The sequence below is a fragment of the Microbacterium sp. Soil_N32 genome, assembly GCF_057655505.1.
Map to the genome: position 1 here is coordinate 112475 of NZ_JBDGME010000019.1, position 898399 is coordinate 1010873.

Here is an 898399-nt window from a genome sequence, read left to right on the forward strand (position 1 = left end):
GGCGAACCAGCTGGAGGCGATGATCGAGGACCTCTCGAACCAGATGCTCGCCGCCGCGTCCGAGTTGAAGTTCGAGTTGGCCGGACGGCTGCGCGACGAGGTGCAGGATCTCAAGAAGGAGCTGCGAGCGATCGAGCGCGCCGGTCACGCCTGACGGTCCCGGCATCGAGGACGAGACACGTCGTCGCATTTCGGCACCGCGCCCCGGGCTTCGCGGTGCTCTGCCGCGGCGTCTCGGTTCGCGGTGCTCCTCCGCGTCTTCTCGGGTGCACTGTCGTCAGGGGCAGTGGATCAGCGGCTTCGGACCCGATCGGTCGATCTCGTGCGCGGTCATGGGCGCGCCGCACAGCGGGCAGGCGCGCTCTGCCCGCTCGGCCGCGGTGGGCGCGGGCGTCTTCTCGTAGGGACCGACGGAGGCCGGCCCCGCGAACCTGATGAGGTTCGTGTTGACCCAGGCGTAGAGTCCGCCGGCTTCACGGATGCGTGTACGGAGCGGGGGGCGCTCCCGATCGTGTGCCATGTTCGTTAGTGTACTAACTATTAGTGTCTGTGTATAGTGAGCGCGTGTCCACCGCCGACGACCTCCTCCGCCTCGAGAATCAGCTCTGCTTCGCCGTGGTGACAGCCGCGCGCAACATCGTCGCCGTCTACCGGCCGATCCTGGAGCCGCTCGGACTCACGCATCCGCAGTACCTTGTCATGCTCGCGCTGTGGGAGCGATCGCCCCGTGCGCTCGCGGATCTCGCGGCTGACCTCGCCCTCGAGCCTGCCACCGCCTCACCCCTCGTCAAGCGTCTCGAGGCCGACGGGCTCGTCGTGCGGGCGCGCGCCGCAGAGGACGAGCGGCGGCTGGAGATTGCGTTGACCGACAAGGGGCGGGCACTGCGGGAACGCGCGCTCGAGGTGCCGGCACGAGTGATGGCCGCGGTGGGGATGGGCGTCGACGAGGTCGCGGCGCTGCGAGACGGACTGGGGGCGTTCGCGGGTCGTCGGCTCGGAGACGGCTGAGCGTCCAGCCCCCTCGGAGCCAATGTCCGTGGCCCCTCGTAGACTTGTTCGGTGCCCATCGTCCCCGTTGCCTCCGCCGGAAAACTCAGTGTTCGCGGCTCTCGCGTCCACAACCTCAAGAACGTCGACATCGACATCCCCCGCGACTCTCTCGTCGTATTCACGGGTCTGTCGGGGTCCGGCAAGTCGAGCCTCGCGTTCGACACGATCTTCGCCGAGGGACAGCGCCGCTACGTCGAGTCGCTGAGCGCGTACGCGCGCCAGTTCCTCGGTCAGGTCGACCGGCCGGACGTCGACTTCATCGAGGGGCTCAGCCCCGCGGTCTCGATCGACCAGAAGTCGACGAACCGCAACCCGCGGTCGACGGTCGGCACGATCACCGAGATCTACGACTACATGCGTCTGCTGTGGGCGCGTATCGGTGTTCCCCACTGCCCCGAGTGCGGTGAGAAGATCCAGCGCCAGACCGTGCAGCAGATCGCCGATCAGCTGATCGAACTCCCCGAGCGCACCCGCTACCAGATCGTCGCGCCCATCGTCTCGCAGAAGAAGGGGGAGTTCGTCGACCTCTTCCGCGAACTGGGCGCGAAGGGCTACTCGCGAGCCATCGTCGACGGCGACCTGATCCAGCTCGCCGAGCCGCCCACGCTCAAGAAGAGCTACAAGCACGACATCAGCGTGGTGGTCGACCGGCTCGTCGCATCCGGTGACATCCTCGGTCGGGTGACCGACTCCGTCGAGACGGCCCTCGGGCTCGCCGGCGGCGTGATGCAGGTGAACTTCGTCGACGAAGAGGGCGACGCCGCGTGGCAGTCGTTCTCCGAGAAGCTCGCCTGCCCGAACGGTCACGCGCTCACGCTCACGGAGATCGAGCCGCGGACCTTCTCGTTCAACGCGCCGTTCGGAGCCTGCCCGGCGTGTTCGGGTCTCGGCACGCGCATGTCCGTGGACGTCGACCTGATGCTGGGCGACGAGGACCTCTCGATCCGCGAGGGCGTGATCATCCCGTGGACCACGCAGGGCAAGGGGCTCTTCCAGTACTACGAGCGACTTCTCGAGGGCCTTTCGCGCGACCTCGACTTCTCGCTCGACACGCCATGGCGCAAGCTGCACTCCGACGTGCAGAACGCGGTGCTCCGCGGCGAGAACTACAAGGTGACGGTCAAGTGGAAGAACCGCTACGGACGTGAGATGCGGTACGCCTCGGGCTTCGAGGGTGTCGTGCCGTACATCGAGCGTCAGTATCTGCAGGCCGAGTCCGACACGCAGCGGGCACGCTGGGGCGAGTATCTCCGCGAGGTGCCGTGCCCGGTTTGCAATGGCGACCGGCTCAAGCCCGAGGTGCTGGCCGTGCAGGTGCACGGACGGTCCATCGCCGAGGTCTCGCACCTGAGCCTCAGCGATGCGCGGGCGTTCATGGAGACGCTCACCCTGACCGACCGTGAAGCCAAGATCGCGGCGCAGGTCCTCCGTGAGATCCGCCTGCGTCTCGACTTCCTGCTGCAGGTGGGACTGTCGTACCTCAACCTGAGCCGGTCGGCCGGCTCGCTCTCCGGAGGAGAGGCGCAGCGGATCCGTCTCGCCACCCAGATCGGCTCCGGACTGACCGGTGTGCTCTACGTGCTCGACGAGCCGTCGATCGGTCTTCACCAGCGCGACAACCGACGCCTCATCAACACGCTCATCAAGCTGCGCGACCTCGGCAACACCCTGATCGTCGTCGAGCACGACGAAGAGACGATCGAGGCGGCCGACTGGGTCGTCGACATCGGACCGGGGGCCGGCGTGAACGGCGGCGAGGTCGTGCACTCCGGGCCGTACGAGTCGCTGCTCGCCGACCGCTCGTCGATGACGGGGGAGTACCTCTCCGGTCGACGCGAGATCGCTACCCCCGCGAAGCGTCGCAAGCTCGACCGCAAGCGCATGCTCAACGTCATCGGGGCGCGCGAGAACAACCTCAAGAACGTCGACGCCAGCTTCCCGCTCGGCGTGCTGACCGCCGTCACCGGCGTGAGCGGGTCGGGGAAGTCGTCGCTCGTCAACGACATCCTGTACCAGGTGCTCGCTTCGCGTCTCAACGGCGCCCGGACGGTTCCCGGCAAGCACACCCGGGTCACCGGACTCGACAACCTCGACAAGGTGGTGCACGTCGACCAGGCGCCGATCGGGCGCACGCCGCGATCGAACCCCGCGACCTACACGGGGGTCTTCGACCGCATCCGCACGCTCTTCAGCGAGACCCCCGAGGCCAAGGTCCGCGGCTACCAGCCCGGCCGGTTCAGCTTCAACGTCAAGGGCGGGCGCTGCGAGGCATGCTCGGGTGACGGCACGATCAAGATCGAGATGAACTTCCTGCCCGACGTCTACGTCGACTGCGAGGTGTGCCACGGCAAGCGGTACAACCGCGACACCCTCGCGGTGCACTACAAGGGCAAGAACATCGCCGAGGTGCTCGAGATGCCGATCGAGGAGGCCGCCGAGTTCTTCGAGCCGATCCAGGCGATCCACCGTTACATGAAGACTCTGGTCGACGTCGGTCTCGGGTACGTGCGGCTCGGTCAGTCCGCAACGACGCTGTCGGGCGGCGAGGCGCAGCGCGTGAAGCTCGCGACCGAACTCCAGCGCCGCAGCAACGGCCGCAGCATCTACGTGCTCGACGAGCCGACGACCGGTCTGCACTTCGAAGACGTGCGCAAGCTGCTCGAGGTCCTCAACGGGCTCGTCGACAAGGGCAACACGGTCATCGTCATCGAGCACAACCTCGACGTGATCAAGTCGGCCGACTGGGTCATCGACCTCGGCCCCGAGGGCGGTTCCGGCGGCGGCGAGATCCTCGCCACCGGCACTCCCGAGCAGATCGCTCAGGTCGAGGAGAGTCACACCGGACAGTTCCTCGCCGAGATCCTCGGGAGCGGCCGCACGGCGCGCAAGGCGAGCTGATGGCCGACGTCCTTCCGTACCGGCCGCGGACGGGGGAGATCCCGACCGACCCGGGCGTCTACCGATTCCGCGACGCGGACGGGCGTGTGCTGTACGTCGGCAAGGCGAAGAACCTCCGGCAGCGACTGTCGAACTACTTCGCCCCGCTGCGCACGCTGCACGAACGCACGCGCCGCATGGTGACGACTGCGGCGTCGGTCGAGTGGACCGTCGTGCCGACCGACATCGACTCGCTGCAGCTCGAGTACATGTGGATCAAGGAGTTCGATCCGCCCTTCAACGTGCGCTACAAGGACGACAAGTCTTACCCCTTCATGGCGGTCACGCTGGGCGACGAGGCGCCTCGCGTGATCGTCACCCGCAACCGCAGGATCCCGGGTGCGCGCTACTTCGGGCCGTACCCGAAGGTGTGGGCGGTGCACGAGACCATCGATCTGATGATCAAGGCGTTCCCGATCCGCACCTGCAGCGATGCCAGCTACAAGCGGGCGATGCAGACGGGACGCCCGTGCTTCCCGGGGCAGATCGGCAAGTGCGGCGGGCCGTGCTCGATGACGGTCACCATCGAGGAGCACCGGGCGATGGTGAACGACTTCGTCGCCTTCATGGCCGGCGGGGACGAACGCTTCACGAGAGAACTGCGTCGTCGGATGCTCGACGCCTCGGCGGCCATGGACTACGAGGCCGCAGCGAAGTATCGCGACAAGCTCGGCGCGATCGATGCCGTGCTCGGCAAGAGCGCTCTCGTGCTCCCCTCCGACGAAGACGCCGACCTGTTCGGCATCGCCGAGGACGAGCTCGCCGCCTCGGTGCAGCATTTCGTGGTGCGCGGCGGTCGGGTGCGCGCGGTGCGCGCGACCATGATCGAGAAGGAGCTCGACATCTCGGGCGCCGAACTGGTCGACCAGGTGCTGCAGCGGGCCTACGGCGACGCGCCGGACATCCCCCGCCGCATCCTCGTGCCCGTGCTGCCCGAAGACGCCGCGGCGCTCGAGGAGTGGCTGCGCGAGCGACGCGGTCGGAAGGTGGAGATCGCGGTCGCTCAGCGCGGCCAGCGCGCCGACCTCATGCGCACGGCGACCGTCAATGCCCAGCAGGCTCTGATCCGCCACAAGACGCGTCGCACCAGCGACTACGTCGCCCGCACGCAGGCCCTGACGGACCTGCAGGAGGCGATCGGCATGGACGAGGCGCCGCTGCGGATCGAGTGCTTCGACATCTCGCATCTGGGCGGCACGAACGTCGTCGCCTCGATGGTCGTCTTCGAAGACGGCCTCCCGCGCAAAGACCAGTACCGGTCGTTCAACATCGCGGAGACGACCGACGACACCGATTCGATGTACCAGGTGCTGCGCCGTCGTCTCGCATACCTCGATCGTCCGGACGCCGACGATGAGGCGGATTCCGCCGGCAGTGCCGCCCGGGGCGACCAGGTCGACGGTGCACTGGCCGACCCGACGACCGGGATCGTCGCCGTCGCCGAGGCCCTGGCGGCGGGCGTCTCGGACGAGGTCGTGGAGACCCCCGCACGGAAGAAACCGCGGTTCGCCTACCGCCCGCAGCTGCTGCTCGTCGACGGCGGACAGCCGCAGGTCGAGGCTGCGGCACGGGCCCTGCGCGACGCGGGGCATCCCGAGATCGCCGTCTGCGGCATCGCGAAACGGCTCGAGGAGGTGTGGCTCCCCGGCGACGACTTCCCGGTGATCCTCCCGCGCACGAGCGAGGCGCTCTACCTGCTCCAGCGTCTGCGTGACGAGGCGCACCGGTTCGCGATCACCCACCAGCGCAAACGACGGCGCAACGACATCACGACGGTCCTGGCCGAGGTGCCGGGGCTCGGGGCGTCGCGCATCAAGGTGCTCCTCAAGCATTTCGGCTCGGTGACCGCCCTCCGGGCCGCCGCCCCGGAGCAGATCGAGGAGGTGCCGGGCATCGGACCGGTGCTCGCGCGCAACATCCACACGCACCTCGGCAGTCGATAGGCTGGAGTTCCACGCGAGAAGGAGCATGCTGCGATGACCGAGTCCGAGCAGGGCGAATTCCTCATCGTCACGGGAATGTCCGGTGCCGGGCGGACGACCGTCGCGAACGCCCTGGAGGACCTCGGCTGGTACGTGGTCGACAACCTCCCCCCGCAGATCCTGCGACCGCTGATCGACCTGACCGACATGGGCGGCGATGCTCTGCCGAAGGTCGCCGCCGTGGTCGACGTGCGAGGTGGCAGTCTGTTCGACGACTTCCCCGAGGTCGCGCGGCTGCTGCGTTCCCGCGGATCGGTGCGGGTGCTGTTCCTCGAGGCATCCGACGACGTGCTCGTGCGCCGCTTCGAGGCCGTCCGACGCCCGCACCCACTGCAGGGCGACGGCACGCTCCTCGACGGCATTCGCAAGGAACGGGCCCGCCTCGCGCCGATCCACGAGTCCGCCGACATGGTGATCGACACCTCCAGCTCGAACATCCACCAACTCGCCACGCAGGTCTCGGAACTGTTCTCCGCCGAGGGGCAGGCGCGGCACCGCGTCACACTGCTCAGTTTCGGGTTCAAGTACGGTCTGCCGACCGACGTCGACCTCGTGGCGGACATGCGGTTCCTGCCCAACCCGTTTTGGAACGAGGAGCTCCGCGGACTCACCGGTCAGGACGAGGCGGTGCGCGACTACGTGCTGTCGCGCGAGGGAGCGGGCGACTTCCTCGAGGCGTACGCGACGGCGCTCGTTCCCGTGCTGGAGGGCTACCAGCGCGAGAACAAGAGCCACTCGACCATCGCCATCGGATGCACGGGCGGGAAGCACCGCTCCGTGGCCATGTCCGAGGAGCTGGCACGGCGCCTCGCGGCGATCCCCGGCGTCGCCGTCAGCGTGCGCCACCGCGACCTCGGGCGCGAGTAGGAGAGCGACCAGACGGTAAGCTGGACGTTTGCGTCGCGACCCGGCGCGTGAACGGAAAAGGAGTCTCGTGGCACTCACCACCGACGTCAAAGCAGAGCTCGTCAGCATTCGGAACGCACCCCCGACGGTGCGCGTCTCCGAGGTGACCGCCATCCTCCGATTCGCCGGGGGGCTCCACTCCATCGCCGGGCGTGTCGCTGTCGAGGCCGAGGTCGACGCCGAAACGCTCGCGCGTCGCGTCGCCCGCGATCTCGCCGAGATCTACGGCGTCCGCCCCGAGATCGCGCAGGTGCAGTCGAGCACCGCCAACGACGGCGCGCGGTGGGCGGTCCGCGTGATCGAATCGGGGGAGACCCTCGCTCGTCAGACCGGACTGCTCGACCAGCGTCGCCGTCCCGTTCGCGGCCTCCCGAACCGTCTCACCACCGGCTCCCGCTCCGAGCTCGCCGGCCTCTGGCGCGGCGCCTTCCTCGCCGCCGGCACGCTGAGCGAGCCGGGCCGCTCCGCGATGCTCGAGGTCGTCTGCCCCACGTCCGAAGCGGCGATGGCGCTCGTCGGCGCCGCCCATCGCCTCGGTGTCGCCGCGAAGGCGCGCGAAGTGCGGGGCATGCCGCGCGTCGTCGTGCGCGAGGGCGAGGCCATTCGCGGCATCCTCAACGAAATGGGTGCGCGCCGTACGGCCGTCGCCTGGGAGGAATTGCGGCAGCGCCGCGAGGTGCGGGCCGGCGTGAACCGGCTGGTGAACTTCGACGACGCGAACCTCCGCCGCTCGGCGCAGGCCGCCGTCGCCGCCTGCGCGCGCGTCGAGCGCGCCCTCGAGATCCTCGGCGACGAGGTCCCGGCGCACCTGAAGGTCGCGGGCGAGCTCCGTCTCGCGCACCGCGACGCCAGCCTCGACGAACTCGGTCACCACGCGGAGCCGCCCATGACGAAGGACGCCGTCGCCGGACGCATCCGCCGCCTCCTCGCCATGGCCGACAAGAAGGCCCAGAGCGACGGCGTGCCCGGCACCGAAGCGGCGGTCCCCGCCGGTTTGGACGTCTGAGACGATCGGTCCCACACGAGAGCCGACCCTGTCAAGGGGTCGGCTCTCTTCGTCATCCGACGGAAGGATCGGAGGCCGCCGGGCGTTGTCGTCACTAGGATGAGAGACGTCCGCTCCACGCCGCACTTCGGTGGCGCGGAGGATCGGCAAGCGCCGCGGCGCGGCGCGGATTGGATGAAAGCGATATGGCGACCTACACGCTCCCCGACCTCCCGTACGACTTCGCAGCCCTCGAGCCGCACATCAGCGGCAAGATCATGGAACTGCACCACGACAAGCACCACCAGACCTATGTCACCGGTGCCAACACGGCGCTCGAGCAGCTCGCCGAGGCGCGCGAGACCGGAAACCTCGCCAACGTGAACAAGCTCGAGAAGGACCTCGCGTTCAACCTCGGCGGTCACGTCAACCACTCCATCTTCTGGACCAACCTCTCGCCGAACGGCGGCGGCCAGCCCGAGGGCGAGCTGCGCGCGGCGATCGACGAGTTCTTCGGTTCGTTCGAGAAGTTCCAGGCGCACTTCACCGCTGCGGCGACCGGCATCCAGGGGTCCGGCTGGGCCGTTCTGAGCTGGGACCCGATCGGGGCCCGCCTCATCATCCAGCAGCTCTTCGACCAGCAGGCGAACACCGCGCAGGGCACGGTGCCGCTCTTCCAGCTCGACATGTGGGAGCACGCCTTCTACCTCGACTACCTCAACGTCAAGGCCGACTACGTCAAGGCCGCGTGGAACATCGCGAACTGGGAGAACGTCGCCCAGCGCTTCGAAGTGGCCCGCGAGAAGACCTCGGGCCTGCTGGTACTGTCGTAAACAAGACGGGCGTCCCGACGGGCGCAACGCCCGTCGGGACGCCGTCGTCCATGCTTCTCTAGTAGAAACCGCGCTCACGCGCACGAGAAATCAGGAGACCTGAGTGTCTGTCAAGATCGGTATCAACGGCTTCGGCCGTATCGGACGCAACTACTTCCGCGCGGCTCTCGCGCAGGGAGCGGACATCGAAATCGTCGCGGTCAACGACCTCACCGACAACAAGACCCTGGCGCACCTGCTGAAGTACGACTCGATCACGGGCCGCCTCGACGCCGACGTCACCTACGACGAGAACAGCATCACCGTCAACGGCAACGTCATCAAGGCTTTCGCCGAGCGCGACCCCGCGAACCTCCCCTGGGGCGAGCTGGGCGTCGACATCGTCATCGAGTCGACCGGCTTCTTCACCAAGGCCGAGCTCGCCAAGAAGCACATCGAGGCCGGCGCGAAGAAGGTCCTCATCTCGGCTCCCGCCACGGGGGACGACGCGACCATCGTGATGGGCGTGAACGAGGACACCTACAACCCCGAGACCGACCACATCATCTCGAACGCCTCGTGCACGACGAACTGCCTCGCGCCCCTGGCCAAGGTCTTCAACGACGCCTTCGGCATCGAGACCGGTCTGATGACGACGGTCCACGCCTACACGGCCGACCAGAACCTCCAGGACGGCCCGCACAGCGACCTGCGTCGTGCCCGTGCTGCCGCGATCAACATCGTCCCGACCTCGACCGGTGCCGCGAAGGCGATCGGCCTGGTCCTCCCGGAGCTCAAGGGCAAGCTCGACGGCTTCGCGCTGCGCGTGCCCGTGCCCACCGGCTCGATCACCGACCTCACGATCACCACGAAGAACCCGGTGACCATCGACGAGATCAAGGCGGCGTACAAGGCTGCAGCCGAGGGCCCCCTCAAGGGAATCCTCAAGTACACCGAGGACGAGATCGTCTCGAGCGACATCACGACCGACCCGCACTCGTCGATCTTCGACGCCGGTCTGCTGCGCGTCATCGGCAACCAGGTCAAGCTCTCCAGCTGGTACGACAACGAGTGGGGCTACTCCAACCGTCTCGTCGACCTGACCGAGTACGTCGCCGAGCGTCTCTGACTCTGCGCCCATGACTCTGCGCACCCTGGACTCGTTGGGTCCGCTCGAGGGCAAGCGCGTCATCGTCCGTTGTGACCTCAATGTCCCCCTGCGGGACGGGGCCATAACGGACGATGGTCGTGTACGCGCCTCGTTGCCGACCCTCAACGCACTCATCAACGCGGGCGCCCGCGTGGTGGTGTGCTCCCACCTCGGCCGCCCCGACGGCGCGCCCGACCCCCAGTACAGCCTCGCCCCGGTCGCCCAGCGGCTGTCGGAGCTGCTCGGCAAGCCGGTCGCGTTCGCGCGCGACACCGTCGGCGAGTCGGCGCAGGAAGCCGTCGCCGCCCTCGAAGACGGCGACGTCGTCGTCGTCGAGAACCTGCGGTTCAACGCGGGGGAGACCTCGAAGGACGACGAGACCCGCGCGGCGTTCGCCCGCGAGCTCGCGACGCTGGGCGACGTGCTCGTCTCGGACGGCTTCGGCGTCGTGCATCGCAAGCAGGCGAGCGTCTACGACCTCGCCGAGCTGCTGCCGTCGGCCGCCGGTCTGTTGATCGCGGCCGAGCTCGACGTCCTCGACCGTCTGACCGAGAACCCCGAGCGCCCCTACGCGGTCGTCCTCGGCGGTTCGAAGGTCAGCGACAAGCTCGGTGTGATCTCGCACCTGCTGCCGCGCGTGGATCGCATCCTCGTCGGCGGGGGGATGCTGTTCACCTTCCTCAAGGCGCAGGGGCACGACGTGGCCTCCAGCCTGCTCGAGGAGGATCAGCTCGACACCGTCCGCGGCTACATGCGCGAGGCGGAGGAGCGCGGGGTGGAGCTCGTGCTGCCCACCGACGTCGTCGTGGCGTCGTCGTTCTCGGCGGATGCCGACCACGAGGTCGCCGCGGCCGACGCGATCGGCGCGACCGCCTTCGGTGGATCGGGCATCGGGCTCGACATCGGGCCGCAGACCGCGGCGCGGTTCGCCGAGGTCATCCGGTCGTCGCGCACCGTGTTCTGGAACGGGCCGATGGGCGTGTTCGAGTTCGAGGCGTTCGCGGCAGGCACGAAGGCCGTCGCGCAGGCGTTGACCGAGGTCGACGGCCTCAGCGTCGTCGGTGGGGGAGACTCCGCCGCGGCCGTGCGTCAGCTCGGATTCGCCGACGACCGGTTCGGGCACATCTCGACCGGTGGCGGCGCGAGCCTCGAGTTCCTCGAGGGCAAGAAACTACCCGGCCTGGAGGTGCTCGGATGGCAGTGAACACCCGGACCCCGCTCATCGCGGGCAACTGGAAGATGAACCTCGACCACCTGCAGGCGGTCGCCTTCGTGCAGAAGCTGCACTGGACCCTGAAGGATGCGAAGCACGAGGAGGGCTCGGTCGAGGTCGCGGTGTTCCCGCCCTTCACCGACATCCGCAGCGTGCAGACGCTGATCGACGCCGACAAGATCCCGTTCGCCCTCGGTGCGCAGGATGTCTCGGCGCACGATTCCGGTGCGTACACCGGCGAGGTGTCCGGTGCGTTCCTCGCCAAGCTCGACGCGAAGTACGTCATCATCGGCCACTCGGAGCGCCGCGAGTATCACGCGGAGTCGGACGACATCGTCGCGGCGAAGGTGCAGGCCTCGCTGAAGCACGGTCTCGTGCCGGTCATCTGCGTGGGCGAGACGGCCGCAGACCTCGAGGAGTTCGGCGCCAGCGCCGTGCCGGTGGGTCAGCTGGAGAAGGCGCTCGCGAACGTGCCCGCCGCGGCGGACATCGTCGTGGCGTACGAGCCGGTCTGGGCGATCGGTTCGGGCCAGGCCGCGACGCCCCAGCAGGCTCAGGACGTCTGTGCGACCCTTCGCGGGGTCGTGGCGACGGCCCTGGGCGACGAGGCGGCGGCGCGCACGCGCATCCTCTACGGCGGTTCGGTCAAGGCGGCGAACATCGCCAGCTTCATGCGCGAGCCCGACGTCGACGGCGCCCTCGTGGGCGGTGCGAGCCTGGTCGTCGACGAGTTCGCGGCGATCATCCGCTTCGAGAAGCACGTCGGAGTGTGAGTGCGGCGGGGCTGCGGCCCCGCTGCACCGTATACTTGACCGTTACCGGGGCTGTCCTGCCCCAGCGAAAGGCTCTTTCCTCGTGGCAATTCTCGAGTTCGTCCTGCAGGTCGTGCTGGGTATCACCAGCGTCCTGCTGACCCTCCTCATCCTCTTGCACAAGGGTCGCGGTGGCGGCCTCTCCGACATGTTCGGCGGAGGCATGTCCTCGGCGGTCGGTTCGTCCGGCCTCGCCGAGCGCAACCTCAACCGCTTCACGGTCGTGCTGGCGCTGACCTGGTTCGTCGCGATCGTCGCGCTGGGCCTCATCACGAAGTTCGAGGTGATCTGATGGCCACCGGTGGAAACGCCATTCGCGGCACGCGCGTGGGCTCCGGCCCGATGGGCGAGCAGGACCACGGCTACCACGCCGACCGCATCGCGGTGTCCTACTGGGACGGCCTCGGCAATGAGACCGTGCGCTACTTCGCGGCCGGGCTGCCCGAAGAGGAGATACCCGAGATCATCGATCACCCGCAGTCCGGCCTCCCCGCCGGCCGCGACAAGGAGAACCCGCCGGCGGTCGCGAAGACCGAGCCGTACAAGACGCACCTCGCCTACGTGAAGGAGCGTCGGACGGACGAAGAGGCGGTCCAGCTGCTCGAGGATGCGCTGAACCAGCTGCGCGAGCGCCGCGGCCAGTGACTTGCGCCTGAACGACACGAAGAAGCCCCCGGGAGACCGGGGGCTTCTTCGTGTCGTGTCTCCGGGGATCAGCGGCATCCGTAGGCGGCGTCGATGTAGCTCTGCGGCGGGTACCCGTAGGCCCACACGCCGTTCGCGTCATCGGTGAACCCCATGCCGATCGCCCACGCCGTCGCCCACTTCTCGATGCTGTCCTGTGTGGACGAGTCGTACATGTCCTCGCACTTCACGCTGATCGCGTGACCGACCTCGTGCGCCACCAGCGCCTTGCTGCGAGCGGCGGGCCACTGCTCGGCGACCGAGTTCGACAGGAGCATGACCGAGCGGTCGGGCTCGTCCCACCACCACGTCGTGTAACCGCCCATGCTGCCCTGGTCTCCGTAACCGTTCACGATCGGCGCCCAGTCGAACTCGAGCAGCACGCCGGGCGCGAGCGAGCGTGCGAACGCCTCGATCTCGAGCCGCGCGGCGCGCAGGGGGCCGTCCTTCTCGGCGAGCTCCGCGGCTTCCGATTCCACGACCTTCGCGGCCGCGGCCTGCAGCTGCGCGAAGCGGGTCACCGCGTCGTCGTCCAACGCGGTCGGCGCGACAGTGGAGGATGCGGCGTTGCGCAGGGCGATGACGTCGTCGTTCCGGGCGGAGATGTGGGCGGTCTCGAAGGCGGCCGCCGCCGCCGACGCGCCGCTGATCACCGCCACACCCGCATCCGAGAGCTGCGCATCCGACGTCTCGACCGCGGCGGACTGCGCCTCTGCCTCGTCCTCGACGTCCGTCGCGTCCGACTGCGCCTGCTCGAGATCGTCTGCGCCCGCGAAGAGCTCCCAGAACCATCCGGGTTTCGTGGGCACGGCCGCCAACTCGGTGCCGAGGATCTCGTCGGTCGTGGTCGACACGTCGCCCGCATCAGCGACGGCCGTGTCGATCGCGTCCAGCGGAACGGCATCCATCAGCGCCCCGGTGTTCCCCGCGAGGAGCGCATCGGCGGAGGCGGCGGTGGCGGCGAGCTGCGCATCGGCGGCCTCGAGGTCGGCGAGGGCGCTCTGCGCATCCTCGCGTGCCGCGGTGTAGGCGGCGGCGGTGTCGTCGTACCGCAGGTTGGCGCTCGTCTGCACGGCGGCGAAGGCACCCCCGACGAGCACGGCCGCCGTGGCGCCGATGATCAGCCCGCGCGGCACTCGGCGACGTCGCCGCGCGGTCTCGTGCGCCGCGCCGCCGAACTGCGGTGGGAGCAGGTGGATGCCGGGGCCGGCCGGATGGGGCTGGCCGCTCTCGGATCGGAACGCATCGCTCACGGGCTTCCCCTCGTCCTGCCATCGTGCGATATTCCCCGAGTCTAGGAGAGGGAACGACGAAGGCCCCCATCTTTCGATGAGGGCCTTCTGCAGAGGGGCTGACGGGAATCGAACCCGCGTCATTAGTTTGGAAGACTAAGGCTTTACCATTAAGCTACAGCCCCGCTTTCCCGGGCGCAGGGCGCCGGTGGGGACTCATCGATCATAGCGGACGATCGGGTGTGCTCCCGTCCGTTAGACTCGTGGGGGCCGAATCTGCGCGCGGATTCCCCGGGGCGTAGCTCAGTTTGGTAGAGCGCCCGCTTTGGGAGCGGGAGGTCGCAGGTTCAACTCCTGTCGCCCCGACACGGCCCCCGAAGTCTCGCAGCCGCGGGTGCACCGCGGAGATCACAAGGAGAACACACCAGCATGGCGAACAGCACCGTCGAGAAGCTGACCCCGACCCGGGTCAAGCTCAGCATCACGGTCACCCCGGACGACCTCAAGCCCAGCATCGCGCACGCGTACGAGCACATCGCGCAGGACGTCCAGATCCCCGGCTTCCGCAAGGGCAAGGTGCCCGCGCCGATCATCGACCAGCGCATCGGCCGCGGTGCCGTGATCGAGCACGCCGTGAACGAGGGCCTCGACAAGTTCTTCCGCGACGCGACGGTCGAGCACAAGCTGCGCATCGTCGGCCGCCCGTCGGCCGAGATCACCCAGTGGCCGAACGAGAAGGACTTCTCGGGCGACCTGCTGGTCGACGTCGAGGTCGACGTCCGCCCCGAGATCGAGCTGCCCTCGTACGACGGCATCACCGTGACCGTCGACGCGGTCGAGGCCGACGACGCGGCGCTCGACGCCGAGCTCGAGAACATGCGCGCCCGCTTCGGCACCCTGGTGCCCGTCGACCGTCCCGCTGCGAAGGGCGACTTCGTCGAGCTCGACCTCGTCGCCACCATCGACGGCGCGGAGATCGACCGCGCCGAGGGCGTCTCCTACGAGGTCGGCTCCGGCGAGCTGCTCGAGGGCATCGACGACGCCATCGAGTCGCTGACGGCCGGTGAGGACACCACGTTCCGCTCGAAGCTGGTCGGCGGCGACCACGCCGGCTCTGAGGCCGAGGTGTCGGTGTCGGTCAAGGCCGTCAAGGAGCGCGAGCTCCCCGAGGCGGACGACGACTTCGCGCAGATCGCCAGCGAGTTCGACACGATCGCCGAGCTGCGGGCCAGCCTCGCCGAGCGCGTCGCACAGCAGGGCGTCTTCACGCAGGGCTCCGCGGCGCGCGACAAGCTCGTCGAGACGCTGCTCGAGCAGATCGAGATCCCCGTGCCGCCGCAGCTCATCGAGGACGAGGTGCACAACCACCTCGAGGGCGAGGGCCGTCTCGAGGACGAGGTGCACCGCGCCGAGGTGACCGAGGCGAGCGAGAAGCAGTTCCGCACGCAGGTGCTGCTCGACACGATCGCCGAGCAGGCCGACGTGCAGGTGTCGCAGGAGGAGCTGAGCCAGTACCTCGTCCAGGCCGCCGCGCAGTACGGAATGGCGCCGCAGGAGTTCGTCGAGGCGCTGCAGTCGTCGAACCAGCTGCCCGCCCTCGTCGGCGAGGTCGCACGCAACAAGGCGCTCGCCATCGCGCTCGGCAAGGTGAAGGTCGTCGACACCAACGGCAAGGCCGTCGATCTGTCCGACTTCATCGTGACCGACGACGAGGCCGAGCAGGGCGCCGAGTCCGAGGCTGCGGCCGAGGAGAAGCCCGCCAAGAAGCCGGCCGCGAAGAAGGCCCCGGCCAAGAAGGCAGCGGCCAAGAAGGACGACGCCGAGAAGGCGGACGCCGAGAAGCCCGCTGACGAGAAGCCGGCTGCCAAGAAGGCTCCGGCCAAGAAGCCGGCCGCCAAGAAGCCGGCCGCCAAGAAGGCTCCGGCCAAGAAGGATGCCGACACGGCGGAGTGATCATCGCGGTCAGCACGTGATCGTGTGGAGGGGCGGATGCTGCGGCATCCGCCCCTTTCCGTACCGACCGAAGGACGAGGATGAAGAGCTGGGAAGAACGGATCGACGAGGTCTGGGCGGATGCCTCCGGTGAGGAGGTCGGCGCCGAGACCATCGCGCGCATCGACGCCCTGGCGGCCGAGCGCGGGACGGACGACGGGCGGGCGGAGTTCGAGCGCGCCGGGGCCCGCGACTCCGCCGGCCTCCCGGCCGAGGCGGTCGCCCTGTATCGACGCGCTCTCGCGCTCGGTCTCGACGACGAGCATCGCCCGCAGTGCGTGGTGCAGCTGGCGAGTTCGCTGCGCAACCTCGGGGAGTACTCCGCGGCGCTCGAGGTGCTGGACGACGAACAGGATCGTGCGCCGGGCGGGCGCTACAGCGACGCCATCGCGACCGTGCGCGCCCTCGTGCTGGCCAGCGCCGGGCGGCCCGCGGCGGGCCTGTCCGTCGCGCTCCTCGCTCTCGTGCCGCACCTGCCGCGCTATCACCGCTCGATGACCGCCTACGCGCTCGAGATCGCCGACCGCGACACCTGATATGCCGACGGCGAACACGGGCGGAGGGTTCCGTCCGCGCCGGTAGATTCGAATCACCGAAACACGGAAACAGGAGCTGACATGGCTGCAGAACCCCTTGTCGCGACGAGCGTCTTCGACAGGCTGCTCAAAGATCGCATCATCTGGCTGGGCTCGGAGGTGCGTGACGAGAACGCCAACGAGATCTGCGCGAAGATCCTTCTTCTCGCCGCAGAGGACTCGGAAAAGGACATCTACCTCTACATCAACTCGCCCGGTGGATCGATCACCGCAGGTATGGCGATCTACGACACGATGCAGTTCGTCCCGAACGACATCGTGACCGTCGGCATCGGCATGGCCGCCTCGATGGGCCAGCTGCTCCTCACGAGCGGCACCAAGGGCAAGCGTTACATCACCCCGAACGCGCGCGTGCTGCTCCACCAGCCGCACGGCGGCTTCGGCGGAACCGCGAGCGACATCCAGACGCAGGCTCAGCTGATCCTGTCGATGAAGAGCCGTCTCGCTGAGATCACCGCCGGTCAGACGGGCAAGAGCGTCGAGCAGATCAACGCCGACGGCGACCGCGACCGCTGGTTCACCGCCGAGGAGGCGCTCGAGTACGGCTTCGTCGACCACATCCGCGAGCACGCCACCGACGTGACCGGTGGCGGCGGCACGGGCGCCGAGTGACGGATTCGAGGAGACAACGCATGTACACACCCACGTTCCAGTCCGCCGGTAACCTGCCCTCCAGCCGCTACGTGCTCCCGCAGTTCGAAGAGCGCACCGCATACGGCTTCAAGCGCCAGGACCCGTACAACAAGCTGTTCGAAGACCGGGTCATCTTCCTCGGCGTCCAGGTCGACGACGCGTCAGCCGACGACGTCATGGCGCAGCTGCTGGTGCTCGAGAGCCAGGACTCCGAGCGCGACATCACCATGTACATCAACTCGCCCGGCGGCTCGTTCACCGCGATGACGGCGATCTACGACACGATGCAGTACGTCGCGCCGCAGATCCAGACCGTCGTTCTCGGTCAGGCGGCCTCCGCTGCGGCGGTGCTGCTGGCAGCCGGTGCCCCCGGAAAGCGCCTGGCGCTGCCGAACGCCCGCGTGCTGATCCACCAGCCCGCGATGGGCGAGGCCGGTCATGGTCAGGCGTCGGACATCGAGATCCAGGCGGCGGAGATCCTCCGCATGCGCACCTGGCTCGAGGAGACCCTCGCCGGTCACACCAAGAAGTCGGTCGAAGAGGTGAACCGCGACATCGATCGCGACAACATCCTCTCGGCCACCCAGGCTCTCGAGTACGGCATCGTCGACCAGGTGCTCACCACGCGCAAGCGCGCCTGAGTCTGCGCCACGAACGGGGCGTCGGTCTTCGGACCGGCGCCCCGTCGTCGTCTCCACCAGATGTGCGACAGCATCCGAGAATCTGCTCATATGAGCACTCATGTGCGCCGAAGCGGCTGACACCGTACCCTGGGGGAGGAGAGGAGGATGCCGTGGAAGACGAACTGCTGATGGTCCGGGTCGCCGAGCTGTACTACGACGAGGACAAGACGCAGGACGAGATCGGCGGTCTCCTCAAGATCTCGCGCTGGAAGGTCGGGCGTCTGCTCACCCAGGCGCGGGAACGCGGCATCGTCCGCATCGAGATCGTGCACCCGCGGGCCCGACGCCTGGGACTCGAGCGCGAGCTCGTCGAACGCTTCGGCCTCTCCGACGCCGTGGTCGTGCCCTCGCCGGACGGCGACGACGGCACTCTCGAGCGCGTGGCGCAGGCCGCCGCCGACTTCCTCGCCGCGCTCCGGCCGGTTCCGCGCACGCTCGGTGTGAGCTGGGGTCGCACGCTCCGCGCGGTCGCCGAGGCCCTGCCCGTGGACTGGGCGCACGGCGTCTCGGTGGTGCAGCTCAACGGCGGCGTGAGCCTGAACCGCCGCTCCGGCGGTGCCGCCGGTCTCGCGGTGACCATCGCGCAGCGCGGCAACGGCCAGGTGTCGCTCCTGCCGAGCCCGGCGATCCTCGAACGTGTCGAGACGAAGCGCGCGATCGAGGCGGACCGCACCGTGGCCGCCGTTCTCGAACAGGCGGCCGATGCGCAGGCCTTCCTGTTCACCGCCGGCCCCTGCGACGCCACGTCCGCCCACGTCGAGAACGGCTATCTGAGCGCCGCCGACGTCGAGGAGCTCGCCCGTCGAGGCGCGGTCGGCGATGTGCTCGGCCGCTACGTCGACGCCGAGGGGAACATCGTCGACGCGCAGCTCGACGAACGCACGGTCGGGGTCGACCTCGACCGACTGCGCGGCGCCCCGCGCGCGATCTTCGTCACCGCCGGCGCCGCCAAGCACGACGTCGCCCGCACCGTGGTGGCCAATGGCCTCTGCGGGGTCGTGGTGACCGATGAGACCACAGCACGAGCATTGTTGGAGGAACGATGACGACCAAAGAACTCGCTCGCCGGACGGCGGTGGACGTGCTCGGCGGAGACCCCGACGACGCGACGCTCCGCCGCTTCCTGCACGGACTGCCGGGCGTCGATGCCGTCGGGCTCGAACAGCGCGCCGCCGGCTTGGGCACGCGGTCGATCAAGACCACGTCCAAAGCCTGGGCCCTCGACACGATCATCCGCCTGATCGACCTGACCACGCTGGAGGGCGCCGACACTCCCGGCAAGGTGCGCTCGCTGGTCGCCAAGGCGAAGAACCCGGATGCCGCCGACCCGAGCACCCCGAAGGTCGCCGCTGTCTGCGTGTACGGCGACATGGTCGCGGACGCCGTCGACGCGCTGGGCGCTCAGCACGGCGACCCCGACGACGGGCTCATCTCGGTGGCCGCGGTGGCGACGGCCTTCCCCAGCGGTCGTTCATCGCTCGCGATCAAGCTCGCCGACACGGCGGAGGCGGTCGCCGCGGGGGCGGACGAGATCGACATGGTCATCGACCGCGGGGCGTTCCTGTCGGGTCGGTACGGGCTCGTCTTCGACCAGATCGCCCAGGTCAAGGAGGCGTGCCGCCGTGAGGACGGGACGTACGCCTCGCTCAAGGTGATCCTCGAGACCGGCGAGCTCAACACCTACGACAACATCAAGCGCGCGTCGTGGCTCGGCATCCTCGCGGGCGGCGACTTCATCAAGACGTCGACGGGCAAGGTGCAGCCCGCAGCCACCCTGCCGACGACGCTGCTCATGCTCGAGACGGTGCGCGACTGGCACCGAGGCACCGGGCAGCGCATCGGCGTGAAGCCCGCCGGCGGCATCCGCTCCTCGAAGGACGCGATCAAGTACCTCGTCACCGTCGCCGAGACCGTGGGGGAGGAGTGGCTGCAGCCGCACCTGTTCCGCTTCGGCGCATCGAGCCTGCTCAACGACGTGCTCCTGCAGCGGCAGAAGCTCACCACCGGCCACTACTCCGGCTCCGACTACGTCACGATCGACTGACGGGAAGAACGCACATGTCATTTCTGGAATACGCTCCCGCGCCGGAATCCACGGCGCTGCTGAACCTCAAGGACAGCTACGGCCTGTTCATCGACGGTCAGTTCGTCGACGGCTCTGGCGACGGCTTCACCACCATCTCGCCGGCCACGGAGCAGCGCATCGCCGAGATCGCGAGCGCGTCGGAGGCGGACGTCGACCGTGCCGTCGCCGCCGCGCGACGGGCCTATGAGAAGACCTGGTCGCGCATGAGCGGTCGCGATCGCGGGAAGTACCTCTTCCGCATCGCGCGGCTCGTGCAGGAGCGCGCCCGCGAGCTCGCGGTCGCCGAGAGCCTCGACAACGGCAAGCCCATCAAGGAGAGCCGCGATGTCGACGTGCCGCTGGTCGCCGCCTGGTTCTTCTACTACGCGGGGTGGGCCGACAAGCTCGACCACGCGGGCCTCGGCGCGAACCCGCAGTCGCTCGGGGTCGCGGGCCAGGTCATTCCGTGGAACTTCCCGCTGCTCATGCTGGCGTGGAAGGTCGCCCCGGCCCTCGCCGCCGGCAACACCGTGGTGCTGAAGCCCGCCGAGACGACACCGCTCACGGCGCTGATCTTCGCGGAGATCCTGCAGCAGGCCGATCTGCCGGCGGGTGTCGTCAACATCGTCACCGGTGCCGGCGCGACCGGCGCCGCGCTCGTCCGCCACCCCGACGTCGACAAGGTCGCCTTCACCGGGTCGACCGGCGTGGGCCGCGACATCGCACGAGCGGTCGCGGGGACCGACAAGAAGCTGACGCTCGAACTCGGCGGCAAGGCCGCGAACATCGTCTTCGACGACGCGCCGATCGACCAGGCCGTCGAGGGCATCGTGAACGGCATCTTCTTCAATCAGGGGCACGTGTGCTGCGCCGGCAGCCGGCTGCTCGTGCAGGAATCGATCCACGACGAGGTCATCGATCGGCTGAAGTCGCGGCTCACGACGCTGCGCCTCGGCGACCCGCTCGACAAGAACACCGATATCGGCGCCATCAACTCGGCTGCGCAGCTGGCCCGCATCCGCGAGCTCAGCGACATCGGCGAGGCCGAGGGTGCCGAGCGGTGGACCGCCGACTGCGCCATCCCCGAGAAGGGCTTCTGGTTCGCCCCGACCATCTTCACCGGCGTCGAGGCCTCGCACCGCATCGCCCGCGACGAGGTGTTCGGCCCGGTGCTGTCGGTCCTGACCTTCCGTACCCCGGCCGAGGCGATCGCCAAGGCCAACAACACCCCCTACGGCCTCTCGGCGGGCATCTGGTCCGACAAGGGGTCGCGCATCCTCGCCGTGGCCGACCGGCTGCGCGCCGGAGTGGTATGGGCGAACACGTTCAACCGCTTCGACCCGTCGAGCCCGTTCGGCGGATACAAGGAGTCCGGATACGGCCGTGAGGGCGGCCGTCAGGGTCTCACCGCCTACCTGAAGGGAGCGTCAGCATGAGCAAGCGTCTGACCGTGCCGAAGACCTACAAGCTCGCCATCGGCGGCGCGTTCCCCCGGAGCGAATCGGGGCGCACCTACGAGGTGGTCTCGCCAAAGGGCGGGTTCCTGGCGAACGCCGCGAAGGCGTCGCGCAAGGACGCGAGGGATGCGGTCGTCGCCGCTCGCGCCGCGGTGAAGGGGTGGTCGGGGGCGACCGCCTACAACCGAGGGCAGGTGCTCTATCGCGTCGCCGAGGTGCTCGAGGGGCGCCGCGCGCAGTTCATCGACGAGATCATGGCGCAGGAGGGCCTGTCGGATCGGGCCGCCGCGGCGCAGGTCGACGAAGCGATCGATCTGTGGGTCTGGTATGCCGGCTGGTGTGATAAGTACGCGCAGGTGGCCGGAAACGCGAACCCGGTGGCGGGACCCTACTTCAACATCACGGTGCCCGAGCCGACGGGTGTCGTCGCGATCGTCGCCCCGCAGGACTCGTCGCTGCTGGGGCTGGTCTCCGTCGTCGCCCCCGCGCTCGTCGCGGGCAACGCGGTCGTGGTCGTGGCGAGCGAGCGGTACCCCCTGTCGGCCATCAGCCTCGCCGAGGTGCTCGCCACGAGCGACGTGCCCGGCGGCGTGGTGAACGTGCTGACCGGGTCGCCGGCCGAGATCGCGCCGTGGCTCGCATCCCACCAGGACGTGAACGCTCTCGACCTCGCGGGTGCCGGTGCGCTCGACTGGGTCGACCTGCAGATCGCCGCCGCCGACACCCTCAAGCGGGTGCTGTCGCCCGGCGCGGTCGTCGCATCGCCCGAGCGCATCGCCGCGTTCACCGAGGTCAAGACCGTCTGGCACACGAAGAGCATGGTCTGATCTCCGCATCCGCCAGGAGGGCCGGCCCGCCGCACTGCGCGGGCCGGCCCTTCGGCCGTGCGGCGTGACACGGACGGCCGCCAATGCGTCCCGCTGTCGGATGCAGAGGTTAGGCTCGGAGGACGATCTCTGATCTCCCCACTAGGAGGACGCGCATGGCCCGTATCGGTGAAAGCGCTGACCTGTTCAAGTGCTCGTTCTGCGGAAAGAGCCAGAAGCAGGTGCAGCAGCTCATCGCCGGCCCCGGCGTATACATCTGCGACGAGTGCGTCGAGCTCTGCAACGAGATCATCGAGGAGCGGATGGCCGAGTCGTCCGCCGAGGGCGTCGCGGAGTTCGATCTGCCCAAGCCGCGAGAGATCTTCTCGTTCCTCGAGGAGTACGTCGTCGGGCAGGAGCCCGCGAAGAAGGCCCTCGCCGTCGCGGTCTACAACCACTACAAGCGCGTCCGCGCCCACGGCACGCTGCAGCCCGCCGAGCAGAAGGCGGACGAGATCGAGATCGCGAAGAGCAACATCATGCTCATCGGGCCGACCGGTTGCGGCAAGACCTACCTCGCGCAGACCCTGGCCAAGCGGCTCAACGTGCCGTTCGCCGTCGCCGATGCCACCGCGCTGACCGAGGCCGGGTACGTGGGCGAAGACGTCGAGAACATCCTGCTCAAGCTCATCCAGGCTGCGGACTACGACGTGAAGCGCGCCGAGCAGGGCATCATCTACATCGACGAGATCGACAAGGTCGCGCGCAAGGCCGAGAATCCGTCGATCACCCGCGACGTGTCGGGAGAGGGCGTCCAGCAGGCCCTGCTCAAGATCCTCGAGGGCACGGTCGCCTCGGTCCCGCCGCAGGGCGGCCGCAAGCATCCGCACCAGGAGTTCCTGCAGATCGACACGACGAACGTGCTGTTCATCGTCGCCGGCGCGTTCGCCGGACTCGAGGACATCGTGTCGGCCCGGGTCGGCAAGCACGGCATCGGATTCGGTGCGCCTCTGCACGACAAGGGCAAGGACATCGACCTCTTCAGCGAGGTGCTGCCGGACGATCTGCACAAGTTCGGTCTCATCCCCGAGTTCATCGGTCGTCTTCCCGTGATCGCCTCGGTCTCGCCGCTCGACCAGGAGGCGCTCATCGACATCCTCACCGGGCCGCGCAACGCCCTGGTGAAGCAGTATCAGCGCATGTTCCAGCTCGACGGTGTGGAGCTGGAGTTCGATGACGACGCGCTGCGTTCGATCGCCGACCTCGCAGTCGAGCGGAAGACCGGTGCCCGCGGTCTCCGCGCGATCCTCGAGGACGTGCTCGGTCCGATCATGTTCGAGATCCCGTCGGCCGAAGACGTCGCGAAGGTCATCGTCACCCGCGCGTCCGTCGATGAGGGCGCCCCGCCCACCATCGTCATGGAGCGCAAGCGCAAGAGCGCCTGAGTTCCCTCCCCGCACGCAGAGGCCCCGACATCGACGATGCCGGGGCCTCTGCGTTCTCGGTGTCAGTCCTCGAAGGGACGGGCGACGACCTCGCCGGTCCGGGTCTGAAGAACCTCCCACCCGGCGTCGAGCTCGGCGATCGCGCGCCCCTCGAGCCAGGTGAGGGTCCAGTGGCCGGTCAGCCCGCGCCCCTCCACCTCGGCGATCGCCGGGCGGAGGGCGGCGGGGACCGACGCCGGAGCTTCGGTGCCGGTGGCCCAGCGCGTGCCCAGCTGCATCACGGCGCCTCCACCGGGGCCAGCTCGATCGCGGAGACCGCGAACTGCTCGCCCTCGACGAAGGACAGGTCGGCGATGCGGCCGACGGCGCGCAGATCGTCCGCGGCGGCACGCAGCGCGTCGAGCTTCGCGGTCGGCGCCACGATCTCGGCACGGCTCACCGGCGTCTTCTGCGAGGCCTTCGCCTCGGTCTTCGCGCGGCGGATGCCGATGAGCGCCTCGCTGGCCGCGGCGAGCACAGCGGTGTCGCCGTCGATGCCCCGCGGCTCCGGCCAGACAGCGGTGTGGATCGAGCCCTCCTCGAACCACGACCACGCCTCCTCGGTGGCGAACGAGAGCACCGGCGCGAGCAGACGGAGCAGGGTCGAGAGGGCGAGGCGCAGCGCCAGGGCAGCGGATGCCTGTCCCACGTCGTTCTGGTTGTAGGCGCGCTCCTTGACGAGCTCGAGGTAGTCGTCGCAGAAGGTCCAGAAGAACGCCTCCGTGACCTCCAGTGCGCGCGCCTGGTCGTAGTTCTCGAACGCGGTGGTCGCCTCGGCGACGACGCCGTCGAGCGCGGTGAGCATGGACGCGTCCAGCGCGTGCGTCACCTGGGCGCCCTCGGGAACGGGGAACGACAGCACGAACTTCGCGGCGTTGAGCACCTTGATCGCGAGGCGCCGGCCGATCTTGACCTGGGTCGGGTTCTGCGGGTCGAATGCGGCGTCCGCTCCGAGACGGCTCGAGGCGGACCAGTAGCGCACGGCATCCGATCCGTGCGTGTCGAGGATGTCGGCCGGGGTGACGACGTTGCCCTTCGACTTCGACATCTTCTTGCGGTCGGGGTCCACGATGAAGCCGCTGATCGCGGCGTTGCGCCACGGCGAGCGGCCGTCTTCGAGGACCGAGCGCAGCATGGTCGAGAAGAGCCAGGTCCGGATGATGTCCTGCCCCTGGGGCCGCAGGTCGAAGGGGGCCGTGAGGTTCCACAGCTCCTCGTCGCGCTGCCAGCCACCCGCGAGCTGCGGGGTGAGCGACGAGGTCGCCCACGTGTCGAAGATGTCGGCCTCCGCGTCGAAGCCGCCGGCCGCGCCGCGCTGCTCTTCGGTGTACCCCGGGGGCACGTCCGTCGTCGGGTCGATGGGCAGCGAAGCGGCGTCGGGCACGATGACGCGGTCGTAGTCGCGCTCGCCGTTCTCGTCGAGGCCGTACCAGAGGGGGATCGGCACGCCGAAGAACCGCTGTCGCGAGACCAGCCAGTCGCCGGTCAGGCCGCCGACCCAGTTCTCGTAGCGCACGCGCATGAACTCCGGATGCCAGTTCAGCTCGGCGCCGTGGGAGAGCAGCTGGTCGCGCAGCTCGCCGTCGCGCGCACCGTTGCGGACGTACCACTGGCGCGTCGACACGATCTCGAGCGGCCGGTCGCCCTTCTCGAAGAACTTCACGGCGTGAGAGAACGGCTTGCCGACGGCCGTCATGTCGCCCGTCTCCTGCAGCTTCTCGACGATCGCCTTGCGGGCGCTGAACACGGTCTTGCCGCCGACCTCTGCGGCGTACCAGGCGCGGGCATCGCCTTCGGCGACCGTCGTCGGAGCCTCCGGCAGGAATCGGCCGTCGAGGCCGATCGTCGTCATGTTCGGCAGCGACTCGCCGTCGCTCGTGCGCAGCTCGCGCCACCAGATGATGTCGGTCACGTCACCGAAGGTGCAGACCATCGCCGCGCCGGTGCCCTTGTCGGGCTGCGCGAGGTGGTGCCCGTGGATCTCGATCTCGGCGCCGAAGAAGGGCGTGCGCACCTTCGTGCCGATGAGGTGCTTGTGAGGGCCCTCGGGGTGGGTGACGATCGCGATGCACGCGGGCAGCAGCTCGGGGCGGGTGGTGTCGATGGCGATCGAGCCCGAGCCGTCCGCGAAGGGGAACTCGATGGTGTGGTACGCGGCCTGCTGGTCGCGGTCCTCGAGCTCGGCCTGCGCGATGGCCGAGCGGAAGTCGATGTCCCACAGCGTCGGCGCGAGAGCCTGGTACGCCTCGCCGCGCTCGAGGTTGCGCAGGAAGGCGAGCTGGCTCTGCCGGATCGTGTCGTCGGAGATCGTGCGATAGGTCTGCGTCCAGTCGACGCTCAGCCCGAGCTGGCGGAACAGAGCCTCGAACTGCTTCTCGTCCTCGATGGTGAGCCGTTCGCAGAGTTCGATGAAGTTGCGACGACTGATGGGCTTCTGGTCGGCCGCGCGGCTCGACTTGTTGTCGCCGCCCTCGAACGGGGGCGTGAAGTCGGCCTCGTACGGGAGAGACGGGTCGCACCGGACGCCGTAGTAGTTCTGCACGCGACGCTCGGTCGGGAGCCCGTTGTCGTCCCAGCCCATCGGGTAGAAGACGGTCTTGCCGCGCATGCGCTCGAACCGCGCCTTGACGTCGGTGTGCGTGTACGAGAAGACGTGCCCGATGTGCAGGCTGCCGGATGCCGTCGGCGGAGGGGTGTCGATCGAGTAGACGCCCTCGCGTCCGGCCTGCGCGGCACGCAGACGGTCGAACAGGTAGGTGCCCTGTTCCGCCCAGGCGGCGTCCCACTTCGCTTCGAGGCCTTCGAGTGCGGGCTTGTCGGGAATCGGGTTCTGCGACGTGTCTGACACGGACATGAGGTCTCCTCGAGCGATGTATGCGGCACTGTGTGAGCGTGCCTGAGTGTGGGTGTGCGCACCAGTCTATCGAGCGGGCCCGGCGGGGGTGGGATCGTCGGATCGACGGACAGATCGACTGCGTCCAAGAATCGGCCGTAGACTGGGGGAACCCCCGCCCGATCGTCTCGAGGAACCCTCATGCCTGCTGCATCCGTGCGCCGTCTCCTGCCCGCGGCGGCCCTCTTCGCCGCCACCGCTCTGGCGCTCAGCGCCTGCTCCGCATCGGGCGGCGACAGCGGCGACGGGGGCGAGCTGGTCTGGTTGATCGAGGGCGCGAACCTTTCGGCCGGGCACATGGACCCTCAGGTCAGCCAGCTCGACGTCTCGGGCATGGTGCAGCGGGCGGTGCTGGACTCGCTGGTCTTCCAGGAGGAGGACGGGACGTTCTCGCCCTGGCTCGCCACCGAGTGGAGCGTGTCGGACGACAGCACCGCGTACACCTTCACCCTGCGCGACGACGTGGCGTTCACCGACGGAGAGCCGTTCGACGCCGCCGCCGTCAAGGCGAACTTCGACCGCATCGTCGACCCCGAGACGGCGTCGGCGCAGGCCGCGAGCATGATGGGCGCCGACTTCTATGCGGGCACGGAGGTCGTCGACGACCACACGGTGACGGTGCGTTTCACCCAGCCCTATGCTCCGTTCCTGCAGGCGGCCAGCACCCCGCAGCTCGGCTTCTACTCGCCGAAGGTGCTGGAGGAGTCGGCCGACCAGCTCAAGGCCGGTGGTCCCGGCATCACGGTCGGCACGGGCCCGTACGAGCTGACCGAGTACACTCCCGACCAGGAGATCGTGTACACGCGCAACGACGACTACGCCTGGGGGCCGCACGGCGAGGATGCTCCCGCCGTCGAGACGCTGCGCGTCGAGATCCAGCCCGAGGCGTCGGTGCGCGCCGGCGTCGTGAAGAGCGGCGAAGCCGACCTCGCGAGCAACATCCCGCCGAACCTCGCCGGTGACCTCGGCGACGGCATCACCGTCGACTCGATCGAGTACCCGGGTCTGCCGTACTCGCTGTACCTCAACGAGAAGTACGGCGTGTTCGCCGACGAGAAGGTGCGCCAGGCCTTCGCACGCGGCATCGATGTCGACGCCGCCGTTGAGGAGATCTTCTTCGGACAGTTCCCCCGTGCGTGGAGCGTGCTCAGCTCCACCACCCCCGGCTACGACGCCGACGTGGAGGGCACCTGGGCCTTCGACCCCGACGAGGCGAACCGACTCCTCGACGAGGCCGGCTGGACTCAGCGCGACGCCGACGGCATCCGCATGAAGGACGGCGAGCGGCTCTCCGTGCGCTGGATCGCGTGGACCCCTGTGCCGGACGACCGGGCCGCTCTCGCGAACGCGATCCAGTCCGATCTGAAGAAGGTCGGTTTCGAGGTCGAGCGAGAGGTTCTCGAGCCGGGTGCGTACAACGAGCAGTACGAGCCGAAGACCTTCGACCTCACGGACTGGGGCTTCTCGGGAGTCGACCCCGACTTCCTGCGCTCGCACCTGCACACCGACGGATTCCAGAACGCCTCGCAGGTGACCGACCCCGCGATCGACGATCTGCTCGAGACGGCCGTCGCGACCAGCGACCAGACCCAGCGCGACGACATCTACACGCAGCTGCAGGAGTGGAACGCGACCTACACCGCGATCGTGCCCCTGTACAGCCCGTCGGCGATCACCGCGGTGGGCGAGCGCGTCGATGGGCTTCAGTACGACCTGTACGGACGACCGCTGTTCTACGATGTGACGGTCGGCTGACCCGGAGGTCGACACGGCGTGGAGGGAGAGCGGTGAAGGCTGCGCTCGTGCGGATCGCCGGTCTCGCCGCCTCCGTGGTCGTCGTGCTGTGGGGCGCCGCGACCGTGGCGTTCCTCGCATTCCGGGTGATCCCCGGCGACCCCGTGTCGGTCATGCTCGGCCCGCAGGCCCAGGTGAGCGACGCGGTCAAGGACAACATCCGCGCCGAGCTCGGTCTCGATCGCCCGCCGCTGCAGCAGTACCTCGACTACCTCGCCGGGTTGCTGCGCGGAGACCTCGGCGAGTCGTATCAATTGCGGATGCCGGTGACCGAGGTGATCGGGCGCCAGCTCGGCGCGACCCTGCAACTCTCGGCCCTGGCCCTCGTCATAGCGATTCTGCTCGCCCTGGCGGTCGCGCTGCTCGTGCGCGGCGACACGGGACGCGGCATCGCCGCCGGCGTCGAGCTCGTCGTGCTCTCGTCACCGGTGTTCTGGATCGGTCTCGTGCTGCTGAGCGTCTTCGCGTTCGGGCTGGGGTGGTTCCCCGTGTCGGGGGCGCGCAACCCGGCCACCCTCGTCCTTCCTGCGGTCACCCTCGCCCTGCCGGTGGCCGCTCTGCTCGGACAGGTGCTGCGGGACGGCCTCGTGCAGGCCGAACGACTGCCCTTCGCCGAGACGGTCCGCGCCCGCGGTGCCGGACCCGGCTGGTTCACGCTGCGGCACGGACTCCGACACGGCGCGTCGAGCGCCATCACCCTGACCGCGTATCTCACCGGCTCGGTGCTCGGCGGGGCGGTGCTCGTCGAGCAGGTGTTCGCGCGGCCCGGTCTCGGCCGGGTCACCCTTGCCGCGATCAGCGACCGCGACCTCCCCGTCATCACGGGGATCATCCTGCTCAGCGCCCTCGTGTTCGTGGTCGTCAACGTGGCGGTGGAACTCGTGCATCCGCTCCTCGATCCCCGTCTGCGCACCGCATCGACGCGGAGGGCGCGGTGACCGCCGGGCGGCGAGCGCTGCTCGGAGCCGCCGTCGCGGTGCTCGCGCTCGTGCTGCTGGCCGCGACGTTCCCCGCGCTCCTCGCGACCCACGACCCCGTGCTCACCGATGTGCGCGGCGCTTTGCTTCCGCCCAGCGCCGAGCATTGGTTCGGCACCGATCAGAGCGGCCGAGACGTGTACTCGAGGGTCGTGTTCGGCGCCGGTCGCTCGGTGGGCATCGGTCTGCTCGCCACGGCGATCGCGCTCGTGATCGGTCTGGCCGTGGGCGCGCTCGCCGGGATCGCGCCGCGGTGGATCGACGTCGCGCTGATGAGGGTCAACGACGTGCTCATGGCCTTCCCCGAGTTCCTCGTGGCCCTCGTCGTGATCGCCGTCCTCGGCCCCGGGCCCGTGAATGTCGCGGTCGCCGTCACCCTGGCCGCCGCGCCCGTGTACGTCCGCCTCGCACGTGTGCAGACACGGACGCTGCGTCTCGCCGAGCATGTCGAGGCCGCGCGCATCCTCGGCGTCCCCCGCGGCGCGGCGTTCCGACGCCACGTGCTGCCGGGCGTCGTCGGAGCGCTGAGCGTGCTCGCGACCATCGGCATCGGATCGAGCATCCTCGCGGCGTCCGGTCTGAGCTTCCTCGGACTGGGACCGAGCGAACCGACCCCCGAATGGGGCCTCATGCTGGCCGGGGGCCGCAACGTGCTCGGACAGGCGTGGTGGATCTCGGTGTTCCCGGGTGTCGCCATCACGCTCACCGTCGTGGCGGCGACCGTCGTGGGGCGCCTGCTGCGCGCCCGAGCGGAGGGGAGAGAGCGATGACCGCCGCTATCGAGGTCGAGAACGTCCGCATCGGCATCCGCGGCACCGAAGTGGTGCGGGGGCTCTCGCTCACCGTCTCGCCGGGGGAGTGCGTCGCCATCGTCGGGGAGTCGGGTGCGGGCAAGTCGCTCACGGCGCGGGCGCTGCTCGGACTCCACCCGCCGGGCGCGATCGTCACCGCCGATGTGCTGCGCGTCGACGGGGTCGACGTCCGCGGCGCGACCGAGCGCTCCTGGCGCCGCCTGCGCGGAGACGCGGTGGCGCTCGTCGCGCAGGACGCCCTGGTCGCCCTCGATCCGCTGCAGCGGATCGGCTCCGAGGTCGCGGAACCCCTCCGGGTGCACGGACGCGGGGGCGCCGGATTGCGCGACCGCGTGCGCGACCTGCTGCGGCGCGTCTGGATGCCGGAGCCGGAGCGGCGCGCGCGGCAGTTCCCGCACGAACTCTCGGGCGGCCTGCGCCAGCGCGCCCTCATCGCCTCGGCGCTCGCTGCCGACCCCGCCGCGCTGGTCGCCGACGAGCCCACCACCGCGCTCGACGCCACCGTGCAGGCGCGCATCCTCGACCTGCTGCGCGACATCGCCGACGAGGGGACCGCGGTGCTGTTCATCAGCCACGACTTCGCGGCGGTGCGCCGCATCGCCGACCGGGTGCTGGTGATGCGCGCGGGCGAGGTCGTCGAGCAGGGACCCGTCGACACGGTGCTCGGCGACCCGCAGCATCCCTACACCCGTCAGCTCATCGCGGCCACCCTCCACGCGCCGCGCGACACCCGTCCCGTGCTCTCGGAGCCCGTCCTCACGGTGCAGGGAGTGGCGAAGGCGTTCGACGGGGTGCCGGCGGTCGTCGACGCGCACGTCGAGGTGCGCGCGGGGCGCACGCTCGGGATCGTCGGCGAGTCCGGATCGGGCAAGACGACCCTGGCGCGGATCATCCTCGGAGTGGAACGGCCGGATGCCGGCGAGGTGCGCTGGCACGGCGCGCATCGCGTGCAGTTCGTGCACCAGAACCCGCTCGGGGCGTTCGACCCGCGGTGGACGGTCGGACGCTCACTGCGGGAGGCTCTGGCCGCCGGGGGAGTGCCGCGCGCTCTCCGTTCCGCCCGGGTGCGCGAGCTGCTCGCCGAGGTCGACCTCGATGCGGGCCTCGCCGACCGTCTGCCCGCGGCACTCTCCGGCGGACAGCGCCAGCGGGCGGCGATCGCGCGGGCGCTCGCCGCCGAGCCGGACGTTCTCGTACTCGATGAGCCGGTGTCCGCGCTCGACCCCTCGGTGCGTGAACGGGTCCTCCAGCTGCTGCTCCGGCTTCAACGCGATCGGAACCTCACCATGCTGTTCGTCTCGCACGACCTCGATGTCGTGGGTGCGGTGGCCGACGACGTCATCGTCCTGCAGGACGGGCGGATCGTCGAGCACGGCGTCGTGGCCGACGTCTTCGCCGCGCCGCAGCATCCGTTCACCCGCGAGCTCCTCGCGGCCTCCCGCCCCTGACCCGACCTGCAGGATCCGGCGCGGGGTGCGGGCGCGTACACTGGGAACACGAGCATCGATCCGGCCATCACCGGGGAGCTCTCGGAAGAACGGCCCCCGGGCCCAGTAGAACCGAGCGGGGCAGGCCCGTCACAGCCGCAGTGAGAGTGGCGCGACCACCCAGAACGGGTGGCAGCGCACGCGGGGTGGTACCGCGGTCCGCACGGATCGTCCTCGCAGCAACCCACGACGACCACTGCGAGACACGATGACCTACCCGCGTTCCTCCTTCGGACCCGCCGCCGATCAGGCCGCCTCTGTGGCGCCGAGCCCCCGCTTCCCGCAGATCGAGGAGGAGATCCTCGAGTTCTGGAAGACCGACGACACCTTCCGCGCCTCCGTCGAGCAGCGCGAGGGCGCGCCCGAGTGGGTGTTCTACGACGGCCCGCCGTTCGCGAACGGACTGCCGCACTACGGCCACCTGCTCACCGGCTACGCCAAGGACGTGTTCCCGCGCTTCCAGACGATGACCGGCCACAAGGTCGACCGGGTCTTCGGCTGGGACACGCACGGTCTGCCCGCCGAACTCGAGGCGATGAAGCAGCTCGGCATCACCGAGAAGAGCGAGATCGAAGCCATGGGCATCGACGTCTTCAACGCGAAGGCCCGCAGCTCGGTGCTCGCGTACACGCGCGAGTGGGAGGACTACGTCACCCGGCAGGCCCGCTGGGTCGACTTCGAGCGCGGATACAAGACGCTCGACCTCGGGTACATGGAGAGCGTGCTCTGGGCGTTCAAGACGCTCTACGACAAGGGCCTGGCCTACGAGGGCTACCGCGTGCTGCCGTACTGCTGGCGCGACGAGACCCCGCTCAGCGCCCACGAGCTGCGCATGGACGACGACGTCTACCAGATGCGTCAGGACCCGTCGGTGACGGTGACCTTCCCCCTCACCGGCGCCAAGGCCGAGGCGCTCGGACTCACCGCGGTGCGGGCCCTCGCCTGGACCACGACGCCGTGGACCCTCCCCACGAACCTCGCGCTCGCCGTGGGGCCCGACATCGACTACGTCGTCGTTCCCGCGGGGCCGAACGGCGCGGCCGACGTGCATCAGGCCGCCGGCAGCGAGGACGCCGCCGTCGAGGCGTCCGCGCACCGCTACCTGCTCGCCCGCGAACTGCTCGGCGGCTACGCCAAGGACCTCGGATACGACAGTGCCGAGGAGGCGCTCGCCGCCGTGCAGGCCACCGTGCGCGGCTCGGAGCTGCAGGACGTCACCTACGACCGTCTGTTCGACTACTACGCGGATGCCGAGACCTGGGGCACCGAGAACGCCTGGCGCATCCTCGTCGACGACTACGTCACGGTCGGCGACGGCACCGGAATCGTGCATCAGGCCCCGGCCTACGGTGAGGACGACCAGCGCGTCGCCGGCGCCGCGGGCATCCCCACGATCCTGTCGCTCGACGACGGCGGGCGCTTCCTCCCGACCGTGACCGACGTCGCCGGCGAGCTGTGGATGGAGGCGAACACGCCGCTCGTGCGGATCATCCGCGACGGGGGCCGCCTCGTGCGGCTGCAGAGCTACGAGCACTCCTACCCGCACTGCTGGCGGTGCCGGAACCCCCTCATCTACAAGGCCGTGTCGAGCTGGTTCATCCGGGTGACCGATATCAAGGACGACCTGCTCGCGAACAACGAGCAGATCACCTGGGTCCCGGAGAACGTCAAGCACGGCCAGTTCGGCAAGTGGCTGGAGGGCGCGCGCGACTGGTCGATCAGCCGCAACCGCTACTGGGGTTCCCCCATCCCGATCTGGAAGAGCGACGACCCCGAGTACCCGCGCGTCGACGCCTACGGCTCGCTGGAGGAGCTGGAGCGCGACTTCGGCACGCTGCCGCGCAACCCGGAGGGCGAGGTCGATCTGCACCGCCCGTACATCGACGACCTCACCCGCCCGAACCCCGACGACCCCACCGGCAAGAGCACGATGCGCCGCATCGAGGACGTGTTCGACGTCTGGTTTGACTCGGGGTCGATGCCCTACGCGCAGGTGCACTACCCGTTCGAGAACCAGGAGTGGTTCGACTCGCACGCCCCCGCCGACTTCATCGTCGAGTACATCGGGCAGACGCGCGGCTGGTTCTACGTCATGCACGTGCTGTCGACGGCGCTGTTCGACCGCCCCGCCTTCACCGGGGTGAGCTGCCACGGCATCGTGCTCGGCAGCGACGGTTACAAGATGTCGAAGTCGCTGCGCAACTACCCCGACGTCTCGGAGGTGCTCGACCGCGACGGGTCCGACGCGATGCGCTGGTTCCTCATGTCGAGCTCGGTCCTCCGCGGCGGCAACCTCGCCGTCACCGAGGAGGGCATCCGCTCCGGCGTGCGCGAGTTCCTGCTGCCGCTCTGGAACTCCTGGTACTTCTTCGCGACGTACGCGAACGCGTCGGGGTCGGACGGGTACGAGGCGTCATGGCGCACGGACTCGACCGATGTGCTCGACCGCTACATCCTCGCCCGTCTCGGTGACCTCGTGCGCGAGGTGCGCGCCGACCTCGAGGGGCTCGACTCGACCACGGCATCGTCCCGTCTGCGCGACTTCGCCGAGGTGCTCACCAACTGGTACATCCGTCGTTCGCGGGACCGGTTCTGGGTGGGCGTCACCGACGATCCGAAGAGCCGCGAGGCGTTCGACACGCTCTACACGGTGCTCGAGACGCTCACCCGCGTCGCGGCTCCGCTTGTACCGCTCGTCAGCGAGCGCGTCTGGCAGGGGCTGACGGGCGGCCGCAGCGTGCACCTGCAGGACTGGCCGGACGACGCCGCGTTCCCGCACGCCGACGAGATCCGCGACGCGATGGATGCGGTGCGCGAGCTGTCGAGCGTGGGCAACGCGCTGCGCAAGAAGGAGAAGCTGCGCGTGCGTCTGCCTCTGGCGAGGCTCACCGTGGTGTCGCCGATGGCCGCGTCACTGGGACAGTTCGAGGACATCCTGCGCGAGGAGCTGAACGTGAAGGCGGTCGAGCTCGTGGCCGTCACCGACACGACGGCCGCCGACTACGGCATCGACCACCGACTCAGTGTCAACGCTCGCGCCGCTGGTCCCCGCCTGGGCAAGGACGTGCAGAAGGCGATTCAGGCGGCGCGCAACGGCGACTGGAGCGAGAGTGACGGGGTCGTGACGGCGGGCGGCATCGCGCTCGAGCCGGCCGAGTACGAGCTGGTCCTCGAGACGACGGGCCGGCCGGAGGGCGAGGCGCTCGCGATCGTGCCGACGGGCGGCTTCGTGCTGCTCGACACCCGGACGACACCGGAGCTGGAGGCCGAGGGCCTGGCCCGCGACGTCATCCGCGCCGTGCAGGAGACGCGCAAGAACGCCGGCTTCGACGTGAGCGACCGGATCCGCCTGTGGCTCAAGTTCGAGAGCGTCGACGATGCGGCCGCCGTGGCATCCGCCTTCGACACCGCCGACGTCGCGGGGGAGACCCTCGCCGTCGAGCACGCCCTGCTGCGCGGCGACGCGGCGCTGCAGGACGCGGAGTTCACCGCCGAGATCGCGAAGGGCACGTACGCGAATCGCGACGCCTTCACGATCGCGGTCAGCCGGATCGGAGGAGCCGAATGAGCGCGCGCGACAGGGCTGATGCCGTCTACGAGACCTTGCTCGCACGGGCGGGGGAGCGGTGGGTCCAGCCTCGCAAGGAGCGCACCGCGCGCATCCTCGCGTTCCTCGACGACCCGCAGCGCACCTACCGTGTCGTGCACATCACCGGCACGAACGGCAAGACCTCCACGGCGCGGATGATCGAGAGTCTGCTGCGCGCCCACGGGCTGCGCACCGGACTGTTCACGAGCCCCCACCTGGAGCGTTTCACGGAGCGCATCATGATCGACGGCGAGCCGATCGCCGACGAGGCCGTGGCGGACGCCTGGGACGAGATCGAGCCGTTCGTCGGGATCGTCGATGCCGAGCTGGAGGCCGCAGGGGAGGAGCCGCTCACGTTCTTCGAGCTGCTCACGGTGCTGGCCTTCGTGGCGGTCGCCGATGCGCCGGTCGACGTGCTCGTGCTCGAGGTGGGCATGGGGGGCGAGTGGGACTCGACGAACACCGCCGACGGTGACGTGGCGGTCTTCGCCCCCATTGACATCGACCACGCCGACCGCCTGGGTAGCACGATCGCCGAGATCGCGCGCGTGAAGGCCGGGATCATCAAGGACGGCGCGGCCGTGGTGTCGGCCCAGCAGCCGGCCGAGGCGGTGGAGGTGCTGCGCGCGGCCGTGGCCGAGCGCGGTGCCACGATCGCCTTCGACGGCGAGGACTTCGGTCTCGCCGAGCAGAAGCTCGCGGTCGGCGGGCAGCTGCTGACGATCCGCGGACTCGCCGGGAACTACGTCGAGGAGTACCTGCCGCTCTACGGTGCGCACCAGGGGCACAACGCCGCCCTCGCCGTCGCGGCCGTGGAGTCGCTCATCGGCGGCGGCGGCCAGCGCATCGCGGACGACATCATGTCGGAGGGCCTGCAGGGCGCGACCTCGCCCGGTCGGCTGCAGCTCGTGGGCATCGCCCCGACCGTCGTCGTGGATGCCGCGCACAACCCGCACGGCGCCGCCGCCCTCGCCCAGGCGCTCGACGACAGCTTCGACTTCGACGAGTGGGGCCTCGTGCTCGGCATCCTCGCCGACAAGGACGCCGCCGGCATCGTCGAGCGGCTCGCGCCGGCCGCCGCGCACGTCTTCGCCACCGCACCGGACTCGGACCGCGCCAGCGATGCCGACGCGATCGCCGACCTCGTCGAGCAGGCGGGACAGCGAGCGACCGTGCATCCCTCGCTCGCGGATGCCGCCGACGCGGCCCGCGAATGGGCGGCCTCGAACGATCGCCGCGCCGTCGTGATCGCGGGCTCCGTCGTGCTCGCCGGTGAGGCGATCGCGCTCGCGGAGGACGAGGACTGGAAGTCGGGATGGCGCGCGTGAGTGCCGCGGGCGGCGCGCCGCGCCGTGCCCGCGCCCCGCGCACCCTGACGCAGAAACTCGCGCCGGTCGTGCTGGGCTTCGAGGCGATCGTCGTCTTCCTCGCCGGCCTGACGATCTTCGGACTGCGTTCGCTTCCCGAGGAGGTGCCGCAGTGGTGGGGGATCGTCGGCGGGAGCGTCGTGGGACTCGCCTGCATCGTGGTGGCCGGTCTGATCACCCGCCCCTGGGCGATCAACGCCGGATGGACCATCCAGGCCATCGTGGCGCTGTCGGCGTTCTTCGTTCCCGCCATCCTGCTCGTCGCCCTGATTTTCGGCGGCATGTGGGCGTATGCGACCATCATGGGGGCCCGGTTGGATGCACGACGCCCCGCCGAGCCCTCGACCGAGACTCAGACAGAGAGTGAATGACATGGCCACCGAAGAAACCCTCGTCCTCGTCAAGCCCGACGGTGTGGCACGCGGCCTCACCGGCGCGATCCTCGCCCGCATCGAGGCGAAGGGCTACGCGCTCGTCGACATCCGCCTCGTCGACCCCGACCGCGACCTGCTCGCCGCGCATTACGCCGAGCACGCCGGCAAGCCGTTCTACGAGCCCCTGATCGAGTTCATGCTCTCGGGGCCCTCCGTGGCGATCCGTCTCGCGGGCAACCGCGTGATCGAGGGTTTCCGCTCGCTCGCCGGCACGACCGACCCGACCACCGCTGCCCCGGGCACCATCCGCGGCGACTTCGGTCGCGACTGGGGTCTCAAGGTGCAGCAGAACCTGGTGCACGGCTCGGACAGCCCCGAGTCGGCCGCGCGCGAGCTCGGCATCTGGTTCGGCTGAGCTCCTCTGACGACGAGAGCCCGCCCCTTCCTCCTGGGGGCGGGCTCTCGTCGTGTCGGCGCTCCGCCGACCTAGCCGAAGACGATGCGGGCCATCTCGCCCAGGAAGTCGATGCCCTTCGTCTGTGCCATGACGACGATGATCGCGTAGGCGACGATCGTGGCGAGCGGGACCCAGACCATGAGCTTGTCTGCACGCGCCTGCGCCTTCTCCGACGACGTGAACGTGCCGTTGCGCGTGAGGTGGAGCATCGTGGCGAAGAACGTCGGGATGGTCACCGCCCAGGTCACCATGCACCACGGGCACAGCACGATCAGGTCGTAGATGCTCTGCGAGATGAGCCAGCAGACGAAGCCGAACGCGAACGTGATGCCGACGCCGAAGAGTGCCCAGAACCAGCGCGCGAAGCGGGCCCCGGCGAGGAGCGCGACGCCGACCACCAGAGGGGCCATCCAGCCGGTGAGGCCGAGCAGGGGGTTCGGGAAGCCGAAGACCTCGCCCTGCCACGACCCGAGGTTCTTGCCGCACTGGATGAACGCGCTGAGGTCGCAGGAGAGCGCCGCGTCGGGGTCTTGCAGCAGGGCGAACTTCTCGACCGTGAGCTGGAAGGCGGCGAACCATCCGATCACGCTCGCGATGATCAACCAGACGGCGTAGACGACGGGGCGGGGGCGCTGCTCGCTCATCTGGGGATTATCTCAGTGACGGCTATGGATGCGACGAGAACGGGCCGGAGAAAAGCGCGCGAGCAATGCGGATGCCGCAATCAGGGCCCTTTGGTGCGATAATGACCTGTGATGCGGTGCCCGGCCCAGCCGGGACGCGCATCGACGCAGACTTCGGGGCCCATGCCCCTCGCGACCAGAGCCACGAGCCGGCCGCACTTCGAATGAGTTCGCGGCACCCGCGGGTGCTGCACGAGATTTCACGGAGCACCCTCGGTGCACGTGCAGGGAGTACGCCAGAGATGGCCGATGAGAACAATGACAACAACGCCCCTACTCTCGACTTCCCGGCGGACGCCGCGGAAGAGCTGACGGAGCACACGGCTCCCGAGGCCGGGTCGGACGAATCCGAAGGGACGACCGACGCCGCCGTGCCGGAGGCCCTGCCGCAGGACGACGGCGCGTCGGCGGGGGAGCCTGCATCGGCGGAGGAGCCCGTGTCGGCAGAGGAGTCTGTACCGGCCGAGGATCCTGCGTCGGCCGGGGAGCCCGTGTCGGCGGAGGAGCCCGCGTCGGCGGAGGAGCCCGCCCCGGCCGAGGAGCAGTCCGCGAAGGCTGAGAAGGCCGCCAAGACCGAGAAGCCCGCGGCGGAGTCCGAGCCGGCGAAGCCCGCACCGGTCACCGCCGTCTCGCTGGGTCTGCTGCCCGAGGTCTTCGTGTCGCAGGTGTCGACCAGGCTGCACTTCTACGCACCCGAGATCGTGCCGCTGCCGGCGCGACCGGGACGCGACTCCGCCCCCGCGGATCGCGAATTCGACGACAGCGAAGGCGGCCGTCGCGGTCGTCGTCGTCGCGGCGGTCAGGACGCCGATGAGCCGCGCGAGCAGCGCGAGCCCCGTCAGCGCCAGCGCGTGGTCGAGTACATCACCGAGCCCAAGGCCATCAAGGGGTCGACCCGCCTCGAGGCCAAGAAGCAGCGCCGCCGCGATGGCCGCGATGCCGGTCGCCGTCGCCCCGTCGTCACCGAGGCAGAGTTCCTCGCGCGCCGCGAGTCGGTCGACCGCAAGATGGTCGTGCGCTCGAAGAACGGCCGCACGCAGATCGGCGTCCTCGAGGACGGCGTGCTCGTAGAGCACTACGTCGCCCGCAACCAGGACGCGTCGCTCATCGGCAACGTGTACCTCGGCCGCGTGCAGAACGTGCTGCCCAGCATGGAGGCCGCCTTCGTCGACATCGGACGAGGCCGCAACGCCGTGCTCTACTCGGGCGAGGTCGATTGGGACGGCGTCGAGACCGGCAACCAGCCGCGCCGCATCGAGCTGGCGCTCAAGCCCGGCGACCGTGTTCTCGTGCAGGTCACGAAGGACCCCGTCGGCCACAAGGGTGCCCGTCTGACGAGCCAGATCTCGCTCCCCGGCCGTTACCTCGTCTACGTGCCCGGCGGGTCGATGAACGGCATCAGCCGCAAGCTCCCCGACAACGAGCGGGCCCGACTGAAGCGCATCCTCAAGGAGGTGCTGCCGGAGTCGTCCGGTGTCATCGTGCGCACGGCCGCAGAGGGCGCCACCGAGGATCAGCTCACCCGCGACGTGCAGCGCCTCACCGCGCAATGGGAGCACATCCGCACGCAGGTCGAGACGCAGCAGGCGCCGGCGCTGCTGCACGCGGAGCCCGATCTGCTGGTGAAGATCGTCCGCGACGTCTTCAACGAGGACTTCACGAAGATGCTCATCCAGGGCGAGGACTCGCAGCGGACGATCCGCGCGTACCTCGAGGGCGTTGCGCCGGACCTGCTGGAGCGCGTCGAGGCCTACGAGGACGAGACCGATCCCTTCGACGCGTTCCGCATCACCGAGCAGATCGAGAAGGCTCTGGACCGCAAGGTGTGGCTGCCCTCGGGCGGCTCGCTGGTCATCGACCGCACCGAGGCCATGACCGTGGTCGACGTCAACACCGGCAAGTTCGTCGGCTCGGGCGGCAACCTCGAAGAGACCGTCACGAAGAACAACCTCGAAGCAGCCGAGGAGATCGTCCGTCAGCTGCGCCTGCGCGACATCGGCGGCATCATCGTCGTCGACTTCATCGACATGGTGCTCGAGTCGAACCGCGACCTCGTGCTGCGCCGCCTGATCGAGTGCCTCAGCCGCGACCGCACCAAGCACCAGGTCGCCGAGGTCACCTCGCTCGGACTCGTGCAGATGACCCGCAAGAAGCTCGGCCTCGGCCTGCTCGAGACGTTCAGCGAAGCGTGCGAGGTCTGCGCCGGTCGGGGTGTGATCGTGCACCACGATCCGGTCGTCAAGCACCGCTCCAACGGGAACGGGAACGGCAACGGGAACGGCAACGGAGGACGTCGCCAGCGCGGCGGGAACCAGAACCAGAACCAGAGCAGTGCGCCTGCGGCGCCCGTGACGCACAGCATCCCCGAGGGGGCGAAGTCCGCGCTCGCGCAGATCGCCGCCTCCACCCGTGGCCAGACGGAGGATGCGCCGGCCGAGGCACCCGTCGTCGACACCGCCGCTCCGGCCGACGCGCCCGAGCGCGCCAAGAAACCGCGCAAGAAGCGCGGGGGAGAGCGCAAGAGCGCGCCGCGCAGCCCCGCCGAGCAACTGCTGGACTCCGTCCTCGACGCGCTGCCCGAGCCGAAAGCGCCCGGTCAGGGCCGCGGGCGGCGTCGGGTGAGCACGGCGGCCCTCACCGGGACTCCGGTGTCGGTGAACGGCGAGTCGTCAGCGCCGGTCGCGCCCGCGAACCCGGAGTCCTGAGGCGATTAGCCGCCGCGTGAGCTCTTTGCCGCCCACGCGGCGGGCGCCGTCGGCCACGAGCCGGTCGATGCTCTCTTCGGGGACGTCGTAGTGATCGCGGTCGAAGGCGCGGGCCGGCAGGTCGTTGCGGCGGGCGAACGCGTGCAGCTCCTCGAGGCTCTCGTCGCTCACGAGGTGCGCCCACAGCCGTCCGTGGGCGGGCCAGACGGGGTCGTCGACGAGAACGGTCACCCCGCCAGCCTAGAACGCGGCGCGCCGCCCGGCTCGCTTTGCGAGGAGCGGCGGCATCCGGTAAAGTAGTCCCTTGGTGCGTAAGCCGCGTCGACCTCGTCGGCCGAAGCGGAAAGTCTTGCCTTCGCACCCGCCGCCCCGCGGTGCATGCAAGCAACAGTCTTCCCGTGAGATTCTCGGAGCCTCGAGCTCCCCAACGAAACAGGTATGAAGTGGTTTACGCAGTAGTGCGCGCCGGTGGGCGGCAGGAGAAGGTCGAGGTCGGCACGATCGTTCAGCTCGACCGTGTTCAGGCTGCCTCGGGCGAGAAGATCGAGCTGCCCGCCGTGCTGCTCGTCGACGGCACCTCAGTGACCACCGACGCCGACGCTCTGGCGAAGGTCAAGGTCACGGCTGAGGTCATCGGCAACCTCCGCGGCCCGAAGATCGTCATCCAGAAGTACAAGAACAAGACCGGCTACAAGAAGCGTCAGGGCCACCGCCAGGAGCTCACGCGCGTCAAGATCACCGGCATCAAGTAAGACCGAGGAGACCAGGACATGGCACACAAAAAGGGCGCGAGCTCGACCCGTAACGGTCGTGACTCCAACGCACAGCGACTGGGCGTCAAGCGCTTCGGCGGCCAGCAGGTCAACGCTGGCGAGATCATCGTCCGTCAGCGCGGCACGCACTTCCACCCCGGTGTGAACGTCGGCCGTGGCGGCGACGACACGCTGTTCGCCCTCGCTGCCGGCGCCGTGCAGTTCGGTGCGAAGGGCGGCCGCAAGGTCGTCAACATCGTCGCTGCGGGCGAGTAACACTCGCACAGCACACGACTTCCGGACGGGGCGGGCTTCGGCTCGCCCCGTCCGTGTATCTGCCCTCCGGCACCGGAGGGCGGGAAGCTTCAATCAAGGAGACCGAGACATGGTCACGTTCGTCGACACCGTGACGCTGCATCTGCGTGCAGGTAAGGGCGGCAACGGATGCGTCTCGGTGCACCGCGAGAAGTTCAAGCCCCTCGGCGGCCCCGACGGCGGTAACGGCGGAGACGGCGGAGACATCGTGCTCGTCGCCGACACGCAGACCGGCACGCTGCTGTCGTACCACCACTCGCCGCACCGGTCATCGCCGAACGGCGGCTTCGGCATGGGCGACCACCGTTCGGGATACGCGGGCGAGACGCTCGAGCTCCCCGTGCCCGTGGGCACGGTCGTGAAGACGCCCGAGGGCGAGGTGCTCGTCGACATGATCGAGCCCGGCCAGCGATTCGTCGTCGCGCAGGGCGGGCAGGGCGGTCTCGGCAACGCGGCTCTCGCGACGCCCAAGCGCAAAGCCCCGGGCTTCGCGCTGCTCGGCACCCCCGGGTTCGAGGGCGACGTGGTGCTCGAGCTCAAGACCGTGGCCGACGTCGCGCTCGTGGGGTACCCCTCCGCCGGCAAGTCGAGCCTCATCGGTGCGATCTCGGCGGCGCGGCCGAAGATCGCCGATTACCCCTTCACGACCCTGCATCCGAACCTCGGCGTCGTACAGGCCGGCGATGCGCGCTACACCGTCGCCGACGTCCCCGGCCTCATCGAGGGTGCGAGCGAGGGTCGCGGTCTCGGGCTCGAGTTCCTGCGGCACGTCGAGCGATGCTCGGCGCTGCTGCACGTGCTCGACTGCGCCACGCTGGAGCCGGGACGCGACCCGATCTCCGACCTCGATGTCATCCTCGCCGAGCTGGCGGCCTACGAAGTGCCGGAGGGCCAGACGCCCTTGCTGGAGCGCCCGCAGCTCGTCGCTCTGAACAAGGTCGACGTGCCCGAGGCGCGCGACCTCGCCGAGCTGGTGCGCCCCGAGCTCGAGGAGCGCGGGTTCCGGGTGTTCGAGATCTCCACCGTCTCGCACGAGGGACTGCGCCCGCTGACCTTCGCGCTCGGGGAGATCGTCGAGAAGCATCGGGCCGAGCAGGCCGCCGACGAGACGCCGCGCGAGCGTGTCGTCATCCGCCCCCGCGGGTCGAAGAAGGAGTTCACGATCCGCGTCGAGGGCGGCACGTACGGCAACGTGTACCGCATCATCGGGGAGAAGCCCGTGCGCTGGGTGCAGCAGACCGACTTCCAGAACGAGGAGGCCGTCGGGTATCTGGCGGACCGGCTCGAGAAGCTTGGCGTCGAGGACGAGTTGTTCCGTCTCGGAGCCGTCCAGGGTTCCACGGTCGTCATCGGCGAGGGTGACAGCATCGTCTTCGACTGGGAGCCGACCATGACCTCCGCCGCGGAGCTCATGACGGCGCCGCGAGGCACCGACCCGCGTCTCGCCCCGAACTCGCGACGGACCACGTCCGAGCGCCGCGAGCACTACTACGAGCGCATGGATGCCAAGGCAGCGGCTCGGGCCGAAGCAGAGGAGCGCCGTCTCGCCACCCGCGAGGACGACGAGTGACCACGCGCTCGCGCGCCGATCTCGCGACCGCGTCCCGCATCGTCGTGAAGGTGGGTTCGTCGTCGATCAGCGGCGATGCGGCATGGCGCATCCCGGTGATCGTCGAGGCGCTCGCACAAGCGCACGCCCGCGGCGCCGAGGTGGTGCTCGTCTCCTCCGGAGCGATCGCCTCCGGCATCCCGTTCCTGCGCCTCGATCAGCGACCGACCGACCTCGCAACGCAGCAGGCCGCGGCCGCGGTGGGGCAGAACATCCTCGTCTACCGGTATCAGGAGGCGCTGCGCCCCTTCGACATCGTGGCGGGACAGGTGCTGCTCACGACGGGCGACCTCGAGAATCCGACCTCGCGCAGCAACGCCCGCCGTGCGATGGAGCGTCTGCTCGGACTGCGCGTGCTGCCGATCGTGAACGAGAACGACACAGTCGCGACGCAGGAGATCCGCTTCGGCGACAACGACCGGCTCGGGGCTCTCGTCGCCCAGCTCATCGAGGCCGACGCCCTCGTGCTGCTCAGCGACATCGAATCGCTCTACACCAAGCCGCCGTCCGATCCCTCGGCGCAGCCGCTCGACGTGATCGCCGCGGACGCCGACCTCGGCGGTCTGGAGTTCGGGGCCACGGTCGTCAACGGCGTCGGCACCGGCGGTGCCGCCACGAAGGTCTCGGCCGCGCGTCTGGCCGCCGCATCCGGTATCGGCGTGCTCGTGACGAGCGCCGATCTGGTGGGTCGGGCACTGGCCGGCGAGAGCATCGGAACGTGGTTCGAACCCGCACTCTGAGGGCGCGCACGCGCCTCTAGACTGGGCGGATGACCGACCAGACCCCGCAGGCGCGCCTGGAGCGCGCGAAGGACGCCTCCCGTGCGACGGCGGCCCTCACGAGCGCCGACAAGGCCCGCGTGCTCGAGGCGATCGCCGCCGGTCTCGAGCGCGGCGCTGAACGCGTCATCGCGGCCAACGCGGTGGACATCGAGCGCGGACGGGAGAACGCGATCGGCGAGTCGCTGATCGACCGGCTGCGTCTCGACGAGAAGCGCGTGGCCGCCCTCGCCGCCGCCGTGCGCGAGGTGGCGGCGCTTCCCGACCCGGTCGGGCGCGTGGTCGGCGGGCATCGCATGCCCAACGGCGTTGTGCTCGAGCAGGTCAGGGTTCCCTTCGGCGTCGTCGGCGCGATCTACGAGGCCCGGCCCAACGTGACCGTCGACATCGCGGCCCTGGCGCTCCGTTCCGGCAACGCCGCGGTGCTGCGCGGCGGCAGCGCGGCCCGGGAGTCCAACACGGTGCTGGTCGAGGTCATGCGCGAGGCCCTCGTCGCGGCGGGGGTGACCCCGGAGGCGATCCAGACCGTCGACGACTTCGGCCGCGAGGGGGCCACGGCGCTCATGCAGGGCCGCGGCTACATCGACGTGCTCGTGCCGCGGGGGAGCGCCGGCCTCATCGAGACCGTGGTGACGCAGTCGACCGTGCCCGTGATCGAGACCGGCGCCGGCAACGTGCACATCTTCCTCGACGAGTCGGCTCCCGACGATTGGGCGACGAACATCGTCATGAACGCGAAGGTGCAGCGGCCGAGCGTGTGCAACGCGGTCGAGACGGTGCTCGTGCACCGCCAGGCCGCGCCGCGCCTGGTGCCCTTGATCGCCAGCGAGCTGCAGAGCGAAGGCGTTGCGATCCACGGCGACGACATGGTGGTCGGCCTCGTCGCGAGCGTCATCCCCGCCACCGAAGAGGATTGGAAGACGGAGTACCTCGGTCTGGAGATCGCGATCAAGGTGGTCGACTCGCTCGACGACGCCCTCGACCACATCCGCCGCTACAGCACGGGGCACACCGAATCGATCGTCTCGACGGATGCCCGCAGCATCGAGCGCTTCCTCGCCGAGGTCGACTCCGCGGTGGTGATGGCCAACGCCTCGACCCGCTTCACCGACGGGGCCGAGTTCGGATTCGGAGCCGAGGTCGGCATCTCGACGCAGAAGCTGCACGCCCGCGGCCCGATGGGCCTCTCGGAGCTCACCAGCACGAAGTGGCTGGCGCGTGGGTCGGGGCAGACGCGCGGCTGAGGGCTAGACTGGGAAGCGCTGCACCGAGTCAGGTCACGAAACGGAGAAACGATGAATCTCATCGCACAGGTCGCGATGGCTGCCGCCGAAACCGAGCACCACGGCAACGTGGCCCTCGAAACGCTGATCTTCGGCGTGATCGCGGCGATCGTCTTCGCGTTCCTCGGCTTCGTGACGCTGTCGTACCGCCACGTCGCCAACCGTCACTCCGCCAAGGCGGATGCCTGGGCCGCGAAGCACGGCAAGGACGGCCACGAGGCGGCAGGGCACGGCCACTAAGGCACCATGGAGACCGCGACCTCGCGCGCTCCGCGCATCGGCGTGATGGGCGGGACCTTCGACCCGATCCACCACGGGCACCTGGTCGCGGCGAGCGAGGTGGCGCACTCCTTCGATCTCGACGAGGTCGTCTTCGTCCCCACGGGGCGGCCGTGGCAGAAGTCCGACGTCACCCCCAGCGAGCATCGCTACCTGATGACGGTGATCGCGACCGCCTCCAACCCCCGGTTCACCGTGAGCCGCGTGGACGTCGACCGGGCCGGACCCACCTACACGATCGACACGCTGCGCGATCTGAAACGCGAGCGGCCCGACGCCGAGCTCTTCTTCATCTCGGGCGCCGATGCCGTGGCGCAGATTCTCAGTTGGAGAGACCATGATGAACTGTGGGAGTTGGCCCACTTCGTCGCGGTCTCGCGGCCAGGACACGTCCTGAGCACCGACGGCCTCCCGAGCGACAACGTGAGCCAGCTCGAGGTGCCGGCCCTGTCGATCTCGTCGACCGCATGCCGGGAGAGGGTCCGGGAGGATCAACCGGTGTGGTACCTCGTCCCCGACGGGGTCGTCCAGTACATCGCGAAGCATCATCTGTATCGGAGCAAGGCATGAGTACATCGGATCAGCAGGGGAACGGTCCGCTGACGCGCAAGCAGTTGCGAGAGGCGCGGCAGACCGGCGCAACCCCGGTGATCACCGACGAGATGGCCGCCGCTGCGCAGGAGCCCGTCGCGGAACCGGCAGCGGTCGAGACGACCGACGCATTCTCGCCCGGTGACGAGAATGCCCGCGCTGCCGACATCGACCGCGCGTCCTCCGACGACGACGGCGCCGCCGCCGAAGACGAAGCCGCCGCGGCGAAGACCCCGGCGGGCCATGACGCGCCCGGGGTGGCACCGCTGACCCGCCGCCAGGCGCGCGAGCAGGAGCGCATCCGCACGGCGTCGGTCCCGGTCGTCGACGCGACCGAGCAGGAGCAGCCCGCGGTCGTCTCCGAGGTGCCCACCTTCGCGGCGCCGACGTCGACGAACGGCGCGACCGGCGGCGCCGAGGCGGCCGATGACATCGACCACGACATCGACGACGACACCGACGACGACGCCGACGAGCAGCTGATCGCGACCCCGGTCAGTGCCTCGGACGCCGCGACGGCGTCGCGCGAGACGCCGGTCGAGGCGGTCCTCGTCGAGGGATCCGCATCGACCGCCGACGACGCGGTCGCCGAGGACGCCGGTGCCGCCGACACGGACGAAGACACCGCGGACGTGGTCGAGGAGCTCGGCTTCGAGACGGCCGAGACCGACGATCTGGTCGAGGCGGGGGATGACGACGACGAGCCCCTCGCCGAGGGCGAGACGCCGGTCGTCAACCCGGCATTCGGCGAGGCGGTCCTCGAGCAGGAGCGTCCCTCCTTCACGCCGTCGTTCGACGACCTGATCGCCTCGGGCGACTCGACCGGTTCGCACACCGCGCCCAACGCGCTGATCTTCACCCCGTCGCCCGGCGAGGGCTCGCTCTCGGGCCCCGTGGCATCCACGGGCGAGATCCTCGTCACCGGATCGTACGAACTTCCCCGTGGCCTCGGATCGCAGGGTCATGCCCACGGCGTCGCCGACGGCAAGGACGTCGATGCCGTGCTCATCGACGGCGAACTGGCAGCGGCGTCGTCGCCCACGCCGATCGCCGCCAGCTCCGCGGTGAGCACCATCAAGCCCGCCGGAGAGATCATCCGGCCCCCCGCGCCCGAGAAGGGCAACCGACTCATGCTGGTCCTGGCGATCGTCGCCGGCGGCCTGGCGCTCGCTCTCGCCGTCGCCCTCGGGGTGGCCTTCACCACGAATGTGTTCTGATGCAATCACCTGAAACCGCCGACCGCATGCTCCAGATCGCGGCGGCCGCAGCCGTCTCCAAGGGCGGTGAGGACCTCGTCGCCCTGAACGTGTCGGAGCCGCTGCCGCTCGTCGACATCTTCCTGCTCGTCACCGGAAACAGCGAGCGCAACGTCGCCGCGATCGCCGACGAGGTCGAGGACCGCCTGATCGAGGCCGGGCACAAGCGCGTCCGCCGCGAGGGCCGCGCCGAGGCCCGCTGGGTGCTGCTCGACTTCGGCGACCTGATCGTGCACGTCTTCCACCAGGAGGAGCGGGTGTACTACGGCCTGGAGCGCCTCTGGAAGGACTGCCCCGTCGTGCCGATCGATGTGCCGGAGACCGTCGCGGGGGAGTGAGCCGCGCGGGCGGTCCCCGTCCGGTCACGCCGTGAGGCGGGTGCGTCGTTGCAGCATCCCGCGCTCGGCGCGCGTCTGCGGAGGGATCGCCGACAGCAGCGACCGCGTGTACTCATGCTGCGGGTCGCGGTAGACCGCCTCCGTCTCGCCGACCTCGACCATGTCGCCGTGGTACATGACGGCGACCCGGTCGGCGATGTGCCGCACGAGCGACAGATCGTGCGCGATGAAGACGATCGACATGCCCAGACGTGCGCGCAGGTCGCACAGCAGGTCGATGATCTGGGCTCGGATCGACACGTCGAGCGCCGACACCGGCTCGTCGCAGACCAGCACGTCGGGGTCGAGCGCGAGCGCACGTGCGATGCCGATGCGCTGACGCTGCCCGCCGGAGAACTGGTGGGGGAAGCGCGATCCCATCTCCGGGGTCAGCCCGACCAGTTCGAGCAGCTCGGCGACGCGCGCGCGCCGGCTCGCGGGGGTGCCCGAGCGGGTGGCGGCGAGCGGTTCGGCGATGATCTGCTGCACCGTCATCCGGGGGTTCAGCGACATATACGGGTCTTGGAAGACCATCTGCACACCGCGTCGAAGAACCCTGCGGTCCTTCAGCCGCCCGCGCGTGACGTCCTGGTCGCGGTAACGGAGCGTCCCGGCGTCGGGGGAGTCCAGCCCGACGAGCATCCGGGCCAGCGTCGACTTGCCGCTGCCGGACTCGCCGACGACGGCGAGGATCTCGCCGCGTCGGAGCGCGAGGTCGACGCCGGCCACGGCCGCGACGCGATGCGCGCGACGGCCGGAACCCGAACGGAACGTGCGCTCCAGGCCCCGACCCTCGAGGATGGGTGCTTCGCCCTCGGCCTCGACGGCGGCGCTGACATCGCGAGGGAGGGAGTTCAGCAGCTGCAGGGTGTACGGATGCTGGGGGTCGGTGAGCACCGCATCGGCGCTTCCCGCCTCGACGATCCGCCCGGCGCGCATGACGGCGACCTGGTCGGCGACCTCCATGACCACGCCCAGGTCGTGCGTGATGAGCAGCACGCCCATGCCGAGGCGATCGCGCAGCGAGAGCAGCAGGTCGAGGATCTGGGCCTGCACGGTGACGTCGAGGGCGGTCGTCGGCTCGTCCGCGATGACGAGGTCGGGTTCGAGCGCGATCGCCATCGCGATGAGGATGCGCTGGCGCTGCCCGCCCGAGAACTGATGCGGGTAGTCGTGCACGCGTTTCTCGGGGCTGGGGATGCCCACCAGCGTCAGCAGCTCGACCGCCCGCGCCTCGGCGGCGCGCCTCGTCGACGAACGATGCGCGCGGATGAGGTCGATGATCTGATCGCCGATGCTCAACACCGGGTTGAGGGCGGAGAGGGCGTCCTGCATCACGAGGCTCACCTGCACGCCGCGCAGACGACGGTGCTCCTCGGCGGAGAGTTCGAGAAGGTCCACGCCGTTGAGCGACAGCCGTGCCGCGTCGACATCGTCTTTCGCCAGCAGCCCCATGACGGCGCGGGCGGTCATCGACTTGCCCGACCCGGACTCGCCGAGCAGGGCGAAGACCTCGCCGCGGTGGACCGCGAGGTCGATGCCGTCGACCACGCGGTTGCGGCGGCCGTCGGACGAGAGCGTCACGGTGAGGCCCTGCACGTCGAGGACGGGAGCGGGATCGGTGGCGGGCGTGTTCTCCATAGACGCCATCATGCCAGCAAATCTCTCTGAATTGTTTCGAACAAGAAACATCTCAGCCGAAAATCATCACAACAGTTGACGTTCGCGCCGAAATCTGTGAGATTCGAGGAACTCTCCCGCCGACGGCCGGCGGAGTCACCTCACCACCGAGACGAAGGAGCGCATCCGTGCTCGAACCAGCAGACCGTTACACCGGGTACACCGCCTACGAGTACCTGGAGGCAGGCAAGGACTACCGCGAGTTCCGCTACGCGGCGCAGATCGGTCGCGTGCCGGCCTACCAGGGCCTCGAGCTCAGCGACGCGCAGAAGGAGCGCACCGAGCGCCTGCTGCGGGAGGAGACCGTGATCTCCCTCCACGAGCACGTCCAGGTCTTCCCCGAGGACATGGGCGAGCTGCGCGACCACATCCGCCAGGGTCGCGAACCCACCGGCTACCAGGGACTCTCGCGCTCGGGTCTGACGGCGGTCTTCGACAACGGCATGGACGGCACCTGCTGCATCTCGAGCGACGCGGGCTGGAAATACCAGGACGTGCTGTTCGACCTGGGCGTGCGAATGGCCGACCTCGCACATCAGGACTTCGTCATCAAGGCCGAGTCGATCAAGGACATCCGTCACGCGGCCGAGACGGGGCGCGTCGCGCACATCTTCGCGCTCGAGGCGGCGACGATGATCGAGAACGAGGTCGACCGGCTGGACGTGCTCTACGGGTTCGGCGTGCGGCAGATGGGTATCGCCTACTCCGAGGCGAACATGCTCGGCGGCGGGCTCAAGGAGCGCGGCGACGGCGGTCTGACCTACTTCGGCGAGCGCGCCGTCGAGCGCATGAACAAGCTCGGCATCGCGATCGACATCTCGCACTCGGGGGACCAGACCTGTCTGGACGTGATCCGGCACTCGAAGGTCCCGGTGTTCATCACGCACGCCGGCGCGCGCGGCCTGTGGCCGACGAACCGCATGAAGACCGACGAGACCATCATCGAGTGCGCGAAGCGCGGCGGCGTGATCGGCATCGAGGCCGCGCCGCACACGACCATCTCGCCGCAGCACCCGAAGCACTCCCTCGATTCGGTCATGGACCACTTCCAGTACTGCGTCGACCTCGTCGGCCTGGAGCACGTGAGCTTCGGACCCGACACCCTGTTCGGCGATCACGTCGGTCTGCACGACGCGTTCTCGTCGAACCTCTCGCTCGGCCAGGCCCACGCCAACGTCGAGTACGAGAAGCAGCCGTACGTCGACGGGATCGAGAACCCCGCCGAGGCCTTCTACAACATCATCGGCTGGCTCGTGAAGCACGACTACTCCGACGACGAGATCCGCGCGGTCGTCGGCGGCAACACCATGCGCGTCCTCGAGGAGGTCTGGGTCTGATGAAGAACAGCAGGTATCTCGCACTCGGCGCCGCCGCTGCGCTCGCGGTCGGTCTCGTCGCGTGCGCTCCCACGGCGCCCGAGCCGGGGGAGTCGGGCGGCAGCGCCGGTCCGAGCGACGAGACGCTCAGCATCGGCACGACGACCGACGTGGTGAACTTCAACCCGGTGCTGGGCAACAGCCGCACCGACTCGTGGATCACCAACCTCATGTATCCGCATCTCCTCAGCATCGGAGACGACGGCACGAAGGAGGAGCACGTCGCCACCGACTGGGGCTACGTCGACGACACCACCGGGTTCTACGAGATCCGCGACGACCTCACCTGGAGCGACGGCGAGCCGCTGACCGCCGAGGACGTGGCCTGGACCCTGAACGCGGTCAAGCGCGACCAGGCGCCCGGCACGTTCTACGGCCAGCTCGGCAACCTCGACACCGCCACCGCGGTCTCCGACACCCGTGTGGAGCTCACGCTGACCCAGCCCGACTCGTCGATCGTCGAGGAGATCGGATTCTGGGGCGTGGTGGTGCCGCAGCACGTGTTCGAGCCCCAGGGGTCGATCGCCGAGTTCGCGAACGACGGCAGCGACGGCGGATGGGTCGGGATGGGGCCGTTCATCCTCAGCGATTTCCAGGTCGGTCAGCACTACACGCTCGAGCGCGTCGAGGACTATCCGCTCGTCGAGGGCGGCGTGCCCGGTCCCGCCGAAGTCGTGTACCGGGTGTACCCCGACGTGAACACCGAGATCCTCGCGCTGCAGAGCGGTGAGATCGACGTGATCGCGAACGCCCTGCCGCCCGCGCAGGTCGAGCAGCTGCGCAGCAGCGACGGTCTGCAGGTGATCGAGGCCGCTGGGCTGGGCTACGCCCACCTGGTGTACAACATGGAGAAGCCGGATCTCGCGAAGACCGAGGTGCGTCAGGCGCTGGCCCACGCGGTGGACTACGAGGCGATCCGCACGGTCGTGCTGCAGGGCCAGGCCGTGTCGACCGGCTCCAGCGCTCTCATGCCGGTGCTCGCGAAGTACTACGACGACTCCGTCACCGAGTACGAGTTCGACCCCGAGAAGTCGCGCGAGCTCATGGAGGAGGCCGGGTACACGGCGAATGCCGACGGGATGTTCCCCGTGTCGTTCCGCCTCATCTACTCGCTGCAGGACAGCGTGACGAGCCAGTGGGCGCAGATGGTGAAGGACAGCGCGGCCGAGGCCGGCATCTCCATCGAGCTGCAGGGCACCGAGCGCAACACGTACCTGTCGATGACGAGCGAGGGCGACTACGACATCTACGCCGGCAACTTCGCCATCATGGACGACCCGGTGACGAACTTCGCCCTGTCGTACCTGCCCGGCGGGGCGATCAACTACACGCACGTCGACGACCCCGAGCTGAACGCCCTGATCGAGGAGGGCATGGTCACCTTCGACGAGGACGACAAGATCGAGATCATGCGCGAGGCGAACAAGATCGTGCACGAGCAGGTCTACGACAACATCATGTACACGCAGAACCTGTTCTTCGCCGCCAGCGACGAATGGGCCGGCTTCATCTCGAAGCCGAGCGAGCTGCTCTCGATCGTGAACCCGCTCTCCCTGGCGAGCGCGTACCCGGCCGAGTAAACCGCCCACTCTCGAGGAAGGTCGCCCGGGTGTCCCGAGCATCGTTCATTCTCCGTCGCGCAGGTCGAGGTCTGCTCACGATCTGGTTCGCCGTGACCGTGACGTTCCTGCTGCTGCGGCTCCTGCCCGGCGATCCGGCGCTCGCGCTCGCGAGCCCGAACATGACGGATGCCATCCGGGCGACCATCCTCGAGCAGTACGGCCTCGACCAGCCGCTGATCGTCCAGTACGGGCTGTACATGTGGCAGCTCGTGCAGGGCAACCTGGGCATCTCCTTCACCCAGTCCATCCCGGTCCTCGACGTCCTGCTGCAGCGGCTGCCCTGGACGCTGCTGCTGACCCTCACGGCCCTGGCGCTCACGATCGTCATCGGCATCCCCCTCGGCGTCGCCGCAGCGTCGCATAAGGGCCGATTCGTCGACCGGGCCGTGCAGGTGCTCGGGGTGACGGGTCAGTCGCTGTTCGTGCCGAGCGTCGCGATCCTCCTGCTGTTCGTCTTCGGGCTCAACCTGGGCTGGTTCCCGATCGGCGGCGCATATGCGACGAACACCTACGGGATGGACTGGTACCTCAGCGTCGCCCGTCACCTCGTGCTCCCGGCCGTCTCGCTCATGCTCATCCAGGTCGGCTCCTACGTACTCACCATGCGCTCCACGCTTATCGAGACGCTCGGCGAGGACTACATCCTCCTCGCCAGGGCGAACGGGCTCCGCGGCCGCCGCATCCTCTGGAAGCACGCCCTGCGCAACGCCCTGCTGCCGACCACGACGCTGATCGGCCTGCAGTTGGGCTTCCTCGTCGGCGGAGCGGTGCTGACCGAGACCGTCTTCGCCTACCCGGGCATCGGACGCGGCATCTACGAGGCCGTCACACAGCTCGACTTCCCGGTGCTGCAGGGAGCGTTCCTCCTCCTCGCCGCGACGGTGGTGGTGGCGAACACGCTCACCGACATCATCTACGGCTACCTCGACCCGAGAGTGAAGACGTCATGACCGCTCCGCTGCCGCTGTCCGAGAACCTGCAGCCCACCGAGCCCGCCGCCGTCGGCAGCGAGCGCGCGAGCGCCCACACCTGGCGCGCATTCCGCCGCGACCCCCTGGGCATGATCTCCCTCGCCCTGCTGCTGCTCCTCGTCGTGATCGCGCTCGCCGCGCCGCTCATCGCCCCCTACCCGGCGAGCTACGGGCCCGACGTGCTGCGTCCCCCGGGCGGCGACCACTGGTTCGGCACCGACGCGCTCGGCCGCGACGTGTTCTCGGAGGTCATCTGGGGAACGCAGCAGAGTGTGCTCGTGGCCGTCGCGGCCTCGGTGATCGCCATCGTCTTCGGCACCGTCATCGCCGTGATCGGCGCGTACTTCCGGCGATTCGACAGCATCCTCAGCGTCATCGTCGACATGACGCTCTCGCTGCCGGTGCTCCCGCTGATGATCCTCATCGCGGCCCTCGTCGGGCCGAGCACGACGACGATCATCCTGGTGGTCGCCGCCTTCTCCTGGCCGGAGGTCACGCGTCTCGTGCGTTCGCAGGCCCTCACGGTGGTCGGGCTGCCGTACGTCGACGCGTCCCGGCTCATGACCACCTCGCCGTTCTGGATCATCACCCGCCACGTTCTCCCCGCCGTCACCCCCGTGGTCGTCGTCTCGGTCGTGGTCACCGCCTCCCGGGCGGTGCTGTCGGCGGCCGGACTCGCCTTCCTCGGTCTCGGAGACCCGACCACCTGGTCGTGGGGACGCATCCTGTACGAGGCGCAGCAGGCCGGCGCGATGGTCAGCGCCTGGTGGCTGACCCTGTTCCCGTCCATCGCGATCCTCATCCTCGTGCTCTCCGCCACGCTGCTGTCGATCGCCTACAACGACGCCCGCAACCCCCGCCACCTGGCCCGCTAGGAGGAGCACCGTGACCGGTCTCTCGCAACGGCTCGATCCTGCCTTCTACGATCGCGTGCAGCAGCGCGTCATCGCCGCGATGGCGGAGGAGGGCCTCGACGGCTTCCTCACCGACGACCCCGAGGACATCGCGTACCTCACCGGGTTCTTCCACCACCCTTCCGAACGCCCCGTCGCCGTCTGGCTATCGGGCGACGGGCGCGTCGTGATGCTCCTTCCCGAACTGGAACGCGAGTACGCGGCGGCGCAGAGCGCTCGCGCGGAGCCGGTGACGTTCTTCGAATACCCCGGCGTGGTCGCGCCGTTCGCCGCGCTCGCCGCGGCAGTGTCGCCGCGTGGTCGCATCGGATTCGCCCCCGGTATGTCGTACCGGCGGCTGACGACGGCGCGCTCGGCGATGTCGCAGGCGGAACTGCACGCCTCAGATCTGATCACGCGCGCGCGCTTCGTGAAGTTCGATGAGGAGATCGTGCTGCATCGCGAAGCCGCGCGGATCACCGACCGGATGCTCGACGCGGGCGTCGCGCTCGTCACCGAGGCGATCGCAGCCGCAGGCGATCTCCCCACCGAGGCGGAGCTCGAGCGCCACGTGACGGCCACCGGAACACGGATCATGTACGACGAGCACAGGGACGTGGTCGTGGCCTCGCTCCTCGCGGGCGGCCTGGTCTACTCCGGAGCGAACTCCGCCTTCCCTCACGGCCTGCCGACGGTGAATCGGCTGCGCAACGGCGACACGTTCATGCTCTCGCTCGGGTGCGCCGTCGGCGGGCGCTTCATCGAGGGGGAGCGCACGTTCGTGCTGGGCGAGCCCACCGCGGAGCAACGCCGCTACCACGACACCATCCACGAGGCGCAGCGCGTGGGCCGGGAGACGCTCCGCGCCGGCCTGGAGTGCCGGGAGGCGAACAGACTGTGCCTCGACGTGATCCGCGACGCGGGCCTCGGCGAGTACATCCGCCATCGGCAGGGCCATGGCATCGGCCTGGGGATGCACGAGGCCCCGTGGCTCGAGGACGGGGACGACACCGTTCTCACGGCGGGCATGGTCGTCTCGAACGAGCCCGGCATCTACGTGCCCGGCCACGCCGGCTACCGCATCAGCGACAGCATGCTCATCGCCGACGACGGCGCCGAGGCACTGACCACCTTCCCGCGCGATCTCGACGCGTGCACGATCGCGCTCTGACCCCATGACCAGCCAGAAAGAGGACGACATGACATCCACCCCCGAGGTCTCGCCGGAGTTCGCCGCGGCCACGAGCGACCACCAGTGGGTCGAGATCAACGGCAACCACCTCGCGGTGGAGGTGCTCGGCCCCGAGGACGCACCCGTGATCATCACCCATCACGGCGCGCCGGGGCTGGGCTCGCGCGCAGAGCCGCGGGCGAGTTTCGGGCGTCTGGCCGACGAATACCGCGTCGTCGTGTTCGACGCGCGAGGCAGCGGCCAGAGCGAAGGCGAGGGCGAGTACAGCCACGAGCAGTGGGCGGCGGACATCGACGGGCTGCGCGAGTGGATCGGCGCGGACCGCATCGTGATGGCCGGAGGCTCCTACGGCGGGTTCATGACCATGGAGTACGCCCTGCGGCACCCCGACCGCGTGGCGGCGCTCGTGCTGCGCGACACCTCGCCCGACAACTCGAACGCCCACCTCGCGCGCGAGAACGCGCTGGCCTCCGACCGGGTCACGATCGACATGGAGAAGTTCGATCGCATCGACGTCGGGCAGGTGCGCGACGACGAGGACCTGAAGGACTGCTGGCGGGAGATCCTGCCGCTCTACGACTTCACGTACGACCCCGAGGCGGTCGAGCGGAAGGTGCAGGCGACCCCGTACCGCTACCGCGCGCACAACTACGCGTTCTCGGTGAACCTCCCGAACTACGACCTGAAGCCGCGCCTTCACGAGATCGCCGTCCCGACACTCATCACCGTGGGGCGGACCGACTGGATCACGCCAGTATCGTGTAGCGAGACCATCGCCGAGCTCATCCCCGACTCCGAGATGGTGGTGTTCGAGAAGTCGGGGCATTCGCCCCAGATCGAGGAGGCAGAGGCGTGGACGGACGCGGTGCGCAGCTTCCTGCACCGGGTGTACCCGCCGACGGCATGAGCGCGGTTCAGGGGGGACGCGAGGTCAGCGACCTCGATCGTCGCATCGTCGTCGCGCTTCAACAGGACGGGCGGGCGAGCTGGACGTCGATCGCCGAGTTCGCCGGAGCATCCGTGTCGACGGTCACACGTCGCGGACAGCAGCTGCTCGCCGAGGGCGTCGTGCGCGTCGGGATCGTGCCGACGCTCGGCAGCGAAGGGCATGTCGAGACGTTCTTCGTGCGGATCAACTGCACCCCCGGGCGCCAGCTCGGAGTGGCGGAAGCGCTGATCGGGTCGCCGTTCGTGCGCTTCGTGACGCTCGTGACCGGCAAGTTCGACGTGTTCGCCGAGGTCGTCATCCCGGGCGACTCCGCGACCTACGCCCACGTGCTCACCGACCTCCAGGGCATCCCGGGGGTCGAGCGGTGGCGCAGCGACCTCGTGGTGCACACCTACAAGGTCAGCTTCGACTGGGGACGCCAGCTGTACGACACGCATGCCGAGGTGGCGAGCGACCCGCAGGCCTTCATGCCGGCGCCGAATACGTGCGATCCGACCCACTTCGACGATGCGGACCGGGCCATCGTCCGCGAGCTGAGCGAGAACGGACGCGCGTCGTTCCTGTCGATCGCGGCGAAGCTCGACATGAACGAGAGCAGTGTGCGGCGCCGTTACGACCGGATGCGGGCCGCGGGATGCCTCACCACGGTCACCATGGTGCCGGCATCCGCGCTCGGCATGAGCGCCGAGACGCTGTTGATGCTGCGCGTCGAGCCCTCGCGTCTCGCGGCGGTCGCGCGCACGCTGTCGCAGCACGTGTCCGTCCGCTTCCTCGCCGCGGCGCTGGAGGAGAACTCGCTGTACTGCGAGATCATCCTGCCGAGCACCGAGACGCTGCACGACTTCCTCACCGGCACCATCGCGCACCTGAAGGGCGTGCGCGGATGGACCGCCGCGATGGAGCTGGTCTTCATGAAGCGCGGCTTCATCGAGACCCCATGGTGGCGCGCGCAGGTCGCTTCCGCGGGCGGCAACGAGGCCTGACGCCGATATTCCAGATCGGCATGCTTCTGCAGATCTGTCAAGCCCCTCGCCGTCGTGCGGCTTCTCGCCGAGACTCACTGAGTACGGGGGAAGAGTCTTGGAGGGCCGTCATGTCAGGAGATCCAGAGCCGCGTTACGTGCTGCGTCGCATCACGCCCACCGAGTGGGTGATCAACGACCAGCGATTCCCTGCGAACGACCCGCGCCACATCGTGGCGTGCGTGTACGAGTTCGCCGAGACCGAGGTCGAGGTGGTGTGGGTGCGCGACCTGCCCCTCGCGATGCGCTACTCCAACGCCTTTGAGGTGCTCGCCGATGTCGAGCGCATGCATGCGCCGAACCGCACGAACCGGGCCACTCGGCCCGTGCCGATCCCCTCGCTGCCGCCGTTGCTGGCGAACTGACGACGCGAACCGAAGGGGCGGGCCCGGAAGATCCGGGCCCGCCCCTTCGTCGTGCCGTGGATGACGCGTCGCTTCGATCAGTCGCCTTCCGCGGCGATGCGGTCGGCGTCGGCGCTGTCGATCAGGTCGGGGTTCGCGTCCTCATCGAGTTCACGCTCGCCGTCGACCTCGCGGGTGGGGACGTCCGTGCCCTCGTCGTCGCCGCCCAACGGCGGGACCGGCGGGATCGGGGGCGGGGGATTGGTGGTCATCGGATGCTCCTCTCGTCGGTGAGTGGTCTCGACGCTACGACGATGGGAGCCGGCCGGGGAGTCGGTTGACGCGCCCCGGGCGGGCCGCTAGGACGCGTCCTCCCTGCCGTCGACGGTCTCGGGCCGCTTCTGCCGGAACGGGCGTGCGGGAGTGTGCGGGCCGTCCCACACGGTGATGACACCCCACGCAGCGGCGGCCAGCGGCACGGAGAGGACCGCCCCCACGATGCCGCCGAGGATCGTGCCCGCGGTCAGGGCGAGCAGGATCACCAGCGCGTGCAGCTTGAGCGAACGCGCCATCACGACCGGCTGGAGGAAGTTGCCTTCGAGCTGGTTGACGAGCACGACGATGCCGACCACGATGAGCGCGGCGACCGGTCCGTGGGTCACCAGAGCGACGAGCGCCGCGAGGATGCCGGCAGCCGTGGCCCCGACGAGGGGGATGAACGCCGTGAGGAACACGATCACGGCGAGCGGGATGGCGAGGGGGATCTGCAGGATCGCCAGACCGATCCCGATACCGAGGGCATCCGCTGCGGCCACGATCGACGTACCGCGGACGTACCCGCCGAACGTCGCGACCGTCTTGTCGCCGATGCGGCGCGCACGCTCGTAGCTGCGGCCGGTGAACGGGCGCAGGAGGAACTCCCAGATGCGCGGCCCGTCCTTGAGGAAGAAGAAGAGTACGACGATCATGAGCGCGAGGCCCGTGAAGAAGCTGGCCGTCGCCGAGACTCCCGCGAGCGCACCGCGCCCGAACGACGCGCTGGTCAGGAAGTCCTGCGCGCTGGCCCACAGATCGTCGAGGTCGAGGGACTGGATATCGAAGGGGAGGGTGTCGAGCCACGCGGTCACCTGGGAGATGCCGTCGCTGGCGGAGTCGACGAGGTCGTCCCACTGCGACCGCACCGTGAGCACGATGACCCAGACGACCGCACCGAGCACGAGGATGATGCCGATCAGGGCGATCCACGTGGCGAGGATCGAGGGCACGCCGTGGCGACGCATCAGGGCGACGAGAGGATGGATCGCGCAGGCCAGGATGAGCGCGATCGTGACCGGGATGAACACCAGCGACAGCTGCGTGATGACCAGCACGGCGACGGCGACCACGGCGAGGACGGCCAGCGTCTGCAGGCTCCGGGTGGCGACGAGGCCCCAGCCCTGCGACCACAGGCGGGGCTCGTCGTCCTCCACGATCGGCAACTCGGGTCGTCGGAACAGTCCCATCACGCGCGCCTCCCGGCCATCGGCTCGATCGCCCCGGTGGAGATCGCCAGCTCGGCCTTTCTATCCGGGCGTCCCGATGATCGCAAGCCCCTGGCGCACGTCGCGAGAACGCCCCACGCTGGTCGCGAGGCCGCCGCTCCCGGCGGCTCGGAAGGGACCGCACCCATGACCGATCAGACGCCCACCCAGCGAGTCGCCGAGCTCATCAAGGATTTCCGGTTCGCGATGCTCACCACCCGCAACGCCGAGGACCGCCTCGTCGCCCACCCGCTCACCGTGCAGGAGGCGGAGTTCGACGGCGACCTGTGGTTCCTCGTCGCGAAGAGCGCCACTTTCGTCACCGATCTTCGCGCCGACGACCGTGTGGGCGTCTCGCTCAGCTCGAACGACTCGTGGGTCTCGCTCTCGGGCCACGCATCGTTGGTCGAGGACCGCGCGAAGATCGACGAACTGTGGAACCCGGTCGTGGAGGCCTGGTTCCCGAACGGCCCGAACGACCCCGACGTGGGTCTGCTGAAGTTCTCGGCGGAAACGGCCGAGTACTGGGACAGCCCCGGCGGTCGCATCGCGTCGCTGTTCAGTTTCGTCAAGTCGAAGATCACGGGCGAGCAGTACGACGCCGAGAACGAGGTCGTCAGCCTGCCGAAGTCTGAGAGCTGAGCAGGGGCCCGGCGGGGTCGGTCGGCTGTGGCAGGGTGAGGGGATGAACGCATCCCCGAGCCCGCGCGACGCCGGCCGCACCCTGCTCGTCGGCTACGGCAAACTCGGCGCCGCTCTGGCGCCGTTGCTCCGATCTGAGGGCGCCGAGGCGATCGCGCTGCGGCGCACGGATGCTCCGCTCCCGTCGGGTGTGCGGGGGATCGTCGCCGACGTCTCCCGGCTGCTCGACGCGCGGCTGCCCCGCGTGGATTCGATGATCGTCACGCTGCCGCCGGGGGAGGACGTCGACGGCTACCGGCGGGCACTCCAGCACCTCGAGCGCGCTCTGCCCGACGCTCCCGAGCGCACCGTCTTCGTGTCCTCGACCGGAGTCTTCGCGGGCGTCGGGCCCGAGGCGCCGATCACCGAGGACGACGAACCACCGCTCTCGAGCGATCGGGCCCGCGCGTTGCGCGACGGGGAGCGCGCGGCCGTCGAGCTGTTCGGGGCATCAGTCGTCCGACCCTCCGGCATCTACGGTCCCGGACGCGACTTCCTCCTCCGCACCGTGCGCGAAGGACGCACGGTGGATCGACAGCGCTGGACCAACCGCATCCACGAAGCCGACCTCGTCCGCACGCTGCACATCCTTCTCCGTCTGGCGGAGTCGCCTGCGCTGCTGCACGCGACCGACGAGCAGCCCGTGCAGCTCGGCGAAGTGGTGGACTTCCTGGCGGAGCGGCTCGGCGTGCCCGCACCGCCCGCCGCTCCCGCTGACGGGGCCACGGGGCACATCCTGGACGGCGCGCTCCTGCGTCGCACGCTGGGCGACCTCGAGCACCCGACGTACGTCTCGGGCTACACCGAGATGCTCGCCGCTCTCGACAGGTCCTAGTTCGCCACGTCGCTCACGCGGGGACTGCGCACTCGGAACCACAGCGTGAGCTCCGCCAGTGCCCGTCGCGCCGCCTCACGGTCGACGCCGGACTCGAGGTCGGCGAAGGAGTCGCGATAGCCCGACGGGGCCCCGGTGGGGTCGGCACGGAACGCGTGATAGCCCATCGTCCATTCGACGAAGCGGCGCTCCGAGATCGGTTCTTCGATCAGCATCCGCACGTCGTGGTGGCGCGGGTCGCGGCTGATCTTGGCGAACAGCTCGTCGACAGTGTCGCGGGGGCCCTCGAGGATCTGAATGAAGCGTCCACCCCGATAGAGAAGCATGCCGGTGACGTCGCGCGCGGCGTTCAAGCGGCGGCAGGTGGCGAGGAGTTCTTCGAGCGCGGTCTCGCGGAACGGCTGCGAGGCCGTGCTGGCGTAGACGAGGGAAACGAGGCCGGCGGTCATTCGGCCGTGCCGATCCGGGAGTCGCCGGCGTTGGCGAGCGGGACGGTCGGGGAGGAGGCGGTGCCGACGGCGTGCGTCGCCTCGCTCAGGGTCGAGAAGTCGCCGAGTGCCGTGCTGCGCGCATCGAAGGCGCGGAAACGCCCGTCGGACTGCCGGTCGACGTAGCCGAGGAAGTCGCCGCCACGGCTGCCGACATGGAAGCCGTCTTCGACGCACGCCCACAGGACGTCGGAGGTGTACTCGGGAGAAGGTGTATGCGCAGGGTCGTTCACCCTTGCAGACTACGGGCGGGCTCCGACATCCGTCTTCCCCCTTGCGCGCAGGGGCACCAGCATGGCACGTCGCGCAGTGTGGACAGTGCGGCGCGCGCGGTCAACCCCGTCCGTGCGCTCCGCGGATCGAGGTACGGTCGCCGTTCCGAACGAGGAGGACACGATGAGCGATCACGCGCACGATGCCGGGACGACTGCCGCAAGCGAGCAGAACGCCGACGGCGGAGACAAGCCGGAGCAGGCCGACGAGGCCACGACGGCGCACACCCTCGATGACGACGGCACACCCGTCGACAACCCGTCGGGCGGTTAGTCCGCCTCGCGGTCCGACGGCTCGTCGTCGTCGGACCGCGTCGGGGATGCGGCGAAGTCGGCGTCGGTGATGTTGCCCGACGCGATGTCGGAATCGGGGCCGTCGTAGTCGCGGGGCTCGGCGGTGTCGTCGTGGGGCGTGCTCATGGGGACTCCAATCCTGGGGGACCCTCTTCCTAGCGGGCGCGCGGGCGCCCGAGAAGACGGTTGACACCGAGGTCAGTCCACCCCGCGGACCGCCAGCGCATCTCCCAGCTCGTCGGCACTCCTCAGCGCGCACACGAGGAAGGGGACGACGAAGGTGCGCAGCCCCGCGCGCTTTCCTCGCGCCCGCTGTGCGTCGAGCACCTCGTGCCCGAGCCGCACGAGGGTCGGCACCATGCCCACCGTCACCACCAGGAGCAGTGCCACCTTCTCCGCCACGCCTCGGCGGAGGGGCAGGCGGCGCAGCACACGCTCGCACGCGCCGAGCAGCGTTGCGAGCGGCGTGGTCCGCACGAGGAGTCCCGCGATCAGCACGGCTGCCACCAGCCGCACGGTGGTCGCGCACGCGATCTCGACGCCCAGGAAGAGCGTCTGGCTCACGAGCAGGAACACGATCATGGCCCGCATCGCCCACACCTGCCGCGGGATGTCGGCCAGCAGGCCGCCGCTGCCGATCGCGGCGGCGAGCGAGGTGGCGAGCGCCACTCCACCGGCGAGGATCGCCCCCAGCCACGTGCTGGGAGCGAGCAGCACGACCGTGCTCAACGCGCCGAGCACCAGCACCTTCGGTCCCACCGGGAGGCGGTGCAGCAGGCCCGTGCCGGGGCGGTAGACGGTCAGCACCCCAGGCTCGTCTCGTAGGCGTCCACGACGGCCGCGGGATCACCGGTCCGTACGACCCGTCCGCCCGCGCACAGCACCGCGACCTCGCACCGTCGAGCGAGCACGAGGTCGTGCGTGACGAGGAGCGTGCGGTGGCCGCGATCGGCGAGGAGGTGGTCGGCAACGGTGCGCGCGTGGCGGGCGTCGAGGAAGCTCGTCGGCTCATCGGCGATCACCAGATCGGGGTCGCGGACGAAGGCACCCGCCACCGCCAGCAGCTGCTTCTGACCGCTGGACAGCTCGTGGGCGGCGGCATCCCGCACGGACGAGAGCCCGAACCGGGTGAGAGCAGCATCGACGCGGGCGTCCGCCTCAGCGCGCGGCAGCCGAAGGGCGCGCAGCGAGAAGGCGACGTCTTCGGCGACCGTGGGCATGACGATCTGCGTGTCCGGGTTGCTGAAGACCGTCGCCACGCGGCGCCGCAGCGTCGCGGCGTCGCGACGGGAGTCGATGCCGAGCACGCGCACCGTGCCGCGCGTGGCGGGGACAAGGCCGCTGAGCATCCGGGCCAGAGTGGACTTCCCCGAGCCGTTCTCGCCGATGACGGCGACGGTGCGAGCGTCGGATCGCAGCGTGACCCCCGACAGGACGGGGATGCCGCCGCGGACGACGTCCACATCGACGAGCTCGAGGGTCGGCGGGCCGCTCACCTCACGACCTCGAAGAGCATCGCGACGCCGAGTCCGCCGCCGGCGGAGACCGCCGCGACGCCGAGCGTGCCGGCAGGAGCACCGCCCCGCACCAGCCGCGCGAACAGACGCACGACGGAGGCGGCACCGCTCGCACCCCAGGGGTGGCCGAGAGCGAGAGCGCCGCCATCGGCGCAGAGACGCGGGTCGTCCTCTGCGATCCCGAGCTGATCGCAGATCGCCAGCACCTGCGCCGCGAACGCCTCGACGATCTCGATCGCACCGATGCCCCTGAGTTCGACACCCTGGCGCTGCAGCAGCTCGTCGATCGCGAACGCCGCGCCGAGCCCGGGGAGGGCCGGATCGCAGCCGATGACGGCGGCATCCCGTACACGCAGCCCCGGACGGCTTCCGCGCGCGCCGGCCGAGGCCACGAGGACGGCGGCGGCACCATCGCTCACCCGTGTCGACGTGCCCGCGGTCACGGTGCCGCCCGGGTGGAGCGGGCGCAGTCGAGGCAAGACGGGGAGGACGGCGCCGATGGCGTCATCGGCGCGCAGCGATCCGACGGCGACGATCTCGGCGTCGAACCGTCCGGCGTCGCGGGCGGCGATCGCCCGGCGGTGGCTGCGTTCCGCCTGAGCCTCCTGCCGACGGCGGCCGATGCCGAACCGGGCGGCGAGGTCGTCGGCCGCGACGGTCATGTCGGGGTCGTCGAAGCCGGCCGGTGCGAACGGTGCCCGGTCGTGCGCGCGGCCCGCGGTGCTGCGCAGGGGAGCGGTGGACGCGCTCTCCGCTCCGCCGGCGAGCTGCACCCGGTCGCCGCCCGCGCGGATGCTCGCCGCGGCGGTCGCGATGGCGGCGAGCCCGCTGGCGCATTGCCGGTCGATCGTCGCGCCGGGGATCCGCGTGTTCAATCCGGCGGCGAGCGCGGCGACGCGCGCGGGGTTGCCGCCCGGCCCGCGGCAGTTGCCGAGGGTGACGTCGGCGATCGGCGCGTCCATACAGGCATCCGCAAGGACCGCTCGCAGCACGGGCGCAGCGAGGTGTTCGACGGGAACGTCGGCCAGTCTCCGCCCGCGCGTGGCGAACGGCGTGCGGCGGGCCGCGAGGACGACCGCTTCAGGCATAGCGCTCGACCTCGCCCGCCAGCGCGCGACGCCGGGCTTCGGCGCGCGCAGGCTTGCCGGATGCCGTGCGGGGGAGCGCGCCCCTGAACCACCGCCGCGGACGGTGCGCGGGGGCGAGCTGTCGCCGCATCGTCGCATGGAGAACGGACCGGTTCCAACCGGACAGGTCGGGTTCGAGAAGCGCCCCGACGAGGGAACCCACCCGGCCGCGGGGTACGCCGAACACCACGGCGTCACGCACCCCGGGCACGGTCCGGAGCACCGCCTCGACCTCGTCCGGTCGGATCGTCGCCGAGGCACTGAGGATCGCCTCGTCGGCGCGCCCGAGCAGGTCGAGGCATCCGTCGACCCACCGCGCGCGGTCGCCGACCGTCGCCCACGAACCGTTCCACCGGAGCGGGCCCGGCGAACCTCCGCCGGCGTACCCCGAGGAGAGGAAGGGCGAGAGCACCCAGAGTTCGTCGTCGACGATGGCGATCTCGACACCGGGGAACGGTCGCCATCCGGTGCCGTCGTCGATCGCGACGAACGAGAGCTCCGCCGCGCCGTAGTAGGACGCGACACGGATGCCTCGACTCTCCGCTTCCTGCCGCAGCGATGCATCGAGGGCCGAACCGCCGATGAGCGCCGCGCGAAGACGCGGCGTCGCCGCCGGGCCCCGCTCGAGAACGGCACGCAGACCCTGGGGGGTGGCATGCACGCAGACGGCATCGGGGTCGGTCGTGACTCCCGGCCCGCACGGTCGAGGGCCGCCATCGAGCGCATGGGCCAGTGAGAAGAGCGTCAGCGACGAGCTCGCGGGAGCGGGGAGCAGGATGCGGTCGTCTCGCCCGGCGCCCAGGAGGTGCGCCACCGCGGCGAACGACGCCGACCACGACGCGGCCGACCGCAGGACGATGCGCGGCGCTCCGCTGGAGCCGGAGGTGAGGGTCGCCCATCCGGTGTCGGCGGGGATCGATGCGCGCAGAGCGGTGGCGGCGACCGCGTCGAGCTGCGCTCGCGGCCAGCGCGGATCCGTGACGAGGGGCGCACGGCCGGAACGGCGTTCCTCGGCCACCCGCGACAGCAGGTCGGGGGCGTCGCCGGGGACGAGTGCGATCACGGACGCGACGCCCCGTCGGTGCTCTCGGTGCGCGTCTTCCGACGGGGTGCGTCGCTCCATTCGACCGGGAATGCGCGCCGGTAACCCGTGACGAGGGCCATCACGACGATGGTGGCGAGCACGGCCTTGGTCAGGTCGCCGGGCACGTAGATGAGGCTGGTGAGCGCCGTCTCGCCCAGCGGCATCCGGGTCAGCAGGCTCTGCACGGGGATGCCGATCGCGTACACGACGAGGATGCCGCCCACGACGTTCGCGGTGAAGGTGCGGAGCACGGTCGGACGGCGCCGGCCGGCGTGCACGAGGGCGCCGATGACGAATGCGGCCGGGAGCCATCCGAGGAGGTAGCCCGCGGAGGGCGCCAGGAACACGCCGATCCCCCCGCGGCCGCCCGCGAGCAGCGGCGCTCCGATCGCGGTGAGGAGGAGGAAGACACCCACGGAGGCTGCGCCGCGCCACGGGCCGAGGATCGCGCCGGCGAGCATGACACCGAGCGTCTGCGCCGTGATGGGCACGGGGCCGAGGACGGTGAACGACCCCGGCAACCCCAGCACGGCGATGACGGCGGCGAAGATCGCGATGCGCGCCAGGTCGGCGGCGCCGGAGCGCGCGGTGGAGCGAGCGAGGGGAGTGGCTTCGGACATGTCGACCTTCCTGAACGGTGTTCACCTGAACAATGTTCAAGAGTAGCCGCAGTTCGCCCGAGGGACATCCGACGAACACGGCCTCGGAGGGTGGTTGTGTCCGCGGCACAGTCGACGCCGTGATGCATGTGTCGATGCCATGCAGACCTCGGGGGCATCCGCGTCTAGCGTGGAGAGATGGATGTCCGCGAGTTCCGCCCCGTCGACCTCAGCGGCATGCGCGCAACCCTGGGAGCCGTCGAGGCGCCGACGGTGCAGAAGATCATCGAACACCTCGACGACAACTGCCTGGCGTTCCTCGCGCACTCGCCGTTCTGCTGCCTGTCGACGTCGGATTCCGCCGGTAACTGCGACTGCTCGCCGCGGGGCGACTATCCCGGCTTCGTGCGGGCCCTCGACCGTCGGACGCTGGTGATCCCTGACCGACTGGGGAACAAGCTCGCCGATTCGATGACGAACATCCTCGACAACGGCCATGTGGGGCTGTTGTGCTTCGTTCCGGGGATGACCGAGACCCTGCGCATCAACGGCACCGCCACGGTGACCGACGATCCGTCCCTGCTGGCGATGCTCGAGCAGGACCACTCGGTTCCCGACCTCGCCATCGTCGTGCGCACGGAGCAGGTCTACCTGCATTGCGGACGCGCCCTACTGCGGGCGGGCCTCTGGGATCCCGAGACGCAGGACCTCGCCGAGGAGGTGCCGACGTCCGGGCAGATCTGGGCGAGCACGTCCGGCTACGACCCCTCGGTCGGGGATGCGATCGACGGCGCGATGGCCGGTGCGTACAAGGTGCTGTACTGAATGCGCTCGCGCGAAGGAATGATGCCGCTCGTCGTCAGCGAGATCGTGCGGGAGACCCCCTCCATCGTGAGCGTGCGCCTGGAAGCACCGGATGGTTCGCCGCTGCCCCCGTGGGCGCCGGGTTCGCACGTCGACGTGCAGCTGATCACGCGGCACGAGCGCCAGTACTCGCTGTGCGGAGACCCCGCCGACGTGGCGGGCTATCGGATCGCCGTGCTGCGTGAGCCGTCGTCGCGCGGCAGCTCGCACTACATCCACTCGTTCCTGCGCGTAGGGAGCAGGGTCTGGGTGCGACCGCCCCGCAACCTGTTCGCCCTCGCGGACGCCCCGTCATACCTGCTCGTCGCCGCCGGGATCGGCATCACTCCGATCCTCGCCATGGCCCGGCACCTCGCGGCCGAGGGTGCCGACTGGCGGATGGTGTACCTGGTGAGGCACCCCGACGACGTCGCCTTCGCCGCAGATCTCGACGCGCTCGGCGACCGGATCACCGTGCACGTCAGCGGTGCAGACGGCCGCCTCGACCTCGCCCGCCTCGTCTCGGGCACCGCACCGGGTACCGCGATCCACGCGTGCGGACCCCAGACCTTCATCGATGCGCTCGGTGCGCTCGATGGCGAGCTCCCCCGTGGCGGCAGCATCCATGTCGAGCGGTTCCAACCCGTACCGCGGGCGCACCGGCCGAACGAGGAGTTCACGGTCGTGTGCAGCAGGTCGGACGTCACGGTGACGGTGCCGGCGCAACGGTCCATGCTCGACGCCATGAGAGACTCCGGGGTCGGGGTGCGCGGTTCCTGCCTGCGCGGCGTCTGCGGTTCGTGCGCGGTGAGCGTGCTCGACGGAAAGCCGGAGCACCGCGATTCCCTGATCGTCGACGAAGATTCGCCGACGATGTACCCGTGCGTCTCGCGGTCGCGCAGCCCGCAGCTCGTCGTCGACGCGTGAGGTGATCTGCGGAGAGGTGCCCGGATGCGCAGCACGCAGCATCCCGGTTCTAAGCTGAGCCACGATGATCGATCACATCTCGAGGCGAGGAGTCGGAGTGGCACGCATGCTGCTCGCGACGGCACTGCTGATCTCTCTCGGGATGCTCAGCGCATGTGCGACGACGGACAACTCGGTGCACATTCCACCGGGCTCCGAGGAGTTGGAACAGTGCCCGCCGACAATCCTCGACGCCGAAAAACTCTCAGCGTTGGGGGAGCCTGGCTGCGATCTGGTGGAGTCGACGGTACTGCTCCCGAATGGCACGTCGATGGAGATCGACGATGTGGGCGTCAGCCTTGTGAAGGAGCGTACATCCGAGCCCGGCACGGAATACGTCATCATGAACTGGGGAATCCCTGGAGTTGCCGTCAGTGTGATGGAGGCGGACGAGGTAGTTGGCCAATGGCACACCTCCGCGGATGCGGCGGAGCTTCAGCGTCAACTCCTCGTCATTTCCGGCTACAAAGACTGAGCAGGCGTCGGATCAACCTGTGGGGCCGCCCCCGGGCTGCGGGCAAGATCAGAGCGGTGAAGTTCGGGTTGGGTTGTACCGCTGTACGCGGTGATACCGCCCGGAGAACAAGAAAACCCGCGATCTCTCGCGGGTTTTGTTGTGGACCTGAGGGGACTCGAACCCCTGACCCCCTGCATGCCATGCAGGTGCGCTACCAGCTGCGCCACAGGCCCAGAATCGCTCCCGATCACTCGGGGCAACTCGAAAAGCGTACTACACCGGGCGACGCGAGCACCAATCCGCGGCCGCATCCCGGGCGCGTCGTGCGGAACAACCGATTCGCCGCCGGCGTTGTCTTCAGCGTGAGCATCCTCGACAGCATCGTGATCGGCGCGGGCCAGGCCGGCCTGTCGGCGTCGTACCACCTGCAGCGGCTCGGTATCGACCATCTCGTGCTCGACGCCGACGAAGCACCGGGCGGCGCGTGGCAGCATCGATGGGATGCACTGACGATGCGCGACGTGCACGGCGTGGCCGAATTGCCCGACGACGCGGCTCCCGCGCGCGATGGGCGCCGCGCGAACCTCGTCGTACCCGCGTCCTTCGCGGCCTACGAGCAGAAGCACGGCCTCCCGATCGTCCGCCCGGTGACGGTCGACCGCGTCGACGACGTCGACGGCGTGCTGCGGGTGCGCGCGGGAGAGCGCGAGTGGCGGGCGCGCACGCTCGTCAACGCGACGGGCACCTGGACGCATCCGTTCCTGCCGCACTACCCCGGCATGGAGACGTTCCTCGGCGAGCAGCTGCACACCGTCGACTACCCCGGCCCAGAGCACTTCCGTGGACGACGCGTGCTCGTGGTCGGCGGTGGCGCGTCGGCGGTGCAGTTCCTCGGCGCGCTCGCGCCCGTCACCGACGTGCTCTGGGCCACGCGGCGCGAACCGGTCTGGCGCACCGACGACTTCACCCCCGAGGCCGGGGCGGCCGCCGTCGCGCTCGTCGAACAGCGCGTGGCGCGCGGACTCCCGCCCGAGAGCGTCGTAAGCGTGACGGGTCTGATGCTGCGGGAGCAGGAGCGCGAGGCGGAGCGCCGGGGGGTCTATGCGGCGCGTCTGCCCATGTTCGCGCGCATCGAGCCCGACGGCGTGCGGTGGGCGGACGGTGCGTTCGAACGGGTCGACGTGATCCTCTGGGCGACCGGATTCCGGCCGGCCATCGCGCACCTCGCACCGCTCCATTTGCGCAGCCCCGAGGGAGGCATCCGGCTCGACCGCAACGGACGGGGAACGACCGCCGTGGCCGATCGGCGCATCCAGCTCGTCGGATACGGTCCCTCGGCGAGCACGATCGGTGCGAATCGCGCCGGCCGCTCGGCGGCGAAGGGCGTGCGCGACGCGTTGGCCGCGGTTCCCTCGATACGCTGAAGTAATGCTCCGCGTCATCCTGCTGATCGTCTGGCTGCTCCTGACCGCGTGGTTGGGGATCTGGGTGGGAGAGGGGCTGTTCGGCATCGACCAGCGCGACTCGATCCTCCCGTTCGCAGGCGGCGACTCGCCCGGCGCGACGATCATGATCGGCGTCGCCTGGGGCATCCTGCTGACCTTCGGAGGAGCGCGGAGCGGACCGCGTCGGCGGCGCTTCGGCGCCGGATCGCCCGAGATCGGTGTCGGCCGCATCGTCGAGACCGCGCCGACGGGCACTTCGATCAACGACGTCCCGCAATACGACCTGTTCATCCGGGTGGCGCCGAAAGAGGGCGACGACTTCATCGGGCAGGTGCGGATGCTCGTGCCGCCGACCGAACTCGGCAATCTGCGCGAGGGACTCGCGCTCCCGGTGCGCTACCGCCCGGGCGACCCGGACGCCGTCGAGCTCGCCGATCTCGAGGACCCCGCGGTGCGTGAGGCGATGCTGCAGTGGCGGATCGACCGCGGCCTGATCGACCCCGCTCTGGTGCGGGCGCGGACCACCGGCCTCCAGGCGCCGGCATCCGTGCTCGCCGTGCGGCCCACCGGGCGTCGGCGCGAAGGGCAGGTCGAGCTCGAGCTGCGAGTGCTCGTGGCGCCGGAGGGCGCATCGACGTGGGAGGCCGATACGACCGTCTTCGCCTTCCCCGAAGCCGTCGGGCGGCTGCAGGTCGGATCGCCGATCTGGGCGTACTACCGGCGGGAGGACCCCGCCACCGTTGCCGTCACCATCGAGAAGGAGGCCGTGCGATGAATCCTCTCGACACCGTCATGTGGATCGCGAACTTCGTCGCCTCGCATGCCTACGCGGTCGTGTTCATCGCCGCCTTCTCGCTGTTCGGCCTCCTGGCGCTCTCGTCGAAGGCCGCGGTGCCCGGAGAGGCGCTGCGTCGGGTGCGCGAGCGCGAGGGTCTGCTGCCCGACGGCGACCGTGCGCGGGGGGCCGTGCTCGTCGGCATCCGCGTCGTCGTGGCCCGCGTCGCGGCCGCCGTGATGCTCGTCTCGCTCGTCGTGGGCATCCTCAGCCTGACCGGCGTCCCGATGACGCGCGCGTACATCCACGACAACGGCCGGCCGACCACAGGCACGGTCGACGGCGACTGGGTGACGTTCTCGGTCGCGGACGGCACCGAGTACACGCTCCCCAACGACTTCTTCAGCCCCGCGGTCTACCCTGATCGCGACGCGTACCTGCCGACCGGGCAACCGGTCGTGGTGCGCTACCTCCCCGGCCATCCGCAGGCCTTCGTGATCGACAGCTCCCAGCTGCCGGAGTAAGGAGAACCGCATGTCCCGCATCATCGTCCTCGGAGGGCACGGCCGCGTCGCCCTGCTCCTCGCGCCCCTCCTGGTCTCCCGTGGCGACGAGGTGACCTCGGTCGTCCGCAACCCCGATCACGTCGCCGACGTCGAGAAGACCGGCGCCCGCGCCGTGGTCGCCGACATCGAGAAGCTCGGGACGGAGGAGATCGCCGACCTCGTGCGCGGACACGACGCGGTCGTCTGGTCGGCCGGTGCGGGCGGCGGAGACGCCCAGCGCACCTACGCGGTCGACCGCGACGCCGCGATCCGTTCGATGGACGCGGCGCAGTCCGCGGACGTGCAGCGGTACGTGATGGTCTCGTGGCTCGGATCGAAGGCCGACCACGGCGTGCCCCAGGACGACCCCTTCTTCGCCTACGCCGATGCCAAGTGGGCAGCAGACGAGCACCTGCGCGGCACCGAGCTCGACGGCACGATCCTCGCCCCCGGTGGTCTCACGCTCGACGAGCCGACGGGCCGCATCCGGCTCGACCCCGAGGACCGGGGCGAGGTCTCGCGCGCGGACGTCGCCGCCGTCATCGCCGCCGCTCTCGGCGAGCCGTCGACGATCGGGCGCACGATCCGTTTCGGCAACGGCACGGCCGGCGACTCGCTTCCCATCGCTGAGGCGCTGCAGAGTTGAGTGCGGGGTGCCGACCGCGGATCGCGGTCGGCACCCCTCTCACGCGGCGACTGTGGCGGAATCCCCGCCGAGCCAGGCGTCGAGCAGCCGACGGCGCAGCGCCGCCCCGCGGTCGGCGAACGCGCGCTGCCGCCGCACATACTCGCCCTTGCCCTCCGGCGTCTCGATGCGCACGGGCTCGACGCCCCACGCAGCGAGGTCGTACGGCGCTGCCTGCATGTCGAGCAGTCGGATGTCGCGGGCGAGCTCGAACGCGTCGAGCAGCAGCTCGCCGGGCACGAGGGGGCCGAGCTTCGTCGCCCACTTGTACACGTCCATGCCGGCGTGCAGACAGCCGGGCTGCTCGATCAGCGGCTGATCGTCGCGGGTCAGAGGCGCGCGGTTGAGGGGAACGGCCTCGGGGGTGAAGAAGCGGAAGGCGTCGAAGTGCGTGCAGCGCAGCTCGTGCGTCTCGACCACGGCATCCGTGCCGTCCCGCCCGAGGCGGAGCGGAACCGGGTGGCGGTGCTCGTCGGCCCGGTACACCATCGCCCACTCGTGCAGCCCGAAGCATCCGAACTGGCCGGGGCGTGACGCCGTGCGGCGCAGCATGATCTCGACGAGTCGTGCGAGTGCCGGCTTCTGCCGTGCGAAGGCCGCGGCATCCGGCACGACCGATCCCGGCTCGCGTCCGGCGGCGTACCAACGCCAGTCGGCGCGCTCCCGCGCGTCGGTCAGCTCGACACCGGCGCCCGGATGCCATCGCCGCAGCTGCGCGGGTTTGTACGAGTAGTAAGTGAAGAGGAAGTCCCACACCGGATGCTTTTCGCCCGTCGCCGCCCGTGCGCGGTGATCGGCGGTGAGGGCGTCGGCGCGGTCGCGATGCGCGTCCGCGCGCGCCGTCCAGTCGTCGCGCGTGAGGAACATGTCAGTCGAGGATGCCGACCTCGCCGAGCAGGTCGCGGAGCCCGGCGCCGTCCTCGGCGCTCACCCACGGCACGAGCGTGTCGGAGTGGGGCTGCTCGCCGGCGCGGCCACCGGCCAGCACTGCTTCGGCGGGGAGCAGGCGGCGGATCGCCACGCCCGCGACCGCCTCGGGATGCTCATCGAGGAACTGCGTGTAGATCGCCTCGTCGTGCTGCCCGTCGTCGCCGATCAGCAACCACTTCACGTGCGGGAACTCGGTGGCGAGGCGGCGCAGATTCGTGAGCTTGTGATCACGACCGCTGCGGAACCAGCGGTCGTGCGTGGGCCCCCAGTCGGTCAGGAGCATGGAGCCCGCGGGGAAGAGATGGCGGCCGAGGAAACGGCGCAGGGTGGGCGCGATGTTCCAGGCGCCGGTCGACAGATAGATCATCGGAGCACCCGGATGCTGCCGCAGCAGCTGGTCGAGCAGCACCCCCATGCCGGGCACCGGGATGCGCGCGTGCTCGTCGAGCACGAACGAGTTCCAGAAGGCGATGAACGGCCGGGGGAGGGCGGTCACCATGACCGTGTCGTCGACATCGGAGAGCACGCCGAACGTGGTCGACTCGGCGACGACGAACGCCGTGCCGTCGACCGGCTCCTGATCCTCGGTCGAGATGCGGAAGGTCTGCCATCCCGGCTCGAGGTCGGCGTGCAGCACCGCGTCGACGACGCCGCCGCGGTCGGCGACGACCTCGTGCACCGTGTCGCCGAGCTGCACCCGCACCTTGGCGAAGCTCACCGGGATGCCCACGAAGCTGCGCCAGCCGCGGATGCTGGCGAGCTCGCCGTCCTTGCCCTTGCGCTGGGGCGGGACGATCAGCACGCGTCCGACGACGCGCACCCATCCGGGGCCGCCGTAGCCGGGGAACGGCACGACGACGGCGGTGCGGCCGCGTTTGCGCGCACGCCCCTCGCGCCAGACGTGGAAGCGGTGCTCGAGTCTGGCGAACCAGTGGATGCGCGGGGCCGAGGGTGCGGAGGCCATTGCCTCAGTCTTTCACGTCGGTCCCGGGCTCCGCCTCCCGAGCGTCGAGATGACGAGCTTCGGAGCGCTCGAGCACCTTCTTGCCGATGAACACGAGCACGAGGAACAGCACGATGATGCCGACGAAGACGTATCCTGCGTAGTGCACCCGGTCGACCATCTCGTCGAACGTGAGGGCGGCGAGCGAGGTCACGCTCACGTACGCCACCGACCAGATGACGCAGGCCGGGGCCGTCCACGCGAGGAACCGCCGGTAGGAGTAGTGGCTCATGCCGACGGTGAGCGGCACGAGAGAGTGCAGCACGGGGAGGAATCGCGACAGGAAGATGGCGATGCCGCCGCGCCGTTGCAGGTACCGCTCGGCGCGGAGCCAGTTCTTCTCGCCGATGCGGCGTCCGAGCCACGAGGTGCGGATGCGTGGACCCAGCCACCGGCCGAGCGCGAAGCCGATGCTCTCTCCGATGAGCGCGCCGACGACGACGGCGATCACCATCAGGGTGGCCTGCACCGGGCCCTGCACGCCGATCGAGGCCATGATGACCACGGTGTCGCCCGGCACGATCAGACCGATGAGAACGCTCGTCTCGAGCATCACGGCGAGGCCGGCCACCAGGGTGCGGGTGACGGGATCGATCGACCGGATGAACTCGAACAGCCAGGTCAACACGTCGTCCACAGCTCGACAATACGCCGCAGCGCGGGTCGTAGGCTGGGAAACGTGCCCGACCGTCTGCGCGTCCGCCTGCTGGACGACTGGCACGACCCCATCGTCCTGTTCCGCGCGCTCGAGGCGCAGGCGTCCGAGCTGTTCTGGCTCGACGCCGGACCGGAGTCGCGCGACGGCTGGAGCTTCGTCGGGGTCGGAGACATCGACGCGCTGCCTGCGTCGCTCCCGCTCAGCGCCGCCGCCCCCGTCGAGGACGTCGAGGACGACGAGGACGCGGAGCACGGCCACGACCTGCCGCCGTTCCGCGGGGGCTGGGTCGGATGGCTCGACTACGAGTCGGGCGCGGCGGCGGCCGGCGCGCCGGTGGCCGCGCCCGGCGAGCCGCGATCGTGGCTGCGCGCGCGGCGCATCGCGGCCTACGACCACTCACGGCAGCGCGTCTGGCTCTGCGCAGCCCGCGACGACCTCGCGGACTGGGCCGCACAGGTGCAGGCGGCGGATGCCCGGGTCGCGCGTGTCCGGATCGCGGATGCTCCGGCCGCGGGGTCGACGGCGGAGGCCGGCGCCTCTCCGCGCGCGGTCGCTCCCGCCAACGCGTCCCCGCTCGTCGCACAGGGGCGGCACGAGCCCGATGCGTACGCCGACCTGATCGAGCAGTGCCGGGCGCTCATCCGCGCCGGGATCGCATATCAGCTGTGCCTGACGACGCGTTTCACCGTGCCGGGCATCCGCGATGCGGCCGGGGCGTACCTGCGCCTGCGGGCCGCCACCCCCGCGCACCACGGCGGATTCGTGCGCATCGGCGGGCGCGCTCTGCTCAGCGCGAGTCCCGAGCAGTTCCTGCGCGTCGAGGGCGGCGTCATCCGCACCCGCCCGATCAAGGGCACCCGACCGCGCGGCGCGACGCCCGCGGAGGATGCGGCTCTGGCGGCCGAGCTCGCGGCCAGCCCCAAGGAGCGCGCCGAGAACGTCATGATCGTCGATCTCATGCGCAACGACCTCTCGCGCGTGAGCGTCGCGGGCAGCATCCGCGTCGACCGGCTGTGGGCCGTGGAGAGCTACCCGGCGGTGCACCAGCTCGTCAGCAGCGTGAGCGGCGCGGCCGCCCCCGGCGCGACACTCGGCGATCTGCTCGCCGCGACCTTCCCCGCAGGCTCCATGACGGGTGCTCCCAAGCTGTCGGCGATGACGCGGCTGCACGCGCTCGAAGGCGGCCCGCGCGGGGTCTACGCCGGGTGCTTCGGGTACGTCGGAGACGACGGCGACCTCGACCTCGCGATGGTGATCCGCAGCATCCTGGTCGAGCCCGACGGCACGGCGATGGTCGGCGCCGGCGGCGGCATCACCTGGGGATCGGATGCCCGCGCCGAGGTCGACGAGGTCGGGGTCAAGGCGCGCGGCCCGCTCGCCGCCCTCGGCGCCGTCCTCCCCGCGGGCTGGGCTTCGGATATCCTGAACTGATCCCGATTTTCCTTTCAGATTGGTCGTGCGTTCGTTGTCTGAGAACCTGTCCACCGCTCCTGCCGAGGACGAGACGTCGTCGGCGCACGCCATCCAGGCCAAGTGGCAGGAGTACTGGGCGGAGAACGAGACGTTCCTCACCGGCGGCGACGACGACACGCGTCCCCGTCGCTACGTGCTCGCGATGTTCCCGTACCCCTCCGGCGACCTGCACATGGGGCACGCCGAGAACTACCTGTACTCCGACATCGTGGCGCGCTTCTGGCGGCACCGCGGGCACAACGTGCTCAACCCCATCGGGTGGGACTCGTTCGGGCTGCCGGCCGAGAACGCCGCGATCCGCCGCGGCGCCGACCCGCGCGAGTGGACCTACCAGAACATCGCCCAGCAGAAGACGGCCTTCCAGAAGTACGGCGTCTCGTTCGACTGGTCGCGGGTGCTGCACACGTCCGACCCCGAGTACTACCGCTGGAACCAGTGGCTGTTCCTGAAGCTGCACGAGCGCGGCCTTGCCTACCGCAAGAAGAGCGCCGTGAACTGGTGCCCGAACGACCAGACTGTGCTCGCCAACGAGCAGGTCGTCGACGGTCGCTGCGAGCGCTGCGGACACGAGGTCGTCAAGAAGAAGCTGACCCAGTGGTACTTCCGCATCACGGAATACGCCGATCGTCTGCTCGACGACCTGAACCAGCTCGAGGGCTTTTGGCCGCACAAGGTGCTGCAGATGCAGCGCAACTGGATCGGTCGCTCCGTGGGCGCCGACGTCGACTTCCGCATCGAGGGCCGGGACGAACCGGTCACCGTGTTCTCGACGCGCCCCGACACGCTGCACGGCGCGACGTTCTTCGTCGTGGCCCCCGACTCCGACCTCGCGGCGGAGCTGGTGGCGGATGCCCCGGCCGAGGTGCAGGAGCGCTTCCGGACGTACCTGGAGCAGGTGCAGAAGGAGACCGACATCTCCCGCCAGGCCACCGACCGCCCCAAGACCGGCATCTTCCTCGAGAAGTACGCGATCAACCCGGTCAACGGTGAGAAGCTGCCGATCTGGGCGGCCGACTACGTGCTGGCCGACTACGGTCACGGCGCGGTCATGGCGGTTCCCGCGCACGACCAGCGCGACCTCGACTTCGCCCGGGCGTTCGACCTCCCGGTGAAGGTCGTCGTCGACACCAGTGCCCCGGTCACGGGAGCGATGCCGGTGATCGAGGTCGACGACGAGGGCGTGCCCATCGACACCGCCGCCGCCCTCGACGAGCAGCACCCCGCCACGACGGGCATCGCGCTCACCGGCGAGGGACGCATAATCAACTCCGGCGAACTCAACGGACTCTCCAAGCGCAACGCGATCGCCCGGGCGATCGAACGACTCGAGGCATCCGGCACCGGGCGTGCGGCGAAGAACTACCGCCTGCGCGACTGGCTCATCTCTCGTCAGCGCTTCTGGGGCACGCCGATCCCGATGCTGCACACCGACGACGGCCGCATCGTGCCGGTCCCCGAGGAGCAGCTCCCCGTTCGGCTCCCCAGCGTCGAGGGCCTCGACCTGTCGCCGAAGGGCACCTCGCCGCTCGGTGGAGCCGAGGGCTGGGTGCGCACCGTCGACCCCGAGACGGGCGACCCGGTGCTGCGCGACCCCGACACGATGGACACCTTCGTCGACAGCTCGTGGTACTTCCTGCGCTTCCTGTCGCCGAACAGCGACACGATGGCGTTCGACCCGACGCAGGCATCGCGTTGGGCGCCCGTCGACTCGTACATCGGCGGCGTCGAGCACGCCATCCTGCACCTGCTGTACGCGCGGTTCATCACCAAGGTGCTGTTCGACATGGGGCTCATCGACTTCACCGAGCCGTTCTCCAACCTGATCAACCAGGGAATGGTCATCCTCAACGGCGCGAAGATGTCGAAGAGCAAGGGCAACCTGGTCCTGTTCGAGCAGGAACTGCAGGCGCACGGCGCCGACGCGCTGCGGGTGGGTCTCGCCTTCGCGGGCCCGGTCGAAGACGACAAGGACTGGGCCGACGTGTCGACGACCGGCGCCCAGAAGTTCCTGGCCCGCGCGCTGCGCATCGCCCGCGAGGTGTCGAGCCCGGTCGACGTGGTGTTCGACGGGGGAGACGCCGCCCTTCGCCGCGCCACCCACAAGCTCCTCGCCGAGGCGCCGTCGCTCGTCGAGCAGACGAAGTTCAACGTGCTCGTCGCCCGGTTGATGGAGCTGGTCAACACGATCCGCAAGACGATCGACAGCGGAGCGGGAGCGGCGGATCCCGCCGTGCGCGAGGCCGCCGAGACCGTCGCCGTGATGCTCGACCTCGTCGCCCCGCACACCGCAGAGGAGATGTGGGAGGCCCTCGGCCACGAGCCGTCCGTCGGTCTCGTGACGTGGCGGTCGGCGGACCCGGCGCTGCTCGTGGAGGACGCGGTCACTGCCGTCGTGCAGATCAACGGCAAGGTGCGCGCGCAGCTCGACGTGCCGGCGCGGATCGGCGAGGCCGAGCTGGAAGCCCTCGCGCGCTCCGACGAGCGGGTCCTCCGCGCGGTCGGCGACAAGGAGATCGTCAAGGTCATCGTCCGGGCTCCGAAGATCGTCAGCCTGGTCGTCAAGGGCTGAGAGTCCGACGACGAACCCCGGCCCCCCTGCGGGGCCGGGGTTCGTCGTTCCTCCGTGCCGCGAGGTGCGCCGCGTGCATCCTGCACAGAGCGTTCGGTGTCGGGCTTGCGCACATCGCCCGGCTCAGACGAGCGGTGCCGTGTAGCGGGCTGCCTAGCGTGGTCGGATGCCGCAGCCCGACTCGTCGACCTCCTCGCCGGAGCCATCCGTCATTCCCGACGCGTACGCGCCCGGCCCCGCCACGCCCTTCTCCCGACGTCGGCGGCTCAGCGTCGGAGCCGGGGTGATCCTCGCGTTGGTCGTCCTCTCCGGGGCCGTCGGCCTGGGCATCCTGCGCGGTCAGGCGGCACCCGTCGACACCGTCGCCGTCGGAACGTCTTCGCCTGCTCATCCGCCGACGGGCGAGCCAGAGGGGGCGCCCGGGGGAGAGCTCTACGTGCACGTGCTCGGCGCTGTCGAGCGGCCCGGCCTCTACGTGCTCGCCCTCGACGCCCGTGTCGTCGATGCGGTGGCTGCGGCGGGCGGCTCCACCGATCAGGCTGATCTCGCGGGAGTCAATCTCGCGCGCGTCGTCACCGACGGCGAGCAGATCGTCGTGCCCGTGATCGGTGCGACGCCGCCGGTCGCGCCGTCGGGGAGCGCGGGACCGGGCGGCGGGGGCACGGGCGACGCGACGTCCGACGGTGTGATCGATCTGAACACCGCCGACCAGGCGGCGCTCGAGACCCTGCCGCGGATCGGACCCGCCCTCGCCGAGCGCATCGTCGCGTGGCGGGAGGAGAACGGCAGGTTCCGCTCGGTCGACGATCTGCTGGCCGTCCCCGGCATCGGCGAGAAACTGCTCGAGGGCATCCGCGACGGCGTGCGCGTGTGAAGGCGCGCGATCTGCGGTTGCTGCCCCTCGCCGGCGCCGCGTGGGGCTCGGCGCTCGTGAGCATCTCGCTACCGGGCTCTGCGTGGCCGATCGTCATCGGGTGCATCATCGCGGCCGTCGCGTGGCTGGCGGTGGGACTCGTCCGCTCGCGATCAGTTCCCGCGGTGGTCGAGGTGGGTGCCGCCGAGTCGCGGTCGATTCCCGCGGGGATTCGAGGCGGTGCGGCTGGGGGAGTCGTGCACGTGCTTCTCGCGGCGTGCGCGGCCGTGGCGCTCACCGCCGCCCTCGCCGCGCCGGCGCGCGACGTCGCAGCGGACGACGACGGGCGTGTGATCGAGGTCGTGGCGGAGGTGACCTCGTCGGCGTCGCGCGGGGCCGACGGTCGGTGGTGGTTCGATGCGCGCACGGTCTCGATCGGGAGCGGCGAGAGCCGCGTCTCGACCGCAGTCCCGATCCGGGTGGGCATCGAGCCGACGGACGGAACCGACCTCGGGGCGATGATCCGCGTGCGCGGGCAGGCGCGTGCGACGACCGCGGGCGAGAGCGCCGTGCTCGTGCTCTTCGCCACCGAGGTCGAGGTGGTGCGTCCGGCCGCTGGAGTGTTCGGGGTCGCGGCGTCGATGCGCGCGCAGTTCCTGAACAGGGCGACCGCACTGCCCGACCCCGGGGCCGGTCTGCTGCCGGGACTCGCGGTGGGCGACACGCGAGCGGTGTCGGATGCCCTGGGGGCGGACATGCGCGCGACGGGGTTGAGCCACCTCACCGCGGTCTCGGGAGCGAACTGCGCGCTGGTTGTCGGTGCGGTCTTCTGGGGCGTCGCATTCTGCGGAGGCGGGCGCCGTGCGCGGGTGGGGGCGGCGGCAGTGGCGCTCGGCGCCTTCGTGGTGCTGGTCACGCCCGAGCCGAGTGTCATCCGCGCCGCGGTGATGGCGGGTGCCGCCATGCTCTCCCTCCTCCTCGGTCGTCCGAGCGCCGGCGCGGGAATCCTCGCGCTCAGCGCGACCGCCATTCTCATCGTCGATCCCTGGCTCGCCGCGACGCCGGGGTTCGCCCTCTCCGTCGCGGCGTCCGGAGCGCTGATCCTGCTCGCCCCGGTTCTCGCCGTCGGCCTGGGCCGCTGGATGCCACGCTCCCTCGCCGTCGTCATATCGGTGCCGCTCTCGGCGCAGCTGGTGTGCGGGCCGATCGTTGCGCTGTTCGCCGAGCAGCAGTCGCTCGCGGGGGTCGCGACGAACCTCGTGGCGGCGCCCGCCGCGCCGATCGCCACGGTGATCGGGCTGCTCGCCTGTCTGACGGGCGCCCTGCCCGGTCTTGCGGATGCGTTGGCGGCGTGCGCCTGGCTGCCCGCCGCCTGGGTCGCGAGGACCGCCGAGGTCGCGGCGGACCTCCCGGTCGGGCAACTGGTGCTCGTCCCTGGCCCCGTGAGCGCGTTGCTCGTCGCGGTGCTCGCTGCGGCGCTCGGCGTGGTGATCTGCGGACCGAAGCGCGGGCCCGGCGAGCGGTATCGCGCCAGGAGAGAGGGCGCGGCGGGCGGCTCGTCCGGGTGGCGAGCACGAGTCGTCCCGGGTGCGGTGCGACTCGTGCACCCCCTCTCCGTGGTCGTGCTGATCGTCGCGACGTCGCTGGGCGGGGCGCACCTCGCGCTCAGCGGCCCGCTGGCTCCGATGGTGGCGCCGGACGGCTGGTCGATCGCCGCCTGCGATGTCGGACAGGGCGATGCGGTGCTCGTGCGCTCAGGCGGTCGTATCGCCCTCGTCGACACAGGACCCGACCCCGAGTCGCTCGCGAAGTGCCTCAAAGAGCTCGCGGTCGATCACGTCGATCTGCTGGTGCTCACGCATTTCGATCTCGATCACGTCGGAGGGGTCGCGGCCGTACAGGGGCGCGTCTCGCGGGTCGTGCACGGGCCGCCGGGCGAGGAGGCCGACGAGCGGATGCTCGAAACGCTGCGACGCGGGGGTGCCGACCTGGTCGCGGGGGTGGCGGGTCTCCGCGGCGAACTGGGGGAGGCGCAGTGGAGCGTGCTCTGGCCGCAGCGGGAGTCGCGCGTCTTCCCGGCGGGCAACGACGCGAGCGTGGTGATGCAGTTCGAGCACGGCGGCGTGCCCCGGTCGATCTTCCTCGGCGATCTGGGCGCCGAAGCGCAGCGAATGCTCGTGCGTGCCGCGCGCCCGTCCGGTCCGTTCGCCGTCGTGAAGGTCGCGCACCACGGCAGCGCCGATCAGGACCCGGGGCTGTACGAGGCGCTACGGCCGACCATCGGCCTGGTCAGCTGCGGAATCGACAACGACTACGGTCACCCGCGCCGAGAGACGCTCGACCTGCTCACCGCCGTGGGCGCGCACGTCGTGCGCACCGACCGTCAGGGGCGCATCCTGCTCGGTCTCGACGGGAAGGCGATCACGATCCGCGCCGAGTCGGATGTCGGCCACCCCCAGTAGGCTGGGAGCATGGCAGCCCCGCGATCGTCGTCTCGTTCCGCGGCGAAGCCTCAGATCCCCCAGGTGTCGTGGCGAGAGCCGCGCCCCGCCCCGATCGTGCTGGTCTCAGGGCCCGAGGAGATCTGCGCCGAACGCGCGATCGCCGGGGTGCGCGAGTACCTCCGGGCCGAGGATCCTGCCCTCGAGGTCAGCGACGTTCGCGCCGACGATTACGCCCCCGGCACCCTGCTGTCGCTCACCTCGCCTTCGCTCTTCGGCGAACCCCGCCTCGTGCGCGTGTCCGGTGTCGAGCGCTGTTCCGACGCGTTCCTGCAGGAAGCCGTCTCCTACATCGAACAGCCGCAAGACGGAGCCACCGTCGTCCTCCGCCACACGGGCGCGAGCGTGCGCGGCAAGAAGCTTCTCGACGCCCTGCGCGCGGGCACCGGCGGCGGCATCGAGATCCCGTGCGCCGCGATCAAGCGCGACGGCGACCGGGTCGACTTCGCGGCCGGTGAGTTCAAGGCCGCGAAGAAGCGCATCCAGCCGTCAGCCCTCCGCGCCCTGGTCTCGGCCTTCTCTGACGACCTCACCGAGCTCGCCGCCGCCTGTCAGCAGCTGATCGGCGATGTCGAGGGCGACATCACCGACGACGTCGTGACGAAGTACTACGGCGGACGGGTCGAGGTCTCGGCTTTCGTCGTGGCCGACACCGCCATCGCCGGACGCTACGGCGAGGCGCTGGTCTCGCTCCGGCATGCGCTGGCGTCGGGGGCCGACCCCGTGCCCATGGTCGCCGCCTTCGCGATGAAGCTCCGCACGATGGCACGCGTCGCCGGCAATCGCGAACCGAGCCGCCAGCTCGCGCAGCGCCTCGGCATGAAGGACTGGCAGGTCGACCGTGCGCGTCGCGATCTGTCCGGCTGGAACGAGCGCTCGCTCGGCATGGCGATCCAGGCGACCGCGCGTGCCGACGCCGAGGTCAAGGGCGCCGCGCGTGACCCGATCTTCGCTCTGGAGCGCATGGTCACGGTCATCGCGACGCGTCAGCCCTTCGGGGAGTGACGCGCTGCGGGGCCGTCTGACGCGCTCGCGAGGACGACCCCCGGGAACGACGAATGCCCGCCCCGCGAACGGGACGGGCATTCCGTGAGTCGTGGCTCAGAGAGCGGAGACCTGCTTGGCGATGGCCGACTTGCGGTTCGACGCCTGGTTCTTGTGCAGGACACCCTTGCTGACGGCCTTGTCGAGCTTGGCGGCAGCCTTCTTCAGCGACGCCTCGGCAGCGCTCTTGTCGCCGGCCGCGACGGCGGCGCGGGTCTGGCGGACGAGGGTCTTCAGCTCGCTCTTCACGGCCTTGTTGCGCTCGTGAGCCTTCTCGTTGGTCTTGTTGCGCTTGATCTGCGACTTGATGTTTGCCACGTGTGGACGCTTTCTGTACGGAGTTTTCTCGGAGTGCCGGCAGCAGAAGAGGGCTGCTGCACGGCGGTCGTGAGGGAAGAACCCACACGCAAGCCAAGAACCGAGTCTACCAGTTGTCGGCCCGATCGCGCGAAACGGCCCGGCCCGTCTCCACGGAGGCGATCGCGACGCCGAGCACGGCGTTGAAGACCCGGGGGCGCATCGCCGTCACGAGGTGGGTGGTGCGCGGCACGACGATCAGCTCGGCATGCGGGGCGAGGCGCTGGAAGAGCCGTTCGTTCACACGCAGCTGGTCCCACTGGCCGTTCACGAACCACAGCGGTACGTCGATGCGCGCGACGGCCGTGGCGAGATCGAGCGCGGTCAGGCTGCGGAGCACGGCATCCTGCGCATCCAGCGCATAGCCGCCGGCCCCGAAGTCGAACCGCGTCTCCACGGGCACCGTGGCCGCGAGCATCCGGCGTGAGATCCACAGCCCCTGGTCGGGGAGCGCGTTCGTCATGCGGGTCACCGCGCGATACCCCCACAGACCCGCGCCGAGCGGGAGAGCGGTGCAGGAGGCCGCGACAAGACCCGCGAGAGGTGCGGGCTCGGCGCCTCCGGCGTACGCGAGGCACAGCAGGCCGCCCAGCGAATGGCCCACGAGCACGACCGGTCCGTGCTCACCGGCCGCACGCACCGCGGCGTCGATGGTGCTCAGCGCCTCGTGCAGGGTGAAGTCCTCGTCCATGCGACTGCCGTGCGCGGGCAGGTCGACGGCCGTATGAGGGATGCCGCGTTCGTCGAGCCAGGCGAGCTGCGAACGCCACATCGTCGCGGACGTGCGGATGCCGTGCACGAAGACGATCTGGACGGTCACGTCTTCCACCCTACGAGAGGCCGCGGAGACGACGAAGCGGGGCCGGTGGAAGACCACCGACCCCGCTCCCTGTGCCGTGCGACGGGTTACTTCTCCCAGCCGACGTTCTCGACGGGCTGCACACCGAAGAGGTCGAGGCCCACGTAGGGCTCCGGCGTCAGGTTGGCGAGGCCTTCCTTGACGGTGTAGATCGAAGGACCGTTGTAGAGCGGGATGACGCCCCAGGTCTCCTTGATGATCTCCGGCTCGAGCTTCATCGTGGCGGCGGTCCAGTCCTCGGCCGTCGTCTGCGACTCGACCTCGTCGGCGATCTTCTTGTCGATCTCCGGCGTGCCGGTGGCCGACAGGTTCAGGCCGCTGTCCGAGCAGTACAGCTGGCAGAACCACAGCGGGCCGAACGGGTCGGAGTCGGTGAAGCGCAGCGAGAAGGCGTCCCAGTTCTTCGTGCTGAAGTCGGTCGAGAAGTCCGCCGCGGCGCGCTTCTCGATCTTCAGGTCGATGCCGATCGCCTTCTCCTGCTGCTGCAGGGCCTTGGCGAGGGCCTCGATCGTGGGGTCGTCGCTGTGGATCGGGTACACGACCTCCAGCTTGACGCCGTCCTTCTCACGGATGCCGTCTTTGCCCTCGGTCCAGCCGGCGTCGTCGAGCAGCTTCTTGGCGCCGTCGACGTCGAACTTCAGGCCGGCCTCGGCGAACGAGTCGTTGTAGCCGTCCTGGAAGTCGTACAGGTTGAGCGAGCCCGCGGCGGGCTCCTCGTAGCCGAGGCCGTTCCAGGCGATCTGCTTCTGCTGGTCGATGTCGATCGCCATGAAGAAGGCCTCACGAACGTCGAGGTCCTGCAGCTGCGGCTTCTCGGCGTCGAGGATGACGATCGTCTTGGCGGTCTGCTGCGAGCGGTAGGTGACGACGTCTTCCATGTCGGCGACCTGCGCGAGGCGGTCCTTCGTGTTGGTGCCGACCATGTCGATCTCACCGTTCTTGAAGGCGTTGATCGACGCCGAGGCGTCGAGGCCCGTGAAGGTGACCTTGTCGAGCAGCGGCTTGTCGCCCCACCACTTCTCGTTCGGCTCGAACGTGGCGGTCTGGCCGTTCACGTCGTAGTCGGTGAGCTTGTAGGGACCGGCGCCCCACTCGGGGTGCGGGTTCTCGATGAAGCCCTCGTTGAAGATCTCCGGCGTGTTGACGGCCGGGTGCATGATGCCCGTGAGGAACGGCATCTTCGGCCAGGCGAACTCGCCCTTGAACGTCACGATGACGTCCTTCGGGGTCGCGCCGGCCGTGACCGACTCGATCTCCTTGTAGCCGTCGGTGGCGTTGGCCTCGTAAGCCTCGTCCTGACCGCTGTTGGCCTTCCAGGTCGCCTCGAAGGCGGTGTAGTCGATGGGCGTGCCGTCGTTCCAGGTCGCGTCCTCGTTGACCTTCATCGTGACGACGGTCTTGCCGTCCTCCGTGCCGATCTCCCACTCGTCGAGGTATGCGGGGTTGGCCGACACCTCGCCCTCGGCGGACATGAGGAACACCTGCGGCGTGTACCACGACGCGAGACGCTGCGTGTCGGCGCTGCCGTTGCCGTTGAAGGCGTTCATCTGGGGCGTGATCTCGTTGATGCCGAAGTTGACCTCGCCCCCTTCCTTGAGGTTCTCGCGGGGCTGCGGGTTGTAGTCCGCGGCCTTGGTCTCCTGGGGCTCGTTGCCACCATCGGATCCGCCGTTGCCCGACGCGCACCCGCTGATCGCGAGTGCCAGGGCTCCGCTGAGGGCGACGATTGCCGTCAGCTTCCTGGTGCCTTTCATGGTGCTCCTTTCGCCTTGCGGCGTGTCATAAAGGGGAGGTTAGTTCGCCGTCGTCACAAACGCGCCGGATCCGGTCGAATAATGGAATACCGTTATCGGACCTTAACCGGGGTGAAACGTCAGGACGCCAGCGGCTGCGTGGTCATCGTCTTCGCATCGAAGATGACGCGCTGCCGGGTGCGCTCGATGTCGGGGTCCGGGACGGGGATCGCCGACAGCAGCGCCTGGGTGTACGGATGCTTCGGAGCATCGAACACCTCGTCGACGTCGCCGTGCTCGACGAACTCGCCGAGGTACATCACGGCGACGCGATCCGCGATGTGGCGGACGACCGAGAGGTCGTGCGCCACGAAGAGGAACGACAGCCCGAGCTTGACCTTCAGCTCGTCGAGCAGGTTGATCACGCCCGCCTGGATCGACACGTCGAGCGCCGAGACCGGCTCGTCGAGCACGACGATCTTCGGGTTCGTCGACAGCGCGCGGGCGATGCCGATGCGCTGCCGCTGTCCGCCCGAGAAGGCGCCGGGGAAGCGATCGAGGTGGGCGGGATTGAGGCCGACCAGATCCATGAGCTCCTGCACGCGCTGATGCGCGTCGGCGCGCGAGACTCCGATCGCGATCATCGGCTCGGCGATGATGTCGGCCACCGTCATCCGGGGATCCAGTGCACCCATCGGGTCCTGGAAGACGATCTGGATGTCGCGGCGCAACGCGCGCTCCTCGCGGCCGTTGCGGATGTCGCCGACGCTCGTGCCGGCGATCACGATGTCGCCGTCGGTCTGCTTGGCGAAGTCCATGATCTGCAGCAGCGTGGTGGTCTTGCCCGAGCCGGACTCGCCGACGATGGCCATCGTCTCGCCCTCGCGCACGTCGAAGCTGATGCCCTTGACCGCGTGCACCTCGCCGACCTTGCGCTTGAAGACCGCGCCCTTCAGGAGCGGGAACGTCTTGGTCATGTTGCGCACCTCGAGCGTGACCGGCCGCTCCTCGCGGGGCGTGCGGGTCAGGTCGCTCTCGGGGATGACCGGCAGCGGGTAGACCGGTGCGCCCTGGATGAGCCCGCCGTCCTCGATCTCGTCGGCGCGGATGCACGCGGCCGTGTGGGACTGCCCACCGCCGGTCGAGACCGGCAGCAGCTCGGGCTCCTTCTCGCGGCAGGCCGCGACCGCGATCGGGCAGCGGTCGGCGAACGGGCACGCATCCGGCAGATCGATCAGCAGCGGCGGGTTGCCCTTGATCGGGATCAACGGCTCCTTCTCGCTCTTGTCGATGCGGGGGATCGCTCCGAGCAGGCCGATGGAGTACGGCATCCGCGTGCGGTGGAAGAGCTCACGGGCCTCGGCGTGCTCGACCGGCTTGCCGGCGTACATCACGATGACGTCGTCGGCCGTGCGGGCGACCACGCCCATGTCGTGCGTGATCATGATGACCGCGGCGCCGGTCTCGTTCTGGGCCTTCTCGATCAGGTCGAGGATCTGCGCCTGGATGGTGACGTCGAGAGCGGTCGTCGGCTCGTCGCAGATGATGAGCTTCGGGTTGTTCGCCATGGCGATGGCGATGACGACGCGCTGCCGCATGCCGCCCGAGAACTCGTGCGGGAAGGCCTTCATGCGCTTCTCGGGCTCGGGGATGCCGACGAGGCTCAGCAGCTCGACCGAGCGGTCCCACGCGTCCTTCTTCGACAGGCTGCGGTGCACCGTCAACGCCTCGATGAGCTGGTCGCCGATCGTGAACACCGGCGTGAGCGACGTGAGCGGGTCCTGGAAGACCATGGTCATGCCGTTGCCGCGGATCATCGACATCTGCTTGTCGGACTTGCCCAGCAGCTCCTGGCCGTCGAACACGATCGAGCCGGTCACCTTGGCGTTGTCGTCGAGCAGCCCCATGATCGCGAGCGACGTGACGGATTTGCCCGACCCGGACTCGCCGACGATGCCGAGGGTCTTCCCGGCCTCGAGGTCGAACGACACACCGCGCACGGCGTCGACGCGGCCGGCCTCCGAGGGGAAGCTGACGCGCAGATCGCGGACGGAGAGGACGGGGTTCGAGGAAGTGGGGGTCATGCGCGGCCTCCTGCCGCCGAGGTGGGATCGAGCGCGTCGCGCAGCCCGTCGGCGACGAGCGCCATCGAGACGGTGAGCAGCGTCAGCGCGGCGGCGGGGAAGTAGAAGACCCACGGGGCGCTCGTGATGGTGTTGGCGCCGCTGCCGATGAGCGAGCCGAGCGACACATCGGGGATCTTCACGCCGAAGCCGATGAACGACAGGCCGGTCTCGGTGATGACGGCCGCCACGACGCCGAGGGTGAAGTTGATCACGAGCAACGAGCCGATGTTCGGCAGCAGGTGGCGGATGACGATGCGCATGCCCCGAACGCCCATGTAGCGCGCGGCGTGCACGTACTCCCGTTCGCGCAGCGACAGAGCCATGGTCCAGATCACCCGCGCCTGGAAGAACCAGCCGATGAAGATCAGCGCGAGCGAGATCACGCGCCAGTCGCCGCCGGCGCTGTTCGAGATCAGCGCGAGCACGAGGAAGGTGGGCACGACCATGAGGAAGTGGATGATGAGCAGCGTGGTGCGCTCCACCAGTCCGCCGAAGTAGGCCGCCGCCGTGCCGACGAGGGCGGAGATGACGGTCGTGCCGATCGACACCGTGAGAGCGATCATGAGCGAGCGCTGGAGGCCGATCGACACCTGGGCGAAGAGGTCGTTGCCCGCGGGCGTCGTGCCGAACCAGTGCTCGGAAGACGGCGGCGTGCCGAGGTTGAGGAAGTCGAGCTCGATGTGGTCCCAGCGCGCGACCAGCGGCCCCACGATGGAGAAGACCACGAGCGCGAGGAAGATGAACACCCCGAACACGGCCGGCTTGTTGCGCATGAACCGGCGGTAGTAGAGGGAGAACACCGAGAGACGCTTGCGCGGCACGGTGGTGGCGGCAGGGCTGTCGGTCTGCGGGACGGCCGGATCGATCATTTCGGTGCTCATGTCAGCTCACTCTCACGCGCGGATCCAGCACGACCACGGCGATGTCGGCGAGGATCGCGCCGATCGCCGTGAGGACCGCCCCGAAGGCGGCGATCGCCACGACGCCGTGGACGTCGTTCTTGCCGATCGTGTCGACGAAGTACTTGCCCATGCCGTTCCAGCCGAAGATCGTCTCGGTGAGGATCGCGCCGGTGAAGACGGTGGGGATGGTGAAGGCCAGCTGCGTCGCGACCGGGATGAGCGACGGACGCAGGGCGTGCTTGCGGATCGCCTGCTGCTTGGTCAGGCCCTTCGCCCGCGCAGTGCGGACGTAGTCGGCCTTGATGTTGTCGAGCAGCAGAGAGCGCTGGAGGAGGTGGTAGTTCGCGTAGCCGGTGATCACCAGCGCGATGGTCGGCAGCGTGAGGTGCTGCAGCTTGTCGATGATGTACGGGAAGAACCCGTCGACGTCCTTGCCACCGGCCCCGGTGACGTAGAAGACCCGCACCCCGACCCACTCGTTGAAGGCGATCGCGAGCAGCACGATGCCGAGGGCCGCGACGACGATCGGCACGTTCATGGTGATGATCGAGGTCGCCTGGCCGATGCGGTCGCCGAGCTTGTACTGCCGCGAGGCCGTGTACACGCCGAGGCCGATGCCGAGCACGGCGCCGAGGATGGTCGCGCCGATCACGAGTTCCCCCGAGATCCACATGCGATAGGCGATCTGGTCGTTGACCGACTGCCCGACCGGGCTCTGGCCCCAGTCCCAGTGGAACAGGATGTTGCTGAACCAGGTCCACCACCGCTCCAGCAGCGGCACGGTATCGCTCAGGTTGCGCGGCTCGAGCATCCGCGTGATCTCCTCGGGGGAGAGCGGCGGGCGGCGCCCGACGTAGTTGCTCCGCGGGTCCAGGAACGCCCAGGCGAGGAAGTAGGTGACGTTCGTCGCGACCACGATCATGAGCACCCAGCCCAGACCTCGTCGCAGCAGATACTTGATCAAGGGCGGTCGTCTCTCTCCTCACAGCCGCAGCGGGATCGCCGGAGCGGCTCTGATCAATCGTGCTTCTACGCATCGCGGCGCCTCGTCGCGCCTATCAACGTATTGGTATACCAAACAGCGTACGTGCAATCGGGTCAGAGTACGCGTGATACTGAGTGCCATCGGCCAGGCCGAAGACCTGGGCGACATTACCACCGCGTCGACGGAATCGGGCATTAGGCCTCCCTCACCGTAGAATCGACGGAACATGTCCCCACGCGCTCTCACCCCGCTTCAGCCCGCCGCGACCCCGGCGACGCAGATCCGGAACTTCTGCATCATCGCCCACATCGATCACGGCAAGTCGACCCTCGCCGACCGCATGCTCCAGATCACGGGCGTGGTCGCCGACCGCGACATGCGCGCCCAGTATCTGGACCGCATGGACATCGAGCGCGAGCGCGGCATCACGATCAAGAGCCAGGCCGTGCGGATGCCGTGGGAGCTCGACGGCGAGACCTTCGCCCTGAACATGATCGACACGCCGGGCCACGTCGACTTCACCTACGAGGTCTCCCGATCGCTGGCCGCCTGCGAGGGCGCCATCCTGCTCGTCGACGCGGCCCAGGGCATCGAGGCCCAGACGCTCGCGAACCTCTATCTCGCGCTCGAGAACGACCTGCACATCATCCCGGTGCTCAACAAGATCGACCTCCCGGCGGCCGACCCCGAGAAGTACGCCAAGGAGCTCGCGTCGCTCATCGGCGGCGACCCGGCCGACGTGCTGCGCGTGTCGGGCAAGACCGGCGTCGGCGTCGAGGACCTCCTCGACCGGCTGGTGAAGGAGATCCCCGAGCCGAAGGGCGATGCGGATGCTCCGGCCCGCGCCATGATCTTCGACTCGGTCTACGACGCCTACCGCGGTGTGGTGACGTACGTGCGCATGGTCGACGGCAGCCTCTCGCCCCGCGAGCGCATCCAGATGATGTCGACCGGCGCGAACCACGAGGCGCTCGAGATCGGCGTGTCGAGCCCCGAGCCCATCCCGACCAAGGGTCTCGGCGTGGGCGAGGTCGGCTACCTCATCACCGGCGTGAAGGACGTGCGTCTGTCGAAGGTCGGCGACACCGTCACGAGCGCCCGCAAGCCGGCCTCGGACGCCCTCCCGGGCTACACCGACCCGAAGCCCATGGTGTTCTCGGGTCTGTACCCGATCGACGGCAGCGACTACGCCGAACTGCGCGAGGCGCTCGACAAGCTCAAGCTCTCCGACGCGTCGCTCGTGTACGAGCCCGAGACGTCGGTGGCCCTCGGGTTCGGCTTCCGCTGCGGATTCCTCGGCCTCCTCCACCTCGAGATCATCACCGAGCGGCTCGCCCGCGAGTTCGGTCTCGACCTCATCACCACCGCGCCCAGCGTCATCTACGAGGTGCTGACCTCCGACACGGGCGAGACCGTCACGGTCACGAACCCGAGCGAGTACCCCGACGGGCGCATCGGCTCGGTGTCGGAACCGATGGTGAAGGCCGCGATCCTGCTGCCGAAGGACTACGTCGGCACCGTCATGGAACTCTGCCAGTCACGCCGCGGATCGCTGCTCGGTATGGAGTACTTCTCCGAGGAGCGCGTCGAGCTGCGCTACAACATCCCGCTCGGCGAGATCGTGTTCGACTTCTTCGACCAGCTGAAGTCGAAGACCCAGGGCTACGCTTCGCTCGACTACGAGCCCTCGGGTCAGCAGGAGGCCGACCTCGTCAAGGTCGACATCCTGCTGCAGGGCGAGAAGGTCGACGCGTTCAGCTCGATCGTGCACCGCGACAAGGCGTACAGCTACGGCACGATGATGGCCGAGCGGCTGCGCAAGCTCATCCCGCGGCAGCAGTTCGAGGTGCCCATCCAGGCGGCGATCGGCGCGCGCATCATCGCCCGCGAGACCATCCGCGCGATCCGCAAGGACGTGCTCGCCAAGTGCTACGGCGGCGACATCACCCGCAAGCGCAAGCTGCTCGAGAAGCAGAAGGAGGGCAAGAAGCGCATGAAGATGGTCGGTCGCGTCGAGGTGCCCCAGGAGGCGTTCATCGCCGCGCTGTCGGGTGACGTCGAGGGCAAGGACAAGAAGTAGCGATGGCGTTCCCGCCCTACGAGCGCGGGATGACCCGGCGTCGGATCGCCCAGGTTCCGGCCGGGATGCGGCTGTCGGAGCGCACCATCGCGGTCGCGCCGGAGGCGGAGGAGGCCGTGCGCGCGCTGATCCGCTCCTGGGAGTTCAAGCGCCGCGCGGGTTTCGACGGCCCGACGACCGCTCCCGCCTCCGGTGCCGAGGGTGTGCTCGCGAAGCGCGTGCTCGGCATCCGTTTCTCCGAGCCGATCCGGGTCGTGTGGGCCGATGAGCGGGGCTTCGGCTACGAGACGCGCCCCGGGCATCCGATCTACGGAGAGGAGTCGTTCGTGCTGGAGGACGGCGTCTTCACCGCCCGTTCGATCTCGCGTCCCTCGACGCTCGTGTGGCGCATGCTGTCGCCTGCGCTGCGCCTGATGCAGCGCCGCACCCACGCGCGATACACGCGTATCGTCGCGGCCGAGGCGAACGCCGCGAACTGACCCGGTGCGACACCGAACTCGGCGCGAGGCACCACGTCTCGTGCGGTGTCCCGCGGCGAACGTGGTGCCTCGCGATCAACGCGGACCGCGCGGGGGTGGAGTGTTCGCCCAGGCAACGCGAAGTAGGCTGGAGACATGCGGCGCGGGAACTTCCGAGACGACACGGTGGACTATGCGGCCGTGGGAGCCTCCCACGCGCCCGATCTCATGCAGTACCCGCCGGAGCGCAGCATCCCGGCCGAGGAGTCGTGGCGGATCGGCTCGGGAGCCGAGCGCTTCCAGACCGCCGGCGAAGCCCTCCTGTCATGGACCGCGCAGCGCGCGGCGGGACTGACGATCGACGACGTGCGCCCCGCGTCCGGCGCCGGCTACGCCGGGGTGAGCTTCGACGCCGAGGGAAACCCGATCGCACCGAGCAAGCGCGATGTCGAGCCCCGGTACGACAGCGAGGGCACCCCGCTGGTCGGGCCGGGGATGACGCTGCGCGTGCGCGGCCGTCTCTCGGGCATGCGGGCGGATGCCGAGCTGCGCGTGATCTCCGTCACCGAGGAGGCCCGCCGCATCGGATTCGTTCTCGGCACCGTCGGCGGCTCGGTCGTGAGTGGCGAAGAGGCGTTCGACGTCGACTGGCGCGAGGACAACGACGAGGTGTGGTTCACGGTGCGCGCCTTCGACACCCCCAATTCGCTGCTGTACCGCACCCTGCCGCCGCTGGTGAAGCGCCGCCGCAAGGAACTCTTCGCCCGCTACCTCCGCGCGATCTCGCCGCTGTACGCGACCCCCGTCTGATGGCGGGACCCCTTCCGCTCGGCGACCCCGCGCCGATCGACGGCCGCCTGCCGGCGGATCTGCCGATCGACCCGTCCACACCGTTCTCCGCGTACCTCCACATCCCGTTCTGCCGGGTGCGCTGCGGCTACTGCGACTTCAACACCTACACGTCCGGTGAGTTGCGGGGCGCCCGGCAGGAGGACTACGCGTCGACCCTGCTGGCCGAAATCGACCTCGCACGGGAGGTGCTCGGCGTCGCCGGTGCGCTCCGCCCGATGGACACCGTCTTCTTCGGCGGCGGCACCCCGACCCTCCTGCCGGCCGGCGACCTGGCGCGGATGCTCGGTGCCGCGGTGTCGGCCTTCGGGCTCGCCGAGGGGGCCGAGGTCACGGTCGAAGCGAACCCCGACACGGTCACCCCCGAGGTCGCCCGGACCCTCGCCGATGCCGGTGTGACGCGCCTGTCGATCGGCATGCAGTCGGCCGTACCCCACGTGCTCGCCGCACTGGACCGCACCCACGACCCCGACAACGTGCGCACCGCCGTCGCCGCGGCGAAGGACGCCGGGTTGGCGGTCAGCGTCGACCTGATCTACGGTGCGCCGGGGGAGACGCTGGCCGATTGGGAGGCCTCGATCGATGCGGCCCTCGCGCTCGACTCCGACCACATCTCGGCCTACGCGCTCATCATCGAGGACGGCACGAAGCTCGCCAGGCAGATCCGTCGCGGCGAGGTGCCTACACCGGACGACGACCTGCAGGCCGACATGTACGAGCTCGCCGACGCCCGGCTCGGTGCGGCCGGATTCGAGTGGTACGAGGTGAGCAACTGGGCCCGGAGCGACGCGCAGCGCTCGCGCCACAACCTCGCGTACTGGCGGGGGAGCGACTGGTGGGGGTTCGGCCCCGGCGCGCACAGCCACGTCGCCGGGCTGCGGTGGTGGAACGTGAAGCACCCTGCCGCCTACGCGCAGCGCCTGGCGGCCGCGGGGTCGCCCGCCGCGGGCACCGAGCGCCCGGACGCCGCATCGCGGATGCTCGAACGCGTGCTCCTGCAGAGCCGTCTGGCCGAGGGCATCGCGGTCGCCGATCTGCCCGCGTCGAACCGCACGCGCGTCGCCGGACTCATCGCCGACGGGCTCGTCGACCCGGCGGCGGCGGTGCGCGGTCGGGTGCGTCTCACGCTGCGCGGCCGGCTGCTCGCCGACGCGGTCGTGCGCGAGCTCACCGACTGACGCCGATCAACCGCGCCTCCGGCACAGCGCGAGGTAGGATTGGCACTCGAACGCATCGAGTGCCAGCGGAAGGAGAGGCGATGGTCAGCGAAAGAGGCCTGCAGGTCCTCCGCGCGATCGTGCAGGACTACGTCGAGACCCGCGAGCCCGTCGGCAGCAGGGCCATCGTCGACCGCCATGCGTTCGGGGTCTCGGCGGCGACGATCCGCAACGACATGGCTCTCCTCGAGGACGAGGAGCTCATCACCGCTCCGCACACGTCGTCGGGGCGCGTGCCCACCGACAAGGGCTATCGCGTCTTCGTGAACCACCTGGCCCAGCTGCGCCCGCTCTCCTCGGCGCAGCGCACGGCGATCGAGTCGTTCCTCGCGACCCCGGCCGATCTCGACGACCTCATGGCCCGCACCGTGCGCGTGCTCACCCAGCTCACCGGCCAGGTCGCCCTGGCGCAGTACCCGTCGTTCGCCCGCGCGCACCTCACCCATATCGAGCTCGTCGCCCTCGCGCCGCGCCGCATGCTCGTGGTGCTCGTCACCGACGCAGGAGGCGTGTCGCAGCGCGTGATGCCCCTGCCGCTCGACGTCGACGACGCCGAGGTCGCCCTGCTGCGGGCCCGGCTGTCGACCCTGCTCACCGGTCAGGCGGTGAGCGACGCCGCCGAGCGCATCCAGGGGCTGCTCGCCGGCCCCGAGAAGCCCGGCGAGACCGTGCTCCGGGCGCTGGCCGCGGTCATCGTCGACGAGCTCGGCACGTTCCGGCAGGAGCGGCTGGTCATGGCGGGAGCAGCCACGCTCGCCCGACGGGAGCAGGACTTCCGCGGCAGCATCCATCCGCTCCTCGAGGCGATCGAGGAACAGGTCACCCTGCTGCGCTTGATGAGCGAGATGGTGAGCGACGAGCACGGCCTCGCCGCGAGCATCGGCACCGAGAACGCCCCCTTCGGCCTCGGCGAGGCGTCGATCGTGGCGAGCAACTACGCCGCCCCCAGCGGCACGGCGCGCGTCGGCGTGATGGGCCCGACGCGCATGGACTACCCGAGCAATCTCGCGGCGGCACGGGCGGTCGCCCGCTACCTGTCGCGGATGCTCGACGACGACGAGGCGAGCCGCTGACGCGGACGCCGACGAAGACCACGCAGAAAGGCGATTGTGGCGGACCACTACGAGGTTCTCGGGGTGTCCCGGGACGCTTCCACCGATGAGATCAAGAAGGCGTATCGGCGTCTGGCGCGCCAGCTCCACCCGGATGTGAATCCGGGCGAGGATGCGGCCGAGCAGTTCAAGCTCGTCACCCACGCCTACGACGTACTGAGCGACGACGACTCGCGGCGGCGGTACGACATGGGCGGCGGCGACGGCGCGGCGAACGGATTCGGCGGAGGGTTCGGCGGCTTCGGCGACATCTTCGAGACGTTCTTCGGTGGCGCGCAGGCAGGCGGCCGCGGTCGTCCTCGATCTCGTCGGGAGCGCGGACAGGATGCTCTGGTGCGCGTGACGCTCGACCTCGGCGACGTGGTCTTCGGCGCGCATCGCGACATCGAGGTCGACACGGCGGTGCTGTGCGAGACCTGCCAGGGTTCGTGCTGCCAGGAGGGCACGTCCCCCGTCACGTGCGACATCTGCGGCGGATCGGGACACGTCCAGCGCCAGGTGCGCAGCCTGCTCGGCAACGTCGTCACGTCGCAGCCCTGCGGCACCTGCGAGGGCTACGGCACGACCATCCCGTACCCCTGCGCCACGTGCGGCGGTCAGGGGCGCGTGCGGTCGCGCCGCACCGTCTCGCTCGACATCCCGGCCGGCGTCGAGACCGGTCTGCGCCTGCAGCTGCCGGGCTCCGGCGAGGTGGGCAAGGCCGGCGGCCCGCACGGCGACCTGTACGTCGAGGTGACGGTGAATCCGCACCCCGCGTTCAGCCGCGACGGCGACGACCTGCTCGCGACACTCGAGGTGTCGATGACCGACGCGATCCTCGGCACCGAGACCTCCATCCAGGCTCTCGACGGCGAGGTCGACCTCGAGATTCGTGCCGGCGTCCAGTCGGGTGACGTGTTGACGATCAAGGGCCGCGGGATCACCCCGCTTCGTGGGACGCAGCGGGGCGACCTGCGCGTGGGCGTGCAGGTGGTGACGCCCACGAAGCTCGACTCGTCTCAGCGGGCGCTCATCGAGAATTTCGCGAAGAAGGCGAAGAGCCCCGCGCCGCAGCTGGCGCAGTTCCAGCAGGGTCTGTTCTCGAAGCTCCGCGACCGCTTCCGTTCGCACTGACCCATGGCGCTGCACTTCCTCGTTCCCGAGGCCGCCGCGGCGACGGTCGGCGACCTCGTCACACTCACCGGTGCCGAGGCGAAGCATGCCGCGGTGGTGCGTCGGCTCCGGGTGGGCGAGTCCGTCACGCTCGGCGACGGGGCCGGCGTCTGGTTGACCGGTGCGGCCGAGTCGGTGGCTCCGACGCGGGTCGAGGTGCGCGTCGACGGCCGCACCGATGTTGCGGCGCCGACTCCGCGCATCGTCCTCGCGCAGGCCCTGGCCAAGGGCGACCGCGACGAGCTCGCCGTGCAGGCGGCCTGCGAGCTGGGGGTCGATGAGATCGTGCCGTGGCAGGCGTCGCGCAGCGTGTCGCGCTGGGAGGGTCCGAAGGCTGCGAAGGGCCGGGAACGCTGGGCCACCATCGTCCGCGAGGCCGCCAAGCAGGCGCACCGCGCCTGGGTGCCCGAGGTCGCCGCCGTCGCGTCGACGGCGGATCTCGTGACGCGCGCGGCCGCCGCGCGGATGCTCGTGCTCGACCCCCGCGCCGAGACCCGTCTGACGCAGGTGCGTCCGGACGGCCGCGACGTCGTCCTCGTGGTCGGCCCGGAGGGCGGCGTCTCCGACGCCGAGATCGACCGGCTCGTCGACGCCGGGGCGGAGCGCGTGCTGCTGGGAGACACCGTGCTGCGCACCTCGACCGCGGGGCCCGCGGCGATCGCCGTTCTCTCCGGCGCGCTGGGGCGCTGGTGACCGCGCGCGTTCCCGCCGTGGCCCCGGAGGCCGCCGCTAGACTGGGTGCATGACCGAGCCCTCGATCTTCACGCGCATCCTCGACGGCGAGATTCCGGCCGAGATCGTCGGCGAGACCGATCGCGTCTTCGCGATCCGCGACATCGCGCCGCAGGCGCCGGTGCACCTGCTGGTGATCCCGAAGACCGCGGAGTACCGTGACGTCGCCGAGCTCGCTGCGGGCGATCCCGCGCTCCTCGCCGAGATGGTCGCCCTCGCGACCCGGCTTGCGGGCTCGCACACCGACGACGGCGACTTCCGCCTCGTCTTCAACACCGGTGAGAACGCCGGGCAGACCGTCTTCCACGTCCACGCGCATGTGCTGGCCGGGGGACTGACCGAGAAGAGCGTCGGTGCCTGATAACCACGAACGACCCGAGGTCCCGGAGCGTCGCAGCGGAACATCCGCCCCGGAGGCCGTCGAGAAGATCTACGCCGACGGCGTCGCGATGGTGCAGCTGCTCGGCCCGCAGGACCGGCTTCTGCGCATGCTCGAGCGCGAGCACCGCGACGTGCAGGTGCTCGTGCGGGGCAATGAGATCACGCTCAGCGGCCAGGCGGACGCGGTGGCCAAGGCGCGCACCCTCGTCGAAGAGCTGCTCGAGATGACCCGGGGAGGTGCAGACCTCGCCCCGAGCGACGTCGCGAGCTCGGCGCGGATGCTGCGCGACGGCGGTCCGCGCCCCAGCGAGGTGCTCGGGGAGGCGATCCTCTCGACGCGCGGCAAGGTGATCCGACCCAAGACTCTGGGGCAGAAGGAGTACGTCGACGCGATCGAGGAGAACACGATCGTGTTCGGCATCGGTCCGGCCGGAACCGGAAAGACCTACCTCGCGATGGCCAAGGCGGTGCAGGCGCTGCAGCGCAAGGAGGTCACCCGGATCATCCTGACCCGCCCCGCCGTCGAGGCGGGGGAGCGGCTCGGCTTCCTGCCCGGAACCCTGACCGACAAGATCGACCCGTATCTGCGCCCGCTCTACGACGCGCTCAACGAGATGATGGACCCCGAGATCGTGCCCCGGCTGATGGCGACGGGCACCATCGAGGTCGCCCCGCTCGCCTACATGCGCGGGCGCACGCTGAACGACTCGTTCGTGGTTCTCGACGAGGCGCAGAACACCACACCCGAGCAGATGAAGATGTTCCTCACCCGTCTCGGTTTCGGCACCAAGATGGTCGTGACCGGTGACATCACCCAGGTCGACCTGCCGCAGGGGGCATCCGGTCTGCGGCTCGTCACTCGAGTGCTCGACGGCATCGACGACATCCACTTCTCCCGCCTGACCAGCGACGACGTCGTGCGGCACTCCCTCGTGGGCCGCATCGTCGATGCCTACAGCGAGTACGACGAGCGCCGCACGGCCCAGCGCGTGGAGCGCGAGCAGGCCGCGGAGTTCGCGAACCGTGCCGATCGCCGAGGTGCGCAGCGACCGGGGCCGCGCGACCGTATGCCGAAACGAGGACTCTCATGATCGAGATCAACAACGAGTCGGCGATCGACGTCGACGAGACGGTGCTGCAGCGGCTCACCGACTTCAATCTGGAACAGCTGCACGTCAGCCCCGACGCCGAGGTGGCGATCGTACTCGTCGACGAAGGTGCGATGGAGGCCCTCCACGTGCAGTGGATGGACGAGCCAGGCCCCACCGACGTGCTCAGCTTCCCGATGGACGAGCTGCGCCCGGGCAGCGAGGACCGCCCGACACCCCCGGGGCTCCTCGGCGACATCGTGCTCTGCCCCCAGGTCGCCGAGACCCAGGCGCAGGCCGCGGGCCACACCCTCATGGACGAGCTGATCCTGCTGACGACCCACGGTCTGCTGCACCTGCTCGGCTTCGACCACGCCGAGCCCGACGAGGAGCGCGAGATGTTCGGGCTGCAGAAGGAGCTCATCCAGGGCTTCGCCGCAGCCGAGCGCCGGCGATGACCGTCGCCGCCGGGTTCCTTCTCGCCGGCGCCGTGCTGCTGGTCGCCTTCGGCGGCCTCATGGCGGCGATCGACGCCGCATTCGGCGTTCGCTCCCGCGCCGACCTCGAGGAGATGGGTTCCGAGGGGCGCAACGCGGCGCAGCTGGCGAGGATCGCGGCCGATCCGGATGCGCACGTCAACGCCGTCGCCTTCATCCGCGTGCTCGCCGAGACCACCGCGGCTGTGCTCGTGACCGTCGCCCTCACCTCGCTGCTCGACAACGTGTGGTGGGCCATGCTCGCCGCCGCCGTGCTGATGACGGGGATCACCTTCGTGCTGGTCGGCGCGAGTCCGCGGTCGTTCGGCCGGCATCACGCCGACGGACTGCTGCGGGGGACCGCGCCGATCGTGCGCGGCCTCCGCATTCTGCTCGGACCGATCGCCCAGGGGCTCGTCGTACTGGGGAACCGCGTCACCCCGGGCGCCGGTCGCAGCTCGTTCACCTCGGAGGAGCAGCTGCTCAGCATGGTCGACGAGGCGGCGTCGAACGACCTCATCGAGGCCGACGACCGCGACCTCATCCACTCGGTGTTCGATTTCACCGACCAGTTCGTGCGCGCCGTCATGGTTCCGCGCACCGAGATGGTCACGGTCGACGCGACCGCCTCGACCAGCGAGGCGATGGCCCTGTTCCTGCAGCGGGGCGTCTCGCGCATGCCGGTCGTCGACGACGAGGCCGACGACGTCGTAGGCGTGCTCTACCTCAAGGACCTCGTGCAGTTCGCCTACCGCGACGAGGGTGCCTGGCGCGGCGCGTCGATCCGCCCGATCGCGCGGCCGGCGACGTTCGTCCCCGAGTCGATGCGCGCCGAGACCCTGCTGCAGCAGATGAAGCGCGACGCCGTCCACGTCTGCCTCGTGATCGACGAGCACGGCGGGATCTCCGGACTCGTCACCCTCGAGGACCTCATCGAGGAGCTCGTGGGCGAGATCTCGGACGAGTACGATCGGGTTTCGGCGGAGTTCTTCGATCTCGGCGACGGTCGCTACCGGGTCAGCTCCCGGCTGTCGCTCGAGGACGTCGGCGATCTCTTCGGTCTCGAGCTCGAAGACGAGGACGTGGACTCGATCGGCGGACTGCTGGGCAAGGCTCTGGGTCAGGTTCCGCAGCCCGGGGCCACGGCGGTCGTCGACGGCCTCGTGCTCACCGGCGGGGCATCCCGCGGACGCGGCCGAGGCATCGCGACGGTGTTCGTGGAGAGGGCGGCGTCGAACGACGGGGCCGGACAGGAAGAAGGAGAGCAGCGCGATGACTGAGCAGAACCGGAGCGGGTTCGTGACGTTCGTCGGGCGCCCCAACGTGGGCAAGTCCACGCTCACGAATGCTCTCGTCGGCGAGAAGATCGCGATCACGAGCGAGAAGCCGCAGACGACGCGTCGCGCCATCCGCGGCATCGTCAACCGCCCGGACGGCCAGCTGGTGATCGTCGACACCCCCGGCATCCACAAGCCGCGCACTCTGCTCGGAGAACGCCTCAACGACCTCGTGGAGCAGGTGCTCGGAGACGTCGACGTGATCGGCTTCTGCGTGCCGGCGACCGAGAAGGTCGGCCCCGGCGACCGCCGCATCGCCGCCTCGCTCGACGGCTACCCCCGTGCGAAGAAGGTCGCGATCGTCACCAAGACGGATGCCGCGGCCCGCGACGACATCACGGAACGGTTGATCGAGGTCGACGCCCTGCGCGAGGACTGGGCCGCCGTGGTGCCGCTGTCGGCACTCACCCGGGAGCAGCTCGACGTGCTCTCGGACGAGATCCTCCGGCTCATGCCGGCGGGGCCGGCCCTCTACCCGGAGGGGATCACGACGGACGAGTCCGACGAGGACCGCATCGCCGAGATCATCCGGGAGTCGGCGCTCGACGGCGTCCGCGACGAGCTGCCGCACTCGATCGCAGTCGTCGTCGACGAGGTGGCCGCGCGGGAGGGGAGCGATCTGACCGACGTGCACGCGTCGATCGTGGTCGAGCGCGACAGTCAGAAGGCGATCATCATCGGGCACAAGGGCAAACGCCTGCGCGACGTCGGCGCCCGTGCCCGCGGCGGGATCGAGGAGCTGCTCGGCACCCGGGTCTTCCTCGGACTGCACGTCAAGGTCGCCCGCGAATGGCAGCGCGACCCCAAGCAGCTCGGCCGGCTCGGGTTCTGATGACCGCGTCGTCCGTGCGGATTCCGGCGCCTCGGCCCCCGGATCTCCGCGGATGAGCGCCCGTGGCGAGAACCCGAGACCGCCACGGGACGAGGCATTCCGGCAGCTGTTCGACCAGAACTGGGCTGCCGTCCGCCGGCATGTCGAGGGCGTCGTCTTCGACGATGCGCAGGTGTCGGAGATCGTGTCCGAGGTGTTCCTGCACGCGTGGACGCGTCTGGATGCCCGCATCCCGCCCGGACGCATCTGGCTGCTCCGCACCGCCGACGCCGTGCTCGGTGCTCGGGCCGAGGATGCGGGGACTCTGCGCGCCGCGGCCGACGCGGTCGAGCACGGGGTGCTCGGGGATGCAAGCGACCCGGAGTCGGGTGAGAGCGACCCGACTCGACGGGCGCGCGTGATGCGTGCGCTCGCTGTTCTCGGGGCGAAGGAACGGCGTATCATCATGCTCACGTACTGGGACGGGCTGTCGGTGGGGGAGATCGCCGAACTGTGGCGACGGCCGCAGGGCTCCGTCCGCAGACTGCTCGGCCGTGCGCGGGACCGTCTGCGCGCCGCCCTGAGATCGGAGGGGGTGATCGTCGATGACTGAGAGCGACACGCTGGAGCGTGTGCTGGTCGACGCCGACCCCGCGCGCACGCCCCGCGGATCCACGCCCGATGCGCATGCGCTGCAGGACCGCGAGCGCATCCTGCGCCGTGCCCGCACCCGTGCCCCCCGCCGGCGCGGAGCGTCGATCGCCGGCTGGGCCCTCGGGACCACGGCCGTCGCCGCGTCGGCCGCCCTCGCGGTGGCGGTGTTCGTGCCGCAGACGGCCGCGGTGGCGGGTGCGCCAGCGCCCCTCGACTTCGACGACGCCGGATCCGTCGGCGAGATCGTCGACGACGCGCGCACCGCGCTGTCGACCGGCGGTCCCGTCGAGGCTCAGCGCACGGTGCGATCGGCATCGTGGTCCTTCTCTGTCGACCTCGGCCGGGAGGAGAGCGAGATCGTCCCGCAGCTGGTCGCACTCGACTGGCGACCCGACCTCTCGGCCACGGCTGTCGCCTACGAAGGCGTGCCCTACTCTCCCGACGATGCCGAGGCGAACATCGGGGCCGAGGTGTCGAGTAGCGGCGAGATCTCCTGGCAGGTCGACACGCCCCCCGGCGCATTCGAGGTGCCGCTCCGCGATCTCGTCGGCTCCAGCCGCGAGGAAGTGCTCGACCTGCTGCACGCCTACTGGTTGCCGCAGGACTACACGGCCTCCGACGTGATCACCGCTGTCTCCTCCGTTCTCGGTCAGTGGACGCCGACCAACGCGCAGGAGGCCGAGATGCTCGCGATCCTGGCGGAATCCGACGGGGTGGACGCGCTGGGGTCGACCACCGATCGTCTCGGGCGAGCGGCCACCGCGTTGCGCGTGCCGACCCCCGACGGCTCCGCAAGCGATGTCGTGCTCATCTCGGTCGACACCGGACGCGTGATCGGCATCGAGCGCACGTGGCTGGGCAAGGACGACGTCTTTCCGACCGGTGCCGTGATCTCGTATCAGCTGTGGGACGTCGACGAAGGGATCCTCCGATGAAGAGAACCGGTGTGGTGGGGCTTCTGGTGGCGGCACTCCTCCTGAGTGGTGCGCCGGTCGCGGCATCCGCATCGACGCCCGACGACGTCGATCCGCAGATCGAGCAGCTCCTCGAAGACAATCCGGGAGGCATCCTGATCGACGGTACGCACGCGGTGTGGCCCGAGCTCGGCATGGAGGCCAGCGTCACGCGGTCGCGTGGCCCCGCCGCCCGCTCCGTCGGACCGTGCGCCACCGGCAGGATCTGCGTCTTCACCGGTCAGCTGGTCGGACTGACCGTCAGCTGGAGCATCTGCGGGACGATCCCGGTGCCGTCGGGGTTCGCTCCGCGATCGCTGGTGAACGCCCGATCCAGCGGGTACGCGCAGGCGCGCAGCAGCAGCGGCGGCGTGCTCGCCACCGCCTACGCCGGATCGTGGGTCCCGGTGGGCGGAACGGCGACCACCGTGCACTGCGTCTTCTGAATGCGTCCCGGTGGGGCCTCCTGCTAGCATGACGACATGCCTTTCGGCGGTCTGCTTCTTCTTAGCTGCCGCGACGAGTCCTGAGAGCTAGGGCCTTCCTCGTCGCGGCGCTTGTGTTGGCCCGATAACCGTGACGAAGAGAAGAAGCCCCATCATGCAGAACACTCAGCGGCCCTCCGGCCTGCCAACCCACAAGTATCGCCCGTTCCACGAGCAGATCCGCGTCGATCTGCCCGACCGCACCTGGCCGGACGCCCGCATCACCGAGGCGCCCCGATGGTGCGCCGTCGACCTGCGCGACGGCAACCAGGCGCTCATCGACCCGATGTCGCCCGAGCGCAAGCGGGTGATGTTCGAGCTGCTCGTGAACATGGGCTACAAGGAGATCGAAGTCGGCTTCCCGTCCGCCAGCCAGACGGACTTCGACTTCGTGCGACAGCTCATCGACGACGGCCTGATCCCAGACGACGTGACTATCCAGGTGCTGACCCAGGCCAGGGAGCACCTCATCGAGCGCACCTACGAGGCGATCGCGGGCGCCAAGCAGGCGATCGTGCACCTGTACAACTCGACGAGCGTGCTGCAGCGCGAGGTCGTGTTCCGCACCGACAAGCAGGGCATCATCGACATCGCCCTGGAGGGCGCGCGCCTGTGCCGCGAGTTCGAGAAGCGCATCCCCGAGACCCAGGTGTTCTACGAGTACTCGCCCGAGAGCTACACGGGCACCGAGCTCGAGTTCGCGGTCGACATCTGCAATCAGGTGATCGAGGTCTTCGAGCCGACGCCCGAGCGCAAGGTGATCGTCAACCTGCCTGCCACCGTCGAGATGGCCACGCCCAACGTCTACGCCGACTCGATCGAGTGGATGAGCCGCCACCTGGCCCACCGAGAGAACGTCATCCTGTCGTTGCACCCGCACAACGATCGCGGCACCGCCATCGCTGCGGCCGAGCTCGGCTACATGGCCGGAGCCGACCGGATCGAGGGCTGCCTGTTCGGCAACGGCGAGCGCACCGGCAATGTCGACCTGGTCGCGTTGGGCATCAACATGTTCACGCAGGGCATCGACCCGCAGATCGACTTCAGCGACATCGATCAGGTCAAGCGCACGGTCGAGTACTGCAACCAGCTGCCCGTGCCCGAGCGCAGCCCGTGGGCGGGTGACCTGGTGTTCACGGCATTCAGCGGATCGCATCAGGACGCCATCAAGAAGGGCTTCGAAGCGATGGCGACCCGGGCGGAGGCGGAGGGCGTCTCGGTCGACGACATCGAGTGGGCGGTTCCCTACCTGCCGGTCGACCCGAAGGATCTGGGGCGTTCGTACGAGGCGGTCATCCGCGTCAACTCCCAGTCCGGCAAGGGCGGTGTGGCCTACCTGCTGAAGGCCGACCACGCGATCGACCTCCCGCGCAAGCTGCAGATCGAGTTCTCCGGCGTCGTGCAGGCGAAGACGGATGCCGAGGGTGGCGAGGTCACGAGCGAGCAGATCTGGTCGATCTTCACCGACGAGTACCTGCCCGCCGCCGCGAGCGCCGACAAGTGGGGGCGCTTCGAGCTGCTGGCGACGCAGACCCGCAGCGACATGTCGGGCGACGTCGTGCTCGACGTCACCCTGCGCGACGACGAGCAGCAGCTGGCCGTCGTCGGCAACGGCAACGGACCGGTGGCGGCGTTCATCGAGGTGCTGCGTGCACAGGGCTTCGACATCACCCTCTACGACTACGTCGAGCACGCCCTCAGCGCCGGCGGCGACGCGCAGGCGGCCGCATACGTCGAGCTGCAGATCGGCGACCAGCGCCTGTGGGGCGTCGGCATCGACGGCGACATCTCGACCGCATCGCTCAAGGCCATCGTGTCGGGTGTGAATCGCTCGATCCGGGCGCGTCAGTCGGAGCTCGCCAGCGTCTGAGAGCGATGACGACGGCCCCCTGTCCGCGCGGCGATGCCCTCGCGGACAGGGGGCCGTCGCATGCCGATCGCGGCACGGTGCAGCCGTGGGTTGTCGCGCTGCTTCAGGGCTTGACGATCGGGATCGTGCCGGTCTCCGCCGCGACCTTGCGTCGGTAGAGGCGGCGCTGTTCGGGGAGCGAGACGTCGAAGCTCACGGCGAGCACCCGGATGACGGCGGTCACCGCGATGCCGATCACCGCGGCGAGCGGGATCGGCATGCCGAGGGCGTTCGCGACGACGATGAAGGTGCAGCCGCCCCCGGCGGCGACGGCGTAGAGCGAGCCGACGTGCATGATCGCCGTGGGCAGGCCCATGAGCATGTCGCGCAGCACGCTGCCGCCGACGGCGGCGCACACGCCGATGAACACCGCGGGCACCTCGGGCACGCCCAAGGCGAGCGCCTTGCTCGTGCCGAACGCCCCGAACATCCCGATGACGACGGCGTCGAGCACCACGATGACGGTGTTGAGGCGTGTGAAGAGGCCGGCGAGCAGCATGCCGAACAGGGCCGCGCCGCCCGCCGTCACGAGGTACCACTGGTTCTGCAGCGTCGCCGGGGTCTGACCGAGGAGGATGTCGCGGATCAGACCGCCGCCCATCCCGATCATGATGCCGATGATCGCGACGCCGAGCCAGTCGAGCCGTCGCTGCCCCTGGAAACCCGACGCGAAGAGCGCGCCTTGCACGCCGCCGAGGCCGACGCCGAGCAGATCCGCCCAGAAGGGGATGGTGAAGAGCGGTTCGGTCACCCGTCCATTCTCCCGCACGGAGGATAATCGACGTATGCCCACCTATCGAGACGAAGCGGTGATCCTCCGCACCCACAAGCTGGGTGAGGCCGACCGCATCGTCACGATGCTGTCGCGACGCCACGGCAAGATCCGCGCCGTGGCCAAGGGGGTGCGGCGCACGTCGTCGAAGTTCGGGTCGCGGTTGGAGCCGTTCATGGTGGCGGATGTGCAGCTCTATGCCGGGCGGTCGCTCGACATCGTGCAGCAGGCCGAGTCGCTCGGGGCGTACGGCGCGGACATCGTCGCCCATTACGACCGTTTCACGGCGGCGAATGCGATGGTCGAGACGGCCGACCGTCTGAACGACGCCGAGACCACGCCCGAGCAGTACCTGCTTCTGGTCGGCGGTCTCCGTGCCCTCTCCCGCGGCGAGCATGCCCCCCGCAGCATCCTCGACTCGTACCTGCTGCGCGTGATGGCGCTGTCGGGCTGGGCGCCGTCGCTCACCGACTGCGCCCGGTGCGGTGCCCCCGGGCCGCATCCGGTGTTCGTGGCGCAGCTCGGCGGTGTCGTGTGCTCGGTCGATGCCCCGGCCGGCAGCCCCCGGGTGGGGGAGAAGGCCCTCGCGCTGCTGCGTTCCCTGCTCGCGGGCGAATGGGATGCGGTCGACGCCGCGGCTCCGGCCGACAGCGCTGCCGCCTCCGGCCTCGTGTCGGCGTACGCGCAGTGGCATCTCGAGCGCGGCATCCGCTCGCTCGCGCACGTCTCGCACGATCCCGGAGGAGCCCGGTGACACCGAAGCCCTACACGCACAAAGACGCGGTCGCGTATCGGCCGCTCGACTGGACCGGCGTGTATCCGCCGGAGTTCCCCGCGGTGCCCGAGCACGTCGCGATCGTGATGGACGGCAACGGCCGCTGGGCCAACCGTCGCGGTCTCAACCGCATCGAGGGGCACAAGGCGGGGGAGGAGGTGCTGCTCGACGTCGTCGCCGGCGCCATCCAGGCCGGCGTAAAGCACCTCTCGGTCTACGCGTTCTCGACCGAGAACTGGGCCCGGTCCCCCGAGGAGGTGCGCTTCCTCATGGGGTACAACCGCGACGTCCTGCACCGTCGTCGCGATCAGCTCAACGAATGGGGCGTGCGGGTGCGGTGGGCGGGCCGCAAGCCGCGGCTCTGGGGGAGCGTCATCAAGGAGCTGCAGTACGCCGAGCAGCTGACGCGCGACAACGACGTGCTCACGCTCACGATGTGCGTCAACTACGGCGGTCGTATCGAGATCGTCGATGCGATGCGCCGGATCGCGGACGACGTGGCCGCGGGGCGCGTCAAGCCGAACGCGATCTCCGAGAAGATGATCCGTCGGCACCTCTACGTGCCCGACATGCCCGATGTCGATCTGTTCCTGCGCAGCTCGGGCGAGCAGCGCACCTCGAACTTCCTGCTGTGGGAGTCGGCGTACGCCGAGATGGTGTTCCTCGACACGCTGTGGCCCGACTTCTCGCGGGAAGAGCTGTGGCGGGCGATCGGCGTCTACCTGTCGCGCGACCGCCGCTTCGGCGGTGCCGTCGACACCCCCGACGCCTCGGCCTGAGTGCGGAGCCAGCGCTCCGTCTCCCCCGGATGCCGCAGACGCACGATCACGAGGTGCGGGAACTCGGCTGCGGCGAGCGGCATCCGCTCCGTCCATTTGTCGAGCGTCGCGGTCTGCCACGCGAGGATGTTCTCCTCCGGCGTCCCCCGGAACATGCGCCAGATCGGCTTCTCGACGTTGCCGTTCCACATCTTCGTGCGCAGGATGCTGCGGCTGATCGTGCGGCGCAATAGACGCGAGCGGACCACCCGGTAGGGGTAGTCGAGCCAGATCACGAGCTCGGTGCGCGGGGTGAGGATGCGGTCGGTGCCCTTGCTCGTGTACTGCCACTCGGTGACCCAGCGATCCTCGGCCGCGAATGCGCGCACATCGTCGAGGAACTGGGGCCGAGGGGTCCAGTCCGGCCCGTGGAACAGGGCGTCCATCTCGACGCGACGCAGCCCCCACAGCCGCGAGATCCGATCGCAGAGCGTGGTCTTGCCCGAGCCCGTGACGCCGGCGATCAGCACGCGTCGCGGCACCAGGGGGAGAGGATCGTCGGCGCCGAGCATCCGGAAATCCTATCGGCGGAATACGCCTCCGCCGATAGCGGTTGGATCGTTGTGTGAGCGAACCCATCTCGATCGACATCTGGTCCGACATCGCCTGCCCCTGGTGCTACATCGGCAAGCGCAATCTGGAGAAGGGGCTGGAGGCGGTCGCGGGCGACGACGACGCGCCCCAGGTGAACGTCACCTTCCATTCGTTCGAGCTCTCACCCGACACCCCCGTCGACTTCGACGGCGATGAGATCGACTTCCTCTCGGGTCACAAGGGCATGCCCCGCGACCAGGTCGAGCAGATGCTGTCGCACGTGACGGGCGTGGCCGAGAACGCGGGACTGCAGTACCGGTTCGACCTGCTGCAGCACACCAACACCGTCAAGGCGCACGAGCTGCTGCACTTCGCCAAGGAGCACGGGCGTCAGCACGAGATGGAGGAGCGCCTGATGTCGGCGTACTTCACCGAGGGCAAGCACGTCGGCCGCATCGACGACCTCGTGGAGCTGGCCGCCGAGATCGGCCTCGACGCAGATGCCGCGCGCGAAGCGCTCGACAGCGAGAAGTACCTGCCGGCGGTGCGGCAGGATCAGGCGCAGGCGCGGGCCTACGGCATCCAGGGCGTGCCGTTCTTCGTCATCGACGGGCAGTACGGCATCAGCGGCGCCCAGCCGCCCGCGGCGTTCGAGAACGTGCTGCGCGACCTGTGGTCGCAGCGCGGCGCGTCGGAGGACGACGCCGAGCCCGAGACCGCCGGGGTCTAGCGGGTCAGCGCGGCCTCGATCGCGCCCACGATCGCGGGGTCGTCCGGCTTCTGCTTCGGGCGGAAGCGGAGGACCTCTCCGTCCGGGAGCACGAGGAACTTCTCGAAGTTCCATTCCACGCGGCCCGCCTTGCCGTTCGCGTCCGGGGTCTCTTTGAGCGCCTTGTAGAGCTCGGCGGCGTTGCGGCCGTTGACCTTCACCTTGTCGTTCACCGGGAACGTGACGCCGTAGGTCGTCGAGCAGAACTCCGTGATCTGCTCGACGGAGCCGGGCTCCTGCAGGAACTGATTGCTCGGGAAGCCGACGACGCTGAACCCGCGGTCTCCGTAGAGGCGCTGCAGCTCCTCGAGCTGTGCATATTGCGGGGTGAGTCCGCACTTCGATGCGACGTTGACGACCAGCACGACATCGGCTCCGAGGTCGTCGAGCGTCTTCTCCTGCCCCTGAGCATCGGTGAACGGGATGGAACGGAGCGCGCGGTCGGTCATAGTGCACAGCTTAGATCGGTGCGGCGCCACCGGCCCCGCGTCTGGGAGAATGGACAGGTCATGACTCTCGCCCCCGCCTCCGCCCGCACGCTCCGCATCGGTCCGATCGACCTCGACGTGCCGGTGGTCCTCGCACCCATGGCCGGGATCACCAATACCGCCTTCCGCCGACTGTGCCGCGAGTACGGTGCCGGTCTCTACGTCAGCGAGATGATCACCTCGCGCGCGCTCGTCGAGCGCAACGAGACGACGATGCGTCTCATCCGCCATCACGAGAGCGAGACGCCGCGGTCGATCCAGCTGTACGGCGTCGACCCGAAGACCATCGCCGAGGCCGTGCGCATCATCGTCGCCGAGGACCACGCCGACCACATCGACCTGAATTTCGGATGCCCGGTGCCCAAGGTCACGCGCAAGGGCGGAGGAGCCGCGCTCCCGTGGAAGTCCTCCCTCTTCTCGCAGATCGTGAACCAGGCCGTCGAGGCCGCCGGTGACGTGCCGCTGACCATCAAGATGCGCAAGGGCATCGATCCCGACCACCTCACCTTCCTCGACGCCGGACGCGCCGCGGAGGACGCCGGGGTCGCGGCCATCGCGCTGCACGCGCGCACGGCGAGCGAGTTCTACTCGGGTCATGCGGACTGGAACGCGATCGGCGAACTCAAGCAGGCGGTCACGAGCGTGCCGGTGCTCGGCAACGGCGACATCTGGTCGGCTGACGACGCGGTTCGCATGATGGACGAGACCGGTTGCGACGGCGTCGTGGTCGGACGCGGATGCCTCGGCCGCCCCTGGCTGTTCGGCGATCTGGCGCGCGCCTTCGGCGCGGACGCCCCCGCCGTCGACGCGACGCTGGGGTTCGTGGCCGACGCGTTCCGCCGTCACGCCGAACTGCTCGTGGAGTTCTTCGAGGACGAGGATCACGGCTGCCGCGACGTGCGCAAGCACGTGGCCTGGTACTTCAAGGGCTACCCGGTCGGAGGGGACATCCGCACCGGCCTCGCGACGGCGTCGAGCCTGGCCGAGATCGACGATCTGCTCGGTCAGCTCGACCGCGACGCCCCCTATCCCGGCGCCGACGCCGAGGGTCAGCGCGGCCGCGCCGGCCGCCCGAAGCGCCCCGCACTGCCGGACAAGTGGCTCGAGTCGCGCGAGCTCGCCGACACGGCGTCCGAGATGATGCGCGGAGCGGAGATCGAGAACAGTGGCGGCTGATCCCTCGGGCGTCGCGCGCGCCCCCCGGTCCGACGGCTACGACCTCCGCGACGCCGAGCGCTTCTTCTCGGAGACCCATCGCTCGGAGCGCGACGATTTCGCCCGCGACCGCGCCCGCGTGCTGCACTCCGCCGCGCTGCGCCGTCTCGCCGCCAAGACGCAGGTGCTCAGTCCCGCCAGCACCGCCGACTTCGCGCGCAACCGTCTCACGCACTCGCTCGAGGTCGCGCAGGTCGGACGCGAACTCGCGTCGGCCCTCGGCGTCTCGGCCGACGTCGTCGACACGGCGTGCCTGAGCCACGACCTCGGCCACCCGCCCTTCGGCCACAATGGCGAACGCGCGCTCAACGAGTGGGCATCCGACATCGGCGGCTTCGAGGGCAACGCCCAGTCGCTGCGCATCCTCACCCGGCTCGAGGCGAAGGTGCTCGACGCCGACGGCGGCTCGGTGGGGCTCAACCTCACGCGGGCGAGCCTCGATGCGACGTGCAAGTACCCGTGGACCGTCGACAGTCCGGTTCCCGATCCGGGCGGCCGCCTGAAGTTCGGCGTGTACCCCGAGGATGAGGCCGTCTTCCGCTGGATGCGCGAGGGCGCCCCGGGGCGTCTGCGCTGCATCGAGGCCGAGATCATGGACCTCTCCGACGACATCGGCTACTCGGTCCACGATTTCGAGGATGCGATCGTCAACGGTTACGTCGACGTCGCCCAGCTCGCCGACCCGGCGCAGCACGATGCTCTCGTCGGGCGTATCCAGCAGTGGGTGGGGTACGACTTCACGCGGGAGGAGCTGGCCGATGCGCTCTACCGGCTCTCGTCGCAGTCGATGTGGCTGTCGTCGTTCGATCGCAGTCGCCAGGATCTCGCTCGGCTCAAGAACCTGACCAGCGACCTCATCGGGCGCTTCGCCCGGGCCGCCGTGTCCGCCACGCGCGAGGCGTACGGCAGCACGGCGCTCGTGCGGTACAACGCGCACGTCGTGGTGCCCCGCGTCGTCGAGGTCGAGATCGCCGTGCTCAAGGGCATCATGGGGCAGGCGATCGTCACGATCGACGCACGCAAGGGTGTGTACAAGGAGCAGCGGCGCGTGCTGACCCGACTCGCCGACGCTCTGTGGCAGACCGACACCCTCTGGTCGGCCGGCGCCGACGTGCTCGAACCCGCCTTCGCCGCCGACTTCCTGGGCGCCGACAGCGACGCGTCCAGGGCGCGGGTGATCGTCGACCAGATCGCGAGCCTGACCGACCAGAGCGCGATCGACTGGCACAACCGGCTGGTGGGCGAGATCGACCCGGCGGAGGTCGGCATCTGGACTCCCCGCCACGCGCGGCCGGGGGCGCGACCGGCGGTCCAGAGACGGGCCGTCGCCGAAGGGGTGGGCTGATGCCCCGCATCCGCCAGGCCGACGTCGACGAGGTCAAGGCGCGCACGAACATCGCCGACATCGTGGGGGAGCGCGTCGCGCTGAAATCGGCCGGTGTGGGGTCGCTCAAGGGACTGTGCCCGTTCCACGACGAGAAGAGCCCCAGCTTCCACGTGCGCCCGCAGGTCGGGTACTACCACTGCTTCGGCTGCGGGGAGTCGGGCGACGTCTACTCGTTCCTGCGCGAGATGGATCACGTCAGCTTCACCGAGGCCGTCGAGCGGCTCGCCGGTCGCATCGGCTACACCCTGCACTACGAAGACGGCGGGGCTGCGCCGGAGACGAGCGGGCGCAGCCGTCTCTACGCCGCCAACACGGCTGCTGCGGAGTTCTTCCGCTCGCAACTGCTGTCGCCCGACGCCGAGGCGGCCCGGCGCTTCCTGGGCGAACGCGGTTTCGACGCGGGAGCGGCGGCGCATTTCGGTGTCGGCTTCGCGCCGCGCGGATGGGACGGGATGCTCAAGGCCCTCAGTGCGCAGGGATTCACGCGCGAGGAGCTGAGCACGGCGGGGCTGGTCTCGACGGGGCAGCGGGGGGTCTACGACCGCTTCCGCGGGCGCCTCGTGTGGCCGATCCGCGACGTCTCCGGACAGACGATCGGTTTCGGCGCGCGCAAGCTCTTCGACGACGATCAGGGGCCCAAGTACCTCAACACCCCCGAGACGCCGATCTACAAGAAGGCGCAGGTGCTCTACGGCCTCGACCTGGCCAAGCGCGACATCGCGCGCGGCGACCCGCGACGCGTCGTGGTGGTCGAGGGATACACCGACGTCATGGCGTGCCACCTCGCGGGGCTCACGACCGCGGTCGCCACGTGTGGCACGGCCTTCGGGGCCGAACACATCAAGGTGCTGCGTCGGGTCATGGGCGACGACAACGCCTCGGGTGAGGTCGTCTTCACGTTCGACGGCGATGAGGCCGGGCAGAAGGCTGCGCTGCGCGCGTTCACCGAGGACGATCGATTCAACGCGCAGACCTTCGTGGCGGTCGCCCCGGACGGGCTCGATCCCTGCGATCTGCGTCTGCAGCGCGGGGATGCGGCGGTGCGTGGCCTCATGGACGCGAAGCTGCCGATGTTCGAGTTCGCGATCGATCGCAAGCTCGCCGGCTTCGCCCTCTCGACGGTCGAGGGGCGGGTCGGCGCGCTCCGCGCGGCGGCTCCGATCGTCGCCGAGATCCGCGACCGGCTGCTCCGCCCGGGGTACGAACGGGTGCTCGCGCGACGACTCGGCATGGACCCGACCGAGGTGCACACCGAAGTCGAGCGATCGGCGCGCGGCGGAGGGTCTCGTCCCGCGGCGACACGTGAGGACGATGCCGCGAGCAGGTCGCCCGAGGGACCCGGCGGTATCGCCCCGGTCACCCTCGCGAGCCTGCCGCGCTCCCCGGACGTCGCGGTCGAGCGCGACGCCCTCATGGGGGTGCTCCAGTACGGACATCAGCTCGATCAGGACCTGCTGTCGCGGGCGCTGTCCGGCGCCTTCCGCACGCCGGGTCTCGACGCCGTGCGCGAGGCCGTCGCCGCCGCGCCCGACCGCACACGCCCCGGGTGGGCGACCGAAGCGGTCAACGGCGTGCGCGAGCCGTATCGCTCGTTGGCCGGGCAGCTGCTGATGATGCCGTTCCCCGCGCGCGACGAAGAGGGAGCGGTCGTCTCGGCGACCGACCTCGCCCGACGGCTGATCCTCCGTCAGCTCGAACGTGAGAAGCAGGAACTCCTCGGCGCGGTGCAGCGCGTGCCCGCCGACTCCGACGGAGGCCGCGCGCTGCGGGTGCGGCTGCGCGACATCGACATCGAGCGCCAGCGGTTCTCCGAGTCGTAACGCCCGCGCGGGTGCCGCGCACGGCAGGATGGACTCATGTCCCGTCGGCACGTCTCCTCCTTCGCCATCGACTGCTCCGATGTGGTGATCGATCGCATCGGCCACGGCCTACCGACGCGCGCCGTCGACGGCGTGAGCTTCACGGTGGCGCCCGGCCAGCTGCTGTGCGTGGCAGGACCGACCGGTTCGGGCAAGTCGAGTCTCGTGGCCGCGTTGGCGGGTTCGACCGATCCGTCGGTCAAGGTCGTCGGCGGACGAGCGGAGGTCTGCGGCGTCGACGTCCGCCGTCCGGGGCGCAAGCACCGCATCCTCACCTATCGCACCGGCTTCGTGCCCCAGGGCGCCGGCGCCGACCTGCCGCCGCGGCTCACGGTCGCCGAGGTGATCGCCGAGCCGATCCTGCAGCGCGAGCGGCGTGTGAACACGCGGGCGCTGTCGATCCGCGTCGCCACGCTGCTCGACGAGCTGCACCTGCCGCTCGGCACGGCCGATCGCTTCCCGTACGAGCTCAGCGCCGGCATGCGCCAGCGCGTCGCGATCGCGCGATCGTTCGTGCTGGAGCCGAAGGTGCTCATCGCCGATGAGATCCTCGCGAACCTCGACCTCGAGGTCCGGCCGGTCGTGTTCGACGCCATCACCCGGCGTCGTAAGGAGGCGTCCATGGCGGCGCTCCTGGTCACGAACGACGCGGCCTTCATCCGCGAGTTGAACGCCGAGACGCTCATGCTGCGGCAGGGGCACGTCGTCGCGCGGGGTGTGGGCAAGGACCTGCTGTGGGCTCCGAACGCGGAGACCCCGGCGCGTCCGTGATCGCGACACGCCCGGGACCCCGATCCTGGCGCCCGATGTCACGAGCAGGGTGCGGAGTTTGCTAAGCTTGTCGAGTTGCCCGCACAGCGGCGCACATTCCTCGGTAGCTCAATTGGCAGAGCAGCCGGCTGTTAACCGGCAGGTTCTTGGTTCGAGTCCAAGCCGGGGAGCCAAGAAGGCCCGGATCCTCCGGGGTCGAGAAATCGACTCCCGGAAGGTCCGGGCCTTTCCCTTTCCCCGCGGGGATGCTGCTGCCCTGATCGCCGTCTCGCTTCGCGACGGATCGGGGGTGCGCCGCGGGAATAGTCGGAGTACAGTGGCGTTGCACCTGATACCCCCCTGGGGTATCTATTTTGAACGAAGGAGCAGCCATGGGCAGCCAGACCATCGAGTACACCGTCACCGGAATGACCTGCGCGCACTGCGAGATGTCGGTCCGCGAAGAGGTCGAGCAGGTGCCGGGCGTGGAGGCGATCGAGGTCAGCGCGCAGACCGGCGTGCTGAGGGTGACGTGCACGGCGCCGCTCGACGACGCTCAGGTCGTCGCCGCGGTCTCGGAGGCCGGTTACACGGCCGCTCGCGCCTGATGGACACGGCGACCGAGCCGGTCGACCTCGAGATCGGCGGCATGACCTGCGCCTCCTGCGCGAACCGCATCGAGCGGACTCTCAACCGGCTCGACGGCGTGACGGCGACGGTGAACTACGCGACCGAGAAGGCCACCGTCAGGGCACCGCTCGGATACGACCCGGCGACCCTCGTCGCCGCGATCGAGAAGGCGGGCTACACCGCGTCCGCTCCCGCTCGCGCCGACGACGACGAGCGCTCCGGGTCCGACGGCGTCGAGCTGCGGATGCTCCGCAGGCGGCTGATCGTGTCGGCCGTCCTCACCCTCCCGGTGATCGCGATGGCGATGATCCCGCCTCTCCAGTTCGCGTTCTGGCAGTGGGCGTCCCTGGTCCTCGCGGCGCCGGTCGTGCTGTGGGGCGGATGGCCCTTCCACCGCGCCGCGTGGGTCAATCTGCGACACGGTGCCGCGACGATGGACACGCTCGTCTCGCTCGGCACCGGAGCGGCGTTCCTGTGGTCGCTGTATGCGCTGTTCTTCGGCACGGCCGGGATGCCGGGCATGCGCCACGAGTTCTCGCTGGCCCTGACGCCGTCGGACGGGGCATCCGCGATCTACTTCGAGGTCGCCGCCGGGGTGACGACCTTCCTGCTCGCCGGCCGCTACTTCGAGAAGCGCGCCAAGCGCCGCGCCGGCGCCGCCCTCCGCACGCTGCTCGAGCTGGGGGCGAAGGACGTGGCCGTGCTGCGAGACGGGTCCGAGGTCCGCATCCCCGTCGGCCGGCTGCGCGTCGGCGACGAGTTCGTCGTGCGGCCGGGTGAGAAGATCGCCACCGACGGGATCGTCGTGTCGGGGGAGTCCGCCGTCGACGCATCGCTGATGACGGGGGAGTCGGTTCCGGTGGACGTGCGCCCTGGCGACGGGGTGACCGGGGCCACGCTCAACTCCGGCGGACGCCTGGTCGTGCGCGCCACCCGCATCGGGGGCGACACGCAGCTCGCGCGCATGGCCCGGCTCGTCGAAGAGGCGCAGACGGGCAAGGCCGAGGTGCAGCGGCTCGCCGACCGGGTGTCGGCGATCTTCGTGCCGATCGTGCTCGCCGTCGCCGTCGTCGTGCTCGCCTCCTGGCTGCTTCTCGGGCTGCCGGTGGTGAGTGCGGTCACGGCCGCCGTCGCGGTGCTCGTCATCGCGTGCCCGTGCGCGCTCGGACTGGCGACGCCGACCGCTCTCCTGGTCGGCACGGGGCGCGGCGCCCAGCTCGGCATCCTCATTTCGGGCCCCGAGGTCCTGGAGTCGGCACGGCACATCGACACCGTCGTCCTCGACAAGACCGGAACGGTCACGACGGGACGCATGGAGCTCGTCGACGTCGTCACCGAGGAGGGGACCACCCGCTCGGAGCTGCTGGAGGTCGCCGGCGCCCTCGAGGATGCGTCCGAGCACCCCATCGCCCGCGCCATCGCCGACGCGGCGCGCGCGGAAGGGCACGCCCTGCCGATCGTCCACGACTTCGTCGCGCTGGTCGGGCGGGGCGTGGAGGGGCGTGTCGAGGACCGCACCGCTGTCGTCGGCCGGGCGTCGCTGCTCGATGAGCGACGGCTGCACCGCAGTCCCGCCCTGACCGCCGCTCAGCATGATGCCGAGACGCGGGGCCACACGGTCGTCGTGGTGGCGTGGGACGGCCGTGTGCGCGGCCTGCTCGCCGTGGCGGACGGGGTGAAGGCGACCAGTGCCGAGGCGGTCGCCGGTCTGCGCCGGGAAGGCCTCACCCCGATCCTCCTCACCGGCGACAACGCGCAGGTCGCGGCCGAGATCGCTCGTCAGGTGGGCATCGACGAGGTGATCGCCGAGGTGCTCCCCGATGAGAAGGTCGACGTCGTCTCCCGCCTCCAAAGGCAGGGACGCACAGTGGCGATGGTCGGAGACGGGGTCAATGACGCGCCGGCGCTGGCGCAGGCCGATCTCGGGCTCGCGATGGGCACGGGAACGGATGCGGCGATCGAGGCATCCGACATCACCCTCGTCCGCGGAGATCTGCGCGCTGCCGTCGACGCGGTGCGCCTCTCGCGGCGCACGCTGGGGACGATCCGTGTGAACCTCTTCTGGGCGTTCGCGTACAACGTCGCGGCGATCCCCATCGCGGCCGTCGGCCTGCTGAACCCGATGCTCGCCGGCGCAGCCATGGCGTTGTCGAGCGTGTTCGTCGTGGGCAACAGTCTGCGCCTGCGCGGGTTCCGAAGCATCGTCGAGCGAGAGGAGCGGTCATGAGCGGCCATCAGGCGCACGTCGGCCACGTGGCGCACGGGAACCACGCCGATCACACCGGTCACGGCGGTCACGCCGATCACAGTGGGGACTCGGGCCAAGGCGGTCACGCGGGTCACGGCGGGAACGCGGGTCACGGCGGTCACGCGGGTCACGGCGACCACGCCGGGCAGTTCCGACGGCTCTTCTGGATCAACCTCGCCCTGGCCGTGCCGGTGGTGCTGCTGTCGCCGATGTTTGCGATGATCATCGGCTACGAGGTCCCCGCGGGATGGCCGCGGCTCGTCGCGCCCGTGCTCGGTTCGGTCATGTACGTCTGGGGCGGGTGGCCGTTCCTGCAGGGCGCGGTCCACGAGGTCCGCGCACGCCGCCCGGGCATGATGCTGCTGATCGGACTCGCGATCACGGTCGCCTTCCTCGCGTCGTGGGGCGCGACGCTCGGAACCCTCCACCATGAGCTGGAGTTCTGGTGGGAGCTCGCCCTGCTCATCGTGATCATGCTGCTCGGGCACTGGATCGAGATGCGGTCCCTGGCCCAGACCACCTCGGCGCTCGACTCGCTCGCCGCTCTGCTGCCCGATGAGGCCGAACGCGTCGAGGGCGAGGCCACCGTCGTCGTCGCTCCGTCGGCGCTGCGCATCGGCGACGTCGTGGTCGTACGCCCGGGTGGGAGCATCCCTGCGGACGGTCAGGTCGTCGAGGGCGAAGCCGCGATCGACGAATCGATGATCACCGGGGAGTCGCGCCCCGTGACCCGCACCGTGGGCGACGCGGTGACCGCGGGGACGGTGGCCACGGACAGCGGTGTGCGTGTCGAGGTCACGGCGGTCGGCGACGACACGGCGCTGGCCGGCATCCGTCGGCTCGTGGCGGATGCGCAGGCATCGACATCACGTGCGCAGCGCATCGCCGATCGCGCCGCGGCCCTGTTGTTCTGGTTCGCGCTCGTCGCGGCGGTCGTCACGGCGATCGTGTGGACCGCGATCGGCGATGTCGATTCGGCAGTCGTGCGCAGCATCACGGTGCTCGTGATCGCCTGTCCCCATGCGCTGGGTCTCGCGATCCCGCTCGTGGTCTCGATCGCGACCGAGCGGGCGGCGCGGGCCGGGATCCTCGTGACCGATCGTCTCGCTCTCGAGAGCATGCGCACCGTCGACACCGTGCTCTTCGACAAGACCGGGACGTTGACAGCGGGCGAGCCGGTCGTCGTCGACGTCGCGCCGCTGGCCCCGGCCGACGAGCGCAGTGTGCTGCGGCTCGCGGCCGCCGCCGAGGCCGACAGCGAGCATCCGCTGGCACGCGCCATCGTGCGCGCTGCGGCAGACCGCGGCATCGCGGTGCCCGTGTCGTCGGGGTTCGTCTCCGCACCCGCCGTCGGCGTGACGGCGCACGTCGAGGGGCGCTCGGTGCGCGTGGGCGGGCCTGCCCTGCTCGACGAACTCGGCGCCGAAGAGGTGCCCGAGGCTGCGGGGTGGCGAGAGCGCGGAGCGATCATTCTGCACGTCGCCGTCGACGGGCGCGTGGTCGGGGGTCTCGCGCTGGCCGATGCCGTGCGGCCCGAGGCCGGCGACGCGGTCGCCGCGCTGCGCGCCCGCGGCATCGACGTGGTCATGATCACGGGGGATGCGCCCGCGGTTGCTCAGACCGTTGCCGCCGAGGTCGGCATCGACCGGGTGTTCGCCGGAGTCCGCCCCGAGCACAAGGCCGCACGGGTCGCTGCGCTGCAACAGGAGGGCCGGCGGGTCGCCATGGTCGGGGACGGCGTCAACGACGCCCCCGCGCTCGCGCAGGCCGACGTGGGCATCGCGATCGGGGCCGGCACCGACGTCGCGATCGCGTCGGCCGGGGTGGTGCTGGCCAGCTCCGACCCGCGTGCCGTGCTCGCGATCATCGACCTGTCGAGCGCGGCGTATCGGAAGATGCGACAGAACCTGTGGTGGGCGGCGGGGTACAACCTGATCTCGGTTCCGCTGGCCGCCGGCGTGCTGGCACCGGTGGGGTTCGTGCTGCCCATGTCGGTGGGGGCCGTGCTCATGTCGTTGTCGACCGTGATCGTCGCGCTCAACGCCCAGCTGCTGCGTCGGATCGACCTGCGGGCGGATACCCGGCGGTAGCGCAGATGCACAGATGCACGAAGGGCCCCGTCGAGGACGGGGCCCTTCGTGCATGCGGGGGGAGGGTCAGCGCGCGGCGCCCTTCAGCGATCCCTCGACCTGACCCGCAGGGTCGACGATCACGCACTGCACGAGGCGGTCGTCGAGCTGCTCCCAGGTGTCCTTGGTCGGGGTGATCGGGTAGACCTCGAGGGTCGACTGGTCGTAGCTCACGCCCACGAACTGCGTGTATGCATCGCCGATGCACTCCTCGCTCGCGGTGTTGATCGCGTCTTCGGAGTACTCGCCGTCGTCCATCGTGATCTCGTGGTAGACCTCTTCGTCGTGCGGCTCGGCACACGGCACAACGTCGGCGTCCTGGATGAGGCCGCTCGGGCTCTCCATCTTGCAGTCGCCGACCTTGAGGGCGAAGATGTCGATGTTCGCGCTCTCGGTGACCTGCCCCGACTCCTCGTCGCGGTTCGCGTCGCCCGAACCGCTGCCCAGGATGCCGTTCAGGGCGCTGCAGCCGGTCAGGGCGATGGACAGAGCCACGGCCGAGCCGGCCAGGGCGAGTGCGCGTCGCGTGCGCATCTTCATGGTGAGGTCCCCTCTGGAAGTCGTCGATGAGCCGGAGATACGAATACCGGCTAACAAAACGCTATAGGGGCACGAAGCTGTGACGCAACTCCACGAAGCCTATGTCGGGGCTGGGAATTCAGCCTTCGAGATCGTCGACGCCCGGCATCCAGCTCGCGCCCGGCCGGCCCCACCCGCGTTTCCGGGCGATCTTCTGCACGGTCTTCCAGTCGCCGTCGTCGAGGCGGTCGACGTACAGGATGCCGTCGAGGTGGTCGAACTCGTGCTGCATGATGCGCGCGCGCCAGCCGTCGACTTCGATCTCCACGGTCCGTCCGTCGAGGTCGAGACCCGTCACCCGCACCCGCTCGGAGCGGCGCAGCGCGAAGCGCTCCCCGGGGAACGACAGGCACCCCTCGGCCTCCAGATCGGGATCGGGGGCTCCGGGCTCGAGCGGAGTCATCCACAATTCGGGGTTGATCAGCACGCCCCGCCACGGCTGGTCGTCGTCGTCGACGTACGTGTACGTGTAGATGCGCAGCGGCACGCCCACCTGAGGTGCGGCCAGGCCGACCCCCGGCGCGGTGTCCATGGTCTCGAACATGTCGGCGACGAGGGCGCGGATGTCGTCCGTGATCTCGTCGACGGGGGAGGCGGGGGAGTGCAGGACGGGATCGCCCATGATGCGAATCGGGAGTACGGCCACGTCACAACCCTACTCGGCGCGGTGCTGCGGGTAGGGTCGTAGGGTGATCGCAGGGGCATGCACGTGAACGGTGTCGAGGACGTCGGCGAACAGCTCGTCGGCGTGTTCCAGAACCCCGGGCTGCTGCTCGGCATCCCGCTGGCCCTCGCGGGCGCGGTGTTCATGTCGCTCGGCGCGCAGTACCAGCACCGCGGCGTCGAGAAGGTCGAGCGCCTGAGCGGTAATGCCAGCACGTCCGGACTCAGTTTCGATCAGATCAAGCGGCTGCTCACCCGGCCGTCCTGGATCGCGGGCACTCTCATGCTCGGCCTCGCCATCGTGTGCCAGCTCGCCGCGCTCGTGCAGGCGCCCCTGATCGTCGTGCAGCCGCTCGGCGCGATCGCTCTCGTCATCACCACGCTGCTGAACGCACGCATCTCCGGGCACGCACCGACCCGGCAATCGATCACCGCGATCATCTGCTGCGTGGGCGGGATCTTCCTCTTCGTCTTCTTCGCGGCGCTCTTCGCCACGGAGCAGGGCATCACCGAGCGCGAGCTCTTCGTGATCCTCGTCATCCTGCTCGTCGTCATCATCGTGCTCGGCGCGTGCTGGCTCATCCTGCGCCACCGTATGCGCGCCCTGTTCTACGTGATCGGCGCGGGCATCCTCTACGGCTTCGTCGCGACGCTCGCGAAGGCCGTCATCAAGCGGATCGAGGCCGGACAGTTCGAGTGGATCACCGCGGTCTGCGTGATCGCGCTCATCGCCGCGGCGGCGGTGGGAGCGTACTTCGTGCAGACGGCGTACAGCTCCGGCCCGCCGGACCTCGTCATCGCCGGGCTCACGGTCGTCGACCCGCTCGTCGCCGTGCTGATCGGGATGGTCATCCTGGGGGAGGCCGCAGCGGCTCCGCCGTGGGTGCTCGTGATCTTCGGTGTCGCGGGCGCGGTGGCGGTCTGGGGCGTCATCGGTCTCGCGCGCTACCACCCGCAGGTCCTCAGTGACAGCCAAGACCTCGGCATCCCGCGCGGCAGCGGGGGCGGAACGACGAACCCCGGCACCGAAGAGGCACCGGGGTCCGAGGGTCCGTATCGCGCGTAGGCCGTCGCGTCAGTACGCCTGATCGATGAGGTCGGGCGAGACCTCGGAGGCCGCGGCCTCGTCGACGAAGAAGACGGTCCGCTTGCGTCCGCGGGCGCCGGCCACCGGGACGCTGGTATACGCCGCCCCCGCGAGAGCGAGGCCGAGGGCCGAGGCCTTGTCGGCGCCGGTCAGCACCATCCACACGCGCTTGGCGGAGTTGATCACCGGGCGGGTGAGCGTCACGCGCTCCGTCGGGGGCTTGGGCGAGTTCCGCACGGGCAGGGCTGCCGCATCCGTCACCGTGACCTCCTCGCGGTCGGGGAAGAGCGATGCGATGTGCCCGTCGGGGCCGACGCCCAGGAAGCACACGGCGAACGACGGCCAGGGGTGCTCGTCGGTACCGAAGCGCGCGAGCTCGGCGGCGTATGCCGCGGCCGCATCGTCGAGCGTCAGCCCGCTGTCGGACGCGGCCACCTCGTGGATGTTCTCGGCGGGTACCGGCACGTGGTCGAGGAGCGCGTGGCGGGATTGCAGCGCGTTGCGATCGGGATCGTCGTGCGCGACGAAGCGCTCGTCGCCCCACCAGAAGTGCACGAGAGACCAGTCGATCTCCGCCGCGCGCGGGTCGGAGCGGACGGCCGACAGCACGGCGCCGCCCATCGATCCGCCGGTCAGGGCGATGTGCGCGAGACGCCCGTCCACCGTGCGCGCGCGGAGGCGGGTGAGGAAGCGATCCGCCACCCGCTTCGCGACATCGTCGGCGGTCTCCTCGATGACGACGCGCTTCTCTGCGGACTGCGTGTGCGACACGGCGGTCACTCTCCTGTCTCGGGCGGGCCCAGCTTCTCCCAGCCCTCGGTGATCACTCGACCGTACAGGAGGTCGGGATCCAGCCGGCGCAGCTCCTCGGCGAGGCACTCGCGCAACGTACGGCGCGGAAGGTGCAGATCGTGCTTGGGCTGCTCGGGCTGCGTGAGCACCGCGACACCGGGCGACGGGCGCTCCAGCAGGATGTCGCCGGACTCCCGGGTCAGGCGCACGGAACGGATGCCGTCGTGCCACGTCTCGGGGGTCTCGGAGTGCCACCGCACGGGAACGTCGAGGGCCAACTGCAGCCACGCGGCGAGCAGTGCGGTCGACGGGGAGGCGGCGGCACCGCGCACCTCGACGGCGGTGATCGGCTCGAACGGCGGCTGGTCGAGCACGGCGGCGAGCTGCTCGCGCCAGTGCGTCAGCCGTGTCCACGCGAGATCGGTGTCGCCGGGGGCGTGGGTGCGACCGAGCAGGGCGAGGCGGTCGCGCACGTCGTGCGCCGTCGCGGCGTCGGTGATGCGTCGCTGCGCGATGCGCCCGAGGGGCGATGACGACGGCGCGGTCGGCGCCTCCTCGGGCCACCAGGCCACGACCGGAGCATCCGGCAGGAGCAGTCCCGTGATGAGGCTCTCCTCGTTGCTCGCAGCCGCGCCGAAGGCGTGCAGCACGACGACCTCGCTCGCGCCGGCGTCGCCGCCCACGCGGATCTGCGCGTCGAGGCGCGACTCGCCCTCGCCGGTGGTCAGGACGATCACCCGCATCGGATGCTCGCGCGACGCGTCGTTCGCGGCGTCGATCGCGGCCTCGGCCACGCCGTTGCGCGCAGAGATGACGAGGGTCAGCACGCGTCCGAGGGCGACGGCGCCGCCCTCCTCGCGTACCTTCACCAGCTGCTTGGCGACCTGGCTGACGGTCGTGTCGGGAAGGTCGATGATCACGGTCGTCTCCAGACTCGTCCGTCGCGGGCCAGCAGGTCGTCGGCGGATGCCGGGCCCCACGATCCGGGCGCATACTGCTCGAGGGGGCCGTTCTGGGCCGCCCAGTACTTCTCCACCGGGTCGAGGATCTTCCACGAGAGCTCGACCTCCTCGTGCCGCGGGAACAGCGGCGGGTCGCCCAGAAGGACGTCGAGGATGAGGCGCTCGTAGGCTTCCGGGCTCGCCTCGGTGAAGGCGTGGCCGTACCCGAAGTCCATCGTCACGTCGCGTACGTTGGTGCCGTTGCCCGGGACCTTCGACCCGAAGCGGATGGTGACGCCCTCGTCGGGCTGCACGCGGATGACCAGGGCGTTCTGTCCGAGCTCCGATGCGTTGCCCCGCCCGAAGAGGTGCTGGGGCGCGCGGTTGAAGACGACGGCGATCTCGGTGACCCGGCGGCCGAGGCGCTTGCCGGTGCGCAGGTAGAACGGCACTCCGGACCACCGTCGCGTGTCGATCTCGAGCTTGATGGCGGCGTAGGTCTCGGTCGTCGACTCGGGGTTCATGCCCTCCTCGTCGAGGAAGCCGGTGACCTCCTCGCCGCCCTGCCATCCGCCGGCGTACTGCCCGCGCGCCGTCGCCTGCGCGAGGTCGTCCGGCACGTGCACCGCGGCGAGCACCTTCTCCTTCTCGGCACGCAGGTGCTCGGCCGAGAGGCTGATCGGCTCTTCCATGGCGGTGAGCGCGAGCAGCTGGAGGAGGTGGTTCTGGATGACGTCGCGCGCCGCGCCGATGCCGTCGTAGTAGCCCGCCCGACCTCCGACGCCGATGTCCTCGGCCATGGTGATCTGCACGTGGTCGACGTAGTTGCGGTTCCAGATCGGCTCGTAGAGCTCGTTCGCGAAACGCAGGGCCAGGATGTTCTGGACCGTCTCCTTGCCGAGGTAGTGGTCGATCCGGAAGATCGAGTCGGCGGGGAACGCGACCTCGAGGGCCTGGTTCAGCGCGCGGGCCGACTCGAGGTCGTGCCCGAACGGCTTCTCGATGACGACGCGTCGCCAACGGGAGTCCTCATCCGCATCCTCCCCGACGAGCCCCGAATCCTTGAGCTGCTTCGCGACCAGCGGGAACGCCTTCGGCGGGATCGACAGGTAGTAGGCGTGATTGCCCATCGTGCCGCGCTCCACGTCGAGCTGGTCGACCGTGGCCTTCAGCTTCTGGAACGACTCGGGGTTGTCGAACTCGCCCGGCACGAAGCGGATGCCCTGCAGCAGCTGCGCCCACGTCTCCTCGCGGAACGGGGTACGGGCGTGCTCCTTGACCGCCTCGTACACGACCTGCGCGAAGTCCTGGTCCTCCCAATCGCGGCGTGCGAAGCCCACGAGGGCGAACCCGGGGGGCAGCAGGCCGCGGTTGGCGAGGTCGTACACCGCGGGCATGAGCTTCTTGCGGGACAGATCTCCGGTGACGCCGAAGATCACCAGGGCGCTGGGCCCGGCGATCCTGTTGAGACGGCGGTCGTCGGGATCGCGCAGCGGGTTGTGCCCGCGCGAGAGGGGAACAGACATCGGTGGGGATCTCTCCTGCTGACTACTTCTGCGCTGCTTCGAACAGGGTGAGCACGTCGGCCGACGAGTCGGTGATCGTCAGCGACACGACGGGACGCCCGTGCTCGGCGAGCACGCCGGCGTCGCCGGCGGCCTGCGCCTCGATGAGCTGCCCGAATGTGAACGGACGCTCCGGGATCTCGAGGTCGACGTCGGTGCGCTCCAGGATCTGCAGGAACACGCCCTGCGCCGGTCCGCCCTTGTGGTACTGGCCGGTGGAGTGCAGGAAGCGCGGACCCCAGCCGAAGGTGGTCGGTCGACCGGAGTCGGCGGCGACGAGCTCGCGCAGGCCCTGCAGCTGCGGGATGTCGAGGCGGTTCACGTACGCCTGGATCGAGACGTACCCGTCGGCGGGGAGCTGGGCCCAGAGCGCGTCGAGGACGCCCTCGACCGTGCCGGCGGCGGCGAGCTGCGGGTCGGAGACGCGCACCTCGACGCCGTTCTCGACGAAGGCCGGAGCGGTGGGCTCCGGGCGCGCGTCGAGCAGCCCGCGGGCTGCGACCTTCGCCGACTCGACGTCGGGCTGGTCGAACGGGTTGATCCCCAGCAGACGACCGGCGATCGCCGTGGCGTACTCCCACACGATCAGCTGCGCGCCGAGCGAACCGCTCACGAGCACCTCGCCCGCGTGGCGCTCGTGCAGGTGGAACTCGTTCGCGTCATCGACCAGGCGCACGATCTGCAGGTCGGCCGGAGTCTGCTCCACCTCGGGGGAGACGGGCAGCAGCACGACGGGGAGGATGCCCGTGCCGTCCTTGCCGGTGGACTCGGCGATCAGCTGCTCGATCCAGTCGGGCAGACCCTTGATGTGGGTGCCGTCCTCGACGAGGCCGAGCTTGTCGCGGCGGGGGCTGGTCGCCGCGATCGCGGCGGCGAGACGGAGCGCGGGGTTCTCGGCCGAGTCGACGGCGACCTCGAGCAGCGTGGCCTCGGCCTCGTCGAGCAGCTCGGAGATGTCGACGCCGGCCAGACCCGAGGGCACCAGACCGAAAGCGGTGAGCGCGGAGTAGCGTCCGCCGACGTTCGGGTCGGCGTTGAAGACGCGGTAGCCGCTCTCCCGGGCCGAGACGTCGAGCGGCGAGCCCGGGTCGGTGACGACGACGATCCGCTCGAGGGGGTCGATGCCGAGGTCGCGGAAGGCGGCCTCGAACGTCCGGCGCTGAGAGTCGGTCTCGACCGTCGACCCCGACTTCGACGAGACCACCAGGACGGTCTCGGCGAGGCCCTGGTCGAGCGCCGCGAGCACCTGGCCGGGAGCGGTCGAGTCGAGGATGGTGAGCGGAACGCCGGAAGTCTGCGAGATGACCTCGGGCGCGAGCGACGAGCCGCCCATTCCGGCGAGCACCACGCGCGTGACACCCTTCGCGGCGAGCTCCTCGCGCAGGGCGACGATCTCGGCGACCAGGGGGCGCGAGACGGACACGGCCTGGATCCAGCCGAGACGGATCGCGGCCTCGGACTCGGCAGCCGGGCCCCACAGGGTGGAGTCGCCGGAGGTCAGGCGCGAGGCGATCAGGTCGCGCACGAGTGCGGGAACGACCTCGTCGATCGCGACGCGGGCATCGCCGGTGGCGTGGATCGAGAACGTCATCGCTGCGCCTCCAGAGCCTCGGTGACCTGAGCGAGCAGGTCGTGCCACGAGTCGATGAACTTCGCGACGCCCTCCTTCTCGAGCAGCTCGGTGACGTCGTCGAAGTCGATGCCGACCTCGGCCAGCCCGGCGAAGACCTCGCGGGCCTCGTCGTAGCCGCCGGTGATCGTGTCACCGCTGACGACCGCGTGGTCGAAGGTCGCCTCGAGCGTCTTCTCGGGCATGGTGTTCACCACGCCGTCCGCCACCAGCTCGGTCACGTAGAGAGTGTCGGGCAGAGCGGGGTCCTTGACGCCGGTGGAGGCCCAGAGCGGGCGCTGGAGGTTCGCGCCGGCGGCGAGCAGATCCTGAGCGCGCTTCTCGGCGAACGACTTCTCGAACAACTCGTAGGCGAGGCGCGCGTTCGCGAGACCGGCCTTGCTCTTCAGGGCGGTCGCCTGCTCGGTGCCGATGGCGTCGAGGCGCTTGTCGGTCTCGCTGTCGACGCGGGAGACGAAGAACGACGCGACGGAGTGGATCGTCGACAGGTCGATACCCGCGTCCTTCGCCCGCTCGAGACCGGTGAGGTACGCGTCGATGACGGCCGCGTACCGCTCGAGGCTGAAGATCAGGGTGACGTTGACGCTGATGCCGTTCGCGATCGCTTCGGTGATGGCCGGAAGACCCGCCTTCGTCGCGGGGATCTTGACGAGCAGGTTCGGGCGGTCGATCTTCTGCCACAGCTCCTTGGCGGAGGCCACGGTGCCCTCGGTGTCGTGAGCGAGGTCGGGGGAGACCTCGATGGACACCCGGCCGTCGACGTGGTTCGACGCCTCCCAGACCGGACGGAACACGTCGAGCGCGGCGGCCACGTCCTGGGTGGTGGCGGCGAAGACCGCATCCTCCGCCGACGTTCCGGCCGCGGCGAGCTCGCTGACCTGTGCGTCGTACGACGTGTCGTTCTTGTCGGTGATGGCGTTCGCGAAGATCGTGGGGTTCGTGGTGACCCCCACGACGTTGCGCGACTCGATCAGCTCGGCCAGGTTGCCGGAGGAGATGCGGGTGCGCGAGAGGTCGTCGAGCCAGATGCTGACTCCGGCGGCGGCGAGCTGTGCGGTGGGGGTGCTCATGCGTTCTCCTTGGTGCCGTGTGCGGCGATGGTCTCGTGAACGGCCGCGATGACGGCCTCCGTGGTGATGCCGAACTTCTCGAACAGGGTCTTGTAGTCGGCCGAGGCGCCGAAGTGGTCGATGCCCACCGAGCGGCCGCGGTCGCCGACGATGCCGCGCCACGTCAGCGGCGAACCGGCCTCGACCGAGACGCGCGCGGTGACGGAAGCGGGGAGCACGCTCTCGCGGTACGCCTCGTCCTGCTCGGCGAACCACTCCAGCGACGGCGCCGAGACGACGCGCACCTGCACGCCCTCGTCGGCGAGGAGGCGACGGGCCTCGATGCCCAGCTGGACCTCGGAACCGGTGGCGATGATGATGACGTCCGGCGTTCCGTTCGGCGCCTCGGCGAGCACGTACGCGCCGCGGGCGGCGTTCGACGCCGCGGCGAAGGTCTCGCCCTCGGCCGCGCCCTCGCCGCGCTCGAACACCGGGATGTTCTGGCGGGTGAGTGCCAGGCCGGCGGGGCCCTCCTGGCGGCGGAGGATCTCGAGCCAGACCGCTGAGGTCTCGTTCGCATCTGCCGGGCGGACGACCGCGAGGTTCGGGATGGCGCGCAGGGTCGCGAGCTGCTCGATCGGCTGGTGGGTCGGACCGTCCTCGCCGAGTGCGACGGAGTCGTGGGTCCAGACGAAGACGCTGGGCACGTTCATGAGCGCCGCCAGACGCACGGCAGGACGCATGTAGTCGCTGAAGATGAGGAAGGTGCCGCCGAAGGCGCGGGTCTTGCCGTGCAGCACGATGCCGTTCACGATCGCGCCCATGGCGTGCTCGCGGATGCCGAAGTGCAGTACGCGGCCGTACGGGGTGCCCGACCATTCGTGCGTCGACCACTCGGCGGGGATGAACGACGGCGCGTCCTTGATCGTGGTGAGGTTCGATTCGGCGAGATCGGCCGACCCGCCCCACAGCTCGGGGAGCTGCGCGGCGAGGGCGTTGATGACCTGGCCCGATGCCGAGCGGGTGGAGGTGTCCTTGCCCGCCTCGAAGACCGGCACGGTGTTGTCGAGGCCCTCGGGGAGGTCGCCGGCCTCGAGACGGTCGAGCAGCGCCTTGCGCTCGGGGTTCGCGGCGGCCCACGTGTCGAACGACTTCTGCCAGGCGGCGCGCTCCTCGGCCGCGCGGTCGGCGAGGCCGCGGGTGTGGGCGATCACGTCGTCGGCGACCACGAACGACTGCTCGGGGTCGAAGCCGAGGACCTTCTTCGTGGCGGCCAGCTCGTCGGCGCCGAGCGCGGAGCCGTGGATCTTGCCGGAGTTCTGCTTGCCGGGCGAGGGCCAGCCGATGATGGTGCGGAGGATGATGAGCGACGGCTTGTCGGTCTCGCCCTTCGCGGCCTCGATCGCGGCGTACAGCTCGGCGACGTCCTCGACGTACTCGCCGGTCTTCTTCCAGTCCACGACCTGCACCTGCCAGCCGTAGGCCTCGTACCGCTTCGCGACGTCCTCGGTGAAGGCGACGTTGGTGTCGTCCTCGATCGAGATCTGGTTCGAGTCGTAGATGGCGATGAGGTTGCCGAGCTGCTGGTGGCCGGCGAGGGACGACGCCTCGCTGGTGACGCCCTCCTGCAGGTCGCCGTCGCCCGCGATGACGTAGACGAAGTGGTCGAACGGGCTCGTGCCCGCCTCTGCCTCGGGGTCGAACAGGCCGCGCTCGTAGCGGGCGGCGTAGGCGAAGCCTACGGCGGAGGCGAGTCCCTGGCCCAGCGGGCCGGTGGTGATCTCCACGCCCTTGGTGTGGCCGTACTCGGGGTGGCCGGGGGTGAGCGAGCCCCAGGTGCGGAGCGCCTTGAGGTCGTCGAGCTCGAGGCCGAAGCCGCCGAGGTAGAGCTGCACGTACTGCGTGAGCGACGAGTGTCCGACGGAGAGGATGAAGCGGTCGCGGCCGAGCCAGTCGGTGTCGGTCGGATCGTGGCGCAGCACGCGCTGGTAGAGGAGGTAGGCGACGGGCGCGAGGCTCATCGCCGTGCCGGGGTGGCCGTTACCGACCTTCTCCACGGCATCCGCTGCCAGAAGGCGGGCGGTGTCCACCGCGCGTCGATCGATCTCATCCCACTGCAATTCCGACACGTTCATGCCCTTTCCGACAGTTTCGAGGGCGCCCGTATTCCCTGCGCGTCCGCATCGTCACGGAGGGGTGCACAGCGCTGGGCGCGAGTGTTTTCAGCATAGCGGTGAGGCCTCCGCCCCGGTCCCCGTCTTACGCTCCGAGTCCCGTCGCCGGGTGCCGTAGACTGGTAAGGCTGTCAGCACGCGCGCGGAGGAGGCGATCGAGATCTCGACCATGTCTGATCAGGCGGTGGCGAAGCGGTCCATCGGTCGCACCGTCAAGGCCTACGTCGCCCTCACCAAACCCCGCGTCCTCGAGCTCCTGCTGGTGTCGACGGTGCCGGTGATGTTCCTGGCGCAGGGCGGTATGCCCGACCTCTGGCTCGTGCTCGCCACGGTGATCGGCGGGTCGATGAGCGCGGGTTCGGCGGCGGCGTTCAACATGTACCTCGATCGCGACATCGATGCGCACATGCACCGCACCGAGAACCGCCCGCTCGTGACGGGCGAGATCACCCCGCGCGGCGCACTGATCTTCTCCTGGACGCTGGCCGTCGTGTCGACGGTCTGGCTCGCGGTCACCACCAACTGGCTCGCGGCGACGCTCTCGGCATCCGCGATCTTCTTCTACGTCGTGATCTACACGATGATCCTCAAGCGGCGCACCGAGCAGAACATCGTCTGGGGCGGTATCGCGGGCTGCTTCCCGGTGCTCATCGGCTGGGCGGCCGTCACGGGATCGCTGGACTGGCCCGCATTCATCCTCTTCCTGCTGATCTTCCTCTGGACGCCGCCGCACTACTGGCCGCTGTCGATGAAGTACCGCGACGACTACGACGACGTCGACGTCCCCATGCTCGGGGTCACGCGCAACGCGTCGCAGGTCGGCCTCCAGGTGATCCTGTACGCCTGGGCCACCGTGGCCTGCTCGCTGCTGCTCGTGCCCATCGCGGGCATGGGGGTCGTCTACACCGTGTCGGCGCTGGTGTTCGGCGGATGGTTCGTCTACGAGTCGCACCGCCTGTACAACCGTGCGGTGCGGGGGACCGAGGCGCGGCCGATGCGCGTCTTCCACGCCTCGATCACCTACTTGACGTTGATCTTCGTCGCCGTCGCGGTCGATCCGCTGCTGCCGTTCTGATCCTCGTCGTTCTCGGCGGCATCGGCGACTGACGGCTCCTCGTCGACTGCAGCCTCGTCGACCGCAGCCTCGTCGACCACCCGCCGTTCCTGGACGACCGCGGTCTCGTCGGCGTCCGCCACCTCGGCGATCGGACGGGCCTCGACGACCGGTGAGGCGGGCGCGGGGACCAGTGCCTGCGCGGCGAGCAGGGCGACCGCGATCAGGATGCCGAGCACCCCCGCTCCGAGCACGGAGGCTCCGACGACGATCAGCGACTGCCCGACGTACACCTCGACACCGGTCGCCGTCCCGTCGAGCAGGGTGGCGGTCATCGTGGACACCTGGCCGGAGATCAGCCATCCGCCGATGGCGGCCGCCGCGAGCGAGAGGGTGAGGAGCAGCCAGAACCAGACGGTGCGGGAGACGGTGCGGGGGAGCGAAGTGTTCATGACGACCACCCTCACCGCCGCGCCGATGAGCCCGGTATGCGGCGGCTATGGATCGGCTGGCCGTCGAAGCGGCCCCCTCACCGAGAGGTCGAGACCGCCTGCTGTTCGCCGACGGGGCGCTTCAGGTGCAGGACGACCACCGTGTACGCGGCGGCCGAGAGCGACGCGAGCACCATGTGGATGCCCACCAGCAGCGGCGGCAGGCCCTCGCGCGCCTGCCAGACGCCGACGCCCACCTGCACGACGATCGCGATGACGAGCACGAGCAGCCACCGACGCGGGGGCAGCTTCAGCATCCACGCCGAGATCGTCAGGGCCAGCACGAGTGCTGCGAGGATGTAGCCCGGCCACGAGTGGACGTGAGCCAGCACCGTGGCGTCGAAGCCGTGGCGCGCGACGTCCTGATCGCCGGAGTGGGGCCCCGACCCGGTCGTCAGCACGCCGAACAGGATGGTCACCGCGAGGGCGAGTCCGGTGACGTGGGTGAGGATCGCGAACCAGCTCGGCACCGAGCGCTCGCGTCGGCCCGGCGCGGCATAGAGCCGCACGAGGAAGGCGGCGGTCACGCACACCAGCAGCAGCGACGACGTGTAGTGGAATCCGACGATGAACGGGTTGAGGCCGGTGAGCACGGTGATGCCGCCCACGAGCGCCTGCGCGAGCACACCGGCGAAGACGATCCAGGCGAGCACGACGAGGTCGCGGTGGGTGGTGGTCCGACGCGAGGTGTGCACGGCGGCGGCGATCACCGCGGCGAGCAGCACGGCGACCGCGAGCGGGAACGCGGCTTTGCCGAACGGCGTCGCGGCCGCGTAGACGATGGCGGCGGCGACGATTCCGCCGAGCGCGTAACGGAGGGTGAGCATCAGCGCCGGGCGTCCGGTGGTGCGCACGAGTACGAGCAGCACCACGACGAGGGCCACCACGCCCACGACGCCGGTCATGAGCCGGTTGCCGAACTCGATGAAGCCGTGGATGCCGTCGACCTCGTAATGCGGCACGAGCGACGCGGGGGTGCACAGCGGCCACTCCGAGCATCCGAGCCCGGAACCGGTCAGCCGCACCGCACCGCCGGTGCCGATGATGATGGTCTCGGTCACGAAGGACAGCCAGGCGAAGATGCGCAGGGCCCGACCCCAGAGACCGCTGCGCGGGTTCGCCGCGTCCGTCGGATCGGTCGCGGCGGCGGTCGGGGATGTGGCGCTGACGTGCATGGTGCCTCCGGCGCCGCGCAGGGCGGACCGGGCGGCCCGTCCGCGAAGCGGAGCCTGTAGAATCGGATTGTTGCGATGGGCGCCCGCGGGCGCTGGAGCATCGGTAACAGTTTAGGCGCGATGGATGCGCCGGAGATGAGGGCCCACCAGCGGCACCCGCTCCCCGCATACTCGACGGGGATCAGGTGTGTCGGGGCGGATGACACCGTTGAGGTCCAAAAGGAGAGTGTGATGTCGGATGTGCTGATCGACCGCCCGGAGCTCGATGGGCTGGGGGTGTACGAGTTCGGCTGGCACGACGCCGATGCCGCGGGCGCCAGTGCGCGTCGCGGACTCTCGGAGGCCGTCGTGCGCGACATCTCCGCGCTCAAGTCCGAACCGGAGTGGATGCTCAAGACCCGCCTCAAGGGTCTCTCGTTGTTCGACCGCAAGCCGATGCCCACCTGGGGCGCCGACCTCAGCGACATCGACTTCGACAACATCAAGTACTTCGTGCGCTCCACCGAGAAGCAGGCGCAGTCGTGGGAGGACCTTCCCGAGGACATCCGCGAGACGTACGAGCGCCTCGGCATTCCCGAGGCTGAGCGTCAGCGCCTGGTCGCCGGCGTCGCCGCGCAGTACGAGTCCGAGGTCGTCTACCACCAGATCCGCGAGGACCTGGAGCAGCAGGGTGTCATCTTCATGGACACCGACACCGCGCTCCGTGAGCACCCCGAGTTCTTCGAGGAGTACTTCGGCACCGTCATCCCCGCGGGCGACAACAAGTTCGCCGCCCTGAACACGGCCGTCTGGTCGGGCGGGTCGTTCGTGTACGTGCCCAAGGGCGTGCACGTCGAGATCCCGCTGCAGGCCTACTTCCGCATCAACACCGAGAACATGGGCCAGTTCGAGCGCACGCTGATCATCGCCGACGAAGACAGCTACGTGCACTACATCGAGGGCTGCACGGCGCCGATCTACAAGTCCGACTCGCTGCATTCGGCGGTCGTCGAGATCATCGTCAAGAAGAACGCCCGCGTGCGGTACACGACCATCCAGAACTGGTCGAACAACGTCTACAACCTCGTCACCAAGCGGGCCGTGGCCCACGAGGGCGCGACGATGGAGTGGGTCGACGGCAACATCGGCTCGAAGGTGACGATGAAGTACCCGTCGATCTACCTCATGGGCGAGCACGCCAAGGGCGAGACGCTCTCGGTCGCGTTCGCGGGCCCCGGCCAGCATCAGGACGCCGGCGCGAAGATGATCCACATGGCGCCGTACACCCAGTCGTCGATCGTCTCGAAGTCGATCGCCCGTGGCGGCGGACGCGCGGGCTACCGCGGCGAGGTGCGGGTGGATGCCGCCGCGCACCACTCGGCGAACACCGTGCGCTGCGACGCGCTGCTGGTCGACACGAAGTCGCGCTCCGACACCTACCCGGCGATCGACATCCGCGTCGACGACGTGCAGCTCGGTCACGAGGCCACGGTCTCGAAGGTGAGCGAGGAGCAGCTCTTCTACCTGCAGTCGCGCGGCATGCCCGAGGACGAGGCGATGGCCATGATCGTGCGCGGCTTCATCGAGCCGATCGCGCGCGAACTGCCGATGGAGTACGCCATGGAGTTGAACAAGCTCATCGAGATGGGCATGGAAGGATCGGTCGGCTGAGATGACCTCCCCGACGACGACGCCCACGGCGTCGCATTCTACGAACGCGCACGTGGACCCCGCCGCCCAGGTGGCCGACGCCGGCTTCGTGCCGGTCCAGACCCGATCCGAACGTCCGCACTCGTTCGACCCGGCCGACTTCGGTGCGCCGACCGGCCGCGAGGTCAACTGGAAGCACACGCCCGTCTCCGCTCTCACGGAGCTGTTCCAGCCCGCGGCGTCGAACGACGGCGTGTCGGTCTCGGTCGGCGCAGGAGAGCAGTACGTCTCCGCTCCGCTCGCGGCCGGAACCGCGCCGCGCGGCGAGTTCTTCCGCCCGGAGGACGTGACCGCCGCCGTGGCATGGCAGGGCGCAGCAGAGGCCATGCACGTCCGCATCCCGCGCGAGGAGGAGGTCGCCGAGCCCATCCTCGTCACCCTTCGCGGTGAGGGCGCGGGGCGCCGCGCCGACGGTCACATCGTCATCGAGGCGCTCGAGCACAGCTCCGCGACCGTCGTCCTCGACCACGTCGGTGCTGCGGCCTATGCCCAGAACGTCGAGATCATCGCGCGGGCCGGCTCCAAGCTCACGGTCGTCAGCCTGCAGCGCTGGGAGGACGAGGCGGTGCACGCCGCCGCACACCAGGCGCGTGTCGACGCGGACGCGGTGCTGAAGCACTTCGTCATCAGCTTCGGCGGCGGGGTCGTCCGGGTGAACCCGAACGTCGAGCTCGCAGGGGCCGGGTCGGAGGGCTACCTCTACGGGCTCTCCTACGCCGACGCCGGTCAGCACCTCGAGAGCCAGGTCTACCTGCACCACAAGGGCGCGCACACCACCGGCGACGTGCTCTACAAGGGTGCGCTGCAGGGCGAGAGCGCGCACAGCGTGTGGATCGGCGATGTGCTGATCGGCCCGGACGCCACGGGCACCGACTCGTACGAGGCGAACCGCAACCTCGTGCTCACCGAGGGCGCGCGTGCCGATTCGATCCCGAACCTCGAGATCGAGACCGGCGACATCCTCGGCGCCGGTCACGCGAGCGCCACGGGCCGCTTCGACGACGAGCAGCTGTTCTACCTCCAGGCCCGCGGTATCACCGAAGAGGAAGCGCGCCGCCTGGTGGTGCTCGGCTTCCTCAGCGACATCGTGCAGCGTCTGGGCATCCCCGCGCTGGAGGACGAGCTCCTCGCCGCGATCGAGGCCGAGCTGGCGGAGGTCGCCCGATGACCGCGCAGCGCGTCTGCGGCGTCGCGGACCTCGAGCAGGACACCCCGCTCCGCGTCGAGCCCGACGGTGTCGCGATCACCGTCATCAAGGACGGCGACGGTGTGATCCACGCGATCGGCGACACCTGCACCCACGGCGACATCTCGCTCTCCGAGGGCTTCGTCGAGGGTGACACGGTGGAGTGCTGGGCGCACGGCTCGGCGTTCTCGCTGCTCACCGGCAAGCCCCAGAATCTCCCCGCTTACGAGCCCGTCCCCGTCTACGTCGTCGAGATCGACGGCGACGACGTGCTCATCGACCCGACTGTGACAAAGGAAATCTGAATGTCTGTTCTCGAGATCCGCGACCTCCACGTGACGGTCGAGACCGAGGCGGGGACCACCCCGATCCTCAACGGAATCACCCTGACCATGAAGACCGGTGAGACGCACGCGATCATGGGCCCCAACGGCTCGGGCAAGTCGACTCTCGCCTACACGATCGCGGGGCACCCGAAGTACACCGTGACCAGCGGCTCGATCACCTTCGACGGGGCGGACGTGCTGGAGATGAGCGTCGACGAGCGTGCGCGCGCCGGCCTGTTCCTCGCGATGCAGTACCCGGTCGAGATCCCCGGGGTGACGGTCACCAACTTCCTGCGCACGGCGAAGACCGCCCTCGACGGCGAGGCGCCGTCGATCCGCGCGTGGACCAAGGACGTCAAGTCGGCCATGGCCAATCTGCGCATGGACCCGAAGTTCGCGCAGCGCAACGTCAACGAGGGCTTCTCGGGCGGCGAGAAGAAGCGCCACGAGATCCTCCAGCTCGAGGTGCTGCAGCCGAAGTTCGCCGTGCTCGACGAGACCGACTCCGGACTCGACGTCGACGCGCTGAAGATCGTGTCCGAGGGCGTGAACCGCGCGAAGGAGGCCACCGGCCTCGGCGTGCTTCTCATCACGCACTACACGCGCATCCTGCGGTACATCCGCCCGGACTACGTGCACGTCGTCGTGGCGGGCAAGATCGTCGAGCAGGGCGGTCCCGAGCTCGCCGACCGCCTCGAGGATGAGGGCTACGACCGCTTCCTCGACCCCGCGGCCCCTCTCGAAGCGTAGGCTGGCGGAATGACCGCGACGCTGACCGACGAGAAGTACGACGAGGTCACCGAGGCTCTAAAGGACGTCATGGATCCCGAGCTCGGGATCAACGTCGTCGACCTCGGACTCATCTACGACCTCGCCTGGGACGACGAGAACGACGCCCTGGTGATCCATATGACGCTGACCAGCGCCGGCTGCCCGCTCACGGATGTGCTCGAGGAGCAGACGGCGCAGGCGCTGGACAACGTGGTCGACCGATTCCGGATCAACTGGGTGTGGATGCCGCCGTGGGGTCCTGAGCGGATCACCGACGACGGCCGCGACATGATGCGGGCACTCGGCTTCGCGATCTGAGGTGTGCGCCGACCCCGGGATGGCGGGGTCGCATCCGCGCGCCCGCTGACGGACGCGTACGAGAACGAGGAGCGGGGATGCTCGAGGTGAAGGCGCTGCCGTTGGCGGAGCTGCGGCAGCGGACGAGCGAGAAGTGGCGCGAGTACCCGGAGGACGTCCTGCCGCTCTTCGTCGCCGAGACGGACTTCCCCCTGGCACCCGCGATCACCACCGCACTGCAGCACGCACTCGACGCGGGTGACACCGGTTACGTCGCGTCGCGTACTCCGCTCGCGGAGGCGTACGCGGCATTCGCGCGGCGCCGCTTCGGCTGGCACGTCGACCCGGCGCGCATGCGCAGCACGGCCGACGTCAGCATGGGGATCGTCGAGATCCTCCGCCGCGTGACCCAGCCGGGCGAAGGCGTGATCGTCATGCCTCCGGTCTACCCGCCGTTCTACGACCTCGTCGAGGAGGCGGGCGCCGACGCCGTCCGGGTCCCGCTCCGCGACACCGGGATCGACTGGGAACTCGATCTTCCCGGCATCCGCGCCGCGCTGGAAGACGGAGCGCGCGCCGTGCTGCTGTGCAGCCCGCACAATCCCACCGGGACGGTGCATCCCCGCGCGGCGCTGGAGCAGCTGGCAGACCTCGTCGAAGAGTTCGACGCGGTCGTCGTCTCGGACGAGATCCACGCTCCCCTCGCGCAACCGGATGCCGGCTTCACGCCGTTCCTGGCGGTGAGCGACGCGGCGCGTCGCGTGGGCTTCGCCGTGGTGAGCGCGAGCAAGGCGTTCAACCTCGCCGGACTCAAGTGCGCGCTGATGGTGGCGGACGACGACCGCACGCACGCGGTTCTCCGGGAGCTCCCGATCGAGGTCGTGTGGCGCACGGGCCAGTTCGGACTTCTCGCGGCGGTGGCCGCTTTCTCGGAGGAGAGCGACGCGTGGCTCGACGGCTTGCTGCGCACGCTCGACGAGAATCGCGTGCTCGTGGAGGATCTGCTCGCACGCCACCTCCCCGACGCTCGGTATCGGATGCCGGACGCCGGGTACCTCGCCTGGATCGACGTGCGAGCGCTCGAATGGGGGGACAACCCCGCTCGTCGCATCCTCCGCGAGGCGCGGGTGGCCCTGCACGACGGCGCCGCGTTCGGCGCGGAGGGCACGGGCTACGTGCGCCTGAACTTCGGCACGAGTCCGGAGATCCTCATCGAGGCCGTCGAGCGCATCGCGGCGCTCGTGCGCCGATGACCGCCGCCGAGCCCGTCGCCTCGATCTGGGACCGCACCCGCGTCTGGGTGACGGGCGGGGCCGTCGCCCTCATCTTCCTCGCCGCGATCGAAGCGCTGGCGGTCACGACCGTGATGCCGATCGTGAGCGACGCGCTCGACGGCGCCTCGCTCTATGCGGTCGCCTTCGCTGGCACGCTCGCGACGAGCGTCATCGGCATGGTCGCCGCCGGCGCCTGGTCGGACGCCCGCGGACCACGTGGTGCGCTCTACCTCGCGGTGGCGCTGTTCCTGGCGGGGCTGCTGATCTCGGGGCTCGCGTTCACCATGCACCAGTTCCTCGTCGGACGTCTGGTGCAGGGATTGGGAGCCGGCGGGCAGACCGTGGCCCTGTACGTCGTCGTCGCACGGCTGTATCCGCCCCACCTGCACGGGCGCATCTTCGCGGCCTTCGCGGCAGCCTGGGTCGTGCCGTCGATGATCGGACCGTTCCTCGCGGGAGCGGTGGCCGAGTACCTGGATTGGCGATGGGCGTTCCTCGGGGTGGCGGTGCTCACCGCGATCGCGTTCGTCATCATCGCTCTGCGGCTGCACGGCGTCGATCTCGGCCACGGCGAGCCGCAGGACCGCCGTGTCGTCGCCGTCCGGCTCATGCTCGCCGTGGTGGTCGCGGTCCTGGCCGTCGTGATCGGCTTCACCGCCGACATGGCAGGCGGGCTCGGGTGGGTCGTCGCCGCCGCCGCGCTGGTGTCGATCGGCCTCGCGATCCTGCCGCTGCTGCCCCGACGCACGCTCCGCGCCGGCCCGGGCCTGCCGAGCGTGGTGCTGATGCGCGGCATCGTCGCCGGCGCGTTCTTCGCGACCGAGGCATACATCCCGTACCTCCTCATGGAGAAGTTCGGGTGGAGCGCGACATGGGCCGGAGTGGCGCTCATGTTCGCCGCGCTGGCCTGGGCGAGCGCATCCGCTCTGCAGGGGCGCTACGGTGAGCGGCTCGGCAACCATCGGATCACCCTCATCAGTCTCTCGCTGCTGACGACCGCGCTCGTCGGCGTGCTCCTGACCGCGGTGCTTACGCTCTCGCCGGCGATCGTCGTGATCGGGTGGGGCCTGGCCGGCGGGGCGATGGGCCTGCTCTACCCGAGGCTGACCGTGCTCACGCTCGCGTACTCGAACGAGGCCGACCAGGGCTTCAACTCGTCTGCCCTCTCCATCTCGGACGCCACCGGGTCGGCCGTGACGATCGCGGTGGCCGGTCTCGCCGTTGCGACCCTCGGTGGCGGCACCGGAGTCTTCTGGGTCGTCTTCGCGCTCTGCCTCGCGCTCGTGTCGCTCGCCGTCGTGCCGGGCTTCCGCCTCGGTCACGCGGCGGAGGATGCGCGCGACTGATCGCCCGCGTGAGCCGCGCCGACCCGCCCCGGTGCGCGGGCGAGTCGGAGCGCCCCGCCCAGGAGACCCACGGCGATGGCGGCGGTCGCCGGCGTCGTGCCGCAGACCAGCAGCAGGACGACGGCGGTGAGGCCGGCGGTCACGGCGGCGGCCGCGCGCGACCGTGACGGAACGGCCGCGGGGGCCGGTCGGTTCTCTATGCGTGCGAGCGGCACGGCGAGCAGAGCAGTCAGCGCAAGGGCCGCGAGCAGCCAGAGCGGGCGCTCGGCCATCCAGGCAGCGCTGCCGACCGGGGCGAGGACGGCGCCGCCGACGAGAGCAGTCAGTGCCGTCACCCCGGCCATCGCCAACAGCACCGGCATGTGCCACAGGTAGATCGTCATCGTCCGACGATTGACGAACGCGCTGAACGCCGTGGCGACCGGATGGCGGCTCGCCCGCGTCAGGCGCGAGCGATTCACGGACACGAGCGCGGTGTGCGCCGCCCCGACGAGCAGCAGGGCGGTGGTCGGCGGGTTGATGTTCTCGATCAGGTCGGGGGAGTGGATGCCGGTGACGACGGTCAGGAGCAGCAGTCCGACCGCGACGACGGCGGCTGCGCCCCTGGTGCGGCGACCGAGGGCATCGATGCTCCCGTCGGCGAGGAAGAATCCGAGCTGCTGCAGGGCGAGCCAGACGAAGGCGAGGTTGAGGAACCCGAGCGCGGGGACGCCGGTCGTCAGGCGGACAGCGTCGACGGCGACGGAAGCAGCGACGAGAGACAGCATGGCGATGACGGGACGTCGGCGGTGCGCGGCGACCATGGCGGGCAGCAGAGCCTGGCAGAGCAGGAACACCCCGAGGAACCACAGCGGTTGACCGTAGCGGTAACCCGCGACGGCGACGAGTTCGGCGGGGACACCCGTGACGAGGAGCAGCGCGAGGAGGGTGCCGACGGCGCCGATCACCACGAGGGCGGGCCCGAGGAGGCGGTGCACTCGTGCGGTGACGAACGAGGCTGAGGTGTCTCCGCGCCGCCGCGACGCCGTGTACGCGAGGAACCCCGAGAATCCCCCGATCACGAAGAACAACGGCATCACCTGCAGGAGCCAGCTCACCGGCACGATCCACCAGGTGCCCGTGCTGGCGTTGTCGAAGACGGGCGTGCCGTCGCTCACCGCGACGCCGACCATGAGGGCGTGGAGCACGACGACCCCGACCACGCACAGGGCGCGCAGCAGGTCGATGCCGGTGTCCCTCCCGTTCGACGGACGAGTCGCCGCGGGTGGGAGCGCGGACGGCGCGGACGAGAGGGCGACGGGGGCCGCGATGACGGTCATGGATCCTCCTGGAACGGGTGTTCCTGGAGGTTATGGAGCGGGTGGTGCGGCGGGCATCACCCCGTGGTGCCGTTCGGCACCCCTACCGCGGGGGCAGTCAGGCGGGCTCGACGAGGCCGGTGTCGTAGGCGACGATCACCGCGTGCACGCGGTCGCGCGCCCCGAGTTTGGCGAGGATCTTGCCCACATGGGTCTTGACGGTCTGCTCGGCGATGAAGAGCTCGGCGGCGATCTCGCCGTTCGAGCGACCACGACCGATGAGCACGAGCACCTCGCGCTCGCGGTCCGTGAGGTCGGCGAGAACCGTCGTCGCGCGCGGGGCCCGGGGACGTCGGCTGGCGAACTGCGCAATCACGCGCCGTGTGACGCTCGGTGCGAGGAGCGCCTCACCGGCCGCGATCACGCGCACCGCGTGCACGAGTTCCTCCGGGAGCGCGTCCTTCAGCAGGAATCCGGAGGCCCCGGCCTCCAGGGCGTCGTACACGTAGTCGTCGATGTCGAACGTCGTCAGCATCAGAATGCGCGGCACTCGAGCGGCGGGATAGGTCGGACCGAGGATTCGGCGCGTCGCCTCGATGCCGTCGAGGTCCGGCATCCGCACGTCCATGAGGATGACGTCGGGGTCGAGGCGCGCCGCCATCGCCACCGCCTCGGCACCCGTAGCCGCCTGTCCGGCGACCCGGATGCCGTCGTGCGCGTCGAGCAGGGCGGCGAAGCCCGCCCGCACCATGGCCTGGTCGTCGGCGATGAGGACGCTGATCGTCACGGGATCTCCTGAGGTGCGGACGCGGTCGCGCCAGCGGCGCCGTCGTCGGGGTCGAGGGGGAGGAGGGCATCGACGGTCCACACACCGTCGGGTGCGAGCCCGGCGGTGAGCGTGCCGTCGAGCAGTCCGGCGCGCTCGCTCATGCCGCGCAGACCGTGACCGGCGTTGCGGCCGACCGCGGCCGTCGCAGACGCTGCGGCCACCTCGTTGCGCACCCGGATGTGCACCGCCGACTCCTGCACCGCCACGTGAACGGTGATGCGGGAGCCGGGTGCGTGGCGCACGGCGTTGCTCAGGCTCTCCTGCACGATGCGATACGCCGCGATCTGCACCGCCTGGGGGGTGCGGGCCGTGGCGCGGGAGTCGGACGACAGGTCGATCTCGGCTCCGGCCCGGCGCATCGTGTCGACGAGGGCCGGGATGTCGTCGATGCCGCTCTGCGGAGCGAGTTCGGCGGTCTGATCCTCGGTGCGCAGCACCCCGAGCATCCGCCGCATCTCGGTCAGCGACGATCGGGCCGTCGCCGCGATATCGTCGAACTCCGTCGCGGCCGCATCGTCGAGTGCAGGCAGACGGTATCTCGCGGTCGACGCCTGCACCTGGATGACCGACATGCTGTGGGCGATCACGTCGTGCAGCTCACGCGCGATACGGGTGCGCTCCTCGACGAGGGTGCGCCGCGACTCCTCGAGGGCCGCGTGCTCGCGTTCCCGCTCCAGCTCGGCACCGACGCGCACGCGGCTCGCGATCAGCAGCGCGACGAGCAGAGCAGCGAGCGCCAGCGACGACGTGACGATGAGGTCGGCGGTGGCGGATGCCCCGACGCCGGGGCGCGCGAGCACATCGGGTCGCAGGAGGAGAGCCGCGAGCGCGCCGGCGGAGCCGACGACGAGCGGCACGGTGCCGCGGCGCACGCCGTGCACGCCGCTCATGACCCCGACGAACACGATGAACGTCAGCAGCGCGGGAACCGACCACGGCCACGGCGCGGACTCGCCGCCCCAGGTCTGCACGACGAGCGGCGACGCGAACGCGCCGAGGCAGAACACCACCACGGACGTCCACGGTCGCACGAGCGCGAGCACCGGGGCACCGCACACGGCCACGCCGAGCAGGAACGCCAGGGGGAGGGGCGTGCCGTAGAGCGCGGCGTGTACGGGCACGAAGACGGCATACAGCGTCCCCACGACGACGACGAGCGCGACGAGCGCGATCGCTCGACCGCTCATGCGGGCGCGAGGCCGACGGGTGGGCATGATCCTCATCCTGCCAGGACGGTGGGGGCGGCGCGGCGGCGGCGCACCGCGGTGCACCGGTCGATCACCACGCCGAGTGTCACGGCGATCGCCACCCCGATCGCGGCTCCCACGATCGGCTGATCCTCCACCCACTTCCCGGCCAGCAGGCCGATCGCGAGGCTGAGCACGCTCCACCCGAGTCCGGCGAGCACGCTGAGGGGGAGGAAGCGCCGCCAGGGGTATCGGAATGCGCCGGCCGACATGTTGACCGCGACCCGTCCGACCGGGATGTACCGGGCACCGAGGATCAGCGCCGCACCGCGTTCATCGAGCGCGTGCTCCGCGTGGGCGAAGGCTGCGGAGACGCGCGGGCGGCGCATCCACTGCCATCTCGCGGTCCCGATGCGCCGGCCCAGCAGGAAGGCGATGTTGTCGCCGAGGGTGGCTCCGAGTGCGGCGACCAGACCGAGCGCCGCCAGGTCCGATCCCCCGGCGCTCACCGACACCGCCGCCGCGGCCACGAGCACCGTCTCACTCGGGACGGGCGGGAAGAACCCGTCGATCACCGTGACGACGAACAGCACCACGAGCAGCCAGGGCGAGGCCACGGCCTGCAGAATCAGATCATTGAGGAGGTCCACTCCGTCACCGTAGGGAGAGGGACGGGCACGGGGCATCCCTCCGCGGTATCGACCACATCCCTCTGCGGGGTGATCTCGGGGCGTGGGGCGGACTCACGAACGGGCCGCATATACTGGGGGGCTGGCCGCTCGGCCTCCCTCCACTTGAACGAACGGACGTTAGCTGTGCTCGCCGTGCACGAACTCGAGATCCGCGTGGGCGCACGCCTGCTCATGCAGGACGTGTCGTTCCGCGTCGCCGATGGCGACAAGATCGGTCTCGTCGGCCGCAACGGCGCGGGCAAGACCACCCTCACCAAGGTGCTCGCCGGCGATGGGCTGCCCTCGGGCGGCAAGGTCACGCGGTCCGGCGAGCTGGGCTACCTTCCCCAGGACCCGCGTTCGGGGAACCCCGAGGACCTCGCGCGCACCCGCATCCTCGACGCGCGCGGGCTCGGCCAGCTCAACCTCGGCATGACCGAGGCGTCGCTCGCGATGGGATCCGACGACCCTGCGGTCGCGGCGAAGGCCATGAAGCGCTATGCCGCGCTCACCGAGAAATTCGAGGCCCAGGGCGGGTACGCGGCCGAGGCCGAGGCGGCGTCCATCGCGCACAACCTCTCGCTGCCCGACCGCATCCTCGACCAGCCGCTGTCGACCCTCTCGGGCGGTCAGCGTCGTCGCATCGAGCTCGCACGCATCCTGTTCTCCGATGCGCAGACGATGATCCTCGACGAGCCGACCAACCATCTCGACGCCGACAGCGTCGTGTGGCTGCGGGAGTTCCTCAAGAACTACAAGGGCGGGCTGATCGTGATCAGCCACGATGTCGAGCTGGTGGGCGAGACGGTGAACCGCGTGTTCTACCTCGATGCCAACCGCCAGGCCATCGACATCTACAACATGAACTGGAAGAACTACCTGCGTCAGCGTGCCGCCGACGAGGAGCGCCGCAAGAAGGAGCGGGCGAACGCCGAGAAGAAGGCGACGACGCTGCAGCAGCAGGCCGCCCGCTTCGGTGCCAAGGCCTCGAAGGCCGCCGCGGCGCACCAGATGATCGCGCGCGCCGAGAAGCTGCTCGCAGGTCTCGACGATGTGCGGCAGGAGGACCGCGTGGCCAAGCTCCGGTTCCCGAAGCCGGCGCCGTGCGGCAAGACCCCGCTCATGGCCTCCGGACTGTCGAAATCCTACGGCTCGCTCGAGATCTTCACCGACGTCGACCTCGCGATCGACCGCGGATCGAAGGTCGTCGTGCTCGGCCTCAACGGTGCAGGCAAGACGACGCTGCTGCGGATGCTCGCCGGAGTCGACCAGCCGGACACCGGGCAGCTCGAGCCGGGCCACGGCCTGAAGGTCGGGTACTACGCCCAGGAGCACGAGAACCTCGACGTGCACCGCTCGGTGCTCGAGAACATGGTCTCGGCGGCGCCGCACATCACCGAGACCGAGGCGCGCAAGGTGCTCGGATCGTTCCTGTTCACCGGCGACGACGTGCTGAAGCCGGCCGGTGTGCTCTCGGGCGGCGAGAAGACGCGACTGTCACTGGCCACCCTGGTGGTGTCGTCGGCGAACCTGCTGCTGCTCGATGAACCGACGAACAACCTCGACCCGGCCTCCCGTGAGGAGATCCTCGGAGCCCTCGCGCACTACGAGGGCGCCGTCGTGCTCGTGTCGCACGATCCGGGGGCGGTGCAGTCGCTCAACCCCGAGCGTGTGCTGATCCTGCCCGACGGTGTCGAGGACATCTGGAACCAGGAGTACCAGGACCTCATCGAGCTCGCCTGAGTCGCGACCGACCCGGGTCGGGCGATGGCATAGTCGAGGGGTGAGTGTCCCTTCCACATCCCCCGAGCTGACCGCCTGGCTGCGCGCCCTGCCCGCCCAGCGCGGAGTCGCCCCCACCCTCGACACATCCGCGCTTCCGGATGGCCCCGAACCGCTGTTCGAGCAGTGGATCCGGGCTGCCGTCGCTGACGGGGTCGCCGAGGCGCACGCCGCGACGCTCGCGACCGTCGACGAGCGGGGCCTGCCGGATGCGCGCACGCTCATCCTCAAGAGCGTCGACGAGCGCGGCTGGGCCTTCGCGAGCACGCGGGAGTCTCGGAAGGGCGCGCAGCTCGCCGCCCGCTCGGCGGCGGCGCTCAACTTCTGGTGGCAGCCGGTCGTGCGCGCCGTGCGCGTGCGCGGGCGGGTCGAGGAGGCCTCGCGCGAGGAGAGCGCGGCCGACCTGGCGGCCCGGTCGCCGGCGGCGCGGGAGGCGGTCGGGGCGGACGAATGGGTGCTGTGGCGGGTCGTTCCCGAGCGCATCGAGTTCTGGCAGGGGGCGCGCGACCGGCATCACACGCGCATCGTCTACACGCGCGACGGGGGAGCCTGGTCGCACACGGTCGCGCAGGACTGACAGCGCGCGACCGCGGCGGCCGCGGCTCAGCGCGCGTCGAGCAACTCGTCCTCGACATCGGCATCGCGGTCGCGGCGGCGCGAGGCTCGGACCGGCTGCGGAACGCCCTCGGTTTCCTCGCGGTGCTTCACGATCTCGGTGCGGATGATGTACACGATGAAGATGAAGCCCATCAGCGCGAACAGGATCCACTGGATGGCGTACGACAGGTGGGGCCCGGGGTCGTCGGTGGGCGACTCGAACCCGCCGAGGGGCGCTCCCGCCGGGTCTTCCGAGACGAGTTGGCCGTAGGCGGCGGTGAGTACGTCACCGCCCACGAGGTCGGCGATGGTCGGCAGGTTGATCGTCGGCACCTGCCCCTCGGGGGCACCGCGACCGGACGCCGGCACCTGTTCGCCGGTGCGCAGCCGGACGGTCACCTCGACCTCGCCCTGCGGCGGAGCGGGGACGGCATCCGGCGCCTCGCCCTCGCCGGGCGGCACCCAGCCGCGGTCGACGATGAACACCCGGCCGTCGACGTCGCGGAACGGAACCAGCACCTCGAACGCGCTCGTTCCGCCGTGCGGGCGGTTGCGCACGAGCAGCTGCTCGTCGGCGAGATACTCGCCGCGCAGCACGACGGGGTGCCACTCGTCCTGCGGGTCGAGCACGTCATCCGGGCCGACGAGGTCGCCGAGCGGAACGGCCGGCGCATCATAGTTGCGCTCGACCAGCTCGATCTGGGCGACGCGCGACTCGTTCCGCTCGAACTGCCAGTGGGACAGGAAAGCGCAGGCGATCGCGAAGCCGATCGCGATCAGCACGTAGACGCTCCACCGGACCGCACGATTGCTCATGACGGCACCCCGTCGCGGACGGCGACCGGGAAGTCGCGGGCGGCGAGGTAGTCGCGCAGGAACCCGACGTGCTCCTCGCAGGCGAGCCAGATCTTCTCGCGGTCGGCAGCGTGGATGCGCGGGTTGCGCCAGACGACCTGCTTCGTGGCCGCGCTCCGACAGCCGGCGCGCGAGCAGACGAGGTCGGTCACGACCGGTCCTGCGGCTTCTCGTGGATGGTGAAGATCTGCGGGTCGGAGGCGGGGGCGCTCGGCCGCGGACGCTCGGGCGCCGGCGCCGGGGCCTCAATCTGCTGCAGGGGCGACTCCGCCGCCGTCTCGGTGCTGTCGCTGCCGGCGTTCGCGAAGACCACCGCGATGTAGGGGAGGACGGCGGCGGCGATCGCGAAGACCCAGGTGTACCAGCCGTAGGGCTGCACGAGCGCCATGAGCGCGAAGCAGACGATACGGATGGTCATCGTGATGGCGTAGCGGCGCACACGATGGTCGCCTTCCTCGCGCGGGGACTGCGGGAGGGAGGTGACGGCGGGGACGTCGCGCTTGCGGTTCACGGTACCTCCAGCCTACGCCGGTGGGAGCCCGGGAGAGCCCGCGCGACGGATTCAGCTGGCGTAGATCCAGGGGAGGGTGAAAGCGCCGACAGCGAGGAAGCTCGCGACGATGATGCCGATCGTCAACACCCCGATGCCGATCACCACGTAGCCGATGATGAGGCCGGCGAACGCCATGCCGCGGCCGCCGAGCGAGGGGTCCTCCTTCGTGCGCTTCAGTGCCATGTGCCCGGTGATCACCGCGACGATCGAGGCGAGCGCCGGGATGAAGAGCCAGCTCAGCAGGAAGCTCGCGAGGCCGCACACGAGCGACGTCACGGCGAGTCCGCTCGTCGGGCGCGGTGCGGCATAGAGCGGGTAGGCGCCGGGCGCGTACGTCTGCGGTGCGGCGTACCCGGGGGTCGCGCCGTAACCGGGTCCGGCGGCGGAGCCGTAGGGCTGCACGGGGCCGGGCGCCGGCGGAACGGGGCCCGGCGCCGCCGGAACGGGGCCCGGCGCCGCCGGGGGATACGCCGGTGCGGCACCCGGATACGCCTGGTACGGCTGTGCCGATGGGGCGGGAGGGGGAGTGTACGCGGGGCCGCCCGAAGACGGAGGGGTGCTGTAATCGCTCACGCGGATAGGCCTTTCGTCGAAGCCAGGGTGGCAGGGCGTCGATGGCCTGTCAAACGTCCGGCGCTCGATGAGCGGATGCGGTGATCGATAGGATCGGAGCGGTCCGGATGCCCCGGCCCGAGATCTTCAGGAGCGAATGAACATGAGTGAGCAGCGCGTCGTCCTCGTCACCGGAGGCAACCGCGGTATCGGACGCGCGATCGCCGAGCGCTTCGTGCGCGAGGGGTACCGGGTCGCCGTGACGGCTCGCAGCGGTGAGGGCCCCGAGGGCACCCTCACCGTCCGGGCCGATGTCACCGACGCGGCGGCCGTCGATGCCGCGTTCACCCAGGTGGAGCAGGAGCTCGGACCGGTCGAGATCGTCGTGGCCAACGCCGGCATCACGAAGGACACGCTCCTGCTGCGCATGAGCGAGGACGACTTCGACAGCGTCGTCGCCACGAACCTCGGCGGAGCCTTCCGCGTCGTCAAGCGGGCGTCCAAGGGCATGCTGCGTGCACGGTTCGGACGCGTCATCCTCATCTCCAGCGTGGTGGGCCTGTACGGGTCGGCCGGTCAGATCAACTACTCGGCCTCGAAGAGCGCGCTCGTCGGTTTCGCCCGGTCGCTCACCCGCGAGCTCGGTGGACGCGGCATCACCGCGAACGTCGTCGCCCCCGGCTTCATCGAGACCGACATGACGGCAGAGCTGCCCGAGGAGACCCAGAAGCAGTACAAGGCGAACATCCCCGCCGGCCGGTTCGCGAGCTCCGACGAGGTCGCCGGGGTCGTGACCTGGCTGGCCGGCGACGATGCCGCCTACATCTCGGGCGCCGTCATCCCCGTCGACGGAGGACTCGGCATGGGTCACTGACCCTCGCCGTCGGAGGGCGCTCGTCACCGTCTCGACGGGCGCCGCGACCGACGTCCGACCGCTGCTCAGGGGAGCAGGGGGATGACCTGAGCCAGGTCCTGCGGGCCGACGACGAGGCTCGCCGCCCGCCGAACGGCCGGCTTGGCGTTGAAGGCGATGCCGAGACCGGCGACGTCCATCATCCGCAGGTCGTTCGCGCCGTCGCCGATCGCGATCGTCGCGCGCGCGGCGACACCGAGCTCGCGCGCCCACTCCTGCAGGGAGGCCGCCTTCGCCTCGGCATCGACGATCGCGCCGTCGACCTCGCCGGTCAGGGAGCCGTCGGCCACGGCGAGGCGGTTCGCGCGCCAACGGTCGACACCGAGCGTCGGCGCGACCTGGTCGAGGATCTCGTGGAAGCCGCCCGAGACGACGCCCACCACGCCGCCCCGATCGTGTACGGCGGCGGTCAGTTCGCGCACGCCCGGCGTAGGCTCGATGCGGGCGCGCACGCGTTCGAACGCGCCGACCGACACGCCGCGCAGGGCCGCCACGCGTGAGCGCAGGCTCGTCGAGAAGTCGATCTCGCCGCGCATCGCCGCCTCGGTCGCCGCCTGCACTTCCGGTCCGCGCCCCGCCTCATCGGCGAGGAGTTCGATCACCTCGTTGCGGATGAGCGTGGAATCGGCATCGAGGACGACGAGGAAGCGCGCAGCAGTCACTCCACGAGCCTAGCGAGCGCAGCACGCGCGCCCGACCGCGTGACGCCTCACCGCTCGATGAACATGCCCTTGCCCACGACGGTGATGCCCGTCTCGGTGACGGTGAAGCCGCGGGCGAGGTCGCGCTCGCGGTCGACCCCCACGGTCGCACCGTCGGCCAGCACCACGTTCTTGTCGAGGATCGCGCGGTGCACGCGCGATCCGGCGCCGACGTGCACGTGATCGAAGACGACCGAGTCGGTGATCGTCGACCCGCCGCCGGCGAGGGTCCATGGACCGACGACGCTGCGCTCCAGATGCGTGCCGGAGAGCACGGACCCGAGCGAGACGATCGAGTCGATCGCATTGCCGATGCGACCGACCGAGTCGCGCACGAACTTCGCGGGCGGCGAGTTGACGGTCTGCGAGTGGATCGGCCAGGCGGTGTTGTACAGGTTGAAGATGGGCAGCGTCGAGATGAGGTCCATGTGGGCGTCGAAGAACGACTCGATCGTGCCCACGTCGCGCCAGTAGGACCGGTCGCGCGGAGACGACCCCGGCACCTCGTTGCGCTTCATGTCGTAGAAGCCGGCCTCCCCGCGATCGACGAAGTACGGCACGATGTCGCCGCCCATGTCGTGGCCGGAAGTGGGCGACTCGCCGTCCGCCTCGACCGCGGCGATCAGGGCGTCGGCGTCGAAGACGTAGTTGCCCATCGATGCGAGCACCTCGTGCGGAGCATCCGCCAGACCCTGCGCGTCGGTCGGCTTCTCGAGGAAGGCGCGGATGCGGGTCGGGTCGTCCGGGTCGGCGTCGATCACCCCGAACTGCGACGCGAGCGCGAGCGGCTGGCGGATGCCGGCGACCGTCGCCTTGGCACCCGACTCGATGTGCGCGTCGATCATCTGCTGGAAGTCCATGCGATAGACGTGGTCGGCGCCGATGACGACGACGATGTCGGGCTTCTCGTCGGTGAGCAGGTTCAGGCTCTGCAGGATCGCGTCGGCCGAACCCGAGAACCACCGCTTGCCGAGACGCTGCTGCGCCGGAACCGACGTGACGTACGAATCGAGCAGCGCGGACATGCGCCACGTCTGCGAGATGTGACGGTCGAGGCTGTGCGACTTGTACTGGGTCAGCACGACGACCTGCCGCAGCCCCGAGTTGATGAGGTTCGAGATCGCGAAGTCGATCAATCGGTACTGTCCGCCGAATGGAACCGCGGGCTTGGCGCGGTCGGCCGTGAGGGGCATGAGGCGCTTGCCCTCACCGCCGGCGAGGATGATGCCGAAGATCTTCTTGGGTGCGGACATGAATCCACATTAGAGGCGATCCGCCCGCCTGTACTAGCGTTCTGGCATGCGAGTCGAAATGATCACCAAGGAGTATCCGCCGGAGATCTACGGCGGTGCGGGGGTGCATGTCGCCGAACTCGTCGCCGCGCTGCGGCGCACCACCGACGTCAGCGTCCGCGCCTTCGGCTCGCCGCGCGACGAGGAGGGGACGTCGTCGTACCGGGCGCCGGCCGAGCTGAGCTCCGCCAACGCCGCTTTGCAGACCCTCGGCACCGACCTCGAGATCGTCGCCGCTATCGAGAACGCCGACATCGTGCACAGCCACACGTGGTACGCGAACTTCGCCGGGCACCTGGCGTCGCAGCTGCACGGCATCCCGCACGTGCTCACCGCGCACAGCCTCGAACCGCTCCGCCCCTGGAAGGCCGAGCAGCTCGGTGGCGGCTATGCGGTCTCCAGCGGGATCGAGAAGCTGGCCTACGAGAACGCCGCCGCGATCATCGCGGTGAGCGCGGGCATGCGCGCCGACATCCTCCGCAGCTATCCGCAGGTCGACCCGGAGCGGGTCCGCGTGATCCACAACGGCATCGACGTCGAGCGCTGGCGTCCGACGCGCGACCCCGAGTTCCTCGCATCCGTCGGCATGGACCCCGACCGCCCGTCTGTCGTGTTCGTCGGGCGCATCACCCGCCAGAAGGGGCTGCCGTACCTGCTGCAGGCGGCGCGACTGCTCCCGCCCGAGGTGCAGCTCATCCTCTGCGCCGGCGCACCGGACACCCCCGAGATCATGGCGGAGGTGCAGGAGGGCGTGCGCCTGCTCCAGCAGACCAGGGAGGGTGTCGTCTGGATCGAGCGGATGCTTCCGCGCGAGCAGCTGTCGGCGATCCTGACCGCCGCGACGACCTTCGTGTGCCCGTCGGTGTACGAGCCGCTCGGCATCGTCAACCTCGAAGCGATGGCGTGCGGGGCGGCGGTCGTCGGGACGGCGACCGGGGGCATCCCCGAGGTCGTCGACGACGGAGTGACCGGCCGTCTCGTGCCGATCGAGCAGGTGCAGGATGGAACGGGCACTCCGGTCGACCCGGAGCGGTTCGTCGCGGGCCTCGCGGCGGTGCTCACCGAGGTCACGGGCGATCCCGACCGTGCGCGGGCCTACGGTGAGGCGGGTCGTGAGCGTGCGACGCGCGAGTTCAGCTGGGCGTCGATCGCCGACACCACGCGGGCGCTCTACGCGGAGCTGACGGCGTGAGCCGATAGGCTGGGGCCATGCCGATCGCTCTGGACTTCACCGATGTCGTCGTGCGCCGCGACGGGCGCAACATCATCGACCACGTGACCTGGCAGGTCGCCGACGACGAGCGCTGGGTGGTCCTCGGCCCGAACGGGGCGGGGAAGACCACGCTCCTGCAGCTCGCCGACACGCTGCTGCATCCGACCTCCGGCACGGTGACCGTGCTCGGCGAGACGCTCGGCCGCACCGACGTGTTCGAGGTGCGTCCGCGCATCGGCTTCGCCTCGTCGGCGATGGCCCGGCGCATCCCGCGCGACGAGACGGTGCTGAACACCGTGCTCACTGCCGCGTTCTCGGTCCTCGGTCGCTGGAACGAGGAGTACGAGGGCATCGACGAGCGCCGAGCCCTGCGCGTGCTCGCGGACTGGAAGCTCGACCACCTGGCCGATCGCACGTTCGGAACGCTCAGCGACGGCGAGCAGAAGCGGGTGCAGATCGCCCGTGCAGTGATGACCGACCCCGAGCTGCTGCTGCTCGACGAGCCGACCGCGTCGCTCGACCTCGGTTCGCGCGAAGAGCTGCTCGGCCTGCTGAGCGGATACGCCTCGTCGCCCACGACGCCGGCGATGCTGATGGTGACGCACCACGTCGAGGAGATCCCCGTCGGGTTCACGCATGTCATGCTCATCCGCGACGGCGGCGTCGTCGCGGCGGGCCCGCTGGCCGACACGCTGACGGCGGAGAACCTCACCGACGCGTTCGCGATGCCGATCACCCTCACATCGGACGGCGGGCGGTACGCCGCCCGCGCCGCATCCGGACACGGCGTCTGATAGAATCGACCCTCGGTGCTCTCTGCACCGCAGACTTCCCTCGTCCCTGGCACAATCCAGGGCAGCAACTAAGGAATCCCATGAAGACTGACATCCACCCCGAGTACAAGGCCGTCGTGTTCCGCGACCTCGGTTCGGGCGAGACCTTCCTCACCCGTTCGACCGTCTCGAGCGACAAGACCATCGAGCTGGACGGCGTGGAGTACCCCGTCATCGACGTCGAGATCTCCTCGGCCTCGCACCCGTTCTACACGGGCAAGCAGCGCATCATGGACTCGGCCGGTCGTGTCGAGAAGTTCAACCAGCGCTTCAAGGGCTTCGGCGGCTCCTCCAAGTAAGGACCCGTCCACGACGAAGGCCCCGCACTCCTCGGAGTACGGGGCCTTCGTCGTCTCCGCCCCCATTGCGCGGCTCCGGTCGCGCGAACGGCTCGTCTCGGAGCTGAGAAGAGCCGTTCGTGCGACCGGAACGGCGGGCGGCGCGCGGAGAGGGGTCAGCGGATGCGGCGGCCGTGCGCGAGGTCGATGAGGCGCGTGAGCACCCCGCCGCTGCGGAGGCCGTTGTGCTCGTGCTCGCTCGTCTGCCAGAGGTGCACCCCGGGCAGGAGGCGTGAGGTCTCGAGTGAGAACTCGTAGGGCACGTACACGTCGTTGACGTAGACGGCGGCGGCGCCGCTCGCCCCGGAGGATGAAATGGCCGCGGCGTCGTAGACGCGTGGCCATGCGAACTCCGCGAGCTCGAGCGTCACCTCGCGCCACGGCCGGAACGCCGGCACGGTCTCGGTCCATTCGCGGCGGACGTGCTCTCCGGTGAACAGCGTCACGTCGTCGCGGAAGTCGTCGGGCTCGACGCGCTCCGCCGACCACCTCGTCGCGTGGCCGTCGGCGTAGCTCGACTCGTGGAAGGCGAAGTACAGCGGGTTGCGGCCGCCGTAGGGCATCGCCGCTGCGAGGTCATGGCGGAAGGCGTTGGTGGTGGGATCCAGTTCGAGCAGCGACCACACGGTTTGCCATCCCGCATCGGTGCCGAGCGCCGAGCCGAACGAGCGCAGCCGCGACGGAGATACCACCTCGCCGTCTGGAAGCACGATGTCTCCCGCCACCGCGCGGTCGACGAGCCGCCGCATCGCGTCGCGATGGGCGGGGAAGCGGTGGTAGTAGCGTTCCGAGGCGTCGCGCATCTTGTCGTAGCAGAGCGCGTACACGTCGTCGGGGTGGCGCCCGATCGCGCTGAGTCCACCCGTGATGAAGACGTCGGTGAGGGAGTCCGCGTGCGTCGACAGGTAGGCCAGCGTGGTGAAACCGCCGAAGGACTGCCCCAAGACGCTCCACCGCTCCGCGCCGAGGTGGGCGCGCACCGCTTCGCAGTCGCGCACGATCGCGTCGGCCCGCAGATGCGTCAGGTGCTCGGCGACGGCGGATGCTCCGCGCGCGAGATCGCCGTCGGACACGGGCGTCGAGCGCCCCGTACCGCGCTGGTCGAGCAGCACGACGCGGTAGTGGGCGAGGGCCTCGTCGAGCCACGCCGGCCCCGAGGGGGAGTGGAAGGGGCGGGGGGCTTCGTGGCCGGGGCCGCCCTGGAGGAACACGAGGTAGGGGAGCGTCTCGCCCCCCTCGCGCGTCACCACGGCGGCGAATACGTCGATCGTGCGGGTGTCGCGGGGGTCGTCCCAGACCAGCGGCAGGGTGAGCGTGTGCTCGTCGACGGTCAGATCCAGAAGGCGGCGGCGCGTGGTGGTGGTGGTGCTCACCGTCCGAGTCTAACGAGGGGGGACTCGGCCCCGCGGGTCACATCACGTTGCCGATGTAGGAGTACTTGACGAACACTTCCGACGCGATGCCGGCCTCGTCGAGCACGCCCTGAACCGCGCTCATCATGTAGTTGGAATCCCAGCCCATGTAGAGGTGATGCCCCTCGCTGAGCTCGTCCCACTGGCCCTTCCAGGCGGTCTCGGCGTAGATCGGTCCGCCGTGGGCCGCCGAGTACGACAGGGCCGCGGCGCGGGTGTCGGTCCAGGCGCGTCGCATGACGCGGTTGAACAGCGCCCGCACATCGGCGACCTCCCACCGCTCGCCGCGGTACTCGACGTAGTCGAACTCGCGTTCCCAGCCGGCCGGCCAGCCGCGCCGCCGCACCGCATCGAGGATCGGCGTGAGGCCGTCGTCGTCGATCTCCGGCAGTGCCGGACGCGCCCAGATGCGTAGCAGATCGGCGGTGAGCCGCACGGTACGACGGGTGATCTCCGCCGTCGTCCACGCTTCGACCTCCTGCAGTGCCCGCGTCTCGGCCACGGCGCTGCGGGCATAGGCATCCGTCGCCTTCCTCGGGAACGACTCGCCGAACACCCGCTCGGCCAGGTGCTGCTCCAGCAGGGTGAGGTTGCCCAGGGTCGGGGCGAGCGCGCGGTGGCTGTTCTGCTCGTCGTCGCTGTACTCGCTCCACGGGCGTACGCCGTCGCCCGACCAGGTGTCGCCCGGCACGGCGGGGACGATGTGCTCGACGTCGAAGTCGTCCGTGTCGGCGACGCCCTCGAGCCGCCCGAGCACGTAAGCGGCGTAGGGCAGCTCGCTGTACTTGAGCACGGCGCTGACGCGCTCGTCGGACGGGGTGATCCGTGCGAACGCCCGGGCGAGCGCGTCGCGTCCCTCGGTCCGCGCGCGGCAGAGGCGCGCGACGAGCCGCTCGTTCGGAAGATTCACGAGCGTCCGGCGCAGATAGAGGGCCTGCAGCCATTCCAGGGTCTCGATGAGCTCGTCGCGGGCGATGAGCCCTCGCGCATGATCGCTGTAGGCGGCGAGCACGAGAGGGTAGGAGCCGCGACCGAAGGTGTTGACGAAACGCAGCTGCCGGGCGATCTCGGCGTCGGGCTCGCGGGAGGGGTCGAGCAGGATGCCGTAGATCTCGGCGTAGTGCCGCCACACCGCCGCATCCGCCTGCAGGTGGTCGACGTCGACGTGCGGGAAGGAACGGCGGAACGCGCTGTAGACGCCGTGCTCGCCGTTCGCCGCGAGCTCTCGACCCGTCGTCATGACGAGGTAGTGCCGCCAGAACGCTCCGATCGTCTCGCCCGTGTGCTGCTCGATGGGGAGCCAGAAGCGGGCTTCCACGTCGAGCTGCTCGGTGTGGGTGAGCCCCATGAGGATGTAGTTGTGGATGAGTTCGTGGTCGCGCAGCGGCTCGCCCGTGGAGTTCAGACTCTCGAAGATCTGCTGGGCGTTCGCCTCCGGCCCGAGAGTGATCGAGACGTGTTCGAGGCGGCGCAGGCCGCGCCAGATGCGCGGCACCTCGTCTGGGTGCACCTGGCTGCGGAAGAAGGCGTAGTTGTCGTCGAACCGGGATTCGCGGTCGGCGTCGTCGCGGAGGTCCCGCACCACGGACTCGTAGAGCGAGGCCCAGGCATCGTGCGGACGGAGCTTGGTGCGCGTGGGATCGTCGGTGCGCAGCAGCACCCGGGCGAGCTCGGCGGCGAGAGCGGGGTCGTCGTCGCGGATGCTGTGGTGCAGGGCGGCCACGAGGAGCATGAGCGTTGTGATGCGCTGCTGGCCGTCGATCAGGATGAGATCGTCGTCGTCGCCGTCCTGCGCCGAGAGGATCGAGCCGAGGAAGTGCCGGTGGGTCTCATCGGCGTCGGCGGCGGCGCGGATGTCGGAGAGCAACCGCTCGCAGCCGCCGATGTCCCAGCGGTACTGCCGCTGATAGACGGGTACGACGATGGTGGTGGAGCCCGCCGCGAGCCACTCGATCGTGTTGACGGCCGTCGCCTCGACGTTCGTGGCGGTGCTCATATCGGTGTCTGTCCTCCTGTACCGCGTGCCGCCCGGGACCCGGCCCGGCACCCTGTCGAGTCTATTCGGTTATTCACGGCGGCCTCCGGGGCGCGTGACGGGGGCGCTGTTAGGCTTGCCTTATCAGGGCCTGTTAAAACGTGCTGGCCCCCGATGAAAGGAACATGACTCGATCATGGGATACATCAAGTCCAAGGCGCTGGAGGAAAAGGGCTTCGTCGTCCTCGACAGCTACAACCAGGAGCTCGACCCGAAGGAATGGCTCGACATCGAGTACAACGACTGGAAGTCGTCGGGTGACACGCGCTTCGCGCCGCTCGCCAGCGCTTTCGGCGACATCGAGTGCAACGGCTTCTGGAACCACAAGCCGCCGCGCACCGACAAGGACGGCGTCTGGATCGAATCCCAGACCGCCAAGGCGCCCAACCTCACGCGCCGCGCGCAGGAGCCCGGCGCCAACGTCGGCCGCTGCCGCGTCATCGAACTGCAGCCGACCCCGTACGGCGACTGCCTGTACAACCTCCACCAGGATGACAACAACCGGCTGAACCCCGACGGGACCGGATGGGTCGTCCGCGGCTTCTTCAACCTCACCGACGACAAGGACAGCTACTTCGTCCTGCGCGAGAACCGTACCGACCCGAGCATCGAGTACCGCATCGCTCTGCCGGCCGGCGCGCAGCTGATCGTCGACACGCAGCGCCTGTGGCACGCCGCCACGCACAACGGCACCGAGCCGCGCTACTGCCTCATCACCTCGTGGACCTCGGGCCCCGAGCTCGACGCCTACATCGAGAAGTACCACGGCACCGACGACGTCCCGAACGTCGAGGTCCCGCAGGACGTGCTGGAGCACGGGTACGCCGAGCAGGCCCGCAAGGACGCCGCCCGTGCCGCCTACTACGCGGCCAAGGGCCAGCAGGTGAAGCAGGCGATGAGCGAGGCGTGACGGCACGCCGGAGCTGATGCTCACGACGACGGCCCCGGTCCCTCTCGGACCGGGGCCATCGTCGTGGAATCACATGCTTGTGATTCCACGTGTCGTCAGGGAGAATGAGGGCACAACCGCATATCAGCCGCCGCTTTTCGTCGGTTCAGGTCGTAGGGGAAGACGCACCTGATGAAACGGAGAGATCATGGCGACGCCTTACGCACGCGGAGTGGTGTTCATCCACTCCGCCCCTCGCGCGCTCTGCCCGCACCTCGAATGGGCGGTGGGACGCGCTATCGGTCGTGCGGTGAACTTCGAGTGGACCGACCAGCCGGTGCTCGACGGCGCCCGCCGTGCCGAGTTCTACTGGGACGGTCCGGCCGGTACGGGCGCTGCTCTCGCGACGGCGATCCGCGGGTGGGAGCATCTGCGGTTCGAGGTGACCGAAGACCCGACGCCCCGGAGCGACGGCGGCCGATGGTTGCACACGCCGGACCTCGGCATCCACTACGCGCAGACCGACGCGGCGGGCAATATCGTCATCGGCGAGGATCGCATCCGATACGCCATGGAGATCGCGGCGGGCAACGTCGCAGAGCTGCAGCGCGAGCTGGACGTCGCGCTGGGTACCGCGTGGGACGACGAGCTCGAACCCTTCCGCCACGCCAGCGACGACGCGCGCGTCGTCTGGCTCCACAAGGTCGGCTGAACCGCCCGCCGGGGTCCGCCGAGCGGCCCGCCGCAGTCCGTCAGATCACCGCGGCGTGCGCGAGCTCGCGGAAGCGGGTGGGGAGTCCGCCCTGCACGGCGACCCACGCCCGGCGCATGCGCTCCAGCGCCTCCGCCGTGCGGTCGGGTGGGAGCGTGATCGGGATGCGCAGCCGCCGCTCCAACACACCGCCGGTCGTGAAGCGCGGGCCGGGCGGGAGGATGAGATGCTGCTCGCGAGCGGCGAGCGAGAGGCGGGTCGACACGGGGGCGCCGAGATCGACCCAGGCCGAGAGGCCGCCCGGCGTGGTCGGCATGTGCACGCCGTCGAGTTGCGCAAGGCCGCGCTGCACGGCGTCTCGACCCGCGCGCAGGCGTTCGCGCACATGCGAGAGCAGTGCGGGCATGTCGTCGAGAAGCTCGACCGCGATGCACTGCTCGAGCAGGGCGGTGCCGAGTTCGAAGGACGGCCGCACGGCGAGCAGACGGTCGATGAGGTCGCGCTCGGCGCGGATCCAGCCGATCCGCATCCCGCCCCACGCGATCTTCGACATCGAGCCCACCGTGATCACCCGCGGGTCGAAGGCGGCGACCGGCGTGTAGGAGCCCTCGCGGTCGATGTCGAGTTCGGCGGTGGTCTCGTCGACGACGAGGTGCGTGCCCGCACTGCGTGCCGTGGCGGCGATGCGCGCCCGCTGATCGTCGGGGAGGGATGCACCGGTCGGGTTGTGGAAGTCGGGGATGAGGTAGGCGAGGTGCGGACGCGCCTCGAGCAGCGATGCGGACAGGTGATGGCGATCCCAGCCGTCGACGTCGACCGGGGTGGGCAGCAGGCGGTACCCGTGCCGCTGCAGGGCTTCGAGGGCGTGCGGGAAGGTCGGCTGCTCGACCAGCGCCCGTTCACCGCGACGCCCGATCGTCGAGAGCACGAGGTTGAAGGCGTTCAGGGCACCCGAGGTGATCATGATCTGGTCGGCCGAGGTCACAACGCCCCGGCGGGTGAATCGAGCCGCGACCGCGTCGCGCAGCTCCGGCATTCCCTGCAGGGAGTAGCCGCTCGTGCCGCGGAGAGCGGCGAGGCGGGGGAGCGAGCGCACGGTGGCGTCGTACAGGCCAGGGGTGGAGTCCATGGAGGCGATCGAGAGATCGATCGCATTCGCATCGTCGCGGACGGCCGGCCCGAGGGTGGTGTGCGGGAGGGTGATCCGGGTGCTGCCGCCGTGCAGGCGCGACACGAAGCCGTCGCGCTCGAGCAGGCCGTACGCCCGTGTGATCGTCGAACGCGATCGCCCGAGCTCGAGGGCGAGCGCGCGTTCGCTCGGCAGGCGCTCTCCGACGGTCAGACGGCCGTCGAGAATCAGGGCGCGGATGTGACCGGACAGGGCCGAGGCCGACACTCCGGCGACGTTCTCCGCACCGAGCTGGGCGACGAGACGGGAGGTCATGAATCCAGAATGCCGCAAAGTGGACTGTGATAGCGAAGCCAGTTTGCGAGGAGTGGCACCGCCCGGTCGCCACCCGCCGGGTCCACGATGGAGGGATGCACCTCCGCTCGATCCTGCTCCCCGTGACGGCTGTCAGCCGGCGCGACTTCGTGGAACGCCTGCTGCAGCTGCTCGTGGGCCTCGGCCTGTACGGCGTCGCACTCGGCTTCATGGTGCGCGGCGGAATCGGCGTCTCGCCGTGGGACGTGCTCGCGCTCGGCGTCGCCGGCACCTCCGGCCTCGGCTACGGAACCGTCACGGTGCTGGTCTCGATCGCCGTGCTGCTGCTGTGGATCCCGCTGCGGCAGCGCGCGGGCCTCGGCACCCTGCTCAACGCTCTGCTGGTCGGTCTCACGGCGGACCTGGCGCTCCTGATCATCCCGGAGCCGCCGTCGGTGTGGGTCGGAGCACCGATGTTCGTCTTCGGCATGGTCTTGCTCGCCTTCGCCACGGGCCTGTACATCGCGGCCGATTTCGGCCCGGGGCCCCGCGACGGTCTGATGACGGGACTGGTGCGGGTCACCGGCTGGCCGGTATGGATCGCGCGCACGGTGCTCGAGGGCGGCGTGCTGCTCATCGGATTCCTGCTCGGCGGGCCGGTCGGCGTCGGCACGGTGCTCTTCGCCTTCGGCGTCGGGCCGCTCATCGGGATCTTCCTGCCGTGGATCACGCGTCTGCGTACCGCGCGCTCCGCGAAGCTCGCGGCGGAGGTCGCGGTGACGCGCTGATCCGCCGCCGACGAGAACGGCCCCCGGAATGCTCCGGGGGCCGTTCTCGTGCTGTCGACGTCAGGCGCTCGCGAACACCGCGACCGCGTTGTGGCCGCCGAATCCGAAGGAGTTGCTGATGGCGATCTGCGGGCCGTCGCCGAGCGGGGTGGGCTCGGTCGAGAGACGGAAGGGCACCGCGGAATCCTGCTCGGTCATGTTGATGGTCGGGGGAGCGACACGATCGCGCAGGGCGAGGAGGGCGAAGATCGCCTCCAGTGCGCCGGTGCCGCCGAGGAGGTGACCGGTCGACGCCTTCGTGGCCGACACGGGGATCTCGTCGAGACGCTCGCCGAACACCTTCTTCAGTGCCACGTACTCGTTCGGGTCTCCCACGGGGGTCGAGGTGGCGTGGGCGTTGATGTGGGTGACCTGGTCGGCGGTGATGCCCGCCTCGGTCAGCGCCTGGGTCACGGCGCGCGCGGCGCCGTTGCCCTCGGGGTCGTTGCCGGTGATGTGGTACGCGTCGGCGGTGACGCCGCCGCCCAGCACGTAGCCGTAGATCTTCGCGCCACGTGCCTTGGCGTGCTCCTCGGTCTCGAGGATGAGCGCGGCGGCGCCCTCGCCCATGACGAAGCCGTCACGGTCGATCGCGCCGGGGCGCGACGCGTGCGCCGGGTCGTCGTTGCGACGGGACAGGGCCTGGGCCGAGGCGAACGCCGCCATGGTGATCGGGTGGATGGCCGACTCGGTGCCGCCGGCGATGACGACGTCGGCGAGGCCCTCCCGCAGGTGGTGGAAGGCGTGGATGATCGACTCGGTGCTCGAGGCGCACGCGCTGACGACGGTCTGCGCGTACGCGCGGGCGCCGAACTGCAGCGAGAGGTTCCCGGCGGCCGCGTTCGGCATCAGCATGGGAACGGTCAGCGGCATGACGCGGCGGGGTCCCTTCTCGCGCAGGGTGTCCCAGGCGTCGAGCAGGGTCCAGAGGCCGCCGATACCGGTGGCGAAGTCGACGCCGAGGCGTTCGGGGGCGACCTCGGGCGAACCCGCATCCTCCCACGCCTCGCGCGCGGCGATCAGCGCGAACTGGGACGACGGGTCGAGACGCTTGGCCTCGTGGCGCGGCAGCACCTCTTCGGGGCGGACCATGGCCTCGGCCGCGAAGGTGACGGGGAGGTCGTACTCCTGCACCCAGTCGTGCTCGAGGGTGCGGGTGCCGGACATGCCGGCGAGCAGGTTGGTCCAGTTGTCAGGAGCAGTCCCGCCGATGGCGGACGTGGCGCCGATGCCGGTGACGACGATGCGCTGGGTCATGGGTGTGGTTCCTTGTCGAGCGGGATGCGGGATGCGGGATGGGGAGGGCAGGACGGAGGATGCCACGCCCCGGCGAACGGGGGTGGCATCCTGCGCGTCTTACTCCTGGCCTGCGACGATGAAGTCGACGGCGTCGCCGACGGTCTTCAGGTTCTTCACCTCGTCGTCGGGGATCGTGACGCCGAACTTCTCCTCGGCGTTGACGACGATCGTCATCATCGAGATCGAGTCGATGTCGAGGTCGTCGGTGAACGACTTCTCGAGCGCGACCTCGGAGGCGTTGATGCCCGTCTCGTCGGTGATGAGCTCTGCGAGGCCGGCGAGGACCTCATCCTTGGTGAAAGCCATGTGGTCTTCCTCTTTCTTGCGGGTTGTTTTCGGAACCGTGGAACAGTCTAGGGAACGTCCGTGCCCGCTCAGGGGAGCACGACCACCTGAGCCGCGAACACGAGCCCGGCACCGAAGCCGATCTGCAGGGCGAGACCGCCCGACAGCTCGGGGTGCTCGGCCATGAGGCGGTGGCTGGCGAGCGGGATCGACGCGGCGGAGGTGTTGCCGGTGGTCTCGATGTCGCGCGCGATCACGGTGGTCTCGGGCAGTCCGAGCTGCTTCGCGAATTCGTCGATGATGCGCATGTTGGCCTGGTGCGGAATGAAGGCGGCGATGTCGTTCGCCTCCACGCCGGCGCGCTCCAGTGCCTGCCGCGCGACCTTCGCCATCTCCCAGACGGCCCAGCGGAACACGGTCTGCCCCTCCTGGCGCAGCGTCGGCCACGGCGTCTCGCCGTCACGGAACTGCGTGAGAGTGCTGTTCATGCCGACGGCATCCGCCTTCGATCCGTCCGAACCCCAGACAGCGGGTGCGATCCCCGGGGTCTCGCTCGGGCCGATCACCGCGGCACCCGCACCGTCGCCCAGCAGGAACGAGATGCTGCGGTCGGTCGGGTCGACGATGTCGGAGAGCTTCTCGCTGCCGATCACGAGGGCGTAGCGCGCAGCACCGGCGCGGATGAGCGCGTCGGCCTGGGTGACGGCGTACGCGTACCCGGCGCAGGCGGCGTTCACGTCATAGGCGGCGGCGGGGTTGGCGCCGACGCGGTCGGCGACGATGGCCGAGACCGACGGGCTCTGCTTGGGGTTGCTGATGGTCGCCACGATGACCAGGTCGATCTGATCGGCGGGGATGCCGGCCTTCTCGATCGCCTCTGCGCCCGCCTCGGCGGCGAGGTCGATGGCGTCGGTCTCCTTGTCGGCGCGCACGCGAGTGATGATGCCGGTGCGCTGGCGGATCCACTCGTCGCTCGAGTCGATGGGGCCGACGAGGTCGTCGTTCGGCACGGCGTTCTCACCGCGCGCCGCACCGTAGGAGTAGATGCGGGTGTAGGCGGGGCCGGACGCCTGCGACAGGGTGGCGCTCATGCGGCTTCTCCGTTCAGCAGCGCGACGGCCGCGTCGAGGTCTTCGGGGGTCTTGACGGCGACGGTGGGCACGCCGCGCAGACCGCGCTTGGCGAGGCCCGTCAGCGCGCCGGCGGGCGCGAGTTCGATCAGGCCCGTGATGCCCCGATCGGCGAACGACGACATGCACAGGTCCCAGCGCACGGGGGAGGATACCTGGTCGACGAGGTACGAGAGGGCCTGAGAACCGCTCTCCACGACCGATCCGTCGCGGTTCGTCCAGAGGGTGAGCGCGGGGTCGCGCGGTGCGACGTCGGCGACGGCGTCGCGGAGGGCGGCGACAGCCGGGGCCATGAAGTCGGTGTGGAAGGCGCCGGCGACCTGCAGCGGGATGACACGGGTTCCCTTGAGCGGTTCGGCGGCGAGGGCGTCGAGGCCCGCGAGCTCGCCGGCGACGACGAGCTGGCCGCCGCCGTTGTAGTTGGCGGGGGAGAGCCCCAGCTCGGTGAGGCGCGCGAGGATCGCGTTCTCATCTCCGCCGAGAACGGCGCTCATGCCCGTCGGGGTCTGCGCGGCGGCGTCCGCCATGGCGCGCCCGCGGATGCCCACGAGCCGCATTCCCGTCACGTCGTCGATCACGTCGCTGCCCACCAGCGCCGCGATCTCGCCGACGGAGTGCCCGGCGATGCCGTCGGCGCGGCGGCCGGCGCGGGCGACCAGTGCGGAGCCGGCGACGAGCGAGGCGGCGACGATGAGCGGCTGAGCGATGCGCGTGTCGCGGATGGTGTCGGCATCCGACACGGTCCCGTGCTCACGCAGGTCGACGCCGGCGGCGTCGGAGTACGCGGCGATGCGCTCGGCCACACCGTCCAGCTCGAGCCAGGGGGCGAGAAAACCAGGGGTCTGCGAGCCCTGACCAGGGCATACGACGACAATCACCAGACCAGTCTGCCAACGATCGCGGTCGGACGGTGGATGATCCGTCACAAGATTCCGGCGAACCCTTGTGTGTGGCGTACAGCCGATGGTGCCCGTTTCAGCGGGGGGCGCGCCGTGACGCGGGGCGACGTCTGGTCGGATCCGCGGTGCCGATCGACCCGAGGATGAGCGCGGTCTGCAGGATCAGCGCCTCGCGCGGGCCCGTCGCATCCCACCCGATGACTTCACTGACGCGCTTGAGGCGGTAACGCACGGTGTTGGGATGCACGAAGAGCTCGCGCGCCGTCGCCTCCAGCGACCGGCCGTTGTCGAGGTAGCTCCACAGCGTGGTCACGAGATCGGTGGAGTGCGCCTGCAGCGGGCGGTGGATGCGCTCGATCAGCGTCTGCTTCGCCAGGGGGTCGCCCGCGAGAGCGCGCTCGGGCAGCAGATCGTCTGCCTCGACGGGGCGAGGAGCGCCGCGCCAGGCGCGTGCGACGGCGAAACCGGCGAGGGCGGCACGCGCGCTCTGGCTGGCATCGACGAGGGCGGCGACAGGCGGACCGAGCACGACGAAGCCGGGGCCGAACGACGGCTCGAGCCGGGTCGCGATCTCGAGGAAGCTCAGCTCGTCGTCGTCGGTGTCCTTCTCCTGCTCCTCGTCGCGCGCACGGCCCAGCACGAGCACGAGCCTCGACCCCTGCACGCCGATCAGCACGTCGACCGACAGCTTGCGCGCCGTGCGTCGCACCTGATCGACGTCGAACTGCGGCGGCGTCGTTCCGACGAGCACCGCGACCTCGCCGTGCCCGTGCCAGCCGAGGGCGGCGATCCGGCTCGGGAGCTCCTCGTCGGCCTCTCCGGTGAGGATCGAGTCGACCACGAGCGCCTCGAGACGCGCATCCCAGAGCCCGCGGGCCTCGGCGGCGCGTGCGTACACGTCGGCGGCAGCGAACGCGACGTCGCGCGAGTACAGCAGGATCGCCTCGCGCAGATCCTCGCCGCGCCCCGCCACGCGCTCCTCGGTCACCTCGACCGTGACCCGGATGAGCTGCAGCGTCTGCTGCAGGCTCACGCTGCGCAGCAGCTCACGCGGCGCGGCCGCGAAGATGTCGGCCGCGATCCACGGAGTGGAGGTGGGGTCGTCGTACCACTGGATGAACGACGTGATGCCCGCCTGTGCCACCAGCCCGACCGCAGAGCGGCGGGCTGGTGGCATGTCGGCGTACCAGGGGAGGGTGTCCTCCAGCCGCTTGATGGTCACCGAGGCGATGTCGCCGGAGATCCGGCGCAGCCAGGTGAGCGTCGCGGCCTTGTCCATGCCGACGGGCGTGGGGCCTGTCACGGAAGGGCTCAGCTCTCGCCGCCCGCGTTGCCGCTGGTGCCGGCGTTGACGTCGTGCAGCGAGTACTTCTGGATCGCCTGCGCGGCCAGCGAGCGGTCGACGACGCCATCCTCGGCCAGAGCCTGCAGCGTGCGCACCACGATCGACGGGCCGTCGATCTTGAAGAACCGTCGCGCCGCGGCACGGGTGTCGGAGAAGCCGAAGCCGTCGGCGCCGAGCGTCGCGAAACGCTGCGGAACCCACGGGCGGATCTGGTCCTGCACCGCGTGCATGAAGTCGCTGACGGCGACGACCGGACCCTCGGCGCCCTGCAGCTTCTGCGTGAGGTAGGCCGTGCGGGGCTCTTCCTCGGGGTGCAGGAAGTTGTGCTCGTCGGCGGCGAGGCCGTCGCGGCGCAGCTCGGTCCACGAGGTGACAGACCACACGTCGGCGATCACGCCCCAGTCGTTCTTGAGCAGCTCCTGCGCCTCGAGGGCCCAGGGGAGTCCGACGCCCGAGGCGAACAGCTGGGCGCGGGGGCCGTCGCCCTCGCCGACCGAGACGCGGTGGATGCCGCGCACGATGCCGTCGACGTCGACACCCTCCGGCTCGGCGGGCTGCACGAGGGGCTCGTTGTAGACGGTGATGTAGTACATCACGTTCGGGTCCTCGTGCTCGCCGCCGTACATGCGCTCCAGGCCCGAACGCATGATGTGCGCGATCTCGTACCCGTATGCCGGGTCGTACGACACCGTCGCCGGGTTGGTCGCGGCGAGCAGGTGCGAGTGGCCGTCGGCGTGCTGCAGTCCCTCACCCGTGAGGGTGGTGCGACCGGCGGTGGCGCCGATGATGAAGCCGCGCGCCATCTGGTCGCCCGCCGCCCACTGGGCGTCACCCGTGCGCTGGAAACCGAACATCGAGTAGAAGAGGTAGATCGGGATGAGCGGCTCGCCGTGCGTGGCGTACGACGTGCCGGCCGCGGTGAAGGCCGCGAGGGCACCCGCCTCGTTGATGCCGACGTGCACGATCTGGCCCTGCGGGCTCTCCTTGTAGGCCAAGAGCAGTTCGCGGTCGACCGAGGTGTAGTGCTGGCCGTTCGGGTTGTAGATCTTCGCCGTCGGGAAGTACGCGTCCATCCCGAACGTGCGCGCCTCGTCGGGGATGATCGGCACGATGCGGTGACCGAAGTCCTTCGACCGCAGCAGATCCTTCAGCAGACGCACGAACGCCATGGTGGTGGCGATCTCCTGCGTGCCGGAACCCTTCTTCGGCAGCGCGTACGCCTTGTCGTCCGGCAGGTCGAGACCGACGTGCGTCGAGCGGCGCTCCGGAAGGAAGCCGCCGAGCGCGCGACGCCGCTCGAGCATGTACTGGATCGTCTCGTCCTGGGCGCCGGGGTTGTAGTACGGCGGCAGGTACGGGTTCTCCTCGAGCTGCGCATCCGTGATCGGGATGTGCATGGCGTCGCGGAACGTCTTGAGGTTGTCCAGCGTCATCTTCTTCATCTGGTGGGTCGCGTTGCGGCCCTCGAAGTGCGGACCGAGGCCGTAGCCCTTGACGGTCTTCGCGAGGATGACGGTGGGCTTGCCCTTGTGCTCGGTCGCGGCCTTGAACGCGGCGTACACCTTGCGGTAGTCGTGACCGCCGCGCTTGAGGTTCCAGATGTCGTCGTCGGAGTAGTCCTTGACGAGGGCGGCAGCGCGCTCGTCGCGGCCGAAGAAGTGCTCGCGGATGTACGCGCCCGACTCGGCCTTGTAGGTCTGGTAGTCGCCGTCGGGGGTGACGTTCATGAGGTTGAGCAGCGCGCCCTCGGTGTCGCGGGCGAGCAGGTCGTCCCATTCGCGGCCCCAGACGACCTTGATGACGTTCCAGCCGGCGCCGCGGAAGAACGACTCGAGCTCCTGCACGATCTTGCCGTTGCCGCGCACCGGGCCGTCGAGGCGCTGCAGGTTGCAGTTGACGACGAAGGTGAGGTTGTCGAGGCCCTCGTTCGCCGCGACCTGCAGCTGTCCGCGGCTCTCGACCTCGTCCATCTCGCCGTCGCCCAGGAAGGCCCAGACGTGCGACTGCGACGTGTCTTTGATGCCGCGGTTCTCGAGGTACTTGTTCGACATCGCCTGGTAGATGGCGTTGATCGGGCCGAGACCCATCGACACCGTCGGGAACTGCCAGTAGTCGGGCATGAGGCGCGGGTGCGGGTAGGAGGGCAGGCCGTTGGGGCCGTGCGACTTCTCCTGGCGGAAGCCGTCGAGCTGCTGCTCGGTCAGGCGTCCCTCGAGGAAGGAACGGGCGTAGGTGCCGGGGGAGGCGTGGCCCTGGATGAAGATCTGGTCGGCGCCGCCGGGGTTGTCCGCACCCTTGAAGAAGTGGTTGAAGCCCACCTCGTACAGGGCGGCCGACGAGGCGTAGGTCGAGATGTGGCCGCCGACGCTGATGCCGGGGCGCTGCGCGCGATGCACCGTGATCGCCGCGTTCCAGCGGATCCAGGCGCGGTAACGGCGCTCGACCTCTTCGTCGCCCGGGAACTCGGGCTCGTTCTCGGGCGCGATGGTGTTGATGTAGTCCGTGGTGGGGACCATCGGGACGCCGAGGTGCAGCTCCTTCGAGCGCTTGAGCAGGCTCAGCATGATCTCGCGACCACGGCCGTGCCCCTTCGCGTCGACGAGCTCGTCGAGCGACTGCTGCCACTCACCCGTCTCTTCCGGGTCGCTGTCGAGAGAGTCCTGAGAGTACGGATCCTGATCGTGGACGGTCACGGGGAGCCTTTCGTCAAGCTGGCAGGTCATGCCGAGGAAACGGGAAGCGACGCGGGCAGCCTTGTCGACTGTGCACAACGCGCGCCGACCTCAGCCTAGCCCTCTTGGACGATCCGGGCGCGCATCCGAGGATCGCCGGGCGCCTGCCCACCGCCCGCCGGCTCTGAGGGGCGACCGAGTAGTATTGCCCTACCACTGGGGAGTGGTCGGGACCGAGCAGAACGCTGTACGTGAGGCGACAAGCATCCGGAGCACCCGATGAATGACGAACACCATGATGATGTCCGCGCGCGCGACGACGCGAACCGCGACTACTTCCTGACGCTCGCTTACGGAAGATTCTCGCTCGACGGTTTGCCGGGAATGGCCTTCGTCACAGCCCTGCTTCTGGGCGTGGACGTCATACCGCTCGCCTCGATGGTCCTGGCTCATGGCGAGCGCATATTCGAGCCGTGGTTCGGGAGCCACCTCGTCCTCCTCGGACTCAGCCTGCTCCTCTGCCTCCTCGGCGCCGCCAAATCATGGGTCTTCCGATTCCAGGTTCTGTCCACCGCACTGATGGCGTGCCTGGCCGCCGTGGGTTGGGTCTACGCGTTGAGTCTCATGATGCTGTCGATCGCCTCGACGGTGGAGGATCCGGCGGGTGGGGCGATGTTCTCGGTGCCGCTTCTCACTGCCCTGGGAGCGGGCGGAACGGTGGTCGTGCTCGGCGCACTGGTCGCGCACATGTGGCTGCTTCGCAGGCGCTTACGCCACGGCCATTCGCCTGAACGGACGCTCGCCAATCTCGGTAAGGCGATGCGCGCAAGGGGTCCGAAGGCCGCTCTGGCAGTGGTCGGTGCAGCATTCGTGGTCGTGAATGTGGCCACGAGGGGCGAGTACCTCGTGCTGATATCGGGGACGTTCGGGTTCTTCGTCGTTGCGGCGGTCGCCCCGTCATTGCTCGTGGAGCTCGTGTACCTCACGTATCTGAAGTCCCGAAACCACGAGTTCTGGGAAGAGGCTTCGCCTCCGCGAATGATCGACCGAGGTGCCATCGCCGCGGTCTTGAAGCAGGTCGGCAAGTGGACCCTGATCGTTCTCGCGGTCTGCTTCGTCCTGGTGCTGTTGAGTAAACCGTCCGACTAGGTGCCGCCACAGACAGGGGGGGCGCGGCCCGCATGCCCATAGACTGGAGGCACCAGGGCCTTTAGCTCAGCTGGTAGAGCGCCACGTTTACACCGTGGATGTCGTCGGTTCGATCCCGGCAGGGCCCACTTCCGGAGCATCCGCGGCATCCACCGCCCAGTCGAGGCGGGTGAGCGCGCCCAGCGAGAGCGTCGCCCGTCCGCCAGTGACGAGGTGGGTCATCAGCGTGTGGCCGCATCCGCGACAGAGCAGGATGACGCACGCGTCGTCGATCTCGGCGACCGCGTCGGCGAGCTCCGCCACACGGTCGCACCGCCCGCAGGTGGCATGCGCGGTCGTCATGTCGGTACCGAAGAGGGCGAGCAGGCGTCCACCGGCGACGTTGCCGTCGACCCGCTCGACGCGACCGGGGTGATGAGCATCCATCAGGTGCCTCCGAAACGCTCGGTGCGGACGCGCTCGGGCGGATGCCCGGCGCTCACGAGGAGGTCTGCGACGGCCTCGACGAACGGGGTCGGGCCGCAGACGTAGACGGTCGGATGCGCGGACGGCGGCAGGGTCGCCGCGGCGATGGTCGCCTCGTCGACGCGCCCGACGGGACGCTCCGACGACGGAGGAGCCGACCGGGTGTAGGCCCAGTCGATGGCGAACGTGTCGTTCACCAGTTCCTGCAGTTCGTCGGCGTAGAAGGCGTCGGCGGGGGACCGCACCGAATACAGCAGCCGCATCGCGGGAGCGTCGCGCGATTCGGCATGCGCCCGGGCGATCGCGAGGAGGGGCACGATGCCCGAGCCGCCGGCGATCAGCTGGACGGGACCCGGATGCGTGGGCGTCCAGACGAAGTAACCCCCGATCGGCCCGCGGACCTCGAGCTCATCGCCGGGCCGCACGTCTTCCACGAGGTACGGGGAGACCTCACCGTTGGCCACCTCGTCGACGGCCAGCTCGATGACGGCGCCGGGCACCGCGGAGGCGAGCGAGTAGGAGCGCACCGCCTGGTACCCGTCCTCGGCCGTGAGGCGCACGTCGACGTGCTGGCCGGCGAGGTTCCCCGTCCAGCCGTCCACCCGCAGCTGCAGCACTCGACCATGGCTGCCCGCCGGGCGCACAGCCACGACCTCGGCGCGGCGCCACGATGAGGCGCCGGTCACCAATACCGCTCCTCTTTCCACGGATCGCCGTGCATGTTGTAGCCGTTCTGCTCCCAGAATCCCGGCGCGTCATGCGTGCGCAGGTTCAGGCCGTGCACCCACTTCGCCGACTTCCAGAAGTACAGGTGAGGGATCAGCAGCCGGGCGGGTCCGCCGTGCGCGGGCGCCAGCGGCTCGCCGTCGAACTCGGTGGCGATCCACGCTCGGCCCGCCGCCAGGTCGGTGCGGGCGACGTTGGTGGTGTACCCGCCGTAGGAGAACACCTCGGCGTAGGCGGCGTCGTCGTCGACCTGCTCGAGCAGGTGCGACACCGCGACGCCCCGCCATCGCGTGTCGAGCTTCGACCAGCGGGTGACGCAGTGGATGTCGGTGGTGACGGTCTCGACCGGGAGTGCGTGCAGCTCGTCCCACGACCACGTGTATCGCAGCCCGTCGCGCGCGACGATCACGAATTCCCACGAGTCCGTCGGGATCCTCGGAGTCGGCCCGGCGGAGAGGACGGGGAAGTCCTGGGTCAGGTACTGGCCGGGCGGGAGCCGGTCATCGGACTCCCGGCGACGTGCGCCGAACCCGCGGGAGATCACACTCATGCGCGCCTGCCTTTCGTTCGTGAGGTCATTCAACCGGATGGCGGCGTCCCCGCGCCATGGCATCCGTCCGGGCGGCGGGCGGTGAGCCGCAGCGAGGGAAACCGACACGCACCGTTTACATAAGAATTTGCTTGTGTACGAGTGTAACCTGCTAGCTTCACACGTAAATCAGTTGATAACTCAAGGAGACACGTTGCCGCGGGAATCTGCCTTCTCTGCTGTCTCTGGTTCCCGTGCATCCTCCCCGGCGGAGGCCGAACGGCTCGCGCGCGACAACATGCCTCTCGCGACCTTCCTCGCTCTCGAGAAGGCCCGAACCGCGCAACACGTCGACATCGACGACCTGCTCTCGGCCGCGCGCTGGGGGCTGGCCAGGGCCGCGCTGACGTACGAGCCCGAACGCGGCATCCCGTTCGGCGCGTTCGCCCGCTCGCAGATCACCTGGGCGATGCTGTCGGACATGCGCCGCGCGGACCCCGCGGGCGAACGCGCTCGCGACAAGATCGAACTCATCCGCACCGCCGCCGACGCCGTGCGCACTCGGACCGGACGCGATGCGACGCCCGCCGAGCTCTCCCGGGAGTCGGGCCTCGACGCATCGGTCGTCGCCGAGATGCTGCAGATCGACGACATGGTGCGCACCGCGACCAGCTTCGAGGAGCACTTCGACCCGGCCTCGGGCCGACAGGCGACCGACCTCACCGACAGCGTCATCCTGCCCGAGCACGCCGCGGAGCAGACCGAGACGCGCGGCATGCTCGTGCGCATCCTCGACGCGCTGCCCGAGGCGACCCGCCGGGTGATCCGCGGCATCTACCTCGATGACCGCATGGTGAAGGACATCGCCGAGGAGATGGGTGTGAGCCACGCCTACGTCTCGAAGCTGCGCTCGCGCGGCCTCGCCCTCATGCGCGAGGCGATGGAGGCCTGGGAGAGCGGCGAGGCGGGCGATCGCTCGAACGCCGCACGCGCCGACTTCTTCGCCGCGGTTCTCGGCCCCGTGCCGACCGCGGCCCCGAAGGCGCCCCGCGCGCAGCCCGAACTCGCTCCTCTCTGAACCTCGTCGCACCGCGGGTTACGCGGCGGCCCACCCGTCGCGAATGTGGGGTGTGCGGGTCCACGGACGGACCCGCTTCGAAATCCCATCAACCACGGAGGATGAACATGGGTCTTCAGATCGCCACCAACGTCAGTGCGCTCAACGCGTACCGCAACCTGTCGGCAAACCAGAACGACGTCTCGAAGTCGCTCGAGAAGCTCTCGAGCGGCCTGCGCATCAACCGCGCAGCCGACGACGCCGCCGGCCTCGCCATCTCTGAGGGCCTGCGTTCGCAGGTCAACGGCCTGAACGTCGCAGCCCGCAACGCGCAGGACGGCATCTCGGTCATCCAGACCGCAGAAGGCCAGCTCACCGAGGTCCACTCCATCCTGCAGCGCGTGCGCGACCTCGCGGTGCAGGCCGGTAACGACTCGAACAACCCGGACTCGCGCAAGGCGATCACCACCGAGGTGACGCAGCTCGTGGACGAGCTCGACCGCATCGCCGAGAGCGCCAACTTCAACGGCATCCAGCTGCTCGACGGCACGGCCGGCGCGGCAGGCAACGGTGTGCTGAGCTTCCAGGTCGGCGCCGACGGCTCCGCCTCGAGCCAGATCACCGTGAACCTGGGCAGCGCGGACATCGCCACGCTGGCGTCGGACCTGCGTGAAGACATCCTCACCACGGCGGACGGCTTCGCGAACCCGACCGTCGCCGCGGCGACGATCGACACGGTCGACGCGGCCATCAAGAGCGTCTCGTCGGCCCGCGCCGACCTCGGTGCGGTGCAGAACCGCTTCGAGTCGACGATCAACTCCCTGCAGGTCTCGGCCGAGAACCTGTCGGCGGCGAAGAGCCGTATCGCGGACACCGACATGGCGTCCGAGATGGTGAAGTACACCGCTGCGAACATCCTGCAGCAGGCCGGCACCGCCATGCTCGCGCAGGCGAACCAGTCGGGCCAGGGCGTCCTGCAGCTGCTCCGTTGAGCCGCTGCGCCTGAGGCGCACGGGGCGCTCGGGCGGGGACACCTCCGCCCGAGCGCCCTCCTATAGCCAGCCCCACCCGCACCGCCCCACCCCACGGAGAGCACCCGAGCATGAAACTCGACGGACTCGTATCGGGCCTGAAGACCGATGAGCTCATCACCGCGCTCATGGATGTCGCTGCGATCCCGAAGAAGCTGATCACCAACAAGATCACCGATCGCACCACGATCATCCAGAATCTCCAGTCGCTCAACACCTCGCTGCAGGCGCTCGTGGAGAAGGCGAAGACCGCCGCAGGCGCGACCTCGCTCGCTGCTTTTACGGCATCCTCGTCGTCGGAGAACGTTACGGTCGCGGCCGGGGCCACGGCGAACGCCTTCTCGACCTCGGTCGTGGTCGACGCCGTCGCCACCGCGCACTCGGTCGTGACCGCGGCGGCCGGATCGTCGGCCTGGGGCGGTACCTTCACCCTCGTCGGCGCGGACGGCGATCCGGTCGAGATCACCCCGACCGGCACGGGCCCGCAGGACCTGGCGAAGGCCATCAACGGGGCCAAGGCCGACGTGATGGCCACCGTCGTGCCCGCCGGAACCGCCGCAGACGGCACGCCGCTCTCGCGTATCCAGATCACCGCCGTCGAGACGGGGGAGGAGCACCGCTTCGCGCTGCACCGCGGGACCGCGGCCGACGTCGCCGCCGGAGGGTCTGTCGACGTGGCCGCCGAGGACGGCGCAGCGATCCTCACCGCGGGCGCGGATGCGCGGGTGCGCCTCTTCGCCGGCACCGCCGCCGAGCAGACGCTGCGCAGCGCGAGCAACACGCTGAGCGTGGCGGCGGGGGTCGACATCACCGTCCGCGCGGCGAGCGCCGACCCCGTCGTCGTGACGGTGGCCCTCGACCCGAAGGCGCAGACCGCCAAGGCCGAAGCCTTCGTGAAGGAGATCGCCGCTCTGCTCACCCGTATCGACAATGGCTCCAAGGCCACCGTCGGCGGCGTGGGCGAGACCACGACGCTCGGGGTCTTCACGGGAGACAGCACGGTTCGCAACCTCCGCGGCGCGATCGCGAAGGCCATGCAGCATCCCGTCGACGGCGTGTCGCCCTCGACGATCGGCATCTCGACCGACAGGAACGGCGTGCTGTCGTTCGACGCCGAGAAGTTCGCGGCCGCCCTGGCCGACGACCCCGACGCGGTCCAAGCCGTGTTCTCGGGCGTCGCCGCCCGCGTGCAGGACGTGACCGGACAGTACTCCGACAAATACGACGGCATGCTGACGCAGCGCATCACCGGACAGCAGGACGAGGTCAAGAGCCTCAAGACGCAGTCCGAGCGCTGGGACGTGCGCCTCGAACAGCGCCGGGCCACTCTCGAGCGCACCTACTCGCAGCTCGAGGTGCAGTTGTCGAACCTGCAGGCGCAGTCGACCTGGCTCACCTCCCAGCTCGCCGGGCTCACGCCCTCGAAAGACTCCTGACCCGTTCCCCCCGTCTACTAGGAGAGCCGCATGCCCCTCACCTCCCTGGAGCGCGCCAAGCAGCAGTACCTCGAGCAGCAGGTCGCCTCCGCCTCGCCCGAACGACTGCTGACGATGCTCTACGACCGCCTGCTGGTCGACATCGATCGCGCTGCCGCCGCGCAGCAGGCGTCCGACTGGTCGGCCGCCGCCCCTCACCTCACGCACGCGCAGAGCATCGTCGCCGAACTCAGCGCCTCGCTGACCGATGTCTGGGACGGTGCCGACGACCTCCGCGCGCTCTACACGTACCTGACGGGACGGCTCATCATCGCCAATGTGTCGCGCGACGCCGCCGCGACGGCCGAGAGCCGGGCGCTCGTCGCGCCCCTGCGCGACGCGTGGCACCAGGCGGCCGCGCTCACCGGCGACGCGCCCGCGATCGCCAGCACCGCGACGGCCTGAGTCGGGTGGCGGACAATCTCGCGGCCTGGCTCGCGGTGCTCGACCGCTTCGAGCGTGCCCTCGACGCGGCCGACGCGCCGGACGAGACCTTCGACCCGCCTGCCGGCCCCGTGCCGGACGAGCTGCGGGAACGGGCCGAGGCGGTGCTCGCGCGGCAGCAGCTGATGATCAACGGATTGCTCGCTTCTCGCGCGGGCGTCGCCCGCGAGCTCGCCGCCCTCCGGCGCGTGCCGGGACACCCCGGCGGAGACGCTCCGGTCTATCTCGACGTCGAGGGCTGAACCGACGGGTTACGCCGATCCCGCCGCGTCGCGATAGTAGGGGCCGAGCACGGATCGCTCGACGCTGGGCCACGGATCGGCCTCTCCCCTCAACGTCCGGAGTACCCCCGTGCTCGAATCCGTCACCTCCACCGCGCTGCTCAGCGCTCTCGACGGGCTGGCCCTGCGTCAGCGCGCGATCGCCGAGAACATCGCGAACGTCAACACCCCCGACTACCACGCGAAGCGCGTGACCTTCGAGGACGAGTTGCGCGCCGCCGTCGCCCACGGCTCCGGTGCGGTCTCGCCGACCGTCGAGCGCTCGCTGGAGCCCACGCGCCTCAACGGCAACAACGTCAACCTCGACACCGAGACGCTGTCGAACTTCGACACGGTGCTGCGCTTCCAGTTCGCCAGCCAGGCGATCGGCGGTCAGGCGGCATCGATCACCAAGGCGATCGGACAGGCGTCATGACCTTCGACGCGATCGGCATCGCCGGCACCGGCTTGACCGCGCACCGCAAGTGGCTCGACGCGCTGAGCGACAACATCGCCAACGTCAACACGGCCACGCCCGCCGGGCAGGAGCCGTTCCGCGAGCGCCTCGTCGAGGTGCAGGCGGGCACGCAGAGCCCCGGTGTCTACGTCGCCGGCGTCGTCGAGTCGGAGGCCGCGGCGAAGCTCGTCTACGACCCCGAGCATCCGTACGCGAACGAGGACGGCTACGTGCAGTATCCGAACGTCGACCTCGGCGATCAGATGAGCATGCTCATCCTCGCGCAGCGCGGGTACGAGGCGAGCGCCGCCGTCGTCGATCGTGCGAAGTCGACGTACGAGGCCGCACTGCAGATCGGACGCGGCTGATGAGTACCCCGATCGACGGCGTCGTCTCGACACCGGTGTCCCCGCTGTCGGCACTGAGCTTCGAACAGGGCGCGGACCCCGCGGGTTCCGCGTCGGCGGGGGCCTTCGCGACGTCGCTGTCCGGCGCGGTCGAGAACCTCCAGCAGCTGCAGTCGACTTCGAACGAGCTCGCGGTGCAGGCCGTCACGGGCGACCTGCAGGACATCCACCAGGCGATGATCGCGTCGACGCGGGCCTCGGTCACGCTCGACCTCATCGTGGCGGTGCGCGACCGCAGCGTGTCGGCGTTCAACGAGATCATGCGGATGCAGGCCTAACCGATGCCCAAGATGCTCTCCACGTCGTTCGACCGCGTCAAGCAGGTCGTCTCGGGCTTCTCGATCGCTCAGCGCACGATCGCCCTGATCGGGATCGCGCTGCTCGTCATGGGCGCGATCGCCCTCGGGTCGTGGCTCACGCGCCCGCAGATGAGTCCGCTGTTCACGGGGCTCAGCGCCGGCGACGCCTCGGCGGTCGTCGAGCAGCTCAAGTCGGCCGGTGTGCCCTACGAGCTGGCCGAGGGAGGGGCGACGGTCCTGGTACCGGACGACCAGGTGTACCCCCAGCGGCTGGCCGCGGCGTCGGCGGGACTGCCCGGCGACACGAGCGAGGGGTACACGCTCCTCGACCAGATGGGCGTCACGGCGAGCGAGTTCCAGCAGTCGGTCACATACAAGCGTGCGATCGAAGGCGAACTCGCCGGAACGATCGGGGCGATGGACGGCATCACCACCGCGTCGGTGCAGCTCGCGATCCCCGAGGAGAGCGTGTTCGTGTCGGAGCGTCAGAGCCCCACCGCCTCGGTGTTCATCAAGACCCGCAACGGCTCGGAGCTCGGAGACGAGAAGATCGAGGCCATCGTGCACCTCACCAGCGCCGCGGTGCCGGGGATGACGCCGGAGGACGTGGCCGTGACCGACCAGAACGGCCGGGTGCTCTCGGCCGTCGGAGCGGGCGTCACCGGCAATTCCTCGACCCAGGCCACCGAGCACGAGGCGAAGGTCGCGGCGAGCGTCAGCCGGATGCTCGACACGATCGTCGGTCCGGGGAACGCCACGGTGTCGGTCTCGGCGGATGTCGCCTCGTCGACGTCGGAGCGCATGGACGAGACGTATTCGGCGCCGGAGGGCGACGCGCTGAGCGCCTCCGAGCAGACGAAGACCGAGACCTACACGGGTGGCCAGGGGAACGGCACGGGCGTGCTCGGACCCGACAACATCGCGGTGCCGAACGGCGGCGACGGGGACGGGTCGTACGAGTTCGAAGAGACGTCGCGCAGCAACGCGGTGAACAAGACCACCGAGAAGACCATCACTCCGGCCGGCGAGGTGACGCGGCAGACCGTGAGCATCGCGCTCAACCGCGGGGCGGTGAGCGGGGTGACGGCCGCGCAGGTCGAGGCGCTCGTGGCATCGGCCGCCGGCATCGACGTCGAGCGCGGCGACGAGATCGCGGTCGAGTTCGTGGAGTTCAGCGAGTCGGCGGCTGCCACGGCGCAGACGGCGCTGCAGGCCGCGGAAGAGGAGCGCGCGGCGCAGACGCAGCAGGAGATCATCCGCGCCGCGATCATCGGCGGGTCGGTGCTGCTCGCGGTCATCGTGCTCGTGGTGTTCCTCGCGCTGCGCCGACGCATGAAGCGCCGGGTGCTGTACACCGACGACGGTCCGATCGAGTACCTCGCGACCCTCTCGGAGGACGAGGAGCAGAAGCTGAAGTCGCTCAAGGGCCTCGCCGACCCGATGGCGGTCGCCGCGGCGGCGCCGACGAAGGTGCTTCCGACGGCGGTGCTCGACCTCGACGACGAGCCGGAGCCGCACGCGGTGCTGGTCGAGCGTCGGCGTCGCGAGATCGACGACCTCGCGACGCGCGAGCCGCAGGCCACCGCGAACGCGCTCGCCAGTCTGATGGACGAGGCCCGGGTATGAGTCTGCTCGGAGGGCTCGTCGATGAGCAGGACGACACGGTCGAGATCTCGACCGCTCCGGTCGGCGCGACGGGCGAGACCGGGCCGGAGATGAGCGGTCTGCGCAAGGCCGCGATCGTGCTGATGAACATGGACCGTGCGGCGAGCGCCGAGGTGCTCCGCCATCTGGGGGAGGAGCGTGCGGAACTGCTCGCCGCCGAGCTCACCCAGCTGGGCGGGGTGGACATCGCGGCGACCGCACGCGCCCTCGCCGAGTTCCGACGCATCGCGCAGGGCGGCTCGGTCCCCTCGCGCGGGGGACAGGACCTGGCGACCGGTCTGCTCGAGACCGCCTTCGGGCGGGAGAAGGCCGTCGGCATGGTGGGGCGCGTGATGTCGCAGGGAACGGTGTCGTTCGACTTCCTCAACGCCGCCGATCCGGCGCAGCTCGCCGCCGTGCTCGAGGGAGAGCTGCCGACCACGGTCGCCGTGGTGCTCGCCAACCTGCGGGCCGATCGCGCCGCCGCCGTGCTCGCGGCGCTGCAGGACCCGCTGCGTACCGACGTCGCGCAGGCCATCGCCACGATGGGCACCGCGACGCAGGAGGCGATCTCGATCGTGGCCGACTCGCTGCGGGCGCGCACCGGGGTCTTTGCGATGCGCGACAACCACGAAACCATCGGCGGTGTCCAGCCGCTCGTCGAGATCATCAACCGCTCGGACACCGCGCTCGAGAAGTCGCTGCTGGCGAGCCTGGAGGGTCGTGACCTCGCACTGGTCGAGGACATCCGCAGCCGCATGGTCACGTTCGCCGACATCGCGCGCCTCGAGGACCGCGACACGCAGCGCGTGCTGCGGGGGATCGATCTGCGGATGCTCGCGCTCGCGCTCAAGGGCGCGGACGAGCAGATCCTCGACAAAGTGCGATCGAACATGACCGAACGCAATCAGGAGAACCTCGCGGAGGAGACCCGCGTGCTCGGGCCCGTGCGCATGCGCCAGGTCGATGAGGCGCGCGCGGAGGTGGTGCGCATCATCCGGGAGCTGGAGGCCGCCGAGGAGATCACGATCTCGCGCGAGGACGAGGACGAGCTGATCGAATGAGCCTCGAGCCCGCCTTCCTGCCCCTCGTGGCGCCCCGCATCGGGGAGCCGCGCGCCGACGTGCGCGCGGAGACCGAGCGGGCGAGGGTCCGCGGGTACGCGGACGGGTATGCCGAGGGACGGCGTGTCGCCCGCGAGGAGGCGCATCTCGCCTCGATCGCCGCCGAGCAGCAGGCCCGGCGCGATCGCGAGGAATTCGCCGCGGGGGCCGGTCGCGCCCTCGAGGCCCTTCGCGCGGCACGCATGTCGGTCGACGCGCGCGCCGCCGCCCTCGAAGGCATGGCGGTCGCACGCATGGAGGAACTCGCGCTCGAACTTGCGGCCCTGATCGTGGGCGTCGAACTCTCCGACCCGGCGCGCTCCGCCGCGCACGCCCTGCGCCGGGCCACTGCACAGGCGCCGACCGCGGAGTGGGTGCGGATCGCGCTGGACGAGCGCGATCTCGCGGTGCTGCGCGAGGACGCGACGTCGGCCGCTCTGCTCGACGGCATCGCCGTGGAGCCATCGGCTGCCGTCGGCCCGGGCGGGGCGATGGTCGAGCTGACGCACGGCTCTGTCGACACACGGGTCGACGCGGCTTTCGCGCGCGCGGCAGCGGTGCTCCGCGGCGAGGACGACGAGGGGGGCGCATGAGCGACGCGACGCCGACGTGGACCCGGGTGCGCGAGGCCGTGCGGCCGGAGCGGTCCGGCGTCGTGACCGGCGTGCGTGGTCTGAGCGTCGAAGTGCGGGGCATCGACGCGGCGGTCGGAGACCGGGTGCGCATCGACACCCCCCGCGGCGCTGCGGTCGATGCCGAGGTCGTGGCGGTCGACGGCGTATCGGCCCGGTGCATGCCGCTCGCCCCTCCGACCGGCATCACGTCCCGTGCGCGGGTGCGCCACTCGGGAGTCCCCTTGCGAATCCCCGCGGGACGCGGTCTGCTCGGTCGCGTGCTCGACGGGCTCGGGCGTCCCATCGACGGAAAGGGACCGCTTCCGGCGGATGTTCCCCGGGTCTCGCTCGACCACGCGACCCCGAGCATCATGCACCGCCAGCGCATCGACCGGCAGCTGCCGCTCGGCGTTCGGGTGCTCGACACGATGACGCCCGTGGGCTCTGGGCAGCGTCTCGGGCTGTTCGCCGGATCCGGTGTCGGCAAGTCGTCGCTGATGTCGATGATCGCGCGCGGTACGAGTGCCGACGTCACGGTGATCGCCCTCGTGGGCGAGCGCGGGCGCGAGGTGCGGGAGTTCCTCGAGGACGACCTCGGCCCCGACGGGCTCGCGCGGTCGGTCGTGGTCGTCGCGACCTCGGATCAACCCGCGATGGCGCGCCTGCGGTCGGCCTTCGTCGCCACGCGCATCGCTGAGGCGTTCCGCGACGAGGGGATGCACGCGGTGCTCATGATGGACTCGCTGACCCGCGTTGCGATGGCCCAGCGCGAGATCGGTCTGAGCGCAGGCGAACCGCCGGCGACCCGGGGCTACCCGCCGTCGACCTTCTCGGTGCTCGCGGGCCTGCTCGAGCGCGCCGGGGCGGGGGAGACGGGCTCGATCACCGGGCTCTACACGGTGCTCGTCGACGGCGACGACCACAACGAGCCGATCGCCGATGCCGCCCGCGGCATTCTCGACGGGCATGTCGTGCTCGACCGGGCACTCGCCATCCGTGGTCATTTTCCGGCGGTCGACGTGCTCGGGTCGGTGTCGCGCGTGGTCTCGAAGATCACCAACCCGACGCAGCGCGCGGATGCCGTCGCGCTGCGCAGCGTGCTGGCCGCGCGGCGTGCGGCGAGCGACCTGATCGACATCGGGGCGTATCGCGCGGGTGCCAACCCGCTGGTCGACGCGGCCCTGGCGCAGGAAGCGGCGATCGCCGGATTCCTCACCCAGCCGATGGACGAACCGGCCGCGACGGCGGAATCTTGGCGGCGTCTCGCCGCTCTGGCCCACGACCTCGGAGGAGCAGCAGCATGACCTTCCCCCTGGCAGGACTCCTGCGGGTGCGCGGTGCGCAGGAGCGCATGGCCGCCGAGGAGCTGTCGCGCGCCGGTGCCGCGCGGGCGGCGGCGGAGGCCGCGGAACAGGATGCGGTGACCGGTCTCGCCCAGATCGGCGACCGGATCGACGATGCGGCGACCCTGCTCGCGATGGCCGCAGCGCGGGCCTCCGGCCGGAGCGCTCTCGCGGATCTGCAGACGCTTACGGCACTGCGACGCGCCGAGGAGATCGAGGCGCGGGCCGCGCACGTCGAGGCGCGACGCGAGCTGAAGGGCCTCGAACGACTGGAAGACGCGCATCGCACGGAGACCGCGGCCGTGGAGCAGCGGAACGAGCAGATGACGCTGGACGAGATCGCCGTGGTGCGCAGCCACGGCGACGGGAGTGCGGCATGAGCGCGGCGCCGCCTGCGTCCACCGCCCCCGGCGCGGTGCTGCTCGGCGCCATGGGCGGGCGAGGCGGCGCACCCGCGTCCGCCGCAGCGCGCGACCGTGCCGCGGCTTTCGACGCAGCGCTCACGACCGCCGATCGGATGCTCGGGTCTGACAGCACCGGCGCCGGCGACGCGAGGGGTGCCGACGAAGAGGGCACCACGATCGCAGGCTGCGGCGATGCATCGGAGGCCGTCGTCTCGACGCCCGCCGACGCGGTCCCAGCGCTCACCGACACGCGACCGGGGGAGGAGCGAGCGAAGCCCTCCGCGATCTCCTCGCCACCCGCGGCCGTGGCGAGCATCCTCGCGGTCCCGATCGAGGCCTCGACAGTCGTGGTTACGGATGCGGTGTCGACGACCGCATCCGGGGGGACATCGGCAGGCGGGAAGGCGGCGGCTGCGGGCGCGGCGAGCGCGACGGCGGCGGGCCGGACGATGGCGGAGGGGACGCCGGCGGATGGGACGCTGGAGAGTGATGCCGAGACGCCGGCGCTGCTGCTCGCGGCGCAGGAGGACGCAGCGGCAGGGTCCGCGGCTGCTGCCCCGCGCACCGGGACGGATGCCACCCACGGGTCACCCTCCGTCGCGGGCGGATCCGTCGCGATGCCTGCCAGCGGCGAGCCGACTGCTGCTCCTGCCTCCTCCGCATCCGGTGCGGCGCCCATGAGCGCGGCGTCCCGGCAGGACCTCCGCACCGTCTCGCTTCCCACGGCGCCCGGCGTCGTTGGCGGCGCGGGGGACGACGCAGCGCCCGCGCCGTCCGCGCCGTCGGCGAACGTCGAGGTGCCGGCCGAGGTCGCACCGGGGTTCTCGCCCCGATCGGAGTTCCCCGCCCGCGCTGCCGCAGAGCCCGGGGGCGCGTCGGTCCCTGCTGCCCCCACCGCGTCCGCGACATCCGCGGCACCCGTGTTGCCGCCGGGCATCCCGTCGACGGCATCCGTCTCGGCTCCGGCCGCGCCGAACGCGACCACGACCGCACCGCAGCCTCTGGCCGCGCAGATCGCACCCGCGGTGCTGCACCTCGCGCAACGACCGGCCGGAAGCCACCAGCTCACCATGACGATCGAGCCCGAGAGTCTCGGTCCCGTCACCGTACGCGCACACATCTCGGCCGACGGAGAGGTGCAGGTGCACCTCCTCGGCGCCACCGATGCCGGACGCGAGGCGCTCCGCACCCTCCTCGGAGACCTGCGGCGCGACCTCGCCGCGATCTCGCCCCACGCGAGCGTCGCCCTGGGCGCGGGGGCGGACGCCGGCGGAGGCGCCGAGCGCGGGCCGTCAGGCAACACCGAGCAGGCACCGCGCGATCACGACCGCGGCCGCGGAGCCCCCCGTTCCGACACCGGTACCGAGAGCGGGGCGTCCCTGCCCGCAGGCCTCGAATCCACCCCCTCCCGCCCCACCGCCGGTGCGGGCCTCGACATCTTCGCCTGAGAGGACACCCGCATGACCGTCGACGCCGTGAGCGCCCCGACCTCGATCCACACCGGCAGCACGACCGACCCGGCGAGCCGCAAGCAGACCCTCGACGGCGAGGTGTTCCTGCGCCTGCTCGTGACGCAGCTCACCCACCAGGACCCGTCCAATCCCATGGACACCAACGAGATGATCGCGCAGACCACCCAGCTGGCGATGATGGAGAAGCTGACCGTCCTCGCCGACAACGGCACCGAGGCGTTCGCCCTCCACATGCGCCAGGCCGCGACCGCGCTGATCGGTCAGGAGGCGCGCTACGAGGACGCCGACGGCAAGACGGTGACGGGCATCGTCACGAAGGTCTCGTTCGACGGCCCCGTGCCGCAGGTGACGATCGGCGGCAAGGACATCGCCCTCGACGCCATCACCGGCATCTCCACCGCACCCACGACCACCCCCGCCGCGGACGCGTCCGCCGCCGCCTGACCTCCCCACAGAAGAGAGAACATCATGCTCCGCTCGCTCTACTCCGGCATCTCCGGCCTCCGCTCCCACCAGACCATGCTCGACGTCACGGGCAACAACATCGCGAACGTGAACACGGCCGGCTACAAGGCGTCGTCCGTGCTCTTCCAGGACTCGCTGTCGCAGCTCGTCGGCAACCCCGGCATCCCCGACGACCAGGTCGGCGGCCGCAACCCCGCGCAGGTCGGTCTCGGCGTGCAGGTCGCCGGCATCCGCACCAACTTCGCCCAGGGATCGGCGCAGGCGACCGGCCGCGGAGGCGACCTGATGATCTCGGGTGACGGGTTCTTCGCCGTGCGCGCCGGGGGAGAGACGCTCTACACCCGCGCCGGCGGCTTCTCGTTCGACCCGACGGGCAAGATGGTCACCGCCGACGGCGCCATCGTCCAGGGATGGGCGGCGCAGAACGGCGTGGTGAACACCGGCCAGGCGGTCGGCAACATCGTGCTCCCGCTCGACGCCGTCTCGCCGGCGCGCGAGACGACCACCGCGACCGTCACCGGCAACCTGCCGGCCACCGCCGCCGTGGGCGACGAGATCGTGCGCGACGTGACCGTCTACGACCCGCAGGGCGCGCCCTCGACCCTCAGCCTCACCTTCACCCGCACGGCCACCGGGTGGAACGTCGTCGAACCGACGAGCGGCGCGAGCGGCACGCTCGAGTTCGACGAGGGCGTGCAGACCGGCGGCGGTCTCGTTCTGAACGCCGGCGTGAGCATCGACCTCACGGCCGTGACCGGGTACGCGACGCTCTCGACCGTCGCGGTGACCGGTCAGAACGGCTCGGCCGCCGGCACCTTGAAGTCGTACAGCATCACCGGCGACGGCTCGATCGTCGGTACGTTCAGCAACGGCGCCACGCAGACGCTGGGCAAGATCGCGATGGCGACCTTCGCGAACCCGGAGGGTCTCGAGAAGGCGGGCGGGTCGTCGTACCGCGTGTCGGTGAACTCGGGCGCCGCACAGATGGGCGAGGCGGGGCAGGCCGGCTTCGGGAACCTCGTCTCGGGCACGCTGGAGATGAGCAACGTCGATCTCTCCCAGGAGTTCACGAACCTCATCGTGGCGCAGCGCGGCTTCCAGGCGAACGCGCGCATCATCACGACGAGCGACGAGGTGCTGCAGGAGCTCACGCAGCTCAAGCGCTGATCCGACGTCGACGGGGCTCGTCCGGGTTACCCCGGGCGGGCCCCGTCGCGATAGTCGGGGACGACCTGCCGCCCGCCTGCTCCCGGAGACTCCGATGATCACCGTCACCCGCCTCGACCGCACGCGGTTCGCGGTGAATCCTGACCTGATCGAACGGGTGCAGGCCTCGCCCGACACCACGCTGCACATGGTGGACGGGGGCGTCTACGTCGTCGCCGAGGCACTCGACGAGGTGGTCGACCTCGTCGTCGCCTACCGCGCGCGCGTGCTCGGTGCGGCGCAGGCGCTGACGCGCAGAGCGGGGGAGTGACGCCGTGGATCCCGCATTCCTGATCGGCGTCGTCCTCGCCTTCGGTGCCCTCGTCGCGATGATCACGATGGAGGGCGCGAGCTTCCAGGCGCTCTTCATCCCCGCCCCGATGATCCTCGTGCTCGGGTCGACGATCGGTGTCGGTATCGCGAGCCACACGCTGCGAGACACCCGCCTGGCCCTGTCGAGCCTCGGGCGGATGGTGCGCGGTCCGAAGATGACGCCCGAGGCGGTGATCCCGTTCCTCGTGGGCTACGCCGACAAGGCGCGCACCGAGGGACTGCTGGCCCTGGAGCAGGAGCTCGAGACCGCCCCGGATGCCTTCACGCGTCAGGCGCTGCAGGCCCTCGCCGACGGCACGGACGCCGAGGATCTGCGCTTGATGATGGACGACGAGATCACCGCCACGTCGTCACGCAACCGTGTCGCGTCGAAGTTCTTCGCCTCGCTCGGGGGCTATGCGCCGACCATCGGCATCGTCGGCACCGTCGTCTCGCTCACCCACGTGCTCGAGAAGCTCGACGAGCCCGACCACCTCGGTCCGATGATCGCCGCCGCCTTCGTCGCCACGCTCTGGGGCCTGTTGTCGGCGAACTTCATCTGGAATCCGATCGCCGGACGGCTGGGGCGCATCGGGGCCGTCGAATTGGAGCGCATGACGCTCGTCAGCGAGGGGATGCTCGCGATCCAGGCGGGCAGCGCGCCGCACCTGCTGCAGGAGCGCCTCGAGGCGATGTCGACCGTGAAGCCGGCGCAGCGACGGCAGAAGCGGGAGCAGGCCGTCGAGGAGACGCTGTGAGCACCGCCCGGCGCGGTCGCGGCCGCGCCCACCACGACGACGAGCACGACGAGCCGGATGAGCGCTGGGCCGTCTCGTACGCCGACATGGTGACGGTGCTGATGTGCCTGTTCATCGTGCTCTTCGCCGTGTCGAACGTCGACAAGACCAAGTTCCAGATGCTGGCCAACAGCCTCGCCACCGGGTTCGGGCAGGAGGAGGACAAGGGCGGCGCCGACACCTCCGAGGGCATGGTGATCCCGCCCGAGATGGAGACCGACGACGGCATCGAGGACCTCACGATGCGGGCGACCGCAGAGTACGAGTCGCTGGAGGAGCTGCAGGAGCGGATGCGTTCGGCCCTCGCGGTGCACGGTCTCGAGGGCACGGTGGAGTTCGTGATCGACGACCGCGGCCTGCAGGTCGGACTCATCGGCGCCGAGACGTTCTTCGCCGACAACAGCACCGATCTCTCCGGTACCGCGGACACGGTGCTCGACGTGATCGGCGACGTGCTGATCACGGTCGACAACCAGGTCAGCGTCGAAGGGCACGCCGACCATCGCCTGTCGGCGTTCCCGTTCCCGACGAACTGGGAGCTCTCGGGCGGAAGGGCGACCCAGGTCGCCCGGTTCCTCGTCGAGCACGAGGGCGTGGTGGGCGCGAGGGTGCGGGCGACCGCCTTCTCGGACACGCGTCCGATCGCACCCGGAGACACCCCCGAGGCGCTCGCGAGCAACCGTCGAGTCGACATCGTCGTCGAATCCGACGAGGAGGATCAGGTGCGGGCCCTCATCCCGGCCATCGCCGCGGGGACCGGAGAGGGTTGAGACGCATGACAGACACGATGGAGGAGCGCGCGATGTCCGCCACGACGGTGCGGGACGACCCCGCAGGTCGCTACCCCGCCTACGACTTCGGCCGGCCCGCGCAGCTCGGACGCGAGAGCATCCGCCAGCTGGAGGCGGCGTTCGAGTCGTTCGCGCGTCTCTGGTCGTCGCAGCTCACCGCGAAGATCCGCGTGCGCGCTCACCTCTCGTTGGAAGCCGTGGAGCTGGTGTCGTACCAGGAGTACGCCGACACCCTCCCGGCGACGACCGCGATGGTGGTGGGCTCGTTCGCGGAACGCGAGGAGCCCTGCGTGCTGCAGTTCGGTCTCGACAGCGCCCTGCTCTGGGTCGTGCAGATGATGGGCGGTCGCAGCACGATCGCCCCCGAGTCGCGCACCTTCACCCCGATCGAGCTGGCGCTCGTGCGCAATCTCACCGAGGGGACGTTGGAGCACCTCGCCGCGAGCCTCGGTGCGCTGCTGCCCGGAGAGCCCGTGTTCGCGGGCGTGCACTACAACCCGCAGTACCTGCAGGTCATCTCCGGGTCGGCGGCGGTCGTGGTCGCGCGCTACGCCATGCGCCTCGGCGACGCGGTGAGCGCGGCCACCGTGATGCTCCCCGCGTCGGCCGTGGTCGATCGGCTCGCCGCCGCGGTCCCCGATACGGGGGCCGTCTCGACCGGAGCCCAGGCGCTCGATCAGCTGCGCAGCACGCCGCTGGAGGTCGCGCTGCGTCTCACGCCGCTCACCATCGACGCCGGCGAGATCCTCGATCTGGCGCCCGGCGACCTGCTGCGGCTCCCGCACCCCGAGACCGCGCCGTTCGAGCTCGTCGCGGGGAGCACCCCCATCGCCCGTGCCACCCCCGGGAGCAGTGGCTCCCGGCTCACCTGCATGATCACCGCCCTCCCCGAGGAGACCCCCTGATGAGCACGTTCCACGCGACCGCTGTCGCCGCCGCCGTCGCCGGACGCCTGCCGTTCGGCTACCCCGTCATCCCCGCACCCTCGACCGACCCGGGCGCCACGGGCGAGGCCGTCGTGGTCGCCTTCGCGGGCGCCCCCGGGGCGCGCATCGCCCTGCAGGTGCTCGACCCGTCGCAGCTCGAGGACGGCTCGCCGTCCGCGCCGCTCGGCGATCGACTGCATCCCGTGTTCGAGTCCGCGGTGGCGGTGCTCGGCGCGGGAACCCTCGGAGACGGCGAACTGGTCGACGCCGCGGGGGCGTTCACGGCTCCCGGCGCCCAGGTGTTCGACATCGTCGACGCCGAGGGCGCCGTCGTGGCGCGCGTCGCGGTACGCATCGACGGAGCGCCCGGCGGCACCGCCGCCTCGGGATCGCAGCGGCTGAGTCGGATCGCGGGCGTGCAGATGGAGCTGGCGGTCGAGATCGGCCGCACGCGGATGCCCGTGCGCGATGTGCTGACCCTCGAGCCCGGGCGTGTGGTCGAACTCGACCGGGCGGCCGGGTCTCCTGCCGACATCCGCTTGAACGGCCGGTTGATCGGCCACGGCACGGTCGTCGTCGCCGACGGGGACTTCGCGATCAGGGTCGAGCGCATCCTCGATACGGCCGAGAGCGTCTGACCGTGGACGACATCCTCATCGCCCTGCGCATGGTCGTCGCCCTCGCCGCCGTCCTCGGGCTGCTGCTGTTCCTCAGCAGGCGTATGCAGAAGGCGGGGGCGAAGGGGGCGCATCCGCTCTCGGGCCTCGTCCCCGGCCGCCCCCGCGCCCTGCGCGGTCTCACGAACCCCCGCACGCTGCGCGGGCGCGCGACGGCGAAGGCGCGCCCCGAGAAGATCACGGTGGTGGCGCGGTCGGGGCTCGCCGGCAAGGCGCAGCTGGTCGTCGCCGAGTTCGGCGGTATCCGCTATGTGCTCGGGGTGACCGAGCAGGGGGTCAGCGTGGTCGACACGCAGGAGGCGCCGGCGCCGATCGACGACGAGGACGACGCCGCACCGCCCGCCGATCCGGACGGACGCGCGCTCAAGCCGGTCGCCTGATCCGCAGCGTCCGCGGCATCCGGCGCGAGCCGTCGGGTTACGGCGCGGCCGTCGCGCCGCGATAGTCGTCGACGAGCACGGATCGCTCTCCCCCTCGGCTACGGATCGGCCACCTCCTCGTCTCCGGAGCGCCGTCGTGCCCGCACCCGCCCCCGCCCTGCTGCCTGCGTGCGCCGTGCGCCGTACCGTGCGCGTCGGCGTCGTGGTGGCCGTCGCGCTCGGCGTCGCGGCCATCGCCGTGCTCGCGGGCGTCGGCGAGGGGGCCGCGCACGCCGCGATGCTGCCGACGCAGACGGGCGACGGCGAGGGCGTGACGATCAACGGCATCAACGGCACGCCCTCCGACAGCATCGTCACCCTGTTGGGCATCACGGTCCTGAGCGTCGCACCCGCGCTGCTGCTGATGATGTCGAGCTTCACCAAGATCTTCGTCGTGCTCGCCCTCACCCGGAACGCGCTGTCGCTGCCGTCGATCCCGCCCAACCAGGTGCTCGCCGGTCTGAGCCTGTTCCTGACGCTGTTCATCATGTGGCCCGTGCTCACCGACATCAACACGGTGGCCGTGAGTCCCTTCACGGCCGGCGAGGTGGACTTCGGGAGGGCGTTCGAGCTGGCGCAGGAGCCGCTGCGGCAGTGGATGCTGTCGTACACCCGCGAGGAGGACATCGCGCTGATGTACCGCGCGGCGCAGATGGACAACCCCGACGATCCCGCCGCCGTGCCGTTGCAGACCCTGATCCCGGCGTTCATGCTGAGCGAGCTGCGTGCGGCGTTCCTCATCGGGTTCATCATCTTCCTGCCCTTCCTCGTGATCGACCTCGTCGTCGCGAGCGCGCTGATGTCGATGGGCATGATGATGCTCCCGCCGGTGATGATCTCGCTGCCGTTCAAGATCCTGCTCTTCCTGCTCATCGACGGGTGGGGGATGGTCGTCACTGCGCTCGTCCAGTCGTACAGCGGAGGTGGCTGATGAGCCCGGAGGCGGTCATCGACATCGGTCAGGCAGCGCTCATCGTCGGGGCCAAACTCTGCGCACCGCTGCTCATCACGGCGCTCGTCGTCGGCTTCGCGATCTCGCTGCTGCAGTCGATCACGCAGGTGCAGGAGATGACGATCTCGTTCGTGCCCAAGCTCATCGCCGTCGGCATCGCTCTGCTCGTCAGCGGGCACTGGATGATCGCCGAGCTCATCGCCTTCTCGAACGAGATGTTCGCGCGCATCCCCGCGCTGTTGAACGGCGGCTGATGAACATCCCCATCGACTTCACGTGGCTCGAGGCGACCTCGTTGGCGGCCGTGCGCATCACCGCGTTCCTCGTGCTGGCCCCGCCGTTCAGCCACGGCACGATCCCCATGCGCATCCGCGCCATGCTGGGGGTGGGCCTCGCTCTCGCCGTCTCGCCCGTCGTCGCGGTCGGGTACGAACGCCTCGACACACCCGCTTTCCTGTTCGCCCTGGCCGGTCAGGCGCTCACGGGGGCGCTGCTCGGCTTCCTCGTGATGGCGCTGTTCAGTGCGATCCAGGGAGCCGGCCATCTCGTCGACACCTTCGGCGGGTTCCAGTTGGCGCAGGCCTTCGATCCGGGCATGGCGGTCAACGGCGCCCAGTTCACGCGCCTCTTCCAGGTGACGGCGATCCTGCTGCTCTTCGCCTCCGACGGCTATCAACTCGTCCTGGGCGGACTGTTCCGTTCGTTCGACGCGGTGCCCGTCGACGGGGTGATCGATCTCGCGCGTCCCGCCGATGCGCTGATCGGGGCCGCGGGCCAGATGATGCTCAGCGCGGTGCAGATCGCCGGACCGCTGCTCATCGTCCTGTTCCTCGCCGACGTCGGGCTGGGCCTCGTGAGCCGTGTGGCGCCGGCCCTCAACGCCTTCGCATTGAGCTTCCCCGTGAAGATCGGGCTCACCCTGCTGCTGGTCGCCTTCGTGTACGCGGTGCTCCCGGGTGTGGTGGCGGCCCTCGCCGACGATGCCGCGCGCCTGCTCCTGGGGGTGAGCGGATGAGCGACACCGACAGCGGCGAACGCACCGAGAAAGCCACCGAACGTCGCCTCAGGGAGGCGCGGCGCAAGGGGCAGATCGGTCGCAGCCAGGACTTCACGGCGTGGGTGTGCATCGCGGCGGCCGCGGTGATGGCGGTACCGACGATCGTCGCGTCGACGCAGCCTCTCACCGAGCTCTCGCTCGGCATCTCGCAGGTGGCGGCGCACCCGGCGGACGGCGCCGCGCTGGAGGCGCTCGGGGCGGCCTTCGGGTCGATGGGCGGCATCCTGCTGCCGATGATGCTCGTGGTGCTGCTCGCGACGGCGGCGACGGCCGTCGCCCAGGGCGGGGTGCACCTGCGCGGATTCACGATGCGGGCGGAGCAGTTCAACCTCGTGGCCGGCCTGAAGCGCGTGTTCGGGCGTCAGGCGTTGTGGGAGGGGGCCAAGGCGCTATTGAAGACCGCGGCGATCGGGCTCGCGCTCTGGATCGTCGTCGCCGGTCTCGTGCCCGTTCTCATGGCGAGCGGGAGCCACAACATCGCCTGGCTGCTCGAGCAGGCGGCGGGCGGCACGCTCGCGCTGTTGCAGGTCGCCGTCGTCGTGGGCATCCTGCTCGCCGCGATCGACGTCTTCGTGGTGCTGCGACGCAATCGCAAGCACACGCACATGACGAAGAAAGAGGCGAAGGACGAGCACAAGAAGACCGAGGGCGATCCGCTGATCCGTTCGCAGCGCCGGTCGCGGCAGATCGCCCTGAGCCGCAACCGGATGATCGCCGCCGTCGGCGACAGCGACGTGGTGCTGGTCAACCCGACGCACGTGGCCGTCGCCCTGCGCTACGAGCCCGGCAAGGCCGCTCCGCGCGTCGTCGCGAAGGGAGCCGGCGTGGTGGCGCAGAAGATCCGCGAGAAGGCCGAGCAGAGCGGGGTGCCGCTCGTGCGCGACGTGCCGCTGGCGCGAGCCCTGCACGCGGCGTGCGACGTCGGGCGCGAGATCCCCGAGGGGCTGTACACCGCCGTCGCGCAGGTGCTCGCGTTCATCGAGCACCTGCGGCGTCGCGGGTCGGCGCGGGGCACGCACACCATGCCGTTCGCGAGCACGAGGGACCGCGGGCTCTGAACCGCGGACGACGAGAGGAAGAGGCCATGTTCGGACAGCTGATCACGAAGGCGGGGGTACCCGTCGGGGTGGTGGGCATCATCCTGCTGCTGATCGTGCCGATCCCCACCGGGCTGCTCGACGTGCTGATCGTGCTCAACATCTCGTTCGCGCTGCTCATCCTGCTGACGGCGATGTTCGTGAAGAAGCCTCTGGACTTCTCCGTGTTCCCCAGCCTGCTGCTGGTGGCCACGCTCTTCCGGCTCGGACTCAACGTCGCCTCCACGCGCCTGGTGCTCAGCGAGGCGCATGCCGGGCAGGTCATCCAGGCGTTCGGCGAGATCACGATCAGCGGGTCGCTGGTGATCGGCGCGGTCATCTTCCTCATCCTCACGGTCATCCAGTTCGTCGTGGTCACGAAGGGCGCCGAGCGCGTCGCCGAGGTGGGGGCGCGCTTCACCCTCGATGCGATGCCGGGCAAGCAGATGGCGATCGACGCCGATCTCAATGCCGGACTCATCACCGAGCAGGAGGCGCGTGAGCGCCGGGCCGCTGTGGCCGCCGAGGCCGACTTCTACGGGGCGATGGACGGCGCGTCGAAGTTCGTCAAGGGCGACGCGATCGCGGGCATCGTGATCGTGATCATCAACTTCGTCGGCGGCATCATCATCGGCATGGTGCAGCACGGGATGGAGGTCGGCGATGCCCTGCAGACCTACAGCATCCTGACCATCGGCGACGGCCTGGTCACGCAGATCCCCGCCCTGCTGATGGCCGTCTCGACGGGCATGATCGTCACCCGCGAGAACGTCGAGTCGGAGATGGGGCAGGCGGCGGGGCGCCAGCTGCTGCAGTCCCGCGCCGCGCTGGTCATCACCGGGCTCGCCGCCGTCGCGATGGGGTTCATCCCCGGCATGCCGCTGCTCGTCTTCGGGGCGATCGGTGCGGTGCTGCTGTTCGCCGCGTCACGCGTCAAGGCGAACGAGGAGCGGGCGGCCGCGCACGCCGCCGAGGAGCAGGAGCAGACCGCCGCCGATGCCGCCGCCGAGTCGTCCGACGAGCTGATGGAGCGCATGCGCGTGCACGCGCTCGAGATCTCGCTGTCGCCCGATATCGTCGACCTCGCCGCCGGGGGAGCGGGCGACCTGCTCGGCCGCGTGAAGGCGCTGCGTCGCAAGCTCGCGATGGAGATCGGGATGCTCATGCCGCCCGTCCGCACCCGCGACAACATCGAGCTGCCGGCCGAGACGTACGCCCTCCTCATCGCGGGCGTCGAGGTCGGCCGCGGAGAAGTGCCCCGCGGCCACGTCCTGGCCATCGGCGCGGGCCTCGAACAGCTGCCGGGCACGGCGGTCGTCGATCCGGTCTTCGGATTGGAGGGCAAGTGGGTGCCGGCCGAGATGTCGCACGCGGCCGACATGGCCGGGGCGACGGTGATCGATCGGGCGAGCGTGATCATCACCCATCTGTCCGACGTGGTGCAGGCCAACGCCGAACGGCTGCTTTCGCTCGAGGACGTCCGCCAGCTCACCGAGCATCTGCGCCAGTCGAGTCCGACGACCGTCGAGGAGCTCACCCCCGCCGTGCTCTCGCTCGCGGCGATCCAACGGGTGCTCGCGGGTCTGCTCGCGGAGCGGGTGCCGATCAACGATCTCACCCGCATCTTCGAGGCGCTCGCCCTGCGCGGGAAGGTCTCGACCGACACCGCCGGACTGGTCGACGCGGCACGAAGCGCACTCGGGCCCGCCATCGCGGCCCGCTTCGCCCAGGACGGGCGGCTGCGCGTGGTGATGTTCGAGCCGGTGCTCGAGCAGCAGATGCTCGAGGGCATGCGGGTCGTCGACGGCGCGCCGCAGATCGTCCTGCCGCCCGACGCCACGATGCAGGTCATCGACAGCGTCCGGTGCACGATGACCGAGCTCGACCCGTCGGGTCCCGAGCCGGTGCTGGTGTGCGCGCCGACGCTGCGGGCGGCCGTGCGGCGCCTGGTCGCTCCGCAGGTGCGCGGTATCGTCGTGCTGTCGTACGACGAGGCCGCCGCCGGAGGGCTCGCCACGGACGTCGTCGGCGTTGTGCGGTTGGCGCCTTCGGCGCTGCCGAGCGCCTAACGGGTGCATCCGCTCGTTTACGAGGGAATGCAGTACCGTGGTCACGACTGCGCGTGAGCGCGCCGGCCACGGAAGGCGGATGGGTTGCTGGTACTGACGAGACGCGCCGACGAGAGCATCGTGATCGGCGACGACATCACCATCACCATCCTCGCCGTGACGCCGGGCGGCGTGCGGGTCGGGATCGATGCGCCGCGCGACATGCGCATCCATCGCGCCGAGATCGTCCTCGCCGTGCAGGATGCGAACAAGGATGCCGTCGCGGCGGCGTCCGACGGCTCAGCCGAGGATGCCCTGCGGAAGGCCCTCGGAGGCGCATCTCACGTCGACTGAAATCGGTCGATGGGTAGTTCTGCCCATGCTCCCCGAGTTACTGCGGTTACCGGTGTCGCGATAGTCGTGGGGGATGGCGGGTGAACCGTCGTCCCGACCCGATCCGACGAGGTGATTGACGTGGCCGCCGCCCACGACCTGAGCATGCAGCTGATGCGCGAGCGCGAGTTGCTCGAACTGCTGCTCTTCAAGCTCGACGTGCAGCAGACGCTCCTGGCCACCGGCCGCAACCGGTGGATCCGGCACGCCGTGACGGAGATCGAGCGCGTGCTCGCTGCGATGCCGACGGTCGCCCTCTCGCGCGACACGCTCGTGGTCGCGGTCGCCGACGAGTGGGGTGTCCCCGAGGCATCGACGCTCAGCGAGCTGATCGATGCCGCGCCCACCGACGCCTGGCGCGAGGTGTTCTCTGAGCACCTGCGCAGCATGAGCGCCCTCGCAGAGGAGATCGAGCAGATGAAGCAGATCAACGAGCAGCGCCTGCGCACGGCGATCCGTGTGACCCAGGAGACCATCGCCGGTCTCGGCGTGCCGAGCGGCGAGTACGCCGCCGACGGTGAGGTCGTCCGCGACGCCGATGCCCGACTCCTCGACACGAGGGCGTGAGACATGTCGTCGTTCGCAGGTCTTCGCCTCGCCGAATCCGCACTCTCGGCGGCCCGCGCCGGCATGACCGTGACCGGTCAGAACATCGCCAATCAGACCACGCCGGGATACACGCGGCAGCGCGTCGAGCAGGCGCCGGCCGCCGCCCCCGGGCTCGCCGGCCTCTGGCGCACGGGCTTCGCGATCGGCGGCGGGGTCGATATCACGGGCATCGCGCGGCTCGGGGACGAGGTCCTCGACGCGCGCGTGCGGGACGCCCTCGCGACATCGGGCTTCTGGACGGCCCGGGCATCCGCCGCCGTCCAGGCCGAGAAGGCGATGGCCGAGCCCACGAAGCAGGGACTCGCGGCGAACCTCGACCGGTTCTGGGCCGGATGGTCGGATCTCGCCAACACCCCGGACGGTGCAGCGGCGCAGGTGGTCCTGACCAACGCGCAGGTGCTGGTCGGGCAGATCGGTGCCGGCTACGACGCGGTCGCCGGCCAGTGGGCCGAATTGCGCGGCGCCGTCGACAGGCAGCTCGCCGAGGTGAACTCCCTCGCGGGGCAGGTCGCGACCCTCAACGGTCAGATCCGCGAGGCACTGCAGTCGGGGCGCAGCGCGAACGAACTCATCGATCAGCGTTCCACCCTCGCCCAGCAGCTCTCCTCGATCGTCGGAGCGACGGGCGTCCCCGAAGCCGACGGCACCCTCACTCTGCGGGTCGACGGTAACGCCCTCGTGTCGGGCGATTCCGCGCGCGCGCTGGTCGCGAGCGGCCCACGGGACATCGCGGATGCGGGACGCGTCACCGTGGCCTGGGCCGATCGCCCCGGCGTGCCGGTGCCGGTGGTCGGCGGCACGATCGGCGGATCCCTCAGCGCCCTCGCCCCGGCGAATGACGGGGGCTCCCTCGCCGCGGTCGCCCGCGCCTACAACGAGACAGCGACCGCCCTCGCTGCGGCCGTGAACGACGTGCACCGATCGGGCGTCACCGCAGCGGGCACCGCGGGCGGCGACTTCTTCGCTCTCGACCCGTCGGCGCCGCCGGCGCGCGGTCTGCGCGTCGTGCCGACGTCTCTCGCCGACCTCGCGCTGTCGGCTCCGGGCGCCGGGCCGAAGGACACCACGATCGCCGATCGCCTCGGCGCGCTGGCCACCTCGGCGACGGGACCGAGCGCGACCTGGGGCGCCTTCGTCACCGGGTTCGCGGTGTCGGTGGCCGGCGATCTGCAGCGCGCCGACATCGCCGAGTCGGGGGCGGTCGCCGCCGTGACGGCGCAGCAGTCGAATGCATCGGTCGACGGCGACGAGGAGACCATCAACCTCCTCACCTACCAGACCGCCTATCAGGCCGCTGCCCGCGTGCTGACCACCATGGACGAGGCGCTGGACCTCCTCATCAACCGCACCGGCCTCGTCGGCCGCTGAGCAGGGAGACGACATGATCGGCCGAGTGACGAGCACCACCATGACCCAGCAGTCGCTGCGCACCCTGCAGGGCACCCTCGCCGACCGCGAGCTGCTGCAGTACCAGGCCTCGTCCCAGCGGGCGTTCCGCTCGCCCAGCGACGACCCGGCCGCTGCGGCGACGACTCTCGGGGTGCACGGCGAGCAGTCGCGCGTCGCCCAGTTCGCGCGCAACACCAGCGACGGCATGGCCTGGGTGACGACGGTCGACACGGCGCTCGGAGCGAGCGCCGACCTGCTCAACCGGGCGCGCGACCTCACCGCTCAGGGCGCGAACTCCGGTGCGCTCAGCCCGACCGCTCGCGAGTCGATCGCGCAGGAGCTCGAGACGATCAGCGCCGAGCTGCTCGCGCAGGCGAACACCACCGTGCTCGGCCGCAACGTGTTCGCCGGCACGAGCGACGCGGGCGCGGCCTTCGCCCCGGGGACCTTCGCCTATCAGGGCACTCCGGGGAGCAGCGTGCAGCGCCGCATCAGCGACAACGAGACGGTGCGGGTCGACTTCGACGGTTCGCAGGCGTTCGGCGAGGGGGCGGGGAGCGCCTTCGCGCTGCTGAACGACATCGCGACGGAACTGCGCAGCGGTGCCGACGTGAGCGCCCGTCTCGACGACATCGACGCCCGCCTCACTGCGGTCGTCGCCGCGCGGGGTGCGACCGGTGCGCGGCAGGTGCAGCTGGAACGCGCGTCGTCGCTCCATCTGGCATCGTCGACCGACCTCGAGGCGCGACGGGCCGAGGTCGAGAACGTCGACAGTCTCGAGGTGCTCGTGCGGTTGCAGTCCGCCGAGCTCGTCTTCCAATCCGCCCTGCAGGTGACGGCACGGTCGCTGCAGACCAACCTCCTGGAGTTCCTGCGATGAGCGTCGACGGCACCACCCCCGCGAGCGTGACCTTCGCGGCCCCGATGCCGGGCCTGCATCCCTACACGGATTTCTCGCTGCAGGCGGTCGACGGCGCCGCCGGACTCTTCGCGTTGCGCTCTCTCGAGGCCGACGTGCGGCTGTTCCTCCTCGACACGTCCGACGGTCCCGGCGAGTATCGGCCGCGTCTGCCCCCTGTCGCCCTCGACGAGATCGGGGCCGCCGGGGTGGACGATGTGCGCGTGCTCGTCGTCGCCAACCCCGCCGACGACGGCATCCACCTCAATCTCCGTGCACCGCTGGTCGTGCATCGACAGACCGGTCGCGCCCTGCAGGTGATCCTCGACGATCAGGACTATCCGCTGCGCGCCCGGCTCGGCGGCTGAGCACTCGAAGATCAGGTGAACTCTCGGTTCACCGCAGATATCAAGAAAGAACGACTATCCTCGGGGGACCGGGCTGGGGACCCGCCCGTGGAGCGAACGACTTACTGGGGGTAAGTGAATGAGCACATCCAAGACGTTCGATGCGAATCGCGTCAGCAAGAGGGAGTTCGTGCAGCGCTTCGCGCGGCGCGGGGGCATCTCCGTCCAGGCCGCGCAGACGGCGTACACCGCGATGATCGATGAGCTTCTCGATCTGGTGGGCCAGGGGCACACGGTGACCCTGACGAACTTCGGCAAGTTCTACCCGCAAGCCCACAAGGGGCACCGCGTGCAGTTCGCGAAGGACGACGGCTCCGCAGAAGTGAACGACTACACGGTGCTGAAGTTCTCGGCCACGCGCGAGGTCAATCGCCGCGTGCAGGTGAACGACTGACGACACGCCGCGGCACGCGGCGCCGCGTGTGGTTCAATGAGGATTCCGGCCACCGCGCGGTGGCTGCGCTGTGGGCTGCTGGGGAGGGCTTGCACCGACAGTGAAAGGCGCCGCTCCATGTCGTTGGGTGCTCGGAATCAGCTCGTCGTCGAACACCTGCACATCGTGCGGGCGGCGGCGGCGAGCCTCGCGTCGCGGCTCACGCAGGTGGCGCGCGACGATCTGCTCTCCGCGGGGTCGTACGCGCTCGTGCGCGCGGCGGATCGATTCGACGACACGCTCGGTGTGCCGTTCGGCGCCTTCGCACGCGGCCGCGTCGACTGGGCGCTGAAAGACGAGCTGCGCGCGATGGACTGGGCGCCGCGCGAGGTCCGGTCCCGCGCGAAGGACGCCGCCGCCGCGCGCGAGCGTCTCACCGGGTCTCTGCGACGCCAGCCGACCGTGGCGGAGGTCTCGCAAGAGCTCGGCCTCCCAACGAAGACCGTGCGCGATGCTCTCGCCGTCGCCGACCTGCGGATGCTGAGCATCGATGCCGACGAGGTCCGCGAGACCGCGTGGTCGGGCCACCTGCCCGACGAACTCGTGGCGGCGGAGGAACGCGACGCCTTCCTCCGCCGGGCCGTCGAGGCGCTGCCTGAGCGCAAGCGCTGGATCATCCGCGCCGTCTACTTCGACGAGCGCACGGTGGGCGAGATCGCGAGGGAGCTCGGCGTCTCGCACGCGGCCGTGTCGCAGCAGCGCGCCGAGGCGGTGCGGATGCTGCGCCAGACGTTGCAGCGGCACGACATAGCCGCCGCCGGATAGTCGTCAGAGCGGGTAGCCGAACGTCGCCTGTCCGACGAGCGTGAGCGTGACGGAGGTCGGGTAGATCTCCGGCTCGTCGTCGTGGTCGTCGAGCAGTTCGAGGCGATCCACGGGTACGAGGATCGTCCCGTCGTTCTCGAACACGAGGTCCTGCGGCACGAACGAGGCGAACATCGAGCGCATGCCGTGACGCAGTTCGAAGGTGCGGCCCACATCGCCGCGTTCGAACAGGTTCACCTCGGTCTCGTCGGCCCAGACGCGGCCGTCGGGGAAGCGCGCCTCGATGCGGTAGATGCTCGGCTCGACCGACTTGATGTTCAGATCGTCCACGATCTCCGAGAAGACCGACCCGGCGTGGTCGAGTTCGAACGCGATCGCCCGCAGGTGGTCGTAGTTCAGCCGTGCCCGGCGCGAGAACAGGGCGACGTTCTCGATCTCGACGGGGTCGGCGTGCGGCGCCTGGTCGCGCAGGTACTGGCGCACGTCGTCGGGCCCCGGGTACGCGAATCGCATGTGGTAGTGGAAGCGTCCAGGGCGGTTGACGAGGTAGGTGCTCACCTCCGACACGTCGTTCACGGTGAGGCAGTAGATGCGCTTGACGGCCGAGAGGCCGTCGAACAGCGTGAGGAACTGGTTCTGCCGGTTGGCGCCGTCGCCGAGGCTGCGTCTGCCGAGCGGGAACGTCTTCTCGAACTCGTCGAAGACGACCAGGCACTCGTCGAGGCTGTCGAGGAACTCCACGATGCCGTCGTGGTCCTCGGCGACGACGACGACGGGCAGGTCGTGCTGACGAGCACGCTCGGCGAGCATGCGAACGAACATCGTTTTGCCGATGCCCTTGTCTCCCGAGAGCATCACTCCCAGGCTGCGCTCGGCCCGGGCGTACGCGGCGAAGATCTTCTCGACCTTCGACTCTCGACCGCCGTAGACGCGTTCGCTTCCGACCGCGAGGTCGTCGATGCGAACGAGACTGAACCCCTCCTTCGCGGTGAAGTGCACGCGATAGGTGCCGTGGGGGAACATCTCGTGGGTGCGCACGGCGTCGTCGTAGACGCGGACGTGCCCGCCCGTCTCGATGTAGGTGCTCGTCACGTCAACGTCCTCCTGGCCGATCTTCTCCCCGATATTGATATATCGGCCCGGTTCCTCGCGCCGTAAGGGTGGGCTCGAAAGATCTCGACCGGGCAGGGGAGAGGCCCCTGCAGACAGGGGGAGGTGCGCAGGGGCCTCGAGAAGACGGCGGGGGGCCGTCTGGTATACCATTCCACGTCCGTGCGGGACGCGCCAAGCGGGGCTGGCGACCGGGCGCGTCGGGTGGCGACCGCCGTACGGACGCCCCGTCGAGCTTCGGGTGGTCGCCCGGCGGAGAGGTCACGCGCGAACGGCGAGCACGACCTTCCCCACGTGACCGCCGCGGGCGAGCACGGCATGGGCCACGGCAGCGTCCTCCAGCGGATGCACCGCCTCCACGGGAACGCGGATCGTTCCGTCCTCCACGAGGGGCCACACCAGCTCTCGTGTGCGGCGCAGGATGCGCGCCTTGTCGTCTACGCCGCGCGAGCGCAGGGTCGTGCCGATGACCCGCGCCCTCCGGGCCATGAGCGCGCCCACGTCGAGCGTCCCCGTGCTCCCGCCGAGCGTGCCGATCACGATGAGACGGCCGAACTCCGCCAGCATCCGCACGTTCGCGTCCAACGTCGGCCCCCCGACGACGTCCAGGATGACGTCGACTCCGCCGAGGGCCGCGACAGCGGTGCCGACGTCGTCGGTGTGGCGGTTCCACGCCCGCTCCGCGCCGAGCTCCTCCGCGCGACGCACCGCCTCGTCCGAGCCGACGGTGGTGAAGACCCGCGCGCCCGTCGAGCGTGCGAACTGGAGGGCGAACGAACCGATGCCGCCGGTGCCGCCATGCACCAGCACGCGCGCGGGCGGGATGCCCTCGGCGGGAGAGAGCGGCAGACCGGCCTCCAGCACGAGGTTCGAGACGACGGTCGCCGCGACCTCCACCAGGCCCGCCGCTTCGATCGGGGACACCCCGCGGGGCATCGGCAGGAGCTGCGCTTCGGGAACGGCGACGGTCTCGGCATAGCCGCCGCCGGCCAGCAGCGCGATGACGTCCTCTCCGGTGTCCCGCCGCCGACCGGACACCTCTAGGCCCAGAATCGGCGACGCTCCGGGCGGCGGCGGATAGTTCCCGGCCGCCTGGGCGAGGTCGGCGCGATTGACACCGGCGGCGATGACGTCGACGAGCACCTCGCCCGCGGCGGGTCGCGGCTCCGGGATGTCCTGGATCTCGAGACGATGATCGGTGGTGACGACGACGCTGCGCATCCCTCCACGGTAGTCCCGCGCACCGGCGGCGGCGCTGGAGGCCGTCGCCGCCGTGCTGCCACACTGGGCGCATGGAGATCATCGAGAACTCGAAGCTCACGGTCGTCGGCGCGGGCAGTGTGGGGTCGAGCGTCGCGTACGCCGCGCTCATCCGCGGCTCGGCGCGTCACGTCGCGCTGTACGACATCGCGCAGGAGAAGGTCGAAGCCGAGGTGCTCGACCTCGCTCACGGCACGCAGTTCACCGGCAGCAGCGACATCACGGGCGGCAGCGACGTCTCGGTCGCCGCCGGATCGCACGTCGTGGTCATCACGGCCGGCGCCAAGCAGAAGCCCGGTCAGACGCGCATCGAGCTCGCCGAGGTCAACGCGGGGATCATCCGCGGGATGATGCCGCAGCTTCTCGAGGTCGCGCCGAACGCGGTCTACGTGATCGTGACCAATCCCTGCGACGTCCTGACGGTGATCGCCCGGGAGGAGACGGGCCTGCCGCCCGCGCGCATCTTCGCCTCCGGTACGGTGCTCGACACCTCTCGCCTGCGATGGAAGCTGGCGCAGCGCGCCGGGGTCTCGACCGCGAGCGTGCACGCGCACATCGTGGGCGAGCACGGCGACACCGAGTTCCCGCTGTGGTCGAGAGCGACGATCGGCACCGTGCCGCTCCTGGAGTGGGAGACGCCCGAGCATCCGCCCATCACTCTCGACGAACTCCGCGAGATCGCCGTCGACGTGCGCGATGCCGCCTACAAGGTGATCCGGGGCAAGGGGGCGACGAACTACGCGATCGGTCTGTCGAGCGCGCGCATCGTCGAGGCGATCCTCGGCGACGAGCATGCGGTGATGCCGGTCAGCACCGTGCTGCACGACTTCCACGGTATCGACGGAGTGGCGCTGTCGGTGCCGTCGATCGTCAGCGCCTCCGGCGCCGTCCCGATCCGCACCACCTCGTTCTCCGACGAGGAGCTCTCGCTGCTACGGCAGTCGGCCGACGCCCTCTCGGCGGCCGCCAGGTCGCTGCGTCGTTGAGCGTCGACGGGGCGTCGAGGTGGCGACGCCCCGTCCGTCTCACTTCCCGTGCGGGTCGATGCGGTTGAGCGCCGCGACGACCTCGGGATAGTCTCCCCGCGCCTCCCCGTACCGCAGGAACTTCACGCTCTCGACCTGGATCTCCGTCGCGTCCGGCTGCGCCTCGATGAGCTGCATCACCTCGTCGACGAAGGCGTCGAGGGGCATCGCCTGCTCGTTCTCGGCGTGACCGGGCATCAGATCGGTGCGCACGGCCGGCGGCTCGAGTTCCATCACCGAGACGCCCGTGCCTGCGAACTGCAGCCGCAGCGACTCGCTGAGCATGTGGATCGCCGCCTTCGTCGCGTTGTAGGTCGGCGTGACGCGGAGCGGGGCGAAGGCGAGGCCGGACGACACGGTCATGATGGTGGCGGACGGTCGCGACTGCAGATGCGCGGTGAGGGCGGCGATCAGCCGGATCGGCCCGAGCAGGTTGGTCGTCACCGTCGCTTCGGCGGTGTCGAGCAGGCCGTCGGCGGAGCGCCAGTCCTCGACGCGCATGATGCCCGCCATCGCGATCAGGGTGTCGAGGGCCGGATGTGCATCGAGCACATCGGCGACGGCCGCGCGGATGCTGTCGGCGTCGGCCGTGTCGATGCGCACGGCGTGGAGGCCCGGATGCTCCGCGACGATCGCCGCGAGGCGGTCTTCGCGACGCCCGCCGACGATCACCGTGTTGCCGCGGTCGTGCAGGGCGAGGGCGAGGGCCAGGCCGATGCCGCTGGTCGCGCCGGGGATGAAGATGGTGTTTCCGCTGATGTTCATGACCCCAGAGTGCGCGCGCGACGCCGTGCTCTCCAGAGAGCCGTGATCGGAGGACGGGCGGTCCCTGGATGCGGCGACGGATGCCGCGGCATACTGCTGAAGTGGATCGAGAAGCGCTGACCGACTTCCTGCTGCGGCGACGAGAGGGGCTGAGCCCGCAGGACGTGGGGTTGCCCTCCGGCTCCCGACGCCGCACGCCCGGCCTGCGGCGCGAGGAGGTGGCGCAGCTCGCGACGATGTCGACCGATTACTACACGCGTCTCGAGCAGCGACGCGGCCCCCAGCCGAGTGTGCAGCTCCTGGCATCGTTGGCCAGGGCGCTGCGTCTCACGGAGGACGAGCGCGACTGCCTGTACCGGTTGTGCGGCCACAGCGCTCCCGACCGCGCGCGGCTCACGGACTATGTGCGGCCGGGCATGCTGCGCGTGCTCGACCGTCTCCACGACACCCCGGCGTTCGTCGTCTCGGTACTCGACGAGGTGCTCGTGCAGAACGATGCGGCGCGCGCCGTGCTCGGCGACGCCCGCGCGCTGACGGGTCTCGATCGCAGTGGCATCTACCGCTGGTTCGCGCACCCGGAGACCGAGCGTCATCGCTACCGCGAGGTGGATCATCCACGGCAGAGCCGTGCGCTCGTCGCCTCGCTGCGTGCCGCGCTCGGGGTGATGGGCGAGCGGTCGCGTGCGGGCGAGATCGTCGCGGAGCTCTCTCGGCGCAGCGGCGAGTTCGTCGAGCTGTGGGACGCCCACGAGGTGGCCAGGCGTTTCGAGCAGCACAAGGTGATCGTGCATCCCGAGGTCGGCGAGATCGAGGTCGACTGCCAGGCCCTGTTCACCGAGGACGAGTCCCAAGCCCTCATCGTGCTCACAGCCGCGCCGGGCAGCGAAGCCGCGGGGAAGCTCGACCTCCTCCGCGTCCTCGGCACCCAGCGCGTCTGACGGTCGGGCGGTCTCAGCTCTCCTCGTGGCGGGCCGGGTCGGCGTCGAAGAGTCGGCCGTCCGGTCGCGCGAGCGCGGTGAGCGCGGCCACCTCCGCGTCGTCGAGCGTCACATCCGCCGCCTGAATGTTCGCGAGCTGATGCGCCGTCGACGACGCCTTGGGGATCGACACGACGCCGCGGGCGATGTGCCAGGCCAGCACCGTCTGGGCGGCGGTCGCGTCGTGGGCTGCTGCGATCTCACGCACCACCGGCTCGTCGAGCAGCTCCTTCGCGCGACCCAGCGGGCTCCAGGCCTCGGTGAGGATGCCGTGCTCGCGGTGGTACGCGAGCTGCTCCTCCTGCGGGAAGTACGGGTGCACCTCGATCTGGTTCACGACCGGGCGCACGCCGGTCTCGCGCTCGATCCGCTCGAGGTGCTCCGGCAGGAAGTTCGAGACACCGATCTGACGCACGATCCCGCGTTCCTGCGCCTCGACGAGCGCGGCCCAGGCTTCGACGTACTCGTCCTGGCTGGGGTTGGGCCAGTGGATGAGGTGCAGGTCGGTCGCGTCCAGGCCGAGGCGCGAGCGGCTCTCCTCGATGCTGGCGCGTGCCCGGTCGCGGCCGTGGTGTCGACCGGGGAGCTTGGTCGTGACGATGATCTCCTCACGTGCGACGGACGCCGCGGCGACCCCGCGCCCGACCGATCCCTCGTTCTCGTAGTTGAAGGCCGAGTCGACCAGGCGGTAGCCGGCGTCGAGAGCGGCGGAGACGGCCTGCGCGCCGGCGTCGCCGTTCAACGCGTAGGTGCCCAGCCCGATCGCCGGGAGGGCGAAGCCGTTGTGGGCGGTGAAGGTGGGGACGACAGGCGTGGTGCTCACGGGGTGCTCCTTCTCGGTGGGTCCTCCGAGCGTACGCTGGGACGATGACCTGCGAGGCCGAGACATCGAACGGCGGCACCGTGCTCGATCCGGCGGAGCGGTGCCCCTGTTCGTCCGGCGACGTCTTCGGATCGTGCTGCGGTCCCTTCCTCTCGGGCGCGTCGACCGCGCCGACCGCGGAACGACTCATGCGTTCGCGGTACTCGGCGTTCGCGCTCGGGCGGTCGGCGTATCTGCTCGACACCTGGCATCCGTCGACCCGTCCCTCCCGCCTCGAGCCAGACGCGGGCTTGGTGTGGCGCCGCCTGATCATCGTCGACCGCGAGGCGGGTGGGCCCTTCGACGACCGTGGGGTGGTCGAGTTCGAGGCGCACTGGCTGCACGACGGCGAGCGCGGCAGGCTGCACGAACGCAGCCGCTTCGTGCGCGAGGGTCGACGGTGGCTGTACGTCGACGGCGCGGTCCGGTGACGGGTGTCGGGGGCAGACGATAGATTTGAGAGCGTGAAAGCCACCCCCGCGGACCAGCGCGTCCTGCTCGACATCGCCGACCTCGACCGTCGGATCGCCCAGGCCGATCGCGCCAGGACCCACCCGTCCCAGGCCGGGCGCATCAACGAGCTCGTCGCGATCCGTCAGGATCAGCTCCGCGAGCTCACGACGCTGACCGGTGTTCGTGACGACGCTCGCGCCGAGCTCACGCGCATCGAGTCCGACGTGGTCATCGTCGAGCAGCGTCGTGCTCGCGACGCCGAGCGGCTCGCTGTCGCGACCGACCCGAAGCAGGCGCAGGCGCTCGAGCACGAACTCGCGAGTCTGGCGCGGCGTCAGAGCGACCTCGAAGACGCGCAGCTCGAGGTCATGTCCCGCGTCGAGGAGGCCGAGGCCGCCGTCGACGCGCAGCAGGCGCTCCTCGACATCACGACCGCCGAGGGGGCGTCGCTGACGGCGGCGGGGAAAGCCGATGTGGCGGCGGCGGCCGAGCTCGGCGTGCAGTTGGCACGCGATCGTGCGGCGGTCGCCGAGACCATCCCGGCCGATCTTCTCGCCGAGTACACCCGGCGTGCGACCAACAACACCGGCGCGGCGCTGCTGACCCGCGGCACGTGCGAGGGGTGCCGCATCGTTCTGCCGGGCAGCGACCTGGCCGAGATCCGCCGCGCGCCCGACGACGAGGTCGTGTCCTGCCCGGAGTGCGGATGCATCCTCGTCCGCACCGAGGAATCGGGGCTGTGACCGCGGCGACGCCCTCGCCGACATGAGCGCGTCGCCTGCCGCCGACCGCCGTATCGCGCTGATCGCCGACGGCTCGGCCCACCTTCTCGCCGTCGAACTGGACGCCGACGGCGTCGAGATCCGCCGTATCCGCCTGACCGCGGCCGAGGCGGCGGCGTGGATCGCGGAGGCGGAGAGCGACGGCGCTCCGCGGTGGATCCTGCGGAGCGCGCGCGACGTGTACCCGCGTCTCCTGGCCGCCGGTGCCCGACTCTCGCGCGCGCACGACCTGCTGCTGTGCCATGCGATCCTCCGCGACACGGTCGCCGTCGCCGCCCCGCTCCCGCCGTCGCAGGAGTGGCTCCCGCAGGACGCAGCCGACGACGCGCCCTCCCTGTTCGATCTGCTCGAACCGGCGGCCGCGGCGGGTGACCCGGCCGATTCCGTGCTCGATCAGTACGCCGCCCAGCAGCGGGTGCTGGCCGCCGCCCCCGACGGACGCCTCGCGCTGCTCTGTGCGGCGGAATCGGCCGGCGGGCTGATCGCCGAGGAGATGCGTGCGGCAGGGCTGCCCTGGGACCCCGCCGTGCACGACGGCATCCTGCAGGACGCGCTCGGCGCTCGCCCCCTCGCCGGCGGGACACCGAGCCGGATGGTCGAGCTCGGTGATCGGGTCCGGGCGATCCTGGGCGACGCGGGGCTGCGGCTCGACAGTCAGCCCAAGCTGCTGCGGGCGCTGCACCGCGCCGGCGTGTCGGTCGAGTCGACGAGCCGGTGGGAGCTGGCGCGGCACGAGCATCCGGTCGTCGAACCCCTGCTCGCCTACAAGAAGATGTCACGGCTGCTCACGGCGAACGGGTGGGCCTGGCTGGCGGACTGGGTGCACGACGGGCGCTTCCGTCCGGTGTACGTGCCGGGCGGCGTGGTGACGGGTCGGTGGGCGTCGTCCGGCGGGGGGGCGCTGCAGCTGCCGAGGATGCTCCGCCCCGCTGTGCGTGCAGACCCCGGGTGGACGCTCGTGGTCGCCGACGTCGCGCAACTGGAGCCCCGGATGCTCGCCGCGCTGTCGTCGGACCGGGCCATGGCTCGCGCGGCGCAGGGCGCCGATCTCTATGCGGGGGTCGTCGCATCGGGGGCCGTCGCCACCAGGGAGGAGGCGAAGTACGCGGTGCTCGGCGCCATGTACGGAGCGACGACGGGTGACAGCGGACGTCTCGTCCCGCAGCTCCGCAAAGTGTTCCCCCGCGCGATGGCACTCGTCGACGAGGCGGCTCGGACGGGCGAGGACGGCGGTCGCGTGTCGACGTGGCTCGGGCGCTCGTCGCCCCGTCCCCCGGGGGAGTGGACGGCGCTGCAGGCGGCCGCGACCTCGGCCGACGCCGAGCCCGCGGTCGTGGCCCTCGCGCGTCGCCGTGCTCGGGACTGGGGCCGCTTCACCCGCAACTTCGTCGTTCAGGGAACGGCCGCGGAGTGGTCGCTCATCTGGTTGGCGGAGATCCGGCATCGGCTGCGGGCGCTGCCGAGCGCCGAGCATTCGGCACCCGCATCCGGACCGTTCGCGCGGGAGGCGCACCTCGCCTTCTTCCTGCACGACGAGGTGGTGCTGCACGTGCCCGCCGAGCAAGGCGACGCAGCGGCGGCCGCGGTGCGGGAGGCGGCGGTCGTGGCGACGCAGCGCCTGTTCGGGTCGTTCCCCCTCGAGGTTCCCCTCGACCTGCGCATCGCCGACTCGGCGCAGAAGTGAGGGGCGCGCGCGTAGACTGACAGACGCGAATGGGTCGGCTGGACGGTCGCGTGGCGGGAGACCGCACCGAGGAACGTCCGGGCTCCACAGGGCAGGGCGGTGGGTAACACCCACCCGGAGCAATCCGCGAGACAGTGCCACAGAGAGCAGACCGCCCCCGGCCGCGAGGCCGCGGGGTAAGGGTGAAAGGGTGGTGTAAGAGACCACCGGGGGACATGGTGACATGTCCCGCCAGGTAAACCTCGTCCGGAGCAAGGTCAGACAGAGGATGTTGACGCGGCTCGCCGAGTCCTCGGGTAGACCGCTGGAGCGGCACGGCAACGTGTCGCCGAGAGAGATGGCCGTCGAAGGGGCGAAGAACCCCGGAACAGAACCCGGCGTACAGGCCGGCCCATTCGCCCCGACGAAGAAGGCCCCGCGACCGGGATGGTCACGGGGCCTCCGTCATCAGTGGGGCGCTCAGTCGCCGGCGAGCGATGCCGCGCCGATGATGCCGGAGTTGTTGCGGTGGATCGCCGGGACGATCGGGGTCTTGAGCTCGAGGAGCGGCAGGAAGTCGCCGGCGTTCTTCGACACGCCTCCGCCGACGACGAACAGGTCGGGGCTGAAGAGGAACTCGATGTGCGAGTAGAACGCCTGCAGGCGCTCCGCCCACTCCGACCAGGTCAGTCCCTCGCGCTCGCGCGCGGAGGTGGCCGCCCACTGCTCGACCGACTCGTACGTGCCGAAGTGCAGATGGCCGAGCTCGGTGTTCGGCAGCAGCACGCCGTCGTACAGGAACGCCGAGCCGATGCCGGTGCCGAGAGTCGTGAGCAGGGTGAATCCCCGCACGTCCCGCGCTGCGCCGTGCCGTGCCTCGGCGACGCCCGCGGCATCCGCGTCGTTGACGAAGACGATGTTGCGACCCAGGCCGTCGCGGAAGAAGCGTTCGGCGTCGAAGTCGACCCACTCCTTCGAGACGTTCGCGGCCGAGAGCGTCTTGCCGCGCTTCACGATCGCGGGGAACGCGACGCCCAGCGGCAGGGTCGACTCGTGCACATCCAGCGTCTTGAGGACGGTCTGCACGGCCAGCAGGACATCCTGCGGCGAGGCCCCCTCGGGGGTGGGGACGCGCACCCTGTCGGATGCCATGATGCCGTGCTCGAGGTCGACGATTCCCGCCTTGATCCCCGTGCCGCCGATGTCGACGCCGATCGCTTTTGCCATGATCCTCAGCATAGCGACAGGCTCTCGCGCCACTAGGATCGATGACATCAGACGAGGAAGGGACCGGCCATGTCCGACGGTGATGAGAAGTACTGGTACAACCTCGAGACGGGGGCGGTCGAGTTCGGCATGATCTCGCCGTCGGCGGACCGCGTGGGTCCCTTCGACACCGAGGCCGAGGCGGCCCGTGCCCCCGAGAAGCTGCAGGAGCGTGCGCGCGCCTGGGCCGACGAGGAGGCCGCCGAGTCGGGCTGGGACCAGAGGAAGGGCCAGGGCGCCGAGTGAGCATGGACAAGCAGCGGGACTTCGTCCTGCGGACGATCGAGGAGCGCGGCGTCAAGTTCGTGCGACTCTGGTTCACCGATGTCATCGGCACCCTCAAATCGGTCGCGATCGCGCCAGCCGAGGTCGAGGGCGCGTTCGCCGAGGGCATCGGATTCGACGGCTCCGCGATCGAGGGTCTGACCCGCAGCTACGAGTCCGATCTGCTCGCGCAGCCCGACCCGACGACGTTCCAGACACTGCCGTGGCGCGGCGAGATCGATCCGACCGCCCGCATGTTCTGCGACCTGACCACACCCGACGGTCAGCCGGCCGTCGCCGACCCCCGCCATGTGCTCAAGCGCACACTGGCGAAGGCCGCCGACGCGGGGTTCACCTTCTACACGCATCCCGAGATCGAGTTCTACCTGCTGAAGTCGTCGACCTACGGGCCCGAGGGGCCCGTTCCCGTCGACTCGGCGGGGTACTTCGACAACGTGCCGGGAGGCACCGCCCACGACTTCCGTCGTCGTTCGGTGCGGATGCTCGAAGACCTCGGCATCTCCGTGGAGTTCAGCCACCACGAGGGCGGCCCCGGCCAGAACGAGATCGACCTGCGCTACGCCGACGCCCTGACCACCGCCGACAACGTGATGACCTTCCGCACAGTCATCAAGGAGGTCGCGATCGAGCAGGGCGTGTACGCCACGTTCATGCCGAAGCCGCTCAGCGGTCACCCCGGCAGCGGCATGCACACGCACATGTCGCTGTTCGAGGGCGACCAGAACGCCTTCTACGAGGAGGGTGCGAAGTACCAGCTCTCCAAGACGGGTCGCCACTTCATCGCGGGTCTGCTGCGGCACGCCAACGAGATCTCGGCGGTGACCAACCAGTTCGTCAACTCCTACAAGCGGCTGTGGGGCGGAGACGAGGCCCCGAGCTTCGTCACCTGGGGGCACAACAACCGCTCGGCACTCGTGCGCGTGCCCATGTACAAGCCGAACAAGGGCCAGTCGTCGCGGGTCGAGTACCGTGCGCTGGACTCCGCCGCGAACCCGTACCTCGCGTACGCGTTGATGCTCGCTGCTGGTCTCAAGGGCATCGAGGAGGAGTACGAGCTGCCTCCCGAGGCCGAGGACAACGTCTGGTCGCTGAGCGATGCGGAGCGCCGCGCGCTGGGCTACTCGTCGCTGCCCGCCAGCCTCGACCACGCGCTGGAGTACATGGAGGAGTCCGAGCTCGTCGCCGAGACACTCGGCGAGCAGGTGTTCAACTACGTGCTGCTCAACAAGCGCAAAGAGTGGGAGGCCTACCGAGGTCAGGTCACGCCGCTCGAACTGAAGAACAACCTCGAGCTGCTCTGAACCCGCGCATGGCCCGTCCGGACGATTCCGTCTCGCTGTCCGCGCTGGCCCGGCTGGGCTTCGACGAGCTCGGTGAGGCCCGCGCGGCCCTCGCCGAGCTCGCCGAGCTGGTCGGGCGAGACCGTGCGGCTCTGCTCGACGGGGCCGACGCCGCCGATCCGGATGCGGCCGTGCGGGGCATGCTGCGCGTCGCGCGTCGAGATGCGGGGCCGCTCGCTGCGCTCCTCGACGGCGGTGCCGCTCAGCGGCGGGTGTGGCGCGTGTTCGGCGCATCCGAGGGGCTCGCCGACTTCTTCCTCCGCCATCCGTCCGAGCTGTCGGTGCTGGCGGAGGCATCCGACACCCTGCCGCGCCCCGAGTCGCTGCGCGCATCGCTCCTTGCCGCGGTCGGGGCCGTCGACGGCTTCGCGCGGTCCGGAGGCGACGACCAGGTGGTCGCACTCCGGGTCGCGTACCGCCGCGCGCTGGCGGCGATCGCGGCGTTCGATCTCACGCGTCCAGCCCCGGTCGAGGTCGTCGGAGACGTCGCGGCGGCGCTCGCGGATGCCGCGGGCGCGGCACTGGAGGCCTCGCTCGCCGTGGCGCGGGCGCGTGTCGCCGAGACGATCGATCGCGCCCAGGTGGCGGCGACGCGCCTGTCGATCATCGGGATGGGCAAGGCCGGGGCGCGCGAACTCAACTACGTGAGCGACGTCGACGTCATCTTCGTCGCCGGCACGGCCGACGACGAGGTCGTGAGCGAGGCTCGTGCCGTCGACCTCGCGACCCGGCTCGCCCGGGAGACGATGCGCGGGCTGAGCGGCATCGAGACCGAGCCGCCGCTGTGGGAGGTCGACGCGAACCTGCGCCCCGAGGGCAAGCAGGGGGCACTCGTCCGCTCCCTGGGGTCGCACCTGGCGTACTACGACCGCTGGGCGAAGAGTTGGGAGTTCCAAGCCCTGCTGAAGGCCCGGCCGTTGGCCGGCGACCCGGCGCTCGGCGCCGACTACATCGCCGCCGTGCAGCCGAAGGTCTGGTCGAGTGCGGCACGCGAGAACTTCGTCGACAGCGTGCAGCGCATGCGCGAGCGCGTCACCGAGCACATCGACCCGCAGGATGCCGATCACCAGTTGAAGCTCGGCCGCGGCGGACTGCGCGATATCGAGTTCACCGTGCAGCTGCTGCAGCTCGTCCACGGCCTCACCGACCCCACGCTGCGCACGCGGGGCACACTCGACAGCCTCGAGGCGCTCGTCGAGGGCGGGTACATCGGTCGGGTCGAGGCGACGGCCTTCGCCGACGACTACCGCGTGCTGCGCCTGATGGAGCACCGGCTGCAGCTGCGCGAGCTCAGCCGTACGCATCTGCTGCCCCGTACGCCGGACGGTCTGCGCGTGCTCGCGCGCGCGACGGCCCTCGCCGACGATGGCCCGGGGATCTGGGCGCGCTGGGAGGCGGTGCGCCGACAGGTGCGCGACATCCACGTTCGTCTTTTCTACCGGCCGCTGCTGAGCGCCGTGGCGGCGCTGCCCGAGGGGGAGCGGTCGTTGTCGACCGCTCAGGCTCACGACCGTCTCGCAGCCATCGGCTTCCGCGACCCGGCAGGCGCCCTGCGTCACATCGGCGCGTTGACGACGGGGCTGAGCCGCAAGGCCACCATTCAGCGCCATCTCATGCCGGTGATGGTGCGGTGGTTCGCCGACGGCAGCGACCCCGACTACGGGCTCATCGCCTTCCGGCGCATCAGCGAGCGGCTGGGCAGCACGCACTGGTTCCTGCGGATGCTCCGCGACTCGTCCGGCGCGGCCGAGAGCCTCACTCGGCTGCTGTCGTCCTCACGCTACGTGGGCGAACTCATGGAGTGGATCCCGGAGTCGGTGGCGTGGCTCGACAGCGCCGAACTGCTGCGGCCCCGGAGCGCCAGCGCCCTCGACGACGAGGCGCGTGCGATCCAGACCCGCCACGCCACGGTCGCCGACGCCCTGCGCGCGGTCCGCGCTCTGCGTCGCCGCGAACTGCTGCGCACCGCGATGGGGGGCGTGCTCGACGTGCTCACGATCGAGCAGGTCGCGACCGCCCTGACCGACATCACCGCCGTCACGATCCAAGCCGCCCTGCGGGCCGTGCGCCGCGAGGTCGTTCCGCCCGAGGATGACGCGCTCGACTTCTCGGTCATCGCCATGGGCCGCTTCGGGGGTGCTGAGCTGGGCTTCGGATCGGATGCCGACATCCTCTACGTGTACGACCCGAACGGTGTCGAGCCGGAACGCGCCCAGGCCCTCGCCGCGAAGATCGTCGCCGGTCTGCGCGAACACCTCACCGATCACCGCCTCCCGCTCGAACTCGACGCCGGTCTCCGGCCGGAGGGGCGCAGCGGCCCGCTCGTGCGGTCGCTGGCGGCGTACGCGACCTACTACCGCCGCTGGTCCCTGTCGTGGGAGGCGCAGGCTCTCCTGCGCGCACGGGGAGTGGCCGGGAGCACGAAGCTCATCACCCGCTTCATCGAGCTCGCCGACAGCATCCGCTACCCGACCGACATCGACCCGCAGGGCGTCCGTGAGATCAAGCGCATCAAGGCGCGCGTCGAGGGGGAGAGGCTGCCGCAGGGCGCCGACCCTCGTCGACACCTGAAACTCGGGCCCGGCACGCTCAGTGACGTCGAATGGCTCGTGCAGATCATCCAGTTGCAGCACGCCCACGCTGTTCCGGCTCTGCGGACGACGTCGACGCTCGGCGCCCTGGCCGCGGCCGTCGACGCCGGTCTGCTGCCGCAGGAGGCGGCGGCGCGCCTGCGGGAGGCGTGGCTGCTGTCCAGCCGCCTCCGGTCGGCCATCACGATCCTCACCGGCTCGACCAGCGACGTGCTGCCCGCCGACCGGCGCCAGCTCGACGCGATCGCGCGCATCCTCGGTTATCCCGATCGCTCGGCGACGCAGCTCGAAGAGGACTTCCTCGGTGTCACCCGGCGTGCACGGAAGGCATTCGAGCACGAGTTCTACGGCTGAGGCCGTGTCGACTTGCGGTGACCGCCCCCGCGCCCCAGGCTTGGCCTCATGAGCGTTTCGAGCATCGGCATCGTCTGGAACCCCTCGAAGATCGACGGGGAGGCGCTGCGGTCGGCCGTCGACGAGGTCTTCGGCGAGAACGCACCGATCCTGTGGTGGGAGACGACGGTCGAGGACCCGGGGCAGGGCATGGCCCGGGCGGCCATCGCCGACGGCTGCGAGGTCGTCGTCGCCGTGGGCGGAGACGGCACGGTGCGCGCGGTCGCCGAGGGGCTCGCCGGCACCGAGGTCGCGCTCGGCATCGTGCCGCAGGGCACGGGCAATCTGCTCGCCCGCAACCTCGGGGTGCCGCTGACGACGATGACCGCCGCGCTCGAGCGCGTGCGCGACGCGACCCCGCAGCACATCGACCTCGGCTGGGTCGAGCTCGACGGCGAGGAGCGCGCCTTCACGGTCATGGTCGGGTTCGGCATCGATGCGCAGATGCTCGTCGAGACCAACGACGACCTCAAGGACCGGGCGGGCTGGCTGGCGTACGTCGAGGCCATGGGTCGGGCCCTGCAGGGCACCGAGATGACCGACATGGTCATCGAGATCGACGGGGGAGAGCCCGAGGAGGTCCGCGGTCACACCATGCTGATCGGCAACTGCGGCATGCTCCAGGGCGGCATCCGGCTGCTGCCCGACGCGCAGCTCGACGACGGCCTGCTCGACATTTTGCTGGTGAGTTCCGAAGGCGCGCTGCAGTGGATGAGCACGCTCCGGACGGTCGTGTGGGACAACGGCATCCGTCGCGCCCTCACCGGCAGTGACGAGGCGGTCAGCACCGACTCCGCCCAGCACCTCGCGGTCGAGAGCATCTCGGTGCGGCTCGCTCAGCCCCTCGTGTTCGAGATCGACGGGGAGGAGATGGGCGAGGTCACCCAGTTCGCGGTGCGGGTGCAGGCGGGCGCGCTCACGGTCCGGTGAGCGCGGGCGGCGCCTTCTTGCGGTCCTGAGCGGGGAAGACGACCTTCTGCACGATGATGATGATGCTCGCCGCGACGGGGATGGCGACGAGCGCCCCGAGAATTCCCCCCAACGCACCGCCGGCGACCGCGGCGATGACCACGAGGGCCCCAGGCACGGCGACTGCCTTGTTCATGATGCGCGGCGAGAGCACGTAGGCCTCGATCTGCATGTAGACGAGGTAGTAGATGATCGCGATGAGCGCCGTCACCGGGCTCACGAACAGGCACAGCAGCGAGTTGATGATCGAGGCCGCCAGGGTTCCGACCAGCGGGATCATCGATCCGATGAACGCGATCAGTGCGAGCAGCGCGGGTACCGGAGCGCCGATCAGCGTGAGGAAGATGAGGCTGAGGATTCCGTTCACGAGAGCGAGGCTCGCCTGGCCCATGACGTAGCGGCCGACGGCGCCCGAGACGTCTTCGAGGATCTCGCGGAACGTGTCGCGCTGATAGGCGGGCACGAAGCGCGTGGCGACGTTCTTCATGCTGCGCAGCGACGCCATGAAGTACAGCGTGAGGATGAGCACGATGGTGACACCGGTCACGCCTCCTGCGATGCCGGCACCGACGGCGAACACCCCTCCGCTGATGTTGAGGATGTTCCCGGGGTCCTGCACGAACGTCAGCACACCCTGCGCGGCGTCTTCGAGGGTCGAGCCGAACTGCGCGTTCACGTCCTGGAACCAGTCGCTGGCCATGAAGTCCTGCACCATCTTCGGTCCGTCGTCGATCAGGTTGGTGACCTGCTCGACCAGCAGCGGGACGATGGAGAGGATGATGCCCACGAAGGCGAGCAGCACGACGGCCACCACGATCGCGATCGCGGCGGGACGGGGGAGCTTGCGTTCGATGAGCCGCACGATCGGGTCGAGACCGAGCGCGAGGAACACCGCGACGCCCACGTAGACGAGCACGGTGGCGAGCTGGCCCACGATGCTGCCGATCAGCAGGGCGACCAGAACGCCGAGTGCCCCGAGCAGACCGAACATGAAAGGGTTCGTGCGGGCGGCGGCCGTCACCGATTCGACCCGCCGCGAGGTCCGCGCCTCGGGGGGACCCGTCTCGATGGTGGTCGTCTGTGCGAACAGCCTCTTGCGACGCATGTGGTTCCCCTCCGTGATGCCGACCCCTCAGTGTGGCGACGCCGACCGGACGCGGTCAAGCTGGGAGCCGGGGCTTGCGCAGCGGGAGTCGAGGGGGGAGCGTCGTCGCAGCTGTTGCCACGACGATGCCGGAGGAGGACGATCGACGCATGACGAAGTACCTCCTCTCGTTCCCCGCTGCCGCGATGCAGCTCACCGCGGAGCAGTTCCCCGAGGTGGTGGCCGAGAGTCACGCGGTCATCGAGGAGGCCAAGGCGGCCGGAGTCTACGTGTTCGGCGGTGGGATCGACGCGGAGGTCGCTCCCGTGCTCGTCACGGGCCGGGGCGCGGTAAGCGACGAGACGTATCCGGATGTCCGGATCGACGGCGGCTTCCTGGTGCTCGAGGTGCCCAGCCGCGCCGAGGCGATCGCCTGGGCCGCCCGCGTCGCTGCAGCGTGCCGCTGCCCGCAGGAGGTCCGGGAGTTCGGATACGACCCGGCGAGCTGATCCCGCGGATGCATCGGCATGCAAGGCTGGGAGCATGAGTTCCCTCGCCGACCCGCGCTCGTACGATCTCGACGATGTGCGCAGGTGCCTCCTGCGCGAGAGCGGCGGAGAGGTTCACGACAGCATCCCCGAGTTGGCGGCCGCCGATCCCGATCTCGTCGCCCTCGCTCTCGTGACCGTCGACGGTGACGTCACGTCCAGCGATCAGGCCGACGTACGGGTGAGCATCCAGTCGGCGGTGAAGCCGTTCCTCTTCGCGCTCGCGCTGCAGGACACCGCAGGCGAGGCCCTCGATCGGGTGGGCATCGAACCCACGGGTGAGGCGTTCGACGCGATCAAGCTCGAGAGCGGCACCGGGCGCCCGCCGAACCCGATGGTGAACGCTGGTGCGCTCCTCACCGCTTCGCTGGTCGACGGCGTCGACGCCGCAGGCCGGGCCGCACGCATCCTCGCCGGACTCTCGGCGTTCGCCGGACGCGAGCTCGACGTCGACGAGGGGATCGCCGAGAACGAGCACCTGCTGGGCGACCGCAACCATGCGCTCGCCCACCTCATGCGTGCCGAGGGCACGCTGGTCGAGAGCGCCGACGATGCGGTCGCCGTGTACGCCCGCGCCTGCGCCGTGCGCGTCGACGCACGCGACCTGGCGCAGATGGGCGCCACCCTCGCCGCCGGCGGTCGCAACCCCGTCACCGGGGTGCAGGTGGTCGATTCCGCGGTGGCCCGCGACGTCGTCGCCGTCATGGCGACGTGCGGCGTGTACGACGGCTCCGGACGATGGATGCGGCAGGTCGGCGTACCCGCGAAGTCGAGTGTCTCGGGCGCGATCGTCCTCTCGGCGCCCGGCGCGCTCGGGGCGGCGGTCATCAGCCCGCCGCTCGACCCGCGTGGAACGAGCGTGCGCGGCCACATCGCGAGCGACATCCTCAGTGAGGAACTCGGCCTGCACGCGTTCCGGATGCCGTCCCGCGCCGCCCGCTGAACGCGGAAGCGCCCCGCCGGCCGAAGCCAGCGGGGCGCTCTCGAGCGTTCGTGATCAGACGCCGAAGTACAGCTCGTACTCGAACGGGTGCGGACGCTGCGCGATCGGCAGGATCTCGTTCTCGTACTTGTACGAGATCCACGTCTCGATGAGCTCCTCGGTGAACACGCCGCCCTCGAGGAGGAACTGGTGGTCAGCGCGGAGCGCCTCGAGCGAGTCGAGCAGCGAGTTCGGCACCTGCGGGATGCCCTTGGCCTCCTCGGGCGGCAGCTCGTAGAGGTCCTTGTCGACGGGCTCGTGCGGCTCGATGCGGTTCTTGATGCCGTCGAGGCCCGCCATGAGCTGCGCCGCGAAGGCGAGGTACGGGTTGCCCGAGGCGTCCGGTGCGCGGAACTCGATGCGCTTGGCCTTCGGGTTCGAACCGGTGATCGGGATGCGGATCGCGGCGGAACGGTTACCGGCCGAGTAGACCAGGTTGACCGGCGCCTCGAAGCCCTTGACCAGGCGGTGGTAGCTGTTCAGCGTCGGGTTGGTGAACGCGAGGATCGCCGGCGCGTGCGCCAGGATGCCGCCGATGTACCAGCGAGCGAGGTCGCTGAGCTGCCCGTAGCCCGCCTCATCGAAGAAGAGCGGCTTGCCGTCGTTCCACAGCGACTGGTGCGTGTGCATGCCCGAGCCGTTGTCGCCGTAGAGCGGCTTCGGCATGAAGGTCGCGACCTTGCCCCACTCCTCGGCGGTGTTCTTGACGATGTACTTGAACTTCAGGATGTCGTCGGCCGCGTGCACCATGGTGTCGAAGCGGTAGTTGATCTCCTGCTGACCGGCGGTGCCGACCTCGTGGTGCGAGCGCTCCAGGATGAAGCCGGCGTCGATCAGCTTGAGCGTGATGTCGTCGCGCAGGTCGGCCGTCTTGTCGACCGGGCTGACGGGGAAGTAGCCGCCCTTGTACGGGGTCTTGTTGGCGAGGTTTCCGCCCTCCTCCTCGCGACCGGTGTTCCACGCGGCCTCCTCGGAGTCGACCTTGTAGAAGCTCTCGCCCGCGGTGACGGAGTAGCGCACGTCGTCGAAGATGTAGAACTCCGCCTCGGGGGCGAAGTAGGCGGTGTCGGCGATACCGGTCGAAGAGAGGTACTTCTCGGCCTTCTTGGCGACCTGACGCGGGTCCTTCGAGTAGATCTCACCCGTGCGCGGGTTGTAGATGTCGAAGATCATCACGAGGGTGCTCGCCTCGCGGAACGGATCGATGTACGCCGTCGTCACGTCCGGGATGAGCTGCATGTCGGACTCGTGGATGCTGGCGAATCCGCGGATCGAGGAGCCGTCGAACAGCTGCCCCTCGGTGAAGAAGGCCTCGTCGACCGTCGACGCGGGGATGTTGAAGTGCTGCTGCACACCCGGGAGGTCGGTGAAGCGGATGTCGAGGAACTTGACGTCGTTCTCTTTGATGTACGCGAGAACCTCGGACGAATCTTTGAACATGTACGACTCCTGAGATGCGGATCGATGGCTTCGGGGCCACTGTGCACAGTACGGACGGGGGATTACCCCACGGTATCCGCATTGTTTCCGGCGTGTTACGGAGCCGCGCCGGTCGGGCGCATCCCGGGCGCTCGGTAGGCTGGGGGAGTGACGGATGCTGTGAACTCCTACCCCGGTGAACGACTCGGTCTCCCGGAGTCGGGTCCGGGCAGCATCGGCCGCCCAGGACGCCGCATCGGCGCCCTCGTCATCGACTACGTCGCCGCCACGATCATCGCCACGGCGTTCTTCGGGTACGACCAGTTCGCGCTCCCGACGGAGGCGGGCCTGACGCAGTTCGCTCCGATGATGGTGTTCGCCGTGCTGCAGATCCTCTTCGTCCCCACCGCCGGTGGTAGCCCCGGCCACCGCATCCTCGGAATGCGGGTCGTGCGGCTCGACGGCGGCTGGGTCGGGCTCTGGCGCCCCATCGTGCGCACGCTGCTGCTGGTCGTGGTGGTGCCCGCGGTCGTCTGGGACGCCGATCAGCGCGGCCTGCACGACAAGGTCGTCGGCACGGTGCTCATCCGCGCCTGAGCGCCGGGAATCGCGTCGCGCTCGAACGGGCGGCGCTCAGAGCCGGCCGCGGTTGCGGCGACGCGCTTCGCGAGGCGCGCGCCCTCCGAGGAACGACCGTGCAGGATCCACCGAGAACCCCTGCCGCAGCGCCTCGCGTCCGATCAGCATGCGGAAGCCCATCTCGTCGCGGTTGCTCAGCGTCACCTCGGCGAGCACCTCACGGTCGACCAGACGGATAAGCAGCTCGACGACGAGCCGCTCCTGCGCATGACCGGACGAGCTGCGCACCTCCCGCCGATCGTGGATCGGCAGCTCGACCACGACGGCATCCTCCGGGCTGTCCTGCCAGGGCTTGACTTTGAACCGCACCCACGGCTCGTCGTCCTGCGCGAACTCGAGCACGTCGAACGCATGCAGCGAAGAGGTGCGCGCACCGGTGTCGATCTTCGCTTTGATCCAGTCGACTCCCAGATCGGGCAGGCTCACCCACTCTCGCCACCCCGTAAGGGTGTTTGAATGGGATGTCGGCGTCACCCCACCATCCTGGCAGGAAATCCCCCGTGAAGATCGCAGTGCTCTCCCGTGCGCCCCAGGCGTACTCCACCCAGCGCCTCCGTGCGGCGGCTCTCCAGCGCGGACACAACGTGAAGGTGCTGAACACCTTGCGGTTCGCGATCGACCTGACCTCCGACGAGCCCGACCTGCATTACCGCGGCCGGCAGCTGAGCGACTACGACGCCATCCTCCCGCGCATCGGCAACTCGATCACGTACTTCGGAACGGCCGTCGTGCGTCAGTTCGAGCAGATGGACGTCTACACCCCGAACACAGCGAACGGCATCTCCAGCGCGCGCGACAAGCTGCGGGCGAACCAGATCCTCTCCCGGCACAACATCGCGATGCCTCCGACGGCGTTCGTGCGCAACCGCGCCGACGTGCGACCGGCGATCGAGCGCGTGGGCGGTGCGCCCGTCGTGATCAAGCTGCTCGAGGGCACCCAGGGCATCGGCGTGATCCTCGCGCCGCAGGTGAAGGTGGCCGAAGCCATCATCGAGACGCTGCACTCGACCAAGCAGAACGTGCTCATCCAGAAGTTCATCGCCGAGAGTCGCGGTCGCGACATCCGCGCGCTGGTCGTCGGAGATCGCGTGGTCGCGGCGATGCGACGCTCGGCAGCCGGTGACGAGTTCCGATCGAACGTGCACCGCGGCGGCTCCGTCGAGGCGATCGAGCTCGACCCGGTGTACGAGCGTGCCGCCGTGCGCTCCGCCCAGATCATGGGACTCCGCGTCGCGGGTGTCGACATGCTCGAAGGCGAGGACGGACCGCTCGTCATGGAGGTCAACTCCTCGCCGGGGCTCCAGGGCATCGAGACGGCCACCAAGCTCGATGTCGCCGGCGCCATCATCGACTACATCGCCGGCCAGGTGGCCTTCCCCGAGATCGACGTGCGTCAGCGTCTGACGGTGTCGACCGGGTACGGCGTCGCGGAGCTGATGGTGCACGGCGCCGCCGATCTGGTGGGGAAGACCCTGGGCGAGGCGGGTCTGTGGGAGCGCGACATCACGGTGCTGACGCTGCACCGCGGCGTCAGCGTGATCCCCAACCCCCGCAAGCACATCGTGCTCGAGGCCGACGACCGCCTGTTCTGCTTCGGCAAACTCGAGGAGATGCGCTCGATGGTCCCCGAGCGCCGTCGGCGTCGCGCGAAGGTGCGGCGCCTGCCGCGCCAGCCGCTCTCGGAGTGAGAACACGCCCGCCGTGCGGGTCTGCGGAACGAGAAGAGCGCGGCCGCCTCGTGAGAGGTCGGCCGCGCTCTTCGTCTGTGCGGCGGGGTGGATCAGCGCGGACGCTGCGCACGCACCTTCGTGGGGTCGATGCCCTTCGGGATCGGGAGCGAGGAGAGCGACTGCGAGACCGACTCGATGCGACGGATGACCGCAGCCATCGTCGCCTTGTCGATCGCCTTCGGCAGCTTCTTGATCGTCTTGGCGAGATCGGCGATCGCGACGTCGTCGTCACCGTGCCCGACGTAGAGGACGGTCACGGGCACGCCGTGGGCGACGCGCTGCGCCTTGCTGCGCTCTTCGTTGATGAGACGCGTGAGGCGCCCGCGGGCACCCTCGCCGACGACGACGATCCCGCCGCGGCCGACCGCGCGGTACACCGCCTCCTGCGTCTTCGGGTTGATGCCGACCGGGGTGTCGGAGGCCTGCCAGCTGCGCCCGAGGCTGGTGCTGATGACGTGACCGGTGGCGCCCGGCATGCCGTCGATCTTGGTGTACATCGCCGAGGTCGACAGGCGCGTCATGAGGAACATGGCGCCCAGCACGCCGGCCATCAGACCGGTGAGACCCCACAGCAGGAGCGTCCACCACTGGAGCGGCGGAATCAGGTAGCCGACCACGAGTCCGATCAGCACACCGCCGACGAGGATGGCGAGCTGCGCCCAGGGCAGCCAGGGGTAGGCCTCCTTGGTGAACCGGAAGAGGGACTTGATCTGGGAGAAGAACCCAGGACGCTTCTCGGGTTCGGGAGTCTTTGCCATGAGATCCAGCCTACCGACTCGGCGGATGCTGTACGTCGCCGTTCGCGCCGGGCGGAGAGACGCCTGCGCAGACGCACTTATCCTGCACAAGCGGTGTTTTCCGCGTATCTCACTCACATCCTGGTCGACGGCGCACGGCGGCTCTCCCGAAACGGTGTGATGGAGCCATGACAGACGTCCACCTCGGGGAGAAGGCGCTTCCGCTCCTGTCGGAAGCGCACCGGGTCGTCCGATCGCTCGATGCATCGGACGGCCCCTTCGTCGGGCTGCTCGTCACCCGTGGGGACGGTGTGGCGGTGCAGCTCGACGCGGGGCGCCTCGCGGGCTGGGACGGCTGGCGTTTCGCCGGAAGCGAGCACGTCGCTGCTCCGCTCGACCTCGTGCGTCGTCCGGACGGGCACGACGTCCTGCTGCCCTGGTGCCCGGAGACGGTCATCGCCTGGGCGGGGCGCTGCACGGTCGACGGAGCGCCGCTGACGGCCGGTCAGTGCGTCACGGTGGCAGCAAGCCTGCTGCGGGGGATCGGCGAGCTCGGCGACGCGGCAGCCGAGACGCAGGGGAACTGGTGGATCACGAGCGACGGTCGCCCGGTGTTCGTGATCGGGGACGGGGACGACCCGCGCGTGACGGGGGCTCGCGTGCTCGCGGTGGTGGCGGAGGCATGCCGGGACAAGGCGATGGGACGCCTGCTCGCGGCCGTGTCACTCGGGCTGGAGGAGGAGCTCGAGCGCCCGGGTGTTCCGTCCGCACGTATCGAGCAGTGGGAGCGGGACCTGTTCGAACTCGCGGCACCGCGTCCGCTCCGAGGGGACGCGGGCGTCGATGGGGAGGCGGGCGCGGGTAGGGCTGCGGGCGTCTCTCGGGCGGCGGGCGTCGGCGCGCAGGCCGATGCGGGAGGGAAGGTCTCGGGAGCAGCACCCGAGACCTTCCGTCGCAGGGAGACGACCACTCGGCGGGCCGGAGTCCCATCGCGAGCGGGAGCGGCGGAGCGATCGGCGGCGCGGCGATCGGCGGCGCGGCGACCGGTGGCGGGAAGAGGGAACCGCCGGGTCCGCGCGTCGCGACACGACCGGGCATCGAGACGGTCGGGCGCTCTCTCGCACATCGGACGGTCGCTGGCACGGGCGTGGTTCGAGCGCTTCGAGAGTGTCGAACAGCGAACCGGCAGGAGCGTGAAATCCGCCGTCGATAGGCGCGCGTCCGGGGGCAGTGACCTGCATGGTCGTCGTCGCCCTCGGCGATCCGTCCTCGTGCTCGCAGCGGGGGCGGCCTGCGCTGTTCTCGTGGTCGGCCTGCTTCTGCCGGACGGCGGGAACGACCCGGCGACCGCGGCGCCGGGCCGCACCGTGCAGGTGACGGATGCGTCCGCCACCGAGAGAAGCCCGTCAGAGAATGACGTCGCTGCGACGGGCGGTGACGCTGCGACGGACGGAAATGCTCCGATGGATCAGACGGCGGCGACAGAGGACTCCGCAGCGACGGAGAGCCCCGCGGCCCCTTCTGGCGAGACGGGATCCGAGGCGCGCAGGGCAGACGTCGAGGCCTCCGTTCGGGACAGGGATCCGGCGGTCGCGGTGGTCGCGATCCTCCAGGAGGCTGATGGATGCCGATCGCAGACGGGGCCGAACTGCGACGACCTGTTCGCCGACGGTGTGGCGAACCCGGCTTCTCTGCAAAAGGACCTCGCAGAGGTGGGTGAGACGCGTCCGTCCACGCAGCTGGTCGACGAGTACGGCGATATCGCGGTCATCCGCGCCACGGGTTCGGCCGGGAACGCGGTCTACGGATCGGTCACGCGTCAGAGCGAGTGGATTCTCGTGCTGGCTCGCGCCGACGAGAAATGGCTGGTCCGCGACGTGTACGACGTCGCGGACCAGCCATGAGGTGCTGCCTGTCAGGCTCCGAGCTGCGCGGCGAACTCCGCCGACTCGAGGCGCGCCTTGACGGCGCCGAGGAAGCGGGCGGCGTCTGCACCATCGATGATGCGGTGGTCGTACGACAGGGCCAGGTAGACGTACGAACGGATCGCGATGGCGTCGTTGCCGCCGACCTTGACCAGGCCGGGGCGCTTCACGACCGTTCCCGTGCCGAGGATGGCGGACTGCGGCAGGAACACGACGGGCGTGTCGAACAGCGCGCCACGCGAACCGGTGTTGGTCAGCGTGAACGTGCCGCCGGCGAGCTCGTCGGGCTTCAGCTTGTTGTCACGCGTGCGAGCGGCGAGGTCGGCGATCTCGTGGGCGATCTGAGCGATGTTCTTCGACGCGGCATCGCGCAGCACCGGAGTGAGCAGGCCGCGCTCGGTGTCCACCGCGATCGACAGGTTCTCGGTCGCCGGGTAGGTGATCTGGTCGCCGTCGACGGTCGCGTTGACGATCGGGAACGCCTGCAGCGCCTCGGCGGCTGCGAGCGCGAAGAACGGCAGGAACGACAGCTTGTCACCGGTCTTCTCGAGGAACGACGCCTTCACGCTGTCGCGGTAGTCGGCGAGAGCCGTGACGTCGACCTCGACGACCGTGGTGAGCTGCGCCGTCTGCTGCATCGACTCGACGGCCCGCGACGCCAGCACCTTGCGCAGACGCGACATCGGCTGGGTCGTGCCGCGCAGCGGCGACACCTCGAGCTTCGGTGCGGCCGGCGCTGCCTGAGCGGCGGCCGCCGGAGCGGACGCGGCGGATTCCGCGGCCTTGAGCACGTCTTCCTTGCGGATGCGGCCACCGACGCCGGTGCCCTTGACCGAGGCGAGGTCGACGCCCTGCTGCGACGCGAGACGGCGAACGAGCGGCGTGACGTAGATGCCGTCGGACGCGGCGTCCTCAGCCGGCGCGGCCTGCGCCGCGGGGGCGGCCTGCGCTGCGGGGGCGGCCTGCTGCGCGGGAGCCGGCTGCTGCGCGGGAGCCGACTGCTGCGCGGGTGCGGCCTGCGGTGCCGGGGCCGACTGCGGTGCGGGTGCGGGCTCCGGTGCGGGAGCGGGCTGCTCGGCCGGCGCGGGCTGCTCTGCTGCGGGGGCGGGAGCCGTCGCGGCACCCGAACCGATACGCGCGAGCACGGAGCCGACGGCGATCGTCTCGTCTTCGGCGGCAAGGATCTCCTGCAGCACGCCGGCGATCGGGGAGGGGATCTCGGTGTCGACCTTGTCGGTCGAGATCTCGAGGAGCGCCTCGTCGACGGCGACCTCGTCGCCGACCTGCTTCAGCCAGCGGGTGACGGTGCCCTCGGTGACGCTTTCACCGAGCTCGGGCAGGACGACGTCCTTCGCGTCGGCCTCGGGGGCCGACGTGGTGGGTGCCTGCACCGGAGCCTCGGGCTGAGCCGGGGCCTCGGCCTGCAGCGCCGGAGCGGACTCCGACGGGGCCTCTTCGGCGGCGGGGGCAGCGGCCTCGGGGGCATCCGCCGCCGGCGCTGCCGCGCTGCCGTCGCCGATCCGAGCGAGCATGGCGCCGACCTCGACGGTCTCGTCCTCGGCGACGAGGATCTCCTCGATCACCCCGGTGACGGGGGAGGGGATCTCGGTGTCGACCTTGTCGGTCGAGATCTCGAGCAGGCCCTCGTCCGCCTGCACAGTGTCACCCACCTGCTTGAGCCAGCGGGTGACCGTACCCTCGGTAACGCTCTCTCCGAGCGGGGGGAGGATGACGGATGTGCTCATGACGGAGTCTCCTTCAGAAGTTGTTCGACGCGTGTCTAGCTTAGTGACCTGCGTGGGGGTTGGTGTTCAGAGGGCGTGGAGGGGCTTGCCCGCGAGGGCCAGGAATGCTTCGCCGAGCGCTTCGCTCTGCGTCGGGTGGGCGTGGATCAGAGGTGCGATGTCCTCGGGGTGCGCTTCCCATGCGACCGCGAGCTGGCCCTCGGTGATGAGCTCGCCCACGCGATCGCCGAGCAGGTGCACGCCGACGACGGGTCCGTCCTTCAGGCGTACGACCTTGACGAGGCCGGCGGTGCCGATGATCTCGCTCTTGCCGTTGCCGGCCAGGTTGTACTCGTAGGAGACCACCGCGTCCGCGCCGTGCTGCTCGACGGCGGCGGCCTCGGTGATACCGACGGATGCGACCTCGGGGCTGGAGTAGGTGACCTTCGGGATCTGCGTCTCCGGGACCGCAGCCGGCGACAGGCCCGCGATCCGCTCCGCGACGGCGATGCCCTGCTGGAAGCTGCGGTGCGCGAGCTGCAGCCCCGGCACGATGTCGCCGACCGCCCAGACCCCGGCGGCTCCCGTGCGCAGGTTCTCATCGACGACGACGAACCCGCGGTCGAGTGCCACGCCCGCCTCTTCGAAGCCGAGGTCGGCGGTGACGGGGCCTCGGCCCACGGCGACGAGCAGGTAGTCGGCGGTGAAGGTCGTGCCGTTCTCGAGGGTCACGGTGACAGTCGACTCGTCCTGTGTCGCGGACTGGAAGCGCGTGCCGAGCGAGGAGGCGATGCCGCGACGACGGAAGGCGCGTTCGAGGCCCTTGCTCATCGCGATGTCCTCGTTCGGCACCAGGTGCGGCAGCGCTTCGATGACCGTCACCTCGACGCCGAAGGAGCGCCAGACGCTCGCGAACTCGACGCCGATGACTCCGCCCCCGAGGATGATCACCCGCGCGGGGACCTCGTCGAGCGCGAGAGCCTGCTCGCTGGTGAGGATGCGGCCGCCGATCTCGAGACCGGGGAGCGTGCGGCTGTACGACCCGGTCGCGAGGATCACGTCGGTACCGACGTAGACGTCGTCTCCGACGGCCACGCTGCGATCGGCGTTCAGCCGCCCCGCGCCGTGCACGGTCGTGATGCCGCGGGCCTTGACCAGACCTTCGAGGCCCTTGTACTTCTTCGCGACGATGCCCTCGCGGTACGCGCGCACGGCGACGGGGTCGATGCCGTCGAACGTCGCCCCGACGCCGACGGACGCGGCATCGCGCACGTGATCAGCCACCTCGGCCGCATGCAGGAGAGCCTTCGTGGGGATGCATCCGCGGTGCAGGCAGGTTCCGCCGACTTTGTCCTTCTCGATGAGCGCGACCGACTTGCCGAGCTCGCTGGCACGCAGCGCCGCCGCGTATCCGCCGCTGCCGCCGCCCAGGACCACGATGTCGAAGGTGTGCGTCGTCATGTCAGGCCCCCGTGACCGCGGACTCGGCGAAGGCGACGATCGAGCGCACGGTCGCGCCCGTCGGACCCTTGTCGGTGAAGCCGTGGGCACCGCCGCCGTTCTCGCCGGAACCGGCGATGTCGAGATGCACCCATGGGATTCGCGGAGCGTCGTCCGCGTCAGACACCCGGCCGACGAAGCGGCGCAGGAACAGCCCGGCGAACGATGCGCCGCCCGCGCGGTCTCCCATGTTGGCGTTGATGAGGTCGGCGATGGGGGACTCGAGCGTGTCCTCCATGTAGTCCGGCAGGGGCATCCGCCAGGCGGCCTCGTCGACCGACGCGGCGGCCTCGAGGTACCGCTGCACGGTCTCGTCGTCGCCCATCACGCCGGTGTGCCGGTGGCCGAGGGCCATGACGATCGCGCCCGTCAGCGTTGCGACGTCGAGGATCACGTCGGGGTTCTCGCGGCTCGCGGCGACCAGACCGTCGGCCATCACCAGGCGGCCTTCGGCGTCGGTGTTCACGACCTCGACGGTCGTGCCGTCGAGCATCCGCAGTACGTCGCCCGGGCGGGTGGCGCGGCCCGAGGGCATGTTGTCGGCGATGCACAGCCATGCGGTGACGCGCACCGGGATGCGGAGCGTCGCGATGGCGCGCAGCGCGGCGAGGCTGGTCGCGGCGCCGGCCATGTCGAACTTCATGCCGACCATCGAGGCCGCCGGCTTCAGCGACAGGCCGCCCGTATCGAACGTGATCCCCTTGCCGACGAGCGCGATGTGCGTCGACGCATCGGCGGGCGCGTAGTCGAGGCGCACGAGACGTGGCGGTCGGTCCGACCCCTGGCCGACCCCGAGGATGCCGCCGAAGCCCTGAGCCGCCAGTTCTGCTTCGTCGAGGATCTGCACCGTGACGTCGAGGTCGGCGACGCTCTCGGCGGCGCTCCGTGCGAGGTCGTCGGGGCTCTGCCACTCGGCGGGCACGTTCACGAGGTCCTTGACCAGTGCGACGGCGTCGCCGAGCGTCTGCGCGCGGCGCAGCGTGTCGTCGTCGATGTCGACGTGCAGCACCACCGACGCGGCGCGCGCGGGAGCCTTCTTCGTGCGGTACCCCTCGAAGCGGTGGCCGCCGAGCACGGCACCCTCGGCCGCCGCGGCAGCGAAGGGTTCGAGGCCCGGGGCGAGCCCGACGGCGACCGTGTCGAAACCGGTCAGACTGCGCAGTGCGGTACCGACGGCGTTGCGCACCGCGTCGGACGAGGCGTCCGAGCCGACCCCGACCACGGCGAGGGGCGCCGAGCTTACCTCGGGCGCATGCACCCGGGTGAACGCGGAGGGCGATCCGGTGAAGCCCACGGCGGCGAGGGCGGCGGCGAGACCGGGGTAGTCGTCGAGGGCGGCGGTGGAGCCGTCGAGCGAGGGGACGACGAGCACTGCGGCGTCTGCAGCGCTCCCGGGGAATGAGTCGGTGGTGTGCGACAGCACGGGAAGCGTCATGCCCTCCATCCTAGGGATGCCGGGTGCGAGCCGGCGCGGCGCGCGGGGGGCGTGTTCGCTCTCAGCAACACCCGCGCCGCCCCGCCTCGCGACCGGACTCGTAGCATGGAGGAATGCCCTTCTCCGGTGACATCCACGAACGAGTCGCGAACGGTCCGGCCGTGCCCCCCGGTCTGCCTCTGGTGATGCTGCTGACCGGATTCACCGACGCCGGCAACGCCGTGTCCGGTCTCATCGATCACCTGCGGGAGACAGCCGATCCGCAGCCGATCGCGGTGTTCGACAACGACGTTCTGCTCGACTACCGGGCGCGTCGCCCGATCGTGTCGTTCGACCAGGATCACCTGACCGACTTCCGTCCGCCCCGGCTCGAGCTGTCGGTCGCCACCGATGCGCTCGGGCAGCCGTTCCTGCTGCTGGCGGGCTACGAGCCCGACTTCGCGTGGAACGCATTCGCGCGCACGGTGCTCGACCTCGCTGCCGAGTTCGAGGTCTCGGGCATGACATGGGTGCACTCCATCGCGATGCCGGTGCCGCACACGCGTCCGATCGGCACCACCGTCAGCGGCAACCGCCGCGACCTGAGCGTCGTGCACTCGGTCTGGCGTCCGCGGACCCAGGTTCCCGCCACCGCGGGGCATCTGCTCGAGTACCGCTTCGTGGAGCAGGGCGAGCGCGCTGCCGGATTCGTGCTCCTCGTGCCCCACTACCTCGCTGAGACCGAGAACCCCGACGCCGTGATCACCGCCGCCGACAAGATCATGGCCGCCACCGGTCTCGTGCTCATGCTCGACGCGGTGCAGGAGCGACGCACCGACTACCTCGCAAAGGTCGACGAGCAGGTGCTCGGCAACGACGAGCTCCAGCAGATGCTGCACACCCTCGAGCGACGGTACGACGCCTACATGGCCGGTCGGGATCCGGAGGACGGGTCGTACGACGAGGGCGGGTTCAACGAACGCGACCTTCCGAGCGCCGACGAACTGGCGGCCGAACTGGAGCGGTACCTGGCCTCGCGCCGGTCCGGGGACGACGACAAGTCGGGTCGCTCGGGGAACTGAGCACGCCGGATCGCGCGGAATGCAGCCGTATCCCTCCACGTGTGCGATACTGGGTGTCTGACCCGTTGTCAATCCGTCTTCTCGAAGATCGGACTTGACAAGGGTCTTACTAGTGTCCGAAATGTCCCGGAGGGGCCCAGCCGCTCCGTGAAAGGCGAAACGTGACTCCTGCCACGACCAACAAATCCCGGACGAAGAAGACCGCCGACGACGCCGACCTCGAGGTCACCGCGGAGGCGGCGGAGCCCGCTGCCCCCAAGTCGGCCGCCAAGCGCGCCGCAGCCAAGCGCGCGCCGGTGAAGAAGAAGAAGGCCGACGACGTCGTCGAAGAGGACGAGGCGCCGACCGCCGCGAGCGATGAGGCGGCGACCGACGACGAGGACGAGGAGAGCAAGCCGGCGTTCACCGAGCCGCTGCCGACCGGCGCGATCGTCATCTCGTCGAACGACGACGAAGACGTTCCTGTCTACTCCACCCAGATCACCGGCGCGACCGCCGACCCTGTCAAGGACTACCTGAAGCAGATCGGCAAGGTCGCCCTCCTCAACGCGGCCGAAGAGGTCGAGCTCGCGATGCGCATCGAGGCCGGCCTGTTCGCCGAGGAGAAGCTCTCTGCGATGTCCCCGGCGGAGAAGACGAGCCAGCTCGGACTCGACCTGCAGTGGGTCGCCCGCGACGGACAGCGCGCGAAGAGCCACCTGCTCGGCGCCAACCTCCGCCTCGTCGTCTCGCTCGCCAAGCGCTACACGGGTCGCGGAATGCAGTTCCTCGACCTGATCCAGGAGGGCAACCTCGGCCTGATCCGTGCGGTCGAGAAGTTCGACTACACCAAGGGCTTCAAGTTCTCGACGTACGCGACGTGGTGGATCCGCCAGGCGATCACGCGCGCCATGGCAGACCAGGCGCGAACGATCCGCATCCCCGTGCACATGGTCGAGGTCATCAACAAGCTGGCCCGGGTGCAGCGCCAGATGCTGCAGGACCTCGGTCGCGAGCCCACCCCGGAAGAGCTGAGCCGGGAACTCGACATGACCCCCGAGAAGGTCGTCGAGGTGCAGAAGTACGGTCGCGAGCCCATCTCGTTGCACACCCCGCTCGGCGAGGACGGCGACAGCGAGTTCGGTGACCTCATCGAGGACACCGAAGCCGTCGTCCCGGCTGACGCGGTCGGGTTCACGATGCTGCAGCGCCAGCTCGAGCAGCTGCTCGACTCGCTGTCCGAGCGCGAGGCCGGCGTGATCCGCATGCGCTTCGGCCTGGGTGACGGCCAGCCGAAGACGCTCGACCAGATCGGCGACACCTTCGGCGTCACGCGCGAGCGCATCCGTCAGATCGAGTCGAAGACGATGGCGAAGCTGCGTCATCCGAGTCGTTCGCAGTCGCTCCGGGACTACCTCGAATGATGCAGGCGAACGAGGGCAAGGCGCTCGAGACGAGCGTCGACGGAAAGACGTTCGCGCGCATCCCGCTGCGGACCCGCGTGGTCATGCCGGAGGACGACCTCGACGCGGTCATCCGCGAGTACGCGGCGGATGCCGTGCGACCGGGCGACCTGCTGTTCGTGACCGAGAAGATCGTCGCGATCACCCAGGGGCGCTCGTACCGCCTCGACGAGATCCATCCGCGCAAGCTGGCGCTCTTCCTGTCGAAGTACGTCACCCGCACGCCGTACGGCATCGGCCTCGGCATGCCCGAGACCATGGAGATGGCGCTGCGCGAGTGCGGCACCCCGCGCATCCTGTTCGCGGCCGCTGTGTCTGCCGTGACCAAGGCGTTCGGGCGTCGGGGCGACTTCTACCGCATCGCCGGCGACAAGGCTCGTGCGATCGACGGCCCCACCAAGCACACCATTCCGCCGTACAACGAGGCGGTCGTGCTCGGACCGAAGGACCCGCGCGGCGTCGCAGCCCACCTCAAGTCGCTGCTCGGCGGCGGCGTCGAGGTGGCTGTCGTCGACATCAACGACCTCGGCGGGAACATCCTGGGATCGACGCTCGACAAGAGCGGCGAGCAGCGGCTCGTGCGGATCCTCGGCGACAACCCGCTCGGACAGGGCCTCGAGTCGACCCCGCTCGGCATCGTCCGCGCCCTCTGAACCGATCCTGGGGTGACAGCCCCGACGATGAAGGCCCGGATGCCAGAAGCATCCGGGCCTTCATCGTGTTCCGCGTTCAGAACCCGATGACCTCGCGGTAGCGGGGCTTGTGACCGGTGCGGATGCCCGTGACGCTGGGCTTGTTCTCGTAGACTCCGGCGCCCCAGTTGCCCTCCACGAGGACGGGGCCGTCGGGGGAGACGACGACATCCCATCCCACGTACTGCACCTGGGGGACCACGCGCGCGACCTCGTCGATGAACGCCCGCACCTCGTCCATGTAGGGCAACTGGAAGTCCGCGATGCGGAAGCCCGAGTCCGGGTGGTTCTCGTGGACGTGCCCGTGGGAGTCGTACCCGGGACCCACCGCGTGACCGTTCTCGTCGAGCATGGTGTAGAAGCCGCCGAACGTCATCTGGTCGCTCACCGCACCGCGCCCGAACTTCTGCGCCATGGCGAGGATGTGCGCCTTCTCGCCGTCGAAGAAAGCGGTGATGCGCGTGGTGTTGACCGTGCCGGGGCAGACCGCTGCGAGGTCGTCGTGCTGTCGGATGACCTCTTCGATGAGCAGTTCGCCGCGATGGAGCAGTCCACGGTGGAATTCGGCCCAATCCTCGATGTCGGCGGCGTGGTAGCGGTGCACACCCGTGCCGGCCTGACCGACCGGCTCCTTGGTGACGATCGTGCCGAGCCGCTGCGTCATCTCACGCACGGCGTCGGCGTTGCCTTCCTCGACCACCATCCACTCGCGGCGGAGGAAGGCGGAGAAGTGCTTGTCGAACTCGACCTTGTCCTGGAAGATCCAGCGGAAGTCGGGGTGGTCGTACTTCTGCGAGAGCTGGTTGGAGACCGGGTGGGTCATGTAGGTCTCGCGCTCTGCGCGGGACAGCATCGCGAAGTCGTAGTCGATGTAGTCCTGGAAGCCGACGTTGTGCCGCGCGGCCGACCAGAGCATGTCGATGACGATCCCGGGCACGGCTTTCCCGTGCTGGGCCGATGCCTCCTTGGCGCGCTCGATGACCGAGCCGACGTCGATGCGGCGGGCGCGTCCCATCAGATAGCGGATGCGGGGCGCGAGGGAAAGACGTGACATGAGGCTCCGAACGGTGTCTGGGGTTCTCCCCAGTCTACGGTGGAGGCCGGAGGGGGCCGGAGAGTCGGCGTAGGCTGGAAGACGTGTGCGAGACGACTTCGAGTGCCCGCCCGAGGGCGATGATCTCTCGTTCGGCGCTGGCCGCCGGCGCGTCGGCCGCGGTCGCGGCGGGTGGGCGGGTCGCCGATCTCCGGCGTGATGCGTGGGGTCACGGCGTGCTCGCGGTGGCCCAGGCGGTGGTCCTCGCCGGAGCCGAGCGGGTACGCGTCGACGGGCCCGGCGTGCGCGATGCCCTGGCGCTCGAGGGCATCCCGGCGTCACTCGACGACGAGCCCGACATCGAGTCTGCGCTGCTCTACGGTCTGCCTCCCCGCGACGGCGCCGGCACGCTGCGTCCGGTCATGCGCCTCCATGGTCGGGTGCTGTCGACGAAACGTCTGCACCCCGGGGACGCGGTCTCCTACGGTTACACGTTCCGCGCCGCGCGCGAGACCACCGTCGCTCTGGTGACCGGCGGATACGCCCAGGGCATCCTGCGCGCGCTCGGCAACCGGGCGTCGGTCGAGATCGACGGGATGCTGAGACCGATCATCGGTCGGGTCGCCATGGATGTCTGCGTGGTCGACCTCGAGGGTGCCTCGACCGACCTGGGTGTCGAGGCGACGTACTTCGGGGGAACGGGACCTGCGTCGTCCGCCCTCGCGCAGTGGAGTGCCGTGACCGGTCTCGAGGCCGCGGAGCTCGTCGCGGTCGCCGGGGCGCACGCGGAGCGGGGGTGGGAATCATGAGCCGTGCCGAACTGCACCTCGATGTGCGCGCCTTCCGGGCGAACGTCGCGGCGGTCCGCGAGCGGATCGCGCCCTCGGACCTCATGCTCGTCGTGAAGGACGACGCCTACGGTCACGGACTGACCTGGGTGGTCGAGACAGCCGTCGAGATGGGCGTCCACTGGATCGGCGCCTTCGACATCGCCACCGCCCTCGATGCGCGCCGGATCGGCGGCGGGAGCCCGCGCATCTTCGCGTGGGCCACATCAAGTGACGCGGAGGTCGACGATGCGCTGCTGCACGACATCGATCTCGGCGTGGGATCGGCGGAGTACCTGGAACGCGTGATCGCGCGCGCCTCGTCGATGGGTGTCCGCGCGCGCGTGCACCTGAAGATCGACACGGGCCTGCACCGCAACGGCATCCTGCCGGAGGACTGGGCGGATGCCGTCGAGCGAGCCCGTGACGCCGAACGGGCCGGCGCACTGCATCTGGCGGGCGTCTGGAGTCACATCGCCGAAGCCAGCGACGCCGAGGACGACGACGCGCAGTCGGTCTTCCTCGAGGCCGTCCGCGCGACCGGCGACTCCGGCCCGGTGCCCGAGCTCCTGCATCTCACCGCGTCCGCCGCCTCGTGGTGGCGGCCCGAACTGCGCGGATCGGTGTCGCGCATCGGCGCCTTCTGCTACGGCGTGCGGTCCGCCGACGGCCCGGAGCTCGAGGGCATCCGACCGGTCGCGGCCCTCGTCGCCCCGGTCGTCCGCATCGACGGCGACGACGCGGTGATCGCGATCGGGTCCTTCGACGGACTGCCCTCCACGTTGGCCGGCGCTCCGGTCGGCTCGCCGGCGGGGTCGCGCTCGATTCGAGCGATCGGTCCGACCGAGACGATCGTCGAGGGGTGGCCCGGCGCGGTGATCGGCGATGTCGTGCGCGTCTTCGGGCCGGGGGAGCAGGGCGAGGTCAGCGCGACCACCCTGGCCGAGCGCATCGACACCGTGGGCGAAGAGATCCTCACGCGTCTCACCGGGCACGTGCGCCGCGTCGTCGTCGACTGACCGCTCTCCGGCGATCGTCGCCGGGCCCACCCCGAGCCTGCTCGGCGCGTGCGGCGCGGAGCGTGAACAGAAGAAGGCCCCGGCGCTTTCGCGCGGGGGCCTTCCGGGGAGTCGTGGGTGAGACCGCGGCGGGTTCCGGGTCAGACCGTCTCGACGAGGCGCGAGGTCTCGTCGTGCCAGCTCGTCGCGACGGAACGGAGCTTCTCTTCGTACTTGCGTCCGTGGTGGGCGCAGAAGAGCAGTTCGGAGCCGTTCACCTCGGCGGCGATGTAGGCCTGTGCGCCGCACGAGTCGCAGCGGTCCATGGCGGTCAGTCGGAACTCGACCTCGGAGGTCTCACGTTCGGTCGTTGCGTTCATCTCGGTGCCTCCTCGTTTCGGGTTCGCTGGGGAGCGTGCTCAATACAACCACGCCGCAGCGGGGTGCATGCCCGGATCATGGCGTGTTTCGCTCAGCGCGTACGCGTGGGCCGCGGGGTGGGGACGAGCGGGGAGTGTCGGACGGGGTGCGGCCGCCTGCGCGAATAGAATCGGAGATTGTGACCGCCGAGTATTCCGCCCATCATCTCCAGGTGCTCGAGGGGCTGGAAGCCGTTCGCAAGCGCCCCGGCATGTACATCGGCTCGAACGGATCGCCGGGGCTCATGCACTGCCTCTGGGAAATCATCGACAACGCGGTCGACGAGGCCGTCGCGGGCAACGGGTCGAAGATCGACATCCTGCTGCACGCCGACGGCAGTGTCGAGGTGCACGACCGCGGACGGGGCATCCCCGTCGATGTCGAACCCCGCACCGGTCTGACCGGCGTCGAGGTCGTCTTCACCAAGCTCCACGCCGGCGGCAAGTTCGGCGGCGGGTCGTACGCGGCCTCCGGTGGTCTGCACGGTGTCGGCGCCTCCGTCGTCAACGCCCTCTCCGAGCGTCTCGACGTCGAGGTCGACCGCGGCGGCAAGACCTACGCCATGTCGTTCCACCGCGGTGAGCCCGGGCTGTTCGCCGACGACGGGGAGAAACGTCCGGACGCTCCGTTCACCCCGTTCCGCGAGAAGAGCGAACTGCGGGTCGTCGGCAAGGCACCGCGGGGAGCCAGCGGTACCCGCATCCGATACTGGGCCGATCGTCAGATCTTCACCAAGGACGCGGCCTTCCAGCTCGGAGACCTCGAGACGCGCGCGCGTCAGACCGCGTTCCTCGTGCCGGGACTGGAGATCGTCGTGCGCGACGAGCGTGCGGAGGAGCCGGTCGAGACCACGTATCACTACGAGGGAGGAATCTCCGAATTCGTCGACTTCCTCGCCTCGGATCCTCCCGTGACCGACACCTGGCGCATCCAGGGCGAGGGCACGTTCCGCGAGACCGTTCCCGTGCTGCAGGCCGACGGCCACATGGTCGCGACCGAGGTCGAGCGGGTGTGCGCGGTCGACATCGCGCTGCGATGGGGCACCGGCTACGAGACGGCGACGCGCTCGTTCGTGAACATCATCTCCACGCCGAAGGGCGGCACGCACCAGCAGGGCTTCGAGCAGGAGCTGCTGAAGGTGCTGCGCGCTCAGGTCGACCAGAACGCGCGCCGGCTCAAGGTGGGCAACGACAAGCTCGAGAAGGACGACGTGCTGGCCGGACTCACCGCGGTGCTCACGGTGAACGTGCCAGAGCCGCAGTTCGAGGGCCAGACCAAAGAGGTGCTGGGCACCCCCGCGGTCAAGCAGATCGTGGCGCAGGTCGTGCGGAAGGACCTGCAAGCGCGGTTCGCCTCGACCAAACGAGACGACAAGAGTCAGGCTACGCAGCTGCTCGACAAGATCGTCGCCGAGATGAAGGCGCGGGTCTCCGCACGCGCCCACAAGGAGACGCAGCGACGCAAGACCGCGTTGGAGTCGTCGACCCTTCCGACCAAACTCGTGGACTGCCGCACCAACGAGGTCGAGCGCAGCGAACTGTTCATCGTCGAGGGCGACTCGGCGCTCGGCACCGCGAAGAATGCGCGCAACAGCGAGTTCCAGGCTCTTCTGCCCATCCGCGGCAAGATCCTCAACGTGCAGAAGGCCTCGATCGGCGACATGCTCTCGAACACCGAGTGCGCCTCGATCATCCAGGTCATCGGTGCGGGTTCGGGGCGCAGTTTCGATATCGACGCGGCGCGCTACGGCAAGGTGATCCTGATGAGCGACGCCGACGTCGACGGCGCGCACATCCGTACGCTGCTTCTGACGCTCTTCTTCCGCTACATGCGTCCGCTGATCGAGCACGGTCGCGTGTTCGCCGCCGTTCCGCCGCTGCACCGGGTGGTCGTCATGAATCCCGGTTCCAAGCCGAACGAGACCATTTACACGTACAGCGAGCAGGAGATGCATGCGCTCCTGGCGAAGCTGCGCAAGGCCGGCAAGCGCTGGCAGGAGCCCATTCAGCGCTACAAGGGTCTCGGTGAGATGGACGCCGAGCAGCTGGCGAACACCACGATGGACCGTTCGGGGCGCCTGCTCCGCCGGGTGCGGATGGAGGATGCCGAGGCCGCCGGTCGCGTCTTCGAGCTGCTGATGGGGAACGAGGTCGCCCCGCGGCGCGAATTCATCATCGACTCCTCCGACCGCCTGTCGCGGGAGTCGATCGACGCCTGAACCGTCGTAGAGCCGGCGCATGGTTGATCTCGACCGGCGTCTGGTGCGTCCGGGGGCGGTGCTCGCCTTCGCCGACAGCGGCGGAGCTGGGCATCCTGTGCTGCTCACGCACGGAGCCGGCATGGATCACTCCATGTTCGACGTGCAGGCCGACGCCCTGATCGACTCGGGTTACCGAGTCCTGCGGTGGGATCTGCGCGGACATGGAGCGTCCCGCCTCGACGAAGGAGTGCGGTTCTCCGCCGAGGCGGCACTCGCCGACATGGCCGCGCTGCTCGCCGAGTGCATGCTCGCGCGGGTCATTCTCGTCGGTCACTCGCTCGGGGGCAACCTCGCTCAGGCGTTCGCGGCCGCGCGCTCCTCGCAGGTGAGCGGAGTCGTCGTGATGGATGCCAGCTGGAACACGGGTCCGCTCTCACGCGGCGAGCGCATCGCTCTTCATCTCGCCGCACCGGCTCTCGCGCTGGTGCCGGCTCGTCGTCTCGCCGGGATCATGGCGCGAGCGTCAGCGGTATCGGCGTGCGCTGTGGTGCGCACGGAGCGGGTGTTCGCGCGGATGTCGAAGAGGGAGTTCCTCGACGTCTGGCGTGCGACGGCATCCTTGATCGCTCCCGATCCGGCTTACCGCTCGGATGCGCCGCTCGGACTGATCCGCGGAGCCGAGGATCGCACCGGCAACATCGCGTCGGCGATGCCCCGGTGGGCACGGGCCGAGGGCGTCGGCGAACGCGTCATCGCCGGCGCCGGGCACATCGTCACCTGGGATGCGCCGGACGAAGCGTCCGCCGCTCTCCTGGCGGTTCTCGCCGAGGAGAGCTTTGTCGCAGCGACGCGGTGAGCGGCGGAGTTCAGACGAGTGTTCGACCGATGCTGCCGATGACGCCGTCCGTGGGCTGCCCCGACGCGTCGCGTCGCGCTCCCGCCTCGGGCAGCTTCCGCACGGCACCGGTCGGGTCTACGGCTTGGGCGGGGCTCGCCCCGACCCAGGCAACGGTCAGTCGGTCCTCGCCCTTCAGGAAGGCGTGCGCCCGCACGCCACCCGTCGCGCGTCCCTTCGCAGGGTACTCCGCGAACGCGGTCACCTTCGCACGCCCGGGGTCGGTGCCCGGAAGCAGGCTGTCGGATCCGGAGACGGTCGCGACGACGGCATCCGTGCCGCTCGCGACTGCACCGAAGAACAGGACGGATGCACTGCCGCCGAGCTTGATGCCGGCCATGCCGCCTGCCGCCGCACCCTGGGGTCGCACGGCGGATGCCGAGAACCGCAGGAGCTGCGCATCGGTCGTGACGAAGACGAGCTCGTGGTCGTCCGCGGCCTCCGCCGCGCCGACGACACGGTCGCCGGGTTTGAGGGAGATCACCTCGATGTCGGGGCGCACGGGCAGCGCTGACGGCACGACGCGCTTCACCGTGCCCTGTGCGGTACCGAGGGCGACGGGGGTGTCGCTGTCGAAGCGGACGAATCCGACGACGCGTTCCGACCGGTCGGTGAGACCGAGGTAATCGCGCAGCGGGGTGCCGGCGGCGAGCTGCACGGACGAGCCCGGCACGGAGGGAAGGTCGACGGGCGAGAAGCGAACGACGCGCCCCGTGCTCGTGAGTGCACCGAGCTCGGCCCTTACCGTCGTCTCGACGGTCGCGAGGATGGCATCGTGCTTGCTGCGTCGCGCCGGGGCGACGAGCTCCTGCCCCTCGGCGAGATCCACGCGCACGGCGCGGCCGGTGGTCGACAGGGCGACGACGGTGGGGGCGTCCGCGATCTGCAGATCGACTGCGCCCTTGGTCGCGCGCGGCTTCGGCGGTGCGGCGTTCATGAGCAGCGTGCGACGAGGGGTGCCATAGGCGTCGGCCGCGGCGTCGAGCTCGGTCGCGACGGCTGCGCGCAGCAGGGCATCGCTCGCCAGCAGTTCGCGCAGCGCCGCGATATCGGCGAGCAGGGTGTCGCGTTCGGACTCGAGCTCGATGCGCGAGAACTTCGTCAGCCGGCGCAGACGGAGTTCGAGGATGTACTCGGCCTGCAGCTCGCTCAGGTCGAAGACGTCGCGCAGCTTCGTGCGCGCCTGCTCCGAGTCGTCGGACGAGCGGATCACCTGAATGACCTCGTCGATGTCGACGATGGCGATGAGCAGACCCTCGACCAGGTGCAGACGCTCTTCGCGACGCGCGAGGCGGTAGCGACTGCGGCGCGTGATGACCTCGATGCGGTGCCCGACGTAGACGCTCAGCATCTCTTTGAGGCCGAGAGTGCGCGGCTGCCCGTCCACGAGGGCGACGTTGTTGATGTTGAACGAGTCCTCGAGGGGGGTGAGACGGTAGAGCTGTTCGAGGATCGCGTTCGGGTCGAAGCCGGTCTTCACGCCGATCGCCACGCGCAGACCGTGGTTGCGGTCGGTGAGGTCGGTGACGTCGCTGATGCCCTGCAGTTTCTTCGACTGCACGGCATCGCGGATCTTCTCGATCAGGCGCTCGGGGCCGACCATGTACGGCAGCTCCGAGACGATGATGCCGGTGCGGCGCGGGCCGAGCGGCTCCACCGAGACCCTGCCGCGCACCTTCAAGGCTCCGCGTCCCGTCGTATAGGCGTCTTTGACGCCGTCGAGGCCCATGAGCACGCCGCCCGAGGGGAAGTCCGGTCCCGGGACGAACTCCATGAGCTCTTCGGTGGTCGCGTCCGGGTTCTCCAGCAGGTGGGTCGCGGCGGCGACGACCTCGATGAGGTTGTGCGGGGCCATGTTGGTCGCCATACCGACCGCGATGCCGCTGGCGCCGTTGACGAGCAGGTTGGGGAACGCCGCAGGCAGGACTGCCGGCTGCTGGAACTGGCCGTCGTAGTTCGGGACGAAGTCGACGACGTCCTCGTCGAGGTTCTCGGTCAGGGCGAGGGCGGAGGCCGCCAGTCGCGCCTCGGTGTAGCGCGCTGCGGCCGGGCCGTCGTCGAGCGAGCCGAAGTTGCCGTGCCCGTCGACGAGCGGCACGCGCAGCGCGAAGTCCTGCGCGAGACGCACCAGCGCGTCGTAGATGGCGGAGTCGCCGTGCGGGTGCAGCTTTCCCATCACCTCGCCGACGACGCGGGCGCTCTTGACATGACCGCGGTCGGGGCGGAGCCCCATCTCGGCCATCTGGAAGAGGATGCGCCGTTGCACGGGCTTGAGCCCGTCGCGGGCATCCGGCAGCGCACGCGAGTAGATGACGGAGTAGGCGTACTCGAGGAACGACCCCTGCATCTCGCTGGAGAGGTCGATGTCCTGGATGCGCTCTTCGACGGGCTCGGGCGGCGGCGTTTTCGGCATGGACTTCCTGAAGGCGTGCGGGAGCCTGTGTCAGACTGGCTCGGGTGTCCCTCATGCTACCGTCCGAGTCCGCTGCAGCCCGGAGCGTCGTCGGGGTGGCGGACGACCTCTTCTCGGCGCTGACCGGGGGAGGAGCCGCCCTGCCTGCGGCATCGTCGGTCGTGCTCGTGGTGATCGACGGTCTCGGCGCGCACTCGCTGCGGGCGCATTCCGGTCATGCGCGCACGCTCTCGACGGCGATGACGCGCAAGAGCGTCGCCACCTCGGTGTTCCCGTCGACCACGGCTGCAGCGCTCACGAGCATCCTCACCGGCGCCTGGCCGGGGGAGCACGGCCTCGTGGGATATCAGGTGCGCGACCCCGAGCGCGACGTCCTCGTCAATCAGCTCTCCGGGTGGGAGTCCGCCGGCGTCGATCCCGTCGTCTGGCAGTCGACCGAGACGATCTTCGAGCGTGCGGCCGCCGACGGACGCGGCGCGTTCGCCGTGGGGCTCGCCGCCTATGCGCACAGCGGGTTCAGTCGTGCGACCCTGCGCGGCGCGACGTTCTCCTCGGCGGCTTCCGTGCGCGACCGCGTGGGCGCCGCGTACGACCTCGCGGAACGCAACCCCGGGTCCGTCGTCTACTGCTACCTCCCGGAGGTCGACAAGGCAGGACACCGCCACGGCGTGGCCTCAGCGGAGTGGGTCGCCGCCCTCGAGGACGTCGATGCCGCACTGGCGCGATCCGTGCCCTCCGGCGTCGGCGTGCTCGTGACCGCGGACCACGGGATGCTCGATGTGCCGGCCGACCGACAGCTGGTACTCGACGAGACGCACCTGCACGGCGTGCGGTGGCTGGCCGGTGAACCGCGCATGATCCACGCCTACCTCGAGCCGGACGCCGCGCCCGAGGAGGTCGTCGGCCGGTGGAGATCCGACCTCGACGGACTGGCCGACGTGGCGACGCGTCAGGAGGCCATCGACGCGGGTCTGTTCGGCCCCCGCGTGACGACGGATGCGGCAGCACGCGTCGGCGACCTCATCGCGGTGCCGAGGGGGAACCGGGCGATCTACGACGGCACGGCTGCAGACCAGAGAGCGCGCGGCATGATCGGGCAGCACGGCGGTCTGACCCCCGAGGAACGGCAGGTGCCGTCGATCGCACTCGGAGCGTTCGCACGCTGATCATCGTGTCTCGGGGCGTGTGGGTCCCACGGCCGAGGAGTCACTCGTCGGTGCGGGCTCCGAAGACGATCTCGTCCCACGAGGGCATCGCGTTGCGGCGTCGACGGCGATTCGAGGAGTCCGTCGATTCGCCGCCGGATTCGGTGCGGGCGGGACGGGTGTCCTCGGGCTCCGCGTCATCGTCTTCGAACGCCGCGTCGAAGATCGCGATGGGGTTGGTCTCCTGTCGCGCGGGAGGCGCGGAGGGTGCGGGCTGCGGTCGCTCCGCCGGGGTCTCCACCATCGGCGCGCTCTCGCGCTGCCCGCGGCGGCGACGCAGCGCCTCCAGCAGGTCGGCGGTCTCGGGTGTGGTCGTCGGCGTCTCGGGAGCGCGCTTGATCGCGGCGTGCTGGGCTGCGGCGTTCGAACGCTCCGGGAGGTCCGGTTCCTCGACCTCGGCCTCGGGCGCGGGCACGAGCCGGGGGCCGAAAGCGCCGGAGTCGAACCGGCTGTCGTCTTTGTACGGCGACGCGGAGCGCTCGGGCTCGACTGCACGCAGCCGGGGGATGAGTCCCTCCGGCAGCGAACCCTGGCGCGACAGCTGAGCGGCATCGGAGTTCAGCGGCGACAGCGCGCTCCGCCGAGGGTCGAAACTCCATCGTGCGTCGTGCTCGACCTCGTTCGCGCTGAACTCGAGCTTGATGATCCAGCCGCTCTCGTCCTTCCAGCTCGCCCACCGCTCGGCGGTGGCGGCGACATCGGCGAGCTTGGCGCGGATAGCGGTCCCGAAGGTCGGCTGGGCATCGGGTTCGACCTCGCTGCCGATGAGCACCGGCACGGCCAGCGCCTGTCCGATGACGTGTTCGCGTTCGGCGAGGACGGGTCCTTCGAAGCGTGCGACATCCTCGACGGCGATGCCGAGGAGTTCCGCCACCTCGGCGGTCGTGAGCCCGGCGCGGATCTGCGCCTGGATGTCCCGCGGGCTGGCGACGAGGCGCGCAGCCGACGGCTCCGTCTGGCGGGTGGCTCGCCGCAACTCGCGGCGCAGCACGTCGTCGATGGCCAGCGCGAACCGCTCGCCCGACTCTGTCGCGAGCACGAGGACCCCTGCCTCCGTGCCGACGATGGTGACGTTTTCCATGCGAATGCCCCTCTGATGGGTGTGCGTTCATGGTGTCACGCGAGTCCCCGTCCGAGCGGGAATAACGTGGGCGCGCCGCGAGTTTCGTCAGGCGATGCGGACGCATTTGCTAAATGTTTCCCCGTCGTGCAAACTATGGCCGCCGATTACCCGACGGCGCACCACCACTCGCACCATGAATGTGGAGATCTACCGCATGGCAACCGACTACGACGCCCCCCGTAAGAGCGAAGACGACTCCGAGTCGATCGAAGCCCTGAAGGAGCGCGTTCCCGACAAGCTCGCCGGCACCACCGGCGACGAGGACTCCGACAACCCGTCCAGCTTCGACCTGCCCGGCGCCGACCTCTCCGACCTCGAGCTCGACGTCGTCGTGCTCCCGGCTCAGCAGGATGAGTTCACGTGCATGAACTGCTTCCTCGTGAAGCACCGTTCGCAGCTCGACCACGAGGACGCCTCGGGCCCGATCTGCAAGGAATGCGCGGCCTGAGTCCGCGCGACGAATCACGCGCCCCGACCTTCGAGGTCAGGGGCGCGTTGTCGTCTCCGGGGCGGCATCGAGGGCCGCGGCCTCGGCGCGTGCGGCGCGCAGCGCGGCGGCCAGACGGTCGGGGGTGCGGCTCGAGATCGTCCACGCCGTGACGGGATCGGCCGGGTCGTCGTTCGGAACCACCACCAGGCCGTCGATGCCGCCGCGGATCAGGTGCCATCCGCGGGCGGGGAGTCCCGGCCCCCGCGCCTCCTTCGCGTCGGCGCCGGTGAGGGCGACGGGATCACCGAGGAACGAGACGTCGATGTGGGCTCGACCCGCGCGGAGTTCGCGGTCGGAGACCTCCACCACGGGAGCGAGCAGAACGATCAGGGCGACGAGGATCGCCGCGACGGTCGCGCCGACGACGAGGGCGACGGTCGATCCGACCGGGACGAACACGAGGGAAACCATCGGGCCGGCGAGGGCGACCGTGACGAGCATCCGGATGCTCGGCGAGAGCCTCTCGCGGTAGCGGGGACGGGCGTCCGTCGTGGTGTTCTGCATTAGCCTCATGGGGTGACCGATTCCGTTGATGTCCCCATTATCGCCGCTCGCGTTCCGACGTACGCGCACCCGGGCGACGCGGGCGCCGATCTCACCGCGGCGGAAGCGGTGCGCCTGGAGCCCGGGGCCCGCGCCCTCGTCGGCACCGGCGTGCGCATCGCGCTTCCCGAGGGGTACGCCGCGTTCGTGGTCCCGCGGAGCGGCCTCGCCGCGAAGCACGGCATCTCGATCGTCAACTCCCCGGGAACCGTGGACGCGGGCTACCGCGGCGAGATCAAGGTGAGCCTGATCAACACCGATACCGAGAGCGCGTACGATGTGGCCGTCGGAGACCGCATCGCGCAGCTCCTCGTCATGCCGGTGACACGCGCCGTGTTCCACCCGGTCGACGAACTCCCCGAAAGCGTGCGCGGCGAAGGCGGCTTCGGATCCACCGGCTATCAGGCAGGGAAGAGCAATGACTGACATCACCCCCACTCCCGACAAGTCCGCGCCGTCGAACCGTGCGACCGAGGGGCCGTTCGACGACTCCGAGGCGAATCCGGTACGGCCGTACATCGACCTCGGCGGCATCAAGATCCTCCCGCGCGAGGGCCTCAACCTGCGGCTCGAGGTCGAGGAGCAGTCGAAGCGCATCGTGGCCGTCGGCCTGGACTACGCCGACTCGTCGCTGCAGGTGCAGCCGTTCGCGGCGCCGCGCTCCGGCGGCCTCTGGGACGAGACCCGCGTGCAGTTGCGCGATCAGGTGAAGGCGCAGGGCGGCCGCGTCGAGGAGCGCGAGGGCGCACTCGGTAAAGAGTTGCTCGCCGAGGTGCCGACCGCGGCGGCCGAGGGGTCGTCGCTCCGGCTCGCCCGCTTCGTGGGCGTCGACGGTCCGCGGTGGTTCCTGCGCGGAGTGATCGGCGGTGCCGCTGCCTCCGACCCGGATGCCGCAGAAAAGGTCGAGGATCTGTTCCGGTCGATCGTGGTCGTGCGCGGCGGCGCGCCCATGCCTCCGCGTGACCTGATCCCGCTCAAGATGCCCGCCACGCCGGGATCCGCGTGAGCGACCCCGACCGCCGGGGCCAGGGGGAGCAGTCGGCCTCCGAGATCTTCGGCGCCGCGATCAGCGGTGCGGCGCGACGAGCAGGTGTCGATGCATCCGACGGCTCGCGCGCGCACACCGTGGTGTGGTCGGCGATCGGCGGGTGGCGGGGCATCCTCGAGTCGGTGCTGCCGAGCCTCGCTTTCGTCGTGCTCTTCACTCTGCGCCCGGAACCGCTGCTGCTGTCCCTCGGGGTGTCGGTGGGACTCGCCGCGGTGTTCACGATCATCCGACTGCTGCAGAAGTCTCCGCCGTCGGCCGCGATCGGGGGACTGGTGGCGGCGGGTGCGGCGGCCGGTCTGGCCCTGTGGACGGGTCGCGCGCAGGACAACTTCGTCCCCGGTCTCATCACCAACGCTGCCTACGGCACCGTGCTCCTGGTGACGGCCCTCGTCGGTTGGTCTCTGATCGGCGTCGCTGCGGGCTTCCTCATGGGGGAGGGCACGGCGTGGCGTCAGGACCGCCGGAAGCGGCGGGCCTTCCTCTGGCTGGGGGTGGCCTGGTCGGCGCTGTTCTTCGCCCGACTTGCCGTGCAGCTGCCGCTCTACCTCACCGAGCAGGTCACGGCGCTCGGCACGCTCAAACTCGTGATGGGGCTGCCGCTGTTCGCCCCGATGGTCGCGGTGACGTGGCTCGTCGTGCGGGCGCTCTATCCGCCGGACAAGCCGGCCGCGTCGGCGGGTACCTCGCCGCAGCCGTGATAGATTTATCTTGATATCAAGATAAATCGAAGGGCTTCTGCTCGAAGGTTCGCAGGGCGCAGACTGGTTAGGTCCGCCTTGCTAGCCGCGGCGCCTTCGAGGCGAGCAAGATGGAAGCGCCTGTCGCGCCCCTCAGATCAGAAGGAGACGGAATCGTGTCCACGGTGAACAGCTTCGGTGCCCGGAGCACCCTGACGGTCGGCAGCACCGACTACGAGATCTTCCGCATCGACACGGTGCCCGGTTTCGACAAGCTTCCCTTCAGCCTCAAGGTTCTGCTGGAGAACCTGCTCCGCACCGAGGACGGTGCGAACGTCACGAAGGCCCAGATCGAGGCACTCGGGTCGTGGGATGCGGCGGCAGAGCCCAACACCGAGATCCAGTTCACGCCGGCCCGCGTCGTGATGCAGGACTTCACCGGTGTCCCGTGCATCGTGGATCTCGCCACCATGCGCGAGGCCGTCACGGCCCTCGGCGGAGACGCCAACAAGATCAACCCGCTGTCGCCCGCCGAGATGGTCATCGACCACTCGGTGATCGCCGACCTCTTCGGCTCGGAGAACGCTCTCGAGCGCAACGTCGAGATCGAGTACGAGCGCAACGGGGAGCGCTACCAGTTCCTCCGCTGGGGACAGACGGCATTCCAGGACTTCAAGGTCGTGCCCCCCGGCACCGGCATCGTCCACCAGGTCAACATCGAGCATCTCGCCAAGGTCATCTACGACCGCACCAACGGCGGTGTGCTGCAGGCCTACCCCGACACCTGCGTCGGCACCGACTCGCACACCACGATGGTCAACGGCCTCGGAGTCCTCGGTTGGGGTGTGGGCGGTATCGAGGCCGAGGCCGCGATGCTCGGTCAGCCCGTGTCGATGCTGATCCCGCGCGTGGTGGGCTTCAAGCTCTCTGGCGACATCCCCGCAGGCGTCACCGCGACCGATGTCGTGCTCACGATCACCGAGATGCTGCGCCAGCACGGCGTGGTCGGCAAGTTCGTCGAATTCTACGGCGAGGGCGTCGCCTCGGTGCCGCTCGCGAACCGCGCCACGATCGGCAACATGAGCCCCGAGTTCGGCTCGACCGCCGCCATGTTCCCGATCGACGACGTGACGCTCGACTACCTGCGCCTCACCGGCCGCAGCGAGGACGCCGTCGCACTGGTCGAGGCGTACGCCAAGGAGCAGCAGCTCTGGCACGACCCGTCGCACGAGCCCGTCTTCAGCGAGTACCTCGAGCTCGACCTCGGCACGGTCGTGCCGTCGATCGCGGGTCCGAAGCGCCCGCAGGACCGCATCCTGCTGTCCGAGGCCAAGACGCAGTTCGAGCAGGACATCCTCAACTACGCCGGCCCGACGGAGGACACCGTCGAGGTCGAGGGCACCTTCCCCGCCTCGGACCCCGGCACCACGCCGGGCGTCGAGCACGAGCACGTCTCGGAGGAGGGCGTCTCGCACCAGCACGAGCACGCGGCCGGGACGCTCCTCGCATCGGGCGGCACCCACTCGGCGTCGAACCCGGTCAAGGTCACCACGCCGTCGGGGGAGCAGTACCTCCTCGACAACGGCGCGGTCACCCTCGCGGCGATCACGTCGTGCACCAACACCTCGAACCCGTCGGTGATGATCGCGGCCGGGCTCGTCGCCCGCAAGGCCCGTGAGAAGGGGCTGAAGCAGAAGCCGTGGGTCAAGACCACGCTCGGCCCGGGTTCGAAGGTCGTGACCGACTACTACGAGAAGTCCGGCCTCGACAAGGACCTCGAGGGCCTCGGCTTCTACACCGTGGGTTACGGGTGCACGATCTGCATCGGAAACTCCGGCCCGCTGATCGAGGAGGTCTCCGAGGCGATCAACGAGCACGACCTCGCCGTCACGGCAGTGCTCTCGGGCAACCGCAACTTCGAAGGTCGCATCAGTCCCGACGTGAAGATGAACTACCTGGCCAGCCCGCCGCTGGTGATCGCGTATGCGCTGGCCGGATCGATGCACTTCGACTTCGAGACGGATGCTCTCGGAAAGGGGTCCGACGGTCAGGACGTGTTCCTCAAGGACATCTGGCCGACGCCCGACGAGGTTCAGGAGATCGTCGACTCGTCGATCTCGCGCGAGCAGTTCATCAAGCAGTACGCCACGGTGTTCGAGGGCGACGAGCGCTGGAAGAGCCTCCCGACGCCCGATGACGCCACGTTCCAGTGGGACGAGGACTCGACGTACGTCCGCAAGGCTCCGTACTTCGACGGAATGACGATGGAGCTCACGCCGGTGAAGGACATCCAGGGCGCGCGCGTCATGGCGACCCTCGGCGACTCCGTCACCACCGACCACATCTCGCCCGCCGGCAACATCAAGCCGGGCACGCCCGCGGCGCAGTACCTCACCGAGCACGGCGTCGACCGCAAGGACTTCAACTCCTTCGGCTCGCGACGCGGCAACCACGAGGTGATGATCCGCGGCACCTTCGCGAACATCCGTCTGAAGAACCTCATGGTCTCGGCGGTCAACGACGGCCAGGTCGTCGAGGGCGGCTACACGCGCGACTTCACGAAGCCGGGCGGACCGCAGTCGTACATCTACGACGCGTGCATGAACTATCAGGAGCAGGGCACCCCGCTCGTCGTGTTCGGCGGCAAGGAGTACGGCTCCGGGTCGTCGCGCGACTGGGCGGCCAAGGGCACCAGCCTCCTGGGCGTCAAGGCGGTCATCACCGAGAGCTTCGAGCGGATCCACCGTTCCAACCTCATCGGCATGGGCGTCGTGCCGCTGCAGTTCCCCGCCGGTGAGAGCTGGGAGTCGCTCGGCCTGGACGGCACCGAGATCGTCTCCATCTCCGGACTGGAGGAGCTGAACAACGGCGTCACGCCGAAGACGGTGCACGTCACCGCTGCTCCGAGCGAGGACTCGCCCGAGGGCAAGCAGACGGTCGAGTTCGACGCGGTCGTGCGCATCGACACCCCCGGTGAGGCGGACTACTACCGCAACGGCGGCATCCTGCAGTACGTTCTGCGTTCGCTCGTCTGATCGGACATCGAACGGAGGGGGCCCGGCGGATCATAGCCGGGCCCCCTCCGTCGTTCCAAGGGGGTGTGCCTCTCGGGCCTTTCATCGGCGGGAGCGGTACGATCGATCAGGCGTCCGCGACCCGGGCGGAACGCATCCGACGAACAGGTGAGGGAGTGCCGATGCCCATTCTTCCGAGCATCTCCGGACCCAGGGACCTCGATGGTCTGACCGAGAAGCAGCTGGCCGAGCTCGCAGAGGAGATCCGCGTCTTCCTGGTCGAGAACGTCGCCCGCACCGGCGGTCACCTCGGCCCGAACCTCGGTGTCGTCGAGCTGACGATCGCCCTGCACCGCGTCTTCTCATCGCCGGACGACCCCTTCATCTTCGACACCGGTCATCAGTCGTATGTGCACAAGCTGTTGACGGGTCGTCAGGACTTCTCGAAGCTGCGCGTCCGGGGCGGGATCGCCGGCTACCCGCAGCGGGCCGAGAGCCCGCACGACGTCGTGGAGTCGTCGCACGCATCCAGCTCGCTCAGCTGGGCGGACGGGGTGTCGCGCGCGTTGACGGCGACCGGGCGCGGAGATCGCCACGTGATCGCTGTCGTGGGCGACGGTGCGCTCACCGGCGGTATGACCTGGGAGGCGCTCAACAACATCTCCGACGACAACGACCGCAACCTGGTCATCGTCGTGAACGACAACGGACGCTCCTACGCCCCGACCATCGGCGGCATGTCGCGCTATCTCAACCGCGTTCGCACCGCGGCCGCCTACAAAGACCTGCACCACAAGTCAGACCGGCTGTTCCGGGCGTTCGGGCCGATCGGCCGGGCCGTCTTCCGCGGCGTCCGCGGCGGAACGCACGGCTTCCTGTCGCGCTTCACGAACAACGAGGCGCTGTACTCGAACCTCGACATCAAGTACCTGGGCCCGGTCGACGGGCACGACCTCCCGGCGCTCATCGAGACGCTGGAGCTGGCGAAGTCGTACGGTGCTCCGGTCATCGTCCACGCGATCACCGAGAAGGGCCGCGGCTATCAGCCCGCGCGTGACGACGTCGCCGACCAGTTCCACGCGGTCGGGAAGATCGATCCGGTGACGGGCGAGACGCTCGGAGCCGGAGGTCGTGGATGGACCGATGTGTTCTCGGAATCGCTCGTCGCGGTGGGAGAGCGCAAGCCGGAGGTCATCGCGATGACCGCCGCGATGCTGCGGCCGACCGGTCTGGCTCCGTTCGCCGAGCGCTTCCCGACCCGCGTCTACGACGTCGGCATCGCCGAGCAGCACGCGGTGGCCTCTGCCGCCGGTCTGGCCTTCGGCGGACTGCATCCCGTCGTCGCGGTCTACGCCACCTTCATGGGCCGTGCGTTCGATCAGGTCCTCATGGACGTCGCCCTGCACCGCGCCGGCGTGACGTTCGTGCTCGACCGGGCGGGCGTGACGGGTCCTGACGGTCCGAGCCACCACGGCATGTGGGATCTCGCGATGCTGCAGATCGTCCCGCACATCCGTATCGCTGCGCCGCGCGACGGCATTCGTCTGACCGAGGCGCTCGACGAGGCCGTCGAGGTCGACGACGCGCCCACCGTCATCCGTTTCCCGAAGGGCGAGGTGGCCGCGGAGCTGCCCGCCCTCGAGCGGCTGCATGACGGCGTCGACGTGCTCGCGCGCGGCGAATCGGAGGACGTGCTCATCGTCGCGATCGGTCCGTTCGCCGAGCTGGCGATGGATGTCGCCGCCCGTCTGCGGGCCCAGGGGATCGGAGCAACGGTCGTCGACCCGCGCTGGGCCATTCCGGTCCAGCCCTCCGTGGTCGCCCTCGCCGCTCGTCACCGTCTCGTGATCACACTCGAGGACGGCATCCGCGTCGGCGGCATCGGCACGCGAGTGCGGCAGGTTCTGCGCGAGGCCGGGATCGATACCGCCGTCGACGAGCTCGGGCTGCCCGATGAGTTCATCGATCACGCATCCCGTGATCAGATCCTGACCGAGGCCGGCCTCACGGCGTCGAAGATTGCGCAGGATGTCGTGTCGCAGGTGCTGGGCACGCGCATCCCGGTCGCGCGCGACGCCGCCGAGACCGGCGCCGTCGACGTCCCGCTGCACGAGCGCTCCTGAGCTGAGCGCCCCGGGCGCCTGCGACGCTGCCGGGGAGCGTAGTCAGCGGACCGGAGCGTCAGCGTACGAGGCCGCGGGAGGCGCCGCCTTCGAACGGGGGATCGGTGTCTCGTGGCGAGGAGCGAGCCGCCCGTGCGGCGCGCGCGTCATCGCGCCGTGCACGTCGCATCGTCAGCCACCAGCCGAGAGGAACCGCCACTGTGGCTGTCAGAGCGGGAGAGACGGTGAGGAAACCCCACGGCGGGGAGGCGACGATCCGGAAGACGTTCCCGCCCGTGGCGACACACAGGTAGAGCGCGCCGATGAGCAGCCCGAGAGACGTGTACACGGCGAGGTGCACGGGGACCGACCGAATGCGTCGCAATGCCGTCGCGAGAGGGCGCACGCCGAGCATGCCGAATACCATCACGATGCCGGCCGGAATCCCCGCGAAGATGGCGACGACGATCGGAACGGTGAGCAGCCAGGGGTCGAGATCGGTGGGGCCTACCCCGTTCAGTACCGACGACGCGACATCTTCAATACATAGCGGACGCCGCTGGCACGCGGAAGGGGCCGCGCCCGTCGGCACGGCCCCTTCCGTCGTTCTTCGGCGTCAGCGGTGCGCGACGCCGCGGATCTGCGGGGTGTGGAACGAGCCCCCGAAGGCCCGCTCGGATGCACCCTCACGGTCGAGGTAGGGCGACGCCCCGCCGTCGATGAACGGCCAGCCCGCCCCGAGGATGAGGCACAGATCGATATCCTCGACATCGGGCACGACGCCCTCGTCCAGCATTCGCTTGATCTCGTCGGCCAGGCCGTCCTGCACGCGCTGGAGGATCGTCTCGGCCGATGCCGGGGTCGTGCCGACCGCGGGCTTCAGGGTCTTCTCCGCCTGCTTCGTCCACCCGGTGACCCGGCCGCCCTTGTCCTTCTCGACCACGGCGTCCAGCTCCGCGAGAGCATGGAAGTTGTCGTTCGCGTAGAACCGGTCGGGGAATGCCGACGCCATCGTGTCCTGCACGTGCGCCGCCACCTTCCAGCCGACGAGATCGATGAGCTGGAACGGGCCCATCGGCAGCCCGAGCGGCGCGAACGCCTTCTCGACGTCGACGATCGGCGTGCCCTCGTACACGGCGCGCGCGGCCTCGCCCATCACCTTCGCCAGCAGACGGTTGACCACGAAGCCCGGTGCGTCGGCCGTGAGCACGGCGTTCTTGCCGAGCCCGCGCGCGACCACGAATGCCGTCGAGAGCGCGGCGTCGGACGTCGCCGGCGTCTTGACGATCTCGATGAGCGGCATCACCGCGACCGGGTTGAAGAAATGGAACCCGACCAGCCTCTCCGGATGCGCCAGCTTCGCGCCGATCTCCTCGACAGACAGCGATGAGGTGTTGGTGGCGAGGATGGCGTCTTCGGCGATGATCTTCTCGATCTCGCCGAAGACCTGCTGCTTCACGCCGACCTCTTCGAACACCGCCTCGATCACGAAGTCGCAGTCCGCGTACAGCGTCTTGTCGGTCGTGCCGGTCACGAGCCCGCGCAGCTTGTTGGCGGTGTCCGCATCGAGGCGGCCCTTGCTCTCGAGCTTCCCGATCTCGTCGTGGATGTACGCCACGCCCTTATCGACGCGTGCCTGGTCGAGGTCGGTGATCAGGACCGGCACCTGCAACTTGCGCACGAACAGCAGAGCGAACTGGCTCGCCATCAGACCGGCGCCGATGATGCCGACCTTCGTGACCTTCTTGGCGAGCTGCTTGTCGGGGGCGCCCACCGGACGCTTCGCCCGCTTCTGCACGAGGTCGAAGGCGTACATGGATGCCGCGAACTGGTCGCCCGTGACGAGGTCGGCGAGCGCCTCGTCCTCCCGCGCGAAGCCTTCGGCCTTGGTACCGCTCTTCGCCTTGTCGAGCAGGTCCAGCGCGACGTACGGCGACTTCGGCACGTTGCCGATCTTCGACTCGAGCATGCCGCGGGCCATCTTGATGGCGATGGGCCACTTGGTGAGGCGCTCGATCTTGCCCGGCTGATTCTTGCGCTCGACCTTCCTGCCGCCGAGCACCTCGTCGGCCCACACCAGGGAGTCCTCGAGGTAGTTCGCGGCCGGGAAGATCGCGTCGACGATCCCCAGATCGAACGCCTGCTGCGGCTTCAGCATGCGGTTCTGCTTGAGCGGGTTCGAGATGACGACCTCGAGGGCGTTCTCGATGCCGATCAGGTTCGGCAGAAGGTACGCGCCGCCCCACCCCGGGATGATGCCGAGGAAGACCTCGGGGAGCGCGATGGCGGCCGCGGAGGCATCGACCGTGCGGTAGGTCGAGTTCAGAGCGATCTCGAGCCCGCCTCCGAGCGCGAGGCCGTTCACGAACGCGAAGGACGGCACACCCAGCTCTCCGAACCGCCCGAGCACCTTGTGCCCGAGCTGTGCGATGAGCCGCGCGTGATCGCGCGACCCGACTTTGCCGATGTCGGAGAGGTCGGCGCCGGCGGCGAGGATGTACTGCTTGCCCGTGACGCCGACGGCGTCGATCTCGCCGGCCGCGGCGCGCGCGGCGAGTCCGTCGAGCGTCTCCCCGAGCTGGGTGAGGGTCGCCGGACCGAGGGTGTTGGGACGGGTGTGGTCGCGCCCGTTGTCGAGCGTGATCAGCGCCAGCACCTTGCCCGACGGCAGGCGGATGTCGCGGACGGGGGACTGCGTGACGACCTCGCCGTCGGTCAGTGCCCGGATGGGGGAGAAGTCGACGTTCGCGTACTGCTCGGAAACCGTATTCGCCATGCTGCTCATCACTTCCGCTTCTTGCCGTCGTAGTGCGGGTTCTCCCAGATGACCGAGCCGCCCTGGCCGAGGCCGACGCACATAGCCGTCAGGCCGTAGCGCACGTCCGGTCGCTCGGCGAACTGCGCCGCGAGCTGGATCATCAGGCGCACGCCGGACGCGGCGAGCGGGTGACCCACGGCGATCGCGCCACCCCACGGGTTGACCCGGGGGTCGTCGTCGGCGATGCCGAAGTGGTCGAGCAGTGAGATGACCTGGATCGCGAAGGCCTCGTTGAGCTCGAACAGCCCGATGTCGGAGATGTCGAGTCCGGCCTTGCGCAGCGCCTTCTCTGTGGAGGGGATGGGACCGATGCCCATGATCTCGGGCTGGACGCCGGCGAAGGCGAACGAGACCATCCGCATCTTGGGTGCGAGGCCGAGTTCCTTCACGGCACGTCCACCCGCGAGCAACGACATGGTCGCGCCGTCGGTGAGCGGCGACGACGTGCCCGCGGTGACTCGTCCGTGGGGGCGGAAGGGGGTCTTCAGAGCGGCGAGGTCCTCCATCGTGGTCTGGGGGCGGCGTCCCTCGTCCTCGGTGGCGAGACCCCACGCGCCGTCTGCGCCCTTGATGGCGACGGAGACGAGGTCGGGCTGGATCTTGCCGGCGTCGTAGGCCGCCTGCACCTTGTGCTGGCTCAGCATGCCGTAGCGGTCCGAACGCTCCTTCGTGAGGTGCGGGAAGCGATCGAAGATGCGCTCAGCGGTCACGCCCATGTTGAGCGCGCCGGGGTCGACCATCTTCTCCGCGACGAACCGCGGGTTGGGGTCGGCGTTCCCGCCGATCGGGTGGTGGCCCATGTGCTCGACGCCGCCGGCGAGCGCGAGGTCGTACATGCCGACGCCGATCGATGCGCCCATCGTGGTCACGCTCGTCATCGCGCCGGCGCACATCCGCTCGACCGCCAGGCCGGGCACCGTCTGCGGGAGGCCTGCGAGGATCGCCACCGAACGACCGAGGGTCAGTCCCTGGTCTCCGGTCTGCGAGGTCGCGGCGATCGCGACATCGTCGATACGGTCGGCCGGCACGGCCTGATTCCGCTCCATGAGACCGATGGTCGCCTTCACGGCGAGGTCATCGGCTCGGGTGTTCCAGTACATGCCCTTTTCGCCGGCGCGCCCGAAGGGGGTGCGCACTCCATCGACGAAGAAGACGTCCGAGATCTCGGCCACTCTGCCTCCAAGTTTGTGCGGTGGCCTCAGTCTATGAAGGCCCGGAAACCGGGAGGAATCGGTTGGATCGAACCTACGAAGCCGTCGCGGACGCCTCGTCGGGTCGTTGCGCGGCCTCTACAAAAGCATCCGCGATCTTCTGTGCGGTCTGTTCAACCTGCCACGGGCGTGCGCCGAGCAGGGTGAGGTCGTGAGCGATGTCGTCGACGGACTCTCCCGACGGCGACCATGCCACCCGGCGCAGATATTCGGGCGTCAGGAGGTTCTCGGTCGGCATGCGCAGACCCTCCGCGATCTGCTCGACCACGGGTCGCGCCGCCTTCAGCCGGGCGTCGGCCTCGGGGTTGCGGTCGGCCCAGGCGCGTGGCGGGGGCAGGGCATCGCTGGGCACGCGTTCCCGGGGGAGTTCCTCGCTCGCGCGTCCGTCGACGATCGCCTGCCACCAGCGATCGAGCTGCGAGCGGCTCGCGCGCCCCTGGAAGTCCTTGACGCCGGCGAGCGCCTGCTTGCTCTGCGGATTCGCGAGCACCGCCGCGACGAGCGAGCGGTCCGGCACGAGACGCCCGGGGGAGACGTCCTGCTGCTGGGCGTACAGCTCGCGCGCGTGCCAGAGCGACCGGGCCACCGCGAGGTTGCGTGCACCGCGCACCTGGTGCAGTCCGCTCAGGCGGCGCCACGGATCCTCGCGCGGGGCCTTGGGAAGACGTGCCAGGGTGGCCTGGAACTCTTCGGCGGCGAAGGCGGTCTTGCCCTGCTCCTCGAGCTCGGCGACGAGGGCGTCGCGCACGTCGACGAGGTGCAGCACGTCGAGGGCGGCGTATTCGAGCCAGGCATCCGGAAGCGGTCGCGTCGACCAGTCGGCGGCCGAGTGCTCCTTCTTGAGCGTGATGCCCAGCGTCTGCTCGACGACGGCGGCGAGACCGACCCGCTCGTGCCCGAGCAGCCGGGAGGCGAGCTCCGTGTCGAAGATCGTGTGCGGATCCAATCCGAGTTCGCGCAGGGACGGGAGATCCTGGCTGGCCGCGTGGAGCACCCATTCCAGATCGCCGATGGCAGCGGCGAGCGGTGAGAAGTCGCCGAGCGCGGGCGGATCGAACAGGAACACCCCGGCGTCGCGACGGAAGACCTGCACGAGATACGCACGCTGCGAGTAGCGGAAGCCCGAAGCGCGTTCGACGTCGACCGCGACGGGCCCTTCGCCGTTCGCGAGGGTGGCGCAGGCAGCGCGGAACTCCTCGACGTCCGAGATCACGGAGTATTCAGTCACGTACAGCCTTTCGCGCGCCGATCACGGCGATGCCCTCGGAGCCGGGCGGAAGTCCCGCCAGCATCCCGACCAGTTCGGCCCATGCCTCGACGTGCGGGCGGAAGGGGCCTTCGGGAGACCAGGACGCCCGCAATTCTATCTGCGCGCCGTCGCCTTCGAGGGCGAGGCCCCCGAAGCCTTTCGAGAGAGTCTTGGTAGAGGTCCCGGAGGCCGCCGCGTAAATCGCCTCCCGGGAGTCGAGCGCGTCGATGAGCCACGACCAGGTCACATCCGCGAGCAGCGGATCGGTGCCGATCTCGGTCTCCAGCGGCGCCTGCGCGAAGATCACGATGCGCCACGCCCCGCCCCACCCGGCCGGCTCGTCCGGATCGTGCAGGAGGATGAAGCGCCCTGTGCCGTACGCCGACTCGCCGTTCGCGTCCGGGCGCACCTCGGCGGCGAGGGCGACGGCGAAGGGAGCCAGCCCGGCGGGCGCGGGGATCTCTCGGACGGCGATGTCGTCGCGGAACACCGTCGCGCGCAATTCTGCCGTGGCGCTGTCGAAGGGGCTCCCGGCATCGGGGGGTGCGGTCACGGCAACAGGCTAGAGTCAGGAGGCGATGAAGAGTCTCAGGCACGCCGTCGCGCTCGTCCTCCCGATCTTCGCGCTGCTGGGTGCGGCCGCGTCGTTCCTCGTGCTCGGCGTCGCCCGCCGGGTGGTCGTCCCGACATCGGGCCGCCCGAACACGCGCATCCTGTCGATCGACACCGGCGCGCAGACGATCGAGCTCGCCCGTACTCTCGACACTGAGCTGCCCGGGCGATACGGCCTCTACACGACCGGAACGTACGGCTACGTGAAACTCGGGGCCGTGCTCAGCGCCGATGCCACGACCGTCCGGCGGAAGCTGCTCACGCAGATCGAGCCCGGCGCACGCGTCGACGGGGACGCCGGATTCAGCGGGTGGTACTACGCCGCGCCCGCGGAACTGCACCTGCCCTGGCAGAACGTCCTGATCGGATCACCCGCCGGACCCTGCCCTGCCTGGTTCTTCCCCGCCGAGTCGCGCACCTGGGTGATCCAGGTGCACGGTCGCGGCACCACGCGCGGGGAGTGCCTGCGAGCCGTCCCCGTGCTGCATGCCGCGGGTCTGCCCACCCTCGTCGTCTCCTATCGCAACGACGGCGAGGCGCCGCGCAGTCGCTCCGGCGCCTATGCCCTCGGCGCCGCGGAGTGGCGCGATGTCGATGCCGCCGTCGCCTATGCGCTCCGTCACGGCGCCGACCAGGTCATCCTCATGGGCTGGTCGATGGGCGGCGCGATCGCGTTGCAGACGGCCGTGAACTCCGGGCACCGCGATCGGATCGCGGGACTCATCCTCGATTCGCCGGTCGTGGATTGGCGCAGCGTGCTCCGCTTCCAGGCCGGACAGATCGGCCTTCGGGCTCCGCTGCCGGCTCTTGCCATGCGTACGCTCACGCATCCGCTCGGCGCGCGATTGAGCGGTGCGGAGGAGGCGATCCCGTTCGATCGACTCGACATGGTCGCGCGCGCCGACGAACTCACCGCCCCGATGCTCATCCTCCACAGCGACGACGACGGGTACGTGCCATCGGGGCCGTCGCGCGCTCTCCAGGAGGCGCGCCCCGACATCGTGACGATGCCCCGCATCTCCGGAGCACGGCACACGAAGATCTGGAACCACGACGAAGCCGGATGGTCGTCGGCGATCACCGATTGGCTGCAGGAGCGGGGATTCAGCGCTTCTGCCTGACCTGCTTCTTCGCCCGCATGAGCATGCCCGTCATCCCGCCGATGCGGAGGGGCGAGACCGCCTTCGTCAGACCGATCGACTGCGGGTAGTCGTCCGGGATCGCCAGCACCTCGTCGGGAGTGAGACCCGTGATGCCCTGTGCGAGGATGCTCGCGAATCCGCGCGTCGTCGGAGCCTCCGGGGGAGCCGTGGCGTGCATGGCGACCCGATCGTCGACGACCTCGACGTAGATGTAGACGGGGGACTGGCACTCGGCCACGCGCTCGCACATCTCCGGATGCGCGGCCACCTCCGGCGAGACGGGCGGGAGCTCGTCGGCGAACTCGAGCAAGAGCAGCAGACGATCGGCCTCGGGCGTCTCGAGGAAGGAGTCGCGGATCTCGGCGAGGGTGTCGGGAACGTGGGTGTCGCTCATCCCCGCCATTCTCACACGCTCAGAGTGCGCCGGGCTCGGAACCGGTGGCGATCGGCACGCGCACCGCGCTGCCCCACTCGGTCCAGGATCCGTCGTAGTTGCGCACGTTCTCGAACCCGAGCAGGTGCTTGAGCACGAACCAGGTGTGGCTCGACCTCTCGCCGATGCGGCAGTACGCGACGACCTCGTCGCCGTCGACCAGTCCTGCGCCCTCGCGGTAGATCGCATCCAGTTCCGCGCGGCTCTTGAACCCGCCGTCCTCCGCCACGGCCTTGGCCCACGGAACGCTCTGCGCGGTGGGGATGTGGCCGGCGCGCAGCGCGCCCTCCTCCGGGTAGGCCGGGGCGCTCGTGCGCTCCCCGCTGTACTCCTCGGGCGAGCGCACGTCGATCAGCGGCTTGCCGATGTGGGCGAGCACGTCTTCCTTGTAGGCGCGGAGCAGGGAGTCGTCACGCTCGACGACGGGATACTCGGTCGCAGCGCGGGTCGTCTTCTCGCGCGTGATCTCGCGTCCCTCCGCGATCCAGCGGTCGCGGCCTCCGTCGAGCAGACGCACGTCCTCGTGGCCGAAGAGCGAAAACACCCACAGCGCGTACGCGGCCCACCAGTTGTTCTTGTCGCCGTAGATGACGACGGTGTCGTCGCGGGCGATGCCCTTGCGGCTCAGGAGCTCGGCGAATCCCTCGCCGTCGACGTAGTCCCGCACCACGGGGTCGTTGAGCTCGGTGTGCCAGTCCACCTTCACTGCCCCCGGGATGTGACCCGTCTCGTAGAGCAGCACGTCCTCGTCGGACTCGACGACGACGAGACCCGGCTCACCGAGGTGCTCGGCGAGCCACTGCGTGCTGACGAGACGTCCGGGCTCGGAGTACTCGGCGAACTTGGCGGACGACGTGTCGAACTCGATGGTCACGGGACGCTCCTCGGGGGTGTGCGGGCGAAGGGTGGGCCGGCGACGGCGTAGTGTTGATCCGTCGCTTCGACGATAGTTCCCCTCGGTGCCCCCGATGCCCGATTCGTAAGACTTCGACACAGGAAACGAATGACCGACACGAAGAGCACCCCGGGCGTCGTGCGCCTCAGCGATCGCCAGCCCGCCGTCACCGGCCCCGAGATGCTCGCCAGCCTCGTTCCTCCGCCGCAGTTCGACGGCGCCACCTTCGACAGCTACCGCGCCGACCCGGAGTACCCCTCGCAGGAGGAGGCCAAGCAGACGCTCCTGCAGTTCTCCGGCCGCGGTGCCCCCGTCAAGCGGGGCGGGTTGTTCAGTCGCGCGAAGAAGGAACCGGAGGTCAAGCCGGGCGTCTACCTCGACGGAGGATTCGGCGTCGGCAAGACGCACCTGCTGGCGGCGATCTATCACGCCATGCCCGCGCGACGGAAGTACTTCGGTTCGTTCATCGAGTACACCGCTCTCGTCGGCGCGCTCGGTTACAAGAACACCGTCGACCTCCTCCGCGGAGCCGACCTGCTGTGCATCGACGAGTTCGAGCTCGACGATCCGGGCGACACCATGGTCATGACCCGGCTCCTGGGCGAGCTCGTCGCCTCCGGGACGAAGCTGGCCGCGACGTCGAACACGCCGCCGAACGCCTTGGGCGAGGGACGGTTCGCCGCGCAGGACTTCCTCCGCGAGATCCACCAGATGGCCGACAGCTTCCGCACGATGCGCATCGACGGCGTCGACTTCCGACAGCGCGCGATCGACGGTCACGCCGTCGTGCTCACCGACGAGCAGTATGCGGATGCCGTCGCCACCGCATCCGCATCGTCGACGGTCTCGGACGACGCGTTCGACGACGTCATCTCGCACCTCGCCCGCGTGCATCCCTCCCGGTACATCCGTCTGATCGACGGCATCGGGATCGTCGGCCTCCGAGACGTGCGCGTCCTCACGGACCAGTCGGAGGCGCTGCGTTTCGTCGCCTTCGTCGACCGTGTCTACGACGCGCAGATCCCGATCCTCGCGACCGGGGTCGGCCTCGACCGGGTCTTCGCCGAGGAGATGCTCGGCGGCGGATACCGCAAGAAGTACCTCCGCGCGATCTCCCGGCTGAATGCACTGACGCATTCCAGCCCCGCGTAACGCGATGGTTACACGCCGACGCCGCGTGTAACGCCGGGGAAACACACCTCGCCCGTCCCTGAAACCGAGCCTCGCCACACTGAAGCTCTCAGTTACTCGGATGTGAGGTATTCCATGGATGCTCCCGGCAACATCTCCTGGGCGATCACCGCGACCGCCCTCGTGCTGCTCATGACCCCCGGCGTCGCGTTCTTCTACGGCGGGCTCGTCAAGGCCAAGAGCGTCGTCAGCATGATGATGATGAGCTTCGGCTCCATCGGACTGGTGGCGGTGCTCTGGATCCTGTTCGGCTTCTCGATGAGCGCCGTCGACAGCCCCACGCAGTTCGCCGGCAACCCGTTCGCGGACTTCGGTCTCGCCGGCCTCGCCGAAGGCCCCGACGCCAACGTCGCACTGCTCGGCGTCGCCTACGGCGCCACCTTCGCGATCATCACCGTCGCCCTGATTTCGGGTGCGATCGCTGATCGGGCCAAGTTCGGTTCCTGGCTGATCTTCGCCGGCATCTTCGCCACGGTCGGCTACTTCCCGATCGCGGCGTGGGTCTGGGGCGGCGGCTGGATCATGAACCTCGGTGAGACGCTCTTCCCCGGAGGGGACATCGCGGTCATCGACTACGCCGGCGGCACCGCCGTGCACATCAACGCCGGAGCCGCGGCGCTGGCGCTCGCGATCGTCCTCGGCAAGCGGATCGGTTTCCAGAAGGGCATCCTCAAGCCGCACAACGTGCCGCTGACGCTTCTGGGCGCCGCGCTGCTGTGGTTCGGCTGGTTCGGCTTCAACGCCGGTGCGGAGTGGCTCGCCGAGGACATGGGCGGTGTCGGCCTGATCGGCATCAACACGCTCGGCGCCACGGCAGCGGCCATCCTCGGCTGGATTCTCATCGAGAAGATCAAGGACGGCAAGCCGACCTCGGTGGGCGCCGCCTCGGGTGCGGTCGCCGGCCTCGTGGCCATCACCCCCGCCTGTGCGAACCTCACCCCCGGGTGGGCGCTGCTGCTGGGCGTCGTCGCCGGTGTGCTGTGCGCGCTGGCCGTGGAGCTCAAGTTCCGTCTCGGGTTCGACGACTCGCTCGACGTCGTCGGCATCCACCTCGTCGGCGGTCTGCTCGGCACGATCTACCTCGGATTCTTCGCGACGGGCCAGGGCCTGTTCGTCGGTGGCGACTGGCGCCTGCTGGTCGTGCAGGTCATCGCGGCCGGCGGCGTGCTGATCTACTCCTTCGTCGTGGCGTTCATCATCGGCTTCGCGATCGAGAAGACCATCGGCTTCCGGGTCACCAGCGAAGACGAGATCGCCGGTGTCGACTCCGTCGTGCACGGCGAGGAGGGCTACGCGCTCACCGAAGCCTGATCCTCGGATCGAGGAACTAGGGTGACCGTGTGAGTTCAGCCCGGAGCATCCTCGTCACGATCACCCGGAGAGTGCTCGACGCACTCTCGCCCCGAACGTCCCGGCCCCGCACGGCGCCGGGACGTTCGGCCGTGCTGCGGCCGCAACCGGCGCCGGCCCCCGCGGGGAGTAGAGCGGAGACGGCGACGAGACGGCTCGACCCCCGGGCGGTGCGCGGGCTGGTCGTCGAGTACTCCCCGAACCGCGACGGAGCTCCGGACGCCGGGGAGATCGTCTGGACGTGGGTGCCCTACGAAGAAGGGGACGGACGCGGCAAGGACCGCCCGGTGCTCGTCATCGGCCGCGCGTCGGCCGAGCGGGTCTACGCGGTGCGTCTGACCTCGCGCCCGCACGATGGCGATCGTGACTACCTCTCCATCGGATCGGGGGCGTGGGATGCCCAGGGCCGCGAGTCATGGGTCGACATCGAGCAGCTCTACAGCGTGCACGAGCGCGGTCTGCGACGGGAGGCCGCTGTGCTCGCCCGGTCGCGATTCGACCACGTCGCTGCGGCTCTGCACCAGCGGTACGGCTGGCGCGCGACACGCCCGAACTGAAGGTCGGTCGACATCGGAGCAATCCGATCGCGCACGGGTGCCGAACCTTCTGTGAGCCGCTTCCGCGGTTCCTGCACAAGGAGGCATTATGCGTTTCATCCCCACGAAGGTCCACGGCATCCTCGACTACGTCGTCGGTATCGCCCTGATCGCAGCCCCCTGGCTGTTCGGCTTCGCTGCCATGGGCGGACCCGCCGTCATCATCCCGGTCGTGCTCGGCATCGGCCTGATCGTCTACAGCCTGTTCACGAAGTACGAGTGGGGCCCCTTCGGCTTCATCCCGATGCCGGTGCACCTCGTCTTCGACATCGTCGCGAGCCTGTTCCTCGCCCTCTCGCCCTGGATCTTCGGATTCTCGACCGAAGCCCCGAACGTGTGGCTGCCGCACGTCGTCGTCGGCATCGCGGTCATCGTCGTCGTGCTGTTCTCGAAGCCGCAGCCGGCGAGCACGCCCCGGGCCGCCCGAGCCTGACGCGTGCAGAAGGCCCCCTCCTGTCCTGGCAGGAGGGGGCCTTCGTGCGTCCGGAGAGGTCACTCCCCGTCGATGTCGTCCTCGTCGAGCGGGTCGGTGGCGTCGACCTCCGCGTCGTCCAGGCGCTGGTCCTGAGCCGGCGGCAGGTCCTGCAGGAAGGCGCGGTCGCTGTTCGGGTCGCCGCTGCCGTCGCCGGCGATGCGGTCGTCCTCTGCTCCGGCGATCGGGTTCTGGTTCTCGATGTCGCTCATCGCTCACTCCTCTCGGTCGGGCTGCCCCGGGGCGGGCGGCCGCTGTCCTTCGATGCTCTCCGGTCCGCTCGCTTGGGCCGAGGGGGTGGTGCACCGACGCCGCGCGTGTTAGACGGCGCGAGCGGCGTCGCCGTCCCACAGCGCATCGATCGGAACGGGCCTGCCGAGCACCCGCTCCACGGCTCGGTGCCCGGACAGCAGAGCCGCCGTCACGGTCGCGGGATCGTCGGTCCAGGTCGCTTCGCCGGCGAGGTGCAGCCGGTCGCCGATGGGCACGGCGAGGTCATCGTGATCGGCGGTGGTCGAGCCCGGACGCATGAACGCGTACGAGCCGCGCGACCACGGGTCGTGCTGCCACGCGGTTCGATGGACCGCAGTGGGAGCGGGGACGCGGTCGCCGTACAGGCGGCGCAGCTGCGCGAGTACCGAGACGACGAGCCGCTCATCGTCCCAGTCCGCCGTCCGCTCAGCGGCGGGCCCGGCGGCGAAGGTGAGCAAAGTCGGCTCTCCGTCGAGGCGGGTGAGGTCGTACCACGAGTGCCACCACCGGCCTTCGGGGCCCTGCTGACGGATCGCGTAGACGTCCGGCTCCCAGAAGCGCTCGGGGAAGCGGAGGAAGACCTTCTCGAAGCGGTTCATCGCCAACCGCGACAGTGCGGCGGCGTGCGCTTCGGGGAGCGCGGGGGAGAACACCAGGTCGCTGGACTGCAGCACTCCGACCGGGACGGTGACGATCGCCTGCCGTGCGCTGAACGCCCCGTGGGCGGTGGTGATGAGCACGCCGTCTGGCGACCACTCGACGCGAGTCGCCGGCGTCGACAGGCGGATGTCGAGGCCCTCGGCGAGGTGCGCGGGCAGCGCGTCGTACCCGTCGGGGAACACGACCTCGTCGCCGTCGATCACGTCGTCGTCGAGGCCGTGCGCCGCGAGGTCGTCGATCCACGCGCCGTACTGCTCCTCCGCGCGGTGCTCGAGATACTCGCGCACGCGCTGCGTCCGCGCGGCATCCCACCCCTGCACGGCCAGTGCAGCCTCGGTGACGTCGCGGTACGAATCGGCGGGACCGGAGGCGTCGATGGTGGAGAGCAACGCGGTGTCGACGGCGTGGATGTCGTCGACGTAGCGTCGCGCCTCCTCGTCACTGAGGCGGTCGCCATCCGGGCCGTAATGGGCGATCGGGCGGCTGTCCGGCTGATATCCGCCGACGGTGAACTCGACCGTCCGCAGACCGAACGCCGCCGCGGCGGCGGCGACCGGGCTGTCGGTGATGCCGTGGATCCACGACGCGCCGAGGTCGGTCACGCGGCCGTCGGAGCGGTCCGTGCTCACACGACCGCCGATGCGGTCGCGCGCCTCGACGAGCACGCAGCGACGCCCGGCGATCTCGAGGAGTCGAGCAGCGGTCAGACCCGCCACGCCGGCTCCGACCACGACGACGTCTGCGTTCTCCATGTGCTCTTCCTCGTGTCGGCTTCGTTCCCGCTCTCCAATCCGACGTTAGCGAGGTCCCGGGAGCGGAAGGAAGGGGGCGGGAGGAAGGGGGAGGAGGCAGCGGGGCCGGAGCGAGGCGGCCTCGGCGCGGGCACCACACGTCTCGCGGGCTGCAGAACGTGTCGGCCTTTGTCAAGACGCTTCACGCTCAGCATGTCACCGCGCTGAATCGCCCCATGAGGACTTTCGGTGTGGAAGAGGAGCTTCTGCTGATCGATGGCGCGACCGGTCGCGCCATGGCGGTCGCCCCGCAGCTCCTGCGGCGGGCGGGGGCGGGTACGACGCTGGAAGCAGAGCTGCAGCAGGAGATGATCGAGGCGGTCGGAGCTCCCTGCCGCGAGCTCGCCGACCTCGCCGATGGAATCGCCTCGTCGCGACGGGTGGCGGATGCGGCCGCCCGCGAGGTGGGCGCCAGGGCGGTGGCTCTCGCCACCTCGCCGCTGCCGCTCATACCGCACACGACGCCCACGGCCCGGTATCGGGAGATGACGCGCCGCTACGGGGTGACAGCCCGTTCGTCGCTGACGTGCGGCTTCCACGTGCACGTCTCGATCCGGTCGGCGGACGAGGGGGTCGCTGTGCTCGACCGCGTACGGGAGTGGCTTCCGCTCGTGCTCGCCCTGTCCGCGAACTCCCCGTTCTGGAACGGTGTCGACACGGGCTATGCGAGCTATCGGAGCGACGTGTGGAACCGTTGGCCCTGCTCCGGGCCGAACCCCGTGTTCGGCGATGGAGGGTCGTATCGACGTCACGAACGAATGCTGTTGGAGTCGGGCACCCTTCTCGATGCCGGGATGCTCTATCTCGACGCACGATTGTCGCGGCACCACCCGACGGTGGAGATCCGCATCGCGGACGTCTGCTTCCGTGAGCGGGACGCCGTGACGATCGCCGGTCTCTGTCGAGCGCTGGTCGAGTCCGCCGCTGAGGAGGCGCGGCGAGGGGTGCCGCCGGCCGGCAGTGATCAACGAATGCTGCGCCTGGCCACCTGGCGGGCGGCGATGACGGGGGTGCGCGGTGATCAGGTCGACCCTCGGACGGGGGAGCGCTGGACCGCGGAGACCGCCTTCGAGACGCTGCTGCGCCACGTGGAACCCGCCCTCGATCGGGCGGGTGATCTGCAGCGGGTCGCGGAAGGCATTCGAGAGATCGTCGCTCGGGGAACGGGCGCGGACTGGCAACGCGAGCAGCTGGCTCTGCGGGGGAACCTCGCTGACGTCGCCATCGGAGCATGCCGGTCGGGTCTGGCGCAGTCGGACGCGGGCTCGGGCGCCCGCGAAGCCCCGCTTCCGGTCGCATGATGCGGATGCTCTTCCGCCTGCTCGGCCTCGCGCTGCGCGGCGGGATCGCGTTCGTCCTGCTGATGCGTCGTCCGCGGCCGATCCACTCGCGCGGTGCGGTCTTCGACGGTGAGGCGGTGCTCGATGGCGATGTCGTGCGCGCGATCCTCGTCGCGGCGGCGGGGGAGACGGGGGAGACGGGGGAGCCCGCCGGACGGATCGCGTTCCCCATCGTGGCGCGCCTGTCCCGTTCCATCGGGTTCCCCGACGGCGTGCCGGATGTCTACGGACTCGCCCTGCGCGGCGTGATCGACGGCCGAACCGTCGACCTGCAACTCTCCGCGACCGGTGTCGGGGTGCCCGGCCGCTTCGTGCTTGCTCCGCACCTCACTCCAGACCGGGCGAGCTACTCGAGCATCCTCCCGGTACGGACCGAGCGCGGGCCGATGCTGTTCTGCGCGCGCACCATTCCACCACGACGACTGCCCGCCGACTTCGCGGCGCTTCGTCGAGCGGTGTTCCGCGATACCTGGCGCCTGACGCTCTCGGCCGCGACGCCGCGAGGCAGGTGGCATCCGATCGGCGAGATCGTTCTGGATGCAGCCCGGTCCGGGGACGACCCGACGCTGCGCTTCGACGTCGACCGGCATCCGGTCCCCGGCACGCAGCCGTACGGATGGGTGGCCGCGCTGCGCCAGCCGGCTTACCGGCTCGCCCAGGGGCGGGATCCGGGGGAGCGTGCGAGGGGAGCGGATGCCGGGAACGCAGAAGGCCCGCGATGACCGCGGGCCTCCTGTCTCGATGTGGTGGGCGATACCGGACTCGAACCGATGACCTCTTCCGTGTGAAGGAAGCGCGCTACCAACTGCGCCAATCGCCCAGGGCCCCAGGGGGCCGACAACCGATACTACCGGACACCGAGCGGTGCTCGTGACCATCCGGAGAGACACGCGCGAGATTCGCGTCGGGTTTTGACACTCGTCGATCTTGGGCTAATGTTTCATGAGTGCCCGGGACAACAACCGGGAACGAAATGCGGATGTAGCGCAGTTGGTAGCGCACAACCTTGCCAAGGTTGGGGTCGCGAGTTCGAGTCTCGTCATCCGCTCGAGTGCAGGGGATCTTCGTCAGAAGGTCCACGGCACGTGGGGTCAATCCACACGGTGGCGTGGCCGAGCGGCTAGGCACCGGCCTGCAAAGCCGTTTACACGGGTTCGAATCCCGTCGCCACCTCACCGATAAATGAATAGCCTTCTAGGCGCGATTGGCGCAGCGGTAGCGCGCTTCCCTGACACGGAAGAGGTCACTGGTTCGATCCCAGTATCGCGCACCACCAGACGAAGCCCCCGGTTCACGCCGGGGGCTTCGTCGTTGATGGCGTTCAACCACGTGGCCCGCCGGGGCCTCCCGCGGGAGCGGATACCGATGCGGGAGCCGTGCGCGTGTCGATACGGACGACGAGGGTTGCGGTGTACCCGGCGTCGGCGTCGCCGCTGACCGTCGCCAGCTGCGAGGAGGCGGAGTCGTCGCCGAACACGGTGTCCTGCGCGAGGCTCACAGCGCTCAGGTTGCGCGCCGACCCTCCGTACCCGTCGAGAGCATAGACCGCGGCGCTCTCCGCCTGCGGCAGCGCCATCTGCGAGGTCGCGATCGCGTTCGCCGCGTCGGTGATCGAGGCGACGTCGGGATATACCTCGAAGTGGATGTGCGGCCATCGGCCGGCGTAGCAACCGGGGAAGATCGAGGTGAACGACACCCGGCCCTGGGCATCCGCGACCTGCACGCCCCGCAGGTACGTCACGTCCTCTAGGCCGTCGGAGTACATGGAGTAGTCACCCTCAGCGGTGCAGTGCCACGCGTACAGAGCAGCTCCCGCGAACGGCGCATCGCCGTTCGCCACGTCGACGAGCTGGAACTCGATCGTCAGCGGCACTCCCGTCGCGGTTGCGCCGCCGTCGATGGAGCGGGTGATGTCGCGACGTACGATGCCGGATCTCTCGAGGATGTCCGGACCGTTGGTGCCGTCCGCCGGATAGGGACCGGCCGTCTCCTCCGGGATCTCGCTGTCGGTTTCCGCACCGGTGTCGTCCGTGCCGCCCGCGTCGGACGGCGACGGTGAGGCGGACGACGCGGACGGGGCCGTCCCGCAGGCCGCCAGGATCATCGCCCCGATGCCGAGACCGGCGAACCCGAGCACGCCGCGACGGCTCATCACCGTACGGATGTCGAAAGGGGCGCCCTGGTCGACGACCTCCTCATCGGGCCGATCGAGCGGTCGTCCCTGGTACAGCGGGCCGTCGGGTGTGATGTCGGGATCGGGGATGCGGCTCATGGAAGGGTCCTTTCGGGGAGCGGTGCGTGTCCGCACCACGATCCCGGAGGAACCGATCAGAATTCACTGCGCCTACTATGAGCCGCCGATGAGGCACTCAGGCCGCAGACGAGGACGGTGCTCAGCGACGTCGACGCCGTAGCGTCGATACCGCGAGCAGAACCGCGGCGATCCAGGGCCCGGCCACGATGATCGGATCGAGCCAGGTGTGCCGCAGGTCGATACGTCCCCGTCCGAATCGGGAGGCGAGCGGTCGATGCCGCGCCTCGGCGAGGATTCCGGTCTGGGTGATCGGATTGTCGGGACGGGGCGTGAGGAACGAGCGCAGGTGGGCTTCGACGGACTCGACGCGGTCGCCCAGCACGAGCAGCAGCCAGCGCGTGTTCTTGGTCTCGCTCAGCCGGTCGTAGGCGATGCGCCGGATCGCGCCGGACAGGCCGTGCAGGGGCTGCGCGGTACCGAACACCGGCGGGAGCATCCCGTGCTCGATCGAGCGCTCCCTGTCTTCGCCCCCGGGCTGCCGGTCGGGTTCGATCCAGTGCGCACCGGTGTCCCCGAAATCCTCGAGCTGCTGCCACGTGCGACGGTGCTTCGGCGCGGCGTCGGTGCCCCAGCCGGGGATGCGCGCGCGGAGCTCGTCCGGCGTCGGAGCGAGGAGGGGTTTGGCGGGTTGGTAGGGCATGATCAGTCCTCTCCGACGGTGATGACGGGCTTGATGCAGCCATCGAGCTTCGACGAGAACACGTGGTAAGCCTCGGCGATGTGTTCGAGCGGGAAGCGGTGCGTCAGCAGATCGGAGGGCCTCACGTGTCCCTCGCGGATGTGCTCGAGCAGGCGGGGCCATTGCCGCTTCACCGGCGCCTGATTCGCACGCACCGTCAGCCCCTTGTTGACCGCGTCGCCGAGACGCACGGACGAGGGGAGGGGGCCGTAGGCCCCGATGACCGAGACGGTGCCGCCCTTCCGCACCGAGTCGATGGCCCAATTCACCGCGACGGGGGACCCGCCCTGGAGTTTGAGCTTCGCGCCGGTGATGTGCTGGACCAGGCCGCCGTCGGCCTCCGCGCCGACCGCGTCGATGGCGACGTCGGCGCCGAGGTGGCCGGTCGCGCGCTTCATCGCGAGGACGATGTCGCCGACCTCACGGAGGTGCATGGTCTCGGCGTACGCGAAGTCGCGGGCCTTCTCGAGCCGATAGTCGAGGTGGTCGACGACGATGACCCGCCCGGCTCCGAGGAACCACGCGGACCGAGCTGCGGCCAGCCCGACCGGGCCGGCGCCGAAGACCGCGACCGTGTCGCCCTTGGCGATCTCACCGAGCTGAGCGCCGAAGTAGCCCGTCGAGAACGCATCCGTGAGCATCAGGGCGTCCTCCGACGACAGCCAGTCGGGCACCACCGACGGGCCCACGTCGGCGAACGGCACGCGGACGAACTCCGCTTGCCCGCCGTCGTAGCCCCCGGTGGTGTGGGAGTAGCCGTAGATCCCGCCGACGGCGGTGGCGTTGGGGTTGACGTTGTGGCAGTTCGACAGCAGGCCGCGGCTGCAGAAGTAGCAGGTGCCGCAGGAGATGTTGAACGGCACCATCACTCGGTCTCCGACCGAGAGATTCTGCACCGACGGGCCGACCTCGTGCACAATGCCCACGATCTCGTGGCCGAACGTGTGACCGATCCGGGTGTCCGGCATCATGCCGTGGAAGAGGTGCAGATCGGACCCGCAGACGGCGGCGTGCGTCACACGCACGATCGCGTCGTTGGGATGCTCGATCCGCGGTTCCGGCTTCTCGGCGACCTGGATCTTGTACGGGCCACGATAGGTCATCGCGCGCATGGTCGGCTCCGTCGATGCAGATCGGTCACGCGCGGGCGGTGCGGTTGCCGTTGCCAGGGACGCGGGGCTCGCGGCTGACGAAGATGCCGAGGAGCACCATGCCGATGCCGAGGGCGAGGTGCAGCCAGTTGTCCGCGTCGTTCACCGGGATGAAGTTGAGCGAATCATTGCCGACCGCGATCAGACCGTAGAGCCAGACGACGAGGTAGGCCAGACCGCCGATGATCAGGTACAGGCGCGACGAGCGCGCACGTGCGGCGAGGGCGATACCCGCGATCGCGAAGGCCAGGTGCACGAAGTTGTGCAGCACCGAGACCTGGAACACGCCCAGGAGATGCGCCTCGGAATCGGCCCCCGCACCGTGCAGGTGCTCGGCGGAGTGGGTGAGTCCGGGAATGAAGCCGGCGATTCCGACGAGGAGGAAGACGATGCCCACGATGAGGGCGGTCTTCTGGATCGGCGTCGCGGCGTAGCCGTGGGTGCGTCGTGCGGTGTCGGTCATGAGTGCCTCCAGATGGGTGTAACAGGAGTGACCGACGTTAGGGGGGCTGTGGATCGCCTGAGAGGGCGTTGACGGGGTGAGGGAGACGCGCTATCTTCGCCCGCTATCCCGCGTTCGCGCTCGGGGCGTCATTGCCGATCCTGTCAAGCCCCCTGTCATGGAGCTCCGACGCTTCCTACCGTCCGACGCATGCACGACATCGACGCCTTGCTGAACGATCGAGCCCCCGTCGTCGACGACGACACCGACGCCCCGGATGCGGCTCTGCGCCGCGTCTCGCATCTCGCGCAGCTCGCGGCCGTGGTCCGGGCCTGGCCCGGACTGCATGTGCGGTACTCCGAGGGGCCGGATGCCGATGCCGCCCGTTCGAGCGTCGACACCGAGAGCGGGCTGGAACTGCCGGGGCTGTCGGTGAACCCGTTGGACGCCGAGCAATGGTGGACGCGCCCGTTGGAGGACTGGCTGGCGCGTCAACTGTCGCAGTATCAGCATCTCGCCGAGGACGAACCGGAACGGATCGCGTGGATCCTGCGCGGGCGGGTGTGCGGCCGTGGCCCCGACTGCGAGCCGCTGATCGACGAGGTCGAACCGGTCGCCATCCTCGACGAGGCCCTGCTCGCCGAGGCGCGGGAGCGGTACGAGCGGGAGTTCGATGCGGGCCGTGGCCCGACCGATGATGGAGGGGAGCAGTGAGCGCTGCGCGCCGCTGGTCCGAGGTGGCGGCGGGGGTGTTCCGCATCGCGGTGGCGGACGTCAACTGCTACCTGCTGCAGACGACCGAAGGCCTGACGTTGTACGACGCCGGCCTTCCCGGTTCGCGCGGCGCGCTGACCGAGGTGCTCGCGCATCTCGGGGCCACCGTTTCCGACATCGACGCGCTCGTGCTCACCCACGGGCACTTCGACCACGTCGGGATGGGGCGCATGCTCCAGAGCCGCGGCGTCGACGCGCACGTGCATCCGCGCGACGTCCACCTCGCTCGGCATCCGTACAGCTACCGACCGGAGGAGGCGCGCGTCGCCTACCTGCTCTCCCACCCGGGCGGCATCCCGCCCATCACGCGCATGGCTCTGCGAGGGGCTTTGGGTGTGCGCGGCATCGAAGTGACCGGGCGCGTGTCGCACGGGCATCCCGTCGACGCCCCCGGAATGCCGATCGCGCTCTGGACTCCGGGCCATACCGGGGGCCACTGTGCGTTCTTCTTCGAGGAGACCGGGGTTCTGATCTCCGGCGATGCGCTCGTCACCCTCGATCCGTACACGGGCGAGCGCGGCCCGCAGATCGTCGCCCGTGCCGCCACCGCGGACACCTCTGAAGCGCTGGGGTCGCTCGACGTGCTCGACGAGAGCGAGGCGTCACTGGTGCTCCCCGGGCACGGCGAGCCCTCTCGGGACGGGGTGCGCGCCGACACCGCGGCGGCCCGGAGGCGTGGGGCGCACTGACCGTTCGCGTCGGAGACGGGGCGCGATTCAACGGGAGCGGAGTGCCTCGGCCATGCGCAGGACGGCCTGCTCGATGAGCGGTCGGGGCATGGCGAAGACGAAGCGCGTGAATCCGACCGCGGCCTCGCCGCAGGCGGCGCCGTCGGTCATCGCGACGCCGGCGTGCTCGCGGAACCATGCGCCCAGGTCGCCAGTCAGCCCTGTCTCGCGGAGGTCGAGGAGGGCGATGTAGGTGCCCTCCGGCAGCACCAGTCGCACATCGGGAAGGTGCTCCGCGACAAGCTCCGCGAGCGCGCGCCGATTCCCGTCGAGGTACTGCACGACCTCGTCCAGCCAGCCGCCACCGTTCCGGTAGGCGGCGACGTTCGAGACGGCGCCGACCGTCGACGTCCCGTGGCCGGTCCACATGCCCTCTCGCTCCCAGAGCTCGACGTCCGCCTCGTTCGACAGGATCACCTGCGCGCACTTGAGGCCCGCGAGGTTCCAGGCCTTCGACGCGGAGGTCGCGGTGAGGGTGTGCGCGGCCGCCTCGTCGGAGACCGAGGCGTAGGGGATGTGCCGGGCGGGCGCGTAGACGATGGGAGCGTGGATCTCGTCGGAGAACACGCGTCCGCCTGCCGCGGAGACGGTCTTCGCCACGAGTTCCAGCTCCGTGCGGGTTGCGACCGTACCGAGCGGGTTGTGCGGGTTGCACAGCACAAGCATCTCGCCGCCGTCGGCGAAGGCCGCGGTCACGGCGTCGTGGTCGAGCACCCAGCGACCGTCGACGACGACCTGCGGCACCTCGATCACGCGTCGCCCGTGCATCGGCGGGACCATCAGGAACGGCATGTAGGCCGGAGTGGGCACGATCACGGCCGATCCGGGTGCGGTGTGATGCTCGATGGCGTATTCGAACGCGGCGATGACATCGGGGACGTGCTTCACGCGGGTCGCGGGCACCTCCCATCCGTAGTGATCGGCGTACCAGGCCGCCGTCGCCGCGGCGAGGTCGGCGGCGAGGTGCTCGGGCAGGTAGCCGGCCAGCCCGGCATCGAGCGCCTCCCCGATCGCGGTCTTGATCGCGGGCGCCACTCCGAAGTCCATCTCGGCCACGAACGCGCCGATCACGTCGGGAAAGGCGGTCCACTTGACGCTTCCGGCCGCGCGGAGGTCGCTCTCGGTCAGGGCATCGAATCCGCCGGCGAGCATAGGGGAGTCCTTTCGAAGACGAGGGGGTCGTTTCGATGGTATTGCGACCGCGACGCGTGCGGCTCGTCCCCCGCCCGGCCGGTCGACCGGATGCTCAGTCGCGGGGCGCGCGCTTGACGACGTCGTACGCGGCGAGCGCCGCCGCACGCGTCTCCTTGAGATCGATGATCGGCTCGTCCGGCGCGTCCGATGCCCACTGCGAGATGTACAGGCCGCGCGGATCGAACTTCTTCGCCTGCAGTTCCGGGTTGAAGATGCGGAAGTACGGAGCGGCATCCGCGCCCGACCCGGCGACCCACTGCCAGTTGAACGGATTGTTCGCGTCATCCGCGTCGACGAGCGTGTCCCAGAACCACTCCTCGCCCCGCCGCCAGTCGATGAGAAGGTTCTTGATGAGGAACGACGCGGTCACCATGCGCACTCGGTTGTGCATGTAGCCCGTGTGCCACAGCTCGCGCATGCCCGCGTCGACCAGGGGGATACCCGTCTCCCCGCGCTGCCAGGCATGCAGGTGCGACGGCCGCAGGCGCGGCCACGGGAAAGCGTCGAACTCCGACCGGAGGTTCTTCTTCGCGAGATCCGGGAAGTGATAGAGCGTGTGCCAGGCGAACTCCCGCCAGCCCAGTTCCGAGAGGAAGCCCGATGCCGCATCGGTCCCTGTCGCCTCGTGCCAGATGGTGAAGGGGCTCAGCTCGCCCCACCGGAGGCGCGGAGAGAGCAGCGATGTCGCGCCCGCGGAGGGTTCGTCCCGCGCGCGGTCGTACGTCGCCACGTCCTCGGAGAGGAAGGCGTGAAGGCGGCGTCGGGCCGCGGGCTCGCCGGGCTCCCAGGTCTCACGGAGACCGCCCGCCCAGTCGGGTGCCGTGGGGAGGAGCTGCCAGTCGTCCAGCCGATCGGAGGCCGGCCCGCGCTGCAGCCCGTCGAGTTCGCGGGGTTCCGGGAGCGGGGTGCGCGGAGCAGGGAGGCGGAGACAGGCACGCCAGAACGGGCTGTACACCGAGAAGTGCGTGCCCGACCCCGTCTTCACGGTCCACGGTTCGTGCAGCAGCGACCCCGCGAAGGAGGCGACCTCGACACCGTCCTCCCGCAGCGACGACTTGAGTGCGGCATCGATCTCTCGTGCGGCTCCGGCATAGCGGCGATTCCAGAACACGGCACCGGCCGAGGCATCTGCGACCGCCTCTCGGACCACGCGCTCGGCGGGCCCCCGCCGCAGCACGAGGTCCACCCCGCGCTCGGCGAGGCGCTCCTGCAGGGAGGCGAGGGAGTGGTGCAACCACCACCGCGCGGCACCTCCATAGGGGCGCAGCCCCGGGGACTCTTCATCGAGCACGAAGAGCGCGACGATCGGCTCGCCCCTGTCCATCGCGGCGCGCAGCGCCGGATTGTCGGCGAGGCGGAGGTCGTCGCGGAACCAGACGATCGAAGGGGATGCCATCGCCCCATTCTGACCTCCGACGAGGACCGGGGGAAATGTCAGCGGCGGCCTTGACTTCGGCGCGGTGAGGAGGTGGACCATAGCGCCCATGCCACCAGGACGGGCTGCAGGAACAGTCGGGCGAAGCGACGCGCATCGGTGTCGAGCCCGGGCGCCGATCGGCGGGTGCGCCACTGGTGGACGTTCCCCGGGAAGACGGCGACGAAGAAGGCCGCCGTCGCCGCGCCGATCCGCCGCTGCTCGCGCGGGAGAGCGATGAGCCCGGCCCCGAGTGCGATCTCGGCCGCACCGGAGGCAATCACGATCGCGTCGCGATCAAGGCGGGTGACGCGGGTGGCCCAGTCGGGAACGACCAGGCGGAAGCCGCGCGTCTGCACGAAATGCAGCACACCCATCGCGGCGAGGCCGAGCCCGAGCATCCACCGGGCCGCTGTTCTCATCATCCGCTCACGCTACCCGCCGCGTCGGCTGCTGGCACACTGGCACGATGACCGTGTTCCGCATCGTCGTCCTGTTCGTCCTCGCCGCGACCGCGGAGATCGGGGGCGCATGGCTCGTGTGGCAGGCGGTCAAGGAGAACCGCGGCTGGCTGTTCGCGGTGCTCGGGGTGATGGCGCTCGGCGCCTACGGGTTCATCGCCGCCCTGCAACCCGACGCGAACTTCGGCCGGGTGCTCGCGGCGTACGGCGGCATCTTCATCGCCGGCTCGCTCGCGTGGGGGATCATCGTCGACGGTTTCGCACCGACGGTGTGGGATTGGATCGGTTCCGCCGTTGCGCTGGTCGGTGCCGCGATCATCATGCTCGCTCCGGCCCTCGACAGCACCACCGCGGACGCGGGAGCCTGACGCCTCCGCCGGGCGGTCGGCGGTCGCCGGGCATGCGAGTAGCCTAGATCGAGACCCAGATGGAGTGATCAGTGCCTGAAAACGCCCAGCCGACAGACGGCTTCGCCCTGTTCTCTGACCGATCCGTCGTCGCCATGCGCGTCAACGGCATCCTCAAGGACCTCGCGACCCCCGTGACCGATGCCGACGAGGTCGAGCCGGTCACCATCGACAGCCCCGACGGACTCGGCATCCTGCGCCATTCGACGGCGCACGTGCTCGCGCAGGCGGTGCAGCGGATCAACCCGCAGGCGAACCTCGGCATCGGCCCGCCCATCACCGACGGCTTCTACTACGACTTCGGCGTCGATGCGCCGTTCACGCCCGACGACCTCAAGGCCATCACCAAAGAGATGCAGCGCATCGTCCGCGAAGGCCAGCGCTTCGTGCGCCGTGTCGTCACCGACGACGAGGCTAGGGCCGAACTGGCCGACGAGCCCTTCAAGCTCGAGCTCATCGGTCTCAAGGGCGGCAAGGAAGCCGCGGAGGGCGCGTCGGTCGAGGTCGGCGAGGGCGAACTCACCATCTACGACAACACGACGCGCGACGGCGAAGTCGTCTGGAAGGACCTCTGCCGCGGACCGCACCTGCCGAACACCCGCATGATCGGGAACGGCTGGGACCTCACGCGCATCGCCGCGGCGTACTGGCGCGGCAGTGAGAAGAACCCGCAGCTCCAGCGCATCTACGGCACGGCCTGGCCGTCGAAGGACGAACTGCGCGCGTACCAGCACCGTCTCGAAGAGGCCGCCAAGCGCGACCACCGCCGGCTCGGCAAAGAACTCGACCTCTTCTCCTTCCCCGAGGAGATCGGCTCGGGCCTCTCGGTCTGGCATCCCCGCGGCGGCATGATCCGCGGCGAGATGGAGCAGCACGCCCGCAAGCGCCACATCGAGGGCGGCTACACCTACGTGTACACGCCGCACATCTCCAAGGAAGACCTCTTCCTCACCTCGAACCACCTCGTGACGTACAAGGAGGGCATGTTCCCTCCCATCGTGATGGACGAGGAGCGCGACGCCGACGGCAACGTGACCAAGCAGGGTCAGGACTACTACCTGAAGCCCATGAACTGCCCGATGCACATCCTCATTTACAAGGAGCGCGCACGGAGCTACCGCGACCTGCCGCTGCGTTTCGCGGAGAACGGCACCGTGTACCGCAACGAGCTCTCCGGCGCGCTGCACGGCCTCACCCGCGTGCGCGGATTCACCCAGGACGACTCCCACCTGTTCGTCACTCCCGACCAGCTCGAGGGCGAGGTGGCGAAGGTCCTCGACTTCATCCTCTCGATGCTCCGCGACTTCGGGCTCACCGACTTCGAGCTCGAACTGTCGATGAAGGACGACGAGAAGTCGAAGTGGATCGGTTCGGACGAGTTCTGGGAGACGTCGACCGACGCCCTCCGTCGGGTGGCGGTCGCCTCCGGTCTCAAGCTCACCGAGGTGCCGGGAGAAGCCGCGTTCTACGGCCCCAAGATCGACCTCAAGACACGCGACGCGATCGGCCGCACGTGGCAGCTCTCGACCGTGCAGGTCGACCCGAACCTGCCGGAGCGCTTCGACCTCGAGTTCATGGACAAGGACGGCCAGAAGAAGCGTCCGATCATGATCCACCGCGCGCTGTTCGGCTCGATCGAACGCTTCTTCGCGATCCTGCTCGAGCACTACGCCGGTGACTTCCCGGTGTGGCTCTCGCCGCTTCAGGTCGCGGGAATCCCGGTCGCGGAGGACTACGCCGACTACCTCGGCGACGTCATCCGCACCCTGCGCGACCAGGGCGTGCGCGCCGAGCTCGACACATCCGACGACCGCATGCAGAAGAAGATCCGCACGCACACCACGGGCAAGGTGCCGATCCTTCTCATCGCGGGCGAGCAGGATCGTGCGGCGGGAACGGTCTCGTTCCGGTTCCGCGACGGATCCCAGGAGAACGGCATCCCGGTCGCCGACGCGGTGGAGCGCATCCGTCGTGCGATCACCGAGCACACCCTCGTGCAGAAGGCCGGGGACCTGGCATGACCGAGCAGCCGCTGGAGCCCGCCGCCGACTTCGTCGGAGTGCCCGACGAGTTCCAGCGGCTGTGGACCCCGCACCGGATGGCGTACATCCAGGCCGGGCCGGAGCCGCTGCGGGAGGACTGCCCCTTCTGCGAGGCGCCGAAGCACCCGGACGCCGAGCGGCTGATCGTCGCACGGGGGAGGACGGCCTACGTGCTCCTCAACCTGTTCCCGTACAACTCCGGCCACCTGCTGGTGTGCCCGTACCGCCACATCGCGACCTACGATCAGGCATCCGCCGAGGAGGTCGCCGAGATCGGCGCCCTCACTCAGACCGCCATGCGCGTGCTCGCGGAGGTGTCGCGCTGCGACGGCTTCAACCTCGGCATGAATCAGGGGGCGGTCGCCGGCGCAGGAGTGGATGCCCATCTGCACCAGCACGTCGTGCCGCGCTGGCGGTCCGATGCGAACTTCTTCCCCATCATCGCCAAGACCAAGGCTCTGCCGCAGTTGTTGGGAGAGGTGCGGGAAGCCGTGGCGAATGCCTGGCCGACCCCCGCGGATCCCGCCTGATCGACGGGTCCGCGAGGCCGGTGCTCAGCGCACCTGGCGGGCGGTGAACTGCATGCGCGGGTGTGCGTAGCACTCCTGCGCCTCGACGAGCTGCAGTTCCCGCTCACCCGACTCGAGCGTCGCCTTCAGCAGGTCGTACACGCTTGACGCCGTGCGCTCCAGTGCGGTCTGCGCGCTGCCCGTCTCGACGTAGTGCGCGGTGAAGAGGGCCGCGGTGACGTCTCCGGAGCCGTTGGCCTTCATCGGCAGGTGGGGCGTCTGCACGATCCATGCGCCCTCGTCGTCGACGGCGAGCATCTCGATAGTGCCCTCCTCGCGGTCGGGACGCTCGACGCTCGTCACGAGCACCGTCTTCGGCCCCATCGCCCGGGCCAGGTCGACGGACGCGAGGGTCGACTCGAGGGTGTCGGGCTCGGTATCGGTGAGGAATCCGAGTTCGAACTGGTTCGGGGTGATGATGTCGGCGACCGGCACCACCTTCTCCCGCAGCAGCACCGGGATGGCCGGCGCGACGAAGCAGCCCGACTTCGCGTTCCCCATCACGGGGTCGCACGCGTACAGCGCGCTCGGGTTCGCGGCCTTGACGCGGGCCACGGCATCGATGATCACGTCGCCGATGCCCTCGCCGCCCTGATATCCGCTCAGCACGGCGTCGATGCCGCCGAAGACGCCGCGCTCCTCGATGCCGGTGATCACGTCGCGCACATCGTCGGGGGAGATCAGCGGACCCCGCCATGACCCGTACCCGGTGTGGTTGGAGAAGTTCACCGTGTAGACGGGCAGCACCTCGACGCCGATGCGCTGCAGGGGGAAGACGGCGGCGGAGTTGCCGACGTGGCCGTATGCGACGGCGGACTGGACGGAGAGGATCTTCATCTCGGGATGCCTTCTTTCGGGGAGGGGCGGGGAGCGACGCCGGTGGTCACCGCGCGCAGGCGATGAGGTCGTCGACGAGGCGGGCGGTGTCGTCGTCGGAGAGGTCGTGGACGGTGAGGCGCAGGTGGGTGGACGGTGCCGCCTGTTCGTGAAGGGTGAATTCGTCGCCGGTGCGCGCGAGCCAGCCGCGTCGCATGAGACGCTCGGCGATCTCGCGCGCCGGGCGGGTGAAGCCCACCCACAGGCTCAGGCCGTCGGTGGAGCGCACGTCGAAGCCGCGGTCGCGCAGACGTGTCGCAACGGCGTCGTTGCGTGCCGCGTAGTGGGCCGCCGTGTCCCGGATCCGGGCGACGACCGCCTCGTCGGTGAGCTGCGCCAGCGTCAGGCGCTGCAGCAGGTGACTGACCCAGGTCGTGCCGGGACTGAGTCGCATGGCGAGGCGCTCGGCGGTGGCGGGGTCGGTCGCCGCGACGGCGAGGCACATGTCGGGCCCGAGGAACTTGGAGACCGACCGCACGAGCGCGAACCGGTGGTGGCCGGGGGCGATCAGCGACTCGTACGGCCGCTGCGAGAGCATCGAGAAGTGGTCGTCCTCGATGACGAGCACGTACGGATGCTCGGACAGGAGCGCACGGAGCGCACGGGCGCGCTCGGGAGTGAGGCTCGCTCCGGTCGGATTCTGCGCGCGCGGAGTGCAGATCACGGCGCGCACGCCGGCGTCGAGCGCGGCCTGCAAGCCGTCGACGGTCATTCCCTCCTCGTCGACCGGCACCGGCACCGGGCGGTAGCCGCCGAGGCGGACGGTGTGGATGCTCGACAGGAAGCACGGGTCTTCGAGGGCGACCGCGTCGTCGCGCGTCAGGGCCTGCGCCAAGAGGCGTTCGACGGCATCGACGGCGCCGCTCGTCACCGTGATGCGGAAGTCGGATGCCGCGAGGTCGCTGGACACCCACTCGCGTGCCCAGCGCTCGAGGTCTCGGTCGATGACGGGTTCGCCGTAGAGCACGGGACGCGATGCGATGCGGGAGAGCGCGGCGGAGGGATCGGGGATCCGCGTGGGGTCGGGGTTGCCGGTGCCCAGGTCACGCAGCACGGTGTCGGGCGCGAAACCCTCCTGCGCGACGGCGCCGGCCCCGGCCATCGTCGTGCCGGCGCGGCCTCGGGACACGACGATCCCGGCCTGCGCGAGCTGGCGATAGGCGGCCACCGCCGTGTTCCTGTTCACGCCGAGGGACGACGCGAGCTCTCGCACGGGAGGCAGGGAGTCGCCGGGACGCAGCTCACCGCGATCACGCAGCGCGCGCACGCTGTCTGCGATGTCGGCCGCGGTGGTGCCCGTGATATCGATCGTCATCATTCCTCGACTCGATTTTAGAACGCCCAGGACGATGGTACGGTTTGGCCTAGATCAATGCCGGACTTCGGTCCGGGACGAGAGGAACGACATGGACGAGAAGGCAGCCACCACCGGATCCGGACGCGTCAAGCGCGGACTCGCCGAGATGCTCAAGGGCGGCGTCATCATGGACGTCGTCACCGCGGACCAGGCGCGGATCGCCGAGGACGCCGGGGCCGTCGCGGTGATGGCCCTCGAGCGCGTTCCCGCCGACATCCGCGCTCAGGGCGGCGTGTCGCGGATGAGCGACCCCGACATGATCGACAGCATCATCGACGCGGTCTCGATCCCCGTCATGGCCAAAGCGCGCATCGGCCACTTCGTCGAGGCGCAGGTGCTGCAGGAGCTCGGGGTGGACTACATCGACGAGTCCGAGGTCCTCTCGCCCGCCGACTACGTGAACCACATCGACAAGTTCGGCTTCACCGTGCCGTTCGTCTGCGGTGCCACCAACCTGGGCGAGGCGCTGCGGCGCATCACCGAGGGGGCGGCGATGATCCGCTCGAAAGGCGAGGCCGGCACGGGTGACGTCTCGGAAGCGACCAAGCACATCCGCACGATCACCCGCGAGATCAACCGCCTGCGCTCCATGACCCGCGACGAACTCTACGTCGCCGCGAAGGAGCTGCAGGCACCGTACGAGCTCGTGGCCGAGGTGGCGGAGAGCGGACAGCTGCCGGTCGTCCTGTTCGTCGCCGGGGGAGTCGCGACTCCGGCCGACGCGGCGATGATGATGCAGCTCGGGGCCGACGGTGTCTTCGTGGGCTCGGGCATCTTCAAGTCGGGCGACCCGGCACGGCGGGCGGCCGCCATCGTCAAGGCGACCACCTTCCACGACGACCCCGCGCTGATCGCGGAGGTCTCGCGCGGACTCGGCGAGGCGATGGTCGGCATCAACGTCAGCGACCTCCCGGCGCCGCACCGGCTCTCCGAGCGTGGCTGGTAGCCCGCGGATCGGCATCCTCGCGCTGCAGGGCGACGTGCGCGAGCACGCGCTCGTGCTCGAGGAGTTGGGTGCGCGCGTGTCGCGGGTCCGTCGTCCCGCGGACCTGAGCGAGATCGACGGGTTGGTCCTGCCGGGCGGCGAATCGAGCGTGATCGACAAACTCTCCCGGGCCTTCGGTCTGCAGCATCCCATCCGGCAGGCGATCGCGAACGGGCTGCCGGTGCTCGGGACGTGCGCGGGGCTCATCCTGCTCGCCGATCGCATCCGCGACGGCATCCCCGGGCAGGAGAGCTTCGGGGGTCTCGACGTGACCGTGCGCCGCAACGCCTTCGGTCGGCAGACGGAGTCGTTCGAGGGGGAGCTGGATGTCGCACCCCTGGGCGCTCCTCGGGTCCGGGCGGCCTTCATCCGGGGGCCCGTCGTGGACGAGGTCGGACCGCGGGCCCACGTGCTCGCCGCGCTTCCGGACGGTCGCGTGGTCGGGGTCGAGCAGGGCGCCCTGACGGGGCTGAGCTTCCACCCGGAGATCACGGGCGAGACGCGTTTCCACGAGCGCTTCCTCGCGCGCGCCGCCGCCTGAGGGGTGGCGACCGCAGGTGCGGGCGATGATTCGATAGGATGGACGACGCGCTGGGCGCGATCCGGCGCGAGACGACGAGCGGAGAGTTATGTCCGGGCATTCCAAATGGGCGACCACGAAGCACAAGAAGGCCGTCATCGACGCGCGCCGTGCGAAGTCGTGGGCGAAGCTCATCAAGAACATCGAGGTCGCGGCCAAGCTCGGCGGCGCCGATCTGTCCGGTAACCCGACGCTCTACGACGCCGTCCTCAAGGCGAAGAAGACCTCCGTCCCGAAGGACAACATCGACCGCGCGATCAAGCGCGGTGCCGGCATCGGCGGCGAGGCCGTCGAGTACACCTCCATCATGTACGAAGGGTACGGCCCCAACGGCGTCGCCCTCATGATCGAGTGCCTCACCGACAACAAGAACCGCGCGGCGGCCGAGGTCAGGACCGCTCTCAGCCGCAACGGCGGCACCCTCGCCGACCCGGGCAGCGTGGCCTACAACTTCTCCCGCAAGGGCGTGATCGTCGTCGGCTCCGAGGGAACCACCGAGGACGACGTGATGATGGCGGCGCTCGAGGCGGGGGCCGAGGAGATCGAGCCGCACGCCGAGGGCTTCGAGGTCCTCACCGAGGCGTCCGACCTCGTCACCGTGCGATCGGCCCTGCAGGACGCGGGCATCGACTACGAGTCGGCCGACGTCGAGTTCGTCCCCAACCTCAAGGTCGAGATCGACGCCGACACCGCTCGGAAGGTGTTCCGCCTCATCGACGCGCTGGAAGACAGCGAGGACGTGCAGAACGTCTTCAGCAACTTCGACCTGACCGCCGAGGTGCAGGCCGAACTCGAGAACGACGACGCCTAGGCGCGCCCCCGCGTCGTAGCGACCGCGGCCGCTTAGCCTGATGACGTGACCTCCTCCTCGCTGCGCGTGCTGGGCATCGACCCCGGGCTCACGCGGTGCGGCGTGGGCATCGTCGACGTCGACCGCGCGCGGCGGGGGTCGTTGGTGCACGTCGACGTCATCCGTTCGTCGCCCGATGCCCCGATCCACGAGCGGCTCGCGGTCGTCGCGGCAGGGATCCGTCGCGTGATCGCCGACCATCGACCGGAGGCGGTCGCGGTCGAGCGCGTATTCGCGCAGCAGAACAGCCACACCGTGATGGGCACCGCCCAGGCCAGCGGCGTGGCGCTTCTGCTCGCGGCCGAGGCGGGGCTGCCGGCGGCCACGCACACCCCGAGCGAGGTCAAGGCGGCGGTCACGGGTTACGGTGCAGCCGACAAGCGCCAGGTGCAGACGATGATCGCGCGCATCCTGCGTCTCGACGCCCTGCCGCAGCCGGCGGACGCCGCGGATGCCCTCGCCATCGCCCTCTGCCATGCCTGGCGCCGCGGAGGAGCCAGCGGTGCAGGGGCGCAGACGCTCACGCCCGCGCAGAAGGCATGGGCCGATGCCGAGCGTGTCGCTCGAACATACGTACGACGCGGGGCCTAGGCTGAGGGGATGATCTCCTCGTTGCACGGTGTCGTTCTGCATGCGACCGCGGACCAGGTCGTCCTGGAGGTGGGCGGTGTGGGATTCTCGGTTGCCGTCCCCTCGGACGTCGCGCACACCGCGACGATCGGATCGCAGCTGCGGTTGCACACGAACCTCGTCGTCCGAGAGGACGCCCTCTCGCTGTACGGCTTCGCCGAACGCGAAGAGCTGGAGATCTTCGGGCTCCTGATCAGCGTCACCGGTGTCGGCCCCAAGTCGGCCCTCGGGGTGCTCTCGCACCTGACCGTCGACCAGATCGCCGAGGCCGTCACCGCCGAAGACGACGCGCCGTTCCGTCGCGTCTCTGGCATCGGCCCCAAGACCGCGAAGCTCATCGTCGTGCAGCTGGCGGGCAAGGTGCATGCCACCGCTCCGGCTGCCACGACTCCGACCGCGGCGGCGACGGTCGTCGATCAGGTCGCCGCCGCGCTCGTCGGGCTCGGGTGGTCCGAGAAGGTCGCGGCCGAGGCGGCCGCGCAGACCGCCGCCGAGGCGACGGACGCCGAGCGCGCCGCCGTCGCTCCGCTGCTGCGTCGAACGCTCGCGCTGTTGGGACCGGCGCGTGTCTGACGCCCTCGACGCCCGGGAACCCGTCGACGAGGCGGAACTCGCGATCGAGGGGGCGCTCCGGCCGACCAGCCTCGACGAGTTCGTCGGTCAGCAGAAGGTGCGCGGACAGCTGCAGCTGCTGCTGGACGCGGCGCGCATCCAGGGCCGCACGGCCGACCACATCCTGCTCGCCGGCCCCCCGGGACTCGGCAAGACCACGCTCGCCATGATCGTGGCGCACGAGAGCGAGCGTCCGCTGCGGCTCTCGAGCGGTCCGGCGATCCAGCATGCCGGCGACCTCGCCGCGCTTCTGTCGAGTCTCGTCCCCGGCGAGGTGCTCTTCATCGACGAGATCCACCGCATGGCGCGCTCCGCCGAGGAGATGCTGTACCTCGCCATGGAGGACTTCCGCATCGACATCATGGTCGGCAAGGGTGCGGGCGCCACGAGCATCCCGCTCGACCTGGCGCCGTTCACGCTCGTCGGCGCGACCACGCGCTCCGGACTGCTGCCCAATCCGCTGCGAGACCGCTTCGGCTTCACGGGGCACCTCGAGTTCTACGAGGAGATCGAGCTCGAGCAGGTCATCGCGCGCTCCGCCTCGGTGCTCGGCGTCGCTCTGCCGTCCGACTCGCTCGCCGAGATCGCTCGGCGGTCCCGCGGGACGCCCCGTATCGCGAACCGACTCCTGCGCCGGGTCCGCGACTACGCGCTCGTGCACGGTGGGGGAGAAGCGTCGCTCGACGGCGTCCGCGCCGCCCTCGATCTGTACGACGTCGACCCGATCGGGCTCGACCGTCTCGACCGTGCGGTCCTCGAGGCTCTCGTGCGCCGGTTCCGCGGCGGACCGGTCGGACTCAGCACGCTCGCGGTCGCCGTCGGCGAAGAGGCCGAGACCGTCGAAAGCGTCGTCGAGCCCTATCTGGTGCGCATCGGATTCCTCGGGCGCACGCCGCGCGGCAGGGTCGCGATGCCCGAGGCGTACGAGCATCTCGGCGTGCCGCACCCCGACGGGACGCTGCGTCTGCATGACCTATAATCACTGAAGACTTCCCCGAACTTCTGTGCGCCCAACGAATGGTGCGTGCACCTGAGAAAGGCGCTCCGCCCCATGGAACTCATCCTCTTCGGTCTTCTGGCCGTTCTGCTCGTCTTCATGATCATCAACACGCGCAAGCGTCAGAAGCAGATGAAGGCCGAGCAGGAGGAGAAGGCGACGAAGACCGTCCCCGGCGTGCGTGTGCTTCTGCAGGGCGGCATCTACGGCACCATCGTGTCGTACGACCCCGAGGATCTCGACCACCCGGCGTCGATCGAGGTCGCGCCCGGCGTGGTGATCGAGGTGCACAGCCAGGCGATCCTGCGCATCGTGGAGCCCAAGGACATCGTCGTCGCCGACGAGCAGGTCCTCGGCGAGGAGCGCGTTGTCGACGGCAGCGCCCCGGTCGTCGACGACGCACCGACGCTCGAGACCCCCGAAGAGACCCGCGCGCGCCTCGACCGCGACGCAGACGACAAGTAAGACCCCGGCGCGCAAGCGCTCCCGGACGTCCGGCCTCTCAGAAAGCGGAACACCCGTGGCAACATCCTCTCCGGTCCGCCATGCATGGCGGGTCCTCCTCGGCCTGCTCCTCGTGACGGGTGTCCTCTTCGGAATCAACGCCCTCGGCGTGTACGTGTTCCAGAAGAGCTCCTGGACGCCCGAGCTCGCGCTCGACCTCCAGGGCGGCACGCAGATCGTGCTCAGCGCCGAGACCGACGACGGCGCCGCGCCCTCGGCGGAGCAGCTCGACCAGGCCGCGTCGATCATCCGTCAGCGCGTCGATGCGTCGGGCGTCGCGGAGGCCGACATCACCACGGAGGGCGGGCAGAACATCGTCGTCCAGATCCCGGGTGAGGCCGACGCTCAGACGCGCGAGCGCATCACGAGCAGCGCACAGCTGCAGTTCCGCGCGGTCCTGCAGACCAACGCGGCGTCGAACACGTTCCTCGGCGACGACGGCAACCAGACGCCGTATCCGTCGCCCGATCCGTCGTTGGAGTCGACTCCGGCAGCCGAGCCGACCGACGGCAGCGACCCCAACTGGGTGACCCCGAAACTGCAGGCGGAGTTCCTCGCCTACGACTGCGCGAACCCGGAGAACAACGCGGCGAACGCCGACGAGAAGCAGCCCGTCATCGCGTGCGACGAGCAGGGCGGGGCGAAGTACCTTCTCGGCCCGGTCGAGCTCGACGGCACGGCGATTGACGACGCGGTGAGCGGGCGCGACCCCCGCAGCGGCGCCTGGCTCGTGCAGCTCACGATGAACGGCGACGGTGCCGATGCGTTCGGCAAGGTCAGCCAGCGCCTGAACCAGAACCGCATCGACGGCTTGTCGCCTCGCGACCAGTTCGCCTTCGTGCTCGACGGCGTCGTCATCTCGGCACCGACCATGAACGGACTGATCCTCGACGGGCGTCCGAGCATCTCGGGCAGCTTCACCCAGGAGTCGGCGACCACGCTCGCCGACCAGCTGAAGTACGGTGCCCTGCCCCTGAGCTTCACGGTGCAGAGTTCCGACACCATCTCCGCCACCCTCGGTACGCAGCAGCTGCAGATCGGTCTCATCGCCGGTCTCATCGGCCTGGTCCTCGTCGCGATCTACTCGCTGGCGTCGTACCGCGCGCTCGGGTGGGTCATCATCGCATCGATCGGCGTGATGGCGGTGCTGACGTACATCGTCATCTGCATTCTCGCGTGGCGTCTCGGGTTCCGCCTGTCGCTGGCCGGCGTCGCCGGTCTGATCGTGTCGATCGGATTCACGGCCGATTCGTTCATCGTGTACTTCGAACGCATCCGAGACGAACTGCGCGACGGCAAGTCCATCACCTCTGCGGTGGAGGACGGCTGGGGTCGTGCCAAGCGCACGATCTACATCTCGAAGTCGATCAACATCCTCGCCGCGGTGGTGCTGTACATCCTCGCCGATGCGACCGTGAAGGGCTTCGCCTTCACGCTCGGCCTGACGACGGTCATCGATGTGCTGATCTTCGTGATCTTCACGCACCCCGTGATGCAGCTGCTCGCCCGCACGAAGTTCTTCGGCGGGGGACACAAGCTCTCCGGCCTCGACCCCGAGTCGCTCGGCGCCGTCTACCGCAGTCGCTCGCAGTTCCGTGAGGTCGCCAGCGCGTCGACCGGCCGAGGTGCCCGTAACGCCCGCGCTCGAGGCGAGGCCGAGCGCCGGCAGACCATCGCCGAACGCAAGCGCGCGGAGGCGCTCGCAACCGACAGATCCCGCAGCACCGGAAGCGAGGGGGACGCCTGATGGCCTCCATGAACGAGTTCGGCAACAACCTCTACACCGGCAAGACGTCCTTCCCGTTCGTCGGCAAGCGTCGCCTGTGGTTCATCATCGCGATCGCTCTCGTGGTCGCCTCGGCGCTCGTGCCGCTGATCCGTCCCATCCAGTTCTCCATCGAGTTCACCGGCGGGTCGCAGTTTACGGTGCAGGCGCCCGACAGCCGCGACCAGGCCACCGCGACCGATGCGGTCCGCACCGTCGTGCCGGAGGCCGCGGCCAAGGTCGTGATCGTCAACAATCAGGACGTGCGCGTCCAGACCGACCAGATGAGCGCCGACGAGACGCAGCAGGTGGCGAACGCTCTTGCCGAGGCCTACGAGGTGGAGCCCGCCGAGGTCACCTCCTCGTTCATCGGTCCGGCGTGGGGCGAGAACGTGACGCGCCAGTCCCTGTGGGGCCTGGCGATCTTCCTCGCGTTGACCTTCCTCATCCTCGCGATCTACTTCCGCACGTGGAAGATGTCGGCCGCGGCCATCATCGGCCTGCTCGACGTGCTCGTGATCACCGTGGGTGTTTACGCGCTGGCCGATTTCGAGATCTCCCCGGCGGCCGTCATCGGCTTCCTCACCATCCTCGCCTACTCGCTGTACGACACCACGGTCGTCTTCGACAAGATCCGCGAGAACACGACCGAGGACGGCGAGCAATCGGCGCGCACGTTCGGCGAGTCGGTCAACCTCGCCGTCAACCAGACGCTCGTGCGCTCGATCAACACGTCGGTCGTCGCGGCCCTCCCGGTCGGCGCGATCCTCTTCATCGGTGCGTTCTGGCTCGGAGCCGAGACCCTGACCGACATCTCGCTGTCGATCTTCGTCGGCATCCTCGTGGCGACCTACTCGACGCTGTTCGTCGCGGCGCCGCTGTACTCGCTGTTCCGCGAGAACGAGCCGAAGATCCGCGAGCGCGACGCCCGCATCCTCGAAGCCCGCTCCCGCGCGGCCGCCGAGGCGTGACAACGTCGCGCGGCGGGCCCTGCTCGCCGCGCGACGCGTAGAATGTATTGATTCAGGAGGTCATGGATGGCGGAGGCGCAGTCGCAAACGCAGGGATCGAGCCTGCGGCGTCTGGTACCCCGCATCTTCTCGCGCGCGTCGAGGGTCAACGACCTCGACAGCCTGATCCGCACGGTCCGCGCCAATCATCCGCGCGGTGACATCTCCGTCATCGAACGCGCATACGCGGTCGCCAAGGAGAAGCACACCGGGCAGCTGCGCCAGAGCGGTGAGCCGTACATCACGCATCCGCTGGCGGTGGCGCAGATCCTCGCCGAGCTCGGCCTCGGTCCGCGCGCGATCGCCGCCGCCCTTCTGCACGACACCGTCGAAGACACGGGGTACGCGCTCACCGACCTCACCGCCGAGTTCGGCGACGAGGTGGCGATGCTCGTCGACGGCGTCACCAAGCTCGACAAGGTCAAGTACGGAGAGAGCGCTCAGGCCGAGACGGTCCGCAAGATGATCGTCGCGATGTCGAAGGACATCCGCGTGCTGCTCATCAAGCTCGCCGATCGCCTGCACAACGCCCGCACGTGGGGCTTCGTCCCGCCGGAGAAGGCGTCGAAGAAGGCCAAGGAGACGCTCGAGATCTACGCGCCGCTGGCGAATCGACTCGGCATCCAGGCGATCAAGTCCGAACTCGAGGACCTCTCGTTCGCGGTTCTGCATCCGAAGATCTACAACGAGATCCACAGCCTCATCGCGCAGCGCACCCCGCAGCGGGAGAAGTATCTCGGGCAGGTGGTGCGCGAGATCGATGAGGACCTGCGCGATCTGCGCATCCGCGGCAAGGTGGTCGGCCGCCCGAAGCAGCTGTACTCCGTCTACCAGAAGATGGTGGTCCGCGGGCGCGAGTTCGACGACATCTACGACCTCATCGGCATCCGCGTGCTCGTCTCCTCGGTGCGCGACTGCTACGCCGTGCTCGGTGCCATCCACGCGCGATGGACGCCGCTTCCCGGGCGCTTCAAGGACTACATCGCCACCCCAAAGTTCAACCTCTACCAGTCGCTGCACACGACTGTCATCGGCCCGGCGGGCCGCACGGTCGAGATCCAGATCCGCACGCACGAGATGCACCAGCAGGCGGAGTACGGCGTGGCCGCGCACTGGATGTACAAGGAGCGGATGAACGGCGGCAAGGTCGAGGTGCGGGCGTCCGACACCGACATGGCGTGGCTCGCGCACATCTCCGACTGGCAGGCCGAGACCGCCGACCCCGGCGAGTTCCTCGACTCCCTGCGCTTCGAGATCGGCGCGAAGGAGGTCTACGTCTTCACCCCCAAGGGGAGGGTCATCGGCCTTCCCGCCGGCGCCACGCCGGTCGACTTCGCCTATGCCGTGCACACCGAGATCGGGCACCGCACAATGGGCGCCAAGGTCAACGGACGTCTGGTCCCCCTCGAGTCCGAGTTGAAGAGCGGCGATGTCGTCGAGGTCTTCACCTCGAAGAACCCGGACGCCGGACCGAGCCAGGACTGGCTGGGCTTCGTCAAGAGCACGCGCGCGCGCAACAAGATCCGCGGCTGGTTCACCAAGGAGCGCCGCGAAGAGGCGATCGAACAGGGCAAGGAGGCCATCGCCCGGGCGATGCGTCGGCAGAACCTGCCGCTGCAGCGCCTCATGAGCCAGGATTCCTTCGCCGAGGTCGCTCAGCAGCTCCGCTACGAGGACGTGTCCGCTCTCTACGCCGCCGTCGGCGAGGGTCACGTCTCCACCCAGTCGGTTCTGGAGAAGGTGACCGCGCTCGTCGCGGCCAACGATACGACGACCGGACCCATCGATCTCGCGGGCACCGTGCAGACGCGGGAGCCGCGCGGCGGGGACTCGGGAGTGCTCGTGCGGGGTGCCGCCGACATCCTCGTGAAGCTCGCGAAGTGCTGCACCCCGGTACCGGGTGACCCGATCGTCGGCTTCGTGACGCGGGGGAGCGGCGTGTCGGTGCACCGCACCGACTGCGTCAACGTCAAGGCGCTGAGCGGCGAGCAGGACCGGTTCGTCGAGGTGTCGTGGGCGCCGACGACGAAGAGCGTGTTCCGTGTGCAGATCCAGGTCGAGGCGTTGGATCGTGCCGGTCTGCTGTCGGATGTGACCCGTGTGCTGAGCGAGCATCACGTCAACATCCTGTCCGCCACGGTGTCGACCACCGACGAGCGTCTCGCGCTCAGCCGGTTCGTGTTCGAGATGGGAGACGCGGTGCATCTCGATCGGGTGCTCAACGCCGTACGCCGGATCGAGGCGGTCTACGACGTCTACCGCGTCACCTCGTCCTGAAGGTCCCGCAGCGCGTCGAGTGCCGCCACCGCGCGGCGCGAGCCCGGGAGCCGCTTGCGCGTGGCGATGAACGCGGATGCCCGGTCGACGCCGTCGGGAGCGAGGTGCGCGAGTGACTCGAGCCAGCGCTCGAGGAGCGGATCGCGCCGCAATCCGAGCGCGAGGTCGATGATCGTGCGCTCGATGGTCGTGACGTCGATCGTGTCGATGCGCTGGACGTCTGTGCGGGCGACGGCGGAGTCATGGAACACGACGCGCGGATGCTGCACGGGGCGTATGCGCCGCGGCACGGCTCGGCTGATGTGATGTCGGGCGGGCGGATCGTCGCCGGCGCCGTGGATCCACGCGGCACTCGGTCCCGATGCCGCAGCGCCGGACTGCACGAGATGCGAGATGCTCGCGGCGCGCGTGTGCGCCCCCTCGACCAGATCGGCCGGGATGTATGCATCCCCCAGCTCGACCACGTGCCCGTCGATTCGCGCGGCCGCGAGTTCTGCGATGCTCAGGCGGGTGTCGGGCAGATACAGGAACGCGGGATGCACTCCGCCAGTGTGGCGTAGTGCATCCCGCGTTCGCAGGGAGGAGCGGATGCTGTGGAGAAGCCGTCAGCCGCCGAGGGCGCTGAGCCAGGCGCGACGCGCCTCGAGGGCTTCGGCGGCCTCCTTCGCTGCCTTCGCGTTGCCCGACTTCTCGGCAGCGGCCAGTTCGGCTTCGAGCTTCTCGATGGCTTCGAGCAGCTGCGAGCTCATGTCGTTGGCGCGCGCCTTGGTCTCCGGGTTGTTGCGCTTCCAATCGACCTCTTCGCGGGCCTTGAGCGCCTGCTCGATCGTGCGCAGCTTGTCGTCGAGCGCACGCTCCTTCTCGCGAGGGAAGATGCGTCCGATCTCGTCCCACTGCCGCTGGATCCGAGTCAGGAGCGCGCGCGCCTGCTTGATGTCGGACTCGTCGGCGACGGCCTTCGCCTCTTCGAGGAGCGCCTGACGAGCCTCGATCTTCGGGGCGGAATCGGCCTCCTCAGCGGCGGACTGCTCGGCTCGCGCGGAGTACAACGTGTCGCCGGCAGCCTTGAAGCGCGCCCACAGCGCGTCATCGGCCTTGCGGCCTGCGCGACCGGCGGCCTTCCACTCGTCGAGCAGGGCTCGGTAGGCGGGAATGCCTTCTGTGCCCCGCGCCGCGAGCGCCTCGGCGCGCTCGATCAGTCTCTGCTTCGCGTCGCGCGCGGCCTTGTGGGCGTCATCGAGCTCGGAGTAGAAGGCGCGGCGCTGCTTGTCGACGATCGACCGCGCGTCACGGAATCGCTTCCACAGCTGCTGCGACACGCCCTTCGACAGACGCGGGCCGTTCTGCTGCTGCGCCTGCCAGGCGTCGAACAGCTCGCCCAGTTCGGCGGTGACCTGCTTCCACTGCACGTTCGAGAGATCGCGTGCGGCGATCGCCTCGGCGCGCTCCACGAGCGCGGTGCGGTCGGCGATGGCCTGGTCGAGCTGCTCCTTGGCCTTCTTCGCCTCCTCGGCGGTGGCCGCGGACAGTTCGCCGGTGAGCACCGTCAGACGGTCCTTCAGGCTGACGAGGTCGCCCACAGCGGCCGCATCCGTCGTCTCCTCGACGAGGTGCGCGGCCTGCTTGGCGAGGTCGCTCGCCGACGCGCCACCGGCCTGGTGGCGCTGCTCGAGCGTCTGCACCTTGAACGCCAGGTCTTCGTATTTGCGCACGAAGTAGGCGAGCGCCTCGTCCGGGGTGCCGTCGGGGTACTGACCGACGACGCGCCAGGTCTCTCCCTCGCGCACCTCCACGGTGCCGTCGTCGGCGACGCGACCGAAGTCGGCGGCACCCTCGATGGTCGGCGCGGCCGACACAGGCGCGCTCGGCGCACTCGGTGCGGCGGAGCGCGGCGGGGTGGGCACCCGGGGCGGCGTGGGAACGCGCGGGGGAGCGGGGACAGGGGGAGTCGGCTTCGAGGGCTCGGTGGCAGACACAGTGTTCTCCTTGCGCGGTCGGCCGCGGGAGGCGGAAAGGACGGGTCTCAGCCTAGTACGAGGTGGCGCTCCGCCGCGGGGTCGCCGCAGTGGCCGAGCGCCTCAGTCGCACGGTGGCGTCACTCCGACGGCGCGGGGCTCTGCTCGGGCTCCGAGCCGTCGTCGGGAACGGATCCGTCATCGGGCGCCGGCGTCTCGTCCGGAGCGGTGGTCTCGTCGGGCAGAGGCGCGTCGGCCGGGGTCTCGAGAGGCGCGGGCTCGACGGTCGGAGTGGGCGTCGGCTCGGGAGCGGTGACCTGCGCGTGCGCCACCTGACTCGCCACCGCCGCGGCGACCACGACGATGCCGCCCAGGATCGCGATCATGTTGTCACGGCGCCGGCGGCGGATCTTCGTCGCGTGCCACTCGCTGCGTGCCGCGTGCACACGGGCGCGTTCCGCCTCGGTGCGCGCCTGCGCATTCCTCGAACCGCGTGCCGCCATGCCGACCCCTCCTTCTGCGCCGTCTGCGCGACGTCGCCAGAGAGCCTACCGGCGCGGACGTCCGAGGAGCGCATTAGCCTGGAGCGATGACCTCCGCCTCCGCGCTGCTCTCCGGGCAGACCCCGCTCGCCGTGCGGATGCGTCCGGTGTCGCTCGACGAGGTCGCGGGGCAGCGCCATCTGCTGCGCGCTGGTTCACCCATCGTCGCCCTCGCAGACCCGGATGCGGCCGCTCCCGGCGCGGTGTCGATCATCCTGTGGGGTCCCCCCGGGACCGGGAAGACCACATTGGCCCAGGCGATCGCCCGGTCGTCGGGTCGCCGATTCGTCGAGCTGTCGGCGATCACCGCCGGGGTCAAGGACGTGCGGGAGGTGATGCAGGAGGCGATCACGCAGCGCGACCTGTACGGCCAGACCACGATCCTGTTCCTCGACGAGATCCACCGGTTCACGAAGGCCCAGCAGGATGCGCTGCTGCCCGGGGTCGAGAACGGGTGGGTCATCCTCATCGCGGCGACGACCGAGAACCCCTCGTTCTCGGTGATCTCGCCGCTGCTCTCCCGGTCGTTGCTGCTCACCCTGCAGCCCCTGACCGACGACGACATCGGACTGCTCGTCGACCGGGCGGTCGACGACCCTCGCGGGTTGCGCGGGGCGGTGGCACTCGGCGACGACGCGCGAGCCGCTCTCATACGCCTCGCCTCGGGCGACGCACGTCGCGCGCTGACCGGCCTCGAAGCGGGAGCGGCCGTCGCACTGTCGCATGAGGCGGCCGACGGATCGCACTCCGACGAGGAGGACTCCGACGAGCACGCGGGAGCGGGGAGCGGAGACGAGGAGGCCGCCACCCCCGTGCCGGTGGTCACCGCGGACGACATCGCGCAGGCCGTCGACCGAGCGCTGCTGCGATACGACCGGCAGGGCGACGAGCACTACGACGTCATCAGCGCATTCATCAAGTCGATCCGCGGGTCCGACCCCGACGCGGCGCTGCACTACCTGGCTCGGATGATCGAGGCGGGCGAGGACCCCCGCTTCATCGCCCGCCGGCTCGTGATCTCGGCGTCGGAGGACGTCGGCCTCGCCGACCCCCAGGCGCTCGTCATCGCCGTCGCCGCCGCAGACGCCGTCGCCTTCATCGGCATGCCGGAGGGACGCATCCCTCTCGCCGAGGCCACGGTGTACCTCGCGACCACGGCCAAGTCGAACGCGGCGTACGCCGGGATCGACGCCGCCATCGCAGACATCCGCAAGGGCGGGTTCGGTCGGGTCCCCCTGCACCTGCGCGATGCGCACTACCCGGGAGCGAAGCGGCTGGGGCACGGTCGGGGGTATCGCTACCCGCACGACAACGATGCCGGCATCGTCCCTCAGCAGTACCTGCCGGATGAGCTGCAGGGGCGCCGCTACTACGCCCCGAAACCGCTCGGTGCCGAGCGCGATGTCTCGGCACGGCTGGAGCGCATCCGCCGCATCCTCGACGGCCGCTGAGCCGGCTGCGACCGGGCGGTGCGAACGCGGCGGCGACCCCCTACAGTGGCGGGGTGACGCGCTCCCCGCTCCGCATCCCGCCGGATCGAGACCTCTCGATCGACTTCGTACGGGCGATCTGCCTCCCGGTCGTCGTGGTGCTCCACGCGCTGCAGATGGGCATCGACGGAGATCCGCCCCTCGCGTTCAACGCCCTCGCCGAGTGGCGTCCGCTGGCGGCGATCACGTGGGTCGGCATGATCATGCCGACGTTCTTCATCGCGGGCGGGTTCGCGGGCATCACCACCTGGCGGCGGCTGTGGCAGCGCGGGGGAACGGCGGGGGAGTACATCCGCGTGCGGGCGCTGCGACTCGCCCGCCCGGTGCTGCTGGCCATGGCGGGTGTGCTGCTGGTGCTCGGCGCCATGGCCCTCTGCGGCGTGGACGACGAGTTCCTGCACTCGTTCGCCTTCCGGCTGGCGGAGCCGTTGTGGTTCATCGCGGTCTACGCGATCTGCACCTCGTTCGTTCCCCTCATGGCCTGGCTGCATCGCCGAGCGGCCTGGCCGACCTATCTCGGCCTGGCCGCCCTCGTGGTCACGGTCGATCTCGCCGTGCGATTCGGGGATGCGCCCGTCGGCGCGCTGAACTGGCTGTTCGTGTGGCTGTTCGTGCAGCAGCTGGGCTTCGGCGTCCGCGACCAGTGGTATTCCCGCCGCCCGCGATGGCTGCTCGCCCTGCTCGCCGCCCTCGCCTACGGACTCATGGCCGTCGCGGTGCTCGCGCTGGGCTACGACCCCGACATGATCGCGAACCTCAATCCACCGACGGTCGTGCTCCTCCTGCTCGGACTCGCACAGGTCTACCTCTTCACGCTCCTGCAACCGGCCATCCGCGCACTCATGCGGCGGCGCGCCGCGCTCCTGGTGGTCGGAACGCTCGGTGTCTACGGCATGACGATCTATCTGTGGCATACGGTGGCCATGGCCGTTGTCGTCGGCATCCAGCTGGCGATCGGCCTGCCGTTCCCGCCCGTACTCACGCCGACCTGGTGGGTGACGCGTGTGCCGTGGCTGATCGTGATCGTGTCGGTGATCGCGATCCTGTGCGCACTGGTGCCCCGTATCGAGCGCCGTCTCCCCCGAGAACGCATGCGGGCCATGCCGCTCTGGGCATCGGCGACAGCGACCCTCGCTCTCGTCGGATCGGTGGGCTGGGTGCTCGCGCGGGGGTATCTGAATGCCGGCACCGTCGCCGCCGTCGGTCTGCTCCTCCTCGCCATCATCTGGCTCACGAACGGCGGCCCCGGCGCGTCGGCGGCGCCGTCGGTGCGCGATGATTCATCGCGACCGGGGACCCTCCGCGACGGATCGCGTGTCTGATAGACTTGAGCGGCTCGAAACCGAGTTTTCGGGCATCACCTCGCTCACACCCCACCTCGACGGCGCCCCGGCGTGCGCCCCGAGGCAGAGCGCGGAGATACGTCCGTGAGTCGCGAGAGACGCGACCACGTCATCGGAAGGACAGCTTCGTGACCACGAAGTCCCAGGACCGCCGCAAGGTCCGCCTCAGCCGTGCCCTCGGCATCCCGCTCACCCCGAAGGCCGCCCGCTACCTGGAGAAGCGTCCCTACGCTCCCGGCGAGCACGGCCGCACCAAGCGCAAGGCCGACAGCGACTACGCCGTCCGTCTGCGTGAGAAGCAGCGTCTGCGCGAGCAGTACGGCATCCGCGAGAAGCAGATGCGCAACACCTTCAACGAGGCTCGTCGTCAGGACGGCCTGACCGGTGAGAACCTCGTCGAGCTGCTCGAGATGCGTCTCGACGCGCTCGTGCTGCGCGCCGGTTTCGCCCGCACCACGGCGCAGGCGCGCCAGCTGGTCGTGCACCGTCACATCCTCGTCGACGGCCAGCTCGTCGACCGCCCGTCGTTCCGCGTGAAGCCGGGCCAGCTCATCCACGTCAAGGCCAAGAGCGAGGGCACCGAGCCCTTCCAGGTCGCAGCCGCCGGCGGTCACGCCGAGGTCCTGCCTCCCGTTCCGGGCTACCTCGAGGTCGAGCTCGACAAGCTCCAGGCCCGCCTGGTCCGTCGTCCGAAGCGCGCCGAGGTCCCCGTGACCTGCGAAGTGCAGCTCGTCGTCGAGTACTACGCGGCTCGCTGAGCCCCCTGGGCGCCGCTGGTCGGCGTCCGCAACGAGAGGCGTCGGGGTCACCCCGACGCCTCTCGTCGTTTCCGCATACGATGGAGACGCCGCGCCCTCGCGGCCCCCAGGCAAGGATGACGTTGATGAAGAGCATGCTGTGGTTCCTGATCGGTGTGATCGGCGGCTTCGTGGCCGCGCACTTCATGAACAAGGACCCGCGCGGGCACGACATGCTCGCCGAGGTCGACGCCCGGATCAACGGGTTCACAGCCCTCATCGGTGACGCCTATCGCGCCCAGGAGGCGCGGCTCACCGAGCCGGCCGACAGCTGATCGCGCGCATCCGCACCCCCACCCCTCCGACCAAGGACACCCGCCACACATGAAATCCGCGGACATCGCGCAGCGCTACCTCGACTTCTTCGAGAAGAACGACCACGTCATCGTCCCCTCCGCTTCGCTGGTCAGCGAGGACCCGTCGCTGCTCTTCACCGTGGCAGGCATGGTGCCGTTCATCCCGTACCTGACCGGGGTCGTCCCGTCGCCGCATCCGCGCATCGCCGACGTGCAGAAGTGCATCCGCACGAACGACATCGAAGAGGTCGGCAAGACCGCGCGCCACGGGACCTTCTTCCAGATGCTCGGCAACTGGTCCTTCGGCGACTACTTCAAGGAGGGGGCGATCCGCTACGCGTGGGAGCTGCTCACCAGCTCCGAGGCCGACGGCGGTTTCGCGTTCGACGAGAAGGACCTCTGGGTCACCGTCTACGAGACCGACGACGAGGCCGAGGCGATCTGGCGCGACGTGATCGGCCTGAAGCCGGAACGCATCCAGCGTCTGGGCCGTGCCGACAACTACTGGAACACCGGGCAGCCCGGTCCGGGCGGTCCCGACTCGGAGATCTTCTTCGACCGCGGACCGGCCTACGGCAAGGACGGCGGTCCTGCCGCCGACGACTCGCGATTCCTGGAGATCTGGAACCTCGTGTTCATGCAGGACTTCATCGAGAACGTGCGCGGCAAGACCGAGTTCGACATCGTCGGCGAGCTGCCGCAGAAGAACATCGACACCGGCATGGGTCTGGAACGCGTCGCCTTCCTCAAGCAGGGCGTCGAGAACATGTACGAGATCGACCAGGTGCGTCCGGTGCTCGACCGTGCCGTCGAGCTGTCGGGACGCCCGTACGGCAAGGAGCACGACGACGACGTGCGCTTCCGCGTGATCGCCGACCACGTGCGCTCCTCGCTCATGCTGCTCTCCGACGGCGTCCGCCCGTCGAACGAGGGGCGCGGATACATCCTGCGCCGCCTCATGCGACGCACCGTGCGGGCGATGCGTCTGCTCGGCGTCGACGAGCCGGTCTTCCCCGAGCTCTTCACGACGTCGCGCGACGCCATGAAGCACTCCTATCCGGAGCTCGAGCGCGACTGGTCGACGCTCTCCGCGGCCGCCTTCGCCGAGGAGGAGACCTTCCGCCGCACGCTCGCCCAGGGGTCGACGATCCTCGACCTCGCGCTCGACGAGACGAAGAAGGAGGGCAAGCCCGCGCTCAGCGGTTCCGAGGCCTTCCTCCTGCACGACACCTACGGCTTCCCGATCGATCTGACCCTCGAGGTGGCGGAGGAGGCCGGGCTGCAGGTCGACCGCGCCGCCTTCGACACGCTCATGCGCGAGCAGCGCGATCGCGCCAAGGCCGATGCGCGCAACCGCAAGCGTCAGCTCGCCGACGTCTCGGTCTATCGGGACCTCCGCGCCCTCGGCGAGACCCGCTTCGACGGCTACACCGAGCTCGAGGTCGAGTCCCGCGTGCTCGGGCTGCTCGTCGACGGCCAGGCCGTGCAGAGCGCGGCGGAGGGCCAGATCGCCGAGATCGTTCTGTCGGAGACCACGCTCTACGCCGAGTCGGGCGGACAGGTCGCCGACAAGGGCACGATCGTGGGCCCGGGCTACGAGCTCGAGGTCATCGATGTGCAGCGTCCGGTGCCCGGACTGATCAGCCACACCGTCGAGGTGGTGCGGGGCACGGTCGCCGTCGACGATGCGGCCACCACGGTCGTCGATGCGAAGAACCGCCGCGCGGCACGGCAGGCGCACTCCGCTACGCACCTCGTGCACGCCGCCCTTCGTGACACGCTCGGCCCGACCGCGACCCAGGCGGGCTCGCTGAACCGAGCCGGCTACATGCGCTTCGACTTCTCGTGGTCGCAGGCGCTGTCGACCGACACCCGTTCGGAGATCGAGGAGATCACGAACCGCGCGGTGCAGGACGCCCTCGAGGTGACCACCCGCATCGTGTCCCTCGACGAGGCCAAGGAAGCCGGCGCCATGGCCCTGTTCGGCGAGAAGTACGGCGACGTCGTGCGCATGGTCGACATCGGAGGCCCCTGGTCGCGCGAGCTGTGCGCGGGGACGCACGTGGGATCGAGCGCCGAGATCGGACTCGTCAGCGTTGTGGGCGAGTCGTCGGTGGGATCGTCGAACCGCCGCATCGAGGCTCTCGTCGGTGCGGACGCGTTCCGCGAGCTGGCGGCGGAGCGCGCGATCGTCTCGCAGCTGACCTCGTCGCTGAAGACCCCGCGCGAGCAGCTTCCCGAACGCATCGCCGACCTCGCTGCGAGCCTCAAGGCCGCGGAGAAGCGGATCGCGCAGTTCGAGGCGAAGGAGCGCGCCGGACAGGTGCCGGCCATCGCCGACGCCGCGCAGCGCATCGGCGCGTACCGCGTCGCCACCCAGTCGCTCGGGGCTCTCGCCTCCGCCGACGATCTGCGCGACCTGGTGATCGGCGTTCGCGATCGCCTCGGCTCGGAAGCGGCCGTCGTCGCGCTCGGTGCCGAGGTGGGCGGTCGTCCGGTCGTCGTGGTCGCCACGAACGACGCTGCGCGCGGTGAGGGTGCGAAGGCCGGGGTTCTGGCGAAGCGTGCCGCGGGAATCCTCGGCGGAGGCGGTGGCGGTCGTGACGACGTCGCACAGGGCGGCGGCGCGGATGCTGCGGCGCTGCCCGCGGCGCTCGACGCCATCGCACAGGAGCTGCGCGGCGCGTGAGCGGGTTCCGCCGCGGGGTGCGTCTCGGCATCGACGTCGGGCGCGCCCGTGTGGGCGTCGCTCGGTGCGACCCGGACGGCATGCTGGCTGTTCCGGTCGAGACGGTGCCGAGGAACGACGACTCGGTCGAGCGCATCGCCCAGCTCGTATCGGAGTACGAGCCGATCGAGATCGCGGTGGGTCTGCCGGTGAACATGCAGGGCACCGACACCCCGTCGACGCAGGACGCCCGCGACTTCGCAGCCGCCGTGAGCGCCCGGACGGCGGTGCCGGTTCGCCTCGTCGACGAGCGGCTGAGCACGGTCTCGGCGCACGCCGCTCTGCGATCTTCGGGCAGAAACCAGAAGAATTCTCGTAGCATTGTGGATCAGGTCGCCGCCGTGGTGCTTCTGCAGCAGGCGATCGACGTGGAGAAGAGCACCGGAAACCCGGCCGGTGCCGCTGTCCCGCCGAACGAGGAGTCTTCCTGAGCATGTCCGAACGCGATGGCGCATCCCCGGCCCAGGGCCCCGACGAGCGCCTCGGCGATCTCTTCGCCAACTTGCCGGACCCCACTCCGCAGCACCCGACCGTCGAGGACGACACCCCCGCGCCCGGGTCCCGTCGGGCGGCGCGGGAGGCGGCGGCGCGTCGCGCGGCACGCGGAGGCGACGACACCGACCCGCGACCTGCGGCCCCCGATTCCCCCACTCCCGCCGCGGCCGAGGGACTCCCGACGTCGGATGCGGCGCCGATCGCGGCGGCCGATCCCGTCGCCGCGGCGCGGCGGCCGGATCCGTCTCTCGTCGACGCGCCCCCCGCGGAAGTGCGCTCGTCGTCGCGGAAGATGTCGACAGCGGTGGAGGATGCCCCGAACCCCGCCGACGCTCGCGACGGGGGACTCGACGATCTGTTCGCCTCCGCCGACGACCACGGTACGAGTCGGACCCGCCCGAAGCGGCGGCGCGGCTGCCTCGTCGCCCTGATCGTCGTGCTCGCCATCTTCGGCGCCATCGCGGCCGCCGGCGTCTGGGCGATGAACACGTACGGCGACCGCATCTCGGAGCTGCTCGGGACGGGGGAGCCCGCGGACTGGGAGCCCGGGCTCGCCACCGGCGAGGTGACGGTGACCATCGCCGACGGAGACACCGGCAAGCCCGTGTCGACTGCGCTGTACGAGGCGGGCGTCACCCGCACCGAGGACGTGTTCTACGACTACCTCATCGACGAAGGATTGAACCCGATCTTCTATCCGGGTGTGTACAAGCTCCAGAAGAAGATGACGGCGGAGGCCGCGCTGGAGGCGCTGTCCGACGAGGCGAACCGCATGGAGAACACCGTCTCGATGGGGGAGGGCGCCACGATCGCGTCGTCGCTCCCGGCGATGGCGGAGACTCTCGGCCTCCCGCTCGCGGACTTCGAGGCCGCCGTGGCGGATCCCGCGGCGTACGGTGTCACGGCGCAGAGCCTGGAGGGCTGGCTGTTCCCGGCGGTGTACACCTTCGACCCGGAGGTCACCGCTGCACAGGTGATCCAGCGCATGGTCGATCGCACTCGCGAGTCGCTGGCGGCGGCGGGCGTCCCCGACGATCAGGCGGAGCGGGTGCTCACGGTCGCATCGATCGTGCAGCGCGAGGGCCGCACGTCCGACTTCGACAAGGTCGCTCGGGTGATCGAGAACCGCCTGGCGATCGACATGAAGCTGCAGATGGACTCGACGGCGCAGTACGGCTACGGCTCGCTGCACGAGGGCGTCGTGTCCAGCTCGGCCGAGGCGCTGGCGGACGACAACCCGTGGAACACCTACGTGCACACCGGACTGCCGGTCACGCCGATCGCCAGCCCCAGCGAGGCGGCGATCGCGGCCGCGATGAACCCCGCGGACGGACCGTGGCTGTACTTCGTCACGATCGATCTCTCGACCGGCGAGACGCAGTTCTCCGAGACGTACGAGGAGCATCAGGCCGGCATCGAGAAGTGGCGCGAGTGGTGCCGCGCCAACCCCGATGGCGGCTGCTGAGGTGGCACGCACCCGCCTCGCGGTGTGGGGCGATCCGATCGCGCACTCGAAGTCGCCCGCGCTGCATGCAGCGGCATACGACGTGCTCGGGCTCGACTGGCGGTACGAGCGCCGCCGCGTCGACGACGTGTCGTTCGTCGACGCCCTCTCGGCCCTCGACGCGGAGTGGCGGGGCCTCTCGCTGACGATGCCGCTCAAGGAGGTCGCCTTCCGCGCGACGGCAGCCCGCGATATGCACGCCGCGCTCACGGGCGCCGTGAACACGGTACTGCTGGGCGACGGCATCCGCGGGTTCAACACGGACGTGGGCGGCATCATCGACGCCCTCGCCGAGCACGGCCTCTCGGGCGCCCCGCGGGTGCGCATCCTCGGTGCGGGCGCGACCGCGGCATCCGCCCTCGTCGCGACCGCCGAATCCGGGGCTCGCGCGGTCGAGGTACGTGCCCGCCGCCCCGAACGCGGTGTCCCGTTGATCGCTCTCGGCGAGCGGCTGGGTGTCGGGGTGTCCGTGGCGGCGTTCGACGACGCGTCCACCGACGTCGACCTCACCGTCGCGACTCTGCCGAGCGGAACGGCGCTGCCGGAGGACGCGGTCGAACGGCTGAGTGCGGCCGGCGGGGCGCTCTTCGACGCGGCTTATGCGCCGTGGCCCTCGTCTCTCGCCTGTGCATGGCAGGGCACGGCCGTCTCGGGGCTCGGGATGCTGCTGCACCAGGCGGTCCGCCAGATCCGCATCTTCCATCACGGCACGCCGACGGATGCTCTGCCGAACGAGCCGGCGGTGCTCGCTGTGATGCGGGCGGCTCTCGCCGACGCGTCGTGAAATCACCCGTCCGACGCATGGGAGACTAGAGCAATGCTCCGCGTGCTCACCGCCGGCGAATCGCACGGCCCCGAACTCATCGCCATCATCGAGGGTCTGCCGTCGGGCGTGCCCGTCGCCGCCGAGGCGATCCAGGCCGACCTGCAGCGCCGCAAGTTGGGATACGGCCGCGGTTCGCGGATGAAGTTCGAGCAGGACGAGCTGTCGATCTCGGGCGGCGTCCGCCACGGTCTTACCCTGGGCAGTCCCGTCGCGCTGCGCATCGGCAACACGGAGTGGCCGAAATGGACCGAGGTGATGAGCCCGGAGCCGATCGAACTCACGGAGAAGTCCCGCGGACGCGGCGCGCCCCTCACCCGCCCGCGCCCCGGCCACGCCGACCTGGTCGGCATGCAGAAGTACGACTTCGACGAGGCGCGACCGATCCTCGAGCGCGCGAGTGCGCGCGAGACGGCGGCCCGCGTGGCCCTCGGTGCGGTCGCACGGTCGTTCCTCGGCGAACTCGGCATCCGTCTGGTCAGCCACACGCTGTCCATCGGCCCGGTGCAGGTGCCCGCCGGCGCGGCGCTCCCGACGCCGGACGATGTCGACGCTCTCGACGCCGATCCGCTCCGCTGCTTCGATGCGGCCACCTCCGCACTGATGGTCGCCGAGGTCGACGACGCCAAGAAGGACGGCGACACGCTCGGCGGCATCGTCGAGGTGCTCGCGTACGGCCTGCCCCCGGGACTCGGATCGCACGTGCACTACGACCGCCGCCTCGACGCCCGCCTCGCGCAGGCGCTCATGAGCATCCAGGCGATCAAGGGCGTCGAAGTCGGCGACGGCTTCGAGACCACGCGCCGCCGCGGCTCCGCCGCTCACGACGAGCTGTTCGCGGCGGCCGACGGCATCACCCGCGGCTCCGACCGCGCCGGCGGTCTCGAGGGCGGCATGTCCACCGGCACCGTCCTGCGGGTACGTGCGGGGATGAAGCCGATCGCGACCGTTCCGCACGCTCTGCGCACGATCGACGTCGCCACCGGCGACACCGCCACCGCGCACCACCAGCGCTCCGACGTCTGCGCCGTCCCGGCCGCGGGCGTCGTGGCCGAGGCCATGGTCGCGATCGAGCTCGCCCGCGCGGTGCTCGAGAAGTTCGGCGGAGACAGCATCCGCGAGACGCGCCGCAACCTCGAGGGCTACCTGCAGGGCATCCCCGACGAGCTGCGCACCGCACCCGCGTCGGAGGCGGCGCTCCTCGCCCATGACGACCGAGGCTGACCAGCTCGACATCGTGCTCGTCGGCCCGATGGGCGCGGGCAAGACCAGCGTCGGCCGACGCGTGGCCCGACGACTCGGCGTGCCGTTCATCGACACCGACAAGCGGATCGTCGCGGCGCACGGCCCGATTCCGGTGATCTTCGCCGAGCACGGCGAGGAGCGTTTCCGCGAATGGGAGCGCGATGCCGTCGCCGCGGCGCTCGCGGACGGCGGCGTGGTGTCGCTCGGCGGGGGAGCGGTGACCGATGCCGGCACCCGCGACCTGCTGCGCGACCACGCGGTGGTCTTCCTCACGGTGAGCGCGGAGGCCGTCGCGGATCGCATCCGCGGCACGAACCGCCCGCTTTTGGCGGATGACGACCCCGTGGCGCGCTGGACGAGCATCTTCGACGCCCGCCGCCCGTGGTACGAGGAGGTCGCCACGGCGACGTTCGACACCTCACGACGACCGATGCAGAGGATCGCGGACGAGATCGCGACCTGGAGGAGGACACTGGCATGAGTACGACCACCATTCCCGTCACGGGCGCACAGCCCTACGACGTCAGCATCGGGCGCGGCATCCTCGACCGAGTCTCCGCCGCACTCGAACCCGGCGTACGGAAGATCCTCGTGGTGCACCCGCCCACGCTCGCGGCACGCGCCGCGGAACTGCGCGACCGACTGCTCTCCGACGGGGCGAACGGGCCGCGAGAGGTGCTGCTCGCCGAGATCCCGGATGCCGAGCAGGGCAAGCGCATCGAGGTGGCCGCCTTCTGCTGGCAGGTCATGGGGCAGGCCGACTTCACCCGCACCGACGCGGTGGTGGGCTACGGCGGTGGCGCGGTGACCGATCTCGCGGGCTTCGTGGCGGCGACCTGGCTGCGCGGTATCCAGGTCGTGCAGGTGCCGACCACGGTGCTCGGACTCGTCGACGCGTCCATCGGCGGCAAGACCGGCGTCAACACGGCCGAGGGGAAGAACCTCGTGGGCGCCTTCTGGGCACCGCGAGCGGTCGTCGGCGACCTCGACGAGCTCGCCAGCCTCAGCCCGAACGAGGCGACCGCGGGTTTCGCCGAGGTCGTCAAGGCCGGATTCATCTGGGCGCCCGAGATCCTCGACATCGTCGAGGCAGACCCGTCCCGCGCCGTCGACCCGACGACCGAGGAGTTCCGGCGCGCCGTCGAGCTCGCCGTCGGGATGAAGGCGGCCGTCGTGTCGGAGGACTTCCGCGAGGCGGGGCAGCGCGAGATCCTCAACTACGGGCACACGCTCGGGCACGCGATCGAGCACGCCGAGCGCTATCGCTGGCGCCACGGGGCGGCGATCTCGGTGGGCATGCTCTTCGCCGCCGAACTGTCTCGTCTCGCCGGCCGTCTCCCGGACGAGGCGGCGGTGCGCCACCGCACGGTGCTCGAATCGCTCGGGCTGCCGACCTCGTATCGCGCGGGCGCATGGCCGCAGCTGCTCGCGACCATGCAGCGCGACAAGAAGGCGCGCGGCGGGATGCTGCGCTTCATCCTGCTCGACGACATCGCGAAGCCCACGGTGCTGCAGGCCCCCGACGAGTCGCTGCTCTTCGCCGCGTACCAGGAGGTGGGGGAGTGAGCGCGCGTCTTCTGCTCGTCAACGGACCGAATCTGAACCTCCTCGGCACGCGCGAGCCCGACGTCTACGGCACGGCGACCCTGGCGGATGTCGAGCGCCTCGCCGCGGCCGCAGCGCTGGACGCCGGCTACGGGCTTCGAGCCATCCAGAGCAACCACGAGGGCGTGCTCATCGACGCGATCCACGAGGCGCGCGGCGACTGCGTCGGGATCGTGATCAATCCGGGCGGCCTCACCCACACGTCTGTCTCGCTGCGCGACGCACTCACCGGCGTCGGCCTTCCCTTCGCCGAGGTGCACATCTCGGACGTGCACGCGCGCGAGGAGTTCCGCCACCACTCCTACCTCGAGGACGTCGCCGCCGTGCGCGTGATCGGGCGGGGCATCGACGGCTACGCCGAGGCCGTGCGGCGGCTCACAGCGCTCATCCCTTAGAATCGACTGTCGGCTCCGCCCCCGCAGGGCGACGACGGCCGCGAAACCCCACAGGAACGGAAACCTCCCGCGCATGGCATCTACCGCAGACATCAAGAACGGCGTCGTCCTCAGCATCGACGGACAGCTCTGGAGCGTCATCGAGTTCCAGCACGTCAAGCCGGGCAAGGGCGGGGCGTTCGTCCGCACCAAGCTGAAGAACGTCGTGTCGGGCAAGGTCGTCGACCGCACCTACAACGCGGGCGCGAAGATCGAGATCGAGAACGTCGACCGCCGCGACTTCACCTACCTCTACACCGATGGTGACGGCTTCGTGTTCATGGATGCCGTCGACTACGACCAGATCACGGTCGGCGCGGCCACCGTCGGCGACGCGAAGAACTTCCTGCTGGAGAACCAGCAGGTCACGATCGCGCTCAACAACGGCAACCCCCTCTACATCGACCTGCCGGCATCCGTCATCCTCGAGGTGACCTACACCGAGCCGGGTCTGCAGGGCGACCGCTCGTCGGCCGGCACCAAGCCCGCCACGCTCGAGACCGGTTACGAGATCCAGGTCCCGCTGTTCCTCGAGACCGGCACCAAGGTCAAGGTCGACACCCGCACGGGTGAGTACCTCGGTCGCGAGAAGTAAGGCGTGAGCGCCCGGACGAAGGCGCGCAAGCGCGCACTCGACATCCTGTTCTCCGCCGACGTGCGCGGCGACGAGGTGCAGGTCGCCCTCGCCGCCGAGGCGAAGCGCGCGGCGAGCGAGCCCGCACGCGAGGCGTCGTGGCTGTACGCGCGAGAGATCGTCGACGGCATCATCGACCACCGCGACGAGATCGACGAGCACATCACGACGCACAGCCGCGATTGGAAGCTCGATCGCATGCCCGCGGTGGACCGTGCGCTGCTGCGCATCGGCGCCTGGGAGATCGTCTACAACGACGAGGTCCCGACCGCGGTCGCGATTGATGAGGCCGTCGAGCTGGCGAAGGAGTTCTCGACCGACGACTCCGGTGCCTTCGTGCACGGTGTGCTGGCCCGGGTGGCGCGCGCGGTCTGACCCGTTGCCGACCCGGTGCCGGTGTCGGTGGTACCGGAGAGGATGGCGGGCATGACCTCCGCTGACGTCCCGCGCCGCCAGACGACGGATTGGCGAGCGCTGGTCGGCTCCGACGACGAGGGCGACGCCATGCCGCTGGCCCTCGGGGTCGAGGTGCGCTATCGCGATGCCCGACATGCGAATCCCTGGGGGTCTCGACCGGCGCGGTCGGCGACGCCACGCGACGTCGCCCGCGGCGGCGGCGAGGTGCTCCTGGGCATCCGCCCGCTCGAACGCAGCGCGGCATCCGGCGACTGGGTGCAGGGGGCGGCCACCTGGGATGCCGTACGGCGCTCTCCGGCGCGCTACGGGCGCCGCCGAACCCGGTGGTTCGCCGACCTGCTCAGCATCGCTCGAGATTCGCTGCTGTCCGGCACCGCGGGCGATTGGCTGCTGCTCGATCATCTGGAGTCGCCGCTGCTCTGGACGCACCTGCACACCGCGGCCGCCCTCGGCATCCCCCTGGTGCCGACGCAGAAGAAGGTCACCGTCGAACTGCGCGACCGGATCGCGGTGGGCGCGGTCATCCGTCGTACCGACGCCGGCGACCTGACCGTCCGACCCGAGATCAGTGGGGCCCCTGACGACCCGACGCTGACCGGAGCGCTGCTGCGGCCGATCGGACGCAGCGGGCTCTACGCGGTCGCGCAGACCGGCGATCGACTGCACGTCGTCCTGGCCGAGACGACGGCGGGCGAGGCCGGGCAGTCGCTCCTGGCGCTCGGTGCCGCGGTGGACATCCCGCGCCACGACGAAGAGGACTTCCTCCGCGAGGCCTATCCGCGACTGGCGCGCGGGGTGGCACTGCGTACCCAGGGGGCCGTCGCCCTCCCGCCGCTGCCGCGCCCGCGCGCCGTGCTCTCGCTCTCGTTCCGCCGCGGCGACACCATCGAGTACTCGTTCGGGTGGGACTACGCGGGTTTCGGCCGGACGCCCATCGAGCCGGACGGCGCGGGCTTTCGCGACCCGGATGCCGAGAACGAGGTGCTGGTGCTCGTCGAGTCCGTCTGGCAGCAGGCCGTGGCAAGCGCCTTCACGGCACGCGGGGCCTTCCACGAGATCGAGGCCGCGGAGTTCGCCACGCACGTCGTGCCACGTCTGGAGGCCGAGGGCGTCCGCGTCGAGACGACAGGACGGCGGAAGACGTACACCGAGCTCACCGGAGAGCCGGAGCTGACCGTGTCGACGATGGAGACCCCCGACTCCGACTGGTTCGACCTCGGGGTCCTGGTCCGCATCGACGGACGAGTGATCCCGTTCGAGCCGTTGTTCACGGCACTCGTCACCGGGCGCAAGAAGCTCCTGCTCGTCGACGGCACCCACTTCTCGCTGCAGCACCCCGCTCTCGACCGTCTGCGCGAGCTGCTCGATGAGGCCGCGCAGCTCGACGAGTGGGAGACGGGCCCGCGTCTGCACCGCTCGCAGGTCGCCCTCTGGGAGGACTTCGAAGACCTCGCCGACCAGGCGCTCCCCGCGCTGGCGTGGCGCGAGCTCGCCGAGGGACTGCGCGACGCGGCCACCGTCCCCTCCGTGCCTCCGCCGGCCGGGCTGCGCGCCGAGCTGCGTCCGTATCAGCAGCAGGGCCTCGACTGGCTGGCGTTCCTGTGGTCGCACGGCCTCGGCGGCATCCTCGCCGACGATATGGGACTGGGCAAGACCCTGCAGATCCTCGCTCTGATCCTGCGTGCGCGGGAGGCGGGGGAGCAGCGCCCCTTCCTCGTGATCGCGCCCACCTCGGTCGTCGGCGGCTGGCGTGCGGAGGCGGCGCGCTTCGCCCCGGGGCTGCGGGTGCAACTGCGAGACGCCACCCGGGCCTCGGGATTGGCTGCGCCCCTCGATGCGGACGTCGTGGTGACCACCTACGCGGTCGCGCGCCTCGACGAATCGGTGTTCACCGGGGTCGAGTGGGCCGCGCTCGTGCTCGACGAAGCGCAGTTCGTGAAGAATCCGGCGACGAAGCTGCACCGGGCGATCGCCGGAATTCCGGCCCGCGCGGTCTATGCGGTCACCGGCACTCCGCTCGAGAACGGGCTGTCCGAGCTGTGGGCGCTGCTCTCGCTGACCGCGCCCGGGCTCTTCCCGTCGGCGCGTGCCTTCCGGGAGCGCTACATTCTGCCGATCGAGCAGGGGAAGGTCCCCGAGAACGCGGAAGGCGGGGAGTATCGGGCGCGGCGCCTCGCGCAGCTGCGCCGGCGCATGCGCCCGCTGGTCCTGCGTCGCACGAAGGAACTCGTCGCCGACGAGCTCCCGACGCGGCAGGAGCAGATCCTCGACGTCGAACTGGGTTCGGCGCACCGCGAACTCTACGAGACGGTGCTCCAGCGCGAGCGGCAGAAGATCCTCGGGCTGCTCCCGGAACTCGATCGGCACCGGTTCATCGTCTTCCGTTCTCTGACCCTCCTGCGTATGCTCGCACTGTCGCCCGCGCTGATCGACCCCGCTCACGCGCGCATCGGCTCGCGGAAGCTCGACGTGCTGCTCGAGCGCGTCGTCGAGCTGCAGCAGGAAGGGCATCGGGCACTGGTGTTCAGCCAGTTCACGTCGTTCCTCGACCTGGCGGCGGAGCGCCTGAGCGCCGCGGGTATCCCGTACTCCCGTCTCGACGGATCGACCTCCCGGCGGCAGGCCGTCGTCGACGGCTTCCGCGAGGGCGACCGGCCGGTCTTCCTGATCAGCCTCAAGGCGGGCGGGTTCGGCCTCACGCTGACCGAGGCGGACTACGTGTTCCTGCTGGACCCATGGTGGAACCCGGCGGCGGAGGCGCAGGCCGTCGACCGCGCGCATCGCATCGGGCAGACCGCGCAGGTGTTCGTCTACCGGTTGGTCGCCACCGGAACCATCGAGGAGAAGGTCGTCGAGCTGCAGCGACGCAAGGCACGCCTGTTCTCGGCGGTGATGGACGACGAGGCCTTGTTCGCCCAGTCGCTCACCGCCGACGACATCCAGGCCCTGCTCGGCTGAGCCTCGGGCCTGCCGCCCGCCGACGGGCCTCCCGCGGAATCGGCGCCGCATGGATATGCACGGCCGGTCTCCGCCGACGGTCAGCGTGCCGCGGGTAGAATCGGTGCGGTCCAGACGGGCGTCCGCGAACGGTCGCCGGGACGATGCACCAGGAGGAGACGGAATGCGGATCACGGGACTCGGCCACGCCGGGATGTTCATCGAGACGCTCGGCGGGAACATCATCTGCGACCCCGTCCTCGGGCCCTCGTTCTTCGGCTCGTGGTTCCCGTTCCCCGACAACCGCGCGCTCGACTGGGAGCGCTTCGGGCGCGAAGCGGACTTCCTCTACATCTCGCATCGTCACCGCGACCACTTCGACCCCGCCCTGCTCGAGCGGTACATCCGCAAGGACATCGAGGTGCTCCTTCCGGAGTATCCGATCGACGACCTCGAACAGGACATCCGCGCGCTCGGCTACACGAACATCACGTACGCCCCCGCGGGCGAGATCATCGAACGCGGCGACCTGAAGATCATGATCACGCCCCTGCGAGCCCCCAGCGACGGTCCGATCGGCGACTCCTCGCTCAGCGTCGACGACGGCACGGGCTCGGTGCTGAACCAGAACGACTCGCACCCCCTCGACCTCGAGAAGCTGCTGCACTTCGGTAAGCCGGACGCCTACTTCACCCAGGTGTCGGGCGCGATCTGGTGGCCGATGGTCTACGACCTCCCGATGGACGCCAAGCAGAACTTCGCGCAGCTCAAGCGCGAGGCGCAGAACAAGCGCGCGATGTACTACATCGAGAAGGTCGACGCCCCGCACGTCTTCCCGATGGCCGGCCCGCCGATGTTCCTGCGCGACGAGCTCTTCGACTTCAACGGCACCGGGCGCAACGGCGAATCGATCTTCACCGACCAGAAGCAGTTCCTCGCCCACATGAAGGAACTCGCCCCGCAGTACGAAGGGCAGCTCTTCATCCCGGGCACCGTGGTCACGGTCGAGGGCGGCGAGGTCACCACCGCCCAGACCCTCTACTCGGACGCCGAGATCGCCCACATCTTCGACGAGAAGTGGGACTACCTCGAGGAGCAGCGCGCCAGCCGACAGCAGGAGATCCGCGACGAGGAGGCGTCCCGTGCGGAGGCGCTGCCCGCCGACCAGATCCTCGCCGCGCTGAAGGAGTGGTGGGAGCCGCTGCTGAAGAAGTCGCGGACCATCCGGCTCGGGGTGGGCGGCAACGTGCGCTTCCGCATCGGCGACCTCGACATGGTCGTCGACTTCCCGCGGGCCAAGGTGCGCGAGTACGCCGGCGAGGAGTGCGTCTACTGGTACACGATCCCGGCCGACCTCGTGTCGACGAACATCCGCGACCACGAGATCGACTGGTCGAACTCGATCTTCCTGTCGATGCAGTTCCACGTCGGCCGCAGCGGCAAGTTCAACGAGTTCCTCACCACCTTCCTCAAGTGCCTGTCTGTCGACCGCATCGAGTACGTCGAGAACTGGTACCAGGAGCAGACCGACCAGACCGAGGACGCGGAGATCGGCGGTTGGACGGTGCAGCGTCGTTGCCCGCACCTGCGCGCCGACCTCACGCGCACGGGTTCGGTCGACGGCGACGGCATCCTCACGTGCAGCATGCACGACTGGAAGTGGGATCTGAAAACCGGCCGCTGCCTGTCGACGAGCGGGCACCCGATCCGGTCGTCGAAGATCGACGACGTCACAGACGACGTGTTCGCCGAGGCGAGCTGACCGGGTGACGGTTCCGGAGCACCCGCAGGGGAGGGGCAGGGATGCCCGCACCTCCCGCCTGCGGGGCGTGAACTTCCTGCGCGGAGCGCGCTGGGTGGTGGCGTCGACGCCGGATCGGCTGGTACGCATCGCGACGGACTTCCTCGTGGCGGAGGGCTTCGACGTGCGCGACGACCGCTATGCCGCGCGCCTCGCCGAGCGCGGCTCCGAGTGGACGGCGGTCGCCCTCGAGATCGGCAACGAGGAGCGCTCCCGCCGCGGCTGGTGGCAGGGACTGGTGACCGACGATCTCCCCTTCCCGCTGCCGCGCTTCCTGCAGCCCAGCATCCCGCCGACTCTCGTCGTCGTCTCGGCGCGCACGGTGTCGCGCGGGGTCGCCGAGCTCGTCGTGTTCCCGCACGCGTCGCGACGCGGCGACCCGTCGTACGCGTCCGCGGCCGGACCGCGGGTCTCCGCCGCGATCGATCGCATCACGGCCGCCGCCGGAGCGGAGGCGGCGATGCTGTCGCACGAGACCATGCGCGGCATCCCGAACGACGGCGCCCCGGCCTCGCAGCAGATGGTGCGGGAGGTCCTCGACTGGCGGTGATCGCAGGTTAGACTGGACCGCAAGCAACCTTTAACACCGTCCTGTGAGGCGGAGAAGGGAGCGGCTGATGAGTGCACGCACCATCCTGCACGAAGCCGACATCTCGCGGGCACTGACCCGCATCGCCCATGAGATCCTCGAGTCCAATCGCGGCGCCGACGACCTCGTCCTCCTCGGCATCCCGACCCGGGGCGTGGCTCTCGCCCGCCGTCTCGGTGCGTTGATCGGCGAGATCTCCGGGCACCCGGTACCCGTCGGGTCTCTCGACGTCACGCTGTTCCGCGACGACCTCGCCCAGCAGCCGACGCGCTCTCCCCGTCCGACCGAGATCCCGGCCGGAGGAATCGACGGGCGGACGATCGTGCTCGTCGACGACGTGCTGTTCTCCGGACGCAGCATCCGCGCTGCACTCGACGCTCTCCAGTCCATCGGGCGGCCCGCCGTCGTGCGCCTCGCGATCCTGGTCGACCGCGGCCACCGCGAGCTGCCGATCCGTCCCGACTTCGTCGGCAAGAACATCCCGTCGGCCCGTTCCGAGCGCGTCAACGTGCGTCTCGTCGAGCACGACGGCGTCGAGGAGGTGACGATCGGCGCATGAGGCACCTGCTCGACACCCGCACCCTCGATCGCGCCACGGCTCTGCGCATCCTCGACGTCGCCGAGGACATGTCAGACACGCAGTCCCGCGAGGTCAAGAAGCTGCCGACGCTGCGCGGCAAGACCGTCGTCAACCTGTTCTTCGAGGACTCGACCCGCACGCGCATCTCGTTCGAGGCCGCGGCGAAACGCCTGTCCGCCGATGTCATCAACTTCGCTGCGAAGGGATCGAGCGTGTCGAAGGGCGAGAGCCTGAAGGACACCGCGCAGACCCTCGAGGCGATCGGCGCCGATGCCGTGGTCATCCGCCACCCCGGCTCCGGCGCGCCGCAGACCCTCGCGACCAGCGGCTGGATCTCGGCCGGTGTCGTGAATGCCGGCGACGGCACGCACGAGCATCCGACTCAGGCGCTCCTCGACGCGTTCACGATCCGCAAGCGCCTGCGGGGCGCGGAGAGCCGGGGCAGCGATCTCGCCGGCTTCCGGGTCGTGATCGTCGGTGACGTGCTGCACTCGCGCGTGGCGCGCTCGAACGTCTGGCTGCTGACGCTGCTCGGCGCCGAGGTCACGCTGGTGGCTCCGCCCACCCTGGTGCCGCAGAACGTCTCGCAGTGGCCCGTGCGCGTCGTGTACGACCTCGATGAGGCGCTGGCGTCCGGACCGGACGCGGTGATGATGCTGCGGATCCAGCTCGAGCGCATGAACGCCGCGTATTTCCCCACCGAACGGGAGTATTCGCGACGGTGGGGGCTCGACGCACGGCGCACCGCAACGCTGCCGACCGGTAGCATTGTGTTGCACCCCGGGCCCATGAACCGCGGACTGGAGATCTCCTCCGAAGCGGCGGACTCGCCCCGCTCCACGGTGCTGGAGCAGGTGGCGAACGGGGTGTCCGTGCGCATGGCTGTGCTGTACCTGCTGCTGGCAGGAGAACGAGACGACGAACGAGGGGGAGACCTGTGAGCGAGACCCTCGTCATCACCGGCGCCGCGCTGCTCGGAAACGAGAGCGCCGACATCATCATCGAGGACGGCCGGATCGCAGAAATCGGTGCGGGGCTCAGCCGAGCCGGTGCTCGCGTCGTGGACGCGGACGGACTCGTAACGCTGCCCGGGCTCGTCGATCTGCACACCCACCTGCGCGAACCGGGGTACGAGGCATCCGAGACGATCCTCTCCGGGACGCGCGCCGCGGCGTCCGGCGGCTTCACGGCGGTCTTCGCCATGCCGAACACCTCTCCGGTCGCCGACACGGCGGGCGTCGTGGAGCAGGAGCTCGCGCTCGGCGAGGCCGCGGGCTACGCCACGGTCCAGCCGATCGGCGCCGTGACCGTCGGTCAGAAGGGGGAGCGGCTCGCCGAACTCGGCGCGATGGCGACCTCGCGCGCTCAGGTGCGGGTGTTCAGCGACGACGGCTTCTGCGTGTTCGATCCGCTGATCATGCGGCGGGCGCTGGAGTACGTGAAGTCCTTCGACGGCGTGATCGCGCAGCACGCGCAGGATCCGCGCCTCACCCAGGGCGCGCAGATGAACGAGGGCGCCGTCTCGGCCGAGCTGGGCCTGACCGGATGGCCGGCCGTGGCCGAGGAGTCGATCATCGCCCGCGACGTGCTGCTCGCCGAGCACGTCGGGTCGCGCTTGCACGTCTGCCACCTCTCGACCGCCGGCTCCGTCGACATCATCCGCTGGGCCAAGAAGCGCGGCATCAACGTGACCGCCGAGGTCACTCCGCACCATCTGCTCCTCACCGACGAGCTCGTGCGCGGATACGACGCCCGCTTCAAGGTCAACCCGCCGCTGCGACGCGAGGAGGACGTGCGCGCGGTGCGCGAGGGTCTCGCCGACGGCACGATCGACATCGTCGCCACCGATCACGCGCCTCATCCGGCCGAGGCGAAGGCCTGCGAGTGGCAGGCCGCGGCCAACGGGATGGTCGGTCTCGAGAGCGCCCTCCGCGTCGTGCACCAGTCGATGGTCGAGACGGGGATGCTCGACTGGGCCGACGTCGCGCGCGTGATGAGCGCGGCGCCCGCCCGCATCGGCCGGCTGTCGGGTCACGGCACGCCGCTCGAGGTCGGTCGGCCCGCTCACCTTGCCCTCTACGACGCCTCGATCGCTGGCGTGTTCACCGCTGACGACCTGCGCGGTCGCAGCACGAACTCGCCGTACCTCGGACGCGCCCTCCCCGGGCGTGTGGAGTACACGATCCACGACGGCCGTCTCACGGTCGACGGAGGCAGCCTGGTCGAGGGAATCGGCGCATGAGCGCACGCGACATCGCGATCGCCATCACCATCGGCGTCGCGCTGCTCATCCTGCTCGCGATGCTGCGCGCCTGGCGACGACGTCAGCGACGCGACGCCGGTCTCTCCGCCCCGCTCGGGGTGCCGGAGCACGCCGAGGTCGTGTCGCGCCACGAAGTGCTGTACGTCTCGACGACACGGCACGACCAGCCGCTCGAGCGCCTCGCGATCTCGCCGCTGGCCTACCGCGCACGCGGTGAGCTGGCGATCACGGACCGCGGTCTGGCGCTCTGCCTCGACGGAACGCCGACGGTGTTCCTCGCCTCCTCCCGCCTCGTCGCGATCGACCGCGCGACCGTCACGATCGACCGCGTGGTCGAGCCGGGCGGTCTCGTGCGCATCGTCTGGCGGGCCGACGACACCACCCTCGTCGACTCGTACCTGCGGTCCGCCGCAGGCGACCCCCACGAACTCATCTCCCACCTGCGGCAGCTCGTCCCCGCCGCCCCCGACACAGGAGCAACACGATGACCGCTCTTCCCGAACCCGCCGTGCTCGTCCTCGAAGACGGCACACGACACACGGGCCGCGCCTATGGTGCGCGCGGCACGACCCTCGGCGAGGTCGTCTTCTCGACCGGCATGTCCGGCTACCAGGAGACCATCACCGACCCGTCGTACGCCGGACAGATCGTCCTGCAGACCGCGCCCCACATCGGCAACACCGGCATGAACGACGAGGACCCCGAGTCCCGCCGCATCTGGGTGGCCGGCTACATCGTGCGCGACCCCTCGCGCGTCGTCTCGAACTGGCGCGCGAACACGTCGCTCGACGACGCTCTCGTCGAGGACGGCATCGTCGGCATCAGCGGCATCGACACCCGCGCCGTCACCCGCCACATCCGTTCGGCCGGGTCGATGCGCGGGGGGATCTTCTCGGGCGAGGCCGCGGGTCTCGACGAGGACGAGCAGCTGCGCATCGTGCGCCAGGCACCCGAGATGACGGGCCAGAACCTGTCGGCCGAGGTCTCGGTCGACGCGGTCACCATCACGACCGCGATGGGCGAGCGGGTGGGCAACCTCGCCGTGCTCGACCTGGGCGTCAAGCAGGCCACCATCGACAACCTCGCCGCTCGCGGGTTCGACGTGCACGTCATGCCCCAGTCGTCGACGATCGACGACATCCGGGCGATCGACCCGGTGGCGGTGTTCTACTCCAACGGCCCGGGCGACCCCGCCGCCTCCGGCGACCACGTCGAGCTGCTGCGCGCGGTGCTCGACGACGGACTGCCGTTCTTCGGCATCTGCTTCGGCAATCAGCTGCTCGGTCGCGCGCTCGGGCTCGGCACCTACAAGCTGCCGTTCGGTCACCGCGGCATCAACCAGCCCGTCCTCGACAAGTCGACCGGACGCGTCGAGATCACCGCGCACAACCACGGGTTCGCCGTCGACGCGCCGCTGGAGGGCGCGTTCGACAGCCCGAACGGCTACGGCAAGGTCGAGGTCAGCCACGTCGGGCTGAACGACAACGTCGTCGAAGGGCTCCGCGCCCTCGACATCCCGGCCTTCTCGGTGCAGTACCACCCCGAGGCGGCCGCCGGCCCGCACGACGCAAACTACCTCTTCGACCGGTTCCGCGACCTGGTCATCGCGAGCAAGAAGGACGCACAGTAATGCCCAAGCGCGACGACATCACCTCCGTCCTCGTCATCGGCTCCGGCCCGATCGTCATCGGTCAGGCCTGCGAGTTCGACTACTCCGGCACCCAGGCCTGCCGCGTGCTCCGCGAGGAGGGCGTGCGCGTCATCCTCGTGAACTCGAACCCCGCGACGATCATGACCGATCCGGACTTCGCCGACGCGACCTACGTCGAGCCGATCACCCCCGAGGTGATCGAGACGATCATCGCGAAGGAGAAGCCCGACGCGATCCTGCCGACGCTCGGCGGCCAGACGGCGCTCAACGCCGCCATGGCCCTCGACGAGCGCGGCGTCCTCGCGAAGTACGGGGTCGAGCTCATCGGCGCCAAGGTCGAGGCCATCAAGAAGGGCGAGGACCGCCAGGTCTTCAAGGAGCTCGTCATCGAGTCCGGCGCGGACGTCGCCGACTCCGTGATCTGCCACTCCATGGACGAACTGCTCGCCGGCGCCGAGAAGCTCGGCTACCCGCTCGTCGTTCGTCCCAGCTTCACCATGGGAGGCCTGGGCTCGGGCTTCGCCTACGACGAGGCGGACTTGCGCCGCATCGGCGGTGCGGGTCTGCACGATTCGCCGACCAACGAGGTGCTCCTCGAGGAGTCGATCCTCGGGTGGAAGGAGTACGAGCTCGAGCTCATGCGCGACACCTCCGACAACACGGTCGTCGTCTGCTCCATCGAGAACGTCGACCCGGTCGGCGTGCACACGGGAGACTCGATCACCGTGGCGCCCGCGCTGACGCTCACCGACCGCGAGTACCAGCGCATGCGCGACATCGGCATCGACATCATCCGCGCCGTGGGCGTGGACACCGGCGGCTGCAACATCCAGTTCGCGGTCAACCCCGAGAACGGCCGCATCATCGTCATCGAGATGAATCCGCGCGTGTCGCGGTCGAGCGCCCTGGCGTCGAAGGCGACCGGCTTCCCGATCGCCAAGCTCGCCGCCAAGCTCGCGCTCGGGTACCGCCTCGACGAGATCCCCAACGACATCACCGGCGTCACGCCGGCGAGCTTCGAGCCCACGCTCGACTACGTCGTCGTCAAGGTGCCCCGTTTCGCGTTCGAGAAGTTCCCCGCCGCGGACGTGACCCTCACCACCACCATGAAGTCGGTGGGCGAGGCCATGGCGATCGGGCGCAACTACGCGACCGCGCTGCAGAAGGCGCTCCGCTCGCTCGAGAAGCGCGGCTCCAGCTTCCACTGGGGACCCGAGGAGCGCTCGGTCGAGGAGCTCCTGGAGGTCGCCAAGACCCCGACCGACGGACGCATCGTGGTGCTGCAGCAGGCGCTGCGCAAGGGCGCGACCGTCGAGCAGGCGTTCGAGGCGACCGCGATGGACCCGTGGTTCCTCGACCAGATCGTGCTGATCAACGAGGTGGCCGAGATCGTGCGCACGGCGCCCGAACTGGATGCCGTCACGCTGCGCTACGCGAAGGAGCACGGGTTCTCCGACGCGCAGCTGGCGCAGATCCGCGGCGAGTCCGAGGCGGAGATCCGCGGAGTGCGCCACGGCCTCGGCATCCGCCCCGTGTACAAGACGGTGGACACCTGCGCGGGCGAGTTCCCGGCCCTGACCCCGTACCACTACTCGAGCTACGACTCCGAGACCGAGGTCGAGCCCTCCGACCGCACGAAGGTCGTCATCATCGGCTCGGGCCCCAACCGCATCGGCCAGGGAGTCGAGTTCGACTACTCGTGCGTGCACGCGTCGTTCGCGCTGTCGGATGCCGGGTACGAGACGATCATGGTCAACTGCAACCCCGAGACCGTGTCGACCGACTACGACACGTCGGACCGGCTGTACTTCGAGCCGCTGACTCTCGAGGACGTCCTGGAGGTGCTCGACGCCGAGGCGGCGAGCGGCACCATCCTCGGTGTCGTCTGCCAGCTGGGCGGACAGACGCCGCTCGGCCTCGCGAAGGGGATCGAAGCCGCCGGGTACACGGTGCTCGGCACGAGCCCCGACGCGATCGACCTCGCGGAGGAGCGCGCACTGTTCAGCGGCATCCTCGACGCGGCCGGCCTCGTGGCGCCCCGCCACGGCACGGCGGTGGACGTCGACGGCGCCGTCGCGGTCGCCGAGGACATCGGCTACCCGGTGCTCGTGCGCCCGAGCTTCGTGCTCGGCGGGCGCGGCATGGAGATCGTCTACGACACGCCGAGCCTGCGCGACTACTTCGTGCGCACGGCCGACGAGGTGGTGATCGAGGAGGGCAAGCCGCTGCTGGTCGACCGCTTCCTCGACGACGCCATCGAACTCGATGTCGACGCGCTGTTCGACGGCGAGGAGCTGTACGTCGGCGGCGTCATGGAGCACCTGGAGGAGGCGGGCATCCACTCGGGCGACTCGAGCTGCACCCTGCCCCCGATCTCGCTCGGCCGCAGCGACGTCGACCGCGTGCGCGCGGCGACCCTCGCGATCGCGCAGGGCGTGGGCGTGCGCGGACTGCTCAACGTGCAGTTCGCGATCAGCGCCGGCGTGCTCTACGTCATCGAGGCGAACCCCCGCGCGAGCCGTACCGTGCCGTTCGTGTCGAAGGCGCTCGGCATCCCGCTCGCCAAGGCGGCGAGCCGCATCATGGCGGGCGCGACGATCGCCGAGCTGAAGGAGGAGGGCATGCTGCCCGCCGCAGACGGTTCGCGCGTGCCGCTCGACGCCCCCGTCGCGGTGAAGGAGGCCGTGCTCCCGTTCAAGCGCTTCCGCACCCGCGAGGGCAAGATCGTCGACTCGGTCCTCGGTCCGGAGATGCGCTCGACCGGCGAGGTCATGGGGTTCGACAAGGACTTTCCGACCGCGTTCGCGAAGAGCCAGGCAGCCGCATACGGCGGCATGCCGACCTCGGGCACCGTGTTCATCTCGGTCGCCGATTCCGACAAGCGCGCGGTGATCCTGCCGGCGCACCGTCTGCAGCAGCTCGGCTTCACGATCGTGGCGACCGAGGGCACCGCCGAGATCCTTTCGCGCAACGGCATCGCCGTGACCGTCGTCGAGAAGTTCAGCGAGACGCAGGAGTCGGGCGCCGAGAACATCGTCGACCTCATCAACGACGGTGCGATCGACATCGTGGTGAACACCCCGTCCGGCGGGGCGGCGCGCGCCGACGGCTACGAGATCCGCGCGGCGGCCGTCGCGGCCGACAAGGCCCTCTTCACCACGATCGCCGTGCTCGGGGCCGCCGTGTCCGGTATGGATGCCGCCGACGAGGGCTTCGATGTGAAGAGCCTGCAGGAGTACGCGCTGGACCGTAAGGCGGCCGTGTGAGCGCAGGCTTCGGTGAGCGGGTCCGCGCGGGCATCGACGCGCGCGGACCGCTCTGCGTCGGGATCGACCCCCACGGGTCGCTGCTCGCCTCCTGGGGTCTGTCGGACGACGCCGCCGGGGTGCGGGAGTTCGGGCTGAGGACGGTGGACGCCGTCGCTGCGCACGTCGCGATCGTGAAGCCGCAGGTGTCGTTCTTCGAGCGCTTCGGGGCCGCGGGCTTCGCCGCTCTGGAGGACGTGCTGTCGGCGGCGCGGGCCGCGGGACTGCTGGTGATCGCCGACGCCAAGCGCGGTGACATCGGCAGCACGATGGATGCCTATGCCGCCGCCTGGCTCTCGCCGGGCTCGTCGTTGGAAGCGGATGCCCTGACGGTCAACCCCTACCTCGGCGTCGGTGCGCTCGACGGGGCGCTCGACCTGGCCCGTGCCCACGGCAAGGGGCTGTTCGTGCTCGCGGCGACGAGCAACCCCGAGGGGCGCGCGCTGCAGGGAGCCGCCGGATCGACGGGCGGCACGGTCTCGGCCCAGGTCGTGGCCGAGGTCTCGGCGCGCAATGCGACCGAGGTGCACGGCGACGCCTGGGGGAGCGCGGGCTTCGTGATCGGTGCGACCGTGGACTGGACGGATGCAGGACTCGCGGCATTCGCGCCGTCGGCGCCGATCCTCGCCCCGGGGTTCGGCGCGCAGGGCGCCGAACCCCGCGACCTCGTTTCGCGCTTCGGAGCGATGGCGCCGTGCGTGATCGCCAGCGAGAGTCGGAGCATCCTCTCCGCCGGACCTGACGGGCTGGCGGACGCCACCGCCGCTCGCGCGGCAGAATACCGGGAGGCACTCCATGACTGACGCCCGCGTCGTCCCCGAGGTCGACCGCGCCGCCGCCGCCCGGCGAGCCGTCGAGAGACGACGTGCACGGGCCGCGCTGAAGCGCGACCTCACCACCCGCGTGGTGGCGCCGCAGACGGTGCTCGCCCGTGCCACGGACGACCCCGATTCGGTCGCGGGTTCGATGCGCGTCACCGATTTCCTCCTCGCACTCCCGGCGATCGGCGCGGGCAAACGCGACCGCGTGCTCGACGACCTGCGCATCTCGCCCGTGAAGCGCCTCGGCGGGCTGGGCGTGCGGCAGCGCGCCGCGCTGCGCGAATGGCTCGACGGGCGCTTCCCGCCGGCGGAGCCGCGTGGTGCCCGCAGCCGCCTGCTCGTGCTCGCGGGCCCGACGGCGGTGGGCAAGGGCACGGTCGCGGCGCACATCCGCGAGAACCACCCGGAGATCCACCTCTCGGTGTCGGCCACCACCCGAGCGCCGCGCCCGGGCGAGGTCGACGGCGTGCACTACTACTTCGTCGACGACGCCGAGTTCGATCGGCTGATCGACCAGGGCGAACTGCTCGAGTACGCAGTGGTGCACAACCGCTCCCGCTACGGCACGCCCCGCGCCCCCATCGACGCCGCGCTGGCCGCGGGCAAGACCGTGCTGCTCGAGATCGACCTGCAGGGCGCACGTCAGGTCAGGCAGGCCGAGCCCTCGGCGACGCTCATCTTCCTGCTGCCCCCGAGCTGGGACGAACTCGTGCATCGGCTGATCGGCCGCGGCACCGAGGACGCCGAGGAGCGGGCTCGACGACTGCGCACCGCGAAGGTCGAGCTGGCGGCGCAGAACGAGTTCGATCACCTCATCGTGAACGAGGACGTCGCCGCCGCGGCCGATGAGGTCGTAGAATTGTCTTCGAGCTCCGCGCGCTGAGTCCTCTTCGCGCGCCTATGCACCGACTTCGCGACGATCCCGTCGCCTGACCAGGAGGTCTCATCATGGCCGGACACAACAACGGAATCATCGATCCCCCCATCGACAACCTGCTCGACCGCGTCGAGTCGAAGTACGAGCTCGTCATCTACGCGTCGAAGCGCGCGCGTCAGATCAACGACTACTACTCCGACCTGCACGAGGGCAACCTCTTCGACAACGTGGGCCCGCTCGTCGACTCGACCGTCGAGGACAAGCCGCTCACGATCGCCCTGCACGAGATCAACGAGGACAAGCTCCGCCTGCGTCACGCGGAGTGATGACCACGGCCCGCGCACCGGCGATGTCGGTGGCGCGGGCCACACTGGGTTCCTCGACCCTTTTCCGTCCGATCCCGTTCTGGAGCCCCGATGAGCGCGCTGCGTCTGTTCACGTCCGAGTCCGTCACCGAAGGGCACCCGGACAAGATCTGCGACCAGATCTCGGACAGCATCCTCGACGGCCTCCTCGCGAAGGACACGGGTTCCCGTGTCGCCGTCGAGACCCTCGTGACCACCGGACTCGTGCATGTCGCCGGTGAGATTCGCACCGAGGCGTACGTCGACATCCCCACCATCGTCCGTCAGGTCGTCAACGGCATCGGCTACACCTCCAGCGACACCGGCTTCGACGGCGACTCGTGCGGGGTCAGCGTCTCGGTGGGGGAGCAGTCGGGCGATATCGCGCACGGCGTCGACAACGCGCAGGAGCACCGCGACGGCTCCTCGGTCGACCCGCTCGACGCTCTCGGCGCCGGCGACCAGGGCATCATGTTCGGCTTCGCGACGAACGAGACCCCGCAGCTCATGCCGATGGCCGCGTGGACCGCGCACCGCATCGCCGAGCGTCTCACCGAGGTGCGCCGCAGCGGCGAGCTGCCGTTCCTCCGCCCCGACGGCAAGACGCAGGTGACGCTCGGCTACGAGGGCTTCACCCCCAAGACGGTCGACGCCGTCGTGGTGTCGACGCAGCATCACCCCGACATCTCGCAGGAGGAGCTGACCGCGCTCGTCCGCGAGCGTGTGATCGCACCGGTCCTCGAGAACACCGGCCTCGATGTCGACGACGTGACGTACTACATCAACCCCGCCGGCCCCTTCGTGACCGGCGGGCCGAAGGGCGATGCCGGGCTGACCGGCCGCAAGATCATCATCGACACCTACGGCGGCGCGGCACGTCACGGCGGCGGAGCGTTCAGCGGCAAGGATCCGTCGAAGGTCGACCGTTCCGGCGCGTACGCGACGCGCTGGGTGGCGAAGAACGCCGTGGCCGCGGGCCTCGCCGACCGGCTCGAAGTGCAGGTGGCGTACGCGATCGGCGTCGCTCGGCCCGTCGGGCTGTACGTCGAGACCTTCGGAACGGGCAAGGTGTCGGACGAGGCGATCACGCGGGCGATCACGGAGGTGTTCGACCTGCGTCCGCAGGCGATCATCGAACAGCTCGACCTGCTGCGTCCGATCTACGCGCAGACCGCCGCGTACGGGCACTTCGGCCGCGAGCTCCCGGACTTCACCTGGGAACGCACCGACCGCGTCGAAGAACTGCGACGCGCTGCCGGCCTGTGACGTCCCTCTCCCGATGACGACCGAGAGCCGGCGCATCGCGCGCGTGCTCCTCGATTCCCCGCTCCCGCAGCTCGATCGCCTGTTCGACTACGCGCTGCCCGAGGAGCTGGGCGAGGTGCCCCCAGGAGCGCGGGTGCGCGTGCCCCTTCGTACCGCGGGGCGGGTGGTCGATGGGTACGCCGTCGAGATCGCCGAGGAGCACGACGGCGAGCGTCCGCTGTCCGAGGTCGAGGCCGTGGTCTCTACCGTGCCGGTCCTGCCCGAGCGCCTGCACCGGCTCGCGCGGGCCGTCGCCGATCGCGCGGCCGGTTCCGCGTCCGACATCCTGCGTCTCGTGATTCCCAAGAGACAGGTTCGCGTCGAGAAGGCCTGGACGAACGACGCGACGGCACCCGTGCCGACGGACGAGCAGCAGGCCGCGGCTGCGGACACGGTCCGGCTCTACGCCGGCCTCGACGATGTCCTCGACGGCGCAGGACGAGCGGCCGTCGAGGCGATCCCCGGCTTCGACGCCGGCGGACCCGCCTGGGCCTCTCTGCTCGCGGCGGCGGCCGTGCGTACGCTCGCGGCGGGCCGGTCGTCGATCCTGGTGGTGCCGGATCACCGCGACCTCGACCGCGTACTCGCCGCGCTGGCCTCCCTGGCGCCCGCCGAGGCTGTCGTGCGTCACGACGCGCGACAGAGCAACCCCGATCGCTATCGAGCCTTCCTGCGGACCCTCGAAGATGCCCCGTGCATCGTGGTGGGCAACCGGTCCGCCGTCTACGCCCCGGTGCGCGCCGGTCTCGTCGCGATCTGGGACGACGGCGACCCGCTGCTCGGCGAGCCGCTGGCGCCCTACGTGCACGCCAGGGACGCCGCCCTCGTGCGACAGGGCGAGGAGGAGTCCGCCCTGCTCCTGGTCGGACACACCCGCACCACCGACGTCGAACGTCTCGTCGCCGTCGGCTGGCTACGCGATGTCCGTGCCGCACGGCGCGTGCTCCCGCGCGTGGTGCTCAGCACTCCGCAGGAGATGGAGCAGCCCACCGCGCAGCGCATGCCGTCGTCGGCGTTCCTCGCGGCCCGAGCGGCCGCCGCCGAGGGTCCTGTCCTCGTGCAGGTGTCGCGACCGGGCTTCGCCCCGTCGCTGGTGTGCGCCGAGTGCCGCGCACCGGCGCGCTGCGCGCACTGCGGCGGTCCGCTCGGCGCCCGCCATCGCGGGGCGGTACCGGTGTGCGCCTGGTGCGGTCGCGCCGCGCGTGCCTGGTCGTGCCCGGCATGCTCGTCGACGCAGCTGCGGCTCGCGTCGTCGGGGAGCGAACGCACGGCCGACGAACTGGGCCGGGCCTTCCCCGGAGTGCGGGTCATCGTGGCCGACGGCGGTCACCCGGTCGAAAAGGTCGATGCCCGTCCCGCCCTCGTCGTGGCGACGCGCGGCGCCGAGCCGCCGGCCGACGGCGGCTACCGTGCCGTGGTGCTGCTCGACGGCCCGCGGATGCTGCAGTCGCCCGACCTGCGGATCGGTGAGGCGTGCCTGCGCTGGTGGTCGAACGCCGCGGCCCTCGCCGCTCCGGGCGCACCCGTGCACCTGGTGGGCGTCGACGGCGCGGTCGCACGCGCCCTCGCCACCTGGAACCACGCCGCCTACGCCCGAGCGGAACTGGAGAGCAGGGCACCGCTGCACATGCCGCCGGCCGCTCGGGTGGCCGTCGTGGAGGGCACGGTGTCCGCCGTCTCGACCGCGCTCGCCTCCCTCACCGACCTGCGCCTGCCCGCCGATGCGGTGCTCGGCCCCGTTCCCGTCGAGACCGACGACGGTTCGAGCCGTGTACGGGCGCTCGTCCGCTTCGACTACGGCGCCGGCCCGCGGGTGGCCGGCGCCCTGCGCGCCGCTGTGGTGGCGGCGGCCGTCGCGGGCCGTCGCGGCCGCGGGAAGAACCCCCGCAGCACCCTCTCGGTGCGGCTCGATATCCTCGACCCAGAACTCTGACCCCCTCCGGAGAACCTTCCATGCGCCTCGTCTTCGCCGGCACCCCCGCTGCCGCGGTCCCCACTCTCCGCCGCCTCGCGGCCGAGCACGACATCGTCGCCGTCGTCACGCGGCCCGACGCGCCGCTCGGGCGCAAGCGCGTGCTGACCCCCTCGCCGGTCGCCGCCGCCGCCGAGGAACTCGGCCTCGCGACCATCAAGGCGAGCCGTCTCGACGACGATGCGACCGCGCGGATTCTCGCGCTCGCCCCCGAGCTCGGGGTGATCGTGGCGTACGGCGGCCTCGTCCGCGAACCCCTGCTCTCCGGCCCGGAGCTCGGGTGGATCAATCTGCACTTCTCGGTGCTGCCCGCCTGGCGGGGCGCGGCGCCCGTGCAGCGCGCCCTCATCGCCGGCGACCGCGCGCTGGGCGCGAGCGTGTTCCAGCTCGTCCCGGAACTCGACGCGGGCGATGTGTACGCCGCCCGGACATTCGACGTTCCCGACGACGCGACGGCCGATGTCGCGCTCGACGTCCTCGCGCATCGGGGTGCCGGCCTGACCGCGGAGGTCGTCGACGCTCTCGCCGCCGGCACGGCACGCGCGGTGCCCCAGGAGGGCGACCCGACTCTCGCTCCGAAGCTCACCCTCGACGACGGCGCGCTCGACTGGACGCAACCCGTGGAGCGGATCTTCGCCCGATTCCGCGGCGTCACTCCCGAACCCGGCGCATTCACCACCATCGAGGGCGCTCGGTGGAAGATCCTCGACGCCGCGCCGGCACTCGACGCCGAGTCGCTTCCCCCGGGCGACATGCGCGGCACGAAGTCCGGCATCCTCATCGGCACCGCCTCGGCCCCGCTGGAAGTCCGGCGCGTGCAGCCCGCCGGAAAGGGCGCCATGGGCGCGGCCGACTGGTGGCGCGGGCAGCGTACCGAGGGTCTGCGAGCGGGCTCATGAGCGCGCGGCATCCGGAGCGGCGGCCCGCCCGTCCGGCGTCATCCCGCGGCCGCACCGACCCTGCCGTGCGGGCGTCGCGAGGGAGTGATCAGCGCGGACCCGCGCGGACCGTGCAACCGGCGCGCCGCGTCGCGTATCGCGTGCTCCGGGCGGTCTCCAAGTCCGACGCCTACGCGAATTTGGCTCTCCCGTCGGCCATCACCGACGCCGGTCTCACGCCGCAGGACGCGGCTCTGGCCACCGAGCTCACGTACGGCACACTCCGTCGGCGCGGTACCTACGACGCGATCATCGCCACGGCTGCCGATCGCGAGGTCGACCGCATCGATCCGGCGGTGCTCGACGCGCTCCGCCTCGCGGTGCACCAACTGCTCGCCACACGAGTCGCCCCGCACGCGGCCGTGAACGAGTCGGTCAACCTCGTCGCGACCGAGGTCAGCCGCGGGGCGTCGAGCTTCGCGAACGCGGTGCTGCGCCGCGTCGCCCGCGATGATGCCGAGAAGTGGCAGGAGCGCATCGAGGCCGATGCGCGCTCCGACGACGAGCGACTCGCTCTGCGCACGGCGCACCCCGTCTGGGTCATCCGGGCGCTCCGGCGCGCGCTCGATGCCGAGGGACGGGTCGACGAGCTACCCGCCCTGCTCGACGCCGACAACGCCTCGCCCGAGGTGACCTTGGTCGCCCTGCCGGGTCTCGCCGATCCGGGCGAGCCGCGGCGCCGCTATGCCTCGACGGCGTTCGGCTCACCCGGCGGCGCACTGGAGCGCGTGCTGGCCGACTCCGCGGGCGCCGTGCGCGTGCAGGACGAGGGCTCTCAGCTCGTGGCGCTCGCTCTCGCCGCCGCCCGGCCGATCGTGGCGGGGGAGCGGTGGCTCGATCTGTGCGCAGGACCCGGGGGCAAGACCGCACTGTTGGCCGCGATCGCCGCCGATTCGGGGGTGGCATTGGAGGCGAACGAGGTGGTCCCCGCGCGAGCGGGTCTCGTCCGCAACGCCCTCCGTCCCGTTCCGGGCGACGTTCCGGTGCACGAGGAAGATGGGCGGATGCTCGCCGCCTCGCACCCCGCCGCCTTCGACCGCATCCTCGTCGATGCCCCGTGCACCGGTCTCGGCGCCCTGCGTCGACGCCCCGAGGCGCGCTGGCGGAAGTCGCCCGCCGATGTCGCCGAGTTGGTGCCGCTGCAGGAGCAGCTTCTCGCAGCGGCGATCGACGCCCTCGCCCCGGGCGGCATCGTCGCCTACGTCACCTGCTCGCCGCATCTCGCCGAGACGGCCGGTGTCGTGCGCGAGGTGCTGCGCGGCCGTGACGATGTCGTCGAGCTCGATGCACGCGCCGTCGTCGCCGGGATCAGCCGCTCGCCGATCGACCTCGCCGGCGACGGGCGCATCGAGAGCGGGTCGGTGCAGCTGTGGCCGCATCGCCACGGCACCGATGCGATGTTCCTCGCGCTGCTGCAGCGCACCCCGAAGGGAGACCGATCGTGACCCTGCCCCGCGCCCCGCGCATCAATCCGAGCATCCTCGCCGCCGATTTCGTGAACATGCAGCGCGATCTCGCGCGCATCGCCTCGGCCGATTTCGCGCACGTCGACGTGATGGACAACCACTTCGTGCCGAACCTGACCTTCGGCCCCCAGATGGTCGAACGCATCCAGGCGACCAGTCCGATCCCGCTCGACGTGCACCTGATGATCACCGATCCCGACCGCTGGGCTCCGGGGTACGCCGAGCTCGGCGCGGCGAGCGTCACCTTCCATCTCGAGGCCGCGTCGGATCCGGTCGCGCTCGCACGTCGGCTGCGCGAGATCGGAGCACGAGCCGGCGTCGCCATCAAACCGGGCACCTCGGGGGACAGCCTGTACGAGATCCTCGACGAGTTCGACCAGATCCTCGTCATGACGGTCGAGCCCGGCTTCGGGGGCCAGGGGTTCATGGCCGAGACGATGCCGAAGCTGCGCGCGTTGGCCGACGAAGCCCGGCGCCGGGGTTCCGACGTATGGCTCCAGGTCGACGGCGGCATCTCCGACCGGACGATCGGCATCGCGGCCGAGGCGGGGGCCGACACGTTCGTGGCGGGGTCGGCCGTGTACGGCCACGACGACGTCGAGGCGGCCGTCGCGCGGCTTAGGGGCCTCGCCGGAGCCGGTAACCTGGAGTCGTGAAGACTTTCGACGAGCTGTTCGCCGAGCTCAGCGTCAAGGCCGAGACCCGACCCGAGGGTTCGGGCACCGTGGCGGAGCTGGACGGCGGCGTGCACGCCATCGGCAAGAAGATCGTCGAGGAGGCGGCGGAGGTCTGGATGGCCTCCGAGTACGAATCCGACGAGGCGGCGGCCGAGGAGATCTCGCAGCTGCTGTACCACGTGCAGGTCATGATGCTCGCGAAGGGCCTCTCCCTGCAGGACGTCTATCGACATCTGTGATGCGCTCCGCCCATCCCGATTCGATCTGAAAGCCGACATGCTCCGCATCGCCGTTCCCAACAAGGGCTCGCTGTCCGAGACCGCCGCCGACATGCTCGCGGAGGCCGGGTACGCCGGCCGCCGCGACCCCAAGACACTGCACGTGATCGACGCCGAGAACGACGTCGAGTTCTTCTTCCTCCGTCCGCGTGACATCGCCACGTACGTCGCCTCCGGCGCGCTCGATGTCGGCATCACCGGGCGGGATCTCCTCCTCGACGTCCAGCAGCCCGCTCGCGAGATCGAGCAGCTCGGCTTCGGCGGTTCGACGTTCCGCTTCGCCGGCCCTCCCGGCCGGTTCTCGAGCATCGAGGACCTCGACGGCGTGCGCGTCGCCTCGGCCTACCCCGGACTCGTGGGTGCGTTCCTGCGCGAGCACGGCGTCAGCGCCGAACTCGTGCAGCTCGACGGCGCCGTCGAATCGGCGGTGCGCCTCGGCGTCGCGGATGCGGTCGCCGACGTCGTTTCGACCGGCACCACGCTCCGTCAGGCCGGGCTGGAGATCTTCGGACCGGTGATCCTCGAGTCGGAGGCCGTCCTCATCAGCCGTCCCGGCGACGCGGAGGGCACGGACACCCTGCTGCGTCGGCTGCGCGGTGTGATGGTCGCCCGCCGTTACGTGCTGCTGGACTACGACCTCCCCACCGAGCTCGTCGATCAGGCCGTCGCGATCGCGCCCGGACGCGAGTCTCCGACGATCTCCCCCCTGCGCGACCCCGCATGGGTCGCCGTGCGCGTCATGATCCCGCGCAAGCGCGTGAACCAGATCATGGACGAGCTGTACGCGCTCGGCGCTCGCGCGATCCTCGTCACGGCCATCCACGCCGCGAGGCTCTGATGACGCTCGCACGACGCGTCATCCCGTGCCTCGATGTGGCCGCCGGACGCGTCGTCAAGGGGGTCAACTTCGAGAACCTGCGCGACATGGGCGACCCCGTGGAGCTCGCGCGCCACTACGCAGCGCAGGGCGCTGACGAGATCACCTTCCTCGACGTGACGGCGACCGTGGATGCACGCGCCACCACCTACGATGTCGTGCAGCGCACCGCGGAGCAGGTGTTCGTGCCGCTCACCGTCGGGGGAGGGGTGCGCAGCGTCGACGACGTCTCGCGGCTGCTCGCCGTGGGTGCCGACAAGGTCGGCGTGAACTCGGCGGCCATCGCACGGCCCGACCTCATCGGCGAGATCGCCGACCGGTTCGGCGCGCAGGTGCTGGTGCTCTCGCTCGACGTCAAACGGGCCCCGGGCACCCGCTCGGGCTTCGTCGTGACGACGCACGGTGGACGCACGCAGACCACGCTCGACGCCCTCGACTGGGCGCGGGAGTCGGCGGAGCGCGGGGCGGGGGAGCTGCTGGTGAACTCGATCGACGCCGACGGCACACGCGACGGCTTCGACCTCGAACTCGTGCGTCTGATGCGAGAGGTCGCGTCGGTGCCGGTGATCGCCTCGGGCGGGGCAGGTGCTGTCGAGCACTTCGCGCCGGCGATCCAGGCGGGTGCGGATGCCGTGCTCGCCGCCAGCGTCTTCCACACCGGGGCGATGCAGGTCGGCGATGTGAAAGATGCGCTGCGCGCGGAGGGAGTGCTGGTCCGATGACCGATCTGGAGGCGCGCATCGCGCAGGTCGCCTGGAACGCCGACGGGCTCGCGCCCGTGATCGTGCAGCAGTGGGACTCCGGCGAGGTGCTCATGCTGGCCTGGGTGGATGCCGAGGCACTGCGACGCACACTCACCTCCGGTCGTGCGACCTACTGGTCCCGTTCCCGGCGCGAGTACTGGCGGAAGGGCGACACGTCCGGCCACATCCAGGTCGTGCACGAGGCGAGACTCGACTGCGACGGCGACGCCATCCTGCTGCGTGTCGATCAGACCGGTCCCGCCTGCCACACGGGCACGCGCACCTGCTTCGACACGACCGACCTCGAGGCCACCGCAGGGAGTGCCGCTCGATGAGCCTGGCGCGGCGCGGCCGTTCGATCACGCTCCTGGGCTACCTGCTCGCCGGAGCGGTCGGCATCATCTCGTCGACCCAGACCTGGCTGACCGTGCAGCGTGCAGACGAGGGGTCCGACATCCTCGTCCCCGGCGCATCGGCGTCGGTGCTGCTCGCCCCCCTGAGCCTGGCTGTGCTCGCCCTCGCAGCGGCGACGTCGATCGCGGGCCGCGTGCTGCGCGTCGTGTTCGCCGTGCTCGGCGCCGTCGCCGCTCTCTTCCTCGGCTGGACGACGCTGCAGCTCCTGCTCGGCGACACGCTCGCAGCCGTCGGCCCGACCGTCACCGAGGCGACCGGCCTCGCCGGCACGGACGCGGTGGCCGCCGTCGTTGCGAGCGTCGTCCCCTCGGTCTGGCCGGTCCTCGCCCTGATCGGGTGGTCCGTGCTGCTGCTGGCCTCGGTGTTCGCGCTGATCACCGCGCGGGGCTGGAAGGCGGGCGGCCGCCGATACCGCACGGCCGAGGACGCCGCCGCCCACGCCGACGGACCGGTGGACGCGATCGATTCCTGGGACGACCTCTCCCGCGGAACCGACCCCACCCGATGACCCCGATAGACTGATCCAGATCCCGCTGACGTTCCCCGGAGGAGACCATGACCAACCCGATCGCCGACCCCGGACACGGACACTCGCCTGCGGCCTGGACCGCCGTCGTGATCATGCTCTTCGGCTTCGCCGCAGGCACCGTCGCCTTCTGCTTCGAGCAGCCGACCCTCGTGTGGATCTCCGCCGCGATCATCCCGATCGGCGCCCTCGTGGGGTGGATCCTCGCGAAGGCCGGATACGGCGTGAAGGGCCCCAAGTACTCGCCGAAGGCGCACTAATGGTGCTCGCCGACCTCACGGCCGGCGCTGTCGCCGACGCAGAGCGTCGCGCCCTGACCCGGCCCCTCGCCGAGGTCGAGGCGGCGGCGCTCGCCCGCCCTGCCGCCAAGGACGCCGTGGCGGCTCTCGCTCCCTCCGAGCGGGTGAAGATCATCGCCGAGGTGAAGCGCGCGAGCCCCTCCCGCGGTGCCCTGGCCGAGATCCCCGATCCCGCGCACCAGGCCGCGCTCTACGAGACCGGCGGAGCCTCGGCGATCAGCGTGCTGACCGAGGAGCGCCGCTTCGGCGGGAGTCTGTCCGATCTCGAGGCCGTCACCGCCCGGGTGTCGCTGCCCGTGCTCCGCAAGGACTTCATCGCGACGCGCTACCAGGTGCTCGAGGCCCGGGCAGCGGGAGCCGACCTGGTGCTCCTGATCGTCGCTGGGCTCGACGCGCCCGTCCTGCGCGACCTGTACGGGTTCGTCCGCGAACTCGGCATGACGCCTCTGGTCGAGACGCACTCGGCCGACGAGATCGAGGCCGCGATCGACCTGGGTGCCCCGCTCATCGGCGTGAATGCCCGCGACCTCACCACGCTCGAGCTCGACCGCGACCTCTTCGGGCGCCTCGTCGACCGCATCCCCGCCGGTACCGTCCGTATCGCGGAGTCCGCCGTCCTGACACCCGCCGACGTCGCGCACTACCGCGGCGCCGGCGCCGATGTCGTGCTCATCGGCGAGGCCCTGGTCACCGGAGACCCGGTGGCGACCCTCTCGAGCTTCCTGGAGGTGGGCGCATGAGCCTGCGCGACCAGCACGGCCCCTATTTCGGCTCCTACGGCGGGCGTTACATGCCCGAGTCGCTGATCGCGGCGATCGACGAGCTGACCGCTGCGTACGAGGCGGCGATCGTCGACCCCGAGTTCCGCGCCGAGCTCGCGTCGCTGCTCTCGTCGTACGCCGGGCGTCCGTCGCCGCTGACCGAGGTCGAGCGCTTCGCCGCCCACGCCGGCGGTGCCCGGGTGTTCCTCAAGCGGGAAGACCTGAACCACACCGGCTCGCACAAGATCAACAACGTCCTGGGTCAGGCCCTGCTCACCAAGCGCCTGGGCAAGACGCGCGTGATCGCCGAGACCGGCGCGGGTCAGCACGGCGTCGCCACCGCGACCGCCGCTGCACTGTTCGGCCTCGACTGCACCATCTACATGGGTGAGGTCGACACCGAGCGCCAGGCCCTCAACGTCGCCCGCATGCGTCTCCTGGGCGCCGAGGTCGTGGCCGTGACCTCGGGCTCGCGAACGCTCAAGGACGCGATCAACGACGCGTACCGCGACTGGGTGGCGTCGGTCGAGACGACCAACTACATCTTCGGCACGGCGGCGGGACCGCATCCGTTCCCCGCGATGGTCCGCGACTTCCAGAAGATCATCGGCGAGGAGGCCCGCGAGCAGCTGCTCGCCGAGGCCGGCCGCCTGCCGGATGCGGTGGTCGCCTGCGTGGGCGGCGGATCGAACGCGATCGGTATGTTCGACGCATTCCTCGATGACGCATCGGTACGCCTCTACGGCGTCGAGGCGGCGGGCGACGGGGTCGACACTCCGAAGCACGCCGCATCGATCGAGCGCGGCCGTCCCGGCGTGCTGCACGGCTCGCGCACGTACGTGCTTCAGGACGACGACGGGCAGACCGTCGAGTCGCACTCCATCTCCGCCGGCCTCGACTACCCGGGCGTCGGGCCCGCGCACTCCTGGCTCGCCGACCTCGGCCGCGCCGAGTACATCCCGGCGACCGACGACGAGGCGATGCAGGCGCTCCGGCTGCTCAGCCGTACGGAGGGCATCATCCCGGCCATCGAGTCGGCGCACGCCCTCGCCGGCGCGCTGCGGCTGGGTCGGGAGATGGGGCCGGATGCCGTCATCGCGGTGTGCCTGTCGGGGCGCGGCGACAAGGACATGGACACTGCGGCGCGGTACTTCGACCTCTACGACGCGTCCACCGCCGACGGCGGCCACGCGTGAGCCGCGTCGAGCGGGCGTTCGCGAAGGCGGAGGCCGCGGGGCGCAAGGTGTTCGTCGGCTATCTGCCCGTCGGATACCCCGACCTCGAGACGAGCATCCAGGCCGCGCTGACTCTCGCGCGCAACGGTGTCGACATCATCGAGCTCGGGCCGCCCTACAGCGACCCGGTCATGGACGGCGCGATCATCCAGGAGGCGACGACGGCTGCTCTCGCCGCAGGATTCCGCATGGCCGACCTCTTCACGGCCGTCCGGCGGATCACCGCCGAGACCGACGTACCAGTTCTCGTGATGACCTATTGGAACCCCGTCGTGCAGTACGGCGTCGACCGCTACGCCGACGACCTCGTGGCGGCGGGCGGAGCGGGCCTCATCACGCCCGACATCACGCCGGATGTGGCGGACGAGTGGATCGCCGCGAGCGAGCGCACCGGACTCGACCGCGTGTTCCTGGCCGCTCCCACGTCGTCCGACGAACGCCTCGGCCTGGTCGTCTCCTCGTCGACCGGCTTCGTCTACACGGTCTCGACCATGGGCATCACGGGGGAGCGGGCCGAACTCGACCGCGCCGCTCGCACGCTCGTCGGCCGCCTCCGTGCGCAGGGGGCCGCGCGCGCCTGTGTCGGCATCGGCATCTCGACGGCCGAGCAGATCGCGGCCGTGTCGGAGTACGCCGACGGCGCGATCGTGGGCACGGCCCTGGTGCGCGCCCTCCGCGACGGGGGACTGGACGCCCTCGCCGATGTCACCCGAACCCTGGCAGGCGGCACCTCGTCGTCGAGCCCCGTCTCCGAGAACTAGGATCGCATTCATGTCCCTCGCGCTCCACAGCACCGTCACCGGCGTGCTCACCAGCATCCCGAGCCCTCCGAGCTCGTCGTTCCAGATCGGCCCGGTCACGATCCACTACTACGCGTTGTGCATCATCGCCGGCATCATCGTCGCCGTGCTGCTCACCAACCACCGCCTCACCAAGCGCGGGGGCGAGCCCTGGGTCGTCATCGACATCTCGATCCTCGCGGTGCCGCTGGCGATCATCGGCGCGCGCATCTTCCATGTCGCGACCCACCCGAACGACTACTTCGGTCCGGACAAGAACACCTGGAACCCCTTCATGCCCGGTTCTGTCTGGGCGATCTGGGAGGGCGGCATCGCGATCTTCGGTGCTCTCATCGGCGGTGCGATCGGCGCGTACCTTGGCTGCAGGTGGACCGGCATCCGTTTCTGGTCGTTCGCCGACGCTCTCGCCCCCGGCCTGCTGCTCGCACAGGCCATGGGCCGCTTCGGCAACTGGTTCAACCACGAGCTCTACGGCCTGCCGACCGACCTCCCCTGGGGTCTCGAGATCGAGTCCACCAACAGCGCCTTCCCCCCGGGACTCCCGGAGGGCACCCTCTTCCATCCCACGTTCCTCTACGAGGTGATCTGGAACGGCCTCGGCGTGCTCGTGCTGCTGTGGCTGAGCCGGAAGCTGTTCTTCCAGTGGGGTCGTCTCTTCGCGATCTACCTCATCTGGTACTCGGCCGGTCGTGTGGTGTGGGAGTCGATCCGCATCGACCCGAGCGAGATCATCCTGGGCCTGCGCAGCAACGTGCTCGCCGCGATCATCGGCATCCTCGTCGGCATCGTCATCCTCGTCGTGCAGACGCGTCGTCACCCCGGCCTCGAGCCGTCGCCGTACGCCCCCGGCCGGTCGCGGAAGGACCTCGACGGCGCTGATGTACAATCGCAGAACAATCCCTCTGACTTCGTCGACGTGAGCGAGCCTCCGGCAGACGCAGTCACCGCAGGAGCCACCGCCACAAGCGCCGCTCCCACGAGCGAGGACGGCTCTCGATAACGCCGCCACCTCGTGGCGCGAGACCATATGCACTGAACGAGCGGGCCAACGTCGTCCCCGGTTCCCTTTCGAGACTCTGAGGACGGTTACTGGTGTACTTCCAGCCCCCTTACGGCGCCTCCGGCGCCTACCCCCCGCAGCAGGGCATGTACAACCCGGCGTTCGAGAAGGACGCCTGCGGCCTCGCGATGGTGGCGACGCTCCGCGGTGAGGCGGGGCACGACATCATCGCGCTGGCCCTCGAAGCGCTGCGCAACCTCGAGCACCGCGGTGCGATCGGCTCCGACGCCGGAACCGGCGACGGAGCGGGCATCCTCACGCAGATGCCGGATGCCTTCCTCCGCGCGGTCACCGACTTCGAACTGCCGCCGATGGGGGAGTACGCCGCGGGTCTCGCGTTCCTGCCCCGCGACTCGAGCGACCGCCGCCAGCAGAAGGCCGGCATCGAACGCATCGCTCGCGACGAGGGACTGCGGGTGCTCGGGTGGCGCGACGTCCCGACCGCGAACGAGAACCTGGGCAAGCTCGCCGACGAGGCCCGCCCCGCCTTCGAGCAGCTGTTCGTGAGCGCCGGCGGCACCACGCATGCCCACGCCCCGCTCACGGGCATCGCGCTCGACCGCGTCGCGTATCGCCTGCGCAAGCGCGCCGGTCAGCAGCTCGGCGCCTACTTCGTCACGCTCTCGAGCCGCACCCTCGGGTACAAGGGCATGGTCACGACCCTGCAGCTCGAGCCGTTCTACCCCGATCTGCAGGACGAGCGGTTCGCCTCCGAGCTCGCCGTGGTGCACTCGCGCTACTCGACGAACACCTTCCCGTCGTGGCCGCTCGCGCAGCCGCTGCGGATGCTCGCCCACAACGGCGAGATCAACACCGTCGGAGGCAACCGCAACTGGATGCGCGCCCGGCAATCGCAGCTCGAGTCCGAGCTGCTCGGCGACATGAAGCCGCTCCTGCCGATCTGCACCGACGGCGCGAGCGACTCCGCCTCGTTCGACGAGGTGCTCGAACTGCTCACGCTGACCGGGCGCAGTCTCCCGCACGCCATCATGATGATGGTTCCGGAGGCGTACGAGAAGCAGACCGACATCTCGCCGGAGCTGCGCGCCTTCTACGAGTACCACTCGAACCAGATGGAGCCGTGGGACGGCCCCGCCGCCCTGATCTTCACCGACGGCACGCTTGTGGGCGCCACGCTCGACCGCAACGGGCTCCGCCCCGGACGCTGGACCGAGACCACCGACGGGCTGATCGTCATCGGCTCGGAGACCGGTGTGCTCACCTTCGAGCCCGAGCGCATCAAGCGCCGCGGCCGCCTGCGCCCCGGCAAGATGTTCCTCGTCGACACCGCGCAGGGACGCATCGTCGAGGACGAGGAGATCAAGCACGACCTCGCGACGCTCGAGCCCTGGCAGGAGTGGCTCGACGCGGGCAACGTGCGCCTCGCGGAACTCCCCGAGCGCGAGCACATCGTGCACCCGCCGGCCTCGATCACCCGCCGCCAGCGCACCTTCGGGTACACCGAGGAGGAGGTCCGCATCCTCCTCACCCCGATGGGTCAGAACGGCGCGGAGCCGCTGGGCGCCATGGGATCGGACACGCCCATCGCGGTGCTCAGCAAGCGTCCGCGCCTGCTGTTCGACTACTTCACCCAGCAGTTCGCGCAGGTCACCAACCCGCCGCTGGACTCGATCCGCGAAGAGGTCGTCACCAGCCTCAAGCTCGGTCTGGGCCCCGAGAGCAACCTGCTCACCTGGGGCCCCGAGCACACGCGTACGGTGTCGCTCGACTTCCCCGTGATCGACAACGACGAGCTGGCGAAGATCCGCCACATCGACAAGGCGCTGCCCGACCGCTCCAGCGTGACGATCCGCGGTCTCTACCACTTCGATGCAGGCCCCCAGAGCCTGGCGGCCCGTCTCGACGAGATGTGCGGAGAGGTCGACGAGGCGATCGCGGCCGGCGCGGAGTTCATCATCCTGTCGGACCGCGACTCGAACAAGGACCTCGTCCCCATCCCGTCGCTGCTGATGGTCGCCGCGGTGCACCACCACCTCATCCGCCGCGAGAACCGCATGAAGGTCGGTCTGATCGTCGAGGCCGGCGATGTGCGCGAGGTCCACCACGTGGCCACCCTCATCGGCTACGGCGCATCGGCGATCAATCCGTACCTCGCGATGGAGACCGTCGAGCACCTCGCCCGCACGGGCTACATCACCGGTATCACCCCCGAGAAGGCGGTGCGCAACCTCATCTACGCGCTCGGCAAGGGCGTGCTGAAGATCATGTCGAAGATGGGCATCTCCACGGTGTCGTCGTACGCGGGTGCGCAGGTGTTCGAGGCCGTGGGCCTCAGCCAGGAGTTCATCGACGCGTACTTCACCCGCACCGAGTCCAAGCTCGGCGGGATCGGCATCGAAGAGGTCTACGCCGAGAACCAGGCGCGTCACGACTACGCCTACCCCGAGGACGCGGCGGCCCGCGCGCACGAGCGGCTGTGGACGGGCGGCGAGTACCAGTGGCGCCGCGACGGCTCGCCTCACCTGTTCAGCCCCGAGACGGTGTTCAAGCTGCAGCACGCCACGCGCACGCGCCGCTACGACATCTTCCGCGAGTACACGAAGCTCGTCGACGACCAGGCAGCCGAGCTGAAGACGCTGCGCGGCCTCTTCGCGCTGCGCACCGGCACCCGCCGGCCCGTGCCGATCGACGAGGTCGAGCCGGTCTCGTCGATCGTGAAGCGGTTCTCCACCGGCGCGATGAGCTACGGCTCCATCTCGCAGGAGGCGCACGAGACCCTGGCCATCGCGATGAACCGCATCGGCGCCAAGTCGAACACCGGCGAGGGCGGCGAGGACGCGGAGCGTCTCATGGATCCGGAGCGCCGCAGCGCGATCAAGCAGGTCGCGTCCGGTCGGTTCGGTGTCACGAGCCAGTACCTCACCGAGGCCGACGACATCCAGATCAAGCTCGCGCAGGGCGCCAAGCCCGGCGAGGGCGGTCAGCTGCCGCCGCAGAAGGTGTACCCGTGGGTCGCGCGCACGCGCGGCGGCACGCCCGGCGTCGGCCTCATCTCGCCGCCGCCGCACCACGACATCTACTCGATCGAAGATCTCAAACAGCTCATCTTCGACCTGAAGCGGGCGAACCCCGAGGCGCGCATCCACACCAAGCTCGTGAGCCAGTCGGGCATCGGCGCGGTCTCGGCCGGCGTGGCGAAGGCGCTGAGTGACGTCATCCTGGTCTCCGGACACGACGGCGGCACCGGGGCGAGCCCTCTCAACTCCCTGAAGCACGCGGGCACGCCGTGGGAGCTCGGTCTGGCCGAGACGCAGCAGACGCTCATGCTCAACGGCATGCGCGACCGCGTCGTCGTGCAGGTCGACGGACAGCTCAAGACCGGCCGCGACGTCGTGATCGGAGCCCTCCTGGGGGCCGAGGAGTTCGGTTTCGCGACCGCCCCGCTCGTGGTGAGCGGATGCATCATGATGCGCGTCTGCCACCTCGACACCTGTCCGGTCGGCGTCGCGACGCAGAACCCGGCGCTGCGCGAGCGATTCACCGGCAAGCCCGAGTTCGTCGTGAACTTCATGGAGTTCATCGCGGAGGAGGTCCGCGAGCACCTGGCGGAGCTCGGCTTCCGCTCGCTCGACGAGATCGTGGGCCGGACGGAGCTGCTCGAGACCAACGCGGCGGTCGAGCACTGGAAGGCCGAGGGACTCGACCTCGGTCCGGTGCTCGACGGCCCCGCCTTCCCGGCCGGGGAGGCGCGGCGCAGCCGTCGGGCTCAGGACCACGAACTCGACAAGCACTTCGACGTCCAGCTCATCGACATCGCGAAGAACGCTCTGCTGAACGCCGAGCCCGTGGTGGTGGAACTGCCCATCGCGAACACCGAGCGCGCGGTCGGCACCATGCTCGGGCACCAGGTGACGGCGCGTCACGGCGCAGCCGGCCTTCCGCAGGGGACGATCGACGTGACCCTGCGGGGTACGGCGGGACAGTCGCTCGGCGCCTTCCTTCCGGCGGGGATCACCCTCCGCCTCGAGGGCGACGCGAACGACTACGTCGGCAAGGGCCTCTCGGGCGGCGATATCACGGTCCGCCCGCCGCGGGGCGCGGACATCGCACCGCACGAGAACGTCATCGCGGGCAATGTCATCGGCTACGGCGCCACCGCGGGGACCATGTTCCTCTCGGGCGTCGTGGGCGAGCGCTTCCTCGTGCGCAACTCCGGTGCGACGGCGGTCGTCGAGGGCGTGGGCGACCACGCGCTCGAGTACATGACCGGTGGCCTCGCCGTGATCCTCGGACCCACGGGGCGCAACCTAGGCGCCGGGATGTCCGGGGGAGTGGCGTACGTCCACGCCCTCGAGACCGCGAAGATCAACGCCCAGTCGCTCAGCAGCGGCGAGCTGATCCTCGACGCGCTCGACCGGGCCGACCTCGAGGTGCTGCGCGGTCTTCTCGTGGAGCACGTTGAGCGCACGTCCTCTCCGCTGGCGTCGTCGATGCTGGAGCGCTTCGACGAGGTCTCCGCCGAGTTCGTGAAGGTGCTGCCGCGCGATTACGCCGCGGTGCGCACCATGCGCGAAGAGGCTCTGGCCGAGGGGATCGACCCCGACGGCGACATCGTCTGGAACCGCATCCTGGAGGTGACCGGTGGCTGACCCCAAAGGCTTTCTGAAGGTGACCGAGCGGGAACTGCCCCCGCGTCGACCCGTTCCCGTGCGCATCATGGACTGGAAAGAGGTCTACGAGCGCGGTGACAGCGCCGTGATCAAGCGGCAGGCCGGTCGTTGCATGGACTGCGGCGTGCCGTTCTGCCACTCCGGATGCCCTCTCGGCAACCTCATCCCGGAGTGGAACGACCTCACCTGGCGTGGCGAGGGCCGTGCGGCGATCGAGCGGCTGCACGCCACGAACAACTTCCCGGAGTTCACCGGTCGCCTGTGCCCCGCGCCCTGCGAGAGCTCGTGCGTGCTGGGTATCAATCAGCCCGCCGTGACCATCAAGCAGATCGAGGTCTCGATCATCGACGAGGCGTTCGCCAAGGGATGGGTCGAGCCCGAGCCGCCCGAGCGCCTGACGGGCAAGACGGTCGCGGTCGTCGGCTCCGGCCCGGCCGGTCTGGCCGCGGCGCAGCAGCTGACGCGTGCCGGCCACACGGTGGCGGTCTTCGAGCGGGACGACCGCATCGGCGGCCTGCTGCGCTACGGCATCCCGGACTTCAAGATGGAGAAGTCCCAGCTCGAGGCCCGCCTCCGCCAGATGCAGGAGGAGGGCACCCGGTTCCGCGCCGGCGTGGAGATCGGCAAGGACATCTCCTGGTCCGACCTGCGCGCGCGCTACGACGCGGTCGTGATCGCGACCGGGGCGACCGTGCCGCGAGACCTCGCCATCCCCGGCCGCGATCTGCACGGTGTGCACTTCGCCATGGAGTACCTGGTCGAGTCGAACCACGCCGTGGCCGGCGACGTCGTGCCCGACCAGATCAGCGCCGAGGGCAAGCACGTGGTCGTCATCGGCGGCGGCGACACCGGTGCCGACTGCATCGGGACCGCGCACCGTCAGGGTGCCCTCAGCGTGACCAACCTCGCGATCGGCAAGCAGCCGAGCGAGACGCGCCCCGACCACCAGCCGTGGCCGATGATGCCGACCGTCTTCGAGGTGCAGTCCGCGCACGAGGAGGGTGGGGAGCGGGTCTTCCTCGCGTCGACCGTCGAGTTCCTCCCGAACGAGGTCGGCGAGGTGCGTGCGATCCGCGTCGCCGAGACAGAGTTCATCGACGGCCGCCGCGTGCCCAAGAGCGGCACGGAGCGCGAGATTCCCGCGGACCTCGTGCTCATCGCCCTGGGCTTCACCGGCCCCGAGGCCGACGGCTTCACCGACGAGCTCCGTCCGCAGACGACCGACCGCGGCGCGTTCCAGCGCGACGACTCCTACGAGTCGTCGGTGTCGGGGGTGTTCGTGGCCGGCGATGCCGGGCGCGGGCAGTCGCTCATCGTCTGGGCGATCGCCGAGGGACGCGCAGCCGCGGCGAGCGTCGACGCCTACCTCATGGGCGAGACCGTGCTCCCGTCGCCGGTGCGCCCGCGCGATGTCGCGATCGGCCTGCAGCCCGCGTAGGCTGAGGCCGGCACCGTCGCCCGATTTACATCCCCCTATCACCCTGGAGAATCCGTTGAGACGCGCGAAAATCGTCGCCACCCTGGGCCCCGCCACTTCCACCTACGAGACCGTGCGCGCACTGATCGACGCCGGCGTGGACGTGGCCCGCCTGAACCTCAGCCACGGCGACTACTCCGTGCACGACAACAACTACGCCAATGTCCGCCGGGCCGCCGAGGACTCCGGTCGCGCCGTGGCGGTGCTGGTCGACCTGCAGGGCCCGAAGATCCGCCTCGGCCGCTTCGAGGACGGGCCCTACGAGCTCGCCAAGGGCGACATCTTCAAGATCACGACCGAAGACATCATCGGCAACAAGGAGATCTGCGGCACGACGTTCAAGGGACTGCCCCAGGACGTCAAGCCGGGCGACTTCCTTCTCATCGACGACGGCAAGGTGCGCGTCGAGGTCGTCGAGACCGACGGCGTGACGGTGACCACCCGCGTCGTCGTCGCCGGCGCGGTCTCCAACAACAAGGGCATCAACCTGCCCGGCGTCGCCGTCAACGTCCCCGCACTCAGCGAGAAGGACGAGGACGACCTGCGGTGGGGCCTGCGCACCGGTGCCGACCTCATCGCCCTGTCGTTCGTCCGGAACGCGGCCGACGTCACGCGCGTGCACGAGATCATGGCGGAGGAGGGCGTGCGCGTCCCCGTGATCGCCAAGGTCGAGAAGCCGCAGGCGGTCGATGCGCTCGAGGAGATCGTCGACGCCTTCGACGGCATCATGGTGGCCCGCGGCGACCTGGGCGTGGAGTTGCCGCTCGAGGCCGTGCCGATCGTGCAGAAGCGCGCCGTCGAGCTCGCGCGCCGCAACGCGAAGCCGGTCATCGTCGCCACGCAGATGCTCGAGTCGATGATCAACAGCCCGGTGCCCACCCGCGCCGAGACCTCCGACGTCGCCAACGCGGTGCTCGACGGTGCAGACGCCGTGATGCTCTCGGGCGAGACGAGCGTCGGCGACTACCCGGTCGTCGTCGTCGAGACGATGGCCCGCATCATCGAGTCCACCGAGGAGCACGGCCTCGAGCGCATCGCTCCGCTCACCACGAAGCCGCGCACCCAGGGCGGGGCGATCACGCTGGCCGCTCTCGAGGTCGCGGAGTTCGTCGAGGCGAAGTTCCTCTGCGTCTTCACGCAGTCGGGCGACAGCGCCCGTCGTCTGTCGCGCCTCCGCTCGCGCATCCCGATGCTGGCCTTCACGCCCGAGCCCGGCATCCGTCGCCGTATGGCCCTCACATGGGGCATCCGCTCGACGCTCGTCGAGATGGTGCAGCACACCGACCTCATGTACCTGCAGGTTGACGACTACCTGCTCTCCAACGGTCTGGCGGCCGAGGGCGACAAGGTCGTCGTGATCTCCGGTTCCCCTCCCGGAATCGTCGGCTCGACGAACGACATCCGCGTCCACAAGGTCGGGGATGCCGTCGGCGGCGCGGCTCCGATCTACAAGGAGAACGCCTGACCCACGGGTTGCGGAGGGGACGGGGCTGCGGCCTCGTCCCCTCCGGCGTTCCGGCGCGATTGCCAGGTGCGCCCGGCCGCGTCAAGCCTGTTCCCGCAGCGGGCACGTGCTCGATACCGTTCGGTCATGCCTGATCTGCGCCGCCTCGTGTCCGTCGGCGGATTCGTGTTCCGCATCACAAGTCGTGTGCACGCCGAACCCGACGCCCCGTTCTTCGTGCTCATCCACGGCATCGGCATGTCGCATCGGTATCTCACGCGTCTGCACCGGATGCTCTCGTTCCGCGGGAGCGTCGCCTCCATCGATCTCCCCGGCTTCGGCGGGCTGCGCAAGCCGCGCGAGGATCTCGACATCGCCCGCATGGCCGATCTCCTGGCCGCCGTGCTGCCGGCCGTGACCGAGCGTCGCATCGTCGTCGTGGGCCATTCGATGGGCGCCCAGTGGGCCGTCGAACTGGCGGTCCGGCATCCCGAAGCGGTGCAGGGCGTCGTCGCGATCGGGCCGGTCGCCGACGACGCGCACCGCACGCTCACGGCGCAGGCCCGCGCCCTCGCGGTGGACACGCTGGGCGAGTCGCCCCTCATCAACCTGGTGGTCTTCACCGACTATCTGCGATGCGGCATCCGCTGGTACCTCACTCAGGCGCGACACATGCTCACCCACCCGCTCGAGGACCGCGTCGCCGAGCTGACCGTTCCTCTCCTGCTGATACGCGGCGAGAAGGATCCCATCGCCGGCCGGGACTGGACGCGTCGTCTACGCGATCTCGCGCCGGTGTCGAGATGCGTCGAAGTGCCGGGGAAGCACCACGTCGTGCAGCAGTCGGCGCCGCGCGCCGTGGCCTCGGCGATCCTGTCGCACGTCGCGGGGACGTGGCCGCGGTCACTGCCCGGCGAGGTCGCCGACGCCACGCGCGGTGACGCCGGATGACCGGGCTCCTGCGCCGCGCGGCCTGGTGGGCCGCCGACTACGCCTACGCGGGGTACTGGCAGGTGCGCGCCTTCACCAGCAGAACGTCGGCCGACGCATTCGCCGACGGACCCCGCCGGACGATCGTCGTACTGCCGGGCGTGTACGAGACCTGGCGCTTCCTGCAACCGCTCATCGCGCACCTGCACGGGCAGGGGCATCCGATCCACGTGCTGGATGCTCTCGAACGCAGTCAACGTCCCGTGGCAGAGATGACGGCGATCGTCGAGCACCACCTCCGCGAGGAGGACGTGCGCGACGCCGTCATCGTCGCGCACAGCAAGGGCGGCCTGGCAGGGAAGCTCGCGATGGTGGGGGAGGAGGGCGCTCGCGTGCGCGGCATGGTCGCCGTCGCGACGCCCTTCGGCGGCTCGCGCTACGCCCGGCATCTGCCCTCCCGCACGCTGCGGGCGTTCTCGCCCGATGACCCCGGGATCCTCTCGCTCGGCCGGCACCACGAGGTGAACGCCCGCATCGTGTCGGTCTACGGCTCGTTCGACCCGCACATCCCCGAAGGGAGCGAACTGCCGGGGGCGAAGAACGTGCGGCTCGACACGGGAGGCCACTTCCGCGTGCTCGCCGACCCGAGGGTCATCGCCGAGGTCGCCGCTCTCGCGGGCGACTGATCGCCCGATCGGTGCCGGCGGTGGGACTCGAACCCACACGCCCGTGAGGACAAAGCATTTTGAGTGCTCCGCGTCTGCCATTCCGCCACGCCGGCTCGTGTGTCGCGTCTACGACTGTAGCGCAGCGGCCGGCCGTTCCCGTGCCCGCGCCGCGGTGCACCGCCGTCGGCGCAGGCGACTCCGGTAGCATGGTCGTGTGACCGAGCAAGAACAGGCCGAGCAGCCCACGTCCTCCGCACCCCGACGCGTCGTCGTCGCCGAAGACGAATCGCTGATCCGTCTCGACATCGTCGAGATCCTCCGCGACAACGGCTTCGACGTGGTGGGCGAGGCCGGCGACGGCGAGACCGCTGTCGCTCTCGCCACCGAACTGCGCCCCGACCTGGTCATCATGGACGTGAAGATGCCCCAGCTCGACGGCATCAGCGCTGCCGAGAAGCTGCACAAGGGCAACATCGCGCCCGTCGTGCTGCTGACGGCGTTCAGCCAGAAGGAACTCGTCGAGCGGGCCAGCGAGGCCGGCGCACTGGCGTACGTCGTCAAGCCGTTCACCCCGAACGATCTGCTGCCGGCGATCGAGATCGCCCTCGCCCGTCACGAGCAGATCATCACGCTCGAGGCCGAGGTCGCCGACATGGTCGAGCGCTTCGAGACCCGCAAGCTCGTCGACCGGGCGAAGGGCCTGCTGAACGAGAAGATGGGCCTGAGCGAGCCGGAGGCGTTCCGCTGGATCCAGAAGGCTTCGATGGACCGCCGCCTCACGATGCAGGACGTCGCGAAGGCGATCATCGAGCAGCTCGCTCCGAAGAAGTAGTGTTCGCGCTCGACGCCGAGCACACCCTCCGCCTGCTGCGCGCCGACGACGGTGCGGCGCTCGCTCGGGCGTACTCCGCGAATCGGGCGCACCTGGAGCCGTGGGAGCCCCTGCGGCCGGCGTCGTTCTTCACCGCCGCCGTGCAGGACGCCGACGTGCGCCGCTCCCTCGCTGAAACATCGTCCGGACGGGCCGCGCGGTTCGTCGTCGAGGGACCTGGCGGGGAGATCCGCGGCCGGTTCAATCTGAACGGCATCGTGCGCGGTGCATTCGACAACGCCGACCTCGGCTACTGGGTGGATGCCCGTCTGGAGGGTCGCGGCATCGCCACCGCGGCCGTCGCGCACGTGCTGGGATACGCGCGCGACGAGCTCCGCCTGCACCGCGTGCAGGCCGGCACCCTCGTTCACAATGTCGCGTCGCAGCGGGTGCTCGCGGCGAACGGCTTCACGCGTATCGGCCTGGCCCCGCGTTACCTGCGGATCGCGGGGGAGTGGCAGGACCACATCCTGTTCCAGCGTCTGCTGGAAGAAGGGATCAGCGCTCCGTCGGCGCGTCCTTGATCATGTTCGTGATGCGGATGGTCGAGCACCGCCGGCCCTGATCGTCGGTCACGACGATCTCGTGCACGGTCATGCTGCGCCCCAGGTGGATCGGCGTGCAGACGCCGGTCACGATGCCCGAGGTCGCGGAACGCGTGTGGGTCGCGTTGATGTCGACGCCGACGGCGAGACGCCCGGGCCCCGCATACAGGTTGGCCGCCATGGAACCGAGCGACTCTCCCAGCACGACGTAGGCACCGCCGTGCAGCAGGCCGACCGGCTGGGTGTTGCCCTCCACCGGAATCGTCGCGACCGAGCGCTCCACGGTGAACTCGGTGAACTCCAGGCCCATCTTCTCGGCCAGTGCCCCCATCCCGCGGGCGGCGGCCCATTCGAGTCCTCCGCTGGTCGCGACCTCGCTCATGCATCCTCCTCCGGCGCGTGTCCGTGGTCCTCGTTAGGCTGGCAGGGTGACGGACTCCGCAAAGCCTACCCTCATGGTCGTCGACGGCCATTCGCTCGCCTACCGCGCCTTCTTCGCGCTGCCGGTCGAGAACTTCACCACGAAGGACAACCAGCACACGAACGCCATCTACGGTTTCCTGTCGATGCTGGTGAACCTCATCAAAGCCGAGCAGCCCACGCACATGGCGATCGCCTTCGACACGTCCCGCCACTCCTTCCGCACCGACGAGTACCCCGAGTACAAGGCGACCCGTTCCGAGACTCCGCAGGAGTTCCGCGGCCAGATCCCGCTGCTGCAGGACTGCCTCGCAGCCATGTCGATCCCCGTACTGACCAAAGAGGGTTTCGAGGCGGACGACATCCTCGCGACCCTCTCGACGCAGGGCGCCGCACAGGGCTACGACGTCCTCGTCGTCTCCGGAGATCGCGACACGATCCAGCTCGTCACCGACGACGTCACTCTGCTCTACCCGTCGGTGCAAGGCGTGTCGCAGCTCAAGCGATACGACCCCACGACCGTGCACGAGCGCTACGGCGTCCGGCCCGAGCAGTACCCCGACATCGCGGCGCTGGTCGGCGAGACGAGCGACAACCTGCCCGGCGTGCCGAAGGTCGGCGAGAAGACCGCGGTCAAATGGCTGACGCAGTTCGGTTCGCTCGACGAGCTGCTCGACCGCGCCGGCGAGATCAAGGGCGTCGTCGGCGGCAACCTGCGCGAGCACATCGACGACGTGCGCCGCAACCGCAAGCTCAACCGGCTCCTGCGCGACGTCGAGCTGCCCGTGGCCCCGGACGACCTCGCCGTCTCGCCGATCGATGCCCAGGCGGTGCGCGACATCTTCGCCCGCCTCGAGTTCCGCACGCTGCTGCCGCGGGTCTTCGAGGCCGTCGGCGCGGGCGAGGTCGCCGACGACCCGGCATCCGTGGTCGAACTGCCCACGCCCGTCGAAGCCGCCCCGAGCGACCTCGCCGCCTGGGCGGACTCGATCGTCGGAGAGGTCGCCGTCCGCGTCATGACGCAGGGCGGGCTTCCGACGCGCGTCGGGCTGGCCACCGAGACAGAGCTGCGCGAGGCGGACTGGTCGGATGCCCTCGCCGAGGCGCTGCGTCCCTGGTTCGAGTCGGAACGTCCCAAGGTCCTGCACGATGCGAAGGTGCAGATCAAAGCGCTCGGCCGAGCGGGCGTTCGCCTGGGCGGGCTCGCCTACGACACGAGTCTGGCCGGCTGGCTGCTGCGCCCCAGCTTCCCCGACAAGACCCTCGGCGACCTCGCCGAGCGCTACCTCGGCGAGAAGCTGCCCGAGGCCGATCCCTCGCAGCTGGTGCCCGAGACGGAGGGCGCGACGCCGTCCCAGGAGGCGTGGTTCGCTCTGCGCGTCGCGGCCGCCCTGCGTGACGACCTGCCCGAGTCGGTCGCGACCGTCCTCGCCGACATCGAACTGCCGACGCTGCTGACCCTCGCCGACATGGAGCTCGCGGGCGTCGCGGTGTCGCACGATGTGCTCTCGACGTTCTCGGGCGAGCTCGCGACCCGCGCGGACGTGCTCGCTCAGGAGGCGTTCGGCATCGTGGGCCGCGAGTTCAATCTCGGCTCCCCGAAGCAGCTGCAGGAGGTGCTGTTCGAAGACCTGCAGCTGCCGAAGACCCGCAAGACGAAGACGGGCTACTCGACCGACGCGGCGGTGCTCGCCGACCTGCAGGAGTCGCACCCGCATCCCTTCCTGAACCTGCTGCTGCAGCACCGCGAGGCGACGAAGCTCCGTCAGATCATCGAGTCGCTCGACACCGCCATCGGGGCCGACGGCCGCATCCACACCACCTACGTGCAGACCGGCAGCCAGACCGGTCGACTGTCGAGCACCGACCCGAACCTGCAGAACATCCCGGTGCGCACCGAGGAGTCCCGCCGTATCCGCAGCGCGTTCCGGGTGGGCGAGGGATACGAGGCGCTCCTCACCGCCGACTACTCGCAGATCGAGATGCGCATCATGGCGCACCTGTCGGGCGACGAGGGGCTCATCGAGGCCTTCAACAGCGGCGAGGACCTGCACCGGTTCGTCGGCGCCCGCGTCTTCGGCGTCGATCCGGCCGATGTCACCAACGCCATGCGCACCAAGGTCAAGGCGATGTCCTACGGCCTCGTGTACGGCCTGTCGGCGTTCGGCCTCTCGAAGCAGTTGCGGATCGAGCAGTCCGAGGCGAAGCAGCTCATGGTCGAGTATTTCGCGCGCTTCGGCGCGGTGCGCGATTATCTGCGCGCATCCGTGCTCGCGGCGAAGGAGGTCGGCTACACCGAGACAATCTTCGGTCGACGTCGCCCGTTCCCCGACCTGTCGAGCCCCAACCGGGTCCTGCGCGAGAACGCCGAACGGGCTGCGCTCAACGCCCCGATCCAGGGCAGCGCGGCCGACATCATGAAGATCGCGCTGTTCCACATCCACGACGACATCCGTCGAGAAGGTCTCGCCTCGCGCGTGCTTCTGCAGATTCACGACGAGCTCGTCGTCGAAGTGGCGCCGGGGGAGTGGGACGCGGCCGAGCGGATCGTCCGCACCCGCATGGGCGACGCGGCCGATCTGCGCGTGCCGCTCGACGTGCAGGTCGGACGCGGCGACGACTGGAACCAGGCGGCTCACTGACCGGGCGGCGCCGCGGGTCGACAGTAGGCTGGAGCGCATGGATTCCCCCTCTCGGACACCCACCGCCATCGACCAGGTCGCCGAGCGCTGGGTCGACACCCTGGTCGACCTGGCTCCGACGCTCGGTACCTACATCGGGCGCGACGAGGTCAACGGTCGCTTCGGCGACCTGAGCCCCGAGGGTCACGACGAGATCGCCGCCGCGACGCGACGGACGCTCGACGCGCTGTCGGCGCTCGAACCGGTCGACGCGATCGACGAGGTGACGAAGACCGATCTCAGTGCCGAGCTGCGCCTCGACCTCGAACTGCACGAGGCCAAGTGGCATCTGCGCGATCTCAATGTCATCGCCTCGGCGGCGCAGGATGTACGCTCCGCCTTCGACCTCATGCCCACCGGCACCGCCGACGACTGGTCGGTCATCGCGCGGCGCCTCGCGGCGGTCCCTGAAGCCCTGCGCGGGTACACGGCGACCCTGCGCGAGGGCATCGCCCACGGCGTGACACCGGCACGGCGACAGGTCGTCGAGGTCGCCACGCAGATCGACCGGTACACCGCCGACGACGGATTCTTCGCGTCGTTCGTCGCCGACGCCGCGCCCGACGAGGGGCAGCTTCCCGCGTCGCTCGCCCGGACGCTCGCCGACAACTCCGCGGCCGCCCGCGTCGCGTACGGCGAGCTGCGCCGCTTCCTGGCCGAGGAGCTCGTGCCCGCGGCATCCGAGGTCGACGCCGTGGGTCGCGATCTCTATGCCCTGAACTCCCGACGCTTCCTCGGCGCCACGATCGATCTCGACGAGACGTACGAATGGGGACGCGAGGAACTCGCGCGCATGGTCGCCGAGCAGACCGCGATCGCGAACGAGATCCTCCCCGGCGCCTCGGTCGAGGAGGCCGTGGCGCACCTCGAGGCGGATCCGGCGCGCAAGCTGGTCGGCACGGAGGCGCTGCAGCGGTGGATGCAGGAGACGAGCGATCGAGCCGTCGCCGAGCTCGCCGCGTCGCACTTCGACATCCCCAAGGCGATCCGCACGATCGAGTGCATGATCGCTCCCACCCAGGAGGGCGGGATCTACTACACCGGTCCGACCGACGACTTCTCGCGGCCGGGCCGTATGTGGTGGTCGGTACCCGAGGGCGTCACCGAGTTCGACACGTGGCGCGAGCTCACGACGGTGTATCACGAGGGCGTCCCCGGCCATCACCTGCAGATCGCTCAGGCGGTGTACAACCGCGCCGAGCTGAACTCCTGGCGGCGCCTTCTCGCCGGCACCTCGGGGCACGCCGAGGGCTGGGCACTCTATGCGGAGCGGCTCATGGAGCAGTTGGGCTATCTCGACGACCCGGCCGACCGCCTCGGCATGCTCGACGGGCAGCGGATGCGGGCGGCCCGCGTCGTCCTCGACATCGGCGTGCACCTCGGCAAGCCACGCCTCGAGGGCGATGGCATCTGGGACGCGGACTACGCCCTCGACTTCATGCGCCGCAACGTCAACATGTCGGACCAGTTCGTGCAGTTCGAGGTCAACCGGTACCTCGGGTGGCCGGGGCAGGCACCCTCGTACAAGGTCGGCCAGCGCATCTGGGAGCAGGTGCGGGAGGCGGTGCAGCAGCGAGAGGGGGAGCGGTTCTCGTTCAAGGACTTCCACAAGCGCGCCCTCGACATCGGCGGCGTCGGTCTCGACACGCTGCGGTCGGTGCTGCTGCCGCGCTGATCCGGGAATGACGGGACGGCATCCGATGTTCATTCACCTGAATAGGAAAGGTTGATCATGGACATCGAATTCGGACTCGACACCTTCGGCGACATCACCCGGGACAGCAACGGCGAGCTGCTCAGCGGCGCGCAGACCATCCGCAACGTCATCGCACAGGCCGAGATGGCGGATGCCGTGGGCGTGGACTTCTTCGGAGTGGGGGAGCACCATCGCCGGGAGTTCGCGGTGTCCGCGCCCGAGATGGTGCTGTCGGCCATCGCCGCGCGCACGAAGCGCCTGCGGCTCCGCACGGCCGTCACCGTACTGTCCTCCGACGACCCTGTGCGGGTCTACGAGCGGTTCGCCACGCTCGACGCCGTGTCGAACGGACGCGCCGAGGTCGTGCTCGGACGCGGTTCGTTCATCGAGTCGTTCCCCCTGTTCGGCTACGACCTGCGCGACTACGACGCCCTCTTCGAAGAGAAGCTCGATCTGTTCACGCAGCTCCTCGCCGAGAAGCCCGTGACCTGGTCGGGGACCATGCGGGCGCCGCTCGAGGGTGCCGACGTCTTCCCCAAAACCGAGAACGGCCTGCGCACCTGGGTCGGTGTGGGCGGCAGCCCGGAGTCCGTCGTGCGCGTCGCACGGCACGGCCTCGGACTCATGCTCGCGATCATCGGGGGCCCCGCCGCACGTTTCCGTCCCTTCGTCGACCTGTACCACCGCTCGGTCGCCTCGTTCGGTACGACCGAGCACCCGATCGCGGTGCATTCCCCGGGCCACATCGCCGACACCGACGCCGAGGCGTGGGATGCTGCCTACTCCGGCTTCGAGGCCATGAACAACACCATCGGCCGCGAGCGGGGCTGGCCCGCGTACAGCCGAGCCCGGTTCCAGAACGACATCGGCCCGGAAGGTGCGATCTACTCCGGGTCGCCCGAACGCGTAGCCGCGAAGATCGCGCAGACGGTCACCACCCTCGGCCTGGGGCGCTTCGACCTCAAGTACGCGACGGGCACCCTCTCGCACGAGGCGATGATGCGCAGCATCGAGCTCTACGGCACCGAGGTGATTCCGCGCGTCCGCGCGCTGCTCGCGAAGCAGGGCTGACCGGCGACCCGGTGAGCCGCCAGGGCGCGACGGCAATACGCTGGTCCGATGGCAGACGTGCGTTTCGTGGCGATCGGCGACTCCTTCAGCGAGGGCGTCGGCGACGTCCTTCCCGACGGGCGGGAGCGCGGCTGGGCGGACATCGCCGCGCAAGGATGGGCGGATGCCCTGGGTCAGCCGATCGAGTACGCGAACCTGGCCATCCGCGGCAAGCTCGCCTGGCCGATCGTCGAGCAGCAGCTCGAACCGGCACTCGCTCTCCGGCCCACGCACCTCTCGTTCAACGGCGGTGGCAATGACATGCTGCGTCCGCGTGCCGACCTCGAGCGCATCGCGGACGCCTTCTCGCACGTGCTTCGGCGGTGCGACGAGGAGGGCGTCACGATGATCCTCCTGTCCGGCGCGAACCCGAGCGGTCAGCTGCCGATGGGGCCGCTCGTGCGCCGCCGGGGCGACCAGCTGTCCGAGGCCGTCCTGCGGCGGGTCGCCGACCGCGACGATGTCGTGCAGGCCCTGAACTGGCCGGACCGCGAGCTCGCGCAGCCCGCGTACTGGTCGGAGGACCGGCTGCACATGAACGCGTTCGGTCATCACCGCGTCGGGGCCCGAGTGCTCGACGCCCTGGGGCTCCGCCCGCCCGAGGAGTGGTGGGCACCGCGCGAGCGCGGGGGAGCGGGTCCCTCGGGCCTCGCCTACTATCGCGAGTTCGTCGGCCCCTGGGTGCGGCGCCGCGTGACCCGCACGTCGTCCGGCGACGGTCGGACCGCGAAGTACCCCACCTGGGTGCAGCGGACGCCCGGCGCATGAGCGACGTCGAGATGCGCCGTCTCTCCGGAGGCGACGTCACTCTGCACGACGCACGGACGCGCTCGCACCGCACGGTCGCCCTCGAGCCGTTCGAGATCGGCGTGTACGCCGTCACCCAGGAGCAGCTGTCCGAGGTCCTCGGCGTCCCCGCACCGCATCCGGAGCGCCCCGCCACCGACGTGAGTTGGCTGCGCGCGGTGCATTTCTGCAATGCGCTGTCCGAGTGGGAGGGAACCGAGCAGGCCTACTTCTTCGACGGGGAGGACGTGACCTGGGACGTCACTGCGGACGGATTCCGTCTGCCGACCGAGGCCGAGTGGGAATTCGCCTGCCGTGCGGGCTCGACCGGCCCGTACTACGCCCCGCTCGCCGACGCCGCCTGGACGGCCGCCGACGGTGTGACGTCTCCGCAGCCGGTCGGGGGCAAGATCCCGAACCTGCACGGGCTCTTCGACACCCTCGGCAATGTGTGGGAGTGGTGCTGGGACTTGCTGGATCCGGCCCGTTACGACGACTACCGCACGTTCCGCGGGGGCGGGTTCGCCGACGACGCCTGGAGCGTGCGCGCATCGGTACGCCGCGGCGGTGCCCCGCGCATGCACCACGACGATCTCGGCTTCCGCGTCGCCCGCGGCGGATTCGACGGGTCGGGGGCCGCACAGGGGTGGTCGGCCGTCGCCGATGTCGAGCGGGGGAGTGCGTCGGGTCCGCTCCCGTTCGGGTGGACGCCGCGCGGTCGCTGAGCCGCCGGTTTTGGAGCGCCCGCGGCTCGCGTGGAAGAGTGGGAAGATGTCGTCGCCGTTCTCGCTCATCGTCTCCCAGGGCCGTGTGGCCGACCGCACGAATGGGGCGCTCGTCGGCGCGCAGCGCGTCGGCGCGGAACTCTCGATCTTGCTCGGCATCGATGCCGCCGTCGTGGGCACCCCCTCGCCGGCCCGAGACGACGATTGGACGGCGGCGCTCCCGCAGGCGCAGGGGACGCTCGACGGTCTGCGCCGCGCGGTCACCGTCGCGTTCGACGCCGGGCGCACACCGATCCTGGCCACGAACACGTGCGCCGCGAGCCTCGGCACTCTGCCCACGGTCGCCGAACGGCACCCCGGTGCCGTCGTGCTGTGGATCGACGCGCACGGCGACTTCAACACACCCGCCACGACCGAATCCGGATATCTCGGCGGCATGGTCCTCGCGGCCGCGTGCGCCCTCTGGGACAGCGGGCACGGAGCGGGGCTCGACCCGCGTCAGGTGATCGTCGTCGGAGGGCGCGACATCGACGCCGCAGAAGGCGACCTGTTGGCGGACGCGGGGGTGACGGTGCTCTCCCCGGCGGAGAGCACCCCGGAGCGCGTGACCGAGCTCATCGATGGGCGACCGGTGTGGATCCACGTCGACTGGGACGTACTCGAGCCCGGATACATCCCCGCCGCCTACCGGGTGGGTGCGGGTCTGTTGCCGCGCGACGTGGCGGCGATCTTCGCCGCCATCCCGCTGGACTCGGTGCGCGGCGTGGAACTCGCCGAGTTCGAGGCGGGCGATGCGGACGTTCCGGAGCACCTGAGCGTCGAACTCATCGTCGAGACGTTCCAGCACCTTCTGCACTGACCCGAGCCGCCGGGGAGCCGCGTCGGATGATCAGCGACGCCGCGGCTTCTCGGGATCGAGACCCATCCGGATGCGCGTGCGCTTGCGCTCCACGACGATGAAGACGGTGCCGAGCAGCCACAGCGGGATGGGCGCGAGGAAGGCGATGCGGAACGCGTCGAGAGAGTAGGTGTCGGGGGTTCCTGCGCCCTGCAGATCGAGCGCGAGACCGATGAGGAAGATCGCGATCAAGGCCGCGATGAAACCGCCGGCGTTGGTCACCCCGGTCGCGGTGCTGAGCCGGTGCGAGGGATTGTGCGTGCGGGCATGGTCGAACGCGATCATCGACGCCGGTCCGCCCGTGGCCAGGGCGACGGCGAGCACCCCCAGCAGCCAGACCGGCGCCGGGACGGGGAGCGCGATCACGGCGCACCAAGCCACGAGCTGCACGCCGACAGCCGGCAGCACGAGAGCGAGGGAGCGGTGGTTGGGAAGACGCCGGGAGAGGTCGCCGATGAGGGGTCCGAGGACCATGCCCGCCACCACGTACACCGAGATCAGGCCCGCGGCATGGGCCGCGGTGAGCCCCTGAGCCGCGGTGAGGAACGGCATACCCCACAGCAGCACGAACGCCGTACCCGCGAAGGGCGTCGTGAAGTGCGACCAGAATGCCAGCCGCGTGCCCGGGTGCGCCCAGGCGGCGCGGATGCCGACCCCGGTGTCGATCGCCGACGTGACCACGCGCACCACGCCCGTGTCGGTGTTCACCGAGACATCGGCTTCGCGATCGGGCGGGCGGTTGCGGATGACGACCGCGACGAGCACCGTGAAGAGCGCTCCGAGACCGGCGATGCTGCCGAACGTGATCGTCCATGAGGTCGCATGCAGCAGCGCCGCGACGGGAACCAGCGCGACCAGCTGACCGGCCTGACCGATGATGCCGGTGAACTGCACCATCAGCGGCCCCCGTTGAGCCGGGAACCAGAGGGCGACGAGCCGCAGCACGGCGGGGAAGACGGCGGCATCTCCGGCGCCCAGCAGAATGCGGGCGATGATCGCGATGCCGATGCTGGGGGAGAAGGCCATGGTGAGCTGACCCGCCGCCATCAGGAACATGCCGATGGTGATGATCGGGCGCGAGCCGTACCGGTCGAGCAGCAGTCCGATCGGAATCTGCATGCCCCCGTACACGGCGAGCTGCACGACCGCGAAGAGGGCGAGGGTCGAAGCATCCGCCTGGAACCGCTCGGCCGCATCGACCCCCACTGCTCCGAGCGAGGTGCGGTTGGTGATGGCCAGCACATAGGCCGCGACGCCGACCGACCAGATCGTCCACGCCCGCCACCCTGGTCCGGACAGGGGAGAGGAGGGGAGAGCGCGCACCTCTCCACGCTACTCGCGTCTCGACGCACTGCGGGCCCCGCCGTACGAAGACGACGGGGCCCGCGAGGCCTGGCGGCCGAGGGTCAGCCGGCGGCGCAGAGCTGCGCCATCGCCTGCGTCGACTCCTGGATATCGGTGCCGAGCGTCCCGACCTCGGAGGCGGCGGAGGTGTCCTGGTCGATGAGGACGCGCTGGAGGAGGTCGCGGAGCTTGACGAAGTCTTCGTGCACAGCCGTCACGCCGTCCTTGACCTCCTGGTTGGTGACCGACTCGGCCGCTGCGCCGATGGCGTCCGCGGTCTCGGTGAGCTTCGTCACGGTGCCCTGAGGGTCGGCGGTGGCCGCGTTCACGTCGAGCGAGGAGAGCTCGGTCGCGAGGCCCACGATCTGCGAGTTGACCTCGGCGCAGGCATCCGCGACGGACTGGCCGGAGCTGCTCTCCGTCTCTTCCGGGGCGGAGGATGCCGCCGACGACGAGGACGTCTCCTTCGGCTCGGCGTCGCTCGATCCGGAGCAGCCCGCAAGACCGAGCACGGCGACGGCGGCGATGGTGAAGGCGGCGATCTGTCGTTTCATTCTTCCCCCAAAGGTGAGCCGGTGATCCGGCATGACTGGTGAACCGCGTGACAGTCAATCACATACGGCAACCCGAGGTGAGGGCAGGAGTACCCACGTCGGCGGAGTCCCTCTCTATAGTGAGGGGATGCGCCGACGCTCCACGCTCATTCTCGGGTCGGCTTTGGCCGTCTTCGCACTCCTGGGCACCGCCTGCACGAGCGGCGCGACGGGTCCAGGCGGAGGGCCGGCCCCGTCGAGCACCGCCGACCCCGACCTCGCGGACGAACCGACGACCGAGCCGGGGGAGACGACGGACGCCGCGGCCGAGGCGCAGGCGCAGGCGTGGCTCGATGCCGCCGCCGTTCCGCCGGGGGCCGTGCCCACCGACGACTCGGTCGCGTTCGGTTCGTACCAGGGGTGGCCCTGCACCCCGGTCGCGACGCGCGAGCGGGTCTGGACGCTGACCGGTGGCACGGTCGCGAATGCGACGAACTGGCTGAGAGAAAATCCGACGGCCGATCTGGTCAGCACCGCGGTCGGCCCGCCGTTGGATGAAGGGTCGCCGGTCGACGGAGCGATCGTCGGATACATTCCGGCGGACGAGTCGCAGCAGGGCGTCGTCTTCACCGTCCAGAACATCGGCGACGGGGTCGCGATCCGGGCGCAGGTGGCGGCGTTGGCTGCGACAGCAACGTGTCCGCCCGGTCAGACCCTGGGCAAACCGGGTCAGGGCTGACCGCAGCTTTGCGCCCAGCATGCACTCCGCCGCACCCACGAAGTAAGCGCGGGGAAGTGCAGCGAGGCCTCGCTGAGCTGTGCTTCCGATTCAAACTGACATAATGTGCATTATCGGTTATTCCATGTCCGCGGCAGGAGTGCTCACGCACCGACGTAGGCGGCGAGGTGTTCGGCCGTGAGCGTTCCGCCGTCGGCGACGAGCGCGCGAGGCGTGCCCTCGAACACCACGCGTCCGCCGTCGTGACCGGCGCCGGGTCCGATGTCGATGATCCAGTCGGCGTGCGCCATGACGGCCTGGTGATGTTCGATCACGATCACCGTCTTGCCGGCGTCGACGAGGCGATCGAGCAATCCGAGAATCTTCTCCACGTCGGCGAGGTGCAGACCCGTGGTGGGCTCGTCGAGCACGTAGACGTCGCCCTGTCCGCCCATCTGGATCGCCAGCTTGATGCGCTGGCGTTCCCCGCCCGACAGCGTCGACAGCGGCTGCCCGAGCGACAGGTAGCCGAGTCCGACATCGTCGAGGCGCTGCAGGATCGCGGCGGCAGCGGGCAGGGCGGCCTCGCCCTCGGCGAAGAATGCGCGCGCTTCTGCGACCGGCAGATCGAGGACCTCGGTGATGTCCTTCCCGCCGAGCTTGTACTCGAGAACCGCGGCTTGGAATCGCTTCCCGCCGCAGTCCTCGCAGGGCGTTTCGATCGTGTCCATGAATCCGAGCTCGGTGACGATGACGCCCGCGCCCTTGCAGGTCGGGCACGCGCCCTCCGAGTTCGCGCTGAACAACGCCGGCTTCACGCCGTTCGCCTTCGCGAATGCCTTGCGGATCGGTTCGAGAAGCCCGGTGTAAGTGGCCGGGTTGCTGCGACGCGATCCCTTGATGGCCCCCTGGTCGATGGCCACGACGCCGTCGCGCTTCGAGACCGACCCGTGGATCAGCGAGCTCTTGCCCGATCCGGCAACCCCGGTCACCACGGTGAGCACGCCGGTGGGGATGTCGACGTCGACGTGCTGCAGATTGTGCGTCGACGCGCCGCGCACCTCGATCGCCCCGGTCGCCGAACGCACCTCGTCCTTCAGCTGCGCCCGGTCGTCGAGATGCCGCCCGGTCAACGTGCCGCTCGCACGCAGCCCCTCAACGGTGCCCTCGAAGCAGATCTCTCCCCCGCCGCTTCCCGCACCCGGCCCGAGATCGACGACATGATCGGCGATCGCGATGGTCTCGGGCTTGTGCTCGACCACCAGCACCGTGTTGCCCTTGTCTCGGAGCTTGCGCAGCAGCCCATTCATCCGCTCGATGTCGTGCGGATGCAGTCCGATCGTCGGCTCGTCGAACACGTAGGTCACGTCGGTCAGGGACGATCCGAGGTGGCGCAGCATCTTGATGCGTTGCGCCTCTCCCCCGGACAACGTGCCGGACGGCCGGTCGAGGCTCAGATAGCCGAGCCCGAGCGTCACGAATGCGTCGAGGTTCGCCGAGAGCGCCTCAAGCAACGGGGTCGCGCCGGGGAGCCGCAACGAGCGCACCCACGCGGCGAGGTCTGTCACCTGCATGCGGCACGCATCGGCGATGCTGACCCCATCGATCTTCGACGAGCGCGCACCCTCGGTGAGCCGGGTCCCGTCGCATTCGGGGCACACCGTGAACGTGGCGGCGCGTTCCACGAAGGCGCGCACGTGCGGCTGCAGCGCATCGAGGTCTTTCGAGAGCATCGACTTCGTGATCTTCGGGATGAGACCCTCGTAGGTCATGTTGATGCCCGCGACCTTCACCTTGGTGACCTCGCCGTAGAGGAAGAGATGTCGCTGCTTCTCGGTGAACTGTGCGATCGGTTTGTCGCCCGGATAGAAACCGGACTCTGAGAACGCCTTCACCATCCACCCGTCGGCGGTGTACCCGGGAACCATGATCGCGCCCTCGTGGAGGGACTTGGACTCGTCGACGACCTGCGACAGATCGATGTCGGACACCGCTCCCCTGCCCTCGCACCGAGGACACATCCCGCCGAGGTAGATCGCGTCCTTCACGATCTTCTTCTCGCCGCCGGGCCCGGTCATCACCCCACTCGCGCGCTGCGTGGGGATGTTGAACGAGAACGCCGTCGGGCCGCCGATGTACGGAGTACCCAGTTTGCTGAACAGGATGCGCAGCATGGCGTTCGCATCGGTCACGGTGCCGACCGTCGAACGGGGGTTCGCTCCGAGCCGCTCCTGATCGACGATGATCGCGGTGGTCAGCCCCTCGAGAACGTCGACGTCCGGCCTCGGCACGGACGGCATGAACCCCTGCACGAAGGCGCTGTAGGTCTCGTCGATCATGCGACGCGATTCCGCAGCGATGGTGTCGAACACCAGCGAGCTCTTCCCCGAGCCGGAGACCCCGGTGAAGACGGTGAGGCGGCGTTTCGGGATGTCGACGCTCACCTCTTTGAGATTGTTCTCGCGCGCGCCCTGCACGCGGATGACGTCATGGGCGTCTGCGGGGTGGGCGGCGGTCATCGGCATCCTTCGGGACGGGTCGGCGGGAGGAGGCCGACGGTCGGGAGCACTCGCGAGGAGCGGCGGCTTCACGGTACACGGCGCGTCGGACACCCACCAGCGCTACCCTTTCAGCACCACAGGGTTCTCCCAGAAAGGATCCGTCATGTCCGAATCCCTCAGCGGCAGCACCTCGCTGCTCAAGTCGATACGCGTCACTCTCGCCGTTTCGGGCGCGCTCGCGCTGATCGCCGGAATCGTGCTGCTGATCTGGCCGATCAAGACCGCAGAGATCATCACGGCGATCTTCGCCTTCTACCTCGTCGTCGCGGGCCTGGTGTACATCGGGCTCGGCGTCTTCGCCGGCGGCCGGGGCGGGTGGTCTCGCGTCGGCCACATCGCGCTGGGCCTGCTCTACGTCGTGGCGGGCGTGATCGCCTTCCTCAATCTCCAGGCCGCCGCGGCGACCCTCGCGCTCGTCGTCGTGATCTTCATCGGCATCAGCTGGATCGTCGACGGCGTCGTGTCGTTGAGTCTGCTCGGGCAGGACGGATCGAAGGTGTGGACGCTGCTCTACGCGGTGCTCAGCATCGTCGCGGGCGTGTTCGTGCTCTTCTCCCCGCTGGTCGCCGGGCTCGCGTTCTGGCTGCTGCTGGGCATCTCGCTCGTCGCGTTGGGCATCGTCCAGCTCGTGCGCGCGATCACCCTCGGTCGGGAGACCCGCACGGCCGATTCCACAGCGACATTGCGCTGACACGCCCACGACGCACGACGGCCCCGCTTCCGCGGAGGAAGCGGGGCCGTCGTCTCGAGATCACTCTGCGGCGAAAGCGCTGACGTCGCCCACCAGGCGGGTGTTGTCGGCCGGAACCGGATCGACCGCGGCACGGGCGACCTCGGCCGCGAACTCCGACACGTTGTACAGCTTGCCCGCGGACTCGCGTCGCTCGGCGATCGCGCCGGGGTTGGCGCGCTCCAGCAGCGTGGCGGTGATGGTGCCCTCGATCATGTCGCCCGAGACGACCGTGAAGCCCACACCCTGCTCGGCCAGACCAGGGATCAGCTCGCGCAGAGCGTCTTCGCCCGCGCGCTTCGAGAGGGCGACGGGCTCGTACTCGGGCATCGTCGGAGTCGTACGGATGAAGTGGGCCTGGTGGCTCGTGACGAAGACCACCCGAGCGCCATCGGAGAGCAGCGGACGCGCTGCTTCGAGCACAGACAGCTGCGCGTCGCGGTTGAGCGTGAGGGCGTAATCCTCGGCCATTCCCGACTCCATGCCGCCGGACGCGTTCAGCACGAGCACGTCGAGGCGGCCGTACTCGGCACGAACGGCCTCGAACATCTGCGCGACGGATGCCGGGTCGGTGAGGTCCGCACCCACGACGAGCGCCCGACGACCGAGTTCGCGCAGCTCGGCCGCGAGCTTCTCGGCGCGCGGTGCCTTGTTGCGGAAATTGATGACGACATCGGCACCGGCCTGCGCGAGATAGCGGACGGTGTCGGCGCCGATCCCCCGCGACGAACCGGTGACAAGGGCGACCTTGCCGTCGAGGGAACCTGCGGGAAGAACGTCGGACACGGTGACTCCTCAAGATGCGTGGCGCGCCGCGATGGCGCGGTGTTCCAGCCTAGCAAGGGCCTCGCGGCGGCCCTCGGGACGAGGGAGCCGCGTGATAGGTTGACCGAAAGGAGGCCGCATGGACACCATGTCGACATTCGTGCAGTTCATCGACCAGTGGGCCTGGATCGGATGGCTGGTCCTGATCGCCCTCTTCCTCGTGATCGAGATGCTGACTCTCGACTTCACCTTCCTGATGCTCAGCTTCGGCAGCGCGGTCGGACTCCTCACCGATCTCGTCGGCATCCCCTTCTGGGCGCAGGTGATCGTCGCTGCAGCCGCCGCCGCGCTCTTCATCCTCTTCCTCCGTCCGCCCCTCCTCCGACGGCTGCGCCGCGGGGAGGACCCGACGAAATCGAACGTGGACGCGCTCCTCGATCTGCGGGGCATCGCCCTGCACGACATCACCCAGATCTCCGGGCAGGTGAAGCTGAGCAACGGCGACACCTGGACCGCGCGCACCTCCACGCCGGTCGCCATCCCGCAGGGGGCACCCGTCGCGGTCAGCGCGATCAACGGAGCCACCGCCATCGTCCGTCCCGTCAACGACTAGGAGACATCTGTGAACGACTCCTCGTTCATCCCGACCGCGATCCTTTGGATCCTCGCCATCGCGGTCATCATCTTCGTGGTGGTGACCGTCGCGCGCTCGATCCGGATCATCCCGCAGGCCACCGCCGGGGTCGTGGAGCGCCTCGGCCGGTACCACAAGACCCTCACCCCCGGTCTGAACATCCTCGTGCCGTTCATCGATCGGCTGCGACCGCTGATCGACATGCGCGAGCAGGTCGTCTCGTTCCCGCCGCAGCCGGTGATCACCGAAGACAACCTCGTCGTGTCGATCGACACGGTCGTCTACTTCCAGGTGACGGATGCCCGCGCGGCGACCTACGAGATCGCCAACTACCTGGGTGCGGTCGAGCAGCTGACCACCACCACGCTCCGTAACGTCGTCGGTGGCCTCAACCTCGAAGAGGCACTCACCAGCCGGGACAACATCAACGGCCAGCTGCGCGTCGTCCTCGACGAGGCGACCGGCAAGTGGGGCATCCGCGTCGGACGGGTCGAGCTCAAGGCGATCGATCCGCCCGTCTCGATCCAGGACTCGATGGAGAAGCAGATGCGCGCCGAGCGTGATCGCCGCGCCGCGATCCTCACGGCCGAGGGAACCAAGCAGTCCGCCATCCTCGAGGCCGAAGGTCTGCGGCAGGCCGAGATCCTCCGCGCCGAGGGCGACAAGCAGGCCGCCGTGCTCCGCGCCCAGGGTGAGGCCGAGGCCATCCAGAACGTCTTCAGCGCGATCCACCAGGGCGCGCCCGACGAGAAGCTCCTCGCCTACCAGTACCTGCAGATGCTGCCGAAGATCAGCGAGGGGCAGTCGAACAAGCTGTGGATTATTCCGAGCGAGCTCACCGAGGCGCTCAAGGGGATCGGCAGCGCCTTCACGCCGAAGCCCGGCCAGCCCGGGTCGACTCCTCCCCCCGGCGTGTGACCCACCCGTACTTCGACAAGACGCGGCATCCCCGAGTCCTCGCTCACCGCGGTCTCATCACCGCGGCGGGCGAGGACTCCGGCGTCTGGGAGAACACAGCCGCGGCGTTCGCGGCGGCGCACGCCGCGGGTGTCGAATACATCGAGACCGACTGCCGCGTCACCGCCGACGGTGACGTCGTCCTCTTCCACGACGAGACGCTGCAGCGCCTGACCGGCGATCCCCGCCCGGTCCATACGATCCGCACGCGAGAGCTGAGCCGGATCTTCGAGGCGCACGGCGGCATCCTCACCGTCCGCGAGGCCCTCGATCTGTTCCCGTCGACGCGGTTCAACATCGACGTCAAGACGCTGGCCGCGGCCGCTCCCCTGGGGCCCGTGCTGGCCGAACACACGCACCGCACGCTCGTGACGAGCTTCGCGGACCGTAACCGGCGCGCGACCGTCGCCGCCGTGCTGCGAGCGGGCGCAGGACTGCGGCCCGCCACCTCCGCGGGACTCCGCACGATCGCCGCAGTACGGGCGGCGAGTGCGGTGCGGCTCTCCCCCGGGCGTGTCCTCCGCGGCATCGACGCCCTGCAGATCCCTGAAAGACGCGGCCCTCTCACCGTCCTCACCCCCGCGCTGCTGCGCGCCGCACGATCCCACAGCGTGGAGGTGCATGTGTGGACGGTGAACGCCCCTGCCGAGATGCGGCGCCTCGTCGCCTCCGGTGTGGACGGCATCGTGACCGATCGCGCAGATGAGGCGCTCACGATGCTCGCGCGCGACTAGTCGCCAGCGCTGGGATTCCGCTGTGAATCGCGTCAGGACACCGGTTGCGTGGATGAAGCGCACAGGCTGGAGCGTTATACCTGACAGCGACGAGAGGACCACACAATGGCAGATCGCAGCCTCCGCGGCATCCGACTCGGCGCCCAGAGCCTACAGAGCGAAGAGGGCGTCGTTTTCATGGAGCGCCGTGAAACCACCTACACCTGTGACACCTGCGGGCACGTCACGAACCTGATGTTCGCGGCAGACGCCGAGCCTCCGCAGACCTGGGAGTGCCGCTCGTGCGGCGCCGAGGCCCGGCTCAACGTCGACGGCCAGGCCGTCACGCTCGAGACGACCGACGAGAAGGCCGCCCGCACCCACTGGGACATGCTGATGGAGCGCCGCACGCGAGCTGAGCTCGAGGAACTGCTGGAAGAGCGCCTCGCCTTCATCCGCGCCCGCCGCGGGGCGGGAGAAGATCCCACGCGGGAGAAGATCGGCGCCTAGCTGTGATGTCCAGGGACGTTGTTCTGGCCCCCGCCCGTAATGACACCGTGCCGATTCAAGAAGTATCTGTCCAGACCGCTTGCCATTGAAGGCATGGTAGAGTTTGGGGCATGTCGAGTCCCGAATCAGACAGGTCAGGGGTTGTCGGTCACACCGCCAGCCCCTTGAACCACTAGTTACGACGCCCACGATCTGTGTGGGCGTATGTCTGGCGTACCCGGGGCGCTGGCCGTGGTGACAAGAAGAACCATTTCTTGATCTCACACCTCGGAGTACTCGATGCCTTTTGCCCTCTACATGCTTGCCCTGGCGGTCTTCGTCATGGGCACTTCAGAATTCATGCTCGCGGGATTGCTCCCCGCGATCGCGACCGAACTTGACGTCTCGGTCGGCACTGCGGGCCTGCTGACCTCCGCATTCGCAGTCGGTATGGTCGTCGGCGCGCCAGTGATGGCGGCATTCGCTCGCCGTTGGCCACCGCGGCTCACATTGATCGTTTGCCTTCTCGTGTTCGCGGGAAGCCACGTCATCGGAGCGATGACACCAGTGTTCTCTCTCCTGCTCATCACCCGGGTGCTCAGCGCTCTCGCAAACGCAGGATTCCTCGCCGTAGCACTGAGCACGGCCACTACCCTCGTGCCAGCGAACCAGAAGGGGCGTGCACTGTCGATCCTGCTCTCCGGCACGACGATCGCAACCGTCGTGGGCGTCCCCGCCGGCGCGGTCCTCGGCACAGCGCTGGGCTGGCGAACGACGTTCTGGGCGATCGCCATCCTCTGTATTCCCGCGGCCGTTGGAGTCATTCGTGGCGTCACGAACAATGTTGATCGGAGCGAGACTAGCGCGACCTCACCAAGGCTCCGTGTCGAGCTCAGCCAGTTGGCGACGCCGCGGCTCATCCTGGCCATGGTACTCGGAGCGCTGATCAACGGAGGGCTCTTTGCGGCATTCACCTTCCTGGCACCCATCGTGACCGAGACCGCGGGCTTGGCCGAAGCGTGGGTGTCCGTCGCGCTGGTGATGTTCGGCATCGGATCGTTCCTTGGCGTCACGATCGCAGGACGACTATCAGATCAACGACCTGGCCTCGTGCTCGCAGTCGGCGGACCGCTATTGCTGACAGGCTGGATCGTGTTGGCAGTGGTCGCATCTCATCCCGTTGCGCTTATCGTCCTCGTCCTCGTTCAGGGATTCCTGTCGTTCGGCGTCGGCAGTACTCTGATCACGCGTGTGCTGTATGCAGCATCGGGTGCGCCAACGATGGGCGGTTCGTACGCAACCGCAGCATTGAATATCGGAGCTGCAGCGGGGCCCGTGCTTGGTGCGCTCGGGCTCGCGACCGGGCTGGGGCTGCTCGCGCCGGTTTGGGTCGCTTCGGTGCTGACAGCGATCGCTCTCGTCATCATGCTTCTCACCAGACGCGCGCTTACGAAGACCGCGGCGGAGGCCAATTGATGACCCATCCGAACGCTCTTCTCACTCCTCGTGCCCGTCTCCGGTTAGCTCGGCTGATTGTCGAAGACGGCTATCCGGCCACGATCGCCGCAAAGATGTTCATGGTCTCCCCGATCACTGCCCGGAAATGGGCAGGCCGCTACCGGGAAGAGGGTGAGTTTGGGATGCAGGATCGCTCCAGCAAGCCGCACCGGATCCCAGGCAGGACGCCCGAGCATGTCAAGAAGAAGATCATCAACCTGCGCTGGCGGCTTCGACTGGGGCCAGCCCAGATCGCTGCGCGACTTGGTCTCTCGACGTCGACTGTTCACGCGGTCCTCGTCCGTTGCCGCGTGAACCGCCTCTCGCATATCGATCGTGTCACTGGCGAGCCATTGCGGCGATATGAGCATCCTCATCCGGGATCGTTGATTCATGTCGATGTCACGAAGTTCGGCAACATCCCCGACGGCGGTGGACATCGTTACGTAGGTCGGCAGCAAGGCGCACGGAACAAGCTCGCGACTCCGGGATTACCACGAGGAAAAGATCACAAGCCGCGCACCGGGACGGCGTTCGTTCACACAGTCATCGACGACCACTCCCGCGTCGCATACGCAGAAATCTGGTCGGATGAGCAGGCGAGCACAGCGGTGGGAGTTCTCGAACGCGCCGTGGCCTGGTTCGCCGAACGAGGCGTGACCGTCGAGCGAGTCCTATCCGACAACGGGTCGGCATACAGATCCCACGCATGGAGGGACTTCTGCGCTCGGCTCGGCATCCGACACAAGCGGACACGCCCCTACCGGCCGCAGACGAACGGGAAGATCGAGCGATTCCACCGCACGCTCGGGGACGGCTGGGCCTATGCCAGGTTTTACGGTTCAGAGGCCGAACGACGCCTGGCGCTGCCCGGCTGGCTCCACTTCTACAACCACCACCGACACCACTCTGCGATTGGCGGCGTACCCTTCGACCGACTCAACAACGTCCCTGGACATCACACCTAGCGCCGCCGGGCGCGCCACCACCCGACGACCAGCGCGCCCAGACCTCCCCAGAACAGCGCCTGCTGCACCCAGGGTCCCAGCAGCACACCCGCCGTGAGGCCGGAGCGGAGCTCGACATCCTCGAGCATCGCCCCGGCCTCATCTGCGTCGAGGCTCGTCACGGTCGTCCCGTCGGGGCGGATGATCTGGCTCGTCCCCACGGTCGACACGTTCACCACGCTGCGGCCCGTCTCGATCGCGCGCATGCGGGCGAAGGCCAATTGCTGGAGATTCTCGTCCGTTCCGCGGAAGTCCGCGTTGTTCGTCTGGAACACCAGCACCTGCGCACCGTCGGCGATGCCCTCGTGGATAACGTCGTCGTAGATGACGTCGAAGCAGATGGCGAGGCCGACGGGAACCCCATTGACGTCGACGACGGGTGCGTTCGTACCGGGGGTGTACTCGCGGCCGATTAGGCCGATGAGATCGGGCGCGAGGGCGTAGTAGAAATCGCGGTCGGGAACGTACTCGCCGAAGGGCACCGGATGCCGCTTGTCGTGCGTCTGCTCCGCTCCCCCGTCCTGCGTCCACAGCATCGACGTGTTCCAGTACCGCTCGTCGCGTGCGGTCGCGGCGTTCGCCAGCAACGGCGCGCCGATCCGCGTCGTGACGAGCGTCATCTGCCGCGCAAGCGTCTCGTTCTGGAACGGGTCGGTGTCGAGTCCGCCCTCCGGCCAGACGAGCAGATCGACGTCCTCGCCGTAGAGCGGCTGCGTCGCCTCGGTCTGCGCGCGCACCACCGCGAACGGAGACCGTTCGTCGAAGTATCCGGTCGGCCCGTTGCCCTGCACCGCCGCGATCCGCATCGACCCGGCGGCGGCGGTCGGGAAGATCGGCGTCACGACGAGCAGCACGGCGATCGCCGCCGGGACGAGGAGAGGCGCGGGGCGACGCCACAGCCCCAGCCGCATCGCTTCGATCAGCATGGCCACGACGAGCACCATCAGGAAGCCGAGACCGCCGACACCCACCCAGGAGGAAACCGGCGCGAGCGGGCTCATCGCCTGCGTCATGCCGACACGAGCCCAGGGGAATCCGCCGTACGGCCATGACCCGACGAACACCTCGCGGCCGATCCATAGCGCCGCGATCACGGTCGGGAGGACGAGCATCCGCCCCCAGGTGCCCGGAAGCGCACGCGGGATCCAGCGGTACGCCAACGTCAACGGAACGAGGCCGAGTGCCGTCAGTCCCCCCTCGACGACGCTCAGAGCCGCCCACGGCACGGGCCCGAGATACCGCGACGTCCAGGACACCAGCAGGGCGTAGAACACGAGGCCGTACACGAGCCCGACGAGCAGCGCTCCGCCCGCCCGTCGCCCGATGAGCGACAGCAGAAGCAGCGCGACAGCCGGGAACGCCAGAATCCAGACGCCCGCCTCCGGGTAAGAGAGGTCCATGAGCAGCGCCGACGCGGCTGCCGCGGGGAGAGCCAGCGAGAGAGGGAGCAGCGCGCGGCGACGGACGCCGCGTTCCTTCGTCTCCATCGTCACATCGACGAGTACGCCACGATGCCGCGGCGCACTCCGTCGAGGGCCGCGCGCGCAGTCCGTGCGAGAGCACCGTCCTCGGCGACGATCGACAACTGATCGAGGAGGTCGATGGTCTGCTTCGCCCACCGGACGAAGTCGCCGGCCGCCATGTCGGCCTCGACGAGAACGCGGTCGAGCATGCCGCCGCGCGCCCACGAATGCATCGCACCGGCGAGCCCGGCGGACAGCGGTTCGCTCCCGGGCAGGTGGTGGTCCTGTTCGAGATCGTCGAGCTCGGCCCAGAGCGTCGTCGTCTTCTCGTACGCCGAACGGAAGGCCCCGCGCGGCAGACCGCGCTCCCCCGCGTTCGCCTCGTCGCGGCGCGGTTCGTACACGAGACAGCACGCCATCGCGGCCAACGACGGGGCATCGAGACCCGACCACAATCCCTGCCGCAGCGATTCGGCGACGAGCAGATCTCGTTCGCCGTAGATGCGACGCATCGTCCGACCCGACTCCGTGAGGGTCATGTCGTCGCCCTCGCGGCGCAGGTAGTCGAGCGTCTCGAGCACCTCCACCACACGGTCGAAGACGCGCGCCACGGTCCCGGTGCGCGTCTCGATCTGACGACGGATGCGGTCGGTCTGGCGCTTGAGCTTCCAGTACCGCTCCGCCCACCGCGCGTGCGCCTCGCGATCCGGGCAGCGGTGGCAGGGATGACGCTGCATCGATGTGCGCAGCTGCTGGATGCGCTTCATCCGCTTGTCCCGCGCACTGCGCGGCGCCTGGGCGTCCTGCCGATTCTTCTTCTCGAGATCGCTCAACTCACGACGGATCGTCGAGTACTCGACGAAGTCGCCGTGCTCGCAGGTCATCGACGCACGGTAGCCGTCGAGAGACGCCTCGGCCTCGCGCACCTGGCGTGCGAGGCCGACGACGGCCCGGTCGGCCTGGAACTGCGCGAACGACGACTCCAGCACCTCGCGCGCACGCGCCTTGCCGAAGAGATCGATCAGGTTGACCGCCATGTTGTACGTGGGGCGGAAGCTGGAGTTCAGCGGATACGTGCGCCGCGAGGCGAGCGCGGCCACAGCCTGCGGGTCCATGCCCTCGGTCCACTGCACGACCGCGTGTCCCTCGACGTCGATACCCCGGCGCCCCGCACGACCGGTGAGCTGCGTGTACTCGCCCGACGTGATCGCGACCCTGGCCTCGCCGTTGAACTTCTCCATCTTCTCGAGCACCACCGTACGAGCCGGCATGTTGATGCCGAGAGCGAGGGTCTCCGTCGCGAAGACGACCTTGACGAGCTTGCGCTGGAAGAGTTCCTCGACGACCTCTTTGAACGCCGGGAGCAGCCCCGCGTGGTGCGAGGCGATCCCGCGCTCGAGGTTGTCGAGCCACTCCCAGTAGCCCAGAATGCCGAGGTCCTCCTCCTGGAGAGTACGGGTCCGGTCCTCCACGATCGCCCGGATCTCGTTTCGTTCCTCGACCGTCGTCAGCCGCACACCGGAGCGTCGCACCTGCTGCACCGCCGCATCGCAGCCCACGCGGCTGAAGATGAAGAAGATCGCGGGCAGCAGGTTCGACCGCTCCAGCAGAGCCACGACCTCCGGGCGATCCATCCGCTCGATCCGGCGGGTGTTCGACGGGCGGACCGGTCGCTGACCGCCGCGCGGCGGCCGCTTCGCCTGACGGCCGGCGTGCCGATTGCTCGCGTACGACTGCGCGCGGCGGTTGTTGTCGTAGTGCGACCCCGTGAACGATCGGATGCGCATGAGCTCCTGGTTGACCTGGGCCGTCGCGACTCCCGCTCGGTCGTCGAAGAGCGGAAGGAGGTCGTCGCGGACGAGCACGTGCTGCTCGAGCGGCACCGGACGGACCTCGGAGACGATGACCTCAGTGTCGCCGCGCACGGTGTCGAGCCAGTCGCCGAACTCCTCGGCGTTCGAGACCGTCGCACTCAAGGATACGAGCCGCACCGGGGCCGGGAGGTGGATGATCACCTCTTCCCAGACGGCACCGCGGAACCGGTCGGCGAGGTAGTGCACCTCGTCCATGACCACGTAGCGCAGATCGCGCAGCGCCGCCGAGTCGGCGTAGATCATGTTGCGCAGCACCTCGGTCGTCATCACGACGATGCGGGCGTTGCCGTTGATGTTGGTGTCTCCCGTGAGCAGCCCGACGTCGTCGGCGCCGTACACGTCGACCAGCTCGCGGAACTTCTGGTTCGAGAGGGCCTTCATGGGCGTGGTGTAGAAGGCCTTGTCGCGCGGCGTCTGCATCGCGAGGTGGATCGCGAACTCGCCGACGATGGTCTTCCCCGCACCCGTCGGCGCGGCCACCAGAACGCTGTGCCCGTTCTCGAGGACATGGCAGCCGGCGACTTGGAACGGGTCGAGGTCGAAGCGCTGACGAGCGGCGAACGCCGCGGTCTCGGGATGCTCGGAGGCGCGACGTGCGGCGGCGTAGCGCTCGGACGGTGAACTCATACGGCTCCCGGAAGCAGCCCCTCGGCGGCCTCTCTCTTGTGACGGCGGCGGTCGAAGAGGATCGACAGCCCTGCCGCGGCGAAGTACAGCACGACCAGGATGCCGGCGAGCAGCAGCATCGAGAAGATGTCGGCGGCCGGCGTGGTGATCGCCGCGAACAGGCAGGCGATGAGGATCGCGACGCGCCACCCGCGGAGGATCGCCCGGCCGCTCATGACGCCGGCGACGTTCAGCGCGACGAGGAACACCGGCAGCACGAACGAGATGCCGACGACCAGCACGAACTTGAAGATGAAGTCGTAGTACTGCTTCGCGTCGAAGTAGTTGACCCCGCCCTCCGGCACGAACGTCGACATGATCTCGATCACGTGCGGGGCGACGAGAACCGCGACGTAGCAGCCCGCGAAGAACAGCGGGATCGCGGCACCCACGAAACTGAGGGTGTACCGGATCTCCTTGCGCGTGAGCCCGGGCATGACGAACGCCCACACCTGCCACAGCCATATCGGCGCGGAGAGCAGGAAGCCGATCGCCAGCGCGATGCGCATGCGCAGGTCGAACCCCGAGGAGACCGCGGAGAAGACGAGCTGCGCGAACGGCGTCTCGGTGGCGCGCTGTTCGTCGAGGATCCGGATGGGTGCTGTGATGAACCAGATGATGGGGTCGGTGACGAGGAAGGCCACCACCATGCCGACCGCGAGGCCGGCGACGGCGATGATGAGGCGTTTGCGTAGCTCGACGAGGTGCGCCGCCAGCGTCATCCGACGCTCGCGGGGCGGCTTCTCGGGCGACGCGAGGGGGATCTCGCTCACGCCTACGATGTCTGCGGTGGCGTTTCCGGCTTGGGCGCGTCGCTCGTGGCCGTCTGGTTCTGCACCGTGCCATCGGTGGAGGCCGGGGTGGTGCCATTGGTGTTCTCGGCCGCGTCTTCGGCCTTCATCGCCTTCATCTCACCGCGGAACACACGTGCAGACTGTCCCATGCTCTTCGCCAGCGCCGGCAGTTTCGCCGCACCGAAGAGGAGCAGGATGATGATGAGGATGATCCACAGGTGCGGACCCGCGAATAGATTGCCCATGAGAGTCTCCTCGTAGTTTCGTGCCAGTCTACCCGGCGTCGTTGAGCGTGGGCTGATGGTACAGGGCGAGTCCTGCTGCCGCCCACTCCCGGGTGGCCGCACGGGCGATCCCGGGCTCGAGCACCTCGAGCGCTCCCCCGAACCGTGCGGCGATGCGCTTGATGCCCCGCGGATCGGCGAGATGCAGGTGCGCGGTCACGACGCCGTCGCTCGACTCCACATCGTCGGCCGACAACAGCCCGCCGAGCAGCGGCGCCAGCCGATCCGGGAGCCGGACCGCGACCTGGCGATCCTCGACGCCCTCCGAGAAGGCCTCGGGCACCTGGTCGCCGCCGTGGGTGATGGGGATGTCGGTCAGCGTCGGCGCGCTCACACGATCGAGATGGAAGGTGCGCATGGCCTGACGCATGTGGCACCACCCCTGCAGGTACCACTGGCCGTTCGTGATCAGGATCTGCACCGGGTCGACGGTGCGCGTGGTGATGGGGGCGTCCGGCGCCTGATAGCGGAACGAGAGCGCCCTCCCCTCGTGCAGACCACGTGCGACCGCTTCGCGCACCTCGTCGACGGCGCTCGGCGCGACGACGACCTCTGCGGGGGCGTCGGCGGCGCCGCGCGACAGCTTCGAGATGAGACCGGCGACGAGACCCGAATCCGAGACCGCGGGTACCGCGGCGACCATCTGCAGACCGGCCAGGAGCGCGGCCGCCTCGCGGGCGGTGAAGCGCGGGACGCGGCGCAGGGCGACGTCGTTCGTGATCTCGATCACGTCTTCCTGTTCGAGCAGATCCCAGTTGATGTCGAACATCTCCTGCGGCTGCTGCCAGAAACCCGCCTCGCCGGGGAGACCGATCACCGTGAGCTTCTCGATCATCGCGCGCATCTCCCGCGGCGAGACCCCGAACTCCTCGGCCGCTTCGGCCACGGACACCTGGCCGTGTTCGAGCACGTACGGGACGAGAGTCAGATACAGCCGCACCCGATCGGAGGCGAGCAGAGGACGCGATGCCGCAGCACTCATCGTCGTTCCTCCTCTCGATCGGCATGGACTCGGGCGACCGCGGTCAGACGGAGGACGACCGCGTCCCGCAGGGCATCCGGCTCGACCACGCGGACCTCGGGGCCGTACGACGCGAGTTCGTCGGCGAGGATGTGCAGGTCGACGAACGGTACGCGGATGCCCTGGACGGCCGGGGTCGCACGGCGTCCCAAGCGCAGGGCGGCCTCGGTACCCGGAGTGACTTCGAGCAGCGCCGAGTGGGCGGCGGCGACCGCCTCCAGTCCGGACAGCGCACGCTCTCCCGCATTCTCCCGCAGCGCCGGGTCGAACGGTTCTGCCGTGATGGAGACCGCACCGACGATGCGGCTCAGGAGGAACGTGCGGTCCTCGCCGAGGTCGACGTCGACGCCGAAGACGTGCCAGCGCGCCTCGTAGTCCACCAGTGCGAGCGGGCGCACCCGCCGACGCCGGGCGGCGTCCTCACCGGGCTTCAGGTAATCGAACACCACCACGCGGGTCTTCTCGATCGCCTCCTGGAGCGGCGCGAACGCGGCGTCCCGCGCCGTGATCCGCGGCGCGAAACCGATGATCGGCTCGTCGCCGTCGATGCCGAGCGCGCGGATCTTGCGCACCCCGGACTGCGCGTCGCCCGAGACGGACTCCGCACTCCAGACACTCCCCGCCAGCTGCAGCACGGCGAGTTCGGCGGGGCTGAACGCGATGTCCTCCGGCAGGTCGTACTCCGCCTGCGGAATCCGGTAGCGCGCCTCGCGGAGATCGTTCGGGTCCGCCGCGTCGCCGATCGTCTCGACGGGGATGCCGAGGGCACGGAGCTCGTCCTTGTCGCGCTCGAACATCTTCTCGAGCGCGTCGCTGCGCGTACCGGCCCCGGCGCGCTGCCGGTAGCCGGACACGTTCTCGAGGATCTGCTGCTTGGTGAGCCCGATCTCCGTGGCCATCAGCGCCACCACGAGGTTCGTGAGGCGCTCCTCCGCGGGAATCCGGGCGGCCATCACGGCGAGGGGACGGGGACGGCACCCAGGATGTCGACGACGAAGGCCATGGCCGCTGACCCCTCTGTCTTCGGCGCCACGATGAGCACCTGCGAGCCCACGGTGTGACCGACGAGAGCCTCGGCGATCGGAGGTGCGAGCTGGGCGAAGTCGATGATCGGCGCGTCGCCCCACGTGGTGCGCAGCACCTGCTTGTCGTCCCACCCCACGGCGGTGAAGTGCACGAGCGGCAACTGGTCGGCGGTCAGCTTCTCGCCGTCGCCCTCGATCAAGGTCTGCACGGTCTGCTTGTCGGGCGCATCCACGTCGGGGATGATCACGCCGGGCGTGCCGTCGGGAGCCCGCACGACGGTGGGCATGTTGCGGGCGTCGTTGAAGCGCAGCGCACCCTCGGCCTTCGGGAGATACACGTCGACGACGTCGAGCACGAAGACGGCGGCGCCGTCGTCTTCGATGCCGAAGTTCGCGGCGTTCTGCGGGCCGAAGTCCTCGGGGGTGAGCGCCGCGACGACCCGCGAGCCGGCCGTCGCGCACTCGAGCGCCGGCGCGAGGCCGGGCACGCGCTGCGCCCACTGGTCGATGGTGATGGGCGCGCTGGTCGCCTCGTCGAACGGCTCGTCGTAGATCTTCTCGCCGGTGCTGCCGTCGTAGATCGACAGCTGCAGCAGCATCGCCTGGCCGTCGTCTGCCAGCGCGCGGCCATCGCCCACGACGAGGTCGGCGAACGAGCTCTTCGGCGTGGACAGCGGCGTGAACAGGTCGACGTCGGTGCGACCGCCGATGTCGCCCTCGACGGAGACCGCATCGCGCAGGTCGGTGTTGCCGCCCGCGCGCTCGCATGCGGCGTCGCCGGAGGTCGGCGCCGCCGTGCACCCGGTCAGAGCGAGGACGGCGAGGCTGAGGGTGGCCAGAGCGGCGGACGTTTTACGCACGCTCTCCAGTCTATTCGGTGTCCTGCTCCGATTCGCGCGCGGAGGCGGCGATGCGTGCTCCCTCGGCCGCCCTGGCGGCTTCGCGGGCGCGCTTGCGCAGGTTCTTGTCGCTGATTTCGCGGTCGCCCACCGCCCCCGGGGTCCACATCTCGACGTCCTCGTCGCCGTAGCTCGATTTCGAGGCCCGGCGCTTGACCGACGGCGCGACGGCGCCCGGAGCGAGGCGACGCGCCGTCAGCAGGAACCCCGTGTGCGCGACCATGCGGTGGTCAGGACGGACGGCGAGCCCCTCCACGTGCCAGCCGCGGACCATGGTCTCGGAGGCGTCGGGGTCGGTGAACAGGCCGGTGCTGCGGATGTACTCCGCCACCCGGGACAGCTGGGTCGCGGTCGCGATGTAGCAGAGCACGACACCCCCGGGCGTCAGCGCGTCGGCGACGACGTCGATGCACTCCCACGGCGCGAGCATGTCGAGGACCACGCGGTCGACCGTGCCGGCCGGCAGCGTCGACGGCAGCGCCTCGACGAGATCGCCGACGACGACCTCCCACGTCGACGGCGTCGCGCCGAAGAACGTCTCGACGTTGCCGCGAGCCACCTCGGCGAAGTCGTCACGACGCTCGAACGAGACCAGCCGGCCCGCCGGACCGACCGCCCGCAGGAGCGAGAGCGAGAGCGCACCGGATCCGACCCCCGCTTCGACCACGGTCGCGCCGGGGAAGACGTCGGCCTGCATGACGATCTGCGCGGCGTCCTTGGGGTAGACGATGGCTGCGCCGCGCGGCATCGACATCGCGAAGTCCCGCAGGAGGGGCCGCAGCGCCAGGTAGTCGTGTCCGGAGCTGTTGGCGACCACCGAGCCGTCGGGGAGGCCGATGAGGTCGCGGTGGCGGAGCACGCCGTGGTGGGTGTGGAGCTCTCCGTCCTGGCGCAGGGTCACCGTGTGCAGGCGCCCCTTGGGCCCCGTGAGCTGCACCCGGTCGCCTTCGCGGAAGGGGCCGCTCGGCCGATGGCTGTGGTTCTCGGTCATCGTGCGGCTCCTGCCGTGGTCGTGCGGCGGTCGTGCAGGTCGAGGAGATCGGCCGCTCGGCGTCCCTCGAGCGTCGGCCAGAGTTCGTGCGCGCCCGCGTCGTCGAGCGGCACGATGTGCGGGACACCGAGCGTCACAGCGCCCGAGGCGACGCCGGCCCGCACGCCCGTCGGTGAGTCCTCGATGACGATCGCATCGGCGATGTCGACGCCGAGCAGCGCCGCGGCCTGCAGGTACGGCTCGGGGTGGGGTTTGGGGTTCTCGACATCGTCGCCGGCGACGACGAGGTGGAACGCGGGGAAATCGATGAGCTCGACCACGCTGAGCGCCATGCGGCGCAACGACATCGTCACGAGCGCCGTGGGGACGCCCGCGTCGTGGAGGTCGAGCAGGAGCTCGCGCGCACCCGGGCGGAAGGGAACCCCGTCGGTGCGGAGCATCCGCTGCACCTCGTCGGTGAGATGGTCGACGATCGCCTGCGGCTCGAGGCGCACCCCCGCGCCCTGGAGGATGATGGCGCTGTCGATGAGTCCGCTGCCGACGAGCTGGAGACCGTCCTCGTGGGTCCAGGTACCGCCGAACGATTCGACCAGGCGGGTCTCCGCCGCCATCCAGTACGGCTCGGTGTCGACGACGGTTCCATCCATGTCCCAGAGGACGACGCGGGGCTGTGTGCTCACCGAGCCATGTTATCCGCCTGTCGCGCCCGACCTCCGCCGCGCGCGACTAGCCTGGGGGGATCGCATCGGCACCGGAACGGAAGGGGATCACGATGGATGTTCTCGGTTCGCGCATCGTGATCGTGGCCTTCGACGGGTGGAACGACGCGGGCGAGGCCGCGAGCAGCGCGGTCGCCGCGATGCGCGGCGACACCGCCTACGACCTCGTGCACTCCGTCGACCCCGAGCTCTACTTCGACTATCAGTACACGCGCCCGTCATCCCGCCTCGACACCGATGGCCGCCGGCGGCTCACCTGGCCGGAGGCCACGCTCTGGCGCCCGCGCGACCCCGGTCCCGGCACCGAGTTCTGGCTCTTGACCGGTGTCGAGCCCGCGCGCACCTGGCAGGCGTTCGCCTCCGAGTTCATCGACGTCGCCCTGCGCGACGATGTGACCGGGTTCGTGTTCCTCGGCGCCATGCTCGCCGACGTGCCGCACTCCCGTCCCATCTCGATCTTCGCGGCGAGCCAGAACGACCAGGTCCGCGAGCAGCTCGGTCTCGAGAAGTCGCTGTACGAGGGGCCGGTCGGCATCCTGAGCGTGCTCGAGCACTTCGCGGAGTCCGCCGGCATCCCCACGGCGACTCTCTGGGCCAGCGTTCCGCACTACGTCGCGAACTCCACGCCTTCTCCCAAGGTGACCCTCGCGCTTCTCGATCGCCTCGACGAACTCACCGGCGTCGACGTGCCGCGCACCTCGCTCCGCACGGAGGCCGCGGCCTGGGAGGCCTCGATCGATGCCGCGGCGGCCGACGACGAGGAGATGAGCGAGTACATCCGCCAGCTCGAGAAGACGCGCGACACGTGGGACTCGCCGGAGGCCTCGGGCGACGCGATCGCCCAGGAGTTCGAGCGGTACCTGCGTCGCCGCGGCGACGGCCCCGGCGACCACAAGCGCTGAGGCGCGTCGGACTCAGGCGGCGATGACGCCCGTGCCGAGCAGCACTAGGATGACCGATCCCAGAACGATGCGGTAGATCACGAACGGCAGGAAGCTGCGCTTCGAGATCCAGCTCATGAAGAACGCGATCACCCCGAGGGCCACGACGAACGCGATGCCGGTGGCCGCGAGCGTGTCTCCGAGCGAGAAGAACGACGGCTCTCCCCAGCTCTTGGCGAGCTGGTAGAAGCCGCTGCCGAACACCGCGGGGATGGCGAGCAGGAACGCGTATCGGGCAGCCGCTGCGCGTTCGTACCCGAGGAACAGGCCCATCGTGATGGTGCCGCCCGAGCGCGATACGCCGGGGACGAGCGACAGCGCCTGCGCGACTCCGAACGCGACGCCGTGGGGGTAGGTCAGCTGATTCAGGGCGCGCTTCTTCGCGCCGACGTGGTCGGCGATGCCGAGCAGCACGCCGAACACGATGAGCATGATCGCGACGATCCAGAGCGAGCGGAACACGGTCTCGATCTGATCCTGGAAGAGCAGACCGAGCACGACGATCGGGATGCTGCCGAGGATGATGAGCCAGCCCATGCGCGCATCGGGGTCATTGCGCGGCGCCTTGCCCACGAGCGACCGGAACCACTGCGTGATGATGCGCACGATGTCGCGCCAAAAGAAGACCACGACGGCCGCCTCGGTGCCGATCTGGGTGATCGCGGTGAACGCTGCTCCGGGGTCCTCGCCGGAGGGCAGGAACGTGCCGAGGATGCGCAGATGCGCGCTGGACGAGATCGGGAGGAACTCGGTGAGCCCCTGCACGATGCCGAGGATGAGCGCTTCGAGGAGATGCATGATGCCTTCTGAGGGTCGACGGGCGCGGATGCGCGGGCGCTCAGAACGAGCGCAGCAGATCGGCCAGCACTCGCTGGCCGAAGACAAGCGAGTCTACGGGCACACGCTCGTCGACCCCGTGGAACATCCCCGTGAAGTCGAGATCGGCGGGAAGACGGAGCGGCGCGAAGCCGTAGCCGGTGATACCCAGCGTCGACAGCGCCTTGTTGTCGGTACCCGCGCCGAGCAGGTAAGGGATCACCGGCACACCCGGGTCGTGTCGATCGAGGCTGGCCACCATCGCCTCGACGAGCTCGCCCTCGAACGGGGTCTCCATGCCGATGTCGCGCACGACGGTCTCGATCTCGATCTCGTCGCCGACGATCTGCTGCAGCTCGGCGAGCACCGCGTCTTCCGTGCCGGGCAGCACACGCACGTCGATGAGCGCCTCCGCGCGCTCGGGGATGACGTTGTGCTTGTACCCGGCGCTGAGGGCCGTGGGGTTGGTCGTGGTGCGGAACGTCGACCGCAGGAACGCTTCGGCGGGTCCGGCAGCGGCCGCGAGGGCGTCGGGGTCGTCGGTCCCCCGGCCCGTGAGCTCCGCGAGCCCCGCGATCAGCGCGGAGGTGGTCGGAGTGAGCCGCAGCGGCCAGCGCGTGCGCCCGATCTTCGCCACAGCCTCGGCGAGGGCGGTCACGGCATTGTCGTCGTGCAGACGGCTGCCGTGGCCCGCGCGGCCGCGGGCCACGAGACGGATCCAGATCAACGCCTTCTCCCCCACCTGCAGCAGGTAGGCGCGTCGATCGTCGACGGTGATCGAGTATCCGCCGACCTCGCTGATCGCGGTCTCCGCGCCGGCGAACCATTCGGGTCGATCGCGCACCACGAGCGCCGACCCCTCCACGCCGCCGTTCTCCTCATCGGCGAAGAACGCGAGCACCAGGTCGCGCGCGGGGCGCTCCCCCGCGCGCAGGATGTCGGCGACGGCCGTGAGGATCATCGCGTTCATGTTCTTCATGTCGACGGCCCCGCGGCCCCACAGCATCCCGTCCTGCACGATGCCGGCGAAGGGATCCACCGTCCAGTCCTCCGCCACTGCGGGGACGACATCGAGGTGGCCGTGCACGACGAGAGCCGGCAGCGAGCGATCACGACCCGGAACCCGCGCCATGACGTTGGTCCGACGAGGGATCGGCTCATAGGTCTCGACCTCGAGGCCGAGATCCTCGAGATAGGCGGTGACGTATTCCGCGGCCTCGCGCTCACCGTTCGCACGGCCGCCGCCGTAGTTCGATGTGTCGAAACGGATCAGGTCGGCCGCGACGCGCACGACCTCGGGGAGCGACGAGGGGGTCATGGCCCCAGGCTATCGAAGAGGCGTGCCACGCCCGGGCGTCGCGCTCGGTTCGAGCGGGGGTCGCGAACGTGGTAATGTCATTTCTCGGCCGGGAACGGCTGATCCAACACCTGCGCGGGTGGCGGAATGGTAGACGCGCTAGCTTGAGGTGCTAGTGCCCGATAGGGCGTGGGGGTTCAAGTCCCCCTCCGCGCACAGGCAAGAGGCCGGGAGTCGATGACTCCCGGCCTCTTCTGCGTCATGGACCACGACCGTTCGACAGGCAGGACGATATGACCAGCGATCCCACGTCACCGCGCCCCATCGCCGTCCTCACGGCATATCGCGCGCCTGCCGAATTGGCTGACCGCGTCCGGCAGCTCGGCACCCAGGTCGCCGTCGTCGTCATCGTCGACGACGGCTCGCACACCCTCTCCGCCCTCGATCTGCCCGAGCAGAATGTCGTCACCATCGACCTCGAGCAGAATTCGGGTATCGCTGCAGCCCTCAACCGCGGAATCGAACACGCGCGGAAGCTGGGCGCCACTCACATCATCACCCTGGACCAGGACTCCGCCCTCTCGCCCACCTACGTGGCCGACGCGATCGGCCTGCTCGACGACCTCACGATCGCGGGAAAGCAGCCGGCCGCCGTGGTCCCGGAGCGCTTCGGTGCGCACGGCATCGCCTCAACGCACTCCCCCGTGCTGGCCGACGACCCGATCCAGTCCGGACAGGTGATCCCCGTCGACGTCTTCGACGCGATCGGGGCTTCGATGAGCGCCTGTTCATCGACGCCGTCGACACCGAGTTCGTCATGCGCGCGCGAGCAGCCGGCTTCGACTTCTGGATCCTCCCCGATAGCTGGCTGGATCATGCCATCGGGGAGCAGGTACCCGTCGAGTTCTTCGGTCGCGAGGTGAAGATCTTCGGACGCACGCGGCAGCACTTCTATCACGCACCGTTCCGCACCTATTACGCGGTGCGTAACGGCATCGCTCTGTGGCACCTTCACCGACGCGGCAACACCCGCTGGTTGATCAAACGCACGCGAGGCCTGGTGTGGACGACGTTCCTCGCGGTCACGCTCTCTCCGGACAGGTGGCGGCAACTCGCCGCTGCAGCCCACGGCGCGTCTCACGGACTGCGTTTGCAACTCGGCCCGATCCCGACCCGAACCCTTCGCGCGATCACTGCACGGCGCTGAGGGGGACGCCCCTCAGCGCCGTGCAGTCAGCTTGTACGTCCCCGTTCGTCAGACCGCGCCGACGCCGAAGAGCAGCCCCAGGAGGTAGGTGATCGCGGCGGCGCCGAAGCCGATCGCCAGCTGACGCAGCGCGCGACGCAGGGGCGGTCCGCCGGAGAGGATGCCGACCATGGCCCCGGTGGTCAGCAGGGCGATCCCGACCAGCACGAGTGCCAGCACCACCGCAGCCGTTCCCGTGAGACCGAAGATCCAGGGCAGCACGGGGACGATCGCCCCCGAGGCGAAGAGCAGGAAGCTCGTGAGAGCGGCCATCCAGTCACTGCCGACGATCTCGTGCTCGTCGACGGCGTGCGTGCCGATCGGCCCGGTCGCGGTGCGGCGCACACCCTCCTGCGCGGCGGCGACGATGCGCCGCGCCTTCGCCAGGGCCTCCTCGGGAGCGACACCGCGCGCCCGGTAGACCAGGGCGAGCTCGTTCTCGTCGATGTCGAGGTCGTGCGCGGACGCCGCGGCGTCTTCGTTGGCCTCGGTCGCCGCAAGCAGCTCGCGCTGGGAGCGGACCGAGACGAACTCGCCCGCGCCCATCGACAGCGCACCCGCGAGCAGGCCAGCGACACCGCTGAAGAGGACGAACGATGAGCTGACCCCCGTCGCGCCGATGCCGAGCACCAGGGCGAGGTTGCTGACCAGGCCGTCGTTCGCCCCGAACACCGCCGCACGGAACGACCCCGACAGGCGCCGTCGGCCCCGCGCCGCGAGACCCCGGACGACCTCGTAGTGCACCTTCTCGTCGGCGCGCATGGCCGGCGTCGCGTACTGTTCCGCGTCGTACGGCGATCGCGCCTCCGCGACCTGAGCCAGCGCCAGCACGAAGATCGATCCGAAGCGGCCGGCCATCCAGCCGAGGAGTCGCGAGCGGATACCGGCCCGCGGCAGTCGCTGCGGGGTGCCGCCGAGGAGGTCGATCCAATGCTGCTCGTGTCGACGCTCGGCGTCGGCGAGTCGAAGCAGGATGTCACGCTCCTCCCCTGTCCTGCTCTCGGCGAGCCGCTGGTAGACCCGGCCCTCGGCGCGCTCCTCGACGAGGTAGCGCGCCCAGCGTCGACGGTCTGCGGCGGTGGGCTCGGCGAGCGGGGCGGTCATGCATCCTCCTGGACGATCGGGCAACCGTTCCACGCTAGCCGCGCGGCTGCCGACGACCGGCGTCGAGCCGACGATTGACAGCATTTCGGGCTTCCGAAGGCCCGTCCGGTTCGAGGCCCCGTCAGGAGCGGACGCGCTTGCGCAGCACGTCGATGCGAGCCTGCAGCTGCGTCACCGTGGCCTGAGCGACAGCCGGCCCGCCGCAGATGCGCCGCAGCTCGGCGTGCACGGCTCCGTGCGGCTCCCCCTTCTGGCGGGCGTAAAGTCCCACGAGGCTGTTCAGCAGCTGACGCTGCTCCTTCAGCGTGCGGTGCAGCGGGGCGGGGAGCGTCGTCGTCTGCTCGGGCCCGGCCTTCGCCTCTCGCGCCTCCCGCAGCCGCGACTGGCGGGCCTGACGCTGCATGAGCAGGTCGTGCACGTGTTCGGGTTCGAGCAGGCCGGGGAAGCCGATGAACTCCTCCTCCTCGGGCGTGCCCGGCTCGGCGAGCTGGCCGAACTCCTGGCCCTCGAACACCACCCGATCGAAATGCGCGACCGACGAGAGCGCCTGGTAGCTGAACTCCTGGGTCAATGCATCCGACGTCTCGTCCTCGCGGTTGGCGCTCTCGAGCAGCGAGTCCTCGAGACCGTCGTCGTCTTTCGACTGGCGGTCCAGCGCATGGTCGCGCTGCTTGTCCATCTCGTTCGCCAGCCCCATGAGCACCGGCACCTGCGGCAGGAAGACGCTCGCCGCCTCGCCGCGCCGACGTGCGCGCACGAAACGGCCGATGGCCTGGGCGAAGAACAGGGGGGTCGACGACGACGTCGCGTACACACCCACGGCGAGCCGGGGAACGTCGACGCCCTCCGACACCATGCGCACCGCCACCATCCAGCGGTCGTCGCTCGCGCTGAACTTCTCGATGCGCTCGGAGGCGGTCGCATCGTCCGAGAGCACGATCGTGGGCTGCTGCCGCGTGATGCTGTGAAGGATCTTGGCGTAGGCGCGAGCCACGGTCTGATCCGTCGCGAGCACGAGCCCGCCGGCGTCGGGCACGTGATGGCGGATCTCGGTGAGACGTCGGTCGGCCGCCGAGAGCACCGCGGGCATCCATTCGCCCTCGGGGTCGAGTGCCGTGCGCCACGCCTGCGAGGTGACGTCCTTCGTGTTGTCCTGTCCGAGATGCGTCTCGAGTTCGTCACCCGAGGTCGTGCGCCACCGCATCTTGCCCGCGTACATGTGGAAGAGCACGGGGCGCACGACACCGTCGGCGAGGGCGCGTCCGTACCCGTAGTTGTAGTCGGTGCGAGAGATGCGGGCGCCGGACTCGTCGGGGTGGTACTCGACGAACGGGATGGGCGCGGTGTCGCTGCGGAAAGGCGTGCCCGAGAGCAGCAGTCGCCGCGTCGCCGGCCCGTAGGCGTCGCGGATCGCGTCGCCCCAGCTGAGCGCGTCGCCTCCGTGGTGCACCTCGTCGAGGATGACGAGGGTTTTCGCGTCTTCGGTGAGATGGCGGTGCACCGACGACTTCGCCGCGACCTGCGCGTAGGTCACCACGACGCCGTGATAGTGACGAGCGGGCGCCCAATGGCTGTTCTTGAAGTACGGGTCGAGTCGGATGTGCACGCGCGCCGCGGCGTCGGCCCACTGCGTCTTGAGGTGCTCGGTCGGGGCCACGACGATGATGCGGTTGACCTCGCCCGAGCGCATCAGCTCGACGGCGAGGGTGAGGGCGAACGTCGTCTTTCCGGCACCCGGGGTGGCGGCGACGAGGAAGTCGCGCTGGTCGGCGGCGAAGTACTGCTCCAGGGCCTCCTGCTGCCAGGCGCGCAGCTTGTTGGCGGTTCCCCACGGAGCACGCTGGGGGAAGGACGGAGAGAGCATCGGATCAACGATAATCGCTCCCCTCCGATATCGGCGCGCGCCCTGCATCGAACAGGTCGTCGGAGTAGGCTCGGGCGTGCGCCGCGACCTCCATCGCTCCGGCGCGCGTTCGCGAAGGAGAGCTGGATGACAGACCAGGATTCGACCCGGACCCCCTACGTCCCCAACGACGCCCCCCATCCCTGGCGTCGTTTCGTCGCCATCGGCGACTCGTTCACGGAGGGCATCGGCGACCCCGATCCCGCCGTCCCGGGCGGGCACCGCGGCTGGGCGGACCGGGTCGCGGAGGTGCTGGCCCAGCAGGTCGACGACTTCGCGTACGCGAATCTCGCGGTGCGCGGGAAGCTGGTCGCACAGATCGTCCGCGACCAGATCGAACCCGCCGTGGCCCTCCACCCCGACCTCGTCTCGATCTCCGCGGGCGGCAACGATGTCATCCGGCCCGGTACCGACCCCGACGCGATCGCCGCGCAGCTGGAGGATGCGGTGTCGCGCCTGGCCTCGACCGGGGCCGCCGTGCTGCTGTTCACCGGCATCGACACGGCGTTCACGCCCGTGTTCCGGCCGTTCCGCGGCAAAGTCGCCATCTACAACGAGAACGTGCGCGCGATCGCCGAACGCCACGACTGCATCGTCGCCGATCAGTGGGCGTTGAAAGTGGTGCAGGACCCGCGGTTCTTCGACGACGACCGCCTGCACTACAACACGCTGGGGCACCACGAGGTCGCGCGCATGGTGCTGCGCGCCCTCAACGTGCCCAACGACCTCGAGGCGATGCAGCCGGAGCCGTTGCCCGCGCGCACCTGGCGCGAGGCCCGGGCGGGAGACCTCGGCTGGGCCCGTGAGCACCTGGTGCCGTGGGTGCTGCGCCGCCTGCGCCACCAGTCGTCGGGCGACCACGTCGCGGCCAAGCGTCCGGAGCCGTCGCCGATCGTCTTCCCCGAGAGCCGCTGATCGCGCCGCACTCGTCGTCACGGGTCGATCGCGACCGCCTCAGCGCGAGAGCGCCCAGAGGGCGACGGCCGCTGCCGACGCGACGTTCAGCGAGTCCACTCCCCCGGACATCGGGATCATGACGGTGTCGTCGGCGCTCGCGAGCGCCGACGACGAGAGCCCGTCGCCCTCCGAGCCGAGCATCAGCGCGACACGGTCCGGACGCTGCGAGACGTAGGCGTCGAGGGTGACCGCGCGGTCGTCGAGGGCGAGCGCCGCGAGCGAGAACCCCTCGGAGCGGAGGTCCGCCATCGCGCCGTCCCAGTCGTCGATCCGGGTCCAGGGAACCTGGAACACGGTGCCCATGCTCACCCGGACGCTGCGGCGGTACAGGGGGTCGGCGCAGCGCGGCGCGACCAGCACCGCGTCGGCGCCCAGTCCCGCGGCGGCCCGGAAGGCGGCTCCGATGTTCGCGTGGTCGCCGATGCCCTCGAGGATCACGACGAGGCGCCCTCCGGCGACGATCTCCCGCACGCCGGGCAGTGCGGGGCGGTGCATCGCGGCGAGGGCTCCCCGATGGACGTCGTACCCGGTGACGGCTTCCGCGACAGCATCCGGCACGACGTAGACCGGAACGTCGGCCATCTGGAGCATCGCCGCCACCGCCTCGAGCCGACGACGCTGCACCATCACCGATCGCGGCCGATGGCCCGCTGCGACGGCCCGCTCGATGACCGTCGCCGATTCGGCGATGTACAGTCCTCCCGCGGGCTCTAGACGCGTACGCAGGGCGGTGTCGGTGAGCGAGCGGTAGTCGTCGAGACGCGCGTCGTCCGCCGCGTCGATGTACACGATCTCCATAGATGTCCACTGTCGCACGTGCCCCCGCGCCTCGGACGCCACCGTCCGACCCGGCCCGTAGAATCGCAGAGGAGGCTCCGTGACCACGATCGCAGACGAGGAGATCCGGCGTCGTATCGAACAGGCGGCCGGTCTGCTCCGCGGAACCCGGATCGCGCTCCTGACGGGCGCGGGCGTCTCGACCGACTCGGGCATCCCCGCGTATCGCGGAGAGGGTGCTCCCCCGCGCAGCAACCCCATGACCATCCAGACGTACCTCGGAGACGAGGCCGCCCGACGACGCTATTGGGTCGGCGGGCACTTGGGGTGGCGGTCGTTCGCCCGTGCGCAACCGAACCGGGGTCACGCCGCGCTCGCCGAGATGGAGGCATCCGGGGTCGTCAGCGGAGTGATCACCCAGAACGTCGACGGGCTGCACCTGCGCGCCGGCAGCTCGCATGTGATCGAGGTGCACGGCACGATGCGCCGAGTCCTCTGCCTGCACTGCGGTCAGGTCTTCGACCGCCGCGACGTCGCGGTGCAGATCGAAGAGCTCAACCCGTGGATCACGGTTCCGGAGAACGTCAAACTCAACCCCGACGGCGACGTGCTCCCCGAGACGGTCGACGGCTTCGTGATCCCCCGCTGCACGGTGTGCGAAGGCATGCTCAAGCCGGACGTGGTCTTCTTCGGCGAGTACGTGCCGCTCGACCGATTCCGCGCCGCCGAGTCGCTTCTGCGCTCCAGCACCGCGCTGATCGTGGCCGGCTCCTCGCTCGTCGTGAATTCGGGAGTGCGTCTCGTCGAGCGCGCCCGTCGCCGCGGCATCCCCCTGATCATCGTCAACCACGAGCCCACGCGCGCCGACGCCTGGGCCCATGTCACCATCGCGGCCGGAACGAGCGACGTGCTCCCGGCCCTGCAGGAGCTTCTCACGTGACCCTTCTCACGCTCGTCCGCCACGGTCAGACGGACTGGAACCTCGCTCGCCGCATCCAGGGGTCGACCGACATCCCGCTCAACGACACCGGTCGCGCCGACGCCCGGTGGGCGGCGGGTCAGCTCGGGGGCTCGACGCACCACGCCGTCTACGCCAGCCCTCTCGCGCGTGCGCGGGAGACGGCCGAGATCATCGCGGGAGAGATCGGCCTAGACGGCCCGGTGCTCGTGCCCGACCTGCGCGAGCGCGAGTTCGGCGACGGCGAGGGGATGCTCGTCGAGGACTACCTGCGCACCTACGGCGACTGGGACGCCGCCGTGCCGGGTGCGGAGACGCTGGGCGACGTGGCGGAGCGCGCCCTGCGCGCGCTCGACGTCATCGCCCGTGACGCCCGCCGGCGCTCCGCACCGATGGCCGAGTCCGTCATCGTCGTCGCGCACGGCGGTGTGATCCGCGCGCTCATCGATCACGTGTCCGGCGGCACGCTGCCGCGCATCGGCGACGTCATCCGCAACGGTTCTGCGACGCGGTTCGAGGCGTCGCCGGGTTCCCTGCGTCTGCTGGAGCAGAACGTCCTGCTCTGAGTCGCCCGCTCACCCCGCGCGGTCGACCACCGATCGGGCATGGCGCAGCACGGGCTCGTCGACCATACGCCCGTCGTACCGGAAGACACCTCGCTCCCCCTCCGCGGCGGAGAGCACCCCGCGCGCCCAGGCGACCAGTGCCGCATCCGGGCGGAAGGCGGCCCGGATGGCTTCGACCTGGCCCGGATGGATGCACGCGGTCGCACGGAACCCCGAGGCGGCCGCATCCGCGGCCTCCTCCTCCAAGCCGGCGAGATCGTCGATGTCGAGATGCACCGCGTCGATGGCCGCCCGACCGTGCGCACCGGCCGCCACGAGAACTCGCGATCGCGCGTACCGGGCGACGTCTCGGTACACGCCGTCCGGGCGTCGGCTGGACGTTCCGCCCAGGGAGGCCACGAGGTCCTCCGCACCCCACATGAGCGCCGTCACGCGAGCGTGCGCGGCGAGCACGTCTGCGGCCTGAACACCGCGGGCGGTCTCGCACAGGCCGACCACCGCGTAGTCCGCGTCGAACACGTCGAGCGCCGCCGGATCCTCGGCCTTCGCGACCATCACGGTGCGGAACGGCGAGGCCGCGACCGCTTCGAGGTCGGCGGCGAACTCCGCGCTGCCCGGTGCATTCACCCGGACGATGACACGCGAGGGGTCGAGGTCGGCGCCGATGACGTGCGTACGTGCGACGGCCTTCCCCTCCGGTCGCACCGCGTCCTCGAGGTCGAGGATCACCGCGTCGGCGCGCGCAGCCGCCTTCGCGAAACGCTCGGGACGATCGGCGGGGCAGAACAGCAGGGCAGGGCCCATGGCGAAGGTCACGACGCGCTCTCCTCGGGGTGTCGGTGGACGAGCACGGAGCGCGACGCGGTCGCCACCACCGCCCCGTCCTGGTTGCGGCCGGTGTGGGCGATCTCCACGATCCCCTGGCCCGGGCGCGAGCCGGACGGGCGCTTCGCCGTCACGACGCTCTCGGTGTACAGCGTGTCGCCGGCGAACAGGGGTTTCGGGAATGCGATGTCGCCCAGACCGAGCTGCGCGACGAGCGTGCCCTGCGTGAGCTGAGCGACAGACGCACCCACCATGGTCGACAGCGTCCACATCGAGTTCATGAGCCGCGCCCGGAACGGCTCCTGCGTCGCCGCGAACGCCGCATCGAGGTGCAGGGCTTGCGTGTTCATCGTCAGCGTCGTGAACAGCACGTTGTCCGCCTCGGTGGCCGTGCGGCCCGGGCGGTGCAGATACCGGGCTCCGACCTCGAACTCCTCGTAGTACAGCCCGCGCTGCACGATCTCCCGCTCGGTCATGCCCTCACGCTACCCGGCCAGGCCCAGCGACCGTGCGATCACCAGTAGCTGCACCTCGGTCGTGCCTTCGCCGATCTCGAGGATCTTCGAGTCGCGGTAGTGACGCGCGACGGGGAACTCGTTCATGAACCCGTTCCCGCCGAAGATCTGCGTCGCGTCGCGGGCATTATCCATCGCCGCCTCGCCCGACACCAGCTTCGCGATCGCCGCCTCCTCGGCGAACGGGCGGCCGGCGTCCCGCAGCCGCGCCGCGTGATGCCAGGCGAGTCGCGCGGTGTGCACCCGGGCCCGCATGCGAGCCAGGGTGAACTGCGCGTTCTGCCGCGTGGCGAGGGCACTGCCGAACACCGTGCGGCTCTTGGCGTACTCGACGGCCGCTTCGAGGCATCCCTCCGCCGCACCGGTCGCGAGAGCCGCGATCGCGATACGCCCCTCGTCGAGGATGCTGAGGAACCCGCGGAAGCCGGCGCCGCGGGCGCCCAGCAGGTTCTCGGCCGGCACCCGCGCCTCGGTGAAGGTCAGCGGATGCGTGTCGGAGGCGTTCCACCCGACCTTGTCGTACGGGGCCTCGACCGTGAACCCGGGGGTGCCGTTCGGCACCATGATGGTCGAGATCTCCTTGCGACCGTTCTCGGTGCCGGTGACCGCGGTGACGGTGACGAAGCGCGTGATCGGGGTGCCCGAGTTCGTGATGAACTGCTTCGCCCCGTCGATGACCCACTCGTCGCCGTCCAGCCGAGCGGTGGTGCGCGTGGCACCGGCGTCGCTGCCGGCCTCCGGTTCGGTCAGACCGAAGCCTGCGAGAGCACGTCCGGCGAGGAGGTCGGGGAGCAACTCCTCCTTCTGACGGTCGTCGCCGAAGCGGAAGACCGGCATCGCGCCCAGGCTCACCCCGGCCTCGAGCGTGATGGCGATGGACTGGTCGACGCGGGCGAGCGCCTCGATCGCGAGTCCCAAGGCGAAGTAGTCGCCGCCCTGGCCGCCGTACTGCTCGGGGAACGGCAGGCCGAACAGCCCCAGCTCCCCCATCGCCGACACGACATCCATTGGAAGGGTGTGGGTGCGGTCCGCCTCGTACGACCGCGGTGCCACCACCGTGTCGGCGAACTCCCGCACCATCCCCGCCAGCTCGCGTTCCTCGTCGCTCATCCCGTGCATCATCGCTCCTCCTGCGTGGTCACGCGCACGACGGGCTGTCCCCGCCGTACCTGGTCTCCGAGCGACACCAGCACGTGCACGACCCCATCGGTCGGTGCGCTCACCGGGTGCTCCATCTTCATCGCCTCGATCGACACGAGTGGGTCGCCCGCCGTGACGCGGCTGCCGTCCTCGACGTGCACCGCCACGACGGTGCCGGGCATCGGGGCGCGGCCCTCGGGCTCGGCAGCCGCCGACTCGGCATCGCGCGCGGCCAGCCGCCGCAGCGCGCGGTCGCGGCGGTCGAGCGCGCGCAGGCGCACGGATCGCCCGTCCTCGCTCACCCAGATCGCACCGTCCGCGTCGCGGCGAGCCGTGGCTCCGGCCGCCCGCGACGACAGCGCCGGCGTCGTGAGCTCGTCGTCGTCGTCGGTCAGGAACATGACGGCGTCGCGCTCCGTCGACACGGACCGACCGAGCCGCCACCCGTCCGCCCGATCCCATGGCGAGCCGACGCGCGCGCCACGCGATGGAAGAGCGGCGCTCGCCGCGGCGAGCATCGCGTCGCTGGGGGGTGCAGCAGGGAACGGCAGCAGCGTCTCGATCAGCCCGGTGTCGAGGTCTCCCGCCCTCACCCTGGCATCGGCGCAGAGCAGACGGAGGAAGGCGATGTTGGTCTCGACCCCCAGCACGACGGTGCGCGACAGCGCCTGATCGAGACGGGCCAGCGCCGTGCGGCGGTCGTCGGCGACAGCGACGATCTTCGCGATCAGGGGGTCGTAGTGTCCGCTGATCTCGCTCCCCGTCTCGACGGCTGCGTCCACACGCACCCCTGCCGGCGGTGCGAAGAGCAGCACCCTGCCCGTCGAGGGGAGGAACCCGCGCTCCGGGGACTCGGCGTACACGCGCGCCTCGACCGCATGCCCGTGCAGGCGCGGATCCGTGTCGAGCGGCCGTCCCGCCGCGACACGCACCTGGAGAGCGACGAGATCGAGGCCGGTGACCTCCTCGGTGACCGGATGCTCGACCTGAAGCCGCGTGTTCATCTCGATGAAGAAGACCTCGTCGGGGGAATCGGCATCGATGAGGAACTCGACGGTACCGGCGCCGACGTACGAGACGCTCTCGGCGGCCCGCACCGCGGCATCGAGCAGTCGGCGCCTCGTGTCGTCCGGGATCCCGGCGGAGGGCGCCTCCTCGATCACCTTCTGGTGACGGCGTTGGAGGGTGCATTCGCGCTCGCCGAGGTGGATGACCCGGCCGTGGGCGTCGCCGAAGACCTGCACCTCGATGTGACGCGGCCGGGAGATGAGGCGCTCGATCACGAGTGCATCGTCCGAGAACGCGGCGATCGCGATCCGACGCGCCGAAGACAGCGCGCGCGGCAGATCAGCCGGATCGGTGACGACCTCCATGCCCTTGCCGCCGCCGCCCGCGCTGGGCTTGACCAGTACGGGGAAGCCGATGCGCGCCGCTTCCGTCGCGATCTGCTCGTCGGTGAGCCCGGCGGCATCGAAGCCCGGCACCACGGGCACGCCGTGCGCGGCGACGTGCTCCCTGGCGCGCGCCTTGTCGCCCATGATCTCGAGTGCGGCGATGCCCGGTCCGATGAACGCGATGCCGGCGTCCGCGCAGGCGGCGGCCAGATCGACGCTCTCCGAGAGGAAGCCGTAGCCGGGGTGGATCGCCTGCGCCCCGGTCTGCTGTGCCGCCTCGATCACGGCATCCACCCGGAGGTACGACTCGGCGGCCGGAGCGGGGCCGATGCGCACCGCCGCGTCCGCCTCCCGCACGTGCGGGGCCTCGGCGTCGGCATCGCTGTAGACGGCGATGCTGCGGATGCCGAGGGTCCGGAGCGTGCGGATGATGCGGCGGGCGATCTCGCCGCGGTTTGCGACGAGCACGATGTCGAACAGGGGCTGATTGTCGTGGTTCATGAGGTCACATCCGGAAGACGCCGAAGCGCGGTTCGGGCAGCGGGACGCGGGAGACGACCTCGAGGGCCAGGCCCAGCACGTCGCGCGTCTGCTGCGGGTCGATGATGCCGTCGTCCCAGAGGCGCGCGGTGGCGTAGTACGGCTCGCCCTGCTCCTCGTACTGGGCTCGGATCGGTTCCTCGAACGAGGCGCGCTCCTGCGCAGACCACGACTCGCCGCGCCCCGACAGCTGGTCCTCCTTCACGGTCGCCAGCACGGCGGCGGCCTGGTTCCCGCCCATCACCGAGATGCGACTGGCCGGCCACGTCCACAGGAAACGGGGCGAGTAGGCCCGCCCGCACATCGAGTAGTTGCCCGCACCGAAGGATCCGCCGATGATCACGGTGAGCTTCGGCACGCGAGTGCTCGCCACGGCGGTGACCATCTTCGCCCCGTCCTTGGCGATGCCCCCCGCCTCGGCGTCGGAGCCGACCATGAAGCCCGTGATGTTCTGCAGGAACAGGAGGGGGATGCCGCGCTGATCGCAGAGTTCGATGAAGTGCGCCCCCTTCGAGGCCGACTCGCTGAACAGCACTCCGTTGTTCGCCACGATCCCGACCGGATGCCCGTGCAGCCGAGCGAAGGCCGTGACGAGGGTCGTGCCGTACTCGGACTTGAACTCCCGCACACTGTCGGCGTCGACGAGGCGGTGGATGACCTCGCGAACGTCGTAGGCGGCGTTCACGTCGACCGGGACGACGTCGTAGAGCGACCCGTTCTCGGCCGGCTCTCGCGCCGGCAGGACGGGCCAGGCCGGCTCGGCGGGCGCGGGGAGCGTGCGCACGATGTCGCGGAGGATCTCGAGCGCGTGCTCGTCGTCCTCGGCGAGGTGGTCGACCACACCGCTGCGGCGGGCGTGCAGCTCGCCGCCGCCCAGTTCCTCCGCCGTGACGACTTCGCCGATCGCGGCCTTCACGAGCGGCGGTCCCCCGAGGAAGATGGTGCCCTGGTTGCGCACGATCACCGTCTCGTCGCTCATCGCGGGCACGTAGGCGCCTCCCGCGGTGCACGAGCCGAGGACCGCCGCGAGCTGCGGGATGCCCTGGGCCGACAGCCGCGCCTGGTTGTAGAAGATGCGGCCGAAGTGCTCGCGATCGGGGAACACCTCGTCCTGCTTCGGCAGGAAGGCCCCTCCGGAGTCGACGAGATACAGGCAGGGCAGACGGTTCTCCAGCGCGATCTCCTGAGCGCGGAGGTGCTTCTTCACGGTCATGGGGAGGTACGTGCCGCCCTTCACCGTGGCGTCGTTGCAGACGACCATCACGTGACGCCCGTGCACCAGCCCGATCCCCGCGATGACCCCGGCTCCGGGCGCCTCGCCGCCGTACAGCCCGTGGGCGGCGAGCGGGGCGATCTCGAGGAAGGGGCTCCCCTCGTCGAGCAGCCGGTCGACACGGTCCCGCGGCAGCAGTTTGCCGCGAGCGACGTGACGCTGCCGGGAGTTCTCCGGCCCGCCCAGAGCGGCCGTCTCGAGACGCTCCCGCAGTTGCTGCGCGAGCGATTCCTGCGTCGTGGGCATCGTGGTGTCCTCCTCGACATCGCACGGTGGGAGCGCGCGCGGTGGCGCAGCTCACGCTTTTTCGGTTAGTGTTCACTAACCCATCACCGTAGGTTAGCGAGGATTAACTGAGATGACAAGCCCCGTCACCGCTCGCGATCGCGCGAAGTTGGAGCGCACGGACGCGATCCTCCACCATGCGGCCCTCCTCTTCGCAGATCGCGGGTACACCGGCGTCAGCCTGGAGGACATCGGGGCGGCCGTGGGCGTGTCCGGGCCCGCCGTCTATCGCCACTTCGCCGGCAAGCAGGCCCTGCTCGGCGCGATCCTCGTACAGGTCAGTCGCGATCTGCTGTCGGGCGGTCGCGCCGTGGCCGACTCCGACCACGACGATGACGCCCGCATGGACGCGCTCGTGCGCTTCCACGTCGGCTTCGCCCTCGCGAACGCGCCGGTCATCCAGGTGCAGGACCGAGACGTCGCTCACCTGAGCGACGGCGACCGTGCGCAGGTGCGGCGACTGCAGCGCAGCTACGTCGACCTCTGGATCGAGTGCCTCGCCCCGCTCCATTCGGCCGACACCGACGAGCTGAGGCTGCGAGTGCAGGCCTGCTTCGGACTCATCAACTCCACCCCGCACAGCACGCGATCCGCCGCTCGAGGCCACGCGTCGACGGCCGAGGTGCTCACCGCGATGGCCTCGGCCGCCCTCCGCGCGGCTACCTGAGCAGCAGAGACCGCCCCGGCTCCTCCAGCACGTCGGCGACATCCTTGAGGAACTTCGCCCCTTCCGCGCCGTCGACGAGTCGGTGATCGAACGACAGGCTCAGCGTCATGACCTGGCGAAGGGCGATCTCGCCGCGGTACTCCCACGGCTGACGGCGCACGGCGCCGACGGCCAGGATGCCCGACTGTCCCGGCGGCAGGATCGGGGTGCCCGCATCGACGCCGAACACGCCGATGTTCGAGATCGAGAACGTCCCGCCGAGCAGGTCGGAGGGCGAGGTCTTCCCCGCGCGCGCCGTCTCGGCGACCTCCCGGATGGCGTCGCTCATCGCCGCCAGGCCGAGATCGCCGGCATCGCGGATGTTCGGCACGATCAGACCCCGATCGGTCGCCGCCGCGATGCCGAGGTCGACGTACGAGTACTGCACGATCTCGCCCGCCTCCTCGTCCCATCGCGCGTTCAGCCCTGGCGTGCGCGGCAGAGCGAGGCACACGACCGAGGCGATGACGGCGAGCGGTCCGATGCGATGGGATCCCCACGCCCTGTCGTTCTTCAGCGATGCGATCAGCTCCATGGTCGCCGTGACGTCGACGGTGTGGAAGACCGTGACGTGCGGCGCTGTGAAGGCGCTCTGCACCATGGCGGCCGCGGTGTGCTTCCGGACGCCGCGGATGGGGATGCGCACCTCGCGCGGAGCCGCGTCGCGATCGGCCGCGGATCCGGAGTGCGACCCGCTCGTGGCGGGTGCCGCTTCGGCTCCGGTTCCCGCGCCGCCGCCCGCGAACGCGTCCACGTCGTCGCGACGGATCACCCGGTCGCCGACGATCGCTGCGAGCATTTCGAGGTCGACCCCGAGCCGCTTCGCGTAGGCGCGCACCGGCGGGGTGGAGCGCGGGCGTTCCGTGGGCACGGGCGACGCCGGTTCGACCGACGGCGACGCATCGTGCGGGGCCGCTTCGAGCACGGCCGTGTCGCGGGCGAGCGCGGGCGCCGTGCGCCGGAGACGCCGGGCGGGCCGCCCCGCCGTCGCGGGGGCGGCCCCGTAACCGACGAGGTTCGGCTGAGCGCCGTCCGACGGCGCGGTCTCCGCCGTCTCCGGAACGTCGACCGGTGCGGAGTCGTCGCCCGCCACGTCGAACGCGATCAGCGGGGCTCCGACCGCCACCGTCTCGCCGGCATCGGCGTGCAGCACCGTCACCGTTCCCTCGTAGGGCGACGGCAGCTCGACGACGGCTTTGGCCGTCTCGACCTCCGCGAGCGTCTGATTGAGAGCGACGGGGTCACCCGGCGAGACGAGCCACTGCACGACCTCCGCCTCGGTGAGCCCCTCACCGAGGTCGGGCAGGCGGAACTCCGCGTTCATGCCTCTGCTCCCGTCAGGCTGTGGCGGTCGAGCACACGGTCGACCGCGTCCAAGATCCGATCGAGATCCGGCAGATGGTGCTTCTCGAGCTTCGCCGGAGGGTACGGGATGTCGTGCCCGGTGACCCGCAGCGGCGCAGCCTCGAGGTACTCGAAGCACAACTCCGTGATGCTCGCGATCACCTCGGCGGCGACCCCCGCCTCGCGAGAGGCCTCGTGCGCGACGACGACCCGACCTGTGCGACGCACCGATGCCGCCACGGTGTCGTAGTCGACGGGCGACAGCGAGCGCAGATCGATCACCTCGAGGGACACGCCCTCGTCGGCGGCCGCATCCGCCGCCTGCAGCGCTGTCGAGATCATGGCGCCGTAGCTGATGACGGTCGCATCGGTCCCCGGTCGCACCACCTGCGCCAGCCCCATCGGCAGAGCATCCGCCAGCGGGGCGTCGAGGTCGACCTCGCCCTTGTGGTGGTACAGCCGCTTGGGCTCGAAGAACACCACCGGGTCGTCGGAGGCGATCGCCTGGCGCAGGGCGCGATAGGCGTCGGCCGGGTTCGACACCGCGACGACGCGCAGCCCCGCGGTATGGACGAAGTACGCCTCGGGCGACTCGGAATGGTGCTCGGCGGCACCGATCCCGCCCGCCCACGGGATGCGGATCGTGATCGGCATCCGCACGCGGCCCTGGGTGCGGTAATGCAGTTTGGCGACCTGCGCGACGATCTGATCGAAGGCCGGGTAGACGAAGCCGTCGAACTGGATCTCGACGACCGGGCGGTAGCCGCGGAAGGCCAGCCCCACCGCGGTGCCCACGATGCCGGACTCGGCCAACGGCGTGTCGATCACACGCGTCGGACCGAACTCGTCGAGGAGTCCGTCGGTGATGCGGAAGACGCCGCCGAGGCGCCCGATGTCCTCCCCCAGCAGCACCACGCGATCGTCGTCGTGCATCGCGCGCCGGAGTCCGGCGCCGAGTGCCTTGCCGAGAGTGAGTTCGGTCATGCCACGACCTCCTCGTCGAAGCCGGCGAGGTACGCCGCGTAGTCGGCGCGCTGGCGCTCGAGTCCGGTGTGAGGCTCGGCGTAGACCCCGTCGAACACCGCGAGCGGCGGCCGCGTGACCATGCCGAGGCACTCGGCGCGCATCTCGCGTGCGACCCGATCCGCCTCGGTCTGCGTCTCGGCGGCATGCTCCGCCGAGAGCTCGCCGAGCTCCTCGAGATGCTTCTCGAGCCGCGCGACGGGGTCACGCTGCCGCCACGCTTCGAGCTCGCCCTCCGGGCGGTAGCGGGTGGGGTCGTCGGCGGTGGTGTGCGGTCCCATGCGGTAGGTCACGGCCTCGATGAAGGCGGGCCCCTTGCCTGCCCTGGCGTGGGCGAGCGCCCAGCGCATCGCCGCGAAGCAGGCGAGTACGTCGTTGCCGTCGACGCGCACGCTCGGGATGCCGAAGCCCGGGGCGCGCCCCGCGATCGGGAACTGCGATTGCACGGCGACCGGCTCGGAGATCGCCCAGTGGTTGTTCTGGCAGACGAACACGACCGGCGCGTTGTACGACGCGGCGAACACCATCGCCTCGTTCACGTCGCCCTGGCTCGTCGCCCCGTCACCGAAGTAGGTGACGGCGACCTCGTCTGCACCGTCGTGTCGGATGCCCATGGCGTATCCGACGGCATGCAGAGTCTGCGCGCCGATGATGATCTGCAGAGGGGCGACCCGGAGCGACGCCGGGTCGTGTCCTGCCCCCTCCTCGCCGCGCCACATCCGGACGTAGTCGCCCGGACGGGCACCCCGGGCGTAGATCACGCCCGTCTCGCGGTAGCTGGGGAAGACGAAGTCGCGCTTCTCCAGCGCACGCGCGGTGCCGATCTGCGTGGCCTCCTGGCCCTGACACGGGGCCCACAGCCCGAGCTGCCCCTGGCGCTGCAACGCCACGCCTTCCGCGTCGATCCGTCGCAGCACGACCATGTCGCGGAGCATCCCGCGCAACGCGGCGGCGTCGATATCCTGCACGAAGGGGTCGAGCCGCGGATTCGCGATGCGCTGCCCCTCCGGGGTCAGCAGCCGCTCGACGAGCGACAGGTCCTGTTCGGTTTCGGCGATGGGAGTGATCTGCGGTGACATCATCGTCCTCCTCGGTCTGCGCGGTACTCGTGGCACCGCGGTTGCCGGCGACGATGCCGACATGCCTGAGCGTACGTCTGCTGAACACCTCGCTCAAGCATTTGACAGCACACTGAGCATGTTGCTCATTTTTCACCGAATGGTGCCTGCTAGGGTTTGGCAGTATGCCCGGACTCGACCGCACTGATCTCGAAATCCTCGCCGCGCTCTCCGACGATCCGCGGACCACGATCGTCTCGCTCGCGGAGAGCCTCGGCCTCTCCCGCAACACCATCCAGGCCCGCATGGCCCGGTTGGAGCAGACGGGCATCTTCCTGCCGTACGAGAGGTCTTTTTCCCCCGACGTCCTCGGGTTCCCCCTGCACGCGTTCGTCAGCATCGGAGTACGCCAGACGGAGCTGCCGCGCATCATCGGCGAGCTGTCCCGCATCCCGGAGATCGTGCAGGCGCACGGGCTGAGTGGGTCGATCGACGTGCTCGCGCGCGTCGCATGCCGCGACGCGCGTCACCTGTTCGACACCGACGCCCGCATCCTGTCGATCGAAGGCGTCGAACGCACCGAGACCGCGCTCGCGATGGGCGAGGTGATCCCGTTCCGTGTCGCCGGACTCATCGGCCTCGCGAGACGGGAATCCGGAGGAAACGCCTGATCGCACCCGCAGCCTCCGCGGGGGTCTCGTAATGGATGAGATGGCCGACGTCCGCGATCTCCACCAGGGTCGCATCGGCGAACAGCGTCGCCAGTCGGCGTTCGGCCTCGATCGGGGTGATGTCGTCCCGCTGGGCGGCGATGAGCAAGGTGGGCACCGCGATGTCCGGCGCGAACTCGCGCACGTCGTGCGAGACGCTCGTGACGAAGGCGTCGCGCAGCACGTCGCGGTCGGCGAACCGGGAGAAGTAGCGATCGTGCTGATCGTGGATGAAGCGCCGGAGCCCGCGATCGCGGGTCTTCGCCATCGCGATGCTCATGACGCGCACGATGAGCGGGTGGCGGAGCAGACCGGTCCCCGCCCGCTCGGGGAGGCGAGCACCCAGCGCGTAGTACAGGATGGCGAGCTTCGTGAGCACCGCCTTCGGTCCCTCCAGCGCCGGTGCGCCGATCGGATTGACGAGCACGACGCGCGGGGTGCGCAGTCCTCCGGCCACGGCGGCGGAGACGACGATCGACCCGAAGGAGTGTCCCAGGATCACGGCGCCGGGAGCCGTCGCAGCGACGAATGCCGTCAGCCACTCCCGGTACGCGGCGAGGTCGTGCGCCCGGCCGGGAAGCGGCCCGGTCTCGCCGAACCCCGGGAGGTCGGGAGCGATGACGCGGGCCTCGGGGAGGAAGGCGAGCACGGACTCGAGGCCGTGGTGGTCCCCGCGGAATCCGTGCACCGCGACGATCGTCGTCTGCGCGTCGTGCGGGCCGTATACCCAGTACGCGGTCGTCCCCCCCAGAACCGTGGCCTCGCGCCGCTCGACCGGCAGACGCTCGAGACGGTCGGCATACGGGGAGGGAACGGTCATCCTTCGAGTGTACGGACACGAGAGCGCCTCTCCCGGGATGTCGGCGGCCGAACGTATCGTGACGGCATGCCGTCCGATCGCCCACTCCCGTCCTGGGTTCACCGCGTCGGAGTCTTCGATCTCGAGACGACCGGGGTGGACGTGGGCACCGACCGCATCGTCACCGCGCACGTCGGCGTTCTGGACGCCCAGGGGCGCCAGCTCGTCGCGCGGTCGTGGCTCGCCGACCCCGGGATGGAGATCCCGCCCGGCGCCACGGCGGTGCACGGCATCACGACGGCGCACGCCCGCGCGGAGGGACGCCCTGCTCACGAAGTGGTCTCTCAGGTGCTCCGTGCGATCGGGTCGCTCCTCGCACAGGGCGTGCCGATCGTGGCGTACAACGCCGCCTACGATTTCTCGCTGCTCGCGCACGAGGCTCGTCGTCACGGACTCGACCCCCTGAATGCCCCGGCCCCTATCATCGATCCCTTCGTCATCGACCGCGCCTTCGACCGCTACAGGCCGGGCAAACGCACCCTGGCGGTGGTGGCCGCGCATTACGCCGTGGCTCTCGACGATGCCCACGAGGCCGCGGCCGACGCGATCGCGGCCGGGCGCGTGGCTCAGGCACTCGCCCGACGTTTCGCATTGCCACCGGAGGTCCACGAGCTGCACACGCACCAGATCGGGTGGGCGCGATCCCAAGCCGCGAGCCTGACCGAGTACTTCGTTCGCATCGGGCGACTCGACGCGCACGAGGCGCTCGACGGCACCTGGCCCGTCCGCGACTGAGCCGGCGCCGGTCAGCGACCGCGCAGCCGACGCGCCTCGATGATCTCCGCGGTGCGTCGCGCCTGCTTGCGCGCGATGCGCGAACGGTCGCGCGGGGGCAGGCGCGGGCTCTTGTCCGCCGGCACGCCTGCGTGCAACTCGCGAGCGCGTTCGAGTGCCGCGTCGAACTCCACACCGAGGACGAGCGCCAGATTCGCGATCCAGAGCCACAGCAGCGAGACGATCACACCGGCGAAGATGCCGTAGACCCGCTCGTAATCGACGATGGTCGTCGCGTAGAGCCCGTACAGCACGGATGCCACGACCAGAACGAGCACGGTCAGCGTCGCTCCCCAGCTCAGCCACCGAAATCGCGGATGCCGGACGTTGGGGGCTCTGTCGGAGAGGAATGCGATGGTCGCGATCACGATCGCGAGGAGCACCGGCCAACGCAGGATGCGCCAGACCACGACGCCGGCCTCCCCCAGCCCGAGAACTTCACCCGCGGCCTTGGCCACCGATCCGCTCGCCGCGAGGACGAGGATCGCGGCCGCGGACGCCACGATGACGACCACCGCGGAGAGCAGCTGCGCGACCTTGATGCTCCACGGCGCCCGCCCCTCCTCGACCTCGTAAGCGCGATTCATTCCCCGCCCCAGCACTGCGATGTACCGCGCGATCGCCCAAACGGTCAGCCCGAGACCCAGGAGCAGGGGAAGCCCGCCGATCGCCGACTCCGTCAGGTCGTCGACGATCTCGCCGAGCCGTTCGGCCGCGTCCTCCGGGGCGACGGCGCGCACGACCTCCAGCACGAAGGACACGGGGGTCGACTCCCGACCGAGCAGCGCGATGATCGACACGGCGACCAGCATCGACGGGATGAGCGCGAGGACGGCGTGAAAGGTGAGCGCGGCCGCGATGTCGCCGGCACCGTCGTCGGCGAACTTCCGCACGGTGCTGCGCGCGACGAAGCGCCACGAGCGCGCATCGAGGTCGGTCGGACCTGCGTGCCTCGAACTCGCCCTGGCGCGGTGGGAGTCGGCGGCGTCGGGCATGAGCTTCACTCTCCCGCACGCCTCCGGGCATCCACAGACCCTTGACGTGGAGCGCCGGATCGGACTAGCAAGCGCGAGATCGAACCGATTCGGTGGACGGTCGGCACCGTCAGGTACGATCCCTGGAGCGACGGTATCCGGACCCGTCGGATTCGGGAGCAAACGGTGCAATTCACATCACATGACGTCGAGCGCGTCGAGGAGACCTGGAAGCAGTTCGTGCCCTCCGCGTCTCTCCAGCGCGTCAACCCGAAGCGCTTTCGCTTCGAGTGGTCGTCGGCCGAGGCCGGCAGCGTCACCGTCGTGCGTTACACGCTCGCCGCCGACGTGCAGTCGGTCGCCCAGCCCGACAACCAGTTGCTGGTGTGCCGCGTCGACGCCGCCGACCTCGAACTCGGAAGCGGGCGGGAGCCCCTCGACCCCTCGCAGCCCTGGCTGACCGACGGCGCGCGGGTGCAGGCCCGGTGGCGAGAGGAGGCCGAGGTGCGTGCCCTGGTCATCGACCGCGCGGCGGCGCAGGCTCGCGCCCGGCAGATCACCGGCGACGATCGGCTGAGCCTGCGATCGGACGGGCTGTCCCCGCACTCCGCCGCCGCCGGGCGCCGCTGGGAGAACACATTCCGCTACCTCGCCGCGAGTCTTCTCGATGCGGCCGATGAAGAAGTGCTCATCGCCGAGCTCGAGCGGCACGCGCTCGCGGTGACGCTCGCCACCTTTCCGTCGACCATCGAGGACTCCCTGTCACGCCCCACCCAGCGTGGTGCGGCACCGTCGTCGGTGCGCCGGGCGCTCGCCTTCATCGACGAGAACGCGCACCGACCCATCACGGTCGACGATGTGGCCGCGGCGGCGTACATCTCCACCCGGGGACTCCAGTACGCGTTCCGTCGCGCTCTCGACTCCACTCCGGCCGAGCACCTGCGCCGAGCCCGCCTCGCGGGCGCGCACCGCGATCTCCGCCGCGGCGACGGCTCCTCCGTCGCCGCGATCGCGCGTCGCTGGGGATTCAGCCACCCCTCGCGCTTCGCCGCGGCGTATCGCGCGGAGTACGGGGTCAACCCCTCCGCCACCGCCAACCGGTCGATGCGATGACGCGGACCACCCGATGACACCGGACGCACGCCCTGTTCGCCTGTGCGGCGCGTCGCGGGCGCCTGCCGGGTATCCACCCCTTCGCCGAATAGAGTCCGAGTGTGGGCAGTCTCTTCTACGGCGATAACGCGGAACCGATCCAGATCGAGGACCGTGCACTCGCGCATCTCAAGATCGTCATCGCCACCAAGTTGCGGCGCAACGAGAGCTTCACGCTGTCGTGGCGGCACCCCGACGGGGAGCCCACCGGGCGCTCGACCATCTGGCTGCACCCGTCGATTCCGCTGCGCTTCGTCTTCGCCTCGCCCGAGACGCCGCAGCTGAGCCGCGAGTGGATCGAGAACCTGGCGCACTCCGCGAACTCGAGCGGCGGCATCACCCTCGTCGAAGAGCACCTCGCCCTCCCGGAGAGCGCGATCACCGAGTGACGCTCGGGCCGCGATGATCGCCGCCCGGCGGGGACGAACCCGCCTCCGCCGGTCTCAGCGCACCTGGATCGGCGTCCCCAGCGGCAGGATGCCCGCGAGCTCGACGATGTCGTCGTTCCGCATGCGGATGCACCCGTGGGAGGCGTCCGATCCGATACTGCCCTCGTCATCGGTGCCGTGCAGCCCGATTTGGCCCGGCCCTCCTCCGAACGAGGTGAGCGCCTCGGAGAACGCGCTGACGCCGTAGGCGAAGGGGCCGTAGCCGCTGTTGGTCGGCGCGAGCAGCTCGGTCAGCGCGAAGCGGCCGACCGGGGTCGGCGTGCCTCCGGTGCCAGTGGCGACCGGGAAGCTCTCGGTCTTGACCCCGCCCTCGTACAGGTCCAACGTGTTCGTACTCGTCGTGACGACCAGGGCGTAGGGCGTGGTCGAGAGGCGCACCGCTGCGGCCGGGATCCAGCCCGTGCTGCCGTTGGGTCGTTGCGTGAGCAGCACCCGCAGCCACTCCCCCTCGATCTGCTCGACTCGGAACACGAGGGGCGCGCCCGACTCCTGCGGGTTGGTCAACGTCTGCGTCGCCGCTCCGCCCGGGCGTTCGCTCACGGTGACGGTGTCGCCGATCACCGCGGCGACCGTCGATTCCGCGGGGGCGAAGACCTCCGCGGGTGCCTCCGCAGCCGGAGGCGGGGTCGTCGCCGTTCCGTCGGCGGGCGCCGGGGAGCCGGTCGCAGTGGCGACCGGCTCCCCGGCTTCAGGGCTGTCGGCCGGGCGCAGCAGCAGGAGCGTCGCCGCAAGGAGTGCGCCGACCGCCACGATGACGATCAGGACGATCGACCGCCGCCGACCCGAGAGGAGGCCCGGCACGACCTCAGCCGGCGAAGGTCGCCGGCGCCGGTACGGGCACCGCGACCGGAGCCGCACCCGAGGTGATCTCGAACGCCGCGAGAGCCGCCTGGCCGGAGGACGACCCGATCAGGACGAGAGAGAACGAACCGACCGTGGCGAGGTCGGCGGGGAGCACGACCGTTCCGGAGACGGCTCCTGCAGCGTCGGCCACAAAGCTCACGTCCGGAACCTCGTTGCCGGACTGGCCGGCGCTGAGTCCGACGGTCACGGTCTCGCCAGGGGCGAACCCACTCGCCGAGAACGGGATACCCACGGTGGTGGCCTGAGCAGCCGTCACCGACGTCGTGGCCAGCGTCAGGACCGCGGAGGGCTGGGGCGTGAAGTACGTGGTGAGGTCGGCGAATCGCACGCTCGCCGCTCCCTCGACCGGTGCCGCGGCGGCTGCGACCGCGGAGGAAGGAGCTTCTTCGTCGGCGAGGGCCGACACCTCGGCGAGTTCCGAGAGGAGGAGCACCGGCGGATCCTGCGGGTCGACGGGCGCCTCGGGCTCGGTGGGCTCCGCGGGCAACGGGCGGTCACCCAGGATGAGGAGGTAGCCGACGACGACGTAGCCGCGGTCGGTCATCTCCTGCGCGAGCGTGGTCGTGTCGACGGGCTCGCCCTCCGGACCCTCCCACAGGGTTGCGGAGCCCTGCACGCCGCCGATGGCACCCACCGGCACGGCCTCCTGCCCGAGGTCATCGGACCGCGAGATGACGAGGCCGAAGGCGGTGCCCTCTCCGGTCTCGACGACCGCGTCGTCGACGAGCGCGGGAAGGGCGGCGGGCGCGATGGACTCGTCGAGTCCGTGCAGCAGTACGACCTGCGGACTCGTGCCGTTGTTCGCGACACCGGCGGCGCTGAAGTCGACCACGTCGTCCAACGTGGTGCCCTCGGCGACGCCGAATGCCGCCCAGGACCACCCTCGCGGCACCTCGATGCTCGGACCATCGGTCTGCGGAATCGTGGCGAAGTCCGCCCCGGAGTCGGCCCACTCGACGGTGGGCGTGGCGGGACGCACGCCGGTGTCGGGGGCGGCGATCGAGACGGCCGGAGCGAGGGAGAGGGTGAGGCCGACGACGGCAGCGCTGAGCGCGGCCGCGGCGAGGCGCGTACGGGTCACGAGATTCCTTGAGGGTAGGGGCGCCGTTCGGGCGGCGTCTGCGGATCCGCAGCGATCTTAATCTAGGGGACGAGACGATCCGCGCGCCACCGGAATACCGATATCAGACTCGATTCGCCCGCATGGACCGGAGCCCGTCCCCGGTCGGAGAACCCGCGTCACTCGCGGTCCAGAGCCGACTTCGCCTTCTCCCACGCCGTCTCCGCCTCCGCGGCGCGCTCCGCCGCGCGCACAGCCCGGTCGTGCTCCTCTGCGGCGGCGCGCTCGGCGCGCGAGAGTTCCTGCCGCGCGTGCGCGAGCCGACGCTCGGCCTCGGCCACGTCCTCGGCGCGTTCGTCGATCCTGCGACGCGCTTCCTCTGCCTCGGCCGTCGCCTGCCGCTGTTCGCGCTGAGCCGCGGCTCGCGCGTGTTCGGCCTGCTGCACCCGCCGCTCGGCCTCACGGCGCTTGCGTCGCTGCGCGAGCTCGTCGACCGGAGCCGAAGGGGGCTCCCCGTCGTCGACGGCACCCCCACCGACCGCATCGTCGAGATCGACCCCGAAGCCCGTCGCGGGCTCCAACTCGCGCACCAGCCGACCCGAGGCCACGGCGCGGGCCGCCTGAGCGTCGAAGAACGCCGCGCTGATGGTCTGCTGCACCGCGTCCAGCGTGCCGGCGGTCACCTTCTCGCCGCGCTCCCGTGCCAGCTCCGCCGCCTGCTCGGCGAGACGACGCGTCAGGGCGCGACGCTGGCGTCCCAGGTCCGCCAGGGCGGCAGCGTCCAACTCGGCTTGCGCCTCGCGCAGTTCCTGCGCCAATTCGAGAGCCTCGGCCAGCGCCGCGGCGCGTTCCTGAGCGAAGACGTTCACGACGTGCGCGGCGATCGACGGCTTGCGCAGCGCGCGGATCGCGGCACCGAGCGAACGGTCCTCCGCCGCGCGCGCTCGCTCATCCCGCGCGCTCACGAAGCTGCGGAGCGGTTGGGCGTAGAGCTCCCGCGCGGCGGCGGCCAGATCGTGCTCGACGGTCACCATCGAACGCTATCCCGGTCCCGCACGACGCGTCAGCCCCACGCCGAGGGTGTGCGATGAGTAGGGCGGGTGGGACTTGAACCCACGATCGTCGGGTTATGAGCCCGCTGCCTTGACCAGCTTGGCCACCGCCCCGTGTGCACCCAGCCTAGCGGTGCTGCCGATCACGCCGGAGTCGCGTCGGCGTGCGTGCGCTGATGCCCCAGGTAGATCTCCGCGTTGGCGATGAGTCCGTCGCGCTCCTCCGGGGTGAGGGGCCGACGGACCTTCGCCGGGACGCCCGCGACGAGCGACCCCGCAGGGATCTCGGAATCGCCCAGCACCACCGCTCCGCCGGCGATCAGGCATCCCTCGCCGATGACGGCGCCGCTCAGGATCACCGCGCCCATGCCGATCAGCGAGTCGTCCCCGATCGTGCATCCGTGCACCACGGCGTTGTGACCGATCGAGACCCGTCGCCCGATCACGGCAGGGTGGGACTCGTCGACGTGCACCGACACGTTGTCCTGCACGTTGCTCTGCGCTCCCACGACGATGCGCGCCGAGTCCGCGCGCAGAACCGCGTTGTACCAGACGCTCGCTCCCGCCTCGATCGTCACGTCGCCGACGATGCGGGCTCCATCGGCGACGAAAGCGTTGTCGTCGACGCGCGGGGTACGGTCCGGAAGGGCGAGGACGGATGCTCCGGCAGCGATGTTCATAAGGTGAGACTACCCTCAGAACCCCGGAATCACGCGGCAGAACGGCCCGGTAAGCGTTGCCTCAGCTTGCTTGCGGAATGTTCCGGGCTGAGTAGCGTTGTCTTCACCAGGCACGCACGAGCATCTCGGAGGAGCAGAAGATGAGCAAGGTTCAGAACATCACCACCACCGCCAGCGACCCGACCGTGGCAGCGGCAGCCGCACAGTTCCTCTCGCCCGTCGTCCTCGGACTGCAGGCCCTCACGATCAACGGCAAGCAGGCCCACTGGCACGTGCGCGGCGCGAACTTCGTCGGCGTCCACGAGCTCCTCGACACGATCGTGGAGCACGCGGGCGACTTCGCCGACACCGCTGCGGAGCGCATCGTGGCCCTCGGCCTGCCGATCGACGCCCGCGTGTCCGCGGTGGCCGCCAAGGCGGGCAACACCGGCGTTCCGGCGGGCTTCACGCAGTCCGACGAGCTGGTGCGCGCCGTGATCGCCGACATCGACGCGATCGTCGCCGACACCAAGGCGGCCATCGACGGCCTCGACGAGGTCGATCTCACCAGCCAGGACGTCGCGATCGAGATCATGCGCGGACTCGAGAAGGACCGCTGGTTCCTCGTGTCGCACATCGCCGCCTGAACGACGCTGACATGAAGAAGGGCCTCGGGGAAACCCCCGGGGCCCTTCTTCGTCGTCATCTCAGGCGCGGTGCGTGAGCCACCCGGCCAGGATCGTCGCCTCGACCGGCATCCCGCGCAGCTCATCGCCGTCCGCCCGTCGCGGATCGCGCCCGCAGACGACCAGATCGGCGACCGCGCCAGGACGCACCTCGCTGCGCGTGCTCGCGCGCAACGCCTGGTCGATCGTGAAACGCTCCTCCGGATGCCAGGGCGCGCGTTCGTCGTCGGTGCGGGCGACCGCGGCGGCGATGCCCTGCCAGGGGTCGAGCGGCGCGACCGGAGCATCCGAGCCGAACCGCACCTCGATGCCCGCGGCGTGCAAGGACGCCAGCGGATAGCCCAGAGCGTCCTGCGGGGCCCAGAGTCGCGCGGCGAGATCGCGGTCGTCCAGCGCGTGCTGCGGCTGCACGCTCGCGACGACGCCGAGCCGGGCGAAGCGTGCGAGATCGGCGTGCCGGAGAAGCTGTGCGTGCTCGATGGTGCCCGACGCCCCGGTGACGCCGAATGCGTCCAGCGCCGAGGTCGCGGCGCGGTCGCCGATGGCATGCACCGCGGCGTCGAGGCCGGCGCCGGCGGCCCGGGTGAGGAGCGCGATCAATTCGTCCGTCGGCACAGTCAGCACACCGAAGTTGCCGGGGTCGTCGGGGTACGCGTGGCTGCACGCCGCCGTACGGGTGCCGAGGGAGCCGTCGCTGATGACCTTCAGCGGCCCGACCCGGATGAGTCCGCGAGCGGCGTCCGGCGTCTCCGGTGATTCTCGGAGGTCGCCGGTGCGCAGGCCGGCGTTGATGGCCCGCTCGAGATCGAACGGGTACACCGCGAACTCGACGCGGTGCGACGCGAACCCGGCGGCCACGCGTCGCGGCCAGGCATCCGCATTCCACGCCATGTCGAAATCGACCAGTCCGGTCACGCCGCGTTGCGCGGCCCGCTCCCCCGCGGCGATCACCGCCTGATCTCCGTGAACGGGGTCCACCGCGTTCAGCCGGCGCGAGATCTCGAACGCGTCCTCCTCCCGGAGCACGCCGTCGTCGCTGCGGTAGCCCTCGCGCGCCAGAGCGGCGGAATTCAGCCAGACGCTGTGCACATCGGCGTTGATGAGGTACGTGGGCGTCGCGCCCGTCGTCGCGTCGAGCGCAGCCAGCGTCGGGGCATCCGGCCAGAAGGCGTCGCGATATCCCGCCCCGACCCGCCGTCCGTCGGGAAGCGGCGCCGCGGCGGCGATTCGCGAGGCCGCATCCTGCGCCGACTCGGCACCGCCGAGTGAAACGCGCTCCGCCGCAAGCGCCCACTGCACCGCGTGCACGTGGTTGTCCCACAGCCCCGGAATCACCCAGCTGCCGTCGGCGTCCCAGACCTCGCCCGCAGCTCGGAGCGCTCCCGTGGGCGCGATGTCGACGATGCGCCCATCGGCGAGATGGATGTCGACCGGCTCGTCGTCGATCAGGTACTCCCGCCCCGGCCCTGCGATCCGCGCCGCGCGGACCATGGAGATCGGAGCTCGGTGATCGATCACGCCGTCGCCGCCCCACGAGCCGCCTGCGCGCGCTGCATCTCATCAGCGAGCACGGGGTTGGCGTAAGGGCCGTCTGCGCGGAGCTCCGCGATGACGGCGGCGACCGTCTCGGCGGGCTTGTTCTGGCTCAACTTCCGTTTGGCGACGACACGCGTGGGCGTCAGACGGAACCCGACCGTGCCCGCGGCGAGCCGCTCGACGAAGGCCGGATCGTTCGGACGCTCCCACATGCGGCGCGGGTGGGGCAGCGCCCCCTCGAAGCGGTCGACGAGGCGATCGAGCACCGCGAGGTTCTCCTCCGGCGTCAGGATCTCGGGCACGCCGGAGAGGTGCACGGCGGTGTAGTTCCACGTCGGGACGGCGGGGACATCGCCGTACCATCCCGGCGAGACATACCCGTGCGGCCCCTGGAAGATCACGAGGAGCTCGCGGTCGCCGAGTCCGTGCAGCACATCGTCGGGGCGACCGACATGACCCACGACCGTGAGACCGTCTCCGTCATCGTCGAGCAGCACGACGTAATGCGACGCCAGGGGGCCGTCCTCGGTGCTGCTGACGATCGTCGCCCACGGATTCGCATCGATGACTCGACGGATCTCGGCCTGGTCCGCCAACGTGAAACTGGGGTTCTGACGCATCCCCTCAGCCTACGGCCGGGGCGACCGCGACCCCGTCATCACGCCTGGCAGCGCGGGCACCAGTACAGCTTGCGCGCACCGATCTCCTCGAGCGCGATCTCGGTGCCGCAGACGCGGCACGGCAGCCCCGCACGGTGGTACACCCAGTGCCGGTCGTCGCGGCTGGCCATCGCAGCGCGGTACTGCTCGGGAGACAGGTCGTCCATGGTCATCATCTGACCGGTCTCGACGCCGATCGCGAGCAGGCGCACCCAGTCGTGCCAGAGCGCCCGCACCACGTCCTCCGGCACGTCCCGCCCCGGCGTGTGCGGGTTCAACCGCTGCCGGTACAGCATCTCGGCACGATAGACGTTGCCGATGCCGCTCACCACCGACTGATCCATCAGCAGCAGCGCGATCGGCGTGGATTTCTTCCGCACCGCGCGAACGAAACGCTCCTCGTTCTCGACCGGGTCGCCGACCAGCGGATCCGGGCCGAGCTTCGCCACCGTCGCGAGCATCTCCTCGGGCGTCTGGAGCACGCACGCCGTCGGCCCGCGCAGATCGGCGGCCGTGATGTCGGTCATCAGACGCAGCCGCACCTGGCCCACCACCGGGGGCGGCCACTCCTCCGGCGCTTCGTCGAGCCCCTTGGTCTGCTCCGACATCCGCACATGCACACGGGTACGACGCGGCGCACCGATGGAGGCGAGCGAGTTCTCCCCCGCATCGTCGAGGATCGGCTCGTCGAGCACCGTGCCGCGCTGGTTCGTCTGGCCCATCCGGCCGTTCGCCGACGCGATGGTCGGGTCGACCAGGATCTCCCCGGCGAAGTCCCACGCGCCGTACAGACCGAGATGCACGCGCAACCAGATCGCGCCCTCCGTCTCGAGGAACATCTGCTTGCCGACCGCCTGCACGCTCACGGCCGCGCGCCCGTCGAGCACCGCCGCGCCTTCGGCGAACCGCCCCTGCGGACTGGATGCGCGAAGCGTCTTGCCGACGAAGTTGCGCTCGAACTGACGCGCGATGCGGTGGACGGAGTGGCCCTCGGGCATCTCAGGCCCGCGGGTCCGGGAGCAGCGATCCGTCGCGCTCGAAGTCGGCGATCTGCGCGATCCGCCGCACATGGCGCTCCTCGTGCGAGAACGGGGTGGCGAGGAACCGGTCGATGAACGCGGTCACCTCGTCGTACTCGTGCTGGCGCGCCCCGATCGAGATGACGTTGGCGTCGTTGTGCTCGCGCGCCAGTTCGGCCGTCGACAGGTTCCACACCAGGGCCGCACGGACCCCTTCGACCTTGTTCGCGGCGATCTGCTCGCCGTTGCCCGATCCTCCGAAGACGATGCCCGCCGCCTCGACTCCTGCAGCCTGGTCATGCACGACGGCCTGCGCCGCACGGATGCAGAACGCCGGGTAGTCGTCGAGCGCGTCGTACTCGATCGGACCGTGGTCGACGACCTCGTGACCGGCCGCGCGCAGGTGCTCCTGCAGACGCGTCGAGAAGTCCAGACCGGCGTGATCGGTGGCGATGTGGATGCGCATGCGAACCATCCTAGGGAGAGAGCGGAACAGAGCCTCGCGAAAGGGAGGTCAGGGAGCGATGCCCGAGGCCGCCGGCTTGAAACCGGCGCGGATGTTCTCGCAGCAGCCGGGCCGGCAGACGTCGAAACCTCCGGGCAGCTCGGTGAGGTGCTGGCGCTGGTCGCGCGGACGCCCGTCGAGCCGTTCCTGGATGAGGTCGACGATGCCGGCGACGAACGTCGGCGACACGCCCGGCGTGGGAGTGCGCACGAACAGCAGGCCCGCTTCCTCGGCAGCCTCCTTCGCCTCGGTGTCGAGGTCCCAGAGCACCTCCATGTGGTCGCTCATGAAACCGAGGGGCACCACGGCGACGGCCCGTCGCCCGCGCCCCGGCAGTTCGCCGATGACGTCGCACACGTCGGGCTCGAGCCACGGCTGCGAGGGAGGGCCGGACCGGGACTGGTAGACGAGCTCCCACGAGACGCCGGCTGCGGTCGGGAGCACCTGCAGAACCCGGTCCATCACCCACGCCGCGACGGCCTCGTGCTGAGCCGCATAAGCGCCGCCCTCTCCCCAGTCGATGTCGCGGGCGCCGGAGCGCTGCGCATCCGCGGTGGGGATGCTGTGGGTGGAGAAGAGGATCTGGATGTCGGCCGCGCCGACGCCCTGCGCCAGGAAGCCTTCGATCGCCTCGCGGACGCCGCGCTCGAATGCCTCGACGAAGCCCGGGTGGTCGTAGAACGGGCGGATCTTGTCGATCGTGACCCGGTCGCCGAGGCCCGTGTCTGTCAGCACGCGAGCGAAGTCCTCGCGGTATTGGCGGCAGCTCGAGAACGAGCTGTAGGCGCTGGTGGCGAAGGCAAGCAGGGTCGTGTCCCCCGCATCCGCGGCCTCCTGCACCGCCTCCTCGAGGTAGGGCGTCCAGTTGCGGTTGCCCCAGTACACCGGCAGGTCGATACCGCGGGCGGCCAGCTCGGACTCGAGCGCCGCCTTGAGCGCGCGGTTCTGCCCGTTGATCGGGCTGACGCCGCCGAAGTGACGGTAGTGGTGCGCCACCTCCTCGAGCCTCTCGTCGGGGATCCCCCGGCCGCGGGTGACGTTCCGCAGGAACGGGATGACGTCCTCCTGACCTTCCGGCCCGCCGAAGCCGGCGAGGAGGATGCCGTCGTACGCCGTGGGCGTGCTGACATAGGCGGGGCCCTCCGCGGCGGCGGCGGAGGCGAACGGAACGATGACGGGTTCGATCGTGCTCACCCCTCCATCCTTCCATCCTCCGGGACCTCCTCGGGTCGCGCGCTGGCGTAGGCTGTCAGGGTTGCCGCCGGCGCCATCTGCGCCATCCCCCCGGCCACGCCCCTCACCCCTGGGAGTTACACACCGTGCCTGGAGAGAATCTCACCCGTACCGAAGCGCAGGAGCGACGCGACGTCATCGGCACCGAGTCCTACGAAGTGGCGCTCGACCTGACGAAGGGCGCCGAGGTCTTCGGTTCCCGCAGCGTGGTGCGCTTCACCGCGACGCCTGAGAGCTTCACCTTCATCGACCTCATCGCACGCGACGTGCGCGAGATCTCGCTCAACGGCGAGCAGCTCGACCCGAGCGAGGTCTTCGCCGACTCGCGCATCTCCCTGACGGGACTGCAGGCCGAGAACGTGCTCGTGGTCGACGCCGACTGCCTGTACACGAACACGGGCGAGGGTCTGCACCGCTTCGTCGACCCGGTCGACGGCGAGGTCTACCTCTACTCGCAGTTCGAGGTGCCGGATTCGCGCCGGGTGTTCGCCGTGTTCGAGCAGCCCGACCTCAAGGCGACGTTCCAGTTCACCGTCACGGCCCCCGCATCGTGGAAGGTCGTTTCGAACTCGCCCACCCCCGAACCGATCGTCCACGACGACGGCGCGACCGCGACCTGGGGCTTCGAGCCGACGCCGCGGATCTCCTCGTACATCACGGCCCTCGTCGCCGGTCCGTACGAGTCGACGTTCAGTGAGCTGACCAGCGCATCCGGACGCGTCATCCCCCTGGGCGTGTACGGCCGGAAGAGTCTCTGGCAGCACCTCGACGCCGACTACATCTTCGACAAGACGCGTGAGGGTTTCGCCTACTTCGAGCAGAAGTTCGGCGTCCCCTACCCGTTCGCCAAGTACGACCAGCTCTTCGTGCCCGAGTTCAACGCGGGTGCGATGGAGAACGCTGGCGCCGTCACCTTCACCGAGACGTACGTCTTCCGCAGCAAGGTGACGGATGCCGTCAAGGAACGTCGCGTCGTCACCATCCTCCACGAGCTCGCGCACATGTGGTTCGGTGACCTGGTCACCATGAAGTGGTGGAACGACCTCTGGCTGAACGAGTCGTTCGCCGAGTGGGCATCCACCATCGCCACCGCGGAGGCGACCGAGTGGACCGAGGCGTGGACGACGTTCAACGCCATGGAGAAGACCTGGGCGTACCGGCAGGACCAGCTGCCCTCGACCCACCCGATCGTCGCCGAGATCAACGACCTCGAAGACGTGCAGGTGAACTTCGACGGCATCACCTACGCCAAGGGCGGTTCGGTGCTCAAGCAGCTCGCCGCCTGGGTGGGTATCGAGGCATTCTTCGGCGGGGTCTCGCAGTACTTCCAGAAGCACGCGTGGGGCAACACCGAGCTGAGCGACCTGCTCACCGAACTCGAGGCGACCAGTGGTCGCGACCTCGCCGAATGGTCGCGCAAGTGGCTCGAGACCGCCGGCGTCAACACGCTGGAGCCGGTCATCGCCGAGGACGGCTCGGGAGTCATCTCGCGCTTCGCCGTGACCCAGACCGCCCCGGCCGACTATCCGACGATCCGCCCCCACCGCCTCGGCATCGGCTTCTACGACCTGGTCGACGGCGCCCTCACGCGCACTCACTACGTCGAGGTCGACGTCGACGGCGACCGCACCGAGGTGCCGGAGCTGCAGGGACGCCGTCAGCCCGATCTGGTGCTGCTGAACGACAACGACCTCGCCTATGCGAAGATCCGCCTCGACGAGCGGTCGCTCGCGACGGCGATCGCGCATCTGGCCGACATCCACGACCCGCTCGCGCGCTCGCTCGTGTGGGGAGCCGCGTGGGACCAGACGCGCGACGCCGAGACCGCGGCATCCGACTACATCGATCTCGTGCTCGGGAACATCGGCCGCGAGACCGAGTCGACCACCGTGCGCACGACGCTCGCGCAGCTCCGCACCGCGGTGAACCTCTACGTCGCCCCGGCGGATCGCGATGCGGCTCGCCTCAAGGTCGCCGACGGCCTCTGGGCTCTCGCCGAGTCGGCCGAGTCGGGCAGCGACAGCCAGCTGCAGTTCGTGACCGCCTTCGCCAACTCGCTGGTGACGCCGGAGCACGCCGGCATCATCGGACGCCTGCGTTCGGGTGAGGAGACGCTGCCCGGACTCGAGATCGACGCCGACCTGAACTGGCAGCTGCTGGTGGGTCTCGCGACGATCGGGGCGACCGATGCCGCCGCCATCGACGCCGCCCTCGCGGCCGACAACACGGCGAAGGGCGGCGAGTTCGCCGCCCAGGCGCGCGCCGCTCTGCCGGATGCGGCCTCGAAGAGGGCCGCGTGGTCCTCGCTCATCGAGCGCGACGACGCTCCGAACACGATCGTCCGGTCGGCCGCGCTCGGCTTCGTGCATCCTGCGGGCGTCGAGGCGCTGCGGGAGTTCGTGCCGGCGTACTTCGACATGCTCCTCCCGGTCTGGGAGTCGCGCACCTACCAGATCGCGCAGTACCTCGTGACGGGGCTGTTCCCGACCGCCCTGGCCGACGTCGCCCTGCGCGACGCGACCCGTGCATGGCTGGCCGAGAACCAGGACGCCGCGCCGGCGCTGCGTCGACTGGTCCTCGAGAACCTCGCCGATGTCGAGCGCGCGCTCGCGGCGCAGTCGCGCGACGCCGACGACTGACCGTCACCGCCGCCGAAGGGCCCGGCAGCCCTCCATCCGGACGCGCTTCCGGGCCCTTCGCGCACCCAGCGGGTACCGAGCGCCGCTCGATAGAATCGGCTGCGATGACCCCGATCGAGAATCCGACCCCTCCCCCCGCCGAGACCGACGTCCCCACCTTGTGGAGCGGCTTCCTCGATGTGCTGCAGATCGTCGGCGGCAAGGCGCTGGTAATCGCGATCATCATCGCCGCGTGCGTGCTGATCGCCCTGGTGCTGCGCGTCGTCATCCGCCGGGTCGTCGCGCGAATCGTCGACACCGCCAAGAACAAGGCCTCCGTCGACGACACGCAGGCGCTCGAGCGGTCCCCCCTCGCCGACATGCGGCTCGTGCAGCGCACCCGCACACTCGGGACCATCCTGCAGAACATCGTCAACGTGATGCTCGTGATCATCGCACTGGTGCTCATCGTCAACGCCATCGACAACGCACTGCTGGGCTCCTTGACGCTGCTGACCGCCGCCGTGGGAGCCGGGCTCGGCTTCGGAGCGCAGAACATCGTGAAGGACGTGCTGAACGGCATCTTCCTCGTCGCCGAAGACCAGATCGGCATCGGCGACGTCGTCGACCTCGGTCTCGCGACCGGCGTCGTCGAGTACGTCAGCGTGCGCATCACGCAGGTGCGCGACGTCAACGGCACCCTCTGGTACGTGCGCAACGGCGAGGTCACCCGCATCGGCAACATGTCGCAGGGCTGGGCCCGCGCGATCATCGACACCGGAATCCCCGCGGACTCCGACCTCGAGGCCGTGGAGCACATCATGCTCGAAACGGCCCAGGGCCTCGCCAAGGATCCGAAATGGCGCACCCGCATCATCGAGAAGCCGGAGCTGTGGGGACTGGAGTCGATCGACGGCGACGCTCTCGTCGTGCGGCTGGTGATCAAGACCCGCGCCAACGCGAAAGACGACGTCGCCCAGGAGCTCCGCACGCGTCTGCGCGCCGCGCTCGCGGAGAAGGAGATCGCCATCCCGAGCATGCAGGCCGTCGTGCCGGTCGGGCTCGACGGCGCCCGGCGCGTCCGCGGTGCCAACCCGCCGCGCACGCGTCCGAACGCCGTCACCGGGGTCCCGCCCGCACCCGAGCGCGGCATCTGGCGCAAGAAGAAGCCCACTCCGGGCGAAGGGAGCCCGAACGCATGACCTTCTACGACGAGGTGGGCGGCAGGGAGACGTTCGCGCGGATCGTCTCGGTGTTCTACCGGGAGGTCGCCCTCGATCCCGTGCTGAAGCCCATGTACCCCGAGGACGACCTCGGCCCGGCCGAGGAACGGCTGCTGCTCTTCCTCGAGCAGTACTGGGGCGGCCCGACGACGTACGGTGAGACCCGCGGACACCCGCGTCTGCGCATGCGCCACATGCCGTTCCACGTCGACCCGGATGCGCGAGATCGTTGGCTTCGCTGCATGCGGACCGCCGTCGACGAGGCTCGCTTGTCGCCGCTGCACGAAACAACGCTCTGGGACTACCTGGAACGCGCCGCCTATGCCATGGTGAACACGTTCGAGCCCTCCGGCATCGGCGCACGCGCCGACGGACGGCCGACACTCGAGACCCGCACACGTCAGGATTCGACGGAGACCCCATGACGCATTCGCCCCTGTCCGCAGACGTCCTCGTCATCGGCTGGGGGCTGGCCGGCCTCGTGGCCGCCGCCGAGGCGGTGGATGCCGGGCGACGCGTGATCATGCTCGATCAGGAGCCACGCACCAACCTCGGTGGGCAGGCCTGGTGGTCGTTCGGGGGACTCTTCCTCGTCGATTCCCCCGAGCAACGGCGCATGGGCATCCGGGACTCGCTGGAGCTCGCGGTGCAGGACTGGCTCGGCACCGCCGAGTTCGACCGCCCGGAGGACGCGTGGGCGCGCCGGTGGGCCGAGGAGTATCTGCAGTTCGCCGCCGGCGAGAAGCGGGCATGGCTGCGTGAACGCGGCGTGCGTTTCTTCCCGGTGGTCGGGTGGGCGGAGCGCGGCGGGTACGGAGCGACAGGGCCCGGCAACTCGGTGCCCCGATTTCACATCACCTGGGGTACCGGCCCGGGGATCGTCGCACCCTTCGCGGCGCGCGTCGAACAGGCCGAGCGCGATGGGAGGCTCACGGTGCTGGCGCGCCACCGTGTGCGCGAGCTCACGACGACCGACGGAGGGGTCACCGGAGCGCGGGGCGACATCCTCGCGTCGACGGGCGAGGAACGCGGTGTCGCCTCGTCTCGCGATGTCGTGGGCGACTTCGAGGTGCGCGCCTCCGCGGTGATCGTCGCCTCCGGGGGGATCGGCGGCAACCACGACCTGGTCCGCTCGGCGTGGCCCGACCGCCTCGGCGCTCCCCCGTCGCACATGCTCAGCGGGGTTCCTGCATACGTGGACGGTTCGATGATGCCGGTCACCGCCGCGGCCGGCGCACGGCTCATCAACGGCGACCGCATGTGGCACTACGTCGAGGGCATCCGCAATTGGGATCCGGTCTGGCCCTCCCACGGCATCCGTATCCTCCCCGGTCCCTCGTCGCTCTGGTTCGACGCGACCGGCGCGCGACTGCCCGTGCCGCTGTTCCCCGGTTTCGACACGCTCGGCACGCTCGAGCACCTCCGTCGCACAGGCCACGACCACTCCTGGTTCGTGACGTCGCGGCAGATCGTCGAGAAGGAGTTCGCCTTGTCCGGTAGCGAGCAGAACCCCGACCTCACCGGCAAGGACGTGCGGCTGCTGTTGGCCTCACGTCTGGCGAAGGGGCCGACGGGGCCCGTGCAATCGTTCCTCGACGAAGGGGCCGACTTCATCGTCGAGAACGACCTCGACACCCTGCTCGATCGGATGAAGCGGCACCCGGGCGGCGAGCCGCTCGACATCGAGCGCGTCCGTCGCGAGGTCGTCGCACGCGACCGCGAGATCGAGAACGACTTCACCAAGGACGCGCAGATCGGGATGCTCCGTTCGATGCGGGGGTATCGCGGCGACCGCCTCATCCGCACCGCTGCACCGCACCGTCTGCAGGATCCCGCCGCCGGACCGCTGGTCGCCGTCCAACTGCACGTGCTCACCAGGAAGTCGCTCGGCGGCATCCAGACCGACCTCGACGGCCGGGCGCTCGATGCGAACGGGTCACCCGTTCCGGGGCTCTTCGCGGCTGGCGAGGCCAGCGGGTTCGGCGGGGGCGGCGTGCACGGTTATCGCGCTCTGGAGGGGACGTTCCTGGGCGGCTGCCTCTTCTCCGGTCGACAGGTCGGACGCGCCGTCGCGCGCTAAGAGTCAGAGCGCGCCGGCCCCGGTGCCGCGGACGGCGGTGAGTCCGGAAGCGACCGGCCCCCGCGCGAGCACGTGGCCGCGGCGGAACGCGAGGCGCGTCCAGCGCCCCGAACGCGTCAGGGGCACCTGCTCCTCACCCGAGATGAAGCCGAGCGCGTCGGCCGCGAACGCGATCCCGCGTGGAAGACCTGCAAGCTCTTCATCGGCCTCGCCCCAGATCGCCGCTCGCAGGGCCCGCACCGCTTCCTCGCCCGCACCCGGTGTCGCTCCATGGGCGACCGCCGAGATCCCCCACTGCGCTCGCTGCGCGATCGACGACGCCCGGAGCGACCCTATGGACTCCCAGCCTCCTCGGGGTGGCGCGACACCGGCCCAGGCCGGTGACAGAGCAGTCTCCGGCAAGCGCAGCGCACGCGGATCGTCGGTGGCATCGAGGGCGTCGACCACCAGGTCGCACGCGAGCTCCGGATCCGCGCGCACGATGCGCATCGCCAGCACCGTGGGGGTCTGGTCGAACAGACCGTGCGGGGCGAGCGCCGCGGTCGTCAGCGCGAGGACGCCACGATCGGCCTGCAGTCGAACCCCCTCGTCACTGACCCGTCGCGCCCGCCCGACGAAGGTGAGGACGTCTTTCGCGGTCTCCGGATCGTTCAGCAGGAGGTCGTGGGGCACGGGTTCTAGACTACCGACAGGGCCGTCTACGACGGTCAGCGAGAGGGAGAGATGAGCACCGAGAACCACGCCGTCCGCACCGTCGAACAGCTGTTGAAGGTCCTCGATCTCGACTCGACGAGGGCGCGGACGACCGAAGACATCTTCACGGGCTCGTCCCACCCCATGCCGACCGGGCGCATCTACGGCGGCCAGGTGCTCGCCCAGAGTCTCATCGCCGCCGAGCGCACGCTCCCCGAGAACCGGCCGGTGCACTCGATGCACGGCTATTTCCTGCGCCCGGGCGACGCCGACCACGGCCTGACCATCGCCGTCGACCGCATCCACGACGGTCGTTCGTTCTCCACGCGCCGGTCGCAGGCGTACCAGAACGGTGTGCCGATCTTCTCGATGATCGCGTCCGCGCAGGACGACGACCGGGGTGTGGAGCACGCGATGGAACTGCCGAGCGGCATTCCCGAACCGGAATCCATCGCCCCGGACGAGGACGCGGTGCAGGGACTCCCCGGCGGGACCATGCGGATGCTCAGCGACCGTGCCGCCGACGTGCGGCACGTCGAGGGGCCGCTCTACCTTCCCGCCGATACGGCACGCGCACCCCGCCAGGGGGTGTGGATGCGGATGCGCGCACCCCTGCCGGACGACCCGCGCCTGCACCGTGCCGCTCTCGCCTACCTCAGCGACATGACCATCCAGGAGTCGATCCTGCGGGCACACGGGCTGTACTGGGCTCTGCCCGGTCTCAAGGTGGCCAGCCTCGACCACGCGATGTGGTGGCACCGCCCGGCGCGCGTGGACGAATGGCTGCTCTACGTGCAGGAGTCGCCCAATGCGCGGGGCGGCCGCGGTCTCGCGACCGGCCGCATCTATACGCGCGAGGGCGAACTCGTCGCGAATGTCGCGCAGGAGATCATGCTGCGGGTGCCCGCCGCGAGCTGACGACCGGGCTCGGACCGCTCGCCGATCGGTGCGAGGCCGAGGTCACCGATGCGGATCAGCGGTGCGCGTAGACGATCGACGGCCCGAGAAGCGGCTCCCAGGCCTCGCGCATCTCGGCGGTGAGGCGCATCGGCCGACCCGTCTTCGCATCGACGAGCACGATCACCGCCGTCGAGCGCGCGTAGACGACGCGCGGGCTGGCCGCGGGATCGTTGTGCACCTCGTAGCAGACCTCCACGCTCGACCCACCGAGCTTGCCGAACCACATCTGCACCTCGAGCGGGCGTCGATGGTAGGGAACCGGCGCGAGGTACTCGATCTCCTGGCGGGCGATGAGGGTGAGCGCGCCCTCTTCGATGCCCGAATCGAGCACGGCTGTGTCGGGCGCCTCCTCGCCCGGCCCCGCACGCCAGAACGCGCGCACGCGCGCCTCCTCGAGCAGCTTGAGCATCGAGGTGTTGTTGACGTGGTTGTACGCGTCGAGGTCGCCCCAGCGCAGCTGGATCGGGATGTGCAGGCGGCGCCCGCTCACCGTGCTGTCGTCGGACATGGCGTCAGTCGCGGGTGAGCTTGCGATGCGTGGAACGGTGGGGCTTGGCGGCGTCCGGCCCGAGGCGCTCGATCTTGTTCTGCTCGTACGCCTCGAAGTTGCCCTCGAACCAGTACCACTGGTCGGGCTTCTCGTCGGTGCCCTCGTAGGCGAGGATGTGCGTGGCGATGCGGTCGAGGAACCACCGGTCGTGCGTGATGACCACGGCGCAGCCGGGGAACTCGAGCAGCGCATTCTCGAGCGAGCTGAGGGTCTCGACGTCGAGGTCGTTGGTCGGCTCGTCGAGGAGCAGCAGGTTGCCGCCCTCCTTGAGCGTGAGCGCGAGGTTCAGACGGTTGCGCTCTCCACCGGAGAGCACGCCGGCCTTCTTCTGCTGGTCCGGACCCTTGAAGCCGAACTTCGACACGTAGGCGCGCGACGGGATCTCCGTCTTGCCGACCGTGATGAAGTCGAGACCGTCGGACACGACCTCCCACAGCGTCTTATCGGGGTCGATGTTCGCGCGGGACTGGTCGACGTAGCTGATCTTGACGGTCTCGCCGACCTTGAGGTCGCCGCCGTCGAGCGGCTCAAGGCCCACGATGGTCTTGAACAGCGTGGTCTTTCCCACGCCGTTCGGGCCGATGACGCCGACGATGCCGTTCGGCGGCAGGCTGAAGCTCAGCCCGTCGATGAGCGAGCGGCCGTCGAAGCCCTTCTTGAGGTTCTTCGCGTCGATGACGATGCTTCCGAGACGCGGACCCGCGGGGATCTGGATCTCCTCGAAGTCGAGCTTCCGGGTGCGCTCCGCCTCCGCCGCCATCTCTTCGTAGCGGGCGAGACGCGCCTTGGACTTCGTCTGGCGGCCCTTGGCGCTCGACCGCACCCACTCGAGCTCGTCCTTGAGGCGCTTCGCGAGCTTCGCGTCCTTCTTTCCCTGGATGTCGAGGCGCTCCGCCTTCTTCTCAAGGTACGTGGAGTAGTTGCCCTCGTAACCGATCAGGCGACCGCGGTCGACCTCGGCGATCCACTCGGCCACGTGATCGAGGAAGTACCGGTCGTGGGTGATGGCGATGACTGCGCCCTTGTAGGCCTGCAGATGCTGCTCGAGCCAGAGCACGCTCTCGGCGTCGAGGTGGTTGGTGGGCTCGTCGAGGAGGAGCAGGTCGGGCTTCTGCAGCAGCAGCTTCGCCAGCGCCACGCGGCGCTTCTCTCCACCCGAGAGGGGTGCGATGGCGGCGTCGGCCGGAGGCGTGCGGAGCGCGTCCATGGCCTGCTCGAGCTGGGAGTCGAGGTCCCATCCGTCGGCCGCGTCGATCTCCTCCTGCAGCGTTCCCATCTCGGCGAGCAGCGAGTCGAAGTCGGCGTCGGGGTCGGCCATCAGCGCGGAGATCTCGTTGAACCGGTCGACCTTGGCCTTGATGGCGATGCCGTCCTGGATGTTCTCGAGCACCGTCTTGGATTCGTCGAGCTCGGGCTCCTGCATCAGGATGCCGACGCTGAAGCCGGGCGACAGCTTGGCCTCGCCGTTCGACGGCGTGTCGAGGCCCGCCATGATCTTGAGGATCGTCGACTTTCCGGCGCCGTTCGGACCGACCATGCCGATCTTCGCCCCCGGGAGGAAGGCCATCGTCACGTCGTCGAGGATGAGCTTCTCGCCCACCGCCTTGCGTGCGCGGACCATCGAGTAGATGTACTCAGCCACCGGGGAACACTCCTTTTGTCGGCGTCGAAGATCGACACCCCAGCCTACCGGCTACCGAGGGGTCACCAGTCGATCGGACGAGTGGCTCCGACGAGGCAGCGTCCTTCGGCGAGCTGCGGCAACACCTTGGTCACGAGCTGCCCGGTCGACGGCCCTACCTGACCGACGAGGCACTCCGTCTCGCCCCATCGCACCGAGAACTGGATGCTCTCCGCCGGGTTGCCGACGGTCGTCAGGTCGGGCGTGACCTGCATCGCGCCGCGGTCGAAGCCCGCAGCGACGAGAGCGTCGATATACGCGCGCCCCTCGCCGCGCTGCTCCGATTCCCAGACCACCTGCGCCGTCTGCGTGAAGAACGCGAGATTGTCTGCCGCCGACCCGTCGGGCCGCAGCTGCGGCGGGGCCGCGGGCTCGCCCGAGGCCGTGGGCTCGGGGGTCGGGCTCGCCGACCCCATCGGCTCGGGCACGCAGCCGACGAGCAGGACGAGCGCGAGAGCGGAGGCTGCGAGGCTCGCGGCCATGCGTGGGGCCGTGGTCGCCGATCGTCGAAGCACGCCCCGAGTCTACGCACGTCCGCGGCGCGCCCGATCGCCCGCCGCGACACGGCCCCGACGCGGGTCAGGCGATCGCTGCGGAGATCGCGGGCGGTTCCTCGTCGTGCTGCGCCCATCGGGTATCGAGGTCATCGAGTCCGCGTCCCGCGAGTTCGCTCTCGGAATCGGCGTTCGAGACCGACGGCGCCGCCGCATCCCTGACATCTCCGACCCGAGCAGCCTCGGATGCTCCCGCCCTGCTGCTCCGCAGGTACGCTGTGGTGCCCCATCTCAGGTCGTGACCGACGGCCTCGGCATCGATGTCGACGCTCGTCCCCTGCTTACCGTTGCTCTCCCACGTCCGGATGCGCAACCGCCCCGTGACGATCACGCTGTCGCCGGTGCGCAACGAGGCCTTGGCGTGTTCTCCGAGCTGACGGTATGCGGCGACCGAATACCAGTTCGTGCCCGCATCGACCCAGGATGCGGTGGCCTGGTCGTAGCGACGGTGCGTGCTCGCCAGCCGGAAATTGGTGACGGGCACTCCCCCGCCCGTTTGCGCCAGGACCGGGTCGGTGGCCACTTTGCCGATGATCGTGACGGTGTCGCTCATGTTGATTCCCCTCGGGATGCCGAGTCACTCTGCGCTCGGATGGCTCCAGCATCACCCGCGACGCTCCTCCACGAACGCGAGCCGCACAGCACTCGTGGACGACAAAGAATGCCCGATCACGGTGGAGGAAGAGTAGCTCTCGCGCCCCGCGCGAATGTCGGTGGCCCCTCGTACGGTCGAAGCGAGAGGAGAACCGATGAACACCACCACCGCCACGACCACCACGACCACCACCACGACGTCGGCGTCGCCGTGGGCCACGCCCGCGATCGCGTCGACACGAGAGCACCTCGTTCGCGCCGCCGACCAGCTCTGGCGAGTGCAGGAGAACGCCTCCGGCAAGGTGCTCGGCCATCTCCGCACGGCGACCGATCCGATGGGCCTCCGCTACCGCGCGGAGCGTCTGCAGCTCTCGACGGGAGCGTTCCGCCTGATCGGCGAGTTCTGGCGTGCCGACGACGCGGTCTCGGCGCTGCGCTACTCCTGACGACCGGCCGGGCCGAGGCGGCGCACGCCGAAGCGATGATCTGGCGCCCCCGGCAGGATTCGAACCTGCGACCGGCGGATTAGAAGGCCGCTGCTCTTCCGCTGAGCTACGGAGGCGTATGAGGTCTACCGTACCGCCCCCGAGCGGCGATGTCGGAGCCGTCGATAGGATGACGCCATGGTATCTGCGTCGGAGAACGATCGTCTCGTCTGGATCGACTGCGAGATGACGGGACTCGATCTGTCGATCGACGAACTCGTCGAGATCGCGGTCGTGATCACCGATTTCGAGCTGCGGCCGGTCGACCCCGGCTTCCAGGTGGTGATCCGGCCGAGCGATGCGGCTCGCGAGCACATGAACGACTTCGTCACCACGATGCACGAGACTTCCGGGCTCATCGACGAGTTGGCGCAGGGCATCTCGCTGGAAGAGGCCGAGGAGCAGACGCTCGCCTACATCCGCCGCTTCGTGCCCGTCGAACGCAAGGCACCCCTCGCCGGCAACACGATCGGGACCGACCGCATGTTCCTCGCCAAGTACATGCCCCAGGTCGACCAGTGGCTGCATTACCGCAATGTCGACGTCTCCAGCATCAAGGAACTCTCACGTCGGTGGTATCCGAGGGTGTTCTTCCAGGCGCCGGCGAAAGACGGCGGCCACCGCGCGCTGGCCGACATCCTCGAGTCCATCCGCGAGCTCCGGTACTACCGCGAGGCGGTGTTCGTCGACCTCCCCGGCCCCTCGAGCGAGGACGCGAAAGACATCGCGACACGCACCGTGTCAGAGTTCGCCTCGAACGTGTAATAGAATCGTAGGGTTGCCCGCTGCAGCGGGTGCATGGTGGGTATAGCTCAGTTGGTAGAGCGCCTGGTTGTGGTCCAGGAGGTCGCGGGTTCAAGCCCCGTTACTCACCCCAGTCCTCGAGGCCCGGATCGTCTTTCGATCCGGGCCTCGATCCGTCTCCGGCCACCCCTCGCTCTAGACTGACGGGGTGTCACTCGCGGTCTGGTTCTCGCTTCTGACGGCCTCCGTGGTGATCAGCTTCACGCCGGGCGCCGGCGCCATCAACACGATGTCCAACTCCCTCAATCAAGGCTGGCGTCGCTCGATCTGGGGCATCGTCGGGCAGCAGGCGGCGCTCATCGTCCATGTGGTGATCGTCGCCGCGGGTGTCGGACTTCTGGTCTCGCGCTCCGAGTTCCTGTTCACGGCCATCCGTTACGCCGGCGCCGCCTACCTCGTCTTCCTCGGTGTCCGTCTCATCCTTGCGAAACCCGTCCCGCCGGCATCCGACCAACCGATCGCTCCGGACACCCGCGAGGGACACTGGTCGATGATCCGTCGCGGCTTCTGGGTCAACCTGCTCAACCCGAAGGCGATCGTCTTCTTCCTCGCGTTCATCCCCCAGTTCATCCGGATCGACGAGCCGCAGGTGCCGCAGTATCTCGTGCTCGTCGCCACCGTCGTCGCGGTCGACGTCGTCGTGATGTGGGGCTTCTTCGCGACGGCGGCGCGGCCTTTCCGGCGATTGACCCGCTCCGCGCGGGGGCAGCGCACGCTCAACGCGATCTTCGGCACGTTGTTCATCGGGGTCGCGGGGCTGCTCGTCCTGCTGCACTGAGCGTCGAGCGCCTAGGCTGTGAGGGATGGAGATGGATGCCGCCCGGTTCGAGGAGATCGTCGTCGACGAGCTCGATCAGCTCCCCGATGAGATGGTCGATCGTCTCGACAACATCGTCTTCGTCGTCGAGGACCGCCCGGAGGACGGGAGCCTCGACCTGCTGGGCCTCTACGACGGACTCGCTCTGACCGAGCGCACGCAGTACGGAATGGGCGAACTTCCGGACCGGATCATCGTGTTCCGGGAGCCCCATCTGGCGCAGTGCGACACCGAAGACGAGCTGCGCGACGAGATCCACACGACGCTCGTCCACGAGATCGCACACTTCTACGGCCTCGACGACGCACAGCTGCACGAGCTGGGGTGGGCATGAGCACGCCGCTGGCCACCCCCGACATCGCCGAGGAGCTCGACCTCCGCGCCGCCCCGATGGAGCCCTGGCAGGTCGTCGTCTGGAACGATCCGGTCAACCTCATGAGCTACGTCGTGCGGGTGTTCCGCACCTACTTCGGCTACTCGCAGGAACGCGCCACCGCCCTCATGCTGGCGGTGCACCACGACGGGCAGGCCGTGGTCGCGACCGGCCCCCGCGAGACGATGGAGGTGCATGCGCGGGCGATGCACGACTACGGCCTGTGGGCCACCGTGCGAAGGGGTTCGGATGAGTGACGGCATCCAGCTCGAACTGGTGGGGCTGGAAGGCGCGCGTCTGCTCGACCTGGTCGAGCAGCTGCAGACCCTCGTGCGCGACTCCGAGGGCGACGATCCCGCGCTCGACCGGCTGAGCCCGACGCCCTATCCCGATGACAAGGCAGCCGCCGACGAGTTCCGTGAGACCACCCGCCAGGACCTCTTCGATGCCCGCCTGCGCGATGCGGCGACCGTGATCGATGCGCTCGTGCCGTTCCGTGCGTTCGATGCGCTGAGCGAGGAGGAGGGACTGACCGCGACCATGGTGGACATCCCCCTCGCGGACATCGACGCATGGATGCGGACGCTCAATGCTCTGAGACTCGTTCTCGCATCACGACTCGGCATCTCGGACGACGACTCCCACGCCGGCGATGACTCGCGCTTCGGTGTCTACGACTGGCTCGGATACCGCCTCGAGACGATCATCCTCGCGGCAGACGAGCTTTCCTGAGCCCTCGATCGGGTCACGGAATCTCCACGATGCGCGTGGCGGCGGACCGCGGGTCGTCCCGCTCGACGTGCCGGGCCTCCTGTGCCGCCCAACGCCCCCAGTGGGGGCGATAGGTCTCGCCGTCGCGATCGAGGGCACGCCGCCGACGCACCGGCTCCGGCGCTTCGACCCACACCCGCACGTCGGCGAGGCGTGCGGTCGTCGGCGTCAGAACGCCGCTCCCCTCGACGATCACGCCGAGCGCGGGGTCGATTGCATGGCTCTCGGCCTCCTCGCCCGCCGTCCAGTCCCAGCGCCGCCACGTGCCGATCACCCCGCGCCCGTGAGGGCGGAGGATCCACTCCTCGGCGCGACGGACGCCGTCGTCGAGGCCGTCCCAGCCCGGGTAGAGCGAATCCAGCGCGACGACCTGCACCCTCCCCGCCAGCGGCCACCGTTGCGCGAGGCGGGCAGCGAGAGAGGACTTGCCCGCGCCGCTGCGACCGTCGATGAGCACGACCGGGTTGGCGACCGATAGCGCGCGGATGTCGTCGATCACTCCGGTCGCCGCGACGTTCAGTGCCGCGGCGACAGGGTCGTCACTTCTTGAGTGCACGGATGATGCGCGACAGCGCTCGTCCGGCCACCCACACGAAGGGCACGCCGACGGCGAGCAGAGTGACGATGTTGGGCTCGAAACGCAGACCCTCCTCGCGACGAACGTACACGCCGACCGGGATGGAGACGCCGCCTCCGCCGCCGCCCTCGGCACCGTCACCGCCGTTCGCTCCACCGAAACCGGCATACGTGAGGGCCACGGGAGTGATGCTGACGCCGTCGACGTCCTGCGGCTCGCCGTAGGCGCTCTTCACGCCGAGAGAGACGACCTGCTGACCGAGTTCCACTGCGATGTTGGGCATGGGACCACGCTAGTCGCTTTCGTCGTTCGCCTGGGTGCTCAATCCAGACCATGCGCGCGCGGATGCTGAGGCGCGCCGCGCCCGGATCCGCGTCCGAGGTGCCGAGCCCGTGTAATCGTGGCGCTGCCGAATCGCGCCACCGCATCGTCGACGGCGCCCTCCACACGCCGCCAGTCCTCATCGTCGTCCCAGAGGGCGATCCCTCCCCCACCAGCGGGGCGCAGCTTCTCAGCCCTGACGCCGACCAGTCGCACCGGATCGCGACGCTCGATCTGCTCGAACAGCGCCTGCGCCGCCTCGCCGATCCGCTGGCCGACCGCCGTGGGCTCCGCGAGCGTCTGTGATCGCGTGAGTGTGCGGAAGTCGTCGAAGCGAATCTTGATCGATACGGTCGCCGTCTCCCACCCGGCCCGCCGCAGCCGGGCGGCCACGCGGTCGGCGAGGCGGAGAAGCTCCGACCGCAGGAAGGTGCGATCGAGGATGTCGCGGTCGAAGGTCTCTTCGTGCCCGACGCTCTTCTCCAGACGCTCGGTCTCCACCGAGCGCGCGTCTTCGCCCCGGGCGAGCTGGGCGAGTCGAGAACTCAAGGCCGGACCGACGGCGCGGTCGAGCATGTCCTTCGACGACTCGCGGATGTCGCGGATTGTGCGGATGCCCCGCGCTTCGAGCGCCTCCGCCGCCTTCGGACCAACGCCCCACATCGCGCGCACCGGACGCGGCGAGAGGAACTCGAGGGTGCGGGCGGCCGGGACGACCAGCATGCCATCGGGCTTCGCGATCGTCGACGCCATCTTCGCGACGTGCTTGGTGGCGGCGACGCCGACGCTGCAACTGATGCCGACCTCGCTCTGCACGCGTTCCCGGATGAGCTGCGCGACCTGGCCGGGACTGCCCCAGAGCCGACGCACACCCTGCACGTCGAGGAAAGCCTCGTCGACCGACAGCGGCTCGACCAGCGGCGTGATCGACTCGAAGATCGTCATGACCTGGCGCGACACCTCTTGATAGCGGTGGAAGTGCGGCATGACGATGCGCGCCGTGGGGCACAAGCGCATCGCATGGGCGACCGGCATCGCGGAGCGCACCCCGTACCGACGCGCCTCATAGGATGCGCTCGATACCACCGACCGTCCGTCGGGAGATCCGATGATGATCGGCAGGCCCGCGAGGCTCGGATCGTCGAGAACCTCGACCGAGGCGTAGAAGGCATCCATGTCGACGTGGAGGATGCGCGTCCCCGTGTCGTCGGCACCCGCCGCCGACACGATGCGTCCGCTGCCGTCTCCGTGCCCCATGGAACCATTCTCCCCCGGGCCACCGACAGCGCGCCCGAGGGAGACTCTCCGCGTTCTACTGCGCGGCGCGTTCCAGGATCAGTTCCCGCACGCGCGCCGCATCCGCCTGGCCCTTCATCGCCTTCATCACGGCTCCGATCACGGCACCTGCAGCCTGCACCTTGCCGTCCTTGATCTTGGCGAGCACGTCGGGCTGCGCCGCGAACGCGTCGTCGATCGCGGCGATCAGCGCGCCGTCGTCCGAGACGACGGCGAGGCCGCGTGCATCCACGACCTCCTGAGGGGTCCCCTCGCCGGCGATCACTCCTTCGAGCACCTGGCGGGCCAGCTTGTCGGTGAGCGTCCCCTCGTCGACGAGCTTCTGCAGCCCGGCGACGTTCTCCGGGCTGATCAGGTCGGCAGCGTCCTTCTCCTGCGCGTTGGCGAGGCGGGCGATCTCGCCCGTCCACCACTTGCGCGCCGCGGCCGGCGCCGCACCGGCGGCGATCGTCGCCTCGACCTGGTCGAGGATGCCGCCGTTGCGGACGTCCTGGAACTCCAGGTCGGTGAAACCCCACTCGTTCATCAATCGGCGGCGACGGGCGACGGGCTGCTCGGGGAGGGCTGCTCGCAGCTCCTCGATCAACTCGGGCGCCGGCTGCACCGGCAGCAGGTCGGGCTCGGGGAAGTAGCGGTAGTCGTCGGCATCCGACTTCGGACGGCCGGGAGACGTGGTGCCGGTGTCCTCGTGCCAGTGACGCGTCTCCTGCACGATCGTCCCGCCGTCGGCGAGGATCTGCGCCTGACGCTGGATCTCGTAGCGCACCGCGCGCTCCACCGAGCGCATGGAGTTGACGTTCTTGGTCTCGGTGCGCGTGCCCAGTTTCTCGACGCCGCGAGGACGGAGCGAGACGTTCGCGTCGCATCGCAGGTTGCCGCGCTCCAGACGGGCCTCCGAGATGCCGAGCCCTCGCACGATGTCGCGGATCGCAGCCACGTAGGCCTTGGCGACCTCCGGCGCGCGGTGCTCCGTGCCGAAGATCGTCTTCGTGACGATCTCGACGAGCGGCACGCCGGCGCGGTTGTAGTCGACCAACGAGTACTCCGCGCCCTGGATGCGTCCGGTGGCACCACCCATGTGGGTGAGCTTCCCGGCGTCCTCCTCCATGTGCGCGCGCTCGATCGGGATCGTGACGAGCGTGCCGTCCTCGAGCTCCACCTCGACGGAACCCTCGAAGGCGATCGGCTCGTCGTACTGGGAGATCTGATAGTTCTTGCCCAGGTCGGGGTAGAAGTAGTTCTTGCGCGCGAACCGGCTGGACTCGGCGATCGAGCAGCCGAGCGCGAGGCCCAGGCTGATCGACGAGCGCACGGCGGTCTCGTTCACGACCGGCAGCGAGCCGGGGAGCCCCAGGTCGACCGGCGCGATGAGCGTGTTCGGTTCGGCGGCGTGGAACGCCTCGTTGGCCGGGTTGGGAGCGTCGGAGAACATCTTCGTGTTCGTGTTGAGCTCGACGTGCACCTCGAACCCGAGCACGGGCTCGAACAGTTCGAGGGCCTTGTCGAAGTCCATGAGCTTGGCGGCGGCCATCAGCGGTTCCCTCCTGCGAGCTGCGGTGCGCGGCTGAGCAGCGGCGCACCCCACGAGTCGACGAGCAGCGTCTCGAGCGCCGCACCGACGCGATAGAGACGCGCGTCCTCACGGGCGGGAGCGAGGAACTGGATGCCCACGGGCAGACCGTCCTCGTGAGAGAGGCCGCTGGGGATCGAGATCCCCGGCACACCCGCGAGGTTCGCGGGGATCGTCGTGAAGTCGTTCAGATACATCTGCAGCGGATCGTCGATCTTCTCGCCCAGCTTGAAGGCGGTCGTCGGTGCAGAGGGGGTCGCGATCACGTCGACGTCGGCGAACGCGGCGGCGAAATCCTGCTGGATCAGCGTGCGCACCTTCTGCGCACTGCCGTAGTAGGCGTCGTAGTAGCCCGCGGAGAGCGCGTAGGTGCCCAGGATGATGCGGCGCTTCACCTCGTCGCCGAAGCCCGCGTCGCGGGTCGCCGACATGACGTCTTCGACCGTGGGGTTGCCGTCGGGGGTGACCCGCAGACCGAATCGCACGGAGTCGAACTTCGCGAGGTTGCTGGAGGCCTCGGCAGGGAGGATCAGATAATAGGCGGCGACACCGTACTCGAAGTGCGGCGCCCCGATCTCGACGAGTTCTGCTCCCTGCGCCTCCATGAGCGCGAGCGCGCTGCGGAACGAGGCGGCGACACCCGGCTGGAAGCCGCTGTCGGGGAGTTCGCGGATGACGCCGACGCGCAGGCCCTTCAGCACGTCGCCTCTGGCACCCTCGCGCGCCGCGTCGGTGAACGACGGCCATGCGTCGGTCAGAGACGTGGAGTCCTTCGGGTCGTGCCCGCCGATCGCGTCGTGCAGCAGACCGGAGTCGAGCACCGTGCGGGAGACCGGGCCGACCTGGTCGAGGCTCGACGCGAGAGCGATCGCACCGTACCGGCTGACGCCGCCGTAGGTCGGCTTCACACCGACCGTGCCGGTGACGTGCGCCGGCTGGCGGATCGACCCTCCGGTGTCGGATCCCAGAGCGAGCGGCGCCTCGAAAGCGGCGACGGCCGCGGCGGATCCGCCGCCCGAGCCGCCGGGGATCCGCTCGAGATCCCAGGGGTTGTGCGTCGGACCGTAGGCCGAGTGCTCCGTGGAGGAGCCCATCGCGAACTCGTCCATGTTCGTCTTGCCGAGGGGAACCATGCCCGCAGCGCGAGAACGCGCGACCACCGTCGCGTCGTACGGCGAGCGGTAACCCTCGAGGATGCGCGAACCGCTCGTCGTGGGCTGATCGGTCGTGACGAGCACGTCCTTGATGGCGAGGGGGACGCCGGCGAGCGGACCCAGGTCGTCACCCGCGGCACGGCGGGCGTCGATGTCGGCGGCCGCCGCGATCGCACCCTCGTTCACGTGGAGGAACGCGTGCACGTCACCGTCGACGGCGGCGATGCGATCGAGGTGGGCCTGCGTCGCTTCGACGCTCGAGATCTCCCGGGCGGCGAGCTTGGCGGCGAGGTCGGCGGCGTCGAGGCGGATGATGTCGCTCACTGCTCCTCCCCCAGGATCGCGGTCACCCGGAAGCGGCCGTCGGCGGCGTCCGGTGCGTTCTGCAGCACCTGCTCGTGCGTCAGCGTCTCCCCCACCGTGTCGGCGCGGAAGACGTTGCTCAGCGGGATCGGGTGGCTCGTGGCCGCCACGTCGGCGGTGGCCACCTCCGAGACCTTCGCGATGTTGTCGACGATCGCGTCGAGCTGGCCGGTGAGCCGCGACACCTCGTCGTCGTTCAACTGGATGCGTGCGAGCACACCGAGATGGCGCACGAGTTCGGGGGTGATTTCAGACACGCCTTCCAGTCTACTCAGCGGCTCCCGCACCGCCCGCCTGGACGACCGGACGCTGCCGCCTATGCTGGGGCACGTGAGCACGTTCCAGCCTCCTCGCCCGTGGGTCGCCAGCTACGCACAGGATGTCCCGTCCGACCTCTCCCCCGTCACCGGTTCCCTCGTCGACATCGTCGCCGAGTCGGTGAGGGACTATCCCGATGCCCCCGCGCTGCAGTTCTTCGGACGCGAGACGACCTACGCCGAGTTGCAGGACCAGATCGATCGGGTCGCGAACGGTCTGCGACAGCGCGGGGTGCGCGCCGGCGATCCGGTCGCCATCGTGCTGCCGAACTGCCCCCAGCACATCGTCGCCTTCTACGCCGTGCTGCGCCTGGGCGCGGTGGTCGTCGAACACAACCCGCTCTACACCGCCCGCGAACTGCGCAAGCAGTTCGAGGACCACGGCGCGAAGCACGCGATCGTCTGGAACAAGGTCGTGGCCACCGTCCAGGCGTTCCCCGCCGATGTTGCGGTGTCGACGCTGGTCTCGGTCGACGTCACGACCGCGATGCCCCTGCTCACGCGGATGGCTCTGCGACTGCCGGTGGCGAAGGCGCGCGAGTCGCGCGATGCGCTCACCGCCAAGGTGCGCGGCACGGTGACATGGGACTCCGTGCTCGGGCATCCGCCGCTGCCCGCGTCCCACCCGCTGCCTTCCACCGATGACCTGGCGATCATCCAGTACACGTCCGGCACCACCGGCACGCCCAAGGGCGCGGCGCTCACGCATCGCAACCTGCTCGCCAACGCCGCGCAGGCCAAGGCATGGGTTCCGTCGATCCGACGTGGGGACGGATGCGTGGTCTACGCCGTGCTTCCGATGTTCCACGCGTACGGACTCACCCTGTGTCTGACGTTCGCGATGTCGATGGGTGCGCGCCTGGTGCTGTTCCCGAAGTTCGACCCCGAGCTCGTTCTCGCCGCGATGAAGAAGCACCCGGCGACGTTCCTCCCGCTCGTCCCGCCGATCGCCGACCGCCTGCTGAGCGCCGCGAATGCGAAGGGCGTGCCGCTCGCCGGCATCGAGGTCGCGATCTCCGGGGCGATGGCGCTGCCCCACGAACTCGTCGTGCCCTTCGAGAAGGCCACCGGCGGCTACCTCGTCGAGGGCTACGGTCTGAGCGAGTGCTCGCCCGTTCTGATGGCGAACCCGGTCGCGGACAACCGTGTCCCCGGCACCGTGGGCCTGCCGCTCCCCGGCACGGAGTGCCGTGTGGTCGATCCGGAGAACCCGACCGAGGACGTGGCGCCGGGTTCCGCCGGGGAGCTCCTGGTGCGGGGTCCGCAGGTGTTCTCGGGCTATTACGGCAAGCCGGAGGAGACCGAGGCCGTGTTCGTCGACGGCTGGTTCCGTACCGGCGACATCGTCACCATCGACGACGCCGGGTTCGTGCGTATCGTCGATCGCATCAAGGAGCTCATCATCACCGGCGGTTTCAACGTCGCGCCGACCGAGGTCGAGAATGCGCTGCGGCAGCATCCCAAGGTCGTCGACGCCGCGGTCGTGGGGCTGCAGAGCACGCACTCCGGCGAGGAGGTCGTCGCGGCGATCGTCGTCGACGGCGACGAGATCGACGTCGAGGCGATCCGCGAGTTCGTTCGCGGCGTTCTCACGCCGTACAAGGTGCCCCGTCGTCTGTTCGTCGTGGACGAACTTCCGAAGTCCCTGATCGGCAAGGTGCTGCGGCGCCAGGTGAAGGAGCGGCTGGTCGCCCTGACCACGGGCGCCTGAGTCTCGGTGCGCACCGACAGGGCGGGAGCGCTACCCTTGGGAAGTGACCCCTGACGACGCAGCGCTGACCGACGCCCCCGAAGAACTCCCCGCCACGCCCGGATTCGAGGAGCTCGGCATCACCGGGCCGGTCCTCAAAGCCATCCGCGACCTCGGGTACGAGACGCCCTCCCCCATCCAGGCCGCGACCATCCCGACCCTGCTGTCGGGCCGTGATGTCGTGGGCATGGCGCAGACGGGAACGGGGAAGACGGCGGCGTTCGCGCTTCCCGTGCTCGAGCGGCTCGACGTCTCGCAGAAGATCCCGCAGGCCCTCGTGCTCGCACCGACCCGCGAGCTCGCCCTGCAGGTGTGCGAAGCGTTCGAGTCGTACGCGTCGCGCATGAAAGGCGTGCACGTGCTCCCGGTGTACGGCGGGCAGGGGTACGGCGTCCAGCTCTCGGCGCTCCGCCGGGGCGTGCATGTGGTCGTCGGCACTCCCGGTCGGATCATGGATCATCTCGCCAAGGGAACGCTCGACCTCTCCGAGCTGCAGTACCTCGTGCTCGACGAGGCCGACGAGATGCTGAAGATGGGCTTCGCCGAGGACGTGGAGCAGATCCTCGCGCAGACTCCCGAAGAGAAGCAGGTCGCCCTCTTCTCGGCGACGATGCCGCCGCAGATCCGCCGCCTGGCGCAGAAGTACCTGCGTGAGCCCGAGGAGATCACGATCACCTCGAAGACGGCCACCAACAAGAACATCACGCAGCGCTACCTGGTCGTCTCCTACGCTCAGAAGGTCGATGCCCTCACGCGCATCCTCGAGGTCGAGAACTTCGACGGCATGATCGTGTTCGTCCGCACGAAGAACGAGACCGAGACCCTCGCCGAGAAGCTGCGGGCTCGCGGATACTCCGCCGCAGCGATCAACGGCGACGTACCCCAGGTGCAGCGCGAGCGCAGCGTCAACCAGCTGAAGGACGGCAAGCTCGACATCCTCGTCGCCACGGATGTGGCGGCGCGCGGCCTCGACGTCGAGCGCATCAGCCACGTCGTGAACTTCGACATCCCCACCGACACCGAGTCGTACGTGCACCGGATCGGGCGCACCGGTCGGGCCGGTCGCACCGGCGATGCGATCAGCTTCATCACGCCGCGCGAGCGCTACCTCCTCAAGCACATCGAGAAGGCCACGCGCCAGGAGCCCACGCAGATGCAGCTCCCCACCACGGAGGACGTCAACTCGACGCGCCTCTCGCGTTTCGACGACGCCATCACCACGGCACTCGGCGACGCCGCGCGGATCGAGTCGTTCCGCGACGTCATCGCGCACTACGTCCGCAACCACGACGTGCCCGAGGCCGATGTCGCGGCCGCGCTGGCGATCGTGGCGCAGGGCGACACCCCGCTGCTGCTCGACCCGGCCGACGACCAGCTCGCGAAGGCCGTCGCCGCCGACAACCGGCCGCCGCGCGAGCGTGCGACCCGCGAACCGCGCGAGCCGCGCACGGAGCGCCGCGGACGGGGCGACTACGCGCCGTATCGCATCGAGGTGGGACGCCGCCACCGGGTCGAACCCCGACAGATCGTCGGCGCTCTCGCCAACGAGGGTGGTCTGGGTCGCGACGATTTCGGCGCGATCAACATCCGTCCCGACTTCTCGATCGTCGAGCTGCCCGCCAACCTCGACCCGGCGGTGCTCGACAAGCTCAGTGGCACGCGCATCTCCGGGCGCCTGATCGAGATCCGACCCGATCGCGGTCCGGGGGCGCGCCGATCGACCGGTCCGCGCGACGGCGCCGGTCGGGGCGACCGTTTCGAGCGTCGGGATCGCGACGACCGTCCGCGCCGGGACCGCGATGACCGTGCGCCGCGGGACGACCGCGGAGACAAGCCGTTCCGCAAACCGCGCCACAAGAGCGGGTCCTGAAAGAAAGGGCCTTCCCGGACAGGGAAGGCCCTTTCTTTCACTCCTCGGTCGAGTCGAGGGCCGAAGGCCCCTCCGTGACGAGGATATGGAACTGCGCGGCATCGAGAATTCGGATGCCGAGATCTTCGGCCTTCGCGAGCTTCGACCCGGCTCCCGGGCCGGCGGCGACGAAGTCGGTCTTCTTCGACACGCTCGATGCGGCCTTGCCGCCGGCACGGATGATCGCCTCCTGCGCACCCTCGCGCGTGTAGCCCTCGAGCGAACCCGTCGCGACGACCGTCAGGCCGTCGAGCACGCCTCCGGCCGCTGCAGCCGCTCCCGGGCCCGGGTGGCCGGGGATCGACCATTGCACGCCCGCGGCCGCCCACCGGTCGACGATCTCGACGTGCCAGTCGACGCCGAACCAGTCGAGGAGCGAATCGGCGATGATGCCGCCCACGCCTTCGACGGACGCGAGCTCGTCGCGCGACGCTTCGCGGATCGCATCCAGAGAGCCGAACCACTGCGCGAGCGCTCGCGCTGCGACGGGCCCCACGTGCCGGATGTTCAGGGCGACGAGCAGACGCCAGAGATCCTTGGTCTTCGCCTTCTCGAGCTCGGCCAGGAGGGTGACGGCCTGCGACGACGGCTGTGCACCCTCGGCGCCCGCCTTGCGCTCGGCGGCCGTGGGGTTGCGCCGGAACGGCGCGCGCATCTTCACCAGGCCGTCGTCGTCCTGTTTGGGGAGGCCGGTCTCGGCGTCTCGAACGACGACCTCGATCGGGACGATCTGTTCGACCGTTAGATCGAACAGACCCGCTTCTGTGATCAACGGAGGCTCGGCCGGGCTGGTCGGCTGCGTCAACGCAGCCGCCGTGACCTCTCCCAGCGCCTCGACGTCGAGCGCTCCGCGGGAGCCGATGTGCTCGACACGGCCGCGCACCTGCGCGGGACAGGAGCGCGCGTTCGGGCAACGCAGGTCGATGTCCCCCTCTTTCATAGGCCGGAGCGGCGTGCCGCACTCGGGGCAGTCCGCCGGCATCACGAACTCCTGCTCCGTCCCGTCACGACGTTCGACGACCGGTCCCAGCACCTCGGGGATCACGTCTCCCGCCTTGCGGAGCACGACCGTGTCGCCGATCAGCACGCCCTTCGCCTTCACGACGTCCTTGTTGTGGAGCGTCGCCTGACGCACCACCGAACCCGCCACCTGAGCGGGGGCCATCACGGCGAACGGGGTGGCGCGACCGGTGCGGCCCACCGAGACGACGATGTCGAGGAGCTTCGTCTGCACCTCCTCGGGAGGGTACTTGTAAGCGATGGCCCAGCGCGGCGCGCGGCTGGTCGCACCGAGCTCGTCGTGCAGAGCGAGTTCGTCGACCTTCACAACGATGCCGTCGAGCTCGTGCTCGACATCGTGACGATGTGCACCGTAGTGCTCGACGAAGGCGGTGACCTCGTCGATCCCGCGGCACACGCGGGTGTGGGGGCTGGTCGGCAGCCCCCAGGCGGCGAGCAGTTCGTACACCTCGCTCTGCGCCTGCACGGGCGGGTCCTGCCAGGCGCCGATGCCGTGCACGTAGAGCGAGAGCGACTCGATGCGCAGCAGACCGGCCTCGAGCTCCAGCCCGTTCTTCTTGTCGATCTGCTGGCGCAGGCCCCCGCTCGCCGCGTTGCGCGGGTTCGCGAACGCAGGGAACCGCCGCGCCGCGGCCGTGCGCGCCTTCTCCTCGTCGAAGGGACGTTTGGCGCCGGTGCGCGCCTCCCAGCGCGCCCGCGCCTCATCGAAGGTGCGCTCGCGGAATTCCGCCTGCGCAGCGTTGAGGCGCTCGAAAGCGGCGACGGGGATGAAGACCTCGCCGCGCACCTCGACGATCGGCGGATGCCCCTCGCCCACCAGCCGCGCCGGGATGTCGGCCAGGCGCAGAGCGTTCTCGGTCACGATCTCACCGACCCGGCCGTCGCCGCGGGTCGCCGCCGAGGTGAGCACGCCGTTCTCGTAGCGCAGATTGATCGCCAAGCCGTCGATCTTGAGCTCGGTGAGCCACGCCACATCACGCCCGGCGGAGGCGCGCGTCTTGGCCGCCCACTCGCGCAGCTCGTCGAGCGAGAACACGTTGTCGAGACTGAGCATCCGCTCGGCGTGCTCGATGGTCGCGAGCCCCGTGGCCTCGGCAGCTCCCACCATCTGCGTCGGAGAATCCTGACCCTGCAGCTCGGGATGCAGCCGCTCGAGCTCCTCGAGTCGGTGCATCCACCCGTCGTAGGTGGCGTCGTCGACCAGCGAGGTGTCTCGGCCGTAGTAGGCATCTTTCGCCTCGAGGATGCGGGAGGTCAGCTCCTGCGCCTCGTGGCGGGCGTCGTCCAGCGAGATGATGTCGGGCACTCCGTCAGTCTACGAGCGCCCACCGACATCGGGATGGCGACGGGTCAGGCGTCGACGGGAACGGCAGAAACCGTGCGGTCGATCGTGAACTGGCCCAGTACGCGCGTTCCGACGTACAGCACCGCCGTCTGCCCCGGCGCGACGCCATCGAGCGCCACCGAGGGCACCACGCGCACGCCGGAGTCGTCGACGAACGCCTCCGCCTGCACCGGTTTCGCGTGCGCGCGGATCTGCACGTCGCAGTCGAAGGTCGACTCGGTCGGGGCGGCCCCCGCCCAGCTGAAGCGCTCCCCCGAGATCTCGCGCGTCGCCAGAGCCTCCTTGGGCCCCACGACGACCGTGTTCGTGACCGGACGCACCTCCAGCACGAAGCGGGGCTTTCCGTCGGCGGCGGGGACGCCCAGCTTGAGTCCGCGACGCTGGCCCACGGTGTAGGCGTGAGCGCCCTCGTGGGAGCCGACGACGGTGCCGGTGCGGTCGACGATCTCGCCCGTCTCGCTGCCGACCTTCTCGGCGAGCCAGCCCCGCGTGTCGCCGTCGGGGATGAAGCAGATATCGTGGCTGTCGGGCTTCTGCGCCACGCTCAGACCGCGTTCCTCCGCCTCGGCCCGCACCAGCGCCTTCGACGGCGTCGACCCGAGCGGGAAGTACGTGTGGGCGAGCTGCTCGGCCGTGAGCACCCCGAGCACGTACGACTGATCCTTCGCGTTGTCCGACGCGCGGTGCAGTTCGAGCCCACCGGGGCCGTCGATCAACGTCGCGTAGTGGCCGGTGCACACGGCGTCGAAACCGAGCTCGACGGCACGCTCGAGCAGCGCCGCGAACTTGATCTTCTCGTTGCAGCGCATGCACGGGTTCGGGGTGCGACCCGCGCGGTACTCGGAGATGAAGTCGTCGATCACATCGTCGCGGAACCGCTCCGAGAAGTCCCACACGTAGAACGGGATACCGAGCCGGTCGGCCGCGCGTCGGGCGTCCATCGCGTCCTCGATGGTGCAGCAGCCGCGGCTCCCGGTGCGCAGCGTGCCTCCGGCCCGTGACAGGGCGAGGTGGACGCCGACCACATCGTGCCCGGCATCCACCGCGCGCGCGGCTGCCACCGCGGAGTCGACTCCACCGCTCATGGCTGCCAGGATGCGCATGGATCCAGTCTACGAGCGCGGGGCTGTACGGGCGCCCGATGCGCGCGCGTACACGTCGGCGATGACCTCGATCACGGCATCGACGTCGCCCTGCGTCGACGTGCGCCCCAGGCTGAAGCGCAGCACGCTGCGGGCGTCTGCCTCGCTGCGCCCCATCGCGCGCACGACGTGAGAGGGTTCGGCCACCCCGGCCTGACATGCCGACCCCGTCGACGATGCGATGCCCGCGACGTCGAGCAGGAAGAGCAGGCTCTCACCCACCGCGCCCGGGAACAGGAAATGCGCATTGCCCGGCAGGCGATCTTCGGGATCGCCGAGCAGTTCGGCCTGCGGAACGCGGGTACGGATGCCATCGACCAGACGATCGCGGAGCGAGCGCAGACGTCGGTGCTCCGACTCCCGCTCCGTTTCGGCGAGTTCGAGGGCGCGGGCGAAGGCCGCCGCGCCCGGAACATCCTGTGTGCCCGCACGCAGTCCTCGTTGCTGCGCTCCACCGCGCAGAAGGCCGGACATCCGCGCCGAACGCGCGACGATCAGGGCACCCACGCCGACGGGAGCGCCGATCTTGTGCCCCGCCACGCTCAGTGCCACCAGCCCCGTGCCGTCGGGAGCGTCTCCCCGCCACCCCCGGAACGACATCGGGACGTGCCCCAGCGCCGCAACGGCGTCGAGGTGGAGAGGAACCCCCGCCTCGGCGGCGGAACGCGTCAGACCGGAGGTGTCGTTGAGCGTGCCGACCTCGTTGTTCGCGACCAACGCGGTCGCGAGAGCCGCGCCCGGCAGCGCCTCCGCGAATTCACGAACGAGAATCCGCGCATGTGCATCCACGCCGACCTCGCGCAGTTCCGCGCCGTCGTCGACGAGCGCCTGCGCGGTGTCCATCGTCGCGTGATGCTCCGCGTCCGGGAGCACGATCGCGCGCGTGCCCTCCGCTCGCCGACGCCACAGGCCCTGCAGAGCCAGGTTGATGGCCTCGGTGCCTCCCGAGGTGAGGACGACCTCGATGGGATCGGCCTGCAGCACTGCAGCGATCCGCTCGCGCGACTCCTCGAGCGAGCGGCGGGCATCCTGTCCGGCGCCATGCGTCGACGACGCGTTCCCCACGACCTCGGCTGCCGCGAGCCACGCCTCCCTGGCCTCCGCACGCAGCGGGGTGGTGGCGGCATGGTCGAGATAGTGCATCCCTCCACTCTGACGCATCGCGGGCCCGATCGGGTCGTGAGACCCGGTCCGCTCCGAGCGGGAACTCATGCTCAGCGCTCTAGGGTGTAGTCATGCCCGTGTCCCGTGATACCGCCATTCCCGGTGGCTCGATCCTCGACGATCTCGGCGTCCGCCTGCACGACGGAGTCGGCACCCTCCGGGTGTGGTCGAAGAACGCCTCGTCTGTCGAGCTCGTCGTCTTCGACTCCACCGACCTGGACTGGGTGATCGACCAGGCGTCGTTGGAGCGCCTCCCGGGCGGGGTGTGGCAGGTGACCACGCCATTGCTGCAACCCGGCGTCCGCTATGCCATCCGGGTCGGCGGTCCGCACGGCCCCGGCAACACCTTCAATCCCGAGACGCTGCTGCTCGACCCCTACGCTCGCGGACTCGCGCAGGGCGGGGGCTACGAGGAGTGGCGCTCGGTCGTCGTCGTCGACGGCTTCGACTGGGGGGACTCGCGCAAGCCGCGGGTACCGCTCGATCGCACGGTGATCTACGAGGGGCATCTCAAAGGCCTCACGAAGCGGCATCCCGACGTTCCGCCGGCGCTGCACGGCACGTACGCCGGGCTCGCGCACCCCGCGATGATCGCACACCTGCACTCTCTCGGCGTCACGTCGGTCGAGCTGCTGCCGGTGCACGCCTTCGTGCCGGAACCCCGTCTGCTCGAGCGGGGACTCACGAACTACTGGGGCTACAACACCCTGAACTTCTTCACGCCGCACACCGCCTATGCGACCGAATCGGCGCGCCGCGGCGGCCCCGAGGCGGTGCTCGCCGAGTTCAAGGGCATGGTCCGCCTGCTGCACGAGGCCGGCCTGGAGGTCATCCTCGACGTGGTCTACAACCACACCTCCGAGGAGGGACTCGGCGGACCGCGATCGAGCCTGCGGGGCATCGACAACGCGAGTTACTACCGCCAGCAGCCGTCCGGCGCATACATCGACACCACCGGCTGCGGGAACACGCTCGACACCTCGACGGATGCCGGCGCGAGACTCGTCCTGGACTCGCTGCGGTACTGGGCCGAGGAGATGCAGATCGACGGGTTCCGCTTCGATCTCGCGACGGCGCTCGCCCGCGACGCCTCGCACACCTACACGCCCGACCATCCCCTCCTCGCCGCGATCGCGGCCGACCCGGTGCTCAGCGAATCCAAACTCATCGCGGAACCGTGGGACGTCGGCCTGGGCGGCTGGCAGACCGGCAACTTCCCGTCCGGGTGGCACGAGTGGAACGATCGCTATCGCGACCGGGTCCGCAACTTCTGGCTGAGCGACATCGACTACGCGCGACGCGCATCCGCTCCCGTCGGGATCGGCGGTTTCGCCACGCGGCTCGCGGGCTCGTCGAACACGTTCACCGAGGAGCGCGGCCCCCTGGCGAGCGTGAACTTCGTCACGGCACACGACGGTTTCACGCTCCACGACCTCGTCTCCTACGACGTCAAGCACAACGAGGCCAACGGCGAGAACAACCGGGACGGCGCGGACACCAACCGCGCGTTCAATCACGGTGTGGAGGGACCGACCGACGACGTCTCGATCCTCGCCGCCCGCCGGAAGGCGATGCGCAATCTCCTCGGGACGCTCCTGCTCTCGGCCGGCATCCCGATGCTGACAGCCGGGGACGAGGTCGGGCGCTCTCAGCGCGGGAACAACAACGCGTATGCGCAGGACTCCCCTCTCACCTGGCTCGCCTGGGACTACGAGCCCTGGCAACTGGACCTCCAGGCCCACGTGTCGCGCCTGATCGCCCTGCGCGCCGAGAACCCGGCTCTCCGCCCGAGTCGTTATGCGCGCTTGGGCGAGCACATCCCCAACGCCTCGGTCATGGATTGGTACGACCACAACGGCGAGACCATCCAGAGCGAGCAGTGGATCGACCCGGGAAAGCGGACCCTGCAGTACGTCGCGGCATCCACCCCTGATCGCGAACCCGCCAACCGCATCCTCCTCGTCGTGCACGGGACGGAGGCGCCGATCGACATCCGTCTCCCGGAGACCCTCGAGAACGCGACGCGGTTCGTCTCGCTCTGGTCGAGTGCCGACGAGCGCCCCAGCGACGAGCACGAGACCTTCGCTCCCGGCGACATCCTTCCCATCGCCGGAACATCGATGCGGCTGTTCCGGGTCGAATGATGTCGGTCCCGAGCGCTCTTGTCCACCCACTGCGGTGGATCTGACCCGGAGCGGTACATTCGGGTTGTGCCTGCCGCTGCTGGAATCACCCTGCCCCCGACTCTGCGGAGTCCCGCCCGGATCCCCGTGCGCCCCGGCCCTGCGCCGACGGTCGAGAAGGGGGTGCGCACCCCGCGCATCCCGTTGATCGACGGCCGCCCTGCGGTGCCCGGAGGTTTCCCCGCCAAAGCGTTCGTCGGGGAGGTGGTCCCCTTCCGCGTCGTCGCCTTCCGCGAGGGTCACGACATCATCGGCGTGCACGTGCGCCTCACCGATCCGCGCGGAGAGGAGAGCCTGCACCGTCTCACATCGCTGAACGACGGCACGGACACCTGGTCGGTCGAGATCGCGCTCGATGCGCAGGGGCCCTGGACGTACCGGTTCGAGGCCTTCGCCGACGACTTCGCCACCTGGGCGCACGCCGCGGAGGTGAAGGTCGCTGCGGGTGTGGACGTGCCGGTCATGGCAGCCGCCGGTGCGCAGCTGCTCACCCGCGCCGCCGCGGAGAAGGATCGGCCGGCGGCGCAGCGCACGCTGCTCCGTGCACACGCGAAGTCGCTCGCCTCGGGAGATGCGGCGGTGACGACGGCGCTGTCAACCGATCGCGACCTCGCCCGCATCTTCGCCGAGCGTCCTCTCTCATCGCTGCTCTCCGTCTCGGCCGAGCAGCGGCTCGTGGTCGATCGCACCGCCGCGGGAGCCGCCGCGTGGTACGAGTTCTTCCCGCGTTCCGAGGGTGCGAAGCGACTCAAGGACGGCTCGGTCAAGAGCGGCACGTTCCGCACGGCGGCGAAGCGCCTGCCGGGCGTCGCGGCCATGGGCTTCGACGTGATCTACATCGTCCCGGTGCATCCGATCGGCGAGACGAACCGCAAGGGCCGCAACAACACGCTGACCACCGAGCCCGGCGATCCGGGCTCGCCCTATGCGATCGGATCGGCGGCCGGCGGCCACGATGCCATCGACCCGAGCCTGGGGACGCTGGCGGACTTCCGCGGCTTCGTCCGTGCGGCGAAGAAGGAGGGCCTCGAGGTCGCGATGGACCTCGCCCTCCAGGCCTCACCCGATCACCCGTGGGTGCAGGAGCATCCCGAATGGTTCACGACCCTTCCCGACGGCTCCATCGCGTATGCCGAGAACCCGCCGAAGAAGTACCAGGACATCTACCCGCTGAACTTCGACAACGACCCCGCCGGCATCTACGCCGAGATGCTGCGTCTGGTGCAGCACTGGGTGGCGCAGGGCGTGAAGATCTTCCGGGTCGACAACCCCCACACCAAGCCGCTGCAGTTCTGGGAGTGGCTGATCGCGACCGTGAACGCCGCCGACCCCGACGTGATCTTCCTGGCCGAGGCCTTCACGCGTCCCGCCGTGATGCGCGCCCTCGCCGCCGTCGGATTCCAGCAGAGCTACAGCTACTTCACCTGGCGCAACACCAAGGCCGAGCTCGAGGAGTTCCTCTCTTCCGTCTCGCACGAGACGAGCGACTACATGCGGCCGAACCTGTTCGTGAACACGCACGACATCCTCACCGAGTACTTGCAGTTCGGCGGGCGCGCCGCCTACCGCATCCGCGCCTGCATCGCCGCCACCGCAGCCCCGCTCTGGGGTGTCTACGCGGGGTACGAGCTGTTCGAGAACGTCGCGCGCCCCGGCTCGGAAGAGAACATCGACAACGAGAAGTACGAGTTCAAGTTCCGCGACTGGGACGGAGCGGAGGAACGCGGTGAGTCACTCGCCCCGCTGATCCGGCACCTCAACGCGCTGCGCCGCGAGCACCCTGCGCTGCGCCAGCTGCGCAACCTGTCGGTGCATTGGAGCGACGACGATCAGATCCTGGTCTACAGCAAGCACCTCGACGCCGCGTTCACCGGCACGGATGCCGACGACACGCTCATCGTCGTCGCCAACGTCGATCCGCACTCCGTGCGCGAGACGACGGTGCACCTCGACACGACGGTGTGGGGCGTGCCGCTCGGCGAGGAGTTCGAGGTCGAGGACCTCCTGACCGGCGCCGTCTGGACTTGGGCAGACCACAACTACGTACGCCTCGACGCCTTCGTCGAGCCCGTGCACATCCTGAAGGTGAGGAAGCGAGCATGACCCACGTCGAGGACTCCCCCGTGACCGCCGACTGGCAGGCCGTCGCCGACGGCAGCCATCACGACCCGCACGCCGTTCTCGGCGCGCACCCTTCCCCCGACGCAAGCGGGCGCACGCACACGGTCGTCCGCGTCCGTCGTCCGCTGGCCGCCCGCGTGGCAGCGGTGTTCGACGACGGCTCCCGCCTCGAACTCTCGCACGTCTCCCACGGCATCTGGGAGGGGCGGCACCCCGGACCGGCGGTGCGGTACCGCATCGCCACGGCCTTCGGCGACGATCCCGAGACCGTGACCGGCGACCCCTACCGCCACACCCCCGCGCTCGGCGAGCTCGACATGCATCTGCTGGCCGAGGGTCGCCACGAACGTCTCTGGGAGGTGCTCGGCGCCCATCCGCGCGAAATCGACGGCGACACCGGTGTGTCGTTCGCCGTCTGGGCGCCGAACGCCACCGCCGTGCGCGTCGTAGGCGACCACAACGGCTGGAGCGGCGAGGGCAACGCCATGCGTTCCATGGGCGGCAGCGGCGTCTGGGAGCTCTTCGTCCCGGACGCGACGGTCGGCACCCGGTACAAGTATCAGATCCGCACCCGCTCGGGCGAGTGGATCATGAAGGCGGACCCGGTGGCAGGCTGGTCGGAGGTCCCGCCGGACACCGCTTCCGTAGTGACGGCCTCGTCGCATACGTGGTCGGACGGCGCGTGGATGACGCGACGTGCCGCGACGCACGCCGTGGCTCAGCCCCTCTCGGTGTACGAGGTGCATGTCGGTTCGTGGCGCGGCGGACTCGGCTACCGCGAGCTCGCCGACCCGCTCATCCAGCATGTGACCGAGACGGGCTTCACGCACGTCGAGTTCATGCCTCTCGCCGAGCACCCGTTCGGCGGTTCCTGGGGCTACCAGATCAGCGGGTACTACGCGCCGACCAGCCGCTTCGGCACCCCCGACGACCTGCGGTACCTCATCGACCGCCTCCACCAGGCCGGCATCGGCGTGATCATGGACTGGGTGCCGGGGCACTTCCCCAAAGACGCGTTCGCCCTCGCGCGCTTCGACGGTCAGCCGCTCTACGAGCACCCGGACCCGCGCCGCGGCGAGCATCAGGACTGGGGCACGCTCATCTTCGACTATGGCCGGCCCGAGGTGCGCGGTTTCCTGGTCGCGAACGCGCTCTACTGGCTCGAGGAGTTCCACGTCGACGGTCTGCGCGTGGATGCCGTCGCGTCGATGCTGTACCTCGACTACTCCCGCAACGCCGGCGAGTGGGAACCGAACATCCACGGCGGCCGCGAGAACCTCGAGGCGATCCGGTTCCTGCAGGAGGTCAACGCCACGGCCTACCGGCTGCACCCCGGCGTCATGATGATCGCCGAGGAGTCGACGAGCTTCCCCGGCGTGACCGCACCCACCGACCACGCCGGCCTCGGCTTCGGCTTCAAGTGGAACATGGGCTGGATGAACGACTCGCTGCAGTACATCGCGCGCGACCCGATGTACCGCGCGCACCACGAGGGCGAGATGACGTTCTCGTTCGTCTACGCGTTCGGCGAGAACTACCTGCTTCCCATCAGCCACGACGAGGTCGTGCACGGCAAGGGCAGCCTCGTGAACAAGATGCCGGGCGACCATTGGCACAAACTCGCGAACGTGCGCGCCTACCTCGCCTACATGTGGGGGCACCCCGGCAAGAACCTGCTGTTCATGGGGCAGGAGTTCGGGCAGCTCGGCGAATGGTCCGAAGCGCGTGAGCTCGACTGGTGGCTGCTCGACCAGCCCTCGCACCGGCAGCTGCAGGAGTTCGTGGGGGCGCTCAACGCGACGTACCGGTTCCAGGCGCCCCTGTGGGAGCGCGACAACGACGGCGCCGCCTTCGACCGGCTCGGAGCCCCCACGTGGGACCCCTCGATCATCGCGTTCGAGCGGCGAGACTCGCACGGCGGACGCGTCGTGGTGGTGAGCAACTTCTCGGGCGTCGAGCGCACCGGCTACCGGCTCGCGCTGCCGACGGACGGCGTGTGGGAGGAGATCCTCAACACCGACGCCGCGGCATACGGAGGCCGAGGGGCGGGCAACCTCGGGATGGTCGTCGCCGAGGGCGAGCACGACGGGGCAGTGGCGACCATGACGCTGCCGGCACTGTCGACGCTGTGGCTGCGCCATCAGCCCGATCCGCACGTGCCCACCGTCACGCACGGCTAGGGGCGGGACGAGGATGGCCCGGGTGGAAGCCCGGGCCATCCCCCGTTCAGAACAGCAGAGACGTGAGCCTGTTGCGCGCGGCCGCCACGCGGGGGTCGCTCGCTCCGATGAGCCCGAAGAGCTCCACCAGCCGCTCGCGAACCGGGCCTCGAGAGTCCGTCGGCAGGGCGGCGAACAGGTCGAGGAGCCGGCCGAACGCGTCGTCCACGTGTCCGCCCGCGAGGTCGAGATCGGCCACGTCGAACTGCGCCTGCACGTCGAGGGGCGCGGCCGCGGCCGCGGCGCGCGCCTGCTGCAGGTCGAGTCCCTGCACGCGGTCGAGCAGGCGAACCTGCCCGAGTCCCGCGAGCGCATCCTCATCGCGCGGGTTCTCCGCCAACGCCTTCTCGTAGGCCACGACAGCGGCCGCGTAGTCCCCCGCCTCGATCGCGGCGAAGGCCTCGGCGTGCAGCGGAGGCAACGGCGGCTCAGCCGGCTCGTCTGCGCTCTCCGACGCCGGTGCGACATCCAGGGTGCCCGTCACGCCGTTCTGGGCGGCGAGCTGCAGCAGCTGCGCGAACACCTGGCGCATCTGCTCCTCGGGGACGGGGCCGTTGAACATCGGCACGGGCTGCCCCGCGATGACGGCGACGACCATCGGGATCGCCTGCGCGCGGAAGCTCTGCACGAGCTGGGGGTTGGCATCGACGTCGACCCGCGCGAGCAGCACCCGACCGCCGAGTTCTCGCACTATGCGCTCGAGGACGGGGCTCAGTTCGGTGCTCGGGGCGCTCCACGCAGCCCACAGATCGACGACGACCGGAACGCTCCGCGACGCTTCGAGAACCTGCCCGAACGATTCGTCGGTCGCGTCGACGACGACATCCGCGATGCCGCTCGCCCCGGTCGTCGGGGCGGAGCCGGCCGATGCGTTGGGCCGGTTGCGCAGACTCGACAGGTCGACAGCGCCCCGCAGGGCGGCGGGAGAGAGTTCGGTCACGGGATCACCTCTACGGAGACGAGGTCCTGACGGGATGCCAGGAGCTTGATCTGCTCGGACGACCCCTGTGCGGGGACGGCGAAGAACAGCTGGAATTCATACGTCGTGACCACGCCCTTCGCGGATTCGGATGCTCCGGTCAGCGCCTTCGCCTGGGCGTTGTCACCGAACCGGATGACCGCGTCGCTCGATGTGGGCTTGACGGTCTCGCTGTCGGTCACCGTGACCGCGACGATCGCGCCGCTGTCGAGAGTGGTCATCGAGACGGGCGCATCGTCGGTCGGCGCCATGTCGAATGTCACTTCCGACGTCTCAGCCGCCCCGTTGTCGCTCAGAGTCTGGACCACGGTCTGACGGCTCTCCGCGATCGAGCTCGCGAGCCGGCGGGAGAGATCGTCGAACATGCCGTAGGACTCGCTCTGCTCCCCCGTGTCGACCACGTCGGAGAAGGCTGCCGCGAGGTCTGCCGGAGCGACACTCAGGAACGCCGAGTCCTGCGGGACCAATGCGGTCCCGAGCCAGGCCGCCGCGACGTCGGGGAACACGGCGTCGGCCGACATGTCGGCGATGTTCGTCACCTTGTAGTTCGACCACGGGTCCTGCTGCGTCATCGTGAGGATGACGGGCGGTACCGTGTCGTCGTCGGCGCTCTTCGACAGCAGCAACGCCGTGCGGGGCCACCGGTCGGTCGCCTCGGGCAGGACCACCTCGACATCGTCGGTCGGGATGGCGGCGGGGGCCGGCGTGTCGGGAAGCGCGGTGCGCAGCGCGTACTCGGTGGTGCGCGCCACGAGCGCAGGACCGTCGAGGCGCGTCTTCGCGAGGTCGAGGTCCATCGCGGTGTCCGCCTCGGTCAGCGTGCTCGAGACCTCCCCCAGGATGCGCTCGGCCTGCGACTCGGTCACGGCCGGCGGCTTCTGGTTCTCCGGCGCGATGACCGTCGGGGTCGGGGACGGCGTCGCCGAGGGATCGTCGATCTGCGGCCAGGATTCCGGCGAGCAGCCCGTGGCGAGGACCGCGGTCAATCCGACGGCCGGGATCGCGAGCCAGCGGAGGCGGCGCCGCGGAGTACGTGCATGCATCGAGGTCTTCCCCTCCTGATCGGGGCGCTCCGGCGAGTCCGCGGACTCGCCGGCGGCGGACGGACGGTCGGCAGGTGTGTCGCCGTCTCCTCCTCGGGCACCGTCCGGTCCCATCGAGGACGACTCTTCGATGGCCTCTCGTTCGGCGGGCGGGAGGGCGGCCACATCGATCGGCTGCGTGACGGGGAGCGGCCCGGGTCCCTTGCGGCGGGGCCCACGACCACGGCGCTGGTGTCGGATGGCCAGGACGTAGAGCACGAGTCCCGCGAGGAGGGCGGCCCCACCCGCCACGAGCAGCGGCCCGGCCCACGGAGTGGAGTTGTCGATCGGCCAGGAGGCGACGATCTCGTCCGGAGCATCCTTCTGGCCGTCGTACGACACGAGCACGCTCACCCCGTCGGGGAGCTGCATGTTCTTCAGCTCGAGCTCGTCGGCGTCGGTGAAGGACTCGAGCCAGAGGTCGGAACCGGCGGGGTTGCGCGGGGTCTCGGCGGATGCCTCATCGCCGGACGCCTCATCGCCGGATGCCTCATCGGTCGCGGCCACGTGCTCGACATCGAAGCCGCCCTGGTCGTCGACACCGACGCGGTTGTACTCCGCGCCGCCCAGCCATGCCTCGATGTCGGCGGCACGACCGTAGGCGGCGAAGATCTCGCCGTCCCCGTCGATCACCAGCTTCTGCGCACCGGGGTGAGCCCGCAGCACGTCGCCGTCGATCATGACATAGGGAGCGGGTTCCTCGATCTGCACCTGCTCCGTGACGGACGACGGGCCCAGGAAGATCGTTCGCTGGGCGATGCCCGCTCCGATCAGGACCGCGGCCAGGACGAAGGCCACGACGGCCCATACGAAACGCACGAATAGTCTCCTCACGCATCGCAGACGACGGCCGGCGACGCAACACTCGACATTCCAGGTTAGCGAAACCTCCTGTGTGTTGCCCACATAGCGCAGGGAACGGAGAGGCGGCCGGCCGGAGACCGCACTCCATGGGAGCATCGGAGTCGACGTGGTCCCCCGAGCAGGAGCAGCGATGAAGATCCACAACCCGTTCCGCACCGCCCTCGTGGCCACCCTCGGCGTCGGCCTCGGCATCCTGCTCATCAGCAGTCTCGAGAGCCTCTCCACCGTTCTGCTGTACGTCGGAACGGCCCTGTTCCTGAGCCTCGGCCTCGATCCCCTCGTCTCCTTCCTCGAACGCCGTCGTCTCCCCCGCTGGCTCGCGGTGCTCGTGACGATCCTGGGAGTCCTGGCGATCTTCGGCGGAATCGTGCTGATCGTCATCCCCGTCCTGGTCAACCAGATCTCGCAGCTGGTCTCGGAGATCACGGCGATCGTGCAGAGGGGCACCCTGCTCGAAGACACCATGGCGTGGATGGAGGACGCGTTCCCCAACCTCCGCGTCGACCTCGTCTTCGACTACATCGCCGACTGGCTCGACACCAACCTCGCCGAGATCGGCGGCACCATCGGTCAGGGGGTCATCACGGCGAGCGGCGCGCTCCTGTCCGGGCTCTTCGGCGCTTTCATCGTGCTCATCCTGACCATCTACCTCACCGCCTCGACGCCCTCTCTCAAACGAGCGGTCTACCAGCTGGCACCCGCGTCCAAGCGGGACCGCTTCATCGACCTCGCCGACCAGATCACCGACTCGGTCGGCTACTACGTCATGGGCCAGGTCTCGCTGGGTGTCATCAACGGCGTGCTCAGCGCGGTCTACCTCTCCATCATCCGGGCGCCCTTCCCCGCGGTCCTGGCGGTCATCGCCTTCTTCTTCTCGCTCATCCCGCTCGTGGGCACCCTGACGGGTTCGACGATAATCGTGCTCATCTGCCTGATCCCGGGCCTCGGCTCACCGCAGACCGCGATCGCCGCCGGTATCTGGTATCTCATCTACATGCAGATCGAGGCCTACGTGATCTCCCCGCGCATCATGAGCCGCGCCGTGTCCGTCCCCGGGGCGGTGGTGGTCGTCGCCGCTCTGGCCGGAGGAAGCCTGCTCGGACTCCTGGGCGCCCTCATCGCGATCCCCGTCGCCGCGAGCATCCTGATCCTCTACCGGCAGGTGCTCATCCCCCGCATGAACGAGTTGTAGGCGATCAGACGGGCTCGGACCATTCCGTCGGCAGCGGGAGGGCGTCGGGATTCACGGCGGCGACGATCTCGGTGAGCACCCGCCGGGTCTGCGACTCCCCCACCCAGAGGTGCTTGCCGCCTTCGACGGCGATGAGGTGCGCCTGAGGGATGGATGCGAACCGCTCCCGTGCCTCGTCGGGGCGCAGGTAGTCGTCGAGCTCGGGCACCAGGATGACGACCTCGCGGTCGGTCGATGCCCAGGCCGCAACCTCGTCCTCGGTCGCCCGATGCAGCGGCGGCGAGAGCAGAATGATCCCTTCGATCGGATGGTCGCGTCCGTACTTGAGCGCGAGCTCCGTGCCGAACGACCATCCCAGCAGCCAGGGACGCGGGAGTCGGCGTTCCTCTACGAACGCCATCGCGGCGGCCACGTCGAACTGCTCGGCGGCTCCTCCGTCGAACGCCCCCTCGCTCGTCCCCCGCGGCGAGGTCGTTCCCCGGGTGTTGAACCGCAGCACCGCGAGATCCGCGAGCGCGGGGAGCCGTGCCGCCGCCTTCCGCAGGATGTGCGAGTCCATGAAGCCGCCGGCTGTCGGGAGGGGATGCAGCGTCACCAGCGTGGCGACCGGATCCGCCGATTCCGGGAGCGCCACCTCTCCCACGAGCGTCAGATCGTCCGCGGTGCGCAGCTCGATATCCTCCCGCCGAGCCGGGAGTTCCAGCGGTCCGCGAATCTCGAGCGTCGTCATGCCATCCTCCAGCAATGCGTGTGCCAATGTCGTCGCGCCGCGAGATCCGCCGCGTCGCCGAGCACGCCGTCGGCTCGCCAGGCGACCAGGTGGGCGGTGCCTACAGCGATACTCCGTCCGCACCCAGGGCAGATGTACTCCTTCTGCGCCTGTGACGCAGAGACCGGCTGCACGGTCCAGTCGGATCCGCGCCTCGTCTCGGTACGCTTCCACCCCGCCAGGAGACGGTCGAAGGAGTCGTCAGCGTCGGGGCGTGCAGGAGGACGCCTGCGGGAGCGCGGCATCGTGCTCGCTCACCACCAGTGGTTGTTCACCCAGAAGCTGTGCGCTCCCGCCCAGCTTCCGTAGCGCCCGACGGCGTATCCGGTCGCCCATCGCAGGTTGTCGACCGGGTCGTAGCCGTTGCCCGGCACCTTGCTGCAGGGCAGCGCCTGGACGAGACCACACGCTCCGGACGACTTGTTCGTCGCGTTCGGGTTCCAGCCGCTCTCGCGGGAGACGATGTAGTCGACGTACCCCCAGTCGGACTCGGCGATACCGGCCGCGGCCATCCACTCGGCCGGTGCACCACCGCCGGTGTAGTACAGCGGCGACGGGGCGGCCGGGCGGCTCCCGCCGGACTCCGATCCCGAGCTCTTCGCCGCCGGCTCCGGCGTCGGGGTGGGGGTCGGTTTGGGGGTCACGTACACCTCGAACGAACCCCGAGTGGTCGCCGCGATCTCGGCGCCCTCGCCGCTCACCGTGATGTTCTGCGTGTCCGAGAGCGCGACCGCGTAGAGCGAGTCCGGCGCCTCCTCCTGAGGCGGATCGGCCAGCGCGATCCCTGCGGGCGCGACGATGGCGGCGGCCAGACCCGCGACAGCCACCGATGCGAAGATCGACGCGACACCCCGTCGACGGGACCAGCGCGGCGTGCCGCGGCGCGCGGCCGTCACCGTCGCTGCCGGAACCGGCGAAGCGTCGGGGCGTGCAGAGTCGATGTCGTTACGGGTGTTCACGATGCCCTCCACTCTACGCGGGCGTGGCTGGGATCCGGGTGGGAATACGTCATCGCACCGCGAGGATCACGTCGACGGTGGCATCCAGCAGGGCATCCACCTGCTCTTCGCGGTACCCGCCGCGCTGCATGCGGAACGCGGCGGAACGCAGCTGCTCCGCCGACAACTGCTCCCCATCGCGCAGGTAGCGCACGATGCGGGATGCGACGTGATCGACCTCGTCCACGCGGTAGCCGAAGGTGAGGATGCCCGTGCGCGCGAACTTCCGCCGACGTGGACGGGCCAGGTGGTCGAGGATGATCTGCGCCTCGTCGCGAGCACGCTCCACCCAGGCCGCGGCGCCACCGGCGCGGACCGCGCGGTCGCGCTCCCGAGCCGCGAAGGCGTCCTCCACCCTCGCGAGTGCCGCGTCGACATCGCGCACGACGTACCCGCCCTTGGTGAGCGGGAACGACGCCATCCGGATGTCGTCCGCCGCGAGCTCGCCGCCGTGCTCGAAGGTCTCGCGCGCCGACGCGAGGAACGCGTCCACGGCACCGCGGTGGTACCCCAGCGTGCGGCCGGTCGTCACCGGGAAAGCGGGAGCGGTGCCCGCAGCGCGGGCGTCGGTCGTCGTCTCTGTCATCACAGCACCACCCAGGGAGAGAGGAGGAAGTAGAGGCCGAGGGCCGGGACGGTCGAGAGCAGGATGCTGTCGAGGCGGTCGAGAAGGCCTCCGTGACCCGGCAACCAGGAGCTCATGTCCTTGATGCCGAGGTCGCGCTTGAGCATCGACTCGCCGAGGTCGCCCAGTGTCGCCGACACGAGAACGGCCGCCCCGAGGATCACCCCACCCCACCACGGCAGTTCCAGGAGATAGAGGGCGAGGAGCACCCCGGCACCGATCGAGGCGACGACCGCACCTCCGAAACCCTCCCAGGTCTTCTTCGGGCTGATCCGAGGGGCCATGGGGTGCCGCCCGAACGCGAGTCCCGCGGCGTAGGCGCCCGTGTCCGCGGCGACCGCGATGGCGATGAAGGAGAGCACCCACCACTGCCCGCCCTCCTGGTCGAGCAGGATGAGAGCGATCCCCGCGAGGAACGGCACGTAGACCTGCACGAAGCCGCCGATGACGGCATCCGCGAGGACGTCGCCGTACGTGCGGCCGTCCCGGGCGGCCATCTGGGCGATCAGGCGCCAGACGATCACGAAGGCGACCGCGAGGAACAGAGCGACCCAGTACAGCCAGAGCTCGGCGAAGTAGGCGGCGAGCACGAGCAGCGTCGCCGCCGCCAGCTGAGGCGCGACATCCACCCGGCGGCCGGAGGACCGGAGGGCGCGCGTCAATTCCCAGACGCCGAGGAGGGCTGCGGCGAGAGCGAACGGGACGAAGAGGATCTTGACGAAGAGCAGCGACGCGAGCAGCGCGCCGCCGAACGCGAGTCCGATGACGATCGCCAGGACGAGGTCGCGCCCCGTGCGCTGCTTGATGCGCTCGTTCGCCTGGTCGAGCTGGTCCCGGGCATGGGAGACGTGGGTGCCGAACTCGTCTCGCGCCGCCCGCCACTGCTCGCGGATGGCGCTGTGGTCGGCCGTGGACAGCGCCGGAGCCGTGCCCGCTGCCGTCTCGGACGGCAGTGGAGGACGCGGGGGCACCGATGTCGCATCGAAACCCGGGAACGCCGCATCGCCGAGCGGCACGGCGGCCTCGGCTGCAGGGTTCGCCCGTGCCTCGCGACGCGTCATCGACGCGCCGTCCTCAGCATCCCGGGAGTCAGACATCCGTCCTTACACCTCGAGGAGCTCTGCCTCTTTGCGCTTGAGCGCGTCGTCGATGAGGTCGACGTGCTGACGCGTCAGCGCATCGAGCTCCTTCTCGCCGCGGGCGATCTCGTCCTCGCCGATCTCGCTCTTGAGCGCGTCGAGGTCGTCCTTCGCCTTGCGACGGATGCCGCGCACGTGCACCTTCGCGTCCTCGGCCTTGGTCTTAACCAGCTTCACGTACTCCTTGCGCCGGTCGGCCGTGAGCTCGGGCATCGTGACCCGCACGAGGTTGCCGTCGTTGGTGGGGTTCGCCCCCAGGTTCGGCATGTCGCGGATGGCCTGCTCGATCGCCTTCAGCGCCGACTTGTCGTACGGCGTGATGATGAGCGTGCGCGCCTCCTGATTGGCGAGCGATGCGAGCTGCGCGATCGGCGTCGGCGTGCCGTAGTAGTCGACGAGCACCTTCTGGAACATCTGCGGGTTCGCACGACCCGTGCGCACCGTGGAGAAGTCCTCCTTGGCAGCTTCGACCGCCCGGTTCATGCGGGTGGTGGTTTCAGCGAGGACGTCCGCGATCACGGTGACTCCTATCGTCGGGGTGTTCTGTGAATTCTATCGGGCGGCAGGCGGTGACCTGCGCGCCGCGCTCAGGTCGTGACGAGCGTGCCGATGGGTTCGCCGCGGAGGGCGCGGGTGACGTTGCCCGCAGGCTCCATGCCGAACACGCGCATGTGCATGTCATTGTCCATGCAGAGGCTGAAGGCGGTCGAGTCGACGACCTTGAGCCCGCGCTGGAGCGCATCGCTGTAGGTGACGCGATCGATGCGCTCCGCATCGGCGTGCTTGTTCGGGTCGGCGGTGTAGATGGCGTCCACACCGTTCTTGGCGACCAGAACCTCCTGAGCGCCGATCTCGAGCGCGCGCTGCGCTGCGACGGTGTCCGTCGAGAAGTACGGCAGGCCCGCGCCGGCGCCGAAGATGACGACGCGCCCCTTCTCCAGGTGACGCTCCGCGCGCCGGGGGATGTACGGCTCGGCGACCTGCGTCATCGAGATGGCCGACTGCACTCGCGTGGCGGCGCCCGCCTGCTCGAGGAAGTCCTGCAGCGCGAGGGCGTTCATGACCGTGCCGAGCATGCCCATGTAGTCGGCGCGACCGCGATCCATGCCGCGCTGGCTGAGCTCGGCCCCGCGGAAGAAGTTGCCGCCGCCCACGACGATGGCGACCTCCACCTCGTCGACCGCCGCGGCGATGTCCCGAGCGATCTGGCTGACGACGTCGGGGTTGACGCCGAGCTGGCCAGCGCCGAAGGCCTCGCCGGAGAGCTTGAGCAGGACGCGTCGGCGTCCGGTGCGTTCGGTCATGGGTGGTGTCCTCTCATCCCGATTCAAGATAGTGCCTCGTGGGCATGAAGAAGGGGTTCGGATCTCACGATCCGAACCCCTTCGACGGTGTTACGCGCCGACCTTGAAGCGCGCGAAGTCGGTCACCGAGATGCCGGCGTCCTTCGCGACCTGGGCGACGGAGAGCTTGTTGTCCTTCGCGTAGTCCTGCTCGAGCAGGGCGACCTGCTTGATGAACGCGGCGACACGGCCCTCGACGATCTTGGGCAGAGCCGCCTCCGGCTTGCCCTCGTTGCGCGAGATCTCGGTGACGATCTCGCGCTCCTTCTCGACCGCGGCCGCCGGGACGTCCTCGCGGGACAGGTACGACGGGTTGGCGAACGAGATGTGCTGAGCGATGCTGCGAGCGGTCGCCGCGTCGTCACCGGTGTAGGCGACGACGACGCCGATCTGCGGGGGCAGGTCCTTGCTCGTGCGGTGCAGGTAGACCTCGACGCCGTCACCGGTCACGGTGCGGACGCGACGCAGCTCGACCTTCTCGCCGATGATGGCTGCCTCTTCCGAGATCAGCTGCTCGACGGTCTGACCCGAGGCGTCCGCGGCCAGAGCCGCCTCGACCGAGTCGGCCTTGACGGCCGCGACGGCGTCGGCGACCTTGTCGGCCAGCGCGATGAAGCGGTCGTTCTTCGCGACGAAGTCGGTCTCGCAGGCGAGCTCGACGAGCGTCACGGCGCCGTCCTGCTCGCGAGCGACGACGAGTCCCTCGCTGGTCGAGCGGTCAGCGCGCTTGGCGTTGCCCTTCGCACCCTTGAGGCGCAGGATCTCGGTGGCCTTCTCGACGTCGCCGTCGGCCTCCTCGAGCGCCTTCTTGGTGTCGACCATTCCCGTTCCGAGCTGCTCACGCAGCGCCTTGAGGTCGGCGATGGTGAAGTTGGCCATGTGTGGTGGCTCCTTGCTTCGTGATGTGTTGGTGGTCGCGGAATTACTTGGCGTCGGCCTCGGCCGGAGCCTCGGCGTCAGCAGCCTCGGCGGCGGGGGCCTCAGCCTCGGCGGCGGGCGCCTCGGCCGCAGCCTCCGTGGTCTCGCCCGCGGGGGTCTCGAGGAGCTCGCGCTCCCACTCCGCCAGGGGCTCCACGTTGCCGGCCTCGGGGTTGTGCTTCTGCTGCAGGCCCTCGGCCGCGGCGTCGGCGATGATGCGCGTCAGCAGCGAGACCGAGCGGATGGCGTCGTCGTTGCCGGGGATCGGGTACTGGAAGTCGTCCGGGTCCGCGTTGGTGTCGAGGATGCCGATCACCGGGATGCCGAGCTTCTTGGCCTCGTCGATCGCGAGGTGCTCGCGCTTGGCGTCGACGACCCACAGGGCGGACGGCGTCTTGGTGAGGTTGCGGATGCCGCCGAGCGACTTGTGCAGCTTGTCGAGCTCGCGCTTCTTCAGCAGGAGCTCCTTCTTGGTGAAGCCGCTGTTGGCCGGGGTCTCGTAGTCGAGCTCCTCGAGCTCCTTCATGCGTGCGAGACGCTTCGAGATCGTCGAGAAGTTCGTGAGGAGTCCACCGAGCCAGCGCTGGTTCACGAAGGGCTGGCCCACGCGGGTCGCCTGCTCGGCGAGGATCTCCTGCGCCTGCTTCTTGGTGCCGACGAAGAGGATCGTGCCGCCGTGCGCCACGGTCTCCTTGACGAAGTCGTAGGCCTTGTCGATGTAGCCCAGCGACTGCTGCAGGTCGATGATGTGGATGCCGCTGCGCTCGGTGAGGATGAAGCGCTTCACCTTCGGGTTCCACCGACGGGTCTGGTGTCCGAAGTGCACGCCGCTGTCGAGCAGCTGGCGGATGGTGACCACAGCCATGGTCGTCTCCTTGTTCTGGCGCCGAGCGCCGTTGAGGTTGTCGCCGATCATGCGATCGGACTTCCTGGTGCCCGGCGCACACCCGCCCGCGAGGGGACCTGTGGGAGTGGATGCCGCGACCGAAGTCGCTGTGGGCACGCGTAGTCACCCCGGATTCGAGGTGCTCGACCAGCATACAGGATGCGAGTGGCCAGGACCCGCCCTCCACGGAGAGCGCACTCGGCACCGTTGTCCCCGAGCGCGTCTGCGGCGCGCAGACGGAGCCCATCGCGATCACGGGACGGGCAGTATCCTCCCATGACAAGCTCCACGGACCGACACAACCCACGTTTCGGAGGTCGTCCTGCCGCGACGGCCCGACAGATGCCCCTCCCACTCCGTCGCTTCGTCCTGCTGCTGGTCCTCGTCGCCATCGGAACGTGCGTGGAGCCCACCATGGCCCCGGCAGCGCCGGCGTCCGCATCCCTTTCGGCGCCGTCCTCCTCGGCAGTCGGCCCGGCGTCGGGGTCCGCCGCACCGTCGCCGTCCGCACCGGGGTGGACCTGGCCGGCCTCGGGACCGCGCACCGTCGTCGCCCCCTTTCGAGCTCCGGCTCACGCCTTCGGCGCCGGACATCGGGGAATCGACATCCTCGCTGCGACCGGTGGCCCTGTCGTCGCTCCGGCCGACGGCGTCGTCGCCTTCCGGGGCACAGTGGTCGACCGGCCGCTCCTGACGATCGAGCACGCAGAGGGGTTCGTCTCGACCCTGGAGCCGGTGGAGTCGAGCCTGCTGCCGGGAGACGCGGTACGGGCAGGGCAGACGATCGGCGTACTCGCGCACGGCGGCCACACCCCGGTGGGCGCTCTTCACCTCGGGGTGCGACAGGACGGCGCCTACATCGATCCGATGCTGTTGTTCGGTGGGGCGCCCCGCGCAGTGCTCCTCCCCTGCTGCAGTTCCCCCTGAGCGCGCGCCATCAGGCTCGCGGGTGTGCGAGACGGTAGGTGGCCGCCAAGCGCTCCGACGAGACGTGCGTGTAGATCTGCGTCGTACCGAGGCTGGAGTGGCCGAGGATCTCCTGCACGGCGCGCAGATCGGCACCCCCGTCGAGCAGGTGCGTCGCCGCCGTGTGACGGAGGGCGTGCGGCCCCACGTGCTCCGATCCGATGACGGGACCGAGGGCGCCGGCCACGAGTTCGTACACCGCGCGCGGTCCCAGGCGCGCTCCCCGCACACCGAGGAAGAGGGCGGGCGACGGCGAGGATGACCTCGACGAGAGCACGGGTCTCCCGCGGCGCAGGTACGCACCGAGCGCCTCGGCAGCCGGGCCGCCGAACGGCACGACGCGTTCCTTCGCCCCCTTGCCGAGCACGCGAGCCGTGCGGCGATCGAAGTCGACGTCGTCGATGTCGAGCCCGCACAGCTCGGAGACGCGGATGCCCGCGGCATAGAGGATCTCGAGGATCGCGTGGTCGCGCAGTGCGACGGCGTCACCATCGACGGCGCGTCTCCGGTGCTCCTCCAGGAGTCCCTCCATCGCGTCGCGGGAGGCGACCGTCGGCAGGCTGCGGCCGCGCTTCGGCGCCACCAGCCGGAGACTCGGGTCGGCGCTCACGATCTCCTGCTCACGGGCCCACGCGAAGAACGAACGCACCGCGGCAGCACGTCGCGCCAGAGTCGACCGTGCGTCCCCCCGCTGCGTGGCCCGCCACAACCAGTCGCGCAGCGCGTCGAGGTCGATGGCCTCGAGATCGGGGTCGGCGACGCTCTCGGCCAGATCGCGCAGATCGGAACGGTAGGCGCGCACGGTCGCGGGCGACAGCCGGCGCACACGAGACAGGTGCGTCGCGAACGCCTCGGCAGCCTCCGTCAGTTCCACTCGACCATGATGCCGCGCCGCGTGCCGGCTCGAGCCTCAACGCGCCGCCCGGCGCCACCCGCCGTCCGCCCGTCGCACCGCTCCTTCCAGATCGAGCATCCCGAGGAGCGCCTGGACGCGCGTGATAGCCAGACCGGACCGACGGGCGAGCTCATGCACCGGAAGCGAGGAACGCGAGCTGAGCGCGTCGAGCAGACGCGTGCGATCGGGATCCGGGGCCGGGGACCGCGGTTCGCTCGCCGGGATCTCTCCCCACAGCTCGCGCACCTCCTGGGCCGTCGTCACACACCGGGCGTCGTACTCGCGCAACAACCTGTGGCACCCTGCGGAGGCCGCGGACGTCACCGGCCCTGGCACGGCCCCGAGCGGCCTGCCCAGAGACGCCGCGTGCCCGGCCGTGTTGAGCGACCCGCTGCGCCAGCCCGCCTCGACCACCACCGTCGCGTCGCCCAATGCAGCGATCAGCCTGTTGCGCGCGAGGAATCGCCACTTGGTCGGCGCGACTCCGCACGGCACCTCGCTGACCACGGCACCGTGAGCGGCGATCTCGGCGAGCAGCCCCTGGTGCCCGGCCGGGTACGCGCGGTCCACTCCCCCGGCGAGCAGTGCGACAGTGGGCCCGCCGACCCGAAGGGCGGCGCGATGCGCGGCACCGTCGATGCCGTACGCCCCGCCCGAGACGACCACCGTGCCGGTGTGCGCGAGATCGCCCGCCAGCTCTGCGGCGAGGTGTTCCCCGTAGGGCGTCGACGCGCGGGCTCCCACGATGGAGACCCGCCTCTTCGTCGTCAGGAGCGCCTCCTGGCCGCGCACCCACAGCGCGGCGGGCGCGTGGACGTCGAGATCGTCGAGCATCGTCGGCCACCCGGGATCTTCAGGGAGCACGAGGCGGGCGTCCACGTGCCGCGCCCCCTCCAGCGCATGGACGATCGCGCGCGGGTCGGCGCGGGGCATCCACCTCGCCCGAGCGTGAGCCACGCACTCCGTCTGGGCCGATGCCTCCTGCAGGGAGGGGTTCGGCTCGCCCCCGCGCCGGTCGAGCGCGCAGAGCAGGGCTTCCACCGGACCGAGGTCACGGATCAGCGCTCCCGCCGTCCCGTCACCGGGTTCTGCGATCACCGACCAGGCCGCGCGAGCGACGATGGTGTCGATCGACGCCGCGTCGGGGCGCAGCGCGCGGGCCGCCGACCGTGCCTCTGCCGAGAACACCCGCACGCCGTTCACCGCGCTGCTCCCTGTTTGAGCAGGAGCGCTCGACCCACATCGTCCTGGCGCGGCCGTTCCACACCGGCGAGGTCGGCCATGGTCCAGGCCAAATGGTGGACCCGCAAATGGCAGAGGTACTATTGCGCCATGCGGGCAGCCACCTACCTACGTCAATCCGTCGACAACGCCGAGGGCATCGAGAGGCAGCGACAGCGCACCAGGATGCTCATCAAGGCGCGAGGGTGGAAGCTGGTCGACGAGTTCACGGACAACGACGTGAGCGCGAGCAAACGACGTGGGACGACGACCGGCTGGAGCCAAATGCTCGCCTCTGACGTCGATGTCGTCGTGGCGGTTGACCTCGATAGGCTCCTGCGGGACGTGCGCGACCTGTCCGTGCTGATCGACAGCGGCAAGAAGGTCGTCACGGTGGATGGGGAAATCGACCTCTCCACGGCGGACGGTGAGTTCCGGGCCACGATGCTCGCGGCAATCGCGAGGTTCGAGGTGCATCGCAAGTCCGAACGGCAGTGTCGAGCGAACGAGGCCCGTGCACGGGCGGGGCACTGGGTTGGTGGCCGCCGACCGTTTGGGTTCGATGAGGATGGCACGACGGTACGCGAGGACGAGGCTGCCGCCATCCGCGACGGGTACCGCGCCTACATCGCGGGCGAGACGCTGTCCGCCATCGCTCGGGACTGGACGTCTCGCGGCTTCACCACCGGCCAGGGCGGGACGTGGGAGCGCACCGCCGTTCGAGCGGTACTCAGAAACCCCCGCTACGTCGGCAAGGTCCGACACCGCGGCGAGGTTGTGGCTGAGGCCGTGTGGCCCGCGCTCGTGGACGTTGACACTTGGGAGGCGGCCCAAGCCATCATCGGGGGCGCGAGGGGACGCACGACCCGTGCTCAGAGCCTCCTGACGGGTGTGGCGCGTTGCGGGGTCTGCGGGTCTTCGCTCCACGCTGGCGGAAACGCTCGCCCGGGGGTGCGTGCCTACCGTTGCCGTTCAGCTTTGGGGCATGTGGCGAGGATGGCGGAGCCCGTGGAGCAGTACATCGACGCGCTGGTGGCTGGACGCCTGGACTTGCCTGACGCGGCCAACCTCGCTCACTCCGCCGAGGCATCCCCGGAGGACCGGTCGAAGCTGGAGGCGCTGCGCGTGCGGCGGGAGGCGTTGGGAGTGGAGTTCGCGGATGGCAACCTCACCGCCGACCAGGTGCGGGCCGCGACCGAGCGACTGAACGAGCAGATCGCCGCATTGGAGGTTCGCCTGGCCGATTCGGGGCGCGCCCGAGTTCTGGGCGGCCTGACCTCAGGAGAGGCCTACCTGGCTCTGCCGGTCGCGCGTCGCCGCCAGGTCATCGACACCCTCATGACTGTCGACGTCATGCCTCCCGGGCGCGGTGTCCGCACGTTTGACCCCGAGTCCGTTCGCGTCGCGTGGCGCTCATAGGGCAACCGTTGCACCATAAAGTCCAGGTCAGGCAGACATTCGTGTTGCAGTCAACGCGCGTTGTGCGTTAGCATCGAGCCACTGAACTTCACACGCTGAACACGGTCCCCTTGGACCAGGACCACCCCTCGAAGCGAGCGGGTGGAACTGCTCAAGAGGGACCGTTTCCATGTCCAGCTCCATCCCCACCCCGCGCAGTGCGAGCACGCGCCTTGCAGGGATCACGTCCAAGCGTCCCGCCGACGCCGCGGGTATCGCCCAGGCCCGCGCTGACCTCGCCGCCGCGAACATTCAGGCGGCCATCCAGAAGAACCTCGCGAGCGCTCCCCCGCTCAGCGCCTCGCAGATCGCACGCCTGAGCGCCCTCCTCTCGGATGGTGCCCGATGAACGCGTTTCGGGAAGCCATGACCACCGCCGCGGTCTTCCTCGCCGTCCTGGCGATCAGCTTCGGAGTGTCGGGGGTGCTGCCGTGAGCAAGCTGACGGTGAACGTGGCCCGCCACCCGTCAGAGGGCTACGGCCTGACCTTCGAGTACGCGCCTCGCATGGTGCAGGCGATCAAGACCCGCGTGCCGTCCGCTCAGCGTCGCTACGACCAGCGGACGAACACCTGGTGGCTGTACCGGCGCTCCGACCTCGAAGCCCTCCAGTCGGCGACGAACGGGTGGGCAACGTTCGCCAAGGTGGCCCGCTCCTCGCTCGCCGACTTCCGCCAGGCCCGGGACGCGATTCAGCAGAAGAACGCCGAGGCACGAAAGCGTGCTTTCACCTGCCTCCACTGCGAGACCACGATCCAGGTGAAGGGGTACGAGTGGGTGCACATCGCGACCGGCTCCCACTGGTGCGGCGTCGAGACGTTCGCGACCCCTCAGGTGTCGACGTGAGGCTCCCCCGGGACGCCGTCCTCTCCGACCTCGCGGACATGCCGAAGGTCGGGGAGGCGGGCATGCGGCTGCTGCTGGTGCTGCTCGTCCTCGCCAACCCTGAGGGCGTGGTGAAGGACCACACGCAGGACGACCTCGCAAGCCTCGCGGGGGTGTCCCGGTCCAGCGCCCGTGACGCCCTCGCCCGACTGCGGGACGCGGGAGCTGTCGAGTTCGACAACGCTCAGGGACGGCGTGCCGAGTACCGGGTGAGGGGGCGGTGGGATGCGCCCAACTTGGCCGGTACACCTGCCAACAACTTGGCCGGTACACCTGCCAAGTGCGTTTCCGACGTGGGCGAGAACTTGGCCGGTACACCTGCCAAGTTGACCCCGAACTTGGCCGGTAGACCTGCCAAGTTGACCCCCCTCCCCTACCCGGACCGCCTCGCGCGCGCGCGTTCAGAACGCGAACCCACCAAGACACACCCGTCTACGCGACGCACACCCGGACGAGAACTCACCGCACTCCACAACAACACCCCTGTGTTGGGGGGCTCGGGGGGCACCCCCGTAGCCAGCGCGACCGCGTCATGACCGCCACACACAGCGACCCCACCTACCGGCGCAACGCCGCCACCATCCGCGCCCGCGCCCGCGCAGACCACGCCGCAGGACGACCCGTCTGGTGTCAACGCTGCGGACGCGAGATCACACCCGAACAACGCTTCGACATCGGCCACCGCATCGACGCGTCCCGCGGCGGCACACACGACCTCACCAACCTCGGACCCGAACACCGAGGCGAGAACCGACGCGCAGGAGGACGACTCGGCGCGACCAAAACCAACGGCACCACCCGAGCAACCAGAGGACTCCCCACATGGTGAACCCCACCCTCATCCCCCTCGACCACCTGCTGTGGCCCGAGCCCGTCGTGGCCGGATGCAACTACCTCGTCATCGCCTCACTCACCTACATGTACCGAGGCACCAACGAACACGCCCAGCCCATCACCGTCCGACCCGAAGGCAACAACTACCGCATCACCGATGGACGACACCGCGCCATCGCAAGCATGATCGCCGGCCGCAAGGTCGTGCTGTCCGTCATCGAGGAGACGCAGCCATGAGTTCTTTGAGTCAGACCACCAGTACCCCCGCTTCGGCTCACAGAGTGCGTTCTTTCACAGACGTGCCGGAGATCGCGGAGACGTTCCCGGAGTTGGTGGGGCATCCGCTGTTGGAGGAGGCGGCGTGGGTGGAGCTGCGTGACTCGGTGTTGACTCCTGACGATGTCACGGAGCTGGCGACGACGTGGCAGACGCGGTTGGAGTTCCTGGTCGGCGCGACGATGCTGGGGCTGGTCGAGCATCGGGAGGGGGGCAGGACGGCGAAGCCTCAGCAGCTCCTCGTCGCGGACGTGATGAACGCCGGGAACCCGCTGAACGCGATCCTGGAGCCGCGCCGTTCGACGAAGACTTCCAGCATCCTCGCGGTTCACCTGGGCCGGTGCGCGGTGCGCCCCCGCCGTAACTCCGCGTTCACGCTGGCGACGACGGGTCTGAAGGCTCGGGAGAAGTTCCGTGAGGAGATCGTCGACCCGATTGAGGCGCGGTGGCCGGACCCGTCTGCGCGTCCCGTGAAGATTCACAAGGCGGGTGGCGGCGAGCGCATCGAGTTCCCGAACCGTTCGGTGTACGCGGTGCACCCGCCTATCGGCTCCAGCTTCCGCTCCTCGGCGTATGACGACGTTCTGGTGGACGAGGGGGGCGAGGCGGACGACGCCATGACGGAAGACCTCCTCGCGGCGATCCCGCCGACGTTCGACACGACAGGTGGCGCTCTGGTCGTGTCGGGCACCGCGGGCAAGCGACGCGGCGAGGGGAACCTGCTGCACCGCATGCTGACCGACAACGCGCTGGGCGCTGCTGTGTTGCGGTACGCCGCACCGGACACCACCACCGATGAGGAGCTGGCGTCATGGGAGCCGACCGCGGAGAACCCTGAGGGGCGAGTGCGCGAGCTGATCGAGCTGCACCATCCCGGTGTCCAGCCGGGCAACCTGACCCCGCTGGAGGCTGTGCACCGCTCCTACCTGCTCATGCCGCGTGACGTGTTCATTCGTGAGTACCTGGGCATCTTCGGCGAGGACGGGGCAGCGATCACCTTGTTCGACCCGCTGAAGTGGGCGCGCACGGGCGTGGACGGCACCCTCCCAGCCCCGGGCACCCCCGCCTTCCCGCCCCGCTGGGTGCTCAGCTTCGCGGCGCACCCGGACGGGCTGTGCACGTCCATCGTGGCCTCGTGGCGTGACGACGAGGGCCGGGCGGTTGGGTTGCTGCTGGACGACCTTCCCGGCATCGACAAGTCACCGGCTGCGCTGCTGAGGCTTGCTCGCCGGTACCGCGTTCCCATCGTGTTCGACAACAAGAATCAGGCGAACCTCGTCATCGTCGAGAAGCTGAACCAGCAGAAGACGCGCCCCCGCCTGGAGCCGCGCGACTTCACCCACGCGAAGGTCGCCGCCTCCCGTCTGGTCGACGAGGTCGAACGTGAGAACGTCGTGCACTGGCGCGATCAGCTTGTGCTCACCGAGGCCGTGCACAAGACGGTCAAGCGTCGCGCCGGTCAGGGCAGCGGGTGGCTGTTCGGGCGTGACCCGAAGCGGCTTGACGACAACATCACGCCCGTCGAGGCGTGGGCGCTGGGCCTCCATTTCTTCGACACGAACAAGCCGAAGAGCCGCGCACGCGGGGCGGTCAACGCATCGTGAGCGCTCGCATCTCAATGGACTACACGGCGGACACGGGCGCGGCCATGAGCTGCCGGGAGTGCCCTCACTGGCACGCGTGGAGGTGGACTCGCGTGGAGGCGTGGGAGGCTGCCCGCGACCATGAGCGGCGGGCGCACCCTGGCTCGACTCAGGCGACCACCAACCTCCACTACTGGCGGCGGAAGGACACTCAGGACGTCTCGGCGGGAACGTAGTGCGGCAAGTCGTCGGGAAGGTTCGGCAGCTGCCCGTCAGGGCCGACGACGCCAGACCGTGAAGGCCGGTAGTCACCCCTGCGAAGCCAGCGCCGATCATTCCATTCGATCTCGTCCGCGACCTCGGGAACGTCGATTCGCGCGGTGAAGTTGCCGTCGCTCACAACCACTAGTGCCATGCCCAGATCGTAGCGCTCGGGGATTCGATAAGTCGGGCTGAACATCTCTGCGTGGGACTCCTGGACCGGCTGAAGAAGGACACCCGCGCAATCGAACGCATGAGCGCGGGCCTCCCACTGGTGTCCCCTCTCGCGGGCACCACGTCGCAGATGTCGCGCCTCGTCTGGTCGGAGTTCTACGCCGGAGAGATCGGCGAGCTGACCCGAGAGGCCGCACTGTCGATCCCGCCACTGAAGCGCGCACGGGACATCCTCGTGGGGACCATCGCCTCGCTCCAGCTCCAGGAGTGGGACGCGAGCCAGGAGACGACCCCCGCCTGGCTGGTCAGCGGGTCAGCGGGTATCTCGCCGTGGCATCGCATGGCTATGACCGTCGACGACCTCCTGTTCTACGACTGGTCGCTGTGGGTCGTCGAGCGCGCAGGCGGGCCGGACTCCCCCATCACGAGCGCCGTCCGCCTCCCGTTCGAGCGCTGGAGCATCGACGACGCTACCGGCGCGGTCTACGTGGACGGGCAGCAGGTCAGCGCCCACGAGGTGATCGTGTTCCCCGGCAACGGCTCGGGTGGGATTCTCGCCACTGGCGCGCAGACCATCAAGGGGTTCCGCAGCCTGGAGCGGGCTTGGATCAAGCGGGCGGAGTCGCCCATCCCTCTCGCCGAGCTTCATCAGACGACCGACGACCCGCTGACGGACGGCGACGACGAGGACGAAGAGAACGAGATTCGACGTCTGACGAGCGACTGGGAGGAGGCTCGAAAGAACGGCGGCACCGGCTTCACTCCCTCCAACATCGAGCTGCGTGTCCACGGCGACGTTAAGGCTGACATGTTCGTCGAGGCGCGCAACGCTGCGGTGCTCGACATCGCCCGCCTCACCGGGCTCCCCGCCTCGCTACTCGACGGCTCTATGGCGACCGCGACCCTCACGTACTCGACCGCAGAGGGGAAGGCCAATGAGTTCGCCATGTACGCCCTCCCGGCGTGGATGAGCCCCATCGAGGCCCGCCTGTCCCTCGACGACGTGTCCCCGGCTGGCCGCGTCATCCGCTTCAACCGCTCGCCGCTAGTCGGCGCGCAGCAGCCCGCCGTCACTGAACCGAGGAGTGACTGACCATGACCGAAGCGCTGTTCGCCGTAGACGTCGCCGCACGCCGCATCAAGGGATTGGTGCTGCCGTACGGCGAGATGTCGAGCGCATCCGTCTCCGGGACCGAGCCCGTGATGTTCAGCGCGGGCACCGTCACCCTTCCCGCCGACCCGTCCGTGGTCAGCCTGAGCGACGGCCACCCCGCGGAGGACAACCTCATCCCCGAGGCGCGGGGCCGTGCCGTTTCCCTGGAGGAGACGGAGGCGGGCATCGTCGCCGAATTCGAGATCGCGAAGACGCCCGAGGGTGACGCCCTCCTGGCCCGCGCCGCCGACCCCAACCAGCCGAAGCCGCGCCTGAGCGCCGAACTCCGCTCGCTCGTGCGTCGTGGTGCCAACGCCGTCAGCTCGCTCCTGCGTGGCGTGGCCGTCGTGCCGACCGGCGCGTTCCAGTCCGCCGCCCTGTTCGCAGCCCTCGACGAGGTGCAGGAGGCGACGGACGAACTCACCGACGCACAGGCAGCGCTCGCCGCCGCTCAGGCCGCGGTGGACGCACTCACCAACTCCGAGGCGGCACCCGCTGCTGAGGCCACCGCCGAAGGCTCCGAGCCCGAGGCCGACACGAAGGACGAAGACATGAACCAGGCAGCTCCTGCCACGGTGCCGGTCGGCCTGAACGCCCCGGCAGCACCCAAGAAGGACGAGACGACCGCGGCGGGCCTGTTCGCTGCGGTGGGCGCAGCCAAGGGCGGCAGCCCGGAGGCTCTGAAGCCCTACGCGGGCGGCGACGCGATGTTCGCCATCGCCAACATTCAGCACTCGGGGCCGTCTTCGGTCAGCATCGGTGCCGACACGCAGCAGCCCGCCTACCTCGGCGAGCTGTGGCGTCGCCGGAAGTACCAGCGGCGTTTCGTTCCCCTCCTCGGTCACGCGGCCCTCACGTCGTACCGCGCCGTGGGCTGGCAGTGGGTCGAGGGCAAGGAGCCCGAGGTGGGCGACTACGCAGGCAACGTCACCGAGGTTCCCTCCAACGCCGTCGACACCGAGCAGATCAGCATGGACGCGCAGCGTCTGGCCGGTGGACACAAGCTCGACCGTCGATTCATCGACTTCAACGACCAGGGCGTCATCGCGTCGTACTTCGACCGCATGACGGAGTCCGTCGCGCGCAAGACCGACGCGAAGGCGCTGGCCGCGATCACCTCCGCCGCGACCGCCACCACGGCGGGCAGCGTGCCTTCCGGCATCGCCTCGGGTCTCGCCGCCATCGTGGACGGCGCGCTCGACGTCATCGACACTGAGAACTCGCCGTCGTTCGCGGTCGTGGACCCGGCGCTGTGGCGCGACATCATTCTGACCGGCAAGGACGACACGTTCGCCTTCCTCAACGCGTCGTTCGGCTTCGAGGACGGCACGCTGGAAAACAACGGGTTCAAGATCATCCCGGGCGGCACGCGCGGTGCGGGCAAGGTCTACGTGGGAGCGCGCGAGGCGCTCACGTTCTACGAGCTGGGTGGCGAGGCTCCCATCCGTGTCGAGGGCATCGACCCCCACCACGGCGCTATCGACCCCGCCGTGTTCGCCTACTGGGCCGTTCTCACCAACAACGCCAAGGCCATCCGCGTCGTCACCGTCGCGGGCGCTGGCGCGTGAGCCGAAGGGCGGGCGCACGATGACTACGTGGCACACCCTGGACAGCGTCCGGGCTGAGTGGGAGGACGCCGAGCAGATCGGCGACGACCTCCTGACGCAGCTCCTCACGGCTGCTCAGGATGCCGTCGTGGCCTACGCGCCCGCCCTTCTCACCAACGCTCAGGAGCTGGCCGTGGTCGCACCAGGCGGCGTGTACCGCGTCCACCTGGCCCGCCGCAATGGGTGGGTAGACGTCACCGTGACCAGCGAAGGCGTCTCCGACCTGACGCTGCCCGCGGACACCATCCCCGTAGCGTTCCGGCCCGGGACGGTCGCTACCGCCACCGTGGATGGCCTGGTCTTCACGGTCTACCCGGATGGTGCGGTGTGGCTGATCGCCATCCACCAGGGCGAGATTCGCCTGAGCTACGGCGTCAGCTCCGACCCGGGCTCGTCGTTCGCGTCGATTCCCGACCGGTACCGGCTCGCTCAGCTCATGCAGGTTCGCAATCTGTGGAACGCGCAGCAGACGGCACCACAGGGCGAGTACGGCGGCGAGACGTTCGCCATTCAGCCCCGACCTCTCGACTGGCATGTGAAGGCGCTCCTGCGTCCCGCAACCGGTCGTCCCCGGGTGGGCTGACCGGTGAGCGTCCGCAGCGACCTGTCCGCGCTCATCAAGCCCGCCCTGCCCTCCGGCTGGCTGTTCTACGACCGCGACAAGACCCTGGGCACCGTCGCCAAGCCAACCGTGCTGCTCCAGCACACTCGCGTCGCGCCCGGCCCCCTCGCGGGCTCACACGTCCACACCATCACCCTTGCCCTCGTCGACCCATCGCAGAGCGCGGAGGTCATGGACGACCGCCTCGACGAGCGCCTGGAAACCCTCCTGCCGATCCTCCAGGACATCGCTGCTCTGGAGTTCGTGGAAGCGGAACGCGGCGCATACCCCGCCGACCAGCCCCAGTACCCGGCCTGGAGCATCCAACTCACCGTCACGACCACCGCCTGAGGAGGCACCCATCATGGCTCAGATCGCCGTCAAGCCGTTCGTCCTGAAGGACGTCCTGCTCACCGTCGAGGACGACAACTACGAGGCCCACGTCTCGCAGGTCCAGTTCGACCCTTCCAGCTCGATCCAGACCTGGCAGGGACTCACCCCGGCCAGCTCGCACACCGACGCCTCCACGGCCACCTGGACGGGCACGCTGGCCTACGCCCAGGACTGGGAGACGCCGGACTCGCTCGCCCGCTACCTCTACGACCACGAAGGCCAGGAGATCGACGTGGTGTTCAAGCCTCGCAGCGGCAGCGGCCCGTCCTTCGCCGTGACGATCATCGTCACCCCGGGAGCCATCGGCGGCACGGTCAACGCCTACGCCACCGCTTCGGTGACGGTCGGTTGCAAGGGCAAGCCGCAGCTCGTCCCCGCTGGCAGCTCGACGCCGTAAGCCCATGCCCATCCAGGTCAGTGCTCGCGATAGCCGGGAGCTGCGCGCCGCAGTCCTCGCCATCGCGAGCCTTGGCCGGACGCTCCAGGCTCAGCTCCGCGGTCAGACGAAGCGAGTCGTTCAACCCGAGTGGGAGAAGGGCTTGGAGCAGCGGGCGTCCTCAAAGCTCGACCGGAAGGTGCTCGTCAAGACCGCGCGGGTGCAGGTTCGCGACACGAACGTGGTCCTGCGTTCGGGTGCGGTCGGGAAGCTGAAAGACCTCACCCGCCCGGTGGAGTTCGGAGGCGACCGACAGCAGGTCAAGACCTACACCTCGCGGAGCCCGAAGGGCACCCGGTACAGGATGACCCGCCACACCGCCCGTCAGCTCGGATGGCGTCGCAAGGGTGGCCGCGTCGTCTGGCCGACCGCTGAAGACCTGATCCCGCGGCTGGTCGCGCTGTGGGTGCAAACGACCGTCCGCACGATTCACGAAGCCCTCGAACGGAGGTGATGGCATGGCTGGCAAAGAGATCAAGATTCCGATGACCGCGGATGCCCGCGACGTCATCCGGGCGACTGAAGATGTTGAGGAGGCGCTGGACGACGTCGCCGACGCGCTCGACGACATGGCGCGGGACACGAAGCGCGGAGCAGATCAGGCTGAACGCGCCGTGGACGACCTCGGCGACAAGTTCCGAGACGCCGTCAAGGATGCCAAGCGGCTCGGGGAAGCCGGGGACGACGCTGGCCGGGACATCAAGCGGGGCATGGACGATGCCTCGGACGACGTGCGACGGTTCGGCGACAGCACGTCGGAGGTCGGTGACGAGCTGCGTCAGAACCTCGGCGAGACGTTCTCCAGCTTCCGCGGTGACCTCGAAGACCTCCCGCAGATCGCACAGGACACTCTCGGTGGTCTCGCCGGAAGCGGCGCACTGGGCGGCATCCCCGGCCTGGCTGCGACCGCCGCGGGCGCTGCTGGTCTCGGCCTCATCATCGGTGCCTTCCAGAACATCGAGGAGGAGCGCAAGCGTCTAGAGGAGCGCGCGAGCAGCCTCGCGCAGGCGTACATCGACGCCGGTACGACCGTCCTCGACACCGTCACCCTGGCCGCTCGGGTCAGTGAAGTCCTCACGACGCCCGAGCAGCGCACCGAAGCGGAGAAGCTAGTCGAAGTTCTCGGCGTCAGCCTCCCCGAGGCGGCGCGCATTCTTGCGGGCGACACGAACGCTCTCGCCGCCGCACAGGAGGTGTTGGCGCAGAAGAACGGCGTGCTGAATGACAAGCGCGAGGAGGGCAAGCTGCTGACCGAGCAGGAGGCCGCCGCGCTCGCCGACCAGCAGAAGGCGCTCGACGATGCTGGCCGCGCCCTCGGGACGTATTCGGACAACAACGACAAGGCCGCGCAGACCGCTCGCGAATACTCCGACGCGCTGCTGGGCATGGTCGGCGACGCGGGGAAGGCGTCGCTGGAGGTTGACGAGCTGGGGAACAAGCTGCTGACCCTGCCGGACAACACGCAGGTGCTCATCAACGCGGACACGGGACAGGCAACCACTGACGTGTCGAAGTTCAAGGGCGACACGGACGGTGTAATCGACGACCTGAACGGCGAGCAGATCACCCTCAACCTGTCGACAGGTGAGGCGCTGCGCCTCGCCCGTGAAGCCGCCGCCAACATCGCGGGCATCCCGGACGGGAACGCTTCCGTGAACCTCGACACGTCCGGGGCAGAGCGCGAGATGAACGCGTTCGTCGGTCGCCGCCGCGTCATCAACGTCGAGGCCCGGGTGGCTGGGCCGGTCTTCGGAAAGGGCGTGTACTGACATGGCATCCCTGATCGTCGTGAACGACGGCAGCGGGCAGACGGTGTCTCCCGCGCTGGTGCTCGGCTACCAGACTGCTCGGGAATCGCAGAACATCGTCCACGACCTCATCGGCGGCGGCGTCGCGGTGACGCTCATCCGCCCGCGCCCGCGCTCGGGACGGTTGGAGCTGTTCTTCCTGGACGAGCTCACCGCGTTCGACGCCCTCACGAAGCACAGCCGGGAAACGACGTTCACCCTCTCGGACAGCGACCGTGCCTCGGTGAACATGGCCTACGTCACGGACGGTGCGATCGACCTCGCGCTGGACGAGGGCACGCGCATGCGCTGGGTGCTTTCGGTCGGTTACCAGGAGGTCGAGCTGTGAGCACCGCATTCGTGAAGCCGGAAGTGCTCGCCGCAATCGGCCCCGTCGACCCGCCCTACCTTGTGGAGCCCGGCCACGAGCAGGCCGTGTACTCCTACGGGTTCGAGGACTACCAGGAGACGAACTACCCGGCCAACGACGTCGTGTACGCCTTCGGATTCGAGACCTATGCCGCGGGCACGAACGACGGCCTCGACGGCTGGACCGGCGGCACAAACGTCGCCACGCCTCGACGTACCGGGACGCGAGCGTTCCAGGGGACGACCGCTACGCGCACGTTCACTGGCCTCGTCGTCGGTCGCACCTACCGACTGGAGGGCTACCGCTACAACGGCACCTCCTGGGGAGTGGCGTTCCAGAGCTTCGTCGCCTCCTCGCCGACCATGACGCGCACGCTGACGAGCGCGGGCGCGACTCACTGGGATGACATTCGCCTGATCGGCAGCGCCTACACGCTCGTTCAGGGTCTCGACGGGTGGGTGTCCGGGTCCGCGATCAGCGTCACGAACGGGGCCGGGATCGACGGCAGCAAGGCGCTCACCGTGTTCTCGGATGGCGGGGTGGAGATCGCCCGTGCCTTCGAGGGTCTGAGCATCGGGCAGAGCTACACGGTGCGCGCGAAGATGCGCCCCGAGTCCTCGCCGTTCTGGCAGAGCGTCGAGGCCACGTACACGGCGGCGGCGACCGCTCAGGCGTTCAGCCTCGGCGTCACCGTCCGCGGCACGCTCTACTTCGACGACGTCGCGATGGTGTGGAACGTCCCCGACCTCACCTCGCCATACGCTCCCCTGCCGGTCAGCGGCGGGCGCCTGACACTCGACGAGAACCACGCCCCATACGCGCGGGCAACCGTCGAGGTGCCGCTGACTGAGCTTGCTCTGCTGGAGCGCATCGACCCGCGGCAGCCGCAGCGCGTGCCGCTGCTGGTCTCCGAGGAGCTGACCGGCGCCTTCCGTGACTTCGACCTGGGGCTGCGCAGTCGTACCGTCGACCACAAGGCCGGAACCGTGACGCTCGACCTGGCCTCGGACGAGGCACTGCTGTTCGACAAGCTGCGTCTGGCGACAACCGTGGACGACACGCCCCGCAAGCATGAGGCGAGCCTGCGGGCGGTGTGCAACTGGGCGCTGGGCAAACTCGGGACGTCCCTACTGCCGGGAACGCTCGACGCTGACATGACGGCTGCGTGGGACGCGACGAACCTCCAGACGAACCCGACCGCGGGGACCGACCTTTCCGGCTGGCTGGCCTCTGGCGGCTCCGCCTCGCGGCTCGCGACGGGCGCGTTCCCGGACGGCACTGGCATCGCCTCGGCGGTGCGCGTGACAATGAACGCCGGATCGACGGGCGGCGCGTACTTCAACGGCGGGGACGACGGCTCGATTCTGGGCGGCACGCTGAACGTTCCCGTTCGAGAGAAGCAGCTCTACCGCGTCTCGGCATACGTCCGCACGTCCGTCTCGAAGTCGGTCCGGCTGAGCGTGCAGCAGCGCAACGCGGCGAACGCCCTCGTCGGGAGCAACCTGAACGGCCCCGCGTTCACGACGACGGCAAACACCTGGCACCGCCTGACGTTCGTGTTCCAGGCCCACCCCGGCGCGATCCGCGCGGGCGTGTACTGCTACCTCGCCTCGGGTACCTACTTGGCCGGGCAGACTTTCGACATCACGGGCGTGGTCATCACCGAGGGCACCGTGGACACGACGTACTTCGACGGCGGCACTGTCGTCACTCCGGCGCGCTACGCCTACCAATGGACCGGCACGCCTCACCTGTCCTCCAGCAGTCGCCGCGCGTTCGTCCCCCGCCCGCCCGAGCTGTTCGATTGGAAGCCCGGTCAGTCCCTTTACGACTTCCTGAGCCCGCTCGTCGAGGCCGCGGGGCTCCGCCTGTTCTGTGACGAGCTACGCAACTGGCGGCTGATCGACCCGGCAACCTACGAGGTGCCCGGTTACGTCGTCGTGCAGTCGGGCCACAATGCCATCCAAGGCGAAGACACCATCGACCGGAACACTGAGAGCTGGGCGGGTCAGTGGGCGACGGGCGTTGTGGTGCGCTTCCGCTGGACCGACGCGGACGGCGTACAGCGGGAAATGTTCGACGTCGCTGGCACCGACGAGAAGGCCGTGCTGGTCGAGCGCGAGAGCGAATATCCCGGCCCCGGTGCGGCGGCCTACATTCTCAACTCGCTTACCGGGCGCGGGCGCACGCAGGGCGTGGTCGCGCTGATCGACGTGCTGGCCCGCCCCGGGCAGGACGCGACGATCAACCTCCCCGGCACCCTGACGCAGACCGGCAAGGTCCGCAGCGTGACCTTCGGCCTTTCCGATGGCCGGATGGAGTTGGACACCCGAGGGCTGACGGACACGCTCCCCGGCTCGTGGGCAGCGTGGAACCCCGGCGAAACGTGGTCGGCAGTGAACCCGACCCTCAAGTGGAAGGACGCCTGAACATGGCACTTGGAGACCAGACCCTCGCTGCTGGCTGGACGACCGTGAACCCGAACACCGATTTGGTGAAGGACGGCGCGGACGAGATCACCGAAACGCGCGACCTCGCCGCGTCGGTGAAGCTGGAGACTCGTCCGGTTAACCGTGGCGGCACGGGCGCGACCAACCGCGACGGCGTGCGTACGACGGCGGTTGACCTGTACGTGCAGTCGAGCGCGCCCGCTCACGCCAACGGTCGCATCTGGATCAAGACCCCCTGACGATGACCGACCGGATTGGGGTCAGCTACTCCTCACCTGCGACGTCGTTTTGGCTGGAGGCCGACGTCATCGGCTACAACCCGGACGCCGGGTATACGACCGTGCGCTGCTACCTGCGCGCGGCCAACGGCGGATCGGGCAGCACGTCCTCGCGCTACCTCGGAGCGGGCGCGCAGGTCGGCTACATCGGCGGCGGAGAGTTCGGCAGGGTGAGCGGTAACCCGTTCCTGCCGGGAGGGTACAGCGCCGGTCAGCTCCGATGGCGCAGCGGGCCGTGGGACATCAACGTGCCCATGAGCGGCGAGCGGAACATCGACCTGTCGATGCTGCTCCAGTACGGCACGATCAACGGCTGGTCGTATGGCAGCGTGTACTCGCCGTGGGTGCCGGGTGCCCCGGTGCCCCTCGGGCTCGACGAGATCGGCCCCACGTCGATCCGCTATCGGTTCAGTGGGACGACGGCGAACGGCTCCGGCATCGACGCATGGCAGGCGCAGGTAGCCCGAGACGCGGGGTTCACGCAGGGCGTCCAGACGCTCAGCAGCGGTGGCACGACGACCTTCGCTGACCTGACACCCGCGACTCGCTACTACTTCCGCTCTCGCGGCCACAACGGCGTCGGCTGGGGGCCGTGGTCGGCAGTCGTGAATGACATGACCGCCTCGGGGGCGTACGTGTCGCTGAACGGCGTGTGGCTGCCGGTGCCCCTCTACGTCTCGGACGGCTCGACGTGGAAAGTCCCCGAGCTGCTGATCTCCAACGGTTCGGCCTGGCGCACCGCCATCTAATGCAAAGGACATCGCCCAAAGTGAACAAGACCGTTATGTTCGTGACCTTCGCGGCACTCGCCGGGGTCGGACTCCTCGGCAGCGCCGTGCTCGTCGTGATCCGCCCCGAGGCAACCGCCACGTTCACGAACCTCCTCATCACCGTTCTCGGCATCGCGGCCTCTGCGGGAGGCACGTTCTACGCGCTTGGCAAGCAGGGCGAGAAGATCGAGAAGATCGACAAGCAGACGAACGGGACTCTCTCCGCGCTCCGCGCTGAGAACGACCGTTTGACCCGTGAGAACATCGAGCTGGCGAAGCAGGTTCCGCCACCCGCTGACGGGGATTCTGCGGCCTGAACGGAGCGCGTCCGTTAGTGTTCGATTCATGGTCATCGACAGGGCGATATCGGACGCATTCGGCTTTCTCATGACAGTCGGCGGCATCGTCTTGTCGATCCTCGCCCTGGTGCTGTCGATCCTGTTCTACCGATGGGCCGATCAGCAAGCGCGGCAGTCGGAGGCAGCGCTCCGCGACTTGCGAGCCGCGACGGAAGGTCTGCAACAGCTCGTTAAGGGAGTGCGGGACGACTCATTCTCGATGCTGAGATCGGCATACTCCGACATTGGTGACTTGGCGAAGATCAACGTGCAACGCAACGCCGCGGACGGTGTGGTCCTTACCGAGCGCGCCGAAACCGCCAGCAACCCCGCGCCGTCTCCCGCGACTGAAGGTCGACGCAAGGTAGGTAGCATCCTCAACGTGTCTGACCTTCAGCGGATTCAGCTCGAACTCGGAACACACATGATGCAGCGTCGTGGGGAGGGGTTCGCACCCGCGCTGCAAGAGGGACAGCGCTTAGTCAACGAAGTGCTGGACGGCAAGCCAGAAGGCGCGATGATGACCACTGCTGAGTTCGTGAACAAGCTCAAGCCCTATGGCTACGACGTAGGCGAGGTGGCCTACATTCTCGCGGTCATGGCGGCAACAGCTCAGCTCGACCGCGAAGACGCGGCGGAGTCCGTCTAGAAGAAACGCTAAATCCGGGTCCAGGTCAACCGGAGAACGCGGTCGTACCCCCGGAGCGTCAGCACGCCGCGTTCGAGCGCCCGGTCGAGCGGTCCCCGCACCGCCGCGTCGAGCCGCATGCTGCCCTGTCGCAGCCACGTGCCCGGCACATCGGCGTTGCGTCGCCACGCCGTGCCCGCCCACCTCTCCGCTGCGCGCGCCCGTGCCTGCCGCACACGCTCCCGAGCGGTCGCGGTGTCCATCCCGTCCGCGACGGCGGCGGTCGCTCGGGATGCGGCGACACGGGACACCGCGAGCTCGATGTCGATGCGATCGCGCAGCGGCCCGGACAATCGTGAGCCGTATCGGCGGATCGCCACGGAGGGGCAGGAACACTCCGTCCCGCGTACTCCGTAGTTGCCGCATGGGCACGGATTCATGGCGAGCACGAGTTGGAAGCGCGCGGGAAAGCGGGCCACGAACCCGGCTCTCGTGATCTCGATCGCTCCCGACTCGAGGGGTTGGCGCAGCGCGTCGAGAGCACTCCGCGAGAACTCGGCGGCCTCGTCGAGGAACAGGATGCCGCGGTGCGCTCGGACGATCGCCCCGGGTCGCGCCACGCGCGAGCCGCCGCCCACGAGTGCGGCGACGGATGCGCCGTGATGGGGAGCCTCGAGCGGAGGGAGCCGGTCCAGTCCGGCGATCCGCTCTCCGGCCAGCGAGCGGATCGCCGCAACCTCGAGCGCCTCCTCATCGGAGAGCGGCGGGAGGATGCCGGGGAGGCGGCGCGCGAGCATCGTCTTCCCGGCACCGGGCGGCCCGCTCAGCAGCAGGTTGTGCCCTCCGGACGCCGCCACGAGCAGGGCGTCCACGGCGTCCTCCTGCCCGACGACATCCCGCAGGTCGGGAACGGGTCCCGGGGCACGCGGTGCCTCGTCGCCGCCCACTGCGACGACCTCGGGCACCTCGACCTCCGCTCCGTGCCACGCCGCGACCTCGGCGAGCGATGCGGTTTCCCGCACCTCCACTCCGGGCACCAGGCGCGCCTCTGCCTCGTTCGCACACGGCACGACCACGCGCTCGAATCCGGCGCGCGCGGCCGCGAAGACGGCCGGCAGCACGCCGGGGACAGGGCGCAGACGACCGTCCAGGCCCAGTTCGCCGATATGCACGGTCTGCCGGATCGCGCGACGGGGTATCGCGTCGCCGCTCGCGAGCGCCGCCACGGCGATCGCCAGGTCGAATCCGGAACCGTGCTTGGGCAGGCTCGCAGGTGACAGATTGACCGTGATGAGCCGCCGGGGCAGCTCGAGCCCGGCATTGCGACCCGCGTTGTGCACGCGCTGCGCGGCCTCCCCCAGCGCCTTGTCGGGAAGTCCGATGATCCGGAACCCCGGCGTCTGGTTCGACAGGTCCGCCTCGACCTCGATCAGGTGTCCATCGACGCCGGTGAGCGCGACCGCCCATGTGCGCGCGGTGCTCATACGAGATCGGTCAGGTGCTCGAGTGCTCCGGTCGCCGGCGACGCGCCGACGATCCCGATCGCATGCACGTGGAGAGAGCGGCCCCGCGCGCGCTCGGGATGCGCCACAGCCCAGGCGAACGCCAGCGCCCACAGTCGACGCCTCTTACGGGCGTCGATGGCCTCCAGTGGATGGCCGAACCGCACGCTGCTCCGCGTCTTCACCTCGACGACGCAGAGCTCATCGCCCCGCACCGCCACGATGTCGATCTCGCCCTGCGGCGTCCGCCAGTTGCGATCCACCACGGTGTACCCGAGCGCGCGCAGATGCGACGCCGCTCGCTCTTCTCCGGCTCTGCCGAGCTCGTCCTTCGCTGCCATGACCACAGCGTGCCTCTGCCGTGGAACGCGCGCGGCGCCTTCCACCCCCGGGGCGCGTGTTCAGAGAAAACTGCGGATCGGACGACGGTGTGGAGAAGGAGTGTCTGCGGTCACTCGCCGTCGAGGGAGAGCTCCTGGGGGATCTCGAATTCGCGGCGCTGCAACTCCTCGACGTTCACATCCTTGAACGTGAGGACACGCACAGCCTTCACGAAGCGGTCGGCCCGGTAGATGTCCCACACCCAGACGTCGCTCATCGAGATCTCGAAATAGAAGTCGTGCTCGGTGTCGCGCCGGACGACGTTCACCTCGTTGGCGAGATAGAAGCGACGCTCGGTCTCGACCACGTACTGGAACTGCGACACGACGTCGCGGTACTCGCGGAACAGGGCGAGCTCGAGCTCACGGTCGTAGTCGTCGAAGGCTTCCTCATCCATGGTCCCTCCATCCTAGGCCTGGACGGAAGACACCGCCGTCGTGCGGTCAGAACAGCGTCGGCGCGTCGGCGATGGCCCACGACGACCGGTGGAAGGGCGACAGTCCGAGGGCGCGGATGGCCTCGCGGTGCTCGGGGCTCGCGTACCCCTTGTTGCGCTCCCACTGATAGTCGGGATGATCGCCGTGCAGCTGGATCATGTGCTCGTCGCGCGCGACCTTCGCGATCACCGACGCGGCCGAGACCGAGGCGCAGTCGCGGTCGGCCTTGATGACAGGGCGCACATCGAGAGCGACCGGGTGCACGGCGGAGAGGTAGTCGTGGTTGCCGTCGAGCAGCACGACGGCACCCTCGAGAGAGGCGCCGAGGGCGACGACCGCGTCGACGGCGCGCGACGCGGCCAACCCCAGCGCCCGGATGATGCCGATCTGATCGACCTCTGCGGCGCTGGCCCACCCGACGGCGGACGCCTGGACCCACGCCGATGCTCGCGCGGCGACGTCCGGTCGGCGGCGCTCGGTGACGAGCTTCGAGTCGCGGAGGCCGTCGGGAACGCGACGACGAGCGCCGGCAGCATCCATGACGGCCGCGCCGACGGCGACAGGACCTGCGAGAGCACCGCGCCCGACCTCGTCCAACGCGATCACCAGCGAGCGCTCGGTGAGGATGCGCCGCTCGAGCGTCAGCTTCGGTGCGACCACGCTCATTCCGAGTCCGGTACGCCGTTGAAGATGTCGTAGTGCCCGTCGATCGCTCCGATGCGATCGAGAGGCCAGGTGGTGAGGAACGCCTTGCCCACGACGTTGGAGACCGGGACGAATCCGCCACTCGGCAGGTCCTGATGCTCGCGCGAGTCGCGCGAACGATCGCGGTTGTCGCCGAGCAACCACAGCGAGTCGTCCGGCACCTCGACGTCGAAGGGCATGTTCGAGGCGGAGGTGTCGCCCTCGGGAAGGTTCAAGTAGTCGAGCTCGTCGACCGGAGCCCCGTTGATGGTGATCTGCCCGAGCGCGTTGCAGCAGACCACGTGATCGCCGGGGAGGCCGATGATCCTCTTGACCAGATGGTCCTGCGAGTCGGAGGCCGACAGACCGATGAAGGTGAGCACGCCGTCGACGGCCTGCACGAGCGGCGGTGCGGCCGGGGTCTGCGGTTGGGCGTCGAGCCACCCTCCGGGATCCTTGAAGACCACGACGTCTCCGCGGTGGTAGTCGGTCCACCGGGGGGTGAGCTCGTCGACGAGGATGCGGTCGTTCACGATGAGCGTGCGCTCCATCGACGCCGACGGGATGTAGAAGGACCGCACGATGAACGTCTTGACCACGAAGGACACCAGCGCGGCGATCACGATGATGACGAGCACGTCGCGCAGGAACACGAGGAGCCCGCGGCGGCGCTTGGTCCGGGGGGCGGCGGTGGTGTCAGACGTCATCGGGTTCCTTCGAGATCGTGCGGGTCCTGGAAGACCGTATACAGGGTCGCACACGGAGGGGAAAACACAGCACCCCAGGACATCGTGTCCTGGGGTGCTGTGGAGATGCTGCGACTCAGCGGTCGCGCTTCTCCTTGATCTTCGCCTTCTTGCCGCGCAGCTGGCGCAGGTAGTAGAGCTTCGCGCGGCGCACATCACCGCGGGTGACGACCTCGATGTGGTCGATCACCGGCGAGTGCACCGGGAAGGTGCGCTCGACGCCCACCTGGAAGCTGATCTTGCGAACGGTGAAGGTCTCGCGCACACCGTCGCCCGAGCGGCCGATGACGACGCCCTGGAAGACCTGGATACGGGAGCGGTTGCCCTCGGTGATGTTCACGTGCACCTTGACGGTGTCACCGGGGAAGAAGTCGGGAATGTCCGAACGGAGGGAAGCCGCGTCAACGGCGTCGAGGATCTGCATGATCGTCTCTCTCTGCACTCGCCCCAGGTCGGGATGCATGATGGAAGGAACAAGAAGGGATGCGTGCCGTACGGTGCGAGAGCATCCGCGGGCTCCCCTGAGGCAGAGCCGGTTGCGGCACAACGGTCCATTCTGCCACGGATGCGGCGGGCCGCCAAAACGGCATGTCAGCCTCGGGAGTCGGTCTCCTCCACGATGATGACCTCCGGCCGCGGCGACGTCGTCGCCCGCGAGGAGCCGGGCCGCACCTGCGACCATGTGACGGTCTCACGAATGCCGGCACCGCTCCCCCGCAATTCCGTCCACAGCTGCCACACCTGCAGCCACACGAGTCCGAGGCCGACGAGGATCGCGGCGATGAGCAGCCAGCCGAAGGCGCCCTCGATGAAGCATCCCACGGCCACGGTCAACGCGTGCCAGGCGGCGAAGCCGGCCACGTCCAGCCACGACACCGCACGCTCCGCACGGACCGACGGGCGTGAACGGGTGAGCAGAGTGAGAGCCAGTTGGCCGACGAGCACCGAGGGGACGGCGATGAAGAGCACCCAGAGGATCGCCCAGCCGCCCTGGAACACCGCCCAGCCCACGACCAGCCAGAGCGGCAGCAGGAACGCCGCCGGAAGGAGCCAGCGGAAGACAGCGCGTCGCAACCACATGCCCCGATCGTATGCGGATCGACCCGGAGGCGCCCGCGTGTTCGCTGACAGCGGCGGCGGCGATGACCGGCGCGACTTCGGGGAGAATGGAGGACGGACGAGAGGACTCCCCCGAATGATCGAACTGCGCACCCCTGCCGAGATCGACGAGATGCGCGCCGCCGGCCGCTTCGTCGCCGAGACCCTCGCGACCCTGCGCGACGACACGAAGGTCGGGACCAATCTCCTGACGATCGACCGACGCGCGCACGATCTCATCCGCGCGCGCGGTGCGGAGTCGTGCTACATCGACTACCACCCTTCGTTCGGCGCCAGCCCGTTCGGCAAGGTGATCTGCACCTCCGTGAACGACGCCGTCCTGCATGGACTCCCGCACGACTACGCGCTGCGCGACGGTGATCTCGTCTCGCTCGACTTCGCGGTCTCGGTCGACGGCTGGGTGGCCGACTCGGCGGTGTCCTTCGTCGTCGGCAGCCCGCGCGAGGAGGACCTGCGCCTCATCGACACGACCGAGCGGGCGCTCGACGCCGCGATCGGTGCGGCCGTCGTCGGCAACCGCATCGGCGACATCTCCGCGGCCGTGGCCGAGGTCGCCCACGGCGAGGGCTACTCCATCAACACCGACTTCGGCGGGCACGGCGTGGGGCGCACGATGCACGGCGACCCGCACGTCGCCAACGACGGCCGCGCCGGCCGCGGCTTCCCGCTGCGCGAGGGCCTGGTGCTCGCCCTGGAGCCGTGGTTCCTCGCGACCACCGACGAACTCGTCACCGACCCCGACGGGTGGACGCTGCGCAGCGTCGACGGTTCGCGCGGCGCCCACTCCGAGCACACGGTGGCGATCACGGCGGACGGGCCGATCATCCTCACCGACCGCTCGTTCCTCGGCGTGGACTGACGAGCTCAGCCGTCTCCGCGCGCGTCGCCCTCCCGCTCCCACGACGCGATCGGACCCTCCACCACGCGGAACAGCGGATGCGGCGACGGCGCGGCGACGTCACGCCAGCGCTCACACGTCTCTGGGCTGCGCACGGCCAGCTTGGCGCGCAGGTGCGCCCATTCGTGCGCGAGCTGGCCGGTGGTCACCTCCGCAACGGGCTCGCCGATCGCGCCCGGATGCTCGATGCGCGATCGGTCGAAGCGGTACCCGCGGTGGTCGGCCTCGTCCGCGATGGCAGCGAGGTACAGCCCGATGGCAGCCTCCGGATCGGGGAGGATGCGGAACCGTTCGAGCTGCGGATGCGCGCGGTAGCCGCGGGTACGGCCGGCGAGCACCGCCTGCGCGAGCAGCGCTTCCCGCCATCCCGCCACGAGGCCCTGTCGATCGAGATGGACGGGATGCAGCGACCAGATCCTCATGCGCGCCGATACACGAACACGTCGGTGACGTGCGGGAGGTCGAGGATCTCGCGTCCCCGAGTGTCGGGGTGGGCGTCGAGCACCCCCGCGATCCGCTGCAGCGTCGCCGATCGCGTCTCGTCGTCGGCCACGAGCAGACTGCTCACCGTGCCCCACCGCGCGAGGTAGTCGGCACGCGAGATGCTCTCCTCCCACGCGACCTGCCGGTGGTCCACGAACGCGAACCCGGGGAGCGCGGCTGCGGCAGCCGTCGTGCGATCCTGCTCGTCAACAGCCGGATGCGCGATCGCGTGGCTGGCCCTGTCCCATTCGCAGCGGGGATCGAAGCGGTTCCACAGCAATCCGAGCGTCCCGCCCGGCCTCAGCACGCGGGCGATCTCGGCGCAGGCTCGCTCACGATCGAACCAGTGGAACGCCTGCGCGACCGTGACCGCGTCGACCGACGCGTCGCCGACGGGGATGGCTTCCGCCGTTCCCGACAGCGCGCGGACGTCGGGGAACCGGGACCGCAGGATGTCGAGCATCGATTCCGCCGGTTCGACGGCGAACACCTCGTCGGCCCGCGGCAGCAGGAGACCGGTCAGTTTGCCGGTGCCCGCTCCGAGATCGAGCGCAGATCCCACCCGGGACGGGAGGATGACATCCACGGCGTCGGCGGGGAACCCGGGGCGGAATCGGTCGTATGCCGCTCCCGCGCTCTCGAACGATCGAGCCAACGCCGCGTGATCCACCATGTCTTCGACGCTATCAGCCGGGTCGGCGACGACGTCGGATCAGGCGTCGCCCTCCGGCAACAGGTCGGGCCGACGGAGGCGGGTGCGCTCGATCTGCTGATCGCGACGCCACTGGGCGATGCGGGCGTGATTTCCGCTCAGGAGCACCTCGGGTACGGCGCGGTCGCGCCAGACGGACGGCTTGGTGTACGAGGGGTACTCCAGCAGGCCGTCCTCGTGCGACTCCTCGACCAGGCTCTCCGGGTTCCCGACCACGCCGGGGATGAGTCGCCCGATCGCCTCGACCATCGCCATCGTCGCGACCTCGCCGCCGTTGAGCACGTAATCGCCCAGACTGATCAGCCGTACCTCTCCCAGGTCGGCGGCGTACTCGAACACGCGCTCATCGATCCCCTCGTAGCGGCCGCAGCCGAAGACGAGGTGCTCGCGCGTCGCGAGGTCGCGTGCCGTGGCCTGCGTGAACCGCTCCCCCGCGGGCGAAGGGAAGATGATCGTCGGGCGAGGGCTGTCGCGTGCGACGTCGTCCAGCGCGAGCGCCCAGGGCTCGGGCTTCATGACCATTCCCGCGCCGCCGCCGTACGGGGTGTCGTCGACGGTGCGGTGCCGGTCGGACGTCCAGTCCCGCAGGTCATGCACGTGCAGCTGCAGGATTCCCGCGCCCTGGGCGCGACCGAGCAACGACAGCGTCAGCCCGTCGAAGTACGACGGAAAGATGGAGAGGACGTCGATCCGCACGGGCCGGGACCCTCAGTCGGCCGAGTGCGACGGCGCGGGATCGGCGTCGTCGTTCTGCCGAGTCTCCGGATCGTCGGGGAGCTCCTCGAACAGCCCGGCGGGAGGCGTCACGACGACGCGCCCCGCGTGGAGATCGACGCTGGGGACGATCGCCTCGACGAACGGCACCATCACCTCGTCCTCGCCCGCCTTGACGATCAGCAGGTCCTGCGCGGGGAGGTGGTCGACGCGGACGACGCGTCCGATGACGGCGTCGTCGCGCACGACGTCGAGGCCGACGAGCTGGTGGTCGAACCAGGCGTTGTCCTCGGCGTCGTCACCCTCGTGGTCGAGCCACAGGATCGCCCGGACGAGGGACTCGGCGGCGGTGCGATCATCCACGTCCTGGAAGAAGACGACCGAGTTGCCGTTCATTACGCGGTACTCGCGGACGACCACCGTCTTGCCGTGCCACGGAGATGCCTCGGGCACCTGCAACGTGAACTCGGCGCCGGGAACGAAGCGCCGTTCGGGGGCGTCGGTGTACAGCTCCAGCTTCAACGCGCCCTTGAGGCCGTGCGGCTTGACGAGTCGGCCGACTCGAAGCTGGTTCTTGCTCTGTGCGGGCTGCGCTGCCACGTCAGTCGTCCGCGACGTCGACGCGCACGCGGCGTCCGTCAGCCAGAGCGGCCACGAGCGTGCGCAGTGCCTTCGCAGTGCGGCCGCCGCGCCCGATCACACGTCCACGGTCGTCGGGGTGCACGCGCACCTCGAGCAGATCGCCTCGCGGCGAGGTGGAAGCAGTGATGCGCACATCGTCAGGATGGTCGACGATCCCCTTGACGATGTGTTCGAGCGCGGCGGCGAGCACGACGGATTACTCCGCGTCGGCGGCGGGGGCCTCAGCGGCCTCCGCGTCAGCGGCGGGAGCGTCCTCGGCCGGAGCCTCGGCCTTCTTCTCTGCCTTGGGCTTGATGACCGACTTCTTCGAGGAGTCGACCTCGAAGCCGGCCTTCGGCTCGGCGACCTTGAGGGTCGACTTCGCGTCCTTGTCGCCCTTGAAGGTGCCCCAGTCGCCCGTGATCTTGAGGATGGCGGCGACCTGCTCGGTCGGCTGAGCGCCGACGGACAGCCAGTACTGCGCCCGCTCGGAGTCGACCTCGATGAACGAGGGCTCCTCGGTGGGGTGGTACTTTCCGATCTCCTCGATCACGCGACCGTCGCGCTTGGTGCGCGAGTCGGCGACGACGATGCGGTAGTACGGTGCACGGATCTTGCCCATGCGCTTGAGACGAATCTTGACAGCCACGATTCTCCTGAATGGTGTGGAAGGAAACGAACCGGTCGCCTGGAGCGTGGGGTGCACACCCGGCGGAAGCTCAAAAGGTGTCGACGGATGCTGGATAGAGGGTCGAGCACATCGTCCGACCCTCTATTCTGCCAGATGCCGTCGCCGGGAGCGAACCGACGCACCCGCGCGTCTCCGCCTCGCAGCTCCCCCGTGCCAGACTGAGCACGTGAAGCTCGAGTTCGCCCCCTCAGCCCGCTCCACGGTCGGACTGGAGTGGGAGATCATGCTCGCCGATCCGGATTCCGGCGATCTCGTCGGCCGCGCGCCCGAATTGCTCGCCGATCTCGAGGAGCAGAGCGCGAGCGAACGGCACACGGTCACCGGAGAACTCCTCACGAACACGATCGAGGTCACGAGCGGGGTCGGCGACTCGGTCGCGCACGCCGTCGACGACATCGCCCGGGCGATCAGCGCCGTCAGATCGGCGACAGATCCGCTCGGCATCGAGCTGCTGTCGGCCGGCAGCCACCCCTTCGCCCAGTGGTTCGACCAGAAGGTCACCGACAAGACGCGCTATCACACGCTCATCGAACGCACCCAGTGGTGGGGGCGCAACATGATGATCTGGGGCATCCACGTGCACGTGGGCGTCGAGGATCGGCGCAAGGTCTTCCCGATCATCAACGCGCTGACCGCATACCTTCCGCATCTTCAGGCGCTCGCGGCGTCGAGTCCGTTCTGGGCCGGCGAGCGGACCGGGTACGCCTCGAACCGGGCATTGGTGTTCCAGCAGTTGCCGACCGCCGGGCTTCCCTGGGCCCTGGAGGACTGGGCGCAGTTCGAGACCTATCTCGACGACATGGTCCGCACCGGGGTGATGCGCGACGCATCGGAGGTCCGCTGGGACATCCGCCCGGCGCCGAAGTGGGGCACCATCGAGGTGCGCGCCTGCGACGGGATGTCGACGCTTCCGGAACTCGCCGCGATCGCGGCCCTCGTCCAGGTTCTCGTGGAGCACTTCTCCCGGATCCTCGACGAGGGCGGACGCCTGCCCATGCTGCCCTCGTGGTTCCACCGGGAGAACAAGTGGCGGGCTGCGCGCTACGGTCTCGACGCCCGATTGATCGTCGCGGCAGACGGCACGCAGCGACCGGTGCGCGAGCACCTCACCGAGACCATCGGCGAACTCGCCGCGGTCGCGGTCGATCTCGGATGCGCACCGGAGTTCGCCAGCGTGGCCGGCATCCTCGCGGGCGGCGCCAGCTACGAGCGCCAGGTCGCCGTCGCCGATGCGGCCCAGGGCGACCTCACGGCCGTCGTGCAGCACCTCATCCGGGAGTTCCGCACGGGGCCCCGGGGTTCGACACCCGCGGGCTGAGATCAGCCGTCCGCGAGCCGGCGCGCCAGCCCTTCGTCGAGCACCACGTCGGTGACCAGCTCCGCAGCGATGGCTGCGCGCAGGCTCGCCAGCTTCGGGATGCCCGCCACGACGCAGACCCGACGCGGCACGCGGCGGAGGCGATCGAGGCCGGGCCCCGTCGCCCTCGCGTTGAGCCGGATGTCCCGCCACGATCCGTCGGAGCGGAAGAACACCGTCGCGACGTCGCCGATCGCGTGGTCCTCGCGGAGGCTGCGGTAGTCGTCGCGGCCGAGGTAGCCGCCCACGTAGACGCGACTCGGCACCTCTGCCGACGGCGAGCCAAGGCTGAACACGGCGATGTCCATCTTCGACTGGAGGTCGAGCACTCGCCGTGTGCTCCGCTCGCGCCACATCGCCTCCCGGGTCGCGGGATCGTCGAAGAACGCGGGCACGGGGAACTGCTGCACCTGCGCGCCGAACGCACTGCCGAACCGCTGGAGGATGTCGCTCGAGTACTCGACGCCGCTCGTCTGGGTGTTCCCCGCGCCGTTGAGCTGCACGAACGTCGTGTTGTGCGTCTCCTTCTGTGTGAGCTCCCTGCTCACCGCGCTGATGGTCGATCCCCAGGCGACGCCGACGATCATGTTCGAGTCCACGAACTGCGACAGCAGGCGACCGGCGGTGAGTGCGACGCGCTCCAGGCGCTCGACCTCGCTGACGATCTCCGGCATCGGCACGACGTGGGCGGCGATGCGGTGGCGGTCGCGGATGCGCTGCTCCAGCATCCCGAGCCGCTCCAGCGGCGAATTGATGCGGATGTCGACGAGGCCGGTCTCCCGCGCATAACTCAACAGACGTGAGACCGACGATCGCGACGTGCCGAGCTCGCGAGCGATGACCTCCATGGTCTTGTCCTGCATGTAGTACAGCTGCGCCGCCGTGAGCGCAGCCACCATCCGCCCGTCTCGCGAATGCGCACTGTGATCCGCCATGATCGCCTCCTCCCCCGATCCTTGCACATATGTGCAGTGGGCTTGCGCGCGCGGCACGAGAGGGCCACGCTGGGTGGCAAGCAAGGAAGAGAGCTCGTCATGATGGAATCGACACACTCATCTCCGGAGCGCGACGACGTCCGCTCCGTCCGCGAATCGGGCCGCACCACGGTGCTGCTGATCGGGGGTGGCATCAACGGCATCTCGACGTTCCGCGACCTCGCCCTGCAGGGTGTGGATGTGGTGCTCGTCGAACGGGGCGACTTCGCGTCCGGTGCGTCCGCCGCGTCGAGCCACATGATCCACGGCGGCATCCGCTACCTCGAGAACGGTGAGTTCCGACTCGTCCGCGAGTCGGTCGAGGAGCGCAACGGCCTGCTGCGCATCGCGCCCCACTACGTCAAGCCGCTGCAGACCACGATCCCGATCTACTCGACGTTCTCGGGCATCCTCTCCGCGCCCCTGCGCTTCCTCACGCACAAGAGCGGCAAGCCGAAAGAGCGCGGTGCGTTCCTCATCAAGGTCGGCCTCACGATCTACGACACGTTCTCCCGCGACGGCGGCAGCGTCCCCCGGCACCGCTTCCTCGGGCGCAAGCGTTCGCTCGCCGAGCTCCCCTCGCTCGACCCCGACATCAAGTACACCGCGACGTACTACGACGCCTCGATGCACGACCCCGAGCGTCTGGCGCTCGACGTGCTGCAGGACGGCCGCGCCGCCCACCCCGGCGCACGTGCGCTCAACTACGTCGAGGCCATCGCCCGCGATGGCGAGAAGGTCGTCCTCCGCGACCGCGAGAGCGGCACCAAGTTCACCGTGACGGCCGACGTCGTCGTGAACACCTCCGGGCCGTGGACCGACCTCACGAACGACGCGCTGGGTACCGAGACCCGCTACATGGGCGGCACCAAGGGCTCGCACATCGTGCTCGACCACCCCGAGCTCCTCGCCGCCACGCGAGGCCGTGAGATCTTCTTCGAGCACTCCGACGGACGCATCGTCTTGATCTACCCGCTCAAGGGCCGCGTCCTGGTCGGTACCACCGACATCGATGCCGACCCCGGTCAGATCGCGGTGTGCACCGAGGAGGAGGTCGACTACTTCTTCGACCTCATCCACCACGTGTTCCCGAAGATCGCCGTCGACCGCTCGCAGATCGTGTACCGCTTCTCGGGGATCCGCCCTCTGCCGCGTCACGAGGACACCGCCCCTGGCTTCGTCTCCCGCGACTACCGCATCGAGGTCGACCAGAAGGGCGCCGTGCCGCTCGTCAGCCTCGTCGGCGGCAAGTGGACGACGTTCCGCGCTCTCGGCGAGTCGCTCTCGGACGTCGTGCTCGGGCTGCTGAAGCGCACCCGCACCGTCTCGACGGCCGGCCGCGCGATCGGCGGCGGACGCGACTTCCCGCGCACCGAGAAGGCGAAGCGCATCTGGTTCGAGGAGAACCTCGCCGGCGCCGGCGACCGGGCCGAGAAACTGCTGGCCCGCTACGGAACCCGAGCCGCCGATGTCTGGGCGTACGTCTCGCAGGGCGTCGATGCTCCCCTCGCCGGTGGGCAGCTGTCGACGCGGGAACTCGAGTGGATGGTGCAGAACGAGCTGGTGGCGCGCCTGCAGGACATCGTGCTGCGGCGCACGAGCATCGCCTTCACCGGAAACGCGGATGCCGCGGTGCTCGACGAGATCGCCGACGCGCTCGCGCCGATGCTGGACTGGGACCGCGATCGGCACGATGCTGAGATCGAACAGACCCGCCTGCTGCTGAACGAGCGGCACGGCCTCGACATCCCGTCCCGCGCTCGCGGCTGACGGGAGTGACCGTCGCCCTCCTCGCGACGCACCCCACATAAGGAGCCACGGCAGAGGGGCCGTGGCTCGCAAGAAAGGTCAAAGAAGACATGCCTGATGTCAATCTCGGTCTGTATTTCCTCTCGGAATTCGTCGGCACCGCGATGCTCATCCTCCTGGGTGGAGGTGTCGTCGCCAACGTCGCGCTCGCGAAGACCAAGGGATTCGGCGGCGGGTTCCTGATGGTGAACTGGGGATGGGGACTCGCGGTGTTCGTGGGTGTCCTCGTCTCGCAGTACTCCGGTGCGATCCTGAACCCCGCCGTCGGTATCGGCCTCCTCATTCGCGGAACCATCGACTTCCCGCAGTTCCTCGTCGCCACCGGCGCTGAGCTGCTCGGAGCGATCCTCGGTGCGATCCTCGTCTGGCTGGCCTACAAGCAGCACTTCGACGACGAGCCCGACGCGGCCAACAAGCTCGGCGTGTTCTCGACCGGCCCGGCCATCCGCTCCTACGGCTGGAACCTCGTGACCGAGATCATCGGCACCTTCGTGCTGGTGTTCGCGATCTTCGCCTTCGCCGACCTCGGCGACATCGAGATCGGCGTCCCCGGCGGCCTCGGCCCGCTCACCGCCCTGCCCGTGGCCTTCGTCGTGATCGCGATCGGCGCATCGCTCGGTGGCCCCACCGGCTACGCCATCAACCCGGCCCGTGACCTCGGCCCGCGCATCGCACACGCGATCCTCCCGATCAAGGGCAAGGGCTCCAGCGACTGGGGCTACGCCTGGGTGCCGGTCGTCGGACCGCTCATCGGTGGTGCCCTCGCGGCCCTCGCCGCTCCCGTCCTGCTGGGCCTGGGCGCCTGACGCCCGTCCGATAGCGAAAATTCGAAGGAGAACACACTATGGCCGACTACATCCTCGCCATCGATCAGGGAACCACCTCGAGCCGCGCGATCATCTTCGACAAGAAGGGGAGCATCATCGCGACGGGCCAGAAAGAGCACGAGCAGATCCTGCCGAAGGCCGGCTGGGTCGAGCACGACGCGACCGAGATCTGGCGCAATGTGCAGGAGGTCATCGGTCTGGCTCTGAGCCGCGCCGACCTCACCCGCCACGACATCGCCGCCGTCGGCATCACCAACCAGCGCGAGACCGCGGTGGTCTGGGACAAGACGACCGGCAAGCCCGTCTACAACGCCATCGTCTGGCAGGACACGCGCACGCAGGAGATCGTCGACCGCCTCGCGGCGGACGGCGGCGTCGACCGCTTCAAGTCGATCGTGGGCCTTCCGCTCGCGACCTACTTCTCGGGCACGAAGGTCGCCTGGATCCTGGAGAACGTCGACGGCGCGCGCGAGAAGGCGGAGGCCGGCGATCTGGTGTTCGGCACCACTGATAGCTGGGTGCTCTGGAACCTCACCGGTGGCACCGAGGGCGGCGTGCACGCCACCGACGTGACCAACGCCTCGCGCACGCTGTTCATGGACCTGGAGACGCTGCAGTGGCGCGACGACATCCTCGAGATCTTCGGCGTTCCGCGCTCGATGATGCCCGAGATCCGTTCCTCCTCCGAGGTCTACGGCGCCGCCGAGAGCTCGTCGCTGCTGCGCGAGACGCCGATCGCCGGCATCCTCGGCGACCAGCAGGCGGCGACCTTCGGGCAGGCGGCCTTCCAGACCGGCGAGAGCAAGAACACCTACGGCACGGGCTGCTTCCTGATCTTCAACACGGGCGAGGAGATCGTCCACTCGAAGAACGGTCTCCTCACGACGGTCGGATACAAGCTGGGCGACCAGCCGACGCACTACGCGCTCGAGGGTTCGATCGCCGTCACGGGCTCGCTGATCCAGTGGCTGCGCGACCAGCTTGGCATCATCTCCTCCGCCCCCGAGGTGGAGAAGCTGGCCGAGAAGGTCGACGACAACGGCGGCGTGTACATCGTGCCCGCGTTCTCGGGCCTGTTCGCTCCGTACTGGCGCTCCGACGCCCGCGGCGCGATCGTCGGCCTCACCCGCTACGCGAACAAGAACCACATCGCGCGCGCCGCGCTGGAGGCCGTCGCCTTCCAGACGCGCGACGTCCTCGATGCGGTCAATGCCGACGCAGGTGTGGACCTCTCGGAGCTCAAGGTCGACGGCGGCATGGTGGCCAATGACGCGCTCATGCAGTTCCAGGCCGACATCCTCGGCGTGCCCGTCGTCCGCCCCGTCGTGGCCGAGACGACCGCACTGGGCGCGGCTTACGCCGCGGGTCTCGCCGTCGGTTTCTGGAGCGGTCTCGACGACCTCTCGTCGAACTGGCAGGAGGACCGCCGCTGGGAGCCGTCGCTCGACGAGGCCGAGCGCGACCGCCAGCTGCGTCTGTGGCGCAAGGCCGTCACGAAGTCGATGGACTGGGTCGACGAAGACGTGAAGTGATCACGATTCGCTGACAGGGGCGGGTCCGGAGTCCTCTCCGGGTCCGCCCCTTCCGCGTGCAGGGGCGGATGCGCGTTCCCAGACCGAGAGGAACGCTGCGGTGACGCGGCGCGGCGCCTGTGCATCCCAGACGGCGTACTGGATGCGATGCGGACCGTCGGACAACGGCACCGCGGCCACGTCCGGGGCGTGCTGCTCCGCCGTCACGGGGTCGACGAGAGCAACCGCGAGCCCGTGCGCGACGAGCCCGAGCAACAGGTCCGCCGTGCCCACCTCGAACGCGACATCGCGGGCGACGCCGGCGTCGGCGAAGGCGGCATCGCTCTGCGCGCGTCCCGAGCTGCCCGCGGGGAAGTCCGCGAACGTCTCGCCGACGAGGTCGGCCAGACCGACCCTGCGGCGGTGCGCGAGCGGATGGTGGCGTGACACCGCCACGACGTGCCGGTCGACCGCGAGGTGCTCCAGCGCGACTCCGCGCGGTTCGTCGCCCGGTCGGACGCCGAGGAAAGCGAGGTCGAGCGCCCCGCGGCGAACCTCGTCCACGAGATGGTCGCTGTTGCCCATGACGAGTTCGATCCGCACCTGCGGATGCGCTCGACGGTACACGGCGAGCAGTTCGGGGACGCGCACGGCCGTCACGGTCGGAATCACGCCGAGACGCAGGGTGCCGGTGAGCTCCCCCGCCGTCTGCGCGACGACCTCCCGCGCCCGCTCCGCCGACGTCACCGCAGTGCGGGCGTGCTCGAGGAACGCCTCGCCGGTTTCGGAGAGTCGCACGGATCGACTCGAGCGGATGAACAGCCGGTGCCCGAGTTCGCGTTCGAGGGCGGCGATCTGGTGGCTGAGTGCGGACTGGGTGACGAAGCACCGCTCTGCCGCGCGCGTGAAGCTCCGCTCCGCTGCCACCTCGACGACGTACCGCAACTGCTGCAGATCCATACATCCATGATCGTTGCTCATCACGATGGTGACAATTCTGCGTTGGACTCATGATCGACCGAGGCCGAGGCTGGATACATGCCTCGTTGGTCCACCATCGCCCTCACCGCTCTCGCCCCTGCCGCATGGGGTACCACTTACCTCGTCACCACCGAGATGCTGCCGCCGGGGCATCCGCTCTTCGCCGCGCTGATGCGATCGCTGCCCGCTGGCCTGATCGCTCTCGCGATCACGCGGCGTCTGCCTCGCGGCACCTGGTGGGGGAAGGCGCTGGTGCTCGGTTCTCTGAACATCGGGGTGTTCTTCGCCCTCTTGTTCATCGCCGCCGAGCGATTGCCGGGCGGCGTCGCTGCCGCCGTGGCCGGTGCGCAGCCGCTGATCGTGCTGGGCCTCGGGGCGCTCGTGCTGCGCGAGCGCATCCGGCCGCTGGGCGCGACCGCGGCAGCGGCAGGCACGCTCGGCGTGGCGCTCATCGTGCTCGGGCCGGACGCACGCCTCGACGGGTGGGGGGTTCTGGCTGCGATCGGCGGGGTCGCCGCGACGGGCCTGGGGATGGTGCTGACGAAGCGGTGGGGGCGCCCGGCGGACGTGGGGCCCGTGGCCTATGCCGGGTGGCAGCTCACGGCGGGCGGCCTGGTGCTGCTCATTCCCGCCGTGGTCATCGAGGGCGCGCCAGGCACGATCGACGGCGTGGCGGTCCTCGGATACGCCTGGCTGGCGACCGCGGGAGGACTCGTCGCGTACACGCTCTGGTTCCGGGGTGTGCAGGTGCTCCCCGTGCTCGCCCCCGGGCTCCTCGCGCTGCTCTCGCCGGTCGTCGCCACCGTGCTCGGCGTCGCCGTCGCCGGCGAGTCGTTCTCGGGGATTCAGGGGCTCGGCGTCGCCGTCGTCCTCACTGCGCTGGTCGCCGGGCAGTTGCTCGCACGACCGCGTCGGATCAGTTCTTCCCGAACAGCTTCTGGATCTCGGCGAGGTCGGCCTCGCTCGGAGCCTTCGCACCGCCCAGCCCGAAGCCGGATCCCGTCCCGGGGGTCGCGGCCGTGAGGCCCGCGTTCTCCGCCGCGCGCTTCGCGGGGTTGCCCGAGCGCGACCGTGCACCGGACGACTTGCCCTTCTTGCCGCGCTTCGTCGACGATCCCGGCCGCCCCATGCCCGGCACCGGTCCCATCCCCGGGATGTTCGGGGTGCCGCCGCGGGCGACGGTCTTCATCATCTTCGCCGCCTGCTCGAAGCGTGCCACGAGCTGATTCACGTCGGTCACCGTCATGCCCGATCCGCGTGCGATACGCAGACGGCGCGAGCCGTTGAGGACCTTGGGGTTGCGGCGCTCGCCCGGCGTCATCGAACGGATGATCGCCTCGGTGCGGTCGATCTCGCGCTCGTCGAAGTCTTCGAGCTGCTGCTTCATCTGACCCATGCCGGGGAGCATCCCCAGCATCTTCTTCATCGAGCCCATCTTCTTCATCTGCTGGAGCTGCTCGAGGAAGTCTTCGAGGGTGAACTGCTCGGTCGCGATCTTCTCGGCGACCTTCATCGCCTCTTCCTCGTCGAAGGCCTGCTGAGCCTGTTCGATGAGGGTCAGGATGTCACCGAGGTCGAGGATGCGGCTCGCCATGCGGTCGGGGTGGAACGGCTCGAGGTCTTCGAGACGCTCACCGGTCGAGGCGAAGATGATCGGGCGACCGGTGACCGAGGCGACCGAGAGGGCCGCTCCACCGCGCGCGTCACCGTCGAGCTTCGACAGGACGACGCCGGTGAAGTCGACGCCCTCCTGGAAGGCCTTCGCGGTGTTGACCGCGTCCTGACCGATCATCGCGTCGATGACGAACAGCACCTCGTCGGGCTGCACCGCCTTGCGGATGTCCGCAGCCTGCTTCATGAGCTCGGCGTCGACACCGAGCCGACCGGCGGTGTCGATGATCACCACGTCGTGCTGCTGGCGCCGCGCGTGCTCGACGCCGTCGCGCGAGACCTTGACCGGGTCGCCGACGCCGTTGCCGGGCTCGGGAGCGAAGATCGTCGCCCCCGCCTGCTCGGCCACCACCTGCAGCTGGTTCACGGCGTTGGGGCGCTGCAGGTCGGCCGCGACGAGCAACGGCGTGTGCCCGTCGTTCTCGAGCTGCCTGGCGAGCTTGCCGGCGAAGGTGGTCTTGCCCGAGCCCTGCAGACCGGCGAGCATGATGACGGTCGGTGCGGTCTTGGCGAACTGCAGGCGGCGCTGCTCGCCTCCGAGGATCTGGATGAGTTCCTCGTTGACGATCTGGACGACCTGCTGCGCAGGGTTCAGGGCCTTGTTGACCTCATCGCCGAGCGCGCGCTCGCGCACCTTGGCGGTGAAGTCCTTGACGACCGGCAGCGCCACGTCGGCGTCCAGCAGCGCCCGGCGGATCTCGCGGACGGTGCCGTCGACATCGCTGGCGGTGAGCTTTCCCTTCGTGCGCAGATTGCGGAAGGTCTCGGTGAGCCGATCGGAGAGCGTGCCAAAGGTAGCCATGGTGCTCCGATTCTACGCGAGGACGGCGTCCTCGTCCGCCGCCCGCCAGGGCAGATCGTGGATCACGGCGAAGGCGTCGGCGAGGACAGTGCGGGGGGACCCGCGGCCTGCGCCCTGCTCGGCCCAGACGCGCAGTGCCGTGAGCACCGCGGTGGCATAGGCGGCGCCGACGATGTCGGCGCGGACGACGTCGACACCGGAGGCCCGCGCCGCGCCGGCGATGGCGGCCGACAGACGGGCGAGCCGCAGTCCCGTCTCGCGTTCCAGCTCCTCCTCGACCCCCATCGCGGCGGCATTGCGCAGCGCGAGCGCGAGCGGATCGGGTTCGAAGCCCTCGACCACGCCGACGAGGATGCCCCGCACCGTGCCGCCCAGGTCTTCCGACCCGGCATGGGACAGCGCATCGACGGCCTCTGCGATGCGCTGGTCGATCCCCGACCACAGGACGTCGCTCTTCGACGAGAAGTAGTTGAAGAAGCTGGATCGGCTGACGCCCGCGCGCTGAGTGATGTCCGCGACCGAGGTCGCCGCGTAGCCGCGCTCAAGGAACAGTTCGCACGCGGCCTCGGCGAGCGTCTCGCGCGACGACGAGCGGGGGCGTCCTGCTCGGCCCTGGGTGGTCATCCCTTCACGGTACCGCGCCCGGCCGGTGCGCCGGAACGCTGGACGGAGGCGTATTGTTGGACGCGCTCCAGAAAATGCACCAGGAGGACAGATGCTCGACATCATCACCGCGGGGCTCTCCCCCGACCTCGTGCCGTATGCGGACGGATGGGCGCTGCAGCGTCGTCTGCACGCCGACATCGTCGACGGCACGCGCCCGGACACCCTCGTCCTCCTCGAGCACGAGGCCGTGTACACGGCGGGCAAGCGCACCGAGCCGCACGAGCGACCCACGGACGGCACCCCTGTCGTCGATGTGGATCGAGGCGGCAAGATCACCTGGCACGGGCCCGGCCAGCTGGTCGGCTACCCGATCGTGCGACTTCCCGAGCCGATGGACGTCGTCGCCCACGTGCGGCGACTCGAGCGACTCCTCATCGATGTCCTGCGCCCCTGGGGCGTGAAGGGCTATCAGGTCGAGGGACGCAGCGGCGTCTGGGTACGACGCCCTCTCTCCGAGGACAAGGTCGCCGCGATCGGCGTACGCGTGCAGCAGGGCGTCACCATGCACGGGTTCGCTCTGAACTGCGACAACACGCTCGCCGGGTTCCGCGGCATCATCCCGTGCGGCATCACCGACGCCGGCGTCACGACCGTCAGCGAGGTCGTCGGCACCGACGTCTCCCCCCGCGACATCTCCGCCTCGATCATCGAGGCCTTCACCACCGAATACGCAGGAGTCACCGCATGACCGCCGTTCCCGATGGGCGCAAGCTCCTCCGCCTCGAAGTGCGCAACGCCGAGACGCCGATCGAGCGCAAGCCGGAGTGGATCCGGACCAAGGCCAAGATGGGACCGGAGTACACCGCCCTGCAGTCGCTGGTGAAGAGCGAGGACCTGCACACCGTCTGCCAGGAGGCGGGGTGCCCGAACATCTTCGAGTGCTGGGAGGATCGCGAAGCGACCTTCCTCATCGGCGGCTCGCAGTGCACGCGACGGTGCGACTTCTGTCAGATCGACACGGGCAAGCCCGCCGACTACGACACGGACGAGCCCCGTCGCGTCGCCGAGAGCGTGCGCCGCATGCAGCTGCGCTACGCGACAGTGACGAGCGTCGCGCGGGACGACCTCCCCGACACCGGCGCCTGGCTCAACGCCGAGACCGTGCGCAAGATCCACGAACTCAATCCGAACACGGGCGTGGAGCTGCTCGCCAATGAGCACAACGCCGACCCCGCCTTCCTCGGGCAGATCTTCGATGCGCGCCCCGAGGTCTTCGCGCACAACGTCGAGACGGTGCCGCGCATCTTCAAGCGCATCCGTCCGGCGTTCCGCTACGAGCGCTCGCTCGACGTGATCACGCAGGGACGGGATGCCGGTCTCATCACCAAGTCCAACCTCATCCTCGGCATGGGCGAGGAGCCGGAGGAGGTCGTGCAGGCGCTGAACGACCTGCACGAGGCCGGGTGCGACATCATCACGATCACCCAGTACCTGCGTCCGTCGCCGCGTCACCTGCCGGTCGCGCGATGGGTGAAGCCCGCCGAGTTCGTCGAGTTCAAGGAGGAGGCCGAGCGGATCGGGTTCCTCGGCGTGCTGGCCGGGCCGCTGGTGCGGTCCTCGTACCGCGCGGGTCGTCTGTGGGCGCAGTCGATGGCGTCGAAGGGACGGGAGATCCCCGCGCACCTCGCGCACATCGCGGAGAGCGCCGACCTGGGGTTCGCGCAGGCCGTGTGAATCGTCTCGGAGACGGCGGCGTCGTCAGTCGGAGCTCATGACCGACTGGACGCTGCCGTCGGAACCGAGGTTCACCAGCAGAACGTCGTCGGTCGTGCCCGCGTCGAGGGCGTACTCCAGCACCGCGAACGGCTCGGAGCCACCGTGCTCGTCGGCGAGGATCGTCATGCTCATGAGGCGCAGCGAGCGGATGATGTCGACGGCGGCGTCGCCCGAGACATCCACGAGAACGTCGGGCAGCTCGTCGCCGTAGGCCTCCTGCTGCTGCAGGATGTACTCGGTGACCTCGCTCGTGCGATCGTCGACCTCTGCCAGCATCCCCCGACGGGCCGTGCCGTCGACCGTCTCGAGGCCGGCGATCAGCGAGGCGGCGATGTCGAGCGCCTCGGTCGACACGTCGTCCTGGTCGGGGGCGGTCAGGTCGACGGTGACGCTCTGATCGCCGAGCTCGACCGTCTCCGACCAGAAGATCGAGCCGTCCGGCCCGGAGGACAGGAGCCCGAAGTAGTCGTGTTCGATCGCCATAACGCTATGAAACCAGCCTCGTGCTCGTGACGGTAGCCCCGTGTCAGCCGACGAGCGACTGCACGAAGACGTGGGGGGTGAAGCCGGTGAGATCGTCGATCCCCTCGCCCTGACCGAGCAGCTTCACCGGGATGCCGGTGCGCTCCTGCACGGCCAGCACGAACCCGCCCTTGGCGGATCCGTCGAGCTTCGTGAGCACCAGTCCGGTGACTCCGGCGTGCTCGAGGAAGGCCTCGGCCTGCATGACGCCGTTCTGGCCGGTCGTCGCATCGAGCACGAGCAGGACCTCGCTGATCGGCGCCTGCTTCTCGACCACGCGACGGATCTTGCCGAGCTCGTCCATGAGCCCGCCCTTGGTGTGCAGACGGCCGGCCGTGTCGATGATCGCGATCTCGATGCCCTCGCGCTTGGCGTACTCGATGGTCTGGAAGGCGACGGACGCCGGGTCCTGCCCCTCGTGCTGGGGGCGCACGATCGCCGCGCCGCCGCGCTGGGCCCAGGTCGCGAGCTGGTCGACCGCAGCGGCGCGGAACGTGTCCGCCGCACCGACCACCACGCTGCGCTCGAAGCCGCGGAGGAACTTCGTGAACTTGCCGATGGTCGTGGTCTTGCCGACCCCGTTGACTCCGACGACGAGCACCACCGCGGGGCGCTCGGTGAGCTTGAGCGTGGTGTCGAACTTCGCGAAATGCTCCTCGAGCGTCTCGCGGAGCATCCGCTGGAGGTCCTTCGGGTCGGTCGTGCGGTACCGCTCCACCTTCGCTCGGAGCTCGTCGACGACGCGCTCGGTGATGTCCGGCCCGAAGTCGGCCGTCAGCAGCGCCGTCTCGAGGTCGTCCCAGGTCGTCTCATCGATCGTGGGCTTGACGAACATGCCGCGCAGTGCGCGACCGAGGGACCAGGACTTCTCCGCCATGCCCCCAGCCTACGGGTCCGGGCGCGGATGGTCGGCGCGCACGCCGCGTCAGACGGCCGCGGCTGCCCGATCGCCCACGCGCTGGCCCACGACGGCCGAGACGCCGTCCTGACGCATCGAGACGCCGTAGAGCGCATCCGCGATCTCCATCGTGCGTTTCTGATGCGTGATGACCAGCAGCTGCGAGCTCTCGCGGAGCTGCTCGAACACCGTCAGCAGGCGGCCGAGGTTCGCGTCGTCCAGCGCCGCCTCCACCTCGTCGAGGATGTAGAACGGGCTGGGGCGCGCTTTGAAGATCGCGACCAGCAGCGCGACGGCCGCGAGCGAGCGCTCCCCACCCGACAGGAGGGAGAGCCGCTCGATCTTCTTGCCCACCGGCCGCACCGAGACCTCGATACCCGTCGTGAGCATGTTCTCGGGGTCGGTGAGCGAGATACTGCCCGAACCGCCGGGGAACAGCAGGGGGAAGACCTCGCCGAATGCAGCCTGCGTGTCGGCGAAGGCGCTTGCGAAGATGGTCTGCATGCGCTCGTCGAGATCGGCGATGATCGTCATCAGATCCTGACGGGTCTGGGTGAGATCGGCGAGTTGCTCGGTGAGGAACTTATGCCGCTGCTCCAGGGCCGCGAACTCCTCGAGCGCGAGCGGATTGACGCGGCCGAGCTGAGCGAGCTTGCGCTCGGCGTCGGCGAGGCGCCGCTGCTGCATGCGCCGGTCGAACGGGATCGTTGCCTCGGCATCGACCTCGTGCTCCCCCGCGATGCTGGTCGCGTCGCGCGGCACCGGCTGATCGGGACCGTACTCCGCGACGAGGATGTCCTCGTCGAGCGAGAGTTCGGATGCCACGCGCTCGAGGAGGCTCGTGAGGTGGAGCTTCTTCTCGTGGATCTGCAGCTCGAGTCCGTGCACGCTCTCCGTCAGGCCCGCCAGCCGCTCCCGGAGCGACGACTCCTGCGCACGGAGAGCGGTGAGTTCCTGGTTCTGGGCCGCTCGCGCGGTCTCGGCCTCAGCGAGGGCGATCCGCGCCTCGGTCACCGACCGGTCGAGGGAATCGAGCACGCGGGGCAGCTCCTCCGCGACCGCGGCGGCGGCCTCGCGCTGACCGCGACGGATGACGGCGCGACGAGCGGCCTCCGCGGCCGCCTCGCGCTCCTGCTCCCGCTGGCGTTCGAGCGCCGTGACCCGTGACTGTGCGGCGCGCACGCGCTCTCGCAGGGTCTCGATCTCGAGACGCGCGCGGACCTCGCCCTCGCGCGCGGCTTCCAGCGCCTCCAACAGCCCGTCTCGCGCCGAGGCGTCGAGTACCGGGCGCGGCGCAGCGACCGCGTCGTCGAGCGCCTTCTTGGTCGACTCGGCCTTCGCCTCGGCATCCGAGACGGCGGACTGCGCCTGGGCCAGCCCCGCCTCCAGGCGCTCGCACTCCGCGACCGCGGCCTCATGGCGCACGGTGATGCGGTTGACCTGCTCGGCGTGACTGGCGAGGGCGGCATCGAGCTCACGGAGGGCGCGCAGGGCATCCTTCGACTGCCGACGCGTCGTCTCGACCGCGTCATCGGCGTCGACGCGCGCTTCGCGCAGCGAATCGACGATCACGCGGACCTCGGCGAGGCGCTCGGTGGCGGCGTCGCGCTCGGCCGCGAGTTCGAGGCGCGACCGCTCCCCCGAGGATCCGGTGCGCAGCGTGCGGGCGGTGATGACCTCGCCGGCGGCGGTGACCAGCGTCGTCGTCTCGTCTCCGCGGAGATCGAGGGCCTCGCGTGCAGCGCGCGCGGCCGCGAGATCGTCGGCCACCAACACGTGCGAGAGGATGCCGAGTACCCCGTCCGGCGCCTCGACCGCGGTCACCGCGGGAGTCACCCCGTCGAAAGCCGGCAGCTCGACCGCGGCGTGCGTCCCCTCCGCCGCGACGATGTCGACCACGCCGTGCCCCTGCTCGGCGCTCGCGGCGGCGAGCTCGAACGCGTCATCGCGGGTCTCGACCAGCACGCCCTCGGCGAGGGGGCCCAGCACCGCGGCGATCGCCGCCTCGAAACCGGACTGCACCTGCACCGCGTCTCCCACGAGCCCGCGGATGCCCGCGCCGCCCGCGCGCACGATCTCCGCCGACCCGCCCGACAGCGCGAGCGCGCTGCCGAGAGCTGAGGCCTTCGCGGTGAGCGCGTCCACCTCGCGCTCGGCGGCGTGCAGCCGCTCCCGCAGGGTCTCGCGCTCGGTCTCCGCCGCGGTCGCGGCGCGCTGCGCACTCTCGTACGCAGCGGCGTACTCCGCCGCGGATCCGTGCGGGGCCTCGGCCTCGTCGATCGACTCGAGGGCCTGGGCCGCCTCGCGCCGACGTTCGTTCGCCGCCTCGAGCGCGTTCTCCTGTCGAAGCACCGCCCCGCGCACGGCGGCGAGGGCGGACGCCGCCGCATCCGCCGAGCCACGCAGGGTCGAGAGCCGCATGTCGTACTCGGACACGAGAGCGCTCTGCTCCGCGATGTCGACGTCGAGCGTGTCGAGTTCGGCGCGGGCATGCACGACCTCGCGGCTGGCCGCCGACGCCGCGTCCTGCGCGTCGCCGAGACCCTCGGAGATCGTGATGATCTCGTCCTTCGCCTCGTCGATCGTCGACTGGGTCACGGTGATCGCGGTGACGGCGGCATCGTCGTCCTCCGAACCGAGGAGGGCGAGGCGCTGGTTGGCGAGCGTGTACAGCCCGCGCATCCGCTCCTGCACCTGTTCGAGGCCGAAGGCGACGCTGCGCGCCTGGTCGACGGCCACGGAGTTCTGGTCCTGCTCGAGACGCGCAATGCCCGCACGCACCGTTTCGAGCTGATCGGTGAGGACGAGGCGTTCGGTGTGCCGCTCGTTCTCGGTGCGGGTGTGATCGGCCAGCGCCGTGCGGAGGGCGACGACGTCATCGGCGAACAGGCGCGCCTTCGCGTCGCGCACGACCGCGGCGATCGTCTGCGCCTCTCGGGCGATCTCCGCCTGACGTCCGAGCGGCTTGAGTTGGCGACGGATCTCGCCGGCCAGGTCGCTCAGACGGGTGAGGTTCGTCTCCATCGCGTCGAGCTTGCGCACCGTCTTCTCTTTGCGGCGGCGGTGCTTGAGGATGCCGGCGGCCTCCTCGATGAAACCTCGGCGGTCCTCGGGAGAGGCCTGCAGTACGGTGTCGAGTCGGCCCTGTCCGACGATCACGTGCATCTCACGACCGAGGCCGGAGTCGCTCAGCAGCTCCTGCACGTCGAGGAGTCGGCAGCCCTCGCCGTTGATCGCGTACTCGCTCGAGCCGTTGCGGAACAGCGTGCGACTGATCGTCACCTCGGCGTACTCGATGGGCAGCGCACCGTCGGCATTGTCGATCGTGAGCTGCACCTCGGCGCGGCCGAGCGGACCGCGCGTCGACGTGCCGGCGAAGATGACGTCCTCCATCTTGCCGCCACGCAGGGTCTTCGCCCCCTGCTCCCCCATCACCCATGCCAGCGCGTCGACGACGTTCGACTTGCCCGAGCCGTTCGGGCCGACGATGCACGTCACGCCGGGCTCGAAGACGAAGGTCGTGGGCTGCGCGAACGACTTGAAGCCTTTCAGCGTCAGGCTCTTCAGATGCATCGGGGCACCGATCGTTCGGGGGGAATCACGCCCACACGTTACCGGAATCCCGCGGAAAAGCCGGGAGCGCGCGCGGTCCCGGCGCGCAACGACACGCGCGGAGACACGCCGCACCTGAGAAATTGCTTGACGTCGAACGCCGGAGTCCGCTAGCTTGATCGACCGACGCACTTTCGGAAGGAGGTCACCGATGAACATTCAGCACACCGCTCAGGCACACCGCCTGCTCGCGCGCGCCTACTCCGCGCTGCGCCCCCTGCACTCGGTGACCGACCTCGGCGTCTCCGGCATCGCTGTCTCCTAGCACAGCACCCGTCCGTCGACCGGTCCCTCGGGGACACCTGTCTCCCGACGCTCCCGCGCCGTCCTCTCTCGACGGCCGCCTGAGCCGGCACCTCCGCGTCCGGCATCCGCGCCGCATCCGGCGTCCGCGTCATCGACGCATCTCTCCCGCGCATCGTCTGCAACCTCCGTGGACCGCGCCTCCGCCACACCCATCACTCACCGAAGGAACACACCGTGAACACGACGCTGTCGCACAGCATCCCCCATCCGCCCGATACGAGGGGCCGCGAGGTCCTCGACATCCCCGCTCTCGACGAGCTGCGGGCGCTCTCGCTCGCCGATCGCCTCGGGTTCCGCATCGGCCTCTGGCTGCTGCGGCGCGCGCAACGACCGGCGGCCCCCCGCCGCCGGTCGTCCGGCCGCACCAGTCCCCTGTCGCTCGCCGAGCAGCAGCTGAGTCCGCGTGAGATGCAGACGATCCTGGCCTACCACCTGCAGCGCCAGCTGCGTTGAGCAGAGACATGGAGATCGACATCCCCCTCCCCGACGGCGCGTCGCTGCGTCCGCTCGTGCTCCCTGCACGGGCGGACGCAGTCGCCCCGCTCCCACCCGCACTCTCCATCGACGAAGCCCTGGGCTTCACCACACGCGCCCATGAAGGCGCCTGGAAGAAGGAACTGACATGACCGTCGACCTGACGATCACCCCCCTGCACGTCCCCGATGCCCTCGACGCTCCTGACGCGGAGGACTTCGTCGTCTACGGCGAGTTCAACCGCCGTGTGTGCGCCGAGACGGCGGGACTGCCCGACCTCGCCCCGACAGCCGCTCAGATGCTGCCCGCCTGGCGCGACCCGTCCGACACCCGCCATACGGGTTTCGTCGCCCGGCGCGGCGGGCGGATCATCGGGATCGTGACGATCGACTACCCCGAGGAGGAGGGAGCACGTGCGGCGGAGATCGACGTGCTCGTACCCGAGGAGTTCTGGGGCCGCGGCGTGGAGGAGGCACTCCTCGACCGGGCGGAGAGCGCAGCGCGGCGCGAAGGGCGCACCACGTTCCAGGGATGGACGCTGCACCGACCGGACGTCCCAGGGGCGCGCATCCTCACGCCGCGGACCGGCTGGGGCCGCATGCCCGCGAATCCGCCCGCCGAGCTGCTCGAGGCCCGCGGGTACGAGCTGGAGCAGATCGAGCGCAACAGCGAGCTCGATCTGACGGGCGACCTCGCCGTCGTGCGGCAGGCGCTGACCGATGCCGAGCGCGCCGCCGGAGTGGGCTACCGGGTCGTCGCGTGGAACCTCCCCACACCCCCGGAGCGCCGCGCAGGTTACGCCGCCGTGCTGGCACGGCTCACGACAGACGCGCCGAGCGGCGACATGGAGTTCGACGACGAGGCGTGGGATGCCGAACGGGTCGTGCGACGCGACGCGCGCCTGACCGGCGCGGGGCAGCTGATGTCGGTCGTCGCTGTGGAGCATGTGCCCACCGGCGACCTCGTGGCGTACAACGAACTGCTGATCGGCGAGGACCGGACCGGTGTCACGCATCAGTTCGGCACGCTCGTGGCGAAGGAGCACCGCGGTCACCGTCTCGGCACGCTCGTCAAGTGCGCGAATCTCCTGCGCTGGCGGGATCTCGTGCCGCTGTCGCATCGCGTCTCGACGTACAACGCCGAGGAGAACCGTCCCATGCTCGACATCAACGAGGCGCTCGGTTTCGTGCCCGTCTCGTACGCGGGAGCCTGGCAGAAGAAGATCTGAGCCTCGCGGGCGGAGATCATCCTCGCGGATGAGCCTCCGCCCGCTGCTTCATCCTGCGGAGCGACGAACGGCGCGGGCGATGCGGGAAGGCTGGAAGCATGATTACTCCCGTCATCGAAGCCCGTGGCCTGGTCAAGTCGTTCGGTCCCACTCCCGCACTGGCGGGTATGGACGTCACGATCTCCCGTGGGGAGTCCGTGGCCGTCATGGGCGCATCCGGATCGGGCAAGACCACACTGCTCCACGTCCTCGCGGGCATCACCTCGCCCGACAGCGGCTCGGTCGTGTTCCACCCGTCGACCGGCGCGCCGGTCGCGGTGACGCGACTGGGCGAATCGGCACGCTCGCGCCTGCGCCGCGAGCAGTTCGGCTTCGTGTTCCAGCAGGGGTTGCTGATTCTCGAACTCACGGCCGTCGAGAACGTCGCGTTGGCCGCGATGATCACCGGGATGCCCCGCCGAGATGCCCTCCCGCACGCCGCTTCCTGGTTGGCCGCCCTCGGCCTCGCCGGCATGGAGGATCGACGCATCGGCGAGCTGTCTGGCGGCCAGGCCCAGCGCGTCGCGATCGCCCGGGCGCAGGTCACCGGCGCCGAGGTCGTGTTCGCCGACGAGCCCACCGGTGCGCTCGACTCTCGGACCTCGGCAGAGGTGATGGACGCCCTGCTCTGGTCCACCACCGGTCAAGGGCGCACGCTCGTCGTCGTCACCCACGACCGGGATGTCGCCGCCCGCTGCACGCGAACCATCGCCGTGAGCGACGGGCGCGTCTCCACGGAGGTGGCCGCATGAACGGGCACACGTTGCGAATGCTCCTCCGCCCCAGCCGCGGACAGGGCGCCGTCGTGGCGCTGCCCGTCGTGGCCTTCACCGTGGTGACCGCTCTGGTTCTCGTCGTCATCGGCGGTGCGCAGTCGTTCTGGAGCTGGTCGGACGACCTCGCCCCGACGTATCAGGCGCTCGCGGCGATCGCCCTGGTGCTTCTGATCGTCCCGCTCACCTCACTCGGAGGTGCCGCCGCTCGTCTCTCGGCGCGACGTCGAGACGAGCGACTCTCGACGCTCCGCCTTCTCGGAGTCACTCCGCGGGGCGTCGCCGGCGTGACGGTGATCGAATCGGTCCTGCTGGCAGCGATCGGCGCCGCGGGCGGGGTGGTCCTCTCGCTTCTCCTCTCGCCGCTCATCGGTCTGATCCCGTTCCGCGGTGCGCCCCTGGGATGGGCGGCGGTGACGCTCCCACCGATCGCGGTGCTCGCCGTCGTCGTCGCGGTGGTCGCCCTGGCCGCCCTCAGCGCGATGGTCGGACTCCGCCGCGTCGTGATCTCACCGCTCGGCGTGCGCACGCGGGCCACCGTCGGCTCATCGGTGCACTGGACGCGTGCGATCATCGCCGTGCTCGTGCTCGGCGCAGCATTCGGCGTGATCACCGTGTTCCCCCGCGTCGCCGACCTCGTCACGACCATCGTCGTCGTGGCGCTCGCCTTCGCCTGCGCCCTGGGAGTGCTCAACCTCCTCGGACCGTGGGTGCTCAAGGTCGGCGCGTCGATGCAGCTGCGGCGGGCCGAGAAACCCGAGCGCCTCCTCGCGGCGCGTATCGTGCTCGACTCGCCGAAGGCGGAGTGGCGACAGGTCGGCGGCGTCGCGATGGCGAGCTTCATGGCGGTGTTCGCCGGCACCGGGGTGTCGCTCATGAACGTGCTCGGTGGTCCCGAAGCGACCAGCGACGAAGCCGCTCTCGTGGTCGACATGCGCACCGGGCTCATCATCACCCTCGTCGCGTCGTTCCTCATGGTCGCCGCGTCCGTCGGGGTGAATCAGGCGTCGTCAATCCTCGACGAGCGACCCCTGCACCGCAGCCTCCACCACCTCGGCATGCCGAGGGAGACCGTCGATCGGGCCCGTCGTCGCGCGATCATGTCGCCCCTGCTGATCACCGCGATCGGATCGGCGGTGTGCGCCGGCGTGCTCATGCTCCCGCTCATCAGCGTCGCCCTGATCACCGCGCCGCTGTCCATCCTCACAATCATCGCCGTGCTGGTCGCGGGCATCGGCCTCGTGTGGGTCAGCGCCCGCGCGACCGGTCCGCTGCTGGCGCCCGCGTTCGCTCCCGCCTGAGCGGGCGTCAGCGCCGGCGCTGGCAGCGGGGGCAGTAGTGCGACGACCGGTTCATGAAGGCCTCGCGTCGGATCGGACCACCGCACCGCGGGCACGGCTGGCCGCCCCGACCGTAGGCGTTGAGCGAGTGCGCGAAGTAACCGGCCTGCCCGTTCACGTTCACGTACTGCGCGTCGAAGCTCGTACCGCCCTCGGCGAGAGCCTTCGCCAGCACGGAGCGCACCTCGCCCAGCAGCCGGCGCACGGCCTGCGCCGAGAGTCGGTCGGCCAACGTCTCGGGGTGGATGCGCGACGCCCAAAGCGCCTCGTCGGCGTAGATGTTGCCGATGCCGCTCACGACGGTCTGATCGAGCATCACGCGTTTGATCGCACTGCGGCGGCGCCGCACCGCCGCGACGAAGTCGAGGTCGTCGAAGAAGGGATCGAGGGGATCCCGCGCGATGTGCCGTACCTGCGAGGGGACGATCGACGGCCCGTCGGCGATCAGGGCGTCGACGGCCAGTGACCCGAACGTGCGCTGGTCGGCGAACACGACGGCGAGCTCGCCGTGCGTCGGATGCTCGACGTGCATCCGCACCCGCTCGTGTCGCTCCAGGGGTGCGTCGGGTGCGCGGAGCAGCATCTGCCCGCTCATGCCGAGGTGGGCGATGAGGGCTGCCTCGTCGCCGGAGAGGGGAAGCCACAGAAACTTGCCTCGACGCGCGGCGGCGTGCACGGTGCGCCCCTCGAGTCGTCCGACGAAGTCCGCTGCGCCCGCGGCGTGGCGCGTGAGAGCCCGCTCGTCGAGAACGCTGACGCCTGTGATCGTCGCGCCGGTGACCGCAGGGGCGAGCCCGGCCCTCACGACCTCGACCTCGGGAAGTTCAGGCACGATCGCTGAGGAGGCGCCAGGCGCTGAGCGCTGCGGCCATCTCGGCCGTCTTCTTGCTGCTGCCGCGGCCCTGCATGCTGACCTCTCCGACGGCCACGGTGGCGGTAAACCGGCGGTCGTGGTCGGGCCCGGATGCCTCGACGGCGTAGCGCGGCGGCGTGGCTCCCAGGCGTGCCGCCAGCTCCTGCAGGCTCGTCTTGGGATCCATGGCCGCGCCGTAGCGCTCGGGGTCGGCCAGCAGCGGCTCGGTCAGACGCAGCACGAGGTCGGTCGCGGCCTCGGGGCCGGCCGACAGGTACGTGGCGCCGATCACGGCCTCCATGGTGTCGGCGAGGATCGAGTCCTTGTCCCGCCCACCCGTCTGCTCCTCGCCCCGCCCGAGCCGCAGGTGCTCCCCCAGGCCGATGCCACGGGCGACCTCGGCCAACGCCAGGGTCGAGACCACGCTGGCGCGCCGCTTGGCGAGCTGCCCCTCGTCGAGTTCGGGATGCGTGGTGAAGAGCATCACCGTCACGGCCTGCCCCAGCACCGAGTCGCCGAGGAACTCGAGGCGCTCGTTGTGCGGGATTCCACCGTGCTCGTACGCGTAGGAACGATGCGTCAGGGCCAACTCCAGAAGCTCCGCGTCGATGTCGACGCGGAGCTTCTCAGGGAGAGGTCTCTTCCCTCCAGGGACCTCCGTCACGATGACTCGCGACTCAGACGTCTGCGACCTTGCGGCCCTTGTACTCGAGGAACAGCTCGGTGCCCTGCGAGTCGGTGACGACCTTCGCCTGGTGCGGACGGCTGTAGACGACCTGTCCGTTCTCGACCGTCTTCACGAGCGCGACGGGCGCCGCCTTCCACTGCGCACGGCGCGAGCGGGTGTTCGAACGGGAGACCTTGCGCTTCGGGGGGTTACCAGCCATGACTAGCTCTCTTCTTTCTCGGCGGCGCGGCTCTCTGCCGTTCCGTCTTGGTCTGTGATGTTCTGGAGCGCGCTCCACCGAGGATCGATGGGAGCCACCTGCTCCGACCCGGCGTTCTCGGTCAGCTTCTCGCCCGTCAGCGGGTCGAGACCCGGGCAGTCCGGCTGACACACCGGCTGGAAGGGAAGCGCCAAAACGGTCGCATCCCTGACCAGAGTTTCAAGATCCACGTGGTCGTCTTGAACCTCGAAGTCAGTTTCTTCCTCACCAGGATACGCGAAAAGCTCCTGGAACTCGACTTCGACGGGCCGGGCGATGTCGGTGAGGCACCGACCGCACACGCCGGTGTACTCGGCATCCGCCGCCCCCGACACGAGAATGCCCTCGTGAACCGACTCGAGACGGATGTCGAGCTCGAGCGTCGACCCCTTCTCGAACGAGACGATTCCCTCGCCCCACTGCTCGTCGAGGGTCACCGAGAAGGCATGCTCGCGCATCTCGCCCGGCTTGCGCACGATGTCGCGGACGGGGAGGGAGAAGGGGGAGGTGAAACGGGAACGCACGGTTCCAGTCTACCGATCCGACCTGGGTACGGGCCGGATCCGCCGCGCACGGCGCTGCCGTCAGAGGCCCCGCGCCCCGGTGTCGAGGAACTCCGCGACAGCCGGCGGCACGAACGGCGAGACATCGCCGCCGAGTGACGAGACCTGGCGAACCAGCGAGCTCGACACGAGGGCGTGCGCGGGATCGGGCAGGAGGAAGACGGTCTCGATATCGGCCAGGTGCCGGTTCACGATCGCCATCGGCGACTCGTACGCCACGTCGACCTGCGAGCGGATGCCCTTCACGAGCACCCCCGCATCGACATCGCGCGCATAGTCGACCAACAGGCCCATGCTCCAGGCACCCACGATGACGTTGCCCGGCATGCCGTCATCGGCGATGGAGCGCTCCAGCAGGGAGAGGCGCTGCGCGATGGGCAGCATCGCCTCTTTGCCGGGGTTGTGCACCACGAGCACGTGCAACTCGTCGAACAGGGCGGCGGCACGGCGGATGACGTCGAGGTGGCCCAGCGTCGGCGGGTCGAAGGACCCGGGGACGACGGCGATCCTGCTGCTCATCCCGCCAGCCTAGAACACGATCTCCGACGCGAACCAGCCGCCGCTGCCGCGGAGTCAGTTCTTCGCGAGCGCCGCGCGGTCCTCGTCGCTGACACGGCGCTCGATCGCCACCCGCAGGCCGGGGTGCCTGTCGAGCGTCGGGTCGTCGCGAAGGATCTCCTCGCCCAACTCGCGCGCGCGGACGATGAGACCCGAGTCCTTGACGACCCGGAGGAGCTTGAGCGACGAGCGCACACCGGCCTGCGCGGCCCCCAGCACGTCGCCCTCTCCGCGCAGCTCGAGGTCGACCTCGGCGAGGGCGAAACCGTCGAGAGTCGCGGCCACCGCGTCGACGCGCTCCCGAGCCACCGATCCGGTCTCCGCTTCGGTCACCAGCAGACACAGCCCCGGAACGCCGCCGCGCCCGACGCGTCCGCGCAACTGATGCAGCTGCGAGACACCGAAGCGGTCGGCGTCGAGCACGATCATCGTCGACGCGTTCGGCACGTCGACGCCGACCTCGATGACCGTCGTGGCGAGGAGCAGGTCGATCTCGCCGCGGGCGAAGGCCTGCATGACCGCGTCCTTCTCGTCGGACGGCATCTTGCCGTGCAGCACAGCCCGCCGGAGACTCCCGAGCGTGGGATGGGTGGCGAGGGCCTCGTCGAGCTGCACCACGCCCCATCGCGGGCCGGCAGCCCCCTCGGGCACGGCAGCGGGCTGGTCGGCCGGCTCCGCGGTCTTCTTGGTCGTGTCGATGGCCGCGCACACCGCGAAAACCTGGCGGCCCTGGGCGATCTCTTCGGCCGCACGCTCCCAGACCCGGGCGAACCACCCCGGATGCTCCGCCAGAGGTGCGACGTACGTCTCGATGCCCGCGCGTCCGGCGGGCATCGTACGGATGACCGAGGTGTCGAGATCTCCGAACACGGTCATCGCGACGGTGCGCGGGATCGGCGTCGCGGTGAGCACGAGCGCGTGCGGGCTGGACCCCTTGGCACGGAGTGCCTCGCGCTGCTCGACGCCGAAGCGATGCTGCTCGTCGACCACGACGAGACCGAGATCGGCGAACGTGGTCTTGTCGCCGAGAAGCGCGTGCGTGCCGACGACGATCAGGGCCTGGCCGGAGGCGACCCGCAGGGCGGCCTTCCGGCGTTCGGCGGCGGGCATCTGCCCTGTGAGCAGTGTGGGCATGACCTCGGGCGCCAGTTCCCGCCCCAGCATCTTGGTGATCGACCGCAGGTGCTGTCCGGCGAGCACCTCGGTCGGCGCGATCAGCGCGGCCTGCCCGCCGCTCTCGGCCACCTGCAGCATCGCACGCAGGGCGACGAGGGTCTTGCCCGAGCCGACCTCGCCCTGCACCAGCCGGTTCATGGGCCATGCGCCGACCAGGTCCTGCGCGACCTGGGCACCGACGCTCTGCTGGTCGGGGGTGAGCGTGTAGGGCAGCGCCCGGTCGAAACGATCGAGCAGTCCGCCGGGCGACGCCGCGCGCGGTGTGGCCGCCAGGGCGCGCACCGCGTCGCGCTGCTGCAGCAGAGCGGTCTGCAGCGTCAGCGCCTCGTGCATCCGCAGCGTGCGCACGGCGGGGTCGATGTCGTTCTTCGTGCGCGGACGGTGGATGCTCTCGAGAGCCTGCGCGGCGGTGAGCAGCTCTTCGCGCTCGCGCACCGCATCGGGGAGCGGATCCGGCACGTCGACGAGATCGTCGAGCACCCGCCCGATGAACCGCGCGATCTGCCAGGTCTGCAGCGTCGAGGTGGCCGGATAGATGGGGATCGGCACGGCGGCGCGCGCATCCGCCCGACGCCGAGCAGCGTCCTCGTCGTCGAACAGCTCGTACTCGGGGTGCGCGAACTGCGTGACGCCGTTGAACTCGCCGACCTTGCCCGAGAACACACCGCGCCGACCGACGGCGAGGTCGTTCGAACGCCACTCGGCCTGACCGATGTTCTTCGCGAAGAAGGTCAGAGACATGCGGCCGATGCCGTCGCCGATCACGACGTCGACCATCGCCCCCTGACGATTGCGCATGCGGCGGAAGCTCGACGACAAGACCTCGGCGACGATCGTCACCGTCTCGCCGATCGGCAGATCGCGGATGGGGGTCAGCTCCCCCGGATCGGCATACCGCCGCGGATAGTGCGAGAGGAGATCGCCGACCGTGCGCATCGAGAACGCCCGGTCGAGGGCCTTCGCGGTGGCGGAGCCGACCGCATCGTCGAGCGACGAATCGAGCGTGAGCGGCATGCAACGAGTCTAGGGAACCCCGCCGACATCGCCGGCCCCGCACCCGGCGTATCGTGAACGGGTGACGAGGATCATCGCCGGCATCGCCGGAGGCAGCCGCCTGGAGGTGCCGGACGCCGGCACGCGCCCCACGAGCGACCGCGTGCGCGAGTCTCTTTTCGGCGCCCTGGAATCGTCGGACGCCATCGCGGACGCGCGCGTTCTCGACCTGTACGCGGGTTCCGGGGCGCTCGGCCTGGAAGCGCTCAGCCGAGGTGCGGTCGCCGCCGACCTCGTCGAACGCGGACGCGCGGCCGCGGGGGTCGCGCGTCGCAATGCGGCGACCGTCTCCCGTGCGGGTGCTCCGCTCGCGCGGGTGCATCAGAGTGCCGTGCGGGCGTTCCTGCAGCACGCGACGGGCCCGTTCGACCTCGTGTTCACCGATCCGCCGTACGACCTCGACGACGCGGCGATGGCCGCGGACGTGGCCGCCCTCGCACCGCTGCTGTCGCCCGATGCGCTCGTCGTCATCGAGCGCGCGAAGCGCTCGACCGCGCCGGACCTCCCGTCCGCCGGGCTCGTGCTGGTCCGTGAGAAGACCTACGGCGACACCCGCGTGTGGTGGGCGGAACGAGCAGACCGCGAGACGTGAGCGCTCGCGGACCCGGCACCGACGAACCTCAGCCGCTGACGGCATCCCAATCTCGGTAGGGGTCCCACCCGCCGACCTCCACCGGCGCACCATCCGACGTCACGGCAGCGGATCCGCGCTCGACCACGCGCCCGATGACCCGGAAGCCCGGGGCGAGCAGCCCCCCGGGGAACGTTGCGAGCAGCGCATGGTCCTCGCCACCGGCCAGCGCCGCATCCGGATCGGAACCGAGCGCGTCGCGATCCAGAGCGATCGTCACTCCGGATGCATCGGCCATGCGACGGGCGTCCAACGCCAGACCGTCGGACACATCCATCATCGCCGTCGCTCCCGCCACCGCGGCCACCGGACCCAACCCGATGGGCGGGGCGGGCCGCAGTTGCGCGGCGATCATCGCCGACTCGCCCGGGCCCAGCCGCGCCGGGTCGACCGGCACCGGCGCTCCGTCCACCCGGAAGCGCCCGAACAGCACGCCGAGGCCGCGTGCCGCGTGTCCGAGCTCGCCGGCGACCGCCACCACGTCGCCGACGCGGGCGCCGCTTCGCGTGACCGGCGCGCGTCCGTCGAGGTCGCCGAGCGCGGTGACGGCCACCGTCAGGGTCTCGGACACGGTGAGGTCGCCGCCGACGACCGCGCACCCGGGAGCCAGCGCCGTGCAGGCCTCGCGAAACCCGTCGGCGAGGCGCTCGACGAACGACAGCGTGAGGTCGCGCGGAACGGCCAGCGCGACGAGCAGTGCCGTCGGGCGCGCCCCCATCGCGGCGACATCGGCGAGGTTCACCGCGGCGGATTTCCATCCGAGGTCGTACCCGCTCGTCCACGCAAGGCGGAAGTCCGGGCCGTGCACGAGGGTGTCGGTGGTCGCCACGACCGAACCCGACGGCGCCGCGATCACGGCGGCATCGTCGCCGGGGCCGACGAGGGCCGACGACGACGGAGGCGTGCGCGAGAGGATGGCGCGCAGCACATCGCTCTCGGCGAGGTCGCCCAGGCGCGGATCGAGGTCGTCGGGTCGGGTGGCCATGTCGTCAAAGGTAGCCTGGAACCATGCCTCTCCCCCGCCGACTGGTCGCTGTCGCCGTCTCCGCCGGCGCGCTGATGCTGTCGCTCGCTGCCTGTTCGACCACCGTTCACCTCGAGCCGGCCGACGACGCCAACAACCCCGCGTGCGCCGATGTCTCGGTGCTGCTGCCCGAGAGCGTCGCGGACTTCGATCGCGTCTGGACCGATGCTCAGGCCACCGGCGCCTGGGGAGCACCGACCGTGGTGCTGCGCTGCGGCGTCGCCCCGCCGGCGCCCTCCGACCTCGTGTGCACGACGATCGGCAACGTCGATTGGCTGGTCCTCGACCAGGAGGACGAACGGCAGCGGCTCGTGAGCTACGGCCGCGACCCCGCGATCGAGATCATCATCCGCCGCGAGGCCGAGGTCGACTTCCGCACCGTGGTCGAGACGCTGTCGAAGGCCATCCAGCCCGGCCTGCAGCCGGCGACGGCCGAGTGCACCGACCGCGTCGAGTTCCCCGGCAGCTGAACGCCGCGAAGCGCGTCAGCGGCGCAGACCTGCTTCGATCAGCTCGGAGATGAGGTCGCCGTAGCTCAGCCCTGAGGCGATCCAGCACTTCGGGAACATCGAGATCGGGGTGAAGCCCGGCATCGTGTTGAGCTCGTTCACCACGAGCTCGCCGGACGGCGTGAGGAACATGTCGACTCGCGCGAGACCCCGACCGTCCACGGCCTCGAACGCGCGCACGCCCGCGTCCTGGATGGCAGCGATCTCGGCATCCGTCAGCACGGCGGGGCAGACGACGTCGACGCCGTCTCCCCCGAGGTACTTGCCCTCGAAGTCGTAGAATCCGCGCGACGTCAGAACGATCTCACCGGGGAGCGACGCACGCACGCCCTCCGCCCCCTCGAGCACCGCCACCTCGATCTCGCGACCCAGGACGCCCGTCTCGACGAGCACTTTGTCGTCTTCGGCGAAGGCGACCGCGAGTGCCTCGTCGAGCTCGTCCCACGCCTCGACCTTCGACACGCCCACGCTCGACCCCGCGCGTGCCGGCTTGACGAAAAGGGGAAGGCCGAGCGCCTCGACGCGGTCGCGCACCGAGGCCGCGTCTGCATCGAACTCGCGCCGGCGCACGGTCACCCACGGTGCGACGGCGATGCCGGCCGCCTGCAGGGCGACCTTCATGAAGTGCTTGTCCATGCACAGGGCCGAGTCGAGCACACCACCGCCGGCGTACGGCACCTCCAGCGTGTCGAAGAAGCCCTGGATCGTGCCGTCCTCGCCGTGCGGTCCGTGCAGGATGGGCAGCACGACGTCGATCTCGCCGAGACCCTCGACGGAGCCGTCGGGGCGCACGATGCGGAGGGTGCGGTCTCCGCCGGGCTCCGGCCAGCGCACGCGGGTGCCGTTGTCGACGACCTCTGGGAGGTGCGCCGCATCGAGGGGGAACTTCGCCGGGTCGTCGTCTTCGAGCACGAAGGCGCCATCGCGCGTGATCCCCACGGGAATCACGGCGTAGCGATCACGATCGATCGCGCCCAACACCCCGCCCGCCGTTGCGGAACTGATCGAATGCTCGCTGGAGCGCCCTCCGAAGAGCACCACCACCGTCTGCTTGTCCATGGTTGGTCCTCTCCCCCTGGGGGGTGTCGTCGTCCGTCGTCAGGTGGGGTGCGATGTCGCGCGGGTTCATCTTCCCGTCGAGCACCATCTTCACCTGCTCGACGATGGGCATGTCCACCTCGGACTCGCGAGCCAGCTGCAGCACGGGGGCGACCGAGGCGAGTCCCTCGGCTGTCTGCTGCATCTGCTTCACGACGTCCTGGAAGCTGTACCCCTGGCCGAGCAGGCGCCCGGCCGTGTTGTTGCGGCTGAGCGGCGACTGGCAGGTGGCGATCAGGTCGCCCAGTCCTGCGAGGCCCTGCAGCGTCTCGGGATGCGCGCCGTTCGCCACCGCGAAGTCGGTCATCTCGACCAGACCCCGCGTGATGATCGACGCCTTGGTGTTCTCTCCGTACCCCACGCCGTCGACGATGCCGATGGCGACCGCGATGAGGTTCTTCAGCACACCGCCGAACTCCGTGCCGATGACGTCGGTGTTCACGAACGTGCGGAAGTACGAGTTACGGGCGGCGCGCGCCACCACCTCGGCCGTCTCCTGGCTGCGCGACGAGATCACAGCCGCGGTGGGCTGCTCGCGCGCGATCTCGAGCGCGAGATTCGGACCGGAGGCCACGGCGATGCGATCGGGATCGCACCGCATCTCCTGCTGGATGACCTGGCTCATGCGCAGGCCGGTACCGCGCTCCACGCCCTTCATGAGACTCACGATGCGTGCATCCGAGTCGGCGATCAGCGGTCGGAGCGCCTTGAGGTTCTCGCGCAGCGACTGACTCGGTACCGACAGATACACCTGTTCGGCGCCGTCGAGGGCCGTCGCCAACTCGTGCGTGGCCGCCATGGTCCGAGGGAGGTTGATGCCCGGGAGGTAGCGCGAGTTGCGCTTGGCCTCGTCGATCTCGTGCGCGAGCTCGGCCCGTCGCGCCCACATCGTCACCTGGGCGCCGCCGTCGGCGAGGATCTTGCCGAAGGTCGTGCCCCAGCTGCCCGCGCCGATGACCGCGACGCGCGGTCCCTGTGCGGTCGTGCGCTTAGGAGTCAAGGCGACCCGTCTCCTTCTGGCCGTGCGTGGAGGGATTCCACCGCTCCTTCGGCGCCTTCTCGTCGCGCAGCTCGGCGAGCAGCGCGGTGATCGCGTCCATCAGGCGCGTGGTCGCTTCGGAGAGCGCCGCCGGCTCGTTCGCGCGGCCCCGGAGGTCCGACAGATCGACCGGATCGCCGACGAGCACGCGCACGGGCTTGCGGAGCGGCCAGAGGCTCAGCCCCTTCTGGTACCGACCCATGATGTGCTGCGTCCCCCAGTGCGCCATCGGGATCAACGGGATGTCACCGGCGAGGGCGAGACGCACGGCGCCGGACTTGCCGCGCATCGGCCACAGGTCGGGGTCGCGGGTGAGCGTGCCCTCCGGGTAGACGATCACGCCGCGGCCGTTCGCCACGAGGTCGTTCGACTGCGCCATCGTCTGCTTCGCGGCGGACGCCGACGACGCCCGAGCGACCGGCACCATGCCCGTGCGGTGCAGGAACCACCCGAGGACCGGGACGCGGAACAGGCTCTCCTTGGCCATGAATCGCGGAGCCCGCCCCATCCGCCACACCGCGACCGCCACGATCAGCGGGTCGAACTCGGAGTAGTGATTGGGCGCCAGCACGTACGGGCCGGTGCGCGGGAGCTTGTCGGCCCCTGCGACACGGATCTTCGCGATCAGCGAGACGGCCGGCACGACGAGGGCCGCGAGCGGCCAGAACACGCTCGGCCGGGACTTCTCCGGCGACCGGGCTGCCATCGCGCTCACCGGAGGACGTCGAAGTCGGCGCCGAGGGCGTCGAGCTTGGCGAGGAACTTCTCGTATCCGCGGTTGAGGATGTCGACCCCCGAGACCTTGGACTCGCCCGACGCCGTGAGGGCGGCGATGACATGGCTGTACCCGCCGCGCAGGTCGGGGACGACGATGTCGGCGCCGTGCAGCGGCGTGGGTCCCGTGATGACGGCGGCCTGCTCCAGATCCCGACGCGGGACTCGACGGGGTCCGGCCTGCAGTCCGCGCGGGTGCACGACGATGTCGGCGCCCATCTTCACCAGAGCCTCGGTGAAGCCCATGCGGTTCTCGTAGACGGTCTCGTGCACGATGGAACGGCCGTTCGCCTGCGTCAGCGCCACGACGAGCGGCTGCTGCCAATCGGTCATGAAGCCGGGGTGCACGTCGGTCTCGACGACGACGGGGCGCAGCTCGCCGTCGCGACGGAAGAGGATGCCGTCCTCCTGGATGTCGAACCATCCGCCGGCCTTGCGGAACACGTTGAGGAAGGTCAGCATCTCCTGCTGCTTGGCGCCCCCGACGAAGATCTCGCCGTCGGTGGCCAGGGCGGCCGACGCCCACGATGCCGCCTCGTTGCGGTCGAAGATCGAACGGTGGTCGTAACCGCGGAGCTTCTCGACGCCCTCGATCAGGATGACGCGGTTCGGCTCGTAGGAGATGATCGCGCCCATCTTCTGCAGCACGGCGATCAGATCCATGATCTCGGGCTCGATGGCCGCGTTGCGCAGCTCGGTGACGCCTTCGGCGCGCACCGCGGTGAGCAGCACCTGCTCGGTCGCACCGACGCTCGGGTACGGGAGGTGGATGTTCGCGCCGTGCAGGCGGCCGTTCGGCGTGGAGAGGCGGATGCCGCTCGGCAGCTTCTCGACCATGGCGCCGAACTTGCGCAGCGCGTCCAGATGGAAGTCGATCGGACGGTCGCCGATGCGGCATCCGCCGAGGTCGGGGATGAAGGCCTGGCCGAGACGGTGCAACAGCGGGCCGCAGAAGAGGATCGGGATGCGAGAGGCGCCGGCGTGGGCGTCGATCTCCTCGAAGTGGGCCGACTCGACGTCGCTCGGGTCGAATGCGAGCGAGCCCGGCTCGTCGCCCTCGGTCACTCGTACGCCGTGCACCTCGAGCAGCGAGCGGACGACCGCGACGTCGCTGATGGCCGGCACGTCGCGCAGCGTGCTCGTCGTCTCGCCGAGCAGCGAGGCGACCATCGCCTTGGTGGCGAGGTTCTTCGCCCCCTTGACGTCGACGCGGCCGCGCAGCGGACGACCGCCACGAATCGCGAGGACGTCTCCGGTGAGTGCCGGGACTCCGTCCGGGAGAGCGTCGCGCACGGGTGTCGTCATTCGGGGCCTCACTTCGTTCAGGGATTCGGGACGGGATGCCCCTGGCCTCCCGCCCCGATCCGTCATCGAACGGGAAGGGTGCGGGGCCGCCACGACTCGCGACGGGCCTCGAACTGCGCGATCTTGTCTTCGTTGCGCAGGGTGAGCCCGATGTCATCGAGCCCTTCGAGGAGCCGCCATCTAGTGTAATCGTCGATCCCGATGTCGGCCTGGATGTCGCCGAGCGACGCGGTGCGCGCCTCGAGGTCGACGGTCATCCGCGCCCCCGGGTTCTGCTCGACCGCAGCCCAGAAGCGCTCGAGGTCCTCTTCCGAGATGGTCGCCGCGAGCAGCCCCTGCTTGCCCGCGTTGCCGCGGAAGATGTCGGCGAACCGGGGGCTGAGCACCACCGCGAAACCGAAGTCGCGCAGGGCCCACACGGCGTGCTCGCGCGACGATCCCGTGCCGAAGTCCGGGCCCGCCAGAAGCACGGACGCCCCCTGATAGGCCGGCTGGTTGAGCACGAAGTCGGGGTCCTGGCGCCAGCCGTGGAAGAGAGCGTCCTCGAAGCCGGTCTTGGTCACGCGCTTGAGGAAGACGGCCGGGATGATCTGATCGGTGTCGACGTTGGACCGCTTCAGCGGGGCGGCGATACCGGTGTGGGTGGTGAACTTCTCCATGGTCAGGCCTCCAGGTCGCTCGGGCTGGACAGGGTGCCGCGGATCGCGGTCGCGGCGGCGACCAGCGGGGACACGAGGTGCGTGCGGCCCCCCTTGCCCTGACGGCCCTCGAAGTTGCGGTTCGACGTCGATGCGCAGCGCTCCCCCGGGGCCAGTTGGTCGGGGTTCATGCCCAGGCACATCGAGCATCCGGCGAAGCGCCACTCCGCACCGAAGTCCGTGATGATCTTGTCGAGGCCCTCCGCCTCCGCCTCGAGCCGCACACGGGCCGAGCCCGGTACGACCATGACCCGCACCCCGTCGGCCTTCTGCTTGCCCTGGATGATCGACGCGAAGGCGCGGAGGTCCTCGATCCGGCTGTTCGTGCACGAGCCCATGAAGACGGCATCCACCGGCACCTCCTTCAGCGGCGTCCCGGGCGTGAGGTCCATGTACTGCAGCGCCCGTTCGGCGGCGGCGCGCTCGTTCGGGTCGTCGATCGTGGCCGGGTCGGGCACGGATGCGGAGAGCGAGCTGCCCTGGCCCGGGTTGGTCCCCCAGGTGACGAACGGCTCGAGTTCGTCCGCGTCGATGAACACCTCGGCGTCGAAGGTGGCGCCCTCGTCGGTCGGCAGGGTGCGCCAGTAGGCCACGGCGTCGTCCCAGTCCTCGCCCTGCGGGGCGTGCGGACGCCCTTCGAGGTAGGCGAAGGTCGTCTCGTCTGGAGCCACCATGCCCGCGCGGGCTCCGGCCTCGATCGACATGTTGCAGATCGTCATGCGCCCCTCCATCGACAGCGCCCGGATGGCGCTGCCGCGGTACTCGAGCACATACCCTTGACCGCCGCCCGTGCCGATCTTCGCGATGACCGCGAGGATGATGTCCTTCGCGGTGACGCCCGGACGCAGCGTGCCCTCGACGTTGATGGCCATCGTCTTGAACGGCTTCAGGGGCAGCGTCTGCGTCGCCATGACGTGCTCGACCTCGCTGGTGCCGATGCCGAAGGCCATCGCACCGAAGGCGCCGTGGGTCGAGGTGTGCGAGTCGCCGCAGACGACCGTGATGCCGGGCATCGTGAGCCCGAGCTGCGGGCCCACGACGTGCACGATGCCCTGCTCGGCGTCGCCGAGCGAGTGCAGCCGGACGCCGAACTCCGCCGCATTGCGGCGCAGGGTCTCGATCTGGGTGCGGCTGGTGAGGTCGGCGATGGGCTTGTCGATCTCCCACGTCGGCGTGTTGTGGTCTTCGGTGGCGATCGTCAGGTCGAGGCGCCGCAGCGGGCGCCCCTCGGCCCGGAGGCCGTCGAACGCCTGCGGGCTCGTCACCTCGTGCACGAGGTGGAGATCGATGTAGATCAGATCGGGCTCGTTCTGCTCGCCCTTGACCACGAGGTGGTCGTCCCAGACCTTCTCGGCCAGGGTGCGCGGACGCGGGGCATCGACTGCGGGGGTGTTCATGGCTCTTCTCCTGAAGCTGGCGGGTCGGCCCACGATGGACTCCGCGACGAGGAGGGGCTCAGAACGAGGTCTCGCCGCGGCCGCTAAGAAGGAGCACGGTCCGCATGACGCCAGGTTACCACCGCTTCCCCGGGGCGTGACACGCCGTGACACTCTACTGTTCACCCGCAGATCGAGAGGTTCCGCATGACGGCCGACACCCCGCGTTTCGCGACCCGCGCCCTGCACGCCGCGCGCGCGCGCGACGCCGCGACCCCTCGCGCCACGCCGATCTTCCTGACAGCCGGGTTCGAGTTCGACGGGTTCGATCACGCCGCCGAGCACTTCGGCGCGGGCTCGGGCTTCGGCTACACCCGAACCGGGAACCCCACGGTGCGCGCGGTCGAGCGGCAGCTCGCGTCTCTGGAGGGCGGGGCGGATGCTCTGCTGGTCGCCAGCGGTCAGGCCGCGGTGGTCACCGCGCTGCTGACGGTCGCCGGCGCCGGCGACCACGTCGTGTCGTCGACCCACATCTACGAGGGCAGCCGCGGCCTGTTCCTCGACAACCTCGCCCGGCTCGGGATCGAGACGACCTTCGTCGACGACATCGCCGACCCGGACGCGTGGCGCTCGGCGATCCGTCCGAACACGCGTGCCCTGTTCGCGGAGTCGCTCTCGAATGCCCGCAACGACGTGCTCGACATCGCCGCGGTCGCCGCCGTGGCTGACGAATCCGCCGTCCCGCTCATCGTCGACAACACCCTCGCGACGCCGTATCTCGTGCGACCGATCGAGCACGGCGCGGCGATCGTGGTGCATTCGGCATCGAAGTTCCTCGCGGGCCACGGCTCGGTGCTCGGAGGGGTCGTCGTGGACGACGGACGCTTCGATGCCGCGACGGCGGGCCACAACGCGCCTCACCTGGTTCTGCCGGCGCGCGACGGAGGCCCGAGCGTCGAGGCGCGCTACGGGGGCCTCGCCCGTCTCGCCTACGCCCGCGATTCGGTCGCGCCCCGCTTCGGGGCGTCGCCCTCTCCGCTCAACGCCTTCCTCATCGGACAGGGCGTCGAGACCCTCGGGCTGCGGGTCGAGCGCCAGTCCCGCAACGCCCTCGCGGTCGCGGAGTGGCTCGTCGCCCACCGCGCGGTCGAGAGCGTGGATCACGTCGGCCTGCCGTCGCACCCGCACCACCTCCTCGCCTCGCGATACCTGCACGGCGGATTCGGTTCGGTGTTCACCGTCACTCTGCGCGGGGGTCTCGCCGCGGCACGCGCGTTCGTCGAGCACGTCGAGGTCTTCGTGCACATGACGCACATCGGCGACGTCCGCTCGCTCGTCCTGCATCCGGGCACGACCAGCCACGCACGGCGGACCGCCGAGGAGCGCGCCGTGCTCGGCGTGCACCCGGGCACGCTGCGGCTGTCGATCGGCATCGAAGACGTGGACGATCTGATCGGAGACCTCGCGCGGGTGCTCGCCGAGGTGCGGGAGGTGGCGGCATGACCCGCCTGCAGCATTTCGGCTGGTTCCTCGCGCGGGGATTCGGACCCCAGGGGTGGGGCTATCCGTCGCTCGACTGGGACTACGACTGGACGCGACCCGAGATCTATCAGGAGGCCGCGCGCACCCTCGAGCAGGCGGGCTTCGATCTCGTCATCATCGAGGATGCGCCCTCGCTCGGCTCCCCGCAGACGATCGACCTCCGCGTGCGGCACGCCTTCGGGGGCCCCAAGCACGACCCCCTGCTCCTGGCGCCCTACCTGTTCCAGGTGACGCGGCACCTGGGCGTCTTCCCGACGGTGAACCCGGCGGCATCCCTCCCGTACACCGCGGCGCGCCAATTCGCCTCGCTGCATCACCTCAGCGGGCACCGGCTGGGACTGAACGTCGTGACGGACACGGGCAGCGCCCGCCATTTCTCCGATGCCCCTCCGCTGGGCCACGACGAGGCGTACGACCGCGCCGAGGAGTGGCTGACCGGCATCCGCGACCTCTGGCGCAGCTGGGACGACGGCGCACTCGTGCGCGACCGCGCGACAGATGTCTACGCCGACGGCACGAGGATGCGCGCCGTCCGGCACCGGGGAGAGTACTTCGCCTTCGACGGTCCGTTGAACGCGATCCCCTTCACCGGCGGCGAACCGGCGATCGCATCCCCCGGGGGTTCGGGGCGGGGGCTCGGTTTCGCGGGGGCGAACTCCGATGTGCAGCTCGCGCTCGCGCCGTTGCACGAGGCCTCGGTGCGGGCGTATCGCGCCAAAATCCACGATGCCGCGCGCGCACAGGGGCGGCACCCCGATGACGTGAAGGTGCTGTTCGCGATCCCTCCCGTGATCGTCTCGTCCGCGGAGGAGGCCGACCGCATCGTCGCCGCATCCGCGCACCCCGACGACGAGACTCTGCGCCAGATCGCCCGCAAGCAGTCCAGCGATCTCGAGACCGACCTCACCGCGCTCGACCTGGATCGCCCTCTCGACCCCGCGGTGTTCGGCCCGCACGTGTCGCGCGGCAGCATCCAGCGCCTGCTCGGCGATCGCGAGGACGACGCCCCGCTCCGCGCCCATCTCGCCGCGCTGGCACGCGCGGGTCGCATCTCCGACCGCAGCGGGTTCGTCGGAACGGCCGAGGAGTTCGCCGACCTCGTCGAGGAACTGGGCTCGTGGGGGAACGACGGCGTGCTGCTGTGGGGCGACTTCCACCCCGTGACACTGCACCGCACGCTGGACGAACTCGTACCGATCCTGCGTCGCCGCGGGATCCTGCGTCGCGACTGGGCGGACGGCGGCATCCACGCGAATCTGCGCGCATTCTGAGCGCGCGGAGCCGAGGGCTACCAGCCCATCGACCCCGGGATCCCCTTGAACGGGCCCACCACCCGCGACGTGACCCACCCGCCGTAGAAACCGCCGGGCTGCGGCGTCACGACCTCGCCGCCCACCGTGCACTCGTCCATCGGCGCCGCATACACCGCGACCCGGCCGACCAGTGCGTCGAACCCCGGTGACGGGTCGGGGTAGGTCCAGGCAGCACGGGGGCGCACCAGCCCGCCGCCCTGCACGTCGAAGTAGCGGGCGGCGCCCTTGAACTCGCAGAACGACGAGCCGGCGGCGTCGACGAGCGCGCCCGGCGCGAAGTCCCCGATCGGCAGGTAGTAGACCGGAGGGTGACTCGTCTCGAGCACGCGCACGGCGTCGTCGGTGTCGGCGATCAGAGAGCCGCCGAGGCGGATCGTGACGCGCTCGTCCACCCGCTCGACACGCGGAGGCCGCGGGTAGTCCCACACCGATTCCTGTCCGGGTCCGGGAATGAGCGGTTCGGGTCTGCGCATCTTCTCACTGTACGTCCGACGGTGTTGACTGGGGCGATGGATGCGACCCCGATGTTCCCTCTCGGCTCGGTGCTCTTCCCGTACAGCCCCCTGCCGCTGCGCGTGTTCGAACCGCGCTATCTCACGATGATGGGACGTCTGCTCGACGATGACGAGCCCCGCTTCGGCGTCGTGCTCATCGAGCGCGGTCACGAGGCCGGGGGCGGCGACCAGCGCGCAGGCGTCGGCACGATGGCACGATTGGTCAGCGTCTCGGCCGGTGCCGACGTGCTGCAGGCCGTCGCGGTCGGCACCGAGCGGTTCCGGGTGGAGCGGTGGGCGGAGGACGACCCCTATCCTCGGGCGGAGATCACCCCTCTCCCCGACCTGCTCTGGAACGAGGCCCTCGCACCGATGCGCACCGAGGCCGAGTCGATCGTGCGACGCGCGCTCTCCCGGTCCCCCGAGGCACGGTGGGATGCCGGAACCGCTCTGTCGGACAACCCGATCGCGGCCGCCTGGCAGCTCGCAGCGATCGCCCCGCTCGGCGAGTACGACCGCTACAGCCTGCTGCAGTCGACCACGGTCGGCGGGCTGCTCCGTCAGCTCATCGACCTCACCCTCGAAGCGGAGCTCCTCTGGTCGGCCGAGTGACGGGTCTCACTCCACGGTCGGCGCAGCCTTCGCCGCCCGCTTGTCACGCGACGACGCGATGAGGCTGGCGACCGTCGCAATCGTCATCGACACGACGATCACTCCGAGCGACACGAGGTTGTCGATGTCGGGCACCCACTCGACGTGCTCTCCGCCGTTGATGAAGGGCAGTTCGTTCACGTGCAGCGCGTGGAGGATGAGCTTGATGCCGATGAAGCCCAGGATCACCGCGATGCCGTAGTGCAGGTATCGGAGCCGGTCGAGCAGATCGCCGAGCAGGAAGTACAGCTGCCGCAGTCCCATCAGGGCGAAGATGTTCGCCGAGAAGACCAGGAAGCCGTTCGTCGTGATCTCGAAGATCGCGGGGATCGAGTCGATCGCGAAAATGAGGTCCGTGACGCCGATGGTGATGAACACGATGATCATCGGCGTCCACATGCGCTTGCCGTCGACGGTCGTGCGGATCTTCGAGCCGTCGTAGCCCTCGCTGATGTCGATGCGCCGCCGGAGGAGCCGCACGATGAAGTTCTCCCGCCGCACGTCGTCGTCGTGATCGCCCTCGGGCAGCGCCTGCTTGATCGCGGTGTACACGAGGAACGCGCCGAAGACGTAGAAGATCGGCGAGAAGTTCTCGATGATCGTCACGCCCACCAGGATGAACGCGCCACGGAGCACGAGCGCGATGATGATGCCGATCATCAGCACCTGCTGCTGCAGTCGACGGGGCACGGCGAACTGCGCCATGATCAGCACGAACACGAAGAGGTTGTCGACCGACAAGCTGTATTCCAGCGCCCAACCGGTGATGAAGTCGCCGGCGTTGCGCCAGCCGCCGACGTTGCCGAGCAGGACGGCGAAGAGCAGAGCGAGTGCGACGTAGAACACCACCCACAGGGTCGACTCCTTCGCCGACGGGATATGGGGGCGGAGGCGGATGAGGAGGAGATCGGCGATGAGGATGATCGAGAGGACGATCATCGAGGTGATCTCGAACCAGGCGGGGATTTCCACGGGCAGCACGGCTTTCACAAGGGGTCGACGGGAATCGAGAGTCTCTCCCCCGCGTCGGATGCGGCGCGCGCCCGGAGCAGCAGCGGTGATGCTCGTGATGACGTTACGCGCGGAAACGGGATACTCCCCCTCGCAGTCGCCATGTTAGTCCAGCCGAGCGGATCTGAGACGATAGGTCGTCGGCCGACACTTCCCCGGTGAGAGACACCGAACGGAATCAGGATGCCCGCACAGACGAGTGATCAGAGATGGGCGGCTCGTGCCGCGAACGGCGACGAGAGCGCCTTCCGCGAGCTGTACCGCGCACACGTCCGCCCCGTGTACTGGATCGCCCAGGGCATCCTCGCGTCGCCTCCCGACGCCGAAGACGTCACGCAGGAGACGTTCGTGGTGGCGTGGCGCAAACTGCCGTCACTGCAGCTGCACGGAGAGTCGATCCTCCCGTGGCTCGCGACGATCTGCCGCTTCCAGGCCGCGAATCGGCTGCGGCAGCAGCGCAGGGATCGCGCGCACACCGCGGACGCCCTCGACCGCGACATCGTCGACACGGTCGACGTGGAGCAGCAGGTGATCACGGCCGACCTCGCCGCACGCATCGCGGATGCGGTCGGCACACTCGGCGAGCTCGATCGCGAGATCCTCCGTCTGTGCGCCGCCGAGGGGTACGCCTATCAGGCGGCGGCCACGAGGCTGGGAGTGAGCCACGCGGTGGTCCGTAACCGTCTCTCACGAGTGCGCACCCGACTCCGGGTCGCCGTCGAGGAAGAGAGAGACGCATGAACGACCAGAAGCGACACGACGGGCTGCCGATGCTCTCGGACGAGGCCATCGCGCGCATCGAAGAGGGTGTCTTCGCCGAGATCGCTGCGGAGCCGCGCACCAGTGCTTCGCCGGCAGCCGCGCGATCCCGTGCGCGCCGACGCCGTTGGCTGACGGGGATCGGGGTGGCCGCGGCCTTCGCCGTGGGTGTTCTGGTGACGCCGCCGATCCTCGCGCTCACCGGTTCGAGCTCTGCGACGAGCACCGCCGACGGCGTGGGCTTCGTCGGTGGTGCTCCCCTTCCCGCGGTCCCCCTCCCCGACCAGGGAGCAGCAGCCGATCGCAGCGCGGGATCGGGGACGGCCGAATCGAGCGCGGCGCTCCCCGGCGAGATCGGCGAGGAGGGCCGTGACATCGTCGCGACTGCGAACGCGTCGATCGAGGTCGAGGACATCGCGGAGGCCGCGGACGACATCGCCGCCCTCGCCGAGCAGTACGGCGGTTACGTCGAGAGCACCGACGTGGGGCGTTCGGGCGTCGCCATCGATTCCTCCGCGCCGGGGCCGACGCAGCCCGACTACGGCTGGGTGAGCATCCGGGTGCCGTCCGCCGACCTCACTGCCGTGATCGACGACCTCGACGAGACCGGCGAGGTGCTGTCGTCTTCGATCTCGCGTCAGGACGTCACCGCGACCGCGGTCGACCTGCGTGCCCGCGTCGAGGCATCGCTGGCGTCCGTGCAGCGACTCACCGAGCTCCTGTCGCAGTCGGCGTCGGTGTCGGAGCTGATCGAGGCCGAGGTCGCCCTCACCGACCGCCAGGCTGAGTTGGAGTCCTACCAGCAGCAGCTCAGCGCCCTCGAGGACCAGGTCGCGATGTCGACTCTGCAGGTGCAGCTGACGCCGGCGTCAACCACGACCAGCGCCGACCCCGCGGGTTTCGGCGACGGGCTGTTGGCCGGGTGGAACGGCCTCATCGTCTCGCTCAACGCGCTCGTCATCGCCGTGGGCTTCGTGCTTCCGTGGCTGGCGATCGCCGGTGCCGTGGTGCTGGTGGTCTGGCTCGTCCGTCGGGCTCGCGCCCGCCGTCGCGACGATGCGGGCCCGCTCCCCTAGAGTCTTCGGCATGACACGCGCCGCTTCCTCGACGACGCCTCGCACGGTTCCCGCCGGCCGCGACCTCACCCTCGATCTGACACGCGTCGCCTGCGTGCTGCTCGTGGTGTTCGTGCACATCCTGTTCACGGGGGTCGGCCGAGACGCCGACGGCGGCCTCGTGATCGAGCGGACGGTCGAGCAGCTGCCCGTCTTCGATCTCGGCACCTGGGTGGCGAACATCATGCCGCTCTTCTTCGTCGTCGGCGGCTACGCCGCTCGTGCGGGGTGGCGGTCCGCCGAGCGGCGCGGGGAATCGGCCGATCGGTTCGTGCGCGTGAGACTGGCGCGACTGGCCCGGCCGGCCGTGCCGGTGATGATCTTCTTCACCGTCGCTCTCAGCGCCGTGCGCCTCCTCGGCGTCCATCCGGAACTCGTCGACACGATCGCGATCGGCGTGGGCTCGCCGCTCTGGTTCCTCGCGGCGTACCTCATCGCGCAGGCCTGCGCCCCGTTCATGATCCGGGCGCACGCCCGATGGGGTCTCCGCGTGCCGGCAGTCCTCCTGCTCGGCGCCTTCGCCGTCGATGCGTTGCGCTTCCTCGTCGTGGACGGCGTGTTCGGCCTCGACCGCGTGCCGCCCACCGGCTACGGAATAGGACAGGAGATCTTCGGCATCCCCAATGTCGTCTTCGTGTGGCTGTTCGCGCAGCGGATCGGGTTCTTCCTGTTCGACGGCTGGTTCGCGCGGCGGCAGTGGTGGCAGACGGCGCTGGTGATCGTCGCCGGGTACGCCGCGCTCTGGATCCTCGTCGCCGGCGCGGGATACCCGTCGAGCATGCTCGCCAACCAGTGGCCGCCGACCGCGCCCATGGCGGTACTGGCCGTGGTCCAGGCGGCGGCCCTCACCCTGCTGCATCGCCCGCTGAGCGCACTGATGCGCACGCGGGCGGCTCAGGGCGCGGTCCTGCTCATCGGATCGCGCCTGATGACGGTCTACCTGTGGCACCTGCCGATCATCATGGTGCTGATCGGCATCGAGCTGCTGCTCCCCCTTCCCCTCCCGCAACCGGGCAGCGCCCTGTGGTGGTGGACGAGGCCCGTGCTGCTCGTGGTCGTCCTGGCGGCGGTCTGGGCGCTGTCGCTCGCCGTCGGCCGATTCGAGAAGGCTCCTCGGCAGACGCCCGCCCGCTTCGCGTCGCCGATCGCCACCGTCGTTGCGATCGTGGTGTTCACCGCGCCGGTCATCGGGATCACTCTGTACGGACTCGACCTGGCCCTCGCCGCGGCGACGTTGCTCGGAGCCGTGGCGGCGCTCTGGCTCACCGGGGCTGCACGGCGCAGCGGAGGACGAACGACAGACGAGTAAGCGCAGAAGCGTGGTCGCAGACACGACGAAGGCCCCCGGAGAACCGGGGGCCTTCGCTTGTTGTGTGACCCCAGCGGGATTCGAACCCGCGTTACCGCCGTGAGAGGGCGGCGTACTAGGCCGCTATACGATGGGGCCGTCTGCGTTCCGTTTCCGTCGCGCGACAACTGTTCAAGTATGCCATGGCGATTCTCGACGCACCAAATCGAGCGGGCCCGTGCGTGCATCCCGGGCGTGCCGCCGTGGAAAGTCAAGGGTTTGCGCCGCGAACGCCCGAGGAGTTGACTCTGAGCATGCGCGTGACGAAGTACGAACATGCCACCCTCCGCCTCGACCAGAACGGGCAGACGCTGCTGATCGATCCGGGGTCGTTCACCACTCCCCTGACCGACCTCGGCGATCTCGTCGCGATCGTCATCACGCACGAGCATCCCGACCACTGGACGCCTGAGCACCTCGACCGCATCCTCCGGGCTGCGCCCGGCACCCCGATCTTCGCCCCGGCCGGCGTCGCAGAGGCCGCCGACGGTTACGAGGTCACGGTCGTCGAGCCCGGCGACGCACGCACCATCGGCGAGTTCGACCTGCGGTTCTTCGGCGGCAGGCACGAGGTCATCCACTCCTCGCTCCCCGAGATCGAGAACCTCGGCGTGCTGGTCAACGAGCAGCTCTACTACCCGGGGGATTCCTACGCCGTGCCCGAGGGCGTGGTCGTCGACACCCTCGCCGCGCCGCTCGGCGCGCCCTGGCTGCGCATCGGCGACGCCATGGACTACGTGCTCGCCGTCAAGCCTCGCCGCGCCTTCGGCACCCACGACATGACGCTGTCGGTCATCGGGCGCAACATGCATCGACAGCGCCTGCAGTGGGCGACCGAGCAGAACGGTGGCGAGTTCCTGGCGCTCGACCCCGGCGACGCGTTCGACCTGTGAGCGGTGGTCGGCCGCGGCTGCTGCCCGGTCCCACCGAGCGGCTGCGCTTCCGCGAGATGACGCCAGACGACCTCGACGAGATGGCCGCGATGCTCGGCGATCCGGGGGTGATGGCGTTCTATCCGGCACCGCTCTCGCGCGCCGAGAGCGCGGACTGGATCGAGCGGATGCAGCGACGCTACGACGGCGACGGGCACGGGCTCTGGCTGCTCGAGACGCGCGACGGCGGCTTCGTCGGCGACTGCGGGCTCACATGGCAGACCGTGAACGGCGCACGGGTTCTCGAGGTCGGATATCACGTGCGGGCCGCGCTGCAGGGCTGCGGATACGCGACCGAGGCGGCGCGGGCCTGCGTCGAGGTCGCGCGCGCTCATTTCGCGCCCACGACGCTGACGGCGATCATCCACCCCGAGAACATCGCGTCGCGACGCGTGGCGGAACGTCTGGGCATGACGCACATCGACGACGACCGCGCCCACCCCTGGATCGTGCGCACGGTCATGGGGATGCCACTCGAGCGTGCGTCGCGCGATCAGGCCTGAGCGGCTCGCACCCTGATCTCGCGCGCGAGATGATCGCGCTGCTCGACGACCAGTCGCCGCAGCGATGACGGTGCGTCGCCGTTCGCGACGAGCCAGGCGTCGACCGCGTCGGTGGTCGACGTGGACGGGAAGAACCCGATGACGAGGCGCCGCGCGATCTCGATGCTCCGCGTGCGCCAGGCGTCGACGAGGCGCGCGAAGTAGTCCCCGTCGAATCCCTCGATCAGATCGCGGCGACCTCCGGCCCGGAACCCGGCGATCTCGGCGTCGAGATGATCGTTGCTGAGCGACAGATCCTCCCACGCCGTCTGCCATGCTGCGGCACGGATATCCGCCGACGGGCGGGAGGCGAGTGCGCGACGGGCCGCCGTCCGGCCGGTACCGGTGTCGTCGCGTTCGAGCTGGGTCGCGACCTCGTCGGCCGACGCCGCGCCGACAGTGACGAGCGCGGTGAGCAGCTGCCACCGGAGGTCGGGGTCGATCACGAGCCCCTCCGGCGTGTGTCCGTCGAGCAGTTCTCGCACCTGTGCAGCGTGGTGGTCGTCGAACGACGCCGCCGCGGCGAACGCACGCGCCCAGGAGAGCTGAGCGTCGCTGCCGGGCGCGGCCTCCCACAGGGCGACGAGCGTGGCTGCGAGCCATGCTCGCTGCTCGTCCGCACGATGGGCGTCGGTGACGTAGTGGCGCACCGCGAACGCCGCGTTCGCCAGCACACCGGTCAGGAGTCCGCTGTTCGTCTCGTTCGGCGCGTGGCGCCGCACGACCGCCAGGTAGCGACGCGCGTCGAGGTCTCCGTCCCGCGTCGCGTCCCAGAGCGACGACCACACGAGTGCGCGAGCCAGGGGCGCGTCGAGCGTCGACAGCGACTCCTCGACGGCCTCGAGCGACCGCGGGTCGAGACGCGTCTTGGCGTAGGTGAGGTCGTCGTCGTTCACCAGCACGAGGTCGGCGTCAGGGAGGAACACCGGGGTGCGCTCGTCGACGATGTCGACAGCGACCTGGTCGCGCCGCACCAGCCGCTCACCGTCGCGCCCGTAGATCCCGATGCGCACCCGGTGCGGGCGCGGGTCGGTCTGCACCAGCATCCAGCCGTCGTCGCCCTGCTCCAGGGAGAGCGTCGACATCCCGGTGGTCTCGAGCCACGCGGCGGACCACTCCGCCATGTCGCGTCCCGAGACGGCACTGAGCTGCGCCAGAAGGTCGGCGAGGGTCGTGTTGCCGTACGCGTGCGCGGCGAAATATCGGCGCGCGCCCTCGAAGAACGCGTCCTCCCCCACGAAGGCGACGAGCTGCTTCAGCACCGATGCGCCTTTCGCATAGGTGATGCCGTCGAAGTTCAGCTTGGCGGCTTCGAGGTCGGGGATGTCGGCGACGATCGGATGCGTGGTGGGCAGCTGGTCCTGCTGATACGCCCACGCCTTGCGCCGCAGGGCGAACGTCACCCAGGCGTCGGTGAAGCGCGTCGACGCGGCCGACGCATGCGCGCCCATGTAGTCCGCGAACGACTCCTTGAGCCACAGGTCGTCCCACCATCGCATGGTGACGAGATCCCCGAACCACATGTGCGCCATCTCGTGCAGGATCGTGTTGGCTCGTGCTGCTCGCTGCGCATCGGTAGCCGCGCCGCGCGAGATGTACGCCTCGGTGAACGTGACGAGGCCCGGGTTCTCCATGGCGCCGAGGTTGTACTCGGGTACGAAGATCTGGTCGTACTTGCCCCACGGGTACGGGAAGGCGAAGGCATCGGTGAAGAAGTCGAGGCCCTGTCTCGTCACCTCGAGCACCTCGTCGGCTTCGACATGCTCCGAGAGGGACCGGCGGGTCAGCACCCCGAGCTCGATGCGCTGGTCTCCGCGCACCCACTCCCCCGAGACCCGCGCATAGGGCCCGGCAGCGATGGCGGTGATGTAGCTCGAGATCGGCAGCGTGGGCGCGAATTCGACCCGCTGCACGCCGAGGCCCGCATCCACGCGCTCCGGGGCCTGGTTCGACAGCACCTCCCACCCGGTCGGGGCGTCGACGACGAACGTGTACGACGCCTTCATGTCGGGCTGTTCGAAGCACGCCATCACCCGTCGGGCGTCCGCGGGCTCGTACTGCGTGTACAGGTACGTCAGATCATCGGCGGGATCGTGGAACCGGTGCAGCCCCTCCCCGCTGCGACTGTAGGCACCGACGGCATCGACCACGACGATGTTCGAGGGTTCCAGGCGGTCGAGCGTGATGCGCGCCCCGTCCCAGGCGACCTCGCGCGGTTCGCCGTTCACGACGACGCGGTCGACGCTCTCGCCGATGAAATCCAGCCACGTCTGCGAACCCGCGGCATCGAACTCGAGGGTCGTCACCGTGCGGAAACCGGTGCGTGCGCGCTCGGGTGCGCCGGTGAGGTCGAGCTCGACACGGATGCGGTGCAGAGTGATCGCCGCGGATCGCGCGTCGGTCTCCTCGCGGGTCAGGTTCGCAGTGTCCATGCATCCATCCTCCCATTCCGGCGGTCGGCCCCATCCCGTCGGGGTGTTGCGGAATGCAACAGACGCGCTTAATGTTGCATAGAGCAACAGGAGGTGTCATGGCCACTCGCCCCACGCGTTCCGACGACAGCGCGACGGTGCTGCGATCGCTCGTCGCCATCTCGCGACGCGGCGTCGCCGACGCGCGCATCGACGAGACACCGCTCACGATGACCGAGCAGTCGATCGTCACCGCGATCGCCGAGCAGCCGGGCATCCGCTCGATCGACATCGCCCGCATGTTCCGCCTGAACCGGTCGACCGTGTCGCGGCAGCTCGCGTCGCTCATGCGACTCGGCGTCGTCGCCGAGGGTGACGGCGACGGCGGACGCGGGCGCCCTCTCACCTTGACCCCCGCGGGGTCCGACGCCTACCGCCGCACCCTCGACACACTGCAGCGCATCGTCGACGCACATCTCGCGGCCTGGAGCGACGCCGAGGTGGCCCGCTTCGCCGCCGATCTCTCCCGCTTCGACCGAAGCTCCGAGGTGCCCAGACCGGGCGCTGGCGTGAATGACCCGACCCACGAAGTCGCACAGAAAGAAGAAGGAAAATGAAGAACATCACCGTCCTCGGTACCGGCGTGCTCGGATCGCAGATCGCGTTCCAGACCGCGTTCCACGGTTTCGACGTCGTCGCCTACGACGTCGACCAGCCCGCACTCGATCGTGCGGCCGAGCGGTTCCGCGGCCTCGCGGCCCGTTACGCTTCGGAGGGCGTCGAGGGCGCCGCCGATGGCAGAGCGGAGGCGGCGATCGCCCGCATCCGTCTCAGCAGCGACCTGGCGGATGCCGTCGCCACCGCCGACCTCGTCATCGAAGCGGTTCCCGAGAACCTCGAGCTCAAACAGGACATCTATCGTCGACTCTCCTCGGCGGCACCGGAGACCACCATCTTCGCGACGAACTCGTCAACCCTGCTGCCCAGCGCCCTGGCCGAGTCGACGGGGCGACCCGATCGTTTCCTCGCGCTGCACTTCGCGAACGAGATCTGGTCGCACAACACCGCGGAGATCATGGGTACGCCCGCGACCGACCCCGCCGTATACCAGCGCGTGGTCGATTTCGCCGGTCGGATCGGCATGGTGCCGATCGAGATCAAGAAGGAGAAGGCCGGCTACCTGCTGAATTCGCTGCTGGTCCCGTTCCTGCAGGCAGCAGGCGAACTGCTCGTCGACGGCATCGCCGAACCCGAGGCGATCGACGCGACGTGGCGCATCGGTACGGGCGCGCCCGCAGGACCCTTCGAGATCTACGACATCGTGGGTCTCACGACCGCGTACAACATCTCCCGTATGGGCGACGAGAAGCAGCAGGCGTTCGCCGACCTGCTCAAGGAGCGCTACATCGACCAGGGCAAGCTCGGCGTCGCCACGGGCGAGGGGTTCTACACCTACCCGCGGGGCAACTGACCGCCCGACGCGCGGCGGCCAACAGCGGTGCCGCCGCGCGTCACCCCCGGAGCAGACGCCGGATCGCCGTCTCGGGCGAGACTTTCAGATCGAGCAGTTTGCCCCGCGCGTACAGCGAGAACACCCGCGGGTCGATATAGCTCGCGCGTGCGACCGCGATGGTGTTGCCCAGCGCCGACGCGGTCGCCTGCACCGCCAGCCGCTCCGCGCGGTCGCGGTCCTTTCGAGTGTCCATCGGCCCGATGCGGGCCAGCGCATCGGCCGCCATGATCGTGCCGTGCAGCGTGCGGAAGTCCTTCGCCGTGAAGCCCTCCCCTGTCACGTCCTTCAGGTAACGGTTGACCTCGGCGGGCGTGATCTTCACCCGGCGGCGACCGCGACGGTAGGCGAGCAGAGGCGCGCGGTCGGGCCCCGCCGACAGGTCGTCGAGCACTGCGGCGAGCACGTCGTCGGTGATCTCGATCGCCGCCGTCTGCCCGCTCTTCGCCGGGAACGACAGCGACACCTTGTCACCCTCGACCTTCACATCGCGTCGACGCAGTGTCGTGAGCCCACGACTGCCGTGCCGGGCGAGGTATCGCTCCGACCCGATGCGCAGGGCGCCGTCGTCGAGCAGGCGGAAGGCCGTGGCGAGCACCTTGTCCTTCGAGAGCTTCTCGTCCTGCAGGGCGCGGGTGACCCGTCCCCGCGCGTGCGGGAGTGCCTCGGCGAGATCGAGCGCACGGCCGTACTTGCGCCGGTCGCGCTTGGTGCGCCAGAGCGGGTGGTAGAGGTACTGCTTGCGCCCCGCCGTGTCGATGCCGACCGCTTGGATGTGTGCGAGCGGGTCGGCGGCGATCCACACGTCCGTCCACGCCGGCGGGATCACCAGGTCCTTGATCCGCTCGCGGTCCGCCTCCTGCACCGGATGCCCGTCGACGTCGAGGTAGCGGAAACCGGTGCCGGAACGAAGGCGTCGAAACCCGACGTCCTCCCCCGGGATCACACGCACGAGAGCTGCCATGACACCATCCTTTCGCCGCCGTCACGACCACGGCAGGGGCTGGCCCTGCGCTGGTGGTGTCTGGTAGTCGCAGTGCGCGGCAGCGACACCACGCTTGCGCGACTCGATCGAGGCGAAGGAGTTCGATTCCGCGCGGAGAATGCTCCAGGGAATCGAAGACGATCGCCGCGGCCTCGGACTCCGCATGACCGCCGAGACCCGGTGGGCCGCCCCCGCACAGGGCGTGGGTGCCGGGCTGATGGTCGCGGCGCCCGCTGCCGGACTCGCCTGGGGATGGCTTCTCTTCGTCACCGGCGTCGCAACCTTCTTCGTCGTCGAGGGCGTGTTCCGACGGCGCAGCGGCCTCTCGATCTCCGCACCGGCGGGGCCGCGCGGGGCGGCCCTCCTGGTCGGACTCGGCTGTCTCGTCGCCGTCGCCCTGGCTGCTGCGGTCATTCTCTCGTTTCTCGGACTGATCGCCGCCGTCTGCGGCATCGCTTTCATCGTCGGCGGATGCTTCACCCTCGGCGTGATCGCCTACGACCGCGTCTACGCGATCGAGGTCGCGCGTGTCCGGTAACGCCATACCTCGCTTCGATGAGACGATCCATGCCCCCACCCGCTTGCGTCTCTGCGCGCTGCTACGCCCGCTCGACGGGGCGGAGTTCTCGGCCATCGCGTCTGCCCTGGACCTCAGCGAGGCGACCCTCTCGAAGACGATCCGCAATCTCGCCGAGCTCGGGCACGTGCGTGTCCGCAAAGGGCCGTCGGCCGATCGGAACGACGCCCGCCGGGTGACCGCCGTCGAACTCACGCCGCAGGGGCGACGAGCATTCGACGGGCACCTCGCGGCACTGCGCGCGATGGTCGGGGACTGAGCCTCCCCTCACGCGCCTCGACGCTGCACCGATCACAGAAGCACGAAGCCCGGACCTCCGCATTCCTGCGGATTTCCGGGCTTCTATGAAGTGCTGGGGTACCTGGACTCGAACCAAGAACAACTGAACCAGAATCAGCCGTGTTGCCAATTACACCATACCCCAAGGGCGAAACCGGAGCCTCGCACCGAGAATCTACTCTACCCGACCCCGGCTCCGGTTCCAAATGCGCACGGTCGCCCGCGCGTGGCGTTCTCAGGCCGCGAGGGTCTCCGAGAGCAGGCGCAGACGGCGCAGGGTCTCGTCCTTGCCGATGAGCTCCATCGATTCGAACAGCGGCGGCGAGACCCGTCGTCCGGTGATCGCGACGCGGGGCGGACCATAGGCGACGCGGGGCTTGAGCTCGAGCTTCTCGACCAGCGCACCGGCGAGGGCATCCTGGATGGTCTCGGGCGTGAAGTCGGTGACGGGTTCGAGGGCGGCGACGCAGGCATCGAGCACCTCGCGAGCGTTCGCGGGCAGGCCCTTGAGCGCATCCGCCTCGTAGGCGATGTCGTCGGTGAAGAGGAAGCCGAGCATGCCGGGCACCTCCCCCAGCAGCTGCACCCGCTCGTGCACCAGCGGGGCCGCACGGAACGCCAGCACGAGCTGCTCGTGGGTCGGCTCCTCGAAGAGGCCCGCGGCGGCGAGGTACGGGATCGTGCGCTCGGCGAAGTCCTTCGCGTCGAGGCGGCGGATGTGGTCGCCGTTGATCGACTCGGCCTTCTTCTGGTCGAATCGCGCCGGGTTCGGATTGACGTTCTCGATGTCGAACGCGGCGATGAACTCGTCGAGCGAGAATACGTCGCGGTCGGGTCCGATCGACCAGCCGAGCAACGCGAGGTAGTTGAGGAGCCCCTCGTGGATGAAGCCGCGCTCGCGGTGCAGGAAGAGGTCGGCCTGCGGGTCGCGCTTCGAGAGCTTCTTGTTGCCGGTCTCGCCGAGCACCAGCGGCATGTGCGCGAAGCGCGGAACGAAGGTCGTGACGCCCGCGTCGATCAGCGCCGCATAGAGGGCGAGCTGCCGCGCGGTCGAGGGCATGAGGTCTTCCCCGCGGAGCACGTGGGTGATACCCATGAGCGCGTCGTCGACAGGATTCACGAACGTGTACAGCGGGATGCCGTTCGGACGCACGACGACGAAGTCGGGGAACGACCCGGCGGGGAACGTGACTTCGCCGCGGATGAGGTCGACGTACGTGACGTCGTCGTCGGGCACGCGCAGGCGCAGCGCCGGCTGACGGCCCTCGGCGCGGAACGCGGCCTTCTGCTCGTCGGTGAGGTCACGGTCGAAGTTGTCGTAGCCGAGCTGCTTCGCGCGGCCGTTCGCCTCATTGCGGGCGTCGATCTCCTCAGCCGTGGAGTAGCTCTCGTAGAGCGCCCCCGTGGCGAGCAGCTTGTCGATCACCTCGCGGTAGATGTCGTGCCGCTGCGACTGGCGGTACGGTGCGTGCGGTCCCCCGACCTCGACGCCCTCGTCCCAGTCGATCTTGAGCCAGGTGAGCGCGTCGACGAGCTGGCGGAAGCTCTCCTCGCTGTCGCGCGCCGCATCGGTGTCTTCGATGCGGAACACGAGCTTGCCGCCGTTGTGCCGGGCGTAGGCCCAGTTGTAGAGCGCGGTGCGCACCATGCCGACGTGCGGCAGGCCCGTCGGCGAAGGGCAGAAGCGGACGCGGACGTCGGCACCGCTGGCGGTCGTGGTGAGGGGATGAGGAGTAGCCATAGCCCTTCGATTCTAGGGCGCGCGCCCCACCGCCACCGCCGCCGTGTGCGCCAGCGACAGCACACCTCCTCGGCCGTGTGCGGCGCAGGTCGCATCGAAACCCCGCCGGAAGCGCACCCGCGCCGCAGCATCCAGTGCACCGTAGAACAGGCCCGCCGACGCGACACCGCCCTCGGCCGACGACCAGAGCGCCGCCGACGATACCTCCCAGGCCCACGTCAACTCGGTCGACGAGACCTCGCGCCAGCCGGCTTCGCCGAGCATCGCCGTCAGCCCATCGGCAGTACGCGCGAAGTCCCGCTGCGGGGGTAGGCGCTCGCCTGCTGGCGGCTCGAGACCTGCGCGCTCGCACACCTCCCGCCAGAACCACGACGGCGACGACACCCAGACGGTCGCGGCCAACGGGGCGCCGGCACGTGCCACGCGGGCGAGCTCGCCGGCCGAGAGGCGCGGGTCATCGACGTGGTTGAGCACGAAGTTGGCCGTCACGGCATCGAAGGAGTCATCGTCGAACGGAAGACGGGGCAAGCCGCCATCGATGAACCGAACCTCCGGATGCTGGCGCTCCGCGACGGCGCGCATGGAGCGCTCGGGGTCGCACCCCAGCGCCCGCCACCCCGCGGCGATGAGGCGGGCGACGAGGTCACCCGTTCCGGATCCCACATCGAGCACTGTCCGGCCCTCGCCCGCACCGAGCGTGTGGGCTACGGACTCGATCGTGCCCGCGCAGAGCGAGGCATATGAGGCCGCGTACGCCTCCCCCACCCCGTCCCACTGCTTCATCAGCGGCGGGAGCGCGCGAGCGGCGAGAGGGCGACGATCGCGACCACGAGGACCGATGCCGCGACCGCGAGGCCCGCATACTGGAAGGTCGAGAGGATGACGCCGGCCAGCACCGCTCCGGCTGCCGCGGACAGGCTCATGATCGAGTCGCTGCGTCCCTGTCGGCGGGTGCGCAGCTCAGGAGCGCTCGATTCGGTCAGCAGCGCGGCGCCCGCCACGGTCGCCGCGCTCCACCCGAGGCCCAGCAGGATCAGCGCCGCCATGACCCCCCACGCCTCGTGATTCGTGAAGATCGCGAAGAGCAGCGAGGCGGCGAGCAGCAGCTGCCCGAGGAGCACCACCTGCAGACGCCCGAGGCGGTCGGCGAGGATGCCGAACACCGGCGAGAGCGCGTACATGCCCGCGACGTGCAGGGCGATCGTCACGCCGACGAGCTGCGAGACGTCGGCCGCCGCCGCGGTCGCATCGTGCCCCGGGTGCATGCTGTGCGCCATGTGCGACAGGTGCACCGGCGTCATCGCCATGACCGAGGCCATGGTGACGTGCGAGCCGGCGATCGCGAACATCGCGTAGCGGGCGGCGACGGGGCGGTCGGCAACGGCGGGCGCCGCGTTCGCCGCTGCCGCCGTGGCCAAGCGCTGGGCGGCGAGCAGCGGGTCCGGGCGCAGCGCTACGAGGTAGAGCACCAGCGCGGCGGACTGCGCGACGAACGAGAAGACGTACGAACCCGTCTGCGGCGGCATCCCGATCGCGGCACCCACGACCTCTCCCGGACCGAGCAGCAGCGGGCCCGCCACTCCCCCGACCGTCGTCGCCCAGACGACGATCGACAAGTCGCGGCCGCGGTGGGCGGGAGCCGCGAGGTCGGTCGCGGCGAAGCGGGACTGCAGGTTTCCGGCGTTGCCTGCGCCGATCATGATGATGCCGACGAGCAGCAGGGGGAAGATCCGCACGGAGGCGGCGAGGATCACCACGGCGATGCCCACGAGGGCGAAGAGGTTGCCGAGGGTCAGTGCGCGGCGGCGGCCGACCCGCGCGGCGAGCCGGGCGAGCGGGATCGCGCAGAGCGCGGCCCCGAGGGTCACGGATGCCGTGGCCAGCCCCGACAGCGCGTCGTCGCCCGAGATGTCTGCGGCGAGCAGCGCGCCGAGCGACACGGTCGCACCGAACGCGATCCCGCCGAGCACCTGCCCGAGCGCGAGCGTCAGCACCGTGCGTCGCTGCACCGCCGCCTGCTGCTCCGCGGTGAGGACGGGCGTGCTCATGCCGACGGAGCGGCGTCGCGCACGGCGCTGCGCAGGATGCCGAGACCGGTGATCTCGACCTCGACGGTGTCTCCGGCCTCGAACGCCCCGACCCCCGCCGGTGTGCCGGTGAGGATCACGTCGCCGGGAAGCAGGGTGAACGCGGCGGATGCGTAGGCGATGATCTCGGCGACGGAATGGATCATCTCGCTCAGCGGCGCCTTCTGGCGGACCTCGCCGTTCACGCGGGTCTGGAGCACGGCATCTGCCGGGTCGAAATCGGTGCTGATGGTCGGCCCGAGGGGGCAGAACGTGTCGAAGCCCTTGGCGCGCGTCCACTGGCCGTCTTTGCGCTGGAGGTCGCGCGCGGTGACGTCATTGCCGATCGTGTAGCCGAGCACGTGGTCGAGTGCATCCTCGACGGAGACGTTCTTCGCCAGCTTGCCGACGACGACCGCGAGCTCGCCCTCGAACTCGGTATGCTGCGAGAGCGCGGGGCGCACGATCGCATCGCCCGGGCCGATGACCGACGTGTTGGGCTTGAGGAACAGCAGCGGCTCCGCGGGAGCTTCCCCGCCCATCTCGGCGGCATGGTCGTGGTAGTTCTTGCCGACGCACACGACCTTCGACCGCGGGATCACGGGGGCGAGCAGCACCGCGTCGGCGATCGGCACTCGGTCGCCCGTGGGCTCGTAGCCGGCGTACAGCGGGTCGCCCGAGAGGACGACGAGATCCTTGTCGTCGACGATCCCGAACAGGATGGCGTCGTCGTGGGCGAATCGGGCGATCTTCATGCATCCAGCCTAGCCAGCACCCTCGACGTCGAAGACCCCGCCCGGCGTGGTGCGAGGGCGGGTCTTCGATGAGCGGCGACGCGCTCAGGCGTCGAGGCGGAGCAGCCAGCCGTGGCGGTCCTCGCGACGGCCGTACTGGATGTCGGTGAGCTCTTCGCGCAGCGACAGCGCGAACTCGCCCAGGGGCTGGGGCTCTTCGAAGCCCTCGCCCACGAGAGCACCGATCGGGGTCACCACCGCGGCCGTGCCGCAGGCGAAGACCTCGACGATGTCGCCGGAGGCGACGCCCTGACGCCATTCGTCGATCGAGATCGGACGACGCTCGACGGTGTACCCGCGATCCTCGGCGAGCTGCAGCAGCGAGTCGCGGGTGATGCCGTCGAGGATGCTGTCGGACTCGGGCGTGACGACGCGGCCGTCCTTGAAGACGAACACCACGTTCATGCCGCCGAGCTCCTCGACGTCGTTCTTCTCGTTGAGGAAGACGACCTGGTCGCAGCCCTTGGCGCTCGCGAGAGCCTGCGGCAGGAGGCTCGAGGCGTAGTTGCCGCCCGTCTTCGCCTTGCCGGTGCCGCCGCGGCCGGCCCGCGAGTGCTCTTCCGACAGCCAGATGCGCACCGGCTTCACACCGCCGGTGAAGTACGCTCCCGCGGGACTGGCGATCACGTAGTAGGCGACCTTCTGCGCCGCACGCACGCCCAGGAACGCCTCCTTGGCGAACATGAACGGGCGCAGGTAGAGGCTCTGATCGGCACCGGAGGGCACCCAGCGCCCGTCGACGGCAATCAGCTGACGCAGCGATTCGACGAAGTACTCGCTCGGCAGCTCCGGCAGGGCCAGGCGGCGTGCGCTGGCCTGCAGCCGGGCCGCGTTGCGGTCGGGGCGGAACGTGTGGATCGAGCCGTCCGCGTGGCGGTAGGCCTTGATCCCCTCGAAGATCTCTTGACCGTAGTGCAGCACCGAGGCCGCCGGGTCGAGCGGGATCGGCCCGTAGGGCTGCACGCGCGGGCGGTGCCAGCCCCCCTTGACGGACCAGCAGATGTCGACCATGTGGTCGGTGAAGACGACGCCGAAGCCGGGGTTCTCCAGCACTTCGGCGACGCGAGCGGGCGAAGCCGCGTTGAGATTCTTGGTCACAGCGAACTCGAGCGGCGCTGCGGGCGCCTGAGCGTCGATGGTCGTCATGGTGATGTTCCGTTCTGAGTGTGGTCGCGTCGTCGCGCGGTTTCAGCCTACGCCTGCGTTCAGAGACGTGCGGCGATGGCGGAGCCGATCTCGGCCGTGGTGCGCGAACCGTCACGGTCCGCGATGTCCGCTTCGACCGCGGCGCTGACGCGCGCGGATTCGGCAGCCAGGCCGAGGTGGTCGAGCAGCAGCGCGATCGAGAGGATCGCCGCGGTGGGATCGGCCTTCTGCTGCCCCGCGATGTCGGGCGCCGAACCGTGCACCGGCTCGAACATCGACGGGAAGGCACCGGTCGGGTTGATGTTCCCGGACGCGGCGAGACCGATGCCGCCGGTGACGGCACCGGCGAGATCGGTGAGGATGTCGCCGAAGAGATTGTCGGTGACGATGACGTCGAATCGGGACGGATCGGTCACGAGGAAGATCGTGGCCGCGTCGACGTGCAGATAGTCGACGGAGACCTGGGGATGCTCCGCCGCGACCTCGTTCACGACGCGCTGCCAGATGGCACCGGCGTGCACGAGCACGTTCGTCTTGTGCACGAGGGTCAGCTTCTTGCGGCGACGCTCGGCGAGTTCGAAGGCGTAGCGCACGACGCGCTCGACCCCGAACGCCGTGTTCACGGAGGTCTCGTTCGCCACCTCGTGCGCAGTGCCCCGCCGAATGGCCCCGCCGTTGCCGACGTACGGACCCTCGGTGCCTTCGCGTACGACGACGAAGTCGATATCGCCCGGGTCGGCGAGCGGACCCGCGGCCCCGGTGAACAGCTTCGACGGGCGGAGGTTGACGTAGTGGTCGAGCGTGAAGCGCAGCTTGAGCAGCAGACCCCGCTCGATGTTGGCGTCCTTCAGGCGGGGGTCGCCCGGGGTGCCTCCGACCGCCCCGAGCAGGATCGCGTCGTGCGCCGAGATCGCGGCGAGGTCGTCGTCGGTGAGCGTGTCACCGGTCTCGAGGAACCTCGCGGCGCCGAGCGAGAAGCGCGTCTTCTCGAAGCTGACGCCCGAATCGGCGGTGACGGCGTCGAGCACCTTCTCCGCCTCGGCGATGACCTCGGGACCGATGCCGTCACCCGGGATGACGGCCAGCTTCACGACACGCGACATGGCTCTCCTTGCTTCGGGGAACCGGCACGACGCTCGACGAGGCGCGCCGGTTCCCCCAGCGTAGTGGTCAGCGCGGGGTGCGCGTGCGCAGTGTGACGGCGGCGATCACGGCCGCCACGACGACGAGCCCCGCGCCGATCAGCGAGGTGATGAAGACACCCGAGCCGAAAGCATCCGCCGCCGCCGCCCACAGCTGATCGCCGAGCGTTCCGGGCAGACCGTCGGCTGCGGTGTACGCGCCGGCGAGCGTCTCCCTCGCCGCCTCCGCGGTGCCGGCGGGCAGTCCGTCGGGCAGCACGATGGCCGAGCGGTAGAACGCCGTGATGATGCCCCCGAGCACGGCCGTACCGAGCACGGCGCCGAGTTCGTACGCCGTCTCCGAGACGGCGCTGGCGGCCCCCGCCTTCTCGGCCGGAGCGCTCGACAGGATCAGCTCGTTCGAGATCGTCTCGGCCGCCCCGATGCCGATGCCGAGCACCACGAAGGCGAGGATCAGCGGCGCGACGCCGTGCGCGTGCGAGGTGAAGGCCACGATCAGGTAGCCGACGACCGAGAAGGCGAGACCGATCGGGATGACGATGTGCGGGGGCACCCGGCGCGACACGGGCACGACGCCGAGGCCAGCGACGATCATGACCGCCATACCCGGCACGAGCGCGAGCCCGGCCATCATCGGCGACAGGCCGAGAACGAGCTGCAGGTGCTGCGACACGAAGTACAGGAACCCCACGAGGGCGACGACGCTCAACAGGTTCACGAGGATCGCTCCCGAGAACGTGCCCCGGCGGAAGAGGGCCATGTCGAGCATGGGGATGTCGGCCCGCAGCTGGCGCCGGACGAACAGCACGCCCATCACCACGCCGAGAAGCGCCCAGGCCCCCGCGACTACGGTCGGTCCGTCGACGGCGAAGGACTTGATGGCGTAGACCACCGGGATCATCGCCGCCATGGAGAGGGCGATGCTCACGAGGTCGATGCGGCCGGGGTTCGGATCGCGGCTCTCGGGCACGAGGAGCGGCGCGGCGATGAGCAGCGGCAGCAGCACGGGCACAGCGATGAGGAAGACGGAACCCCAGGCGAAGTGCTCGAGGAGGAAGCCGCCGACGATCGGTCCGAGGGCCGACCCCGCGGAGAATGCGGATGCCCAGACCGCGATCGCGAGGCGACGCTGGTCGCGGTTCGTGAAGATCGACCTCAGCAACGAGAGCGTCGACGGCATGAGCATCGCGCCGAAGAAGCCCAGCAGCGCACGCGCGGCGATGAGGAGGCCCGCGGTCGGCGCGAACGCGGCCAGGACGGAGACCGCGGCGAACCCCGTCGCTCCGATGAGGAGCAGGCGGCGACGGCCGAAGCGATCACCGAGGGTGCCCATCGTCACCAGCAGACCGGCGAGCACGAGCGGGTAGACGTCGATGATCCACAGCTGCTCCGCCCCGGAGGGCGCCAGGGCGAGGGAGATCTCGGGCAGCGCGAAGCTCAACACCGTATTGTCTACCGATACCAGCAGCACCGGGAGCATGAGCACGACGAGCGCGGCCCATCCGCGAGCGCCGACGCGGGGGGCATCCGTTCCTGCCGTCGGGATCGACGCGGTACGGGTCATGGCACACCTCTCATTTCCGGGACGGCGTTACTAAACCGTCCGGCTGGTATAGTAACAGATGCCGCCGACCGCGACCGAGAAGAGGATCCGATGCCCCGCCCACCCCTCGCCCGCGAACGCGTGCTCGACGCCTTCCAACAGCTCGTGCTCGAAGAGGGCGAGCGCTCCGCGACACTCGACGCGACGGCGAAGGCCGCCGGTGTGTCGAAGGGTGGTCTGCTCTACCACTTCGGGTCGAAGGACGAACTCGTCGCCGGACTGCTCGATCGGCTCGACACCCTCACGACCGCGGACCTCGAACGCATGGCCGCCGATGAGGAAGGCCCGGTCGTCTACTACATCCGCACCTCCGTCATGGAGGACGAGGCCCTCGACCGCGCACTCATCGCCGCCTCGCGGCTCGCCCAGGGTGGCTCCATCCCCGCCGCCGACGCGCTGCGGCACGTGCGGCGGCGCTGGGAGGAGATGATCCGCCCGCACGTGCGCGACGAGACGAGTCTCGCCCTCGTCCTTCTCCTGAGCGACGGGCTCTACTTCAACAACTCGCTCGACGTGAACGGCTCGGAGCACCTCGTGCCGCAGGGCGCCGACCTCGATCGCCTGATCGAGGTCGTCCTCCGCACCACCGCGCCCTAGGCGCGCTCCCCGCACCTGCTCGAGAACGACGGAGGGCGGGACGCGCCTGCGCCCCGCCCTCCGTCGTTCGATCTCAGATCTCGGTGATCTCGATCTGCCGGAACAAGTCGGCGTCGATCGCGGTGCGCACGTCGTCGAGCAGTTCGTCGGCGACCGGCGAGTCGAGCGTCAGCACGCTCAGCGCCTGCGCGCCGGCCGCCTCGCGGGCGATCTGCATGCCCGCGATGTTGATCCCCGCTTCACCGAACTTCTGGCCGTAGACCGCGACGATGCCCGGGCGGTCGGTGTACAGCATCACCACGTGGTGCTTCTCGATCGGCAGCTCGAGCGCGTAGTCGTTGATGCCGATGAGCTTCTCGGCCTGCTTCGGGCCGGTCAGCGTGCCCGAGACCGAGAGCTGCGAACCGTCCGACAGCGCGCCGCTGAGGGTGATGACGTTGCGGTACTCGGCACTGACGTCGTCCTTCAGCAACCGCACGGCGATCCCGCGCTGCTCGGCGAGGAGCGGCGCGTTCACGTACGACACCGTCTCGCTGACGATGTTGGTGAAGACGCCCTTGAGCGCGGCGAGCTTGAGCACGCTCACGTCGTAGTCGTTCAGCTCGCCGTGCACCTCCACTTCGAGGCTCGTGAGCGGCGACGTGGCGAGCGCGGCGAGGATCTGCCCGAGCTTCTCGACGAGCGAGATGCCGGGGCGCACGTACGGATCGATCACGCCACCGGCGACGTTGACCGCATCCGGAACCAGGTCTCCCCCGAGAGCCAGGCGCACCGACCGCGCGACCGAGACTCCCGCCTTCTCCTGGGCCTCTTCGGTACTGGCCCCGAGGTGAGGGGTGACGACGACGTTCGGCAGGTCGAGCAGGGCACGGGCGGTGCCGCCCTCCGCGGGCGGCTCGGACGTGAAGACGTCGAGGCCGGCACCCGCGATCTCGCCCGCGACGAGCGCCTCCCGCAGCGCCTCCTCGTCGATCAGTCCTCCGCGCGCGACGTTCACGACGAACGCCGTCGGCTTCATGGCGCGGAACTGCTCGGCGCCGATCATGCCCGTGGTCTCGGGCGTCTTCGGCATGTGGATGGTGAGGAAGTCGGACTCGGCGACGAGTTCGTCGAGCGAGAGCAGCTGCACGCCGAGCTGCTGCGCGCGGGCGGAGGTGACATACGGGTCGTAGGCGACGACGCGCATGTCGAAAGCGGCGAGACGGGCCGCGACGAGCGCGCCGATCCGACCGAGACCGACGATGCCGACGGTCTTCTCGAAGAGCTCCGCACCCGTGAACGAGCTGCGCTTCCATGCACCGGACGAGAGAGACGCGTGCGCCGCGGGGATGCGGCGGGCGAGGCTGAGGATGTGCCCGACGGTCAGCTCGGCCGCGGAGACGATGTTCGAGGTCGGCGCGTTGACGACCATGACGCCCGCAGCGGTGGCGGCCTTGATGTCAACGTTGTCGAGTCCGACTCCGGCGCGGGCCACGACCTTCAGCCGGGGGGCGTGCGAGAGGGCTTCCTCATCGATGTGCGTCGCCGAGCGGATGAGCACCGCGTCGGTCTCCGCCAGCGCCGCGAAAAGGGCGGGGCGATCGGTGCCGTCGACGTGGCGGACATCGAAGTCCGGGCCCAGGGCCTCGATCGTGGCGGGAGAGAGAACTTCGGCGATGAGCACAACGGGCTTCGGCACAGTGGATCCTTCGGGGCAACACAACAGGGGCCGATGCGCCGCACACCGTCGGGGGCGCGATCGCTTCCACTGTACCCGAGCAGATCACGCCGCCCCGCCGTGTGACGCGGCATGAGGCAGCCCCCTCCCCCGGGCTCGCGGAACGGGGCATCGGGCCCAGAGCTCAGGGAGCGACGAGGCCGAGGCTGAAGGCCAGCAGGCAGAGCCAGAACACCGCCACGAGGCCGAGGCCGGCGAGGAGCACGAGCGCGAGCTCTCCCACCCGTCGGCGACGGCCGATCCCGGCCGCGAACGCGAACACGAGCGCCGGGAACACCACGCCGAACACGAGGGTGATCCACCCCGCGGTACTCAGCCCGGTCTGAGCCATCGAGACGAGGTGGGCGACGGCGTTCCAGACGGCGTAGGCGTAGAAGAGCCCCGCGAGCCCCAGCACGAGGGCGGCGGGCCAGCGCGTCGTGCGCTCGCGCCCCTGCCGGCCGCTGTCGACAGACGTCATCCGATCACCCCCACGGTCACGAAGGGCCAGGGTACGAGGAGCACCGCGCCCAGCAGCAGGAGCGCGACACGGATCCATGACGCCTTCGCGCGCGTCAGCACCCACACCGCCAGGAACCACAGTGCCGGTGCGGCGATCGCGAGCACGAACCACGGAAGGAACATGAAGTCGGCGACGAAGAACCGGGCCAGGGGCTGCAGCCGCAGCCCGCCGACGACCCATCCGACGGAGTAGAGCAGATAGATGCCCCCGACGACGCCGGTGATGAGCAGCATCGCGGTGCTCAGCGGCGCAGGGGCGGAATCCTCGTCTTCGTCCCCGGGCCCCGCATCGGTGCGATCCGGGGCGCCGACCGGGGCGGGTGCTCGCGGCGTTCGTCGCGCAGTCGCGCCCGACCGCTGCACGGCAGTCGGACCCGCGCGCCGCTCGCTCACGTCGTCGTCGCCCTCCCAGCTCAGCGCGTCGTCGGCATCGGGTGTCATCCCTCCAGCGTAGGACACCTTCTCCACTAGGCTCGGCCCTGAAAACGAGGGGACGACATGAACGAGAGCACCGACGCCGCCGCCGACCACAGCGGGCGACCCCACGACTGGCAGCCGACCGACGCCGCACGCGCGACGGCCGTCCGGTTCCGTTGGATCGCCGGCATCCTGTGGTTCCTCGCCATCGCGGCCGAGGCGGTCGCCATCTTCTGGCTGATGCGGCAGCGCGAGGTCGTGGGAGCCGACGGCCAGCTCGTGCGCGATCCCGACTCCGGACTGCTCGAACAGAGCGATGCGACCACTCGCTTCCCCACCTGGGCGTTCATCACCCTGTTGGTGCTTCTCGTCGCCATCGCCGCGTTGTCGATCACCGGCTCGGTGCTGTGGAAGCGCGCGAACCGCCTCGACCCCGCGCGACGCTCGGAGACCACCCGGTTCTTCGTGCAGAACCAGCTCGGCGCGATCATCGCGGTCATCGCTTTCCTCCCCCTCATCGTGGTGGTGCTGCTCAACAAGGACATGTCGAAGGGTCAGAAGGCGACGGCGGGCATCGTCGGCGTCGTTCTCGCCGTGCTCGCGACCGTAATCGGCATCGATTTCGATCCGCCCTCGGTCGAGCAGTACACCGCCGATCAGTCGACGGTGATCCAGCTGCTCGGTGCGGATGAGGTCGTGTGGGTCGACGGGGGCGAGGTCTACCACGTGTGCGACGAGGTGCCGGCCATCCAGACCGGCAGCGAGATCCGCACCGGGACCACCGCCGACGCCGTCGACGCAGGGAAGATCCGTCTGACGCTGCAGTTCGCCTCGGAGCTTCGCACCTGCGGACTCGCCGTTCCCGAGAACGACGAGGAGATCACCGCGGCGCTGCGCGCGATCCAGGCCGGCGACGTCGACACGCCGCTGCCGGCACCCGTGTGGGCTGACCCGGCCGACGCACCGATCCAGATCGACGACGCCCCCTCCGACTGACCGTCAGGTCGCGACCGCGTCGCCGCCGAGGGCCTCGACGAGTCTCTCCTCGGCCGCACCGAGGTGGTGGTGCAGAACCGCCGACGCGCGATCGGCGTCGCCCGCCGTGATCGCGTCGAGGATCTCGGCGTGCTGAGCGGCGATCACCTCGGCGTCGAGCAGACGTCGTCCCTGCACCTGCGCCATGCACAGCCGCACCTCGTCGAGCACGCTGCGGTACATCCGGCTGGTGCGTTCGCTGTGCAGAGCCTCGATCAGCGCGAGGTGGAAGCGCAGATCAGGGTCGACCGAGCGCGCATCCGGTCCGGGCGGGAGGGCCGCGATCTCCTCGTTCGCGTCGTGAGCCGCCGCGGGCGCGTCGAGACGACCGGCGAGTTCCCTCAGTGCCGCGCTCTCCAGACGGATGCGCGTGCGGTAGACATCGCGCACGGTGTCGGGATCGATGGCGACCACCCGCGCGCTGCGGTGCGCCGAGCGGAGGAGCAGCCCGGCGGCGACGAGCTGCTCGATGGCGGCTTTCGCGCTCGGACGGGCCACACCGTACTCCTCGGCGACGTACGCCTCGGTGACGGCGGAGGCGGGTGCCAACTCGCCCGAGAGGATCCGGGTGCGCAGCCGCGCCGCAACGGCCTCGACGACGCCGACGACACCGAGGGGAGCCTCTGAAGACGCGGACATGGGAGCCAGCCTACTCACGGCGACGTCTCTCGGTACACTTGTCTGACAATCCGTCTCGACGCCGAGGAGCACCATGCCGACCACTCTCGCGGAACCGCTCGATCCCACCCTCCTCGGTCAGGATGTCGCGGTGCAGTCCCGGTCGATCGATCGCTTCGCCCGCGCCCACGACGCCTCGCACTACCTGCTCGTGCCCGACGCCGTCGTCTCCCCCGTCGACGCCGCGGGCATGGCGCGCGTGTTCGACGCCGTGCGCGCAGCGGGCCGCACCCTCACCTTCCGTTCCGGCGGCACCAGCCTCTCCGGCCAGGGCGTCAGCGGCGACATCCTCGTCGATACCCGCTCCGCCTTCCGGAACATCCGCATCTCCGACGACGGCGCCACGGTCAGCGTCGGCCCCGGGGCGACGGTGCGTCAGGTCAACACCCGCCTCGCTCGGCACCGACGCAAACTCGGGCCCGATCCCGCCAGCGAGATCGCGTGCACGATCGGCGGCGTGGTCGCCAACAACTCCAGCGGCATGGCCTGCGGCGTCGTCGAGAACTCGTACCGCACCATCGACTCGATGGTGCTCGTGCTGCCGAGCGGCACCATCCTCGACACGGGTGCGCCGGACGCCGACGAGCGTCTGCACCGCTCCGACCCCGAACTCGCGGCCGGGCTCCTGGCCCTTCGCGAGAGGCTGCTGGCCCAGCCCGAGAACGCCGAGTTCATCCGCCGGCAGTTCTCGATGAAGAACACGATGGGCTACGGGCTCAACTCGCTGCTCGACTTCGACACCGCCGTGTCCATCCTCGAGCACCTGGTGATCGGATCGGAGGGCACGTTGGCGTTCGTCGCCGAGGCGCGCTTCCGCACCGTCGAGATCCGCCCCGCCGTCGCGACCGGTCTGTTGGTGTTCGAGACCCTGTCCGATGCGATGGCCGCCCTCCCGGGGCTCACGGAGTTGGGCCTCGCCACGATCGAGCTGCTCGACGCCGCGTCGCTCCGCGTGGCGCAGGGGCTGACCGACGTGCCGCGCACCATCGCGAGCATCGACGTGCACGGGCACGCCGCCCTGCTCGTCGAGGTGCACGCGGCGAACGAGGCGACCCTCGCGGCCAGCACGGACGCCGCGCTGACGCATCTGTCGACCCTGCCCCTCGCCGTCCCCGCGGCTCTCACGACGGACGCCGCGGAGCGCGCCGCGCTGTGGCACGTGCGCAAGGGGCTATACACGGCCGTCGCCGGCGCCCGCCCGTCGGGCACCACCGCACTCCTGGAAGACATCGTCGTCCCGGTCGACCGCCTCCTCGCGACCTGCGAACGCTTGATCGAGCTGTTCGACGCGCACGACTACGAGGGCTCGGTCATCTTCGGGCATGCCAAGGACGGGAACGTCCACTTCCTGCTGAACGAGCGCTTCGACGACCCCGAGAGCGTCGCCCGGTACCGACGGTTCACGGACGACCTCGTCGACCTCGTGCTCGCGCAGGGCGGTTCCCTCAAGGCGGAGCACGGCACGGGGCGCATCATGGCCCCGTTCGTCCGACGGCAGTACGGCGACGAGTTGACCGACATGATGTGGGAGATCAAGCGCCTGTTCGACCCGGCCGGCATCCTCAACCCGGGCGTCGTCCTCTCCGATGACCCCGACTCGTACCTCCGCGATCTCAAGCGCGTGCCCACCGTCGAGGCCGAGGTCGATCGCTGCGTGGAGTGCGGCTACTGCGAGCCGACCTGTCCGAGCAAGGACCTCACGCTGACGCCGCGCCAGCGCATCGTGCTGCGACGCGACATGGCATGGGTCGAGCAGCAGGGCGACACCGCGCTGCTGGCCGAGCTGCGCGCCGACTACGACTACCACGGCGTGCAGACCTGCGCGGTCGACGGCATGTGCGGCGTGGCGTGCCCCGTCGACATCAACACCGGCGACCTCGTCCGTCGGCTGCGCGCCGAGGAAGCCTCGAAGGTGGAGGATGCCGCGTGGGACGTCGCGGCGCGCGGCTGGGGCGCCGTCACGCGCGTCGGCGGCGCCGCACTGACGATCGCGTCGGCTCTCCCGTCGCCGATCGTCACGGGGGCGACCAAGGTCGGACGCGCGATCCTCGGATCCGACACGGTGCCGCTGTACGACGGCGGGCTCCCCCGTGGCGGCTCGGCCCCTCCGCGGGCGCAGTCCCCCGCCGACGCCCGCGCGGTGTTCTTCGGCGCGTGCATCGGTACGATGTTCGGCGCCGAAGGCCACGGCGAGGGCTCACGCGACGCGGTGGCCGCGCTGCTCGACCGCGCCGGCATCCCCTTCGCCGTGCCCGAGGAGTCGGGCGGGCTCTGCTGCGGCACGCCGTGGAAGTCGAAGGGACACCTCTCCGGCTACGACCGGATGACCGAGCGCACCCTCGCCGCGCTCTGGGAGGCGAGTCGCCGCGGCGAGCTCCCCGTGGTGTGCGATGCGGCGTCCTGCACCGAGGGGCTGCACACGATGCTCGCGAAGTCGCTGCGGGAGTACCCGGAGTACGCCGGACTCGTGATCGAGGACGCGACGACGTTCATCGCGCGCGAGGTGCTCCCCCGGCTCTCGGTGACGCAGAAGCTCGACAGCGTGGCGGTGCATCCGACGTGTTCGACCACCGCGCTCGGCGCGACCGGCGCGCTGACCGAGATCGCCCGTGCGGTGGCGACGGAGGTCTATGTGCCGGACGGCTGGGGATGCTGCGCTTTCGCCGGCGACCGCGGGATGCTGCATCCCGAGCTCACGGCCAGCGCGACGGCCGTCGAGGCCGCCGAGGTGCGGGCGGCCGACGACGTGCGCGGCGGGTTCGGCGCCTTCGTCTCGGCGAACCGCACGTGCGAGATCGGCATGACCCGCGCCACCGGCCAGCCCTATCGCCATGTCGTCGAGGTGCTCGAGGAACTCACCCGCGCCTGACACGACGAGAGCGGGCCCTCCCCGAAGGGAGGGCCCGCTCTCTCGTTCAGCGATCAGGCGATCGATGGATCAGCGGGCGGCGCTGCCGTCGACCCCGCCGCGAAGCGGCCAGACCAGCACCGCCCTGTGAGGATTCCGTCGCCGTCAGCGCGCAGCGCTGCCGTCGACGTAATCCTCGTCCTGCTGCTTCCATGCGAAGAGCGCACGCAGCTCCTTACCGGTCGCCTCGATGGGGTGCTGCTCCTCCTTGGCGCGCAGCGCGAGGAACTCCTCGCCGCCGTTGTCCTGGTCGTCGATGAAGCGCTTCGCGAATGCACCGGACTGGATGTCGGCGAGCACGCCCTTCATGCTCTCCTTGACGCGCTCGTCGACGACGCGGGGTCCCGACACGTAGTCGCCGAACTCGGCGGTGTCGGAGATCGACCAGCGCTGCTTGGCGATGCCGCCCTCCCACATGAGGTCGACGATGAGCTTCAGCTCGTGCAGAACCTCGAAGTACGCGATCTGCGGCTGGTAGCCCGCCTCGACGAGGGTCTCGAAGCCGGCCTGCACGAGGTGGCTCATGCCGCCGCACAGCACGGCCTGCTCGCCGAACAGGTCGGTCTCGGTCTCTTCGGTGAAGGTGGTCTTGATGACGCCGGCGCGGGTGCCGCCGATGGCCTTCGCGTACGACAGAGCGACGTCCCAGGCCTGACCGGACGCGTCGCGCTCGACGGCGATGATGTCGGGGATGCCGCGCCCGGCGACGAACTCGCGACGCACCGTGTGGCCGGGGGCCTTCGGGGCGACGAGGATCACGTCGACACCCTCGGGGGCGTCGATGTAGCCGAAGCGGATGTTGAAGCCGTGCGCGAAGGCGAGGGTCTTGCCCGGAGCCAGGTTCGGGGCGATCGACTCGCTGTAGATCGTGCGCTGGTGCTGGTCCGGCGCGAGGATCATGATGAGGTCGGCCCACTCGGTGGCCTCGGCGACGGTCTTCACCGGGAAGCCGGCCTCCTCCGCCTTGGCCGCCGACTTGGAGCCCTCCTTGAGGGCGATCGCGACCTCGACACCCGAGTCGCGCAGGTTCTGCGCGTGGGCGTGGCCCTGCGAGCCGTAGCCCACGATGGCGACCTTCTTGCCCTGGATGAGCGACAGGTCGGCGTCGGCGTCGTGGAAGATCTCGGTGCTCACTGTGTGTTTCTCCTTGTTCGTGGCGGTTCGTCTCGCTCCGTGCCGGACGGCGGCGGAGCCGATGGATGGGGTGGTCTGGGTCAGCCGCGCAGCACGCGCTCGGTGATGCTCTTGCCGCCGCGGCCGATGGCGAGGAGACCCGACTGCGCGATCTCCTTGATGCCGAACGGCTCGAGCGCGCGGAGCATGGCGTCGACCTTGCCCTTGTCGCCCGTGACCTCGATCACGAGCGCATCGGCGGCGTAGTCGACCACGGCTGCGCGGAAGAGGTTGACGACCTCGATCACGTTCGAGCGGGTGGTGTTGTCGGTGCGCACCTTGACGAGCATGTGCTCGCGCTGCACCGACGTGGCGAAGTCGAGCTCGACGATCTTGATCACGTTGATGAGCTTGTTCAGCTGCTTGGTGACCTGTTCGAGCGGCAGCTCGTCGACGTCGACGACGACGGTGATGCGCGAGATGCCCGGCACCTCGGTGACGCCGACGGCGAGGGAGTGGATGTTGAATCCGCGACGGGCGAAGAGGCCCGCCACGCGGGTCAGCAGGCCGGGGGTGTCCTCCACGAGGAGGCTCAGCACGTGAGTCGACATGGTCAGTCCTCCTCGTCGAATGCAGGGGCGTGGTCGCGGGCGTACTGGACGTAGCTGTTGCTGACGCCCTGCGGCACCATCGGCCACACCATGGAGTCGGCGCTGACGACGAAGTCGATCACGACCGGGCGGTCGTTGGTGTCGAGGGCCAGCTGGATCGCCGCATCGACCTCTTCCTCCTTCTCGACCCGGATGGCGAGGCATCCGTAGGCCTCCGCGAGCTTCACGAAGTCGGGGATCCGGATCGTGCCGTGCCCGGTGTTGAGGTCGGTGTTGGAGTGGCGCCCGTCGTAGAACAGGGTCTGCCACTGACGCACCATCCCGAGGGAGGAGTTGTTGATGATGGCGACCTTGATCGGGATGTTGTTGATCGCGCAGGTCGCGAGCTCCTGGTTGGTCATCTGGAAGCATCCGTCGCCGTCGATGGCCCAGACCGCGCGGTCGGGCTCGGCGACCTTCGCCCCCATGGCGGCGGGCACCGAGTAGCCCATCGTGCCCGCTCCCCCCGAGTTGAGCCAGGCGTTCGGCCGCTCGTACTTGATGAACTGCGCCGCCCACATCTGATGCTGGCCGACACCGGAGGCGAAGATGCCCTCCGGGCCGGTGAGCTCGCCGATGCGCTGGATGACGTACTGCGGGGCCAGCAGACCGTCGGTCGTCGGCGCGTAGCCGAGCGGGAACTCGGTGCGAAGACCGTCGAGGTACGACCACCACTCGGAAATGTCGGGCTTCGCCCCTCCGGTCACTCCGCGGAAGGCGGCGTGCAGGTCGGTGAGCACGTCGCGCACATCGCCGACGATCGGCACGTCTGCCATCCGGATCTTCGAGATCTCGGCCGGATCGATGTCGACGTGCACGACCTTCGCGTTCGGTGCGAACAGCGCGGCCTTGCCGGTCACGCGGTCGTCGAAACGGGCACCGAGCGAGACGAGGAGATCGGCCTCCTGCAGCGCCAGCACCGCCGGGACCGTGCCGTGCATGCCGGGCATGCCCAGGTGCTGCGCGTGCGAGTCGGGGAACGCACCGCGCGCCATCAGCGTGGTCACCACCGGAGCACCGGTGGCCTCGGCGAGTTCGAGCAGCTCCGCGGCCGCACGCCCGCGCACGACACCGCCACCCACGTAGAGCACGGGCTTCTTCGCCTCGGCGAGCAGCGCCGCCGCGGCCTGGATCTGCTTGCCGTGCGCCTTCGTCACCGGGCGGTAGCCGGGCAGATCGACCTTGGGCGGCCACACGAACGGGGCGACGGCCTGCTGCGCATCCTTGGTGATGTCGACGAGCACGGGACCGGGGCGTCCGGTCGAGGCCACTTCGTAGGCGGCGGCGATCGCGCCGGGAATGTCGGCCGCGTCCTTCACCAAGAAGGAATGCTTCGTGATGGGCATCGTGATGCCGACGATGTCGGCCTCCTGGAAGGCGTCGGTTCCCATCAGGGTCGAGAACACCTGTCCGGTGATGGCGAGCAGCGGAACGGAGTCCATGTAGGCGTCGGCGATCGCGGTGACGAGGTTGGTGGCGCCGGGGCCGGAGGTCGCGATGCACACGCCGACCTTGCCGGACGCGGAGGCGTAGCCTTCGGCGGCGTGGCCCGCGCCCTGCTCGTGGCGGACGAGGATGTGGCGCAGCTGCGACGCGTCCATGAGCGGGTCGTACACGGGCAGGATCGCGCCACCGGGAAGCCCGAAGACGTCGGTGATGCCGAGAAGCTCGAGCGAGCGGACGACGGCCTCGGCACCGGTGATCTCCGGAGCGCTGGAGGAACGGGCGGGCGGCCGCGGCACGGCCGGGGCGGAGTCAGCAGTCATGACTCTCCTTCTGGTGATCTGTGGGTGTCGGATGCCGGCGGCGACACGGGCCGAGCCGATCGAGTCGGTGTCAGCCGGTCGTCGCGCCTTCGGCGGCGGACCGCACGAGACGGGAGTACTTGGCAAGAACGCCACGGGTATAGCGCGGGGGAAGCGGCTCCCAGCCGGAACGGCGGGAGGCGAGCTCCGCCTCGTCGACGAGTAGGTCGAGAGAGCGAGCTGCGATATCGACCCGTATCAGATCACCATCGCGCACGAAGGCGATAGGACCAGCGTCCACCGCTTCGGGTGCTATGTGGCCGATGCACAGGCCGGTTGTGCCGCCTGAGAATCGTCCGTCCGTCAAGAGTAGTACATCTTTTCCGAGCCCCGCGCCCTTGATGGCCGCGGTGATGGCGAGCATCTCCCGCATGCCGGGGCCGCCCTTGGGGCCCTCGTAACGGATGACGATGACGTCGCCCGCCTGGATCTCGCCGTTTGCGAGGGCGTCCATCGCCCCGCGCTCCCGCTCGAACACGCGCGCCGGGCCCTCGAAGACGTCGGCGTCGAAGCCGGCCGACTTCACGACGGCGCCCTCGGGTGCCAGCGATCCATGCAGGATCGTGATGCCGCCCGAGGCGTGGATCGGGTCGGAGAAGGTGTGGATCACATCGCCGTCGACCGGGTCGGGGTTCAGATCGCGGAGGTTCTCGGCGACGGTCTTGCCCGTCACGGTGAGGGCGTCGCCGTGGAGCAGCCCCTCGTCGAGCATGGCCTTCATGATCACGGGGATGCCGCCGTGGCGGTCGACGTCGTTCATGACGTACTTGCCGAACGGCTTCATGTCGGCCACGTGCGGAGTCCTGCTGCCGATGCGGTTGAAGTCGTGCAGATCGAGGTCGATCTCGGCCTCGCGTGCGATCGCGAGCAGGTGGAGCACGACGTTGGTCGACCCGCCGAGGGCCATGGCCAGGGCGATGGCGTTCTCGAACGACTCCTTGGTGAGGATGTCCTTCGTGGTGATGCCCTGGCGCAGCAGCTCGACGACGGCCTCGCCCGATCGGTGGGCGAAGTAGTCGCGCCGGCGGTCGGCCGAGGGCGGTGCGGCCGAACCCGGCAGGCTCAACCCGAGCGCCTCGGCGACCGACGCCATGGTGTTCGCGGTGTACATGCCGCCGCAGGCGCCCTCGCCGGGGGCGAATGCGCACTCGATGCGCTTGAGGTCCTCTTCGCTCATCCGGCCGGCGCGGCAGGCGCCGACGCCCTCGAACGAGTCGATGATCGTGATGTCCTTCTCGGTGCCGTCGGAGAGCTTCACCCATCCCGGCGCGATAGATCCGGCGTACAGGAAGACGCTCGACAGCCCGAGGCGGGCGCTGGCCATCAGCATGCCGGGGATGGACTTGTCGCACCCGGCCAGCAGGACGGTGCCGTCGAGACGCTCGGCCATGATGACGGTCTCGACGGAGTCGGCGATGACCTCGCGCGAGACGAGCGAGAAGTGCATGCCCTCGTGTCCCATGGAGATGCCGTCCGACACCGAGATGGTGCCGAACTGCAGGGGGTAACCCCCGCCCGAGTGGACGCCCTCCTTCGCCCCCTGTGCGAGCCGGTCGAGGCTCAGGTTGCACGGCGTGATCTCGTTCCAGCTCGAGGCGATGCCGACCTGCGGCTTCTCCCAGTCGGCGTCGCCCATCCCGACGGCGCGCAGCATGCCGCGGGAGGTGGTCGCCTCGATGCCGTCGGTGACGACACGACTGCGGGGCTTGATGTCGATGGCCGCGCCGGCGGCAGGATCATGCGAGGACATGCAGGAAGTCTATTCCGGACGCGCGGCCCGTTCGTCCGCGATCGCGGCGAGCAGCGACGCCACCTCCGCGGGCCCGTCGACCCGCAGAGCCGCGGCGCTCTCCCCCGGGCCCACGCGGACGCCGAGGTCGCCCGGCTGCAGCACGCGCAGGGCATCTTCGTCCGTCACGTCGTCGCCCGCGAAGACGATCCCGGTGGCGCCGAAACGCTCGCGCAGCACGCCGATCGCCGCGTCCTTCCCCTCATTCCGCGAGGAGAACTCGAGCACGCGGTGGCCCGACCGACGGCGCCAGTGCGGGAAGCGCTCCGTCACCAGGGCGTCGACCTCCGCGAAGACGGCTTCTTCGGTCGCGCGATCGGCCCGCCGGGTGTGCACGCCCATGCCGAATGCCTTGGGCTCGAACTCCGCACCCTCGTAGCGATCGATGATCGGCCGTGCGGCGGCCCACAGCTCCTCGCGCGCCGCCGAGTCGTCCGCGCCGTCCGCGGGAGCGATCTCGCCCTCTCCGGGGAACCAGTACTGCGCCCCGTGCGACCCCGAGAGGGAGACGGGCGAGTCGTCGGTGTGCTCGGTGATGATGCGGAGGTCGTGCATGCTGCGCCCCGAGACGAAGGCGACGAACGTGTCGGGTAGCGCGGACAGTCGAGCGATCTGCGCGACCGTCTCGGGAAGGGCGCGGGCGGACATCGGGTCGGGCACGAGAGGCGAGGCCACGCCATCGAAGTCGAGCGCGATGACGAGGCGCTCGGTGCGGGCGACCGCGGTGATCTCGTCGGCGGGCGTTCCAGGGGTCCAGGGGCGCGTCATGGCAGTCTCCAGGGAGGTGTTGGGCGGACTCGGTAAAGAGGTCGGCAATGTCAGCGGCGGCGCGCATCGGCGAGGGCGGCGAGGAACGACGACGACCATGCGTTGACATCGTTCTCGAGCACGCGGCGGCGCAGCGCGCGCATGCGCTTGCTCTGCTCCGCGGGCGTCATCTCGATCGCCTGCATGATCGCATCTTTGAGGCCGTCGATGTCGTGGGGGTTCACGCGCACCGCTTGGCGCAGCTCGTCGGCGGCCCCGGTGAACTCGCTGAGCACGAGCACACCGCGATCGTCGGCCCGGGTGGCGACGTACTCCTTGGCCACGAGATTCATGCCGTCGCGCAACGCGGTGACGAGCATCACGTCCGCCGCGAGGTAGAGGGCCACCATCTCCTCGCGGGGGAATCCCTGGTGCAGGTAGCGGATCGCGCTGTGGCCGACCGTGTCGTGGTCGCCGTTGATGCGCGCGACGAGCAGTTCGATCTCGTCGCGCAGGTGCACGTAGGCGTCGACCCGCTCGCGGCTGGGGCTCGCGACCTGGATGAGGGTGACGTCCTCGACGTCGAGGCGTCCGTCCTCGATCAGTTCGCCGTACGCCTTGATGCGGTGGCGGATGCCCTTGGTGTAGTCGAGCCGGTCGACGCCCAGCAGGATGCAGCGCGGATTGCCGAGACTCTCGCGGATCTCGACCGCGCGGGCCTGGACGTCCGCGCGCGCAGCGAGGGCGAGGTACGGCTCGGTGTCGATCGAGATGGGGAAGGCGCGGGCGACGGCGGTGCGCGTCTGGCCGTCGGGTCCGGGCACCGCGATGCCGGGGCCCTTGACCTCGTAACGCAGGCGGCGGCGCACGGCAGTGAGGAAGTACGTCGCGTCCTGCGCCCGCTGGAAGCCGATGACGTCGGCGCCGAGCAGACCCTGCAGCACCTGGTCGCGCCACGGCAACTGAGCGTAGAGGCCGTGGGCGGGAAACGGGATGTGATGGAAGTACCCGATGGTGACGTCCGGTCGCAGCTCGCGCAGCATCTGCGGAACGAGCTGGAGCTGATAGTCGTGCACCCACACGGTGCCGTCGGGGGCTACCGCGTCGGCCGCCGCCTGGGCGAACCGGCGGTTCACGCGCACGTACGCCTCCCACCACTCACGGTGGAACTGGGGAGGCGCGATCACGTCGTGGTACAGCGGCCAGACCGTGTCGTTGGCGAAACCCTCGTAGTAGTCCTCGACCTCGGAGAGGCTCAGGGTGATCGGGATGAGGTCGATGCCGTCGGCCTCGAACGGCTCGAGTTCGAGGTCGGGCTGTCCCGCCCATCCGACCCACGCGCCGTTCGCCGACCGCATCATCGGTTCGAGCGCGGCGACGAGTCCTCCGGGCGATGTGCGCCAGGTCTCCTCCCCGTCCGGGCCGACGACCCGGTCGACCGGGAGACGATTGGCGACGACGACGAACTCAGCAACAGCCACGACGGCTCCTCACAACGGGGGTGTGCGTCCAAGGCTATCGAGGTTCGAGCCCCCTGCGGGTCCGTGCGACGCCCGGACGGTCGCCGTTCAGGCGACGGCGATGACGTCGCGCGCAGCGGTGCGCGAGAAGAACCAGTTGACGACCGCGGCGGCGAAGGCTATCGACGCCGCGATCACGGGCAGCGCGAGCGCGGCCTCCGTCCCGACGTTCTCGGCGATCTCGCCGGCGACAGCCGCGCCGATCGACTGGCCGACCACGATGCCCGAGCCGAGCATGGTCATGACCGTCGCCGACCGGCCGAGCGGGCTGCGCTCCGCCCCGAAGCTGTACTGCGTCACGAGGGTGGGGCCGATGCCGACTCCCATGATGCCGAGCGCGACCATCATCATCGCCGGCGAGTCGACGACGCCCAGCAACAGCGAGCCGGCGAGCAGGATGCTCGCGAAGACGATCCACCGCGCCCGCAGCGAGAACCGCGTCGGCAGCCACGCGACGCCGAGCGCGAGGATCGCCGAGCCCACCCCCATGACGCCGTACAGGAGCCCCGCCTGCTCGGACGCGCCGCGGTCGGCCATGAACGACGTCAACGAGGTCAGCATCGTGCCGAAGAACATCCCGACGCCGAGGATTCCGACTACGACGATGAGCAGACGCGGGCGGAAGAGCTCGGCGACCGACGACGGCGCAGAGCCGTCGGCTCCGCGGACGGCGGCGACATGTCTGCCGCTCGGATGCAGCGCGAACGCCCCGACGAACACGACGGTGAGGGCGGCCGCGCCGATCAGCGGCGCCCACGGAGCGATGACGGACGCGAGGATGCCGACGAGGAACGGTCCGAAGACGAACACCGTCTCGTCGGCGGCGGACTCGTACGCCATGGTGCCCGAGACCGTTCGCGCCTGTCGCTGCGCCGGCATGCGCTCGGAGATGATCGTCACGAGCCGGGCGCGCGACAACGGGGCGACCTGCGGGGCGGTGGCGCCGATGCCCACCGCCGCCGCGAGGACGAGGGCGTCGGCCGCGTCGCCGTACACGACGAGGGTGAAGAGCGCCATCATCGCGCCATTGGCCACCGCCAGAACGACGAGCACGCGCCGCTGACCGAAGCGATCGGCCGCGGCTCCGAGGAGCGGACCGAAGCAGGCGGTGCCGAGTCCGACGGCGGCGGAGGTGAGACCGCCCAGGGAGAGCGAGCCGCGGGCCGAGACGACGACCGTCAGGACGCCGACGACCATCATGGCGAAGGGCAGTCGCGCGATGAACGCGATGAGGAAGTAGGGAAGGCCGGCGAGCCGGAGAAGGCTCGGCTCGGCAGAGGTGTGTGTCTGGGTCATGGCTCTCGCGCGCCCCGCGGACGCGGTGGTCGGGTGCCGCCGCTGTCCGCCGGATTGCCGACGGCCGGTAGATACACGGTTCTGCCGCGGCATGCCGCGACCCCTCCAGGATAGCGAACGCCGCTGCACACCGCCTGCATGCACGGCGACGCCCGACGGTGTCAATCCCCCGCGCCCGTTGCGCGCGGCCCGGTACGGTGGGGCCATGCGCTATCTGTTCAGCACGGGCCTGTTCGGAGCGATCACCACGGGTGTCTCGCTCCTCCGCGGCAGCCGCGAGACGCCGTTCACCTGGCGAGCCGGTCTCGCCTGGGTGAGCTGGGCGATCACGTTCGCCCTCGCTCTCGGGGCGGTCAGAGACACGCGCCGCTTCGACCGCGGCCTGGAGGTCGCCCTCGATTCGCCTCTCGCGCCGGCGCAGGCCAAGCGTGCGCACCGCGACGAGAAGCAGGCCGCCAAGGCCGCCGCGCAGAAGCAGAAGAAGCAGAAGCGCCGTCGCGACTGAGCCGCATCCGGGCCCGGGACGTCGCCAGGCCCGGGCGCGACCCGGTCAGCGGGTGAGGATGAGCGCCTCGCCCTGGCCGCCGCCGCCGCACAGGCCGACGGCCGCGATCCCGCCGCCGCGGCGCGCGAGTTCGTGCGCCGCGTGGACGACGAGCCGCGCTCCCGACGCACCGATCGGATGCCCGATCGCGATGCCGCCGCCGTGGATATTGACGATCCCCTCATCGAGCCCCAACTCCTGCTGAGAACGTGCGACGACCGCTCCGAAAGCCTCGTTGATCTCGACGAGGTCGAGATCGGCCGGCGTGATCCCCTGCTTCTCGCACGCACGCTCGATGGCCCGGGCGGGCTGCGCCTGAAGGGAGTTGTCGGGGCCGGCGGTCTGCCCGCTGGCGCCGACCGTCACGAGCGGCGTCCATCCGTTCGCCGCAGCGATCCCCCGGGTCGTCACCACCACGGCCGCGGCTCCGTCGGAGATCTGCGACGAGTTGCCGGCGGTGATCGAGCCGCCTTCGGCAAAGGCCGCCCGCAATCCGGCGAGCGTCTCGACCGTGGTCTCCGGCCGCACGCCCTCGTCGGACGTGACCTGCAGCGGCTCCCCGCGGCGCTGCGGCACCGACACGGCGACGATCTCGTCGTCGAACGTCCCGGACGCCTGGGCGGCGGCGGCGCGCTGGTGCGACAGGGCGGCGACGGCATCCTGCGCCTCGCGCGTGAGTTCGTACCGGGCGTTGTGACGCTCGGTCGAGGCCCCCATGCTCTCCTGGTCGTATGCATCGGTCAACCCGTCGTAGGCCATATGGTCGAGCACCTCGACAGAGCCGTACGTCCACCCGTCGCGCGAGCCCATGAGCAGGTGCGGCGCGCGGGTCATCGACTCCATGCCGCCGGCGACGACCACTTCGGCGTCGCCGGTGCGGATCATCCGTGCGGCGTCGATCACCGCGGTGAGGCCCGAGAGGCACACCTTGTTCACGGAGTGCGCTGGCACGTCCCAGCCGATCCCGGCGGCGATGGCCGCCTGACGTGCCGCGTTCTGTCCCGAACCGGCGGCGAGCACCTGCCCCAGGATGACCGCGTCGATCTCGCCCGCGTCCACGCCTCCGCGCTCGAGCGCTCCGCGGATCGCGAACCCGCCGAGTTGAGGCGCGGCGAACGCCGCGAGCTGGCCCTTCAGGCGTCCCTGCGGCGTCCGTGCGGCCGCGACGATGACGATGTCGTCGTCGTTCATGTCATGCATCCTCTCGTTCCAGGTGCGCCGCGATGGCGAGCGGCGGTTCGGTGGCTGCGACGATCTGCTCCACGCTCACGCCGGGCGCGGTCTCGACCAGCACGAGCCCGTCGTCCGTGACGTCGATCACGGCCAGGTCGGTGATGATGCGGTCCACGACTCCGCGCCCGGTGAGCGGAAGCGAGCAGTCGTCGACGATCTTCGCCGATCCGTCCTTCGCGACGTGCTCCATGAGTACGATCACGCGCGCGGCTCCGTGCACGAGGTCCATGGCGCCTCCGGGGCCCTTGACCATCTTCCCCGGGATCATCCAGTTCGCCAGGTCGCCGCGCGCCGAGACCTGCATGGCCCCGAGGATCGCGGCGTCGATCTTCCCGCCGCGGATCATGCCGAAGCTCGTCGCCGAGTCGAAGAATGCCGCCCCCGGCAGCACGGTGACCGTCTCCTTGCCCGCGTTGATGAGATCGGGGTCGACGGCGTCCTCGGTCGGGTATGGGCCGACGCCGAGAATGCCGTTCTCCGACTGCAGCACCACGGTGACATCGCGCGGCACGAAGTTGGGAACGAGCGTGGGGAGCCCGATGCCGAGGTTGACGTACGAGCCGTCGGCGAGTTCGGCGGCGGCCCTTGCTGCCATCTGATCACGGGTGAGCGCCATGTCAGGCTCCTTCCGCGGCGACCGTGCGCCGCTCGATGCGCTTGGGGATGTCGGTGCCGACCTCGACGATGCGGTGCACGAAGACACCGGGGAGGTGGACGCTGTCGGGGTCGAGTTCGCCCGGTTCGACGAGGCGCTCGACCTGCGCGATGCAGATGCGGCCGGCCATCGCGGCGAGGGGGTTGAAGTTGCGGGCGGCCTTCGTGAAGACGAGGTTGCCGTGGCGGTCGCCCGTGGCGGCGTGCACGAGGGCGAAATCGGTGGTGATGGCCTCTTCGAGCACGTAGTCCGCGCCGTCGAACGTGCGTACGTCCTTCGCCGGTGAGGCGACGGCGATCGAGCCGTCGGGCGCGTACCGCTGCGGCAGCCCCCCTTCGGCGACCTGGGTCCCGACGCCGGTCTGGGTGTAGAAGGCGGCGATGCCCGAACCGCCGGCACGCAGCTTCTCGGCCAGGGTTCCCTGCGGGGTCAGCTCGAGCTCGAGCTCACCGGTGAGGAACTGCCTCTCGAACTCCTTGTTCTCGCCGACGTACGACGAGGTCATCTTGCGGATGCGGTGCGCCGCGAGCAGCACGCCGAGCCCCCAGTCGTCGACGCCGCAGTTGTTGCTCACGACGCGAAGGTCGGTCGTCCCCTGCGCGAGGAGCGCCTCGATGAGGGCGATGGGATTGCCGGAGAGTCCGAACCCGCCGACGGCCAGGGATGCCCCGTCGGGAATGTCGGCCACGGCCTCGGCGGCAGAGGGCCACTGCTTGTCGATCACGCGTACTCCTTCGAACGGACGTCTCTCCAGCATGCGGGGCCCTGCCCGCCCGCCGCGCGGAGGTTCTTGCGATGTGGACATCGCGGCGAGTAGCGTCCACCATGTGGAACACGCGACGGCCACCGTCCCCGGCGCGCAGGCGATCGCCCGCGCCGCCCGCCTCCTGCGCCTGGTATCGAGCAGCGGGTCGGACGGCGCGTCGCTGCAGGATCTCTCGCGGCGCGCCGACCTCACCCGGTCGACAGCGCACCGCCTGCTCAGCGCACTGCGGGCGGAAGGCCTGGTCGACCGCGACGAGGCGACGGCCCGGTGGATGCCCGGTCCCGAGCTGTTCGTGCTGGGCAATGCCGCCGCCGCACGGTACGACGTGACGGCGATCGCTCGCGACGTCGTGCGCTCCCTGGCGGTGAAGACCGAGGAGAGCGCGTTCTTCTCGGTGCGGCGCGCCGACGAGACGGTGTGCCTGCTCCGCGAGGAGGGGTCGTTCCCCATCCGCTCGTTCGTCCTCAGCGAGGGCGTGCGCTTCCCCCTGGGCGTCGCGAGCGCCGGACTCGCCATCCTCGCGTTCCTCCCCGACCACGATGTGGATGCCTATCTCGCCCGGCATCCCGACCTCGCGACGACCTGGGGCCGCACGCATGCCGCTGCGCCGTTGCGCCGTCGACTCGACGAGACCAAGGAACGCGGGTTCGCCGTCAACCCCGGCCTCATCGTCGAAGGCAGTTGGGGGCTGGGCGCCGCGGTGTTCGACCGGCACGGTCGACCGGAATGGGCACTGAGTCTCACCGGCGTCGGGTTCCGTTTCGGACCCGACCGTCTTCCCCAACTCGGCCGCGTTCTCCTCGCACACGCCCACGAGTTGACGGCGCGCATCGCCGGGTCGCGGCACTAACGACCACCCGACGCGGGCCGTTTCATACCAACAGGTATATACTTGCGGGTATGCAACGAGCTGATGTGATTCCTTCGATCGTGCTCTCGGGCTATGCGCTCGGGCGCATCGCCGCGCAGGATGCGGGGAATGAGGCGCCCGCCGCGCAGTGGCGCGTGCTTTCTCTGCTCGACCGCCAAGGCGCTGCGCGCGTGGGCGAGCTCGCCCGAGCGGCGCGCACCACTCAGCCCGGCATGACCCGACTGCTCGGCGCGCTGGAGCGAGACGGGCTCGTGCAGCGCTCCGCCGACCCCTCCGACTCGCGAGCGGTCGTGGTCGGGGTCACGACAGCGGGCACCGATGCACTCCGCGCCTGGCGGGACGAGTTCCGCGACACCCTCGCCCCCCGCTTCGCCTCCCTCAGCGATGAGGAATGGCGCACGCTGACCCGCGCCGCCGAGATCCTCGCCGCGCACACCGACCAGAACGACCGAAAGGACGCATCGCAGTGAATACGACCGCCACCCCCTCCCCCTGGAAGCAACCGGCGCAGGTCTGGGCGGTCGCCTTCGCCAGCGTCGTGGCCTTCATGGGCATCGGCTTGGTCGACCCGATCCTCCCCGCCATCGCCGAGTCGCTCGAAGCGTCACCGGTCGAGACCGAGCTGCTGTTCACCAGCTACCTGCTGGTCACCGGTCTCGCCATGCTCGTGACGAGTTGGGTCTCGAGCCGCATCGGCGCGAAGGCCACACTGCTGGTCGGACTCGGGCTGATCGTCGCGTTCTCCCTTCTCTGCGCCCTGAGCGGCAGCGTCGACGCGGTCATCGGGTTCCGAGCCGGATGGGGTCTGGGCAACGCACTGTTCATCTCGACGGCACTCGCCACCATCGTCGGCGCGGCCTCGGGCGGGAGCGGTGCGGCGATCGTGCTCTACGAGGCCGCTCTCGGTCTCGGCATCGCCATCGGCCCCCTGCTCGGCGGACTCCTCGGAGAGGTGAGCTGGCGCGGCCCGTTCTTCGGGGTCGTGGGCCTCATGGCGATCGCCTTCATCGCGGTGAGCATCCTGCTGCGCGGCGGTGACGAGAAGCGCACGCCCGTCCGTTTCTCGGCGCCGTTCACCGCCCTCCGCCGGCCGGCTCTGGCCGTGCTCGCGATCGCGGCGCTGTTCTACAACATCGGATTCTTCGTCCTTCTGGCCTTCTCGCCGTTCCCGCTCGGCTTCGGGGCGATGGGCATCGGGTTCACGTTCTTCGGCTGGGGTGTGGCTCTCGCCGTGACGAGTGTCTGGGTCGCGCCGTTCCTGATGCGGCGTATGCCGCGCACGCGCATCCTGCTCACCGTGCTCCCCCTGCTCGCGGTCGACCTCGTCGCCGCCGGACTGCTCGCCGGCTCACCCGCGGGCCTCGTCGTGTGCATCGTGATCGGCGGCCTGCTGCTCGGCGTGATGAACACCGTGCTGACCGAGGCGGTGATGGAGGCGACCGACCTCCCCCGCTCCGTGGCCTCGTCGTCGTACTCGGCCGTGCGCTTCCTGGGCGGCGCGATGGCTCCGCCTCTCGCCGCGCTGCTGTGGCACGCGTTCAACGCGACCGTCCCCTACCTCTTCGCCGCGGCATCGGTCCTGCTCGCCGGGCTGACGATCCTCCTCGGCCGTCGTGCCCTGGCACACATCGACGAGCACGCCGACGCGTCGCCCGACGAGGACGCGCAGGCGATCCTCGTCGGCGACGCCGCCTGAGCCGATCGCGGGAGCGTCGCTGCCCCACCGGGCGCGACACTCCCGCGATCCGCGCTCGATTTCGCCCGGCGCCGATCCCCTGGTAATGTAATTCCTCGGTCGGGGTTCTCCCGGGCCACGCACCTCTAGCTCAATCGGCAGAGCAACTGACTCTTAATCAGTGGGTTCAGGGTTCAAGTCCCTGGGGGTGCACGGATCAGCCTCGAAGTCTCTCGCCGGACTTCGGGGCTTTTTCGCATTCCGAGCCGATTCGTCTCACGCGTTCACATCGAGGGGTCTCACGGGAGCGCCGACTACGCTGTTCGGGTGACCGCGCTCTCCCCCACGCCTTCGTTCGACGACGACCTCGCACTCGCGCTGCGCCTCGCGGACGCGGCAGACGCACAGTCGCTCCCGCGCTTCGACGCCGCCGACCTCGAGGTCTCGACGAAGGCCGACCGCTCGCACGTCACCGACGCCGATCTGGCCACCGAGCGCGCGATCCGTGCTGTGCTGCAGCAGGAGCGTCCCGGCGACGGCATCTTCGGCGAGGAGTACGGCGCCGAAGGCGACAGCCGCCGCCAGTGGATCATCGACCCCATCGACGGCACCGCCAACTTCCTGCGCGGCGTTCCGCTGTGGGGCACCATGATCGCGCTCGCCGTCGACGGCGTGCCGCAGGTCGGCGTCGTGAGCATGCCCGCCCTCGAGCGCCGCTGGTGGGCGTCTCCGGCGGGTGGAGCGTGGACCGGCACGCCCGATGCCCCGAAGCGCCTGCAGGTCTCCGCCGTCGACACGCTCGACGACGCGAGCGTCAGCTTCCAGAGCATCGGGCAGTGGCGGGACGCCGGCCGCCTCGATCAGCTCCTGCATCTCGCCGAACGCGTGTGGCGGGACCGCGCCTACGGCGACGTGTTCTCATACATGCTGCTCGCCGAGGGGCGCCTCGACATGGTCGCGGAGTTCGACGTGAAGGAGTACGACATCGCGGCGGCCGTCGCGATCGTGCGCGCGGCCGGCGGCCGCATGACCTCGTTCGACGGTGACGAGACGATCTCGGCCCGCTCGACGCTCGCCACCAACGGCGTGCTGCACGACGCGTTCCTCACCCTGCTGCACTCCTGACGAACCGGACCCACACGATGACCTCCCGCCTCCCCTCCGCGACGATCGGCCTCCTCCTGGTCGCCGCTGCGCTCGTCGGATGCTCGCCGACCCCCGCGCCCGAGAAGACCTCTCAGCCGAGCGACTCGGCGTCGTCCCCCACCCCGACCGCCGGCCCCGCCACCACGCCCGAGCCCGACCGCACCCCCGGCGCGCTGAGCTGCGAGTCGATGATCTCGCCCGGCACGGTCGACGCCCTGACGGCCCAGGGGTGGACCGCCGAGACGAAGGAGTTCGTGATCGGCGACGTGCCCGTCGGTGAGGACGCGGGCCTGCTGTGCTTCTGGGCCGACTACTCGATCGCCTCGGATCACGGCCAGTTCTACGGCTGGGCCGCGATCAGCCCGACGGATGCGGCGAGCGCGCAGAACTCGTTGCTCGCGAGCGGATGGCGGCGCGAGGACGCGGGCGGAGAGGTCATCATCACCGAGGACCCGGCGTATGCCATGGCCACCGACGACGAGGGCTACGGCATGACCTATCTCTTCGGCGACGGATGGGTGGAGTTCGCCGACACGAAGCAGGGGCTGCTGCTCATCGAGTGGACCCCCTGACCTCGAACAGGCCGGCGGCGAGCGTGCGGGCGTGGAGCAACCGGTCGGTGTCTCCGTCGACGGCCTGCTGGGCGACGGCCCCCTCGGCGAGCAGGAACAGGTGGTCGGCGAGGGAAGCGGGTTCCGCCTGCGAGTCCTCGCTCACCAGCTCCTCGATGCGCTGACGCACCCGGCGTTTGTGCCTGCGGATCACCGGCAGCGCGGGGTGGCCCTCCGGCAGCTCGGCCGCAGCGTTGAGGAAGGCGCATCCGCGCCCTGAACTGTCGGCATCCTCCCGGTAGGCGTCGAACACGGTCAGGGCGCGCGGGGACGCCGCGGTCGCGAGGCGTTGCTCCCATCGCGCCCACCACGAGGCGTCCCGTCGTTCGAGGTAGGCGGTGACGAGCGCCTCCTTCGACCCGAAGCGGTCGTACAGGGTGCGTTTGGTCACGCCCGAGGCGGAGGCTATGGCGTCGACGCCGACGGCCTGAATGCCGCGCTCGTAGAACAGCTGAGAGGCGGCGTCGAGGATGCGCCGGGCTCCCGGCGTCAAGGTCGTGGCTCGCTCGGTCATGGATCTTCTCCCCACTTCACCGATCAGTGTACTCCGGCCGTATACTTCACTGATCGGTGAACCTCGGAAGGCCCTCATGACAGACACTCTCCCCCGTGCCGCGGCACCGTGGCACCTCGCTGCCGCCGGACTGTCATTGATCGCCGTCTGCTACGGGCTCGCGCGCTTCGCCTTCGGGCTCTTCACCCCCGCGTTCCGCGCGGCGTTCGACCTCGACGCGGCCACGATCGGCCTCATCGCCTCTCTGGCCTACGCGGCCTACTGCGCCGGCGTCGCCGCCGCCACATTCGGCACTCCGCGATGGGGCGCCCGGAGCGTGGCGGTCTCGGCGGGCGTCCTCGCCACGGCGGGGACGATCATCGTGGGGCTGTCGGCGGATGCCGTGACGCTCGGCCTCGGCGCAGCGATCGGAGGCGCCAGCACCGGCGTGGCATCCCCCGCCCTCGCCGACGCCGTGGCGAAGGGCGTCACTCCGGCGCGGCGCGATCGCGTGCAGAGCGTCATCAACGCCGGCACGGGCCTCGGCGTCCTCGTCGCCGGACCGATCGCGCTTCTGCTGCTGGATCAGTGGCGCACCGCATGGTTCGTCTTCGCAGGCCTGGCCGCAGGGACGACGCTGTGGGTGGCGGTCGCCGTGCCGTCGGCGCCTGCTGCGCCTCCCCGGACGCCCGCCGTGCCCACTGCTGCGCGCACCGTACCCGCTACGACGCATGGCGTGTCCACCGAGACGCGTACCGGGCCCACCGCGTCCGGCACGTCCCACGGGGCGCGGAGCGACGCCCTGCGGCTCCCGCTCGCCGCGCTCCTGCTGGGCGCCGGCAGCGGAGCCGTCTGGACGTTCGGCCAGGACGCTCTGGCCGCATCCCTCGGCCGCCCGCTCGCGACCACCGCATGGATCGCGCTCGGAGCCTGCGGGCTGCTGGGCGCGGCCTCGGGCGACGTCATCCGGCGGCTCGGTGTGAACACCGCCTGGCGGGTGTTCCTGGCGCTCATGGCCATCGGCACGGCGGCCATCGCGGTGCTGCCGCACCTCGCCGTTGCGGCCATTGCGGCAGCCGGAGTGTTCGGAGCCGTGTACATCGCGGCCACCGGCGTGCTCCTGATCGCCGGCACGCGGGTCCACCCCGACGACCCCGCCCGTGGTGTCGGCTCGGCGTTCCTCCTGCTCGCGGTCGGACAGGCGGCATCGTCACCGGCCTGGGGAGCGCTCGGCGACATCGCCGGGCTCCCCGTCGCGCTGCTCGGCGCAACGGCGGCGACCATCGTCGCCCTCGTGACCGCACCTCTCGATGAACGGGCAGCACACGGTCCGGCACGACGCAAGGGCGATGACAGACGACGCCACACGTGATCGAGTGCAGATGCGGCACGACCGCCGCGGAAGGAGCATCCCATGATCCCCGAGTCCTCCACGCCGCTCTCCCCCGGAGAGCAGCCCATCCGTCCGGAGCCGCTCGCGCCCGAGCCGCAGGAACCGTCGTTCCCCCACCCCGAGGAGCCCCTCGCCCCGACTCCGGACGAACCGCTCGCGCCCAATCCCGAGGAGCCGACCGTGCCCCTCGACGGCGGCGCCTTCGAGTGAGCTCGTTGTCAAGCCGGTGCGCCCACCCGCCCCTGTGCGGCAGGGTGGGCTTCTACGTCGACGAGAGGAGCCTCCCATGAGCAGCGACAACGACCGTAACGACATCAGCACGGAGCCGTCCCCCGGCCCCGAGGAGAACGACAACCTCGGCGCGGAGGACGGCAAGGCCGATCCGCCCGCCGTGCCGCCGACGAACCGCGGAGACGACGACGGCACCTCTGCCGACGCCTGAGCCGTCCGTTCGGCCACGACGAGACCCCGGTGATCCCTCGCGACCCGGGGTCTCGTCATGTTCCGCGGTGTCGGAGGCCCCGCCTACAGTCGTTCTCCTCGGCCGGAGAAAGGAACTGCCGGCGATGGGTAACCCTGGGGCGACGCTCTCCGCCTACCGTGACATGAGGTCGCAGCACGATGCGATCCTCGCCGCAGCCCGACGCGGACCACTGCAGTCGCTCACGGAACGGGAGATCGATCTGCGTGAGCAGCCCCTCACGGTATACCCGCGCCCCCGGGCCGTCTCGGCATGGGTGCGCTTCGGCGCCGAAGCCGTGCGCGTCGACGCCCGGCTGCTGCGATCGACACCCCTCGCCGCCGGCATCGAGTTCCGGGCGGGCGGGGAGGCCTTCCGGTGTTGGGTGTGGGGCAACGCCGTCACGCTGTCCACGACGGGGACAGCCTGAGCGACGTGCGCCGGGTCTCAGCGCAGGTCGTCGAGAACCAGCTCGCCCCGGGCGTTCAGCGACCCCATCATCCGTTCGACGCGCCGGGGGTCGACGGCGGGCACCTGCTCGGAGTCGAACTCGATGATCAGAGGGATGCTCGGGTGCATCCACGCGGTCATCCGTCGACGGTTCGGAGAGTCCGCCATCCAGGTCATCATGAAGCTCTCCTGACGCCGCAACTTCGTCCCCATGACGATCTTGACGTGCACGAGCGTCTCGTCATCGACCTCGATCGGCGGACGAGAGCTGTTGTACTCGAGCTTTCCCATGGGAGAACACTATGTCCCCGGAGCGCGACGCTACGAATCCCGCCGCATCGCTTACACCGTCCGCACAGCCTCCCGGGCCCGTCAGTCCCTCCCGCCGCGCACGGAGTTCGCGTTCGTCGGGGGCTCACCGACCTCCTCGACGGTATGCCCCGTGCACGACATCCGCGTCACAGCGGCCCGTCCGATGCGCGAAACGGCGAACCACCGCATCCCATCGCGCAGCCGGCACCACCCCACCAAGTACCACCGGCCACCCGTGGACGCGAACAACACCGGCTCGACGTCGCGGTCCGTCGTGACCCCGTCACGTGCGGTGTACCGAATGCGGAGCACCCGCTGCTCGGCCATCCCCTCCTCGATCGCCGACCGGACGGCTCGCGAGGGCACGGGCGGCGCATCGACCCAGACGCGATCCGCCAACGCGTCCGCCTTCTCGCGGGTTCGAGGGTCGATGACCGCCAGAATCTTCCGCACACCGGCCGCCGCCAGGTCGGCATAGGGGGCATCATGCGCGGCCGACACGGCGGCCATGAGCGCCACGGCCTGCGACGGCGAAAGGGTGATGGGCGGCAACGCGCCGCTCTCGGCCAGGCCGTACCCTCCCCCGGGCCCGGGGCGCGACCAGATCGGCGCACCGCTGCTCTCGAGCGCATCGAGGTCGCGTTTGACCGTTCTCACCGACACCTCGAACTCCCGCGCGAGACGCTCGGCGGACACCCCCCGCGTTCCCCCGCGTCGAAGCGTCTCGGTGAGGGCGTGCAGCCGTTCGGTTCGTTTCACCGTGCGCACGTTCGGATATTCATGACATAGATAGTGACACACAGCTGTCGCGGGGCGCTGCGAAGGTGGAGACATGAACACCACGACGCCCCCACCGACCATCCTCCTCATCGCCGGGCACTGGCTCGGCGCCTGGGCGTGGGACGAGGTCCTCGCCCACCTCGAAGGCGATCGCGCCCGAACGGTGGCGGTGACCCTCCCGGGTCTCGACGCCGACGACAGCGAACGCACCACGAGGACCCTCGACGATCAGGTGCGCGCGATCCGAGACGCCATCACCTCGCGCGGCGACGTGCCGGCGATCCTCGTCGCACACAGCGGCGCCAACGCCCCGGTGACCCTCCTTCTCGACCGAAATCCCGAACTCGTCGCCCGGGTGATCTGGGTCGATTCGGGTCCGGTGTCCGACGGCAGCGCGTTCGCTCCGGATCTGCCTGCCGGCGTCGACGAACTCCCATTGCCGCCCTTCGACGACCTCGGTCGTCAGGCGAGCCTCGAAGGCCTGAGCGACGCCGTCCTCGCCCGGTTCCGCGAACGTGCGGTGCCGGAGCCCGGTCCCGTACTTCGTGAGGCCGTCGCCCTGTCCAACGACGCCCGTCATGGCGTTCCGACGACCCTGGTGTGCTGCTCGATCTCCGGCACGCAGCTGCAGCAGCTCGTACAGGCCGGCCACCCGATGTTCGCGGAGGTCGGCCGACTCGCCGACGTCGAGGTCATCGATCTGCCGACGGGGCACTGGCCGATGTGGAGCCGGCCGCGCGAACTCGCCGATGTGATCCGGTCGGTCGCCGCGAAGACCGCCTGACGGTCGACGGGAGCCTGTGTCCCGTCGCGGACGGCAACGCCGGAAAGCGAAGAGGCTCGCCTCCCCATGACGATGGGGAGGCGAGCCTCTTCGTGTGCGACAGCGACCTGGTGGAGCTGGGGGGAATCGAACCCCCGTCCAACGCTGAGTCTCCACGCCTTCTCCGGGCGCAGTCTGTGGAAGCGTTCTGCTCGGCTCCGACCTTTGTCACAGACACCCAAGTCGACGAGCCCAGCCTGGGAAGAGTCCCACGTGACGTCCAGACGCCGTCACGCAGCAAGATTCCTAGATGACGCCAGGATCCGTATCGGAATCACATACGGTCTGACGGACTATCGGGCTCGCTTAGGCAGCGAGGGCGAAGTCGTTGCGCTTGGTTTCGGCAACTATTGTTTTGCAGAGAGCGTTAACGAGATAACTCTGCATCCTCGGCCCGCTTCTCGTGGATTCACAGGCGCTGTCGAAACCGATCAGCCCCGTGGTCCTTCTCTCGAAGGAGCCGCTGTCGCTCTGTGGAGTTTTCATCCCGGATGCTCCGCACCCGGCTTCACAGGATACAACGATCCCGACACCGATGTCATTCCCGCCCCACGACGCTCCCCGGTCCCAGCCAGGCGACGGGCGTAGAGTCGCGGCATGAGCGATGTCACCGTCACCGTCCGCGGCGAGCATGAGGCGCGCATCGCGCCCGAACGCGCCACCGTGCGACTCAGCCTCCGATCCGACGGCCCCGACCGCGCAGCGGTGGTCGACGAGGTCATGCGCCTGGCGCAGCCGGTCCGCGACAGCATCACCGAGCGGGCGGCGAACGGGGCGGTCCACGACTGGTCGAGCACTCGCCTCTCGGTTCGCGCGGAGCGTCCATGGAACAACGAGGGAAAGCGACTGGCGCCCGTGTACTACGCCGGAATCGACTTCACCTCGACGTTCTCCGAGGCCACCGAGCTCTCTCTCTGGGTCTCCGACGTCTCGGCGTGGGACGGTGTGGAGATCGGAGGGGTGAACTGGCACCTGACCGCAGAGACCCGCGCCCGCGTCGAACGAGAGGTCGCTGCGGCAGCCGTCGGGGTCGCCGTCACCCGCGCAGAGGCCTATGCCGGAGCCCTCGGCCTCGAGACCGTTGTCCCCGTCGAGATCGCCGACGTCGGCCTCATCTCCGGCCCGCAGGGCCCGACGTCTGCGCCGATGCTGAAGGCGCGCGGGGCGGCCTTCGCCGCCGCCGACACTTCGCCGGGAATGGCGTACGAGCCCGACGAGATCATCGTGTCGGCGACGGTCGAGGGTCGGTTCCTCGCCCGCTGACCACCCGTCGGCGTAGCGGGGCGTTCCCGACCGCTCAGCCGGAGAACGGAGCGAGGTCGGCGGCGAGCCGCTCCGACACCCGTGCGTGCACGGCCGTGCCGTCTTCGCGATGCTCGACCGAGAGCAGCATGCCGGTCTCGTGAATGGCGGCGACGAGGTCTCCGCGGTCGTACGGGACGACCGCGTGCACCTCGACCGCGGGCTTCGGCAGGGCCTCCTCGATCGCGGCGCGAAGTTCGTCGATCCCCTCGCCCGACCGGGACGACACGAAGTGAGCCTTCGGCTGCAACCCGCGCAGCACCATCCGCTCGTCTTCGTCGAGCAGATCGGCCTTGTTGAAAACGACGATTTCCGGCATGTCGCGCACGCCGACGTCGCCCATCACATCGCGCACCGTCTGCAGCTGCCCGGCGGGGTCGGGGTGCGAGCCGTCGACGACGTGCAGCACGACGTCGGCCTCACCGACCTCTTCGAGCGTCGATCGGAAAGCCTCGACGAGCTGGTGCGGCAGATTGCGCACGAAACCGACGGTGTCGGTCAGAGTGTAGACACGGCCGTCAGACGTCTCCGACCGTCGAACCGTCGCGTCGAGGGTGGCGAAGAGCGCGTTCTCAACGAGCACGCCCGCGCTGGTCAGCGCATTCAGCAGGCTCGACTTGCCGGCGTTGGTGTACCCGGCGATTGCGACGGAGGGGATGGTGTTCCGCTTACGCTCGGCGCGCTTGGCCTCTCGCGCGGGGCCGAAATCACGGATCTGACGACGCAGCAGCGCCATCTTCGTCCGGATGCGTCGACGGTCGAGTTCGATCTTCGTCTCACCCGGACCACGTGAGCCCATACCGGCACCGCCGGCGCCCACCTGGCCACCGGCCTGACGGCTCATGGACTCGCCCCACCCGCGCAGTCGCGGCAGGAGGTACTCGAGCTGGGCGAGTTCGACCTGGGCCTTGCCCTCTCGGCTCTTCGCGTGCTGGCTGAAGATGTCGAGGATCACCGTCGTCCGGTCGATCACCTTGACCTTCACGACGTCCTCGAGGGCGCGCCGCTGGCTGGGGGCCAGCTCGGTGTCGGCGATCACGGTGTCGGCGCCGACGGCCGCGACGATGTCCTTCAGTTCCTGCGCCTTGCCTCGTCCGAGGTAGGTGGCCGCGTCCGGATGCGGGCGGCGCTGCAGCACACCGTCGAGCACGACGGCGCCCGCGGTCTCGGCGAGCGCCGCGAGTTCGCGGAGAGAGTTCTCCGCCTCCTCCTGCGCTCCCTGCGGGTATACGCCCACCAGCACGACGTTCTCGAGGCGCAGCTGGCGGTACTCGACTTCGGTGACGTCTTCGAGTTCGGTGGAGAGGCCGCCCACGCGTCGCAGCGCATGCCGATCCTCCAGGTCCCACTGCTGTCCGTCCGACGCCGTGTGCGCCGCCGTCGACTCGTCCTGCAGCGCCTGTGCTGCCCCGAAGACCCTGACCTCCGACCGGCTGTCGGCGTTCGCGAGCACCCGATCCAGTGCGTCGCCGTCTTCGTGCTGAGTGGTGGTTTCCGTCATCCGTCCCTGATCTCTTGCTGTCATTAGCGCCTTAACCTTAGCCCGCGCTCTCCGGTACGCTCACCGTATGGGGTCCGATCACTACTTCACGGCGACCCCGGCCAGTCCTGAGAACCTGCGAACGATCCGCGTGACGCTCGCCGGCCGCGAGCTGGAGCTCACCACCGCCGGTGGCGTCTTCAGCCCCGACCGCCTGGACGCCGGGACATCGGTTCTTCTCGCGAACACTCCGCCGGTTCCGCCCGGGGGCAACCTTCTCGACATCGGCAGCGGGTGGGGACCCATCAGCCTGTCGATGGCTCTCGCCGCGCCCCACGCCACCGTGTGGGCCGTGGACGTGAACGAACGGGCTCTCGACCTCGTTCGCCGCAACGCGGCATCCCTCGGTCTCACTAATGTCAACGCATCGCTGCCCGAGGATGTTCCCTCCGAGGTCTCCTTCCGCACGATCCGCTCGAATCCGCCGATCCGCGTCGGAAAGAGCGTGCTTCACGATCTGCTTGAGACCTGGCTCCCCCGTCTCGACGAACGCAGCGACGCCTGGCTCGTCGTGCAGCGCAATCTCGGCGCCGATTCGCTGCAGCGCTGGATCGGCTCGACCTTCCAGCCTGGCTACAGCGTGTTCCGGGCAGCGACGAGCAAGGGCTACCGCGTTCTCAAGGTGCGCAAGCACGGCACCCCGGCGACCGCGCCCATCGCCATCCCGTGACCCCGCGGCTCTCGCGCCGACCTCGCGATGTCGCGAGCCGACGCCGTGAGCCGGGCCTCAGACGAGCTCGACCTCGCCGTGGAAGGACAGCTGCGCGGGGCCGGCGAGGGCCACGTGCTCGCCGTCCTCTGCCGGGAACATCCGCACGGCGAGCGTGCCTCCCGGCACCTCCACCCGCCAGTGATCAGGAGCGTGGGCACCCGCCCAGTGGCGCACGGCCAGGGCCGTCGCAGCCACACCCGTGCCGCAGCTGAGGGTCTCCCCCACGCCTCGCTCGAAGACCCGCATCCGCACGTGTCCGATGCCGTCGCGCACCAGCGGCTCCCCAGGGACGACGAACTCGACGTTCGCGCCGGCGGGCGGCGCCGGCTCGAGCAGGGGCTGACGCTGCAGGTCGAGCGCCGAGAGCTCCGCCTCCGAGGCCACGGCGACCACGACGTGCGGGTTGCCGACGTCGATGCCCAGCCCCGGCCGGGTGACCGAGAGTCCGCTCGCGGTCACCTCGGGATCGCCCCCGTCGAGCCGCCAGCGGCCGAGGTCGACCTGGTACCCGTTCTCGCTGCGAGTGACGTCTCGCACGCCTGCCCTGGTTCCGATCGGGAGGGTCGTTCCGCGCTCGATCGTCGCCAGCCCGGACCACACGAGGTAATGGGCGAACACCCGGATACCGTTCCCGCACATCTCCGCGACAGACCCGTCGGCGTTGCGGTAGTCCATGAACCACTCGGCCGCCGGTTCCTCGGCGAGCGATGCCGCGCCGTCGGCGATGGTCGCCGATCGAACGACGCGGAGCACGCCATCCGCCCCGATCCCGAAGTGCCGTTCGCACAGAGCGACGATCTGCTCCGGTGTCAGGTCGATCGCTCCCTCGGGGTCGGCGATGATGACGAAGTCGTTGCCCGTGCCGTGCCCCTTGGTGAATGCGACCATCTGCCCAGTCTAGGAGAGCGGAGAAGGGCGACCGTCGTTCGTCCGAGCCACTCGATAGCGCGCACACACGAACGCCCTGTTCTGCGCGGTCTCCACGAGTTCGAGGTCGAGACGGCGCGGAAGGAGCGGTGCGCCCGCACCGAGCGTGACCGGTGCGTACTGGACCCACACCTCGTCGAGCAGTCCGGCATCCGCGAACTGTCCCGCCAGGTCGCCCCCGCCGATCACCCACACGTCTCTGTCGCCGGCAGCCTCGACGAGGGCGGGGTGCACGCCGGAGACCGCGCCGTGTACGAAACGGATGTCGGCGCCCTCGACGACCGGCAGATCGCGGTGCGTGAGCACCCACGTCGGCACGGAGTACGGCCATGGCTGCTCCCCTTGTTCCCGAAGAAGCCACTCGTAGGTGGACGAGCCCATCACGAGAGCACCGATTCGTTGCAGGAAACCGGTGTACGCCATCGGGCCGTTCTCGTCGAAGTCCTGCGAGAGCAGCCAGTCGAGCGAGTGCTGCGGAGTCGCGATGAAGCCGTCGAGGCTCGATGCGGTGTAGTAGTGGGTCGCCATCCCGTCATGCTGCCAGTGACCACCGACACCCGCGGCCGAGACAGCGCTCCAGCGGCGGCGGGCTACCCGAGGAGAGCGTCGACGTCGATCGGATGCTCGACCCACTCGATCGACGGGTACCTCTTGAACCACGACACCTGTCGTCGCGCGTAGCGCCGAGTCAGAGCCTGGGTCTCGGCGATCGCCTCGACCTCGGTCGCGCGCCCCTCGATCTGGGCCAGCGCCTGCGCGTAACCGATGGCACGACCGGCCGTCGAATCGAGTTCGAGCCCTCGCGACCGGAGATACTCGACTTCCGCCACCAACCCGGCGGCCCACATCCTCTCGACCCGCGCATCGAGGCGCCCGACGAGCTCGGCGCGCTCGACGTGCACACCGACGATGCGCGTCCGCGGCGACCAGAGTGTCGGAGCATCCGGCAGAGCCCCGCCGTGATTGTCGCCGCCCTGCTCGACGACCTCCAGTGCGCGCACCACCCGACGCGTGTTGCGAGGATCGATGCGCGCAGCGGAGGCGGGGTCCGCCTCGCGAAGACGCGCGAGGAGGACGCCCACCCCGTCGCTCGCGAGCTCCGCCTCCAGTCGTTCACGCACCTCCGGCGCGCGCGGAGGGAAGCGGAAGTCGAAGATCACGCTCGACACGTACAGGCCGGAGCCGCCGACGAGGATGGCATCACCGCCGCGTTCACGGATGCGTTGGACCGCGGCGCGTGCCTCGGGCTGATACCACGCGACGGCGGCCTCTTGATCGACGTCGCGGACGTCGAGGAGGTGATGCGGGATGCCTCGCCGCTCGTCGAGGGACAGCTTCGCGGTGCCGACGTCCATGCCGCGGTAGAGCTGCATGGCATCGGCGTTGACGATCTCGGCGGGGTTGCCGGCCGCGCGCAGACGCTCGGCGAGGTCCAGAGCGAGATCGCTCTTCCCCGTACCCGTCGCTCCGACCACCGCCCAGAGTCGCGGCGCTCCGCCGCTCGAGGCGTCGAGGTCGCTCACACTCCGACGCGCAGCGTCGGCAGCCCGAGCGACACCGCGTGCGGAGCGCCCGGAGCGCTCGGGGCCGGAACCGCGCAGGACTCGGCCTGTGACCGATCCCACGCATCTCCGCCACGCGTGCGACGGATGCGGAGAGGGTGCCCGCTGGGATCGTCCGCGAGCAGATGGAACGGCGCGGCGTGCGTGATCCGCACGGTCACCACGTCTCCCGGCCGCGGCAGATCCGATCCCGGCGGAACCTCGAAGTGCACCAGTCGGTTGTCCTGCGCACGCCCGGTCAGCCGGTGAGTCTCGGCATCCTTCTTGCCCTCGCCGGTCGAGACGAGAACCTCGACCTCGCGCCCCAGCTGCTTCTGGTTCTCCTCGAGCGAGATGCGCTCCTGCAGAGCGATCAGCCGGTCGTACCGCTCCTGCACCACGGCCTTGGGGACCTGATCCTCCATCGTGGCCGCCGGCGTGCCCTCGCGGATCGAGTACTGGAAGGTGAAGGCTCCCGAGAACCGTGACAGCTCGACCACGCGCATCGTGTCTTCGAAGTCCTCGTCGGTCTCGCCAGGGAATCCGACGATGATGTCGGTGGTGATGGCGGCGTCCGGCATGCGTTCCCGCACCCGGTCGAGGATGCCGAGGAACTTCTCGCTGCGGTACGAGCGGCGCATCGCCTTGAGAATGCGGTCGCTGCCCGACTGGAGAGGCATGTGGAGCTGAGGCATCACGCTCGGAGTCTCGGCCATCGCGTCGATCACGTCGTCGGTGAAGGCAGCCGGGTGCGGGCTGGTAAAGCGGATGCGCTCCAACCCGTCGATCTCGCCTGCCGCGCGGAGGAGCTTGCTGAACGCCTGACGGTCGCCGAACTCGACGCCGTACGAATTCACGTTCTGCCCGAGAAGGGTGACCTCGATGGCTCCGTCTTCGACCAGGAGGCGGATCTCGTTGAGGATGTCGCCCGGACGGCGATCCTTCTCCTTGCCCCGCAGACTCGGGACGATGCAGAACGTGCAGGTGTTGTTGCAGCCCACCGAGATCGAGACCCACCCCGAGTGCGCGGAGTCGCGCTTCGTCGGCAGTGTGGAGGGGAAGACCTCGAGCGATTCGAGAATCTCGAGCTCGGCATCGCCGTTGTGCCGCGCGCGCTCGAGCAGGCCGGGGAGGGAACCCATGTTGTGGGTGCCGAAGACGACGTCGACCCAGGGCGCCTTGTCGATGACCGCCTGCTTGTCCATCTGCGCGAGGCACCCGCCGACCGCGATCTGCATGCCGTCCTTGCGGCGCTTGACGGCCGCGAGCTGACCGAGAGTGCCGTAGAGCTTGCCGGCCGCGTTGTCGCGCACCGCGCAGGTGTTGATGATCACGACGTCGGCCTCGGAACCGGCTTCGGCGCGAACGTAACCCGCGCTCTCGAGCGAACCGGAGAGGCGCTCGGAATCGTGGACGTTCATCTGGCACCCGAAGGTGCGCACTTCATAGGATCGCTGTCGCCCATCGTCACCGATGGCGGCCGACGAGGCGCGGATGATCGTCGGTTCGCTGCGCGGAGTAGTCATGATGAGTCCATTCTACGAGCGACCGCGTTCGACTCACGGCCCGGCACCGATGCGTGCGATCGGCAAGGTGCGATCGGGGGGAGTGCGATCGGCAGCTGTTCGCTCGGCGGGGAGCGCGATCGGCAGCTGTTCGCTCGGCGGGAGCGATCAGTCGGACTCGACGAAGCGCACCCCCGACGGGCGCGTCGATGACGACACCTCGCGGAGCGCGGTCTTCGCGGCCGACATCGCGGCGGACCCGCCGTAGCCACGACGCGCCAGCTGGCCCATCAGTCGGCGGAGCGCGGTGTCGGGATCGAGCCGACTCATCGACCGCGCTTTGGATCGCGCGAACTCGAGCGCGCGCTCCTCGTCATCATCCGGCACCTCGCTGAGTGCCGCATCGACGATGTCTCTCGAGATGCCGCGTTTGGCGAGTTCGCGAGCCAGCACCACCCGTCCCTGGTTCCGACGCTCGACGCCCGAGACGACGAGCGAGCGGGCGAGCTCTACGTCGTCGAGATACCGACGGCGCAGGAAGTCGTCGAGGAGATCGTCGACCTCCGAGGAAGGGAGATCATGAGAGCGCAGAACCTGTCGCGCCTCTGAGATCGAGAGCGATCGCGCGCGGAGCTTGCGCAGAAGGGCTTCCTCTGCGGTCGCGCGGACCTGATCTGGATCCGCGACGGTCTCGCCGTCGACATCCGCTGCCGAGGACGGAAGCGCGCGAAGGACGTCGACGGGCCTCTGCCCGCGGCCACCGGTGCCGGCGGGGTGCCGGCCGCTGGGAGCATTCGTGGCGCCGACGCGCTCGCGCGGGGTGGAGTCAGGCACCGGCCGCGCGGCGGAATCCGAACGCGGCCCGGACGACGGGTGCCACGTCGACGCCCACGGCGCATCCGCGGCCGACGACTCGGCGGCCGCCGGCGATTCGCCGGATCTCGAGCGTTCCCCCGTGTTCGATACTCCGCCGGCGACCGACGACGAACGCGACCCGCGCCGCCCGTCACCCGCGGAGCGTCCGAACAGCGGGATCACGGGGGCGATGCGCTCGGAATCCCCGCGCGCATCGCCCCCGCTCATGTCATCCATCGTCACGCAGGCCGGCGCTCGGCGAGCTCATCCGCCGGAGCAGCGCCCGGCGCCTTCGCTCCGATGCCGAGCTTCTGAAGGATCTGCGTCTCGATCGCGAGCGCGACATCCTTGTTGTTCAGCAGGAAGGTGCGGGCGTTCTCCTTGCCCTGGCCGAGCTGATCGCCGTCGTAGGTGTACCACGAGCCCGACTTCTTGACGATGCCGTGCTCGACTCCGAAGTCGATCAGGCTGCCTTCGCGCGAGATGCCGACCCCGTACAGGATGTCGAACTCGGCCTGCTTGAACGGCGGCGCCATCTTGTTCTTCACGATCTTCACGCGAGTGCGGTTTCCCACCGCATCCGTGCCGTCCTTCAGCGTCTCGATGCGGCGAATGTCGATACGCACCGACGCGTAGAACTTGAGCGCCTTTCCACCGGCCGTGGTCTCGGGAGAACCGAAGAACACACCGATCTTCTCGCGCAGCTGGTTGATGAAGATCATCGTGGTATTGGTCTGGTTGAGACCACCGGTCAGCTTGCGCAGAGCCTGCGACATCAGTCGCGCCTGGAGGCCGACGTGGGAGTCGCCCATCTCTCCCTCGATCTCGGCGCGCGGAACCAGCGCGGCGACCGAGTCGATCACGATCAGATCGATCGCGCCCGAACGCACGAGCATGTCGGCGATCTCGAGTGCCTGCTCCCCGGTGTCGGGCTGCGACACGAGCAGCGCGTCGATGTCGACGCCGAGCTTCGCGGCGTAGTCCGGGTCGAGCGCGTGCTCCGCATCGATGAACGCGGCGATTCCGCCGGCGCGCTGCGCGTTGGCGATCGCGTGGAGGGTGAGCGTCGTCTTACCCGACGACTCGGGTCCGTAGATCTCGACGATTCGACCACGCGGAAGGCCGCCGACGCCGAGCGCGACGTCGAGGGCGATGGAGCCGGTCGGAATGACGGCGACCGGTGCACGCTCGTCGCTGCCCAGCCGCATGACCGAGCCCTTTCCGAACTGGCGATCGATCTGGGCGAGAGCGGTCTCGAGGGACTTCTCGCGGTCTGCGGGAGATGGCATGTCGTGCTCCTAATGCTCGCGTGGTGCCGCCTGTAGGCTGTCGCGGCGCTCCCGGCTGGAAGCAAACTCTCCGACAAGGCGTATGGCTCGGGGCCATGTCTTCACCGTACGAGGGGCCACCGACATTGGGATTGGCGGCGACTAGAACGGTGGAGAGCGATGAACTCGGAACCACTGTGCAGAAGACTATGCCCGCTTCGAACGAATCTTCGACGACACGCCGAGAGTTCGCGGCCGTCGCTCGCACGTCTCGAAGACTCAGCGCTTGCGTGGCTCCAGACGCCCCGCGCCGTGCCGACGATTTTCGGGCACATCCATCTCGGCGCACAGAGCCAACCAGATCTCGCGGGGCGGGACACCAGCAGCGAGGGCCTCGGACGCCGTCCGTCCGGAAAGCGGTGACAGAACGAGGTCGTTCAGCAGCGACGACGTGCGTCCGGGGAACTCGTGCTCGACGGCACGCAGGAACTCGCTACGACGCATGAAGAGGAGCGAGTTCGATCAGTGCAGCGAGAGTTCGGGCTCGACCTCGGCGACCAGGTCGTCGGGGACGACATCCGGGAAGACCTGAATGCCCTCGAGCACGGAGATTCGGTCGCCGACCTCACGCATGATCTTGGAGATGGGAACGTCGAGAGCCTCGGCGACGGAGGCGAGGATCTCGCTCGACGCCTCTTTCTGTCCGCGCTCCACCTCGCTGAGGTAGCCGAGCGCGACCGAAGCCTTGCTCGCCACCTGGCGGAGCGTGCGACCCTTCTGAAGACGGAAGTCCCTCAGAACATCGCCGATCTCCTGTCGTACAAGAATCATCGGAACCTCCTCCCCCATCGATCTCGCGAGGCCTTCCCCGTCGAGATGGCCAGTATAGTCTCGCCGTCCTGCACAGAATCTACCCTTGCACTCTGTGGTTTGAATGTGAGCACGTAGGTGATAACCGCCGACGAAGATCTGCTATTCCCCCACGCATTCGGCGAGCAAACCGAGCGCCGCGGCGACGGTCTGCGCCCGCACCGCCTCACGATCCCCGTCGAACAGGAAGGCTCGGGCGATCGTGCCTCGTGATGTCGAGACGCCGATGTGAACGGTGCCGACCGGTTGACCGTCGGGGGAATCCGGACCCGCGATTCCCGTGGTCGAGACGCCGACGGTCGCCGCATCGCCGTCGACCTGCAACGCGGTCCGGACCCCGTCGGCCATCTGTCGCGCAACCTCGGGGTGCACGGCCCCCTCGCGTGCAAGCAGCGCGGAGTCCACCCCGAGGACGGACTGCTTGACCGGGATGGCGTACGCCACGATCGCGCCTCGCAGCACCTGAGACGCGCCAGGCACCGAGACGAGAGCAGCACACAACGCGCCACCCGTGAGCGACTCGGCGACAGCGATCGTCCACCCGCGTCCGCGCAGCGCGCGAACCACCTCGGCCGCCGAGCTCATCGTCAACGCCGCCGCGCCCCGCGAACCTGGGCCACGATGTAGTCGATTCCGCTCAGCACGGTGAGCAGGAGCACCACGATCATGAGCACGAACGTCACGGCAGTCCACAGCAATTCACCCACCCAGACGTGCAGCGGCAGCAATGCCCACGACAACGCCATCGCCTGCACGGCGGTCTTGAGCTTTCCCATCCACGCGGCGGCCACGACGTGCTCGTTGACGATCATGAGCCGATGCACCGTGATGCCCCACTCGCGCACCAGGATGACGATCACGATCCACCACGGCACCTCGCCGAGGATGGCGAGCCCGATGAAGCCCGCGCCGGTCAGCAGCTTGTCGGCGATCGGGTCCCAGAGCTTGCCGAAGTCGCTGACGATGTCGTAACGGCGGGCGAGGTATCCGTCCACCCAGTCGGTCGAGATCGCCACGATGAACAACGCCGCGGCGATCCAGCGCAGAGCCAGGTCGGCGTCTCCGTGATCGCCGCCCAGCAGCAACAGCACGAAGAACACCCCCGCGAGGGGGATGCGGGCGACCGTGATGGCGTTCGGCAGCTGTCGGGGAATGGCCATCAGTCGCGCCCCGTCAATCCCCAGGCGTCCTCATCGCTGTCGGCCTCCACCTCGGGAAGCCCCTGGAACTGCGCCTCGATCGGGTCGGACGCCATCCCGGCGACCGAGCCGGCGTTCATCGGGGGCGAAGACTGTGCGGCCGGCGACGCGGGCACATCTTCTCCGCGCAGCTTCGCCATCACCGTGGGCAGCTGCTCGACGGTCACGAGAACGTCGCGCGCCTTCGATCCCTCGGAGGGCCCCACGATCTCGCGCGACTCGAGGAGGTCCATGAGACGACCAGCCTTCGCGAAACCGACGCGGAGCTTGCGCTGCAGCATCGAGGTCGATCCGAACTGGCTCGAGACGACCAGCTCGGCCGCTGCCAGCAGCAGCTCCAGGTCGTCGCCGATGTCTTCGTCGACCTCCTTCTTGCGCGGCTCCAGAGCCTCCTGCACGTCCGGGCGGTATTCGGGCTGGGCCTGCCGGGTGACGTGCTTGACGACCGCGTCGATCTCCTTCTCGTCGACCCAAGCGCCCTGCAAGCGGAACGGCTTCGACGAGCCCATCGGCGAGAAGAGGGCGTCACCCTGGCCGATGAGCTTGTCGGCGCCTGGGGCGTCGAGAATGACACGGCTGTCGGTGACGCTGGTGACCGCGAACGCGAGCCGCGAGGGCACGTTGGCCTTGATGAGTCCGGTGACCACATCGACGCTCGGGCGCTGCGTCGCGAGCACCAGGTGGATGCCCGACGCGCGGGCGAGCTGCGTGATGCGCACGATCGAGTCCTCGACGTCGCGCGGGGCGACCATCATGAGGTCGGCGAGCTCATCGACCACGACGAGGAGGTAGGGATAGGGCTTGAGCACCCGCTCGCTGCCCACGGGCACGTCGACCTCGCCGGCGCGCACGGCACGGTTGAAGTCGTCGATGTGGCGGAATCCGAACGACGCCAGGTCGTCGTACCGCATGTCCATCTCCTTCACGACCCACTGCAGCGCTTCGGCCGCCTTCTTCGGGTTCGTGATGATCGGGGTGATGAGGTGGGGAACACCGGCGTAGCTGGTGAGCTCCACGCGCTTCGGGTCGATCAGCACCATCCGCACGTCTGCCGGGCGCGCCCGCATGAGCAGGCTGGTGATCATCGAGTTCACGAAGCTGGACTTTCCAGACCCCGTCGAACCCGCGACCAGCAGGTGCGGCATCTTGGCGAGGTTGGCGGTGACGAAGTTGCCGCCGACGTCCTTGCCGACGCCGATCGTCAGCGGATGCGTGCTCTTCTGCGCGGCCTGCGAACGCAGCACGTCGCCGAGGGCGACCGTCTCACGGTCGGTGTTGGGGATCTCGATGCCGATCGCGCTCTTGCCCGGGATCGGCGAGAGGATTCGGACGTCGTTCGAGGCGACGGCGTAGGCGAAGTTGTTGCTCAGCTGAAGGATCTTCTCGACCTTGACGCCGTGCCCGACCTCCACCTCGTACTGCGTGACCGTGGGTCCGCGCGAGAACCCGGTGACCTTGGCGTCGACGTTGAACTGCGACAGCACGCTGGTGATCTGCTCGACGATGCGGTCATTCGCCTCGGATCGCGCGACGGAGGGCGGGCCGTCGGCGAGGAGGCCGGGCGACGGCAGCACGTACGGCGTCGTCGGCGCTTGCAGTCCCCGCTCGCCCGGGCCGTCGGTGCCGAAGCCGTCGAGTCCGGGCAGCTCGGGCATCTCGCCGGTATCGGAATCGTCGTCGAGCAGTGCCGTCGTCTGCTGCTCGGACAGCGCATCGGCGACCGAACGCACGTCGGAGAGCACCTCGGTGGCCGCGTCGTACGGGTGGTGGTCGACGACGACCGCCTGGTCGTAGGCAGGGGTGGCGTCGGTGGTCGTCGAGAGCAGGGCCGTGATGTCGTCGGAGCCGAGGGTGCCCTCGTCGGGGTCTTCCTCGCGACCGGTCTTGTTGCGTCGCCACCACGGGAGGACGTTCTCGTCGTCCGTCTTGTCGGCCTCGTCGATCGACGGTTCCTTCGTGGCCGGCTCGGCCCGCTGCGCGTCGAACATCCACGCGTAGAGGTCGCCGAGTCGCTGACCGATACGGTTCGGCGGCGTTTTGGTGAGGATGAGGATGCTCAGCCCCGCCAGCAGCCCGAGCACCACGTAGGCCAGGATCGGCGTGACGAGGGCGAGTGGCTCGCCGACGAGCCATCCGCCGAGACCTCCGGCCTCGCTGACCGCCGGCGGACCCTGGCTCGGGTGCGGACGGACGAGCGCTCCCCCGTTGCCGGGCGTGCCCGCCGCGGCGTGGGTGATGCCGGCGACGGCGAGAACGAACAGTCCGAACCCGATACCGATCCTGCCGTTGTCATGGACCGAGGAGGGGTGGCGGAAGAGCCACCCCGCGAGCAGCAGGAGCAGCACGGGCATGAAGAAGGCCACGCGGCCGACGAGAAGGCCGACCGAGTACGCGCTGATGTTCGCGGCGACCTCGTTGCCGATGAAGAACCATTCGTTGACCGCCCCGGCGATCGCGAGCAGCACCAGGAACAGGGGGAACCCGTCTCGACGATCGTCTTTGTCGAGCGTCTCGGGCCCGAATGCGCGGAACAGGCCTCCGACGGCATGCGCCAGACCGTTCCAGGCGCGGACGGCCACGGGAGGCTTGTCGAGCTCGTCGATGTACTTCTTCGGTGCAGGCGACGCCTTGGCCTTCGGAGACGTCTGCCGCTTCGGGCGTGACGATGCGCTCTCCGACGCGCGCTCGGACTTGGTCGTGCTCCTGGCCATGCCCTCACGTTACGCCGGGCGTCGGACATCTCCGCGTATCGACGCGGCTTTCCGGGGATCCGGAGGTCAGGCTTCGATCACCAGCGGCACGATCATGGGCCGACGGCGCAGCTTCTGGTTCACCCAGCGGCCGATGGTGCGTCGAACGACCTGCGACAGCGCGTGCGTGTCGCGCACGCCGTTGCCCGACGCGTCCTTGAGCGCCGCGACGATCTTCGGGGCGACGTCGTCGAACACCGAGTCGTCCTCGGCCACTCCCCTGGCGTGGATCTCCGGTCCGGAGATGATCCGCCCGGTCGCGGCATCCACCACGACGATGACCGAGATGAACCCCTCCTCGCCGAGGATGCGGCGGTCCTTGAGGTCGGCGTCGGTGATCTCGCCGACCGTTGAGCCGTCGACGTACACGAAGCCCAGATCGAGCTGACCCGCGATGCGCGCGTCGCCGTCCTTCAGATCGATCACGGTGCCGTTGGAGGCGATGATGGTGCGCTCCTCCGGAATGCCCGTGTCCTGAGCGAGCTTGGCGTTCGCGATCAGGTGGCGGTACTCGCCGTGCACCGGCAGCACGTTCCGGGGCTGCAGGATGTTGTAGCAGTACAGCAGCTCGCCGGCCGCCGCGTGACCGGAGACGTGGACCCGTGCGTTCGCCTTGTGCACGACGTTCGCGCCGAGCTTCGTGAGACCGTCGATCACGCGGTAGACGGCGTTCTCGTTGCCAGGGATGAGGCTCGACGCGAGGATGACGGTGTCGCCCTCGCTGACCTCGATCGCGTGATCCATGTTCGCCATGCGGCTGAGCACGGCCATCGGCTCGCCCTGCGAACCGGTCGACATGTAGACGATCTGCTCGTCGGGCAGGTCACGGGCCTTCTTGAAGTCGATGAGAACGCCGTCGGGCACCTTGAGGTAGCCGAGCTGCTCGGCGATCGTCATGTTGCGCACCATGCTGCGGCCGAGGAAGGCCACGCGGCGGCCGTGCACATGCGCCGCGTCGATGACCTGCTGCACGCGGTGCACGTGGCTCGAGAAGCTGGCGACGATCACCCGCCGCGGTGCGCGGCCGATCACCTGGTCGAGCACGGGACCGATCGAGCGCTCGGTCGGGGTGAAACCCGGCACATCGGCGTTCGTGGAGTCCACGAGGAAGAGGTCGACGCCCTCTTCTCCGAGCCGCGAGAACGCGCGGAGGTCGGTGATGCGTCCGTCGAGGGGCAGCTGGTCCATCTTGAAGTCGCCCGTGGCGAGCACCAGACCTGCGGGCGTGCGCACGGCGACGGCCAGCGCGTCGGGGATCGAGTGGTTGACCGCGACGAACTCGAGGTCGAAGGGGCCGACCTTCTCCTGCTGCCCCTCCTTCACCGTGAGGGTGTAGGGCTTGATGCGGTGCTCCTTGAGCTTCGCCTCGACGAGAGCGAGCGTGAGCCCGGAGCCGATCACCGGGATGTCGGCCTTGAGACGCAACAGGTACGGGACGGCGCCGATGTGGTCCTCGTGTCCGTGGGTGAGGACGACACCGACGATGTCGTCGAGTCGATCGCGGATGGGCTCGAAGTCGGGGAGGATGAGATCGACCCCGGGCTGGTGCTCCTCCGGGAAGAGCACACCGCAGTCGATGATCAGGATCTTGCCCGCGTATTCGAACACGGTCATGTTGCGACCGATCTCGCCGAGCCCGCCGATCGGGATGACCCGCAGCGTGCCCTCCTCGAGCGCCGTCGGTTCTGCCAGGGGAATGGACATGCTGTCTCCTCAGTCGGACACTCCGCGCGTCCGTTCGTTCGTGGCGACGCGGCTCAGCGCGTCGTGCCGTGCACCTTGGGCAGGGCACCGCCCGCGGCCGCGTTGCGGTCTGGGCGGAAGTTCGAGAAATCGGCGCCCGGGACGCCCGTGACGAGGTCGAGTTCGTCTTCGATGAGGGCGGCTTCCCACTCCTCCGGGCCGACCAGCGGCAGGCGCACGCGGGGGCTGGAGATGCGGCCGAGACCGTGCAGGATGTACTTGGCCGCGACCGTGCCCGGAACGTGCGTCATGACCGCACGCACCAGCGGCTCGAGACGGCGGTGCTCGGCGGTCGCCGTGGCCAGGTCGCCGCGGTTCACCGCATCGATGATCGTGCGGTACGGGGTCGCTGCGATGTTCGCGGTGACGCCGATCAAGCCGGACGCGCCGATCGAGAGGTGCGGCAGCACATTCGCATCGTCGCCCGAGAAGTACATCAGGTCGGTCTGGTTGAGCACGCGGCTCACCTCGGAGAAGTCGCCCTTGGCGTCTTTCACGGCGAGGATGTTCGGGTGCTTGGCCAGGCGCAGGATCGTCTCGTACTTGATGGGGACGCCGGTGCGCCCCGGGATGTCGTAGAGGATGACCGGGAGATCGGTGGCATCGGCCACCAGACGGAAGTGGGTCAGGATGCCCGCCTGCGTCGGCTTGTTGTAGTACGGCGTGACGATCATGATGCCGTCTGCGCCGGCCTTCTCGCTTGCCTTGTACAGCTCGATGGCGTGCGCGGTCTCGTTCGACCCTCCGCCGGTGATGATCTTCGCGCGTCCCGCGGACACCGACTTGCCCACCTCGACGAGCTTGAGCTTCTCGGGGTCGGTGAGGGTGGAGGTCTCGCCCGTGGTGCCGGTGACGACGACGCCGTCGGCTCCGGCCGTGATGACATCGTCGATGTGCTTCTCGACGGCGGGCCAGTCGACCTCGCCGTCGGCCGTCATCGGAGTGACGAGCGCGACGAGAACCTGTCCGAAAGGATTGCCCGTGTGCGTCATGCGTCCAGCGTATCGTCTCGCCGCAGCGTCACGATGATGCGGATGCCCGGATGACGTCGCCCGACGCGACGTCGACGCGGTGCCGGAGCAGGATGCCGACCGTCGCCCCCGGGCTCGCCTCCGTCGCGCGTTTGCGGAACATCTCGATTCCGGCGATCTCTGTCGATGACACCGTCGCGCCGTCGCGGACGATGCTGATGCGATCGCCGACCCGCAGCACGCCGAAGGTGACCTTCCCGGTCGCGATCGTGCCACGTCCGGTGATCGAGAACACGTCGTCGACCGTGAGCTCGCCCGCTCCGACCGCGGACAGTCGAGCGGTCTGCTCGTCGTTGTAGCGGCGCAGCATCTCCTCCGCGCTCTCGGGCTCCTTCTTCCTGCCGAACAGCCATCCCATGCTTCGATCCTAGGCAGCACGCCGTCGTAGGCTCGGACGCATGGCTTGGGTGACGCACGGTTCGCAGACGGTCTACACGAACCCGTGGATCGAGGTGCGAGAGGATGCGGTCACCGGCCCCGGCGGGGCGCCCGGTATCTACGGCGTCGTGACGATGCGGCATCCGGCCGTCTTCGTGGTGGCTGTGGACGACGCCGATCGCGTATGCCTCGTCACCGTCGAGCGATACACGACCGGCCCGTCGATCGAGGTGCCCGCCGGCGGGAGCGACGGCGAGGATCCCGAGAACGCGGCGCGTCGCGAGCTTCTCGAGGAGACGGGCTTCGAGGCGGCGGACTGGATGCCGATCGGGCGCATGAACGCGCTGAACGGCATCGCGGATGCTCCGGAGCACGTCTTCCTCGCCCGCGGACTCCGCGCGTCCGATCCCGAGACCGCGGCCGAGGGTCAGCGCGACGAGGGCATCGCCGCCGTGACCTGGGCGCCGTTCGCCGACGTGCTCGCGATGATCGCCGACGGACGCATCACGGACGGGGAGACCATCGCCGCGATCGCCCTCGCCGGCATCCGTCTCGGACGGTTCCGCTGACGATCAGACCCGACCGCGCCGAGCGACACGGGCGGTCACGGACGGCGGCAGCACCCGGGTGAGCGCGACGAGCGCCTTGTAGCGCAGCGACGGTACGGATACCGCACGCCCCCGGGCCGCGTCGCGGAGACCTTCACGCACGACGTCGCGCGCATCGAGCCACATGATCGGCGGCACGCCCTCGTCGCCGGGAGCGAGTCCCATCCGCTCGTGGAACGACGTGTGCGTGAACCCCGGGCACACCGCTGTGACGCTCACACCGTCGCCCGCATACTCGGCGTTGGCCCAGCGGCTGAATCCGATGAGCCACGCCTTGCACGCCGAGTACGTCGAGCGCGAGATGAAGCCCGCGACCGAAGCGACGTTGACGATGCGTCCCCCGCGTCCGCGCATGACCTGGAGCGCGGCGTGCATCAGGCGCATCGACGCCTCGACGTGCACGCGCAGATGGCGCACCTCGTCGTCGATGTCGTTGTCGGCGAACTGCAGAGGCAGGCCGAATCCCGCATTGTTGATCAGGAGGTCGACCGGATCGCCCGCGTCGCGCAGCCGCGACGCGACGCGCTCTACACCCTCGTCGGTGGCGAGGTCGGACGCTATGACTTCCACGGCCACGCCGTGCTCGCTGCGCAGCTCCGCAGCCAGTTGGTCGAGCGCGTCGGCGGAGCGCGCCACGAGGACGAGGTCGGCCCGGCGTCGCGCCAGCTGACGAGCGAACTCCGCGCCCAGGCCGGCACTGGCGCCGGTGATCAGTGCGGTGGGCATCAGCGCTCGAATCCCAGGAAGCGGAAGCGGACTCCGGTGCGGGAGGTCTGCCACTCCCCCTCGTCGACGAGTCGCCATCCGACGCGCGACGGCGCGAAGGCGTCGCCGCCCTCCACCTCGAGGTCCAGTTCGGTGACCTCCAATCGATCGGCGTCTCCGATGACCTGACGGAAGATCTCCGCGCCGCCGATGATCCACACCCGGTCCGCGCCGCGCACGGCCTCGGACACGGTGGCCGCACGCCGCGCCCCCTCTGCCGCCCAGTCCTGCTGGCGCGTGATCACGATGTTCTCGCGCCCGGCGAGCGGGCGGAACCGCTCGGGCAGCGAGTCCCAGGTCTTGCGACCCATCACCACGGGAGCACCGAGGGTGATCTCCTTGAAGTGCGCCAGATCCTCCGGCACATGCCAGGGCATGCCGCCCTCGGCGCCGATGACGCCGTCGGCGGCCTCGGCCCAGATGAGTCCGACCCAGGTCATACCGCCACCGCCGCCCGGATCGGCGCGTGGTGCTGGTAGTCGTCGACGACGAAGTCCTCGAAACGGTAATCGAAGATCGACTCGGGCTTCCGCGCGAAACGGAGCGTCGGGTAGGGATAGGGCGCCCGCGTCAGCTGCTCCGCGACCTGCTCGCGGTGGTTGTCGTAGATGTGCGTGTCGCCGCCGGTCCAGACGAAGTCGCCCGGCTCCAGCCCCACCTGCTGCGCGATCATCATGGTCAGCAACGCATAGGAGGCGATATTGAAGGGCACGCCGAGGAACATGTCTGCGCTGCGCTGGTACAGCTGGCAGGAGAGCCGCCCGTCGGCGACGTAGAACTGGAAGAGCGCGTGGCAGGGGGCCAGGGCCATGTCGGGGATGTCGGCGGGGTTCCAGGCCGACACGATGAGGCGGCGGGAGTCGGGCGTCCGGCGGATCTGCTCGATCACCTCGCTCAGCTGGTCGATGCTGGTGCCCTGCGGCGTGGGCCACGATCGCCACTGGACTCCGTACACCGGACCCAGCTCGCCGGCGTCATCCGCCCACTCGTCCCAGATCGACACGCCGTTCTCCTGCAGCCAGCGCACGTTCGAGTCGCCGCGGAGGAACCACAACAGCTCGTAGGCGATCGACTTGAAGTGCACGCGCTTCGTCGTGATGAGCGGGAATCCCTGGGACAGGTCGAAGCGGATCTGACGCCCGAAGACGCTCGTCGTCCCCGTACCCGTCCGGTCGGTCTTGCGGGTGCCGTTCTCGAGCACGTCGCGGAGGAGGTCTTCGTAGGGCGTCGGCACGACATCGCTCATGATTGCCAGGATACCCGCCTCGGTCGGTCGCCGGACGGATCCCCCGTCGGCCCGTTCCGCACGGCGGAGCCGCTCGCTAGGCTGGCCTCGATGCGACGCTGCGGACCCGCGTGGCGCGAGAAGCGGAGGAATCATGCCCGTCACCAGCGAAGCCCACACCACCTGGACCGGAACGCTCGCCGACGGAAGCGGAACCGTGGCGTTCTCGTCGTCGAAGCTCGGCACCTTCCCGATCGACTGGAAGGCCCGGAGCGAGGGCAGCGAAACCACTACGACGCCCGAAGAGCTGATCGCCGCCGCTCACGCCTCGTGCTTCAGCATGGCCCTCGCCCACGCCCTGAGCGAGAACGGCACCCCGCCGGAGCGGATCGACGCCGGAGCATCCGTCACGTTCAAGCCGGGAACGGGAATCACGGGAAGTCACCTGAACGTCAACGCGGTCGTGCCCGGATTGTCGTCGGAGGCCTTCCAGCAGATCGCCGCCGAGGCGAAGGCCGGATGCCCCGTGTCTCAGGCCCTCGCCGGGATCGAGATCACCCTGGAGGCCACGCTCGCCTGAGCGCGGTCTTACGCGCGGGACCGGCGGATCGCCTCGCGGATGCTCGCGCGCGCGTCTTTGCGGCGCCCTGCCGCGTCCTGCACGACACCGAGGCGGAAGTACGACCGCCAGTCGTCGGGGGCTTGCGCCGCTTCCGCCGCGTACCGCTCGACCATCGGGCCTGCGTCCTCGCGAGCGAGTCGACCGCTCGGGGTGAGCGGGGTCTCGGGCTCGGGCATCCGGCCCTCGGACTCCAGCGTTCGGGCCAGCCGATCCGCCGCGAAGCCGAACTGCATCTCCCGGACCAGCGCCCACGCTCCGATCAGCGGCATGACGATCAGGGCCACCCCGATCGCGATCGCGATCGGCTCCCCCGTCGTCAGCATCAGGACGGCGCGCTGGCCGACCACGACGATGTAGAGCAACAGGCAGAGCGCCATGATGGCGACGCCGATTCGCGAGGTCATGAGCGCAGACCGATGTCGATCATGTTCTCGAGCCCCACCACGATCCCACGGGCATCCCGGGCGAAGGGCACGGCGAGACGGATGCCAGGGGCATAGGCGAGCGCGGGTTCGACCGTGTCGTGCGTGAGGGTCAGCGACTCGCCCGGACCCGACAGGACGACCTCCTGCTTCGCGACGACACCCGGACGCCGCAGAGAATGGATGGGAACGCTGCCGACCTGCTGGCCGCGGGCGCGCTGATCGGCGTGCGGTGCGCTCACCGGGCCCTGGTCGGAACGCGCGGCGGCAATGAGCTCGGCGGTGCGCACCGCGGTGCCGCTCGGCGAGTCGACCTTCGTGTCGCGGTGGGCCTCGACGATCTCGACCGATCCGAAGAACGGGGCGGCTGCGGCGGCCAGGGCGGAGCCGAGCACGGAACCCAGCGAGAAATTGGGGATGAAGACGGCACCCGTCTCGGCGTCGTCGACGAGCGCGCGCACGAGCGCGATGCGCTCGGCCGACCAGCCCGACGTGGCGACGAGCACGTTGATGCCGCGTTCGACCGCCGCACGCACCACATCGATGCTCACCTGTGGGGTCGAGGCATCGATCACCAGATCGGCACCGTCGAGCTCCGACAGGCTGCTCGACGAGGTGAGCACTCTGCTGACCTCGAAACCGTCCATCTCGTCGACCACCGCACGGATGATCGATCCGAGCCGGCCCGTGCCGCCGACGAGTGCAACCTGCGTGGTCATGCTCCCAGTCTAGGGAGCGCACCGATGGGCGGCCTCGGGGCACGCGGGCGCCGACGGAGACGCGTCTCGATCAGACCGGGATGGGGTCGGGCATCCCCGTGCGCAGTTCGACGGGCAGGTGGCCGGTGTCGTTGTGCGTGAGCAGCGTCCACGGGCGGCCCTGCTTCTGCGCGATGACCGTCAGCGCGCAGTGCGCCTGGTTGAGCGTCATCCACCGCCACTCCGGAGCACCCAGCACCTCGCGCACGAACCACGAGATCACGAAGTTGTGGGTGATGAGCACCTCGTGCACCTCGCCGGTCTTGCGCACGAGGAACTCGTTGACGGCGTCGGACATCTGGGCGCCGCCGGCCTCGACCTCGGCGTCGGTCACCGAGCCGAAGAACGGCTCGAACACCGCGGGGGTCTCTTCCGTCATCCCGGTGGGGACGCAGTCGAAGAGCAGCGGAGTCGGCTTGGGGTCGACCGATGGCAAGCGGGCCGCGATGGCGCGCGCCGTCTCGGCCGCCCGCAGGAGCGGCGAATGCCACACGGCGTCGAGGGGCAGCCCGCCGAGGCGGTCGGCGATCAGCTCGGCCTGCCGCTGACCCCGCGGCGACAGAGGACCGTCGGTGAGACCGTGCTCGGCATCCTGATGCTCACCGTGTCGAACCAGATAGATGTAATGCGTCACAACCCGCTCGCTTCGCTGCCAGCGTCTGCCGGACTTTCCTCCAGCCTATGTCACACCTGTGACGAGAGCGGGGAGCCTCGCTCAGCCGGCCGCCTTCGACAGTTCGGAGACGTGCGCCCTGGTGAGCGCGACCCCGGCCCCCTGGATCAGCTCGTCGACGTGGTCGGCCGAGAAGACGTTCACGATCGGGGCCGCGACCGTGCGCTGCGCGAGCAGCCACGCGATCGAGACGGCGGCGACGGGAACGCTCAGTTCGGCGGCCACCTCGTCGAGCGCGCGCAGCACCTTGGTGCCGCGGCGGTTCATGCTGCCTCGCAGCTGCTCTCCGCGGACCCCGCGAGACGCCACCGCCTTCGATCGATGACGCCCCGAGAGGAAACCGTGCTCGAGCGCGTGCGACGGCGTCACGGCGAGGCTCTGCGCCGTGGCGACGAGGCGGAAGTCGCCCTCGAAGGCCTCGCGGCGGAGCAGATTGTAGGGAGCGTCGGCGATCTCGATCCGCGGGTATCCCGCCGAGGCGAGGATGCGCGCCTCGACCAATCGTTCGGCCGAGAACCCGTAGGCGCCGACGGCACGGATCTTGCCCGCCTCGACGAGCCATTCGACGGTCGCGAGCGTGTCTTCGAGGTTCGTGGTCGTGTCGAGCGTCGCGTCGAGGTAGAGCACGTCGAGGCGCTCGACCCCGAGGCGTGAGAGCGACCCCTCGACCGCCCGCACGAGGTTCACCGACCCGAGACCGGGGTTGTCGGCGTGCGCCCCGATACGCGCCGCGAGGACGACGTCGTCGCGCACCCCGCGCGAGCGCAGCCACTGACCGATGATGTGCTCGCTGCGACCGCCCGAAAAGCCGTCCGCCGTGTGCACGGCGTTGCCGCCGAACTCGACGTAACGGTCGAGGATCCCGTGGCTGGTCTCGAGATCGACGTTCCAGCCGAATTCCGCCGCGCCGACGAACAGCGGGAAGATCTTCAGGCCGGTCTCGCCCAGGTCGACCCGAACGGCTTCACCGACCCCCGGTCCGACGATCGGGATCGGAGCGGACGGGTGGGAGGACTCGGCCTGCGGCACGCGTTCCTCCGGCGCTGTCGCACCTGCATTGAACAACCGCATATCCTCACCCCCACGTCGATCGGCGTGTTCCGATCCGGCGTATCCGCACCTCAGCACCCCCCGGTGCGTACTTCGAGAGTAGGCGAAGTCCGGGAGCGGGCCGACCAAACCGCGGAACGGTGGGAGAACTTCCCATAACGGTTTGATCACGCCTCACGACGAGAGCCCGGCGCCACCCCTGACGGGCGGCACCGGGCTCTCGACGGCGGAACCGATTACTCGGCGGCGGCCTCCTCCGACGCCGGAGCGTCGGACGCGGGCGCCTCGTCGATGACCGGCTCGAGCGAGAGCTTGCCGCGGTCGTCGATCTTCGTGATCTTCACGAGGATCTTCTGGCCGACGGACAGCACGTCCTCGACGTTCTCGACGCGCTTGCCACCGGCGAGCTTGCGCACCTCGGTGACGTGCAGCAGACCGTCCTTGCCCGGGAGCAGCGAGATGAAGGCACCGAAGGTGGCGATCTTCACGACGGTTCCGAGGAACTGCTCGCCGACCTCGGGGTTGGTCGGGTTGGCGATCGCGTTGACCTGGGCACGGGCGGCCTCGGCCGACGGGCCGTCGGTCGCGCCGATGTAGACGGTGCCGTCCTCCTCGATGGAGATCTGCGCGCCGGTCTCGTCCTGGATCGCGTTGATCGTCTTGCCCTTCGGGCCGATCAGCTCGCCGATCTTGTCGACGGGGATCTGCACGCTGATGACGCGCGGCGCGGTGGGCGCCATCTCGTCCGGAGCGTCGATCGCCGCGTTCAGCACGTTGAGGATCGTCAGACGCGCGTCGCGCGCCTGGGTCAGCGCACCGGCGAGCACCGACGACGGGATGCCGTCGAGCTTCGTGTCGAGCTGGATCGCCGTGACGAACTCGCTGGTACCGGCGACCTTGAAGTCCATGTCGCCGAGAGCGTCCTCGGCGCCGAGGATGTCGGTCAGTGCGGCGTAGCGCGTCTCACCGTCGACCTCGTCCGAGACGAGGCCCATCGCGATGCCGGCGACGGGAGCGCGCAGCGGCACACCCGCGTTCAGCAGCGACAGGGTCGACGCGCAGACCGAGCCCATCGACGTCGAACCGTTCGAGCTGAGCGCCTCCGAGACCTGGCGGATCGCGTAGGGGAACTCCTCGCGGCTCGGCAGCACCGGCACGAGGGCGCGCTCGGCCAGGAAGCCGTGCCCGATCTCGCGACGCTTCGGCGAACCCACGCGGCCGGTCTCACCGGTCGAGTAGGGCGGGAAGTTGTAGTGGTGCATGTAGCGCTTGCTCGTCGTGGGCGACAGCGAGTCGATCTGCTGCTCCATCTTGAGCATGTTCAGCGTGGTGACGCCCATGATCTGGGTCTCACCGCGCTGGAAGATGGCCGAACCGTGCACGCGCGGGATGACCTGCACCTCGGCGTCGAGCGGACGGATGTCGGCCAGACCACGGCCGTCCATGCGGACGCTCTCGGTGAGGATGCGTCCGCGGACGATCTTCTTCGTGACCGACTTGTAGGCCGCGGCGAACTCCAGCGGCGCGCCGGCGGGGAGCTCGCCCGCCTCGACGGCGGCGACGAGGTCGGCCTTGACGCGATCCTTCACGACGTCGTCGGCGTTCTGACGCTCCTGCTTGTCGGCGATCTGGTAGACGTTCACCAGCTCGTCGTACGAGCGCCCGGCGACGAAGTCGTAGACCTCGCTGCTGTACGCGGGGAAGACCGGGTACACGCCCGGCTCCTTCGACGACGTCGCGGCGAGCTCGGCCTGAGCCTTCACGAGCTGCGCGATGAACGGCTTCGCGGCCTCGAGGCCCTGGGCGACGACGGTCTCGTCGGGCTTGGTCGCACCGGCCTTGATGAGGTTCCAGCTGCCCTCGGTCGCTTCGGCCTCGACCATCATGATCGCGACGTCCTCGGTGCCGTCGGCCTTGGTGACCACGCGGCCGGCGACGATGAGGTCGAACACGGCCTCCGAGACCTGCTCGGCGGTCGGGAACGCGACCCACTGGTCGGCGTGCTCGCCGTGGCCGGGGATGAACGCGAGACGCACACCCGCGACCGGGCCCGAGAAGGGCAGGCCGGAGATCTGGGTCGACGCCGACGCGGCGTTGATCGCCAGGGCGTCGTAGAACTCGCCCGGAGCGATCGAGAGGACGGTGATGACGATCTGGACCTCGTTGCGCAGGCCGTCGACGAACGACGGACGCAGGGGGCGGTCGATCAGACGGCAGACGAGGATGGCCTCGGTGGAGGGGCGGCCCTCACGACGGAAGAACGAGCCCGGGATCTTGCCCGCAGCGTAGGAGCGCTCCTCGACGTCGACCGTCAGCGGGAAGAAGTCGAAGCCCTCGCGCGGGTGCTTGCCCGCGCTGGTGGCCGAGAGGAGCATGGTCTCGCCGTCGAGGTAGGCGGCGACAGCGCCCTGAGCCTGCTGCGCGAGGCGGCCGGTCTCGAAGCGGATGGTACGGGTGCCGAAGCGGCCGTTGTCGAGAACGGCCTCGGTGGCGGTGATTTCAGGACCTTCCAAGAGGTCTCTCCTTCTTTGTTTAGACTCGCGAGTCCGTGTGACGGGCGAGCGTGTTCATGAAGGAGCGGAACGGCAGGATAAGGGCGCGCGAGCACTCTCGCGAATGTCGCCTGCGCTGGCCACCAGTAGAAAGCCACCCGACATGCCATGCCGAGGAACCCACCACAGGGGACCAGCTCCTCCGCCGATCGCTCCATGAGTCGATGTGAAGTTGTCGACCGCGCCGGAGCACAGCCCCCACGACTCTATCAGCGCGGCCCGGGGATGCGTCGGACCATCTGGATCGGAGATCGGCGTCGGTTCGAACCGTCGACCGCCGGTCACCCGCCGTTCATCCGCCGGATGCCCGGGCGGCCCGCGCATCCGCTGAAGTGTGCCCATGCGCATGTCAGTGATCGGATGCGGGTACCTCGGTGCCGTGCACGCCGCCGCGATGGCTTCCATCGGGCACGAGGTCGTCGGGATCGATGTCGACGAGCCGAAGGTGACGCGACTGTCGCGCGGCGAGGCGCCGTTCTTCGAACCGGGCCTCGACGACCTGCTCCGCGGCGGCATCGCCGACGGGCGGCTCTCGTTCTCGACCGATATGGCGGATGCCGCCGACGCAGAGGTCCACTTCCTGGCGGTGGGCACGCCGCAGTCCTCCGACGGCGACGCGGCGGATCTTCGATTCGTGCGGGCGGCCGTGGAGGCGCTGCTCCCCCATCTGCGCCCGGGCGACGTGGTCGCCGGGAAGTCCACCGTCCCCGTCGGCACAGCCGAGGAGATCTCCGTCCGCATCGTCTCCACGGGGGCGACCCTGGTCTGGAACCCGGAGTTCCTGCGCGAGGGCTGGGCCGTGCACGACACCCTCACTCCCGATCGCATCGTCGTTGGTGCACCGGACAGCGATGCCGGGCGCCGGGCGGCGGAGGTGTTGCGATCCGCCTATCGGACTGCAGCCGAGACCGACACGCCGTTCCTGGTGACCGACCTCGCGACGGCGGAGCTCGTGAAGGGCGCGGCCAACGCGTTCCTGGCGACGAAGATCTCCTTCATCAATGCCATGGCCGAGATCGCAGATGCCGCGGGAGCAGACGTGACCCTGCTGGCCGAAGCACTCGGACACGACAGCCGCATCGGTCGGCGCTACCTCGGCTCGGGCATCGGATTCGGAGGAGGATGCCTGCCGAAGGACATCCGCGCCTTCGCCGCGCGCGCGGAAGCCCTCGGGCGCGGGGAGTCCGTCGGATTCCTCCGGGAGGTCGACGCCATCAACCTGCGTCGACGCGACCGCGCGGTGCAGCTCGTCGTCGACGCCCTGGACGGCCGCGTGTTCGGCCGACGGGTCGCCGTTCTCGGGGCCGCCTTCAAACCGTTCAGCGACGACATCCGCGACTCCCCCGCTCTCGATGTGGCCGTGCGACTGCGCGGTCTGGGCGCCGACGTCGTGGTCACCGATCCCGCCGCGATCGACAACGCTGAGGCCGCCCACCCGCAGCTCACCTACGCGCGGGAGACCGACGATGCCCTCCGCGAGGCCGACGCGGTAGTCGTCGTAACCGAATGGGACGAGTACCGCCGCGGCCTGACGCCGACGCACGCGGGTTCTCTCGTGCGCCAGCGCATCGTCGTCGACGGACGCAACTGCCTCGACGCGCCGGCCTGGCGTGCAGCCGGGTGGACCTATCGGGGCATGGGACGGCGCTGACCTCCGCCGTGGCCCGGCACTCCGCTGCGCCGGGCCGGGCGCCTCACGAGACCAGGACACTCCTCTGGGCATCCGACCGCCCGACGTAGACGTAATCGTGGTGCTTGGCCGACCGGCCGTCGCCGGCGGTGCGGCCGTGCAGACGCCGCCACACCCAGGGCAGGGCGTGCCGTGACCACCACTGTCCGGTGCTGATCGACGACGACTCGTGCAGAGCCGCGTCGAGCGCGCCGAGCGCATCGGCGTGCGGAACCCCCAGCACGTCACCGACGCGGTAGGCGAGGAACCGGTGCCCGCTACTGCTCAGGTGCACAAGATCCTCGCCCCAGTGCTCGCGCTCGCGCAGGACCGGGTGCAGATCGGTGTCGATCAGCACAGCGCCCGTGCGCGCCGCGACCCCGGCGAGCGCCGACGCGAACGCCGCGAAGCGCGCCGTGTAGATGCCTGCGGCGCGGCGTCCAGGGAGGAACGGGGTGACCAGTACGACCGTCGCGCCGATCGCACGGAGCCGACGGACGGCGTCCTCGACGCCGGAGGCCAGGGCCGGGATGTCGACACGGTGCTTCACGAGGTCGTTGGCGCCGATGAGGATCGACACCAGATCGGGCTGGAGCTCGAGCGCGCGCTGCAGCTGGCCACCGCAGAGATCGGCAACGCGCTTCGACCGGACCGCGAGGTTCGCGTACTGGAGGCCGCCCCGACCGGCCAGGAGCAGGGCGAGCCGGTCGGCCCATCCCCGCAGCGAACCGTCCGGCGCGGGATCGCACAGACCCTCGGTCAGCGAATCGCCGAGAGCCACATAGCGACGCCACCGCTGCGGCATGACCGGTGCGGGGCTCTCGGGGCGCATCGAACGACGGGCACGCAGGGCCCGGTCGGCCTCGTGCAGTCGGTGCGCGTCGTCGTAGTGCGTCAGCAGCTGATCGCACACGCTCTCCCACGACCGCGCCTGCACGGCAGCGTGCCCCGCTGCCCCGAAAGCGCGGCGCGTGGGCTCGTCATCGACGAGGCTGACGATCCGGGCGCGCAGGTCTCGCAGGTCTCCGGGGCGGTACAGCCATCCGTCGAGACCGCTGCGGACGAGGTCGACAGGGCCCCCGCGGCCCGTGGCGACGACCGGGACGCCGCTCGCGTGCGCCTCCTGCAGCGTCTGACCGAAAGTCTCGCTCTCGCCGGGGTGCACGAAGACGTCGAACGAGGCGACCGCTGCGGCGAGCGCCTCGCCGCCGAGATGGCCGAGGAACAGGGCGGACGGCAGCAGTGACTCGAGGCGCGCACGACTCGGACCGTCGCCGATGATCACGAGGCGGATGCCGGGAAGGTCGTGCAGCGCGGCGAGGTCCTCCACCTGCTTCTCGGGCGCGAGCCGCCCGACGTATCCGACCACGACGCCCGGTCCCCACTGAGCGCGCAGCGCGTCGTCCCTCCGCCGGGGGGAGAACCGTTCGGCGTCGACGCCCCGCCCCCATCGGCGGAGCCGGTCGACGCCGAGCCGCTCGAGCTGCTGCGACGACTCGGACGAGGGAACGAGCGTGAGGGTGGAGCGTCGGTGCAATCGCGCGATGTGGGCCTGGGCGAGACCGGTCGTGGCGGGAACACGGTAGCGCTCGGCGTACGCGGCGACGTCGGTCTGATATGCGGCGACGGCTGCCACGCCGCGGCGTTCCGCGGCGAGCACACCACGCCAGCCGAGGGCGAACGGGGAGGCGAGGTGCACCACGTCCGGTTCGAAGCGCTGGAGAGCGAGCGCGACACGGGATGCCGGGGAGGTGCCGACGCGCACATTGCGGTACCCGGGGAGGGGCAGGCTCGGCACGGATTCGATGCGAGCACCGTGGAGGGTATCCGGCATGCCGTCGGCCGCGGGCGCGAGGACGTGCGCCTCGTGGCCGCGGCGTTCGAGATGACGGAGGATCTGGAGCACCGATCCGGTCACGCCGTTCATGTGCGGGAGGAAGGACTCTGTCACGATCGCGACTCTCACCTGCCCAGGATGACGCCGACCGCGCGGCCGCGCATGCGGATCCGGCCCGTCTCACCGGATGTTCACCGGATGCACGAGCGCCGGTCACCGGCTATCCCGATTTCAGTCGCCGTTCACCGCCCGCAGGCACGGTGGAGGTGTGCCGGCCGACCTGCTCTCCTCCGCCCTGACCGGGCCCTGGGCGCTGCCCCTGATGTGCGCCCTCGTGATCGGTGACGCATTCCTCGTGGTGATCCCCGGCGAGGTGGCCGTCACGGCACTTGGCGCCGCCTCGACATCCGCGGGCGCTCCGCCTCTCTGGGCGGTGATCGTGTGCGCGGGGGCGTCCGCCGCCGTCGGTGACGTCGCCTGCTACCTGCTCGGCCGGCTCGCGGGGACCGACCGGTGGCGCTGGATGCGCACCGCCCGGGTGCGGGGAGCGCTCGCCGCAGCGCGACGCCGGCTCGACGGAGGCCTCGCGACCGTGCTGTTCACGGCGCGCTTCATACCGTTCGCGCGCCTCGCGGTGAATCTGGTCGCCGGGGCATCCCGTGTCTCTCCCCCGCGCTACCTCGCGCTGGTGTCGCTCGCGGCTCTCGGCTGGGCGACGTATCAGGCCTCGGTCGGCGCGGCCGTCGCCGCTCTGCTCCCGGGGGGCCCGGTGGTGGCCGTGCCGGTGTCGATCGTCGTCGCGGTGGGGCTCGGGCTGCTGATCGACGCGGCGGTGCGCCGGGTGCGAGGGCGACACCCCCACGGCGGGACGCCGGTGTCCTAGGCTGGCGGACATGAGCACCGGAGAAGGCGCCTCCTCCCCCTCGGAGGAGATGAAGCGCAAGTTCAAGGAAGCGCTCGAGAAGAAGAACGCGCACCACCGGGAGGGCCAGGCCCACCTCGACGGCGAGTCCGCCGTCCACGGCGGCGCGGCTCCGCAGACGCGGCGCGAGTTCCGACGCAAGAGCGGGTGACCGTCGATGCGGGGGCCGGTCGATGCCGGCCCCCGCATCCTGTTCCTCGTCGTCAGCGTCCGCGGGAGTGGACCGCGGGTCCGCCGGTCACTCCCCGGCGAGACCCCCGAGCAGGTGGCCGAACGAGCGCCCTTCGCCCAGGTACGTCGCGGGGTCGAACGGATCGCTGGACACGGCGGCGTCCCGGCGGGCGACGGCCTCGGCGAGCTCCCGCGCACCCTTCTCGATCCGCTTGGCCAGCGGGGCGACCTGGTCACCCGCTCCGCCCCAGTCGCTCGATGCCGCGAAGACACCGGTCGAGACGGCGTCGGCGTGCAGGTACGCGAAGAGCGGACGGATCGCGTAGTCGATCGCGAGCGAGTGCCGGGCCGTACCGGCGTTGGCGCCGATCAGGACCGGTGTGCCGGTCAGGGCGTCCGGGTCGAGCACGTCGATGAACGACTTGAACAGGCCGGAGTAGCTGGTGGAGAAGATCGGCGTGACCGCGATCAGGGCGTCGGCCGAGACGACGGTGTTGACGGCGGCCTCGAGGGCGGGCGGGGCGAACCCCGTGAGCAGGTTGTTGGTGATGTCGTGCGCGTGGTCGCGCAGCTCGATCACGTCGACCGTGGCCTCGATGTCGCGCTCGCGGAGCGCCTTCACCGTCTCGGCGGCGAGGCGATCCGCCAGCATGCGGGTCGAGGAGGGATTCGACAAGCCCGCCGACACGACGGCGATGCGACGCGCGGTCATCTCAGGCTCCCTTCCGGCTGAGGCCGAAGGCGGCGCCGGCCGGTGCGGGCGTGTCCTGGTAGGGGCTGTCGCCGGTGAGGTTGTCCCCGCGGTTCGCCCCGGGACGCGCCTGGCGGGTCGGCCCGTCGCCGAAGACCGCCTTCACGCGGGCCGCGTGGGTGGGGGCATCCGGCACCGACGCCGGGCGGTCCTTCGCGAGCTCGGCACGGAGCACCGGCACGACCTCCGAGCCGAGGATGTCGAGCTGCTCGAGAACCGTCTTGAGGGGCAGACCGGCGTGGTCGATGAGGAACAGCTGGCGCTGATAGTCGCCGAAGTGCTCACGCATGCCCGCGTAGCGGTCGATCACCTGCTGCGGCGAGCCGACCGTGAGCGGCGTCATCTCGGTGAAGTCCTCCATGCTCGGACCGTGACCGTAGACGGGGGCGTTGTCGAAGTACGGGCGGAACTGATTCACCGCATCCTGCGACTTCGCGGCCATGAACACCTGTCCGCCGAGCCCGACGATCGCCTGCTCGGGCGTGCCGTGTCCGTAGTGCGCGTAGCGCTGACGGTAGAGCTCGATGAGGCGCTGGTAGTGCTCCTTCGGCCAGAAGATGTTGTTCGCGAAGAAGCCGTCGCCGTAGTACGCGGCCTGCTCGGCGATCTCCGGCGTGCGGATGGAGCCGTGCCAGACGAACGGTGCGACACCGTCGAGGGGACGCGGGGTGGAGGTGAAGCCCTGCAGCGGCGTACGGAACTTGCCTTCCCAGTCGACGACGTCCTCGCGCCACAGCTTGTGCAGCAGCGCGTAGTTCTCGATCGCGAGGGGCAGCCCCTGACGGATGTCCTGGCCGAACCACGGGTACACCGGGCCGGTGTTGCCGCGGCCGAGCATGAGATCCATCCGCCCGTCCGACACGTGCTGCAGCATCGCGTACTCCTCGGCGATGCGCACGGGGTCGTTCGTGGTGATCAGCGTGGTCGAGGTCGAGACGATGAGGCGCTCGGTCTGCGCGGCGAGCGCGGCGAGGAACGTCGTGGGGCTGGACGACCAGAACGGCGGGTTGTGGTGCTCGCCGATGGCGAAGACGTCGAGGCCCACCTCCTCCGCGTGCTTCGCGATGGCGAGGGTGGCCTTGATGCGCTCCTGCTCGCTCGGGGTCTCGCCCGTCGTGGGGTCGCGCGTGATGTCGCTCACCGACATGATGCCGAACTGCATCGCGGGTGCCCCTGACTGCTCGCTCATGATTGCTCCAACTCTCTCGATCCGGACCTGGGGTCCGGTTCTATTCACTTGAATGTATATGAGTCAACGCGGTCACCTTTAGTTTATTCCCGCCGGTAATCTGAGCGGATGAGCACCACCGGGACCGCCGACCCCTCAGGCCCCGCGACGACATCCCCGTCGCGCCCGCGCCGCCGCGTGCCGTTCTGGGACAACGCCCGCTACGCGTGCATCGTGCTCGTGGTCCTCGGCCATGCGATCCAGCGCCTCATCTACGACTCCGACATCGCGTTCGCGTTCTACCTCGCGGTGTACGCGTTCCACATGCCGGCCTTCGCCATCATCTCGGGGTACTTCTCGAAGTCGGGCTCGCCCACGAAGACGCAGATGGCCCGCGTCCTGACCGACATCGTCCTGCCGTACGTGATTTTCGAGACGCTCTGGACCGTGACGAAGTGGCTCGTCGAAGGACAGGTCAACCCGAACCCCTCGCAGCCGTCGTGGACCCTGTGGTTCCTTCTGGCGCTCGGGATCTTCCGCCTCGTGCTCCCCTACCTGGCCCTGCTGCGATGGCCCCTGTTCTGGACCATCGTGATCTCGGTCGGTTCCGGCTACCTCCCCAACATCGACAGCACCTTCTCGCTCTCGCGGACCCTCGGACTGCTGCCGTTCTTCGCGCTGGGGTGGTGGCTGCGCGACCGCGACATCGTCGAGCGGCTGCGTCTCATCGACGCGCGCCCGTGGTGGTCGCGCCTCGCCGCTGTCGCCGTGCTGGCCACGGCTGGATGGGCGGCATGGCACTGGCTGCCGCTCTGGGAGCAGGTCGACCTGCGCCGCTGGCTGTTCTATGAGGACTCCTACGCCGACCTCGCCGGCGAGCAGTGGTGGGCAGGAGGCATCCGCATCGCGCTGATGCTGCTGGCGGTGCTGCTGTGCGCCGCGTTCTTCGCACTCGTTCCACGAGGTTCGTATCGGTGGACCGTCTTCGGGCAGTACACCATGTACGTGTACCTGCTCCACTCGTTCGTGCTGTACCCGTTCCGCGAGTCCGGCGCGCTGCGCGGCCTCGAACCCACCTGGCTCTGGCTCCCGCTCGTCACCGGCCTCTCGGTGGTGCTCGCCCTCGCCCTCGCGACGGCGCCCGTGCGACGCGTGTTCCGGCCCCTCGTCGAACCGCGTCCTCGCTGGCTGTTCCGCGATCCCGACCTGGCCTCCGGCCGGGGCAGGAGCGATCCGACCGGGTCGCGGCGAGCGCGATAGCGTGGAGCGGTGACCCGAGCCGAGGCCCTCCGCGACCGCATCGTCGCCCGCATCGAGACCGCCGGATTCGGCGCCCTCGGGCTGCACGTCCTGGCGGATGCCGACGAGGCGCAGCACCGGTGGGCGCCCGACGCCCGCATCGACGTGCAGTCGGTCGCGAAGGGCGTGTGCGTGATTGCTGCAGGGATCGCCGCCGACGAGGGGCTCGTCGACATCGACGCACCGGTCGCGGAACTGCTCCCCTCGTGGCAGACCGGTGCGGGGACCGACCGGGTCACCCTGCGACACCTGCTCAGCATGTCGAGCGGCATCGACCTGCCGTGGTCCGAGACGATGATGACGGACTGGCCCGACCTCGCGGCCGAGTTCCTGAGCCGCCCCACGACCGGACGTCGGTTCCAGTACTCGAACGCCAGCACGTACACCGCCATGACGGCGCTGGCGGAGCGCACCGGCGATCCGGTGTCATATCTGCGCCCTCGTCTCTTCGAGCCGCTCGGGATCCCCGACGTGCAGTGGGAGCGGTGCCCGAACGGCCGCATCGTCGCGGGAGGCGGGCTGATGCTGCGCACCGCCGAGATGGCGGCGATCGGACGCCTCATCCGGGACCGCGGTGCATGGGAGGGCCGTCGCGTCGTCTCGTCGGAGTGGATCGACGCGATGCACTCCGACTGGGTGCCTGCCGGCACCTCGCCCGCGTACGACCGCTACGCGCTCGGGGGGTGGGCGGGCCCCGGAGCCGCCTGGCGGCTGCACGGGGCCCACGGTCAACTCCTGCTTTTCGTGGACGACGTCGTAGTGACGATCACGGCTCACGACCATTTCGGTGCGGATGCGCTGGCCGCAACCGTCGTCGGGATGATCTCGGACTGAGCCGCCCGCGTCTCGGACCGATCAGGCGAAGAGCTCGGCCCCGACGTACGAGCCGGGGGTGGCACCGCCGGGGATCGCCCAGATGCCGGAACCCACGTGACGGATGTACTCGTTCAGGGCGTCGGTCGACAGTCGCTTCTGCAGCTCGATGAACTGCGCGGGAGACCGCTGGTACGAGAGGAAGAACAAGCCGGCGTCGAGGCGTCCCAGATCGTTGTTGCCGTCCACGTAGTTGAACCCGCGTCGCAGGATGCGGGTTCCGCCGTTCGCGTCCGGATGCGCAAGACGCACGTGCGCGTTCACGGCGATCGCGTCACCGTCGAGGTCCGGGGGCGAGAACTCGTCACCGCCCGAGAGCGGGGCCCCCTTCCCCTTGTCGCGCCCGATGATCGCATCCTGCTCGGAGAGGCGCACACGATCCCACGTCTCGATCAGCATCGCGATCTTGCGCGCGACGAGATACGAACCGCCCGCCATCCATGCCGGCTCGTCGTCGGAGGCCACCCACACGTGCGCGTCGAGAGCGGCGGTGTCGTCGGCGAGGATGTTCGCGGTCCCGTCCTTGAACCCGAACAGATTGCGCGGAGTCGCCTGCGCGGAGGTCGTCCGCGACGTCTTGCCGTAGCCGAGCTGCGACCACCGCAGCCGGGCCCGCCCGAACGCGATGCGACTGAGGTTGCGCACCGCGTGCACGGCGACCTGAGGATCGTCGGCGCACACCTGGATGCAGAGGTCGCCGTGGGACCGCTGCGGATCGAGGTCCTCGCCGAGGAACGGCGGCAGACGCTCCAGCACCGCGGGGCGACGGTCCGCGATGCCGTAGCGGTCGCCGTCCTCGTTCTCGAACAGCCCCGGGCCGAACCCGAAGGTGACCGTGAGCCCCGACGCCGGTAGTCCCTGCGCCTCGCCGGTGTCGTCCGGTGGCGCGTCCGCCGGCCCGCCGACGGCGCCCGTCGCGCTGACCTCGAGTCCCTGCGTCATGCGCGCGGCCGCGTAGCTCCAGTCCTGCAGCAGAGAGATGAGGTCGTCGCGATCCGTGCGGGGCATCATGTCGAAAGCCGCGAAGTGCAGGTGCTCCTGCACAGGTGTCGTGATCCCCGCCTGGTGCGCCCCGAAGAACCCGTATGCATGCTGCGCCTCGTCCACGGCCTGCGCTCGGCCCTGTGCCGCGCCGCCCGCCCAGCCCGCGCCCGCGCCGATCGCGAGTCCGGTGACGCCTCCGCCGATGGCGAGGCCGAACAGACCGCGTCTGCTGAGCCCCGCGGGAGCGGATGCTGTGCGGCGCGCCTCGCCCTCGGCATCCGATCCCGCGTGCTCCATGCTCGTGCCCTCGTCGTTCACCGGTCGGTCATTCGAGCACGGTGCCGGTGAGCTGCGAGAGCGGCTCGGCGAGCGCGTTGATCAGGTCGGTGAACTCGCGCTTGTCGGCGTCGGTGAGCTCGGCGTAGGGGACGAAGCCCTCGGCGAGCGACCCGTGCTCGGCCAGCGAGGCCTCGAGAGCGGCGTAGCCCTCCTCGATCTCCGAGACGAGCGCGTCACCCTCATCGCCCTGCGCGGCCGCGAAGTCCTGGACGAGGGAGAAGGCCATCTTCGACCCCTCGACATTGGCGGCGAAGTCCGAGAGGTCGGTCCCCGACCACCAGTCCTCCTCGCCCGAGATCTTGCCGGTCGCGACCTCGTCGAGCAGAGCGATCGCCCCGTTCGAGATGCCGCCGATGCCCTGGTCGTCGAGCGAGTCGGTGAAGGCATCCGAGTGCACGTAGTCGTACAGCTCCTGGACGTCGGCCAGCAGGAGGTCGCCGAAGTCCGCGCGCTGCTCGGGCGTCGACGGGGCCCAGTCCTGCCACGCCGGCGTCTCGCCGTCGGCGTTCAGCGCGTCCTGCGCCGGCACCCAGAGGTCCTTCTCGATGCGGTGGAACCCGGTCCAGTCGAGCCCCTCGGCCACGGCGTCCACCTCGCGGTAGTCGATGCGGGGGTCGAGGTCGCCGAGCGCCTCGGCGACGGGTTCGATGCGCTCGTAGAAGGCGCGCGTGGTCGCGAACAGCGCACGAGCGGTCTCGTCGTCGCCCGCCTGGTAGGCGGCGACGAAGTCCTCGACCGCGGGGACGAGCTGGCCGACCTGGTCCTTGACGAACGCGGCGTACAGATCGACGGCCTGCTGCTTCTGCTCGGCATCCGGACCGTCGACGCTCACCCGGTCGCCGCTCACCGTGAAGCCCGCCTTGCCCACTCCGTCGCCGATCATCCCCGGTTTGCAGAGGGTGAAGTAGTCACCCGGCTGCGCGACGACGGTGAGCGTGCGCGAAGCCGACGGCGCGATGTTCTCGACCTCGCCGACGATACGGAGACCGTCGTCCGCGAGCAGGTAGAACTCCGACACCTGACTGCTGCTGTTGGTCACCTCGAACGTGAGCGTCCCGCTCTCCGCGGTCGTGCCGGATACCTCGCAGGAGGAATCCGTCGAGGTCACCTCGAACGCCGCGCCCGCCGCCGCATCGCTCTTCGCGACGCATCCGCTGAGGACGAGGGCCGCGGCGCCGGTGGCGGCGAGCGCGGCGAAGGCTCGCTGGGAGGTGGTCATAGTGCTCCTTGTTCTGTGGACAGGCTGGCGCGACCGTCGGGGGCCGCGACGGGGGCCGCGGCGGCGACGGGCGCGGAGGACGAGCGCGTCTGGGGGGCGCGCGCGGCGGAGAGACCGCGGACGAAGAGGATGCCGACGACCACGAGGTACACGCTCCACGCGATCACCTGCAGCCAGGTCATGCGCGGCATGAACCCGATCGTCGCTTGAAGGATCGCGGCGACCGCACTGTCGGGCGGGATCACCGCGGTCAGGTCGAAGGCCCAGCCGAAGGGGAACGCCGCGCCCCCCACCGCGACCGCACCGGAGGTCGGATCGACCGGAGCGGACGCGGTGAACGGGCCGGGCAGGGCACCGGCCTCCTGCAGGTCCATGACGGCATAGGCGAGGACGCCGGCCGCCACGACGACGAGGAAGCCTCCGGTCCACGCGAAGAACCGACGCAGGTCGAGCCGCACGGCGCCGCGGGCGATGAGGGTGCCGGCGACGACAGCGGCGGCCAGCCCGAGGAGCGCGCCGAGCAGCGCCGCCGGCGCGTCGCCGAAGGACTGCACCATCGACCACAGCAGGAGCGTCGTCTCGATGCCCTCCCTGGCCACGGAGACGAACCCGATCGCGACGAGCGCCCAGAGCCCTCCGTGGGTGAGGGCGCGGTCGATGCCGCCCTCGAGCGTGGCCTTCATCGTGCGTCCGGCGCGCTGCATCCAGAAGATCATCCAGGTGACCATGCCCACCGCCAGGAGCGAGAGGAGCCCGCCGATCATCTCCTGCGCGACGAAGGTGAGCTCGTAGGCGCCGAACGTGAGCACGGCTCCGATGGCGAGTGCCAGAGCGACGGCGAGGCCGACACCGGCCCAGAGGCGCGGGAGGACGTCGCGCCGGCCCAGGCGCCCCAGGTAGGCGACGAGGATGCCGACGACGAGGGCGGCCTCGAGGCCCTCGCGGAGACCGATGAGGAAGGTGGCGAGCACGGGTGAAGACCTTACGACGTTCGGAGTGAGGTAAGGCATCCCTTACCGACGGAAGACTCTAGCATCGAAGTAATGCTCCGCAACACACGGCATCACCCCGTGCAGCCGGACGTACGCTCGTGCCATGGCTGAACTCTCGCTTCCGATCCTCGACCTCTCGCAGCTCGACCAGGGCCCGGATGCGGCCGCCCGGTTCCGTGACGACCTGCGGGCCGCGACGCACGACGTGGGATTCTTCTACCTCACCGGCACCGGTGTCTCCCCCGCCCTCGAGGCGCGACTGCACAAGGCGGCGCTCGACTTCTTCGCTCTGCCCGAGACCGACAAGCTGGCGATCGAGAACGTCAACAGCCCGCACTTCCGCGGGTACACGCGCGTCGGCGGCGAGCGCACCCAGGGCGAGATCGACTGGCGGGAGCAGATCGACATCGGCCCGGAGCGACAGCCCGTCGCGGATGGGCCGGCATTCAACCGGCTGATCGGCCCCAACCTGTGGCCTGCCGCGCAGCCCGAACTGCGGGAGGTGGTGTCGGAGTGGCACGAGACCCTCAGCGACGTCGCGCGGCGACTGCTGCGGGCCTGGGCGGAGGCCCTGGGGGCGGAGGCCTCCTATTTCGACGAGCACTTCGGGGAGCCCTCGACCCTCATCAAGATCGTGCGGTACCCGGGAACCCACGAACCCGAACCGCAGCAGGGGGTCGGTGCACACAAGGACTCCGGCGTCCTGACCCTGCTCTGGGTCGAGCCGGGCAAGGGCGGCCTGCAGGTCGAGCGCGACGGCGAGTGGGTCGACGCTCCCCCGGTGCCCGGTGCGTTCGTGGTGAACATCGGCGAACTGCTGGAGTACGCGACGGGCGGCTACCTCAAGGCCACGAACCACCGCGTCGTCTCACCCCGGGCACCCCACGAGCGGATCTCGATCCCGTTCTTCTTCAACCCTGCCCTCGACAAGCGACTGCCACTCATCGACCTCCCCGCCGATCTCGCCGCCGAGGCGACCGGCGTGACGCAGGACCCGAACAACCCCATCCACGCCCTCTACGGCGAGAACGCGCTGAAGTCGCGGCTGCGGGCGCACCCGGACGTCGCGGCGATCCACCACGCCGATCTCGTCGGCACACCCGCCTGACTCGCATCGGGATGCCGCGGCCGGGAACCCCGGCGGCGGCATCCCCGGGCGAAACCGCCGGATACGACGAAGGCCGCCCCACACCTGGGGCGGCCTTCTCAAGAATGTTTTGCGCGATTGTACGCTGGCGTGCTCTGCCTTATCGACGGAGACCCAGGCGAGCGATCAGCGAGCGGTAACGCTCGATGTCGACGCTCTGGAGGTAGCCGAGGAGACGACGGCGCTGACCCACGAGCAGGAACAGACCACGACGCGAGTGGTGGTCGTGCTTGTGCTCCTTCAGGTGCTCGGTGAGGTCCTTGATGCGCTGCGTCAGCATGGCGGCCTGCACCTCGGGGGATCCGGTGTCACCGGGGTGCGTCGCGTACTCTTCGATGATCGCCTTCTTGACGTCTGCTTCGAGTGCCATAGATTCGATCCCCTTTCAGCTTGTTGCGCGGCGCCCGACGCCTGATGCGAGGGCTCTCTTTATCCGCGGCCGATCAAACGGCAACCTGACGAGTCTACCAGTCGCGGCGACCACGGGCGACCAGAAGCGGCCCGGCCCGCGCTCCCGCGCGATACGCTCGACGGATGCGGTTCGACGGGGCTCGGAAGTGAGCGATGCACGGGGCCATCTGATCGATCTCTCCCCCCTGCGAGCGAGCCCTGCCTTCGCCCGGATGTGGATCGGGTCGGCTCTCACCGGCATCGGCGGCCAGCTCACGCTCGTGACGGTGATGCTCCACGTGTTCGAGTTGACCGCGAGCACGTTCGCCGTCTCGATGATCGCGGTCGCGGGTCTCATCCCCATGATCCTCGCCGGTCTCTACGGGGGCATGCTCGCCGACGCCTTCGATCGCCGCCGTGTCGCGCTTCTCGCCGCGACCATCACGTTCGCGTCGACGGCGCTGCTGGCAGCCCTCACCTGGACGGGTTCGGAGACCATCTGGTGGTTGTACGCGCTGAGCATGATCAACGCGGCCGCGAACTCGGTGGGCATGGCGACGCGCACCGCGATCGTGCCGCGGCTCATCCCCCGCGACAAGCTTGCGGCGGCGTCCGCGCTGAACGGCGTCTCGATGGGCATCACCGTGATGGCCGGCCCCGCCCTGGCGGGCATCCTCGTCGCGCTCACCGGTTATGGCTGGACCTACACGATCGACGTCGTGCTGATGCTGTCGATGTTCCTCGGACTGTGGTCGCTTCCGGCTCTTCGTCCCGAGGGCGAGACGGTGCGGCCCGGCCTCGCGTCTCTCGTCGACGGTTGGCGTTTCCTCCGACGCGCCGGCAACATCCGCATGCAGTACGTCGTCGACATCATCGCCATGACCTTCGGGCAGCCGCTCGTGCTCTTCCCCGCCCTGGGCACGGTGCTCCTCGGCGGCGGAGCGGTGACCACCGGCATCCTCACCGCCGCCGTGGCCGTCGGAACGTTCGCGTCGAGCCTCTTCTCAGGACGCGTCGTGCACTACCGCTGGCACGGGCGGGGCATCGCACGGGCGGTCGAGGCGTACGGCGCCTCGATCCTGCTGTTCGGCCTGATCCTGGTGGCCGGTCTCCTCCTGCCTCCCGCGTCGGAGACCTCGCCGCACCTGGCCCTCATCGTCGCGGCGTGCGTCGCTCTCGCGTTGTCGGGCGCCGCCGACAACGTCAGCGCGATCTACCGCAACACGATGATGCAGGCCGCGGTGCCCGACGCGATGCGCGGCCGCCTGCAGGGCGTCTTCATCGTCGTCGTCGCGGGCGGCCCCCGAGTGGGCGCGCTCTACGCGGGCACCCTGGCGACCGCCACCGCACTGTGGTTCCCTCCCCTGCTGGGCGGTCTGCTGGTGGTCGGCCTCGTCGCGCTGCTCGTGAAGCGGAACCCGCGGTTCGCCGCCTACGACGCAGAGAACCCCGAGCCCTGAGGGGCCCGAGGTTCTCCGAAGGGTGCGGCACTCAGGCCTGCAGCGCCGCCTGCAGGTCGAGGTTGATCGTCACGTCCTTGCCGACGAGCACGCCGCCGGTCTCGAGCGCGGCGTTCCACGTGAGGCCGAAGTCCTCGCGGTTGATGACGGCCTTGGCCGACGCGCCGGCCTTGTAGTTGCCCCACGGGTCGGAGCCGAAGCCACCGAAGTCGACCTCGAAGGTGACGGGCTTCGTGACGCCCCGGATGGTGAGGTCGCCGTCGACGAACAGCTCGCCGTTCTCGGCGCGAGCACCGGTGGAGACGAAGTCCATGGTCGGGAAGTTCTCGGTGTCGAAGAAGTCGCCGGAACGGAGGTGCTGGTCGCGCCCCTCGTCCTTCGTGTCGACCGAGGTGACGTCGACGCTCGCCTCGACCTTCGTCTCCAGCGGGTTCTCCGGAGCGACGAGCGTCGCGCTCTTCACGCCGAAGGTGCCGCGCACCTTGGAGATCATCATGTGCCGGACGCTGAAGGTCACCTCGCTGTGCGACGGGTCGAGGACGTAGGTGCCGGGACGGTAGCCGGGGATGTCGATGGTCATGTGGTGATTCTCCTTCAGGGAAGCGGTCCGCGATCGCGGTATACGAGGCGCAACGACGCTCCGACGATATCTATTCCCGTGAATGAGAAATTTCAACAGACTTGTTTGCGACGTGCCCGGACGCGAGGACGCCCCGCTCCCCTCCGGGGGGGCGGGGCGTCCTCCGTCGACGGGCGGGCTCAGCCGACGGCGACGAGGTCGATGATGAAGATCAGGGTCTTGCCGGAGAGGAAGTGCCCTCCGCCCGCCGGGCCGTATGCCAGGTGCGGCGGGATGACGAGCTCGCGGCGGCCGCCGACCTTCATGCCGGGGATGCCGTCCTGCCAGCCCTGGATGAGGCCGCGGAGCGGGAACTGGATGGTCTCGCCGCGACCCCAGGACGAGTCGAACTCCTCGCCGGACTCGAACTCGACACCGGCGTAGTGCACGGTGACGGTGTCGCCGGGCTTGGCCTCGGCACCGTCGCCTTCGATGAGGTCTCGGATGACCAGGTCCGCGGGGGCGGGGCCGGTCGGGGCGTCGAACTCGGGCTTCGTACGATCAGTCATGACTCCATCCAACCCGAGCCGTGCGGACCCGGTCAACGCGTCAGCACCTGCTCACAGCGAACACCGTGGGAGATCGCCCTTGACACCCCTCCGGCACGGGTGCACCCTGGTTTCAGACCAACTCAGCGCCCGGGAGACTCGCAGGCATCGCCGCAGCACCGGGCGCTGAGTCTGTCCGAGGGAGACACGCCTCCGCCGCGGCTCAGTACGCGAGCAATGCCGCCCGTGTCGCTCGCGTGCGGATGAGGAGGGCCCGCTCGTCGTCGACGGCCAGGGGGTCGCGGCCCGTGATCGCCCGCTGCCGCACCGAGGCGAGAGCGGTCGCGTCTTTGATGAACTCCCGCATCAGGGGACGCCGGTCGCCGCGCAGAGTCGCCGCCCAGGCCATCCCGACCTTGCGCCCGGCAGGAGTGGCGAGCATCGTGATCTCCTCGGGCGTGAACCAGCCCGCCGCGGCGTACTCTCCAAGGCGGACGCGTGTGAGCCGCGCCTCTTCCCTCCGCAGCGCCGCGATGCCGATGATGAATCCGATGAACAGAGGCACCTGCAGGGTGAAGTACAGCAGGAAGAAGTCGGAGAAGACCGCCGAGCCGTTCCACAGCGCGTGGAGCACGATCGCGCCGATCAGTCCGAGCAGCCCCGCCCCGAAGCCCGCACCGACGGACGCGTGGCGACGTGCCGCGAGGCCGATCGCGAGACCGGTCAGCGACGTGAACATGGCGTGCGCGAACGGCGACAGCAGCCCGCGCATGACGAACGTGACCGACAGCTGCGCGCCGCCGCCCTCGATGAGGCTGACCGCGAAGTACTGGATGTTCTCGGTGAACGCGAATCCCGCGCCCACGAGTGCGCCGTAGACGACGCCGTCGACCGGGCCGTCGAACGCGCGACGGGCGAACAGGAAGATGAGGAAGACACCCAGGCCCTTCCACAGTTCCTCGACGATGGGCGCCTGCACCACGGCCGAGAACGTGTCGGGTCGCAGTCCGATGACGACGGTGAGGGCGAGGTCGACGAGCAGCGTGAGCCCGACTGCCGCGATCGCGCCCCACGCGATCGCGAAGAACACGAGACGCTTCGGCTCGGGCTCCCAGCGATCGATCATACGCACGCCGAAGAACACGATCGCCAGCGGGAAGAGCGCGAGCACGAGACCGACGACGGAGGCCGCGGGACCGAGTGCCATCGCGAAGTATCCGATGAGTCCGAGCAGCAGGAAGCCGAGCACGCCGAACAGCCAGATCGAGATGCTGCGCCCCTTGCGCGTCGGCATCGGCAGCGCCGGAAGACCTGCCGCCGGCGACGGAGCCGCGGGCGCCGGAGGGGAATAGGGCGTGGGCTGCGCGAGCGCGGAGGCGTAGGCCGGCTGCTGCGAGAACTGCCGCGGAGTGTAGGCCGAGTGCGCGTACTGCTGCTGCGAGAACGCCGGCGCCGGGGAGGGCGGAGGCGACGCGGGCGTCTGAGGCGCGATTGACGGATTCGGCGAGGGCGGCGGCGAGTACGAGGGGGCCGGCTGCGGGGGCGGCGCGTACTGCGGAGCCGGCGGCTGCGCGGGCGGCGCATACTGCGGAGCCGGCGGCTGCGCGGGCGCGGCGTTCGGAGGGGTCGCAGCGGGCGGCGGCGTGTACGGCGAAGGCTGCTGCGGTGGCTGCTGCGGCGGGAATGGTCCTCCGGAACTCATAGCCCCGAGCTTAGAGCGCACGCGCACCGCGAGGCGCATCCCGGGCCGGTCCGCGGCTCCGTCCCGTCGACCGGGTACCGTAGAGGGCATGCGGTTCGCTCATCTGCGCCGTCCCGACTCCCCTTCTGCACTTCTGGCCGTAGTGGAGCGCGACGACGCCATCCTCGTCTCCGATCTCGTCGACGACGGCCCGACGTCCCTCCAGCAGCTCATCGAACGCGGGGAGTCCGGGCTCGCCGAGATCCGGTCGGCGCTCGAAGACACCTCGGCTCCTCGGCATCCCCTCGGCGGCTGCGACTTCGCCTCCGCGGTGATCGCTCCCCCGGCCGTGCTCGCCGTCGGCCTCAACTACGCAGCGCACTCGAGCGAGCTCGGCCTCAAGACCGACACCGCCCCGACCGTCTTCACGCTCTGGCCGAACTCGCTCACCGGACATCAGCAGACCACCTCGTGGCCGCGCGCACTCAGCGAGGCCGTCGACTACGAGGCGGAGCTCGGCGTGCTCATCGGCAGCCCGGCGAAGGACGTCGACGCCGTGAACGCCCTCTCCCACGTGTGGGGCTACACGGTCGTGAACGACATCACCGCCCGCAACATCCAGTTCGCCGAGGCGCAGTGGTCGCGCTGCAAGTCGTTCGACGGTTTCACGCCCACCGGCCCGTTCGTCGTCACGGCCGACGAGGTCGCCGATCCGCAGGACCTGCACATCTGGACCGTCGTCGACGGTCACACCGTCCAGGACGCGTCGACGGGGCAGATGGTGCGGTCGGTCGCGACCCTGATCGCCCACCTCTCGCAGTCGCTCACCCTGCTGCCGGGCACGCTCATCTCGACGGGAAGCCCCGGCGGTGCCGGATACTCGCGCGACCCGCAGATCTTCCTCCGCGACCGGTCGACCGTCACGGTGGGAATCGACGGCATCGGCGAGCTCACGACGCACTGCCGCATCCTCGACTGACGCGCCAGAACGATGAAGGGGCGGATGCCGATGCATCCGCCCCTTCTACGTTCCTCAGATCTCGATGAGGTCGTCGCTGGGGATGATCGGGATCGCCGCCGTCACGGCCTCGAGCCCGGACAGGCGCGCCGGCGACAGCTGCTTCGTCACCTCTTCGCGCGACATCAGCCCGGCTTCGACCACGAGGTCGGCGACGTTGCGATTGGTGAGGAGCGCCGTCTTCGCGAGCGCCGCGGCGGCCGCATACCCGATGAACGGGGTGAGGGCGGTGACCACGCCGACGGAGGCGCCCACCATCGTCACGAGCCGGTCGCGGTTGGCGGTGATGCCCTCGACGCAGTTCACGCGCAGCGTCCACATGGCCTGGCGCATCCAGGTGATCGACTGGAAGATCGAGTGCGCGATGACCGGCTCGAAGGCGTTGAGCTGCAGCTGTCCGCCCTCGACGGCCATCGTCACGGTCATGTCGGCGCCGACGACCGCGAAGGCGACCTGGTTGACGACCTCCGGGATCACCGGGTTGACCTTGCCGGGCATGATGCTCGAGCCGGCCTGGCGGGCGGGCAGGTTGATCTCGCCGAGGCCGGCCTGCGGACCGGACGCGAGCAGCCGCAGGTCGTTGCAGATCTTCGACAGCTTGATGGCGTTGCGCTTCAGCGACGAGGAGAACGACATGAAGGCGCCGGTGTCGCTCGTGGACTCGACGAGGTCGGTCGCCGTCTCGAGGTCGAGACCGGTGATCTCGCGCAGGTGGCGCAGCACCGCGGGCGCGTAGTCGGAATGCGTCGTGATGCCCGTGCCGATCGCGGTCGCCCCCATGTTGATCTCGAACATGAGAGAGGCGTTCTCGGTCAGGCGGCTGTGGTCCTCGCCGAGCGTCGTGGCGAAGCCGTGGAACTCCTGACCCAGCGTCATCGGCACCGCGTCCTGCAGCTGCGTGCGGCCCACCTTGAGCACGTCGTGGAACTCGGTCGACTTCGTCAGGAACGACCGCCGGAGCAGGTCGAGCTCCTCCAGCAGCGCGTGCAGCGTGAGCGACAGACCGATCTTCACAGCGGTCGGGTACACGTCGTTGGTCGACTGGCTGCGGTTCGTGTGGTCGATCGGCGAGAGGAAGGCGTAATCGCCCTTCTCCCGGCCCGCCATCTCGAGCGCGATGTTCGTGATGACCTCATTCGCGTTCATGTTGGTCGAGGTGCCGGCGCCGCCCTGGATGACGCCCACGGTGAACTGGTCGTGGAACTCCCCGTCGATCACCCGCTGGGCGGCGCGGTCGATGAGGTCGGCGCGCTCGGGATCGAGTACACCGATCTCGCGGTTCGCGCGGGCGCTGGCCTGCTTCACCATGGCGAGCGCGCGCACCAGGTCGGGGTAGACCGAGATGGGCCGCTTGGTGATCGGGAAGTTCTCGTCCGCGCGGGCCGTGTGGATCCCCCAGTAGGCGTCGGCGGGGATCTCCATGCTCCCGAGGGAGTCGGTCTCGGTGCGGGTCGGGGTGGGCTCGGCAGAAGCCATGTCACATCCTTGTGGGTCGTGGCGAATGAGGGAGTGGGGGATGCGACCAGTCTACGCCCGCGTCCGCGAACGCCCCCGAGGGCTGTGGAATCAGCGCGTCGGCTTGCGCGAGAATGCTTCGAGGCGCTCCTGGGGCGACAGGGCCGCCATCTCCTCGAGCCAGGCTTCGGAGAAGTAGTCCCCGGTCGGGGCGTCGGTGACGGGGACGACGGTGTGCGTGATCGTATCGGGATGCACGTGCACGAGGTTGAACGCCTGGGCCGCGTCCATGCCGTTCACGTCGGGGGCGGGTCGCGCGACGTTCATCGTGTAGCAGGTCGCCGAGGCGACGCTCACCGGGATACCCGCGAAGAGACCGGTCGACGAGTAGTGCAGGTGCCCCGCGAGGATGCCGCGCACGTCGGTACCGCGCACCACCTCGGCCAGCGCGTCCTGCCCCCGAAGCTCGAGGATGTCGAACAGCGGCAGATGACTGGGAAGCGGAGGGTGGTGCATTGCGAGCAGCGTGCCGTGCGTCGCGGGGGTGCGGAGCAGATCGGCGAGCCAGGCGAGCTGCTCAGCGTCGATCTCGCCGTGATGCCAGCCGGGTACCGACGAATCCATGGCGATCAGCCGAAGACCGTCGAGGTCCCACACACCGGTCACCGGCTCCTCGGTCGCCGGGGCGTCGAGCAACGACGACCGGAGGGCCGGGCGCTCGTCGTGGTTGCCCGCGACCCACACGATCGGTGCGCCCAGATCGGCGGCGACGGGCTCGACCGCGTCACGGAGGCGGCGATACGCATCCGGCTCGCCGAGATCGGCCAGGTCGCCGGTCATCACGATCGCCGCCGGGGCCGGATCGACCGATCGGATCGCCGCGAGCGTGCGCGCGAACGTGCGCTCGACCTCGTAGCGCCCGCCGAGCAGCGCGCCTCCGGCGAGGAAATGCGGGTCGCTGACGTGGATGATCGTGTGGGACGCCGGCTGGTGCCGACCGAAGACGTAGGGCCCGGTCATGGCATCAGCCTAGGCCGCCCGTCCGACGCCGGTCAGTGCCCGACGACGATGACGAAGATACCGCCGACCACCGCCGCGGCGCACAGGGCGAAGCATCCGTAGGCGCCGACCAGCGCCAGGCGCCGCTGCCCCTCCGTGAGGGGGCTCTTGCGCGCGGCCTTCGCCGCCTGCTTCTCGGCGCGCTTCAGCTCCTTCTCGGTGATCACCGTGATGGCGTCGGTGAACTCCGCCGGGCTGACGACGGGCGCGTGCCCGCTGCGCACGAGCAGGCGCAGACCGAGAGCGTAGAACGTCACGATGGCGACCGCACCGACCATCGCCGCCGCGAAGACCAGGAGGAAAGCGTTCCAGTCGATCGAGACGATCATTCGCCCTGCTCCTTCCGCACGCGGGACTCGGAGTCGACGGCCGCGCCCGCTTTCGCCTTGGCCTTCGCGTCGGCCTTGACCTTCGCGTCGGCTTTCGCATCGGCACGGGCATCCGCCTTGGCCTGCTTGCGCGCCTTGGCCTCGGCCTTCGCCTGCTGGATGCGCTGCTGACGGCGAGTGGGCGGCGGCACCTCGGCCACCTCGACGGCGAGTCCGGACTCGGCGACATCGCTCATGGCGTTCGCCGGGGTCACGGCGTCGCGGCGCGAACGCAGGAACAGTCCGAGGATGATCGCGAGCGCGAGCACGGCGTCGATCGCGATGCCCCAGCCCCCGAGCCACAGGGCGATGAGCGCAGCCAGGGCACCCACCGCGCCGGCTGCGGGAAGCGTGAGCACCCAGCCGATCGCGATGCGACCGGCGGTGCGCCAGCGGACCGTCGACCCGCGGCGGCCGAGGCCGGAGCCGATGACGGATCCGGAGGCGACCTGGGTGGTGGAGAGGGCGAAGCCGAAGGCGCTCGACGCGAGGATCGTGGCGGACGTGGCGCTCTCGGCCGAGAAGCCCTGCGCGGGCTTGACCTCGGTGAGGCCCTTGCCGAGTGTGCGGATGATCCGCCAGCCGCCCAGGTAGGTGCCCAGCGCGATCGTCACGGCGCAGGCGATGATCACCCAGAGATAGGGGTCGGCCTGGTCGGCGTTCTGCCAGCCGACCGTGATGAGGGCGAGGGTGATGACGCCCATCGTCTTCTGCGCGTCGTTGGTGCCGTGCGCGAGGGCGACGAGGGAGGACGTGAAGATCTGCCCCCATCGGAACCCGTCCCGCCCGTCGGGCTTTCCGTCGTAACGACGGGTGATCGAGTAGGCGGCCTTGGTCGCCACGAAAGCGATGATCCCCGCCGTGAGCGGCGCGATCAGGGCCGGCAGGATGATCTTCGACAGCACCATGCCGAAGTCGATGCCCTGCACGCCCACACCCACCAGCGTGGCGCCGATGAGTCCGCCGAAGAGCGCGTGCGAGGAGCTGGAAGGCAGGCCGAGGAGCCAGGTGAGCATGTTCCACGTGATCGCGCCGATGAGCCCGGCGAAGATCATCGGCAGGAAGACGGCGGCTTGGATGCCCTCCTCGTGGATGATGCCGTGGGAGACCGTCTTCGACACCTCGGTCGACAGGAATGCCCCGACGAGATTGAGGACGGCGGCGAGGAGGACGGCGGTCTTGGGCTTCAGGGCTCCCGTCGCGATCGGCGTCGCCATCGCGTTCGCCGTGTCGTGGAATCCGTTCGTGAAGTCGAAGAAGAGTGCCAGCAGGATCACCAGCACGACGATGAGGGCTGCGGTTTCCACCGTTCGCTTTCGGTCGTTGAGGAAGAGGGAGATGTCGACGGGATCGACGTGACGAACGAAGAGTTCACCGTGGGTTTTACTTCCGTTTACCGGCCCCGGTAAATGATCCCACCGTCCCCGGCGGTGGTCAACTCGACTGGGATAGCGTGGAACGATGAGCAACGCCCCCCTCGCCGACCGCCGGCCCCTCCCCCGCACGCACCACGGCGACACGTTCGACGATCCGTACGAGTGGCTCCGCGAGAAGGAATCTCCCGAGGTCGTCGCGCACCTCGAGGCCGAGAACGCCCACACCGAGGCGGAGCTCTCGCACCTCGACGCCCTGCGCGAGACGCTCTTCCAGGAGATCAAGGGGCGCGTGCAGGAGACCGATCTCTCCGTCCCCACGCGCCGAGGCGACTGGTGGTACTACAGCCGCACCGAGGAGGGGGCGCAGTACGGCATCCACTGCCGCGCCGCCGCGGTCGCCGACGATTGGACGCCCCCCGTGCTCGAGCCGGGCGTGCCCGTTCCGGGCGAGGTCGTGCTCCTCGACGGCAACGTCGAGGCCGAGGGGCACGAGTTCTTCTCCCTCGGAGCATTCGACACGAGCGACGATGCCCGCATGCTGCTGTGGTCGACCGATTTCGAAGGCGACGAGCTCTACACGGTCCGCGTGCGAGACCTCTCGACCGGCGAGACGCTGCCCGACGAGATCCCGAACACCGGCGGGGCCTTCTTCACTCCGGACGGCACGGCCGTGATCTACACCACCCGAGACGACGCCTGGCGTCCGGACACGCTGTGGTTGCACCGGCTCGGAACAGCGGTGTCCGACGACGTGCAGCTCTTCCACGAACCCGACGAGAAGTACTGGCTCGGCGCGGGTATCACGCGCAGCCGCCGGTACCTCGTGATCGGCGTCGGCTCGAGCATCACGAGCGAGGAGTACCTCGTCGACCTCGAGGGCGACCTGACGGCCGAGCCGCGGATCGTCTGGCCGCGCGTCGAGGGCGTCGAGTACTCCCTCGAGCACGCGGTGGTCGACGGTGAGGACCGTCTGCTCATCCTCCACAACGACGGAGCTCTCGACTTCGAGCTCGTCTCGGTGTCGGCCGACGAGCCGCAGGGGGCCCGTCGAACGGTGCTCCCCCACACCCCCGGCCGCCGACTGCTCGGTGTGGACGCCTTCCGCGACTTCGCGACGGTCGAGTACCGCGCCGAGGGTCTCGAGCGCGTCGGGCTGCTCGACTACGCCACCGGCGCCGTCGACGACATCGCGTTCGACGAACCGCTCTATTCGGCCGGCGTGAGCGGCAACCCGGAGTGGCACTCCCCTTTCCTCCGTCTCGGCTACGCCTCGTTCGTGACCCCGGGCACCGTCTACGACCTGGATCTGCGCACCCGCGAACTCGTCCTCCGCAAGCGCGCCGTGGTCCTCGGCGGCTACGACCCGGCGGACTACGGCCAGCGGCGCGAGTGGGCCACCGCCCCCGACGGCACCCGCATCCCGATCTCGCTCGTGTGGAAGAACGCGTTCGGCGAGCCCGGTGCCGCCGCGCGGCCCGTGCACCTGTACGGGTACGGATCGTACGAGCACTCGATCGACCCCGGCTTCTCGGTCGCACGACTGTCGGAGCTCGACCGCGGAGTCGTGTTCGCGGTCGCCCACGTGCGCGGCGGCGGCGAGATGGGCAGGCAGTGGTACGAAGACGGGAAGCTGCTGCAGAAGCGCAACACCTTCACCGACTTCGTGGCCTGCGCCGAGCACCTCGTCGGCGCCGGCATCGCGGCTCCCGACCGCCTCGTCGCGGAAGGCGGGAGTGCGGGCGGACTCCTGATGGGTGCCGTCGCGAACCTCGCGCCGGAGCTGTTCACCGGCATCCTGGCGGCGGTGCCGTTCGTCGACGCGCTCACCACGATCCTCGATCCGTCGCTGCCGCTGACGGTGATCGAGTGGGACGAGTGGGGCGACCCGCTGCACGACCCCGAGGTCTACGCCTACATGAAGTCGTACTCCCCGTACGAGAACGTGCGCGACGGAGTGCGCTACCCCCGCATCCTCGCCGTCACGTCGCTCAACGACTCACGCGTGCACTACGTCGAGCCGGCGAAATGGGTGGCGCGTCTGCGGGAGGCGGGCGCCGAGGACGTGCTCCTGAAGTGCGAGATGGTGGCGGGGCACGGCGGTGTCAGCGGACGCTACAACTCGTGGCGCGAACGCGCCTTCGAACTCGCCTGGCTGCTCGAGACGCTCGGCCTCGCCGACTGACCGGGTGAACCGGCCGGCGGGAGAGACGGCCGGTTCACCCGAAGAGAGCCGCGGCCTCGTCGTAGCGGCTGCGCGGCACGGTGTTCAGCTCGCCCAGCGCCTCGGCGAACGGCACGCGCACGATGTCCGTGCCCCGGAGCGAGACCATCTGACCCCAGGACTCATCGGTCAGGGCGTCGGCGGCGTGCAGCCCCAGGCGCGTGGCGAGCACGCGGTCGAAGCCGGACGGCGAACCGCCCCGCTGGATGTGGCCGAGAACCGTGGAGCGCGTCTCGATGCCGGTGATGCGCTCGATCTCGGGGGCGAGGACCTCGCTGATCCCTCCCAGGCGCGGGCGGTTGAACGCGTCGAGGCCCTTGTCGCTGTACGCCGTCTCCATGCCCTTGAGAGTGAAGCCCTCCGAGACGACGACGAGCGGCGCGCGCCCGCGGTCGTGCGCACTCGACACGAGCGCGCAGATCTCGTCGATCGACATGGGCACCTCGGGGATGCAGATCACGTGCGCCCCCGCGGCCATGCCGGCGTGCAGCGCGATCCATCCGACGTGACGACCCATGACCTCGGCGACCATGCAGCGCTGGTGCGAGTCGCCCGTCGTGCGGAGGCGGTCCATCGCGTCGGTCGCGATGTTGACCGCCGTGTCGAAGCCGAAGGAGTAGTCGGTCGCGCGCAGGTCGTTGTCGATGGTCTTGGGGACGCCGATGACGTTGATGCCATCGTTCGCGAGGCGGTTGGCCGCCGCGAGGGTGCCCTCGCCCCCGATCGCCAGGATGCCGTCGATGCCGTGCGCGGCGAGCGTCTTCGCGATGTTCTCGGCACCTCCGCGCGGACCCTCGTAGGGGTTCGTCCGGCTGGTGCCGAGGATGGTGCCGCCGACCTTCGACAGTCCCTTCACCTCGTGGCGGGTGAGGGGGAAGAAATCGCCGTCGACCACCCCGCGCCATCCGTCGCGGATGCCGACGAACTCCATGTCGTAGGTCTCCGTGCCCTTCAGCACGACGCCACGGATGACCGCGTTGAGTCCGGGGCAGTCGCCGCCGCTCGTGAGGATGCCGATCTTCATGCTGCTGCCTTCGGGTGTTCGGGGAGGTACGGGACACGGCGACGCTGCCTGCGATCGACACTAGCGGCAAGCATCCTCCGGGCGCCATTCGAGGGTCGCGAAAACACGCGATTTTGATGGCGTTCCCGCGAGCGCGCGCCGCCGAATCGCAGAATCGCGCTTCCTCGCCCCGAAAGGGCGCGAAGAAGCGCGATTCTTAACGCGATTCAGGAACCGCCCAGAGCGTCGCGAAGCAGGTGCATGAGCGCTCCGAGCTGCACGGGCTCGGCCGCCACCTCGTCGAGCGCCTCCCCGTCGAGGGCGCGCGCCGCGAGTCCCTGCTTCTGGTCGATGAGTTCGGCGATCTTCGCGTCCACCGTGTGCGCGGCGATGATGCGCCACGCCGTGACGGGTTCGTCCTGACCGATCCGGTGCACGCGGTCGATCGCCTGAGTCTGCTCCGCCGCCGTCCACGACAGCTCGGCCAGAACCACGTTCGACGCGGCCTGCAGGTTCAGCCCGACACCGGCGGCCGTGAGCGAGCACACGGCGATCCCGACCTGCGGGTCGCCGTTGAAGTCGTCGATCGCCTGCTGACGCGCGGCGGTCGACTGGTCGCCGCGGATCGACACCGAGCGGATGCCCGCCGACGCGAAGTGCGCTTCGGCCTGATCCATGACGTCGATGTGCTTGGCGAAGAACACGACCTTGCCGACCGAGCGCTGCAGCTGGGCAGCGTAGTCGGCCGCGAGCTGCGCCTTGGCCTGCCCGATGCGACGCACCATGGTGAAGACGTTGTCGCCGCCGGTCCCGGCGGACTTCGACTCCTCGAGCTCGTTCTGTGCGACGAGACGAACGATGTCGTCGTCGATCTCTCCGGGCGCGAGTCCACGGTCGCCGCGCGCTTCGATGATGCGCCGGTACCGGGCAGCAAGCCGTTCCCCGAGTTCGCGCTCGGCCTGACGGATGCTGCGGCCGAACTCGTCGTCGAGCTGCACGGGGAGGTCGGCGATGAGCTTGTCGGGGAGGTCCGCCGCGACGTCCTTCTTCTTTCGCCGCACGATGCCCATCGAGATGACGGCGTCTCGCGCCTCGGGATAGAACGCCTTGTCGGCCGGAGTGAACCCGGTGGCGTCGAGCTTCTCCATGAGCTCGGGGCCGGGCTTCTCGCCGTTCGTCCATCCGAGGAAACGCCAGATCGCGTCGAAGTCCTCGACGTCGTTGATGAGCGGCGTTCCCGTGAGCGCCAGCATCAGCGGGTTGCCGCCCGGCGTGCGCTCACGCACGCGGGAAGCCAACGACAGCACGTTCTGCGAGCGCTGCGACGACAGGTTCTTGATGAAGTGGGCCTCGTCGACGACCATGCCGCGCAGGCCGATCGACGCGAGCCACGACAGGTGACGGTCGAGGATCTCGTAGTTGACGATGAAGATGTCGGCGAAGGCGTCGATGTCGTCGCCGTCTCCCTGGATGACCGTGGCGCGCCGCTGCGGCGTCCAACGCTCGACCTCGCGGGCCCAGTTCATCTTCACGACGTTGGGCACCACCACGAGCAGGGGGTACGCCCCTGCGACCGAAGCGGCGAGCACGGACTGGGCCGTCTTACCGAGACCGGGCTCGTCGGCGAGCAGGAAGCTCCGGTGCCCCTGCCGCACGGCCTCGAGGAAGCGCGACTGGTGCACCATGAGCTCGCGCCCCTTGGGCGACACGTGGTCGTACTCGGGGACCGGGGGCAGCTCCATGCTGGCCGCAGATCCGCCCGCTCCGCTCTCGAACGCCTTGTAGAGCGGCCCCATGAGCTCCCAGCCGTCGAGACGCCGTCGCGGCGTCGACGTGGCGCGCGGGGTGAGATCCGGAGCGAGGAAGGGGTTCGCCAGCTGGCGTGCCTCCACCGACGGCGGCGTCACCTGGCGCTCGGCGATCGCCGCCGGCACGACCGGCACCTGGATCGGTGCGATGTCGGCGATGATGAGTTCCTCGGGCGGCAGTTCGGCCCCCGACTCCAGCAGCCAGTCCCGCCGCATCCGCTTGGCGACCGGCGAGGTGGCCTGATCGGCCTCCAGCAGCTGGATGAGCGAGGTGTCGCGCGCGGCGGTCTTGGCGAGGATCGTCGCGACGCCGTCGAGCCGCTTGAGCAGCTCCGCTCGCGCAGCGTCGCCGAGTTCGGCATCGGCCTTGACCCTGGCGCGCTCCTCACGCACGAGGAAGGCGATCACCTGGAACTTGACCCGGTTCGTCGGTCCGAGCTTGCCCCGCTGGGACTTCGCCTCGATCTCTCGCACCTTGCGCGCGAGGATGGGGATGAGGGGCGCCTCGTCATCACGACGGGACGACTTCTTGCGCCGCGATGCGGCGGGTGCCGTGGTCGGCATGCTCCTCCTGAGCCTGAGGGCCGGGCCGCATGGGAGGACCCGGCGTTCTCGATGTCCGCGTGTGGCGCGAGCCAGGACCGTGCGGACGGTAGATCTGCGCTTCCGTCGAGGTCGGGCGCGACGCCCGAGAACCGCCGGAGGCTGCACCCACTCTACGCCATCCCCGCCCGATCGGGCAGGCATTCACGGCGCGGCGTGCTCAGGCGGTCGCGCCGCGCAGCACGCGTTCGGCGTCGTCGACGTCCGTCGCCATCTGATCCTTGAGCTTCTCGATGCCCTCGAAGGCGACCATGCCGCGAAGCCGCTCGACGAACTCGACCGTCACGTCGTGGCCGTAGAGATCGAGCCCCGTCTCGCCCACCACATGCGCCTCGACCTGACGCTCGAGGACGTCGTCGAACGTCGGATTGGTCCCCACCGAGATCGCGGACGGATGCCGGATGCCGGTGTCGTGGTCGACCAGCCACCCCGCGTAGACGCCGTCGGCCGGCACGAAGGCATCGACGATCGGCGACAGGTTCGCCGTCGGGAACCCGAGTTCCCGTCCGCGCTTCAGGCCGTGCACCACCACGCCCCGAACGTCGGGGAAGCGTCCGAGCACGCGGGACGCGGCCACCACGTCGCCCGCCATGAGCAGCTCGCGGATCCATGTCGACGACACCCGCCGGTCGGACCCTTCGAGATACACGTCGTCGACGACCTCGACCGAGAAGCCGTATCGCGGCCCCATCGCGCGCAGCAGCTCGGGAGTCCCGGCGCCGCGGTGGCCGAACCGGAAGTCCTCGCCCACGAGGACCGTCGACACGCCCAGCGCCCCGACGAGGATCTGCGACACGAAGTCCTCGGCGCTCAGCGCCGCGAGCGTCGCGTCGAACGTGAGCAGGAGGGTCGCATCGAGCCCCAGCTCGCCCAGCAATTCGATCTTGCGCGCGACCGTGACCACGTTCTCCGGGCAGCGATCCGGCCGCAGCACGGCCAGCGGATTGCGGTCGAAGGTGACCGCCACCGACCGGGCACTGATCTCCGCGGCGCGCTCCTCGAGGCGACGGATGACCGCACGGTGGCCGGCGTGCACTCCGTCGAACTTGCCGATCGCCACGACGCTCGGCCCGAAATCGTCCGGGACCTCGGACGGGTCGCGGAAGACGATCACACCGTCACCTCTGCGCCCGCCGTCACCGGGGCGGGACGGTGCGTGCGCAACCACCAGATGCCGAAGACCGGGAGCACCAGGGGAATGAAGAGGTACCCGCGTCCGAAGAGCGACCACACGGTCTCGTGCTGGAACAATTCGGGCAGCACGAGGCTCAGCACGCCGACGACGATCACCCCGGTCAGCTCGAAGACGATCGCGACCCAGGCCACCGTGTACCAGCCGCGGCGCCGGGCGAGCACGAGGGCGAGCGTCGCGAGGATGTAGACGACGGCCGCGAGTGCCGACAGGGAGTAGGCGAGCGGCGCCTCGTCGAACCGGCGGACGATCTGCACGAAGCTGCGGCCGGTCGCCGCGAGTGCCATGACGGCGTAGACGATCACGAGGACGCGGCCGATGCCGGTCATCCTGGTGGTGGGGGCGGAGGTGCTCATAGCGCATTCCATCCTAGATGCGCCACGCGCACCGCACGCCCGCCCACCAGCGGGGTCAGGCCACCTGCACGGTCCAGATGACCTGCATCCGCCAGACCATGATCGCGATGGCCATCGCGGCCACGCCGAGGATCACGGTGCTCCATCGGCTGCGCTCCATCAGCGCCCACAGCACCGCACCGATCGGCAGCAGCGCCGCCGACACCAGGTAGACCCAGAACTCGAGCAGGTCGCCGGTGGGCGGGTTCCCGGCGAGCGGCGAGACGATCGCGACCACGATCTGCGCGACCAGGAGCAGCTCGACGATCGCCAGGGCGCCGACCGACCAGTCGCTCGGACGGCGACCCGCGAGTCCGGCGATCACGCAGAACAGTCCGGCGGCGATCGCGACGGCGACCTGCACGAGAGTGAACCACAGGATCACCGGGCCACCTCCGGCATGTTCATCGCGCTCTTGAGGTCGGCGCCGCGCTTCTCCACCACTCCGACGAGCACGCCCTGGTCATCGATCGCGGCCGCCTCGCGGCTCTCCAGACGCGCAGCCGCCCCGTGCAGGCGCTTGCCGTGGCGCAGGTCGCGAGCCTCGTCGCCGGACACCTCGAGGGACGGCAGAACACGGACGGCCGCGGCTGCGGGGCTGAGCAGGGGCGCGCCGTCGAGGGCGTCGATGCCGACGGCATCCGCCACGTCGAACGCGCCGACACGCGTGCGCCGCAGTGCGGTGAGGTGTCCGCCCACACCGAGCGCGGCACCGAGGTCGCGCGCCAGAGACCGGATGTACGTCCCGGACGAGCACTCGACGACGACGTCCAGCTCGCGGAAGCCGTCGACGGCGCGGTCGGCGGTGACGTCGAAGCGCGAGACGACGACGTCCCGGGCGGCCAAGACGACCTCCTCCCCCGCGCGCACGCGGTCGTAGGCACGACGACCATCGACCTTGATGGCGGACACCGAGCTGGGGACCTGGGAGATCGCGCCGGTGAGCGCGCCGATCCCCTGCGCGATGCGGTCATCGGTGACGGATGCCCATGCCGTCGGCCCCGCCTGATTGACGATGTCGCCGTCGGCGTCGTCGGTCGTAGTGGTCACGCCGAGACGGATCGTCGCCTCGTAGGTCTTCTCCGCGCCCACGATGTAGGTGAGCAGGCGTGTGGCGCCCTCGACACCGATCACGAGCAGCCCCGTCGCCATCGGATCGAGCGTGCCGGCGTGGCCGACCTTGCGCGTGCCGAGGGCGCGACGCGCCCGTGCGACGACATCGTGGCTGGTGAGCCCTGCGGGCTTGTCGACGAGGAGGATGCCGGGCGAGACCATCCCTCCAGCCTACGGCGGTGGCGGCCTTAGCCGCACACCTCGTAGGCCGGTTCCGCATCCGTCGTCACGACGACGCCGCGCGCGGTGTCCTGTCCTTCGCGGAACTGGAAGAACACGTGCGCGTCACCGCTGGAGGGCAGACGCAGCCAGGACTCCGTCCCGATCTCGGCGGTCCCCTCCTCGGCGTCGGGGTAGGCCGCGAGGACGTCGGCGCGAGTCGAGCCTGCACCGAGCCCCTCGGCCGTCTTGGGGCCGCCGTCGGGCGAGGCCAGGCCGTAGACGGCCACTTCCTTGATCGGTGCCGTATCCGACTCGTTGCTGCGGAAGAAGTACATTCCGTACAGTCCCTCGGGCTGGCGCCAAAAGGCGCTGTACGAGCAGCTCTCAGCATCGGAGGACCAGGGCGCGGGGAGCGATGCGAGAGTGGAGTCGAAGTCGCCCCCGAGCTCGATCGGCCCGACAGCGGAATCGCTGATCGTCCAGGTGGACGGGTCGGCCGGATCCGCGACCGGATCACTGCTGGGAGTGGGAGTGGCGGACGGCGTCGACGTGGGCGTCGACGGGGCCGGCGACGGCGAGGATTCGGTCGCGGGCGCAGGGCTGGGCGCGCAGCCCGCGAGTACCCCGAGCGCGATCGCCATCAATGCGGCGCTGCCGACCTGTGCGGCTTTCTTGTACATGACTTCTCCGGTCCGCGTCGTCGACGCATTCGCATAGGCTGTGAGCGTGACCTCGCCCGCTCCGACGCCGTCGTCGCAGCTTGCGCACCCCCTATCCGAATGGTATCGGGCAACCGCCCGCGATCTCCCGTGGCGCCGCGTCGCTTTTCACAACGATTTCGGCGCGTGGGGCGTGCTCGTGAGCGAGTTCATGCTGCAGCAGACGCCCGTGGCCCGCGTCATCCCACACCTCGACGCGTGGCTCACCCGTTGGCCGACGCCGACGGCTCTCGCCGCCGCCTCGGCAGCGGAGGTCGTGCAGCAGTGGGCCAACCTCGGCTACCCCCGTCGCGCGCTCTGGTTGCATCGCGCCGCCCAGGAGATCACCCGACTGCATGAAGGCCGCGTGCCCGCCGACGTCGATGCACTGCTCGCGCTGACGGGGATCGGCGATTACACCGCGCGCGCCGTGTCAGTCTTCGCCTACGGCCGGCGTCACCCCGTCGTCGACACCAACACCCGGCGCGTGTTGGCGCGGGCCGTCGAGGGGCGCGCGCACCCCTCCTCCGCATCCCGCCGCGACCTGGTGCTGATGGAATCGCTCCTCCCCGACGACGAACGGGAGGCCGCGGTGTTCAATGCCGCCGCGATGGAGCTCGGCGCCACGGTCTGCACCGCCCGCGCCCCGCGCTGCGAGAGCTGCCCCCTCGCCGCCTCCTGCGCCTGGCTCGCCGAGGGTCGGCCGGACACCCCCGACACCCGGCGTCGACAGGCCACCTACGAGGGATCCGATCGCCAGGCCCGCGGTGCCGTGCTGCGCATCCTCCGCGAGACGGGCGGACCGGTGCCACTCGATCGCGTGCTGCCGGACTGGCCCGATCCGCTCCAACGCGATCGGGCGATCGACTCGCTCATCGCCGACGGACTCGCCGAGGCCGGCGACGGGATGCTCCGCCTGCCGACGTGAACCCGCTAGAGCATGCGTCCCATGCGGTGGGCACGCACCGTGAGCTCCACGCGCGACCGCACGCCGAGTTTCGTGAACGCTCGGCCGAGATGCACCTCGACCGTGCGCACCGAGATGGCGAGGTCCTGCGCGATATCGCGGTTGGGCGCGCCCGCGGCGGCGCGCATCGCGACTTCCAGCTCCCTCGCCGTGAGATACGGCGCCCACGCCGCGCGTGACGCGGCGAGCGGGTCGGTCGCGGACGCGGGAACCTCGTCGAGGCGGACGAGACGGCGGTCGGTCGCGCGCCGCCACGCCTGCGCGCCGCACACCTCGAACAGCCGCGACGCCGCACGCAGATGTTCCCCGGCTTCCGCATCCTCCCCGGCCACCGCGCATCGCACACCGAGCATCGCCTCCACCCGGGCACGGAGGAACGGCGACCTGATCGCCCGCGCAGCATCGGCGATATCGCTCCTCTCGACCATCCAGCGAGCCTCGGGGACGGCGGCGATCCCCCGCAGCAACGACCGCGCCTCGCGCATCTCCGGCGGCGCGATCGTCGGTCCCCCGCCGTCCGACGTCTCCGGACCGCCGAGCTCCTCGAGCCCCGGCACGGCCAGAGTCGGACCGGGTTCTCCGGAGTCGCGCCACAACCGCGATGATTCCGCGGCTCCCGCGAAGTCGCCGGTGAGGAAGCGCTCGATGGCACGGTCGAGCAGCACGTCGACGCGACGCGGGGACGGCAACGCGGCAGTGAGGGCGGCGGCGACCGGCCCCACCCGCCCGAGCACCGCCAGGTCCAGCCGTCGCGCGAGCACAACGCCGAGCCCCGAGAACGGCACCGCGATCGGATGCGAGTGCGCCGCGGCCAGGAGCCGCTCCCGTGCCGTCGAGACGTCTCCGCGCCAGAAGAGAAGCAACGCGTGCGCGACCGTGCGGTAAGCCGAGACGAGGGGGCTGCGCTCGAATCCCTCGACGAGCGGATCCACCTCCGCACTCAGAGAAGCGCCGTGTGCGAGGAGACGGATCCCGTCGTCCACCCTCCCCTCGACCGCGGCCGTCAGGGCGCGCAGCAGCACCCCGGTCACCGGCCCCGTCCCGCGGGCCTCCGGAGCGTCCGGCTCCCCGAGGAGCATCCAGCTCAGCGCCACGGTCGGGTCGCCGAGGGAACGTTCGACGCCGACGCGCGCCGCTGATTCGTGCAGGACGTCCGCCCAGCGTCGCATGCCCCTCCGGTCGGCGCGCTCGGCGCAGAGCGGCGCCGCCAACGCCGCGGCACGTGCCAACGCGTACCAGTCCTCGTCGGTGTCGGATCGAGGACGGATGGTCGCCGGGTCGATGCTGGGCACCGAGCCGTGAAGGTGTGCCTGGGCGATGACGAAACCGGCGAGTCCTCGGAGACGGAACCTCTCCACGCCGTCCGCCATGAGAGGCGCCAGCCAGCCGACCGCCTCCGCCGCGTACCCTCCCGCGATGGCGGCGGCACCTGCTACCTGGCGCGCCTCATCCAGAACCGCACCAGCCGCATGAGCGGCGGCCTCGCGCGCGAGGATCAGGGCCCGGTCGCTGCGTCCTGCCTCGGATTCCCCCCTCGCCGCGCCGACGAGGATCGCTGCCACCGACGGATCCGCGTGCAGGCTCGCCCGAGCCCGGTGCCACGCGGCCTCGGTCGCACGGGCTCGCGCGTGGAATACCCGATGCAGCCGTTCGTGCACCGCGGTGGCCTCTGACGCCGGGGTCCCGTCGGTGATCCAGGTCGCGAGCCTCCGGTCGGCCAGGCGGATGCGCCCCGCGCGCAGTTCGACGAGTTCGCCGATGACCGAGCGCCCCACTTCCCTCGCGTCGCGCCCGTCGAAGGCCAGAAGCGGTTCGAGGTCGTCGTCGAGGACTACGGAGGCGGCGAACAGCAGCGCGCGATCGCGGCTCGACAGGTCCAGCGACCGGAACGCATGCACGATAGCCGGTGCTGCGGGGAGCGGAGATGACAGCGGAGCCAGCCCGGTGCGCTGCGCGGGCGTCAGGCGCGCCGCGACTTCCATGACAGCACGGTCGTCGTCCTCCACTTCGGCGCGGAGACGGGCGAGCACATGCGGGGCGCAGGGCGTCGCGGCGTCACTGAGACGCAGCAGCAGCGCGCCGACGTCGTCGATCGTCGGCGCGCCGTGCGACCACACCGTTCCCTGCATGAGCTGCTCCTCGCCGAGGCGGGAGTCCTTCCCGCCTCGGCGAAGGTAGCAACCATGCGGCGCGATGCCGTGATCTGCAGCCGATATACCCTACGCGTCTCCGCGTGGACGTCGGTGCTTACGCGTCGTCGTCCTCGTTGCGCACGTACGGGTCGGCGTCACCCGCGTGCGAGGCGGAGGACGCGAGCTTGGCGACCTCCGCGTCGCGCTCCTGCGCCTCGCGCAGCAGCGCCGTGATGTGGTCCGCGTTCTCAGGCAGTGCGTCCGGGATGAACTCCAGCGTGGGCACCAGACGCGTGCTCAGCTGCCGTCCCACCTCGCTGCGCAGCATCCCCGTCGCCGAGGCCAGCGCCGCGCCGCTGGCGATGCGCTCCTCCTCGGTGCCGAGCACCGTGTAGAACACGGATGCGTGCTGGAGGTCGCCGCTCACCCGTACGTCGGTGAGGGTGACGAATCCGAGCCGCGGGTCGCGCAGCCCCTTCTCGAGCCGCTCCGCGAGGATCACACGGATCCGGTCGGCGAGGCGTGCCTGTCGTTCTCCAGCCATGCTTCAACTTCTCTCTCTTCACCGCCGCAGCGGCTCAGGACTGTAGCGGAGGCGATGGATGCCATCGGGATAGTCGGGGTTTTGGGGGTTCCCGTTATCCCGATGGCATCCATCGCCGGAGCGACTGAACGAGGATCAGCCGCGCGGCTTCTCGACCATCTCGGTGGTCTCGATCTCGTCACCGACCTGGATGTCGTTGTACTTGCCCAGGCCGATACCCGCCTCGAAGTCGGTACGGACCTCGGTGACGTCGTCCTTGAACCGACGCAGCGACTCGATCGCCAGACCGTCGGCGATGACCACACCGTCGCGGATGACGCGTGCCTTGGCGTTTCGCGTGATCGTTCCCGACCGCACGATGACACCGGCGATGTTGCCGAACTTCGAGGAGCGGAACACCTCGCGGATCTCGGCGACACCCGACTGGACCTCTTCGAACTCCGGCTTGAGCATGCCCTTGAGGGAGTTCTCGATCTCGTCGATCGCGTTGTAGATGACCGAGTAGAACCGGATGTCGACGCCTTCGCGGGAGGCCCGCTCGCGCGCCTTGGTGTCGGGACGCACATTGAAGCCCACGATGATCGCGTTGTCGATCGTCGCCAGGTTCACGTCCGACTCGGTGATCGCACCCACACCACGGTGGATGATGCGCAGCTGCACCGAGTCATCGACCTCGATCTTGAGCAGCGACTCCTCGAGGGCCTCCACGGCACCCGAGACGTCACCCTTGATGATGAGGTTGAGCGACTCGACCTTGCCCTCTTCGAGAGCACGGGTGAAGTCCTCGAGCGAGATGCGCTTGCGGGCCTTGGCCAGCTGGGCGTTGCGCTCGACGGCCTCGCGCTTCTCGGCGATCTGACGAGCCGTACGATCCTCCTCGGTGACGATGAAGACGTCGCCGGCGCGGGGCACCGAGTTCAGACCCTGCACCTGCACGGGACGCGACGGGTAGGCCTCGAGGACCTGCTCGCCGTTCTCGTCGGCCATCGCACGCACGCGCCCGTAGGCGGTGCCGGCGACGATCGCATCTCCGACCCGGAGCGTTCCCGACTGGATGAGCACCGTGGCGACCGATCCGCGGCCCTTGTCGAGCTTCGCCTCGATGGCGACACCGCGAGCGGCCTTGTTCGGGTTGGCGGTGAGGTCCAGACCCGCGTCCGCCGTGAGCAGCACGGCGTCGAGGAGCTCCTGGATGCCGGTGCCGGCGCGAGCCGACACGTCGACGAACATGACGTCTCCGCCGTACTCCTCGGCGACCAGTCCGTACTCGGTCAGCTGCTGACGCACCTTGGCCGGGTTGGCCTCGGGCTTGTCCACCTTGTTGACCGCGACCACGATCGGCACGTTCGCCGCCTGCGCGTGGTTCAGCGCCTCGACCGTCTGCGGCATGATGCCGTCGTCGGCCGCGACCACGAGGATCGCGAGGTCGGTCACCTGCGCACCGCGGGCACGCATGGCCGTGAAGGCCTCGTGACCCGGGGTGTCGATGAAGGTGATGGCGCGCTCGATGCCCTCGTGCTCGGTCCACACCTGGTACGCACCGATGTGCTGCGTGATGCCGCCGGCCTCGCCCTCGATGACGTTGGTCTGACGGATCGCGTCGAGCAGGCGCGTCTTACCGTGGTCGACGTGACCCATGACGGTGACGACCGGGGGACGGATCTCGAGGTCGTCCTCGCTCTCCTCCTCCAGCTCCTTCTCGAGGTCGAGACCGAAGCCCTCGAGGAGCTCCTTGTCCTCGTCCTCGGGCGAGACCATCTGGATCTTGTACCCGAGCTCCTCGCCGAGCACCTCGAAGGTGGCCTCGTCGAGCGACTCGGTCGCCGTGGCCATCTCGCCCAGGTTGAAGAGGATCGTGACGAGCGTTCCCGGCTGCACGGTGTAGCCGGTCAGCGTCTCGATCTTGTCGGCGAAGTCCGCGATCGACGCGCCGCGGCGCATGCGGATGATCTCCCCGTTACCGCGGGTGACGTTGACGCCGCCGACGACCGGGGCGCTCCGCATCTCGAACTCTTGCCGCTTCGCCCGCCGCGACTTGCGCTGCTTGCTCTTGCCGCCGCCCTTACCGAAGGCACCGGCGGTACCGCCGCCGGGACCACGGCCACGACCGCCGCCCCCACCGGGACGACCGGCGAAGCCACCGCCGGGACGCGCGCCGGCACCGGGACCGCCTGCTCCGCCGGGACGGCCGGGGCCGCCGGGACGCTGCTGGAACGGTGCACCGGGACGACCGCCCTGACCGCCGCGAGGGGCACCCGGACGGGGCGAACCCGGACGCGGGGCGCCGGGACGCGGGGAACCGGGACGGGGTGCCTGCGGACGCGGGATGTTGCCGGGCGTGGGGCGCTGCCCCATGCCCTGCGCCGAGGCGAAGGGGTTGTTGCCGGGACGCGGGCCCGCGGGACGCTGTCCCATGCCCTGCGCCGACGAGAACGGGTTGTTGCCGGGACGCGGGGCGCCCGGCTTGGGAGCACCCGAGTCGCCGGGCTTGGGTGCGGCGGGCGTCGGAGCGCTGGGCGCGGCGGGAGTCGCCGGGCCGGGGGTGGGCGCCGACGATGCCGGAGCCGCAGGCGACTGAGCAGCCGGGGCGGCCGGAGCCGCCGGGGCCGGTGCGGGCTTGGGACCGGGCTTCGGGCCCGGGGTGGGGCCGGACTTCGCTGCGGGCTTCGCGGCAGCGGGCTTGGCGGACGGAGCGGACTCCGCTCCGCCCTTGAGCGAGGGGTCGGCCTCGATCGCCGCGCGCAGCTTGCGGGCGACGGGGGGCTCGACGGTGGACGAGGGGCTCTTGACGAACTCGCCGAGCTCCTTCAGCTTCGCAAGTGCGACCTTGCTGTCGACGCCGAGTTCGGCGGCGATCTCGTGTACGCGTGGTTTACCAGCCACAATTCTCCTGTCTGGGGCGGTCTGCCCAGACAGGGCAGACCATTAGTCGCGGACGGGTCTCATTTCGAGCCGTTCACTTTGTTTCCATAGCCGTTCAGCCGTTTCTCGATGGTCTGCGTGTCCACTGCGGCGGACACACGGAGTGCTCGTCCGAAAGCACGGCGCCGCAGCGCGGCCTCTATGCATTCCTGCGTCGGATGCACCCACGCGCCCCTCCCCGGCAGGACGGCCCGCTCGTCGATGACGAGGATGTCGTTCTGGGACACCACCCTGATCAGGGCGGAGCGGGAAGCACGCGTGCGGCAACCGACGCACGTTCGTACGGGTTCCATCTTACACCTGGGATTCGTCGGGATCCGCACGCGCGGCGCGCGTCGGACGGCCCTCGGGCGCTCAGTCGAGCACGCTGTCCGGCTGGATGTCGATCTTCGCGCCGGTCAGCTTCGCGGCGAGGCGGGCGTTCTGCCCCTCCTTGCCGATGGCGAGCGACAACTGGTAGTCGGGGACGAGCGCGCGGACGGCCTTCGTCGTCGCGTCGAGGATGAACGAGCTGGTCACCTTCGCGGGCGACAGCGCGTTCGCCACGAACGCCGCGAGCTCCGGGTTGTGGTCGACGATGTCGATCTTCTCGCCGTTGAGCTCCTCGGTGACGGCCCGCACGCGACGCCCGAGTTCACCGATGCACGCGCCCTTGGCGTTGATCGCCGGGTCGTTCGCGCGCACCGCGATCTTGGTGCGGTGCCCGGCCTCCCGGGCCAGCGAGACGATGTCGACCAGGCCTGCGGCGATCTCGGGGACCTCGAGTGCGAACAACTTGCGCACGAGACCCGGGTGCGTGCGCGAGACGGTGATCTGCGGACCCTTGAGCCCCTTCGCCACGCTGGTCACGTACACGCGCAGCCGCGCGCCGTGCGGGTACTCCTCGCCGGGGACCTGCTCCTCTGGGGGCAGGATGGCCTCGACCGAGCCGAGGTCGACGTGGATCATCTTGGGGTTCGGCCCCTGCTGGATCACGCCGGCGACGATGTCGCCCTCCTTGCCGCGGAACTCTCCGAGCACCGCGTCGTCGGCGATGTCGCGCAGACGCTGACTGATGACCTGCTTGGCGGCGAACGCGGCGATGCGACCGAAGTCGCTCGGCGTGGCATCCTCCTCGCCGATGACCGCGCCCTCGTCGTCGGTGACCGGCTGCAGCACGGCGACGTGACCGGTCTTGCGGTCGAGGTCCACGCGCACACCTTCCGGCAGGTCGCCCTCCGCGGAGACGTGCTTGGAGTACGCGGTCAGGATCGCCTGTTCGATGATCGACACGAGTTCGTCGAAGGGGATGCCCTTCTCCTTCTCGATCCCTCGCAGCAGACTCAGTTCGATGTCCATGACGGCCTCCCTATTCAGCTCTCGTCGCGCGGAAACCTCACGCGCCACATCCGTACAACGATACCGTGCCGCGGCGCGGGCCGCCACGCGGCGTCAGCGCCCGGCGGCGGAGGGCAGCGCGTTCACGCCGCGGATCAGCTGAAAGAGATTGCCGACCTCGCGCTGACCGAGGTGAAGAGCGAGCCGCGGCATGTCCAGGGCGTCGCCGTCGGCGACCTCGGGTGCCGCGGGTTCGGCGCGCTCGATCCGACCGTCCGACACCAGCGCGCCGAACTGCTGGTTCAACCCCTCGATCTCCTCGTCGGTGGGGGCATGGCGCAGGCGCAGCACGAGCCTTTCGCCGATCCACCGCAGCGAGTGATAGTTGCGCCAGAAGCCGGTGATCTCGGCGCGCGCCTCCTCCACCGAGTCGGTCACGAGCACCCGATCGAAGTCGCCGGGCGAGATCACCCCCGCGGGCGCGAGGTGCTCGTCGATGAAGGTCTGCAGCCCCTGCCAGAACCCTCCCCCGGTCTGATCCAGCAGCACGATCGGCATCGGCTCCGCCTTGCCCGTCTGCTGCAGGGTGAGCAGCTCGAACATCTCGTCGAGCGTGCCGAAACCGCCCGGCAGACAGATGAAGCCCTGCGACTCCTTCATCAGCATGAGCTTGCGGGTGAAGAAGTACTTCATCGCCACGACCTGATCCTGCCCCGTGACGATGCCGTTGGGCTTCTCCTCGAACGGCAGCCGGATCGAGACCCCGAGCGACAGCGCGGGGCCGGCCCCCTCCGCCGCAGCCTGCATGATGCCGGGGCCGGCGCCGGTGACGACCATCCATCCGTCGCTCGCCAGCGCGGCCGCGATATCGCGTGCGCGCACGTACAGCGGGTCGTCGGTGCGCGTGCGCGCCGAACCGAAGACGGTGACCTTGGGCACCCCGTGGAACGGGGCGAACAGCCGGAAGGCGTCGCGCATCTCCGCCAGCGCCGCCGAGGCGATCTTGAGGTCGAGGCGGCTTGTGCCGTCTTCACCCAGGAGGATCGCCGTGCGCAGCATCCGCATCACGAGCCGACGATCGGTGTGCACGCCCGCCTCGTCGAGGACGGCGTTGATCTCGGCGCTGAGCGCCTGCGGGAGCGGTTCGTCGATCATGCCCCCAGCGTGTCACGCCGCGCCCGGGAACCTCGACCCGCAACGCCGCGGGTGGGACGGCGAGGGAGGGCGAGGGAGGGCGGCTTCCGCGCTCCCTCGCCCTCACGATCAGCGGGAGGTCAGTCGCGCGCGCGCCTCATCGAGGGAGACGGCTTCCCGCACTCCCCCTGCACGATCCCACAGCTCGACCTGACCATCGGCGGCACCGCGGCCCACGACGACGATCCACGGGACCCCGACCAGCTCGGCGTCGCTGAACTTCACACCGGGCGAGACCTTCGGGCGATCGTCGTAGAGCACGTCCAGCCCGGCGGCTTCGAGCGACGCCGACAGCTCGGCCGCGACGTCGAACGCGACCTGATCGCGGCCGGCGGCGACGACCTGCACATCGAACGGCGCGACGGACGGCGGCCAGATCAGACCCTTGTCGTCGTTGTTGAGCTCGGCGATGATCGCGAGGATGCGGGTGACCCCGATGCCGTACGAACCCATCGTGACCGTGACGAGCTTGCCGTTCTCGTCGAGCACCTTGAGGCCGAGCGCCTCGGCGTACTTGCGGCCGAGCTGGAAGACGTGACCGATCTCCATGCCGCGCGCGAGCTCGACCGGACCCGAGCCGTCCGGGGCGGGGTCGCCGGCGCGCACGTTCGCGATCTCGACGATGCCGTCCGCCTCGAAGTCCCGCCCGGCGACGACCGAGTGCGCGTGCTTCTGGTCGATGTTCGCTCCGGTGATCCAGCTCGTCCCCTCGCTCACGCGCGGGTCCACGAGATAACGGATGCCCGTGGCCGACTCCTCGCCGAGCACCGCTCCCGTGGGCGACCACGGGCCGATGTAGCCCTTGACGAGCAGCGGGTTGTTCTCGAAGTCCTCGGCACTCGCCGTCGTCACCTCGGCCGGGGCGAAGGCGACCTCCGCCCGCTTCTCGTCGACCTCGCGATCGCCGGGGATGCCGACGACGACGAGCTCGCGGGTGCCGTCGAGATGAGTGAGCGCGAGCACGACGTTCTTCAGGGTGTCGGCAGCGGTGTACTCGCCGTCGAGCACGGCGTTCGTGTGCGCGACCAGCGTCTCGATGGTCGGCGTGTCTGGAGAGTCGAAGATGACCGGGGATGCGTCGGCGTCGAAGGGGATCGCGTCGGGGACCGCCGTCGTGAACGCCTCGACGTTCGCCGCGTAGCCGCCGGCGCTGCGGACGAACGTGTCCTCACCGACGGGCGTGGGGTGCAGGAACTCCTCGCTGCGGGAGCCGCCCATCGCACCGGCATCCGCCTGCACGATCGCGTACTCGAGCCCGAGGCGCTGGAAGATGCGCTCGTAGGCGTCGCGCTGGGCCTGGTAGCTCGCGTCGAGACCGGCGTCGGAGGAGTCGAAGGAGTAGGCGTCCTTCATGGTGAACTCCCGCCCGCGGAGCAGACCGGCACGCGGCCGGGCCTCGTCGCGGTACTTGTCCTGGATCTGGTAGATCGTCAGGGGAAGGTCCTTGTAAGACGAGTACAGGTCTTTCACGAGGAGCGTGAACGCCTCTTCGTGCGTGGGGGCGAGCAGGTAGTCGCCGCCCTTCCGGTCCAGCAGACGGAACAGCAGGTCGCCGTACTCGTCCCAGCGACCGGTCGCCTCGTACGCCTCGCGCGGCATCAGCGCCGGGAAGTGCACCTCCTGCGCGCCGGCGTTGGCCATCTCCTCGCGCACGACCTTCTCGATGCGCGCCTTGACGCGCAATCCGAGGGGAAGCCACGCGAAGATGCCGGCCGCCTGGGGGCGGATGTAGCCTGCGCGGATCAGCAGCTTGTGACTGGCGACCTCTGCGCCGGCAGGGTCTTCGCGGAGGGTGCGGAGGAAGAAATTCGAGAGACGAGTGACCACGGGCCAAGTCTAGTGACCCGCGGTCACCCGCCTTCGCGGTGCGTCGCTCAGTTCAGCGCCGGGAGACCGGAGGGCACGACGCCGCCCTGATAGAGGTCCGCGGCGAGTTCCTGCAGCGCGGTGAGAGCGACCCGCTGCGGGAGCGGCCCGTAGGAGATGCGCGCGACGCCCAGCTTCTCGTACTCCGATGCGGCGAGCGCGCCGGGCAGCCCGATCACGCTGACCTTGCGCTCACCGATCCCCTCGACGAGCCGGCGGGTGACGTGGGCGTCGAGGATGCCGGGGACGAACACCGAGGTCGCTCCCGCGTCGAGGAAGGCACGGCCGCGCTGGATCGCGTCGGCGACGCTCTCCTCGACGGGACGCGACCCGCCGCGCACGAAGGCGTCGGTGCGGGCGTTGAGCGCGAACGGGACGCCCTCGGCTTCCGCGGCGCGGACGATCGCCTCGACGACCGCGACCGACTCGTCGAGCGGCTTCAGCCGGTCTTCGACGTTCGCGCCGACGACGCCGGCGGCGATGGCGAGGCGCGTAGTCTCGCCCGCGTCGCCGTATCCGTCGTCGAGATCGGCCGTGACGGGCACCGGCACGGATGCCGCGATGCGCCCGACCATGTCGATCATGACGTCGCGCGGGGTCGTACCGTCTTCGTATCCGAAGGTGGCGGCGATGCCGTGGCCCGCGGTGGCGATGGCACGGGTCTCAGGCAGGTTCGCGACGGCGCGCGCGGAGACGACGTCCCACACGTTCACGACGCGGAGGATCTCGGGGGCGTGGTAGAGGTCGACGAGGGTCTGGGCCTTCGATGCGGTGGTCATGTCCTCCACGCTAACGCCCGTTGGCATGCGGCGGGCCGTGACCGCCCGCCTAGGGTGGACGCATGCCCCAGCGTCGTACGCACGTCTCCCCCTCGGCCTCCCGGACCGAACTCGCCGCGGCGTTGGCCGCGATCCGCGCCGAGGTGGATGCTCCGACCGAGTTTCCCCAGGCGGTGCTCGACGAGGCGCAGTCCGCGCACGCGGCCCCGCCCGACCGGGATCTGCGCGACGTTCCCTTCGCGACGCTCGACCCCGCCGGTGCCCGCGACCTCGATCAGGCCTTCCATCTCGCGCGGCGCGGTGACGGTTACACGGTGAACTATGCGATCGCCGACGTTCCGGGGTTCGTGCGTCCGGGCGGCGCGGTGGACGCCGAGGCGCGACGCCGCGGACAGACCCTGTACGCGGCCGACGGCACGATCCCCCTGCATCCCCCGGTGCTCAGCGAGGATCGCGTCTCGCTCCTCCCCGATGTCGATCGGAACGCGCTGGTCTGGTCCTTCGACCTCGATGCCGCAGGTGCCGTCGTCGACACCCGCCTCGAGCGGGCGCTCATCCGGTCCCGCGCGCAACTGGACTACGCAGCGACGCAGGCGGCGATCGAACGCGGCGACGCCGGCTTCGCTGAGCTGCTGCCGGAGATCGGTCTCCTGCGGCTGGCGCAGGAGCGTGCGCGCGGCGGGGCGAGCCTCAATCTCCCCGACGAGGAGATCGTGCGATCGGAGGACGGCGCGTACGCGATCGAGCGCCGGCATCCCCTCCCGGTCGAGGACTGGAACGCGCAGCTCTCCCTGATGACGGGCATCGCCGCGGCCGAGATGATGCTCGGCGCGGGCGTCGGCATCCTGCGGACCATGCCCGAACCCGACGAAGCGGCGTTCGACGCCTTCCGCACGCAGACGCGGGTGCTGGGGCGGCCGTGGGACGCCGGTCGGTACGGCGAGTATCTCGCGGGGCTCGACCGCGCCGATCCCCTGACTCTCCCCGTGCTCCAGGCCGCAGCGGCTCTGTTCCGGGGGGCCGGGTACGTCGCGTTCGACGGGACCCCGCCCGCCGAGACGCGTCAGGCGGCGATCGCCGCCCCATACGCACACGTGACAGCGCCGCTACGACGCCTCGTCGACCGGTGGGGCCTGGCGATCTGCCTCGCCGTCGCCGAGGGGCGGCCCGCGCCGGACTGGGCGCGCGAATCGCTCACCGAGCTGCCCGCACTCATGCAGGCATCCGGTCAGCGCGCCTCGCGGCTCGACGCGGCCACCGTGAACGCGGTCGAGGCCGCTCTGCTCCAGCCGCTGATCGGCACGGAACTGTCGGCGACGGTGCTCGCGCGGCGCGGGGACGACCGCGCGAGCGTCCAGCTGGCGGAGCCGCCCGTGACCGCGACCGCGCCGGTCGGTCCCGACGCGCGCGTCGGCGACACGGTGGTCCTGCGGCTGGAGAGCACCGACATCTCCCGGGGAGAAGTGGTGTTCTCGATCTGATCGCCGCTCCGGCGGCGCCGGCTGCTCAGGCCGCGGTGGCCGTAGTGGTCATCACGAGCAACTGCGGGTCGCTGAGGTCGAGCTGCACGTGGATGCCCGCGAACGAGCCGAGCGAGTCGACGTGCGTGCCGCCGCAGAGGATGATCGCCTCCCCTTCGGGAAGCGCGCAGCGCCAGCGACGCCGGTCGGTGATGACCGGACCTTCGCTCTCGATGCTGCTCGGCACCGCCGACTCCACCCATCGCGCGAGCTGGTCGTTGACCCGCTTCTGGCGCTCGGCGAGCGTGGCGGCGAAGGTCTCGGTGTCGAAGCCGGCGCGTCGCAGACTCTTGCCGAGACGGTACTCGTCGACGCTGCCATCGGCGTGGATGCGGCTGGACTGGTTCGCCCGCCCCTCGAAGTCGGGGTTGCCCAGAGCGTCCTCACCCGGGTCCTTCCGCCACAGGTCGGCGAGCGCGAGATCGAGAGCCAGCGACGCCAGGTGGCAGGCGGTGTGCCCGCGGCTCAGACCGGCGCGCCGTGCATCGTCGACCTCGAGCACGACCTCGGCGCCCTCCGCGACCCAGGCGGGAGCGGGGTCATCGAGAAGATGCGCGACGAGCCACACCCAGCCTTCGGTGCCGCGGCGCACGGGGATGTCGGTGCCGACGGCGAACTGCCCCTCGGGGCCGACGGCGGCCATGACCGCCTCGGTCACCGACACGCGCTGGTCGCCGGCGACGATCTCCCCGGCGTCGCCGGGCTGGTCGGGCCACGTGTGGTCGACCGGGTGGAACGGCGTCGATGCGACGACGACCGCCGCCCCCTGCGGGGTGGACTGGACACGGGTGACGACGCTCTCGCCGCGGGTGGCCCCACCGGCGAACGAGACCAGGGTCGGCTGGATGCTCATCGGCGCGCTCAGGCCGTGACGACCTGTGCGGTGCCCAGCGGGGCCTCGGGTCCCATCTCGTCGGCGAGACGATTCGCCTCCTCGATCAGGGTCGCCACGATGTCGGCCTCCGGCACGGTCTTGATGACCTCGCCCTTGACGAAGATCTGACCCTTGCCGTTGCCGGACGCGACGCCCAGGTCGGCATCTCGGGCCTCGCCCGGGCCGTTCACGACGCACCCCATCACGGCGACGCGCAGGGGCACGGTCATCTCCTTGAGCCCCTCGGTGACGTCTTCGGCGAGCGTGTACACATCGACCTGCGCGCGACCGCACGACGGGCACGACACGATCTCGAGCTTGCGCTCGCGCAGATTGAGCGACTGCAGGATCTGGTGGCCGACCTTGACCTCCTCGGCCGGCGGGGCCGAGAGCGAGACCCGGATGGTGTCGCCGATCCCCTCGCCGAGCAGAATGCCGAACGCCGTCGCGCTCTTGATCGTGCCCTGGAACGCCGGGCCCGCCTCGGTCACGCCGAGGTGCAGAGGCCAGTCGCCCCGCTCCGCCAGCTGGCGGTACGCCTTGACCATCACGATCGGGTCGTTGTGCTTGACGGAGATCTTGAAGTCGTGGAAGTCGTGCTCCTCGAAGAGCGACGCCTCCCAGACCGCGCTCTCGACGAGTGCCTCCGGCGTCGCCTTGCCGTACTTCTCGAGGAGTCGACGGTCGAGCGACCCGGCGTTCACGCCGATGCGCAGCGAGACGCCCGCATCCTGCGCGGCCTTCGCGATCGCGCCGACCTGGTCGTCGAACTTGCGGATGTTGCCGGGATTCACTCGGACGGCCGCGCATCCGGCGTCGATCGCCTGGAAGACGTACTTCGGCTGGAAGTGGATGTCGGCGATCACCGGGATCTGGCTCTTCTTCGCGATGATGTGCAGCACGTCGGCGTCGTCCTGCGACGGGACCGCGACGCGCACGATCTCGCACCCGGAAGCGGTGAGCTCGGCGATCTGCTGCAGAGTGCCGTTGATGTCGGTGGTCTTCGTCGTGGTCATCGACTGCACGCTGATGGGTGCGTCTCCCCCGACGAGCACCTTGCCCACCTTGATCTGGCGGGACTTCCGTCGCGGGGCGAGGACTTCGGGGATCTTGGGCATCCCAAGGTTCACGGCTGGCACACCCCCAGCCTACGCCGCCTGCACGGGTGAAGGCTGTATACGCGCGCATGATCCTGCCGGCGGTCGGAGCGTCGCTCCGCGCGTCCTGTGGTAGTTTCGCCCCATGCGCACGAACGTCACCTGGTGGCCCGCCTCCTAGGCGGTGTGTTCGCGTTCCCACGAATCCAGACCGCCTCCGGGGCGGTCTTTTCGTTGCCGAGCCGGAGCCCCTCCCACAGGAGACATCGATGACCCTCGCACGACTGGCGGAGCTCGCCGCCGATCCCTCGTCCTCGTTCGTTCTGATCGCCCGCGACGGCGCCCGCGAGGTCGAGTTGCTGACCGGCGACGTGGTCGACGTCGACCTGCTGGCCGACATCCCCCTCTCCTCCGACGGCACACCGAACGAGGTGTTCGCGCTGGTGCCCTACCGGCAGGTGCGCGAACGCGGCTTCGTCGCCCAGGACGACGGCGCGCCGCTGCGCTGCCTCGTGGTCGGAGAGCACCTCCGTCTGCCGATGCCGTCGCTCCTCGCGGCGCTGCCCGCAGACGACATCCCTCTGCACGACGACGGCTTCGACATCTCCGACGACGAGTACGCACGCATCGTCGAGACCGTCATCGCCGACGAGATCGGACGGGGCGAGGGCGCGAACTTCGTCATCCGCCGGGACTTCACCGCGCGCATCGAGAGCGACGACCGTACGGCCGCCCTCACCTGGTTCCGTGCGCTCCTGTCGCACGAGCGCGGAGCGTACTGGACGTTCGCCGTGTTCACCCCGGGTCACATCGCGGTCGGCGCGAGCCCCGAGGCGCACGTCGTCGCCCGCGGGGGCGTCGTCACGATGAATCCCATCTCGGGCACCTTCCGGCACCCGGCGGGCGGCGCCACGCGCGACACGCTCGTGGACTTCCTCTCTTCCACCAAGGAGACCGAGGAGCTCTTCATGGTCGTCGACGAGGAACTCAAGATGATGAGCGCCGTCTGTTCCGACGGCGGACGCATCACCGGCCCGCACCTCAAGGAGATGTCCCGACTCACGCACACCGAGTACATGCTGCGCGGCCGCAGCAGGCTCGACCCGCGCGACATCCTCAGGGAGACGATGTTCGCGCCGACCGTCACGGGGTCGCCCATGCAGAACGCCTGCGCCGTGATCCGTCGGCACGAGACGCGTCCGCGCGGCTACTACTCGGGTGTCGCGGCCCTGTTCACGCCGAACTCCGAGGGCGGCCACGATCTCGATGCGCCCATCCTCATCCGCACCGTGTACGTCGTGGACGGCCAGGTCCGCGTGCCGGTCGGTGCGACCCTGGTGCGCCACTCCGACCCGCGCGGGGAGGTGGGCGAGACGCACGGCAAGGCCGCCGGCGTGCTCGGAGCGATCGGAGCAATCGATCGCGACCGCGCCGCCGAGGCGCGCGACGACACGGATGCCCCGGACGATGCCCCGGCACTGTCCGCCGATCCGGCCGTGGCCGAGCTGCTCGCGTCGCGGAACTCACGACTGGCCGATTTCTGGCTCGACCCGCAGACGGAGGACCACACCGGACCGTTCGAGGGACGGAGCGCGCTCGTGGTCGACGCCGAGGATCGCTTCACCACGATGCTCGCGCATCAGCTGCGGCACCTGGGTTTCGATGTGTCGATCGCGCCGTGGGACGCGGTGACGGATGCCGAGGCGGACGCCGCGGACATCGTCGTCGCCGGGCCCGGCCCGGGTGACCCCCGCGACGCGACGAACCCGCGCATCGCCCGGATGCGCGAGGTCGTGCGACGCCGCCGCGCGAGCGCGACCCCCCTTCTCGCCGTCTGCTTGAGCCACCAGATCCTCGCGGACGGGCTCGGCGTGGCACTCGTTCCGCTCGATGCTCCTCACCAGGGTCTGCAGAAGTCGGTTCCGGTGTTCGGCGAGCAGGCGTCCATCGGCTTCTACAACACCTTCACGGCGCGGGTCGACCCGGGCCTGACGACGGTCGGCCCGGCGGAGGTGTCCGCCGATCCTGCAACCGGCGATGTCTACGCTCTGCGCGGCCCCGCCTTCGCCTCGGTGCAGGGGCACCTCGAGTCGATCCTGTCGCGCGACGGCATCCGCACGCTGGAGCGCCTCGTGGGGCACGCACTGCGCGGCTGACGCCAACGACGGTGCGCCCCGGCAGGTCCGTGCCGCTACTGCAGCAGGTCGACGGGGTTAAAGACGTCGGCGACCAGGAGAAGCGCGCCCATGCCGATCAGCAGCACCGCGACGACGACCGTCAGTGGTACGAGCCGCGTGGCATCGACCGGCGCGGGTGGCGGCCGGCGGAAGATCCGCGCCCAGGCGCGCTTCACGCCCTCCCAGAGCGCGACGACGATGTGCCCGCCGTCGAGCGGCAGCAAAGGGATCAGGTTGAACACGAACAGAGCGATGTTCAGCGACCCCAGCAGGTTCAGCAGCACCGCGAAGCGATTGAGAACGGGCGCCTCGGTCGCCGCGATCTCGCCGGCGATGCGCCCGACGCCCACGACGCTCAGCGGGCCGTTCGGGTCGCGTTCCGTGCCCGTCACCAGCGAGGCGCCGACGTCCCACAGGCGCACGGGCAGCGTCGCGATGAGCGAGGCCACGCGTCCGACGTTCTCCGCCGCCATCTCCGGGCCGACGATCAGCGGTTGCGGCACGAAGCCCATCTGCGACGCCATCCCGACGTAGCCGACCTCGCGCACGACCGGCTCGCCGTCGTCGTCGAGCACGGGGCGTCCCGCCGCATCGGTCAGCTCGCGCTCGGCGGCGATCGGCGTGATCGACAGGGCGACGTCCTCATCGTCGCGCCGCACGACCAGGTCGAGCGGCTTCCCCGGGGACGCCTGCACGATCTCGGTGGCTTCGGCGAACGTCGACACCGGTGTGCCGTCGATGGAGACCAGGACGTCGCCCGGACGGATCCCCGCCTCGACCGCGGGAGACGCGGGGTCGTCAGCCGAGCACGCCTCCTGCGTGGTCCCGGCGGGGACGACGCACTGGGTGACCGAGGCGATGGTGGTCGTACCCTGCTGCAGTCCGATACCCGAGGCGAGAACCGTGAAGATCAGCAGCGCCAGCAGCAGGTTCATGAGAGGACCGCCGAACATCACGATCACGCGCTTCCATACCGGGAGGCGATAGAAGACGCGATGCTCCTCGCCCTCCGCGATGGTCTCGTCGTTCGCGGTCCTCGCGTCCTGCACCAGACTGCGGAAGAGGCCACCCGCCGGGCGCGCGCTCCGCGACGCCGGGTACATGCCCGACATCGAGATGAACCCGCCGACGGGCAGCAGCTTGACTCCGTATTCGGTCTCGCCGATGCGGCGCGACCAGATGCGCGGGCCGAACCCGATCATGTACTGGCCGACACGCACGCCGAACAGCTTCGCGGGCAGGAGGTGGCCGATCTCGTGCAGACCGATCGAGAGGCCGAGGCCGATCAGCATGAAGAGGATGCCACCCGCATAGAGCAGGATTTCCACCCGCTCACGCTACTGCCTCGCGCCTAGGAATCAGCCCCGTGCATGCGATCATGGAAGAGACATGTCGATCGAACACAACTCGAGCCTGCCTCCCGTGCTCCGCCCCGCGAACCCGCCCCGGCGTGAGCTGTCCGAAATCGCCGCACGATTCGCTCGGGAGGTGCGCGGCGCCGTCGACGGCGTCACCGTCTCGGGCATCACACTCGCGACGGCCGACCTCCGAGCCGGTGAGGCGTTCGTCGCCATCCGGGGCGTGAACAGGCACGGCGCGGAATTCGCCGATGCCGCCGCCGAGAAGGGCGCGGTCGCCGTCATCACCGACGACGCCGGGGCGGACATCGCCGCATCGGCCGGACTGCCGATCCTCGTCGTCGACGACCCCCGCGCCGTGCTGGGAGACCTCAGCGCCTGGGTGTACGGCACCGGCGCCGACGACCCGCTCCCCCTGCTGTTCGCCACGACCGGCACGAACGGCAAGACCAGCGTGTCGCACCTCCTCGAGGGCATCCTGGATCAGCTCGGCGTCGTCACCGGACTCTCGTCGACCGCCGAGCGTCACATCGCCGGCGAGGTCATCGTCTCGCGCCTCACCACTCCCGAGGCGTCCGAGTTCCACGCTCTCCTCGCCCTCATGCGCGAGCGGGACGTCGAGGCCGTCGCCGTCGAGGTGAGCGCCCAGGCCCTGTCGCGGCATCGCGTCGACGGCATCCATTTCGACGTCGCCGGATTCACGAACCTCAGCCACGACCATCTCGACGACTACGCCGACATGGAGGAGTACTTCGAGGCGAAGCTGCCGCTGTTCCGCGCCGACCGCTCCGGACGCGCGGTCGTGTGCCTCGACTCGCCCTCCGGCGCCGTCGTGGTGGAACGCGCCGAAATCCCCGTGGTGACGGTCGGCACCCCGCTCATCGCGGCCGACCCCGACGCGGCCGGCCGAGCGGACTGGGTCGTCACGATCCAGGACGAGCGCGCCAGCGGCACGACCTTCACCATGACCGGTCCCGCCGGATCGCTCACCACCACGGTTCCGGTGATCGGGCCGCACATGGCGGCCAACGCCGCCCTCGCCATCGTCATGCTCCTCGAAGGCGGCTACGAGTGGCAGCGCATCGTCGCCGCGCTCGACCGTGACGGCGGCATCCGCGCGTACCTCCCCGGACGCACGCAGCTCGTCTCGGGCGACCGTGGCCCCGCGGTGTTCGTCGACTTCGGCCACTCCCCCGACGCGTTCGAGAAGACGCTCGCCGCCGTGCGCCGGGTCACGCCGGGGCGCGTGGTGATGCTGTTCGGCGCCGACGGCGACCGCGACGCGAGCAAGCGCTACGACATGGCGCGCACCGCGGTCGAGGGCAGCGACATCTTGGTCGTCACCGATCACCACCCCCGGTTCGAGGACCCCGATTCGATTCGCGCGACGCTGGTCGCCGGAGCGCGTCGCGCCCGTCCGGATGCCGAGATCCACGAGTTCTCCCCGCCGGAGACGGCGATCATCGAGGCGGTCGCGCTCGTCGGCGACGGCGACGCGATCCTGTGGGCGGGACCGGGTCACCAGGATTACCGCGACATCCGCGGCGTCCGTACCCCCTACTCGGCCCGGGAACTCGCCCGCCGTGCGCTGCGTGCGGCCGGGTGGCCGGTGCCCGAGCCGCGCTGGCCCGTGCCGTACCCCGACGAGGACTGAGCCGGGCTGCGGGGTCAGCGGGCGGCGATCAGCCGGTCCGCGGTCTCCCGCGCCCAGCGCTCCGCCTCGCCCAGCGACTCGACCGTGAGTTCGTCGGGCGCGTCGTGCGCATCCACGACCGCGGCGATCGTGTCCACGATGCCGAGGAACGGCAGTCGTCCCTCGTGGAACGCATCGACGGCCTGCTCGTTGGCGGCGTTGTAGACCGCGGGGAACGTCGCACCCGCACGTCCGACGGTCTTCGCGAGGGCGACGGCGGGAAAGGCCTCGTCGTCGAGAGGCTCGAAGGTCCACGACGTGGCCGTCGTCCAGTCGAGGGGACGACCGACCCCTCCCACCCGGTTCGGCCAGTCGAGGCCGAGGGAGATGGGAAGCCGCATGTCGGGCGGCGAGGCCTGCGCGATCGTCGACCCGTCGATGAACTCCACCATCGAGTGCACGACCGACTGCGGGTGCACCACCACGTCGATGTCGTCATAGGGCACGTCGAACAGCAGGTGCGCCTCGATCACCTCGAGCCCCTTGTTCACCAGGGTCGCCGAGTTGGTCGTGACCATGCGCCCCATGTCCCACGTCGGGTGCGCGAGCGCCTCGGCCGGAGCCACGTCGGCGAGCTCGGCGCGGCTGCGTCCGCGGAACGGGCCGCCGGACGCCGTCACGACGAGCCGCCGTACTTCGGAGCGATCGCCGCTGCGGAGCGCCTGGGCGATCGCCGAGTGCTCCGAATCGACGGGGACGATCTGGCCGGGGCGGGCCGCTCGCTGCACGAGCGCGCCCCCGACGATCAGCGATTCCTTGTTGGCGAGCGCCAGGGTACGACCGGCCTGCAGTGCCGCGAGGGTCGACCCCAGTCCGATCGACCCGGTGATCGCGTTGAGCACCACGTCGGCATCGACGTCGCGCACCAGCTGCTCCGCCTCGGCGGCGCCCAGGGCCGTGCTGTCGACGCGGAAGTCCTGCGCCTGCTGCGCGAGCATCTCGGCGTTGGATCCGGCTGCGAGACCGACGAGCTCGAAGCGTCGGGGGTTGGCGCGGATGACGTCGAGCGCCTGCGTGCCGATGGAGCCGGTGGAGCCGAGGACGATGACGCGCTGCATGCCCGCCAGCCTATGGCACGCCCCGGCTCGCCCGGTCAGGGCTGGGTGGGTGTGGTGGCCAGGATGTCGACGACGAACACGAGGCTCTCGTTCTGCAGCTCGTGCCCCTCGCTCGCGCCGTATCCCTCGGACGGCGGCATCACGACGACCACCTGCGAGCCGACCTGCTGGCCCTCCAGCGCCTTGCGGAAGCCGGTCACGACGCCGGTGGTCTGGAACTGGGAGGGAACGGCGTCGCGGCTCCAGCTCGAGTCGAACTCCGAGCCGTCCGACCACTTCACGCCGAGGTATTGCACGACGACGAGGTCGCCCTCGCCGACGGTCGCTCCGTCGCCCTGCTTGAGCACGGCGACCTTCGTCTCGGTCGGGGCATCGCCCTCGGGGATGGTGACGGTCGGGGCACCGTCGTCGTCGAGTTCGACGGTCGGCATGCCCTCGGTGGGCTCGACGGGGGTGCCCGTCGCGACCTCGGGAAGCTCCTCGACGGCCTGCGCGTAGACCACCTTGTCGGTCTGTCCTTCACCGAACACGCTGCCGGGCAGCGCGAGCACGACCTGGGTGCCGAGCGGCTGGCACTCGAGTGCCGCGAGGAACAGCGACGAGTTGTTCTGGTCGAGCAGCACGGGCAGCTCGCCGTTCTCGCCGCGCGCGGAGGAGTCGACGATCTCTCCGGTCGACGCCTCGACGAGCTGGAACGCGACGGACACGAGGTCGCCGTTGACGACATCGTCACCGTCGCCCTCCGACACCACGGTGCGCTCGACACCGGCGAACGCGGCGTCGGCGGGCACGGAGACGGTGGCCTCAGCACCCTCGCCCTCGACGGTCACCGCGTCGGAGGTCTCGCCGGGCTGCGCGTCGAGCATGCACTGGCTCGAGCCGGAGGCGTCGGGAGTGGACGAGCTCTCGGGCTCGGTACTACCCGAGCAGCCCGCCAGGATCAGGGTCGCCGCAGCGACGGTGGACAGGAGAATGAGCGGACGCTTGCGCACAGTGAGACCTCGAGATCGCGGGCGGGACGCTCCATCCTCTCGCATTTCGCTTTGCCCGCGCTGGGAGAAGGGCCGATGGGCGCATTCCGGGCCGGGCATGGATTCGGGAGTAGCCTTCTCTGATGACCTCCGAGCAGCCCGCCGAGCCGGACGCCCCCGAAGAACAGGGCTCGGCCCCTCGCCACGCGGGGTTCGCGTACGCCCTCGGGCGGAGCCTCATCACGCCGCTCGCCCGAGGCCTGTACCGCCCGCGCATCGAGGGGCGCGACAACGTCCCGCTCGAGGGCGCCGTCATCTTCGCCAGCAACCACCTGTCGTTCATCGACTCGATCGCGATCCCGGTCGCCGCCCCGCGACCCGTGCACTTCCTCGCGAAGTCGAGCTACTTCGAAGGCACGGGCTTCCGCGGCTGGCTGAGCAAGACGTTCTTCGAGTCCATCGGTGCCATACCGGTGCGCCGCGGTGCAGGACAGGCCGCACTGGACGCGCTCGATCTTCAGCGACAGTTGCTCGACGAGGGGCTCGCCGTGGCGTTGTACCCCGAAGGAACCCGGTCGACCGATGGCCGTCTGTACAAGGGCCGCACGGGTGTCGCGTTCCTCGCTCTGCAGACCGGGGCTCCGGTCGTGCCGGTCGGGCTGATCGGGACGGACAAGGTGATGCCCGTCGGCGCCAAGATGCCGACCATGAAGGAACGCATCACCGTGCGCTTCGGCGAACCGCTCGACCTCTCGGGCCACGGCCCGGCCGGCAGCGGGCGCGCGCGCCGACAGGCGACCGATGAGATCATGGCTGCGATCCACGCCTTGTCGGAGCAGGAACTGGCGGGGACGTACAACGAGACGCCTGCGCAGGGCACGATCGAGAAGATCAAACAGGCACTCCCCCACGAGCGCCGCTGACCGTCACGCCTTCGCGGTGACCGTCGCCTCGTGGAGCACCGGGAAGTTCACGGAGTTCGCGATGAAGCACCACGCGTTCGCCTGGGCATGGGCCTGCTCGGCTGCCTCGATCATCGACGCCTCTGCGACGACGACCTGCGGGCGCAGCATCACGTCCACGAAAGCACCGCCGCCCCGTCCGTCCTCGCGCATCCGCCCGGAGGCCCGATCGGAGTAGGAGACGACCCGCACCCCCGCAGCGACGCAGGCGTGGAGATACGACAGCAGGTGGCATTCGGAGAGCGCGGCGAGCAGCATGTCCTCGGGGTTCCATCGCGCGGGGTCGCCGCGGAACGGTTTGTCGGCGGAGGCGAGCAGCTCGGGCTTGCCGTCGATCGAGATCGTGACGTCGCGGCGATACTCGCGATAGCCGCTCGTACCGGTGCCCGTGTTGCCCGTCCACTCCGTGGTCACCGCGTAGTGATGCTCGCCGAGCACGCGGGTCCTCTGCTCTGTCATGAGTCCAGTCTGGCACCGCCCGCCGACACTCCCGGTGCCCTGCGGCGCAGCGGGCGGGTGCAGGCCGGGCGATAGTCTGGTCGGATGCTGGAGACCCTCACCGTTCAGGATTCCGTCGAGCTCGCCGTGGTGGAGCGGAGCGGTTTCGTCGAGTCGCGTCACGTCGGTGCGGCCGTGGTCCTCTCCCCCGACGGAGAGGTCGTGGCCCGGTTGGGCAATGCCGATGCGCTGATCCTCCCGCGGTCGAGCATGAAGCCTCTGCAGGCGGTGGCCTGCCTCACCGCGGGCGCGGTTCTGGAGGGCGAACAGCTCGCGCTGTCGACGGCCAGCCACTCCGGGACCGATCGCCACGCGGCGGTGGTCCGCGACGTCCTGGCCGAGGTCGGACTGAACGAGGATGCGCTCGCGTGTCCGCCGGCCTGGCCGGGAGACGTCGCCACGCGCGACGACATGATCCGCGAGCACGGAGCGCCCGCGGCGGTGCGGATGAACTGCTCGGGGAAGCACGCCGCCATGCTGCGCGCGTGCGTGGCCACGGGCTGGCCGACCGAAGGCTACCTCGACCCCTCCCACCCCCTGCAGGTCCACATCCGAGAGGTCGTGGAACGTCTGATCGGCGAGAAGGTCGCCCACACGGCCGTCGACGGTTGCGGGGCACCGGTCTACGCGATGTCGCTCACGGCTCTGGCGCGCGGCATCCACCGGGTGGGCACCGCCTCCGAGCGGTCGCCTTTCGCTCTTCATCGCGTCGCGGGCGCGCTGGTACGGGCCGTGCGCGAGCACCCCTGGACCATCGAGGGCCCGGGGCGCCCCGACACGATCGCCATCGAAGCGTTGGGCGTGTTCGCCAAGGGAGGCGCCGAGGGCGTCATGGTCATGGTCGCCCCGAACGGCACCACCGTGGCCCTGAAGATGCTCGACGGCTCGTTGCGCGCAGCGACCATCGCGGCGGCCACGCTCCTCGCCCGGCATGGCGCCCTTTCGGCAGAGCAGGTCGCGCAGCTCGACGAGGCTCTGTCGCTCGTGGTCCTGGGCGGCGGTCGGCCGGTGGGCGCGATCCGCCCCGGCAACGCGATCTGACGACCGGCACGACCCTCGCGGTCGGCTCACCCTGCAGCGTTCTGCCGCAGGCGACGCCGCGTCGCGGGTGCTGCGGAGGCAGCGCGGAGCACCGCAGGCGCCCCGCGTCGCACGAGCATGGGGATGACACGGCGCACCGGCGCGCGATCTCCACGCACGACCCAGACCCTGCCGGCGTGCGACCGGGCGTACGGCGGAAGCTCGCGCACCCCCGCGAGCTGACGGAGTTCGACCGGCCGCTCCACGCGCACCAGCACCTCGCCCTCCGCCCGCACGCGCTGCCACAGCGCCCATTCCCGCTGCCAGGCGTCGCCCTCGCCAACGATGATCTGGGGTCGGCCCCCGGACTGACCAGCGAGCGCCCGTGCGCGTGCTGCTCCTTCGGGTCCGCCCAGGGTCCACACGTCGGCGTGCGGGTGGGCGTGCTCGAGCGACCGAGCGGCGTCGTTGGCCCCCGCCGTAACGAGTGCGGACATCGGCATCTCCGGCCGCCACTCGCGAACCGCCGCGTCGTCGATCGTCCCGGCGGCGCGACGTTCCGCTTCGCCCGACGGAGCGTCCACTCGCACGATCTGCATCTCGCGCCCGTCAATCAGTCCGCGTCCTGGCGGGCGACTCTCGTCCCAGGCGTCCGAAGCGCCCCCGGCCGCGATGTGCTCCATACGGCTCCCCGCGCGCAGCAGGACTCGACGCGGCAGCATGTCCAGCAGGCGCCCCGCCGGGCCCGACGCGCGCATCGCCGTCATCACGATCGTCGTCCCCGACGCCGCTCTCACGATCTGCTCCCAGCGTTGTGCGAGCTGCTGCGCGTACTCCGCGGACAACTCCGCGAAGCGCGCATCGAGGTCGTCGACGAGCAACAGGGGCGGGAGCGGCTCCTCCCCCGCGGCGAGAGCGCTCACCAGGTCCCACGACTCCTCGGGATCGGACGGCATCCAGACCGCGTCGGCTCGGTGAACGGCGAGCGCGCGCAACGCGGTGGTCCGCCCGGTTCCCGCCGCGCCGATCACGCCCGCGCCCCGCTCGCGGCCGACATCGAGCGAGACCGGGAGCTGCGACTGGGTATCCGGGGCGTCTGCGAGCCCCCACAACGCCCCGTGGCTGTCCTCCGGCACCCGCTGCTGGAGCTCGGACAGCGAGAGGTCGCTCGGCAGCGGCGGCAACCAGGGACTCGCCGCGCGCACAGGGTGGTCCGCCCACCGGCGTGCGATGCGATCGATGTCCGAGGCGCGGCTGAGAGCGACCCGTGTCGCGACCGGTGCGGCGTCGTCCGGTCGCCGCACCAGGCACAGCCCCTGCGCCGATGAACCCCCGGGGAGTTCCGCCGCCGCCGTCGTGCCGAGCACTGCGCGACTGTCGGAGGGATCGCTCACGCGGAGGCTCAGGCGCAGCGGGCAGTTCGCGGCCAGGGCGTCTCTGATCACCCCCGACGCGCGCTGGGTTCCCAGGATGAGATGCATACCGAGCGCACGGCCGCGCGCCGCCACGTCGGTGAAGACGGCGGCGAGGTCGGGATGCTCGCCGACGAGGGCGGCGAACTCGTCGACGACGATCACGAGCCGGGGCAGGGACGTCTCGCGGACGTCGCGCACGCCCGCCGCGGCGAGGGCGCTCTCGCGCCTCCGCAGCTCCGCAGTCAGGCTCTGCACGCCACGACGAGCCCCGCGGGCGTCGAGGTCCGTGACGATCGCCGCCACCTGCGGGAGCGGGCGGAGGGGCTCGAACGCGGTGCCGCCCTTGAAGTCGACCAGCACGAAGATCACCCGATCGGGCGGCGCCGAAGACGCCAGCGCCGCGACCCAAGAGATGAGGAGTTCGCTCTTGCCCGTCCCGGTCGTACCGGTCACGATCGCATGGGGCCCGTCGTCGACGAGGTCGACGACGGTCTCCTCGCCGATTCCGCGCCCGATCGTCGCCGGCAGACCGTCGCCCTCGGCAGCGGTCGCGAGTTCGGCGAGTTCGACGCGCGCTGGTAGTGCCTCCGCATGATCTGCGGCTCTTCGCAACCGCGCTCCGGCGATCAGCCGGAACTGCTGCTCTGAGACCCCCTCGGGGCGGACACGTCGATCGCCGTCCGGCCGGCGGAGCGTGGCATCGCCCGCCTCGCGGACTTCGAGCACGGTGGCGAACCCCGGCGGGACGTCCTCGTCGGCGCGCAACGCCAGCACCCAGGCATCCGCGCCCTTCGGGTGGTCGGGCACCGTGCCGACCCCGAGGCGGAAGGCCCCCGCCGTCCCGCTCGTATGAGGCAGCGCGGCGAGAACGGCCTTCTGGTCGCCCCGCGCAACCACCGCGAGCCGTGTCGCGTCGTATCGGAGGCACAGCTGCAGCACCAGGGCACGCGCCACCGCCGCCGTCAGCGGTGCCGGTCCGCGCACGCACACGCCGCGTCCCAGCGGCACCTCGATCGGCGCGTCGCGCAGAACACGGCTACGCTCCTGGAACGCCCGTGCACGCTCGCCGTCGCCGCCGCCCGTCGTCCGCACCGCGCTCGGAATGTCGCCTCGCCCCACGACCACCGACGTCGCCGCGTCGGGTTCTGACGCGGCGGGAAGCGGCTCGCGTTCGATGCAACTCAGCACATCCGGGCGGGCTTCCTGCCGACGACGGCGCTCGACGTCGTGCACCTCGATCACCTCGCGCTCGGCCCGCTCCCAGGCCGCGCGCGCTTCGGCGTCGAGGCGTCGGGTCTCGCGTCGTCTCGTACGCGCCTGATCCACGGCCGAGGCCGCCAGCATCAACGGCCCCACGGCGGCGAAGCAGAGGGCGAGGAGCGAACCTGTCACCAACCAGAGCACCACGCCCGCGGCGACGGGGATCACGGAGGCGAGCAGAGGCAGCGGCTGCCGCCGAGGGGGCGATGCGTCGGCGGGGAGGACGATGGGCAGCGGTTCCATGCCGTCCATTCGACGTCATGAGAGCGGGGATGTTGCCCGTATCCCCAGGAACCGGCCGTCAGTCCTGCGACGTCGAATCCGTGGAGGACGAGTCTTCGACGTTCTCCACCTGCACGATGATGAGCGTGACGTTGTCACGCCCGCCGTTCTCGAGAGCGGCCGCCAACATCGCGTCGACCGCGGGCCCCGGTTCGGGGTTCTCGCGGAGGAAGTGCTGGATGCCGTAGTCCGTGAGCTCTTTCGTGAGCCCGTCGGAGCAGATCACGAAGCGGTCGCCGGCGCGGACGTCGATGGTGAGGTAGTCGGGTGGGGTCAGCTCACTCGCACCGACCGCCCGCGTGATGACGTTGCTGTAGGGATGCCCCTCGGCCTCTTCCGGGCTCAGCTTGCCGGCGGCGATGAGCTCCTGCACCACGGAGTGGTCGGTCGTCACCTGCACGAGGCGATCATCCCGCAGGAGGTACACGCGCGAATCGCCGATGTTCAATGAGACCCAGTGCGGCTCTCCGTCCTCGTATTCGAGGAAGATGCCGGTGAGCGTCGTGCCGGTGCCCTCGTCGGTCGTCTCCGGGTGATCGGCGATGTCCGCGACGGCCATCTCGAGCGCCTTCTCGATCGGCGCCCTGGCCACGCCGCCGGCCACGATGGCCTGCAGACGCTGCACCGTGCTCTGGCTCGCGATCTCACCGCCCGCGTGCCCACCCATGCCATCGGCGACGACGAAGAGAGGGAACTCGGCAAGAAAAGCGTCCTGGTTGGTGTCGCGACGACGCCCCTGATCCGTCACCCCCGCCCAGGACAGCTGCAGTCGTCGCTGCGCGACCGTGACGCTCTGCGTCGTCGTTGTCGTCTCAGCCACGTGCTGCCTCCGGTGATTCCGCGACCGATCGGACGGCCGCGAGGTACCCACACATCGTAGTCGACGCGAGGATGCCGCTCACACCTGCGCTCCGGGATCGGCGGGAAGCGGGAAGATCCTGTCGATCTCCGCGAGGTCAACGGCATCCGGCCTCCAAGCGTCACCCGCCGCGGCGTTGGCCTCGACCTGCGCAGCGGAAGTGGCCCCGGCGATGACGCTCGACACGGCCGGATGTGCGAGCAGCCACCCGAAGGTCGCCTCCAGCATCGTGATCCCGCGCTCCTCGCAGAAGCCCTGGAACGCCTCGACCGCGTCCCACGGCGCGTTCTCCCACACGTGTCGACGCGTCGACATGATCCGGCTTCCGTCCGGCCCGCCCTCCCGGGTGAACTTGCCGGTGAGGAGTCCGTTGTGGAGCGGGAAGAACGGGAAGAATCCGAGTCCGTATCGCTCGACGGCGGGGAGCACCTCGCGCTCGGCAGCCCTCGCGAGGAGCGAGTAGTGGTTCTGGGCCGAGACGAACCGTCCGGTCGACCGGCTACGTGAGGTGAATTCGGCCTCCGCGATCTGCCATCCGGTGAAGTTGGAGTGTCCGTAGTAGCGGATCTTCCCCTCGCGCACGAGCTCGTCGAGGGCATCCGTCGTCTCCTCGATCGGGGTCTCGGGGTCGGGCAGATGCAGCTGGTAGAGATCGATCCAATCCGTCTGCAGGCGACGCAGCGACTGCTCGACCGCCAGCCGCACGTATCGCCGCGACCCACGGGCGGCCGGGAAGTCGTACCCCATGTCCCGTTCGTGTCCGAATTTCGTGGCGAGCACCACACGGTCGCGTCGGCCGCGCAGCGCCTCCCCCATCAGGGTCTCGCTGGTTCCGGTCACGGCGCCGTACATGTCAGCGGTGTCGAACAGAGTGATGCCATGGAAGATCGCTGCGTCGATGACCGCACGCGTGCCCTCGATGCTCTCGGTGGCCGTGCCGGCTCTCCCGAAGTTGTTGCAGCCGAGACCGGTGGCGGAGACGAGCAGTCCGGACGCGCCGACGCGGCGCTGCGACATGACCATACCTCCACGTTATCCCAGGCCCCTGCCCCGCTCGCACGTCGTGGAGGACGGATAGCGAAAGACCCCCGACCAGACGGTCGGGGGTCTTTCGTCGAATCAAGCCGGGGGCTGGTTCGGGTTGGTCGGCGGTGCGGGAGGCGCTGCCGGCGGTGCCGCGGGCGGTGCCGGCGGCGTGGGCGGCGTCTGCGGGGCACCGGTCGCCGGAGGGGTGTATCCGGGCTGAGCCGGCGGCGCGTACCCGGGCTGTGCGGGCGGCGCGTACCCGGGCTGAGCCGGCGGTGCGTATCCCTGCGGCGCGGGCGGCGCATAACCCTGCGGCGCGCCGTAGCCCGGCTGCGCGCCGTAACCCGGCTGCGGGCCGGCGGCGGAGGGCTGCTGAGGTATGCCGTCCCACACGGTGCGGTCGCCGAGGAGGGCGTTGCCGCCCCACGGGGCGGGAGCGATGTTCGGGTTCCAGCGCGACTTGTCGAAGGCGTTGATGCCGAGCCATACCGGCGGGAGGAAGAAGTAGAGGATGAGCCAGACCGCATCCTTCTGCAGCTTCAGACCGACACGCCAGGCGACGAGGAGTTCGACGACGCGGCCCGCGAGGGCGATGAGCGGAAGGATGAGGAACCAGCCGAGGAACGGGATGATCGAGCCGAGGATGGCGCCACCGACGAGGTACAGCACGATCCACGGGCTGACATCGCCGAGCTTGTAGAAGGTCATCGTGTTGTACACGGGGACCCAGGCGCGCCACTTGCCCTGGACGCCGGCCTTTTCGAAGATCTTCATGTAGAAGAAGGCGTAGATCGCGTAGATCGCGAGCGGCACGATCGTGTAGAGCAGAATCAACGTGGCGAGCGCGCCACCCGATAGCCCGTAGCCGTAGTAGTCGTCGTACATGATCCCCTCCGGATCCGATGGAGCTGGCGCCGTTCGCGCCGCGACACAACCATAGCGGTGTGCCGATGACCCGAGCAACGACCGTGACGGCGCTTCGCCGGAGCTGCTATAGGGATCCACCACCGCTATTCCGCGACGACGAGCTCCCACACGTCGCCGTCGGATGCGTCTCGCACGACGATGCCGCGGCGGTCCGCCCACGCACGCAGTCCGCGAGCGGTCGTGATTGAGGGGCGGTCCTCGGCCAGCGCGCGCACGAGATGACCCTTCGCCTTCTTGTTGAAATGATTGAGCGCTCGCGTGCCTCCCCCGCCGTCGTCCGTGACGACGCGCACGTAGGCTGACGCGACGACGGCGGGGATCGGTCCGAGCGCTCCGTACGCCTCACTGCGAAGGTCGAGGACGAACGAGGGCGCGTCGTCAGCGATCGCCTGCGTCGTCGCCACCGCCCAGTGACGCCGAAGCGCGGGGACGCCCGGCAGCGACGTGCCGGCCGCGAGGCGGTAGGCGGGAATGCCGTCGAGGGCGCCGACCGGGCCGAATGGAGCCGAATGGATCCACACGTGCGCGCCCAGCCACCGGCGCGACGCCGCGCCGAGCGACGCGGCATCGAGGGCGTCGAAGAGCACCCCGGTGTAGCGATCGACCGCGGGCATCGTGGGCGCCGTCGCCAGCGCGCGGTTGTGCGCGATATCGCCGAGCTGGCGTGCGCCGAGCTTCAGGACCCGTCTTGCGGCGGCCTCGTCGCCGGAGAGGGTGATCAGCGCCTCGATCACTGCGGCGCGCTGCACGCGCAGCGACGGCAGCGCGAGTGAGTCGAGGTCGAGAGCCGGGCCGTCGCCTCCGGGGTGCTTGGTCTCCGACGGCGGGAGCAAAATCTTCACGGAGCCTCCGGGAAAGACAGATGCGCCCGCCTCCGACCCGGAAGGGTCGAGGCGGGCGCATCGAGGGACTGCTAGGAGATGAGAGCCGCGTTACCGGCGACGATCGTCAGGACGTTGCCCTCCATCGAGAGGAAGCCGTCCTGCGCGTTCGCAAGCACCTTGGTGCCGTCCGTCTGCGTGATCCGGACCTGGCCCTCGGCGAGGATCGCCAGCACCGGCTCGTGGCCGGACATGAAGCCGATCTCGCCCTCGACGGTCTTGGCGATCACGAGGCTCGCCTCTCCCGTCCAGACCTCCGCGTCGGCGGAGACGAGGCTGACGTTGAGCGCCATGGTCAGGCGTTCTCCTTCTGGATCTTCGCCCACTGCTCTTCGACGTCGGAGATTCCACCGACGTTGAAGAAGGCCTGCTCGGCGACGTGGTCGAAGTCACCGCGCGTGATCGCATCGAACGACTCGATGGTCTCCTTGAGCGGAACCGTCGAACCCTCGACACCCGTGAACTTCTTGGCCATGTAGGTGTTCTGCGAGAGGAACTGCTGGATACGACGGGCACGGGCCACGACGATCTTGTCTTCCTCGGAGAGCTCGTCGACACCGAGGATCGCGATGATCTCCTGCAGCTCCTTGTTCTTCTGCAGGATCTGCTTGACCGTGGTCGCCACGCGGTAGTGGTCCTCGCCCAAGTAGCGGGGGTCCATGATGCGCGACGTCGAGGTCAGCGGGTCGATGGCCGGGTACAGACCCTTCGACGCGATCTCACGGGAGAGCTCGGTCGTCGCGTCGAGGTGGGCGAACGTCGTCGCCGGAGCCGGGTCGGTGTAGTCGTCGGCCGGCACGTAGATCGCCTGGAGGGAGGTGATCGAGTGACCGCGCGTCGAGGTGATGCGCTCCTGGAGGAGGCCCATCTCGTCGGCGAGGTTCGGCTGGTAACCCACGGCGGACGGCATACGGCCGAGCAGCGTGGAGACCTCGGAACCGGCCTGCGTGAAGCGGAAGATGTTGTCGATGAAGAGCAGCACGTCCTGCTTCTGCACATCGCGGAAGTACTCCGCCATGGTCAGGGCCGACAGAGCGACGCGCAGACGCGTCCCCGGCGGCTCGTCCATCTGGCCGAAGACGAGGGCGGTCTTGTCGAAGACGCCCGCCTCCTCCATCTCGTGGATGAGGTCGTTGCCCTCACGGGTGCGCTCGCCGACACCGGCGAACACCGACACACCACCGTGGTCCTGGGCGACGCGCTGGATCATCTCCTGGATGAGGACGGTCTTGCCGACGCCGGCGCCACCGAACAGACCGATCTTTCCACCCTGCACGTAGGGGGTCAGGAGGTCGATCGACTTGATGCCGGTCTCGAACATCGTCGTCTTCGACTCGAGCTGGTCGAAGTTGGGCGCCTTGCGGTGGATCGGCCAGCGCTCGGTGACCTCGATGGTCTCGCCGGGCTCGGCGTTGAGGACCTCGCCGATCACGTTGAAGACCTTGCCCTTGGTGATGTCGCCGACGGGCACGGAGATGGCCTCGCCGGTGTCGCGCACCTCCTGGCCGCGGACGATGCCGTCCGTGGGCTTCAGAGCGATGGCGCGGACGAGGTCGTCACCGAGGTGCTGGGCGACCTCGAGAGTGATCTCGTTCGCCTCGTCACCGATGGTGATCGTGGTCTTCAGCGCGTTGTAGATGTCCGGGATCGAGTCGTGCGGGAACTCGATGTCGACAACCGGACCGTTGACGCGTGCGACGCGCCCGACGACCGCGGTCGCGGGCTGGTCAGCCGTGGCGGTGGTGGTCATTTCTTCGTCTCTTTCCTGAGGGTCTGTCAGCTCGATGCGAGAGCGTCGGCGCCACCGACGATCTCGGCGATCTGCTGGGTGATCTCGGCCTGACGCGCGTTGTTGCGCAGGCGGGTGTAGTCGGTGATCAGCTTGTCGGCGTTGTCGCTGGCGGACTTCATCGCCTTCTGCGTCGCCGCCTGCTTCGCGGCGGACGACTGCAGCAGCGCGTTGAAGACGCGGCTCTGGATGTACACCGGCAGGATCGCGTCCAGCACGGTCTCGGCATCCGGCTCGAACTCGTACAGCGGGTAGATCGCGTTACCGGCTTCCGACTCGTCGGCTTCCGCGATCTCGAGCGGGAGCAGACGGACGGATTCCGGCGACTGCGTCATCATGCTGACGAACCGGTTGAAGACGAGGTGGATCTCGTCGACGCCACCGTCATCCCCACCGCGCGAGAACGCGTCGAGCAGAGTCGCCGAAATCTCCTCGGCGGTCTGGAACGACGGGGTGTCGGTGTCACCGGTCCACTCCGCGGCCGACGCGATGCGACGGAACTGGAAGTAACCCACGGCCTTGCGACCGACGAGGTAGAACACCGGCTCCTTGCCCTGGCTGCGCAGCAGCTCGGCCACCTCGAGACCCTCACGGAGGATCTGCGAGTTGAACGCGCCGGCCAGACCGCGGTCCGACGAGAAGATGACCACCGCGGAACGGCGGATCTGCTCGGGCTCGCGGGTGAGCGGGTGATCGACGCTCGAATGCGTCGCGACGGCCGACACGGCCCTCGTCACGGCCCGCGCGAAGGGAGTGGACGCCTTGACGCGTCCCATCGCCTTCTGGATGCGCGAAGCCGCGATGAGTTCCATCGCCTTCGTGATCTTCTTGGTCGTCTGAGCAGAACTGATCTTCTGCTTGTAGACCCGGAGTTGTGCGCCCATGTATCAGTACCTCACGCGATTACGCGCGACGACCCTTGACGATCTTCTCCTGGTTGACGTCGTCCGCCTCGGCAGCCGCGTGCTCCTCGTGGCCCGGGGCCCCGATCGCGCCGCCCTTGCCGCCCTGGAACTCCAGGATGAAGGCATCGGTGGCCTTGCCCAGCTCCGCGACGGTGTCGTCGTCGAGGACGTTCGTCGACCGCAGCGTGTCGAGCACCTGCGTGTTGCGACGCAGGTAATCGAGCAGCTCGCGCTCGAAGCGCAGCACGTCCTCGACCTCGATCGTGTCGAGCTTGCCGTTCGTTCCGGCCCAGATCGAGACGACCTGCTCCTCGACGGGGTACGGCGAGTACTGCGGCTGCTTGAGCAGCTCGGTGAGGCGAGCGCCGCGCGACAGCTGACGACGCGAAGCCGCGTCGAGGTCGGAGGCGAACATCGCGAACGCCTCGAGCGAGCGGTACTGCGCCAGCTCGAGCTTCAACGTTCCCGAGACCTTCTTGATCGACTTGACCTGAGCGTCACCACCGACTCGCGAGACCGAGATACCCACGTCGACCGCCGGACGCTGGTTGGCGTTGAACAGGTCGGACTGCAGGAAGATCTGGCCGTCGGTGATCGAGATCACGTTGGTCGGGATGTACGCCGAGACGTCGTTCGCCTTGGTCTCGATGATCGGCAGACCGGTCATCGAACCCGCGCCGAGCTCGTCGGAGAGCTTCGCGCACCGCTCGAGCAGACGGGAGTGCAGGTAGAAGACGTCGCCGGGGTACGCCTCGCGGCCCGGCGGGCGGCGGAGCAGCAGAGACACGGCACGGTAGGCCTCGGCCTGCTTCGACAGGTCGTCGAAGATGATGAGGACGTGCTTGCCGCCGTACATCCAGTGCTGGCCGATGGCCGAGCCGGTGTAGGGGGCGAGGTACTTGAAGCCGGCGGGGTCGGATGCCGGAGCGGCGACGATCGTCGTGTACTCCAGGGCACCGGCCTCTTCGAGCGCGCCCTTCACCGAGGCGATGGTCGAGCCCTTCTGGCCGATCGCGACATAGATGCAGCGCACCTGCTTGTTGACGTCGCCCGACTCCCAGTTGGCCTTCTGGTTGATGATGGTGTCGATCGCGATGGCCGTCTTGCCGGTCTGGCGGTCGCCGATGATGAGCTGGCGCTGGCCGCGACCGACGGGGATCATCGCGTCGATGGCCTTGATGCCGGTCTGCATCGGCTCGTGCACCGACTTGCGCTGCATGACGCCGGGCGCCTGCAGCTCGAGCTCGCGGACGGACTCCGTCGCGATGGCGCCGAGGCCGTCGATCGGGTTGCCGAGCGGGTCGACCACGCGGCCGAGGTAGCCGTCGCCCACGGGGACCGAGAGCACCTCACCGGTACGCGTGACCTCCTGGCCGGCCTCGATGCCGGTGAAGTCTCCGAGGATGACCACGCCGATCTCGTGCTCGTCGAGGTTCAGGGCGAGGCCCTTCACGCCGTTCTGGAACGTCACCAGTTCGTTGGCCATGACACCGGGCAGTCCTTCGACGTGCGCGATGCCGTCTGCGGCGTCGATGACGGTGCCGACCTCGGTCGCCGCGGCCCCGGTGGGCTCGTAGGCGGCGGCGAAGTCCTTCAGCGCGTCACGGATGACGTCGGGGCTGATCGATAGTTCTGCCATTGTCTTCCCTTTGTATCTGGGTGCGCGGTTCCCCGCGCGAAGTCGTGTTAGCCCGCGAGCTTCTGGCGAAGGTCTGCGAGACGGGCGGCGATGCTGCCGTCGATGACGTCGTCGGCGATCTGCACGCGCAGGCCTCCGAGAACGGTCGGGTCGATGACGACGTTGAGAGCGACCTCTCCGCCGTAGCGGCGGGAGAGCGCGTCGGCCAGGCGTGCGCGCTGTGCGTCGCTGAGCGCGGTCGCGCTGTAGACCGTCGCGACCACGCGGTCGCGCTGGTCGGAGACGATGCGCATCGCGCGGCTCAGCAACTGGCGGATCCGCCGCTCGCGCGGCTGACGCACCATGGACGACACGATCAATGCGGCGGGTGCACTCGTCGTGCCGGTGAGCAGCCGATCGATGAGGGCCACCTTCGCGTCGCGACCGCCGAGCCGGCTCCCGAGAGCGAGTTCCAGCTCGGGGTTCGATGCGACGACGCGGGAGAAGCCGAAGAGCTCGCCCTCGATGTCGGCGCCCGGCTCTGCGATCGTCGCCGCGCGGATGGCGAGTTCGTCGAGCCCGTCGATCAGTTCGTCGGCGTTCGACCAGCGCTCGGCGACGACCGTCCGGAGCACCGTCTGCGTGTTCTCGGACAGCCCGCCGAAGACCGCGGTCACGACGTTCTGCCGTGCCGCCGCCGGAGCCGCAGGGTCGGCCAGCGCGCCGCTCAGCTGCGACGACTCCCCGATGGCCTGCGCGGCGGCGAAGAGCTCCCGCGCGGTCTCGAGGCTGACGCCGTTCGCTGCGGCAAGCGTCTGGATGGATGCCGCGAGTGCCTGAGTGGTCGCGCTGCCCATTACTGAGCCGCCTTCTCGGATGCCTCGAGGTCGGCGAGGAAGCGGTCGACGACCGCCGTTGCACGCGCATCGTCGGACAGCGTCTCCCCGACCACGCCGCCGGCGAGGTCGAGAGCGAGCGTTCCGACCTCGCTGCGCAGCGACACGAGCGCGGCCTGGCGCTCCGCCTCGATCTGCGTGTGCGCGGTCGCCGTCAGACGTGCGGCCTCGGCCGATGCCGTCTCCTTGGCCTCGGCGACGATCTTCTTGCCGTCCTCACGGGCGGCCTCACGGATCTCACCGGCCTCGGTGCGGGCCTCGGCCAGCTGACGCGTGTACTCCTCGAGTGCCGCCTCGGCCTGCTTCTGCGCCTCGTCGGCCTTCGCGATGTTGCCCTCGATGGCGGCGGACCGCTCGTCGAGCATCTTCGTCAGCTTCGGAAGGGCGACCTTCCACACCACCGCGAGGATGATGACGAACCACAGGCCCGACCAGATGATGTCGTACCACGCCGGGATCAGCGGGTTGTGGGCCGCCTCACCCTCAGCTGCGAGGTTCGTGACAAGAGCGTTCAGCATCCTGTCTCCTTCAGAAGTCGGTGGGGATTACGCGGGGAACGGGATGAATGCGACGGCGATGCCGACGAACGCAAGCGCCTCGGTGAAGGCGATACCGATCCACATGAGGACCTGGAGACGGCCGGCCAGCTCGGGCTGACGGGCGACGCCCTCGATGGTCTTGCCGACGACGATGCCCACACCGATGGCCGGGCCGATCGCTGCGAGGCCGTAGCCGACCGCACCGATGTGACCGTTGATTTCAGCGAGAACCGTAGTAGCGTCCACGGGGTTTTTCCTTTCGTTGGGTGGGACGGCAGTTGCCGACCCGCTCAGTGCTCTTCTGCGACCGCGAGCTGGATGTAGACCGCGGTGAGGACGGTGAAGACGTATGCCTGCAGCACGGCGACCAGGATCTCGAAGAGAGTGAAGGCGCCGCCGAAGGCGAGGGTTCCGACACCGAGCGCGGCCCAGCCGCCGCCCGCGGTGAAGAAGAAGAACTGGGTGGCCGCGAAGCACAGCACCAGGAGCATGTGACCGACGACCATGTTCATCAGGAGTCGGAGCATGAGGGTGACCGGACGCAGCACGAACGTGGAGACCAGCTCGATGATCGCCACGATCGGGAGGGCGAACACGGGCACGCCCTGCGGGAAGAGCGCGTTCTTGAAGAAGCGCACCCCGTGCTGCCGGATGCCGGCGTAGATGAAGGTGATGTAGCTGACCACGGCGAGCAGCAGCGGCACGGCCGCGATGCTGGTACCGGCGATGTTCAGGAACGGGATGATTCCCGTGATGTTCATGAACAGCACCATGAAGAAGATCGTGGTGAGGATCGGGAGGAACCGTTCGCCGTCCTTGCGTCCGAGGAGGTCGTGCGCGATGCCGCCGCGGACGAAGCCGAGACCCATCTCGACGAGGCTCTGGAAGCGGCCGGGGACGACGCGCATGCGGCGGGTGCCCAGCCAGAGGATGAGCACCACGGCGATGACCGAGAGCAGCTGGACCAGGTGGATCCGGTGCACAGGGATGCCCGCGACGTGGAAGAGGATCTCCGGGAAGAACTCGTCGATCGAGGGGCCGTGGAACTCGCCATCGGACGCGAGTCGGGGGGTCAGGGTCGCAGCGAGATTAAACAGCGCGGGCTCCAGCTTCGGGGCACCGGTCAGAACCGGGGCGACGATGGTCGGTGTGCTTCAGGCGCAAGCGCTCGCGGGCGAGCGGCGGGCACAGGTCAACCTTATCAGAGTCACAGGGGGCGCGAGTCCGACCCGTCGGCCCGATCTCCCCCGGCGGCCGGGTCGGCGGGGCGCGCACCGGGGGCGACGTCCTCCGGCACCTCGGTCGGGAGGTTGGCGTCGCTGACGTGCGGAAGCCGCATGCGGGTCAGCACGACCACATCGATCGCGAGTGACATCAGCACGCCCGCCACGATCGAGAGGAAGAACACCATCGGCACGATCCAGGGCTGTCCGCTCAGGACGATCATGACCACGATGAAGACGCCGAGCTTGAGCAGCCATCCGCCGAGCACGATCGCGAAGAAGAGCTGCACGTAGATCGGGTCGCCGTACCAACGGTTCGCCACCAGGATGCTGATCCCGGTGATCGCGAGGAACACCGCGGCGAGGAGAATGCCGAGGAGTCCGCTGACGAGGCCCTCCCCCTGCGCGACGGCGAAGCCGACGGCACCGGCGACGATGGCCAGGACCACCGTGGCGACCGCCGACCAGAGGAGGGTGCGGCGGAGGATCGGCGTGCTGGACACGGGGCTCGGGCTCATGAGGGCTTCCTGGAGATCGGGGCGGGTGTCGCCGCGGGTCTGGCGGGACGGGAGGGCTTGAGGGTGAGGACGAGGCACGCGATGACACCGATCACCCCGAAGGCGACGCCGGGCAGGTACTGACCGGGCCAGTCCTCGCGGGCGCCGATGTACATCAGCAGCACGGCGAGCGAGATCACCGCGGTCCATGCGTAGAAGATCAGCACGGCGTCGCGGTCGCGGTGCCCGAGGTCGAGCATCCGGTGATGGAGGTGCTTGCGGTCGGGCGAGAACGGCGACTTGCCCGCGTGCATCCGCCGCAGCACCGCGAGGCCGAAGTCGAGGAGCGGGAGGAGCACCACCATGAGCGGCAGCAGGATGGGGATGAACGCGCCGAGCAGCTGCGAGCGCCCGAGACGCTCGGGGTCGATCGCCGATGGGTCCATCTGCCCCGTGATGGCGACGGCGCTCGTCGCCATGAGCAGGCCGATGACCAGAGCGCCGGAATCGCCCATGAACAGCTTCGCCGGGCTCCAGTTCCACGGCAGGAACCCGAGGCACGCGCCGATCAGCACTGCGGCGATGAACGTCGAGAGGTTGAAGTAGCTCGAGGCCCCTGAGTCCCGCGTGAAGATGTACGAGTAGGCGAAGAAGACGCCGTTGGCGATGAGGCAGACACCGGCGACGAGCCCGTCGAGGCCGTCGATGAAGTTGACCGCGTTCATCACGACGACGATCGCGAACATCGTGATGGTGATGCTCAGCCAGCTGGAGAACACGAGGAGATCGCCGATGGGCAGCGAGAGGATCTGCAGCCCTCCCCCGATGGTGAGGAGCGCGGCGGCCACGAACTGCGCGCCGAGCTTGATCATCCAGTCGAGGTCCCAGAGGTCGTCGACCACACCGATCACGGCGATGATCAGCGCTGCCCCGAGGATCGACCACATCGTCTGCGGCGGCGTCCAGATCGTCTGGAAGAAGGGATTCGCCGCCGAGAAGCCGATCGCTGCGGCGATGCCGAGGAAGATCGCCACTCCGCCCAGGCGCGGCTTCGGCGTGGTGTGCACGTCGCGGTCGCGGATGGCCGGGTAGAGCTTGAAACGGAGACTGAGCTTCCATACCGCCCCGGTGAGCACGAAGGTGATCGCGGCGGTCAGGAGGATCGTGAACAGATACTGCTTCACGAATCCCCGCCGCGCGACTCCGGCGCCTCCGGCTCGGGCGCAGGCTCCAGCAGGTCGCCGAGTACTTCCTCGAGGCGCTCGCGGGTCACGGCTCCGTCGCGGAGGATGCGGATGCGGCCCGGCTCGTCGTCCGCCCTGCGGGCCACGAGGGGCGTGGCATCGACGATGGTCGAGGCGACGCCGTCGCGGCTCATCCCGTCGGCCAGGTACACCGCGACGCTGTCGCCGAGCATCTGCTCCGCGTCGTACGCCGAGACGGCAGCGGCCATACCCGTGAGGTTCGCACTCGATACGGCCAACGGGCCCGTCTCGGCGAGCAGTTCGAGGGCGACCCGCCCTTCGGGCATTCGCACGGCGACGGTCCCCTGGGTGTCTCCGAGGTCCCACACCAGCGACGGCTGCGCCGGGAGCACGATGGTGAGCCCGCCCGGCCAGAAGGCCTCAACGAGGCGCTGGACGGGTTCCGGAACCGTCTCGGCGAGCGCGTACAGCGTCTCCTTCGAGCCGACGAGCACGGGCGGCGGCTGATTGCGGCCGCGTCCCTTGGCCTCGAGCAGACGCTGCACCGCGGCCGGGGAGAACGCGTCGGCCCCGACGCCGTAGACCGTGTCGGTGGGCAGCACGATGAGCTCGCCGCGGCTGATCGCCTGACGCGCGTGGCGCATTCCGGCGAGCAGCTGAGCCTCGTCGCCGCAGTCGAAGATGGAGGACATGTCGTTCCGATTCTACGTGAGGGGCACCTGAGCGACGGCTCAGGGGCGCAGCGCGGTCGTCGCGCGGTCCCGAAGGGTGAGGTCGCGGTGCGTGGCCGAGGCCCGCCAGCCGTCACCGTCGAGGATGCCGCGGATCTCGGCGCCCTGCATCTCCCCGTGCTCGATGACCAGAAGACCTCCGGGGCGCAGGAGGCGGAGCGCATTGCGGCTCAGGGCGCGCACGAGGTCGAGCCCGTCCTCCCCGCCGTACAGGGCCATCGCCGGATCGAAGAGCCGCACCTCCGGATCCCGCGGGATCGCGGCGTCCGGCACGTACGGGGGGTTCGAGATCACGACGCTCGCGAGGCCGGTGAGCTCGGGGAAGGCGTCGGCCATGTCGGCGAGCACGAGCGTGAGGTTCTCGACGCCGGCGGTGTTCCGGCTCGCCCAGGCGTGCGCCTCCGGCGAGAGCTCGGCCGCGAACACTCGTGCATGCGGCACCTCCGTCGCCATCGCGAGCGCGATCGCGCCGCTGCCCGTTCCGAGGTCGATCGCGACCGGCTCGGGTTCAGGGGCGTGGAGCAGGGCGTCGATCGCGTGCTGCACCACGGTCTCGGTCTCGGGCCGCGGGACGAACACCCCGGGCCCCACCGCCAGCGAGAGGTGCCGGAACGGTGCCGTGCCCGTGATGTACTGCAGAGGCTCCCGCGCCCGGCGGCGTGCGACCAGAGCGTCGAAGCGCGAGGCCTCGTCGTCGGTCAGCATATCGCCGCGCACCATCGCCGCCTGCAGCTCGCCCCGGCCGACCCCGCGCACGTGCCCCGCCAGCAACTCGGCGTCGACCATGGGGTCCGGCACCCCGGCGTCGGCCAGTCGGGAGGCGGCAGCGCGCACCACGGCGGCGATGGAGGTGTCAGGCATGTCTTCCAGCGTAGGTCCCCGCGTCACAATGGTCCCGTCGTACGACGCCTCCCATAGGCTGGTCCGAAGCGACCCGCACAGGAAGGCCCCCTCATGCCCGGTATCCACTCCGACATCACGACCGCGTTCGGCAACACCCCTCTGGTGCGCCTGAACCGTGTGACCGAGGGCCTCGGGGCCACCGTCCTCGCGAAGCTCGAGTTCTACAACCCGGCGTCGAGCGTCAAGGACCGCATCGGCATCGCGATGATCAACGCCGCCGAGGCGTCGGGTGAACTGAAGCCCGGCGGGACCATCGTCGAGTCGACGAGCGGCAACACCGGCATCGCCCTCGCGATGGTGGGTGCGGCGCGCGGCTACAAGGTGATCCTCACGATGCCCGCGTCGATGTCGAAGGAGCGCCGCGTGCTGCTCAAGGCGTTCGGCGCCGAGATCGTGCTCACCGACCCGACCAAGGGCATGAGCGGTGCGATCGAGATCACGAAGCAGATCGTCGCGGACACCCCCGGCGCGGTGTGGGTGCGGCAGTTCGAGAACGCCGCCAACCCGCGGATCCACCGCGAGACCACGGCACAGGAGATCCTTCGCGACACCGACGGAGACGTCGACATCTTCGTCGCGGGCGTCGGCACCGGCGGCACGGTCACCGGAACCGGTCAGGCCCTCAAGGCCGCCAAGCCCGGGGTTCAGGTGATCGCCGTCGAGCCGAAGGACTCCCCCGTGCTCAGCGAGGGGCACCCCGGCCCCCACAAGATCCAGGGCATCGGCCCGAACTTCGTGCCCGCCATCCTCGACCGCGACGTCATCGACGAGGTCGTGCCCGTCGAATTCGACGACGCCATCCGCACCGCTCGCGCCCTCGCCGCCCAGGAGGGTCTGCTGGTCGGCATGTCGTGCGGTGCCGCCACCTGGGCGGCCCTGCAGGTCGCCGCCCGTCCCGAGAACGCCGGCAAGAAGATCGTCGTGATCCTCCCCGACACGGGCGAGCGCTACCTCTCGACCGCCCTGTTCGAAGACCTCCGCGAGGACTGATCGCTCGCATGATCGGACGAATGCGCGAGGACGTCGCCGCCGCGCGCCTGCGCGACCCCGCCGCCCGCAGCGGTCTCGAGGTCGCGTTGCTCTACCCCGGACTGCACGCGATCTGGGCGCACCGCGTCTCGCACGCCCTCTGGCGACGCCGACTGCGCCTGCTCGCCCGCGCCACCTCGCAGCTGACCCGGGCCCTCACCGGCATCGAGATCCATCCGGGCGCGCGCATCGGCCGCCGCTTCTTCATCGACCACGGCATGGGCGTCGTGATCGGCGAGACCGCGATCGTCGGCGACGACGTCATGCTCTATCACGGGGTGACCCTGGGCGGCCGCTCCCGCGACGCCGGCCGACGGCATCCGACGCTCGGCGACGGCGTCGCCGTCGGCGCAGGAGCGAAGATCCTCGGCCCTGTCACGATCGGCGCCCGCTCGGTCGTGGGCGCGAACGCCGTCGTGACCCGCGACGCGCCGGAGGACAGCGTTCTCGTCGGCGTGCCGGCCAAGCCGCGGCAGCGCTCCGGCACGGAGGACACCCGTGCCCTGCTGACCGTGCCGGACTACTCGATCTGAACCCCGACCGCGCTCCGCGCGCCATCCGCGGTGCGGATGCCGCCGTCGGTCAGGATTCGCTGCCGACCGCCGCCAACCGCGCCTCTTCGTCGGCCGCGATCGCGGAATCGATGATCGGTCCGAGGGCACCGTCCATCACCTGGTCGAGGTTGTACGCCTTGAATCCGGTGCGGTGGTCGGCGATGCGGTTCTCGGGGAAGTTGTACGTGCGGATGCGTTCGGAGCGATCCATCCCGCGGATCTGCGAGCGCCGGGCATCCGATGCCGCCGCGTCGAGCTCCTCCTGCTGCTTCGCCAGCAGCCGCGCGCGGAGCACGCGCATCGCCGCCTCGCGGTTCTGCAGCTGCGACTTCTCGTTCTGCATCGATACGACGATGCCGGTGGGCACGTGCGTGATCCGTACCGCGGAGTCGGTGGTGTTGACCGACTGGCCTCCCGGCCCCGACGACCGGAAGACGTCGATCTTCAAGTCGTTCTGATTGATCTCGATCTCGTCGGGCTCGTCGACCTCGGGGAAGACGAGCACGCCGGTGGTCGACGTGTGGATGCGCCCCTGCGACTCGGTCGCCGGCACGCGCTGGACACGATGAACGCCGCCCTCGTACTTGAGGTGCGCCCACACGCCCTGCGCGGGATCGGTCGACGTGCCCTTGATCGCCACCTGCACGTCCTTGTACCCGCCGAGGTCGGACTCGTTGCGCTCGAGCAGCTCGGTCTTCCATCCCATCGACGCCGCGTACTGCACGTACATGCGCAGGAGGTCGGCCGCGAAGAGCGCGCTCTCGGCGCCGCCCTCCCCCGCCTTGATCTCCATGATCACGTCGCGTGCGTCGTCGGGGTCGCGCGGAATGAGCAGGCGACGCAACTTCTCCTGCGCCTGCTGCAGCTCGGACTCGAGGACGGGGATCTCCGAGGCGAATGCCTCGTCCTCCCGGGCGAGCTCCCGCGCCGCATCGAGATCGTCGGATGCCGCCGCCCATGCCTCGTGCGCTGCGACGATGCGCGACAGCTCGGCATAGCGCCGGTTGACGCGCTTCGCCCGTGCGGCATCGGCGTGCACCGCCGGGTCGGAGAGCTCCTCCTGCACCCGGCGGTGCTCGTCGATCAGAGTCTGGACGGACTCGAACACGGCGGTTCCGCTCAGCGGATGTTGTTGTCGTGCGCGCCCGAGGGCAGCGTCGGGATCGACTTCTGCATCTGCACGAGGAACTCGACGTTCGACTGCGTCTCCTTGAGCTTGCCGAGCACGACCTCGAGAGCCTGCTGGGTGTCGAGGCCGGCGAGGGCGCGACGCAGCTTCCAGGTGATCTTCACCTCGTCGGAGGAGAGCAGCATCTCCTCGCGGCGCGTGCTCGACGCGTTCACGTCGACGGCCGGGAAGATGCGCTTGTCGGCGAGCGCGCGGGACAGGCGCAGCTCACTGTTGCCGGTGCCCTTGAACTCCTCGAAGATCACCTCGTCCATCTTGGAGCCCGTCTCGACGAGCGCCGTGGCGAGGATCGTGAGGGATCCCCCGTTCTCGATGTTGCGCGCCGCACCGAAGAACCGCTTGGGCGGGTACAGCGCCGAGGCGTCCACACCGCCGGTGAGCACGCGGCCCGAAGCGGGGGCGGCGAGGTTGTACGCGCGCCCCAGACGGGTGATCGAATCGAGCAGCACCACGACGTCGCGACCCAGTTCGACCAGGCGCTTGGCGCGTTCGATCGCGAGTTCCGCGACGGTCGTGTGGTCTTCGGCCGGACGGTCGAAGGTCGAGGCGATGACCTCGCCCTTCACGGTGCGCTCCATGTCGGTGACCTCTTCGGGGCGCTCGTCGACGAGCACGACCATGAGGTGCACCTCGGGGTTGTTCTGCGCGATCGCGTTGGCGATCTGCTGCAGCACGATCGTCTTTCCGGCCTTGGGCGGAGCGACGATGAGACCGCGCTGCCCCTTGCCGATCGGCGCGACGAGGTCGATGATGCGCTGGGTCAGCTTCTCGGGCGCGGTCTCGAGGCGCAGACGCTCCTGCGGGTAGAGCGGCGTCAGCTTGCCGAATTCGACCCGGGTGGCGGCGTCGTCGATGGACAGACCGTTGATCGAGTCGACCTTGACGAGCGCGTTGTACTTCTGACGCCCCTGCTGCTCGCCCTCGCGCGGCTGCTTGATGGCGCCGACGATCGCGTCGCCCTTGCGCAGGTTGTACTTCTTCACCTGGCCGAGCGAGACGTAGACGTCGCTGGGGCCGGCGAGGTAGCCCGTGGTGCGCACGAAGGCGTAGTTGTCGAGGACGTCGAGGATGCCCGCGATCGGGATGAGAACGTCGTCCTCGCCGATCTCGGTCTCGAACTCGTCGACGGGGCCTGCGCCGCGGCGCTTGTTGCGCTGACGGTTGCGGCCGTTGCCGCCCTGCTCATCCTCGGCCGGAGCGTTCTGCTGCTGCTGGTCCTGACCGCCGCCGTTCTGGCCGCGTCCGCGGTTGCGGCTGCGGTTGCGGCTGCGGCTGCGGCCGCCCTGCTCGTCGCCGCCCTCGGCGCTGTCACCGGTCGACTCGGACGACGCCGACTCGGCGCTCGTCCCTTCGGAGGAGGCGGCGGCGGGCGCGGCGTCGGTCTCGGACTCGGCCTTCTTGGGCGAACGGCGACCGCGTCCCTTGGCCTTCGGAGCGCCCTGGGCATCGTCGGCGTTCTCCGCCGCGGGCTGCTCGCCCTTTCCGGCACCGGCGGACGGCGCTTCGGACGCGGTCTCGCTCTGCGCGGGGGCTTCGGCCGCGGCGGGAGCGGCAGAGGCTCCGGCGTCGGCAGCGGGACTCTCCGCTGCGGCATCCGCGTCGGCCTTCTTCGCACGGGTGCGGCGAGGTGCCTTCGCCTTCGGCGCAGCCTCCGCCTGCTCCGCGGCAGGAGCGGCAGCGGCAGCCGGGGCAGCGTCCGCGCTCGACGCGGCATCCGCCTTCTCGGCCTTGGCGGCAGCGGTGGCGGTCGTCGCACGTCGCGGTGCGCGCTTACGGGCCGGTGCCGCAGCGTCGGCGGCCGCGTCGACGGCCGGAGCGGCCTGATCGTTCTGGGTCTCGGAGAGGTTCTCCACGAGTACTCCCTCTATGTCTCGGGAAATGAGCGGTCCACGCACGCAACGGGTGCTGCGCGCGATCGCACGGGCTGACGCTCGGCGTCAGCCGCCTTTGGCACGTGTGCCGGGAGGATGGACGTGCGGGTCTTGCAAGATCTGCAATGGGGCCAGATTCACGAAGAAGTTACGTGGAGCCCTCCGCTCGATCCCCCACTGTACCACCCCGCACATCGACGGCGAGCAGAAGCGCGTCCCACGGAGTGTCGGTCACCTGCGCCGCGAGATCCAGCGCCTCCTGGCGACTGCCGGGACCGTCGGCGAGCACGAGCACGCTCGGACCGGCGCCCGAGACCACGGCCGCGTACCCGGCTGCCCGGAGAGCCTGCACGAGCCGTTGCGTCTCGGGCATGGCCTCGGCGCGGTAGTCCTGGTGCAGCCGGTCCGCCGTGGCATCGAGCAGCAGCTCGGGACTCTGCGTCAAGGCTGCGATCAGCAGCGCCGAGCGCGAGACGTTGAAGATGGCGTCGGCGGTCGACACCTGCGGCGGCTGGAGCGATCGCGCCTGCGACGTCGACATCGTGTACGCGGGGACGAGCACGAGCGGTGAGACGCCGCGATGCACGAGCAGCTTCTTGTGCTGCGCCCCGCGCTCGCCCATCCAGGCGATGGTGAGGCCGCCGAACAGCGCCGGAGCGACGTTGTCGGGATGCCCTTCGATCTCGGTGGCGAGGCGGAGCAGGTCGTCGTCGCCGATCTCGACGTCGCCCGCCAGCAGGCCCTTCGCGATGAGCACGCCCGCCACGACAGCCGCCCCGGACGAGCCGAGTCCGCGACCGTGCGGTACGCCGTTCTCGGCGGCGATGCGAAGACCGGGCATGGGGCGACCGGCATCCGCGTAGACGTGCGCGACCGTGCGGACGATGAGGTTCGAGGCATCACGCGGGATGTCCTCGGCGCCCGAGCCCGACACCTCGATCTCGAGCTCGCCGGGGGGCAGCTCGGTGACCACGAGGGCGTCGTAGACGCTGAGCGCGAGTCCGAGGGTGTCGAAGCCGGGTCCGAGGTTGGCGCTGGTCGCGGGGACGACCACTTCGATGGTGCGGCCCAGGCCCACCGTCACTCGCCTTCCACGCGCAGCACCGACACCACGCGCTCCACGACGGAGCTGGCAGCGAGCGCGTCCACGGCGGCGCTCAGCGCGCGGTCGGCGGCCCGGTGGGTGCCGATGATGAGTCGCGCGGTCGGCTCCTCCTCGCCCTCGACGGTCTGGACGATCGTCGCGACCGACACGTCGCCGTCGCTCAGAATGCCGGCGACCGTGGCGAGCACGCCCGGCGCATCGGCCACCTCGAGCGTGATCTGATAGCGCGTCGTGACGAAACCGATCGGAACGACCGGGAGGTTGGCCCGGGTGGACTCGCCCACGCCCACACCACCGGCGATGTGGCGACGGGCAGCCGAGACGACGTCGCCGAGCACGGCGGATGCGGTCTGCACGCCCCCGGCACCCGCGCCGTAGAACATCAGCGAACCGGCAGCCTCTGCCTCGACGAACACGGCGTTGTTGGCGCCGTGCACGGACGCCAGCGGGTGCGACTGCGGCACGAGGGCCGGGTACACGCGCACCGAGATCGACTCGGTCCCCTCGACGATCACGCGCTCGCAGACGGCGAGGAGCTTGATGACGAGGCCTGCCGCGCGAGCCTCCTCGATCATCGAGGCGGTCACCGAGGTGATGCCCTCCCGGTGCACCGCGTCGAGCGGTACCGCGGTGTGGAAGGCGAGGCTGGCGAGGATGGCCGCCTTCTGCGCGGCGTCGTATCCCTCGACGTCGGCCGTGGGGTCGGCCTCGGCGTACCCGAGACGCTGGGCATCCGCGAGCACGTCGGCGAAATCGGCGCCCTCGGTCTCCATGCGGTCGAGGATGTAGTTCGTCGTGCCGTTGACGATGCCCATGATGCGTACGATGCGGTCACCGGCGAGCGAGTCGCGCAACGGCCGGATGATCGGGATGGCGCCGGCGGCGGCGGCTTCGTAGTGCACCGAGGCGCCGACACGATCGGCCGCCTCGAAGAGTTCGGGCCCGTGGGTGGCCAGCAGCGCCTTGTTCGCCGTGACGACGTCGGCGCCGGCGCCGATGGCCTGCAGGATGGTGGTGCGCGCCGGCTCGATGCCGCCGATCAGCTCGATGACGATGTCGGCGCCGAGCACCAGCGACTCGGCATCGGTCGTGAAGAGCTCGCGCGGCAGATCCACGTCGCGGGGGGCGTCGAGGTCGCGCACGGCGATGCCCGCGAGCTCCAGCTCCGCACCCGCGCGATCGGCGAGCTCGTCACCGTGCCGCAGCAGCAGATCGGCCACCTGGGAGCCGACTGCTCCGGCGCCGAGCAGCGCCACTCGAAGTCGTCGGTAATCAGCCATGGTCACTCCTTCGGGGGTGGGTCATTTGTCTCCCTCGGGGGCCGGGGCCCCGTCGATGCCCGCGTCGCGGGCCAGCAGGTCGTCGATCGTCTCGCCGCGCACGATGACGCGCGAACGGCCACCACTCACCGCGACCACCGGTGGACGGGGGACGTGGTTGTAGTTGCTCGCGAGCGAGACGCAATAGGCGCCGGTCACGGGCACCGCGAGCAGATCGCCGGGGGTGAGATCGGCGGGGAGGTATTCGTGGTCGACGACGATGTCGCCGGATTCGCAGTGCTTGCCGACGACACGACTGAGGCGCGGCTCGCCGTCGCCGACGCGCGACGCGAGACGGGCGGAGTACTGCGCGCCGTAGAGCGCCGGGCGGGCGTTGTCGCTCATCCCGCCGTCGACGCTGATGTACCGGCGGGTGGCGCCGTCGTCGACCGTGACCTCCTTGGTCGTCCCGACCTCGTAGAGCGTGACCCCCGCGGTGCCGATGATCGCGCGGCCGGGTTCGAAGGACAGGGCGGGAACCGGGATGCCGCGCGCGGCGCAGCCCGCGGCCACGGCGGACACGATCTCGGACGCCAGGGTGTCGATAGGAGTGGGGTGGTCGGCTCGCGTGTAGGCGATGCCGAATCCGCCGCCGAGGTTCAGCTGGGGCACCGGGCCGTGCTCGAGCAGGGTCGCGTGCAGCTCGAGCACGCGCTCGGCGGACTCGCGGAAGCCGGCGACGCCGAAGATCTGCGACCCGATGTGGCAGTGCAGACCGGCGAAGTCGAGACCGGGGATCTCGCGGATGCGTTCGACGGCGGCCTCGACCTCGACGAGCGGGAAGCCGAACTTCTGGTCTTCGTGTGCGGTCGCCAGGAAGTCGTGCGTCTCGGCGTGCACGCCGCTGACCACACGCACGAGCACGCGCTGCACCGCGCCGACACGCGCCGTGATCGCCGCCAGGCGCTCGATCTCGATGGCGCTGTCGACGATGACCGACCCCACGCCCACCTCGACCGCGCGTTCGAGCTCGGCGACCGACTTGTTGTTCCCATGGAAGCCGATCGCGCCCGGAGCCACGCCGGCCGCCAGCGCGACGGCCAGCTCTCCGCCGGTGCAGACGTCGACGCGCAGCCCCTCGTCGATGACCCAGCGGGCGACGGTCGTGCTGAGGAACGCCTTGCCGGCGTAGTACACCTGCGCGGTCGTGCCGTGCCGCGCCGCCGCCTCGTCGAAGGCCGCACGGAACGCGCGAGCGCGCGAGCGCGCCTCGTCCTCGTCGAGCACGAGAACGGGCGTGCCGTAGGTGCGCGCGAGGGTCGCGGCATCCACGCCGGCGAGAGTGAGCACGCCGTCGGCATCACGCGCGGCGCTCGCGGGCCACACGCCGGGTGCGAGATCGTTCGCATCGGCGGGCACGGTGAGCCACTCGGGCGCGAGCGAATGGGCAGCGGAAAGCACGGGACACCAATCGTGGAGCGGGGAGGGGGCGACGGGCGCCCTTCGAGACCTGCCCCGATTCTAGGGCACCGCACACACCCTCCTAGCCACGGTGACGGTGCTCTCGCAACCCCTGTTCCCGGCCGTCGGCGGGCTCATAGGGTGGGGCCGTGAGCACTCCGTCGAACCCCGAGCCAACGCACAGCACCGGCCCCTCGCATGACGCCGCGCCCACGGAAGGCCGGCCGTCGACGAACACCCCCGGGCCGATCCCCCGCGCGATCGCCGCGGTGATCCGATGGGCGCTGGTCCGCAAGCCGGTCCGGGCGTTCCTTCTCTACAGCGAGCGCCGCGGCGCCATGCTTGCCGACAGCGTGACCTATCGCGCGCTGTTCAGCGTCTTCGCCGGCGTGCTGCTCGGCTTCTCGGTCGCGGCGCTCTGGCTCGCGGGCAACCCGCAAGCGTGGGACGCGATCATCGACGCCGTGCAGTCGGTCGTACCGGGCCTGATCGGCGACGACGGCGTCATCGACCCGTCGCAGCTGCGCGAACCGGTGTCGCTGTCGCTCGCGGGCGCGATCTCGACGGTGGCCCTCATCGGCGCCGCACTCGGGGCCGTCGGATCCCTGCGCACGGCGGTTCGCGTGATCTCGGGCACGGCGCAGAGCGACATCCTGTTCATCTGGGTCATCCTGCGCAACCTCGCGCTGGCCATCGGCATCGGCGCCTCTTTCGTCGCGGCGGCCTTCCTGTCGATCGCCGGCCGCGTCGGCATCGGGTGGATCGCGGGCCTGGTCGGCCTCCCCGCGGACTCCCCCGTCGCCACGTGGGGTGTGCGGATCGTGTCGCTCGTGATCGTCTTCGCACTGAACACCGGCCTCCTCATCGCGGTGTTCCTGCTGTTGTCCGGTGTGAAACCGACGGCCCGATCGCTGTGGTCCGGCGCCCTGATCGGTGCGTTCGGTCTCCTCGTGCTGCAGGAGCTGTCGTCGCTCTTCGTCGGCGGCGCGACGAGCAATCCTCTGCTCGCGTCGTTCGCATCTCTTCTGGCGCTCCTGATCTGGCTGAACCTGTCGGCGCAGGTGATGCTGATCGCGTGCGCCTACATCGTCACCGGCGAGGAGGAGGTGCACGACCGCGTGCGCGCGCGCTACGGGGCGACCACGTTCCCCCAGCGACGGGTGCAGCGTGCCGAGATCGATGTGCAGATCGCGACGGAGGAGCTGCGCGAGGCGCAGAAGGCCGCCGCCGACGCCTGACGCCGGACGCCAGCCGGCCAGGGCTCACCGTCCGGCGCAGGTGCCCTTCTCGAGCAGCGTCGCGTCGGTGGCGATCGCTCCGTCGACGTCGAGGTCGATGACCGCGCTGGTGCCTTCGATCTCGAGCCCGGTCAGCGTCAGCCCTGCGGGCAGCTGATCGGCGATGCAGATGCGCTGCGGTTCGGTCAGCACGGATCCGATGGCCCCCAGGTTGGACCCGACGTCGGAGGCGTCGATTTCGATGCCTCCGATGCTCGCCGACACGGGGGTCAGTTCGAGGTCTCCGTCGACCGCCCCCGGCGTGAGGGTGAGCGACACGGGCACGGAGGCCCCGAGCACGCTGATCGATCCGGACACGGTGGCGTTCGGCGCATCGAGCGCGACGGTCTCGATCGGCAGATCGGTCGACGCGAGCAGGGCGGTGAACTGGTCCTGATCGATGCGGATGGTGCCCTCGGCGCCGCGCAGGTCTCCCCCGCGCAGCGGCACTCCCGTCGCCGTCACGTCGGCCGCCCCGGTGATGCCTTCGAGCGTCACCCGATCGGTCGACAGGTGGAGACGGTCGAGCGAACCCCCGATCAACTGCGGGAGCAGGATCCCGTCGGCCTCCACGTCGAGCTGTTGATCGGCGGGCAGATCGAGCTGCTCGATCACGAGGGAGCGCACCACGCCCGGAAGCACGGCGCGGGCCACGAACTCGGCCGCGACGACGAGGGCGGCGAGCACGACCACGATCACGAGGAGCACCCAGGGCCACCGGCGATGCCGACGCGCCCGCGCCGGCGGACGCTCGTCGCCCGGCAGCACGAGCGTGGGATGCTCGGCATCCGGTTCCGGGTACGGCAGCGTGCGGTTGTCGTCGCTCATGGAACCATGATGCCGCAGGCCTCGGTGTCGACCGTCGTCACATGCGTTCCGGGGCAGACACCCCGAGCAGATCGAGCCCGTTGCGGAACACCTGTCCAGCGGCGTCGTTCAGCCACAGACGCGTGCGGTGCACGCTCTCGATCGGGTCGTCGCCCTGCGGGATCACGCGGCAGTTGTCGTACCAGCGGTGGTACAGGCCCGCGAGTTCCTCGAGGTAGCGGGCGACGCGGTGCGGCTCGCGCACCTCGGCGGCGAAGGCCACGATGCGCGGGAACTCCTGCAGCGCACCAAGCAGCGCCGCCTCGGACGCGTGGGTGAGAGTCTCGGGCGCGAACTCCGAGCGGTCGACGCCGGAGTCATGGGCGTTGCGGCTCACGTTGTGGGTGCGGGCGTGCGCGTACTGCACATAGAACACGGGGTTGTCGTTCGTGCGCTTCTGCAGCAGCTCGGGGTCGAGGTCGAGTGGCGAGTCGGCCGGCGAACGCTCGAGCGAGTAGCGCAGCGCGTCGGTGCCGAGCCAGTCGAGCAGGTCGTCCATCTCGATGATGTTGCCGGCGCGCTTGCTGAGGCGCGCTCCGTTGATCGACACCATCTGCCCGATGAGCACCTGGACGTTCTTCTCGGGGTCTTCGCCCGCGGCGCCGGCCACGGCCTTGAGGCGGTGCACGTAGCCGTGGTGGTCGGCACCGAGCAGATAGATCTTGTTCTGGAAGCCGCGGTCGCCCTTGTTCAGGTAGTAGGCGGCATCCGCGGCGAAATAGGTGTACTCGCCGTTCGAACGACGGATCACCCGGTCCTTGTCGTCGCCGAAGTCGGTCGTGCGCACCCACACGGCACCGTCCTGGTCGTAGACGTGGCCCTGTTCGCGCAGGCGCTCGACCGCCTGGTCGATGAGGCTCGACCCGGAGGCGTCCTTGGCGTGCAGCGTGCGCTCCGAGAACCACACGTCGAACGGCACGTTGAATCGGTCGAGCGAGTGCTTGATCTCGGCGAGCTGGTACTCGTAGCCGAGGTCGCGGGCCACGACGAGCTGCTCGGCGTCCGGAAGCGACAGGAGGTCGGGGCGGGCCTCGAGGATGCGGGCGGCGAGCGTCGCGATGTATTCGCCGGGGTATCCGCCTTCGGGCGTGGGCTCCCCCTTCGCCGCCGCGACCAGCGAACCCGCGAAGCGATCCATCTGCGCACCGGCGTCGTTGATGTAGTACTCGCGCACCGCGTGCGCGCCGCTGGCGAGAAGCAGACGAACGATCGCGTCGCCGAGCGCCGCCCAGCGGGTGTGGGCGATGTGCAGCGGGCCGGTGGGGTTCGCCGACACGAACTCGAGGTTCACGCTGACGCCCTGCTGCGACGTGTTCGTGCCGTACGCGGCGCCCGCATCGACGATCGTCTTCGCGAGCGCGCCCGCGGCCGCGGCGTCGAGGCGGATGTTGAGGAACCCTGGGCCGGCGACCTCGGCGCTCGCGATGCCCTCGACCGAGAGCAGACCGTCGGCGATCTGCTGGGCGAGCTCGCGCGGGTTCGCCCCGAGCGGCTTCGCCAGGCGCATCGCGATGTTCGATGCCCAGTCGCCGTGGTCGCGGTTGCGCGGGCGCTCGAGCACGATGTCGGATGCCGTGAGTCCGAGTGCCTCGCCCGGGCGTCGCTCGTCGGCGATCGGGGCGACGACGGACAGGAGCGCTGCGGCGAGGGTTTCAGGATTCATAGATGACCCAGTTTACGGCGCGGGGCGGCGCCGAATTCGCGAAACGGCCGACGTGACCTACCCTCATCCCATGACCGCCGTTCCCGCCCGCCGTCGTCTGCGCCGTGCCGGCATCGCCACCGCGCTCGCGCTCGCGGTCGTGGCCGGCGTGCTCGGGGTCTGGCGCCCCTGGTCTCCGCTGCCGTCGGCGGCGCCGGTGGGCGCCGCGGACGGCGCTCCCGCGGCGCTCGTAGCCCCGACGCCGCTCGCGTTGCCCGAGCATCCGACCGTCCTGGTCTTCGGCGACTCGTGGACCTATGGCTCAGCGGCCACCGTGCCGACGGAGGGCTACGCGTACGTGCTCGCCGATCTGCTCGGCGGCGAGACGATCGTCGACGGCGTGCGCGGCAGCGGATACCTCAAGCCCGGCATCGACGGCCCGACGTTCGGTGAGCGCATCGCAGCGCTCGACCCGTCGCTCGACCCCGACCTCGTCATCGTGCAGGGCTCGATCAACGACCGCGAGCAGGGCGAGGCGGGCTACCGGGAGGCGGTCACGGCCGCGTGGGATGCCCTGGCAGCGACATATCCGGAGGCGGCGATCGTGATCCTCGGACCGGCGCCGCACCAGCTGCCCGCCGCCGCCGGAACCGTCCGCATCGACCGCGATCTCGGCGAGCTCGCCGCCGCGCGCGGGTGGTGGTACATCTCCCCCCTCGCCGACGGATGGATCACCGAGCAGAACTACCTCGACGTCATCGATGTGGAGGTGGGGCGGCGGCATCCGTCCACCGACGGCCACCGGTACCTCGCCGAGAAGCTGGCCGCCGCGCTCGGTGAACTGGGCGACGCGCCGGTCACCGTCGCCGGCGGTTCGGAGACCACCCCCGAGCAGTGATATCGTCGTTCGGTACGCCTCCGTAGCTCAGTGGATAGAGCGCCGGTTTCCGGTACCGTAGGTCGCAGGTTCGACTCCTGTCGGGGGCACCACGTACGAGAAAAGCCGCCTGGTTTTAGGCGGCTTTTCTCGTTGGAAGCACATCTCGTTTACGGTTCGCCGTCCGCGGTGACCGACATCGGCGCAGAACCGGCTGGAAGGTCGGCGCCGCGACCGCTTCTAGGCATGCTGGCGCCGACCGTCGAGCCGGTGATGTAGTGAAGGTCACGCTCATCGTCGCCGCAGTGCTGCTGGTGCTGTTCTACGGCGTGCGCGTCGGGTGGCTATTCATGATGGCGGACGAGGGCGACACTCCCCCTGTCGTCCATCCCCATCCCGCAGGCGCCAAGGTCATCGGCCAGGACAAGGGCTGCGGCAGCGGCGGCTGCACGATGACATTCACCGTGCGCCCGCCGGCCAGTCAGACGCGGGAGGAACTCGCCGCGCAGATGGGTGCGACACCGCAGCTGGCGGTGTCCGGAAACGTTTGGGATCCGCGCACGGTGTCGGTGTTCGCGCGCCCGTCGGCGGGCACGCTGAAGCTGGTCACCGACTACTCGTCGAGCGAATGGGTGCCGTAGTCCGACTCCGACGAGATCGGTGTCACACAGGTCTGGGGGACACTGGCTGCTCCTTCGGAACAGGCAACCGGAGGCGGGACGCGGAGGACGTCGCGCAAAGCGACGCGCCGGTCGAGGAGCCGCTCTAGGGGCGGCCGACCTCGGGATCGATCATGATGCGCCGCAGCGTGCTCTGTCCGAGATCGCTCATCACCGGGTTTGACTGGCGGTAGTACCACCCCAGCCCCATGGCCTGTTGGAACGCCCATGCCGCACCCCGGAACCACTCGACGTCGCCGACCCCCAGCTCGCGTCTGAGCACCTCGCGCGCTTCCCCGTCGAGAAGATGCCAGGCGGCTACGAGGTCCAAGGCGGGGTCGGTCGGGCCGAATCCACCTCCGTCGAGGACCCCGACGAGTCGTTCCCTCTCGACGAGCAGATTGGCGGGAATGAGGTCGCCGTGCGTCATGCGGTCCGGGCCCGACGGTGGCAGTTCGCGGAAGACGCCCCATAGTTCCCGAAGGTCCTCAACCGGCAACAGTCCTTCGCTCTTTGCCAAGCACAGGGCGATCCAACCGTCGGAGTCTTGCAGATTGCCTCCTCGCCCGCGGCCGGCGAAGGTGCGGCCGTCAGTGGGGGCTTCTCTCAGAGATCGAAGGAGGGCGACCAGGTCGAGCGTGAACCGTGAGGAGCTCTGCAAGCCGGAGGGCGACGCGACGTCCCCGGGCACCCAGGTCTGCGCCGACCACGGGAGCGGGTAGTCCTCGCCCGGCGCGCCGAGGACCACCGGCTGAGGGGTGGGGAAGGGGCATACAGCCGACAGCTCTGCCATCGCGGCAGCCTCGGCTTGCAAAGCTCCATTCACCTGCGCCGGGTCTTCGCCGTTCAGCGGGAACCGCGCGGAGAGGTCGTCGCCGATGCGGAAGATCGCGTTGACGGTCCCGGCACCCGTCACTGAAGAGACGGTCAAGTGCTTCCACTGGGGGAACTACTCGTGGATCAGCCGCTGCGCAGTCTCTTCGCTGACATGCTGCTGCCCCTCGTGCATCGACACCTAAGCACCCCATGCCCGGAAGAACAGCGAGAACCACAGCACGAACAGCAGCAGCTGCCCTAACGTGCCGAGGATACCGATCACCATGGCCCACCGGGTGAGACCGCGACCCTGCTCGATGTTGCCTGGCGCGTCGAGCTGGCGCCGCGCGGACACCGACAGGATGACACCGGCCAGCGGGATGACGAGAGCAGCGATGAAGCCGACGAGCGCGAGCGTGTTCGTCTTCACGGTGGTCGGGGTGGTCACGCGTTCAGAATAGGACCATCGACCCGTTGGACGTGATGATGGCTCCGCTTACCACCGGGCCTCATGGCTTCGACCCTCGCCTACTCCTCGATGCCGGTATCGACCCGGCCGAGGCCATCGCGATTCGGCATGCGTCCGTGGCGTCGCACGAGAGTACGCGGCGAACGGGCACGGCAGCAACCGCGACCTCATCGGCCTCGATCCGTCTTCGTTCCGCTTCTCCGTGCTCCGGGTGCTCGACCCGGCGACACCGGAGACGGTCATCACCGCCGCCGAGAGCCACTACAAGCGTGCGCTCGACACGCGGGCGCACGGGCTGAACGCGAACTAGGAAGCGTCCATCCAGCCGGACGCGGCAACGACCTCTTAACTGCCTAATCGCCCTGCAGCGCGCGCGTGGCCATGTACTCTTCCGCGGCGGGTTCGAGCTTGAAGTCGAGCAGTTCAAGGGAGTGCGCCTTCAACACCTCGCGAACCTCAGTCGGTGTCGTCCGGAAGTACATTATTGCCTGATGCGCACGGCTCCTCATCACCCTCCTGCCGCGATATGGATGGTCGACGACATCCCGGCCCGGATGATGTTCGCGGGCCGGCGCTGGCGAGTCTCAGACACCCCCACGCGCCTGCGTGATTCGATCTGGTCCGCTCCGCATGAGCCGTATCGCGGTCTATACGGGTGGCGGTTCCAAGCCACGGACGATGACGGACATTCTCTTGTCTTCGACGTGTTCCGCGCCGAAGACGGGTGGCACGTACACAGGAGTTACGACTAGCCAGAGGCGGACGCTCAGCGTGCCGGGGTCCGCATCGGAAGTACCTGTCGCTCCCAAGACTGAGTCGCCACCTGTACCGCATCCCACGGCGATCCAAGGGGCGGAGTGTAGGAGAGGTCAAGGTCACTCATCTGCGCGACGGTCATCTCGTGATGCAGCGCGGCGGCGTAGGTGTCGACACGCTTGGCGATCTCTGCCGTGCGCTGGCCGACCATCTGTGCGCCGAGGAGGCGACCGTCTTCGTCGCCGGTAATCCGGATGTTGATGGGAGTTGCGCCCGGGTAGTACGCCTTGTGGTCGTCGGGCGTGGAGGTCACGGAGACTGGCGTGAAGCCGGCGGCGATAGCCTCATGGTCTCGCAGGCCGGTGCGTGCAGCGACCAGGTCGAAGATCTTGACGACCTGGGTGCCGAGACTGCCGGCGAAGCGGGCGTTGCCGCCGATGGCGTTCTCTCCGGCGACGCGGCCTTGCTTGTGGGCTGTGGTGCCGAGCGGGAGGTAGGTGGTTCCGAGGAGGCGGTGGTGGGTGACGACGCCGTCGCCGGCAGCCCAGACGTTCGGGAGTCCGGTGCGCATCTGTTCATCGACCGAGACGGCGCCACCGGGGCCGGTCGTGGCGCCGGCGGCGGTGAGGAGGCTGGTGTTGGGGCGCACGCCGACCACCACGAGCACGACGTCAGCCGTGCGAGTGAACGCCTCGCCGGCATGGGACCCTGCGACGGCGATTCCGCGGTCATTGCGACTGAGTGCTTCAACGCGCGTGTTGGTGATGACGTCGACGCCGTGGCGGGTGAGTTCGTCGTGGACGAGGGTGCCGAGTTCGGGGTCGACGGTGGAGAGGACTTCGGGGCCGCGCTGCAGTTGGGTGACGTGCAGGCCTCGGATCGTGAGGGCTTCGGCCATCTCGAGACCGACATAGCCGGCGCCGACGATGATGGCGGTCTCCGGCTGGTGGGTGTCGAGGTACTGCTCGAGTGCGAAGGTGTCGCCCATGGAGTGCAGCAGGTGGACACCATCGTCGGGTCCGAACTGGTCGAGCCCCGCGATGCCGGCGGTCGATGGTGACGCGCCCGTTCCGACCATCAGCTCGTCATACGCGATGGTCGATTCGGTGCCGTGTTCGTCGCGCACGTGGAGCAGGCGTCCAGCGACGTCGATGTCGGTGGCAAGGGTGTTCAGGCGGAGGTTCATGCCGGTGGCTTCGAGGTCGGCGTGCGTGCGGTGTGCAAGCGACTGCCAGGGCTGAACTTCTCGGGAGAAGTAGTACGGGATCCCGCAGATCGAGAAGTTCGGGAAGGCGTCGGCGACCACGACGGTGACGTCGACGGACGGGTCGAGCTCGCGGGCACGGAGGGCGGTCGAGATGCCGGCGTCGCTTCCGCCGATGGCTACGAGGTGCATGGTGGTGGACCTTTCAGGAGTGAGCGGGGATGACGACGTCGCCGGCGACCCGAGCGACTCGTGGGTAGAGGTAGGAGACCAGGGCGAGCCCGAGGGCGCCGCCGACGAGCTGGGCTCCGATGAAGGGCAGCACCGCAATGGGGGCAATGCCAGCAAAGGTGTCGGTGAACAGTCGGGCGATGGTGACCGCCGGATTGGCGAAAGAGGTGGAACTGGTGAACCAGTACGCAGCGCCGATGTACGCACCGACAGCGATGGCGATGACCGCAGGCGTGGTGGTCCGCGCGAGAGCGAAGATGAGGATGACGAGCCCTGCGGTGGCGACGACTTCCCCGACGAGGTGACCGGCGGTGGCTCGATTGTTCGAGGAGAACGCTGGCGCCACGTCGAACATGACGCTCGCGAGCAAGGTTCCCCCGATCCCACCGGTGATCTGCGCCGCGAGGTACGGAGCAACATCGCGAGGCGCGACGCCGTCGCCGTGGCGGCCGCCGAGCATGAAGTCGGCGAGCGTGACGACCGGGTTGAAGTGGGCCCCGGACACCGGGCCGAACATCAGGATGAACACTGCGAGCCCCAGCGTGGTGGCCAAGCTGTTCTCGAGGAGCTGCAGGCCCGTGTCGTCGGGAGAGAGGCGCTGGGCGGCAATGCCGGATCCGACGACCGTGGTGACGAGCAAACCGGTGCCCAGGAATTCGGCGAGCAGCCGGCGACTCAGGGCTGGGCGGGTGGGTGTGTTTTCGTTCATGGCTGGCCCATCTTGACTCACGGAGGATAGTTCAGTCAATATTGAGTCAATGAACAGTGAACGAAGCCTCCTTCAGATGCGGGCAGCCAAGCACGCGGCGCTCGGCGACCCGTCACGACTGCGCATCATCGACCTGCTCACCCTGGGCGACCTCTCCCCGAAAGAGATCGCCGTATCCCTCGACATGCCGTCGAACCTCGTGGCCCATCACCTCGGAGTCCTCGAATCCGTCGGTATGGTCGGCCGGACGCGGTCAGAGGCAGATAGACGACGCAGCTATGTCCAGCTGACGCCGAGTGCGCTCGAAGGACTCGTGCCCTCCCCGGTCGATGAGGCAGCACGCGTGCTGTTCGTGTGCACCGCGAACTCCGCGCGCTCACAACTGGCCGCGGCCCTGTGGGCCCAGCACAGCGCCATCCCCGCAGTCTCGGGCGGAACGCAACCGGCGGAGCAGATCGCCCCGGGTGCGCGCGACGCCGCACAGCGCCACGACCTGACCTTGACCGACGAGACGCCCCGCCATCTCGATGACGTCGCAACGGAATCGGACTTCATAGTGACGGTCTGCGACAGCGCACACGAGACGCTGAGCCCTCGCGGTCACCTGCACTGGTCCATCCCTGACCCGGTGCGAGTCGGCGACGACGCCGCGTTCGATACCACTTACGACGAGCTCGAGCGCCGCATCAGCGAGCTCGCACCACGCCTGACCCTGACACACTGAGAGAGATCATCTGATGACCACCGCACCCACCGTCCTGTTCGTCTGCCAGCACAACGCCGGTCGCTCTCAGCTCGGCGCCGCACTTCTCGAGCACCTCGCCGGTGACCGCTTCACCGCAACATCCGCGGGCCTCACGCCTGCAGAGACCGTGAACTCGGCTGTCGCAGCAACCGTCGCCGAGCTGGGACTGGACATCACCGACCGGATCCCACGCTCGATCACCGAGGGCGACCTTCAGACTGCGGACGTGATCGTACTGATGAAGCCCGGACTGCAGCTGCCCGGCACGCCCCGAGGTGAGGTTCTCCAGTGGGAGTTCCCCAACCCCGAGGCGTGGGATGCCGAGGCCGTCCGCCCTCTGCGCGAAGCGGTGTCCGCGAAGATCAGCGAGACTCTGCTCGCGCGCTGACTCAGACAGATGCCGGGGCTCGCCCGATCTGCACCACCTGAGCGGGCGGCGCACAGCACGCCCCACCGAGCGACGCACCCGATGCACCGAACAGGCCAGCCCCTCCGCACACGCCCGTATCCGGCAGCACCAGCTCGACCCGACGGGCAGCTTCGTGGTCACCTGCAAGCTCGGCGACAACGCTACGGACCTGCTCGTAACCGGTGAGCGCAAGGAACGTCGGTGCTCGCCCGTATGACTTCGCCCCGACCATGTAGAAGCCCGGCTCGGGGTGCGCAAGGTCTGCGGCCCCGGTCGCGGCGACCGAGCCGCAGGAGTGAACGTTCGGATCGACCTCCGCCGCGATGCGCGTCGGGGCCTGCAAGGTCGAGTCGAGCTCGAGGCGCAGCTCTGAGAGAAACGAGAGGTCCGGACGGAATCCGGTCAGCACGACGACACGGTCTGCGGTCAGCGTCCGCCCATCCTCGGCGACGATGGTGGCAACGTCAGTGTCTGTGGAGATGCTGTCGACCCGGAAGCCGGTGACCAGGTCGACGAGACCCGCATCGACGAGCTCCTTCGCCCTGATCCCCAGCGCGCCACGTGCCGGCAGTTCGTCCGCGTCGCCGCCGCCGAAGGTGTTCGCTGTGGTCGCCCGTCGGAGCGCCCAGGTGACCGTAGTTGCGGGGTCGCGTCGCGCCATTCGCGCCCAAGCGAGGACGGCCGTTATGGCGGAGTGCCCCGAGCCGATGACGATGGTGTGCTTGCCGGCGAACTCAGCGGTGTTACGGAAGTCCGGGATCCGGTAGGTCAGCGCGCCGGAGGCGGCGCGCTCTCCGAGAGCAGGCAAGCCGTCAGCACCCGCAGGGTTCGGAAGGCCCCAGGTTCCCGATGCGTCGATGACCGCGCGCGCCTGCAGCCGATACTCACCGCCTGCCGAATCGACGTGCACCGTGAACGGATGTTCGCCCCGGTCTGAGTCGACAAGACGGTCCCTGCCCCGACGAGAGACGCCCACCACCCGCGCTCCATAGCGCATGCGGTCGCCCAGAAGGTCGGCGAGCGGCTTCAAGTACGCCGCGATCCACTGATTCCCCGTCGGGTACCCGGACCGCGGCGCCGCCCACCCCGTCGGTGCGAGGAGTCGGGCGGAGGCAGCATCAACGAGCTCCCTCCACTCGGAGAAGAGCCTTACGTGCCCCCACTCCGCGACTGCGGACGCGACGCCGTCCCCTGCTTCGAGGATCACGACCTCCTCACCGCGCTCCACGAGATGGGCGGCGGCTGCCAGGCCCTGCGGACCGGCACCGATAACGACTACGGGCAACGACTCATCCATCACCAGCTCCTTACTCTCTCTGACGTATCGAGACTTATCGATGCATCGACAGATGTCAATGCGTGTGGCAAACTCGGAACATGACGACCCAGCTGCCGCTCCTTGCGACCGACGCGAACGCGTGCTGCTCACGTGTGACAGACGGCGTGCTCGAAGTCGCCGAGGCGGAGCGCATCTCAGGCACCTTCAAGGCACTCGGAGACCCCACACGTCTCCGCCTGCTGTCGCTCATCGCAGCATCCGAAGGCGGGGAAGCCTGCATCTGCGACCTCACCGAACCGGTCGGACTGTCACAGCCCACGGTCTCCCATCACATGCGTCTTCTCGTCGACGCCGGACTCGCTACCCGCGAACAGCGCGGGCGCTGGGCGTACTACCGCGTCGTCCCTGACGCTCTTGAAGGCGCCGCCCGAGCATTGCAACCAGACCGCGCAGTGCCTGAGCTCGGAACGCATGTCTGACTAGACATCGCGGTTCAAACCAATGATCTCCCGCCCCAGGGATCGTCCCCCTCCGGGCTCGCAGACAACTAGTTTCCCTGGAGTGCGCGGGTCGCCATGTATTCCTCCGCAGCTGGCTCCAGCTTGAAGTCCAACAGCTCCACAGAATGCGCCTTCAGCACTTCGCGCACTTCGGTGGGTGTGGTGCGGAAGTACTCCCGGCGGAGGTTGATCCGGTTGATACGTCGGTCGGCGAAGTGCTGGTGGAGCATCGCTTCGATGCTGACCGCGTCGTCGGCGAAGAACAGGGCGTGGACGTCGAACCGGAAGGGCACGGACGCATCTCCGAGCTCGTTGACGCGGTCCATCGGTTCGAGCCGGCGCGTCAGGCCGATCTTCACGACGTCGGGTCCGAAGGATCCGACGTTGCTGATGACGTACACGTACCCGGCGCGGATGTTCGCCGCCCGATAGTCGACGTTCTCGATGGCGTGCTCGACGTCCGCGAGACGGGCCCGCATACGCTCTGCGCCTTCGTGGTCGCCGTTGGCTTCGAGCGCGGCGATTGTGTTGGCGTAGTGACCGCGCTCCTTCTCCAGCCGAGCCTTCTCTGCTGCCAGCTCCTTCTCCGCCTTTCGCTGCTCGCGGAGTTCCTCGCGGTGTGCACGGTCAGCTTCCTTCTCCTCCTGAACCGCTCGGAGGTGTCGGTTAGCGAGATCGAGCTCACGCAGTCGGAGCTGATGGAAGTACGAGGTGATGCGCAGGTCGATCATGGAGCCGAGGCGAGCGATCTGCTCCATCGCGGTCGTGAGGCGCTTCTGGGCGGTGGCCAGGTTCCCGGCCCGGACCGCCTTGACGCAGTTCTCGGCCTCGGCATTGTAGGAGCGGAGCATGAGCTTCGACATGTCGCGAACGAACTTCGCGCCCTTGGCCGAGCTGTTGTTGAAGGTGAAGTTGCTCGTCGCCTGCGTCGCGCGACCGGTGCGGACGGCCGTCTTGATGTCTGCACGCAGCGCTTCGAGCTGCGTGGCCAGGGCGACAGAGTCCTCGGCGGGATGCTCGTAGTCGTAGAGGCCGAGTTCCTGGACCTCGACGGCGCCGCGCAGGTCGAGGAGTGATGCCTCCGTCGCCGCGATGTCGGCCTGACGAGACGAGAGCTCTGCCGAAGCGGCGGCGACCTGCCCCCGCACGCCATCGACTTCCTGGCTCAGGTGACGCTTGAGGTCATCGAGGGCGGCCACGTCCTGGAGCCCGTATTGGTCGATGAGTCCTTGGAGTCGCGCGACCTCGGAGCGCAGCTTCTCGGCATGCTTACGGGCGCCGACCAACGGGATGTTCTCCACGACCAGCGAATTCTGAGTTCCCGCGGGCGCTGATGCGTTCGTTGCTGCTTCTGCGGCCGCATCATTCTTCGGACGAGTCTCGACTTCGACCTGCGCCGCGAGCGCGCGAGCTTCTGCGCGGCTGCGAGCCACCGGGGCGACCGTCTGTGCACCATCGGCGAAGACGTGCTCCGTCCAAGAGGCGCCGTCCCAGTAACGCTGTTCGAACTGCTGAGCCTCCGCAGCTTTACTAAGACTCCCGGTCGCACGCGACCAGGTCCGCGGCGAGGTCAATCTTCTCACCGTCGGATGCGGCGTAGGTGTCGAGCACGACCTGGCGACACTGGACGATCCGGTCGGCTCGCTGCTGCTCGGCCTCGCGTGCCGTCGACATTCCGAACAGCACGACGCCGGTGAGACAGACAGCGCCGACGATGGCGAGGGGAACGTAGGCGGGGGTCGGCTTCGATGTCATGAGTACCTTTCGGGTATCGGACCCTTACGCCCCAGCGGGAATGAGGGTCCAGTCGACGAGTGTGAAAGTGGCGACGACACCGAGCACGGCGCCAACAATCGTGATGATCCGGCCGACAACGCGCCGTTTGCGCCAGGCACGGCCAGCGGAGACTACCCAGAGGAATCCTGCGGACGCAGCGACGACGACGAGCGCCGAGACGAAGATCAGCGCCGGCGAGTTCGGCGCGAAGGGCGCGAAGGTCTGCGCGTCGAGCAGCGGTAGAAGCGGCAGGGCGACAGAGCCTACTGCAGCGAGGGCGGCGAGCCCCGCCCAGATGCCGGCCAACAGCCGCGAGGGTGCGGAGGCGTTCTCCTCTCCCCTGCGACCGCGAACCGCCGCACGGATGCCGGCACCGAGGACGACAGCTCCAAGCACCGGGATACTGGCCAAGGAGACGAGGACGAGGCTGGCGTCACGCCACCACGGGACGGGATCGAGGGTCTGCTCAAGCATCCCCCGGTCACCGCGGAGAAGCTGCACCGCGCCGGCCTCGGTGCGAACGGCTGTGACGCACCCGTCCGGTGAACACCACCGGTTCGTCGAGTCCGCTGTGTACTCGCGTCCGCCGATGCGCAACACGTCCCCGTCGAGGCTGACCGCGACCTGTCCGAGGAGCGCGCGGAGGCCCCGCTCGAAGGGCTGGTCGAGGAACAGCCGCTCCGCGAACAGCCCCGACGGATCCGCGGACGATGCATCGGGAACCCACGACGGCTGGACCGGCTCGCGAGGCGTCTCAATGGGCTGCCCAGCGAAGCCGTTCTCCGAGACCCAGCGAGCGACGTCGTCGATGACGGCATCCGTCATCTCTCCCGCCGCGGCCTGCTCCGAGGTAGTCGACACGTACACGCCGATGTCAGCATCCGGCATGTAGGCGATTCGAGCCACACCGTTCGCACCGGTGTGCTCCAACACGCGCACGCCATCCCGCACCTCGTCGAAGAACACGCCAGTGTGCCCCGTGCCTCCGTGCGCCGGAATGACGGCCGTCGACAACGCTGCGGCCCGCACATCAGAGGCGAGCGCGTCGGATTCCGGCGACAGCGCGCGGAGGACCGCCTCGGCATCGTTCGCGCTCCACACCAACGCGGATGCGGGGCGCTCGGGCGCGAACGGCCACGGCGTCGGAGTCCACCCGTCAGCGGTCGGTGCGCTGAGTTCCGCATCAGCTGGACCCTCGCGGTAGGACGCGGTGTCTGCGCCGACGCGTGCGAATACGGTCTGCGTGACGATGTCGTCGAAGGTCTGGCCGGTCGCGGACTCCATCACCGACCCGAGGAGGGTGTGTCCCTGCAGCGCCGAATAGTGCATACCCGAAGAGGCGTACCTCAATACGGGCGGGTGCTCGCTCACCCAGGCCGCGAGCGGTTGATCTTCTGTGACACCGGAGGCGTCGGGGAAGAGCAGGATCGACTCTGCAAGACCAGCGTGATGGGTGAGGATGTTCCAGCCGGTCACCGGCGCACGGTCACCCTCGGCACGCTCGTCGACGAGATCGACGCCGTCCGCGCGACGAAGATCCGCGGAAAGATCGATGACGCCCTCCGCGTCCAGTGTGATGGCGCTGAGCGCCGTGACCATCTTCGACACGGATGCGACCGGCGTGCGCGTCTGAAGAGTGAACGGCTCGGTGAGTTTCGCGTCTGAGTACCCGTCCGTGATGGCCAGGAGCTGTCGGTCCCCCTGAGTCACCACGACGGCTGCGCCCGTGGCGGCAGTGCCGACGACGTCGCCGACGCGCTCGGCCAGTGTGTGCTCGAGGTCATCGGCAGGCCCCGCGGCAACCGCTGGCGTTAGGGGAAGGAGCGAGAGAGCGAGAGCTGCGAGCCCGACGACTGCGGCCACCGCCGCTCTGGATCCTCGGCGGGGCAGACGGGACGAAACGTGCAGTATGGCAGTCATGGGGAGCTTCGGTGTAGGGCGCGGACGTTCGGCATGGCTGTCGGGCAGAACTACCGACCCTAGCAGCGAGACCGCCGTCGGGTCGGATGCTGAGGCCGGTCGGCTTCCTCCGTAACAGGTGCGGCACGACCACCCGCCAATCCCGACGGCTCACGCGACCGCCCGGGTGCAAGTGAGCAAACCCTGGGTCTTCACATGCGCCTATCGAAGGTCGCGACGTTGCGAACGAGAGGATTACGGCTGAGGCTGCAGAGGATTGACGCTGTGGGGACGCGCCAACTCCCCCGGAACCACGCGGCAAAACACCTTCTGCGTACAACCCACCACGTACGAGAAAAGCCGCCTGAACCCAGGCGGCTTTTCTCGTTGCGATCGGCGGCAGGTGGCCGTCGAAGACGGGCCCCGGCACCTCTGCCCGCGGGCACTCCCTGATGATGTCTCTCGCGCCTCGGGCCTGGGGACGCCGAGTCAGCCCTGGCGGCCCTTGAACCGCGGGTTGAGCTTGTTGATGACGAAGACGCGGCCCCGGCGTCGGACCACCTGGGCTCCCGGCTGGTTCTTCAATGATTTGAGAGATGCACGCACCTTCATGGATTCCTCCTATTGATAACGGTTATCATTTTCAATCTAGGCGATCGAGCGCCTGCAGGGAAATGAGAACCATGGACACGACCGAGATCACCCTGGTAACCGGCTACCGGGCCCGTAGTAGACGAGCGGCAGCAGCGCGGATCGCGGAGGAGCGACGCAGAACGTGCGTGCCCGTCCCCAGGACAGCGAACGTCGAGCCGTGGGTTCAGCGCACCGCTCGCGAGGCCGGGACTCGCATCGTGGCCGATCTCTCCTGCGAGGTAGCCGTGGAGTCGGCCATCGCGGAGATCGATGACGAACCGGAGGTGTCCTTGAGCGAAGTGATCTGTGTCGTGGAGGCCTCTCGGTTCTTCGACGACATCCTCGAGGACGAGTACTTCGCGGTCGACGGCACCGCACCGACCCTCTACGTCGCCCGCGCTCTGCGGATGGTCCAGCACATCGAGCATGCGAGCGCACTTCTGGTCACGGAGTGGGTCGACCTCGACACGCGCGACCTCTCGATCCTCCTCGCAGCGCTCAGCCACCTCGCCCCGGGAGCCCGGATCCGCCTCGATGGGTCAGCCGCGGACGCGCCGCCGACGTCGTGGTCGCAACTCACGCACCAGCCGGGGTGGGTGAGCGTCTTGAATTCGGAACACGACCCGCACATGACGGACATCCGGGTCAGCGCGCTCCGCTACGAACAGTTCCGACCATTCCACCCCGGTCGGCTCGAGCGGCTGCTCGAAACGCGACTCGGGAACGGCACGTACGGGGCGATCCTCCGATCCGCCGGATTCTGTCGACTGGCAACGCGCCCTGGGATAGTGGGGAGTTGGGAGCACGTCGGCCAGATGATCTCGCTGGACCCGCTCGCGCGCGACGCGGCGGGTACCACCCCGCTCTCGGTCGGACAGGAGATCGCGTTCATCGGCATCGACCTCGACCATGAAGCGCTCAGAGCGGCTCTCGACGCCGCCACTCTCACCGACGTCGAGCTGGAGGCCGGACCACGAGCGTGGTCGCGCTTCGACGACCCGTTCCCGCAGTGGATCGCCTCCGAGCCCGGCGCCTGAGCGACGTCGTTGCCGTCATCGGCCGCCCGCTGCGCTCAGCCGAGCTTGCCGGCGTACATCGCGCGGTCGGCGCGATTCAGGGCGCTCTCCAGGGTGTCATCCGGGTGGATCTCGGCGACGCCCCACGACCACGGATGGCTGGCGTACTGACGGAGCCGCGCCATCACCGCGCGGGCCTCGTGCTCGTCGGTCTCGGGCAGCAGCATCGCGAACTCGTCTCCTCCGAGCCGTCCGACGATGTCGGTCTGCCGGGAGAGCGACATCCACTGCGCCGTCAGGGAACGGAGCACGTAGTCCCCGGCGGCGTGCCCCGCCTCGTCGTTGACGGACTTGAATTTGTCGAGGTCGAGCACCACGATGCTCAGCGGCCGACCGTGGCGGGCCGCGCGACGCATCTCGAGTTCGGCCTTGGCCACGAAACCGCGGCGGTTGAGTGCGCCGGTGAGTGGGTCGGAATGCGACTCGAGCCGGATCCTGTGCCGCACGAACAGGCCGGCCTCGAGGCACAACCAGGTGAAGAACGCCGCGCCGATGAGGTTGGCGGGACCCAGGAGCGCCCCGGGCCCCGTGAACGGGCCGAGGGCCGCCGCCACCCCGAGGACGACGACGATGGCGAGCTCGCCGGCGCGGGCCACCTTGGCGCCGTAGAACCAGGAGAAGAACATCGCCATGAGCGGCAGCTCCTGCAGCGCCGCGACGGCGTTCTGCCGCTCATCGGAGAAGCCCAGGTAGTACACCGAGACGAGCGCGTGGGCGACGACGAGGGCCAGCCCCACCCAGTGCGGGAGCTCCACACCGAAGAGAGCGACGAGAGCGAAGAGCCCGAGGCAGATCAGCGCCGTGCCTCCGGAGAGGATCTGCTCCCACGGCGTGATGTCGGTCTCGAAGATCTCGATGACGCCGAGCACGCCGAAGAGCAGGAACAGGCTCGCGGTGACGACCGAGTAGGTCGAGGTGCGTTCGCGGACGCGCGTGAGCCACCCCACGCGCAGCCAGCGCAGCTCCTCTGCGTCGGCGACATGGATCCCCTGGATAACCATGCGTCTCTCCCCTTCCTCACCATCGCAGACGTGTGTTGCGGGACGTCCGACTGTCTGCGCGGCACGAGACGGCGGTATGCGGCCTCGGTTCCTCGAACGTTCTGGACGACACGGTTCCCCCGAACCGTGTCGTCACGTGGGTCACACCACTGGGGGAAGGGTGATGTTCAGCAACCGGATCGACGACACTCCCCGATGTCGATCCGGTTCCCAAGCTCGGAATGACACGTTAGCAGAGAATCGATGAACTTGTCCCCCATTTGGGGGACAAGTTCATCTTCTGAGGTGCGCGTGCGTGTCGCGGACTCCGCCGGAGTTACAGTGAACCAATGACCTCCCCCGCGCGCGAAGACGCCGCCTCCGATGGCGCGCCCGCACGGGTAGTGTTCCAACCCATGGTCGATCTGCACGAGTGGCGCATCGTCGGGTTCGAGGCACTCGCGCGCTTCCACGACGATGCGCCTCCCCCCGTGCACCTCGACCGCGCATCGGCATGCGGCGAGCGCGAAGAGCTGGAGCTCCGCCTCATCGCGCTTGCGATCAGCGCCGCTCGTACACTGCCGACAGCCGCCGCTGTGACGCTGAACGCCTCGGGCACCACGATCCTCCGTCCCGAACTCCACGACCTGCTCTCGAACTGGGATCGCGTATGGGGACTCGAGCTGTACGAAGGGGCGACCACCGCCGACCTCGCCGAGGTGCGGGCGCGCGTGACCGCCCTCGGAGGCAACCTCCTCGTCGACGACGCGGGTGCCGGATGCGCGGATGAATCGCGTATCGCGCAGCTGCGGCCAGACGTGGTGAAGATCGACCGCGCCCTGTTCTGGGCCGCATCCGACGAGCCTGCGGCCCGTCGCCGACTGGGCCCGCTGCTCGCGGCCGCACGGGGTGCCGGGGCGCTGGTGCTCGTCGAGGGCATATCGGAGCCGTCGCATGTGGACCTGGCGATCGGGCTCGGCGCCGACATCGCCCAGGGATTCCACCTGGGCGTTCCCACCCCTGCGGAAGACATCGATGCGTTGATCGAGGCCCTACACGGGAGCATCGGGGTGGATGCTCCGCGTCTCTGAGCGTCGACTGGCGCCGCGGTGCCGACGCCGGAATCGGAACCGCGGCAAGATCTTGATCATGCCGAGCACGAGGTAGACGACGGTGTTGATCGCGACGAACGTCGCGAGGACGCTGAACCAGTCCGACGAGAGGATCTCCGCCGGGAGGAGGATGCCTGCGTGCACCGGATTCATGCCCGTGCCTCCTTCGCGACGCGGTGCTCGACGTGTTTCCACGTCGCTCGGCGTCCGAAAGCGATCTCGAACACGCCCTTGAGGAACGCGAGGTTCAGGAAGCAGTCGAAGACGAGTTCCGGGAACACGAGCATCGCCACGATTCGGGCCCGCCATCCACCGCGCCAGACGGTCACCGTGCGTTCGACGGCGAAGAGAACACCGATGCCCAGCCAGAAGGGGAACCACACCCAGGTGTCCATGGCGAGGATCATGAGCAGGATCAGCGCGAAGTAGGAGAAGAGGGCCACCACTCCGTAGCCGATGCCGATCTGCTGCGACCAGTACCGGAGAGTCTGCGGCGTGACGCCGTAGGAGCCGAGGTTCTCCAACGCTCCGCGCTGCCAGCGCAGCCGTTGAGCCCACAGCATCCGCCACGTCGGCATCAGCTCGGTGACCACGGTGCAGGCGGCCGGCGAGATGGTGAGACCGCCCAGGGATTTGATCGCGATCGTGAGCTCGTTGTCCTCGGTCAACGCGAACGTGTCGTAGACCTCGCCCGGTGTGCCGGGCAGCTGCGCGCCGCGCGCGGCGGCCACCGCCCGGAGAGCGGAGGCGCGAAACACCGATGCGGTGCCCGTGAGAACGAACACGCGCCCGTCCCGCCGCCGGATCTCGCGCTGGTACCGGGTGTACTCGTTGCGCTGGAACTGTCCGAGAAGACCGTGCCCCTGCTCCCCCTCGAACAGGCCGCCGACGGCCATGAGCGCACGGTCGCCGGTGAAGCGGCGCATGGCCTCCGCGAGGAACCCGGCACCGATCTGGCTGTCCGCATCCATCACCATCACGGTGTCGTTGTCACCGAGCGTGGGGAGCAGATCGCGCAGCGCCTGGTTGAGCGCCCCGCCCTTCTTGTGCGTGTTGCCGACGGTCTCGTAGACGTCCGCCCCGTGCGCGCGCGCAACATCGACCGTACGGTCGGTGCAGTTGTCGGCAACGACGACGATGCGTGTGGGGAGCTGGTGCTGGTTGCGGAGCGAGGCCAGCGTCTTCGGCAGCGACGCTTCTTCGTTGTGAGCCGGGATCAGCACGGTCACCGTCACTTCGCCGGCGTAGACGCCGCGGGTCCGCGCCATCACCGCGCGCGGCGCGAGCGTGAGCCGGACCTTCTCGGGCGTCGCGCGGCGGTAGCGCGCCGCGACCACGCGTTCGCTCACCGCCACCAGCAGCGCGAAGAACAGCGCGATGGCGAGCGCGGTCGCCATCACGCCCAGGTTCGGCAGATCGCTGCTGTAGAGCACCTGCCAGACACCGGCGAGGGTGATCCGGGCCGGCTCCCACAGGGCCGGGGGGTTCGTCGCTGCGACACCCCACCACAGCAGACCGGCGGCGATCAAGACCACCACGATCACCGCAAGCCCGACGGTTCGCTGAAAGAACCCGTTCATATCCACCCCTCCATCGCTCCCTGGCGCCCTTCGCACGCGCATGGCCCGTGCACAGTTCGGAGCCGACGCGGATGCGGTTTGCCCCTTCCGGGTCGGTGACACCGGGCGAGCCGCCGACGGAGCACCTGCCGGTCGTCGCGAGAATACACCGATGCACCATGGCGACGGTCTCGACAAACCCGCGGCGGCGCGCGCATGCTGAGCGCATGAGCGCATTCCAGACGGCACACGCCTTCAGCGGTTTCAGCGTCGACTCGATCGATGCCGCCCGATCCTTCTACCGAGACGTGCTCGGCATGGACGTCTCGACGAACGCCATGGGGTTCCTCGAAATCCTGCTCGGTGACGACGCGAAGGTCCTCGTGTACGAGAAGCCCGATCACTCTCCGGCGGGCTTCACGATCTTGAACTTCCCGGTCGACGACATCGACGGCGCGGTCGACGAGCTCCGCGCGAGAGGTGTCGAGACGAAGATCTACTCCGATGCCGAGTTCCCGACCGATGACCGGGGGATTCTGCGCGGCGGACCGGGACGGGGACCCGACATCGCCTGGTTCCGCGATCCCGCGAGGAACGTCCTCGCCGTGCTCCGGCCGGCCTGAGCGGGGCCCCGGTCGCTCGGACCGGGGCCCGGCTGTCAGATCTCGCCGATCGCCTGCAGGGGGATGGACACCCACCCGGGGCGATTGCGCTTCTCGTAGACGGCTTCGTAGACCGCCTTGTCCGCGACGTACGCGTTCAAGAGGGTGCGCTCCCCCTCGCTCAGGGACACGGCGCGGTCGTCGACGACCTCCGGGTCCTCGTCATCGGCGCCCCGCAGGGCCTCGACGTACGCGTCGAGGAAGCATTCCCGCGCCCTCTCGGCCCACTCGCGACCGCGCTGAATACGCAGGTCGTCTTCCGCATCCTTGACGGGCTCAGCCGACGACGCCTGCGCCATCTCGACCACGCCGGGGACATAGTCGAACGACCGCAGCATGCCGGCGACGTCGCGCCAGGGCGAGTCGGGCAGCGCGCGCTCCGCGAACGGCCGACCGGGCTCGCCCTCGAAGTCGACGATGCGCCAACCGTGGGCGGTGCGCAGCGTCTGCCCGAGGTGCAGATCACCGTGCACGCGCTGCACGTCGAGACCGGGCAGTTGAGCGACCCCGGCGTACGCGGCCCGCAGGCGGTCGGCGTGCGGCGCCAGCTCGGGTACCACGCCGAGGGCGTGCTCGAGCCGGTCGACCATCGTGCGCGCGAGCGACGCCGCCGCGCGCGGCCCCCGCCGGTCGACGGGGAAGCTCTCGCGCAAGGTGGCGTGCACCTCGGCGACCGCGGTGCCGAGCCGCGCGGCCTCGCCGGCGAAGTCGCCGCCTGATCCTTCGATGCTCTGCTCCGGGTCGGCCAGCAGCGTGCGCACACTGCCGGTGGCGAGATCGAATCCGTCGGTCGCCGTTCGCAGGAACTCCTGCACCATCGCGAGCTGCACGACCTCACCGTCGACATCGGCCTCGACCCAGCCGTACAGGACGGCGATGTGCTCGGCACCCGCGCGGGTGAGTTCGCGATGGATCTCGATGTCGGGATTCAGCCCAGGGGTCACCTTGCGGAAAACCTTCATGATCGCCGTGTCGTCGAAGCGCACCGACGAGTTCGACTGCTCCCCCGACAGCGGCGACGAGCGCAGTTCGGGGTCGAGCGACTCGGTCCCCGGTACGCGGCGGAAGCGCAGCCCCCCGCGCTCGTCCGTCTCCGACGACTCGGCTGCGACGAGCCCGTCGAGCCACAGCGCCATGGCATAGCGGTCGTGCACGGCGTCGTAGAGGTGGCGCACGCGCCCCTCGTCCTCGATGGAGCCGATCGCGGCGTGCGAGATCGCCTCCTGCGGCTCGTCGTACGACGCCAGCGGCACCTGATAGGTCTCGCGCCCGCCCTCGTCGTCGTCGTACTCGACGGTCACGAGGAAGACGATCGCCTGCACGCGCCCGTCGGCGGCCGACAGATCGGCGATACGGCGCACGGACGGCACGTGGAAGGGCCGGCTCTTGCCACCGAACCACCGCGTGCGGACGAGATAGTCCTCGAGGATCGCGTTCTCGACGAGGTTCACAGCATCCCCCTCTCGATCGCGTCCTCCGCCGGCGCCTGCAGTTGGAACCAGAAGAATCCGTGGCCGCCGAGGGTCAACAAGTACGGCAGCTCCCCCACCCGCGGGAAGGGCACGCCGCCCACGAGCTCGACCGGCACCATGCCCTCGAAGCGCCGCAGGTCGAGCTCGACCGGCTGCGGGAACTGCGAGAGGTTGTTCACGCACAGGATCACGTCGACGGTGCCGTCGTCGTTCGTGTGCTCCCGCGTGTACGACAGCACAGCGGGGTTCGACCCGCCGAGGTCGTTGAAGCTGCCGAGGCCGAACGCCGGGTGCTTCTTGCGCGCCTGGATCATGAGGCGCGTCCAGTGCAGCAGCGACGAGCGGTCCTCCTGCTGCGCCTCGACGTTGACCGAGAGGTACCCGTACACGGGATCCTGCACGAGCGGCAGGGTGAGCTTGCCGGGGTTCGCGCTCGAGAAGCCCGCGTTCCGGTCGGACGTCCACTGCATCGGGGTGCGGACACCGTCGCGGTCGCCCAGCCAGATGTTGTCCCCCATGCCGATCTCGTCGCCGTAATACAGCACCGGCGATCCGGGCAGCGACAGCAGCAGGGCGGTGAACAGCTCGATGCGGTCGACGTCGTTGTCGAGCAGGGGCGCGAGGCGCCGGCGGATGCCGATGTTCGCCTTCATGCGCGGATCCTGCGCGTACTCGCTCCACATGTAGTCGCGGTCCTCGTCGGTGACCATCTCGAGCGTGAGCTCGTCGTGGTTGCGCAGGAAGATGCCCCACTGGCACCCGGAGGGAATCGGCGGGGTGTCCGCGAGGATTTCGCTGATCGGGTAGCGCGACTCCCGCCGGACGGCCATGAAGATGCGCGGCATGACCGGGAAGTGGAAGCACATGTGGCACTCGTCGCCGCCGACCTCGGGGTCGCCGAAGTAGTCGACCACGTCGGCGGGCCACTGGTTCGCCTCGGCGAGCAGCACGCGACCGGGATACTCCTTGTCGACCATGCGGCGCACCACTTTGAGGAACTCGTGCGTCTCGGGCAGGTTCTCGCCGTTCGTGCCCGACCGCTCGAACAGATACGGCACGGCGTCGAGGCGGAAGCCGTCGAGGCCCATGTCGAGCCAGAACCGCATGGCGTCGAGCATCGCCTCCTGCACCTTCGGGTTGTCGAAGTTGAGGTCGGGCTGGTGGGCGAAGAAGCGGTGCCAGAAGTACTGCTGGCGCACCGGATCCCAGGTCCAGTTGCTGGGCTCGGTGTCGACGAAGATGATCCGGGCGTCCTCGTAGAGCTCGTCCGTGTCGCTCCACACGTAGAAGTCGCCGTACGGCCCCTCGGGGTCGCTCCGGCTCGCCTGGAACCACGGATGCTCGTCGCTGGTGTGGTTCATGACGAAGTCGATGATCACGCGCATGTCGCGCGCGTGCGCCTCGTCGAGGAACTCCTTGAAGTCGGCGGTCGTGCCGAGGTCGGGCTGGATGCCGGTGTAGTCGGCGACGTCGTATCCGCCGTCGCGCAGCGGAGACGGGAAGAACGGGGGCACCCACAGGCAGTCGACCCCCAGCCAGTGCAGGTAGTCGAGCTTCTCGATGAGCCCGCGGAAGTCGCCCGACCCGTCGCCGTTGCTGTCGTTGAACGAGCGCACGAGCACCTCGTAGAACACGGCGGTCTTGAACCATTCCGGCGCGGGACTCCCCGGGGTGTCCGGGAACGGCTCCTGGGTCAGGATCGGGATGGATGCCGTCGCGGGGGCCGGCTCGACGGCGGTCATGCAGTGGTCCTCAGGCAGGTCATGGGGTGAATCTTCCATACGCGCGGGCCGAAGTGTGTCCCCTTGCGCCCGCGGACGCGGAAGGTGTACCGGCGGTCGTGTCGGCGGCCCGGCGTAGCATCCCCACCATGTCGTCGCCGCTCCCCCTCCCCGGTCCGTGCGCACTGTGCGGACACACGGCGGGAGTCCGCACACGCACCGGTGCGCTGTCGTGCGCCCTGTGCGCGTGGCGGTTCGGCGACGTTCCCGACGACGACCTCCCGCTGCCCCGCATCGATGTCGTCTACTACCTGCGGTACGACCGTCGAGTGAAGATCGGCACGAGCCGGCGCCCGCGGCAGCGGCTCGCGAGCATCCGCCATGACGAGCTGCTCGCGTTCGAGCGCGGCGATCGTGCTCTCGAGCAGTCGCGGCACCGCGAGTTCGCCGACCTGCGGGAGGGCGGCGAGTGGTTCACCTTCGCGGCCCCACTCGACGTCCACGTGGCGAGCCTGCGCCGCGGTGGCGAACCCTGGCACCAGTACGCCCGCTGGCTCAGCGCCGAGCTGCGGCGCTGAGCCGGATCGGCGGACATATTGAGTTGTGCACAATTGAATAGCGTGCAAGACTCTTCATCATGCCCGTGACCGATGAGATGGTGTGCTTCTCGCTCTACTCCGCCGCGCGCGCAACCACCCAGGCGTACCGCACGCTGCTGGCGCCCTGGGGGCTGACGTACCCGCAGTACCTCGTGCTCGCGATCCTCTGGCACGAGGGCGAGCAGACCATCGGGTCTCTCGGCGACGCGATGCAGCTCGACTCCGGCACCCTGTCACCCCTGGTGCGCCGCCTCGAACAGGCCGAGCTGGTCACCCGGTCGCGCAGCATCACCGACGAGCGGGTCGTGACGGTGCAGCTCACCGAGCGCGGCGAAGGACTCCGCGCCGAGCTCGCGACGGTCGCGCTCGACGTCGCCCGCCTCTCGGGCATCCGTGATGACGAGCACCGTCGCCGCCTCATCTCCGAACTCCAGGAACTCACGGCTCTGCTGCAGAACGCACGGAGCTGACCGCTGTCGTCGCGCACCCCGCGCCGACGCACACCACAGGAAGGAAATCCCCATGGAAGCCCTCTACACCGCAGAAGCACTCGCCACCGGAGCCGGCCGCGACGGGCACGTCGCCACCGACGACCGCCGCGTCGAGTTCGACCTCGCCATCCCGAAGGCGATGGGGGGAAGCGGGGACGGCGCCAACCCCGAGCAGCTCTTCGCCGCCGGCTATGCGGCCTGCTTCCACTCCGCCCTGCAGTCTGTCGCGCGTGCGCAGAAGGTGAAGCTCACCGACACCTCGGTCGGCGCGCGCGTGCACATCGGTTCGAACGGTCAGGGCGGTTTCGGCCTCGCCGTCGAACTCGAGGTCGTCATCCCCGACCTCCCCCACGAGCAGGCGCAGGCCCTCGCCGACGCCGCGCACCAGGTGTGCCCGTACTCGAACGCGACCCGCGGCAACATCGACGTCACGATCAGCGTCTCCGACGACTGAGGGAGGAAATCATGCGCGCACTCATCCACGAGTCCTTCGGCGAGGCGGAGGACGTCCTCGCCCTGCAGGAGCGGCCGACCCCGGAGCCCGGTCCGGGCCAGGTCCGGATCAAGATCCTGCTCTCGCCGATCCACAACCACGATCTCTGGACCGTCCGCGGCACCTACGGCTACGTGCCGGAACTGCCCGCGCGCGCCGGCACCGAGGCGGTCGGCACGGTCGACGCGCTCGGTGACGGCGTGACCCACCTGTCGGTCGGTCAGCGCGTCGCGACCGGCGGGACGTTCGGCGCTTGGGCCGAATACGTCGTCGCGGATGCCGCGGGCCTCATCCCCGTACCCGACGGGCTGCCGGACGAGAGCGCCGCGCAGCTGGTCTCGATGCCGTTCAGCACGATCGCGCTGCTGCACTTCCTCGACGTCGCCGAGGGCGACTGGATCGTGCAGAACGCCGCGAACGGTGCCGTCGGGCGCATGCTCGCACAGCTGGGCGCCGCTCGCGGGATCAACGTGATCGGCCTCGTGCGTCGCACCGAGGGGGTCGACGAACTCCGCGACCAGGGGATCGTCAACGTGATCGCCACCGATCAGGACGACTGGCGGGACCAGGTCGAGGCTCTCACCGCCGGCGCATCGATCACCTCCGGCGTGGACTCCGTCGGCGGGCCTGCGTCCGGCGACGTGCTCTCGCTCCTCGGCGAGGGCGGCACGCTGGTCGCCTTCGGCGCGATGAACTCGCCCGTCATGGAGATCGCCTCCGGTGACGTCATCTTCAAGCAGGCGGTCGTGAAGGGGTTCTGGGGCAGCAAGGTCACCCAGCAGCTCGACGCCGACACGAAGGCGGGTCTGTTCCGCGAGCTGATCCAGCGGGTGGGCGATGGCACGTTGACCCTGCCCGTCGCGGGCGTGTTCGACGCCGACGACGTCGCTGACGCCGTGCGCCTCAGCAAGACGCCCGGACGAGTCGGCAAGGTGCTCCTGCGGTTCTGAGGTGCCCGCCGCATCGAAGGGGATCGCCGGTCGGCGGTCCCCTTCGCCGTACTCAGCGGACGGCGAGCGCGATGGCGGTGACGACCACCGCGAGCAGCGGCAGGGTGCCCTGCATCAGGGCGGCCCGAGCCTTCGAGCGGTCGGAGAGCACCAGTACGAGCGCGGCGGCGAGCATCATGCCCGTGCCGGCGAACACGAGGGTGAGTCCGATCGTCTCGAAGCCGAACATCGCGAACCCGATGCCGAACAGAGTGGTGAGCGCCAGGAACAGGTTGTAGAACCCCTGGTTGAACGCCAGCTGCTTGGTCGTCAGGGCATCCGCCTCGCTGGCGACGCCGAAGATCTTCCTCGTCTCGGGCTCGGTCCACTTCAGCGACTCCAGCGCGAAGATGAAGACGTGGAACGCGGCGGCGGCCGCGGCGAGGACGAGTCCGACGATGAGCATGGCTCGATTCTGACAGAACGGCCCTCGCCTGTGTTCAGACCAGGAAGATCGGCAGCATGCCCGGATTGTGCGCATGCACCAGCACGCCGAACACCACGGCGTCGAACAGCAGGTGCACCGTGACCACGTATGCGAGCGAGTGCGTGCGCAGGAAGATGAAGCCCTGCAGCAGCGCGAACGGGATCGTGAGGAGCGGACCCCACTCGCGGTAGCCCAGCTCCCACAGGAACGACACGAACACGATCGCCTGCAGCGCATTGGCGAGGAGGTCAGGGAAGTGTCGGCGCAGCAGCGCGAACACCGTGCAGATGAAGAACAGCTCGTCCCAGATCCCCACAGCGCCGACACCGACGAACAGACGCGCGATGAGGTCGGGAGTGTCGACGACCGGCCAGTTCTGGTAGACGCCGCTGCTGATGAAGTAGAAGGGCAGGATCAACCAGCCGAGTACGAGCACCGCGACGAGCCAGCCCCACTGCAGCCGACCCCAGCGGCGCCCACCGCGCCAGGGGAATGAGATCGCCCGATCCCGGTAGACGAAGCGCGAGACGACGTACGGCAGCACCACGGCACCGCCGAGGGCGAGCGTGAAACGCAGCATGGCGCCGTTGTCGAGCTCGGCCGCGAGAGGGATGACGCTGACCACGAGCATCCCCAGGGCGACGAGCGAGAGATCCCGCGTGAGCGACGGGGCGGATGCCGTCACCCGTCCACGCTCGAGGAGCGCCGCCAGGATGAGGCCGGCGGCGATCAGGACCCACCCCAGCCACGGCTTCTCCCACACGAAGAACGCGGGAGCCGCCGCGCACACCAGCACGGCCGGGGCGAGACCGGCGCGTGCCGAGAGGCGGACGTCGTTCATGGTCGGGGTCGGCGACGGTAGACCAGATCGCGGATGTCGCGCCCCTTCGCGAGGCCTTTGCGCTCGAACGCGGTCATCACGCGGCCCTCGAAACGGTCGGCCCAGTCGCCCTCGAACGCCCGCTCGAACAGCGGCTCCGCGTCGAGCACCTCGCGCATCTGCAGCGCATAGTCCTCCCAGTCGGTCGCCAGCCGCAGCAGACCACCGTCGACCAGCGCCCGAGCCGCGTTGTCGGCGAATCCGGGGCGCACGAGCCGTCGCTTGGTGTGGCGCTTCTTGTGCCAGGGGTCGGGGAAGAAGATCCACACCTCGTTCGCGGCCGACTCGGGAAGATACGACGAGAGCACCTCCGGGGCGTTCGCCTCGACGACGCGGAGGTTGCGCGCACCTTCCCGTTCGGCGTCGAGCATGGTGCGGGCGAGTCCCGCGCGGAACACCTCGACGGCGAGGAAGTCGGTGTCGGGGCGCGCCGAGGCAGCGGCGACGATCGCGTGCCCCTGCCCGGAGCCGATCTCGACGATCAGGTCGGCGTCGCGACCGTACTCGGCGGCGACGTCGAGGCGGGCCTCGGGGTGCACCGAGGTCCAGGCCACGTCACGCGGCACGTCGAGCAGGTAGTGCGGAGCGAGGTCGGTGAAGGCACGCTCCTGCGCCTCGGACATGCGGCCGCTGCGGCGCACGAACGACACCGGCTCGTCGCGGAAGGTTCCTGGTTCGGGCATGGTTCCAGGGTATCCGGGCGGGCACCGCGCCCCCGCCGCGCCGCCGCCGCGGTTCAGCCGACGGGCTCGGTCACGAAGTCGATGAGCTCCTCCACCCGGCCGAGCAGTGCCGGTTCGAGGTCGCGATAAGTGTGCACCCTGCCGAGGATGTGCTGCCAGGCCCGCGCGGTGTCGGCCTGGGTCTCGTGCGGCCAGCCGAAGGCGCGGCAGATGCCCGTCTTCCAGTCGGTCCCCCGCGGAATCTCGGGCCATCGCGAGATCCCGAGCGCCCGCGGCGTCACGCACTGCCACACGTCGACGAAGGGGTGCCCGACGATCTTCACGTGCCGCCCGTGCGGGCCGCGCGCCACCGCCTCCGCGATCCGCGACTCCTTCGACCCTGGCACCAGGTGGTCGACGAGCACGCCGTACCGCCGTTCGCGCGACGGAGGCTCACCCGCGAGCAGGTCGTCGAGCAGGTCGACGCCCTGGAGGAACTCCACCACGACGCCCTGGACCCGCAGGTCTGCGCCCCAGACCTTCTCGACGAGCTCGGCATCGTGCTTGCCCTCGACCAGGATGCGGCTGGGCAGTGCGACCCGCGCGCGCTGATCGCCGACGGCGAAGGAGCCGGATGCCGTGCGCTGCGGTGCCTGCACCGTCGGCGCCGGAGCGGTCAGCCGCACCGGTCGCCCCTCAATGAGGAAGCCGCCGCCCAGGGGGAACAGACGCTTGCGCCCCTTCCAGTCCTCGAGCTCGACGTCACCGCTCTGCACCCGCGTCACCGCTCCGCAGAAACCGTCGCCCACGACCTCGACGACCAGATCGAGCTCGGCCGGCACCGTCGCGACCTTCGGCGCGCCGCGCTCCCGCCAGCCCGCGGCGAGCACGTCGGAACCGTACCTGTCATCCATGCCCTCCAGCGTATGCGTCTCCGCTGAGGGCGAACGGGTGATCCGCTCCCGGCGCTGTCGCGTGTCGGGGGCAATGCATAGACTCGTGCCATGGGGCTCGCCTGCCGGTCGGAGGGAACGCGATGAAGACACGGTGGAAAGCGCTGTGCGTGCTCGCTCTCGCCACACTCCTCGGCGTCGCTCTCCCCTCCACGGCCTCCGCCACCGATCCGCTCACGCTCGACGCCGGGTACGTGACCGACGACGCGGGTGTGCTGAGCTCGAGCGAGGACCAGTCCCTCGAGGCGCGCCTGCAGGAACTCACCGAGAACTCCTCCGCCGATCTCTTCGTCGTCTTCGTCGACGAGTTCACGTCGCCGTCCGATCGCATCGGGTGGGCTGATCAGGTGGCCGTCGACAACGGCCTCGGACCGGATCAGTACCTCCTGGCGGTGGCGACCGAGCAACGGAGCTACTTCATCTCCGGCGCCGAGGGCGGTCCGCTGAGCGACGACCGACTCGACGACATCGAACAGAAGATCCAGCCCCTGCTCGCGCAGGAGGACTGGGACGGAGCGGTGGCGCTCGCCGCCGACGAGATCCAGGGCGACGGCGGAGCCGGTGCGCTTCGCGTCCTCCTCGTCGTCGTCGGGGTCGTCGCAGTCGCTCTCGTCGTGTGGCTCGTAGTCGCCGTCGTCCGCCGCCGCCGCCGCGAGGCGGCCATCCGCGCACGCGGCGCGATGCCTGCGACGCCCGACCCCTCCGACCCGTTCTCGACCATGACCGATGCGCAGGTCGAAGACCTCGCCGGGGCGGCCCTGGTGCGCGCCGACGATGCGATCACCTCGTCGCGAGAAGAACTGGCGTTCGCGATCGCCCAGTTCGGCGATGCCGCGACGGCCGAGTTCACCGCGGTGGTCGATCGGGCGCGCGAAAGACTCGCCGAAGCGTTCGACCTGCGTCAGAAGCTCGACGACGAGATCGAGGACACGATCCACGACCGACGCGCCTGGCACATCCGCATCGTCCAGATCGCCGACGAGGTCGACGACATCCTCGACGACAACGTCGAGGCCTTCGATGCGCTCCGCCGCCTGGAGCAGAACGCCCCGCAGGAGTTGGAGCGCGTGCGCGCCGAGCGCGCATCCCTCGAGGCGGCGCTGCCCGTCGCCGACGGCACCCTCTCCTCTCTCGCGGCCGCCTATGCGCCGGGCGCTCTCGCCGCCGTGGCGGAGAACCCCGCCCAGGCACGGGAGCGCGCATCGCTCGCCGACCGGGCGATCGATGCGGCATCCGAGGCCATCGCAGACGGCCGATCCGGCGAGGCCGCGTTCGCCATCCGCACCGCCGAGCAGGCCGTCGCGCAGGCGCACCAGCTCGCCGCAGCGCTCACGACGCTCCGAGACGACCTCGCCGCGACCGAGGCGCGCGCGCAGGCGCTGGTGGTCGAACTGCAGTCCGACGTCGAGACGGCGCGGCAGTTTCCCGACCCGGACGGGTCCCTCGCGGCGGCGACCTCCGCCGTGCGGCAGCAGCTCGAGGCGGCGCGCGCCGACCTCGCCGGTCCCTCCCGCGATCCGCAGCGCGCCTTCGAGGCCCTGTCGGCCGCCAACGCGACGATCGATCAGACCATCGCGCGCAGCAGAGAGAACGCCGAGCGCGCTCTGCGCACGCGGCAGATGCTCGATCAGACGCTTCTGCAGGCCGACTCCGAGATCCGCACCGCGCGCGAGTTCATCGAGACCCGACGCGGTTCGGTCGGTTCCACGGCGCGCACCCGTCTGTCCCAGGCCGAGGCCTCGCGGGCGCAGGCCGAGGCCGCCCGTTCGCAGACCCCCGATGCCGCGCTGGCCGAAGCCCGCCGCGCGCTCGACCTCGCTCGCCAGGCGATCTCCTCCGCGTCCGCAGATGTGTCGGCCTACTCCTCCTCGTCCGGCTGGGATTCCGGATGGGGCGGGGGCCCGTTCGGCGGCGGACGCACGAACGACTCCGGCCTCGCGGGCGACATCCTCGGCGGCATCATCGGCGGCCTGCTCTCGGGCGGAGGCGGCGGCAGCCGCTCCTCCCGGGGGAGCAGCTGGCGCTCGGGCGGCGGCGGCTTCCGCAGCTCGGGCTTCGGCGGCGGCGGACGATCCGGTGGCGCCCGGCGGCGCTCCGGAGGAGGACGCTTCTGAACTTCACAGACGACTCGGCCAGACTTCGATTGTCCCTCTCTGAAAGGAACCCCGCATGACCAAGCAGTCCATCTTCGGACGTATCTCGACGCTCGTCCGCGCGAACATCAACGCCCTCCTGGATTCTGCGGAGGACCCGCAGAAGATGATCGACCAGCTCGTTCGCGACTACACCAACAACATCGCCGATGCGGAGTCGGCGATCGCCGAGACGATCGGCAACCTGCGCCTCCTCGAGCGCGACCACGAGGAAGACGTGCAGGCGGCGACGGAGTGGGGCAACAAGGCCCTCGCCGCGAGCCGCAAGGCCGACGAGATGCGCGGCAACGGAGACACCGCGGGTGCCGACAAGTTCGACAGCCTGGCGAAGATCGCCCTGCAGCGCCAGATCAGCGCCGAGCGCGAGGCGAGCGCGGCCGAGCCGCAGATCGCCGCGCAGACCGAGATCGTCGACAAGCTCAAGGGCGGCCTCAACGGCATGAAGGAGAAGCTCGGCGAGCTCAAGAACAAGCGCAGCGAGCTGCTCGCGCGCGCGAAGGTCGCCGAGGCCCAGACCAAGGTGCAGGACGCGATCGGGTCGATCAACGTCCTCGACCCGACGAGCGAGCTGGGGCGCTTCGAAGACAAGGTCCGCCGCCAGGAGGCCCTCGCCCAGGGCAAGGCGGAGCTGGCCGCATCGAGCCTCGACGCGCAGTTCGAGAGTCTCGAAGACCTCGGAGAGCTCACCGAGGTCGAGGCGCGTCTGGCCGAGCTGAAGGCGGGCGGCTCCGCGCCCCGCCCGGCGATCGAAGGTTCCTGATCCACCCACGGCGGATGCCCCGGCCGATCGCGCCGAGGCATCCGCCGTCCTTCTTCGGAGGCACCCATGGTGCGTTTCCTCGTCGTTCCGCAGTGGCAGGGTTCGCCCGCCGCTCGGGCCATGCTCCTCGTCGACGGAGCGAGCGCGATCGCGGGCGACCTGCCCCGCGCCCACACCTCGCTCCTCGACGTGCCCGTCGAGGCGGGCGAGGCGCTGGGCACGGGCGTGCGACGCCTCAGCGCCCTGCTCCGCACCCGCGCTCTGCTGCGCGAGCACATGACCGAGGACACGGTGCTGATCGGCGGCGACTGCAGCATTACGGTCGGCGCCCTCGACGCGCTCCCGGGCGGCACCGACGACCTCGCGGTCGTCTGGTGCGACGCGCACGCCGACCTGCACACCCCCGATTCGTCACCGTCCGGTGCATTCTCGGGGATGGCATTGCGAGCGATCCTGGGCGAGGGCGAGCCGCAGGTGGCCCTCTCCCCCGGCATCGCGCCACAACGCATCGTCACCGTCGGGGTCCGCGAGGTCGACGAGGCCGAGGCCGCTCCGCTCTCCGCGCTGCGCAGAGTGAGCGTCGACGACCTCGCCCGCCCGGAGGCCCTTGCCGACGCCGTGCGGCTGACCGGTGCGACCCGGGTGTGGGTGCACATCGACGTCGACGTCCTCGATCCGGCGGAGTTGACGGGCGTCTCCTCCCCCGCACCGTTCGGAGCCGCGCCGAGCGCGCTGGCCGCCGCGATCCGACGCCTGCGCGAGGAGTTCCCGCTCGCCGGCGCCACGATCGCCGGTTTCGCCCCGCGCTCGCCCGCCGATGCGGTCGACGACCTGGGCTCGCTGCTCCGGCTGGTCGGAGCGGTCGCGTGAACGAGGACTGGCGCGAGCGCGCCGAGCGCACCCTGGAGCGCGGGCGCCGTTTCGACCGGCGCATCCCGGCGTTCCTTCTGCGGTCGCCCATCAGTCGCCTGGGTTACCTCTGGGGCACCTCGGTCGGGTGGTTCTGGGGGACCCTGTGGAGCACCGGACCGGTCGAGCGTCGGGCAGGGCTGTGGATCTTCCGCGGCATGCCGTCATGGACGTTCGCACGCGGGGGCGTCTGCGTCGGTGGGTGCTTCCTCACCGGCGATCGTCGGCCGAGCGACGCCGTGCTGAGGCACGAGGCCGTGCACCGCGAGCAGTGGCTGCGCTATGGCTTCCTCATGCCGTTCCTGTACCTCTTCGCGGGCCGTGATCCGCTGCGTAACCGCTTCGAGATCGAGGCCGGCCTGCAGGACGGGAATTACGTGCCGCGCAGCCGGTGACGCGTCAGCGCTCGGTCGGCAGCAACCCTGCGAAGCGCTCGGGAACGCGGATCGATGCCGCGTCGACGCCGAGGTCGCCCCTGAGGTGATCGACGATGTCGGCGGTACCGAGGTATCCCCCGAGCAGCGTGATGTGGGTCTCGTACTCGCCGTCGCAGAGCATCTCGTCGGCCCAGGCGCAGGTCGCGCGCGCGACGGCCTCGCCACGAGCGCACGAGCGGCCGCTCCCCGGGGCGCCGGTGCGATCGGCTCGTGCGAGCCACGTCACGGTCATGCGGCCAGGGACCTGGATGGTCCGGATGTCGTCGACCGTCGGCACCTCGATGAAGACGCGCCCCGACGCGCACAGCGGCAGGGTCGCGAGGAACATCTCGAGATCGACCAGCGACGTCTCGTCGGCCGTCACGAGGTGGTGGGAACGACGACGAGCGGCGCGGCGAGCCGCGCGGCTGCTCCGGGTCTCGATCGAGGTCTCCATGGTGTTCTCATCGTAACACCGATGAAGGCATGCCTTACCTACTCTGGCTCACTCCGCGGGCTCGACGAGGGCACGCTCGAGAGCCTCCAGCTCGTCGTCGGAGAGGCCCTGGGCGCGCAGGTAGCCGGAGGCGGATCCCCAGCGCTCGTCGACGGTCTCGAGCAACCGCCGCATGACCTCGGCCGGCGACTGCGTCGCGAGGGCGACGGCGTGCACGGCCTCCGGGTGCGTCTGCTGCAGGTAGCGGGCGATGCGGCGATTGCGCTCGGCGGGCAGTTGCGACTCGGTGAGCGCATAGTCGGCGATGACCGCCTCGCGGTCCGCGCCCACCGCCGAGAGCGCGAGGGCGACCGTGACACCGGTGCGGTCCTTCCCCACGGTGCAGTGCACGAGCGTGGGCTGCCCGGCCGCGATGATGCGCACGGCCTCGGCCAAGCGGGGTCCGCTCTCCTCGAGCAGGTGGAGGTAGAGGTCCTCCAGGCTCGTGTCGGTCTCGAAGAACGACCGCACCGACCCCAGGAACAGCGGAAGGTGCGTGGTCTCAGGTCCGTGGATGCCGCTGGGCTCCGCGGCCACCTCCTCGCCGTCCCGGAGGTCGACGATGCGGCGAACGCGGTGACGCAGCTCGGCGGCTCCCTGGGCCGTCGCTCCGGACAGCTGCCCGGAGCGCAGAAGGACGCCGGAGCGGATGCGGCCCCCGCGAGCGGGGATGCCGCCCACGTCCCGCACGTTGTTCACGCCGGGAACGTCGAGCACGGTCATGCCGAGGCCGTGGTTCGCGGCGGCACGGGGTACCGCCCGGCGATGACGATGCGGTTGAAGGCGTTGATCGAGACGCAGGCCCAGCTGAGTGCGGCGTATTCCTTCTCGGTGAACACGCTCCCCACCCGGTCGTAGACCTCGTCGGACACCCCCTCCTCCGAGATGAAGGTGAACGCCTCGGCGAGCTCGAGGGCCGCGCACTCGCGATCCGAGAACACCCCGCTCTCACGCCAGGTGGCGATCTGCATGAGCGTATCCGCATCCATGCCCGCGGCGAGCGCGCGGTCCACGTGGATGCGTGTGCAGTATCCGCAGCCGTTGAGCTGCGAGCAGTGGATCATGACGATCTCCTTGAGGCGATCGTCGATGCCGTTCGCCGCGCAGATCTCCCCGACGGTGCGAGAGAACGCATCCAGCGCCTGATACGCCGCGGGCTCGGTCTTGGAGAGGTGGACTCGCTTCTCGCTCATGGGACGATGATATTCCGAGCGCGTGTCGCGCGAGCGAGGGTATCCGCGGGTGAAATTCAGGATGCTCAATGTGACCGATCTTCGTCTTTCATTTCGAATAGTTCGTGCCAGGTGTGGCCGTGCAATTTGCATCGACATTTCCTGAACGCATCCGTCAGGGCGCAAAATAGGGAACGTGCCGACCGATCACAGCGAGTTCCGCTACCTCCCCGCGCAGGCCGACGCCCGAGGAGTTCCCGTGCCGCTCGTCGAGCGACTCACACTCCCCCTGCCGGACGGCCGGACGCTGAGCGGCCTCCGCTTCGGCGGCGCGGCCCCCGAGGTGACGCTGCTCCACGGCGCCGGGCTCAACGCCCACACGTGGGACACCACCGTCCTCGCGCTCGGGCTCCCGACGCTGGTGATCGATCTCGCCGGACACGGCGACTCCTCGTGGCGGACGGATGCCGACTACACACCGCGCGTGCTGGCCGCCGACGTCGCCGTGGCGCTCGATGCCTGGACCGAGACTTCCCAGGTGGTCGTCGGGCAGTCGCTGGGCGGTCTCACCGGAGCCGCGCTGGCGGCGGCCCGACCCGATCTGGTCCGCGAACTGATCGTCGTCGACATCACCCCCGGCATCGACACCAGCGCGGGACCGTCGGCGCTCCGCGCGTTCTACGCGGGCCCGACCGACTTCGCCACCCGGGACGAGCTCGTCGACAAGGCGATGGCGCTCGGCTTCGGTGGGTCGCGCGCCGAGACCGAGCGCGGCGTCTTCCTCAACACGCGCGTGCGCGACGACGGGCGCATCGAATGGAAGCATCACTTCGCGCATCTCGCCGCTCAGGCGCTCTCGGCGCATGACCCCGGCACGTCGACCGCACCGTCCGTCCTGCATGAGACGGGGTGGGACGACCTCGCCGCCGTCCGGGCACCGATCACCCTCGTCCGCGCGACACGGGGCTTCGTCACCGCAGACGACGCCGCCGTGTTCGCAGAGCGCGTCCCGACGGCGAGGGTCGTCGAGATCGACGCCTCGCACAACGTCCAGGAGACGGCGCCGGACGACCTCGCCCGCCTGGTCCTCGAGGCGACGGCCACCCCACCGTCCCCCCGCGGAATGTGACGTTCCGTTCCGTTCTCCGACCCCTCCCCCTTCCCCCGTCCCTAGGCTCGATCCACCGGCACACAGCACCTGCCGCACCGAGAGGAATCCCATGTCCCGACGCTTTCGTCGCCCCGCTCTGATCTCCGCCCTCGCGGCCGCCGCCCTGATCCTGAGCGCGTGCAGCGGCTCGACGGAGCCGGCCGCGACGCCCACGGGCTCCCCCGATCCCGATGCCACGCTGCGCGTCGGCCTGGTGCTCGAGCCGACCAACCTCGACATCCGGCGCACGAGCGGCGCCGCACTCGAGCAGATCCTCATCGACAACATCTACGAAGGACTCGTCACGCGCACGCAGGACAACGAGATCGTGGAGCGACTCGCGTCGGAGTACACCGTCTCCGACGACGGCCTGACATACTCCTTCACGCTGCAGGAGGGCATCGCGTTCCACGACGGCTCTCCCCTCACGTCCGCCGATGTCGTCGCCTCGTACGAGGCCGTGCGCACCGACGCCACCCTGCAGGGCAACGCGGAGTTCGGCGCGGTCTCCGCGATCACCGCCCCCGACGCCTCGACGGTCGAGATCGTGCTGTCGCAGCCCGACCAGAACTTCCTCTTCGCCCTCACCGGACCCGCCGGTCTGGTGTTCAAGGCCGGCGATACCACCGACCTCAAGACCGCGGAGAACGGGACGGGGCCGTTCACCCTGACCCGGTGGAACAAGGGGAGCACGATCACGTTCGCTCGCAACGACGCATACTGGGGCGAGCCGGTCGGGGTCGCCGAGGTCGAGTTCCAGTACATTCCCGACTTCACCGCCGGAGTGAACGCGGCCCTCGCCGGCGATCTCGACGTGCTGACCGCGGTCGACCCGAACCTCGCACCGCAGCTCGAGGACTCCGGCGACTTCACGCTGACGACCGGCCGCACCACCGACAAGGCGACGCTCGCCTTCAACAACGCGAAGGCGCCACTCGACGACGTGCGCGTGCGCGAGGCGCTGCGACTCGCCATCGATCACGAGGCTCTCATCGAAGCCGTCGGTGCCGGCACCGAGCTGTACGGCCCCATCCCGGAACTCGACCCGGGCTACGAGGACCTCTCGGATGTCATGTCGTACGACCCCGAGCGCGCCAAGGAGCTGCTGGCCGAGGCCGGCCAGGAGGATCTCGAGCTCACCCTCACGATCCCCTCGTTCTACGGCACTACGGTGCCGAAGGTGCTGATCTCCGACTTCGCCGAGGTCGGCGTCACGCTCGACGTCGACGCGGTCGAGTTCCCGGCCTGGCTCGAGGACGTGTACACCAACCACGACTACGACCTCAGCTTCGTCCTGCACGTCGAACCCCGCGACTTCGGCAACTTCGCGAACCCCGACTACTACTTCGGGTACGACAACGCCGAGGTGCAGGAGCTCTACACCCAGGCCGAGGCCGAGGTCGATCCGGAGAAGGCTGCCGAGCTGCTCGCCGAGGCCGCGCGCATCGTCTCGGAGGACCACGCCGCCGACTGGCTGTACAACGGTGAGACCCTCACCGCTGTGAGCCCCCTCGTCACGGGCTTCGCGAAGGACTCGATCAACTCCCGCATCGACCTCGCGGGCGTCTCCGTGCTCGACGCCGGTTGAACGCCCCGTCGACATGCTCCGCTACGCGCTCGCTCGAGGGGCCCTGCTCATCGCAGGCCTCCTCGTGGCGAGCGCGCTCATCTTCCTGACGTTGCGAGTCTTCCCCGGCGATGTCGCGCAGCTCATCGCCGGCACGCAGGCCTCCCCGTCCGAGGTCGACGCGCTGCGCACCTCGCTCGGCCTGGACAAGCCGCTCATCGCCCAGTACGCGGAGTGGGTCGGCGGGCTTCTTCGCGGCGACCTGGGCACCTCGCTCCTGTCGGGGGCCTCCGTCGGAGAGGAGCTGCTGCAGAAGGCGCAGGTCACGGTGCCCCTGGGCATCCTGTCCCTGCTGATCGCCGTCGTGATCGCTGTCCCGTTCGGCATCCTCTCCGCGCTGCGCCGCGGACGCCCGTCCGGCACCGTCCTGAGCGTCGGGGCGCAAGCCCTCGCCGCGGTCCCCGTCGTGTGGGCGGGCATGATGCTGATCGTCGTCTTCTCGGTCTGGCTCGGGTGGTTGCCGCCGCAGGGATTCCCCCGCACGGGGTGGAGCACTCCCGGCCGCGCCGTGGAGGCCCTCCTCCTGCCCGCGCTCACCATCGGCGTCGTCGAGGGGGCGATGCTCCTGCGGTTCGTGCGGAGCGCCACCCTGCAGGCCGCCGGTCAGGACTTCGTGCGTACGGCGGCGGCCAAGGGACTCACCCGCACGCAGGCCCTCGTACGGCACGGAATCCCGGCCGCCGGACTCTCGATCGTGACGGTGCTCGGTCTGCAGGTGGCCGGGATCATTGTCGGGTCGGTCGTCATCGAGCAGCTCTTCACGCTCCCCGGCATCGGACGGATGCTCGTCGCCGATGTCGGCACGCGCGACCTCGTCAAGGTGCAGAGCGAGCTGCTGGTCCTGACCGGGTTCGTGCTGGTCGTGGGGTTCCTCGTCGATCTGTTGCATCGGGCCATCGACCCCCGGCAGAGGGAGGCGTGATGGCGCCGCAGTGGCTCCGCCGACTCGCGGCGACACCGACCGGTGCATTCGGAATGATCGTGGTCGGCCTGATCGGCCTCGCCGCCCTCGTCTCGGTCTTCTGGACGCCGTTCGATCCGCAGGCATCGGAGATCCGCGACCGCTGGCTGCCTCCCGGCCTTCCGCACCTGCTCGGCACCGACGACACGGGACGCGACATCCTCAGCCTTCTCATGGCCGGCGCGCGCACCACGGTGTTCGTCAGCGTCGGTGCCGGCATCGTCGCCACGCTCGTCGGCATCGCCCTCGCCGCGCTGGGCGCCCTCACGCCCCGCGGCGTCCGCGAGACCGTGGCGGTGCTCGTCGACATCCTCATCGCGTTCCCCGTGCTGCTGATCGCGATGATGATCTCGTCGGTGTGGGGCGGATCGCTGTGGGTGGTCATCTGGGCCGTCGGCATCGGGTTCGGCGTGAACATCGCCCGCGTCACGCGCCCCGAACTCCGACGCGTGCAGCAGAGCGACTTCGTGCTCGCCGCGCGCGCCTCGGGCCTGACCACCGCGCAGAGCCTCGCACGGCACCTCCTCCCGAACGTCGCTCCGGTGTTCATCGTGCAGCTGTCGTGGTCGATGGCGGTGGCCGTGCTCGCCGAGGCGGGACTGTCGTACCTCGGCTTCGGCGCGTCGGTGGTCGAGCCCAGCTGGGGCATCCTCCTGGCCGATCTGCAGCGCTACATCGGGGTTCATCCGCTCTCGGTGATCTGGCCGGGCCTCGCGATCACCATCACCGTGCTCGCGCTCAACCTCCTCGGCGACGGCCTCCGCGAGGCGACGGATCCCACCTTGCGCCACCGCTCCGCCGAGACGCACACCCCGGGGGTGGTCGCATGAGTCTTCAGGTGCAGGACCTCGCCGTCGAGCTCGACGGGCGACGGCTCGTGGACGGCGTCTCGTTCGAGGTGCCCGACGGCGCCAGGGTCGGGCTGATCGGCGAGTCCGGCTCCGGCAAGTCGCTGACCGCCCTCGCGATCCTCGGCCTGCTACCCGACGGAGCCGTCGCGAGCGGAAGCGTCCGCTGGAACGGCGAAGAGCTCATCGGACGCCCCGATCGTGAACTGGCCCGTCTGCGCGGCGACGAGATCGGCATCGTCTTCCAGGAACCCCGCACCGCGCTCAACCCCATCCGCACCGTCGGACGCCAGATCGCCGAGTCCGTGCGCATCCACGAGCGCATCGGCCGACGAGAGGCTCGCGATCGTGCGATCGCCGAGGCGGCACGCGTGCGCCTGCCCGACCCGCCGTCGATCGTCGACCGTTACCCGCATCAACTCTCGGGCGGGCAGCGTCAGCGCGTGGCGATCGCGACGGCCCTCGCCTGCCGGCCCCGACTGCTCATCGCCGACGAGCCGACCACCGCGCTCGATGTCACCATCCAGGCCGAGATCCTGGCCCTGCTCCTGGGGCTCGTGCAGGACGAGGGGATGTCGCTCGTGTTCATCACCCACGATCTCGCTGTGCTGGCGCAGGTCGCCACCCACGGCGTGGTCCTCGAGCGGGGCAGGGTGGTCGAGGACGCCCCCGTGACGCAGCTGCTGCGTGCGCCGCAGTCGTCGGTCACGCGGGGCCTGCTCCGCGATGCGACCGCGACGCTGTGGCGCCCCGAGGGAGGCGCATCGTGAGTCTGCTCAGCGCGCGCGGGCTGCGGCGCGACTTCCTCCGGCCGAAGCGATCGCCCTGGGAGCGCTCACGGCCGGAGACGGCCCTGCACCCGACCGACCTCGACATCGTCGAGGGTTCGTCGGTCGGGATCATCGGCGAGTCCGGCTCGGGGAAATCGACGCTCGTGCGCCTCCTGCTCGGACTCGACCGACCGACCGCCGGTACGGTCTCGCTCGACGGACGCGACATCGACGCCCGGGCGCGCGCGCGATCTCTGCACTGGGTGCGTCGGCAGACCGGTCTGGTGTTCCAGGACCCGTACGCCTCGCTCGACCCCCGCATGACCGCGGGACAGATCATCCGTGAACCGCTGTGGGCGCTCGACATCCCCGGCGACCACCGCGCTCGCGTGCGCGAGGTGTTGGTCCAGGTCGGACTCGACCCCGACATGGGCGACCGCTACCCGCACGAGTTCTCCGGCGGACAGCGCCAACGCATCGCGCTCGCGCGCGCGATCGTCCACCGGCCGCGCATCCTGGTGGGCGACGAGCCGCTGTCGGCGCTCGACGTCACGGTGCGCGCGCAGATCCTCGAGCTGCTGCGCGAGCTGCGCCGTTCGGAGGATCTCACGCTGGTGCTCGTATCGCACGACATCGGCGTGGTGCAGCACCTGTGCGACACGGTGGTCGTCATGAAGGACGGTCGCATCGTCGAACGCGGGGCCACCGACGCGGTGCTCCTCCGGCCGCGCGACGCGTACACGCGCACCCTGCTGTCGGCGATCCCGGTGATCCCCGACGCTCAGTGACGGCGCAGGCCCGGGATGAGACTGCGGCGCCGCACAGGACGAAGCGCGCGCTTCATGTAGACGGTGCCGAGGTCGCGCCCGAACTTGCGGCCGACTCCCGCCATCCGGCCCGCTTCGACGAAGCCCAGCCGCGCATGGAGTCGGATCGACGCCTCGGCTCCCCGATCGCTGATGACGGCGACCATCTCGCGAATGCCGCGACGCTCGCAGGCCTCGACGAGAGCGTGGAGAAGCGCGGCACCGAGGCCCTTCCCGCCGGCGCCCGGCCCGAGGTAGATCGAGTCCTCGACGGTGTACCGGTAAGCATTCTTCCCCGCCCAGGGCTGCGCCAGCGCATAACCCAGCACCGCGCCCGAGGGCGAGACGGCCACGAGGAACGGCAGCCGCAGCCGGTCGAGCAGGGCGAGCTTGTCGCGCCAGTACGGGATGCTGCTGCGCTTCTCGTCGAGCGTGACGGCGGAGTTGCTGACGAAGTGGTTGTAGATCTCGCGCACGTGCGGCAGATCGCCCGACCGCGCGGGACGGATGGCGTACGAGAACACCTCGGGAGCCGCTTCTCGGCGCAGGTGGCGCGGCAGCACCCGACGTCGGTCCCCCGGCTCGAACTGCATGGGTTCAGCTTAGGGAGGCCGGAGCCTCCCCTTCCACCCGCCAGTCGATCGGCGACGCCCCGAGGTCGGCGAGCAGCGCGTTCGCACGGGAGAACGGACGCGACCCGAAGAAGCCCCGCCGCGCCGACAGCGGCGAGGGATGCGCCGAGGCGATGATCGGGGTGTCGCCGAGAAGGGGGCGCAGTCCCTCCGCGTCCTTCCCCCAGAGCACCGCCACGAGCGGCTGGTCGCGGGCGACGAGAGCGCGGATCGCGAGTTCCGTCACCTGCTCCCACCCCCATCGGCGATGCGACCCCGGCGCACCGGGCTGCACCGTGAGCACCCGGTTCAGCAGCAGCACCCCCTGATCGCTCCACGCCGACAGGTCGCCGTGCGGAGCAGGCGGGATGCCGAGGTCGCTCTGCCGCTCGGCGTAGATGTTCACCAGGCTGCGGGGCAGCGGGCGCACGTGCTCCTCCACGGCGAACGAGAGCCCGATGGGATGCCCCGGCGTCGGATACGGATCCTGACCGGTGATCAGCACGCGCACGTCGGCCAGCGGACGTCGGAAGGCACGGAGCACGTCACGACCCGCCGGCAGGTAGCCGCGACCCGCGGCCTCCTCGGCGCGCAGCCGTTCGCCGAGCGCCGTGACCTCGTCCTGCACGGGCGCGAGGGCCTCCGCCCAGCCGGGATCGATCTCCCCGTCCTCCGCGAGCTGCGCGAGGGTACGGGCCACCCTCAGTCCGCCGTCCGCACGCGCAGGGGACCGCGCGCCAGCAGGTGCTGAGCGGACTGCGCCACGGGACGCATGGTCACGAGGTCGAGGTTCACATGACCGGGGGCGTCCAGCGCGTAGCCGATGACGTCCGCCACGTCCTCCGCGCGCAGCGGCGCCTCCACCCCCGCGTACACCGAGTCCGCCGCCACCGAATCACCGCGCAGGCGGTTGAGGGTGAACTCCTCGGTGTGCACCATGCCGGGGGCCACCTCGACGACCCGGATCGGCTCGCCGTTGAGTTCCTGACGGAGCGCCCGGACGAGCATCGCCTCCGCCGCCTTCGCGGCGTTGTAACCGGCGCCGCCGACATACGCCGCCTGCGCCGCGGTCGACGTCACGAAAACGGTGTCCGCATGTCCGTCGGCCTCCGCTGCGCGGCGCAGCAGCGGCAGCAGCCCCGCAACGAGGCGCTGGGTCGACAGCACGTTGGCATCGAACATCCACTGCCAGTCGTCGACCGAGCCGTCCTCGATGCGATCGGTGCCGCGGGCACCGCCCGCCACCTGCACGAGAGCATGAACGGGGCCGGTCGCTTCCAGCTCCGCGATGAGAGCGTCGACGGCCACGGAATCGGTGAGGTCGCAGGCGATGGCCGAGGCGCCGGTCTCGGCGACCAGGGCCGCCAGCCGGTCCTCACGACGGGCGACGCCGACGACATCCCATCCGCGCGACCGGAGCTCCCGCACCGTCGCCGCCCCGATCCCCGAACTCGCACCCGTCACCACTGCACGTCTGTTGGCCATGCCTCCACCGTACGATGTTCCGCGTCGTCGCGCCGACCGCGCGTGTTACGTCACATTTCCCGGCCGTTGTTGACAGCCGGTCCTCTTCCGTACTCTCGCTGGAGCGGCATCCGCCGTCGACTCCGACCGATCGTTCCAGGGGGAACACATGCCCGCACCCGAGACCTGGCGTTTCGAGACCAAGCAGATCCATTCCGGCGCCGCGCCCGACCCCGTCACCAAGGCCCGCGCCACGCCGATCTACCAGACAACGTCGTACGTGTTCGACAGCGCGGACCACGCGGCGAACCTCTTCGCGCTCGCCGAGTTCGGCAACATCTACACCCGCATCCAGAACCCCACGCAGGACGTGCTCGAGCAGCGCCTCGCTGCGCTCGAGGGCGGCACGGGAGCACTGGTGCTCTCCAGCGGCCAGGCGGCGTCGACGTTCGCGATCCTCAACATCGCCGAGGCCGGCGATCACTTCGTCGCCTCCAGCTCGATCTACGGCGGCACCTACAACCTCTTCAAGTACACGCTGGCGAAGCTCGGCATCGAGGTCACGTTCGTCGAGAACCAGGACGACCCCGAGGAGTGGCGCCGCGCGGTGCGCGACAACACCAAGCTCTTCTTCGCCGAGACGATCGGCAACCCGCAGATCAACGTGCTCGACATCCGCACGGTCGCAGACGTCGCGCACGAGAGCGGCGTGCCGCTCATCGTCGACAACACCATCGCCACGCCGTACCTCATCCGTCCGTTCGAGCACGGCGCCGACATCGTGATCCACTCCGTCACCAAGTTCCTCGGCGGTCACGGCACCACGATCGGCGGCGTCATCATCGACGGCGGCTCGTTCGAGTGGTCGAAGAACGTCGAGAAGTTCCCCGGCCTCACGGTGCCCGATCCCTCCTACCACGGCGCGAGCTACACCGCGGCCGTGGGCGACCCGCTCGCCTACATCATCAAGGCCCGCGTGCAGCTGCTGCGCGACCTCGGATCGGCGATCTCGCCGCAGAGCGCGTGGAACCTCATCCAGGGCGTCGAGACGCTGTCTCTGCGCATCGAGCGCCACGTGCAGAACGCGCAGGAGATCGCCGAGTGGCTCGACGGCCGCGACGACGTCGCCACCGTCAACTACTCGGGCCTGCCGTCGTCGCCCTGGTACGCGAAGGCGAACGAGTACGCCCCGAAGGGCGTCGGCGCGGTGCTGTCGTTCGAGCTGAAGGGCGGAGTCGAGGCCGGACGCGAGTTCGTCAACAGCCTCTCGCTGTTCAGCCACCTCGCCAACATCGGCGACGTGCGCTCGCTGGTCATCCACCCCGCGTCGACGACGCACGCGCAGTTGACCCCCGAGCAGCAGCTCACCGCCGGTGTGACGCCCGGGCTCGTGCGCCTCTCGGTCGGGATCGAGAACATCGACGACCTGAAGGCCGACCTCGACCAGGCCCTGGCCGCGGCGCGTCGCGTCAGCGAGGCCGCCCGCGCCTGATCGCGCACTGACAGAGACGGATGCCCCGGACCACCGCGGTCCGGGGCATCCGTCTGCGTCAGCGCGACGTAACGTTCACCGGGCACCCCGTGGACCACGGGAGAATGGGGAGCATGGACTGGCAGACGACCTCCGAGGACACGGTGCCGTCGGCACTCGTGACCGACGCCGACGTCCGCCTGCTGCGCGCCCGACCGCCGGCGACCGGCGCCTGGCGCGACGGCGACCCCGCCGGGGGCCGCCGCTTCGCCGCCTCCGGCGCCTTCCGCACCGAGAGCGGCGCCGAGCTGCCGAGCATCCGTCTGGCCTACGAGAGCTGGGGCGAGCTCAACGCCGCCCGCGACAACGCGGTGCTCGTCCTGCACGCGCTCACCGGAGACAGCCACGTGCGCGGGCCGGCCGGCGCCGGGCATCCGACAGCCGGCTGGTGGGAGGACCTCACCGGTCCAGGCGCACCCCTCGACACCGATCGCTGGTTCGTGATCGCCCCCAACATGCTGGGCGGATGCCAGGGCTCCACCGGGCCCGCGAGCGTCGCCCCCGACGGCTACGAGTGGGCATCGCGCTTCCCCTATCTGACGGTGCGCGACCAGGTCGCCGCACAGGTGCGCCTCGCCGACGCGCTCGGGATCGAGGCGTGGGCCGCGGTGATCGGCGGGTCGATGGGAGGTATGCACGCCCTGGAGTGGGCGGTGACCCATCCGGACCGCGTCGAGCGCCTCGCCGTGCTCTCCTCGCCCCCGGTGACGACGGCCGACCAGATCGCGCTCAACACCGTGCAGATCGAGACGATCCGCATGGACCCGCGATTCCTCGGCGGCGAGTACTACGACCTCGACGACGGCGACGGTCCGCATCGCGGGCTCGCGCTCGCCCGCCGCATGGCGCTGCTCAACTACCGCAGCCCCATCGAGCTGAATCAGCGGTTCCAGCGCTCATGGCAGTCCGGAGTCTCGCCCCTGGGCCACGGCGGCCGCTTCGCGGTCGAGTCCTACCTCGACTTCCACGGCAACAAGTTCACGCGCCGCTTCGACGCCAACAGCTACATCACGCTCGTCGAGGCCATGAACTCCCACGATGTGGGCCGCGATCGCGGAGGCGTCGAAGAGGCCCTGCGCACCGTGACCGCCACCACCCTGGTGCTCGGGATCGACAGCGACCGGCTGTTCCCCGTCGACGGGCAGCACCGCATCGCACGGAGCATCCCGCACACCCTCGACGGCAACGACGCGGTGGTGCTCACCAGCGACTTCGGACACGACGGCTTCCTCATCGAGACCGACGCGGTCGGCGCGCACCTGCGTCGCCTGCTCGCCAGCTGAGCCGGCGGCGCGGGTCGATCGCCACCGAGCGCTGCGTCGTCGGCGCGTCACGCCTCGACGAATCGCCAGGGCAGTTCGCGGGTGTCGAGGATGCCCTGCTCCCAGGCGAAGTCGCGGCCTCCCTCGCGCTCGACGACCCGCGTGCGGAACAGCGCGGGCGCACCCGCTGCGGCCAAAGCGGACCTCGCATCGTCATACGACGTGAGGCGATGCAACGTCACCCAGGTCGGCGGAAACAGCGTCCACTCCCCCGACGCATGACGCGCGAGCGCCGCCGCCGGCGACGACCAGGCGATCTCGTCGACCTCGGCGGGTGACGGGACGGCCGGCGCGGTGGGCGCCTGTGCGAGGAAGAACCAGGTGCGGATGCGTGTCGGGGCTTCGACGGGGGGATGCCAGGTCGAGAGCGGGACGAGCCCGGAGACCTCCAGGCCCACCTCCTCGGCCACTTCGCGGATGCCGGCTCGGCGCGCGTCGTCGATCTCGGACTCACCCGGTCGCCGGTCCTCGTCGTCGACCTTGCCTCCGGGGAACACCCAGCCGCCGGCGAACGAGCCGCGATCCGGGCGGCGCATCAGCAGGACCTCGAGACCGTCTCCGCCGTCGCGGAGGAGCACGACCGTCCCGGCGACGGGCAGGTCATCGGGGGCGTCCACCCCCTCACCCTACGCCGCGACGCGCTCCCGCACGGCGGCGCGACGCGCCTCGACGCGGTACGACAGCAGGGCGATGAGCAGGCCCGCGACCGCCAGCGCCGCGCCCGTCCACGAAGGTGCGGTGTAGCCCCAGCCCGCGGCGATGACCGCCCCGCCGAGGAAGGCACCCAGGCTGTTGCCGATGTTGAGGGCGGAGTGGTTCATCGCCGCGGCGATCGACTGGTTGTCGCCCGCCACGTCCATCAGGCGCGTCTGGATGGTGGGGCTCAGCACCGACGAGACGAAACCGACGATGAGCACCAGCAGCGCGAGCAGGATGATCCAGGGCGATACGAGAGCGAGCACCGCGAACACGACAGCCATCGCGCCCAGACCGATCAGCAGCGTGCGGCGCAGGTCGATGTCGGCGAGATGACCACCGACGAGGTTGCCGGCGGTCATGCCGAGGCCCATCAGGACGAGGATGATCGGGACCACCCATTCCGGCGACCCCGAGACCTCCGTGACGAGGGGCGCGATGTAGCTGTACACGGCGAAGAACCCGCCGAAGCCGATCGCGCCGACGCCGAGCGTGAACCACACCTGACCGATGCGGAAAACGCCGAGCTCCTGCCGCATGGTGCGCCCCGGCGTGCCCGGGTGCTCGGGCACGAGCAGCGCGATGCAGACGGTCGCGGCGGCGAAGACCAGAGCGACGACGGCGAAGGCGGCCCGCCATCCGAACTGCTGCCCGAGGAAGGTACCCAGCGGGACACCGACCACGTTCGCGACGGTGAGGCCGGTGAGGATGAACGCGACACCCTTGGCCCGATTGCCCGGGCCCATCACCTCGGCCGCGACGAGGGCGCCGATGCCGAAGTACGCCCCGTGCGGGAGACCCGCGAGGAAGCGCGAGACCCCGACGAGTTCGAAGGTCGGGAGCACGACGGTGAGCGCGTTGAACACCGTGAGGGCCAGCGCGAGCACGATCATCACGCGGTGCCGGGGGAACCGCGCGGCGAATCCCGCGATCGTGGGAGCGCCGACCACGACGCCGAGCGCGTAGAGCGACACGAGCCAGCCGGCCTGACTGAGCGCGTCCTCCTGGCTGGACGCCCAGAGGGAAGGGAGCAGGTCGGACGCGATGTCGGGCAGCAGGCCCATGATCACGAACTCGGTCATGCCGATGCCGAAACTGCCGATGGCGAGGGAGAGGAGCGCCCACTTCGCCGCACCCCTCGATTCAGTCGAGGGATTCACCGGATCAGCTTACCGGCTGAGCGGCACACCGGCCGACCGGCGGCTATTCGGCGTCGCCGTCGATCGCCCGCTCGAGACGCTCGAGCTTGGCGTCGAGCTCGCCGGAGTAGCCCGGACGGATATCGGCCTTCAGGACGAGCGACACGCGGGAGCCGAAGGGCATCACGGCCTCGGTGGCGCGCTTGACGACGTCCATCACCGTGTCCCAGTCGGGGCCTTCGATCTCGGTGAACATGCTCGTGGTGCGGTGCGGCAGGCCCGACGCGCGCACGACGCGCACGGCGGCGGCCACCGCATCGTGCACGGAACCGTCGGCGCTGGCGGAGCCGGACGGGGCGACGGAGAAGGCGATCAGCATGATTTCACTCCCGGAGGGTCGAGGGTCGGACGGTGGGGACCAGCACCACGGCGCGGATGCCGACGGCGAGGAGGACGAGGAGCAGTGCATTGCGCGCCGTGAGCAGGGCGACCGGGAGCGGCTGCGCCTGGAGAAGCGCGTCGTAGGCGAGCGGGTAGACGAGGAACGTGAGGAGGCACAGCACCAGCACGAGGAGCGCCGCGGCGTGCGCGCGCACGCGGTCCGCCACGAGCCAGAGCACGACGGGCGCGAGCAGCCAGACCTGGAACTGCGGCGAGCCCACCTTGTTCGTCGCGATGAGCGCGGCGACGAGGCTCAACGCGAGAGGGGGTAGGAGCCGCGTGGGGGCGGCACCACGCCGCGCCCTCCAGACGCCCAGCGCGATGATGCCGCCGACGACCACCGCCATGACCGGCGTCAACGCGGCGCCGACCGCCTCGGCACCCGGCGCGGCGATCTGGAAGGTCAGGATCTCGAAGCTGTACTCGATCCGCGCCGCCCCGACGGTCGCCAGCCAGAGGAACGGCGTCGCGGCGACGGCCTCGATCTGCAGCCCTCGGCCGGATTGCGCGCCGAGGAAGCCGAGGATCTCCTCGCGTGCGCCGAGCAGAAGCAGACCCGCGAGCACGACGACCGTGACGGCCGCCGCTGCCCCGAGCATCCGCGCCCGATGACGGACGGCGACGAGACCCGCGATCAGCACGGCGCCCGGCCAGATCTTGATCCAGGCGGCGACCGTCAGCAGGGCAGCGGCGACCGCCGGGCGCGAGGCGATCCACAGCCCCGCCACCACGACGAGGGGCAGCGTGATCGCATCGAGGCGGTAGAGGGCGATCGGACCGAGCAGCACCAGCGCCGCGCACCAGAACCAGCCGGCCGCGCGTCGCGGCGCAGAAGGACGGCGTCCGATCAGCACGGCGAACGCCACGGCGTCGAGAACGGTCACCAGCACGGCCCACGCGACCAGGTAGGCGGCCGAGACGCCGAGGGCGGCCACCAGCGGTGAGGCGAGCAGCTTCGCGGCGAGTATCGGGAGCAGGGCCAGCTGCGGGTACACCCACGGCTCGGTGACGCCCACGATCGGCCCGCCGGAGAGGGCGGCCGACGCCCACGGCTCGTACACCAGGACGACATCGCCCATCGGCTGACTCGGGAGGACCCAGCCGAGCCACGCCGTCGTCAGATGGGCGAGGAGGAAGACCCCCCACAGCGCTGCGACCTGCGCCGTCCGGCGCGTCACGCCAGGACGTCCGCGATCGCGCGCGGCAGCGCCTCCGCCACGTCGAGCGCGACGATCGGATGCCCCGGCTCCCCGTTCGTCGTGCCGGAGGCGATCCGCGCGGCGTGGCCGTGGAGCCAGGCCCCGGCCGCGGCCGCCTCCGTCAGCGACGACGCGGACGCCGCCGCGAGGACCGCGCCCAGTACGCCGCCGAGCACGTCGCCCGTGCCTGCCGTCGAGAGCCAGGCGGTGCCCGCATCGATCGCGATCACCTCCCCGCCCGGTGCGGCGACCAGAGTGCGCGACCCCTTCAGGAGCACCGCGACCTGCAACGCCCTCGCGGCCTCGCTCGCCTCGGCGACGCGGTCGCCCCCGGTCGGCAGACCAAGCCGGCGGCGCAGGCCCGCGAACTCCTTGGCGTGCGGCGTGAGCAGGGTCGGCGCAGCGGGACGGTCGACGAGGTCGAGGGCTCCGGCGTCCACCACGACGCGCGCATCGCCGCGAAGCAGGGCCCGCAGGTGCTCCTCCTCGTCGGGTCGGCGGTGCGCGGCATCCGTCCCCGATCCGACGACCCAGGCGTCCACCCGCGTCCGGCCGACGTCGCGGCCCGTCACGGTCTCGGGACGGCGGGCGAGAACGGCATCCGCGACCCGCTCCTCGCCGACGTAGCGCACGAAGCCCGCGCCCGCGCGCCACGCGGCCTCGACGCCGAGCACCGCGGCCCCGGGGTAGGCCGGCGAGCCCGTGCGCAGCGCGACCACGCCGCGCGAGTACTTGTCGTCGTCGGGCGTAGGAGCGCGCAGCACCCGCGCCGTGTCACCGCGGGACCATTCGCGCACCTCGACCATGAGTCCACGTTAGCCGGGCGGCCCGAGCCCCGCGCGCACGGCGGTAGCGTCGTTGCGTGAGCATCCTCTTCTCCCCCCTGCGCATCCGATCCGTCGAGTTCCGCAATCGCCTGTGGGTGTCGCCCATGTGCATGTACAGCGCCGTCGACGGAGTGGTGCAGGAATGGCACCACACCCACCTCGCGCAGTTCGCCTCCGGCGGCGCCGGCCTCATCGTCGCCGAGGCCACCGCCGTGGTCCCCGAGGGACGCATCTCCCCGCGTGATGCAGGACTGTGGACAGACGAGCAGCGAGACGCGTGGGAGCCCATCGTGCGGGCGATCCACGACCGCGGCTCGCTCGCCGGCGTCCAGCTCGCCCACGCCGGCCGCAAGGCGTCGACGTGGTGGCCCTGGGCGGATGCGCGCGGCTCGGTGCCCGCGTCCGAGGGGGGCTGGACGACGACCGCCCCCTCCGCCGTCCCTTTCGAGGGGTACGCGGAACCCGCTGCGCTCGACACCGCGGGCATCGATCGCGTGGTGGCGGCCTTCGGCGACGCCGCCCGCCGCGCCGTGGAGGCCGGCTTCGACGTGCTCGAGATCCACGGCGCGCACGGCTACCTGCTGCATCAGTTCCTCTCCCCGCTGTCGAACCTGCGCGACGACGAATACGGCGGCACGCTCGAGAACCGCGCTCGTCTGCTCCTCCGCGTCCTCGACGCCGTGCGGGCCGCGGCCGGCGACGGCGTCCCGATCTTCGTCCGCATCTCCGCCACCGACCATGCCGAGGGCGGGTTCTCGCCGGAGGAGGCCGCGCAGGTGGGAGCGTGGGCCACGGCGCACGGCGCCGACCTGATCGACGTGTCCAGCGGCGGGCTGGTCGCGCACCAGCGGATCGACGTCTTCCCCGGCTACCAGGTACCGCTCGCCGAGACCGTTCGACAGGGCGGCCGCATCCCGGTCTCGGCCGTGGGCCTCATCACGGCGGCCGCGCAGGCCGAGGAGGTTCTCGCCGAGGGCGCCGCCGACGCGATCTTCGCGGGGCGCGAGTGGCTGCGCGACCCGCACTTCGGCCTGCGCGCCGCGCACGAACTCGGCGACGACGTGCCCTGGCCCCCGCAGTACGACCGCTCGCGCTGGCGCTGAGCGCGTCGCCCCGTCGCACGACGAAGGCCGCCGTCCCCCCAGGGGTCGGCGGCCTTCGTGGTCGATCGAGGTCAGTGGCCGCGGACCCGACGGGTGGCGTCCTGCACCTCGCCCACGAGCTCCTCCAGGATGTCCTCCAGGAAGAGCACCGCGGTGGTCGCACCCCGACCGTCGCGCACCTTCGCGAGATGCCGCCCGGCACGGCGCATGACGGCGAGCGCGTCCTCGAGGTCGGTGTCCTCCTGCACCGGCACCATGTGGTGGATGCGCTTGGCGGGCAGCGGTTCGGACATCCGGGCGTCCGCGTCCGGACCGTCGGACGCGCGCAGGATGTCCTTCAGGTGCACGTAGCCGATCGGTGCCTGCTCGTCGTCCACGATCACGTACCGCGAGAAGCCGTAGCGCGCCACGGCCTTCTCGATGTCGTCGGGCGTCGTCGACTCCGGCAGGGTGACGAGGTCGCTCAACGGAACGGCCACATCGCGGGCCTTCTTGTCGGTGAACTCGACCGCGGCGGCGACCGCTCCGGCCGTGTCCATGAGCACGCCCTCGCGGCGCGACTGATCGACGATCGTCGCGACCTCCTCCAGCGTGAACGTCGAGGCCGCCTCGTTCTTCGGTTCGACGCGGAAGAGCCGCAGCACCGCGTTGGCGGCCGCGTTCAGCACCCAGATCACCGGCATGAACACCTTCGACACCCATACGAGCGGCGGGGCGAGCAGCAGCACCGCGCGGTCGGGCACCGAGAACGCGAGGTTCTTCGGCACCATCTCCCCGAACACGACGTGCAGGAACGACACGATGATCAGGGCGATCGCGAACGACACCGCGTCGACCGCGGCATCCGGCCACCCGATCGCGTGCAGCGGCACGGCGAGGAGGTGGTGGATCGCCGGCTCCGAGACGTTCAGGATCAGCAGGGAGCAGATGGTGATACCCAGCTGCGAGGTCGCCAGCATGAGGGTCGCGTGCTCCATGGCGTAGAGCGCGGTCTTCGCTGCACGCGACCCCTCTTCGGCGCGCGGCTCGATCTGCGAGCGTCTCGCCGAGATGACCGCGAACTCGGCCCCGACGAAGAAGGCGTTGCCGAGCAGCAGCACGACGAGCCAGGCCAGTCCCGCCCAATCGCTCATCGGTTCACCTCCTCGTCGGTCTCGTCCGGTCTCGGAACGAAGCGGATGCGGTCGACCCGACGCCCGTCCATGCGCACCACGTGCAGTGTGCCGCTGTCGAGCGGCACCTCGTCGCCCACGGCGGGCACCCTTTCGAGCACGCTCATGACATAGCCGCCCACCGTGTCGTAGACATCGCCCTCCGGCACCTCGATTCCCGCCCGGCTGCGCAGCTCGTCTGGACGCAGCTCACCGGGGAAGGTGAGACCGTCGCGCCCGCGGATGACCCCGGCGCGCGTGCGGTCGTGCTCGTCCGACACCTCGCCGACGAGCTCCTCCACGAGGTCCTCCAAGGTCACGAGTCCCGCGGTACCGCCGTACTCGTCGACCACGACGGCGAGCTGGTAGCCGCGCGCACGCAGCTCCGAGATGAGACCGTCGACGTGCACCGTCTCCGGCACGCGGAGCGGCTCGGTCGAGAGCGCGCCGACGGGGACCTCGCTGCGCCGCTCGCGCGGCACCGATACCGCCGCCTTGAGGTGCACGACGCCGGTGATGTCGTCGAGATCGTCGTCGTAGACCGGGAATCGGCTGTGTCCGGTGCGGCGGGCGAGCTGGATGACGTCGTCGGCCGAGTCGCCCGCGGCGATGGCATGCATGCTCGGTCGTGCGGTCATGACGTCGGCGGCCGTGAGACGCGAGAACGTGAGGGTGCGATCGAGGAGCGTCGCGGTGTCGGCCTCGAGCACACCGGCGCTGGCAGAACGGCGCACGAGAGAGGAGAGCTCCTCGGCGCTGCGCGCGCCCGACAGCTCTTCCTTCGGCTCGACGCCCATGCTGCGCAGCACGCCGTTCGCGCTGCCGTTCAGCACGACAACCGCCGGCTTGAAGACGGTCGTGAACAGCACCTGGAACGGCACGACGAGCTTGGCCGTCGCGCGCGGCAGCGCGAGCGCGAAGTTCTTGGGCACGAGCTCGCCGAGGATCATCGAGACCACGGTCGCGAGGAACATCGCCACCACCGTGGCGATCGGGGCCACGACCGGTTCTGGAAGGCGCCACGCCAGGAGCGTCGGCCGCAGCAGGTTCGACAGCGCCGGCTCCATCGTGTACCCGGTGAGGAGCGTCGTCAGCGTGATGCCGAGCTGGGCCGACGAGAGATGCGTCGAGGTGTGCCGCAGCGCGCTGATCGTGAGCGAGAGCCGGGACTCGCCGCGTTCCTGCCGCGCCTCGAGGTCGGCGCGGTCGAGGTTGACCAGCGCGAACTCGCTCGCGACGAACAGGCCGGTGCCGACCGTGAGCAGGAGCCCCACGCCCAACATGATGTAGTCCATCAGAGGTTCCCCTCCGGCAGGAGAGGCGGACAGTGGGGCGATCGACTGCAACTGGGAGGGTCGTCCATAGTGAGGACGATTCTACAGAGTCCCGCCCGGCGCGGGCGGGACTCTCACCAGCTGACGGGCAGCGCCTTCCCCTCTTCATACCCCGCGGCGGACTGCAGACCGACGAGCGCGCGGTCGTGGAACTCGCGCACGGTCGCCGCTCCGGCGTAGGTGAACGAGGAGCGCACACCGGAGGTGATCATGTCGAGCAGGTCCTCGACGCCGGGGCGCAGCGGATCGAGGTAGATCTTCGACGACGAGATGCCTTCGGCGAACAGCTCCTTGCGGGCGCGCTCGTAGGCGTCGAGCCGTCCGAATCGCGCCTGCACGGCCTTCGTGGATGCCATTCCCCACGATTCCTTGAAGACGCGCCCGTCGGCATCGCGCTGCAACTCCCCCGGTGCCTCGATCGTGCCCGCGAACCACGACCCGATCATGACGCTGGCCGCTCCGGCGGCGAGCGCCAGGGCCACGTCGCGGGGGTAGCGCACGCCCCCGTCCGCCCAGACGTGCGCGCCGACTCCGCGCGCGGCCTCCGCCGTCTCGAGGACGGCTGAGAACTGCGGTCGGCCGACCGCCGTCATCATCCGGGTCGTGCACATCGCCCCCGGGCCGACGCCGACCTTGAGGATGGACGCGCCGGCCTCGACGAGGTCGTGCACGCCGTCGGCGGTGACGATGTTCCCGGCGACGAGGGGAAGCCCGAGACCGAGGCCCGACACCGTGCGCAGCGCGCGCAGCATCCCCTCCTGGTGGCCGTGCGCCGTGTCGAGCACGAGCACGTCGACGCCCGCGGCGGCCAGCGCCCTCGCCTTCGCGGCGACGTCGCCGTTGATGCCGATCGCGGCTGCCACGATGAGGCGTCCGTCCGCGTCCACCGCGGGGCGGTAGAGCGTCGAGCGCAGCGCACTGCGGGCGCTCAGCGTGCCGACGAGCTGACCGTGCCTGATCACCGGCACGGTCTCGACCCCGGCATCCGTGATCACGTCGAACGCGTGGCGCTCCGACCCGATGTCGTCCGCGTCGATCGACGGTGTGCCGCCGTGCACGAGATCGCCGAGCTGCGCGTCCGGCAGGGCCGTGGCGAGACGACTCGCGGGCAGGACGCCGCGGATGTCGCCGACACCGTGCGGAGCCGCCCCGACCGCGACGACGATGCCGTGCCCGGCGACCGCAGGCAGCAGCCGCAGAGCGTCGGCCACCGTGGCGTGGGGCGGGAGGACGAGCGGAGTGTCCCAGAGCACGGGCTGCGACTTCACGTCGCGGATCGCCGCGTCGAGGTCCTGCAGCGGCATGTCCTGCGGCAGGACGCCGAGACCCCCGCGGCGCGCGAGCACCGCGGCGAGTCGCGGCCCCGTCACCGAGTTCATGTTCGACGCGACGAGGGGCAGCGTCGCCGGGGTGCCGTCCTGCGGCGCGAGATCGACCTGCAGGCGGCTGGTTACGGCGGATCGCCGCGGCACGAGGAACACGTCGGAATAGGTGAGGTCGACGGCCGGCTGGGCACCTGAGAACTCCATGCCCCCACGGTATCGAGGTCGAACGGATCGCGGACAGTCCTCGACGATCCGCGCGGGGAAACAGGTTAGGCTGGGTGGTCGAGAGTGTGCGGACCCAGGCGCATCCCGCGGCCGGCGAGCACTGTGTGATCTTCAGCGATGAAAGAGGGCGATCGAGCGTGTCGAACCAGGTGACCGGCGTCGGTGGCGACGGGGGGTTCGGAGCCAATTCCTGGCTCGTCGAAGAGCTCTACGAGCAGTTCAAGGAGAACCGCGACTCCGTCGACAAGGAGTGGTGGCCGATTCTCGAGAAATACCCCGCCGACAACGGGTCTGCCCCGGCCGCCGCCGAGCCGGCGCATCCCATCACCGCTCCGATCCCCGTGATCGGCTCGCAGCCCGTCGCTCGCACCACCGCGAAGCCGGCCACCGCCGCGCCCATCCCCGCGCAGGCGCCGAAGCCCGCGGCTCCTGCCGAGACCGAGACGGTCGAAGAGGACAAGGTCACCGTCCTTCGCGGCATGCCGAAGACGCTCGCCGCCAACATGGACGAGTCGCTGACGGTGCCGACGGCCACCAGCGTCCGCACGATCCCGGCGAAGCTGATGATCGACAACCGCATCGTCATCAACAACCACATGTCGCGCACGCGCGGCGGCAAGGTCAGCTTCACCCACCTCATCGGCTGGGCGCTCATCCGCACCCTCGACGAGTTCCGCAGCCAGAACGTGTTCTACGCCGAGATCGACGGCAAGCCCTCGGTCGTGGCTCCCGCGCACGTGAACCTCGGCATCGCGATCGACCTGCCGAAGCCCGATGGCACGCGCGCGCTCATGGTGCCCAGCATCAAGAAGGCCGACACCATGACCTTCACCGAGTACCTCGCCGCCTACGAGGACCTGGTGACCCGCGCGCGCAACAACAAGCTGACCGCCGCCGACTTCCAGGGCACGACCGTGTCGCTCACGAACCCGGGCGGCATCGGCACCGTGCACTCGGTCCCCCGTCTCATGAAGGGCCAGGGCTGCATCATCGGTGCAGGCGCCCTCGACTACCCGGCCGAGTTCCAGGGCGCCAGCCAGAAGACGCTCAACGAGCTCGCGATCGGCAAGACGATCACCCTCACGAGCACCTACGACCACCGCGTCATCCAGGGTGCGGGCTCCGGCGAGTTCCTCAAGAAGGTGCACGAGCTGCTTATCGGGCAGCGCGGCTTCTACGACGACATCTTCGCGGCGCTGCGCATCCCGTACGCGCCCATCCACTGGAACCCCGACATCGCCGTCGACCTGGCCGAGCGCGTCGACAAGCAGTCGCGGGTGCAGGAACTGATCAACTCGTTCCGGGTGCGCGGCCACCTCATGGCCGACATCGACCCGCTCGAGTACCGCCAGCGCTCGCACCCCGACCTCGAGATCGAGAGCCACGGACTCACCTTCTGGGACCTCGACCGCGAGTTCGTCACGGGGGGCTTCGGCGGCCGCCGCGTCGCGAAGCTGCGCGACATCCTCGGCGTGCTGCGCGATTCTTACTGCCGCACCCTCGGCATCGAGTACATGCACATCCAGGACCCCGAGCAGCGGCAGTGGTTCCAGGAGAAGGTCGAGGTCAAGTACCAGAAGCCGGGTCACGACGAGCAGCTGCGCGTGCTGCGCAAGCTCAACGAGGCCGAGGCCTTCGAGACCTTCCTGCAGACGAAGTTCGTGGGGCAGAAGCGCTTCTCCCTTGAGGGCGGCGAATCGCTGATCCCGCTGCTCGACGAGATCCTTCAGGGCGCGGCGAACGCCGGTCTCGAGGGTGCCGCGATCGGCATGGCGCACCGCGGTCGACTGAACGTGCTCACCAACATCGCGGGCAAGACCTACGGCCAGGTCTTCCGCGAGTTCGAGGGCATCCAGACCCCGGGCAACCAGCGCGGCTCCGGCGATGTGAAGTACCACCTCGGCACCGAGGGCACCTTCGTCGCCGAGGACGGCGCCTCGCTCCCCGTGTACCTCGCTGCGAACCCCTCGCACCTCGAGACCGTCGACGGCGTGCTCGAGGGCATCGTCCGCGCCAAGCAGGACCGCAAGCCGATCGGCACGTTCGCCTGGCTGCCGATTCTCGTGCATGGCGACGCGGCCTTCGCGGGCCAGGGCGTCGTCGTCGAGACGCTGCAGATGTCGCAGCTGCGCGGGTACCGCACGGGAGGCACGATCCATGTCGTCGTGAACAACCAGGTCGGCTTCACGACAACTCCCAGCGACGCCCGCACCTCGGTCTACTCGACCGATGTCGCGAAGACGATCCAGGCGCCGGTCTTCCACGTGAACGGCGACGACCCCGAGGCCGTCATCCACGTGGCGCAGCTCGCGTTCGAGTATCGCGAGCGCTTCCATCGCGATGTCGTGATCGACCTCGTCTGCTACCGCCGCCGCGGTCACAACGAGGGCGACGACCCGTCGATGACGCAGCCGCTGATGACCGACCTCATCCAGGCGAAGCGCTCCGTGCGCCGCCTGTACACCGAGTCGCTCGTCGGTCGGGGTGACATCACCGAGGAGGAGTACGACGAGGCCAAGGCCGACTTCCAGAACCGCCTCGAGATCGCCTTCGCCGAGACGCATGCGGCCGAGACCGGTGCGAACCCGGTCGCCCCGGAGGCCGCTCCTGCCGACGACCAGGTCGGTGCCCCCGAGGTCACGGGCGTGCCCGGCGAGGTCATCCGTCTGATCGGCGACGCGTTCGTCAACAAGCCCGAGGGCTTCTCGGTGCACCCGAAGATCCAGCAGCTCCTCGACAAGCGTCTCGACATGAGCCGCAACGGCGGGATCGACTGGGGCTTCGGCGAGCTGCTCGCCTTCGGATCGCTGCTCGTGGAGGGCACGACCGTGCGTCTCGCCGGCCAGGACTCGCGCCGCGGCACGTTCGTGCAGCGGCACGCGACCCTGCACGACCGGGCGAACGGCCAGGAGTGGCTGCCGCTGTCGAACCTCTCCGACGCCCAGGGGCGCTTCTTCGTCTACGACTCGCTGCTCAGCGAGTACGCCGCGCTCGGCTTCGAGTACGGCTACTCGGTCGAGGCGCCCGAGGCCCTGGTGCTCTGGGAGGCGCAGTTCGGCGACTTCGTCAACGGTGCGCAGTCGGTCATCGACGAGTACATCTCGGCCGCCGAGCAGAAGTGGGGTCAGCAGTCCAGCGTGACGCTGCTCCTCCCCCACGGCTACGAGGGCCAGGGCCCCGACCACTCGTCGGCTCGCATCGAGCGCTTCCTGCAGCTCTGCGCGCAGGAGAACATGATCGTCGCCCGGCCGTCGACCCCGGCGTCGTACTTCCACCTGCTGCGTCGCCAGGCGTACGCACGTCCGCGCAAGCCCCTGGTGGTCTTCACCCCCAAGGCGATGCTGCGTCTGCGCGGAGCGACCAGCCCCGTCGAGGCCTTCACGCAGGGCCGATTCGAGCCGGTGATCGACGACGACCGCGGTCTCGACCGCTCGGCGGTCAAGCGCGTGCTCGTGCACTCGGGCAAGGTGCATTGGGACCTCCGCAGCGAGCTCGAGAAGAACCCGAACCCGGAGATCGCCCTGGTGCGCCTCGAGCAGCTGTACCCGACGCCGATCGAGGGTCTCAAGGCCATCACCGACTCCTACCCGAACGCCGAGCTGGTGTGGGTGCAGGAGGAGCCGGAGAACCAGGGCGCCTGGCCGTTCCTCGCGCTCGCCTTCGCCGACGTGCCCGGCGACCGCTCGTTCCGACCGATCGCGCGCTCGGCCTCGGCATCGCCCGCGACGGGATCGTCGAAGGTGCATGCCGCCGAGCAGTCCGCCCTGCTGCGCGAGGCACTCACGCTCGGCTGACGAGCGACCATACGCAGAAGAGGCGCCCCCGGTTCCGCCGGGGGCGCCTCTTCTGCGTATGCCGGTCGTGTGCGCTATGCACCGGCCGGTGCGTCGAGTCAGTACCAGATGTCGAGCGAGGGCGCCGGAGACACCGAGAACGCGACGTCGAGCACGCGGAGAGCGGCGTCGTCGGCCTCGATGAGCCCTGCGGCGGCGAGGGCCGAGGCGCGCACGCCGCCCGCGTAGAGCGACGACAGCGCCGCGACGCCGATCGTGACGGATGCCGGATCGGATGCCTCGGCGGCGACGATGCTCGCAGAGTCACCGGCGGCGGCGCGCAGCTGCCAGGTTCCGTCGGCGAAGCCCAGCGGATCGACCACGCGCAGCGTCAGCTCGACGTCCGCCGCGTAGGTCCGCGCGGCGAGGGCCGCGGGAACGTCGAGGATGCGCAGCCAGCCGTGGTCATGCACCTCCTGGGTCACGCCCCGCTGATCCGCGACGAGCCACGGAAGCGGGTCGTCGGGCGCCTGCAGGTCTGCGGTGACCTCGTCGACGAGGTCGTGCTGCACAGCGAATCGCCACAGCGCCGCGCGGGCGTCGCGCGTCTCGGCGACGAGCATCCGCACCCGCAACGAGAAGCGGAAGCTGCCCTCACGGTCGTCGACCGTGTACACCAGCACGCCGCGCACCTCGCCGTCGTCGTCGAGGTGGCGCACACCGCGCACCTTGTCGCGGTCGGTCTCGGTCGGGGCCACTCCGGCGAACTGCTGCCAGCGGCCGGGCCAGCCGGCGATCCGCCCGGATCGCGTGCGTCGCACCCGCTCGTGCACCTGTGCGAGGTCGTCGGCCAGCTGCTCCCGCTCCCGGTACTCCAGCCGTCCGGTCGGTGCGAACCCGCCCCATCCGGCCCGGCGGGTGTCGACCATGAATCGCGTGGCCGGCAGGGCGGAGCCGAAGCCGTAGCGGCCGTAGATCGTCGCCTCCGACACCGTGAGCCCCGCGACGGCGATCCCTGCGGACCGGGCCGCGCGCAGTTCGCCCTCGAGCAGAGCGCGCGCGATGCCGCGCCGCCGGTGGGTGCCCGCGACCGTGACTCCGCTGATCGCCCACATCGGGATCTCTCCTCCCGGCACGGTCAGCGGCGTCACCCAGGAGTCGATGGTGGCGACGGGCAGTGCCCCCGGCGTCGCCTGCTGCTCGAAGACACCGGTCGTGCGGCGCTCGGAGAGCGACTCGCGGGAGAAGGCCAACGCTTCGTCGTTCTGCTCGCCGCCGAGGAAGCCCCGCCCCACCGCGCGCTGGAACGGACGTGCCTGCACGTCGTCGCGGAGGTCGACGACGCGGTAGTCCAGTCCGGAATCCCGCAGTCGGTCACGGGAGGTCGTGTCGGCCGGGATCTCGCGCGCATCGATGAAGGTCATGCCTCCACCCTATGGCGACCCGTCGACACCCGTCGGACGGTCAGTGCTGGGCGGCCTGCACCTCGCGCAGGCGCGCGAACACCTGATCGCGCAGCTGCTCCGGCGCCGTCTCCTTGCAGGCCCGCGCGATGACCTCGGTCAAGGTCGTCGCGACGAGAGCCTCGTCGCGGCACGCCGGGCAGTTCTCCAGGTGCTCGCGGATCTCGGCGTGCTCGGTGTTGCACACCTCGTTGCGGAGGTACTCCTCCAGATCCCGACGCGCCTTGTCGCAACCGCAGTCGCTCATTTCCCGCTCCTCTTCTCGGCCGCGGCGATGCCCCGTTCCGCGGCGTAATCTGCCAGCAGCTCCCGCAGCATCCGCCTGCCACGGTGCAGGCGGCTCATCACGGTGCCGATGGGGGTCTTCATGATGTCGGCGATCTCCTGGTACGCGAAGCCTTCGACATCGGCGAGGTACACCGCGAGCCGGAAGTCCTCGGGGACCGCCTGCAGCGCGTCCTTCACGATCGACGCCGGCATGTGGTCGATCGCCTCCGCCTCCGCCGAGCGGCTGTGGCTCGCCGTGGTCGACTCGGCGCCGCCGAGCTGCCAATCCTCGAGCTCGTCGATCGTGCCCTGGAAGGGCTCGCGCTGCTTCTTGCGATAGATGTTGATGTACGTGTTGGTGAGGATCCGGTACAGCCACGCCTTGAGATTCGTCCCCTGCGAGAACGTCGCCCACGATCCGTAGGCCTTGACGAACGTCTCCTGCACGAGGTCGGCGGCGTCGGCCGGGTTGCGCGTCATGCGCATGGCGGCCGCATAGAGCTGATCCATGAACGGGAGCGCCTGCTCCTCGAACTCGCGCTGGGAGTCGTTCGAGGTCGCTGCGGTTGCGGTGTCATCCATCACGGGCCAGTCTAGGCCGCCGATGTCCACCGCCCCACGCTCCAGCGTCGCCAGCATCCGATCTCCTTCTCGGCGGGTGCGCCGCCGTTCACTAAGGTGGAAACCGATGAGCGCGAACAGGTATTCCCCCTCCCCCGCCCGGGGCGTCTACGCCGCGCCCGTCGGCGAGCAGCCGGTCCACGCGACGCTGACGATTCCGGGCTCGAAATCGCTGACGAACCGCGAGCTCATCATCGCCGCCATCGCCGATGGACCCGGTCGCCTCATCGCCCCCCTCCACTCCGACGACTCGCGGCGCATGGTCGACGCGCTGCGGGCTCTAGGCATCGGCATCGACGAGGTCGACACGGGCGGCGAGTTCGGCCCGGACCTCGTCGTCACACCCGCGCACCTCCGGGGCGGCGTGACCGTCGACTGCGGCCAGGCGGGAACGGTGATGCGCTTCGTGGCCCCGCTCGCCGGGCTCGCGGCGTCCGACGTGCACCTCACCGCGCACGAGACCGCGCTGCACCGGCCGATGGGCGGCCTTATCACCGCTCTCCGCGACCTCGGCGTCGACATCGACGACGAGGGAACCTGGGCGCTGCCCTTCACCATCCGCGGGCACGGGCGCATCCGCGGGGGTCGCGTCGAGATCGACGCCTCCGCCTCGAGCCAGTTCGTCTCCGGCCTGCTGCTCGCCGCACCGCGCTTCGATGTCGGCCTCCACCTCGTGCACACCGGCGAGCACCTGCCGAGCCTGCCGCACATCGACATGACCATCGAGGCGCTCAGCCGACGCGGCATCCGCATCGAACGTCCGGCCACCGGCGAGTGGCTCGTCGAGGCGGGCGTGCCGCGCGCGAAGGAGATCGCGATCGAGCCCGACCTCTCGAACGCCGCGCCCTTCCTCGCCGCAGCCCTGGTTACGGGCGGTGCGGTCTCCGTGACGGGGTGGCCCGCCCACTCCACGCAGCCGGGCGCCCTGCTGCCCGAGATCCTGCAGGCCATGGGCGCCCACACCAGCCGACACGGCGGGGCGCTCACGGTGCGCGCCGGCAGCGGCATCCGCGGTCTCGAGCTCGACCTGTCGGCCGCGAGCGAGCTCACGCCCACTCTCGTCGGGCTGGCCGCCTTCGCCGATGGCCCGACGACCATCCGCGGCATCGGTCACATCCGGTTGCACGAGACCGACCGCATCGCGGCGCTGATCGGGAACCTCCGCGCGCTCGGCGGCGAGGCCGAGGAACTGCCCGACGGGCTCCGAGTGATCCCCCGCGCGCTCACCGGCGGCACGTGGAGAGCGCATCACGACCACCGCATGGCGACGACCGGCGCGCTGATCGGGCTCCGCGTTCCGGGGGTCGAGATCGACGACATCGGGACGACAGCGAAGACGCTCCCCGAATTCACCCTCCTGTGGGAGCGGATGCTCGCGGGCAGCGCCGCGTGAGCTGGCTCGACGACACCGACGACCTCGACGACGGCTTCGAGGACTTCGACGAGAGCAGCATCCGCTCGCGGCCGAACCCGAAGGGCAACCGCCCCCGCACGAAGCGTCGCCCGGCTCACGAGAACGCGGAGATCGGGCGCGTCCTCGGGGTCGACCGCGGCCGCTACGCCGTGCTGCTCGGCGAGAACACCGCCGACGAGCGAACCATCACCTCCACACGCGCGCGGGAACTGCGCAAGACGCCCATCGTCACGGGCGACCGCGCCAGGGTCGTCGGCGACACCTCGGGAGCCGACGGCACGCTGGGGCGGATCGTGGGGATCGTCGAGCGGTCCTCCCTGCTGCGCCGCAGCGCGGACGACACCGATCAGGTCGAGCGGGTCATCGTGGCCAACGCCGATCAGATGCTCGTCGTGGTCGCGGCGGCCGACCCCGAGCCCCGCGAGCGCCTCGTCGATCGCTACCTCGTGGCCGCCCTCGACGCCGGCATCCGACCCCTGCTCGTGGTGACCAAGACCGACCTCGCCGATCCGTCCTCGTTCCTCGCGCACTTCGAGGGTCTCGACCTCCGCGTCTTCACCAGCGCCCGCGACGTCATGCCCGTCGACGAGATCGGCGCGGCGCTCGTCGGGCACTCGACCGTGTTCGTGGGGCACTCCGGCGTCGGCAAGTCCACGCTCGTCAACGCGCTCGTCCCGTCGGCGGGACGCGCGACGGGGCACGTCAACCAGGTGACGGGACGGGGCCGGCACACCTCGTCATCGACCGTGTCGCTGCGGTACCGCGGCGACGGGGGCAGCGGATGGGTGATCGATACTCCCGGCGTCCGCTCCTTCGGGCTGGGGCACGTGGATCCGGCGAACATCCTCGCCGCGTTCACCGAGCTCGCTGAGATCGCGGAGCGATGCCCTCGCGGCTGCACGCACCTCGCAGACGCCCCGGACTGCGCCCTCATCGAAGCCGCGGAGAGCGGCGAACTCGGCGACACGGGGCGTGCGCGTCTCGACTCCCTCCAGCGATTGCTGCAGACCTTCGCCGACAAGGCGGAGCACCCCTTCGGCCGGTAGGCTGAGCGGGTGACTCAGCGCCTCGAAGCCGGAATGCCCGCCCCCGATTTCACCCTCCTCGACCAGGACGGCCGCAGCGTCTCGCTCGCCGATCTGCGGGGGCGCAAGACGGTGCTGTACTTCTACCCGGCAGCGATGACGCCCGGATGCACGACGCAGGCGTGCGACTTCCGCGACAGCATCGCCTCGCTGGAGGGCGCGGGATACCAGGTCGTCGGCGTCTCGAGGGATGAGCCCGCCAAGCTGGCCGCGTTCCGGGAGCGCGACGGCCTGACGTTCCCGCTGCTGAGCGACCCCGACCACGCCGTCCACGATGCCTACGGCGCCTGGGGCGAGAAGACCAACTACGGAAAGGTGATCGAGGGCGTGCTCCGCTCGACCTTCGTCCTCGACGAGGACGGCACGATCTCGCTCGCGCAGTACAACGTCAAGGCGACGGGGCACGTCGCGCGGCTGCGCAAACTCCTCGGCATCGACGCCTGACGTCGCGGCGCGCGACTCAGTTCTCTGCGCGCCCTTCCGCGACGCCGGCTTCGCGGCGGGCGCTCGCGATCAGCAGCGCGAAGCCGATCAGACCGGGCAGCCCCGCCCCGAGGACGAACGCCCACGGCACCGGCGCCAGCGTGAGCGATGCGAGCGCGATGACGACCGCGAGCACCTGCAGGACCACGCCCCCCGACCGCGCCCAGGAGCGCCCGACGCGAACTCCCGCGGCGAAGGCGAAGAGGCCGGCGGCACCGATGAGGGTCAGGACGATCAACGCGATGGCAGTCGGGAGCGAGGACGCGTCGCCCGCTCCGAGCCCCAGGAGCTCCAGGAACGCCACCACCGTGAGCGCGGCGCCTTCGGCTGCCAGGACCGCCGCTGCCGCGTTCGCGAGTCGGGGTGCGCGCACGAAGTCTCCTGGGAATCGGTTATGAGCGACAAAAAGCCTTGATTTAGAAGGTTTCCTGTAACACAATAGAAACAGTCATGTGCTCCCACAGCGGCGTGGGGCGGGCGATCCGCTCGCATCACAATTCACGGGCATCCGCCCGCATCTCAACAGGGTAACGGATCCCGAGCCGAGACCCGAATCGAGACCTCGCATCGCGAGTCTCACGACAATCCACACCGAGGAGCCCCCATGGACTGGCGCGACAAAGCCGCCTGCTTGACCGTCGACCCCGAACTGTTCTTCCCCGTCGGAAACACCGGTCCGGCCGTCGACCAGATCGAGAAGGCGAAGACCGTCTGCGCCACCTGCACCGTCACCGAGATCTGTCTCCAGTACGCCCTCGAGACCAGTCAGGACTCGGGCGTCTGGGGCGGCCTGTCGGAAGACGAGCGTCGCGCCCTCAAGCGTCGCGCTGCTCGCGCCCGCCGCGCCTCCTGATCACCGCGAAGACCCCGCCCCGGATTCATCCGACGGCGGGGTCTTCGCGTGTGCGGGAGTGTGACGCCCCGTCCTACTTCTGCAACCAGCGCAGGGGGATGTCGATCACGACCTCCGTGCCCTGGCCGTCGTCGCCGTGCCAGGCGATCGAGCCGCCGAGCTCCCCCTGGATCAGGGTGCGGATGATCTGAGTGCCCAGGCCCTGGCCGATACGCCCCTCGGGCAGGCCGTGCCCGGTGTCGCGCACGGTCACGCGCAGATTCTCCTCGGTGCGCGCCGCATCGATGGTGACGACGCCCTCCTGGCCGGCGAGACCGTGCTCCACGGCGTTCGTCACGACCTCGGTCAGCGCCAGTGCCAGCGGCGTGGCGTACTCGCTCGGCAGCACGCCGAAGCGTCCGGTGTATTGCGTGCGTGCCCGCGTGTTCGGGGCGGAGGCGACCTCGGCGACGAGCTTCAGCACCCGGTGGAACACCTCGTCGAAGTCGACCTTCTGGGTGAGTCCCTGCGCGAGCGTGTCGTGCACGACGGCGATGGAGTCGACACGGCGCATCGCCTGGGTCAGAGCGTCTCGCGCTTCATCGGAGTGGGTGCGCCGCGCCTGGATGCGCAGAAGCGACGCCACCGTCTGGAGATTGTTCTTGACGCGGTGGTGGATCTCGCGGATCGTCGCGTCCTTCGTGATCAGTTCCTGCTCCTGGTGCCGCAGCTCCGACACGTCGCGACAGAGAACGATCGCTCCGATGCGCGTGCCGTGGTCCTTGAGCGGGATCGCACGCAGCGACACCGTCACCCCGCGCGCCTCCACGTCGGTGCGCCAGGGGGCCCGCCCCGTGACGACGACGGGGAGCGACTCGTCGACCTGCCGCGACGGCGGGACGATGCGGGTGGTCACCTCGGCGAGGGACTCGCCCTCCAGCTCGTCGTCGAAGCCCATGCGGTTGAAGGCCGAGAGCGCGTTCGGGCTCGCGAACGTCGTCACGCCGTCGACATCGATCCTGATGAGCCCATCGGATGCGCGCGGAGCGCCCCGGCGCGGCGAGGTGGGCGCCGCGGGGTCGGGGAAGCTGCCGTCGGCGATCATGCGGAACAGGTCGTTCGCGCAGTCGTCGAAGGTGATCTGCTGGCGCGAGGGAGTGCGCGCCTCCCCCAGGTTGGTGTGACGCGTCACTACACCGATGACCTTCGGCGGCTGGTCGCCGGAGCGGCGTTCGCTGACGATCGGCACCGCGCGCACACGGGTCGGCGTCTCCTCGAACCAATCGGGTGACGAGGAGTCGACGATCTCGGCGGTGTCGAATGCGCTCTGCACCTGGGTGCGCCACTGCGGACGCACCCGCTCCCCCACGATGTCGCGATAGAACAGGGTGGCGGCCCCACTGGGCCGGGCGTGCGCCACGGCCACGAACGACGAATCCTCGGTCTGCACCCACACGACGATGTCGGCGGACGCGAGGTCGGCGAGCAGCTGGCCGTCGCTCGCGAGACGGTGCAGCCATTCGACGTCGCCGTCGGTCAGCAGTCCCTGGGCATGGACGAGATCGGAGAGCGTGGACACCCCACCAGCCTACGGTCCCCGCCCTCAGAGGATGGCCAGCGACGTCGCGCGCCAGCGACGGTCCATGCCCTCGAGGCGGATCGCCACGGCGCGGGTGCGGCCGGGACCCATGACGACGACGACCGCCTCGATGACCCCGTCGACCGGCTCCGAGATGCGGAGGGAGCGCAGCTCGAAGACGGGTCGGGCCGGCGCAACGCCGCGGGCACTGCGAGCCCGGGCGGAGAGGTTGGCCCGCGTCACCAGACTGCGGAACGCGTCTTCGCTGAACCAGCGCGCCAGCTGATCGACCTCTCGCACACCCCCGAGGACCTCGAGCACACCCTGGGTCAGAGAACGCAGCAGGGGGGGCCGGGTCCGGCAGTTCGGCGGTGGGTGTGGGCTGGGGAGCGAAATACTCGTGAAGCGTCATGTCGCACTTTCCATCGGGGAAGATCGCGAGTCAGTAGAGCACGACCGCTCGGCGCCCCGGGGGCGTCTGCCGCCGGAATGTGGATAACTCGTATACGCGCGGGCCGACTCCCCTACGCTCGGTCGCGTGAACTGGGACCGACTCTTCGACGACCTGGAAGGTCAGCTGGCCGCCGAGTGGGAGGCCGAACGCGCGGTGCGCGACGCGGAGTCCGAACGTCTGCGCATCTCACGTCTCTCGATGAGCGACCGGCTCCGCGCGCTCAGCGCCGGCGAAGCGCCCGTCGTGTGCGAACTCCCTGATGGTCGGCGGGTCTCGGGAGTCGTCCGTACGGTGGGCGCGGACTGGCTTGCGATCGAGGAAGCGCGCGCGGCATCGAGCCTCCCCGGATGCGTCCACCTCCTGCCGCTCCATTCGGTGCACGGTCTCGGAACCGACCACGGCGCGATACTCCGGAGCCTCGACGACGTGCCGTCGAGCACGGCGTCTCTGCACGGCCGGGCGACGTTCGGGTTTGTGCTGCGGGACCTGGCTCGGCGACGCGTGCCCGTGCACCTGTCGACACGGGTCTCGGGAGAGATCCACGGGACAATCGACCGTGCCGGCGCCGACCACCTCGACATCGCCATCCACGATGCCGGGGCACCCCGCACGGCGCGCGCGGTACGCGAATTCCGGTTGGTGCCGTTCCCGGCCGTCGTCGACGTGCGCGTGGTCGCGAATCAGATCCGGTGACGCGCGGCGCCCCAGACCTCGGGGAAGCTGGCTTCGTTGGACTGGCGCCACAGCGCCATCCGCCGCGAGATCTCGGTCTGCTCGGCGAGATACTCCTCGAGGCTCGCCTGCTCGATGCGCCACCGCGGAGGGACTCCGACCTGGATGCCGCGCAGGCGTCCCTCGAGCACGAGAGCGATCGTCTCGTCGACGTCGAGCCCGAGCAGCTCGGCGACCTGGGCGGGCGCGAGGAACCGCGTCTCGGCACGCGGCGAATCGGTCATGCCCCCCATTGTCCTCCGCCCTCGTCAGCTCCAGTGCGGTCCACGCCGACCTGTGGAGAACTTCCGCGCCGACCCGCGCCTGTCTGTGACGATGGGACGCCATGAGCACTTCACCGCATCCGCGACGCGCCTTCCGCGGCGACGCGCGCTTCTTCGTCGGCATCGCGCTGGTCGCCCTCTCGGTCGGCGGAGTCTGGACGCTGCTGTCGTCCGCCGATGGCACCCGACCCGCCCTGCAAGCCACCCGCACCATCGTTCCCGGCGAATCGATCTCCGCCGACGACGTCGCCGTCGTCGAGGTCGACCTCGGGACGCTCTCCGACGACTACCTTCAGCCGCACGAACTCGCCGAAGGCGCAGTGGCCGGCAGGACGGTTGGGGCCGGCGAGCTGCTCCCCGCCGGGTCCATCACGACGTCCGACGATCGCCGCTCGACCACGGTCGTCGTCGAGAGCAGCACCGGCCTCCCGACGAGCATCGGACCCGGCAGCACCGTCGAGGTATGGCAGGCGCCCGCGCTCGACGACGGTCGACGACACGACGTCCCGCGACTTCTGCTCGGCGACGTCGTCGTGGAGTCGGTGGTCGTGCCCGAGGGCGTGCTCGCCGAGGAGACGGCGGAGGTCGAACTCGTGGTCGAGCGGAGCGATGTGGCCGACGTGCTCGCCGCGATCACCGGCGGCGCCGCCCTGTCGGTCGTTCCCGTGGGTGCGGCCCGATGAGCACGGTGATCGTCGCCCTCGACGGCGCTCGGGGGCGGAGCCTCGCGGCCGAGCTCGAGACGGAGGGCCTGCGCGTTCTCCGCGCGACACGCGGGGAGGACCTGTCCGGTCTTCTCTCCAGGGCCGATGCCATCGTCGTCCCCGCCGCGCGAGAGGTGCTCACCGCCGATCTCGTGGCAGCGTGCGATCGCGCGGCGGTGCGCATCCTCGCGCTCGGCGGAGCGGACAGCCGCCTCCTCGCCCGATTCGGCCTCGTCGATCGCCTCCCCGACGACGCGGCCGGCTGGCAGGTGGCGGCTGCCATCCGCTCGAACGCGGCTCCCGCGTCGCGGTCCGACGGGCCCGCTCGGCGGGTCACTGCCGTGTGGGGGCCGCACGGCTCGCCGGGTCGATCCACGCTCGCCATCCTTCTGGCCGTCGAACTCACACGTCTCGGGCGCCGCACCGCCCTCGTCGACGCGGACACGGTCGCTCCCTCCCTCGCGCTCCTCCTCGGTCTCGGCGACGAGGCCGCGGGACTGGCCGCCGCCTGCCGCCGCGCCGAACTCGGCGGGCTCGACCCCGCGGAACTCACCCGTCTATCCGCGTCGGTCGACAGCAGTGCGGGGACGCTCGACGTGCTCGCGGGGATCAACCGTCCGGCTCGTTGGCCGGAGATCTCGGGCGATCGCATCACCACCTGCCTTCAGGTGTGCCGCACGTGGGCGGAGGAGACCGTGGTCGACGTGGCCGGCGAAGCCGACGCCGACGAGGAGGTGACGTACGACGTGCTCGGGCCGCGGCGCCACGCGGCGACGACCGCGGTGCTGCGCGAGGCGGATGCCGTGATCGCCGTCGCCTCCGCCGACCCCCTGGGCATCAGCCGCTTCCTCCGAGAGCAGGCGGAGGTGCGCAGGATCGCGGCTCCCACGCCTCTCACCGTGGTCGTCAATCAGGTGCGCCCGGGTCCGCTCGGCCTCGACGCGCGTGGACAGATCCGACGAACACTCGAACGGTTCGCCGGTATCACCGAAGTGACGTTCCTCCCTCACGACCCGCGTGCGGCGGACGCCGCACTGCTGCACAGTCGTCCCATGGCCGACCTCGTCCCCCGGTCGCCCCTCGTCGCCGGTGCCCGCGAACTGGCGGCATCGATGGCGCCGCCCGAGCCTTCCGTCAGTTCTGCCGATAGCTCGCGAGGAAGTTCCCGAGTCGCTCGACTGCTTCGCTCAACACGCGTGGTTCGGGAAGGGTGACGACGCGCAGGTGGTCGGGGGTCGGCCAGTTGAAACCCGTCCCCTGCACGAGGAGGATGTGCTCCGACACCAGGAGGTCGTAGACCAGCCGGGCGTCGTCGCGGATCTCGTGCACATTCGGGTCGAGGCGGGGGAACGCGTACAGCGCACCCTCCGGCTTCACGCATGACACGCCGGGGATCGACTCCAGGCCCTGCCAGGCGATGTCGCGCTGCTCGTGCAACCGCCCAGACGGCGCGATCAGCGCATCGATCGACTGCACGCCGGAGAGCGCGGCCTGCACCGCATGCTGCGAGGGGACGTTGGGACACAGGCGCGTGGAGGCGAGGAGGTTGATGCCCTCGAGGAACCCCTTCGCGTGATCCTGTGGCCCGGTGATCACGAGCCAGCCCGAACGGTAACCCGCCACCCGGTAGGTCTTGGAGAGTCCGTTGAACGTGAGGCACAGCAGGTCGGGCGCGAGCGTGGCCGTCGGGATGTGCACGGCGTCGTCGAACAGGATGCGGTCGTAGATCTCGTCGGACAGCAGCAGGAGCTGATGCTCCCGCGCGATGTCCACGAGACCCTGCAGAACCTCGCGCGAGTAGACCACGCCGGTGGGGTTGTTCGGGTTGATGATGACCATCGCCTTCGTGCGGGGCGTGATCTTGGAGCGGATGTCCTCGAGGTCCGGCTGCCAGCCGTCGTCCTCGTCGCAGAGGTAGTGCACGGGCGTACCACCCGCGAGGCTCGTCATGGCCGTCCAGAGCGGGTAGTCGGGCGCCGGGATGAGCACCTCGTCACCCTCGTCGAGCAGAGCCTGCATGGTCATGGTGATGAGCTCGGAGACGCCGTTACCGAGGAAGACGTCCTCCGGGCCGAAACGCGGGAATCCTTCGATCTCCTCGTACCGGCTCACCACGGCCCGACGGGCCGAGACGATCCCCTTGCTGTCGCTGTAGCCGTGCGCCGTCGGCAGGGCCGCGAGCATGTCGTGCACGATCTGATGCGGAGCCTCGAAGCCGAAGATGGCCGGGTTGCCGGTGTTGAGCTTGAGGACCCGGTGGCCCTCTGCCTCCAGACGCGCCGCCTCGACGAGGGCGTTTCCGCGGATCTCGTACAGGACGTTCTTGAGCTTCGACGACTGGTCGAAGTGGCGCGATGGTGTCATTTCGCAAGCCTACAGGGACGCCGAGAGGGCCAATCCGCACGGACTGGCCCTCTCGATGCGCTGCGCCTACTTCTTCTTCTTGGCCTGAGCGCGGCGCTGTTCACGGTTCCCCGCTGCCGGAGCCGCCGCATCCGTCTTCTGTCCGAACGCGCCGCGGGGCGCCTCCTCCGCGGCCTCCGGCTGCGGGGCCTGGGCTCGCGCCGCGGCCTGCCGCATGCGGTCGGTCGCCGCCTGCTGCACCTGGCCGCGATCGTTGCGCACCTCGACCTCGCCCGCGTCGTTCGCCGCCGAGTACTCCAGGCGCTGATCCGTCCCGCCCTCGGTCAGACCCTTGGCCTCGACCTCGGTGACCTCGTCGGAGTCGCCGGCCTTGCGCACCTCGACCTCGAGGTTGTACAGGTAGCCGACCGACTCCTCCTTGATCTGGCCCATCATCGACTGGAACATCGCGTACCCCTCGCGCTGGTACTCGATGAGCGGGTCGCGCTGGGCCATGGCGCGCAGGCCGATGCCGTCCTTGAGGTAGTCCATCTCGTAGAGGTGGTCGCGCCAGCGGCGGTCGAGCACCTGCAGCACCACGCGACGCTCGAGCTCTCGGGTCGCGGCCTCGCCGAGCGCCTTCTCGCGCGCCTCGTAGGCGATCTTCGCGTCGGACAGCAGCTCGCGCGTCAGGCCGTCGGCGGTGATGCCGCCCTTGCGTCCCGCCGCCTCCGCGACGACCTCGTCGATCGTGACGTCGACGGGGTAGAGCGTCTTCAGCTCGGTCCACAGGGCGTCGAAGTCCCAGCTCTCGTTGTGACCCTCGCCGGTGTGATCGCGCACGACGCCGCTGATCGCATCCTCGATGAAGTGCTGCACGCGGTCGGCGATGTCGTCGCCCTGCAGGATGTGACGGCGGTCGGCGTAGATCGCCTCGCGCTGGCGGTTGAGCACGTCGTCGTACTTGAGCACGTTCTTGCGCATCTCAGCGTTGCGCGCCTCGACCTGCGACTGCGCGCTGCGGATCGCCCGCGAGACGAGACCCGATTCGATCGGCACGTCATCGGGGAAGTTCGTGCGCGCGAGGATCGCCTCCGCGGCGCCGGACTGGAACAGCCGCATCAGGTCGTCGGTGAGGCTCAGGTAGAAGCGGCTCTCGCCGGGGTCTCCCTGACGGCCGGAACGTCCGCGCAGCTGATTGTCGATGCGGCGCGACTCGTGGCGCTCGGTGCCCAGGACGTAGAGTCCGCCGGCCTCGGCGACCTTGCGGCCCTCCTCTTCGACGGTGGCCTTCATGGCCTCATAGGCCTCGTCCCAGGCCTCTTCGTACTCCTCCGGGGTCTCGACGGGGTCGAGACCCTTCGACTTGAGTTCCTGCACGGCGAGGAACTCCGCGTTCCCTCCGAGCATGATGTCGGTGCCTCGTCCGGCCATGTTGGTGGCGACGGTGACGGCCCCGAGGCGCCCCGCGCGTGCGACGATCTCGGCCTCGCGTGCGTGGTTCTTCGCGTTCAGGACCTCGTGCTTGACGCCCTTCTTGGCGAGGAGCCGCGAGAGGTACTCGCTCTTCTCGACGCTCGTCGTGCCGACCAGCACCGGCTGGCCCTTCGCGTGGCGCTCGGCGATGTCTTCGACGACCTGCGCGAACTTCGCCGTCTCGTTCTTGTAGACGAGGTCGGACTGGTCCTTGCGGATCATGGGGCGGTTGGTCGGGATTGGGATCACACCGAGCTTGTACGTCGACATGAACTCGGCGGCCTCGGTCTCGGCCGTTCCGGTCATGCCTGCGAGCTTGTCGTACAGGCGGAAGTAGTTCTGCAGCGTGACGGTCGCGAGGGTCTGGTTCTCGGCCTTGACCGGCACCGCCTCCTTCGCCTCGATGGCCTGGTGGATGCCCTCGTTGTAGCGGCGTCCGACGAGGATGCGGCCGGTGTGCTCGTCGACGATCATGACCTCGTCGTTCATGACGACGTAGTCGGTGTCCTTCTTGAACAGGGCGAGCGCCTTGATCGAGTTGTTCAGGAAGGAGATCAGGGGCGTGTTCGCCGACTCGTAGAGGTTGTCGATGCCGAGGTAGTCCTCGACCTTCTCGATGCCCGGCTCGAGCACGCCGACGGTGCGCTTCTTCTCGTCGACCTCGTAGTCGACGCCCGGCTCCAGGGTGCGGGCGATCTTGGCGAACTCCGCGAACCAGCGGTTGGCCTCGCCGGACGACGGTCCCGAGATGATGAGAGGCGTGCGGGCCTCGTCGATGAGGATCGAGTCGACCTCGTCGACGATCGCGAAGAAGTGCTCGCGCTGGACCAGGTCCTCTTTGCGCCACGCCATGTTGTCGCGAAGGTAGTCGAAGCCGAACTCGTTGTTCGTGCCGTAGGTGATGTCGGCGGCGTACTGTTCGCGGCGCACGGCCGGGGTCTGCCCCGACACGATGTTGCCGGTCGTCATCCCGAGCGCGCGGAACACGCGGCCCATCAGCTCGGACTGGTAGGTCGCGAGGAAGTCGTTGACGGTGATGACGTGCACGCCCTTGCCCGCGATCGCGTTCAGGTACGCGGGGAAGGTGGCGACGAGGGTCTTGCCCTCACCGGTCTTCATCTCTGCGATGTTCCCCAGGTGCAGCGCAGCGCCACCCATGATCTGCACGTCGTAGGCGCGCATGCCGAGCGTGCGCTTGGCTGCTTCGCGCACGGCGGCGAAGGCCTCGGGCATGAGCTGGTCGAGCGTCTCGCCCTTCTCGTAGCGCGCGCGCAGCTCGACCGTCTCGTTGCGGAGCTCGTCGTCGGTGAGGCGCGAGATGTCCTCCTCCAGAGCCCCTACGGCCTTGACTACCTGATTGAGGCGGCGGATGATCCGCCCCTCGCCGGCGCGCAGCAGCTTCTCAAGAGGATTGGCCACGGATGTCATCTCCCTGTCAGTGGGTACAGAGCCGAGCCGCGCAGGGCGCGGCCGGGCATACGGTGTCATGTTACCGGGCCGTGACCTCCACGTCGCCTGCACGGCGCTGCTCGGAGAGGTTTCCGCGTATGCATATGCTGGGAAAGCACTTCAGGAGGTCGCATGTCCGTCCGTCTCAGCCTGCTGGCGATCCTCGACCAGGGCCCGTGCTACGGCTACCAGCTCCGTCACGAGTTCGACCGGAGGACCGGTTCGATCTGGCCGCTCAACGTCGGTCAGATCTACAACACGCTCGAACGCCTCGAACGGGACGGCCTCGTGCGCCGCGGCGAGACGGATTCCCATGGCCACGTGTACTGGAGGATCACCGACACCGGTTCCGCCGAAGTGGCTCGATGGCTCTCCTCTCCGGTGCGCCGCACGACCGCGTCGCGCGACGAGGTCGCGATCAAGCTCACGATCGCCGCGACCCTTCCCGGGGTCGACGCCGACGCCGTGATCTCGGCGCAGCTCGTGGCGATCCGCGAGCACCTGGCCCTGCTGCGTTCGGAGGCCCCGGCGGTCGAGAGCCACGGCGACGCGGAGTCGCTGGCGCGCTCGCTGGTGCGGGACGCAGCGCTGTTCGACGCGGAGGCGGAGGAGCGCTGGCTCGAGCACCTGCGACGACGGCTGGCCGAGCATCCGGCGCACACCCTGGCTCTGCGCCTCGCGACCGACCGGCCGAAGCGCGGACGCCCGGCGAAGCCCGTGGAGTCCCCCGCTCCCGCGGTCGCGTGACGCCCCGCGCGTTCGCCCGGAGCGGATGCACAGGCACCCCGCCCTCCACGGAAAGTAGGATCAGCACATGGCAGGTTTCTGGGGCAGACGCAAGCGCGAGGAAGAAGCCCTCGCGGAGCAGGACGCGGATCTCGCACGGCAGGCGGAGCAGGCGCTCGTGGCGGCCGACGAACGCATCCGTACGACGTCGGACGAGCTGGCGTTCGCCGAGGCCGAGCTGGGTGGCTCCCTGACCGCCGATCTCAAGAAGGCGCTCGACGCCGTTCGCACCCATCTGCGCGAGGCGTTCCAGCTGCATCAGCTCAACCACGATGAGATCCCCGACACCCCCGAGGAGCTGCGCACGCGCAACGCGCGCATCGTGCAGCTCTGCGACTGGGCGCAGGATCTGCTCGACGAGAAGACCGGGGTGCTCGCCGAGTCGATCGCGAAGGTGCGACGTGCCCCCGAGATCGTCGCGAAGGTGCGGGCGGACGCTGCGGCGCTGCAGGAGCGGATTCCCGCGACGACCGCCACGATCGAGCGTCTATCGGCCCGCTACTCCCCCTCCGCGATGACGCAGATCACCGCGAGCGCGCGGGAGGCCGAGCAGCTGATCGCGTTCGCGACGCACGGTGCGTCGGTGTCGGAGCGGCGCCGCGCCGCCCGGCAGAACGAGGAGGCCAATCTCGCCCTCGAGACGGCCACCGAGGCGACCCGTCGCGCAGCGAATCTGCTCGACGCGGTCGAGGACTTCGAGATCGAGGCCCTGCGTGCGGAGTCGACGCTCGCCGAGGTCGTCGCGGACTCGCGCAACGACCTGATCGCGGCCCGTACGGCGCCGCCCGCTCCCGCCGTCGCGGAGGCGGTGACTGCATTGCAGGATGCGCTGAGCTCCCTCACTCCCGCCGGTGAACCCAACGATCCGTTCGCCGAGCTGTCCCGCCTGCGCGCGGCGAACACCGCCCTCGACGATGCGATCGCCAAAGCCCGCCACCGCGCGGAGAACCCGCTCCCCTCGCTGGCGCAGGTGCAGCACGCGCTCGACGACGCCGACCGTCAGCTCGGCGTCGCGCGTGGGCTCATCGCCGGGCACCGTGGATGGATCGGCGCCGATGCACGAACCCGTCTCGCGGAGGCCGAGCGCCTCCGCGTCGACGTCAGCGACCTCCTGCCCGCGGAGGAGACTCGGGAGCAGGCGCTCCTGGGCGCCCGCCGCGTCGCGCACCTGGCCTCCGAAGCGCTTCAGCTCGCGCAGCGCGACATCGACTCGGCGCGACCGCAGAACCAGGGGTGGGGCGGCGACGGCGGATGGGGCGGCGGCGGCTGGGGTGGCGGCGGACGCCGCGGCGGCGGCGGCGACGTGGCGTCGGGCATCCTGGGCGGCCTGGTCATCGGCAGCATCCTCGACGGCATCTTCGACTGATACATACGACGACGGCCCGACCCCTGAGGGGCCGGGCCGTCGTCGTTCGTATCAGGAGGCGAGCGCCTCGGCGGCGGGCGGAGCCGCGGTGTCGAGCGCGATGACTCCGTAGTCCCAGCCCTTCCGCCGGTAGACCACACTCGGGTGATCGGTGCGGGCGTCGACGAAGAGGAAGAAGTCGTGGCCGACCAGCTCCATGCGGTCGACGGCCTCTTCGACGGTCATCCACTCCGCCTCGAAGCTCTTCGTGCGGATGACGACGGGCGAGTACTCCTCGTCCTCCTCGTTCTGCACCGGAATGCTCCCGGTGGCGACCGCCTGCAGCACCTCGACCGAGGCGGGCTGCACGTCGATGCCCTCGAGAGAACCGCTGCCCTTCTCGAAGTGCGGTCCGCGCGGATGCTGTCGGCCGTCGACTCGCTTCTCCTTCGCGCGTCGCAGCTGCTCGGCCATCTTGTCGACCGCGAGGTCGAAAGCGACGAACTTGTCGCCGTCGGTCGCCTCGGCGCGCACGACGGGGCCCTTGCCGATGAGCGTCAGCTCGACCGTCTCTTCGGGGACCTGCCCGTTCCGGTACACGCGGTGGGTGACCTTCACGTCGAGGCGTTGCGCTCGAGCGGCGAACGTCTCGATCTTGGCGATCTTCTCCTCGACAACGGTTCGGAAGCGATCGGTGATACCCACTCCGACGCCGACGATGCTCGTTTCCATTGCTGCCTCCTTGTCCCGGTCCTCCCGGCCAAGGGCGGACCGTGGTCGCCTTGTGACCCCCCACGCTAGTCCGGTTGCGGATGGATGTCACGGTCGGCTTCCTCCGTGTCGTGGGTGAGTCACCGCAGAGTCCGCCGGGAATCGATCTCTCCTCGGCGTGGCGGCGAGCGCGATCGCGCCGACGACCTCGACTCCCGCCTGCCGGAGCACCCGGCAGCCCTCGTCGAGCGTCGCCCCCGTCGTGACGACGTCGTCCATCAGGAGCACTCTCGCGGCTCGCGCGGGGCGTGCGGCCATGCTCCCTCGCACGTTCCGAGCGCGCTCTTCCACACCGGCACTGCGCTGGTCACGGTGCGGCCCGACGTGGCGGAGCAGGCGCAGGGGCGACACGCCGGCCGCGCGCAGCAAGACCTCGGGGACGCGGTACCCGCGGGCGCGGAACGCTGCCCGCGACGTCGGGATCGGCACGATGCCGTCGACGCCCTCCAGATCGATCACGGCGGCGAGCGCCGCGCCCAAGGGCGCGGCGAGCCGCGTCTGTCCCGCCCCCTTGAGCGCCCGGATGCAGCGAGCAGTCACCCCGGTGAACTCCAGCGCCGCGCGCACGCTCTGTCCGCCGGGGGTGCGCGCGGTGAGCGGCGCTGCCCGGAGAGCGTGCCGGCACGACGGGCACAGCGCCGCGCCGATGCGGTCGCACCCGGTGCACGAGGCTGCCAGCAGGAAAGCGAGGATCTCGTCGCGCAGGTCGGTCAATCGAGCGTTCATCTCGCCGATCCTGCCCCGAGACGCACCCGGCGCAATGCGGAATCCGCGTCCGTGCGCGCCGAGGAGCAGGATGCCGCGTTCGTGGAGGGAGAGTGACTACTGACCGGCGCGGGTGGCCAGCACGGCCACGCCCGTGGCGATCTCGCGCCAGGCCGAACCGGCGTGGGTGAAGAGCGCCCCGTCGACGTCGAGGACGCGCACGCCCGATGCGGTGCGGGCCCCGGCGAGCGCGGTCGCTCCCGCAGGACTCGACTCGGCGAAACCGACACCGCCCACCATCTGCGTGATCAGATCCGGGCTCTCGGGGTCGACGAGCACACCGATCCGATAGTCGCCGATCCAGACCAGCCCTGCGACCGCGGCGTCGATGCGACGCAGCTGCGTCATCTCCCCGATCGCCGTGGGCGTCCCGTCCTCGTCGCGGACGATCGCCGAGACCACCGCCCACCGTTGCGCACCGACAGTGATGACCGCCGCGATGCGTGCCCCGTCCGCCGAGACCCGGATCGCCTCCACCGACGACGCATCGGGCCAGGCATCCGCGATCTTCTGCTCCCCCACGTCCGCGCTCCACGCCGTCAGGGCGGAGGGGGCACCCGACGGGACCGACCACGTGTAACCGTAGGGATCGAGCGACGGCGCGACCAGACCGTCCCGGATGTCGAGTTCGTCGACGCGTCCGTCCGAGACCAGGTAGACGTGGCTGTCGGAGAGCTGCACGGCCGCGCGGGTGTTGTCCGCCGCGACGTCGATCGCCGCGATCGGCTGCTCGATGCCCGTGATCTCCTCGCTGACCGCGGGGATCGGCACCACCTCATCGCCGACGATCGACCCGAATGCCCCCTCGGTCAGCACGAGCGGTCCCGTGTCGGCCGGCGGATCGACGACGCTCACGATGCCGGCGTCGAGGCCACGGCCGTCGACCGTGAAGCGCACCTGAGCGACGTGCACCCCCGACGCCTGGAGGGTCGCCTGCAACTGCGTCCGCATCCGCGCGAGCGTGGCCGAGTCGAGGCTGGAGGCGGGCCGGGTGAGAGCGACCTCGGCGACCTGGTTCGCGTTGATCGGCACCGCGTCCTGCGCGAGCTGAACGTCGGCGGGGAACGCCGATTGCACGGCCGGATCGAGCCACGCGCTCGGCTCGCCGCCGATCAAGGCCTGGGTGACCGTCGTCGCGATGCTCGCTCGGCGGGGGAACCAGCGGAGGTCGGGTACCAGCCGCGACCAGGTGCTGTCGAAGTACTGCAGCGGATAGCCCTCGAACACGGTGTCGAACCGGGTCTGGTCGATGACGACCCCGTCCGGCGCCTGCGAGATCCGCCACTCCCCGTTCGTGCGCTCCAGTGCGAACGAGAGGTTCGACGACCCGGGCGACGACGAGTAGGCGCCCGCCGCGTCGACGCTCGCGACCTGGGCGAGTACGACCTCCACCCCCGCTTCCTGCGCCTCCTCGTCGTCCTCGCCGACGTTCGAGGTGACGGAGCGCTCGATGGCCGAGGCATCGATCGACACCCCCGTGCCCGGGCGCCAATCCCGCTGCATCTCGGGCGTGAGGAACCGTCGCGCGATCTCCCAGTTGTCGGCCGGGGTGATCGACGCCTCCATGAACCCCTCGACGATCTCCTGCGGGTCCGCGCCGGGCGCGGGTCCGGACGCGAGGGGGAGGAAGTCGGTGTCGTCCGGCGACTCCCCCAGCTCGAGACCGACGTTGACGTCGCCGTTCGTCGGCAGTCCGGTGCACGCGGTCAGGACGAGAGCGGTCACCGCCGCGACAGCCCCCGCGCGCAGCAGACGGCGCAGCGCGCCCGTCACCGCAGGTCCCCTGACGCGTCGGAGAGGTCGGTGAGGGAGATCGGCTGCGTCGCATCGCCCAGCTCGGCGAGCGGCTGCTGCGGCTCGACAGGGATCGGGCTGGGCCCGTCCAGCTCGGTGCCGTGCCGGGGCAGGGTCAGGACGAAGTTCGTGCCCACGCCGATCTCCGACCACACGGCGAGCGTCCCGCCGTGCAGCATCGCGTCGCCGAGGGCGATCGACAGGCCGAGCCCCGTGCCGCCGATGGTGCGCTGGCGCGAGGGATCCGCGCGCCAGAACCGATCGAACACGCGCTCGGCGTCGGCGGGCTTCATGCCCAGGCCCGAGTCCCGCACCCCGGCGGCCACCGCGTGCTGATTGCTGTCGACCGTGACCACGATCGGCCGCCCTTCTCCGTGCTCGATCGCATTGCCGATGAGATTCCGCAGCACGCGGCGGACGCGGCGCGGATCCATGTCGACCGGCGAGTAGCCGCCCGGAGCCACCAGACGCAGCTCCGAGCCGTGACCGTCGGCGAGCGGCCGCATCTGCTCGATCACGTCCTCCGCGACGTGCGCCAGGCTCGTCGCCTCGAGTTCGAGCTGGACGGATCCCGCGTCGTAACGGCTGATCTCGAGCAGGTCGGCGAGCAGTGTCTCGAAGCGCTGCACCTGCGCGTGCAGCAGTTCCGCGGCGCGCGCGGTGATGGGATCGAAGTCCTCCCGCTGATCGTTGAGCATGTCGGCCGCCAGCCGGATCGTCGTCAGCGGGGTGCGCAGCTCGTGCGACACGTCGGAGACGAAGCGCTGCTGCACCAATGACAACTCGCCGAGCTCCTTGATCTGAGCCTCGATACTGTCGGCCATCGCGTTGAAGGAGCGACCGAGCGTGGCGAGCTCGTCTTCGCCGTGCACCTCGAGCCGCACGCCGAGGTCGCCGGAGGCGAGGCGGGCGCTCGTCTCGGCGGCCTGGATGATCGGCGTCGAGACGGTGCGGAGGACGAACCACGAGATGGTGGCGACGATCGCGACCAGCCCGATCCCCGCGATCCACAGCGTGCGCTGCACGAACACGAGCGTCTGGTCGGCATCCGACAGGTCGTAGGCGACGTAGATCTCGAACGGCCCCGCCTCGGGCACGACGAGCTGCTGCCCGACGATGATGCCCGGCACCTCACCGCCGCCGTCGACGGGCAGCGCGACCGACTGCCACGCCTGCCGGTCGTCGAACTTCACCACACGCGCGCGCAGACCGTCGCTGAGGAGGCTCGCGCTGAGTCCGGCGGTGAAGCCGTTGAGGCGCACGGCGTCGGCGTCGGAGTCGATGCGGATGCCGGTGAGCAGGTCGGCATTGGAGTTGCGCGCGATGCCCTCCTGCACGGTGTTCCAGAGATCGGCGAGCGCTGCCGGGTCGTCGCCCACCTCGGCGACGTCGAATGTGCTCTGAGCGATGTCCACGGCGCGACGCGCGTCTTTGAGGGCCTGATTCTTGCGCGACACGAACAGGTCGTTCTGGATCACGAGCGCCATCGTCACGCAGGTGATGAAGATCGCCAAGGATGTGGCGACGAGGGTCACCGCAAGCGTGCGGAAGCGGAGCGAGCGACGCCAGGATGCCGCGAGGAGGGTCGGCCATCCGCGCCAGTCGCGCAGCACGGCGACCGTCGTGGTGGTCGCGTTGGTGGCGGCCATGCCTCGCCTAGACGGCGCTCCCCGCGCGGTAGCCGACGCCCCGGACCGTCATGACGATGCGGGGGTTGTCGGGGTCGAGCTCGACCTTGGCGCGGAGGCGCTGCACGTGCACGTTCACCAGGCGCGTGTCGGCCTTGTAGTGGTAGCCCCACACCTGCTCGAGCAGCATCTCGCGCGAGAAGACCTGCTGCGGCTTCGAGGCCAGCGCCACGAGGAGCTGGAACTCCAACGGCGTGAGCGGGATGGGAGCATCCCCGCGCCGCACCTCGTGCGCATCGACGTCGACCGTGAGGTCGCCCACTCGCAGCTGCTCGCTGCCCGTCGTCGGCGCGGGACGCAGACGGGTGCGGATGCGCGCGACGAGCTCCTTGGGATTGAAGGGCTTGACCATGTAGTCGTCGGCGCCGACCTCGAGGCCCCGCACCACGTCGGCGGTGTCGCTGCGGGCCGTGAGCATGATGATGGGCACACCGGACTCGGCGCGGATGCGGGTGCAGATCTCGATCCCGTCCATGCCGGGGAGCATCAGGTCGAGCAGCACCAGATCCGGCCGCTGCGTGCGCCACGCCTCGACGGCCTGCGCACCGTCGGCGCAGAAGACAGGCTCGAAACCCTCCGTACGCAGCACGATGCCGATCATCTCGGCGAGCGCGGTGTCGTCGTCGACCACGAGGATGCGTGAGGTCATACCTGTTACCTTATGGCACCCGGTCTCACGTTCCCCAGGTCCGCGCACCAGCGCGGGGGTATGGCACGATGGGAGCGCGCACGACGGAGGGAGTGCTTGTGAGCGTCCAGACCTGGACCCCTGCCCCGAAGAAGGGCATCATCCCCCTGCATCCGCTGTCCTTCGGCACCATCCTCGGGAAGGCCTTCGCCGCCCTCCGGCACAACCCCCGCGTGCTCTTCGGGTTCGCGGTCGTGGTGCAGCTGATCGTCGTACTGGTGACGGCCGCCCTGATGGGTGTCGTACTGTTCACGACGTTCTCGCGCCTCGAGACGCTCACGCCGGCGTCGCCCGACTTCGAAGCGGTGCTGAGCGGCACCATCGCCATCAACATCGTCGCGGCGATCATCGTGGCTCTCGCCTCGGTCGCCTTCACCGCCATGGTGCAGGGTGTGGTCGCCGCCGACATCGGTTTCGCCGCGGTCGGCACGAAGGCGACCCTGGGAATGCTCTGGCGCCGAATGGCTCCGTCGTTCTGGCGGCTCGCCGCCTACTCCCTGATCCTGGCGGCCGCCGTGTTCGGGGTCTTCACGATCGCCGCCCTGCTCATCGTGGGTCTCGTGGCGGGAGGGATCGCGAGTGGAACCGACGTCGTGGGCGTCGTGATCCTGATCGTCGTGATCTTCGTGCTCGGAAGCATTCCCCTCTACATCTGGCTCGGCACGAAACTCCTCCTCGTGCCATCGATCCTGGTGCTCGAGCGGGCGCGCCTGCGGGACGCGATCGTGCGGTCCTGGCGTTTGACGCGGGGCCGCTTCTGGGTGGCCTTCGGTGTGACCGCGCTGATCGGCATCATCATGGGCACCGCCATGCAGGTGGTGAGCATCCCCGCCTCGTTCCTCAGCCCCATGCTCATCGGCATCGTCGCTCCCACGGGTGATCCGGAGCCGAGCGCGATCCTCGGCATGGTGCTGCTCGCGCTGGTGCCCCAGATCCTCGTGCTCGCGCTGCAGGCCGTCGCGCAGGTCGTGCAGTCCACCGGAGGCGCCCTCGTGTACCTGGACTGCCGCATGCGGTACGAAGGGCTCGACCACACCCTGATCGCGCACGTCGAACGGCGGGAAGAGGGGTGGGACGACGACCGGCTCGGCGACCCCTACGCCGTGGATCCGGCTCGAGCGGTGACGAGCGCTCCCCCGCCCCGGCAGGTGCCCGAGCACGTGCTCGCCGCCCAGGGGTACGCGTACCCGCCGCAGGGATACGCATACCCGCCGCAGGTGTACGGCTCCCCGGTCCAGGGGTACGCCGCGCCGACCCCGCAGGGTTACGCCGCGCCGACGCCGCAGGGTTACGCCGCGCCGCCCCCGCAGGGTTACGCCGCGCCGACCCCGCAGGGCTACGGCTCCCCGCAGCCCGCGAACACGCCCCCGGCACCCCAGAACTACGCGGCCCCCGCGGCGCCGCAGGGCTACGCGACGCCCCCGCCCACCGGATACGCTCCCCCTGCGCCGGATGACGGAACTGCCCAGGCATACGCTCCGGCTCCCGCCCCGCCCGCTCCCGTCGCGGACTCCGGCACGGGTGCAGACGGCGGTGGCGCATCGGCATGATCCACCCGTTCGACGATCTGTTCATCCCGGACGGCGACGAGGCACGTCGCTGGGCCGAGGAGGAGCTGTCCAACTCGCGCTACGCGGAGGCCAGGCCCACCTGGTTCGATTACCTGGCACGCGACATCGGGCGCTTCTTCCGCGATCTCTTCAGCACCGACACCAGTAATACCGTGGGCCCGATCGGCCTGATCATCGTCTGCATCGTGATCGCGGCGGCGGTCGTCGCGGCCCTCATCATCTGGGGCCGCCCGCGCCGCCCCCGCGCGGTGCGACGCGCCCGCGCGGATCTCCTCGGCGCGGCCGACGACCGCTCCGCGGCGCAGCTGCGCGCCGACGCCGAGCGAGCGGCGCGCACCTCGGACTGGGACGGCGCCGTCGTGCTGCGCTTCCGCGCGCTCGCACGCGACCTCCTGGAACGCGACCTCATCGACCCGGCCCCCGGGGCCACCGCCCAGGCCATCGCCCGAGAAGCGGGCGGCGTGTTCGCCGCCGAGGCAGAGGCCGTGCGCCGGGCGGCGAGTGCGTTCGACGACGTGCGCTACCTTCGGCGGCCCGCAAGCGCCGACGATTACGCCGCACTCGCGGCGACCGACGAGCGGCTGCGCGCGCTCCGACCCGAGGCGGTTCCCGCGTGACCGTCGTCGACGAGGCACCGGCGTCCACCGGCGAGGCGCGTCGGAGTCCGGTGCGCGCGATCGTCGGATGGGTCGTCGTCGGCGTGCTCGTCGTCGTGGTCGCCTGGGTGGGCCTGCAGGTGGCCGCCTCTGCTCCCGGGTCGTACCGCTCGCTCGACCCCGAGAGCGCACGCGACACCGGCACACTCGCTCTCGCCGAGATCCTCCGCGATCGCGGCGTCGAGGTCGAGGTGGTGCGCTCGCGCGTCGATGCGGCCGCTGCACTCGACGATGACGCGACCCTCGTGCTGGCGAACCCGTACACGTTGACCGACGAGGGCGTCGCCGATCTGCTCGCGCCCGCGTCGAGGGTCGTGTTCCTCTCGGTCGGCGCGCACCTGCTCGACGAGCTCGATCTGGGCTCCTACGCCCCCGGCGTCGCCGCGTCGGTGGAGGCGAGCTGCGATGTGCCCGAGTTCGCCCGCGTGGGGAGCATCCGCCCCGACCAGCTCCTGCAGCCGTCCGACGGGGTGACCGGCTGCTTCGGCGATGACGGCGCCTCCGCCGTGCTCGTCGCCGATCGGGGCGACACCGTCATCTCGGCCGTCGACGCCAGCCGCCTCTTCACGAACGAGGCGCTGGCCGACGACGGTAACGCGGCGCTCGCGCTCGCCCTCCTCGGCCAGGAGGAGCGCGTCGTCTGGTACGTGCCGTCGCTCGAGGACAGCGACATCGAGGTGCAGACGCCCGAGACCCTCGGCGACCTCACCCCCGACTGGGTGACCCCCGCGATCCTGCTGCTCCTCCTGGCCGGGGCTGCAGCCGCGCTCTGGCGCGGGCGCCGGTTCGGACCGCTCGTCGCCGAGACGCTGCCGGTCACCGTACGCGCCTCCGAGACCATGCAGGGCCGCGCGCGTCTGACGGCCCGAGCCGGCGATGCCGCGCACGCCTCGGTCGCCGTCCGCGACGGCACACGACTGCGACTCGCGCGCCGTCTGACGCTCGGAGATCACGCGACCGTCGACGAGATCGCCGACGCCGCAGCCGACCGTCTGCGCATCCCTCGCGGCACCCTGCAGGGCCTGCTCGGAGGGCCGGCTCCGACCGACGACGCGGCGCTGATCGAACTCGCCCGACGCCTGGCGGACCTCGAGGCGGCGGTCGATGAGACCCTCCGCCCGCGGGGCGCCGCGTCCGGCACCCCGACCCCCGACCCCTCCACGACCACGGAAGACGAGGCATCACGTGACCGCTGAGTACAACCCCGCCGACGACGCCGCCCTGCGGCAGGCCATGCACCGTGTGCGCACCGAGGTCGACAAGGCGGTCGTCGGACAGGCCGGAACCGTGACCGGGCTGCTCGTCTCGCTGCTCGCCCGCGGTCACGTGCTCCTGGAAGGTGTGCCCGGTGTCGCGAAGACGCTGGTCGTGCGCTCCTTCTCCCGCGCGCTCGGACTCGACACCACGCGGGTGCAGTTCACCCCCGACCTCATGCCCGGCGACGTCACCGGCTCCCTCGTCTACGACGCCCGCACCGGCGAGTTCGACTTCCGCGCAGGCCCCGTCTTCACGAACATCCTGCTCGCCGACGAGATCAACCGCACGCCGCCGAAGACCCAGGCCGCCCTGCTCGAGGCGATGGAGGAGCGCCAGGTGTCGGCCGACGGCGAGAGCCGGGCGCTGCCCGACCCGTTCCTGGTCGCCGCGACGCAGAACCCGATCGAGCACGAGGGCACGTACTCCCTGCCCGAGGCGCAGCTCGATCGCTTCCTCATGAAGCTGGTCGTCGGCATGCCCGAGCGCGACGCCGAGGTCTCGGTGCTGCGACGCCACGCGTCCGGATTCTCTCCGCGCGAGCTCACTGGGCTGCAGGCGGTCGTCACCGCCGACGAGATCCGGGCGGCTCAGGCGGCCGCGGCTCGCGTGCAGGTGACCGACGACGTGCTCGGGTACGTCGTCGACCTCGCCCGCGCCACACGGCAGTCGCCCTCGGTCGAGCTCGGGGCGAGCCCGCGCGCCTCGACCGGTCTGCTCGCGGCCGCGAAGGCGTGGGCCTGGCTCAACGACTCGGCCGCGGTGACCCCGGACCACGTGCAGACCATGCTCGTGCCGGTGTGGCGCCACCGCCTGCAGCTCCGCCCGGACGCGCAGATGGAGGGTGTGTCGGCCGACTCCGTGCTGACCTCCGTCGTGCAGCAGACCCGGGTGCCGATCTAAGTGTTCGTCACCGGCCGTCTCCCCGTCGTCGTCGCGGCGGGCCTCCTCCCGCTCGTGCTCGCCGGCCTGGCCGGATACCCTGCCTACGCCGTGCTCGGCGGCTGGGTCGCGTTGTGTGTGCTGCTCGTGGTCATCGATGTCGCCGCGGCGGCGAGCGCCCGGCAGGTGGTGGTGACGCGCCGCCTTCCGGCGCGCACGCGCCTGGGCGAGCCGGTGCCCGTGAGCGTCGCGCTGCAGAACCGTGGAGCGCGCGTGCTCCGTGCCGTGATCCGCGACGCCTGGCAGCCGACGGCGGGCGCGGCACCCGGGCGCCCGGAGGTCGAGATCCCGCCGGCTGAGCGCCGCCGGGTCGACATCCCCCTCCTCCCCCGCCGACGCGGCGAGCTGGCCAGCGAGTTCGTCGTCGTCCGCTCGCGCGGTCCCCTCGGTCTGGGCGGACGTCAAGCCGTGCATCGCGTGCGCGGGGCGATCCGGGTGCTGCCGGCGTTCTCCTCGCGCAAGCACCTGCCGTCGCGACTCGCCCGTCTGCGCGAGCTCGACGGGAACACGAGCATCCAGGTGCGCGGCCAGGGCACCGAGTTCGACTCCCTGCGGGAGTACGTGCGGGGCGACGACGTGCGCTCCATCGACTGGCGCGCGACCGCTCGCGCGGGAACCACGATGCTGCGCACCTGGCGTCCGGAGCGGGATCGGCACGTGGTCATCATCATCGACACCGGTCGCACGGCGGCGGCGCGCGTCGGCGACGGCACCAGGGCCGATGCCGCCCTCGAGGCGGCCCTCCTGCTCTCGGCCCTCGCCGCGCGAGCGGGAGACCACGTGCACCTGCTCATGTACGACCGGGTGGCGCGAGCCCGCGTGACCGGTGTCGAGGGAACCGCCCTGCTCCCCGCGCTCACCGATGCCATGGCACCGGTGCACGCTCGCCTCGTCGACACCGACTGGCATGGCGCATTCACCGCCGTCCGCACGCTGACCACGCGCCCGTCGCTGATCGTCGTGCTGACGGCGCAGGATGCGGCCGAGTCCGCGCGTGGATTCCTCGGCGCGTTCCCGGCCGCCTCCCGTGCGACGACGGTGCTGGTCGGCTCGGTCACCGACGAGGGGATCGCTGCGGTCGCCCGTCGACGGGACTCGCGGGAGGACGTCTACCTCGCCGCCGCGGCGGAGCGCACCCTCCGCGACGCCGAGAACGTCGCCGATGCCATCCGGCGCGCCGGCGGTGAGGCGATCGCCGCCGACCCGGAAGCCCTGCCCCCCAAGATCGCGGACAGGTACCTCGAGCTCAAGGCCGCCGGACGCCTCTGACCACCCGACCGCGGGATCGGCCGTATCTGCGGGCCGCAACCCGCCGCGTCAGCCGGCGAGGAGGCGCGGCGTCCCCGCTTCGAACTCGACGAGGTCGCCGGTCTCCCCCCGGCGCGCGGCGCGCCCGCCGATAACGAGCATGTAGAAGAGGAAGATGCCCAGCGCGGCGGCACCGATGCCGATCTTGACCGGCCAGGGCAGCGCCCAGCCGGTGACGAAGCCCTCGACCAGCCCCGCCAGCAGCAGCGCGAAGATGAGGCCGATCGCGACGGTGGCGAGAGCGCGCCCCTGCGCCGCGAGCGATTCGCCGCGCGTCCGTGCTCCCGGTGCCACCCATGCCCAGAACATGTGCAGGCCCGCCGCAGCAGCGACGAACAGGCAGGTGAGTTCGAGCATCCCATGCGGAAGGACGTAGAGCAGCATGACCTCGCCCTGGCCGTGGGCGATCATGATTCCGCCCGCCTGCCCGACGTTCATCGCGTTGGTGACCATGGAGAACACCGGGAAGATGCCGGTCACCCCCATGATCACGCACAGCATGGCGATCCAGGCGTTGTTGAACCAGACCATCCCCATGAACACGGCCGCGGGGTTCTCGGTGTAGTAGCCGGTGAAGCTCTCGTCGGCATACTGCTGGAGAGCCTCGGGCGGTCCGAGCGTGGCCACCAGCGCCGGATCGCTCGCGATCCAGAACGCGGTGCCGAAAGCGATCGCGAGGAACCCCGCGCCGATCGCGAGGGTGGTCCACCGCAGTCGGTAGAGCGCAGCGGGGAGCTGGTCGACGAAGAAGCGCGCCGTCTGGGTGAGGATGCTGTCGGATGCTCCCGTCAGCCGCAGCCGCGCTCGGACGAGGATCGTCGACAGGTAGTCGCCCTGCGGCGATGCTCCGACGGAGGTGTTGAGCTCGGCGAGGTCGGCCGAGGCGGCGCGATAGCGGACGATGAGCTCGTCGACGCCGTCGCCGTCCAAGCGGGCTTTGCTGAGCTCGTCGAGACGTGCCCACTCGGCCCGGCGCGCATCGGTCAGTGCATCGGCGTCCACCTGATTTACTGTACTCATGTCCGCGCCGATCGATACGTCCGACGAGGTCCTCTCCGGCGAAGCCGTAGCGATCGGCGCGCAGCCGCTCGGCTTCCTCATGCGGTCGCTCGGGGCTCTCATCGACATGGCGGTTGGCTACGGGCTGTTCATCCTCTGGCTGTTCCTGCGCACGTGGCTGATCGACGCGGGGGTGATGACCGAGGCGACCGATCGCATCGCGAGCATCGCCGCCCTGGTCACGAGCTTCCTCGTCGTGCCGATCGCCATCGAGATGCTCACGCACGGGCGCAGCCTGGGAAAGCTGGCGGTGGGCGGCCGTATCGTGCGTCTCGACGGAGGTGCCACCGGCTTCCGTCACGCCTTCATCCGTGGGCTGCTCGGGGTCGTGGAGATCTACGTGACGTTCGGCGGGTTCGCCGTGCTGAGCGGCGCACTGACCGCGCGCTCGCAACGCCTCGGCGACCTCGTCGCCGGGACGTACAGCCAGCGCGTGCGCACTCCCGCGCTCGTCGAGAGCATTCCGGTGATGCCGCCGGAGCTGGCCGCGTGGGCCCAGGTCGCCGACGTCGCCCGCCTCCCCGACCGTCTGGCGCGACGCATCTCGCAGTTCCTCGTCCGGGCGCCGCAGCTCATGCCCGGGGCACGCGCGCGGGTCGCGGCGGAACTGCTCTCCGAGGCATCCGCCTTCGTCTCCCCCATGCCGGCGGCTGCCCCCGAGCGAGTACTGCTGGCGATGTCGGTCATCCGACGGGAGCGGGAGCGGCGGGCGCTGCTGACGGCGGATCAGCGCGCCGAGCGCCTGACCGGCCGCCGCGTCGGCGTCTGAGCGTCACGCCCGCGCGACGCGGCGCGGGGCGCGCGGTTCAGGCGCGAAGCGCCTCGTGCCGCACCACGAGCCACCCGGCCGGCAGCGAGAGCCGATCGGCATGCGGTGCGCACAGGTCGTGCGCGTGCGGCTGCGACGCCGGCGCGAGCGGACCCAGCGCCGCCATCTTGTCGCCGTAATCGTAGGTGAGCGTGGCGACCGCCTCACGGGCGCAGGCGACCTTCGAGCAGAGTCTTCCATCCATCTCCGTCAGGCTATGCCCGGACCACCAGGCCCGCTCGGACGGCACGCCGAGCACCGCCGGCACACCGCCTAGACTCTCCTCATGCCCCGTCGCCGAGCCGCCGCCCCCGCCGCCTCCCGCCGCGGAGCTCGTCACGGGCGTCACGGTCGCCTCGGCCGCAGCGAGGTCGTGCGACCCCCGCTCGCGCCGCTCGACGGACGTCTCGACCGGTTCGACCTGGCGGTCGGCACCGCCGTGGAGTTCTTGCGCGGCACCTGGCCCGAACTGCAGAGTGTGCGCTTCGAGATCGGCTCGATGCCCGGTTTCGACGGAGGCGACGAGGTGCCGCGCTGGTTCCTCGATCGCGAACGTGAGCGTATCGTGCTGTTCCGACTGCCGATCGAGCGCCTGCTCCCTCCGGGGCACGACGATGACGCGCATCGGAGAATGGCCATCGAGAGCGCCGTGTTCCGGGCCGCGGCGGAGTACATCGGGCGCGAGCCCTGGGACCTCGGTCACGACCACTGAGCCGAGGCGTCAGGGATAGACCGTGATGCTGCCCTCGGCACCGGCGCTGGGCGCGATCGGCCACGTCGCCAGCGCCGCCGTGCCGGACATCACCACCCCGGCGTGCACTGCACCCTTCGTCGTCAGGCGATAGACCGTTCCGGCCTCGACGTCCACGTCGATCGAACCGCCGGTCGGCACGGTCACCTGTTCGCCGTCCTCCGCGCCGACAGCCGCGAGTTCGACGGTCGCGTCGGCGTCGCCGCGGTTGACGAGCTGCACCCGCGCGGCCGGCCCCTCGGGAACGGCGAACAGAGCCTCGCTCGCGATCTCCGACGCGGGGGTGTTCCACGCGAAGTCCGACCCCGCGCCGAAGCCGTTCTGCTGCCGCACGCCCGCCACCACAGGGACCTCCGACACGACGTCGACCGTGTAGGAGCCGGCGGCGAGATCGCGGAGCGAGACATCCGTCGGCACGTCGGCGCTGAGGGGAACCGTGAACTCCTGGGCGGCCGTGCTCGATCCGACGCGGCGCACCGTGACGGCCGCGGACCCCTCGTCGTCGGGGGCCAGCAGCCGCAGCACCGTCAGGTCGGCGTCATCGCCCTCGCCGTCGAAGACCTGCACACCGGGTACGACGACCGAGCGCTGCGGAGCGGCTACGGCATCCTGCAGATCGATCCCCGCGGGGTCGAGCGTGCGCACGAAGGAGGATTGGAGAACGGCTCGCACCGGCGCCCCCTGCGCCACGACCTCCACCACCGGCGAGGTGTTGCCCGCGGCGATCGACGAGAGCGGGAGGGTCGTCTGCGTGCGCGCGGGGATCACGAGTGTACGGTTGCTGCGACTCTCCCCGTGCACCGACAGCGTGACGGTCGAGGTCACAGAAGAGGCGTTCGTGAGCACGATCAGATCTTTCGTGCCGGTCGCCACGCTCCCTCCGACGAGCCAGGACTCGAGCCGCGCCTCTCCGCAGGGTGCGGCAGCGAAGCCCGCCAGGTCGCTGGCGGAGGCGGTGATCGACTCGGCGCCGGCGATGAGCGGTGCGGAGCGGCCGTCGACCCTGTCCGAGAGCCGAGGCACCTCGCCTCCGTCGACCAGGTCGGGAGCGGTGATCGCCGTCTGCTCAGGGTCGCCGGCCGTGCCCCCGACGACGAGATCGAAAGCTCCTGCGGAGCGAAGTGCGAGCGGGTCGGACGAGTCGCGGCCCAGCGCCTGCAGGTCGCCCGTGCAGGCGAGCACGGGATCACCGGCGAGCGGCACGACGTCGACCTGCGCCGGCTCGTGCGACAGCGCGGGCCAGGGCGCGTGGATCGCGAGCACGACACCCGTGGCGCAGGCGCCGGCGACGACGGTGCCGACCGCGATGCGGGCACCGGTCGCCACCCGTCGGAAGGTCTGAGCGCGACTCATCGCTGTTCCCCTTCGGGTCGGTTCTCGATGACTTGCGGGTCGTCTCGCGCGACGTCCGACGGCTGGGAGCCCGCCTCGGCAGACGCCTCGGCCTCCGCCTCCGCCGGCTCGGCACTCGTCTCGGCCGGCTCGACCTCTTCCTCGGCCGGCTCGTCACTCGTCTCGGCCGGCTCGACCTCCGCCTCGGCCGGCTCGATGGATTCGGACGGGACGAGACTGTCGTCGCCCTCCGCGAGACGTTCCTCCATGCGGCGGGGCAGCACGAGCGGCTCGTCGGCGCCCCGGCCGACGATGCGGGACCGCGCGCGAGCCACGCGACGCGAGGCGCGCGTGGGCAGAGCGAGCAGAAGAGCGGCGAGGAGCGCCACGAGCTGCAGCGTGATGAAGAACCCGGCCTGGCGGTGCTCCCCCTCCGTCATCGCCGCGGGAGCGGCGGGCTCCGCCTCGATGCGCCACAGCACACCCCGCTCGGTCGTGCCGGCGTGCACGAAGTCGGGGCGCTGATCGATCGCCGTGGTCGCCGAGCCGCGCAGGGCGCGTGCCCGATCGGACTCGTCGCCATCGACGTGGGCGAGCAGCACATAACTGACACCCTGCTCGGCGAGGCTGCCCGCCGCGTCGAACTCGCGTGCCGACAGCAGATCGACCGCCAACTCGCTGATGTCGGCGCCCACCACGTCTTCCGCAGTGCTCAGAAGGGTGGTCTGCGCGCCGAGCGTCTCACTCGCGCCCCACACCACCTCCGTGGCGACGCCACCGTCGTTCTGGGGGGTCAGCACGAGCGTGCGGACCGGCCGGTCGCCGGACGCCTGCGCCGCGACGTACGCGGGCAAGGTCGACACCGGACCATCCGTGAGCACGGAGCGATCGGCGTGCAGGGCGGTCAGGGACGGAACGGCGCAGACCGCGAGTGCGATCGCCGCGACCACGGCTGCTGCGGCACGCACCCGCGGATGCGTGAGCGCGGTGTCGAGCGTCACCAACGATGCTCCGACGACGCCGGCCCACGCGAGCGAGAGGGCGGCTCCGGGCCAGACGGCGACCGGCATACCCTGGGTGAAACCGACGGTCACGCCGACGACGACGAACGCGGTTACGAGGCCGGCGAGCGCGACCACGAGAAGAGTGATGCCGGCACGCCAGCGGGGCGCGACCGCCGCGCCCAGAGCGAGCAGGGCGAGCGGCGCGCAGAGAACGGGTGCCCAGACCGCCACCGGGCCCGGCAGGATCTCCAGCCATCCGCCGAGGTCCGACGCGGGGAAGCCCGTCGCGAGCGCCGAGCGGCCCACCGCATCGGCGCCGGCCTGCGGTCCCGCCCACACGCGGCCCGGGTCGCCGAGGAGCGCGAGGACCGATCCGTGCGCCAGCTGCCAGATGACGAGCGGCGCGAACAGCACGGCCCCCGGCACCGGGAGCCACAGCAATCGCACCGCGCCGCGGAACTGCGCCGTGCCGAGCGTGATGCCCACCGCGATGAGCCAGAGCAGCAGGAGGGCCGGTGCGAGTGACGGGGAGCAGGCGGCGACGGCGGCGAGCAGCAGCGAGGCGGCGCCGGCGGCGCCCCACGAGCGGTGCGCCACCGCAGCCGTGTGGAAGAGCCACGGCAGCAGCAGATGCACCAGGACCCCGGTGGGTCGTCCGTCGACCAGCGCGGTCAGGAAGGTCGGCGCGAGAGCCCAGACCACACCGGCGAAAATCCGCAGGCCCGGACGATCGGTGACGCGGGTGGCCGCGAACCAGCCGCCCAGCACGGCCAGCGGAAGAGCGAGCACCCAGAGCAGAACCATGGCGAACGAGGGGGCGCCCGGCCAGAGCGAGCCGAGCACCGCAATGACACCCGCGAACGGGTCGGCCGGACCGACGATGTCGATCCCCAGGCCGCGCGCGCCCCACGCGGCGTCGCCCCACAACGCCGACACCGTCTGACGCAGCGGCAGCAGCGCTCCGCCTCCGAGTGCGGGCCAGGCCAGGAGACTCGTGAAGGAGGCGACGCCGACGACGAGTGCCGTGAGGACGGCCCAGGCGCCGCCTCCCGAGAAGAAGTGCAACTCGCCGGATGCTCCGCCCTCGCTCCCGTGGCCGTCGTCCAGCCGTCGCCGGAGCTCCGACGACGTCGCGCGCAACGGCGCGATGCTCGCCCAGGACGACGTGCGGAACGAACGGATGCGCGCACGCGACTGCGCGATGGCACCGACGCGGGCCATGGCGACCAGCGCCGCACCCCACTCGGGGAGGACGGCCTCGGGGCGCTTGGCCACGAGGTGCCGGATCGACCGCCAGAGCGCCAGCGGCAGGAGGCTCAGCCAGTGCAGGGGCAACACGAACGGGGATGCGTAGGCGAGCCGCCGGTGGAGCTGGGCAAGTCGGGTGACGTAGGCCCGGCGCGAACCTGCGCGCGGGAGAGCCGCCGGACCGTCGGGCGACACCGAGACCCGTGCCCCGGGCGCGATCACCACGCGCCCACCGCCGAGCCGCGCGCGGACACCGAGATCGAGCCCTTCGTCGGCTCCGGCGAGAGCGGGGTCGGGCCGGAGGGCCTCGCGGACCTCGCTGCGGATGAGGAGTCCGCGCACGTCAGCGGCGAGCGCCTCGTCGCGACCGTCGTGCTGACCCTGGTCCAGTTCGCCTGCGGCAAGCTCGACCGAGCGCCCCAGCGTGGTCATCGTGACGCCGAGCGACACGATCTCGCGGTCGTCGTCGGTGGCGACCAGTTTGGGCGCCACGATCGCCGCCGACGGGGAACGCTCGAGCATCCCGGCCAACCGCTCCAGGGCACGGGGGTGGGGGGCCGTGTCGTGGGCGAGCAGCCAGACCGCACTCCCCTCCGCGACGCGGGGAGAGGCGAGCGCGACGGCATCCGCGAAGGAGGTCGACGGCCGCGCTTCGATGATCCCCTCGACCGAGCGGGCGATGGTCTCGCTGGTGCGGGCGGTCGATGCGTCTCCGCACACGACGAGTGTGACGGCGGCGACCGGGACTGTCTGCTCGTCGAGAGCCTCGAGGGTGCGGAGAAGTTGTGCGCGGGCGGAGGGGCCGGTGCGCGCGACGATGATGGCGTGTACTCGGGCTGGCATGACGTGGTCAGCCTATGCGGCAGGATGCACGCGCACGGTCAGCCCGCTCGGCGCGCCCGCGAAGCTCTCGCTCCACGGAGAACCGGCTCGTTCGCCCGCGGCCTCAGCTCGCGCGGCGCTTGAGCTTGCGACGCTCGCGCTCGGAGAGACCGCCCCAGATGCCGAAGCGCTCGTCATTGGCGAGGGCGTACTCGAGGCACTCTCCCCGGACATCGCACGAGGTGCAGATGCGCTTCGCGTCACGCGTGGATCCGCCCTTCTCGGGGAAGAACGCCTCCGGGTCCGTCTGCGAGCAGAGGGCATCGGTCTGCCAGGCGAGAGCGTTGTCGTCGTCCGTCTCGGCCCGGCGGACGCCGGGCACTCCGAGGTTGACCGGATCGACGAACCAGTTCTCCGGTACGTCGGATCGATATCCCGTCATCTCGACCTCCAAACCCTCTCGTGCGCCCCCCTCCGGGCCGTGCACACCTAATTACACCCGTGTCATTCGTCCGGGTCAAGTTGCGGATCGTAAACCCTCAATTCGGTCTTGAAGGTTCTTGACGGCTCATCGGCGTGTCGCTCCCGCGACGGGGTCGCCCGCTCCGGCGCGCAGCGGTCAGCGCCCGGGGCCGGCGACGAACGCCTCGCCCACCCCGGTCAGCGTGACGGTCCCGTCGGGCGCGTCGAGGAAAGCCGCCGTCCCCACCTGCAGAGAGAGGCGCTCTCCCCCGGCGCTCACGGCCACCTCTCCCGAGGTCGCCAGGACCATGGTCGGTCCCTCGGCCTCGATCTCCACCGATTCCGCATCGATCTCGACGCGACGGAGCGCGAAGTCCGGCACCGGCACCTCGTACCGGGTGACAGGGCCGTCGGCCGCCGGCCGGAGTACGGGCACCGACCCCGACGAGGAATCGACCACCGAGAGCAGCTCCGCCACATCGATACGCTTGGGGGTCAACCCGCCTCGCAGCACGTTGTCGCTCGCTGCCATGATCTCCACTCCCAGACCCGAGAGGTAGGCGTGCAGGAGCCCGGCCCGGAGGAACACGCCTTCACCGCGTCGCAGCACGAGGTGGTTCATGAGCAGCGCGACGACGACACCGGGGTCGCCCGGGTAGGTGTCGGAGATCCGTGCGACGGCCTGCACCGATGCCGGGGCATCGCTGCCTGCGGCGCGCACGGCGTCGATGATGCCGTCGACCGCCTCTCCGGCGGAACCGTCGAGCAGCCAGCGCAGAGTGTCGCGCAGAACGTCTCCCGAGCCGCTGAGGCGGTCGCGCAGCGCGCGCACGCCCGGCTCATCGGGCAGACCGTCCAGCAGCGCCAGTGTCTCGTCGACCGGGCGGAGCCCGCTGAGCGACTCGAAGCGGTCGCTCAGCGCGACCAGCAGCTCGGGCTTGTGGTTCGCGTCGCGGTAGTTGCGCTCCGGGGCATCCATCGCGAGACCGGCTTCACGCTCCCACCCCGCGCGGGCCTGCTCCACGGTCGGATGCACCTGGATCGACAGCGGCTGCGCGGCCGCCAGCAGTTTGAGGAGGTAGGGAAGGCGCTCCCCGGTGACCGCGTCGAGCGTTCCGCCGCCGTCGACGTCGGCGGGGTCGCCGGGATGGTCGCCGAACCAGACCTCCGCTTCGGGCGCGTCGGCGGGCCCGCGGCCCTCCAGCGCGGCGAGGAGCGTGGTCGATCCCCAGGCGTAGTCGCGGGGGACGTTCGTCAGGCGAAGCAGCATGACCCCCAGCGTAGGGCCGGGCGACGCCGCTCAGCGACGCACGGGCCGCGCGCGGTAGCCTGATCGCGATGGCCCAGTACACCAAGCATCCGGCAGCGCCCGCGCCGACCGCCCCCGAGCGCGAGTCGACGGGCCATCTGCTGTTGCGCGGCTACGTCATCGTGATCATCTTCGCGACCTTCTCGCACAGCGCGATCTACAACCTCGTCGGGCGCGGCGGCGCTGCCGCTGTGCTCGTCGTGCTCACGCTGTCGACCGTGGCGATCGGCGTGCCCCTCCTCGCGCGCAACCGGCCTCAGCCCTTCCGCTGGCGCCGCCTCCCGTGGAGCGCGGTGGCGTACACCGTGCTGGCGCTGGTGTCGGTCGCGTGGTCGCAGTGGCGCCTCCCGACCATCGTCACTGGCCTGCTCCTCGCCGCGGTCACCGTGAACGGTCTCTTCATCGCCCATGTGCTGACGTGGCGCGAGATCGTCCGCGCCCTCTCGTCGGCGTTCAAGTGGATCCTGGGTCTCTCGCTCGCCCTGGAGCTGTGGGTCTCGCTGGTGGTGCACGGGCCCCTGCTCCCGAACTTCTTCGACCGACCGGACGGCGAGATCGACCCGCAGTGGTACTGGGTGCGCGACAACCTGCTCGACGGCGGACGCATCCAGGGCATCGTCGGCAACGCGAACGTGCTCGCGATCATCTCCCTGTTCGCGCTCATCACCTTCGGCGTGCTGTTCGCCGCGCGGGCACGCTGGCGCACGACCCTCGCGTTGTGGATGTTGCTCGCCGCCTATTTCCTCTTCCGCACAGCATCGGCGACCGCGCTCGTCTGCGCCGCCGTCGCCGCGCTGGCCCTGGTCGCGGCCCTCGCCATGCGGCGCGCCCGCACGCCGAACGCGCGCACACGGGTCTACGTCATCGCCATCGGCGGGTCCGCAGCGGCGTTCGCCGTCGCCTGGCTCCTGCGCGAGCCGCTGCTCGGCCTCCTCGGGCGCAGCGCCGACCTGACCGGCCGCTCCGACAAGATCTGGGGCCAGGTGCTCGAGCGGGCCGTGCAGCATCCGATCGCCGGCAACGGATTCTCGAGCCCCTGGGATGTCGCGGACCCGGCGTTCGCCGGGTGGATCGAGGACCACGGCATCTCCGTGTTCCACGCCCACAACATGTGGCTCGACGTCTTCCTCCAACTCGGCGTCATCGGAGTGCTCCTCATGGCCCTGGCCTACGCCGGGCTCCTCTGGAGGTCGTGGTTCTTCGCTGTCGACCGCCCACGCTGGGACCTCGACGCCGATCGCGACTACTCCCCGCTCACGCTGCTGCCGATCCTCTTCACGATCGTGCTCCTCGTGCAGGGGCTCTCGGAGTCGACGCCGATCATGCTGTGGGGCTGGCTGCTGCTGGTCGTGCTCACTTTCAAGATCAAGTCCGTCCCGCTGGTCGGCGTGGGAGAACGCGAGCAGGTCATCGAGCGCGGCACGGCCGCTCGGCGGGTGCCGTGAGCGCAGCGCACCCCCTCGGGCGCCTGCTCGGTTCCGTCGAGATGGCGCGTGCGTTCACCCTCGCGGTGCTGCTCGCCGCGCTGGGATCGTTCGCCCTCGAGCGACTGACGTCGACGGTCACGCTCGCGACCGTGGTGATCGTGCTCTGCGCGCTCGGCGCCGCCATCCTCTGGGTCCGTCGCGACGAGCTCTCGCCGCTGCGTCTCGCCCCGTTCTCGCTGTACGCGTTCCTCGCGTGGGCGCTCCTCAGCCTCATCTGGACCACGGACAAGACCGAGACGCTGCTCGGATGGTTCGCGTTGTTCGGGTACGCCTTCCTCGCCCTCGTGGTCGGGCACGTACGCGACACGCTGCAGACCGTTCGCGCCCTCGGGGATGCCCTCCGCGCGCTGCTCGCCCTCTCGTTGCTGTTGGAGATCGTCTCGGGCATCCTGCTCGACGTCCCGTTCGCGGCGCTGGCGATCGAGGGACGGATCGCTGAGGGGGGACCGATCCAGGGCGTGTTCGGAAGCCGGAACATGCTCGGTTTCGTCGCGGTGATTGCGCTCATCACGTTCGTGATCGAATGGCGCACGCAGTCGGTGGGGCGCGCCGTGGCGGTCCCGTCGATCGCCCTCGGCGCGCTGCTCGCCTTCCTCTCCGCGTCCCCCACCGTCGTGGTGCTCTCGGCGGCGGTCGGCGTCGTGACCGCGGCGCTCACGCTCGTGCGGCATTCCCCGCCCGCCCGTCGCGGAATCGTGCAGTGGACGCTGGGCGTGCTGGTCGCGATCTCGCTGGTGGTCGCCTTCGTGCTGCGTCACCGCATCATCGCCTGGCTCGATGCCGGATCGGATTTCTCGATCCGCGCCAGTCTGTGGAACGAGATCCTCGACTTCGTCGCGCTGAAGCCCATCGAGGGCTGGGGGTGGTTCGGCCCGTGGGCGCGCGGCGAATACCCGTTCACCTACATCAACTTCCTGCTCGACGACCGGCACCAGAGCGCGCTGAACGCGTTCTTCGACGTTCTCCTCCAGCTCGGCTCGGCGGGACTGGCCCTGTTCCTCGTGCTCGGCGGGGTGGCCGTGGTGCGCTCGTGGCTGGTCGCGAGCGTGCGACGGTCGGTGGTCTACGCGTGGACGCCGATCGTGTTGATCACGCTCGCCGTGGACTCGATGTTCGAGAGCTTCACCCTGTCGGGGGCCGGATGGTTCCTGCTCGTGCTCTGCGCGCTGCGCGCCGGACAGTCGCGATCGTGGCGCGAGAACATCGACGCCACCCACACCGGGACCATACCGACCCTGCGACCGCAGAGCTGAGGTTCAGAGGACCGACGGGAGCTTCTCGGCCCACGCGAGCGCGTCGCGCACACCGTCGTCGACCGAGCGCTCGGCGCGCCAGCCGAGCAGCTCCTCAGCGTGTTCCACGAGCGCGAACGCCCCCGCCTGATCGCCGGGACGGCGCGGCGCCTCGATGGTGGGCAACGGCTCTCCCGTCACACGTTCGAACGCCGCCACGAGTTCGCGCACCGTCACCCCCTCCCCTGCACCGACGTTGATGACGCGGTACGGAGCGTCGCCCGGCACGATCGCGTCGAACCGCTCGACGGCGGCGACGTGGGCGAGCGCGAGATCCCAGACGTGGATGTAGTCACGGATCCCCGAGCCGTCGCGCGTCGGCCAGTCGACGCCCGTGATCGTGAACGGCACACCGTCGGCGCGCGCCTGCATGATCTTGCCGAGGGCGTGCGAGGGGCGCGGATTCTGCAGTCCGGTGCGCAACCGGGGGTCCGCACCGATCGGGTTGAAGTAGCGGAGGGCGATCGCGCGGATGCCGCCCGCAGAGGCTGTGTCGGCCAGGATGCGCTCGACCATGGCCTTCGTCATGGCGTACGGGCTCGCCGGGCCGAGGGTCCCCGATTCGTCGACGCCCTCGCCGCTCTCGCCCGCGTAGACCGAGGCGGAGGAACTGAACACGATGCGCTCGATGCCCGCCCGGCGCAACCGGTCGAGCAGCACGATCGTCTTGCCGACATTCGTGTCGTAGTACCCCAGAGGGTCGGCCACCGACTCCGGCACGACGATCCGGGCGGCGCAATGCACCACCGCGTCGATGTCGGGGTGGTCGGCGAGCACGCGATCGAGCACGGCGGCGTCCGCGATATCGCCGACGTACAGCGGGCGCCCGTGCGCGAACGCACGCAGTCCCGTCGACAGGTCGTCGAGCACCACGGGTTCGTGGCCGGCCTCCTCGCAGGCCGTCGCCACGGTCGAGCCGATGTACCCGGCGCCGCCGGTGATCAATACCTTCATCGGCAGCATCCTATCCGCCGAACCTGCACGGACCGTGCAGCACCACAACGGAACGCGCGTGCACGGACGGTAGGCTACTCCTTGCTCGTAAAGTCCGTCGTTCTCTCTCAACGAGACGATCGGCACGTTGATTCCGGAGAGTACCCCAGTGACCTACGTCCTGCAGAACGTCGTCTTCCCGCTCGACCGTGACCCCGACATCCTGCCGCTGTATGCGGACCCGGAGACGTGGTCGGTCATCGAAGACGAGCCCGTGCGGGTATCGAGTGTCGCCCACCTGGGCAATATTCTCGGTCGCGAGCGCGCGCGCATCGTGGCAGGGCGCCGTGTCTCTTTCGGTACATACTTCAACGCCTTCCCCGCGTCGTATTGGCAACACTGGACGAGCGTTCGCGAAGTACGCCTGACCGTGCGGATGGCTGGGCCCGCGACCATCCTCGTTTACCGGTCGAACGGCGGGGGTGTGCACCAGCGGATCACAACGCGCGAGGTGACAGGCGACTCCAGCACCTCGTTCGACCTCGACCTCACCCAGTACAGCGACGGCGGATGGATATGGTTCGACGTGGTCGCGGACGAGACCCAGGCGATCTTCGAGGGCGCGGAGTGGACCACCGAGCAGGAGCCGGCCCGGTCGGGCAAAGCGTCACTGGGCATCACGACGTATAACAAGCCGGACTACTGCGTGGAGACGTTGCAGGCTCTCGCAGCCTCGCCCGACGTCCTCGCCCTGGTCGACCGCGTCTTCCTCGTGGATCAAGGCACCCAGCTGGTGGCAGAGGAGGCCGGGTTCGACGAGGTCTCCGCACAGCTGGGCGAGACGCTGCAGGTCATCCGGCAGGGCAACCTCGGCGGCTCGGGCGGATTCGCACGTGCGATGCATGAGACGCTGCAACGCCCGGAGAGCGACTTCGTGCAGCTCCTCGACGACGACGTGCGACTCGAGCCCGAGTCGTTGCGCCGTTCGATCGTCTTCGGCCGCTACGCGACCAGTCCGGTCTTGGTGGGCGGGCACATGTTCGATCTCCTCGACCGACCCAAGCTGCACGGCTGGGCCGAGGTGGTCGACGAGGGTCCCTTCATGTGGCGCAATCTGTTCCAGGAGAAGATGCCCCACGACTTCGGTGTCACGAATCTCCGTCAGTCGAAACTTCTCCATATGCGGATGGATGCCGACTACAACGGCTGGTGGATGTGCTTGATCCCGCTCGACGCCGTTCGGGATGTCGGACTCTCCCTCCCCGCGTTCATCAAATGGGACGACGCCGAGTTCTGCCTCCGGGCCGGAGAGGCAGGTTATCCCACCGTCTCCATGCCGGGTGTGGCTCTGTGGCACGTCTCCTGGGTGAACAAGGACGACTCCATCGACTGGCAGGCGTACTTCCACGCTCGCAACCGGATCGTCGCCGGTCTGATCCACTCGAACGCGCCCCGCGGTGGACGTCTCATCCGGCACAGTCGCCGGGTCGACCTCAAGCACCTGATGATGATGCAGTACTACCCAGTCGCTCTGCGCGCGCGAGCGCTGCGCGACGTGCTGTCCGGTCCTGCGCACATGCGCGAGAATCTTGCGACCGCGATGCCCGCAGCGCGCGCACTGGCGAAGGAGTTCCCCGAGACCGTGGTGCACAAGGATCCGGCGCGGGTGCTGCACTCACGCCGTGGCCGCCAAGTCTACAAGCGCCTCGCCAGGAACGAGTTCGACAGTCCGAAGGGACTGCGCCTGCGGGTTTTCACGCTCAGCACGCTGGTCGCGCACTGGCTGCACAAACCGCAGGCGGCGAACGTCGCTCAGCCCGAGGTGGAGTTCGGCAAGGGAGACGCGCAGTGGTGGCGCGTGCCCCTGTTCGACAGCGCCCTCGTCAGCGCAGCCGACGGGTCGGGGAAGAACATCTACACGCGTGATCGCCGGATGTTCCGCCGTATGCTCCGTGACACTGTCCGCCTGCACGCGGAGCTGCAGCGGCGCTGGCCCGAACTGCAGGAGCAGTACCGACGCGCGCTTCCCGACCTGGTGTCCCAGGAGTCGTGGCAGAAGGTCTTCGAGGAGCAGGCATGAGCGCCGGTACCGACGGTTCGTTCGCCCCGGACGCGGCGACAATCGTCATCGTCACATTCAACCGCTCGCACCTGCTGCGCGGCCTGCTGACGAGCATCGCGGCGATGGATCCCAAACCCGGCCGCGTCGTCATCGTCGACAACGCCTCCTCCGACGACACCACCGAGGTGGTCGAGTCGTTCCGGCCCACCATCGACACGGAGATCGTCTACCGTCGGCTCGAGACGAACACCGGCGGATCTGGCGGCTTCAGCGAGGGCATGAGGACCGCGTACGAGCTCGGGTCCGAATGGATCTGGATGATGGACGACGACGTCGAGGTGCTCCCCGACGGTCTCGCGCGGATGGGCGCCTGGGCTCCCCGCTTCAAGAGCATCCAGGGGCGTCGGTACGACTACGACGGGAGCGAGTTCTACTGGCAGTACCGGATCGCCGAACGTATGGGCATCCCGATCCCGTTCGCACCGTCTGGCTTCGACGAGTCCGGGTTCAAGGAGATGAACAGCGGATGTTTCGAGGGCATGTTCATCCACCGCTCGATCGTGCAGCGCATCGGCCTGCCCGACCCTCGCTTCTTCATCTACTGGGACGACCAGATGTACGGGTGGCTCGCCTCGCGTCTGACCACGGCCGTCATCGTCGATGAATTCGTGCTGCGGCGCACGCGGGAGATCAAGCAGTGGGACATGGGCATCCGCCACATGAACGCCTCCAGCAACGCCTACCGCTTTTACATCATGCGCAACCGCGCGTACATCAAGCACTACTACCGGGTGCACGGTGTCTACAACCCGGTGCTCTTCGGACTCGGCACGGCGATGACCTTCGCCAAAGAGCTGATCCGTCTTTTCTTCGTGGAGCGCACCGTGCGCGGCACGAGCAACCTCTTCCGCGGGCTTCGGGAGGGCGGCCGGATCGGTCGCGATCGCACCTGGCAGCCGATGTCGCCTCTGGAGGCGTGATGTCGTCCGAGCAGCAGCCGGAACTCCGTTGGGCACCGCTCCCCCCGAGCCCGAAGAATCGCAGACGAGTCTGGCTCATCGCCGGGCTCGCGATCGTCGCGGTGATGATCGTCGCGCTGCTGCTGTGGTTGTTCCTCCTGGGCGGCGGTGCCCCCTCGAGCGAGCCGACGCCCCGCCCCTCATCCAGCGCAACCACGACCACGACACCGACACCGACACCGACACCGACACCGACGGCCGAGGAGACCGCGGAGCCCACGCCGCAGACCACTCCTCCGCCGGTGGGCGACCCCGACCTCGCCACCTTCGGCGGCATCGTGAAGCCGCGTCTCGACGACGCGACCGCTGCGTTCGGCTTCCTGCCCTCCTTGAGCTCCGCCGACGCGACGCCGGTGGTGGACCAGCTTCAGCAGGACGCCGAGCGGCTCGCCTCTTCGGTCGCGCCGTCGTCGATCTCCGCTTCATGGTCGGATGCCGTGCTGACCTATGCGCAGCGACTCACGACGCTGCGCTCCGCGTATGAAGACGGCTCGTCACCGAACGCGGCACTCGATGAAGCCGCGGCCGCTCTCGCCGATCTGCGGGCCCTCGCCGGGGTCTGAGGACCAGCCGCGAGGTGCGCGCCGAGAGTCAGGTGGCGGCGTCGGCGTTGTAGCGGTCCAGAACCTCGCCGATCGATGCGTCGAGCACCAGGCCGCCGCGGTCGAGGTAGAGGCCGCGCGTGCAGAAACGCCGCAGGTCGCGCTCGTTGTGGCTGACGAAGAAGAGCGTACGTCCGTCGGCGAGGAGTTCGTCGATCCGCTTGTAGCACTTGTCGCGGAACGCCTTGTCTCCGACCGCGAGGACCTCGTCGACGAGGAGGATGGGCTCGTCGAGCTGCGAGACGACCGAGAACGCCAGGCGCACCTTCATGCCGTTGGAGAGGTGCTTGTACGGGGTGTCCTGGAAGTCCTCCAGCTCGGCGAACGCGATGATGTCGTCGTAGCGGCGCGTCACCTCCTGCCGAGACATCCCATGCAGTCCGGCGGTCAGTCGCACGTTCTCACGAACGGACAGGTCCCCGACGAATCCGCCGGTGATCTCGATGAGGGGCGCCACCCCTGCGTTGACGGCGACGTGCCCCTCGTCGGGGAGTAGCACTCCGGCGACGAGACGCAGAAGAGTGGACTTGCCCTGGCCGTTGCGTCCGACGACCCCGATCGACTCTCCAGGGCGCACGCTGAACGAGACGTTGCGAAGAGCCCAGAACTCCCCCGGTTTCGAACGACGCGATGCGCCGGCGAAGAGATCCTTGAAGTTCCGGCGCCCGCGGCGGTTGCGTCGGAAATGCACGCCGAGGTCGACGACGTCGATGGCGAGTTCCATCACAGCTCCTTCAGCACCGGGCGCTCCATGACGCGGAACGTCCACACCCCGAGCGCCAGGATCGCAAACGTCATCACCACGCTGATCACCAGGGTGAAGGGGTTCCACTGATCCGGGAAGAACGGCATGCGGTAGAGCATGAATATCCCCGCAAGCGGGTTGAACGCCCCGAGCGTCTGAAAGATGCCGGGGAGGTCGGTGACGTTGTAGATGATCGGGGTCGCATAGAACATCGCCCGCAGGATGAGAGCCGTCGTCCGCTCCAGGTCGACGAACATCACGCAGAGGGGCGCGACCAGCAGACCGAGTCCGACCAGCAGCACCGTCTGCAGGGCGATGGCGACCGGCATCCACAGCACTCCCCAGCCGATCTGCACCATCTGGGAGGGATCCTTTTCCATCACGAGGTTCACGACGATGAAGATCATGAGCACAGGTAATGAGAAGAGGTACTCGATCCCCTTGCTCAGCACGATCCGGTTCACCCAGATGGTGCGCGGGATGGACGTGGAGCGCACGAGCCGCGCGTCCTTCTTGAACGCGCGCGTGAAATCGGACACGGACGAGTTGAACCACACCCAGGGCAGGAGTGCGCTGATGAGGAAGACGATGTACGGCTCTTCACCCACGTCGCGATGGAAGATCTGCGTGAAGACGAACCAGTAGATGCCGCTCATGACGAGCGGATCCAGCACCGACCACAGATACCCGAGGAGGCTCGTCGAGTAGCGGACCTTGAGGTCGCGCGCCGACAGCAACCACAACGAATGCAGATAGCGTCGGGGCGTCCCCGGCGCTCCGACGGCAGCGTGACTCACGGTCTCGAGTCTACGAGAGGGTGTTGTTCCACAGCGACAGCGCCGAGCCGATGGCCATGTGCATGTCGAGGTACTGATACGTGCCCAGACGGCCGCCGAAGTGCACGCCCGCCTCTCCCTTCGCGAGCTCGCGGTACGCCAGCAGGCCATCACGGTCGGTCGGGGTGTTGACGGGGTAGTACGGCTCGTCGTCGCGGCCGGCGAAACGCGAGAACTCCCGCATGATCACCGTCTTGTCCGACTCGTAGACGTCTTTGCGCTCGGGGTGGAAATGCTTGAACTCGTGGATGCGCGTGTAGGGCACGTCCATGTCGGGGTAGTTCATCACGCTCGTGCCCTGGAAGTCGCCGACGTTCAGCACTTCCTGCTCGAAGTCCAGCGTGCGCCAGCTCAGCGCACCCTCCGCGTAGTCGAAGTAACGGTCGACCGGGCCCGTGTAGACGATGGGGAGCTGGCCGACGGTTGCCCGCTTGTTCAGCGGCTGGGACTCATCGAAGTAGTCGACGTCGAGCTTGACGTCGATGTTGGGGTGGTCCGCCATGCGCTCGAGCCACGCGGTGTAGCCGTCGGTGGGCAGCCCCTCCCAGGTGTCGTTGAAGTACCGGTTGTCGTAGGTGTAGCGCACCGGCAGCCTGCTGATGATGTCACCGGACAGCTTCTGCGGATCGGTCTGCCACTGCTTCGCGGTGTAATCCCGAAAGAACGCCTCGAAGAGAGGACGCCCGACGAGAGCGATGCCCTTCTCCTCGAAGTTCGCCGCGGTCTTGACGTCGAACTCGCCGGCCTGCTCGCGCACCAGTGCGCGAGCCTGGTCGGGCGTGTACGCGGAGTGGAAGAACTGGTTGATCGTGCCGAGGTTCACGGGCATCGGGAAGACGGTGCCCTTGTGCGTCGTGTAGACGCGATGCACGTAATTCGTGAAGGAGGTGAAGCGGTTCACGTACTCCCAGACCGCCGCGTTCGACGTGTGGAAGAGGTGGGCACCGTAGCGGTGCACCTCGATCCCCGTCTCAGGCTCCGCCTCGCTGTAGGCGTTGCCGCCGATGTGGTGGCGGCGATCGATGACGGTGACCTTGCGTCCGGCCTCAGCAGCCCGTTCCGCAATGGTGAGCCCGAAGAAACCCGAGCCGACGACGAGAAGATCCATTCCCCCATCGTATCCGGCCGGTATGCATCGGACCTGCGCGTGCCATCTGAGAGAATCGGAGGATGACCTCTTCCGTTCGCGTCGCGATCCGGCGCGCGTGGGGCGCAAGCGCCGTCCGCTACCTCATCGTCGGGGGGTTCTGTTTCGTCGTCGACGTCGCGCTCCTCTGGGTGGCGCACGAGCTCCTCGGCGTTCCGGTCGCGGTGGCCACGCCCATCGCCTTCCTCGCCTCGTTCGCCGTCACCTACACCCTGCAACGGGTGATCGCCTTCACCTCGGATGCCGTCGTCGTTCCCAGCATCGCCCGCTACACGGCTCTCGTGATCTTCAACACCCTCGCGACGACCGGCATCGTGTGGCTCATGACCGAGTGGGGTGCGGGGTGGCTCGTGGGCAAGACGCTCGCCGTCGTCGCGACCACTGTGTGGAACTACTTCGCCTATCGTTACTGGGTCTTCGCCACCTCTCGCCCGAGGAGAACAGATGTATAAGAACGCGTCGATCGCCGCGGTCGTCCCCGCGTACAGGGAGGAACGGATGATCGCGACGGTCATCCGGACGATGCCGTCTTTTGTGGACCACATCGTCATCGTCGACGACTGCAGCCCCGACGGGACAAGCGACGTCGTCCGAAGCATCGACGACCCGCGCGTGACGCTCATCCGTCACGAGGTGAATCAGGGCGTCGGGGGCGCGATCATCACGGGACACCGCGCCGCGATCGAACTTGGCGCCGACGTGAACGTCGTGATGGCGGGCGACGCGCAGATGGATCCCGACTACCTCCCGGACCTTCTCGATCGCGTCACGGACGGCGGATTCGGCTTCGCGAAGGCGAACCGCTTCTACTCCCCGGATTCGTTCGAGGGGATGCCCGGGCATCGCGTGCTCGGCAACATCGTGCTCTCGTTCTTCACGAAGATGTCCTCCGGCTACTGGAACCTCTTCGACCCGCAGAACGGGTACACCGCTGTACGCACCGAGGTCCTCCGCCGAATCGCGCTGGAGCGTGTCGCGAGGAGATACAGCTTCGAGAACGACCTGCTCATCCGGCTGAACATCGCGCAGGTGTCGGCCACGGATGTCCCGATCCCGGCCGTCTACGGCGACGAGGTGTCGAGCATCCGCCTGAGCAAGGTGATCCCCGAGCTCCTGCATCGACTCACCGTCGGCTACTGGTCGCGGATCTGGTACCGCTATGTCCTGTGGTCCTTCTCCCCGATCGCTCTGCTGCTCTTCGGCGGCCTTCTCCTGACGCTCCTGGGATTGGGTATCACGGTCTGGGTGATGTTCCAGATCGCGGGTTCGGTCGTGGCGACCGCAGCGACCGTGATGCTGGCGGCTGTGCCGTTGATGCTGGGCTTCCAGATGCTCCTCTCCGCCCTACAGCTGGACATTCAGGCGACGCCCGACGCGCCGGATCAGAAGCCGTTCGAACCGGCGCGCCTTTGAATCAGCGGCAGGCCACGATCTCGTAGAGCCGCGCATCCCCCTCGGCATCCGCCAACCGGACAACGGCGCCGAGGTTCTCGAGGCCGGGGTAGGTGTGGTCGCCGTTGTGGATCTCCTGCGACCCGAAGTCCAGCACCCAGCGCGTGCGGGTGCGCTCGAGCGCCTCGCACACCTGCGAGTCTGTCTCGGCGGCATTGAGGTTCTCGGTGATCGTCACCATGTCGGGCGACAGCTCCTGGAAGATGTGCGGCACGAGAGCTCGGCGGTCCGCGAGAGCGAAGCTCAGCGACGCTCCGGTCCAGGGGTTGCCCACGATCACGTCGTCTTCAGGGACGGTGTCGGGCAGACGGGCGAGGAGTTCGCGCTCGTCGTTCGTGAGCAGCGGCGACCAGTCCGCCTGCTGGTACATCGACGCGGTGTTCGCCGTCTCCTCGGCCAGTGCCGACCCCGCCTGCGTCGCCAGCAGAACGCCGATCCCGAGCGCTGCGCCGACGATCCCGGGAACGCGACGGAGGGCGGGTCGACGCTCCGCACGTGCGAGTCGGGACACCCCGGCCACCACCCCGACCACGCCGAGAGCACCCAGTGGCACGAGATAGGCGGGCATGAGCGCGGCGATGCGGTAGATGTCCTGGTACCACGTACCCGTCAGCCAGAAACGAAACCCTCCGGCCGGGAACGCGATGCACACCAGGTAGAGGAAGGCCATGGCGGCTGCTGAACCGATCAGCCACCACTGGGCGCGCCAACGGCGGATCGCGAGGATGGAAACCACCCCCAGGGCAGCAGCCGCGGAGACGATCCACGCCGCCGGTCGCCACACCAGTCCGCCCGAGAGCAGCTGAAGAGTAGCGTCCTCCAGCGTGGCGGAGGGGGGCCAGAAGGCCAGCCCGCGCTCCGGCCGAGCCTTGATGAACAGCAGGATCGCGACGGCTAGGGCCAGCAGGACGGCGCCGAGGGCCCAGAGCCACCGGCGTCTTCCCTCGGGCTCGGCCCTGAGCCACGCCTGCCCCACGCCGGCGAAGGCCAGCAGGAAGGCGGGAAGGAAGAACGCCATGAGCGTGCTCGGATGCGCCAGCGCCAGGGTCGGCACAATCGCCACCAGGAGGAGCCATCGCAGAACGACGTCCGGACGGCGACCGCGCCCCACGCCCGAGACCAGCACGGCCGCGGCGATCGCTGAGGGGAGCAGGGCGATGGAGAGCACGTTGGGATAGAGCACCCCGAAGTCGAGCATCAGGAGCGGGAAGGCGGCCATACCCACGGCGAGTGCACCCGCCGCGATGTTCGCGCCGACGTGACCACCGACGATCGTGCGGACGAGCCAGAGGCACGACACCGGCCACACGACCGCGCCGAGCATGACGCTGACGACATTGACCGAAGCCGGGACACCGGCACCGCTCATCTCGGCGACGGTCGACACCACGATGTGCCACAGGTCCGGATAGAAACCCGGAAGCAGCTGCCCGGTGGGCGCGATGATCCCGTTGTCCATCACCTGCCGCACGGCATTGAGATGGTAGATGTTGTCGAACGTCTGCGAGATGTTGGAGGGCTCCCCCAGTGCCGACATCAGCCGGACGGCGGCCAGGATCGCCACCACGGCCACGACGACGAAGGGCAGAGTCGCCCGCAGGAGACCTTCGGGAGCGGGGATCGCCGGAGCTCGGTCGTGCCGCGCTGCGAAGCGGGCCATGCCGAGACGGAGAGCCGAGGCCGCCGCCAGGAGGAGGATCGTACCCACCACCCACGCGAGCGGACTCCAACGGAACGGCACGACGATATCCAGCAGGCCGGCCGCAGTCAGCATCGCGAGCGAGAGCGGTGCCGACGCCGCCAAGACGTCGAAGCCCCGCAGCCGCACGATGAGCGCCGCGAGCGCACCGGGGACGAAGAGGATGACCGCCGCGATCAGGAAGGTCGGCCAGTGATCGAGCCAGGCCATCATCCGCGCCCGACCACGAGGCGGGGAACACCCGCCCAGAGCCGCGCATCCGTGGCCGCCCGCCCGTCCACCAGGAGTTTGACACCGGGTAGCTGAGCCGGCGTGAGCTCACGATAGACGGCGTGATCGGTGTGGAGGATGGCAAGATCGACCGTGTCCCCCGGGCGGTGAGGAGTGAGTCCCAGCGCGCGGAGGTCGTCATCGGTATAGAGCGGGTCGTGAACCGTGACCTCGGCGCCCCTGGTGCGCAGAGCATCGACGGTGGGGAACACTCCAGAGAACGCCGTTTCCCGCACGCCGCCGCGGTATGACGCCCCGAGGACCACTGCCCGTTGCCCCTCCAGAGAACCGAGCATCTCCTCCGCCCGCGCGACCAGACGCTCAGGCATCGATTCGTTCAGTGCACGAGCCGAGCGGACGATCTCCGCATCCGGGTCGGTCGAGAGATAGAGCTTGGGGTACACGGGGATGCAGTGCCCGCCCACCGCGATTCCCGGCTGGTGGATATGGCTGAACACCTGCGAGTTGCAGGCCTCGATGACCTGATGCACATCGATCCCGTTGTCGGCCGCGAAGAGGGCGAACTGGTTGGCGAGTCCGATGTTCACATCGCGATACGTCGTCTCGGCGAGCTTGGCCATCTCGGCCGCTTCGGCGCTGCCGAGGTCCCATACGCCGTTGCGGCGCGCCAGATCGGGGCGTTCATCGAACTCCAACACCTCCTCGTAGAAGCGCTTCGCCCGCCGCCCTCCCTCGTCGGACAGCCCCCCGATCAGCTTCGGGTATCGGCGCAGGTCGGCGAAGATGCGCCCGGAGTAGACGCGCTCCGGAGAGAACACCACATGAAAATCTCTGCCCTCGGTCAGCCCCGAGATGCGCTCGATCGCGGGCGCGAAACGCTCTCGGGTGGTTCCGACGGGAAGCGTCGTCTCGTACGAGACCAGGGTTCCCGGCCGCAGGTGCTCCGCGAGGGATGCCGTCGCAGCGTCCATCCACTCGAACTCCGGCTGCGCGGTCTGTTCGTTCACGAAGAGCGGGACGACGACCACCACCACCTCCGCCTCGGGGATCGCCTCGGCGTAATCCGTCGTGGCGCGCAGGCGTGCCGCGGCGAGCGCCGACGTCAAGCGCTCCTGCATCCCGAATTCCCCCGGGAACGGTTCGATGCCGGCGTTGACCGCCTCGACCACGGTCGTGCTGACATCCACCCCGGTGACGTCGTGCCCCCGATCCGCGAACTGCAGGGCAAGAGGAAGCCCGATCTTTCCGAGGGCCACGACGGCAATACGCATGAGGAACAGTCTATGGCCGCGCCCCGGCCGCACATGATCCGGCACCGGTCCCGGCGTGCGCGGTCACGCGCGTCGGTGCAGCTCCTCGATCACCCGCTGCGAAGCGTGACCGTCGCCGTACGGCGCCTCCTCGGTATCGCGCGGGCGGGGCCGCGTCGCCGCGGCCGCAATCGCCTCCCCGGACGTCGCGAGGACGTTCCACCCCAGCTGCACGGTCTCCACCCATTCGGTCTCGGTCCGCACCGTCGTGCACGGCACCTTCAAGAGGAAGGCCTCCTTCTGAAGTCCGCCGGAGTCGGTGATCACGCCGGCGCTCGAGAGGGCGGCCGCGATGAGGTCGGCGTAGGCGAGAGGCGGGTGGGCCTGCAGCGAGCCGCGCGTCAGGGAGATCCCATGAGCCGCCGCCTTCGCGGTGACACGAGGATGGGCGAGCAGGACGACCGTCTTGTCCAACGCGGCGAGCGCATCGACGATCTCGGCGAGACGGACGGGATCGTCGGTGTTCTCCGCGCGGTGGATCGTCGCGACGTAGTAGGAGCCGGAGGGCAGGCCCAGCGCTGTCTGAAGCGCGGAAGCACCCACGGGAAGCGTGTCCCGGACGTCGAAGAGGACGTCTGTCATGACGTCTCCGACGAGCACGGTCCGCTCCCCCAAACCCTCCCGACGGAGGTGTTCGACAGCGACCTGCGTCGGTGCAAGGAGGAGGTCCGCCGCGTGATCCGTCAGCACCCGGTTGTGCTCCTCGGGCATGCGCCGGTTGAAACTCCGAAGCCCCGCTTCCAGATGTGCGACGGGGATGTGCATCTTGACGGCGCTGACCGTCGCGGCGAGCGTCGAGTTGGTGTCGCCGTATGCCAGGACCCAGTCGGGGCGGTGCTCGTCGAAGACCGCATCCAGCGCGGACATCATGGCGCCGGTCTGCACACCGTGCGACCCGCTGCCGACCCCGAGATGGACGTCCGGCGTGCCGATGCCGAGCTCATCGAAGAAGACGTCCGAGAGCATGGGGTCGTAGTGCTGGCCGGTGTGCACGATGACGTGCTGCACCCCCGCCGCACGGGCGGCACGGTGAATGGGGGCGAGCTTGACGAACTGCGGACGTGCGCCGACGACACTCAGGATGATCACTCGTCCACCATACGGTCCTCGCCGCTTCAGGCTCGGTGCGCTTCCGCGCCCTCCTCGCCGGCGAATCGCCGTGCGGCTCCTTCGTGGACGCGCGCGGGCACACCGCGGAGAACGCTGAAGGGCGGAGCCACGGTGTTCTCCACCACCACGGCGCCGGCAGCGACGACGCTGTGATCCCCGATGTCCGCACCCATCAGGATCACGGCGTTCGCGCCGACATGAACGTTCCTCCCTATCCGCGTCGGACGACGGCGAATATCCCGCTCCCGATCGGAGACGCAGCGTTCGACCGTGGAATGCGAGTAGATCTGCGCTCCGGCCGAGATGTCGCATCCGTACCCGATGACGAGACCCCCGCTTCCGTCGATCACGGTGAACGCGCCGATCCAGACGTCCTCACCAATCTCCGGGCTGCCCACGATCCAGGCGTGGGGGTTGTAACGGTTCCGGGGCAGGCCGTGCCACTCCGGCGCTTCCGACACCCCGTCTGCTGCTGCGTCACTCACGGTGGAACCCCCTCGGTCGCCTATGATACTGAGCAGTCTGCCTGCTTCCGTGTCTCGGGAGCCACGCCTCGAGAGAGTTTCCAGAAATGTCCGTGCGCTCGAAATCCATCCTCATCACCGGCGGTGCCGGCTTCATCGGTAGCCACCTCGTCGACCGGCTCATTCAGGACGAACCGCGGCGCATAACCGTGGTCGACAACTTCTTCCTCGGCAGTGCCGACAACCTCGCGGAAGCGAAGGCGGCGCGTCCCGACCTCGAGATCATCCGACTCGACGCGTCCGATCTCGCCGCGATGCAGGATGTGGTGACCGCCCATGAGATCGACACCGTCTTCGACCTCGCCGTGATCCCGCTGCCGACATCGCTGACCTACCCCGCGTGGACGGTGCAGACGAACGTCGGGATCGCGACCACGTTCTGCGAGATCGCCCGCCGGGGTCTCGTCGAACGACTCATCCACGTGTCCAGCTCGGAGGCGTACGGCTCCGCCCGCTACATCCCGATGGACGAAGGGCACCCGCACGACGCGATCACGCCCTATGCGGCGAGCAAGTCCGCCGCCGACCACATCATCGAGTCCTATGTGCAGACGTTCGGGATCGACGCGACGGTTATCCGCCCCTTCAACAACATCGGGCCGCGCCAGAACCCCGGCTCCTACGCGGGGATCGTGCCGATCATCGTGCGCCGTGTACTCGACGGCCAGCCGATCGAGATCTACGGAGACGGTGAACAGACCCGCGACTTCATCTTCGTGAAGGACAGCGCGGACCTCATCGCGCAGGTGCACGACAGCGCCGAATGCCGCGGAAAGGTGCTGAACCTGGCCACCGGCGTGGAGACATCGGTGAACGAACTCATCGCGCGCATCCTTCAGAAGATGGATCGTCCCGACCACCCCGTCTTCCACTCGGCCGAGCGCCCCGGGGACGTCCGCCGTCACCTCGCGGACGTGTCGAAGCTCGAGTCGCTGCTCGGGCACCAGTCCCCCCGCCTCACGGATGACGCCCTGGGCGAGACCGTGGACTGGTACGTGTCGGTGCTGTCGTGAGGCTGAACATCCCCCTCACCGGCGCCGCCGAAGTGGACGGCGTCCGCGAGGTGATCGAGTCCGGCTACCTGACTCAGGGAGCGAAGACCGCAGCCTTCGAGGAATCCATCCGTGCCTACACCTCCGCGCGCCACGCTGCAGCGGTGAGCTCGGCCACCACGGGCCTCCATCTCGCGCTCGTGGGGCTCGGCGTCGCCCCCGGCGACGAGGTCGTCATTCCAGGGTTCAGCTTCCCCGCCACGGCGAACGCCGTGCTCCAGCAGGGCGCGGTACCGGTCTTCGTCGATATCGACGAAGAAACGTTCAACCTCGATCCGTCGCTGCTCGAGGCGGCCATCACCGAGCGCACTCGAGTGATCATGCCCGTTCACGCCTTCGGCTTGTGCGCCGACATGGACCCCGTCAACGCCGTCGGCGCTCGGCACGGGCTCCCGGTGCTCGAGGATGCCGCGTGCGCCCTCGGGGGCACGTACAACGGCCGGCACGCCGGGACGCTCGGCACGGCGGGCGTGTTCTCCTTCCACCCGAGGAAGATCATCACCACCGCCGAGGGCGGCATGATCACGACCGCCGACGACGAGCTCGCGGCGCGGATTGCCGTGCTCCGTGCTCATGGCGCGGTCCGCGGCGAACTCTTCATGGAGTTCGTCGATGCGGGCTTCAACTACCGCCTCAGCGATGTGCACGCGGCGATCGGACTCGCGCAGATGCAGCGGGTCGAGGAGATCGTGTCGGGTCGGCGTCGGGCGGCTGCCGAGCTCACGGAGCGGATCGCCGACATCGATGGTGTGCGCCCGCCCGCTCAGCCCGAGGGCGTCGAACACACCTTCCAGTCCTACGTCGTGCTGCTCGACGACGACATCGACCGTGACGAGGTCATCCGCCGCATGCGGGAGCACGACATCGAAACCACGTTGGGCACGTACGGCATGCACCTGCAACCGTACTTCCGCGAGCGTTTCGGAATCGACGACGAGGCGCTCCCCCACACCACCCGTGCGCATCATCAGGCCCTGACCCTGCCGCTGTACCCGCAGCTGCGCGCAGAGGACATGGACGCGATCGACCGGGCGCTGCGAGCCAGTATCGACGATAGTCGGCGGGCCCGATGAGCATCGCGGACGTCACGATCGTCGACTACGGCGCCGGGAACCTCGGATCGCTGCGCAACGCTCTGTCCAAGGCGGGGCGCAGTTCGGAGACCACCTTCGACCCCGACGTGGTCGCGAAGGCGCGGCGCATCATCCTGCCCGGGGTGGGGTCGTTCGACCACGCCGTCACACGGCTCACATCGAGCGGCCTCGGGGAAGCGGTCACGACGGCGGCACGCGAGCGCGGAACACCCGTCGCCGGGGTGTGCCTCGGTATGCAGCTCATCATGGATGGCAGCGAAGAAGGTGTGCTTCCCGGACTCGGCCTCATCCCCGGACACGCGCGACGCTTCCCGGATCGCATCGGCGAGAGCCGCCTGCTCGTCCCGCACATGGGGTGGAGCGAGGCGATCGCTGCGAAACCGTCCCGACTCGCCCCCTCGCTGGGGAAGGGCGGCCGCTTCTATTTCGTCCACTCCTATGCCGTCGTACCGGAGCAGGAGGATGACGTCCTCACCTGGACGGATTACGGTCACCGATACGCCTCCTCCGTTGAGCGCGGGAACGTCATCGGCATTCAATTCCACCCCGAGAAGAGTCATCGCTACGGCCTGGCACTTCTCGGCGAGTTCGCTTCGGCGGAGGTCTGATGCACGTCTATCCCCGGGTGATCCCGGTCCTTCTCCTCGAAGAGGAGCGGCTCGTCAAAACACGACGCTTCGATGACGCGCGGTATGTCGGCGACCCGGTGAATGTCATCAGCATCTTCAACGACCTCGAGGTCGACGAACTGATGATCCTCGACATCGGCGCGGCGCGGCGCCGCGAGCCCGCGCCGCTCCCTCTCCTCTCCCGCATCGCCAGCGAAGCGTTCATCCCGCTCGCATACGGAGGGGGAGTCGAGACGCCCGAGCAGGCGCAGGCGATCATCGCCGTCGGCTTCGAGAAGATCGTGGTCAACACTGCGCTGCTGACGCGGACCGACGCCGTGAAGGAGATGGTGCGAACGTTGGGGTCGCAGGCCATCGTCGGTGCGCTCGACGCCCGCCTCACCGACGGGGGCTACGTACCCTACGCCGAGGGGGGCGCGAACGCCGCGCCTCTGTCGCTGACGGAGTGGGTGGCCCTTGCCACCGAGGCCGGCGTGGGCGAGATCCTCGTCACCAACATCGAACGGGAGGGAACGCGCGACGGCATCGACCTCGACCTCGTCCGCGCCGTCTCCGACCTCGCCGAGGTTCCGGTGATCGCCCACGGCGGTGCGGGACGTCGGGATGACCTCGTCTCCCCCATCGAGCACGCGGGCGCGTCGGCCGTCGCCGCCGGCACCGCCTTCGTCATGCAGTCGGGTCGCGACAGCGTGCTGATCAACTACCCCACGAGGCCGCAGATCGACGCGCTTTTCGGCCACCTCTTCGCCGGTCGCGGTGAGAGCATCGCCGTGAAGACGGACGAAAGGGAGGGGGACGCTATCGGCGCGCAAGAGTTCCTTGCTTCCCCCGCGGTCTGTCGTCGCTGCATCATCACCGCCGACGTGCCCGGGTCCGCCTTCGATGCGGATGGAGTCTGCTACTACTGCCACCTCCACGACTCGCTGGACAAGCAATATCCGATCGGTCCCGAGAGCGAGAAGGCCCTCGACGCGTTCGTCGCTGAGCTGAAGGCGGCCGGCCGGGGCAAGAAGTACGACTGCATCATGGGCGTCAGCGGCGGCACGGACTCCTCCTTCCTCGCCCACCTCCTGGTATCGAAGGGCGTCCGCCCCCTCGCGGTGCATTTCGACAACACATGGAACTCCCCGACGGCGACCTCGAACATCTTCGCGGTGCTCGACAAGCTCGGCGTGGACCTCGAGACGTACGTCGTCGACAACGCCGAGTACGACGACATCTATCGCGCCTTCATGCTCGCCGGAGTCAAGGACATTGAGGCGCCCACCGACATCGGGTTCATGGGCGTGCTCTACCGCGCCGCCGAGAAGCACGGCATCCGCCACATCGTCGAGGGCCATTCGTTCCGCACGGAAGGGGTCTCCCCGATGGGGTGGCTCTACATGGACGGTGGGTACATCAAGGGCGTCCATGAAAGATTCGGGCGTCTCCCGATGAAGACCTATCCGAACCTGGACTTCCTGAACTTCGTCAAGTGGTCCGCCTTCAGTCGCATCCAGCGCACCCGCCCCCTCTATTGGATCGACTACAACAAGGAGCAGGCCAAGCGGTTCCTGGCGGACGAGTTCGGATGGCAGTGGTATGGCGGTCACCATCTGGAGAACCGTTTCACCGCCTTCTACCACACCTACTTCCTCCCGACGCGTTTCGGGATCAACTTCCGGCAGATCGAGCTCTCGGCCCTCGTCCGTTCCGGCCAGATGGACCGCGCGGTCGCCGCGGAGCAGTTCATCGAACCGCGGCACGGGGATCCTGAGCTGATCGCCATGGTGAAGAAGCGGCTCGGATTCGACGACGCCGGATTCGAGCACGTCATGACGATGCCGAAGAAGCAGTACACCGACTACCGGACCTACAAGCGTCGCTTCGAACTCCTGCGGCCTTTCTTCTGGCTCATGTGGAAACTCGATCGCGTCCCCAAGAGCTTCTACGTGAAGTTCTGCATCCCCCGCTCCCGGCGATGACGAACGACGCGACAACGCTGGTCTTCCGGAGGCAGAAGGCGCTGCTGCGCTGGTTCTCGCGGATCTTCGCCCCGTTCGCGCTCTTCACCCGCCGCCTCGACTGGGTGGTCGGTCCGGAGGACATCGCGCTCATGGCCACGCATATCGCCGAGGCCCTGCCGCGCAGCTACACCGCCATCCACGCACGGAACCCCTTCTACTCCGTCGGTTACGACGCCGTGATCCAGAAGCCGTCGACGGCGTTCGGGGGCAGGCTCGCCACCTGGCGCCGCCTTTACGGAGGACCGCTCCTGCTGGCCTGGCTCGTCAACCGCGCGCGCGGGTTCATCTACGTCGGCGGCGGCGCGTTCCTCGAGGGGCACCACGATGAGCGGGAGTTCGAGCTCGCCTTCCTCCGGGCACGCGGGAAACGCCTCGTGTGCTACTTCACCGGCAACGACATCCGCTCACCGAAGCTGTCGCTCGAGCAGGCGGCGCTGACGGGACGCCCCAACATCGGGTCGATTCTGACAACTATCGACCCCGTGTTCGGGGACCCCACCTACGACGACGCTCGTCGAAAGCGTGCGGAGGTGGCGGAACGGTACTCGGAGGTCATCTTCACCGCGCGCAACGATCAGATCTCCTACCTCCAGTCCCCCACCCAGCCGTTCCTCTACTTCTACCCCGATGGACAGTTCGCGCCCCCGTCGGCGAAGTTCGACCGGACGGACCGTATCGTGGTGGTCCACGCACCGTCGAACCCCCTGCTCAAGGGCACCGAGAACGTGCGCGAGGCGATGCGGCGAATCGTCGCCGCCCACCCGCACGTGGAGTACCGAGAACTCATCGGGGTACCTCACGAGGAGGTGATCGCCGCCCTCGACGACGCGCACATCGCACTCAACGAGTTCCACGCGTCGATGCCCGGAGTCTTCGGCATCGAGGCCATGGCCCGTCGGTGCGTGCTCGTGACGAGCGCTCGCGTATCGGACGAACCCGATCTGGGCCCCGACGCCGAGGGGGCCTGGGTCGTGGCGGATGTGCACACTCTGTTCGACGTCGTCGAGGATCTCGTCGACAGGCCCGACACTCTCCAGGAGAAGGCCGATCGCGGCTGGGAATGGGCGAAGCGACATGCATCCGCGTCGGCATGCAGCGTCGCGCTCACCCGGGCGTTGAGCCGCCCGGGTGTCACTCAGCGGGACTGAACGATCGCGGCCACCGCCGCAGCCCACTTCTCGACCTGCACCTCGGCCGACAGGTCTCCGGCATGCTCCTGCGCCGCCGCCTTGAACGCATCGACGCGGTCGGGGGTCAGGCCGTCGATAGCCGCGCGGATGCTGCGCTGCGAGAAGTCGTCCGTCACGACGCCGAGCTCGCGCTCCCGAACGATACCGGCCATCTCGATCGACGGACCGACGATGATCCCGAGGCGCGCCTGCACGAAGTCGAAGAACTTGTTCGGCAGCGCGAGGGCGTTGTTCTCACTCGTCGGCGGCAACACGTGGATCCCCACGTCGTAACCGTGCAGCGTGTCGATCAGCTCCGCCTGCGTCACCGGCTCGCGCACGGTGACGCGCGGGCCCAGTTCAGCGGCGAGGGCGACCAACTGCTCGCGGTCGGTGGGCGGATTGTAGGTCAGGAAGAGATCGAGGGTGACATCGGCCGAAGACTCCGCTGCGGCACGCATGATCTCGGCGAGTCCACGCTCTCGGAACGGGTTGCCGCTGTGCACGAGGCGGATCGTCGCCCCCGTGGGCGACGGGGTGACCGGACGATGAGGCGTGGCGTTCGTCACCACATCGGGCTGCAGTCCGTACGCGCGATACCTTTTCGCGATCTCCGCACCCACGGTTGTGGACGAACGCACGCGCGAGGCGTACCGAGTGATCAACCAGGTCCAGTACCGACGCTGGCGCTGACCGAGCTTCGAATCGTCGACGGGCAGACCGGGATAGAACTCGTGCAGGTCCGCGTGGACGCGATCGGCACCCGCGAGCGAGATCGCGGCGCCCAGTGTTTCCGCATCGTTCGCCAGGACGGCGTCGAAGGTCCGTCCTCGCAACCGCGCCCGCGTCTGCCGGACCAGCGGCAGACGGTCGTAGCTCCAACGGAACCATTCGCGTTCGCGGGCGACATCGTCGAGGAGGTTGCCGAGGCGTCCGCGCGGCGGCACGTCGCTGGCGTCGAGGGGGACATGTTCCACATCGGCATGCGGCGACGCGCCGGGCGAGCACGTGACCACGTCGTACTCCCCCGCGAGACGGTGAACCTGCTTCATGACTCGCGGATCGACGTCGATCGCGTCGTAGGACAGGATGAGCAGGCGCGCCCGCCCCGACTTCGCGGTCACCGCGCCACGCCGTTCGGAAGTGAAGGACGGTGGTCGGCGGCAGCAGCGAGTCGGTCACCCATGTCCTCCAGTGTAGGAGGGACGGGACCCGTTCCAGGATTCGCCGAGCAGCCGTCGATAGACTGGCGGTATGACGGCTGCCCGAATCGAACCCCTCGAGCAGTCGTGAACCGCAACCGTCTGCCGGCGTGGATCAACGCCCTCATCGACCGTATCGCCGACGCGCCGATGAGTCCCGTGGGGCGGCTGGCCGCGCGGCGACTCGGCAAGCCGGAACCCCGCGGTACCGTGCCGGCGACCACCTTCGACAATCGTCCCGTGCGCGTGCTCATCGCTCCGGTCAATTACTCGGGCCAGGGGCGCTCGTGGGCACACGCTCTCGAGTCCCGGCATCCGGACGTCTCCGCGCGCAATATGGCGGTGGACGTGCCCGGCGGATTCTCGTTCGACGCGGACCTCGTCGTGCCGGTGGCCACCTATCACAACGATCCGGACTGGCAGGCCCGCCAGTTCGATGCCGCGGTCTCCGCGACGCACGTGCTGATCGAGGCGGAGGAGCCGCCGTTCGGGCGGATGGCAGGCCGGTCCGTCCGCGCGCAGGCCGAGGCGCTCGTCGAACGCGGCGTGAACGTCGCATTCATGGCGCACGGCACGGACGTCCGTCTGCCCTCCCGCCACCTGGCCGCGAACCCGTGGTCCCACTACGCCGACCCCGCCATCTACCTCGCTCGCGCCGAGGTGCTGGCCGAACGGAACATCCGGCTCCTCCGTGAGAGCGGCGCGACGGTCTTCGTCTCCACGCCCGACCTCCTGGAGGACGTGCCGTGGGCGCACTGGTGCCCCCTCGTCGTCGATCCCGAACGCTGGGCCGTCACGCGTCCGATGCGGCGCAGTGGCCCTCTGCGTGTGGCTCACGCGCCCTCCGTCTCCGCGGTCAAAGGCACGGCACTGATCATGCCGACGCTCGAGAGACTCGCCGTAGAAGGGCTGATCGACCTGCGTCTCATCCAGGGTGTGCCCAGCGCCGAGATGCCCGCGGTGTTCGCCGACGCGGACGTGGTGATCGATCAGGTCCGCATCGGCTCCTATGGCGTCGCGGCCTGTGAAGCAATGGCCGCCGGCTGCGTGGTGGTGGGTCATGTGTCGGAACGCGTGCGTGCTCACGTCGCGACCGGCGCAGGCATGCCGCTCCCCATCGTCGAGTCCGATCCTCCCTCGATGGAACGCACGATCCGTGACCTCGCCGCCCGGTCCGACCTCGCCGAGGTCAGCGCGGCCGGCGTCGAGTTCGTGCGGCGCGTCCATGACGGGCGGCTGTCCGCATCCGTGCTGACGGACGCGTGGATCGCTCCGACCTCGCCCGAGAACAGAGAGGATCCCCGTGCATCCCGTCCTTGAGTCCGTGTGGAGACGTATCCCCAAGACAGTGCAGGATGCGATCGCCTCGGGCGTCGACCGGGCGCGAGGCGTCACCCCTCCCCCGCCTCCGTTGCCCGATGCCACCCGCCCGCAGCGACTGCTCATCGGTCCGGTGAACTACGCCGGACAGGGGTATCGGTGGTCGAGAGCGGTCGAGACGACAGGCACGGTATCCGCTCGCAATTTCGTCCATACCGAGAACAACGTGCTGCAGTACCCGGCCGATTACACCGTCGACTGGCGCACGACCGAGCATTCGCGCCGGTGGCAGCGAGCCATGGCCGAGACCATCGCCTCCCAGTACACCCACGTGCTGGTCGAGGCCTGCGTGCCGGTGCTCGGCGGCATGTTCTCGGGGGATCTCGCGCGGCAGACGGCGCTGATGCAGAAGGGGGGAACCTCCGTCGGGTTCATCGGGCACGGAACCGACGTCCGCCTTCCGTCGACGCACGTCGAATCCACCCCGTGGTCGCACTTCATCGAGAGCGACGAGTGGGTCGCCGCCGAGAAGGTGGAGGCCGTCGTCGCGGAGAACCTTCGCGTGATCTCCGAGGCCGGCCTCCCCACGTTCGTCTCGACCGCCGGCCTCTTGGTCGACCTGCCCCAGGCGCATTTCCTCGGAGTGGTCATCGATCCCGCACGCTGGGCGAACGACGCACCCCTTCTCGAGGCGGACGTGCCGCGAGTCGTGCACGCTCCGACGAATCCGCACGTCAAGGGAACCCCGTTGATCGTGCCGATCGCGCAGCGGCTCCACGACGAAGGTCTGATCCACTTCACGCAGCTGGATCGAATTCCGAACGAACAGATGCCGGCGGTGCTGCGCTCAGCGGACATCGTGCTCGACCAGTTCCGTGTCGGCGACTACGGGGTCGCAGCGTGCGAGACGATGGCGGCCGGACGTCTCGTTCTCGCGCACGTGACGGCACAGGTGCGCACCGAGGTGGAGAGCCACGCGGGGATGCCCCTGCCGGTCGTGGAGGCGACGCCGGACACTCTCGAGCACGTCCTCCGCGATATCGCCGCACGACGGGATCACTATCGCGCTCTGGCTCGAACGGGCCCCGAATTCGTCGACCGGCTGCACGACGGGACATTCTCCCGCGACGTGCTGCTCCGTCACTTCTTCGAACGGTGACCCGTATGCGCATCGCGATCGTCTCCCGCATCTACCGCCCCGAGCCCTCCGCGGCCTCCCTCTTCCTGGGAGCCGTGGCCGACGAGCTCATCGCTCGCGGCGACGACGTGACCGTGCTCACGGCCCGCCTTCCCCGACGCATCCCGGCGGAACCCTCCGTCGAGGAGGTCCGCACCTTCCCCGTCGTCCGTGATCGTCAGGGCTACGTGCGCGGCTACATCCCGTACCTGAGCTTCGACGTGCCCCTCGCGTTCCGCCTCCTCTTCCTGAAGCGACCGGATGTCGTACTCATGGAGCCACCGCCCACGACCGGCGTGGTGGTCAGAGTCATCTGCGCGCTGCGCCGGATCCCCTACGTCTACGACGCCGCCGATGTCTGGTCGGATGCTGCGGACCAGGCCACCGGGTCCTCTCTGGTGATCCGGGTTCTGCGGACCATGGAGCGCTTCGGGATGCGCGGGGCCGAGAGGCTCGTCGCGATCTCGCAGGGCGTGGTCGATCGAGCGCGGGAACTGGGAGTGCGGCGTCCGATCGCGATCACGGGCTTCGGCGCTGACACGAGCGCCTTCGTCCCCGATGCGCGGGTGCCGATCCGTCCCGTCTTCGTGTATGCCGGCAGCTACTCCCCGTGGCACGGCGCCGAGGCACTCGTCGAGGCCTTCGCGCTGTTCCGCACCGATCACCCGGGCTTCACCCTCCGCTTCATCGGGAACGGCAGCGAGCGGGAGACGATCGAGGAGCGCGCCCGTGCGGTCGGGGTCGAGGAGGACATCGAGTTCCTCGAGGCGGTGCCCGCCGCCGAACTCCTCCCCCACCTCAACGAGGCCGTCGCCAGCCTCGCGACGCTGCGCCCGAACACCGGGTACGAATACGCGTTCACCACGAAGGCGTACTCCTCCCTGGCCGCCGGATGTCCGGTGCTGTTCGCCGGCCCGGGGCCCACGGCGCGCTTCATCGCCGAAGCCAATCGTCATGTCCGCGCGGGTATCGCCTGTGAATACGACGCAGCCCAGATCGCCGAAGCGATGTCCCGCCTCGCCGCGCATCCTCTTTCGGCGTCGGAGCGTGCCGCCCTGGGTACGTGGACGGCAGACGAGCATTCCCTGGCCGCTGTCGCCCGTCGAGTGGCCGATAACATCCATTCGGCGGGGGGCCGGTCGTGAGCTCGCTCTCCGAACTCGCCTCCTGGCTGGTGCGCCGCAGGTCATCGTTCCCCGGGTGGATGAACAGAATCATCGATGCTCCCGCGCGCAACCCGGATGGACTGATCGGGCGTGTGGCGTTTCGCGTGCTCGGCGGCGGCGACGCCCCGAACAGCGTGGCCCCGGAGACACCCATACGGGTGTACATCGCCCCGACGAACTACTCCGGTCAAGGATTTCTCTGGGCACGGGCCCTCGAAGCGTGTGATCCATCGGTCGGCGCGCGCAACATGGCCATCGACATCCCGGGGGGCTTCGCCTTCTCCGCTGATGTCTCCGTCCCTATCGCGGTGAACAGCGCCTCCGACTCGTGGCAACGTGCCGAGTGGGCGGCTGTCCAAGGCTTCACCCATGTGCTCATCGAGGCGGAGCGTCCGATCTTCGGTCGTCTCTTCGCCCGCGACACGGCGGCGGAGGTGCGAGCGCTCGAGGCATCCGGCATCTCTGTCGCCTTCATGGGCCATGGCACCGACGTGCGCAACCCCCGTGCGCACGCTGCCCTCACGCCCTGGTCGCCGTACCCGGAGGATCCTCGCACGGATTTGCTGCAATCGGATGCCGACGCGAACCTCGCGCTCCTGAAGGAACTGCGGCGTCCCACCTTCGTCTCGACTCCCGATCTTCTGCTGGACGTGCCGTGGGCCACGTGGTGCCCCGTCGTGGTCGACTCCGTCCGCTTCCGGACGCAGACGCCGGTGCTCGAGCGGCCGCGGGCGCGGGTGATCCACGCGTCCAGTTCGGCGGTGCAGAAGGGCAGCCATCACATCGCTCCCGCGCTGGATCCCCTCATCACTTCGGGGCAGCTGGATTATGCCCTCATCTCGGGGGTGAGTTCTGACCGCATGCCGGCCGCGATCGCGGAGGCCGACATCGTGCTCGACCAGTTCCGACTCGGCTCCTACGGAGTGGCCGCGTGCGAGGCGATGGCCGCAGGGCGCGTGGTGGTCGGGCATGTCCTTCCGGCCGTGCGCGAGCGTATCGCGCAGGAGACCGGCATGTCGCTGCCGATCGTGGAGGCCACCCCGGACACCCTGCGCGGGGTCGTCGAGAACCTCCTGGTCGACCGGGAACGCGCGCGCGCTCTCGCGGCCGCCGGCCCGGTCTACGTCGCGGCGGTGCACTCGGGAGCGCGCAGCGCCCGCGCGCTCATCGACGGCTGGATCGACGGATCACACGACTCCTGACGTCACCGGCCGCTCGGCCTCTCGCTTGTCCTTCCACCGCCGCATCCGCCGTTCGAGCGGTCTCTCGACGAACGAGTGGAGCGCCCATGCTCCGGCGATGCAGGGGACGAGCAGAACGACGAACCAAAGGAGATTCGACCAGGAAGCGTCCTGGAAACCGAACAGCCGCAGCGCCGTGTAGATCACGGTGGCGTGGATGAGGTAGAAGGCGAAGGACCACTCGCCCAGCTTCACCTGCCAGCGCGTGGCGAAGAACACCCGGCGGCCGTTGAGCGACGCAGAGGCGAGCGCGACGATCGCGAGGGCGCAGGCGACGGTGAAGAGCTCGTTGGCGAACGTCGCGATGTGACCCACGGATGGCAGAGCTCCTGCAAACCGCACGCTCGCCAGGATGGTGAGGATCGCGACAGCCATTGCACCGACGCCCACGAGGGGATGCAGGCGAGGGCGCCACCCGTTGCGCATCGCCCAGGCGAGCGCCATGCCGAGCACGAACTCCGGAAGCCGCTGCACGGGAAGCGGAACGAGCGGAAGCCAAGAGTCGGGGGCCACGGCGACGCCGGCACGATACGCGAAGGCGCAAGCGATCACGCCGCCCGCGAGGAGAAGCGCGCCTCGTTTCGTCAGCGGCGTGAGCACGCGCGAGATCCACGGGTGCAGGGCGTAGAAGAACGCTTCGCATGTCAACGTCCAGGCGGCGGGGTTTCCGGAGAAGAGATGGCGGGGTTCGACCACCACGCCTGCAGGAGGACAAGGGAAAGCGCGAAGATGCCCAGGTCAAAGGGTTTCAGGAAGCTGCCCGGGGGGATCGCCGCGAAGCTGTAGAAGACCGGAACGGCGAGGAGCAGGGCGACGATGTGCGACGGCCAGATTCGAGCGAAGCGCCGCCAGTAGAAAGTCGACGTCGTGATGCGCGGTCGCAGCGACCAGGTGAGGACGAACCCGGAGAGCACGAAGAAGAAGGTGACTCCGAAGTAGCCGTAGGAGAAGAGCTGCGCCAACACACCGGGCACCGGTGCGAACACCAGCATGTGGTAGAAGAACACGAGGAAGGCGGCCCACCATCGCAGGCCCGTGAGCGCATCCAGTCGTGCCGTCGGCTCAGCGAGTACGTTTCGTGCGGGCAACGGCATACGACCTCGGTCCGAGTGAAATGACAATATTCACGGATACCGGGCGCACGGGATCCGTTGTTCATCGCCGATAGAATTCGACGGATGGACAGCCCGCAGATCGACCTCATCATCCCCGTGCACTCGCCGACGCGTCCGATCCACCGCGCGGTGAGCTCTGTCCTGGACGGCACGCGCGTCCCTGTGCGCGTCACCGTCGTCGCCCACAACATCGACCCCGACGTGATTCGTCACAACCTCGGTGATCTCCTGCAGGACCCACGCTGCCGGCTGCTGCCCTACGCCGACGGCATCGCCTCTCCGGCCGGGCCCATGAATTTCGGTATCGACAGCGCCACCGCGCCGTTGATCGCCGTCATGGGTTCGGACGACCACCTCGCCGCCGGCGCCCTGGACTCCTGGTGGCAGATCCACCGAGAGACGGGCGCGTCGACGGTGCTGGCCCGCATCCAGATCACCGGTCGCGGATACGATCCTTACCCGCCCGTCCGCAACGGCCGTCGATCACGACGACTGGACGCTCGGAAAGATCGCCTCGCCTACCGGAGTGCGCCGCTGGGACTCATCGACCGCGCACGTTTCGCCGACCTCCGCTTCACGGAGGGCCTTCCCTCCGGCGAGGATCTCGCCTACTCGGCGACGCTGTGGTTCACGGGGCACGACATCGCCTACGACCGTTCGGGGCCGGCTTATGTGGTGAACGACGATGCGACGGACCGGGTGACCTTCTCCGCGCGAACGGTCGCGCAGGACTTCGCGTTCCTCGACGCGATCGAAGCGACGTCGTGGTTCCCCTCCCTCCCTCGAAAGGAACGAGAGGCCCTCGCGGTGAAGATTCTGCGCGTGCACTTCTTCGACGCGGTGCTCGCCCGGGTGAGATCGGAAGAGGGCATCGCTGGCCACCGCGCGGACCTCGAGGGCGTGATCCGCCGCCTCGACCGTATGGCGCCGGGCGTGCTGCGTCTCCTCGCACGCGTCGACCGTCAGGTGATCGACGAGATCCAGGGCGCGGCGCCAGACGCCGCGCGCATTCTCGGACTTCTCGATGCGCGTTGGAACTACCGCACCGTGGGTGCGCTCCTCCCGCGCAATCCGTTCGTCGCACTGCACCGGCAAGCCCCGCTGCGCACCCTGTACGCGGGCCTTCGCGCCATGAGCGCCGGCTGAGCGAACCCCGGCTCGCGGTCGTTCAGTCGAGGTCCTTGGCGAGACCCGCGAGGACGACCTGTTCGGCGAACGCCGGCAGAGTGCCGGCGACCTCGAGGAACGTCCCGGATGCGGCGATCACTCCCTCATCGACGTAGCAGATCCGGTCGTAGTCCTTGATGGTCGAGAGCCGGTGAGCCACCGAGATCAGCGTGACCTCGCCCTGCAGAGCGCGGATGGACTTGGTCACCTCGTCCTCCGTCTTCGTGTCCAGCGAGCTGGTCGCCTCATCGAGCACGAGCACGAGCGGATCGGTGTACAAAGCGCGAGCGATGCCGAGCCGCTGCTGCTGTCCTCCCGAGAGCGAGACTCCCCGCTCTCCGATACGTTCGTGGATTCCGCCTGCCCGGGAGTGAATCAGCGACCCCAGCTGTGCGCGCTCGAGCGCGTGCTTGACCTTCTCCTCGTCGACCTCGTCGCTCCAGGTCAGTGCCACGTTCTGAGCGATCGTGCCGTCGAAGAGCGCCACACGCTGGGGCACGTACCCCACGCGGCCCCGCCACTGCCGCAGGACGCTGTCGAGGGGTTGACCGTCGATCGTGATCTCGCCTGCCGAGGCCTGACTCAGACCCAGCAAGAGGTCGATCAGCGTCGACTTGCCCGCCCCGGACGGACCGACGATGCCGAGCGAGCTCCCGAGAGGAATCGCCAGCGACATGCCGCGGATGACCTCATCGGTCGCGTTCGGATAGCGGAAGCGCACAGACTCGAGCCGGAGTTCACGCGGGTTAGGGGCCAGCACCGCGGTGTCCTCGGGGGCGCGCGACGTCTCCATGTCCTTCTCCGCAGACATGAGGTCACCGATGACGTCGAGAGCGGACGGCGTACTCGCCACCGCCTGGACGATACCGCCCTGGATGCCGGTGATCGCCGGGATCAGACGGAACCCCGTGGCGGCGAACAGTGCGACGGAAGACAGCGCCGCCGTCAGGCCACCCTGCCAGAACGAGAACCCGCCGATCAGGATGACGCCGCCGATCAACGCGGCCTCGAATGCGAAGCCGGGGACGATACCCAGGAAGGACCCGTTCGCGCGCGCTCGGACGGAACGACTGCGGTTATTGGTGACGAGGTCCGACACCTCCGACAGCCGGTTGCGCAGGCTCAACTCCTTGAGCGCCTCCATCATCTCAGTCATGAGGATCGCGACGCGGTAGCTGTAGGTCAGATTGACCTGCGCGGCCTCGAGCGACCGCTTGGTGACGACCTGGTGAACCACGAGCGCCACGAGTCCGAGGTACACGAACGCGATGATCGCCGTCCACGGGTCTGCGACCAGCAGCACCACGATGATGAGCACGAAGGTGAAGATCATGCTGGGGACCCGCATGAGCGGGAGCAGGAAGCCGGCCATCGTGTTCGCGATGCCGGCGTCGGCGATGCGGGTGATCTCTGCGACGGAACGCTTCGAGCGCTCCTCCCAGCTCGAGTTGATGTACGCCTTGAACATCCGGTCGCCGATTTCCAGCTCGTACTTCGCGAACCTCCGGGTGGCGAACCAGTGCAGGGTAACCGACAGGACCGACTTCAGGATGATCAGCACGCACGCACCGAGGGCGAGCAGCGGCATCATCTCGGCGGAGACCTCGCCGATGATCGGAAGCGACAGGGTGCCGCCGGAGAGCGCGGGACCAATGATCAGCGCGAGCAACGACATCGCGACGACGTCCAGCGCGGTGATCACCGTCGTCGCCACCATGTAGCCGGCGAAGTACCGTCGCGCCCCCTCGGGCAGCAGCGGGAGAAGATCCCGAAGAACGGGCCAGATGCGTTTCATCGCTCAGAGCGCCGTGGGAACACCGGTCTCTGCCGAGACCACTGCACCTTCCACGACGGCGAGGGTGTGGAGGCCCTGCTCCATCGTCACGACGTCGCTGGGCTTGCCGAGCACCGCGTCTCGGAATGCCTCGTGCTCCACGCGGAGCGGCTCGCGCTTCGCGATCGCATAGCGCGTGATGTTGCCTTCCGAGACTCCTCGGAACGAAGAGATAGACTCCCACTCCAGCGGGATCACGCCGTTCGCGTAGAAGGTGAGGTCGCCGGTCGCCGTGTCGGCGATGAACGTTCCCCGGTCGCCGGTCACGACGGTGACGCGCTCCTTCATCGGGCTCAGCCAGTTGACGAGGTGGTTCACGATCACGCCGTTGGCCAGGCGACCCGTCACGGTGATCATGTCTTCGAACTCGCGTCCGCTGCGGTGCGCCGTCTGTGCGAACACGGTGGCGTAGTCGCTCTGGGCGACCCAGCTGGTGAGGTCGATGTCGTGCGACGCGAGATCCTTCGCCACTCCGACGTCCGCGATCCGCGCCGGGAAGGTGCTCTGGCGGCGGGTGGCGATCTGGAACACATCTCCGAGCTCGCCGGCCTCCAGCCGACGACGCATCTCCTGCAGGGCCGGGTTAAAGCGCTCGACGTGGCCGACGGCACCCACCAGCCCGCGCGAAGCGAACGCGTCGGTCATTCGACGACCGGCTTCCACGCTGTGGGCAATGGGCTTCTCCACGAGCGTGTGCACACCGGCATCCGCCAGCTTCAGTGCGGCGTCCTCGTGGAAGCGCGTCGGCACCGCGACGACCGCGATGTCGATACCGGCGCCGATGAGAGCATCGATGTCGGGGAGGATCTCGAGGTTGCCCGACACCCCGTGCGGGTCGCCCCCGGGATCGGCGATGGCGACCAACTCGATGCCCTCGACATCACGCAGCACGCGGGCATGATGACGACCCATCATGCCGACTCCGAGCAGACCGGCGCGCAGAGCCGCCATCAGGCGCCCGCTCCCGCGACGGCGTTGACCGCAGTGACGATCCGCTCGAGGTCGTCGCCGCTGAGCGACGGGTGCACGGGGAGCGACACGACCTCGCGCGCAGCTCGCTCGGTCTCCGGGAGATCGAGTCCGGGGGCGAAGTGCGTCAGCGACGGCAGCCGGTGATTGGGGATCGGGTAATACACGCCGGAACCGACGTTGTACTCGCTCTTCAGCGCTGCGACGAAACCGTCGCGGTCCTCCGGAACGCGGATCGTGTACTGGTGGTACACGTGCACCGCCCCCTCCGCAACGGGCGGGATCACGACGCCGCGCAGGTTCGCGTCGAGGAAAGCGGCGTTCTCCTGGCGGGTGCGCGTCCACGCGCCGACCTTCGTCAGCTGCACACGGCCGATCGCGGCGTGGATGTCGGTCATCCGCGCGTTGAACCCGATGACCTCGTTCTCATACTGGCGCTCCATACCCTGATTGCGGAGCAGCTTCACGCGGCGAGCGATCTCGTCGGTCGCCGTGGTGACCATGCCGCCCTCACCGCTCGTCATGTTCTTCGTCGGGTAGAGGCTGAACATCGCGAACTCGCCGAATGAGCCCACCGGTCGGCCGTCGAGCGAGGCGCCGTGCGCCTGTGCGGCGTCCTCATACAGCGCCACGCCGCGTTCTGCAGCGAGGGCTTCGAGCTCGCGCATGCGCGCCGGGTGCCCGTACAGGTGGACGGGCAGGATGCCTTTGGTCTTCGGCGTGATCGCGGCCGCGACGGCCTCGGGGTCGAGCGAGAACGTCTCCGGCTCGATGTCCACGAAGACCGGCGTGCCGCCCGTCAACGCCACCGAATTGCCGGTCGCCGCGAACGTGAACGACGGAACGATGACCTCATCACCGGCGCCGACACCTGCCGCAAGCAGACCCAGGTGAAGGCCCGCGGTGCCCGAGTTGACGGCCACAGAAGGGCGCCCGGGCACGAAATGCGCCGAGAACTCCTGCTCGAACGCCGCGACCTCGGGGCCCTGCGCGACCATACCGCTGCGCAGGACACGGTCGACGGCCTCGCGCTCCTCGTCTCCGATGATGGGCTTTGCGGGGGGAATGAACTCGCTCACACGGTCTCCTTGGTCAGTTTTCCGTCGGTTTCGATGTACTGGTCACCCGTCGTCGGGCAGACCCAGGTGCCGTCGTGCTCACCGGGTGTCAGAGGCACACCAGATTCTCCGACCCATCCGATGCGCCGAGCCGGCACACCTGCCACCAGAGCGTAAGCCGGAACGTCCTTGACCACGACCGCTCCTGCGGCGACCGTCGCCCACTCGCCGATCGTTACCGGCGCGACGCACGTGGCGCGCGCGCCGATCGCCGCGCCCCGCTCGATGGTGACGCCGACAGGCTCCCAGTCGTGCGCGCTCTTGATCGTGCCGTCTGCGTTGATGGCACGGGGATAGGTGTCGTTGGTGAGTACGACGGCGGGGCCGATGAAGACGCCGTCTCCGAGTTTCGCGGGCTCATAGACCAGTGCGTAGTTCTGCACCTTGCAGTTGTCGCCCATCTCCACGCCCGTGCCGATGTAGGCGCCGCGGCCGATGATGCAGTTCTCCCCCAGGCGAGCCTCCTCGCGCACCTGAGCCAGATGCCAGACCGAGCTTCCGGCTCCGATCGTCGCGTCGGGGGACACATCTGCAGAATCGACGATCCGAGCACCGGTCGATGAACCCATACGGAAGACTCCTCGGGACAGACAATGGGGATTCCCTCATCCTATCTGTTCCCCGTCGCAATTCCTGAGAGGATGGATCGGTGACCACCCCCCGCATTCCCGACCCCCACACGTGGGTCGTCGTTCCGCTGTACAACGAGGCCTCGGTGATCGGCGACGTGATCGAGGGGCTGCTGCCGTCCTTCCCGCACGTCGTCTGCATCGATGACGGCTCCACGGACGGGTCGGCCGACGCCGCGCGAAGGGCGGGCGCGCACGTCATCGAGCATCCGATCAACCTCGGGCAGGGTGCCGCATTGCAGACCGGGATCGAGTTCGCTCTGTCCCGCCCCGAGTGCGAGTACATCGTTACTTTCGACGCCGACGGCCAGCATCGTGTCGAGGACGCCGTCGACATGGTGGCCGCCGCACGCCGCAACAACGCGGCCATCGTCTTCGGGTCGCGCTTCCTCGACGACCGCACCAACCCCGGCTGGATGAAGCGGGTCGTCCTCAAGACGGCGGTCTGGGTCACCAACCTCACGACCAGCGTGAAACTCACCGACGCGCACAACGGCCTGCGCGTCATCCGCCGCGACGCGGCTTCGGCCATCCAGCTCAAGCAGGACCGCATGGCTCACGCCACCGAGATCGTGCTGCAGCTCGGTCACACCGGCCTCCCGTGGATCGAACACCCCGTCGAACTGCTCTATACCGACTACTCCAAATCGAAGGGCCAATCGGTGCTCAACTCCGTCAACATCCTCGTCGACCTGGTCGTGCGGTGAACGCGATGTGGATCCAGATTCTCCTCATCGCCGGCGTCGTCGCGATCGGCGCGTTCTTCATGCGCCGCACGGGCGCCGACAACCACCTCGCGATCCGTCGACTGCTGTTCGGCGTCTTCGTGGTCGCCGCGGTCCTGTCGATCATGTTCCCGCAGTGGCTCACGTGGGTGGCCAACCTCATCGGGGTCGGCCGTGGGACGGACCTGCTGCTCTATGCGCTGATCCTCATGTTCCTCGTGTTCGTCTACACGCAGTCGCGACGGAACGCGGCGGATCAGCGGCGCCTGACCCTCCTCGCTCGCAAGCTCGCGTTGCTGCAGGCCACCACCGGCGCGGAGCCCCCGGCGGAGAGCTCAGGTCTCGGGAAACACCCCGAGGGATCGACGGGCCCTGTCGCCGACTAGCGGCAGGCGTCGATCCTCCAGAGACTGACCTCCCCTTCGGAGGCCACCTCCTCGAAACCCTCCCGGCCGTCGAAGTCGGTCATCCCCGGCATGAGGTATTCGCCCGGTCGCTCGCCTCCGATCCCGAAGTCGAGCACATACTCGGGACTGCCGAAGGCAGCCAGTGCCTCGCAGACGGCGGGATCCTCGGCGGCGTCGCGCAACCCCTCCGCCAAGGTGTTCCAGGCCTCCGACTGCGGCGGCGACCAGGTTCGCGGGATGACCTCGGTACGGGCGAGCGAGTAGGCGAATCCGGCACCTGTCGAAGGGTTCGCGATGACGACCGCGTCCGACGGCACGAGTTCGGGAAGACGCTCCAGAAGCGCGTATTCGTCGAGGGAGAGATAGCTCTCCTCATCGAGGGCGTACCGCGACTCGGAGTCGGTCTCCGCCCCCACACGAAGCAGGATGACCGGGGCCACAGCGACGGAGATCAGACCGGCAGACCCCGCGACGACGATCGCCAGCCAGGACAGGACGACCTCCCGTCCGCGTGTCAGCCGCCACGAACGCGACACCATCCAGCGGATCGCTGCCGCGAGACCGATCGCGGCGACAGGCACCACGATCACGGGCACGACGGCGGCGAGGCGGAACGAATCGCCGTACCACGGCCCGGTCAGGGCCCGCTTGATGATCGGGAGGTCGGTGGCGACGCTGACGACGTACAGGAGCGAGACGGCGGCCCATGCCGCCACCAGCCACAGCAACCTGCGGTCGCGGAGCGCCGTGATCAGACCGACGACGAGAAGCGCGCTCAGGATCGGAGCAGCGGGCAGCTGCGAGTGACTGTTGAGGAGAACATCGCCCACGGCTTCGAGAGGAGTGCGGTACGCCCTCCACAGCACCGGCCCGGCCAGTCGCGCCAGCGCCAGCCAGAAGCCCGCCAGGACGATCCATCCCGCGGCGACCACGATAACGTACGGCCATCGGGGCCGTCGGTCGGCGCGGAAGGCCCACCCCGTTCCCCAGAGCATGACGAGCAGGCCCCAGACGAGCACGGAGGAGGGCTGCGCGAGCGTGAGCCCAACGAGACCGACGGCGACGACGATCGCGGCGCTCATCGACTCCCGCACGGGTCGGGCACCCGGTGTCGACTCGGACCATCGACGCTGGACGAGGAGGACCCCCGCGAACACGGACGGGAGCACGGCCAGCGACATCGCGTAGGGATAGAGAACCCCCCACTCGAACATCAGCTGCGGGAAGGCGAGGTGACCCGCGGACAGGGTGGCGGCCAGAGCCGCGACGGATGCCCGTCCGACCAGAACTCGGGTCATGAACGCGACGCTCAGGGGCCACACCAGAGCGGCGATGACGAGTGCGACCATGTTGGCGGCCGTGGGGATCAGCTCCAGATTCACCGCGACGAGCGACGTGACGGCGTGCCATGCAGCCGGATAGAACGACTGCGCGCCGATCATCCCGGTGACATCCAAGGAGGATGCCGACCCCGTCTCGGCGATCCACCGCAACGCATTCAGATGGAAGACCGCGTCGTTGGTCTGTGAGATCGCGTCGGGGCGCCCTACGTAGGTGAGCAAGCGCGCTGCGTTCAGCGCGCCGCCCACTGTAAGGCCTCCGGCGATGAGAAGGACGTCGGGTCGGGGGGAGCGCCCATGGGCCCTCCGGTCCCGGAATCCTCCGATCAGAGTGGCGATCGCCGCGGCGATGACCACTCCGATTCCTGCGCTCAGATGTCCCCACCGAACCCCGAGGATCGGGTAGATCACGGCGAGCATGGCGAGCACACCGATCGAGAGCCCGGGAGCCGAGGCCCAGAGGGCGAGACGCCGCAACCTCAGGGCAGCCCCGAGGAGCAGGCCCGGCAGGAAGACGACGACGACTGCGAGGGCGAAGACGTGACCCTCCGCGATCCAGTCCAGGATCATTCGGCCACCAGTGACATCGCGCCTTCGACGGGCCCGTCGTAGACGAGCTCACCTCTGTTGATCACCACGCCGCGGGTGCACAGCTCTCGAACCATCGCCATGTCATGGCTGACGACCACGAGCGTCTTGTCTTGCGCGATGAGTTCTTGGAACTTCAGGCGGCATTTCTCGCGGAAGGGCGCATCACCCACCGAGAGGATTTCGTCGACGAGAAGGACGTCCAGTCGGACGTGGATCGCGACCGAGAAGGCGAGGCGCATGAACATCCCGGAGGAGTAGTGCTTGACCTCCTGATCGATGAATTCCCCGATCTCGCTGAACGCGACGATCTCGTCGTAGAGGGCCTCGACTTCCTTCCGTTGCATTCCGAGGATGGCCGCGTTGAGGAAGACGTTCTCGCGTCCGGACAACTCGGGATGGAAGCCGGCCCCGACCTCGATGAGGCCCGCGACTCGCCCGCGGGTCAGCACTTGGCCGACGTCCGGCTCCATCACTCCGGAGATGAGCTTGAGCAGAGTGGACTTGCCCGAACCATTGAAGCCGAGGATGGCGACGGATTCGCCCTCGTTGATTACCAGATCCAGGCCTTTGAGCGCTTCGAACGTGCTGGTGGTCTTGCGACGGCGGATCCAGGAGACCACGGTGTCTTTGAGGGACATCGCGTGGTTCAGCGTGAAGTTCTTCCGCACGCCGTCGATGATGATGCTCGGGCGCTCGGTGACGGCGGTGTTCATAGGTCTTGTGCGAACCTTCCCTCGAGACGTCGGAAGACGAACTGCCCCACGACGAGCGTCCCCACGGCGATCAGCGCCGCCCACAGGGTGTTCAGCGCGAGATCGGGCGGCAGCGGTATGGTCGCCGAGGTGACCGGCCGCCAGAAGGCGTAGTGGAAGAGTTCCACGCCCTGGGTGATCGGATTGAGCAGGTAGAGCTCGACCAGCCAGTCCGGCCATCCGAGCTTGTCCACCGCGTCCTGGACCATCGTCCAGGCGTAGAGCACCGGCGAGGCCCAGGTCGCGAGCAGAAGCAGCAGCTCGACGATGTTCTCCGCGTCCCGGAATCGCACGTTCACGGCGCCGAAGAAGAGGCCGAGCCCGAGGGCGAAGATCGAGACGATGATCATCGCGACCAGAGCCGCCCCGATCCCCAGAAGCGTCACGCTGGGGATCCATCCGAGGAAGAGGCAGACGATCACGAGGAGGGCGAGCTGTGGAAGGAAGTGGATGAGAGCGACGAAGACCGCGGAGATCGCGAACAGCTGTCGCGGCAGATAGACCTTGCGAACGAGGGGCGCATTGCCCACGATCGATGTCGTCGCGTTCTTGAAGGCCTCCGAGAAGAGGTTGATCACCACGATGCCGGAGAAGAGGTAGATCGGGTAGCTCTGGATGTCCCTGTTCAGGCTGAGGAACAGCCCCAGAACGATCCAGAACACGAGGAACTGTGCTCCGGGCCGCACGTAGGACCAGGTCCATCCGAGCACGGAGTTCCGGTAGCGCGTGGCCACACCCGTCCTCACTAGGAGGAACAGCAGATAGCGCCAGCGCACCACGTCGATGAGGCCGCGGCTCTTGCCCGGCACGTCGAAGTCGGAACGCGGGACGACGGCGAAAAGATCTCGGGTATCTGTCACTGGCCCACTCACTCAGCTGCGGTGGCGGTCGCCACGGCACATCTCAGTATCTTATTCCACCGTCCCTGAACCCGTGCTGGCGGGCCGAGAACCTCAGAACAACTGCTTCATGATCTGCCATCCGGCATTGATGCGGGTGGCATCGCCGGAGAACCCGCCGCGGCCGTCACCCCGGTACAGGTACATGTCTCCCGCACCGTTCACACCGATGACATCGTTGAAGCCGTCGCCGTTGAAGTCACCCATGCTGAAGACGAAGGCCATGGAGCCCCATCCCTGGCCGAGTTGCCTCACCGTTCCCCACGTCCCGTCGCCACGGGTCGGGTAGAGCATGAGATTTCCTTCGGCTGTGCGAGCGATGATGTCGGCGCGACCGTCGCCATCGAAGTCCCCCGCCGAGAAGATGTCCTGGAAGCCCGACCACCCCTGACCGATCGAGGCGCCCGAGTTGGTCGCCCAGCCTCCGGCTCCGGTGCCGCGGTAGAGGATCATCTCCCCTTGCGGATTGATGGCGAGGACATCCGTGGTGCGGTCGCCGTCGAAGTCGATGCCGCCCACGACCTTGGAGAAGCCGGACCACCCGTTCCCGATTCGGACCCGCTCACCGAGGCCGCCGCCCGCCTTGCCCGGGTGCAGGTAGAAGTACCCGTCGGCGTCGATCTGCCCGATGTCGCTGACGCCGTCGCCGTTGAAGTCCCCCATCGGGAAGACCCGGTCGGTGTTCTTCCATGCTTCGGAAGACCGGAGCATGCCGCGCCAATTGCCGTCGCCCGTGGTGCCGTAGATCCGCAGCTCACCCGCGTCGGTGAGGCCCACGACGTCGCGTCCGTAGACGCCGTCGAGGTTTCCCGCACCGCCGGGAAGTGAACGGGGTTTCTGAGCGGGCGCTCCGGCTGCGGAAGACACCATGGAGTTCCATCCGCTGCCGATCACCATTCCATCGGACACAGCCCCGCCGCGGGAACCGCGGTACAGCCGCAGCGCACCCGAGGGCTCCGTCGCGAGGAGGTCGGCAGCCCCGTCCCCGGTGAAGTCGCCCGCGTTGAAGACATCGGCGAAGCCGCCCCAGCCCGTGCCGATCTGCTTGGAGCCCTTCCAGCTGCCCTTGCCGTCCCCGGAGTAGAGCAACAGTCGTCCGGCGGTGTCTCGGCCGACGAGGTCCGGCTTGCCGTCTCCGTCGAAGTCTCCGTTGCCCGTCAGCAGGTTGAAGCCCGACCAGCCCGTTCCCACGATGCGCGGGGCCGCGAAGCCGCCGCGGTCATTGCCCGGCCAGAGAAGCAGCGCGCCGGCGGCATTGGTGGTGAATAGATCGGGGATGCCGTCTCCGTCGAAGTCACCTGCGGCGGCCGCGAGGACGACGGACGACCAGTCTCCGGCCAGGTCGACCGGCGCGGACAGGTTCGTCGAGCCGTTGCCGCGAAGCAGCTTTGCTCCGCCGGAGGCCATGAGGGCGACGAAGTCGCGATGACCGTCTCCGTTGAGGTCGCCGACACCGAAGAACTTCTGCACGCCGGCGATGCCCGCACCGAGCTTGATCCGATCCCCCCACGCGCCATCACGGAACGGGTATCCCCACACCTCACCGGCGCCGTCGACGCCCGCGACGTAGGAGGATGCGTTGACAGAGGTCAGCGTGGGGGTCGCGTAGGACGGGGTCTGGGTGGAGCCGAACCAGTCGGTGAAGTAGTTGTAGAAGTTGCGGTTGCCGTAGGCCGAGCATCCGTCGCCCTCGCCGTACCCGGCGCGAAGCGCGGCGGCGTTCGGCTGGTAGGGCGTGTAGTAGTAGAGAGCGGACGTCGCCTTGTTGGCGACGTAGACCGGGGAGGTACCGCAAGCCGTGTTCGGGTTGTACAGGATGTTCCAGGTGCGCCCCGGCGCGTACCACTGGAACCAGCGGCCCTCCATGTAGATCTGCATCTGCCGCGCAGCGCCGTAGATCTGGTGGAAGAAGCCGATGTAGTTCGGGTCGCAGGGAGCCGTGTCAGGACATCCCTGTCCGAGCGCGATGTTGTACCGCCATTCGCTCGGCCATGTGTGCGTGATGAGGCCCTGCTCCTTCTGGAGCATGACGATGAGCACCTGCGGGTTGATGTTGCAGGCCTGGGCCACCCGATAGATGATGCGCGCCGCGGACTCGTTCGCAGCACCGGTGTATCCGCTGCAGTAAGCGTCCGCCGGCCGCGTCACGGAGGTGATGCGGAAATCCTTCAGGCACACGTAGCCGCTCTGGCACGTCGAGACCTTGCTGTTGAAGAACGCCTGGATCTGGCTCTCGGTCATCGTGTTCTTCGCGGTGAAGACCGCGTCGCTGATGATGTTGCCGGGCGTGAACCCGACCAAAGAGGCCTTGGCGATGTCGGTCTGCGCCACCGACGCGCTGGTCGCCGCAGCGCTTGCGGAGGACGCCCCTGCAGGGAGCGCCGCTCCCATGACGAGAGCGGTGACAGCGAGAAGACAGCCGAGAAGGGAAGCGATCCCTCGTGGATGCCGCGTGTGGGGGGCGCGTCGAGCCATGTGACCAGTGTGACGGAAGTTGCCGAATGATGCCACTGCGCCCACGACTTTGTGACTCCGCTACGGCGTGTCGCTCGAATTCGCAGCGCTTTCGAGGGTTCGCCTCGGCATCAGAGTTCGGCGTGCAGTGCCCAGACCCGTTCGGCGGATCCCGCCCACGAGAAGGCGCGCGAACGATCCCGCGCGAGCACCGACAGGCGTCGCGCAGACGCCCCCGACGCCTCGGCCACGGCCTCTGCCAGGGCGGAGGGAGGAACGACCATTCCCCCATCGGCGATCACGTCGTGGTGCGTACCGCTGTCGACGGCGACCACCGGGACTCCGAGCGTCATCGCCTCGAGCACGCGCCAGGGCCATGACTCGAGCGGGCTGCAGGCGACATACGCCGCCGCCCCGGCGAGGATCGCCGCACGGTCCGCATCATCGAGACGACCGCGAACATGAGCGCGCTGCTCGGGCAGCCCCGCGGCGGCCGCGATATCGGCGATCGCCGGCTCCATCCCCTCGCGGGCGTCGAGCACCACCGCGTGGGCCTCGCTCGCAGCGGCACCGCGGAAGCCCTCGGCGAGCGCGTCGCCCGTCCCCGTCAGGACGACATAGCGGTCCGGCATCGCGGTCGCGGCGCGCCGCTCGGCGGCGTCCGTGGGGATGGCGAAGTCGGAGGGCGCCGCCCCCGCGATGACCTGGATCCGATCTCCGAGCCGGGAGAGCTCGCCCAGTCGCCGGGCGATCGAGTGCGTGGGAACCACCACGGCGTCGGCGTGCTTGACCGCGCGCTTCAGCATCGTGCGGTGCCAGGCGACGCTGGTCTTCGACATCGTCTCTGGGGCTTCCCAGGCGTCGAGACACCACAGGGTCACGGTCGTCTGGTCATGGTCGTGCACGCGGTCGTGACGCACCAGCGGCGCCAGAAGCGAGGGAGCGTGGATCATCCCCCCGCCGACACCGGGAGCGATGCCGAGCTGCCACGATGCGGCCAGTTCCCGACGGGCCAGCCCGAGGGGGCGAACGGCGGCGAGCGCATCGATCGACGGATGCCCACCGGCCGGCACGAGGGCCTCGACGCTGCATCCCGACGGCGCCGTGGCGACCAACCCCCGCGCGAGGTCGAGAGCCGCGGCCGCCTGATCGGGATCGACGACCTGCACCACCTGATCCAGGACGACGCGAAGGCGAGCACTCATGGCACTCAGGTTAAGCCCGTGCGCCCCGCGTCCCCGTCAGCGGCGAGCGCGGCGCGGACGACTGTCAGCAATTCCCCAGATCCGCCCCTCGCGGAGGCCGTTCGTGCTTGAATGCCATCGTGAGCGACGGACGCCTTCCGCGACGACGACGACGGTGGGTGGGATGGACCGTCGGCCTTCTGCTGACGTGTCTGCTCCTGGCGGTCGGCTGGGTGGCGGTCCGCGGTATCGGAGCCGTCGACGCCCTGCAGACGGTCCGCGAGCGTGCCGGAGACCTGAAGACGGCGATCGCCGCCCGCGACATCGACGAGGCGGACCGGGTCGCGGCGAGCATCGCCCGTCATGCGGCATCCGCTCACGACCTCACCTCGGATCCGGTATGGACGGCGTTCGGTTACGTCCCCTGGCTGGGACCGAACTTCCGCGCGGTGAGCGAGGTCGCGTCGATCACCGACGACGTGGCCACCGACGCCCTCTCCCCCGTTCTCGACGCCGCCACCGGTCTCGATCTCGCCCGGCTGGGATTCAGCGGAGGCGCCGTCGACCTCGCGCCGTTCGCCGCGATCGAGCCGTCGCTCGCCGACGCGGCGGACGTGCTGGCGGGCGCCGCAGAGAGAGCGCGCCGCATCGACGCGGACGCGACGCTCCCCCCGCTGGCCGATGCGGTACGCGAGATGCGTAGTGCCGTCACCGAGGCGGCTGGCGTCGTCGGCGGCCTGCACGGAGCCGCCCTGCTGCTGCCATCGATGCTCGGAAGCGAAGGGCCGCGCACCTACGTCGTGGCAATGCAGAACAATGCGGAGCTGCGCTCGTCGGGCGGCATCATCGGGTCGATCGCCCTCCTCCGCGCCGAGAACGGACGGATCTCGCTCGTCCAGCAGGCGTCGACGCGCGACTTCCCACCGCTCGACGCACCGCTGCCGCTGAGCGACTCGACGGTCGCGCTTTTCGAGGACGGGCCGGGCCGATACCTCCAGAATCTCACCAGCATCCCCGACTTCGCCGAGGCGGCTCCCGCGATCGCCGCCCGATGGCAGGGGGTGTTCGGCGGCACCGTCGACGGGGTCGTCACCGTCGACGCCGTCGTCGCGGCCCATCTGCTCGAGGCTTCCGGCGATGTGTCCTTCGGCCCGTTCACCGTCTCATCCGAGTCGGTCGTGGACGTGCTGCTCTCGCAGATCTACGCCGTGGTGCCGGATCCCGCCGCACAGGACGAGGTGTTCGCTCAGGCGGCGAGCGCGCTCCTCGGTACAACCCTGGGAACCGGCGACCCGCAGGCGCTCCTCGCCGCGCTCGCGGCCGCCGCTGACGAGCACCGCATCCGCATCTGGAGCGCCCACCCAGACGAGCAGGCCGTTCTCGCGGTGTCGTCGCTGAGCGGGACCCTTCCGAGGGATGGCGACGGGGAGGCGACCGTCGGCGTGCTCCTCAACGACACGACCGGCGGGAAGATGGACTACTACGCCCGCGCGAAGGTGGGGGTCGCGACCGGGGTGTGCGAGGGCATCCCCACCACGCAGGTGCGCGTGACGTGGTCGAATGACGCGCCGCAGGACGCCGCGGCGTCTCTCCCGTCGTACGTGACCGGAGGCGGGCAGTACGGCGTGGACCCCGGATCGGTGCGCACCCTCATCGCGGTCTATGGACCCGAGGGATCCGTCCTCGCAGGATCGCGGCGCGACGGGGCGGAGGAACCCGTGCAGACCGCGCTGCTGGGCACGAGACCCGTGGTGCAGCACGAGGTGGTGCTCGTGCCCGGGGAATCCACGACGGTCGTGGCGGAGTTCCGCGACGGCGGTTCCGGCGAGCGACTCACGGCGGTCAGCCAGACCCCGACGGTCTCGCCCGCCGAGTCGACACGCGACGAGCTGCGCTGCGGCTCGTGACTTTGCGCCCGGGATGGGGTACGGTCATCTCACTGGGGAATATCTGGGCCTGACAGAACCTGCCGTGGGGGCAGGAAGGGCTCACGCAGTCGGACGCAGGGGTGTGTCCGGATGCGATTCCGCGTGAGATCTGGGGAGATCATGCTGAAGAAACTGGCTGCAATCAGCCTCATCGCCGGCGCGGCGGTATTCGTCGCGCCCGCCGTCGCCACGGCGGACGACTCGTACTCCGACAAGTCGAGTGTGACGGTCGACGACCCGATCATCGACAACTGCGACGTCTCGACCATCATGTTCGGCCCGGGCTCTTTCCCGGCCGGCGAGACGGTCGGGGTCTCGATCTCCGGGCTCGACGCGGCCGATGCCGCTCTCTCGGGCAACGTGGCCGCCGGTGACGGCAGCCTGACCGTGACGTTCCGTCCGCCCCGCGGTGGCTCTGGCGCCTACGCGATCACCTTCACGAGCTCGGCAGGAGCCACGACGGCCCGTGTGGCCTCGATCGCGTCGATCGGCCAGTACACCGCGGTCATCACGGTCGACGGGCGGACCTCGACCTGCCCGCGCGACCCTGCGGTTTCGGCGGCGGCGGGGAGTGAGTTGCCGCTCAGCGGCGACGGTTCCATCGAGCTCGCCCTCACGGGCGGAGGGGTCTCGCCCTGGCTGGTCGGCGGGGGCGCCGCGGCGCTCGTCGCGGGCGGAGGGCTCGTCGCCGTCGGCGTCGCGCGTCGCAAGCGCTCCGAGATCTGATCACCGCATTGCGGTGGTCGACTGGACGACGGTGATCCCTCCCCCTCCGATCACCGTCGTCTGGCGAATCCGGCGTTCACGCCGGATGCCCGCGGCCGTCTTCCTTCACTCTCCCGAGGACGGTCGCGGGCACTCGCATGCCCGTCCGCTGCTGACCCGCAGGGCGGGTACCGACAGCACATCCGGGCGGGCGCGCACAGCGCCACGCCTCACGGAGCGGGCGTCGGCGTCTCCGTCGGCGGGTGGAGTGCCTGCTGCATCATCTCGTGGATGTAGGCGTAGTCGGGCTGCTTCTCGTCGACGCCGTTCTCGGGCGTCAACTCGATCGTCTGCACCGGCTGCTCCTTGGCCTTCATCATGAGATCGAAGAACTCCGGCAGTTTGTCCTGCGGCAGATCCGTGTCGATCAGCGCCGTGCCGGCCGCCGCAACCTCGTTGAAGCGTGTGAGCACCGTCTGCGGCGTGAACTGGTCGAGGATCGCCTGCTGCAGCTCGCGCTGACGCTTCATCCGGTCCCAGTCGCTCGTCGTGTAGCGCGAGCGGGCGTACCACTGGGCGGTGTCGCCGTCCATATGCTGCTGGCCGACCTCGATCCAGCCAATCGCCCACTCGTTGACGTCGGTACCGTGCCACCCCTCGGGCGGACCACCCTTCGGAAGCCGCTCGGTGACATTGATGTCGACCCCGCCGAGAGCATCCACGACATCGGCGAAGCCGTGCATGTCGACGAACACGTAGTACGGGATCTTGATACCCAGCACGCCTTCCGCCGCATCCTTCGTTGCCTCGATGCCCGGGTCCGAGCCGTGCGACGCGGCGTCGGGATAGAGACCGGTGCCGTTGTCCTCGCGGCAGATCTCTGCGGCGTTGCGGATGTGGTTCATCCAGCCGTTCCATCCGCAGCTCGATGAGCCGTGCCCTTCGAAACCGTTCGGGTAGAGCTCGCGCATCGGGCTCCCCTCGCTGAAGGGCGCGTTCGGCAGCTCGCGCGGGATGCCCGTGATGGTGACCGCCCCGGTGGTGGCGTTGACAGAGACCACGGAGATGCTGTCGAAACGCATGGAATCGCGGCCGTCGCCGCTGTCAGCGCCCAAGAGGAGAATGTTGTAGTAGCCGTCGTCGGGCGGAAGGCTCGGCCCGCTCTGGCCGAAGATCGAGGAGATCGTGCTCCGGGCGCTGCCGACCGCGGTGGCGGCATAGGCGGCGCCCCCGCCGACCAGACCCAGCAGGATGAGGGCGACGACCGGGATCGCGAAGCGCGAGACGGGAGGGGTGCGCACCAGCCGAACGAGCCGTAGCACGTCGAAGGTGAGGACGGCCCACAGCACCGCGTAGCCGACGAGCAGGATCTGCACGACGGTGAGCACGAGCGCCGAGAACCACCCGGCTCCCACCGTGAGCCAGAGGAACGCGGGGCGAGCGAAGAGAACGAGACCGGCGGAGATCACGACGAGCGCCCACGCCGTCAGAGTCGCCCCGAGACCGATACGGCCCAAGCGACGGTTGCCGGCAAGCACCTGCGCCGATCCGGGAATCAGCAGATTCAGCACGACGAGCCACCAGCCGCGCTTGCCCATCATCACCGGATCCGACGCATCGGGCCGACGGAGAGGATGCGTCTCGATCAGTGGCCGCGCCGGGGCGCGCGGGGGCGCGAGGGTCACAGAGCTTCCTTCAGCCGCGCGTTCTTCGCCTCGACCTGCGCCTCGAGGTCGCGGGCGAACGCCTCGATCCGATCGGCGAGGTCGTCGTCGGACGTTGCGAGGATGCGCGCGGCGAGGAGTCCGGCATTGCGGGCTCCTCCGATCGACACGGTCGCCACCGGAATACCCGCGGGCATCTGCACGATCGAGAGCAGCGAGTCCATGCCGTCGAGGTACGCGAGCGGAACGGGCACCCCCACCACGGGCAGGGGTGTCATCGAGGCGACCATGCCCGGCAGATGGGCGGCTCCCCCGGCTCCGGCGATGATCACCCGGATGCCTCGCCGCCGTGCCTCGCGGGCGTAGCTCATGAGCTTGTCGGGGGTGCGGTGGGCGGAGACCACCTCGACCTCGTGCGGGATGCCGAAGTCGCTCAGCGCCTGAGAGGCGTCGCTCATCACGCGCCAGTCGGAGTCGGAACCCATGATGACGCCGACGAGCGGGGTCTCGGAGGAGTGCAGAGGCTCGGTCACCAGAACAGGGTACGGTCTCGCTCCGGGGAATCCCCCGAAGGCGCGCGGCCGGGGCGCACCACGATGCGGAGGATCAGTCGAAGTGCGCGGCCGCGGCCCGGGCGGTGTAGACCGTGTCGTCGAGATCGTCGCCGGCCACATTCACGTGGCCCACCTTGCGGCCGGGGCGCGAGGCCTTGCCGTAGGTGTGGATCTTCGCGTCGGGGTGCGCCGACATGGCGGCGTCGAAGCGCTCGTCGATCGTCGCATCCTGCGGGCCGCCGAGGATGTTCACCATCACGGCCCAGGGGGCACGCGGAGCGGTCGCGCCGAGCGGCAGATCGGCGACGGCGCGCAGGTGCTGCTCGAACTGGCCGGTCACCGCGCCGTCCTGGCTCCAGTGGCCGCTGTTGTGGGGGCGCATCGCCAGCTCGTTCACCAGGATGCGCTCGTCGTCGGTCTCGAAGAGCTCGACCGCGAGCATTCCCGTGACGCCCAGTCCTTCGGCGATGCGGACGCCGATCTCGGAGGCGACCTGTGCGAGGCGGTCGGCAGCGGCCGGCGCGGGGGCGATGACCTCGGCGCAGACGCCGTCGCGCTGCACCGTCTCGACCACCGGGTACACCGCGATCTGCCCGCTGGGCCGGCGCGCGACCTGCTGGGCGAGCTCGCGCACGAACGGCACGAGCTCCTCGACGAGCAGCGCCTCGCCCGCTCCGAGCTGGGCGAACCAGTCGTCGGCGCCATCGGCCGTGCGCACCACGCGCACGCCCTTGCCGTCGTAACCGCCGCGGGGGGTCTTGACCACCCCGGCACCGCCATGGGCATCGAGGAAGGCGCGCAGGTCGTCGGACGAGCGCACGGCCGCCCACTCCGGCTGCGGCACGCCGAGATCGGCGAGACGCGCCCGCATGTCGAGCTTGTCCTGGGCGAACCGCAGAGCGTCGGGTCCGGGGTGCACCGCGACGCCCTCGTCGACGAGAGCCCGCAGCACCTCCTGCGGCACGTGCTCGTGGTCGAACGTGACGACGTCGACGTCGGCCGCGAACGCCCGCACGGTGGCGAGGTCGCGGTAGTCGCCGACCGCCGTCGCGGCGAGCTGGGCCGACATGCCCTCGCCCTCCGCGAGCACGCGGATGTCGATCCCGAGTTCGACCGCCGGGGCGATCATCATCCGGGCCAGCTGTCCTCCGCCGATCACGCCCACACGCAGTGCCATAACGGATCTCCTCTCGTCTCGACCATTCTCGCCCATCACGGCGACCCGCGCCGACCGGGCGGAACCCGCGGGCGTCACGCAGATGCGGACGACTCGCCGCCGGCCTGCGCGTCGCGGTGCGCGAGGATCTGACTGACCTCGATCTGATCGGCGAGCGTCTCGTGCACGAGCGTGGCGTTCGGAACCTCGACCAGCCGCAGCGGGTCGTCGACGCCGTTCGAGAGGGTGATGGTCGCCGTGCCCCAGAGTCGCTGCAGCGGTCCGCGCCGCACGGCGATCGTGTACCCGCGCGCATGGGACATCTCGCGCCGCTGACGCGAGCCGAGCCCGTGACGAGCGATGATCCGACGCGTCGTGATCGTCGTCGTTCGAGAGAGCCAGACGAGGTAGGGCAGCACGACGAGGAGCAGGATGATCGCTCCCGCCGCCGAGAGCAGCATCCAGTCCTCGAACGGCGCCGGCAGGTTGCCGTACAGATACGCCGTCGCGCCGAAGGTCGCGATGAGCAGAACCGCCGACCAGAACAGCCGCCGCGCATGACCGCGGAATCGCGCGATGAGACGCTCCTCCGACGGCACGCCGGGCGGCGGCATCATCGGACGTCCTCCGAGCGTCACAGGCTGCGTCACCCCACCATTGTGCCCGTCGGGACCGACATCCCCCTGCGTGGCCGCGGCGTGTGCGGATTCACAGCCGCCGCGCGTGCACGACGTCGCCGGCCGAAACGGCGTCGCGGCGCCCCTCCGCGGCCACGACGAGCCGCCCCTCGTCGTCGAGGGCGACGGCGGTGCCCGCGAGCATCCGTCCGCCCGGCAGGGCCACCTCGACCTCGCGACCGAGGGTGGCGCTCCTCGCGGTCGCGACCGCGTGCACGCCTCCGGCCATCGGGTCACCCGACGTCGACAGCATCCCCAGCAGCTCGTCGAGGCGATCGAGGTAGTCGGCGAGAAGGCGATCCTCGTCCGCGACGGCGCCGAGCACGGCGAAAGATGTGGCCGTCGGCACCGGCAGCTGCTCCCCCGTCATGGCGGTGTTCACGCCGGCGCCGACGATCACGGCATCGTCGGACGCCTCCGCGAGGATGCCGCAGATCTTGCGCCCGTCGACCAGCACGTCGTTCGGCCACTTGACGCCGACGTCCCGGCCCGGCAGCTGCGCGGTGATCGCGTCGGCCATCGCGACGCCCGCGATCAGCGGGATCCACCCCCGCAACGCGGGATCCATCCGCGGCCGCAGCATCACCGAGACCGCGAGCGCCGCACCGGCCGGCGCCGTCCACACACGATCGAGACGACCCCGCCCCGCGGTCTGGTCGCGCGTGGCGAGCACAGACAGATGCGGCCATGACGCCGCGTCGCCGGCACGGGCACGCAGGTCGGCGTTGGTCGACCCCGTGCGGGCGACGAGTTCGAGCCGGCTCGCGCGCGCCGTGCTTCGCGGGAACCCCATCGTCAGACGACCGCGTCGATGTCGTCGTCACCGGCCGGTCCGGTCGGGACGTCTCCGATCTCGCGGCCGTGCCACTCGTCCCACCTGGCCAGCAGTTCCTCGATCGCGGCGTGGAACTTCGCGGTGGCGACTCCGGGCGAGGTGTCGCCGAAGTAGTGCTGCACCCACATGCGCAGGCGCGCGACCGACGCCTCGTCGTCGCGAACGCGCTCGACCTCCTCGACGATGCGCGAAGCACCGTCCACGGTCAGCCACTCGCAGTCGGCGAGATAGCCCGACTCGTCGACCGATGCGCGGTCGTCGGCGGGGCGGGTGATCAGCAGGGGCTTCCCGGCCGCCAGACGGTCGTAGACCATCGCGGAGATGTCGACCACGGCGACGTCGGCCGTCGAGAGCTGCCAGCCGAGTTCCGGTCCGTCGTCGTAGACGTGCTGAGCCGAGGGATCGGCGGCGTTGGCCTGCTCCAGCGCGGCCAGGATGCGCCGGTGCGCGGCCCCGTACGCCGCATCGACCACACCGCTGCGCGGGTGCGGCCGGTAGATCACGCGATGGGTACCGGAGGCGAGGAGGGCACCGACCAGGGCCTCGCCGTGCGTGGCGATCGAGCCGTAATGCGCACTGGGGCGGTCGCCCTCCCACGTGGGGGCGTACAGGACGACGGTGCGCGCATCCGGCGTGAAGGGGACGACCCCGGAGTAGTGGTCGGCCTGCGGACGCCCGATCTCGAGCGTTCGCCGATCGACGTCGTAGTCCCAGAGCGTGCGGGTGAGGCGGTCTCGCGCGGCCTGCCCGGCGACGAAGGCGTAGTCGTAGGCCTTGTACTGATTGGTCGTCATGTACATCTTGTCGGACTCGCCGTGATTGATGAACACGTGCCACCGGCGCCCGTACCGGAACATCTGGAAGTTCCGCGTGTTCTGATTCACGTACAGCACGATGCGGATGTCCTGCCTCGCGACGAACTTCTCGAGGTTGCGCACCGTCGGCACGAAGACGACCGGAGGGGCACCGTCCTCCTCGAGCAGCTTCTCGGCTCCCGAGGCGTGGCGCGCCAGCACCACCACGGGCCAGCGCGTGGCCAGCTCGGCCAGCGGCCGGTACCACTGGCGCATCTGATACATGTTCACAGCGCCGTCGGCGAAGTAGACCGCGATCTGGAAGTGATCGTCGGGGAACGGCTCACGGGTGGCGAGCATGCGCCGCACGTGCTGCACCGACCTGCGGGAGGCGAGAGCCCGTCGGAGGAGACCGTATGCCTTCTTCACGTCGGAGAGTGCGCCCATCCCTCCAGGATACCGGGCCGTTCCGCGCCCCCGACCGGCCTCCAGCGGATGCTCCGTCGCTCATGACATGATCGACGAATGCACGACGAAGAGACGCCCACGGCCGCTGCGGGGGTCTCGTTCGTCATGCCGGTGCTGAACGAGCACGCGTACCTGGAGCACGCCGTGCGGTCGGTGCTCTCGCAGGACCTCGATGCGCCGGTGGAACTCGTCCTCGCTCTCGGGCCGTCGACGGACGGCACGACGGAACTCGCGCGTCGGCTCGCCGCCGACGACGACCGGATCCGCCTCGTCGACAACCCCGCCGCCCATATCCCGGTGGGCCTGAATGCGGCGATTCGCGCGAGCCGCTACGCGATCATCATCCGCGTCGATGCGCACTCCGAGCTGGCGCCTGGCTACGCAGCCCGGGCCTTGGCCACGCTCGAGCGGACGGGTGCGGCGAACGTGGGCGGCGTCATGCACGCCGAGGGCCGCGCGCCGTTCCAGAAGGCGGTCGCCCGGCTCTACAACTCGCCCGTCGGTCTGGGCGGCGGCGCCTATCACGGTGGGGCCGAGGAAGGCGAGGCCGAGTCGGCCTACCTGGGCGTCATGCGCCGCTCGGTGCTCGACGAGGTCGGACTCTTCGACGAGAGCATCCGACGCGGCGAGGATTGGGAGCTGAACCTCCGCATCCGCCAGGCGGGGCACCGCGTGTGGTTCGATCCCCGCCTGTCGGTCACCTACTGGCCGCGCGAGAGCTGGATCCGGCTGGCCCGTCAGTTCCGGGCGACCGGCGCGTGGCGCGGAGAACTCGTGCGCCGCTTCGGTCGGCGCAACAGCCTGCGGTACTTCGCCCCGCCGGCCCTGGTGGGACTCGTCCTGCTCGCCGTCGTGGTCGGTGTGCTGCAGCTCACCGGCGTCCTGCACGGACTCGCCGGACTGCTCTCGTCGATCGTCTATTTGCCGCTCGTCGCCTACGCGCTGCTCGTCGTCGCGGTCGCGCTGGCACCCCGGGGCGGCGGATGGCGTCAGCGGCTGTGGACACTCGTCGTGCTGCCGACCATGCACCTGTCCTGGGGCGTCGGTTTCATCGGCGGGGTGCTGCGTGGTGCGCACGACACGGTCGATGCCTCACGTCTGGGCACGCAGAACACCCCGCTCCCCTGAGCCGGGCCGCCGCAGCGCTCAGCGGTCGAGGAACCCCTGGTCGAGGATGCGGTCCACCACGCGCTCCGCGGCATGCCCGTCGTCGCGCGTGTTGAACTGCCGCTGCCATGCGGCGTAGCGCTCGGCGAACCGCGCGGCATGCCCGTCGTCAGCGAGCGCCGCGACGAGCTCCTCTTGCGAGTGCACGAGAGGTCCGGGGGCGCGCTCCGCCAGGTCGAAGTAGAACCCGCGCAGATCACCGCGGTAATGATCGATGTCGGGCACCAGGAAGTACATCGGCTTGCCGGTCACGCTGAAGTCGAACATGACCGACGAGTAGTCGGTGATGAGGGCATCCGCGGCGAGGAGCAGTTGCGCGGTCTCCGGATAGCCGGTGACGTCGATGACGCGGGCCCCCGCATGGTCCCGCCCCTCGGGGAGGGTGCGCGAATGCCCGCGCACCAGCACGACCGCGTCGGCCTCCTCCGCGAGGCGCGCGGCGTCGACGAAGTCGACCATCTCGGCGCGGTCGTCGCGCCAGGTCGGGGCGTAGAGGAGCACGCGCTCGTCATCGGTGATCCCCAGTGCGGAGCGGATGCCCGACGCATCGCCGCCCACCAGGGCGTCGTTGCGGGGATAGCCCTCTACCCAGATCGGGCGTCCGAAGAACGCGTAGGCCTTGCGGAGGATGCGCTCGGCGTAGACGTTCTGCGCGAGCAGCACATCCCACCGGCGCGACTCCTTGACGACCGCCGCCATGCGGCGCAGGTCGAACCCAGGCCGATGCAGTGCCAACCGCTTCAGCGGAGTCCCGTGCCAGGTCTGCAGCACCCGCTGCCCCGGCTTGCGCGCGAAACGTCGACGCAACCAGTCGTTGACCACCAGCAGTCGCGCGTCTGCGCGTGCGCGCCACCACTCCGGGCTGCCCTCGACCACGGCGACCGCGCCCTCCGGAACGGGCACGGAGAGGTCGACGACGCTCCAGTAGCGGCGCACTCCGGGTGCTCGGCGCGCGATCTCGCGGTCGATGGCCTGCGGATTGCATCCGACGCTGCGACCGTAGAAGCTCTCGAAGAAGACCGCGTTCTCCCGCTCTCCGCGGTGCGCCGCGTAGCGCTCCTCGAGGGTCGCCTGCCCCTCGGCGCTCAAGTACGCCGGGTCGACGGGGGCGGCCACCCGGACGGCGCCATCGTCGACCGATGCCCGCACACCGCGCAGAAGCACTGGCGCGATCGTGAGGCCCGACGTGTCGACACCCGCGATGCGCAGCCGGTAGGTGCCCGTCGGCAGGGGCAGCGAGGGCCCACCCCACCGCGACGCCTCCAATGCGAAGACGGCCCGCCAGGTCTTACCGCCCCCGGTCACGCGCGCGGCGACGCGCGCTCGCGCTCCGATGAGGTCGGCGGTCGCGGGGCGCTCCCCCGTGCCGCTGATCACGAGCGTCTGCGCCGCCTCGTCGATGCGCGCCGTCGTCATGCTGCTCCCTTCGGCGCGCGGACACCCCGCGCGCGGATCGCGCGGTAGACGCGCTCGGTGTTGCGACCGTCGCGGTGCGCGTGGATCGCGGCGCTGAGCGACGCGGATCGCGCGGCGCGGACGGCGAATGCCGCGTCGTCGTCGAGGATCGCCGCGAGCTGAGAGACGAGCGGAGACCATCCCGGCGCCCAGTCGTCGCCGGCGACGTCGTCGAAACGGCCGTAGAATCCGCGCGTGCGGGCGTACTCCTCGGCGTCCGGAGCGAGGAAGAGCACGGGCATCCGAAGCAGGCCGACGTCGTATGCGAGAGAGGAGTAGTCGGTGATCAGTACGTCGATCGCCGGGAGAGCCGGTGTGACGTCCGCGAGGACGCCCGACCCGAGCATCCGGACCCGAGCGGTGGAGGGGGGCGCGTAGGCTCCCTCGCCCAGGGGATGCGAGCGGATCAGGAGTACGGCGTCGTGCCGGTCGAGCACCTCGATGATGCGAGCCCACTCGTCCGCGTCCGGAACCGCCGGGTCGGCGGCGCCGTCGCGCCAGGTCGGCGCATAGAGGATGCGGCGCGGGCCGACGGGGAGGCCGTCGACGGCGCGGGCCAGCAGCGCTTCGGCGCGCGAGCGGCGGCTCTCGTCGGTGCCGGCGGAGAGGACGTCGACCCGCGGCTCCCCCGTGACCACGACACGGTCGCCAGGGAGCGCGAAGGCGGATTCGAGGCGGCCCCGCGCACGGTGCGATGCGGCGGGGAGGAGGCGGATGCGCTGCGCGGCGCGGCGATAGAGAACCGCGACCGCGCGGCGGAGGAGGGGTGCCCCGGGGACCGACGGCACCTGGGTGGTGGCGGGCGAGTCGAGGCCGATGCGCTTGAGCGGGATGCCGTGCCACAGCTGCACGACGAACGCGCCCGTACTGCCATAGCGGTTCACGTCGCCCAGCCCGTGGGTCACCACGACGACTCCGGCCCGGGCCGTCTCCCACCAGCCACGCCATCCGCTCTTGCGCACGGTGCGGATACCGAGCGCCGCGGCATCCGCGTCTTCTCGGACGGAGGAGGTGAGCCAGACGAGATCATGGCCTTGCTCACGCGCGAAGGTGTGGAGGGCGAGGGCTCCGTCGCCGATCCCGGCGCCGCACCCGACCACCCACCGCTCGCCGCGCGGCACGACGAGGGTCCCGATGCGTCCCAGGAGATACAGCGGGATCCGCAGCAGCTTGGCCGCGTTGCCGGACCCGAACGAGAAGGACGCCACCCCGCGAGCCTAGCGGGGTGGCGTCCGTTCTCCGAGTCGGATCGGGTCAGCCGGCAAGTTCGCCGAGGGTGACGTCGACCTCGTACTCCTTGCCGTTGCGGTTGTAGGTGACGGTCGCGTCGCTGCCGCCGGCAGCCGCACGCACCTGGGCCGTCAGATCCGTCGCGCTCGAGATCGGCACGCCGTTGAACGCCGTCACGACGTCGCCCGCCTTGAGACCCGCCTCGGCCGCGGCGCCGCCGCCGGTGACCTCGGCGATCGACGCCCCGGCGACCGTCGCGTCCTCGGTCGACGCGGCGTCCTGGACCGACGCTCCCAGCAGTCCGTGGCTCGCGGAACCGTCCGAGATGATCTCCTCCGACACGCGCTTGGCGATGTTCGAGGGGATCGAGAACCCGAGGCCGATCGACCCGGACTCCTCGGAGGATCCCGAGCTCGCGATCGCCACGTTGATGCCGATGAGCTTACCTTCGCTGTCGACCAGGGCCCCGCCCGAGTTGCCGTGGTTGATGGCGGCGTCGGTCTGGATGACGGCGATCGAGATCGAGTCGGACGTCTGCTGCTGGCCGTTGCCCGGAAGGTCGAACTGGAACGGACCCTGGCCCTGCTGCCCCTCCTCGGGGGACTGCTCCTGCGGCGCGTCCTCGCCGGACGAGTCGGGAAGGGCGGACGAGGCGATCTGGATGCTCCGGTTCAGAGCGCTGACGATTCCGGTGGTCACCGAGTTCGACAGCCCGAGCGGGGCGCCCAGCGCGACGGCGGTGTCGCCGACGTTGAGCTTGGACGAATCGGCGAACTCGATCGGCGTCAGGTCCTTCGCGTCGGTGAGTTTGATGACCGCGAGGTCGTAGATCGGGTCGGTGCCGACGACGGTGGCGGAGTAGATGCGCCCGTCGGAGGCGGTCACCCGGATCGTCGGATCGGCGACCGCGCCGCCCAGCGTGACGACGTGCGTATTGGTGAGCACGTAGCCGTCGTCGCTGATGATGACGCCCGACCCGCTGCCCGCCTCACTGGAACCGGCGACCTCGATGGTGACGACGGACGGGAGGGCGGTGGTGGCGACCGCGGTGGTCTCGTTGACCGAGCCCGGGTTGTTCACCGTGACGGTCTGCGGCCCCTCGGCCACACCCACGGACGATTCCCCGCCGATGCCGTTCCAGATCGCGCCGCCGCCGAAGCCGGCGACGCCACCCACCAGAGCGGCCGCCACGACGACGGCGGCCAGGCGCACACCCCCGCGGGGCTTCTCTTTGATCGACTCGGTAGGCGCCGCGGCGGGTGCGGCCGCCTGAGCATCGGGGCCGGCGGGCAGACCGAAGGCCGCCCCCGTCGAGGCCGCGTACGCCGGGGCTGCGGCCGTGGACTGCGGGTGCGTCGAGGCGAAGGTGCGCGGCATCTCGTGACCGGCGACGGGGGCGCCGACGGAGGCGGGAGCAGCGAAGGGATGCGCGGAGGTCTCGACGGATGCGGGACGCTCGGGCGCAGCGGGAGCGATGTGCTCGGGCGCGACGGGGCGGTCGGCCGCGGCGGGGGCCGGTCGGCCGGTGCCCTCCGCGGTGGGGGTGGACGGCACTTCGGGTGCCGGGTGGTCCTGGGGGGTGTCCTCGTTCATGATGTGCTCCTTCAACGACCCTCTCAGAGTGCCCCTGATGTCTGTGCGTTTCTTATGGCCGAGGTGAGTTTCGTCTATGGCCTTAGCCTGGTGTCCATGAGTGTGATTCCCGGCGCATGGCGGCGCACGGCGGCGGGCGCTGGCCTGCTCGCGACGAACGGGGCCGTCGCGCCCACCATCTTCGCAGAGATGTCGGCGCTCGCGGCGACCACCGGCGCGATCAATCTGGGGCAGGGGTTCCCCGACGAGGACGGCCCCGCCGAGGTTCTCGAGGCTGCCCGCCGCGCGATCGCCGACGGTGTGAACCAGTACCCGCCCGGCCGCGGCACCCCTGATCTGCGCCTCGCCATCGCCGAGCATCAGAAGCGGTTCTACGGGCTCGACGTCGACCCGGAGACCGAGGTGCTCGTGACGGTCGGCGCGACGGAGGCCCTGACGGCGACGCTCCTCGCTCTCATCGACGGGCCCGACGACGAGGTCGTCGTGTTCGAGCCGTACTACGACTCGTATGCGGCCGCCGTGTCGCTCGCCGGCGGCACGCTGCGCACGGTGCCGCTCCGCGCGCCCGACTTCCAGCCCGACCTGGATCGCCTCGCCGCGACGGTGACCGACCGCACCCGTCTGATCCTGGTGAACGACCCGCACAACCCGACCGGTGCCGTCTTCGGCATGGACGTCCTCGCGGAGATCGTCCGGCTCGCCGAGCTCCACGATGCGGTGATCGTGACGGACGAGGTGTACGAGCACCTGTCGTTCCACGCCCCTCATGTGCCGATCGCCACGTTGCCGGGAGCCGCCGAGCGCACGCTGACGATCTCATCGGCGGGCAAGACGTTCTCGGCCACGGGGTGGAAGATCGGTTGGATTCACGGACCGGCGGCCCTCCTCACCGCGGTCGTCACGGTCAAGCAGTTCCTCACCTACGTCGGCGGGTCGCCCTTCCAGCCCGCGATCGCTGTGGGACTCCGACTCCCGGACGCCTTCTTCGCGGATGCCGCGGCAGCACTCTCCCGCAAGCACGAGCTGCTCGGCGCGGGTCTCGAGGCGGCGGGATTCCGGGTGTTCGCCCCGCAGGGCGGATACTTCACGATCGCGGACGCCACGGAGATCGGCGGCGCGGACGGCGCCGACTTCTGCCGCACCCTGCCGACCCGCGTCGGAGTCGGGGCGATCCCGATGGCGGCGTTCCTCTCTCCCGCGCACCGCGCGGATCCGGAGTACGCCGGCATCGTGCGGTTCGCGGCCTGCAAGCGGGTCGAGGTCTTGGAAGAGGCGGTGCGACGGCTCTCGGCGCTGCGGGGCTGAGGGGCGAGCGGGATCAGGGCTGAGCCTCGGAGGGCTCGTCGCGCGTCCCGCGAAGTATCGCGTCGAGGCTCAGCGCGGGACGACCGTGTAGCGGCGCATGCGCAGCGAGGGGTTCGTCTCCCGCACGCGGTCGACGGTGGCCCGCTCGACGGACGTGACCGCGATGCCCTCGCCGGAACCCACCTGCGCCGTCACCACCCCCTGAGGGTCGACGATCTGCGACAGGCCGACCCCGATCGGGCCCGGGTGGTCGGCCGCCACCACGTACACCGTGTTCTCGATCGCGCGAGCGGCGAGGAGGGTGTTCCAGTGGTGCTCTTTGAGCGGGCCGCGCACCCACTCCGCGGGCACGACGAGGACGTCGGCTCCCGCATCGACCAGGGTGCGCGCGACCTCGGGGAAGCGGAGGTCGTAGCAGGTCATCAGTCCGAAGCGCAGACCGGCGAGGTCGAAGACCGCCGCCTCCCCCACCGTGCCCGCCTCGACCCAGTCGGACTCGGTCTGGCCGAACGCGTCGTACAGGTGCTGCTTGCGGTAGACCGAGAGGATGCCGTCGCCGCGCACGGCCACGAGCGTGTTCCGCACGCGTCGCCCGTCTTCCGCGGGCTCGACCAGACCGGCGACGATCACCACGGCGTGCTCGGCGGCGAGGGCGATCAGCGACTGCACGAACGGCCCGTCGAGCGCCTCCGCATTCGCGGCGAGGGTCTCGTCCATCGGGTTCACGAAGTAGCTGGAGTACTCGGGAAGCACGATCAGGCGCGCGCCCCGCCCCGCCGCCTCGGCGACGAGTTCGGCGATGCGCTCGAGATTGCCGTCACGCGAGTCGGTCGGGGCGAACTGGCAGACGGCGACGGCGGTACGCGAGGACATGCTCTCATCCTCGCGCATCGACGGCGGACCCGCCTCGATTCGCGCCCCGTCGAAACCCGTGTTAGGCTATAACTCGTGCCGCGGGGTGGAGCAGTTCGGTAGCTCGCCGGGCTCATAACCCGGAGGTCGCAGGTTCAAATCCTGTCCCCGCAACAAGAGAAAGGCCCCTGATCTGGAGAAATCCGGTCAGGGGCCTTTCGCATGCCCGGGCGGTTGACTGGTATGGATGCCGCCGGCCCGGTTCGACGGCATCCGACGCAGGCCTGGAAACGACGGATGCCGCACCCCCGAGGGGATGCGGCATCCGAGAGAAGGTGCGAGCGGCTACTCGCCCTCGCCGCCCTCCAGGTCGATCAGCTTCTGCACGGCCTCGGTGAGGCGCTTGTCGGCCTCGGCGAACGTCTCGAGGTCGCCGGCCTTGAGAGCCGCCTCCCGATCGAGCAGCGCCTGTCGCGCGTCGGCGAGCGCCGTCGCCTCCTCCCCCGACGAGGTCGTCGGGTCCGTCTGCGGCACCTCGCCGGTGTCGGGATCCGGCTCGGCCGGCTCGACCTCGTCGTCACCGCCCGTGGCACCGGAGTCGCCGCCGAACAGGGCATCGAGCGCCTCGGTGAGCGTGTTCTCGAAGGCGACCCGGTCACCGAAGGCGACGAGCACCTTCTGCAGGCGCGGCAGCTGGGTGCCCTCGGAGGACTGCACGTACACCGGCTGCACGTAGAGCAGACCGCCGCCGACGGGCAGAGTGAGGAGGTTGCCGTAGATGACCTCCGACTCGCCCTGCTGCAGCAGGTTCAGCTGCGGCACGACCGCCGTATCGGAGTTGTAGGTGTTCTGCACCTGACCGGGACCGGGCACCGTCGTGTCGTCGTTGATCTCGAGCATCCGCAGCTGGCCGTAGCCCTCCGCCTTGACGCCGTCCTCCGATCCGGCATCCGAATCGACGGCCAGGTAGCCCATGAGCACGTCACGGGTGCTGCCCGCACCCTGCGATGCGGGGATGAACGTCGAGAACATCGAGAACCGCGGCCCGTCCTGGCCCGGCATCTGCATCGTCAGGTAGTACGGCGGCTGCAGCATCGACTCGCTGCGCGGATCGTTCGGCGTCTGCCACCGGTTGTCCTGCTGGGCGAACGACCCGGCGGTGTCGATGTGGTAGATGCCCAGGATGTCGCGCTGCACCTTGAACAGATCGGTCGGGTAGCGCACGTGGCTCATGAGGTCACCCGACATCTCGCTGATCGGCTTGACCGTCGACGGGTAGACCTTCTGCCAGGTCTTCAGGATCGGGTCCTCGTCGTCCCACGCGTAGAGGGTCACGGTGCCGTCGTAGGCATCGACCGTGGCCTTGACCGAGTTGCGGATGTAGTTGATCTCGTCGATCGCCAGGTTCGGCGCCCGCGTGTTCGAGTCGGCGATCGCGTCGGACAGGCTGACGCTCGTCGAGTACGGGTACGTCGAGCTGGTCGTGTATCCGTCGACGATCCAGACCACCCGGCCGTCGACCACGCTCGGGTACGGGTCGCTGTCGAGCTCGAGGTACGGCGCCACCTTCTGCACGCGCGTCTTCGGGTCGCGGTCGTAGAGGATCTGCGAGTCGTCGTTCACGAGGTTCGAGAACAGGATCTGCTCGGACTGGAACTTCAGCGCGTAGAGCAGCTTCGTGAACGTATTGCCGATCTTCGGCCCACCGTCACCGTCGAAGGTCGTCTTGGTCTCGCTCGAACCGTCCTTGCCACGGGGGTAGTCGATCTCGACCGGGTCGCTCCCCTCGGGAGCGCCGACGATCGAGTACTCCGGCGAGTTCTCACCGAAGTAGATGCGGGGCTCGAAGTTCTCACCCTCGGTGAGGAACCCCGAGGTCGGGATGCCGCGCTCGAGGAACACCGGCTCGCCGTCCGTCGTGCGCTGGTTTCCCGCCGCGGCGACGAGGCCGTAGCCGTGCGTGTACACCGCGACGCGGTTGTTCCAGTTGTCGCCCTCGCCGAGCTTGGTGATGTCGAGATCGCGGATCGCGACCACCGTGTCCTGCACCTGGCCGTCGACCTCGTAACGGTCGACGTCGAGCGTCTCCTCGAACTGGTAGTAGGCCCGGTACTGCTCGAGCTGACGCACCGTCGGGCTGATGACCTTGGGGTCCATGATGCGGATCGAGGCGGTGGTCTCGGCGTCTTCGCGCAGCTGGCCCGCCTCGGGATCGGTCTCGGCCTCGAACGTCGTGGTCTCGAGGTTCGCGACGCCGTAGGCCTCCTTGGTGCCGTCGATGTTTCGCTGGTAGTACTCCGCCTGGTACGCGTTCTGGTTCGGGCGCACCTGGAAGGTGGTCACCACCCAGGGGTACCCCACGCCCACCACGAGCGACGCGACGAGCAGCAGCGCCGTGGCGGCGAGCGGGAAGCGCCAGCGGCCGATAACGGCCGTGACGAAGAAGAGGATCGCGACGAGCGCCGAGATGATGGCCAGGATGCCCAGGCCGGGGATCGTGGCGTTGACGCCGGTGTACGCGGCACCCGTGATGCGGTCGTCGGGCGTCGTGAGTGTCTTGAATCGGTCGAGCCAGAGGCTGGCCGCCTGGACGAGCAGGTACAGTCCCGCGATCACCGCGAGCTGGATGCGCGCGGGCTTCGAGATGCGCAGTTCGCCCTGGCCGATGCGCACCGAGCCGTAGAGGTACGACACGAGCGCCGTGATGAGGAGCGAGAGCAGCAGCACCGCCGAGATGAAGGCGAGCGCGATGGAGTAGAACGGCATCGCGAACAGGTAGAAGCCCGTGTCGACACCGAACTGCGGGTCGACGTCGCTCGTCGCGACGCCGTTGGCCCACAGCCAGACGGTGCGCCACTGGCTCGCCGCCGAGAAGCCGGCGAAGAGGCCGAAGAAGATCGGCATGCCCCACATCGCCAGGCGGCGCAGCGGCTCGATGACCTCCTGGTACCGGTCGAGCTGCGAGCTCAGTCGCACGTAGACCGGCCGCAGACGGTACGCCAGCTGGATGACCACGAACAGCGGCACGGCCATGCCGAGGAATCCGACGAGGAACATCACGACGGTGGCGATCCACTGGGTGGTCAGCACCCCGGTGAAGCCGACCTGGTCGAACCAGAGGAATTCGGTGTAGAGCGAGGCGAACACGAAGAACGCCGCGATCAGGGCGGCGATGATCGCCAGCGAGATGCCGAAGATGCGCCGGGATGTTCGGGGAGTGGCCGGATTCTGAGCGGAGGTCGAGGTCACCCCTCCATCCTAGGTGCGCCTTACTGGACGGCGCCCGTGATCGCGGTCACGGCCGGATCACGACGCCGTGCACGTCGGGAGCGACGCGACGTCGCCCCCCTCGGCGATCACCGAGAGCGCGTCGAGCGATTCCTCGAGCGTGCCGGTGCGGATCACCTGCAGGCCGTCGGGGACGTGACCGACGACCTCGTCGCAGTTCGCCGCCGGGGCGAGGAAGTACTCCGCTCCGGCATCCCTCGCGCCGTAGAGCTTCTGACGGATGCCGCCGATCGGGCCGACCGTCCCCTCGGCGTCGATGGTGCCCGTGCCTGCGACGTTCTCACCGCCGTTGAGCTCTCCGGGCGTCAGCTGGTCGACGATGCCGAGGGCGAACATCATTCCGGCGCTCGGCCCCCCGACATTGTCGAGCTGGATCGTCACGTCGATCGGGAAGTCGTAGTCGGTGCGCAGCGTGATGCCGATGAGCCAGGTCGTCGTGCCGCCCTCGGTGTGCTTCTCCGGCGTGATCGAGAGCTGCTGCTCGGCGCCCGCCCGGCGCACCGTGAGGTCGATCTCGTCGCCCTCCGCCTCTTGGATGCGCTCGCGCAGCTGCGTCGCCGAGGTGACGACCTCGCCGTCGATCGCGGTGATGACGTCGTCGGACTCGAGGACACCGGCGGCCGGGGTGTCGTCGACCGCTTCGACCACGACGACCTCGGCACCGGTGTCGTACCCCAGCTCGCCGAGGGCTGCCGCCGTCGCCTCGTGCTGCGAGTCGACCATGAGCGTGGCGTTGCGCTCGTCGCGCTGCTCTGTCGTCACCCCCTCGGGGAAGACCGACTCGATCGGCACCACGGCACGGGAGCGATCGGTCCAGGCGAGGGCGAGTTCGAACCAGCTCGGGGTGCGCTCGCGATTGCCGACGACCTGGACGGTCGTGAGGTCGAGCGTCCCCCCGGTCTCGTACGTCTCCGCACCCTCGATGCTGATGAGGGGCACCTGCTGGTCGTCGGGCCCGGCGGCGGTGCCGAGCGTGTCGTAGACCGGGCCGGGCCGCTGGATCACGTACGGCGTCGGCAGGAAGGTGAGCACGACGAGGGCGACGAGCGCCACGACCAGGGCCCAGACTCCCAGCCCGAGCCGCGCAGGGCGGATCCGTTCCACAGCATTCCTCCGTCGTTCGCGAGCGGCGTACAGCGATCCGCCCGCTCCGGGGTCGCTCGCATGAACCTGTGACTAGCGTAGATGGCACGGCTACACGCGCGCTGAGAGGGCGGACGACATGGCAGACAACGAACCCGGTCCCGAGGACTTCCAGGAGTTCCTGCGGCGGATGATGTCCGGCCAGGGCGGCGACATAGACCCCGAAGCCCTGCGCGGCGCCTTCGAGGGCATGGACGGCCTCACGCTCGATCCCGCGATGATGCAGACGATCATGTCGCAGCTGCAGGGGGCGTTCGGCGGCGATCCGTGGGACAACGCCCTGCGGCAGGCCCTCCACATCGCGAACCGCGACGGCCAGGCCATCGGCGACGGCTCGCGCTCCTCGCTGGTCGACGCCTTCTCGCTCGCCGCGCTCTGGCTGGGCGAGGCGACCACGATCTCCGACCTCGCCGAGCCGCCGGTCGCGATGACCCGCGGTGAGTGGGTCGAGAAGACGCTCCCGGTGTGGAAGGAGATCGCCGGGCCGGTGTCGACGAGCATCGCCGACGCCCTCACCACGGCTCTCGACACCCAGGTGCCCGACGACATGCGCAGCGTCGTGCAGGGCGCCGGCAAGCTCATGCGCGGCCTCGGCGGCTCGGTGTTCGCGGCGCAGTTCGGCCAGGTGCTGGGGAACCTCTCCCTCGAGGTCGTCTCGGGCGGCGATGTCGGCATCCCCGTGCTCCCGGCGGGGACCGCCGCGGTGATCCCGCAGAACCTCGCCGCGTTCGGGGACGGGCTGGAGATCCCCGAGGATCAGATCGCGCTGTACCTGGCGGCTCGGGAACTGGCCTACGCCCGCCTCTACCGTCACGCGAAGTGGCTGCACCTGCACGTCATGGCGCAGATCACGGACTTCGCGCGCGGTGTCACGGTCGATGTCGACGCCCTCGAAGACGTCGCCAGCCGCCTCGACCCCTCCAACCCCGAGGAGCTGCGGTCCGCGATCGAGGGCGGCGCCCTGCTGCCGAGCCAGACAGAGGCGCAGCGCGAGGCGCTCACCCGCCTCGAGAACCTGATCGCCACGGTCGACGGCTGGGTCGACGTCGTCACGGCGCAGGCGACCTCGCGGCTCCCGGACGGGGCGCGCATCGCCGAGGCCGCCCGCCGTCGTCGCGCGGTCGGCGGGCCCGCGGAGGATGCCCTCGGAGCGCTCGTCGGTCTCAAGCTGCGTCCGCGGCGTCTGCGCGAGGCGGCCGCGATGTGGCAGGCGGTGACCGATGCCGTGGGGATCGCCGACCGCGACGCCCTCTGGGACTACCCCGACCTCATGCCGACGGCCGAGGACATCGACGACCCGAGCGCCCTCGTCGCCCGGCTGCAGGCGGCCGCCCGCGGCGAGCAGCCGGTCGCGGACGAGTTCGACGAGGCGCTCGCGCGCCTACTCGACGGTGACGACTTCTCGTCGGCCACTGCGGGTGACACCGAACCGGATGCCGGCGCGGCGTCCGTGGACGACGAGACGTCGAGCGACGCGGCCGAGACGTCGTCCGACGCCGAGGACCGCGGCGAGGATCCGCGTCCGGAGGGCGACCGTCCCGTCTGAGCCGGTCGGTCCCCCTCCCCCGGGAGTGCGCGACCACGAGTTGTCCACCGATGCGGAATCCGCGCCCCGGAGGCGACGGCGTGTCCGCAGAATCGGGGAGTGCCTCCGCTGACCCCGCTCGTCCTCACCCGTCTCGCCCCCGGTCGCCCGATGCTGCTGCGCGATGAGCGCACCGTGCAGTTCGGGTCGAACGGCGGGTTGCACGTGAGTATCGACGCCGATTGGGTGGAGCCGTTCCTCGCCCGCCTCCGCTCGGGGTTCCGACGCGCAGGGGTCGACGTGATCGCGCACGGCGTGGGGGCTCCGCGCGACGAGGCACGCCGTCTCGTGGCTTTCCTCGAACCCCTGCTGGTCGACGACGCGCCACCCCGACTCCGCGCCTGGGTCGATGCCGAAGGCGTGCGCGACCCCCGCTGCGGCTACCGGCTCCGCGAGGCGCTCGCCGATGAAGCGGTGCCGCACGGAAGTCGGGAGAACCCGGGCGACGTCGCCGTCGTCGTGCTCCCCGGCGCGGCGGCAGCCCTACAGCTCGCACCGTTCCTCCGCGACGACGTGGCGCACCTCCCGATCGCGATCGACCGCCGGAGCGCCACGATCGGTCCCCTCGTCGTGCCGGGGCGCACACCATGCCTGGCATGCCGCGACGGCCACCTCCGCGACCGCGATCCCGCCTGGCCGCGCCTGCATGCGCAGATGGTGGGGCGCGACCCGGGGCCGGTCCCCGCTGCGCTCATCGCAGGCGCGGGGGCGGCGGCCGCCACCCTGCTGGCCCCCGTCGACGACGACGCGGGCCGGATCATCTCGCTCGGGCCGGACGGTTCGCGCGCGTCGACCCCGGTGAGATTTCACGAAGGATGCCGGTGCCGCGAGCCGTCGTCCCGATCTCTGCCAGGAACCGCGACGGAGCACGCTCCCCGCGACCTGCCGACCGCGACCAGCTCACCGACAACGTCCGTGCGGCGCGCGTGACACCGACGTAGGCGAGGCGGCGCTCCTCGTCGATCGCTTCGAAGCCGGTCGCGTACGAGATCGGCAGCGAGCCCTCTGCCCAGCCGGCGAGATGCACGTGCGGCCACTCCAGACCCTTCGCGGCATGGAGGGTCGACAGGGTCACGGTGCGCAGGGTGGGCTCGTGCTGGTCCTTGGCCCTGGCCATGAGCGCGTCGCTGAACGATCGCAGGTCCTCGCCCGGGTCGGCCTCCTCGGCGAGCCGCAGGATGGCGCGCCGCGCCTCCCAGCCGTCGCGCTGAGCACCGCCGGCGGCCGGGGGCTCCTCGGTCAGCCCCAGCTCGCGCAGTACGCGCCGCACCGCGGCGACGAAGTCATGCTCGACCGGTGCGACCGCCGCGGCGCGCAGGGCGAGGATCGCCTGACGCACCTCCGGCATCGAGAAGAACCGGGTGCCTCCGAGCACCGTTGTGGCGATCCCCGCCGCGGCGAGGGCCTGCTGGATGAGCGCGGACTGCGCGTGCGCGCGGTACAGGACGGCGATCTCCGCGGGAGACACGCCGTCGGCGATCTGCGCTGCGATCGCCGCCGCGATCCCCTCCGCCTCCTCGCGTTCCCCGTCGAAGGCCGTGACGGTCGGGGCGTCCGCCTGGAACTGCTCGCGCGCCGGAGTCAGCTCGAGGGCACCGGGTCGGCCGCGCATGAGTGCGTTGGCTGCCGCGAGGATCGGGGCCTGGGAACGGTAGTTGGTCTCGAGCCGCACGATCGTCGCGTCGGGATGCCGCCTCTCGAACTCGAGGAGGAAGCGCTGCTCCGCCCCCGCGAACGAGTAGATCGTCTGGCTGGCGTCACCGACGACGCAGATGTCATGGCGATCGCCGAGCCACAGTTCGAGCAGGCGGTTCTGCAGCGGCGACACGTCTTGGAACTCGTCGACCGTGAAGTGGCGGTACTGCTCGTGCACCGACGCGGCCACCCGCGGCTCCGCCTCGAGCATGCCCGCACACGCCAGGAGCACGTCCTCGAAGTCGAGCTGATGGCGTTCGTCTTTGAGAGCCTCGTACCCGCGCTGCAGCTCGGCGAACTGCGTCGCATCGACGCCGGTCAGCGGCCGACCGAGAGCGGCGTGCTCGTCGATCGACAGCATCGACACCTTGCGCCACTCGATCTCCGAGGCGATGTCGCGCAGGGTCGCCGTGCTGGGACGCAGCCGCAGAGCATCGGCCGCCTGACCGAGCAGGCGCACCTTGTTGTCGACGATGCTCGGCGCCGGAGCGCCCGCGAGCGTCGGCCAGAAGAAGTTCAGCTGGGCGAGGGCCGCCGCATGGAATGTGCGCGCCGCAACGCCCTCGACGCCGAGGGCGCGCAGTCGCCCGCGCAATTCTCCCGCCGCCTTCGCGGTGAAGGTGACCGCCATGACCCGTGAGGGCGAATACGCCCCCGTGTCGACACCGTGCGCGATCCGATGCGTGATGACCCGGGTCTTCCCGGTGCCCGCGCCGGCGAGCACGGCGACGGGACCGCGCAGCACCGTGGCCGCCTGTCGCTGTGTCTCGTCGAGTGCGTCGAGCGCACTCATCGTCCGTCCTCGTACCACTCGGTGATGAGCGCCCGGGCGATCGAGGCCTGGCCCGGGAGTCCGACGGGGCCGTCTCCGGCGAGCGCGCTGCCGATCTCGTCGCGGGAGAACCACCGCACGTCGACGATCTCCTCCCCGTCGGGCCGCGCGGTGTGCTCGTCGTCGACCACGGCACGGAAGCCCACCATGAGCGACCGGGGGAACGGCCAGGCCTGGGACCCCACGAAGCGCAGCGCCTCCAGGCGCACGCCCGACTCCTCTTCCAGCTCGCGGTGCACCGTCGCCTCGAGCGACTCCCCCGCCTCGACGAATCCGGCGAAGCACGAGTACATGCGGCCGCCCCACGTCGCGTTCGCCCCGAGGAGCAGACGCTCGCCGTCGCGGCTCTCGACGGCCACGATCACGGCCGGGTCGGTGCGCGGGAAATGCTGGCGTCCGCAGACCAGGCAGCGCCGTGACCAGCCGGCCTGCTGCAGTTCGGTGCCGCCCCCGCAGGCGGGGCAGAAGGGCGCGTCGCGCAGCCACGCGGCGACGGCGAGCGCCTCGACGAGGAGCTCCGTCTCGAACGCGTCGAGCCGGGCGCCGATGTCGCGCAGCCCGAGCCACGTCTCGTCGGGCGCGGCGTCGATCGCGGCATCCTCGGGAGGGAGAGCCGCGAGCAGCAGGGGCACGCCGTCCCGGTCTCGCCCCAGGAGGGCCCAGGTGGCGTCGACCGCCTCCTCCGGCGATGTGCGACGGAGGGCGGAGTCGTCAAGACGTACGCGGCCCTGGCGCACCGCGACCACGCGGGTGGAGGGATCGGCGCGCAGACGATCGATCGTCGACGGGTCTTCCCGCAGCTCGGCGGCACGGTCCAGCACGGCCTGCGGCAACATGATCGACTCCCTCTCTCACGGGCGTGGCGAAGGCGTGAGCGCCCCGGAGCCGACCTAACCTGGGGGCATGGGACGCTCACCTTTCACTCTAGCCGCGGCGGTGACGGCGGCACTTCCGGGTGCGGAGGTCACGGGAACGCGCGTGCTCACCGCCGACGGCGATGCACGGTTCGATTCGGCGGTCGCCACGCTGTCCGACGGTCGGGAACTCGCGATCCGCGTCGCCGACGACGACGACGCCGCCCGGGAGATCGCGGCCGAGGCGATCGCACTGCGGTCGCTCACCACGGGCGCCCGCGCCCTGCTGCCGTTCCGCGCCCCCGAGTACATCGGCGAGACCCGCGTCGGTGACGGCCGCGCGCTCGTCACCGAGCTGCTGCCCGGGTTCCAGATCGAGGCCGCGCACATTCCGCCGGGACGAGGCGCCGCGGTGTCGATCGGCACCGCTCTCGCCGCCCTCCACCAGCTCCCGCCCTCCGTGGTGCGCGGGGCCGGTCTGCTCGCCCGCACCGCGGCGGAGAGCCGCGCCGACGTCGAACGCCTCGTCGACGAGGCCGCCGCGACCGGCCGCGTTCCCGCCCGCCTCACCGTGCGGTGGCGCGAGGCGGTCGCGGACGACGATCTGTGGCGGTTCGAGTCGACCACGACGCTGGGCGGCGCTCAAGCGACGTCCTTCCTTTTCGAGGACGACCCTCAGCGCGGCCCCGAGGTCGTCGGAGTGCTGGGCTGGCACGGACTGGCGGTGGGAGACCCCGCGACGGATCTGGCCTGGCTCTCCGCCGCGCCCGATGCCTCGTCCGACGTCTACGCGGCGTACGGAGCGGCCCTCGAGCGCTCCCCCGACCCCGCACTCGAGGTGCGGGCGCGCCTGCTCGCCGAGCTCGAGTTCGCGCGGTGGCTGGTGCACGGCGACTCCCTGCGTCGCGCCGACATCGTCGACGACGCCGCGGCTCTGCTCGACGCGCTCGCCGAGAACCTCCGATCCGAGGATCTCGCCGTCGTCGCCGCGCGGACGGAGGGAGTGGACTCCGCCCTCGACGCGCTCGACCGCGTGCCGGTCGAGCGCGATGTGCACGTCGACACATCGATGCAGACGGATGCCTACAACCCCGACCAGCTGTGGACGGAGAGCGAGAGCATGACCGGCGACATCACCTCGGCGCCCCTCAACGGGGGCGATGCCGCCGCCCACCGCGCGGCGGTGGGAGACCTCCCCACGGAGGATCTGTCCGATGTGCGGACGGCGTTCGGCGACGACGTCGACTCCGGCGAGCGGACCGGCGACGACCCGGCCGGCGACGACCAGGAGGACGACCAGGACGACGAGGCTCAGCGCGCCGCGCGGGCCGCGCTCCAGCGCTGGAGGAGTTCGGCCTCGGAGTAGACGTGCGCGTCGCGGATGACGAGGTCGTCGGCGACGTAATACAGCGCGACGTCGATCTCGTCGAGCGGAACGCCGAAGCGTCGGTGGTACGCGAGGCGATAGAGCGCCAGCTGCAGCATCCGCTCGTCGCTCTCCGCGGCCGTGCGCGGCGCGCGTCCGGTCTTCCAGTCGACGATCTCGATCCGGCCGCCGCGATCTTCGCGCCGGTACACCGCGTCGAGCTTGCAGATGATGATGCGCGACTCGTTGGACGCGCCCCCGGCCGCCCGATCTGACCGTTCCGGCTCCCCCGGGAGTGCGTCGTGTGCAGCACCCAGGGCGAAATCGATCTCGATCTCCACCGCGATCGGCCGTCGTGCGCCCCACTCGCTGCGTTCGAAGGTCGCCTGCAGCGCCGCGAGGTCGGCCGCGTCCGCCGCGTCTCCCGAGGTGACGGCGGCCGCATCGCTCCCCGCATCGTCCTCATCGAGCTCCCAGAGCGCTTCCTCCGGCCTGGAGCCCGTGCCGACGAGCGCCGAGCGCTGCTCCACCCAGGCGTGGAACAAGGTGCCCAGCCTGGTCTGTCGGTACGGACGCTCGGGCATCGGCCGCACGATCGACGCGACCGTGCCGGCATAGTCGGTCACGTAGTCCTTGAAACGCGACGCGGGCACGCGCGTCGGAGGTGCGGCATCGATTCCCCGCAGACGGGCGGCGCGCTCCGCGAGCAGGCGCTGCAGCTCCGGGCTGGGCTGCAGCGCGTCTCCGCCCACGCTGGCGGCACGCACCGCCTCCGCCGCCTCCTCGACCACTCGCCGCCGGGAACCGAGGGGGTCCAGCGGCCAGACCATCGTGGCGCCCGGACCGTCGTAGGGATTCTCGTCGGGATCGACGGCCTCGATCGGATCCCGCCCGAGCACCTCCATCGCCTCGGAGAGGAAAGGGCTCGGCGTGCGAGGCGCCTTCTGCCCCGCCCAGTGCGCTCCGGTGAGCAGCAGGTGCGTACGTGCGCGCGTGATCGCGACGTAGGCGAGCCGTCGCTCCTCCTGCTGCTGGTACGAGCGGTAGGCATCCTTGAATCGACGCAGCGCTCCGCCGTGCGGGTTGGCCTTCGTGATGCCCCCGGAGAGCGACGACTGCGCAAGCGCCTGACGCTTCTTCGGGTCGGTCTCGTCGCCGACCGCTGCTTCCGGATCCCAGTCGAAGCGCGGCAGAGCGTCCCGATCGCCCCGCAGGGCGAACGGAACGACGCCGAAACCGAACCAGCCCGACGTGTCGGACACGCGCCCGGGCAGCTCGTCCACCACCAGGCGCACGACGGCCACGGCGTCCCACTCGAGGCCTTTCGACCCGTGGATGGTGAGCAGCTGCACCACGCCCGGCTCGGGCGGTTCCGGTCGGGGCATGAGCTCGTCCGTGCGTTCGGCCTTGTCGAGCCACGCCAGCAGGCTGCCGATCGTGCCGCGGTCGTCTGCCGCGAGGAACGCCCGCACCTCGTCGGAGAACGCGCGGAGCTGCGTCGCCGCGACCCTGGCCGGTCCGCGCGTCTCGTTGGCCGCCAACTCGATGTCGAGCCGCAACTCGAGCTCGATCAGCCGCAGCAGTTCGAGGAGCGGCTGCGACGATGCCCGGCGGAGCCGCTCCAGCATCTCGCCCGCCGCGCGGATGCGCGTCCGACCCTCGGGCGTGATGCGTTCGAGGAGTCGGTAGTCGTCTCGGACCGCGCGCACGACATCGACCGCGTCGATGATCGACACGGCTTCGTCCGCGCCGCGGGACGACCGCAACCGCACCCGCACCTCTTCGGGGAGCGGCATCATTCCGGTGTCGCGCTCCGCGAGGGCACGACCGAGGTCGTACAGGGCCGCCATGTCGGCGACGCCGACGGCGAAGCGCGGCCCCGTGAGGAGACGGATGAGCGCGGAACCCGCCGTCGGGTCGTGCACCACCCGCAGCGTGGAGACGACATCGACCACCTCGGGGGTCGCCAGCAGACCGCCGAGCCCGAGGATGCGGTGGGGAACGCCGCGCGCCGCGAGGGCCGCCGCGAAGGTCTGCATGTGGCGCTTGGAGCGGAACAGGATCGCCCCGGTGTGCGGCCGCCCCGCGGAGGCGCCGTCATGTGCGGCCCGCCGTTCGACGAACCAGTCCGCCACAGCCTCGGCCTCGTCGTCGACCGTCAGCGGGAACCGCACATCGACCGCGCCGTCGCCGGAGCCGGGCCGCGGCTCGAGCGGCGGCACGTCGAGGCCGGGGCGCTGCAGGGGGTCGAGCACGCGATTCGCGACGTCGAGGATGCGCCGGTCGTTGCGCCAGCTGGTCATGAGACTGAACGTCTGCGCGGTCTCCGAGCGGGCGAAGGCCCCGGAGAAGGCGTAGAGGTTGTCGGCGCTCGCCCCGCGCCAGCCGTAGATCGACTGGTGCGGATCGCCGACGGCCATGACCGGTGCGTCGTGGAACAGGGCGGCGAGGAACCGCGTCTGGATGACCGACGTGTCCTGGTACTCGTCGAGGAGCACGACACGATGCTGCTCGCGCAGCTCGGCGCGCACATCCGGCGCCGCCTCGACGATGTCGAAGGCGCCTCCGACCTGGTCGGCGAAGTCGAGCACACCGCGTCGATGCTTCTCGGCGATGTACTCGCGTACGAGGCGCATCAGCGTCGGGAGGGAGAGGAGGTTGGCCGCCGCCTTCTCGACATCGGCATTGCCGCGGTAGGGCTCGAACGAGGCGGCGGTCTCCCGCGCGATATGCTCGGCGGCGTCGAGGTCGATGCGGTGGTCGAGGGCGTCGCCGGCCAGTCGCTGCACGGCGTCGATCACGGTGCCGACCGCGTAGTCGATGTCCTCCAGCTCGGGGAGATCGGCCGCGAGCACCACATCGCGTGCGAGCATCCACGATGCGGCCTGGCTCAGCATCGCCACGTCGGCGTCGCGGCCGATGCGCGCCGCATGCTCGCGCACGATGCCGTCGGCGAACGCGTTGTACGTCGACACTCGCGGGCGGATCAGCAGGTCTTCCGCGGAACGCGCCGCCGACGCATCCGCGGTCGTGCCGTACGACAGGGCGAGCTCGTCGAGCACCTGCGCGCGCACGAGGTCGCGCTGTCGGCCCGGCGCGGCCGCGTCGACGCGGGCGAGCCCGCCGGACCGCACTATCTCGGAGAGATGCGGGAGCAGCCCCCGGCGCCCGTACTCGTCGATCACCGCGAGACGGTGGCCGATGCGCTCGGCCAGCTCTCCTGCGGCCTTGCGGGTGAATGTCAGCCCGAGGATCTCATCGCGGCGCACATGGCCGTTGGCCACGAGCCACACCACACGGCCCGACATCGTCTCGGTCTTGCCGCTGCCCGCGCCCGCCACCACGAGAGCCGGCGTCGGTGCCGCCTCGATCACACGCTGCTGCGCCGGCGTCGGCGAGGGCTGCCCGAGCGCCGCCGCGACATCGGTCGCCGTGATGCCCCAGCCGCCCTGCCACGCGCTCACGCGCTCACCGCCGGCACCGTGTGGATGCGGCAGGGGTGCAGCCGTCTCTGCGTGTCGGCGCAGTGCGACTCGACCTGTGCCGTGAAGCTCGACGCTGCCATCCCGCGCGCTGCCTCGCCCACGCGCCGCAGGAATGCGACCCTGTCGTCGTCGCCCAGCGTGTGCTGATGAGCCACCCGGTAGTCGCTCTTCGCCAGGGTCTTCGACACGATGACGAGACGGGCACCGCCGAGCGACCGCGCGCCCGCCCCTTCGACGAGCCCTTCCTGCACGGCGACCTGGTACGCGGCCAGCTGCGCGTGCGCGGCGACCGCGGTGTCGGACTCCGGGTCGTTCTTCCCGGTCTTGAGATCGACGACGACGGTGCGTTCGCCCTCATCCGGCACGGACATCCCGATCCAGCCGCGCCCCCGAGCGGCCGGGTGCTCCCCCGCCGCGGGCGGATACGCCTCGATCCGGTCGATCGATCCGCTGACGATCGCGCGCGGCACGCCGGCCGCATCGTCGAGCGGACGGACCGTCGGGACCGCCTCGTCGTCGTCCGGCAGTGCGACGGCGAACTGGAACCGCGTCTCGCTTCCCAGCACGCGCCCGCCGTCGCGACGTACCTCGCCGAGATACGCATGCAGCCGCTCGACGTACAGGTCGGCACGACGGCGTTCCTTGCGACCGATCCACGCCGTCTCGAAATCCAGTTCGGGCCAGTGCTCCTCGACCACTCGCCGCATGCCCTGCAGGTCGCCGTCCGGGTGCCGCTCCATCGCCTCGTGGATGATCGTCCCGATCCCCGCCGAGGGCGGAACGATGGTGTCGCCGCCGAGGGAGGACACGGCCCAGTTGAGTCCGCACTCCTCGAACGATTCCAGACGGGACGGCGAGACTCGGGCGCCCTCTTCCGCCAGGTCGCGCACGGGATCGAGCGTGCTCACCGGGGCGACACCGTACCAGTCCGCCGGGTCGGCCCCTGGCACGCCCTCGCGCGCCAGTACCGCGAGCTGCCCGGCCGCCTCGGCGCGGGCGGCGGGCGATGTCGCGGTCGTCAGCACGCGACGATGCCGTGCGACCAGGCCGCGCAGGGTGAGCGGATGCTCCGCTGATGCGTGCGCCTCGGGGGCGGTCGGCGCCGGCAGGAAGCCGAAGAAGGGACTCGGGCCCAGATCGTCGTCGTCGACGGCGGTGACGAGCAGACGTCGCCGGGCACGGGAGACCGCGCGCACGAACAGGCGCAGCTCGTCATGCAGGGCGGCGCGGCGACGGTCCAACACACCCGGTGTCTCGACGTCCGCACCCGCACGGCGGGCCTGCACGACCGTCGAGAGCCGCCAGGTCTGCAACAGCCCCCCACGCAGCCGCAGGTTCGGCCACACGCCGTCCTGCAGGCCGGCGACCACGACAGCGTCGAACTCGGTGCCGAGGGCGGTCGCGGGTGTGAGGAGCGTGACCCGGCCGGGCCGGTCGGGGGCGGAGAGCGAGTCTTCGGGCACCTCGCTGTCGAGGATGTCTCGGACGAACGCCTCAGGTCGCAAGTGCGGGGAGCGCTCCACGAAGCGCTTGGCTGCGTCGAACAGCGAGACGAGCGCGTCGAGGGCGCGGGCCGTCTCCGCGCCCGTGGGCTGCAGCGCGATCTCGCGCCACGCGACGTGCAGTCGTCGCCCGTCGACGGCCCGCGCCTGCTCCCAGATGCGCCACAGCAGGTCGTGGATCGTCTCGCCGGCGACAGCCGCCGCCGCGACCTGCCCGAGGGTCTCGGCGAACCGACGGGCGGTGCGCGACTCCGGGGCGTCGATCAGGGTGAAGTGCTCGGGGGCCGCCATGGCCTGCCGGAGCAGCTCTCGCGCCGGGGTGGAGCCGCCCTGCTCGAGTTCCAGATGACGCAGGCGGGCACGCAGCCGACGGAGACCGATCGCGTCCATCCCGCCGAACGGCGTGCGCAGCGCCTCCTCCAGGTCGGCGGGCGTGCGCTCGTCGACCGGCGTGAGCGCGAGGCGCACGATGCCGACGATGTCGCGCACGATGCCCTCGCTTCCCAGCGGACGCTGCACCCCCGCGGCTCGTGTCGGGACCTCGCGGGCCGCGAGCTCGGCCTCGAGCAACGAGACCTGGCGGCTGTCGTGAGCGATCACCGCCATGCGGTCCCACGGGATGTCGTCGGCGAGGTGCCACGCGCGCATCACGCCGGCGATGCGGTCGAACTCCTCGTGCGGCGACGGTGCGAGGAAGGTCGTGATCGCCTCGTCGACCTCCTCGGCGGTCGCCGGCACGGGCGCGCGCCGATGGTCGATCCGGCCCGAGGCGCCGATGGCCTGGGTCACCGTGCGGGTCAGGGTCGCCAAGGCCGGGTGCTGCCGGTGCGCTCCGTCGAGCACGTGCACCTCGCCCAGCAGCCCGGCGACCTCGGCGAAAAGCTCCGGACTCGCTCCGCGGAACGTCCCGGACGAGATGTCGGGGTCGCCGAAGGCGAGGACGGCGATGCCGCGCGCGCGGAGCGCGCGGACCACTCCGACGCCTCCGCGGGTGAGCTCCTGCGCATCGTCGATCAGGACGACCCGCAGGGGCGCGAGGGGACCCAGCGTCGCCGGATCCGCCCGGCGGAGCACGGCGGCCGCCTCGCTGAGCAGGTCGGCGGCATCGCGGTGCGCCGACCGCAGCGCGTCGAGCACCTCGCGGTACTCGCGCAGGAACTCGGCGGCGGCGGCCCAGACCGGCTCGTCGGCGTCGCGCAGCTCGGCAGCGGTCGCCCCGAGCTCGGTGCATTCGGCGAGGAACGCCCGCAGCTCGGAGCGGAATCCCCGCGACGCGCGCACCGCCGCGCTCAGCGCATCCGGCCACGGCACACGGCCGTCTTCGGCGTCGCCGTCGAGCAGGTCGGCGATGATGCGGTCCTGATCTGCGCCCGTGAGGAGCGCCGGCGGCTCCTCCCCCGCCTGCACCATCGCCCCGCGCACGATCTGGAAGGCGAACGAGCCGAGAGAGCGCGCCAGCGGGCCCGGCGTGGCCTCGCGCACGCGCACGCCGATGCGGTCCCGCAGGGCGGTGGCGGCCTGGCGGCTGGGCGTGAGCACCAGCACTTCCTCGGGACGGAGAGCCGCGGCGCCGAGCAGATGCGCGACGCGCTCGATCAGCGTGCGCGTCTTCCCCGTTCCGGGCGCCCCGATGATCACGCCCGATGCCGTCGCCGGGGCCTCGATCACGGCTCGTTGCGCGGCATCCGGTGTCATGCCTCCACGCTATCCGTCGCCACCGACACCGCCGACGCGATGCCCGCCGCGTCCCGCGTGTGCGCTGCTGGCGAAACCGTCCGGCGCGGCCGATCCGGCCCGGACGGCCCGTTATAGAGTGAGAGCAGACCTCGGACGAGAGATCGTCCTCACACTCCAAGGAGCACGCGTGGAAATCCGCATCGGAATCATCAACACGGGCCGCGAGCTGAGCTTCGAGACCGCCACCGCCGCGGACGAGATCCGCGCGCAGGTCTCAGCCGCCCTCGAGCAGAGCACCGCTCACCTGAGCTTCTCCGATGTGAAGGGCAACTCCTACATCGTCCCGACCGCGAACCTCGCCTACATCGAGCTGGGCACCGAGGAGTCGCGCCGCGTCGGTTTCGTCGCCTGACCGCGATGTACATCCTCCTGGCGCTCATTGCGGCGTGCGTGCTCGGCATCGTCGCGCACTTCACCATCTCCGGGCGCGAGCTGCGCGGTGCCGCCCTCGCTCCGGCGGTGGCTGTCGCCGTCACCGCCGCCGCCTACACGGGGCTGCAGTGGGCCGGATGGGCGGAGAGCAACGTCTGGCTGTGGGTCGCAAGCATCCTCGGTGGGGCGCTCGTCTCGATCGTCGCGACGCTCGCCGTCGTCACGGCCCGCCGACGTTCCGACGCCGCGCGCACCGCGGCGCTGGGCATCTGAGCCCGACGATTCCGCTCGGTCCGACGCGCTGAGCACCGCCCTCAGGAGGCGAGACCCATGGCGTCCATCCGACGCGCATGCGCGCCCATGAGCTCGGTGTACACCGGCTCGATGCGCTCGTCGTCCGGCGCGACGAGGGCGTCGGGACGCAGTGCCGAGCGGCAGACCAGGATGGTGTCGCCGACGAGGCGTCGAGCCCACATCGACAGCAGCGAGCGCCACTCCTCGTCACTCTCGATCGTCTCCTGTATGATCGCGACGATCTCGTGGCGCGCGTCGTCCTCGCGCAGGATCGCGGCGATCCGCTGCCCCGTCTCGCCGTAGCTCGAGGCGAGAGCCAGGTAGAAGTCGTCGAGCATGCCCGCCGTGATGTACACGGCCAGCAGCGTCTCGCGCGGTCGCGCACCGATCGTCTTGCGGCGGAACGCGTCGAGGTTCTCGCGGAACGGCAGCATGAGCTGCGTCGGGTCGTCCCCGCGGGCGGCGATGACCTCGACGATGCCGCGGTGCTTCGTGAGCGCCGCGCCGGCGGCGCGCGACAGCGCCTCCTTCTCGGCGAGGGCGGGAGTCGCGCGGATCAGGCGGGTGAGCGTCTCGAAATACCCGAGCTGGAGATACGCCGCCTGCCCGAGGAACCGGGACAGCTCGGGGGCGAGCTCGGCGAAGTCCACACGCGTCGCGTCGCCCTGATCTCCGCGGCTGCGCAGGGCGAGCGTGCGCCGAGGCGCCGCGTCTCGCTGCCAGAACCATTTCACCACCGGGGTCTCCTTCCCGCGTCGGTCGCCACGATCACCCTACCCGCCGCGCGACTCGCTCCTGAGGCTTGCGGGCACGCTCCGGTAGGCTGGGCGTGTCCCCGCCGTCGGAGCGGGGCCCGCGCCTGTGGCACAAGAGACGGCGTGGATCGTTTACGTGGCGGTCGTCGCGACCGCCGGACAGGCAATCTGAATACAGTGACTACTTTCTCCGATCTCGGGATCGATCAGGACATCGTCGACGCCCTCGCTGCGAAGGGGATCGTCGACGCCTTCCCCATCCAGGAGCAGACCATCCCCCTCGGTCTGCCGGGACAGGACATCATCGGCCAGGCCAAGACCGGTACGGGCAAGACCTTCGGTTTCGGCATCCCCGTCGTGCAGCGCCTCGGCCAGAACCCGGAGCCGGGTGTGAAGGCCCTGATCGTCGTGCCGACGCGTGAACTCGCCGTCCAGGTCTACGAGGACATGGACCTGCTGACCAGCAACCGTTCGACCAGCGTCGTCGCCATCTACGGCGGCAAGGCCTACGAGGGCCAGATCGACCAGCTCAAGGCCGGTGCGCAGATCGTCGTCGGCACCCCCGGTCGTCTGATCGACCTGGCGGGCCAGCGCCTGCTCGACCTGTCGAATGCGACCGAGGTCGTCCTCGACGAGGCCGACAAGATGCTCGACCTCGGGTTCCTCGCCGACATCGAGAAGATCTTCCAGAAGGTCCCGGCGGTGCGGCACACGCAGCTGTTCTCGGCGACCATGCCCGGGCCGATCGTCGCGCTCGCCCGCCGGTTCATGACGAACCCCATCCACATCCGTGCGAACGACCCCGATGAGGGGCTCACCCAGGCGAACATCAAGCACCTCGTCTACCGCGCCCACTCGCTCGACAAGGACGAGGTCATCGCGCGCATCCTGCAGGCCGAGGGCCGCGGCAAGACCGTGATCTTCACGCGGACGAAGCGGGCGGCGCAGCGTCTCGTCGACGAGCTGAACGACCGCGGCTTCAACGTCGGCGGTGTGCACGGCGACATGGGTCAGGACCAGCGCGAGCGCTCGATGGCGGCGTTCAAGGCGGGCAAGAAGGACGTGCTCGTCGCCACCGATGTCGCGGCGCGCGGCATCGACGTCGACGACGTGACCCACGTGATCAACCACACCATCCCCGACGAGGAGAAGACGTACCTGCACCGCGCCGGCCGCACCGGTCGCGCGGGCAAGACGGGCATCGCCGTCACCTTCGTCGACTGGGAGGACCTGCACAAGTGGGCGCTCATCAACCGGGCGCTCGAATTCGGCCAGCCCGAGCCGATCGAGACCTACTCGTCGAGCCCGCACCTGTACGAGGACCTCGACATCCCCGCGGGCACGAAGGGCCGACTCGTCTCGGCCCCGAAGAAGACCGAGTCGACGAAGACCTCGCGCGGGCCGCGCCCCGAGCGCGCCGCCGATGCCGCGGCCGAGGGCAGCGGTGAGGGCGGAACGCGCCGCCGCCGCCGCCGTCGCGGCGGGTCCGATGCCGTCGGCTCGACCTTCGCCGACGGTGCCGCTGCATCCGCGTCCGCCGAGAGCGGGCCCGCGGCATCGACCCACCGCGCCGCCGAGGGCGCCGGTACGCACGACGGCGCAGGCAAGGAGCACCACGACGGCAAGCCGGCGCCGGCGCGGCGCCGACGCCGTCGGCGTGGCGGCTCCGGGGCGGGCTCCGCTCCGATCGCCGGAGCCTGAGCACCGGTCACGACATCGTTCGAGAGGGGCGGATGCTGCGGCGTCCGCCCCTCTCGCGTTCCGGGCGTTCCTGCGCGCCCGGGAGGCGGGGCGGATACACCCAGGTGACGAGCACCACCGAGATGATCATGAGCAGGAACCACGACACGAGCTTGCTCGGTGACACGACCTGCCAGCCGTCGAGCTGATCCGGGTAGGCCCAGGCGCCCGCGAGGGTGCCGATGTTCTCGGCGAACCAGATGAACACGGCCACCCCCGCGAAGGCGAGGAGCAGCGGGATGCGGAGAGTGCGGCGCCACACCCGCGCGTGCATGACCGTCGGCGCCCAGAGCGCGAGCACCGCCACCAGCAGCACCCAGCGCGCATCCCACCAGAAGTGGTGCGTGAAGAAGTTGAGGTAGATCGCCGCGGCGACGACGGCGGTCACCCAGCGCCGGGGATAACGCGTGAAGCCGAGATCGAAGAGACGGTGCACGCGCACCATGTACGACCCGACCGCCGCGTACATGAAGCCGCTGAACAGGGGCACCCCGCCCAATCGCAGCACCCCGTCCGCAGCGTACGTCCACGACCCCACGTCGGTCTTGAACAGCTCCATCACCGTGCCGGTGATGTGGAAGAGCACGATGACCCACAGCTCGCGCCCCGACTCCAGCCGGAAGACGAGCATCGCGACCTGGATGAGCACGGCCGTGAGCGTGAGCACGTCGTTGCGCGCGACGACGGCATCGTCGGGATACCAGAGGCGCGCGGCGACGATCGCCACGAGCAGCGCGGCTCCGAACACGCAGGCCCAGGCCTGCTTGCACACGAACACGGCGACCTCGACGATGACCGCCCGTGCGCCGTCGGCCGGAGCGTCGCGGAGCCACCGGTGGGCGATGCCGTCGAGTCGTCGCTCGAGAGGGGTGGCGCGCTGCATCCGGTGAGGATACCGGCGTCCGCGGCGAGCGCGCCGGGAGAGTCCAGGGAGGCCGCGAGGCCGTCGTCAGGGGAAGCGCGGCGCCGAGCCGGTGGCGCGGTCGATCAGGCGCTGCACCATCTCTTCGTCGGTGGTGTTCTCGCCCGGCCGGTTCGGCTTGCCGGTGCCGTGGTAGTCGCTCGACCCCGTCACGATGAGATCGTGCGCGGCGGCGATCTGCCGCAGCAGGCGCTTGCCCTGCGCCGTGTTCTCGCGGTGGTCGATCTCGAAGCCGCCGAGTCCCGCCTCGATGAGCTGCTCGAGGAACGGCACCGGCATCATCCTGTCGCGCCCGGCCGTCACGGGGTGGGCGATCACGGCCACTCCCCCGGCCTCGGTGATCAAGCGGACCGCGGTGAGCGGGTCGGGGGCGTAGTGCGGCTCGTAATACCCCTCGCGCGGATGGAGGATGCCGTCGAACGCCTCGGTGCGGTCGCGGACGATCCCGCGGGCCACGAGCGCATCGGCGATGTGCGGACGCCCGACGGTCGCGTCGAGCGTGGTCTGGGCCAGCACATCGTCCCAGCTGAGGTCGTAGTCGCGGCCGATACTGCGCACGATCCGCTCGGCGCGGCCGATCCGATCCCCCCGGATGCGGGCCGTCTCGGCGCCGAGCGCGGCGTCCTCCGGATCGAACAGGTAGCCGAGCACGTGCACGCTGCGCCACTCGTGCTTCGCCGACAGCTCCATGCCGGGGAGGAACGTCATCCCGAGTGCCGCCGCCGCGTCGCCCGCCTCCGTCCACCCCGTGGTGCGGTCGTGGTCGGTGAGAGCGATCGTGCGCAGACCGTGGGCGTGCGCCTGTCGCACGACCTCCGCCGGGGCCTCCGTCCCGTCCGAGTGATTGGAGTGCAGATGCAGGTCGGCGGGACCGGCGAATCGGCGAGCGGGATCAGAGGCCATCCTCCGAGCGTACCGAGGGCTGGGCAGCAGGGACTTCACAGGCCGGCGCTTCTACTCTGGTTCTGATGCTTCGCCTCCTGGGAATCCTCGTCACCGTGCTGTTCGCCGCCGCCACGGCGGTCGTGGTGTGGCCGCAGTTCTTCCGCCTGGAGCAGACGTATCCGTTCGCTCAGCTGGTGGCCGTGCGCGGGGTCGTGTTCATCGGGTTCGCGGCGATCGCCCTCGTGGCGCTGCTGCTCCTGCTCGCTCGGCCGTTGCGGGGCTTCGCGGCGTCGATCCTCATCGTGGCGCTCCTCGGCGCCGGGGCGACCGCCGCGATCGGCGCGGTGCGAGGCTTCGGCGGCGGCGACCTGCCCGAGAAGACCGAGGGAAGCGTACGCGTGCTCACCTGGAACACCGCGGGCGAGGCCGTCGGCGCCGAGCAGATCGCGCAGCAGATCCTCGCCCAGGGCGCCGACATCGTGGCGCTGCCCGAGACCACCGAGGCCGTCGGCGAGCGCATCGCCGTGATGCTGCGCGAGCAGGGGCATCCGATGTGGGTGCATCACGTGCAGTTCCGCCCCGACATCCCGAACGGCCCGCAGTCATGGCAGACCACGGTGCTCGTGTCGCCCGACCTGGGCGAGTACTCGGTCATCCAGTCGTCGGAGGACGGGTCGAGCAACACCGGCTCGGTGCCCAGCGTCGTGCTCATGCCGATCGACGGGACGGGGCCGACGGTCGTCGCCGTGCACGCCGTCGCCCCTCGCCAGGAGGAGATGACGCAGTGGCAGGCCGACCTGTCGTGGATCGCCGACCAGTGCCCCGAGGGCGACTTCATCTTGGCGGGCGACTTCAACGCGACGATCGATCACATGGCTGGTCTCGGGGTCGGAGGCGGCGACATGGGGTACTGCCGCGACGTCGCGTCGCGCACCGGCAACGGCATGCAGGGCACGTGGCCGAGCTCCTTCCCCTCCCTCGTCGGCGCGCCGATCGACCACGTGATGGCCTCGCAGAACTGGACCCCCTCGGGGTCGCTCGTGATCGACGACGCCGGCGGCAGCGACCACCGCGCGCTGGTCGTGCAGCTGGAGCCCGCCGGCTGAGCCCCTCGCTCGCCGCCGCGCGCAGGTGAGAGACTGGGGGGATGAGCACCGCAGCAGAACGCGACACCGTCGCGGAACCCCAGGTCGAGAACAGCACGACCAACCGCAAGCAGCCGTTCCCCCAGGGATTCCTCGACACGATCTCGACCGGCTGGGCGGAGCGCCCCGAGACCCTTCCCACCGCCCGCGCACAGGCGCCGTTCGCCGCGCGTCGCCGCGCCGCCCTCTCCGCCGCGTTCCCCGGCAAGCGCCTCGTCATCCCCGCGGGCTCGCTCAAGCAGCGCAGCAACGACACGGACTACGTCTTCCGCGCGCACTCCGCCTTCGCGCACCTCACGGGCTGGGCTTCCGACACCGAACCCGACTCGGTGCTCGTGTTCGACCCCACCGACGACGGCCACGACGTCACCCTCTACTTCCGTGAGCGGGCCGACCGCACGACCACCGAGTTCTACGCCGACGCCACCGTCGGCGAATTCTGGATCGGCCCGCGGCCGTCGCTCGCCGGCGTCGCCGCCGACCTCGCGATCGGGACCGCACACCTGGCCGACTTCGCCCCGGTCGAGGGCGAGCTCGTGCTCGACGAGGACGACGCTCTGACCCGGTTCGTGTCGGAGCTTCGCCTCATCAAAGACGAGTACGAGATCGCCGAGATGCGACGCGCGGTGGCCATCACCGCAGCGGGCTTCGACGACATCCTCCGCGAGCTGCCCGCCGCGATCGCGCACTCGCGCGGCGAGCGCGTGGTCGAGGGCGTGTTCCACCGCCGCGCCCGCGAGGACGGGAACGGCGAGGGTTATGACACGATCGCGGCATCCGGGCCCCACGCCTGCTACCTGCACTGGACCCGTAACGACGGCGCCGTGCTGCCGGGCGACCTCATCCTGGTCGACGCGGGTGTCGAGGCCGACAGCCTCTACACCGCCGACATCACCCGCACCATCCCGGTCTCGGGCACGTTCACCGACGTGCAGCGCAAGGTCTACGAGACGGTGCGCGAGGCGGCCGATGTCGCCTTCGCCGCCGCGAAGGTGGGCGTTCGCTTCCGCGACATCCACGCCGCTGCGATGTCGGTGATCGCCGCCCGCACGGCCGAGTGGGGCCTGCTGCCGGTGTCGGCCGACGAGGCGCTCGATGCCGATCGTGGCGGGCAGCACCGGCGGTACATGGTGCACGGCACCTCGCACCACCTCGGCATCGACGTCCACGACTGCGCTCAGGCCCGACGCGAGATGTACTACGACGGCATCCTCGCTCCCGGCATGGTGTTCACGATCGAGCCGGGCCTGTACTTCCAGATCGACGACCTCACCGTGCCCGAGGAGCTGCGCGGGATCGGCGTGCGCATCGAGGACGACATCCTCATGACCGAGGACGGTCCGGTCAACCTCTCGGCCGATATCCCGCGCACGGCCGACGAGATCGAGGCTTGGATCGCTCGCGCCCAGCGCTGACGTCGAGGTGCTTCGCCGTCGCGCCGCTCAGCGCGCGGCGGCGAAGTCGGCGACGATCGGTGCGAGCGAGGCCCCCGCTTCGGATGCGGCGAGCCTGCGCCCCTTCACCTCGAAGCTGTGGCCGCCGCCCTCGACCCAGACGACCCTGGCGTTCTGACACCCGGCCACGACCTGGTCGAACTGCTCGCGCGGCTGGATGAACGGATCGCGGGACCCTTCGACGAAGAGCTGCGGCACGGCGATGCCGGGCAGGTGCTCGGCGCGCAGCTTCTCGGGCGACCCCGGAGGGTGCAGCGGGTAGCCGAGGTAGGCGAGGGCATCGACGTCGAGACCGTCGGCGACCGCCATCGATGCCATGCGTCCGCCGTACGACTTGCCGGCCGCGACGATGCGCGCCCCCGGCGCGGCTGCCCTGGCGGTGTCGACGACGGCCCGCCAGGTGGCGATCGCGTGCGCGGCGGGCCCGGGCATCCGTCGGCCCTGCTCGACGTACGGGAAGTTGAACCGCAGCGTGCCGAAGCCATCGGCGGCGAGCGCCTCGGCGAAACCGGCGAGGAACGGATGTTCCATCCCCGCTCCCGCGCCGTGCGCGACGATCACGACCGTCCCGTCGGCGGGAGGCGTCCACAGGGCCGAAACGGAGACGGGGCCGGCGGGCAGCGCGACCTCGACGAGGCGGTGCTCCGGTTCGTTCATCAGGCGGGTTCGGGTGCGCCCGCGGGCGCGCCGCCCTCGTCGGGCTTCCCTGCGTCCGTGCCGGGGGTCGACGGGGTGTCGGCACCGGGCGCCGGGTCTGCGGGGCGTGGCGGCACAACCGGCGGCGCAGGAGGAGCGGCAGGCGGCTGCTGACCGGGGACCCCGCCGCCGGTCGGGATCCGCTCGCCGTAGCGCGGCGGCTCGTCGAGGTTCACGGGAGGCCGGGGGGCGGCCGGACGCGCACCGAGCACCTGCCGGGCCTTGGCGAGGGAGGCGGCCAGCACGGTGACCTCGTAGTGGTCGGACGCGAGCTGCGTGACGCTCGCGAAGTCCCGGCGGCGCCGCACGATGGCGAAGGTCACGAGGCTGAGGATCATGCCGATCGCGACGCCGATGAGCACGAAGCCGACGAACAGCTGGATCGGCACCTCCGGATTGCCGAGCACCAGGATGGCCGACAGGAAGAGGCCGATCAGGATGCCGTTCACGGCACCAGAGCGCGCCGCGGTGGCGTAGCCGAGGCGACCCGTGATGCGCTCAACGGTGCGGATGCCCTGGCCGACGATGGCGATGTCGCGGGCCGGCACCTCCCCCGCGATCAACTTCGACACCGTCTTCTGGGCGGCCTCGTAGTCGCGCATGGAGGCGACGACCTCGCCGATGTCGGTGCTGTTCGCGGGGCGGTTGAGCATGCTCATCGCCCCATTGTCCCATGCGCTCCCTGGCATCCGCTCTGGCGCGGGATCGGGCGCGCGCCCGCGCACCGCGACTACGCTGGTCGAGTGAGCACACAACGGGTATTCGCCGCGCGCCTGGCAGGGTGCGCCGTCTTCGACCCCGTGGGCGACCGGCTCGGCAAGGTCCGGGACGTCGTCGTCGTGTACCGAAGTACCGCGGCCCCCCGAGTGATCGGCCTCGTCGTCGAGATCCCCGGCCGACGGCACGTGTTCGTCTCGATCGGGCGGGTCACGTCGATCCGCTCCGGACAGGTCATCACCACGGGCCTCATCAACGTGCGCCGGTTCTCACCGCGCCCCGGCGAGGTGCGTGTGCTCGCCGAGCTGCTGGGGCGCCGCGTGAGCCTCGTCGACGGCAGCGGCACCGCCGTGATCGAAGACGTCGCGATCGAACCCAACCGCCTCGGCGAATGGGCCGTAAGCCAGTTGTTCCTGCGCCGCCCGAAGACCAGCGCCTCACCGTTCGCGAAGGGCTCGACGACCTTCGCGGCGTGGAACGAGGTCGCCGAGGAGCGGGCCCCGGGCGAATCGCAGTCGGCCGAGCAGCTCGTCGCGTCGTACTCGGAGCTGCACGCCGCCGACCTGGCCAACACGCTCCTCGACCTGCCTCAGCAGCGCATGATCGAGGTCGCCGAGGAGCTGTCGGACGATCGGCTCGCCGACGCCCTCGAAGAGATGCCCGAAGACGAGCAGGTGCACATCCTCGACCGTCTCGGCGACGAGCGTGCGGCCGACATCCTCGACCAGATGGAGCCCGACGACGCGGCCGACCTGCTCGCGCAGCTGCCGCCGAGCCGGCTCGAGCACCTGCTCGAGCTCATGGAGCCGGAGGAGGCCGATGACGTGCGCATGCTGCTGCGCTACGGGCCCGACACCGCCGGCGGCCTCATGACGCCCGAGCCGATCGTGCTCTCCGCCGATGCCACCGTCGCCGAGGCGCTCGCGCTCATCCGGCGGCACGAGCTGCACCCCGCTCTCGCCGCCGCGGTCTTCGTGACGCTGCCTCCGTTCGAGACGCCGACCGGACGACTGCTCGGGGTCGTGCACTTCCAGCGCATGCTGCGCTACCCGCCGCACGAGCGGCTGGGTGCGATCGTCGACGACAGCCTCGAGCCCGTGCCGGTGACGGCGTCCGCCGCCGAGGTGGCGCGTCTGCTCGCCAGCTACGACCTGGTCTCCCTGCCCGTCGTCGACGCGGCTCATCGCCTGGTCGGCGCCATCAGCGTCGACGACGTGCTCGACTATCTGCTGCCGGACGATTGGCGCACGCACGACATCGAGACCCCGCCCGGCACCTCTGCGGAGGTGCGCTGATGGCTCGTTCCCGCTCCCGCTCCCCTCAGCTCGACGCACCCCTGGGTCGCGGCACGACGCGGCAGAAGACGACGTCGCGCGACCGGTTCGGCCGCTTCACCGAATGGGTGGCCCGTGCGATGGGCACGCCCGCGTTCCTGGTGATCCTCAGCCTGTTCTGCCTGCTGTGGATCGGGTGGAACACCCTCATGCCCGACGCGCTCCGTTTCGACGACGCGGCCCTGGGCTTCACGGCGCTCACGCTCATGCTCTCGCTGCAGGCCTCGTACGCCGCCCCGCTCATCCTGCTCGCGCAGAACCGTCAGGACGACCGCGACCGCGTGCAGATCGAGCAGGACCGGCAGCGGGCGGAGCGCAACCTCGCGGACACCGAGTACCTCGCTCGCGAGATCGTGGCCCTGCGCATGGCGCTCGAAGAGCGCAATGCGCAGGTCGTGACGCGTGACGTGCTGCGGCAGGAGCTGAAGGCGCTGCTCGCCGATCTCGACGAGGCCGAGGGCGGCTCCGAGACGGCGCCGTCGGCGAACGCGCACCCGCAGACCGGTCCGATCCGCACCCGAACCCCGCGACCGCGCCGATGACGACCGCCGACGACGTCCGTCGGGCCGTCGCGGCGGTGTCGGACCCCGAGCTGCGCCGGCCGATCGGCGACCTCGACATGGTGCGCGACATCTCCGTCGACGGCGCCTGGGCCCGGGTGGGGATCGTGCTCACGATCGTCGGCTGCCCCGCGGCCGATCGTATCGAGGCGGATGTCCGCGCCGCAGCCACGTCTGTCGCCGGGATCGACGAGGTGACCGTCGACGTCGGCGTGATGACCCCGGACGAGCGACGCGCGCTCACCGACAAGCTGCGCGACGGACGAGCCCCCCGGCAGATGCCCTTCGGACCCGACTCCCTCACGCGGGTGATCCTCGTCTCCAGCGGCAAGGGCGGGGTCGGCAAATCCACGGTCACGGCGAACCTCGCGGTGGCGTTGGCCGAGCGCGGATTGGCCGTGGGATTGGTCGACGCCGACGTGCACGGGTTCTCGATCCCCGGGTTGCTCGGCATCCCGGCGGGCACGCAACCGACGCGGATCGACGACCTGATGCTGCCGCCGGTGGCCTACGGCGTGAAGACCATCTCGATCGGGATGTTCCTGCGCGAGGGCGAGGGCGTCGTCGCCTGGCGCGGTCCGATGCTGCACCGCACGGTCTCGCAGTTCCTCACCGACGTGCACTTCGGCGACCTCGACGTGCTCCTCATCGACATGCCGCCGGGAACGGGCGACATCGCTATCTCGATCGGGCAGCTCCTCCCCCACGCCGACGTGCTGGTGGTGACGACCCCCCAGGTCGCGGCCTCCGACGTCGCGATCCGCAGCGGGCTCGTCGCGCGGCAGACCGGGCAGCGCGTGGTCGGCGTGGTCGAGAACATGGGGCCGCTGACCTTGCCGGACGGCTCGGTGCTCGAGCTCTTCGGCGCCGGCGGGGGCGCCGCGGTCGCGGATGCTCTGAGCGCCGAGGGGTCGACCGTGCCGCTGCTCGCGTCGATCCCGCTCAGTCCGGCCCTCCGCGAGGGCGGCGATGCCGGGGTGCCCGTGGTGCTGCAGCGTCCGGACGACGCTGCAGCGATCGAGATCCGCGGGCTGGCCGCCGCTCTGTCGCGACGGCCCGAGAGCCTGGCCGGGCGTCGTCTGCCCTTCTCCCCGCGCTGACCCCCGACGCATCGGCGTCGAACCGGCGAGACCTCAGGTGGCTTCGGCGTCGAACGGCGGCAGTCGCGAGGCGTCGAACGGCGTCATCGGATGCCGAGGCGGGGGCTCGGCGATAACCGCGGGCGCGGCGGTCGCGGCGGGTGCCGGTTCCTCGAACAGCGCGTCGCGGATGATGCGGCGCGGGTCGTACTGACGCGGATCGAGCTTGCGCCAGTCGACCTCATCGATCTCGGGACCCATCTCGTCGCGCATTCGGCTGCGGGTGTCGCGCAGGAACTCGCCACCACGGCGTACCACCCGCGCGAACCCCTCGGCCATGCGCGGCAGGCGTTCGGGACCGACGATGAGCACGGCGACGAGACCGATCAGCAACAGCTTCTCGATGGTCAGCCCGAACTCCATCTCCCCAGGCTACCGCCGCGCCTGCACTCGGCTCGTCCATCGAGCGAATACCCTGGGAGAAGTCACAGCGCAGGGAAAGGCCCCCCATGAGCGAGCACGACGCGAACGCGCGTTTCCTCCGCGAGTCCATCGTCGAACCCGACGCGATCGCGCGTGCCCGCGCGCACGCTCTCGAGCTCGGTGCGGCGCCGATCAGCGCGGCCGTCGGCTCGCAGGTCGCCGTGCTGGCCGCCGCGACGTCGGCCCGCTCGATCGTCGAGATCGGCACGGGTGCCGGCGTCTCCGGGCTCTGGCTGCTGCGCGGGGCTCCGCAGGCCGTCCTCACGACGATCGACAACGAGCCGGAGCACCTCGCCGCCGCGCGCCAGTCCTTCGCCGACGCCCGCATCCCAGCGACCCGGGCGCGCTTCATCACCGGTCGCGCCGCCGATGTCCTCCCCCGCATGAACGAGGCGTCCTACGACATCGTGTTCGTGGACGCCGACCCCGACAATGTCATCGACTACGTCGAGCACGGCCTGCGCCTCGTCCGTGAGGGCGGAATGGTGCTCGTGCCGCGCGTCCTCGCGGGCGGTCGCGTGGCCGACCCGGTGCAGCGCGACGAGGTCACCGCCTCGTACCGCTCCCTCATCCAGGCGACCCAGGAGTCGTCCGCGGTCCTCGCGACCGTCTCCGCGACGGGCGAGGGCCTGCTGCAGCTCATCGGGATCCCCGAGCGCGGCTGACCGCGCCGGCATCGCCAGACGCGAGAAGAGGGCGGTGGATCGGATGATCCACCGCCCTCTTCTCGCGTACTCGGTGCGGACGTACCTCAGGCCGGCGCCACGACGGCTGCCAGCACGTCGTGAAGCTCCTTCGCCTCGGCGTCGTTCACGGAGACGACCAGGCGGCCTCCTCCTTCGAGCGGAACACGCACGATGATGAGTCGTCCCTCTTTCACGGCCTCCATGGGGCCGTCCCCGGTCCTCGGCTTCATCGCTGCCATCGCGGCTTCCTTTCCTCGGTGGTATGCAGAGAGTTTATCGGGTACGACCGCCACCTGAGCGTCACCTGTGAAGAAAAGCATCCGCTGTTCACCGTCAGGGGACCTGCCAGAACGTGTTACCGAGGGCGTAGACGTGGAAGATCCAGACCCACTGCCCGAGCAGACAGAGCGCGACGACCCCGATCCGCCACCCCCGGGACCGCGGCACCGCTGCGGCCCCCCAGAGCGGACTCAGCGGCAAGAGGAGGCGGAAGGTGCTCGACTGCGGGAAGAACACCGCCAGGAGGTAGAGCAGGTAACTGGCGCTCCACAGGCGCAGGTCGGCCCCCAGCGCCCGCACCTGCGAGACGACCAGCAGCGCGAGCGCCACCCCCGCGACCAGCAGAGCCAGCGCGACGGGACCGGCCCAGGCGGGCAGGCCCCACAGCGTAAACCACAGGTGCGCGGCCTGGATCCATCCCTCGAAGGGCACGAACCCTTCGACACCGCCCGGCACCCACTGACTCCGCCACGCCAGTTCGGTCTGCAGGTAGGCGCCCATATCGCCGGTCACGAGTCCGGCTATGACCTGCCATGCGAAGCCGGTGATCGTCGCGAGGGCCCCCGCGGCGACGATGTGCGCGACCTCGGCGCGCCTCAGCGGATCGCGCCGCCGCCGCACCCAGCGCACGATGCCGTGCAACCCCAGGAACAGGGCGAACGCGAGGATGCCCGGCCGCGTGAACGCCATGACGGGAATCAGAACGTAGAGCCAGGCGTACGCGCGGCGCTGGACCGCGTCCAGCGCGAGGAAGAGGAGCAGGAGGAAGAGCGACTCCGCATACCCGACCTGGAACATGGCCGCGACCGGGCCCACGGCGAAGAAGACCACCGCCCACAATGCCGCGGAGGCACCGATCCGGTCCCGCAGCAGACGGTGCAGGGCCAGGCACGCCAGGTAGCCCGACACGAACGAGACGAGGAACGCGCCGATGCCCCACGACCCGAAGATCAGACCCACGGCCTGTGCGAGATAGGCGAACACCGGCATGAAGGCCCAGGCGTTCTCCGCGACCGTTCCCGCGGCGGTCACCGGGAGCGTCGTCGGATACCCCTCCACGGCGACCAGCCAGTACCACTGCGCATCCCACCCCAGCACGAAGTCGGCGAGGCCGGGGTCGGGACCGAAGCGCGACAGCGATGTCGAGAGATCGGCCGCGAGCACCAGGAAGGTCGTCGTCACGACCCGGGCGACGAGGTAGACGACGGCGATGCGGAGCGCCAGGGGCAGCTGCGCCCAGCGTCGCGCCGCGGTCAGTGTCGCGTGAGCCATGCGCGCAGACCGCGCTCGACCGCGTCGATCTGGGCGAGCGGCACCCGCTCCTCGTCGTGATGCGCCAGATGCGGGTCGCCCGGCCCGTAGTTGACGGCGGGGATGCCGAGCGCCGAAAAGCGCGCCACGTCGGTCCACCCGTACTTGGGCCGTGGCTCGGCTCCCACCGCGGTGACGAAGTCGTGCGCGATCGGTGCGTCGAGCCCGGGTCGGGCTCCCTCCGCAGCGTCCGTGATCTCGACCTCGAAACCGGCCAGCACGCTGCGCAGGTGCGCCTCCGCCTTCGCGGCCGACTTGTCGGGCGCGAAGCGGTAGTTGACCTCGACCTCGCAGAGGTCGGGGATGACGTTGCCCGCCACGCCACCGGTGATGCGCACCGCGCTCAGGCTCTCTCGGTACAGCAGACCGTCCACCGGGATCTCCCGCGCCCGGTACTCCGCGAGACGCGCGAGGATCGGGGCGGCGGCGTGGATGGCGTTCTCGCCGATCCAGGCGCGAGCGCTGTGCGCGCGCACGCCGCGTGTGCGTACGATCGCCCGCATCGTGCCGTTGCATCCCCCCTCGACCTCGCCGTTCGAGGGCTCCCCCAGGATCGCGAAGTCCGCGGCGAACAGATCGGGGCGGTCGGCCGCCAGAAGACCGAGCCCATTCTTCGCCGCGTCGACCTCCTCGTTGTCGTACCACATCCAGGTGATGTCGACGGCGGGATCGGCGAGCTCGGCGGCGAGCTTCAGCTGCACGGCCGTGCCCCCCTTCATGTCGACGGTCCCGCGCCCCCACAGGTACGGCTCGCCGTCGATCTCGACCAGGCGCGTGGGCAGGTTGTCGTTGAGGGGCACGGTGTCGATGTGCCCCGCGATCGCGACCCGCTGCGATCGTCCCAGCGCGGTGCGTGCGACGACCGTGTTGCCGTGCCGGATGACCTCGAGGTGGTCGAGCGGCGCCAGCGCCTCCTCGATCAGGTCGGCGAGGGCCTTCTCGTCGCCCGAGACGCTGGGGACGTCGCAGATCGCGCGGGTGAGGTCGACGGAGGATGCGGTCAGATCGAGCGGCATCCCCCCAGCCTACGACGTGCCCGTCGGCGCTCGCGGGGGGACGCGGACCGAGCGCGCAGCCCCGAGCCGGTACCGTGGAGGCATGACTGACGCGCGCACCGTGTGGGGTATCGGACTGACGACCATCGCCGACGACGGCACCGTGCTCGACGCGTGGTACCCCGAAGTGGGCGCCGGGTCCCTTCCCGCCGACGGAGACGCGGGCCTCGGCGCCGAGGCGTCCGCCGACGATCGCCGTGGCGTGCGCACCGAACTCGTGCGGCTGCAGATCGACCTCGACGCCGCGCCGGCGTCCACCGCCGACGCGTACCTGCGCCTGCATGCCCTCTCGCATCTGCTCGTGCGCCCGAACGACCTGAACCTCGACGGCATCTTTCCTCACCTGCCCAACGTGGCCTGGACGAACACCGGTCCGATGCTGCCCGCCGAGGCCGCACGCCGTCGGCCGCAGCTGCAGCGCGCGGGCATCCAGGTGCAGGGACTCGACAAGTTCCCGCGCCTCACCGACTACGTGCAGCCGGCCGGCGTGCGCATCGCCGACGCCTCGCGGGTGCGCCTGGGCGCCCATCTCGCGCCGGGCACCACCGTGATGCACGAGGGCTTCGTCAACTTCAACGCCGGCACCCTCGGGGCCTCCATGGTCGAGGGGCGCATCTCGCAGGGCGTCGTCGTCGGCGACGGGAGCGACATCGGCGGGGGCGCGTCCATCATGGGAACCCTCTCGGGCGGGGGCTCGCACCGCGTGTCGATCGGCGCACGCACGCTTCTCGGCGCGAACGCGGGCATCGGCATCTCCCTCGGCCACGACTGCGTGGTCGAGGCCGGCCTGTACGTCACCGCCGGCACGAAGGTCGTGCTCGTGGATGCGCCCGTCACGGCGGACGGCACCCGCCCCACCGTGAAGGGCGCCGAGCTCTCGGGACGGAGCGGTCTGCTCTTCCGCCGCAACTCCCTCTCGGGTGCCGTCGAAGCGGTGCAGCGCGCGGGCGTGGGCGTGACGCTCAACGAGACGCTGCACGCCTGAGCGCGGCGTCGGGCCCGGTTCCCGGCAGCGCTGGTAGACTGAGGCGTCGCCCGGGCCGTGTCCCGGCGGCGTCGTCGTCGTCACGGGGTCATTGAGGACCAGAACGAGTCACCCGGCTCCCACCACCAGCGATCGCTGGCCTTTCGAACGGCGGACCGAGCGCTCCTCTCTGCGCGCCGGCGCCCACCTCAACCCACTATCGTGCGTGATCCCACGCACTGACGGAGTCACGCATGCCCACTTTCCTCGATCTCGGCGTTCCCGCCGAACTCGCCGCCGTCCTCGCCGAATCCGGCAAGACCGAGGCGTTCGCGATCCAGCGCGACACGCTTCCCGACTCGCTCGCCGGTCGCGACCTGCTCGGCCGCGGCCGCACCGGTAGCGGCAAGACCATCGCCTTCGCGCTCCCGCTCGTCGCCCGCCTCGCCGCCTCCGGCGCCCCTCGTCGCGCCGGCCTTCCGCGCGGACTGGTGCTCGCACCGACCCGCGAACTCGCGACGCAGATCGCCGCGACCATCGCACCGCTGGCCGAGGCCGTCGGCCTGCGCGTCACCACGGTCTTCGGCGGCGTGAGCCAGCGCCCGCAGGAGAAGGCTCTGGGCGGCGGCGTCGACATCGTCGTCGCGTGCCCCGGACGCCTCGAAGACCTCATGAAGCAGCAGATCGTGCGTCTGAGCCAGGTCGAGGTGTCGGTGCTCGACGAGGCCGACCACATGGCCGACCTCGGGTTCCTCCCCGGCGTCACGCGCATCCTCTCGGCGACCCCCGCGGGCGGCCAACGCCTGCTGTTCAGCGCCACGCTCGACCGCGGTATCGACACGCTCGCTCGCCGCTTCCTCGTGCACCCCGTCAGCCACGAGGTCGACGAGGCCAGCGTGCCGGTCGGCGAGATGACGCACCGCGTGCTCGTGGTCGACTCGACCGAGAACAAGACCGAGCTCGTGCGCGACCTCGCCTCTGGCACCGGCCGGCGCATCCTGTTCACGCGCACCAAGCACCAGGCGAAGAAGCTCGCGAAGCAGCTCACCGCTGCCGGCATCCCGGCCGTCGACCTGCACGGCAACCTGTCGCAGAACGCGCGTGAGCGCAATCTCGGCGCCTTCTCCTCCGACCCCGCCGACGGCGGCGTGCGCGTGCTCGTTGCGACCGATGTCGCCGCACGCGGCGTGCACGTCGACAACGTCGACCTCGTCGTCCACGTCGACCCGCCTGTCGAGCACAAGGCGTACCTGCACCGTTCGGGCCGCACCGCGCGCGCCGGTGCCGCCGGCACCGTCGTCACGGTCGTGCTCCCCGAGCAGCGCCGCGACGTGAAGGACCTGCTGCGCAAGGCCGCGATCGTGGCCCCGCTCGAAGAGGTCACCGCCGCCGCGGTCACCGAGCTCGTACCGGAGCGCGCGCCGCACGTGCGTCCCGCTCCGCCGCAGCCCGCGCAGCGCCAGGCGCCTAAGCAGCGACCCGCCGGTGGCGAGCGCAGCGGAGCGGCGACGCCCCCCGCTCGCCGTCGCCGTCGCCCGCGCCCCGCAGGCCAGGGCCAGACGTCGTCCGGTGCCGCGCCGGCCCGCCAGGGCGGTCAGCCGCGGAACGGCGGCCAGGGCGGTCGTCCGGGCGCGAACCGCCAGGGCGGACGCGGCTCGCAGGCACGCTGACCCGCGCGAGCGGATCGATTCACGACCCCGAGGGACTCCGCACCGCGCGGAGCACCTCGGGGTCGCTGCATCCGGCGACGAAACCGTCGAGCCGCCGTCTGATCTCGTGCCCCAGCACGCGCACACCGATCCACTCGGCGACCGGCGCGAGCCACGCGGGACAGCAGGCGAAGTTGTACTTCCACGTCGCGATCGTGCCCGCGCCGTCGTCAGCGGGAGCGAACCGCCATCCCCCGCCCATCTTCGCGAAGAACCACGGGCCGTCCTCCATGACCATGCCCACGTTCGTCGGCGGCGCGTACGAGACGTACCTGCTCGTCATCGACAGGCCGAACCGCTGCCGGGTGTGCGTTCGCACGCCCTTGCCGGCCGCGACGGCCCCGTCGAGGAAGTGCTGCTCGCTGATGAACCGGTCCCACCGCCGGCGCACCGACCCGGTCGTCTGCGAGACCGCGAACGCGGTCGCTGGGTCGACGGGAACGTACGCCTCCGAGCTGACGACGGGCACGGTCCCGCCCGGTCAGCGCGTCGGGTAGGAGCGCTCAGGCGACCCGGTGTAAAGCTGCTGCGGGCGACCGATCTTGGTCTGCGGGTCGTTCTGCAGCTCGCGCCACTGCGCCAGCCACCCGGGGAGGCGGCCGATCGCGAAGAGCACGGTGAACATGCGCGTCGGGAAGCCCATGGCCTTGTAGATCACGCCGGTGTAGAAGTCGACGTTCGGGTACAGGCGGCGCTCGCGGAAGTAGTCGTCGGCGAGGGCGATCTCCTCGAGCTCCTTCGCGAGGTCGAGGAGCGGGTCGGTGACGCCGAGCGAGGCGAGCACCTCGTCTGCCGCCTCCTTGACGAGCTTGGCGCGCGGGTCGTAGTTCTTGTAGACCCGGTGGCCGAAGCCCATGAGCTTGACGCCCTCCTCCTTGTTCTTCACGCGCTCGACGAAGCGGGCGACGCTCTGACCGGAGTCGCGGATCTGTCCGAGCATGGTGAGCACGGCCTCGTTCGCACCGCCGTGCAGCGGCCCGGAGAGCGCCTGAATGCCGGCGGAGATCGACGCGAACTGGTTCGCGCCGGTCGAGCCGACCAGACGCACGGTCGACGTCGACGCGTTCTGCTCGTGGTCCTCGTGCAGGATCAGCAGCAGTTCGAGCGCCTTGGCCATGACCGGGTTGATCTCGTACGGCTCGGAGTTGACCCCGAAGTTGAGCTTGAGGAAGTTCTCTACGAAGCCGAGTGAGTTGTCGGGGTACAGGAATGCCTGACCGATGCTCTTCTTGTGCGCGTAGGCCGCGATCACCGGGAGCTTGGCGAGCATGCGGATCGTGTTGATCTCGACGTGCTCGGGATTGTGCGGGTCGGTCTGGCCCTCGTAGTAGGTCGAGAGCGCGGCGACGGCCGACGACAGCACCGACATCGGATGCGCGGTGTGCGGCAGCGCCGAGAAGAAGTGCTTGAGGTCTTCGTGGAGCAGGGTGTGCCGGCGAATCTTCTCGTCGAACTCGGCCAGCTCGGTCTCGCTGGGAAGCTCGCCGTAGATGAGCAGCCACGCCACCTCGAGGTAGCTCGTGCGTCCGGCCAGCTGCTCGATCGGGTAGCCGCGGTAGCGCAGGATGCCCTGGTCGCCGTCGATGAACGTGATCTCCGACTTGGTCGACGCGGTGTTCACGAAGCCGTAGTCCAGGCCGGTGTAGCCGGTCTGCCGCGTCAGCGTCGAGAAGTCGATGCTGTTGTGACCCGCAGTGCCCTGCAGGAGCGGGAATTCGGCGGTCGTGTCACCGATCGTCAGCTTCGCCGTGGCCTGCTGGTCTGCCGCTGCACTCACGCGGACCTCCTTGGGTTTCTGCCCGTAGTCTGTCTCGTCTCGCACCGCGGGCCGGTCATCCTTGGAATCGGTGCTGCGCGGAGCGGGCGATCGCACGGCGCACAGCGCCAGGCCGGATCACGACCGAATCGCCTCTACAGCCTAGTAGGACGATCCGCCTACTGTCGCATCCGCCAAACGGATGCCTCCCCCGAGGAGGAAACCTACAGCGGGCGTGCCGTCATACTGCACGAAGTCGTCGCGCAGCCTCGGCGATGCGCTCCGTGGGCGCGGTCAGCGCGAGCCGCACGTGCTGATGCGCGGCCGCGCCGTAGAACGGGCCGGGGCCGGCGAGGATGCCGAGGTCGGCGAGCCGCCCCATCGACTCCCATGCGTCGCGCCCCTCCGTCGCCCACAGATAGAGCCCGGCCTCGGAGCCGTCGATGCGGAATCCGGCCGCTTCGAGCGCGGGGCGCAGGAGGTCGCGCCGCTCGCGGTAGAGCTCCTTCTGCGCGGCGACATGGTCGTCGTCACCCAGCGCCACGGCCATGGCGTGCTGCACGGGCGCGGGCGGCATGAGGCCGAGGTGCTTGCGCGCGGTCAGGAGGTCTCCGACGATGCGGGCGCAGCCTGCGACGAAGGCGGCCCGGTACCCGGCGAGGTTGGACTGCTTGCTGAGCGAGTACACGCTGAGCAGGTTGGCCCGGCTGCCGCCCGTGACACGCGGGTCGAGGATCGACGGGATCGTCTCGGTCGCCCACACCCCGTCCCAGCCCAGCTCGGCGTAGCACTCGTCGCTGGCGAGCACGGCGCCGAGTTCTCGCGCGCGGGTGACGGCGGCCGCGAGCTCGTCGACCGTCCATGTGCGTCCGTCCGGGTTGCCCGGAGAGTTGATCCAGACGAGCTTCGTGCCCTCCGGCCACTGGGCCGGGTCGTCGACAGGCAGCGGTGTGGCGCCCACTACGCGCGCTCCCACGTCGTACGTGGGGTAGGCGATCTCGGGGTGCACGACGATGTCGCCCTCCCCCAGGCCGAGGAGCGTGGGCAGGAGCGCGACGAACTCCTTCGACCCGATGGTCGGAAGCACGTTCGCCACGGTCAGGTCGTCGACGCCCCGACGCCGCGCGTACCAGTCGACGATCGCCTCGCGCAGTGCGGGCGTCCCGACGGTCTGCGGATAGGCGTGCGCGTCGGTCGCCTCGGCCAGGGCACGGCGGATGATCTCGGGGGTGGGATCGACGGGTGAGCCGACGGAGAGGTCCGCGAGTCCGCCGGGGTGCTGCGCCGCGCGCTCGCGATAGGGAACGACCGCGTCCCAGGGGTAGTCGGCGAGGTCTCGGACGCTCACGCGTTCTCGCCCTGGGGCGGGAGGGCGGCGACGATCGGATGGTCGTGCGCGATCACCCCCACCTTCGCCGCACCACCGGGAGAACCGATCTCGTCGAAGAACTCCACGTTCGCCTTGTAATAGTCCTGCCACTCGTCGGGCAGATCGTCCTCGTAGTAGATCGCCTCGACCGGGCACACCGGCTCACACGCCCCACAGTCCACGCACTCATCCGGGTGGATGTACAACGACCGCTCCCCCTCGTAGATGCAGTCGACGGGACACTCGTCGATGCACGCACGATCCTTCACATCGACACAGGGCAGAGCGATCACATAGGTCACGCCCTCCAGTCTACGTCGGCTGCCCGCCGCTCTCCTGCGTGCGCCCGGGGGGCGGCGTCGGCCGCGGGACGCCGGGCACGTCGGTGATGAGCGTCGCGGGCGGAGCATCCGCCACGGCGGGCACGGTGGCGGCGGGCGGGCGCGGGGCGACGGCCGGGCGGCGGAACGATGGCCAGGCGACCACGAGCAGCACGATCCCGGCGATCAGGTAGGTCCAGATCTGTCCAGCCGGGGTGTTCGGCACCACGACGGAACCGCCGGGTCCGACGCCCGAGATCACCAGGAGGGTGCCCACCATTCCCAGGCCGGCGGCGACGGCCGCACCACGATCGTGGGTGAGCGATCGCACAGCGATGAGGATGGCGGCGCAGGCCACCGCGCCGACGATGATGCCGACGGGAACGGGGCCCCAGGTCAGGCTGTGGCCGATCGTGCCGGCGACGCCGTAGACCCCGCCGATCAGGGCCGATGCGACCCACGACACGATCCTCGACACCCAGCTCATCCGCACCCCTCGATCCTACGCGGGGTGCACCGTCATCCCGTCACACCGCGATTCCCCAGAGGCGCAGCACGGCGGCGGTCAGGGCGGCCGCGAACACCACGACGAGGAACGACTGCCGCATCCAGAGCAGCCCCGCCGCGACCAGCAGAGCGGGCACGCGGGCATCGACGGCGATGGCCTGGCCCGCGCCGAGGGTCTGCACGGCGACGAGCGCGGCGAGCAGAGCCACGGTCAGCAGGTCGGAGATGCGCGCGGGGCGGGGTGCTTCGAGCACGCTCGGCGGCACGAGGTACCCCGCGGCCTTGAGCGAGAGGCAGATGAGAGCCGCGAGCAGGATCGCACTCCACACGCTCATGAGCCCTCCCCCACTGCCGATTCGAGCCGGCCTCGTCCGGAGAACCAGTCGAACCACCCGACGACGATCGCGACGACGGCCGCCACCAGCACCGGTAGCCCGGGCATCAGCACCGGGGTCAGCGCCGCCGCGACGACGGCCGCCGCGATGCCGACCGCGACGGCCTGACGTTCGCGCAGTCGCGGCCAGAGCAGCGCCAGGAAGGCGGCCGCGGCGGCGGCATCCAGTCCCCAATCCCGCGGGTCTCCCAGCACGTCGCCGAGAAGCGCCCCGATGAGGGTCGTGATGTTCCACCCCACGAAGATCCCGACGCCGGTGAGCCAGAAGCCGACCCGGCGCAGGCGCGGATCGTCCTGGGCGATCGCGACGGCGGTCGACTCGTCGATCGTGAACGGGGCGGCCAGCGCGCGCGTGGCCACGCCGCCGCCGATCACGCGCGACATGCGCATGCCGTAGGCGACGTTCCGCACGCCGAGCAGTGCGGCGGATGCGATCGCCGAGGGCAGCGCCGCGAGGCCTCCGGCCCCGAAGACCCCGACGAACGCGAACTGCGAGCCGCCCGTGAACATGAGCAGGCTGAGTGCGCACGTCTGCCAGACGTCCAGTCCGGACGCGACAGCCAGCGCTCCGAAGGAGATGCCGTAGGCGCTGGTGGCAAGCACCACCGCGAGCGCCTCCCGCCGGACGGCTTTCTCGGGATTCATCCGCAGGCCCGTCCGCGGGCCGTTCGGTCGAGTGAACGCATGCCCATCATTCTGAACGGTCCCGAGACGTCTAGTCAAGCGAACGCTCGTTTGGCAGGATGAACGCATGGACGATCTCCGCACGCGTATCGCCCGCACTCTGCGCCGGGAGCGCGAGGGCGCGGGCCTGTCGCTTTCCGAGCTCGCGCGGCGCTCCGGCGTCTCGAAGGCGACGGTGTCGCAGCTCGAGAACGGCGCAGGCAACCCCAGCGTCGAAACGCTCTGGGCGCTGGGAGTCGCGCTCGATGTGCCGTTCGCGGTGTTCGTCGACCCGCCCGCATCGGCGTCGCCCACTCTCATCCGCGCCCGCGATCTCGCGGGAGTGCCCTCAGCCGCGGCGGCGTACACCGCGACGCTGCTCGCAGCGAGCCCCCCGGGTGCGCGGCGCGACCTCTACCTCATCCACGCCGAACCCGGCGAGGCCCGGCGCTCCGACCCGCATCACCCCGGCACGGTGGAGCACGTCGTCCTCATGACGGGCCGGGCCTCGGTCGGGCCGGCATCCGAACCGGTCCGGCTCTCCCCCGGCGACTATCTGACCTACGCGGGCGATGCCCCGCACGTGTTCGAGGCGCAGGAGCCCGGCACGAGCGCGCTGCTCATCTCGGAGCTGCGCTGACGACACGCAGAAGCCGCCCGCACGAGACCTGCGAGCGGCTTCTCGGTGGAGGACTCAGTACCAATTCGTGGCCTGCGAGTGCCCCCACGCGCTGCACGGCGTGCCGTACACGGAGTCGATGTACCCCAGGCCCCACGCGACCTGGGTGGAGGCGTTGGTCTGCCAGTCGCTGCCCGCCGCGGCCATCTTGCTTCCAGGCAGGGCCTGCGGGATCCCGGTGGCACCGCTCGGGTTGTAGGCCTTGTAGTTCCAACCGGACTCCTTGTTCCAGAGCGACACGAGGCACGAGAACTGGTCCTCGCCCCAGCCGTATCGGCTGGCCGCCATCTCGCGCGCCGTCGCCTTCGCACCCTCGGGGGTGTTCGCGGCGGCGAGCGCGGCCGCGGCCTCGGCCTGGCGCTGCTCTTCCGCGGCCTGGGCCGCAGCGGCATCCGCGGCGGCCTTGGCCTGCTGCGCGGCCGTGAAGGCGGTCTGCAGCTCGGCCGTCTCGGCCACGACCTCCGTCGTACGCTGCTGCGCCGTCACGGTGAGCAGCGACAGCTCCAGCGGAGGCGTCGAGGCGCGGTCGGCCAGTTCCTCGATGTCGTCGTGGAGCTCGGCGGTGTCGACCGCCGGCGCCGATGCGCCGAGGTCGAGGCCGGAGGCGGCGACCTCGGCGGACAGGGCGTCGGCCCCGGCGGCCGCCTCCTGCGCAGCCGTCGTGGCCTGGGTGATCTCGTCGGGGATCTTCAGCAGGGCCGCGGTGCTCGCCTTGCCCTGCGTGTCGCCGACGTCCGAGGGACCGGAGGCGAGGGCGGGAGCGGTGACGGCGCCGACCGTGACGGATGCGCCGAGCAGGAGGCCCGCGATCGTCCCCACGATGAGGAGGGGGCGCTTGGCGCGGACGGCGGAGTGGGCGGAGGCGGCCTCGTGGGCGCGCCGGGACGCACGGGAATCAGGGGTGTTCAGCAAGGATCGACTTTCGGGTCGTCGATGCGCCCGGACCTGCGTGCAGGGCGACTCATCGGGAGCCGACTCGACGGGCGCAAGTCAACGAGTCTGGGCCATCAGTCTGGACGAGCCCTCCGCGACACCTGACCGGAGCATATGCCCCACCTGGGTATCCCATGAGAAAGGGGCTCCGTCGCGCTGATCGCGCGGCGGAGCCCCTTTTCGGAGACGGATGCTCAGGCGTTGGCGTCCTGACGCTTCAGCCGCGAGGTCTCGCGTGCGCGGATCGTCTGGTCGAGGATGACCTTGCGGATGCGGACCGTCTCGGGCGTGACCTCGACGCATTCGTCATCGCGGGCGAACTCGAGGCTCTCCTCCAGAGTGAGCACACGCGGCGGCGTCATCGACTCGAAGCTGTCGGAGCTCGCCGCACGCATGTTGGTGAGCTTCTTCTCCTTCGTGATGTTGACGTCCATGTCGTCGGCGCGCGAGTTCTCGCCGATGACCATGCCCTCGTAGACCTCGGCCGTCGGCTGCACGAAGAACGACATGCGCTCCTGCAGGGCGATCATCGCGAACGGCGTCACGACACCCTGACGGTCGGCGACGATCGAACCGTTCTGACGCGTCACGATCTGACCGGCCCACGGCTCGTAGCCGTGAGCGATGGCGTTGGCGATGCCCGTACCGCGCGTGGTGGTGAGGAACTCGCTGCGGAAGCCGATGAGGCCGCGCGACGGCACGACGAACTCCATGCGCACCCAGCCGGTGCCGTGGTTCGTCATGTTCTCCATGCGGCCCTTGCGGTTCGCCAGCAGCTGAGTGATGGCGCCGAGGTGCTCCTCCGGCGTGTCGATCGTGAGGTGCTCGAACGGCTCGTAGGTCTTGCCGTCGATCTTCTTCGTGACCACCTGCGGCTTGCCGACGGTGAGCTCGAAGCCCTCACGGCGCATGTTCTCGACGAGGATGGCGAGGGCGAGCTCACCACGGCCCTGCACCTCCCAGGCATCCGGGCGCCCGATGTCGACGACCTTGAGCGAGACGTTGCCGATGAGCTCCTTGTCGAGCCGGTCCTTGACCATGCGCGCCGTGAGCTTGTGGCCCTTCACCTTGCCCATGAGGGGCGAGGTGTTGGTGCCGATCGTCATCGAGATGGCGGGGTCGTCGACCGTGATCGCGGGGAGCGGGCGCACGTCCTCCGGGTCGGCGATGGTCTCGCCGATCGTGATGTCCTCGAAGCCCGCGATCGCGACGATGTCGCCGGGGCCGGCGGACTCGGCCGGGTAGCGCTCGAGGGCGCGGGTCTTGAGCAGCTCGGTGATGCGGGCGTTGCTCGTGGTGCCGTCGGCGCGCACCCAGGCGACCGTCTGCCCCTTCTTCAGCGTGCCGTTGAAGACGCGCAGCAGCGCCAGGCGGCCGAGGAACGGGCTCGAGTCGAGGTTCGTGACCCAGGCCTGCAGCGGTGCCTCGTCGTCGTACGAGGGCGCGGGCACGTGCTCGAGGATGGCCTCGAAGAGGGGCTCGAGGTCGTCGTTGTCGGGCAGCGAGCCGTCGGCGGGGCGAGTGCTCGATGCCGCGCCGGCGCGGCCGGACGCGTAGACGACCGGGACGTCGAGCAGGGCGTCGACGTCGAGGTCGGGCACGTCGTCGACGAGGTCGGACGCGAGACCCAGCAGCAGGTCGTGGGCCTCCTCCTCGACCTCGGCGATGCGCGCGTCGGGACGGTCGGTCTTGTTGACCAGCAGGATGACGGGCAGCTTGGCCTCGAGCGCCTTGCGCAGCACGAAGCGGGTCTGCGGCAGCGGGCCCTCGCTCGCGTCGACGAGGAGCACGACGCCGTCGACCATCGACAGACCGCGCTCGACCTCGCCGCCGAAGTCGGCGTGGCCGGGGGTGTCGATCACGTTGATCGTGATCTCCTTGCCGTCGGCGTGCTTGCCCTTGTAGGTGATCGCCGTGTTCTTGGCGAGGATCGTGATGCCCTTCTCACGCTCGAGGTCGTTCGAGTCCATCGCGCGTTCCTCGACGTGCGAGTGCTCGCCGAAAGAGCCCGTCTGGCGGAGCATCGCGTCGACGAGAGTGGTCTTGCCGTGGTCGACGTGGGCGACGATTGCGACGTTGCGGAGGTCAGAGCGGAGGGCGTGCGCCATGCAGAAGTCCTAAGAAGAGGAAGGGGATGCGCCGGGAAACCGACTCTCCAGAGTAACGCACTCGCACGAATGGTTCCTGAAGGCCGAGTCGAGGCATCCCTGAGCGCCCTCGGCGGGACGGTTCGGGCGGTGCGATACCGTCGGCGCATGGGGGATCAGCCGTACGACATCGACCTCGCCGCCGCGCAGCATCCGCTGACGCCACCGGCCCGGCTCGCCGAGATCACCGCCCGACGCGGTGACCTCCACCCGCTCATCCTGCGCCATCCCGCCTGCTATCCGCAGCTGCGCGACTGGATCCTCCAGGTCAACCCCGCAGCGCGGGCGGCCACGGCCGCGGCACCGGCACGACGCGGTCGCGGCGGCCTCTGCGCCCTGATCGGCTGCGGCGGGATCGCCCTGCTCGGCCTGGCGCTGGTCGCCGTGCTCGTCGTCGCGGGTCTGGCCTCGTCACCGTCCGCTCCGAGCCAGCCCATCGCGGGAGGGACGAGCACGCGCGAGGAGTCCGCGGCGGCGTTCGAGCAGGAACGCACCGCATTCTGGCAGCTCTACGCGCAGATCGAGGAGAACCCGGTCGCTCCACTGGTCGCCGACGTCGTCGCGTTCCGCCGTTGGGAGGACGCCGTCGCGAGCCCGGGCATCACCGATGCGTCGCTCGCGAACTACGCGGCTCAGGCGCTGACCGCCCGGCAAGGACTCGAGCAGCGGATCGCGGATGCCCAGACGCGACGCGTCAACGCCTCGGGGTCGGTCACCGAGTCCCTCGTCGACGACGCCGGCCAGGGGTTCATCGACATCTTCTGGGACGCGGCGACCGCGTGCGCGACCTCCCGTCGGGCCGACGAGGGCCGCACGACGATCGGATGCGTGTCCGAAGACCCCCTCGCCGTGCATCTCGCCCCCGAGAGTCAGCTCGGCGGCGACACGGGAATGCGTCAGGTCGTGCTGCACGAGCTCTCCCACCTCTACGTGCGAGCCGACAGCGACGCGAAGGGCAGTCAGCCGTCGGCATCCCGCCTGCTGCTCGACCAGGGGTACTTCCAGGGCGACAGCGAGGTGTTCGCCGATTGCTACGCGTTGACCTATCTCGATCTGTGGACGCTGACCTTCGAGGGCCGCGACACGGGATACGGCTACATCTGCACGGCCGAGGAGCGCCAGCTCATGCGCACGTGGGCGGCCGAGGTGCACGCGCCGCTGCCGTGACCGCGGCCGAGTAGCATCGGTGTGTCATGAGCCTCCCCTCGCCCCCCGGCCCCTCGCGCACCCGCATCGGCTGGGAGATCGCGATCGTCCTCGCCCTCGGCCTCGGACAGTCGGCGATCTACGCGATCGTGCAGCTCGCATACCGGCTCACCGACACCACTCCCCTGGCCGACCAGACCGCGACACTGAACCCCTCGCGCAGCGACCGCGAGCTGTTCGATCTCATCTACCAGGTGCTCTCGATCGGATTCTCGATCGTGCCGGTGCTGCTCGTGTGCTTCCTGCTGTGGCAGCATCGTCGACCGCACCTCGGAGCGCTCGGACTCGACGGCACGCGAGTGGCGGCCGATGTCGGTCGTGGAGCGCTGCTCGTGCTCGCCATCGGCGTCCCCGGTCTCGCCCTCTACATCGCGGGCCGCGCGGCCGGCCTCTTCGTCGCGGTGAACCCCGCGGGCCTCGACACGCACTGGTGGAGCATCCCGATCCTGCTGCTCGCCGCCGCGCGAGCCTCACTGCAGGAGGAGTTCGTCGTGCTGGGGTACCTCTTCGCCAGGTTGAAGCAGCTCGGCTGGTCGCCGTGGACGATCATCGTCTCGACCGCGGTGCTGCGCGCGACGTACCACCTGTACCAGGGCCCCGGTGCGTTCATCGGAAACCTGACGATGGGCCTGCTGTTCGGCTGGCTGTTCCAGCGCAGCGGACGCCTGCTGCCGTTCCTGGTCGCCCACTTCCTCATCGACGCGACGGTCTTCGTCGGCTACCCGTGGGCGGCCGCGACCTTCCCCGACCTCTTCGGCCTCCCGGGCTGACGGGGCGTCGGCCCGTCTCGGCCGACGGCGCGGTTCAGGCCGCGCCCGCCACCAGGACGGCGCCGACGGCCCAGAGCACGAGCGCGGCGAGCACCACGAGGGCGCGGACGTCCCATTCGCGGCGGATGGGAGCATCCGCCCCCGTCGCCGCCTGCCAGCGGTCACGGATCTCGGTCAGCTCCCCCACACCGGCGGGGACCCTCGAGGCCCCATCGTCGCCGGCGCGAGCCCGGGTCGGGCGCGACCGGGCCGGTCCGCCGTACGCGCCGACCTTCGAGTCATCGTCCAGCTCGAATTCGAGCTGCCAACGGAAGTCGATGTCGCGTACCCGGTTCCATCCGAACGACGTGCGCCGCAGCATGTTCTGCACCAGCGCCCCGTCGTCGTCGATGCGGACCATCGACACGAAGCTCAGCTCGTAGGCGACCCACAGCCCGAGAAGCACCCACGGCGCGACGAGGAGCATCTGCACCCAGCTCCCCCGCACGACGGTGTCGCCGAGCAGGAACAGCGCGAGGGCCGACAGGAGGACGAGCACGACGGGGCCCGAGGACGCGCGGTAGGTGCGCGCGCCCTCGGAGCCCTGCGAGGAGGTCACGATCCGTGGCCGCCGAGCGTGATCGAAGCACCGGGGATGGCCTGCAGCAGGCGCTCGGTGTACTCCTGCTGGGGGCGGGCGAAGATCTCGTCGACCGTGCCCTGCTCGACGATGCGGCCCTTCTCCATGACGCAGACCAGGTCGCTCGACACCCGCACGACCGCGAGGTCGTGCGTGATGAAGAGGTAGGTCAGTCCGAGCTCGGACTGCAGCTCGGCGAGGAGCTGGAGCACCTGATCCTGGACCAGCACGTCGAGCGCCGAGACGGCCTCGTCGAGCACGAGGATGTCGGGCTTGAGCGCCAGCGCACGCGCGATCGCGACGCGCTGACGCTGACCGCCGGACAGCTCGTTCGGGTAGCGGGTCGCGAGCACGCGCGGCAGCGCCACCTGGTCGAGCAGCTCCTCGACGCGCGCACGGTGCGAGGCGCGGTCGCCGACGCCGTGGATCTGCAGCGGCTCGGCGATCGTGTTGCCGATGTTGCGCAGCGGGTCGAGCGACCCGTACGGGTCCTGGAAGACGGGCTGCATGCGTCGGCGCAGTCCGAACGCCTGCGCGTTCGAGAGCTTCGACACGTCCTGCCCGTCGATCTCGATGGTGCCGGCGGTCGGCTCCTCGAGCTTGAGGACCATCTTCGCCACGGTCGACTTGCCGGAGCCGGACTCGCCGACGAGCGCCAGGGTCTTGCCCTTGGGGATCTCGAACGACACGTCGTCGACGGCGCGGAACGCCTCGCTCCGGAATCCGCCCTGGCGGATCTTGTAGTCCTTGGTCAGACCGGCCACGCGCACCGTCGGCGGAATCGCGGCGAGATCCTCGAGCGTCTCGATGCCGCGGTCCTCGACCACGGCCTGGATACGCTGCGAGGCGACGCTCGGTGCCGCCGCGACGAGTCGCTTGGTGTACGGATGCTGCGGGTTCTCGAGGATCTGCCGACTGGGTCCGGCCTCGACGATGTTGCCGCCGTTCATCACGATGATCTTGTCGGCGCGCTCGGCCGCGAGGCCGAGGTCGTGCGTGATGAGGAGCACCGAGGTGCCCTTGTCGCGCGTGAGCGACGCCATGTGATCGAGGATGACGCGCTGCACCGTGACGTCGAGAGCCGAGGTCGGCTCGTCGGCGATCAGCAGCTTCGGGTCGGCCGCGAGGCCGATGCCGATGAGCGCGCGCTGGCGCATACCCCCCGAGAACTGATGCGGGAACTGGTGCAGACGCCGTTCGGCGTCGGCGAGCCCCGCCTGCTGCAGCACCTCGATCGCGCGGGCCTTCACGGCCTGTCGCCCCTGGGCGATGCCGTTGGCGCGGATGGCCTCCTTCACCTGGAAGCCGATGCTCCACACCGGGTTGAGGTTCGACATCGGGTCCTGCGGGACGAATCCGATGTCGCGTCCGCGCACACCCTCCATGGCGCTGCGGCCGAGCGTCGTCAGCTCGCGTCCCTCGAGGGTGATGGATCCGGCCGTGACCTCGCCCGTGCCGGGCAGCAGGTCGACGATGGCCGTGGCCGTGGTCGACTTGCCCGACCCCGACTCGCCGACGATCGCGACGGTCTCGCCGGGGAACACGTCGAAGCTGACGCCGTGCAGCACCTCCCGCGGACCGTCCTGGGTGCGGAAGGCGACCGTGAGGTCGCGGATGCTGAGCAGAGGCGCCTGTTCGGTGATGCGGTCGCTCATCGGCGTGCCCTCGCCTTCGGGTCGAGGGCGTCTCGGATGAGCTCGCCCAGGGTCACGAACGCCAGCACCGCGAGGGTCAGAGCGATCGACGGATAGATGAGCGCCATCGGGGCGACACGCAGCGAGGCCTGGGCCTTGCTGATGTCGTTGCCCCACGACATGACGTCGCTGCCCAGACCGACACCGAGGAACGACAGGGTCGCCTCGGCGACGATCGCGGCGGCGAGGCCCAGCGTCGAGACGACGAGGAGCGGCGCGATGGCGTTCGGGATGACGTGGTTGAGCAGCGTCTTGAACTTCGACTGTCCGAGCGCGCGCGAGGCCATGACGAAGTCGGCCTGCCGTACCCGCAGGATCTCGGCGCGCACCACACGTGCGGTCGAGGCCCAGGCGAATCCGCCGATCGCGAGCGCGAGCGTCCACACCGAGCGCGAGTCGCGGAAGACCGTCATGACGACGACCGCGGCGAGGATGTAGGGGATCGCGAAGAAGATGTCGCCGATGCGCGACAGCAGCCCGTCGAGCCATCCGCCGTAGAAGCCCGCGAGCGCACCCATGAGCAGCCCCAGGAAGGCCGAGATCAGGGTGGCGATGAGGCCCACCGACAGCGAGGTCTGGGCGCCCCACACGATGCGGGCGTAGATGTCGCAGCCCTGGAAGGTGAAGCCGAGCGGATGCCCGTCGGCCGGACCGCCGTTGCTGTTGGCGAGCTGGCAGTCGGAGTTCGGCGGCGTCGCCGTGAACAGCGTCGGGAAGAGCGCCATCACCAGGAAGACGACGGCGAGGACGACGGAGAACCAGAACAGCGGGCGTCGGCGCAGGTCGCGCCAGGCGTCGCGCCACAGGTTGCTGGGCTTGTCGGAGATGCGGACCGCGTCGACCGCGATCGACTCGGTCTCGACCGGGGCGACGTAATGCTTCTGGGTCGTGGGGTCAGACATAGCGGATCCTCGGATCGAGCAGACCGTAGAGCAGGTCGATGAGCAGGTTGACCAGGACGTACAGGATGACGAAGACCGTCACGAAGGAGACGACCGTCGGACCCTCCCCGCGCTGGATCGCCTGGAACAGGGTGTTGCCGACGCCGGGCACGTTGAAGATGCCCTCGGTCACGGTCGCACCCACGAGCAGCACGCCGAAGTTGGTGGCCGAGTTGGTGATCACCGGGATGAGCGAGTTGCGCAGCACGTGCACGGGGATGACGCGGTGACGCGGCAGGCCCTTGCTGTACGCGGTGCGCACCCAGTCCTGGTTCATGGTGTCGATCACCGAACTGCGCATCAGCCGCATGCTGACGGCGTAGAGGCTGAAGCCGAGCACGATGGCGGGCAGCCACAGGCCGCCCCAGTCGTTGTCGGCGCCCACGGTGGGCTTGAACCACCCGAGCTGGATCGCCAGGAAGTACTGGGCGAGGAACGCCACGACGAAGATCGGGATGGCGATCGCGACGAGCGCGACGACCAGCGAGACGTTGTCGAAGAGCTTGCCCTTGCGCAGCGCCGAGATCGTGCCGATGATGATCGCGAGCGTGAACTCGATGCCGATGGCCATCAGCGCCAGGCGGCCGGTGACCGGGAGCGTCGCTCCGAGGACGGCCGAGACCGGGCGGCCGGAGAACGTGTCGCCGAGGTCGCCCTGGAACACGCCGGCGATGTAGTAGCCGTACTGGACGATGAACGGATCGTTCAGGTGGTACTGCTCGCGGAGCTGTTCGAGGACGGCCGGGTTCGGCGTCTTGTCGCCGAACAGGGCGAGGATCGGGTCGCCGGGCATGGCGAACACGAGGAAGTAGATGAGCAGGGTCGCGCCGAAGAACACGGGGATCACCTGCAGGAGACGTCTCAGGATGTAACCGAGCATCCGCTGTCCCTTCTTGGACCGGGAAGTAGAGCGTGCAGAACACAGCCCGTGAGGCGGTGACGAAGAATCGTCACCGCCTCACGGGTGAAGTGCCGTCAGGCTTTACTCGCCGGCCTTCGTGATCTCGTAGTACAGCGGAACCGAGTTCCAGCCGAACGTGACGTTGTCGACGTTCTCGCTGAAGCCACCGGTCACGTTCGAGTACCACAGCGGGATCGCGGGGAGGTCCTTGAACAGGACCTCCTGCGCCTTGGTGAAGTCCTCGATCTGCGCGTCGGCGTCGGGGTTGCTGATACCGGCCTCGATGAGGTCGTCGAACTCGGGGTTCGAGTAGTCACCGTCGTTGGAGCCGGCGCCCGTGGCGTAGAGCGGTCCGAGGAAGTTGTACAGACCCGGGTAGTCGGCCTGCCATCCCGAACGCGCCGCCGTGGTGATGGTGCGGTCGTTGATCTTGGTGCGCAGGTCCTGGAACGTCGGGTACGGGTCGCCCGACGCCTCGATGCCCAGGGTGTTCTTGATGCTGTTGCTCACCGCGTCGACCCAGGCGTCGTGCCCGCCGTCGGCGTTGTACGCGATCTTGAAGTCACCCTCCCACGGCGAGATGGCGTCGGCCTCGGCCCACAGCTCCTTCGCCTTCTCGGGGTTGTACTCGAGGACCTCGCTGCCGGGGACCGAGTCGGACCAGCCGTCGATGACCGGCGACGTGAAGTCGGAGGCCGGGGTGCGGGTGCCCGAGAAGATCGTGTCGGTGATCTCCTCGCGGTTGATCGCCATCGACAGCGCCTGGCGGCGCAGCATGCCCTCTTCGCCCGAGAAGTGCGGGAGGAACTGGCCGATCGTGAACGACTGGAACACGGCCGACGGCTGGTTCACCGCGCGGTCGCCGAGCTCGTCGGTGAAGACCTGGAGCGAGTTGGTCGGAATCGCGTCGATGACGTCGACCTCGTTCGACAGCAGGTCGGCGTACGCCGCCTCCTGCGTGGCGTAGAACTTGATGGTCAGGCCACCGTTCTGCGCCTTGCGGCCGCCCTCGTAGTCGTCGTTGCGGACGAGGTCGATCTGCACGTCGTGCTGCCACGCGTCGTCGCCGTCGATCTTGTACGGGCCATTGCCGATCGGGTTCTCGCCGAACGCCTCCATGTCCTCGAACGCGACGTCGGGGAGCGGGTAGAAGGCCGAGTAGCCGAGACGCAGCGCGAAGTCGGAGGCCGGCTTGTTCAGCGCGATCGTGAAGGTGTAGTCGTCGACCTGCTTCAGACCGGTGAGCTCGGAGTCGGTCTCGTAGCTGAAGCCCTCGATGTCCTCGAAGAAGTAGCTGGAGAGGTGACCGTTGGAGAGCTTGGCGCCTTCGTTCCACGCCTTGATGAAGTTGTCGGCCGTGACCTCTTCACCGTCGGTAAACTTCTGGCCCTCCTTGAGCTTGACCGTGATGTTCTGCGGGTCCTCGGTCGTGATCTCCTCGGCCATGTCGTTGACCGGCTTGCCGTCGGCGTCGTAATAGACGAGTCCGGCGAAGATCTCATCGAGGATCTTGCCGCCGCCGACCTCGTTGGTGTTGGTCGGGATCAGCGGGTTCTCGGGCTCGGAGCCGTTGGTCGTGATGATCGCGTCCGCGTCGACGTCTCCGCCCGCGTTGCCGCTGTCCGAGTTGCCGCCGCCGCTCGCGCAGCCCGCGAGCGCCAGGGCGCCGATCGCGAACAGCGCGGTGCCCGCCAGGGCGATCTTGTTGCGCTTCACTATGTGTCCTCCTAGGACGTGTACATCAAAACTGCGCGCTCATCGTCGAACGCGTAGGGATGGTGTCAGGTTATATCGGCATGTGAGAAGCCGCGCTCCCGGCTAATCAACCGTTACTGAGTGGTGACCATCGGAAACATCCCCGAAACAGACGGTGACCTGCCCCCATACGACGGATGGCACCGCCCCTCGCGGGAGCGGTGCCATCCGTGTGCGGCCTCGGGTCAGGCGAACGCCTCGATGGGCGGGCAGGCGCACACGAGGTTGCGGTCGCCGTACGCCTGATCGATGCGACGCACCGGCGGCCAGTACTTGCCGGCGACCAGCGCGGGCACCGGATACGCGGCCTCCTCGCGTGTGTAGGAGTGGTCCCACTCCCCCGCGATCAGCGACGCCGCGGTGTGGGGTGCGTTCACGAGCGGGTTGTCCGCGGCCGGCCAGCGACCGGCGGCGACGGCATCCGCCTCGGCCTTGATCTGGATCATCGCTTCGATGAACCGCTCGATCTCGGCGAGATCCTCCGACTCGGTCGGCTCGACCATGAGCGTTCCCGCGACGGGGAACGACATGGTGGGCGCGTGGAAGCCGTAGTCGATCAGACGCTTGGCGACGTCGTCGACCGTCACCCCGGTCGCCTCCTTGAGCGGACGCAGGTCGAGGATGCACTCGTGCGCGACCCGCCCGTTCTCGCCCGTGTAGAGAACCGGGTAGTGGGTGCGGAGACGCTCCGCGATGTAGTTCGCCGAGAGGACGGCTGCCGCGGTCGCGCGGCGCAGTCCGTCGGCGCCCATCATGCGCACGTAGGCCCACGAGATCGGCAGAACCCCCGCCGACCCGTATGGAGCACCCGAGACCACACCGCCCTCGAAGACGAAGCCGCCCGCGTGCTCCGCCCGCTGCGCGAGCGGATGCGAGGGGAGGAACGGCGCCAGGTGCGACTTCGCCGCCACGGGACCGACACCGGGGCCACCGCCGCCATGTGGGATGGCGAAAGTCTTGTGGAGGTTCAGGTGCGAGACGTCGCCGCCGAGATCGCCGAAGCGCGCGAAGCCGAGCAGCGCGTTCAGGTTCGCCCCGTCGACGTAGACCTGGCCGCCCGCGTCGTGCACCGCCGCGGTGATCTCGACGACATCGTGTTCGTAGACCCCGTGCGTCGACGGGTAGGTGATCATCAGTGCCGAGAGCTCGGACGCGTGCGCGGCGATCTTCGCGCGCAGGTCGTCGAGGTCGACGTTGCCGAGTTCGTCGCAGGCGACGACGACGACCTTCATGCCCGCGAGCACCGCCGAGGCCGCGTTCGTGCCGTGCGCCGACGACGGGATGAGGCACACCGTGCGCTGGTCGTCGCCGTTCGCGCGGTGATACCCGCGGATCGCGAGCAGACCCGCGAGCTCGCCCTGAGAGCCGGCGTTGGGCTGGAGGGAGACGGCGTCGTACCCGGTGACCTCGGCGAGCCACGCCTCGAGCTGATCGATCAGCTCGAGATACCCGGCCACGTCGGAGGCCGGCGCGAACGGGTGGATGCCCGCGAACTCCGGCCAGGTGATCGCCGCCATCTCGGTGGCCGCGTTGAGCTTCATCGTGCACGAGCCCAGCGGGATCATGCCGCGGTCGAGCGCGTAGTCGCGATCGGCGAGGCTCTTCAGATACCGCATCATGGCGGTCTCGCTGCGGTGCGCGTCGAAGACCGGGTGGGTGAGGAACTCATCCGCCCGGCGCAGCGGATCGGGCAGGCCGTCGCGGCCGCCGACGAACGCGAACGCGCGCTCGGCACGACCGCCGAAGACCCGGGCCACCTGCAGCAGCTCGTCGACCGTCGTGGTCTCGTCGACCGCGATGCCCACGGTGTCGGCATCGGCGGCGTGCAGCAGGATGCCGAAGCCGTGGTGCGCCTGGGAGACGTACTCCGCGGCACGACCGGGTACCCGCACCCGCAGGGTGTCGAAGAACGCGTCGTGCACGACCTCGATGCCGTCCTCGACCAGCCACGACCGCAGCAGTGCCGCCTTGCCGGCGACCTCCCGCGCGATCGCCGTCAGTCCGTCCGGCCCGTGGTAGACGGCGTACATCGAGGCCATGACCGCGAGGAGCACCTGCGCGGTGCAGATGTTCGACGTCGCCTTCTCCCGACGGATGTGCTGCTCGCGGGTCTGCAGCGAGAGGCGGTAGGCGGGCTTGCCGTCGGCATCCACCGAGACGCCGACGAGGCGCCCGGGCAGCTGACGCTCGAGACCGGAGCGCACGGCCATGTAGCCGGCGTGCGGACCGCCGAAGCCCATCGGCACGCCGAAGCGCTGCGTCGTGCCCACGGCGACGTCGGCGCCCAGCGAGCCCGGCGAGGCGAGAAGCGTCAGCGCGAGGAGATCGGCGGCGACGACGGCCAGCCCGCCCGAGACGTGGGCGGCGTCGATGACGGCCGACGGGTCCCAGACTCGGCCGGATGCCCCCGGGTACTGCACGAAGACGCCGAACAGCTCGTCCGGCAGCTGCTCGCCGGCGGCGAAGTCGACGGTGACGAGCTCGATGCCCACGGCATCGGCCCGGTTCTCGAGCAGCGCCCGGGTCTGGGGCAGCGCATCGGCGTCGACCGCGAACACATCGGTCTTCGCCTTCGAGGCGCGCCGGGCGAGCAGCATGCCCTCGGCGACCGCGGTCGACTCGTCGAGCATCGACGCGTTCGCCGTCGACAGACCGGTGAGGTCGGCGACCATGGTCTGGAAGTTGATGAGCGCCTCGAGGCGTCCCTGCGAGATCTCGGGCTGGTACGGCGTGTACGCCGTGTACCACGAGGGGTTCTCCAGCACGTTGCGCTGGATCACCTGCGGCGTGAGGGTGCCGTGATAGCCGAGCCCGATCATCGGACGGTTGACGGTGTTGCGGGCGGCGAGGGCGCGCAGCTCGCGCAGCGCCTCGGTCTCGGTCGCGGCGCGGGGGATGCTGCTGGCCGACCCCGGGGAGTCGGAGGCGGCGGGCGTGAAGATCGACGAGGGCACGGCCTGGGCCATGAGCGCCTCGAGCGGCCCGGCGGGATCGGCCCCCTCGGGGATGCCGAGCGCGTCGAGCATCTCGCGCTGCGCGTCGGCCGTGGGTCCGATGTGACGGTCGGCGAAGGAGACCACTCGGGATCAGCCCTCCGTGAGAGCGACGTACGCGTCGCGGTCGAGCAGCCCGTCGGTGGCGCCGGCGGCGACGGACACCTTCACCAGCCAACCGCCCTCGAACGGCTCGCCGTTGACGAGCGACGGGTCGTCGACGACGGCGTCGTTGATCTCGACGACCGTTCCGGTGACCGGCGCGTAGAGCTCGCCGACCGACTTGGTCGACTCGATCTCGCCGACCACCGCACCCGCGGTGATCTCGGTGCCGACGGCGGGCAGTTCGACGAAGACCACGTCACCGAGCTTGTCGGCGGCGAAGTCGGTGATGCCGATCGTCACGGTGTCGCCGTCGGCGGCGATCCACTCGTGCTCCTCGGTGTAGTGCAGGGTGTTCAGATCGGTCATTTCGTCCTCCGGTAGAAAGGCAGAGCGGTCACGACGGCGGGGATCCTCGTCCCCCGCACGTCCAGGAACAGGTCGGTCCCGACCGCGGCCGCGGACGGGGAGACGTAGGCCATCGCGATCGGGTGGCCGAGAGTAGGACTGAGGGCGCCGCTCGTGATCTCGCCGACGGCGGTGCCTGCGGCGTCGACCACCGGGTAGCCGGCACGCCCGGCGCGGCGCCCCTCGGCGACGAGGCCGACCAGCACCGGCGCGTCGGCGGCGGCATCCGGGGCGTCCTTGCCGACGAAGCTCTCCTTGCCCGTCACGACGACGCGGCCGAGTCCGGCCTGCGCGGGCGTCGTGTCGAGGCCGAGCTCGTGGCCGTAGAGCGGCATCCCGGCCTCGAGGCGGAGGGTGTCGCGAGCGGCGAGCCCCGCCGGGACCAGACCGTGCTCGGCGCCCGCGTCGAGGAGGGCGTCCCACAGGGCGACCGCGTGCGCCGCGGGCACCAGCAGCTCGAAGCCGTCTTCGCCGGTGTAGCCGGTGCGGGCGAGCAGCAGCGGCTCCCCCGCGAAGCTCGCGCGGGCCCAGGCGTAGTAGCGCTGCTCGGACCAGGGGATGCTCACGTCGTCGATGCCCGCGGTCGCCCCGAGAATCGCCTCGGCGGCCGGACCCTGCACGGCCAGCAGCGCGTAGTCGTCGGACACGTCGACGACCTCGGCGTCGAACCCTGCGGCCCGTGCGAGAAGAGCCTCGCGCACGGCGTCGCGGTTGCCCGCGTTCGAGATCACGAGGAAGTCGTCGTCGTCCAGCCGGTAGACGATCACGTCGTCGACGATGCCGCCCGCCTCCGCCAGCAGCAGAGAGTACTTCGCCTTGCCCACAGCGAGCGCCGAAAGCCGACCGGCGAGGGCGTAGTCGAGCAAGGCCCCGGCATCGCTGCCGCGAACCGTGAACTCCGCCATGTGCGAGATGTCGAACAGGCCCGCTGCGCGGCGGACGGCGTGATGCTCGGCGAGGTCGGAGGTGTAGCGCACCGGCATCTGCCACCCGCCGAAGTCGGTGAAGGAGGCGCCCAGCGCCTCGTGGCGCTCGCGGAGCGGGGTGTAACGGGGGTCTGACACGGAGTTCTCCCGGATGCGGTCGGGCGGGGCGGCGATGACGTCGCCCCTCGGAACTCCCCCTCTGTCATGGGCCTGAGAGTTTCACCCCGCGTGGCGGGGTTTTCACCGTCGGCGGACCGCACACGTGTGCGATCGCTTTCCAGAGTGGCCGGATCCACGCGGTACGCGTACCTGAGAGATTGGCGGGGAGGCTTGCTCCTTCGGTGCCCGGCTGCGTTCGCCGGGGCTCTCCCGCGGGGGTCGTTCGGCCCGTGTTCGATTGTCCGGCCAGTCTAGCGGGGGCATCCGCGCTTCCGTGGTCCTTCCCGTCGCACTTTCTGTCGCTCGCCGCCGCCCGGAGCGACAGAAAGTGCGACGGGAGCGGTGGACGAGGGGGCGAGCCGGGGGCGTCGAGGGAGGGCTCGACTTATGGTCAGGGGGACACTAAGATCGTCCGCGGAGGTTAAGGTGCCAGAGACCCGAAGTGACGAGATCCGCGTGGCGGGATCCACCGTGATCCTCACGCTGCGCCCCTCCGGCGACGGTTCGCCCCGGTTGGCCATCCCGCTCGTGCACCGCACGCGCGAGCCCTTCGCCGACCGATGGGCACTGCCCGGCGGCTGGATCGCCGCCGACGAGTCCCCCGTCGACACCGCCGCCCGCACACTCGCCGAGACCACGGGCCTCGCCCCGTCGTACCTCGAGCAGCTGTACGCCTTCGGCGCCGTCGACCGCTCCCCCACGCGTGTGATCTCCATCGTCTACTGGGCTCTCCTGCGGCAGGACGACGTGATCGCGCAGAGCAGCGCGCACGTCGCGGCCGCCCGAGCGCCCGAGAACGTCGAGTGGTTCGACGTCGACGCGCTGCCGGCGCTGGCCTTCGACCATGCCGACA

The 898399-nt window shown here is 69.8% G+C and carries 869 protein-coding genes, 19 tRNA genes, 2 other RNA genes, 2 pseudogenes and 2 riboswitches (2 of these 894 cut by a window edge); of the genes and pseudogenes, 460 read left to right on the forward strand and 432 right to left on the reverse strand.

What is annotated here, in order from left to right:
* On the forward strand, window positions 1–154 hold the final stretch of the coding sequence (gene uvrB / locus AC3A3J_RS08580) for an excinuclease ABC subunit UvrB (protein ID WP_487671881.1). 1919 nt of this gene lie to the left of the window's left edge; only the last 154 of its 2073 coding nucleotides appear in the window; the start codon falls outside the window, past its left edge; the stop codon is at window positions 152–154.
* 123 nt (window positions 155–277) lie between these two features.
* On the opposite strand, the gene AC3A3J_RS08585 is transcribed toward uvrB, so the two are convergent.
* Window positions 278–520, reverse strand: coding sequence for a hypothetical protein (locus tag AC3A3J_RS08585; protein WP_487671882.1), 243 nt, complete (start codon window positions 518–520; stop codon window positions 278–280).
* Window positions 521–564: 44 nt separating this feature from the next.
* Between AC3A3J_RS08585 and AC3A3J_RS08590 the strand changes: the two genes are divergently transcribed.
* From AC3A3J_RS08590 to AC3A3J_RS08640, 11 genes are all read left to right on the forward strand, one after another.
* Window positions 565–1008: a MarR family winged helix-turn-helix transcriptional regulator gene (locus tag AC3A3J_RS08590; RefSeq protein ID WP_487671883.1), complete on the forward strand. Its 444-nt coding sequence runs from the start codon at window positions 565–567 to the stop codon at window positions 1006–1008.
* Between the two features lie 51 nt (window positions 1009–1059).
* Complete coding sequence (gene uvrA, locus AC3A3J_RS08595; protein ID WP_487671884.1) at window positions 1060–3948, forward strand: excinuclease ABC subunit UvrA; 2889 nt, start codon at window positions 1060–1062, stop codon at window positions 3946–3948.
* A complete protein-coding gene (uvrC, locus tag AC3A3J_RS08600) occupies window positions 3948–5930 on the forward strand; it encodes an excinuclease ABC subunit UvrC (protein WP_487671885.1) in 1983 nt (660 codons plus the stop codon). The genes uvrA and uvrC overlap by 1 nt, the downstream gene beginning before the upstream one ends.
* Window positions 5931–5963: 33 nt before the next feature.
* Window positions 5964–6836, forward strand: coding sequence for an RNase adapter RapZ (gene rapZ / locus AC3A3J_RS08605; RefSeq protein WP_487671886.1), 873 nt, complete (start codon window positions 5964–5966; stop codon window positions 6834–6836).
* 67 nt (window positions 6837–6903) lie between these two features.
* A complete protein-coding gene (gene whiA / locus AC3A3J_RS08610) occupies window positions 6904–7881 on the forward strand; it encodes a DNA-binding protein WhiA (protein WP_487671887.1) in 978 nt (325 codons plus the stop codon).
* 185 nt (window positions 7882–8066) lie between these two features.
* Window positions 8067–8693 carry a superoxide dismutase gene (locus AC3A3J_RS08615; protein WP_487671888.1) on the forward strand — a complete coding sequence of 209 codons (627 nt, stop codon included), beginning with the start codon at window positions 8067–8069 and terminating at the stop codon, window positions 8691–8693.
* 103 nt (window positions 8694–8796) lie between these two features.
* The gene (gap, locus tag AC3A3J_RS08620; protein ID WP_487671889.1) at window positions 8797–9801 is read left to right on the forward strand and encodes a type I glyceraldehyde-3-phosphate dehydrogenase; all 1005 of its coding nucleotides are present in this window, start codon (window positions 8797–8799) and stop codon (window positions 9799–9801) included.
* A 10-nt stretch (window positions 9802–9811) separates the two neighbouring features.
* Entirely contained in the window at window positions 9812–11026 is a 1215-nt protein-coding gene (locus AC3A3J_RS08625; RefSeq protein WP_487671890.1) for a phosphoglycerate kinase, read from the forward strand.
* Window positions 11017–11808 carry a triose-phosphate isomerase gene (gene tpiA, locus AC3A3J_RS08630; RefSeq protein ID WP_487671891.1) on the forward strand — a complete coding sequence of 264 codons (792 nt, stop codon included), beginning with the start codon at window positions 11017–11019 and terminating at the stop codon, window positions 11806–11808. The genes AC3A3J_RS08625 and tpiA overlap by 10 nt, the downstream gene beginning before the upstream one ends.
* 82 nt (window positions 11809–11890) lie before the next feature.
* Complete coding sequence (gene secG, locus AC3A3J_RS08635) at window positions 11891–12139, forward strand: preprotein translocase subunit SecG (RefSeq protein WP_487671892.1); 249 nt, start codon at window positions 11891–11893, stop codon at window positions 12137–12139.
* A complete protein-coding gene (locus tag AC3A3J_RS08640; protein ID WP_487671893.1) occupies window positions 12139–12492 on the forward strand; it encodes an RNA polymerase-binding protein RbpA in 354 nt (117 codons plus the stop codon). The genes secG and AC3A3J_RS08640 overlap by 1 nt, the downstream gene beginning before the upstream one ends.
* Before the next feature lie 68 nt (window positions 12493–12560).
* Here AC3A3J_RS08640 and AC3A3J_RS08645 read toward each other — a convergent pair whose 3' ends face one another.
* Both AC3A3J_RS08645 and AC3A3J_RS08650 read right to left on the reverse strand, forming a co-directional pair.
* On the reverse strand, window positions 12561–13784 hold the full coding sequence (locus AC3A3J_RS08645; RefSeq protein WP_487671894.1) for a hypothetical protein: 1224 nt from the start codon (window positions 13782–13784) through the stop codon (window positions 12561–12563).
* Window positions 13785–13877: 93 nt separating this feature from the next.
* Window positions 13878–13948, reverse strand: a tRNA-Gly gene (locus AC3A3J_RS08650).
* 107 nt (window positions 13949–14055) lie between these two features.
* Between AC3A3J_RS08650 and AC3A3J_RS08655 the strand changes: the two genes are divergently transcribed.
* The 10 genes from AC3A3J_RS08655 to clpX all read left to right on the forward strand — a co-directional run bounded on the left by AC3A3J_RS08655 (window position 14056) and on the right by clpX (window position 23440).
* A tRNA-Pro gene (locus AC3A3J_RS08655) sits at window positions 14056–14129 on the forward strand.
* 63 nt (window positions 14130–14192) lie between these two features.
* Window positions 14193–15716: a trigger factor gene (gene tig / locus AC3A3J_RS08660; RefSeq protein WP_487671895.1), complete on the forward strand. Its 1524-nt coding sequence runs from the start codon at window positions 14193–14195 to the stop codon at window positions 15714–15716.
* A gap of 80 nt (window positions 15717–15796) precedes the next feature.
* Complete coding sequence (locus tag AC3A3J_RS08665; protein ID WP_487671896.1) at window positions 15797–16291, forward strand: tetratricopeptide repeat protein; 495 nt, start codon at window positions 15797–15799, stop codon at window positions 16289–16291.
* Between the two features lie 81 nt (window positions 16292–16372).
* Entirely contained in the window at window positions 16373–16963 is a 591-nt protein-coding gene (locus tag AC3A3J_RS08670; protein WP_487671897.1) for an ATP-dependent Clp protease proteolytic subunit, read from the forward strand.
* Between the two features lie 20 nt (window positions 16964–16983).
* The gene (locus tag AC3A3J_RS08675) at window positions 16984–17625 is read left to right on the forward strand and encodes an ATP-dependent Clp protease proteolytic subunit (protein ID WP_487671898.1); all 642 of its coding nucleotides are present in this window, start codon (window positions 16984–16986) and stop codon (window positions 17623–17625) included.
* A gap of 152 nt (window positions 17626–17777) precedes the next feature.
* Window positions 17778–18713 carry a sugar-binding transcriptional regulator gene (locus AC3A3J_RS08680; RefSeq protein WP_487671899.1) on the forward strand — a complete coding sequence of 312 codons (936 nt, stop codon included), beginning with the start codon at window positions 17778–17780 and terminating at the stop codon, window positions 18711–18713.
* Entirely contained in the window at window positions 18710–19711 is a 1002-nt protein-coding gene (gene deoC / locus AC3A3J_RS08685) for a deoxyribose-phosphate aldolase (RefSeq protein ID WP_314647964.1), read from the forward strand. Before AC3A3J_RS08680 ends, deoC begins: the two co-directional genes overlap by 4 nt.
* 14 nt (window positions 19712–19725) lie before the next feature.
* Window positions 19726–21168 (forward strand): aldehyde dehydrogenase family protein, encoded by a 1443-nt coding sequence (locus AC3A3J_RS08690; RefSeq protein ID WP_487671900.1) that lies wholly within the window; start codon window positions 19726–19728, stop codon window positions 21166–21168.
* Window positions 21165–22016, forward strand: coding sequence for an aldehyde dehydrogenase family protein (locus AC3A3J_RS08695; RefSeq protein WP_487671901.1), 852 nt, complete (start codon window positions 21165–21167; stop codon window positions 22014–22016). The genes AC3A3J_RS08690 and AC3A3J_RS08695 overlap by 4 nt, the downstream gene beginning before the upstream one ends.
* 155 nt (window positions 22017–22171) lie before the next feature.
* Window positions 22172–23440: an ATP-dependent Clp protease ATP-binding subunit ClpX gene (gene clpX, locus AC3A3J_RS08700; protein WP_487671902.1), complete on the forward strand. Its 1269-nt coding sequence runs from the start codon at window positions 22172–22174 to the stop codon at window positions 23438–23440.
* Between the two features lie 62 nt (window positions 23441–23502).
* Here the strand turns inward: clpX and AC3A3J_RS08705 are convergent, their stop codons facing one another.
* Together AC3A3J_RS08705 and valS are read right to left on the reverse strand one after the other, a co-directional pair.
* Complete coding sequence (locus AC3A3J_RS08705) at window positions 23503–23718, reverse strand: hypothetical protein (RefSeq protein WP_487671903.1); 216 nt, start codon at window positions 23716–23718, stop codon at window positions 23503–23505.
* The gene (gene valS / locus AC3A3J_RS08710; RefSeq protein WP_487671904.1) at window positions 23718–26333 is read right to left on the reverse strand and encodes a valine--tRNA ligase; all 2616 of its coding nucleotides are present in this window, start codon (window positions 26331–26333) and stop codon (window positions 23718–23720) included. The genes AC3A3J_RS08705 and valS overlap by 1 nt, the downstream gene beginning before the upstream one ends.
* Before the next feature lie 180 nt (window positions 26334–26513).
* Here valS and AC3A3J_RS08715 point away from each other — a divergent pair, with 180 nt between their 5' ends.
* From AC3A3J_RS08715 to ndk, 8 genes are all read left to right on the forward strand, one after another.
* The gene (locus AC3A3J_RS08715; protein WP_487671905.1) at window positions 26514–28127 is read left to right on the forward strand and encodes an ABC transporter substrate-binding protein; all 1614 of its coding nucleotides are present in this window, start codon (window positions 26514–26516) and stop codon (window positions 28125–28127) included.
* A gap of 32 nt (window positions 28128–28159) precedes the next feature.
* Window positions 28160–29104 carry an ABC transporter permease gene (locus tag AC3A3J_RS08720; protein WP_487671906.1) on the forward strand — a complete coding sequence of 315 codons (945 nt, stop codon included), beginning with the start codon at window positions 28160–28162 and terminating at the stop codon, window positions 29102–29104.
* Entirely contained in the window at window positions 29101–29913 is an 813-nt protein-coding gene (locus AC3A3J_RS08725) for an ABC transporter permease (RefSeq protein ID WP_487671907.1), read from the forward strand. Before AC3A3J_RS08720 ends, AC3A3J_RS08725 begins: the two co-directional genes overlap by 4 nt.
* The gene (locus tag AC3A3J_RS08730) at window positions 29910–31403 is read left to right on the forward strand and encodes an ATP-binding cassette domain-containing protein (protein ID WP_487671908.1); all 1494 of its coding nucleotides are present in this window, start codon (window positions 29910–29912) and stop codon (window positions 31401–31403) included. Before AC3A3J_RS08725 ends, AC3A3J_RS08730 begins: the two co-directional genes overlap by 4 nt.
* A 247-nt stretch (window positions 31404–31650) precedes the next feature.
* Window positions 31651–35010: an isoleucine--tRNA ligase gene (gene ileS / locus AC3A3J_RS08735; protein ID WP_487671909.1), complete on the forward strand. Its 3360-nt coding sequence runs from the start codon at window positions 31651–31653 to the stop codon at window positions 35008–35010.
* Window positions 35007–36359 carry a bifunctional folylpolyglutamate synthase/dihydrofolate synthase gene (locus AC3A3J_RS08740; protein ID WP_487671910.1) on the forward strand — a complete coding sequence of 451 codons (1353 nt, stop codon included), beginning with the start codon at window positions 35007–35009 and terminating at the stop codon, window positions 36357–36359. The genes ileS and AC3A3J_RS08740 overlap by 4 nt, the downstream gene beginning before the upstream one ends.
* On the forward strand, window positions 36347–36769 hold the full coding sequence (locus AC3A3J_RS08745) for a DUF4233 domain-containing protein (protein ID WP_487671911.1): 423 nt from the start codon (window positions 36347–36349) through the stop codon (window positions 36767–36769). The genes AC3A3J_RS08740 and AC3A3J_RS08745 overlap by 13 nt, the downstream gene beginning before the upstream one ends.
* Window position 36770: 1 nt before the next feature.
* Entirely contained in the window at window positions 36771–37187 is a 417-nt protein-coding gene (ndk, locus tag AC3A3J_RS08750; RefSeq protein WP_314647947.1) for a nucleoside-diphosphate kinase, read from the forward strand.
* A gap of 71 nt (window positions 37188–37258) precedes the next feature.
* Here ndk and AC3A3J_RS08755 read toward each other — a convergent pair whose 3' ends face one another.
* Window positions 37259–37873 (reverse strand): vitamin K epoxide reductase family protein, encoded by a 615-nt coding sequence (locus AC3A3J_RS08755; RefSeq protein ID WP_487671912.1) that lies wholly within the window; start codon window positions 37871–37873, stop codon window positions 37259–37261.
* A 281-nt stretch (window positions 37874–38154) separates the two neighbouring features.
* Here AC3A3J_RS08755 and AC3A3J_RS08760 point away from each other — a divergent pair, with 281 nt between their 5' ends.
* Window positions 38155–40617, forward strand: coding sequence for an Rne/Rng family ribonuclease (locus tag AC3A3J_RS08760; RefSeq protein ID WP_487671913.1), 2463 nt, complete (start codon window positions 38155–38157; stop codon window positions 40615–40617).
* On the opposite strand, the gene AC3A3J_RS08765 is transcribed toward AC3A3J_RS08760, so the two are convergent.
* The gene (locus tag AC3A3J_RS08765; RefSeq protein ID WP_487671914.1) at window positions 40582–40848 is read right to left on the reverse strand and encodes a DUF4031 domain-containing protein; all 267 of its coding nucleotides are present in this window, start codon (window positions 40846–40848) and stop codon (window positions 40582–40584) included. The genes AC3A3J_RS08760 and AC3A3J_RS08765 overlap by 36 nt on opposite strands.
* A 212-nt stretch (window positions 40849–41060) precedes the next feature.
* On the opposite strand from AC3A3J_RS08765, the gene rplU reads away from it, so the two are divergent.
* The 9 genes from rplU (at window position 41061) to rsfS (ending at window position 47819) form a co-directional block, all read left to right on the forward strand.
* Entirely contained in the window at window positions 41061–41369 is a 309-nt protein-coding gene (gene rplU / locus AC3A3J_RS08770; protein WP_487671915.1) for a 50S ribosomal protein L21, read from the forward strand.
* A gap of 18 nt (window positions 41370–41387) precedes the next feature.
* The gene (gene rpmA / locus AC3A3J_RS08775; RefSeq protein WP_314647941.1) at window positions 41388–41645 is read left to right on the forward strand and encodes a 50S ribosomal protein L27; all 258 of its coding nucleotides are present in this window, start codon (window positions 41388–41390) and stop codon (window positions 41643–41645) included.
* Window positions 41646–41754: 109 nt separating this feature from the next.
* Window positions 41755–43254 (forward strand): GTPase ObgE, encoded by a 1500-nt coding sequence (gene obgE / locus AC3A3J_RS08780; protein ID WP_487671916.1) that lies wholly within the window; start codon window positions 41755–41757, stop codon window positions 43252–43254.
* A complete protein-coding gene (gene proB / locus AC3A3J_RS08785; RefSeq protein ID WP_487671917.1) occupies window positions 43251–44033 on the forward strand; it encodes a glutamate 5-kinase in 783 nt (260 codons plus the stop codon). Before obgE ends, proB begins: the two co-directional genes overlap by 4 nt.
* 29 nt (window positions 44034–44062) lie before the next feature.
* Window positions 44063–45316 (forward strand): glutamate-5-semialdehyde dehydrogenase, encoded by a 1254-nt coding sequence (locus AC3A3J_RS08790; protein ID WP_487671918.1) that lies wholly within the window; start codon window positions 44063–44065, stop codon window positions 45314–45316.
* A gap of 51 nt (window positions 45317–45367) precedes the next feature.
* On the forward strand, window positions 45368–45595 hold the full coding sequence (locus tag AC3A3J_RS08795) for a hypothetical protein (RefSeq protein WP_487671919.1): 228 nt from the start codon (window positions 45368–45370) through the stop codon (window positions 45593–45595).
* Between the two features lie 6 nt (window positions 45596–45601).
* A complete protein-coding gene (nadD, locus tag AC3A3J_RS08800; protein ID WP_487671920.1) occupies window positions 45602–46204 on the forward strand; it encodes a nicotinate-nucleotide adenylyltransferase in 603 nt (200 codons plus the stop codon).
* A complete protein-coding gene (locus AC3A3J_RS08805; RefSeq protein ID WP_487671921.1) occupies window positions 46201–47442 on the forward strand; it encodes a hypothetical protein in 1242 nt (413 codons plus the stop codon). Before nadD ends, AC3A3J_RS08805 begins: the two co-directional genes overlap by 4 nt.
* Window positions 47442–47819: a ribosome silencing factor gene (gene rsfS / locus AC3A3J_RS08810; protein ID WP_487671922.1), complete on the forward strand. Its 378-nt coding sequence runs from the start codon at window positions 47442–47444 to the stop codon at window positions 47817–47819. The genes AC3A3J_RS08805 and rsfS overlap by 1 nt, the downstream gene beginning before the upstream one ends.
* A gap of 24 nt (window positions 47820–47843) precedes the next feature.
* Here the strand turns inward: rsfS and AC3A3J_RS08815 are convergent, their stop codons facing one another.
* Entirely contained in the window at window positions 47844–49499 is a 1656-nt protein-coding gene (locus AC3A3J_RS08815; RefSeq protein WP_487671923.1) for a dipeptide ABC transporter ATP-binding protein, read from the reverse strand.
* Between the two features lie 167 nt (window positions 49500–49666).
* Between AC3A3J_RS08815 and AC3A3J_RS08820 the strand changes: the two genes are divergently transcribed.
* The 8 genes from AC3A3J_RS08820 (at window position 49667) to AC3A3J_RS08855 (ending at window position 57928) form a co-directional block, all read left to right on the forward strand.
* Window positions 49667–50875, forward strand: coding sequence for a dipeptidase (locus AC3A3J_RS08820; protein ID WP_487671924.1), 1209 nt, complete (start codon window positions 49667–49669; stop codon window positions 50873–50875).
* On the forward strand, window positions 50875–52494 hold the full coding sequence (locus AC3A3J_RS08825; protein WP_487671925.1) for an ABC transporter substrate-binding protein: 1620 nt from the start codon (window positions 50875–50877) through the stop codon (window positions 52492–52494). Before AC3A3J_RS08820 ends, AC3A3J_RS08825 begins: the two co-directional genes overlap by 1 nt.
* 29 nt (window positions 52495–52523) lie before the next feature.
* A complete protein-coding gene (locus AC3A3J_RS08830) occupies window positions 52524–53486 on the forward strand; it encodes an ABC transporter permease (protein WP_314647924.1) in 963 nt (320 codons plus the stop codon).
* Complete coding sequence (locus AC3A3J_RS08835; protein WP_487671926.1) at window positions 53483–54382, forward strand: ABC transporter permease; 900 nt, start codon at window positions 53483–53485, stop codon at window positions 54380–54382. The genes AC3A3J_RS08830 and AC3A3J_RS08835 overlap by 4 nt, the downstream gene beginning before the upstream one ends.
* Before the next feature lie 10 nt (window positions 54383–54392).
* Window positions 54393–55571: a M24 family metallopeptidase gene (locus tag AC3A3J_RS08840; protein WP_487671927.1), complete on the forward strand. Its 1179-nt coding sequence runs from the start codon at window positions 54393–54395 to the stop codon at window positions 55569–55571.
* Window positions 55572–55599: 28 nt separating this feature from the next.
* Entirely contained in the window at window positions 55600–56499 is a 900-nt protein-coding gene (locus tag AC3A3J_RS08845; RefSeq protein WP_487671928.1) for an alpha/beta fold hydrolase, read from the forward strand.
* A complete protein-coding gene (locus tag AC3A3J_RS08850) occupies window positions 56496–57524 on the forward strand; it encodes an Lrp/AsnC family transcriptional regulator (RefSeq protein WP_487671929.1) in 1029 nt (342 codons plus the stop codon). Before AC3A3J_RS08845 ends, AC3A3J_RS08850 begins: the two co-directional genes overlap by 4 nt.
* A gap of 110 nt (window positions 57525–57634) precedes the next feature.
* Window positions 57635–57928 carry a hypothetical protein gene (locus AC3A3J_RS08855; RefSeq protein WP_314647915.1) on the forward strand — a complete coding sequence of 98 codons (294 nt, stop codon included), beginning with the start codon at window positions 57635–57637 and terminating at the stop codon, window positions 57926–57928.
* Between the two features lie 77 nt (window positions 57929–58005).
* On the opposite strand, the gene AC3A3J_RS08860 is transcribed toward AC3A3J_RS08855, so the two are convergent.
* Entirely contained in the window at window positions 58006–58179 is a 174-nt protein-coding gene (locus AC3A3J_RS08860) for a hypothetical protein (RefSeq protein ID WP_314647913.1), read from the reverse strand.
* Between the two features lie 87 nt (window positions 58180–58266).
* Entirely contained in the window at window positions 58267–59409 is a 1143-nt protein-coding gene (locus AC3A3J_RS08865) for an AI-2E family transporter (protein ID WP_487671930.1), read from the reverse strand.
* A gap of 165 nt (window positions 59410–59574) precedes the next feature.
* Between AC3A3J_RS08865 and AC3A3J_RS08870 the strand changes: the two genes are divergently transcribed.
* Both AC3A3J_RS08870 and AC3A3J_RS08875 read left to right on the forward strand, forming a co-directional pair.
* Entirely contained in the window at window positions 59575–60069 is a 495-nt protein-coding gene (locus tag AC3A3J_RS08870) for a pyridoxamine 5'-phosphate oxidase family protein (protein ID WP_487671931.1), read from the forward strand.
* 43 nt (window positions 60070–60112) lie between these two features.
* Window positions 60113–60943, forward strand: coding sequence for a Rossmann-fold NAD(P)-binding domain-containing protein (locus AC3A3J_RS08875; protein WP_487671932.1), 831 nt, complete (start codon window positions 60113–60115; stop codon window positions 60941–60943).
* Here the strand turns inward: AC3A3J_RS08875 and AC3A3J_RS08880 are convergent.
* Window positions 60940–61392: a BLUF domain-containing protein gene (locus tag AC3A3J_RS08880; RefSeq protein ID WP_487671933.1), complete on the reverse strand. Its 453-nt coding sequence runs from the start codon at window positions 61390–61392 to the stop codon at window positions 60940–60942. The genes AC3A3J_RS08875 and AC3A3J_RS08880 overlap by 4 nt on opposite strands.
* Complete coding sequence (locus tag AC3A3J_RS08885) at window positions 61389–61664, reverse strand: hypothetical protein (RefSeq protein WP_487671934.1); 276 nt, start codon at window positions 61662–61664, stop codon at window positions 61389–61391. Before AC3A3J_RS08885 ends, AC3A3J_RS08880 begins: the two co-directional genes overlap by 4 nt.
* 163 nt (window positions 61665–61827) lie before the next feature.
* Here AC3A3J_RS08885 and AC3A3J_RS08890 point away from each other — a divergent pair, with 163 nt between their 5' ends.
* A complete protein-coding gene (locus tag AC3A3J_RS08890; protein WP_487671935.1) occupies window positions 61828–61977 on the forward strand; it encodes a hypothetical protein in 150 nt (49 codons plus the stop codon).
* Here the strand turns inward: AC3A3J_RS08890 and AC3A3J_RS08895 are convergent.
* From AC3A3J_RS08895 to AC3A3J_RS08920, 6 genes are all read right to left on the reverse strand, one after another.
* Window positions 61974–62123, reverse strand: coding sequence for a hypothetical protein (locus tag AC3A3J_RS08895; protein WP_487671936.1), 150 nt, complete (start codon window positions 62121–62123; stop codon window positions 61974–61976). The two genes, AC3A3J_RS08890 and AC3A3J_RS08895, sit on opposite strands and share 4 nt — an antisense overlap.
* A gap of 72 nt (window positions 62124–62195) precedes the next feature.
* Entirely contained in the window at window positions 62196–62804 is a 609-nt protein-coding gene (locus AC3A3J_RS08900; protein ID WP_487671937.1) for an energy-coupling factor transporter transmembrane component T family protein, read from the reverse strand.
* A complete protein-coding gene (locus tag AC3A3J_RS08905) occupies window positions 62798–63493 on the reverse strand; it encodes an energy-coupling factor ABC transporter ATP-binding protein (RefSeq protein ID WP_487671938.1) in 696 nt (231 codons plus the stop codon). The genes AC3A3J_RS08900 and AC3A3J_RS08905 overlap by 7 nt, the downstream gene beginning before the upstream one ends.
* A complete protein-coding gene (locus AC3A3J_RS08910; RefSeq protein WP_487671939.1) occupies window positions 63490–64602 on the reverse strand; it encodes a thiolase family protein in 1113 nt (370 codons plus the stop codon). Before AC3A3J_RS08910 ends, AC3A3J_RS08905 begins: the two co-directional genes overlap by 4 nt.
* Window positions 64595–65704, reverse strand: a complete 1110-nt coding sequence (locus tag AC3A3J_RS08915) for an AMP-binding protein (RefSeq protein ID WP_487671940.1) — start codon at window positions 65702–65704, stop codon at window positions 64595–64597. Before AC3A3J_RS08915 ends, AC3A3J_RS08910 begins: the two co-directional genes overlap by 8 nt.
* Window positions 65701–66345 (reverse strand): biotin transporter BioY, encoded by a 645-nt coding sequence (locus tag AC3A3J_RS08920; RefSeq protein ID WP_487671941.1) that lies wholly within the window; start codon window positions 66343–66345, stop codon window positions 65701–65703. Before AC3A3J_RS08920 ends, AC3A3J_RS08915 begins: the two co-directional genes overlap by 4 nt.
* A 177-nt stretch (window positions 66346–66522) precedes the next feature.
* On the opposite strand from AC3A3J_RS08920, the gene AC3A3J_RS08925 reads away from it, so the two are divergent.
* The 3 genes from AC3A3J_RS08925 to AC3A3J_RS08935 all read left to right on the forward strand — a co-directional run bounded on the left by AC3A3J_RS08925 (window position 66523) and on the right by AC3A3J_RS08935 (window position 68608).
* Window positions 66523–67149 carry an MSMEG_1061 family FMN-dependent PPOX-type flavoprotein gene (locus tag AC3A3J_RS08925; protein ID WP_487671942.1) on the forward strand — a complete coding sequence of 209 codons (627 nt, stop codon included), beginning with the start codon at window positions 66523–66525 and terminating at the stop codon, window positions 67147–67149.
* A gap of 21 nt (window positions 67150–67170) precedes the next feature.
* On the forward strand, window positions 67171–68094 hold the full coding sequence (locus tag AC3A3J_RS08930; protein WP_487671943.1) for a PDR/VanB family oxidoreductase: 924 nt from the start codon (window positions 67171–67173) through the stop codon (window positions 68092–68094).
* Between the two features lie 97 nt (window positions 68095–68191).
* Window positions 68192–68608 carry a hypothetical protein gene (locus AC3A3J_RS08935; protein ID WP_487671944.1) on the forward strand — a complete coding sequence of 139 codons (417 nt, stop codon included), beginning with the start codon at window positions 68192–68194 and terminating at the stop codon, window positions 68606–68608.
* Window positions 68609–68750: 142 nt separating this feature from the next.
* Here the strand turns inward: AC3A3J_RS08935 and AC3A3J_RS08940 are convergent.
* A tRNA-Ala gene (locus tag AC3A3J_RS08940) sits at window positions 68751–68823 on the reverse strand.
* 129 nt (window positions 68824–68952) lie between these two features.
* Here AC3A3J_RS08940 and AC3A3J_RS08945 point away from each other — a divergent pair.
* From AC3A3J_RS08945 to AC3A3J_RS08960, 4 genes are read left to right on the forward strand one after another with little or no spacing between them, the layout of a single operon-like run.
* Window positions 68953–70014 (forward strand): NAD(P)-binding domain-containing protein, encoded by a 1062-nt coding sequence (locus tag AC3A3J_RS08945; protein WP_487671945.1) that lies wholly within the window; start codon window positions 68953–68955, stop codon window positions 70012–70014.
* 4 nt (window positions 70015–70018) lie between these two features.
* Complete coding sequence (locus AC3A3J_RS08950; RefSeq protein ID WP_487671946.1) at window positions 70019–70810, forward strand: hypothetical protein; 792 nt, start codon at window positions 70019–70021, stop codon at window positions 70808–70810.
* A complete protein-coding gene (locus AC3A3J_RS08955) occupies window positions 70807–71334 on the forward strand; it encodes a hypothetical protein (RefSeq protein WP_487671947.1) in 528 nt (175 codons plus the stop codon). Before AC3A3J_RS08950 ends, AC3A3J_RS08955 begins: the two co-directional genes overlap by 4 nt.
* Before the next feature lie 10 nt (window positions 71335–71344).
* Window positions 71345–72001, forward strand: a complete 657-nt coding sequence (locus tag AC3A3J_RS08960) for an SDR family oxidoreductase (protein ID WP_487671948.1) — start codon at window positions 71345–71347, stop codon at window positions 71999–72001.
* Window positions 72002–72040: 39 nt separating this feature from the next.
* On the opposite strand, the gene AC3A3J_RS08965 is transcribed toward AC3A3J_RS08960, so the two are convergent.
* The 3 genes from AC3A3J_RS08965 to AC3A3J_RS08975 are packed head-to-tail and all read right to left on the reverse strand — an operon-like array spanning window position 72041 to window position 74610.
* Window positions 72041–72907: a 3-methyladenine DNA glycosylase gene (locus AC3A3J_RS08965; RefSeq protein WP_487671949.1), complete on the reverse strand. Its 867-nt coding sequence runs from the start codon at window positions 72905–72907 to the stop codon at window positions 72041–72043.
* A 1-nt stretch (window position 72908) separates the two neighbouring features.
* Window positions 72909–73934, reverse strand: coding sequence for an App1 family protein phosphatidate phosphatase (locus AC3A3J_RS08970; RefSeq protein WP_487671950.1), 1026 nt, complete (start codon window positions 73932–73934; stop codon window positions 72909–72911).
* 4 nt (window positions 73935–73938) lie between these two features.
* On the reverse strand, window positions 73939–74610 hold the full coding sequence (locus AC3A3J_RS08975) for a DedA family protein (protein ID WP_487671951.1): 672 nt from the start codon (window positions 74608–74610) through the stop codon (window positions 73939–73941).
* Between the two features lie 42 nt (window positions 74611–74652).
* Between AC3A3J_RS08975 and AC3A3J_RS08980 the strand changes: the two genes are divergently transcribed.
* The 5 genes from AC3A3J_RS08980 to holA all read left to right on the forward strand — a co-directional run bounded on the left by AC3A3J_RS08980 (window position 74653) and on the right by holA (window position 83032).
* Window positions 74653–76062 (forward strand): anthranilate synthase component I family protein, encoded by a 1410-nt coding sequence (locus AC3A3J_RS08980; RefSeq protein WP_487671952.1) that lies wholly within the window; start codon window positions 74653–74655, stop codon window positions 76060–76062.
* A 25-nt stretch (window positions 76063–76087) separates the two neighbouring features.
* Window positions 76088–78673 (forward strand): leucine--tRNA ligase, encoded by a 2586-nt coding sequence (gene leuS, locus AC3A3J_RS08985; protein ID WP_487671953.1) that lies wholly within the window; start codon window positions 76088–76090, stop codon window positions 78671–78673.
* A 166-nt stretch (window positions 78674–78839) separates the two neighbouring features.
* Entirely contained in the window at window positions 78840–79547 is a 708-nt protein-coding gene (locus AC3A3J_RS08990; protein WP_487671954.1) for a ComEA family DNA-binding protein, read from the forward strand.
* The gene (locus AC3A3J_RS08995; protein ID WP_487671955.1) at window positions 79544–81988 is read left to right on the forward strand and encodes a ComEC/Rec2 family competence protein; all 2445 of its coding nucleotides are present in this window, start codon (window positions 79544–79546) and stop codon (window positions 81986–81988) included. Before AC3A3J_RS08990 ends, AC3A3J_RS08995 begins: the two co-directional genes overlap by 4 nt.
* Window positions 81989–81997: 9 nt before the next feature.
* Window positions 81998–83032, forward strand: a complete 1035-nt coding sequence (holA, locus tag AC3A3J_RS09000; protein ID WP_487671956.1) for a DNA polymerase III subunit delta — start codon at window positions 81998–82000, stop codon at window positions 83030–83032.
* A 96-nt stretch (window positions 83033–83128) separates the two neighbouring features.
* Here holA and rpsT read toward each other — a convergent pair whose 3' ends face one another.
* The 6 genes from rpsT to AC3A3J_RS09030 form a co-directional block, all read right to left on the reverse strand.
* A complete protein-coding gene (gene rpsT, locus AC3A3J_RS09005; RefSeq protein ID WP_487671957.1) occupies window positions 83129–83389 on the reverse strand; it encodes a 30S ribosomal protein S20 in 261 nt (86 codons plus the stop codon).
* 106 nt (window positions 83390–83495) lie between these two features.
* Window positions 83496–84248, reverse strand: coding sequence for an alpha/beta fold hydrolase (locus tag AC3A3J_RS09010; protein ID WP_487671958.1), 753 nt, complete (start codon window positions 84246–84248; stop codon window positions 83496–83498).
* A gap of 86 nt (window positions 84249–84334) precedes the next feature.
* Entirely contained in the window at window positions 84335–86041 is a 1707-nt protein-coding gene (locus tag AC3A3J_RS09015) for an ABC transporter family substrate-binding protein (RefSeq protein WP_487671959.1), read from the reverse strand.
* A 119-nt stretch (window positions 86042–86160) separates the two neighbouring features.
* Entirely contained in the window at window positions 86161–88104 is a 1944-nt protein-coding gene (locus AC3A3J_RS09020) for an ABC transporter ATP-binding protein (protein WP_487671960.1), read from the reverse strand.
* Window positions 88101–89027 carry an ABC transporter permease gene (locus AC3A3J_RS09025; RefSeq protein ID WP_487671961.1) on the reverse strand — a complete coding sequence of 309 codons (927 nt, stop codon included), beginning with the start codon at window positions 89025–89027 and terminating at the stop codon, window positions 88101–88103. The genes AC3A3J_RS09020 and AC3A3J_RS09025 overlap by 4 nt, the downstream gene beginning before the upstream one ends.
* Window position 89028: 1 nt before the next feature.
* The gene (locus tag AC3A3J_RS09030) at window positions 89029–90012 is read right to left on the reverse strand and encodes an ABC transporter permease (protein WP_487671962.1); all 984 of its coding nucleotides are present in this window, start codon (window positions 90010–90012) and stop codon (window positions 89029–89031) included.
* Between the two features lie 247 nt (window positions 90013–90259).
* Here AC3A3J_RS09030 and lepA point away from each other — a divergent pair, with 247 nt between their 5' ends.
* The 16 genes from lepA (at window position 90260) to leuA (ending at window position 105688) form a co-directional block, all read left to right on the forward strand.
* Window positions 90260–92113: a translation elongation factor 4 gene (gene lepA, locus AC3A3J_RS09035; protein WP_487671963.1), complete on the forward strand. Its 1854-nt coding sequence runs from the start codon at window positions 90260–90262 to the stop codon at window positions 92111–92113.
* A 2-nt stretch (window positions 92114–92115) separates the two neighbouring features.
* Window positions 92116–92592, forward strand: coding sequence for a DUF1990 family protein (locus AC3A3J_RS09040; protein ID WP_487671964.1), 477 nt, complete (start codon window positions 92116–92118; stop codon window positions 92590–92592).
* 135 nt (window positions 92593–92727) lie between these two features.
* Window positions 92728–93381 (forward strand): DUF1990 domain-containing protein, encoded by a 654-nt coding sequence (locus AC3A3J_RS09045; RefSeq protein ID WP_487671965.1) that lies wholly within the window; start codon window positions 92728–92730, stop codon window positions 93379–93381.
* Window positions 93381–94598 carry a radical SAM family heme chaperone HemW gene (gene hemW, locus AC3A3J_RS09050; RefSeq protein WP_487671966.1) on the forward strand — a complete coding sequence of 406 codons (1218 nt, stop codon included), beginning with the start codon at window positions 93381–93383 and terminating at the stop codon, window positions 94596–94598. The genes AC3A3J_RS09045 and hemW overlap by 1 nt, the downstream gene beginning before the upstream one ends.
* 80 nt (window positions 94599–94678) lie before the next feature.
* Entirely contained in the window at window positions 94679–95710 is a 1032-nt protein-coding gene (hrcA, locus tag AC3A3J_RS09055; protein WP_487671967.1) for a heat-inducible transcriptional repressor HrcA, read from the forward strand.
* Window positions 95711–95746: 36 nt separating this feature from the next.
* Window positions 95747–96862, forward strand: a complete 1116-nt coding sequence (gene dnaJ / locus AC3A3J_RS09060; protein ID WP_487671968.1) for a molecular chaperone DnaJ — start codon at window positions 95747–95749, stop codon at window positions 96860–96862.
* 3 nt (window positions 96863–96865) lie between these two features.
* On the forward strand, window positions 96866–97594 hold the full coding sequence (locus tag AC3A3J_RS09065) for a 16S rRNA (uracil(1498)-N(3))-methyltransferase (protein WP_487671969.1): 729 nt from the start codon (window positions 96866–96868) through the stop codon (window positions 97592–97594).
* Window positions 97595–97643: 49 nt separating this feature from the next.
* Entirely contained in the window at window positions 97644–97994 is a 351-nt protein-coding gene (locus AC3A3J_RS09070; protein ID WP_487671970.1) for a histidine triad nucleotide-binding protein, read from the forward strand.
* A gap of 88 nt (window positions 97995–98082) precedes the next feature.
* On the forward strand, window positions 98083–99105 hold the full coding sequence (locus AC3A3J_RS09075; protein ID WP_487673087.1) for a PhoH family protein: 1023 nt from the start codon (window positions 98083–98085) through the stop codon (window positions 99103–99105).
* A complete protein-coding gene (gene ybeY / locus AC3A3J_RS09080) occupies window positions 99102–99560 on the forward strand; it encodes an rRNA maturation RNase YbeY (RefSeq protein ID WP_487671971.1) in 459 nt (152 codons plus the stop codon). The genes AC3A3J_RS09075 and ybeY overlap by 4 nt, the downstream gene beginning before the upstream one ends.
* On the forward strand, window positions 99557–100858 hold the full coding sequence (locus AC3A3J_RS09085; protein WP_487671972.1) for a hemolysin family protein: 1302 nt from the start codon (window positions 99557–99559) through the stop codon (window positions 100856–100858). The genes ybeY and AC3A3J_RS09085 overlap by 4 nt, the downstream gene beginning before the upstream one ends.
* Complete coding sequence (gene era / locus AC3A3J_RS09090) at window positions 100851–101747, forward strand: GTPase Era (RefSeq protein WP_487671973.1); 897 nt, start codon at window positions 100851–100853, stop codon at window positions 101745–101747. The genes AC3A3J_RS09085 and era overlap by 8 nt, the downstream gene beginning before the upstream one ends.
* A gap of 52 nt (window positions 101748–101799) precedes the next feature.
* The gene (locus AC3A3J_RS09095) at window positions 101800–102339 is read left to right on the forward strand and encodes an RNA polymerase sigma factor (RefSeq protein ID WP_487671974.1); all 540 of its coding nucleotides are present in this window, start codon (window positions 101800–101802) and stop codon (window positions 102337–102339) included.
* On the forward strand, window positions 102332–103315 hold the full coding sequence (locus AC3A3J_RS09100) for a hypothetical protein (RefSeq protein ID WP_487671975.1): 984 nt from the start codon (window positions 102332–102334) through the stop codon (window positions 103313–103315). The genes AC3A3J_RS09095 and AC3A3J_RS09100 overlap by 8 nt, the downstream gene beginning before the upstream one ends.
* Window positions 103312–103779, forward strand: a complete 468-nt coding sequence (locus AC3A3J_RS09105; RefSeq protein WP_487671976.1) for a hypothetical protein — start codon at window positions 103312–103314, stop codon at window positions 103777–103779. Before AC3A3J_RS09100 ends, AC3A3J_RS09105 begins: the two co-directional genes overlap by 4 nt.
* Before the next feature lie 154 nt (window positions 103780–103933).
* Window positions 103934–105688, forward strand: a complete 1755-nt coding sequence (gene leuA / locus AC3A3J_RS09110) for a 2-isopropylmalate synthase (protein ID WP_487671977.1) — start codon at window positions 103934–103936, stop codon at window positions 105686–105688.
* Window positions 105689–105791: 103 nt separating this feature from the next.
* Here the strand turns inward: leuA and AC3A3J_RS09115 are convergent, their stop codons facing one another.
* On the reverse strand, window positions 105792–106478 hold the full coding sequence (locus AC3A3J_RS09115) for a trimeric intracellular cation channel family protein (protein ID WP_487671978.1): 687 nt from the start codon (window positions 106476–106478) through the stop codon (window positions 105792–105794).
* Window positions 106479–106512: 34 nt separating this feature from the next.
* Between AC3A3J_RS09115 and recO the strand changes: the two genes are divergently transcribed.
* Both recO and AC3A3J_RS09125 read left to right on the forward strand, forming a co-directional pair.
* Window positions 106513–107253 carry a DNA repair protein RecO gene (gene recO / locus AC3A3J_RS09120; RefSeq protein WP_487671979.1) on the forward strand — a complete coding sequence of 247 codons (741 nt, stop codon included), beginning with the start codon at window positions 106513–106515 and terminating at the stop codon, window positions 107251–107253.
* The gene (locus AC3A3J_RS09125) at window positions 107250–108053 is read left to right on the forward strand and encodes an isoprenyl transferase (RefSeq protein WP_487671980.1); all 804 of its coding nucleotides are present in this window, start codon (window positions 107250–107252) and stop codon (window positions 108051–108053) included. The genes recO and AC3A3J_RS09125 overlap by 4 nt, the downstream gene beginning before the upstream one ends.
* Here the strand turns inward: AC3A3J_RS09125 and AC3A3J_RS09130 are convergent.
* Window positions 107993–108604 (reverse strand): P-loop NTPase family protein, encoded by a 612-nt coding sequence (locus AC3A3J_RS09130; RefSeq protein WP_487671981.1) that lies wholly within the window; start codon window positions 108602–108604, stop codon window positions 107993–107995. The genes AC3A3J_RS09125 and AC3A3J_RS09130 overlap by 61 nt on opposite strands.
* Before the next feature lie 53 nt (window positions 108605–108657).
* Here AC3A3J_RS09130 and AC3A3J_RS09135 point away from each other — a divergent pair, with 53 nt between their 5' ends.
* A complete protein-coding gene (locus tag AC3A3J_RS09135; protein WP_487671982.1) occupies window positions 108658–109356 on the forward strand; it encodes a DsbA family oxidoreductase in 699 nt (232 codons plus the stop codon).
* Here AC3A3J_RS09135 and AC3A3J_RS09140 read toward each other — a convergent pair.
* Complete coding sequence (locus AC3A3J_RS09140) at window positions 109353–109844, reverse strand: glutathione peroxidase (protein WP_487671983.1); 492 nt, start codon at window positions 109842–109844, stop codon at window positions 109353–109355. The genes AC3A3J_RS09135 and AC3A3J_RS09140 overlap by 4 nt on opposite strands.
* Before the next feature lie 60 nt (window positions 109845–109904).
* Between AC3A3J_RS09140 and dusB the strand changes: the two genes are divergently transcribed.
* From dusB to AC3A3J_RS09180, 8 genes are all read left to right on the forward strand, one after another.
* Window positions 109905–111059, forward strand: coding sequence for a tRNA dihydrouridine synthase DusB (gene dusB / locus AC3A3J_RS09145; protein WP_487671984.1), 1155 nt, complete (start codon window positions 109905–109907; stop codon window positions 111057–111059).
* A complete protein-coding gene (locus AC3A3J_RS09150) occupies window positions 111049–112443 on the forward strand; it encodes a deoxyguanosinetriphosphate triphosphohydrolase (RefSeq protein ID WP_487671985.1) in 1395 nt (464 codons plus the stop codon). Before dusB ends, AC3A3J_RS09150 begins: the two co-directional genes overlap by 11 nt.
* Window positions 112443–114305, forward strand: coding sequence for a DNA primase (gene dnaG, locus AC3A3J_RS09155; RefSeq protein ID WP_487671986.1), 1863 nt, complete (start codon window positions 112443–112445; stop codon window positions 114303–114305). Before AC3A3J_RS09150 ends, dnaG begins: the two co-directional genes overlap by 1 nt.
* A 36-nt stretch (window positions 114306–114341) precedes the next feature.
* A complete protein-coding gene (locus tag AC3A3J_RS09160; protein WP_487671987.1) occupies window positions 114342–115115 on the forward strand; it encodes an ATP-binding cassette domain-containing protein in 774 nt (257 codons plus the stop codon).
* A gap of 97 nt (window positions 115116–115212) precedes the next feature.
* A tRNA-Asn gene (locus tag AC3A3J_RS09165) sits at window positions 115213–115288 on the forward strand.
* A 198-nt stretch (window positions 115289–115486) separates the two neighbouring features.
* Window positions 115487–115702, forward strand: coding sequence for a heavy-metal-associated domain-containing protein (locus AC3A3J_RS09170; RefSeq protein ID WP_487671988.1), 216 nt, complete (start codon window positions 115487–115489; stop codon window positions 115700–115702).
* Window positions 115702–117951: a heavy metal translocating P-type ATPase gene (locus AC3A3J_RS09175; protein WP_487671989.1), complete on the forward strand. Its 2250-nt coding sequence runs from the start codon at window positions 115702–115704 to the stop codon at window positions 117949–117951. Before AC3A3J_RS09170 ends, AC3A3J_RS09175 begins: the two co-directional genes overlap by 1 nt.
* On the forward strand, window positions 117948–120062 hold the full coding sequence (locus tag AC3A3J_RS09180; protein WP_487671990.1) for a heavy metal translocating P-type ATPase: 2115 nt from the start codon (window positions 117948–117950) through the stop codon (window positions 120060–120062). Before AC3A3J_RS09175 ends, AC3A3J_RS09180 begins: the two co-directional genes overlap by 4 nt.
* Window positions 120063–120128: 66 nt before the next feature.
* Here the strand turns inward: AC3A3J_RS09180 and AC3A3J_RS09185 are convergent, their stop codons facing one another.
* Window positions 120129–120641 carry a septum formation family protein gene (locus AC3A3J_RS09185; RefSeq protein WP_487671991.1) on the reverse strand — a complete coding sequence of 171 codons (513 nt, stop codon included), beginning with the start codon at window positions 120639–120641 and terminating at the stop codon, window positions 120129–120131.
* 118 nt (window positions 120642–120759) lie between these two features.
* Complete coding sequence (gene def / locus AC3A3J_RS09190; protein ID WP_487671992.1) at window positions 120760–121326, reverse strand: peptide deformylase; 567 nt, start codon at window positions 121324–121326, stop codon at window positions 120760–120762.
* Window positions 121327–121383: 57 nt separating this feature from the next.
* Here def and AC3A3J_RS09195 point away from each other — a divergent pair, with 57 nt between their 5' ends.
* Window positions 121384–122409 carry a DMT family transporter gene (locus tag AC3A3J_RS09195; protein WP_487671993.1) on the forward strand — a complete coding sequence of 342 codons (1026 nt, stop codon included), beginning with the start codon at window positions 121384–121386 and terminating at the stop codon, window positions 122407–122409.
* A gap of 9 nt (window positions 122410–122418) precedes the next feature.
* Here AC3A3J_RS09195 and pgl read toward each other — a convergent pair whose 3' ends face one another.
* From pgl to tkt, 6 genes are read right to left on the reverse strand one after another with little or no spacing between them, the layout of a single operon-like run.
* A complete protein-coding gene (pgl, locus tag AC3A3J_RS09200; protein ID WP_487671994.1) occupies window positions 122419–123201 on the reverse strand; it encodes a 6-phosphogluconolactonase in 783 nt (260 codons plus the stop codon).
* Window positions 123202–123206: 5 nt separating this feature from the next.
* Window positions 123207–124142 carry a glucose-6-phosphate dehydrogenase assembly protein OpcA gene (locus tag AC3A3J_RS09205; RefSeq protein ID WP_487671995.1) on the reverse strand — a complete coding sequence of 312 codons (936 nt, stop codon included), beginning with the start codon at window positions 124140–124142 and terminating at the stop codon, window positions 123207–123209.
* Window positions 124139–125689 (reverse strand): glucose-6-phosphate dehydrogenase, encoded by a 1551-nt coding sequence (zwf, locus tag AC3A3J_RS09210; protein WP_487671996.1) that lies wholly within the window; start codon window positions 125687–125689, stop codon window positions 124139–124141. Before zwf ends, AC3A3J_RS09205 begins: the two co-directional genes overlap by 4 nt.
* Before the next feature lie 22 nt (window positions 125690–125711).
* Window positions 125712–127319 (reverse strand): glucose-6-phosphate isomerase, encoded by a 1608-nt coding sequence (locus AC3A3J_RS09215; RefSeq protein ID WP_487671997.1) that lies wholly within the window; start codon window positions 127317–127319, stop codon window positions 125712–125714.
* Window positions 127316–128428 (reverse strand): transaldolase, encoded by a 1113-nt coding sequence (gene tal / locus AC3A3J_RS09220; protein ID WP_487671998.1) that lies wholly within the window; start codon window positions 128426–128428, stop codon window positions 127316–127318. Before tal ends, AC3A3J_RS09215 begins: the two co-directional genes overlap by 4 nt.
* Complete coding sequence (tkt, locus tag AC3A3J_RS09225; RefSeq protein ID WP_487673088.1) at window positions 128425–130536, reverse strand: transketolase; 2112 nt, start codon at window positions 130534–130536, stop codon at window positions 128425–128427. The genes tal and tkt overlap by 4 nt, the downstream gene beginning before the upstream one ends.
* A gap of 205 nt (window positions 130537–130741) precedes the next feature.
* Between tkt and AC3A3J_RS09230 the strand changes: the two genes are divergently transcribed.
* A complete protein-coding gene (locus AC3A3J_RS09230) occupies window positions 130742–131656 on the forward strand; it encodes a heme o synthase (protein WP_487673089.1) in 915 nt (304 codons plus the stop codon).
* On the opposite strand, the gene AC3A3J_RS09235 is transcribed toward AC3A3J_RS09230, so the two are convergent.
* On the reverse strand, window positions 131602–132087 hold the full coding sequence (locus AC3A3J_RS09235; RefSeq protein WP_487671999.1) for a hypothetical protein: 486 nt from the start codon (window positions 132085–132087) through the stop codon (window positions 131602–131604). The genes AC3A3J_RS09230 and AC3A3J_RS09235 overlap by 55 nt on opposite strands.
* A 77-nt stretch (window positions 132088–132164) precedes the next feature.
* Window positions 132165–133301, reverse strand: a complete 1137-nt coding sequence (locus tag AC3A3J_RS09240) for a COX15/CtaA family protein (protein ID WP_487672000.1) — start codon at window positions 133299–133301, stop codon at window positions 132165–132167.
* Between the two features lie 231 nt (window positions 133302–133532).
* Here AC3A3J_RS09240 and sufB point away from each other — a divergent pair, with 231 nt between their 5' ends.
* The 7 genes from sufB (at window position 133533) to AC3A3J_RS09275 (ending at window position 140190) form a co-directional block, all read left to right on the forward strand.
* Window positions 133533–134951, forward strand: a complete 1419-nt coding sequence (gene sufB, locus AC3A3J_RS09245; RefSeq protein ID WP_487672001.1) for a Fe-S cluster assembly protein SufB — start codon at window positions 133533–133535, stop codon at window positions 134949–134951.
* A gap of 1 nt (window position 134952) precedes the next feature.
* Window positions 134953–136158 (forward strand): Fe-S cluster assembly protein SufD, encoded by a 1206-nt coding sequence (gene sufD / locus AC3A3J_RS09250; protein WP_487672002.1) that lies wholly within the window; start codon window positions 134953–134955, stop codon window positions 136156–136158.
* Window positions 136155–136481 carry a non-heme iron oxygenase ferredoxin subunit gene (locus AC3A3J_RS09255; protein WP_314647811.1) on the forward strand — a complete coding sequence of 109 codons (327 nt, stop codon included), beginning with the start codon at window positions 136155–136157 and terminating at the stop codon, window positions 136479–136481. The genes sufD and AC3A3J_RS09255 overlap by 4 nt, the downstream gene beginning before the upstream one ends.
* Window positions 136482–137252, forward strand: coding sequence for a Fe-S cluster assembly ATPase SufC (sufC, locus tag AC3A3J_RS09260; RefSeq protein ID WP_314647809.1), 771 nt, complete (start codon window positions 136482–136484; stop codon window positions 137250–137252).
* Window positions 137253–137261: 9 nt separating this feature from the next.
* On the forward strand, window positions 137262–137591 hold the full coding sequence (locus AC3A3J_RS09265; protein WP_116242845.1) for a metal-sulfur cluster assembly factor: 330 nt from the start codon (window positions 137262–137264) through the stop codon (window positions 137589–137591).
* 77 nt (window positions 137592–137668) lie between these two features.
* Window positions 137669–138823, forward strand: coding sequence for a MalY/PatB family protein (locus tag AC3A3J_RS09270; protein ID WP_487672003.1), 1155 nt, complete (start codon window positions 137669–137671; stop codon window positions 138821–138823).
* Window positions 138820–140190, forward strand: coding sequence for an MFS transporter (locus tag AC3A3J_RS09275; protein ID WP_487672004.1), 1371 nt, complete (start codon window positions 138820–138822; stop codon window positions 140188–140190). The genes AC3A3J_RS09270 and AC3A3J_RS09275 overlap by 4 nt, the downstream gene beginning before the upstream one ends.
* On the opposite strand, the gene AC3A3J_RS09280 is transcribed toward AC3A3J_RS09275, so the two are convergent.
* The 4 genes from AC3A3J_RS09280 to AC3A3J_RS09295 all read right to left on the reverse strand — a co-directional run bounded on the left by AC3A3J_RS09280 (window position 140163) and on the right by AC3A3J_RS09295 (window position 144154).
* Complete coding sequence (locus AC3A3J_RS09280; RefSeq protein ID WP_487672005.1) at window positions 140163–141509, reverse strand: acyltransferase family protein; 1347 nt, start codon at window positions 141507–141509, stop codon at window positions 140163–140165. The two genes, AC3A3J_RS09275 and AC3A3J_RS09280, sit on opposite strands and share 28 nt — an antisense overlap.
* A gap of 97 nt (window positions 141510–141606) precedes the next feature.
* Window positions 141607–142275, reverse strand: a complete 669-nt coding sequence (locus AC3A3J_RS09285; RefSeq protein WP_487672006.1) for a response regulator — start codon at window positions 142273–142275, stop codon at window positions 141607–141609.
* Window positions 142272–143531, reverse strand: coding sequence for a sensor histidine kinase (locus AC3A3J_RS09290; RefSeq protein ID WP_487672007.1), 1260 nt, complete (start codon window positions 143529–143531; stop codon window positions 142272–142274). Before AC3A3J_RS09290 ends, AC3A3J_RS09285 begins: the two co-directional genes overlap by 4 nt.
* A 5-nt stretch (window positions 143532–143536) precedes the next feature.
* Window positions 143537–144154 carry a DedA family protein gene (locus AC3A3J_RS09295; RefSeq protein ID WP_487672008.1) on the reverse strand — a complete coding sequence of 206 codons (618 nt, stop codon included), beginning with the start codon at window positions 144152–144154 and terminating at the stop codon, window positions 143537–143539.
* 165 nt (window positions 144155–144319) lie between these two features.
* On the opposite strand from AC3A3J_RS09295, the gene AC3A3J_RS09300 reads away from it, so the two are divergent.
* The gene (locus AC3A3J_RS09300; protein ID WP_487673090.1) at window positions 144320–145918 is read left to right on the forward strand and encodes an ABC-F family ATP-binding cassette domain-containing protein; all 1599 of its coding nucleotides are present in this window, start codon (window positions 144320–144322) and stop codon (window positions 145916–145918) included.
* A 40-nt stretch (window positions 145919–145958) separates the two neighbouring features.
* Window positions 145959–146534, forward strand: a complete 576-nt coding sequence (locus AC3A3J_RS09305; protein WP_487672009.1) for a pyridoxamine 5'-phosphate oxidase family protein — start codon at window positions 145959–145961, stop codon at window positions 146532–146534.
* Between the two features lie 26 nt (window positions 146535–146560).
* Here the strand turns inward: AC3A3J_RS09305 and AC3A3J_RS09310 are convergent, their stop codons facing one another.
* From AC3A3J_RS09310 to AC3A3J_RS09325, 4 genes are read right to left on the reverse strand one after another with little or no spacing between them, the layout of a single operon-like run.
* Window positions 146561–147370, reverse strand: coding sequence for an SURF1 family cytochrome oxidase biogenesis protein (locus AC3A3J_RS09310; RefSeq protein ID WP_487672010.1), 810 nt, complete (start codon window positions 147368–147370; stop codon window positions 146561–146563).
* Entirely contained in the window at window positions 147367–147561 is a 195-nt protein-coding gene (locus AC3A3J_RS09315; RefSeq protein ID WP_487672011.1) for a hypothetical protein, read from the reverse strand. Before AC3A3J_RS09315 ends, AC3A3J_RS09310 begins: the two co-directional genes overlap by 4 nt.
* Complete coding sequence (locus AC3A3J_RS09320; protein ID WP_487672012.1) at window positions 147558–147920, reverse strand: DUF3099 domain-containing protein; 363 nt, start codon at window positions 147918–147920, stop codon at window positions 147558–147560. Before AC3A3J_RS09320 ends, AC3A3J_RS09315 begins: the two co-directional genes overlap by 4 nt.
* A 51-nt stretch (window positions 147921–147971) precedes the next feature.
* Entirely contained in the window at window positions 147972–148535 is a 564-nt protein-coding gene (locus AC3A3J_RS09325; protein WP_487672013.1) for a DUF4190 domain-containing protein, read from the reverse strand.
* Window positions 148536–148677: 142 nt separating this feature from the next.
* On the opposite strand from AC3A3J_RS09325, the gene fabG reads away from it, so the two are divergent.
* Window positions 148678–149388 carry a 3-oxoacyl-ACP reductase FabG gene (fabG, locus tag AC3A3J_RS09330; RefSeq protein WP_487672014.1) on the forward strand — a complete coding sequence of 237 codons (711 nt, stop codon included), beginning with the start codon at window positions 148678–148680 and terminating at the stop codon, window positions 149386–149388.
* A gap of 65 nt (window positions 149389–149453) precedes the next feature.
* Here fabG and serB read toward each other — a convergent pair whose 3' ends face one another.
* Both serB and AC3A3J_RS09340 read right to left on the reverse strand, forming a co-directional pair.
* Window positions 149454–150089, reverse strand: coding sequence for a phosphoserine phosphatase SerB (gene serB, locus AC3A3J_RS09335; RefSeq protein ID WP_487672015.1), 636 nt, complete (start codon window positions 150087–150089; stop codon window positions 149454–149456).
* Between the two features lie 47 nt (window positions 150090–150136).
* Window positions 150137–151381, reverse strand: coding sequence for a glucose-1-phosphate adenylyltransferase (locus AC3A3J_RS09340; protein WP_487672016.1), 1245 nt, complete (start codon window positions 151379–151381; stop codon window positions 150137–150139).
* Between the two features lie 46 nt (window positions 151382–151427).
* Here AC3A3J_RS09340 and glgA point away from each other — a divergent pair, with 46 nt between their 5' ends.
* From glgA to AC3A3J_RS09355, 3 genes are all read left to right on the forward strand, one after another.
* On the forward strand, window positions 151428–152612 hold the full coding sequence (glgA, locus tag AC3A3J_RS09345; protein ID WP_487672017.1) for a glycogen synthase: 1185 nt from the start codon (window positions 151428–151430) through the stop codon (window positions 152610–152612).
* 17 nt (window positions 152613–152629) lie between these two features.
* Window positions 152630–153427, forward strand: coding sequence for an ABC transporter ATP-binding protein (locus tag AC3A3J_RS09350; protein ID WP_487672018.1), 798 nt, complete (start codon window positions 152630–152632; stop codon window positions 153425–153427).
* An 80-nt stretch (window positions 153428–153507) separates the two neighbouring features.
* A complete protein-coding gene (locus tag AC3A3J_RS09355; protein ID WP_021200734.1) occupies window positions 153508–153765 on the forward strand; it encodes a type B 50S ribosomal protein L31 in 258 nt (85 codons plus the stop codon).
* Window positions 153766–153920: 155 nt separating this feature from the next.
* Here the strand turns inward: AC3A3J_RS09355 and AC3A3J_RS09360 are convergent, their stop codons facing one another.
* Window positions 153921–155177 carry an alpha/beta fold hydrolase gene (locus AC3A3J_RS09360; RefSeq protein ID WP_487672019.1) on the reverse strand — a complete coding sequence of 419 codons (1257 nt, stop codon included), beginning with the start codon at window positions 155175–155177 and terminating at the stop codon, window positions 153921–153923.
* Between the two features lie 37 nt (window positions 155178–155214).
* Window positions 155215–157212 carry a DUF262 domain-containing protein gene (locus AC3A3J_RS09365; protein ID WP_487672020.1) on the reverse strand — a complete coding sequence of 666 codons (1998 nt, stop codon included), beginning with the start codon at window positions 157210–157212 and terminating at the stop codon, window positions 155215–155217.
* A 175-nt stretch (window positions 157213–157387) separates the two neighbouring features.
* Between AC3A3J_RS09365 and AC3A3J_RS09370 the strand changes: the two genes are divergently transcribed.
* Window positions 157388–158161, forward strand: a complete 774-nt coding sequence (locus tag AC3A3J_RS09370; RefSeq protein WP_487672021.1) for a hypothetical protein — start codon at window positions 157388–157390, stop codon at window positions 158159–158161.
* 187 nt (window positions 158162–158348) lie between these two features.
* Window positions 158349–158852 carry a DUF3145 domain-containing protein gene (locus tag AC3A3J_RS09375; RefSeq protein ID WP_487672022.1) on the forward strand — a complete coding sequence of 168 codons (504 nt, stop codon included), beginning with the start codon at window positions 158349–158351 and terminating at the stop codon, window positions 158850–158852.
* Window positions 158853–158892: 40 nt separating this feature from the next.
* Here AC3A3J_RS09375 and yczR read toward each other — a convergent pair whose 3' ends face one another.
* Window positions 158893–160296 carry a MocR-like transcription factor YczR gene (gene yczR / locus AC3A3J_RS09380; RefSeq protein ID WP_487672023.1) on the reverse strand — a complete coding sequence of 468 codons (1404 nt, stop codon included), beginning with the start codon at window positions 160294–160296 and terminating at the stop codon, window positions 158893–158895.
* Window positions 160297–160391: 95 nt separating this feature from the next.
* Between yczR and yczE the strand changes: the two genes are divergently transcribed.
* Window positions 160392–161063, forward strand: coding sequence for a membrane protein YczE (gene yczE / locus AC3A3J_RS09385; RefSeq protein ID WP_487672024.1), 672 nt, complete (start codon window positions 160392–160394; stop codon window positions 161061–161063).
* Between the two features lie 60 nt (window positions 161064–161123).
* Here yczE and AC3A3J_RS09390 read toward each other — a convergent pair whose 3' ends face one another.
* The 6 genes from AC3A3J_RS09390 to aceE form a co-directional block, all read right to left on the reverse strand.
* Window positions 161124–162359 carry a beta-ketoacyl-[acyl-carrier-protein] synthase family protein gene (locus AC3A3J_RS09390; RefSeq protein WP_487672025.1) on the reverse strand — a complete coding sequence of 412 codons (1236 nt, stop codon included), beginning with the start codon at window positions 162357–162359 and terminating at the stop codon, window positions 161124–161126.
* Window positions 162360–162458: 99 nt separating this feature from the next.
* A complete protein-coding gene (locus tag AC3A3J_RS09395) occupies window positions 162459–162707 on the reverse strand; it encodes an acyl carrier protein (protein ID WP_314647770.1) in 249 nt (82 codons plus the stop codon).
* Between the two features lie 68 nt (window positions 162708–162775).
* Window positions 162776–163777, reverse strand: coding sequence for a beta-ketoacyl-ACP synthase III (locus tag AC3A3J_RS09400; RefSeq protein WP_487672026.1), 1002 nt, complete (start codon window positions 163775–163777; stop codon window positions 162776–162778).
* Window positions 163774–164694 (reverse strand): ACP S-malonyltransferase, encoded by a 921-nt coding sequence (locus AC3A3J_RS09405; RefSeq protein WP_487672027.1) that lies wholly within the window; start codon window positions 164692–164694, stop codon window positions 163774–163776. Before AC3A3J_RS09405 ends, AC3A3J_RS09400 begins: the two co-directional genes overlap by 4 nt.
* A gap of 97 nt (window positions 164695–164791) precedes the next feature.
* Complete coding sequence (locus tag AC3A3J_RS09410; RefSeq protein ID WP_487673091.1) at window positions 164792–165994, reverse strand: PucR family transcriptional regulator; 1203 nt, start codon at window positions 165992–165994, stop codon at window positions 164792–164794.
* A 32-nt stretch (window positions 165995–166026) separates the two neighbouring features.
* The gene (aceE, locus tag AC3A3J_RS09415; protein WP_487672028.1) at window positions 166027–168753 is read right to left on the reverse strand and encodes a pyruvate dehydrogenase (acetyl-transferring), homodimeric type; all 2727 of its coding nucleotides are present in this window, start codon (window positions 168751–168753) and stop codon (window positions 166027–166029) included.
* 258 nt (window positions 168754–169011) lie between these two features.
* On the opposite strand from aceE, the gene AC3A3J_RS09420 reads away from it, so the two are divergent.
* Both AC3A3J_RS09420 and AC3A3J_RS09425 read left to right on the forward strand, forming a co-directional pair.
* On the forward strand, window positions 169012–169881 hold the full coding sequence (locus tag AC3A3J_RS09420) for a hypothetical protein (RefSeq protein WP_487672029.1): 870 nt from the start codon (window positions 169012–169014) through the stop codon (window positions 169879–169881).
* A gap of 55 nt (window positions 169882–169936) precedes the next feature.
* Window positions 169937–170009: transfer RNA gene (locus AC3A3J_RS09425), tRNA-Val, on the forward strand.
* On the opposite strand, the gene AC3A3J_RS09430 is transcribed toward AC3A3J_RS09425, so the two are convergent.
* From AC3A3J_RS09430 to AC3A3J_RS09440, 3 genes are read right to left on the reverse strand one after another with little or no spacing between them, the layout of a single operon-like run.
* Window positions 169969–170307: a DUF6510 family protein gene (locus AC3A3J_RS09430; protein ID WP_487673092.1), complete on the reverse strand. Its 339-nt coding sequence runs from the start codon at window positions 170305–170307 to the stop codon at window positions 169969–169971. The genes AC3A3J_RS09425 and AC3A3J_RS09430 overlap by 41 nt on opposite strands.
* On the reverse strand, window positions 170307–171032 hold the full coding sequence (locus AC3A3J_RS09435) for an FAD-binding oxidoreductase (RefSeq protein WP_487672030.1): 726 nt from the start codon (window positions 171030–171032) through the stop codon (window positions 170307–170309). Before AC3A3J_RS09435 ends, AC3A3J_RS09430 begins: the two co-directional genes overlap by 1 nt.
* A complete protein-coding gene (locus tag AC3A3J_RS09440; RefSeq protein WP_487672031.1) occupies window positions 171029–171622 on the reverse strand; it encodes a molybdopterin-dependent oxidoreductase in 594 nt (197 codons plus the stop codon). The genes AC3A3J_RS09435 and AC3A3J_RS09440 overlap by 4 nt, the downstream gene beginning before the upstream one ends.
* A 133-nt stretch (window positions 171623–171755) precedes the next feature.
* On the opposite strand from AC3A3J_RS09440, the gene AC3A3J_RS09445 reads away from it, so the two are divergent.
* The 34 genes from AC3A3J_RS09445 to AC3A3J_RS09610 all read left to right on the forward strand — a co-directional run bounded on the left by AC3A3J_RS09445 (window position 171756) and on the right by AC3A3J_RS09610 (window position 199231).
* Window positions 171756–172679, forward strand: coding sequence for a sigma-70 family RNA polymerase sigma factor (locus AC3A3J_RS09445; protein WP_487672032.1), 924 nt, complete (start codon window positions 171756–171758; stop codon window positions 172677–172679).
* A 107-nt stretch (window positions 172680–172786) separates the two neighbouring features.
* Window positions 172787–173650 (forward strand): flagellin N-terminal helical domain-containing protein, encoded by an 864-nt coding sequence (locus AC3A3J_RS09450; RefSeq protein ID WP_487672033.1) that lies wholly within the window; start codon window positions 172787–172789, stop codon window positions 173648–173650.
* A 110-nt stretch (window positions 173651–173760) separates the two neighbouring features.
* On the forward strand, window positions 173761–175125 hold the full coding sequence (gene fliD / locus AC3A3J_RS09455) for a flagellar filament capping protein FliD (protein ID WP_487672034.1): 1365 nt from the start codon (window positions 173761–173763) through the stop codon (window positions 175123–175125).
* A 30-nt stretch (window positions 175126–175155) separates the two neighbouring features.
* Complete coding sequence (gene fliS, locus AC3A3J_RS09460; protein WP_487672035.1) at window positions 175156–175569, forward strand: flagellar export chaperone FliS; 414 nt, start codon at window positions 175156–175158, stop codon at window positions 175567–175569.
* A 5-nt stretch (window positions 175570–175574) separates the two neighbouring features.
* Window positions 175575–175850 (forward strand): hypothetical protein, encoded by a 276-nt coding sequence (locus tag AC3A3J_RS09465; protein WP_487672036.1) that lies wholly within the window; start codon window positions 175575–175577, stop codon window positions 175848–175850.
* Between the two features lie 109 nt (window positions 175851–175959).
* Window positions 175960–176304 (forward strand): flagellar basal body rod protein FlgB, encoded by a 345-nt coding sequence (gene flgB / locus AC3A3J_RS09470; protein WP_487672037.1) that lies wholly within the window; start codon window positions 175960–175962, stop codon window positions 176302–176304.
* Entirely contained in the window at window positions 176301–176693 is a 393-nt protein-coding gene (flgC, locus tag AC3A3J_RS09475) for a flagellar basal body rod protein FlgC (RefSeq protein WP_487672038.1), read from the forward strand. The genes flgB and flgC overlap by 4 nt, the downstream gene beginning before the upstream one ends.
* Complete coding sequence (gene fliE / locus AC3A3J_RS09480; protein ID WP_487672039.1) at window positions 176693–177010, forward strand: flagellar hook-basal body complex protein FliE; 318 nt, start codon at window positions 176693–176695, stop codon at window positions 177008–177010. Before flgC ends, fliE begins: the two co-directional genes overlap by 1 nt.
* Window positions 177011–177013: 3 nt before the next feature.
* Window positions 177014–178657, forward strand: a complete 1644-nt coding sequence (fliF, locus tag AC3A3J_RS09485; protein ID WP_487672040.1) for a flagellar basal-body MS-ring/collar protein FliF — start codon at window positions 177014–177016, stop codon at window positions 178655–178657.
* Entirely contained in the window at window positions 178654–179739 is a 1086-nt protein-coding gene (gene fliG, locus AC3A3J_RS09490; RefSeq protein ID WP_487672041.1) for a flagellar motor switch protein FliG, read from the forward strand. The genes fliF and fliG overlap by 4 nt, the downstream gene beginning before the upstream one ends.
* Window positions 179736–180371: a FliH/SctL family protein gene (locus tag AC3A3J_RS09495; RefSeq protein WP_487672042.1), complete on the forward strand. Its 636-nt coding sequence runs from the start codon at window positions 179736–179738 to the stop codon at window positions 180369–180371. The genes fliG and AC3A3J_RS09495 overlap by 4 nt, the downstream gene beginning before the upstream one ends.
* Window positions 180368–181696 (forward strand): FliI/YscN family ATPase, encoded by a 1329-nt coding sequence (locus AC3A3J_RS09500; RefSeq protein ID WP_487672043.1) that lies wholly within the window; start codon window positions 180368–180370, stop codon window positions 181694–181696. Before AC3A3J_RS09495 ends, AC3A3J_RS09500 begins: the two co-directional genes overlap by 4 nt.
* Window positions 181693–182115: a flagellar FliJ family protein gene (locus tag AC3A3J_RS09505; protein ID WP_487672044.1), complete on the forward strand. Its 423-nt coding sequence runs from the start codon at window positions 181693–181695 to the stop codon at window positions 182113–182115. Before AC3A3J_RS09500 ends, AC3A3J_RS09505 begins: the two co-directional genes overlap by 4 nt.
* Complete coding sequence (locus tag AC3A3J_RS09510) at window positions 182112–183587, forward strand: flagellar hook-length control protein FliK (RefSeq protein ID WP_487672045.1); 1476 nt, start codon at window positions 182112–182114, stop codon at window positions 183585–183587. The genes AC3A3J_RS09505 and AC3A3J_RS09510 overlap by 4 nt, the downstream gene beginning before the upstream one ends.
* Before the next feature lie 12 nt (window positions 183588–183599).
* Window positions 183600–184055: a flagellar hook capping FlgD N-terminal domain-containing protein gene (locus tag AC3A3J_RS09515; RefSeq protein WP_487672046.1), complete on the forward strand. Its 456-nt coding sequence runs from the start codon at window positions 183600–183602 to the stop codon at window positions 184053–184055.
* Window positions 184056–184079: 24 nt separating this feature from the next.
* Entirely contained in the window at window positions 184080–185243 is a 1164-nt protein-coding gene (locus AC3A3J_RS09520; RefSeq protein ID WP_487672047.1) for a flagellar hook protein FlgE, read from the forward strand.
* Window positions 185244–185337: 94 nt separating this feature from the next.
* Window positions 185338–185553, forward strand: coding sequence for a flagellar FlbD family protein (locus tag AC3A3J_RS09525; protein WP_487672048.1), 216 nt, complete (start codon window positions 185338–185340; stop codon window positions 185551–185553).
* A 4-nt stretch (window positions 185554–185557) separates the two neighbouring features.
* Window positions 185558–186352 carry a motility protein A gene (locus AC3A3J_RS09530; RefSeq protein WP_487672049.1) on the forward strand — a complete coding sequence of 265 codons (795 nt, stop codon included), beginning with the start codon at window positions 185558–185560 and terminating at the stop codon, window positions 186350–186352.
* Window positions 186349–187161, forward strand: coding sequence for an OmpA/MotB family protein (locus AC3A3J_RS09535; RefSeq protein WP_487672050.1), 813 nt, complete (start codon window positions 186349–186351; stop codon window positions 187159–187161). Before AC3A3J_RS09530 ends, AC3A3J_RS09535 begins: the two co-directional genes overlap by 4 nt.
* A gap of 5 nt (window positions 187162–187166) precedes the next feature.
* Window positions 187167–188087 (forward strand): flagellar motor switch protein FliM, encoded by a 921-nt coding sequence (locus AC3A3J_RS09540; RefSeq protein WP_487672051.1) that lies wholly within the window; start codon window positions 187167–187169, stop codon window positions 188085–188087.
* Window positions 188087–188746: a FliM/FliN family flagellar motor switch protein gene (locus AC3A3J_RS09545; protein WP_487672052.1), complete on the forward strand. Its 660-nt coding sequence runs from the start codon at window positions 188087–188089 to the stop codon at window positions 188744–188746. Before AC3A3J_RS09540 ends, AC3A3J_RS09545 begins: the two co-directional genes overlap by 1 nt.
* A gap of 2 nt (window positions 188747–188748) precedes the next feature.
* The gene (locus AC3A3J_RS09550) at window positions 188749–189165 is read left to right on the forward strand and encodes a flagellar biosynthetic protein FliO (protein ID WP_487672053.1); all 417 of its coding nucleotides are present in this window, start codon (window positions 188749–188751) and stop codon (window positions 189163–189165) included.
* A 136-nt stretch (window positions 189166–189301) separates the two neighbouring features.
* Window positions 189302–190135 carry a flagellar type III secretion system pore protein FliP gene (gene fliP / locus AC3A3J_RS09555; RefSeq protein ID WP_487672054.1) on the forward strand — a complete coding sequence of 278 codons (834 nt, stop codon included), beginning with the start codon at window positions 189302–189304 and terminating at the stop codon, window positions 190133–190135.
* Window positions 190135–190410: a flagellar biosynthesis protein FliQ gene (gene fliQ, locus AC3A3J_RS09560; RefSeq protein ID WP_314647729.1), complete on the forward strand. Its 276-nt coding sequence runs from the start codon at window positions 190135–190137 to the stop codon at window positions 190408–190410. The genes fliP and fliQ overlap by 1 nt, the downstream gene beginning before the upstream one ends.
* Complete coding sequence (locus AC3A3J_RS09565; RefSeq protein WP_487672055.1) at window positions 190410–191171, forward strand: flagellar biosynthetic protein FliR; 762 nt, start codon at window positions 190410–190412, stop codon at window positions 191169–191171. The genes fliQ and AC3A3J_RS09565 overlap by 1 nt, the downstream gene beginning before the upstream one ends.
* Window positions 191168–192271 carry an EscU/YscU/HrcU family type III secretion system export apparatus switch protein gene (locus AC3A3J_RS09570; RefSeq protein WP_487672056.1) on the forward strand — a complete coding sequence of 368 codons (1104 nt, stop codon included), beginning with the start codon at window positions 191168–191170 and terminating at the stop codon, window positions 192269–192271. The genes AC3A3J_RS09565 and AC3A3J_RS09570 overlap by 4 nt, the downstream gene beginning before the upstream one ends.
* Window positions 192272–192297: 26 nt before the next feature.
* Window positions 192298–194358: a flagellar biosynthesis protein FlhA gene (locus tag AC3A3J_RS09575; RefSeq protein ID WP_487672057.1), complete on the forward strand. Its 2061-nt coding sequence runs from the start codon at window positions 192298–192300 to the stop codon at window positions 194356–194358.
* Window positions 194359–194442: 84 nt separating this feature from the next.
* The gene (gene csrA / locus AC3A3J_RS09580) at window positions 194443–194691 is read left to right on the forward strand and encodes a carbon storage regulator CsrA (protein WP_487672058.1); all 249 of its coding nucleotides are present in this window, start codon (window positions 194443–194445) and stop codon (window positions 194689–194691) included.
* A gap of 120 nt (window positions 194692–194811) precedes the next feature.
* Entirely contained in the window at window positions 194812–195297 is a 486-nt protein-coding gene (gene flgN, locus AC3A3J_RS09585; protein WP_487672059.1) for a flagellar export chaperone FlgN, read from the forward strand.
* A gap of 3 nt (window positions 195298–195300) precedes the next feature.
* Window positions 195301–196707: a flagellar hook-associated protein FlgK gene (flgK, locus tag AC3A3J_RS09590; protein WP_487672060.1), complete on the forward strand. Its 1407-nt coding sequence runs from the start codon at window positions 195301–195303 to the stop codon at window positions 196705–196707.
* A 25-nt stretch (window positions 196708–196732) separates the two neighbouring features.
* Window positions 196733–197608 (forward strand): flagellin N-terminal helical domain-containing protein, encoded by an 876-nt coding sequence (locus tag AC3A3J_RS09595; RefSeq protein WP_487672061.1) that lies wholly within the window; start codon window positions 196733–196735, stop codon window positions 197606–197608.
* The gene (gene fliW, locus AC3A3J_RS09600) at window positions 197605–197994 is read left to right on the forward strand and encodes a flagellar assembly protein FliW (protein WP_487672062.1); all 390 of its coding nucleotides are present in this window, start codon (window positions 197605–197607) and stop codon (window positions 197992–197994) included. Before AC3A3J_RS09595 ends, fliW begins: the two co-directional genes overlap by 4 nt.
* A gap of 118 nt (window positions 197995–198112) precedes the next feature.
* The gene (locus AC3A3J_RS09605) at window positions 198113–198427 is read left to right on the forward strand and encodes an HU family DNA-binding protein (RefSeq protein ID WP_487672063.1); all 315 of its coding nucleotides are present in this window, start codon (window positions 198113–198115) and stop codon (window positions 198425–198427) included.
* 117 nt (window positions 198428–198544) lie between these two features.
* Entirely contained in the window at window positions 198545–199231 is a 687-nt protein-coding gene (locus AC3A3J_RS09610) for a sigma-70 family RNA polymerase sigma factor (protein WP_487672064.1), read from the forward strand.
* A gap of 3 nt (window positions 199232–199234) precedes the next feature.
* On the opposite strand, the gene AC3A3J_RS09615 is transcribed toward AC3A3J_RS09610, so the two are convergent.
* Together AC3A3J_RS09615 and AC3A3J_RS09620 are read right to left on the reverse strand one after the other, a co-directional pair.
* A complete protein-coding gene (locus AC3A3J_RS09615) occupies window positions 199235–200323 on the reverse strand; it encodes an AAA family ATPase (protein ID WP_487672065.1) in 1089 nt (362 codons plus the stop codon).
* Between the two features lie 279 nt (window positions 200324–200602).
* Window positions 200603–201562 carry an NAD(P)H-quinone oxidoreductase gene (locus tag AC3A3J_RS09620; RefSeq protein ID WP_487672066.1) on the reverse strand — a complete coding sequence of 320 codons (960 nt, stop codon included), beginning with the start codon at window positions 201560–201562 and terminating at the stop codon, window positions 200603–200605.
* Window positions 201563–201633: 71 nt separating this feature from the next.
* On the opposite strand from AC3A3J_RS09620, the gene AC3A3J_RS09625 reads away from it, so the two are divergent.
* Window positions 201634–202587 (forward strand): L-lactate dehydrogenase, encoded by a 954-nt coding sequence (locus tag AC3A3J_RS09625; RefSeq protein ID WP_487672067.1) that lies wholly within the window; start codon window positions 201634–201636, stop codon window positions 202585–202587.
* Between the two features lie 39 nt (window positions 202588–202626).
* Here the strand turns inward: AC3A3J_RS09625 and AC3A3J_RS09630 are convergent, their stop codons facing one another.
* Entirely contained in the window at window positions 202627–203391 is a 765-nt protein-coding gene (locus AC3A3J_RS09630) for an SDR family oxidoreductase (RefSeq protein ID WP_487672068.1), read from the reverse strand.
* A 101-nt stretch (window positions 203392–203492) separates the two neighbouring features.
* Between AC3A3J_RS09630 and AC3A3J_RS09635 the strand changes: the two genes are divergently transcribed.
* The gene (locus AC3A3J_RS09635; RefSeq protein ID WP_487672069.1) at window positions 203493–204329 is read left to right on the forward strand and encodes a helix-turn-helix transcriptional regulator; all 837 of its coding nucleotides are present in this window, start codon (window positions 203493–203495) and stop codon (window positions 204327–204329) included.
* 13 nt (window positions 204330–204342) lie between these two features.
* Here AC3A3J_RS09635 and AC3A3J_RS09640 read toward each other — a convergent pair whose 3' ends face one another.
* On the reverse strand, window positions 204343–205191 hold the full coding sequence (locus AC3A3J_RS09640; RefSeq protein WP_487672070.1) for an aldo/keto reductase: 849 nt from the start codon (window positions 205189–205191) through the stop codon (window positions 204343–204345).
* 44 nt (window positions 205192–205235) lie between these two features.
* Here AC3A3J_RS09640 and AC3A3J_RS09645 point away from each other — a divergent pair, with 44 nt between their 5' ends.
* The 4 genes from AC3A3J_RS09645 (at window position 205236) to rnpB (ending at window position 208547) form a co-directional block, all read left to right on the forward strand.
* Complete coding sequence (locus AC3A3J_RS09645; RefSeq protein WP_487672071.1) at window positions 205236–205661, forward strand: YchJ family protein; 426 nt, start codon at window positions 205236–205238, stop codon at window positions 205659–205661.
* A gap of 33 nt (window positions 205662–205694) precedes the next feature.
* Window positions 205695–206426 (forward strand): zinc ribbon domain-containing protein, encoded by a 732-nt coding sequence (locus tag AC3A3J_RS09650; protein ID WP_487672072.1) that lies wholly within the window; start codon window positions 205695–205697, stop codon window positions 206424–206426.
* A 22-nt stretch (window positions 206427–206448) separates the two neighbouring features.
* Entirely contained in the window at window positions 206449–208149 is a 1701-nt protein-coding gene (locus AC3A3J_RS09655; protein ID WP_487672073.1) for a bifunctional 3'-5' exonuclease/DNA polymerase, read from the forward strand.
* Window positions 208150–208179: 30 nt separating this feature from the next.
* Window positions 208180–208547, forward strand: an RNA gene (gene rnpB / locus AC3A3J_RS09660) — RNase P RNA component class A.
* Window positions 208548–208608: 61 nt separating this feature from the next.
* On the opposite strand, the gene ppgK is transcribed toward rnpB, so the two are convergent.
* The gene (gene ppgK, locus AC3A3J_RS09665) at window positions 208609–209355 is read right to left on the reverse strand and encodes a polyphosphate--glucose phosphotransferase (RefSeq protein WP_487672074.1); all 747 of its coding nucleotides are present in this window, start codon (window positions 209353–209355) and stop codon (window positions 208609–208611) included.
* 69 nt (window positions 209356–209424) lie between these two features.
* On the opposite strand from ppgK, the gene AC3A3J_RS09670 reads away from it, so the two are divergent.
* From AC3A3J_RS09670 to AC3A3J_RS09685, 4 genes are read left to right on the forward strand one after another with little or no spacing between them, the layout of a single operon-like run.
* Entirely contained in the window at window positions 209425–209640 is a 216-nt protein-coding gene (locus AC3A3J_RS09670) for an SPOR domain-containing protein (protein ID WP_314647697.1), read from the forward strand.
* 2 nt (window positions 209641–209642) lie between these two features.
* Window positions 209643–210980, forward strand: coding sequence for a glutamine synthetase family protein (locus AC3A3J_RS09675; RefSeq protein ID WP_487672075.1), 1338 nt, complete (start codon window positions 209643–209645; stop codon window positions 210978–210980).
* An 8-nt stretch (window positions 210981–210988) separates the two neighbouring features.
* Entirely contained in the window at window positions 210989–213964 is a 2976-nt protein-coding gene (locus tag AC3A3J_RS09680) for a bifunctional [glutamine synthetase] adenylyltransferase/[glutamine synthetase]-adenylyl-L-tyrosine phosphorylase (RefSeq protein ID WP_487672076.1), read from the forward strand.
* 48 nt (window positions 213965–214012) lie between these two features.
* Entirely contained in the window at window positions 214013–214933 is a 921-nt protein-coding gene (locus tag AC3A3J_RS09685; protein WP_487672077.1) for a diacylglycerol/lipid kinase family protein, read from the forward strand.
* On the opposite strand, the gene AC3A3J_RS09690 is transcribed toward AC3A3J_RS09685, so the two are convergent.
* Complete coding sequence (locus AC3A3J_RS09690; RefSeq protein ID WP_487672078.1) at window positions 214920–216077, reverse strand: AI-2E family transporter; 1158 nt, start codon at window positions 216075–216077, stop codon at window positions 214920–214922. The genes AC3A3J_RS09685 and AC3A3J_RS09690 overlap by 14 nt on opposite strands.
* A 149-nt stretch (window positions 216078–216226) precedes the next feature.
* Here AC3A3J_RS09690 and AC3A3J_RS09695 point away from each other — a divergent pair, with 149 nt between their 5' ends.
* Together AC3A3J_RS09695 and glsA are read left to right on the forward strand one after the other, a co-directional pair.
* A complete protein-coding gene (locus AC3A3J_RS09695; protein WP_487672079.1) occupies window positions 216227–216565 on the forward strand; it encodes a YciI family protein in 339 nt (112 codons plus the stop codon).
* Window positions 216566–216599: 34 nt separating this feature from the next.
* Window positions 216600–217547 (forward strand): glutaminase A, encoded by a 948-nt coding sequence (gene glsA / locus AC3A3J_RS09700; protein WP_487672080.1) that lies wholly within the window; start codon window positions 216600–216602, stop codon window positions 217545–217547.
* Window positions 217548–217601: 54 nt separating this feature from the next.
* Here glsA and glnA read toward each other — a convergent pair whose 3' ends face one another.
* On the reverse strand, window positions 217602–219026 hold the full coding sequence (glnA, locus tag AC3A3J_RS09705; protein ID WP_487672081.1) for a type I glutamate--ammonia ligase: 1425 nt from the start codon (window positions 219024–219026) through the stop codon (window positions 217602–217604).
* Between the two features lie 147 nt (window positions 219027–219173).
* Here glnA and AC3A3J_RS09710 point away from each other — a divergent pair, with 147 nt between their 5' ends.
* Window positions 219174–219602, forward strand: coding sequence for an RDD family protein (locus AC3A3J_RS09710; RefSeq protein ID WP_487672082.1), 429 nt, complete (start codon window positions 219174–219176; stop codon window positions 219600–219602).
* Window positions 219603–219638: 36 nt separating this feature from the next.
* On the opposite strand, the gene AC3A3J_RS09715 is transcribed toward AC3A3J_RS09710, so the two are convergent.
* The gene (locus AC3A3J_RS09715; protein WP_487672083.1) at window positions 219639–220118 is read right to left on the reverse strand and encodes an ATP-dependent zinc protease family protein; all 480 of its coding nucleotides are present in this window, start codon (window positions 220116–220118) and stop codon (window positions 219639–219641) included.
* Between the two features lie 26 nt (window positions 220119–220144).
* Here AC3A3J_RS09715 and AC3A3J_RS09720 point away from each other — a divergent pair, with 26 nt between their 5' ends.
* Complete coding sequence (locus tag AC3A3J_RS09720; protein ID WP_487672084.1) at window positions 220145–221332, forward strand: RimK family alpha-L-glutamate ligase; 1188 nt, start codon at window positions 220145–220147, stop codon at window positions 221330–221332.
* Window positions 221333–221424: 92 nt separating this feature from the next.
* Here AC3A3J_RS09720 and AC3A3J_RS09725 read toward each other — a convergent pair whose 3' ends face one another.
* Window positions 221425–222132, reverse strand: coding sequence for a DUF4191 family protein (locus AC3A3J_RS09725; protein ID WP_314647683.1), 708 nt, complete (start codon window positions 222130–222132; stop codon window positions 221425–221427).
* A gap of 167 nt (window positions 222133–222299) precedes the next feature.
* On the opposite strand from AC3A3J_RS09725, the gene AC3A3J_RS09730 reads away from it, so the two are divergent.
* Complete coding sequence (locus tag AC3A3J_RS09730) at window positions 222300–224015, forward strand: hypothetical protein (RefSeq protein WP_487672085.1); 1716 nt, start codon at window positions 222300–222302, stop codon at window positions 224013–224015.
* An 11-nt stretch (window positions 224016–224026) separates the two neighbouring features.
* Here the strand turns inward: AC3A3J_RS09730 and sucB are convergent, their stop codons facing one another.
* The 3 genes from sucB to AC3A3J_RS09745 form a co-directional block, all read right to left on the reverse strand.
* The gene (sucB, locus tag AC3A3J_RS09735) at window positions 224027–225781 is read right to left on the reverse strand and encodes a 2-oxoglutarate dehydrogenase, E2 component, dihydrolipoamide succinyltransferase (RefSeq protein WP_487672086.1); all 1755 of its coding nucleotides are present in this window, start codon (window positions 225779–225781) and stop codon (window positions 224027–224029) included.
* Window positions 225782–225847: 66 nt separating this feature from the next.
* Entirely contained in the window at window positions 225848–227221 is a 1374-nt protein-coding gene (gene lpdA / locus AC3A3J_RS09740; protein ID WP_487672087.1) for a dihydrolipoyl dehydrogenase, read from the reverse strand.
* Window position 227222: 1 nt separating this feature from the next.
* Complete coding sequence (locus tag AC3A3J_RS09745) at window positions 227223–228695, reverse strand: leucyl aminopeptidase (RefSeq protein ID WP_487672088.1); 1473 nt, start codon at window positions 228693–228695, stop codon at window positions 227223–227225.
* A 113-nt stretch (window positions 228696–228808) separates the two neighbouring features.
* Here AC3A3J_RS09745 and AC3A3J_RS09750 point away from each other — a divergent pair, with 113 nt between their 5' ends.
* The 3 genes from AC3A3J_RS09750 to AC3A3J_RS09760 all read left to right on the forward strand — a co-directional run bounded on the left by AC3A3J_RS09750 (window position 228809) and on the right by AC3A3J_RS09760 (window position 231851).
* Entirely contained in the window at window positions 228809–229756 is a 948-nt protein-coding gene (locus AC3A3J_RS09750) for a PAC2 family protein (RefSeq protein WP_487672089.1), read from the forward strand.
* A 161-nt stretch (window positions 229757–229917) separates the two neighbouring features.
* Window positions 229918–231159, forward strand: a complete 1242-nt coding sequence (locus AC3A3J_RS09755; protein ID WP_487672090.1) for an RNA polymerase sigma factor — start codon at window positions 229918–229920, stop codon at window positions 231157–231159.
* Complete coding sequence (locus AC3A3J_RS09760) at window positions 231156–231851, forward strand: coenzyme F420-0:L-glutamate ligase (RefSeq protein WP_487672091.1); 696 nt, start codon at window positions 231156–231158, stop codon at window positions 231849–231851. The genes AC3A3J_RS09755 and AC3A3J_RS09760 overlap by 4 nt, the downstream gene beginning before the upstream one ends.
* A gap of 76 nt (window positions 231852–231927) precedes the next feature.
* On the opposite strand, the gene AC3A3J_RS09765 is transcribed toward AC3A3J_RS09760, so the two are convergent.
* Window positions 231928–232944, reverse strand: coding sequence for a sugar-transfer associated ATP-grasp domain-containing protein (locus AC3A3J_RS09765; protein ID WP_487672092.1), 1017 nt, complete (start codon window positions 232942–232944; stop codon window positions 231928–231930).
* A gap of 119 nt (window positions 232945–233063) precedes the next feature.
* Between AC3A3J_RS09765 and AC3A3J_RS09770 the strand changes: the two genes are divergently transcribed.
* Together AC3A3J_RS09770 and AC3A3J_RS09775 are read left to right on the forward strand one after the other, a co-directional pair.
* A complete protein-coding gene (locus tag AC3A3J_RS09770; protein WP_487672093.1) occupies window positions 233064–233732 on the forward strand; it encodes an alanine racemase in 669 nt (222 codons plus the stop codon).
* Window positions 233729–234769: an alanine racemase gene (locus AC3A3J_RS09775; RefSeq protein WP_487672094.1), complete on the forward strand. Its 1041-nt coding sequence runs from the start codon at window positions 233729–233731 to the stop codon at window positions 234767–234769. Before AC3A3J_RS09770 ends, AC3A3J_RS09775 begins: the two co-directional genes overlap by 4 nt.
* 140 nt (window positions 234770–234909) lie before the next feature.
* On the opposite strand, the gene AC3A3J_RS09780 is transcribed toward AC3A3J_RS09775, so the two are convergent.
* Complete coding sequence (locus AC3A3J_RS09780; protein ID WP_487672095.1) at window positions 234910–235128, reverse strand: DUF7455 domain-containing protein; 219 nt, start codon at window positions 235126–235128, stop codon at window positions 234910–234912.
* Window positions 235129–235307: 179 nt separating this feature from the next.
* Between AC3A3J_RS09780 and AC3A3J_RS09785 the strand changes: the two genes are divergently transcribed.
* A complete protein-coding gene (locus tag AC3A3J_RS09785; protein WP_487672096.1) occupies window positions 235308–237386 on the forward strand; it encodes a DNA gyrase/topoisomerase IV subunit B in 2079 nt (692 codons plus the stop codon).
* Between the two features lie 19 nt (window positions 237387–237405).
* Window positions 237406–238224 carry an alpha/beta fold hydrolase gene (locus AC3A3J_RS09790; RefSeq protein ID WP_487672097.1) on the forward strand — a complete coding sequence of 273 codons (819 nt, stop codon included), beginning with the start codon at window positions 237406–237408 and terminating at the stop codon, window positions 238222–238224.
* A 10-nt stretch (window positions 238225–238234) separates the two neighbouring features.
* Here AC3A3J_RS09790 and AC3A3J_RS09795 read toward each other — a convergent pair whose 3' ends face one another.
* Complete coding sequence (locus tag AC3A3J_RS09795) at window positions 238235–240676, reverse strand: DNA gyrase/topoisomerase IV subunit A (protein ID WP_487672098.1); 2442 nt, start codon at window positions 240674–240676, stop codon at window positions 238235–238237.
* A 53-nt stretch (window positions 240677–240729) separates the two neighbouring features.
* Between AC3A3J_RS09795 and AC3A3J_RS09800 the strand changes: the two genes are divergently transcribed.
* Complete coding sequence (locus tag AC3A3J_RS09800; protein WP_487673093.1) at window positions 240730–241842, forward strand: alkaline phosphatase family protein; 1113 nt, start codon at window positions 240730–240732, stop codon at window positions 241840–241842.
* A 40-nt stretch (window positions 241843–241882) separates the two neighbouring features.
* Here AC3A3J_RS09800 and sepH read toward each other — a convergent pair whose 3' ends face one another.
* Entirely contained in the window at window positions 241883–242962 is a 1080-nt protein-coding gene (gene sepH / locus AC3A3J_RS09805; RefSeq protein ID WP_487672099.1) for a septation protein SepH, read from the reverse strand.
* Between the two features lie 196 nt (window positions 242963–243158).
* Here sepH and AC3A3J_RS09810 point away from each other — a divergent pair, with 196 nt between their 5' ends.
* Window positions 243159–243452 carry a DUF4193 domain-containing protein gene (locus tag AC3A3J_RS09810; protein WP_314648202.1) on the forward strand — a complete coding sequence of 98 codons (294 nt, stop codon included), beginning with the start codon at window positions 243159–243161 and terminating at the stop codon, window positions 243450–243452.
* Between the two features lie 36 nt (window positions 243453–243488).
* Here the strand turns inward: AC3A3J_RS09810 and AC3A3J_RS09815 are convergent, their stop codons facing one another.
* Window positions 243489–243998: a DUF3093 domain-containing protein gene (locus AC3A3J_RS09815; RefSeq protein WP_487672100.1), complete on the reverse strand. Its 510-nt coding sequence runs from the start codon at window positions 243996–243998 to the stop codon at window positions 243489–243491.
* Between the two features lie 12 nt (window positions 243999–244010).
* Here AC3A3J_RS09815 and dut point away from each other — a divergent pair, with 12 nt between their 5' ends.
* The 5 genes from dut to dxs all read left to right on the forward strand — a co-directional run bounded on the left by dut (window position 244011) and on the right by dxs (window position 250899).
* Window positions 244011–244463 carry a dUTP diphosphatase gene (gene dut, locus AC3A3J_RS09820; RefSeq protein WP_314647658.1) on the forward strand — a complete coding sequence of 151 codons (453 nt, stop codon included), beginning with the start codon at window positions 244011–244013 and terminating at the stop codon, window positions 244461–244463.
* The gene (locus AC3A3J_RS09825; protein ID WP_487672101.1) at window positions 244456–245043 is read left to right on the forward strand and encodes a DUF3710 domain-containing protein; all 588 of its coding nucleotides are present in this window, start codon (window positions 244456–244458) and stop codon (window positions 245041–245043) included. The genes dut and AC3A3J_RS09825 overlap by 8 nt, the downstream gene beginning before the upstream one ends.
* Window positions 245040–245783 carry a DUF3159 domain-containing protein gene (locus tag AC3A3J_RS09830; protein ID WP_487672102.1) on the forward strand — a complete coding sequence of 248 codons (744 nt, stop codon included), beginning with the start codon at window positions 245040–245042 and terminating at the stop codon, window positions 245781–245783. The genes AC3A3J_RS09825 and AC3A3J_RS09830 overlap by 4 nt, the downstream gene beginning before the upstream one ends.
* A gap of 155 nt (window positions 245784–245938) precedes the next feature.
* Window positions 245939–248797, forward strand: coding sequence for an aconitate hydratase (locus tag AC3A3J_RS09835; RefSeq protein ID WP_487672103.1), 2859 nt, complete (start codon window positions 245939–245941; stop codon window positions 248795–248797).
* A 161-nt stretch (window positions 248798–248958) separates the two neighbouring features.
* Complete coding sequence (gene dxs, locus AC3A3J_RS09840) at window positions 248959–250899, forward strand: 1-deoxy-D-xylulose-5-phosphate synthase (RefSeq protein ID WP_487672104.1); 1941 nt, start codon at window positions 248959–248961, stop codon at window positions 250897–250899.
* Between the two features lie 58 nt (window positions 250900–250957).
* Here the strand turns inward: dxs and AC3A3J_RS09845 are convergent, their stop codons facing one another.
* The 5 genes from AC3A3J_RS09845 to AC3A3J_RS09865 form a co-directional block, all read right to left on the reverse strand.
* Window positions 250958–251470: a hypothetical protein gene (locus AC3A3J_RS09845; protein WP_487672105.1), complete on the reverse strand. Its 513-nt coding sequence runs from the start codon at window positions 251468–251470 to the stop codon at window positions 250958–250960.
* 24 nt (window positions 251471–251494) lie between these two features.
* Entirely contained in the window at window positions 251495–253663 is a 2169-nt protein-coding gene (locus tag AC3A3J_RS09850; protein ID WP_487672106.1) for a 3-hydroxyacyl-CoA dehydrogenase NAD-binding domain-containing protein, read from the reverse strand.
* A complete protein-coding gene (locus tag AC3A3J_RS09855; RefSeq protein WP_487672107.1) occupies window positions 253663–254868 on the reverse strand; it encodes a thiolase family protein in 1206 nt (401 codons plus the stop codon). The genes AC3A3J_RS09850 and AC3A3J_RS09855 overlap by 1 nt, the downstream gene beginning before the upstream one ends.
* Window positions 254869–254941: 73 nt before the next feature.
* A complete protein-coding gene (locus tag AC3A3J_RS09860) occupies window positions 254942–256135 on the reverse strand; it encodes a ribonuclease D (RefSeq protein ID WP_487672108.1) in 1194 nt (397 codons plus the stop codon).
* Window positions 256128–256709 (reverse strand): DUF3000 domain-containing protein, encoded by a 582-nt coding sequence (locus tag AC3A3J_RS09865; protein WP_487672109.1) that lies wholly within the window; start codon window positions 256707–256709, stop codon window positions 256128–256130. The genes AC3A3J_RS09860 and AC3A3J_RS09865 overlap by 8 nt, the downstream gene beginning before the upstream one ends.
* Before the next feature lie 25 nt (window positions 256710–256734).
* Here AC3A3J_RS09865 and AC3A3J_RS09870 point away from each other — a divergent pair, with 25 nt between their 5' ends.
* A complete protein-coding gene (locus AC3A3J_RS09870; protein ID WP_487672110.1) occupies window positions 256735–257889 on the forward strand; it encodes an alpha/beta hydrolase in 1155 nt (384 codons plus the stop codon).
* Here AC3A3J_RS09870 and AC3A3J_RS09875 read toward each other — a convergent pair.
* Together AC3A3J_RS09875 and AC3A3J_RS09880 are read right to left on the reverse strand one after the other, a co-directional pair.
* Entirely contained in the window at window positions 257873–258304 is a 432-nt protein-coding gene (locus AC3A3J_RS09875) for a SufE family protein (protein WP_487672111.1), read from the reverse strand. The genes AC3A3J_RS09870 and AC3A3J_RS09875 overlap by 17 nt on opposite strands.
* Before the next feature lie 19 nt (window positions 258305–258323).
* Window positions 258324–259217 (reverse strand): sulfurtransferase, encoded by an 894-nt coding sequence (locus AC3A3J_RS09880; RefSeq protein ID WP_487672112.1) that lies wholly within the window; start codon window positions 259215–259217, stop codon window positions 258324–258326.
* Between the two features lie 129 nt (window positions 259218–259346).
* On the opposite strand from AC3A3J_RS09880, the gene zapE reads away from it, so the two are divergent.
* From zapE to AC3A3J_RS09900, 4 genes are all read left to right on the forward strand, one after another.
* Complete coding sequence (zapE, locus tag AC3A3J_RS09885) at window positions 259347–260390, forward strand: cell division protein ZapE (protein WP_487672113.1); 1044 nt, start codon at window positions 259347–259349, stop codon at window positions 260388–260390.
* A gap of 114 nt (window positions 260391–260504) precedes the next feature.
* On the forward strand, window positions 260505–261740 hold the full coding sequence (locus AC3A3J_RS09890) for an ammonium transporter (protein ID WP_487672114.1): 1236 nt from the start codon (window positions 260505–260507) through the stop codon (window positions 261738–261740).
* Between the two features lie 29 nt (window positions 261741–261769).
* Complete coding sequence (locus tag AC3A3J_RS09895; protein WP_487672115.1) at window positions 261770–262336, forward strand: type II toxin-antitoxin system PemK/MazF family toxin; 567 nt, start codon at window positions 261770–261772, stop codon at window positions 262334–262336.
* 88 nt (window positions 262337–262424) lie between these two features.
* The gene (locus AC3A3J_RS09900; protein ID WP_487672116.1) at window positions 262425–262808 is read left to right on the forward strand and encodes an SPW repeat domain-containing protein; all 384 of its coding nucleotides are present in this window, start codon (window positions 262425–262427) and stop codon (window positions 262806–262808) included.
* A gap of 59 nt (window positions 262809–262867) precedes the next feature.
* On the opposite strand, the gene AC3A3J_RS09905 is transcribed toward AC3A3J_RS09900, so the two are convergent.
* On the reverse strand, window positions 262868–263059 hold the full coding sequence (locus tag AC3A3J_RS09905) for a hypothetical protein (RefSeq protein ID WP_487672117.1): 192 nt from the start codon (window positions 263057–263059) through the stop codon (window positions 262868–262870).
* Between the two features lie 108 nt (window positions 263060–263167).
* The gene (locus AC3A3J_RS09910) at window positions 263168–264511 is read right to left on the reverse strand and encodes a flavin monoamine oxidase family protein (RefSeq protein ID WP_487672118.1); all 1344 of its coding nucleotides are present in this window, start codon (window positions 264509–264511) and stop codon (window positions 263168–263170) included.
* 215 nt (window positions 264512–264726) lie between these two features.
* Between AC3A3J_RS09910 and AC3A3J_RS09915 the strand changes: the two genes are divergently transcribed.
* Together AC3A3J_RS09915 and AC3A3J_RS09920 are read left to right on the forward strand one after the other, a co-directional pair.
* The gene (locus AC3A3J_RS09915) at window positions 264727–265851 is read left to right on the forward strand and encodes a carboxylate-amine ligase (RefSeq protein WP_487672119.1); all 1125 of its coding nucleotides are present in this window, start codon (window positions 264727–264729) and stop codon (window positions 265849–265851) included.
* Between the two features lie 5 nt (window positions 265852–265856).
* Window positions 265857–266612 (forward strand): hypothetical protein, encoded by a 756-nt coding sequence (locus AC3A3J_RS09920; protein WP_487672120.1) that lies wholly within the window; start codon window positions 265857–265859, stop codon window positions 266610–266612.
* Window positions 266613–266634: 22 nt separating this feature from the next.
* Here AC3A3J_RS09920 and AC3A3J_RS09925 read toward each other — a convergent pair.
* Window positions 266635–266710 (reverse strand) — tRNA-Val (locus AC3A3J_RS09925).
* Between the two features lie 155 nt (window positions 266711–266865).
* Between AC3A3J_RS09925 and AC3A3J_RS09930 the strand changes: the two genes are divergently transcribed.
* The 3 genes from AC3A3J_RS09930 (at window position 266866) to AC3A3J_RS09940 (ending at window position 267163) form a co-directional block, all read left to right on the forward strand.
* A tRNA-Gly gene (locus AC3A3J_RS09930) sits at window positions 266866–266938 on the forward strand.
* A gap of 54 nt (window positions 266939–266992) precedes the next feature.
* Window positions 266993–267063: transfer RNA gene (locus AC3A3J_RS09935), tRNA-Cys, on the forward strand.
* 25 nt (window positions 267064–267088) lie between these two features.
* Window positions 267089–267163: transfer RNA gene (locus tag AC3A3J_RS09940), tRNA-Val, on the forward strand.
* Window positions 267164–267211: 48 nt separating this feature from the next.
* On the opposite strand, the gene AC3A3J_RS09945 is transcribed toward AC3A3J_RS09940, so the two are convergent.
* The 4 genes from AC3A3J_RS09945 to AC3A3J_RS09960 all read right to left on the reverse strand — a co-directional run bounded on the left by AC3A3J_RS09945 (window position 267212) and on the right by AC3A3J_RS09960 (window position 270497).
* Window positions 267212–268162 (reverse strand): intradiol ring-cleavage dioxygenase, encoded by a 951-nt coding sequence (locus AC3A3J_RS09945; protein WP_487672121.1) that lies wholly within the window; start codon window positions 268160–268162, stop codon window positions 267212–267214.
* Between the two features lie 121 nt (window positions 268163–268283).
* A complete protein-coding gene (locus tag AC3A3J_RS09950) occupies window positions 268284–268844 on the reverse strand; it encodes a hypothetical protein (protein WP_487672122.1) in 561 nt (186 codons plus the stop codon).
* A gap of 2 nt (window positions 268845–268846) precedes the next feature.
* Window positions 268847–269995 carry a zinc-dependent alcohol dehydrogenase gene (locus tag AC3A3J_RS09955; protein WP_487672123.1) on the reverse strand — a complete coding sequence of 383 codons (1149 nt, stop codon included), beginning with the start codon at window positions 269993–269995 and terminating at the stop codon, window positions 268847–268849.
* A gap of 25 nt (window positions 269996–270020) precedes the next feature.
* The gene (locus AC3A3J_RS09960) at window positions 270021–270497 is read right to left on the reverse strand and encodes a DUF4383 domain-containing protein (RefSeq protein WP_487672124.1); all 477 of its coding nucleotides are present in this window, start codon (window positions 270495–270497) and stop codon (window positions 270021–270023) included.
* Window positions 270498–270686: 189 nt separating this feature from the next.
* On the opposite strand from AC3A3J_RS09960, the gene AC3A3J_RS09965 reads away from it, so the two are divergent.
* Together AC3A3J_RS09965 and AC3A3J_RS09970 are read left to right on the forward strand one after the other, a co-directional pair.
* Complete coding sequence (locus AC3A3J_RS09965) at window positions 270687–271190, forward strand: DUF6098 family protein (RefSeq protein ID WP_487672125.1); 504 nt, start codon at window positions 270687–270689, stop codon at window positions 271188–271190.
* Entirely contained in the window at window positions 271187–271939 is a 753-nt protein-coding gene (locus AC3A3J_RS09970) for an MBL fold metallo-hydrolase (RefSeq protein ID WP_487672126.1), read from the forward strand. The genes AC3A3J_RS09965 and AC3A3J_RS09970 overlap by 4 nt, the downstream gene beginning before the upstream one ends.
* Window positions 271940–271966: 27 nt before the next feature.
* Here AC3A3J_RS09970 and AC3A3J_RS09975 read toward each other — a convergent pair whose 3' ends face one another.
* From AC3A3J_RS09975 to AC3A3J_RS09985, 3 genes are all read right to left on the reverse strand, one after another.
* Entirely contained in the window at window positions 271967–273130 is a 1164-nt protein-coding gene (locus AC3A3J_RS09975) for a MalY/PatB family protein (protein WP_487672127.1), read from the reverse strand.
* Between the two features lie 94 nt (window positions 273131–273224).
* Complete coding sequence (locus tag AC3A3J_RS09980) at window positions 273225–274568, reverse strand: cryptochrome/photolyase family protein (RefSeq protein ID WP_487672128.1); 1344 nt, start codon at window positions 274566–274568, stop codon at window positions 273225–273227.
* Window positions 274569–274606: 38 nt separating this feature from the next.
* On the reverse strand, window positions 274607–275011 hold the full coding sequence (locus AC3A3J_RS09985; protein WP_487672129.1) for a DoxX family protein: 405 nt from the start codon (window positions 275009–275011) through the stop codon (window positions 274607–274609).
* A 44-nt stretch (window positions 275012–275055) separates the two neighbouring features.
* Between AC3A3J_RS09985 and AC3A3J_RS09990 the strand changes: the two genes are divergently transcribed.
* From AC3A3J_RS09990 to AC3A3J_RS10000, 3 genes are all read left to right on the forward strand, one after another.
* Window positions 275056–275415: a YnfA family protein gene (locus AC3A3J_RS09990; RefSeq protein WP_487672130.1), complete on the forward strand. Its 360-nt coding sequence runs from the start codon at window positions 275056–275058 to the stop codon at window positions 275413–275415.
* Window positions 275416–275549: 134 nt separating this feature from the next.
* The gene (gene thrS, locus AC3A3J_RS09995; protein WP_487673094.1) at window positions 275550–277475 is read left to right on the forward strand and encodes a threonine--tRNA ligase; all 1926 of its coding nucleotides are present in this window, start codon (window positions 275550–275552) and stop codon (window positions 277473–277475) included.
* On the forward strand, window positions 277472–278026 hold the full coding sequence (locus tag AC3A3J_RS10000) for an HIT family protein (protein WP_487672131.1): 555 nt from the start codon (window positions 277472–277474) through the stop codon (window positions 278024–278026). The genes thrS and AC3A3J_RS10000 overlap by 4 nt, the downstream gene beginning before the upstream one ends.
* Before the next feature lie 24 nt (window positions 278027–278050).
* Here AC3A3J_RS10000 and pdxY read toward each other — a convergent pair whose 3' ends face one another.
* Window positions 278051–278902 (reverse strand): pyridoxal kinase PdxY, encoded by an 852-nt coding sequence (gene pdxY, locus AC3A3J_RS10005; RefSeq protein ID WP_487672132.1) that lies wholly within the window; start codon window positions 278900–278902, stop codon window positions 278051–278053.
* Between the two features lie 46 nt (window positions 278903–278948).
* The gene (locus AC3A3J_RS10010; RefSeq protein WP_487673095.1) at window positions 278949–280256 is read right to left on the reverse strand and encodes an aminotransferase class I/II-fold pyridoxal phosphate-dependent enzyme; all 1308 of its coding nucleotides are present in this window, start codon (window positions 280254–280256) and stop codon (window positions 278949–278951) included.
* Between the two features lie 91 nt (window positions 280257–280347).
* On the opposite strand from AC3A3J_RS10010, the gene pdxS reads away from it, so the two are divergent.
* The 10 genes from pdxS (at window position 280348) to AC3A3J_RS10060 (ending at window position 290508) form a co-directional block, all read left to right on the forward strand.
* On the forward strand, window positions 280348–281244 hold the full coding sequence (pdxS, locus tag AC3A3J_RS10015) for a pyridoxal 5'-phosphate synthase lyase subunit PdxS (protein ID WP_487672133.1): 897 nt from the start codon (window positions 280348–280350) through the stop codon (window positions 281242–281244).
* Window positions 281234–281824 carry a pyridoxal 5'-phosphate synthase glutaminase subunit PdxT gene (gene pdxT / locus AC3A3J_RS10020; RefSeq protein ID WP_487672134.1) on the forward strand — a complete coding sequence of 197 codons (591 nt, stop codon included), beginning with the start codon at window positions 281234–281236 and terminating at the stop codon, window positions 281822–281824. The genes pdxS and pdxT overlap by 11 nt, the downstream gene beginning before the upstream one ends.
* Before the next feature lie 88 nt (window positions 281825–281912).
* Window positions 281913–282674, forward strand: a complete 762-nt coding sequence (locus AC3A3J_RS10025; protein ID WP_487672135.1) for a YebC/PmpR family DNA-binding transcriptional regulator — start codon at window positions 281913–281915, stop codon at window positions 282672–282674.
* 45 nt (window positions 282675–282719) lie between these two features.
* The gene (gene ruvC / locus AC3A3J_RS10030; protein ID WP_487672136.1) at window positions 282720–283304 is read left to right on the forward strand and encodes a crossover junction endodeoxyribonuclease RuvC; all 585 of its coding nucleotides are present in this window, start codon (window positions 282720–282722) and stop codon (window positions 283302–283304) included.
* A gap of 9 nt (window positions 283305–283313) precedes the next feature.
* Entirely contained in the window at window positions 283314–283916 is a 603-nt protein-coding gene (ruvA, locus tag AC3A3J_RS10035; RefSeq protein ID WP_487672137.1) for a Holliday junction branch migration protein RuvA, read from the forward strand.
* Window positions 283909–284934, forward strand: coding sequence for a Holliday junction branch migration DNA helicase RuvB (ruvB, locus tag AC3A3J_RS10040; protein WP_487672138.1), 1026 nt, complete (start codon window positions 283909–283911; stop codon window positions 284932–284934). The genes ruvA and ruvB overlap by 8 nt, the downstream gene beginning before the upstream one ends.
* 72 nt (window positions 284935–285006) lie before the next feature.
* The gene (locus tag AC3A3J_RS10045) at window positions 285007–285417 is read left to right on the forward strand and encodes a preprotein translocase subunit YajC (protein WP_487672139.1); all 411 of its coding nucleotides are present in this window, start codon (window positions 285007–285009) and stop codon (window positions 285415–285417) included.
* Between the two features lie 55 nt (window positions 285418–285472).
* Window positions 285473–287203 (forward strand): protein translocase subunit SecD, encoded by a 1731-nt coding sequence (gene secD / locus AC3A3J_RS10050; protein ID WP_487672140.1) that lies wholly within the window; start codon window positions 285473–285475, stop codon window positions 287201–287203.
* Entirely contained in the window at window positions 287203–288192 is a 990-nt protein-coding gene (gene secF, locus AC3A3J_RS10055; protein ID WP_487672141.1) for a protein translocase subunit SecF, read from the forward strand. Before secD ends, secF begins: the two co-directional genes overlap by 1 nt.
* Window positions 288193–288258: 66 nt before the next feature.
* Window positions 288259–290508 carry a RelA/SpoT family protein gene (locus AC3A3J_RS10060; protein ID WP_487672142.1) on the forward strand — a complete coding sequence of 750 codons (2250 nt, stop codon included), beginning with the start codon at window positions 288259–288261 and terminating at the stop codon, window positions 290506–290508.
* Here AC3A3J_RS10060 and AC3A3J_RS10065 read toward each other — a convergent pair.
* From AC3A3J_RS10065 to AC3A3J_RS10075, 3 genes are all read right to left on the reverse strand, one after another.
* The gene (locus AC3A3J_RS10065; RefSeq protein WP_487672143.1) at window positions 290487–291050 is read right to left on the reverse strand and encodes a hypothetical protein; all 564 of its coding nucleotides are present in this window, start codon (window positions 291048–291050) and stop codon (window positions 290487–290489) included. The two genes, AC3A3J_RS10060 and AC3A3J_RS10065, sit on opposite strands and share 22 nt — an antisense overlap.
* Before the next feature lie 63 nt (window positions 291051–291113).
* Entirely contained in the window at window positions 291114–292484 is a 1371-nt protein-coding gene (locus AC3A3J_RS10070; protein WP_487672144.1) for a DUF349 domain-containing protein, read from the reverse strand.
* Window positions 292485–292603: 119 nt separating this feature from the next.
* A complete protein-coding gene (locus tag AC3A3J_RS10075; RefSeq protein ID WP_487672145.1) occupies window positions 292604–292966 on the reverse strand; it encodes a hypothetical protein in 363 nt (120 codons plus the stop codon).
* Between the two features lie 86 nt (window positions 292967–293052).
* Between AC3A3J_RS10075 and AC3A3J_RS10080 the strand changes: the two genes are divergently transcribed.
* From AC3A3J_RS10080 to AC3A3J_RS10305, 46 genes are all read left to right on the forward strand, one after another.
* Complete coding sequence (locus AC3A3J_RS10080; protein ID WP_487672146.1) at window positions 293053–294456, forward strand: replication-associated recombination protein A; 1404 nt, start codon at window positions 293053–293055, stop codon at window positions 294454–294456.
* Window positions 294457–294509: 53 nt separating this feature from the next.
* Window positions 294510–295817: an acyltransferase family protein gene (locus tag AC3A3J_RS10085; protein WP_487672147.1), complete on the forward strand. Its 1308-nt coding sequence runs from the start codon at window positions 294510–294512 to the stop codon at window positions 295815–295817.
* Between the two features lie 149 nt (window positions 295818–295966).
* Complete coding sequence (gene rpsD, locus AC3A3J_RS10090; protein WP_314647515.1) at window positions 295967–296596, forward strand: 30S ribosomal protein S4; 630 nt, start codon at window positions 295967–295969, stop codon at window positions 296594–296596.
* A gap of 125 nt (window positions 296597–296721) precedes the next feature.
* Window positions 296722–296910, forward strand: a complete 189-nt coding sequence (locus tag AC3A3J_RS10095; protein WP_487672148.1) for a hypothetical protein — start codon at window positions 296722–296724, stop codon at window positions 296908–296910.
* Between the two features lie 49 nt (window positions 296911–296959).
* A complete protein-coding gene (gene alaS, locus AC3A3J_RS10100; RefSeq protein ID WP_487672149.1) occupies window positions 296960–299620 on the forward strand; it encodes an alanine--tRNA ligase in 2661 nt (886 codons plus the stop codon).
* Window positions 299617–300090, forward strand: a complete 474-nt coding sequence (gene ruvX, locus AC3A3J_RS10105; RefSeq protein ID WP_487672150.1) for a Holliday junction resolvase RuvX — start codon at window positions 299617–299619, stop codon at window positions 300088–300090. Before alaS ends, ruvX begins: the two co-directional genes overlap by 4 nt.
* A 2-nt stretch (window positions 300091–300092) precedes the next feature.
* Complete coding sequence (gene mltG, locus AC3A3J_RS10110; RefSeq protein WP_487672151.1) at window positions 300093–301619, forward strand: endolytic transglycosylase MltG; 1527 nt, start codon at window positions 300093–300095, stop codon at window positions 301617–301619.
* 1 nt (window position 301620) lies between these two features.
* Window positions 301621–302442: a shikimate dehydrogenase family protein gene (locus tag AC3A3J_RS10115; protein WP_487672152.1), complete on the forward strand. Its 822-nt coding sequence runs from the start codon at window positions 301621–301623 to the stop codon at window positions 302440–302442.
* 33 nt (window positions 302443–302475) lie between these two features.
* Window positions 302476–303705 (forward strand): chorismate synthase, encoded by a 1230-nt coding sequence (gene aroC / locus AC3A3J_RS10120; RefSeq protein ID WP_487672153.1) that lies wholly within the window; start codon window positions 302476–302478, stop codon window positions 303703–303705.
* Window positions 303689–304207, forward strand: coding sequence for a shikimate kinase (locus tag AC3A3J_RS10125; protein ID WP_487672154.1), 519 nt, complete (start codon window positions 303689–303691; stop codon window positions 304205–304207). The genes aroC and AC3A3J_RS10125 overlap by 17 nt, the downstream gene beginning before the upstream one ends.
* The gene (gene aroB / locus AC3A3J_RS10130) at window positions 304204–305292 is read left to right on the forward strand and encodes a 3-dehydroquinate synthase (RefSeq protein WP_487672155.1); all 1089 of its coding nucleotides are present in this window, start codon (window positions 304204–304206) and stop codon (window positions 305290–305292) included. Before AC3A3J_RS10125 ends, aroB begins: the two co-directional genes overlap by 4 nt.
* The gene (locus tag AC3A3J_RS10135) at window positions 305289–305726 is read left to right on the forward strand and encodes a type II 3-dehydroquinate dehydratase (protein ID WP_487672156.1); all 438 of its coding nucleotides are present in this window, start codon (window positions 305289–305291) and stop codon (window positions 305724–305726) included. The genes aroB and AC3A3J_RS10135 overlap by 4 nt, the downstream gene beginning before the upstream one ends.
* A gap of 73 nt (window positions 305727–305799) precedes the next feature.
* Window positions 305800–306360, forward strand: coding sequence for an elongation factor P (gene efp, locus AC3A3J_RS10140; RefSeq protein WP_487672157.1), 561 nt, complete (start codon window positions 305800–305802; stop codon window positions 306358–306360).
* Between the two features lie 3 nt (window positions 306361–306363).
* Window positions 306364–306774, forward strand: a complete 411-nt coding sequence (gene nusB / locus AC3A3J_RS10145; protein ID WP_314647483.1) for a transcription antitermination factor NusB — start codon at window positions 306364–306366, stop codon at window positions 306772–306774.
* Between the two features lie 51 nt (window positions 306775–306825).
* On the forward strand, window positions 306826–309774 hold the full coding sequence (locus AC3A3J_RS10150) for a DEAD/DEAH box helicase (RefSeq protein ID WP_487672158.1): 2949 nt from the start codon (window positions 306826–306828) through the stop codon (window positions 309772–309774).
* A 163-nt stretch (window positions 309775–309937) separates the two neighbouring features.
* Window positions 309938–311515: a Rieske 2Fe-2S domain-containing protein gene (locus tag AC3A3J_RS10155; protein WP_487672159.1), complete on the forward strand. Its 1578-nt coding sequence runs from the start codon at window positions 309938–309940 to the stop codon at window positions 311513–311515.
* A gap of 67 nt (window positions 311516–311582) precedes the next feature.
* Complete coding sequence (locus AC3A3J_RS10160; protein ID WP_487672160.1) at window positions 311583–312104, forward strand: hypothetical protein; 522 nt, start codon at window positions 311583–311585, stop codon at window positions 312102–312104.
* Window positions 312105–312171: 67 nt separating this feature from the next.
* The gene (gene pyrR, locus AC3A3J_RS10165; RefSeq protein WP_487672161.1) at window positions 312172–312702 is read left to right on the forward strand and encodes a bifunctional pyr operon transcriptional regulator/uracil phosphoribosyltransferase PyrR; all 531 of its coding nucleotides are present in this window, start codon (window positions 312172–312174) and stop codon (window positions 312700–312702) included.
* Window positions 312699–313664: an aspartate carbamoyltransferase catalytic subunit gene (locus AC3A3J_RS10170; RefSeq protein WP_487672162.1), complete on the forward strand. Its 966-nt coding sequence runs from the start codon at window positions 312699–312701 to the stop codon at window positions 313662–313664. Before pyrR ends, AC3A3J_RS10170 begins: the two co-directional genes overlap by 4 nt.
* Window positions 313661–314965, forward strand: a complete 1305-nt coding sequence (locus AC3A3J_RS10175) for a dihydroorotase (RefSeq protein WP_487672163.1) — start codon at window positions 313661–313663, stop codon at window positions 314963–314965. The genes AC3A3J_RS10170 and AC3A3J_RS10175 overlap by 4 nt, the downstream gene beginning before the upstream one ends.
* The gene (locus tag AC3A3J_RS10180) at window positions 314962–315474 is read left to right on the forward strand and encodes a PH-like domain-containing protein (RefSeq protein ID WP_487672164.1); all 513 of its coding nucleotides are present in this window, start codon (window positions 314962–314964) and stop codon (window positions 315472–315474) included. The genes AC3A3J_RS10175 and AC3A3J_RS10180 overlap by 4 nt, the downstream gene beginning before the upstream one ends.
* Window positions 315471–316616, forward strand: a complete 1146-nt coding sequence (gene carA, locus AC3A3J_RS10185; protein ID WP_487672165.1) for a glutamine-hydrolyzing carbamoyl-phosphate synthase small subunit — start codon at window positions 315471–315473, stop codon at window positions 316614–316616. The genes AC3A3J_RS10180 and carA overlap by 4 nt, the downstream gene beginning before the upstream one ends.
* Window positions 316616–319903 (forward strand): carbamoyl-phosphate synthase large subunit, encoded by a 3288-nt coding sequence (gene carB / locus AC3A3J_RS10190; RefSeq protein WP_487672166.1) that lies wholly within the window; start codon window positions 316616–316618, stop codon window positions 319901–319903. Before carA ends, carB begins: the two co-directional genes overlap by 1 nt.
* The gene (gene pyrF / locus AC3A3J_RS10195) at window positions 319900–320745 is read left to right on the forward strand and encodes an orotidine-5'-phosphate decarboxylase (protein ID WP_487672167.1); all 846 of its coding nucleotides are present in this window, start codon (window positions 319900–319902) and stop codon (window positions 320743–320745) included. Before carB ends, pyrF begins: the two co-directional genes overlap by 4 nt.
* Window positions 320738–321646 (forward strand): guanylate kinase, encoded by a 909-nt coding sequence (gene gmk, locus AC3A3J_RS10200; RefSeq protein ID WP_487672168.1) that lies wholly within the window; start codon window positions 320738–320740, stop codon window positions 321644–321646. Before pyrF ends, gmk begins: the two co-directional genes overlap by 8 nt.
* A gap of 65 nt (window positions 321647–321711) precedes the next feature.
* Window positions 321712–321966 carry a DNA-directed RNA polymerase subunit omega gene (gene rpoZ / locus AC3A3J_RS10205; RefSeq protein WP_314647457.1) on the forward strand — a complete coding sequence of 85 codons (255 nt, stop codon included), beginning with the start codon at window positions 321712–321714 and terminating at the stop codon, window positions 321964–321966.
* Window positions 321967–322056: 90 nt separating this feature from the next.
* Window positions 322057–323250, forward strand: coding sequence for a methionine adenosyltransferase (gene metK / locus AC3A3J_RS10210; protein ID WP_487672169.1), 1194 nt, complete (start codon window positions 322057–322059; stop codon window positions 323248–323250).
* A 13-nt stretch (window positions 323251–323263) separates the two neighbouring features.
* A complete protein-coding gene (locus AC3A3J_RS10215) occupies window positions 323264–325222 on the forward strand; it encodes a primosomal protein N' family DNA-binding protein (RefSeq protein ID WP_487672170.1) in 1959 nt (652 codons plus the stop codon).
* A gap of 20 nt (window positions 325223–325242) precedes the next feature.
* Window positions 325243–326160, forward strand: a complete 918-nt coding sequence (locus tag AC3A3J_RS10220) for a methionyl-tRNA formyltransferase (RefSeq protein ID WP_487672171.1) — start codon at window positions 325243–325245, stop codon at window positions 326158–326160.
* Window positions 326157–327644, forward strand: a complete 1488-nt coding sequence (locus AC3A3J_RS10225; RefSeq protein WP_487672172.1) for an RsmB/NOP family class I SAM-dependent RNA methyltransferase — start codon at window positions 326157–326159, stop codon at window positions 327642–327644. The genes AC3A3J_RS10220 and AC3A3J_RS10225 overlap by 4 nt, the downstream gene beginning before the upstream one ends.
* A complete protein-coding gene (gene rpe / locus AC3A3J_RS10230; protein WP_487672173.1) occupies window positions 327641–328321 on the forward strand; it encodes a ribulose-phosphate 3-epimerase in 681 nt (226 codons plus the stop codon). Before AC3A3J_RS10225 ends, rpe begins: the two co-directional genes overlap by 4 nt.
* Window positions 328318–328581: a phosphoribosyl-ATP diphosphatase gene (locus tag AC3A3J_RS10235; RefSeq protein ID WP_487672174.1), complete on the forward strand. Its 264-nt coding sequence runs from the start codon at window positions 328318–328320 to the stop codon at window positions 328579–328581. Before rpe ends, AC3A3J_RS10235 begins: the two co-directional genes overlap by 4 nt.
* Window positions 328582–328618: 37 nt before the next feature.
* Complete coding sequence (gene hisG, locus AC3A3J_RS10240) at window positions 328619–329458, forward strand: ATP phosphoribosyltransferase (RefSeq protein WP_487672175.1); 840 nt, start codon at window positions 328619–328621, stop codon at window positions 329456–329458.
* The gene (gene hisF / locus AC3A3J_RS10245) at window positions 329458–330219 is read left to right on the forward strand and encodes an imidazole glycerol phosphate synthase subunit HisF (protein ID WP_487672176.1); all 762 of its coding nucleotides are present in this window, start codon (window positions 329458–329460) and stop codon (window positions 330217–330219) included. The genes hisG and hisF overlap by 1 nt, the downstream gene beginning before the upstream one ends.
* The gene (gene hisI, locus AC3A3J_RS10250) at window positions 330216–330575 is read left to right on the forward strand and encodes a phosphoribosyl-AMP cyclohydrolase (RefSeq protein ID WP_487672177.1); all 360 of its coding nucleotides are present in this window, start codon (window positions 330216–330218) and stop codon (window positions 330573–330575) included. Before hisF ends, hisI begins: the two co-directional genes overlap by 4 nt.
* Window positions 330572–331162: a Trp biosynthesis-associated membrane protein gene (locus AC3A3J_RS10255; protein WP_487672178.1), complete on the forward strand. Its 591-nt coding sequence runs from the start codon at window positions 330572–330574 to the stop codon at window positions 331160–331162. Before hisI ends, AC3A3J_RS10255 begins: the two co-directional genes overlap by 4 nt.
* A gap of 47 nt (window positions 331163–331209) precedes the next feature.
* A complete protein-coding gene (locus AC3A3J_RS10260) occupies window positions 331210–331440 on the forward strand; it encodes a DUF6704 family protein (protein WP_314647433.1) in 231 nt (76 codons plus the stop codon).
* A 2-nt stretch (window positions 331441–331442) separates the two neighbouring features.
* Entirely contained in the window at window positions 331443–332219 is a 777-nt protein-coding gene (gene trpC, locus AC3A3J_RS10265; protein WP_487673096.1) for an indole-3-glycerol phosphate synthase TrpC, read from the forward strand.
* Window positions 332216–333436, forward strand: coding sequence for a tryptophan synthase subunit beta (trpB, locus tag AC3A3J_RS10270; protein WP_487672179.1), 1221 nt, complete (start codon window positions 332216–332218; stop codon window positions 333434–333436). Before trpC ends, trpB begins: the two co-directional genes overlap by 4 nt.
* Window positions 333433–334236 (forward strand): tryptophan synthase subunit alpha, encoded by an 804-nt coding sequence (gene trpA / locus AC3A3J_RS10275; RefSeq protein ID WP_487672180.1) that lies wholly within the window; start codon window positions 333433–333435, stop codon window positions 334234–334236. The genes trpB and trpA overlap by 4 nt, the downstream gene beginning before the upstream one ends.
* A gap of 10 nt (window positions 334237–334246) precedes the next feature.
* Window positions 334247–335275 carry a prolipoprotein diacylglyceryl transferase gene (lgt, locus tag AC3A3J_RS10280; RefSeq protein WP_487672181.1) on the forward strand — a complete coding sequence of 343 codons (1029 nt, stop codon included), beginning with the start codon at window positions 334247–334249 and terminating at the stop codon, window positions 335273–335275.
* A gap of 146 nt (window positions 335276–335421) precedes the next feature.
* Window positions 335422–339945 (forward strand): glutamate synthase large subunit, encoded by a 4524-nt coding sequence (gene gltB, locus AC3A3J_RS10285; protein WP_487673097.1) that lies wholly within the window; start codon window positions 335422–335424, stop codon window positions 339943–339945.
* Window positions 339938–341404, forward strand: coding sequence for a glutamate synthase subunit beta (locus AC3A3J_RS10290; protein ID WP_487672182.1), 1467 nt, complete (start codon window positions 339938–339940; stop codon window positions 341402–341404). Before gltB ends, AC3A3J_RS10290 begins: the two co-directional genes overlap by 8 nt.
* 55 nt (window positions 341405–341459) lie before the next feature.
* Window positions 341460–342908: a pyruvate kinase gene (gene pyk / locus AC3A3J_RS10295; protein ID WP_487672183.1), complete on the forward strand. Its 1449-nt coding sequence runs from the start codon at window positions 341460–341462 to the stop codon at window positions 342906–342908.
* Between the two features lie 126 nt (window positions 342909–343034).
* Window positions 343035–343838: an alpha/beta fold hydrolase gene (locus AC3A3J_RS10300; RefSeq protein ID WP_487672184.1), complete on the forward strand. Its 804-nt coding sequence runs from the start codon at window positions 343035–343037 to the stop codon at window positions 343836–343838.
* Window positions 343835–344503 carry an esterase/lipase family protein gene (locus AC3A3J_RS10305; RefSeq protein WP_487672185.1) on the forward strand — a complete coding sequence of 223 codons (669 nt, stop codon included), beginning with the start codon at window positions 343835–343837 and terminating at the stop codon, window positions 344501–344503. Before AC3A3J_RS10300 ends, AC3A3J_RS10305 begins: the two co-directional genes overlap by 4 nt.
* A 12-nt stretch (window positions 344504–344515) precedes the next feature.
* On the opposite strand, the gene AC3A3J_RS10310 is transcribed toward AC3A3J_RS10305, so the two are convergent.
* A tRNA-Leu gene (locus tag AC3A3J_RS10310) sits at window positions 344516–344598 on the reverse strand.
* Window positions 344599–344699: 101 nt separating this feature from the next.
* On the opposite strand from AC3A3J_RS10310, the gene AC3A3J_RS10315 reads away from it, so the two are divergent.
* Both AC3A3J_RS10315 and AC3A3J_RS10320 read left to right on the forward strand, forming a co-directional pair.
* The gene (locus tag AC3A3J_RS10315) at window positions 344700–345317 is read left to right on the forward strand and encodes an ANTAR domain-containing response regulator (RefSeq protein ID WP_314647414.1); all 618 of its coding nucleotides are present in this window, start codon (window positions 344700–344702) and stop codon (window positions 345315–345317) included.
* A complete protein-coding gene (locus AC3A3J_RS10320; RefSeq protein WP_487672186.1) occupies window positions 345317–345880 on the forward strand; it encodes a GNAT family N-acetyltransferase in 564 nt (187 codons plus the stop codon). Before AC3A3J_RS10315 ends, AC3A3J_RS10320 begins: the two co-directional genes overlap by 1 nt.
* Here AC3A3J_RS10320 and AC3A3J_RS10325 read toward each other — a convergent pair.
* Window positions 345855–346283, reverse strand: a complete 429-nt coding sequence (locus AC3A3J_RS10325; protein ID WP_487672187.1) for a hotdog fold thioesterase — start codon at window positions 346281–346283, stop codon at window positions 345855–345857. The two genes, AC3A3J_RS10320 and AC3A3J_RS10325, sit on opposite strands and share 26 nt — an antisense overlap.
* Before the next feature lie 46 nt (window positions 346284–346329).
* Here AC3A3J_RS10325 and polA point away from each other — a divergent pair, with 46 nt between their 5' ends.
* Genes polA through AC3A3J_RS10355 form a run of 6 tightly spaced genes read left to right on the forward strand, consistent with a single transcriptional unit; the run spans window position 346330 to window position 354178 of the window.
* Entirely contained in the window at window positions 346330–348963 is a 2634-nt protein-coding gene (polA, locus tag AC3A3J_RS10330; RefSeq protein WP_487672188.1) for a DNA polymerase I, read from the forward strand.
* A 37-nt stretch (window positions 348964–349000) separates the two neighbouring features.
* The gene (locus AC3A3J_RS10335; protein WP_487672189.1) at window positions 349001–350677 is read left to right on the forward strand and encodes a DUF885 domain-containing protein; all 1677 of its coding nucleotides are present in this window, start codon (window positions 349001–349003) and stop codon (window positions 350675–350677) included.
* Between the two features lie 57 nt (window positions 350678–350734).
* Entirely contained in the window at window positions 350735–351769 is a 1035-nt protein-coding gene (locus tag AC3A3J_RS10340; protein ID WP_487672190.1) for an LLM class flavin-dependent oxidoreductase, read from the forward strand.
* 48 nt (window positions 351770–351817) lie between these two features.
* Window positions 351818–352576, forward strand: coding sequence for an SGNH/GDSL hydrolase family protein (locus tag AC3A3J_RS10345; protein WP_487672191.1), 759 nt, complete (start codon window positions 351818–351820; stop codon window positions 352574–352576).
* Window positions 352573–353319, forward strand: a complete 747-nt coding sequence (locus AC3A3J_RS10350; RefSeq protein WP_487672192.1) for a formylglycine-generating enzyme family protein — start codon at window positions 352573–352575, stop codon at window positions 353317–353319. Before AC3A3J_RS10345 ends, AC3A3J_RS10350 begins: the two co-directional genes overlap by 4 nt.
* A 46-nt stretch (window positions 353320–353365) precedes the next feature.
* The gene (locus AC3A3J_RS10355; RefSeq protein WP_487672193.1) at window positions 353366–354178 is read left to right on the forward strand and encodes an arginase family protein; all 813 of its coding nucleotides are present in this window, start codon (window positions 353366–353368) and stop codon (window positions 354176–354178) included.
* A 30-nt stretch (window positions 354179–354208) separates the two neighbouring features.
* On the opposite strand, the gene AC3A3J_RS10360 is transcribed toward AC3A3J_RS10355, so the two are convergent.
* The gene (locus tag AC3A3J_RS10360; RefSeq protein ID WP_487672194.1) at window positions 354209–355540 is read right to left on the reverse strand and encodes an MFS transporter; all 1332 of its coding nucleotides are present in this window, start codon (window positions 355538–355540) and stop codon (window positions 354209–354211) included.
* A gap of 83 nt (window positions 355541–355623) precedes the next feature.
* Window positions 355624–356115, reverse strand: coding sequence for a hypothetical protein (locus tag AC3A3J_RS10365; RefSeq protein WP_487672195.1), 492 nt, complete (start codon window positions 356113–356115; stop codon window positions 355624–355626).
* 127 nt (window positions 356116–356242) lie between these two features.
* Between AC3A3J_RS10365 and AC3A3J_RS10370 the strand changes: the two genes are divergently transcribed.
* Window positions 356243–356833, forward strand: a complete 591-nt coding sequence (locus tag AC3A3J_RS10370) for a hypothetical protein (RefSeq protein WP_487672196.1) — start codon at window positions 356243–356245, stop codon at window positions 356831–356833.
* A gap of 143 nt (window positions 356834–356976) precedes the next feature.
* Here the strand turns inward: AC3A3J_RS10370 and AC3A3J_RS10375 are convergent, their stop codons facing one another.
* Window positions 356977–359331, reverse strand: a complete 2355-nt coding sequence (locus AC3A3J_RS10375) for an ATP-binding cassette domain-containing protein (protein WP_487672197.1) — start codon at window positions 359329–359331, stop codon at window positions 356977–356979.
* Between the two features lie 145 nt (window positions 359332–359476).
* Between AC3A3J_RS10375 and AC3A3J_RS10380 the strand changes: the two genes are divergently transcribed.
* Window positions 359477–360064: an HdeD family acid-resistance protein gene (locus tag AC3A3J_RS10380; RefSeq protein ID WP_487672198.1), complete on the forward strand. Its 588-nt coding sequence runs from the start codon at window positions 359477–359479 to the stop codon at window positions 360062–360064.
* Between the two features lie 60 nt (window positions 360065–360124).
* Here the strand turns inward: AC3A3J_RS10380 and AC3A3J_RS10385 are convergent, their stop codons facing one another.
* Window positions 360125–360889: an SDR family oxidoreductase gene (locus tag AC3A3J_RS10385; RefSeq protein WP_487672199.1), complete on the reverse strand. Its 765-nt coding sequence runs from the start codon at window positions 360887–360889 to the stop codon at window positions 360125–360127.
* Between the two features lie 118 nt (window positions 360890–361007).
* Between AC3A3J_RS10385 and AC3A3J_RS10390 the strand changes: the two genes are divergently transcribed.
* The 7 genes from AC3A3J_RS10390 to AC3A3J_RS10420 all read left to right on the forward strand — a co-directional run bounded on the left by AC3A3J_RS10390 (window position 361008) and on the right by AC3A3J_RS10420 (window position 366126).
* Complete coding sequence (locus AC3A3J_RS10390; RefSeq protein WP_487672200.1) at window positions 361008–361481, forward strand: NfeD family protein; 474 nt, start codon at window positions 361008–361010, stop codon at window positions 361479–361481.
* Between the two features lie 9 nt (window positions 361482–361490).
* Entirely contained in the window at window positions 361491–362420 is a 930-nt protein-coding gene (locus AC3A3J_RS10395; RefSeq protein ID WP_487672201.1) for an SPFH domain-containing protein, read from the forward strand.
* Window positions 362417–363193, forward strand: coding sequence for a glycerophosphodiester phosphodiesterase family protein (locus tag AC3A3J_RS10400; RefSeq protein WP_487672202.1), 777 nt, complete (start codon window positions 362417–362419; stop codon window positions 363191–363193). Before AC3A3J_RS10395 ends, AC3A3J_RS10400 begins: the two co-directional genes overlap by 4 nt.
* A 105-nt stretch (window positions 363194–363298) precedes the next feature.
* Window positions 363299–363682: an RNA polymerase-binding protein RbpA gene (locus tag AC3A3J_RS10405; protein WP_487672203.1), complete on the forward strand. Its 384-nt coding sequence runs from the start codon at window positions 363299–363301 to the stop codon at window positions 363680–363682.
* A gap of 204 nt (window positions 363683–363886) precedes the next feature.
* A complete protein-coding gene (locus AC3A3J_RS10410) occupies window positions 363887–363940 on the forward strand; it encodes a chloramphenicol resistance leader peptide (RefSeq protein WP_011113070.1) in 54 nt (17 codons plus the stop codon).
* A gap of 21 nt (window positions 363941–363961) precedes the next feature.
* The gene (cmx, locus tag AC3A3J_RS10415) at window positions 363962–365137 is read left to right on the forward strand and encodes a chloramphenicol efflux MFS transporter Cmx (protein WP_487672204.1); all 1176 of its coding nucleotides are present in this window, start codon (window positions 363962–363964) and stop codon (window positions 365135–365137) included.
* The gene (locus AC3A3J_RS10420) at window positions 365137–366126 is read left to right on the forward strand and encodes an IS481-like element IS5564 family transposase (RefSeq protein ID WP_011113072.1); all 990 of its coding nucleotides are present in this window, start codon (window positions 365137–365139) and stop codon (window positions 366124–366126) included. The genes cmx and AC3A3J_RS10420 overlap by 1 nt, the downstream gene beginning before the upstream one ends.
* Here the strand turns inward: AC3A3J_RS10420 and lnt are convergent.
* The 9 genes from lnt to AC3A3J_RS10465 are packed head-to-tail and all read right to left on the reverse strand — an operon-like array spanning window position 366123 to window position 375862.
* Window positions 366123–367652, reverse strand: a complete 1530-nt coding sequence (gene lnt, locus AC3A3J_RS10425; protein ID WP_487672205.1) for an apolipoprotein N-acyltransferase — start codon at window positions 367650–367652, stop codon at window positions 366123–366125. The genes AC3A3J_RS10420 and lnt overlap by 4 nt on opposite strands.
* 2 nt (window positions 367653–367654) lie before the next feature.
* A complete protein-coding gene (locus AC3A3J_RS10430; RefSeq protein WP_487672206.1) occupies window positions 367655–370129 on the reverse strand; it encodes a DEAD/DEAH box helicase in 2475 nt (824 codons plus the stop codon).
* On the reverse strand, window positions 370126–370890 hold the full coding sequence (gene tatC, locus AC3A3J_RS10435; RefSeq protein ID WP_487673098.1) for a twin-arginine translocase subunit TatC: 765 nt from the start codon (window positions 370888–370890) through the stop codon (window positions 370126–370128). The genes AC3A3J_RS10430 and tatC overlap by 4 nt, the downstream gene beginning before the upstream one ends.
* A gap of 53 nt (window positions 370891–370943) precedes the next feature.
* On the reverse strand, window positions 370944–371207 hold the full coding sequence (locus tag AC3A3J_RS10440) for a twin-arginine translocase TatA/TatE family subunit (RefSeq protein ID WP_487672207.1): 264 nt from the start codon (window positions 371205–371207) through the stop codon (window positions 370944–370946).
* 28 nt (window positions 371208–371235) lie between these two features.
* On the reverse strand, window positions 371236–372228 hold the full coding sequence (locus AC3A3J_RS10445) for a helix-turn-helix transcriptional regulator (RefSeq protein ID WP_487672208.1): 993 nt from the start codon (window positions 372226–372228) through the stop codon (window positions 371236–371238).
* Complete coding sequence (locus AC3A3J_RS10450) at window positions 372225–373220, reverse strand: helix-turn-helix transcriptional regulator (protein WP_487672209.1); 996 nt, start codon at window positions 373218–373220, stop codon at window positions 372225–372227. Before AC3A3J_RS10450 ends, AC3A3J_RS10445 begins: the two co-directional genes overlap by 4 nt.
* The gene (locus AC3A3J_RS10455) at window positions 373220–374152 is read right to left on the reverse strand and encodes an FKBP-type peptidyl-prolyl cis-trans isomerase (protein ID WP_487672210.1); all 933 of its coding nucleotides are present in this window, start codon (window positions 374150–374152) and stop codon (window positions 373220–373222) included. The genes AC3A3J_RS10450 and AC3A3J_RS10455 overlap by 1 nt, the downstream gene beginning before the upstream one ends.
* A gap of 10 nt (window positions 374153–374162) precedes the next feature.
* A complete protein-coding gene (locus AC3A3J_RS10460; RefSeq protein ID WP_487672211.1) occupies window positions 374163–375182 on the reverse strand; it encodes a tRNA (adenine-N1)-methyltransferase in 1020 nt (339 codons plus the stop codon).
* A complete protein-coding gene (locus AC3A3J_RS10465) occupies window positions 375179–375862 on the reverse strand; it encodes an HAD family hydrolase (protein WP_487672212.1) in 684 nt (227 codons plus the stop codon). The genes AC3A3J_RS10460 and AC3A3J_RS10465 overlap by 4 nt, the downstream gene beginning before the upstream one ends.
* A 92-nt stretch (window positions 375863–375954) precedes the next feature.
* Here AC3A3J_RS10465 and AC3A3J_RS10470 point away from each other — a divergent pair, with 92 nt between their 5' ends.
* Entirely contained in the window at window positions 375955–376803 is an 849-nt protein-coding gene (locus AC3A3J_RS10470; RefSeq protein WP_487672213.1) for a PAC2 family protein, read from the forward strand.
* A 12-nt stretch (window positions 376804–376815) separates the two neighbouring features.
* Here the strand turns inward: AC3A3J_RS10470 and AC3A3J_RS10475 are convergent, their stop codons facing one another.
* Entirely contained in the window at window positions 376816–377640 is an 825-nt protein-coding gene (locus tag AC3A3J_RS10475) for an undecaprenyl-diphosphate phosphatase (RefSeq protein WP_487672214.1), read from the reverse strand.
* 40 nt (window positions 377641–377680) lie between these two features.
* Window positions 377681–378976 carry a M20/M25/M40 family metallo-hydrolase gene (locus tag AC3A3J_RS10480; protein ID WP_487672215.1) on the reverse strand — a complete coding sequence of 432 codons (1296 nt, stop codon included), beginning with the start codon at window positions 378974–378976 and terminating at the stop codon, window positions 377681–377683.
* Window positions 378977–379088: 112 nt separating this feature from the next.
* Here AC3A3J_RS10480 and AC3A3J_RS10485 point away from each other — a divergent pair.
* The 3 genes from AC3A3J_RS10485 (at window position 379089) to AC3A3J_RS10495 (ending at window position 380162) form a co-directional block, all read left to right on the forward strand.
* Window positions 379089–379171 (forward strand) — tRNA-Leu (locus AC3A3J_RS10485).
* Window positions 379172–379248: 77 nt separating this feature from the next.
* The gene (locus AC3A3J_RS10490; RefSeq protein ID WP_487672216.1) at window positions 379249–379878 is read left to right on the forward strand and encodes a glycosyltransferase; all 630 of its coding nucleotides are present in this window, start codon (window positions 379249–379251) and stop codon (window positions 379876–379878) included.
* Window positions 379875–380162, forward strand: a complete 288-nt coding sequence (locus tag AC3A3J_RS10495; RefSeq protein ID WP_487672217.1) for a hypothetical protein — start codon at window positions 379875–379877, stop codon at window positions 380160–380162. Before AC3A3J_RS10490 ends, AC3A3J_RS10495 begins: the two co-directional genes overlap by 4 nt.
* A gap of 48 nt (window positions 380163–380210) precedes the next feature.
* Here the strand turns inward: AC3A3J_RS10495 and AC3A3J_RS10500 are convergent, their stop codons facing one another.
* Both AC3A3J_RS10500 and AC3A3J_RS10505 read right to left on the reverse strand, forming a co-directional pair.
* A complete protein-coding gene (locus tag AC3A3J_RS10500; protein WP_487672218.1) occupies window positions 380211–381305 on the reverse strand; it encodes a VIT1/CCC1 transporter family protein in 1095 nt (364 codons plus the stop codon).
* A 121-nt stretch (window positions 381306–381426) separates the two neighbouring features.
* Window positions 381427–383169 carry a DEAD/DEAH box helicase gene (locus AC3A3J_RS10505; protein ID WP_487672219.1) on the reverse strand — a complete coding sequence of 581 codons (1743 nt, stop codon included), beginning with the start codon at window positions 383167–383169 and terminating at the stop codon, window positions 381427–381429.
* 126 nt (window positions 383170–383295) lie between these two features.
* On the opposite strand from AC3A3J_RS10505, the gene AC3A3J_RS10510 reads away from it, so the two are divergent.
* Complete coding sequence (locus AC3A3J_RS10510; RefSeq protein ID WP_487672220.1) at window positions 383296–384123, forward strand: SGNH/GDSL hydrolase family protein; 828 nt, start codon at window positions 383296–383298, stop codon at window positions 384121–384123.
* A gap of 39 nt (window positions 384124–384162) precedes the next feature.
* Here AC3A3J_RS10510 and AC3A3J_RS10515 read toward each other — a convergent pair whose 3' ends face one another.
* Entirely contained in the window at window positions 384163–384963 is an 801-nt protein-coding gene (locus AC3A3J_RS10515) for a TrmH family RNA methyltransferase (RefSeq protein ID WP_487672221.1), read from the reverse strand.
* A gap of 79 nt (window positions 384964–385042) precedes the next feature.
* On the opposite strand from AC3A3J_RS10515, the gene AC3A3J_RS10520 reads away from it, so the two are divergent.
* Together AC3A3J_RS10520 and AC3A3J_RS10525 are read left to right on the forward strand one after the other, a co-directional pair.
* Window positions 385043–385882 (forward strand): Sir2 family NAD-dependent protein deacetylase, encoded by an 840-nt coding sequence (locus tag AC3A3J_RS10520; protein WP_487672222.1) that lies wholly within the window; start codon window positions 385043–385045, stop codon window positions 385880–385882.
* Window positions 385879–386466 carry a histidine phosphatase family protein gene (locus AC3A3J_RS10525; RefSeq protein ID WP_487672223.1) on the forward strand — a complete coding sequence of 196 codons (588 nt, stop codon included), beginning with the start codon at window positions 385879–385881 and terminating at the stop codon, window positions 386464–386466. Before AC3A3J_RS10520 ends, AC3A3J_RS10525 begins: the two co-directional genes overlap by 4 nt.
* Before the next feature lie 9 nt (window positions 386467–386475).
* Here AC3A3J_RS10525 and AC3A3J_RS10530 read toward each other — a convergent pair whose 3' ends face one another.
* From AC3A3J_RS10530 to AC3A3J_RS10550, 5 genes are read right to left on the reverse strand one after another with little or no spacing between them, the layout of a single operon-like run.
* On the reverse strand, window positions 386476–387282 hold the full coding sequence (locus AC3A3J_RS10530) for an HpcH/HpaI aldolase/citrate lyase family protein (protein WP_487672224.1): 807 nt from the start codon (window positions 387280–387282) through the stop codon (window positions 386476–386478).
* Entirely contained in the window at window positions 387279–387767 is a 489-nt protein-coding gene (locus tag AC3A3J_RS10535; RefSeq protein ID WP_487672225.1) for a MaoC family dehydratase, read from the reverse strand. The genes AC3A3J_RS10530 and AC3A3J_RS10535 overlap by 4 nt, the downstream gene beginning before the upstream one ends.
* Window positions 387768–387776: 9 nt before the next feature.
* Window positions 387777–388925, reverse strand: a complete 1149-nt coding sequence (locus AC3A3J_RS10540) for an acyl-CoA dehydrogenase family protein (RefSeq protein WP_487673099.1) — start codon at window positions 388923–388925, stop codon at window positions 387777–387779.
* A complete protein-coding gene (locus AC3A3J_RS10545; RefSeq protein WP_487672226.1) occupies window positions 388925–390841 on the reverse strand; it encodes an acetyl/propionyl/methylcrotonyl-CoA carboxylase subunit alpha in 1917 nt (638 codons plus the stop codon). Before AC3A3J_RS10545 ends, AC3A3J_RS10540 begins: the two co-directional genes overlap by 1 nt.
* Before the next feature lie 4 nt (window positions 390842–390845).
* On the reverse strand, window positions 390846–392399 hold the full coding sequence (locus AC3A3J_RS10550) for a carboxyl transferase domain-containing protein (protein ID WP_487672227.1): 1554 nt from the start codon (window positions 392397–392399) through the stop codon (window positions 390846–390848).
* A gap of 112 nt (window positions 392400–392511) precedes the next feature.
* Here AC3A3J_RS10550 and AC3A3J_RS10555 point away from each other — a divergent pair, with 112 nt between their 5' ends.
* Window positions 392512–393105 (forward strand): TetR/AcrR family transcriptional regulator, encoded by a 594-nt coding sequence (locus AC3A3J_RS10555; RefSeq protein WP_487672228.1) that lies wholly within the window; start codon window positions 392512–392514, stop codon window positions 393103–393105.
* Here AC3A3J_RS10555 and AC3A3J_RS10560 read toward each other — a convergent pair.
* The 3 genes from AC3A3J_RS10560 to pdhA are packed head-to-tail and all read right to left on the reverse strand — an operon-like array spanning window position 393098 to window position 396590.
* The gene (locus tag AC3A3J_RS10560) at window positions 393098–394468 is read right to left on the reverse strand and encodes a dihydrolipoamide acetyltransferase family protein (RefSeq protein WP_487672229.1); all 1371 of its coding nucleotides are present in this window, start codon (window positions 394466–394468) and stop codon (window positions 393098–393100) included. The two genes, AC3A3J_RS10555 and AC3A3J_RS10560, sit on opposite strands and share 8 nt — an antisense overlap.
* A complete protein-coding gene (locus tag AC3A3J_RS10565; RefSeq protein ID WP_487672230.1) occupies window positions 394465–395472 on the reverse strand; it encodes an alpha-ketoacid dehydrogenase subunit beta in 1008 nt (335 codons plus the stop codon). Before AC3A3J_RS10565 ends, AC3A3J_RS10560 begins: the two co-directional genes overlap by 4 nt.
* A complete protein-coding gene (gene pdhA / locus AC3A3J_RS10570; protein ID WP_487673100.1) occupies window positions 395469–396590 on the reverse strand; it encodes a pyruvate dehydrogenase (acetyl-transferring) E1 component subunit alpha in 1122 nt (373 codons plus the stop codon). Before pdhA ends, AC3A3J_RS10565 begins: the two co-directional genes overlap by 4 nt.
* 164 nt (window positions 396591–396754) lie before the next feature.
* On the opposite strand from pdhA, the gene AC3A3J_RS10575 reads away from it, so the two are divergent.
* A complete protein-coding gene (locus AC3A3J_RS10575; protein ID WP_314647339.1) occupies window positions 396755–397240 on the forward strand; it encodes an Lrp/AsnC family transcriptional regulator in 486 nt (161 codons plus the stop codon).
* Here AC3A3J_RS10575 and AC3A3J_RS10580 read toward each other — a convergent pair.
* Complete coding sequence (locus AC3A3J_RS10580; RefSeq protein WP_487672231.1) at window positions 397200–398099, reverse strand: alpha/beta fold hydrolase; 900 nt, start codon at window positions 398097–398099, stop codon at window positions 397200–397202. The genes AC3A3J_RS10575 and AC3A3J_RS10580 overlap by 41 nt on opposite strands.
* A gap of 66 nt (window positions 398100–398165) precedes the next feature.
* On the opposite strand from AC3A3J_RS10580, the gene AC3A3J_RS10585 reads away from it, so the two are divergent.
* Complete coding sequence (locus AC3A3J_RS10585; RefSeq protein ID WP_487672232.1) at window positions 398166–398873, forward strand: exonuclease domain-containing protein; 708 nt, start codon at window positions 398166–398168, stop codon at window positions 398871–398873.
* Window positions 398874–398884: 11 nt separating this feature from the next.
* On the opposite strand, the gene AC3A3J_RS10590 is transcribed toward AC3A3J_RS10585, so the two are convergent.
* A complete protein-coding gene (locus tag AC3A3J_RS10590; protein WP_487672233.1) occupies window positions 398885–399907 on the reverse strand; it encodes a YihY/virulence factor BrkB family protein in 1023 nt (340 codons plus the stop codon).
* Window positions 399908–400072: 165 nt separating this feature from the next.
* Here AC3A3J_RS10590 and AC3A3J_RS10595 point away from each other — a divergent pair, with 165 nt between their 5' ends.
* On the forward strand, window positions 400073–400999 hold the full coding sequence (locus AC3A3J_RS10595; protein WP_487672234.1) for an AraC family transcriptional regulator: 927 nt from the start codon (window positions 400073–400075) through the stop codon (window positions 400997–400999).
* Between the two features lie 101 nt (window positions 401000–401100).
* The gene (locus tag AC3A3J_RS10600; RefSeq protein WP_487672235.1) at window positions 401101–401427 is read left to right on the forward strand and encodes a DUF7882 family protein; all 327 of its coding nucleotides are present in this window, start codon (window positions 401101–401103) and stop codon (window positions 401425–401427) included.
* A 54-nt stretch (window positions 401428–401481) separates the two neighbouring features.
* Here AC3A3J_RS10600 and AC3A3J_RS10605 read toward each other — a convergent pair whose 3' ends face one another.
* From AC3A3J_RS10605 to AC3A3J_RS10625, 5 genes are all read right to left on the reverse strand, one after another.
* Window positions 401482–402288: a L,D-transpeptidase gene (locus AC3A3J_RS10605; RefSeq protein WP_487672236.1), complete on the reverse strand. Its 807-nt coding sequence runs from the start codon at window positions 402286–402288 to the stop codon at window positions 401482–401484.
* A 4-nt stretch (window positions 402289–402292) separates the two neighbouring features.
* Window positions 402293–403432, reverse strand: coding sequence for a hypothetical protein (locus AC3A3J_RS10610; RefSeq protein ID WP_487672237.1), 1140 nt, complete (start codon window positions 403430–403432; stop codon window positions 402293–402295).
* Window positions 403433–403590: 158 nt separating this feature from the next.
* Window positions 403591–404442, reverse strand: coding sequence for a transposase (locus AC3A3J_RS10615; protein ID WP_487672238.1), 852 nt, complete (start codon window positions 404440–404442; stop codon window positions 403591–403593).
* A gap of 61 nt (window positions 404443–404503) precedes the next feature.
* Window positions 404504–404577: transfer RNA gene (locus AC3A3J_RS10620), tRNA-Ile, on the reverse strand.
* Window positions 404578–404606: 29 nt separating this feature from the next.
* A complete protein-coding gene (locus AC3A3J_RS10625) occupies window positions 404607–405143 on the reverse strand; it encodes a gamma carbonic anhydrase family protein (protein ID WP_487672239.1) in 537 nt (178 codons plus the stop codon).
* 140 nt (window positions 405144–405283) lie between these two features.
* On the opposite strand from AC3A3J_RS10625, the gene AC3A3J_RS10630 reads away from it, so the two are divergent.
* Entirely contained in the window at window positions 405284–405769 is a 486-nt protein-coding gene (locus tag AC3A3J_RS10630) for a Dps family protein (protein ID WP_487672240.1), read from the forward strand.
* 60 nt (window positions 405770–405829) lie between these two features.
* Here the strand turns inward: AC3A3J_RS10630 and AC3A3J_RS10635 are convergent, their stop codons facing one another.
* From AC3A3J_RS10635 to AC3A3J_RS10655, 5 genes are read right to left on the reverse strand one after another with little or no spacing between them, the layout of a single operon-like run.
* Window positions 405830–407299 (reverse strand): amidohydrolase, encoded by a 1470-nt coding sequence (locus AC3A3J_RS10635; RefSeq protein ID WP_487673101.1) that lies wholly within the window; start codon window positions 407297–407299, stop codon window positions 405830–405832.
* A 23-nt stretch (window positions 407300–407322) separates the two neighbouring features.
* On the reverse strand, window positions 407323–407964 hold the full coding sequence (locus AC3A3J_RS10640) for an FMN-binding negative transcriptional regulator (protein WP_487672241.1): 642 nt from the start codon (window positions 407962–407964) through the stop codon (window positions 407323–407325).
* 38 nt (window positions 407965–408002) lie between these two features.
* Window positions 408003–409001, reverse strand: a complete 999-nt coding sequence (locus AC3A3J_RS10645; protein WP_487672242.1) for an Fpg/Nei family DNA glycosylase — start codon at window positions 408999–409001, stop codon at window positions 408003–408005.
* A gap of 1 nt (window position 409002) precedes the next feature.
* Window positions 409003–409488, reverse strand: coding sequence for a ribose-5-phosphate isomerase (locus AC3A3J_RS10650; RefSeq protein ID WP_487672243.1), 486 nt, complete (start codon window positions 409486–409488; stop codon window positions 409003–409005).
* 48 nt (window positions 409489–409536) lie between these two features.
* Window positions 409537–410721: a ferrochelatase gene (locus AC3A3J_RS10655; RefSeq protein WP_487672244.1), complete on the reverse strand. Its 1185-nt coding sequence runs from the start codon at window positions 410719–410721 to the stop codon at window positions 409537–409539.
* A 125-nt stretch (window positions 410722–410846) separates the two neighbouring features.
* Here AC3A3J_RS10655 and pepN (AC3A3J_RS10660) point away from each other — a divergent pair, with 125 nt between their 5' ends.
* From pepN (AC3A3J_RS10660) to AC3A3J_RS10675, 4 genes are all read left to right on the forward strand, one after another.
* Window positions 410847–413399, forward strand: a complete 2553-nt coding sequence (gene pepN / locus AC3A3J_RS10660; RefSeq protein WP_487672245.1) for an aminopeptidase N — start codon at window positions 410847–410849, stop codon at window positions 413397–413399.
* 104 nt (window positions 413400–413503) lie between these two features.
* On the forward strand, window positions 413504–414580 hold the full coding sequence (locus tag AC3A3J_RS10665; protein WP_487672246.1) for a mechanosensitive ion channel family protein: 1077 nt from the start codon (window positions 413504–413506) through the stop codon (window positions 414578–414580).
* Complete coding sequence (locus tag AC3A3J_RS10670; RefSeq protein WP_487672247.1) at window positions 414577–415026, forward strand: globin; 450 nt, start codon at window positions 414577–414579, stop codon at window positions 415024–415026. Before AC3A3J_RS10665 ends, AC3A3J_RS10670 begins: the two co-directional genes overlap by 4 nt.
* The gene (locus AC3A3J_RS10675) at window positions 415023–416681 is read left to right on the forward strand and encodes an FAD-binding dehydrogenase (RefSeq protein WP_487672248.1); all 1659 of its coding nucleotides are present in this window, start codon (window positions 415023–415025) and stop codon (window positions 416679–416681) included. Before AC3A3J_RS10670 ends, AC3A3J_RS10675 begins: the two co-directional genes overlap by 4 nt.
* A gap of 3 nt (window positions 416682–416684) precedes the next feature.
* Here AC3A3J_RS10675 and AC3A3J_RS10680 read toward each other — a convergent pair whose 3' ends face one another.
* Window positions 416685–417353 (reverse strand): DUF8185 domain-containing protein, encoded by a 669-nt coding sequence (locus tag AC3A3J_RS10680; RefSeq protein WP_487672249.1) that lies wholly within the window; start codon window positions 417351–417353, stop codon window positions 416685–416687.
* A 51-nt stretch (window positions 417354–417404) separates the two neighbouring features.
* Between AC3A3J_RS10680 and AC3A3J_RS10685 the strand changes: the two genes are divergently transcribed.
* Window positions 417405–418292, forward strand: coding sequence for an acyl-CoA thioesterase (locus AC3A3J_RS10685; protein ID WP_487672250.1), 888 nt, complete (start codon window positions 417405–417407; stop codon window positions 418290–418292).
* Window positions 418293–418347: 55 nt separating this feature from the next.
* Here AC3A3J_RS10685 and AC3A3J_RS10690 read toward each other — a convergent pair whose 3' ends face one another.
* The 4 genes from AC3A3J_RS10690 to AC3A3J_RS10705 form a co-directional block, all read right to left on the reverse strand.
* Window positions 418348–418842, reverse strand: a complete 495-nt coding sequence (locus AC3A3J_RS10690; protein ID WP_487672251.1) for an acyl-CoA thioesterase — start codon at window positions 418840–418842, stop codon at window positions 418348–418350.
* A 4-nt stretch (window positions 418843–418846) separates the two neighbouring features.
* Entirely contained in the window at window positions 418847–420526 is a 1680-nt protein-coding gene (gene ettA, locus AC3A3J_RS10695; protein WP_487672252.1) for an energy-dependent translational throttle protein EttA, read from the reverse strand.
* A gap of 62 nt (window positions 420527–420588) precedes the next feature.
* Window positions 420589–421080: a DUF6993 domain-containing protein gene (locus AC3A3J_RS10700; protein ID WP_487672253.1), complete on the reverse strand. Its 492-nt coding sequence runs from the start codon at window positions 421078–421080 to the stop codon at window positions 420589–420591.
* Between the two features lie 64 nt (window positions 421081–421144).
* On the reverse strand, window positions 421145–421672 hold the full coding sequence (locus AC3A3J_RS10705; protein WP_487672254.1) for a single-stranded DNA-binding protein: 528 nt from the start codon (window positions 421670–421672) through the stop codon (window positions 421145–421147).
* A gap of 196 nt (window positions 421673–421868) precedes the next feature.
* Between AC3A3J_RS10705 and AC3A3J_RS10710 the strand changes: the two genes are divergently transcribed.
* Window positions 421869–422159, forward strand: a complete 291-nt coding sequence (locus AC3A3J_RS10710) for a hypothetical protein (protein ID WP_487672255.1) — start codon at window positions 421869–421871, stop codon at window positions 422157–422159.
* Between the two features lie 41 nt (window positions 422160–422200).
* Here AC3A3J_RS10710 and AC3A3J_RS10715 read toward each other — a convergent pair.
* Window positions 422201–422275, reverse strand: a tRNA-Arg gene (locus tag AC3A3J_RS10715).
* 61 nt (window positions 422276–422336) lie between these two features.
* On the opposite strand from AC3A3J_RS10715, the gene orn reads away from it, so the two are divergent.
* From orn to AC3A3J_RS10745, 6 genes are all read left to right on the forward strand, one after another.
* On the forward strand, window positions 422337–422963 hold the full coding sequence (gene orn / locus AC3A3J_RS10720) for an oligoribonuclease (RefSeq protein ID WP_487672256.1): 627 nt from the start codon (window positions 422337–422339) through the stop codon (window positions 422961–422963).
* A gap of 36 nt (window positions 422964–422999) precedes the next feature.
* Window positions 423000–423075, forward strand: a tRNA-His gene (locus AC3A3J_RS10725).
* Window positions 423076–423150: 75 nt separating this feature from the next.
* Window positions 423151–423780 (forward strand): LysE family transporter, encoded by a 630-nt coding sequence (locus AC3A3J_RS10730; RefSeq protein WP_487672257.1) that lies wholly within the window; start codon window positions 423151–423153, stop codon window positions 423778–423780.
* 25 nt (window positions 423781–423805) lie between these two features.
* The gene (locus AC3A3J_RS10735) at window positions 423806–424153 is read left to right on the forward strand and encodes a metallopeptidase family protein (protein WP_487672258.1); all 348 of its coding nucleotides are present in this window, start codon (window positions 423806–423808) and stop codon (window positions 424151–424153) included.
* Window positions 424150–424449 carry an ATP-dependent Clp protease adapter ClpS gene (gene clpS, locus AC3A3J_RS10740; RefSeq protein WP_487672259.1) on the forward strand — a complete coding sequence of 100 codons (300 nt, stop codon included), beginning with the start codon at window positions 424150–424152 and terminating at the stop codon, window positions 424447–424449. Before AC3A3J_RS10735 ends, clpS begins: the two co-directional genes overlap by 4 nt.
* Window positions 424442–424924, forward strand: coding sequence for a DUF2017 family protein (locus AC3A3J_RS10745; RefSeq protein WP_487672260.1), 483 nt, complete (start codon window positions 424442–424444; stop codon window positions 424922–424924). Before clpS ends, AC3A3J_RS10745 begins: the two co-directional genes overlap by 8 nt.
* 13 nt (window positions 424925–424937) lie before the next feature.
* On the opposite strand, the gene AC3A3J_RS10750 is transcribed toward AC3A3J_RS10745, so the two are convergent.
* From AC3A3J_RS10750 to gatC, 6 genes are read right to left on the reverse strand one after another with little or no spacing between them, the layout of a single operon-like run.
* Window positions 424938–425519, reverse strand: coding sequence for a nucleoside/nucleotide kinase family protein (locus AC3A3J_RS10750; RefSeq protein ID WP_487672261.1), 582 nt, complete (start codon window positions 425517–425519; stop codon window positions 424938–424940).
* Window positions 425503–425823 (reverse strand): hypothetical protein, encoded by a 321-nt coding sequence (locus AC3A3J_RS10755; RefSeq protein WP_487672262.1) that lies wholly within the window; start codon window positions 425821–425823, stop codon window positions 425503–425505. Before AC3A3J_RS10755 ends, AC3A3J_RS10750 begins: the two co-directional genes overlap by 17 nt.
* A gap of 38 nt (window positions 425824–425861) precedes the next feature.
* Entirely contained in the window at window positions 425862–427118 is a 1257-nt protein-coding gene (dinB, locus tag AC3A3J_RS10760) for a DNA polymerase IV (RefSeq protein ID WP_487672263.1), read from the reverse strand.
* Between the two features lie 55 nt (window positions 427119–427173).
* A complete protein-coding gene (gene gatB / locus AC3A3J_RS10765) occupies window positions 427174–428688 on the reverse strand; it encodes an Asp-tRNA(Asn)/Glu-tRNA(Gln) amidotransferase subunit GatB (protein WP_487672264.1) in 1515 nt (504 codons plus the stop codon).
* Window positions 428688–430205 carry an Asp-tRNA(Asn)/Glu-tRNA(Gln) amidotransferase subunit GatA gene (gatA, locus tag AC3A3J_RS10770; RefSeq protein WP_487672265.1) on the reverse strand — a complete coding sequence of 506 codons (1518 nt, stop codon included), beginning with the start codon at window positions 430203–430205 and terminating at the stop codon, window positions 428688–428690. Before gatA ends, gatB begins: the two co-directional genes overlap by 1 nt.
* Window positions 430202–430501 carry an Asp-tRNA(Asn)/Glu-tRNA(Gln) amidotransferase subunit GatC gene (gene gatC / locus AC3A3J_RS10775; protein WP_314647285.1) on the reverse strand — a complete coding sequence of 100 codons (300 nt, stop codon included), beginning with the start codon at window positions 430499–430501 and terminating at the stop codon, window positions 430202–430204. The genes gatA and gatC overlap by 4 nt, the downstream gene beginning before the upstream one ends.
* A gap of 61 nt (window positions 430502–430562) precedes the next feature.
* On the opposite strand from gatC, the gene AC3A3J_RS10780 reads away from it, so the two are divergent.
* Window positions 430563–432272 (forward strand): long-chain-fatty-acid--CoA ligase, encoded by a 1710-nt coding sequence (locus AC3A3J_RS10780; RefSeq protein WP_487672266.1) that lies wholly within the window; start codon window positions 430563–430565, stop codon window positions 432270–432272.
* Between the two features lie 43 nt (window positions 432273–432315).
* Window positions 432316–434181 (forward strand): DEAD/DEAH box helicase, encoded by a 1866-nt coding sequence (locus AC3A3J_RS10785; protein WP_487672267.1) that lies wholly within the window; start codon window positions 432316–432318, stop codon window positions 434179–434181.
* A gap of 37 nt (window positions 434182–434218) precedes the next feature.
* Here the strand turns inward: AC3A3J_RS10785 and ligA are convergent, their stop codons facing one another.
* The 3 genes from ligA to AC3A3J_RS10800 are packed head-to-tail and all read right to left on the reverse strand — an operon-like array spanning window position 434219 to window position 438870.
* Window positions 434219–436546, reverse strand: a complete 2328-nt coding sequence (gene ligA / locus AC3A3J_RS10790) for an NAD-dependent DNA ligase LigA (protein WP_487672268.1) — start codon at window positions 436544–436546, stop codon at window positions 434219–434221.
* A 44-nt stretch (window positions 436547–436590) separates the two neighbouring features.
* The gene (gene mnmA / locus AC3A3J_RS10795) at window positions 436591–437688 is read right to left on the reverse strand and encodes a tRNA 2-thiouridine(34) synthase MnmA (RefSeq protein WP_487672269.1); all 1098 of its coding nucleotides are present in this window, start codon (window positions 437686–437688) and stop codon (window positions 436591–436593) included.
* A gap of 9 nt (window positions 437689–437697) precedes the next feature.
* Entirely contained in the window at window positions 437698–438870 is a 1173-nt protein-coding gene (locus AC3A3J_RS10800) for a cysteine desulfurase family protein (RefSeq protein WP_487672270.1), read from the reverse strand.
* 92 nt (window positions 438871–438962) lie between these two features.
* Here AC3A3J_RS10800 and glgX point away from each other — a divergent pair, with 92 nt between their 5' ends.
* The 3 genes from glgX (at window position 438963) to glgB (ending at window position 445375) form a co-directional block, all read left to right on the forward strand.
* The gene (gene glgX / locus AC3A3J_RS10805; RefSeq protein WP_487672271.1) at window positions 438963–441035 is read left to right on the forward strand and encodes a glycogen debranching protein GlgX; all 2073 of its coding nucleotides are present in this window, start codon (window positions 438963–438965) and stop codon (window positions 441033–441035) included.
* Window positions 441036–441101: 66 nt separating this feature from the next.
* Entirely contained in the window at window positions 441102–443177 is a 2076-nt protein-coding gene (locus AC3A3J_RS10810; protein WP_487672272.1) for an alpha-1,4-glucan--maltose-1-phosphate maltosyltransferase, read from the forward strand.
* The gene (glgB, locus tag AC3A3J_RS10815; protein WP_487672273.1) at window positions 443174–445375 is read left to right on the forward strand and encodes a 1,4-alpha-glucan branching protein GlgB; all 2202 of its coding nucleotides are present in this window, start codon (window positions 443174–443176) and stop codon (window positions 445373–445375) included. The genes AC3A3J_RS10810 and glgB overlap by 4 nt, the downstream gene beginning before the upstream one ends.
* A gap of 46 nt (window positions 445376–445421) precedes the next feature.
* Here glgB and AC3A3J_RS10820 read toward each other — a convergent pair whose 3' ends face one another.
* Together AC3A3J_RS10820 and AC3A3J_RS10825 are read right to left on the reverse strand one after the other, a co-directional pair.
* The gene (locus AC3A3J_RS10820) at window positions 445422–446354 is read right to left on the reverse strand and encodes a co-chaperone YbbN (protein ID WP_487672274.1); all 933 of its coding nucleotides are present in this window, start codon (window positions 446352–446354) and stop codon (window positions 445422–445424) included.
* Window positions 446351–448294 carry a DUF8094 domain-containing protein gene (locus tag AC3A3J_RS10825; protein WP_487672275.1) on the reverse strand — a complete coding sequence of 648 codons (1944 nt, stop codon included), beginning with the start codon at window positions 448292–448294 and terminating at the stop codon, window positions 446351–446353. Before AC3A3J_RS10825 ends, AC3A3J_RS10820 begins: the two co-directional genes overlap by 4 nt.
* Before the next feature lie 175 nt (window positions 448295–448469).
* On the opposite strand from AC3A3J_RS10825, the gene AC3A3J_RS10830 reads away from it, so the two are divergent.
* The gene (locus AC3A3J_RS10830; protein ID WP_487672276.1) at window positions 448470–449531 is read left to right on the forward strand and encodes an AI-2E family transporter; all 1062 of its coding nucleotides are present in this window, start codon (window positions 448470–448472) and stop codon (window positions 449529–449531) included.
* A gap of 4 nt (window positions 449532–449535) precedes the next feature.
* On the opposite strand, the gene AC3A3J_RS10835 is transcribed toward AC3A3J_RS10830, so the two are convergent.
* The 9 genes from AC3A3J_RS10835 to rpsB form a co-directional block, all read right to left on the reverse strand.
* On the reverse strand, window positions 449536–450261 hold the full coding sequence (locus AC3A3J_RS10835) for an alpha/beta hydrolase (protein WP_487672277.1): 726 nt from the start codon (window positions 450259–450261) through the stop codon (window positions 449536–449538).
* Window positions 450258–450545 (reverse strand): hypothetical protein, encoded by a 288-nt coding sequence (locus tag AC3A3J_RS10840; protein ID WP_487672278.1) that lies wholly within the window; start codon window positions 450543–450545, stop codon window positions 450258–450260. Before AC3A3J_RS10840 ends, AC3A3J_RS10835 begins: the two co-directional genes overlap by 4 nt.
* Before the next feature lie 9 nt (window positions 450546–450554).
* On the reverse strand, window positions 450555–451259 hold the full coding sequence (locus AC3A3J_RS10845; protein WP_487672279.1) for an aggregation-promoting factor C-terminal-like domain-containing protein: 705 nt from the start codon (window positions 451257–451259) through the stop codon (window positions 450555–450557).
* A gap of 49 nt (window positions 451260–451308) precedes the next feature.
* A complete protein-coding gene (locus AC3A3J_RS10850) occupies window positions 451309–451884 on the reverse strand; it encodes a DivIVA domain-containing protein (RefSeq protein ID WP_487672280.1) in 576 nt (191 codons plus the stop codon).
* A complete protein-coding gene (locus AC3A3J_RS10855) occupies window positions 451884–453020 on the reverse strand; it encodes a phosphatidate cytidylyltransferase (RefSeq protein ID WP_487672281.1) in 1137 nt (378 codons plus the stop codon). Before AC3A3J_RS10855 ends, AC3A3J_RS10850 begins: the two co-directional genes overlap by 1 nt.
* A gap of 6 nt (window positions 453021–453026) precedes the next feature.
* Window positions 453027–453581, reverse strand: a complete 555-nt coding sequence (frr, locus tag AC3A3J_RS10860) for a ribosome recycling factor (RefSeq protein WP_314647263.1) — start codon at window positions 453579–453581, stop codon at window positions 453027–453029.
* A gap of 68 nt (window positions 453582–453649) precedes the next feature.
* A complete protein-coding gene (gene pyrH, locus AC3A3J_RS10865; RefSeq protein WP_314647261.1) occupies window positions 453650–454366 on the reverse strand; it encodes a UMP kinase in 717 nt (238 codons plus the stop codon).
* A gap of 90 nt (window positions 454367–454456) precedes the next feature.
* Window positions 454457–455284 carry a translation elongation factor Ts gene (tsf, locus tag AC3A3J_RS10870; RefSeq protein ID WP_487672282.1) on the reverse strand — a complete coding sequence of 276 codons (828 nt, stop codon included), beginning with the start codon at window positions 455282–455284 and terminating at the stop codon, window positions 454457–454459.
* A 43-nt stretch (window positions 455285–455327) separates the two neighbouring features.
* The gene (rpsB, locus tag AC3A3J_RS10875; protein ID WP_487672283.1) at window positions 455328–456188 is read right to left on the reverse strand and encodes a 30S ribosomal protein S2; all 861 of its coding nucleotides are present in this window, start codon (window positions 456186–456188) and stop codon (window positions 455328–455330) included.
* Window positions 456189–456551: 363 nt separating this feature from the next.
* Between rpsB and AC3A3J_RS10880 the strand changes: the two genes are divergently transcribed.
* The gene (locus tag AC3A3J_RS10880; protein ID WP_487672284.1) at window positions 456552–457136 is read left to right on the forward strand and encodes a murein hydrolase activator EnvC family protein; all 585 of its coding nucleotides are present in this window, start codon (window positions 456552–456554) and stop codon (window positions 457134–457136) included.
* Window positions 457137–457146: 10 nt separating this feature from the next.
* On the opposite strand, the gene AC3A3J_RS10885 is transcribed toward AC3A3J_RS10880, so the two are convergent.
* Window positions 457147–458049: a tyrosine recombinase XerC gene (locus AC3A3J_RS10885; protein WP_487672285.1), complete on the reverse strand. Its 903-nt coding sequence runs from the start codon at window positions 458047–458049 to the stop codon at window positions 457147–457149.
* 36 nt (window positions 458050–458085) lie between these two features.
* Window positions 458086–459273, reverse strand: a complete 1188-nt coding sequence (gene dprA, locus AC3A3J_RS10890; protein WP_487672286.1) for a DNA-processing protein DprA — start codon at window positions 459271–459273, stop codon at window positions 458086–458088.
* 129 nt (window positions 459274–459402) lie between these two features.
* Here dprA and AC3A3J_RS10895 point away from each other — a divergent pair, with 129 nt between their 5' ends.
* From AC3A3J_RS10895 to AC3A3J_RS10920, 6 genes are all read left to right on the forward strand, one after another.
* Window positions 459403–460710: a recombinase family protein gene (locus AC3A3J_RS10895; RefSeq protein ID WP_487672287.1), complete on the forward strand. Its 1308-nt coding sequence runs from the start codon at window positions 459403–459405 to the stop codon at window positions 460708–460710.
* A 169-nt stretch (window positions 460711–460879) separates the two neighbouring features.
* Window positions 460880–461098 (forward strand): hypothetical protein, encoded by a 219-nt coding sequence (locus AC3A3J_RS10900; protein WP_487672288.1) that lies wholly within the window; start codon window positions 460880–460882, stop codon window positions 461096–461098.
* A gap of 82 nt (window positions 461099–461180) precedes the next feature.
* Window positions 461181–461594: a hypothetical protein gene (locus AC3A3J_RS10905; RefSeq protein ID WP_487672289.1), complete on the forward strand. Its 414-nt coding sequence runs from the start codon at window positions 461181–461183 to the stop codon at window positions 461592–461594.
* Between the two features lie 571 nt (window positions 461595–462165).
* A complete protein-coding gene (locus tag AC3A3J_RS10910) occupies window positions 462166–462462 on the forward strand; it encodes an HNH endonuclease (RefSeq protein WP_487672290.1) in 297 nt (98 codons plus the stop codon).
* Complete coding sequence (locus tag AC3A3J_RS10915) at window positions 462456–462704, forward strand: hypothetical protein (protein WP_487672291.1); 249 nt, start codon at window positions 462456–462458, stop codon at window positions 462702–462704. The genes AC3A3J_RS10910 and AC3A3J_RS10915 overlap by 7 nt, the downstream gene beginning before the upstream one ends.
* A 44-nt stretch (window positions 462705–462748) precedes the next feature.
* The gene (locus AC3A3J_RS10920; protein ID WP_487672292.1) at window positions 462749–464347 is read left to right on the forward strand and encodes a hypothetical protein; all 1599 of its coding nucleotides are present in this window, start codon (window positions 462749–462751) and stop codon (window positions 464345–464347) included.
* A gap of 190 nt (window positions 464348–464537) precedes the next feature.
* Here AC3A3J_RS10920 and AC3A3J_RS10925 read toward each other — a convergent pair whose 3' ends face one another.
* Complete coding sequence (locus AC3A3J_RS10925; protein ID WP_487672293.1) at window positions 464538–464786, reverse strand: hypothetical protein; 249 nt, start codon at window positions 464784–464786, stop codon at window positions 464538–464540.
* 6 nt (window positions 464787–464792) lie between these two features.
* Here AC3A3J_RS10925 and AC3A3J_RS10930 point away from each other — a divergent pair, with 6 nt between their 5' ends.
* From AC3A3J_RS10930 to AC3A3J_RS10990, 13 genes are read left to right on the forward strand one after another with little or no spacing between them, the layout of a single operon-like run.
* Window positions 464793–465854 carry a phage portal protein gene (locus tag AC3A3J_RS10930; protein ID WP_487672294.1) on the forward strand — a complete coding sequence of 354 codons (1062 nt, stop codon included), beginning with the start codon at window positions 464793–464795 and terminating at the stop codon, window positions 465852–465854.
* 2 nt (window positions 465855–465856) lie between these two features.
* Entirely contained in the window at window positions 465857–467482 is a 1626-nt protein-coding gene (locus tag AC3A3J_RS10935; RefSeq protein WP_487672295.1) for a phage major capsid protein, read from the forward strand.
* 19 nt (window positions 467483–467501) lie between these two features.
* A complete protein-coding gene (locus tag AC3A3J_RS10940; RefSeq protein WP_487672296.1) occupies window positions 467502–468104 on the forward strand; it encodes a hypothetical protein in 603 nt (200 codons plus the stop codon).
* Window positions 468105–468107: 3 nt separating this feature from the next.
* Entirely contained in the window at window positions 468108–468473 is a 366-nt protein-coding gene (locus tag AC3A3J_RS10945) for a hypothetical protein (RefSeq protein ID WP_487672297.1), read from the forward strand.
* A 13-nt stretch (window positions 468474–468486) separates the two neighbouring features.
* Window positions 468487–468912, forward strand: a complete 426-nt coding sequence (locus AC3A3J_RS10950) for a hypothetical protein (protein ID WP_487672298.1) — start codon at window positions 468487–468489, stop codon at window positions 468910–468912.
* A 4-nt stretch (window positions 468913–468916) separates the two neighbouring features.
* Window positions 468917–469405 carry a hypothetical protein gene (locus tag AC3A3J_RS10955; RefSeq protein ID WP_487672299.1) on the forward strand — a complete coding sequence of 163 codons (489 nt, stop codon included), beginning with the start codon at window positions 468917–468919 and terminating at the stop codon, window positions 469403–469405.
* Between the two features lie 4 nt (window positions 469406–469409).
* Window positions 469410–470720 carry a hypothetical protein gene (locus AC3A3J_RS10960; protein ID WP_487672300.1) on the forward strand — a complete coding sequence of 437 codons (1311 nt, stop codon included), beginning with the start codon at window positions 469410–469412 and terminating at the stop codon, window positions 470718–470720.
* A 1-nt stretch (window position 470721) separates the two neighbouring features.
* The gene (locus AC3A3J_RS10965) at window positions 470722–471087 is read left to right on the forward strand and encodes a hypothetical protein (protein ID WP_487672301.1); all 366 of its coding nucleotides are present in this window, start codon (window positions 470722–470724) and stop codon (window positions 471085–471087) included.
* Window positions 471084–473537, forward strand: a complete 2454-nt coding sequence (locus AC3A3J_RS10970; protein WP_487672302.1) for a hypothetical protein — start codon at window positions 471084–471086, stop codon at window positions 473535–473537. The genes AC3A3J_RS10965 and AC3A3J_RS10970 overlap by 4 nt, the downstream gene beginning before the upstream one ends.
* A gap of 2 nt (window positions 473538–473539) precedes the next feature.
* Window positions 473540–473797 (forward strand): hypothetical protein, encoded by a 258-nt coding sequence (locus tag AC3A3J_RS10975; protein ID WP_487672303.1) that lies wholly within the window; start codon window positions 473540–473542, stop codon window positions 473795–473797.
* A 2-nt stretch (window positions 473798–473799) separates the two neighbouring features.
* Window positions 473800–474585, forward strand: a complete 786-nt coding sequence (locus tag AC3A3J_RS10980; protein WP_487672304.1) for a fibronectin type III domain-containing protein — start codon at window positions 473800–473802, stop codon at window positions 474583–474585.
* Between the two features lie 35 nt (window positions 474586–474620).
* On the forward strand, window positions 474621–474923 hold the full coding sequence (locus tag AC3A3J_RS10985; protein WP_487672305.1) for a hypothetical protein: 303 nt from the start codon (window positions 474621–474623) through the stop codon (window positions 474921–474923).
* 28 nt (window positions 474924–474951) lie between these two features.
* Window positions 474952–475593 carry a hypothetical protein gene (locus tag AC3A3J_RS10990; RefSeq protein WP_487672306.1) on the forward strand — a complete coding sequence of 214 codons (642 nt, stop codon included), beginning with the start codon at window positions 474952–474954 and terminating at the stop codon, window positions 475591–475593.
* A gap of 8 nt (window positions 475594–475601) precedes the next feature.
* On the opposite strand, the gene AC3A3J_RS10995 is transcribed toward AC3A3J_RS10990, so the two are convergent.
* The 7 genes from AC3A3J_RS10995 to AC3A3J_RS11025 form a co-directional block, all read right to left on the reverse strand.
* The gene (locus AC3A3J_RS10995) at window positions 475602–477056 is read right to left on the reverse strand and encodes a YifB family Mg chelatase-like AAA ATPase (RefSeq protein ID WP_487672307.1); all 1455 of its coding nucleotides are present in this window, start codon (window positions 477054–477056) and stop codon (window positions 475602–475604) included.
* Entirely contained in the window at window positions 477053–477415 is a 363-nt protein-coding gene (locus AC3A3J_RS11000) for a YraN family protein (protein ID WP_487672308.1), read from the reverse strand. The genes AC3A3J_RS10995 and AC3A3J_RS11000 overlap by 4 nt, the downstream gene beginning before the upstream one ends.
* A 110-nt stretch (window positions 477416–477525) precedes the next feature.
* A complete protein-coding gene (locus tag AC3A3J_RS11005; protein ID WP_045280377.1) occupies window positions 477526–477852 on the reverse strand; it encodes a DUF2469 family protein in 327 nt (108 codons plus the stop codon).
* Window positions 477853–477898: 46 nt separating this feature from the next.
* Window positions 477899–478558, reverse strand: coding sequence for a ribonuclease HII (gene rnhB, locus AC3A3J_RS11010; RefSeq protein ID WP_487672309.1), 660 nt, complete (start codon window positions 478556–478558; stop codon window positions 477899–477901).
* Window positions 478555–479283, reverse strand: a complete 729-nt coding sequence (gene lepB, locus AC3A3J_RS11015; protein ID WP_487672310.1) for a signal peptidase I — start codon at window positions 479281–479283, stop codon at window positions 478555–478557. Before lepB ends, rnhB begins: the two co-directional genes overlap by 4 nt.
* 115 nt (window positions 479284–479398) lie before the next feature.
* Window positions 479399–479746 (reverse strand): 50S ribosomal protein L19, encoded by a 348-nt coding sequence (gene rplS / locus AC3A3J_RS11020; protein WP_314647245.1) that lies wholly within the window; start codon window positions 479744–479746, stop codon window positions 479399–479401.
* A gap of 167 nt (window positions 479747–479913) precedes the next feature.
* Window positions 479914–480402: an MFS transporter permease gene (locus AC3A3J_RS11025; RefSeq protein ID WP_487672311.1), complete on the reverse strand. Its 489-nt coding sequence runs from the start codon at window positions 480400–480402 to the stop codon at window positions 479914–479916.
* A gap of 115 nt (window positions 480403–480517) precedes the next feature.
* On the opposite strand from AC3A3J_RS11025, the gene map reads away from it, so the two are divergent.
* The gene (gene map, locus AC3A3J_RS11030) at window positions 480518–481300 is read left to right on the forward strand and encodes a type I methionyl aminopeptidase (RefSeq protein ID WP_487672312.1); all 783 of its coding nucleotides are present in this window, start codon (window positions 480518–480520) and stop codon (window positions 481298–481300) included.
* Window positions 481301–481305: 5 nt separating this feature from the next.
* Here map and AC3A3J_RS11035 read toward each other — a convergent pair whose 3' ends face one another.
* From AC3A3J_RS11035 to rpsP, 6 genes are read right to left on the reverse strand one after another with little or no spacing between them, the layout of a single operon-like run.
* Complete coding sequence (locus tag AC3A3J_RS11035) at window positions 481306–481761, reverse strand: pyrimidine dimer DNA glycosylase/endonuclease V (RefSeq protein WP_487672313.1); 456 nt, start codon at window positions 481759–481761, stop codon at window positions 481306–481308.
* Complete coding sequence (locus tag AC3A3J_RS11040; RefSeq protein ID WP_487672314.1) at window positions 481758–482495, reverse strand: class I SAM-dependent methyltransferase; 738 nt, start codon at window positions 482493–482495, stop codon at window positions 481758–481760. The genes AC3A3J_RS11035 and AC3A3J_RS11040 overlap by 4 nt, the downstream gene beginning before the upstream one ends.
* A gap of 39 nt (window positions 482496–482534) precedes the next feature.
* The gene (gene trmD, locus AC3A3J_RS11045; RefSeq protein ID WP_487672315.1) at window positions 482535–483230 is read right to left on the reverse strand and encodes a tRNA (guanosine(37)-N1)-methyltransferase TrmD; all 696 of its coding nucleotides are present in this window, start codon (window positions 483228–483230) and stop codon (window positions 482535–482537) included.
* A gap of 12 nt (window positions 483231–483242) precedes the next feature.
* Window positions 483243–483848, reverse strand: a complete 606-nt coding sequence (gene rimM, locus AC3A3J_RS11050; RefSeq protein WP_487672316.1) for a ribosome maturation factor RimM — start codon at window positions 483846–483848, stop codon at window positions 483243–483245.
* A gap of 1 nt (window position 483849) precedes the next feature.
* Window positions 483850–484080, reverse strand: coding sequence for an RNA-binding protein (locus AC3A3J_RS11055; protein WP_487672317.1), 231 nt, complete (start codon window positions 484078–484080; stop codon window positions 483850–483852).
* 6 nt (window positions 484081–484086) lie between these two features.
* On the reverse strand, window positions 484087–484518 hold the full coding sequence (rpsP, locus tag AC3A3J_RS11060) for a 30S ribosomal protein S16 (protein WP_487672318.1): 432 nt from the start codon (window positions 484516–484518) through the stop codon (window positions 484087–484089).
* A 208-nt stretch (window positions 484519–484726) separates the two neighbouring features.
* On the opposite strand from rpsP, the gene AC3A3J_RS11065 reads away from it, so the two are divergent.
* A complete protein-coding gene (locus AC3A3J_RS11065; protein ID WP_487672319.1) occupies window positions 484727–485878 on the forward strand; it encodes a glutamate--cysteine ligase in 1152 nt (383 codons plus the stop codon).
* Window positions 485879–485880: 2 nt separating this feature from the next.
* Here AC3A3J_RS11065 and AC3A3J_RS11070 read toward each other — a convergent pair whose 3' ends face one another.
* Entirely contained in the window at window positions 485881–486852 is a 972-nt protein-coding gene (locus AC3A3J_RS11070) for a sugar-binding transcriptional regulator (protein WP_487672320.1), read from the reverse strand.
* Window positions 486853–486951: 99 nt separating this feature from the next.
* Between AC3A3J_RS11070 and AC3A3J_RS11075 the strand changes: the two genes are divergently transcribed.
* The 3 genes from AC3A3J_RS11075 to glpK all read left to right on the forward strand — a co-directional run bounded on the left by AC3A3J_RS11075 (window position 486952) and on the right by glpK (window position 491059).
* Window positions 486952–488661: a glycerol-3-phosphate dehydrogenase/oxidase gene (locus AC3A3J_RS11075; protein WP_487672321.1), complete on the forward strand. Its 1710-nt coding sequence runs from the start codon at window positions 486952–486954 to the stop codon at window positions 488659–488661.
* A gap of 89 nt (window positions 488662–488750) precedes the next feature.
* Window positions 488751–489506 carry an MIP/aquaporin family protein gene (locus AC3A3J_RS11080; RefSeq protein WP_487672322.1) on the forward strand — a complete coding sequence of 252 codons (756 nt, stop codon included), beginning with the start codon at window positions 488751–488753 and terminating at the stop codon, window positions 489504–489506.
* Window positions 489507–489544: 38 nt separating this feature from the next.
* A complete protein-coding gene (glpK, locus tag AC3A3J_RS11085; protein ID WP_487672323.1) occupies window positions 489545–491059 on the forward strand; it encodes a glycerol kinase GlpK in 1515 nt (504 codons plus the stop codon).
* Here glpK and AC3A3J_RS11090 read toward each other — a convergent pair whose 3' ends face one another.
* A complete protein-coding gene (locus AC3A3J_RS11090; protein WP_487672324.1) occupies window positions 491060–492019 on the reverse strand; it encodes a LysR family transcriptional regulator in 960 nt (319 codons plus the stop codon).
* A 57-nt stretch (window positions 492020–492076) separates the two neighbouring features.
* On the opposite strand from AC3A3J_RS11090, the gene AC3A3J_RS11095 reads away from it, so the two are divergent.
* Complete coding sequence (locus AC3A3J_RS11095; RefSeq protein ID WP_487672325.1) at window positions 492077–493042, forward strand: EamA family transporter; 966 nt, start codon at window positions 492077–492079, stop codon at window positions 493040–493042.
* Here the strand turns inward: AC3A3J_RS11095 and ffh are convergent.
* Together ffh and AC3A3J_RS11105 are read right to left on the reverse strand one after the other, a co-directional pair.
* Window positions 492936–494492 (reverse strand): signal recognition particle protein, encoded by a 1557-nt coding sequence (gene ffh / locus AC3A3J_RS11100; RefSeq protein ID WP_487672326.1) that lies wholly within the window; start codon window positions 494490–494492, stop codon window positions 492936–492938. The genes AC3A3J_RS11095 and ffh overlap by 107 nt on opposite strands.
* A gap of 12 nt (window positions 494493–494504) precedes the next feature.
* Window positions 494505–495116 carry a TetR/AcrR family transcriptional regulator gene (locus AC3A3J_RS11105; RefSeq protein ID WP_487672327.1) on the reverse strand — a complete coding sequence of 204 codons (612 nt, stop codon included), beginning with the start codon at window positions 495114–495116 and terminating at the stop codon, window positions 494505–494507.
* 91 nt (window positions 495117–495207) lie between these two features.
* Between AC3A3J_RS11105 and lipB the strand changes: the two genes are divergently transcribed.
* Together lipB and lipA are read left to right on the forward strand one after the other, a co-directional pair.
* Complete coding sequence (lipB, locus tag AC3A3J_RS11110) at window positions 495208–495846, forward strand: lipoyl(octanoyl) transferase LipB (protein WP_487672328.1); 639 nt, start codon at window positions 495208–495210, stop codon at window positions 495844–495846.
* Window positions 495843–496832, forward strand: a complete 990-nt coding sequence (lipA, locus tag AC3A3J_RS11115; protein WP_487672329.1) for a lipoyl synthase — start codon at window positions 495843–495845, stop codon at window positions 496830–496832. The genes lipB and lipA overlap by 4 nt, the downstream gene beginning before the upstream one ends.
* Before the next feature lie 24 nt (window positions 496833–496856).
* Here the strand turns inward: lipA and AC3A3J_RS11120 are convergent, their stop codons facing one another.
* Genes AC3A3J_RS11120 through smc form a run of 3 tightly spaced genes read right to left on the reverse strand, consistent with a single transcriptional unit; the run spans window position 496857 to window position 501867 of the window.
* Entirely contained in the window at window positions 496857–497357 is a 501-nt protein-coding gene (locus AC3A3J_RS11120; protein ID WP_487672330.1) for a DUF2004 domain-containing protein, read from the reverse strand.
* Between the two features lie 43 nt (window positions 497358–497400).
* A complete protein-coding gene (gene ftsY, locus AC3A3J_RS11125) occupies window positions 497401–498273 on the reverse strand; it encodes a signal recognition particle-docking protein FtsY (RefSeq protein ID WP_487672331.1) in 873 nt (290 codons plus the stop codon).
* A 48-nt stretch (window positions 498274–498321) separates the two neighbouring features.
* Window positions 498322–501867, reverse strand: a complete 3546-nt coding sequence (gene smc, locus AC3A3J_RS11130; protein WP_487672332.1) for a chromosome segregation protein SMC — start codon at window positions 501865–501867, stop codon at window positions 498322–498324.
* A gap of 519 nt (window positions 501868–502386) precedes the next feature.
* Between smc and AC3A3J_RS11135 the strand changes: the two genes are divergently transcribed.
* From AC3A3J_RS11135 to AC3A3J_RS11155, 5 genes are all read left to right on the forward strand, one after another.
* The gene (locus tag AC3A3J_RS11135) at window positions 502387–502665 is read left to right on the forward strand and encodes a hypothetical protein (RefSeq protein ID WP_487672333.1); all 279 of its coding nucleotides are present in this window, start codon (window positions 502387–502389) and stop codon (window positions 502663–502665) included.
* A gap of 8 nt (window positions 502666–502673) precedes the next feature.
* Complete coding sequence (locus AC3A3J_RS11140; RefSeq protein ID WP_487672334.1) at window positions 502674–502838, forward strand: hypothetical protein; 165 nt, start codon at window positions 502674–502676, stop codon at window positions 502836–502838.
* Window positions 502835–503914: an N-acetyltransferase family protein gene (locus AC3A3J_RS11145; protein ID WP_487672335.1), complete on the forward strand. Its 1080-nt coding sequence runs from the start codon at window positions 502835–502837 to the stop codon at window positions 503912–503914. The genes AC3A3J_RS11140 and AC3A3J_RS11145 overlap by 4 nt, the downstream gene beginning before the upstream one ends.
* Before the next feature lie 98 nt (window positions 503915–504012).
* Window positions 504013–504705: an ABC transporter ATP-binding protein gene (locus tag AC3A3J_RS11150; RefSeq protein ID WP_487672336.1), complete on the forward strand. Its 693-nt coding sequence runs from the start codon at window positions 504013–504015 to the stop codon at window positions 504703–504705.
* 17 nt (window positions 504706–504722) lie between these two features.
* A complete protein-coding gene (locus tag AC3A3J_RS11155) occupies window positions 504723–506027 on the forward strand; it encodes an FtsX-like permease family protein (RefSeq protein WP_487672337.1) in 1305 nt (434 codons plus the stop codon).
* Window positions 506028–506034: 7 nt separating this feature from the next.
* Here the strand turns inward: AC3A3J_RS11155 and mutM are convergent, their stop codons facing one another.
* The 6 genes from mutM to AC3A3J_RS11185 all read right to left on the reverse strand — a co-directional run bounded on the left by mutM (window position 506035) and on the right by AC3A3J_RS11185 (window position 511156).
* Entirely contained in the window at window positions 506035–506898 is an 864-nt protein-coding gene (gene mutM / locus AC3A3J_RS11160) for a bifunctional DNA-formamidopyrimidine glycosylase/DNA-(apurinic or apyrimidinic site) lyase (RefSeq protein WP_487672338.1), read from the reverse strand.
* The gene (gene rnc / locus AC3A3J_RS11165; protein ID WP_314647202.1) at window positions 506891–507583 is read right to left on the reverse strand and encodes a ribonuclease III; all 693 of its coding nucleotides are present in this window, start codon (window positions 507581–507583) and stop codon (window positions 506891–506893) included. Before rnc ends, mutM begins: the two co-directional genes overlap by 8 nt.
* A gap of 13 nt (window positions 507584–507596) precedes the next feature.
* On the reverse strand, window positions 507597–507806 hold the full coding sequence (rpmF, locus tag AC3A3J_RS11170; protein WP_029263535.1) for a 50S ribosomal protein L32: 210 nt from the start codon (window positions 507804–507806) through the stop codon (window positions 507597–507599).
* Between the two features lie 2 nt (window positions 507807–507808).
* Window positions 507809–508303, reverse strand: a complete 495-nt coding sequence (locus AC3A3J_RS11175) for a YceD family protein (RefSeq protein ID WP_487672339.1) — start codon at window positions 508301–508303, stop codon at window positions 507809–507811.
* 126 nt (window positions 508304–508429) lie between these two features.
* Entirely contained in the window at window positions 508430–508927 is a 498-nt protein-coding gene (coaD, locus tag AC3A3J_RS11180) for a pantetheine-phosphate adenylyltransferase (protein ID WP_487672340.1), read from the reverse strand.
* A gap of 54 nt (window positions 508928–508981) precedes the next feature.
* On the reverse strand, window positions 508982–511156 hold the full coding sequence (locus AC3A3J_RS11185) for an ATP-dependent DNA helicase RecG (RefSeq protein ID WP_487672341.1): 2175 nt from the start codon (window positions 511154–511156) through the stop codon (window positions 508982–508984).
* A 61-nt stretch (window positions 511157–511217) separates the two neighbouring features.
* Here AC3A3J_RS11185 and rsmD point away from each other — a divergent pair, with 61 nt between their 5' ends.
* On the forward strand, window positions 511218–511787 hold the full coding sequence (gene rsmD / locus AC3A3J_RS11190) for a 16S rRNA (guanine(966)-N(2))-methyltransferase RsmD (RefSeq protein WP_487672342.1): 570 nt from the start codon (window positions 511218–511220) through the stop codon (window positions 511785–511787).
* A 28-nt stretch (window positions 511788–511815) separates the two neighbouring features.
* Here rsmD and thiL read toward each other — a convergent pair whose 3' ends face one another.
* The gene (gene thiL / locus AC3A3J_RS11195) at window positions 511816–512811 is read right to left on the reverse strand and encodes a thiamine-phosphate kinase (RefSeq protein ID WP_487672343.1); all 996 of its coding nucleotides are present in this window, start codon (window positions 512809–512811) and stop codon (window positions 511816–511818) included.
* A gap of 23 nt (window positions 512812–512834) precedes the next feature.
* Between thiL and AC3A3J_RS11200 the strand changes: the two genes are divergently transcribed.
* Window positions 512835–513320, forward strand: coding sequence for a DUF3515 family protein (locus AC3A3J_RS11200; protein WP_487672344.1), 486 nt, complete (start codon window positions 512835–512837; stop codon window positions 513318–513320).
* Between the two features lie 15 nt (window positions 513321–513335).
* On the opposite strand, the gene AC3A3J_RS11205 is transcribed toward AC3A3J_RS11200, so the two are convergent.
* The 6 genes from AC3A3J_RS11205 to leuC form a co-directional block, all read right to left on the reverse strand.
* Window positions 513336–514418: a D-alanine--D-alanine ligase family protein gene (locus AC3A3J_RS11205; protein WP_487672345.1), complete on the reverse strand. Its 1083-nt coding sequence runs from the start codon at window positions 514416–514418 to the stop codon at window positions 513336–513338.
* Window positions 514318–515457, reverse strand: coding sequence for an NAD(P)H-dependent glycerol-3-phosphate dehydrogenase (locus AC3A3J_RS11210; RefSeq protein WP_487672346.1), 1140 nt, complete (start codon window positions 515455–515457; stop codon window positions 514318–514320). The genes AC3A3J_RS11205 and AC3A3J_RS11210 overlap by 101 nt, the downstream gene beginning before the upstream one ends.
* A complete protein-coding gene (locus AC3A3J_RS11215; RefSeq protein WP_487672347.1) occupies window positions 515447–516202 on the reverse strand; it encodes a lysophospholipid acyltransferase family protein in 756 nt (251 codons plus the stop codon). Before AC3A3J_RS11215 ends, AC3A3J_RS11210 begins: the two co-directional genes overlap by 11 nt.
* Before the next feature lie 5 nt (window positions 516203–516207).
* Entirely contained in the window at window positions 516208–517575 is a 1368-nt protein-coding gene (gene murA / locus AC3A3J_RS11220; RefSeq protein WP_487672348.1) for a UDP-N-acetylglucosamine 1-carboxyvinyltransferase, read from the reverse strand.
* Between the two features lie 62 nt (window positions 517576–517637).
* Entirely contained in the window at window positions 517638–518234 is a 597-nt protein-coding gene (gene leuD, locus AC3A3J_RS11225; protein ID WP_487672349.1) for a 3-isopropylmalate dehydratase small subunit, read from the reverse strand.
* 2 nt (window positions 518235–518236) lie between these two features.
* Complete coding sequence (gene leuC, locus AC3A3J_RS11230) at window positions 518237–519670, reverse strand: 3-isopropylmalate dehydratase large subunit (RefSeq protein ID WP_487672350.1); 1434 nt, start codon at window positions 519668–519670, stop codon at window positions 518237–518239.
* Window positions 519671–519856: 186 nt separating this feature from the next.
* Between leuC and AC3A3J_RS11235 the strand changes: the two genes are divergently transcribed.
* Both AC3A3J_RS11235 and AC3A3J_RS11240 read left to right on the forward strand, forming a co-directional pair.
* The gene (locus AC3A3J_RS11235; protein WP_487672351.1) at window positions 519857–521152 is read left to right on the forward strand and encodes an O-acetylhomoserine aminocarboxypropyltransferase/cysteine synthase family protein; all 1296 of its coding nucleotides are present in this window, start codon (window positions 519857–519859) and stop codon (window positions 521150–521152) included.
* Entirely contained in the window at window positions 521149–522462 is a 1314-nt protein-coding gene (locus AC3A3J_RS11240) for an LLM class flavin-dependent oxidoreductase (RefSeq protein WP_487672352.1), read from the forward strand. The genes AC3A3J_RS11235 and AC3A3J_RS11240 overlap by 4 nt, the downstream gene beginning before the upstream one ends.
* 17 nt (window positions 522463–522479) lie before the next feature.
* Here AC3A3J_RS11240 and AC3A3J_RS11245 read toward each other — a convergent pair whose 3' ends face one another.
* Window positions 522480–522977 (reverse strand): DUF427 domain-containing protein, encoded by a 498-nt coding sequence (locus AC3A3J_RS11245; protein WP_487672353.1) that lies wholly within the window; start codon window positions 522975–522977, stop codon window positions 522480–522482.
* Between the two features lie 36 nt (window positions 522978–523013).
* On the opposite strand from AC3A3J_RS11245, the gene AC3A3J_RS11250 reads away from it, so the two are divergent.
* Entirely contained in the window at window positions 523014–523610 is a 597-nt protein-coding gene (locus tag AC3A3J_RS11250; RefSeq protein WP_487672354.1) for an LON peptidase substrate-binding domain-containing protein, read from the forward strand.
* Between the two features lie 6 nt (window positions 523611–523616).
* On the opposite strand, the gene AC3A3J_RS11255 is transcribed toward AC3A3J_RS11250, so the two are convergent.
* On the reverse strand, window positions 523617–524621 hold the full coding sequence (locus AC3A3J_RS11255; protein WP_487672355.1) for a TerC/Alx family metal homeostasis membrane protein: 1005 nt from the start codon (window positions 524619–524621) through the stop codon (window positions 523617–523619).
* A gap of 222 nt (window positions 524622–524843) precedes the next feature.
* Between AC3A3J_RS11255 and AC3A3J_RS11260 the strand changes: the two genes are divergently transcribed.
* From AC3A3J_RS11260 to AC3A3J_RS11270, 3 genes are read left to right on the forward strand one after another with little or no spacing between them, the layout of a single operon-like run.
* Entirely contained in the window at window positions 524844–525401 is a 558-nt protein-coding gene (locus AC3A3J_RS11260; protein WP_487672356.1) for an RNA polymerase sigma factor, read from the forward strand.
* The gene (locus tag AC3A3J_RS11265; protein WP_487672357.1) at window positions 525398–526495 is read left to right on the forward strand and encodes a DUF4349 domain-containing protein; all 1098 of its coding nucleotides are present in this window, start codon (window positions 525398–525400) and stop codon (window positions 526493–526495) included. The genes AC3A3J_RS11260 and AC3A3J_RS11265 overlap by 4 nt, the downstream gene beginning before the upstream one ends.
* 10 nt (window positions 526496–526505) lie before the next feature.
* A complete protein-coding gene (locus AC3A3J_RS11270; RefSeq protein WP_487672358.1) occupies window positions 526506–527843 on the forward strand; it encodes an acyltransferase family protein in 1338 nt (445 codons plus the stop codon).
* 65 nt (window positions 527844–527908) lie between these two features.
* On the opposite strand, the gene AC3A3J_RS11275 is transcribed toward AC3A3J_RS11270, so the two are convergent.
* Window positions 527909–527981, reverse strand: a tRNA-Glu gene (locus AC3A3J_RS11275).
* Between the two features lie 155 nt (window positions 527982–528136).
* Between AC3A3J_RS11275 and AC3A3J_RS11280 the strand changes: the two genes are divergently transcribed.
* Together AC3A3J_RS11280 and AC3A3J_RS11285 are read left to right on the forward strand one after the other, a co-directional pair.
* Complete coding sequence (locus tag AC3A3J_RS11280; RefSeq protein WP_487672359.1) at window positions 528137–528775, forward strand: MBL fold metallo-hydrolase; 639 nt, start codon at window positions 528137–528139, stop codon at window positions 528773–528775.
* Entirely contained in the window at window positions 528772–529317 is a 546-nt protein-coding gene (locus tag AC3A3J_RS11285) for a GNAT family N-acetyltransferase (RefSeq protein ID WP_487672360.1), read from the forward strand. The genes AC3A3J_RS11280 and AC3A3J_RS11285 overlap by 4 nt, the downstream gene beginning before the upstream one ends.
* Here the strand turns inward: AC3A3J_RS11285 and pepN (AC3A3J_RS11290) are convergent.
* The gene (gene pepN, locus AC3A3J_RS11290) at window positions 529308–531788 is read right to left on the reverse strand and encodes an aminopeptidase N (protein WP_487672361.1); all 2481 of its coding nucleotides are present in this window, start codon (window positions 531786–531788) and stop codon (window positions 529308–529310) included. The genes AC3A3J_RS11285 and pepN (AC3A3J_RS11290) overlap by 10 nt on opposite strands.
* A 98-nt stretch (window positions 531789–531886) precedes the next feature.
* Here pepN (AC3A3J_RS11290) and AC3A3J_RS11295 point away from each other — a divergent pair, with 98 nt between their 5' ends.
* Both AC3A3J_RS11295 and AC3A3J_RS11300 read left to right on the forward strand, forming a co-directional pair.
* A complete protein-coding gene (locus tag AC3A3J_RS11295) occupies window positions 531887–532384 on the forward strand; it encodes a MarR family winged helix-turn-helix transcriptional regulator (protein WP_487672362.1) in 498 nt (165 codons plus the stop codon).
* Complete coding sequence (locus AC3A3J_RS11300; protein ID WP_487672363.1) at window positions 532381–533238, forward strand: 3-hydroxyacyl-CoA dehydrogenase; 858 nt, start codon at window positions 532381–532383, stop codon at window positions 533236–533238. The genes AC3A3J_RS11295 and AC3A3J_RS11300 overlap by 4 nt, the downstream gene beginning before the upstream one ends.
* Before the next feature lie 40 nt (window positions 533239–533278).
* Here the strand turns inward: AC3A3J_RS11300 and AC3A3J_RS11305 are convergent, their stop codons facing one another.
* Window positions 533279–534241, reverse strand: coding sequence for a DNA topoisomerase IB (locus AC3A3J_RS11305; RefSeq protein ID WP_487672364.1), 963 nt, complete (start codon window positions 534239–534241; stop codon window positions 533279–533281).
* A gap of 184 nt (window positions 534242–534425) precedes the next feature.
* Between AC3A3J_RS11305 and AC3A3J_RS11310 the strand changes: the two genes are divergently transcribed.
* Both AC3A3J_RS11310 and AC3A3J_RS11315 read left to right on the forward strand, forming a co-directional pair.
* On the forward strand, window positions 534426–534800 hold the full coding sequence (locus tag AC3A3J_RS11310) for a hypothetical protein (protein WP_487672365.1): 375 nt from the start codon (window positions 534426–534428) through the stop codon (window positions 534798–534800).
* The gene (locus AC3A3J_RS11315; RefSeq protein ID WP_487672366.1) at window positions 534790–535098 is read left to right on the forward strand and encodes a transcriptional regulator; all 309 of its coding nucleotides are present in this window, start codon (window positions 534790–534792) and stop codon (window positions 535096–535098) included. Before AC3A3J_RS11310 ends, AC3A3J_RS11315 begins: the two co-directional genes overlap by 11 nt.
* Window positions 535099–535191: 93 nt before the next feature.
* Here AC3A3J_RS11315 and AC3A3J_RS11320 read toward each other — a convergent pair.
* The 8 genes from AC3A3J_RS11320 to AC3A3J_RS11355 form a co-directional block, all read right to left on the reverse strand.
* Window positions 535192–535263: transfer RNA gene (locus AC3A3J_RS11320), tRNA-Gln, on the reverse strand.
* 90 nt (window positions 535264–535353) lie between these two features.
* A complete protein-coding gene (gene gltX, locus AC3A3J_RS11325) occupies window positions 535354–536859 on the reverse strand; it encodes a glutamate--tRNA ligase (RefSeq protein WP_487672367.1) in 1506 nt (501 codons plus the stop codon).
* 12 nt (window positions 536860–536871) lie between these two features.
* Window positions 536872–537642 (reverse strand): class I SAM-dependent methyltransferase, encoded by a 771-nt coding sequence (locus AC3A3J_RS11330; protein WP_487672368.1) that lies wholly within the window; start codon window positions 537640–537642, stop codon window positions 536872–536874.
* A complete protein-coding gene (locus tag AC3A3J_RS11335) occupies window positions 537642–538907 on the reverse strand; it encodes an MFS transporter (protein ID WP_487672369.1) in 1266 nt (421 codons plus the stop codon). Before AC3A3J_RS11335 ends, AC3A3J_RS11330 begins: the two co-directional genes overlap by 1 nt.
* Window positions 538904–539680 (reverse strand): fumarylacetoacetate hydrolase family protein, encoded by a 777-nt coding sequence (locus AC3A3J_RS11340; protein WP_487672370.1) that lies wholly within the window; start codon window positions 539678–539680, stop codon window positions 538904–538906. The genes AC3A3J_RS11335 and AC3A3J_RS11340 overlap by 4 nt, the downstream gene beginning before the upstream one ends.
* Before the next feature lie 84 nt (window positions 539681–539764).
* Window positions 539765–540865, reverse strand: coding sequence for a branched-chain amino acid aminotransferase (locus tag AC3A3J_RS11345; RefSeq protein WP_487672371.1), 1101 nt, complete (start codon window positions 540863–540865; stop codon window positions 539765–539767).
* A 59-nt stretch (window positions 540866–540924) separates the two neighbouring features.
* The gene (locus AC3A3J_RS11350; protein WP_487672372.1) at window positions 540925–541968 is read right to left on the reverse strand and encodes a 3-isopropylmalate dehydrogenase; all 1044 of its coding nucleotides are present in this window, start codon (window positions 541966–541968) and stop codon (window positions 540925–540927) included.
* 67 nt (window positions 541969–542035) lie between these two features.
* On the reverse strand, window positions 542036–543571 hold the full coding sequence (locus tag AC3A3J_RS11355; RefSeq protein WP_487672373.1) for an MFS transporter: 1536 nt from the start codon (window positions 543569–543571) through the stop codon (window positions 542036–542038).
* A gap of 90 nt (window positions 543572–543661) precedes the next feature.
* Here AC3A3J_RS11355 and AC3A3J_RS11360 point away from each other — a divergent pair, with 90 nt between their 5' ends.
* Window positions 543662–544207 carry a TetR/AcrR family transcriptional regulator gene (locus AC3A3J_RS11360; RefSeq protein ID WP_487672374.1) on the forward strand — a complete coding sequence of 182 codons (546 nt, stop codon included), beginning with the start codon at window positions 543662–543664 and terminating at the stop codon, window positions 544205–544207.
* 73 nt (window positions 544208–544280) lie between these two features.
* Here AC3A3J_RS11360 and serA read toward each other — a convergent pair whose 3' ends face one another.
* The 3 genes from serA to AC3A3J_RS11375 form a co-directional block, all read right to left on the reverse strand.
* Window positions 544281–545885 carry a phosphoglycerate dehydrogenase gene (serA, locus tag AC3A3J_RS11365; RefSeq protein ID WP_487672375.1) on the reverse strand — a complete coding sequence of 535 codons (1605 nt, stop codon included), beginning with the start codon at window positions 545883–545885 and terminating at the stop codon, window positions 544281–544283.
* 163 nt (window positions 545886–546048) lie between these two features.
* A complete protein-coding gene (locus tag AC3A3J_RS11370) occupies window positions 546049–546384 on the reverse strand; it encodes a hypothetical protein (RefSeq protein ID WP_487672376.1) in 336 nt (111 codons plus the stop codon).
* Window positions 546381–546866 carry a hypothetical protein gene (locus tag AC3A3J_RS11375; RefSeq protein ID WP_487672377.1) on the reverse strand — a complete coding sequence of 162 codons (486 nt, stop codon included), beginning with the start codon at window positions 546864–546866 and terminating at the stop codon, window positions 546381–546383. Before AC3A3J_RS11375 ends, AC3A3J_RS11370 begins: the two co-directional genes overlap by 4 nt.
* 57 nt (window positions 546867–546923) lie before the next feature.
* Here AC3A3J_RS11375 and AC3A3J_RS11380 point away from each other — a divergent pair, with 57 nt between their 5' ends.
* Window positions 546924–547838: a hypothetical protein gene (locus AC3A3J_RS11380; RefSeq protein ID WP_487672378.1), complete on the forward strand. Its 915-nt coding sequence runs from the start codon at window positions 546924–546926 to the stop codon at window positions 547836–547838.
* Between the two features lie 3 nt (window positions 547839–547841).
* Here the strand turns inward: AC3A3J_RS11380 and AC3A3J_RS11385 are convergent, their stop codons facing one another.
* A complete protein-coding gene (locus tag AC3A3J_RS11385) occupies window positions 547842–548516 on the reverse strand; it encodes a GntR family transcriptional regulator (RefSeq protein ID WP_487672379.1) in 675 nt (224 codons plus the stop codon).
* Window positions 548517–548589: 73 nt separating this feature from the next.
* On the opposite strand from AC3A3J_RS11385, the gene AC3A3J_RS11390 reads away from it, so the two are divergent.
* Window positions 548590–551424 (forward strand): FAD-binding and (Fe-S)-binding domain-containing protein, encoded by a 2835-nt coding sequence (locus tag AC3A3J_RS11390; RefSeq protein ID WP_487672380.1) that lies wholly within the window; start codon window positions 548590–548592, stop codon window positions 551422–551424.
* Between the two features lie 144 nt (window positions 551425–551568).
* Here AC3A3J_RS11390 and ilvC read toward each other — a convergent pair whose 3' ends face one another.
* The 7 genes from ilvC to AC3A3J_RS11425 form a co-directional block, all read right to left on the reverse strand.
* Window positions 551569–552597 (reverse strand): ketol-acid reductoisomerase, encoded by a 1029-nt coding sequence (gene ilvC / locus AC3A3J_RS11395; protein ID WP_487672381.1) that lies wholly within the window; start codon window positions 552595–552597, stop codon window positions 551569–551571.
* A gap of 80 nt (window positions 552598–552677) precedes the next feature.
* The gene (gene ilvN / locus AC3A3J_RS11400) at window positions 552678–553187 is read right to left on the reverse strand and encodes an acetolactate synthase small subunit (RefSeq protein WP_314647099.1); all 510 of its coding nucleotides are present in this window, start codon (window positions 553185–553187) and stop codon (window positions 552678–552680) included.
* 2 nt (window positions 553188–553189) lie between these two features.
* Window positions 553190–554992 carry an acetolactate synthase large subunit gene (locus AC3A3J_RS11405; protein WP_487672382.1) on the reverse strand — a complete coding sequence of 601 codons (1803 nt, stop codon included), beginning with the start codon at window positions 554990–554992 and terminating at the stop codon, window positions 553190–553192.
* A 70-nt stretch (window positions 554993–555062) separates the two neighbouring features.
* Entirely contained in the window at window positions 555063–556781 is a 1719-nt protein-coding gene (gene ilvD / locus AC3A3J_RS11410; RefSeq protein WP_487672383.1) for a dihydroxy-acid dehydratase, read from the reverse strand.
* 9 nt (window positions 556782–556790) lie between these two features.
* The gene (gene otsB / locus AC3A3J_RS11415) at window positions 556791–557588 is read right to left on the reverse strand and encodes a trehalose-phosphatase (protein WP_487672384.1); all 798 of its coding nucleotides are present in this window, start codon (window positions 557586–557588) and stop codon (window positions 556791–556793) included.
* Window positions 557589–557638: 50 nt separating this feature from the next.
* Window positions 557639–559048 carry an alpha,alpha-trehalose-phosphate synthase (UDP-forming) gene (locus tag AC3A3J_RS11420; protein ID WP_487672385.1) on the reverse strand — a complete coding sequence of 470 codons (1410 nt, stop codon included), beginning with the start codon at window positions 559046–559048 and terminating at the stop codon, window positions 557639–557641.
* Between the two features lie 87 nt (window positions 559049–559135).
* The gene (locus AC3A3J_RS11425) at window positions 559136–560383 is read right to left on the reverse strand and encodes an MFS transporter (protein ID WP_487672386.1); all 1248 of its coding nucleotides are present in this window, start codon (window positions 560381–560383) and stop codon (window positions 559136–559138) included.
* Window positions 560384–560588: 205 nt separating this feature from the next.
* Between AC3A3J_RS11425 and AC3A3J_RS11430 the strand changes: the two genes are divergently transcribed.
* Window positions 560589–560888, forward strand: a complete 300-nt coding sequence (locus AC3A3J_RS11430; RefSeq protein WP_487672387.1) for a hypothetical protein — start codon at window positions 560589–560591, stop codon at window positions 560886–560888.
* 45 nt (window positions 560889–560933) lie between these two features.
* Here AC3A3J_RS11430 and AC3A3J_RS11435 read toward each other — a convergent pair whose 3' ends face one another.
* From AC3A3J_RS11435 to AC3A3J_RS11445, 3 genes are read right to left on the reverse strand one after another with little or no spacing between them, the layout of a single operon-like run.
* Window positions 560934–562118, reverse strand: coding sequence for an acetyl-CoA C-acetyltransferase (locus AC3A3J_RS11435; RefSeq protein WP_487672388.1), 1185 nt, complete (start codon window positions 562116–562118; stop codon window positions 560934–560936).
* A 1-nt stretch (window position 562119) separates the two neighbouring features.
* Window positions 562120–562776 (reverse strand): 3-oxoacid CoA-transferase subunit B, encoded by a 657-nt coding sequence (locus tag AC3A3J_RS11440; RefSeq protein WP_487672389.1) that lies wholly within the window; start codon window positions 562774–562776, stop codon window positions 562120–562122.
* Between the two features lies 1 nt (window position 562777).
* Complete coding sequence (locus tag AC3A3J_RS11445) at window positions 562778–563539, reverse strand: CoA transferase subunit A (protein ID WP_487672390.1); 762 nt, start codon at window positions 563537–563539, stop codon at window positions 562778–562780.
* Between the two features lie 103 nt (window positions 563540–563642).
* Here AC3A3J_RS11445 and AC3A3J_RS11450 point away from each other — a divergent pair, with 103 nt between their 5' ends.
* The 6 genes from AC3A3J_RS11450 (at window position 563643) to AC3A3J_RS11475 (ending at window position 567845) form a co-directional block, all read left to right on the forward strand.
* Window positions 563643–564431: an IclR family transcriptional regulator gene (locus tag AC3A3J_RS11450; RefSeq protein ID WP_487672391.1), complete on the forward strand. Its 789-nt coding sequence runs from the start codon at window positions 563643–563645 to the stop codon at window positions 564429–564431.
* Between the two features lie 50 nt (window positions 564432–564481).
* The gene (locus AC3A3J_RS11455) at window positions 564482–564922 is read left to right on the forward strand and encodes a MarR family winged helix-turn-helix transcriptional regulator (RefSeq protein ID WP_487672392.1); all 441 of its coding nucleotides are present in this window, start codon (window positions 564482–564484) and stop codon (window positions 564920–564922) included.
* The gene (locus tag AC3A3J_RS11460; RefSeq protein WP_487672393.1) at window positions 564919–566148 is read left to right on the forward strand and encodes an MFS transporter; all 1230 of its coding nucleotides are present in this window, start codon (window positions 564919–564921) and stop codon (window positions 566146–566148) included. Before AC3A3J_RS11455 ends, AC3A3J_RS11460 begins: the two co-directional genes overlap by 4 nt.
* 119 nt (window positions 566149–566267) lie before the next feature.
* Window positions 566268–566340, forward strand: a tRNA-Lys gene (locus AC3A3J_RS11465).
* 114 nt (window positions 566341–566454) lie between these two features.
* A complete protein-coding gene (locus AC3A3J_RS11470) occupies window positions 566455–567252 on the forward strand; it encodes an inositol monophosphatase family protein (RefSeq protein ID WP_487672394.1) in 798 nt (265 codons plus the stop codon).
* Between the two features lie 17 nt (window positions 567253–567269).
* Window positions 567270–567845, forward strand: coding sequence for a hypothetical protein (locus AC3A3J_RS11475; RefSeq protein WP_487672395.1), 576 nt, complete (start codon window positions 567270–567272; stop codon window positions 567843–567845).
* On the opposite strand, the gene AC3A3J_RS11480 is transcribed toward AC3A3J_RS11475, so the two are convergent.
* A complete protein-coding gene (locus tag AC3A3J_RS11480) occupies window positions 567826–568398 on the reverse strand; it encodes a TetR/AcrR family transcriptional regulator (RefSeq protein ID WP_487672396.1) in 573 nt (190 codons plus the stop codon). The genes AC3A3J_RS11475 and AC3A3J_RS11480 overlap by 20 nt on opposite strands.
* 76 nt (window positions 568399–568474) lie before the next feature.
* Here AC3A3J_RS11480 and AC3A3J_RS11485 point away from each other — a divergent pair, with 76 nt between their 5' ends.
* The 4 genes from AC3A3J_RS11485 (at window position 568475) to AC3A3J_RS11500 (ending at window position 570660) form a co-directional block, all read left to right on the forward strand.
* On the forward strand, window positions 568475–569749 hold the full coding sequence (locus AC3A3J_RS11485; RefSeq protein WP_487672397.1) for an MFS transporter: 1275 nt from the start codon (window positions 568475–568477) through the stop codon (window positions 569747–569749).
* A 42-nt stretch (window positions 569750–569791) separates the two neighbouring features.
* Window positions 569792–569980 carry a hypothetical protein gene (locus AC3A3J_RS11490; RefSeq protein ID WP_487672398.1) on the forward strand — a complete coding sequence of 63 codons (189 nt, stop codon included), beginning with the start codon at window positions 569792–569794 and terminating at the stop codon, window positions 569978–569980.
* Window positions 569981–570056: 76 nt separating this feature from the next.
* Window positions 570057–570212, forward strand: coding sequence for a hypothetical protein (locus AC3A3J_RS11495; RefSeq protein WP_487672399.1), 156 nt, complete (start codon window positions 570057–570059; stop codon window positions 570210–570212).
* 163 nt (window positions 570213–570375) lie between these two features.
* A complete protein-coding gene (locus AC3A3J_RS11500) occupies window positions 570376–570660 on the forward strand; it encodes a hypothetical protein (RefSeq protein ID WP_487672400.1) in 285 nt (94 codons plus the stop codon).
* Between the two features lie 17 nt (window positions 570661–570677).
* On the opposite strand, the gene AC3A3J_RS11505 is transcribed toward AC3A3J_RS11500, so the two are convergent.
* Window positions 570678–570971, reverse strand: coding sequence for a DUF7882 family protein (locus AC3A3J_RS11505; protein WP_487672401.1), 294 nt, complete (start codon window positions 570969–570971; stop codon window positions 570678–570680).
* Window positions 570972–571052: 81 nt separating this feature from the next.
* Window positions 571053–571751: a helix-turn-helix transcriptional regulator gene (locus AC3A3J_RS11510; protein WP_487672402.1), complete on the reverse strand. Its 699-nt coding sequence runs from the start codon at window positions 571749–571751 to the stop codon at window positions 571053–571055.
* 73 nt (window positions 571752–571824) lie between these two features.
* On the opposite strand from AC3A3J_RS11510, the gene AC3A3J_RS11515 reads away from it, so the two are divergent.
* Complete coding sequence (locus AC3A3J_RS11515) at window positions 571825–572556, forward strand: alpha/beta fold hydrolase (protein ID WP_487672403.1); 732 nt, start codon at window positions 571825–571827, stop codon at window positions 572554–572556.
* Between the two features lie 108 nt (window positions 572557–572664).
* Here AC3A3J_RS11515 and ssrA read toward each other — a convergent pair.
* Window positions 572665–573034: a transfer-messenger RNA gene (ssrA, locus tag AC3A3J_RS11520) on the reverse strand.
* A 158-nt stretch (window positions 573035–573192) separates the two neighbouring features.
* On the opposite strand from ssrA, the gene AC3A3J_RS11525 reads away from it, so the two are divergent.
* Window positions 573193–573858 carry an SIMPL domain-containing protein gene (locus AC3A3J_RS11525; RefSeq protein WP_487672404.1) on the forward strand — a complete coding sequence of 222 codons (666 nt, stop codon included), beginning with the start codon at window positions 573193–573195 and terminating at the stop codon, window positions 573856–573858.
* 34 nt (window positions 573859–573892) lie between these two features.
* Here the strand turns inward: AC3A3J_RS11525 and hflX are convergent, their stop codons facing one another.
* Complete coding sequence (gene hflX / locus AC3A3J_RS11530; protein WP_487672405.1) at window positions 573893–575398, reverse strand: GTPase HflX; 1506 nt, start codon at window positions 575396–575398, stop codon at window positions 573893–573895.
* 67 nt (window positions 575399–575465) lie between these two features.
* Between hflX and AC3A3J_RS11535 the strand changes: the two genes are divergently transcribed.
* A complete protein-coding gene (locus tag AC3A3J_RS11535; protein WP_487672406.1) occupies window positions 575466–576107 on the forward strand; it encodes a class I SAM-dependent methyltransferase in 642 nt (213 codons plus the stop codon).
* Between the two features lie 57 nt (window positions 576108–576164).
* On the opposite strand, the gene dapF is transcribed toward AC3A3J_RS11535, so the two are convergent.
* From dapF to AC3A3J_RS11605, 14 genes are all read right to left on the reverse strand, one after another.
* Window positions 576165–577037 carry a diaminopimelate epimerase gene (gene dapF / locus AC3A3J_RS11540; protein ID WP_487672407.1) on the reverse strand — a complete coding sequence of 291 codons (873 nt, stop codon included), beginning with the start codon at window positions 577035–577037 and terminating at the stop codon, window positions 576165–576167.
* 9 nt (window positions 577038–577046) lie between these two features.
* Complete coding sequence (locus AC3A3J_RS11545; protein ID WP_487672408.1) at window positions 577047–577604, reverse strand: dihydrofolate reductase family protein; 558 nt, start codon at window positions 577602–577604, stop codon at window positions 577047–577049.
* Window positions 577605–577666: 62 nt separating this feature from the next.
* Complete coding sequence (gene miaA, locus AC3A3J_RS11550; protein ID WP_487672409.1) at window positions 577667–578599, reverse strand: tRNA (adenosine(37)-N6)-dimethylallyltransferase MiaA; 933 nt, start codon at window positions 578597–578599, stop codon at window positions 577667–577669.
* Entirely contained in the window at window positions 578596–580143 is a 1548-nt protein-coding gene (gene miaB / locus AC3A3J_RS11555) for a tRNA (N6-isopentenyl adenosine(37)-C2)-methylthiotransferase MiaB (protein WP_487672410.1), read from the reverse strand. The genes miaA and miaB overlap by 4 nt, the downstream gene beginning before the upstream one ends.
* 147 nt (window positions 580144–580290) lie before the next feature.
* The gene (locus AC3A3J_RS11560; protein ID WP_487672411.1) at window positions 580291–581205 is read right to left on the reverse strand and encodes a regulatory protein RecX; all 915 of its coding nucleotides are present in this window, start codon (window positions 581203–581205) and stop codon (window positions 580291–580293) included.
* An 11-nt stretch (window positions 581206–581216) separates the two neighbouring features.
* Entirely contained in the window at window positions 581217–582266 is a 1050-nt protein-coding gene (recA, locus tag AC3A3J_RS11565) for a recombinase RecA (RefSeq protein WP_314647001.1), read from the reverse strand.
* 258 nt (window positions 582267–582524) lie between these two features.
* Entirely contained in the window at window positions 582525–582749 is a 225-nt protein-coding gene (locus tag AC3A3J_RS11570) for a DUF3046 domain-containing protein (RefSeq protein WP_487672412.1), read from the reverse strand.
* A gap of 18 nt (window positions 582750–582767) precedes the next feature.
* Window positions 582768–583076: a helix-turn-helix domain-containing protein gene (locus AC3A3J_RS11575; RefSeq protein ID WP_314646997.1), complete on the reverse strand. Its 309-nt coding sequence runs from the start codon at window positions 583074–583076 to the stop codon at window positions 582768–582770.
* A 141-nt stretch (window positions 583077–583217) separates the two neighbouring features.
* Window positions 583218–583700 (reverse strand): CinA family protein, encoded by a 483-nt coding sequence (locus tag AC3A3J_RS11580; RefSeq protein ID WP_487672413.1) that lies wholly within the window; start codon window positions 583698–583700, stop codon window positions 583218–583220.
* A 2-nt stretch (window positions 583701–583702) separates the two neighbouring features.
* A complete protein-coding gene (gene pgsA / locus AC3A3J_RS11585) occupies window positions 583703–584275 on the reverse strand; it encodes a CDP-diacylglycerol--glycerol-3-phosphate 3-phosphatidyltransferase (protein WP_487672414.1) in 573 nt (190 codons plus the stop codon).
* Window positions 584275–587025 carry a DNA translocase FtsK gene (locus tag AC3A3J_RS11590; protein ID WP_487672415.1) on the reverse strand — a complete coding sequence of 917 codons (2751 nt, stop codon included), beginning with the start codon at window positions 587023–587025 and terminating at the stop codon, window positions 584275–584277. Before AC3A3J_RS11590 ends, pgsA begins: the two co-directional genes overlap by 1 nt.
* Before the next feature lie 66 nt (window positions 587026–587091).
* Entirely contained in the window at window positions 587092–588768 is a 1677-nt protein-coding gene (locus AC3A3J_RS11595; protein ID WP_487672416.1) for a ribonuclease J, read from the reverse strand.
* Between the two features lie 53 nt (window positions 588769–588821).
* On the reverse strand, window positions 588822–589799 hold the full coding sequence (gene dapA, locus AC3A3J_RS11600; protein WP_487672417.1) for a 4-hydroxy-tetrahydrodipicolinate synthase: 978 nt from the start codon (window positions 589797–589799) through the stop codon (window positions 588822–588824).
* A 28-nt stretch (window positions 589800–589827) separates the two neighbouring features.
* Window positions 589828–590196 carry an EF-Tu/IF-2/RF-3 family GTPase gene (locus AC3A3J_RS11605; RefSeq protein ID WP_487672418.1) on the reverse strand — a complete coding sequence of 123 codons (369 nt, stop codon included), beginning with the start codon at window positions 590194–590196 and terminating at the stop codon, window positions 589828–589830.
* A 40-nt stretch (window positions 590197–590236) separates the two neighbouring features.
* On the opposite strand from AC3A3J_RS11605, the gene AC3A3J_RS11610 reads away from it, so the two are divergent.
* Window positions 590237–590785 (forward strand): NUDIX domain-containing protein, encoded by a 549-nt coding sequence (locus tag AC3A3J_RS11610; protein ID WP_487672419.1) that lies wholly within the window; start codon window positions 590237–590239, stop codon window positions 590783–590785.
* A 3-nt stretch (window positions 590786–590788) separates the two neighbouring features.
* Here the strand turns inward: AC3A3J_RS11610 and AC3A3J_RS11615 are convergent, their stop codons facing one another.
* Genes AC3A3J_RS11615 through AC3A3J_RS11625 form a run of 3 tightly spaced genes read right to left on the reverse strand, consistent with a single transcriptional unit; the run spans window position 590789 to window position 592835 of the window.
* Window positions 590789–591550, reverse strand: a complete 762-nt coding sequence (locus AC3A3J_RS11615) for an SDR family NAD(P)-dependent oxidoreductase (protein ID WP_487672420.1) — start codon at window positions 591548–591550, stop codon at window positions 590789–590791.
* Window positions 591550–592029 carry a dihydrofolate reductase gene (locus AC3A3J_RS11620; RefSeq protein WP_487672421.1) on the reverse strand — a complete coding sequence of 160 codons (480 nt, stop codon included), beginning with the start codon at window positions 592027–592029 and terminating at the stop codon, window positions 591550–591552. Before AC3A3J_RS11620 ends, AC3A3J_RS11615 begins: the two co-directional genes overlap by 1 nt.
* Window positions 592026–592835: a thymidylate synthase gene (locus AC3A3J_RS11625; protein ID WP_487672422.1), complete on the reverse strand. Its 810-nt coding sequence runs from the start codon at window positions 592833–592835 to the stop codon at window positions 592026–592028. The genes AC3A3J_RS11620 and AC3A3J_RS11625 overlap by 4 nt, the downstream gene beginning before the upstream one ends.
* A 133-nt stretch (window positions 592836–592968) precedes the next feature.
* Here AC3A3J_RS11625 and AC3A3J_RS11630 point away from each other — a divergent pair, with 133 nt between their 5' ends.
* On the forward strand, window positions 592969–593394 hold the full coding sequence (locus tag AC3A3J_RS11630) for an OsmC family peroxiredoxin (RefSeq protein ID WP_487672423.1): 426 nt from the start codon (window positions 592969–592971) through the stop codon (window positions 593392–593394).
* An 8-nt stretch (window positions 593395–593402) separates the two neighbouring features.
* Here AC3A3J_RS11630 and AC3A3J_RS11635 read toward each other — a convergent pair whose 3' ends face one another.
* From AC3A3J_RS11635 to AC3A3J_RS11655, 5 genes are all read right to left on the reverse strand, one after another.
* The gene (locus tag AC3A3J_RS11635; RefSeq protein ID WP_487672424.1) at window positions 593403–593840 is read right to left on the reverse strand and encodes a hypothetical protein; all 438 of its coding nucleotides are present in this window, start codon (window positions 593838–593840) and stop codon (window positions 593403–593405) included.
* Window positions 593837–594577 (reverse strand): 4-hydroxy-tetrahydrodipicolinate reductase, encoded by a 741-nt coding sequence (dapB, locus tag AC3A3J_RS11640; protein WP_487672425.1) that lies wholly within the window; start codon window positions 594575–594577, stop codon window positions 593837–593839. The genes AC3A3J_RS11635 and dapB overlap by 4 nt, the downstream gene beginning before the upstream one ends.
* A 70-nt stretch (window positions 594578–594647) precedes the next feature.
* On the reverse strand, window positions 594648–595250 hold the full coding sequence (locus AC3A3J_RS11645; RefSeq protein WP_487672426.1) for a histidine phosphatase family protein: 603 nt from the start codon (window positions 595248–595250) through the stop codon (window positions 594648–594650).
* Window positions 595251–595331: 81 nt separating this feature from the next.
* Window positions 595332–596360 (reverse strand): aldo/keto reductase, encoded by a 1029-nt coding sequence (locus AC3A3J_RS11650; RefSeq protein ID WP_487672427.1) that lies wholly within the window; start codon window positions 596358–596360, stop codon window positions 595332–595334.
* A 215-nt stretch (window positions 596361–596575) separates the two neighbouring features.
* The gene (locus tag AC3A3J_RS11655) at window positions 596576–598852 is read right to left on the reverse strand and encodes a polyribonucleotide nucleotidyltransferase (RefSeq protein WP_487672428.1); all 2277 of its coding nucleotides are present in this window, start codon (window positions 598850–598852) and stop codon (window positions 596576–596578) included.
* A gap of 379 nt (window positions 598853–599231) precedes the next feature.
* Between AC3A3J_RS11655 and AC3A3J_RS11660 the strand changes: the two genes are divergently transcribed.
* Window positions 599232–600542, forward strand: coding sequence for a UDP-glucose dehydrogenase family protein (locus AC3A3J_RS11660; protein ID WP_487672429.1), 1311 nt, complete (start codon window positions 599232–599234; stop codon window positions 600540–600542).
* 43 nt (window positions 600543–600585) lie between these two features.
* Here the strand turns inward: AC3A3J_RS11660 and AC3A3J_RS11665 are convergent, their stop codons facing one another.
* On the reverse strand, window positions 600586–602511 hold the full coding sequence (locus AC3A3J_RS11665) for a GDSL-type esterase/lipase family protein (RefSeq protein ID WP_487672430.1): 1926 nt from the start codon (window positions 602509–602511) through the stop codon (window positions 600586–600588).
* Window positions 602512–602665: 154 nt separating this feature from the next.
* On the opposite strand from AC3A3J_RS11665, the gene AC3A3J_RS11670 reads away from it, so the two are divergent.
* Together AC3A3J_RS11670 and AC3A3J_RS11675 are read left to right on the forward strand one after the other, a co-directional pair.
* Window positions 602666–603280, forward strand: a complete 615-nt coding sequence (locus AC3A3J_RS11670; protein WP_487672431.1) for a DedA family protein — start codon at window positions 602666–602668, stop codon at window positions 603278–603280.
* A 10-nt stretch (window positions 603281–603290) separates the two neighbouring features.
* Complete coding sequence (locus AC3A3J_RS11675; protein ID WP_487672432.1) at window positions 603291–603470, forward strand: DUF5302 domain-containing protein; 180 nt, start codon at window positions 603291–603293, stop codon at window positions 603468–603470.
* A gap of 87 nt (window positions 603471–603557) precedes the next feature.
* Here AC3A3J_RS11675 and AC3A3J_RS11680 read toward each other — a convergent pair whose 3' ends face one another.
* Together AC3A3J_RS11680 and AC3A3J_RS11685 are read right to left on the reverse strand one after the other, a co-directional pair.
* Window positions 603558–604202 (reverse strand): FMN reductase, encoded by a 645-nt coding sequence (locus AC3A3J_RS11680; protein WP_487672433.1) that lies wholly within the window; start codon window positions 604200–604202, stop codon window positions 603558–603560.
* Window position 604203: 1 nt separating this feature from the next.
* Window positions 604204–605430 (reverse strand): LLM class flavin-dependent oxidoreductase, encoded by a 1227-nt coding sequence (locus tag AC3A3J_RS11685; RefSeq protein WP_487672434.1) that lies wholly within the window; start codon window positions 605428–605430, stop codon window positions 604204–604206.
* A 108-nt stretch (window positions 605431–605538) separates the two neighbouring features.
* On the opposite strand from AC3A3J_RS11685, the gene AC3A3J_RS11690 reads away from it, so the two are divergent.
* Window positions 605539–606669, forward strand: coding sequence for an acyltransferase family protein (locus tag AC3A3J_RS11690; protein WP_487672435.1), 1131 nt, complete (start codon window positions 605539–605541; stop codon window positions 606667–606669).
* Window positions 606670–606678: 9 nt separating this feature from the next.
* On the forward strand, window positions 606679–607542 hold the full coding sequence (locus AC3A3J_RS11695) for a serine hydrolase domain-containing protein (RefSeq protein WP_487672436.1): 864 nt from the start codon (window positions 606679–606681) through the stop codon (window positions 607540–607542).
* Between the two features lie 21 nt (window positions 607543–607563).
* Here the strand turns inward: AC3A3J_RS11695 and efeB are convergent, their stop codons facing one another.
* The 3 genes from efeB to efeU are packed head-to-tail and all read right to left on the reverse strand — an operon-like array spanning window position 607564 to window position 611094.
* Window positions 607564–608862, reverse strand: a complete 1299-nt coding sequence (gene efeB, locus AC3A3J_RS11700; RefSeq protein ID WP_487673102.1) for an iron uptake transporter deferrochelatase/peroxidase subunit — start codon at window positions 608860–608862, stop codon at window positions 607564–607566.
* A 28-nt stretch (window positions 608863–608890) separates the two neighbouring features.
* The gene (efeO, locus tag AC3A3J_RS11705; protein ID WP_487672437.1) at window positions 608891–610123 is read right to left on the reverse strand and encodes an iron uptake system protein EfeO; all 1233 of its coding nucleotides are present in this window, start codon (window positions 610121–610123) and stop codon (window positions 608891–608893) included.
* Complete coding sequence (gene efeU, locus AC3A3J_RS11710; protein WP_487673103.1) at window positions 610120–611094, reverse strand: iron uptake transporter permease EfeU; 975 nt, start codon at window positions 611092–611094, stop codon at window positions 610120–610122. The genes efeO and efeU overlap by 4 nt, the downstream gene beginning before the upstream one ends.
* Before the next feature lie 124 nt (window positions 611095–611218).
* On the opposite strand from efeU, the gene AC3A3J_RS11715 reads away from it, so the two are divergent.
* Window positions 611219–612223, forward strand: coding sequence for an isopenicillin N synthase family dioxygenase (locus AC3A3J_RS11715; RefSeq protein WP_487672438.1), 1005 nt, complete (start codon window positions 611219–611221; stop codon window positions 612221–612223).
* 139 nt (window positions 612224–612362) lie between these two features.
* Here AC3A3J_RS11715 and rpsO read toward each other — a convergent pair whose 3' ends face one another.
* Window positions 612363–612632 (reverse strand): 30S ribosomal protein S15, encoded by a 270-nt coding sequence (rpsO, locus tag AC3A3J_RS11720; RefSeq protein WP_017203073.1) that lies wholly within the window; start codon window positions 612630–612632, stop codon window positions 612363–612365.
* A gap of 187 nt (window positions 612633–612819) precedes the next feature.
* Between rpsO and AC3A3J_RS11725 the strand changes: the two genes are divergently transcribed.
* Window positions 612820–614112 carry an MFS transporter gene (locus AC3A3J_RS11725; protein ID WP_487672439.1) on the forward strand — a complete coding sequence of 431 codons (1293 nt, stop codon included), beginning with the start codon at window positions 612820–612822 and terminating at the stop codon, window positions 614110–614112.
* 31 nt (window positions 614113–614143) lie between these two features.
* On the opposite strand, the gene AC3A3J_RS11730 is transcribed toward AC3A3J_RS11725, so the two are convergent.
* The 3 genes from AC3A3J_RS11730 to AC3A3J_RS11740 form a co-directional block, all read right to left on the reverse strand.
* Window positions 614144–614692: a YceI family protein gene (locus AC3A3J_RS11730; protein ID WP_487672440.1), complete on the reverse strand. Its 549-nt coding sequence runs from the start codon at window positions 614690–614692 to the stop codon at window positions 614144–614146.
* 179 nt (window positions 614693–614871) lie between these two features.
* Window positions 614872–615240, reverse strand: coding sequence for an FKBP-type peptidyl-prolyl cis-trans isomerase (locus AC3A3J_RS11735; RefSeq protein WP_487672441.1), 369 nt, complete (start codon window positions 615238–615240; stop codon window positions 614872–614874).
* A 202-nt stretch (window positions 615241–615442) separates the two neighbouring features.
* Window positions 615443–616921 carry a PrsW family intramembrane metalloprotease gene (locus tag AC3A3J_RS11740; RefSeq protein WP_487672442.1) on the reverse strand — a complete coding sequence of 493 codons (1479 nt, stop codon included), beginning with the start codon at window positions 616919–616921 and terminating at the stop codon, window positions 615443–615445.
* 88 nt (window positions 616922–617009) lie between these two features.
* Between AC3A3J_RS11740 and AC3A3J_RS11745 the strand changes: the two genes are divergently transcribed.
* Entirely contained in the window at window positions 617010–617879 is an 870-nt protein-coding gene (locus AC3A3J_RS11745; RefSeq protein ID WP_487672443.1) for a fumarylacetoacetate hydrolase family protein, read from the forward strand.
* A 54-nt stretch (window positions 617880–617933) separates the two neighbouring features.
* Here AC3A3J_RS11745 and AC3A3J_RS11750 read toward each other — a convergent pair whose 3' ends face one another.
* The 4 genes from AC3A3J_RS11750 to AC3A3J_RS11765 form a co-directional block, all read right to left on the reverse strand.
* Window positions 617934–619394: an aspartate ammonia-lyase gene (locus tag AC3A3J_RS11750; RefSeq protein WP_487672444.1), complete on the reverse strand. Its 1461-nt coding sequence runs from the start codon at window positions 619392–619394 to the stop codon at window positions 617934–617936.
* 90 nt (window positions 619395–619484) lie between these two features.
* Entirely contained in the window at window positions 619485–620393 is a 909-nt protein-coding gene (locus tag AC3A3J_RS11755; RefSeq protein ID WP_487672445.1) for a phosphodiesterase, read from the reverse strand.
* A gap of 32 nt (window positions 620394–620425) precedes the next feature.
* Window positions 620426–620761, reverse strand: a complete 336-nt coding sequence (locus AC3A3J_RS11760; RefSeq protein ID WP_487672446.1) for a peptidase — start codon at window positions 620759–620761, stop codon at window positions 620426–620428.
* Complete coding sequence (locus AC3A3J_RS11765) at window positions 620758–622107, reverse strand: anion permease (protein ID WP_487672447.1); 1350 nt, start codon at window positions 622105–622107, stop codon at window positions 620758–620760. The genes AC3A3J_RS11760 and AC3A3J_RS11765 overlap by 4 nt, the downstream gene beginning before the upstream one ends.
* A gap of 154 nt (window positions 622108–622261) precedes the next feature.
* Between AC3A3J_RS11765 and AC3A3J_RS11770 the strand changes: the two genes are divergently transcribed.
* Window positions 622262–624358 (forward strand): S9 family peptidase, encoded by a 2097-nt coding sequence (locus AC3A3J_RS11770; RefSeq protein ID WP_487672448.1) that lies wholly within the window; start codon window positions 622262–622264, stop codon window positions 624356–624358.
* A gap of 34 nt (window positions 624359–624392) precedes the next feature.
* Here AC3A3J_RS11770 and AC3A3J_RS11775 read toward each other — a convergent pair whose 3' ends face one another.
* From AC3A3J_RS11775 to AC3A3J_RS11805, 7 genes are all read right to left on the reverse strand, one after another.
* Complete coding sequence (locus AC3A3J_RS11775; protein ID WP_487672449.1) at window positions 624393–625421, reverse strand: 6-phosphofructokinase; 1029 nt, start codon at window positions 625419–625421, stop codon at window positions 624393–624395.
* A 206-nt stretch (window positions 625422–625627) separates the two neighbouring features.
* On the reverse strand, window positions 625628–627772 hold the full coding sequence (locus AC3A3J_RS11780) for a DEAD/DEAH box helicase (protein WP_487672450.1): 2145 nt from the start codon (window positions 627770–627772) through the stop codon (window positions 625628–625630).
* 199 nt (window positions 627773–627971) lie between these two features.
* Entirely contained in the window at window positions 627972–628925 is a 954-nt protein-coding gene (locus AC3A3J_RS11785) for a bifunctional riboflavin kinase/FAD synthetase (protein ID WP_487672451.1), read from the reverse strand.
* On the reverse strand, window positions 628922–629332 hold the full coding sequence (locus AC3A3J_RS11790) for a hypothetical protein (protein ID WP_487673104.1): 411 nt from the start codon (window positions 629330–629332) through the stop codon (window positions 628922–628924). Before AC3A3J_RS11790 ends, AC3A3J_RS11785 begins: the two co-directional genes overlap by 4 nt.
* A gap of 82 nt (window positions 629333–629414) precedes the next feature.
* Window positions 629415–629783: a hypothetical protein gene (locus tag AC3A3J_RS11795; protein WP_487672452.1), complete on the reverse strand. Its 369-nt coding sequence runs from the start codon at window positions 629781–629783 to the stop codon at window positions 629415–629417.
* Window positions 629780–630673 (reverse strand): tRNA pseudouridine(55) synthase TruB, encoded by an 894-nt coding sequence (gene truB / locus AC3A3J_RS11800; RefSeq protein ID WP_487672453.1) that lies wholly within the window; start codon window positions 630671–630673, stop codon window positions 629780–629782. Before truB ends, AC3A3J_RS11795 begins: the two co-directional genes overlap by 4 nt.
* A gap of 26 nt (window positions 630674–630699) precedes the next feature.
* Entirely contained in the window at window positions 630700–631353 is a 654-nt protein-coding gene (locus AC3A3J_RS11805) for a hypothetical protein (protein WP_487672454.1), read from the reverse strand.
* A 178-nt stretch (window positions 631354–631531) separates the two neighbouring features.
* Here AC3A3J_RS11805 and AC3A3J_RS11810 point away from each other — a divergent pair, with 178 nt between their 5' ends.
* Entirely contained in the window at window positions 631532–632299 is a 768-nt protein-coding gene (locus AC3A3J_RS11810) for an HhH-GPD family protein (RefSeq protein ID WP_487672455.1), read from the forward strand.
* Between the two features lie 5 nt (window positions 632300–632304).
* Here AC3A3J_RS11810 and AC3A3J_RS11815 read toward each other — a convergent pair whose 3' ends face one another.
* From AC3A3J_RS11815 to AC3A3J_RS11850, 8 genes are all read right to left on the reverse strand, one after another.
* Window positions 632305–634467 carry a helix-turn-helix transcriptional regulator gene (locus tag AC3A3J_RS11815; RefSeq protein ID WP_487672456.1) on the reverse strand — a complete coding sequence of 721 codons (2163 nt, stop codon included), beginning with the start codon at window positions 634465–634467 and terminating at the stop codon, window positions 632305–632307.
* A 118-nt stretch (window positions 634468–634585) separates the two neighbouring features.
* On the reverse strand, window positions 634586–635014 hold the full coding sequence (gene rbfA / locus AC3A3J_RS11820) for a 30S ribosome-binding factor RbfA (RefSeq protein WP_487672457.1): 429 nt from the start codon (window positions 635012–635014) through the stop codon (window positions 634586–634588).
* 135 nt (window positions 635015–635149) lie between these two features.
* Window positions 635150–637897, reverse strand: coding sequence for a translation initiation factor IF-2 (infB, locus tag AC3A3J_RS11825; RefSeq protein WP_487672458.1), 2748 nt, complete (start codon window positions 637895–637897; stop codon window positions 635150–635152).
* 59 nt (window positions 637898–637956) lie between these two features.
* A complete protein-coding gene (locus AC3A3J_RS11830) occupies window positions 637957–638163 on the reverse strand; it encodes a YlxR family protein (RefSeq protein WP_487672459.1) in 207 nt (68 codons plus the stop codon).
* A 127-nt stretch (window positions 638164–638290) separates the two neighbouring features.
* Window positions 638291–639274, reverse strand: a complete 984-nt coding sequence (nusA, locus tag AC3A3J_RS11835) for a transcription termination factor NusA (protein WP_487672460.1) — start codon at window positions 639272–639274, stop codon at window positions 638291–638293.
* 93 nt (window positions 639275–639367) lie between these two features.
* A complete protein-coding gene (locus tag AC3A3J_RS11840) occupies window positions 639368–640408 on the reverse strand; it encodes an LOG family protein (RefSeq protein WP_487672461.1) in 1041 nt (346 codons plus the stop codon).
* 108 nt (window positions 640409–640516) lie between these two features.
* On the reverse strand, window positions 640517–642274 hold the full coding sequence (locus AC3A3J_RS11845) for a proline--tRNA ligase (protein ID WP_487672462.1): 1758 nt from the start codon (window positions 642272–642274) through the stop codon (window positions 640517–640519).
* A gap of 47 nt (window positions 642275–642321) precedes the next feature.
* The gene (locus tag AC3A3J_RS11850) at window positions 642322–643092 is read right to left on the reverse strand and encodes an isocitrate lyase/PEP mutase family protein (protein WP_487672463.1); all 771 of its coding nucleotides are present in this window, start codon (window positions 643090–643092) and stop codon (window positions 642322–642324) included.
* Between the two features lie 62 nt (window positions 643093–643154).
* Here AC3A3J_RS11850 and AC3A3J_RS11855 point away from each other — a divergent pair, with 62 nt between their 5' ends.
* Window positions 643155–644573, forward strand: a complete 1419-nt coding sequence (locus tag AC3A3J_RS11855; protein WP_487672464.1) for an RNB domain-containing ribonuclease — start codon at window positions 643155–643157, stop codon at window positions 644571–644573.
* A gap of 25 nt (window positions 644574–644598) precedes the next feature.
* On the opposite strand, the gene AC3A3J_RS11860 is transcribed toward AC3A3J_RS11855, so the two are convergent.
* Window positions 644599–645465, reverse strand: coding sequence for an alanyl-tRNA editing protein (locus AC3A3J_RS11860; RefSeq protein WP_487672465.1), 867 nt, complete (start codon window positions 645463–645465; stop codon window positions 644599–644601).
* Window positions 645466–645473: 8 nt separating this feature from the next.
* Window positions 645474–646604 (reverse strand): flavodoxin-dependent (E)-4-hydroxy-3-methylbut-2-enyl-diphosphate synthase, encoded by a 1131-nt coding sequence (gene ispG / locus AC3A3J_RS11865; protein ID WP_487673105.1) that lies wholly within the window; start codon window positions 646602–646604, stop codon window positions 645474–645476.
* Window positions 646605–646852: 248 nt separating this feature from the next.
* Between ispG and AC3A3J_RS11870 the strand changes: the two genes are divergently transcribed.
* Window positions 646853–648739: an anthranilate synthase family protein gene (locus AC3A3J_RS11870; RefSeq protein WP_487672466.1), complete on the forward strand. Its 1887-nt coding sequence runs from the start codon at window positions 646853–646855 to the stop codon at window positions 648737–648739.
* Between the two features lie 35 nt (window positions 648740–648774).
* Here the strand turns inward: AC3A3J_RS11870 and AC3A3J_RS11875 are convergent, their stop codons facing one another.
* Window positions 648775–650088, reverse strand: a complete 1314-nt coding sequence (locus AC3A3J_RS11875) for a M50 family metallopeptidase (protein ID WP_487672467.1) — start codon at window positions 650086–650088, stop codon at window positions 648775–648777.
* Window positions 650089–650149: 61 nt separating this feature from the next.
* Between AC3A3J_RS11875 and AC3A3J_RS11880 the strand changes: the two genes are divergently transcribed.
* Window positions 650150–651772 carry a Mur ligase family protein gene (locus AC3A3J_RS11880; RefSeq protein ID WP_487672468.1) on the forward strand — a complete coding sequence of 541 codons (1623 nt, stop codon included), beginning with the start codon at window positions 650150–650152 and terminating at the stop codon, window positions 651770–651772.
* Window positions 651773–651786: 14 nt separating this feature from the next.
* On the opposite strand, the gene dxr is transcribed toward AC3A3J_RS11880, so the two are convergent.
* Together dxr and AC3A3J_RS11890 are read right to left on the reverse strand one after the other, a co-directional pair.
* Window positions 651787–652869 (reverse strand): 1-deoxy-D-xylulose-5-phosphate reductoisomerase, encoded by a 1083-nt coding sequence (gene dxr, locus AC3A3J_RS11885; RefSeq protein ID WP_487672469.1) that lies wholly within the window; start codon window positions 652867–652869, stop codon window positions 651787–651789.
* A gap of 35 nt (window positions 652870–652904) precedes the next feature.
* Window positions 652905–653861, reverse strand: a complete 957-nt coding sequence (locus AC3A3J_RS11890) for an FKBP-type peptidyl-prolyl cis-trans isomerase (protein ID WP_487672470.1) — start codon at window positions 653859–653861, stop codon at window positions 652905–652907.
* 122 nt (window positions 653862–653983) lie between these two features.
* On the opposite strand from AC3A3J_RS11890, the gene AC3A3J_RS11895 reads away from it, so the two are divergent.
* Window positions 653984–654763 carry a lysophospholipid acyltransferase family protein gene (locus AC3A3J_RS11895; RefSeq protein WP_487672471.1) on the forward strand — a complete coding sequence of 260 codons (780 nt, stop codon included), beginning with the start codon at window positions 653984–653986 and terminating at the stop codon, window positions 654761–654763.
* Window positions 654764–654766: 3 nt separating this feature from the next.
* On the opposite strand, the gene AC3A3J_RS11900 is transcribed toward AC3A3J_RS11895, so the two are convergent.
* Window positions 654767–655261 (reverse strand): OsmC family protein, encoded by a 495-nt coding sequence (locus tag AC3A3J_RS11900; protein WP_487672472.1) that lies wholly within the window; start codon window positions 655259–655261, stop codon window positions 654767–654769.
* A gap of 84 nt (window positions 655262–655345) precedes the next feature.
* On the opposite strand from AC3A3J_RS11900, the gene AC3A3J_RS11905 reads away from it, so the two are divergent.
* Window positions 655346–656341 (forward strand): asparaginase, encoded by a 996-nt coding sequence (locus AC3A3J_RS11905; protein WP_487672473.1) that lies wholly within the window; start codon window positions 655346–655348, stop codon window positions 656339–656341.
* A gap of 26 nt (window positions 656342–656367) precedes the next feature.
* Here the strand turns inward: AC3A3J_RS11905 and AC3A3J_RS11910 are convergent, their stop codons facing one another.
* From AC3A3J_RS11910 to prmC, 17 genes are all read right to left on the reverse strand, one after another.
* On the reverse strand, window positions 656368–659238 hold the full coding sequence (locus AC3A3J_RS11910; protein ID WP_487672474.1) for an FtsK/SpoIIIE domain-containing protein: 2871 nt from the start codon (window positions 659236–659238) through the stop codon (window positions 656368–656370).
* A gap of 58 nt (window positions 659239–659296) precedes the next feature.
* On the reverse strand, window positions 659297–660097 hold the full coding sequence (locus tag AC3A3J_RS11915; protein ID WP_487672475.1) for a PP2C family protein-serine/threonine phosphatase: 801 nt from the start codon (window positions 660095–660097) through the stop codon (window positions 659297–659299).
* Between the two features lie 78 nt (window positions 660098–660175).
* Window positions 660176–661159, reverse strand: coding sequence for an aldo/keto reductase (locus AC3A3J_RS11920; RefSeq protein WP_487672476.1), 984 nt, complete (start codon window positions 661157–661159; stop codon window positions 660176–660178).
* Window positions 661160–661255: 96 nt separating this feature from the next.
* Complete coding sequence (locus AC3A3J_RS11925) at window positions 661256–662047, reverse strand: DUF1129 domain-containing protein (RefSeq protein ID WP_487672477.1); 792 nt, start codon at window positions 662045–662047, stop codon at window positions 661256–661258.
* 125 nt (window positions 662048–662172) lie between these two features.
* Entirely contained in the window at window positions 662173–662931 is a 759-nt protein-coding gene (locus AC3A3J_RS11930) for a YaaA family protein (RefSeq protein WP_487672478.1), read from the reverse strand.
* 71 nt (window positions 662932–663002) lie between these two features.
* Window positions 663003–663263 (reverse strand): F0F1 ATP synthase subunit epsilon, encoded by a 261-nt coding sequence (locus AC3A3J_RS11935; protein ID WP_314646841.1) that lies wholly within the window; start codon window positions 663261–663263, stop codon window positions 663003–663005.
* Window positions 663264–663265: 2 nt separating this feature from the next.
* Window positions 663266–664720: a F0F1 ATP synthase subunit beta gene (gene atpD / locus AC3A3J_RS11940; protein ID WP_487672479.1), complete on the reverse strand. Its 1455-nt coding sequence runs from the start codon at window positions 664718–664720 to the stop codon at window positions 663266–663268.
* 26 nt (window positions 664721–664746) lie between these two features.
* Window positions 664747–665643, reverse strand: a complete 897-nt coding sequence (locus AC3A3J_RS11945; protein ID WP_487672480.1) for a F0F1 ATP synthase subunit gamma — start codon at window positions 665641–665643, stop codon at window positions 664747–664749.
* 19 nt (window positions 665644–665662) lie between these two features.
* Window positions 665663–667303, reverse strand: a complete 1641-nt coding sequence (gene atpA / locus AC3A3J_RS11950) for a F0F1 ATP synthase subunit alpha (protein ID WP_487672481.1) — start codon at window positions 667301–667303, stop codon at window positions 665663–665665.
* A 47-nt stretch (window positions 667304–667350) separates the two neighbouring features.
* The gene (locus AC3A3J_RS11955; RefSeq protein ID WP_487672482.1) at window positions 667351–668139 is read right to left on the reverse strand and encodes a F0F1 ATP synthase subunit delta; all 789 of its coding nucleotides are present in this window, start codon (window positions 668137–668139) and stop codon (window positions 667351–667353) included.
* A complete protein-coding gene (locus AC3A3J_RS11960; RefSeq protein WP_487672483.1) occupies window positions 668139–668696 on the reverse strand; it encodes a F0F1 ATP synthase subunit B in 558 nt (185 codons plus the stop codon). Before AC3A3J_RS11960 ends, AC3A3J_RS11955 begins: the two co-directional genes overlap by 1 nt.
* 27 nt (window positions 668697–668723) lie before the next feature.
* Window positions 668724–668963: an ATP synthase F0 subunit C gene (atpE, locus tag AC3A3J_RS11965; protein WP_045265023.1), complete on the reverse strand. Its 240-nt coding sequence runs from the start codon at window positions 668961–668963 to the stop codon at window positions 668724–668726.
* 44 nt (window positions 668964–669007) lie between these two features.
* Window positions 669008–669814, reverse strand: a complete 807-nt coding sequence (atpB, locus tag AC3A3J_RS11970) for a F0F1 ATP synthase subunit A (RefSeq protein WP_487673106.1) — start codon at window positions 669812–669814, stop codon at window positions 669008–669010.
* A gap of 110 nt (window positions 669815–669924) precedes the next feature.
* Complete coding sequence (locus AC3A3J_RS11975) at window positions 669925–670458, reverse strand: Cg1360 family ATP-synthase-associated protein (RefSeq protein ID WP_487672484.1); 534 nt, start codon at window positions 670456–670458, stop codon at window positions 669925–669927.
* Window positions 670455–671621 carry an MraY family glycosyltransferase gene (locus AC3A3J_RS11980; protein WP_487672485.1) on the reverse strand — a complete coding sequence of 389 codons (1167 nt, stop codon included), beginning with the start codon at window positions 671619–671621 and terminating at the stop codon, window positions 670455–670457. The genes AC3A3J_RS11975 and AC3A3J_RS11980 overlap by 4 nt, the downstream gene beginning before the upstream one ends.
* Window positions 671618–672334 carry an L-threonylcarbamoyladenylate synthase gene (locus tag AC3A3J_RS11985; protein WP_487672486.1) on the reverse strand — a complete coding sequence of 239 codons (717 nt, stop codon included), beginning with the start codon at window positions 672332–672334 and terminating at the stop codon, window positions 671618–671620. Before AC3A3J_RS11985 ends, AC3A3J_RS11980 begins: the two co-directional genes overlap by 4 nt.
* A 39-nt stretch (window positions 672335–672373) precedes the next feature.
* A complete protein-coding gene (prmC, locus tag AC3A3J_RS11990; RefSeq protein WP_487672487.1) occupies window positions 672374–673234 on the reverse strand; it encodes a peptide chain release factor N(5)-glutamine methyltransferase in 861 nt (286 codons plus the stop codon).
* A gap of 93 nt (window positions 673235–673327) precedes the next feature.
* Between prmC and cysK the strand changes: the two genes are divergently transcribed.
* Together cysK and epsC are read left to right on the forward strand one after the other, a co-directional pair.
* The gene (gene cysK / locus AC3A3J_RS11995) at window positions 673328–674266 is read left to right on the forward strand and encodes a cysteine synthase A (RefSeq protein ID WP_487672488.1); all 939 of its coding nucleotides are present in this window, start codon (window positions 673328–673330) and stop codon (window positions 674264–674266) included.
* 8 nt (window positions 674267–674274) lie between these two features.
* Window positions 674275–674838, forward strand: coding sequence for a serine O-acetyltransferase EpsC (epsC, locus tag AC3A3J_RS12000; protein ID WP_487672489.1), 564 nt, complete (start codon window positions 674275–674277; stop codon window positions 674836–674838).
* 49 nt (window positions 674839–674887) lie between these two features.
* On the opposite strand, the gene prfA is transcribed toward epsC, so the two are convergent.
* The 5 genes from prfA to lysA all read right to left on the reverse strand — a co-directional run bounded on the left by prfA (window position 674888) and on the right by lysA (window position 681744).
* A complete protein-coding gene (gene prfA / locus AC3A3J_RS12005; RefSeq protein WP_487672490.1) occupies window positions 674888–675967 on the reverse strand; it encodes a peptide chain release factor 1 in 1080 nt (359 codons plus the stop codon).
* 11 nt (window positions 675968–675978) lie between these two features.
* On the reverse strand, window positions 675979–677943 hold the full coding sequence (rho, locus tag AC3A3J_RS12010) for a transcription termination factor Rho (protein ID WP_487672491.1): 1965 nt from the start codon (window positions 677941–677943) through the stop codon (window positions 675979–675981).
* 124 nt (window positions 677944–678067) lie between these two features.
* Window positions 678068–679003 carry a homoserine kinase gene (thrB, locus tag AC3A3J_RS12015; RefSeq protein WP_487672492.1) on the reverse strand — a complete coding sequence of 312 codons (936 nt, stop codon included), beginning with the start codon at window positions 679001–679003 and terminating at the stop codon, window positions 678068–678070.
* Window positions 679000–680304 (reverse strand): homoserine dehydrogenase, encoded by a 1305-nt coding sequence (locus AC3A3J_RS12020; RefSeq protein WP_487672493.1) that lies wholly within the window; start codon window positions 680302–680304, stop codon window positions 679000–679002. Before AC3A3J_RS12020 ends, thrB begins: the two co-directional genes overlap by 4 nt.
* Window positions 680305–680325: 21 nt before the next feature.
* Complete coding sequence (gene lysA, locus AC3A3J_RS12025; protein WP_487672494.1) at window positions 680326–681744, reverse strand: diaminopimelate decarboxylase; 1419 nt, start codon at window positions 681742–681744, stop codon at window positions 680326–680328.
* 149 nt (window positions 681745–681893) lie between these two features.
* Between lysA and AC3A3J_RS12030 the strand changes: the two genes are divergently transcribed.
* Window positions 681894–682982 (forward strand): YihY/virulence factor BrkB family protein, encoded by a 1089-nt coding sequence (locus AC3A3J_RS12030; protein WP_487672495.1) that lies wholly within the window; start codon window positions 681894–681896, stop codon window positions 682980–682982.
* A gap of 24 nt (window positions 682983–683006) precedes the next feature.
* Here AC3A3J_RS12030 and AC3A3J_RS12035 read toward each other — a convergent pair whose 3' ends face one another.
* Window positions 683007–683849 (reverse strand): LmeA family phospholipid-binding protein, encoded by an 843-nt coding sequence (locus tag AC3A3J_RS12035; RefSeq protein WP_487672496.1) that lies wholly within the window; start codon window positions 683847–683849, stop codon window positions 683007–683009.
* 37 nt (window positions 683850–683886) lie between these two features.
* A complete protein-coding gene (argS, locus tag AC3A3J_RS12040; protein ID WP_487672497.1) occupies window positions 683887–685551 on the reverse strand; it encodes an arginine--tRNA ligase in 1665 nt (554 codons plus the stop codon).
* A 70-nt stretch (window positions 685552–685621) separates the two neighbouring features.
* Between argS and AC3A3J_RS12045 the strand changes: the two genes are divergently transcribed.
* From AC3A3J_RS12045 to AC3A3J_RS12055, 3 genes are all read left to right on the forward strand, one after another.
* Window positions 685622–686428 carry an SGNH/GDSL hydrolase family protein gene (locus tag AC3A3J_RS12045; RefSeq protein ID WP_487672498.1) on the forward strand — a complete coding sequence of 269 codons (807 nt, stop codon included), beginning with the start codon at window positions 685622–685624 and terminating at the stop codon, window positions 686426–686428.
* Between the two features lie 16 nt (window positions 686429–686444).
* Window positions 686445–686520: transfer RNA gene (locus AC3A3J_RS12050), tRNA-Arg, on the forward strand.
* Between the two features lie 165 nt (window positions 686521–686685).
* Window positions 686686–687048, forward strand: coding sequence for a hypothetical protein (locus AC3A3J_RS12055; RefSeq protein WP_487672499.1), 363 nt, complete (start codon window positions 686686–686688; stop codon window positions 687046–687048).
* A 124-nt stretch (window positions 687049–687172) separates the two neighbouring features.
* Here AC3A3J_RS12055 and AC3A3J_RS12060 read toward each other — a convergent pair whose 3' ends face one another.
* The 4 genes from AC3A3J_RS12060 to AC3A3J_RS12075 all read right to left on the reverse strand — a co-directional run bounded on the left by AC3A3J_RS12060 (window position 687173) and on the right by AC3A3J_RS12075 (window position 691251).
* Window positions 687173–687982 (reverse strand): aminoglycoside phosphotransferase family protein, encoded by an 810-nt coding sequence (locus tag AC3A3J_RS12060; protein WP_487672500.1) that lies wholly within the window; start codon window positions 687980–687982, stop codon window positions 687173–687175.
* Between the two features lie 99 nt (window positions 687983–688081).
* On the reverse strand, window positions 688082–688330 hold the full coding sequence (locus AC3A3J_RS12065) for a DUF4190 domain-containing protein (protein WP_487672501.1): 249 nt from the start codon (window positions 688328–688330) through the stop codon (window positions 688082–688084).
* A gap of 787 nt (window positions 688331–689117) precedes the next feature.
* Complete coding sequence (locus AC3A3J_RS12070) at window positions 689118–690503, reverse strand: FAD-dependent oxidoreductase (protein ID WP_487672502.1); 1386 nt, start codon at window positions 690501–690503, stop codon at window positions 689118–689120.
* A 13-nt stretch (window positions 690504–690516) separates the two neighbouring features.
* Entirely contained in the window at window positions 690517–691251 is a 735-nt protein-coding gene (locus tag AC3A3J_RS12075) for an aquaporin (protein ID WP_487673107.1), read from the reverse strand.
* Between the two features lie 49 nt (window positions 691252–691300).
* On the opposite strand from AC3A3J_RS12075, the gene AC3A3J_RS12080 reads away from it, so the two are divergent.
* On the forward strand, window positions 691301–691975 hold the full coding sequence (locus tag AC3A3J_RS12080) for an arsenate reductase/protein-tyrosine-phosphatase family protein (protein ID WP_487672503.1): 675 nt from the start codon (window positions 691301–691303) through the stop codon (window positions 691973–691975).
* 13 nt (window positions 691976–691988) lie between these two features.
* Entirely contained in the window at window positions 691989–692384 is a 396-nt protein-coding gene (locus AC3A3J_RS12085; RefSeq protein ID WP_375086936.1) for an arsenate-mycothiol transferase ArsC, read from the forward strand.
* Between the two features lies 1 nt (window position 692385).
* Here AC3A3J_RS12085 and AC3A3J_RS12090 read toward each other — a convergent pair whose 3' ends face one another.
* Window positions 692386–693702, reverse strand: coding sequence for an NAD(P)-binding domain-containing protein (locus tag AC3A3J_RS12090; protein WP_487672504.1), 1317 nt, complete (start codon window positions 693700–693702; stop codon window positions 692386–692388).
* Between the two features lie 80 nt (window positions 693703–693782).
* Here AC3A3J_RS12090 and AC3A3J_RS12095 point away from each other — a divergent pair, with 80 nt between their 5' ends.
* Complete coding sequence (locus AC3A3J_RS12095; RefSeq protein WP_487672505.1) at window positions 693783–694163, forward strand: ArsR/SmtB family transcription factor; 381 nt, start codon at window positions 693783–693785, stop codon at window positions 694161–694163.
* 68 nt (window positions 694164–694231) lie between these two features.
* Here AC3A3J_RS12095 and AC3A3J_RS12100 read toward each other — a convergent pair whose 3' ends face one another.
* The 5 genes and pseudogenes from AC3A3J_RS12100 to ykgO form a co-directional block, all read right to left on the reverse strand.
* Window positions 694232–695485: an SNIPE associated domain-containing protein gene (locus AC3A3J_RS12100; protein ID WP_487673108.1), complete on the reverse strand. Its 1254-nt coding sequence runs from the start codon at window positions 695483–695485 to the stop codon at window positions 694232–694234.
* Window positions 695486–695629: 144 nt separating this feature from the next.
* Window positions 695630–695767 (reverse strand): annotated as a pseudogene (locus AC3A3J_RS12105) (DUF2510 domain-containing protein); the annotation flags it as partial.
* Entirely contained in the window at window positions 695715–695939 is a 225-nt protein-coding gene (locus AC3A3J_RS12110) for a hypothetical protein (protein WP_303708131.1), read from the reverse strand. The gene AC3A3J_RS12110 and the pseudogene AC3A3J_RS12105, both read right to left, overlap by 53 nt.
* A 24-nt stretch (window positions 695940–695963) precedes the next feature.
* A complete protein-coding gene (locus AC3A3J_RS12115) occupies window positions 695964–697823 on the reverse strand; it encodes a serine hydrolase domain-containing protein (protein ID WP_487672506.1) in 1860 nt (619 codons plus the stop codon).
* Between the two features lie 525 nt (window positions 697824–698348).
* A complete protein-coding gene (gene ykgO / locus AC3A3J_RS12120; RefSeq protein ID WP_036311902.1) occupies window positions 698349–698471 on the reverse strand; it encodes a type B 50S ribosomal protein L36 in 123 nt (40 codons plus the stop codon).
* Window positions 698472–698710: 239 nt separating this feature from the next.
* Between ykgO and AC3A3J_RS12125 the strand changes: the two genes are divergently transcribed.
* On the forward strand, window positions 698711–699529 hold the full coding sequence (locus AC3A3J_RS12125; protein WP_487672507.1) for a GTP-binding protein: 819 nt from the start codon (window positions 698711–698713) through the stop codon (window positions 699527–699529).
* A 35-nt stretch (window positions 699530–699564) separates the two neighbouring features.
* Here AC3A3J_RS12125 and AC3A3J_RS12130 read toward each other — a convergent pair whose 3' ends face one another.
* On the reverse strand, window positions 699565–700569 hold the full coding sequence (locus tag AC3A3J_RS12130) for a GGDEF domain-containing protein (protein WP_487672508.1): 1005 nt from the start codon (window positions 700567–700569) through the stop codon (window positions 699565–699567).
* A gap of 329 nt (window positions 700570–700898) precedes the next feature.
* Between AC3A3J_RS12130 and AC3A3J_RS12135 the strand changes: the two genes are divergently transcribed.
* On the forward strand, window positions 700899–701639 hold the full coding sequence (locus tag AC3A3J_RS12135) for an EAL domain-containing protein (RefSeq protein ID WP_487672509.1): 741 nt from the start codon (window positions 700899–700901) through the stop codon (window positions 701637–701639).
* Here AC3A3J_RS12135 and AC3A3J_RS12140 read toward each other — a convergent pair.
* Window positions 701601–701813, reverse strand: coding sequence for a hypothetical protein (locus tag AC3A3J_RS12140; protein WP_487672510.1), 213 nt, complete (start codon window positions 701811–701813; stop codon window positions 701601–701603). The two genes, AC3A3J_RS12135 and AC3A3J_RS12140, sit on opposite strands and share 39 nt — an antisense overlap.
* On the reverse strand, window positions 701810–703240 hold the full coding sequence (locus tag AC3A3J_RS12145; protein WP_487672511.1) for a glycosyltransferase family 2 protein: 1431 nt from the start codon (window positions 703238–703240) through the stop codon (window positions 701810–701812). Before AC3A3J_RS12145 ends, AC3A3J_RS12140 begins: the two co-directional genes overlap by 4 nt.
* Window positions 703241–703446: 206 nt before the next feature.
* Here AC3A3J_RS12145 and AC3A3J_RS12150 point away from each other — a divergent pair, with 206 nt between their 5' ends.
* Window positions 703447–703842, forward strand: coding sequence for a VOC family protein (locus AC3A3J_RS12150; RefSeq protein WP_487672512.1), 396 nt, complete (start codon window positions 703447–703449; stop codon window positions 703840–703842).
* A 35-nt stretch (window positions 703843–703877) separates the two neighbouring features.
* Here AC3A3J_RS12150 and AC3A3J_RS12155 read toward each other — a convergent pair whose 3' ends face one another.
* Both AC3A3J_RS12155 and treS read right to left on the reverse strand, forming a co-directional pair.
* Window positions 703878–705332: a maltokinase N-terminal cap-like domain-containing protein gene (locus tag AC3A3J_RS12155; RefSeq protein ID WP_487672513.1), complete on the reverse strand. Its 1455-nt coding sequence runs from the start codon at window positions 705330–705332 to the stop codon at window positions 703878–703880.
* The gene (gene treS, locus AC3A3J_RS12160) at window positions 705329–707095 is read right to left on the reverse strand and encodes a maltose alpha-D-glucosyltransferase (protein WP_487672514.1); all 1767 of its coding nucleotides are present in this window, start codon (window positions 707093–707095) and stop codon (window positions 705329–705331) included. The genes AC3A3J_RS12155 and treS overlap by 4 nt, the downstream gene beginning before the upstream one ends.
* Before the next feature lie 128 nt (window positions 707096–707223).
* On the opposite strand from treS, the gene AC3A3J_RS12165 reads away from it, so the two are divergent.
* The 4 genes from AC3A3J_RS12165 to AC3A3J_RS12180 are packed head-to-tail and all read left to right on the forward strand — an operon-like array spanning window position 707224 to window position 709607.
* Window positions 707224–707652 carry a GIY-YIG nuclease family protein gene (locus AC3A3J_RS12165; protein ID WP_487672515.1) on the forward strand — a complete coding sequence of 143 codons (429 nt, stop codon included), beginning with the start codon at window positions 707224–707226 and terminating at the stop codon, window positions 707650–707652.
* A gap of 59 nt (window positions 707653–707711) precedes the next feature.
* Window positions 707712–708143 carry a MarR family winged helix-turn-helix transcriptional regulator gene (locus AC3A3J_RS12170; protein ID WP_487672516.1) on the forward strand — a complete coding sequence of 144 codons (432 nt, stop codon included), beginning with the start codon at window positions 707712–707714 and terminating at the stop codon, window positions 708141–708143.
* Window positions 708144–708195: 52 nt separating this feature from the next.
* Window positions 708196–708618 (forward strand): organic hydroperoxide resistance protein, encoded by a 423-nt coding sequence (locus tag AC3A3J_RS12175; RefSeq protein ID WP_487672517.1) that lies wholly within the window; start codon window positions 708196–708198, stop codon window positions 708616–708618.
* An 11-nt stretch (window positions 708619–708629) separates the two neighbouring features.
* On the forward strand, window positions 708630–709607 hold the full coding sequence (locus tag AC3A3J_RS12180; protein ID WP_487672518.1) for a zinc-binding dehydrogenase: 978 nt from the start codon (window positions 708630–708632) through the stop codon (window positions 709605–709607).
* Window positions 709608–709659: 52 nt separating this feature from the next.
* Here the strand turns inward: AC3A3J_RS12180 and AC3A3J_RS12185 are convergent, their stop codons facing one another.
* The 4 genes from AC3A3J_RS12185 to AC3A3J_RS12200 are packed head-to-tail and all read right to left on the reverse strand — an operon-like array spanning window position 709660 to window position 712529.
* Complete coding sequence (locus tag AC3A3J_RS12185) at window positions 709660–710052, reverse strand: DUF1304 domain-containing protein (protein ID WP_487672519.1); 393 nt, start codon at window positions 710050–710052, stop codon at window positions 709660–709662.
* Window positions 710053–710086: 34 nt separating this feature from the next.
* Window positions 710087–710914: a CPBP family intramembrane glutamic endopeptidase gene (locus AC3A3J_RS12190; protein WP_487672520.1), complete on the reverse strand. Its 828-nt coding sequence runs from the start codon at window positions 710912–710914 to the stop codon at window positions 710087–710089.
* Entirely contained in the window at window positions 710911–711636 is a 726-nt protein-coding gene (trmB, locus tag AC3A3J_RS12195; RefSeq protein WP_487672521.1) for a tRNA (guanosine(46)-N7)-methyltransferase TrmB, read from the reverse strand. Before trmB ends, AC3A3J_RS12190 begins: the two co-directional genes overlap by 4 nt.
* A gap of 53 nt (window positions 711637–711689) precedes the next feature.
* Window positions 711690–712529 (reverse strand): DUF3097 domain-containing protein, encoded by an 840-nt coding sequence (locus AC3A3J_RS12200; protein ID WP_487672522.1) that lies wholly within the window; start codon window positions 712527–712529, stop codon window positions 711690–711692.
* A gap of 122 nt (window positions 712530–712651) precedes the next feature.
* Between AC3A3J_RS12200 and AC3A3J_RS12205 the strand changes: the two genes are divergently transcribed.
* The 4 genes from AC3A3J_RS12205 (at window position 712652) to AC3A3J_RS12220 (ending at window position 716785) form a co-directional block, all read left to right on the forward strand.
* Entirely contained in the window at window positions 712652–714682 is a 2031-nt protein-coding gene (locus AC3A3J_RS12205) for a TPM domain-containing protein (protein ID WP_487672523.1), read from the forward strand.
* A gap of 55 nt (window positions 714683–714737) precedes the next feature.
* Window positions 714738–715481 carry a PspA/IM30 family protein gene (locus AC3A3J_RS12210; protein ID WP_487672524.1) on the forward strand — a complete coding sequence of 248 codons (744 nt, stop codon included), beginning with the start codon at window positions 714738–714740 and terminating at the stop codon, window positions 715479–715481.
* Window positions 715482–715547: 66 nt separating this feature from the next.
* Complete coding sequence (locus AC3A3J_RS12215) at window positions 715548–716351, forward strand: arginase family protein (RefSeq protein WP_487672525.1); 804 nt, start codon at window positions 715548–715550, stop codon at window positions 716349–716351.
* Window positions 716348–716785 carry a Fe-S oxidoreductase gene (locus AC3A3J_RS12220; protein ID WP_487672526.1) on the forward strand — a complete coding sequence of 146 codons (438 nt, stop codon included), beginning with the start codon at window positions 716348–716350 and terminating at the stop codon, window positions 716783–716785. The genes AC3A3J_RS12215 and AC3A3J_RS12220 overlap by 4 nt, the downstream gene beginning before the upstream one ends.
* A gap of 4 nt (window positions 716786–716789) precedes the next feature.
* On the opposite strand, the gene AC3A3J_RS12225 is transcribed toward AC3A3J_RS12220, so the two are convergent.
* From AC3A3J_RS12225 to AC3A3J_RS12235, 3 genes are read right to left on the reverse strand one after another with little or no spacing between them, the layout of a single operon-like run.
* A complete protein-coding gene (locus tag AC3A3J_RS12225; protein ID WP_487672527.1) occupies window positions 716790–717263 on the reverse strand; it encodes an SIP domain-containing protein in 474 nt (157 codons plus the stop codon).
* 48 nt (window positions 717264–717311) lie between these two features.
* Complete coding sequence (locus AC3A3J_RS12230; protein WP_487672528.1) at window positions 717312–718025, reverse strand: tyrosine-protein phosphatase; 714 nt, start codon at window positions 718023–718025, stop codon at window positions 717312–717314.
* Window positions 718022–718495, reverse strand: coding sequence for a carboxymuconolactone decarboxylase family protein (locus AC3A3J_RS12235; protein WP_487672529.1), 474 nt, complete (start codon window positions 718493–718495; stop codon window positions 718022–718024). Before AC3A3J_RS12235 ends, AC3A3J_RS12230 begins: the two co-directional genes overlap by 4 nt.
* A 175-nt stretch (window positions 718496–718670) precedes the next feature.
* Between AC3A3J_RS12235 and AC3A3J_RS12240 the strand changes: the two genes are divergently transcribed.
* The 6 genes from AC3A3J_RS12240 to AC3A3J_RS12265 all read left to right on the forward strand — a co-directional run bounded on the left by AC3A3J_RS12240 (window position 718671) and on the right by AC3A3J_RS12265 (window position 724618).
* Complete coding sequence (locus AC3A3J_RS12240) at window positions 718671–719603, forward strand: alpha/beta fold hydrolase (RefSeq protein WP_487672530.1); 933 nt, start codon at window positions 718671–718673, stop codon at window positions 719601–719603.
* 91 nt (window positions 719604–719694) lie between these two features.
* Window positions 719695–721212: an ABC transporter substrate-binding protein gene (locus tag AC3A3J_RS12245; protein ID WP_487672531.1), complete on the forward strand. Its 1518-nt coding sequence runs from the start codon at window positions 719695–719697 to the stop codon at window positions 721210–721212.
* Window positions 721213–721225: 13 nt separating this feature from the next.
* Window positions 721226–722173, forward strand: a complete 948-nt coding sequence (locus tag AC3A3J_RS12250) for an ABC transporter permease (protein ID WP_487672532.1) — start codon at window positions 721226–721228, stop codon at window positions 722171–722173.
* Window positions 722173–723042, forward strand: coding sequence for an ABC transporter permease (locus tag AC3A3J_RS12255; RefSeq protein WP_487672533.1), 870 nt, complete (start codon window positions 722173–722175; stop codon window positions 723040–723042). The genes AC3A3J_RS12250 and AC3A3J_RS12255 overlap by 1 nt, the downstream gene beginning before the upstream one ends.
* Window positions 723039–723830, forward strand: coding sequence for an ABC transporter ATP-binding protein (locus AC3A3J_RS12260; protein ID WP_487672534.1), 792 nt, complete (start codon window positions 723039–723041; stop codon window positions 723828–723830). Before AC3A3J_RS12255 ends, AC3A3J_RS12260 begins: the two co-directional genes overlap by 4 nt.
* Window positions 723827–724618 (forward strand): ABC transporter ATP-binding protein, encoded by a 792-nt coding sequence (locus AC3A3J_RS12265; RefSeq protein ID WP_487672535.1) that lies wholly within the window; start codon window positions 723827–723829, stop codon window positions 724616–724618. The genes AC3A3J_RS12260 and AC3A3J_RS12265 overlap by 4 nt, the downstream gene beginning before the upstream one ends.
* Here AC3A3J_RS12265 and AC3A3J_RS12270 read toward each other — a convergent pair.
* Genes AC3A3J_RS12270 through AC3A3J_RS12280 form a run of 3 tightly spaced genes read right to left on the reverse strand, consistent with a single transcriptional unit; the run spans window position 724612 to window position 726732 of the window.
* Window positions 724612–725229: an N-acetyltransferase family protein gene (locus AC3A3J_RS12270; RefSeq protein ID WP_487672536.1), complete on the reverse strand. Its 618-nt coding sequence runs from the start codon at window positions 725227–725229 to the stop codon at window positions 724612–724614. The genes AC3A3J_RS12265 and AC3A3J_RS12270 overlap by 7 nt on opposite strands.
* A gap of 4 nt (window positions 725230–725233) precedes the next feature.
* Complete coding sequence (locus AC3A3J_RS12275; RefSeq protein ID WP_487672537.1) at window positions 725234–725947, reverse strand: uracil-DNA glycosylase; 714 nt, start codon at window positions 725945–725947, stop codon at window positions 725234–725236.
* Window positions 725948–725949: 2 nt separating this feature from the next.
* On the reverse strand, window positions 725950–726732 hold the full coding sequence (locus tag AC3A3J_RS12280) for an SDR family oxidoreductase (RefSeq protein WP_487672538.1): 783 nt from the start codon (window positions 726730–726732) through the stop codon (window positions 725950–725952).
* Between the two features lie 148 nt (window positions 726733–726880).
* On the opposite strand from AC3A3J_RS12280, the gene AC3A3J_RS12285 reads away from it, so the two are divergent.
* Window positions 726881–728203: a bifunctional o-acetylhomoserine/o-acetylserine sulfhydrylase gene (locus AC3A3J_RS12285; protein WP_314646643.1), complete on the forward strand. Its 1323-nt coding sequence runs from the start codon at window positions 726881–726883 to the stop codon at window positions 728201–728203.
* 113 nt (window positions 728204–728316) lie between these two features.
* On the forward strand, window positions 728317–729525 hold the full coding sequence (metX, locus tag AC3A3J_RS12290; protein WP_487672539.1) for a homoserine O-acetyltransferase MetX: 1209 nt from the start codon (window positions 728317–728319) through the stop codon (window positions 729523–729525).
* Window positions 729526–729572: 47 nt separating this feature from the next.
* Here metX and AC3A3J_RS12295 read toward each other — a convergent pair whose 3' ends face one another.
* Genes AC3A3J_RS12295 through AC3A3J_RS12315 form a run of 5 tightly spaced genes read right to left on the reverse strand, consistent with a single transcriptional unit; the run spans window position 729573 to window position 733845 of the window.
* Entirely contained in the window at window positions 729573–730181 is a 609-nt protein-coding gene (locus AC3A3J_RS12295) for an NUDIX hydrolase (protein WP_487672540.1), read from the reverse strand.
* Between the two features lie 9 nt (window positions 730182–730190).
* A complete protein-coding gene (locus AC3A3J_RS12300) occupies window positions 730191–731420 on the reverse strand; it encodes an MFS transporter (RefSeq protein WP_487672541.1) in 1230 nt (409 codons plus the stop codon).
* A gap of 43 nt (window positions 731421–731463) precedes the next feature.
* Window positions 731464–731778, reverse strand: a complete 315-nt coding sequence (locus tag AC3A3J_RS12305; RefSeq protein WP_487672542.1) for a thiamine-binding protein — start codon at window positions 731776–731778, stop codon at window positions 731464–731466.
* Between the two features lie 4 nt (window positions 731779–731782).
* Window positions 731783–733018, reverse strand: a complete 1236-nt coding sequence (locus AC3A3J_RS12310; protein ID WP_487672543.1) for a hypothetical protein — start codon at window positions 733016–733018, stop codon at window positions 731783–731785.
* Complete coding sequence (locus AC3A3J_RS12315) at window positions 733015–733845, reverse strand: ADP-dependent NAD(P)H-hydrate dehydratase (protein ID WP_487672544.1); 831 nt, start codon at window positions 733843–733845, stop codon at window positions 733015–733017. The genes AC3A3J_RS12310 and AC3A3J_RS12315 overlap by 4 nt, the downstream gene beginning before the upstream one ends.
* A 56-nt stretch (window positions 733846–733901) precedes the next feature.
* On the opposite strand from AC3A3J_RS12315, the gene AC3A3J_RS12320 reads away from it, so the two are divergent.
* Window positions 733902–734969, forward strand: coding sequence for an NADH:flavin oxidoreductase/NADH oxidase (locus tag AC3A3J_RS12320; RefSeq protein WP_487672545.1), 1068 nt, complete (start codon window positions 733902–733904; stop codon window positions 734967–734969).
* A 71-nt stretch (window positions 734970–735040) separates the two neighbouring features.
* Here AC3A3J_RS12320 and AC3A3J_RS12325 read toward each other — a convergent pair whose 3' ends face one another.
* The 3 genes from AC3A3J_RS12325 to guaB1 all read right to left on the reverse strand — a co-directional run bounded on the left by AC3A3J_RS12325 (window position 735041) and on the right by guaB1 (window position 738983).
* Window positions 735041–736102, reverse strand: coding sequence for a hemolysin family protein (locus tag AC3A3J_RS12325; protein WP_487672546.1), 1062 nt, complete (start codon window positions 736100–736102; stop codon window positions 735041–735043).
* On the reverse strand, window positions 736099–737415 hold the full coding sequence (locus AC3A3J_RS12330; protein ID WP_487672547.1) for a hemolysin family protein: 1317 nt from the start codon (window positions 737413–737415) through the stop codon (window positions 736099–736101). The genes AC3A3J_RS12325 and AC3A3J_RS12330 overlap by 4 nt, the downstream gene beginning before the upstream one ends.
* Before the next feature lie 113 nt (window positions 737416–737528).
* The gene (gene guaB1 / locus AC3A3J_RS12335) at window positions 737529–738983 is read right to left on the reverse strand and encodes a GMP reductase (protein ID WP_487672548.1); all 1455 of its coding nucleotides are present in this window, start codon (window positions 738981–738983) and stop codon (window positions 737529–737531) included.
* A gap of 158 nt (window positions 738984–739141) precedes the next feature.
* Here guaB1 and AC3A3J_RS12340 point away from each other — a divergent pair, with 158 nt between their 5' ends.
* Window positions 739142–742798 (forward strand): multifunctional oxoglutarate decarboxylase/oxoglutarate dehydrogenase thiamine pyrophosphate-binding subunit/dihydrolipoyllysine-residue succinyltransferase subunit, encoded by a 3657-nt coding sequence (locus AC3A3J_RS12340; RefSeq protein ID WP_487672549.1) that lies wholly within the window; start codon window positions 739142–739144, stop codon window positions 742796–742798.
* A 98-nt stretch (window positions 742799–742896) separates the two neighbouring features.
* On the opposite strand, the gene AC3A3J_RS12345 is transcribed toward AC3A3J_RS12340, so the two are convergent.
* The 3 genes from AC3A3J_RS12345 to AC3A3J_RS12355 are packed head-to-tail and all read right to left on the reverse strand — an operon-like array spanning window position 742897 to window position 745146.
* Window positions 742897–744201: a GNAT family N-acetyltransferase gene (locus tag AC3A3J_RS12345; RefSeq protein WP_487672550.1), complete on the reverse strand. Its 1305-nt coding sequence runs from the start codon at window positions 744199–744201 to the stop codon at window positions 742897–742899.
* 40 nt (window positions 744202–744241) lie between these two features.
* Window positions 744242–744487: a zf-HC2 domain-containing protein gene (locus AC3A3J_RS12350; RefSeq protein WP_487672551.1), complete on the reverse strand. Its 246-nt coding sequence runs from the start codon at window positions 744485–744487 to the stop codon at window positions 744242–744244.
* The gene (locus AC3A3J_RS12355) at window positions 744484–745146 is read right to left on the reverse strand and encodes a sigma-70 family RNA polymerase sigma factor (protein WP_314646616.1); all 663 of its coding nucleotides are present in this window, start codon (window positions 745144–745146) and stop codon (window positions 744484–744486) included. Before AC3A3J_RS12355 ends, AC3A3J_RS12350 begins: the two co-directional genes overlap by 4 nt.
* Before the next feature lie 49 nt (window positions 745147–745195).
* Here AC3A3J_RS12355 and aroA point away from each other — a divergent pair, with 49 nt between their 5' ends.
* The 3 genes from aroA to bcp are packed head-to-tail and all read left to right on the forward strand — an operon-like array spanning window position 745196 to window position 748071.
* Window positions 745196–746521, forward strand: a complete 1326-nt coding sequence (aroA, locus tag AC3A3J_RS12360) for a 3-phosphoshikimate 1-carboxyvinyltransferase (protein ID WP_487672552.1) — start codon at window positions 745196–745198, stop codon at window positions 746519–746521.
* Window positions 746518–747588 (forward strand): ribosome small subunit-dependent GTPase A, encoded by a 1071-nt coding sequence (gene rsgA / locus AC3A3J_RS12365; protein ID WP_487672553.1) that lies wholly within the window; start codon window positions 746518–746520, stop codon window positions 747586–747588. Before aroA ends, rsgA begins: the two co-directional genes overlap by 4 nt.
* A gap of 9 nt (window positions 747589–747597) precedes the next feature.
* Window positions 747598–748071, forward strand: coding sequence for a thioredoxin-dependent thiol peroxidase (gene bcp / locus AC3A3J_RS12370; RefSeq protein ID WP_487672554.1), 474 nt, complete (start codon window positions 747598–747600; stop codon window positions 748069–748071).
* A gap of 16 nt (window positions 748072–748087) precedes the next feature.
* On the opposite strand, the gene AC3A3J_RS12375 is transcribed toward bcp, so the two are convergent.
* Window positions 748088–748483 carry a hypothetical protein gene (locus AC3A3J_RS12375; RefSeq protein WP_487672555.1) on the reverse strand — a complete coding sequence of 132 codons (396 nt, stop codon included), beginning with the start codon at window positions 748481–748483 and terminating at the stop codon, window positions 748088–748090.
* Window positions 748484–748714: 231 nt separating this feature from the next.
* Here AC3A3J_RS12375 and AC3A3J_RS12380 point away from each other — a divergent pair, with 231 nt between their 5' ends.
* Window positions 748715–748963 (forward strand): WhiB family transcriptional regulator, encoded by a 249-nt coding sequence (locus AC3A3J_RS12380; RefSeq protein ID WP_017203224.1) that lies wholly within the window; start codon window positions 748715–748717, stop codon window positions 748961–748963.
* Between the two features lie 73 nt (window positions 748964–749036).
* Here AC3A3J_RS12380 and AC3A3J_RS12385 read toward each other — a convergent pair whose 3' ends face one another.
* On the reverse strand, window positions 749037–750521 hold the full coding sequence (locus AC3A3J_RS12385; protein WP_487672556.1) for a sensor histidine kinase: 1485 nt from the start codon (window positions 750519–750521) through the stop codon (window positions 749037–749039).
* 24 nt (window positions 750522–750545) lie between these two features.
* Window positions 750546–750933: pseudogene (locus tag AC3A3J_RS12390) on the reverse strand (Rv3235 family protein).
* A 126-nt stretch (window positions 750934–751059) separates the two neighbouring features.
* Between AC3A3J_RS12390 and AC3A3J_RS12395 the strand changes: the two are divergent.
* The gene (locus tag AC3A3J_RS12395; RefSeq protein WP_487672557.1) at window positions 751060–751668 is read left to right on the forward strand and encodes a hypothetical protein; all 609 of its coding nucleotides are present in this window, start codon (window positions 751060–751062) and stop codon (window positions 751666–751668) included.
* Here the strand turns inward: AC3A3J_RS12395 and AC3A3J_RS12400 are convergent.
* Complete coding sequence (locus AC3A3J_RS12400; RefSeq protein WP_487672558.1) at window positions 751656–751931, reverse strand: helix-turn-helix domain-containing protein; 276 nt, start codon at window positions 751929–751931, stop codon at window positions 751656–751658. The two genes, AC3A3J_RS12395 and AC3A3J_RS12400, sit on opposite strands and share 13 nt — an antisense overlap.
* A gap of 101 nt (window positions 751932–752032) precedes the next feature.
* Between AC3A3J_RS12400 and AC3A3J_RS12405 the strand changes: the two genes are divergently transcribed.
* Window positions 752033–752653, forward strand: coding sequence for an SAF domain-containing protein (locus tag AC3A3J_RS12405; protein ID WP_487672559.1), 621 nt, complete (start codon window positions 752033–752035; stop codon window positions 752651–752653).
* Window positions 752650–753888 (forward strand): CpaE/TadZ family protein, encoded by a 1239-nt coding sequence (locus tag AC3A3J_RS12410; RefSeq protein ID WP_487672560.1) that lies wholly within the window; start codon window positions 752650–752652, stop codon window positions 753886–753888. The genes AC3A3J_RS12405 and AC3A3J_RS12410 overlap by 4 nt, the downstream gene beginning before the upstream one ends.
* Here AC3A3J_RS12410 and AC3A3J_RS12415 read toward each other — a convergent pair.
* Both AC3A3J_RS12415 and secA read right to left on the reverse strand, forming a co-directional pair.
* Window positions 753809–755038 carry a pyridoxal phosphate-dependent aminotransferase gene (locus AC3A3J_RS12415; protein ID WP_487672561.1) on the reverse strand — a complete coding sequence of 410 codons (1230 nt, stop codon included), beginning with the start codon at window positions 755036–755038 and terminating at the stop codon, window positions 753809–753811. The genes AC3A3J_RS12410 and AC3A3J_RS12415 overlap by 80 nt on opposite strands.
* A gap of 66 nt (window positions 755039–755104) precedes the next feature.
* Window positions 755105–757912: a preprotein translocase subunit SecA gene (gene secA / locus AC3A3J_RS12420; RefSeq protein ID WP_487672562.1), complete on the reverse strand. Its 2808-nt coding sequence runs from the start codon at window positions 757910–757912 to the stop codon at window positions 755105–755107.
* Between the two features lie 162 nt (window positions 757913–758074).
* Between secA and AC3A3J_RS12425 the strand changes: the two genes are divergently transcribed.
* Together AC3A3J_RS12425 and AC3A3J_RS12430 are read left to right on the forward strand one after the other, a co-directional pair.
* Window positions 758075–758689: a PadR family transcriptional regulator gene (locus AC3A3J_RS12425; protein WP_487672563.1), complete on the forward strand. Its 615-nt coding sequence runs from the start codon at window positions 758075–758077 to the stop codon at window positions 758687–758689.
* Between the two features lie 67 nt (window positions 758690–758756).
* Window positions 758757–760094, forward strand: coding sequence for a coiled-coil domain-containing protein (locus AC3A3J_RS12430; protein WP_487672564.1), 1338 nt, complete (start codon window positions 758757–758759; stop codon window positions 760092–760094).
* 51 nt (window positions 760095–760145) lie between these two features.
* Here the strand turns inward: AC3A3J_RS12430 and hpf are convergent, their stop codons facing one another.
* The 5 genes from hpf to mtrA form a co-directional block, all read right to left on the reverse strand.
* Complete coding sequence (gene hpf, locus AC3A3J_RS12435) at window positions 760146–760805, reverse strand: ribosome hibernation-promoting factor, HPF/YfiA family (RefSeq protein ID WP_487672565.1); 660 nt, start codon at window positions 760803–760805, stop codon at window positions 760146–760148.
* Window positions 760806–760892: 87 nt separating this feature from the next.
* Window positions 760893–761570, reverse strand: a complete 678-nt coding sequence (locus AC3A3J_RS12440; RefSeq protein ID WP_487672566.1) for a ComF family protein — start codon at window positions 761568–761570, stop codon at window positions 760893–760895.
* A gap of 96 nt (window positions 761571–761666) precedes the next feature.
* Window positions 761667–763382, reverse strand: a complete 1716-nt coding sequence (locus AC3A3J_RS12445; RefSeq protein ID WP_487672567.1) for an LpqB family beta-propeller domain-containing protein — start codon at window positions 763380–763382, stop codon at window positions 761667–761669.
* A complete protein-coding gene (gene mtrB, locus AC3A3J_RS12450; RefSeq protein WP_487672568.1) occupies window positions 763379–765052 on the reverse strand; it encodes an MtrAB system histidine kinase MtrB in 1674 nt (557 codons plus the stop codon). Before mtrB ends, AC3A3J_RS12445 begins: the two co-directional genes overlap by 4 nt.
* A 7-nt stretch (window positions 765053–765059) precedes the next feature.
* Complete coding sequence (mtrA, locus tag AC3A3J_RS12455) at window positions 765060–765740, reverse strand: MtrAB system response regulator MtrA (protein WP_487672569.1); 681 nt, start codon at window positions 765738–765740, stop codon at window positions 765060–765062.
* A 98-nt stretch (window positions 765741–765838) separates the two neighbouring features.
* Here mtrA and AC3A3J_RS12460 point away from each other — a divergent pair, with 98 nt between their 5' ends.
* The 5 genes from AC3A3J_RS12460 to AC3A3J_RS12480 are packed head-to-tail and all read left to right on the forward strand — an operon-like array spanning window position 765839 to window position 771471.
* The gene (locus AC3A3J_RS12460) at window positions 765839–767329 is read left to right on the forward strand and encodes a glycerophosphoryl diester phosphodiesterase membrane domain-containing protein (RefSeq protein WP_487672570.1); all 1491 of its coding nucleotides are present in this window, start codon (window positions 765839–765841) and stop codon (window positions 767327–767329) included.
* Entirely contained in the window at window positions 767326–767967 is a 642-nt protein-coding gene (locus AC3A3J_RS12465; RefSeq protein ID WP_487672571.1) for a DUF4129 domain-containing protein, read from the forward strand. Before AC3A3J_RS12460 ends, AC3A3J_RS12465 begins: the two co-directional genes overlap by 4 nt.
* Window positions 767964–769202, forward strand: coding sequence for a DUF4350 domain-containing protein (locus tag AC3A3J_RS12470; RefSeq protein WP_487672572.1), 1239 nt, complete (start codon window positions 767964–767966; stop codon window positions 769200–769202). The genes AC3A3J_RS12465 and AC3A3J_RS12470 overlap by 4 nt, the downstream gene beginning before the upstream one ends.
* The gene (locus AC3A3J_RS12475; RefSeq protein WP_487672573.1) at window positions 769192–770163 is read left to right on the forward strand and encodes an AAA family ATPase; all 972 of its coding nucleotides are present in this window, start codon (window positions 769192–769194) and stop codon (window positions 770161–770163) included. Before AC3A3J_RS12470 ends, AC3A3J_RS12475 begins: the two co-directional genes overlap by 11 nt.
* Complete coding sequence (locus AC3A3J_RS12480) at window positions 770164–771471, forward strand: DUF58 domain-containing protein (protein ID WP_487672574.1); 1308 nt, start codon at window positions 770164–770166, stop codon at window positions 771469–771471.
* 48 nt (window positions 771472–771519) lie between these two features.
* Here the strand turns inward: AC3A3J_RS12480 and AC3A3J_RS12485 are convergent, their stop codons facing one another.
* Window positions 771520–772512, reverse strand: a complete 993-nt coding sequence (locus tag AC3A3J_RS12485) for a stage II sporulation protein M (RefSeq protein ID WP_487672575.1) — start codon at window positions 772510–772512, stop codon at window positions 771520–771522.
* 16 nt (window positions 772513–772528) lie between these two features.
* On the opposite strand from AC3A3J_RS12485, the gene AC3A3J_RS12490 reads away from it, so the two are divergent.
* Complete coding sequence (locus tag AC3A3J_RS12490) at window positions 772529–773338, forward strand: RDD family protein (protein ID WP_487672576.1); 810 nt, start codon at window positions 772529–772531, stop codon at window positions 773336–773338.
* Between the two features lie 37 nt (window positions 773339–773375).
* Here AC3A3J_RS12490 and AC3A3J_RS12495 read toward each other — a convergent pair whose 3' ends face one another.
* Window positions 773376–773582, reverse strand: coding sequence for a DUF3499 family protein (locus tag AC3A3J_RS12495; protein ID WP_314646548.1), 207 nt, complete (start codon window positions 773580–773582; stop codon window positions 773376–773378).
* An 81-nt stretch (window positions 773583–773663) separates the two neighbouring features.
* On the opposite strand from AC3A3J_RS12495, the gene AC3A3J_RS12500 reads away from it, so the two are divergent.
* The gene (locus tag AC3A3J_RS12500; protein ID WP_487672577.1) at window positions 773664–774089 is read left to right on the forward strand and encodes a metallopeptidase family protein; all 426 of its coding nucleotides are present in this window, start codon (window positions 773664–773666) and stop codon (window positions 774087–774089) included.
* A gap of 9 nt (window positions 774090–774098) precedes the next feature.
* Here the strand turns inward: AC3A3J_RS12500 and AC3A3J_RS12505 are convergent, their stop codons facing one another.
* The 4 genes from AC3A3J_RS12505 to manA form a co-directional block, all read right to left on the reverse strand.
* Window positions 774099–775481: a DUF5719 family protein gene (locus AC3A3J_RS12505; RefSeq protein ID WP_487672578.1), complete on the reverse strand. Its 1383-nt coding sequence runs from the start codon at window positions 775479–775481 to the stop codon at window positions 774099–774101.
* Entirely contained in the window at window positions 775478–778555 is a 3078-nt protein-coding gene (locus tag AC3A3J_RS12510) for a glycosyltransferase family 2 protein (RefSeq protein WP_487672579.1), read from the reverse strand. Before AC3A3J_RS12510 ends, AC3A3J_RS12505 begins: the two co-directional genes overlap by 4 nt.
* A 103-nt stretch (window positions 778556–778658) precedes the next feature.
* Complete coding sequence (locus AC3A3J_RS12515) at window positions 778659–778976, reverse strand: WhiB family transcriptional regulator (protein WP_487672580.1); 318 nt, start codon at window positions 778974–778976, stop codon at window positions 778659–778661.
* 177 nt (window positions 778977–779153) lie between these two features.
* Window positions 779154–780266: a mannose-6-phosphate isomerase, class I gene (gene manA / locus AC3A3J_RS12520; protein ID WP_487672581.1), complete on the reverse strand. Its 1113-nt coding sequence runs from the start codon at window positions 780264–780266 to the stop codon at window positions 779154–779156.
* A gap of 68 nt (window positions 780267–780334) precedes the next feature.
* On the opposite strand from manA, the gene AC3A3J_RS12525 reads away from it, so the two are divergent.
* Together AC3A3J_RS12525 and AC3A3J_RS12530 are read left to right on the forward strand one after the other, a co-directional pair.
* Window positions 780335–781750: an O-antigen ligase family protein gene (locus AC3A3J_RS12525; RefSeq protein WP_487672582.1), complete on the forward strand. Its 1416-nt coding sequence runs from the start codon at window positions 780335–780337 to the stop codon at window positions 781748–781750.
* Window positions 781747–783045, forward strand: a complete 1299-nt coding sequence (locus AC3A3J_RS12530) for an O-antigen ligase family protein (protein ID WP_487672583.1) — start codon at window positions 781747–781749, stop codon at window positions 783043–783045. Before AC3A3J_RS12525 ends, AC3A3J_RS12530 begins: the two co-directional genes overlap by 4 nt.
* 3 nt (window positions 783046–783048) lie before the next feature.
* Here the strand turns inward: AC3A3J_RS12530 and galE are convergent, their stop codons facing one another.
* Window positions 783049–784038: a UDP-glucose 4-epimerase GalE gene (gene galE, locus AC3A3J_RS12535; protein ID WP_487672584.1), complete on the reverse strand. Its 990-nt coding sequence runs from the start codon at window positions 784036–784038 to the stop codon at window positions 783049–783051.
* 148 nt (window positions 784039–784186) lie between these two features.
* Here galE and AC3A3J_RS12540 point away from each other — a divergent pair, with 148 nt between their 5' ends.
* The 3 genes from AC3A3J_RS12540 to AC3A3J_RS12550 are packed head-to-tail and all read left to right on the forward strand — an operon-like array spanning window position 784187 to window position 787661.
* Window positions 784187–786097, forward strand: coding sequence for a glycosyltransferase (locus tag AC3A3J_RS12540; protein WP_487672585.1), 1911 nt, complete (start codon window positions 784187–784189; stop codon window positions 786095–786097).
* The gene (locus tag AC3A3J_RS12545; protein ID WP_487672586.1) at window positions 786094–787059 is read left to right on the forward strand and encodes a glycosyltransferase family 2 protein; all 966 of its coding nucleotides are present in this window, start codon (window positions 786094–786096) and stop codon (window positions 787057–787059) included. Before AC3A3J_RS12540 ends, AC3A3J_RS12545 begins: the two co-directional genes overlap by 4 nt.
* Window positions 787059–787661, forward strand: coding sequence for a hypothetical protein (locus AC3A3J_RS12550; RefSeq protein WP_487672587.1), 603 nt, complete (start codon window positions 787059–787061; stop codon window positions 787659–787661). Before AC3A3J_RS12545 ends, AC3A3J_RS12550 begins: the two co-directional genes overlap by 1 nt.
* Before the next feature lie 28 nt (window positions 787662–787689).
* On the opposite strand, the gene AC3A3J_RS12555 is transcribed toward AC3A3J_RS12550, so the two are convergent.
* Genes AC3A3J_RS12555 through glf form a run of 3 tightly spaced genes read right to left on the reverse strand, consistent with a single transcriptional unit; the run spans window position 787690 to window position 790389 of the window.
* A complete protein-coding gene (locus AC3A3J_RS12555) occupies window positions 787690–788424 on the reverse strand; it encodes an ABC transporter ATP-binding protein (protein WP_487672588.1) in 735 nt (244 codons plus the stop codon).
* On the reverse strand, window positions 788424–789242 hold the full coding sequence (locus AC3A3J_RS12560) for an ABC transporter permease (RefSeq protein ID WP_487672589.1): 819 nt from the start codon (window positions 789240–789242) through the stop codon (window positions 788424–788426). The genes AC3A3J_RS12555 and AC3A3J_RS12560 overlap by 1 nt, the downstream gene beginning before the upstream one ends.
* 10 nt (window positions 789243–789252) lie before the next feature.
* Complete coding sequence (gene glf, locus AC3A3J_RS12565) at window positions 789253–790389, reverse strand: UDP-galactopyranose mutase (RefSeq protein ID WP_487672590.1); 1137 nt, start codon at window positions 790387–790389, stop codon at window positions 789253–789255.
* Between the two features lie 62 nt (window positions 790390–790451).
* Between glf and AC3A3J_RS12570 the strand changes: the two genes are divergently transcribed.
* The gene (locus tag AC3A3J_RS12570) at window positions 790452–790880 is read left to right on the forward strand and encodes a GtrA family protein (protein WP_487672591.1); all 429 of its coding nucleotides are present in this window, start codon (window positions 790452–790454) and stop codon (window positions 790878–790880) included.
* Window positions 790873–791841 carry a glycosyltransferase family 2 protein gene (locus tag AC3A3J_RS12575; RefSeq protein ID WP_487672592.1) on the forward strand — a complete coding sequence of 323 codons (969 nt, stop codon included), beginning with the start codon at window positions 790873–790875 and terminating at the stop codon, window positions 791839–791841. The genes AC3A3J_RS12570 and AC3A3J_RS12575 overlap by 8 nt, the downstream gene beginning before the upstream one ends.
* A 1-nt stretch (window position 791842) precedes the next feature.
* Here the strand turns inward: AC3A3J_RS12575 and AC3A3J_RS12580 are convergent, their stop codons facing one another.
* The 4 genes from AC3A3J_RS12580 to AC3A3J_RS12595 all read right to left on the reverse strand — a co-directional run bounded on the left by AC3A3J_RS12580 (window position 791843) and on the right by AC3A3J_RS12595 (window position 796715).
* The gene (locus tag AC3A3J_RS12580; RefSeq protein ID WP_487672593.1) at window positions 791843–793789 is read right to left on the reverse strand and encodes a DUF6541 family protein; all 1947 of its coding nucleotides are present in this window, start codon (window positions 793787–793789) and stop codon (window positions 791843–791845) included.
* Window positions 793789–795081 (reverse strand): nucleotide sugar dehydrogenase, encoded by a 1293-nt coding sequence (locus AC3A3J_RS12585; RefSeq protein WP_487672594.1) that lies wholly within the window; start codon window positions 795079–795081, stop codon window positions 793789–793791. The genes AC3A3J_RS12580 and AC3A3J_RS12585 overlap by 1 nt, the downstream gene beginning before the upstream one ends.
* Window positions 795082–795144: 63 nt before the next feature.
* Window positions 795145–796209, reverse strand: a complete 1065-nt coding sequence (gene wecB, locus AC3A3J_RS12590) for a non-hydrolyzing UDP-N-acetylglucosamine 2-epimerase (protein WP_487672595.1) — start codon at window positions 796207–796209, stop codon at window positions 795145–795147.
* Window positions 796210–796235: 26 nt separating this feature from the next.
* Window positions 796236–796715: a DapH/DapD/GlmU-related protein gene (locus AC3A3J_RS12595; RefSeq protein WP_487672596.1), complete on the reverse strand. Its 480-nt coding sequence runs from the start codon at window positions 796713–796715 to the stop codon at window positions 796236–796238.
* An 86-nt stretch (window positions 796716–796801) separates the two neighbouring features.
* On the opposite strand from AC3A3J_RS12595, the gene AC3A3J_RS12600 reads away from it, so the two are divergent.
* The 5 genes from AC3A3J_RS12600 to AC3A3J_RS12620 are packed head-to-tail and all read left to right on the forward strand — an operon-like array spanning window position 796802 to window position 802683.
* Window positions 796802–797767 (forward strand): dTDP-glucose 4,6-dehydratase, encoded by a 966-nt coding sequence (locus AC3A3J_RS12600; protein WP_487672597.1) that lies wholly within the window; start codon window positions 796802–796804, stop codon window positions 797765–797767.
* A complete protein-coding gene (locus AC3A3J_RS12605; RefSeq protein WP_487672598.1) occupies window positions 797764–798879 on the forward strand; it encodes a DegT/DnrJ/EryC1/StrS family aminotransferase in 1116 nt (371 codons plus the stop codon). The genes AC3A3J_RS12600 and AC3A3J_RS12605 overlap by 4 nt, the downstream gene beginning before the upstream one ends.
* On the forward strand, window positions 798876–799508 hold the full coding sequence (gene hisH, locus AC3A3J_RS12610; protein WP_487672599.1) for an imidazole glycerol phosphate synthase subunit HisH: 633 nt from the start codon (window positions 798876–798878) through the stop codon (window positions 799506–799508). Before AC3A3J_RS12605 ends, hisH begins: the two co-directional genes overlap by 4 nt.
* Window positions 799508–801493: an N-acetyl sugar amidotransferase gene (locus tag AC3A3J_RS12615; protein ID WP_487672600.1), complete on the forward strand. Its 1986-nt coding sequence runs from the start codon at window positions 799508–799510 to the stop codon at window positions 801491–801493. The genes hisH and AC3A3J_RS12615 overlap by 1 nt, the downstream gene beginning before the upstream one ends.
* Window positions 801490–802683, forward strand: coding sequence for a glycosyltransferase family protein (locus AC3A3J_RS12620; RefSeq protein WP_487672601.1), 1194 nt, complete (start codon window positions 801490–801492; stop codon window positions 802681–802683). Before AC3A3J_RS12615 ends, AC3A3J_RS12620 begins: the two co-directional genes overlap by 4 nt.
* Here AC3A3J_RS12620 and AC3A3J_RS12625 read toward each other — a convergent pair.
* The gene (locus AC3A3J_RS12625) at window positions 802671–803828 is read right to left on the reverse strand and encodes a glycosyltransferase family protein (protein WP_487672602.1); all 1158 of its coding nucleotides are present in this window, start codon (window positions 803826–803828) and stop codon (window positions 802671–802673) included. The two genes, AC3A3J_RS12620 and AC3A3J_RS12625, sit on opposite strands and share 13 nt — an antisense overlap.
* Before the next feature lie 165 nt (window positions 803829–803993).
* Between AC3A3J_RS12625 and AC3A3J_RS12630 the strand changes: the two genes are divergently transcribed.
* Genes AC3A3J_RS12630 through AC3A3J_RS12645 form a run of 4 tightly spaced genes read left to right on the forward strand, consistent with a single transcriptional unit; the run spans window position 803994 to window position 808771 of the window.
* Entirely contained in the window at window positions 803994–805226 is a 1233-nt protein-coding gene (locus AC3A3J_RS12630) for a glycosyltransferase family protein (protein WP_487672603.1), read from the forward strand.
* Window positions 805227–805254: 28 nt separating this feature from the next.
* On the forward strand, window positions 805255–806385 hold the full coding sequence (locus tag AC3A3J_RS12635; RefSeq protein WP_487672604.1) for a glycosyltransferase: 1131 nt from the start codon (window positions 805255–805257) through the stop codon (window positions 806383–806385).
* 5 nt (window positions 806386–806390) lie between these two features.
* On the forward strand, window positions 806391–807548 hold the full coding sequence (locus tag AC3A3J_RS12640; RefSeq protein ID WP_487673109.1) for a glycosyltransferase family 4 protein: 1158 nt from the start codon (window positions 806391–806393) through the stop codon (window positions 807546–807548).
* On the forward strand, window positions 807545–808771 hold the full coding sequence (locus tag AC3A3J_RS12645) for a glycosyltransferase (RefSeq protein WP_487672605.1): 1227 nt from the start codon (window positions 807545–807547) through the stop codon (window positions 808769–808771). The genes AC3A3J_RS12640 and AC3A3J_RS12645 overlap by 4 nt, the downstream gene beginning before the upstream one ends.
* Here the strand turns inward: AC3A3J_RS12645 and AC3A3J_RS12650 are convergent.
* Both AC3A3J_RS12650 and AC3A3J_RS12655 read right to left on the reverse strand, forming a co-directional pair.
* Window positions 808757–809509, reverse strand: coding sequence for an acyltransferase family protein (locus AC3A3J_RS12650; RefSeq protein ID WP_487672606.1), 753 nt, complete (start codon window positions 809507–809509; stop codon window positions 808757–808759). The two genes, AC3A3J_RS12645 and AC3A3J_RS12650, sit on opposite strands and share 15 nt — an antisense overlap.
* Window positions 809455–809802, reverse strand: a complete 348-nt coding sequence (locus tag AC3A3J_RS12655; protein ID WP_487672607.1) for an acyltransferase family protein — start codon at window positions 809800–809802, stop codon at window positions 809455–809457. Before AC3A3J_RS12655 ends, AC3A3J_RS12650 begins: the two co-directional genes overlap by 55 nt.
* Window positions 809803–809988: 186 nt before the next feature.
* On the opposite strand from AC3A3J_RS12655, the gene AC3A3J_RS12660 reads away from it, so the two are divergent.
* Window positions 809989–811071, forward strand: coding sequence for a glycosyltransferase family 2 protein (locus AC3A3J_RS12660; RefSeq protein ID WP_487672608.1), 1083 nt, complete (start codon window positions 809989–809991; stop codon window positions 811069–811071).
* A 22-nt stretch (window positions 811072–811093) separates the two neighbouring features.
* On the opposite strand, the gene AC3A3J_RS12665 is transcribed toward AC3A3J_RS12660, so the two are convergent.
* Genes AC3A3J_RS12665 through AC3A3J_RS12680 form a run of 4 tightly spaced genes read right to left on the reverse strand, consistent with a single transcriptional unit; the run spans window position 811094 to window position 815582 of the window.
* Window positions 811094–812887, reverse strand: coding sequence for an ABC transporter ATP-binding protein (locus AC3A3J_RS12665; protein WP_487672609.1), 1794 nt, complete (start codon window positions 812885–812887; stop codon window positions 811094–811096).
* Window positions 812888–812890: 3 nt separating this feature from the next.
* Window positions 812891–813877: a Gfo/Idh/MocA family oxidoreductase gene (locus AC3A3J_RS12670; protein WP_487672610.1), complete on the reverse strand. Its 987-nt coding sequence runs from the start codon at window positions 813875–813877 to the stop codon at window positions 812891–812893.
* Complete coding sequence (locus AC3A3J_RS12675) at window positions 813877–814974, reverse strand: DegT/DnrJ/EryC1/StrS family aminotransferase (RefSeq protein ID WP_487672611.1); 1098 nt, start codon at window positions 814972–814974, stop codon at window positions 813877–813879. Before AC3A3J_RS12675 ends, AC3A3J_RS12670 begins: the two co-directional genes overlap by 1 nt.
* On the reverse strand, window positions 814971–815582 hold the full coding sequence (locus AC3A3J_RS12680) for an acyltransferase (protein ID WP_487672612.1): 612 nt from the start codon (window positions 815580–815582) through the stop codon (window positions 814971–814973). Before AC3A3J_RS12680 ends, AC3A3J_RS12675 begins: the two co-directional genes overlap by 4 nt.
* A gap of 80 nt (window positions 815583–815662) precedes the next feature.
* Here AC3A3J_RS12680 and AC3A3J_RS12685 point away from each other — a divergent pair, with 80 nt between their 5' ends.
* Both AC3A3J_RS12685 and AC3A3J_RS12690 read left to right on the forward strand, forming a co-directional pair.
* Entirely contained in the window at window positions 815663–816349 is a 687-nt protein-coding gene (locus AC3A3J_RS12685) for a glycosyltransferase family 2 protein (RefSeq protein WP_487672613.1), read from the forward strand.
* Between the two features lie 5 nt (window positions 816350–816354).
* Window positions 816355–816753: a DUF2304 family protein gene (locus AC3A3J_RS12690; RefSeq protein ID WP_487672614.1), complete on the forward strand. Its 399-nt coding sequence runs from the start codon at window positions 816355–816357 to the stop codon at window positions 816751–816753.
* Here the strand turns inward: AC3A3J_RS12690 and AC3A3J_RS12695 are convergent.
* The 5 genes from AC3A3J_RS12695 to AC3A3J_RS12715 form a co-directional block, all read right to left on the reverse strand.
* Window positions 816750–818684: a DUF6541 family protein gene (locus AC3A3J_RS12695; protein WP_487672615.1), complete on the reverse strand. Its 1935-nt coding sequence runs from the start codon at window positions 818682–818684 to the stop codon at window positions 816750–816752. The genes AC3A3J_RS12690 and AC3A3J_RS12695 overlap by 4 nt on opposite strands.
* Window positions 818681–819418: an ABC transporter ATP-binding protein gene (locus tag AC3A3J_RS12700; protein ID WP_487672616.1), complete on the reverse strand. Its 738-nt coding sequence runs from the start codon at window positions 819416–819418 to the stop codon at window positions 818681–818683. Before AC3A3J_RS12700 ends, AC3A3J_RS12695 begins: the two co-directional genes overlap by 4 nt.
* Window positions 819415–820317, reverse strand: coding sequence for an ABC transporter permease (locus AC3A3J_RS12705; protein ID WP_487672617.1), 903 nt, complete (start codon window positions 820315–820317; stop codon window positions 819415–819417). The genes AC3A3J_RS12700 and AC3A3J_RS12705 overlap by 4 nt, the downstream gene beginning before the upstream one ends.
* A gap of 93 nt (window positions 820318–820410) precedes the next feature.
* A complete protein-coding gene (locus AC3A3J_RS12710) occupies window positions 820411–822831 on the reverse strand; it encodes an FG-GAP-like repeat-containing protein (protein ID WP_487672618.1) in 2421 nt (806 codons plus the stop codon).
* A gap of 110 nt (window positions 822832–822941) precedes the next feature.
* Window positions 822942–824015 carry a glycosyltransferase gene (locus AC3A3J_RS12715; protein WP_487672619.1) on the reverse strand — a complete coding sequence of 358 codons (1074 nt, stop codon included), beginning with the start codon at window positions 824013–824015 and terminating at the stop codon, window positions 822942–822944.
* Between the two features lie 119 nt (window positions 824016–824134).
* Between AC3A3J_RS12715 and AC3A3J_RS12720 the strand changes: the two genes are divergently transcribed.
* Complete coding sequence (locus AC3A3J_RS12720) at window positions 824135–825901, forward strand: DUF4012 domain-containing protein (RefSeq protein ID WP_487672620.1); 1767 nt, start codon at window positions 824135–824137, stop codon at window positions 825899–825901.
* Between the two features lie 141 nt (window positions 825902–826042).
* Complete coding sequence (locus tag AC3A3J_RS12725) at window positions 826043–826648, forward strand: hypothetical protein (RefSeq protein WP_487672621.1); 606 nt, start codon at window positions 826043–826045, stop codon at window positions 826646–826648.
* Window positions 826649–826857: 209 nt separating this feature from the next.
* Here the strand turns inward: AC3A3J_RS12725 and AC3A3J_RS12730 are convergent, their stop codons facing one another.
* The 6 genes from AC3A3J_RS12730 to AC3A3J_RS12755 form a co-directional block, all read right to left on the reverse strand.
* On the reverse strand, window positions 826858–828312 hold the full coding sequence (locus AC3A3J_RS12730; RefSeq protein ID WP_487672622.1) for an LCP family glycopolymer transferase: 1455 nt from the start codon (window positions 828310–828312) through the stop codon (window positions 826858–826860).
* Window positions 828309–828776 carry a 5-(carboxyamino)imidazole ribonucleotide mutase gene (gene purE / locus AC3A3J_RS12735; protein ID WP_487673110.1) on the reverse strand — a complete coding sequence of 156 codons (468 nt, stop codon included), beginning with the start codon at window positions 828774–828776 and terminating at the stop codon, window positions 828309–828311. The genes AC3A3J_RS12730 and purE overlap by 4 nt, the downstream gene beginning before the upstream one ends.
* Before the next feature lie 121 nt (window positions 828777–828897).
* Window positions 828898–830022, reverse strand: coding sequence for a 5-(carboxyamino)imidazole ribonucleotide synthase (locus AC3A3J_RS12740; RefSeq protein WP_487672623.1), 1125 nt, complete (start codon window positions 830020–830022; stop codon window positions 828898–828900).
* Between the two features lie 74 nt (window positions 830023–830096).
* Window positions 830097–830615, reverse strand: a complete 519-nt coding sequence (locus AC3A3J_RS12745) for a PH domain-containing protein (protein ID WP_487673111.1) — start codon at window positions 830613–830615, stop codon at window positions 830097–830099.
* Window positions 830616–830709: 94 nt separating this feature from the next.
* Window positions 830710–831471 carry a biotin--[acetyl-CoA-carboxylase] ligase gene (locus AC3A3J_RS12750; RefSeq protein ID WP_487672624.1) on the reverse strand — a complete coding sequence of 254 codons (762 nt, stop codon included), beginning with the start codon at window positions 831469–831471 and terminating at the stop codon, window positions 830710–830712.
* A 2-nt stretch (window positions 831472–831473) separates the two neighbouring features.
* Window positions 831474–832754 carry a CDP-glycerol glycerophosphotransferase family protein gene (locus AC3A3J_RS12755; protein ID WP_487672625.1) on the reverse strand — a complete coding sequence of 427 codons (1281 nt, stop codon included), beginning with the start codon at window positions 832752–832754 and terminating at the stop codon, window positions 831474–831476.
* A 78-nt stretch (window positions 832755–832832) separates the two neighbouring features.
* Between AC3A3J_RS12755 and AC3A3J_RS12760 the strand changes: the two genes are divergently transcribed.
* A complete protein-coding gene (locus AC3A3J_RS12760) occupies window positions 832833–833903 on the forward strand; it encodes a glycosyltransferase family 2 protein (protein WP_487672626.1) in 1071 nt (356 codons plus the stop codon).
* Between the two features lie 18 nt (window positions 833904–833921).
* Here the strand turns inward: AC3A3J_RS12760 and AC3A3J_RS12765 are convergent, their stop codons facing one another.
* The 3 genes from AC3A3J_RS12765 to AC3A3J_RS12775 are packed head-to-tail and all read right to left on the reverse strand — an operon-like array spanning window position 833922 to window position 838220.
* Window positions 833922–835358 carry a CDP-glycerol glycerophosphotransferase family protein gene (locus AC3A3J_RS12765; protein ID WP_487672627.1) on the reverse strand — a complete coding sequence of 479 codons (1437 nt, stop codon included), beginning with the start codon at window positions 835356–835358 and terminating at the stop codon, window positions 833922–833924.
* On the reverse strand, window positions 835355–836605 hold the full coding sequence (locus AC3A3J_RS12770) for a CDP-glycerol glycerophosphotransferase family protein (protein WP_487672628.1): 1251 nt from the start codon (window positions 836603–836605) through the stop codon (window positions 835355–835357). The genes AC3A3J_RS12765 and AC3A3J_RS12770 overlap by 4 nt, the downstream gene beginning before the upstream one ends.
* A gap of 46 nt (window positions 836606–836651) precedes the next feature.
* A complete protein-coding gene (locus AC3A3J_RS12775) occupies window positions 836652–838220 on the reverse strand; it encodes a S1C family serine protease (RefSeq protein WP_487672629.1) in 1569 nt (522 codons plus the stop codon).
* Between the two features lie 96 nt (window positions 838221–838316).
* On the opposite strand from AC3A3J_RS12775, the gene AC3A3J_RS12780 reads away from it, so the two are divergent.
* Window positions 838317–839525: an aminotransferase class I/II-fold pyridoxal phosphate-dependent enzyme gene (locus AC3A3J_RS12780; RefSeq protein ID WP_487672630.1), complete on the forward strand. Its 1209-nt coding sequence runs from the start codon at window positions 838317–838319 to the stop codon at window positions 839523–839525.
* Window positions 839526–839594: 69 nt separating this feature from the next.
* Here the strand turns inward: AC3A3J_RS12780 and AC3A3J_RS12785 are convergent, their stop codons facing one another.
* Window positions 839595–840398: a carbon-nitrogen hydrolase family protein gene (locus tag AC3A3J_RS12785; protein WP_487672631.1), complete on the reverse strand. Its 804-nt coding sequence runs from the start codon at window positions 840396–840398 to the stop codon at window positions 839595–839597.
* Between the two features lie 79 nt (window positions 840399–840477).
* Here AC3A3J_RS12785 and AC3A3J_RS12790 point away from each other — a divergent pair.
* Window positions 840478–840551 (forward strand) — tRNA-Met (locus AC3A3J_RS12790).
* A 171-nt stretch (window positions 840552–840722) separates the two neighbouring features.
* Here the strand turns inward: AC3A3J_RS12790 and AC3A3J_RS12795 are convergent.
* Window positions 840723–843626 carry a UPF0182 family membrane protein gene (locus AC3A3J_RS12795; protein WP_487672632.1) on the reverse strand — a complete coding sequence of 968 codons (2904 nt, stop codon included), beginning with the start codon at window positions 843624–843626 and terminating at the stop codon, window positions 840723–840725.
* Between the two features lie 57 nt (window positions 843627–843683).
* Window positions 843684–844769 (reverse strand): YlbL family protein, encoded by a 1086-nt coding sequence (locus AC3A3J_RS12800; protein ID WP_487672633.1) that lies wholly within the window; start codon window positions 844767–844769, stop codon window positions 843684–843686.
* Between the two features lie 118 nt (window positions 844770–844887).
* Between AC3A3J_RS12800 and AC3A3J_RS12805 the strand changes: the two genes are divergently transcribed.
* On the forward strand, window positions 844888–846354 hold the full coding sequence (locus tag AC3A3J_RS12805) for a zinc-dependent metalloprotease (protein ID WP_487672634.1): 1467 nt from the start codon (window positions 844888–844890) through the stop codon (window positions 846352–846354).
* A 796-nt stretch (window positions 846355–847150) separates the two neighbouring features.
* Here the strand turns inward: AC3A3J_RS12805 and AC3A3J_RS12810 are convergent.
* Window positions 847151–848881 (reverse strand): ATP-dependent helicase, encoded by a 1731-nt coding sequence (locus tag AC3A3J_RS12810; RefSeq protein WP_487672635.1) that lies wholly within the window; start codon window positions 848879–848881, stop codon window positions 847151–847153.
* Window positions 848878–849756, reverse strand: a complete 879-nt coding sequence (nudC, locus tag AC3A3J_RS12815; RefSeq protein WP_487672636.1) for an NAD(+) diphosphatase — start codon at window positions 849754–849756, stop codon at window positions 848878–848880. The genes AC3A3J_RS12810 and nudC overlap by 4 nt, the downstream gene beginning before the upstream one ends.
* 67 nt (window positions 849757–849823) lie before the next feature.
* Between nudC and AC3A3J_RS12820 the strand changes: the two genes are divergently transcribed.
* Window positions 849824–851140 carry a phosphotransferase gene (locus AC3A3J_RS12820; protein ID WP_487672637.1) on the forward strand — a complete coding sequence of 439 codons (1317 nt, stop codon included), beginning with the start codon at window positions 849824–849826 and terminating at the stop codon, window positions 851138–851140.
* Here the strand turns inward: AC3A3J_RS12820 and AC3A3J_RS12825 are convergent.
* On the reverse strand, window positions 851086–854604 hold the full coding sequence (locus AC3A3J_RS12825; protein ID WP_487672638.1) for an ATP-dependent DNA helicase: 3519 nt from the start codon (window positions 854602–854604) through the stop codon (window positions 851086–851088). The genes AC3A3J_RS12820 and AC3A3J_RS12825 overlap by 55 nt on opposite strands.
* Window positions 854601–857822: an ATP-dependent helicase gene (locus AC3A3J_RS12830; protein WP_487672639.1), complete on the reverse strand. Its 3222-nt coding sequence runs from the start codon at window positions 857820–857822 to the stop codon at window positions 854601–854603. Before AC3A3J_RS12830 ends, AC3A3J_RS12825 begins: the two co-directional genes overlap by 4 nt.
* A 169-nt stretch (window positions 857823–857991) precedes the next feature.
* Here AC3A3J_RS12830 and AC3A3J_RS12835 point away from each other — a divergent pair, with 169 nt between their 5' ends.
* Window positions 857992–858216: a DUF3107 domain-containing protein gene (locus AC3A3J_RS12835; protein ID WP_314646439.1), complete on the forward strand. Its 225-nt coding sequence runs from the start codon at window positions 857992–857994 to the stop codon at window positions 858214–858216.
* A 5-nt stretch (window positions 858217–858221) separates the two neighbouring features.
* Window positions 858222–858509, forward strand: coding sequence for a hypothetical protein (locus tag AC3A3J_RS12840; RefSeq protein ID WP_487672640.1), 288 nt, complete (start codon window positions 858222–858224; stop codon window positions 858507–858509).
* A 41-nt stretch (window positions 858510–858550) separates the two neighbouring features.
* Here AC3A3J_RS12840 and AC3A3J_RS12845 read toward each other — a convergent pair whose 3' ends face one another.
* Window positions 858551–859267: a ferritin-like fold-containing protein gene (locus tag AC3A3J_RS12845; protein ID WP_487672641.1), complete on the reverse strand. Its 717-nt coding sequence runs from the start codon at window positions 859265–859267 to the stop codon at window positions 858551–858553.
* A gap of 195 nt (window positions 859268–859462) precedes the next feature.
* Between AC3A3J_RS12845 and AC3A3J_RS12850 the strand changes: the two genes are divergently transcribed.
* Window positions 859463–860986 carry a DEAD/DEAH box helicase gene (locus tag AC3A3J_RS12850; RefSeq protein ID WP_487672642.1) on the forward strand — a complete coding sequence of 508 codons (1524 nt, stop codon included), beginning with the start codon at window positions 859463–859465 and terminating at the stop codon, window positions 860984–860986.
* 7 nt (window positions 860987–860993) lie between these two features.
* Here AC3A3J_RS12850 and AC3A3J_RS12855 read toward each other — a convergent pair whose 3' ends face one another.
* Window positions 860994–861908, reverse strand: a complete 915-nt coding sequence (locus AC3A3J_RS12855; RefSeq protein WP_487672643.1) for a DUF817 domain-containing protein — start codon at window positions 861906–861908, stop codon at window positions 860994–860996.
* Between the two features lie 66 nt (window positions 861909–861974).
* Window positions 861975–862850: a PHP domain-containing protein gene (locus AC3A3J_RS12860; RefSeq protein WP_487672644.1), complete on the reverse strand. Its 876-nt coding sequence runs from the start codon at window positions 862848–862850 to the stop codon at window positions 861975–861977.
* A gap of 65 nt (window positions 862851–862915) precedes the next feature.
* Between AC3A3J_RS12860 and AC3A3J_RS12865 the strand changes: the two genes are divergently transcribed.
* Window positions 862916–863938 (forward strand): endonuclease/exonuclease/phosphatase family protein, encoded by a 1023-nt coding sequence (locus AC3A3J_RS12865; protein WP_487672645.1) that lies wholly within the window; start codon window positions 862916–862918, stop codon window positions 863936–863938.
* Window positions 863939–863979: 41 nt separating this feature from the next.
* Entirely contained in the window at window positions 863980–865392 is a 1413-nt protein-coding gene (locus AC3A3J_RS12870; RefSeq protein ID WP_487672646.1) for an aminopeptidase P family protein, read from the forward strand.
* Between the two features lie 27 nt (window positions 865393–865419).
* Here the strand turns inward: AC3A3J_RS12870 and AC3A3J_RS12875 are convergent, their stop codons facing one another.
* Both AC3A3J_RS12875 and AC3A3J_RS12880 read right to left on the reverse strand, forming a co-directional pair.
* A complete protein-coding gene (locus AC3A3J_RS12875) occupies window positions 865420–866088 on the reverse strand; it encodes an alpha/beta hydrolase family protein (RefSeq protein ID WP_487672647.1) in 669 nt (222 codons plus the stop codon).
* Entirely contained in the window at window positions 866088–866786 is a 699-nt protein-coding gene (locus AC3A3J_RS12880; protein WP_487672648.1) for a YflT domain-containing protein, read from the reverse strand. The genes AC3A3J_RS12875 and AC3A3J_RS12880 overlap by 1 nt, the downstream gene beginning before the upstream one ends.
* A gap of 84 nt (window positions 866787–866870) precedes the next feature.
* Between AC3A3J_RS12880 and AC3A3J_RS12885 the strand changes: the two genes are divergently transcribed.
* The 3 genes from AC3A3J_RS12885 to AC3A3J_RS12895 are packed head-to-tail and all read left to right on the forward strand — an operon-like array spanning window position 866871 to window position 869838.
* Window positions 866871–868139, forward strand: coding sequence for a magnesium transporter MgtE N-terminal domain-containing protein (locus tag AC3A3J_RS12885; RefSeq protein WP_487672649.1), 1269 nt, complete (start codon window positions 866871–866873; stop codon window positions 868137–868139).
* On the forward strand, window positions 868139–868720 hold the full coding sequence (locus tag AC3A3J_RS12890; RefSeq protein WP_487672650.1) for a DUF1003 domain-containing protein: 582 nt from the start codon (window positions 868139–868141) through the stop codon (window positions 868718–868720). Before AC3A3J_RS12885 ends, AC3A3J_RS12890 begins: the two co-directional genes overlap by 1 nt.
* Window positions 868717–869838, forward strand: a complete 1122-nt coding sequence (locus AC3A3J_RS12895) for an Mrp/NBP35 family ATP-binding protein (RefSeq protein WP_487672651.1) — start codon at window positions 868717–868719, stop codon at window positions 869836–869838. Before AC3A3J_RS12890 ends, AC3A3J_RS12895 begins: the two co-directional genes overlap by 4 nt.
* 33 nt (window positions 869839–869871) lie before the next feature.
* Here the strand turns inward: AC3A3J_RS12895 and AC3A3J_RS12900 are convergent, their stop codons facing one another.
* The gene (locus tag AC3A3J_RS12900) at window positions 869872–870240 is read right to left on the reverse strand and encodes a twin-arginine translocase TatA/TatE family subunit (protein WP_487672652.1); all 369 of its coding nucleotides are present in this window, start codon (window positions 870238–870240) and stop codon (window positions 869872–869874) included.
* Between the two features lie 86 nt (window positions 870241–870326).
* Here AC3A3J_RS12900 and AC3A3J_RS12905 point away from each other — a divergent pair, with 86 nt between their 5' ends.
* Entirely contained in the window at window positions 870327–870965 is a 639-nt protein-coding gene (locus AC3A3J_RS12905; protein WP_487672653.1) for an O-methyltransferase, read from the forward strand.
* Window positions 870966–871051: 86 nt separating this feature from the next.
* Here AC3A3J_RS12905 and AC3A3J_RS12910 read toward each other — a convergent pair whose 3' ends face one another.
* The 3 genes from AC3A3J_RS12910 to dapE form a co-directional block, all read right to left on the reverse strand.
* Window positions 871052–871225, reverse strand: a complete 174-nt coding sequence (locus tag AC3A3J_RS12910) for a DUF3117 domain-containing protein (RefSeq protein WP_017203323.1) — start codon at window positions 871223–871225, stop codon at window positions 871052–871054.
* Between the two features lie 94 nt (window positions 871226–871319).
* Complete coding sequence (locus tag AC3A3J_RS12915) at window positions 871320–872537, reverse strand: hypothetical protein (protein ID WP_487672654.1); 1218 nt, start codon at window positions 872535–872537, stop codon at window positions 871320–871322.
* Window positions 872519–873592 carry a succinyl-diaminopimelate desuccinylase gene (dapE, locus tag AC3A3J_RS12920; RefSeq protein WP_487672655.1) on the reverse strand — a complete coding sequence of 358 codons (1074 nt, stop codon included), beginning with the start codon at window positions 873590–873592 and terminating at the stop codon, window positions 872519–872521. The genes AC3A3J_RS12915 and dapE overlap by 19 nt, the downstream gene beginning before the upstream one ends.
* An 82-nt stretch (window positions 873593–873674) precedes the next feature.
* On the opposite strand from dapE, the gene dapD reads away from it, so the two are divergent.
* Entirely contained in the window at window positions 873675–874616 is a 942-nt protein-coding gene (gene dapD, locus AC3A3J_RS12925; RefSeq protein WP_487672656.1) for a 2,3,4,5-tetrahydropyridine-2,6-dicarboxylate N-succinyltransferase, read from the forward strand.
* Between the two features lie 233 nt (window positions 874617–874849).
* Window positions 874850–876265 carry a DEAD/DEAH box helicase gene (locus AC3A3J_RS12930; RefSeq protein ID WP_487672657.1) on the forward strand — a complete coding sequence of 472 codons (1416 nt, stop codon included), beginning with the start codon at window positions 874850–874852 and terminating at the stop codon, window positions 876263–876265.
* Window positions 876266–876284: 19 nt separating this feature from the next.
* Here AC3A3J_RS12930 and AC3A3J_RS12935 read toward each other — a convergent pair whose 3' ends face one another.
* The 7 genes from AC3A3J_RS12935 to AC3A3J_RS12965 form a co-directional block, all read right to left on the reverse strand.
* Entirely contained in the window at window positions 876285–876773 is a 489-nt protein-coding gene (locus AC3A3J_RS12935) for an SRPBCC family protein (protein WP_487672658.1), read from the reverse strand.
* A 12-nt stretch (window positions 876774–876785) separates the two neighbouring features.
* Entirely contained in the window at window positions 876786–878081 is a 1296-nt protein-coding gene (locus AC3A3J_RS12940) for a citrate synthase (protein WP_487672659.1), read from the reverse strand.
* A 220-nt stretch (window positions 878082–878301) separates the two neighbouring features.
* Window positions 878302–879408: a succinyldiaminopimelate transaminase gene (dapC, locus tag AC3A3J_RS12945; protein ID WP_487672660.1), complete on the reverse strand. Its 1107-nt coding sequence runs from the start codon at window positions 879406–879408 to the stop codon at window positions 878302–878304.
* The gene (gene fdxA / locus AC3A3J_RS12950) at window positions 879405–879731 is read right to left on the reverse strand and encodes a ferredoxin (protein WP_487672661.1); all 327 of its coding nucleotides are present in this window, start codon (window positions 879729–879731) and stop codon (window positions 879405–879407) included. Before fdxA ends, dapC begins: the two co-directional genes overlap by 4 nt.
* Before the next feature lie 10 nt (window positions 879732–879741).
* Entirely contained in the window at window positions 879742–880242 is a 501-nt protein-coding gene (locus AC3A3J_RS12955) for a histidinol dehydrogenase (RefSeq protein WP_487672662.1), read from the reverse strand.
* Window positions 880243–880276: 34 nt separating this feature from the next.
* Window positions 880277–880591: an AzlD domain-containing protein gene (locus AC3A3J_RS12960; protein ID WP_487672663.1), complete on the reverse strand. Its 315-nt coding sequence runs from the start codon at window positions 880589–880591 to the stop codon at window positions 880277–880279.
* Window positions 880588–881295 carry an AzlC family ABC transporter permease gene (locus AC3A3J_RS12965; RefSeq protein WP_487672664.1) on the reverse strand — a complete coding sequence of 236 codons (708 nt, stop codon included), beginning with the start codon at window positions 881293–881295 and terminating at the stop codon, window positions 880588–880590. The genes AC3A3J_RS12960 and AC3A3J_RS12965 overlap by 4 nt, the downstream gene beginning before the upstream one ends.
* Window positions 881296–881401: 106 nt before the next feature.
* Here AC3A3J_RS12965 and AC3A3J_RS12970 point away from each other — a divergent pair, with 106 nt between their 5' ends.
* Window positions 881402–881953, forward strand: a complete 552-nt coding sequence (locus AC3A3J_RS12970) for a helix-turn-helix domain-containing protein (RefSeq protein WP_487672665.1) — start codon at window positions 881402–881404, stop codon at window positions 881951–881953.
* Between the two features lie 54 nt (window positions 881954–882007).
* On the opposite strand, the gene AC3A3J_RS12975 is transcribed toward AC3A3J_RS12970, so the two are convergent.
* The gene (locus AC3A3J_RS12975; protein ID WP_487672666.1) at window positions 882008–882904 is read right to left on the reverse strand and encodes an aggregation-promoting factor C-terminal-like domain-containing protein; all 897 of its coding nucleotides are present in this window, start codon (window positions 882902–882904) and stop codon (window positions 882008–882010) included.
* 215 nt (window positions 882905–883119) lie between these two features.
* A complete protein-coding gene (gene typA, locus AC3A3J_RS12980; RefSeq protein ID WP_487672667.1) occupies window positions 883120–885033 on the reverse strand; it encodes a translational GTPase TypA in 1914 nt (637 codons plus the stop codon).
* A gap of 147 nt (window positions 885034–885180) precedes the next feature.
* Between typA and AC3A3J_RS12985 the strand changes: the two genes are divergently transcribed.
* Both AC3A3J_RS12985 and AC3A3J_RS12990 read left to right on the forward strand, forming a co-directional pair.
* Window positions 885181–886239, forward strand: a complete 1059-nt coding sequence (locus AC3A3J_RS12985; RefSeq protein WP_487672668.1) for a variant leucine-rich repeat-containing protein — start codon at window positions 885181–885183, stop codon at window positions 886237–886239.
* Between the two features lie 26 nt (window positions 886240–886265).
* A complete protein-coding gene (locus AC3A3J_RS12990) occupies window positions 886266–887048 on the forward strand; it encodes a CPBP family intramembrane glutamic endopeptidase (RefSeq protein ID WP_487672669.1) in 783 nt (260 codons plus the stop codon).
* 34 nt (window positions 887049–887082) lie between these two features.
* Here the strand turns inward: AC3A3J_RS12990 and AC3A3J_RS12995 are convergent, their stop codons facing one another.
* The 8 genes from AC3A3J_RS12995 to gcvT form a co-directional block, all read right to left on the reverse strand.
* Complete coding sequence (locus tag AC3A3J_RS12995; protein WP_487672670.1) at window positions 887083–887646, reverse strand: PH domain-containing protein; 564 nt, start codon at window positions 887644–887646, stop codon at window positions 887083–887085.
* Complete coding sequence (locus AC3A3J_RS13000; RefSeq protein WP_487672671.1) at window positions 887643–889322, reverse strand: dipeptide ABC transporter ATP-binding protein; 1680 nt, start codon at window positions 889320–889322, stop codon at window positions 887643–887645. The genes AC3A3J_RS12995 and AC3A3J_RS13000 overlap by 4 nt, the downstream gene beginning before the upstream one ends.
* Complete coding sequence (locus AC3A3J_RS13005; RefSeq protein ID WP_487672672.1) at window positions 889319–890263, reverse strand: ABC transporter permease; 945 nt, start codon at window positions 890261–890263, stop codon at window positions 889319–889321. The genes AC3A3J_RS13000 and AC3A3J_RS13005 overlap by 4 nt, the downstream gene beginning before the upstream one ends.
* Window positions 890256–891182, reverse strand: coding sequence for an ABC transporter permease (locus AC3A3J_RS13010; protein WP_487672673.1), 927 nt, complete (start codon window positions 891180–891182; stop codon window positions 890256–890258). The genes AC3A3J_RS13005 and AC3A3J_RS13010 overlap by 8 nt, the downstream gene beginning before the upstream one ends.
* A 102-nt stretch (window positions 891183–891284) precedes the next feature.
* Window positions 891285–892919: a peptide ABC transporter substrate-binding protein gene (locus AC3A3J_RS13015; protein ID WP_487672674.1), complete on the reverse strand. Its 1635-nt coding sequence runs from the start codon at window positions 892917–892919 to the stop codon at window positions 891285–891287.
* A 224-nt stretch (window positions 892920–893143) separates the two neighbouring features.
* Complete coding sequence (gcvP, locus tag AC3A3J_RS13020) at window positions 893144–895984, reverse strand: aminomethyl-transferring glycine dehydrogenase (RefSeq protein ID WP_487673112.1); 2841 nt, start codon at window positions 895982–895984, stop codon at window positions 893144–893146.
* A gap of 60 nt (window positions 895985–896044) precedes the next feature.
* Window positions 896045–896422 carry a glycine cleavage system protein GcvH gene (gcvH, locus tag AC3A3J_RS13025; RefSeq protein WP_314646360.1) on the reverse strand — a complete coding sequence of 126 codons (378 nt, stop codon included), beginning with the start codon at window positions 896420–896422 and terminating at the stop codon, window positions 896045–896047.
* Window positions 896419–897525: a glycine cleavage system aminomethyltransferase GcvT gene (gene gcvT, locus AC3A3J_RS13030; RefSeq protein ID WP_487672675.1), complete on the reverse strand. Its 1107-nt coding sequence runs from the start codon at window positions 897523–897525 to the stop codon at window positions 896419–896421. Before gcvT ends, gcvH begins: the two co-directional genes overlap by 4 nt.
* A gap of 54 nt (window positions 897526–897579) precedes the next feature.
* Window positions 897580–897673, reverse strand: a riboswitch (glycine riboswitch).
* A 1-nt stretch (window position 897674) separates the two neighbouring features.
* A riboswitch (glycine riboswitch) is annotated at window positions 897675–897769 on the reverse strand.
* Window positions 897770–897933: 164 nt separating this feature from the next.
* Between gcvT and AC3A3J_RS13035 the strand changes: the two genes are divergently transcribed.
* On the forward strand, window positions 897934–898399 hold the 5' portion of the coding sequence (locus AC3A3J_RS13035; protein WP_487672676.1) for an NUDIX hydrolase. The gene runs 296 nt beyond the window's last position; the window shows 466 of its 762 coding nt (coding positions 1–466); the start codon lies at window positions 897934–897936; the stop codon falls past the right edge of the window.

What these genes read in the sequence shown, in the direction of transcription:
- AC3A3J_RS08795 (WP_487671919.1), top strand. Translation starts at nt 45,368, where the DNA reads ATGAATCTCATCGCACAGGTCGCGATGGCTGCCGCCGAAACCGAGCAC.
- AC3A3J_RS09185 (WP_487671991.1), bottom strand. Translation starts at nt 120,641, where the DNA reads ATGAAGATGCGCACGCGACGCGCACTCGCCCTGGCCGGCTCGGCCGTG.
- gcvP (WP_487673112.1), bottom strand. Translation starts at nt 895,984, where the DNA reads ATGCTCGACGCGCTCGGCATCCCCGAGGGGGCCGATCCCGCCGGGCCG.
- glf (WP_487672590.1), bottom strand. Translation starts at nt 790,389, where the DNA reads ATGGATCTTCTCGTCGTCGGCTCGGGTTTCTTCGGGCTCACCATTGCG.
- AC3A3J_RS12255 (WP_487672533.1), top strand. Translation starts at nt 722,173, where the DNA reads ATGGCGCCGCAGTGGCTCCGCCGACTCGCGGCGACACCGACCGGTGCA.
- AC3A3J_RS12860 (WP_487672644.1), bottom strand. Translation starts at nt 862,850, where the DNA reads ATGGCCTCTGATCCCGCTCGCCGATTCGCCGGTCCCGCCGACCTGCAT.
- AC3A3J_RS10225 (WP_487672172.1), top strand. Translation starts at nt 326,157, where the DNA reads ATGAGCGCGCGGCATCCGGAGCGGCGGCCCGCCCGTCCGGCGTCATCC.
- AC3A3J_RS10150 (WP_487672158.1), top strand. Translation starts at nt 306,826, where the DNA reads ATGACCTCCGCTGACGTCCCGCGCCGCCAGACGACGGATTGGCGAGCG.
- AC3A3J_RS11760 (WP_487672446.1), bottom strand. Translation starts at nt 620,761, where the DNA reads ATGATCGTCTCGATCGACTGGAACGCTTTCCTCCTGGTCTTCGCGGCG.
- atpD (WP_487672479.1), bottom strand. Translation starts at nt 664,720, where the DNA reads ATGACCACCACCGCCACGGCTGACCAGCCCGCGACCGCGGTCGTCGGG.
- AC3A3J_RS10080 (WP_487672146.1), top strand. Translation starts at nt 293,053, where the DNA reads ATGACCTCCGCCTCCGCGCTGCTCTCCGGGCAGACCCCGCTCGCCGTG.
- AC3A3J_RS12555 (WP_487672588.1), bottom strand. Translation starts at nt 788,424, where the DNA reads ATGGAACTCGCCATCGACGTCGTCGACCTCGGCGTGCATTTCCGACGC.
- AC3A3J_RS09400 (WP_487672026.1), bottom strand. Translation starts at nt 163,777, where the DNA reads ATGAGCGCCACCCTGTCGCAGGCGTCCGGCCCCGCCTACACCCGCATC.
- AC3A3J_RS11860 (WP_487672465.1), bottom strand. Translation starts at nt 645,465, where the DNA reads ATGAGCATCCAGCCGACCCTGGTCTCGTTCGCCGGTGGGGCCACCCGC.
- AC3A3J_RS09670 (WP_314647697.1), top strand. Translation starts at nt 209,425, where the DNA reads ATGTCCGACGGTGATGAGAAGTACTGGTACAACCTCGAGACGGGGGCG.
- glgX (WP_487672271.1), top strand. Translation starts at nt 438,963, where the DNA reads ATGCCCGTGTCCCGTGATACCGCCATTCCCGGTGGCTCGATCCTCGAC.
- dnaG (WP_487671986.1), top strand. Translation starts at nt 112,443, where the DNA reads ATGCCCCGCATCCGCCAGGCCGACGTCGACGAGGTCAAGGCGCGCACG.
- AC3A3J_RS11900 (WP_487672472.1), bottom strand. Translation starts at nt 655,261, where the DNA reads ATGACAGAGCAGAGGACCCGCGTGCTCGGCGAGCATCACTACGCGGTG.
- AC3A3J_RS10000 (WP_487672131.1), top strand. Translation starts at nt 277,472, where the DNA reads ATGACCGAGCAGCCGCTGGAGCCCGCCGCCGACTTCGTCGGAGTGCCC.
- AC3A3J_RS10965 (WP_487672301.1), top strand. Translation starts at nt 470,722, where the DNA reads ATGGCATCCCTGATCGTCGTGAACGACGGCAGCGGGCAGACGGTGTCT.
- AC3A3J_RS11525 (WP_487672404.1), top strand. Translation starts at nt 573,193, where the DNA reads ATGAGCGATGTCACCGTCACCGTCCGCGGCGAGCATGAGGCGCGCATC.
- dusB (WP_487671984.1), top strand. Translation starts at nt 109,905, where the DNA reads ATGACTCTCGCCCCCGCCTCCGCCCGCACGCTCCGCATCGGTCCGATC.
- pyrR (WP_487672161.1), top strand. Translation starts at nt 312,172, where the DNA reads ATGAGTGCACGCACCATCCTGCACGAAGCCGACATCTCGCGGGCACTG.
- AC3A3J_RS12585 (WP_487672594.1), bottom strand. Translation starts at nt 795,081, where the DNA reads ATGCGTATTGCCGTCGTGGCCCTCGGAAAGATCGGGCTTCCTCTTGCC.
- AC3A3J_RS10365 (WP_487672195.1), bottom strand. Translation starts at nt 356,115, where the DNA reads ATGAAACGACAGATCGCCGCCTTCACCATCGCCGCCGTCGCCGTGCTC.
- AC3A3J_RS08855 (WP_314647915.1), top strand. Translation starts at nt 57,635, where the DNA reads ATGTCAGGAGATCCAGAGCCGCGTTACGTGCTGCGTCGCATCACGCCC.
- yczE (WP_487672024.1), top strand. Translation starts at nt 160,392, where the DNA reads ATGCACCTCCGCTCGATCCTGCTCCCCGTGACGGCTGTCAGCCGGCGC.
- ilvD (WP_487672383.1), bottom strand. Translation starts at nt 556,781, where the DNA reads ATGTCCTCGCATGATCCTGCCGCCGGCGCGGCCATCGACATCAAGCCC.
- AC3A3J_RS12865 (WP_487672645.1), top strand. Translation starts at nt 862,916, where the DNA reads ATGCTTCGCCTCCTGGGAATCCTCGTCACCGTGCTGTTCGCCGCCGCC.
- lpdA (WP_487672087.1), bottom strand. Translation starts at nt 227,221, where the DNA reads ATGACGACGCACACCTTCGACATCGTGGTCCTGGGCGGCGGCAGCGGC.
- AC3A3J_RS13010 (WP_487672673.1), bottom strand. Translation starts at nt 891,182, where the DNA reads ATGCTCGGTTACATCCTGAGACGTCTCCTGCAGGTGATCCCCGTGTTC.
- glsA (WP_487672080.1), top strand. Translation starts at nt 216,600, where the DNA reads ATGAGTTCCCTCGCCGACCCGCGCTCGTACGATCTCGACGATGTGCGC.
- AC3A3J_RS08730 (WP_487671908.1), top strand. Translation starts at nt 29,910, where the DNA reads ATGACCGCCGCTATCGAGGTCGAGAACGTCCGCATCGGCATCCGCGGC.
- AC3A3J_RS10010 (WP_487673095.1), bottom strand. Translation starts at nt 280,256, where the DNA reads ATGACGATCGATATCACGGGCACCACCGCGGCCGACATCGCAGACAGC.
- AC3A3J_RS12515 (WP_487672580.1), bottom strand. Translation starts at nt 778,976, where the DNA reads ATGACGGGATATCGATCCGACGTACCGGAGAACTGGTTCGTCGATCCG.
- AC3A3J_RS08960 (WP_487671948.1), top strand. Translation starts at nt 71,345, where the DNA reads ATGTCCCGCATCATCGTCCTCGGAGGGCACGGCCGCGTCGCCCTGCTC.
- AC3A3J_RS09095 (WP_487671974.1), top strand. Translation starts at nt 101,800, where the DNA reads ATGAGCGCCCGTGGCGAGAACCCGAGACCGCCACGGGACGAGGCATTC.
- AC3A3J_RS11755 (WP_487672445.1), bottom strand. Translation starts at nt 620,393, where the DNA reads ATGACCGGGCCCTACGTCTTCGGTCGGCACCAGCCGGCGTCCCACACG.
- AC3A3J_RS09975 (WP_487672127.1), bottom strand. Translation starts at nt 273,130, where the DNA reads ATGCTCGCCGGCGGATTCGATGCCCTGACCGAGAGCGACCTCCGCGCG.
- AC3A3J_RS08895 (WP_487671936.1), bottom strand. Translation starts at nt 62,123, where the DNA reads ATGAGCACGCCCCACGACGACACCGCCGAGCCCCGCGACTACGACGGC.
- AC3A3J_RS11095 (WP_487672325.1), top strand. Translation starts at nt 492,077, where the DNA reads ATGCCTCGTTGGTCCACCATCGCCCTCACCGCTCTCGCCCCTGCCGCA.
- AC3A3J_RS11735 (WP_487672441.1), bottom strand. Translation starts at nt 615,240, where the DNA reads ATGACTGATCGTACGAAGCCCGAGTTCGACGCCCCGACCGGCCCCGCC.
- AC3A3J_RS11150 (WP_487672336.1), top strand. Translation starts at nt 504,013, where the DNA reads ATGATTACTCCCGTCATCGAAGCCCGTGGCCTGGTCAAGTCGTTCGGT.
- AC3A3J_RS08690 (WP_487671900.1), top strand. Translation starts at nt 19,726, where the DNA reads ATGTCATTTCTGGAATACGCTCCCGCGCCGGAATCCACGGCGCTGCTG.
- AC3A3J_RS12250 (WP_487672532.1), top strand. Translation starts at nt 721,226, where the DNA reads ATGCTCCGCTACGCGCTCGCTCGAGGGGCCCTGCTCATCGCAGGCCTC.
- AC3A3J_RS11880 (WP_487672468.1), top strand. Translation starts at nt 650,150, where the DNA reads ATGTCGATCGAACACAACTCGAGCCTGCCTCCCGTGCTCCGCCCCGCG.
- fabG (WP_487672014.1), top strand. Translation starts at nt 148,678, where the DNA reads ATGAGTGAGCAGCGCGTCGTCCTCGTCACCGGAGGCAACCGCGGTATC.
- orn (WP_487672256.1), top strand. Translation starts at nt 422,337, where the DNA reads ATGGTATCTGCGTCGGAGAACGATCGTCTCGTCTGGATCGACTGCGAG.
- AC3A3J_RS11740 (WP_487672442.1), bottom strand. Translation starts at nt 616,921, where the DNA reads ATGAGTTCCGGAGGACCATTCCCGCCGCAGCAGCCACCGCAGCAGCCT.
- AC3A3J_RS09730 (WP_487672085.1), top strand. Translation starts at nt 222,300, where the DNA reads ATGACAGACGTCCACCTCGGGGAGAAGGCGCTTCCGCTCCTGTCGGAA.
- AC3A3J_RS09310 (WP_487672010.1), bottom strand. Translation starts at nt 147,370, where the DNA reads ATGAGCAATCGTGCGGTCCGGTGGAGCGTCTACGTGCTGATCGCGATC.
- AC3A3J_RS13005 (WP_487672672.1), bottom strand. Translation starts at nt 890,263, where the DNA reads ATGTCTGACCCCACGACCCAGAAGCATTACGTCGCCCCGGTCGAGACC.
- typA (WP_487672667.1), bottom strand. Translation starts at nt 885,033, where the DNA reads ATGGCGCACGCCCTCCGCTCTGACCTCCGCAACGTCGCAATCGTCGCC.
- AC3A3J_RS09910 (WP_487672118.1), bottom strand. Translation starts at nt 264,511, where the DNA reads ATGGAGAACGCAGACGTCGTCGTGGTCGGAGCCGGCGTGGCGGGTCTG.
- AC3A3J_RS11840 (WP_487672461.1), bottom strand. Translation starts at nt 640,408, where the DNA reads ATGATCGACGAACCGCTCCCGCAGGCGCTCAGCGCCGAGATCAACGCC.
- AC3A3J_RS11270 (WP_487672358.1), top strand. Translation starts at nt 526,506, where the DNA reads ATGACACGCGCCGCTTCCTCGACGACGCCTCGCACGGTTCCCGCCGGC.
- AC3A3J_RS12805 (WP_487672634.1), top strand. Translation starts at nt 844,888, where the DNA reads ATGGCAGACAACGAACCCGGTCCCGAGGACTTCCAGGAGTTCCTGCGG.
- zwf (WP_487671996.1), bottom strand. Translation starts at nt 125,689, where the DNA reads ATGTCTGTTCCCCTCTCGCGCGGGCACAACCCGCTGCGCGATCCCGAC.
- AC3A3J_RS10405 (WP_487672203.1), top strand. Translation starts at nt 363,299, where the DNA reads ATGGCAGATCGCAGCCTCCGCGGCATCCGACTCGGCGCCCAGAGCCTA.
- nudC (WP_487672636.1), bottom strand. Translation starts at nt 849,756, where the DNA reads ATGTTGCCGCAGGCCGTGCTGGACCGTGCCGCCGAGCTGCGGGAAGAC.
- AC3A3J_RS11910 (WP_487672474.1), bottom strand. Translation starts at nt 659,238, where the DNA reads ATGGAACCGCTGCCCATCGTCCTCCCCGCCGACGCATCGCCCCCTCGG.
- glgB (WP_487672273.1), top strand. Translation starts at nt 443,174, where the DNA reads ATGACCCACGTCGAGGACTCCCCCGTGACCGCCGACTGGCAGGCCGTC.
- AC3A3J_RS11250 (WP_487672354.1), top strand. Translation starts at nt 523,014, where the DNA reads ATGGATGCGACCCCGATGTTCCCTCTCGGCTCGGTGCTCTTCCCGTAC.
- AC3A3J_RS12930 (WP_487672657.1), top strand. Translation starts at nt 874,850, where the DNA reads ATGCCCACTTTCCTCGATCTCGGCGTTCCCGCCGAACTCGCCGCCGTC.
- AC3A3J_RS12765 (WP_487672627.1), bottom strand. Translation starts at nt 835,358, where the DNA reads ATGACGACGGCGCGCATCGACGAGGCGGCGCAGACGCTCGTGATCAGC.
- AC3A3J_RS11535 (WP_487672406.1), top strand. Translation starts at nt 575,466, where the DNA reads ATGGGGTCCGATCACTACTTCACGGCGACCCCGGCCAGTCCTGAGAAC.
- trpB (WP_487672179.1), top strand. Translation starts at nt 332,216, where the DNA reads ATGAGCCTGCGCGACCAGCACGGCCCCTATTTCGGCTCCTACGGCGGG.
- sufD (WP_487672002.1), top strand. Translation starts at nt 134,953, where the DNA reads ATGACCTCCCCGACGACGACGCCCACGGCGTCGCATTCTACGAACGCG.
- metX (WP_487672539.1), top strand. Translation starts at nt 728,317, where the DNA reads ATGGACTGGCAGACGACCTCCGAGGACACGGTGCCGTCGGCACTCGTG.
- AC3A3J_RS12440 (WP_487672566.1), bottom strand. Translation starts at nt 761,570, where the DNA reads ATGAACGCTCGATTGACCGACCTGCGCGACGAGATCCTCGCTTTCCTG.
- AC3A3J_RS12495 (WP_314646548.1), bottom strand. Translation starts at nt 773,582, where the DNA reads ATGGATGGAAGACTCTGCTCGAAGGTCGCCTGCGCCCGTGAGGCGGTC.
- pdxY (WP_487672132.1), bottom strand. Translation starts at nt 278,902, where the DNA reads ATGAAGATCCTCTCCGTCCAGTCCGCCGTCGCATACGGCCACGTCGGC.
- AC3A3J_RS10590 (WP_487672233.1), bottom strand. Translation starts at nt 399,907, where the DNA reads ATGCCCGACGCCGCCGACTCCCACCGCGCCAGGGCGAGTTCGAGGCAC.
- AC3A3J_RS11590 (WP_487672415.1), bottom strand. Translation starts at nt 587,025, where the DNA reads ATGGCCAGGAGCACGACCAAGTCCGAGCGCGCGTCGGAGAGCGCATCG.
- AC3A3J_RS11205 (WP_487672345.1), bottom strand. Translation starts at nt 514,418, where the DNA reads ATGGACAAGCAGACGGTGGTGGTGCTCTTCGGAGGGCGCTCCAGCGAG.
- AC3A3J_RS09065 (WP_487671969.1), top strand. Translation starts at nt 96,866, where the DNA reads ATGGCGCTGCACTTCCTCGTTCCCGAGGCCGCCGCGGCGACGGTCGGC.
- AC3A3J_RS09725 (WP_314647683.1), bottom strand. Translation starts at nt 222,132, where the DNA reads ATGGCAAAGACTCCCGAACCCGAGAAGCGTCCTGGGTTCTTCTCCCAG.
- AC3A3J_RS11515 (WP_487672403.1), top strand. Translation starts at nt 571,825, where the DNA reads ATGAACACCACGACGCCCCCACCGACCATCCTCCTCATCGCCGGGCAC.
- AC3A3J_RS12490 (WP_487672576.1), top strand. Translation starts at nt 772,529, where the DNA reads ATGTCCGCGCCGATCGATACGTCCGACGAGGTCCTCTCCGGCGAAGCC.
- AC3A3J_RS09870 (WP_487672110.1), top strand. Translation starts at nt 256,735, where the DNA reads ATGAAGAGTCTCAGGCACGCCGTCGCGCTCGTCCTCCCGATCTTCGCG.
- AC3A3J_RS11870 (WP_487672466.1), top strand. Translation starts at nt 646,853, where the DNA reads ATGACCCTCGCACGACTGGCGGAGCTCGCCGCCGATCCCTCGTCCTCG.
- ftsY (WP_487672331.1), bottom strand. Translation starts at nt 498,273, where the DNA reads ATGGCGGAGAAGTCCTGGTCCCTCGGTCGCGCACTGCGCGGCATGTTC.
- AC3A3J_RS12960 (WP_487672663.1), bottom strand. Translation starts at nt 880,591, where the DNA reads ATGAGCGTGTGGAGTGCGATCCTGCTCGCGGCTCTCATCTGCCTCTCG.
- AC3A3J_RS11300 (WP_487672363.1), top strand. Translation starts at nt 532,381, where the DNA reads ATGAAGAACATCACCGTCCTCGGTACCGGCGTGCTCGGATCGCAGATC.
- glpK (WP_487672323.1), top strand. Translation starts at nt 489,545, where the DNA reads ATGGCCGACTACATCCTCGCCATCGATCAGGGAACCACCTCGAGCCGC.
- AC3A3J_RS11770 (WP_487672448.1), top strand. Translation starts at nt 622,262, where the DNA reads ATGAGCAACGCCCCCCTCGCCGACCGCCGGCCCCTCCCCCGCACGCAC.
- AC3A3J_RS10705 (WP_487672254.1), bottom strand. Translation starts at nt 421,672, where the DNA reads ATGAGCGACACCGTCACGATCATCGGCAAAGTGGCCACCGACCCGGTC.
- recA (WP_314647001.1), bottom strand. Translation starts at nt 582,266, where the DNA reads ATGCCATCTCCCGCAGACCGCGAGAAGTCCCTCGAGACCGCTCTCGCC.
- AC3A3J_RS11500 (WP_487672400.1), top strand. Translation starts at nt 570,376, where the DNA reads ATGAGGTCGCAGCACGATGCGATCCTCGCCGCAGCCCGACGCGGACCA.
- AC3A3J_RS10335 (WP_487672189.1), top strand. Translation starts at nt 349,001, where the DNA reads ATGGATTCCCCCTCTCGGACACCCACCGCCATCGACCAGGTCGCCGAG.
- AC3A3J_RS10300 (WP_487672184.1), top strand. Translation starts at nt 343,035, where the DNA reads ATGCCTGATCTGCGCCGCCTCGTGTCCGTCGGCGGATTCGTGTTCCGC.
- AC3A3J_RS08845 (WP_487671928.1), top strand. Translation starts at nt 55,600, where the DNA reads ATGACATCCACCCCCGAGGTCTCGCCGGAGTTCGCCGCGGCCACGAGC.
- AC3A3J_RS12780 (WP_487672630.1), top strand. Translation starts at nt 838,317, where the DNA reads ATGAGTGTGATTCCCGGCGCATGGCGGCGCACGGCGGCGGGCGCTGGC.
- AC3A3J_RS09815 (WP_487672100.1), bottom strand. Translation starts at nt 243,998, where the DNA reads ATGCAGAACACCACGACGGACGCCCGTCCCCGCTACCGCGAGAGGCTC.
- AC3A3J_RS10710 (WP_487672255.1), top strand. Translation starts at nt 421,869, where the DNA reads ATGAACACCACCACCGCCACGACCACCACGACCACCACCACGACGTCG.
- AC3A3J_RS09685 (WP_487672077.1), top strand. Translation starts at nt 214,013, where the DNA reads ATGAGCGTTTCGAGCATCGGCATCGTCTGGAACCCCTCGAAGATCGAC.
- AC3A3J_RS09015 (WP_487671959.1), bottom strand. Translation starts at nt 86,041, where the DNA reads ATGAAAGGCACCAGGAAGCTGACGGCAATCGTCGCCCTCAGCGGAGCC.
- AC3A3J_RS11265 (WP_487672357.1), top strand. Translation starts at nt 525,398, where the DNA reads ATGAACGACCAGAAGCGACACGACGGGCTGCCGATGCTCTCGGACGAG.
- AC3A3J_RS11630 (WP_487672423.1), top strand. Translation starts at nt 592,969, where the DNA reads ATGCCCGTCACCAGCGAAGCCCACACCACCTGGACCGGAACGCTCGCC.
- AC3A3J_RS12510 (WP_487672579.1), bottom strand. Translation starts at nt 778,555, where the DNA reads ATGCCAGCCCGAGTACACGCCATCATCGTCGCGCGCACCGGCCCCTCC.
- mltG (WP_487672151.1), top strand. Translation starts at nt 300,093, where the DNA reads ATGTCCGAACGCGATGGCGCATCCCCGGCCCAGGGCCCCGACGAGCGC.
- AC3A3J_RS08625 (WP_487671890.1), top strand. Translation starts at nt 9,812, where the DNA reads ATGACTCTGCGCACCCTGGACTCGTTGGGTCCGCTCGAGGGCAAGCGC.
- AC3A3J_RS10900 (WP_487672288.1), top strand. Translation starts at nt 460,880, where the DNA reads ATGTCCAGCTCCATCCCCACCCCGCGCAGTGCGAGCACGCGCCTTGCA.
- AC3A3J_RS12725 (WP_487672621.1), top strand. Translation starts at nt 826,043, where the DNA reads ATGCTGAAGAAACTGGCTGCAATCAGCCTCATCGCCGGCGCGGCGGTA.
- mtrA (WP_487672569.1), bottom strand. Translation starts at nt 765,740, where the DNA reads ATGACCTCACGCATCCTCGTGGTCGACGACGACACCGCGCTCGCCGAG.
- AC3A3J_RS12570 (WP_487672591.1), top strand. Translation starts at nt 790,452, where the DNA reads ATGACCTCTTCCGTTCGCGTCGCGATCCGGCGCGCGTGGGGCGCAAGC.
- AC3A3J_RS12855 (WP_487672643.1), bottom strand. Translation starts at nt 861,908, where the DNA reads ATGCAGCGCGCCACCCCTCTCGAGCGACGACTCGACGGCATCGCCCAC.
- AC3A3J_RS12985 (WP_487672668.1), top strand. Translation starts at nt 885,181, where the DNA reads ATGGGGGATCAGCCGTACGACATCGACCTCGCCGCCGCGCAGCATCCG.
- hflX (WP_487672405.1), bottom strand. Translation starts at nt 575,398, where the DNA reads ATGACGGAAACCACCACTCAGCACGAAGACGGCGACGCACTGGATCGG.
- AC3A3J_RS09045 (WP_487671965.1), top strand. Translation starts at nt 92,728, where the DNA reads ATGCGGCGCGGGAACTTCCGAGACGACACGGTGGACTATGCGGCCGTG.
- AC3A3J_RS11570 (WP_487672412.1), bottom strand. Translation starts at nt 582,749, where the DNA reads ATGCGTCGTAGCGAGTTCCTGCGTGCCGTCGAGCACGAGTTCCCCGGA.
- AC3A3J_RS10545 (WP_487672226.1), bottom strand. Translation starts at nt 390,841, where the DNA reads ATGAACCACGACAATCAGCCCCTGTTCGACATCGTGCTCGTCGCAAAC.
- AC3A3J_RS09495 (WP_487672042.1), top strand. Translation starts at nt 179,736, where the DNA reads ATGAGCCTCGAGCCCGCCTTCCTGCCCCTCGTGGCGCCCCGCATCGGG.
- secF (WP_487672141.1), top strand. Translation starts at nt 287,203, where the DNA reads ATGGCCTCCATGAACGAGTTCGGCAACAACCTCTACACCGGCAAGACG.
- AC3A3J_RS12090 (WP_487672504.1), bottom strand. Translation starts at nt 693,702, where the DNA reads ATGGATGAGTCGTTGCCCGTAGTCGTTATCGGTGCCGGTCCGCAGGGC.
- AC3A3J_RS09850 (WP_487672106.1), bottom strand. Translation starts at nt 253,663, where the DNA reads ATGAGCAGCATGGCGAATACGGTTTCCGAGCAGTACGCGAACGTCGAC.
- lipA (WP_487672329.1), top strand. Translation starts at nt 495,843, where the DNA reads ATGACCGCCGTTCCCGATGGGCGCAAGCTCCTCCGCCTCGAAGTGCGC.
- AC3A3J_RS11440 (WP_487672389.1), bottom strand. Translation starts at nt 562,776, where the DNA reads ATGGCGCTCACCCGTGATCAGATGGCAGCAAGGGCCGCCGCCGAACTC.
- AC3A3J_RS10580 (WP_487672231.1), bottom strand. Translation starts at nt 398,099, where the DNA reads ATGACCGTTCCCTCCCCGTATGCCGACCGTCTCGAGCGTCTGCCGGTC.
- AC3A3J_RS12140 (WP_487672510.1), bottom strand. Translation starts at nt 701,813, where the DNA reads ATGAATCCGGTGCACGCAGGCATCCTCCTCCCGGCGGAGATCCTCTCG.
- AC3A3J_RS10095 (WP_487672148.1), top strand. Translation starts at nt 296,722, where the DNA reads ATGAAGAGCATGCTGTGGTTCCTGATCGGTGTGATCGGCGGCTTCGTG.
- AC3A3J_RS11025 (WP_487672311.1), bottom strand. Translation starts at nt 480,402, where the DNA reads ATGTGGTTGCGACGCGCTGTCTTCCGCTGGCTCCTTCCGGCGGCGTTC.
- smc (WP_487672332.1), bottom strand. Translation starts at nt 501,867, where the DNA reads ATGCATCTGAAGAGCCTGACGCTGAAAGGCTTCAAGTCGTTCGCGCAG.
- AC3A3J_RS12045 (WP_487672498.1), top strand. Translation starts at nt 685,622, where the DNA reads ATGACCGCCGTTCCCGCCCGCCGTCGTCTGCGCCGTGCCGGCATCGCC.
- AC3A3J_RS12230 (WP_487672528.1), bottom strand. Translation starts at nt 718,025, where the DNA reads ATGACCGTGCTCGACGTTCCCGGCGTGAACAACGTGCGGGACGTGGGC.
- AC3A3J_RS11330 (WP_487672368.1), bottom strand. Translation starts at nt 537,642, where the DNA reads ATGAAGCAGTGGGACGGGGTGGGGGAGGCGTACGCGGCCTCATATGCC.
- AC3A3J_RS09985 (WP_487672129.1), bottom strand. Translation starts at nt 275,011, where the DNA reads ATGATGAGAACAGCGGCCCGGTGGATGCTCGGGCTCGGCCTCGCCGCG.
- dxr (WP_487672469.1), bottom strand. Translation starts at nt 652,869, where the DNA reads ATGCAGCGCGTCATCGTCCTCGGCTCCACCGGCTCCATCGGCACGCAG.
- AC3A3J_RS09235 (WP_487671999.1), bottom strand. Translation starts at nt 132,087, where the DNA reads ATGAACACTTCGCTCCCCCGCACCGTCTCCCGCACCGTCTGGTTCTGG.
- AC3A3J_RS12035 (WP_487672496.1), bottom strand. Translation starts at nt 683,849, where the DNA reads ATGAGCGACGACAACCGCACGCTGCCGTACCCGGAACCGGATGCCGAG.
- aroB (WP_487672155.1), top strand. Translation starts at nt 304,204, where the DNA reads ATGAGTACGACCACCATTCCCGTCACGGGCGCACAGCCCTACGACGTC.
- AC3A3J_RS11000 (WP_487672308.1), bottom strand. Translation starts at nt 477,415, where the DNA reads ATGGCAGCGAAGGACGAGCTCGGCAGAGCCGGAGAAGAGCGAGCGGCG.
- efeB (WP_487673102.1), bottom strand. Translation starts at nt 608,862, where the DNA reads ATGGAGCACGCGGGATCGGATGCCGAGGGCGAGGCGCGCCGCACAGCA.
- AC3A3J_RS11155 (WP_487672337.1), top strand. Translation starts at nt 504,723, where the DNA reads ATGCTCCTCCGCCCCAGCCGCGGACAGGGCGCCGTCGTGGCGCTGCCC.
- AC3A3J_RS12750 (WP_487672624.1), bottom strand. Translation starts at nt 831,471, where the DNA reads ATGGGGTTCCCGCGAAGCACGGCGCGCGCGAGCCGGCTCGAACTCGTC.
- AC3A3J_RS09510 (WP_487672045.1), top strand. Translation starts at nt 182,112, where the DNA reads ATGAGCGCGGCGCCGCCTGCGTCCACCGCCCCCGGCGCGGTGCTGCTC.
- AC3A3J_RS11975 (WP_487672484.1), bottom strand. Translation starts at nt 670,458, where the DNA reads ATGAGCCCGAGCCCCGTGTCCAGCACGCCGATCCTCCGCCGCACCCTC.
- AC3A3J_RS12355 (WP_314646616.1), bottom strand. Translation starts at nt 745,146, where the DNA reads ATGCTGGCGACGCTGGAGCGTGGGGCGGTGGACATCGGCGGCCTAGAC.
- AC3A3J_RS10060 (WP_487672142.1), top strand. Translation starts at nt 288,259, where the DNA reads ATGGCGGAGGCGCAGTCGCAAACGCAGGGATCGAGCCTGCGGCGTCTG.
- AC3A3J_RS12095 (WP_487672505.1), top strand. Translation starts at nt 693,783, where the DNA reads ATGACGACCCAGCTGCCGCTCCTTGCGACCGACGCGAACGCGTGCTGC.
- AC3A3J_RS11185 (WP_487672341.1), bottom strand. Translation starts at nt 511,156, where the DNA reads ATGCCGCTCACGCTCGATTCGTCGCTCGACGATGCGGTCGGCTCCGCC.
- AC3A3J_RS12070 (WP_487672502.1), bottom strand. Translation starts at nt 690,503, where the DNA reads ATGCACCTCGTAGCCATCGGCGGAAGCGACGCCGGCATCTCGACCGCC.
- AC3A3J_RS10515 (WP_487672221.1), bottom strand. Translation starts at nt 384,963, where the DNA reads ATGGAGATCGTGTACATCGACGCGGCGGACGACGCGCGTCTCGACGAC.
- AC3A3J_RS10800 (WP_487672270.1), bottom strand. Translation starts at nt 438,870, where the DNA reads ATGCACTATCTCGACCATGCCGCCACCACCCCGCTGCGTGCGGAGGCC.
- AC3A3J_RS11295 (WP_487672362.1), top strand. Translation starts at nt 531,887, where the DNA reads ATGGCCACTCGCCCCACGCGTTCCGACGACAGCGCGACGGTGCTGCGA.
- AC3A3J_RS09790 (WP_487672097.1), top strand. Translation starts at nt 237,406, where the DNA reads ATGGTTGATCTCGACCGGCGTCTGGTGCGTCCGGGGGCGGTGCTCGCC.
- AC3A3J_RS10550 (WP_487672227.1), bottom strand. Translation starts at nt 392,399, where the DNA reads ATGCCCACGACGCAGGAATCGCTCGCGCAGCAACTGCGGGAGCGTCTC.
- AC3A3J_RS11945 (WP_487672480.1), bottom strand. Translation starts at nt 665,643, where the DNA reads ATGGGCGCACAACTCCGGGTCTACAAGCAGAAGATCAGTTCTGCTCAG.
- AC3A3J_RS11605 (WP_487672418.1), bottom strand. Translation starts at nt 590,196, where the DNA reads ATGGGATGGCTGTTCGGCAGGAAGAAGGAGCCCGAGAGCGCGGAGGAG.
- AC3A3J_RS10940 (WP_487672296.1), top strand. Translation starts at nt 467,502, where the DNA reads ATGACTACGTGGCACACCCTGGACAGCGTCCGGGCTGAGTGGGAGGAC.
- AC3A3J_RS12330 (WP_487672547.1), bottom strand. Translation starts at nt 737,415, where the DNA reads ATGGACTACATCATGTTGGGCGTGGGGCTCCTGCTCACGGTCGGCACC.
- rpmA (WP_314647941.1), top strand. Translation starts at nt 41,388, where the DNA reads ATGGCACACAAAAAGGGCGCGAGCTCGACCCGTAACGGTCGTGACTCC.
- AC3A3J_RS09130 (WP_487671981.1), bottom strand. Translation starts at nt 108,604, where the DNA reads ATGCTCGGCGCCGACGATCCTCTCCCCCTGGTGCCGCGACGCGTGCTG.
- AC3A3J_RS09430 (WP_487673092.1), bottom strand. Translation starts at nt 170,307, where the DNA reads ATGGATGCTCATCACCCCGGTCGCGTCGAGCGGGTCGACGGCAACGTC.
- prmC (WP_487672487.1), bottom strand. Translation starts at nt 673,234, where the DNA reads ATGCCTGACACCTCCATCGCCGCCGTGGTGCGCGCTGCCGCCTCCCGA.
- AC3A3J_RS10260 (WP_314647433.1), top strand. Translation starts at nt 331,210, where the DNA reads ATGACCAACCCGATCGCCGACCCCGGACACGGACACTCGCCTGCGGCC.
- dinB (WP_487672263.1), bottom strand. Translation starts at nt 427,118, where the DNA reads ATGGGGCACGGAGACGGCAGCGGACGCATCGTGTCGGCGGCGGGTGCC.
- AC3A3J_RS10690 (WP_487672251.1), bottom strand. Translation starts at nt 418,842, where the DNA reads ATGTCCGACGACAGCACGGTGAGCGGGCGCCGCCTGCACATCCCGATC.
- AC3A3J_RS11070 (WP_487672320.1), bottom strand. Translation starts at nt 486,852, where the DNA reads ATGGCGGATCACAGTGCGCATTCGCGAGACGGGCGGATGGTGGCTGCG.
- rpmF (WP_029263535.1), bottom strand. Translation starts at nt 507,806, where the DNA reads ATGGCTGGTAACCCCCCGAAGCGCAAGGTCTCCCGTTCGAACACCCGC.
- AC3A3J_RS09525 (WP_487672048.1), top strand. Translation starts at nt 185,338, where the DNA reads ATGATCACCGTCACCCGCCTCGACCGCACGCGGTTCGCGGTGAATCCT.
- tpiA (WP_487671891.1), top strand. Translation starts at nt 11,017, where the DNA reads ATGGCAGTGAACACCCGGACCCCGCTCATCGCGGGCAACTGGAAGATG.
- AC3A3J_RS12110 (WP_303708131.1), bottom strand. Translation starts at nt 695,939, where the DNA reads ATGACATCGAAGCCGACCCCCGCCTACGTTCCCCTCGCCATCGTCGGC.
- AC3A3J_RS10575 (WP_314647339.1), top strand. Translation starts at nt 396,755, where the DNA reads ATGCCCGGACTCGACCGCACTGATCTCGAAATCCTCGCCGCGCTCTCC.
- hrcA (WP_487671967.1), top strand. Translation starts at nt 94,679, where the DNA reads ATGGTCAGCGAAAGAGGCCTGCAGGTCCTCCGCGCGATCGTGCAGGAC.
- AC3A3J_RS12810 (WP_487672635.1), bottom strand. Translation starts at nt 848,881, where the DNA reads ATGAGTGCGCTCGACGCACTCGACGAGACACAGCGACAGGCGGCCACG.
- AC3A3J_RS12525 (WP_487672582.1), top strand. Translation starts at nt 780,335, where the DNA reads ATGGCCCAGTACACCAAGCATCCGGCAGCGCCCGCGCCGACCGCCCCC.
- AC3A3J_RS09900 (WP_487672116.1), top strand. Translation starts at nt 262,425, where the DNA reads ATGCGTTTCATCCCCACGAAGGTCCACGGCATCCTCGACTACGTCGTC.
- valS (WP_487671904.1), bottom strand. Translation starts at nt 26,333, where the DNA reads ATGTCCGTGTCAGACACGTCGCAGAACCCGATTCCCGACAAGCCCGCA.
- carA (WP_487672165.1), top strand. Translation starts at nt 315,471, where the DNA reads ATGACCGCTCTTCCCGAACCCGCCGTGCTCGTCCTCGAAGACGGCACA.
- AC3A3J_RS10370 (WP_487672196.1), top strand. Translation starts at nt 356,243, where the DNA reads ATGCGCCGACGCTCCACGCTCATTCTCGGGTCGGCTTTGGCCGTCTTC.
- AC3A3J_RS12600 (WP_487672597.1), top strand. Translation starts at nt 796,802, where the DNA reads ATGTCCGTGCGCTCGAAATCCATCCTCATCACCGGCGGTGCCGGCTTC.
- AC3A3J_RS12410 (WP_487672560.1), top strand. Translation starts at nt 752,650, where the DNA reads ATGAGCACGGTGATCGTCGCCCTCGACGGCGCTCGGGGGCGGAGCCTC.
- AC3A3J_RS12745 (WP_487673111.1), bottom strand. Translation starts at nt 830,615, where the DNA reads ATGCCGCCGCCCGGCGTGCCGTCGGAGGAGCGTCTCATCGCGCGATTC.
- AC3A3J_RS09760 (WP_487672091.1), top strand. Translation starts at nt 231,156, where the DNA reads ATGATGCAGGCGAACGAGGGCAAGGCGCTCGAGACGAGCGTCGACGGA.
- AC3A3J_RS08865 (WP_487671930.1), bottom strand. Translation starts at nt 59,409, where the DNA reads ATGGGACTGTTCCGACGACCCGAGTTGCCGATCGTGGAGGACGACGAG.
- AC3A3J_RS12175 (WP_487672517.1), top strand. Translation starts at nt 708,196, where the DNA reads ATGGAAGCCCTCTACACCGCAGAAGCACTCGCCACCGGAGCCGGCCGC.
- AC3A3J_RS11615 (WP_487672420.1), bottom strand. Translation starts at nt 591,550, where the DNA reads ATGCCCACCGCACTGATCACCGGCGCCAGTGCCGGCCTGGGCGCGGAG.
- AC3A3J_RS09270 (WP_487672003.1), top strand. Translation starts at nt 137,669, where the DNA reads ATGCTCGAGGTGAAGGCGCTGCCGTTGGCGGAGCTGCGGCAGCGGACG.
- dapD (WP_487672656.1), top strand. Translation starts at nt 873,675, where the DNA reads ATGACTGACGCGCGCACCGTGTGGGGTATCGGACTGACGACCATCGCC.
- AC3A3J_RS12350 (WP_487672551.1), bottom strand. Translation starts at nt 744,487, where the DNA reads ATGAGCGACTGCGGTTGCGACAAGGCGCGTCGGGATCTGGAGGAGTAC.
- AC3A3J_RS12200 (WP_487672522.1), bottom strand. Translation starts at nt 712,529, where the DNA reads ATGGATGACAGGTACGGTTCCGACGTGCTCGCCGCGGGCTGGCGGGAG.
- AC3A3J_RS10025 (WP_487672135.1), top strand. Translation starts at nt 281,913, where the DNA reads ATGTCCGGGCATTCCAAATGGGCGACCACGAAGCACAAGAAGGCCGTC.
- AC3A3J_RS09645 (WP_487672071.1), top strand. Translation starts at nt 205,236, where the DNA reads ATGACCTGCGAGGCCGAGACATCGAACGGCGGCACCGTGCTCGATCCG.
- hemW (WP_487671966.1), top strand. Translation starts at nt 93,381, where the DNA reads ATGGCGGGACCCCTTCCGCTCGGCGACCCCGCGCCGATCGACGGCCGC.
- AC3A3J_RS09070 (WP_487671970.1), top strand. Translation starts at nt 97,644, where the DNA reads ATGACCGAGCCCTCGATCTTCACGCGCATCCTCGACGGCGAGATTCCG.
- AC3A3J_RS10480 (WP_487672215.1), bottom strand. Translation starts at nt 378,976, where the DNA reads ATGACCCCCTCGTCGCTCCCCGAGGTCGTGCGCGTCGCGGCCGACCTG.
- purE (WP_487673110.1), bottom strand. Translation starts at nt 828,776, where the DNA reads ATGGGTTCCGACTCCGACTGGCGCGTGATGAGCGACGCCTCTCAGGCG.
- AC3A3J_RS10955 (WP_487672299.1), top strand. Translation starts at nt 468,917, where the DNA reads ATGCCCATCCAGGTCAGTGCTCGCGATAGCCGGGAGCTGCGCGCCGCA.
- galE (WP_487672584.1), bottom strand. Translation starts at nt 784,038, where the DNA reads ATGAAGGTATTGATCACCGGCGGCGCCGGGTACATCGGCTCGACCGTG.
- era (WP_487671973.1), top strand. Translation starts at nt 100,851, where the DNA reads ATGACTGAGCAGAACCGGAGCGGGTTCGTGACGTTCGTCGGGCGCCCC.
- AC3A3J_RS12260 (WP_487672534.1), top strand. Translation starts at nt 723,039, where the DNA reads ATGAGTCTTCAGGTGCAGGACCTCGCCGTCGAGCTCGACGGGCGACGG.
- AC3A3J_RS09620 (WP_487672066.1), bottom strand. Translation starts at nt 201,562, where the DNA reads ATGCGCAGCGTCGTCGTCACCACCGATCATCGTCTCGAGATCCAGGAC.
- tsf (WP_487672282.1), bottom strand. Translation starts at nt 455,284, where the DNA reads ATGGCCAACTTCACCATCGCCGACCTCAAGGCGCTGCGTGAGCAGCTC.
- coaD (WP_487672340.1), bottom strand. Translation starts at nt 508,927, where the DNA reads ATGAGCAGCAGGATCGCCGTCGTCCCCGGGTCCTTCGACCCGCCGACG.
- AC3A3J_RS10460 (WP_487672211.1), bottom strand. Translation starts at nt 375,182, where the DNA reads ATGACCGAGAACCACAGCCATCGGCCGAGCGGCCCCTTCCGCGAAGGC.
- AC3A3J_RS12710 (WP_487672618.1), bottom strand. Translation starts at nt 822,831, where the DNA reads ATGGCTCGACGCGCCCCCCACACGCGGCATCCACGAGGGATCGCTTCC.
- AC3A3J_RS10170 (WP_487672162.1), top strand. Translation starts at nt 312,699, where the DNA reads ATGAGGCACCTGCTCGACACCCGCACCCTCGATCGCGCCACGGCTCTG.
- AC3A3J_RS09745 (WP_487672088.1), bottom strand. Translation starts at nt 228,695, where the DNA reads ATGACGCTTCCCGTGCTGTCGCACACCACCGACTCATTCCCCGGGAGC.
- nadD (WP_487671920.1), top strand. Translation starts at nt 45,602, where the DNA reads ATGGAGACCGCGACCTCGCGCGCTCCGCGCATCGGCGTGATGGGCGGG.
- glnA (WP_487672081.1), bottom strand. Translation starts at nt 219,026, where the DNA reads ATGTTCAAAGATTCGTCCGAGGTTCTCGCGTACATCAAAGAGAACGAC.
- AC3A3J_RS08805 (WP_487671921.1), top strand. Translation starts at nt 46,201, where the DNA reads ATGAGTACATCGGATCAGCAGGGGAACGGTCCGCTGACGCGCAAGCAG.
- gcvH (WP_314646360.1), bottom strand. Translation starts at nt 896,422, where the DNA reads ATGACCGATCTGAACACCCTGCACTACACCGAGGAGCACGAGTGGATC.
- AC3A3J_RS10325 (WP_487672187.1), bottom strand. Translation starts at nt 346,283, where the DNA reads ATGAGCGAGGTCGCGACCAGCGGAGGACTCGAATGGGCCGCCGCCCGC.
- fliF (WP_487672040.1), top strand. Translation starts at nt 177,014, where the DNA reads ATGCCCAAGATGCTCTCCACGTCGTTCGACCGCGTCAAGCAGGTCGTC.
- AC3A3J_RS11175 (WP_487672339.1), bottom strand. Translation starts at nt 508,303, where the DNA reads ATGCGCGAGCATGCCTTCTCGGTGACCCTCGACGAGCAGTGGGGCGAG.
- AC3A3J_RS11505 (WP_487672401.1), bottom strand. Translation starts at nt 570,971, where the DNA reads ATGGGAAAGCTCGAGTACAACAGCTCTCGTCCGCCGATCGAGGTCGAT.
- AC3A3J_RS09610 (WP_487672064.1), top strand. Translation starts at nt 198,545, where the DNA reads ATGTCGTTGGGTGCTCGGAATCAGCTCGTCGTCGAACACCTGCACATC.
- AC3A3J_RS08835 (WP_487671926.1), top strand. Translation starts at nt 53,483, where the DNA reads ATGACCGCTCCGCTGCCGCTGTCCGAGAACCTGCAGCCCACCGAGCCC.
- AC3A3J_RS09625 (WP_487672067.1), top strand. Translation starts at nt 201,634, where the DNA reads ATGGAGATCATCGAGAACTCGAAGCTCACGGTCGTCGGCGCGGGCAGT.
- yczR (WP_487672023.1), bottom strand. Translation starts at nt 160,296, where the DNA reads ATGACCTCCCGTCTCGTCGCCCAGCTCGGTGCGGAGAACGTCGCCGGA.
- AC3A3J_RS11340 (WP_487672370.1), bottom strand. Translation starts at nt 539,680, where the DNA reads ATGAAGATCGCCCGATTCGCCCACGACGACGCCATCCTGTTCGGGATC.
- thrS (WP_487673094.1), top strand. Translation starts at nt 275,550, where the DNA reads ATGCGCGTCAACGGCATCCTCAAGGACCTCGCGACCCCCGTGACCGAT.
- alaS (WP_487672149.1), top strand. Translation starts at nt 296,960, where the DNA reads ATGAAATCCGCGGACATCGCGCAGCGCTACCTCGACTTCTTCGAGAAG.
- AC3A3J_RS12430 (WP_487672564.1), top strand. Translation starts at nt 758,757, where the DNA reads ATGGCAGGTTTCTGGGGCAGACGCAAGCGCGAGGAAGAAGCCCTCGCG.
- AC3A3J_RS12020 (WP_487672493.1), bottom strand. Translation starts at nt 680,304, where the DNA reads ATGGCTGATTACCGACGACTTCGAGTGGCGCTGCTCGGCGCCGGAGCA.
- sucB (WP_487672086.1), bottom strand. Translation starts at nt 225,781, where the DNA reads ATGAGCACATCCGTCATCCTCCCCCCGCTCGGAGAGAGCGTTACCGAG.
- sufC (WP_314647809.1), top strand. Translation starts at nt 136,482, where the DNA reads ATGTCTGTTCTCGAGATCCGCGACCTCCACGTGACGGTCGAGACCGAG.
- manA (WP_487672581.1), bottom strand. Translation starts at nt 780,266, where the DNA reads ATGCTGCTTCGCCTGACGAACGTCCCCCGCGACTACGCCTGGGGATCG.
- AC3A3J_RS11490 (WP_487672398.1), top strand. Translation starts at nt 569,792, where the DNA reads ATGATCCCCGAGTCCTCCACGCCGCTCTCCCCCGGAGAGCAGCCCATC.
- AC3A3J_RS12915 (WP_487672654.1), bottom strand. Translation starts at nt 872,537, where the DNA reads ATGGCTCACGCGACACTGACCGCGGCGCGACGCTGGGCGCAGCTGCCC.
- AC3A3J_RS12075 (WP_487673107.1), bottom strand. Translation starts at nt 691,251, where the DNA reads ATGAACGAAAACACACCCACCCGCCCAGCCCTGAGTCGCCGGCTGCTC.
- AC3A3J_RS08695 (WP_487671901.1), top strand. Translation starts at nt 21,165, where the DNA reads ATGAGCAAGCGTCTGACCGTGCCGAAGACCTACAAGCTCGCCATCGGC.
- gatB (WP_487672264.1), bottom strand. Translation starts at nt 428,688, where the DNA reads ATGGCCGCCGCCAAGCTCATGGACTTCGACAAGGCCCTCGAACTGTTC.
- holA (WP_487671956.1), top strand. Translation starts at nt 81,998, where the DNA reads ATGGCAGCCCCGCGATCGTCGTCTCGTTCCGCGGCGAAGCCTCAGATC.
- AC3A3J_RS11375 (WP_487672377.1), bottom strand. Translation starts at nt 546,866, where the DNA reads ATGACACCCGATGCCGACGACGCGCTGAGCTGGGAGGGCGACGACGAC.
- AC3A3J_RS10125 (WP_487672154.1), top strand. Translation starts at nt 303,689, where the DNA reads ATGACGACCGAGGCTGACCAGCTCGACATCGTGCTCGTCGGCCCGATG.
- AC3A3J_RS10045 (WP_487672139.1), top strand. Translation starts at nt 285,007, where the DNA reads ATGGAACTCATCCTCTTCGGTCTTCTGGCCGTTCTGCTCGTCTTCATG.
- AC3A3J_RS11685 (WP_487672434.1), bottom strand. Translation starts at nt 605,430, where the DNA reads ATGAGCGAGCAGTCAGGGGCACCCGCGATGCAGTTCGGCATCATGTCG.
- AC3A3J_RS08585 (WP_487671882.1), bottom strand. Translation starts at nt 520, where the DNA reads ATGGCACACGATCGGGAGCGCCCCCCGCTCCGTACACGCATCCGTGAA.
- AC3A3J_RS10630 (WP_487672240.1), top strand. Translation starts at nt 405,284, where the DNA reads ATGAGCAAGGTTCAGAACATCACCACCACCGCCAGCGACCCGACCGTG.
- AC3A3J_RS12505 (WP_487672578.1), bottom strand. Translation starts at nt 775,481, where the DNA reads ATGAGTCGCGCTCAGACCTTCCGACGGGTGGCGACCGGTGCCCGCATC.
- AC3A3J_RS12150 (WP_487672512.1), top strand. Translation starts at nt 703,447, where the DNA reads ATGAGCGCATTCCAGACGGCACACGCCTTCAGCGGTTTCAGCGTCGAC.
- recO (WP_487671979.1), top strand. Translation starts at nt 106,513, where the DNA reads ATGCCCACCTATCGAGACGAAGCGGTGATCCTCCGCACCCACAAGCTG.
- AC3A3J_RS11675 (WP_487672432.1), top strand. Translation starts at nt 603,291, where the DNA reads ATGAGCACCGGAGAAGGCGCCTCCTCCCCCTCGGAGGAGATGAAGCGC.
- AC3A3J_RS09680 (WP_487672076.1), top strand. Translation starts at nt 210,989, where the DNA reads ATGGCCCGTCCGGACGATTCCGTCTCGCTGTCCGCGCTGGCCCGGCTG.
- AC3A3J_RS09800 (WP_487673093.1), top strand. Translation starts at nt 240,730, where the DNA reads ATGCTACCGTCCGAGTCCGCTGCAGCCCGGAGCGTCGTCGGGGTGGCG.
- AC3A3J_RS08815 (WP_487671923.1), bottom strand. Translation starts at nt 49,499, where the DNA reads ATGGAGAACACGCCCGCCACCGATCCCGCTCCCGTCCTCGACGTGCAG.
- AC3A3J_RS10430 (WP_487672206.1), bottom strand. Translation starts at nt 370,129, where the DNA reads ATGAGTTCACCGTCCGAGCGCTACGCCGCCGCACGTCGCGCCTCCGAG.
- AC3A3J_RS10255 (WP_487672178.1), top strand. Translation starts at nt 330,572, where the DNA reads ATGAGCCTGGCGCGGCGCGGCCGTTCGATCACGCTCCTGGGCTACCTG.
- AC3A3J_RS12695 (WP_487672615.1), bottom strand. Translation starts at nt 818,684, where the DNA reads ATGATCCTGGACTGGATCGCGGAGGGTCACGTCTTCGCCCTCGCAGTC.
- AC3A3J_RS09440 (WP_487672031.1), bottom strand. Translation starts at nt 171,622, where the DNA reads ATGAGTGTGATCTCCCGCGGGTTCGGCGCACGTCGCCGGGAGTCCGAT.
- deoC (WP_314647964.1), top strand. Translation starts at nt 18,710, where the DNA reads ATGACGACCAAAGAACTCGCTCGCCGGACGGCGGTGGACGTGCTCGGC.
- zapE (WP_487672113.1), top strand. Translation starts at nt 259,347, where the DNA reads ATGACCGACACGAAGAGCACCCCGGGCGTCGTGCGCCTCAGCGATCGC.
- AC3A3J_RS11595 (WP_487672416.1), bottom strand. Translation starts at nt 588,768, where the DNA reads ATGTCCATTCCCCTGGCAGAACCGACGGCGCTCGAGGAGGGCACGCTG.
- AC3A3J_RS09215 (WP_487671997.1), bottom strand. Translation starts at nt 127,319, where the DNA reads ATGACGTTCTCGATCCACGCCACCGGCGATGCCCGCGTCGCGATCGAC.
- AC3A3J_RS10475 (WP_487672214.1), bottom strand. Translation starts at nt 377,640, where the DNA reads ATGCATCTCCTCGAAGCGCTCATCCTCGGCATCGTGCAGGGGCTCACC.
- AC3A3J_RS11240 (WP_487672352.1), top strand. Translation starts at nt 521,149, where the DNA reads ATGACCCGCCTGCAGCATTTCGGCTGGTTCCTCGCGCGGGGATTCGGA.
- AC3A3J_RS11775 (WP_487672449.1), bottom strand. Translation starts at nt 625,421, where the DNA reads ATGAAGATCGGCATCCTCACGAGCGGCGGCGACTGCCCCGGACTCAAC.
- AC3A3J_RS11280 (WP_487672359.1), top strand. Translation starts at nt 528,137, where the DNA reads ATGCGCGTGACGAAGTACGAACATGCCACCCTCCGCCTCGACCAGAAC.
- hisI (WP_487672177.1), top strand. Translation starts at nt 330,216, where the DNA reads ATGACCGATCTGGAGGCGCGCATCGCGCAGGTCGCCTGGAACGCCGAC.
- AC3A3J_RS10910 (WP_487672290.1), top strand. Translation starts at nt 462,166, where the DNA reads ATGACCGCCACACACAGCGACCCCACCTACCGGCGCAACGCCGCCACC.
- AC3A3J_RS12500 (WP_487672577.1), top strand. Translation starts at nt 773,664, where the DNA reads ATGCCCCGTCGCCGAGCCGCCGCCCCCGCCGCCTCCCGCCGCGGAGCT.
- AC3A3J_RS09875 (WP_487672111.1), bottom strand. Translation starts at nt 258,304, where the DNA reads ATGAGCGACACCCACGTTCCCGACACCCTCGCCGAGATCCGCGACTCC.
- AC3A3J_RS11905 (WP_487672473.1), top strand. Translation starts at nt 655,346, where the DNA reads ATGCTGGAGACCCTCACCGTTCAGGATTCCGTCGAGCTCGCCGTGGTG.
- AC3A3J_RS12785 (WP_487672631.1), bottom strand. Translation starts at nt 840,398, where the DNA reads ATGTCCTCGCGTACCGCCGTCGCCGTCTGCCAGTTCGCCCCGACCGAC.
- AC3A3J_RS09920 (WP_487672120.1), top strand. Translation starts at nt 265,857, where the DNA reads ATGCTCTTCCGCCTGCTCGGCCTCGCGCTGCGCGGCGGGATCGCGTTC.
- AC3A3J_RS10685 (WP_487672250.1), top strand. Translation starts at nt 417,405, where the DNA reads ATGAGCACCGAGAACCACGCCGTCCGCACCGTCGAACAGCTGTTGAAG.
- guaB1 (WP_487672548.1), bottom strand. Translation starts at nt 738,983, where the DNA reads ATGGAGTTCTCAGGTGCCCAGCCGGCCGTCGACCTCACCTATTCCGAC.
- AC3A3J_RS12655 (WP_487672607.1), bottom strand. Translation starts at nt 809,802, where the DNA reads ATGCTGGTGTTCGCACCGGTGCCCGGTGTGTTGGCGCAGCTCTTCTCC.
- fliW (WP_487672062.1), top strand. Translation starts at nt 197,605, where the DNA reads ATGAGCGTCGACGGCACCACCCCCGCGAGCGTGACCTTCGCGGCCCCG.
- AC3A3J_RS12270 (WP_487672536.1), bottom strand. Translation starts at nt 725,229, where the DNA reads ATGCAGTTCGAGCCGGGGGACCGACGTCGGGTGCTGCCGCGCCACCTG.
- AC3A3J_RS11805 (WP_487672454.1), bottom strand. Translation starts at nt 631,353, where the DNA reads ATGTACAAGAAAGCCGCACAGGTCGGCAGCGCCGCATTGATGGCGATC.
- AC3A3J_RS11730 (WP_487672440.1), bottom strand. Translation starts at nt 614,692, where the DNA reads ATGACCATCGACATCCCCGGCTACCGTCCCGGCACCTACGTCCTCGAC.
- AC3A3J_RS10380 (WP_487672198.1), top strand. Translation starts at nt 359,477, where the DNA reads ATGTCCGAATCCCTCAGCGGCAGCACCTCGCTGCTCAAGTCGATACGC.
- AC3A3J_RS11090 (WP_487672324.1), bottom strand. Translation starts at nt 492,019, where the DNA reads ATGAGCAACGATCATGGATGTATGGATCTGCAGCAGTTGCGGTACGTC.
- AC3A3J_RS12145 (WP_487672511.1), bottom strand. Translation starts at nt 703,240, where the DNA reads ATGAACGGGTTCTTTCAGCGAACCGTCGGGCTTGCGGTGATCGTGGTG.
- AC3A3J_RS11310 (WP_487672365.1), top strand. Translation starts at nt 534,426, where the DNA reads ATGACCGCCGAGACCCGGTGGGCCGCCCCCGCACAGGGCGTGGGTGCC.
- AC3A3J_RS11140 (WP_487672334.1), top strand. Translation starts at nt 502,674, where the DNA reads ATGGAGATCGACATCCCCCTCCCCGACGGCGCGTCGCTGCGTCCGCTC.
- AC3A3J_RS09955 (WP_487672123.1), bottom strand. Translation starts at nt 269,995, where the DNA reads ATGCGCGCGATGACCTATCGTGGCCCGTACAAGATCCAGGTCGCCGAG.
- AC3A3J_RS10585 (WP_487672232.1), top strand. Translation starts at nt 398,166, where the DNA reads ATGCCGTCCGATCGCCCACTCCCGTCCTGGGTTCACCGCGTCGGAGTC.
- AC3A3J_RS09950 (WP_487672122.1), bottom strand. Translation starts at nt 268,844, where the DNA reads ATGCCCTACCAACCCGCCAAACCCCTCCTCGCTCCGACGCCGGACGAG.
- AC3A3J_RS10645 (WP_487672242.1), bottom strand. Translation starts at nt 409,001, where the DNA reads ATGCCCGAGGGCCACTCCGTCCACCGCATCGCGCGTCAGTTCGAGCGC.
- AC3A3J_RS09515 (WP_487672046.1), top strand. Translation starts at nt 183,600, where the DNA reads ATGACCGTCGACGCCGTGAGCGCCCCGACCTCGATCCACACCGGCAGC.
- AC3A3J_RS11920 (WP_487672476.1), bottom strand. Translation starts at nt 661,159, where the DNA reads ATGGTCATGTCGCAGCGCCGCGTCGGCGCGTCCGGACTGCTCGTCTCC.
- AC3A3J_RS11355 (WP_487672373.1), bottom strand. Translation starts at nt 543,571, where the DNA reads ATGACCCGTACCGCGTCGATCCCGACGGCAGGAACGGATGCCCCCCGC.
- ilvN (WP_314647099.1), bottom strand. Translation starts at nt 553,187, where the DNA reads ATGTCGACTCACGTGCTGAGCCTCCTCGTGGAGGACACCCCCGGCCTG.
- AC3A3J_RS12130 (WP_487672508.1), bottom strand. Translation starts at nt 700,569, where the DNA reads ATGGTTATCCAGGGGATCCATGTCGCCGACGCAGAGGAGCTGCGCTGG.
- rplS (WP_314647245.1), bottom strand. Translation starts at nt 479,746, where the DNA reads ATGCAGATCCTCGACGCCGTTGACGCGGCTTCCCTCCGTTCGGACATT.
- AC3A3J_RS12900 (WP_487672652.1), bottom strand. Translation starts at nt 870,240, where the DNA reads ATGGAGTTCGGGCTGACCATCGAGAAGCTGTTGCTGATCGGTCTCGTC.
- AC3A3J_RS12080 (WP_487672503.1), top strand. Translation starts at nt 691,301, where the DNA reads ATGAACAGTGAACGAAGCCTCCTTCAGATGCGGGCAGCCAAGCACGCG.
- dapE (WP_487672655.1), bottom strand. Translation starts at nt 873,592, where the DNA reads ATGCCGCTCGATCTGACCGCATCCTCCGTCGACCTCACCCGCGCGATC.
- dxs (WP_487672104.1), top strand. Translation starts at nt 248,959, where the DNA reads ATGCCCATTCTTCCGAGCATCTCCGGACCCAGGGACCTCGATGGTCTG.
- fliS (WP_487672035.1), top strand. Translation starts at nt 175,156, where the DNA reads ATGCCCCTCACCTCCCTGGAGCGCGCCAAGCAGCAGTACCTCGAGCAG.
- AC3A3J_RS12700 (WP_487672616.1), bottom strand. Translation starts at nt 819,418, where the DNA reads ATGAACACCGCCGTCACCGAGCGCCCGAGCATCATCATCGACGGCGTG.
- AC3A3J_RS11370 (WP_487672376.1), bottom strand. Translation starts at nt 546,384, where the DNA reads ATGACGTCTGTCGACAGCGGCCGGCAGGGGCGCGAGCGCACGACGCGC.
- AC3A3J_RS08825 (WP_487671925.1), top strand. Translation starts at nt 50,875, where the DNA reads ATGAAGAACAGCAGGTATCTCGCACTCGGCGCCGCCGCTGCGCTCGCG.
- AC3A3J_RS10960 (WP_487672300.1), top strand. Translation starts at nt 469,410, where the DNA reads ATGGCTGGCAAAGAGATCAAGATTCCGATGACCGCGGATGCCCGCGAC.
- ppgK (WP_487672074.1), bottom strand. Translation starts at nt 209,355, where the DNA reads ATGGCAAAAGCGATCGGCGTCGACATCGGCGGCACGGGGATCAAGGCG.
- AC3A3J_RS12415 (WP_487672561.1), bottom strand. Translation starts at nt 755,038, where the DNA reads ATGACACCATCGCGCCACTTCGACCAGTCGTCGAAGCTCAAGAACGTC.
- AC3A3J_RS11120 (WP_487672330.1), bottom strand. Translation starts at nt 497,357, where the DNA reads ATGGCGATCGAACACGACTACTTCGGGCTCCTGTCCTCCGGGCCGGAC.
- AC3A3J_RS08950 (WP_487671946.1), top strand. Translation starts at nt 70,019, where the DNA reads ATGCTCCGCGTCATCCTGCTGATCGTCTGGCTGCTCCTGACCGCGTGG.
- AC3A3J_RS10555 (WP_487672228.1), top strand. Translation starts at nt 392,512, where the DNA reads ATGACAAGCCCCGTCACCGCTCGCGATCGCGCGAAGTTGGAGCGCACG.
- AC3A3J_RS10675 (WP_487672248.1), top strand. Translation starts at nt 415,023, where the DNA reads ATGACGCATTCGCCCCTGTCCGCAGACGTCCTCGTCATCGGCTGGGGG.
- AC3A3J_RS10345 (WP_487672191.1), top strand. Translation starts at nt 351,818, where the DNA reads ATGGCAGACGTGCGTTTCGTGGCGATCGGCGACTCCTTCAGCGAGGGC.
- AC3A3J_RS10895 (WP_487672287.1), top strand. Translation starts at nt 459,403, where the DNA reads ATGCGGGCAGCCACCTACCTACGTCAATCCGTCGACAACGCCGAGGGC.
- AC3A3J_RS11105 (WP_487672327.1), bottom strand. Translation starts at nt 495,116, where the DNA reads ATGACCACCCAGGGCCGAGCAGGACGCCCCCGCTCGTCGTCGCGCGAG.
- gltX (WP_487672367.1), bottom strand. Translation starts at nt 536,859, where the DNA reads ATGGCTACTCCTCATCCCCTCACCACGACCGCCAGCGGTGCCGACGTC.
- AC3A3J_RS09085 (WP_487671972.1), top strand. Translation starts at nt 99,557, where the DNA reads ATGACCGTCGCCGCCGGGTTCCTTCTCGCCGGCGCCGTGCTGCTGGTC.
- nusA (WP_487672460.1), bottom strand. Translation starts at nt 639,274, where the DNA reads ATGGACATCGAACTGAGTCTGCTGCGAGGGATCGAGAAGGAGAAGGGC.
- AC3A3J_RS11635 (WP_487672424.1), bottom strand. Translation starts at nt 593,840, where the DNA reads ATGACCTCGCGAATCGGCGTCGCCATCATGGCGCTCTGCCTGTTGCTC.
- AC3A3J_RS11260 (WP_487672356.1), top strand. Translation starts at nt 524,844, where the DNA reads ATGCCCGCACAGACGAGTGATCAGAGATGGGCGGCTCGTGCCGCGAAC.
- AC3A3J_RS09265 (WP_116242845.1), top strand. Translation starts at nt 137,262, where the DNA reads ATGACCGCGACGCTGACCGACGAGAAGTACGACGAGGTCACCGAGGCT.
- AC3A3J_RS12680 (WP_487672612.1), bottom strand. Translation starts at nt 815,582, where the DNA reads ATGGGTTCATCGACCGGTGCTCGGATCGTCGATTCTGCAGATGTGTCC.
- AC3A3J_RS13000 (WP_487672671.1), bottom strand. Translation starts at nt 889,322, where the DNA reads ATGAGCGACCGCATCACCGAACAGGCGCCTCTGCTCAGCATCCGCGAC.
- AC3A3J_RS11560 (WP_487672411.1), bottom strand. Translation starts at nt 581,205, where the DNA reads ATGAGCGGGGGCGATGCGCGCGGGGATTCCGAGCGCATCGCCCCCGTG.
- AC3A3J_RS11040 (WP_487672314.1), bottom strand. Translation starts at nt 482,495, where the DNA reads ATGGTGGATCACGCGGCGTTGGCTCGATCGTTCGAGAGCGCGGGAGCG.
- AC3A3J_RS09675 (WP_487672075.1), top strand. Translation starts at nt 209,643, where the DNA reads ATGGACAAGCAGCGGGACTTCGTCCTGCGGACGATCGAGGAGCGCGGC.
- AC3A3J_RS12775 (WP_487672629.1), bottom strand. Translation starts at nt 838,220, where the DNA reads ATGAACGAGGACACCCCCCAGGACCACCCGGCACCCGAAGTGCCGTCC.
- pdxS (WP_487672133.1), top strand. Translation starts at nt 280,348, where the DNA reads ATGGACGAGAAGGCAGCCACCACCGGATCCGGACGCGTCAAGCGCGGA.
- AC3A3J_RS12165 (WP_487672515.1), top strand. Translation starts at nt 707,224, where the DNA reads ATGTCGTCGCCGCTCCCCCTCCCCGGTCCGTGCGCACTGTGCGGACAC.
- AC3A3J_RS09275 (WP_487672004.1), top strand. Translation starts at nt 138,820, where the DNA reads ATGACCGCCGCCGAGCCCGTCGCCTCGATCTGGGACCGCACCCGCGTC.
- AC3A3J_RS11955 (WP_487672482.1), bottom strand. Translation starts at nt 668,139, where the DNA reads ATGGGCAGCGCGACCACTCAGGCACTCGCGGCATCCATCCAGACGCTT.
- AC3A3J_RS12640 (WP_487673109.1), top strand. Translation starts at nt 806,391, where the DNA reads ATGCGCATCGCGATCGTCTCCCGCATCTACCGCCCCGAGCCCTCCGCG.
- AC3A3J_RS11625 (WP_487672422.1), bottom strand. Translation starts at nt 592,835, where the DNA reads ATGAGCGATGTCGTGCCGACGCCCTACGAAGACCTCCTCCGCGACGTG.
- clpS (WP_487672259.1), top strand. Translation starts at nt 424,150, where the DNA reads ATGAGCACGCCGCTGGCCACCCCCGACATCGCCGAGGAGCTCGACCTC.
- AC3A3J_RS09770 (WP_487672093.1), top strand. Translation starts at nt 233,064, where the DNA reads ATGATCTCTCGTTCGGCGCTGGCCGCCGGCGCGTCGGCCGCGGTCGCG.
- AC3A3J_RS12820 (WP_487672637.1), top strand. Translation starts at nt 849,824, where the DNA reads ATGGGACGCTCACCTTTCACTCTAGCCGCGGCGGTGACGGCGGCACTT.
- AC3A3J_RS09105 (WP_487671976.1), top strand. Translation starts at nt 103,312, where the DNA reads ATGAAGAGAACCGGTGTGGTGGGGCTTCTGGTGGCGGCACTCCTCCTG.
- AC3A3J_RS08640 (WP_487671893.1), top strand. Translation starts at nt 12,139, where the DNA reads ATGGCCACCGGTGGAAACGCCATTCGCGGCACGCGCGTGGGCTCCGGC.
- aroC (WP_487672153.1), top strand. Translation starts at nt 302,476, where the DNA reads ATGCTCCGCGTGCTCACCGCCGGCGAATCGCACGGCCCCGAACTCATC.
- AC3A3J_RS11385 (WP_487672379.1), bottom strand. Translation starts at nt 548,516, where the DNA reads ATGTCCGCGTCTTCAGAGGCTCCCCTCGGTGTCGTCGGCGTCGTCGAG.
- AC3A3J_RS12970 (WP_487672665.1), top strand. Translation starts at nt 881,402, where the DNA reads ATGGACGATCTCCGCACGCGTATCGCCCGCACTCTGCGCCGGGAGCGC.
- lgt (WP_487672181.1), top strand. Translation starts at nt 334,247, where the DNA reads ATGTCCCTCGCGCTCCACAGCACCGTCACCGGCGTGCTCACCAGCATC.
- pepN (WP_487672361.1), bottom strand. Translation starts at nt 531,788, where the DNA reads ATGGACACTGCGAACCTGACCCGCGAGGAGACCGACGCGCGATCCGCG.
- hisF (WP_487672176.1), top strand. Translation starts at nt 329,458, where the DNA reads ATGACGCTCGCACGACGCGTCATCCCGTGCCTCGATGTGGCCGCCGGA.
- AC3A3J_RS11360 (WP_487672374.1), top strand. Translation starts at nt 543,662, where the DNA reads ATGCCCCGCCCACCCCTCGCCCGCGAACGCGTGCTCGACGCCTTCCAA.
- AC3A3J_RS12185 (WP_487672519.1), bottom strand. Translation starts at nt 710,052, where the DNA reads ATGCTCATCGTCGGACTCGTCCTCGCCGCGGCCGCCGCCGCGTTCCAC.
- AC3A3J_RS10935 (WP_487672295.1), top strand. Translation starts at nt 465,857, where the DNA reads ATGACCGAAGCGCTGTTCGCCGTAGACGTCGCCGCACGCCGCATCAAG.
- AC3A3J_RS12665 (WP_487672609.1), bottom strand. Translation starts at nt 812,887, where the DNA reads ATGAAACGCATCTGGCCCGTTCTTCGGGATCTTCTCCCGCTGCTGCCC.
- AC3A3J_RS09355 (WP_021200734.1), top strand. Translation starts at nt 153,508, where the DNA reads ATGAAGACTGACATCCACCCCGAGTACAAGGCCGTCGTGTTCCGCGAC.
- AC3A3J_RS09365 (WP_487672020.1), bottom strand. Translation starts at nt 157,212, where the DNA reads ATGAGCACCGCCACGAACGTCGAGGCGACGGCCGTCAACACGATCGAG.
- AC3A3J_RS11690 (WP_487672435.1), top strand. Translation starts at nt 605,539, where the DNA reads ATGAGCACCACCGGGACCGCCGACCCCTCAGGCCCCGCGACGACATCC.
- lipB (WP_487672328.1), top strand. Translation starts at nt 495,208, where the DNA reads ATGCTCGACATCATCACCGCGGGGCTCTCCCCCGACCTCGTGCCGTAT.
- AC3A3J_RS09290 (WP_487672007.1), bottom strand. Translation starts at nt 143,531, where the DNA reads ATGCCCACCCGTCGGCCTCGCGCCCGCATGAGCGGTCGAGCGATCGCG.
- AC3A3J_RS08955 (WP_487671947.1), top strand. Translation starts at nt 70,807, where the DNA reads ATGAATCCTCTCGACACCGTCATGTGGATCGCGAACTTCGTCGCCTCG.
- AC3A3J_RS09175 (WP_487671989.1), top strand. Translation starts at nt 115,702, where the DNA reads ATGGACACGGCGACCGAGCCGGTCGACCTCGAGATCGGCGGCATGACC.
- AC3A3J_RS11895 (WP_487672471.1), top strand. Translation starts at nt 653,984, where the DNA reads ATGACCTCCGAGCAGCCCGCCGAGCCGGACGCCCCCGAAGAACAGGGC.
- AC3A3J_RS10925 (WP_487672293.1), bottom strand. Translation starts at nt 464,786, where the DNA reads ATGTTCAGCCCGACTTATCGAATCCCCGAGCGCTACGATCTGGGCATG.
- obgE (WP_487671916.1), top strand. Translation starts at nt 41,755, where the DNA reads ATGGTCACGTTCGTCGACACCGTGACGCTGCATCTGCGTGCAGGTAAG.
- AC3A3J_RS10625 (WP_487672239.1), bottom strand. Translation starts at nt 405,143, where the DNA reads ATGAACATCGCTGCCGGAGCATCCGTCCTCGCCCTTCCGGACCGTACC.
- AC3A3J_RS09075 (WP_487673087.1), top strand. Translation starts at nt 98,083, where the DNA reads ATGGTGCAGCTGCTCGGCCCGCAGGACCGGCTTCTGCGCATGCTCGAG.
- AC3A3J_RS09570 (WP_487672056.1), top strand. Translation starts at nt 191,168, where the DNA reads ATGAGCGACACCGACAGCGGCGAACGCACCGAGAAAGCCACCGAACGT.
- pyrH (WP_314647261.1), bottom strand. Translation starts at nt 454,366, where the DNA reads ATGACCGAACGCACCGGACGCCGACGCGTCCTGCTCAAGCTCTCCGGC.
- AC3A3J_RS10650 (WP_487672243.1), bottom strand. Translation starts at nt 409,488, where the DNA reads ATGCGCATCCACATCGCCACCGATCACGCCGGTCTGGACTTCTCGACG.
- AC3A3J_RS11075 (WP_487672321.1), top strand. Translation starts at nt 486,952, where the DNA reads ATGATGGAATCGACACACTCATCTCCGGAGCGCGACGACGTCCGCTCC.
- efp (WP_487672157.1), top strand. Translation starts at nt 305,800, where the DNA reads ATGGCATCTACCGCAGACATCAAGAACGGCGTCGTCCTCAGCATCGAC.
- AC3A3J_RS09630 (WP_487672068.1), bottom strand. Translation starts at nt 203,391, where the DNA reads ATGAACATCAGCGGAAACACCATCTTCATCCCCGGCGCGACCAGCGGC.
- AC3A3J_RS11650 (WP_487672427.1), bottom strand. Translation starts at nt 596,360, where the DNA reads ATGCGGTTGTTCAATGCAGGTGCGACAGCGCCGGAGGAACGCGTGCCG.
- AC3A3J_RS10835 (WP_487672277.1), bottom strand. Translation starts at nt 450,261, where the DNA reads ATGACGACGCTCGAGATTCGCGGACCGCTGGAACTCCCGGCTCGGCGG.
- AC3A3J_RS10180 (WP_487672164.1), top strand. Translation starts at nt 314,962, where the DNA reads ATGAGCGCACGCGACATCGCGATCGCCATCACCATCGGCGTCGCGCTG.
- treS (WP_487672514.1), bottom strand. Translation starts at nt 707,095, where the DNA reads ATGACCGCCGTCGAGCCGGCCCCCGCGACGGCATCCATCCCGATCCTG.
- AC3A3J_RS11430 (WP_487672387.1), top strand. Translation starts at nt 560,589, where the DNA reads ATGCGCTATCTGTTCAGCACGGGCCTGTTCGGAGCGATCACCACGGGT.
- AC3A3J_RS11495 (WP_487672399.1), top strand. Translation starts at nt 570,057, where the DNA reads ATGAGCAGCGACAACGACCGTAACGACATCAGCACGGAGCCGTCCCCC.
- glgA (WP_487672017.1), top strand. Translation starts at nt 151,428, where the DNA reads ATGCGAGTCGAAATGATCACCAAGGAGTATCCGCCGGAGATCTACGGC.
- AC3A3J_RS12715 (WP_487672619.1), bottom strand. Translation starts at nt 824,015, where the DNA reads ATGAGTGCTCGCCTTCGCGTCGTCCTGGATCAGGTGGTGCAGGTCGTC.
- AC3A3J_RS11455 (WP_487672392.1), top strand. Translation starts at nt 564,482, where the DNA reads ATGCAACGAGCTGATGTGATTCCTTCGATCGTGCTCTCGGGCTATGCG.
- AC3A3J_RS08740 (WP_487671910.1), top strand. Translation starts at nt 35,007, where the DNA reads ATGAGCGCGCGCGACAGGGCTGATGCCGTCTACGAGACCTTGCTCGCA.
- AC3A3J_RS12910 (WP_017203323.1), bottom strand. Translation starts at nt 871,225, where the DNA reads ATGGCAGCGATGAAGCCGAGGACCGGGGACGGCCCCATGGAGGCCGTG.
- murA (WP_487672348.1), bottom strand. Translation starts at nt 517,575, where the DNA reads ATGACGACACCCGTGCGCGACGCTCTCCCGGACGGAGTCCCGGCACTC.
- AC3A3J_RS11345 (WP_487672371.1), bottom strand. Translation starts at nt 540,865, where the DNA reads ATGACGACCATCGACGCTCAGGCGCCCGCAGCGCCGCTCGAGTTCGCT.
- ndk (WP_314647947.1), top strand. Translation starts at nt 36,771, where the DNA reads ATGGCCACCGAAGAAACCCTCGTCCTCGTCAAGCCCGACGGTGTGGCA.
- AC3A3J_RS12990 (WP_487672669.1), top strand. Translation starts at nt 886,266, where the DNA reads ATGAGCCTCCCCTCGCCCCCCGGCCCCTCGCGCACCCGCATCGGCTGG.
- AC3A3J_RS12325 (WP_487672546.1), bottom strand. Translation starts at nt 736,102, where the DNA reads ATGAGCGATTGGGCGGGACTGGCCTGGCTCGTCGTGCTGCTGCTCGGC.
- ykgO (WP_036311902.1), bottom strand. Translation starts at nt 698,471, where the DNA reads ATGAAGGTGCGTGCATCTCTCAAATCATTGAAGAACCAGCCGGGAGCC.
- metK (WP_487672169.1), top strand. Translation starts at nt 322,057, where the DNA reads ATGAGCGCGCTGCGTCTGTTCACGTCCGAGTCCGTCACCGAAGGGCAC.
- AC3A3J_RS12305 (WP_487672542.1), bottom strand. Translation starts at nt 731,778, where the DNA reads ATGCTGATCGCCTTCTCCGTCGCCCCGTCCGGCTCCGCCAGCGCCGAC.
- AC3A3J_RS10995 (WP_487672307.1), bottom strand. Translation starts at nt 477,056, where the DNA reads ATGAGCACCGCGCGCACATGGGCGGTCGCGCTCACCGGCGTCGATGGA.
- AC3A3J_RS12380 (WP_017203224.1), top strand. Translation starts at nt 748,715, where the DNA reads ATGGACTGGCGCGACAAAGCCGCCTGCTTGACCGTCGACCCCGAACTG.
- AC3A3J_RS11780 (WP_487672450.1), bottom strand. Translation starts at nt 627,772, where the DNA reads ATGCCGACCACGGCACCCGCCGCATCGCGGCGCAAGAAGTCGTCCCGT.
- AC3A3J_RS11350 (WP_487672372.1), bottom strand. Translation starts at nt 541,968, where the DNA reads ATGTCGCGTGTCGTGAAGCTGGCCGTCATCCCGGGTGACGGCATCGGT.
- AC3A3J_RS10850 (WP_487672280.1), bottom strand. Translation starts at nt 451,884, where the DNA reads ATGACAGAGACGACGACCGACGCCCGCGCTGCGGGCACCGCTCCCGCT.
- AC3A3J_RS09025 (WP_487671961.1), bottom strand. Translation starts at nt 89,027, where the DNA reads ATGAGCACCGAAATGATCGATCCGGCCGTCCCGCAGACCGACAGCCCT.
- tig (WP_487671895.1), top strand. Translation starts at nt 14,193, where the DNA reads ATGGCGAACAGCACCGTCGAGAAGCTGACCCCGACCCGGGTCAAGCTC.
- AC3A3J_RS10735 (WP_487672258.1), top strand. Translation starts at nt 423,806, where the DNA reads ATGGAGATGGATGCCGCCCGGTTCGAGGAGATCGTCGTCGACGAGCTC.
- AC3A3J_RS11985 (WP_487672486.1), bottom strand. Translation starts at nt 672,334, where the DNA reads ATGTCCTCCATCTTCGACTGCGGCGACGAGGCTCAGCTGCTCGCCGGA.
- rapZ (WP_487671886.1), top strand. Translation starts at nt 5,964, where the DNA reads ATGACCGAGTCCGAGCAGGGCGAATTCCTCATCGTCACGGGAATGTCC.
- AC3A3J_RS09505 (WP_487672044.1), top strand. Translation starts at nt 181,693, where the DNA reads ATGACCTTCCCCCTGGCAGGACTCCTGCGGGTGCGCGGTGCGCAGGAG.
- AC3A3J_RS10390 (WP_487672200.1), top strand. Translation starts at nt 361,008, where the DNA reads ATGGACACCATGTCGACATTCGTGCAGTTCATCGACCAGTGGGCCTGG.
- AC3A3J_RS10220 (WP_487672171.1), top strand. Translation starts at nt 325,243, where the DNA reads ATGCGCCTCGTCTTCGCCGGCACCCCCGCTGCCGCGGTCCCCACTCTC.
- lepA (WP_487671963.1), top strand. Translation starts at nt 90,260, where the DNA reads ATGTCCCCACGCGCTCTCACCCCGCTTCAGCCCGCCGCGACCCCGGCG.
- AC3A3J_RS12895 (WP_487672651.1), top strand. Translation starts at nt 868,717, where the DNA reads ATGACGACCGCCGACGACGTCCGTCGGGCCGTCGCGGCGGTGTCGGAC.
- AC3A3J_RS09780 (WP_487672095.1), bottom strand. Translation starts at nt 235,128, where the DNA reads ATGAACGCAACGACCGAACGTGAGACCTCCGAGGTCGAGTTCCGACTG.
- rpsO (WP_017203073.1), bottom strand. Translation starts at nt 612,632, where the DNA reads ATGGCACTCGAAGCAGACGTCAAGAAGGCGATCATCGAAGAGTACGCG.
- AC3A3J_RS12660 (WP_487672608.1), top strand. Translation starts at nt 809,989, where the DNA reads ATGGACAGCCCGCAGATCGACCTCATCATCCCCGTGCACTCGCCGACG.
- tatC (WP_487673098.1), bottom strand. Translation starts at nt 370,890, where the DNA reads ATGACGCTGGCGGCGCACCTCGTCGAGCTACGCAAACGCCTCATCATC.
- trmB (WP_487672521.1), bottom strand. Translation starts at nt 711,636, where the DNA reads ATGCCCGAACCAGGAACCTTCCGCGACGAGCCGGTGTCGTTCGTGCGC.
- AC3A3J_RS09540 (WP_487672051.1), top strand. Translation starts at nt 187,167, where the DNA reads ATGACAGACACGATGGAGGAGCGCGCGATGTCCGCCACGACGGTGCGG.
- AC3A3J_RS09890 (WP_487672114.1), top strand. Translation starts at nt 260,505, where the DNA reads ATGGATGCTCCCGGCAACATCTCCTGGGCGATCACCGCGACCGCCCTC.
- AC3A3J_RS09340 (WP_487672016.1), bottom strand. Translation starts at nt 151,381, where the DNA reads ATGTCCGCACCCAAGAAGATCTTCGGCATCATCCTCGCCGGCGGTGAG.
- AC3A3J_RS09280 (WP_487672005.1), bottom strand. Translation starts at nt 141,509, where the DNA reads ATGACCGTCATCGCGGCCCCCGTCGCCCTCTCGTCCGCGCCGTCCGCG.
- AC3A3J_RS08890 (WP_487671935.1), top strand. Translation starts at nt 61,828, where the DNA reads ATGAGCGATCACGCGCACGATGCCGGGACGACTGCCGCAAGCGAGCAG.
- leuA (WP_487671977.1), top strand. Translation starts at nt 103,934, where the DNA reads ATGCAGAACACTCAGCGGCCCTCCGGCCTGCCAACCCACAAGTATCGC.
- AC3A3J_RS09195 (WP_487671993.1), top strand. Translation starts at nt 121,384, where the DNA reads ATGCACGTGAACGGTGTCGAGGACGTCGGCGAACAGCTCGTCGGCGTG.
- AC3A3J_RS10340 (WP_487672190.1), top strand. Translation starts at nt 350,735, where the DNA reads ATGGACATCGAATTCGGACTCGACACCTTCGGCGACATCACCCGGGAC.
- AC3A3J_RS08850 (WP_487671929.1), top strand. Translation starts at nt 56,496, where the DNA reads ATGAGCGCGGTTCAGGGGGGACGCGAGGTCAGCGACCTCGATCGTCGC.
- AC3A3J_RS09020 (WP_487671960.1), bottom strand. Translation starts at nt 88,104, where the DNA reads ATGACCCCCACTTCCTCGAACCCCGTCCTCTCCGTCCGCGATCTGCGC.
- AC3A3J_RS09965 (WP_487672125.1), top strand. Translation starts at nt 270,687, where the DNA reads ATGCACGACATCGACGCCTTGCTGAACGATCGAGCCCCCGTCGTCGAC.
- AC3A3J_RS10535 (WP_487672225.1), bottom strand. Translation starts at nt 387,767, where the DNA reads ATGACCGAGCGGGAGATCGTGCAGCGCGGGCTGTACTACGAGGAGTTC.
- AC3A3J_RS09180 (WP_487671990.1), top strand. Translation starts at nt 117,948, where the DNA reads ATGAGCGGCCATCAGGCGCACGTCGGCCACGTGGCGCACGGGAACCAC.
- AC3A3J_RS12670 (WP_487672610.1), bottom strand. Translation starts at nt 813,877, where the DNA reads ATGGCGGCTCTGCGCGCCGGTCTGCTCGGAGTCGGCATGATGGGTCGT.
- AC3A3J_RS09765 (WP_487672092.1), bottom strand. Translation starts at nt 232,944, where the DNA reads ATGTCACGTCTTTCCCTCGCGCCCCGCATCCGCTATCTGATGGGACGC.
- AC3A3J_RS10665 (WP_487672246.1), top strand. Translation starts at nt 413,504, where the DNA reads ATGACCCCGATCGAGAATCCGACCCCTCCCCCCGCCGAGACCGACGTC.
- AC3A3J_RS10755 (WP_487672262.1), bottom strand. Translation starts at nt 425,823, where the DNA reads ATGCCCAACATCGCAGTGGAACTCGGTCAGCAGGTCGTCTCTCTCGGC.
- sufB (WP_487672001.1), top strand. Translation starts at nt 133,533, where the DNA reads ATGTCGGATGTGCTGATCGACCGCCCGGAGCTCGATGGGCTGGGGGTG.
- AC3A3J_RS12615 (WP_487672600.1), top strand. Translation starts at nt 799,508, where the DNA reads ATGCACGTCTATCCCCGGGTGATCCCGGTCCTTCTCCTCGAAGAGGAG.
- fliG (WP_487672041.1), top strand. Translation starts at nt 178,654, where the DNA reads ATGAGTCTGCTCGGAGGGCTCGTCGATGAGCAGGACGACACGGTCGAG.
- AC3A3J_RS10510 (WP_487672220.1), top strand. Translation starts at nt 383,296, where the DNA reads ATGACAGACCAGGATTCGACCCGGACCCCCTACGTCCCCAACGACGCC.
- AC3A3J_RS11245 (WP_487672353.1), bottom strand. Translation starts at nt 522,977, where the DNA reads ATGCGCAGACCCGAACCGCTCATTCCCGGACCCGGACAGGAATCGGTG.
- AC3A3J_RS11235 (WP_487672351.1), top strand. Translation starts at nt 519,857, where the DNA reads ATGACGGCCGACACCCCGCGTTTCGCGACCCGCGCCCTGCACGCCGCG.
- AC3A3J_RS10215 (WP_487672170.1), top strand. Translation starts at nt 323,264, where the DNA reads ATGACGACCGAGAGCCGGCGCATCGCGCGCGTGCTCCTCGATTCCCCG.
- AC3A3J_RS12285 (WP_314646643.1), top strand. Translation starts at nt 726,881, where the DNA reads ATGCCCGCACCCGAGACCTGGCGTTTCGAGACCAAGCAGATCCATTCC.
- AC3A3J_RS12690 (WP_487672614.1), top strand. Translation starts at nt 816,355, where the DNA reads ATGTGGATCCAGATTCTCCTCATCGCCGGCGTCGTCGCGATCGGCGCG.
- AC3A3J_RS10915 (WP_487672291.1), top strand. Translation starts at nt 462,456, where the DNA reads ATGGTGAACCCCACCCTCATCCCCCTCGACCACCTGCTGTGGCCCGAG.
- AC3A3J_RS10490 (WP_487672216.1), top strand. Translation starts at nt 379,249, where the DNA reads ATGACCAGCGATCCCACGTCACCGCGCCCCATCGCCGTCCTCACGGCA.
- map (WP_487672312.1), top strand. Translation starts at nt 480,518, where the DNA reads ATGATCGAACTGCGCACCCCTGCCGAGATCGACGAGATGCGCGCCGCC.
- AC3A3J_RS10155 (WP_487672159.1), top strand. Translation starts at nt 309,938, where the DNA reads ATGCGGATCACGGGACTCGGCCACGCCGGGATGTTCATCGAGACGCTC.
- AC3A3J_RS10975 (WP_487672303.1), top strand. Translation starts at nt 473,540, where the DNA reads ATGGCACTTGGAGACCAGACCCTCGCTGCTGGCTGGACGACCGTGAAC.
- AC3A3J_RS09655 (WP_487672073.1), top strand. Translation starts at nt 206,449, where the DNA reads ATGAGCGCGTCGCCTGCCGCCGACCGCCGTATCGCGCTGATCGCCGAC.
- AC3A3J_RS08925 (WP_487671942.1), top strand. Translation starts at nt 66,523, where the DNA reads ATGGATGTCCGCGAGTTCCGCCCCGTCGACCTCAGCGGCATGCGCGCA.
- AC3A3J_RS11335 (WP_487672369.1), bottom strand. Translation starts at nt 538,907, where the DNA reads ATGAGCACGCCCGTCCTCACCGCGGAGCAGCAGGCGGCGGTGCAGCGA.
- dapA (WP_487672417.1), bottom strand. Translation starts at nt 589,799, where the DNA reads ATGACGCACACGGGCAATCCTTTCGGACAGGTTCTCGTCGCGCTCGTC.
- rsfS (WP_487671922.1), top strand. Translation starts at nt 47,442, where the DNA reads ATGCAATCACCTGAAACCGCCGACCGCATGCTCCAGATCGCGGCGGCC.
- AC3A3J_RS09420 (WP_487672029.1), top strand. Translation starts at nt 169,012, where the DNA reads ATGAATGACGAACACCATGATGATGTCCGCGCGCGCGACGACGCGAAC.
- AC3A3J_RS12840 (WP_487672640.1), top strand. Translation starts at nt 858,222, where the DNA reads ATGTACATCCTCCTGGCGCTCATTGCGGCGTGCGTGCTCGGCATCGTC.
- AC3A3J_RS10505 (WP_487672219.1), bottom strand. Translation starts at nt 383,169, where the DNA reads ATGCTCTCTCCGTCCTTCCCCCAGCGTGCTCCGTGGGGAACCGCCAAC.
- AC3A3J_RS10830 (WP_487672276.1), top strand. Translation starts at nt 448,470, where the DNA reads ATGAAGATCCACAACCCGTTCCGCACCGCCCTCGTGGCCACCCTCGGC.
- AC3A3J_RS12205 (WP_487672523.1), top strand. Translation starts at nt 712,652, where the DNA reads ATGAAGACACGGTGGAAAGCGCTGTGCGTGCTCGCTCTCGCCACACTC.
- AC3A3J_RS12760 (WP_487672626.1), top strand. Translation starts at nt 832,833, where the DNA reads ATGCACGACGAAGAGACGCCCACGGCCGCTGCGGGGGTCTCGTTCGTC.
- ffh (WP_487672326.1), bottom strand. Translation starts at nt 494,492, where the DNA reads ATGGCTACCTTTGGCACGCTCTCCGATCGGCTCACCGAGACCTTCCGC.
- AC3A3J_RS08870 (WP_487671931.1), top strand. Translation starts at nt 59,575, where the DNA reads ATGACCGATCAGACGCCCACCCAGCGAGTCGCCGAGCTCATCAAGGAT.
- AC3A3J_RS08665 (WP_487671896.1), top strand. Translation starts at nt 15,797, where the DNA reads ATGAAGAGCTGGGAAGAACGGATCGACGAGGTCTGGGCGGATGCCTCC.
- miaB (WP_487672410.1), bottom strand. Translation starts at nt 580,143, where the DNA reads ATGACTACTCCGCGCAGCGAACCGACGATCATCCGCGCCTCGTCGGCC.
- uvrC (WP_487671885.1), top strand. Translation starts at nt 3,948, where the DNA reads ATGGCCGACGTCCTTCCGTACCGGCCGCGGACGGGGGAGATCCCGACC.
- AC3A3J_RS08910 (WP_487671939.1), bottom strand. Translation starts at nt 64,602, where the DNA reads ATGCCTGAAGCGGTCGTCCTCGCGGCCCGCCGCACGCCGTTCGCCACG.
- AC3A3J_RS09255 (WP_314647811.1), top strand. Translation starts at nt 136,155, where the DNA reads ATGACCGCGCAGCGCGTCTGCGGCGTCGCGGACCTCGAGCAGGACACC.
- thiL (WP_487672343.1), bottom strand. Translation starts at nt 512,811, where the DNA reads ATGGCCACCCGACCCGACGACCTCGATCCGCGCCTGGGCGACCTCGCC.
- AC3A3J_RS11660 (WP_487672429.1), top strand. Translation starts at nt 599,232, where the DNA reads ATGCGCATGTCAGTGATCGGATGCGGGTACCTCGGTGCCGTGCACGCC.
- AC3A3J_RS12620 (WP_487672601.1), top strand. Translation starts at nt 801,490, where the DNA reads ATGACGAACGACGCGACAACGCTGGTCTTCCGGAGGCAGAAGGCGCTG.
- AC3A3J_RS09240 (WP_487672000.1), bottom strand. Translation starts at nt 133,301, where the DNA reads ATGCACGTCAGCGCCACATCCCCGACCGCCGCCGCGACCGATCCGACG.
- dapF (WP_487672407.1), bottom strand. Translation starts at nt 577,037, where the DNA reads ATGGTCGCATTCACCAAGGGGCACGGCACGGGCAACGACTTCGTCATC.
- AC3A3J_RS09390 (WP_487672025.1), bottom strand. Translation starts at nt 162,359, where the DNA reads ATGACCCAGCGCATCGTCGTCACCGGCATCGGCGCCACGTCCGCCATC.
- AC3A3J_RS12875 (WP_487672647.1), bottom strand. Translation starts at nt 866,088, where the DNA reads ATGAACGAACCGGAGCACCGCCTCGTCGAGGTCGCGCTGCCCGCCGGC.
- gltB (WP_487673097.1), top strand. Translation starts at nt 335,422, where the DNA reads ATGTACAACCCGGCGTTCGAGAAGGACGCCTGCGGCCTCGCGATGGTG.
- AC3A3J_RS11850 (WP_487672463.1), bottom strand. Translation starts at nt 643,092, where the DNA reads ATGACCACCGCATCGAAGGCCCAGACCCTCGTCGACCTCTACCACGCC.
- AC3A3J_RS09140 (WP_487671983.1), bottom strand. Translation starts at nt 109,844, where the DNA reads ATGACCGACCGCGCGCTCCGTTCCATCCCGTTCACCGATGCTCAGGGG.
- AC3A3J_RS09750 (WP_487672089.1), top strand. Translation starts at nt 228,809, where the DNA reads ATGCCCTTCTCCGGTGACATCCACGAACGAGTCGCGAACGGTCCGGCC.
- AC3A3J_RS09350 (WP_487672018.1), top strand. Translation starts at nt 152,630, where the DNA reads ATGCCGATCGCTCTGGACTTCACCGATGTCGTCGTGCGCCGCGACGGG.
- AC3A3J_RS09450 (WP_487672033.1), top strand. Translation starts at nt 172,787, where the DNA reads ATGGGTCTTCAGATCGCCACCAACGTCAGTGCGCTCAACGCGTACCGC.
- AC3A3J_RS10355 (WP_487672193.1), top strand. Translation starts at nt 353,366, where the DNA reads ATGTCGTCGCCGTTCTCGCTCATCGTCTCCCAGGGCCGTGTGGCCGAC.
- AC3A3J_RS08860 (WP_314647913.1), bottom strand. Translation starts at nt 58,179, where the DNA reads ATGACCACCAATCCCCCGCCCCCGATCCCGCCGGTCCCGCCGTTGGGC.
- AC3A3J_RS11545 (WP_487672408.1), bottom strand. Translation starts at nt 577,604, where the DNA reads ATGGCGACCCACTACTACACCGCATCGAGCCTCGACGGCTTCATCGCG.
- AC3A3J_RS11715 (WP_487672438.1), top strand. Translation starts at nt 611,219, where the DNA reads ATGGCTGAACTCTCGCTTCCGATCCTCGACCTCTCGCAGCTCGACCAG.
- AC3A3J_RS10980 (WP_487672304.1), top strand. Translation starts at nt 473,800, where the DNA reads ATGACCGACCGGATTGGGGTCAGCTACTCCTCACCTGCGACGTCGTTT.
- AC3A3J_RS09575 (WP_487672057.1), top strand. Translation starts at nt 192,298, where the DNA reads ATGTTCGGACAGCTGATCACGAAGGCGGGGGTACCCGTCGGGGTGGTG.
- AC3A3J_RS12830 (WP_487672639.1), bottom strand. Translation starts at nt 857,822, where the DNA reads ATGACACCGGATGCCGCGCAACGAGCCGTGATCGAGGCCCCGGCGACG.
- AC3A3J_RS12465 (WP_487672571.1), top strand. Translation starts at nt 767,326, where the DNA reads ATGATCCACCCGTTCGACGATCTGTTCATCCCGGACGGCGACGAGGCA.
- AC3A3J_RS11580 (WP_487672413.1), bottom strand. Translation starts at nt 583,700, where the DNA reads ATGAGCTCGGCGGCCGAGGTGGTTCGCGCGCTGCGCGGACGCGGGTGG.
- AC3A3J_RS11575 (WP_314646997.1), bottom strand. Translation starts at nt 583,076, where the DNA reads ATGATTCTTGTACGACAGGAGATCGGCGATGTTCTGAGGGACTTCCGT.
- AC3A3J_RS10780 (WP_487672266.1), top strand. Translation starts at nt 430,563, where the DNA reads ATGCTGGGGCACGTGAGCACGTTCCAGCCTCCTCGCCCGTGGGTCGCC.
- AC3A3J_RS09990 (WP_487672130.1), top strand. Translation starts at nt 275,056, where the DNA reads ATGACCGTGTTCCGCATCGTCGTCCTGTTCGTCCTCGCCGCGACCGCG.
- AC3A3J_RS11815 (WP_487672456.1), bottom strand. Translation starts at nt 634,467, where the DNA reads ATGCAGGGAACGGTGTGGTCGCACGGCGCGCCGACGATCGACGACGTC.
- AC3A3J_RS11425 (WP_487672386.1), bottom strand. Translation starts at nt 560,383, where the DNA reads ATGACCCAGACACACACCTCTGCCGAGCCGAGCCTTCTCCGGCTCGCC.
- AC3A3J_RS12965 (WP_487672664.1), bottom strand. Translation starts at nt 881,295, where the DNA reads ATGAATCCCGAGAAAGCCGTCCGGCGGGAGGCGCTCGCGGTGGTGCTT.
- AC3A3J_RS10075 (WP_487672145.1), bottom strand. Translation starts at nt 292,966, where the DNA reads ATGGCGGCACGCGGTTCGAGGAATGCGCAGGCGCGCACCGAGGCGGAA.
- rnhB (WP_487672309.1), bottom strand. Translation starts at nt 478,558, where the DNA reads ATGAGCGTGGTCGCACCGAAGCTGACGCTCGAGCGGCGCATCCTCACC.
- AC3A3J_RS09370 (WP_487672021.1), top strand. Translation starts at nt 157,388, where the DNA reads ATGGGATACATCAAGTCCAAGGCGCTGGAGGAAAAGGGCTTCGTCGTC.
- AC3A3J_RS09160 (WP_487671987.1), top strand. Translation starts at nt 114,342, where the DNA reads ATGTCCCGTCGGCACGTCTCCTCCTTCGCCATCGACTGCTCCGATGTG.
- AC3A3J_RS09500 (WP_487672043.1), top strand. Translation starts at nt 180,368, where the DNA reads ATGAGCGACGCGACGCCGACGTGGACCCGGGTGCGCGAGGCCGTGCGG.
- ispG (WP_487673105.1), bottom strand. Translation starts at nt 646,604, where the DNA reads ATGCCCAAGATCCCCGAAGTCCTCGCCCCGCGACGGAAGTCCCGCCAG.
- AC3A3J_RS09170 (WP_487671988.1), top strand. Translation starts at nt 115,487, where the DNA reads ATGGGCAGCCAGACCATCGAGTACACCGTCACCGGAATGACCTGCGCG.
- AC3A3J_RS12740 (WP_487672623.1), bottom strand. Translation starts at nt 830,022, where the DNA reads ATGGCACTGCGTGTGGGCGTGATCGGCGGAGGACAGCTGGCCCGGATG.
- AC3A3J_RS08930 (WP_487671943.1), top strand. Translation starts at nt 67,171, where the DNA reads ATGCCGCTCGTCGTCAGCGAGATCGTGCGGGAGACCCCCTCCATCGTG.
- AC3A3J_RS10670 (WP_487672247.1), top strand. Translation starts at nt 414,577, where the DNA reads ATGACCTTCTACGACGAGGTGGGCGGCAGGGAGACGTTCGCGCGGATC.
- AC3A3J_RS10880 (WP_487672284.1), top strand. Translation starts at nt 456,552, where the DNA reads ATGCCCCTCCCACTCCGTCGCTTCGTCCTGCTGCTGGTCCTCGTCGCC.
- AC3A3J_RS09915 (WP_487672119.1), top strand. Translation starts at nt 264,727, where the DNA reads ATGAGGACTTTCGGTGTGGAAGAGGAGCTTCTGCTGATCGATGGCGCG.
- AC3A3J_RS12180 (WP_487672518.1), top strand. Translation starts at nt 708,630, where the DNA reads ATGCGCGCACTCATCCACGAGTCCTTCGGCGAGGCGGAGGACGTCCTC.
- AC3A3J_RS10440 (WP_487672207.1), bottom strand. Translation starts at nt 371,207, where the DNA reads ATGGGCAATCTATTCGCGGGTCCGCACCTGTGGATCATCCTCATCATC.
- AC3A3J_RS11485 (WP_487672397.1), top strand. Translation starts at nt 568,475, where the DNA reads ATGACAGACACTCTCCCCCGTGCCGCGGCACCGTGGCACCTCGCTGCC.
- AC3A3J_RS09980 (WP_487672128.1), bottom strand. Translation starts at nt 274,568, where the DNA reads ATGGCATCCCCTTCGATCGTCTGGTTCCGCGACGACCTCCGCCTCGCC.
- AC3A3J_RS12580 (WP_487672593.1), bottom strand. Translation starts at nt 793,789, where the DNA reads ATGGCCTGGCTCGATCACTGGCCGACCTTCCTGATCGCGGCGGTCATC.
- AC3A3J_RS10470 (WP_487672213.1), top strand. Translation starts at nt 375,955, where the DNA reads ATGGATGTTCTCGGTTCGCGCATCGTGATCGTGGCCTTCGACGGGTGG.
- AC3A3J_RS08965 (WP_487671949.1), bottom strand. Translation starts at nt 72,907, where the DNA reads ATGTTCCTCACGCGCGACGACTGGACGGCGCGCGCGGACGCGCATCGC.
- AC3A3J_RS08790 (WP_487671918.1), top strand. Translation starts at nt 44,063, where the DNA reads ATGACCGACCAGACCCCGCAGGCGCGCCTGGAGCGCGCGAAGGACGCC.
- leuD (WP_487672349.1), bottom strand. Translation starts at nt 518,234, where the DNA reads ATGGAGAAGTTCACCACCCACACCGGTATCGCCGCCCCGCTGAAGCGG.
- AC3A3J_RS10420 (WP_011113072.1), top strand. Translation starts at nt 365,137, where the DNA reads ATGACCCATCCGAACGCTCTTCTCACTCCTCGTGCCCGTCTCCGGTTA.
- fliQ (WP_314647729.1), top strand. Translation starts at nt 190,135, where the DNA reads ATGAGCCCGGAGGCGGTCATCGACATCGGTCAGGCAGCGCTCATCGTC.
- atpA (WP_487672481.1), bottom strand. Translation starts at nt 667,303, where the DNA reads ATGGCAGAACTATCGATCAGCCCCGACGTCATCCGTGACGCGCTGAAG.
- rpsB (WP_487672283.1), bottom strand. Translation starts at nt 456,188, where the DNA reads ATGGCTGTGGTCACCATCCGCCAGCTGCTCGACAGCGGCGTGCACTTC.
- AC3A3J_RS12215 (WP_487672525.1), top strand. Translation starts at nt 715,548, where the DNA reads ATGGTGCGTTTCCTCGTCGTTCCGCAGTGGCAGGGTTCGCCCGCCGCT.
- AC3A3J_RS08990 (WP_487671954.1), top strand. Translation starts at nt 78,840, where the DNA reads ATGCCGCAGCCCGACTCGTCGACCTCCTCGCCGGAGCCATCCGTCATT.
- AC3A3J_RS08755 (WP_487671912.1), bottom strand. Translation starts at nt 37,873, where the DNA reads ATGAGCGAGCAGCGCCCCCGCCCCGTCGTCTACGCCGTCTGGTTGATC.
- AC3A3J_RS12315 (WP_487672544.1), bottom strand. Translation starts at nt 733,845, where the DNA reads ATGGTCGAGGTGCGCGAATGGTCCCGCGGTGACACGGCGCGGGTGCTG.
- cmx (WP_487672204.1), top strand. Translation starts at nt 363,962, where the DNA reads ATGCCTTTTGCCCTCTACATGCTTGCCCTGGCGGTCTTCGTCATGGGC.
- gmk (WP_487672168.1), top strand. Translation starts at nt 320,738, where the DNA reads ATGACTGACGCCCGCGTCGTCCCCGAGGTCGACCGCGCCGCCGCCGCC.
- AC3A3J_RS09410 (WP_487673091.1), bottom strand. Translation starts at nt 165,994, where the DNA reads ATGGACAAGGCCGCGACGCTCACCTGGCTGCGCCGGATCTCCGGCGAC.
- truB (WP_487672453.1), bottom strand. Translation starts at nt 630,673, where the DNA reads ATGGTCTCGCCCGGCATCCTCCTCGTCGACAAGCCCGCAGGGCTCACC.
- AC3A3J_RS11610 (WP_487672419.1), top strand. Translation starts at nt 590,237, where the DNA reads ATGGCTTGGGTGACGCACGGTTCGCAGACGGTCTACACGAACCCGTGG.
- AC3A3J_RS09100 (WP_487671975.1), top strand. Translation starts at nt 102,332, where the DNA reads ATGACTGAGAGCGACACGCTGGAGCGTGTGCTGGTCGACGCCGACCCC.
- AC3A3J_RS10305 (WP_487672185.1), top strand. Translation starts at nt 343,835, where the DNA reads ATGACCGGGCTCCTGCGCCGCGCGGCCTGGTGGGCCGCCGACTACGCC.
- AC3A3J_RS10540 (WP_487673099.1), bottom strand. Translation starts at nt 388,925, where the DNA reads ATGCACGGGATGAGCGACGAGGAACGCGAGCTGGCGGGGATGGTGCGG.
- AC3A3J_RS10985 (WP_487672305.1), top strand. Translation starts at nt 474,621, where the DNA reads ATGTTCGTGACCTTCGCGGCACTCGCCGGGGTCGGACTCCTCGGCAGC.
- AC3A3J_RS10500 (WP_487672218.1), bottom strand. Translation starts at nt 381,305, where the DNA reads ATGACCGCCCCGCTCGCCGAGCCCACCGCCGCAGACCGTCGACGCTGG.
- AC3A3J_RS12575 (WP_487672592.1), top strand. Translation starts at nt 790,873, where the DNA reads ATGTATAAGAACGCGTCGATCGCCGCGGTCGTCCCCGCGTACAGGGAG.
- pdhA (WP_487673100.1), bottom strand. Translation starts at nt 396,590, where the DNA reads ATGTCACCGCAGATCACTCCCATCGCCGAAACCGAACAGGACCTGTCG.
- AC3A3J_RS11435 (WP_487672388.1), bottom strand. Translation starts at nt 562,118, where the DNA reads ATGAACGACGACGACATCGTCATCGTCGCGGCCGCACGGACGCCGCAG.
- AC3A3J_RS08745 (WP_487671911.1), top strand. Translation starts at nt 36,347, where the DNA reads ATGGCGCGCGTGAGTGCCGCGGGCGGCGCGCCGCGCCGTGCCCGCGCC.
- leuC (WP_487672350.1), bottom strand. Translation starts at nt 519,670, where the DNA reads ATGAACACCCCCGCAGTCGATGCCCCGCGTCCGCGCACCCTGGCCGAG.
- AC3A3J_RS08675 (WP_487671898.1), top strand. Translation starts at nt 16,984, where the DNA reads ATGTACACACCCACGTTCCAGTCCGCCGGTAACCTGCCCTCCAGCCGC.
- AC3A3J_RS11080 (WP_487672322.1), top strand. Translation starts at nt 488,751, where the DNA reads ATGCCTGATGTCAATCTCGGTCTGTATTTCCTCTCGGAATTCGTCGGC.
- AC3A3J_RS10990 (WP_487672306.1), top strand. Translation starts at nt 474,952, where the DNA reads ATGGTCATCGACAGGGCGATATCGGACGCATTCGGCTTTCTCATGACA.
- aroA (WP_487672552.1), top strand. Translation starts at nt 745,196, where the DNA reads ATGAGCGCGAACAGGTATTCCCCCTCCCCCGCCCGGGGCGTCTACGCC.
- AC3A3J_RS11935 (WP_314646841.1), bottom strand. Translation starts at nt 663,263, where the DNA reads ATGGCGCTCAACGTCAGCCTCGTCTCCGCCGACGCGGAGGTCTGGACG.
- AC3A3J_RS12400 (WP_487672558.1), bottom strand. Translation starts at nt 751,931, where the DNA reads ATGACCGATTCGCCGCGTGCCGAGACGCGGTTCCTCGCGCCCGCCCAG.
- AC3A3J_RS11035 (WP_487672313.1), bottom strand. Translation starts at nt 481,761, where the DNA reads ATGAGGATCTGGTCGCTGCATCCCGTCCATCTCGATCGACAGGGCCTC.
- AC3A3J_RS11745 (WP_487672443.1), top strand. Translation starts at nt 617,010, where the DNA reads ATGCGGTTCGCTCATCTGCGCCGTCCCGACTCCCCTTCTGCACTTCTG.
- AC3A3J_RS12345 (WP_487672550.1), bottom strand. Translation starts at nt 744,201, where the DNA reads ATGACCTTCATCGATGCGCGCGAGATCCCGGCCGACACGACCTCCCGT.
- sepH (WP_487672099.1), bottom strand. Translation starts at nt 242,962, where the DNA reads ATGGAAAACGTCACCATCGTCGGCACGGAGGCAGGGGTCCTCGTGCTC.
- AC3A3J_RS12235 (WP_487672529.1), bottom strand. Translation starts at nt 718,495, where the DNA reads ATGAGCGAGAAGCGAGTCCACCTCTCCAAGACCGAGCCCGCGGCGTAT.
- AC3A3J_RS09395 (WP_314647770.1), bottom strand. Translation starts at nt 162,707, where the DNA reads ATGGCTTTCACCAAGGATGAGGTCCTCGCCGGCCTCGCAGAGCTCATC.
- AC3A3J_RS10950 (WP_487672298.1), top strand. Translation starts at nt 468,487, where the DNA reads ATGGCTCAGATCGCCGTCAAGCCGTTCGTCCTGAAGGACGTCCTGCTC.
- AC3A3J_RS10745 (WP_487672260.1), top strand. Translation starts at nt 424,442, where the DNA reads ATGAGTGACGGCATCCAGCTCGAACTGGTGGGGCTGGAAGGCGCGCGT.
- AC3A3J_RS09605 (WP_487672063.1), top strand. Translation starts at nt 198,113, where the DNA reads ATGAGCACATCCAAGACGTTCGATGCGAATCGCGTCAGCAAGAGGGAG.
- AC3A3J_RS11620 (WP_487672421.1), bottom strand. Translation starts at nt 592,029, where the DNA reads ATGACCTGGGTCGGACTCATCTGGGCCGAGGCCGCCGACGGCGTCATC.
- AC3A3J_RS10450 (WP_487672209.1), bottom strand. Translation starts at nt 373,220, where the DNA reads ATGGCCGCCCGGATTCCCGCGGAGGAGCGCCTCACGAACCTCGTGGTG.
- AC3A3J_RS08880 (WP_487671933.1), bottom strand. Translation starts at nt 61,392, where the DNA reads ATGACCGCCGGCCTCGTTTCCCTCGTCTACGCCAGCACGGCCTCGCAG.
- AC3A3J_RS11475 (WP_487672395.1), top strand. Translation starts at nt 567,270, where the DNA reads ATGACCTCCCGCCTCCCCTCCGCGACGATCGGCCTCCTCCTGGTCGCC.
- hpf (WP_487672565.1), bottom strand. Translation starts at nt 760,805, where the DNA reads ATGGAAACGAGCATCGTCGGCGTCGGAGTGGGTATCACCGATCGCTTC.
- AC3A3J_RS10560 (WP_487672229.1), bottom strand. Translation starts at nt 394,468, where the DNA reads ATGAACGCGGAGTTCCGCCTGCCCGACCTCGGTGAGGGGCTCACCGAG.
- AC3A3J_RS08715 (WP_487671905.1), top strand. Translation starts at nt 26,514, where the DNA reads ATGCCTGCTGCATCCGTGCGCCGTCTCCTGCCCGCGGCGGCCCTCTTC.
- AC3A3J_RS09545 (WP_487672052.1), top strand. Translation starts at nt 188,087, where the DNA reads ATGAGCACGTTCCACGCGACCGCTGTCGCCGCCGCCGTCGCCGGACGC.
- rpoZ (WP_314647457.1), top strand. Translation starts at nt 321,712, where the DNA reads ATGGCCGGACACAACAACGGAATCATCGATCCCCCCATCGACAACCTG.
- AC3A3J_RS10375 (WP_487672197.1), bottom strand. Translation starts at nt 359,331, where the DNA reads ATGACCGCCGCCCACCCCGCAGACGCCCATGACGTCATCCGCGTGCAG.
- AC3A3J_RS08920 (WP_487671941.1), bottom strand. Translation starts at nt 66,345, where the DNA reads ATGTCCGAAGCCACTCCCCTCGCTCGCTCCACCGCGCGCTCCGGCGCC.
- AC3A3J_RS11680 (WP_487672433.1), bottom strand. Translation starts at nt 604,202, where the DNA reads ATGACCGCGCGTCGCATCGCCGTCGTGTCGGCGGGCTTGTCGAATCCC.
- efeO (WP_487672437.1), bottom strand. Translation starts at nt 610,123, where the DNA reads ATGACCACCTCCCAGCGAGCCTTCGCCGCGCTCGCCGCCACCGGCGCC.
- tal (WP_487671998.1), bottom strand. Translation starts at nt 128,428, where the DNA reads ATGAGCACCCCCACCGCACAGCTCGCCGCCGCCGGAGTCAGCATCTGG.
- cysK (WP_487672488.1), top strand. Translation starts at nt 673,328, where the DNA reads ATGCCCGGTATCCACTCCGACATCACGACCGCGTTCGGCAACACCCCT.
- lnt (WP_487672205.1), bottom strand. Translation starts at nt 367,652, where the DNA reads ATGGAGACGAAGGAACGCGGCGTCCGTCGCCGCGCGCTGCTCCCTCTC.
- AC3A3J_RS09960 (WP_487672124.1), bottom strand. Translation starts at nt 270,497, where the DNA reads ATGACCGACACCGCACGACGCACCCACGGCTACGCCGCGACGCCGATC.
- AC3A3J_RS09775 (WP_487672094.1), top strand. Translation starts at nt 233,729, where the DNA reads ATGAGCCGTGCCGAACTGCACCTCGATGTGCGCGCCTTCCGGGCGAAC.
- AC3A3J_RS11480 (WP_487672396.1), bottom strand. Translation starts at nt 568,398, where the DNA reads ATGACCGAGCGAGCCACGACCTTGACGCCGGGAGCCCGGCGCATCCTC.
- AC3A3J_RS11380 (WP_487672378.1), top strand. Translation starts at nt 546,924, where the DNA reads ATGAACGAGAGCACCGACGCCGCCGCCGACCACAGCGGGCGACCCCAC.
- fliE (WP_487672039.1), top strand. Translation starts at nt 176,693, where the DNA reads ATGAGTACCCCGATCGACGGCGTCGTCTCGACACCGGTGTCCCCGCTG.
- AC3A3J_RS09520 (WP_487672047.1), top strand. Translation starts at nt 184,080, where the DNA reads ATGCTCCGCTCGCTCTACTCCGGCATCTCCGGCCTCCGCTCCCACCAG.
- AC3A3J_RS12755 (WP_487672625.1), bottom strand. Translation starts at nt 832,754, where the DNA reads ATGGGCGCACTCTCCGACGTGAAGAAGGCATACGGTCTCCTCCGACGG.
- AC3A3J_RS11750 (WP_487672444.1), bottom strand. Translation starts at nt 619,394, where the DNA reads ATGGCTTCTGCCGAGCCCACCCCGACCCGCACCGAGACCGACTCCCTC.
- AC3A3J_RS11200 (WP_487672344.1), top strand. Translation starts at nt 512,835, where the DNA reads ATGCCTCTCCCCCGCCGACTGGTCGCTGTCGCCGTCTCCGCCGGCGCG.
- AC3A3J_RS12135 (WP_487672509.1), top strand. Translation starts at nt 700,899, where the DNA reads ATGACCTCCCCCGCGCGCGAAGACGCCGCCTCCGATGGCGCGCCCGCA.
- AC3A3J_RS10840 (WP_487672278.1), bottom strand. Translation starts at nt 450,545, where the DNA reads ATGCCGCGCTCCCGCAGGCGTCCTCCTGCACGCCCCGACGCTGACGAC.
- AC3A3J_RS12190 (WP_487672520.1), bottom strand. Translation starts at nt 710,914, where the DNA reads ATGAACGACGTCCGCCTCTCGGCACGCGCCGGTCTCGCCCCGGCCGTG.
- AC3A3J_RS12890 (WP_487672650.1), top strand. Translation starts at nt 868,139, where the DNA reads ATGGCTCGTTCCCGCTCCCGCTCCCCTCAGCTCGACGCACCCCTGGGT.
- clpX (WP_487671902.1), top strand. Translation starts at nt 22,172, where the DNA reads ATGGCCCGTATCGGTGAAAGCGCTGACCTGTTCAAGTGCTCGTTCTGC.
- AC3A3J_RS10855 (WP_487672281.1), bottom strand. Translation starts at nt 453,020, where the DNA reads ATGTCTGACTCCCGGGATGCTGAGGACGGCGCGTCGATGACGCGTCGC.
- otsB (WP_487672384.1), bottom strand. Translation starts at nt 557,588, where the DNA reads ATGACGCGCCCCTGGACCCCTGGAACGCCCGCCGACGAGATCACCGCG.
- AC3A3J_RS09695 (WP_487672079.1), top strand. Translation starts at nt 216,227, where the DNA reads ATGACGAAGTACCTCCTCTCGTTCCCCGCTGCCGCGATGCAGCTCACC.
- AC3A3J_RS12405 (WP_487672559.1), top strand. Translation starts at nt 752,033, where the DNA reads ATGAGCACTTCACCGCATCCGCGACGCGCCTTCCGCGGCGACGCGCGC.
- AC3A3J_RS08670 (WP_487671897.1), top strand. Translation starts at nt 16,373, where the DNA reads ATGGCTGCAGAACCCCTTGTCGCGACGAGCGTCTTCGACAGGCTGCTC.
- AC3A3J_RS09810 (WP_314648202.1), top strand. Translation starts at nt 243,159, where the DNA reads ATGGCAACCGACTACGACGCCCCCCGTAAGAGCGAAGACGACTCCGAG.
- carB (WP_487672166.1), top strand. Translation starts at nt 316,616, where the DNA reads ATGCCCAAGCGCGACGACATCACCTCCGTCCTCGTCATCGGCTCCGGC.
- AC3A3J_RS12425 (WP_487672563.1), top strand. Translation starts at nt 758,075, where the DNA reads ATGTCCGTCCGTCTCAGCCTGCTGGCGATCCTCGACCAGGGCCCGTGC.
- AC3A3J_RS12085 (WP_375086936.1), top strand. Translation starts at nt 691,989, where the DNA reads ATGACCACCGCACCCACCGTCCTGTTCGTCTGCCAGCACAACGCCGGT.
- AC3A3J_RS12170 (WP_487672516.1), top strand. Translation starts at nt 707,712, where the DNA reads ATGCCCGTGACCGATGAGATGGTGTGCTTCTCGCTCTACTCCGCCGCG.
- AC3A3J_RS11960 (WP_487672483.1), bottom strand. Translation starts at nt 668,696, where the DNA reads ATGCTGAACGCTCTTGTCACGAACCTCGCAGCTGAGGGTGAGGCGGCC.
- AC3A3J_RS11790 (WP_487673104.1), bottom strand. Translation starts at nt 629,332, where the DNA reads ATGACCGGCATCGGCCGCGTCCTCGTGATCGTCTACGCCGTCATGGCA.
- AC3A3J_RS12545 (WP_487672586.1), top strand. Translation starts at nt 786,094, where the DNA reads ATGAGCGCCGGTACCGACGGTTCGTTCGCCCCGGACGCGGCGACAATC.
- AC3A3J_RS10635 (WP_487673101.1), bottom strand. Translation starts at nt 407,299, where the DNA reads ATGGTCCGCGCGGCGCGGATCGCAGGGCCGGGGCGGGAGTACCTGATC.
- AC3A3J_RS09825 (WP_487672101.1), top strand. Translation starts at nt 244,456, where the DNA reads ATGACTGACATCACCCCCACTCCCGACAAGTCCGCGCCGTCGAACCGT.
- mtrB (WP_487672568.1), bottom strand. Translation starts at nt 765,052, where the DNA reads ATGGCCGCCACCAACGCGACCACCACGACGGTCGCCGTGCTGCGCGAC.
- mnmA (WP_487672269.1), bottom strand. Translation starts at nt 437,688, where the DNA reads ATGCGCATCCTGGCAGCCATGAGCGGTGGAGTCGACTCCGCGGTGGCA.
- AC3A3J_RS12225 (WP_487672527.1), bottom strand. Translation starts at nt 717,263, where the DNA reads ATGGAGACCTCGATCGAGACCCGGAGCAGCCGCGCGGCTCGCCGCGCC.
- AC3A3J_RS09905 (WP_487672117.1), bottom strand. Translation starts at nt 263,059, where the DNA reads ATGAGCGACATCGAGAACCAGAACCCGATCGCCGGAGCAGAGGACGAC.
- argS (WP_487672497.1), bottom strand. Translation starts at nt 685,551, where the DNA reads ATGAATCCTGAAACCCTCGCCGCAGCGCTCCTGTCCGTCGTCGCCCCG.
- AC3A3J_RS10565 (WP_487672230.1), bottom strand. Translation starts at nt 395,472, where the DNA reads ATGACCGAACTCACTCTCGGCAAGGCACTCGGCGCCGGACTCCGGCGC.
- AC3A3J_RS12210 (WP_487672524.1), top strand. Translation starts at nt 714,738, where the DNA reads ATGACCAAGCAGTCCATCTTCGGACGTATCTCGACGCTCGTCCGCGCG.
- AC3A3J_RS10350 (WP_487672192.1), top strand. Translation starts at nt 352,573, where the DNA reads ATGAGCGACGTCGAGATGCGCCGTCTCTCCGGAGGCGACGTCACTCTG.
- AC3A3J_RS12280 (WP_487672538.1), bottom strand. Translation starts at nt 726,732, where the DNA reads ATGGCCAACAGACGTGCAGTGGTGACGGGTGCGAGTTCGGGGATCGGG.
- flgK (WP_487672060.1), top strand. Translation starts at nt 195,301, where the DNA reads ATGTCGTCGTTCGCAGGTCTTCGCCTCGCCGAATCCGCACTCTCGGCG.
- AC3A3J_RS08875 (WP_487671932.1), top strand. Translation starts at nt 60,113, where the DNA reads ATGAACGCATCCCCGAGCCCGCGCGACGCCGGCCGCACCCTGCTCGTC.
- lepB (WP_487672310.1), bottom strand. Translation starts at nt 479,283, where the DNA reads ATGACGTCTGACACCACCGCCGCCCCCCGGACCAAGCGCCGCCGCGGG.
- AC3A3J_RS09565 (WP_487672055.1), top strand. Translation starts at nt 190,410, where the DNA reads ATGAACATCCCCATCGACTTCACGTGGCTCGAGGCGACCTCGTTGGCG.
- pgsA (WP_487672414.1), bottom strand. Translation starts at nt 584,275, where the DNA reads ATGGCCATTCCCCGACAGCTGCCGAACGCCATCACGGTCGCCCGCATC.
- AC3A3J_RS09040 (WP_487671964.1), top strand. Translation starts at nt 92,116, where the DNA reads ATGGCGTTCCCGCCCTACGAGCGCGGGATGACCCGGCGTCGGATCGCC.
- ruvA (WP_487672137.1), top strand. Translation starts at nt 283,314, where the DNA reads ATGATCTCCTCGTTGCACGGTGTCGTTCTGCATGCGACCGCGGACCAG.
- AC3A3J_RS11405 (WP_487672382.1), bottom strand. Translation starts at nt 554,992, where the DNA reads ATGACTGCTGACTCCGCCCCGGCCGTGCCGCGGCCGCCCGCCCGTTCC.
- AC3A3J_RS11145 (WP_487672335.1), top strand. Translation starts at nt 502,835, where the DNA reads ATGACCGTCGACCTGACGATCACCCCCCTGCACGTCCCCGATGCCCTC.
- AC3A3J_RS08760 (WP_487671913.1), top strand. Translation starts at nt 38,155, where the DNA reads ATGGCCGATGAGAACAATGACAACAACGCCCCTACTCTCGACTTCCCG.
- dapB (WP_487672425.1), bottom strand. Translation starts at nt 594,577, where the DNA reads ATGACCACGCAGGTTGCACTCGTCGGCGGCACGGGCCGGCTCGGATCG.
- fliD (WP_487672034.1), top strand. Translation starts at nt 173,761, where the DNA reads ATGAAACTCGACGGACTCGTATCGGGCCTGAAGACCGATGAGCTCATC.
- AC3A3J_RS12245 (WP_487672531.1), top strand. Translation starts at nt 719,695, where the DNA reads ATGTCCCGACGCTTTCGTCGCCCCGCTCTGATCTCCGCCCTCGCGGCC.
- AC3A3J_RS12880 (WP_487672648.1), bottom strand. Translation starts at nt 866,786, where the DNA reads ATGAGCATGCTCAACCGCCCCGCGAACAGCACCGACATCGGCGAGGTC.
- AC3A3J_RS12905 (WP_487672653.1), top strand. Translation starts at nt 870,327, where the DNA reads ATGAGCGAGCACGACGCGAACGCGCGTTTCCTCCGCGAGTCCATCGTC.
- AC3A3J_RS12550 (WP_487672587.1), top strand. Translation starts at nt 787,059, where the DNA reads ATGTCGTCCGAGCAGCAGCCGGAACTCCGTTGGGCACCGCTCCCCCCG.
- epsC (WP_487672489.1), top strand. Translation starts at nt 674,275, where the DNA reads ATGATCGGACGAATGCGCGAGGACGTCGCCGCCGCGCGCCTGCGCGAC.
- AC3A3J_RS11855 (WP_487672464.1), top strand. Translation starts at nt 643,155, where the DNA reads ATGCCCCAGCGTCGTACGCACGTCTCCCCCTCGGCCTCCCGGACCGAA.
- hisH (WP_487672599.1), top strand. Translation starts at nt 798,876, where the DNA reads ATGAGCATCGCGGACGTCACGATCGTCGACTACGGCGCCGGGAACCTC.
- AC3A3J_RS11390 (WP_487672380.1), top strand. Translation starts at nt 548,590, where the DNA reads ATGCCGACCACTCTCGCGGAACCGCTCGATCCCACCCTCCTCGGTCAG.
- AC3A3J_RS09375 (WP_487672022.1), top strand. Translation starts at nt 158,349, where the DNA reads ATGGCGACGCCTTACGCACGCGGAGTGGTGTTCATCCACTCCGCCCCT.
- AC3A3J_RS09945 (WP_487672121.1), bottom strand. Translation starts at nt 268,162, where the DNA reads ATGAGCCGCATCCCCGATCCCGACATCACACCCGACGGCCCGCTGTAC.
- hisG (WP_487672175.1), top strand. Translation starts at nt 328,619, where the DNA reads ATGCTCCGCATCGCCGTTCCCAACAAGGGCTCGCTGTCCGAGACCGCC.
- AC3A3J_RS11925 (WP_487672477.1), bottom strand. Translation starts at nt 662,047, where the DNA reads ATGTACGACGACTACTACGGCTACGGGCTATCGGGTGGCGCGCTCGCC.
- flgC (WP_487672038.1), top strand. Translation starts at nt 176,301, where the DNA reads ATGACCTTCGACGCGATCGGCATCGCCGGCACCGGCTTGACCGCGCAC.
- AC3A3J_RS10640 (WP_487672241.1), bottom strand. Translation starts at nt 407,964, where the DNA reads ATGCGTCAGAACCCCAGTTTCACGTTGGCGGACCAGGCCGAGATCCGT.
- AC3A3J_RS08615 (WP_487671888.1), top strand. Translation starts at nt 8,067, where the DNA reads ATGGCGACCTACACGCTCCCCGACCTCCCGTACGACTTCGCAGCCCTC.
- rbfA (WP_487672457.1), bottom strand. Translation starts at nt 635,014, where the DNA reads ATGGCTGGAGAACGACAGGCACGCCTCGCCGACCGGATCCGTGTGATC.
- AC3A3J_RS10445 (WP_487672208.1), bottom strand. Translation starts at nt 372,228, where the DNA reads ATGAGTGCTGCGGCATCGCGTCCTCTGCTCGCCTCCGATCGGGTGCGG.
- AC3A3J_RS11005 (WP_045280377.1), bottom strand. Translation starts at nt 477,852, where the DNA reads ATGGATGAGGAAGCCTTCGACGACTACGACCGTGAGCTCGAGCTCGCC.
- AC3A3J_RS09690 (WP_487672078.1), bottom strand. Translation starts at nt 216,077, where the DNA reads ATGCGTCGCAAGAGGCTGTTCGCACAGACGACCACCATCGAGACGGGT.
- AC3A3J_RS11305 (WP_487672364.1), bottom strand. Translation starts at nt 534,241, where the DNA reads ATGGCAGCTCTCGTGCGTGTGATCCCGGGGGAGGACGTCGGGTTTCGA.
- AC3A3J_RS11215 (WP_487672347.1), bottom strand. Translation starts at nt 516,202, where the DNA reads ATGGCAGCCCGGTCGCCGGAGAAGTCCCGGCCGAGCGTGTTCTGGCCG.
- AC3A3J_RS09795 (WP_487672098.1), bottom strand. Translation starts at nt 240,676, where the DNA reads ATGCCGAAAACGCCGCCGCCCGAGCCCGTCGAAGAGCGCATCCAGGAC.
- AC3A3J_RS12870 (WP_487672646.1), top strand. Translation starts at nt 863,980, where the DNA reads ATGAGCACCGCAGCAGAACGCGACACCGTCGCGGAACCCCAGGTCGAG.
- ileS (WP_487671909.1), top strand. Translation starts at nt 31,651, where the DNA reads ATGACCTACCCGCGTTCCTCCTTCGGACCCGCCGCCGATCAGGCCGCC.
- ybeY (WP_487671971.1), top strand. Translation starts at nt 99,102, where the DNA reads ATGATCGAGATCAACAACGAGTCGGCGATCGACGTCGACGAGACGGTG.
- AC3A3J_RS08705 (WP_487671903.1), bottom strand. Translation starts at nt 23,718, where the DNA reads ATGCAGCTGGGCACGCGCTGGGCCACCGGCACCGAAGCTCCGGCGTCG.
- AC3A3J_RS08970 (WP_487671950.1), bottom strand. Translation starts at nt 73,934, where the DNA reads ATGGCCTCCGCACCCTCGGCCCCGCGCATCCACTGGTTCGCCAGACTC.